Below are 729,799 nucleotides of genomic sequence, written 5' to 3' on the forward strand. Positions count from 1 at the left end.
AGGCATTAATATTAGAAGATATTAACCAAACTAGAGGAAAAGCAATGAGCAATCGTTCGATCATCATTATGGTACTGGTATTAATCGGTGCCTCAACCTACCTACTCTTCAAAAGCGATGGTGGCATTGATATGGGCGGTGAGAAGCATGGTGCTGAAGCTGCTCACATGGAAGATGCTAGAAAAGAGGCGCCTGCGGCTCCTACAGCGGCCCCTGCTACACCAGCAGCGCCTGCGGCTGATACAAAGAAATAATTCTCTTTTAGAGAAAAACCAACCGCGGTTCGCCGCGGTTTTTTTATGTCTCAGTTTCTAGCTCACGTTATGAACATCCTATTGCAATCAGATGGCTCTGTTGCTCTTATTAGAGCGATACTGTTGAGATGATTGCCCCAAAAAAACTCGAGTCACTGGAATTAATTCATCGCCTCAAGCGAGTCCCTTCAGAACACAAAGGGAGCGCCGGCAAAGTATTGATCATTGGTGGTGCGCCTGGGATGTCCGGAGCCTTACTATTGGCAGGCAATGCCGCACTCCATCTTGGTGCTGGCTGGACCATCCTGGAAATGCTCGACCCGACAACTGCGCATGCCATCCCCGAACAAGCTGAGCTGATGGTGCGCCTGGCCAGCTTTAACGCCCAAGAACAACTACAAAACACCACCCCAGATTTGATCGCGATAGGTCCAGGACTAGGATTTTCTGATCTTGCAAGAGATTGGCTGACTACTATATTGCGCCGCCCCAATATCCCGCTGGTACTGGATGCAGATGCCCTGAACTTAATAGCAGATAACCCTGAATTTCTGGATCTTCTAAAGCAACGCAATCGAGAGTACCCAGGTATGAGCGTGCTGACACCGCACCCTGGGGAAGCTGCACATCTTCTGAATACCAGCGCAGCAGTAGTGCAAGAAGATCGGCTTGCTGCTTTGTCTAACTTAGTCAAACTCACTGACTCTATTGTTGTTCTCAAGGGTCAGCACACCCTGCTAGCCTCACCGACACATTCAGCCGTTCAGTGTGAACAAGGCAATCCTGGTATGGCAGTCGGCGGAATGGGCGATGCCTTAACTGGCAGTATTGCCGCAATTGCTGCCCAAGGCATACGTCACAACATTAGCCTTTGGGAGGCTAGCTGTATTGGAGTGCAACTACATGCCAGCGCAGCAGATAGTTTGGTCGCCCAACAAGTAGGTCCAATTGGACTCACTCCTACCGAGGTCATTTTTGAGATGCGAAGTCTGCTAAATAAACTGTTATAAAGCAGCATGCAGTCAGCCAGCGGAATTCTTCTTCATCGCCGTTACGTATACGGTCTCTTGATGGCCGGTCTAGGCTCTGTCCTATTTTCTGGTAAAGCGATTCTAGTCAAGCTCGCATTTACCTATGGCGCTAATGCAGAAACACTCATTGCCCTGCGAATGCTAATGGCTCTCCCCCTCTTTTGGGGAATCTATTGGTGGCAGGCGCGTAAGCAAAGTATGAGTCCACTAACGAACTTAGATCGCGTAAAAGTCTTTGCTCTTGGCTTTATGGGCTACTTCTTATCAAGCTATCTAGATTTTTTAGGGTTGCAATACATTTCTGTTGGACTTGAACGCATTGTTCTTTATCTCACTCCAACTATCGTGCTGTTGATCTCTTTTTTTGTTTTAAATAAATCCATTAGTCGCCTGCAGTGGTATGCCCTGATAGTGGGCTATCTTGGTGTAATCGTGGTATTTTTTCAAGATGCCCATTCGACAGGATCACTAGCATTGCTCGGCATGCTGCTGGTGTTTGCCAGTGCGTGCTCATACGCAATCTATATGATTGGCGCCGGTGAAATGGTAAGAAGAGTGGGAAGTGTCCGCTTAGTGGTGTATGCCAGCTCAGCATCTGCGTTACTGAGTGTGATTCAAATTTTGATTTACGATCCTGCAGCTGTTTTCGTGCAGGTTTACCAAATCTACTGGCTCAGCTTGCTCAATGCCAGTCTATGTACCGTCATTCCGATGTTATTAATTATGATTGCGATTAATCGCATAGGTTCACCACTAGTTGCTCAAGCTGGAATTCTAGGCCCAGTCTCTACGCTATTCATGGGCTGGATAGTTTTGTCTGAACCGATTACCTGGATACAGATTAGTGGGATGGGGCTGGTCATTGGGGCGATGTGGCTGCTAGTCCGTAATGATGCGCCTAATATGCAGAAGGAATCTGAGCCTTTGAATTAATGAACTCAGCAAGACGCTGAGTTCATCACTAACAATTTACTGCTGTGTTGCTGGCTCTTTGCTTGCTGTCTCTTGGACTGCTTTGGCTTTCTTCTGGGATTTCTTCTTCGCTTTTTTCTCCGCCTTTTTATTCTTCTTGGCTTTTTTCTTTGACTTAGTGTCGGCTGATTTTTCAGCTTGGCTTACTGGCGCACTTGCCGGTAGCGGATCAGCAGCGATCACTGCAATCGGCGATAAACCAATAGCAGCAGAAATCAGGGCAGTAACACTGAGTTTTACAAAGCGAGAAGGCATTAAGAATTCCTCAAAATTTTTATAGGCAATTTAATAATACCCAACAAAGTTGTGAAGGCAATAAAAAAGCCGTCCTAAGACGGCCTTTTATTTGAGCTCAAGAATACTGCTTAAGCTAGTTGCGCCTCAGCTTCAGTAATCTTTTCTAGTGCTGCCTCAAGGTGGCCAACAGTACGATCAATATGAGCCAACTTCTCTAGACCAAACAATCCAATTCTGAAAGTACGGAAGTCTGGGCGCTCATCGCACTGCAATGGCACGCCAGCAGCAGTTTGCAAGCCCAGGGCAATAAACTTTTTACCAGACTGAATATCCGGATCCTTGGTGTAACTCACTACTACGCCTGGAGCCTGAAACCCTTTAGCTGCGACTGAATGGTAACCAAGAGACACCAACAAGGCGCGAACCTTATCACCCAACTCTTGTTGCTTGGCTTTGAGTGATGCAAAACCGAGAGCCTGAGTTTCTTTCATCACATTACGCAAGATTTTCAGGGCATCCGTTGGCATGGTGGTGTGATAAACGTGGCCACCTTTTTCATAGGTTTCCACAATTTGGAGCCACCTCTTGAGATCAATGGAGAAGCTACTACTTTGGGTAGATTCAATACGCTCTCGCGCTCTATCTCCCATGGCGATCATGGCGCAACAAGGTGAACTGCTCCACCCTTTTTGCGGGGCTGTAATCAAAACATCGACATTACATGCCTTCATGTCTACCCACATTGCACCAGAAGCAATGCAATCGAGCACAAATAAACCATTCACTGAGCGAACGGCTTCACCTACCGCTTTGAGGTAACCATCCGGCAAAATAATACCGGCAGAGGTTTCTACGTGGGGAGCAAAAACCACTGCTGGCTTTTCTTGTTTGATGAGCGCTACTACTTCTTCGATCGGTGCTGGTGCAAAAACACCTTGTACAGAATCTTCTAACTGCTTACCCTTGAGAACGGTAATGTCCTGGGTGATATTGGCTAAATCAAAAATCTGAGTCCAGCGATAACTAAAGTAGCCATTACGCAATACGAGGCACTTTTCATTATTGGCAAATTGACGGGCTACTGCCTCCATGCCATAAGTACCGCTACCAGGGACGATCACTGCAGAACTTGCGTTATAGGCATCTTTCAAAACACTAGAGATGTCGACGATGACTTTTTTAAACTCTTCAGACATGTGATTGAGTGAGCGATCGGTATAAACAACCGAAAACTCTAACAAACCATCTGGATCAACATTCGGGAGTAAGCCTGGCATAGTAATTTCCTAGAAAATCGTGTGATTAGCTCTAAATGATACTGATTTAGGGCTGCAGAGGTACTCAGACGCTAAAAAAGGGGTTTTAAGCTAATTAGAGGGGTTAATTCTTTTTTTGCGCTGTGGAGGAGACCAATATTCCGATCACAATCAAAATAAAGGCAAACCCATGAAAAAGTTGGGGCGGGTCTCCCAAAATCGCGGCTGAGAGTAAGGCAGTAAACAGCGGAATCAAATTGGCAAAAAATGCGGCAACCGTTGGACCCGCACCGCTGACCCCCAAACCCCAGCAGCGGTAAGCAATTAAGGATGGTCCGATTGCCACAAACAGAATTAATGCTCCAGTCCAGTAATTCAGATCAATAAAAGCATTTCCAGTAGCAATCTCTACACTATCAAAGAGCATGGTCCATAGGAAACCAATCATGACCTGCGCCATCAAAAACTCTGCCCATGGCCATTGCCGTTCAGTACTCTTACCAGGACGACCAATCATCCAACTGTAAAAAGCCCAAAGAATTGTGGCTAACATAATAAGTAGGTCACCCATCACTGCCTGCATACTGAGTAGGCTGGCGACATCACCACGGGTTAATACGATAGTGACGCCGAATAAAGAGACAAGCGCTCCTGTAAGCTGAAGCAGTGTCGGCTTTGCTTCGTAGAAGACAGCGCCAATCAACAGCATCCAAATCGGCATGCTGGCACCAATCAGCGTGACATTAATTGCGGTCGATGTCTGCAATGCGAGATATAGCAAAACGTTATAACTACCCACACCTAACAGCGCCAGCAGCAAGAAGCGGGTCTTGTTTTGCCATAAAGCGCTACTAGATCTGAAAACCCGCCATCCTAAAGGAAGCAAGATTAAGGCCGCCAGACCCCATCGAACGGCACTTAATGTGACTGGTGAAATACTCCCTACCAGCGCTCGTCCTGCGATCGCATTACCCGCCCACAACAAGGTGGCTAGTGATAAATAGAATATGGTCGATAGGGGTAAATGGGGCATTCAGGGCTATATGGGTGAACAAGAGGGTCTTTGGAGGCCCGAGAAGGGTAATGACTACGCATTGTAGAAACAAATGCCCGGTATTGCTAAGATAGAGCTTAAATTAGCAAATGCCATCGAGCATTAGCACCGTACAAAGGGGTTTTAGTGACAATCATCACCAATATTGAAGACTTACGAGTTTTGCATCAAAAACGTACCCCCAAGATGTTCTATGACTACGCAGATTCCGGATCGTGGACTGAATCCACCTACCGAGCGAATGAGTCTGATTTTCAGAAGATCAAATTACGCCAGCGCGTTGCAGTAGACATGACTAATCGGACCACCAAGACAACGATGGTAGGTCAAGAGGTAGCCATGCCAGTTGCGCTAGCACCTACCGGACTCACAGGCATGCAACACGCCGATGGTGAAATTTTGGCCGCCCGTGCTGCAGAAAAATTTGGTGTTCCCTTCTGCTTATCCACTATGAGCATTTGCTCCATTGAAGATGTTGCAGAGCGCACAACTAAGCCTTTTTGGTTTCAGCTCTACGTCATGAAAGACCGCGGCTTTATTGAGCGCCTCATTGAGCGCGCCAAAGCTGCTAAGTGCTCCGCCCTAGTCTTAACTTTGGATTTGCAGATCTTGGGGCAACGCCACAAGGATTTAAAAAACGGCTTGTCCGCACCACCCAAACTCACCATTGCTAACATCATTAACATGATGACCAAGCCACGTTGGTGCATGGGTATGGCGATGACCCCTCGCAGAACCTTTCGCAATATTGTGGGTCACGCTACCGGTGTCGGCAATATGTCCTCCCTCTCCTCTTGGACGGCAGAGCAATTTGACCCGGGCTTAAGTTGGGATGATGTGGAGTGGATTAAAAAACTCTGGGGTGGCAAGCTAATCATTAAAGGCATCTTGGATGAAGAAGATGCTCGATTCGCTGCAAACTCTGGAGCTGATGCCCTGATTGTCTCCAATCATGGCGGCCGCCAATTGGATGGCGCGATCTCCAGCATCAAGGCGCTACCCGGTATCGTGAACGCAGTAGGCCAAGATATTGAAGTATGGATGGACGGCGGTATTCGGTCTGGACAAGACGTTCTTAAAGCCTGGGCACTAGGTGCTCGCGGCACCTTGATTGGTCGACCTTTTCTTTACGGCTTAGGTGCAATGGGCGAAGCTGGTGTTACTAAATGCCTTGAGATTATTCATAATGAAATGGATATCACTATGGCATTTACGGGACACCGAGATATTCAAAATGTGACTAAAGACATCTTGTATCCAGGAACTTTTTAATATTACCTACTTAGCCAACTCCCCCGAACTGGTATTTGTCATTTCTACTGTAGCTCTATCGGGCTCAGTGTGGTTCGGCAATGCAGTACTTAGTAAGTACCGCACCAAGGACACTGAAACCTCGGCAGATCTGGGGATTATTCAAACGGCCACGCTAACATTGCTTGGCCTGATCATCGGCTTTACTTTTTCGATGGCGATTGCTCGCTACGATCTGAGGCAGACCTATGAAGAAGCTGAAGCAAATGCAATTGGTACTGAATTCTTAAGGGCGGATCTTCTACCGAGCAAAACGGCGGAAACGATCAAAGGGTTGTTGAACGAATATGTGGATCAACGCATCTTGTTTTATTCCAAACAAGATCATGAAACGGCCAAACAAATCACACAACGCACTGCTGTTATACAAAATGCGATGTGGGCTGAACTACTCCCCATCGCGCGGACGCAAGCCACCCCCACTATTGCACTAGCGATATCGGGTATGAATGATGTCATTAACACTCAGGGCTTTACTCAAGCCGCCTGGTGGAATCGCATACCGATTGCGGCTTGGTGGCTGATGGCAGCCATCGCCGTTGGTGCTAATGTTTTGGTGGGTTTTGGGGCAAGGAACTTCAATCAAAATATTGGTCTCTTTATGATTTTTCCAATCATGATCTCGATTTCTTTCTTTTTGATTGCCGATATTGATAGCCCTAGAGGTGGGGTTATTCGCATCGATCCACGCAACCTCATTGATCTCAAACAAAATATCGCTCCAAAAAATAGCGTCACTCAATCCAGGGGCACTCAAAGATGAAACGCGTTGTAGACGTATTTAAAGACCGGGGCCGTGAATTGGTATGGACCTATGTCATTCACCTAAATAATATTGAATTTCATCCTGCTCAAATTGACTTTGAACAGGAGGCCTTAAGGCTCTCCCAACTGGATAAGCGCGGAACCCCCAGTGAACTCAGTGCCAAAGCCCGCCTATCCATTAAATAATTTTTCTACTAGAATCTACTCCCATGAAAGCACTCAGCAAAAAAGCCAAGATGGCAATCGGTTGGACTATTTTAATGACGGTGATTGGAACAGCAATGTTACACCAGTGGCAATTTTTTGCCATGGGTTGTGCATCGATTGCATTGCTATTAATTGCGAACCACTACGATCTTTTAAAAGATCCTGAAGATAAAAAATAAGGCCCCCATCTTTCGATCGAGGCCTTAGTCTATTTTTATCAGACTCAGTTTCTACTAAACTGTTTCAGAGTGTTGGATAGTCTGTGTATCCCACCTCTGCTCCACCATAAAAGCTGGCTCGGTCATAAGCATTCAGACTCGCACCCTGCTGAAAACGTTCAGCTAAATCTGGGTTAGAAATATATAAGCGCCCATAAGCCACCGCATCAGCTAATCCAGCCTCTAAGGCAGCCTCACCCATCGCCTGGTCATATCCACCAGCACTAATGAATTTACCCTGATAGGCTGCTCGGAAAATCTCTGAAGTAATTGGCGCATCTCCATCAACTTGATCATTTCCGCCAGCGGTTGTGGATCGTGGCTCAATCATATGAACATAAGACAGCTGATAGCCATTTAATTTCTGCACAACTGCATTGAACAAGGCGATCGGATCGCTATCAGCCATGTCATTAAAGCTTCCGTAGGGCGATAAGCGCACACCAATGCGATCGCTTGGATAAACCTTAGCAACAGACTCAATCACTTCACCTAGCAAACGTATGCGATTTGCGATTGACCCACCATATTCATCCGTACGTTGATTGGCTTTATCTTGCAAAAATTGATCTAGCAAATAACCATTCGCCGAATGAATTTCTACCCCATCAAAACCAGCAGCTTGAGCGTTTTTTGCAGCCAATTCAAAATCGCTGAGGAGGCGAGCGATATCGTCCGCAGTCATCGCCTTAGGAGTTTCATAGTCATGTAACTGCCAATCAGCACCATAAGTTTGTCCGCTTGGTGCAATTGCAGATGGGGCTTCAGGTAGACCCTGCTCTGGATGCAAAGATGAATGCGAGATACGGCCGACATGCCATAACTGCGCCACCATCTTTCCACCCTTGGCATGCACCGCCTGAACAATTTCTTTCCACGCCGCTGTTTGCTCTGCAGAGTAGATTCCTGGCGTTGCTGGATAGCCTTGGCCGATCGGAGAAATTTGGGTTGCTTCACTAATAATGAGTCCTGCACCGGCTCTTTGGCTGTAATAGGTTTTAGCTAAAGGATGGGGCACCTCACCAGCAATCGCACGCATTCTGGTCAAGGGGGCCATAACTAAGCGATTCTTTAATGCAATAGCGCCAAGCAGAATGGGGGTAAACATGATTTCTTTTCCGGACATGAACTTCTTTCTATAAGTATCAATACATCAATGAATGGGGCAACTGTAGCAGGGAAGACAGGCTTCTTGCCCATCAAACTTTAGCTTCATGGAGAACTCTTACGAGCACCCCGACTCGTTCCTGGAGCAGATTGAAAACGTGCCTCAATACTCTCGGACAAGGCCTGAAACTCTTTAATGTGTGCTGTGGATGCACGGGCAACTAGCGCGATTACTCGCTTGGGTGTAGGTGGTGCCAAAGGCCTTGCAATTAATGTGCTGCCATTTAATAGACCACCCTTCACTGCCATCTCGGGAAGTAAAGCGATCCCCATGCCAGACTCGACCATCTGTAACAGGGTCAGTAAGCTAGTGGCCTCCATACTATCGGCATTACGAATATCGGGTCGCTTGCAAGCCTGTAAGGTGTGATCTCGTAAACAATGGCCCTCCTCCAATAGTAGTAGACGCTCAGCCATTTTTGCCGGCAAATGAATTTCCTTACCCTTCAGGACGGGATCCTCTTCTCTTGCTACCACCCAAAATTCATCGATGAAGAGCTCCTTCACCATCAAACCATCAGTCTCATAAGGCAAGGCAATTAAGGCAAAGTCTAGCTGATGATCTACTAGCCGACTCAAGAGGTTCGCAGTTAAATCCTCGCGCAAGGCGATTTTTAAATCAGGAAAGCGCGTCCGGATATCCGGCATCACATTTGGCAATAAGAATGGTGCGATCGTTGGAATAACGCCCAGTCGAATTGTCCCTGCCATTGGCTTGCCTGCAGCATCGGCATACTCAACTAAATCTTGAGATGATGCCAAAATGGTCTTGGCCCTCTCCAGAATCTCCAAACCAATCGGGGTAATCGCTACATTTTGGCGGTCCCGCTCCACTAAGCGGACTCCAAGACCATCCTCAAGTTCTTTTAAACCCGTACTCAAAGTAGATTGACCGACAAAACAGGCTTCTGCAGCCCGCGTGAAGTTCAGCTCCTGGGCAATTGCTACAAAATAGCGAAGCTGACGCAATGAAGGTAGAGCAGCCATGGTTTGTAAAAATCCATATAATCAATTTAATAGATCAATAGTATCATTATTATTTATTGGACTGATTACATTTTGAGGTCCAGAATCCATTCCATGGTGTTCGTACATCGCCTAACAACCAACCCAAAAGGAATGAAAATGGCACGCCCCGAAATCAAAACAATCCAAAATTTAGAATCCGCCTTTGCTGGCGAGTCCATGGCACATATTAAATATCGCTATTTTGCCAAATTGGCTCGCGCCGCCGGTGATGTTGAAACTGCTGAAATCTTTGAGGCAACCGCAGATCAAGAAGTCATGCATGCCTTTGGCCACCTCGATTTACTCTACCCCGCTAGCACCATTACCCCAAGCCGCGCTTTAGAGATTGCCATTGAGGGTGAAACCTATGAGTACACCGAAATGTATCCTGGTTTTCGCAAAACAGCGGTAGAGGAAGGCAATATGGCGGCGGCAGCAGAAATGGATGAGCAAATTGCCGAATCAAAGGAACATGCCGAGCAATTCCAGGCGATGCTAGTAAAGGCAGCAAAACGCTTTGCAGCCCTTGCTAATGTAGAGGAGCGTCATGCTAACCACTATAAGAAAGCCCTAGAAAAGGCCAACGAGTTTGCTGCGGCGTAAGTAGATTTGGAAATAAAACGAAATTAAATTTAAACTGATCGAATTATCTTAAGGAATTAAAATGAAATCTTGGCAATGCATTGTGTGCGGCTTTATCTATGATGAAGCCAATGGTTTACCGGAAGACGGCATCCCCGCGGGCACCGCTTGGGCTGACATACCAGAAGACTGGGAATGCCCAGACTGCGGCGTAGCAAAATCGGACTTTGAAATGGTTCAAATGTCTTAATTGAGTCGAGCGCACTTCAGTTCCTGCAACTGATTTAAGTAACTCACTTACCAAAAAGTATTTAACCGCATTATTAAAGGCCCAACTGTGGATCATCAAAATCAATCTACCCAATCGGGCATCGTCATCATCGGCAGCGGATTAGCCGGATATACCGTTATTCGTGAGCTTCGCAAGCTCGATAAGACAGTGCCAATTACTTTGATCAGTCGCGAATCAGGCTATTTTTATTCAAAGCCGATGCTCTCTACGGCATTGGCAAGCAATAAGACTACAGAACAACTGGTCTCCACTAATGCCGAAGGCATGGCGGCGCAACTAGAAGTAACGATTTTGGGTGACGCTGATGTATCTGCTATTGATACCGCATCCCAAACCATTGAAACTTCCAAGGGAAGTATTGCCTATGGAAAGCTGGTACTCGGTTTGGGAGCTGATCAAATTCGACTACCCTTGCAAGGTAACGCCGCCAACGAAGTGATCACCGTAAATGACCTTGAAGAGTATGCGCAGTTTCGTCAGGCCATTGCAGGTAAAAAGCGAATTGTGATTTTAGGTGCCGGCCTAATTGGTTGTGAATTTGCAAATGATTTAGTACTAGGATCTTACGAAGTAGATGTCATTGATTTAGCGCCACAATCTTTAGGCAGATTGCTCCCTGAAGCGGCAGCTTTGGCACTGCAATCAAAATTAAGCGAGGCTGGAGTCCGCTGGCACTTTGCTACTACTGTGCAATCTGTTGATCGTAACGGTGATTGTCTTTCGATCACCCTTGCAAACGGCTCAGTAATTAACAGTGATGTATTTCTGTCTGCAGTAGGCTTAAGGCCACGCCTAGATTTAGCCAAAGCTGCTGGAATTGCAACGGGTAATGGCATCACCATTAATCGCCAATTAGAAACCAGCGCGAAGAATGTCTATGCCATTGGTGACTGCGCTGAAGTAGATGGCTTAGTTTTGCCTTACGTCATGCCAATCATGCAGGCGGCACGGGCTTTAGCCCCTAATTTACTTGGGCAGGAAATTACCCTGAGCTACCCTGCTATGCCTGTTATGGTGAAAACGCCTGCACTTCCCACTATCGTCTCGCCACCAGCTAAAGGCGCAGTGGGCGAATGGAAAATCCATACGCTTGAGGATGGTCTCGAGGCCCGCTTTGAATCAAGTGATGGCAAGCTACTCGGCTTTGCCTTGCTAGGATCTGCAACTGCTCAGCGTGGTGCGCTTACTAAAGAGCTTCCACCCATCCTGCAATAAGAATGTCTAGCCAGCTAGCTAAAGCGAAGTTGCAAAAGAAAAGGCCCGCAATGCGGGCCTTTTACATGATGAACTACAGCATGATTATGAAACGATCACAAACCAGCTAGTGTTGTGTGACTGTGCACTCATCAAGAACAACATTGGCACTGAAAGTATCGTGTTGAAGCGCGAAATCAACATCGCCACACGTGCGGATTTCGCTTTGACATCTGGCTCAACAGCAACAATACCAAGAGCACGCTTCTGATTTGGCCAAATGATGAACCAAACATTGAAGGCCATTATTAAAGCAATCCACATACCTAATCCGATAGCGCGAAATGGGGCCTGGAGTGTGAATGCTTGGTGAGCATAACCATTCAATACTGCCAGGATTAAACCGCTAACTACGGTGAACAAGGCAGCCCAGCGAAACCAAAATAGAGCTGTTGGAGCAATGACTTTTACAATCGCAGGCTTTTGTTCATCAGGGATTTTTGGCATGGATGGAATCTGCACAAAGTTGAAATACCAGAGCAGACCAACCCACATAATGCCAACCATCACATGAATCCAGCGGAACAAGAAAGGCAACTCAAGTGAGTTGAAATTTCCGCCTAGGGCGAAGATGATCAAAATGAGGAGCACAAAACCCGCTAAAACTGTGCGCCCCAATGAAGTAAGAATCGATGTCATCTACGCCCTATGAACTGAAATCAACCGCTAAATCAGAATTAAGCAAAATTCTTGCTCGCAAAGTCCCAATTCACTACATTCCAGAAATTTTCTACATACTTTGGACGGGCATTGCGAGTATCGACATAGTAAGCATGCTCCCACACATCACAAGTCATGAGTGGAGTGACATCCGTCGTTAACGGAGTACCTGCGTTACTAGTGGATACCAAATCCAAAGTACCGTCAGCTTTTTTAACTAACCAAGCCCAGCCAGATCCGAAGGTGCCTACTGCACACTTCGTGAACTCTTCCTTGAACTTATCAAAAGAGCCCCACTTTGCATTGATCGCATCGGCCAAAGCGCCAGTCGGTGCACCACCGCCATTGGGCTTCATACTGTTCCAATAGAAAGTGTGATTCCATACTTGGGCTGCATTATTGAAAACACCGCCAGCGGATTTTTTAACAATATCTTCTAGGGAGGCAGCTTCAAACTCAGTGCCCTTGATTAAATTATTTAAATTCGTAACGTAAGTTTGATGATGTTTACCGTAGTGAAACTCGAGCGTTTCTTTTGAGATAAATGGTGAGAGCGCATCTAATGCGTAAGGCAGTTGAGGTAATGTATGTTCCATCATTTTTTCCTTATAAAACAGATGAATAGGGAGCTAAAGTAGCCATGCTGGCTTTACTATAGTCGATTATGGCATTTTTGTTTGACAATGAAAGTTGGGGACGTCTGAACTACCCTCAGACTACTGAGCTGTCCAGCCACCATCCATATTCCAAGCTACTCCACGCACCTCAGAGGCGTCCGGACCACAGAGGAAAACAGCCAATGCTGCTAATTGCTCTGGAGCGACAAATTCACCTGATGGTTGCTTTTCAGAGACCAGGGCCTTTTTAGCTGCTTCATTTGAAATTCCCTCACGCTCTGCACGAGCGTCTACTTGCTTTTGAACGAGTGGAGTTAAGACCCAACCCGGACAAATTGCATTACAAGTAATGCCCGTTTTTGCATTCTCTAAGGCAGTCACCTTGGTTAAGCCAACAATGCCATGTTTAGCTGCAACATAGGCAGACTTTTGGGTAGATCCAACCAATCCATGAACAGAGGCAATATTAATAATACGACCCCAGTTACGTTTTTTCATACCGGGAAGTGCATGATGCGAGGTATAAAAAGCAGAGCTTAAATTAATGGCAATAATCGATTCCCATTTATCAGCGGGAAAATCTTCCACATTTGCTGTGTACTGAATTCCAGCATTGTTTACCAAAATATCGAGTGCGCCAAAACGCTTTTCAGTTTGCTCAATCATGTCCTGAATTTCAGCAGGCTTACTCATATCAGCACCGTGATATTCCACTTCTACGCCGCAAGCTTTTATTGCAGCAATAGCGGCATCTTTTTCACCAAATCCGTTCACCATCATATTGGCACCCTGCTTTGCCAAGCCAATAGCGATTGCTAAACCGATGCCGCTAGTCGAGCCTGTGACAAGTGCTGTTTTACCTTTTAGATGGGACATGACTGACCTCGCGAGATATTGACATTAAAGGTAGAGGATACAACGGAAGAATTTAGATCAGGTGCAGCCAGTGCCCCAGTTGGTGCCATACGCTGTTGGGCACTAGGGTGAGAAGCCAAGTCATGGTGAGGTAGCGCAGCAGCTTACCAACGAACATATAGCCCAAGCACGGCAGCCAGGGTAACCGTAACCACCCCGCTGCTACACACAGAGGATCACCGAATCCAGGCAGCCACGACAACAGAAGCATCTTAGGGCCTCGCTCAGCAAGCCAGCGTTGCATTCTGCTATTGGTAGGGCCCTTAAGTGACTCAAAGCTATTGCGACTAATTAAGCCAAGCAACCAATCCAGCATACCGCCCAAGGTATTGCCGATTGTGGCAACCATAATGGCAACCCAATACAAGTGAGGATTGATAGACACATACCCAAAGAGTATGGGCTCAGAACCTACCGGCAGCAAAGTGGCAGAAATAAAGGCGCTAAAAAATACAGCCGGCAAGCCAATCGATGGCATCCCAAAGAAGTCAAAAAAATGGCTTAGCAATTGCTCCATTAGGCAAAGATTCCAGATGAGCAGTTATTGGAAGGTTGAATCATAAGTTCAGTATGCCCCATCCTTGGCCACCCACCATTCTGAAATCTTGCTTAAACTACAGGTATTGCATATTCATTCACTCTATTTACTCACTCTTTAATCTATGAATCATCCCATCCCAAAGCCAGACCAATACCAAGATATGCGTGAAGCCCTACGCGACCTTTGCGGGAGTTTTGACTCCGCTTACTGGCAAAAGGTGGATCATGAGCGCGCTTACCCTGAGGCCTTTGTTGATGCCATGGCACAAGCAGGCTGGTTAGCTGCATTAATTCCGGAAGAATATGGCGGCTCTGGCTTAGGTCTTGCGGAGGCTTCAGTAATCATGGAGGAAATTAATTTCTCCGGCGGCAATGCGGGATCTTGTCATGGGCAGATGTACAACATGGGTACTTTGCTACGTCATGGCTCGGCTGCCCAGAAGAAACTTTACCTACCCAAGATTGCTACTGGTGAGTTGCGCCTACAGTCAATGGCAGTGACCGAACCCAGTACTGGCACAGATACGACCAAACTCAAAACTACTGCCGTCAAAAAAGGTGATAAGTATGTTGTGAATGGGCAGAAAGTCTGGATCTCGCGTATTCAACATTCCGATTTAATGATTTTGCTGGCCCGCACTACCCCGCTTGCAGAAGTAAAGAAAAAATCCGAGGGCATGTCGATCTTTATCGTCAACCTAAAAGATGCGATTGGCAAAGGCATGGCTATTCAACCGATTGCCAACATGGTGAATCATGAAACTAATGAAGTGTTCTTTGACAACTTAGAGATCCCTGCCGAGAATTTGATCGGTGAAGAAGGTCAAGGATTTAAGTACATCCTTGATGGCCTCAATGCGGAGCGCGTTTTGATCGCTGCGGAATGTATTGGTGATGCCTATTGGTTTGTCGATAAGGCGCGACGTTATGCTAATGAACGCGTGGTCTTTGATCGCCCTATTGGCAAGAATCAAGGTATCCAATTTCCGATTGCAGACTCTTTTATTGAAACTGAGGCAGCTAATCTGATGCGCTTTAAGGCGTGCGAACTCTTTGATGCGAATCAGCCCTGTGGTGCCGAATCGAATATGGCAAAGTACCTTGCCGCAAAAGCTTCGTGGGAGGCGGCCAACGTTTGCCTGCAGACCCATGGTGGTTTTGGCTTTGCCAATGAATATGATGTCGAACGTAAGTTCCGTGAAACCCGCCTCTACCAAGTCGCGCCTATTTCAACCAACTTAATCTATTCCTACGTCGCCGAGCATATCCTCGGTCTTCCACGATCCTTCTAATAGACCTCAATATGAGCATTCGTCCATTGGATGGCATTACCGTGATCGCATTAGAGCATGTCATTGCTGCACCCTTCTGTACTCGTCAACTTGCTGACTTAGGGGCGCGCGTTGTCAAGATCGAGCGTCCTGGTGGTGGAGATTTTGCCAGGGGTTACGACACCCAAGTAGAGGGACTCTCCTCGCACTTTGTCTGGGTCAATCGCTCAAAAGAGAGTTTGACGCTCGACCTTAAGCATGAGGCTGCATTAGCAATACTGAAGAGCTTGTTAAAAACTGCTGATGTCTTTATCCAAAATCTAGCTCCTGGTGCAGCTGCACGCATGGGCCTGACTGCTGAGGAACTACAAAAAGAAAATCCTGGACTCATTCTGTGCTCTATCTCTGGTTATGGAAACGATGGCCCCTATCGCGATAAAAAAGCCTATGACCTATTGATTCAGAGTGAGGCGGGCTTCTTATCTATCACGGGTACACCGGAGACGCCCAGCAAGGCCGGTAACTCGATTGCGGATATTGCCGCAGGGATGTATGCCTACAGCAATATTTTGGCTGCACTATTACAAAGAGGAAAGACTGGCAAAGGAACGGTCATTGACATTTCGATGCTTGAAGCCTTAAGTGAATGGATGAGCTTTCCGATGTATTACGCATACAAAGGTGCAAACCCACCATCGAGAAATGGCGCCTCTCATGCCACTATCTACCCCTATGGCCCGTTCAAAGCTGGTGATGGAAAAACAGTGATGCTCGGACTTCAAAATGAACGTGAATGGGCGAAGTTTTGTGAGATTGTTTTAGAAAATCCCGCTCTCGCCCAAGACGAGCGCTTTGATAAAAACTTTAAACGCAATGAAAAACGAGTTGAACTACTGCAAATCATTAACGCTTGCTTTTGTCAGATTACATCTGAAGAATTGATTGCCCGATTAGAAAAAGCCCAGATTGCCAATGCGCACCTCAATGACATGGAAGGCCTTTGGAAGCATGAGCAACTGAAGGCACGCAATCGTTTCACGGAAGTTGGAACACCGAATGGCACGATTGCAGCCCTGCTCCCACCGGGTGTAAATGATAGTTATGACTATCGTATGGACCCCGTTCCTGCCGTTGGGGAACACACCGATGCGATTCTTGCAGAATTAGGAATAGCCTCTTCTGAAATTGAGGCTCTACGAGCACGAGGCGCTATTTAAAGTAACGGAGAGGCCAAGTGTGCTGCGTTCTCAAGAAGGACACGCCAGCGCGGCCGCTTAGCCCAAGCTACTCGATTCACTAGATCAGACTGAGCTAAGTAAGACTCAATTAAGTTCTCGAGCTTGGCGCAGAAATCTAGGTTGTACACAATCAAACTAATCTCAAAGTTCAAACGCAGACTACGTTGATCAAAATTCACCGAACCAAAAATAGCGACTTTTCTATCTATCAACAAACTCTTCGTATGTAAAAGTCCGCCATGAAATTCTGCGATGTTGACACCCGCGCTCATGAGATCAGCATAAAAACTGCGGCTACTCCATGCTACCAAAGTGGAGTCATTTAACTTAGGGACAATTAAAGTCACTCTGACGCCACGACCTGCCGCTGCCATCAACCCCTGAATCAAGCCATCATCTGGACCAAAGTAAGGCGTCGTGATCACAAGCTCTTCACGTGCATCCATAATCGCAGAGAGCAACACTTGATACAAAATATCATCGCGATACACTGGACCGGAAGAAAACTCCTGGGCTAACACCTGCCCCTCTACTGGAGTAGCGGCTGGTGCTACAGCCTTGAAATGATTGATCTTGGGATTATCCACACTCCAATCGAAGGCAAAAGTCAGCTCAAACTGGGATGCAACTGGTCCTTCAATTCTGACCATAGCATCGACCCACTCACCCACACCGGAGTCTTGCTTAAAGGTACGTGGATCAACCAAATTCATGCTACCGGTCCACACAATTGCGTTATCAATTACAAAGATCTTGCGATGGAGTCTTAAGTCCGCACGACGAAATTGAAAGCGACCAATTTGAATTGGTAGCGCCTCAGTTACTTGAATTCCCGCATTTCTAAAACGGTGAGGCCAATCAGATTTAAACCAGTCTTTACTGCCCAAGGAATCGAGCAATACCTTGCAAGCTACTCCGCGTTTAGCTGCCGCAATTAAGGCCTCACAAACACGATCAGCATCACCGCCCAAGGCCCAAATATAAAACTCTAGATGCAAAGTCTTTTTAGCTTGTCCAATTTCATCAATGAACAATTGCAATATCTCTAGTGAGCTCGTAAACAACTCAATCTGGTTGCCAGCTATCACTGGGGAGCCATTCTTGGACTCTGCCAATAAGCTCAGCGCCCTTCCTTCGACTGGTAGCAGCTGTTTATCCGCCGAATAGCGCTTACGCATATCCTCCGTAATGGCGGCATATTCCTTATCCATTCGAATGATTTTTCGAGTGAGCTTGCGGCCCACTGGGCGCTCGCCAATCAAGATGTATAGGCTGACCCCAATCAATGGAAATAGGACCACAATTAAAAACCAGGCGATTGCTACTGCTACAGGCCTCCTCACTGAAATCATGCGGAACCCAAATAGAATCACAATGAGGGCATGCGCTATTGGAACCCAAATAAAAGAGAATCCAAAAAGAGAGCCTAAAAGATAATTCAATATATTCATAAGACTTCCAGTTCCGCAGTAATACCTAAGTGGTCAGACAATCTCAACCATTCATGCAAAATTTCTGCAGAATGAATCTTTAAACCCCTGACATAAATTCGATCCATCGACAGCATGGGCTTCACGCTTGGAAAAGTTTTTGCGGGGGCGCCCGTAAGCTCCTCAAAGACCTCACTAAAACCAGCCGCTCGCATCGGTGCACTCGCGCGATTACGCCAATCGTTAAAGTCACCCGCAACAATCGTTGGGCCGCCCTCCGCCAATGAGTCAATGTAACGAATAATCTCATCCAATTGACGCTCACGCCCTCTTTCAAATAAAGCCAGATGGACACAAAAGCAATGAATGGGAGTGGCAACTCCCTCTAGCTTGGTGACGCTATGAAGTAATCCACGCTTCTCAAAACGGTATGCTGAAATGTCATAGTTCTGACCCTTTTGCAAGGGTCGCTTAGACAGAATTGCATTGCCATGATGTCCATCAGGATATTCAACATTTTTTCCGTAATGCCAATCGTGCCAAAAATCTTCAGATAAGAAGTGAGTGAGTTCGGTCAACGGCCATTGACCAAATCGTCTAATCCGCCCACGATGCTCTTGCTGAAGTTCCTGCAAGAACAGCAAGTCCGGATGATGGTTACGCATCTTCTGGCGAAGCTCATAAATCGTTGATTTCCTATGCAAAGGAGAAACACCCTTATGCACATTGATGGTCATGACACTAAAGCGCCCTAATACACTTTGCGTCATTCAGATTGTCCTGGCGCACTTTGTCGGCGCATACGGGCTTGATAAATCTCGCCCTCCACCAGATCCTGGCATTGCATGCATTTATTGCATATAGCGGCCTGATCGCGCAACTCATCAATTGACCCAATTGGATTGTTATCGAGATATTCACGAAGATCGATATCGAGGACCTCATTACACAGGCAAATGACTTCAGCCATGGGTCAAAAATAAGAGAATTGTTTGCATTTGTCCCATTTTGCCATCCCCTTGCTAGAATATAGGCCATGTTTACGACCTTTCAGGACGCTTTTAAACTTTTAGCGCAGTTAGACGCTGGGGTATTGGGCATTGTGCTGGTCTCGCTTCAGGTAAGTCTGACAGCATTACTCTTTGGCACCCTCATCGGCCTCCCCCTCGGAGCACTACTGGCTACCGAAGAATTTCGTGGAAAAAAGACCATTACAGTCACCCTCAACACCCTCATGGGTGTCCCCACGGTCATCGTTGGCGTGGTGGTGTACCTGATGCTCTCAAGAACAGGGCCTTTAGGGACCTGGGGATGGCTTTTTACACCCAAGGGCATGATCGTGGCCCAAACCCTGCTCACAACCCCCTTAATTGCAGCCCTAAGCCGTCAAATTCTGGAGGATTCCTGGAGGATTCATCGGGACTCATTTAGAGCGCTACGCCTACCCAGACTTTCCGCCCTCAAGTGGCTTATTTGGGATTGCCGTTTTTCCCTAACTATCGCCATCCTGGCTGGACTGGCCAGAGCGATCTCGGAAGTGGGTGCCGTCATGATCGTGGGCGGTAATATTGATCGCTCAACGCGAACCATGACTACGGCAATTGCCCTAGAAACGAGCAAGGGTGATCTACCCCTCGCTCTGGCGCTAGGGATTGTTTTGTTGGGGATTGTGTTGCTTGCTAATCTATTTACCTTTGCCGTTCGGCAAATTGCTGAGAGACGCTATGGTTAATCCACAGAATTCACTCGACTCGTCAACACAGTTTCAACGCTTTATCGAGCTGAATGATGTCATCGTAAAAAGTGATGGGCGAACTATCTTAAACATTCCACATGCCGTAATTCCCACCGATCGGATTTGCGCCTGCATTGGTCCAAATGGAGCAGGAAAAACCACCTTCTTGAAATTGATTGATGGATTAATCAAGCCAGATTCTGGCAGCATTACCTACTCAAATAGCCCTATTAAGTCTTCACTGGTGCTACACCATACGCCAATGATTAAAGCCTCCGCAAGAATCAATATCGCGATGGTGAGAGATGCAGATTCTTCAATTGGCTTGGTTGCTATTGAAGCAGTGATGAAGCAAATTGGCTTAAGCCATCTTGCCAATAGTCCAGCCCACAAACTCTCAGCAGGAGAAAGACAAAAGCTGTGTTTGGGTCGCGCCATTCTCCAGAAACCCAATTTAGTTTTACTGGATGAGCCAACAGCTAATCTGGATCCAAATACGACTGACCAAGTTGAAGAAATCATTCGCCAGTTTAAGCTTCAAGGATCAGATGTCATCTTTACATCCCATCAGCTTGCACAAGTACAAAGACTTGCAGAGTACATCGTCTTCATTGATCAGGGCGAGATCAAAGAAAAAGGACCCGTAGGTCCTTTCTTTTCCAATCCCCAAACACAGGCAGCTAAACGCTACCTACATCAAGAGCTCGTAGCAGACTAATTACTTAGCTGCTGCCGGTGCTACTGCAGGAGCAGGAGCAGGAGCTGGAGCAGGAGCTGCAGCAACAGTTCCTGGAGCAACAAATGGTGGCGGAGCTACACAAGCTGCTGGAGCCGGAGTACCAGGAACCCTGTACTGATCTGCAACCTTGTTGATTGCCTGACAAAGCTGAAAAGCACCTACCCGACCGGCATAAGCTGTTTTAGCTTTTGCAAGATCATCAGCAGCCTTGGCTTCTGGTGAGAGTGGTGGCAGAGTCGCAAACGCTGAAGCCGTTGCGAATGTACAGAGAGTAAAAGCAATGAGTTTTTTCATGGCTTGACCTTATTTATTAACCTTGTTGTACCAAATTTCATGATGTTCTTTAGCCCAAGTTCCGTCTACGTAACCTGTCTTCATACCATCAAGAGAGCCTTGCATACCGATCGAGCCGATATAAATATGACCCATCGCCATAGTTGTCATCAAGATGGAAGCTGAACTATGAATGATATTTGCTAACTGCATGGTTCCACGGATGTATTGGATTTCCATGAAAGGAACAATCATGTCGAGCACAAAACCAGAAGCTGAAATCACCAAGCCAAGGAAAGTCATACCAAACCAAAACCAGATTTTCTCACCGAAGTTAAAGAAGCCTGCAGGAGGATGCTTTCCGCCAAACATTCCGCCAAATGACTTAATCCAAGTCAGATCGCCTTCACCTGGGATATTTCTAGTTGCAAACAACAAGAAGAAAATCACTACGCTCAGAGTAAAGAGTGGGCCGGAGTAGTTATGAATATTTTTGCAAATGTTCAAGAAAGTACCGTAGGCGACACCACCCATGAGTGGCATTGCAAAATACTTGCCGTACAAAATTAATAAGCCAGTGATTGCAAGGCCAATAAAACTAAAGGCCATCACCCAGTGGGTGAAGCGCTCAAAGCCATTAAACCGTTTGATCTTTTGACCAGACATTGGTGCATGTAGCTTAATTGGGCCTTTAATAATGAACAAAGCCGCAATACCAAAGAAAGCGAGAGCTAATAACCAGCCGCCGTAAACCGTAATGACACCATTACGAATAAAGCGCCACTGCTGTCCAGCACGCTGAATCAACACGCTGGCCTCTTTGTCTGGAATACTGACAGTGTTGTAAGGGTCGCTGTTAGCAGAATTCCAAAGGAACTTCTCGCCGACCTGTGGTGAATTCGCAGGTTGTGACTGAGCTTGAGTGCCATTAGGAATGTTGCTAAGGTCCTTCGGATAGTCAATGCCACTTGGTGATGGCAATGGCGGCATTGGCGCGCGCTCTGCCATAGACACACCGCTAAGCAAACTTAGCGATACGCCAAGGGCCAATACCCAAGAGCGACTAACACTAGAGAATGATCGATTCATACAAATATCCTTAAACGTTTTCGTTTTATTTATTGTTGTTTAACTGATGACTTAAAGCGTGAATACTCAGACTGATTCTGATTACGCTTATCAACCGATTCGGTCCAACTAGCCTGATTGCCCGGAGTCCAGCCTTTAGTCATGAAGCCGTTATCAGCCCCCATGTATGGTGCAACGTCTGGACGCTTTGCAGCCTTGGCTGCAATTTCAGGAGGCTCAGAGCAAGCAGCCAACATCGCGCCTGCAGCCAGACACAAACCAATGGTCTTCAAATTAAATCTCATGATTTTGCTCCTGGGATTTTGTCAGCAGGTGTTGGTTTTGGCGCAGGTGAATCCATTGGGCCGTAAGCAGTTGACCAACCGAAAATATCTCTACTTGGATATCTACCGTTCGCTTCGCGGATGGATACGCGTTTTTCATAGATGGATGAGATCACATCGCCGTCTCCACCAATCAAAGCTTTCGTAGAACACATCTCAGCACATAAAGGCAACTTACCTTCTGCTAAACGATTGCGACCATATTTCTCGAATTCAGCAACGCTACCATTGGCTTCAGGTCCACCACTACAGAATGTGCACTTGTCCATCTTGCTGCGCACACCAAAGGCACCTGAACTCAAGAACTGAGGAGCGCCAAATGGGCAAGCAAAAGAACAGTAACCACAACCGATACAGATGTCTTTGTCATGCAAAACAACACCTTCATCAGTGCGATAGAAGCAGTCGACTGGACATACAGCCATACAAGGTGCATCTGAACAATGCATACAGGCTACAGAGATTGATTTCTCTTTACCAATAATTCCATCATTCACAGTAACCACACGGCGACGATTAACGCCCCAAGGTACCTCATTATCATTTTTACAAGCTGTCACACAGCCATTGCACTCGATGCAACGCTCTGTATCACAAATAAATTTCATTCTTGCCATTGTGTTCTCCTGACTTTATTTTTTAACTTAGGCAAATTTTTCGATTTGGCACATGGTGGTTTTGGTCTCTTGCATCATCGTCACTTGGTCATATCCATAAGTGGTTGCGGTGTTAACCGACTCACCCAGAACGATTGGTGACGCACCTTCTGGATAGTACTTACGCAAGTCAGCGCCTTGCCACCAACCAGAGAAGTGGAACGGTACAAAAGCGGTTCCTTGATCAACGCGCTCTGTAACCATCGCGCGAACTTTGATCTTGGCACCTGTTGGTGATTTAACCCAAACATAATCCCAATTTTTGATGCCACGAGCTTGAGCAGCTTTTGGATTAATTTCCACAAAGTTCTCTTGCTGTAGCTCAGCCAACCAAGGATTAGAACGGGTTTCCTCACCACCACCCTCATACTCAACCAAACGACCTGAAGTCAGAATGATTGGGAATTTCTCATAAAACTTCTCATTCAAGTTCTGATCTTGCAGAGTCTTGTAAAGAGTTGGCAAGCGCCAGAAATTCTTCTTATCCGCAGATGTTGGGTATTTGCGCATCATTGGCTCGTTAGTACTATACAAAGCCTCGCGGTGAACTGGGATCGGATCAGGGAAGTTCCAAACTACTGCACGCGCTTTTGCGTTACCAAATGGATGGCAGCCGTTTTTCATGACAACGCGCTGAATACCACCTGACAAGTCAGTCTTCCAGTTCTTACCTTCAGCAGCTTTTTGCTCATCTTCAGTCAACTGATTCCACCAACCAAGCTTCTTGACCATGACGTGGTCAAACTCAGGGTAACCCGTCTTGATTGCAGAGCCCTTGGAATAAGAACCATCTTCAGCCAATAAAGTCTTGCCATCCTTCTCAACACCAAAGTTAGCGCGGAAGTTACCACCACCCTCCATGACAGACTTACTGGTGTCATACAGATTTGGTGAGCCTGGGTGCTTAATAGCTGCCGTGCCGTAGCAAGGCCAAGGCAATCCGTAGTAATCACCTGTTGTGTCGTAGCCGGTTACCGGATCAACACCACCTCTAGATTTCAATGTCTTCGGATCAAAAGTGCCAGCCATTCTCATGTGCGCTTTGATACGCTCAGGAGTTTGTCCTGTGTAACCAATTGTCCAGCAAGAGCGGTTGATTTCCCTAAGGATGTCTTCGATTAGCGGCTCTTTCCATTGCTTACCAGCAAACTTGGAGCTCTGCATCTTGAAATTCTTGGACAGCTCTTGACCGAAACCAAGGCGATCGGCAAAAGCTTGCATGATCACGTGGTCAGGAACAGATTCAAACAATGGATCTATGACTTTCTCGCGCCACTGAATCGAACGGTTCGATGCTGTAGCAGTTCCGTTTGTTTCAAACTGAGTTGTAGCCGGGAGCAAATAAACATTGCGGTTTTTATTAACAGTATTGCTTTCTGCAGGAGGCATTGCAGCCATCGCAGCTACTGCTGTTGGATATGGATCTACTACAACGAGTAAATCTAATTTATCCATCGCGCGCTTCATATCTAAGCCGCGAGTTTGGGAGTTGGCTGCGTGACCCCAGAAGAACAAACCTTTTACATTGGTTTGCTGATCAATCATGTCATTCTTTTCCAACACCGCATCAACCCAACGAGAAACGGTAGTACCTGACTTCTCCATCATGTCTGGTGCGTAGCGACCTTTGATCCACTCGTAATCAACATCCCAAACAGTGGCAAAGTGCTTCCATGAACCCGCTGCAAGGCCGTAGTAGCCAGGCAATGAATCTGGGTTAGGACCTACGTCAGTAGCACCTTGAACGTTACAGTGGCCACGGAAAATGTTTGTTCCGCCGCCAGACTTACCAATGTTACCTAATGCCAATTGCAAAATACAGGAGGCGCGCACCATGGCATTACCAATGGTGTGCTGAGTTTGACCCATACACCAAACAACAGTGCTCGGGCGATTCTTAGCCATCGTTTCGGCCACTTTATATACTTCCGCTTCTGGGACGCCGCAAGCCTCTTCAACATTCTTTGGGGTCCACTTTTCCATCACTTCTTTGCGGATCTCGTCCATACCGTAGACACGGTCATTGATGTACTTTTTATCTTCCCAGCCGTTATTGAAAATATGGTACAGGACACCAAAGACGAAAGGAATATCTGTACCTGAACGAATACGTACGTATTGATCAGACTTAGCAGCTGTTCTTGTGTAGCGGGGATCAACTACGATAACCTTACAGCCATTTTCCTTTGCATTGAGCAAGCTCAACATCGATACCGGATGAGCCTCAGCTGCGTTGGAGCCGATGTACATGGCAGCCTTGGAGTTCATCATATCGTTGTAGCTATTGGTCATTGCACCATAGCCCCAGGTGTTAGCAACACCGGCAACTGTGGTTGAGTGACAAATACGAGCCTGGTGGTCTGTGTTATTCGTTCCGAAGAAGGAAACCCACTTACGCAACAAATAAGCCTGCTCGTTACTCTGCTTAGAGGAGCCGATAAAGAACAATGAATCAGGACTGTATTTTGTGCGGAGATCTTTCATCTGCGCAGTAATTTCAGTTAAAGCCTGATCCCAAGAAATCTTTTGATACTTGCCATCAACCAGCTTCATTGGATAGCGGAGGCGGAATTCACCATGGCCGTGCTCACGCAATGAAGCACCCTTGGCGCAATAAGCACCCATGTTGATCGGGGAATCAAAAGCGGAGTCTTGACGAACCCAAACACCATTCTCAACAGTGGCGTCGGTTGAACAACCTACTGAACAGTGGGAACAAACTGTTCTCTTGACTTCAATCTTACCTTTACCATCCAACATCGCTCTATTTGGCTCAGCAATGGCTTTTTGAACGAAATTAAGCTGACTAGCGGCAATTCCTGCTCCAACACCAACACCAGAGCGTTTCAAAAAGGTTCGACGATCCATCGTTGGCACCGCAGATTGGAGTCCGCGTGAAAGGCTGCCGATGAGGCGTGATGCAGGCGTAGAACGACTGCTTTGTGAGGTACTAGGTTTACGAGTCAGACTCATATGTTGTTCCTGAGAAATGTTTTTTTAATTATTTGGAAATGACTAGATCTACAACTTGGTTTAAAGCATGGTGGTTTCGTAATACTTGCGAATGTGTGCAGACAAGTGATAACCCTCATCTTTCGCTTTGACTGTGCTTCCAACTTCTTGAATTACCGCTTTGCCAATGCTGGTTTGGGAGGCTACCGCTACAGCGCCAACAGCAGCGCCTGCTCCAATGAAAAACTTTCTGCGAGCTGGCTTATTTTCTTCAGCAACTGCAGTAGTGGATTTAGTGTTCATTGAATATTCCTATTAAGTACGAATTTATTTGCTGATAGTTTAATTGGTAATTGCATTTTTGACATATTTGTTACAGAAAAATTTACTAGGTACAAATACCAATACCAATACTTTTTATATTGCAATGCAACATTAAATCATGTCAAAACTTTGGCCTTCGATATCCAAAAACTCCCGCGTAAGCGCCCCCACCGATTGATACAGACGCATCTCTGGAATATCGTCGATGGCATCGCATAAATCTCCATACCATGGTCGAATGTGGTCATTGAAAAAGACTCTTTCATTGGTGAGATTAGAGACCTCTACATCATCACCTGCGATGAGATAGCGCATCACTTCACAAACTGCAGAAATATGGTCCTCGGTTTCTGAAATCTCTTCTGCGGACTCCAAACCAAAGGCATCTAAGGCGCGACGAATTTCTACCAATGGCCGCTCATTCAAGTAGCCGGCCATATAGAAAGAGCCATTGAGAATAATATTGGGCCTGCCAACGCTGATGAAATTGAGATCAAACTCATCTTGCCAAGCTTTGGCAGGGTTGGATTTAGCCAACTCCACCACGGTATGCCAAACTTTGCCCAGGGGTGCGTCTTCAGCCTGAACTTCCTGACCGTCTGGGATGGAAGCGGCTATTTGATCCAATAACTCTTGATCAGGCGCCTCATGAAAGAGTCTAGCGATCAAGCCGTATAAATCAGCCCGCGCCAAATCCTCTGGCAAACCCACATCACCTACCTCTGTCGAGGGCGTTTCTTTCATTGTTTCACTCATAATTGTTTGTTCACCATATCTACAACACGACAATCACTGCACATCTTGAGTCTTTCTAGGGCCGCTCCAGCAAATGCTTCATGAACACCCAGCTTAATTAGCATCAAGTCCACCATCTTCGCGGTACCGAACACCTTGCCACAGCTAATGCAATGAAAAGGCTTGGTCTCGTTCAGCTCTACTCTCTCCTTGCGCTTCTCAACTGTCTGTAAGCGGGGGGCTAAAGCTAAGGCTTGCTCTGGGCAAGTTTGGACACAAATGCCGCATTGGACACACTGCTTTTCAATAAAGGAAAGTTTGGGTTCATCCAAGTTATCCAGCAAGGCCCCTTCAGGACAGCTGCCCACACAAGACATACACAGCGTGCAGGCGTCCTGATTGATATTGAGGCCACCCAAGAAGGAGGACTTCGGCAAAGCAGCTCCGCCCGCCGGCAAAGCCATTTTGGCCTGCTTTTGTAAATGCTCTATTACAGTCTCAATGGTTTCGCGTTTTTGATTGCTCAAACCAAAGGTAGCTGGGGAGCAGATAGCAGATAAGGCGCCACGCTGACGAAGTTTACCCATCGCTGTCGAGGCTGCCTGCAGATCACTCGAAGACTCAAGTTGTATTAGCGACAGTCTGGCATCAAATCCATAAACAGCCAAAATGGCATTACCTAAATCCACTTGAGTTTCTAGCGCGGTACGATAGCTCGGATCCTCATCTCCGGTTAATAGCAGAATCACTTCGCCAAAACCATAGCTCAATGCACCAAGCCATAAATCTAAACCGGTAGAGGCAATGTGTTCAATACCGTAAGGCAATACAGAGGATGGTAAGCCTTCAAACTGTTTTGGCCTTAAGTGAGCAGATCGCCCAAGAGAATCCAGTAGCTGAGTTCCCGCATTGAGCGTATGCAACAACAATGCTGGCGCAGAGGACTGCTTGGCTTTAGCGCTCTCCGCAATAAATACATTAGCCAAAGTTTTAATTTCTTTACCCTGGTGCGGCACGCTTGGATAGTTATAGCGCATTGCACCAGAGGGGCAGACTGTCGAACAAGCTCCACAACCCATGCAGAGATTGGGATTCACCTCAACAGTACCTTGTCCATTCTTGAACAAGGAGGATATGGCGCCGGTAGAGCACACATCGATACAAGCATTGCACCCGACTTTGCCGTTACGGCCATGGGCACAAACCTTCTCGTTATAAGCAAAGTATTTAGGCTTCTCAAACTCGCCAACTAATCCGAGTAATTGATTTGCCACTAAAGACTGTTCGAACGGATCCTGACCTGGGGCAAAGTAGCCTTGCGGAGTCTGACTCATCCGCATCTGAGGATCTGCACGTAAATCCATAATCAAGTCGAACTCAGAACTGCGCTGACGCTCTACTCGATCAAAATTGATAGCACCAATACCGGCACAGGCTGTAATGCAATCGCGATTGGATTTACATTTATCTAAATCGATTTGGAAAGAGTCATCAATGGCGCCTTCTGGACAAACCTCAACACATGCGCCACAACGAGTACACATTTCCGGATCAATTGGGTTTTGCAGATTCCAGTCAACACTAAAGTGGCCAAGATAACCATCTAGCTTAGTCACTTCACCTGTATAAACCGGGAAATTTCTAGCGATCGGTAATGCGCCTGGCTCGGTACACAGCACCGAGACGTCAAGAGAATCGCTGAGCTTTTCGGCCCAAGGCAAAGCTTGTTTTCCAGCCCCAACAATGAGCAAGCGCCCCTGACTTTCATAATTCACTATTGGGACAGGCTCGGCTTCCGGCATATCCGCTAAGGCAAGTAAAGCCGCAATCTTGGGTCCAGAAGTTTTAGCTTCCTGAGTCCAGCCAGCTACTTCACGAATATTGACAAAGCGTAACGGTGCTACCAAAGGCTTCTCTGATTGCTCTGCTAACTCATTAAATAAGGCGCCCTCTTGGGTACAGGCAATAACGATGGAGTCGTTGCCATTCATGGCCTGCATGGCGAGACCGACTTCTTGCCTACATAAAGAAGTGTGTACCTTTACGCCCAATGTCTTGGCATCTAAAGACATGGTTCCATTGCAATTACAAACTAATTTTTGACTCATCGATTTCTTCTTAACTGGTTTTTTTATCCACGGACAAAGGGTCTTGATCCCCTGCTTCCTGAATAGGTATAGGTGTGGATGTTAAATCAGTCTGAACGGGAGCTGGCAAAGTTGGCTCTTTTGATGCTGAAATATCGGTACTGGCAATGGTATTAGCCTCAGGTTCATCAACATTGTCCTTGCGGAAGATATTGAGCATATCGGACTGAACCATGCGCTTGAGCATCTCCAGGGGTATGGGATCGGGCTTTGAGTAGTCATCAATGTAAATGTCCAAGCCATCCATGATGTTGAAGTGCGGATCTGAAAACATCTTCTTCATTGCGGCTTGCTGTACAGCCGGATCAACTCCGGGCTGCATAAAGGCTGAGAAGTCTGGTGCAAAGCGATCTATCTTCTCCACATCATCCAAAGTCATCGTCGGGAGAGCATCTTGAACATCTTCAGCCGGGACTTTGACTTCAGCGTCACTTACTAAAGCTTGCTTAGTCGGCTCAACTAATTTTTTCTCAGGCTCAAGCTGCTCCCCAGCCTTGCGACGTGACCAACGGTCTAAAAAACCTCCAGCCATCAGTCCTCCGTTGGGCGATTTGCGCCCTTAAATGATTCGGGGCGATGGCGCTTTTTTGGCTCCGGACGGTAATGCTCGTTCACGTACTCCTGCAACCAGGAGGCATGCTCCGTCGTTAAGAGAACGCTATCAACCGACTCGCCACCATCCAATAAGCGCCCTGCTTCGTTATAGCTGACACTAATACGGTGTGGAACGGCCATCGTCGTTTCAGATTTTGCTAGCTCAATAGACTGTGCATCAATATAGCGCTCGACATCCTCCTCCAAGCGCCACATCACAAACCACGCGGGGAGCGTCGCGGACAAGTTGAGGTAATACCCTTCAGCTTCATCTGGAAAGAGATTGAGCTCATAACCAGTAAATAGCCAGGATTCACCCTGTTCATCGCGCCCTAGAAACTGCCCAGCGATTTTGTTGGCTGGGATAGATGTGCTGGTGAATTGGCCAAAATCAGGCAATATCTCCGTGGGAGCCCACCGAAATGAGATCCACGGATTATCGACAAACTGCTTACGCATGATCACAGCAAAACGCATAAGGCCTTAGGTATTCTGAACCACGATGTTAGGAAATTTACTGCTCATGTCTTTTGACAAGCTAGCTACCTTAATAGCAACTCTTCGAGCAATCGTTTTATAAATAGCGCTGATGGCTCCATCAGGATCCGCTACTACCGTAGGGCGACCTGCATCTGCCTGCTCACGAATCGATAAATTCAGTGGCAAGTCACCTAAGAAATCAACGCCATATTCTTTGCACATCTTCTGGCCGCCGCCCGTACCAAATACATGCTCTTCATGTCCACAGCTTGGGCAAATATACGTGCTCATATTTTCGATAATGCCCACAATCGGTACGCCGACCTTGTCAAACATTTTGAGGCCCTTACGTGCATCCAATAGCGCAATATCTTGTGGCGTAGTCACGATCACCGCGCCCGTCACAGGCACCTTTTGCGCAAGCGTCAATTGAATATCACCAGTACCTGGCGGCATATCCACAATAAGGTAATCGAGATCACGCCAACGAGTCTGACGTAGCAACTGCTCTAATGCAGATGTCACCATGGGGCCACGCCATACCATCGGCGCATCATCATCAATTAAGAAACCAATCGAGCTCGCTTGAATACCATGGCCCACCATCGGCTCCATCGTATTTTCTTCAATCGATTCTGGTCTACCGGTAATACCAAGCATCATGGGTTGGCTGGGGCCATAAATATCCGCATCCAACATGCCCACTTGTGCACCCTCAGCAGCCAAAGCTAATGCTAAGTTGACGGCAGTGGTCGATTTTCCCACGCCACCTTTACCGCTGGCTACAGCAATAATATTTTTAACACCGGGCAATAATTTGACACCACGTTGCACAGTATGCGCAACGATTTGACTGCTGACATTCACGCTCACATTTTTGGCTCCAGGCAATTCACGGAGAACCCCGATGACTGATTTGCGAATGGAATCAAATTGACTCTTAGCGGGATAACCCAGCACGATATCGAGACTGATCTCCCCACCATCTACTCGTAAATTCTTCACGCTCTTTGCTGATACAAAATCAATTTGGGTATTTGGGTCAATTAAACCCTTTAATGCTGCTTGCACAGCTTCTACAGTAAGCGACACAACTTTCTCCTATAAGGAACATCCTTTTTGCGGGATGATCCGTCTCTCTTATTTAGTGTTATTGCAACAAATGGAATAGTGGGTAATTTAACCGCACATGCAAAAAATTGCTAAAGCGAACTTTAGGGCTATTGAGAAACTGGAAAACCAGCATCTGTTATGAGCTCTGCGGCCAACTCTGGACTGAGGCTGGTTTCAAGGCTCACCACCTGCGTTGGCAGGTCTGCCTGCACTTTAGCTTGAGGGTCCTGCGCCTGAATGGCACGAGTCACTGCGTTAATACAGCCGCCACAAGTCATGCCCGAAACCTGGAGAGTAAACATAAGAACTCCTTCTAAATCGTGAAAATACTATTGTTAGTGGTATTTTTTCACCTTACGGTAGATTATCTTCTACATGAGCGCTAAAGAACTGACTAATTCCGAGTTTTTTACCCTAGATATTGGCGGAATGACCTGCGCATCTTGCGTCAGTCGCATAGAGAAGGCCTTAAACAAGATTCCCGGCGTGGAAGCCGCTAGCGTCAATCTAGCTACTGAGCAAGCAAAAATTCGCGTTAAGACCGGCTCAATCAGTCTTACTGATCTGATTAATCTCGTCAAAAAGATCGGCTATGAAGCCCAAGCTAGCGCCGTTCGCGGTAATCCTGATCACAATATCGCTAAGTCTTTTTGGGCGCCAGATGGCTTGGGCCGAGTCATTCTCAGCTTTCTGCTCTCTGCCCCACTATTTTTGCCGATGCTTTTCATGCCTTTTGGTATTCACTGGTCGTTATCTGGCTGGTGGCAACTGGCATTAGCCACTCCAGTGCAATTTGTATTGGGATGGCGTTTTTATCAGGCTGGCTACAAGTCACTCTTGGCTGGTGCTGGCAATATGGATTTATTGGTGGCGCTGGGCACTAGTGCTGCCTATGGGCTCAGTCTCTACCTACTTCTCACCTCTAGCCATGCGCATGAGCTGTACTTTGAGGGCTCAGCCGTCATCATCTGCATGGTCTTATTGGGTAAATGGCTAGAGGCTCGCGCCAAGCAACAAACCAGTGAAGCCATTCGCGCCCTGCAAAAACTCTGGCCTGAGCATGCAAAGGTGCTGGATGTGGGCCTTGAGCTCAATGGCAATACTGCGGTGAGTGCAGAGCACTATCGCGACTTACCTCTAGAACAAGTACTTCCCGGGGATAAAGTCTTAGTCCTGCCTGGTGAACGTATTCCAGTAGATGGCAATATTAATTTTGGGTCTAGCCATGTCGATGAATCCCTGCTTACCGGTGAAAGTGAGCCTGTTAAAAAAGTGATTGACTCTAAAGTCATCGGGGGTGCATTAAATGGGGAGGGTGTTCTGGTAGTAATGGCCGAAGCAGTTGGGGTTGAAAGTGTGCTGTCAAAAATCATCAGTCTAGTTGAGGATGCGCAAACCCAAAAGGCACCTATTCAGAAGCTGGTTGATCAAGTCAGCGCCATCTTTGTGCCTACAGTGATTGTCCTTGCGATCCTTACCGGTATCGGCAATTGGCTTTACTTTGATTCGACCGCTATTGCAATTCTGCGTGCCGTCTCTGTTCTAGTCATCGCCTGCCCTTGCGCATTAGGATTAGCCACTCCAGCGGCAATCATGGCAGGTACTGGCGTGGCTGCACGCTTTGGTATTTTGATTAAGGATCCACAGGTATTAGAGCTGGCACACAAAATCGATATTGTTGCCTTTGACAAGACAGGCACACTGACGATGGGCAAACCACGTATGTTGGCCCTACTTCCCTTTGATGAATCTTCCGTCAATATCGATCAAATACTTGCCGCCACTGCAGGCTTGCAATTGGGGAGCGAGCATCCTTTGGCCAAAGCGCTAATTGATGCAGCTAAAGAAAAAACTCTATCACCGATGATGACAACGGCCAGCAAGGCACTTCCCGGTATTGGGATTGAAGGTATTCCCAGTGCCGGTCCTTTTGCCGGCTTTACTTTGCGATTGCAAAGCGTCGCCTCCCTAAAAGACGCTTTGGCATATCCCCTTATCTTAGAAAAAGCACAAAGCTGCTTTGATCAAGGTCAAACCGTTTCCATACTCATGAATGCAATGACAGAGACTCCCATTGCGGCGATTGCTTTTGGGGATGAGCTCAAACCGAATTCTCAAGAAGTAATCAACGCGCTCAATACATTAGGCATTCGGACGGTGATGTTATCTGGCGATAATGTAGCGGCAGCAAACCGCGTAGGCAAAACAATTGGTATCAACGAAGTCTTTGCACAAGTTCTTCCAATCAACAAAGCAGAAATTATTCAGAAACTACAAAGTGCCCCAGATGGGAAAAAACATTATGTAGCAATGGTGGGGGATGGCGTAAACGATGCACCAGCATTGGTGATAGCCGATGTGGGTATGGCAATGTCTACCGGAACCGATGTGGCAATGCAGGCTGCTGGCATTACCCTCATGCGCGGCGATCCCACTTTAGTTGGAGATGCAATCGACATTTCCCAAAAAACCTGGAATAAGATTCGTCAAAATTTATTTTGGGCTTTTGCCTTTAATACCATCGGCATTCCGCTGGCGGCGCTAGGTTATTTATCTCCCATGCTGGCTGGCAGCGCAATGGCACTTTCTAGTTTCTGCGTATTAAGTAATGCTCTACTATTGAAACGTTGGCGCCCGCGACATCACTAGGCATTTGTTCAGCTGATATTAGACAGACTCATTTGACATACTTACGCAGTAGCTCGATATCACCATACAGTGCGCGCGCTTCCGATTTAGTGTTGTCCGTGTCAGTCAACAGCGCAATACCGATGACATTACCTGGAGCCTCTCCATAGGCTAACTTATAGTCTGCTGCAAGATCACGCTCATGCTGACGCCACTCGCCTAAGTTATCCCACCCAGAATCCACCACAATCATTTTGACTCGAGAAGTGTGTGCATTATTTAATACCGTATTGACAGTATTTTTACCGGACCAGATATACATCACCGTGGCGTATGGCATCTCTTGGCCACTGATCAAGCTAGCCATCTCAAAGGTCAGCTTTTCTTTTAAGGGCAGTTTTGATTTATTACCGTCAAAGGCAACCAAGATGCGAAGTGGGGCGTCATCATGTTGACTCTCTGCATTATCGGCTTGCGGTATCGCCCCCACTGCCTTCCACTCCCACTGTAGCCATAAGTTTTGAGCTGCACGTGGACGGAGTTTGACTGCTAGTCCCGAAGCTGAAGTTTTCGAATTGGCGGCAAGTACTGTACGGCCTTGATAATTCTCGAGGCGATAAATCGTATTTTTCTTATAAGGTGCTATTCGATAGAAATGCCATCCCTCCGGCATACCATTGCGGGCCTTTTGAGCAGAGAACTTCGGCAAATCTTCTTGGGCTGGCAACTGGTCAGCATTAAATGCTTGGCCTGCCTCATTCTCGATAGAATTCCCAGTCAAGCCAGCGCACCCCATTAATAGACTGCTTGTGGCAATCAAAACCAGCAGAGTTCGGTAGAGGCTTGTAGTCAACATATCCTCAATTGTCCCAAAGAATGGGCTTAGTAAGTCTAAAATCATGGCATGCGCCATCAATCACCCTCAAGTTGGGCCGCCATTAGCATCTGCATTGCTGCGCTAGTGCATTTTGCTCTCGGGTTTTCGATTGAATTCTCGGTCGATGAAGCGCATTACGCTTTATACGCAAAACACCTCGCTTGGAGTTATTTTGATCATCCGCCGCTAGTCGGCTGGATTCAGTGGCCCCTCATTTCACTGACATCCTCCGAAGGCGTCATTCGACTGATACCAGAATTGCTCTGGATAATCTCAGTCTACTTAGTCTATCAAGTTACCTTAGAGATCCATCGCCTCATACAGGGGCGCAATGCTGGCTACTTAACCACCGCACTTCCCTCTGCCAACTTATGTGGCCTCATGGCAGTGCTAGCCATTATTGCGGCACCATTACCTCATGTTTTAGCCATCGGTCTCTTGCCGGATACTTTACTTGCCCCCCTTAGTCTTGGATTGATGTTGATGGCGCTGCGCTGGACACGCAAGGATTCTTTTTCTCTGGCCGATTGGATAGTAACCGGCTTGCTGCTGGGCTTAGCAGGTCTTAGCAAGTACACCGCCGTGTTTACTGCCTTTGCCTTGCTCTTAGTGTTGCTAGCATCACCCAAAAAATCATGGATCACCAAATCGGGTTTCTGGATTGCTGTGGCGATCGCCTTGATTGTCATCAGTCCAGTGCTTTACTGGAATGGGATCAATGACTGGATCTCATTCAAGTACCAAATTGCTCATGGTAGCGGTGGCACTTGGGCATGGCGCAGAGTAGCGGCTTTTATGGGGATCCAGATTGCGTGCTTTGGGCCGTTATTAATCTGGGGAGCATTTGGGTTTTTGAAGCATTGCCTGCATGGACAGAAGCGGGTTCTCATTGCATTGCTCAGCTTCTTCGCAATTCCTTTCGCTATTTTTGCTGCGCTATCGGGTGGCGGCAGCTTGCCTCACTGGACTACTCCTGCCTGGTTTTGCTTGGCACCTTTTGCTGGGATTGGTTTAGCCAAAGCATGGTCAATGCAGCACCGCCTCAGCATTCGTATATTGGTCATTGGGCAGATCCTCATCTGCTTAATCGGATTCGGCTATGTGCTATCGGGAGGCGTTAATAACTCAGGCGGCTCAAGTATCAAGTCCAACCCAATTGCTGATCTCTATGGCTGGAAACTGGCCGGACAAAAAGCAGCTCAGTTAGCACAGGTAAACAAAGTTAATGGGATTGCCGTGCAAAACTGGACACTGGGCAGTCGAGCAGCTTGGTATGCCCAACCCCTGCCCGTCTTTGTTCTAGACCAGCGACAGGATCAATTTGATCTCTGGTTTGGGCAATTGCCTGTTGGCGCGAATGTCTTACTCATTAACTGGTCAGGGATGGCATTTAAGCCGCCGGTAGGGGGTAATTTGGCTTTTGAGGAGTGTGCGCCCCTAGATAGCATGGAGGTCATCCGATTTGGGCAGATGCTATCCAAATTTGACTATAGTCTTTGCCGAAATTGGCAGGATGCTGGCACAACGCGTTAATTCTTTCAATTCAGGAGCTTTTTAGGACTCTTCAACGCTCAAGGCATTATCCTTACGCCTATGAGTTCACAACCCCAAGCTACTCCCAAAGCCACTACAAAGGCAACCTCCGGGTGGAAAGCAATCCTAAAACGGGCTTGGCCTACTATTCGCATTTTGCTGTCGATTGCTCTGCTCTGGAAAGCGACTAGCGGAATTGATTGGCATGCGTTGTTAGATTCTGAGATTCAGATGCAGCCATGGTGGTTTTTAGCTGCTGGCTTGACTATGCTTAGCGCCTTTATTTGTGGTGGTCTTCGCTGGGGCTTCCTCATGCGCAAAGTGGGTTTTCAGGGAAGTCTTGCCAATTTTGTAGCCCTCTACTTTGCTGGTGGTCTCATTAACCAAGGATTGCCCAGCACATTAGGCGGCGATAGCTATCGCGCTATTACAGCCACCCATCTCAATAGCAGTGGCAAGCTCACCGAAGAAAAAGCGTTGAATGAAGAGCTCCATCACTCGGTTGATCTTGGGCATGCTACCCCCAAATTACGTCTGAGCTTTTCGATGGTGTTGGTTGATCGCTTGCTTGGCTTGGCCGGTAATAATCTATTGGGCGGCATTGGTCTCATTTTAGGAGGCGCTACTTTAGCGGCCTGGGGAAAAGATTTGGGATATGCAGTTACCGGCATCATGATCTTTGCAGGAATAGTCATTGCAGTGATTTTGGCGTGGGGCCCTGCTTGCAATCTCTTGCAAAAGTTACTTGATCGCTTCCAAATGAAACATGCTTTACCTGGTATCAAGCTAGCCTTTTCTTGGCCCATGAATGTGGGTCAAGCTGTATTTGCGATCGGCATTCACTTTCTGACGATTCTGACGCTCTTATTTTGTTTAAAGGCTTATGGTGTCGATGCCCCGATTGAGGCGCTGATGATTGGTTTACCTGCACTTAGCCTATTGTTGATGTTACCCATCAGCATCTCTGGCTGGGGCTTACGTGAAGCCACACTCTCCTCCGTGCTAGCACTATGGGGCGTTAACCCATCTATCACGGTATTAGCATCCATCAGCTACGGTGCCATTACCGTTCTATCCGTATTGCCTGGCGCTTACTTTTTATTAAAACGAAAATAATTCTTTTAAAGTCCCACTATGAGTATTAGTGTCAACACCATGCGTGCCATCGATCATTGGGTCGGTGTACCACTCTGTGCAGTAGCGAGCCCGATAGTTGCTCTTATGGATGGAGTTAAGAATCTCTTTAGTCGAGGTTCGGATGCGCCACGTAAATTACTCTTTATTGAATTATCTGAAATGGGCAGCGCTATCTTGGTTGACCCGGCCATGCGTAATGCGCAAGCCCGTGGTGCGGAGTTATTTTTCCTGATCTTTAAAAGTAATCGCGCCAGCTTAACTTTATTAAATACGGTGAAGCCGGAGAATATTTTTACGATCGACTCCTCCAGTCTGGGTGGCTTAATTAAAGACACCATCAAATTCTTAATCGTGGCACGTCAGCACCGTATTGATACCGTAATTGATTTGGAACTGTTCTCCCGCTTTACCGCCCTGTTGACCGGCTTGTGCGGTGCGCGTCGTCGCGTTGGTTATCACATTTTTCATGGTGAAGGATTGTGGCGCGGCTGTATGCTGACCCGCAAGGTTCACTACAACCCGCATATTCATATCACCAAAAATTTTCTATCTCTCATCCACGCAGCATTTGCTAAAGAGATTGAAGTGCCTTTTAGCAAGATCCATATTGCGGATTCTGAAGTACGCTTAGAGCAGGCCATCATTGACCCTTCAGTGTTGAGCAAGGTCCGTGAGCGTATTGAGAAACTGGCTGTAGATGCTGGTATTCCTTTTAAGCAAGGTCAGCAACGCTTAATCTTGGTAAACCCCAATGCAAGTGATTTACTGCCGCAAAGACGTTGGGCGCAACAGCGTTTTTCAGAGCTCATTCAAGGGCTCAACCAACACTATCCCAATGATCTCATTTTGATCACTGGCTCTCCTGCTGAATTTGAGTACGTAGAAAAAGTTCGTGTTGTAGCCGATGTCAAACATGCTCTGAACTTTGCTGGTCAAGTGAGCTTCGCAGAACTGCCACCTCTGTACACACTCTCCGATGTCATGGTGACCAATGACTCTGGCCCCGGCCATTTCTCTGCTGTCACACCATTGCGTACTGTGGTTCTTTTTGGACCTGAGACCCCAGCACTGTATGGCTCCATTGGAAAGTCGATTGCCATTACAGCCAATTTGGCGTGCTCCCCTTGTGTCAGCGCTGCCAATCACCGCAAAACACCGTGTCACGACAATGTCTGTATGCAAGCCATTACCGTTACTCAAGTACTAGAGAAAATGGTGCATCAACTAAATGAAGCTGATCAAGCTCGGGTGCACTAAGCTAGATGGCTGAGCAGCAAAAATCGGCTGTAGTCGTTGCATCACTTTGGGTTTGGTGCATCCCACTCATCCCACTGAGTCTAGCAATCGCTATTTATTTTGGTGAGTTACAGACCCCAACATTTTTGTTGATCAATCGCAATACCCAGATCCTGCCTGATGTCATTTGGGCTTGGTTCACCTTTTTAGGCAATGGCTGGGGTATCTACGCAATCTGCTTCCCCTTGCTATTACTATCGCCTCGACTGCTGATTGCTGGATTATTCGCTGCGTCATTAGGTGGAATAGTGAGCCTCATTATCAAACCCCTACTTGCAATGCCAAGGCCAGCGAGCATTCTTGCTTTAGAGGATTTGTATATTGTCGGTGAGCCGCTGCTTCACAGGGCAATGCCCTCTGGCCATACGATTACTGCTTTTGCAGTCGCTGCCGGAATCTATTTCGCCAGCGATCGAGATAAGAGGAGCTCTTTGTGGTGGATCTTCATCATCTCTAGTTTTGCAGGGCTCTCACGCAATGCCCTAGGTGCTCACTGGCTTACCGACGTCTTGGTGGGTAGTGCGATTGGAGTCTGGTCAGGCATGCTCGGTGCCGTATTAGTTCGACTTATTCCAGAGGCTCAGCTATTACCTACCCGTATTGGCCCCCGTCTACTCGCTCTAGGAGGACTCGGCGCGATCTATGTCATGCTGACTCGGACCTTAGACTCTGCATTGAATCAACCTTTGCAATATGCCTGTGCGGCATTAATTAGCATCACCCTCGCTTTGTTTATTAAAGCGCAAAAATCAAAGGCAATTTAAAGATGTTTAGTTATCGTCATGCTTTTCATGCGGGCAGTCATGCGGATATCCTGAAGCATCTCGTGTTAACTCACTTGGTGGAATATCTTCAAGAAAAACCTGGTGCACTCACAATCGTAGATACGCATGCAGGTGCTGGAGTCTATAGCCTGATTGATGGGTTTGCCACTGTCAGTAAAGAAGCGGATGAAGGCATTTATCGCCTTGAAAAGTTTGCTAAAACCAATACTCTCAGCTCTGGGATTGCGAATTATCTAGAGTGCATTCGTGCTGAGAATGGCGCGGATGACATCACGATTTATCCAGGCTCTCCATTTATTTTGGCACGTTTATTACGACCCCAAGATCGCCTGAAGCTATTTGAACTACACCCTAAAGAAATTGATATCTTGCGTCATAACGTTAGTGAGCTAAAGCAAGCAAAGCAAATTGATGTATATGCAGAGGATAGCTTTGCAAGACTCAAAGGATTGATGCCACCGCCAAGTAGGCGCGGGCTAGTATTGATTGATCCCTCATACGAGGATAAGCAAGACTATCGTTACCTCGAAACTGCGCTGGAAGAAGCCCTGCAACGCTTCGCTACAGGGTGTTATGCCATTTGGTACCCAGCCCTATCCAGAAGAGAGGCTGCCGCACTACCTGATCGCATGAAAAAGATTGCGACAGCCCATCAACGCTCTTGGCTTCATACTGAGCTGCGGGTTGAGAATGCCCCAAAAGAACGTCGCCTTCAGGCCAGTGGCATGTTCATCATCAATCCACCATGGACATTAGAAAAGCAGCTAGCTGAGAGCCTGCCCATGCTGGTCAAAGCCTTGGGACAGGATGGTGGCGCTGGGTTTGTATTGAAGCGTTTTGAAGTTTAAGGATCTTGGCTTATTCTTGGACTTGAATCATGACCTCGTTGCGTCGCATGAAGGGCAAGGTCCACGGCGGGTTGTAGCGGGCAAACTGGGGCTCACCAATCGCCCTCAAATTCTGAGATTTCATCCAATCTCGTAGCGCTTGGGTTTTCTCAAGCACTTTTTCTTCGTTATAAAAACCAGAGAAAGTAATGACTGCACGCTTTTCTGCAGGTACTTGCCGAATTTTTACTTGGGAGTCCAATGGTTTGGGTAGGCTATCCAAGGTGTACTCAGCCGGCATCACAAACGATACCGTCCATGCATTCTTCGCATTGACATCGGGTGACTTGCTACCCTCAGTCAATACTGGGGCCGTCATTGCAATCTTTGCGCTTTTACTTTGATCGCCTGACTCGATTCCGACGGGAGCAGTCATAGCAATTTTTTCGCTGACCTGATTTTTTCCAAATATAAAAGCGGCAATCAAGCGAAATCCTTGGCTTGAGGCTGCATCAAGATCACCACTCACTTGCACTTCAGCAACGATGCGAGGTGCATAAGCACGCAATTCAAAGGGCTCAGATTTTTCTAAGAGAGTGTACTTAGGCTCTTCGGTTGCCATTGCAGCGCTCGCAATCAATATGCTGGTGAGAAATACTAAAACTCGCAAGGCAGAGTCCTTCATGTGAGGTGTTTACCACTGAGATTGAATAGTAAAACCTTGCGCATCATATTGAATGTGCGCTTGAGCACCTACTGGCAAGGTGAGTTTTTCGGCTTGATGCCCAAAGGGTAGACCTGTTAATACGGGAAGGTTTTTGGGGAGGCGCTGAACAATGGTTTCGATGGCACTTTCTAGGGCGTAACCACGATCATTCTCATACAAGCGATAGGCCGAAAATCCACCCAGGAGAATCGCACTTTGATTGCTCAAGATGCCTGCATCTAGCAATTGCATCAACATGCGCTCAATACGGTAAGGATGTTCGTTCACATCCTCCAGAAATAAAATACCGCCTTGGGTCTGCTGCTGGGTTGGAAAATAAGGAGTGCCAACAAGGCCCGCTAATACCGTCAAGTTTCCACCCCAAAGCATGCCTGAAGCTTGACCTGCAGCAGAGTGACTTAAATAAGGCTGGAGTAGTTTGACGGTGCAATCGACTGTGCGCTGATCAACTGCTCTTTGAAAATGTTCCCACATGAATGCGTTGGGGGTCGCATCCTCACTCTGCTTACCCTGACAAGCAAAGTCAAAGTTCAGCATAGGTCCGGCCAAGGTAATTGCACCCGTCTTTGCCAACATGCCCAACTGAAAGACCGTGAAATCACTGTGGCCACAAATTTGTAAGCCATTACCAATTGCTTTGGCTATAGCGCTCCACTCAATATTAGGAAGCAGGCGGTGCAATCCATAGCCACCACGCATCGCTACGACAGTCTTCTCGGGGGATAAACTGGATAGTTGATTGATCTCTGCTAGACGTTCTTGATCAGAGCCCGCAAAGCGTTGCTCCACTCGATTGACACAGGCAGTATTCAGAATTTCAACACCTTGCAACTTGAGCCACTCGATACCAGCCAATGGACTATGAGGATCTAAGCTAGCCCCAGAAGGAGCAATCAAATGTATTTGCTTCAACGCCGCCCCTTAAAAAAATCGCGCAGCACCTGACCGCACTCATCGCCCATAATGCCACCCTCAACTTGAGTCTGGTGGTTAATCTGCTTCTCCGAGAATACATTAAGCACACTACCCGCAGCCCCTGTTTTGGGATCGGCGGCGCCAAATACAACCCGCTCTACTCTTGCATGCAGCATAGCTCCAGCACACATAGTGCAGGGCTCTAGGGTTACATACAGAGTGGTACCCGGTAGACGGTAATTCGATTCGGCCTGAGCTGCAGTGCGTAAGGCCATCATTTCCGCATGGGCGCTAGGATCGCTATTGGTGATGGGCTGATTGAAGCCGGTAGAGATGATCCTACCGTCTCTCACCAGAACAGCGCCCACAGGAACCTCGCCAGCAGTCGCAGCGAGCTTGGCTTGATCCAAGGCTTGCTGCATAAATTGGCGATCAAGCTCTGCTTGCATGGTCAATTTGATAAATGCTTATGAGTGGGAAACGTCAGCCCAGCAATTGGGGGTTTCATAAAGACGAATGGATGCTAGTTTCAGGCGCCCCTCAAACGCTTTTTCAAAAACAGGTTGTAGCACTTCAAATGCGGCGCTCGCTAAATTCTCTACAGTAGGAACATGCTCCATCACTACCGTCTTGTGGTTGGGAATGGAGTTTAAATACTGAACTAAACCTGTATCTTCCTTAGCCACTAAGAATGCATGATCCCAAGGCTCGACTACATATTGATTCGTAAGGCGCTTAATGTCACCAAAGTCCAAGACCATGCCATCGTCTGCCTTGCCGGGATGATCTGCAACCATACCCGTCAGTGTCACCTCAATCGCATAACGATGGCCATGCAAATGTCGGCACTGCCCATCATGGTTTGGAATGCGATGTCCTGAGTCAAACTCAAGTCTGCGCGTAATAGAGATGGTTTCTTGCTTGGTGGTCATTTTGCTTTTCTAAATACTTCAAATTACTGGATACAGCGACTATCGAATACCGATGATTTTATGAGTCTGAATACTCAAACGCCACAATGGCCGCTTTTGACATAGGCTAACTGCCAATGCAAGATTTTCTTGGAGATTTGGGCCATCCATCGCCTGCAAGAAGCGATTGCGGTAATCCATCTTCTCAAATCGGGCTAGCAAAGATTCTAAAGAGGTATGGCCTACCTGAGGAATCACTAGCTTCATCTCATCAGCTTGCAGCACAATTAAATCGGAGCCTGCTTTAGGACTTACGCATACCCAATCAACTCCTTTGGGAACCTTGATAGTGCCATTAGTCTCAATCGCAACGGTAAAGCCTTTGGTATGCAAAGCATCAATTAAGTCAGTATCGAGTTGCAACAATGGCTCGCCGCCAGTAAAAACGACATAACGTTGCTGTGGTCCTGCTGAAGTACTACTCCAAACCTCTTCGATAGTGTCAGCAAGCAGAGCAGCAGTTTCAAACTTACCGCCACCAGCACCATCACTCCCAACAAAGTCGGTGTCGCAAAACTGGCAGATTGCGGTAGCACGATCTTCTTCGCGGCCACTCCAGAGATTACATCCAGCGAAACGACAAAATACCGCCGCACGACCTGCGTGGGCACCCTCACCCTGGAGGGTTGGAAAGAGTTCTTTTACTGTATACATAGCGATGAACTGATTTTAAGCCCTTTACTCACTTCCAGGACACGAGCTCCCACTCTAGGTAGTCCTCCCACAGCGCCTCTCCCCAAAACATACCCGCCCATAAATACTGCCCTGAGCTTCGCCTGATGACCCAGCGGCCAATTTCCGGGGAAAGCCAGACATCATCATTACGAATATTAGCCACTCTTGAAAAGTCGTTACTGGTGAAATAAGGCGCCACGTTTTGATACTTCAGCGTAGGAAATTGACCGGCTGGGACATTAACACCCTCCCATTGGACGGCAGTTACATTTAAACCCCAGTAGTAGTCGTTATCCGGATAACCCACCACTTCATAGCGAGCACGATAAAAGCCGGACCACCCTGGAACCAGTTGCTCTGGCCACAAAGGTAAGGCCTGTTGAAATTTTTGAGGGGGATTCCAATGCGAATCCTGAAGGATGTATCCCCAGGGTTGCTGGATTTCGTCCGGGAGCGGTCCCGCTTTTAGTCCGCTTCGCTGAATGCGGACTTGAGGACCTACCGTGACGACCTCCTCAGTAATAATATCTACCAACTCTTGGTTAAAGACATTACGAAGGTTGTACACCCACTGCTGACCGACTTGGGGTGCCCTCATCTTGGGAGCAGTGACGGGCTGGGGTAAGGGCGTCGTAACGGGATAAGGTTGCGAAGCAATACAGGCTGCCAGTACAGCCGGCAATAACAATATGAGCAGTCTTTGCAAAATTCTTACTTGTAAGAGCTGAGTTGCCATTGATAGCTACCCTCTAAAATCACAGCACCAATTTGTCCTTGAAGTTGATATGAACCCGATGCCTCACGTGCAACCCAGCGACCGATTTGCGGAGCAAACCAAACTGTTTCTTTGCGGATGCAATCCACCTTGTTTGGATCATCACTCTCATAATTAATGAGCGTCTGAAAACGTAAAGCCACAAACTCACCGGCCGGAACAGTGATTTTTTCCCAACCTTGCACGCTCATATATTCCTGCCAACTCAAGCGTGACTCAGGGTAGCCTGCAATGCTGTACTTAGTAGTGAACTGTTTTGCCCAAGTAGTGGACAGTTGCTCAGGCCAAAGTGGCAATGAGGGATTGAAGTTCAATAAACGTGACCATTGAGTATCTGTAGCGACCATGCCCCAACTAGTTTGGATCTCACTAGGCAATCTAGCGCCATCCGTTGTCATGCGCTCAATGACAATAGTCGAGCCAACACTAGCGACACGCTCATTAATCACATCGAGCGTTTTTCCGTCGAAGACATTTTTCTTGATATAACTCCACTCTTGTCCTATCTGAGGAGGGCGTACTGTAGGAAGTGGCTTTGGTTGAGCGACCGGAATACCGCGCTCATAGGAAAGGCCTCCACAAGCCACTGGAGCTAAAGCGGCAGATACGATGAATGTGCGACGAGATAGATTCATATTGCTATCCATGGTGATGAACTAGATTAATCAGTATTCAACAGTTTATATAAGCCTCAAGATTTTGGCTATTTTAGTACGGCTAATCTTTGCCTTCGGAATCCCCGGCATCTCAAACCAGGTATGCGCCTCTTGCTCAAAGCCAACGCCATGCATAAAATTGTAAATAGCCTTCTTTAAACCAAGCCCCAGAAGATCATGGTCTACGCCGCTTGGATCTATGAACGACACATCATTCTTGGCAAAGCTAATGTCTGGTAATGGAACCAGGGAGATACCGTAGGCCTCTGGGTCTTTACCGACTGGTGAATGCACTGTGCAAGTAAAGCGGTGAAAAAATCCACTTTGGATACAGCCATTCTCGAAAAACTGGCGGACATACTCTAGGGCATCTACTGTCTCTTGGACGGTTTGCGTTGGGAAACCATACATTAGATAAGCGTGTACCAAAATTCCGGCATCAGAGAAGCCCTTAGTCACCTGAGCTACCTGCTCTACTGAAACGCCTTTTTTCATGAGGTCGAGCAATCGATCGGAAGCAACCTCTAAACCACCCGATATCGCTATGCAGCCACTTTGTGCCAGCAACTCACTTAATTCAGGGGTAAAGGTTTTCTCAAAGCGAATATTGCCCCACCAAGAAATGACTACCTTACGACGTATCAACTCCTGAGCTAGTGCCTTCAATATTTTAGGTGGCGCAGCCTCATCGACAAAATGAAATCCAGTCTGGCCCGTCTCGGCAACAATTGCTTCAATACGATCAACTAACAGACTGGCTGAAGCAGTTTCATAACGCGAGATGTAATCAAGACTCACATCACAGAAACTGCATTTTTTCCAATAGCAGCCATGAGCAACAGTCAGCTTATTCCAACGTCCATCACTCCACAGGCGATGCATGGGGTTGAGCATATCCAGCAAGGACAAATAAGAATTGAGTGGCAGACCATCCCAAGTGGCAGTCCCAACGTCTTCAAACGGCACATCTGGCTCCTGCCAGTTGATATAGCGAACTTCATGATGACTATTACGAATAAATGTCCGCACCAATCTTTCGGCTGAGCGCTTGCCATTCAAATGATCAATCAGAGCAAGCAAAGGCCGCTCTCCAGAATCGAGGGTGATGTAATCTACAAAATCAAATAAACGTGGATCAGTGAGTTCACGCAACTCCGTATTGACATAGCCGCCACCAAGACCAATTTTGATATTGGGATGATTCAGTTTGATGGTTTGGGCAATTCTCAAGGCGGCATACATTGCCCCGGGAAATGGCACCGACAACAGCACCAAAGTCGGCTGATGCTTTTCTATGGCCGACTTTGTCAGCTCCTGGAGATGCAAATCCATCAATGTAGGGGTTGCAGCCAAAGCATCGGCTAATGGCGTGAAAGTAGGCTGGCTACCGGCCAATGATTCTGCATAGCGGACAAACTCAAAGCGCTCGTCCACAGCATCACGCAGAACATCCGATAAGTCATTGAGATAGAGTGTGGCTAGATGGCGTGCCCGATCTTGAGAACCTAGTGCACCAAAGGCCCATGCCAATGAATCCCCACCCTCTTCTTCATCGTAAGAATCCAAAGATGCAAAACGTGGCCCCTCTGGCAATAGAGTACGGCTATTAATGCGATGAGCCAAAGTGCTGTCACGTCCTTGCAAAAATGCAATCGCTAATCCGATGGTGCTTTGGTAATCGGCAAAGTAATCTAGAAAGAAATTCACGCTAGCACTGCGATTTTCTTCGGGTACCAGTAACGCCGCTTCTTTAATCTCAGCCAAACCTGCTGGATTAAAGAATCCGAGTACCAAGGCCAGCGCTAAATCTTCTTGAACCGAATCAATACCTTGTGAACGCAAAAACCCTGTGAGATACGCCGTTGATGGGTAGGGCGTATTGAGCTGCGTCATTGGCGGAATGAGACTCAGAATCTTCATGCGACTTGAGTACCCTTCTCGCCGAGCGATTCTAGTAGGCTCAACTCTTCAGAAGTAAATCCTGCTTGCTCACGCGCTGGAATGTTGAATGGCCCCTTTAATGTGGGTGCATGGTATTTTTCGGCCAGTTCTCGATAAGTCGCAACTGGGGATAAGCCCTCATTGGTGCATAAAAAGTTAAACCAACGATTACCAATCAATACATGACCAATTTCATCCCGGAGAATAATCTCTAAAATTTCAACCGCTCTTTCATCTTTGATTTGCTTGAAGCGATCCCGAATTCCCGGAACCGCATCCAAGCCTCTTGCTTCCATTGTTCTGGGAACTAAAGCCATCCTAGCTATGACTGAATCCGTCGTTCTCTCAACCATCTCCCACAAACTGTTGTGAGCTGGAAAATCACCGTAGCTAAATCCAAAGGATTGCATATGGGCATTGACCAAGCTGAAATGATAAGACTCTTCTTTAGCAACCTTAAGCCAATCCTCGTAATATTCTTTAGGCATATCCGGAAAACGCCAGAGAGCATCTAAAGCCAGATTCATGGCATTAAATTCAATATGGGCCAGTGAGTGCCAAAGAATAATCTTCCCCTCAACCGTATCCATTCTTCTTTTGGGAACCCACTTTGGAGCGACTAAATCCGGCTTAGCGGGTCGCCCCGGAAGAATCAGATGGTCGCTGTCAAGTTTTCCAGCAACATCCAAAGCAATATGTTCTGCTTGATATTCATCAAACAAGTGAGTTAGTTGACCAACCTTCGATTGCACGTTGGTATTTGCCAGTATCGCTAAAGCAGCTTTTCGTAACTCAGGCATAGAAATAGCAATGGCAGGTGGGGGGTTGTGAGCATGGAAATAGCAGACTAGAGCCAGCTATTTCCACTGACCTGTGGCATTACAAAAAATACTTACAAGAACAGGTGTTAGATCGATTGATTTCATGTGTGTCACTCTTGTAGTGCTAATTTGGTGTTGTGGCTGAAAGGCAGTAGCTTTAGGCTTAGATTTAGACCTTATATATCAACATTGTACGCAGATATTGATTGGGTATTCCATAAAGGAGATATACCTAAAATCCAATAGTTTTCCTTGGGGACGCACTGAAGATTGTTAAATTGCTAACCCAGCCTTAATTGTCGAGATATCTTCTCAAGAAATACGAAAAACTATCTACCAGCAATACCAAGCCAATCATGGTGATTAAGATCGTACTGGTATCTTGCATTTGGAAGAGGCTCATATGAAAAGCGAGCATCTGCCCCAAGCCGCCGCCGCCAACAACTCCGAGAACGGTTGCAGCCCTAATATTATTTTCCCAGCGATATAAGCTGTACGAAATCAATTGCGGCAGAATGCCTGGTAATGTGGCGTAGAGGAATATTTTTAACTCACCAGCTCCCATAATGCGCAAAACATCTCCAGGCTCAGTTGGTGCATTTTCAATTGCATCAGCAAATAATCTCCCCAGCACACCCGTGGTGTGCAAAGCCAGGGCCAATGTTCCTGCAAATGGACCGAGACCAACAGATATCAATAACAATGCCGCCCAAACTAGCTCTGGAATGGATCGCAGCGCATTTAATATCCACCGAGTAATCGTTCGAGTGTAGATAGGGTCATTGGCATAGGTTTTACTGGCAGGAAGCGCTAAGACTATGCCAAACACGGCTGCAATCAGAGTACCCAAAGCCGACATTGCTAAAGTCTCTAGCGAAGCTTGGAAAACTTTATTCAAGAAGTTCCCACTGAGATTGGGTACGAACAGCTCTCCAAAAAATTTACCCATTAACTCCCAGCTGCGAAATGAAAGCAATTTCGACAACTGTATATCTAGGGACCAAAAGCTCGCGATGATGAGCAAGCCCATGCCCATCAGTACGATGTAAGGATGCAATGAAATATGGCGAGACTTTAATTGCATATCAGCTGATTAATTTTCTGAGTTGGGCACTAAACCAATCAGCCAAAGCAACTAAGATCATGAACATGAGCAAAATAGTCGCCACCTCGGAGCCATTAAACATTTTCAGGGAATTATCCATTTGCTGGCCTAAACCACCTGCACCAACAAACCCAAGTACTGCGGAAGAGCGAACGGCGCACTCCCAACGATAAACCGTGTAACTCGTTAGCTCACTCGAGTTTTGCGGTATGACAGCATAAAAGAACGTTTGCAAGCGACCCGCTCCATTGCGAAGAAGGGCTTGACTTGCCTCGTTACTCCCACTCTCAAGGATTTCACCATAAATCTTCCCAAGCATGCCTGCATAGGTTAATGCGATTGCCAATACTCCTGCGGCTGGACCAAGACCCACCACCCTGACAAAGACCAGGGCCCACACTATTTCAGGAATACTCCGCATCAAGATCAATACGATTCGAATAATTTGTCGGATCAGGAACGGAAAAGTTGCCATGCGACCCGTTAATGCAGAGATGGATAAGATCCTGGTACTCACCAAGGTCAGCGGGATAGCCAGAACGAGTGCCAAAACCATTCCAGCAGTAGCAATGGCAACAGTGCGCCAAGCCTCTACAACAACTAATTTTAGAAATTCGGGCTTGGTATTGGGCGGGATAAAGTCTGCCAAAAACTTCAGGGTGACTTTTAGATTCTCTTCCTCAAAAAAAACCCAAGGCTTAAATTCTGTTGAAATTAAAGCCGGTACCAATAAAACAAAGGCAAGGATAGCAAGACTAAGACGTGAATGCCATGCAGGATCTTTTAAATGCATAGGTATGGAAGCAGAAGTCATCGAAAATATTGAGGCAGTAGTCGATTAAACTTCACTCAGCACTGAAGACATGCGCTTCTAATTGAGTTATTTCATGCTCACTTTGTGCGTATAAATTCTGCAAAATATGCTTTGTAATATCAGCTGACGGTAGATCAAATTCGAGCTTCCCAGCGTGCAATCCAATCACTCTAGGAAATTCTTTAGTTGCCACATCAACTTGATGCAATGTCACAATTAAGGTAACTCCCCGTTTATTTGCCTCTGCAATCAACATCTGTATTGCTTGCCTCGATCTTTTGGGATCCAAAGCGGATAAGGGCTCGTCAACTAACCAAAGATTAGCACGGCTCATCAAGATTTTTGCTAAACCTACTCGCTGACGCTCTCCACCAGATAGACGATCTACCCTACTCCATAATTTTTCACTGAGATCAAATAGTGATAGCGTATTAAAAGCATCTTGGGAATATTGTGGATAAATCAAATTCAGTATGCTTTTACCAAATCCCATTTCCCCAAGCCGACTTGCAGACAAGGAAGTGACGACACGTTGTCGCGGGGGCAGCGGAGGAATCTGAGGTGCGTAAAACAAGCGTTGGCGCAGCTGACGTAGTGCCCCGCCAGAAATTGACCATGGATTGATCTTGCCTAAAGAGACTACCCCAGATGCAGGCTTCATTGCAGCCGCGATAATTTGCAGCAAGGTGGTCTTACCGGAACCGGACGGCCCAATGATCGCGATATGCTCGCCAGCTTTCACCTGGAAAGAAACATTCTTTAAGGCAAAAACTTCATCCTGCTCACGAGCAGGATGATAGGCAATGATATTTTGTAAATTTAAATCCACGACTATTTGATTAAGCCTGCGCTACGACCAGCAAGTTCTAGATTTTTGTAGTTATCTGCTTTTGTAGGGATATATTTAGTAGCACGATTTAAAGTCAAGATTTCCTTGCCTTCAGGTGTGTTCATGTCCAGTGCAAATAGAGCTTTGGCAATCTTCTCACGTTGTGCTGCGGGCATGTCTGCATGAACAGACCAGTTGTAATTAAAGTAAGGAGGGGTAGTGTAAAAAACATCCACTTTGCTCGTGTCTACCTTACCTTCACTAACAAATTTATTCCAAACGGTAATGTCTAGTGCCGCTGCATCGACTCGACCACTTACTACAGAAGCAATCGTCGCATCATGCGCACCTGAATAAGCTACGCGCTTGAAATCCGTTTCTGGATTAATGCCAGCCTCTAGGAGGTATGTGCGTGGCATGAGGTGTCCCGAGGTGCTTGATTGAGAACCGAAGCTAACCTGCTTGCCTTTTAAATCCGTTAACTTCGTAATTCCGGAATTTTTCTGTGTGATAAAAACAGAACGAAACTTAGTATCTTCTTCGCGCTGTGCAAATGGAACCACTTTTCCACCGGAGCGAATATTTGCTTGAACATAGGTAAAGCCGCCAAACCACACCAAATCAACTTGCTTATTCACCATGGCCTCTACTGCAGCTGGGTAATCATTAACCGGCGTGAACTCCACCTTCATTCCAAGATTCTTTTCAAGATAATTACTGAGCGGTCCAAACTTTCGCATTTGCTCAGTAGCAGCCTCTTCTGGAATGGTTGTCACCCGAAGAACCTGCTGTGAATAACTCAGAGGAATGTGCAGTAAACAGGCCAATACCACTATTGTTCGCGTCCATTGAAGCATATTCATATATGTACCTTTATTAGTAAGATGATTGCAATAAAAGAATAATTACTTAGCCCAAATCGGCGGCCAATTCAACATCAACTTACTACTTAGAAGCTGTATCTGGTTGCCAGCTATAGTCGCGCGCCCTCATGCAAGCTGAATAGAGCTCTTGATTCGTTTGGACACCCGAGTAACCGTTAAAACCACCCCATCCTGGACCCCAGCCAGCACCAATACCACCACCCCAACCATAACCACCTTGACCGTATCCGAAAGGTTGCTGTGACTCCTGGAGACAAGCATAGTTATCTTGATTAAATTGCAGGGGTGTTGTGCCACTCTTAACCCATATGCCCGACTGAGAGGCACATGCAGTGAGGACTAAAGGTGCTAGCACTAAAAAGAGTCTATTTAAACGTCTATTGATATTTATCATATAGCCTCGCTATTAGCCGGTAACTTGCTTAATTACAGTGGCTTGTCTTATTCCCATTCGATTGTTGCCGGCGGTTTTCCGCTGATATCGTAGACCACGCGATTGATACCGCGCACCTCATTAATAATGCGATTCGATACCTTACCAAGTAAATCATATGGCAAGTGAGCCCAATGTGCAGTCATAAAGTCTTGAGTTTGGACTGCTCTCAAGGCGACCACATACTCATAGGTTCTGCCATCGCCCATTACGCCAACAGACTTCACTGGCAAGAACACAGCAAAGGCTTGGCTAGTCAGGTCATACCAAGATTTCTGACTGGCTTCATCAATCGTATTACGTAACTCTTCAATGAAAATGGCATCAGCACGTTGTAATAGGCTTGCGAATTCTGCTTTAACCTCGCCCAGAATACGAACACCCAGACCAGGCCCCGGGAATGGATGGCGATAGACCATCTCGCGCGGCAAACCTAAGGCAACACCCAGTTCACGCACTTCATCTTTGAACAATTCACGCAAGGGCTCAAGTAGCTTGAGGTGCATATCTTCCGGTAGACCACCTACATTGTGGTGACTCTTAATCGTATGCGCGCCCTTTTTGCCTTTACCAGCAGACTCAATCACATCAGGATAGATAGTGCCTTGAGCAAGCCACTGGGCATTTGCAATTTTGCTGGATTCAGCTTGGAAAATCTCCACAAATTCTTTACCGATGATTTTGCGCTTGGCTTCCGGATCAGCAACACCAGAGAGCTCTGACATGAATTTATCTTTAGCATCGACTCGGATTACTTTGACGCCGAGATTGCGAGCGAACATCTCCATCACCATATCGCCTTCGTTTAAACGAAGTAAGCCATGATCAACAAATACACAAGTAAGCTGATCACCAATAGCGCGGTGGATCAATGCTGCGGCGACACTAGAATCTACCCCGCCTGATAAACCCAGAATGACCTCTTCATCACCCACTTGCTTACGAATATGCTCCACTGCTTCGCTAATGTAGTCACCCATGACCCAGTCTGGCTTGCAACTACAGATCTCATGCACAAAGCGACCCAGCATCGCCTCGCCTTGCAAAGTATGAGTCACTTCAGGGTGGAACTGGAATGCGTAGAAACGACGATCTTCGTCAGCCATACCGGCAATTGGGCAAGATGCTGTTGAAGCCATTAACTTAAACGCGGGCGGCATCGTCGTTACTGAATCGCCGTGACTCATCCACACTTTCAGAATGCCGTGACCTTCGCTAGTAGAAAAGTCTTGTATGCCTTTTAGCAAATTGGTATGTCCGTGCGCTCGCACTTCAGAATAGCCAAACTCACGTGCTTTACCCAAGGACTCTGCGGAAGCAACTGCACCGCCAAGTTGGGTTGCCATCGTTTGCATACCGTAGCAAATCCCGAGAACAGGAACACCTAACTCAAATACGATTTGCGGAGCGCGAGGACTGCCCTCTTCTGTAACGGAACTGGGTCCGCCAGAAAGAATGATGCCCTTACCACCCTGCTCTTGAATGAACTTACGAATGAATTCTGGGTCGCAATCGTAGGGGTGGATTTCTGAATAGACACGTGCATCACGCACGCGTCTGGCAATCAGTTGGGTGACTTGTGAACCAAAGTCGAGAATCAGTATTTTGTCGTGCACGAAAGGGTCAGTCTTTAATTCAGCCTTAATTTCAGCTTTTATTTACTTGTTAATCAATATGGTAATTCGGCGCTTCCTTGGTGATCTTCACATCATGCACATGCGACTCGCGCACACCCGCCGAAGTGATTTCCACAAAATTCGCTTTCTCATGAAGCTCATCAATTGTTTTGCAACCGAGATAACCCATTGAAGAACGAATACCGCCGGTCAGTTGATGCAAGATCGCCAATACGCTACCTTTGTATGGAACTTGACCTTCAATGCCTTCTGGCACCAGCTTCTCAGCGTTTGCCGCGCTAATATCACTTTGGAAATAACGATCGGCAGAACCATCAGCCATCGCACCCAAAGAACCCATACCGCGATAACTCTTATATGAGCGACCTTGATACAGGAACACTTCTCCAGGAGCTTCTTCAGTACCAGCAAACATGCCGCCCATCATCACGGAGCTTGCGCCAGCAGCTAAGGCTTTCGCAACGTCACCGGAGTAACGCACACCGCCATCAGCAATTAAAGGAATGCCAGTACCCTTGAGTGCAGCAGCAACATTCACAATGGCACTGATTTGTGGAACGCCAACACCAGCAACAATGCGGGTAGTACAGATAGAGCCGGGGCCGATACCCACCTTAACGCCATCAGCTCCATGATCAGCTAAGGCCTTGGCAGCCTCACCAGTCGCAATATTTCCACCAATCACTTGAATCTGGGGATAGTTTTTCTTGACCCACTTCACGCGATCTAATACGCCTTGGCTATGGCCATGGGCAGTATCAACCACAATGACATCAACGCCCGCACGAACCAAGAGTTCGATACGCTCATCATTATCAGGACCAACACCAACGGCGGCGCCAACTCGTAACTTGCCTTCGCTATCTTTACAAGCGTTTGGATGCTCCGTGGCTTTCAAAATATCTTTAACTGTAATTAAGCCGCGTAACTCAAAATTGTCATTAACCACTAGCACACGCTCTAGGCGATGATGGCTCATCAAGCGCTTCGCCTCTTCTAGCGAGCAACCTTCTTTAACTGTAATCAACCGTTCACGCGGAGTCATCTTCGTTTTCACTGGCGCATCCAAGTCTTCTTCGAAGCGCAAGTCGCGGTTAGTGATGATCCCGACTACCTCTTTGCCAGTAAGAACCGGAAAACCAGAGAAACCGTATTCACGAGATAGTTGAATGACTTGACGTAACGTGGCATCCGGGCTGATCGTGATGGGATCACGTAGAACACCAGATTCATAGCGCTTTACTTTGGCCACTTCCCTAGCCTGCTCTGCGGGCTTAAGGTTTTTATGAACAATACCAATACCACCCTCGCTGGCCATGGCAATTGCCAATCGACCTTCGGTCACGGTATCCATTGCAGCCGAAACTAATGGCGTATTGAGTGAAATATCTCGAGTTAACTTACTTGCCAGACTGGCATCTCGAGGGAGTACCGAAGAATAAGCCGGTACGAGGAGCACATCGTCAAAAGTGAGTGCTTTTTGAATGAGTCGCATGCAAAACCCCTAGTCACAAAAGACGATTATAGCCTCCTGGCCTTTCTTTTAGCTGCAGCAGCCTGGAATTTGGCATCTTGATTCTGGTTGGCCTTCTTGCGCCGTACCGCCTTGGGGTCCACTAACAGTGGTGAGTAGAGCTCTAGACGATCGCCATCATAAATAGGACTATCCCAGTCTTTACGTTTACCAAAGACCCCAAAACAGCCTTTTCTAGCAATTACTGGGTCTTCAGAGCTTGTTGCAATACCAGCTTTTTGAAGCGCTAATCCAACCGTAGCACTCTCATCTGGACTGAAGTCCAGTCTAAATGGGGTTAGTTGAGGCTCCCCTGCCCTAGCATCGCAGATCAGCAGGTTCAGGCTAGCCATGGGTCTACTGCCCATCCAGGTCTTCAGCTCGCTTCACAAAGCAATCCACAAAAGTACCGGCAATATGACCAAACACTGGCCCAATGATCTTATCCAAAATCACGCTTTTGAACTCCCAATGGAGCTTAAACTCGATTTTGCAAGCATCTTCCTTAAGCGGAGTAAAGTTCCATTGACCCGAAAAATGCTTAAAAGGGCCATCCACAAAGACCATATCAATGGTTTCTGGGCGGTGATTGATGTTTCGAGTCCGAAAGTACTGATTAATGCCCTTAAAGTGGATATTAATTTTGGCATCCAAAACAGTCTCGGTTTGCTCAAAAATTTCCACCCCGCCGCACCAGGGCAAGAATTCTGGGTAGCGCGCAACGTCAGTTACTAAGCCGAACATGCGGTCGGCTGATTTGCCAATTAAAACGGTCTTGTAGACGTCTGCCATAATCGATCTTGAGAAGCTAAATAAATATGAGTATCGTCGATAACAAAAAAGCCTTCTTCGATTATTTTATCGAGGAACGGTTCGAGGCAGGACTGGTTCTGGAAGGCTGGGAGGTAAAAGCCATCCGCGCTGGTCGAGTGCACGTCAAAGAAGCGTATGTCGTCATCCGCCAGGCGGAGCTATTCCTGATCGGCTGCCACATTACCCCCTTACTATCCGCCTCTACCCACATCGTCCCCGACAGCACTCGCACTCGCAAACTTTTACTCAATGCCATTGAGATTAAAAAACTCATTGGCAAAGTTGAGCAAAAGGGCTGCACCTTAGTACCCCTGAATTTGCATTTCTCCAAAGGGAATGTGAAATGCGAAATCGGTCTAGCCCGAGGCAAGAAACAGCACGATAAGCGCGCAGCAACCAAAGAGCGTGAGTGGGAGGTCCAAAAAGGACGTATTGCTAGAGGCGATCTCAACGCGTAAAGCAACAAAATGATCAGTGCGCCCCTTTGCCTGCAGCAAGGGAGGCCATTTATATGTCGGTCCAAAGAAACAGTTTCCTGTAGGGGTAAGGTAAAAACCCCGCCCCCCAGAATGCAAATGACCTAGATGATGTGGCTGACCCACTAGATCATGCAAGCCTCAATAAAACATCTTCAATACTGTCTTATTTGCGAGAAGTATTGGAAGCCCCTGCCATCTCGTGACCGAATTTGCGCAAGTCCTCGCGCGGATTGCGAACTACCTCCCCAATTGGCACTATTAGCACATGCATTCGCTCCAGTGCCGACGCATGGCACATTGACAGCATTTGCACTAATCTCCGTTTGGGTTAATGAAGCAGTTCTCACATAGGTGCCGTTTTGCCAATAAATTGAAGAGCTGTATGGACGAGATGTAGCAATGGGTAGCCAACTCACAGCAAATGAACCTCCAGTACCAACATAGGTTTTCATTGAGTCAATGCTTGAAGTAGTGAACATTGGATAACTAGCAGTGAGTGCGTCTTGCGTGTTTTGCGGGGTAAAGTGCACGCGATTGACGTAGGTGATAGTGCTGTTATCGCTCAGCGTGATTACAAACCTAAATGGTTGGCCAGGCTTGATGGCATTAATTTGGGCGTCCGATAAAAAGCCCGGCACGCCATTAATCGAAGCCGCTCCAACCGTTCCAGGCCAAAATGCCAAATAGGAATCGCTTGATGAGCTGACGCCATAAGATCCTGTCATGCCATAAGCAAGCCGAAGTACTGCATTACATCCGGCAGGTGATACCGATTGAGAGATCGACATAAACCCAGAACACGCACTCTGCCATTGCCCATTGGAAAGATTTCCTTTGTTATACAAAGTAATACCTGCGGAAGGCAAGACAGGATTTACAGTGCTCGCATCACTTACAACTACTTTAGTTGGATAGACATTAGCACTATAGCCACGAGTTCTTAGTGCATTGGCATTAACGTAAATATTCAGGCCTGTCTCGTAACGTACACCGCCAGTAAAGACATTCTGAATTCTCTGTACGTTAGCCTCTATGAAAGAGTTCACCTCTCTCTGATTGCCATAAAAACGCCATCCTTCATCGCCACCACTAGCTAGGGCAGGATATTTTTTAACAACCATATAAGAGCTACCATGGGCTTCACCAAAGGCAGCCAAAGAATTATCAGCAGCAAACTGTATCGGGAATTTAACCACCCAAAGTGTGCCTGTGCTATCTAAGGGGCGAATAATCTGGGGTTTTAAGAACTTTAAATTATCGTAAGTGCTTTGGGTCAACATGTATCCAAATAAACCCTGACAAAAAACGCCCACACTATTGGCAGAACAGCTAGAAGTAGCATCTCGCCAATAGTAGCCATCATGCAAATAACTATCCGAAGTTCCTTGAGGATCAAATCCCTGGCATGCGCTTGCCGGGGAAGCTACAGTACCGCGGGCAGAGGCAGAAAGTGCAAAGCAAGTTTGTAACTTGCTACGGAGTGATTCCAAATCGGAGATAGCCAACATATTCGCTGCAGAAAATGCTGGCAAATTAGAGGCGTTGCTAGCGTTTGGTAGGGCTCCCGAATTGATTGCAGAAGAGGTGTATGCAGCAGTGGCATTAGCACCCGCAACCAAATCATTACTGCCGCCCTGCATACCCGCAGAAGTAGTAATTGTGATTCCACCATTAGAGCGAGCGTCGATTGTGACGTTGTCTAGTAATTTGTCATATGCAGCATTAAAGGTGCCACTAACAAAAGAGCCTGTTACGCCCAATGCATCTGCAAGATTAGCTAAAGCTGCCGAGAAAGCGGCATCAGCAGAACTAACATCTGCAGCTGTCTTTGTGGTGCCTGATGTTAATGCAGCAGGATCTCCAGAAGAACTCAATGAAGCTGCGATCGCATTAGTCACTTGGTTAACGTTTGCAGTGCCAGCGGTTGGCGCTAGAGAATAAATAGTTGTAGAGCCTTCACCAACAGTGCCCTGGGCCTGAACGGTAAATGGCGCCTTGTATTTTGCGGTATCTACAGGCAGCGTATAAACCCCATTTGAGTCAGCAGTGGTGGTACCTACGGTAGCGCCACTCGCATCAAACACAGTAATGGTTGCTCCAGCTAAGGGGGCTCCAGTTGCCGCAGTACCTGACAAACTACTATTTGAGGAAGTTGTGGAGCTTGAAGAACCACCACCTCCGCCGCAAGAAATCAGGGCCATGCTCAATACTAGAAGAGTAGTCGCTTTAAAACAAATGCCAATGGAATAAATAGATTTCATGGTGACCCTATTAGCACATCATCAATATAGATTAGATATCTATAACGATAATATAATTTAGTACTAATAGTTTGAAATGGGTTGACCCTATTGGTGATAACCCCAATATTCAGCGCAATAGTTAGATAAGGCTGATAAAAATCCACCTAATTAGCTGACCACCCCCAGAGCTAGAAACTAATTGCTACCAGGGGTGCATCCGTCAGAATGTATTAAGCCTCTTTCTTACCCAACATTTCCCAAGTAGCCACTACGCTATCTGGATTGAGGGAGATCGAAGTAATTCCCTTGGCAACCAACCAACGCGCGAAGTCTGGATGATCTGAAGGGCCTTGACCACAAATACCAACGTATTTATTTTGCTTAAGACATGCCTCAATTGAACGGGCAATCATGAACTCCACCGCTGGGTCACGTTCATCAAAATCGATTGCCAACAATTCCATACCGGAGTCGCGATCTAGACCGAGGGTTAATTGAGTCATATCGTTTGAGCCGATTGAGAATCCATCAAAATGCTCGAGGAATTGGTCAGCCAAAATAGCATTCGATGGGATCTCGCACATCATGATCAAACGCAAGCCATTAACGCCACGCTTAAGGCCGAGATTTGCCATCATGTCGATCACGCGCTCTGCCTGCTTAATAGTGCGTACAAACGGCACCATGATCTCGACGTTATCTAGACCCATATCCTCACGAACACGCTTCATTGCCGCGCACTCTAAGGCAAAGGCTTCGCCGAAATCTGCTGATACGTAACGGGATGCGCCACGGAAACCCAGCATTGGATTTTCTTCATCAGGTTCATAGCGTGAACCACCAATGAGCTTCTTATATTCATTTGACTTGAAGTCAGATAAACGGACGATCACGGGTTTTGGATAGAAGGCAGCAGCAATAGTTGCAACACCCTCAACCAATTTATCTTCATAGAACTGACGCGGACTTGCATAGCCACGCGCAACGCTCTCTACTGCACGCTTGAGATCGGGATCAATATTGGGATATTCCAATACTGCACGTGGGTGCACGCCGATGTAGTTATTAATAATGAACTCGAGACGAGCTAAGCCAACACCAGCATTGGGGATTTGGCAGAAATCAAAAGCCAACTGGGGATTACCAATATTCATGGTGATCTTCACTGGAATCTCTGGCAATACACCGCGAGAAACTTCAGTCACTTCAGTCTCGATCAAACCATCATAAATATGGCCTTCATCGCCCTCTGCACAAGAGACAGTCACCATCATGCCGTCCTGCAAATGCTCAGTAGCATCGCCACAGCCTACTACCGCAGGCACACCCAACTCACGCGCAATGATTGCTGCATGACATGTACGGCCACCACGATTCGTCACGATCGCAGAAGCGCGCTTCATCACTGGTTCCCAGTTGGGATCTGTCATATCAGCAACTAATACGTCACCTGGCTGAACACGGTCCATCTCACTGGGATCACGAATAATGCGAACTGGACCTGCACCAATCTTTTGACCAATCGCACGACCCTTAGCCAATACTTTTGAGCTACCTTTTAACTTGTAGCGCATCTCGACTTGGCCTGCAGCCTGACTCTTTACCGTCTCTGGACGAGCTTGCAAAATATAGATATGGCCATCTTGTCCATCTTTACCCCACTCGATATCCATTGGACGACCGTAGTGCTTCTCGATAATGACAGCGTATTTTGCCAACTCTGTAATGTCCGCATCTTCCAAAGAAAAACGATTACGCTTTTCTGGGGCAACATCCACAGTCATTACCTTCTCAGCAGAACCTGCTGGGGCAAATTGCATCTGGATTAACTTAGAGCCTAAAGATCGACGAATAATCGCCTTCTTGTCTAAAGCTAAAGTAGTTTTGAAGACATAGAACTCGTCAGGGTTGACAGCGCCCTGCACTACGGTCTCGCCCAAGCCATAGCTTGAGGTGATAAATACGACATCCTCAAAACCTGACTCAGTATCTAAAGTGAACATCACACCGGCTGCGCCAAGGTCAGAACGCACCATACGCTGAATACCGGCAGACAAGGCCACCTCAGCATGAGCAAAGCCCTTGTGAACACGATAAGAAATCGCACGATCGTTATACAAAGATGCAAACACTTCACGAATCTTCTTCAGAACATCATCAATGCCTTCAACATTCAAGAAAGTTTCTTGCTGGCCGGCAAAAGAAGCGTCAGGCAAGTCTTCTGCTGTAGCAGAAGAGCGTACCGCAAATGAGCCCTTACCGGAGTCGTCTAGCTTCTTGAAGGCAATGCGAATTTCTTCGTCAAGCCGCGCCTGAAATGGTGCCGCTTCAATCCAGCCACGAATCTCTTTACCAGCTTCAGCGAGAGCGCGAACATCATCAATATTGAGATTTTCTAAACGCTTCTGAATGCGCTCAGTCAAATTGTTGTGCTCTAAGAAATCACGAAAAGCCAAAGAGGTAGTGGCAAATCCAGTGGGGACTCGCACACCCGTGGAGGACAACTGAGAAATCATTTCACCTAAGGAAGCATTTTTACCGCCGACCGACTCTACGTCAGTCATACGGAGTTGCTCAAAAGGCAAAACATAAGCATTTACTACATCATTACTTTTTTGCTGTGGGTTGGACATAAAATACTCTCTAAAGATAAGGAAACTGGTCGAGCGGCCGAATACAATACGGCATACTTTATTAACCATCTATTGTAGTGCTGACCCAGACTGTTAGGCCACCCTCATGAGTACCCAAACCCGCATTGTTTTTATCGTTTCTGATGGCACTGGCATTACTGCCGAGAACTTCAGCCAGTCGATTTTGGCTCAATTTGAGGCCACTTTTAAGCATATTCGGGTCCCTTTTGTAGATAGCCCTGAAAAAGCCCATGATGCGGTTTCTAGCATAAATCAGGCTGCTTCTAAATATGAGGTTCCACCCATCGTTTTCACCACGCTGGTAAATCCTGAAGTGAATACCATTGTCGGTAAAGCCAATGGCCTCATTTTGGACATGTTCCAGACTTTTGTGGCGCCATTGGAACAGGCTCTCGGGGTTAAATCCACCCATGCGATGAACCGTCTTCATCACAATGCAGATACCGAGGCTTATAAAAACCGTATTGAGGCTATTAACTACTCATTGGCCCATGATGATGGTCAATCCAATAAAAATCTAGCTGAGGCTGATGTCATTCTGGTAGGCATCTCTCGAGTCGGTAAAACACCAACCAGTCTCTACCTTGCTATGCAGTACGGAATGAAGGCAGCTAACTACCCTCTCATTCCGGAGGATTTTGAGCGCGGTCAATTGCCAAAAGATTTAATCCCCTACCGTAGTAAGATTTTTGGCCTGATGATTGATGCCGAGCGCCTGTCAGAAATCCGCAATGAGCGACGCCCTGGCAGCAACTATGCCAAGCTAGAAAACTGCCGTTATGAGATTAATGAAGCTACTGCCATGATGAAAAAAGAATCCATTCCTTGGGTAGTCACCACTAGTAAATCGATTGAAGAGATTGCCACCACGGTGTTGCAGTCCATTAAGTCGGATAAAACAATTCTGGGCTAGAGAGGTACTTTGTAATAACTAGTTTCGATCTTTAACAAACATGCGGTAAAGCCTAGTGAAAGCTGCTTCCCGACAAAGAGCAGTTTTTGTAGCGCGGCCCTTCACGCTAGCAATTCTTCATCCGCTAGGTCATCAATTTAAGTACTCCAGGAACCAACAGCAGTATAAAAAAGCCACTCCGAAGAGTGGCTTATCCTGAGGTCAAAAACCAAAGACTACAACTAGATCAATAAAGACTTGTTGGGATAGTCGCAACATATCCATTAAGAGTTTGAGCGCCGGGCCTATAAACACCCAATAAATTATTTTGATAGACAGTATCGGCAGTAGTCGCTGTAGAGCCAGGGAAAGCGGCCTGATTTCTTAGAAGTATCTGCTGGTCCTGGGCGACTACTAAGGAACCAAGAAGCTATTTGTAGCCAAAGAAAAGCCACCCGAATGAACTGACCCCCAGTAGTTGGACAGTTTAGTTAGGTTAGCACGAGGGATTGAGTTCGGTATTTCACCGGGCTTAATCCCTTTAGTTTTTGTTTGATTCGATCATGGTTGTAGTAATGGATATATTCTTTAAGTTCTGTTTTAAATGATTCGATACTTTCAAACCTTCTCCGATAGAAGAACTCTGTTTTCATAATCCCGAACCAGTTTTCCATCACTGCGTTATCTAAGCAGTTACCTTTTCTAGACATGCTTTGAGTAATGCCTTGCTGGTGTAGGGCCTGTTGATACAGCCCCATTTGGTATTGCCAGCCCTGGTCTGAGTGCAATACTGGCCTGTCTTCATTCTTGAGTCGTTTGAAGGCGCTCTTTAGCATCTGCATTACTGAGCTAATCTGTGGTCGATCAGCAATCTCATAGGAGATGATCTCTTGGTTATATAGATCCAGGATGGGTGAGAGATAAACTCGCTCGCCCTTGATATTGAACTCAGTCACATCAGTCACCCACTTTTGATTGGGTGCTTTAGCTATAAAGTTGCGCTCTAACAAGTTAGGGGCTGCCTTACCCACAGACCCCTTATAAGACTGATAGCGCTTGGGCCTCACAAGGGACTTCAGTCCTAGTTGGCCCATCAGCTTTTGCACGGTCTTGTGGTTTAGGTATTGCTGTTGATTACGCAGCTCTAAATGTACCCGCCGATAGCCATAGCGACCCCGATGGGCATTAAAGATCTGGGTGATATGCTCTTTAGCCCCCTGATAAGGATCAGCTTTACTACTGGCTGCCCGCCAGTAGTAGTAAACGCTTTTAGCCATCTTGGCGATGAGTAGTAAGTCTGGTAAACGGTAATGCGGCCTTAGCTCAGTAATTACTTGGGCTTGTTCTCTTTTACTGCTTTGCTCTGAGCTAAGGCTTCTAACTTTTTTAGGTAGGCAGCCTGTGCTTCGGCATACCCCAAACGTCTTCGCAACTCTGCCGGCGTGAGCTCCGAGATAGGCTTTTTGAGTAATGCTTTGATATTAAATTGGGACATCGGCGGTTGTCCTCTCTGTCGATTGGCAAGGGCTGTAATACCGCCTTCATTGTAGAGTTTTTGCCATTGCAAAATGGTGGTCATACTACCAATCCCAAAGTGGGCAGCAGCTGGCCTAGCTGATATCTGATACTGTGCCATGTACTCTAGAACCTGTACTTTGAACTGCGGGGAGTGGCGTTGGTAGCTAGGATTAAGACCACTATGGCCACGTGCTTGATAGGCTAAAGCCCATTTGCGGACATCTGAGTGACTAATCTCAAATAAGTGACTTACCCGCTTAAGACCACCTGACTTTAGAAACTCTTTAACTACCTTTAGCTTGAACTGCTTGCTGTACTTGCTCATAAAACAAAACCCCCTTGGTTGGACATAACGTCCAACTTTTGGGGGTCAGTTCACAAAGGTGGCTTTGGAGAATTCATTAACTTTAGTAAGTTTTTTAAGAAAAATATACTTCTGAGAGCGCTACTGGTGCGGGATCACCCTCATGATCAGGATCTCTTTTGGAAAGTTTGCATAAAGCTTTTAAGGAGCGCAAGTTCCTGTGTTATTGGCACTAACTGAATTGCCCGCAGAACCAAATATTGAAACACCAGTATTGCATGCTTGATTGGGCACTGGAGATGTAAGAGTGGATGGAGCTGCATAACCAAAGTAATTGCCAGTAACCGTATTATTAATGCCAGTTAATGTGATTCCGTTGCCAGTATTTGCACTGATATAAGCTGTTACTGTGCTAGAAGTGGTCACTGTAGAGGGTGTTGGTCCTACAAAGTTACCAGTACCGGCAATCAATATTCCACCTAAACCATTTCCGAAGCCAGTACCTTTTACAAGAGTAGTTGCAAGGCCGACTGAGGCATTGAAAACGTAATTTCCAGTAGCACCAGAAGCAATTTCAATACCGTAACGCGCATTTCCAGAGAAAGTATTTTGTGGAATCACCGAGCCGTTATAGCCTCCAATATTGTTATTGTTGCCACTAACTTTAATACCGCTACCGCCGTTTCCGAAACCGGTTACTGGTGGATTGGTTAGAACCCCAGTGCCTTCGGTATTTAAACCAACTACGTTAGGATCTACAGTCACACCTGTTGCATTCGCTGTAAGCTCAATACCATGGCCCACATTGCCAGACATCACATTTGTACGAATGAGGTTATTTAAGCCCGTGGAGTCAATAGTAATACCATTACCCTGATTAGGCGCCGCTCCTTGAAAGGCGTAAAGACCGCCAAAGGTATTAAAGGTGGTAAAGCCGCTAGCAGTACCTGCCACTCGAATACCATCCCTTCCATTGCCCGCCGATACGTTGCCTAAAGGTATAACGCCACCAACTTGGACACCCGCAGATGTTCCACTAACATGAATTCCATCTACTGCATTGGGAACCATGGATGCATTATTTGCACCAGCGCCGAAGAAATTAGCCTGCACCAAAATAGCATTTGAGTTGTACACATACAATCCATGCCTACCATTGCCGCTCAACACGTTGTAATAAATAAATGGATTGTCTTGAAATGTACAACCAATGAGTTGGTTGTTGTTTGCATTGGTAATATTTACACCATCAATACCATTACCTATCGCTGAAGTTCCGACATTGTTTGTACCAATAAAGTTGCCACTGAGAACGGTTAACTCGGCATAAGAGTCAATCAGAACCCCATTCTGAGTGTTACCAGAAATCAGATTGCCTAATGGAGGCGCAATTGAAACAATGGGAACTGTACCTTTATTGCCAGTAGGATTATTGGTTTGTCCAGTGGCAGCATTGTAATAAGCGGTCCCGCCGATGGTATTTTCAGTAGCGTAATAGGTAACCCAGATGCCATTCTTTTGATTGCCGATAGCCGCCGTTCCAGCTGGATTAGTCCCGATAGCATTGGCCTGAATCCTATTGCCTGCACCACCATAAATCTGAATGCCATTCTGTGTATTACCTGAGATCACATTGGAATAAAGACCGGAAATACTCTTAGGATTTGAACCAATCACATTATTAATAGAGGTAGATGAAATATAAATTCCATTTCCTGCATTACCGGCAGCAGCGCCATTCAAATTCAGTCCAATGTAGTTACTTAATAAGCTATTGCTGCCATCATTTAAGGTAACTCCGTTTGAGGTGGATCCATAAATAGATAGTGCATAGATACCAGAACCAGCCGAGCCACTATTGAAATTAAAACCTGTTCCCACATTCGCAAAATTCACCGCAACAAGTGGTGCCGTAGTCGTATTTCCAGCGGTGTAGCCAGGTGCAGTAGTGCCATCAATAAGCACTTTATTGGTGATCGCTGGCAAACTACTTGCCAATGTAATCACACCATTAACGGAGAAAGTGATTCCTGAATACTGCGACGATGGAGCGCTATTTACAGAAGAGATGGCCGCCCTAAGAGAGCCGGTGCCTGAATCGCTTAGTGTGCTAACTACATAATAGGTAGTTGGTGGGGTATTAACGGCGCTATTGCTACTACTACCTCCACCACAAGCCACTAAAACTAAGGATAGGGCAGATATTAATGCAATAGATATATGGCGAAAAGATAGAGGTGATTTGAAATTCATGGTTAGTGCCTTATGTAATTAAATCATTTTATACTTGAAAAATAGATAACACGCAAAATTTACCTAACAAAATGAATAGCCTGCAATAGGCTTCATCAAACCTCCAATACATCAGCGTCAGTTAAAGGAGGGTCCAAAAAATACCACTCTAAAGGTTAGTATTTTTCATTTCTAGCTGGCCCAGCAAGACTTGAGTCTTGACTCCAAAAACTTCAGATGGCACAACTTACCCCACCCAATTGATCGATAGGAGTTATTCGCTATCTAGGAGCGAGGGATGCAAAGCAGTCATCTGAAGATAAAGGAAGCTAGCGATCTAGCATCCAGATGCGGTTGCCGTCGGTACGCTGACGTTATTTGTTGCTGGAAGACTTGACCAAGATGGATCAGAAGAAGTGATTGGCAACATATAGGCCCAGTGAGTTAATCCAGTAGAGGCAATACCAGATGACATTTGCATTAAAAAAGCAGGTTGACCACTAGAGCTTGTCAATATCCCAGATCCAACAGTGACAAGACCGCCAAAAAAGCCTAAAGAAACTGTATTGTTCGCAGTCACTGATCCAACAATGGTGGCTGAGGTCCATGAAGCACCATTATTTGTACTTGTAAAAGAGCACCCTAAAAGATAGCCTCCATTGGCAGAAGTAAAGTGCCAGATTGTTTGATCACTTACTGCAGTAGTTTTTGGATTAGTCGAAGAGCTGTAAGAGTACGCCAAGGTATAAGCTTGAGGCACATACCAGAAAGTATTCACAAAAGCAGATAAATCTTTTGTTGCAAGCGTTGATGGATTGGATTGAGCCTGTACGCTATCCCCTGCACCACATCCCGACAATGCAAAATTTACTCCTAAGGCGCAGCAAAGCGCAAGAGTCTTTAGGGTTTTATTTTTTATAATCGTGATCATTATTTTTAGTGGTTAATAATTAAATCTAAAAATCTAGAAGCATTTAAAAGTGAGTATGCATTCCCATTCCAAAGCTACAAGAAACTTTCTGAGACTGTGAATGTGTTCCCACAACAAGACTAGCTCGATAAATCAGCGCTCACTAAGCACGTCTGACCCGCAGAGTTTCAAATAAACACACTGCTGCTGCAGTAGAAACATTGAGTGACTCTACGCGTGGATCAATTGGAATCGAAACGCTTTTTGCCTGGGCCATAAGATCTGTAGAAACGCCGTGACCCTCGCTACCCATCACCCAAGCTACCGGATGAATCAACTCCTTACGCATATTGAAGAGCTCTAATTCCCCATCAGCGATAGCGGCAAGTAAAGGCGCAGTCACTGCACTAAGGACTTGTTGGGTAGACCAACCTTCGTAAAGATCGAGTAAGCGGTGTGCGCCCATGCCGGCCCGCAACACCTTGCTAGACCATAAGTGTGCACAACCGGTAAGTGCAACAACTTGAGTAAAGCCAGCAGCAGCGGCAGTACGCAAAATAGTGCCGACATTACCTGCATCTTGTATACGATCCAAAATAACCACATCACCATCAAGAGTAGCGACAGACTGTTGAGGTGCTAAAGCAGATTGAGGTAAATTCAGAAGTCCAGCAATATGCGGAGCGTTGACTAAATCAGATAGCAAATCCCATAAGCCTTTATCTAACTGATAGACACGAGTCTCCGGGCAAATCTCTACATGGTCATATACAGCTTGGGCAATCTCTGGATTTTGTAAGCCGATCTCGGAGGTAATCAGAAACTGGAGGGCTGGATCACCAACCCAAGTTTGCACTAAATGAATGCCCTCAAGCAAAGCTTGCCCACAGGCAAATCTGGCCTTTTGGCCCTTAGGGCCTGTAGCCTGCAACTGACGAATCTCTTTAAATAAAGCATTGTCTTTTGAGGTAATAAATTCAATTTTCATAGTCTGGATTATCGACTATGCAGGGCCAGCACATTGCGAACGGGCGAAAAGCTCCGGCGGTGTTGATCACAGGCGCCAAATTTCTTTAAGGCGGCAAAATGTGCCTCCGTTGGATAACCCATATGTTGCGCAAACCCATATTGCGGATGGAGATCATGCAGGGCTATCATTTGATGATCGCGTGTAACCTTTGCCAAGATGGATGCTGCTGAAATAGCCGGCTCTTTGGCATCACCTTTGACGATAGCCTCAGCGGATATAGGAAGTTCTGGACAGCGATTACCATCAATTAATGCCTTATCAGGCCAGCCACCCAAACGCGTAGTCAGATCCTCAATAGCCCGGCGCATAGCCAGCATAGTTGCCTGCAGAATGTTGATCTGGTCGATCTCTATTGGACTAGCCTCTCCAATGCCCCACGCCTTTGCCTTTAGCTGGATCTCCCCAAATAAAAACTCGCGTCTTGCAGCGGATAACTTTTTGGAATCTTTTAAACCAGCAATAGGATTCTCAGGATCGAGGACAACTGCACCAGCAACAACTGCCCCTGCCAATGGACCACGCCCTGCTTCGTCAACACCGCAAACCCAAATGACGCTCACACGTTAGTCCGTTTTTTAGTCGCGGCAATCGTTTGTGCTACCGCTTGAGCAACTAACAGACCTGTTGGTCTACGCAAAGTCTCATGCATTTGAGCAAAGCGGGTATTGAGTTGATGCACTTTATTGGGGTTGTTCAACCAGGCCAATAAGGCATCTGCCAACTTACTCGGAGTAGCATCGTCCTGTAGAAGCTCTGGGACAACGAACTCTCCGCATAAAATATTAGGAAGCCCTACATAAGGCAGATATCCTTGGCGCTTCATAATCTGGGCGGTCAACCAAGGCACCTTATATGAAATCACCATCGGCTTTTTCCAGAGCGCTGCTTGTAAAGTAGCGGTGCCACTGGCAATTAACACTACATCAGCAGCTTCAAGCACTGCATCTGCTTCGCCATCAATGAGATAAATATGCAGGTCAGGATTTTTCTCTAGGGCGGCTTCAAGCAAACCCTCCAGCGGTATACGCAAACGTGGGGTTGCCACCGGGATGACAAAATGAATTAACTGTCCCGGCAAACGGCTCACAAGCTCGGCAATGGTTTCAAAAAAGATGGGGGCGATCAGTTCGATCTCAGAGCCGCGACTACCAGGCAATACTGCGACAACAGTTCCATCCAGCGCATTACCAGGAAGATTAAGTATTGTCTCGATTCGCTGTTTGGCAGTAGTGGGATTAGGCTCCAGTGGAATTTCACTCGCTAAGGGATGCCCAACATACGTTGCACTGATACCAGCCCGCTCATAAATCTCAGTTTCAAATGGAAAAATACAGAGCATTCTTTCTACAGCTTGCTTGATCTTAGTAATGCGCCCTGCTCTCCAGGCCCAAATAGAAGGAGACACAAAATGCAGAGTCGGAATGCCAGCTTTACGTAAAGCCAATTCAACTCCGAGATTGAAATCAGGTGCATCAATACCCAGATAGACATCGGGCCGATCATCACCCAGCAGATTAGCAATCAACCCCTTACGAAGCTTGAGGATGGCGGGCAGTTGTTTGATTGCTTCAACGTAACCGCGAACACTGAGCGTTTCCATAGGCCAATCGGAACGCAGACCCTCCGCCTGCATGCGTGGGCCACCAATGCCGTAGACCTCCAAATTAGAGGTATCTGGTATCTGCTTGAGAGCACTCAGTACTGGCGCAGCCAGTAAATCACCCGAAGGCTCTCCAGCAACACAAGCAAGTTTAGACACTAGGCCTGCTTTATCGGACAATGCCGCGTGTAGAGGCAGCAATGAAGTCGTGGAACTCGGTCAGTTTTTCTGCAGTAGCGGCATCGGCAGCACTAGCCAGCGCCATCTTCTGAATTTCTACCTTAGCTTCTTCAAAGCTCAAGCCATCTTTGTAGAGAACCTTGTAAGCCTGACGTAATGCAGAAATTGTCTCGCTCGAAAAACCACGACGCTTCAGACCCTCTACATTGATACCATGCGGAGAAGCTTTGTCGCCAGCAGCAATCACAAACGGCGGAATATCCTGCACTAATGCAGAAGCGCCACCGAGCATCGCATGCTGGCCGATACGAACAAATTGATGCACACCAGACATGCCGCCCATAATTGCCCAATCACTCACTTGCACGTGACCCGCAATTTGCGCATTACTTGAAAAAATGGTGTTATTGCCAATCTGACAATCATGCGCAATATGAACATAAGCCATGATCCAGTTGTCATTACCAATACGGGTGATACCTTCATCTTGGGAGGTCCCCGTATGAATGGTGGTGAACTCACGAATCGTATTGCGATCCCCAATAACGAGCTGGGTAGGTTCGCCACGGTATTTCATATCCTGCGGAGCGCCGCCAATAGCTGCAAAGTGGGCGAAGGTGTTCTCCTTGCCAATCGTGGTGTAACCCTCAATCACCGTGTGGGAACCTATTTTGCTGCCAGCGCCGATTTTGACATTGGGTCCAATAACAGAGTAAGGACCGATCTCCACATCACTGGCGATTTCAGCTTTGCTATCAACTACAGCAGATACATGAATCCGAGTCATTACGCACCTTTCGTACGAACGGCGCAGGTAATGTTGGCTTCCGCAGCGAGCTCGCCATCCACCGTAGCTTGTACTTGAAATTTATAGATACCAGCCCGTTCACGCTCTAGCTTAGCAGTCATGATGAGCTGATCACCAGGTAATACCGGCTTTTTAAAACGAGCACCATCGATACCTGCAAAGTAGTACACAGCATCCTCAGCACGCTCTTCAGAGAACGTCAGCAAGGCTGCAGTTTGGGCAAGTGCTTCAATAATTAAAACGCCTGGCATTACCGGAAAATCCGGAAAGTGCCCCTGAAAAAAAGGTTCATTCATGGTGACGTTCTTGAGGGCTGTAATACTTTGGCGTGGCTCAAGCTCCAACACGCGATCAACCAATAAAAATGGATAACGGTGCGGCAACAACTTCAAAATTTGGTTGATGTCGATCGCGATGGGTTTGCTCATGTGTATACCTACTGAATAAAGTGACTAGTTTTTTGTAATGACAAAGCTATTTAGACTGATCTAATAGCCGCAAGCGTTGACGTATTTTATCGAGACCTCGCAGAATAGCCGCATTTTTCTCCCAAGCACTATGGAGCATTGATGGGTATACACCGGTGTAATGTTGCCCTGGTTCGGTGATAGAGCGAATAATCGAGGTATTACCAGATACGGTTGTTCTATCAGCAATCGTCAGATGCCCAGCAAAATTGGCTGCGCCGCCAATAATGCAAAAATTTCCAATTTTGGTGCTACCTGAGATGGCAGCACAACCGGCAATAACACAGCAATTGCCAACCACTACGTTATGTGCAATTTGCACTTGGTTATCAATCTTAGTTCCATTGCCAATGATGGTATTACTCATGGCCCCACGATCAATGGTGGTGGATGCACCAATTTCTACATCATCGCCAATTACAACAGCACCCGTTTGCGGGATCTTGACCCACTCGCCACCCGTAGCAGAAAAGTCAGGAGCAAAACCAAACCCATCGGCACCGATCACTGCCCCGCTATGAATAATGCAACGCTCACCAATAGTCGTGTCTGAATAGAGAGACACATTGGGATAAATCAAAGTATCACTACCAATACTGGAATTGCTTGCAACAGATGTATTGCCTAGCAATATGACACGCTCACCCAATTTTGCGCCAGGACCAATTTGTACAAATGGTCCAATATGACAGGATGCAGGAATGATTACAGAAGAATCTATTGCAGCACTGGGATGCACACCCGGTGGATAAATAGGCTCTGATGTCTTTGCAAAGTGCTGGGCTATTCTGGCAAAAGTTGCATAGGGATTTTTGGCAACAAAGTAAACCCGTTGCCCAGAGTGAACACCAGGATTTGACTGCAGAAAATCCAGGTCTGCTTGGCTAACAATTAATCCGCCAGCAACACTATCGCTAGCCTGCTGGCGATAGAGTGGGTTGGAAAGAAAGGAGATTTGGCTCGCTTGGGCTCGCTCAAGAGGAGCCAAACCCATCAGCGAAAGAGTGCCATCCCCCACCAAGCTAACTTGAAACTGTTCGGCCAGCTCGATGGCGGTCGGCATAAAACTTACTTGAGACTATTCAAGGCCTTGATGACATCATCAGTCACATCAACCTTAGGATTTGCATAGGCTGGATCTTGAATAATGACATCAATTTTTCTTTGCTCAGCAATTTGCTTGAGAGCTTGATTGGCTTTCTCAGCAATTTTGGCGCGCTCTTCAAAATTTCTCTGATTGAGTTCTTCGGTATATTCGCGTTGTTTACGTTGCAGATCACGATCTTGGTCAGCCAATTCACGTTGACGACGAACACGGTCTGCCTCGGACATTACCGCAGAGTCACGATCTAATTTTTCAGCAGCAGACTGAATTTTTTGAGCGCTGTCACGAATTTCATTCTGGCGCTTCATGAATTCATTCTGCAATTTAGTCTGGCTTGCTTTTGCCATATTTGACTCGTTGAATACTTTTTCAACGTTAACGGCAGCCACTCGAGTACCCGCATCTTGAGCAAATACTTGCGGTAATGTAATTGCGTATATGACAGCAATTAAGCTGTATTGAATCCATTTTGAAGACTGATTGAGCTTCATAACACTTTCCTTAACAATTAAAACGCGGTACCTACTTGGAACTGCAAACGCTGGATATTATCCGTTGGTAACGATTTGATCGGAATACCGTAACTGAATTTGAGCGGCCCCAAAGGTGATATCCATGATAAACCTAAGCCATAAGAATATCGCAAGACAAGATTGATATTTTCGTTGTACACATTACCGCCATCCACGAAGCCGAAGACACGCAGGGTTTTATCTACACCCGATCCTGGAACGGGAACGGTATATTCCACATTGTTGACGATTTTTGACTGTCCACCTGTGGGCTGATTTAGGCCGGTAATAGTGTTAACGTAGGTCGGACCAAGCGATCCAGGCGCATAACCACGGACCGATCCGATACCGCCAACATAGTAGTTTTTAGTAATCGGGAAAGGATACTTTCCGTAAGCTTCGCCATAACCCACTTCGCCGTTGTAGGACAGAATGTTACCCTTCGAGAAAGAGTGATACTTCTGATATTGACCAAACAATCGGTAGAACATCATGTTACCAACCGGAGTTCCCACTTCAGCACTGAGTTGTTGCAAGGATCCTGTCGATGGAACCAAAGTGCTATCTCGACCATCACGTGACCAACCTACTGTAATGGGGACGTTATAAGTATTGAGAGTCGCCGGATAACCAGGCGCGGCAATGCCGTAGTCCTGCATGTAATTTAGGTACGGAGTAGGTGTATTCACGCTAGACTGGATCTGGAAAACCTCAAAACCAGTACCAAAGAAGACCCTATCGACCTCGGTATAAGGAACACCAAACTTGATGTTAGAACCAACCGACTTAATTTGATAATCAGGGTCACCGGTGTAGTACAGCGGCTTAGATGAGCGGTAGTACAGATCAGTGAAGCGACTGATTCCGTCCTCAGTGAAGTAGGGATCGTAATTGGATAAAGCCAAGCTTTGGTTGATCTTACCGAGAGAGAAATTCAAGCCAACCGCTGTACCAGTACCAAAAGCATTCTCCTGATTAATACCGGCAGACAAGATTAACTTTTCAGTAGATGAAAAACCAGCGCCAATAGTAATCGCGCCCGTTGGCTTCTCACTCACCTTTACGTTCACGTCAACCTGGTCAGGGGATCCTGGAACGTCCTGTGTTGACACATCGGTCTCAGTAAAGTAACCCAAACGGCCTAAGCGTTTTTTGGATAAATCGATCTTTTCGCTATCGAACCAAGAGCTTTCAAATTGACGCATCTCGCGACGAATCACCATGTCGCGGGTCTTGGCATTGCCAGTGACATTCACTTGACGCACATAGACGCGGCGACCCGGATCAATAACGAGTGTTAAATCTACCTCACTCAGATCGCGGCGAATATCTGGCTGCGGGTTAATGGTTGCAAAAGCATAACCATAAGATCCCAGAATTTCTGCAATGGCTTTGGTGCTCTCAGTTAACTTCGCGGACGAGAATGTATCACCCGCCTTGAGCTTCACCAATTGAATCAGTTCAGCCTCTTTGCCCAGTAAATCACCAGCTAAACGCACATTCTTAACGGTGAACTTATTACCCTCACTAATACTAACTGTGAGGAAAATTCCTTTTTTATCCGGGGTGATGGAAACCTGAGTAGATTCAATCACAAACTCGAGGTAACCACGGTTGAGATAGTAAGAGCGAATGTTCTCTAAGTCAGCAGTCAGCTTTTGCTTAGAATATAGATTGTCTTTGCTATACCAAGATAGCCATCCACCAGTCTTAAGCTGCATCTCACTTTTAAGAGTGCTTTCGCTAAAGACACTATTACCAATGAAGTTTATTTCCTGAATTTTCGCTACAGGACCTTCATCGATATTGAAATAAATAGCCACTTGGTTTCGCTCCACCGGAGTCACTGTTGCGACTACCTCGGCTGCGTACATGCCTTTACTGACATATTGGCGCTTGAGCTCTTGCTCGGCCTTGTCGATCAGGGCTTTGTCGTAAAAACGGGCTTCGGCAACCCCAACGGCTCTCAAGGATTTACGAACTACTTCTTGGTCAAACTCTTTCATCCCAGTAAATTCAATCCGGGAAATAGTTGGACGCTCTTCCGCAATCACAATTAAGACATTACCTTGCGCCTGGATCTGTACATCTCGGAAAAAGCCAGTGCTATACAAAGCTTTAATTGATTCAGCACTCTTATCTTGGGTAAAAGTGTCGCCTACCTGAACCGGCAAATAACTAAATACGGTTCCTGGCTCTACTCGCTGCAAACCTTCGATACGAATATCTTTAATAACAAAGGATTCGGCCGTTTGCGCATGAACACTGAAGCTGGTAGCAACAATCAGGGCGACCTGGATAAGAAATCGGGGTACAGAGCGAAATGAAGGGATCAAAAAATTCAAGGTGAAAAGTAGCGTTGCAAATCATTAAACAAGGCTAGCAAGGAAAGGGATATCAGTAGCAAAAACCCCACTTTTTGGAGCAATTCCTGCGCGGATAAAGAAATTCGCTTTCCTGTAACCAACTCCCATGCATCATACAGGAGCTGACCCCCATCTAGCATTGGCAAAGGCACTAAATTCAAGAGTCCGATACTGATACTCATAAGCGCTAAAAAGGCGACAAATGGTTGCCAACCCACCTGGGCAGACTTTCCCGCCATATCCGCAATACTTAAAGGTCCACCAAGCTGTTTTAAGCTGGCCTTTCCGGTAAATAAACCGAGCATTAGCCGTACGGAAACCTTGGTGATTAAGAACACCCGCTCACTTGCAAAACTAAGAGCGTCAATAGGGCCTAGTTTGAGCTCTTGCCAGTCGGAGGGTGCGCTGACTTGCGGAATTAGCCCTAAAGCCTGAAATGGGTCGGATTCTGGTGCAATTTGCGGTAAATCAGCCTGTTTAAAGGATTTAATGTGGCGGCTACCGGAAGTATCTTGAAGCTCGAGAGCAAAACCCTGCTCACCGGTAATGGCATCCAATAGGAGCCAACGTAAAGCATTCCAACTGGGAACGGGATCAAATGCTCCCAACATCGGAGCGCCGCTGCGATCAGTGGATAGAGATTGCCAGCCAATCACCTGGTCACCTGCTACGACTCCCAGTTTTGCTGCTACAGATTGCTCAGGGGGTGCTTGGAGCCGAGCAGGTAACTGGGGTACACCAGACACATAAATTACCGAAAACAAAATAACAGCGAATAAGAAATTAGCAAACGGTCCTGCTGCGACGATTAAGGAGCGCTGCCAGAGTGGCTTTACATCAAAGGATTCTGGGCGCTCTGCAGGGCTAATCGATTGCTGACTATCGCGCCCATCCAATAATTTGACGTAGCCCCCTAGTGGAATGGAAGCAATAACCCACTCAGTCCCATTATTAGCTCGGTAAGTAAATATCGGTTTTCCAAACCCCAAGGCAAAGCGCAGGACTTTCACACCGCACAAGCGTGCCGACAAAAAATGGCCATACTCATGAAAACTCACCAACACGCCGAGGGTGACTAAAAATGCAGCAAGGGTAATTAAAGTTTGCACAAATATAGCAATCTATCGTTTGATATCAAGAATGAAGTCGCGGGCGATCTGTCGCGCTCTAGCGTCTGCACCAAGAATCATCTCTAGCGAATCTGCAGAAGCTGAAGGCAATGCACTTAGAGTGCCCTCCACTACCTCTGCAATCTTCAGGTAAGGCAAGCCTGCATCCAAAAAAGCTGCGACAGCGATTTCATTAGCGGCATTTAAGACAGCAGGTGCAGTACCCCCTGCTTTTGCAGCTGCGAAAGCCAAGCTCAAACAAGGAAATTGAGAGAAATTGGGCTCCGAGAAACTTAAGCCGGATAACTGCGTTAGGTTTAATTGAGCTACTCCAGCATCAATTCGCTCGGGCCATGCTAATCCATAAGCAATAGGCGTACGCATATCAGGCTGACCCATTTGCGCCAGTACAGAACCATCTCGGTAGCGCACCATCGAGTGAACTACGCTCTGCGGATGAATCAAGACCTTGATTTTTTCTAGCGGCAATCCAAATAACCAAAATGCCTCGATCACTTCAAGGCCTTTGTTCATCATCGTTGCGGAATCAACCGAAATCTTTCTACCCATCACCCAGTTGGGATGTGCGCAGGCCTGCTCAGGAGTGATGTCCGCCAAATCTGAAATTGACCGATCTCTGAACGGCCCACCAGAAGCAGTTAGCCAAAGTTCCTCAACCCCCAAATGGTGTGATGGCGTCTTAGTAAATTGGGCTGGTAAACATTGAAAAATAGCATTGTGTTCACTATCGATCGGTAAGAGCTCACCACCCCCAAGCTTCATGGCCTGCATAAATAAATTGCCCGACATAACTAAGGCTTCTTTATTGGCCAGCAATACACGCTTACCCGCCTTTGCTGCCGCAAGGGTTGGAACGAGACCTGCCGCCCCTACAATGGCAGCCATTACTGTATCGCACCCAGATTCGGTCACAGCGCTTACCAAAGCTTCGGGCCCATAAAGCACTTGAGTAGAAATCGGTTTATCTTGCAGGAGACGACTTAATTGAGCTGCGCCATCGGCGTCAGATACTACGGCAATAGCAGGCTTGAACTCGATGCATTGTTCAGCTAAACGCTCAATCTGTTTTGCAGCGGTCAGCGCTACCACTTTGAAACGATCTGGATATGCACGAATCACATCGAGGGTGTTTACACCAATCGATCCCGTAGAACCTAAGATGGCAACTTGTCTTACCGACATTAAATCAATCCAGCAAGTAATGCTGCTATGGGCATGGTCGGAATGAGCGCGTCAACACGATCCAAAACCCCGCCGTGCCCTGGCAATAAATGGCTACTGTCTTTGACGCCAGCCAAGCGCTTGAACTGAGACTCAAACAAATCACCGAAGACGCTAAATGCTACTAATACCGTCACCATCAAAAACATGGGCACCCAGCCAAAGCGAATAGCCCACGCACCAAATAATGTATCGCCAAGCGGTAAATACACTACACACAAAAATGTATATAGGTAGCAAAGTGCTAGGCCCCCTACCGCGCCTTCAATCGATTTTCCTGGGCTAATTTGTACAGCAAGTTTATGTTTACCAAACGCCTTGCCAACAAAATAGGCGCCGATATCGGCAATCCAGACTAGGGCCATACTGCTTAATAAAAAGACTAAACCTAGCTCGCGCAAGAAGACTAATGCGAACCACGTTGCTGGAAGAACGATCAAGCCCAGGATGCCGTAAAAAGATTTCAATTTTTGGAAAGAAAGATTCATCCCCTTCGCCAAAATGAATGGCGCTACGAAGAACCAAAATAAAACCGCAATAATCAGCAATGAGAATTGCCAAGAGATTGCTTGCATACCCAATAAAAATAAAATAATCGTCAAGCAAAAAACGGCGTAAAGCCAAGCCGCTTTCTTGGCTTCTGGGGCGATCATGCGACTCCATTCCCAAGAGGCAGCTACTAGTGCAACGAGAAAGAAAGCGCCCAGATAAAACGGAGGCAATAAAAATAAGATGGGCAATAGAACTGCCATCAGAATGGTGGCAGTAATGATTCGGGTTTTTAGCATGGGGGGATCAGGAGAATTTAGACTGCGTCACTCATGGACTCAGATGCCAGCTGGGCGCTAGTACGTCCAAAACGGCGCTCACGCTGACTAAACCAAGCAAACGCTTTATGAAGCTCTGCCTCGTCAAAGTCAGGCCAGAGCGTATCAGTGAAATACAGCTCGGTATACGCCAGTTGCCACAGCAAGAAGTTACTGACCCGCTGCTCACCACCAGTGCGAATAAAAAGATCAGGCTCAGGTGCATAGGCCATCGACAAATGGGGCTGAAGTAATTCCTCGGAAACTTGCTCTGGCTTTAAGCCAGGATTAGCGGCCAAACATCGGCTCATCGCCTGCAAAATATCCCAGCGTCCACCATAGTTAGCGGCGATAGTAAAAGTCAGACTCTTACAGCCAGCAGTCTTTTCTTCGGAGAATTGCACCATCTCCTGAATTGTAGAGTCAAAGCGACTCAAGTCGCCGATGAGGCGAAGGGAGATGTCGTTTTCAGCAAGACGAGAGACTTCACTTTTTAATGACTTCAAAAATAATTTCATTAAAAAACCCACCTCTTCTGGTGGGCGGCGCCAGTTCTCAGAACTAAACGCAAATACGGTGAGGTACTCCACACCAAGACGACGACACTCTTGCACAATCTTTCGGACAGCACCCAACCCTTCAGAGTGGCCCGCTACTCGCGGCATGAAACGCTTGCTGGCCCAGCGTCCGTTGCCATCCATGATGATGGCGACATGGCGCGGTATCGCGCTTACCTCTGGAACGGCTAAGGTAGAGCTAGCGTGCTGAGTCATTGATGGCGATAAATAAAAAGAATCTGACGACTAAACCGTCATGATCTCTTTTTCTTTTTCTGTCACGATCTTATCGATGTCTACGACTGCACGATCGGTCATCTTCTGAATCTCATCAGTTGCACGACGCTCTTCATCCTCAGAAATTTCCTTGTCTTTGGTGAGGCGTTTTAAGTGCTCATTCGCATCGCGACGTAAATTACGCACGGCAATCTTCGTATCTTCACCTTCGTTTCTGACGACCTTCGTCAAATCGCGACGACGCTCTTCAGTTAAGGCGGGCATTGGTACGCGAATAACTGTACCTTGCGATGCGGGATTGAGGCCTAAATCAGAATCCCGAATGGCCTTCTCGATTGCGCCAACCATCGTCTTTTCAAACGGCTGAACGTTAATGGTTCTAGCATCGGCCAGACCTAAGCTAGCCACTTGGCTTAGCGGTGTTGGATTGCCGTAGTAGTCCACCTGGATATGCTCCAAAATTCCAGGATTAGCACGACCAGAGCGAATCTTCGCTAAATTGGCCTTCAAAGCCTCAAGAGACTTCTGCATCTTTTGATCGGTAGTAGTTTTAATTTCTGTTGCGGACATCAAGCCTCCTATTAAACGTGTACTAAAGTGCCTTCAGATTCGCCCTGAACCACACGCATCAGAGCGCCTGGCTTGAGAATCGAAAACACTTTAATGGGTAATTTGCGGTCACGGCACAACGCAAATGCAGTGGCATCCATGACCTGTAAGTTTTTGATGATGGCCTCATCAAATGTAATGGTTTTGTACAAAGTAGCTGTTGGGTCTTTCATAGGGTCAGCGCTATAAATGCCATCCACCTTGGTGGCCTTCAGCATAATCTCCACGCCCATCTCCGCACCACGCAAAGCGGCAGCCGTATCGGTTGTAAAGAAAGGGTTGCCTGTGCCAGCAGCAAAGATCACTACCTTACCCTCACCCAAAGCACGAATCGCTCGAGGACGAATGTAAGGCTCAACAACTTGATCCATTCTTAATGCAGACTGAACACGGGCCTCAACGCCTTTTTGACGTAATGCATCTTGCAGCGCCAGAGAATTCATCATGGTGGCGAGCATTCCCATGTAATCGGCAGTTGCGCGATCCATACCGGCCGCACCACCTGCTACACCGCGGAAAATATTGCCACCGCCAATCACAATCGCCAACTGAACACCGCTGCTCACTACCTCGGCAATTTCCGTCACCATGGAATCAATAGTGACTGGATTGATGCCAAAAGCATCATCCCCCATCAGGGCTTCACCAGAGAGTTTTAAGAGAACACGCTTGTAGGCTGGCATCGTTTTATTTTCCGTAATTAGCTGAGCAATTTGCTTGCTTAGCTTATTGATCTTTAAGTACTTTTTAATATCTTGCTCGAATTATAAAGGGCTTGGCACGGATCAAACAAAAGGGCACAGAAACCGAGATTCCCGTGCCCTTTTGAGGATTACAGCCTTACTGGGTGAACCCAGCAATATTGGACCTAATTAAGCGCCTTTGGCAGCAGCTACCTGAGCAGCAACTTCTGCCGCAAAGTCGTCTTGACGCTTCTCAATACCCTCACCCACAACAAACATGGTGAAACCCTTGATTGTGGTGTTTGCAGCCTTGAGCATTTGTTCAACAGATTGCTTATCGTTTTTAACGAAAGTTTGGTTCAACAAAGACACCTCTTTGAGGTACTTCTGAATAGAACCTTCAACCATCTTCTCAACGATTTCTGGTGGCTTACCAGATTCAGCAGCCTTTTGAACTGCAACACTTCGCTCAACAGCAATAGCTTCAGCAGGAACATCGGCCATCGACAGAGCTACTGGCTTCATTGCAGCAATATGCATTGCTACGTCTTTAGCTGCAGTCTCATCGCCTTCGAACTCCACCATCACGCCGATACGAGTACCGTGGAGGTAAGAGACCAACTTATTACTACCAGCGAAACGCTTAAAGCGACGCGGCATGATGTTCTCGCCGATCTTACCGATCAAGGCGCTACGAACTTCATCCACTGTTTGACCATTCATTGGCAATGCGAGTAATGCAGCAACGTCAGCTGGATTCTTTTCAGAAATCAGATTTGCACAAGCTTGTGTAAACGCCAAGAAATCATCATTTTTTGAAACGAAGTCAGTTTCGCAGTTCACTTCAAGCAAAGTGCCTGTGGTGCCATTGATTGCTGAAGCAACGATGCCTTCCGCAGTAACGCGGGATGCCGCCTTACCCGCTTTGCTACCGAGCTTGACGCGCAGAATTTCTTCTGCACGCGCCATGTCGCCATCAGCCTCAGTCAATGCTTTTTTGCACTCCATCATCGGAGCATCAGTTTTGGCGCGTAACTCACCAACCATTGCAGCGGTAATAGCGGCCATTATTCAGCTTTCCCTTCTTCAACAAACTCTTCTTCGCCTTCTTTAACGGCAGTCAAGATTTCTTGAACAGAGTTTGATTTACCTTCGAGGATTGCATCAGCAATGCCACGAGCGTAGAGAAGAACAGCTTTACTGGAGTCATCATTACCAGGGATGATGTAATCAACACCGTCTGGTGAGTGGTTGGTATCCACTACAGCGATAACTGGAATGCCTAATTTGTTCGCTTCAGTAATCGCAATCTTGTGGTAACCAACGTCCACTACGAAAATCGCATCAGGAACGCCGTTCAAATCTTGAATACCCCCAAGTGCTTTTTGCAACTTGTCGAGATCGCGATCGTTAGTCAATGCTTCTTTCTTCGAAAGCTTGTCCCAATCGCCGGCTTCTTTAGCAACTGCCATGTCCTTCAAACGCTTGAGGGAACCTTTGACAGTTTTAAAGTTCGTGAGCGTGCCGCCCAACCAACGACTGTCGATGTAAGGCATACCAGCACGAGCAGCTTCTTCAGCAATGATCTCGCGTGATTGACGCTTTGTACCAACGAAAAGGATGGTTCCACGATTAGCAGCAATTTGTTTTGCAAATTTCAGGGCATCCTGAAACATTGGCAATGTTTTTTCCAAATTGATAATGTGAATTTTGTTGCGATGGCCGAAAATATAAGGGGCCATTCTTGGGGACCAGAAACGGGTTTGGTGACCAAAATGGCAACCGGCTTCCAGCATTTGACGCATAGTTACTGACATAACTTCTCCTAAGGGTTATTTTCTAAGATTGAGTCCTAGCTGCGCTAAAAAGCGCCACCCTGGAAGGCTCAACCCGCGATTTCAGTTCAAAATTGATCTGAGAACGAAATTATAGCTTAAATATCAATGGTCTAGCTGGCTTCCCCCGTCTCCAAGACGAGAGAGTTGACCCCTAAAGAGCGCTGATCAGGTCAGATAATGGGGGTAGCGCCTAAAAATTAGGCAATTAGAATAAGCTAAAACTCGCCAAGTCGTTGATAATCAAGGCATGAATAGTGTATTTACCGCCGAAAAAGACATCCAAGGGATGCGCGAAGCTGGCCGCTTAGCTAGTGAAGTGATTGATCATGTGACGCCCCACGTCAAACCCGGCGTCAGTACAGCTGAGCTGGACCGCATTTGCCATGAATATATGCGCGATGTCCAAAAAACGATCCCAGCCCCGCTGAACTACCAGCCACCAGGCTACCCACCCTTTCCTGCATCGATCTGCACCTCAGTCAATGATGTGATCTGTCACGGCATTCCTGGTGAAAAGATTCTCAAAACAGGTGATGTCGTAAATCTCGATATCACCGTAATCACTCCCCACGGTTACTACGGCGATACCAGCCGCATGTTTATGGTGGGCGAAGTTTCAGTATTGGCCAAGCGTCTCACTCAAATTACTTTTGAGTGCATGTGGCTTGGCATTGCCCAAGTCAAACCGGGTGCATCACTTGGCGATATTGGCCATGTCATCCAGACTCATGCTGAAAATGCAGGCTACTCTGTCGTACGTGAATATTGTGGCCATGGCATTGGCAAAGTCTTCCATCAAGATCCACAAATTCTTCACTATGGTCGCCCTGGCACTGGTGAAAAATTACAAGAAGGTATGACCTTCACAATTGAGCCCATGATTAACGCAGGTAAACGCGATATTCGGACCATGCCTGATCAATGGACCGTCAAGACCAAAGATCGTAGCTTGTCTGCTCAATGGGAACACACGCTTTTAGTAACCGCTACCGGCGTTGAAGTACTCACTTGGTCTGAGGGTAGCAATCCAATTCCTGATTGCGTTAAAGGCCTCTCATTTAGACCAAGCTTAGCTAACGCTTAAACATCCACATCCCAATGACTCGATCTACCTCAGGGTCTAAGCCTATTGCGGATATTGCTAGCTTACGAGCTGCACGTGAATTGGTTTATGCCGATTTTCGAGAACATCAAGTTGTTGGGCGATTAACCAAGCAATTGAGCAAACTCAGTGATGAACTTCTCATTAGCTTATGGAATTCATGCGACTTAAATTCTGATGCCGCTCTAGTAGCTGTAGGTGGATTCGGTAGAGGAGCCCTGCTTCCCTACTCCGATATTGATATCTTGATTCTGCTACCAGCAGATAAGCAATACTTTGAAGAAGTACTAGCCAGCAAGATTGAAAAGTTTGTAGCGCAATGCTGGGATACTGGCCTAGAGATCGGCTCGTCAGTCAGAACAGTAGCTGAGTGTGTGTCAGAGGCAGAGCAAGACATCACTGTTCGCACTTCCCTACTCGAATCCAGACTGATCTGCGGCGCAAAATCACTCTTCAAGGAATTTGAAGCTACTTATGAGGAGACTTTAGATCCAAAGTCATTTTTCCAAGCGAAATTAGCAGAACAAATTCAGCGCCACCACAAATATCAAGACACGCCCTATTCATTAGAGCCAAACTGTAAAGAAAGTCCAGGAGGCTTACGTGACTTGCAGGTCATTTCCTGGGTTAGCAAAGCAGCTCACCTAGGCAACACCTTTAAAGATCTCAGTCTTGCAGGCCTGGTTACTTCACGTGAATTGACCGAGCTCAATCGCAATCAACGTTTTTTAGAAACACTGCGTGCCAACTTACATCTACTAGCTAAGCGCAGACAAGATGTTTTGGTATTTGACTTGCAAGCACCCCTTGCTCAAGCCATGGGCATCACAGAAGATTCCTCTAGACTGGCAAGTGAAGCGGTGATGCGTCGTTATTATTGGGCTGCCAAAGCGGTTAGCCAATTAAATGATGTTTTACTACAAAACATTGAGGCCCTACTTTTTCCTCAAGAATCTAAGACTACTCATGCCATAGCTGGCGAGGGTAATGAGTGCTTTATTGAGCGTCAGGGTGTCCTTGACATTACCGACCCTCAGTTATTTCAGAAGCATCCGGAACAAATCCTGCGAACCTTCTTAGTTTTTGCGCAAACAGCGAATGTCAAGAGCTTATCGGCAACGATCTTTAGGGCTTTGTATAACGCCCGTCAGAAGATGGACAGCAAATGGCGCAAAGATCCGGTAAACCGAGCACTCTTTATTGAGATTCTGAAAGAGCCCGAAGGCGTCAGTCGCGCCTTCCAGCTCATGAATCGCACCAGCGTTCTGGGACGTTACCTCCCCGCCTTCAGAAGAATTGTTGGTCAGATGCAGCATGACCTGTTTCACGTTTATACGGTAGATCAACACATCTTGATGGTGCTGCGTAATGTACGACGCTTTACCGTGGTTGAGCATACCCATGAATTTCCATTCTGCAGCAGTCTGATTGCCCATTTTGAGAAACCTTGGCTTTTGGTGATTGCTGCACTTTTTCATGACATTGCTAAGGGACGTGGTGGAGATCACTCCGAGTTGGGCAAGGCAGATGTCCGTCAGTTTGCAAAGGATCATGGCTTAGACAAAGCAGATACCGAGCTACTCATCTGGTTGGTAGCAGAACACTTGAACATGAGCCAAGTTGCCCAGAAGCAAGATATTACCGATCCAGAAGTAGTACAAGCATTTGCAAACAAGGTGGGGGATGAGCGTCATTTGACAGCGCTTTACCTACTCACTGTTGCTGATGTACGGGGTACTAGTCCTAAAGTTTGGAATGCCTGGAAAGGCAAGCTATTAGAGGATCTCTATCGAGTAACTTTACGAGTACTGGGCGGTGCAAAACCAGACGCCTCTTCCGAGCTTGCACAGCATCAAGAAGAATCCCGTGCCAAGCTCAGGCTTTACGGTATTGAAGATTCCGCCTACGAGAACCTCTGGAAACAATTGGATGTTGCCTTCTTCTTACGCCAAGATGCCGCTGATATTGCTTGGCTTACCAGGCATTTATTTAACAAGGTAGATAGTGCCACTCCAGTGGTACGCGCTAGGCTCTCTCCAGTTGGCGAGGGATTACAAATTGCGGTCTATGTTAAAGACCAAGAAGACCTCTTCGCCAGAATTTGTGCTTACTTTGAGCGCCACGGCTTCTCAATTTGGGATGCCCGTATTCATACGACAAAGCATGGCTATGCGTTGGATACCTTCCAGATCTCCGGTAGTAATTTAGTAGATGAAGGCGGGAGTTATCGAGATCTCATTCAGCTAGTTGAGTATGAGCTCACTGCAGCACTGCAAAACAATGATCCTCTGCCATCACCCAGCATGGGTAGGCTCTCAAGGCAGTCACGCACTTTCCCCATTCAGCCACGCGTACATATGACACCTGATGAGCGCGGACATTACTATGCACTCTCCCTTTCAGCAAGTGATCGCACTGGCTTGCTGTATGCCATCTCCAGAATATTAGCCAAGCATCAAGTATCTCTGCATACCGCCCGTATTAATACATTGGGAGAACGAGTAGAAGACGTGTTCCTGTTGGATGCTGCCAACCTCAGTAAGAACCCAAAACTGCAAATCTTGCTTGAGACAGATTTGCTTGAGGCGCTAGGGGCTTAAGCTCAAAACTAAAATTTTTGAAAATCCCTTAGATTTTCCAGGCCAACTCGTTCTGTATCAGCTTTTTGACACTTTTCTCACACAAAGAACGAACCCGTTGACGCTCAGCCTTAAGCCAGCCGAGGGCAAACAATAAAGTTTGATCACCCTCAGTCAAGCCTTCAATTCGAGTAATGGATACACAAATATCATTGAATAATCCAAAATGATCGAGTGTGTTTGAGATAGATTTTAAAAATGTGCAGTATTGATTTTTATCACAATAATCTCTAAAGAACTCGAGCGAATAACGAATGAATTTCATTTTTTTTCGTAAGGTATGAACTTCTTCATCCTCTAATACGGCAAATCTCGGTACGCGATCAGCTACAAAATAAAAATTGTTATTAAGTAACTTCACTGCAGTCTTTTTAATTGTCGCGGAATTCTCTAGAGCGTCTTCTCCATCGGCAGCCTCGATAATCTGAGAGGTAGCAAGTGACATCAACTCAATCAATAGAATCTGAAATTCCACATTGCGGGTGATATGAGATGGATTGGGTAAATCTGAAATGGCACCAAGCTTGATCTCCGGACCCCCTAAAGATAGGAGAATGGGATTTAAGACGCCAGTCAAATAATCACTGTCGCGATACTTGCCAAGCGCATCAAAAGCTTTTTTGAATACTTCTAAATTTTCTTCACTGAGAAAAATTCCGTGTCTTGCCAAATACTTCAATAGCACCTTCAGGCGTCTTAGACCAATCCGTAACTGGTGAAGGTATTCAGGAGAGTTAACGGCTTCAGAATTCAGAACACTTTGATTTGGTAGCACCTGACTCAGGCAGGATTGAACCAGTAAATGGATAGCCGCCCTATTTCCATGTATCTTTTTAAGGGAGACTGACTTCGCTCGCACTGGGGGGCTAGCCCGAAGATTACGCGCTAACAAATAACCCTGCTCAGATTTGCTGCGCGTATCAATGTAAGCCCCATAGCGCTTAATCATATTTTGCGCATGCAGGAGAACATGATTAGGAGACCCTTCCTTTAACTCAATCTCCAATTCCTGAACAACTGTCTTAGTCACGCCAGTGGGCTGATTTACCTGAATAAACCCTAAATCCAAAGCGTACTCAACCAAACCTTGAGGGGTTCTGACTAAAGCTTTTCGTCTCCACACATCAGTTTGATAAGCGATCTGCAAGTTCTGAGTTTGTAATTTAGGAAGGAATTTCTTTAAAAGGTAACCAGCCTCATGGGTTTGGTGAAGCGCTATATCCCACTGTGGAATCGCACTACCCACTATCTTTAAAACAACATTGTGCTCAAGTCGCTCTAGGGGATTTGGTGTAGAGACCTTTAGGGTTTGAATCCACTGCCTTCCTTCTTTCCGTAGACGTAAAGCAATGCCTGCTTGAGTCAGCAAAAAATCAGGGGTGTCAATATAGATAGCCTGTAAATGCTGCCTACGAGCTCCGCCCTTTGAGATAATCAACTTTTCAATAGCCGCAAGCTTACTGTCGGGAAAGAGAAGCTTCACCTCGAATTCACTGCTATTGATCTGCATGATTTAATTGAGAGGATACAGTGGAAGTGGGAGTGGGAGTAGAAGCGGGAACTGAAAAAATGTTTCTTAATTCAAGAAGGTAAATTTTGATGCTCTTTTTGTCAAGATATCATGCCACTCTTTCATATCAAATGAAAACTGAATTAAAGAACATGTCGACAGTGAGATCGGCTCCCCTGCAATGTATGATGCCAAGCCCATCAAACTAGGATTGTGACCAACGATCATGAACTGATCGATCTTTTTTGAAACCGAAGAGATGACCTTTAGCAAGCCCATTACTTCAGCTGCATAGAGAGAGTCATTAACCACTAAATGCGAATGCGAAATTTTTAGCCCCTTGGCGAGAATTTGCGCTGTAGTGATTGCGCGAACAGCCGGGCTTGTCATGATGAGCTCAAAATCAAAGCCTTTTTTAGACAACTTGCTAGTAAGCTTACGAATATCTTTAAGCCCCCTTTCAGACAGAGATCGATCTATATCTGGAATCAAAATTCCTCCAGGCGCAGCTTTTGCGTGACGCAGTAGGAATAATGATTTTGAGGCCATACCCAGATTATCCGCCCAATATTCGATAAAAACGCCATAGCTTTAAGATGTGTTGTTTATCTTATATCAGCCCCCCCCTAAAGCTAGAGTGGGTTGCTATTTACAGCATATTTAAACGCTGATCCAGCCTTAAACTTAACAGACCTACTTGCCCCAATCATCACAGTAGCGCCAGTCACTGGATTTCGGCCCATTCTCGCACTGCGCTCGGTCGAGGCAAAAGACCCTAAACCAATGATCTGAACGACATCATCACTAGAAACGGCGCCTATGACTTGGCTGATGAAAGAACTGACAACTCGCTCAGCCGCAAGCGTGGAAATATCCGCCCCTGATGCTATGTGGCTTATTAACTCTACTTTGTTCATTTGTGTATTTTTCAATTAATTCATGCCCATAAAAAATAACATAGGAAGATGACAAAAAATGATGTTTTGCATCACTCAATTGTCATAATTAAATGACAGAATTGGAGAAATCCCAAGCTCCATAAACCCAAGGAGTATCCAGATGCAGTATCAAATCATCCCACTAGAAATTGGCTCTATCGTCGATAGAGAAGTATTCCAAAACGGCAATATGGAAATTAAATGTGGACTGGTTTGGAAGCTGGGTTCAGTCATGACGGATTACAAGCCTAATTTTTTAAAAAACTATGACCCAGATATTGGCGTCTGCATTGAGGACATCAAGGGTGCTAGCATCAGCGAGACTTACAACGGCGAAAAAGTAATCTATTTTTCACAAACTGTACCTGAAGCGATGGAAGAAGAGCTCACTGATATCTTCTACGGTATCTCAAGAAAATTTTCCGGTCCATATCAAGACGTTTTTCAAGATTTAGAATGGAAATTGGTTCGATCAGAATCGTTTATCTTTGGACATTTAGAGGTAAAAGAAATCAAAGATCCTTATTTGTCTTACAAATAATTCCTCGCTTATATTTTCATACACCCATCTCTGCTTCAATAAATTCACATACCGGCGGAGTAAATGGCACTGGATGCCCAGAACCCGATACTTCAAGCGTATGAAGGCGAGGAATTACTTTTTTGGCCTCTTGAACCCGCTGCTGAGTGCATATTTTTGATTTTTCTCCATAGATAAGCCCAACTCGGCCTTTGTAATCTTCCAAAGCTTCGTGGAAGTTCATACCCCAGACATCAGCGCGGTAAGAAAGATCAAAGTGACCAGGAAGCTGGACATCGGAAATGGCCCTCTCATCCACCTTAAGATCCTTAGCCAACTGTCGAACCTCTCTAAATCCCAGCTCATTCTTCATGGATTTATACAGTGCGTATAGGGATGTCCAATTTACGGTCAAGGCAATATCGTTCAGAATAATTTCGTCAATCTTTTTTCCAAATATTTGCGTTAAGTACATCGCCAGAACCCCACCCATGCTAGTTCCAAGAATGGTTAACTTCGGCCTCACCAGATCATTGGCCAAGATAATGCTACGAATCAGTTGGCTGATATCAGCAAGATAGAGTGACATCTTATAAATGCCTGCATCATCAAGGTGGTCAGACTCCCCCCTGCCAGAAAAGTCAATGCTAATGACTTTGCAGTTTGAGAATTTCATAAAGTAATGATGAATGACTAAAAATGTGTTTTTAGTTTCTAGCAATCCAGGCAAACATAACAAGACATTTTGCGCATCCATATCACCTGAAATGGTGTAGGCAATCTTTCGAGTTTTGCCATCATCCTGAATCTCCAGATAATGCGTTTCGGGAGGGGCGCTAACTACCTCCTTAAGTGCTAATGGAGTTTTGATTATGACGGCGTCAGGAGGCGGCAGCATCAAAGGAGATCGCAAGTTAGCGACATCGCGATCACTTTCGCTAGATGTCGGGGTTTCTTGAGAAGACACACCAGGCGACTGGTGCTGCCCGAGTACAGCAGCCTTAATACGCAGCAACAGATCAATAAAATTGCTTTTCATTCGACTATATCTATCTATGAATATTGGGGCCATCGACCCATCAAAATCACTGTATAGAGTCTTGATGACAGTAATAATTCAATAGCATCAGATATAGAATGGATAGGCACAACCGTTGGCGGGGCCTCTTGCGGCTCCGAGTTTAGACCACACTCTGTAGTTTATCTATTGTGCGTCTAAGGCGTGTATTGGTAATTTTCTCGAATGGCACCCAGGCTTTCTCCATAGCCTCCATAGAATCACCCTCCTTCAACATCTCTAATAAGAATAAGAGGTCAATATGGAGATGCTTATCCTCACCTTTTTTAGGATTGGCGGGAATCTCATGTAAATCAATATCGATAGGCTCGGAGTGCTCAACAAGAGTTCTGCAAGTTACTCCCGTCTCTTCAAAAACCTCACGAATTGCGGCTTCAATGGGGGTCTCACCCTCATCGATATGCCCGCCAGGTTGGAACCACCGCTTTAAGTGGGGATGAAAAATAAGTAGAGCCTTCCCATCCTTGATCACCAAGCCACTTGCTGTGATGTGACCAGCCTTAGTGGAGCGTGAGTAAGGGTCATCTGAAGAAAGTACCTGGTCACAAGTGCATTTGAATGGCGAGTGAGTCGCCGCACCAGAGATCTGGTCAATGATGTTCATGGAGATATTCCAAAATCGCTTAAAAGATAATGTCAGCGTAAGGCCAATTATGGCGTAAGAAACAAGCTACTTCAATAACTCCATCATGGCTGCTTCATCAATTACTTGGATGCCTAGCTGTTCAGCTTTAGTGAGTTTACTTCCAGCATCTGTACCAGCAACAACATAGTCGGTTTTCTTGGAGACGGAGCCGGCTACTTTAGCGCCTGCTTTTTCAAGCAGATCTTTGGCTTCATCCCTTGTCATGGTCGGGAATGTGCCTGTTAGTACGAACGTTTTACCTGCAACTGCTGCGCTGATCACCTTTTCTTCTACGGAGAGTTGCATCCCCGAGACTAAGAGTTGCTCAATCACTTCTCGGTTATGGGCTTCTTCCATAAAGCTCGTAATAGAGTCTGCCACTACTGGGCCAACATCTTTTACTGTTAGCAAGTCTTCTAAATTTGCATCCATCAGGGCATACATAGATCGATAGTGATTTGCCAAATCCTTGGCGGTAGTCTCGCCCACATGACGAATACCCAATGCAAAGATAAATCTGGCTAAGGTGGTATTTCTGGATTGATTGATTGCTGCAATCAAATTGTCGGCTGACTTCTCGCCCATACGCTCCAGATTGGCTATTGCGGTAAAGCCAAGACGATAGAGGTCAGCTGGCGTTCTGACGAGATTGTGATCGACTAACTGATCCACGATCTTCTCGCCCAAACCTTCAATATCTAAGGCTCTTCTGTGGGCAAAATGTATTAATGCCTGTTTGCGCTGCGCTCCGCAAAATAGCCCACCACTACAACGGGCAATCGCTTCATCCGCCAAGCGCTCAATATGTGAATCGCATACCGGACAATGTGTTGGCATGACGAATTCTGTTGCATTGGCTGGTCTACGCTCTTTCAGCACCGCAACTACTTCCGGAATGACATCCCCTGCCCTTCTGACTGAAACGGTATCGCCGATGCGAACATCTTTACGCTTGACTTCATCCTCATTGTGTAGAGTAGCGTTGGTCACGGTAACGCCACCCACTTCCACAGGAGCAAGTCTTGCAACTGGAGTAATAGCGCCAGTGCGCCCTACTTGCACATCAATTCCGAGAACGGTAGTTAAGGCTTCTTGTGCTGGGAACTTATGGGCTAAAGCAAAGCGTGGGGCTCTGGATACATACCCTAGCTTGGCTTGCTCCGCAAAGGAGTTAACCTTATAGACCACACCATCAATGTCATATGGCAATGAGTCTCGCTTTGTGCCAACCTCATTATAGAAAGCCAATATCTCTTCTACGGATTTGAGAACACGGCGCTCTGTGCAAACTGGCAAGCCTAGCTTTACATAGGCGTTGAGAAGCTGTTCATGGGTTTTTGGTAACCAAGATTGAGGCTCTAGTACGCCTAAGCCATAAGAGAAGAATGAGAGCGGTCTCTTGGCGGTGATCTTTGAATCCAGTTGACGCAAACTACCTGCAGCAGCATTGCGAGGGTTAGCGAATTCTTTCTCGCCTTTGGCTGCAGCTTGCTCATTCATTTTTTGGAAGTCTTTGAGATACATAAAGACTTCCCCGCGCACTTCCAAGACCTCAGGAATATCATCCCCAGAGAGCTTGAGTGGAATAGCCCGAATGGTTTTGATATTGGCAGTGACATCTTCACCACTAGCGCCATCACCACGCGTAGCTGCTCTGACTAAAGAACCATGCTCATAACGAAGTGAGATCGCTAAGCCATCAAATTTGAGTTCGCCCGCGTAATCTACTTGGTCGACATGCAGGCCCTCACGACAACGACGATCAAATGCAATCAGCTCGACGTCTTCAAAGGCATTATTCAAAGAAAGCATCGGCACTGCATGAGTGACCGAATTAAACTCCTTGAGAGCAGCACCGCCCACTCTTTGCGATAGTGAATCAGCAGTTACCCACTCAGGATGTTCAGCCTCAATGTCGAGTAACTCGCGATAGAGGCGGTCATACTCGCTATCAGGAACGATGGGGTTATCGAGCACATAGTAGGCATGCTCTAGGCGTGCCAATTCGACTTGTAAGAATGCGTAGCGATCCGCTAAATTTGTCGGACTAGAGAACGACAAAGCGATTCCTTAACTAAAGAGTCTGCTGGCGGTAGAGGAGCCAGCAGGAACACCACTCTTCTCAAGATTGGCATACAAACCATCGAGATGCTGGCGAATGCTAATCACAGCAGCCTCAGTCAGATTAATGCCGTTGTCATCTACTAGGCGGCCATGGGCAGCTTGGGCAATCTCAATACCTTCACCCAGCATGCGTTCAAAAGCACGCTCTTCATGAGAGACCAAGGGCACCTCGAGCAATAAGGTCACTTGTTTCACGGGTGCATTCGGATCAATTTCTGCGCTAGTGAAGATCAGCGTGCCATTACTAAAAAACTCATAGGCACGGCCATTACGAGATAACCTAAAACCCCTCTTACGCATTAAGGCATCAAAGTTAGCACCAGGACACGCCTCATCAAAGAGAACATTAATACTCAACTGAATATCACTCTCAGCAGCCATCGCATCTAACTCTTTAGCGCTCTCAAGCATGGTGTTCACGCTAGGCATATCAATCTGTGAACCGAGAGTTTCGGCAAGCGCTTGTGCGCGAGAACAAAAATCGGACAGCTCTAAAACACCAATTGGGCCTCGACGGCTTGCTAACTGAATCGCTAGCTGCAGTTCTGAATAAGACGATTCTGGGCGTAGCACTTCCCAATTTTCAGCGACATCAACGTCTGCATTTAAGCCTTCACACATCCACCGCACTGTTGTAGTCGCAGGAACATCACCCCAAGTATTCATTTCTTCTAAGATTTCAGCGCCGCTGATACCCTCATCAAACCGAAGCGTAATCACGCAGTCAATTCTTGGGTCAATAGAGAAACTTTCTGGAGCAGAGGCTGACGAGAGAATTGTCTGACCAAAAGACGGTTCGGATCGATCTTCCGCTTCGGCAAAGCCTTGGGCAAAAGAGGGTTCTTTTGCAAAACGATCATCTAAAGAGTATTCACTGGCAGCTTTTGCATTGCGACGTGCACGAGCGTACTTGATATTGAGGATGAATACCGCAATCAAAATCAGTAGGCCAATGACAGCCAAAGCGAACTGCAAGTCAGACAAACCCAATGCTGTCATGATTTGCTCTAGATCCACTTAAACTGCCTCCACCATGGATACCGCGGAAGAAATATCTACTGCTACGATGCGAGATACACCCTGCTCTTGCATGGTGACACCAATCAATTGATGAGCGATTTCCATAGTGATTTTGTTATGTGAGATGAACACAAACTGCGTCTTACTAGACATTTTGGCAACCATCTGCGCATAACGCAAGGTGTTCGCATCATCCAATGGTGCATCGACCTCGTCCAGCAAGCAAAATGGCGCAGGATTGAGGAGAAATAAGGAGAAGACCAGAGCAATTGCGGTCAAGGCTTTTTCGCCACCAGAAAGCAAATAGATCGAGCTATTCTTCTTGCCTGGAGGCTGCGCCATCACCTGTACGCCAGCATCCAAGATCTCTTCGCCCGTCATCACTAATTCGGCATGACCGCCACCAAAGAGCTCGGGGAATAACTTACCAAAATGCATATTGACTTGGTCGAAGGTACCCTGCAAGAGATCACGAGTTTCCGCATCAATCTTAGCAATCGCATCCGTCAAAGTCTGCATCGCTTCGTTCAAGTCAGCAGATTGTGCATCCAAAAATTGCTTGCGTTCGCGTGAACTTGAGAGCTCATCTAAGGCGGCCATATTCACAGGGCCTAAAGACTGGATCTCCGAGTTGAGGCGATTTACTTCAGTTTGCAAAGCGCCTACTTTGAGGTCTGGACTAAAGTTTGCTTCCAGGGCAATTAAGTCAGCTTCTGCGTCTAACAGCAAAGTTGCGAATTGCTCAAAGTTCAAACGGGCAGCTTGTTCACGCAATTGCAAATCCACTACCTTGTCACGCATAGGCTGAAGACTGCGCTCGATTTGCATCCGCACTTCATCGGCTTCGCGCAATTGATGCAATAGCGCATCTTGCTCGGTACGTGCATTAGCTAGAGCTGCCTCGCGGGCACTACGAGCCAGCAACAATCCTTGTAATTTATCTTGGGCCTCTTCATCACTCAGTGTTTCAAGCTCTTGCTCTGAGGTGGCCTGCTTGTCCTGAATCTCCATGATCTGTACACGGGCAGTGCTTTGATCACGCTGCAAATCCGCAATGCGCTGCTGCAGGGAGCGGGTTGCAAAAGCCGCCTCTTGGGCAGACATTTCAGATGAGCGCACAGCTTCGCGGAGACGATCACGCTCTTGGGTCGCTAGCTCGAGTTTTTCTTGTGCAATCGCTAAATTCTCTTGAAGACCTTGCTTAGATTCCTCTGACTGAGCAAACTCTTCAGACGATTGCTCTTGAGTTTGAGTTAATTGTTCCATTTGCTGGCGCAACTCACTTAACTCACTCTGAATTTGTTCAGCGCGCTGACTGTACTTTTCTTCAGCTTGAGTTAGCTGCATTCTTTCTACTTCAAAACCGTGTACTTCTTGCACTGCTTGCTCGGCATGAACGCGGGTTTGCTCAGCAACTTGATGCGCGGCTTGGTAATTAGCGGCGCATTGATCCAATTCACCCTGCAATTCGCTCTGGATCAGTTTTTGTGCACGCAATTGCTTCTCGAGACCTTCCATCTCTTGAGCGCGCGCCAGCATACCGGCCTGCTCTGAGTCTGGTGCGTACAACTGCACACCTACACGGCTGACTAAGTGGCCTTGCTGTGTCACAAAAGCACCTCCAGCGGGTAGCTTCTCGCGGCGATGCAAGGCATCTTCCAAGCTATTGGCGATGTAAATGTTATCCAACCACTCTTGCAATACAGCAGCAACGCGCGGTGCACCTGCGCTTTGTACGCGGGTCAACAAAGGAATGAAATCTGCTGGTACAGCAGTATGCGCAGGAGAAATATCCTCAGTTAATAAAATGGCTAAGCGACTTGGGGGTGCGTCATTTGCTAAAGCTAAAGCTTCTTGAACACTCTTGGCTGTAACTGCAGCTAAGCGCTCGCGCAACACAGACTCCAAAGCAGCTTCCCAACCGCTTTCTACTTTGAGTTCCTGCCATAAACGCTTGCTTTCTTTTAAGCCCTTGCTCTCAAGCCATGGACCAATCTTGCCTTGCGCTTGAACGCTGACCTGTAACGCTGTCAACGCTGTCAACTTAGCTTCGGTTTGAGCCAAGTCTTGATTAGCAGTTTGAATTTGTTGTTGTGCAGTGTGACGCGCTTCATCAGCAGCCGGCACGCGTATTTGCGCCTCGCTTGCTTTTTGTCTCGCTTCGTCCACCTTGCGCTGCGCCATCGCATGGCGATCAATCGCTGTTTGCAATGCTTCTGCGTCTGGTCTACGCATACCTGCAAGCTCAGCCTCAAGACGGGTATCGCGCCCTTTGAGTTCTTCTACTTGGGTTGTAATTGCTTTAACGCGCTCGCCCAAACTGGCTAAGCGCTGATCAATTGTGGCTAAGTTCTCGCGGGCATCATTGAGTTCGCGTGCATGAACTTGATAAGCCTCTTCGCGGGCTGGCATTTGCTCTTGCAAACCAGATAAATCGATTATTAGCGTTTGCTCTTTTTCTGCCGCTAAGCTGAGTTCTTGCTCTGCAGTACGCTGCGCTTGTGCGGCATCAGTTTCTTGAACGGTCCAACGTTGTAGTTGAGCTTGCAAATCTTGAGACTGTTGTTGCAAACGCTGGCGTGCTTCCTGCACGTAACGAATTTGTGACTCTACTTGACTGACGTCTGCATTGGTTTGGTACAAATCACCTTGCGCTTGAGAAACCTTGTCTTGTAATGCGTACTGTTCGGTACGCATTGTTTCCAGCTCGGCTTCTGCATGACGCATTTTTGCCGTCTGCTCCTCTAGGCTGACTTGAGTGTCACGAATACCGTTGGCATGACGCTCTTGCTCTTTGCCAGCCTCAGTCTGGCGGACAAACCAGAGCAACTGTTGTTGTGACTTCATTGAGGTGGAGAGTTCAGCATGACGCTCAGCTACCGTCGCCTGCTTCTCCAAGCGAGTGACCTGCTGATCAAGCTCGCGCAGAATATCCTCAACGCGAACCAAATTCTCTTTAGTATCTTCAAGACGGGAAGCGGTTTCTTTACGACGCTCTTTATATTTAGAGACACCCGCAGCTTCTTCAAGGAAGACACGCAACTCTTCTGGCTTGGCTTCTAAGATGCGATTGATAGTGCCCTGTCCAATAATGGCGTAGCCTCTTGGACCCATACCCGTGCCCAAGAAAATGTCTTGAATGTCTTTACGACGAACCACTTGGTTATTCACGTAATAACTCGAATTACCATCACGTGTCAAAACACGTTTGATACCTAGTTCTGTAAAAGCACTCCATTGACCTTGAGCGCGTCCTTCTGAGTTATCAAAGATGAGTTCCACACTGGCGCGACCAGAAGGTTTGCGCAAACCAGAGCCATTAAAAATCACGTCTTGCATCGATTCACCACGCAACTCACTGGCGCGAGATTCACCCAAAACCCAGCGTACAGCGTCAATAATGTTCGATTTTCCGCAACCGTTAGGACCCACAACACCGATCAATTGACCTGGCATTTCAAAATGGGTGGGATCGACGAAGGACTTAAAGCCGGAAAGTTTGATGGATTTCAGTTGCACGGCGTACTTTGTAGTGAAAAAAGGGGTTCAAATAAGGGGTAAAAATTATTACTAAAGTGGGAAGATGATAGCAAGCTTGGGGCTTCCCGCACGGGTTTTTGCCCCACCGATATAATGATTAATCTACATCCAGGGTTAAAACCCCTTAACAATCTGATAGTTAACTGAAAAGCATGAGCCAATCACCACAAAGCATCATTGAACAAGCCTGGGAAAACCGCGCAAACCTGTCTCCAGAGGCTGTTTCTGGGGAAATTCGTAACGCGGTAAACGCGGTCCTCGAGGGCCTTAATACCGGCAGCATTCGCGTGGCTGAGCGCCAAAGCGTTGGTAAATGGGAAGTCAATCAATGGGTTAAAAAGGCAGTTTTGCTGTCTTTTCGCCTGGAAGACAATAAGCCGATGGGTGCTGGTGGGTATACCCAGTTTTATGACAAGGTCCCAAGCAAGTTTGAGAACTACACCGCAGAAGACTTCGCCAATGGCGGTTTCCGCGTAGTTCCCCCTGCAATTGCTCGTAGAGGCTCATTTATCGGCAAAAATGCCGTTTTAATGCCTTCCTACGTCAATATCGGTGCTTATGTTGGTGAAGGCACCATGGTCGACACTTGGGCAACAGTAGGCTCTTGTGCCCAAATTGGTAAAAATGTTCATCTCTCCGGTGGCGTTGGCATTGGTGGTGTCTTAGAGCCAATTCAAGCCGGCCCAGTGATTATTGAAGACAACTGCTTTATCGGTGCTCGCTCTGAGGTAGTTGAAGGCGTAGTGATTGAAGAAAACGCTGTTCTTTCTATGGGCGTATACATTGGTCAAAGCACCAAAATCTACGACCGTGAAACCGGTGAGATTCATTATGGGCGTGTACCAGCAGGCTCTGTTGTAGTACCAGGCTCCCTTCCCTCTGCTTGCGGTAAATACAGTCTGTACGCTGCGATCATTGTGAAGAAGGTAGATGCTCAAACCAGAGCAAAAACTGCCATTAACGAACTCCTACGTGATTAAGTTTTAAGGCTAAATACATGAGCGCTACCCTCGAGTTAACTGAAGCCCTTATCGCCTGTCGTTCGGTAACACCGGCGGATGGCGGTTGTCAGGACCTCATTGCCAAACGCCTTCAGGCGATTGGCTTTCATACCGAGAGCGTGATTAGTGGTCCTGAGAATTTTCAGGTCACTAACCTTTGGGCAATCAAAAAGGGTACAGCTGGCGATCAGGGCGAATTACTCATGTTTGCTGGTCACACCGACGTTGTGCCAACAGGCCCGCTGGAAAAGTGGACCAGCGATCCGTTTACTCCCACGATTCGGGACGGCATGCTTTACGGTCGCGGTGCTGCGGATATGAAAACCTCTCTAGCAGGATTTGTTGTAGCTACAGAAGAGTTTGTCATCACCCACCCAAATCACAAAGGTTCTATCGCTTTTTTGATTACCAGCGATGAAGAAGGTCCCGCAAATGATGGCACCGTCATCATGTGCGAGCGCTTGCAAAAACAAGGCCAACGTTTGGACTATTGCGTGATTGGTGAGCCTACTTCCGTAGATCAACTCGGTGACATGATTAAGAATGGCCGCCGCGGCTCGCTCTCAGGAAAGCTTCGGGTTAAAGGGATTCAGGCGCATATTGCCTACCCCCATCTTGGCAAAAATCCGATCCACCTTTCAGCACCAGCAATACAGTCGCTGGTGGAGACTGAGTGGGATAAAGGCAATCAGTATTTTCAACCTACAAGCTTTCAGATCTCCAACATTCATGCAGGCACTGGCGCGAATAATGTTATTCCTGGTGAGTTGGCAGTGGATTTCAACTTCCGTTTTTCTACCGAGAGCAAGCCAGAAGAATTGCGCAGCCGCCTAGAGGCCATCTTGACTTCTGCCGGACTGGACTTTGAGATTGATTGGGTCTTAGGCGGCAGTCCATTTATTACTGGCGATGGTGCTCTTGCTAATGCTTTGCGCAAATCTATCAAAGCAGAAACGAATATCGATACTGAGCTCTCCACAACCGGCGGTACTAGTGATGGCCGTTTCATCGCAAAAATTTGCAAAGAGGTGGTGGAATTTGGTCCACTCAATGCTACGAGTCACAAAATTGATGAGTGTGTGATTGTGGATGATGTGGTTCCGCTCAAGAATATCTTCCGCAAGACTCTAGAACAATTAATTGCCTAAAGCCAGCGCTGTCTAGCTCATTTATTAAACTTCATGGACCCTGCGCCCCAGCAATCTCTCACAGTTGATCAATGCATTGATCAAATCGCAGCACGATTAGAGGCAGCACATTTGCACTACGGTCATGGTGCCATTGATGCTCAGAGTGAAGCCTTATGGATTGCTAGCAAGCAACTCGAACTCAGCCCTACCGATGCCTTGGATCACTTAGAGCAGGCAATGACTGCCGAGCAGATTGTCAGGGCGTTTGAGACCACAGAAAATCGCATCTCTACACGCAAGCCATTGGCTTATATTTTGGGTGAAGCTTGGCTCATGGGTGTGCCATTTTTCTCGAGCGAGCAAAGTATTGTTCCACGCTCCTGGATTGCAGAGCTCATCGTTGATGGCTCTCTAGAATCCTGGTTACCTGCCGATGGTAAGGCGCTAGATTTGTGTACCGGCAATGGCTCTCTAGCTATTTTGCTAGCGATGGCTTGCCCCGATATTCATGTGAGTGCTTGTGACATTAGCCTGCCTGCATTAGCCGTAGCTTCCCGCAATCTCGATCGCCATGGCCTAAGTTCACAGGTCGAGCTTTTTGAGGGTGATCTCTGGGATGCATTACCAGAACCCCATGGTGACAATCGCTTTGATCTCATCATCTGCAACCCGCCTTACGTCAATGCCAATTCCATGAACGCCCTGCCTGCTGAGTATCACGCAGAGCCTGCTCTTGCATTGGCTGGTGGCGATGATGGCATGGATCTCATTCGCAAGATTATTGCGAGCGCACCAGATTATCTATCGGAGCGTGGCGCCATTCTGATTGAGATTGGCAATGAGTATGAACACTTCAAGAGAGCCTTCCCGGAGATTCCAGTCATTTGGATGGAGGTCTCTGCCGGAGATCAGCAAGTCCTACTCATTCAAGCGGAAGACTTGCACTAAGCAGCTAGCCAAAACTGAGGGCGTCAATACTCAGAGTTCAGCAGCTGCACTAATCGCTTGATCAATACGCTCTACGGGAATCACTCTTAATCCCGGAATCTTTGCCTTTGGCATATTGGCTTTGGGAATAATTGCCACAGTAAAGCCCAGCTTGGCGGCTTCTTTTAAGCGCTCCTGACCGCGCGGGCAGGGACGGATCTCTCCGGCCAAACCGACTTCGCCAAATACGATCAACTCCTTAGGCAATGCCTTATTTCGAATCGAAGATTGAATGGCTAACAACACCGCCAAGTCAGCCGCTGGTTCTGAGATCTTCACCCCACCAACTGCATTTAAGAAGACGTCCTGATCAAAACACGCTACACCGGCATGGCGATGTAATACTGCCAATAGCATCGCTAGACGCGCTTGCTCCAAGCCAACTGCCAAGCGGCGGGGGTTCGGAATATGTGCCGTATCTACCAGCGCCTGAATTTCTACCAACAAGGGACGACTGCCCTCTTGGGTAACCAATACGCAAGCACCAGGCACCATCTCTGCATGCTGAGATAAGAAAATGGCTGAAGGGTTAGCTACGCCACGCAGGCCTTTTTCAGTCATCGCAAATACGCCCAACTCATTGACAGCACCAAAACGATTTTTAATCGAGCGCACCAATCTAAATGAGGAGTGGGTATCGCCTTCAAAATACAAGACGGTGTCCACAATATGCTCTAAGACGCGAGGCCCAGCCAAATGACCATCTTTAGTGACGTGACCTACCATCAATACACAAATACCACTGGATTTAGCAGCCCTCGTTAATTGCGCAGCACACTCTCGCACTTGCGCAACCGATCCAGGAGCTGAGCTCAATACCTCTGAATACAAAGTCTGAATAGAGTCCACCACCAATACCTGTGGTTTGACGGTATCCATAATGGAAAGGAGCTTCTCTAGCTGAATCTCTGCCAAAACCTCCAATTGAGGAGCATCTAACGCAATCCGTTTAGCGCGCAATGCAATCTGAGCCGCAGACTCTTCACCACTGCTGTAAAGGACATTCATGCCCGCTGCACTCATCTCTGCAAGCGCTTGTAGTAACAGTGTGGATTTACCAATACCAGGATCGCCACCTAAGAGGACAACACCACCTGGCACCAATCCACCACCGAGCACACGATCAAACTCTTCCACACCAGTACTGAAACGCGGTAGGTCTTCTGCACTAATGGCGGAAAGTTTCTGTCGCGGCAACGATTGCGCTAAGCCCTGAAAGCGGGCGTTTGAACTGACTTCGGGCACACCCTCTTCCAGAGTATTCCAAGCCTGACAGGATGGGCACTGCCCTTGCCACTTGGCAGAGCTTCCACCGCAGGACTGACAGATATAGATAGTTTTTATTTTGGCCAAGGGATTAATCGAGCTGAGTGCCCGCTTTGTTTTCTTGAGCACGCTTAGGTGCATCTTTACGACGTTGCTCTAGGTCTGCTGCACGAGCAGCTGCAGCTTTTTGCTTTTCTTCAAATTCTTTTTGATTGGCGGCGCGCTCAGCCGCTTTTTCAGCTGAAGCACGCTCAGCGATCTTGGTAGCATCACGCTGATCTTTAATGCTAGCGCGCAACTTACGCTGCACTTCATGCAACTCTACTTCTTGCACGCGAATGGGATCAATCTCTTTACGGTACTTTGCACGAGAGTCTTTTAGACAATCGTTGACCCAATACTTTTGATAACACTCTGAGCTGGCTTTTTCCCAGCGATATTTAGCCCAGTCGCGTTGCAAATCAAGATCACGCTCAATCTGATCCAATTGCTCTAACTGAGCCTCCTCGGCAGGAGTGGCGAGAACCAAGCCACCAAAGGTGCTCACCAATAGGAAAGCCCCCGACACAAGCAAAGATTTAAAGGTGCAAGACTTGTTCAAATCTCTACCTTTGCACCGAGCTCAACCAAACGGTTAGCCGGAATCTTGAAGAAGTCAGATTGACGGCCAGCATTTTGATACATCCAGCAGAATAAGCGCTCGCGCCACAAAGCCATACCGGGAAGTTCTGTGGCAACGATCGTGTCACGCGATAAAAAGAATGAGGTATCCATCAAGTTAAATCGAAGTCCGGATGACTTCTCGATCAACTCAATAATAGAGCCCATATCTGGAGTTTCTTTAAAGCCATAGATTGCGCGCACTACATGAATATTGCCACCAAGGTCTTTCATGGTGATGCGCTCAGCGTCATTTACATAAGGCACATCCCAAATGCTGACCTTCAAAAAAAATACTCTCTCGTGCAACACATGGTTGTGCTTGAGATTGTGCAAGAAAGAAACTGGCAAATAATCAACGTGTGCCGTAAGGAATACTGCAGTACCCTCGACGCGATGTGGCGGATGCTTGAGCAGGGATTCAATAAAGCTTCCCAATTGGATGCCCTCTTCCATAGCACGCTGACGCAAAATCTGACGACCTCTATACCAAGTAATTAGGCAGGTAAAGCACAGTAAGCCTAACGCCAAAGGATACCAACCACCATCTTTAATTTTAATTAAATTTGCGGTCCAGAAAGCGATATCAACAACAAAGAATAAGACTGTAATCAGACTGACTAATATGATGTTCATCTTCCACTCTCGGAACATCACTACAGCCAATAAGATAGTCGTAATTAACATCGTTGAAGTAACTGAGATGCCGTAGGCAGCAGCTAAATTGACCGACTCTCTAAACTCAATAATGGTAACTACCACCATAAATAACAAAGCCCAATTCACCATCGGAATATAAATCTGGCCCTGCTCAGAATCGGATGTGTGTTGAATATTCATGCGCGGCATAAAACCGAGCAAGATCGCCTGACTTACCAAGGAATACGCTCCTGAGATGACTGCCTGCGAGGCAATCACAGTAGCTGCCGTTGCCAAACCTACCGTTGGCCATAAAGCCCAATCAGGCACCATCAAATAGAAAGGATTTTTAATAGCCTCTGGGTTAGACAGGAGTAAAGCGCCTTGACCCAGATAATTTATTAGTAAGCTAGGCAACACAATCAGCAACCAAGCATAACGAATTGGATTGCGGCCGAAGTGACCCATGTCTAAATACAAAGCCTCAACACCAGTGACGACCAAGACCACGGCACCCATCACGATATAGGCAGTAGTTGGGTGCTCAATGATGAAATTCATGGCATACCAAGGATTGAATGCAGCAACAATCTCTGGTGCATTGCCAATATTAATAATGCCTAAGGCAGCAAGAGTCAAAAACCACGCTAAAGTGATTGGGCCAAACAGCTTACCAACGGCAGCGGTACCGTACTTTTGGATCAAAAATAAGCCAACCAAAATCACTAATGAAATTGGAATAACAAATTTACTTAGCCCAGGCGCCGCAATCTCAATACCTTCAACGGCAGATAAAACAGAAATTGCCGGGGTAATGACAGACTCACCCAGCAGCATGCATGCCCCCAACATGCCAATAATCATGAGGAAGTAATAGCTCTTTGATTTGTTATCGAAAGAGCGTAGAGCCAGAGCCATTAATGAGAGGACGCCGCCCTCACCCTTGTTGTCCGCTCGCATCACGAATAAAACGTACTTTACGGTCACCACCAAAATGAGAGCCCAGATCATCATGGAGATCACGCCAAAGAGTGCCTCAGGTGTGTATGCAATACCGTGCTGAGGATCGAAGCATTCTTTCAATGCATAGAGTGGGCTGGTACCGATATCCCCAAAGACCACCCCAATTGCTGCAAGCATCATTACGCCGAGGCTTTTTTTATGCTCGCCGCCTGAACCATGAACCTCAACGGGGTTCAAAAGTGTGGAGCTGGAAAACTCTGGATTGCTGATGGACATCTTAAAACCTTAAAGTGATGTTGCACGGCAATATGTTACTCCTTATGCAGGCTGACTCTGCAGTCTTATTTCCATGAAAAAACCGCTTTTTCAGATGTTATTTGCAGGAATGGCTCGACAGAGAGGGCAAAAAAATGATAGAATCTAAGACTCAGACGCGGGGTGGAGCAGTCTGGCAGCTCGTCGGGCTCATAACCCGAAGGTCGTAGGTTCAAATCCTGCCCCCGCAACCAGTATTCATAAGGCTTTCAGGTCAATCGACTTGAAAGCCTTTTTTGATCTTTAGGGCCATGTAACCGCCATGTAAGAAAATATTGGCGTTAGATTTGTCCAACATATACTGAATACAGCTTTACCTGCCACATTAAAGGGCTCGATAATGAGAGTATGAGGATTTCAAATTTGAAAATGCAAGAGATTACCTTCTCCCCCTCCAAAGCGCTTGAGTCGCTTCTATATTTGGCAAGCAAGCTACAAGACCCAGATATTCATACGCTTTTGAAATTGCGCTACTTCGCAGACAAAGCGCACCTATCACGCTACGGCTTTTTAGCAAGTGGCGATAAATACTTTGCAATGCAATTTGGGCCCGTTGCCTCCAACACCTACAACATCATCAGAGCTGCTAGGGGCGAGAAGAATGACTGGATTCACCCTGCCTTCATTGAGGCTGTTAATGGCAATCTTGAAATCAGCAAAGACAATCACAAAGTAAAAGCGCTTAGAAAGCCAAATACTGAACTGCTATCTAAGGCGGACATGGAATGTCTTGATGAAGCAATTTCTGAGTTTGGCTCCATGTCCTTCCCTGAAAGAACGGCCATCAGCCATGATGCTGCTTGGATGACTGCATCTGAAGCTGCGGCCAATGATGGTGTTGATGCCGGACATATGTCGGTAACCTCAATTGCCAAAACCCTAAGCAATAGAGAAGAAATCTTAGAATTACTTCAAAACTAGCAGAAAATTTAGTCAGCTAAATGATTCTGGGTGACTCATTCCCCAAAGACTTAGTCTTAGCATCAATCCGACGGCACATACAGCCAGGAGCAATCCTAAAATTTAGATTTGTGATGGATGATGACCAAGAACAAGAAAAAAGATTTCTGGTTCTTGCGGTCGATGATGAAACTTTGACATGCGTAATTAACTCCAATATTCCGCAACTCGCACTCAAAACCCCTGCATTACTAACCTGTCAGGTCAAGCTTGATAGAAGTCGTCATGAATTTATGGATTGGGACTCTCATATCGACTGCAGTCGAGTAAGGCGATACCCAACCGTCGAGATAGAGGCGCAACTTATTCAGAATAAAAATTGGATTTTAGGGAAACTCCATTCCGAACTGAGGGATGAAGTTCTTACCGCACTAAAATTCTCAATAACTGAATCCCCAGTAATTATTAACAATTGTTGCTCAGCATTATCGAGTGCAGATTTAGAGAGGTGATGATTTCCTTCGTGATAGAACTCCAGATTTTAAAAGCTCAAGCCGACTTAATTAAATCGCTTGCCTTAACCGCTAATTTATAACCAATATCAGTTTGTAAGGCACTGAAAAATTGACTCCCCATCCGAATCTTGAATCTCTCTTCATCACGCAATTTCCCGGGATCTAAGGTGCCCTTGGTTTCAGAAACAAAGTAGAGTTTACTGTCATGCTCCAAGACTACAGCCCAGTCCGGCGTGTAGTTTCCTATTGGAGTGGGTATCTTAAAGCCCTTAGGAATTTTAAAGAAGAATTTAACTGCCTCGTTAACCTCGCAATCGCGAGCAAAATTATCCTCAATAGCGCTATCTGTTCGATAGTAATTAAATGCCGTCTTATCCGCAAAATCTGGCCTGACTTCCAATACCTGATCTTGAAGCACCTCACCTAGTTCATCGGTGAAAAGCTTTTGGGTATAGCTAGCGTCCCATGCAGGGCCCTTTTCATATTTAACGCCGCCCTCATACAAGATTTCATTTTTAGCGCGCTCAAAAACCGCAACAACATACTCTAAAAAACGTTGTGGATTAATCATGAGTTCGTCAATACGCCCACACCCTTTAAACAACCCCGCTATTGAAGAGCGAGAGAGCTTAATGCGACTTTGAATAAAACCAAAAACATCAGGAATTGCATTTGCTCTACCTTGAGTTTCTCTTAGGGCATTACTAGTGCTCTGAGCCAATAAACCCTCACCACTCATCTGGATTTTGGCAGTATTCGATTGCAGTGTTAAGCGAGTAACGGTCGGGTAATGATTCTTATCTTTAAGGAAATCAATGGCTTTACTAACCAAAGTCGCCTCCTCATACGAAACTGCATACCGAGTATGAAAACTAACCCTATCCCATAAGTCAAATAACAAGGGATAATTTTCTCGGGTCAAAGCGGCCTTTGTATACCGTACCTGAACCTTTGCTCGATTAGCGTCAGCAATCTTCCCGGTGAAAGGGATGCCCGTATCCTCCTCTATCTCCGTTTGAAGGGCGCGAGTAAAGGCCTCATAACTCTCATTTGCAATTACGGTTAATAAATTGATGTCCTTATCGACAATCCTCTGCCCGTCACTATTGACCGGCAGACGCAGACCGCGCCCCACTTCTTGGCGCTTCTTAACTTCGCTAACACTCTCGTTAAGAGTACAAATTTGAAACACATTAGGGTTGTCCCAGCCCTCACGTAGCGCACTATGAGAAAAGATGAATTGAACCGGGTTTTCCAGGTTGAGTAACGCCTCTTTATTTTTCATAATGAGGCTATAGGTATCCTCATCATCCTTGGTAACGCCTTTGGTATCCTTTAAGACTCCTTTTTTATCTTGCGAAAAGTATCCACGGTGAACTTCATCAGCGCCGTATGGAATGAGTCCCTCATATTCAGATTTTTTACTGTATTTGGTAAATGCCTCTTCAAAATACCCCTCAAACTTAGCCTTACCTTCAGGGCTGCGATAGTTTGCGACTTTATCAATAAAAAATAGTGAAAGAACTTTGATACCTAAGGGATGTAATTTTTTGGCGCGCTCGAAATGCCAGCGCACAGTACGCTCAATTTGGAATTGCTGCAATTCATCCGTAAATCCGCCCTGAGAATCACCCACCCGAAGGATAAGGCCACCTGAAAATTCAATCAGCCCCTTATCAGCCTCAATGCTTTCTAAGATAAAGCCATCTCGATAAATCTCACGGCGATTAGATTTAATAAATAGATCATCCCCCAAACTCAAAACTACATCCTTTTGATTGACGCTACCAGCCTCGCCATTTACGAAAATAGTAACTTTTGCCTTGAGCCTCGCTTTACCACACTGAATTTCTTTAAGCGCAACAAAAGCAGCATTGTAGTTTTGCTCTGCCGTAATACCATCAACCTGAATCTGCTTTACTAAACCTGCGTTATAGGCGTCAACCGGGGTTAATCTCGAAATAAGGTTGTAAGGATTCTTATGGGTAGCGCTATACCTAAGAGTGCAGAGGGGATTAAGATTATCAATCGCCCTCCTACGAATTGGTGTCTCCATGTTTTGCGGCTCATCAACTATCACAATAGGATTGGTGGCTTGCAAAAACTCGATTGGCTTAACACCTTGCTCTGTAACAGTATTGATAATGTTGCTATCGCTAGCGAAACTATCAATATTAATAATTAAGATTTGAAGTGAATTAGACGCAGAAAAATTACGCAATGCATTACGATTTGCGCTATCCCAAACGGTGTAGTTTGCAGGAACGCCATATAAGGCTCTCATCTCCTTGGCGGTAATTTCTAAATTCTTTAAAGTACCCTCACGAATGGCCACCGAAGGAACAACAATGACGAATTTACAAAAACCATAGGTTTTATAAAGCTCGTAAATGGTTCTTATGTAGCTATACGTTTTCCCAGTACCCGTCTCCATCTCAACCGAAATATTTAAATCAACCCCCTTGGCACTGAGCTCCTCGCTTATGTCAACCCTGGGAACTAAATTAACCGATTCAGCCAGTCCATTGGATTTCTGAATTTCGGAAATATTTTTTAATAGGGCTTCTGGGCTTAGTACCAAGCGATTTCCAATACCCCGCTCACCAAACTCTACAGAGCCAATATCAGATTGCGAGTTATCAAAAAACCCGCCAGCATTAGGCTGCCCCTTAAACACATCAGTGACAGCACGAATAGCACTTAATTGATGAGGAGCGAAGTGGTCAAATATGAATTCCATTTTTTGATCAACTATAAAATGTCGAGCGCTATATTAGCGCCCTGCATTTGAAAATCAAAGTTAGTGAGGGCCTGACTATCTGCAAATGATTTACTGAGACAGATGACTTTAGCGGGGGCCTCCCTTAGGATGTATTCAGTAATTTCTTCGGAAATATCATCAAAAAATATTGCAATTGACTTTGCGTTTTCAGGTGTGGCTATATAAATATGATTAGACTTGGCGCGACTCTTGATTTCATAGCATTTGACGGGTGTGGTAATTGGGAGCGCCATTTTTAACAACAATTCATAAACCATACATCTCACCTCGCTATCAGGCTTAGTGCTGTCAATATGATATTCAAGCTGAGCAAGCAAGTCTTCCTCACTATTTATATCTGTGCGCCACTCCTTGAAATTAGATGGCGTTAGCTTGAGAGCATTAAAACCGAGAGCCTGTTTAGGACCATCTTCAGCACCCGGAAGGCTTGCCTGCCTAGAGTCCGCTAAACGTTTCCCTTCAACTTTCTCAATTACCTTTTTAATGCGGGTACGGCCAATGTCAGGAATAGTTCTGTAGCCAGCCCTATAAGCCTCACTAGACTCCTCTAAAATTTCAGGCATTTGAACGCAAATAAATTGACGACTTCCGCCGTCTTCTTCGTTAAGCTCAATCACAGAATGTGCTGTTGATGAACTTCCCGCAAAAAAATCTAGAATCAAATCGTCCTTGTCAGAAGAAATTCTGAGCATTTGTTTAATTAACTTGACGGGTTTTGGGGTATCAAAAATCGGGGCATCCAATAATTCTCTAATTTCACGTTTAGCCTCTTGATTATGACCAACTTCATCGCTCACCCAAAGCGAATCAACTTTTTTGCCTTGCTGAACATCAGATAAAAAGCGTTTTAAACGCGGGAAGGCATCGCCGCTCCTGCCAAACCAAACTCTGCTTTCATTAATAAGTTGGCTCATATTTGCTTGGGAGTAAGCCCAATGTTTTCCGCTGGGAACATTGAAGGCCGCTCCTGTCGCTGGATTTATTACCTCATAATATCCTTCGCGCCTTTCTTCATTAGCCACCAAATCGCTTGAAGCCCACGGACCTCTCGGGTCGTTATCTAAATTTTGATAACGCTCATTCATGGCCGCAGTACGCGGAAGCAATTTAACTTCCAAACAAGTAATGGATTTTGAATACATAAATATGTATTCGTGATTCGTTGATACATACTTTGCATCATTTTTTGTGCTGTGAATTTTTTGCCAGCAAAACTGACTTACAAAATTCTCTTCTCCAAAAATTTCATCCATCAGCAATTTCAAATCTGCCGCTTCGTTATCATCAATACTTACAAAGATAACTCCATCTTCACGCAATAAGTTTCGAGCAAGAAAAAGCCGTGGATACATCATTGAAAGCCAGGCGCTATGAAACTGACCATTTTCCTTTGAATTTTTTTTCCAAAGATTTTGCTTGTTTAAAAATCCAGCTTCATCCGTCTCACCTGTACGGGCTTGATACTCTTTCAAGGTTTCGCTGTAATCATCAGGGTAGACGAAGCTATCATTTCCAGTGTTGTAAGGAGGATCTATGTAGATCATCTTGACTTTGCCAAAGTAAGCCTTTTGCAATGTGCGAAGCACTTCCAGATTTTCACCTTCTATGTAGAGATTTTGCGTGGCATCCCAATTGACGCTATTTTCAGTATCAGGGCGCAATGTAGCCGTTGTTCTTTTTTGAACCTCTCTTCGCGCATCACCCTTTCCAGCCCAAGATAACTCATAACACTCGTTGGTTTGAGTCAGCTCATCTCCTAGGGCGGCCTTTAATCGTTCAAAATTGACTTTCCCATCACTAAAAACATCGGGAAATATCGCCTTCAATTGATTAATGCGGTCTTGAACTACATCCAGGCTTTCAGCAAAGTCAGCCTGGTGGTCCATGACCTCGTCTTTATCGACTAATTGCTTTAATTGACTAGATAGACCCATTGAGCTTCCTTTTTGATGATTGCAGGGTTATCGCTGCGCTATATGCGTCAGATTTATTAACCCTCTAGTTCCTACAAAAACACAAAATATATGAATTAGTGTTTATGTGAATTAGAGTATATCCGTGAATATTTGGGCATGACCCAAGCGCTCGTTCACCACCTAGGAAGTACTATTCGCGATTTGCGAAAAGAGGCTGGCATGAGTCAAATTGTGTTTGGTGAAAAATGTGGGTTTTATCAAACCTACTTAAGCCGCATAGAGAATGGGGGCGCCAATCCAACCATAAACGCCATAGAAGTGATCGCAAAGGCCCTTGGCCTATCCTTCTTTGAGCTTCTGGATCTTGTCAAACTTAGAATTGAACAAGCATCTCTGCGTTGATATTTTCATGGGCTCTTAGCGAAAATCTGGCGTAAAACCCATCAATTGGGCTTTTTCATGCCCTAGGAGCCCATTCTATATATTTACAGTTATATTTACATTATTAGTGTTAATATAACTGTATGGAAACTCAAAAACTCACCTTTGATGAACTTTGCGCCTTATCGGGCTTAAGTTCACGCACTCTGCGCTACTACACCCAAATTGGCTTAATTGATAAGCCTATAGGGCAAACAAGGGCAGCTCACTACACCAGTCTTCACCTTGAAAAAGCTCTGCGCATCAAGCAATTATCTGATTCAGGTATATCGCTAGAGCGGATACGTGGGGTTTTATCCGGCGAGACTTTGTCCCTACCCGTTCGCATCAAAAGACCGGGTCACATTGAAGTAAAAACCCATCTTTGGATTGCAGATGGTGTTGAGCTCCAGGTCTTCCCAGAATCGGCAAATTTAAGCCCCGAGCAATTGCGTGAGTTTTTACAAAATGTGGTGCAGGCCTACGAAAAGATAGCAAAGGATAGCAAGTGATGACCTTTCAAAATACAACCTCACTGCTTTTTGAGCGCAATCAATTAATGGCGCTGCAATCAGTTAAAGCCACAGGAATAGTCCAAGGTCTCGTGCTGGAGATGACTATTCGCCAGGAGTATCAGAATTGCACGCAAGATAACCTTGAGGCCTCCTATACCTTTCCAATGGGCTGGGGCGCTAGTTTTATGGATCTCCATGTAGAAATTGCAGGCAAGAGACTTCGCGGCTTAGTCATCGAAAAACAGGCGGCAATTACGGGCTATGAAAAAGCGATTGCTGATGGTGACACCCCCATCATGCTCGAGAAAAACTCCGAAGGCATCTATACCGCCAGTCTGGGTAATCTAAAACCCGGTGAAGCGGCAACTATTGAGTATCGCTATGCGCAATTACTGCAAGTTGAAGAAGGGTGTGCCAGAATTTGCCTACCCACTACCATTGCGCCACGGTACGGAAAAGAGCACTTTGGCGGGATTCAAGAGCATCAAAGCACCCAAGCAGATATGTTGGTGCAGTACCCTCTCACTCTTTCATTGCTGCTTAGTGGCGGTACAGAAAAATGCACGATTGAGTCGCCCAGCCATCACATTGACGTAACGCAAAACACCTCCGGAACAATTGTAGAGCTTACTCGTGATGGATTTTTAGATCGCGACTTTATTCTGAATTTGAGCGGACTCAAAAACCAATCTTTTTACATGATTGCACCCGATAAACATATGGGCTCGGAAGCTTGCACTGTATTAGCTAACTTTAATCCCAATATCGATAACGATAAGTTTGCGCAACCAGTTGCCCTCAAGATATTGGTCGATTGCTCAGGGTCGATGAATGGCGATAGCATTGAATCAGCCAAGGAAGCATTGCATCAGGTTTTAATAAGCCTTAATCCCGATGACCAGCTTAGCTACTCCCAGTTTGGGGATACGGTGGAGCATGCCTTTGAGGGACTTCAATCAGCCACCCCATTTAATGTTGCTGCAGCATCAATTTTTGTTAGTAATACGCAGGCTAATATGGGCGGCACACAGATTGAGTATGCCCTGCTTTCCACCTTTAGACTCAAAGAGAATGATGCTCAGGCAGATATTCTGCTTATTACCGACGGTGAAGTTTGGGATACCGACAACATCATTAAAGCTGCTAAGCAATCTGGGCAACGTATCTTCGCCATTGGCGTTGGCAATGCCCCTGCCGAAACACTCCTGCAAGAACTAGCTGAAGCTACTGGAGGCGCTTGTGAACTAGTACCGCCAAATGGTGATATTCAAACGGCAATTACCCGCATGTTTCATCGACTGCGCCAACCTAGAGCGCGCGATATTCAAATCGATTGGGGTCATGAAGAAAAGCCTGAGTGGGTCAGCGGCATCAGTACAGCTATTTTTAATCTCAACACTAGTCATATATTTGCAGGTTTTAAAACTCCGCCCCAGAACCCCGCTACCCTATCCTTTCAGCTTGGAAGTAATCCTAAAAGATATTCGGTGCAAGCAAGCACTCTAGTCCAGTCAGACTCAAACATCATTTCTCGATTGGGGGCAGCACAAAGGCTTAGAGCGATGTCCGAAGAGAATCAAACGGCCTTAGCCCTCAGTTACCAACTCGTCACCCGAAATACAAATTACCTGCTTACACACATTCGCCCAGAAGATGAAAAAGTAAGCGAATTACCAGAACTACAAAGAGTCACTCAGATGCTAGCTGCAGGCTGGGGTGGCACTGGGGCTAGCAAGGGAATTGATAGACCTGCAGTGTTATTTTCTAGAGGCAGGCAATCAACAACCAATGCATTACAGAGTTCACCGAGAGTCTTTAGAAGCGCAACTAGCTCAAAGATTAGCCTCAAAGATGCTGGAGAGGCATGCGACCTATTGAATGACTTTGCGCCACCAATAAAAGTGGGCCATCAAAAGACTCAAAGACCACTCACGCTTGATGAAATCATCAGCATTGCTAATAAGTGGATTCAAAATCCCGCGGATATTGAGAAATTCATAAGGTTAATCGATGCGCAATTGAGAGACGCAAATCTAACATCCTTATTAAATCAACTTTCACCACTGTTATCTGATAAAGATGCTTGGACCGTCATTCTGTCTTGGCTGCTGATAGACTCGCGCACCAAAGGGAAATGGAAGCCAAAAACGAGGCTGGCAATTGAAGCCATGGCAAATGAATTACCTATGGGCCAGCTTAAGACTTCACTCACTATTGTTAATCTTTGCCTAGGCACTTTATTTGAGACTACTTTACCGATAAAAGCTAAAAGTGCATGGAGCCCCATCAACTGGTTACGCAAATTGGCAGAATAAAGAACCATCATGAAATTCAATGAATGGCTATTTTTCCTGATATTGGGACTTATCTCGACTCCAGCTTTTTATCAGTTATCAGAAATCCAAAGGGTTCAACAATGAAAATAATCATAAGCATTTTTTTAGCATTTACAGCACTCTTATCTATGCCAGTTACTGCTCAAAACAATCAGGCTGTATTTTTTAAAGAAGTTGAAATAATTGCAGACAAAGTAGAGGCAGGGGAAAAGAGCCAATCTGAGGGTGCGAAGGAAATTTTTTCTTTGTCGAAATCATACTTTCCAAACGATAAGCTAATCCAATCGTTTTACCAGTCGTTATTACTCCACAGTGAACGGTTAGAGAAAAAACTCATCACACAAAAAGAATTTGATTCTCTTGGTCAAGCTAGCCTTGCCGATTACAAATCCGCCATATCTGCCAGAACAATTGAGTCCGCGAAAGCGCAGTTTCAGGCGGCGCTAGAGAATGACCGCCCACAAAGAGGTCAATACACTGGCGAAATGCCTATGCAGCAGGAATACACTAACCCAGCAAATACTGCCGCCATAGCGACCATGCTCAATGGCATTGGTAGGGCTTTTACTAACTCATTTGGCCAGTCGATCACCCCACCACCCCGCATCTGCAATTACTACGGTGGCACGAGTTATTGCTTCTAGTAGATCCAACATTTTGAATCAAGAAAGGAAACATACTGTATGGCTTTCATTTTGGAGAAGCCTTAAGAGTGGCGTATGCACCTCTTACAGGTCTGATGCCACAGACATTGAAGGTGAGTGCTGGCCCGAAATCACTAGCGCACTATCAATTGAGGGGCTACTATTTAAACCCACGGTGCGCGACTATTACCTATTGAAACGCCGACCCATTATTCATGAGTTATTTACAAACCACCTCACCAATCTCCGTATTTATGGATCTTCAAATCCTCCATTGGAAATAGAGGATGAGAATGCCAGAATATTTCGCTTTGATCATGCTGGCAAGCAATTTGAGAGTAGCATCATCTGGGCAATAGATGATCCATTAACCCTAAGCAGAATTCTGAGCGATGTCCGCAACACCAGTTTTGTCAGCGTTTCTATTGAACTTCTATGCAGCGATAGTTTTTTTGATTTGTCTGATCCTAAGTTTTCAGAGACGGATGAATACGGGCAATTCGAGGTGTATCAACATGAAATCAATATCAAGCGGATTAACTTAATTTTTAAATGACTACGGCCGTATTAAAACTTACGGGAAACAGGAGAGCAAATGCCGGTAAGCTCGCGGACGGTTACAGAAACTGCTCCGCTCTTATATCTATAACCAATCGATTGGCTTGACTCCAATGCCCCAGAAATACGATTGATTCTGATCATTTGCTTCAAGTCAAGTGCGCCCTGTTCCACCCCGTCCTTATTTATATAACTATCTCTAGTCCAAACATTATCGGAAATCTCAAGCAGCTGTTCGCTTACTTGAACTGAACTAACTCTACGAAAATCTTTATCACCAGAAGTATCTGTATACCGTATTGGGGCCTCTCCGTTAATAGAGACTCCCCACCCATATGATTCGTTGGCAAACAGATAACTGTCTTGACCGGATATTTTAGTTACAACCCTTTCTTTGCCAGTTATGGTTTGCGTCGCAGTTCCAGAAACTTTGCATAACAAAATAATATCAAGAGGTTTTATATTGGCGCTAGCGCCTTTTACTGGCTCTGCAGCCATGGTTGCATGGGCCGTAAAACCTCCTAACCCAATAATCAATGCCATGGCGACTGCAATTCTTTTGGCTACATTCATATGGTGACTCATTTAATCTATTTATTCAAACAGTTAATCATGTGCCTTAGTGAGCCCTATATATATCTACTCGTCATTAGATAATATTGACTCAAGTGCAGTAATCACAGCAACCTTATGCCCAAGGTCAACCCCCACTACTAGATCTACATTTTCGGTGATGTGATTTCTCTTTAATACCGTCTTGTAGTCAATTCCATGCGCCTGGCATACCTCCTTTAGCGCCTCGAGATGGGCGGCAATCAGCCGCTTTCCACTCGCCAATGCCTCTATATGCTGATCTGGATTATTCATCTCATTCTTGATATAAGCATACGCCATCTTCAAAATATCAGCCGCATAAAAAGATTCAAGTCGCCAATAGTCACCAGCCCAGGCATGGCTTGCAAAATGAATACGTTCCAAGGCACCCACAAACCGAGCATCCAGCATGGAATAGGTCTTGCGGGGAACTGCTGCCTGAATCCGTAGGGACTCCAATTCATTGCCAACATAGGCATAAGCTGCGGCAGCCAGCTGATTGTTAGTCATGTGCTCATAAGCGGTATTTAGTGGTCTTTGATTCATTTTTTGAGTTTCCTAATTTTGTTCACCTGATCGATTACCTCTACCCGACGCTGCAGCTCGCATGTCTCATGAGCTTTGCGCACCATATCCAAGACATAAGCTAAGCGTGTTCCATCTTGCGTATCAATGCGCCCCAGCCTCATGTCTCTGTAGAGCCTTGCCATCTCCATCCGGATTGTTTCGGCATCATTGAGTCTGATTTTGGTGATTGCATTTAAGGGGGTGGGGTCTAATGCTTGACCATCTAAATCCTGACTTAGCGGGCGATCATCAAGCCTGATTTGATCACCTGAACCAGCATTAAAGGAACTCATAAAGCGATACCCCAATCAAAATGATCTGCGTCACCCTTGAAAGTTAAATTCCCATCTCCCTGGCCATAATTCCCAGAATCCCAGTGGTTCAAAGCACGGGAATTATGGGAATTATTGGGAATAATGGAGTTTTTACTATTGATAGGTAACATCCAAATACTGCGCCTTGAGCTAGCAAAGCCTTCTACTTTTGCTACTAATTTCAGCGCATCTTTTGCCCTATATAGAGATGAGTTTCCATATCCGTTCGCCCTAGCAAGATCAGCGATAACCTTTTTCTCTTGGCTACCACCCACATCCTCTAAATATGATTTGAGCCACTGGGCACAATCCCCCAACTCAGAACCGTTTTCCCCATCAAAATCAACTGCCTCGGCATTGCTAATAATTTGATGGGAACTGCCTTCAATCTGTCCTTTCCAGATCACAATTGAAGTATCGATTCCGTTGTACTGAGTCTGCTCCACCGAATATAAAAAGCCTCCATCCCTTGCGCTTAAGTTTGTTTTAAGCCTCACCAAAACTCGATCTCCAGTATCTTTATCGATGATGGTGCCCCATACCATCCGAGGCAATGCAGTGAATGCCTGGGAACCTAAGACGCGCTCAGCAGGATCCTTTCCTTGTCCACCTTTACTAAAATGGGAGATGCCAATAATGGCGCATCGCTGGTTTTGTGAAAACTCTACTAATGGGTCAAGACCCTCTCTTACATCGTTAGCTTTATCCGAGTTTCCCTTTACCAATCCGATAATGGGGTCAAGCAAGATTAAGACGACACCGCCAATAGAATCAACAGCAGTCTTGAGACCATCTAAATCTGTTGCTGCATTAAAAGTACGGTCATCACCATCTTCTCGCACGGATTTGAGAATGTATATTCTCTCTAAATCCGCACCCATAGCCGCCAATCTTGGCATCAAAATATCTTCAGGATCATCCTCACTTGACCAGATCAATACGTTGGATCTACCCAAATATTTTTGGCCACTAGGAAAGGTTCCGCCGCTCGTAATAGCAGCAGCAATACCAAGTGCTAACGTGGTCTTCCCAGTACCCCCAGCCCCAGCTAAAAGCGTTAACTTTCCCATTGGTAGCCACTGGTCTATCAACCAAGTGATAGGTCGCATTTCGACATTTGAGCCCTTCATGAGCTTTACCTCTATCTTTGGCTTAGCTTTCTGTGTGGATGCGGTGCCCGTCTTTTTGCTATTTGCTTGACCCACTCCATACTCAGCAGGATCTCGAGGGTTATACAAGCTGTCCACAATAGAGGCCGGAAATATCAAATCAGGCAATGGCTCATCTGAAGTAAATTCATCCACTTTTGTCTGCATTTGTTGAATACTTTCAAGGTGATTCATAAATAAAACCCCCCAATAAGCTGAATGCGACCACAAGCTTCAAGCAAGCGACTTTTATCATTTGAGGTCAACTGATAACCGCGCCCTATGCTGGAAGCGGTACCCGCTACTAACATAGCCTCATATCCAATCAATGTCAGCGCATCCCTTGGGGATAATGGAGCTGGTCTAGGTGGTTTAGATGATGATTTACCATCCTCAATCCAGCACCCTAAATCTTTACAGGCGGTTACAAAATCCCAGGCTTTAATTGCACGGTGGTAACTCATTACATCACCCCCTTTTGCACCACAACCCGCCATGCAGGAGAAGGCGCCACTAATTAAGTTAACCCGCATCGAATCGCTTCCACCATGAAATGCACAGGATGTGGTGACCCATTTTTTACCCTTGGAAAGCTTCAGACCCTGACTTTCGTAATAACTCTGAGGGTCAGGCAAGCGAGATCTATCAAAGCTCATAGCGCGCCCCTGAGTTTGTCAGCAATTTGGGCTACCGACCAAAGCAGACGATTACCAATTTTGGTGGGTCTAATGCCGTAGGCCTCACCAGTCAAAGAGTAATTTTTTCGAACTGTTTGGCTTGCGACATTAAATACCTGAGCCATTTCAGGTGTAGTGATCAAATCACGGTTACCAGCAATTGCTGACAATCCAGGCGGAAGATTTACAGTGTGATTTTTAAGTATGTTCATATCTATTTAACCCCTTTCATTGAGTTAAATAAATTCTCTTGGTAGGGAATTTCCTACACAAATAAAACACCGCCTCTAAGATGCTGTTTTTATTGAACTTCTATTGGGCATTAAAAAATAGGGAAATGTAAATTCCCTATTTACGTAGACTTCTCGCAACTTTACTAAACCACATGTCTTTTGATAGCGAATCTTTGATGGTGGCAACCTTTATTTCCTTGCCTCCACCATAAGAAGATCTTATTTTTTCATCAAAAAATTTTGCATGAATCAATAACGATATTTCGTCAATCGTCAATCTTGGATTTTGATTAAGCTGCTTCTCCGCAAGCGCTTTAGCCCTCTCCTTCCATGCGGCGCTCGATAACTCTATCAAGCCGTCAACCTGATTTACATCGGTCAACTGCGCAAGCGCCCTAAATTCATCTGGGACCACCCAATCCGAATTCTCCTCAATTACCCACCTAGCAAACTCTGCCAACTTAACCTGATCTGTCGCCTTAAATTGGGCTGGGTTGTTATGGAGCCATGAACAATTTGTATTTTGAGCCCAATATAAAGCGCTGGTTAATCTAGGAGAATAACCACAACTAATTTTTGAAACATTCACTATGCCAATGTCTTTTGCGTAGGCGGCCCAATCGGGTGCGATATTTGCACTTAAACATATGGCGTCACCCAAGCTGAGATGTTGACAGCTCCAGCACGACTCATTCGGTCTAAGTTGAGCTAACGGCGATGGATAGTGCCGCTTAGCCCAGTTAAATCTTGGTAACCACTTATCGTTTAGATCATTCCAGTAGATTTCTTCATAATCATTGTGAACATCTGCGGGGATATAAGCGGTATCAGTAATGCTTGGTTTGTAAGCAGGAATCTGCCCCTTTCTAACGCACTCTTTAAGATCGCTAATCAGAAAAGGATAATTAACCCCCTCGTAATCATTGCATAAAAATCTAGCCGCTTCAGCGATGGTATATCGCCCCTGAGTAAGACGACGCACCAGTTGATCCGCTTTTTCAGAGTCGCTAGCTATGAGCGCGAATGACATTTAGTTTCTCGCCTGCTAGTAACGTGAAGTCGATTACGCATGAATCTCAGCCACGCTCAGCCTCAAGCCAACGGAATGTAAAATTCTATTCATAGTGTCTAGCGTTGGATTGCCGCCCTCTGCTAAAGATTTGAATAAGGTCTTCTCACCCAATGAAGCGCAACGAGCTACCTCTGCCATACCGTGAGCTTTAGCCACTTGGCGCAATGCGACTAATAAAGCACCTTGATCTTCTAATTCCATAACCGCATCCAAATACGCTACCGCTTCTTTTGGATCCGCTAAGGAAGAGATCAGGCTGTCTTCGTAATTTTTATCTCGTTTACTCATGGCTTACCTCGTTGTTTCCAGTCTTCCAAATACTTAATGGCCTGCTCAATAACTCGGTCTTGGTCACTCTTATCGCTACCGCTCAGCAATAAGACAATCTCATCTCCTTGCCTACTCAAATACACCCGATAACCAGGACCATAATCTAACCTTAACTCTTGAATCCCTTCGCGCAAGTTTTTGCAATCACCTAGATTACCTACCTCCACTCTAGCTAAGCGAGCGCGAATCCTTGCTCTTGCCTGAATATCCTTTAAGCCATGCAACCAGCTTTCAAAAGGTGCATTGCCTTGCGCATCAGTATATATCTTAAGTCTCATTATAGTATCTTATAGAATACCGTCAATTATTTTTACCACCAACTGCTTTGAGCACATTTTCGTCTTTTTGAGGCGTAAATCCAATGCCCGCCTGCTCCAATATCCACGCCTCATACTTGATATGCCAGATAGCCAATAACTCTAAAGGGCGTGATTTATAGTGTTTTTCAGCGGTTGCACTTGGCTTATGCCCCATAATTTCCGCAACAATCCCTACGGGCATTTCTACCCACTCAGCAAGTGAAGCAAAGGTCCGCCTTAATCCGTGAATAGTTACGGGCGGCAATTGTGAACAACTCAGCACTTTATGGTGCGAGACGCTGGGGTCCGTATACCTTCCGTCTTTAGATGTGGGGCTACTAAAAACCCATTCATTGCGCCTTGGTAGGCTGTCGATAAGACTGCTTAAGTATGGAGTCAATGGAAGCTTCCTACCCTCCTCGGCCACCTTGTCTTTAATCCATATCGCACTCCATTGAAAATCTACATCAACCCATTTAAGACTCGCCATTTCCTCGCGTCTAGCACCAGTCAGAATTAAGGCCTGAAGATAAGCTTGGGCTACAGGGTTTCTTAGGGATGTAACGGCTTCAAACCATGGTTTTAATTGACTCTTCTCCAGCACATCAAAACGCTTACTTTTACGACTTGGGACTTCATCACGCAATTCTTTACCCTCTACCGCGCCCGCATCAATTAGCTTTGCAAACTCAGGCCGTAGCGCACACCAGCGCCAAAATGCTCTAAACATTTCAAAGCCCTGACGGGCATTGTTTGCCCGTGTTGCAGCTTCTACCTTTTGCCACTCCTTCAAGATCGCCGATGAAATATCAGCCATACGTAAAGCCATCAGGGGATACAGAACCCCCGTTTGAGTCTTTCGCTTGCTGCGCTTTCTTTCCTCGCCCCCCGGTTGAGCTAGATTCTCATGATCTTTTAGGTGGCGCTCACCCCACTTCTTACCTCGCTCAATATGTGAGCGAGTCATCTTATCTTTTTGATATGCGATGTATTGAGCCCATACCTCGCTTACCAAAAGCTCTTTGCTTTTTGACTCTATGGCCTTGGTTTCAGCCTCATTCCTTTGGGCTTTAGCTAGCTCCCTAGGGTCAATTCCTTGGTCGGTTAATGCTTTGAGGCGGTTAGCCTCTACTTGGGCTTGACTTATTGAATAGGTCTTTGCATCGCCAATTGTGAGCCTTAAGGTATTCCCATGTAGCTTGGTTTGGAATATGTAGGACTTTGCCCCCTTTGCGGTAGCGCGAAGACCAAGACCAGGCGTTTTCCCATCCCATAGGATTGATTGCCCCTTACCACTCTCGCACTTAAAGGACTCTACCCTGCCAGCCGTGAAGTTCTGTTTAGCTGTCATCCTTCAAACATTCCGAGAATTCTCATGTAACCCCCATGTAACCTAATAATAGAAATATACAGGAATATTTAGGAATGCTTAGGAAGAATGAAAAATGCTTTAGCTATATATATATTGGACTTTATGGGGTTTTTAGGCATACTGAGGAATACTGATGAACCCTCTTAAAATCGGGCTCATAACCCGAAGGTCGTAGGTTCAAATCCTGCCCCCGCAACCAGTAATTCAGTACTAAGCCCTTAATCTTTAAGGGCTTTTTGCTTTTCTGAGGAACCGCTATTGATTCACAGCAGCTGCGGGACGATGCCATAGTCGCGAAATATCCCTGCGCCAAAAAATGGGCTCCGAAGACTTCAGATCTGGATTGGATGAAAAAGTCCATATTTGAGCGCCCGTTGTAGGCGTTTGATAAAACGGAATATCCATACCCTGGTAGCGCGCAGTGACGGTTGGATGGGGATGGCCATAACGATTGCGATAGCCATTTTGTGCAAATGCCTCATCGGGACTTAATGCCATTAACAACTCTTGAGAAGAGGATGTTTTGCTGCCGTGGTGCGGCGCCATGAATATTAAATTCTTATCCTTTAAATGATTAAGGACTATTTGGGTTAAGCGCTCAGTAATTTCGGCCTCGCCCTGCTTTTCTACATCGCCTGTTAACCAGAATGAAGTATTGCGATTGCGCACCTCCAGTACGCAACTCATCTCATTGGGTTTTCTGTTTTGTTGTTCTTCAAATAGAGTGTCCTCATGTGGATGCCATATTCGAAAGTCCACCCCATCCCATGACCATTGCTGACCAAAACGACAGGGGATGGCAGGAATCTTTCTCTCTTCTAAGTTAGCGAGCAAGGGATTGGTGCTGGGTAAGGATCCCATCATGGATTCGAAGCTGATTTCTTTAAGCAGAGTTGCGGCTCCACCAATGTGGTCACTATCGCTATGGCTAATCACCATTCGATCAATGTGATTGATTCCCCTACCCCTTAAGTATGGCAGGATGATTCTTTGACCGGCATTATCTTTTCCTTGAATGGGTCCAGTGTCGTATAGCAGTCGTTTTGTTTTGGTTTCGATCAGGACTGCAGTGCCTTGGCCAATATCAAGCACCGTTGCCCGAAATTCTCCATTGGCTAAATTGACATGGGAGAGTGGCTGAATAAATAAACTTGTACACAATGCGAGGCCAGCGGCTCTTGAAGTAGCGCTCCCCTGAATAGAACCAGGACGAATCGCTATTACGATACCAATAGTCGATAGCACGATCGCCCACCAAGCAGGCTGGTTTGACCATGTAACCGCCCATTTCCAGTTTGCCATCCAAGCCAGCATGATGGCCAAGTAATCCATCGTGACATGTGCGGGTAGCAACAACCACCGACCAATAAAGTCTGGCAATAAGGCGCCAGCAATAGCCAAAGGAGTCACAATATAACTCACCACAGGGATAGCAACCGCATTTGCTAATGGCGACACTATCGAGACTTGATAAAACCAATACAAGGTTAAGGGAAGTAGAGCAATAGTGACAACTGCCTGGACACGACAAGCTTCTCGCAAAGCTTGAGTGAGCCTATGTCGCCAATGCAGCTCAAGCTCCTTACCAGTAGGTACACCCAAGAGACCTTCAGAATCTTGCATGGCGAACAGGATGGCGGCAACCGCCCCAAACGAGAGCCAGAACCCTGGCGTATAAGGCGCCATTGGATCCACTAGCAACACGAAAGCCAGTGCCCACCACCAGATATCAAAGGATCGCGGATTTCTGCCAGACCATAAGGCGAAGGCAACGACACCCACCATATACATTGTTCTTTGCGCTGGAATCTGAAAGCCTGCCAACCACGCATAAATAAACGCAGTCAGAAAACCTACCGCTGCAGCAACCTTGCCTACCGGAATCAACAGTGGCAGCGTATTACGACGCCATACAAACGCCGCAACCAGAGCACCAAATCCTGCCAACATGGTTACATGGAGGCCTGATATCGAGATGAGATGCCCAATACCAGTAGCATTAAATACGCGCCAGTCTTCTTGGTCAATTGCATTTTGATCCCCCATTACTAAGGCAGCAATCACACCGCCATAGCGCGCATCCCTTGGCAATAAACGCCGTATCTTTTCTCTCAACTGCCAGCGCCGATACTCCATTGCTAGCGAAAATTCTGTTGGGCCAATGTCTTTCTCAAGCAGAAGCTCGCCCGATCTCACTGATCCGCTAGCGCCAAAGTCTTGATGGAAAGACCAACGCTCAAAATCAAAAGTATGGGGATTTAAGGAGCCATAAGGTCGCTTGATCTTGACCTTCAATTCCCAGCGTTGGCCCGGAACGACTACTGGAATATCTTGAGGATTACGCCATGCAGGCTGCCAACTCAAATACACCTGCGGAGGAAATGCCTCAATTTTTTCTCTTACCGAAAATGCTTGATCCACCTCAAAAGAAAACTTCGCACCACTGGGGGTACTTTGCGGCAGGGTATTGACCCTGCCCTCAAGAATAATATCTTTACCTTCATACTCAATCGGCAAGACATTACTAAGACGCTGCTGAGCATAATAGGCATTCCAAGCAAAGCCTAGAATCAAGAAAATGAATCCGACGCAAATGGTGTTGACATCAGGGCGCCTGGTAAAGCACCAATTACTGTAGACGCCGATCATGCAAAACAACATCAAAATAATGCAGATCAATAACCAGTGATCAGGTACCGCAGACAAAAAGAGAAGGAGCGATCCCCCGGCGATAAACGCCGCAATATTGATGCGCAAGTTCTTAAGAGGCGGATTGTGGGCTGGAGATATTGGTCATCAAACTTGACCAACGAGGTAATGCTTGCAACGCATTTTGCCAAACTGCACTAGCAAATGTCTCTGCACTGACACCACGAATTTCTGCTAACTGGGTGGCGATTCTGGGAAGTAAAGCTGGCTCATTAAACTGACCGCCCTCCTGTTTTAACCAGGCAGGAGGAATGTCAGGAGAATCCGTCTCAGTAACGATGCACTCCAGCGGCATCTCCTGCAAGAGACGTCGAATTTGCAAAGCGCGATCATAGGTAGCCGCGCCACCGAACCCCAGCTTAAATCCGAGTTCAACAAATTGCTCAGCCTGCTGATGACTACCATTAAAAGCATGCGCTATGCCACTAGGCACTTTTCTTCTGCGTAAGGCTTTAAGAATCGCATCTTGTGAACGTCGGACATGCAAAATCACGGGTAACTGAAATTGCTCTGCTAAATCCAATTGCGCATGAAAGAAAAACTCTTGACGCTGGGGATCAAGCCCCTCAACAAAGTAATCAAGCCCAATCTCGCCGACACCAACAAACCGAGGATCGTCTAATGATTGCTCAATATGTGATTTGAGAAGATCGATATCACCCTCTTTGGCTTGCTTGATATACAGCGGATGAATACCCAGCGTGTAAACCAATCCTGGAATGTGTTTACTGTGCTGATTCACTAAACTTTTAGCTTGATCCCAATCTGAAGCCTGCACTGTTGGCAGCAGAATTGCTTGAACTCCCTCGCCTGCTGCCCTAGCCAGGATCTTTGGAAGCGCATCCTTGAACTCCGGAGCATCCACATGACAGTGGGTATCTACCCAAACGAGATCTGTTTTGATTTCGCTCATTGCGCGAAAGTCTTTAATACTCCACGCTCTAAATGCAAAATCCGGTCACAACGTTTAGCGCGGATAGGATCATGGGTCACGATCACAAAAGCAGTGCCTTGCTCACGAGCAATGTCCAGCATGAGGTCAAATACGCCATCGGCTGTTTCGGTATCGAGATTACCCGTCGGCTCATCTGCCAGAACACAAGTAGGATTGCCTACTAGCGCACGCGCTACAGCGACACGCTGACGCTCACCGCCAGATAGCTCACCTGGTGTGTGCTGCACTCGCTTTGCTAAGCCAACTGCATGCAACATCGTATTTGCTCGCTCCATAGCCTCATCATTACCGAGACCACGAATACGCAAAGGCAAGGCCACATTCTCCACAGCGCTGAATTCATCTAAGAGGTGGTGGAACTGATAGATGAACCCTAGGCTACGATTACGTAACTGATCTAACTTACTTACCGGTAACTTGTGGAGATTCTCACCAGCGAGAATCACAGTACCCGCGGTGGGAGTATCTAAGCCACCTAACAGATGCAATAAGGTACTTTTGCCTGAACCCGAAGAACCAACGATCGCCACTTTCTCTGAGGCACTAACCTGCAAATCAATGTCTTTAAGGACATCGACGGCAGTTGGTCCTTTGCCATAGGTTTTTGCCAAACCAGAGGCGCTCAGAATGAAGTCATTAGCCAAGGTATTTTTTAAATCACTCATAGCGTAATGCCTCCGCAGGCTGAACTTGGGCGGCCCGTCGGCTTGGGTACAGGGTAGCTAACACCGATAAACCAAAAGCCATCAAACCTACAGTGACCACATCGGATAGACGCACATCAGAGGGCAACTCACTAATAAAGTAGACATCACGAGGTAAAAAACGTACTCGGAAAATGGCTTCGATTGTCGGAACAATGACATCAATGTTTAAAGCAATCAGTAGACCTAAGCCAACACCAGCTAAGGAGCCGAGCAAGCCAATCGCCAAACCTTGCACTAAGAATATCCGCTGAATGAGTCCTGGACTCGCGCCCATCGTTCTCAAGATAGCAATATCGGCTTGCTTCTCATTCACTGTCATTACCAAAGTAGAGACCAAGTTAAATGCAGCCACTGCAATAATTAAGGTGAGGATGATGAACATCATCTTTCTTTCCGTTTGAACAGCAGCAAACCAATTGCGGTTAGAGCGAGACCAGTCGGATACCCAAAGTGCTTGAGGCACCACCTGAGCCAGTTCAGAGGCAATCTCCGGTGCACGCTGCATATCATCTACTTTCACACGCAAGCCAGATGGATCTTGTAAGCGCAATAGAGCAGCGGCGTCCTTCCAGTGCATGATGGCCAGAGAGCTGTCGTATTCATAATGGCCGCTATCGACAATACCCACCACTTGTAAAGTCCGCATTCTGGGCATAGAGCCTGCCGGAGTCATGTCGCTCTCAGGAACGATCAAGTTAATGCGATCGCCTACACGTGCACCCACCATATTGGCTAATTGCGCCCCCAGCGCCACACTAAAGGTCCCCGGCTTGAGATCTTCAATGCTGCCTGCGACAAATTGCTTCGGCAAGTCAGAAACCTTGCCCTCTTCACTCGGAAGCACTCCACGAATGGCTACGCCCCGCATCACGTTCTCGCGGCTTAACAAGCCTTGTGAGCTCACCATCGGAGCAACACCGACCACATGGGGCTGAGCGGCTACTTTCAGCGCAATCGGCTCCCAATTCGCTAATCCGTCTGGGGCGGTAATTTCGACATGAGAGAGTACAGAGAGCATGCGATCACGGACTTCCTTCTGAAAGCCATTCATCACTGAGAGTACGACAATTAAGGCGGCAACGCCTAAAGCGATACCTGCAGTGGAGATTCCTGAGATGAACGAGAGGAAGCCATCACGCTTACCCACCGTCTTACGACGCTTGGATCGGGTGTAGCGCAGGCCAATTTCTAGCTCAATGGGAAGTCTCAACATAGTTACAGTGTAGACAATTGGATGGACAAACCGATGGATTCTGTAAATGCCACCTAAAATCAGGGGAATGACTGCCAATTTAAGCTCCCAATCCAGCGCTTTACGACGCTTTACCCTGATGGTGTCAGGGGAAGATACCCTTGACTCTGGATTAAATCAGAATGCCCCACCTAGCGGACTTCCGCAAGAGCGCTTCCTACTAGGAGATCAGTTACCGATTGCTCCAGTTCTGCTATTAGGTCAAAGTGATCTCACAGTGAACCCCAATGAAGTGATTGCCTGCCTGCAACCAGTCCATCTTCACGCTACCCGGGATCATTTGATTTTGATGGCGCAAAGTCAGATTGATCTGACTGCTGAAGAATCCGCGAGTTTATTTGGGGTAGTCCTCCCCTTCATAGAAGAAGATTTTGGTCACAAAGTGATTTTTCAGGGGCAGCGTGATTGGTTTATTCCAGCCGGGCCCTTTGCTAACTTAGCAACACACTCAGTTGATCAGGCGCATGGTCGTAATATTGACTGGTGGATGCCCCGCGACAAAAGTGAAATTGGAATCGCCAAGCTTTGGCGCAAACTCCAAAATGAAATTCAGATGCTGTGGCATATCGATCCAGTCAATGAAGAACGTGCGCAGCGCGGATACCCAAGCATTAACTCCTTGTGGATCAGTGGCATTGGCAAATTAGTAGATATGCACACCCCTGATTTACTGCGGAATGTAGGCCAGATTTATGGAGAGCATCCTTTGTTGGTTGGACTAGCCAAGTATTTAGGGATTTCTCATCAAAGGGAAATGGATTTATCAAAACTAGTAAATGGTTTTGCTTGGGTGGATCAGCCAAAGAACGCCTGGGATGGCCTAAAGAATGCTATGTTGAATCAAGACTTGGATGAGCTTGAAATCATTGACTTCCCTAAAGGCAAAGTGCGTCACAGAATCTTCACAGCCAAAGACTTACATAAAAAATCTTGGGCCTTCTGGAAGAAATCAGAACCCCTCACTTGGAAAGAAATCGTTTCTTCATGAGCGTATTTGCCCAACGCCCTTTCTCTGACCGTACGGCCGGCTGGTTACAGCAGAGTGGTCTACACCCATTGCTAGCCAGATTGTATGCAGCCCGCGGGGTTGATAAGCCTGAAGAGTTATCACTCGATCTCAAGCAACTACTCTCACCTACCGAGTTAAGAAACTGCATCAGTACTGCCACCTTGCTCGCCGATATTCTTGAGCGCAAAGAGTCCATGCTGGTAGTAGCTGACTATGACTGTGATGGTGCTACTGCCTGTGCCGTTGCACTGCGTGGATTGAAGATGCTGGGTGGGCCCGATACGGCAATTCAGTTTTTAGTACCAAACCGCTTTACGATGGGCTACGGATTAACTCCAGAGGTAGTCGATTTAGCTGCCCAACAAACTCCAAAACCCAAATATCTCATCACAGTCGATAACGGCATTGCTAGTGAGGCCGGCGTAGATCGAGCCCGCGAGCTGGGCATGGAAGTGATCGTGACCGATCATCACCTCCCAGGAGATCGACTCCCCAAAGCCACTGCCATCGTCAATCCGAATCAACCGGGTTGCACCTTCCCTAGCAAAGCACTCGCCGGCGTTGGAGTGATGTTCTATTTACTAGTAGCGCTTCGTGCAGAGCTTCGTCAGCGCGGAAAATTTACTGCGCAGACTCAACCCAAAATTGAAAATCTATTAGACCTCGTCGCATTAGGTACCGTAGCGGATGTTGCGCAGCTCGATCGCAATAATCGCATCTTGGTTTCTAATGGCTTAAAGCGTATTCGCATGGGAGTCTCGCAGGCTGGTATACAGGCACTCTTTCAGGCGGCGGTCCGCGATCCTCGCAAAGCCAATACTTTTGATTTGGGTTTTGCTATTGGCCCACGACTCAATGCGGCAGGACGTCTTGCAGATATGACTTTGGGCATCCGCTTGTTACTCTGCGATCAGCCTGATGAAGCTATTGAGTTAGCGTATGAGCTCGATCGCATTAATCGCGAACGTCGCGTGATTGAGGGCGGCATGCAAGAGGCTGCTCTTGCCCATCTCGCTGAAGATCAGCTAGCGGGAACCATGGCTGAGCGCTCCAGCATCTGCCTTTGGAATCAACAATGGCATCAGGGCGTGGTTGGTATTGTGGCCTCGCGCCTCAAAGAGCGCTTTAATCGTCCTGCCATTGTGTTTGCTCCTGCAGATGGTGCCGCTGGCGAAGAATTACGCGGGTCTGGAAGATCGATTAGCGGCTTTCATTTGCGGGATGCCTTGGATGTGGTTTCCAAACGAGAGCCTGGTTTGATTCTCAAATTTGGTGGCCATGCGATGGCGGCGGGACTGTCTATTAGAAAAGCGGATTTTGAGCAATTCGATACCCTCTTTCAACTGGTTGCAGCAGAGCTATTGAGTGATGAGTTATTAGAGCGTCGCCACATACATGATGGCGTCCTCGATCCGTCCGAATTCACAACAGAAACGGGTGACCTCCTGGCCGAAGAAATTTGGGGTCAAGGCTTTCCTCAGCCGATTTTTTATGGGGAATTTGAAATTGGCCAGCAGAGCCTGATGAAAGAAAAGCATCTTCGCTTGCAGCTTCGTCCACTGGGGGATGGCCATTTGGCTAGCAAACCACTCACCGGCGTCTGGTTCAATCGAACCCAGCCCTTACCAGCCAAGGCCAGGCTAGCCTACCGCCTAGTGACCGATCGCTTCCAGGGTCAAGCTCGCGTACAACTCATGATTGAGGCTCACGACGAGGGCTAAGCTTCGGACCTGACTGAAATAACCCCCTTATAATCAGGGGATGGAAGCCGAACAACTCAATATTATTTCAAATACCCTCTCCGATCTGCTCACCCGTGAGCAAGCACTTCGGGGGTATCTTTGACTTCGAGGTAAAGTCACGTCGCCTTACTGAAGTTAACTCAATTCTGGAAGATCCCACCATCTGGGATGACCAAAAGAAAGCGCAAGCGCTGGGCAAAGAAAAGAAGTTGCTCGATGGCGTAGTTGCCACCCTCACGGATTTAAATAGCAACATCACTGGCGCACTCGAATTATTCGACATGGCTAAAGAAGAGAGTGATTTTGAAACGATTGGCGCTCTCGAGCAAGATGTCGAGAGCTATAGCAAGATCATTCACGATTTAGAGTTCCGTCGCATGTTCCACAACGAGATGGATCCCTGCAGCTGCTTTATTGATATACAAGCGGGCGCTGGCGGAACTGAGGCATGCGATTGGGCGAGCATGCTCTTTCGCCAATACCTCAAGTATTGCGAGCGCAAAGGATATAAAACAGAAATCCTTGAAGAATCTGATGGGGATGTAGCGGGTATTAAGAGCGCTACCATCAAAGTCGATGGTGAATATGCTTATGGCCATTTGCGCTCAGAAACGGGTGTTCACCGTTTGGTTCGTAAATCTCCCTTTGACTCATCCAATGGTCGCCATACCTCCTTTGCCAGTATTTATGTTTATCCAGAGATTGATGACTCGATTGAGATTGATGTCAATCCAGCAGATATTCGTACCGACACCTATCGCGCCTCTGGTGCGGGTGGTCAGCACATTAATAAGACCGACTCTGCTGTTCGCCTCACCCACCTCCCTACTGGGATTGTGGTTCAGTGCCAAAACGATCGAAGCCAGCATCGGAATCGAGCTGAAGCAATGACCATGTTGAAGTCACGCCTATATGAGCACGAAATGCAAAAGCGCCGTGTAGAGCAAGATAAATTAGAGGCTACTAAAACAGATGTGGGCTGGGGTCATCAGATCCGCTCCTATGTCCTGGACCAGAGCCGAATTAAAGATCTACGTACGAACGTTGAGATCTCCAATACGCAAAAAGTTCTGGATGGTGATCTTGATGCCTTTATTGAAGCCAGCCTAAAACAAGGCGTCTGATTCATTACCCCTATTTCAGTGACTTAAAAACTATATGAACGATCAAGCGAATCCCAATCCTAATCCAGTCTCCACCACTGAAGCTGTTGATGAAAATCACATCATTGCTGAGCGGCGTGAAAAATTAGCGAAGTTACGTGCAAGCGGAGTAGCATTTCCGAATGACTTCGTACCAACACACTTGGCTACAGATCTGCATACCCACTACGACAGTCTTACTAAAGAAGAGTTGGCTGCTAAGAAGGTGCATGTCAAAGTGGCTGGTCGTATGGTGCTCAAGCGCGTAATGGGGAAGGCCAGCTTTGCCACCATTCAAGATCGCAGTGGTCAGATTCAGTTCTATATCAATGATGAAATCAGCGGTGCCGATACCCATGGGGCTTTTAAGCACTGGGATATGGGTGACTTTATCTCTGCTGAAGGCAATTTATTTAAGACAAACAAAGGTGAACTCTCAGTCGAATGCAGCAACTTGCGCCTACTGAGCAAATCCTTGCGCCCTCTTCCGGACAAGTTTCATGGCCTCTCTGATTTGGAGACCAAATACCGTCAACGCTATGTTGATTTGATCGTCAATCCAGCGAGCCGCAATACTTTTAGAGCGCGTAGCAATACGATTGCCTCCTTACGGCGTCACATGCTCGATGCGGACTTCATGGAAGTCGAAACACCGATGCTCCATCCGATTCCTGGTGGCGCTACAGCTAAACCATTTATCACGCACCACAACGCTTTAGATATGCAAATGTTCTTGCGTATTGCGCCAGAGCTTTATCTCAAGCGTTTGGTAGTCGGTGGTTTTGAGCGCGTGTTCGAAATTAACCGCAACTTCCGCAATGAAGGTGTGAGCCCCCGCCACAATCCAGAATTCACCATGATGGAGTTCTATGCAGCCTATACAGATTACCGTTGGTTGATGGATTTCACAGAGAGCTTGATTCGTGCTGCAGCTATCGATTCTCAAGGTACCGCCGTACTGACCCACCAGGGTCGTGAACTCGATTTGAGCAAGCCATTCCAGCGCTTAACCATTACCGAAGCTATCCTCAAGTACTGCGGTCAGTCCAATAAGAGCTACGAAGCTGCGCAACTAGAGGATGCCGTATTCATTCGCGCTGAATTGAAAAAAGGTGGTGAAAATCCAGATAGCCCTACACTCAAGAACGCTGGTATTGGCGCACTTCAATTGGCCCTCTTTGAATTGGTTGCTGAAGCGCATCTCTGGGAGCCAACCTACATCATTGATTACCCAATCGAAGTCAGTCCCCTCGCCCGTGAATCTGATACACGTCCTGGTGTTACAGAGCGCTTTGAGCTATTTATTACCGGTCGCGAAATTGCCAACGGCTTCTCTGAGCTCAATGATGCTGAAGATCAAGCTAATCGTTTCCGTAAACAGGTAGAGCAAAAAGAAGCCGGCGACGAAGAAGCCATGTACTTTGACCATGACTTCATTCGTGCCCTAGAGTACGGCATGCCACCAACGGGTGGTTGTGGTATTGGCATTGACCGTCTAGTGATGCTATTGACTGATGTACCTAATATTCGTGATGTGATTTTGTTCCCACATCTGCGTCGCGAAGAAGAGTAATTCATTCAGACCTTACTTTCTAGTAAATCAAAAGCCGCAGAATTAAACTCCTGCGGCTTTTTCTTTTAATGCGGCCAATCAGCTTAGTTGGCTGGATATAGCTTGGTGTTCTCACTATCGAGGACAGTGACATTGACCGGAATACCTAGACTTACACTAGAAGATACAGTACAGAAATCCTGAAACTGCGCCAATACACGCTCGATATTTTCGACGGATTTACCTGGTACGCCAATACGGATCTCTACATAGATAGCCAAGATGCGTAAACGATTTTCTGCATTTCTACCTATCTCACAAGTCGCCTTGGTTTCAATGGGCTCTGGATTTTGCTTAAACTTTCTGAGCGCAAAGAGTAGCGAATCAGACAAGCAATTTGCCACGCCCGCCAGCAAGAACTGGGATGGCGTTGCCCCTTGAGATTTGCCCAATGGTGGGGGCTCATCACCATAAATGGGATCTCGCTCTTCGCTGTAATAAATAGCAAATTGATAATCGCTTTGCTGCACTAGTCTTACAGAAGGCTCATTACTCATAGATTCTCCAATCACTGATGACGCCAAACTAATATATGGCAGGAATTAATTTTTTAACTTTGTACTGATAGTCCCGATAAATAGGGAAGCGCTCCACCAACCAAACCTCTTCTCGTCTTGCTTTTATATCGAATAAGATAAATAACCCAATGGCGTAGGCTAAAACATAAATGCCAGGGAACATAAAGAACCAGGCAAGTGCCGCTAGCAGCACTCCAAAATAGATGGGATGTCGAACGAAACGGTATAGACCAGTCTGAACTAGCTCTGCGCCATCTTTAGGACAAGGTAAAGGTGTAAAGTTTTTTCCTAGGTTCATCACGGCAATGCCCATGATCAAAAAAGCTAGTAAGCCAATAGCAACACCACAAGATTGAATAATCGTTTTTAGCGGCTCTCCATTCACCAAAAGGGGGCCTTGTGGTCCAAATAAAATCAGTCCAATCAGAACGGCCTGGACAATCACATACCGTGCACCTCTATCAGAGATGGACTTATGAGGTACAGGATTCATGGTGTGGCCTTGTGAAGATCAGACCACAGTCTATCTTGATTTAATAAGTTAATGCTTTCTTAAAATGCTCATCAATGCTGGTGCCATCCTGGGAGAGCACATGTTGCGCAAGCAGAAACACTCCCGAGAAAAAGCTTAAGCAAACCAATAGGCCGAAGGCGTGGTATTGATTTAAACCACTTTGGTTGAGAGCCTCAAGATAGGAACTGCTTTCTAAGGCAAGGTGGGTGGAGAGGCTGAGCAGGGCCAAACCCAGAAAAATCTGGAGGATAGTTAGAAATAAGGGCTTTGCAGTTTTAGTCTTTGTGGACATCAGTCCTCCTTGGGATAGGTATAGTGAGATCTTATGGGAGCTAGCACTACTTGTAAAAGACCCCTTTTTTATAAGCTAAATACTTTTTTATCTTTAGAACTACGCCTAGAACGAGGATAATTGGGTTTTTGTGATTACTATTAAGTACTTATGGCAGCCTACAACACCGAAACCGTCCTGACCGTTCAGCACTGGAATGACACCCTCTTTAGCTTTACAACTACCAGAAACAAAGGCTTACGCTTTCGTAGTGGTCACTTTTTGATGATTGGACTTGAGGTTGAAGGCAAGCCACTAGTACGCGCTTATAGCGTTGCCAGTCCAAACTATGAAGAGCATTTAGAGTTTTTGAGCATTAAAGTTCAAGATGGTCCGCTCACTTCACGTCTCCAGAAGATTCAGGTAGGTGACCCTATCTTGGTAAGCGAGAAATCTGTTGGTACATTAGTGATTGATGATTTGAATCCAGGAAAACATCTCTACTTGTTTAGCACTGGCACTGGTCTCGCTCCATTTATGAGTATTATTCGCGACCCAGATACGTACGAGAAATTCGAGAAAGTGGTTCTGATTCATGGCGTACGTTTAGTGAGTGAATTGGCATATGCTGAATACATCAAGAATGAATTAACCCAAGATGAATATATTGGCGAAATCATTCGCGAAAAGCTGATCTACTATCCAACGGTGACGCGCGAGGCATTCAAGCACACAGGTCGTTTAACTACGGCGATTGAGTCTGGCCAACTCTTTAAAGATATTGGCTTGCCTCCATTAGATCCGGCAGTGGATCGCGCCATGATCTGCGGCAGCCCATCCATGCTGAAAGAAACCGCTGAAATGCTCGATGCCAAAGGCTTCAAAGTATCCCCAAGCCTTGGTCAGTTAGGCGACTATGTCTTTGAGCGGGCATTCGTTGAAAAGTGATTAAATCTATATATCTATAAGTAATTTAGATATCGCTATATATTTCTTGTGGATATATAGAGCCCTTGTTAAATTATCCTAACGAGATATTTACTAGGAACCGAGATGTCCCCCGTCAGAGAGTATTACAACCCAGTTATTACCAAGCTATTGCGTGAACATGATCGTTTACCACATGAGAATGTAGCTGAGCGCAAGAGTTTCCAGCGCCAAATACTCTTTCTCATGAATACTATTAAGCTCGATGAGTTTGAGAAAGCTTTCGCTTAATTATAGAAAGCGTGATTGTGATTCAATTTTTACTTGATTCATCGCATTTTATTATTTCAGGCGCACTCGTCGGAGTAATGGTTGGCATGACTGGCGTAGGCGGTGGATCACTAATGACGCCCTTGCTTACACTGATCTTTGGAGTTTCCCCAACAGCAGCGGTAGGGACTGATCTTGCATTTGCAGCAATTACTAAAGGATTTGGCACTGCTGCGCACCGCTTTCATGGAAATGTGCGCTGGGATATTGTTCGACTGCTCTGTATCGGGAGTATCAGTACGGCAATTCTCTCAATCCTAGTTTTAAAATATGCAGGACCGGTTTCTAAGGACTGGAATCACCTCATTAGCATTTCTATTGGAATCTCCGTTCTACTAACAGCCACATCCCTTCTTTTCAGAATGAAAATTCTGAGATGGGTTCTAGAAAATCCACATTACCTTCCAACAGGTAAAGCATTGAGGATCACCACAATTGTTGTGGGTGCTGTGATTGGTGTCCTCGTAACAGTCTCATCAATTGGAGCCGGGGCAATTGGTGCGACACTTATTTTATTGCTATACCCACACTTAAAAGCCTCTGAAGTTGCGGGCACTGATATTGCTTATGCAGTGCCCTTGACTGCGCTGGCTGGGCTTGGGCATTGGTGGCTAGGTAATGTACATTTTGACTTACTAATGGGATTGCTAATTGGATCTGTACCTGCTATCTGGCTAGGCGCCAAACTCTCAAGCGTACTCTCTGAGCGCGCTACACGTACGGCACTGGCGGGCACATTATTTCTGGTTGGGGTGAAGCTGGTGTCCTCATGATTAAACCAGAATTTTGGTCTATTCCAGGAAGTGCTTTATCTGCCAATCGGTTAGCAGAAAAGAAAGCCGCCCTCAAGCAGCGCTTAACAGATATTGCTACACGATTTTCCGATCTCCGTTTCGCCACTAGCCTCGCCGCTGAAGACATGGTGATTACAGATGCCATTGCTAAGTCCAAAGCAAACATTCGCTTATTCACACTGGCTACCGGTCGTCTTCATCAAGAAACTTTGGAAATGACCCAAACTACAGAAAATCACTATAGGATTTCAATCGCGAAAGCCTACCCAGAAGATAGTGATATTCAAGAATTTATTGATCAGTACGGTATGAATGGTTTTTACGATGGCGAAGAGGCTAAAAAAGCCTGCTGTGGTGCTCGAAAAATTAAGCCCTTAAATGCTGCCTTACTTGGTGCTGATGCTTGGCTGACCGGTCAAAGACGTGAGCAATCGACTACTCGAGTTGAGCTAAATTTTGAAGAACATGATGATGCTCGTGGCATTGCCAAGTTCAACCCCTTATTTGATTGGACCGAGAGTGATATCTGGGCCTATATCAAACAGGAGAATGTACCCATTCATCCGCTGCATTTAAAGGGCTACCCTAGTATTGGCTGCGAACCCTGTACACGTCCTGTTAAACAGGGCGAGGATATTCGTGCAGGTCGTTGGTGGTGGTTACAGAGCGATAGTAAAGAGTGCGGTCTTCACGTAAACAAATAATTATTTAATGGCAAAGAACAAATTACGAAATGCAAGAACAAAAACTGTTAGATGATCATTTGGATTGGCTTGAAGCTGAGTCAATCTATATCATCCGTGAAGTAGTTGCGCAATGCGCAAACCCCGCAATGCTTTTCTCAGGCGGGAAGGATTCGATTGTGATGTTTCACCTAGCACGTAAAGCCTTCCAATTTGGCGATCGCCCAGTAAAGCTACCTTTCCCTATCTTACATATCGATACTGGCCATAACTATCCAGAAGTGATTGCCTATCGCGATGCAGTAGTTGAAAATACGGGTGTGAAACTGATTGTTGGTCATGTTGAAGACTCCATCAAAAAAGGTACTGTACGTCTCCGTAAAGAAACAGATTCACGTAATGCTGCTCAAGCTGTCACCTTACTTGAGGCAATTTCCGAGTATGAGTTTGATGCTCTTATGGGTGGTGCACGGCGCGATGAAGAAAAAGCGAGGGCCAAAGAGCGCATCTTTTCTTTTCGTGATGAATTCGGTCAATGGGATCCAAAGGCACAGCGCCCTGAGCTCTGGAATCTTTATAACGCTCGTATTGCCAAAGGTGAAAACATGCGCGTATTCCCCATCTCTAATTGGACCGAGCTCGATATTTGGCAATACATCGCTCGCGAGAATTTAGAGCTACCAAGTATCTACTACACCCATGAGCGCGAAGTCGTCCGAAAAAATAGCCTTTTGGTTCCCGTTACCAATATCACCCCTAAAGCACCTGGGGATGTTAGCGAAGTATTGAGTGTGCGTTTTCGTACTGTGGGCGATATTAGCTGCACCTGCCCCGTACTGAGTACAGCTGCTACGCCCATCGATATTATTGCTGAAACTGCGATTACTGAGATTACCGAGCGCGGTGCAACGCGGATGGATGATCAGATAAATGAGGCCTCGATGGAGCGCCGTAAGAAAGAAGGTTACTTCTAATGATTCAATCTCATAATGCTGCTACCCACCAAAACGTCGTCCGCTTTATTACCGCAGGTAGCGTTGACGATGGTAAGAGCACCCTGATTGGTCGCCTACTCTACGACACTAAATCGATTTTGGTAGATCAGCTCGAGTCTTTATCAAAAACTAAGCATGCACGCGTAACTTCATTAGATGCAGGCGTCGACTTGGCACTATTAACGGATGGTCTTGAGGCAGAGCGCGAACAAGGCATCACCATTGATGTGGCCTATCGATATTTCTCAACCCCAAAACGCAAGTTCATCGTAGCCGATGCACCAGGGCATGAGCAATATACGCGCAATCTAGTTACCGGTGCTTCACAGTCTGATGTGGCCGTGATTTTGGTAGATGCTACTCGCGTAGATCTCAATACTCAACCCTCAGCCCTCTTGGCACAAACCAAAAGACATGCCGCTATCGTCCACCTTCTCGACCTTCGCCATGTCGTATTTGCCATTAATAAAATGGACTTACTCGATTTTGATGAGCAAGTGTTCCATGCGATTAAAACGTCTATTGTGGACTTAAGCGAAAAAATTGGACTACCTGAGCCAACCTTGATTCCGATGTCGGCACTCTTAGGTGCCAACGTAGTGAATGCCAGTAAAGACACGCCCTGGTATGAAGGACCTACCTTACTAGAGTGGCTGGAGGCTTTGGACACAAGCCCACAATCTGAAAAGACAGGTCTACGCTTTCCAGTCCAGTATGTTGCCCGTCAGGATGGCAGCGCTTCCGATGACTTCCGAGGCTATCTTGGCCAAATTGAATCTGGAAGTATTCATGTTGGTCAAAAGATTACAGTCCTGCCAGAGAATCGTGAGGCTACTGTTTCCAAGATTTACCTAGGTAATTGCTCAAATCAGAATCCAGCCAGCGCTAATAATGAAGTAGAGTCTGCTCAAACAGGTGAAGCAGTAGCAATTAGTTTGACTGAGGATATCGATGTTTCTAGAGGTTGTTTATTCATCAGCGCTCAGGACCCAACACCACCCATATTATGCAAGCAGATTTCCGCCGATCTTTGCTGGCTAGATAGCGAGCCACTCTCCTTAAGTCGGAAATATGCCTTGCGTCACACCACTAATACGATTAGCGCCAAGGTGAAGGCAATCAAGCAAGTATTGGATATACAGACACTGTCTCATGCGCTCGAAACACACCCCCTCACCGCAAATGAAATCGGTCGAGTAGACTTTGTGTTGCAAAAGCCAATTGCTACAGATTTATTTAGCCAGTCTCAAAAAACTGGTGCATTTATTCTGATTGATGAAGCTACTAATCATACTGTTGCAGCAGGCATGATTCGAGAAGCACTTAATTGAGTAGAGCTAAACAACTCGAATAAATGCAAAGCCAATAGAGGCAATAAAAATCGTCTCAACAAGTAACATGAGTACGGGCTTCCAGCCAAGTTTTCCTAATTCCTTAAAGCTTGTCTTCACTCCTGAAGCAGCAATCGCAATAACTAACATCCAGCGAGATAGATCGCTTATAGATTCAATGGTGGGTAAGGGCAATATTTGCATAGAGGCCACCACTGATAGCGCCATAAATCCAAGAAGAAAATTAGGGATCAATCTTAGGCTGGCCCACCCTAACTTTTTGGATGATGTTTGAGCGCCCAAAAAAACCGAAATAAATAGAACAACTGGTAATAACAAGGCCACTCGAAACAATTTCACTACAGTTGCAACATCACCAGCCTCGGGACCAAAGATCATTCCCGCAGCTACAACCTGAGCCACATCATGAATGGTGGCCCCCAAGAAAATACCCGCAAATAATGGACTAATATCCATCGCCTGCAATAAGAAGGGGTATATGACCATGGCGAGCGAGGATAAAATTGTCACGCCAACCACTACCAAGAGGGTAAAGCGCTCATTATCTTTTGTTTTTGGCAAAACTGAGGCTATGGCCAAAGCGGCAGATGCACCGCAAATCCCTACAGAGCCACCTGCAATCAAGCCAGAGTCAGTCGAGAGATTGAGCAGCTTTGCCAAAATAAATCCTAAACAAACCGTTGCAGTCACTGCAATTACTAACATTAGCCCTGTACTCAAACCAATTGCGGCAATATCGGAGAAGGTAATACGTATACCTAAGAATGCCACTCCCAAGCGCAACATATTCTTTGCACAGAAATCAACGCCAGGCTTAATGACTTCTCTGTCATATATAACATGGAGTGAAAGGCCAATTAGGAGGGCATATAAAAGTTGTGGGCCGCCATAGTTTTGCGAAAGAAAGCTAGTTGCTATAGTTATAGCAATGCAGGCCATAAGGCCAGGAAGATAAGTTTTGACTGTTTTAAGCATCAACTAAATACACTGTTCGCTTCCCATTCAGTAAATGAGACCCCATCCAATCAGATGAGTTGGTAAAACTAAAGAGATGGCTTAATTCTAACTACCCAGGCACTAAATCAAATTGCCGAGCGTCAAGATATTAAGAAAAAGCCACCCCGCGTGAACTGACCCCCAAAAGTTGGACAGTTTAGTTAGGTTAGCACGAGGGATTGGGTTCGGTAATTTACCGGGCTTAATCCCTTTAGTTTTTGTTTGATTCGATCATGGTTGTAGTAGTGGATATATTTCTTTAGTTCTGCTTTAAATGATTCGACACTTTCAAACCTCTTCCGATAGAAGAACTCGGTCTTCATAATCCCAAACCAGTTTTCCATAACTGCGTTGTCTAAGCAGTTACCTTTTCTAGACATGCTTTGAGTAATGCCTTGCTGGTGTAGGGCCTGTTGATACAGCCCCATTTGGTATTGCCAGCCCTGGTCTGAGTGCAATACTGGCCTGTCTTCATTCTTGAGTCGTTTGAAGGCGCTCTTTAGCATCTGCATTACTGAGCTAATCTGTGGTCGATCAGCAATCTCATAGGAGATGATCTCTTGGTTATATAGATCCAGGATGGGTGAGAGATAAACTCGCTCGCCCTTGATATTGAACTCAGTCACATCAGTCACCCACTTTTGATTGGGTGCTTTAGCTATAAAGTTGCGCTCTAACAAGTTAGGGGCTGCCTTACCCACAGACCCCTTATAAGACTGATAGCGCTTGGGCCTCACAAGGGACTTCAGTCCTAGTTGGCCCATCAGCTTTTGCACGGTCTTGTGGTTTAGGTATTGCTGTTGATTACGCAGCTCTAAATGTACCCGCCGATAGCCATAGCGACCCCGATGGGCATTAAAGATCTGGGTGATATGCTCTTTAGCCCCCTGATAAGGATCAGCTTTACTACTGGCTGCCCGCCAGTAGTAGTAAACGCTTTTAGCCATCTTGGCGATGAGTAGTAAGTCTGGTAAACGGTAATGCGGCCTTAGCTCAGTAATTACTTGGGCTTGTTCTCTTTTACTGCTTTGCTCTGAGCTAAGGCTTCTAACTTTTTTAGGTAGGCAGCCTGTGCTTCGGCATACCCCAAACGTCTTCGCAACTCTGCCGGCGTGAGCTCCGAGATAGGCTTTTTGAGTAATGCTTTGATATTAAATTGGGACATCGGCGGTTGTCCTCTCTGTCGATTGGCAAGGGCTGTAATACCGCCTTCATTGTAGAGTTTTTGCCATTGCAAAATGGTGGTCATACTACCAATCCCAAAGTGGGCAGCAGCTGGCCTAGCTGATATCTGATACTGTGCCATGTACTCTAGAACCTGTACTTTGAACTGCGGGGAGTGGCGTTGGTAGCTAGGATTAAGACCACTATGGCCACGTGCTTGATAGGCTAAAGCCCATTTGCGGACATCTGAGTGACTAATCTCAAATAAGTGACTTACCCGCTTAAGACCACCTGACTTTAGAAACTCTTTAACTACCTTTAGCTTGAACTGCTTGCTGTACTTGCTCATAAAACAAAACCCCCTTGGTTGGACATAACGTCCAACTTTTGGGGGTCAGTTCATTCGGGTGGCTCAAAGTAAATCTATGGAGGTACTGCCTAAAGAATGAACAACAACTTCATATTAGTCCTTGGTCTTCACAACACAAAAAAGTTTTGTTTTCTTTCGGTGCAAGTTGCATTATTTTGGTGCAGATCATGCAATACCTTAGGACCAACTACTTACAAGGGTACTTTGCTTCAAAGAATCGGATCAGCGTCTTCGCTGCACGCTCCTGATTAAATTGGGGATTGCTTTGATTCCAAGTTAGGAACTCCTGGAGAATGGCCTCTCTGGTACCTGTTTCCGATGTAAAGCAAATGCTGGGCTTTTGTTTTGAATTACGGCTTGCGAGATAGGCTTGATAAATGCCCTCTCCAAATCCAAAGCAAAAGTTCCGAGCGTCCATATCATTCGGGTTTTTGCATAAGTCGACTAAAGCGGCTGTAGACGCATCATTTTTAGGTAAGTTAGTCTGAGAATAAGCATTTGCCTGTAATAGCAAAGTTAAGCTGATGGTTAATAGAGTGATACGAAATGGTTTCATAGTGATATTTTCTACAGATTAGCGTCTAAATCCACCCATACGACCACCACCAAAACCACCACGCCCACCGAAGCGGTCATCATTCATTCGGTCGTAACGTGCCTGATCTCGCATCGCATTTTCTTGGGCTGCCTCACGATACGTATTTGGATTACTGCGATCTTGCTGGTAATCATTACGTGCTTCCTGATTTAAGCGATTTGCTTGGGTACGCTCTTGAGGCGTAGCATCTTTCTGAAAAGCGTTATCGGCCCTCTGCCCCGCTGCTCTTGCGGCTTGCCGATCTTGCGGAGTCGCATTATTTTTCCAATCATTGAGAAGGCGCTGTTGGTTCTGAATACTGCTTGGACCAATCAATCCCCTAGAAGATCGTCCTGGATTATTGGCGTCGTTATTATTCACATTAATCGTACCGTTCGACCAACTTGGCGTTGACCAAAATGCCTCACCTACTGCCATCCCCAAGCCAAATGACATAATTCCCCAGGCGGGGTTGTAAGCAGGATATGGCGGATAATCCGGGTAGGGCCACGGACCATACACAACAGTGGGGTTGTAGTTCGGCACATAGACCATTTGAGTATTGGCAGGGCCAATCAATATATTGGAGTTGGCATCCGTACTGACCGTCATTTGTTGATTCGACTTGAGGGTGCCAGCCTGAATAGCACGCTTACGTAAAACCTGTACCGCCTTCATTGTGTCTGCTGGTTGCAGCTTATAGGCATTGCCCAGATTTTGAGTCCATTGCAATTTGCCGCCCATCATATTGAACGCTGGTGGGAATGAAAGCAGCGACTTCACACTATCGTTCCAAGATTGCGCTTTAAGGGCATCTTTTAATGCAGCACCATTGAGACTGGAATTACTATTGCGCCAGTTGTAGGCCTCAGCAACCTCTAATGGATAAGTAGAGGCCAACAACATTAACGACAGTAAGGAGTCGGGGTACAAGGCAATTGGAGAGAGTAAAGACTCCAATTGCGCCGATGAAATCAACTGTGGGGAATTGTTATAACCACCACTTTGGGTGTAGTACTGCGGATAGGCTGCGCCTTGATAGAGATCGTTGTTGTTTGAGCATGCACTCAATAGCACTACGAATCCAAACAAGTACCCTGCTTTATGGTGATTATTCATACACACATTAATCCTCTTGTATTTCTAGAGTGTAATACCGAATGCCAAGCTAGAAATTAGTGATTTTCTTTGGCGTGATTAATGGTGTATTTCGGAATCTCAATCACCAAATCCTGGCGAGCCACAATCGCTTGGCAGGATAAGCGGGACTGAGGCTTTAGGCCCCATGCGCGATCTAGCAAGTCCTCTTCATTCTCATCAGGCTCATTAAGACTTTGAAAACCCTCTTTCACAATCACGTGGCAAGTAGTGCAAGCACACACCATATCGCATGCATGCTCAATGGGGATGTTGTTTTCTAATAAAGCTTCGCAAATAGAAGTTCCGGGGGCAACTTCAACTACCGCACCTTCTGGGCAATATTCACTATGAGGCAAAACAACGATCTGGGTCATGATTAATTTCTATTAAATGAATGTTTCTATTTTGACTGTTTAGATTTCAGCGACATTCTTGCCAGCCAAAGCCTTCTGAATGCTGGCATTCATCCGCTTTTGGGCAAACTCATCAGTAGCTTTAGCAGCATGGTCAACCGCTTTTCTTAAAACATCGCTATCGGTTTCTTCTTTCAAGATCCTTTGTAATGCAGTCATTTCTTGATCGACCAACACTTGCTCATCAGCGGTAAGCAAGTCACGATCAGAATTTAATGCAGTCTGGACAGCATCCAATAAACGTTGAGCATTGACCTGCTCTTCTCGTAAGGATCTAGCCAAGAGATCTACTTTTGCAGAGGCAAAACCATCTTGCAACATTCGAGCAATTTCTGCATCAGTCAAACCATAAGAAGGCTTGATATCAATCGAGGCCTGCACTCCAGAAACCTGTTCCATAGCACTGACAGAAAGCAGGCCATCGGCATCCACCTGAAAAGTCACCCGAATGCGAGCCGCACCAGCGGCCATTGGCGGGATACCACGTAATTCAAACTTACCTAAAGAGCGGCAGTCCTGCGCTAACTCACGCTCACCCTGAACCACCTGAATCGCTAAAGCAGTTTGACCATCTTTAAAGGTCGTGAAATCCTGTGCTCGAGCAACTGGAATCGGTGTGTTGCGAGGAATAATTTTTTCAACTAAACCTCCCATGGTTTCAATACCGAGGGATAGTGGAATCACGTCTAACAGCAACCACTCATCATCTTTACTTTGATTGCCAGCGAGCAAGTCCGCTTGCATAGCAGCGCCTAATGCTACAACTTGATCCGGGTTTAAATTATTTAAAGGCTTCGTACCAAATAGCTCACCAACAGCACGCTGTACATGAGGCATACGGGTTGCCCCGCCCACCATGACAACGCCCTTAACCTCATCGGCTTTAAGGCCAGCATCACGCAAGGCCTTCTTTACCGCGACCAAAGTCTTAGAAACCAAGTTCTGAGTTATTTCAAAGAGCTGGGCTTGGCTCACCCCTACATTGACAACGGTACCGTCTGTAAGGGTTACATGTACGCTCGCCAATGGATTGTGACTCAGCAGCTCTTTGGCATGCTTACAAGCTAGTAAGAGTTTGCGGTGATCTTGAATCGAGAGTGGCGGGAGTTTAGCTTGCTCTATCACCCAGCAATACAGTCGATGATCAAAGTCATCGCCGCCTAAAGCCGAATCGCCACCGGTAGAAAGCACCTCAAATACGCCTCGACTCATTCTTAAAATAGAAATGTCAAAGGTGCCGCCGCCGAGATCGTAAACGGCATAAATACCTTCGGACGCATTATCTAAACCATAAGCAATCGCTGCAGCAGTGGGTTCATTGAGCAAACGCAACACTTCAATACCGGCTAACTTCGCAGCATCTTTTGTGGCTTGACGCTGCGCATCATCAAAATAAGCTGGTACGGTAATGACTGCACCCACAATATCGTCATTCACTGAGTCTTCCGCCAACTGACGCAAGCGCGCCAGAATTTCTGCTGAGACTTCAATCGGACTCTTATCGCCTGCGACAGTTCTGAGCTTTAACATACCAGGCTCATCGACAAAGTCGTAGGGCGTATTTTCAATATTTTCTACATCAACGATGCCTCGCCCCATAAAGCGCTTTACAGAAACAATCGTGTTCTTTGGGTCAGAAACAATACTTTCAATTGCCTCAAAACCAGCTTGGGTTCTACCGTTCGGTAAGTAGCGCACAACTGATGGGAGTAACTCGCGCCCTTCTGCATCTGGGAGCACTTTAGGTAAAGCATCTCGCACAATCGCCACCAAAGAGTTGGTGGTACCTAGATCAATGCCAACCGCAATGCGGCGCTGATGTGGCGCAAGAGATTTACCGGGTTCGGAGATTTGTAATAGGGCCATGGGGACTAGAGTGTAAAGCTATACCAAGGCCGAGATAGCATCATCTAGCTCAAGTGCAAACTTATCAATAAAAAGCAGACCTCTGAGTAACTCAGCTGCACGGGGGTAATTCTTGGCACCATCCACAGCCTGTGCAATTTCCGCTAGGGTATCTCGCTTGGATTGATCCACTTCTTGCGCAAGCAATTCCAGCGCGGTCAGATCCTCTTCGCACTCTTCAAGACTTTCGCGCCAATCCATTTGCTTCATTAAAAAGGCGGCTGGCATGGCTGTGTTGGTCTCTAGCCGCGCGTCGACGCCATGAAGCTTGCAAAGGTAAAGTCCACGTTGAATGGGATTCTTGAGAGTCTGAAAGGTCGTGTTTGCGAGCGTAGCCATTTGCATGGCTAATCTTTGCTCAGTATCACTACCGCGTGCGTGGCGGTCAGGATGTACTTCTTTTTGAATAGCGAGATAAGCTTTGTCTAGAGTAGCTAAGTCAATACTGAAGCGCTGCTCTAAACCAAAGAAACGAAAATAATCGTCAGACGCGGAAGGATTCGCCACAACCACACTCATCTTTTACGTTCGGGTTCTGAAACTTAAAGCCCTCGTTCAAACCCTCGCGTACGAAATCCAATTCGGTGCCATCTAAATAGGCCAGGCTCTTTGGATCCACAAATACTTTAATACCGTTTGACTCAAACATCGTGTCTTCTGGCGCTGACTCATCCACATATTCGAGCTCATAAGCCAAGCCTGAACAACCTGTAGTGCGAACACCCAAGCGCAGGCCACAACCCTTCCCGCGCTTATCAATATTACGCTGAACGTGTTTCGCCGCTTTATCAGTTAAGGTGATTGCCATAATGAAAGCCTCTTTATCTTTACAGCGTAGGATGCTTTTCTTTGTAATCAGCCACTGCCGCCTTGATAGCGTCTTCCGCCAAGATAGAGCAATGAATTTTTACTGGTGGCAGTGCCAGCTCTTCAGCAATCAAGGAGTTCTTGATCTCTAAAGCCTGGTCCAAGGTTTTACCTTTAACCCACTCAGTTACCAAAGAGGAAGAAGCAATTGCAGAGCCGCAACCATAGGTCTTGAACTTCGCATCTTCAATCACGCCTTGATCGTTTACACGGATCTGCAACTTCATCACGTCGCCGCAGGCAGGCGCACCTACCATGCCAGTGCCAACTTGATCGTCACCCTTCTCAAATGAGCCGACGTTGCGGGGGTTTTCATAATGGTCGATTACTTTGTCGCTATATGCCATGGTATTTCCTCGTAATTTCTTTTAACTTTAAACTTACTCAAATATCTTCAATACTGCTTAGTGTGCTGCCCACTTGATGGTGCTGAGATCAATACCATCTTTAAACATTTCCCATAATGGTGAAAGTTCACGTAACTTCGCAATCTTCTCTTTCACCAACTTAATCGTGAAATCGACTTCCTCTTCAGTAGTAAAGCGACCTAGAGTAAAACGAATCGAGCTGTGAGCCAATTCATCGTTACGGCCCAGTGCGCGCAATACATAAGATGGCTCTAATGAGGCTGAAGTACATGCTGAACCAGAAGAAATCGCTAGATCTTTCAATGCCATCAACATGGACTCGCCTTCAACATAGTTGAAGCTGATGTTGAGGTTATGCGGAACACGTTGATCCATGTCGCCATTGACATAAACCTCTTCAATATCCTTCAAACCAGCTAGCAGACGATCGCGCAAAGCACGAATGCGGGCGTTGCCTGATTCCATTTCAAGGCGTGCGATGCGGAAAGCTTCGCCCAGGCCAACGATTTGGTGAACTGCTAATGTGCCTGAACGCATACCGCGCTCATGACCGCCACCATGAATCTGGGCCTCAATACGAATACGGGGCTTACGACGGACAAACAATGCGCCGATACCTTTAGGGCCATAGGACTTATGAGCAGAAAAGCTCATTAAATCGACTTTAGTTTTCTCTAAATCGATTTCAACTTTGCCAGTAGCTTGCGCTGCATCCACATGGAAAATCACGCCACGTGAGCGGCAGAGTTCCCCAATACGTGGAATATCTTGGATTACACCAATCTCATTGTTGACATACATCACCGATAACAAAATGGTGCCCGGCTTCATCGCTTCTTCCAACTGAGCGAAATCAATCAAACCATTTGGGAGGACGTCCAAGTAAGTTACTTCAAAACCTTCGCGCTCAAGCTCACGGCAGGTATCTAAAGTGGCCTTATGCTCAGTCTTGACGGTAATGATGTGATTGCCGCGATCTTTATAGAAATGCGCAACGCCTTTGATTGCTAAGTTAATACTTTCTGTAGCACCACTGGTAAATACGATCTCTCTTGGATCAGCATGCACCAACTGAGCTACTTCTGAACGCGCCCACTCAACTGCCTCCTCCGCAGCCCAACCATAGGCATGGCTTCGCGATGCGGCATTACCAAACTGCTCGCGCAAATAAGGCAACATCTTGTCCACTACTCGCGGATCAATCGGTGTTGTAGATGAGTAGTCCATGTACACCGGAAAGTGTTTAGGGCTAAACATGGGGATTGGTTGCTTAGGAATGTCGTGTGGTGCGTTCATATTTTGCTTATCGATTAGTTGGCTGAGCAGTTTTAAGCTTACTGAGCCAGGTTAAAAACGGAATTAACGAGGGGTCGCTTAGGGGCGACTTCCTTTGCTGCTACGACTGCTGATGCCGGCTTTTCTGCCTTGGTACTTTCAATCTTCATTTTTTTAGGACGCAAATCGTGTAACACGATGCCACGCCCTTCCTGTTGATGAACGAGATCTTTCAAAGAAACTGAACTGAGATACTCGACCATCTTGGAATTCAGGTTCGACCACAGGTCATGAGTCATGCAACGACCATGACTTTCTTCATCACTATGACAATTGCCCTTACCGCCACATTGGGTGGCATCCAAAGGCTCATCTACAGCCACAATGATATCAGCCACGCTAATCTCATTGGATTGGCGTGCAAGGGTATATCCACCGCCAGGGCCACGAGTGCTCTCCACGATGTTGAAGCGGCGTAATTTGCCAAACAACTGCTCTAAATAGGACAAGGAAATCTTCTGTCTTTGGCTTATTCCAGCCAAAGTTACAGGCCCGTGCGTTTCACGCAGGGCTAAATCGATCATTGCGGTTACTGCAAAACGGCCTTTAGTTGTAAGTCTCATATGTCACCTTGGTAATGGATTGTTATGGACAGCTAACAGTCGGGCGGGTAATACCCGACCATTCCACTCAACTTTAACATATTCCCGACTAATTTGCTCAGGAATTAACCCTGCGCTCTATACGGCGTCTCGGGATCTTGCGCCAAAAGCCATTTCCTTCACTTTAGTCAGGCGATCACGGCTTGCGGCAGCCTTTTCAAACTCTAGATTCTTGGCCTCAGAGTTCATTTGCTTCTCTAAACGCTTGATTTCGCCCGCTAAATCCTTTTCGCTCATATCCTCATAGCGAGCCCGCTCTTGTTCCACCTGCATCTCAGAACGCTTCTCTTTGACGTCGTAAACCCCATCAATAATGTCTTTAATGCGCTTTTTGACTCCACGAGGTTCAATCCCATTTGCCTTATTGAAAGCAACTTGCTTGGTACGGCGACGCTCCGTCTCCCCCATCGCCCGTTTCATGGAATCGGTAATGCGGTCGGCATAGAGGATGGCCTTACCTTTTACGTTACGCGCCGCCCTACCAATTGTCTGAATCAAGCTGCGCTCTGAACGCAAGAAGCCTTCTTTATCCGCATCCAAGATCGCTACTAGTGAGACCTCTGGAATATCTAAACCCTCACGCAAGAGATTAATACCTACCAAGACATCAAAGACGCCCAAGCGCAGATCACGCAGAATCTCTACTCGCTCTACCGTATCGATATCAGAGTGCACATAACGTACCTTGACACCGTGATCAGATAAATAATCTGTCAACTGCTCTGCCATACGTTTTGTGAGTACGGTTACTAAAACGCGCTCATGTACTTTGACGCGCTCATGTATCTGACCTAGCAAGTCATCGACTTGTGTGCTTGCTGGTAAGACTTCAATTTCTGGATCAACCAATCCTGTCGGTCTAGCTACCTGCTCAACCACTTGTCCAGTATGCGTATTTTCATAATCGGCTGGAGTTGCCGAAACAAAGACTGTCTGACGCATCTTTGTTTCAAACTCAGTGAACTTGAGTGGACGATTATCCATCGCAGAAGGTAAGCGGAAACCAAACTCTACTAAGGTATGTTTACGCGATTTGTCACCGTTGTACATTGCATTGAGCTGCCCTATGAGGACATGGCTCTCGTCTAAGAACATCAAGGCATCATTCGGCAAGTAGTCCACCAAGGTAGGCGGAGCCTCACCCGGCATAGCGCCCGAGAGATGGCGAGAATAGTTCTCAATCCCTTTACAGAAGCCCAACTCATTGAGCATCTCTAGATCAAAGCGGGTGCGCTGCTCTAAGCGTTGTGCCTCAACCAACTTACCATCTTTAACGAATTCATCAAGGCGAGTACGCAGCTCCGTCTTAATTGTTTCAATGGCTTTGAGGACAGTATCGCGTGGCGTTACATAGTGCGAACTGGGGTATACGGTAAAACGTGGAATCTTTTGACGAATTTTTCCTGTGAGCGGATCAAAAAATTGTAGGCTCTCAATCACGTCATCAAATAGCTCTACACGAACTGCTAATTCGTTATGCTCAGCCGGGAAAATGTCGATCGTGTCGCCACGTACTCGAAATACACCGCGCTTGAAATCAGTTTCATTGCGGTCATATTGCATCGCAATCAAGCGCATCAAAATATCGCGCTGGCTCATCTTGTCGCCGGGGCGCAAAGTCATCACCATGCTGTGATAGTCGCCTGGATTACCAATACCGTAAATGGCTGAGACCGTGGCAACGATGATGACATCACGTCGCTCTAATAAACTTTTCGTAGCAGAGAGACGCATCTGCTCAATATGCTCATTGATCGATGAATCTTTTTCAATAAATAAATCGCGTGTCGGTACGTATGCTTCTGGTTGGTAGTAGTCGTAGTAACTCACAAAGTACTCCACCGCATTTTTAGGGAAAAATTCTCTAAATTCACTGTAGAGCTGAGCGGCCAAGGTCTTATTAGGAGCAAAGATGATGGCAGGACGGCCAGTTCGGGCAATCACATTAGCCATCGTGAAGGTTTTACCCGAACCCGTGACCCCCAGCAGGGTCTGAAAGGTCAATCCGTCCTCAATTCCAGCCACCAAAGCATCGATTGCAGCCGGCTGATCCCCGGCGGGCGGGAAGGGCTGATAGAGATGGAATGGGGAATCCGGGAAGGAAACAAACTTGGCTGGATCTAGGTCATGGCCTGCCTCACCCAAAGGATCAGCTACAGGGCTTTTCTTGCTTTCGGCAACGGGGGAATTTGGGGGACTTTTAGGCGACTTAGGGGGCATCTCAGCTATCATTTCATCTGTACGTTTGAAGTGCACAGCGAATTTTGTACAAAGACTGATTTTGCCGTTTTTATTTGGAATTAGTTGAATCCAAACTCAAAAACAGTTGTTTAAAGCAAATTTAGCTGGATTTAAACTTAATAAACACTCAGATACACCCTTTATTCACCCTTTATATCTCTTTCTGATCCTCTAATGAACCTTTTTGCTTCCGTCCAACTAGCCCCTAAAGACCCTATTTTTGGCCTCACTGAAGCCTATGTCGCCGATCAACGCGCAGACAAAGTGAATTTAGGCGTTGGTGTCTATTACACCGACGAAGGTAAGGTACCTCTTCTGAAAGCAGTCATGAAGGCTGAAGAGGCCATTGTGGCCAAGCACTCACCTCGCAGCTACATTCCAATTGAAGGTCCAAACCCTTACAACAGCGCAGTACAAAACCTCTTGTTTGGCGCAGAGTCGTCACTCATGAAGGATGGTCGCGTCATTACAGCCGAGTGCCTTGGTGGCACAGGTGCGTTGCGTGTTGGTGCGGATTTTATTAAGCGCCTCAATTTGAATGCGCCCTGCGCAATCAGCAATCCCACTTGGGAAAACCACCGCGGGATTTTCGAATCCGCTGGGTTTGAAGTACTTGAATACACTTATTTTGATGGCGTTACTCGTGGCGTTAATTTTGATGGCATGGTGAAGTCTTTAGAATCTTTCCCAAAGTACACCACCGTGTTGCTGCATGCTTGCTGCCATAACCCAACCGGTGCAGACATCACTGAAGCGCAATGGCGTCAAGTGATTGAGATCTGCAAAGCAAAAGACTTGATTCCGTTTTTAGATATGGCTTACCAAGGATTTGCAGCAGACATCGAGAAAGACGGTATTGCAGTCCGTTTATTCGCTGAGTCTGGAATGTCATTCTTTGTATCCAGCTCATTCTCAAAATCCTTTTCTCTTTACGGTGAACGCGTTGGCGCACTGTCTATCGTGACCCAAAGTAAAGATGAGTCCACTCGTGTGTTGTCGCAATTAAAGCGCGTCATTCGTACAAACTATTCCAATCCACCAACACACGGTGCCGCAATTGTCGCCTCCGTTCTGAACTCGCCAGATCTAAGACAGCTTTGGGAAGATGAATTAGCTGAAATGCGTGATCGCATCAAAGCAATGCGTCATGGACTGGTTGAAAAACTCGCTGCCGCTGGCGTAAAGCAAGATTTCGCCTTTATCGAAGCGCAGCGTGGCATGTTCTCTTACTCAGGTCTCACGGTTGAGCAAGTAGAGCGCTTACAAAAGGAAGATGGTATTTACGCCCTCTCTACCGGCCGTATCTGTGTAGCCGCCCTCAATACTAAAAATATTGATAAGGTGGCTAAGGCAATCGCTCGCGTATTAGCATAAAGACATGTAACAACCCGTAATCAGCGGTTACACTGAATGATCAGGAGGCAACATGCTATATCAGTTACACGAATTTCAAAAAGCGCTACTTCAACCGGTTAGCTCTTGGGCTCGTGCAGCCTCTGAGGCATTTATTGACGCCTCAAATCCAGCCTCCAAAATTCCAGGGTCAGAACGTCTAGCTGCTAGCTATGAACTCCTCTATCGCTTGGGTAAAAACTACAACAAGCCGGAGTTCGGCATACGCTCCGTGCAGGCACATGGTCGCGAAGTAGCGATTCATGAAAGAACCATTGTTGCCAAGCCATTTTGTAACCTAATTCGCTTCAAACGCTTCTCTGATGATTTGGATGTCATTAAGAAATTAAAAGCTGATCCAGTTGTCTTAGTAGTAGCGCCGCTTTCCGGTCACCACGCTACATTGCTGCGTGATACTGTTCGCACTCTCTTGCAAGACCATAAGGTTTACATTACTGACTGGATTGATGCACGCATTGTTCCGACTGAAGATGGCAGCTTTAGTTTGGATGACTACGTTCACTATGTGCAAGATTTTATTCGCGCGATTGGTGCAGATGATTTGCATGTGATCTCCGTATGCCAACCAACAGTGCCTACATTAGGCGCAATCTCTTTGATGGCCTCTGCCGGTGAAAAAACACCTACCTCGATGATCATGATGGGTGGCCCAATTGACGCACGCAAGTCCCCAACAGCGGTTAATAACTTAGCTGATCAAAAATCTTATGATTGGTTTGAAAGTCATGTAATTTATAAAGTGCCACCAAGCTATCCAGGTGCTGGTCGCAAAGTATATCCAGGCTTCTTGCAGCACACCGGCTTTATTGCTATGAACCCGCAGAACCATATGCAGTCACATTGGGATTACTTCCAAAACTTGGTGCGTGGCGACGAGCAAGATGCTGCCTCACATATTCGTTTTTACGATGAATACAACGCAGTGATTGATATGGATGCGCAGTATTATCTGGACACTATCAAGACAGTGTTCCAAGACTATTCATTACCGAATGGCACTTGGTCTGTTGCCGGTGAATTAGTTCAACCGCAAGATATTCAGAAAACAGCTTTGCTCACCATTGAAGGTGAGCTCGACGATATTTCTGGTAGCGGGCAAACTCGTGCAGCACATGCATTGTGCGCGGGCATTCCCAAGACGAAGAAAGATCACTATGAGGTTGCGGGTGCTGGCCACTACGGCATATTCTCTGGTCGTCGCTGGCGTGAGAAGGTGTACCCTAAAATTAAAACGTTTATTCGTGAACACCAAGGTATGCAAAAAAAATCTCGCGCTAGACCACCCAAACTAGAAGGCTCAAAGTCTGCATAGAACAGTAGCGCGACTTCCGGGTCGCGCTTCTAGTTTGAGGACACATACATAGCAATGAATACCCAGCAGACGACAGAACTTGCAAATCGTCTCGAGGACATACTTCCTCAAACTCAATGCACCAAATGTAGTTATCCGGATTGCCGCGCCTATGCAGAAGCGCTCGCAACAGGCGAGGTCTTACCCAATCGCTGCCCTCCTGGCGGCGTTGAGGGAATTAAAAGACTCAGCGCTGTCCTAGCCTCTATTTTTCCTCAAGATGCGTTTGAGTTACATCCAACGATCGATGCTGAATGCGGCGTGGAACGTCCTAGACCAGTTGCGTTTATTGATCCGAAGACTTGCATTGGGTGCACGCTCTGTATTCAGGCATGTCCGGTGGATGCGATTGTGGGCGCCTCAAAGCAAATGCACGTGGTCTTAGGTGACTTGTGTACCGGTTGCGATCTCTGCATTCCACCCTGCCCAGTAGATTGCATCACTATGATTGATGTCACTCACAATCAAACTGGCTGGGATGCCTGGTCACCTGAATTAGCGGAAACAGCGCGAGCAAGATATGAGGCCCGTGATATCCGACTGGATCGCGAGCAGCGTGACAATGATGACCGCCTGGCAAAGAAAGCAGCTGCTAAGCTGCTAGTAGTGAATGCTGAAAATCCAGACTCAGAAGTAGCCAAAAAAGAACAAGAAAGAAAACGCGCCATCATCGCAGCTGCGATTGCGAGGGCACAACAACAGCAATGATGAATCTCGAAAAGCGCCAAGCCTTCTTTGAGTTACTGAGGGCAAACAATCCCCACCCAGAGACAGAGCTGGAATATAGCTCACCATTTGAGTTGCTAATTGCCGTACTGCTTTCAGCACAAGCCACTGACATCTCCGTCAATAAAGGCACGAAAAAACTCTTTCAAATTGCCAATACACCTCAAGCTCTGTTGGATCTCGGTGAGGCAGGGGTTAAGCCCTATATCCAGCATATTGGTTTATTTAACTCCAAGGGCAAGCATATTCAGGAGACCTGTCGACTGTTGATAGATAAGCATGGTGGCGAGGTACCGCAAAATCGAGAAGAGCTTGAAGCGCTTCCCGGCGTTGGTAGAAAGACGGCTAACGTGATTCTTAATACTGCTTTTGGGCACCTGACTATGGCGGTCGATACCCATATCTTTAGGGTATCCAACCGTACTGGCCTCGCCCCCGGTAAAGATGTAGTGAAAGTAGAGGAGCAACTTCTCAAACGAGTACCCAAAGAGTTTTTGCAGGATGCCCATCATTGGCTTATTCTGCATGGCAGGTACACCTGCAAGGCGCGCAATCCCGATTGTGAGCTGTGTATTGTTGAACCTCTATGCGGCTTTAAACAAAAAACTGGTAAAGGGAAAGTCCGTGGCAATCTTTAATCCAACCCGAGAAGAAGTGAGACGATTTTTTTGCGATACCTGGAAGAAGAAAATAGATAATCACATCCTGACGCCAATGGAAACGCTTGCGAGCGACTGGATGTTGCAACACCCGGAATATCACAATCTTTTAGCGGATCCTGAAGGTGCAATAGCCCAAGATTACACGCCCGAGCGAGGAGAAACCAATCCATTCTTACACCTCTCGATGCATTTATCGATCAGTGAGCAAATCTCTATCGATCAACCACCAGGGATTAAAGCGGTTTCCGAAAAGCTGGCTAAAAAACTCGGCTCTGAACATGAAGCCCAACATGCCATGATGGAATGCTTAGGGCAAGTAATGTGGGAGGCGCAGCGCGAAGGTCAAGCACTGAGTCCCGAAAAGTATCTAGAAGCATTGATGAGTCTGATCTAACATCAATCCTGAGCGTCATTCAGACCCAAAAACTATTTTTCGATAAAAGAGTTTATTCATGATTAAACCAAGCAAAATATTAGCATTTGATGTCTTTGGCACAATAGTGGATTGGCATGGATCGATAGTGGCCGAAGTTGAGAGATTGGGGCTAGCAGTTGATCCAATCGAGTTTGCTAGCGCCTGGAGATCCGGCTATAAACCCGCAATGGCTAAGGTACGCTCGGGCAAGTTGGGCTGGACAAAAATAGATGATTTGCACCGCTCTATTCTGGATGACTTACTGAAATCATTTGATATCAACTCATTATCTGAATCACAAATCCACGATTTAAATCAGATTTGGCATCGCCTTAATCCTTGGCCAGATACCGTCGAGGGCCTTGGAAGACTGAAGCGTCAATCGATGATTGTCACTCTCTCCAATGGTAATCTAGGCCTACTCGCAGATATGGCTAAGAATGCCGCACTGCCGTGGGATCTCATTTTGTCTGCAGAAGTATTTCGTCACTATAAGCCCGACCCAGAAACCTATCTCGGCGTTGCTGATATCTTTGATGTTTCCCCCGAAGAAGTCATGCTGGTGGCAGCACACAAGGATGATCTCCTAGCTGCAAAAGCTTGCGGCCTCAAAACGGCTTTTATCGAGAGGCCATTAGAATTCGGTCCCAAGGTCATTAGAGATGATTTGCACCGTGAAAGCTTCACGGATTATCACGCCAAGGATCTAAATGATCTTGCGACGCAACTAGGTTGTTAAGCCCACCTCACACGTACTCGGCAACCTCTACCAAATTGCCATCGGGATCGCGTAAATATACCGAACGGATTGGCCCTAAGGCGCCTCTTCTCGGAACTGGGCCGACATCGATTGGAACTTGAATCTGATGCAGGTGCTCAATGAATTCATCTAAGGGAATGGCAGCAACTAAACAGAAATCTCCAGACCCAATGGTCGGGACTCTGGCTTTAGTAGGCGTTTCAGTTGCGGCATCCTGAAGATTGATTTTTAACTGGCCAAATTTCAGGGCATGACGTGGCTGACCCTCTGGCCCCCTAAAAAACTCTCTCTCGAATCCCAGAGTGTTCTCGTACCATATTGTGGATATCTCAATATCGGTAACTGTCAGCACAATATGATCAATACGATCAATCATTTTCTTCAAAGCCATTCCTTTTTAAAAAAACTCACCGAGTACACGCAAAACTCAGGCGCGTAATTTCAAATTGTGAATGACATTGATCTATCTGAACTAAGTAATAACCCTTAAATAAGGGAAAACCATCATCCCATTTACTGCCAACTACTGCAGAATTGAGTTTCCAAAAAATACAATAAATGGAAGTGAGACATGAAAAGCAAAAAAGTATTAGTGAAGTCAACTTTACTACTCAGCCAAGCATTCGCTGTTGGATTACTCAGTATCGGCGCAGTACAAACAGCAACAGCCCAAGAATGGCCAGTGAAGCAGGTGACATTCTTAAATCCCTTCCCTGCTGGCGGTGGCACTGATGCATTTGCAAGGCCCTTAGCAGCTCAACTAACAGAGCAAATGGGTAAGCAATTTATTATCGATAACCGAGGTGGTGCCGGTGGCACTGTAGGTGCTTCAGCTGCTGCTAAAGCAGCCCCAGATGGTTACACCTGGTTTGTTGGTGCATCTCATCACACGATTGCACCTTCAATGTATAAAAACTTGGATTACGACATTGAAAAAAGTTTTATTCCAGTCGCCATGATCGCGAACGTGCCTCAGGTGCTAGTAGTCAATCCTCAACGCGTCAGTGCACGTAATGCCAAAGATTTCATTGAGCTAATCAGAAAAAATCCTGGAAGATATAACTATGCCAGTGCTGGTAGCGGCACCGTACATCACTTAGCTGGTGAGTTGTTCAAAATCCAAACAGGTACTTTTATTACCCACATTCCCTATCGTGGTGCTGGCCCGGCTATGAATGACTTGTTAGCAGGTCAGGTTGATTTGGAATTTGACGGTCTTGCTACTTCTGCTCCACAGATTAATGCAGGTAAGTTAGCTGCGATTGCGGTGGCTTCTAATAAGCGTTCGCCCGCCATCCCGAATGTACCTACATTCCAAGAGGCTGGCCTTCCAGACTATGTAGTTTCTACTTGGTATTCGCTACATGCTCCAGTAGGCACACCAAAGCCAATTATCGACAAGATGATTGTGGAAGTGCAAAAGGCTTTGAATACACCTAAGTTAAAAGCTATTTGGGAGAAGAACGGTTCCGACACACCGAATCTTTATGGAGAAGCTTTTGGTAAGCAGGTAAATGCTGACGTAGGCCGTTGGGCTGGCGTAGTCAAGAAGTCTGGCGCCACCTTAGATTAAATAGCCGGTAATAGTCTGAGGCTTGGTGACTCTGCTGCTCTGGTACTTTAAAAGAGCGCTGAGATCTCAGACTTAATTGCTGCGGGCAGCTCCAGAAGTAATTTATTGCGAGCTTCCAAATTGATCACTGAAGTTTGCTGAGTTTTTACCGACCACGCAGATCCAGGAAAGTAGGCATCGTCTCGATATCTCGGGATGACATGCCAATGAATATGTGGAACCATATTGCCCAGTGCGGCAATATTGATCTTGTCTGGTTGCATAACATGGCGCACCGCCCCCTCCACCGCAAAGACTAAGGCCATAAGGTGCTCGCGTTCCCCGTAAGTGAGATCCGTCATTTCAGCGACATGACGATTCCAGATGACACGACAAAAGCCCGGTAGATCCGGATCATTTACGAGAATGACGCGGCAGTCATCTCCACGCCAAATCAATTGACCCTCTTCAGGTTTGAGCTCTTCTTTACAGAGTACGCAATTCGTCATGGAAAGAATGTAAACGAAAACGGCATCTAAGTCACCCTTGTGGGGCAATTTAGATGCCGAGACAGTAAAGACGGATTGTTTACTGTACTGCTATGCACTACTTAGGGATTACCTAGGAATTACTTAGTGGAACTGCTCTTCCTCAGTAGAACCAGTCAATGCAGTGACGGAAGACTTACCACCCTGAATCACGGTAGTCACATCATCAAAGTAACCAGTGCCGACTTCTTGCTGATGCGATACGAAGGTGTAGCCACGATCACGAGCAGCAAACTCTGGCTCTTGTACTTTCTCGATGTAAGCAGTCATACCGCGCTGCATGTAGTCCTGAGCTAAGTCGAACATGTTGTACCACATCGAATGAATACCGGCGAGGGTAATAAATTGGTACTTGTAGCCCATTGCACCCAATTCACGTTGGAACTTAGCAATGGTTGCGTCATCTAAATTCTTCTTCCAGTTGAATGACGGTGAGCAGTTGTAAGCCAACATCTTGCCAGGAAACTTCGCACGAATTGCTTCAGCGAATTGACGTGCAAAATCCAAGTCTGGCGTACCTGTTTCACACCAAACCATATCAGCATAGGCAGCGTATGCCAGTCCACGGGAGATGGCTTGATCTAAGCCCTTACGTGTTTTGTAGAAACCTTCTGGTGTGCGCTCGCCTGTCAAGAATGGCTTATCGTTTTCATCGTAGTCTGAGGTCAGCAGATCGGCTGCTTCGGCATCGGTACGAGCCAAGATAATGGTGGGAACACCCATCACGTCCGCAGCCAAGCGTGCAGAAATCAACTTCTGAACCGACTCAGCGGTCGGCAGCAATACCTTACCGCCAAGGTGACCGCACTTCTTTACAGAAGACAATTGATCTTCAAAGTGAACGCCCGCAGCACCCTGCTTGATCAATGCTTTACTTAATTCAAATGCATTCAATACACCACCGAAACCGGCTTCAGCATCGGCAACGATAGGAGCGAAATACTCAATGTAACCAGCATCGCCTTTGTTGATACCTTTAGCTGTTTGGATTTCATCAGCACGTTGGAATGAGTTATTAATCCGCTCAACCATCTTCGGTACTGAATCTACTGGATACAAGGATTGGTCTGGGTACATTGCTGCGTATGAGTTGCCGTCTGCAGCCACTTGCCAGCCTGACAGATAAATTGCTTGCACACCCGCTTTAACCTGTTGCATAGCTTGACCGCCAGTCAAAGCGCCTAAACAATTTACGTAGGCTTCGTTATTGACCAATTCCCACAATCTTTCCGCACCGTGTTTTGCCAAGGTGTGTTCAATCTTTAATGAACCACGGAGACGGACAACATCCTCGGCTGTGTAGCCTCGGGTAATCCCTTTCCAGCGTGGATTGGTGTCCCAGTCTTTTTGAATTGCTGCGATTTCTGCTTTGCGATCTGTCATGCTTTTCTCCCTGAGTTAAATAAAAACATCTAGTGACCAATAATGAAATTGAATTAAGACATTTAAGTCTTATGTCTTATGTCTTATGTCTTATGTCTTATATCTTATATAAGAGTGTACGCATCGGAAAAAAGCTTGCAAGTACTATTTCATCAATCAATGAAAATAATTAATTCATTTAATTCAATAAGTTAGAATACATATTTTGCATTATGAAATGGCTATCCAATGGGCGAAAGAGAGCCATGGCTGAAATATTGCCCTACGTTTTACGTATGGGAATATCTTTTCATATTATGAAAAGATGACAGCTAAATTAAGCCGGTTTAGCTGCAGTGATCGTTGCCACTCTAAACCCAGTCAAGATAATCATGAGCTGGAGTAGAGCAACACCTACAAATAAGAGTTTAGGCAAACCTACATCTAGGAAGATGCCGAAGATTAGCGGGCTCAAAGCAGCGCCCAAATCAATACCTGAATACACGATGCCGTAAACCCTACCCGATGAGCCTGATGGTGTTGCAGAGCGGATCATCAAATCACGTGATGGTGCGGCAATTCCGAGGCCAAGACCAATCACAATAAAGGCGATCACAATCAACTCAACAGGAACCACACCGGTAGCCACTAAAAGACCCATGACGATATTGACGGAAAAGCAGATCGTAATAATGCGCTCTGGGACTTTTAACTTGCTAGCCAAATAGCCACCCAATAACATGCCTCCAGCGCCGCCCAAAGACATGAGTGTTAAGTAGTAATTACCAGAGCTCACGGCGATGTCGTAAATTTTGAATAATGCTGTGGGCGCAAAAGATTGCAGGCCAGTAGTGGCTGCCATGCTGAAGAAAAAGAAGATCCAACACAGCCAGACGACTGGCAACTTCAGGAAGCCAAAAGTGCTTAAGGGAGCGCCGCCAGGATTGCTTGCGATATGACTAGCTTCGGACTCATCTCGCCTGGCTTGCACATCATCCATCAAGCGCGCACGACTAACCCACAGGGTTACTAGAATCAGTACTTCTAATACAGCAGCAGATAAAAATGCAATACGCCAATCAGCGATGGTGGTAATGGCCACCATAAATGCGGGAGCGGCAGCCCAGCCGATATAGCCAGTTACCCCATGAATGGAATAAGCATAAGGCAAATTCGGTGGTGAAATTTTATGATTGATGAGTGTGTAATCGACAGGGTGAAAGACGCCATTGCCACAACCCGCAATGACCGCGCCTAATACCAACATGGCATATCCATTGCTTTGCGAATACACCAGCGCGGATAAGGCCAGTAAGCCCACTCCGACAAGCAGAACAGGTCGAGCACCAATACGATCAACTAGAAAGCCAGACGCCGCTTGAACAACGCAGGAGACCACAAAGAAAATGGTCATGAGCAATCCGAGCTCAGCGTAGTTAAAGCCAAACTCCGCCTTCAACCAAGGGAACATGGGAGGCAGAATTAAATGAAAGAAATGAGAGCTGCCGTGCGCCAGGCTAATTAAACTCACCACCCGGACATCACTGGCACGTCTCAATGTGAGTGCATCAGTCATGTACCGAGTTTACTGGTGCAGGAATGTTCCTGCACCATTTCTTTAGCAACTACCTAGTGAACCAGGCGTGTAAAGCTAAAGTCGCCCTGTTTATCTACATCTACCGGCACTACATCCTTAGGGCCAAATGTACCCTCCAGAATCATCTTAGAGACTGGATTCTCGATATATTGCTGGATGGCACGCTTCAGGGGTCTGGCTCCAAATACCGGATCAAAACCCACCTCTGCGATTTTCTTCAAAGCGGCATCACTGACTTCTAGCTGCATATCAATCTTTGCCAAGCGATCGGATAAGTTTTTGAGAAGGATTTTCGCAATATTAGCGATATTGTCTTTATCCAAACCATGAAACACGACGATCTCGTCAATTCGGTTTAAGAACTCAGGACGGAAATGGCCCTTTAGCTCTTCAAACACCGCCTCTTTAATCGCCAACTGCTTCTGACCGACCATCGACTGAATGAGGTGTGAGCCAATATTACTGGTCATCACAATCACGGTGTTCTTAAAGTCCACAGTGCGGCCTTGACCATCTGTCAAACGGCCGTCATCAAGAACTTGCAAGAGCACATTAAAGACATCCGGATGGGCTTTTTCAATTTCGTCGAACAGGATCACGCTATAGGGATGACGACGTACTTGCTCGGTAAGGTAACCGCCCTCCTCATAACCCACATAACCCGGAGGCGCACCAATCAGACGAGCAACACTATGCTTTTCCATGAACTCACTCATGTCGATACGAATCAAGTGCTCTTCACTATCAAACAGGAAGCCAGCCAAGGCTTTGCAAAGCTCGGTCTTACCGACACCAGTAGGCCCCAAGAATAAGAATGAACCGTAAGGGCGGTGCTCTTCTGCAAGACCGGCGCGGGAACGGCGGATCGCATCCGATACCGCACGAATCGCCTCTTCTTGACCTACTACGCGTTTATGCAATAACTCTTCCATCTTGAGCAATTTGTCACGCTCACCCTGCATCATCTTGGACACCGGAATACCCGTTGCACGTGATACGACTTCTGCAATTTCTTCGGCACCAACTTGAGTGCGCAAAAGCTTGTGTTTGACAACACCCTCTTTATCACCCTTTGCTTCGGCAGCAGCGGCAGACTTGAGCTTCGCCTCTAGCTCAGGTAGCTTGCCGTATTGCAACTCAGCGACTTGCTCCAACTTACCTTCACGCTGTAGCTTATTAATATCAGCGCGTACTTTCTCAATTTCTTCCTTAATGTGGGCGGCACCTAATACAGCGCCTTTCTCCGCCTTCCAAATCTCTTCAAGATCAGCGTACTCAGCGCCCAAGCGTTTAATTTCATCCTCAATTAAGCCAAGGCGTTTTTGTGAAGCCTCATCTTTTTCTTTCTTCACTGCTTCGCGCTCAATCTTCAACTGAATCAGACGACGTTCGAGCTTATCCATTACCTCTGGCTTGGAATCAATCTCCATTCGGATGCGGGAGCCTGCTTCATCAATCAAGTCAATTGCTTTGTCTGGCAAGAAACGATCAGTAATGTAACGATGAGATAACTCTGCCGCTGCAACGATTGCAGGGTCAGTGATTTCGATACCATGGTGGAGCTCATAACGCTCTTGCAAACCGCGCAAGATTGCAATCGTGGCCTCTACGCTAGGCTCTTCCACCATCACTTTTTGGAAACGGCGCTCAAGTGCAGCATCTTTTTCAATGTACTTACGGTACTCATCTAGCGTGGTTGCGCCGATACAATGCAGCTCGCCCCGAGCCAATGCGGGCTTGAGCATATTGCCGGCATCCATAGCACCATCACCCTTACCTGCACCCACCATCGTATGTATCTCGTCGATGAAGATGATCGTTTGACCTTCATCTTTAGCTACGTCACTTAGAACGGCCTTGAGGCGCTCTTCGAACTCGCCACGATACTTGGCACCAGCCAATAGCAGCGCCATATCCAATACCAAGACACGTTTATTTTTGAGGGTTTCAGGGACTTCGCCATTGACGATGCGTTGAGCTAAGCCCTCCACAATTGCGGTTTTACCTACGCCTGGCTCACCAATTAAGACGGGGTTATTTTTGCCCCGACGTTGCAAGATCTGAATGGTACGACGAATCTCATCATCGCGACCGATCACTGGATCGAGCTTACCCATACGAGCGCGCTCGGTTAAGTCGATGGTGTATTTTTTTAAGGCCTCACGTTGACCTTCAGCATCCGCACTATTCACTGACTCTCCTCCGCGCACTAAATCAATAGCCGCCTCTAACGATTTACGATTTAAACCATTCTCACGGGCAAGCTTACCTAGCTCCCCCTTGTCATCTGCCACCACCAGCAAGAACAACTCACCAGCGATAAATTGATCATTACGTTTGTTGGCCTCTTTTTCACATAAGTTCAGCCAATTACTGAGGTCACGACCCACTTGCACCTCACCGCTCGTGCCCTGCACCTCTGGCAGATTGCTAATGAGCTTCTCGGCGCCTTTTTCCAAGCCAGCAACATTGACGCCAGCACGCGTTAATAAACTTTTAGCACCGCCGTCAGAATCACGCAGCATGGCCAGCAGCAGATGTGCCGGCTCAATGTATTGATTGTCTTTGGCCAAAGCTAGGCTTTGCGCCTCGCTCAGTGCCTCTTGAAATTTAGTAGTTAATTTATCGATTCTCATTTTTTCACCCTATTAGCTGAATCTAGTCGATCTAGTCGATCTACTTTTCAATATATGTATCTATAGAATATAGGGGCATTGTGACTAATTTCAAGTATTTCAGACCTTTTTTAAGCGAATTTATCCCCTATTTTGACTTGGCTTGTTTACCTTCTAGAGTGCGCTGATGGCAGCTATTACGCCGGTATCACCAACCGTCTTGATCATCGCTTAGCAGCCCATAACTCGGGGGAAGGTGCGCGTTATACGAGGGGGCGAAGACCGGTCATTCTCTTGGCAACACAAGAGCACCCTGATCGATCTGAAGCCTCCAAGGCAGAGTCAAAGCTCAAGAAATTACCCAGAGCAGAAAAGCTGGGATTTTTTAAATAGGCTGGGATATTGACCAGAACCTACGCAGCACCCTGAACCCCTAAAGGGATCACCTGACTCTTGAAGTTTCCTGCCAATGCTTTTTTTAAGATCTTGTAGATATCCAAGTCAAACTCGCCCTCTCCTGAGTCAGCCAACTCATAGAGCTCTTCCTCGTTGATTGCGGTACCCAGATAACGCCATCGATCCACTACATGCATATGGCCAGCTTCTTTGATCGCAATGGGGCCTGAATATGGCCAAACCTGAACCTGAAACAATTCCAAGGTAGTTTTGAGTTGTAGATTGTGCAACTCAATGGGGGAGTCTCCAATGCACGCACCCCCACATTGCTTTACCTGGTAACCAAAGCAAGCCTTGCCCTCAATACGCTTCTCCAAGCCAAGTAGCGCCTCACAGAGTCGATATTTTTTTGCAATGGCTTTGAGATAAGAGTTAGCCTCTCTTTTGCTGTAGAACAAGCCATACAGATTTTCTTGAACTCCGGGATCTAATTCACGGTGACCGACTAGGCTCGGCGTTAGCACGCCATCCTGATCCAATTCTAATTTCCAAGCGCAGAGGTCTTTGGATCGGCGTAATTTAATGTTCATGCTGGGCATACGTTCTTTAATGAGGCGCGACTCCAGAATCAGGGCGCCCAATTCCCCGCTAGTCTCAATCCAATCGATATCCCTGATTTGTAAGGAGAGCTTCATTTCCTTTCGCAAGGTGAGCGCCCCCTGAAAATGTCCCATCACCCTGCTGCGTAAGGAAATACTCTTACCGATATACAGCGGAACTTGATTCTCGCCATAAAAAATATAGCAACCCGGCTTTTCTGGAATCAAATCCACCAGTGCTTTATCAATATTGGGCGGCAAGCTCGCATTGCCGATCAGTTGATTTACTGCCTTAAGAAGCGCTTCACGACCGAGCTTAGCCTCGCACACTCGCCAAAATTGGAGAAGCAAATCAGCATCGCCCAATGCGCGGTGACGTGCGCTAATCTGTAGGCCATGAGCACTGATAATGGTGTCGAGATTGTGTCTCGGCTGCTCTGGAAATAATAATCTGGAGAGTTTCACGGTACACAGCACTTTGGGCTTAAAGTCGATGCCTACCCGCTTAAAAGATGCCTTTAAAAACCCATAGTCAAATCGTGCGTTATGGGCTACAAAGATTTTGCCCTCGAGCTCTCGAGCAATCTCTGTAGCCAAGTCTTCAAAAGGCGGCTGGCGACCTACCATCTCCGGCCGGATGCCGGTTAAGCTTTGGATATTTTGCGGAATAAATGCTTGGGGATTGATGAGACTTTCCCAAGTATCTACCTGATCATGAATCAGAGATTTGATACCCACTTCGGTAATGCGATCACGCTCAAAATGAGAGCCTGTTGTCTCAATATCAACAAAGGCTAATGGGGGATATTCCTGATCACTCAAGGACATGCCAGATTTTGCGAATCATCTCAGCTTTAACTGGATTTGTGCAGATAGTCACCAAAGCTAAATATGGAGTTTGGTCCTAGCGGAACATCCTCCACCTTCTTAAAAGGTGCCTTAATGACTCGCTGAACCTCGCCCTTGACTGGCTTATCGATTTTAATTTCTGAATAAGCTGGTGCGTAAGAAATCGTCTGACGCTCCGGAGCTGCCTTAGCCTCACTAAATCGAGGTACGTAGTCCTTGATAGCATCGGAGAGGCTCACATTGGCCATACAGCCAAGCATGTAAGTCTCAAGGGATTGATACAACTCGCTTGCCACATCGCAGGCCTCAACCTTGCGTTTTTTTATGTAGTTCATGGCCAACACCACGTCTTTAATAGTGACCATTCGGGGGTCTTGCAAGAGCGTATAGCCGCCGTTACGCCCCTTTGTACCCTTAACGATTCCGGCGGCACGTAAGGCACTTAATAGCAACTCAATCCTGCTGATCGATAGTTTTTGACGTTGTGCCAACTCTAGGCCGGTTACTGGGTGAACGCTACCCGAATGCGAAGCGATATCGACCAAAGTATTGAGTGCGGCCCTCACAGCTGTATTTACGTTCATGTTGAATTTAGCAATTATGTTGAATTACATTCAGTATCGGGTTGAACGCCGATTTCTGCCGAGCACTGAGCTTTAACCCTTTTTTACTTATGGTTGTCATCAACCCAAGTAAGGTCTGATCTCAGCAATCAAACTTCGCAATTGCTCAGGTCTTAAAAACTGACCAAGCTCAACGCTTTGCCCCGTCTGCGCTATAGAGAAAGTTTTTTCACGCTCTTGCGGCTGAGACAGTCTGGCCCAGCGGGTATTAAATTCAATCACGGTTTCTTTATAGGCGATGAACTTCTTCACCACCAAACGGGTACCGCTGATCTCTATCTGCTCAAAATCCAAGGCATGTCTGCAGTACACCAAAAAACCGATTGTCACTGCAGTCAGCTCGATTGCAGTGAAGATCAGAATCATCTTTACCCCGACCAATAAAAAACCGGTGGCTACGGTAACTGACAGACAAACCAGACCCAAATAGAACTTGAGCAACTGAGAGGGTGTCAGCGAACAATTTCGCCGCATTTTCCAAGTTTTCATGCTGGAAAATTGTCAACGGTTAATTGGTGGCAGCTTTGGCCTGTTTGGCCTTCTCAAGCTGATCAGCGCTACGCTGCTGAAAATCGACCATGGTGTGGTAACCCATCTGATAGCAGGGGCAATGCTTGCCCAAAATCCAACGCGCAAGCTTAACTCGCAATTTTTGCATCATGTTTATTCTCCTGTGAATAGGTAGCAATTTAGCTGAAATCCCAAATTACTGCTGAACATGGCGCTATTTCAAGTACTCAGCAAACTAAACGTAAATCCTTTAAATTAAACGGATGACAAAACCCTCTTTAACCGCTAGCTGGATTCCCTTATTTCCTCTGGGAACCACCCTATTTCCGGGTGGCATCATTGCGCTCAAAATTTTTGAAGCACGCTACTTAGACATGATGAAGCGTTGCCTTCGCGAAAATACCCCCTATGGAGTAATCAGCATTCTGGCTGACAAAGCCGTTGACTCAGATACTTCCGTAGCGCACTTTTCTGATATTGGTACCTTGGCAACATTAGAGGAATTTGATCCAATTCAGCCAGCCCTCTATATGACCAAGTCTTATGGAATACAACGATTCAAAGTACTCAATCTCCGACAAGAGTCTGATGGTTTGTGGATGGGCCAGATTGAGCTGATTGCCGCTGACCCTGAAATCCCATTACCAAAAGAACATGAAAAGGTAGCCTCGCTCCTGCAGGAGATCATGTCTATTATTAAAAGTGAAGATCTATTGGGAGATGGCGCATTTAGGATGCCAGCAAATCCCGATGATTGTGGCTGGGTCTCTAATCGGTTGGCTGAATTACTACCACTCCCCCTCGCGCAGAAGAATCACTTACTTGCGCAAAGTAACCCCAGAATTCGACTCGATTTGATTTCAGAAATCATCGAGGAAGATGGCTTGCACAACATCGTCATGCATTAAAAAATGATTGATGAACTCATTCGTCGATCTATTCGACAAATGGTGGGCGGCGGAGGCCCGCCGATCGCTTTTTTATCCCCCGCCGGCGATCGAGGCTTTTTTGGCCCCGAGTCCATAGCCTGGAAGGTGCATGCAGATTTTGTTTCAATGATGATCGGCGGCATCAGCTCCTTGGTACTGCAGGCCCTGCACCCTAAAGCACTCGCTGGAGTGTGGGATCACTCGACTTTCAGAGAGGATCTGAAAGGTAGATTAGGCAGGACTGCATTCTTTATTGCCGCAACGACCTATGGCTCCAATGAAATGGCCAACAATGCCATTCATCGCGTCAATCAGATTCATCAAAAAGTCACGGGATTCGATGAATTTAACCAACCCTACAGGGCAGATGATCCGAACTTGCTAGCATGGGTTCATCTGACTGAAACCTTTAGCTTTATGAGTTCCTATGAGTCATACCGAAGTGAATCTCTTCATGCCCAGCAAAAAAATCAGTACTTTGCGGAAATGAAAATGCTTGGGGAGAGATTGGGCGCTATTGATTTACCCAATACTTATGATGGCACTCAGTTGGCAATACAACATTACCGCGATCAACTACATTATGGAGAGAGGGCCAAAAGTATCATCGGTCTCCTCGATAGCTTTCCAAGTAATCTCATCTCCAGGCCATTTGTCAAAATGATTACTGGCGCAGGTTTTCTGAATCTACCAAATTGGGTATACCCCATCATTCATCGTCCAGTACCAAGTCGATTAGAGCGACTGGCGATGCGTTCCACCATTCGACTGATGGCAATCCCCGTCAGAGAAGCATTAAAGGACGGCGTAGCCGCCCACTCCCTCCGTAGGGTTTACGGATCATCCTTATGAAAAATCAATCATGATCACAAATTATCTTATTGCAGGCATGGTGGGAATCATGCTGTTCTTTACTGTTGTCGTAGCCCCTACCGTATTTAAAGTATTGCCCGTAGAGTGGTCCAGTAAATATGTCCGAAACTTTTTCCCAAAATACTATGCTTTTTTAGGCCTAGTTACTCTAGTAACCGTATTTACTGAGCAAGATCCTGTTAACAGGCTCTACCTGATCGCCTGTGTGATTCTGTTCGCTTTCACATTATTTTTTCTCACCGGAAGAATTAATGCAGCAAAAGATGAGGGGAGAAATAAGCAGTTCCATGTCTTACATGGCTTAAGCGTCGTGATTAATGTGATTCAACTCGGTATCTTTATTTACCTGCTGGCTATTTCACTATGAGACTATCTACCCTAATCATCTCTATCGGCTTGTTTGTTACTGCACTATCCCCTGCACAGGCTCAACAGGTAAATACAACTCAAGTTAGCCCTGGCTACAAAGAGTCTTGTGTCAAAGAGCAGATGCAAGTGCACGCTAAATTAAAAGGCATTTCTGCTGGGACGTTCAATGACTTCTGTGACTGCACGGCACGCCAACTTAGCAACAGTCTCAGTGCCGCTCAACTGAAAGAGCTCAATCAAAGCAAGAGTCGTCCAGAATGGTTTAAGACGGCAGAACAAGCTGCTGGCAAGGTTTGCTTAAAAGAAGATCCTAAGACTCAGGTTTAGCGTCTTTAGAGTGCACATCTTTAAGATCGGCACTAGAGTCTAAAGAACTCGTTTTTGCTGACATCAGGGGTGGTGCACTCATTTTCTCGCCATCCCATACCTGGCCACACCAGCACTCCCCCGCATCGTTAATGATGCAGACGCCGGAACCACAACAACGTTTATCTGGTGCTTTCATGATTCACCTTTTCATCCTGAACAATTCATAATGAGGCCTATTCTAGAGTTTTTAACCAAATAGCGCACTCATCCCTTCAGCCCGATTCATCTAGCCATGCAAAACCTGTTATTTCAAACCCAGAGCCCATCTGAACCCATAGTCATCCTGGCAAAAGATGGGCGAGCTGAGTATTTCAACCATTTTTATGATGCTGATACTTCTGACCACTTATTTGAAAAGCTATTGAGCTCGCTGAGCTGGGAATCAGATCGCATTCAGATGTTTGGAAAACTGGTTACCACTAGTAGAAAGGTAGCCTGGGTAGGAGATCCTGATTGCAGTTACACCTACTCTGGAGTTCCAAAACAACCCCAGAATTGGACCGACGAGTTACTACAAATAAAGCAGAAGTTAGAACAAGTCACTGGCCATACCTACAACTCTTGCTTACTCAATCTGTATCACACCGGTCAAGAGGGTATGGGGTGGCATAGCGACGATGAGAAAGAGTTGGATAACAGTAATCCGATTGCATCAATCAGCCTAGGTGCTCGACGCAAGTTTGCCTTTCGTCATAAGCAGGATAAAACCACCAATGCCCTCTTTCTGGAAAATGGGAGTCTACTGATCATGCATCCACCTATTCAGGAATATTGGCATCACAGCTTACTGAAGACCAAAACCGTCATGAGCCCCCGAATCAACCTGACCTTTCGAAAAATACTTTCTAAAATATGAACTCCAATAGAGCAATTCAAAAGGTGGCAGTGATTGGCGCAGGAATTGCAGGCCTCTCTTGCGCAAAAGCATTACAAGCATTGGGCATGTCCGTTGATATCTTTGAAAAAAGTCGCGGCCCCAGTGGACGTATGAGTACACGTCGTACGCAAGATTGGTCCGCAGATCATGGCGCCCAATATTTCACAGCTCGAGATCCTCGTTTTATTCAGGAAGTACAAAGCTGGATTCAGGCTAGTACTGCCGATATCTGGATGCCCAAACTTAAGGTGTACGAGAACAAGGCATGGCGTGATAGCAGCTCACCAGACGTTCGCTATGTTGGCATTCCCAATATGAACTCACCCGGAAAGTATTTGGCTGAGAGTATGTCCATTCAATATGAGAAAACAATTTCAAGATTAGAGCGAAAAGGTGACCAGTGGTCTCTTCGATGCGGCGAGGAAGATGAAATTTTAGGGCTGTATGATTTTGTCGTATTGGCGATACCCGCTCCTCAGGCTAGCGCTTTAGCGAACGATCTTGACGCTCGAGTCGCCACTATCACCACTTCAGCACAGATGCAGGCCTGCTGGACGATGATGGCGCATTTTCCCAAGCAAACAATGACAGACTTTGATGCAGCCTTTATCAATCAAGAAATCATTAGCTGGATTTGTCAAAATGGATCTAAGCCGATGCGTCAAGGCCAAACCTGGACTATTCACGGCAATCCGAATTGGAGCCAAGAGCATGTCGAGCTCAGTAAGGAAGAAGCTCAAGAGCAAATGCTGGCATGTTTAACGAGGCTAGGGGTTCACTGTCAAGATTCTGAAATCAGCATGCACCGCTGGCGCTACGCGAGCGGCGGACTGGAGAATGCAATTGGCTATCTTTCGCTACCGGATATCGGTTTAGGACTTTGTGGAGACTGGCTTCATGGCGGCAGAGTCGAAGGCGCCTGGCTTAGTGGACTGGAGTTAGCGTCTGAAATAAATAGGTCTACACAAAGCAGTATTTAAAAGGATTTACGTAACCGTAAGCTGCCCTGATAAAACGAGTAAGCGCTAGAAAACTCCGTAGAGATTGCGGCCGATAAGCTTAAATCTTTCTTTAACTCATAGTTGGCTGAAGAAATCTCAATTACAGTAGCGCGAGCGTTGGTTAAAGCAATCGGCAATCCAAACTGGTAGCCAGGGCTAGATTGTGTGGACATATTCAAGCTCGATGATTTTCCAAAGTCGTACTTATAGCCAACTGAAATAGACCCGAGACTGTACTCATTGGATGCATCCATGAGGGAGTATTTCAAGCCAAGAGTGGCAGGCACAGATACATAACTCATTGATGAGGTATTAAGGCCTGCACTAGGATTTCCTCCTGCACCACTCACCGACTCGTTCATGCCCTTGTACGCATAATTGGTAACTGCTACATTTAAAAAACCATCTAGATTTGGCAATGCTCTAGCTACAGGAATCGAACCTAATACGTTAACACCGTAAGTATTGACATTGGTATTGCCAGTCGCACTTTGAATATTTGCAGATGAGCCTGAAACTGTGCTCTGTGTCAGGTTCTGTCGGGTGCTGTTGTAGTTATAGTTACCGAAAAGTAGGGTTCCAACCAATTTAACTGCTTCAATCTGTACCTTTTTAAATAAGCCTACGCTTAAGCCCAGTCCATTGCCACTTCCATCTGAGCCAGCGGAATAATTTATTGAGCTTACATTCGCCAGAACTCCCGCAGGGTCATCTTTTCCGCCAAAAATATTGCCCATGAGATTTAAACCCCAAAAAGAAATATTTTGCTTGGCCCCTGAGGACTGACCCACCTGATCAACTGAACCACCCTGATAGTAGAAAGATGACTTAATCGTTGCATCACTCTTATCCTCAATCATGAGGCTGGCATCTCGAATACTAGCCTCATTAGCTCTAATAGTAGAGTTAAGTGGCCCAGCCATTAGGCCGGCAGGAACCTGACTAGAGGCGCCAGGAGCGTATGTGTAAAAACCAGGGGCAGTCTGAGTCGCCGAAGTTTGGCTAGTGGTGGCGACATAACTCCCGACAGGAGCGTAGGTGGCAGCGGATGCGCCAGAAACAGAAACGTAGGACCCAACTGGTGATGGTGTCGCTTGAGTAGCGCCAGTAACCGCCACGAAATAACCTGCAGGTGCCTGAGTGGCAACAGATGCACCAGAAACTGAAACATAGCGCCCAACTGGTGCCAAAGTCGCCTCAGTAGCACCTGCAAACGGAACGTAGTAACCGGGAGTAGCCTGGAGAGCCGATGTTTGACCGGCATTCGGTTGATACGTTCCTGGCGATGTTAAGGTTGCTGCAGTTGCACCTGCAAAATTGACATAAGAGCCAGCAGGCGCAGGAGTGCAGGCTGTGGGGATATCAGTACCATTAGAGCTAAAAGAGCCAGGAAAACAATTGGCCGCAAAAACACCGCTCGATGCAGAAATTCCAACAAGAAATAGGTTCAGTGATGAGGATTTAGGGGGTTTCATAGTGATTAGCAGTAAATTATTAGTATGAGCGCCCAAACTTTGAATCAATTACTGTCAGAAGCCGCTGAATGCTACCGGCTCAATTTAACAGAAAAGGCTGAAAACCTCTATATTGCTGCACTCCAGATAAACCCCAATCAGGCCGGCGCTCTGTTTAACTTGGGAACCCTTCTATTGCGAAAATCTGATCTCAGAGGCGATCAGTTCATTAAGGACTCTTTTGCGCAAGATAGTAAAAATGAAATAGACCGCAATAAAGCTGTTGAGTTGGTGATACAAATTCTCCTATCTAACGCATACAAGAAACATGCAGAGGAGTGGGTGAGATTTGCCGAGCTGAATCAACTCCATTTCCCGGCATTGAGCGAACTCAAAAGACAAGTTGAGATTCCAGCATATTTAGAAAAAACGATTTTCAGTCCAGAAAAAAATCAGCTTTTAGAGCGCTATCACCCAATAGAGTCATCCTCCTATGTATACGCAATAGATGTTGTGGGTGGATGCAATTTACGTTGTCCCACGTGCCCGGTTGGTAATCAAAGTCAGATGCCAAAAGGAATCATGCAGCCGAAGTTATTTTTGGAGATTCTTGAAAAGATTTGCAGAGAAAATCCAAACCACAATCCGGATATTTGGCTTTTCAATTGGAGTGAGCCACTCCTGAATCCACACTTACCAGATTTCATCAAACAGATACGAGAAAAGAATCTAACCTCCTTTATTTCGAGCAACTTAAATATATCGGATCGAATTGAGCAGGTGATGGAGGCCAACCCCAATCGATTTAAAGTATCTATTTCTAGTTTGAAGCAGGAAGTTTATGAAGTCACCCATGAACGCGGGGATATTCAAGTAGTCATTAGCAATTTTGAAAAACTAGCTGAAGCTAGAGATAAATATCAAGCATCTACTGAAATATGGGTGGGCCATCATCTCTATAAAAATACCATTGAGGAGATGCAACAGATCAAAGCACTTGCGGATGACTATGGTTTTGGATACCGCCCTTCATATGCAATCATGGCACCAATCGAAAAAGCGTATTCTCTCATCAAAAATTTAGGTGATAACGCTTTGGGAATAGAACAGCAACTTTTCTTGCATCCAAAGACGATCACAGAGAATAACAAGCTTAGAAGATCGGGGAATATGGATTGTGAGTTACGATTTAACATGACTGCAATAAATTATGACGGCTCAGTTTCTTTATGTTGCGGCACAACAAAAGACCTCTCGGATACAGTAGATAAAAAAACCTATTTTTTAGAAAAAAACAGGGTCGAACTTGAGCAATTAAAATATGGTCACTCCTTCTGCTCCACCTGCATGAATAACAATCTACACCTTACCATTCAGGATCTTTAGACATGCAATTTGATGTCCAATCTGCTCGAGAAAATTTAAAATTACAGCGCTTTGATTTGGCTGCAACTCAATATCAAGAGCTAATAGCAAATTCTCCAACGGATTTCATCCTATACCTTGAGCTCTCATCAGCCCTGATGGGCCTTCAAAAGCTTGATGAGGCTCTCGTGGTTGTAAAGCAACTAGAGCATGTGGATTTCAAGCTACCAGAAGAGGTTCAACTTCAGAAGGCCAATATCAATCTTGCACAAGGTCGCTTTGCAGAGTCTATTCCTATTCTCCAATCACTTATTCTAAGCTCCTGTCATGAGCGCGCGAGGACCGCACTATCAAGCGCCTATCTTGGGGTTGGGTTGCCCACTAAAGCATCCGCCCTATTTAATGGAATTGAGGAGGAAAAATTAAGCCCGGGTGATGTTAACAATCTTGCCATTAGCCTTTGTGAGCAAATTCAAACTCCCAAAGCTTTAGATTTACTCTCCAAAAGAATCATCAATAAACAGTTTGACAACAGCACTATCTCCAATCTATTGATGCTTTCAAATTACCATGCATCACCTGAAAACTATATTTCTACTGCTAAAAAAGAAATAAGGAAGGTTAATCAAGAAGAAAATGTTATGGCTATCAATAAGAAGTCAACGGATAACATTCGAGTAGGATTTATTTCTGGAGATATGTACCAACATCCTGTTGGATGGTTTTTTATTGGCTTGCTAAAAGAGCTGAGTGAATCTTTTTCAACTACTATTTTCTATACCAATTCCAAAACAGATCAGTTAACCCATGACCTTATTGCCGCCGCTTCGGATTTTTACTTTGTTGAGCACTTAGCAGATGTAGACTTAATTCAAAAGATTCAAGCAGCTCAGATTGATGTTTTGATTGACTTATCTGGACATACCGCCAATAACAGACTATCGATATTTAACCAAAGAATAGCGCCAATTCAATTAAGTTATCTAGGCTACTTCGCATCAACCTATATGAGCAAAATGGATGGTGTAATTTTCGATCAATGGCATTTAACTGGCGTACCAGATGGAGTTTTTTCAGAACGCATCCATCATTTACCATGCTCACGCTTTTGCTACACACCTCCGCCTTACATCCCTCAGATTACTGCACTACCGGCAATAGCAAATGGCATTATCACTTTTTGCAGCTTTAGTAGCACGTCCAAAATTAGTAATGAATGTATTGAGATGTGGGCAAAAACTTTAGAGGCAATACCTGAATCTAGAATTCAGTTGCGATGGAGAACGTTGCGCGATAGCCAACTAAGAGACCATATTAGAAAGTTATTCTTGTCGCATGGCATTCCCAACTCACGAGTTGAACTGTATCCAGATTGCGACCATGAATCACTTTTCCATTTTTATAATGAGGTGGATATTGCATTGGATACCTATCCATTTTCAGGGGCAACCACTAGTTGCGAGGCCCTATCGATGGGTGTGCCTGTGATTACGAGGACCGGTAAAAGCCCTGCCTCAAATCAAACAGCAAGTATCCTTAATGAACTTCACCTCAATGAGTGCATAGCAAATGATATTTCCGAGTTTGTGGAGCAAGCAAAAAAACTATCAAGCGACATAGAAAGACTCTCGAATTGGCGCTCTACGATGCGGGAACGAATTGCAAGTAGCGCTCTAGGTAACCCAAAACTATTCACCTCTCACTTTTCGCAGTTAATTACTGAGATTTATCATGAAGGCCAGTAACTACTGCTGAATCGTATTGCTACCGAGTGGCGCCCCATGGCATTACTTAGTAGTGAAGTTTCAGATCAGATTGCTATAGATTCCAACGTGCCATTGCAGTATCGTCAGTCACACGGGCATCAACCCATCTTGCACCTTCCGGGGTATCTTCTTTTTTCCAGAACGGTGCGGCCGTTTTGAGATAGTCCATGATGAACTCACAGGCAGCGAATGCCTCCCCTCTGTGAGCGCTAGTAACTGCTACCAACACTATTTGGTCTTCGGGCATTAATAGCCCTACTCGATGAATCACAAGGGTTTTATAAATATCCCAACGGCCTCTGGCTTGAGTAATGATTTCCTCAAGAGATTTTTCTGTCATCCCAGGATAGTGTTCTAGCGTCATGCCTTTGACTTGGCTACCGTCATTGAGATCGCGTACTGTACCCACGAAAGTCACTACTGCACCTACGCGAGGATCATCCTTGCGAAGCGTTGTGACTTCAGTTGTTAAATCAAAGTCAGCCTCTTGAATGCGAATGAAATCATTTTGCATATTAGCCACCAGTTACCGGGGGAAAGAAGGCTACTTCAGCACCCTCCAGCAGGAGAGTGGACTCCTTCACCATCTCTTGATTAAGGGCACAACGAATTACTTTTTTGCTCGCCAATACCTCAGACCAAGGATTGCCACGCTCAATGAGATAGCCCCGCAAATCGGCAATCGTCTTAACTGGCTCTGGAGCAGTAATACTCTCTTCAGCAATACCCAAGCCTTCACGGAGTGAGGCAAAGAATCGTAATTGGATTTTCATAAATGCTGATCCGCTTAAGAAAGAAGCGCATTAAAGGGAATGTATTTCACCATATCCCCGGATTGAATCGGCTGATTTGGAGGACAGTCCACCAAACCATCGCCCCAGGAGGCGCTGGTGAGCACCCCAGAGCTTTGATTCGGAAATAGATCTAAACCACCCTGCGCATTGATCTTGACTCGCAGGAATTCATTACGACGATCGGCTTTGAGCCAATCAAAATCGGCGCGCATTGGGTAGGCCTGAGGAAGGCTCGCATCCCGTCCTTGCAACTTCAGAATGAATGGGCGTACAAATAATAAGAAGGTCACAAAACTCGAAACTGGGTTACCAGGCAAGCCAATAAACCAAGTTTCTGCCTCTGCCGCACCACTCTTTGCATCATCCGACTTACGCACGGCACCAAAAGCCAAAGGCTTGCCGGGCTTAATACCAATTTGCCAGAGATCTAATCTACCCTCAGCGGTCACTGCCGGCTTGATGTGATCTTCTTCACCCACAGATACGCCACCAGAAGTGATGATTAGGTCATGGTCTTTGCTAGCCTTGCGCAAGGTCTCTCGTGTGGCGCTGAGGCTGTCGGGAACAATGCCAAAGTCCGTTGCATCACAACCCAAGGATTTAATGCACGCCAACAAGGTATCGCGATTGGAGTTGTAAATACCACCGGGTTTGAGCGGCTCGCCAGGCAATGAGAGTTCATCGCCGGTGAAAAATGCAGCAACCTTCACTTTACGCTTCACATTTAAATGCGTTAAGCCCGCTGAGGCAGCCATACCCAATTCTTGTGGGCGAAGAAAAGTGCCTGCGGTTAATGCAGTCTTTCCTGCCGTTAAATCCTCACCCCGCCGACGAATCCATTGGCCTGATGTTGGTGCGATATTCACTTGCACCTGATTCACAGACCCCTCGGGAACTGCGCAGTCTTCTTGCATGACTACAGCGTCAGCACCGGGTGGAACTGGTGCGCCAGTAAATATCCTGGCGGCAGTACCCGGCTCAAGTTGCGTGCCCATCGAGCCCGCCGGAATCCGTTGCGCAATCGTTAGAGTACTGCCGGGGATTTGAGTATCTGCAGTCCGCACAGCATAACCATCCATCGACGTGTTATCCAGCGGCGGCACATCAACCAAACTATTCACGCTTTGGGCAAGCACACGACCCAATGCAGCTTGCGTCGCCAACGTTTCAGTTTCAGCCACGGTCTTTGCGTGTGAGAGTAAGTGATCTAAAGCCTGCTGAGCAGTCAACATCGGTGGCTTAGTCATTGTGCTTTATGTATTTAGTTGAGATGCGTTGTAATAAATGCTTTTACTTGATTGACGTCGGCATCGATATTTTCAACGCGCTGTGGCAAAGACTTGATATCTTTAAATGCTGCCGGGCAATCTGCGGGACGTCCCAAAGCGATTTCAATCGTTTCTTCAAACTTAATTGGCAAGGCAGTCTCCAACACCAACATCGGAATGCCTGGCTGTAAATGTTCTCTGGCGACTTTGATGCCATCAGCTGTATGCGTATCAATCATGACGCCATACTGCGCATCTACATTGCGAATCGTTTCCAGACGATTCTCATGCGTGCTGCGGCCTGACTGAAAGCCATACTTCGCAATTTCTGCATAGACAGCATCTTTTGAAATATCAAATCCACCAGCCTCGTCTACTTGCTTAAACATACCTGCAGTAACCTTGCCATCCTGACCCATAAGATCAAAGATAAAGCGTTCAAAGTTGCTCGCCTTAGAAATATCCATAGAGGGGCTAGAGGTATGCAAAGTCTCGGCAGACTTACGTGCACGGTAAACGCCCGTACGGAAGAACTCATCGAGGACGTCGTTCTCATTCGTAGCGGCAATGAGATGCGCAATCGGTAAGCCCATCATGCGAGCAATATGACCGGCACAAATATTGCCAAAATTACCTGATGGCACTGTAAAGGAAACTTTTTCTGTGCTGGACTTGGTGGCAAGCAAATAACCTTGGAAGTAGTACACCACCTGAGCCACAACACGACCCCAATTAATCGAGTTCACTGTGCCGATTTGGTGATTGGCTTTAAAACTGTGGTCGTTACTGACTGCCTTCACAATATCCTGACAATCATCAAATACACCAGCCACTGCTAAGTTAAAAATATTCGGATCTTGTAAAGAATACATTTGCGCAGACTGAAACGAACTCATCTTGCCGCGCGGCGAAAGCATAAAGACGGTAACACCTGCTTTGCCCCGCATTGCATACTCAGCAGCACTTCCAGTATCCCCAGAGGTAGCGCCCAAAATATTGAGCTTTTGACCTTTTTTCTTGAGGGCATATTCAAAGAGATTACCAAGCAACTGCATTGCCATGTCTTTGAATGCCAATGTTGGACCATTCGATAAGCTCAGTAAACCAATCCGTGTACCCTGCTCTTCACCTAGCCAATGAACTGGCGTAATGTCTTTGGCATTATCTTGAGCACGGCCGTTGCAATACACTTGCTCTGTATACGTTTTACGCAATAGAGTGCGCAAGTCTGCCTCAGGAATATCGTCGCAATATAGACTCAACACTTCATACGCAAGGTCAGCATAAGACAAGCCGCGCCAAGAATCCAATTGCTCTTTGCTCACCTGCGGATATTCGGCCGGTAAATACAAGCCGCCGTCTGGGGCCAAGCCACCAAGCAGAATTTCTAGAAAGGATTGTTGTGGGCTATTGCCGCGAGTCGATTGGTAACGCATGATTATCTTAGGACAGATTTTCTAAACGGATCTTCACAACTGCGCCAGCGACAGTTTTCAGATTCTGAATTTCTTGAATTGCTGCCAGCATGTGCTTTTCTTTCGTCTCATGAGTTAGAGCAACTAAATCTGTTTGACTCTCGCCCTCATCCGCCTCTTTTTGTAATAGCGCATCAATCGAGATGCCGTGGGAGGCTAAGATCTTGGTTATGTCAGCCAGCACGCCAGCTTGATCGGCTACACGCAGACGTAAGTAATAACTGGTGGTGATTTCACCCATCGGCAATACGGCGATATCACGTACTGCATCCGGCTGGAATGCGAGGTAAGGAACCCGACTTTCAGGGCTTGCACCCAATAAACGCGTGATATCTACTAAATCGGCAATCACTGCTGAAGCGGTGGGTTCTGAACCAGCGCCCTTACCGTAGTAAAGCGTGGTACCTACTGCATCACCAAATACTTGAACGGCGTTCATCGCGCCCTCAACGTTAGCAATCAAACGCTTCGTCGGAATTAATGTCGGATGAACACGCAGCTCTACACCAGTAACCGTCTTTTTGGCGATACCCAATAACTTGATGCGATAGCCCAACTGCTCAGCATATTTAATATCAATAGCATCTAATTTAGTAATACCTTCAACATGCGCTTTTTCAAACTGCATCGGGATACCAAAGGCGATTGCGCTCATGATGGTTGCTTTATGGGCCGCATCTACGCCTTCAATATCAAACGTGGGATCTGCTTCCGCATAACCCAAACGCTGCGCTTCCTTCAAGACCGTTGCAAAGTCTAGCCCTTTATCGCGCATCTCTGAAAGAATGAAGTTTGTTGTGCCATTGATGATGCCGGCAATCCACTCAATGCGGTTAGCAGTTAAGCCCTCACGCAAAGCTTTAATAATCGGAATACCGCCTGCAACGGCCGCTTCGAATGCCACCATCACACCTTTTTCGTGCGCAGCTTTAAAGATCTCATTACCATGAACAGCGATCAATGCTTTATTGGCTGTCACTACGTGCTTACCAGCAGCAATCGCTTCAAGCACTAGATCTTTAGCAACACCGTAACCACCAATCAACTCTACAACAATATCGATCTCAGGATTGTTGATAACAGCACGGGCATCACTCACGACTTGCGCGTGATCTTTGACTAACTCTTTAGCACGTTCTACATTGAGATCGGCAACGGTATTAATGCGAATACCTCGACCAGCGCGACGAGTAATTTCATCTTGATTGCGTTCGAGAACAGTGAATACTCCAGCACCTACAGTGCCAATACCTAATAGCCCAACTTGAATCGGTTTCATAATGCCTTTGTTGCTGTTGAATGAGCCGCTTTGCGACTGTGTTTTTGACGATAACGCTCCAGAAAACGTGCAAGACGAGCAATCGCCTCGGTGATCACATCTTCATGGGGTAAGAACACGACACGGAAGTGATCCGGCTTAACCCAGTTAAAGCCCGAGCCCTGAACTAGCAATATCTTCTCTTCCTTCAGAAGGTCGGCTACAAACTGCTGATCATCTTCGATTGGGTACATCTCTGGATCAAGCTTCGGAAATAAATACAAAGCAGACTTGGGTTTAACGCAAGTCACACCAGGAATTGCTGTGATGAGCTTCCAAGCAAGATCACGTTGCTTAGCCAAGCGGCCACCCTCGGCTACCAGATCATTAATACTTTGATAGCCACCCAAAGCTGTTTGGATTGCGTATTGACCTGGTACGTTAGCGCACAGGCGCATCGAGGACAACATATTGAGACCTTCAATGTAATCTCGAATCATCTCTTTATCACCAGATACCACCATCCACCCAGCACGATAGCCACAAGAGCGATAGTTCTTAGACAAACCATTAAAGGTGATAGTGACAACATCGGTAGATAAGGATGCTAAAGAGATATGCTGCTCTTGGTCGTACAACATCTTGTCGTAAATCTCATCAGCAAACAGGATTAAGTCGAACTCACGAGCGATCGCGGTTAACTCTGTCAAGACTTCCTTTGAATAGATTGCACCAGTAGGATTGTTAGGGTTAATCACCACAATCGCTTTAGTCTGGGGAGTAATCTTTTTGCGGAGATCAGCCAAATCAGGCGCCCACTCTTTAGACTCATCACATAAGTAATGCACTGGAGTACCACCAGATAAACTGACTGCAGCGGTCCACAAGGGATAGTCTGGAGCTGGCACTAGCACTTCATCACCATTATTCAGTAATGCATTCATTGCCAAAACGATGAGTTCAGAGACACCATTACCGGTATAGATGTCATCCAAAGTAACACCTTGAATGCCTTTTTCTTGGCAATAGTGCATGATTGCTTTGCGAGCCGCAAAGATACCCTTGGAATCGGAGTACGCTGATGCATTACTCAAGTTACGAATCATGTCCAACTGAATCTCTTCAGGGGGATCAAAGCCGAAAACACCCACATTGCCGATGTTTAATTTGATGATTTTGTGACCCTCTTCTTCCATCCGCTGTGCGAGTTCCAGCACGGGTCCCCGTATGTCGTAGCAGACGTGGTTGAGTTTTTCGGACTTGAGGATCGGTTTCACAATAAATTAGAGGGTAAGTTCTTGAAATTTAGGAAAAAACAGCTAGCTATAATCACCTCAATTATGACAGAGAGTCCATATGAAGCTTCAATCTGACCCCCATTCCGGAGCCAACACGATCACCGGTTACGGTGATGGTTACATCGAGATCAATAAGATCCCCTACAGTCATGCTGTTTTATTGAGCTCCGACGGCGAAATCCTGGAGTGGCCAGTCCAATCTTTTGATGAACTCAGTGCAGCTGATTTCAGTCAAATGGTGACCCTAAAGCCTGAATTAATCATTATTGGAACCGGCAAGCGCCAGCGCTTCCCTAAGCCAGAACTATTAAAAACACTGATTGAGGCCAAAATTGGCTTTGAAGTGATGGATTCTCAAGCAGCCTGTCGCACTTACAACATTTTAGTTGGCGAAGGCCGTCAAGTATTACTCGCCCTCATCGTGGAAGCCACCTAATGCAATTTGGTCAGATTCGGCAGTCTAGCGCCCTAAACCCAGTCTCTATTTTGATTCTGGTGCTGATTTACGCATTGCTATGGTTTGGCACTCTTAACTACCGACACCTGATTCCATCTGATGAAGGTCGTTACGCTGAGATTGCCCGCGAAATGCTAGTAACAGGAGATTGGATAACCCCTCGCTATAACGGCTACAAATATTTTGAAAAGCCTCCTTTGCAAATTTGGGCTACTGCTAGTGCCTTCCACTTTTTTGGCATTGGCGATTGGCAAGCGCGCTTGTGGACTGCGCTCACTGGGTTTCTAACCATTATTTTTATTGGATTTACTGCAGCGCGTATCTATAGCGCCCGGGCGGGCTGGCTAGCTGCTATCGCTTTAGCCTCCAGTCCAATGTGGGTCATTGGTGGTCACGTGAACTCATTGGACATGGGGTTATCAGCATTCTTGGTTGCCGCTCTCTGCAGTTTGTTGCTAGCGCAAAACTCGCGCTACAAGACCCATAACCGAAATTGGATGTGGGCATGCTGGGCTTTTATGGCCCTAGCAACACTATCTAAAGGTGTCATCGGAGTAGCCATTCCCGGCATGGTGTTTGTGGTTTATTCCATCACCGCGTGGGACTGGAAAATTTGGAAGCGGCTACACATTATTAGCGGCACTGTTTTGTTCCTGGCAATCACTGCCCCTTGGTTTGTGCTGGTATCGCAACGCAATCCTGAGTTCCTCGAGTTCTTTTTTATTCACGAACACTTGCAACGCTTTACTCAGAAAGCCCACAGCAGAACAGGCCCAATCTACTACTTCCTACCCTTGCTGCTCTTAGGTTTCTTGCCCTGGATCGCGCAAGTCCCCGGAGCCATTGGACAAGCTTGGCGAGAGCGTAATCGCGAGTTCTCCAGCGGCTGGCTGCTGACCTGTTGGTTTGCAGTCATCTTGGGATTCTTTAGTGTTTCTCAATCCAAATTACCTGGCTACATCATCCCTATCTTTCCAGCGCTAGCCATGATCGTCGGACATCGCTTGGATCGTAATCTAGGCTTTAGCAATGCACTCTCATTGCCTTGGCAAATACAAACGCTCTTCTTTGCCATTCTTGGTGGAGTTGGCTTTCTCTTCTTAGGTGAGGTTGGCAAACAAGCGCGACCAGATGAAATTGAAGCCTATGCGCAATATACCTATTGGGTGGTTGCAGCACTCATTGCATTGATCCTATGGAGTCTTTTGGCATTCGTGCAGAGTAAGCGCCATGGTTTATCAAGTATTACGAGTTTTGCTAGTGGCTTTTTTCTTTGCGCACTTATTGCGGGTACGGGTCATGAGACTTTGGGACGCGCAGTATCTGGTATCGATCTCGTGAAGCAAGTGAAGTCGAGTATTCCAGACAAAGTCAACTTCTATTCCGTACGAATCTTGGATCACACAGTACCTTTCTATCTAGGAAGGACTATGACGATGGTGGAGTTTTTAGATGAGCTTGGGTTTGGCGCCAAGCAAGAGCCTGAGCTATGGCTACCTACCTTAGATGCATTTATTGAGCGCTGGAAGGAAGACCAAACGGCTTATGCTTTGATGGTTCCGGAGCAATATATCGAGCTACAAAAACTCAATGTTCCCATGCAAGAGGTGGGACGCGATTCGAGGCGCGTGATTGTCAAGCACCCCGAGTCTACAAGTACTTCATCACAATAAGGTCTTAAGCTGAACTATGTCGACCACTGAAAATACGCCGCCCTTCATCCCCTTCACGCGCCCACACTTCAATCAAGAAACCATTGATGCCGTAGCTGAGGTCCTGCGTTCTGGCTGGGTCACTTCAGGACCTAAGCTTGCTGAGTTTGAAGCTTCCTTAAGCGAGTATTTTGGTGGACGCCCTGTACGTTGCTTTGCGAATGGCACTGCAACCATGAAGATTGCGTTGCAGGTTGCCGGTATAGGACCAGGTGATGAGGTCATTACCACTCCGATCTCTTGGGTTGCTACCTCCAACGTCATTTTGAGTGTGGGCGCAACACCTGTGTTTGTAGATATTGATCCTCACACTCGCAATATTGACTTGAGTAAAGTAGCCGCTGCCATCAGCCCCAAAACCCGAGCCATCATGCCTGTCTATTTAGCTGGACTGCCAGTCGATATGGATCAACTCTATAGCCTGGCAAAGCAATATCAATTGCGCGTCATTGAAGATGCAGCACAAGCCTTTGGATCACAGTGGAAAGGTCAAAAGATTGGCAGCATTGGCGATCTCGTGAGCTTCAGTTTTCAGGCAAACAAAAATTTGTCCACTGTTGAAGGTGGCTGCTTGGTATTGAACAATGTCGACGAGGCTAAGCTGGCTGAAAAGTTTCGCTTACAAGGTCTCACACGCCAAGGGATGGATGGGATGGATGTAGATATCTTGGGTGGTAAAGATAATTTGACAGATGTAAACGCAGTCATTGGCCTACATCAGCTCAAACAACTGCCAGCATTTCAGTCTCGCAGAACTGCTTTAGCAAGACAGTATTTTGATGTCATCCGCGCTGAGATGAAATCCGCTGGATTGGACGACTTACATTTAGAACTTCCGCTTGAAAACTTTACCGATAGTAACTGGCATATGTTTCAGGTCGTTTTACCGCTTGAGCAATTGAATGTGGATCGTGCGCAAGTAATGACAGAATTGAAAGATCTTGGCATTGGCACCGGCGTTCACTACCCTGCCATTACTGGGTTTACGCTATACCAAAAATTAGGCTACAGAACCGACTCTACCCCAATTGCACAACGCATCGGCCGCTCAATTCTGACTCTCCCCCTCTTTCCGGGAATGGCAGATGAAGATATTGGCCGTATAGCCAGTGCTTTAACAGGAATTCTGAAGAAACACCGCAAAAGTTAGTCTTGATAGCGGAATCAGGCAAAATTGCACTATGACTGCGAATATAGCTAAGCAAGACAGCAATCCCACACTGAGTATCGTCATCCCCGTTTTTAACGAGGAAGATGGTCTTCAAGCCCTCTTCGATCGCTTATATCCAGCACTCGATACCTTAGCTAGCAAGCGCAACATTGCCTATGAAGTGGTCTTTGTGAACGATGGCAGCAAAGATCGTTCCGCCGGCATCTTGGCTAAGCAAGTGGAATTGCGCCCTGACGTGACTCGGGCAGTTTTGTTTCATAGTAACTTTGGCCAGCATATGGCCATCATGGCCGGTTTTGAATATTCCCATGGTGAATACATCATCACGCTCGATGCCGACTTACAAAATCCCCCTGAAGAAATCGATGCCTTGACGAATGAATTACTTAAAGGTCATGACTACGTCGGCACCATTCGCGCAGATCGTCGCGATAGCATCTTCAGAAAATTCGCTTCACGCGCCATGAATCATCTGCGCCAAAAAATTACGCGCATCACAATGACAGATCAAGGCTGTATGTTGCGTGGCTATAGCCGTCGCATTGTAGATCTCGTGCGTCAGTGCGATGAAAGCAACACCTTCATTCCAGCATTGGCTTATACCTTTGCTGCGAATCCCACTGAGATTACCGTTAAACATGAAGAGCGTTTCGCTGGTGAATCCAAGTACAGCCTGTATCAACTCATTCGCCTGAACTTTGATTTAGTGACCGGCTTCTCTGTGATGCCGCTGCAGATCTTCTCTATCCTAGGTATGTTATTGGCAATGGCGGCTGGTAGTTTGTTTATATACCTACTAGTTCGCCGCTTTGTTCTAGGCGCTGAGGTTGAGGGGGTTTTCACGCTCTTTGCCCTCACCTTCTTTTTGATTGGCGTCATGCTATTTGGCCTTGGCCTGCTTGGCGAATACATCGGCCGAATCTATCAACAGGTTAGAGAGCGTCCACGCTATGTTGTGCAAACTGTTTTAGAGAAAAAATAATTGCACGCAGTCGTCTTTGCTTATCACGATGTGGGTGTCAACTGCCTCAGAGCATTACTCCATGAGGGTATTCAGATTGACTTAGTAGTGACGCACCAAGATGATCCCAATGAAAACGTGTGGTTTGGCAGTGTTGCCAAGCTCTGTGAGGACCAGAAAATTCCTTACGTCACGCCGAATGCGGCTCAACTAATCGAGCTCGTTCCACAGATTCAGAAGCTAGCGCCTGACTATCTATTCTCTTTTTATTACCGCCATATGATTCCCGCAGAGCTTTTGGCTTGCGCCAAGATTGCCGCCCTAAATATGCATGGCTCTCTATTGCCAAAGTACCGTGGTCGCGCACCAGTCAATTGGGCAATCTTGCATGGTGAAACTGAAACTGGCGCCACTCTGCATGTCATGGAAGTCAAGCCGGATGCTGGCGATATCGTAGGGCAGTCAGCCGTCTTAATTGGCCCCAATGAAACCGCTACGGATGTCTTTGTCAAAGTGAGCCAGGCAGCAGTAAATGTAATTAATCAGGTGCTACCGGAGCTGGTTCAGGGCCGCGTACCCAGAAAACCTAACTTACTGTCCGATGGTAGCTATTTTGGCGGGCGTAAGCCTTCGGATGGAGAAATTCTATGGCAACAGACGGCCCAGCAGGTTCATGACCTCGTTAGGGCTGTTGCACCGCCCTATCCTGGGGCTTTTACAGACTGGCAAGGTCAGCGGATGATTGTGGCTCGCACGAGTCTGGAGGGGCCCTTTCCAGCTCAATTAGATCTTGAGACCCCTGGCATCCAAGTGGTTGATAATCAGGTATTCGGCATTGGCGGCGACCAACAAGCGGTAGAGATACTGAACTGGTTTACAGCAAAGACACATTAGATTAAAAACGAGGCAGTAAAAAGATGAAAAAAGTACTCATTCTTGGCGTAAATGGCTTTATTGGTCATCACCTTTCCAAGCGCATCCTAGAGACAACCGATTGGGATGTCTATGGCATGGATATGCAAAATGATCGCTTAGGTGATTTGGTAAACCATCCGCGCATGCACTTCTTTGAAGGTGATATTACGATTAATAAAGAGTGGGTTGAATACCATATTCGTAAATGCGACGTCATTCTGCCCTTGGTAGCTATTGCTACTCCAGCGACTTATGTTCAGCAGCCACTCAAAGTATTTGAGCTCGACTTCGAAGCAAACTTACCCATCGTACGCTCTGCTGTTAAGTACAAAAAACATTTGGTATTTCCATCTACATCTGAAGTCTATGGGATGTGTGAAGATGCTGAGTTCGACCCCGCCGAATCTACGATGGTCTATGGTCCGATCAACAAACCACGCTGGATCTACGCTTGCTCCAAGCAATTAATGGATCGTGTGATTTGGGGTTACGGCATGGAAGGCTTACGCTTTACTCTCTTCCGTCCATTTAACTGGATTGGTCCTGGCTTAGATAGCATCTACACTCCAAAAGAAGGCTCCTCCCGTGTGGTAACTCAGTTCTTGGGTCATATCGTTCGCGGCGAGCCAATTAACTTAGTTGATGGTGGAGCACAGAAACGCGCCTTCACATATGTTGATGATGGTATCGATGCGCTAGTACGCATCATTGCCAACCAAGACGGCATTGCTAATGGCAAGATCTACAACATTGGTAACCCAAAGAACAATCACTCTATTCGCGAACTCGCCAATCAAATGCTAGAAATTGCCCGCAGCATTCCGGAGTATGCGAAGACAGCCAATGAAGTGAAAATTGTAGAGACAACTTCTGGCGCCTACTACGGCGAAGGCTACCAAGATGTGCAAAACCGTGTTCCTGCGATCGATAACACGATGAGCGAATTAGGCTGGAAGCCAACTACTAATATGAGTGATGCGCTAAAGAATATATTTGAAGCCTACCGCCAAGATGTAGAAAAAGCACGTCACCTAGTTGATACAGAGTAAGCGAAAGTTAATTTAAAAGTTCATGGCAAAAATTGCACTCAAGGTAGATGTTGATACCTTACGCGGCACCAAAGAGGGTGTACCAAATTTAGCGCGCACGCTCGAGCGATTCGGTCTCAAGGCCACATTCTTGTTTAGTTTAGGTCCCGACCATACTGGTTGGGCACTCAAGCGGGTGTTTCGCCCCGGCTTCCTCAAGAAGGTGAGCCGCACCTCTGTAGTCGAGCATTACGGCATAAAGACACTACTCTATGGTGTTCTCCTGCCTGGCCCCGATATTGGAAAACAAGCTGCTGCTGAAATGCGTGCAATTGATTTGGCTGGTCATGAGACAGGTATTCATACCTGGGACCATGTGGCATGGCAAGATGCTGTGCGCAATCGCGATGCCCTGTGGACTCAAGCGCAAATGCAAAAAAGCTGGGATCGCTTTCTTGAGATTTTTGGACATCCACCGGCAACTTATGGCGCTGCTGGCTGGCAAATGAATGAGACTGCTTTTGAGCAACTTGACCAATGGGGTATCAAGTACTCCTCTGATGGCAGGGCTCAGCCTAATCTCATGCCTTACCGTTTTACACTGCCTTCTGGCAAAGCAAAACACGTGCAGTACCCCACCACTTTGCCGACTTTTGATGAGTTGATTGGCATTGATGACGCTGATGAATTTGGCGCAGTGAAGAAACTGCTCCAGATTACCCAAAGCAACCCCAATGACCAGGTATTTACTCTGCATGCTGAGCTTGAAGGCCAGAAACTACTTCCCGCCTTTGAGCAACTGCTGGCGGGCTGGCTGAATCAAGGACACGACCTAGTCACCATGGGAGAACTTCACCAATCTTGGGAAGCCACTAAGCAACTGGATAAAATAGCCATACAGCCAGTTACCTGGGGAGAAATCCCTAACCGCAGTGGTGAGCTGATTTTGCAATTAGCGTAAGTACAACTGCTGTAGCCAGCATTTAGAATAAGTAATGCAGAGAAAAATTCAATAAGAGAGATCGTCATGACAGTAGAAATTGGTAAGCCAATGCCCCAGTGCGCAGTCCCAGCAACCTCAGGACTGACTTTTACTCCAGAATCAGCTAAAGGTAAAAAGCTGGTAATTTATTTTTATCCAAAAGATATGACTCCAGGATGTACCGCGGAGTCCGGCGAGTTTCGTGACCATATTGATGCCTTTACCAAGGCGAACACTCTGATCGTTGGCGTATCTAGAGATAGCCTAAAGTCGCATGACAATTTTAGAAGTAAGTTAGAGCTACCATTTGAACTGGTTGCCGATACTGAAGAAGTGCTATGCCAACTGTTTGGTGTGATGAAGACGAAGAATATGTATGGCAAGCAGGTACGTGGAGTTGAGCGCAGTACCTTCCTCTTTGATTCCTCGGGCAATCTCGTGAGAGAGTGGCGCGGCCTGAAGATACCGGGACATGTGACAGAGGTATTACAAACTGCCCAAGAAACGCATTAAGTTTTTAATAAATTTACTGGATGGCGCTTGCAAAGTATTTGATTTGGGGTAAAGTAAAGTCATATGCACCGTAAGCGGCGAGAAAGTCCAATAGTCGGTTTAATTTATCAGCCTGAGTATTTCAGATCAGGTCCGGCAAACAACCCCCTCGGTTTTCTAGTTCGCATATCAACCAGTTTCGCAATAGGCCGTCAACGCACCCCGTTTGACGGTTTTTTCTTTTAGGAGAGTCTGCATGCCATTGCCCCCAATCCCAACTCAAATTGCTGGCCAAGTCAAAATTAGCGGTAAGGACACTCCCAATTTAAAGAAGCGTCCTGCTCCAGCCAAGTCTGTTGCGATGGAAAGTGATGCGCCTCATTGGACCGACGATGCAGAAGAAGATCTGTTCGATGCTGAGCTTGCGCTTGAGAAAATTAAAGGAGACCGTAGACCAGCTACGCCACGTAATGAACGTAGTAATACCAAGCTAGTAAATGTCCCAGAAAAACCCAAACGCATGGTTCGTACTGGACCTCCAAGTCTATTCGTCCTGGACACCAACGTGTTAATGCATGATCCGAGCTCTTTGTTCCGTTTCTCGGAGCATGATCTGTTTTTACCAATGACTACGCTGGAAGAATTGGATAACCACAAGAAGGGTATGACTGAGGTGGCTCGCAATGCTCGTACAGTGAGTCGCACCTTAGATCAACTGGTAGCTGGCACTAGCGGCACCCTAGACGATGGCATCCCACTTAATAAATTAGGCAATCAAGACGTATCTGGTCGACTCTTTTTCCAAACCAAGCTCACTACTCTGGCCTTGCCAGAGGGTTTGCCTGAAGGTAAAGGTGACAACGTGATTTTGGCTGTTGTCAGTGAACTGCAAAAGACTCGCAAAGGACAAGAAGTAGTGTTGGTATCCAAAGATATCAATATGCGCATTAAGGCTCGTGCACTAGGATTACCTGCCGAAGACTATTTCAATGATCAAGTATTAGAAGATCGAGATTTGATGTACTCAGGCGTCATGACTTTGCCGACAGATTTTTGGCCAAAACATGGCAAAGCCATGGAAAGCTGGGCCGATGGCAAATCTGGCACGATGTTTTATCGTGTTACGGGCCCTTCGGTACCCAGCATGCTGGTAAATCAGTTTGTTTATCAGGAAAATCCGGATGGTTCAACACCGTTCTATGCTCAGGTGAAAGAGATCAACGGCAAGACTGCGCTTCTCCAAACTTTGAGAGATTTTTCTCATCAAAAAAATAATGTGTGGAGCGTGACTGCGCGTAATCGTGAGCAGAACTTTGCGCTAAATCTGCTCATGAATCCCGAAGTAGATTTCATTACCTTGCTCGGTCAAGCCGGCACCGGAAAAACTTTGCTGGCTTTGGCGGCTGGCTTAGAGCAAGTACTCGATAGCAAGAGATATAACGAGATTATCATCACTCGCGCTACCGTACCTGTTGGCGAAGATATCGGCTTCTTACCGGGCACCGAAGAAGAAAAGATGCAGCCATGGATGGGCGCCTTTGATGACAATCTGGAAGTACTCCATCGCAATGAAGATAATGCTGGTGAGTGGGGTCGTGCTGCCACCCAGGAATTGATTCGCTCGCGCATTAAAGTCAAGAGTATGAACTTTATGCGCGGTAGAACATTCGTAAGTAAGTTTGTCATCATTGATGAAGCACAAAACTTGACACCCAAACAGATGAAGACTCTGGTGACTCGTGCTGGCCCAGGAACGAAGATTATTTGTTTGGGTAACATTGCCCAGATCGACACGCCTTACTTAACCGAAGGCTCTTCAGGTCTTACTTATGTAGTAGATCGCTTCAAAGGTTGGCGTCATGGCGGACATGTGACCCTTGCCCGCGGTGAGCGTTCACGTCTTGCGGATCATGCTGCTGACGCTCTCTAAGAAAGCCCTCTCATGCCGCACTCTGATGGGGTGCGGCATTTTTATTTGCATCCTCAGCATGCTCTCAGGATGCGCTAACTTTGGCTCAAAAAATCATGTAGCTAAGGTTGCCCAATTCAAACAAGACACGAGCGTTGGCACTGAGGATATCTCGATTGCAGCGCTAGGTTTGGTCGGAGTACCCTATCGCTACGGCGGGAACAATCCTAACGGCGGATTTGATTGCAGTGGATTAATTGCCTACGTCTTTAATAAGTCTGCCAATATTAAACTTCCACGCACCATTCAAGAGATGAGCAACCGAGGTCAAGGTGTCGATAACGGCTCACCTGCCCCTGGAGACCTAGTCTTTTTCAATACTACCGGGGCAAAGTTTTCCCATGCGGGGATCTACGTGGGACAAGGCAGATTTGTACATGCCCCTAGTGCTGGCGGGACTGTCCGACTGGATTACATTACTGCGCCCTATTGGGCAGCGAGGTTTACTGAGGCTAGGAGATTAAGTCCCTAGCAGTAATTAGAGATTAAAACGGCTCGTATCCACCAGAGGAGTATCCAACCGATCCCATCGCCAAGTTATCAAACTTGGTATATGGGCCTTGCCAGCTTAAGCGCACAGTACCGATCGGTCCATTACGCTGCTTGCCAATAATGATCTCTGCCATCCCTTTATCTTGGGTTGTATCTGGGTGATAGACCTCATCACGATAGATAAACATAATCAAGTCGGCATCTTGCTCGATCGCGCCTGACTCACGCAAGTCTGACATGATTGGGCGCTTATTAGGTCTTTGCTCAAGACCACGATTCAACTGGGACAGAGCCACTACGGGGCACTGCAATTCTTTTGCGAGAGACTTAAGCGATCGTGAAATCTCAGAGATTTCCGTTGCACGATTCTCAGAACCGGAACCACTCATCAATTGCAAATAATCAATTACAACAAGGCCTAGTGTGCCCCCAAAGTTACGAGCGATACGACGCGCACGCGCACGCAACTCTAAACTAGAGAGAGCACCAGTCTCATCAATCAAAATCTGGGTATTGCTTAAACGGGCAATCGCATCTGTGACACGCGGCCACTCATCATCCTGCAGCTTACCGGTACGCATCCGACTTTGATCAACGCGCCCCACTGAGCCCAACAAACGAGATGCTAATTGTTCACCAGACATCTCCATCGAGAACACAACCACCGGCAATCCTTCGGCTAGTGCTACGTTCTCTGCAATATTTAAGGCAAATGCTGTGTTGTGCGTCACTACGTAATCATTTGTTATGTAGGTTCTGTCTGGATGGCTAACTGAGATACATTGAGCCTGTGCAACTCTAGATGGCTCAATACTCTTAAATGAAAGTCTGCGTTGGCGATCCCAACTTGCTCTGAGTCTTGCTTTCTTTTCAGGCAAAGTAAACGCCTGAAAGCCAGGACCAAAACTCATATTCAGAACATAAGCTAAGCGACCCTGCTTCTTTTCACCCCGATAGGTGTAGCTCGACTGTTTGTGTGCGATTGAACAAAACCCACCCAATGATCTAGCTAGGGATGCAACATCTTCTGATAATTGCTTGCTTGCTGTGCAAAAGCGAATGGAGCCCCATTTCTCAATCCAGCCATCGGTATCCATCAGACCCTGAAACAGTGCAAGACGAGAGGTCTTATTTGCCTCAAGATAGGTTGTAGGAATGTATTTATCAAAACTTCTGCAACCTAAAACACCCAAGTCTTGTAATGCAGACCTAAAGTTATTTATTGGAACTGACTGGCGCTGGCCATTGGCCGCAATTCTGGCCTTAGAAACCAACCTCCAATCGAATGCGTTGGCATGAACTAACTCCATCTCATAGCCAGCAAGTGCATTGATGCGCTCTACAAGCTCTAGAGATTTGGTAGAAAACATCACGCTGCTATGAGACAAAGCTAATGTGCCATCGCCCAACAGTGCACCCAACACCCAAGGGTTAATCGGCAATATATTTGAATGACCGAAATCTCCAGAAACAGGATCAATCCACAAGCGATTTTTGTAGCGGGCACAGGAGAGCATCTCGATTAAACGCACTGTGCTGATGACTTTAGGTGCATCCCAATCGCGATACATCACGCGCCACAAGTGCTCATCACAGCACTCCGCTTCACGACCATCAGAGAAAATCACTTTGTATATCTGCTTGGTGCCTTGCGGGTAAATGCCAGTAACCATGGAATGTTGACCATCCACAGAGGCTAGTCGATCACCAAAGCGAAGATCGCCCATTAACTTCCAGCCATCAACCGTTTTGACCTTTGCATCTAATGGCTGCGCCTTGCCCATGGAAGGTCTTCCGGCCACAATCACCAAATCGCCTTTTTGCAGACCGCTGGTTTGCTTATCTAAATCAATAAAACCAGTCGCAATACCCGTGATGTCACTTCCGCCTTGGCGGTTATAGAGCTCATCAATACGTGCCACAACGGTTTTGAGTAATGGCTCAATCTCTAGGTAATCGGCTTTGCGGCTACCCTCTTCACCAATTTGCAAGATACGTGACTCAGCTTCATCCAATAACGTTCTTACTGAACGGCCTTCGGGCACAAATGCTGAGTTCACAATGTTGTCAGATACTTCAATTAAGCGGCGCAGAATACTGCGATCACGAACAATATCGGCATAGCCTTTGATATTCGCTGCACTTGGCGTGCTTTGCGCTAAAGAATTGAGGTAATCAATACCTACTAAATCACCACCCTGCTCGGACTTAACAGCCTCGTGAACAGTAATGACGTCAGCAGGATGATTGTCGCCAACTAAACGCTGAATGACCTTATAGACCAGAGCATGTTCAGGACGATAGAAATCTTTGTCAGTTAAGGTGCCGCCTAGGCGGTCCCAGGCTGTGTTGTCGATCAATAGACCGCCGAGCAGAGACTGCTCGGCTTCTACAGAATGCGGCGGTACTTTTAAGGCCTGCAAGGCTGCATCCCCAGAACCCATCATGCCAGGATTTGACATCAGGGAGCGTGAGCGGGATTCAGCCATGAGGCTTATGGTTAATTAAAAAAACCGAAGGTATAAAGCTTACGCTTGCTCGCCAATTACACGGATAGTGATATCAGCCACTACATCGGTATGAACAGCTACCGCTACAGGGTGATCACCAACCATCTTCAATGGGCCAGTAGGCATACGTACAGAAGCTTTTTCAATTACAAAGCCCTTGGCTTTTAATGCATCAGCGATGTCATGGTTGGTTACAGAACCAAACAAACGACCGTCAACACCTGCTTTTTGACCGATTTCGAGAACCAGATCTTTGAGTTTGATACCAACTGCTTCAGCAGCAGCCAATTTCTCAGCAGCCAATTTTTCCAACTCAGCACGACGCACTGCAAAGTCAGCGATAGCTGTTTCGGTAGCACGACGGGCTTTACGTTGTGGGATTAGGAAATTGCGAGCGTAACCGTCTTTAACACGAACGATGTCACCGAGGTTGCCCAGGTTAATTACTTTTTCTAAAAGAATGATTTGCATTGAGGGCTCCCAATTATTTCTTGTGTTGATCGGAGAATGGCAACAAAGCCAAGTAACGGGCACGCTTAATAGCAGTATCTAACTGACGCTGATATTTTGCTTTTGTGCCTGTCAAACGTGCAGGAGTAATCTTGGCGTTTTCGCCAATGAAGTCCTTCAATGTATCTACATCTTTGTAGTCGATCTGCTCTACGCCAGCAACAGTGAAACGGCAATAACGCTTACGCTTGAACAATGGGTTCTGAGCGGGTTTCTTTTTGAAATCGGGTTTCTTTCCAAACGCCATGATGATTTCCTCTTTAATTTTTCAATTGAATATGGGTGATATGGAAAACCAGTCTTTGATTACGTAGAGTCTTGGGTGCTAAGAATCCTTCAAACACTGCCTTGGCTCCTAAATCCATTTGCTCTAAGCCCTTTTGTATTGGGCCGATTGCGATGGCTTCAACATTCATCTGAATTTTCCTGGCTGTTCCTACCTCGCTTACCTCGCCGCTATGTTCTAGCTGGCAGTGCATCACGGGTATTCCTGCTGGTGTAAATCGAATCGCGTCTTTAGATACCAAGAATGCAGTAAGGGTGAAATGATTCAACGCCGCTCCGTCACTCTGATACGTTTTCTAGTCTGTGTATTCCTCTTCAAATTTCTAACTTAAGCCGCTACTACAGGAGCTTCGGTTTGAGCAGTTTTACGAGCTTCTTCACGTTGCACTTCTTTCATCATGATGGAAGGCTCAGTTTCGGCTTTCTTAGTCTTGATGATGAGGTGACGCAAAACAGCATCGTTAAATTTGAACGCATGCTCAAGCTCTTCCAGAGTTTTCTGGTCGCACTCAATATTCATGCAAACGTAGTGGGCTTTAGCGAGTTTATCGATCATGTAAGCCATCTGACGACGGCCCCAATCTTCAATACGATGAACTTTGCCGCCAGCAGCTGCTAATGTCGCTTTGTAGCGATCAATCATTGCAGGCACTTGCTCGCTTTGGTCCGGATGGACGATAAAAACGATTTCATAATGACGCATTTAACACTCCTTAAGGATGAAGTCACCTGGGCGTCTTGCTAACTTCCGATGGTTTTAAAGTTAGCGCCAGTGTGACAAGGTAGTAACAAATTGTAGGTAAAACGAGCTACGCATATTTACTGCTTTTAAGTCCTCACCAAACTTCAGGTAAGTCCGCTATTCTAGCAAAAAAATCCTGCCAAGTCAGGGGTTTACCAACTAAATTTGCCTGCTTTGCCGCATTCAGAGCTAATTGAAGGGCGATTCTGGCTCGCGGGGCAGTGAATGACCCTGAAGCACAGCATCCGATTGAATCCACCTCGGGAATGTTTTGTAAAGTAGCGCCCGCACCCGTTCTCGTCGTTCTCACCAAGGCAATACCTTGTGCCATGGCCTGATCCAGAGGTTTTACCCAAGCATCATGAATGCCACCCTGCCCTGATCCAGCGACTATCAAGCCCTGAACATCGCTCTTAAGCCACTGAACCACCGTTTCAGGGCGAGCACCTGCATGACTAGTCAAGATTTCAATCCAAGGCCATTCCCCCGCTTGTGGAATAGGCAAATCCTCATTCCAAGCAGCCTGCACTGCTTTTACGCCAGATAGCCAGGAGGGCTTAACCAGTCGAATGGGGCTATTTGGCGAATCCTGAATGGGCGCATTAAGTGCTCTGGCATGACGTTTGGCTAGATCCATCGCCATACACACTTTACCGCCCATTACCGCAAAAATTCCTCCGGGACAGTTCTCAATCGAGGTTGAAGCCCAACGTAAGGCATCCAACAAATTGGATGGTCCATCTGCTCCAGGCGCATTACTCGGCAGCATTGCCCCGGTCAAAATAACTCTTTTGGACTGAGTCTGGGCTAATTTTCCACAAGTTACTTGGAGAAATATGCCCGTCTCCTCGATCGTATCGGTACCGTGGGTAATCACAAGCCCTTTTACCGAGTCATCCATTAGCGCTTCCCTAACCGCAATCCCAAGGTCAGTCAGATTAGCCTCAGCAAGATTGCGACTATCAATGTTGGCTAATTGACGTGAAACTAGCGCAATGCCTTGGGGAATAGCCGATTGAACCTGGCCAAGTAATGCCTCAATTCCCACTTGACCAGCCTGGTATTGCATAGGGGTCTGTTCGGGATTTAGTGCAAGACCCGCGATCGTGCCACCCATACCTAAAACCAAAATATGGGGTGTATTTGCAGGGATATTGGAGGTTGAGCTCATCTTCGCATTATCCGCCTTCAAATAGCTTGAATATTCAAATAGTGCTGTATACAATCCCAGTATGGACATAAATACAGTTGATTTTCTGGAGGAGCTGATTGCCCTCCCCAAGCTCACCGCACGTCAAAGTGAGATTTTGGAATTGATTACAAAGGCCATTGAGGAAAGTGGCTCTCCTCCTACTCGCGCAGAAATTGCAACGCAACTCGGCTTTGCCTCTGCCAATGCTGCTGAGGAGCACTTGCGTGCTTTAGCGAAAAAAGGGTACATTGAACTTACCCCAGGAACCTCTCGTGGCATTCGTATTCCGCAGCGATTTAATCAAACGCGTAACCCCAATCAATATCGCCAGATGTCTTTGCCGTCCGGTGCGCTTCAGCAACTCACTTTGCCTCTCATTGGCCGTGTTGCTGCAGGCTCCCCCATCATGGCCGTTGAGCATATTGAAAAACAAGTGCCGATTGATCCGAGCTTGTTTAGCAAGGGCGCTGATTACTTGTTGAAAGTAGTTGGCATGAGTATGCGCGATGCAGGCATTCTCGATGGCGACTATCTGGCAGTCAGAAAAACTTCCGAAGTGCGCAATGGTGACATCGTTGTCGCCCGCTTAGATGACGAGGTCACAGTGAAACGTTGGAACCAAAAGAAAACAGCCAACGGCATGGTGATTGAATTGCAAGCCGAGAACCCAGATTTCAAAAATATTATGGTTGATGCTCGTCAGCAGAACTTCGCGATTGAAGGTCAAGCAGTCGGCCTCATCAGGGCTGGCGGGCTCTGAGTCGCCCAGCCCAATAAAGCAAAAGGCCTCTCAGTGAGGCCATTCATCTTTTTTGGTGCAGCTATTTTTGGTGCTTTTATTTCTTGGTCGGCGCGACCACATTAGCATTCTTAGGTGACGCAGTAATAGTAATCAGCGTTTTCGGACCAGTGAATGCACCCTCATTTAATTCCACAGTGGATGTCCGATCCCCTTTTGTAAAAACCAAAATACTGGTTTTTGATTTGACAGCGCTCACCGTAGTCCATCCAGCTTTTGGATATTCCGCCTGAAAGAATGCATAAATATCTGTTGGGGTTTGCACACCAGAGAGCACTACTCGACCAACCCAGTTATCACCACGACCAATAATGAGTGAATCAGAGCCAATAATTCTGGATGCTGCCGGCAAAGGCATATCTCCTAAAAGTTGTGACTGAATTTCTTGGACTTCGCTTGGGGTACCTGTTGGTGCATCTCCGGAGGATGCACAAGCCGCCAATAACGCACATAGTACTACCGACAATGTGATGATTTTGAGTCGCTTCAGTTTGTTCATGTTGTTACCCTAGCAATGAATTTGGCTGCGTACTTAATCTTCAAAATATCTTAGATGAACCCTGCAAGGTTTACTCTAGATTACTGGAGGCGCGTGAGGGAATCGAACCCCCGTACGAAGCTTTGCAGGCTCCTGCCTAACCACTCGGCCAACGCGCCAAAAACCCAAATCAAAAATGGGAAGCTTTTTAAGGGCTTCCCATCGAACTTGGAGCGGGAAAGGAGGTTCGAACTCCCGACCTATACCTTGGCAAGGTATCGCTCTACCAGCTGAGCTATTCCCGCATAACAGGGCAGTAGTTTAGCAAACAATTTAAAAGAAGGCATTTTTTGCTGTAGAACCTTGAAACAGGGATAGGCCCTAGATCGCTCAAGCCCATGTATTGTCTGGCTGCACTGTCTTTATTTAGCTTGATCCACTAACTGGGGCAAGGCCTTCTTCATGTAATAAAACATCGACCACAGCGTTAAAAAGGATGCAATCCAGATCAACCATGTGCCAACTTGTGCGCAATTGAGCCAGCCAAACAAGGTGTCGTTTAATAGCAAAAATGGGATCGCAATCAGTTGAGCAGTCGTTTTTAACTTCCCGACCATGTGAACCGCAACACTTTTACCGGCGCCCAGAAGTGCCATCCACTCTCTTAATGCTGAGATGGTGATTTCACGACCAATAATGATTAGGGCAACCCAGACTTGGACGCGATCCATGTTGAGCAAGACTAGCAATGCAGCAGCAACAATGAGTTTGTCAGCAACGGGGTCTAGGAATTGACCAAATGCAGACTCCTGTTTCATGCGACGAGCGAGAAAGCCATCCAACCAATCAGTTACGGCAGCCAAAACAAAAATAACAGTTGCTGTGAGGTTCTTATCAAAAGGACTTAACCAGTCAGTGGGTAAATAAAATACTGCGACCACTAATGGGATGGCTGCTACACGCAACCAAGTCAGGGCAATAGGTAAATTAAAAGGCATAGCTTAAGGATAAACCAATGTCAGCGCCCTGGGAAATCAATGAAGCTGTCGATAAATTTGTTCAGCTAATGCGGTGGAGATCCCCTCCACACCAGAGAGCTCCTCAATAGTGGCATTGGCAACGCCACGCAAGCCACCAAATCGGGCCAGTAGTTTTTGACGGCGCTTTGCCCCAATCCCCTCAATCTCCTCCAGCTGAGAAACCGTCCTGGCTTTTGCCCGCTTAGCCCGCATACCCGTAATGGCAAACCGATGCGCTTCATCGCGGATCTGGGCCACCAATAACAAAGCGGCACTATCAATACCGAGTTCAAGAGACTGACGACCGTCTGCAAAAATTAAGGTCTCTAAACCCACCTTACGCCCCTCTCCCTTTGCAACGCCCACGATGAGACTAATATCCATGCCGAATTCACAGAGTACTTGCCTTGCCATCTCAACCTGACCTTTGCCACCATCAATCAAGATGAGTTGTGGCATCTTCTCAACAGGAAGCTCTTGAAAGTTTGCGTAACGCCGTTGCAAAACTTGGCGCATCGCTGCGTAGTCATCGCCTGGAGTAATGTCATTAATATTAAAGCGGCGATATTCACTAGGCTGCATGGCATTTTTTGAATACACCACACAAGATGCTTGCGTTGCCTCGCCAGAGGTGTGGCTAATATCAAAACACTCAATGCGCAACTGCTCAAGACTTTCTAACTCCAAAGCCAAGATATCTGCCAATGCTCGAGCTCTTGCTAACTGACCACCAGTCTCGACTAAGCGCTTAGCAATTGCAATCTTGGCATTGCCTTCAGCCATTGCCAACCAATGCCGTCTCTGCCCTTGAGGCTGATGAAGAAAGGTAATACGCTTACCTGCTTGGGCATTGAGTAAATCATGTAAACCTTCCGGAGGGGCTTCTTCAGCAGACTCCTCTAGCGCCGTCACATCATCGCCCAGCTTTTTTAAAGGATGATTGAGAATGAGAACTGGTGGAATTAAATTGGTTGTTGCTTCACCATCCCCAATTTTCTCTTCAAGATAGTGCTGCGCAATAAATGCCTCGAGAATTTCTGCAGGTGGCGGAAGTTCTCCCGAGCTAGAGCGCAAACCCTTAGGAAAATAGGCGCGATCACCCAAATGACGACCACCACGGATCATTGCCAAGTTCACGCAGATCACGCCCTCCATTTGCGCTACAGCAATCACATCGACATCGCCCTCACCATCAGCGACGGTATCCATCGATTGTTGTTGCAAAACACTCGAGAGATCAGCAATTCGATCCCTTAAGACAGCGGCCATTTCAAATTCCATAGCATCGCTGTAGGCGTGCATTTTCTTTTCCAACTCAGATAGCACGCGACTATGATCGCCCTCTAAAAAGCGTTTAGCTTGGGCTACATCTTGCCCATATTGATCCACACTGAGCCGCCCTACGCAGGGCGCGCTACAACGATGAATTTGGTGCAGCAAACAGGGTCGACTACGATTCTTAAAGACCGAGTCCTCGCAAGTTCTCAAGCGAAACACTTTCTGCAAAATTTGTACGCTGTTACGTACTGCCCATGAATTAGGGAATGGCCCAAAGTAGTTATTACGCTTATCCGTTTTTCCTCTATAAGAGGCCAAGCGCGGAAACTGGTGGCCTGTCAACATCACATAGGGATAAGACTTATCATCTCGAAAGAGAATATTGAATGGAGGGGCTAACTCCTTAATCAAGTTATTCTCTAGAATTAAGGCCTCGGTTTCTGAGCGTGTTACTGTTGTTTCATAGCGAGCAATCTTTCCCACCATCAGCTCTATCCGCGGCGAAAGTTGCGTGCGCTGAAAGTAACTAGATACCCGCTTTTTGAGATTGCGCGCTTTACCGACATATAAGATATGTCCCGCCTCATCAAAGAAGCGATATACCCCCGGTAATCCGGGTAGCCGTTTAACATCCTGCTGAAGGGTTTCATAAAGCGAATTACTCATGCGTTGGGATATTTTCTGTCAAATCGTAGATAACTATGGTGATGCTGGTGTTTGCTGGCGTCTAGCGAGAAGCTTAACAAGTCTTCACGGCCAAGAGGTGCGCATTTTCTGCGATGACCTGCCAACCCTCAATTTACTCGCTTCTGGAGTTGATCCGGAAATCAAACGCAGAATCAATATCCAGCCCTGGGAAGCTAGCCATAACAACAGCCGTCACCCAGTAGAAACGCCCGATGTTGTCATTGAAGCTTTTGGGTGTGATCTGCCTAATCGCTACCTTGCAGGCCTACTGATTGCCCCCAAAAAACCCATCATCATCAATCTAGAGTACTTGAGCGCCGAACCTTGGATTGCAGATTTTCATGGGAAGCCATCACCGCAAGCTCATGGCATACCGAAGTATTTCTTCTTCCCAGGGTTTCAGGAGAATGCAGGAGGCCTCCTCATTGACCCCGCACCCGCAGACTCCTTGGCTTGTAGCGCTACTGTTCCAGAAAGCTTAGAAACCCATTGGAAGCTATTACGCCCTAATTCGAAACGCATCAGCGTCTTTTGTTATCCAGGCGCTCCCCTTTTAAAGTGGCTAGAGGATCTCGGAAGATTAGGTGAGGACTTCGACATTGTTCTAGCACACGGTCAGCTTCAACAGCTTCAGTTCAGCTCTAGTCGCCCTAAGCAAGAAATTACGCTACCGAAATCTATTCAACTCATCTCCATTCCCTTTGTTTCTCAAGATGAATATGATTGGGTTCTCTCGCAATGCGATTTCAATATTGTTCGCGGGGAGGACTCTTTTGTCCGAGCACAATTGGCAGGTAAACCCTTTATTTGGCATATTTATCCCCAAGAAGATCGTGCTCATGAAGTCAAGCTAGCGGCATTCTTAGATCTTTATCTTGGAGAGGCACCACAAGAGCTGAAGCATGCCGTCATTGCTGCCATGACATGGGCAATGCCAGCAGAATGGTATCAATCCATTGCAGGCTGGAGAGACCATTCCAAGGCTTGGCATGCAGATTTACAGAAAAAACAGGCTGACGGCGGTCTAGCTGCCCGTCTAGTGGCCTTTGTAGCCTAATCTTCGGTCTCATTAAGCTTTGGGCGGGTACAATCTTCCTTTTGATAAAACCCGCAGAAAATCAGCTCTGCACCCAGGAATAGCAAGATGAAAACAGCACAAGAACTCCGCGTTGGTAACGTAGTCATGATCGGCACTGATGCCATGGTCGTTTTAAAAGCAGAATACAGCCGCTCTGGCCGTAACTCTTCTGTTGTCAAAATGAAATTTAAGAACTTGTTAAGTGGCGCTCCCAATGAAGGCGTATTCAAAGCCGATGACAAGTTTGATGTGGTAATCCTAGATAAGAAAGATTGCACCTATTCTTATTTTGCAGATCCAATGTATGTGTTCATGGATACGGAATACAACCAATATGAAGTAGAAGCGGAGTTCATGGGTGATGCACTACATTACCTCGAAGAAAGCATGCCATGTGAGGTTGTGTTCTACGAAGGTAAGGCACTGTCTGTTGCAATGCCAAACTCCCTGGTTCGTGAAATCATTTACACAGAGCCAGCAGTTAAAGGCGATACCAGCTCAGGCAAAGTATTAAAGACTGCGAAATTAGCCACTGGCTATGAATTGCAAGTGCCTTTGTTCTGCAACACTGGAGACAAGATCGAGATCGATACTCGCACCGGTGAATATCGCAGCCGCGCTAACTAATTAGCTCGCTTGATCAACAAAAAGCACGGCATGCCGGGCTTTTTTATTTCCTCAATCAACATCATAATGAAACTATGGATGACACTATTTCCCCTGAAATCACCACCTTAGCTCTTGAGGATATTCCGCATCTGATTGAGTGTGTCCGGCGCTGTTATGGGGATAGCTACCCCAACCCAATCATGTATGACGCTGCCAAGCTAACAGATGCAATCGTCACAAAGAAAATACATTCTATAGTTGCAAAGCTGGGAAATAATCAAATTATTGGACACTGCGCATTAACTTTTAATGGCAGTGAAAATGCTTCACCGGAAGCTGGAAAAATGATGGTGGATCCAAACTACAGGGGCCATCACATTGCTGAGTTAATAGCAAAAAAACGAATAGAGATTGCCCAGTCTTTAGGTTTGCCAGGTTTTTGGACTGAATGCGTTACCAATCACCCTTACAGCCAACATGAAATGATTGCTTTCAATGCGAAAGAAACTGGTCTTTTTATCGGGGATGTTCCAACCACAATTGCAATGCAGGGTTTACAAAACTTTAGTGATACACGCATGTCTTTACTAGCGTTTTATCTCCCTCTAAAGGATCGCCCACATAATATTTATGTCCCAAGCCAGCATACTGAGCACTTAAATGCGCTGTTAACAAGCGTAAACCTCCAGCGAACCATCAGCAATGTAAGTACTCCGGGGATCGGAAAAACAAAGCTAAGGACTGAAATTGATTCCAAAGACCAAGTTGCCAATATCTCGGTAGACTATATCGGCGCGGATTTAATAGCATCAGTTAAAACAGAGTTACAAAAACTTGAGTCTCTAAACATTGCCTCTGTTTATCTAGATCTGCCCATTACACAAAATGCGGCTGCCCATGCTTATATTGAATTGGAAGGATTGGGTTTCTTTTGGGGATCTTGGATTCCACATTTCTCTACTAAGGGAGATATTCTTCGCCTACAGAAGATTTATCAAACTGTGAACGTCAATGAAATCATATGCGCCAGAGAGCAAGGGGAAGAAGTTAAAAAGTTTGTTATCTCGGAGTGGGAGAGAGTTTCGAAGAAATAGAGTTTCTATCCAATTAACTTCAGCTGCTGAAGTAGGCCTTTAGCATGCCGGTATTGCGCCTCGGACTGTAACTCATCCCATGTAGGGGCTGCGGCAGTCGGCATCAAGCGATTTAAACGAACAGCGGATTCAGCTTGCTTTGCTTTAGAAACCTTTAATTGACTCAGTAGTTGATCTGCCAGATCTGGGCGATTACAGATTAATACTGCATCACATCCCGCTTCAAGTGCCATGCCAGCACCTTTCACGACAGAGCCAGCCACACTGGCCCCCTCCATCGAGAGGTCATCACTAAAAATCACACCTTCAAAGCCCAACTCTTGACGCAAGATAGAGTGCAACCAAATCTTAGAAAATCCCGCAGGATTCTTATCCACCTTAGGGTAGATGACATGCGCAGGCATCACCGCAGTCAAACTCAGATCAAGCCACTCATAAGGCTTTGCATCGGTATTCAGAATTTGTTCTAAGGAGCGCTCATCTACCGGAATTGCCACATGGGAGTCTGCTTCAGCCCAACCATGCCCTGGAAAGTGTTTGCCACAGTTCGCCATTCCAGCAAGGCGCAAGCCTTCATTCAAGCTCTTGGCTAATGCAAAAGTAATCTGTGGATCACGACTAAAGGCACGATCACCAATGACACCACTACGACCAAAATCTAAATCCAACACTGGCGTAAAACTCAAGTCCACGCCACAGGCACGAAGCTCTGCAGCCAAAACGTAGCCACAAGCAGTAGCTGCTGCCATCGCTAAAGCAGCGGATTCGGCGGCATGTTTTGATTGATGCGCTGATGTATTTTTAGCACCCCAAAGCTCGCCAAGCTTACGCATTGCAGGTAAATGAGTAAACCCATCAGTTCTGCAGCGCTGTACTCTTCCCCCTTCATGGTCAATCGAGATCAACACATCAGGACGTAGCTTTTTAATCTCTGCAGTCAGTTTAGTAAGCTGCTTACGATTAGAAAAATTTCTGCCAAATAAAATCACACCACCGGTCAGCGGGTGCAGAATACGACGGCGATCTGCAGCATTTAACTCAAGACCAACAACATCCAAAGTCACTGGGCCGGGTTTCATTGTCGACTTACTCATGTATTCCTCGAAATTGTTTAGTTTTAATTTGCTCTAGATGATGTTTTATTTTTGCACTACGATGACATGCGCAATAGCCATATCTTGCTCATCACTAACTGTCACCTGAGCTTCCCAATTTCTTTCTTGCATAAACTGAGCCAGTGCCCCTATGTAGGAAGTAACTGGCTTGCCGCTGGGCTCATTCAATGTTTGGAGGGATCGCCAAGTCATAGGCATTCTCATGCCTAGGCCAATTGCTTTTGAAAATGCTTCTTTAGCTGCAAAGCGCGTTGCCAAGAAGGCAATGCCCCTTTTATGGTTTCTGGCCAAACGATGTTTAAAAACTAACATCTCATCTGGCCCAAGAATTTTTTCAGCTAGCCGCCCGTGGGTTCGATCGTAGGCAGCTTGAAGCCGCTCGATCTGCAAAATATCAGTACCAATACCAATGATCATATGCGTATGAATTTTAAGAGTTGGCTCTGCCCTGATCCATCAGCACTTTCATATCGGTAATCGCGTTTTGCCAACCCTTAAAGAGGGCTTCAGCAACAATCGCATGACCGATATTGAGCTCAGAGAGCTCACTAATTGCAGCAACCGGCATCACATTACCCTCATGTAATCCATGGCCTGCATTGACTCGCAAACCAATGCTTTTCCCAAACTGTGCTGCTTTTCTAATCCGCTCGAGTTCTTGCATTTGTTTATCGCCTGCGAGATCTGCGTAGCGCCCAGTATGCAATTCAACCACTGTTGCGCCAATGTCCTTTGCGGCTTGGATTTGCTTTTCTTCTGGGTCAATAAAGAGTGATACCCGAATCCCTGCATTTTTTAACTGGGTAGTTGCCGCTTTCACAGCATCAAAGTATCTCACTACGTCTAAACCACCTTCAGTAGTCACTTCCTCACGCTTTTCAGGAACGAGACATACATCGTGGGGCTTCACCTGGCAAGCGATCTCAATCATCTCCGGTGTGACAGCGCACTCTAGATTCATACGCGTCTGAATTAAAGGGCGCAAGGCCATTAGGTCAGCGTCCTTAATGTGACGACGATCTTCCCGTAAATGCAAGGTAATCAGATCGGCACCAGCCTCTTCAGCTAAACGCGCCGCCCTCAAAGGATCGGGATAAGTCGTCCCACGTGCATTACGCAAAGTAGCTACGTGATCAATATTGATGCCAAGCTCAAGTTTTGGTGGCGTATTCATTCAAGTAGCTTACTAGATTTTTTTCAGATCAATCAAAATCTGGCGGGTTGTCAGCACTTGATCCTGAAGGTGTAGCCCCAGCAAGAAGCGCATCAATTGCTTACTTTCAGAAAGTGTCTCTGAAGCAGAAAAATCACCCGCTGCGATTGCCAGCAGGGATTGGCCACTCAAGACCGGCCAATGACCTGGATCATCGCTTTGCGCAGGCCTCACGCCGCGCTCTGGCTGATAAACGTACCGCTCTTCTAAGATCGGGGCGCTATTGGTCTCTACGCAGCGATCTAATGCTGCGGCATAGCCCGTCTCTTGTAGCAGGGTTAACTCAAATGGACGAAGAATTTCTTCTAAGCCCTTAGACTCAAATTCAAGATTAGATAAAGCAGAAATAGTATCGGTGTAGTGATCGTAGAGCCTCTCATAATCGTCTTCACGCGCCAAGAACTTGACCAGTAACTCGTTGAGGTAAAAACCGCAAAGCAGTGCATCACCCACTAAAGATGGTGTGCCACCTACCCACTCTGACTTTGTCAAAGTGCGTAACTCGGATTTACCACTCCAAGAAACCAATAAGGGCTGGAATCGCTGGAGAACCGGTCGCAATACGGAGTGCGGGCGTTTAGCACCCTTAGCAATTAAAGCCATACGACCGTATTGCCGCGTAAAGACATCCAGAATTAAACTGGTTTCCTTGTAAGGAATGCTGTGCAATACAAAAGCGGGTTCGTCGGCAACACGAATCGAGGCCATGGGAACTTACTCTAGACCTTGCGCACGAAGCTCAGCACGGTCATCTGCCCAACCGCGTTTAACCTTGACCCAGGTCTCCAAAAAGACTTTACCATCGAAAAGCTTTTCCATATCAATACGCGCATCGGTGGAGATCTTCTTCAGACGCTCACCCTTGGCACCAATAATCATGGCTTTATGGCTATCGCGGTCCACCAAAATCGTAGCCGCAATGCGACGCATCTTGCCATCCATCTTGAATTGATCAATCACTACAGTGCTGGTGTAAGGCAACTCTTCACCAGTAAAGCGGAAGACTTTCTCACGCAAGATTTCAGCAGCTAGAAAACGTTCGCTGCGATCGGTGAGAGTATCGCCATCGTATACCGCTGGCGCTTCAGGTAAATAGCCCTCTAAAACATCCAAGAGTCTTTGTACATCACCAGGGCTTTTGGCACTCATGGGCACGATCTCAGTAAATTCACATTGACTTTGATCCTCGTGACCACCCAGATCACTCCAAGGCTGACTCATTTCCTTCATGAAATTGAGCAATGCTTGATCTCGCTCAGATGGAGTCTGAAAGCGGCTATTAAACAAGTCCAATTTGTTCAAAACTAAGACAACCGGCAAATCATTGGGGAGTAGGCGGAGAACCTTCTTGTCATCCTCACCAAAGTAACCTGCCTCAACGACAAAGCAAGCAACATTCACATCTTGTAATGCAGTGGTGACCGTGCGGTTCAGTGCTTTGTTGAGGGTATTCATCAAGCGAGTCTGAAAACCCGGGGTATCAATAAAGATAAATTGCGCCTCTTCACGATTTTGGATTCCTAAAATACGGTGACGAGTTGTCTGTGCTTTGCGTGAAGTAATGCTGATCTTCTGACCAACCAAAGCATTCAAAAGGGTTGATTTGCCCATATTGGGACGGCCAACAATGGCGATAGTGCCGCATCTAAACACGATTAGCCCTTCAGCTTAAGATTTAACTGCTCTTCGGTTGCTACTTTTTTTGCTGCCTTCTTTTTGGCTGACCGAGTCTTTTTGGGCTTACCCAATTCTTGAGGCAAGGCCTTTAGTGCGGCGATCAGAGCCAATTTGGCGGCAGCTTGCTCAGCTGCACGTCGGGAGGCACCCTCACCCTTAACGGCTACTTTTATATTAGGTATTAAGCACTCAACTTCAAATTGCTGATTATGTGCAGCACCGCTAGTGCCTGTAACGTTATACGTAGGTAAAGGTAATTGATAGCTCTGCAAGCATTCTTGCAACAGAGTCTTATCGTCCTTACCCAAAGTCTTTGGATCCACGTGAGCCAAAATGATGGAATAGAGTTTGCGCAGACAAGTTTTGGCAGCATCAAATCCACCATCCAAAAAGATCGCACCAGTAACCGCCTCAAGAGTATCAGCCAATATGGATGGGCGACGAAAACCACCACTTTTGAGTTCGCCCTCTCCTAAACGAAGGTAGTCAGATAGCGATAGTGTTTGCGCAATTTCATATAGAGCTTGTTGCTTGACTAAGTTTGCGCGTACACGAGACAGATCGCCTTCATCTAAATCGGAGTAGCGCTCATAGAGCATTTCTGCCACCACGCAATTGAGAATCGAGTCACCTAAAAACTCTAAGCGCTCGTTATTCTTCTTACTATGACTGCGATGTGTCAGCGCTTGATTGAGCAACTCCAACTTCTTGAACGTATAACCAAGTTGCGCTTGCAGTGGTGCCGTCTCGATAGTGGCTCGGGCGTTCATGACTTTATTCGAAGCCGCCAATACGGCCAAGATTTCCGAGATTCAACCAAACAAAGAAGGCTTTACCCACGATATTTTTATCCGGTACGAATCCCCAATAACGAGAATCTGCGCTGTTATCTCGGTTATCGCCCATAGTGAAGTAATGTCCCGCAGGAACAGTACAAGTGAGCCCAGCATTTTGATATTGGCAGTTTTCAAACCCAGGGAAACGTTCTGCAGGGAACATGCCAGCAGGACGATCTGGGTCATTCAGAATCTCATGCCTATTGCCACCTAAATCTATAGGAAAAGATTCCACAAACCGTTTGGCATAACGCATATTTTCAGGATCGAGATAAGACTCGCCGCCACTGTATTGCAAGGGCTGACCATTCACTGTTAAACGCTTATCTTGATAAGTAATGGTATCGCCTGGCAAAGCCACAACACGTTTAATGTAGTCTATTGATTCATCGCGGGGATAGCGGAACACCACAACATCGCCACGCTTGGGAGAGCCTAACTCCACTACCTTCTGATTAATGACTGGCAAGCGAATGCCATAAGTAAATTTATTCACCAGAATGAAATCGCCAATTTGCAGGGTGGGGATCATCGATCCTGATGGGATTTTGAATGGCTCCACAATAAAAGAACGTAATACAAATACCGCACAAATCACTGGGAAGAAGCCGGCGGTATATTCCAACCACAAGGGCATGCGCTCAACACCGACCGCACGTCTTTGTGGTGCAAAGTACAGTCGATCAGCAACCCAGGCAATACCGGATACGACCACTAAGATAAACAGGATGAGAGCGAAGTTCATTAACCGTCCACCTGCAAAATAGCTAGGAAGGCTTCTTGTGGAATCTCCACATTACCCACCTGCTTCATACGTTTTTTACCTTCTTTTTGCTTCTCTAATAACTTACGCTTACGAGAAATATCACCACCGTAACACTTGGCCAATACGTTTTTACGTAAGGCCTTCACGTTTTCACGAGCAACAATATTGCTACCAATCGCCGCCTGAATAGCCACATCAAACATTTGACGGGGAATGATGCCGCGCATCTTCCCAACCACTTCACGCCCGCGATGCTGACTGTTGCTGCGATGAACGATCACCGACAGAGCATCAACGCGTTCGTTATTAATCAAAATATCTACCTTCACTACATCGGCTGGACGATATTCCTTAAACTCGTAATCCATGGAGGCGTAACCACGGGAGATGGACTTCATCTTGTCAAAGAAGTCCAACACAATCTCCGCCATCGGCAACTCGTAGGTGAGCTTAACTTGACGCCCCAGATAATTCATATCCATCTGAATGCCACGCTTACCAACGCATAAAGTAATCATTGCGCCGACATACTCTTGAGGCATATACAGATTCACCGTCACAATCGGCTCAAGAATCGTATTGATCTTGCTAGCCTCTGGCATCTTCGATGGGTTATCGACCGATAAGATAGAGCCATCAGATTGCTCTACCTGGTAGACCACCGTTGGAGCAGTGGTAATAAGATTCATGCCGTACTGACGTTCTAAACGCTCTTGCACAATCTCCATATGGAGCAGACCAAGGAAACCGCAGCGGAATCCAAAACCCAGAGCCTGAGATACCTCTGGCTCGTATAACAGTGAAGCATCATTTAATTGCAGCTTTTCCAAAGATTCACGCAACTGATCATATTCACTGGCTTCTACTGGATACAGCCCTGCAAAGACTTGGGGCTTAACCTCTTTAAAACCAGGCAAAGGTGCAGTAGCGGGTATCCGGCCTTGCTGTCCAGAGGTGTGAGTGACCGTATCACCCACCTTGGCAGCTTTTAACTCTTTAATACCGGCGATCACAAAGCCTACTTGACCAGCAGATAGCTCAGGACGATCAACAGACTTTGGACTGAATACGCCCACATGTTCAACTAAATGGCTTGAGCCGTTAGCCATTAAGGTAATTTTTTCTTTAGGCTTTAAAGTGCCATTCACAACACGCACTAACATCACCACGCCTACGTAGTTGTCAAACCAAGAATCGATGATCAATGCTTGCAATGGGTCAGCAGCACTTCCTTTTGGCGGAGGCACCCGAGCAATCATCTCCTCAATCACTTCTGCAACACCCATACCCGTCTTAGCCGAGCAGGTCACTGCATCAGATGCATCAATCCCAATAACATCTTCAATTTCTTTTTTAGCGCGCTCAGGATCTGCTTGAGGCAAATCAATTTTATTGAGCACTGGCACAACCTCAACACCCAACTCCAGCGCCATATAGCAGTTGGCAACAGTTTGCGCTTCAACGCCTTGACTGGCATCCACCACTAGCAATGCGCCTTCACATGCAGACAAGGAGCGACTCACTTCATATGAGAAGTCAACGTGTCCTGGCGTATCAATCAGATTGATGCTGTAGGTCTTGCCATCTTTAGCCTTATAGGACAGCGCTGCAGTTTGCGCTTTAATGGTGATGCCACGCTCACGCTCAATATCCATTGAGTCGAGAACCTGAGCTTCCATTTCACGATCAGAGAGACCGCCACATAATTGAATAATGCGATCAGCAAGCGTTGATTTGCCGTGATCGATGTGGGCGATGATAGAGAAATTGCGGATTAAATCCATAGCGTCTTATTTGGTCTTTAAAAAACGCCTTGTCAGAACGCACCACAATGATGCGCTGCAAAAAGTCGTCTTAAAGCGATTGTAATGGGTGGCGCCAAATTAGCGCCAAACCCGTTTTTTTACCTTGAAAAGCAGGATTTTGCTTATTTTGGTCTTATCGGAATAATTAAGGTGCTATCGGCCCGACGAACAAAAACCGGGACGGACTTATTAGCATCCAAACCCTTAACCAAGCCCTCAAACTGCTTTACCCCGGTGACATCTGCATCCGCTATCCGAATAATGACATCGCCCTGGCGCACCCCTGCACGTGCTAAAGGTCCATCACCTAAGCCGGTAACCTCAACGCCACCACGGATATTGAGCTCTTTTCTCTTGCTATCCGAGGGCTCAGACACTGCCACCCCAAGAGCGTTGGCATTGGATCCGCTGGAGTTAGGGCTATCCGCCTTCTTCACGGCAGCCTGGCCAGCCTCGGTATCCACCACAGTGACCATCAAATCCTTAGTGCTACCTTTGCGCCACACCTGAATACTTGCACTAGTACCCGGCTTGGTTTCTCCAACCGCTCTTGGTAAATCAGTAGATTTGCCAATATCACGGCCATTAAAACTCAGGATCACGTCGCCTGACTCAATGCCACCAGCTGCCGCAGGACCACCCGGTTCCACATTACGAACATAAGCACCGCGAGGTTTACCCAGACCCAAGCTTTCAGCAATTTCTTTAGTTAGCTCACCTAAAGCGACACCAATACGACCACGAGTCATTTTTCCATTGGTACGCAATTGATCTGCAACCCGCATCGCCTCATCAATCGGAATAGCAAAAGAGATACCCATGTATCCGCCGGAACGACTAAAAATCTGCGAGTTAATGCCAATGACTTGTCCAGCAGTATTGAGAAGTGGGCCACCAGAATTGCCTGGGTTCACCGCTACGTCAGTCTGTATGAATGGCAAATAATCGCCCGTGTCACGGCTCTTAGCAGATACGATACCGGCAGTCACGGTATTCTCCAATCCAAATGGCGAACCAATTGCCAGCACCCACTCCCCTACTCTCACTCTAGAGGAGTCACCCAAGGACAGCTTAGGTAAATCACGTGCATCAATTTTGACAACTGCTACATCGGTACGCTTATCCATGCCCAATAATTTGGCCTTGTACTCACGCTTATCAGTCAAGGTGACATAGATAGTATTCGCACCCTCGACCACATGGGCGTTTGTCAAAATTAATCCATTGGATTCAATAATGAAGCCTGAACCTACCCCGCGATCAGCCTCTTGCGGCTTTCCAGGATTTGGTTGCGATTGCTTTGGGCCACCAGGAAGTCCGGGGATGGGAACTCCAAAGAATCGACGGAAGAACTCAGCCTGATCCTCGGGCATACCTGGAATGCCGCCTTGAGACTGTTGCATCACTTTTTCAGTGGTGCGGATATTGACTACCGCAGGGCTGGCACGCTCGACTAAATCGGCAAAATCAGGAATAGATACACGCGGATTTTGCGCAAATACAGTCGGAGTAAACGCGAGTTGTCCCAAACTCAGGATAGCTAGGAGTGCAATAAGGTACTTTTTCATGATGCTATAGACCTGCTTGGTAAAAACCAATAAAAGATAGGAAGAGAACTAACTATGAATATTAGATCAATTTGCCAAAAATCAAGGTACCGTTAGTACCCCCAAAGCCAAAGTTGTTTTTGATGGCGTGGTCAATCTTCACATCGCGGGCAGTATTGGCGCAGTAGTCCAAATCACACTCGGGATCTTGATTAAATATGTTAATTGTTGGTGGAGATTTCTGGTGGTGCAGGGCCAAAATGGTAAAGACAGACTCCAAGCCACCGGCACCGCCTAAAAGGTGGCCAGTCATTGACTTGGTAGAGTTGATCAAGGTTTTCTTGGCATGGTCCCCAAGAGCGGCCTTAATGGCAGCAGTTTCATTCTTATCACCCAAAGGTGTAGAAGTGCCGTGCGCATTAATGTACTGAATCTGATCGGCATTTAAACCAGCGTCGCGCATGGCATTGTTCATGCAGCGGCGCGGACCATCCATATTAGGTGCAGTCATGTGATACGCATCACCACTCATGCCAAAGCCCAAGAGCTCACAGTAGATCTTTGCACCACGGGCCTTAGCATGCTCATATTCCTCAAGAACGATCACGCCGGCACCCTCACCCAGAACGAAACCATCGCGGTCTCTGTCCCATGGACGTGAAGCGGTTGCAGGGTCATCATTGCGAGTTGATAGCGCTCTGGCAGAGGCAAAACCACCAACACCCAATGCAGATATCGTGGATTCAGCGCCGCCAGCAACCATCACATCAGCATCACCATACTGAATTAATCGTGCCGCCAATCCAATACTATGCAGACCAGTTGTACAGGCAGTCACCGCAGCCACGTTTGGGCCTTTAAGACCAAACAAGATGCTGAGGTGCCCAGAAATCATATTAATGATTGAGCCGGGTACAAAAAATGGAGAAATACGACGAGGACCGCGAGCGAGTAATTCAGCGCCGGTCTCTTCAATCATTGGCAAACCACCAATGCCTGAACCAACCATGACGCCAACGCGCTCTGCGTTCTCTTCGGTTATTTGTAAACCACTATCTCGAATCGCTTGGGTACCAGCGGCGATACCATAATGAATAAAGGTATCCATATGGCGAGCCTCTTTGGCAGAAACATATTCTTCGACATTAAAGTCTTTCACCTCACCAGCAAAATGCACGCTGAGCGGAGTATGGTCAAACTTGGTGATGTTAGCAATGCCAGATTTACCCGCAAGCAAATTAGACCAAGCTACATCAACCGAATTACCAACTGGTGAAATAAGGCCCAAGCCGGTAACAACAACCCGGCGACGGCCATTTGATGCTGACACTGTATTAGCTATTAACTAAGCTAGGGAATTAACCCTGAGCTTTTGATTGAGCAAAATCGATGGCGAGCTGAACAGTAGTGATTTTTTCAGCTTCCTCATCCGGAATTTCAATCCCGAATTCGTCTTCCAAAGCCATTACCAATTCAACTGTGTCAAGAGAGTCTGCGCCCAAGTCATTCACAAAAGAAGATTCATTCTTGATCTCTGCTTCTGCGACGCCTAATTGCTCAGCGACGATCTTCTTAACGCGTTGTTCGATGTTATCCATTAATTCCCCCAAGGGTTGTAAAAAAACGATGAAAAGAATTTTATCAGCTTGGCGGGCTAAATTATTAAATCCACCAAAAAATGATTCAATTCCGAGCTTATTTTTAGGCTAAATAGAGGCCACCATTGACATGCAGGGTGTTCCCAGTGATGTACCCAGCAGCTGGGGAGGCTAAAAACGCCACCGCCTGAGCCACATCCTCGGGGCTACCCAAGCGCGCTAAGGGGATATTCGCTTTAAGCGCATTTTGCTGGTCTTCACTTAGGGCGCGGGTCATATCGGTATCAATAAACCCAGGGGCCACACAATTTACGGTGATGTTGCGACTGCCAATTTCACGGGCTAAAGCGCGGGTCATCCCCGAAACACCTGCCTTGGCTGCAGCATAGTTTGCTTGGCCTGGGTTGCCCATATGACCCACAATAGAAGTGATATTGATAATTCGACCTGCACGGGCCTTCATCATTGGGCGCATAACAGCCTGTGAAAGACGAAAAACAGCGCTTAAGTTGGTATCGATGACATCGGTCCACTCGTCTGTTTTCATGCGCATCGCTAAGTTATCACGGGTAATACCTGCGTTATTAACCAAAATGCCAATACCGCCAAAATCTTTGACGATCAATTCAATAATCTCTTCGCAAGCTTTTGGGTCAGTCACATTCAATACCATACCGCGCCCGCCGCTTGCTTCTAGACGTTCATTAATTGCCTTTGCGCCTTCCTCAGAGGTAGCGGTGCCAATCACTTTGGCGCCGCACTGGACTAATTCATCTGCAATCGCTCGACCAATGCCGCGCGACGCGCCCGTCACTAATGCAATTTGCCCACTGAGATCAAGGTTCATCTGTGTCTTTCCTAAGTTCTTTAATGTGTTGATGCGTAGTTACTTTACTGCTGCCAAAGCTTCGTTGAGACTTACCTCATCAAAAACAGGTAATCCAACAACATCCTCATTGATACGCTTAGTCAACCCAGCCAATACCTTGCCAGGGCCGCACTCGACGACTTGGGTAATGCCTTGCTGAGCCATGGCATTGATAGTCTCTTGCCAACGCACAGGCTTGGCAGCTTGGCGCACTAAGGCATCTTTAATGGCAAGCGGATCATTCAATATCTCTACGTCGACATTATTAATAACAGCGATGGTCGGGGTCTTGAATTCGATATTAGCTAGATAACCTTGTAGCTTCTCGGATGCAGGCTGCAACAAAGAAGAGTGAAATGGTGCAGATACGGGTAAAGGTAAAGCGCGTTTAGCACCAGCGACCTTTAACAACTCACATGCTTTAGTAACCGCATCGCTACCTCCAGCAATCACCACTTGACCCGGTGCATTGAAGTTCACCGCTTCCACTACTCCGCCACAGGCTGCAGCAGCGTCAGCACAAACCGTCTTCACAATCGCATCGTCTAATCCTAAAATCGCGGCCATACCACCCGTACCAACCGGTACTGCAGTCTGCATGGCTTCAGCACGAAAACGTACCAAAGGTACCGCATCTTTAAAAGAAATGACCCCAGCAGCAACCAAAGCCGAATACTCACCAAGACTATGGCCTGCCATCATCTTAGGAATAGCGCCACCGGAAGCTAGCCAAGCACGATAAAACGCGATGGCTGCGGTGAGCATGACGGGTTGCGTATTGGTTGTTAATGACAATGCTTCTGCAGGGCCTTCAGCAATGAGTTTTGCAATATCTTGACCCAATACCTCAGAAGCCTCCTCCAATGTCGCACGTACTTCAGGGCGATCTGCAATTGAATTGAGCATCCCAACAGATTGGGAGCCCTGACCAGGAAATACGAATGCAAATGTCATAGGAATAGTCGTTAAATAATAGTTATCAATATTGTTGCTTTAGTACTTAACAGCTACCGCACCCCAAGCAAAGCCGCCGCCCACACCCTCTAGTAAGAGGTGTTGACCGCGCTGAATTTGTCCGGAACGAACGCCCGCGTCTAAAGCAAGCGGAATAGACGCAGCAGAGGTATTACCGTGCTCGTGCAAAGTCACAATCACCTTATCCATCGACATACCCATCTTGCGTGCAGTGCTCTCCATAATGCGAATATTCGCTTGATGTGGCACTAACCAATCGATTTGTTCTGGCTTAAGATTAGCTTTTTCTAATGCCTCATGAGCAACTTGCTCGAGGACTTTCACGGCCAGCTTAAATACTGCGGGGCCATCCATCGTAAGGTATGCAGATCCTTCCACACCACCTTGCTTAGCGCGCCCTGGAACGCACAAAATATCGCGTTGACTACCATCCGCATGTAAGGCAGTTGCCAAAATTCCGGGTTCAGACGAGGCTTCTAGCACTACTGCACCAGCGCCGTCACCGAACAAAACTGAAGTCGTGCGATCTTGGAAATCCAAAATGCGAGAGAACGTTTCCGCACCAAGAACCAAGACTTTTTTGTAAGTCCCTGTACGTATAAATGCATCGGCAATTGCAAGCGCATAAGTAAAGCCAGCACATACTGCCTGCACATCAAATGCTGCGCAGTTAGTGTGGGCACCCAACTTATCTTGAACTACACAGGCTGTGCTTGGAAAACCACCCAAATGATCGGGCGTTGATGTTGCCAAAATAATGAGATCGAGATCCTCTGATGAGCACCCGGCTACCTCTAAAGCTGCCTGGGCAGCAATGACTGCCAAGTCGCTCGTCAGCTGATTATCAGCTGCAAAATGACGGGCAGAAATCCCGCTTCGAGTCACAATCCACTCATCGCTAGTCTCAAGGCCAACCTTAGCCAAACGCTCAACGAGATCTTGATTAGTTAAACGCAACTCAGGAAGATAACTTCCCGTTCCCGCTATCCGTGAATATGTAGTCATGATTATTTTGTCTCCACCACAAAAGCTTGAGCAATGCGATCTACCATGCGATTCTTCGCTGCTTCATATGCACGATCTAGCGCAAATCCAAAGGCAAAGCGATCTGCAGAACCATGGCTTTTAATCACGCAACCGCGTAACCCTAAAAGCACTGCCCCGTTATAACGGCGATGATCAACGCGCATGCGTACGCGAAGCAAAGGCACCATGGCGCAAATTGCCATTAATTTAGTGAGCAATGAGCGGTTAAATTCTTCTTTAATTAAGCCGCTCATCATCTTGGCCAAACCCTCGCTCGCCTTGAGGACGACGTTACCAACAAAACCATCGCACACCACGATATCCGTAGTGCCCTTAAAAATATCATTGCCTTCTACGTTGCCATAAAAGTTTAAATCGGTCTGACGTAGCAACTCACTGGTCTGCTTCACCACCTCATTCCCTTTAATAACCTCTTCACCAATGTTCAGTAGACCAATTGAAGGATTTTGAATGCCCTCTACCACCTGCACCATCACATTAGCCATTTGCGCAAACTGCACCAAGTGCATCGGCTCGCAATCAGCATTAGCGCCGAGATCGAGCATCGTGGTGCCACGGCCTTTTTCATTGGGAATCGCAGTCGCAATTGCAGGGCGATCAACACCCTCTAGGGTTTTCAGGACATAGCGAGCAATGGCCATTAAGGCGCCCGTATTGCCAGAGGAGATTACGGCATCCGCTAAACCTTCCTTCACCTGCTCGATGGCAACGCGCATAGAAGAATCTTTTTTACGGCGCAGCGCTACCTCAATGGGATCATCCATGAGGACAACCTCACTAGCGGAAATAATTTGAATGCGCTCCAATGGCGCTTTTGGAAACTGACTTAAGGCTTGCTTGAGTAGCTCCGAATTGCCAACCAAGGCAATATTGACATCATCATGTTTTTCCAGGAAATCACAACACGCGGGAACTGTGACGATTATTCCGTGATCTCCGCCCATGGCATCGATAGCAAGAGTGACACTCATAGAATCGAGAATTGCTGCAAGTGGTGTGTTTAAGAAAAAAGCGGCTTTTGTTGGAGCCGCTTCTCTCTTTTCAGACTAAAGAATTAGTCGTTTTTTGTTTTAACAACTTTACGGCCACGATAGTAGCCATTTGGTGAAATGTGGTGGCGCAAGTGAGCCTCACCAGTTGTGGCTTCGACAGCCGTAGCAGGTGCGGTCAAAAAGTCGTGCGCACGGTGCATGCCACGTTTGGATGGGGATTTTTTATTCTGTTGGACGGCCATATTGAACTCCTAAGCAAGGCAATATTCTAGCATGTAAATTGGGATAAATGCCTGACTGACTGATAAAACCAGCTTGAAACATAGTCCCTAGGGACTGGGGTTAAATCAGTTTTTCTTCATATTTTTCAGTATGTTAAAGGGATTTTGAGGTTTTTCAGGGGCATCTGCTGACTCCCCACCTTCTCCGAATGAGGAGGCATGCGGCTGGCAAGCACCCTCTGGATGCTTTGGAATTAAAGGCATCGAGAGCAGAATTTCATCCTCAATTAACCCTAAGAGGTCAAAGTGCTGACTTGCCACCAAAGGCTCTTGCTGGTCATCCTCCATCGGGAAGGCGTCCGCCTCTTCCTCGGTGGCCACCATGACAAATCGACTCTTTTGCGCCAAATCTAGGCCACAATCCTGCAAACAACTCTGACAAACCAGGTGAATACGGCCTTTTACAGCCAATTCCAGGATTTGTTGGGGCTCAGAACCTGGAGAGTCCACAAAATGGGTCTTGAGCTGCCAATGGAAGCCATCACCCGGCTCAATACTGGAGGCCTCCTCAGCTATTCTAGGCAGCACAGCAATACCTAAAAAGCCAGCACCTTGATGGGACTGGGGGGCACAAAAATCGATCCTGCGTAAAGCACTAGGATCCGTGGATAGCTCGACTTGAGGTAAAACTTGATTACGATTCATGACATCAGTCTAAATGAAGGCTTCAGCGAAAGTACAAGTAGTCATGAGTAATTCTGTAAAAAAACTAATTTTGGCGTCTACCTCGATCTATCGTCGAGAGCTCTTAGAGCGCCTGCGCATTCCCTTTGAGGTCATCCCACCCAAGGTAGATGAGACCCCTTTGCCCGGTGAAAGCACTCTAGAGCTTGCTCTGAGATTAGCCAAAGCCAAGGCAAGCGCAGTTGCCAAAGATCATCCGGAAGCCTGGGTCATTGGTTCTGATCAAGTAGCAGACCTGTGCGGAGCAGCAATCGGTAAGCCCGGAAACTTTGAACGGGCAATGGCACAGCTTCAACTCATGCGTGGTGCAACTGTGACCTTTCAAACAGCGCTATGTCTCATGCGAGGTAATGAGGAAACAACGATCAATATCCCTACGGAAGTTACTTTTCGTAAACTTGCGGACGATGCTCTGGAGGCTTACCTCCATGCCGAAGAGCCCTATGACTGCGCGGGTAGCGCCAAATCTGAAGGCTTAGGAATCTCACTCTTGGAATCCATTCAGAGTGATGATCCCACCGCATTAATTGGCTTGCCATTAATTGCGCTGAGCGGTCTCTTGCGTGAAGCTGGCTTCACCATTCCAAATAAGCCAAGTAAGCAATAAGTAAATAAAACAATGAGCTCAACACTAGGCACCCTCTTTTTAATTCCCAATACTTTGGGAGATGATGCTCGGGTTGAGCAATTGCCCTGGGTTTTACCAAGTGAAACGATTACGCAAACATCAAAACTAGTTCACTGGATTGTGGAGGATGCCAAAACTGCGCGAGCTTTTTTAAAAGCGGTTGATAGCGTTTCGCCTTTAGCCTGCACCATTCAAGAAATGCAAATGAGTGAGTGGCGTGGCCAAGCCAGAAACGCAAAGTATGGTGATGCAGTAAAGCCCATGGATTTACTCAAGCCTTTGGTGGCCGGCAACGATATGGGCCTCATGTCGGAGGCTGGTGTTCCCGGAGTGGCAGATCCTGGTGCAGAACTCGTATTGGCAGCACACAAACTGGGCGCCAAAGTAAAACCTTTAGTAGGTCCAAGCTCAATTTTATTGGGCCTCATGGCTAGCGGCTTAAACGGTCAACGCTTTGCGTTTCAGGGCTACATTCCGCATGATGCGCAAGACCGTATCGCCAGGCTCAAACAATTAGAAGTGGAATCCAGAAAATTGCAGCAGACTCAAATTTGGATTGAGACACCCTATCGCAACACCGCTATGTTGATGGCCTGTCTCAATGCACTGGCGCCACAAACCATGCTGTGTCTTGGCATGGATCTGAGTCTACAAAGTGAAATGATTACGACACTCTCGATTACAGACTGGCGCAAGCGTTATCCGAATGAAGCAGCATGTGCCTCATTACAAAATAGGCCAGCAGTATTTCTATTGCTGGCCTAAGCTGTGTTGGCTGACTGTCTTGTTACTTTAAGTCGGGTGTCTTGATCAGTGCCTTGCCTGCTGCGGCACCGACCTCAGCACCAAAGCGCTTAGCAACGCGTTCGGCAAAATTCTCTTTCATGGTGTAGTCCAGAATATCCTGAGCCTTAAAGATATCGCGCGCTACAGACTCCACAGTCCCATAGCCATCAACCAAGCCGTTTTTAATTGCCTGCTCACCATTCCAAACCCGGCCAGAAAACATATCCGGGGTTTCTTTTAAGCGATTGCCGCGCCCCGCTTTAACCACTGCAATAAATTGCTGATGAATCTCATCAATCATGGTTTTAATCATTTCTACTTGCTGGGGATTTTCCTTGGAGAAGGGATCCATCATGCCTTTGTTAGAACCGGCAGTAATCATGCGGCGTGTCACGCCTAATTTCTCCATCAGACCAGTAAAACCAAAGCCCTCCATGATCACGCCGATAGAGCCTACAAGACTGGCCTTATCGACCAAAATTTGATCTCCCGCAACAGCGACGTAGTAACCGCCTGAAGCACAAATATCCTCAATGACTACATAGAACGGTTTGGCTGGGTAGAGTTTGCGTAAGCGATGAATCTCATCATTAATCATGCCGGCTTGAACTGGGGAGCCCCCAGGGCTATTAATGCGCAACACTACCCCTGCGCTATTCTCATTCTCGAATGCTGCGGTCAAAGACGAGTTGATGTCCAAGGCATTTGCCATGGAGCTTGAAGAAATTTCTCCCTCGAGAGTAACTAAAGCCGTGTGCTTGTCAGTTCCCATGCCACGTCCTGGCAGATGAAAATCAAATATCGTTAGAATCGCGCCCACAAAAATAATTAATGTAAGAACCCGAAATACCGCCTTCCAGCGACGTGCCTTGCGAGTCTCTTTTAGATTCTCTAACAACAAATGCTCGAGCGCTTGACGCTCCCAGTTTGGATTCGTATTGTCAGATTGATTGTGATCCATCTTTTTTAATCCTTTTTACTTGCTAGTTTTTAATCGTGAGATTCTGACTTAGCCAACGCGTCAGCTGCGAGACATCATCTACATGGGTGAGTGATGGCGCTTCTTTTAAAGTACTTGGGGGATGTGCGCCATAAGTTACCGCCACAGCATCCACTCCTGCATTAGCCGCCATATCCAAATCATGGGTAGTATCGCCAATCATCAGCATTCGACGCATCGGCACTTGCATCACATCGGACAACTCTAAGAGCATTCCAGGATGCGGCTTAGAGAAGGATTCATCGGCAGTGCGGGTTTCATGAAACATCTGCTCTAGCTGATGATGCTTCAGGGAGCGATCTAGGCCCACGCGAGATTTACCAGTGGCAACTCCCAATAAGTAACCCTCCTCACGCAAGTTTGCTAGCAACTCACGAATGCCTGGAAATAAATCGAGCTCGTGATCTTTCGCTAAGTAGTGAAAGCGAAAACGCTCAGTCAACTTAGGGAAATGCGCTGGCTCGATCCAGGGCACTGCCCTCCTCAGTGAATCATGTATACCTAAACCAATGACTGAGCTTGCCAAAGAGTCATCCGGCTCCTTGAAGCCGAGATCACGGCAGGCCTGCTGTATGCATTCCACTATGGTTGGGGTGGAATCCATAATCGTCCCATCCCAGTCCCACACAATCAGGTCATAACGTCTTTCGGGCTTTTGTTCTTCAATCATTTAAATATCAATCGCTCTACTGGGTTCAGTTGTGACTTCAAAGTTTTTCATCATGGCGGTAAATTCAGCGGGCAAAGGCGACTCAATGCGCATTTTCTCGCCAGTACGTGGGTGAGTAAAGCCAGCCAAGTGGGCATGTAAGTACAGGCGCTTCGATTTCACAAGCTTATCTTGATCTTCAAAGCCATATTTGTCATCACCCAAAATAGAGTGTCCTAATTTCTGCAAATGGACTCGAATTTGGTGGGTACGCCCGGTTTTTAACTGAGCCTCAGCAAGGGTAATTGCCACTTCTCCACGATGCATTACTTTAGTGACGCGCAAAGCCGTATGGCTTGGTAAGCCATCTGGGTCAACCCGGACGCGGCGCTCACCATTGGCCAATAGGTATTTATGTAATGCAAATTTCAGCTGCATCGTGCCCGCACCTTGAGCAATTTCTCCATGGGCTAGCAAGTAGTAGCGCTTATCAGTCTGACCTTCACGAATCTGCCGATGCAGTTCCACCAAAGCGCTCCGCTTTTTAGCCAAGAGTAAGACGCCTGAGGTATCTCGGTCTAAGCGATGGACTAGCTCCAGAAATTTGAGTTCAGGACGGGTAATGCGCAGGGTCTCAATAACACCCAAAGCAATGCCTGAACCTCCATGAACAGCTAAACCTGCGGGCTTATTCACTATTAATAAGGCTTCATCCTCAAACAAAATGGGCATTTTGTCGGAATAGCCCTGTGCCCGAGATTTGGTTTGGGCTGTATTAACGGCTGCCATTTGGGCAGGCTCGGCTATCCGAACTGGCGGGACTCTAACCACATCCCCCTCAATTAAGCGGGTAGTGGGTTCAGCCCTTTTCTTATTTACTCGGACTTCGCCAGAGCGAATAATCCGATAAACGTGGCTTTTGGGAACCCCTTTAGCCCAACGGAGCAGGTAGTTATCCAAACGCTGGCCAGCCTCCTCAGGACCAATAGTCTGAAGAAGCACAGCAGCAGGAGCAGCTATTTTTACCTGTGAAGGCTTGAAAATGGGTTCGGATTTCATGATTTATCTCTCTTGCCACCTCGACGAGGGTCGACAAGGGACTTAACAATACCCCATTGTCCTTCAACTTGTGCCGTATAATCAACGTTCTAGCCAATTTATTGGCCCGAGACTAGCCTGGTTCAGGTTAGATTCGTGGAGCTTGGAGTCGCCCTTAATAGACTCCCGGGGTTGCCCCTCCCCCGTTGTAATGAGGCGCAGGGTTGGTGTGCCGTATGCCGCGACCCGCGATTAGAAGACAGTTTTCAGGCGCGCGCCTGCATTGATGACCTAAAGGAGGTCTCTGCGGCGATCGTCAAGTGTGGCACCGGTTGAATAAGACATGGTGTACCAGGCAAAAGATGCCTGGATTAGCTTGATCCACACTCCAAAGCCGCCAATGGGCTACGCTCAAGCGGTATCTAACTTGTCTCTAACGCAGCGCGCAGCGACGCACTCCCCAATAGGAGAGTGTTATGAAACGCATGTTATTCAATGCAACTCAACAAGAAGAGTTGCGAGTTGCCATCGTCGATGGTCAAAAACTCATTGATATTGATATCGAAGCTGCCGGTCGTGAACAACGCAAAGGCAACATTTACAAAGGTGTGATTACTCGTATTGAGCCATCGCTCGAGGCTTGCTTTGTAAATTATGGTGAAGAACGCCATGGCTTCTTGCCGTTTAAAGAGGTTGCCCGCACCTATTTTAAAGAAGGTGTTGATGTCCGTAATGCCTCTATTAAGGAAGCGCTACGCGAAGGCCAAGAAATCATTGTTCAGGTAGAAAAAGAAGAGCGTGGCCAAAAAGGTGCCGCCCTGACCTCCTTTGTATCTCTGGCAGGTCGCTATTTAGTATTAATGCCAAATAACCCACGCGGAGGTGGTGTTTCACGTCGAATTGAAGGCGAAGATCGTCAAGAACTCCGTGAAGCAATGTCTCAATTAGAAGTACCTGATGGCATGAGCATCATTGCTCGTACAGCTGGTATTGGCCGTGACGCTACTGAATTGCAATGGGACTTAAGTTACCTTATGCAGTTGTGGACAGCGATTGATGAGGCCGCTAAAGGCAATTCAGCGCCACTATTGATCTACCTCGAATCGAGCTTAGTAATTCGCGCAATCCGCGATTACTTCCAGCCAGATATTGGCGAAATCCTCATTGATACCGATGACATCTACGAGCAAGCTGCTGCGTTCATGTCGGTAGTCATGCCGGATAACCTGCCAAGAGTGAAGCGTTATCAGGACGATGTGCCATTGTTCTCCCGCTTCCAAATTGAACATCAAATTGAAACAGCGTACTCACGCACCGTGCCACTACCTTCTGGCGGCGCGATCGTGATTGACCACACTGAAGCTTTGGTTTCAGTAGACGTGAACTCAGCACGTGCAACGCGTGGCTCTGATATTGAAGAGACCGCCACCCGCACCAACTTAGAAGCTGCTGATGAAATCGCGCGCCAAGCACGTTTACGTGACTTAGGCGGCCTCATCGTCATCGACTTTATTGATATGGAATCGAGCAAGGCTCAGAAGGATGTTGAGAATCGCTTACGCGATGCACTCCGTCATGACCGTGCACGCGTTCAAATGGGCAAGATTTCCAAGTTTGGCTTAATGGAAATGTCGCGCCAGCGTTTGCGCCCTGCTCTGTCTGAAGGTAGCCATGTGACCTGCCCGCGTTGTAACGGCACTGGTCATATCCGCGATACCGAATCATCTGCATTGCAAGTCTTACGCATCATCCAAGAAGAGGCAATGAAGGAAAACACTGCCGCTATTCATACGCAAGTTCCAGTTGAAGTGGCTGCCTTCTTGCTCAATGAGAAGCGTGCTGAAGTGATTAAGATTGAGTCCCGCTTCAAGGTAAATGTCTTAATGGTTCCGAACAAACACCTAGAGACACCACACTACAAACTTGAGCGTTTACGTCATGATGACCCACGTCTTGATGACCAAAAAGCCAGTTATGTCATGGCTGAAGAAGCTGCTCGTGAACTCGAGACAGATACCGCTGTTAGTCGCAAGGACGCAGAAGTAAAAGCGCGTCCAGAAGCTGCAGTGAAGGGCATTACACCTAATGCACCTGCACCGGCAAGCCAACCACGTCCTGCACGGGTTGAAAAGACTGCGACTGCAACTGAAACTGCCAGCACCGGTGGATTCTTTGGATTTATTAAGAACTTATTCTCCTCATCTCCAGCGCCAGAAGAAAAACCCGCTCCAAGCGCTCCACGTGGTCGCAATCAAAACAATCGCAATGGTAATGGCGGTGGTAATAACCGCAACCGCGGTCGTCGTGGTGAGCGTAGTGATCGTGGTGAACGTCCAGCTGAAGGTACAGCAGTAAGTACAGAGAGTGGAAGCACCCCACGCGAAGCTGCTGCTGGCCGAGGTCGTCAAGATGGCCGTAATCGTAACGGCAACCGTAATCAAAATAATCAAAACCCAAAACCAGAGAATCAAGCTGCGGTAACTCCGGCTACTGAAGCTGCGCCTGGCGTAGAAGCTGCGCCAAGTGTCGATGGCGAAGAGCGTCGTGGTCGTGGTCGCAATCGTCGTGGTCGTGGTCGTGGTCAACGTGGCGAGCGAACTGAGTCCAATGATGATGTTGCGAACACTTCTGTTGTTGCAGTAGCTACTGCATTTTCTGGCCCACCAGTGGGAATGGGTGGAGCATCGGCTTCTATGCCCATCCAAAACATCACACAGAGCTTTGGTAATGCTGTGACTGCTACTCCTACAGCGTCTAAGGAAGCAAAGGAAAGAGCACCACGCGAGCCAAGAGAGCCAAGAGAGCAACGTGCACCGCGTCAAAGTAATCGCCCATCAGCCAACACAGCTTCAGTACCTGCCCCGCAGGTTACAGCTGCTCCGGCACCAGCGATTGAAGTAATTGCTAAGCCCATGCCCGAGCTTCCGAAAGTAGCCTTTCAGGCACTAGAAGAGACGCCATTACATAGCGTGGTTCAGTCTGCTGGCATGGTCTGGGTAGCAACTGACTCTAGCAAACATCAAGAAGCACAATCGCAAATTAAGGCTGAGCCGGAAATTATGCCTATGGGTAGAACACCCAAGGCGCCGGTAAGTCTGCAAAATGGTCCCATGGTTTTAGTTGAAACCGGCGGCCAAGAAAAGACGGTATAAACCAATTTCTCCAAACTGCTACTTATCCCACATGGGTAATTGGCAGTTTGGCAGAAAGACCGTTTCATAGCCATAATTAGCCATGGTTGAAAAAGTCATCCCCATTCGTTTAGATGAAGGCAAAGGCCTTAGTCCGTCCATCCCAGCGCAACTGATTGCCGCCAACCCTTTAAATAAAGATACTCGCGGACGTCCTCTGCGCGATTTGCGCATCTCCGTAACGGATCGATGCAATTTCCGCTGCACCTACTGCATGCCGAAGGAAATCTTCGACAAGAACTATCCCTATCTCTCTCATGATGAATTACTTAGCTTTGAGGAGATCACGCGGTTAACCGCGATTTTTGCTTCGCTGGGTGTTGAAAAAATTCGCCTAACCGGTGGGGAGCCTTTGCTCCGCAAAAATCTTGAAGTACTCATCGAGATGCTGGCCAAGATTAAATCCGCAACAGGCCAAGCGCTAGATTTAACACTCACGACCAACGGTAGTATTTTGCGTAAGAAGGCAGTTGCATTAAAAGCAGCGGGCCTGCATCGTTTGACTGTGAGTCTTGATGGCTTAAATGATGACATCTTCAAAAAAATGAATGATGTTGATTTTCCGGTAACAGATGTACTTGATGGTATTGCTGCAGCTCAAGAAGCGGGCTTTACCAATATCAAAGTAAATATGGTCGTGAAGAAGGGTACAAACGACCAAGAGATTGTTGCGATGGCCAAGCATTTCAAAGGTACCGGCGTTACCCTACGTTTTATTGAATTCATGGATGTGGGGAGTTCCAACGGCTGGGATATGTCACAAGTTCTTCCATCCCGAGAAGTTGCCAATCGCATTCACGCTGTCTTTCCAATAGAACCGATTGAGGCGAACTATCCTGGCGAGGTTGCGCAACGCTGGCGCTATGTCGATGGCTCTGGCGAGATTGGCTTTATTTCAAGTGTTACTCAAACCTTCTGCCATGAGTGCACGCGCGCTCGAATTTCTACTGATGGTCAGCTCTATCTTTGCTTATTTGCGAATACAGGTTTTGACTTCAAAACAATGTTGCGCGCAGGAAAAAGTGATTTGGAGATTGCAAATGCAGTCATGATGACCTGGGCTGGACGCGAGGATCATTACTCAGAAATTCGGGGATCAAATACGATTGACCTCAAGGGGATCCGCAAAGTAGAAATGTCATACATCGGCGGCTAATGATTACTGCAAATCAAATTACTGGGCTTATTTTGGCGGGTGGGCGTGCCCAACGCATGGGTGGCATCGATAAAGGATTAATTCCTTTTCATGGCAAGCCCTTGATTGAAGCTGCTATCAATCGACTCAAACCTCAGGTCAGCACCATTCTGATTAACGCCAACCGGAGCATTACAAAGTACTCTCACTACGGCTATCCAGTAGTGATGGATGAAACACCCGACTTCTCTGGTCCCCTAGCTGGTTTTTCAGTGGGACTGAAGCATTGCAAAACACCTTACCTACTCACATCCCCTTGCGATTCGCCCTTATTACCAACCGATCTTGCCGAAAAAATGGGGGCTGCACTTGAAGGAAATGATTTAGAACTCGTCTTTGCCTCCTCACAAGAAGACGGTGGAAAGATTTGGTCACAACCGGTTTTCTGCCTAATGCGCAGCAACTTACAAGAATCTTTAGATGTCTTTTTAAGTAAGGGGGATCTGAAGATTGATCGCTGGTTTACAGAATTGCGATCTGGCACCGTAGTATTTGAGAGCCCCTTGGCATTTGCCAATGTGAATACACCTGAAGAGCTGACTGCTTTAGAAAAGGTTTCTCAATGACCGATTTAAATCCTTACTCACCTAATAGCCCTATTTTATTAAGCACTTCTTTGCATGTTGATGAAGCTCGTAAGGCGATTTCAGGCCTAGTGAGCGATTTGATTGAAGAGTCTCGCAAACTGAATAGCGCAAGCGACATGGAGTGCGTCACCTTAGATAAAGCGATCGACCGTATTCTCGCGGAAGATTTACTCTCCCCCATCAATGTTCCTGCTGCAGATAATTCTGCAATGGATGGCTTTGCTTTCAACGGAGATTGTCTTGGCGATAGCATCAATACTGTCACTCTTCAGATAGTTGGCACTGCCTATGCTGGCAAACCTTATTTAGGCACGATTGGTGCTGGAGAGTGCCTTAAGATTATGACGGGTGCCCTCATGCCTGCTGGCTGCGACACCGTCATCCCACAAGAGTTAACGGACTTTGCAGATCAGTCCGTTGTCGGCTTCAAACAAAATCAAGTAAAGCGTGGAGACAATCGACGTTTATGCGGTGAAGACTTACAACATAACAAGGCGGCTATTGCTGCTGGACGCTTATTGCGCCCATCTGACCTAGGCTTAGCAGCCTCACTGGGTATTGCAACGCTCAAAGTCTACCGTAAACTCAAGGTGGCTATTCTGTCCTCAGGGGATGAATTACGTCCCCTCGGTCAAACTTTGGATGCTGGCAGTATCTATGACAGCAATCGCTACAGCCTCACTGGTTTACTCAATCGACTCAATCTAGAAGTAATAGATTGTGGAATTGTGCGTGATGATCCCGCCTCACTTAAGGCGGCATTCATAGATGCAGCTTCTAAGGCAGACGTCCTCATTTCTTCTGGCGGTGTCTCGGTAGGTGAAGCCGACTTCACCAAACAAATCATGCAAGAACTGGGAGATGTCGGTTTTTGGAAAATCGCTATGCGTCCAGGCCGCCCAATGGCTTTTGGAGTGCTAAAGTCTGTTCCAGGATCCAGCCGCAAGACGCTCTTCTTTGGCTTACCCGGTAACCCTGTAGCAGTAATGGTGACCTTCTACCAATTTGTGCGCTCCGCTTTATTGCAACTCAATGGTGCAAGTCAGACGGAGGTGCCATTGATCCAGGCGATCGCAGAAGCGCCGATTCGGAAAAAACCAGGTCGTACAGAATTTCAACGTGCTATTTTGGAGCGTGGTCCAGATGGAAGGCCTACCGTCAAACTCACTGGCAGTCAGGGCGCCGGGATTCTGAGATCAATGAGCGAGGCAAATTGCTTTGTCATTCTGCCCCATGATCAAGGCAATGTTGCTGCTGGAGACTGGGTAGATGTGGCACTTTTTGACGGACTGCTTTAAGATTGCACCTCATGAAACTCACCAAAAAAGAAATCGTCTTCGTAGATCCCATGCATACCGCCAAAACCTTGGTTTTGGTTTATCTCTGCTTCTCCTTTCCAATCGTATTGCTAGCCCTATTTGTCGCATTTATTCGTGACGGCGAAATCCCAGGCTTTACGGTGCTCTCAGCATTAGTCCTTAATGCATTGCTCGGTTTTGCTTTATTGTGGATTGCCTGCAAGGTATACAACTGGGTGGCAGGAAAATTTGGTGGAATCGAGCTTGCCCTCAGAGAGCTCACAGAAGAAATCGAAGCCGACTAATTTTTTCACTCGACTTGACTTCGCGCCTTACGTCTAATTTTCAGTCGTCAATAATTCAGTATTAATTAAACTTGGTGGCCGCTTACCATCAAGCGCTGCTCGTAGATTTTCTACTGCAAGATCTACCATCGCTCTACGCGTTTTTTCAGTAGCACTGGCAATGTGCGGAGCCAATACAATATTCTTACACTTGAGCAACTCCGGATGCACCTGAGGCTCGCCTTCAAACACATCTAATCCAGCAGCAAATATTCTTCCGCCTTGCAATGCTTGTGCCAAAGCGCCATCATCCACAATGCCGCCACGGGCAATATTAATCAGGGTTGCCGTGGTTTTCATGAGGGCAAGTTCTGGTGCGCCAATCGTATGATGATTTTGTGCGGTGTATGGCAGAACCAATACAACGTGGTCAGCAGTACGGAGTAGTTCTTCTTTAGAAACATAAGTTGCTCCACAAGATTTTTCATCAGCATCCGAGAGATGACTACGATTGTGATAGACCACCTTCATACCAAAACCGAGTGCGCGCTTAGCTATGCCTTGACCAATCCGCCCCATACCAATAATGCCAATAGTACTGTGATGCAAGTCCATCCCGAGTGGGTTATTCACAATCGACCATTGATCCCACTTTCCTGATCTGACCCAATGCTCTGATTCAGTCATCCGTCTAGCAGTAGCCATTAGTAAAGCAAAGCCAAAATCAGCCGTGGTATCCGTAAGCACATCAGGGGTATTAGTGGCCATCACTCCCGCAGCGGTAATGGCAGGAACATCAAGGTTGTTATATCCAACCGAGATATTGGCCACCACCTTCAAATTTTTAGCATCAGAAAGAGCTGCCGCATCAATTCGCTCACTACCGGCAACCAGAGCACCGTCCACCTCTGAAAGCGCCTTTTTTAGCTCCTCAGCGGTCAATATCTTGTCGGACTGATTAGATTGAACCTCGTAGGATTCCTCTAATTGAGCTAGAGCCTCGGGAAATATCGCTCTTGCGACCAAAATCTTAAACTTTCTAGAGGCTGCAGGGGTGTGGGCTTGTGAGTTCATAGCGTGACTTTACCTCAACTAAATTGACCCTTTCACCTGAAAAAAGACTGATTCGGCTAAAATTGGGTTTTCTAACTTAGAAGCTCACCAATCTGAGCTTCTCACCTGCAAACCATCATGACTTACGTTGTTACCGAAGCCTGTATCCGCTGTAAATACACTGATTGCGTCGATGTCTGCCCAGTCGATTGTTTTCGTGAAGGCCCTAACTTTTTAGTCATCGATCCAGATGAATGTATCGATTGCGCAGTATGCGTACCTGAGTGCCCAGTCAATGCAATTTATGCAGAAGATGATGTGCCAGGAGATCAACAATCTTTCATTAAATTGAATGCGGACTTATCGTCTTCATGGGCATCTATTACCAAATCTAAAGCGGCAATGCCTGAAGCTGAAGAGTGGAAAGACGTTAAAAATAAACTTGATCAACTGGTAAAGTAAATTGCACTCTCCCATTGAAACCGATGCAGTCATTATTGGCGCAGGTCCGGTGGGACTCTTCCAAGTCTTTGAACTGGGACTACTAGAGATTAAAGTGCATGTGATTGACTCCCTGCCCGAAGTTGGCGGTCAATGTATTGAGCTTTACCCAGATAAACCGATTTATGACATTCCAGCTGTTCCGATCTGTACGGGTCGCGAGCTAGTAAGTAATCTCTTAAAACAAATCGAGCCATTCGCGCCTCAGTTTCATTTAAACCAAGAGGTCTCTACCCTTGAGAAACAAGCCGACGGGCGCTTTCTGATTGGCACGTCCCTCCATCAATACTTCCTCAGTAAAACTGTTTTCATTGCTGCAGGCGTTGGCGCATTTCAACCAAGACTGCTTGCTCTAGAGGGTATTGATGCTTTTGTAGATCAGCAAGTGTTCTATCGCGTTAAAAATCCAGATCAATTTACAGGCAAGAGAGTAGTCATTTGTGGTGGCGGAGATTCCGCACTTGATTGGGCGCTCCACTTTGTTGGCAAAGCTGCGAGTGTGACACTGATTCATCGTCGAGATGAGTTCAAAGCAGCGCCGCAATCGGTAGCCAAGATGCGTGCCTTGTGTACCTCCGGTCAAATGCAATTGATCATTGGGCAGATTACTGGCCTTGAGTCTTCCGATGATCGGCTAACTGAGATTGCCGTAACCGATATTGATGGCAAAGTGCAAATGATTGGCTTAGATTCACTGTTATTGTTTTATGGCCTCTCGCCTAAATTAGGTCCGATTGCAGGCTGGGGCTTAGAAATTGATCGCAAACAAATTGCAGTAGATACAGCCCACTTCCAAACCAGCATTCCTGGGATTTATGCTGTTGGTGACATTAATATCTACCCAGGCAAGAAAAAACTCATCTTGTCAGGATTTCATGAGGCAGCTTTGGCAGCATTTTCAGCGGCCGCTTATTTGGCCCCTGAAAAGCAGATTCAACTCCAGTACACCACCACCTCCCCGAAGCTTCATAAAGCGCTTGGGGTGAGTCCACCGACATTCGAGTAAGCTCTCAACACCACCGAATTATTTGACTGAATAAACCTATGCGTCAATATCACAATCTCATGAAGGAAGTCCTCGAAAAGGGCGTCCAAAAATCCGACAGAACTGGTACGGGAACTATCTCTATCTTTGGCCATCAGATGCGTTTTAATCTGGCCGAAGGTTTTCCGATGGTGACTACCAAAAAGCTTCATCTCAAGTCCATCATTCAGGAACTACTCTGGTTTCTCAAAGGGAGCACTGATAACAACTGGCTCAAAGAGCGGGGCGTATCTATTTGGAATGAATGGGCAGCGCCTGATGGCGATCTAGGCCCGATTTACGGTTATCAGTGGCGCTCTTGGCCCGCTCCGAATGGTGAGCACATTGACCAGATCGCCGAGGTGGTGGAGACCCTTAAAAAGAATCCGGATTCTCGCCGCATTATTGTTTCCGCCTGGAACGTGGCTGATATCCCCCGCATGGCCCTAGCGCCCTGTCATGCCTTCTTTCAGTTCTATGTGGCAGACGGTAAATTGTCCTGCCAACTCTATCAACGTAGTGCGGATGTCTTCCTAGGAGTCCCTTTTAATATCGCGAGCTATGCACTGCTGACTCACATGATGGCACAGCAGTGCAATCTGGAGGTAGGCGACTTTATCTGGACTGGCGGTGACTGCCATCTTTACAGCAACCACTTGGAACAAGTCGATCTGCAACTGTCTAGAGACTTCTTTCCACTGCCTAAACTCAATATTTTGCGTAAGCCCGACTCGATCTTTGATTACGAGTTCGAAGACTTTGAAATTGCCGGCTATGAATCCCATCCTGCTATTAAAGCTCCTGTAGCCATTTAAGAAATCAGATCACCATGACCACAGCCACACACCCCGCCATCTCCATGATTGTTGCCCGCTCACGTAATCACGTGATTGGTAGAGATAATCAAATGCCCTGGAAGATTTCTGCTGACCTGCAGTTTTTTAAAAAAGTGACCATGGGTCACCCCGTCATTATGGGTCGAAAAACGTGGGAATCGATTGGTCGCCCATTGCCAGGACGTCGCAATATTGTGGTGAGTCGTAACGCTGACTTGCAGCTCACTGGCGCAGAAGTGGTCAACTCACTGGATGCAGCACTCGCTAGTTTGAGTGAATTCCCCCGTGTATTTGTGATTGGTGGAGAGCAACTCTTTACACAAGCCTTCCCCAAAGCAGATCGACTTTACATCACCGAAATCGATATCGATGTAGAAGGTGGCGATACCTTCTTTGCAGTTCCCAACGAATCCGAATGGAAAGAGGTGGAGCGTACCCCGGCCTCAGAGGATGGGGTGACTTTTAGTTTTCTTACTTTAGAACGCAAGTAATTCGGACTAACATCGTCAATGAGTCAGGCTGCAAGTTGCAGCTTGATCAAAAATTTTCTGTAGCGCAGCTAAGCTTGCCCGATTTAATGGCTCGCAAAAAGGTATCGTAGTCTGCTTCATTTTGCTTGCTATACGCGATTGAGAAATTAACAAGGGCATCATCTAATGCATCGCCTTGACCACAATAGCCAGCAAGTACAGCTGCATCCCCTGAGCGAGCATGTGCATTAGCCAATGCCCATCCAAATATTTTCGCAAAATCAGGAAATACCTGGGTGTTGATATCATCATCCCCAATAGAAATTCCACCCTTCATATCGCGCAACTGTCGGACATAAAAATCCGTTTCCACCGTGCTCCCAAAACCCAAAAAGAGGTCTGGCGCGCCCTGAATTAAGCACTGGCCATCAACTACCCGCTCACCTTGCGAGCTAAATTTCGTATCTGGGAAAAAGGGGGCTAGGACTGACTGTTGAGCCTCCTTTGTCTGCAGAAAAAGTGGGTCATGCACATCAAGACCTTCAAAATACATCACCCAACAAGAAGTGCCTACGCTACCGACGCCTACTATCTTTCGAGCCCAGTCAATCCATTTGTATTTCAGCAGCAAGTTTTTTCGATCTGGCAACAAAGATTTGATGTATGAATTTAAACCCGCATCATTAAGCTCCGATATGCTACTCCCATGGTAAGAGAACTCGAGATGCTCTATGAATGGTGGGTTGTTAACCAGTCGGATGCCGGCAGGCGTCATCTCTGTTAATTTGCCGATGACGCCTTGACTACTATTATTTCTCGCCTTATCAAGTAATCTTTTTAGGTACTTTTTACCAGCCGGGCTCCCGTAGTTGGCTGCGACGCTTAATAAAGCTTTCTCATCAATGTAGGTATGCTTCAAATCAATATAAGGGGTCGTAGCATATTGATGAAGATAATTTCGATACATAGTAGAAATATTTCGAACAATCATTTCGCCATAAGCTTGATCTTGACCGAGTTGTTGAGCGGCAATCATTGCGCTGGCTGTCAGTCGCTTTAAATCCCAGTCAAAATTACCCGGAAGGGTTTCATCAAAGTCATTAATTCCAAAGACTAGCTGATGTTCAGATGTCGAAAAGAAGCCAAAGTTACTTACGTGCATATCACCACATAACTGGACGGTGATAGGAGGACTTGCAGTGCCAGCCAAGTCCTTGGCCATAATTGCAGCACCACCTCTAAAAAAGGAGAATGGATTCACAGCCATACGAGCATGACGAATTGGGACGTATTCGGGAATACGTGATTTTGCTTGGGTCAGTAATATATTAATAGGGGATTGACGCTTGCCCTTGACAACGAAATCACCAATCGAAGCACGGCCGACTTGTTTGCGTATAGATCTCCCAAGATCATGTTGATCCTTAATGCTTGGATTCTTAGTCAGGAATGATTTGTATAGTTCGCTACTCATACTTTGATAATGCCATAAGGTACTAACCCAGCCCTCTTCAAAGACGATTGAGAGTTAGACAAAAGGATTCATTCGAGATCAGAGTTTCTTAGCAAAACTGTACTGCGCGAATGCTTGCTCAGCCACATTGAACCACTGTGCCTCCATGTTTCTGAATACACGATAGTCTTCAAAGATTTTCTTGAACTGTGGGCTCTTGGCAGACTCTTCGGCGTAGGTTTCTTGCGCTGCCTTAAAGCAGGCATCCAGCACAGAGGTATTGAACTTGCGCAATACTGCGCCATTCTGAACAAGGCGCTGCAATGCCGGTGGATTTAAAGCATCATATTTAGCGCACATATCAACATGCGCTTCAAAACAAGCCGCTTCCCATGCCGCTTGATAAGAGGGTGGCAAAGAATCCCACTGCTTCTTATTGACTAAAAATGAGAGGCCAGCGGCACCCTCCCAAAAGGCAGGGTAATAGTAATTTTTTGCTACTTTAGCTAAGCCCAGCTTTTCATCGTCATAAGGACCCACGAATTCAGCAGCATCAATCGTACCTTTTTCTAGAGCGGAGTAGATTTCACCGGCAGGCAGCTGCTGAGGAATAACGCCTAATTTAGCAAGCACTTGCCCAGCAAAACCAGCGATGCGGAATTTAAGCCCCTTCAGATCTTCTGGGGACTTAATCTCTTTGCGAAACCAGCCACCCATCTGCGTACCCGTTTGTCCACCCAAGAAATTCACAATGTTGTAGCTAGCGTAGAGCTCACGCATCAGCTTCATGCCATTGCCATGCAACATCCATGCAACCTGCTGACGTGCAGTCATGCCAAATGGCGCAGCCGTGTCAAAAATAAATGCGCTGTTCTTGCCTAAGTAGTAATAACTTGCAGTGTGTCCACACTCCACTGTACCGTTCTGGACTGCATCCAACACCTGTAATGCAGGAACCACTTCGCCAGCAGCAAATACTTTAACGTTGAACTTGCCATCAGTCGCTTTACGTAAAGCACTAGCAAAGACTTCTGGGGTACCAAATAGGGTATCTAAGGATTTAGGAAAGCTAGAGACGAGTCGCCAGTTCAGCGTTGGCAGGTTCTGTGCAATCGCTGGAGCAGTCAATGCTGCCGCGCCCGCGCCAATAGCTGCTTTCTTTAAAAAGGAACGTCTTTGCATTTTGTTCTCCTCCAAAATAATTTGTATCTGTTTTTTATTGATGTTTTTTATTTTTTGGCATTACTTGTTTACTTACCACCCACGGTCATTGATCCAATCAGAATAGATCCCGTTTCCTTAGTACCCCGAATCAGCGTATCACTACCAATCATTTGAATATCCATCAGCATATCGCGCAAGTTACTCGCAATCGTAATGCCCTCTACTGGGTACTGGATCTCACCATTCTCTACCCAGTATCCAAAGGCACCACGAGAGTAATCTCCAGTGACGTAGTTCACGCCCTGACCCATCAGTTCAGTCACAAGCAAGCCCGTACCCATTGCCTTTAAGAGCGCTGGTAACCCACCTTTAGGCGTTTTGCGACTTTGCAATGTCAGATGATGTGAGCCACCGGCATTGCCAGTAGTTTTCATGCCCAGTTTTCTAGCGGAATAAGTAGATAAGAAATAGCCTTGCAAAATACCTTTTTCGACCACGGTCCTAGCAGAAGTCTTCACACCCTCCTCATCAAAAGGTGCACTACCTGTCATGGATTTCAGGTGCGGGTTTTCAAAAAGGCTGATGTGCTTTGGCAATACTTGTTTGCCCAAGCTATCCAATAGAAAACTCGAACGGCGATACAGGGCGCCACCAGATACAGCTTGTACCAATCCACCCAATAGACCGGCGGCCAATGGCGCTTCAAAAATCACAGGGCAACGGCGAGTAGTGAGCGATCGCGCCTTCAGGCGTGAAAGCGCTCGCTCTGCAGCGTACTTACCAATCGCTGCTGGATCAGCCAACTCCCCAGGAATACGCGAACTCGAATACCAATCATCTCTTTGCATGAGCGACTTTTTACCGCCCTCATTTGCAATGGGTGCACAGGAAATATAGTGTCGTGAGAATGGGTAGCCGCCCATAAAACCATGGCTTGTTCCCATCATGAAATGTGCATGATGTGCCGATACCGAAGCACCATCACTATTTCGAATTTGCTTGCTCACCGCAAAGGCAGCGCTTTCTGCTGTTCGAGCAATATCGATTGCTGTCGCCGAATCCAAATCCCATGGATGAAATAAATCGAGATCAAGTGGATGCTTTTCAAGCAACGCTTTTTCAGCGGGGCCCGCACAAAGATCCTCTGCAGTATGTTGGGCAATATGAAATGCCGCCTCGACCGTTGCCTTTAAGGATGCTTTGGAGAAATCACTCGTACTCGCATTACCGCGACGATGACCCAAAAAGAGCGTAACACCGACCTGCTTATCAAGGCTTTGTTCAATAGTCTCAACCTCACCTTTGCGAACGGTGACTGAAAGACCTTGACCCTCTGAAATCTCCGCCACAGCATCGGAGGCACCCCGTCTTTTGGCTTCATTGAGCATGAAATCGATGATTTCTTGAAACTGATTTGATGAGTATGTAAACATGCCCTAATAATAGCTAGAATAGAAACATGATGCATACAGAAGCCTGGAAAAGATCCTCTCCCAACGAAATCAAAATTGGCCTGATTTCAATCTCCGATAGAGCGAGCAAGGGTGTTTACATCGATGAAGGTGTTCCCGCCCTGAAATTGTGGCTAGAGACGGCAATTACAGGCCCCTGCGTCTTTCATGAGCGCCTCATTGCTGACGAGCGTGAAATCATTACTGAAACCATCGTGGAACTATCTGATGAGCTAGGCTGCGATTTAATCCTCACTACGGGCGGTACAGGCCCCTCTCTGAGAGATGTGACCCCTGAGGCCACAATGGACGCTGGAACCCGGGAAATGCCCGGATTTGGCGAGCAAATGCGTCAAATCAGCCTACGATTTGTGCCTACTGCGATTTTGTCGCGGCAGACTGCCGTTTTACGAGAGATTGAGGGGCATGCTGCCCTGGTGATCAATTTGCCAGGCCAGCCGAAATCCATTAAGGAGACGCTTGAGGGCTTGAAGGATGGTGAAGGTAAATCGATTGTGCCCGGCATCTTTGCTGCTGTTCCCTACTGCATTGACCTGATTGGCGGCCCTTACATTGAGACCGATGAAGCTATCATCAAAACCTTTAGACCCAAGAGCGCCCTGAAGAAATAACAGCCGAGTCACTCTGGCAGTGGGACGATAAACTTATCACGGTAGTACTTGAGCTCCTCAATGGACTCTTCAATGTCTGCCAAAGCGGTATGGGCCTGCTTTTTAGTAAAACCCTTAACCAGCTCAGGATGCCAGCGTTTACAAAGCTCTTTTAGGGTAGAAACGTCGATATTTCGGTAATGAAAGAAGGCCTCTAGTTTCGGCATGTACTTGGCCATGAAGCGTCGATCTTGACCAATCGTATTGCCGCACATTGGGGCTATTCCTGGCTTGATATATTGCTTAAGAAAAGCAATACATTCAGCTTCAGCAGTGGCTTCATCAGTTATTGAGGTTTTAACCTTATCAATCAGGCCTGAGCGTCCGTGGGTACCTTTATTCCAGGCATCCATGGCATCCAATAAGGCATCGTCTTGATGGACCACCCAAACAGGGGCGGTTGCGATGGTATTGAGGTGCGCATCCGTCACAATCACAGCAATTTCCAAAATACGCTCTTTTTCGGGGTCTAAGCCTGACATCTCCATATCCACCCAAATCAAGTGTTCGTTGGCTGGCGCCGTCTTTGCTGCCGGGGTAACAATTTTTTCACTCATATCTATAATCATCTCATGACATTCACAATTGTTTTTCTAATCGCCTTCATCGCCAGCTTTGGTCTACGCCACTGGTTATCCCAACGCCAAATTCGTCACGTTGCTATTAACCGTGATCGTGTCCCAGCAGAGTTTGCCTCTCAGATCTCTTTGGCAGAGCATCAAAAGGCTGCCGACTACACCATCGCTAAACTCCGTTTAGGCGTTCTAGAGAATGGTGTCAGCGCCATTATTTTGATCGCCTTCACGCTGATGGGTGGGCTACAGATTCTGAATATGGGTCTCTTGCAATTACTCGGTGAAGGTATTGCGCAACAAATTGCCCTACTCTTCTCGATTGTGCTGATCTCTGGAATTATTGACCTACCTTTTTCTTGGTACAAACAGTTTCATCTTGAAGAGCGTTTTGGCTTTAATCGTATGAACACCAAGCTCTTCTTTAGTGATATGTTTAAAGGTCTGGGAGTGGGTGGTGCGATTGGCTTTCCCCTCCTCTGGGTCATCCTCAGTCTCATGGCTCAGGCTGGTGATTTTTGGTGGTTGTGGGCTTGGGGTGTTCTGACCGCATTTAGTCTATTAATGCAGTGGATATTCCCAACCTTTATCGCGCCCATCTTTAATAAGTTCGAAGCGCTAGAAGAAGGTCCCTTGAAGACGCAGATTGAAGCCTTATTAAATCGCTGCGATTTTGCGAGCCAAGGTCTTTTTGTCATGGATGGAAGCAAGCGTAGTGCGCACGGCAATGCATTTTTTGCCGGCATGGGTAAGGCCAAACGTATTGTCTTTTTTGACACCTTAATTGAGAAGCTGAATCCTGGTGAAGTAGAGGCGGTACTTGCTCATGAACTGGGTCATTACAAGTGCAACCATATCCGTAAGCGCTTAATCGTTTCTTTTGGCTTGAGCTTTGTGACACTTGCCCTCTTGGGTTGGGTCAGCACACAGCCCTGGTTCTATAGTGATCTTGGCGTCATGCCGAATCCCAATGGCTATAACGGTGGCTTAGCTCTAGCACTCTTCTTGTTGGTATCACCAGTATTTAGCTTCTTTCTCACGCCGCTGTCTAGCTTGGCATCGCGTAAACATGAATATGAGGCTGATGGTTTTGCAGCAGATAAATCTTCTGCGACTGACTTGATTACCGCTTTAGTAAAGCTTTACCAGGACAATGCATCCACTTTGACGCCGGATCCAATCTACACCGCTTTTTACAGCTCACATCCGCCAGCTCCATTACGCATCGCTAATCTCAAGCGCTTTAACCAAAGGCACTAGGAGCCAATTAAGTTAATGGAACAATTTCATGCGCTACTGACTGCTTCTTATGGACGACACTATTTAGCGCAGCGCTTAGTTCAAGATGGGCGCGGAAATGAGTCTCCTGCTGGTGAGTTAATTCAGGTGAGCACTCCAGCTAAGCAGCATATTGGTGCCGTGGGTGATCGCATGTTAGTGGAGATGACTTCAAGCGATCAAGCGCGCATTGTTCGTATCGAGCCAAGGGAGAATTTACTTTACCGATCCGATGCTTTCAAAAGCAAATTAATCGCCTCAAATGTCGATCAAATATTAGTCGTACTAGCTACGCAACCCGCTTTCTCGCCAGACCTTTTGGGAAGAGCTGTTGTTGCTGCAGAGACGAATCAAATTGGTTTGCATATCCTATTAAACAAGTGTGACCTCAAAGATAACTTAGAGCACGCTCGTAAAATCATTGCGCCTTATGCTCGTATGGGCTATCCCGTCACTGAGGTCTCCGCGAAGTTTGATGAGGCCTCTATTGCGGCATTACGCCCCGCTATCTGCGGCAAGGTATCTGTTTTTGTTGGGCAATCGGGGATGGGCAAATCGAGTCTGCTGAATGCTTGGGTTCCTAACGCAGCCGCAATTACCCAAGAATATTCAGTTCGCCTAGATACCGGAAAACATACGACGACTGCTTGTCGTTACTTTGAACTACCCGAGGCTTGGGGCAGAGATGCTCATGGTAAATTAGGCGCCTTAATTGACTCTCCGGGCTTTCAGGAGTTTGGTCTAGCGCACATGTCGGTTAGCGAACTAGAGCATGCCTTTAGAGAATTTCATGACTTGTTGGGCAAGTGTCGCTTTCACAATTGTGCACACCAGTCCGAGCCAGATTGTGCAATACGAGCAGCGGTAGATAAAAATGAAATAGCGCCAGAAAGACTGGCGCTATTTAGACAATTGCGCTCTGACTCAAAGACTGCCGATACTCAGATTCAAGGAATCAGCTAAGCCAAAGAGCGATGGTCAGCATTAGCAATAAAGCCATCCAAGCGATAACTAAGCGCCATACCAAGCCGATAGCTGAACGCATCGTGCGTTCAGTTGGCTCAAGACCTACCTCATAAATTACTGGCTCGCCAGCTTCAGCCATCCGCAGAGCTTCATCACTATCAGGCTCGCTCATGGGTTCGCCCAAGCGAACACCCAAGGCACCACTACCCGATGCCAATATGACTGCCGACAAAGAGTCAGACCATTTGCCAGTGAGATGACGCCATGCATAAACTGCGCTTTCAAAGTTGCCCACAATGGCAAAGCCCATCGCAGTGATGCGAGCAGGAATCCAATCTAAGACGTAGAAGAAATGGCGTGCTGCCTCACTTAAATTGACATCACCTTTTTCTGACCAGCGCTGAGCAGCAGTATCAGCCAAGCGATATAACACCACGCCTGCTGGACCGATGGGCATTAAAAACCAAAACAAGACACCAAAAACATGATGGTGGGAGCCGATGATAGCGCGCTCTAGAGCCAAGGAAATTACTTCAGTCTCACTGAGATTAGAGGCGTCTAGCTCTGGGCCATACCACTCCGCCAGGGCTAGTCGAGCCGCAGGCAGATCATGATTTGCGATGGCTTCATGTACGACTGTAAATGAGTGGCTAAATTGGCGAAAGCCAAAGAATAAATAGGCAATGGCAACGTTCCACAAGAAACCAAGGATCGGGTAAGTCACCATACAGGCAACATATAGCGCAAATACTAAGAATGTCGGCAGAATGAAGGCTACCAAACACGCCATACGGGCACCCACAGGACTGGCACCTTGCTCAGTCTTGCCGCCGAATTCACCGGCAACCCAATCTAACCATCGCGCACTCATGCGCGCTATCCAATGAGTAGAAGTTACCGGGCGATATTGCTCGGCAATAAGGGCGAAGAGAATAGAAAAGAAAGTCATACTTTTAATAAATGATAAAGGTTACGCAACATTCCAGCAGTGGCACCCCAGATAAAACGATTTTCATAGGGCATTGAATAAAACTGGCGACTACCTTGATCACTTTGCCAGACTCGCACTTGGTGATTTGCGGGATCCATTAAAAAATGTAAAGGCACCTCAAAAACATCCGCCACTTCAAAAGCGTCTAAGGCATATTCTGCCTGAGGTTTCACCAATCCTACAACTGGCGTCACACTATAGCCCGAAACGGTTAAATACTGGGGCAAGTGGCCAATAATCTCAACACCTTGTTGATTCAAACCAATCTCCTCCTCACTTTCCCGTAAGGCAGTGTGATTGGGATCTGAGTCGCCTGGATCCATCCGCCCTCCCGGAAAGCTAATCTGACCCGCATGATCATGCAAATGATCAGTTCTTTGGGTTAGCAAAACAGAGAGGCCATCATCCTTCAGTAGCAAAGGAATGAGGACAGCAGCGTGAGTCACTTTACCGGCAGCTTGGCGTTTCGAAATGATATCTGTAGCGATGACATGTCGATTCTCATCCGTGATCTCTGGCTGCCAAACCGGGGGGCTCTGAAAACGATCACGTAACTTCAGCGGATCCAATATATAGGCAGCGACTTTTGGCTGGTCAGCACACACCTTATGAATTGGTATTGACTGCGCATCAAAAGCCAAATGTGCGGCAACGCTCAATACCCGGTCTTGAGAATGTGGTTTCTGACTCATATCATTATTTTAGGGCAATAAAAAAGGTGACCTAGGCCACCTTTCTCTTTTGCATTAAAGCAAAGCTTATTCCGCTACTGTCTCAGCAACTACTTTAACTTTACGAGCAGGAAGCTTCTCTTTAATACGTGCAGACTTACCTGAACGATCACGCAAGTAGTACAGCTTTGCACGACGCACGTCACCGCGACGCTTCACTTCAATACTAGCGATCAATGGTGAGTAAGTTTGGAATGTACGCTCTACACCTTCGCCAGAGGAAATCTTGCGAACGATAAAGCTGGAGTTCAATCCGCGATTGCGCTTAGCAATCACAACGCCTTCAAAGGCCTGGATACGCTTACGTGTACCCTCAACTACGCTAACACCAACAACTACTGTGTCGCCAGGAGCAAAACTTGGCAGCACTTTATTGGCCATTAAGCGAGCAATTTCTTCTTGCTCAATTTTTTCGATCAAATTCATTATTCATCCTTAAACATCTTGTCAGCGTTTAATCCCGAGACTTTCATCAACGGACCAGACAGAGGATGTAGTTAAAACCATTTCACTAAATCAAAACACAAACCGTTCAATCAAAACTGTAATCGCTTACAGCGTTCGAAGAAATTGTTCATCTTCTTTACTTAGCAACCCATTAGCTCTTGCTGATTCAATTAAATCAGGTCGAAGCCTTAACGTCAGCTCTAAAGACTTCTGCCGACGCCAATCCGCTATTTTAGCGTGATGTCCGCCTAAAAGCACGTCAGGAACAGATAAATTTTCATATATTTCTGGACGGGTGTAGTGTGGGTAGTCTAAAAGGCCATTTATAAAGCTATCCTGGACAGCCGATTCACCATCTCCAAGAGCTCCCGGAATAAGGCGAATGACCGCATCCATCATGGTCATGGCAGGCAATTCACCGCCAGAAACCACAAAATCACCCATAGAAAGCTGCAAATCCACATTTCTATCGATAAACCGTTGGTCTACCGCCTCATATCGACCGCAAATGAAGGTGATGTTCCCATCATTGAGGATGTCTTTTGCCATCTTTTGGGAAAACACCTCTCCCTGAGGAGCTAAGAGGCAAATTGGGCCGGAAGTGAGGTTTTGAGCACGATGTGCGACCTTAAGCGCAGATATCGTGTCCTCCAATGGTTTTGCCATCATGACCATACCCGGACCGCCGCCATAAGCGCGATCATCTACCGTCTTACGGGGATCGGGGCAGAAATCTCGAGGATTCCAGAGGTTGACAGTAGCAAGACCTTGCTCGCAAGCGCGTCCAGTAACGCCCCATTGCGTTAGTGCAGAGAACATTTCGGGAAAAAGGCTAACTACATCAAATCGCATCATGGGAATAGCACTTCAAAGACTGTTTATTAGGCCAATCATTCGACTACCAATCAGCTTGCCAATCAAGTGTAATTAGCTTGTTAGGTAAGTCAACGCTCTTTACTGCCTCTTTTACAAAAGGCACTAACTGTTTTACTGTTTTTGTTTCAAGGTCGCCAAGAGCAATGACTCCATGAGCACCGTTATCGTTGATATCAATCACCTCTCCTAAACTTTCGCCTTGGAGATTGACTGCTTTGCAGCCAATGAGATCAACCCAGTAATAACTATCGCTCTCTACCTTGGGAAAAACATCGCGACTCACTAGAATGCGAGCACCTTTTAAGGCCTCAGCTTGATCGCGATCGATAATGCCATCTAAGGCAATGAGAACCGTACCGCTATGCATCTTGGCTTGCTTCACTTTATACAGCTTCAGTGAAGCCTGCTCATGAGATACAGCAATAGCCGCACTCCGACGAGGAATGAGAGATAACCACAGTTCTTTGCTAGATAAGAGCGCTACGGGATCGGCAGAATGAGGGCGAACCTTAATCTGACCCTGTAAGCCTTGAGCATCTTGGACGGCGCCAAGCTCAATCAAATCATCCAGGGAAGGTGTAATCATATTGAGGCCACCTCAACTCCCAGGGTGATACTGCAAGACAACTCTGCTACCAAAGACTTCATCGCAAAGAAAAAGTCTTTGGATTTGAAATCTTTAGACAGCAGGATTGTTTTTGATCAAACGAACTACTGTTGGAGAAATCTGTGCGCCAACACCAGTCCAATAAGTCAAACGATCTTGAGCAATACGCATTGCCTGCTCTGTCGCTGCTGCTTGTGGATTGAAGTAACCAATACGCTCGATAAAATTCGAGTCGCGACGGTTGCGCTTGTCAGTAGCCACGATGCTATAAAAAGGGCGCTTCTTAGAACCGCCGCGTGCCAGTCGAATGACGACCATACTTATTCCTTAAAATCTAAAAATGAAAACAGGTTGATTACAACCCAATGAAATTACTGCCAAATCCTGGGCTCCAACTCACCGAGCAAATCAATCAAACAAATGCACGGTATAGCGGAAAACCTCATATTCTAGACGAAAACCCCTACTTGTTCCACCTATTTAACTGCCCCATGTAACTGACTTCAACAGTAGAATGATATACGTTAAATTAAAAAATATTCATTAAAAACAGTCACTTAAAGAAATATGTCGCCTAAAATTCAGATTTTAAGATCGCCCAAAAGTACTTTAAATAGGCTATTTCTGCTTTTTTCTGGTCTGAGTTTGGCTTTTTTGACAGCCTGCGCCAATATTATTCCGCCCTGCACCGCCAAAACTAGCCCGCCCAGCAGTGAATTCCGAAACACCAAGTGGGAGCTAGTGCGCTGGAATCTAGCGCCCAACGCTAGGGGCGAGATACGCGCAAGGCAAGTTCCTCAGGGCGATAACAGCAACCCCATCCAAATTACTTTCGATGCCAACGGTGAACGCGTGAGTGGATCTTCAGGCTGCAATCGCTTTACTGCACGCATTACTGAGGATGCTCGAGGTTTTACCTTAGATCAACTCACTAGCACCAAGATGGCTTGTACTGCGCAGCGTATGGAGCTAGAAAATGACTTCCTGTATGAATTAGCCGATTACCGTACGATTGTGCGTAATGGCGATCAACTATTAATCATTGGCGCTGATCGTGAAGTATTAAGCTTTATGCAAAAAAGTTATTCGCCCAAATAAAATACTCCCACACTTATATACAAATTGATTACCGAAAGTCTGAATGAAAAAATACAAGCTCCTGTTTTGCTCACTCGGATTACTTTTTCCAGGTACAGGCTTCAATTGTTTTTATCTACAAGGATTGAAATCCTTTTGGGGATGGGCGCAACTATTCGCCTTTATTGGCGGCATCGCTGGTTGGGTGATCCTGAAAGACACCCATTTTAATTCTGCGCCAGGTTGGGTTTTAATTACCTTCGGCTTCATCACGCTCGAAGCGAGCTGGTTAACCACGATTGCTTATGGCCTGCGCGCTGATGAAAAATGGGATGCACAATTTAACCCAGGACTTGATCCACAAAGAGCGACTCAATCGAGATGGCCGGTCGTACTCACGGTGATTTTTTCACTCGTATTTGGTGCGGGCTTCATGATGACTTTCCTAGCCATTGCTTTTGAACAGTTCTTCATTTCACAACTGCTAGAGGCAAAAAAGCTATCTCAGTAATGTAGATAGCTTTTTTGCCCTAAATCTACTCCAACTACCCCCCTCAAAAGGGGTAATTTATGACAGCGCTTGAGTCAGCTCAGGCAGGGCCGTATTCAGATCAGCAACTAGTCCATAGTCGGCAACGCCAAAGATCGGGGCCTCAGGATCCTTATTGATCGCCACAATCACTTTTGAATCTTTCATTCCGGCTAAATGCTGAATAGCGCCAGAAATACCCACTGCAATGTAAAGCTGTGGAGCAACGATCTTGCCTGTCTGACCGACTTGATAATCATTCGGCACATACCCAGCATCCACTGCTGCGCGCGAAGCTCCTAGGGCTGCGCCCAATTGATCCGCCAGAGGAGCAATGAGTTCTTGATACTTTTCACCAGAACCTAGTCCGCGCCCTCCAGACACAATAATTTTGGCGGCCGTCAGTTCTGGACGATCCGACTTCGTGAGTTCACGGCCAATAAAAGTAGAGGCGGTTGGGCTAGCCGTCATGACAGCAGGCTGCTTCTCAATGACAGCAGAGCCACCTGTTGCGGCAACAGGATCAAAACCGGTAGTACGCACGGTAATCACTTTTACAGGATCGCTAGATTCGACTGTTGCAATGGCATTGCCCGCATAAATCGGACGCTCAAAAGTCTGTGCATTGAGCACCTTGGTAACGTCAGATAATTGAGCCACATCTAACTTCGCCGCAACACGCGGCAAGGTATTTTTACCGTTTGCTGTCGCGGGCGCAAGAATATGACTGTAGTTATTTGCAAGTGCCAAAATTTGTGCAGCTAAAGGCTCCGCGAGTTGATCAGCCAAGCTCAGATCATCAACAAGAATGACTTTTCTGACGCCCATTACTTGACTTGCTGCTGATGCAACAGCATCTACAGTACTTCCAGCAATCAGCACATCAACCTCTGGAGCGCACTGTAGAGCTGCAGCGATAGCATTCAGCGTAGCTGCTTTAAGAGAAACATTGTCATGTTCGGCAATAACGAGTGCGGCCATTTAAATCACCTTCGCTTCATTTTTTAATTTATCCACTAAGGCGGCTACATCTGCAACGATGATGCCAGCGCTTCGCTTAGGAGGCTCTTCCACTTTAATCGTCTTTAATCTTGGTGAAATATCCACACCAAGATCTTCAGGCTTAATGATCTCAAGCGTCTTTTTCTTCGCCTTCATAATGTTGGGAAGCGTCACGTAGCGAGGTTCATTTAAACGCAGGTCTGTTGTCACAACCGCTGGTAGGCTAAGAGAGATGGTTTCAAGACCACCGTCTACTTCACGAGTAACATTGAGCTTACAATCAGCAACGACAACTTTAGATGCAAAAGTAGCCTGCGGAATATCCATTAGACTCGCTAACATTTGGCCAGTTTGGTTGCTATCGTCATCAATTGCTTGCTTCCCCAAAATGACGATTTGGGCCTGCTCTTTTTGGCAAATTGCTTGCAGAATTTTTGCTACAGCTAAAGGCTGTAAATCACTATCTGCCTCTACCAAGATAGCGCGATCAGCCCCAATTGCTAAAGCAGTGCGCAACGTTTCTTGGCACTGGGTAGGACCAGCGGAAACTACCACTATCTCGCTAGCTACACCAGCCTCTTTTAGTCGCACAGCTTCTTCAACAGCGATTTCATCAAAAGGATTCATGCTCATTTTGACATTCGCTAAATCTACACCAGACTGGTCTGATTTCACTCGAATTTTGACGTTGTAATCAACAACACGTTTTACTGCCACCAAGATTTTCATTCTTAATTCTCAATTATTTGAAGTAAACACCGTATTTTATCTTCCTATTGCCATGCAATATGAAAGATCAATCACCCCTTGATTCTGAGCCTACAGATCAGCGAGCGCCTTGACGTGCGCCACCACGCTGCGGCCCAAAGCAGAAAGGTTATAGCCGCCCTCAAGACAGCTGACGATACGACCTTGGGCATATTGGTTTGCAACACCCTTAAGCTGCTTGGTAATCCAAGCATAGTCATCTTCAACTAAACCCATTTGCCCCAAATCATCTTCACGATGAGCATCAAATCCTGCAGAGATAATGATGAGCTCCGGCTCAAAATCTCGTAAGCGTGGTAACCATTGCTCCTCAACGATGGAGCGCACTACATCTCCACGTGTCGACGCAGGAAGCGGTACGTTCACCATATTATTTGCTCTATCTAAGCCGCTGTATGGATAAAACGGATGCTGAAAGAAGCTACACATGAGCACATTCGGATCGTTCAAGAATGCAGCTTCAGTCCCATTGCCATGATGAACATCAAAGTCAACGATAGCCACACGCTCAATCCCATAAGCATCCATTGCATACCGTGCTGCTATCGCGACGCTATCAAAGACACAAAATCCCATTGAGCGAGTTGGTTCCGCATGATGTCCGGGGGGGCGAACAGCACAAAATACATTCTCAACCTCGCCCTTCATGACTGCATCAACGCCAGCTATGGCAGCGCCTGCTGCGCGTAGAGCAGCGCTCCAGGTGTGGGGGTTCATGATGGTGTCACCATCCAGCATGAAGTAGCCGCTTGCTGGTGAGCACTCTTTGACAAAGGCAATATGATCAGGGCTATGCACCAACTCCAGTTGCTCCTCGGTTGCCAGGGGCGCATCTAGATGCTGCAAAAAGCGGTCAACGCCACTCCGAATTAACTGATCATTGATAGCCTGAATGCGCTCTGGGCACTCGGGATGGTGGCTACCCATCTCATGTTTTAGAAAATCCGGATGAGTTATGTATCCTGTTGTCATTACTAGAAATCCTTAATAGCAAAACGATCATTTTTATAATTCATAAAAACCTATTTACATCCTAAAAATCCATTTTTCAATCTATGAATTTTCGCGTCTCCCACCTCACCTCTACAGTACTCTTGGCCCTGCTCTTGAGTGCCTGCTCGAGCACCACCACCCAACAAGTGAGCCCTAAGGAGACTATCGTAAACCAGTCTGAGGATGTCGCCACAGAAGTCCGTTTTAGCCAAAATCTCAACCAATTGATTAGCCAAATCGCTCAAACCCAAGGCATCCCTCAGGCAAGCCTTGAATCAGGCTTTTCCGATGCTAAAACAATTCCATCTATTCGGAAATTGGTTTTACCCCCCTCGGGTAGCTTTAAGAAGAATTGGGTCGCCTATCGCAAGCGCTTTATTGAGCCGATTCGACTCAAGGCTGGCAAGGCTTTTTGGGAGCAAAACCAGGCCTTCCTTAGCAAAGTTGAGCAAGAGTCCGGGGTTCCGGCCGAAGTGATCGTTGCGATCATTGGGATTGAAACCATCTATGGGCGCCAGACTGGGACTTTTCGGGTCAAGGATGTGCTCTCAACGCTTGCCTTTAGCTACCCAGACACGCCCAATAAAGCGAGTCGCGAACAGCTCTTTAAAGATCAATTACAGGAGTTAATCCTCTTGTGCTGGACTGAGGGTGGCGGGAACTTGCCAGCCAACAATACAAGCCAAGGCTTGAACCCAGCACGCTTTAATGCCTGCCTCAATCAAACTAGCTCTTACGCTGGTGCTATTGGACTGCCGCAGTTTATGCCTGGCAGTATTCGTAACTTCGGAGTGGATGGGGATGGAGATGGTCGCATCGACCTGAGGCTAAGCCCTAAAGATGCCATCGCTAGCGTTGCAAACTTTATGAGAAAGCATGGTTGGCAACCGGGAATGCCGATTTACTTCCCTGTACAGGAATCAGGTGTAAGTGAGGCAAGGCTACTTGCTGATGGCGAACCTCAACTGAAATACACCATTGCGGAGCTGATCGGAAAAGGTATTTTGACGAAAGAACAAGGTGACCTTCAAGCGGGCGGGGTTGAGCTACAAAGTAAAGCGCTGATCATTGATCTTCCTTATCCAGATAAAGATGGTAACGATCAGGTGCGCTATGCAGTAGGTCTAAACAACTTCCTTGCGATTGTGCAATACAACCGTAGCTATTTTTATGCGCAAAGCGTTGCAGAATTTGCTGAAGCTCTGGGATATAAGAATCAAAGCGTAGTGCCGGCCACCCCAATGAAAGCAAATGTCAAAGAACCGAAATCAGTTCAACCCACTAAAGCAAAACCCAAGAAGGCTGCTAGCAAGAAAAAGGTAAAGCAGACTTAATTACGCCAGCCTGCATGTCTCACGCCGGGAAAACTCCAGTAGAGAGATAGCGGTCACCACGGTCACATACGATAAAGACAATAGTGGCATTTTCTACCTGACGAGCAATTCGCAAGGCAACCACCAAAGCACCGCCTGCTGAAATACCACAGAAGATGCCCTCTTCAGCCGCAAGGCGACGAGCCATCTCTTCGGCATCTGCTTGGCTTACATACTCAATATGGTCAACCCTATCGCCCTGATAGATCTTTGGTAAATACTGAGGGGCCCATTTACGAATACCCGGAATCTGCGAACCTTCTTCGGGTTGTGCACCGATGATCTGAATATGGGGATTCATGGACTTTAAAAAAGTAGAGACTCCCGTAATCGTCCCGGTGGTACCCATCGATGAAACGAAATGTGTCACCTGTCCATCAGTATCACGCCAGATTTCTGGTCCAGTAGTTTCAATATGAGCGCGTGGATTATCAGGATTGGCAAATTGATCAAGCAGTCTTCCACGACCCTCTTTTTGTAACTGCAGCGCATAGTCACGCGCAAACTCCATACCGCCTGAAGCTGCTGTCAGAATCAGTTCTGCGCCATAAGCAGCCATACTTTGCCTACGTTCAATACTTTGATTTTCCGGCATCACTAAAACCATCTTGTAACCCAACATGGCAGCAGCCATCGCCAATGCAATGCCCGTATTGCCACTAGTCGCCTCAATAAGTGTATCGCCAGGTTGAATCTCACCGCGCTCTTGGGCGCGCACAATCATCGACAGCGCAGGTCGGTCTTTGACCGACCCCGCTGGGTTATTACCTTCTAACTTTCCTAAGATCAGATTATTTTTAGAGTCGTTTTCAGCGCCAGGAATGCGTTGCAATCGAACCAGGGGTGTATTACCCACAGTCTGTGAAATAGTTAAGTAGGAAGGTGTGCTCATCAAACTATTTTAGCCATAAGCCACGCTAGATGTAAAAGGGCTTAATTTCGGCGATTGGGCGTCGAACGCTCCGGATTAGAGCGAGAGTTACCTTGACTACGTGAACCGCGTCTACTGCCAGCGGAACTCTCCTTATTGGTACGGCCATGCGGCTCGCGAAAGGAACTGGGTGCCTCAATCGTTAAACCGTTATCCACCATTTTTTCCACGGATTTCATGCCAATACCGCGAACGCGCTTTTGTAAGTCATTCGCATCCTGAAAATGCCCTCCATCCAAGCGCTCGGCAATAATCGTCTTTGCCTTAGATGGCCCAATGCCTTTAATACTCTCTAGCTCAGATTGAGTAGCAGTATTGACATTAATTGGGGAGGCAGCCGCTAAGCCCGAGACAGCTATAAATGCAGAAAATACTAAAGCCTTTAATAATTGATTCATTCGATCTCCATCAGTTAATAAAAAAATCCACTGACAACAAATGCCAGTGGATTAGTTACAACGAATAGAAATCCAGTCTGTTGACTGTTTTTAACTTCTTACAGCGGACTTGCCAAGAAATCTGCATTAGCTGATAGCCAAGCGATATAACGACTGACACCCTGCTCTACATTAAGGAAGGGCTCTTTATAACCAGCAGCGCGCAGTTTTGTTAAATCGGCCTGAGTAAAGCACTGGTACTTTCCTTTAAGCGCATCTGGGAATGGGATGTACTCAATTGCCTTTTCCTTAACCAATTCTTCTAAGCTTGCAGGGTTAGCCTGATCACTCTTACGCATGGCATTGGCTACTGCATGGGCTACATCATTAAATGGTTGTGCAAGACCACTGCCCAAATTGAAGATGCCGCTAATTTCTGGGTGATCCAAAAAATAGAGATTTACTTTCACTACGTCTTCAACTGAGACGAAGTCACGGCTTTGTTCGCCAGCACCATAACCACCATACTCACCAAAGAGCTTTACTTTGCCATTGGCCTTGTATTGATGGTATTGGTGAAAGGCCACTGAGGCCATACGACCTTTGTGTGATTCACGCGGACCATACACATTGAAATATCGAAAACCCACTACTTGGGCTGCATTTGCTTTTTCAGCAAATCGCTTACGCATCACTTGATCAAATAAGAACTTCGAATAGCCATAAATATTTAACGGCTTCTCGTGCTCGCGACTTTCTATAAATACCTCAGAGCCGCCATAGGTTGCTGCAGAGGATGCATACAGTAACTGCACTTTTTGCTCAGTGCAGATATCCAATAAATCCATGGTGTAGCGAAAATTATTCGCCATCATGAAAATGCCATCCGTTTCCATTGTGTCGGAACAGGCCCCCTCATGAAACACCGCCTTAACCTTGCCAAAACGACCACTTCTGAATGCCTCTAGAAACTCATCTTTATCCAGATAATCAATGATGTCTAAGTCGGCTAGGTTGCGATACTTATCTGCAGGACGCAAATCATCCACAGCAATGATATTTTTCTCACCACGCGCATTGAGCGCTTGCACAATGTTGGCGCCAATAAATCCTGCCGCGCCCGTCACGATAATTGTCATTGCAACTCCTCAGAAGTAACGGTGGCTGTTCCCAATTTACCCACCACGATGCCGCCGGCACGGTTAGCTAAAGCCATTGCTTTTTCTAGCGGCCACCCGGCTGCCAATGCGACAGCGAGAGTACCAATCACCGTATCACCTGCGCCTGATACATCAAACACTTCTCGTGCCTGGGCTTTTACATGACTCACACCCGAGTCAGTAAACAAACTCATGCCTTCTTCAGAGCGAGTAAGTAGCAGCGCCTCGAGGTTTAAGGATTTTCTAAGATCTTGCGCCCTCTTTGTGAGATCTTCTTCACTTGTCCACTGTCCCACAACCTGGCGTAGTTCACTTCGATTCGGGGTCAGTACAGTAGCACCACGATATTTGAGGTAGTCGTCGCCCTTTGGATCGACTAAGATCATTTTCTTTTGAGCTCTAGCCTGCTCAATCATTAGAGCCACTTGACCTAAGGCACCTTTGCCATAGTCAGACAAAATAACTACGTCAGCATCACTTATGAGCTTTTCATAACGCTCTAACTTATGCGCTAAAGCTGACTCACTAGGTGCCTCTTCAAAGTCTAAACGAATCAATTGCTGCTGCCTTGCAATCACTCGTAATTTCACAATAGTAGGTACTTTCGCATCTACCTCCAGCTGACTATCGACGTCACTGGACTTCAGTAGATCAGAAACTCGATGGCCTGCTTCATCATCACCAATCACACCCAAGATCGTCGTTTTTGCACCTAGGGCGGCTACGTTACGAGCCACGTTAGCAGCACCACCTAAACGCTCATCAATCTTACTTACCTGAACCACTGGAACGGGAGCCTCAGGAGAAATACGATTTGTATCACCAAACCAATAGCGATCGAGCATGACATCACCCACCACTAATAGACGGGCTTTAGAAAATTGTTCTCGGTTCGCTTTTTCCACGATATTACTAATCTCTCTAATTTCTCTAATGGTTCTTTTGTACTAATGAATTAATTATGACGGCCAATACCTTGGTACTCAATACCTAATTCTTGCATAGCTTGAGGCTCATATAGGTTGCGGCCATCAAAAATAATCGGGGTTTTGAGCTTAGCCTTCAGAAGATCAAAATCTGGACTACGGAAGGCTTTCCACTCGGTCACGATTACGAGAGCATCGCAGCCATCGACTGCCGCCATGGGATCATCCACCAAGCTCACTTTTTTTAGACCTTCGGGATTGCCTTTAAAGTCTGCATCAAAGCAATGCTGAGCCTCAGGCATTGCCACAGGATCATGGGCCACAATTTGGGCGCCACGCTTAATCAGCTCCTGAATAATCACACGACTAGGTGCTTCACGCATATCGTCTGTATTGGGCTTAAATGCTAAACCCCATAATGCGAACTTCTTCCCTGATAGGTCCTTGCCAAAGCGTTTTTCAATTTTCTCAACCAAGATATATTTTTGGGCTTCATTGACAGCCTCTACAGCATCCAAAATCTTGAGATCACGACCATGCTCAATTGCAGTCTTGGATAAAGCTGAAACATCTTTCGGAAAGCAAGATCCACCGTAACCCGTACCAGAGTACAAAAAGCCATAACCAATGCGGGAATCTGACCCAATGCCTTGCCGCACCGCTTCAATATCAGCACCCACTAAGTCGGCTAGATTGGCCAACTCGTTCATAAACGAGATACGAGTTGCTAACATAGCATTGGCTGCGTATTTGGTGAGCTCTGCACTCCTCACATCCATGTAATAGGTACGCTCATGGTGGCGATTAAACGGGGCATAGAGTTTGCGCATTTGCTCTTTAGCGCGCATACCAGCTGGTGTAGTTTGCGTGCCGATCACAATGCGATCTGGACGCATAAAGTCTTCAACTGCAGCACCCTCTTTAAGGAACTCTGGATTAGATACTACAGAGCACAACTCCGGTGAGAGTCCTCTTTTATTCAGCTCTTCAGTAATCGCTGCAGAAACCTTGTCGGCGGTACCTACTGGCACAGTAGATTTATCAACGATCACTTTAGGGGTAATCATATGAAGGCCGATATTACGAGCTGCTGCCACAACATACTGTAGATCAGCTGAGCCATCTTCATCTGGAGGGGTACCAACAGCAATAAATTGAATATCGCCATGTGCAACAGAGGCAGCAATATCCGTTGAGAATTGAAGTCTGCCAGCAGCGCGATTGCGCTCAATCATCTCTTTGAGCCCTGGCTCATAAATCGGTACGCCACCAGAGTTCAAAATCGCAATCTTTTTAGGGTCCACGTCAACGCAAAAGACATTGTTACCTTGTTCCGCTAAGCAAGCGCCAGTAACGAGACCTACGTACCCACTGCCAATGATCGTAACTTTCAAGGTATCTCCAAATATCTATTTGTTTCAATTCCATCATTAAAAAACTATTTGATGACGGTTTAGTTAATCTACATCGATGGGCCGCTAGACACAGAACCTTCACTACGCCTTGGGGAATAAGCCTCCCAATGATTACAACCAGGACACTGCCAATAAAAGCGTCTTGCACGGAAACCACAATTGCCGCAGGTATACCGAGCCAAACTCGTAGTTCGCTGCTTTAACAAACTAAGAGTCGCTTGAAGATCAGAAACTCTCTCTGGCGTCCCATTACTCTCCGCTAAAGCCAAACGGGTCTCTGCCAGTTTCGAGAGTGCGCTCAAGCTTGGCGAATGCTGCATCACTTCCACCAACATCACTTCAGCAGCTTGAGCACCCCGAATTTGGGTCATGTGCTTTTGCACGATATCTAACAACTCACCAGAAGCCTGGGTTTTTAATAACTCACAAAGTGCACTTAGACCTTCATCCGCTTTATTTAGTACAGTGTGTGCCGCCATCCAACGATCTGCAAGTAGGTGCATATAAGCGGGATGCGTCTTGGCAATCATCGCCCATACCTCAATTGCCTGGGCCGGGCGATCCATAGCAATCAAATAATCGCCCTGCAAAATGAGTGCACGTGCATGATGGGGGACCGCTTGTAATGCTAATTGAACTGATTGCTCGACCTCTGGCAAGTCCTTACGACGCAATGCTTCTTGGCCAATCTCACAATGAAACTGTGCAATCTCCGTATGATGAGACTTGCCTTGCAGGCCCTCGAGCTCGCTAGCGGCAATGATGGCTTTTTTCCAGTCTCGCTCAATCTGGTACATCTCCAGTAGACTCTCTTTCGCTGGAGCGGCGAACTTTCCTACACCCACTCGATTTAATGATGCTTCAGCCCGATCCAATAAGCCAGCGCGTAGAAAATCACGACCCAATTCATAGGCGGCATGGTCGCGATCACGTGGTTTTAGATCATCACGATTCGCTAAATGTTGGTGAACTCGAATCGCGCGCTCAGTTTCACCACGGCGACGGAATAAACTACCCAAAGCAAAGTGCAGCTCAATAGTCTCAGGATCAAGCTGAGCAATTTTGACTAAAGTTTCAATTGCCTGATCTGGCTGTTCATTTAACAAAAGGCTTAAGCCTTTAAAGGTGGAGCGCTGCTGACGCATGCGCTCGCGCTCATCCATGCGATTCTCAAGACGTAAATCCCAACGCGAGGCCAACCAGCCGATACCAAACATCACCGGCAATAACAGTAACCAGGAGGTTGCAATCTGAATCATGATCTGCAGAACTTAAATAAAAAAATGGTCCGAATGGACCACTGGATATGCGCTAGATAACTAGGCACCAGAACCCTCTTTAGGGCTCACCTGCTTTAACGGCTTGTAATCAACCCGCTCACGTAATTCTTTACCAGGCTTGAAATGGGGCACCCGTTTTTCTGGGATCAATACTTTCTCACCAGATTTTGGGTTACGACCAGCACGCGCAGGACGATGATGCAAAACAAAGCTTCCAACACCACGCAACTCAATCCGCTTGCCTTCGGCTAAAGCATGAGTCATGGTGTCTAGCAATGTCTTTACCGCTAACTCTACATCTCGAGGCAGCAGCTGCGGAAACTGTTCCGCCAAGCTCTCCACGAGTTCGGAGCGAGTAATTGCTTGTTGCTCTTGATCTGACATGATCTATCAATTAATAAGCGCCGCCCTCCTGGTGGAGAGCGGCGATATTCATTTAGCCTTGATTGTCCATCTTCGCTTTTAACAAAGCACCCAAGTTGGTTGTGCCAGACTGCGCATCACCTTGGAGCTTGCTCATAGCATCTTGTTGATCAGAGCTGTCTTTAGCTTTGATTGAGAGATTAATGACGCGTGACTTACGATCAATATTAATGATCATTGCAGTAACGCTGTCGCCTTCTTTCAATACATTGCGTGCATCTTCAACGCGATCAGTTGAGATCTCAGAAGCACGTAAATAAGCTTCAACTTCATCTGCCAAGTGAATGGTTGCACCTTTTGCATCAACCGCTTTCACAGTTCCAGTTACAAGGCTACCCTTGTCGCTAACAGATGTGTAGTTATTGAACGGATCACCAGACAATTGCTTAATACCGAGAGAGATACGCTCTTTCTCAACATCAATGGCCAATACAGTGGCTTCAACTTCGTCGCCCTTTTTGAATCTCTTAACCGCTTCTTCGCCTGGCTCATTCCATGAAAGGTCTGAGAGGTGAACTAAACCGTCGATGCCGCCAGGCAAACCAATGAACACGCCAAAGTCAGTAATAGACTTAATTGCGCCAGTCAGCTTGTCGCCTTTTTGTTGGCCACGTGAGAACTCTTCCCATGGATTTGCTTTGCACTGCTTGATGCCCAAGCTGATACGACGCTTGTCTTCATCAATATCCAGAACCATCACTTCAACTTCGGTTCCTAATGCAGTGGCTTTACTTGGAGCAACGTTCTTATTAGTCCAATCCATTTCAGAAACGTGTACCAAACCTTCGATACCGGATTCGATTTCTACGAATGCACCGTAGTCAGTCAAGTTGGTTACTTTGCCGAATAAACGGGTGTTTGGTGGGTAACGACGAGCGATACCGACCCATGGATCATCACCAAGCTGTTTCACACCGAGTGAAACACGATTCTTCTCTTGATCGAACTTCAAAATCTTCGCAGTCACTTCTTGACCAACAGTCAACATCTCGCTTGGGTGACGCACGCGACGCCATGCCAAATCGGTAATGTGCAAGAGACCATCGATACCACCGAGATCCACGAACGCGCCGTAGTCAGTGATGTTCTTAACGATACCTTGAACAACGCTACCTTCTTTGAGGTTAGACATCAACTTCGCGCGCTCTTCACCTTGGCTAGCTTCAACCACTGCACGACGTGATAACACGACGTTGTTACGCTTGCGGTCAAGCTTGATAACCTTAAACTCCATCGTCTTACCTTCGTAAGGGCTGGTGTCTTTGATTGGGCGTGTATCAACGAGTGATCCAGGCAAGAATGCGCGGATACCGTTCACCATCACTGTCAAGCCGCCTTTAACCTTACCGGTAACAGTACCAGTAACGATTTCAGCTTGCTCAAGCGCTTTTTCCAAATTCATCCATGATGCCAAGCGTTTTGCTTTGTCACGGGAAAGGATTGTGTCGCCATAGCCGTTCTCAAGAGCGTCAATAGCAACAGAAACGAAATCACCGGGAGCTACTTCAATCTCGCCAGCGTCGTTATGGAATTCTTCAACAGGAATAAACGCTTCGGATTTCAATCCAGCGTTAACAACGACGAAGTTATGGTCGATGCGAAGGACTTCAGCCGAAATAACTTGGCCGGTCTTCATATTCGATCGGGTTAATGATTCTTCAAATAGTTCTGCAAATGATTCAGACATTTATATATTCACTTTGTGCCGCCAGAAGGCCTGACGGGTTAGGTTAAAAAAGCCCAAAGAAACACGCTAAATTAGATGATCGCGTTGTAGAGTTTCTTAAGACGCCAAAACAACTTCTACTACTTAATACTTACTACTTTTTTACTACCCACCTAAAAACGAAGCCACTTTTGATTGATACCAATCTAAAACCGTCTTAACTGCTTGATCTACCGATAATTCCGATGTATCTAGCAATTTGGCGCCGTCTGCAAGTAACAAGGGCGCAGTGCCTCGACTACTATCCCTGGCATCACGCTCCTGCAAATCTTGTAGCAAGTACTCAAGTTTAGCAGGAATTCCCTTAGCTATCAATTGCTTATACCGACGTTCTGCTCTCGCCTTGGCTGTTGCCGTCAAAAAAACCTTGAGCGCCGCATCCGGAAATATCACGCTAGCCATGTCTCTTCCATCAGCAACAAGGCCTGGAAAAACCCTAAAACCATGTTGAACTCCCACCAAAGCCTGCCGAACCTCCGGATGAACCGCTATTGCAGAGGCGCGCAGGCCAATACTTTCGGCTCGGATCGCTTCAGTGACGTTTTCAGAATTGAGCAGAATTTGGCCATTTTTGAAGGAAATCACCAGGTTTTTGGCCAAAATACCCAGTTCTAAGCCATTTTTGGGATCAATGGCTGCTTTTTGACTTCCCAAGGCAACTAAGCGGTAGAGAGCCCCACTATCCAAGTAATGAAAACCCAGCTTTTCGGCCACCAAAGAAGCAACTGTTCCTTTGCCGGAGGCGGTAGGTCCATCAATGGCAATGACTGGGGGCAAATTCATCAAAACGGACTTTTAGGAAACGATCTTTGCAAATTCCGCAAAGTAGCTTGGGAAAGTTTTGGCTACACAGTCAGGATCATTGATCTGTAGGGCATGAGGACCAAAAGCGGCTAATGAGAAACACATCGCCATGCGGTGGTCATCGTAAGTGTCAATGCCATCGGCAGGAGACTGCCAGTCGGAAAGAGATGGGGGCGCTTGCACTACGATGTAATCAGTACCCTCTTCAACAATAGCGCCTACTTTTTTTAACTCTTTAGCCATTGCAGCAATACGGTCCGTCTCTTTAACGCGCCAACTGGCAATATTGTTCAAGCGGGTTGGCCCCTCAGCAAACAAGGCAGCAACAGCCAGCGTCATGGCTGCATCTGGAATCTCTGTGCAATCGATCGTAATACCATTGAGCTTGCCATTGGCGCTCTTCACGCCAGCAACTTCAATCCAATCCTCACCAGAAGCAATCTTTGCACCCATGAGCGCCAATGCGTCCGCAAAAGCTACATCACCCTGAATGCTCTCGCTGCCAACACCAAGAACACGGACCGGACCACCACCAATTGCGCCAAGTGCTAAAAAATAGGATGCAGAGGATGCGTCACCCTCAACTGATAACACGCCAGGACTTTGATACACCGCATCAGTAGTTTTAGCAGGAATAACAAATGACTGCACATCAGGGCAAGCAACTTTCACACCAAAGCGTGCCATTAACTTCAGTGTAATGTCGATATAGGGGCGAGAAATCAACTCGCCAATCACCTCAATCTTGACCGGATCTTTTGCCACTAAAGGCAAAGCCATCAACAAGGCTGTCAAGAATTGACTAGAGACATCGCCACGTACCTTCACTACATCGTTGATCTCAATATTCGCTGCAACAATCTTGATCGGAGGATAGCCTTCCTGTAATTCGTAATCAATCTCTGCGCCCACTTGACGCAACCCATCCACCAGATCACGAATGGGCCGCTCATGCATACGCGGTACACCAGATAGACGGTAGTTACCACCCTGCATTGCAAGCGCTGCTGTCAATGGACGAATCGCCGTACCGGCATTACCCATAAAGAGATCAGCATCCAGCACAGGAAATTTACCGCCACAACCCTCTACCACGCAGACATTGCCAGTTTGATCGGTTACCCGCAAGCCAAGCTGGCGCAAAGCATTACGCATGACCTGCGTATCGTCTGCATCAAGCAAATTTTTAAGAGTAGTCGTACCGGATGAAAGTGCCGCTAATAACAGTACGCGATTAGAAATACTTTTTGATCCCGGCAACACAATCGAGCCTTGCGCTTGCTTGAACGGGCCCACTTTGATATCAGGCAATCCAGCCATCAGATTACGTCCAAGTCTTGACGTGCTTTACTCGCCTTATTGAATAACTTCTCCAGACCAGTGCCATCATTTTCAGCAATGAGTTTGCGCATATGGTTCACGATCAGCAAATATTGATCGAGTTCTTTTAAAACTGCAGTGCGATTGCCCAGACAAATATCGCGCCACATCTCTGGACTGGAAGCAGCGATACGCGTGAAATCTTTAAATCCTGCGCCCACATGACTCAATTTCTGATCTGCATCTTCCGAGTTGACTACGCTAGCCATTAAGGCATAAGACAGAATATGCGGCAAATGAGAGACTGCTGCGTAGATTGCATCGTGTTGCACATTGGAGATCTTTTTTACAACGGCACCAGTAGATTGCCAAAATCCCTCGATTAAATCAGTATCTTGTGGAGAGTTTTCCTGCAAAGGGCAAAGAATCGTTTGCTTACCCTGGAAGAGATCCGCTTTAGCAGCGCTAGCGCCGTGTTGTGCGCCGCCAGCAATCGGATGGGCAGGTACAAACTGACAAGCTTTCTTACCCAAGACTTCCTTGGCTGCCAAAATAACATCGCCTTTAGTGCTACCAGCATCAGTCAAAATAGTGCGGGGCTCGAGATTGGGCTCAATTAGCTCAAAGGCAGCTCGCATCTGGGCAACCGGAATACAAAGAACTATCACATCGGACTGCTTAGTCGCCTCAACCAAATCGACTACAGCATCGATCGCACCCATTCTCAGTGCTTGATCTAGATTTTCAGGGCTACGGCCAACGCCCAATACTGTATTCACTACGCCTGCTTTTTTTAGTGCCAGACCTAAGGAAGCGCCAATCAGACCGACACCAACAATAGTGACGGTGCCGTAATTACTAGATGGATTCATGATGGCCATTGGTATATTGAATTTTTCTATCGACCAATGAATTACTGCTGCGCCAAAATATCTTTGAGGGCGCTGATGAAGGCGGCATTCTCTTCGGGCAAGCCAATCGAGATACGCAACCATTGTGGCAAACCGTAATTACCAACTGGGCGAACGATAATGCCGCGCTTGAGAAGCTCCAGGTTGATACGAGCACCAGCACCATCATCTTCACCCACTTTCACCAGCACAAAGTTGCCAGCAGAAGGAAGATAAGTCAGTCCGAGCTCATCAAAAGCCTGAGTTAGCTGAGTAAGTCCAGTACGGTTTAATTCAAAACCTTGCTGCAAAAAAGCAGAATCTTGAAAGGCGGCAATGGCTGCAGCTTGTGCAAGACTATTGACGTTAAATGGTTGGCGAATGCGATTGAGCAAATCCGTCAAGGCGGGTTGAGCCACACCATACCCGATCCGCAGACCCGCCAAACCATATGCTTTAGAAAAGCTGCGGGACAAAATCATATTGGGAAAACGCTTCACCCAAGCAATCGCGTCATAACGTTGATCTGGGGCGAGATATTCGTTATAGGCCTCGTCCAATACCACCACCACATGCGATGGCACTGCAATCAAAAATTCCTCTATCTCTTTTGCTGTCAAGTAACTACCAGTAGGATTATTCGGGTTAGCAACAAAGACAAGCTTTGCCTTATCGCCAGAAGCCCTAACAGCCTGCAGCATGGATGGCAAATCATGACCATACATTTTGGTGGCGGCCACTTCAACCGCCTTAGCACCAACAGCCTGAGTAGCTAACGGATAAACAGCAAACGCATGTTTAGAAAAGATGACTTCGTCGCCAGCTTGGGCTACTGCACGGGCAGCCAACTCTAAAATATCGTTACTGCCATTACCCAAGGTGATCCAATCTGCTGGAACCCCTAAACGTGACGCTAAAACGTGCTTCAACTCAAAACCATTGGAGTCGGGATAGCGGCCTAAATCCGAAGCTGCTTTGAGCATCGCATCTTGAGCTGACTTTGGCATACCTAATGGATTTTCATTAGAAGCTAGCTTCACAATCTTGCTTTCATCTAGGCCATATTCCCGGGCCACCTCACTAATAGGTCGACCACCGACATAGGGTGCTATGGCATGAATATGCTTTAAACCGATATTGGATTTAGATGTCATGCTGAATGAGGGTATGAACCAAGATTTTTATAAAAGGCAGCTGCAGCTTTTAACTCTGTCAATGCCTTAGCTACTTTTGCATCTTCGGCATGGCCGGCAACATCGATAAAGAAGTGGTATTCCCAAGCACCCTTACGTGCAGGGCGAGACTCAAAGCGATTCATTGAAACGCCATGCTTAGCCAAGGGCTCCAGTAGTCGATGTACTGCGCCTGGTTGGTTATCTACCGACAACACTAGGGAAGTTTGATCTGCGCCAGTGGGCTGACACTCATAAGCGCCAACCACTACAAAACGTGTACGGTTATGAGGATCGTCTTGTACCTGTGCCGCAACTGCTTGAAGGCTATAAGCCTCCTGAGCAGGGTCGCCTGCAATCGCTGCCAGCGTTGGATCCAGGGATGCCATACGAGCGGCTTCAGCATTACTGCTCACTGCTTGACGCTTCAATTGCGGAGCATGTACGCTCAACCATTGCTGGCATTGCGCCAAAGCCTGGGCATGAGCACAAACTGTAGTCACACCATCAAGCTTGCCACTCTTGGTTAAAAGATGGTGACGAATCGGTAGTACTACTTCGCCACTAATACGCATTGGAGAATCTAGAAGCAGGTCTAGGGTACGGGAGATGGCACCCTCACTTGAATTTTCTACGGGCACGACACCAAATTGCGCCGCACCTTTCTCTACTGCCTTAAATACTTCATCAAGACTATTACAAGGCAGGCCTGCTATCGAGTGACCAAAATAAATTTGCGCAGCTTGCTCTGAAAATGTTCCTACTGGTCCAAGATAAGCAATCGTCTGGCGAGCTTCAAGCGCCCTACAAGCTGACATGACTTCGCGCCAAATTGCCGCAATGCCATCTGACAACAACGGACCTTTGCTAAGTCCTTGCAGACGTGCAATCACTTGACGCTCACGCTCCGGCCTAAAGACTGGTGATGAAAAATCACCTTTAATATGACCAACCTCTTGTGCAGCTTTTGCCCGCTGAGTCAGCAAATCTAAAATTTTGGCATCTAGAGCGTCAATCTTGTCGCGTATTGGCGCTAGACGTTGCTCTTCATTACCTTGATCTTTGGAGCTCATTAGGCACGCCTTTCAAAATCACGCATAAATTCCACCAAAGCTTGAACGCCCTCAAGCGGCATGGCGTTGTACATGCTCGCACGCATACCGCCCGCAGCTTTATGGCCACGCAATGCCGCTAAGCCAGCAGCATTCGATTGCGCCAAAAACGCTGCATTCAGATTCTCGTCTTTTAGGAAAAAGGTTGCATTCATACGCGAACGATATTCTTTAGTGACGCGATTTTCATACAGACTGCTTTGATCTAGGAAATCGTAGAGCAAATCGGCTTTTTCTTGATTGCGTTTCTCTATCGCCTTAACTCCGCCCTGCTTTAACAACCATTTAAATCCAAGTCCCGCCATGTAGATCGAAAAGGTTGGTGGTGTATTAATCATTGATTGGGTGCTCCCCTGCACAGACCAATCCCAAATCGTTGGGGTAATGCCCATGCTATGCCCAATTAAATCTTTACGAACGATCACAATCGTGACACCAGAAGGTCCAATGTTTTTTTGCGCACCGCCAAACCAAACGGCACATTGATTTACATTCATCTCTTTAGAGAGAATGTTGCTGGAGATATCTGCAACCAAGGGGATATTGCCAACATCTGGCACATCTGGAAACTCAACTCCACCAATCGTCTCATTGGCACAGTAGAGAACATAGGCAGCGTCATTCGATAGCTTCCAAGTATTTCTTGCAGGAATCGTATTGAATTTTTCTGCAGCAGATGAAGCAACTAAATTTGCTGTGCCGTACTTCTGCGCCTCTTTAAATGATTTTTCTGACCAAACACCGGTGACGATGTAGTCTGCCTTTGGCCCATTTTTGGCCAAAGGCATCAGATTCATTGGAATGGCCGCATTCTGTCCAAGGCCGCCGCCTTGCAACAGCAAGATCTCGTAGGTATCTGGAACATTCATCAAGGCGCGAAGGTCTTGAATGACTTCTTCATACACCTCCATGAACTCTTTGCTGCGGTGACTAATTTCCATCACACTAGCACCAAGTCCGCGCCAATTGAGCATTTCTTCGGCAGCCTGCTTCAGCACCTCTTCAGGCAAAGTAGCGGGCCCCGCAGCGAAATTAAAAATGCGGCGGTCAAACGTCATGATGAGTTAATTAACCTTGTATGAATGCCAATTAGGCATCACCAGCTTCATCAGAATTGGAGTCAACTACTGGGTCTGCAACAACATCACCCTCTTCGCCATCATCCAAATCACTCTCGTCATCAGAATCACCTTCAGCGATACGCTGTAAGCCAGACAATCGAGTGCCTTCATCAATACTGATCAAAGTGACACCTTGGGTAGCCCGCCCCATCTCACGAATTTCTGAAACACGTGTCCGAACTAAGATACCGCCAGTAGTGATCAACATAATTTGATCTTCCGGAGACACTAGTGAAGCGGCAACAACTTTGCCGTTTCTCTCGGTTGTCTGAATCGCAATCATGCCTTTTGTACCGCGACCATGACGGGTGTATTCACTAATTGGAGTGCGCTTACCAAAACCATTTTCAGTTGCAGTCAGTACGCTACTTGGAATAGCAAGGCCATTCGCATCCACCACTACTGCCTCAGCACCTTCAGCTGCTTCAGCTGGAGCAACCAACATCGCAATGACTTGATGGCCTTCACCTAAGTTCATGCCACGTACACCGCGTGCTGTACGACCCATTGGTCGAACATCATTCTCATCAAAGCGCACTGCTTTACCAGCATCAGAGAACAACATCACATCATGTTGACCATCAGTAATCGCAGCGCCAACTAAGAAGTCATTCTCATTCAAGTCAACCGCAATAATTCCGGCCTTACGTGGATTAGAGAAGTCAGACAAACGTGTCTTCTTCACTGTACCCAGGCTTGTAGCCATAAAGACATACTGATCATCTTGATATCCCTTGATCGGGAGAATCACCGTGATCTTTTCGCCCTCAATCAATGGGAACATATTGACGATAGGCTTACCGCGTGAATTCCGACTTCCTTGCGGCACTTCCCATACTTTGAGCCAGTACATACGCCCACGATCGGAGAAGCACAAGATGATGTCATGCGTATTCGCAACGAAGAGTGTTTCAATCCAGTCTTCATTCTTGGTAGCTGCAGCTTGCTTGCCACGACCGCCACGTTTTTGCGCACGGTATTCACTCAGAGGCTGGCTCTTCATGTAACCCGTATTCGATAGTGTGACCACCATATCTTGCGGTGTAATTAAATCTTCTGTGAATAGTTCAGTTGCATTCATTTCAATAAATGAACGACGCCCACTATCACCACCAGCAATACCAAACTCTGCTTGAACTTCCTTCAACTCAGATTCAATCACTTGCGTGACGCGCTCTGGCTTAGCAAGTAAATCGAGCAGGTCAGAAATCTCTGCCATCACAACCTTGTACTCATTCACAATCTTGTCTTGCTCAAGGCCAGTCAAGCGTTGTAAACGCATCTGCAAAATTTCTTGTGCTTGGCTATCAGACAAGCGATACAGGCCGGTAGTTTGCATACCGTACTCAGGCAGTAAACCTTCAGGGCGATAAGCATTGCGACCGCCTGGAGTATCCGTCTCAGCACGCGCGAGCATCTCGCGAACCATAGAGGAGTCCCATGGCTTGCTCATTAATTCTTGCTTTGCAATGACTGGGTTTGCAGCCGCTTTAATGATGGCAATGAATTCATCAATGTTGGCCAATGCAACAGCCAGGCCTTCCAACACATGGCCACGCTCACGGGCTTTGCGCAATTCAAAAATCGTGCGACGGGTAACTACCTCACGACGATGCTGTAAGAAGTACTCCAACATCTGCTTCAAGTTCAGCAGACGTGGTTGGTTATCCACCAAAGCCACCATGTTCATGCCGAAGTTATCTTGCAGCTGAGTGCTCTTGTAGAGGTTGTTTAATACAACCTCAGGCACTTCGCCTCGCTTTAACTCAATCACAACGCGCATGCCCGATTTATCAGACTCATCGCGCAGATCGGAGATGCCTTCGACTTTTTTCTCATTCACCAACTCAGCAATACGCTCAAGCAAATTCTTTTTATTTACTTGGTATGGCAACTCATCAACGATGATGGCCTGGCGAGAACCCTTATCTAAGTCCTCAAAATGAGTTTTAGCACGCATCACAACTCGGCCACGGCCAGTGCGATAGCCTTCACGCACACCCTGAACACCATAAATAATGCCGGCGGTCGGGAAATCTGGCGCAGGAATAATCTCGATGAGCTCATCGATCGTGCATTCTGGGTTGTGCAGGACATGCAAACAAGCTGTAATCACCTCATCTAAATTATGAGGAGGAATATTGGTCGCCATACCCACAGCGATGCCTGAGCTGCCGTTAATCAGCAAATTAGGCACTTTTGCAGGAAGAATCAGGGGTTCTTTCTCACTACCGTCGTAGTTCGGCCCGAAATCCACGGTTTCCTTGTCCAAATCGGCCAATAATTCATGGGCGATTTTGCGAAGACGGATCTCGGTGTACCGCATTGCAGCAGCGTTATCGCCGTCTACGGAGCCAAAGTTACCCTGGCCGTCAACCAACATATAGCGCAAGGAGAAATCCTGGGCCATACGAACAATGGTGTCATACACCGCAGAATCGCCATGTGGATGGTATTTACCGATTACATCGCCAACTATACGGGCAGATTTTTTGTAAGCGCGGTTCCAATCGTTGTTTAATTCATACATCGCAAATAAGACCCGGCGATGAACCGGTTTGAGGCCGTCACGTACGTCTGGCAGGGCTCTGCCGACAATGACGCTCATTGCGTAGTCCAAATAGGACCGTCGCATTTCGTCTTCTAGGGATATTGGTAGTGTTTCTTTAGCGGCTTGTTCCATTTAGAAATAATATCATTTTGATGACTGATAGCCCCTATGCTAAGATTCTGACAGTTTGTACGAAATTGAGATGTGTCGCTTTGCAGTTTTTTGCTTCAAAGTAGGGCGAATTACATTTAAGTTTGACTTTAATTAAAAAAGATTTTTGAGGACTAAAAATGAACAAAACCCTGAAACTGGTACTTGCTGGCGTAATTACTGTTGCTGCTACTGCTACTTCTGCCCAAAACGTTGACAACTGGGTCAACTCAACTGGCATTACTTGGAAAAACGGCGACGGCACATTGTGCTGGCGTGACAGCAGCTGGACACCTGCAACAGCCGCTAAGGACTGCGATGGCTGGTTAGCACCAAAAGCTGCTGCTGCTAAAAAACCTGCTGTAACCCAGAGCAAGATTACTTTGCAAGCTGACACACTTTATGACTTCGACAAAGCAACATTGAAGCCAGAAGGTCAAGCTACTTTGGACAAAATTGCTAAAGATTTAAGCAAGATCAAATTAGAAGTAATTATTGCTGTTGGTAACACTGATAGCGTTGGTACTGATGCTTACAACATGGCTCTTGGCCAGCGTCGTGCTCAGTCCGTTAAAGCTTACTTGGTAAGCAAAGGTGTTGACGGTAGCCGCATTTACACAGAATCTAAAGGTAAGAGCAATCCAGTTGCATCTAATGCAACTGCAGAAGGTCGCTCCAAAAACCGCCGTACCGATATCGAAGTTGTTGGTACAGCTGCAGTTAAGTAATTCTTTTTACTTGTAAAAAAGCCCGGTTCTGCCGGGCTTTTTTATTTCCGCTATATTCGTGTCTTACCTATCTCAGAGCGCTTCTTGCGCCTAAACATCCATGAACGTCGACCAGTCTGAAATTGCTAAATTTAGCGCCCTAGCCCATCGCTGGTGGGATCCCAATAGTGAATTCAAGCCCTTACACGCGATTAACCCCCTGCGCCTAGACTGGATTAAGTCCTATGTTGATTTAAAGGGCAAGAAGGTCTTGGATGTGGGTTGTGGTGGCGGTATTTTGGCTGAATCTATTGCCCAATCAGGAGCTCATACCTGCGGCATCGATTTATCCGAAAAGGCCCTTAAAGTTGCCGAATTGCACGCGTTAGAAGTGGGGGCTAAGCTCACATACCGCCCTATTTCAGCTGAAGCACTAGCTGAGGAAGAGCCAGAGCAATATGATGTTGTGACGTGCATGGAGATGCTAGAGCATGTACCAGATCCCTCATCCGTAGTCCGTGCCTGTGCAAAGCTATGTAAACCTGGTGGCACCCTCTTTTTTAGCACCTTAAATCGCAATCCCAAGTCCTACTTATTTGCGATTATTGGCGCGGAATACATCTTGCGACTCCTTCCCAAAGGTACTCACGAATACGCAAAATTTATCAAGCCATCCGAATTGGTTGCATTTACCCGTCACGCTGGGCTAGAAATGATCGGCATGAAGGGGATGACATACAACCCAATAACGCAAGTCTACAAATTGGGTGAAGATGTGGATGTAAATTACATGATTGTTGTGCGCAAATGAATAACGGGTTAGCAAGCCCTTACAAAGGCGTCTTTTTTGACCTGGACGGCACGCTTGCAGATACCGCTCCAGACCTTGTGGCAGCAGCAAACCAGCTCTTAATTACCCGCAATCTCAAACCCAAGCAATATGAACTCTTGCGGCCTCATGCCTCTGCTGGAGCTAGAGGTCTCATTGGTGGGGCATTTGGAATTGGCACCGATCATCCAGACTTCATTGCATTGCGCGATGAGTTTTTTTTGAATTATGAAAAAGCATTACTAGTCAACAGTGTGCTTTTCGAGGGTGTTGATCACCTCTTAACCCAGTTGGAAAATGCGCAGTTACCGTGGGGCATTGTGACCAATAAGAGCGAGCGCTTTACCAATCCCCTGACAGAGCTCATGGGGTTACGCCAAAGAGCGGCCTCTACCGTCTCTGGCGATACTACGCCCCATTCAAAACCCCATCCAGAACCGATTCTGCACGCTGCCAGACTAGCCAACATCGATCCGAGCCAATCGGTATATGTTGGCGATGACATTCGGGATATCTTGGCCGGCAAAGCAGCAGGCATGCAAACCATCGCAGCTGCGTATGGCTACTGTGGCTGCGAAGAGCCTCCAGAGGCCTGGGGTGCCGATTACCTAGTGCATCACCCGCTAGAGCTCCTCGAAATCATCTTTCCCGGTAGGGCTTAATCTATCTTTCCTTAGATATTCAACAAATTAAATCTAAGAGCCTTAAAATAAGATTTCCAATGCATGAACTCCGGGGTCGACATGGTTTCGACGTGGATTACAAAGCATCAAGGGCATACCGAGGACCCGTTATCTCGTAAATCAATGGGAATGTAATAACTGCAAACGACGAACGTTTCGCACTAGCCGCTTAATTGCGGTTGCCCCTGAACTGATTCTCTCTTGGGTCAGCTAGCGCAAGCTAGATCAGGGTCATATACAAGAGATAAGATCATTTCATGTCACGGGGAATGGTTCGAAAACCTAGTGAATCGCCAGCGTGGAACATGTCAGTCTGTGACTAGCTAGCTAAATTAAATGATATGACTAAGTATGTAGAACTTGTTGTAGAGGATTTGCGGACGCGGGTTCGATTCCCGCCGACTCCACCATTTTGTAGTACGTAACAGTCCAACGCCACCCACCAGGGTGGCGTTTTTCTTTGTAGATAAAGGGCTGTACGCCCATTGTGGTCTTTCTAGATTCTGCTGTATCCAAATACGCTGGGGGTATTATTGGGGGTATCGGAGCAAAATCGAACAGGGTCAAAAACATGGTTGGGGGTATTTCTGGAAAGCTTACAGATAAAGGGATCAAGAGCTTCGTCAACCGCTCAGCCCCAGGCAGCAAGCTTGCAGATGGTCGAGGCCTTTATTTACTTATCACCCAGACCCAAACTGCTATTTGGCGCATCAAATATCGCATCGAAGGCAAAGAAAAAAGTTATTCCATAGGCGGGTATCCGCAAAACAGTTTGGCCCAAGCAAGACTAGAGCTAAACGAGGTCAAAGCCTGCCTTACCAAAGGTCAGGATCCAGTAATCTCCAGACGCCTTAATAGGGCCAATGCCGCCTCTCAGAGTGACAGCACCTTCAAGGCTGTAGCCGAAGAATGGTTCTCCATGAAAGAGAAAGAATGGAGTGCAACCCACTTCACGAAATCTAAAAGGGCTTTTGAGCGAGATGTTTATAAATCGCTTGGGGCACTGCCTATTGAAAGCATCACCCCATCCGTTATTGCCAAGGCAATTGAGACCATCAACAAACGAGATGTTCTAGAGACTGCCACAAGAATTTTGCAGCACCTCAATGGTGTCTTTCGTTATGCCCAGGCTAAAGGTTTGTGTGAGGGTAATTCTGCTGCACCAGTGAAGGAAATTCTTCCTCGAAAGAAAACCAACGGACGTATGCCAGCATTACTGGATTGGAATTCTTTAGGCGCCCTCTTACGCGCTGCAGATGCAGCACGCCTTTCTCCATCAGTAAGAGCTGCTCATCGTCTTCTTGCCTTTACTGCAACACGCATCAGCAATGTTGTACAAGCCGAGTGGAAAGAATTTGATCTTGATGCAGATATCCCGATCTGGGTAATACCTCGAGCCAAGATGAAAGATCACACACGTATTGGTGATCACCGCATTCCTTTAGGACCAGAGATAACTACAGAGTTAAAGCAATGGGGGAAACTCTTTGGAAGAAGGGGTTACGTATTTCCATCACCCACTGGCAATCAATTTATTAGTCGTGAAAGTCTAGAGAAAGCTTATCGAGTAACGCTTAATATGGCTGGAAAGCATGCGCCGCACGGTTGGCGTAGTGCCTTCTCTACTCTTGCTAGAGATAATGGCTTTGAACAAGATGTTGTTGAGTTAGCGCTAGATCATGCGCACGGGAATGAAGTGGTGCGCGCCTATGATCGTGGCGAACGATTTACAAAAAGGGTTGGTCTATATAAGTGGTGGGGAGAGAAGCTAACCCATGCGCAGAATGGTGCTGAGATTATTGAGTTGACTAAAAAAGCGGCCTGATTCACAACTAGTAACCAGATCTATGAAGTTCAGCCGTGGCGTTTCGTAGAAGGCGAGATCCTGTTTTTAACCACTCAAACTTAATAGCCCGAGTAGGCTTTTGGTTCGCCCTAACAACAGCATGTGATAAGTGACTCAAGTATCTGCGATCATGAATTTCATTTAGATATCGATAAAGTGCAGGATACTTTATTCTCATTTTTTTACTATTCATAACACTACCAACTTCCCCCATCTTATATGAGCCCAAAAATGGATCTGCCCTATACAAAGAATCGAGTAGCCAATCATTAAAACCATCCATTGAATTTACCCATGCCGTAGCACTTGTCTGAAAATAGCCCTTTGAGCTAACGATCTGAGCCTCAGCTTTTTTGTAATTAGATCCAAATATAGATCTCCAATCAATTGGGATATCAGCAGAAGTCATTTCAAAAATAGATTTTCGGATTCCGCAGACAAAAGAGCCGGCACGTTTCACAACACCCAATTCCTTCAATAAAATTACCGCCTGAGGGTTCAACCCTATAGAGGAACCCTTAACTGAAATCTCCAAAAATGCCGCAATCCAAGCCGCTGCTAATGCCACATCGGCACTCTTGGACCTGAGTGAAGTATTGATAAGGCTTGTACGACTAACCTCATCAATATCAAGCCATCTTGTTCTGTAATGCATTGATGCTGCAAGCCAGTCTGGCTGCACCTTAGTTAGACCATATTTTTGCTGGGCTAATGTAAATCCAGATTGATCCTGAAGCCAGCTCCATAATGCATTTGATAGGTCAGGCTGATGAAATTTTGGCTGCCATAACTTTTTAAAAATCGTCTTAAATCTAGCTAGATGAGAAGATGGAATCCTTCCTATAGCCGAGTTAATCAGTGCAGCTCTTACGGCGGGATAGAGCTCCTGAGCCTCAATTTCCAGTAATAGTCTATCTGCCTGTTTATTGGATAGAACTTTAAATTTACTAAGATGACTAGCAATCTGTGGATAGTAATGTGGGGCATGCTCAAACACTCTCCATAATCTATCCATTAATTGATTTGAGGCTGTAGCTGATGCAACTAGAAATTTAAAGCGCGTTGGATTTAAAACTGTATAACCCCTTTTGCCTGGCGTAATCTCGGAGATTGCCTTCCTCAGGGCAGATTGATTTATGGAGGGCATTAAAAATAATGCTTCATAGGGATTGCTAATGCTCTTTAACTCATCTTGAATATTGACAACTTGATGGATATCGATTTTGCTTGACTGTGGAAATAACCCCACATCCTTACTCAATCTATCAAGCTTAACCAAGGCATAGCGTAAATGTTTTTCTTGTTTTGCAAATAGCCTAATGTCATCAACATATCTAAGGTATGTAACCTTGTAATTAATATGATGATTCTCATCAAAGTGTTTGAGAACAACCTCCGCGATCAACCCAGAACTTAAGGGCCCCTGAGGTATTCCATGATTGTGATAGATTTGCGTAGCTGTAGCAGTCCACTTAGTGAGACATTGCGTTAAAAAATCTATCAAATCATTGGTTACGCCAATCCTCGAAAGCATTTGGCGCAATACATGATGATCAATACTGTCATAGAAGGCAGTTAAATCAAAACTTGCAGTCCAAACATAACCTGCATTGAATGTTGATTCAGATGCGCTGTTAAAAGCACGATAACCTTCCGACCATTTCTTATAAAACCAAGGACTTTTTAATCCAGCATATAAGTGACCAAAAACCTCTTTTTCGTATTTTGACTTAACGTGAGGTGCCAATTTTTCTGCAATTACATTTGCTATAGCTTGGTAAACAATTTGATCCTCTACACATAACAATGAGTATGGTCTCAGAATGCCAGATGGCTTTGGAAAATAAATCTTGCAGGCATCAGTTGGCCCATATATGCCTCGGCGTAATCTATCTTGAAGGTGGTTGAGCTGCGCATCACCAGCAATTGCATAGGCTGTATATGCATCCCTAAAATATCCCTTATAAGCCCTATCTGGATTTGATCTAATCCGCTGCCAAGCGAGATGCAAATTTTCAATTGCCCACACTTGCTTCAAGTCACTCATATAAAACCTTATTTTGGATACTAGACAACTATATATCCAGATGCTATCTACTGCTCCATTTCACTAAATTCGCTAACTCTCAAGCTAAATTTATGCAACCCTCTCAAAATGCGGCACATCCACAAACCCCTTGAAATTCCCGCCCCATCTATTCTTAGGCCCTAGGCTTTCCCAGTATTCACCTACCGTGCGGATGAGTTCTTTATCCCATACGAGCTTCCCATTCCAAAAGAAATTGAGATCGATAGCGCAGCGCCTCAAATGATTACTATTCATAGTCTTGGATCTACCGGTCTTGAAATAGATCTCCTGCTGCTCTGGTGAACGCCAGAGCTCACCCCCCGTAATGACCCATCCTTCTGCAGTCGCAAATTGAATAAGTCTGCTGACGTCAATTAGGAAGGATGCTTGCTCCGTTACTAGACTGCTCATTTTTCTTCTTTTTTATTTTGTCCATGCATACGCATTTCAAAGATCTTCTCGACTGATCTACCGCCAAAGTAAGCCAGCATGACTAGCTGACCCCATTCGCCTAGGAGCTTTACATAGGCCTCATTGATATCAATACCCATAGCTGATAGAAGTGCGAATAGTAGATAGGCCGTGAGGATGTAGACCAGTGTTCCTGGTCTGATGTTCTTCGAGAGTTTTGAATCACTACCCATATCGGATTGCCAACGATTGGTGGCATTGTCTTGTGAGGCTCGATGCATCTCCGCTAGAAGTTTGGATTCTTCAATCTCGAGTTCTTTTTGCTTGAGGGTGTATTGCAGTAGTAACTGCTCTTGCTCGATCTCTAACTGCTTGAGCTTAATGAGATCTTCCTGACTGGGGTTATCCGGAATACGCGCCCCAATCTTGCTCTCAATAAATTCCTTGCCCTTGGCTTGGACCGCGCCCGCAAGTAAGCCAAGACCATTGACGGCCAAGGTTTGCACTAGAGAGGTAATGATTGGAAGCATGTTATTGGCTCTTTTCTTGATGCTCGAAGGTATAAATAAGTATGGAAGTCCACCGCCCCACTACCGCCTTGGCTTTTCTTTGGTGTTGGCAGTGGGGCGCAGTTACGCGCGCCCACACACCATGGTTACTTCAACACCCGCAGCCGCACCCAAACACCTGCCGCTAGCGGTGGTCTTCCGTTCTGCTAGCGTTTCTTAGCCCCCTTGATTTCCGATAGCTCTTGTTCAAGAGCCACCTCTAATGCCTTCTCTTGTGCTGGGAGCTGACCTTCTCTCATCAAACCTTCGACAATCTCCATTAGGCGATCTCCATCATCTTCACCAAAGACTTTAGCTACGACCTCATGACCATACTTGGCGCATAGACGGTCATACTCCTGCTCTGGAGTAATAGTGGTCTTTGATGGGCGCTCGAACACCGTGACGTTCTCGCGCCCAAAGAGGTTTCGAAGGATATTGGTCTCATATGGCGGTACATGTACATGAATTGTTGTGAAGGCATCCCTACGCACTACCGCTTCCACCTCCTTAATTTGGAAGTCGCTATGAATAAGCTCTTTGTGATTCATGCTGTTATTCATTCACCTCTCCTTATTGAATGGCTAATACCGCATGGGCATTAGCTCGTGAGATGGATAAAGCACAGCGTAAGTTCACCATGGCGTACATAGCGAGCGTATCGTGCGGACGGATTGGGGCAACAATGTCTAGATCATCATCCCGAAGCTTCATAAAGCGGGTATTGAGGAAATAGCAGCGCTTACTCCACTCCACTGTTCTATTGGCCATGGCATCGAGCTCATCAAACTGCGGATCCCAGATAATTTCCACCCCTTTGAAGGCAAGACCAGTATTTACGCCTGCACCTACGCCAGCATCGATGTACTTGGTCTCACCCGATCCAGCGATATGAGTCACTGTGACTTGCTTGCGATAGGTATCAATGAACTTACCCCCAGCGATGATGAAATCTGGGCTACCGCCATTTTTAATACATTGACGCCATGCAGTCTCCATCTCACCCACTAAGCTACCTGGCGCTGTTGAGGCGATATCTTTAACGGCGTAGTTACGCCAGTAGCTTGCTTTAGCTCGATCGATGCCGCCAACTGTACCGGCATCTGGGGCAAGGCTTACTAAGCTATCTAAGCCTACTAAGGCATCTGCGCCGTGGGAGCCGTCGCGGTGAAGTTCCAGGTCTAACTTATTGAGAAAGCCTTCTCTAAGCACTTCTAGCTGCTCATCCAAGAGATTGATCAGTTGTATGCGCTCGTTGTATTCCAACTGGAAACCTCGCGCCCCGCCCTCACGTACTATGATGCCATTACTAAAGAGTCGGTCATAGTCAATATAGAGACCATCAACTGCTCTGCGCCATGGGAATGAAGCTTGCTCAGTCGTATTGCGTTTATTGAACTTGACTGTCTCTTCGCCAAAGGCCCAGCTAAAGTTACTGCCGTGCTCTTTACGGATGTTCTCGACTACGTTCTGTTTTGCACCTAATAGGCTTTTACGACCTTCCATGAGTTTTTTAAGGAAAGGTCTCTCTACAGCGATTTGATCGACTGGTAGATTGCGCAAGTACTCGTCTAAGGAAACCTTAGCTAACTCTTGCAAGTCTGTATTTGAAATTGGCATATGCCACCCCTATCAATGTGTTTATCTATTCGTGAATTGGTTGCACTCATTCCAATTGATAGAGCGTGAACCTATCCATTGCTACGCTGCTAGTCGCGACTCTAGCTTTAACGCCGTGGTGTGAAGCACTAAGAGCAATTATTGGGGCGGTAGATGTAGATTTGGGATATTTATGGGGTTTTTGTTGGTATTTCTCAATCTAGTTGCATAGCTAATTAATATCGGTTACACTAAACCCATGTTTGAACAATGCCTCTATTTCAATACCACCAGCCTAGCTCGCCAGCTAGAGCGGGAGTGGACGAGTGCATTTAAACCCTTTGGGCTCACCCCTTCTCAGGCTTTCATGCTCAGAGTGGTTTTAGATAAAGCCCCACTACTCCAAAGCGAGTTGGCCAAGGAGATGAATATCAGCCGGCCTACCGCTACTAGAGGCCTGGACGGCTTAGAGAGATTGGGGTTAATTAAGCGTGCTTCGTCCGCTAGAGATGGCCGCGAACAAGAGATTCATGCGACGCCTAGCTCATTAAAGATTAAGGCAGATCTAAATGCCGCTAGTGCAGCAGTAGGTAAACGCCTCAAAAAATTACTTGGTACACCCCACTTTGAAGAAGCTGTTGATCAAATCCGAGGTATTAGCTCTGCCTTAAAGTGAGCTTTTTTATTTCTAAATTAGTTGTATAGCTAACTTATTTTCATATTACGCTAAAGGAAAAAAGATGAGAATCGAACCAAGCAATACCGTCATCCAAATGAACGAGTCCAATAGGCTCAGTTTTTCAAATGCTAGAAACGTACGCCTTGAATGCCTGGATGGAGTTATTTGGCTCACCTTCTCCGACATTGAAGGCGACTTGTTGATTGCAAAGGGCGAGCAAATCATAATCCCCAGCAATGGCCTTACCGTCATTCAAGGGCTGCCCTTTGCTAGCATCAAGCTTACAAGTCCAACATCAAAAGTTGGCGCCCTATGCAAGTTTTTTAGTTCAATCCAGAACTATTTTTTAACATTAGTAGTTGTATAGCTAATTACTTTTAATTAACCAAGGAGATAGATATGCCCATCTTGAACGTAAAGGTCAGCGGCCAAAAGAATGCTGTCACCACCAAAGCAATACATGAACTACTGTTAGATCTGACTCACCGGATTCTAGGTAAGAAGAAGGAAGTGACTGCCATTGCGATTGACTATGTAGATCCTGAATGCTGGATGGTTGGCGGGAAGCTATTGAGCGATCAAAACATGAATAGCTTTTACTTTGATATCAAGATCACCGATGAAACCAATACCAAGAATGAGAAGGCTACATACATCAAAGAGGCTTTTGAGGGCTTTGCTCGCATCCTAGGCAACCTGCATGAAGAGAGTTATATCTACGTGCAAGATGTAAGAGCTGCCTCTTATGGATATGGTGGAAAGACCCAGGAATATCGATACCACCATTAGGCAATCACTAAACCGCACTGGTTTTTATGCCCAATGTGTCATTGCGCCACCTTGGGCATAAATAAGCGTTTCTTTGCCTGCGGCCGTCAAGGGTTCGCAAGCCACCCCCTTGGGGTGCCCTTGACGGAATACGGCCTCGTTTATTAACCATGCATACCTAGAGGTGTTTCCACCCATTAAAATGGCTTTTAAGTCATGTTTTATATGGATTTAAGTCAGAATCTACTTACACAAAAATAGGACATTAATGTCTTATTTTTGTATATAATTAAGGCTTAATCAGGAAAGGAGGCCAAGATGGCTAAAGCAACAACCAAAGACCGCATTTTGGCTAGCCTACGTAATTCCAAAGGCAAGGTCTTCTTGCGTGATGACTTCAATCGATTTGGCACCTACCGCCAGGTATGCCGTGTCGTGAAAGAGTTATCGGATGAAGGCAAACTAATGCGCCTTGGGTATGGCACGTATGTAAAGGCGCGCCCCTCCTCCATCTCTGGCAAACCAGTGGCAGATGAAAGCCTGATCAACATCGGCCTTGAGACCATGAAAAAACTAGGTATCAAAGCTGATGTAGGCAAAGATATGCGCGCCCTGATTCAGGGTGATAGCACTCAGGTGCCCATGCTTCCCGTTCTCAATATTGGTAACGCCAGGGTATGTCGCAAGCTCTCAGTAGGCAGTCGTAGCCTAGTCTATGAAAAGAATTAACGACACCCAAAGACTCCAAGTTTTAGATGTCATCAATGAGTTAGAGCTTGGCATTTCTGAATTCGCCCTTGAAAAAGATTTCATGGTTACTGATGCCCTGGCCGCTATTGCCAACATCGATAACCCAGACTTTGATTTAGTCTTCTGCGGGGGTACTTGCCTATCCAAGGCTTATGGCCTATTGGAGCGAGTCTCTGAAGATGTGGATATCAAAGCATCACCAAAGACTTCAGGGGCGCTTACTAAGAGCAAAATTCGCTCTAGCATGAGTAAGCTCAAGGATGATCTTGAGCTAGCGCTCAATGGCGCCGGCTTTAAGTCGGAGTTCATCTCAAGGGATGCTCAAGATAACAATAACTTTATTGAGTTTGATATCCAGTATTCCACCCACTTTGAAGTAAGCCCCGGGATGCGCGCGAACCTCAAGCTTGAAGTGAGCTATAGCCCATTGCGCGCGCCCAAACAAGATAAGGCAATTACCCTCTTGTTTGATTCATTGGCAGGCATGGATACTGGTCCTAGCTTTAGGGTGCCATGCGTAGATTTAAGCGAAGCATTAGCGGAAAAACTCATTACCTTCCCAAGACGCTTAGCTCTATCGATGGCAAAAGATAATGAGAGGCTTGATACCGCATTGGTACGTCACCTCTACGACGTTTATCAGATCATCCAAAAGAATCCATCCATCTTGAACGATCAACAAGGCAATCTGTCAAACCTAGTAAATCAAGTCATTCAGAAGGATGCAGAAGACTTTGCAAGTCAACATAGCGCCTTTCTAACCGACCCGCTTAGTGAAATTCATAAAGCGATGGAGCACGCTAAGTCTGATGCGAAGACTAAAGATACCTATGATCAATTCATTAGGGTGATGGTCTATGACAAGAACGCACCCTCTTTTGAAGATGCGTTCTCTGCGTTCTATCGAACTCTTAAGCTAGCCCTACCAAATCTCTCTCGCTAAAATGCTAAATACCCATATTGCCTAGGTGCTGGGCAATACGATCCATCGGTTGTTCAGAGCTAGCCACTGGTGCACCTAGAGTTGCTGTTCGCGCTCGTATAGGTTGAGGTCGATGTTCAGGCTTCTCTTTATATTGCGTAATCTTGACCTTAGACCAATCCGGTGGAGGCATCTCTATGGAGTTGTAAATGGAGTCAATAGTTGCCCACCACCGAGAGATCTCATTGTTCTGAACAAACATATTCATATAGAACGGATCTTGTATGTATTTCACAAACAATGCAGATTTAAAGCTGTGATCAACTTCATCCTCCCTGGTAGATAGGTAATTAAGTATTTCTTGCTTAGCTTCATTCACAACATTAAACAGGTCGGGCTTGAGATGTCGTTCTAGCAAATTCTTCGCCGGAGCCTGTCGCTTAGCGCGCTCTTGTGTGTCGAGGATGCTACCCACCAGCTCACCTTCAACCTGATAGCCGTGCACTTCATCCAATAGCTTCTCGACTTTAGCTTTAAGAATTTGGTTTTCTTTTGCAAGATCTCGGTTGGTATTGATGATCTTCTGAAATCGATTCTCACTGCGAGCTGATTGTGGCACTTGCTCCTGTTCTTCAGGTGCTTGTTCAGCGCCCGTTAGGATGCGGTCAATAAGCTCTTTGCCACTTTCTACCTGCACCTCTGGCTGTGGAGCAGGTTCTACGTTTAGAACTACAGGGGCTGGCATTAGCTCGCTCATGTCATAGGCTGCTGGCAACCCTGTCTTAGCATCTACGCTTGCATCCATAGCAGGTATTGATGCTGGTACATGAACCGCCCCCTTCACTATTTGCAATACCGGCTCCTCGGTCTCTAACTCCCCCAACCCTTCTGAATCCTCAGGCTCTTTAGCCACCGCTACCGGCTTTGGAGCTTCTGCCTTAGGTGCATCCGGGACTTTGCTTAGATCATCCAATAGCGCTGCAGCTTGGGTCTGCTTTTGGTTTTGACGATCAAGCTCTTGCTGCTTTGCCAATAGCGCAGTAACTTCAGTGGCAGCTTGTTTGGTAGCTTCCTTCTCTTTGTTTTCTGCAAGCCTTCTATCTAGGTCTTGTTGCCTCACTAAACGAGCGGCCTCCTTAGCTGCAACGACCTTTAGCCTTTCCTCTTCATCGCGGGCTGATTTTTCCGCGGCCTTGCGCTGCTTTTCTTCTTCGGCAGCTTGTCTTGCTTTTGATTGTTCAGCTAATTCAATAGCGCGATCTTCCCTGGCTTTATTGCGTCTTGCGGCTGATTCGGCAGCATGCTTTTCATATGCTTCCTTTTCTAGGCGCTCACGCTCTCGCTTGGCTTCACGGTCTTGTACTCGTTGAATCGCACCACCATTGCTCAATACTCCAGAACTAAAGTTTTTCACTTCTTGCATCTGCTGTCTCCTCTTTTGATTGTTGTTCTGTACTGCGCTTGTCTCCACCCATTTGCCACATCTGATTCATCGAAAGATCGCTATTGATATCTACGTATCCATCAGCTTGTTTTTCTACATTCGGTATAAATAGATTTGAATCGATACGATCGTCATATCGCAAGAGAGTCTCCTGTAGGAGATTACGGATATACTCGTAGTCCATTCCTCTTGCTTGCAGGTTTTGTATCTGAATTGATAGATTCGTAATCATGGGTAAAACCTTGAGCCAGCTCTCTTTATCTTCTATGCCATCTGGTGCGCCGGTAGTGCCTGCCCGAATGCACAAGTCCACCATGTCAAAGATTCGATCTTTGGTAAGTTCTGGCCAGTCGTAGGTTTTCTCGATGGTCATGACTAGTTCGCCATTGATCATGGTGGTCTTGGTGCTAGGTGGGCCCATATAGCGCTCTACTTGCTCTTTAGTAAGTTCTTGTAAGAGTACCTGGGCGCTGTATTGCGCTATCTCTTGCAGCCAATCCTCTATCTGGTCTTTGAATTCGAATACGCGCCCTGATAAGGCTCTTTGCAAGATGTTGGCTTCGGTTGCTGTCTTGGGTCGCACTACTGTGGAACGCGCTGCATCTTGCAGTCCGGTAACTTGCTCCCAGTCATAACGTACTGCACTGGTGTCATAGACGATGGGATCGATCTTTGGGTGACCTCTGGGAATAATCACTTGATTCAGAGGCTTGCCTTCAGTATCGACTATCGTGATCTCACCAAAGCGTGAGTCTGAATGTTTCTTAATGGTCTTTTCGTTGATATCGGCTGATGCTACCCACCCCGGAATGCAGAGGTCGCGGTGTTGATTAAATCGATCACGCGCTTCGTTGTGTTCATCCTGCAATCGCTCAGTCAGATCAACTAGGCTTGGGCCTATGAATTGACCATCGACTACTTGATAAGGCAATAAGAAGAATGGGTACCAGCGCTCTCCGGCTCTTGGTGGGGAGTAAGGTTCGCGTAGCCATTCAGTCGCGCCTTCCACCATCGTATAAACACGCTGGGTAGCTCTATCCCAGATCTCTAGTACCGCTATCTGCTGATCATCTATGACTGAGCTTGAACCAGCATTCATCTGCATTGAGGCTAGGCGCTTGGCTTTCTTGTGGGATGGCTCGCCTTGGCCGGGTTGGTAGATCTTCGCATTTGCTAGATTCTTTTTGTAGAGTGCTTCAGCCTGGCCGCGCTTCATTGGGATGATTTGACAGATCCAGTCCGCATCGGTGTAGTCCCAGAACTCGCAGATGGATGGATCAATAAGGAGATTTTCTGTAAGAACCCTATCGATTACTAGACCTTCAGCCGATTGCACTTCTGATTGTTCTTGAAGTGACTTGATGAGCTCTTCTAATTCCGCCCTCTTGGCATCATGATGATGCCGATCATCGCCCTGAAGATCTCGAACCAAGTCTTCTATGGCTAGAAGGTTTTCTTGTGCATCGTTGATGCGACCCTGGATATAAGAATCCTTGCTTGGGTCTCTTTGGTACATCACTTTCAGAATTCCGAGGCTGCAGGTCAGTGCTGCCCTTACTGTCGACTTAGCTCTATTCTTAAGCTGAGCGTGCTCTAGCGCTCTATTGGTGACTTTCTCCAGCGTTTTACAGAAAAGCTTAATGCCCGCGCCCGAGTGGGTGGGTGTTGTCGATATTTCTGGATTGCGTGCATACACGTTAGGTAGCACTGCGGAGATAGTCCCGTGTATGAGGTTGGCTCTTAGGCTATAGAAGTCTTTGCCAGTAGGATCAGCATTCCAATTAAAGCCAGCTACGGTATTGCGGTTATGTCTTACGCGTTTATGGAATGTTGCCCAGTGAGCACGCGCATGCGTGATGCGGGCGGTCCATTTTTGTTGAAGAGCTTTGGGGTCTTGGGGCACTCCTCATTTATAAAATGCAGTCAAGCGTCTCGAGGATATTTTTTGAATAAATTCTTAAATGGTGTGACATCGGGCGGAGACCCTTAATCCATTGGAAGCAAATTAACCCTGCCATCCTCGAAAGCAATCTCCTCAGCTAAAACGTAAATCAATGAGCGCATAGCCTCTTCGGCATCAGCTAACTCGATTTTTATTGGCTCGCGATTATGGGGCAATGACTTGCCCAATAATTCCCAAATAAGGGATTCGGCTAAAGCCAATTCCTCAACGTTTCTATACCGATGAATCTCCCACTCACCCCAAGGATAGTCTTTTGATATTTGATTTAAGTAGCCACGTTTAACGCCTATGCTGATATAAACAGGCTTATCAGGATGGGTTAATAGGCAAATAGTGCCTGCATTAGCAATCTCCATCATCCCTTCTGGAGTTCTTGCGCCCATACCGCACTCGGGGCAGCCCTCCCCCTCCATAACCAACTTAGGTCGGGTACGCCACTGATGGCCATTGCTACATTGAAAATCATTTCTACCGCTGATGATACTTTTGACATACCCCAAAAGAGTAATGCCGCGCCCCACTAAACGTTTTTTTACCGAAACGTTATAAGCAGTTTCATAAGCTGGAATAGCTGATGACATCGGTCGAATTCCGGCGTCTTTAGCTGCAGTAAGTCCAACACAAACCTCTTCCCAAGACATTATTTCTACCTCAACGCCGCCTCTGAAGGGAATGGCCGATTGAGGAATTTGACTCCAGAATGCTTTTTCAGCCCAATATGGATCTTCTACAGGGTAAAACTCTTTTAATTGCCAATCTTGTCCTGTTTCTTTAACAATACGTCCAGCAGCTTTTGTGAAATCGCTATTGTGCTGAGCCATTCGAACTAAAGGTTGACGTATCGTCACCCCTATTTTGTAGAGACTTTGATCCGATGGATGCGTTAGTACGTAGATGTAGCCGGGCTTCATGAAAAATTATTTCTACCGTAATTTAAGCACCGCTTTATATAAACCCTTCAAATGATCGGCGCCCATATCTAATATAGGCTCATACATAAATGAATTTAAATGTATGTTTTCAGGGGTCATAAGGTTTACTTTTTCCAAGAGCTCTAGAGTATTGTGACTATCTTGAAATTTACCCTTATAAGCATTGAAAAGTTCGTAAGTCTGCATTCCGGTAATTTCATCTACAAATTTGTCATCCTTTATTGCCGAAATCATAAACTCTTCAGCCTTCAATCTAATTCCCATAGATAAAATTATCTTGCCATCTAACTCAGCAGTCTCATTGGGGTCTGATAAAACAACATCGCAAGTTTCATAAATTAAATCAATCACCTTAATTTCGTGGTGTGGCAAAGAAATTGATGGATCATTTAATACCAGTTGATAAATTGACTCAAGTCTTTCTATGGTTATTCTTTTCGACTTAGGTCTTATGTGCAATAGCGCAGTTAGATCATCAGACTCTGAAGGCCTATTGCAATACTCAGCTAAATTTCTTACAAATGGTATCGCTGCAATTAAAAACTTGGCATTATCAAAGTGCTCCTTCCAGTAAGCAAAGGGATCTTTCTGATAGAGCTCCTCGCGTAAGGCAAGATTGCGATTGCTTTTAACTGCAAATAGCTTTTTGTGCCTAGGTATTCCAAGCCTACTGCTAATTGTTCTATGAAAGTCAAAGTTATGCGTAAGAAATATGCAATTGAAATCGCCTTGGCGACTTAATTCGCGAAGATATTCAATGATCGCGTATTTATTTTTGTAATCAAACGAATCTGCAATATCATCAGCTACCACTAAAGTTTTGAGGCCTATATTTTTTCTCGCATTTAATTCGAAAAGAATATTAAGGATATATAAGGCTCGCTTCTCTCCTTGACTAAGAACCTGTATAAGTAAGCTTTGATCAATTTCAGTTACATCTTCACTGTCTTTAAATTTGAAGGCAACTTGTGGGGATGTTCCTTTTAAAATTACATCCTCTTGGTTAACAACCGCCAATTCAAATGGGACGGTAAATCTACTATTGAATTGCTCCACCACAGCCTCCCACAAAGTCCGCTCAGATTTGGCAGCCTCAATAGATTTTCGAATTACTTCTTTTGCCTGCTTGTACTGGTCAATAAATTCTTTAGCAATTACTTTATGCTCGCGCAAGTACTCGAGCCAAATCTTTCTCTGAAACTCGGAATAATCAGCCAACTCCGAAACAATATCCTTATTTTCCAATAGGTAATCTCGAAATTCGCGCAATTCCTTTGTTGTGAGTTTTTTATCTATTTCATTGAATTTCTTATTTAGATCATCATTTGAGAAGATTTTCTTTTTTTCTTCATCAATCTTTTCCGCTAATTCATCGGCAGTCTTAACCTCTTGCTTAACGCCTGCATTATTAAGATTAATTGAATGGCTGGCGCTAAAAAATCCGTTTTCCAGTAGATTTTTTTGCACAGTAGTTGCATGGTAGTAATTAAAAGTTTTTGAAAGAATCGGAGACTCTGCAACTAATTCATTATATTTTTCAATGTATTCGTTTAGCTGTCTTTTAATAGCGCCTGAATCTAAAAATCCCATTGTTTTATCATTAAAGAGATTGGCATACTTGAGTGCCGCAAATCTCTCATTCGCTACATCATCCAACCGCTCCTCAAGAGATTCGAGACAATCAAAAAGTGAATGGGCACCAAAGCATCTTACTAACTCACCTTCTGATGTTATATTTCGACCCGTTAAACCGGATGCCTCCTTCAAAATCTTTAATAATTCAATCTTTTTAGACTCAATACTATCCAGCGCTTGGTCGTAACCTTTTTTTATTTCTGCATTCACCAGAAGAAGGGATGCCTTACTAGACACAAAGTTTTGCTCGTAAGGTTGAATGACAAAGACAGATTCACCACTTAAATCAGCTCCATCTTGATCCTTAATATCCCTTACTGACACCCTATCTTTGTTGATTTGATCGCCTGAAGCAGATCCATTTATAAGGTCAATAAAAGACTTAGCCAAGGATGTCTTCATGAATCCGTTGGGTGCGTAAACTGAATACACCTTCGAGTCGTCAAATCTAAAGACATGATTAAGACTACCTATTCCGTAGCAGTTCTCAATTTTTACAGTTACTTTTTTCAATGAAATACCCACTTTAATTTTCTATCTTCCATCGTAACTATAGGAGGACGCTTACGCCAGCAATTCTTAGGCCTTAGTTAATGCTCTAAGTAAATGGCCATTAATATTCATTCAATCGCACACTCATTTTTTTATCCTCTAGACCATTGATTTATATAGGCTTTTAAATTGCCGTGACTTTTTTTAATCCATTGGTCGCGCGTTCGAATCCCGCCCGATCGAACCAATATAAATATCGTCACCTTAGCCTTTCTGAGCCTTGGAAATCCTGTTAGCCCCTCGATGCATAGAGTGAATCATTTTCAGGCATTCGTCTGGCCCTCATTACCCCATACCTAGTTGCATCCCAAGCATGATCTTCTGCATCGGTATCTACATCTTCAGGGTTTAATGAATCTGGAGGTAGTTGAGGGATAGTTCTTAACCAATGTTTACATGTTGAGAAGACTTTGAGTCTGTTTTCAGCCAGAAGCCGGATGATTTCTTGAGCGCCATTCAATCTGCTTCTGGGAGCGTTATAGGCCTCCGTCCATTTCACGCCTTTATCCCTGAAGATTTGTCCGATGGATCGCTCCGCTCCAATCTTCGAAAAGATGGATGGATCAGCTAGGTTCATGCGGTATTCATAACCAAGGCGTTGGTCGTGTGTTTCGATTTTCTTGATCTTGTCTGCGACTACGGTTGCATCTTCTCTTGTGCCCGTGTTTTCTTTATCGCCATATCCATAGAGTTCTCTCCATAGGTAATAGACTCCATCATTTGATAAGGCAAACCAATACACGGCATAAGGTCTGGCATATCCCCAATCCATAGATCGCCATACCTTCCATGTTGGCGGAATGGCAAAGGGTTCTACAACGTGTTTAGAGGGCTGCCATACGCCTTCCAAGAAACTTCCCACATGGATATCCCAATCACCCTCTAGCCATGCTCTACGCCTGTTTGGATCGCTTAGCGACTCTAGGCTCATGAGGTAGTTGGGATCGTTTCTGAGGAGATGGGTATTCTCATAGATAGTCGAGTGAATTCTCACTTTGGGTAACGCCCCCTCTTGCCTAATGATCTGTCCAGCTGGAATACTGCCAATCTGAAATCTTTCCTTTACGGACGCATGCCCTACTCCAAATGGATTGCATGTTGCCCTCACCATCCTTGGCATTCCGGGATGCGATGACCTGCAGGTGGAATGCATGGCTTCATAGAAAGAGAGGTTGCGCCAGTTGGTGAGCTCTTCAAACCCTAACCAGGGATACTCGTGACCGTGATAGTTCCAGTAGTCATCCTCGTTTGCTCCATAACGGAAGTACAGCATCTCCCCGGTTGGCCACTTCCAGACATAGTCTGATTCATTAAACTTGGCGCCTGGGAAGATTTGATAGAACCAGCGCTTACTCTTGGCTACTACGTCAGCCAACTGGGGATAAGTTAGGCGAAAGAGTGTTCCGCGCCAATGATCGCCAAACCCCCTACCTACATGTTGGGCATAGCTCATGAGCAAGGTATCTGTCTTACCCCCTCCCCTGGTTCCCTCCAGCAATACCTCATAAACAGGGCATGTCAGAAACAAAGTCTGACTGCCGGGCAATGGGGCCCAGATGGTTTTCATGGACTAGTGTTTTGCTTGGGCGGCTTGCTCCCAATCATCTATGCTCATAGCGCTTGGTACGACCAGAACTCCACTTTGTAGAGGTGCGCCATCTTTGCCCGTATGCTCAATGGCTGATAAGCGTGGATGTACGTAAGGTGCAGCGTGCCTTCCTACGGTAGCAGCCATGTTCAGAAGCTTAATACGAGCTTCATTTGCTAACGTCTTGTCACCAAGCTCCTCTTTTTTAACATTGCTAGCTTCTTCGTATAGCTGGTGCATCACCTTCATCATGACCTCTAGGGGTGTGATCCCCTGAGTAGCAAGAGCCTCAGCAATCTGGCGGGTGCGCTTAGTTAGGCTCCCAGTCTTGCGACCAGCCCCCAGTCTTTTTCCACCTTTTGATTTCTTTTGATTGTTTTCAATCATGAGGTGACAGTTGTTACTTTGATGAGCTTTAAAAGATGGGGTTGCAATGCGACTGAATCACCAATGGGCTCATCAAACTCAATAATGATTCGTTGGAATAAGTCATGACGGCTTTGGGCTCCACGATGTTTGACCACGGTACCTACGCGCCCACTCGGGGTCTTCACTTTTGATCCAATAGGAAAGTCTTCCATGTCTAGACGATCAATGACGCCTGCAATGGTTGGATTAGTTTGCATTGGGTTTCTCCGTGGTTTCTGCGCGCTCTTTTCGCTTGTGTAGTTCTGCAAAGATCCTTGTTTTGAAGGTCTCGTAACTTTCTGCCCCCTCGGCTCTCATGCCTAGCTCCCTGCCTTTGGCGTCTATGCCTTCATTGGTTTTCCACCAGGTATCTTCGTCTGCGCTAGCGGCTTCTGCCTTCTTGCGCGCTCCTTTGAGTATTGCCAAGACATAGCCTGCATTGATCGGGGTTGGGTTTGAGACTTTCATGCGCGTTTCCTTTGCTGTGGCGATAGCCTCTGCCACCTCAGCATCCGTTACCCCGAGATTGACGATGTCCCGTATGCGGTAGTCATCTACGGCTGTAGCTCTGCCCTCCTTGCTGATCATGGCTGCAAAGCTTTTATATTTTTCGATGCGCTCCTGAAAAATCTTTTCATCATCGGCAAGCGTGGGTGGTCCTTGGGAAATTTTTTCCTTTTCACCCCCATTGTTTTGTTTGTCTGGTGTATGGAGATTGGTTACTGGTGACTGGTGTTTGGTGTCTGGTGAGCATTGCGTTCGCAATGCGATCGCATTGCGAACGCATCCATTATTGGGAGTGATTTGGGGTTGTGATTCGTTTGTCGGAAATGATTGCCACCTGCCTTCTGCACTCCGCCTGGCTTTGAGTTGCTTATCTTTAAAGCGGGCTATCTCATGATCACAGCGCTCTTGTCTCCAGCCATCCTCAGTCAGGGTAAAAAATTCATTGAGGATTGAGACCACTGCATTTTTTTCTTCTTTGCTTCTTGCATAGATCAATCTTTGCACGAGCTTTACATCGATCGGTAGCGGCTTTTCTGTAGCGTAGTACTTTCTGATGAGGCGACTGTAAGTTGCATCTTCTATGAATGTCAGATGCGCGGTTGCTTCTGCGTAATCTCCAATGTGGTGCTCGTAGTAATTCATCTAAATTTATCTCCGTGTAGTTCTTTTTTCTTGCGTGCAATATGTTTTGCAAGAGATGAATCTAACAATCGAAGAGCGTATCGTCAAACGCGTTTTTTCTGAATTTTTCTTTAATTTATTTATCTAACAAATGTCTGTAATCCTTCTTTGAAAAATTCGTAGGAATTTATTTTAGAGTTTAAAGTATTGATTGATCTATGCATGTCCACTACTCTCTTTACGCTATCAGAATTTACTGACAGGTCTGTAGCCATTTATTTATATTGCTTGTGTCACTTCTATGAATAAATATTTTTTTGTAGTCAAAAATGAATATGCGTCTTCAAAGTGGGTATTGACATTTGATTGACCAACAAAATTTCATTGACTACATTGCACTTTAGCAGCACACAGATTGATTCATAACAAAACACAATAGGAGATTAAGTTAAATGGTGGCATTTCGTTTGTATAGCTTGTATCGATCTTATGGATACACAAAAATGAGTTCTGCAAAGATGGCGTTGCAGGTTTATCGTAAAAACTTAAAGCGCGCCCGCTAAGGAAATGATCATGAATGACATCACATCTAGAGATATGAACGTGACCTTAATGCGAATTCCTCAAATTCTGAAAATGATGCCGATTTCTAAATCCAAGTTTTGGCTCATGGTACAGAAAGGTGAATTTCCCAAGCCAATCAAGATTGGTCGATCATCTTTCTGGACAATTGAGCAGGTTCAGGCATTTATTCGGGAAAAGAGCACTCAATCCCCCTGATTAGTGATTGCCCCCGAAATTAAACCAAAGGCTCCACAGAGCTTCGGGGGTGATTAGTGGAAATGATATATCTTGACTATGCAATGGATCTAGCCAAAAAATTATGGATACAAAGATATCATCACAATTTGGCTGCTATAGCAGCCAATAATTCAGACTTCTTTGAATTTCTAGATACTATTAGGCCATCAAGCTGGTCGCATAGAGACATCAGTTCTCGTATTTTTTTAACAATTCGCTGTTGTTCCGCCAATGGAGGAATTGGAATTGGAAGACTTTTTAATGCACCTTGATTGATTTTCGGCATAGTGCCAGAGGTACCTGAAGCGCGCTTACGCAAAAAATTTCGACTCGGGGATGCGCTCATTGCAAAATATACATAATCGCTATCCAACTCACTCGAAACATGTAGTTTCATCATTAAATCTGGATAAATATATGTATGTAGTGGCCCCCTATATATTGCTGGAACCCCAACATATTCAATGGTATTCCCACGTTGCACCAAAATATCACCATCCTGCAACCAAAGACTTGAGTCTGGTGGTATGTCCTCGGCAATGAATTTCGAATGCTCGCCTTTAAACACTCCAGAAGTTGTTGCGCTCAATGTCAACGACTTAACTTTTGTTTCGTGATTTACAGCCTTGGGCGAATAGCCATTTACTGGACCTAGAATTAAAATTGCATCCAATCTTAAAAGAGCCCACGTATCTGGAACCGAATACTGCAAGGCGCTAGAGTCAGGGTCAATACTCGTTAGTCGAGGGAGAGATAATCGAACCCTCTCTGACTCGATCTTACTTAAAAGATCTTGAATAGAACCGTCTTCTTTTCTTTGCTCGGTTATTTTTCCCGTGATTGCGAGCTGTAAAATGGCTTCTCGCAGTCCGTCTATATTTCCCTTAGCTGAATATAAATCCCCAAAATTTTTGAATATAAAATCCCAGGCCTTTTCATTTGGCTGTCCTGAAGTGGATTCAAAGACTTGCGAAAGCGCTGCAATATGCATAGAGGAGCGTTTTTTCTCTTGCAAAGATTGAAGCGCCTCCATCTCATCACAACATGCCATTAATTGATCTAATTTAGAAACAATACGATGCTGCTCAGCAAGAGGTGGTAGCGGAATCGGTAAACTTACAAACTTAGCAATCGAAACGCCTCCAATAATTCCAGTCATTTCCGATGCAAACATCTCGCGAAATTGAGGCGATAGATAAACGTAGAGAATGTATTTACTCGGGATATTCCCATGTAATTCATTGGCAAATAATTTATTACCGAAGCAAATATCGCGCGCAGTTATTCCACATTTTTTACCAGCACTACCACCTTCGGCGCAAATTAGAACTGCATTTTTATGTGCAATCTTAAATTGCGGCTCACTAGCTGGAATAGATATGCCATTATCGTAATTCAAGCCATCAAAACCATAACCAACGTCTTTAGTCGCAATATAAGGTAATCCGACCGCACCCGCATACTTTGCCTCTTTCTCTGAAGAGTTGATGCTATTACCATTAAAGATATTTCCAACAAAACCAAGTTGAACCCATTTCCATCCATGCGGCAACTGATATGGTCCATCTACAAAAGGTTTCTCAAAGGTGGCCTTTAATTTCTTAATGGCGCCATCTTTTACTAATAAATTTTTATCAGCAACAATATCCCCAAGCAATTCGGTGACCGGTAAATCATGCTTGTCTTGCGACACAAGCCTCCCTCGCATCGCAAGATTTAGTATGAGTTCTCGCAGTTTTTGTATGCCTTCAGGTTCCGAAAAGGCAACATCAAAATACTCCTCTAAAAGATCCATTACCGAGATCCAAGCGCAACTATTAATTCAGCCTTCAACTCTTCTTGAATAGAGGAAATTTGATGGGCAATCTCCTGATACTCCCCCAATAATTGAATTGGATCTTGATGGTCAATTTGTACAGTGTGGGGATTTTTGGAGTCTAAGTTATATCCACTTTTGACAATGTCATCTGCAGATATTTTCCAGGCATGATTTGTAGTAATTCGACTATTACGCTCAAGACCGCCCCACCAAGATCGTTCATGAGCAAATTCTTTAACATCAAGGGGCTTTGACCGAGAGTAGCTCTTATAACCATCTGGATATGGATGCTCATAAAACCAAATATCTTTAGTGGGTCCGCCTTTTTCAAAGAAAAGTAGGTTAGTTGCAATACTTGTGTATGGTGCAAATACACCCTTTGGTAAACGCACTATGGTGTGCAAATTACACTCTTCCAGAAGTTTTTCTTTGACGCGACTCTTAATGCCCTCTCCAAATAAGAACCCATCCGGAAGAACTACCGCAGCTCGCCCACCTGGTTTGAGTATTTGCATAATAAGCACCAGAAATAGATCGGCTGTTTCCCTTGTTCTAAATGCGGTTGGGAAATTAGTTTCGATCCCATCCTCTTCCATCCCGCCAAATGGTGGATTGGTAATCACTACATCCACTCTCTCTGATGGACCCCAGCTAATTAAGGGCCTTGCTAAGGTATTATCATGACGAATATTGCTTGGCACATCAATGCCATGAAGAATCATGTTTGTGGTGCACAGCAAGTGCGGCATTGGTTTTTTCTCAATGCCGAAGATGCTGCCCTGTAATTGGGCTTCATCTTCTAATGTTTTGACATCTTGTTTTCTAATATGCTCAATTGAGCATGATAAGAATCCACCTGTTCCGCAGGCTGGGTCCATTACCTTTTCACTCAGGCGTGGATTAACCATCTGGACCATGAATTCAGTCACCGCTCTTGGGGTGTAGAACTCACCTGCATTACCTGCTGCTTGTAGGTCTCTCAGAAGCTGCTCATACATATCGCCAAAGAGATGGCGCTCTTGGGCTTTGTTGAAATCTACGCCCTCTTGAATCTTATTAATCACCTGACGAATTAGCTGGCCAGACTTCATATAGTTATAGGCATCCTCGAATACGGAGCGAATAACATAGGCACGTTGATCGCCGCCTTTGGCCTCTAGGTTTTGAAGTGCTGGAAATAGATCGTTATCTAAGAACTGCTTTAGCTCATCGCCGGTCATGCCCTCAGCATTAGCCGCCCAATTTCTCCAGCGGTATTTTTCCGGTAGTGGAGATTTGTATTTATCTTGCAGTAATTCCCACTCGCTCTCACGATCATCAAAGATCTTGAGGAATAGCATCCACACCAATTGACTTAAACGCTGGGCATCACCATCAACACCCACGTCTTTGCGCATGATGTCTTGGATTGATTTAATAGTTGAACTAATACTCATAAGTGGTAATGCCTATCTATTGGGGTGTTGCTATGAATTTTAGGCGTAGAGCTGGTTTTCTAGCTCATGCAATGCAGCTATATAGCCTGGCTTACCGCCAAAGGCTGATACAAGTTCGCTGGCTGTGCCCATTTTACTAAATGGGTCTAGGGTCAGAATCTTGATATCGTCAATATTCTCGATGCCAGTGTCTGCGTATTTTTCTAGTAAGGCCTCAAGAACCTTGCGAGCCTGTTCGCCATACTTGGTGAAGTAGTTACGCTTTTTGACTTGATCTGCACGCTCCCTACGAGTGAGTGCGGGCTGATCAAATGCTACATGGCAAATTAAATCAAAAGCATCGCAATCTTTATTAACTTCGATCGCCAATGCCTCCAGTAAAAGACCATGCTCTTCTAGCTCCTTAATTACAGCAGCCTTACGCTCAGCGGAAGTCCATCTCTTCAGAAATTGATCCAGCGTTGAATAGTCTTTTCGCACTGCTTTACGGGTGTAGTCCTTTAAGGACTCTGTAATCAACTTACCTTCGGGTCCGTAATACTGAACCCGCTCGGCAACAACCTGAACCTCTACGTCACCCACAAAGTATTTAGCTCTCACACCCTCTGGTCCAGGAGGGAAGCCAGGGGGCTCTGGAGGAACGGGCGGCTCAACTCCGGGAGGCGTTGGCGGCTCCACCGGAGGAACCGGGGGGTCATCAACCCCAGGCTCATAGATAACAATTGGCGGGCCATCAAATGCCTCATCAGCAAAAAGCTCAGTAGCCTTTTTAAAGTCCATGATGGTGAACCAGTACTTGTCGTAATCTTCGTTAATGCGGGTACCACGCCCAATCATCTGCTTGAATTCGGTCATAGACTTGATATGTTGATCAAGCACTACTAATTTACAGGTCTGAGCATCTACGCCAGTAGTCATTAGCTTAGAGGTTGTAGCAATTACTGGGTAACGTTCTTCTGGGTTAATGAAGTTATCAAGCTCAGCTTTACCTTCTTGCTCATCACCGGTAATACGCATGACGTACTTGCGATTTTCTTTGACTCGCTCTGGATTTAGATTAACCAAGGCTTGACGCATACGCTCTGCGTGATCAATGTCATCGCAAAACACGATGGTCTTAGCAAATGGATCGGTAGCAGTTAAGAAATCAGTGATTTTCTTTGCCACCAGCTCTGTACGCTTTTCCAAGACCAGGGTTCGATCCATATCGTTCTGGTTGTAGATGCGATCCTCGATTAATTGGCCACGTTTATCTACCTGTCCAGCGCTAGGTCTCCAGCCCTGGAGATCTCTATCGATATCAATACGAATGACTTTATACGGGGCAAGGAAACCATCTTCAATTCCTTGCTTTAGTGAGTAGCTGTAAACAGGATCGCCAAAGTAAGTAATGCTTGATATTTCTTTGGTTTCTTTTGGTGTAGCTGTTAAGCCAATGTGTGTGGCAGAGGAAAAGTAATCCAAGATCTCACGCCAAGCTGAATCTTCAGAGGCGCTGCCGCGATGACACTCATCAATCACGATCAAATCAAAGAAGTCTGGAGAGAACTGCTTGTAAATATTCTTTTCTTCATCGTTACCAGTAACGGCTTGGTAAAGGGACAAGTAAATTTCGTAGCTCTTATCAATCTGACGCTTGCTGATCTTAGTCATTGCAGCGCCAAACGGCTTGAAGTCATTATTCTTGGTTTGATCGACTAGGATGTTGCGGTCAGCTAAAAATAAAATACGCTTCTTTGTGCCAGACTTCCATAAGCGCCAGATGATCTGAAAAGCTGTATACGTCTTCCCTGTACCGGTAGCCATTACCAGCAGAATACGATTGGCACCATTGGCCACAGCTTCGATTGTTCTGTTTACTGCATTGACCTGGTAATACCTTGGAGCGCGCCCAGTACCATCGTCGTAATAAGGCATTTCTACGGTATTTTTTGCCTCAGGGGTATCAACACCTTTCCATTTGCAATAACGCGCCCATAGCTCTTCTGGTGACGGGAATGAGTCCAATGAAAGCTCTTGCTCCACTTTGTCCGCCAGGCCGGTTCGGTCATGCATTAAGAATGCGTCGCCGTTTGAACTAAATACAAAAGGCACATCCAGCGTTTCCGCGTAATCAAGTGCTTGCTGCATTCCTGCGCCAACACTGAGGTTGTTTTCTTTGGCCTCGATTACGGCGATGGGAATATTAGATTTGTAATACAGAATGTAATCTGCGCGCTTTTGCTGTCCGCGGGTATGTAATTTGCCGCGAACAATAATGCGGCCTTTAGTAAAACTTAATTCCTCGCGAATTTGAGTGTGCAAATCCCAACCTGCGCCAAGAATGGCTGGCGTAATGAATTTCGTACAAATATCTCGTTCGCTAAGGGATTTCTTGCTCATTCAATAATGCCAAAAGTTATATATATCCCTTAATAATATAAGGAAATCAGTCATTTAATGGCATTTTTAGGGTTTGCATACCAGGCTCACTATCTGAGCCTTTATAGGCATACACTTAAGCTGACGCAACAGGGGAAAGTTAATGAAATATCAATTTTGTTTGGTCGCACTGCTCATTTCGGGGTTTGCACATAGTCAGGCCATTTATGGCCCTAACGGTGAATACAAAGGTTATATACAAACCTCTCCCAATGGAGTGTCTAACTCTTACAGTGCTACTGGGGCATTCCAGGGATCAGCTCAAGTACAAGGTAACCAAACAAATTTCTATGGGCCTCAGGGTCAATATCAAGGAAATATCCAAGCGCCGATTACCACCCCACCAAATACAACAATTGGAACACCCCCACAGGTGAATCAAGCACCTAGCATCAAGGGTTGGTGATTAGCTAGTGGAGTATTAAGACGCTATTTTGGTGGTGGATAGAGAACCCAAAAAAGGGTCTCGTGAATATGGGCTCTGCGGTTGTATATGGCTGTGAGTCGAATCACTACAAATATTATCTGAACACCGAACCCTACTAACTGCGAATTTTTAAATGAAGAAATTCATTACTTTCTTGTACTCTATTGGGCTTCCATCAAAAATCTCTTTGAGGCTACGACGCGATCCGCCGATCAACGATTTTTTGAATACGCTCTCCAACGAAGTTCCGCAGGTAATTTGACCCGAAGACCTGGTCTTATTTAGCCTTAAAGCAAGTTCCGCCCCCATGGGATCAATTAAAAAGATCTTTAATCCCAATTCCACGGCTTGGGTTAACGCCTCGTTAATATGCTCATCGCCAAATCCATACCCTATAACCATCAACCTAGCATTGGGCTCACTTAAGTATTCGGCAAATTTGTTTTGATACATCTGCAATATAGGGGTAGTAGAAATTTCTTGAGTTTTATTACCGCCCATAATCAAAAGAGGTGATCCATCTTCTTTCTGCCAATTAGAGGACCCATGTAATTTATATATAGGCTGCATTCTTGCTGATAAATCTACATTTAAATTAGATTGCGGAATCCATCTTCCCCGCGCCTTAGATAAATGATGAAATGGCTCCAATGATGGCCGAAAATCTAACCCAGGAAGTGATGCTCCATCCCATCTTCTAGGGGAAATTAAAGATAAATCGACCCTAGATAAGTAATGCTCTTCAAGCAAAAGATCTTGATTGAGTGTAAAAATTGCGTCGAATTTGTTTAAAAAGGAAGCAATAGTTTTCGAAGACTCCTTAGGAGAGGTTTGCAAATCCCAATCATTAAGATCAAGAAAACCAGAGTTCATATCGCCAAACATGACTAAAACCGCAGATTCAAATTCGGCCAAATCAAATTGCCACTCAGCTGGGTTGTTTTTAGCCAGCATCTGCAACTCTGCCAAGGCAGCCTCAAAACCACCTGACAACTGGTGCTTCCATAGTAATTGTCGTAATTTGTCACTTCCAATAACTGCTTTGGTACCCAGTAAATATTCAAAAACTTCTGTAGCCAACCATCCACCCCAATTGCGGCTAAAACCAGCGCCCAGTAAAAGTAATTTTGGCATCTAATTCACTCTCTTGAAAATTTTCAACCCATATGAGGACCTATCCTGCCTTGCAGAATAAATAATGGGCATAGAGAAGCCTTTTAATTCCCTGTCTTTTAAAATCTTTTCTATCAGAGGCATTTGCTCTTCTGGAAATCTACAACCCAAAATAATCCCAGTTAAGGCGCTAGGCTTAAATGGCAAAAAGCTATTGGCAAGCCCAGGCCTAATAATTCTTCGCTCTTGCTCATACCCCCAACTTTTAAATTTTCTTAACAAGCCGACTTTTAATGCATTCTCCTGCGGGTCAGTCCACTCGACAACAGGATAATCAGCCGAATATTCAACTGAAATAGCTTGTAAAAAAACTTCTGGGTTTATGCTGACATCAAATTGCAAAACCAAACCCTTATGCTGATCAGCGTAATGACTCCACATTAAAATTTCCCTGGGATCTTGGGATAAGCAACATACACCAGCCGTGCCGGCGTGTTTTACACTGGACTCCATGACCCTTGCTTCTAAACCCTCAGGATCGAGCATTAATTGGTCAATTTGACGCTGTCTTAGTTTCCATGTTTTTTGAGCTATATCAGGGTTATTTTGAAGAATACCTTTTAGTCTTTCCCGTCGCTTTGCTGGATTTCTGTCAACCGTATAAACCCACTTCATATCAAATGGGTCGTTAAATGATTGCGGGGAACTTAACCATAAATTTGAGTCGCATATTATTGAACTCAGATACTCCGGGGCGTTGCATGAGTAATATTTATAAAGAAAAACTTTGTAATTTTGCTTTACGATAAAGCGACGCCTTTCCCTAATCGGCAATAACGCGACCTCTTTAAGTAGCTGACTGGAAGAAATATTTGATTTAGGCATACATATTCATGCAATTAGAGGTAGAAATTTCTCAAAAAATGTTCTCACCCAAAATACCTTGAAGTCTAAGGTCCAGCATATCAGAGCGGATCCGAAAATAGTGGCTTACCGGCATGATTTCAGAAAGCCTTACACAACTCCTATTAAACAGTTTTTGGAGATGGGCAGCAGAGCTCCAATAACATAGGGCCCGTGGATGCTGGAACTTCTGCCGTATACGGCGTAAGGGGTCTATGCATGATTCTTTTTCTATCGCCAACCCCTCCAGAATATGAAGACAATTTAATCAAATTGTACGAATGAAATCTGGGGGTATTTTTGGGGGTACTCTTTGAAATTCGTACCTTTTTGGTATTACGTAACCTATTGTTTTTGATCTAGAAAATGGGATTTAGTTCGATCTCCGCCGACCCACCATTTTGAAGTAAATTGATCCGCTCAATAGACAAACGCCACCTCATCAGGTGGCGTTTGTCTTTTCTTTGATCAGATTTAAATTGCTTGAATCAACGCTTTGGTGTTTTCCCAACTATCTTTGCTGCCCTCAAGAAATCAAAGTCTACACCCTTATCAGCTTGGGTCACTGTGTCTAAGAAAAGCTTGAGATAGCCACGCTCTGCAGTCGGCTCAATCACTGGATTTTCTTGTGCTCGCTTAGCCAATTCTTCATCTGTAATCAGTAAGCTGATCTCACGATTTTTTACACTAAGACGAATGCGGTCACCATTTTTTACATGCGCTAGTGGCCCACCTACTGCCGCTTCTGGGGTCACATGCAACACAATGGTTCCAAACGCCGTACCACTCATACGTCCATCAGAAATCCGCACAATATCTTTTACACCTGCGCGTGCCAGCTTCATCGGAATCGGAATATATCCCGCCTCTGGCATGCCAGGCGCACCCTTAGGACCAATATTCTTGAGCACCAAAATATCATCTACCGTGACATCTAAATCGGGGCTATCAATACGATTGGCAAGATCTTCAGAGTTTTCAAAAACAACCGCGCGACCTTCATGCTCCATAAGTTTTTCATTGGCAGCGGACTGTTTGATGATGGCGCCACCAGGAGCTAAGTTGCCATGTAGCACAGCAATACTGCCGCGTGGATAGATTGGGTTATCAAACTTACGCACTACATCTTGCTTAAAGCTAGGCGGTGCAGCGTCAATCTCTTCGCCCAAAGTGCGACCAGTTACTGTCATCGCATCCAGCTTTAACAAAGGCTTCAGTTCGCGCAGTAGGGTTGTCATACCGCCGGCGTCATGGAAGTTCTCCATGTAGTGATCACCCGAGGGCTTGAGATCCACGAGTACGGGAGTCTCATCACCCATCTTATCTAGAGCATCTAAGTCAATCTCTAGGCCCATACGGCCAGCGATCGCAGCTAAATGTACGATCGCGTTTGTCGATCCGCCAATAGCCAACAAGACACGCATCGCATTTTCAAAAGCATCCGCTGTCAATATCTTGTCTATTGTTAAGCCATCTTTTGCCATCTGCACGGCACGAGCGCCCGACTCTTCCGCGACTCGAATACGATCAGCCGTTACTGCTGGTGGAGTGGCGCCACCAGTAACCGTCATACCCAATGCCTCAGAAATACAGGCCATCGTGCTAGCTGTACCCATCACTGAGCAGGTACCTACGCTCGCAACTAGTTGGTCATTGACTTCATCTTTTTCAGCTTCGTCGATTTCACCAGCACGGAATTTCCCCCAATAGCGACGACAGTCAGTACATGCGCCAACACGCTCGCTTCGATGCGATCCAGTCAACATTGATCCAGTAATCAGCTGAATAGCTGGAAGACCTGCTGAAGCCGCACCCATCATTTGCGCTGGAACTGTTTTGTCGCAACCACCAATCATAACTACCGCATCCATCGGTTGAGCGCGGAGCATCTCTTCAGTGTCCATCGACATCAGATTACGTAAATACATACTCGTTGGAGCAGCAAAACTTTCATGAATGGAGATCGTTGGAAAATCCATCGGCAAGCCACCAGCCAACATCACGCCGCGCTTAACAGCCTCAATCAGCTGCGGCATGTTTCCATGACAAGGGTTATATGCACTACCGGTATTGATAATGCCAATCACTGGGCGATCTAGAGCGCTATTGGTATAGCCAGCGCCCTTAATAAATGCTTTACGCAAGAACAAGGAAAAGCCCTTGTCGCCGTAACTTGTTAACCCCTTGCGTAAGCCGGTTTCAGTAGTTTGTTTTTTGTCTTTACTTGTCATGGAAATTCTTTAATTTAAAAATTAGCCTCTTTGATCACTTTTTCCCAGCGCTTCACTTCAGGCTTGAGCAATGGAGCTATTCAAACGATCAACGATAGGCATAGGTATATCTACCGACGCAAGAACGCCGAGCCATAGCGTAATAGTAGCTACCTAATTGAAAATTGATCATTTTTGCCTCCATTGAACAGCTTTATTTTTATACTCTTAATATACTAAACTTTACTAATTCACCAACTTGAGCGTGCTAAGCTCAAACTACATCGTTACTAAGGATCGCCATGTCAACCATTCAACCCTTTCATCTTGCTTTTCCTGTAGACAACCTAGAGGCAGCTCGCACTTTTTACGGCAGCACCTTAGGCTGCGCCGAGGGACGAAGCTCAGATGAATGGATTGACTTTGATTTCTTTGGGCACCAGCTAGTTGCCCACCTTGCCCCTCAAGAATGCGGTCACGCAGCCTCAAATGAGGTTGACGGACATCAAGTTCCTGTAAAACATTTTGGGGTTGTTCTGACAATGCCAGATTGGCACGTCTTAGCTGAGCGTCTAAGCAAAAGCGGCATGAAATTCATCATAGAGCCGCAGATTCGATTTAAGGGAAAAGTGGGTGAGCAAGCCACCATGTTCTTCTTAGATCCCGCCGGGAATGCTCTAGAGTTCAAGGCATTTGAAGATCCAAGCCAACTCTTTGCAAAATAATTGGCTTGGATCTGACATCAAGAAATTAAAAGTATTGGTAACTCATTCCCGCTTGAAAATTTAAGGGCGCTCCAGCGAAGATCCCGTCAGGGCTTCTGCTGGAGATGTATCGCTTGTTGAAGATATTATTCACCACGCCAAAGACCTTTAAGCTTTTATTAATCGAGTAATTTGTACTCCAATTGACTGTAGTGACCGAGGGTATTTCACCCAAGGTACCAATGGAGTTTGACTTAACTGTATTGGCTGAATCCGGAAATTGTTGCGAAAGGTAATTCAGGCTCACCAAAGAGTTAAATCCATTTTTTTGATAGTTCACCCCGAGATTCGATGTCAGGTCAGGGGTGTAAGGAATCCGATTACCATCAGCACCAATTGAGGAGCTTCCCACAAATTTAGCCACCGGGATGTAGGTCAGATTTCCATTAACGCTCCAACCAGCACCCAAGACATATCCTAAAGCCAATTCCATGCCTTGATGCAAGCTTTTGCCACCATTGGCCTTAGTGATTCCAGCTGCAAGACTTTGATTCACGATTTGATTGCTAAAGTTCATACTAAAAATTGCAGCATCGTAAGTAAACCCAGAATTCGCACCCCTCAAGCCGAATTCAATATTGGTAGAGCGCTCCGGATCTAATTGCTGATCAACCCCCTTTTCATTAATTGCAGTAGCCAATTGTGCGGGTGCAAATCCTTTATAGACGCTGGAATACAGCTGTAGCTCTGGTATTACCTGCCATGTCGCACCAAGCTGTGGAATCGTTTCTACATTTTTTGCGCTGCCATTTTTTTCAGTAAGGATGTTATTGCGAGTTTGGTTGTAGCTTTCAATACGTAATCCTGGAATCAAAGCAAAGTCTTTAGTGAGTAAAAATCGATTTTGGGCAAAGATTGCTGACGAATTGGCTTTATTCTCCTCATGACCAGTAACCCTGCCTGATTTTGCAAAACTAGTAGATGCCACCATTTGATTGGTTTGCGACTCAGTATGCAGACGCACTCCAAACTCAAGCGCATTCTTGATTCCCATTGCACTATATTCATGGGAAATGCGGGAATCAACACCGAGCATCTGAAATTCGCGATTACGGCCAAACATACAGTTAGCGGTCCCATTGCAAGCATTAAAAACTGTCTGATCCGCATTGCGAGCACTGATACTTTGTCGCCAATAATCTCGCCCCAACTTACTCCAATACAGCAAGGTATTCAGCTTGGTATCTGCATCTATTTCCCATGCATGATTAATATCAACGGCGTTTCTTTGTGTCACAAAGTAATCATTTGGTGCTGGATTTGACGATATTTTATTAATGTACTGATTGGGCCTTAATCCCACATATGAAGTATTTATATTATTGTCATAGTGGGTGTACTTCAAACTCAACCATTGATCTTGATTAATGCTAATACCACCCTTGAATAAGATGTCATACATTTTGTAGCCATTGTCCTGATAACCATTCGACTCTGATTTGATGATGTTGATGCCGGCGATAGCCCCGTTTAAATCTGACTTAGCACCAGCCTCAATTTGAGCCAATTGATAGCCATAGTTACCAGCTTTAGCAGAGAGCTTCAAACCCTGCTCCGGAGTTTTGGTCAAGTAATTCACTACACCGCCAATATTGGATGGACCATATTGCAGGCCTGAGGCACCCTTTAATACTTCTATCCCACTCATGCGATCAACAGGCGGACTGTAATAGGATGCATTCGAAATAAACAAACTAGGATGAATCGGCGCACCATCCTCCAGCAGCAATACTTTTTGACTGCGACTCGGATTGAGACCCCGAATTCCAATATTTGGGATAGAGCCAAGGCCACCTTCATCACCGCGAATGTTTACCCCAGGAATAGTCTTTAGGGCATCTTGGAGTGATAAAGGTTGCAGTATTTCTAACTGTTTCTGATTAATCACATCGACAGTCCCTGGAATTTTGGATCGCGCATTGACTCCGCGACCCACAATATCCATCCTTGGTAAATCAGTTTCCTGAGCATGAATATCTATAGCAAACGACCATCCACATACCAATGCAATACTTGAGGCCCAAGCTACTTTTTGCTGCTTCATATGCAATCTCCAGAGATATAAATTAAAAATCGCTGGCTATTTGCATCTCAAGATACTTTTGCTGGCTAATGAATTAGTGAAAGATTATTTGGTCAAGATTAATTTCCTTAACTTAGTGATACTCAATGTGTATCTTTGGCCATCGTGCAGAATGACAATCGATTTATCTTGACCCAACAAAGTAGTGCTGGAAATGACCTTTCCCCAGCTCTTTGTCAGACAATGGGATTCCTGGAGCGGCCCTTTGAAATCAAAATTCACTCTAGGCCTCCAATCTAAAATGAATAGGTAGGCGATAGCAATCTGATGAAGGCGCTTTAACTATCTCTAGCGCTGAGAATTTCCAGGTTTTGATGGTTTCTAAGGCGGATTGATCTAATCTTTGATGGCCCGAGCTCTTCATAACAACAACACTTTCAACATTACCCCGGTGACTTAGGCAAACTTGAAGATCAACGGCGCCCTGCTCCCCCATTCGCCTACTCGCCAAAGGGTATGGTGGTCTTGGATTGACAAACTTTTCGCGCGCTTGGATGCCTTTACTCGCTAATGATGATGAGGGTGACTTTGACTCAGAATCACTTACAACCGAAATTGAAGAGGTTGTTAGCTTTGAATCTTTAGGACTGAGATTAAAGCCTAGCGTTTTTATAGGTATAGAGGGGATGCGCCGGTCGCTTGAATCCACGAAGAGATTAAGCGTAATAATATCTTTGGACAATAAAACTGGATTGGCTCGAGGATAGAGACTCACCGCATGAAACAACACCAGATGCATCGAGATCACTAAAAGAATAACTACAGCATTCCTATTTAATTTCATTCTTGCACTTCTCAGCAAATCCATCTCCCCAACTGCTACTCACAAATATTACAAATGAAAATCATTCTCATTCATTTTATGGAAGGCAACTTGTTTAAACAACCCCTCGGCATAAGGGGGTGTTTGGGCTAGGGGTATTTGAGCTGCTTAAATAGAGTGGAAGCTCAATCTCTTAAGCTTAGACGCCACAGAGAGGTAATCTCAGCGACTCTTGCAAAGTGAAGCAAATCAGAGTCATCAAAAGCTTTGGCATGTTTCGGCTTGGTGTCTACTCTGCCTAATACTTTCAAGTCAGCTATTTCAATCCAAGCAAGTAATTCTTGACGGGTCCTGAGTTCAAGATGCTCTGCCAGATCAGAAAGAATGAGCCACCCCTCGCCTTGAGGCAGGAGGTGATCCTTTAGTCCGGATAAAAAACCTTTTAGCATTTGATTGTCTGGGTCGTATATTGCATGTTCTAAAGTTGAGCTAGGCCTTGCAGGAATCCAAGGTGGGTTGCATACGATTAATGAAGCCTTCCCGGGTGGGAATAAATTGGCTTTCACAATCTCTACTTGTGAATTCAGGTTTAACAATGCAATATTTTCTTTGGCGCAAGTCAGCGCCCTATCGTCCTGATCAGTAGCAATGATTTTTTGCACATCCCGCATCGCTAGAATAATAGACAGCACCCCAGTGCCAACACCGATATCAAAGGCGATAGAATCTTCATTCAGCCGCTTTGGTAATGGTGTATTACAAAGCAGCTCAATGTATTCACCACGAACAGGCGAGAAAACGCCGTAATGCGGACGAACAAAAATAGGCTCTCCATCGCCATCAGCAAGAATAGGCAATCCATTCTTACGCCATTCATGGGCGCTAATCACACCCAACAACTCACGTAATGAAATAACATAGGACTCACTCACTTTGCCATAGGCTTCTAGACAAGCTTGAGTGACGTCAGGTGTACGACGCAATGCAATGGTGTGATCGCAGTTACATTGGATCAGCAAGTTACCCAGTATTCGCGCTCGCTGTGACTGGATAAGTCGGTGTTGATGAAAGATATCTTTTGCTGTTTTTTTAACCGCAACATCATCTGCTTTGTCCACCCGCTTGCCTGTACGTTTGGATTTTTTTGAGGGCTTGTCTATCCTCCGTACCAACGCTTGCAACAACTGACGGGCATTCTGGAAATCGCCCTTCCATAAAATAGCAGTACCTTCACAGGCCAAATGATAAGCATCATCTGCCGTCAAGGTGTCATCCCCAGTTACTACTTTTTTATGCGGCGCAATGCCATTTTCAGAATGCCAAAGCGCTGTACACGCTTCACCATTCTCATTCCAATGAATGGAGGTATTTTGGGTCATGACTTAAGCAGGAGGATGCTCCTCAGGATTGACGTCTAGTGCAATTAAAAATCGGGAGACCATATTGTATGCAGCGATCACCGTGACCAACTCCACCGCATCAGTATTGCCAAGAGCAAGCTGTAGGCGTTTCATTAAAGCACCGTCGACTTGAATGTTGCGCGTCATTTGGAAAGTGAGCTCTACCGCATCATTTTCCAGCGCAGAGAAAAGTGCTTTGGGAAAGTCTGTTTGACCTATCAAACGCAATGCTTCAACCTGCGCTTCACTGCCGCCTGCCTTAATAAATGGAGGTGCATGATGAAAGAATTCATATTCCGCACCATTAAGAACGGCCACTCCACACATGGCGAGCTCGCGTAGCTTTGGATCTAGTGAGAGGTTATTACGTATCTCCCCAATGAAATGATTCCAGCCCTCTGCAATTGGGGTGCTATGCAAAAGCATGCGATCCAAATTAATGAATTGACCACCGCGTCTCTTGCGAATGGCTGCCACTAGCTCAGCGGGCTCAGCCAAATCCAAAGGCTGATAGGGAATTAAACGTTCAGTCATGTTTACCTTTATTGCGTTTCTTTAATATTATTCTCGATCACAAATTTGCCCCAGATACCAATTTGCTTGCCGATGAAATCACGCAAAGCCTCTGGATTACCGGCAACAATTTCAATTCCCTGTGTCTTTAATTTTTCTGAAACAGCTGGTGACTTTAGCGCTTTAGTTACTGCCGCATTCATCGCATTCACAATGGCAGGAGGAGTTTTGCCTGGCGCCAAGACTGCCCACCATGCAGGCGCATTAAATCCAGGGAATCCGCTTTCAGAGATAGTGGGAACATTCGGCAACTCAGGCGATCTTTTGGCAGTAGTGATTACCAAAGGAATAACACCGCCACTATCAATATGTGGCTTAACTAAAAACTCTGAGCCAACAGCTAACTGCACTTGACCGCCAAGAACATCCTGCATCAAGGGGCCGCCGCCACGATAGGGAATATGATTCCAATCAAAGCCAGCTTGCTTTGCCAAGCGTGCCATAGCCAAATGCCCAAGACTGCCAATCCCGATAGAACCGTAACTGAACTGCTTACCGGCCTTAGATTGATCTACCAGCTGCTTAAAGCTAGTGATCCCAGAGTTCTTACTAGCAACGAGCACCATTGGCGAAGTACCAATAAGCGTGACCGGTGCAATATCCTTAATGGTGTCGTACGGGAGCTTATCCTTTAGAACAGGATTTACTCCATGAGTATCAAATACCACCGCAAAGGTGTAACCATCAGGTTCTGACCGAGCCATAGCCGCAGTACCAATAACGCCCGATGCACCCCCGATATTCTCAACAATCACACTTTGCTTTAATTCTGCCTGCAAAGCAGGAGCCAAGGTACGCGCCACTTGATCTACAGATCCACCGGGTGGAAACACGGCAATCAGACGAATAGGTTTTTGGGTAGGCCAAGTTCCCACCCCAGCTGTTTGAGCGCTAACAATCGAACTAGCACTCGTCAGCAAGAGGCTCAATAGCAAGGCTTTTTTGGCCATTTTTAATAAAATTCGCATACAAGGGTCTCCTCCGATTAAGAATGCAAGATTACCACCCCTCGCAGCCGCTTGTTTGATAATGTGGGGCGTAGCCCAAAGAGATTAAAAATGAAGCCCATTTTGAACGTTGCCGCCTATTTATTTGTCAGTCTGGACAACTTAGTGGAACTGCGCGCCAAAATATTGAATGAGTGTGACTCTCGCAGTCTGAAGGGCACCATCTTGCTCACAGGTGAGGGCATCAATTTGTTTCTCGCTGGGCAAGAATTAGAGTTGCTTGGTTTTTTAGATTGGCTTCGATTGGATGGTCGCTTCAAATCACTACAGACTAAAGATAGCTGGTCTGAAACGCAGCCATTCAAGAAGATGTTGGTCAAAATCAAAAATGAAATTATTCGCATGAATCACCCGATGATTCGGCCTGAAGAAGGTCGTGCAAATTTCATCACACCAAAAAAATTACAAGAATGGCTTGATCGTGGAACCGATGATCTGGGGCGTCCCGTAGTCATGCTAGATACACGCAATGCATTCGAGGTTGGTTATGGGACTTTCGAGAACGCACTGCATTTCAATATCGAAAAATTTACCGAGCTTCCTGAGGCAATTACTGCCCACAAAGATGAGTTAGCGGATAAAACGCTAGTCAGTTTTTGCACTGGTGGTATCCGCTGCGAAAAATCGGGGCTTTATATGCGTGAAATTGGCATGCAGCATACCTACCAGCTGGAAGGTGGCATCCTCAAATATTTTGAGGAGGTTGGCTCAGCACACTACACCGGCGACTGCTTTGTATTTGATGAGCGGGAGGCATTAGAGCCTACCCTTAACTCCATTCCAGTGGAGCGCTCTATCCGCAAAAAATTACAGGGGCAGTAGGCTAAGGTAAATTGCCTGATCTACCTATTAAAGCTATGCGCTTTATAAAGAGTAGTTTCATATAGAACTCAAGCCATCCCTTGACCTTGGCAATCACGGTATTACCCCATGCAAAATGGCAGATGGATCAGGAGTAAACTCGTTCAAAATAACAAAACAGCAAAGAGAGATATGGCCAATTCACCAAATATTGTCATCCTAGGAGATTACGAACGCGCCCTACGTCGCTTTTCTAAATGGGATCGAATTGAGCAAAATTCAAACCTCACAATTCATCACGAGCCTTTGCGCGATGAAGCACTGTATGAGGCAGTAAAGGATGCTGATGTCATTGCCATCGTTCGTGACCGCTCTCCATTTAATGAAGCCTTGATTGCAAGACTGCCAAAGCTGAAAATGTTGATGTTCACAGGCAAGCGCAATGGCACGCTTGATAGTGCCGCCCTACTTTCCCGCAACATTCCGATTGCCTGCACACCGGGAGGCCCTTCAAAAGAAACCACTACCGAGCTCACCTGGGCATTAATTCTGGGAGCTTCAAAACAATTGGTTCGCCAAAATAATCTAATCACCTCTGGCGGCTGGCGCGACAAACTCTCTGTTCTCCCTATGCTCTCCGGCGAGCGCCTAGGCATTATCGGCCTGGGTGCTATCGGCAGCTCGGTTGCACGCGTTGGCAAGGCATTCGGCATGGAGCTAGTAACCTGGAGTCCCCGTATGACGCCAGAACGTGCTGCCGCTGAAAATGCAACTTCCGTCAGTCTGGATGAATTACTCAGTACATCCAAAATAGTGACGATGCACTTAGTGGCGGGTCCAGGAACTAAAGGCCTCATCAGTGCCGATCAGCTTGCTTTAATGCGCCCAGATTCCATTCTGGTCAATACCTCACGATCAGCATTAATTAATATGCCTGATTTATGTACCGCCCTCAAAAAAGGTTGCCCAGGTCAAGCTGCAGTGGATGTATTTGATATTGAACCATTGCCAGTCAACGATTCATTACGCAACATCCCCAATTTATTAGCAACTCCACACCTTGGATTTATCGCAGAACCGATTTTTGAAATATTCTCCAAGGGCATTACTGAAACGCTCGAGGCCTGGATAGATCAACGACCGATTCCATATCCATTTGAGCCTTAATCACCTTGAAATCACTGACGCCGACCCAGCTATTCATCAGCTTTAGCAAAATTGGCATGTCTGGTTTCGGGGGCGTACTCCCCTGGGCACGGCGCACCTTGGTGGAGCAAGACAAAGTACTTAGCTCAGAAGAATTTAGCGCGATTCTGGGTATCTGCCAAATCGTTCCAGGCCCCAATATTGTGAATCTGGCAGTGTGTATCGGCTCCCGCTTTGCTGGCATCAAAGGTGCCTTAGCAGCAGTACTTGGCTTAACGCTTGGCCCTATCTGCATTGTGATGCTGCTAGCCCTAATCTATACACATTACAGCTACTTGGAAGCTGTCCAAGGCATTCTGAGAGGTATTTCTGCTGTTGGAGTTGGTTTGATTGCCTCCACCGGAATCAAAATGCTGCGCGATGAGTTGCGGTTTCCGGCGATGTTATTGGTGGTAGCCATCACAGTTATTGCTGCCTGCTATTACCAGCTTGGCCTTGGCTGGGTTTTACTTATTGCATCGCCGTTTGCTTGGCTATTGGCGCAAAAAAAGGCGCGTAAAGTATGAGTGTCTTGCTCAGCCTATTTCTAAAGCTTTCAGCCTTTTCTCTGGTTGCCTTCGGTGGAATCAATGCACTACTTCCCAGCCTCTTAGAGCTGTCGGTGAATCAAGAGCGGTGGATCGACTTGCAAACTTTTGCAGATTACTTCGCTATTGCACAGGCGGCTCCGGGCCCCAATTTCATGACAGTCACGCTCATTGGCTGGCATGTTGATGGTGTGCTGGGAGCCCTGATTGCAACCATTGCCATTGCTTGGCCCTCCTCTATTTTGGTGTACCACCTACAGCGCTTGATCTTAGGTATGCATGATGAGCATCAGAAAAAGACTATTCAATATGCTGCTGCCGCTCTTGCTGTTGGCCTAGTGCTTTCTTCGGCATGGCAGATTGCGCTACAAATTAATCATAGCTATGCAGCCTATACACTGACGCTGTTGACTATTGGAATCGCTGTTTTTACTCGCTGGCATCCTTTGTATTTAATTGGATTGGGCGCCGCTCTGGGAGCATTGGGGCTTATATGAAATATTTGCCCGTTTTAAATAGCTCATTTAAAACTGTGCAAACTTACTTAGTTACATTACTTCAGCGCTTGATAAGTCAAAATACCTAGGAAAGTGAGGGCTAGTGACCCCACTAAATGCAAGAGCGCGGTTCCCAATGCCCATGTGACTTCTCCACGCTGCATCAAGCCTACGACTTCAGCAGAAAAGCTAGAGAACGTAGTGAGACCGCCTAAGAAACCGGTAATGACAAATAACTTCCACTCGGGAGACAGGTTTGGGTTGTTGCCAAAAAAAGCGACGGCAATACCAATCAAATAGCCACCAACCATATTGGAAATAAACGTTCCTAGTGGAAGTGCCGCTGCAACATTCACTGTCGCCAGATTAAATCCTGCCCTCAGAAGTGCGCCCAGACCGGCACCACAGAAAATAGCGAGGATGGATAGCCACATATTGACTACTTATTGAATTGAGAACGTCAACATACTGATAGAGCCCATCTCCAAGCCATTAGTCAATGTCTTGGAACTCTCACCTTGCTCCTGAAGAGCAAGCGTATATATGGCCGGCCAATAATGCTCAGGGGTCGGAATGGACAAATGAGCGGCATCACCATATTGCTCCCAATGGATCAAATTCTCATGGTGATTTGCATTCATCTCGGATACAAAAAAATCATTGAACTCCCGCGCCCAAGGATAAGGAGTGGCGCCCTCTTCCCAATGAATCGTGCGCAAGTTATGCACCACGTTCCCGCTTGCCAGAATGAGAATATTTTCATCACGCAAAGGGCGTAATTTCTTAGCCAGCTCGTAATGCTCACTCGCAGATAAGGAGCCATCCAAGCTAAGCTGTACTACTGGTACGTCCGCGTTAGGGTAGAGGTATTTCAGAACAGACCAAGCGCCATGATCAATACCCCATTCGTTCTCTTCTAATACGACAGGAACATCCAACAGTTCTTTTACTCGATCCGCAAGGGCGGGGCTTCCCGGCGCTGGGTACTGAATCTCAAACAAGGCTTGCGGAAATCCGCCAAAGTCATGAATTGTTTTAGGCTTTGGCATTGCAGTAACCCATATACCTCGGGTTACCCAATGCGCCGAGATAACCAAAATAGCATCGGGGCGCTTTAGTGATTTACCAAGATTGGCCCAAGCGGCTGTATAGCGATTGGGCTCGATAGCGTACATCGGACTACCATGGCCAGCAAATATTGCAGGTTGGCGATGGCTAGTCATTCAAGCAAATTAACCGAATACGTAACCAGTGTGAGCTGCAACCAATGCAAACAAAATAGCCAAGCTAGTAGCGGCTGCCAACATCACGATCAAGGTAATGATCTTTTTGTTGATTTCGTCTTTCGTCTCTTTATGCCATTCGTTCATGCCAAATCCTTGTTAAACACATTAATTAGTAGCGCAATTATCCACTATCGGCCGCGACCAGCCTTGCGCATCATGGCTTTTCCACCGCCAAAGCCAGCTTGAGGCCTTCCACCAGGGCCGGATGGGCCTTTGGGGGCTGGGGGACGGGCTGCAGGCTTGGCCACTACTGGCTTAGCTGGGGTCTTTGCTTCAGGTTTCTTTTCGTCAGTCACTTTTTGCTCCTATAGATATCATATTGCCATGTTTACTGACTATTCTATCCAAGCTATCGCCATTAATGCGATTCCTTTGATTTTCGCCATTACGATCCATGAAGCAGCCCATGGTTTTGCTGCTCGCAAGCTTGGCGATAACACTGCCTATATGTTGGGCAGAGTGAGTCTGAATCCATTGAAACATATAGATCCGGTCGGAACAATCCTCATTCCTGCGATGCTGATTTTGACGGGATCACCCTTTCTGGTGGGTTACGCCAAACCGGTGCCCGTTAACTTTGGACGCCTTCGACATCCCCGGATTGACTCCATTTGGGTTGCTCTAGCCGGCCCAGGATCGAATTTCATTCAAGCGCTGATTTGGGCAATACTCCTGATCGGCCTCATGGGATTTGGGATTGAGGAACGCTTTCTGATCGCCATGTCTCAAGCGGGTATTACCTGGAACCTTGGGCTCTTGGTATTTAATCTCTTCCCACTTCCTCCGCTAGATGGTGGTCGCATACTGGCGGGCTTATTACCAGCCCGTCAGTCCATCGCACTTGGAAAGCTAGAGCCCTGGGGATTCTTTATCGTTCTGGCACTCGTCTTTACTGGGATTATCGGGAATCTCTGGATGGAGCCCTTAATGACATTCTTTAAGGGGGTAGTTTATTTCGTCACGCTGCCCCTACAGATGATTTTTTAAAAGCAGTGCCATTCGCAAAAGTCATTATTCGAGAGTATGCTAATTGTGCAATGTACTCACCCCACCCTGTAATCGATTGAAACTACTGGAGCCCCTGATGAAACTCAAGCACATTGTTTTGGCTGTCCTCGCACCCACATTACTAGTTAGCGCAGGGGTTGCATTTGCTCAATTTAAAAAACCGGAAGACGCCATTAAATATCGTCAAAGTGTGTATACCGTGATGGCCAATTCCTTCGGAAAAATTAGCGCCGTTGTTAAGGGGGAAGCCCCATTTAATAAAGACGATGTTGCCAAGAATGCAGCAGTTGTTGCAACACTCTCTACATTGCCATGGCAGGCCTTTGGCCCAGGCACCGAAGGTGGCAACGCACTGCCAGCAGTGTGGTCAGATAATGCGAAATTCAAAGCAGCTTCAGAAAAAATGCAACTCGCCGTGGTGAATCTTAATACCGCCGCACAATCAGGCGATCAAGAAGCGATTAAGAAAGCTTTTGCTGCCGCAGGGGCAACTTGCAAAGGCTGTCATGACGACTTTAAGAAAAAGTAATTAGGCGCTAATGACATAGCCCAGAATCAGCGCAATCAAGCTCAGCAGAAATAATGCAAGCCCGCGTTGCAAACCGCCATCTTTAGAGGCGTGACCCAAGTCAGCAGATAGATATTTAATCTCCTCGCTTGGGTCAATTTCTTTATCGCCTAGCAGCATCGGCTTAATTAAATTTTCACCTTTGTATTTTTGGTAATACAAGATCGCGCATAAATGCAATGCAATCAATGCAATGAGTACTGTTTCATTAAGGCGATGAACCGAAGTGAAGAGCTCAACCGTACTACTCGAAACATACTTTGCCAATGGGCCCTCAAAGGCAATATCGTCATTTGCAAATAAACCAGTGATCGCCTGCACGCCAACCGAAGCAATTAAGGCTAAGACCGATAAGGCGCCTAATGGACTATGGCCAAGTCCCGCTGGGGTTTTTCCGGATACGAAAGAGATCAATGTCTTTGGACTAGGAACAAAATTGATGAAGCGTGCATGGTGAGAGCCAATAAAGCCCCAGCAGATTCTAAAAATGATTAAAGCTAGAACGCAATAACCCGCACGCGCATGAAAATCCATCGCATTACCACCAATCTTGACGGTAATAAAACTCATGGCAATACAGATGACAAGAAGCCAATGAAATAGGCGGACTGGCAAATCCCAGACGCGAATAGTTTTTTTCATCTCTGCAGAATAAATCAATACAGAGACTTACCACTGCTTTATTGAATCTCCGGCAGATCCTTTTGAATAATCTTCAAACCCTCGCGTAAGGCCTCCTGATAGCGCTCACGCTCTGCCTTCATTGTCTCTGCAGTCCAAGAATAAAAACCCTCACCAGTTTTCATACCAAGCTTGCCGCTAGCGATGCGATCACTCAAGCATTTCGCAATCTCGGGTGAGTTGTTCAGGGTCGGATAAATTGTTGCTCCACCAGCACCATGCACATCAAGTCCCGCATGATCTCTCTGCATTGCCGGTCCTGCCGCAATGTAGCGAAAGCCAAAACCGAAGCGAACTGCCTTATCAATATCTTCTAAGCTAGCAATCCCAGCATCAACCATGGCAAAAGCTTCACGCGATAAAGCATGTTGCAGGCGGTTGGCCAAGAAACCTGGCAAATCTTTTTTCACAGTGACCGGCACCATGCCGCAGGCCGTCATTAATCTGGACAGGCTTTCACCAACCATCGTGGAGGTCTTCTCTCCATAAACCACCTCTACACAAGGCACTAAATGCGCTGGCATAAAGAAATGCAATCCAATCATGCGTGCTGGCGTCCTTAAACCTTTCGCAATATCGCTAATTGGAAAGCTGGTGCTATTACTTGCTAATACCGCCTCGGGTTTTGCGTATTGCTCCAACTTCGCAAATAACTCTTGCTTGATATCCAAACGCTCAGGTACGCACTCGATTACTAAATCAACTTCCGACCAATCTACTTCTTCCAAAGAACCCGCGGTGGCGAGTAAATGTAGGCGATGCTCATACCCTAGATCGATCATGGTATTTGCAAAATAATCTGGCAAGAGTGCGCGACGTTCTGTAGTGGGCTCTACTACCTGAACTGCACAGCCGCCCCGGGCACATACGGCAGCCACATCGGCACCCATGGTGCCACCACCAACAATGACCACTTTAGTTTCAGCTGGGGTAAACAACATCTCAATTTCTCCTTCGGTGGCGATATAAGGATTACAAATCCTCTTACAATACTTTCATTATTCCAATAAAAAAGTAAGCGAGACATGATCCCAGTCAATTCGGTACTGCAGGTCGGCCAATTTCCAGAAATAATGCAGATGGAGATTGATAAGCGACTGAGCACTATCAAACTGCTAGACCCTCAGAGCAAACCTCCAGAGGGAAGTTTCACCGCCATTCTGACCCGCTCAAATACCCAACTCCCACAGGGGTTACTCGAGCAAATACCGACTATCCGCATGGTCGCGACTTGCGGAGTTGGCTACGACAACCTCCCCCTGGGTTACCTAAAAGCAAATGGGGTTAAAGCTAGTAATACCCCAGGGGTTCTGAATGATGCAGTGTGCGAATTGGCTATCGGTATGTTGTTTAGCCTCTTACGGCGCATTCCCGAGGCACAGGCCTTCGTGAAGACCGCCGCATGGGCTCAGTCGCCATTCAAAATCACTACAACACTCGCCGGTAAATGTGTTGGCATTGCAGGGATGGGACGCATCGGACAGGATTTCGCAAAACGTCTAGAGCCCTTCAAAGTCCAGATTGCCTATACCGGACCCTCCAAGAAAGAACTGCCCTACAACTACTACTCTGACATCAAGGGTTTGGCACAGGCGTCAGATGTGCTGATCCTCGCGTGCCCTGCTAGCCCAGAAACAGACAAGATGATTAATGCGGAAATATTGGCATCCCTGGGAGCCCAAGGCTACCTCATTAATATTGCGCGAGGGAGTGTCGTAGATGAAGGTGCTCTTTTAGTTGCACTGCAGCAAAAAAAGATCGCAGGTGCAGCACTCGACGTATTTGAAAATGAACCCAATCCCAACCCTCAGTTCCTAAGTCTTGATAATGTCTTACTAACACCGCATATTGGTAGCGCAACTGCCGAAACGCGACAATTAATGACTAATTTAGCAATAGACAATTTAGAAGCTTTTTATAATCAACAGCCACTTCTGACCGAAGTTAAAAATTAAATCGGAGCACGTATGACCATGTCCCTTCACCCTTCTACCCTACCTGCGGTGCTATCACCCGTATTGACTCCTTTTAATGCAGATGGCAGCCCAAATGCACAAAAGTTATTGAAACAATGCCAATGGCTCGAAGCAAATGGAGTTGGTCAAGCGATTTTTGGCACCAACTCTGAGGCAAACTCGATGTCGGCACCTCAAAAGATGGGTACCCTAACAACCCTCATTGAAGGCGGCCTAAACCCAGCGCACATGATGCCTGGAACAGGTGCCACCTCAATTGATGCCACCGTAAATATGACGCGACATGCGGTAAAACACCAGTGCGCTGGCGTATTGATGCTGCCACCGTTCTACTATAAAGACGTTACTGATGATGGCCTCTTCGCCTATTTCTCAGAAGTCATTCAAAAGGTGGGTGATGCAGGATTGCAGATGTATATCTACAACATTCCGCCAGTCACCAAAATCAATCTTAGTCTCTCGTTATTAGAGCGCCTGACTAAGGAGTACCCAAAAACGGTTGTTGGTATGAAAGATAGCTCCGGAGACTGGGCTTACACCGAGTCCGTAATCAAGCTATTGGCGCCATCCGGTTTCCGGGTTTACGCTGGTAGCGAAGTGTTCTTAATGCGCACCCTCCGAGCGGGTGGAGTTGGCTGTATTTCCGCTACAGCTAACGTAAACCCTAAGGCCATCGCAGAATTGGCGGCGCATTGGAAAGAATCTGATGCAGATCAACTCCAAGGCGCTCTAGATCAAGTACGATCTATTTTTGCTCAATATCAGATGATTGCCGGTATGAAAACTGCTGTTGCACATTACAGCAAGGATTCTGAGTGGTTACGCGTACGCCCACCACTTATGCAGCTCAGCGCAGACCAGCAAGCGAAGTTATTGGGAGAGTTACAAAAAATTAATTTTAGTATGTCAGGTCTTTAATTCAACAAACGCAAAACAGGAGACAAAATAATGAAACTAATCAAAGTTATTGCTGTATCACTCACGATGATGTTTAGTGCCGCACAAGCACAAAATATCTCTATCGCAACCGGTGGTACTGGTGGCGTTTACTACCCAATGGGTGGTGGACTTGCCTCAGTCTTATCCAAGCATGTACCAGGAATGTCAGCAACCGCTGAAGTTACAGGCGGCTCAGTTGATAATTTAAAACTCGTTGGTAGTGGCAAACCTTACGTTGGTTTCTCAATGGCAGATGCCGCCAAAGATGCAAAAGATGGTGAAGACAAATTTAAGGGCAAGCCAATAGATTTGCGGAACTTACTCATTCTGTATCCAAACCAAATGCACGTTGTTACCGTAGAATCCACCGGCATTAAAACCATGAAAGATTTAAAAGGTAAGCGCGTAAGTACCGGCTCACCTGGTAGCGCAACTGAAGTCATGGCATTTCGTTTGCTCGAGGCTGCTGGCCTTGACAAAGACAAAGATGTTAAGCGTGAGCGTTTGAGTGTTGCAGAGTCAGTCAATGCTGTTAAAGATCGCAAAATCGACGCTTTCTTCTGGGTTGGTGGTTTACCAACAGCAGCTGTAACAGATCTTGCCAATAGCCCAGGCATGAAAATTGTCATGGTAGACAGCGCTGCCGAAGTTCCTGCTATGAATAAAAAATATGGCAATCTTTACTTCCCAGCCCTGATTACAAAGCAAACTTATAGCGGCATGGAAAAAGATAACAATGTGGCAGCGGTTGCAAATCTGTTAGTTGTGAATGCTTCTATGTCTGATGCAGAAGCATACAAAATCGTTAAAGCTGTTTTTGATAATCAGCTTGAACTGGTACGCTCACATGCTGAATACAGAAACATTAAGCTAGAGAATCAAAAAGCGAATGCCTCGCCGATTGCATATCATCCAGGCGCGTTGAAGTACTTTAAAGAAAAAGGCATCAAAGTAAACTAAGCCATATCGGGGTGAGTTAATCTCACCCCTTCTGCTTTAATGCAATACATCAATATAAAAATAGACGAATTAAGACATGAATCAAAACGCAATTGATAACGAAACCCAAGATAAGCTAGACGCCTTCATCAAGCAAGAAGAGGGCGACTCTAATGACTACAAAGGTCTACTAGCTATATTCATCACGCTAGTAGCAGTAGGCATGTCTTTATTTCATTTGTATGCAGCCTACTCGATCGTTCCAACCCACCAACTCAGAGTCATTCACGTTGCTCTAGTCCTATTTTTAGTATTTTTAAGCTTTCCTATTTCGGCTCGTTTTAAAAACAAGTTGATGTTTTGGGATGTCTTACTTGCCGTAGGCTCAATTGCTATCGCTTATTACATTCTGGCCGGTGGCGATGATCTGATGGACAGAAATACCTCGCCAGACTCTACTGACGTTATGGTTGGTATTGCCCTCATCCTTATTATTCTTGAGGCCGTCAGAAGAACAAATGGCATGGTACTGGTTACTGTTACGGTGCTTTTCTTGCTATATGCTTTCTTTGGCAATTACCTTCCCGCCCCATGGACCCACAAAGGTTATGGCTTAGATAGGCTGGTGGGTTATATGTACATGAGTCTAGAAGGTATCTATGGAACTGCCGTCGACGTCTCTGCAACCTTGATTATTTTATTCACTATCTTTGGCGCCTTTTTGCAGTTCACTGGCGCAGGAAAATTCTTCATTGACTTCTCTTTTGCCGCAATGGGCGGCAAATCATCTGGGGTAGGTAGAACGATTGTTCTATCGTCATTCCTGATGGGCGGCCCATCAGGTTCGGGTGTGGCGACCACCGTTACGGTTGGCTCTGTTGCTGCGCCTATGCTTGAAAAAGTCGGTTACGAAAAAAATGCTGCAGGTGGCCTTTTAGCTGCAGGCGGACTTGGCGCCATCATCTCACCCCCGGTATTGGGTGCTGCTGCTTTCCTGATTGCTGACTTCCTCAAAATTTCCTACTTAGATGTGTTGCTTATGGCAACCATTCCCACGATTCTGTTCTACCTTGGATTGTTTGTCATGGTCGAAATCGATGTACGTAAGTACGGTATGAAAGGTATTCAATTTGCATCCGCAGAAAGCGCCTGGCAGTTAACCAAAAAATACTGGTTTCATTTTTTCTCCTTGATCTCCATCGTGGTGTTCATGATGTTTGGTTTCTCGCCCGTGATGTCAGTCTTTTGGGCGACCGTTGTTTCCGCTTTTTCAAGCATGTTGCGTGAAGATACGGCAATCATTCCATGGGCCTGGTTTAGAGGTAAAGAACCTATTCTTTCTGGCCTTTATCGATCTAACTTAGTCAAAGCGCTCTCATCTGGCTCTACGGGTGTATTAGCGATTGCAGTAACGTGTGCGGGTGCAGGCCTGATTGTTGGAACAGTGACCCTTACCGGACTTGGTCTCAAATTTAGCTCGATTGTGATTCAGTACGCCGGCGGCTCCTTACTACTAACAGCCATCTTTACAGCATTGATTGTGTGGATCGTCGGCCTTGCAGTACCGGTAACCGCCTCTTACATTATTTGTGCTGTGATCGCTGCACCAGCCCTGATTAACTTAGGTGTGCCTGCATTTGCTGCACATATGTTTATCTTCTACTACGCAGTCCTCTCCGAGGTATCTCCTCCAACTGCTCTTTCACCCTTTGCAGCTGCAGCGATTTGTAAGGGCAATCCTTACAAGACCACCTTGCAAACATGGAAGTACGTTGCCCCTGCTATTTTGGTGCCATTCATGTTTGTACTCGATGAGTCTGGTGTGAGCTTATTGCTCATGGGCTCGACATCGGCCTTAGAGCAAGCGGACTGGATGCAGATTGCCTGGATTTCATTTACTGCTGTAGTTGGCATCATTTGTTTGGCCGGCGGCTTACAGGGTTGGTTTATTGAAAAAACCAAAGTATTTGAGCGAGTGATTATGGTGATCTCTGGCGTAGCACTAGCCTACCCATCAATGGAAGCAGACTTAATCGGCTTCGCTGGTTTTGGCTTGGTACTCATTACTCAGTTCATGGCCTACTCTAAGATGAAGTCTAAGGCAGCCTAAGTTAAGCTCAACGAACTGCAGCAAAAATAATCCCGCTCAGTGCGGGATTATTTTTGCCTGTCAACTACCAAGCATTACAGCAAGTCATTTAGACAATTTTTGTCCAAGCTAACTTACCAGCATACTTTTTGACTGCGGCCTCATCAAACTCGAAACCTAAGCCTGGGGTTTTATGCAAGATCAAATCGCCATTCTTAAAGGTGAGCTGCTTATTGATCAACCGGCGGAAATTCAAGACCTGATCATCTAAGAAAAACTCTACAAAGCGGGCATTGGGTGTTGCAGCTACCAGAGGAGCATGCAAATCATGCATCCAGTGCGGACACACAATCACTCCTTTTAAATCTGCATAAGCTGAGATACGGCGCCACTCTGTAATGCCACCACACACTGCGGCATCAGACTGCAAAATGGCAGCGCCACCAAAATCGATCAACTCCCTAAAACGCCAGCGTCCAGACTCCATCTCACCGGTGGCGACATTAATTGTGGTTTGGCGTGCCAAGGCGGCATGTAAATCAATTGCGTCTGGCGAGAAGGGCTCTTCAATCCAATATGGGTTGTAGGCTTCAAAGCGACGAATGTATTCCAGCGCCGTTGGTAAATCACGCCAAGCATTGTTTGCATCTAAGGTCAGCAAAACATCCTCACCTACGGCCTTACGAGCAGCCTTCACGCGCGCCTCCTCCTCCCTTGGAGAAAGGCGACCTACTTTCATTTTGACAGCTTTAAAGCCCTGTTTCACATAGGACTCCATCTCCTTGCCCAGCTTGGCAGGGGTTTTTCCATCCAAGTAATAGCCACCACTAGCGTAGGCAGGCACGCGGTCATCTACCACCGATCCCAAGTAATGATGGAGAGGTAATTTAGCAGCGCGGGCATTTAAATCCCACAGCGCCGTATCTAGGATCGAAATGCCTCGCATGACTGCGCCAGAACGGCCCTGCAGAATAGATTCGTTATACATTTCCATCCACAGACCTTCGCTGCGGTGACTGTTTTGACCAATCAACTTTGGGGCTAGTAACTGCTCGACAGCAATCTTGGCAATATCGCCACCAGCGCTACCAACGTAGCAAAAACCAATGCCCTCATTGCCATCCTTGCCGCGTACCTTTACTAAGCAATAGTGCCGCTCTGAAACCGTACGAGTGGAAAAGGAAGTGACCTTATCCAAAGGGACCACAACCGCTGCAACTGATACTGACTCAATAATGGGCATGTGAACTCCTAATTCAAAAAATAATTGTATCGATAACTTTTGTCACTTTCCTTGACCCACTTCAATAGAAAATTGTTGCACTACAACATAAATATTAGAGAGTTCGGCCACAATATTGGATAATTGGGCAGTGAAGAACAGCGCAAGTCATCTGCCTAACTGGCTGAATAATGTAAGCCAAATGATTGGGCCCTCCCTAATCATGCTGATGGTATTGCTGACGCTAGGGATTATCTCTAGTGCACAAGCGCAACCAGCAAGCCAGCCTAATACAACGAATAAGACAGCGAATAAGACTCCACAGATCAAGCAAAAGTCTGCGGCCTCTACTAGCAAACAGTCTGGTATCAAAGTCAAAGAAAGTGCAATCGATAAGCCTTCAAAGAGTCTGAGTTTGGATCCCGAACTGTTTAAAAGAATTGATGGCGATCACACTAATGCAAGCGGAGCAAATCTAGACTATCGCGTGCAACGCGGTTGCCTACGTCGCACCTTTAACGAGGAGAGTCTTCCCGCCAACCTAGGCCTGCAAGATCGTAATTTCAGTGATTTTTTTAGAGCCCAGACCAAAGGGTTTTTTGATCGCATGCGCGGCAATTGCATTCCTTACGCGCTAGCCCTTGGAAATCGTAATCGCTTTGAGTCACTCAGCATCATGAACGGCCCAATACAGGATGCCAAGACCGAGGTTTGGACATTTACACCCTCAGCGGCGGGCAGCTTCTTGATTCAGCAAGACTACTTAAAAGAAGAATCCAAGCGCTTTACTGAAGTTCAGCTAAAACTTAGTGACGTGCTATATGACCCCAAAAGGGTCGGAGATAAATTACCGGTAGAGCTAATCTGGGAGCTGAATTCAGTCATCAAGCAAATTTATCCCGATGAAAGTAACGCTCTAGAAAATACCAATAGTATTGTTCGCCTCATCGTTGATTTTGGCGACAAAGAGCGCTGGGCGCAAATTTGGGCGGTAGAGATTATTGATCCCGCCACACAAGAGGTATTTGCTAGTGCATTTTGGGTCGAGCGTAACGATATTCCGGGCGCCTTCTATACCGGCACTGGGGAATCTATTGAGCGCACCTTCTGGACCAATCCACTGAGCTATCGACGCATCTCGAGGGGTGTTGGTAGCGTGCGAGCTTCGAGTAAAAAAGTGGCTCCCGCAAAAAATGGCGTTGCACCTGCTGCTGCGCCTAAACAACGCTACCGCGCGCATATGGGTATTGACTACGCAGCTCCTACTGGCACGCCGATCTTTAGTGTAGCCACCGGCAAAGTAGTCCATTTAGGCTATAGCGGTGCCTTTGGAAACCTGATTATTCTTGAGCACCCGGGAAATTACCGCACCTACTACGCACACTTGAGTAGCTACAACGTCGAACTTGAAGTGGGTAATGAAGTTCGACGTGGACTAGAAATAGGTTACGTTGGGTCGACTGGACGCTCTACTGGGCCCCACCTGCATTTTGAACTCAGAAAAGATGGTGTCTACGTTGATCCCTATAGTCAAAAAACACAATTAGATTTATGGAATATGCGTGATAGCGATAGCGGACTCCTCACCAGAGAGGTTCTACTGTTAGGTACGCCCATCACCAACTCCGAGCTACCGGATAAAAATTAGATGGACTACTTAACAGCCTAAGTAAAGAATAAAAAAGGGGTCCGATGGACCCCTTCATTTTTAATACTGTAGCTATTACCCAAGAACCAGCACTGGCAATTTCGAATGCACAATGACCTCGTGTGTTTCGCTACCCAATAAAAAACCTTTGATCCCACTACGCTTGTGTGAGGCCATCACAATCACATCTGCCTTGGCTTTCTTAGCACCATCCAAAATCCCTTCGGATAAATTACCATTTGGCATATGCAAGGTGTTGGTCTTCACGCCAACGCCTAAGGCGACAATGGCCTTTTTGAAGACGTCAGCAGCAAAAGCTTCGCAAACCTTTTTATGGTCCTTTTGAGAGATCCCGTAACCCATGGTGCTATCAGAATAGACCATCGGGGGCATGGGATCGGATACGTAGACTAATGTCACAACAGCCTTGTCCGCCTTAGCAAGCAAAGCCACCTTCTTTAGTGACTTTTTACTTACGTCTGAACCATCCACTGGTACTAATAAGTGCTTAAACATATCGACTCCTGTTAAATTAAACTGCAAAGATCTTCATTCCATCATAATCCTTATTAGTCACATGTAAAAGCATAAAAGGAAAACTCAATTGCTCAATTACTTAGCGGTCTATTTTTCGTTCCTACTGTCATTGGTCATCATCGACTTAATTTGGCTTCTTGGTATAGCCAAAAATCTCTACCGTGACGATATGGGCTCACTGATGGCAAGCGAGCCTAAGTTGCTGGCTGGGCTAGCCTTTTATCTTTTATACGCACTTGGTGCAGTGATTTTCGTGATTCTTCCTGCTATTTCGAAACAGTCTTGGATTTATGCGCTGCAATACGGCGCTCTATTTGGATTCTTTTGTTATATGACTTACGACCTGACCAATTTAGCCGTGATTCGCGACTTTCCAGTTCGACTGGCATTCGTTGATATCGCCTGGGGATCCTCAGTGACTGCGCTATCGGCCACCGCTGCCTATTGGGTTGGTAGTCGGATAGCTTCATAACTTTTTGGGAAAGAATTTCTTTCGTCCAAAGCTTCAGGACTCACATCAGCTTTAGGCGGAAACCATTTAATAATTCGCAGTCCGGCGCGCGCATTTATCTATGGTTATTAATTTGCCCCTTAAGAGGCTTGCTCACCCAACCACTCCGGCGTTCATAGATTACAAACAAGATACCCCACACTACTACGGCTGCGTAAGCCCAGACCCAAGAAATTTGAGATGTGCGTGAGCCCGTTAAATCCAGCACAAAACCAAAAATTGCAGGGCCCAACAAACCACCACCAAAGCCCATTAAAGAGTGTAGGCCCATCGCAGCACCCTTCACTCCCTCTTTGGCGCTCACCACCAAGCCAGCAGTTAAGGTGGCAGAGTCCGCCATGATGAACATGGCATGCCCTATTGCTAAAGAAACAATCAGCCACCAAGACTGGCCCGTCGATAAAGCCAATGCAACCCCAAAGATGGCGCTGGTGAGCATGACAAAACAAATCCATTTTTGACGGCCGATCTTTAAAGCAATTTCGTTTCCAAGAATGGATGAGGGAACACCAAAAAAGTTAATCACGCCTGCAAGGGTGGTCGCGGTCAATAAAAATGGTTCACCCGAAGCAATCGCACAAAATCCAAAAAAAGCCACAATCCAACTGCGGGATGCAAATAACTCAATCGAGTGAGCGGTATAACCAAAAATGAATCCGGAAGCAGTTTTATCTTGTAATACCAAACGCCATTTATCAACTGGAAAAATATCTCGCAATCGAATGTGAATTGGGCCGTGCCATTTCTCATGAGTCAGCGCAGGAATCAACAAGAGCACAATTAAGAAGGCGGTAAATGGGCCTAAGGCGATCAAGCCAAAAACATAGCGCCAACCTAGTGCATCCAATATCCATCCTGAGCACAAATACGAAAAGCCTGTGCCAATTCCGAAAAAAGCGGTATAGAAAGCAATATGTCTTGTGAGCTCACCGGTTTTAATACGATCTGACAAGATCTTTAAACCCGGCATGTAGGTACCCGCTAATCCCGCACCATTGAGCGCCATAAATATTAGGGCAGTCCAAAAATTATCAGCTAAGAGTCCCATGCCCAGCAAACCAACAGTAGCTAAGAGTCCACCAATCAGGTAGATCTTTTTTGCATCTACTCGATCGGTCAATGCAGTTGCCAACGGAACCATCAGCATATAACCAAAGAAAAAAGCACTGGCGATTAAACCCGATTGCAAGTTACTGAGATGCCACTCGTCTTGCAGAGTTGTTAATACAACGGCATAGCACGCGAAGCCCAGTAATGCACAGGTCTGCGCCATAAGCATCAGGGGAGTGTAATTAGTCGATTTAAAACGCATAAGAGCTTACTAAAAGATTGGCCATATCAACCCGTCCATTCATCCTAACAAGCATTACTGCTGGCTGTGAGCTGGCGAATCTTGAAAACTATTTGATCGGAAGGTGAGCACCAAGGTGTCCCTAAAGCCGTGAGACCCTGTTGGTTGTATGGGGGTCGATTCATGAATCATTCTTTCATCATTCATGAGCAACAAAGACCAGGGCTCGGTTAGGGTAAATCTCAAACCAGTAGACCCACCCGCCTCAAAAATACGAGTTTCACCACCTTTAATACCGACTCGATTCACTAAAAAGACGGCTACAAAATCAACACCATCACGATGAGCACCCTCAGGAGTGGGGCGACCAATCCCATCGGTTGTATCAATCCGAAATTGATGCGCCTCAACAAACCAAGCAGCAACTGGCTTCACGCTATTGAGCACTTGAGCCAAGCCCAATAAAAGAGATTGCCACGCAGAGTTACCCGTCAATTCAATCTGTGAGGGCTCAAACCATCTCTCAATACCACCATGTAAGGCGTTGTAATTCACTGATTGCCAATGTGCTCGATGCGGAACCATTCCAAGTCCACCCTGCTTGATCTCATAGCTCGCATGACGACGAAAGCGGTAACGCCCTCCATCCTTCAGATAAGGATCTCTTGGCAAATCATCCCAAAACTGATTAAGGCTGAGCAAGCGATCAAGATCAACTCCCGCTATTTGGGCTACGTCCTGCGCAGAAAGAATAGCAAAACCATCACCTCGCAAGGATTGAGTCAAATCCTGAATAGGGGTGAGTGGCGGCAGTAGAGTTGGAGAGGTCATTGCTTCATTTTAGGGGATCGGCGGCAAAAAGATTCAAGCAGCCAAATTTAAGCGGCCACGCACTTCCCCTACATGCCCCTTCAGGTCATAGAGCTCTTTGGCATCGAGCATCGAGACCTTGATATTACCTACCCTGCGCTCAATATCTTCTAGATCCTGGTAATTCTTTTCCCGTAATTCGGGATTGAACGCATTTTTTTCTATTACTTTGAGCTCCTCATAGACCTGAGACAGCTTCAATCGTAATAACAAGTTCTTTGCAGCTGGGATATACGTAAACAGTGGGATCAAAATCACCAGCAAGGGGATCACAACCTTAGCGAATCGCCCAATCCACACTGCCGTCCAGAAAGGGAGATGACGATGAAGAAATGATGGGCCATCTTTTAAGTAAATCTCTGCATCAGCATGAATGGGGAAATCCAAGCCAGTCCCAGACGGAAACTCTCCCGGCTTCTGTAAGTAAGAGTACGTCTTCAAAATATCATAGGTTTCCCCAAGCAATAAGGTCACCAACGCGGGACTGACATCCTCTTTGCCCACTAAAGTAGCTGTGGCTGCTAATACTTGTATATCTTGCTTAGGAAGATCATAGGCAATACTCACCACACCCCGAGGCACTGTTACCTTTGAGAGGAATGGAAAAAGACGCACATAGGCATCCGCCTGCTCAAAATTCATTAAGCGAATATCGGCTGTTTGATAAAAACTTTTTACGAGCGGCGCTTCGGCAGCACTCACTAAAAATACAGCATCCAGCTGACCTTTTTTGAACTTCTCTAATGCCTCTAGTGGCTTTAGTTTTTCTACATCAAGATCACGCATACTCAACCCGCTTGCCTCGAGCAATTGAGAAGCGAGAGTGAGGGTGCCACTACCTTCACTACCAATCGAAACGCGCTTACCCTTTAATTGACTCAGCAAGTTTAGACGTCCGCCCTCGCTTTTGAAGGCAGACTCCCTGTACCAAACCCACACCGGCTCATAAAAAACGCCGGCAATCGATACCAAATTCGAATGTTTTGATACATCAGCGACACCGCCCTGCACCATTGCAAAATCAACCCCAGAATTAGGGTCATTGATTAATGCTAAGTTATCACTAGTGCCACCCGTAGTTCTTAACTTGAGTGACACTCCCTCCTGAGACAGACTACTTTGCAGTTTTTCCCCAAACTGCTGATATAAACCAGTGGGGAAGCCGGTTGCCAGTTCGATAGACCGAGGAGGTGGAGGAATCAAAATCCATAGCGTGGCAAAGATAATGGCCGCTAGAACTGCAAAGGCAACGCCTACCGCTAAGGGGTTATAGATATTTTTGCGTATGAAGTGCATAAAAATTCTTCTCGTTTTTTGCCATTATGCCCCGAGCCCACGAAACAGCAGCAGAATGAATTCCCCCGCGAATATTTCGAGATAAGATGGGGGTTTTAGCGAGCCATTAGGATATTCATGAGTACAACTCTCAATAAAGTAGCTCTAGTCACTGGGGCAGGAACCGGCATTGGTAAGGCTGCAGCTAAAGCCCTGCTGAATGGTGGCTTTCGAGTTGTCCTTACCGGTAGAAATTTAGAGAAACTAACTCTCGCTATCCAGGCTATTGGTGGAAACAATCAAAACTGTCTAGCTTTCGCTTGTGATGTGGGTAAGCCAGAAGAAGTACAACGCTTGTTTACAGAAATACAAAAACAGTTTGGCCGCATTGATGTGCTCTTTAATAATGCCGGCATGGGGGCTCCAGCAATCCCTATGGAGGAGCTCACTTACGAGCAATGGATGAATGTCGTTAATGCCAATCTCTGCGGTGCTTTTTTATGTTCACAGGCGGCTATTCGCATGATGAAAGCGCAATCGCCTCAAGGTGGCAGAATCATCAACAATGGCTCGATCTCTGCGCATGCCCCTCGCCCGATGTCTGCGCCTTATACGGCCACTAAACATGCCATTACGGGCCTCACTAAATCCATTGCTTTAGATGGGCGTGCTTTTCATATTACTTGCGGTCAAATCGATATTGGCAATGCAGGAACTGAAATGACCGTCCCTATGGCCGCCGGAATTATGCAGGCAGACGGCTCAAAGAAGGTCGAGCCACTCATGGACGTGGATCATGTTGGACAGGCAGTACTGAACATGGCCCAGCTGCCTCCAGAGAGCAATATCCTCTCCATGACCATCATGGCTAGTAATATGCCGTTTGTTGGACGAGGCTAGTTAAGGCCTGACTTGATCAATCTTGAGGCGAGTATTCGTTGTACCGACTTTGATTGTTTGGGGTGTCGATATCAAGTCACCAGATTCTGGCATAGCCATTCCTGTTTTGGAGATACGCACCTCAACTGACACTTCAGTTAACTGAGAAATCAATGCACTGGGGCTCATTGCCAAAGCATCATTCAAGACAAAATTGATTGGGAATGCAGTCACTGCAGTTTTAAGAACGGCTACTGGCATGCGCTCACCTGGTTTGCGAGCAATTACCATCAACACATCACCCGGCTTGATTTGAGATTTCAGATCAGGGGCAATATTGATTTGACCACTGACACCAGGACTACTCACTGCTGGTGGGCTCGCTGGAGAAAGTCCACCCTTGCTGCGTGCCTCTGCAATAGAAGCAGAAATCTCACGGAACTCATCTGAATCGGGGGGTAATTGTTTAGCTAACTTTTCCCAAGACTGGACGGCTAACTTATAGTTCTGGGCATTAAAAGCTGCCGTTCCAGAAAGCCATAAGGCCAGCAGATTATTGGGATCAAGTGCTAATGCTTTATTAATCAGTTGTAGCGGTTTACCAGCAAAGCTACCATTTGCATTTGTTGCCAATACATCAGCGTAGTCTGCTAATAATTGTGGATCAGAGTCTACAAAAGATCCTGCACGGGCATACGCTTTCTCAGCATCCACATTACGTCCTAAGATCCGATAGGATCGTGCCAACATTGCCCAACCCTTCAGGTTATCGGGCTCGTTTTCCATCTTGGCAGCAAACTCCGCAACCATCTTCTCTACGGATTCCTGAGTTGCTGGCTTATCGGCCTTGTTCTCCGCAATCCGAGTAGCATCACCCAAGAAAAAGTACAGTCCTGCTGAAAGCAGTACTACGAAGATACAAATTCCAATGATGGTTTTCTTGGGAGAACCTAAGGTCGCAAGATCATCTGCCTCATCCGTATCCTGAAACAGACGCTGACGCATTTCTGCGTGAGTCTGTTCATAGTTTGCACTATCAACTGCACCTGATTGGCGATCTGCCTCAAGCTTCTCTAGCTCTTCTTGATAAATAGCCGCATTCATCTGACGACGCGAGGTCGCTAACTCTTTAGCGGGAAATAAGAATGGACGTAGTAGCAGGACCAAGACCAAAATTAACAAGAGAAGCGCCGGTATTAAAAAGCTAGTCATGAGATATTTTCTGTTGAATTGGCTTTTGCATCCTTGAGTAGCGCATCAATACGCGCATTATCCTCTTTAGATAACACCGTACTAGGCGCGCTCAGATTTCTGCGGCGCAAGTAAACCAATAAACCAATAATTCCGGCGAGCAAAATCACAAAGGGCCCAATCCAAAGGAGCCATGTAATCGGCTTGACTGGTGGGCGATATAAAACAAAATCTCCGTAACGCTCAACCATAAAACTCCGAATTTGCTCGTCAGTCTTACCTGCTTTAATCAGAATACGAATTTCCTGACGTAAGTCATTCGCTAAATCGGAGCGGGAGCCTGCAAGGGATTCATTCTGACAAACGAGGCAACGCATTTCTTCTGATATCACAATGAGACGTTGCTCAGTAACGGGATCATCAGCCAAGGGCACTGCATCTTTAGCTGCGGATAGATTGATCGAGCCTACTAGCGCAAAAATAAGCGATGTCGATAAGAGCACTTTTCGCAACATTATTGGAGCTGACCCAGCAAAGGAATAATCTTCTTATTTAGCAATTCCATGGTAATCGGACCAATGTGCTTGAGGCGAATCACACCAGCCTTATCAATCACGTAGGTTTCTGGAACGCCATACACGCCATAATCAATACCTACTCGACCATTGGCATCAACAGCTGATAAAAGATATGGATTGCCCTGGCGCTCAAGCATTGCTAGCGCATCCTCGCGCTTGTCTTTGTAATCTAACCCAATAATAGGTGCTACCTGTAACTTACCAAGCTCAACCAGAACAGGATGCTCTTCGCGGCAAGCAACACACCAAGAGGCCCATACATTCAAAATCCAGGGCTTGCCTTTCATACTCTCAGGAGAAAAAGTTTTTGTGGGGTCGTTTAATTGAGGTAATTTAAAAGCCGGAGCCTGTTTGCCGATTAAAGGGGATGGCAACTCTTGTGGATCACGACTGAGACCTACTGCCAAAAATCCAACCAAAATCACAAACAACACTAGTGGAATTAAAAACTTGGCCTTCATACTGTGGACTTCCGCAGCTTCATGCGATAGCGTTTATCTGAAATGGCTAAAACGCCACCCAAGGCCATCAGCAAACAGCCACCCCAAATCCAGTCGACAAAAGGCTTGTAATACACGCGAACTGCCCAGGATTTGTCATCCAACTCTTCACCCAAGGAAACATAAATATCCCGGGTAATGCCAACATCAATTGCGGCCTCGGTCATCGGCATCGTAGAAGAGAAGTAGCTGCGCTTTTCAGGATACATAGTGGCCTCTAAATTTCCATTACGAGTCAGCAGAAATGTGCCTTGCATCGCATTGTAGTTTGGTCCAGGTACAGCACTCACACCTTGCATCTGAATTTGATAGCCGCCAACACTCACACTCTCACCAGCAAGCATGCGCACATCTTTTTCTTCTTGATAAGCGCCGACCATGGTGACGCCAATCACAAACACGGCTATACCGAGATGCGCCACCTGCATGCCAATAAAAGAACGTGTAGGCTTGCCTGCTTTTGCTTGACGAATGATTTGCAGCACTCCTGAAGAGATCACCCAGAAGGCTAGTAAAAAACCAAGGCTACTAAGCCAAGTAAATTCACCCATTACCCATGGGATTAATCCAGCGGCTATTACTGCAACCACAGCCGCGGTCCACAAGCGCTTAATGACTGCTAAGAGATTCGAGTTTTTCCAGCTAGTCCAAGGTCCAATACCCATCAAGACCAATAGTGGAATCATGATCGGCACAAAGACCGCATTAAAGTACGGCGGGCCAACCGAGATCTTGCCGAGATGCAAAGCATCAATTAGCAAAGGATAGAGCGTGCCTAAAAGCACAGATGCCGCCGATACCACTAAGAAAACATTGCCGAGCAGAATAAAGGTTTCTCTGGAGGTGAAGCTGAACTTACCCCCTAAGGTACTTTTAGGAGCACGCCAAGCATAGAGCGTTAAGGATGAACCCACTACCAAGACCAAGAAAATCAAAATAAAAATACCGCGCTTCGGATCTGTCGCAAATGCATGGACTGAGGTTAATACTCCAGAGCGTACTAAGAATGTTCCCAATAGTGACAGCGAGAAAGCGGTAATGGCTAGCAGCACCGTCCAACTCTTAAAGCCGCCACGTTTCTCGGTAACCGCCAAAGAGTGCAGCAATGCAGTGCCAACCAGCCAAGGAATAAAAGAGGCATTCTCAACAGGATCCCAAAACCACCAGCCACCCCAACCTAATTCGTAATAAGCCCACCAAGAGCCGAGTGCAATACCTAAGGTCAGAAATACCCAGGCTGCCGTTGTCCAAGGACGTGACCAGCGTGCCCAAGCCGCATCTAATCGCCCAGACAATAAAGAAGCAATCGCAAAGGCAAATGCTACCGAGAAACCCACATAACCCATGTACAACATTGGCGGATGAAATACCAAACCCGGATCTTGTAATAAGGGATTTAAAGATCGGCCATCTTGCGCAGCTGGCAACATCCTTTCGAAAGGATTTGAAGTCAACAGTACAAACAGCAGAAGACCTGTAATTACCAGGCCCAGCACACCGATGACACGCGCCACCATGAATTCATCCAAGGCCTTGGAGAGCTGTGCAACCAAAAATGTCCAGGTGGATAACAAGAAAACCCAAAGTAATAAGGATCCCTCATGACCGCCCCATACAGCACCTAAGCGGTAAATCATGGGCATTTGAGAGTTTGAATGATCTGCCACATACAGTACTGAGAAATCATTGGTATAGAAGCTCCATGCCAAGATGAAGAATGCGATTGCTAGCAACAAGAACACTGTTTGCGCAGTTGGTCTAGCTAACAAAATCCACTCACGTCTGCCTTGATGCGCGCCGACCAATGGCAGGATACCTTGAACGATAGCCACACATAAAGCCAGAATTAATGCGTAGTGCCCTAACTCAGGAATCATTATTTACTTCCATTTTTTTGAGCCTGCTCTAAAGCATGTTTAGCCTCTGGTGGCATATAGTTTTCATCGTGTTTAGCTAGTACCTCACTAGCAACAAATTGCCCATCTGGATTCAGGCGACCTTGAATCACAGCGCCCTTACCTTCTTTAAATAAATCCGGAAGGATGCCGGTATAGGCGACTGGAATATCTTTCGCCATATCGGTAATCACAAAGTGGACTGTTAAACCATCTCGCTTCACTGAACCATCCTTAACCATGCCACCAATGCGAAAGACTTGACCAGCCGGCGACTTACCGGCAGCCACCTCGCTCGGGGTGACATACAGAGCAATATTACTGTTTAGGGCATTCAAAATTAATACCGCAGCTACACTAATCGCAATAAGAGCGCCAACAATCACAGCCGCCCGCTTATGTCTTGGTTTCACTTTCCACCCTTTTGATCAAACTGCTCCGCCATCACTTCGCGCCGAAGTCTGCGCACAATCGCCTGATGGCGTACCCGAACTGCCAAGGGCTCCAACAGAAACACTAAGGCACATACCCCAAAGCTGGACCACACATACAGCGCATAACCACCCATTGCAAAGAATTCTGCTGGACTATTCCACATCAGTGCTTCACCTCATTTAATTGCTTAACCCAATCAGTATGGGCCTCACGCTCCAAAATGATGGCTCGCACACGCATTAACCCTACTGCGATTGAGTACATCCACAAACTGAGGGCCATTAACAACATCCCCCACAGCATCGTCTGGGCCATGGCGGGAGCCTTAGTTAAAGAAACGGAGGCCCCTTGATGTAAGGTGTTCCACCATTTCACCGAAAAATAAATAATCGGGACATTGATCACTCCTACTAAGGCCAAAATCGCCCCCGCTTTATCTGCACGCCGGGCATTATCAATCGATGCCTGCAAGGCAATAAAGCCAAGGTATAAAAATAAGAGAATTAACTCAGACGTTAAACGCGCATCCCAAACCCACCAAGCACCCCACATGGGCTTACCCCAAAAGGCTCCAGTCCACAGGGAAAGGAAAGCCATCCAAGCGCCGATTGGTGCCAGCGCCTGCGCCATCATTGCGGATAAGCGGGTATTGAATATCAAACCTAATCCTGCCCAAGCAGCCATCACCAAATAGATAAACATGGACATCCAAGAGACGGGGACGTGAACAAAAATAATTCGATAACCCTGGCCCTGCACGGCATCTACTGGCGCCACGAAAAAACTCACCCACAAGCCTGCCACCCCGAAAATAATCGTGAGCGCCCAGAACCATGGAATCATTTTTCCGGCCAAAGGGTAAAAGGTACTCGGGCTCGAGAATCTGAACCAATTCATGATGCGGCTGGAGGATAAATTATGTGTATTACTCATTCGATGGCAATCTTGACAGCGGTAGCGCTAACCCAAGGCACAAATGCTAATGCCAAAATGAATATAGCGCCCAGCAGCGAAAAATGGCCCCTGATATCTAACCCAACACTGCTAGCGTAAACAGCGCCAGCGCCAAAAATTAATACAGGAATATATAGCGGCAGAATCAGCAAGCTCAACAAGACACTGCCACCCCTCACCCCCAAAGTCAGGGCTGCTCCAATCGAGCCCAGCAATGATAAAACAGGTGTTCCTAGCAGTAGCGCTGCCATCAAGACGGTGAGAGAGGAAGTGTCCAAATCAAACTGAATGCCGATCACTGGTGCCAGTAAAACCAGGGGGAGACCGCACACCAACCAATGGGCCACGATCTTGCCAAAGACCAGCGCAGTAAAAGAATTTGGAGATAGCACCAGCTGCTCTAGAGTGCCATCCGCATAATCTGCTGCGAATATCCGCTGCAAACCCAGTAAAGTGGAAAGCAATGCAGCCACCCAAATGACCCCCGGGGCAATCTTTCTGAGTAAGGCAGCATCGGCGCCAATTCCTAATGGGAATAAGCTGGTCACAATCACAAAGAAAAATAATGCCGTTAAGACCTCGCTCTTGCGACGCATCACTAGCAATAAATCGCGCTTAACAATCGTCAAGAAGGCGTTCATAAGTCGAGCACCTTCAATTGCGGCATAGCCAATGGCTGATGGCTAGTCAAAACTACCAGACCGTCGTTTTCTAGATGCTCTGCTATCAATCCTTGCAACTCACCCACTGCTTGGGTATCAAGCGCATTAAAAGGCTCATCCAAAATCCAGACTTGCGCACGGCGCGTTAGCATGCGGGCCATCAAGACCCGTTTTTTCTGGCCAGCAGATAAACAGTTGACGGGTAGATCCTCGCGCCCTTTTAGTCCAAATCTCCACAGGGAAGAGATAGCATCTACATCGGAAATGGCAATGCCATCAATGGCCGCAAACATGCGCAGATTTTCAAGGGCAGTTAAATCTTCCTTGAGCGCGTCACGATGACCTAAAAACAGCAGTTTGCGGTGATAGTCCTGCGCATCGTTTTTTATAGATCGGCCACCCCAAAGGATGTCACCGGACTCGGGAGAGGCCAAGCCCGTTAATAAGCGTAAAAGACTGGTCTTTCCAACGCCGTTTTCACCCCGAATATGCAGGCATTCTCCAGGAGACACCTGCATATTCAGCCTGGAAAACAACTCTCGCTCACCTCGTACACAAGTGATCTCTCGAGCTTCCAGTACTGGCGCAGTAGATTGAGGGGAAGAGGAGTTTATGGCTGTCATCAGGAGAAATGGCTTGAATCAAACCACCCCAGGCATTGTCTAAGAGCCCCGAAGGACTGTCAAACCACCCAAAACAGTGTTTAAAGAATAAATTTCTTTTAATTCAATCGCTTAGCTAATTATAAGCCGAGTTATGAGTAAAAGCTTTGTCTTGTCTACAGCCCGATTCAGATGCCCTCTCTGGGAGGCACCAATGGCCTGAGGCGTCATGGTGATGCACTTTGCTCTCTCAACTACCGCTATTTTGAACCGCAGAGGGCATGCTTACTCTTCCCATTCAATTTCTTGAGTATTGACCCTTAAGTATTGATTGATGCCGGCGCAGCCGATAACCCTTGCACCTGATACTTCCGTATTAATGCTGTTACCAAACCTGTGGTGATCAATTCGTTAACGCATGTACTCAGAAATTGGATTGATTCCTGATTGGAATTTTTAGTGGCGATGGCTTGCTGAATGCCCGTGAACTGTCCATCCAGAACTCTCGATCCAGGAATATTCTGAGAGGCAGCTACTAGCCCAGTTTTTAAGCCCGCCAATGCATCTAACTTCTCTCGCACAAATAAGGCATTACTCGCCACCACACTATCAGCATGAACTAGGGTGGCATGCTTGAGATTACGCTGTAACCAGAGATCGTATGCACTCTTAAAAAAAGAAGCAATACGAATCCCAGGTTGATCAACCTGAGCAACATCCACAATGGCTGAATTAGCTGGAACTAAATAAGTTGCCTCAAGCTCCACATAGGCAGGTGTAAATGTCACCCTTTTAGCGCGAGTCGGATCAGAGCCTACCAGTGCAATTCCGCTTCGCCCTGAGGCCGCTGAATCTATAACCTCTTCCTGAGTTTTATAACCCTTCAATTGAAGCTCCACTCCCAAGCGCTCAGCAATCGCGCGGCAAATATCCGGCGCAATTCCAGTGGGCTCTCCTGAAGATGATTGACCAGTAACCAACAGGAAATTACCTAAATACACTGAGGCAACTAGAACGCCATTAGGGGCAAGCTGCTCTTTTACTTTAGATGAAACAACAATCACAAAGAGTCCCTATACACACAATGAATTTTTAAAACTGAACAGTCTGACCTTCAGTCATCGGGATGATTTTGATCGAGCTACCCTTCATAGCTTCTTGAAACTCAGCCAGAGTACCTTTTGTCAGTGGATTAGAGTTGTAGTGCATTGGGACCACCATTTTTGGCTTTATCCAGGTACGCAATGCAAAAGCCGCGTCGTCCGGAGCCATCGTGAAATTACCACCAATCGGAATTAATACGAGGTCAGGTTTGTAGTGCTCGGCAATAAACTTCATATCACTGAAGAGTCCTGTGTCACCCATATGCCAGATTTTGAAACCATTCTCTAATTCAATGATGTAACCAACCGGCTCACCCGCCGGATGGGATTCCATTTTTTCAGTAGCTGGATTTTTCCAAACCAACAATGAAGAATGCTCTGCCTGCACAGCAGTCACCTTAATACCAGGCAAAGGTGTAACTCGGCCAGTCTTATTAAATCGATGCCCAAGATCAGCAGGTAATATGCCTAAGGTAATGAGTGGCGTCACCATATCGGCTGGACCATACAGCTTAGTGTTATTCATCTTGGCAAGCGCCGGCGCATCGCCAAGATGGTCCATGTGAGCATGGGTTACTAACAACACCAACGGGTCCAATAGCAGCCAAATCATTTTTATACATCGGTGGTGCTTTTGGTCCGCCAGTAATCCAAGGATCAATCAAGATGATCTTGCCATTTGGGCTCTTGATCCGAAATCCAGCCTGACCCAGCCACAAGAGTTCAGTGCCACTTTGAGTGCTCGCTTTATTCGTTGCGGGAGTTTGTGCAAAAGTCGCAGGACTTAGTAGCAATGCAGAGAGAATCCCGGCCACCAAAGAGCCCGAAAAAAGATGAGTGCGCATAGTGATCTCCAATTAATCCGTAGTCTTGTCAAACTATAGCGGAGAAAAGGTGGGCTGGTTTGTGTGGCAATGCAATACTTATAAAAAAACCCCGCCAAGGCGGGGTTCTCATCTGACAGTATTTTGCTTAAGGCGTTATCACAATTGCTCCAGACACCGTTCTTCCTTCAGCTGCTTTGTGCGCCTGGGCGGCTTGCTCAAGAGTAAATTTGGCGCCGATCTGCACCTTTACACGGCCCTGAGCAATAGCGTCAAATACCGCACGAGCATTTTCTTGAAGCAACTCCGGGGTCGCATTATGTGGGAATACAGAAGGCCTAGTTAAGAAGAGGCAACCCTTCTTATTCAGAATTTCTGGTTGAATTTCTGGAGCCGGGCCAGAAGCTGCACCAAATAGAGCTACCGTACCAAAGGGGGCGGCACATTCCAACGATCCCAGGAAGGTAGTCTTCGCAACTGAGTCGTAAACCACATTAGCCTTACGACCACCTGTAGCCTTGAGAACTTCCTCAACCCAGTTAGCCTGAGAGTAATCCACTACGGCATCACATCCAGCATCTTTTGCCGCGGCAAACTTAGATGCGGAGCCCACAGTACCGACTACAAAAGCACCCAAGGACTTTGCCCAACCAGCCAGAATTTGACCCACACCACCAGCGGCAGCATGGACTAACACGACGTCCCCAGATTTCACTTGATAAGTTTTTTGAACCAAGTATTGCGCAGTCATTGCCTTAAAGAACACCGCAGCAGCGACTTCATCAGAAACAGTATCCGGAACTGCTACCAGCTTATCAACAGCCACATTGCGCGCACTGGCATAAGCACCGATACCGGCATTCATATACATCACGCGATCGCCCACCTTAAATCGAGTAACGCCCTCGCCCAATGCCTCCACTACACCAACCGCCTCATGACCAAGACCCGTGGGCAGCTCTAAAGGGTAAACACCCGAGCGCTGGTACACGTCAATAAAGTTAAAGCCAATTGCAGTTTGACGAAGCTGTACTTCGCCTTTTCCTGGAGCCGGAAGCTCTTTATCAATTAACTGAATCACATCGGCATTGCCGAGTTCTGAAAGACTAACCATTCGAGCAGTTGTCACAAGTCACCTTATTATTTTTATGTAAAAAATTATCTTACTGCAATCGCGGAAGAGGCAATCTCTTCATCCTCAACAATTGCCCAGGTGCTGTCACCTAGCTTTTTGACTGCCATGGAATATGTCCAGGAGCCAGGGATGCCGCAGCTCCACTGATCAGGGCCATTCTGAATCAATACGTTTGCACCAATGCGGCTATCAAAATACAAATGGTATGTTTTGCCGTGCAGAGGGTTAAAACTAAATTTGGCACTGTGCACCATTTCTGTGGCATCTAGTCTTGCTTGAAGCGAGCGCGCCTGCTTCATTAATACTTCGGCTTGCTCCATGATGCGATCGTATTCGAGCTTGGCATTTTGGCGTGCGACATTAACTGCCTTATCTTTTTCTTCCAGGACTTTGATCGGTGCAAATACAGGAGCACCCACTTCCATAGGATATTCAATGCCGGCATGCCGTGCTGGATCGGTATCTTCAATTCTCATGGTTTTTTAACCTACTGATTTATATAGTGAAAGTGTGACACAAATTCATAAAACGCGTTGCCTTTAGCTATAGACGGGTTAAAACTATTAAAGGGCGTTCAAGTTCCCTAAAAGCCCTTTTGCATGAACCTGAATCGCTTGTTGATCCGTGTCGCTAATGCGGGATAAATTGGCAGTCATCAGTCGAGTACGCGGACTAGCCTCAAATTGAGTACGATGCTGAATCAGAAAATTCCAATAGAGGTTAGTTATTGGGCAGGCATTCTCTCCAAAGCGGATATCTGGCTTGTATTGGCAGGAGCCGCAATAATTGCTCATTCTCTTGATGTAGGCGCCACTGGCAATGTAAGGCTTACTAGTAAAGCGACCGCCGCTCGCAAATAAAGCCATTCCAGCGGTGTTGGGAAGTTCCACCCATTCAATGGCATCGACATAAACTGCAAGATACCAATCACAGACATCTTTTGGCAGGATTTCTGCGAGCAAGGCAAAGTTACCTGTCACCATTAAGCGCTGAATATGATGGGCATACCCATACTCGAGCGTTTGACCAATTGCCTGCTGCATACACTTCATATTGGTTTTACCAGTCCAGTACCAATCGGGTAATGGGTTCTGGTGACCATAAAAATTATCGAGCGCCATTTGAGGCATATCGAGGTAATACATTCCCCGCACAAATTCACGCCAACCGAGGATCTGACGAATGAATCCCTCTACCGTCGCCAGCTCTAAATCCTGTTTTTTCCAGGCAAGCAAGACTGCATCTATCACTTCTCTTGGATTGAGCAATTTGAGGTTAAGAGAGCTGGAGAGTAGTGAGTGCCAACCAAAAGGCGTATCAGTCCACATCGCATCTTCGTAAATACCAAATGTCGACAAGCGGTGCTCAACAAATCCCTGTAAAGCTTGAAGCGCTTGGGCGCGAGTCACTGGCCACTGAAAGTGAGCCAAGGACCCGGGGTGATCTGCATACCTTTCCTCAACCTCAGCTAATACCGTTTTGGTAATGTCATCCGGCTCAAATAATTCTGGGGACGGGATTAAACCAGGCCCCTTCTTTGGAAAAGGCTTGCGGTTATCTCGATCGAAGTTCCATTGACCGCCCTCGGGGTTTCCATCTGAATCCACCAAGATGCCATGAGTCTTACGCATCAGCCTGTAGAAGTACTCCAGTCGCAACTCTTTCTTATTAGCAACCCAGCCCTTGAATTCTTGATGAGTGCAATAGAAATGATTATCCTGCCGCATTTCTAAAACAATATTGAGTTCTGACGCTAAAGCCTCAATCGACTGTTTGAGACGCCACTCCCCAGGCTCCACACAAACAAGGTGTGTAAATTTCCCACTGCTGATGTGGTTACTGAGCTCTTCAACGATCGTTTTGGGCGAATGTTGGATATAGGTGAGAGTAAAACCCAGATCTTTTAGATGCCCAGCAAAGTGACGCATCGCCGATAAAAACAAAGTAATGCGCGCTTTATGTGACCAAACATGCTGCGCCTCATGGGCTGACTCGACCATGAGGACTTCATCCACCTTCGGGCGAATATCTTTTAAAGCGGCACTATCGAGATCAAGCTGATCGCCCAGGATGAGTAAAAGTTTTTTCAAACTGGTATTCCTATATGACAGGTAAATCCGAAAGTCTGACTCAACATAAATTAGCGCTTATAAAAACTGAGAGTCACTTCACCCAAGTCAATTCCAAACTTACTCATCTTGGCTTTATTAATCATGACCTTAGGGGTAACTAGGTACATCCAATCATTAAATTGCACGTGATAAATCGTGCCATCTACTGGTAAGGCCAGGGTATAAGCCCAGTTGAGCGCATTGCCCGCTGATTCTCCTATTGCATCCCCTACTACATCGTCTGCCCTACCAATGAACTTGCCAGGAGCAGTTTCAGTCAAAGTCCAAATACGCTTTTGCTTAGTACCATCAGAGTACTCAAAACTCTCGTCGAGAGTGCCGACTTTTTTACCGTCAACTACCTTCCACTGCGCGACCAACAGCACAGTGAATCGTTTTTTTACCTCGCCACTGCGGTCGGTAAAGATTCCATAGGCATCAATCGTGCCGTTGAAATACTCGCTGAGATCCAGAGTCGGCTTCTCCTTAGCATATTGCATTACCGTCGGTGAAGAGCAGGCAAATAAGCCTGTCATGACTAGACCTGCAACTAGTAATTTTGCTGCAACATAAGCTCTACACATTTAACATGCTCCCGAAATAAGTGGTGGAGGACAGCCCTGACCTAATAAATCTGTTCTAAGCCTTGGTGCGCTCGTTTTTGAGTCCAGCCAAATCCCAAAAAAAGCTTTTGCGAAATCAGCACCCTGAATTTGAGATATCTTTTTGCCTTCATAAAAGAAACTGGTGCCCTGCTTCGGAATATAGACAGCGGTAATAGTCTGGCCAGGCTCCACATTAGGAAATATGCCCGCCAGTTCTTTACCCCAGGATGCTGCTTGCGCATCAGCAACGCCCATGTTTTTCATTTCATCAGCTGTACGATTGGCGATCGCCTCTCCTGAGAAGGATTTCTGGTATTTGAGCTCGAGGGCGAACTCTTGAGAGTCTTTCGCAGCACCACGATATAGATTGGCATCGTAGACATGAAATCCCCAGAAATTCAGCCTGCCTAGGCCTTGTAATTGGACTTGTCCCATCATACTTTTAATGTGGGGCGGCTCTTTTGCAAATCCAGAGCTCGTTGCCACACTCATGCCTAAAGCCAGTACTAATACATAAACACGCTTCATACTTTCTAGCTCACTTTCTTATTAACTAGTCTGAGAGCAAGCGGCCCCAATAATGCAGAAATCGCATGACGATGTTTTGCAAAAAATCGATAGCCCACGTTCCAAACAGGCTGGAGTGCCGGCCTAGAAAAAACCCATGCAAGCTTAGGCAGATTGGCACGACTATAGGCAGCTGAAAACACCTCAACACCCTGGATGAGTTCGCCACCCTCATATTGAGCGCACATCGAAGCCAAAGCTTGATCGCAAGAGACGCCCACACGTTCAGGAGAATATTGATCTGAATTGATATCAACAAAGCTGAGTAGCCCTGCCTGGTTGCGCCCAGAGAGAAACTGGATCTCTGCCTGGCATAAAGGACATTGGCCGTCATAAAACATCGTCAGCTTTTTCATGGGGCCTATTTTTGCTTGTACTGAGTTGCACAGTACGCACGAGTAACCAACTTACTGCGGAGGGCCAAATGCTTGGTTGCCCTACCCGTCACTCGCTTGCGCCAAAGCTCAAAAGAATTGCGTTTAAGCTGTTTTCTCATTAAAGCAATTACCTGGGGCTCGGAATACCCAAAAGTAGCTTCAATGGCATCAAATGGAGTGCGATCTTCCCAGGCCATCTCAATCAACCTAGAGAGATCAGCTTCTGATAGCGTTTGGGGCAGGCGCGTCGTCATCAAGCAAGTTTAAGACTTATTCAATAAACTGGTTGAGAACTTACTTAATTAATTTATGCCATTAATCCCAGACCCCTTCCGCGCACTGATCATTGGCTCCTCTGGAACGATTGGCTCAGCTTTTGTTGAGCTCCTGCAGAACAACCCAATGTGTTCAGCGGTCGTCGGTATCCATCGGAATTCTGAGAATCCAATAGACTATCAAGATCTCGGCACCATCGAAATCGCTGCTAAGGCACTTATGGGAGAGGCCCCCTTTCAGCTGATTATCAATACCATTGGGGTGCTGCACTCCGCTGAATGGATGCCAGAGAAAAAATTGGATGACCTTAATCCAGTGCCGCTACAAACTCTCCTGCAGATCAACGCAATCGGTCCGAGTCTCACTATTCAGCAGTTTTCGAAGCTACTCGATCCGGCAGGCTCTGTGATGGCAACGCTGTCTGCCAAAGTAGGTAGCATTGAAGATAATCGGCTCGGGGGTTGGTACAGCTACCGCGCCTCTAAGGCAGCACTTAATATGCTTATCAAGACTGCTGCCATTGAGTTTGGGCGCACCAAACCTAATACCGCTTTAATTGCTTTGCATCCTGGCACGGTAAATTCTCGACTGTCACAACCCTTTAAAGGGCAGCAAATTGGTCGCCCCCCATTAGATGCTGCACAAGACATGCTCAATGTCTTACTCTCATTAAATAAAGAAGACTCAGGAACGTTTATTAGCTACTCTGGCGATAGGCTTCCCTGGTAACTATAGAAAGTTTGCATGCAAGATAAGATCACCTTAAATGTATTAGGCCAGCCTCTAGTACCCTGCTCTTTTGATCCCTTAACGGGTTTCTTTCGAGATGGCTGCTGCAAAACCAATGAACAAGATCTTGGGAGTCATTTGGTCTGCGCCATAGTCAGCAATGACTTTCTGCAATTTAGCCTTAAACGCGGCAATGACCTGATTACCCCAAGACCGGAGTATCAATTTCCGGGCTTAATTGCAGGAGATCAATGGTGTCTTTGCTTAAACCGTTGGATCGAGGCACTAGAGGCCAACTGTGCACCCATGATTAAGCTTGAGAGCACCCACAGCAAAGCATTAGAAAAAGTCTCCCTAGAAGTTCTACAACAGTATGCGGAAGTAGCGGAAATATAAGCCTAGTTGGTAACAAGCCAAAGTTTTCGATAGGCGCCTTGAGCATCATGATCCTGAGTTTGTTTGGCAACATTAAAGGGTCTACCCCCTCTAGGATCTGTGCCACGACCAGCAATGTACAACCAATTACCTTGATTGCTATAAACATCGTAGTCAATCAACTGAGATTCGAACCAAGCAGCGCCTAAACGCCAATCGCCCCGCAAATCATAGATCCAGTAACTCGCTACGATCTGACGCATTCGATTAGATAAATAACCCGTATTGAGAAGCTCTCGCATTCCTGCATCTATTAGTCGCTCACCGGTATTTCCAGTACGCCAACGCTCAAATTGCTGGGGATCACTGTACTCAATCGGCGCTTTGCTTAAGCCTCTGGCACGGTACAGTTGATTGCCGTATTTGAAGTGTAGGAAGCGAAAATAATCACGCCACAGCAATTCAAACCAAAGCCAATAAGTGCCATCATTTGCACCATAGCATGCCTCATATTCAGCCAACTCAGCGGCTATGGTCCTTGCGGATATGCAACCTAAAGCTAGCCCCGGAGAAAACTTGCTTGAGTAGTCTTTGCCAATTAATTGATTGCGTGTTTCTTTATAGCTATCTGGTAAGCGCCTCTCTAAATATTGCTTTAAGTGGGCCAAGGCACTCATCTCCCCACCCGCAAAAATAGCGGCTGAAGGAGCGACTTCCCCATCTATCACTCTCGGCAAAACCTCTGAGAACTCCGGCAAAGGAGGAATTTGCAATGGCGCAAGCAGTGGGGCAGCAAACTTTAAGCCCGCGCGCTCGATCTCTTTACGAAACTGGGTAAACATATCAGGCATATCTTGAACCGGAAAAGGCAGGTTCTCTAGCCCCAACATACTGGACTGCCAGAACTCTTTGAGTTCAATTCCAAGATCTTGAATTTGCTGGCACTGGTGTATTTCTTCAGGCGCCTCAATCTGCTCACAATAAATTGCATCAGCGCCTGTGATTTGAGTTAATTGCACCAATACATCAGCAGGCTCGCCGGCATACTCTAATAAATCAGATCCCAGGCCACGTAGTTGGCCTTTTAAGTCGTCCAAAGACTCTCGTAGAAAGGTTTGGCGGTGACGACTCTCTCTTGGAAAACCGGGAGCATGAGTAAGCTGTGCTTGCGGGGGATGAATATAAACGGGGACTAAATAGTCAGCTTGTAGACAGGCCTCCATTAGTGCGGGATTATCGTTTAGCCTTAAATCATTTCTGAACCAGTAAATTAGCACGGTCATCTATTTCTACCCAGTTGCTGTTGGTGAAGACTTCTTAAGACGGCAAGCATTTGAACAATACTTCACGGACTCCCAATTCTTCTCCCAAGATTTACGCCAAGTCATTTCCCTACCGCAAGCGACACATAACTTGCTAGGCAAATGGGACTTATTCCCCTTGAATCCGGATTTTTCTGACTTACGCATACTGACCTATTAAAAAACGAATAGACTCATCATCATGAATCTACTGCGAGATAGCCATTGAAAGCGTTCTACGCCGACCACTATGTTTTACCACTTCCTGACGGGCATCGCTTTCCGATGGAAAAGTACAAGAAATTGCGCGACTTAGTCTCGCAATTAGAAGGCGTTCAACTCGAGAATGCGCCTACAGTTACGGATTCGCAAATACTCTATGCGCATGATGCTAGCTATCTCATTAAAGTATTACAGGGGACACTGAGCCCGCAAGAACAAAAAGAGATTGGATTTCCTTGGAGCACCCAAATGGTGGAACGCTCTCGCAGGTCAGCTGGAGCGACTTTAGCGGCGGCCAATATCGCACTAAAAGAAGGAATAGCTGGAAATTTAGCCGGGGGTACACACCACGCCTACCGCAATAAAGGGAGTGGATTCTGCGTTTTTAATGATTCGGCCATTGCGGCACGAGCACTGCAACGAGAAGTGAATCCCAAATTAAAAGTTGCCGTGATTGATCTAGATGTACATCAAGGCAATGGCACGGCCTCAATTTTAGAGAATGATGCCTCTATTTTTACCCTCTCTATCCATGGTGAAAATAATTTCCCGTTTACAAAAGAAGTGAGTGATCTGGATATTGGCCTACCAGATGAAACCGCAGATCAATCTTATTTAACTGCACTACACCAAGGCCTAGAAATGCTGGAGAAAAGGTTCAAGCCCGATATCATGATTTACCTGGCTGGCGCCGATCCTCACGAAGGAGATCGCTTAGGAAAACTCAATATCAGCAAGGATGGGATGCGCCAACGGGACGAATGCGTATTCCAGTTCGGCTTAGATCGTCACATACCCATCGCATTTAGCATGGCAGGAGGATATGGAAAAGAAATTCAGACTACAGTAGATGTTCACTTCCAAACTATTCAAACCGCACTGCAATACCAGCAACGTTATCGATAAATTACTTTTTCTTGGTCGGCAGAGTACTTAAGGTCTTAGCATCATTCAATTGTTGATCCACTAAATACAAAGTTCCGCCATAGTTTGCTTGCAAGTCATAGCCAGATAAACCCACTGTATAGATCGTAATATAGGGATTAAAAGAACGAATGGTTCCACCTGAGCCAGCAGAAAAATTAGCATCCAAATCCATGCCACCGCGTTGTCCATCAATTGAGGTCACTAGAAACTGATCAATGGCGTCTGTATTTTTAAAGAGGATGATTTGATATTGGTCTTGATAGCCTGCACCAATGCCCTCACCTGTTTTCATCGCCTTCATAAAAACAGGTTCAGAACGACGTCGATCAAACAGCACACCTTCACCTCTTGCCAAAACTAACAAAACAACATTGACGTTCGTGGTACTGAAGACTGCGTATCCAGGAGCAGCATTGAATTCTTTTTGGATCGCAGGATTTTGTTTAATTAAATCCGCCAAGCCCACCTTGGACATTGCTAAGGTGGCCTGTCGTTTTTGGAGAATCTCCTGCTCCGTTAAGGGCTTTCCATCGCTTCCCATTGATTGACAGCCCATGAGAGTACAGGCACAGAGAAGAATGAAGCATTTTGAAAGAGAGAACATGAGAACCCAGGGAAGATAGATGGAGCCGAAAGGCTTAATTACTGCTGACTTTGACTACTTGACCTCAATAGACTTGTGCGTAGTCCAATACTTTTGCATCTCAATGAACAAAAATGAAGCAGACCAAGTAATTAATATAAAACCGGTAAGCGCCTCAACACCAGTGAGATATCTCAAATAACCTTGAGCAACAATCTCCCCGTAACCCAATGTTGTGAATGTAACAAATGACAAATAAGCGCAGTCTAGCAACACACCATGACCCGAGAGCTCGCCCACAAGACCTCCCATACCCTGAAATTGCAAGGTAAAGAAATAGCCCAAAGCAAAAAGCCAAATCTCAATGACATGTGCCATAAAAATAGCGCCAACACCTATCAAAACCCTAAATCGAGGTGGGATATGCGCTAACTTCAGTAGATTTTTATCCAACTGAGACAGGGCCTCATAATGCAACAAAATTGCTGTCAGAGCCAATGCTCCGTTAATGATGAATGCAGTGATGAGCAGCATGAATAAATTATCCCCCATTTTCAGGGGGATAGATTATCAACCGGTAATGATAGTGTCACCTTTTAATGCATCTGCTTTCACAAAATATTTCTTAGCAAAAGCTAACAGCTGTCCATCTGTAGGATGGTCAACGGTCTCAATCCCAACAACCTTATCAGCAGTTAAATGATCATGCTTAGTAGCGTGCTTCATGAGCTCTAATTTTGCGGAGCCTGGCCCAACAATCAAAATCTCTTTAGATTCTTTAACGGCCTGAATGACTTCATGTAAGTAGTGTTCATCTGGGCCAGCATGGGAACCACTTACTGAACCACTTTTGTGGTGGGTATTTTTGTGGGTAGATCTTGTCTTAATCACTTCACTCTCACTGGCAGTGGGATTGAAATAAATAACATGGGCTTCTTGATGGTCAATCCAAATAACTGAGTGATTAAATGACATATTCTTCTTTCTAATTAAAAAAACGAAATACTAAAAACAAACACGATTAAATCTGATTACTGAGAGCATACGCTCATAGGATGATTTATATGCCTACCCGCTTACCGTCAATCCAAGTTCCCTGAACTTTGATATTACGGATCTCAGATGGAGGAGTTGTACGGGGATTTTTTTCAAGAACCACAAAATCAGCCTGCTTACCAACTTCTAAGCTTCCGACAATATTATCAGCAAAGATTTGATAAGCGGCATCGATGGTAATTGCGCGAATAGCATCATCGACAGACACCGCTTGATCAGGGCCCAATACCTTTTGTGGGGGTAACTGCCACAAACGCGTCACTTCCTCGCTGACGTAGTTCAAAGGCCCTACATTAGAGACCGGCGTATCGCTATGTAAAGTAAATTTACCACCCGCGCGTTTAAAGTCTCCAGCAGGATCAATTCGCTTGGCGCGCTCTGGCCCAATAATATGATCATTAAATGCCGCGCCCCAATAATCTACGTGACCAATAGTAAAGCTCGGTACAACGCCCAACTTCACCGCTTTTTTCACTTGAGATTCATTATTCACCGTGAAATGCTCAATCCGTAGACGGCGTTCTTGAGGTTTTGGGTTGCCGGCTAACACTTTAGAGTAGTTATTTAGGGTCTGGTCGATCGCCTTATCACCATTGGCATGTGTTGAGATTTGCCAGCCTTGATCAAAATAGGATTTCATGGAAGCATGAATATCAGCATCCTTGAAATTGAGGGCCCCACTCCATTTTGAATTTTTAGGATAGCTATATGGTGCATTCAGCGCTGCAGTTAAGCCCTGCGTAGAACCATCAGAGATGTATTTAATACCAATAAAACGTAATTGGTCATCACCCTCATTTGGTTTGATAGAGGTTTTCCCGGTCGGCATGGCCTCACTAAATAAATAGCCACGGACCCGAATAGGCGATGCATTTTTTGCAAAAATGGATTTATAAATTGCCACCTCTTTGTCAACGCCAAAATTACCGCCAACACTCATTTCAGATGCAGTTGTGACACCTGTAGACGCTATCTTCTTTAAAGTACCTTGGATCGCGCCAAGTAATTGAGCCTCAGTTGGAGCAGGCATTTTTGCCAAAAATGGTAAATAGGAAGGGGGCTCTACTAGCTTCCCAGTGAGCTTGCCTTTGGCATCTTTCACATAAACTCCACCACCAGCAGGATTCGGTGTTTTATTGGTCACGCCAGCCAGCTCCAGGGCCTTGTTATTCACATAAGCAATATGACCCGACTGGTTAACAATAAAAATAGGTACATCTTTGGAGACTTTGTCTAAATCATCGGCAGTAAATTCCGCCATAAATGGGGTAGTGCGAGATGGGTCAACGCCAAAGCCAAATAACCAACCGCCAGGTGGAACATTCTTTAGGGCGGCCTTCATCTTTTGGCTCAAAGTGTCGAGCGTGTCATAAGGCAAAGTAAAGTTACTTAAATTAAGCCCAAGACCTTCAAATACGGAAGTCACCATAATATGGACATGTGGCTCGATGAATCCAGGCATTAAAGTTTGACCATTGAGATCGACGATCTTGGTATTTCCTGCCTGCCACTCCTTAGTCACAGCATCTTTAGTGCCCACTGCTACGATCTTCCCGTTCTGTACCGCAAGCGCTTGAACTTCTTCATTCTTCTGATTGACAGTAACAATAGGGCCGCCGAAAAATATTGTGTCAGCATTGCCTTTGGCAAAAGTAGTTGCGCATTGCGCCATCAATAAGAAGGTGAGTAATTTTGGTGACAATTTCATATTCAAGTCCTTAAGGTTTTAATAATTGCTTGAGAATGGCAAAAGTTCTAGAGGCTCAAGCACCCCGTCCAGCTCGACTACCTGAAGTATTGTTCACATAATAAACTGAGCCTACACCAAGGGAGATCGATATCCCATTGAATATCGTCAATTTAGAAGCTCCAGCATAAAGTAGGTTTAAAGTCCGTCACATGTCGCAGCTATAGAGCACTTTCTTGTCGATACTCAACATTAACTAATTCATCGCTTTATGTTGTATAAAGACTAAGGAACTTAAAGTCAATACCGTTATAGAAATTCATGCAAATACCCATCACTCCTAGAGATATAGCAATTACCCCCAATCACTTCGTACCTGAGATTGAAAAGGGTTTGCTGGCCCCTTTTGCCTCGATTTCACCGAAGTTTTTATATGATCCTTTGGGCTCACACCTTTTCACCGCGATTACCTTGCTACCTGAGTACTATCCTACTAGTACCGAAAAAAATATTTTTACTCAATACCGAGATGAAATAGCTAGTGCGACCGGCATCGGGGGCACCTTGATCGATTTGGGCGCTGGAAATTGCCAAAAAGCAGAATCTTTTTTTAGCTCCCTTAAACCCTCCAGCTATCTTGCAATTGATTTTTCAGTTGAATACCTGCAAGATGCATTAAAAAAGCTAGCGGGAAAGTATCCTCAAATACTGATGCAATGCATTGGCATGGATTTTTCCAAGCAACTCATCATTCCCGACTCCATTGCTGCGACTAAAAGAATCTTTTTTTATCCTGGCTCGAGCATTGGTAACTTCCTGAGTACTGAGGCACTCCAGCTACTGAGCCAAATTCAGAAACAAGCTAACAATGGCGGATTATTAATTGGCGTTGACTTGATGAAGGAAGACTCTGTGCTGATCGCGGCATACGATGATCCTCTCAAGGTTACAGCTGCTTTTAATCTTAATATTTTGAGATCGATTAATTCATATTTAGGTTCTAATTTTCGAGTTGATCAGTTCCGCCATATAGTCAAAGTAAATCATGCAGAAAAAAGGGTTGAGCTCTACCTAGAGGCACTAGAAGACCTAACAGTCACGTGGCCAGGAAATTCCAGGGTATTTAAAAAAGGTGAATTAATTCACACTGAGAATTCACACAAATACACTATTCAGTCTATCCAACAATTACTGAAAGATGCGGGCTTTGCATCAACTCAGATCTGGACGGATCCAAAAGACTATTTCGCCGTGATCTACGCTCAGTAAAACTGTGAGCGAACTTCCTTTAAGAGATGCATTACCAAAGTTATTTGATCGCTCCGGAAAACACTCGATAGATATCACTTTGTCAGACTCAACTTTTGAGGGCTACGAAGTTAACTCATCGAAGCCCTCAATGATATTAAATCTAGCCTCGCAAATATTGGTTTTACGATAGATCTAGCTCTTTGGGCATCCATTTGCTAATGGCTTTCCAGCAATACGATCCTTCACCCACTCAAGATACATGGGCGCTGAAACAGCGGGAGTTGTAAAGTGGGTTTGCTGTCCGGGGAGTTGATTTCTGGCAACGTGTGCACCCATTGCGCACATCTGCTTTTGATAAAGCTCATGCATGATTGGAGGGACCGCAGTGTCTTTCGTACCCCAGTAAATCACCACAGGCGCTACTGGTTTCACCGGTTTCACACTACCATCCACAAATGCTTTTATCCATGCCAAAGAATTACTAGTCTCAGGCTTTAACAGCGATTTATAGTTATCTCCGTAGGCATAGTTCAATGTATCAGCCATCACATGGACGCATTTATTTCGTGATAGCTTATCCACAACTGTAACGCCTTCATCCGTAAGCATATCCGTCAGCTGCAGACTAGGGAATGCAGCCTGAGTACCCCAAAGACCCATCACATAGTGCGCAAATAAAAATACATTGGGGACGTTGGCCTGTGTAAAGCCATTCATGAGTTTTTTTGCAGCCGCCTCATCTGTGGGTACATTCGGCAGCATGACTGCCAAATCCTCTGGAGCCAATGCAACAAAGCCAAGGTATTGCAGATTATCTGCGGCAGTGCCTTGAAGATCTAAATAGTCAGGCACGCTTGCAGCAGCAATAGCGGCTCCACCGCCTTGTGACCAACCATACACTATCGTTTTTTTACCGGCACCCGCCTCTTTCATAGAGCTAGCCGCTCTTGCAGAGTTAATTACATCTCTGCCATTGGTTTGTGCAACCGCATATTGATGCTTACCACCGCCGCCCAAACCCTGATAGTCGGTAGCCACAACTACATAACCTTGATCTATAAACTGTTGACCATTCGGAATTCCAAAATCGGTCCACGAGTCACCATCCGTCAAAAAGTGCTGATTGAGTGAACGAGTGGGATCAATGATTTGGGATGGGCCACAATTTTGTGCCGAACCGGTTGTGCCGTGCGCCCAAGCCAAAATAGGTCTGCCCTCTTTTGGTGTCGTACCAATAGGAACAATGATTGTTCCAGTGGAGATGGTTTTACGCCCCACAACATCGGAAGAAATGTAAGCAATCCTCCATGCTCGCGCACCTTTAAGGGTGGTTTCTATTTTTTCTTTCTTAATGACTTGCCCCAATTTACCCTCGGGAGCCATTTTCATGACGGAGGCGTAAAAAGGCGGCATTGGTGGATCGGCATAAACCACTGAATAATTGAGGCTCATCAGCGAAGCCAAGGCTAAAGTAGAAAGAAATTTTTTCATAAAAAAACCTGCTCGGGACTTAGATATTTAATATTAATAAATATATTAATCGAATCAGATTACTCATTGGCAAAAACCCGATGGCCCAAATACAAGGTTTGAGGAAATATGAGGGCGGTCACTCAAATACAGTCTTGAGGGTTTTAAAAGGGTATTTACCTATAATTAAGCCGTAATGCTCATTCTTAAAATCACCATCGTTCCCCTCTTTATTGGCTTAATTACCTTAGCGGGTCGTAAGTGGGGTTCTGGCGTTGCGGGTCTCATGGGTGCTTTTCCAGTGGTAGCGGGGCCTATCATCACCTTCATTGCACTGGAACAAGGTACTCAATTTGCAGCGCTAACCTCCATATCTGCAATCTCGGCTACAGCTGACCTACTGATATTTGGCCTGGTCTATTCTTGGGCATGCATTCGTCTAAGTTGGCCATTAGCCCTCATTGCTGCCTTAATAGCGTGGTTCATGTTTGCTCTCGCTTTAGCCATGACCTCTCCAAATCTGGGCATGTCCTTAGTCATTGCCGCAATCTCTTTAGTTATCACACCATTTTTACTGCCCCGTATTCAACCAACTGCCCCGCCCAAAACCAAATTACATGACCTTCCTTGGCGTATGTTGGTTGGTGCTTTATTAACTTTCTCGGTAACTACTTTAGCCGCTACCTTAGGTGAGGTTTGGAGCGGGATCTTGGCAGTTTTTCCAGTCATTGGATTAGTGCTCGCTGTATTTACCCATCAGACTTTAGGGCCCGCTCATGTCACACAGGTTTATCGGGGAATGGTCAAAGGCCTCTATTCATTTGCAGCATTCTTTTTAACATTTACCCTTCTACTAACAACAACATCTATTTGGTTGGCATGCCTAACATCGATAGTGGTAGCCATCATTACTCAGGTCATTGTGCAATTGATTGCTAGGAAGATTGCAAATCGGGGTGTGACTAGTTAAAGGTCTTATGGTTAGAGGCGCATCATCTTAAGACTACCAAAATCTAAAAAAGTTATTGCTGGTAGCGAACCCGATCGATCAGCAACATGTGAGGTACTGTTAATGCTGCTAAACCTACAAATACCAGTCTCAATAGGCGTTCATAGTTAGGTAGTTCGGGCAAATAAAACCAAGCCAATAAGGCAATGAAAATCACGCCCAACATCGGCCCCAGAGACACTAGACCTAGTTTCATGAAATTCAAACCAGAGTAGGCTCCAGTGCGCATCATATGTCTCGAGCTATGCATGCCGCAGAAATACAGCGTAAATGAGACTAGTGGAGAGGCTAAGGTAGATAGAAGCGCTACCGCGAGTATTTCCAATCCAACGAGCCATCCTCTATTGAACTGAAAATAGATGCCGATGAGAATTCCCACTAGCCAGGGCCAAGCTAAGACATGTAAGAATGATGCAATCTGCAATCCAGCATCTGCATCCAGAATCAAAGAGAATAAATTTTGCATCTCTTCAAAGTGAAAAATCGTTGGCAGAAAAATCATGGATCCACCATATAAAACCCGGGTCACTCTAGGTACCTGGTCATTTAAGTCCCTAGAAAAGTGCATGACTGAGAGCAGCAAAAAGCTACCCATAAAAAACAGCGGCAACTGCCACCAAATAAAAACGACAAGCATGGATAAGGCTAAGTAAACAATGACAAATTTTGTCCAGTCTTGCCAACTTTTTAACAGCAGTAGTTTTTGGGCGAAAACAGGATCTAGTGCGCCATGCGGAACACCAAAAAAGAAGATGAGAGCAGCAAGGATAACTAGGGAAATAGTGGGATTAGCTGGCACAAGCAACATCGAAGTCAGAGCTACGACAATCGCAAGCAAACTAAAAAATAAACCCTGCATTTGAATCTTATTCATTAGTGGCGGGAGATTTTCAAAATCTCTTTGAGGAAAGGGGTGGCTGGCAAAGCCTTAACCACCGAAAGATAATCCAGCAAACTTCCTTGATCAGATAAAAATCGAACTACTCTCTTGCAATCCACCCTGGAAAATAAGGCCATGAATAGCGATGGCCCTAATTCTGGATTATTCCGAATCACATTAAGAAAGATGTCATCCATTTTTCGCAATAAGAAAAAGTCTTTGGCATGGGTAGTTGGCACACCAGATTGAGATAAGGAATTTGCACACTGCACAGCCCAATGCTGAATTCTCTGGAAGGCATATCCCGTTGCAGGTCTTGCAGCGCCGGCCGTTAATCCTGCACGAATATAAGATGGATGGGCATCAGGAGTGCTTGAGGAGATATCGTCAATAGCAAGTCCCATCGGAATCATTCCCGACTCTTTCCTGAGTATTCTGTAACCTTGACTACCAATGTACTGGGCCACTGACTCTTCAAGCTTATCCACTAAATCATCCTCAAGATAAGGCTGCTCTGCAAACACCGTAAATTCAATTAAAGCCCTCTTCTCTGATTGCGGTAATACATAGTTAAAACCGACGAACTCCGAGTTTGCCTTGTAAAAATCCATCAGGACTGCCGTATTGGGATCAAATCTAGCTTGATCGCATTCAATCTCATACCCCAGGAATGATTGCCACAGCTTGGTGCGCTTTAAATCATGCAATGCTTTAGGTCGAGTATCCACTACCGATTTAGTACGCAGTTGACCAAAAGTAGTTTCAAAATACCACCAACCCTGCTGCCATTTAGGTTCTTTTAATAATGACGAACCCATCCTCAGATCAAGCAATGGGTTCAATGCAATCGATTGAAGGGCTTTCTCATAAAACCGATCCGAAGATAAGATTTGATAAGGGGCAAAGGAGCAGTCCAAAGAAATTGCTTCTTTTTTTGACTGAATGGTTAATTTGCTCCATTCATGATTGACCAAATCAGAATAGGCATTCTCTTGCTGCCCCCAAAAACACCAAGTTCGATCATTCTCATAAACCGTTCTCTGCTCCAGTAAAAGCACTTTTGGAGCCCGCTCCTTCATCTTGGCTAGCTGCACCCCTAGACTGAGGCCAGCACATCCAGCTCCAATGATCAGCAGATCTAGATCAGTTTGCATTAATTGAAATGAGCTAAATTATGAAGAACTTTGGCTTAATAAAGCCCGATGAAGATGTGCATCGTGCTGCTTGGGTCGCCGCCAGAAGTTGGGGCTCAGCAATGAGGATGCTAAAGCTTGAACAGTAATCACGATTTTTCTTGGCGTAGAGACCACAATACGGCGATGCCAGTACTCATAATTTTGGTTTTTCAGCTCTCTGCCAATTTCTCTATAAACACGAGCTGCCACTAGTATGGATAACCTTGCCTCCAGCGGCAGATAAGGGAGCCCCTTTTCACCACTTGCATAATATTTTTCTGCGCAATCGAGTAAGTTCGCCACAGCACTCTGGATCAATTTTTTTTGCTGCTCATTGGGGTCTATGAGTGCAATTGGCTCGAAATCCTGAACTAGGTTGGCAGGAATGTAACGTCGATTAGCTAAGGCATCTACTTTTACATCACGGCAAATATTGGTGATCTGCATTGCAATACCAAGATCAATCGCGAACGGGTAAGCAGCCTCATCATGCGTATCTAGTGCCTTACTCATCATCAGCCCAACCGTTCCTGCAACCTGATAGCAATACCTTAACAAGGCATCTTGATCTTCTATTCTGACCAATTGCGTATCAGAATCTACGCCCGCAATTAAATCCAATACGATCGATTTATCAATCTGACATTCATTCAACAAGCTCAAGCCATCATTTAGAACTTCGTTATCTGAATGCTCCAAATTAAATGCATTTCTTGCTTCTAGTAACTTTTGCCTAGATACGACAACGGAATTCTCTTCATCCCCTAAGTCATCAATATAACGACATAAACGATAAAGGCGAGTAGCGCGCTCTGAATGAATTTTTCCCAATAAACGGCGAGCCCAATGAAAGCTCCTTCCCTTGTTGGCAAGGACACTTTCAGCACTTGAAAAATTGGTTTGAGTGCCCACTTTATTCAATACTTGGTATTAAAGAGTCAATCACTTTGGCCGAGGAAATCACCCCAGGCAAACCAGCTCCCGGATGAGTGCCAGCGCCGACCACATAGAGATTTTTCAATCCCTCTGCCCGGTTATGAAAGCGAAACCAGGCTGACTGGCTAAATAAGGGGGCAATTGAAAATCCTGCGCCGTGCTCACTCAAATAATTTTTTTCAAAATCTTTTGGTGTCATATAAAAATCTTCGGTAATCGTTTGAGTCAGATTTGGCAAGATCGTTTTACCAAGGGCATCAACTATTCGATCACGTAATTTTGGACCCTCAATTGCCCAATCTTGCTGACCCAATAAGTTTGGCACTGGGCAAAGAACGTAAAAGCTATCGCAGCCAGCAGGTGCGAAACTGGGATCTGTTGCCGTAGGACGATGTAAGTAAAGAGAAAAGTCATCCGACAAGATCTTATGATCAAAAATATCTTTCAGTAGGCCCTGGTAACGCTTTCCGAGCCAAATAGTATGGTGAGCTACATCGGGATAGGTTTTAGTTGTCCCGAAGTACAGAACAAATAAACCCATAGAAAATTTCGGTTTATTCGCCTTAAAACGCGTCATCCAGGATTGTTTTTTAGGCTCAACCATACGACGATAAAGATGGGCGGGATCGGCATTAGACACCACGATATCGGCTTTCAATGTTTGACCGCTTTCTAGTGTTACTCCTTTAATACAGCTATCTTCAATCACTAGGGATTTCACAGTCTTACCCAACTGAATATCAATGCCTTGACGCATCATTAAATTTTCAAGGGCAACGACGATCGCATTCGTACCACCCATAGCAAAGTGAACGCCATAAGCCCGCTCTAGATAATGAATTAAGCCATAAATACTGGTTGTATCAAATGGATTTCCGCCAACCAACAGAGGCTGAATAGAAAAAGCTTGGCGTAATTTGTCATTCTTGAGGTAATGAGTGACTAGTTGCCAAACCGTTTTATAACTCTGCAGTCGAACCAGTCTTGGGATCTGCTTTAACATAATCCAGAAGCTATCAAAGGACTGGGCCGATAGTTCCGTGAAGCCCACAGCAAAGATACGCTTCGAATGCTCCAGTAGGCGCAAATAGCCATCGCAGTCAGCAGGCTCAATTCTCTTAATTTCTGCTAAGGTTTCTTCTAAAGTGCCGCCATAGTCAAAATGCTCACCATCGGCATATTCAAACCGGTACCAAGGCTTTAATGGAACTAAATTAATGTAATCAGCAAGCTTTTCATCGAAAAGCTCAAAGAGCTCGTCAAATAAGAAAGGTGCCGTAATGACGGTAGGACCAGCATCATGACGAAAGCCATTACGTTCAAAGGATTGCGCCCTACCCCCCAATTGATCGGTCCGATCAATTAAGGTCACTTTGTAACCCTTTGCTTTCAGACGCAAAGCGCTGGCTATTCCTCCAAATCCTGCGCCGATGACTATGGCGTGCATATCATTCTCTCTATCAATGAAGCGCCTTTACTAGACCGCTGATGTTTTTAGTACATTCCTCTAGCAGTTGGCCTGATTGTGATGGCAACTGAACTAAAGAGAGCTCAGATCTTTTGAGATGCTTTACTGCAATTTCCTTAGCTGCTTCAACAGGATCAAACGAAATATCTAATCCATGATTCAATTGCTCAAATACAGAAATAATGTTGAGGCGCTCACCGCCATTCACACCCTGTAGAGAGTCTGTTGAAGCATCTCTCAAGTCATCAAAGATCTGAAATCCAACCGCAAAATCCTTACAGGCCTGGTAAGCAGTCTGCATACTTTTGTCATGCCCACCAAGTAAGAGGACAAACTCTAATGGCAGGCTTAATAAAGCCCCTGACTTAGCCATAACAACCTCAAGATAGGCCTCTAAAGTCAATTGGTCGCGCGTAATCGATAAATCAGCAGATTGCCCATAACTTGCCTGAGCCACTCTCTGATGCATGATCTTGAGCATTTGGGGTAGCACGTCAGATTTGCTGACTTCAGCAAGGACAGCATAGGCAGCGGATAAATAGAAATCACCGCAGCAGATTGCGGTATTTTTGCCAAACTTACTCCACACTGACTCGTGACCACGGCGGAATTGATCCCCATCCTGAAGGTCATCATGAATTAGCGAGGCGTTATGCAACAACTCAACGGCAGCTGCAATACAAATAACGTCATGATCATCAAGGCCAATAGCCTTTCCCGCACTTAAAGCAATACGCGCTCTGAGTCTCTGCCCTCCGGAGCGTAGGTGATACTCAATTGCTTCATTCAAAACAGCAGATCCCTCTACATTCCTCTCAAAGCCACCAACTAAGGCATTGAGCATGCAGTCTTCCACTTTTTCCAATAGAGCATCTGGTTCGCTATTTAAATAGCTTGGATCTTCTTCAGCTGAAAAAGTATTACAAATTTCTAGTTGAACGTTTTGAGTCACTTTGTTTCAGCCTAGGAAAAAAAATCTCCGGGATTAACCGGAGATTTTTAGATACAGAAGAAAACGATTAGTGCTTTGCTTCAGATTCAGTTACTGCAACATTCCAAATAATCAAACCAAATGCAATCTTATTCAAGACGTCAGCAAGGTTATAGATGATATTCAGAGCAGCAGCGCTGTCTGCAGGATTGCTACCTGTAAGGTAACCGAAGAAGTAACCGATTGGATAAATTGCCCAACCAATTGTCACAATCCAACGCATTGTATTGAATGCTGATTGAACTGATTTTGGCGCGCTATTTGCATTAATTTTGCTGGCTTCGCCTGCAAAGATTTCATACAAAATGTATGCCCAACCGATCATACCGATGATGAACGCAGGCCATACAGCTAAGTAGCCGGCTTCGCCAACATAACCACCAACCAACATTACCAAGGTACCAATCATCAAGCGCCAGAAAACACCACCTGGAACTTTTGCGATTGCTGAAAGGATCAAGTAGAACTCAATCATTAGCAGTGGTACTGTGATCAACCAATCGATATAGCGATAAACCGTTGGTGTTGAACCTGTTGCCACCCACACATCACGCATGTAGAAGTAATGAACTGCAGCAATTAAAGTTACAAGGCCTGAAACAGTTAACGACGTCTTCCACTTAGGAGAGACACGGTCTCTTTCTAAAAAGAAGAATGCAGTGGAAGCAACTAATGCCATTGAAATCAACCAGAAGGAGATTCCAACAAAGTCATTTGGCTCCAAAACAGCAGATGCTAATACTGGGGTGCTAGTAAGACCTAATGCCAAACAAGTGCCTAGAGCGATTTTCGCTTTTGACGAAACGGATTTGAAATTCATGATTTCTCCTATGTGGTAATTCCAACTCGTAATGTACACAAAAAAACAAAAGTGCGCTCAAGTCTAGATAGCCCACGTCAAAGAAAGTGCCTCTAGGCGACTGTAAAGGGGGAATAAAACATAATCTTAGGGTAAGTACCCACTTAACAGACCCCTCTTGATACAAGCTAGCCCCACTAATTAAGATTGGTATACGTACTGCAGGAGAGCCCCATGGGATTTGAAACAATCCATAAGATGCAGCCCAAGTTTGTGGGGTCAGCGCAGAGAGGAGGGTTAATTTTGCAAAGCCCCCCTCGCCAGTGTTGATCAAAGAAATGGATGACATTCCTAGTTATCTAATTATTAGATTATTAAGTTCAATATAATTCATTGGACTGATAATTCAAATTCATACAGAATCACTTCACAGCACTAAAACAAAAAAGGAGTGAGAAATGAAAAATCGCCATAACTTATCCGAGGAACTGTATTTCCTCAATCACCAGTTTGAGCAAGATTTAGCCACATTCTTTGGTAAATTCTCTGGCAAACGAGATCAATCATGATGACTAACACCTTAAGAAACCTTGGGCCGATACGTTTAGTCATCGGCCTCACGGTAAACCTTGCTGGACTAGCAATTGCTACTAGTCAATACTTATCACATCATCGTATCTATTAGCCAAAGAATAGCGCATGATGCTATAGCGAATTGTTAACGAAGTTATTACAAGAAACAGGTATATAAAATGAGTATAAAAATTGATATTGGTATTAATGAAAAAGATCGTAAAGCCATTGCAAAAGGATTATCAGAACTTTTAGCTGATAGCTATTCCCTCTATTTAATGACCCACAACTTTCATTGGAATGTGAAGGGTCCGATGTTTAATACGCTTCACACGATGTTCATGGCTCAATATACCGAGCAATGGGCCGCACTGGATTTAATAGCCGAAAGAATTCGAGCGCTTGGAGAGCCAGCACCCGGAACCTATAAAGAGTTCTCAAAGCTCAGCACCATCAAAGAAGTTGATGGAGTACCAAAGGCGATTGATATGGTTAAGCATCTTGTAAAAGCCCAAGAGGCTGCATCGAGAACCGCTCGTAAGCTTTTTCCCTTAGTAGAAAAAGCAAATGACCAACCAACTGCTGATCTACTGACTCAACGACAAGATATTCATGAGAAAACGGCTTGGATGCTCAGAAGCCTTTTAGAAGATTAATCATATTAATCTTGGCCCGCAAAGAAAAATAGTCCAGTAAATAGTCTATTTTTTCTTGATTGCCGGTGGCTCTGGAATGTAGAAAAGGCGCCTAGGCGCCTTTTCTGTCACTACCTCTTGCTAGTCTAGCTAGCTTGAACAGGCCGTAATAATTTAAAAATGATTTTCAATCATCATTTCTGACTTTGGAATGAAGCCAGGTTTAGGCCATGCTGGTTTAACTCCTTTACCAATCACCAGCATCGCTGCAATAGCATAGTCTTTTGGCAAATGAATCAATTCGGCCACCTTATCAAAATCAAAGCCTACCATTGGGCATGAGTCATAGCCCATCGCCTTGGCAGACAACATCATGGTTTGAAGCAGGATGCCAGCTGAACGCATTGCCTCATCTCTTTGTAGCTGCTCATTACCAGAGTAAAAAGGATGAATCCAAGGAACCAAAATATCTTGAGCTTCTTTGGGGGCATTAACCCAATATCTAGCAGGATCCTTATTCCAGGCCTTGGTATCTACAGTCAATACAAATAGCAAGGAGCCATCAGTAACCTGGGCTTGATCATGAGCCGCTTCACGCAACTGAGCCCTCAAGGCCTTGTCGGTAACATTAACTAAACGCCAATGCTGAATATTAAAAGATGATGGTGCTTGCATGGCAAGTTCAAGCAATTGGTCGGTTTCTTGCTCAGTAAATTGATGGGCAGGGTCAAAGTGCTTAACAGCTCTGCGCTCACGAATTGCGTCAAACGTATTCATTTATTTCCTTATTGGGATTGAAGAATTGATCATAAGACAATTTTTTAAAATAGGCTTGATCTCTAAAGAGAGTTAAGAAAAATTTAGGCGGCCCCTTAAAAGACAAACCCCCACTATTTCTAGTGGGGGTTCATGTTCGGCACCTATTTTGATTACAAAGATGATCGATGAGAATCTGCCAGGAACCGTATTGTCAGTTTATTGGAGGCACAATGCGACTTAGCTCATATTGACTTTGGAATGCTGGTGAGCATCTGGTTGCGGTCTTTCTCCAGCAACGTAGGCTTTGGCAGCTGCATAAACATATTTTAAGCCCTGGATACCGGCATTGTCCCAAAACTCCCCTTCGCTTGCAGTAAATCTCAGCAAGGCAATATTGGGATCAGTCTTGCCGAGCGGAAACCATACTTTCCATGCTTCTTTCCACAATTGCTCAATTAAATAGAGATCATGCTCTACGGCTAGCTCACCACTTACCGTAGCGAACTTCCTAGTACTTTGAAAAGTCAGCATGGCATGAGGATTGGCATGAATTTCCTCCACCTTAACTGAATTGAGATCAGTCAAAAGATACACTCCCATATCCTCATCTAGGCTTGCAATCGCCATAGGTCGCGCATGAATGCCATGTGTACTAAAAGTTACCAGCATGGCTTCGTCAAAATCTTTGACTACATCATATAAATTATTTTCTTTGCTCTTGTCCATGAATACCGACTCCTTAATCTTGATAAATTAAAAAATTTAATTTAATCACCACCCTAAAGAATCGCCCAGGAAAAACTGTGCGCTAGCCAACATACTGATAACCTAGAACTAGCACGTCATATCATTTCAAATTCTTTATTTCCAATTGATATTAATTTTCTTATGCTCACCATTTTTCACATAAAAACTATTCACTAATTTTTGATTACCAAATGTGGCTTCAGAGGAATATTTACCAGGCTTTAGGTCTAGCAAGATTAGCGGCCCATCCACTTGGCGAGAGAGTAATTGGACTCCGTTGGCGTCTTTAAGCAGCAATACAATATTCGATACCCACTCAGACTTATTGGCATTGGTCTGGGAAAATTCTAGCAATACAGGCCAATGCTTCGCTTCCATTTCGATCGCATTAGACTCACTCAGCCCCACACCACCTTCAATAAAGCGAATTTCATTTGATACTTGTAGTGGGGGTAATTGGGCCATCGATAACAATGGCATTAACGCTAAATACAAACCAACAATATATCTTTTCATTTTCTTTATCCTCAATTTAACCAAGTTCATCAAACCCTAAGGTAGCAAAAGAGAAATAGGTTGTATGTCTGCTGCAAGACATGATCAGCGAGAAAGATAAAAAAAGACCTAGGAATTTCTTCCTAAGCCGCTATTTTAATTGGTGGAAGCACTCGGACTTGGGTCAGAGACCATAGTAGACCCGTATAAACCAACGATCAGCAGATGGTCGGCAGTGGGGTTTAAGACAATGTGCAGTCAATTTTATTATCAATGATCGATGATTGAATTCATCGAAATAGATAATCAAGGTAATTTATAGCCATACGCATTCATCATTGAAATCGGCCAGTCGTTTCCTTAACGTAAGTTTGTATTGCTGCGCACTTTGAAAAAAGCCAAGCAGACCACAAATAGCATCGTAAATAAGGCTACAAGCCCCAAAGTTTCATACAGCGCTTTTAGGGGCCAAACTTGAGAGCTAGCATCCGTAACGGTACCGTTCACAGCAAAAGCCGCAGCCATGATGGGCTGAAGAAAAATAGACCCATAAAGAAATATAGGAAGATACCAGCTCGACTTATAGCCATCCAAGGAGCTTTGCTCCACCTGTTTTGCGCGAATTAAATAGAGCGCCCAGAGTTGGAATATCGTATAGACGCAAAGAAACCAGCCCAGGAAATTGGAGAAGGGAACTCCAAAATAACCACCACCGTCACGCCAAATCCATTGATGGTCAACTGTAGATGACGCTGGATCAATAGTCATATCCCACATCACCATAATAAAAGCAGCAATCACAGGAATAGCCAACAGCGAAGAAGAATCAATTTGTCGGTCTAGCTTATCCAAAAGCACATGAGATAAAACCCAAGCGAGGTAACACACACCAAAATAGGCGGGCATGATTAATAGTGGAACAGTCCCTAATTTTGGACCCAGTTCTGCTGTGTACACATAATGTCCAAAAGGAAAGCCAGTTGCGATACTCATTGACTCGTAGCACCAACTGACAACGCAGGTAATAGCAAATATCACACCAAGCTTGCGCCAACCGAATCGCTGGGATCCATGTATCAATGCAAACAGTAATCGAGCAAGCGTCCCGATAATGCCTATGTCACCTGCAAAGCTAGCTGCAGATGGCATTGCACCAATTACGGAAAGGGCAATGGAAAGACCGACTAGCAGCCAGAGAATGAGTTCATTAGTTTTATTAGGCACAGCAACTCCACAGAGATATTTGATAGGCCGGGCATTAATTAAGCCCTAATTTACTGGTAAATATTCTATATCAGCGAAGCACTTTCCGACCAATACTGATAAGCAACATTCCATCAGTAGCTCACTGCCCCCCCCTAAGAGCTCCATATTTATTGTGGTTTATGCGGTAGATGCGTAGAAATTGCCTACACACAGCAAAAAATAGGGAAACCAAGGAATTTCCTTCTAAGTCTTTGTGTTCATTGATGAGCCCACCATGATTACTAGATGCTATGGCGTCTATTTGTTGGTGCGTAGTGTTTTGCATAGTTAAATAATCTATGCCGCAGCTATTTAGGTTACAAATGTAGAGACCATTGCTTAAATCTCCTAAAGCCGGCTAAGCTATGGGCTGTTGAGTAATTTAATGCCACAAACATAGCCGAACTTAAATTGATAACCATAGAACATCATTCAAAAACGTATGAATTTAAGACGCTTGATGAAGCTATGGAATGGGCTAAGCAGCTAGGTGAATTTGTTACGATTAAATGTAACGATCTAGAAATTGCAGGTAAGTTTGGAGCAGACGGTATCACTGGCGGCAAATTCCCAAATGGTGAAACTTATACATGGAAGAAACGCAGAAAACATTAGAAGACTGATTGATTTTCATCATCCGTAAGGCGGGTATATTATCCGTTACTCGCTAGAGCTTAGTCTTGAGCGTTACATAAAGTTAGTCACAAAAGACAAAACCCCCACCATTTCTGATGGGGGCTTACTTTTCTGGTGAGCCCACCAGGACTTGAACCTGGGACCAAAGGATTATGAGAACAGAAGCCCTTAATAGTGCCATATAAACAGGTGGTCTGCAGGTGGTCAGTATCGACATGCAAGCAAATGTGTAAGCAAATTCAGGGAACTAAAACAAGTGCTAGCTCACTCTTTGGTTTCGAAAACCACAGAATTTTGGAACAACCATCTAGCACTTCGTTGCTCCAAAGTAGCTTTAGGTAATTAATGATCGTTACTTAAACTAATGGTGCAAAAGATTAAATCTCATCTTTTATGCAAAAGGCTAGCTTTTTATCATCTTAGATTAAGCCTAGATTTGTAAATTATGTGATGAGGGTTACGTAACATACCCTGTCTGCTAAATTATTTTACTCGAGGTCTATTCAAATTTTTATCGGGTTGACTTAGGGTGCCATTCCTTAGTTGATTAACAGCGACCGCTACAGCTCTCGCAACATTACGAACCTCTTCTTGAATATCAAGATCTTGGTCAAGTACAGAATGACTTTGCGCATAAGATTGATAGTATCCAATCATACGGTCTAACCGCGCACCTGCTCCCGCATCTACTAAACCCATCCAGTCAAGCCAATCAGACAGTGATCGACGAACACCTTCAATGCCAGCTACATCCCCATGGACTACCAAGCCATAGACTCGACCCGCTAAATGTTTTGGATAGTCCCATCCTGCAGTTTCCATTGCTTTAGCTTTCTCGGCATTTTTTCCATGAGTGGTTGTAGGGTCGGGATTACCGCCATCAGCACAAACTAGACGATCGATCATAAGCTTTAGAACGCCAGGTGCTTGATACCAATAGACTGGGGTAAGAATAATGATGGCATGAGCAGATACCCACTTCTCATAAATTTCTGCCATCCAATCGTTAGCTTGGCCTTGACCATGGTTTGGGTAGCAACTACAGGGCCAATGGCATAGGGGCATGGCAGTAGATACACATGCTTTACATGGGTAAATATGTTTGCCATAAGAAGAGTTGAGTAAGCTTAGATCAAGTAGATCTACTTCAATTTTCTCTGCCTGTAATATTTCCTGCGCAATACTTGTGAGTCGCCAAGTTTTTGATACTTCGCCAGCACAACTTCCATCATTTCGCGCCGAGCCATTAATCAGCAGGACTCGAGAAGGGGTCTGGGATTCTTTTTGAAGTGCCTCTAACCTCGCAAGACGTTGACTACTAACCTTCCATTCAACAGAAAGATCATAGTTAGGATCTGCAAAATTTGAGCCTGCTTTTTCCGTTACTGGCGCTTTACGACCTTCATGATAGTTTGTCCAGGCGACCTGCTCTACTTGTTCCAGCGCTTCCTTGACTAGATCAAATGAAGGATCAGAAAACGATCGCCGAAATTGCATATGAAACTCATCTCGACCCAGAGGTGGTGGAGCTTGTCCAGTGCGGGGCTTGTTCATGAGGTCTCCTAGATCGATTTAACTACTTAACTTGATTGCGCGGATATATTTCACAAGAGTTTCCTTAGATGTATAGGAAGCCAATGCACCTAAGGCATAAGGTAATTTTGGAATTGCATATTTCATAATTTTTTCTATCTAAAATTGATGAGAACTCTTTTGTCCAATAGTATTGCGGGGTAGTAATGACTCTAAAAATGTTTAGTAAATTTATCTGTCTGTTAACAGACATATGGTACGTGTGTTATGTGGGCATTTGGTATGACTTCAATTCTAAAAATTCTTCAATACCAAACTTTCCTAATTCACGTCCAAAACCAGATTGCTTAAAACCCCCAAATGGAGCCAACATATTAACGATGCCTCCATTAATATCGACTTGGCCTGCGCGGACCTTCTTGGCAACATTGAGTGCTTCATCAAGATTCGCACCCCAAACTGCTCCAGCCAAGCCATATAAAGTTGAATTAGCAATCTCTATGGCATGATCCACATCTTTATATTTTATGATAGCAAGAACTGGACCAAAAATTTCTTCTTGAGCAATGGTGTGTTCAGGATTTACATCACCTAATATGGTTGGTGACACAAAAAATCCTTGGTTTATCCCTTTAGGCATCGTTGCACCACCCGCTAATAAGCTCGCCCCCTGCTCTATTCCTTGCTTGATATAGCTTCGGACTCGCTCTTGCTGGACCTTTGAAACCAAGGGGCCTAGTCTCGTAGACTCCACCATTGGATCACCTAATATAAACGACTTTGCTTGATTAACAGCCAACTCACAAATCGCTTCGTAATCATTCTCATGAACTAAAAGTCTTGTCAAAGCTGAACATGTTTGCCCTGAATTTAAAAAGCATGAATTTACAGAGGATTTTGTAGCCTTTATCAAGTCAGCGCCAGGCAGAATGATGCTCGCTGATTTCCCACCAAGTTCAAGTTTTACCCGTTTAATTTGGCCAGCCGCCTGGGCCATGATGGACTTTCCTGCTCTTGTTGATCCAGTAAAAGAAATTAAATCCACCTTGGGAGCAGTAATTAAGTATTCTCCAACTAATGGCCCTCTTCCAAATACTAGATTGAAAAGTCCTGCCGGAGCATTAACTATTTCAAATACCTTTGCTAATAAGATCGCGTTTAAAGGCGTGACTTCCGAGGGTTTTAATATTACCGTACAACCACTAGCAATCGCTGGAGCAACTTTTGCTGCAATTTGTTGTAATGGATAATTCCAGGGTGTGATGGCAACAACTACACCCGTCGGCTCTCTAGTTATTATGGAGTTCCCAATCCGCTCTTCCCATGTAAATTTTTCAAGCTCTTGTGCGGTTAATTCAAATGTAGCAATTGGCGCATCTACTTGTTCTTTTTGAGTCGCTTTTAAAGGCATTCCTAATTCACTAGCGATTGTGTTTGCCAATTCTTCTTGCTGCTCTTTTAATGCTTTGGCAATCTTCCTAAGTAATAAGACTCTTGTTTCTATAGAACTCTGTGACCAGGTTATATAGGCTTGATATGCAGCTTGTACCGCACGAGAAATATCTTCTTCTGAACATGAGGTCACCCTAGCAATGATTTGCTCAGAATACGGATTAATTACGTCAATGATTTCAGATCCAGTACTTTTTTGCCATTGTCCATCTACAAAAAATTGGGTATGTTGTTGTATGCTGTATGTATCGGTGAGTTTAGGCATACTTCAGCCTAATTAAACCTACATGCGATGTCTGTGCAGTCAAATACATAAGCAAGCAGTAAAACTCGACTGGGTTAAGTAAAGTAGAGAAAATGAAAAAGCCTACCGAATGAACCAACCCCCGAAAATTGGACAGTCTAGCTACGTTAGCACGAGGGATTGAGGCCGGCAATCAACCAGGGCCTAAGAATTTCCTATCCTACCCCTGCACTGTTACTTAAAACGACATGAAATATCAAATAACACCAACCACACCGCCTTTATCAGTCCAGTCAATGTCCTTTGTTTGGTTGGGCCATCTTTGCCTGTCAATGCCGAATCCCCCGTAAGCGATACCCCTATCCTTTTAGCTGAGTCATCCGTTAATGAAATGTCTGCCAATTTTTCCAGCGGTATCAGATTGCCATGACCAAAATATTTTCATGTGCAAATTGTAAAAAAATACCAACCCGAAGGTTGGTATTTTCATTTCTGGTGGGCCCACCAGGACTTGAACCTGGGACCAAAGGATTATGAGTCCTCTGCTCTAACCAACTGAGCTATAGGCCCGTTAGTCTTTGGATCAATCCTCTTCGAGGAAGGTCTTGAGTTTGTCGCTGCGACTTGGATGACGCATCTTTCTCAAAGCCTTGGCTTCAATCTGACGAATACGCTCACGCGTGACATCAAACTGCTTACCTACTTCTTCGAGGGTATGGTCTGTACTCATCTCAACACCAAAGCGCATACGTAATACCTTTGCCTCACGCGGTGTTAATGAATCCAATACATCCTTGACCACATCGCGCATGGAGTCATGCAACGCTGCTTCAGCCGGAGCTAAAGTATTGCTGTCCTCAATGAAGTCACCCAAATTCGAGTCTGCATCATCACCAATCGGCGTTTCCATGGAGATTGGCTCTTTAGCAATCTTCATGATCTTGCGAATCTTGTCCTCAGGAATTTCCATCTTGAGAGCCAAGGTTGCTGCATCTGGCTCATGACCAGTTTCTTGCAAGATTTGACGGCTGATACGATTCATCTTATTGATCGTCTCAATCATATGCACTGGGATACGGATCGTACGTGCTTGGTCAGCAATGGAACGGGTAATTGCCTGACGGATCCACCAAGTTGCATAAGTAGAGAACTTATAACCACGACGGTATTCAAACTTATCAACCGCCTTCATCAAACCGATATTACCTTCTTGAATTAAATCCAAGAACTGCAAACCACGGTTGGTGTATTTCTTCGCAATCGAAATAACCAAACGTAAGTTGGCTACTGTCATCTCACGCTTTGCTTCACGTGCACGCTTCTCGCCGGCAATCATTTGCTTATTTACTTCTTTTAATTCTGGCAACGGTAATACAACGCGAGTTTGAATATCAATCAACTTCTGCTGAAGTTCTTGAATCGCTGGAACATTACGTTGTAGGAGTGCGTTATAAGGCTTGTTTTCTTTCAGTAGCTTATTTACCCACTCTAGATTCATCGACATCTTTGGGAAGTCTTTTAATACTTCACCACGATTCACGCCGACCTTATCCACTAACAAGCTCACAATACCGCGCTCGAGTTTCCATACTTGGTCTACTTGTGATCGCATGGTGTCGCACAACTTCTCAACACTCTTTGCGGTCAGACGGAAACCGAGTAGCTCACCACGAATCGCTTCTTGCGCCTTGATATAGGCTGGGCAGTTATAGCCCTCTTTATCAAAAGCACGGCGCATCTTGTCAGCCTGCGTACGCACAATCGCAAACTTCTCCAGGGAGATTTGCTTTAACTCTTCTAATTGCTTAGCGTTTGCTGTAGCTGCACCGCCACCGCCGCCGCCTTCGTCTTCGCCGCCTTCTTCATCACCCACTTCTGCATCTGGGTCAACTTCTGGCTCTTCTGGCCCAAGCTTAATATCTTCGGCATTTGGATCAACTAATCCATCTACGAATTGATCAATCTCCATCTCGCCGCTGGTAATCTTATCGACGTTAGCAAGCATTTCGCCAATCGTGACGGGGCAAGCAGCCAATGCCATCACCATATCTTTAAGGCCTGCTTCGATCTTCTTCGCAATGACGATCTCGCCTTCGCGTGTCAGCAAATCCACAGTGCCCATCTCACGCATATACATACGCACTGGGTCGGTTGTACGCCCAAATTCAGAGTCGACAGTAGCTAAAGCGGCTTCAGCCTCTTCTTCCGCTTCTTCTTCAGAAGTGGTTGCTGAAGCATTCTCATTGAGCAAGAGCGTTTCAGCATCAGGAGCTTGCTCGTAAACAGTAATGTTGATGTCATTTAGAAGGCTAATCAGCGTTTCTAATGCATCAGCATCAGACAATTCATCCGACATCACGTCATTCATTTCGCCATGAGTTAAGTAACCCTTGGACTTACCCATCTTGATCAAAGTCTTCAGACGGGTACGACGCAATTCTTGTTGCTCTTCAGATCCCAATTGTTGTGCTGCGAATTCTTTTAAAAGCGCTTTTTCTTTTGCTTTGCGCTCACGGGCTTTTTGACGATCCGTTAAAACTGGTTCAGCGCCTTCAGCAGGAGCATCAGCTTTTGGCTTACGGCCCTTTTTAACTTCTTCAGTGGCCTCTATCTCAACTTCAACAGTCTTGGCTTTCTTACCCTTAGCTTCCTTAGCAACCTGCTCTACTTCAACCTTTGGTGCAGCAGCAGCTTTACCTTTCTTAGGGGCCTCAACTTTCACCACTGACTTGGCTACTGGTTTTGCAGCTGGCTTGATAGGAGTCTTCGCAACAGGTTTAGCAGGTGCCTTTGCAACTGGCTTTGCAGCAACCTTGACTGGCGCCTTTACCGCTTTTGTAGGTGCCTTCGCAACCGGCTTCACCGCTGCCTTCGCTTTTGCGACTGGCTTAGCTGGTGCTTTCACCGCTTTGGCAGCTGGCTTAACTGGTGCTTTTGCTTTTGCAGCAGGTTTGGCAGGAGCCTTCACTTTTGCGACTGGCTTAGCCGCTGCCTTCACTGCTTTGACAGGCGCCTTGGCAATTGGCTTAACTGGTGCCTTCGCTTTCACAACTAGTTTGGCAGGAGTCTTTGCTTTTGCGACTGGCTTAGCGACTGATTTAGCTGGCGCCTTCGTTGGTGCCTTGGCTGATGCTTTAGTTGGCACTTTAGCGGCTGGTTTAGCTGGTTTTTTCTTGGTATTTGGCATGTCTTAGCACTTACTCACATTACTGATGATTGATCTCGACTGCTTAAGCGCAGCCTCGTTGTCCACTTGCCCCAAATTTCTTCAAAATAAAGCGCAAGTGGCTGAATTAAATCGGTTTTTTTCTGGGAATAGAGGATTATAGTCGATTGCGACTTTTTTACCCCCGCCTATACTAAGAAGATGGGGTAAATTTCGGGTTTTTCTAGAGCGAAATCAGAAAATTCTTATGAGAACTTCAGTCTTTCGCCCAATTCACGATAGCGGGCCCGATCTTGCTCGGTTGCTGTGCTGCCAGCGATCTTTTGAGCAATCTCTGTCATCTCGGTTTTCAGGTGAGTCAACTCGAGCTTCTTGAAGGCACCATCTAAATCTGCGATTGCCCCTTCGATCTCCAAATCGGAGCCCATCACCCGTTTTCTGAGCACCTCATACAGCGGGGCTAGCTCACTGCGGGACAGTTGCTCTTGAAACAAAGCAAAAGCCCCCGCGCCAACTGTTGGTGGCTTACCGTTCTCACCTGGAATTAGTTCAACTAAATCGCACTGAGCTAATAAATCTTTCATTAGGTCTAATGCTTTTGCAGATCGCAGCTCAGAAGCTTGCAGCGCAAGCGCTCTCTGGTTAGCATCCAATGCTTTTCCTAAATGCGGAAACTGAATTAAGACGCGCAGCATCTGCTCTGCTAAATCCGTTGGGGCTTGAGGCGGTGCCAAATTTTGCGTTGCCACTCTCTTCGCTGTGCCCTTAGATGCCTGCCAAGGTGCGCCCTGCGTTCTGTTGCTGCTATTACCTTGATTGAAATTGGGTGCACGCTGATTTGTGCTGGAGTAGGAACCTTGCTGCACTGGAGTCGGGGCAATAGTCAATCCGCAGAAAGATTCCAACTCTGCTGGAGTTGAGTTTGTGCGAATCGCCAGCTCACGCAAAATTTGTGTACGCAAAGCAATCGGCGGCATCGATAGTAATAAAGGCTTAGCAGCATGATGTGTTTGCGCTCTACCCTCAGGAGTCGTGAGCTCATGGTCTTGGCTAGCGATCTTAAAGAAGAAGCTGGAGATCGACATCGCCTCTTTAATCACTTTTTCAAAAGCAGGCGCACCATAAGCACGCACATAGCTGTCGGGATCATGCTCGGTGGGCAGGAACAGGAAACGAATTTCTTTGTCATCTGACATTAGGGGTAGGCAAGCCTCTAATGCGCGTTGCGCAGCCCGCTGGCCCGCAGCATCGCCATCAAATGAAAACACAATACGATCGGTTTGGCGTAACAACATACGCACATGATTTGCAGTACAGGCAGTACCTAAGGTCGCCACTGCATTCGGGAATCCCAATTGTGCGAGTGCCACCACATCCATATAACCTTCACAGACAAGCACATACTCTTGAGAGCGAATGGCTTGTCTCGCCTCAAATAATCCGTAGAGCGTATTGCCTTTGGAAAACAATGGAGTTTCGGGAGAATTTAAATACTTGGGTTCACCTTGATCCAGGATGCGGCCACCAAAGCCGATAGTCTGACCTTTCGGATTACGAATCGGAAACATGATGCGATCACGAAAGCGATCGTAGCGTCTTGCAGTTTGGTTAGTTTCGGTCTGCTCACTTTGAATGAGTAAGCCGCCCTCCAATAAAGTTTTCGCAACTTCATCATTAGTGTAGGTGCCAAAGACTGCTTCAAGACCTTGCCAACCATCGGGCGAATATCCCAAAGCATATCGTTTAGCGATCTCACCAGTCAAGCCACGCCCCTTGAGATACTCGACTGCACGGGGGGCTACTTTAAGTTGCTGGCGATACCAGTCTGCTGCTGCACTCATGACTTCACTTAAAGCCATTGTTTGCTGTTGGCGCAGCACATCATTAGCAGTACGCTCTTCTCGCGGCACATCTAAACCTGCAGAACGCGCTAAGTCTTCAATCGCATCTACATAACCAAGGCCAGAGTACTCCATCAAAAAGCTAATTGCAGAGCCGTGAGCGCCGCAACCAAAGCAGTGATAGAACTGCTTAGTCGGAGAAACTGAAAATGAGGGGGATTTTTCTGAATGAAAGGGGCACAAACCTTGAAAGTTCGCGCCCGCTTTTTTTAACTTCACATGCTGTCCAACCACATCAACGATGTCAACCCGATTTAATAAATCGGCAATGAAGGATTGGGGGATGAGAGCCACTAGTAATGGATCAAGCTGAGCTTATTGTTTTAAGTGTTTATTTGGCAGCTTACTGAGCAAGGGCAGCTTTGACCAAACCAGAAACTTTGCCCATATCTGCCTTACCAGCCAACTGACTCTTGAGCACGCCAATCACCTTACCCATGTCTTGTGGACCGGCAGCGCCAGTGGACGCTACCGCTGCAGCAACAGCTGCTACCACCTCAGCATCCGATAATTGGGCTGGTAAGTAATCTTGCAATATGACCATTTCAGCGGCCTCAATTGCGACCAAATCATCGCGATTGGCTTTCTCAAACTGGGAAATAGAATCTTTGCGTTGCTTGATCATTTTTTCAACTGTCGCAATCACAGATGCGTCATCCATTTCAATGCGCTCATCCACCTCACGCTGCTTAATTGCAGCTAGCAAAAGACGAATCGTTCCTAAGCGCGCTACTGCTTTAGCGCGCATGGCGTTTTTCATATCTTCAGTGATTTGATCTTTAAGGCTCATGGAATTGACTCCTAATAGAGGTTTAATGCTAATTCAGTCTTTAGTGTATTGGCTTTTTGTGAACTACTTAAAAAGCAAAAACCCGCTGCGTTTCACCGTCAGCGGGTTTCAAAGCCTCTCGGTGAGGAGAGCTTTTAAATTCGATTAGTACAGCTTTTTAGGCAACATCTGGCTGCGAATACGCTTGTAATGGCGTTTAGCAGCAGCTGCCTTCTTGCGCTTACGCTCAGCCGTTGGCTTCTCGTAAAACTCGCGGGCACGCAAGTCGGTCAATAGGCCATTTTTTTCAATGGTGCGCTTGAAACGGCGCAATGCCACTTCAAAAGGTTCGTTCTCACGTAGGCGGACTGTAGTCATACTTGTTTAACTCGTATATGCTCGAAAAATATCGATAAATTAACTGAAATGCGATTCTAGCACGACCAAGCAAAAAAATGATTGTTTTAGGCATAGAAACTTCTTGTGACGAAACCGGCGTGGCTTTATATGACACAAGCCCCTGGGAAAAACACGCCCCAGCCCATCAAGGCATCTTGGGGCAGGCCCTTCACTCCCAAATCGCCATGCATCGGGATTACGGGGGTGTAGTCCCTGAGTTGGCGTCTAGAGACCATATACGACGTGTTTTACCCCTCCTCGATGATGCTTTGCATGAGGCCAGACTCCAGCTAAAGGATGTTGATGCTGTCGCCTATACCCAGGGCCCTGGACTAGCTGGCGCCTTACTCGTGGGGAGCGCCTTTGCCAAATCCCTTGCTCAAGGCCTCAATTTGCCCTCTATTGGAGTGCATCACCTAGAAGGGCATCTACTTTCTCCGCTACTGGGGACCTCGGTACCGGAGTTTCCCTTTATTGCTCTCCTGGTTTCCGGCGGCCATACTCAGTTAATGCTAGTGAGCGGGGTCGGCAAATACCAACTTTTAGGCGAAACCCTGGATGATGCCGCTGGCGAAGCTTTTGATAAAACAGCTAAATTACTCGGCTTGGACTACCCCGGTGGCGCCGCAATCTCCAAATTAGCAGAAACAGGGCAGCCTGGACGATTTGATCTACCCAAACCGATGTTGCACTCAGGGGATTTGGATTTCTCCTTCTCTGGACTCAAAACAGCTGTCTTAAACCAAGTAAAAAAGTTTGAGATGCTGGGAATTTCTGATGCGCAAGAAATTGCGACATTTCAAGCAGATCTAGCCAGAAGCTTTGTAGATTCCTTAGTGGCCGTGTTGGTCAGTAAATCCGAAAAAGCACTGAAGCAAACAGGCTGCAAACATTTGGTACTAGCTGGTGGTGTAGGCGCCAATTTGCAATTACGAGCGGCTTTAAATACCAGCGCCAAAAAGAATCGATTTGATGTGCACTATCCGCCAATAGACCTCTGTACTGATAACGGCGTCATGATTGCTTTTGCGGGAGCGCTACGGATGCTGGCAGAAAATAATGGCTCGACAACATCGGGCGCTTTTGACATCAAACCCCGTTGGGATTTAGCAAGTAATAACCTGGTTTAAGCGAGTTTTACCTCTGGGAAGCGTAGGGTAATTGCCCTAGCAATCCCTGCAGGATCAAGGCCACACTTGCTCATTAAGAACTTGTAATCGCCATGCTCCACAAACGCATCTGGGAGACCTAGTTGCAATAAGGGCTTATTGATACCCATTGCAGAGAGGGCCTCTAAGCAGGCGCTACCAGCGCCACCCTGAATGACGCCATCTTCAATTGTCACAAAATAATCATGATCTTGTGCCACGGATTTGAGGAGCTCAATATCTAAAGGCTTTACGAAACGCATGTTGGCAACTGAGGCATCGATCTGCTCCGCAACTTCAAGAGCGGGATACAACAATGTTCCAAAAGCCAAGATGGCGACGCGCTGACCAGCTGGTGCATTCGATTGCCGACGCAACTCCCCCTTACCTAGCGGAACGGAGCGTAAGTCTGTCGATGGAATAGTGCCAACACCCGCGCCACGTGGATAACGCACTGCGCTTGGGTGCGGCTGATGAAATGCCGTCGTGAGTAAATCGCGACACTCTGCTTCGTCAGCAGGCGTCAAGACCAACATATTCGGAATACAGCGCAAGAATGGAATGTCATACGCGCCCGCATGGGTAGCGCCATCAGCACCAACTAAACCAGCGCGGTCCAAAGCAAACAATACCGGCAGATCTTGAATAGCCACATCATGAATGAGTTGATCGTAAGCACGCTGCAAGAAGGTGGAATAAATTGCCACGACTGGCTTCATACCCTCGCATGCCATGCCCGCAGCAAAAGTGACTGCGTGTTGCTCAGCAATACCGACATCGTAATAACGCTTCGGAAAATTCTTTTCAAACTCAACCAGACCAGAGCCTTCTCGCATTGCGGGAGTAATGCCAATCAATAATGGATCGGCGTGCGCCATATCACATAACCACTCACCAAATACTTGTGTAAAAGTTTTCTGAGTAGGAGTGGTGGACTTCTTGACACCCTCTTGCGGATTGAACTTACTCGGACCGTGATACAACACTGGGTCAGCTTCTGCCAACTCATAGCCCTGTCCTTTGCGAGTCACTACATGCAAGAACTGCGGACCTCGACCCTCAAGCGCTAAACGACGGACGTTTTGCAACATCGGAATCAAGGCATCCAAATCATGACCGTCAATCGGGCCAAAATAATTGAAACCAAACTCTTGAAAAATCGTTGAGGGCGAGACCATACCTTTAGCATGATCTTCTAGGCGTTTCGCAAACTCACGTAAAGGTGGGGCAATCGATAAAACACTATCAATACCCTTTTTTGTAGCAGAGTAAATATTGCCGCTAAGCAATCTTGCCAAATGGCGATTGAGCGCACCGACCGCTGGCGAGATCGACATATCGTTGTCATTGAGTATGACTACCAATGGCAAATCATCATAAACACCAGCATTGTTCATCGCCTCAAATGCCATACCACCAGTCATGGCGCTATCGCCAATCACTGCAACCGCTACTTGTTTTTCACCCTTGGTCTGGAAGGCCCGTGCCATTCCCATCGCCGCAGAAATACTGGTCGAAGAATGACCAGTACCAAAGGCATCGTATTCACTTTCAGATCGCCGCGGAAAACCAGACAAGCCGTCGAACTGACGCAAGGTATTCATGCGATCACGCCGGCCAGTCAAAATTTTGTGCGGATAACTTTGATGCCCCACATCCCACACAATCCGATCATGTGGCGTATCAAAGACATAGTGCAGAGCAATCGATAGCTCGACTGTGCCCAAATTAGAGGAAAGGTGACCGCCAGTTTTGGAGACGGAGTCGAGCACAAACTGACGCAATTCATCGGCAAGCGCTGGTAACTGCTCACGAGGGAGTTTTTTTAAGTCTGCAGGAGAGTGAATCAAATTTAAAGTCATCAAATCTTCAGTAATCTTATTTGCCCCTATTAACCACTAACAGGGCTAAATCTTTTAGAGCCTGGGCTTTAGCGCCAAAACTCTCTAAGCTAGCAATTGCACTTTCTTGTAAATCTTTTGCTGCTTTGTTGGCATAGTCTAAACCCATCAAGGTCACATAGGTTGGCTTGTCGTTCGCAGCGTCTTTTCCTGCAGTTTTGCCTAGCGTCTGACTATCCGCGGTCGCATCAAGAACGTCATCCACAATTTGAAAGGCTAACCCCAAAGCTTCAGAGTAATTTTGGAGATGCTGCATTTCACTCGGATGCAGTCTGGCAACGATACCGCCTAACTGGACCGAACAAGATAGTAATGCGCCCGTCTTCATCGCATGCATCTGCTTTAAGCCTACAAGATCCAACTTCTTACCAACACTCTCTAGGTCGATTGCCTGGCCACCAGCCATACCGCGAGAGCCTGATGCACTAGCTAATGCACTAATCATGGCTAAACGAATATCCGAATCACACTGTGCATTTGCCAAAACCTCAAAGGCGCGGGTCTGTAAGGCATCCCCCACTAGCAAAGCAGTAGCCTCATCAAATGCTTTGTGAACCGTAGGTCTCCCACGGCGCAAGTCATCATCATCCATACAGGGCAAGTCATCGTGCACTAAGGAGTAAGCGTGAATGCATTCGATTGCAACAGCGGCAGCATCTAAGGCAGCGCTCACTTGCTCATCAGAATCAACACCCAACTCACCTGCGGCATAAACCAATAGCGGGCGGATTCGTTTACCGCCACCTTGAGCGGCATAGCGCATTGCCTCATGTAAACGCGCAGGATTGGTATTGGCAGCATCAAGTAAATGCTCTAAAGCCAATTCAGTTCGCTGCCCATGAGTGCGAACCCAATCTTGGAAGGAAGGCTGGCTATTCATCAAACTAGATGTTCAGTCTAGCTTACGCTTCGAATACGCGGACTTGCTGCTCAACTTGAGCCAGCATGCCTTGACAATGCTTCAAGAGCGCTGCACCACGCTGGTAGGCCAAAAGGGTCTCTTCTAAGGAGAATTTGCCAGATTCCATGTCAGAAATTAGTGCCTCCAACTCCCTTACCGCCTGCTCGTAACGCAATTCAGGGTCGATTTGAGTCTCAAGACCGGGTTTCTGACCCTCAGATTTCTTAGCTGGCATTGACTTATTTCCTTCAAATTTCAAACAGATATAGCCCTACATATTAAAGCGAGACGGGGTTCAGATGGGTATAATCCCCTCCTTCCTTTCCAATATCGATCCGTCGATGGTTGGATTGGTTATTCCGCTTAGCTTCGGCTGACGTTTTCGGGGGTGGGGAGAATGACTAATCTGGCTACCGCGCAGCAGCTTGCGCCGTCCAACTTACAACTGCCGGTTTCGGCCTATTTTGACGTTGAGCTCTATCAACGCGAAATCGAACTGCTTTTTAAGCAGGGCCCTGGCTATGTAGGCCACGAACTCATGGTGCCTGAAATAGGCTCCTACCAAACCTTAAGCTCTGAAAATGAAGGTCGACTACTGGTTCGCAATGACCAAGGCATTGAACTTATCTCCAATGTCTGTCGTCACCGCCAAGCACTAATGCTGAATGGCTCTGGAAAGGCAAATAACATTGTTTGTCCACTACACCGCTGGACGTACGATTTACACGGTGAATTATTAGGCGCACCCCATTTTGAAGATAAGCCCTGTCTTCATCTAGGCAAATCGCCATTGCAAAACTGGCAAGGCCTCTTATTTGAAGGTCCTCGCGATGTCCGTACTGACTTAGCCAAACTTGGCGTGGCTGACGACCTCAATTTTGAAGGTTACGTACTGGATCACGTTGAGGTCCATGAATGCAATTACAACTGGAAGACTTTTATCGAGGTCTATCTCGAGGACTATCACGTGGTGCCATTTCATCCGGGGCTAGGCAAGTTTGTCTCTTGTGAAGACCTGCGCTGGGAATTCGGTGACTGGCATAGCGTACAAACTGTGGGTATTCATAAAGACTTAGAGAAGCCTGGATCACCGGTTTACCAAAAGTGGCATGAGGCTGTTCTACGCCACCACAAAGGCAAAACGCCGCGCCACGGCGCCATCTGGCTGACCTACTACCCCAATGTGATGGTCGAATGGTATCCAGGCGTTTTATGCGTTTCTACTTTGCACCCGCTTGGCCCCAATAAGACGCGCAATATTGTGGAGTTCTACTACCCTGAAGAAATTGCCCTCTTTGAACGGGAATTTGTCGAGGCTGAAAGTGCGGCCTACCGGGAAACCTGCCTCGAAGATGATGAAATCGCCGAGCGCATGGATGCTGGGCGCGCAGCGCTACTTGCTCGCGGTGTAAATGAGGTAGGCCCCTATCAAAGCCCCATGGAAGATGGCATGCAGCATTTTCATGAATGGTATCGTCGCGCTATGAACTATCAAGGCGCATAATCAAGTAGCATCTAATTCGCCAATCACTGGAAGCCCTCATGACTCCTCTCATTACTGCAAATCAGCTAGAAGAAATCATCAATAGTGGCGAGAACGTACTTCTGTGCGATTGCCGTTTTGACCTAGTGGATCCTCTAGCGGGAATCACAGCTTATGAGGAGGGTCATCTTCCAGGTGCTATTTATGTGAACTTAGATACCGATTTATCCGGTGAGACAACTGGTCAAAATGGTCGCCATCCACTCCCTACTCCAGAGGCTTGGGCAAACACCAAAGCGCGCTTGGGAATGAGCCCGACAACACTCGTAGTGGCATATGACAACCAAGGCTCGGTTTACGCCAGTCGTTTATGGTGGATGCTCAAGGCAACTGGACATGTCAATGTGCAGGTTCTGGATGGTGGACTCGATGCCTGGAATGGTCCGATTGGCACCACGCCTAGTCAACCCACCCCAACAAATACACCGATAGAGCCGATGCCTTATGTGGGCCTTGTCTTAGTGGATGAAGTCTTGAAGAATTTACAAACCAAGAAAAATATCGTGATCGATGCACGCGCAAATGATCGCTTTCATGGTCAGAATGAAACTTTAGATCCCGTTGGCGGACATATTCCCGATGCCATCAATTACTGCTTTAGAGAAAATCTTTCCAAAAGAACTTTTAAAGCCCCAGAGCAACTTTATAAGGACTTTGTTGAACTCCTAGGATCAACTAAGGCTTCAGAAGTGATTCATCAATGTGGCTCTGGAGTGACCGCTTGCCATAACTTATTAGCTATGGAAATCGCGGGTTTGAAAGGCTCACGCGTATATGCAGGTAGTTGGAGCGAATGGTGTTCCGACCCTAGCAGACCAGTTGCACTTTAATGTAGTAGCGATAGCAAGATGACAAAGCCAACACCACAAGCAATCAGCAAGGTTTGACGTAAAGATTCAATCCAGTGGGGGCGACGGTGCATTTGCGGTATCAAATCGCTGACTGCAATATAAATAAAACTACTAGATGCAATCACCAAGAGGTATGGCATTGCTCCCTGAGCTTTCTCCAAAAAGAAATAGGCTAGCACGCCACCAAGTACTGCAGACAAGCCGCAAATAAAGTTGTAAAACAAAGCCCGTGCTCTAGAGAAGCCGGCATTGAGCAAGACAATGTAATCACCAATCTCTTGCGGAATCTCGTGGGCAATGATGGCAATGGCAGTGAAGATCCCCACTTGGTAATCCACCATGAAAGCGGCTGCGATCAAAATACCATCTACAAAATTATGCAAGCCATCGCCAACCAAAATCATCCAGCCGCTTCGCCCAGCCACCTCAGCATCATGGCCATGGTGATGATCATGTCCATCACCCTCATGATGATGACTGTGACGTAAGAGCGCAATTTTCTCAAGCAGGAAGAAGCCAAGAAGGCCTGCAAGCAAGGTAGCGAATAACAACTGAGGGCTTGCATCAGACATCGTAAAAGCCTCAGGCAAAGAATGTAAAAAGGCAGTTGCAAGCAAAATACCGACAGATACGCTCACCATGCCATGGACCATCTTTGACAATAAGGCCAATGAAAAACTCGCAGCAACAAGAACACTAGCCGTTCCCGCTAAGGCTGTTACCAACAAAATGCTTTGCAGTACTGACATATAAATTACGCTACCCCGTGTTGCTGAAAATAGGAAGTGCACTTCTCCCAACGATCTTGCGCAAGTGCGAAACCTATTTGCTTCGCATCCTCCATAACACCGCCTCTATCAGACGATCCCGTCTGCGAGCATTGTTTTACTGTATTTTTCATATTGATTGCCTGATTACCTTACTTAATGCGCTTCTTCCCAATTATCGCCAATCCCAATACCAACTACTAGAGGAACCTTAAGATCAGCCACTTTGCACATCAAGTCAGGTAATTTCGCTTGTAACAGCTCCAACTCATCCAAGGGTACGTCAAATACCAATTCATCATGGACTTGGAGCAACATCCGCGTCTTTAATTGCTCTTTTTCTAGCCAGTTTTCCACGGCAATCATGGCTAATTTAATCAGGTCGGCTGCTGTTCCCTGCATTGGCGCATTAATCGCTGCACGCTCGGCACCTTGGCGACGAGGACCATTTGAGCCCTTGATCTCAGGTAACCAGAGGCGCCTCCCAAAAACAGTCTCCACATAACCATTCTCGCGTGCTTCAAGGCGAGTGCGCTCCATGTATTGAGCAACCCCGGGATAGCGATCGAAATATTTAGCAATATAGTTTTGCGCGGCTGAGCGCTCAATCCCCAAATTGCCAGCTAGACCAAAAGCACTCATGCCGTAGATCAAACCAAAGTTAATCACCTTAGCATAGCGACGCTGCTCTGAAGTCACAGCCTCCAAGGGCATACTAAAAATCTCGGCGGCGGTAGCCTGGTGAACGTCCTTGCCAGCCGCAAACGCAGCTAGTAAATTCTCATCCTCAGCAATATGCGCCATGATGCGTAATTCAATTTGCGAATAGTCAGCCGACAAGAGCTTGCAACCTTCTGCCGGAATAAATGCCTCACGAATACGACGACCTTCTTCTGTTCGCACAGGAATATTTTGTAAATTCGGCTCACTAGAAGCTAAGCGTCCCGTTACCGCTGTTGCCTGAGAAAAATTGGTGTGCACTCGCCCAGTCTTGGGATCCGCCATCCGTGGGAGCTTCTCAATATAGGTTGACATTAACTTAGCGAGGCTGCGGTAATCCAAAATACGTGCTGGCAAGGGGTAATCTTCGGCCAGTTTCTGCAAGACCTCCTCATCCGTGGATGGTGCACCTGATGGCGTCTTCTTAATTACCGGGAGTGCTAGTTGCCCAAATAGAATTTCTGCAATTTGCTTTGGTGATTGAATATTGAATGGCTGACCTGCAAGCTGATGAATCTCACCCTCTAAGGCAAGAAGACGCTTACCAACCTCCTGACCTTGCTGCGATAGTAAGGCTGAGTCAATCCGAATACCATTACGCTCCATGATGCCCAAGACGCGCATGGCTGGCATCTCAATATTTTCATAAACATACAATAGTCCTGGGCTGGCTTGGATTTGCGGCCATAAGGCCAAATGTAAGCGCAGAGTAATGTCAGCATCTTCAGCAGCATAATTGGTCGCAATCTTCAAATCTACTTGATCAAAGCCAATTTGATGAACACCCTTTCCGCAAACTTCTTCATAGCGGATGGTCTTCATGCCAAGGTGTCGCTCGGCCAAGCTGTCCATATTGTGTGGCATATGCGATTCCAGCACATAGGACTCTAGCAAAGTATCAAACTGAATACCTTGCAAAGTCACGCCATGGTTTGCAAAAATGTGCGCATCATACTTTAAGTTTTGTCCTACTTTGTAATGCGCAGCGCTCTCGAGCCAAGGTTGTAGTTTCGCTAAGACCAACTCACGACTTAGTTGATCCTCTCCATTTAGATGTGCTACCGGTATGTAGCAAGCATCACCAGGAGCCACACATAAGGAGATGCCCACTAACTCTGCAGCTAGGGCATCTAAGCCAGTGGTTTCAGTATCTACGGCTGTTAGCTGAGCACTCTCGATCTTTTTTAACCAACGCTCCAACGCGATCTCATCGACCACACACTCATAACTTTTTTCGATGGCGCTCTGCAAGTCTGTAGTCTCTTGAGATAGCGCTGTTGTGGCTGCTGTTGCGGTTGGTCCAAATGGACTGCTTACCGTTTTTTCCTTGGCTTCCAGAACAACTTTGATTGGACTTCCTGCCAAATCAAAACCACTACTCACTTCTGAAGCTGACCCGCTGAGCTGCTTCTCCACATCGCGTAGCCAAGTTTTAAATGCATAACGCTCAAATAGTTCGCGTAAGAGTGGCGCATCCTCTGGCTTCGCATGAAGATCATCCAAACTGGGGAGATGAGAAGATAAATCGCAATCGGTTTTGACGGTAATTAACTGTCGAGCCTGCAGAAGCCACTGCAAGCTGTTGCGCAAGTTCTCCCCCACAACGCCTTTGACTTGATCGGCATTCGCCATCAAATTATCTAAGTCGCCAAACTCAGCCAACCATTTGTTAGCAGTTTTTGGACCAGCCTTTGGAACTCCAGGGACGTTATCTACCGTGTCACCAATGATGGAGAGGTAGTCCACAATCCGCTCTGGAGGTACGCCAAATTTTTCGATCACACCCGGAATATCAAGCTTCTCATTGGTCATCGTATTGATCAAGGTAACGGAGTCATTTACCAGTTGAGCTAAATCTTTGTCGCCGGTAGAAATAATGGTTTCCCATCCGGCTTCAGTGGCCTGGCAAGCTAAGGTTCCAATCACGTCATCAGCCTCAACTCCAGAAACCATTAATACAGGCCAGCCTAAGGCTTTGACCATGGCATGAATCGGCTCAATCTGCTTCACCAAGTCTTCGGGCATGGGAGACCGGTGCGCCTTGTACTCCGAGTACATTTCGTCCCGAAAAGTCTTACCTTTGGCATCGAAAACACAGGCAATGTGGTCGGCTTGAAGTTCCGACCGTGCCCGGCGCATCATATTCACCATCCCATAGATGGCCCCCGTTGGATCACCCGCCCCATTTCGAAGGTCTGGCATGGCATGAAAGGCGCGGTAGAGGTAGCTAGAGCCGTCTACCAACAAGAGTCTATGTTTAGTCATACCGCAATCGTACAATCTAGTTGCTAACTGTTTACAGATCAGGTTCAAATACTCCTGAAATACGGCCAAAAAAGGTGAAAAACGATGCACGCTCTTACAAACTTACTCCACTCTTCTGTGAGCCAAACCCTTGTTCTAACAAGCTTTTTGGTGGCTTTTGCCCCTTTTGGCCTGCACTCAGCGCAAGCTCAGAGCAACAGCCAGGCATTGAGCCCATCAGAACTGCAGCGCATTAATAATCAGCCCTTAGCACCTGCTGTAAGCGCATCTGAAGGTACAAAAGCCCCTCAAGGCCGTAAACCGAGCTTTCAGCATAAAGAGGTCTCTGGCACTGAAATTACCGAATATAAAGATGCCAATTCACCGACTCAGGTAGATGTGAAGACGCGCTACACCACTTATGAAATGGCGCCACCAGCTACCGTCATGCCTGGAGTGCCGAAGGAAACTGATCTCATCAGCGTGCCAAGCATCAGCATTCCTTTTTAAGCTTGATGACTCATCCCATCCGCACATCACCGTTTAATTAGCCATGGCCGTCTTCACCCCCATTGAGCTAAACGATATCTCCCATTGGATCTCAACGGATTTTGATATCGGGCACGCCATCGATATTCGTGGCATTCATGGTGGGATTGAAAATTCTAATTTCTTTCTCGACACCGAGAAAGATGGCGAGAAACGTGAATATGTTCTGACGATTTTTGAGAGACTGTCTGCAGCGCAACTTCCTTACTATTTAGAGTTAATGCGTCACTTGGCCAATAAAGGCATTCCTGTGCCTAAGCCACTTGAGAATAAACATGGTGAAATTCTATTCACGCTCAAAGATAAGCCAACAGCGATTGTCAGCAAACTGCCAGGCCTCTCCCGGCTGGCGCCCGAAGCAAGCCATTGTGCTTTAGTTGGCGAGAATCTAGCAAAGATGCACTTGGCCAGCTCAGACTTTCAACACACTCAAGAAAATCTTCGCAGTCTTTCTTGGTGGCAAAAAACGGTTCCGCAGGTTTTGTCACACCTGAGTGAAACTCAAAAAGAATTACTCATTACTGAACTCGCTACTCAAGAACAATTCTTTGCCTCCGAGGCATACGCATCCTTACCCCAAGGTGCGAGTCATTGCGATCTCTTCAGAGACAACGTGCTCTTTGATCCCCAGAGTATGAGCGATGCCTCGCAGGACCAACTTGGGGGTTTCTTTGACTTTTATTTCGCCGGTACAGATAAGTGGCTGTTTGATTTAGCAGTAACTGCAAATGATTGGTGTCTTGCTGAAAATAAACAAGATTTAGATCCTATAAGATTTAAAGCGCTGATGGATGCGTATCAATCGGTTCGCCCACTAACCAGTGAAGAGCTGACAAGCTGGCCGCTAATGGTGCGCGCTGCAGCTCTGCGCTTTTGGATTTCTCGCCTATGGGATTTTCACCTACCGCGCGACGCTCAAATGCTCACCCCACATGATCCCCGTCATTTTGAAAATATTCTCTTAAGCCGCAAAGCGATATGAAACTAAACTCCGTCAGCCCTAAAGAGGGCTATACCTGGATACGCCAAGGCATCTGGTTATTTAAACAAAATCCTCTGGGATTTTTGATGCTGGTATTCATGTATATTTTTGTTGCCCAGCTAGCAGTGCTCGTTCCAGTAATTGGTGTTTTTGCAGTGCTGCTGCTCACGCCAACTTTATCAGTTGGATTTATGACAGCCTGTCGACAAGCGATTCAGAAAGAACGTATTCGTCCGTCGGTCTATTTGGTGGCCTTGCAGTCAACACCGTTGATTCGTAAACGTATTCTGCAATTAGGTTTGGTTTATTCAGCCCTCATTCTGACTCTCAGCTTTAGCTTAAGTATGCTGGTGGATTTTGAATTACTTTTGCCGCTCATGACTGGTGATAAGCAGATGACACCAGAAGCAATTAGTCAGATCTATCTGATTCTATTTTTTGGTGGCTTGCTCTACGTACCAGTAGCCATGCTGATGTGGTTCTCACCTGTGCTCATAGCTTGGGCCGAGATGTCTGTTCCGCAAGCACTCTTTTCAAGTGCAATTGCTTGCTGGTCAAATCGTGGCGCATTCTTTATGTATATCGTCATTTGGGGTGCGATCTTAATTGCCATCCCATTAACCATTGGATCTATCTTGGATGTGCTCGGTTTAGGTCAAGCCGCCTCATTCATCATTGCTCCACTGTCAATGGCTGGTCTCACGGTCATGCACTGCTCTTTCTTTGCAACCTGGAAAGCGTGCTTCGCTGAACAAGAATCAGCAAAGCTCATTGCTTAGCAATACAGTCCTTTAGTTTATTGCTGCAAGCTTGGCAATGCTGAGTTGCAGCCACTTCACACCATGACGTTTGAAGTTCACTTGGGCGCGGGCATCAGCATCATTGCCTTCTAAGCCCGTAACCCGGCCTTCTCCAAATTTCGTATGAAACACATTTTGGCCAATCGTAAATGGGTAATTGCCTCGTGGCGGCGCAGCCATTCTGGTGACGGTAGTGGAGGCAGAACCAACGCGCCCAAGTTGTTTGGCCGGTCTCTGACGATCGCTGCCAGAGTCAAAGAAATCATTGGTCTCGGAGTCGCGCTGACGGGTATAGCCATCTTGCCAAGTAGATCCTGATCGACCGGCATTACCGTAACTATTACCTCCACCCCAACGGGCATCTTTGACTTTCGGAGTGAGCCACTTCAAAGAATCTGATGGCAACTCTTCCAAGAAGCGGGATGGCATGTTGTAACGCACTTGACCATGCAACATTCTGGACTGGGTGTGAGAAAGATATAAGCGCTCCTTGGCGCGGGTAATGGCCACATACATCAAGCGGCGTTCCTCTTCCAAACCATTCTGCTCATTAACGCTATTCTCATGAGGAAACAAACCTTCTTCCAGTCCGGTAATAAATACGGAGGTGAACTCCAAACCTTTAGCAGAGTGCACCGTCATCAACTGAACAGCATCTTGACCTGCTTGTGCCTGGTTATCGCCCGCCTCTAAAGAGGCATGCGATAGAAAAGCTGCTAATGGTGAAACCTCCACAATACCCGGTGCATTTTCACCTGGCAGAGTAGCGGCAGTTGCATCTTGGCCATAACCCTCTTCCGCAATAAATGCAGTCGCTGCATTTATTAATTCTTGTAAGTTCTCTACCCGATCTTGACCTTCGCGTTCAGAGAGATAGTGCTGAATCAATCCGCTATTCTGAATCACGAACTCGACTGTCTCAGGCAAAGTGTTGTGACGAGTCGCTTCACGCATGTGATCAACTAAGCGCACAAATCCGCCCAAGGAAGCGCCGGCTTTACCATCCAAAGTCGATGCCGCTAAATACAAAGAACTGTTTTGCGCGCGAGCCGCATCTTGTACAGCCTCAATCGATCTGGCACCGATACCACGCGTTGGGAAATTGACCACTCGCGAGAAAGAAGTATCGTCGTTTGGATTCTCTAGAAGGCGTAAGTAGGCTAAAGCATGCTTAATCTCTGCACGCTCGAAGAAGCGCAATCCACCATAAACACGATAGGGAATCGCTGCAGAAAATAGGGCATGCTCAATAATGCGTGACTGGGCATTGCTTCTGTAGAGCAAAGCAATTTCAGTACGCTTGATACCACTGTTTACTAAAGCTTTGATCTCATCAACAAGCCAAGCAGCTTCCGCATGATCGCTTGGCGCATCGAAGATGCGGACTGGCTCACCATGACCTGCATCAGTACGCAGATTTTTACCAAGCCGATCGGTGTTATTCGAAATCAGGTAATTAGCAGTATCCAAGATGTGGCCATGCGAACGATAGTTCTGCTCAAGCTTGACCATCATCGGGTGATATTGCTGCTCATAAAGGCGCATATTCTCAACGTCTGCGCCACGGAAAGCATAAATACTTTGGTCGTCATCGCCTACTGCAAAGACCGCACTGCTTCCAGCACTACTAACATTGATACGACTAGCATCGTGCCCAGAAAGCAATTTGAGCCAAGCGTACTGCAAGGCATTGGTGTCTTGAAACTCATCAATCAAGATGTGACGGAAACGCTCTTGGTAATGGGTCCGAATCGCTTCATTATGTTTAAGCAATTCATAGCTGCGTAGCAAGAGTTCAGCAAAATCAACCACCCCTTCACGCTGGCACTGCTCATCGTAGGCTTCGTATAGTTGGGCCATCTTGGCCTGGAAATCATCGCCTACGGATAGCTCACGAGCGCGTTGGCCACGCTCTTTGGCATGGGCAATGAAGTATTGCAGCTGCTTCGGAGGGTATTTCTCATCATCGACCTTTAAACCCTTTAAAAGACGCTTAATGGCGGATAACTGATCCTGCGTGTCCAAAATCTGAAAAGTAGAGGGCAAACCAGCCTCTTTGTGGTGTGCGCGCAATAAACGGTTGCAAAGTCCATGAAAAGTGCCGATCCACATACCACGGGTATTAATGGGCAACATGGCACTTAAGCGCAACATCATCTCCTTGGCAGCCTTATTGGTGAAGGTCACCGCTAAGACCCCAATAGGCGAAACCTGGCCTGTTTGGATCAACCAAGCTATACGGGTCGTGAGGACGCGGGTCTTGCCGCTACCGGCGCCAGCCAAGATCAGGGCGGACTGAGCCTGACCATGTTGATTGACGGGCGGGAGGGTCACTGCCTCGCGTTGTTCTGGATTAAGGTTTGCGAGGAGGTCTGAGTACATCGCCCCAATTATAATTTGCCTCTTATGCCAAATGCTTCGAATACCCCTAATTCTCCCAATTCCCCATTAGCCAGTTCTGTAGACGAACTAGCCAAATCCTACGAACCTGCGCCAATTGAAGCTTATTGGGGTCCGGAATGGGAACGTCGAGGCATTGCCGACGCCACCCTAGATGAGGGTAAGGGAGATTTCTCCATCCAACTGCCACCACCGAATGTGACTGGCACACTACATATGGGTCATGCCTTCAACCAAACCATCATGGATGGCCTGGTGCGTCATGCCCGCATGTCTGGAAAAAATACTTTGTGGGTACCCGGCACGGACCACGCTGGTATCGCCACGCAAATCGTTGTTGAACGCCAGCTTGATGCGCAAAAAATATCTCGTCATGATTTAGGTCGCGAGAAATTCTTAGAAAAAGTTTGGGAGTGGAAAGAAACTTCCGGCAATACCATTACTCGTCAGATTCGTCGCTTAGGCGCTTCGATTGATTGGGGTAAAGAATATTTCACGATGGACAGCAAAATGTCCAAAGCTGTCGTGGAAGTATTTGTACGATTGCATGAGCAAGGCTTGATCTATCGCGGCAAGCGTTTAGTGAACTGGGATCCCGTGCTCGGTACTGCTGTTTCAGATTTAGAGGTGGTGAGCGAAGAAGAAGATGGCTCGATGTGGCACATCCGCTATCCCTTGGCTGATGGCTCTGGACACCTCACCGTAGCAACCACCCGCCCTGAAACTTTATTGGGTGACGTTGCCGTCATGGTTAATCCAGAAGATGAGCGTTACAAACACCTCATCGGTAAGTCTGTGCACTTACCGCTATGCAATCGTGAGATCCCCATCATTGCCGATGATTATGTTGATTTAGCCTTTGGTACTGGCGTGGTGAAAGTAACACCTGCACACGACTTCAATGACTATGCTGTTGGTCAACGCCATCAGTTGCCACTCATCAATATTTTGACTCTCGATGCCAAGATTAATGAGAATGCACCTATCGCTTATCAAGGTCTTGAGCGCTTTGCAGCTCGTAAGCAAGTAGTAGCTGATTTAGAGGCTGCAGGACTGTTGGAAAAAGTACAGCCTCATAAATTGATGGTGCCCCGCGGCGATCGTACCCAAACCATCATCGAGCCGATGCTCACTGATCAGTGGTTTGTTGCCGTCTCCAAGCCGAGTCCAGATAATCAATATCAACCAGGCTCCTCGATTGCCGGCGCCGCTTTAGATGCCGTAACCAAGGGTGATATCAAGCTTGTTCCAGAAAACTGGATTAGCACCTACTCGCAGTGGTTAGAAAATATTCAGGACTGGTGTATCTCACGCCAACTCTGGTGGGGCCATCAAATCCCGGCCTGGTATGGCGATGATGGGCAAATCTTTGTGGCTCGCTCTGAAGAGGAGGCCAAAATCAAAGCGGCGGCTGCCGGCTACACCGGACAACTCCAACGCGATCCCGATGTCTTAGACACCTGGTTTAGCTCTGCACTAGTGCCGTTCAGTTCATTAGGCTGGCCAGAAGAAACACCTGCCCTCAAGCATTTCTTACCTTCATCAGTATTAGTTACCGGTTTTGACATCATTTTCTTCTGGGTCGCTCGCATGGTCATGATGACTTGCCACTTCACGGGCAAAGTGCCATTTGATACGGTGTATGTACACGGCTTAGTTCGTGATGCCGAGGGTCAGAAGATGAGTAAGTCCAAAGGCAATACCTTAGACCCTATTGATTTAATTGATGGCATTCAGATTGAAGATTTGATTGCGAAGCGCACTACCGGCTTGATGAACCCTAAACAAGCTGAGAGTATTAGCAAAAAGACCAAGAAAGAGTTTCCGGAAGGCATTCCCGCCTTTGGTACTGATGCGCTGCGTTTTACTTTCGCATCCCTCGCATCCCTTGGGCGCAATATTAATTTTGACCAAAAGCGTTGTGAAGGCTATCGTAATTTCTGTAACAAGCTATGGAATGCCACCCGCTTTGTTCTGATGAACTGCCCAGGCAGCAATGAAGAAAATGGCTTTGCGCCATGCGATAGCGAATGTGGTCCTGAGGGTCAGTTAGACTTTTCTCCTGCCGACAGATGGATTGTTTCTCTGCTACAAAGAACTGAGGCTGATGTCGCAAAAGGCTTTCAAAACTATCGCTTTGACAATATTGCCACCAGTATTTATCAGTTTGTCTGGGATGAATATTGCGATTGGTATTTAGAGCTTGCAAAAGTTCAGCTACAAACCGGAACGCCTGCGCAGCAACGTGCGACCCGTCGTACCCTCTTGCGTGTTTTAGAAACTATCTTGCGTATGGCTCATCCACTGATTCCATTCATTACTGAAACCCTTTGGCAAACAGTGGGTCCGAAGGTAGGCAAAGAGTTAGCAAAGCAAGATAAACAAACCATTGCTCTACAGCCCTACCCTGTTGCGCAGCTCGATAAGATTGATGAGCAAAGCGAAGCTTGGGTTGCTCAAATTAAATCCATCGTGGATGCTTGTCGTAATCTGCGTGGTGAGATGCAAGTTTCGCCTGCGCTCAAAGTGCCTTTATGGATCAGCGGACCACAGGATTTCTTAAAGAAAGCCAGCCCATATTTGACTGCGTTGGCAAAGCTCTCCGAAGTCAAAATCTATGATGATGAGTCCGCTTTAGAGAAAGATGCGCCTGGGGCACCAATGGCCTTAGTCGGAAACTTGAAGTTATTACTAAAAATTGAAGTGGATATTGCAGCCGAGAGAATTCGCCTGGGCAAGGAAATTGAGCGTCTGGCCAATGAAATCACTAAGGCACGTAGTAAGCTAGGTAATGAGAGCTTTGTGGCTCGAGCCCCAGAAGAGGTTGTTGCTCAAGAAAAACAACGTCTTGCTGGTTTTGAGCAAAACCATGAAAAGCTTGTTGCACAATTCGAGCGACTCAAATAACAATAGCCTATTAAAAGCAAAGCGATCGGAATTTCTATGCCATTAAGTACTAAAGCTGTTACCAAAGCTGTCTTTCCTGTCGCGGGTCTAGGAACCCGCTTTCTGCCTGCTACTAAAGCGAGTCCGAAAGAGATGCTCAATGTGGTGGATAAGCCGCTCATCCAGTACGCAGTTGAAGAAGCAATCGCTGCTGGTATTACTGAAATGATTTTTGTAACTGGTCGTAGTAAGCGAGCGATTGAGGATCACTTTGATAAAGCCTATGAATTAGAGGCTGAGCTTGAAGCTAAAAATAAAACTGCTTTACTGGAGATTGTTCGTAGCGTTAAACCAAGCCATGTGGACTGCGTCTATGTCCGTCAACCAGAAGCGCTGGGTCTTGGTCACGCTGTTTTGTGCGCAGAAAAACTCGTGCGTGACGAGCCCTTTGCCATCATTCTTGCAGATGACTTACTCGACGGACAGCCAGCGGTCCTCAAGCAAATGCTCAAAGTATTTGATGAGCAAAATGGCTCCGTGTTGGCGGTAGAGAAAATTGATCCTGCCAAGAGCAGTTCTTACGGGATTGTGGATGGTATTGAAGTTAGCAAGGGCATCTATCGTCTCAACGGAATCGTAGAAAAGCCCCAGCCTCAGGATGCCCCTTCTAACTTAGCGGTAGTGGGTCGCTATGTTCTTTCATCAGATATCTTCAAACATATACGCAATCTCAAGCCGGGTGCCGGCGGTGAAATTCAGCTCACAGATGCGATCGCCTCTTTACTTAAAGAAGAACCCGTATTTGCTTATGAGTATGATGGCGTGCGCTATGACTGCGGTAGCAAGCTAGGCTACCTGAAAGCTTCTGTTGAGTTCGCCTTGCGCCACCCAGAGGTCAGTACAGAGTTTGCTGCCTACCTCAAAAGTCGCTCTTTAACCTAGGCTGTACCTCGGATCTCTTGTGAGATGAAAGTAAAAAGGCAGAAATCGCTCTCTGCCTTTTTATTTTTTAGAAGTATCGAATTTCTACAAATGAGACGATATAGATTGATTCACTCTCATCTTCTCTTGAGAAAAAATACCAATACATCACCTTCGTTAGTGCTGGAGAGGAGCTCATTACCAGTTTGCTTCGCAAATGCGATGAAATCATGAGCTGCACCTGCATCAGTTGCCTTCACCTTCAAAACTTCACCAGACTGCATGGTGGCTAAGGCTTTCTTGGTACGCAAGATTGGGAGAGGGCAATTCATACCAATGGCATCTACCTCGAGATTAAATTCGATCGCATCGCTCATTTAGATGCCACCCAATCTTTTACACCAGCTAGTGCCTCACCCAGCTTGCTAGGGTCAGTGCCGCCAGCCATCGCCATCTCCGGCTTACCCCCGCCCTTACCGCCAACCTGTTGGGCAACAAAGTTCACAAGGTCACCTGCTTTCACCTTCGAAATCGAGTCTGCAGTCACACCAGCAATCAGACTCACCTTATCGCCTTGTACTGAGGCTAGAACAATAGCAGCGGTCTTGAACTTCGCCTTTAGAGCGTCCATAGTCTCTCGCAATACCTGCGCATCAGCGCCATCTAAACGAGCAGCCAATACTTTGAGGCCGTTGACATCAATTGCTTGGGTGGCCAACTCATCGCCTTGGCTAGCAGCCAGCTTAGAGTTCACTTTGTCTAACTCACGTTCAGCCTGACGCAGGCTTTCTTGTAGTTGAGCAACACGATTCACTAGATCACCGGGATGGGTTTTTAGGATCGTAGCCGCTTCATTAATCTTGTCCTCTAAACCCTGCAAGAAGTTCAATGCGTTTTTACCGGTTACCGCTTCAACTCGACGAATACCGGCAGCAACGCCGCCTTCAGAAACAATCTTTAGGCTACCGATATCACCAGTGCGGCCAACGTGAGTACCTCCACAGAGCTCTTTGGAGCTACCAATTTCTAGTACGCGGACTTCATCTCCATATTTCTCACCAAAGAGCATCATGGCACCAGTTTTCTGAGCATCCTCAAGGGGCATGACTTTTCCGGAGGTGGCAGTGTTGGCCAAAATCTCGGTATTCACAATATCTTCCACACGACGAATTTCAGCCGCAGTAATGGGAGCATTGTGTGTAAAGTCAAAACGGGTTTTACTAGCATCTACTAATGAGCCCTTTTGCTGCACATGTTCACCAAGCACTTCACGTAGTGCCTTATGCAAGATATGTGTAGCACTATGATTGCGCATAGTCTCTGTTCTTTGTTCCACATCTACCAAGGCATTGAGGACATCACCCACTCTAAGCTCGCCTTCATGAACTTCGCCTTGATGCCCAAATACATCTGCCTGAATCTTGAAAGTATCCTCAACAGCAAAACGCACTGATTCATTACGCAACTCGCCTTTGTCACCGACCTGTCCACCGGACTCAGCATAAAAAGGGGTGTTATCTAAAACAACTACAGCTGCATCACCAGCCTTCACAGATTGCACAGCAGAGCCATCTAGATAAAGCGCAGTGACTTTGGCACCCTCATGCTTCAGGGTGTCATAGCCATGAAATTGTGTTGGCTTGCCAGAGTACTCTAAGCCTTGGGCTACCTTGAACTTGCCAGCTGCTCTTGCTTGATCACGCTGCTTTTGCATAGCCAATTCAAAACCATCAGCATCCACGGAAACATCACGCTCACGGCAAACATCCGCCGTGAGATCTAATGGGAAACCAAAGGTGTCGTGCAAGCGGAAAGCAGTTTCGCCATCCACTGTCTTAGCACCACCAGCCAGAGCGTTATCCAGAATCTCCATACCATTGGCAATGGTCTGAAAAAAGCGCTCCTCTTCTTGCTTAATCACTTCACTGACTTTATCTTTAGCCGCCTGAAGCTCGGGATAGGCCTGTCCCATCTCTTTTACTAGCGCAGGCACGAGCTGATAGAAGAAGGGTTTGCGTGCACCCAATTTATAGCCATGACGAATTGCACGACGAGTAATACGACGCAGAACATAGCCACGACCCGCATTACCAGGAATAACACCATCGACAACAATAAAGCTGCATGCACGGATATGGTCAGCAATCACTTTGAGTGATGGACTAGTGGAATCGCAATTCTCACCACCTGCAGTATCCACAGCTTCTTTAGCCGCTTTCAATAAATTAACGAACAGGTCGATTTCGTAATTAGAGTGCACGTGCTGTAACACGGCAGCAATACGCTCGAGCCCCATACCGGTATCTACGCTGGGCTTTGGCAGCGGATGCATATTGCCAGCTTCATCGCGGTTAAATTGCATGAAGACGTTATTCCAGATTTCAATATAGCGATCGCCATCTTCTTCAGGACTACCTGGAGGACCGCCAGCAATGTGGGGGCCATGATCGTAAAAGATCTCCGTGCAAGGACCACATGGCCCTGTATCGCCCATCATCCAAAAATTGTCTGAGGCGTAACGTGCGCCCTTATTGTCACCAATCCGAATAATGCGCTCAGCCGGCACACCGATTTGCTTATTCCAAATCTCATAAGCCTCATCATCTTCTGCATAAACCGTCACAAGCAGCTTGTCTTTGGGAAGCTTTAGGACATCCGTCAGGAATCCCCAAGCAAACGCAATCGCATCTTGCTTAAAGTAATCTCCAAAAGAGAAATTACCCAGCATCTCAAAAAAGGTATGGTGACGGGCTGTATAGCCAACGTTATCCAGGTCGTTATGCTTACCTCCGGCGCGAATGCACTTCTGAGCAGTGGTGGCGCGGCTGTATGGGCGCTTATCAAAACCCAAAAAAACGTCCTTAAACTGATTCATACCCGCATTAGTGAATAGCAGGGTAGGGTCATCTCCCGGCACTACAGGGCTAGAAGAGACAATTTGGTGGCCTTTTTGGGCAAAGTAGTCCAGGTACGCCTGGCGAATTTGAGAGACTTTCATGTGAATAATTATCGCATTGGCACCAGTCGGGGGCAAACCCTTGGTAAAGCTCCCCAATCCTGCCTTACAATCCCGTAACACTAATAAATAGATCGGCGTTTAAGTCGATTAATTAAGGAGCTCAACTTGAAAATTCGCAATCAACGGGATTTCGGCGCTGGAATCATGTACATGGTGATTGGCCTCTTCTTTGCTATCGTGGCAACGCAATATAAGATGGGCACCGCAGCGAAAATGGGTCCAGGCTATTTCCCATTCTATTTAGGCATCCTGATGACCCTTTTAGGCCTTTTGGTGCTAGTAAAGTCCTTTAGTGCCAAAGCAACAATAGAGTCGATTCCCAAGTTCAACTGGAAGATCATTGTGCAAATTACTGGCGCAGTAGTCCTTTATGGGCTACTCCTCCCCAGAATGGGTTTTTTAGTTGCCGTGGTGGTCCTGGTATTTGTAGCTGCAAGTGCAAGCAAGGAATTTACTTGGAAAGGCACCGCCATGAACGCAGCCTTTTTAGTGGCGTTTACTTACTCAGTGTTTGTTGTGGGTCTCAAGCTCCAGTTCCCACTCCTACCTGCCTTCTTACAACAATAAAAACCGAGACTCTGAAAAATGGAATTATTTACTAATTTAGCCCTCGGTTTTGATACCGCATTTACCCTACAAAACCTTGTTTACTGCCTGATTGGCTGCGTTTTGGGTACCTTAATCGGTGTCTTGCCTGGTCTAGGCCCGATCGCAACTATTGCGATGTTGTTGCCAGCTACCTATGCCTTGCCTCCGATTGCCGCCCTGATCATGCTGGCAGGCATCTACTACGGCTCCCAGTACGGTGGATCTACTACTGCAATTTTGCTCAATATCCCCGGGGAAACGTCCTCGGTGGTAACGGCGATTGATGGCTACCAAATGGCCAGAAATGGTCGAGCAGGTGTTGCTCTTTTTACCGCCGGCATGGGTTCATTTTTCGCTGGTTGCGTAGCAACTTTGGTTTTGGCTGCATTTGCGACACCACTGTCTCAGCTGGCATTTAAATTTGGTCCTGCTGAATACTTCTCCCTAATGGTATTGGGGTTAATTGGTGCGGTCGTTCTAGCTTCGGGTTCGTTGATCAAAGCGATTGGCATGATTATCTTGGGCCTGTTGATGGGCCTGATTGGCACTGACGTGAACTCTGGCGTATCACGCTATGCATTTGATATTCCTGAATTAAGTGATGGTATTGGCTTCGTTGCAGTGGCCATGGGTGTTTTCGGTTTTGCTGAAATTATGGGCAATCTAGAAAAAACGGGGGATGACGAGGGCTTCTTGAACAAGATGACCACGATGATCCCTACCAAACAAGATGTAAAGCGCATGATTCCTTCTATCTTGCGCGGCACCACCATTGGTTCTATCCTCGGCATCCTGCCAGGCGGCGGAGCAGCCTTGGCGGCCTTCGGCGCCTACTCGGTTGAGAAAAAATCCTCGAAGTACAGCCATGAGTTTGGTAAAGGTGCCATTGAGGGTGTAGCAGGTCCTGAAGCAGCTAATAATGCTGCAGCTCAAACTTCCTTTATTCCACTACTGACATTAGGTATTCCGCCCAATGCCGTGATGGCGTTGATGGTTGGTGCGATGACGATTCATAACATCCAGCCTGGCCCGCAAGTCATGACCAGCAATCCAGCCTTGTTTTGGGGTCTGATTGCCTCCATGTGGATTGGTAATGTGATGTTGATTCTCTTGAACTTACCGCTGATTGGTATTTGGGTAAAGCTCCTGAAAATTCCATATCGCTTCCTCTACCCAGCAATCTTGGTCTTCTGCTGTATTGGCGTGTACACCGTAAACAACACCGTATTTGATGTTTATGTGACTGCTGGCTTCGGCTTGATTGGTTACCTCTTCTTCAAATTGGGTTGTGAACCCCCACCACTGCTTCTGGGCTTCGTGCTCGGACCCATGATGGAAGAGAATTTCCGTCGTGCCCTACTGCTGTCACGTGGAGATTTCACTACCTTCTTAACCCGCCCACTCTCTTTGGGTTTGCTCATCGCAGCGGCCCTCTTGGTTGTGATCGTAGCTCTGCCAGCGGTTAAGAAAACGCGTGAAGAGGCCTTCGTAGAAGAGTAACGCTCGACCGCTTCCCAGAAACGAGCCCGCACTAGTTTGCGGGCTTTTTTCTTTATGAGTGGGGGTTTTCTCTACAATAAGGCCATGTCCCAAGATAGCAAGCCATCCAAGGCACCTACCAGCGCGGTTACCGAACCCTCTAATTTTTTACGTCAGATCATTGATCATGACTTGGCAAGCGGTGCGTATCAGAATCGTAGCAATCGAGATGGTCAAGCCATACCTTCGATCATCACGCGCTTTCCGCCCGAACCCAATGGCTACTTGCATATTGGCCACGCCAAAAGTATCTGCCTCAACTTTGGCTTAGCTGCCGACTACAACAATCAAACGGGTGGCGCACGCTGCAATATGCGCTTGGACGACACCAATCCTGTGAAAGAAGATGTTGAGTACGCAGATAGTATTTTGGATGCGGTTCAATGGCTAGGCTTTGATTGGGGTACGCACCTGTATCACGCAAGTGATTACTTCGACCACCTCTATGAGTTTGCTGAAATTCTGATTCAAAATGGCAAAGCCTATGTTGATAGTCAGAGTGCAGAGGACATCCATGCCAATCGCGGTAACTTTGGTCAAGCTGGTAAAAATAGTCCTTATCGCGATCGCACTCCCGATGAAAATCTTGCCTTGTTTCGTGAGATGCGCGACGGTAAATATCCAGATGGTGCGCATGTTCTACGCTTGAAGATTGATATGGCGCATCCGAACATCGTGATGCGCGACCCTGTGGTGTATCGCATACGTCACATTGATCATCACCGCACTGGCAGCAAGTGGTGTATCTATCCTTTGTATGACTTCACGCACTGCATTTCAGATGCGCTGGAGAATGTCTCACACTCTATTTGCACTTTGGAGTTTGAGAATAATCGTCCGCTCTATGATTGGATAGTTAGTTCCTTAGCGGAGCTCGGGATCTTTAAAAATCCCGTTCCGCACCAATATGAATTTGCTCGCCTCAACCTCACTTACACCATCACTAGCAAGCGTAAGCTACTGCAATTGGTGGAAGAGAACCATGTCGAGGGATGGGATGACCCACGTATGCCAACCATTGTGGGCATACGTCGCAGAGGTTATACGCCTGAGAGTATTCGCTTGTTCTGTGAACGCATTGGTGTTTCTAAAGCGGATAGTTGGATTGATATGAGCACCCTAGATCAAGCTCTGCGTGATGATCTAGAAGCAAAAGCTCCACGTGCCACAGCAGTCCTGAAGCCACTCAAGTTGGTGATTGAAAACTGGGATGCCTCAGCAAGTGAGCCATGTTCAGCACCACGTCATCCACAGCACCCCGAGTGGGGTAATCGGGAATTTCATTTCACTAGAGAATTGTGGATTGAAGAAGATGACTTCATGAAAGAGCCTATAAAGGGCTTCTTTAGACTCTATCCACCAATCGGTGATCAGCCTGGTGGACGCGTTCGCCTACGCCATGGCTTTGTGATTGAATGTACTGGTTTTGAAGTCGACGCCGAGGGTAATGTGGTTCAAGTCAATGCCACTCACTTTGCTGATAGCAAGAGCGGCACAGCAGGCTCCAATAATTATAAAGTGAAGGGCAACATTCACTGGATAAGCGCAGCAGAGGCAGTGCCTGCACAAGTGCGCCTGTATGACCATCTATTTAGCGATCCCCATCCAGATAGCGGTGATAAGAATTTCCTCGATGCCATCAACCCCAATTCTAAGCAAACCATCACCGCTTATTTAGAGCCTTGTATGAAAGACGTTAAAGCAGAAGACCGCTTTCAGTTTGAACGTCATGGTTACTTTGTTGCCGACCAAAACGATTCCAAGCCAGGGCAGCCCGTGTTTAACCGCACGGTCGGCCTCAAGGATTCTTGGAAATAGTTTTCAGAAACGCTGCCACGCTGGGATAGCGAAGCGGCGTTTTTAGCTCTGATAGCCGCTGATTCGTTACGCGCCGTGACTCCCGCATAAATGACCAGAGCATAGGGGATACGATTTTCTGTAAGTCTTCACCCGGCAATCTAGGCGGTCGATCCATTCCAAAGGCATCGGCTACCTGATCAAAGTAATCACCCATCTTGGTTTCACCACCGTCACAGGCATTAATCACGCGCTGCGGCTTACCGTGATACACGGCGGCACACACAAGTCTTGCCAAATCATCGCTTTGAATGTGATTTGAGTAGGCATCTTCAACTGCAATTAAAGCCGGTGTCCGCGCCTGAATCCGCTCAACAGGCAGCCTGTCTGCCGCATAGATACCAGGCACACGCAGGATGGTGAGCACTACGCCATGGGCTGGTGCCCATAAGCGAAGGCTATCCTCAGCATCTACACGCCGCTTAGCACGTTCGCTTTGTGGGTTGACAGGGGTAATTTCGCTCACTCTAGCGCCTTTATGATCCCCATAGACGCCCGTAGTACTCACATAAATCAGGCGCCTGACGGTATCGGATCCTTGGGCTAAAATTCGGAGGAGGTTGCGAGTTCGGCAATCACGATGACCAGTATTTTGGGGTGGTGCTAAGTGAATCACGGTTTCGGCCAATCCACTTAAGCGCCACAAGCTATCGGGCTTATCCAGATCCCCCAGAATCGGAATCGCGCCAACTGCCCTCAGCTCCTGAAAGCGTGTTTTCTGGGAGGTTAAGGCGTATACACGGCAACCTTTCGCCAACTGTTTGGCCACGCGCAGACCAATGTCGCCGCAGCCAATGATCAGGATTCGAGGTTTACCAAAAGATTGCATAGGTCACATCGTAACGATTTATTGAAAGGAATGAGAGTGTCTTACCAAGTCACGCTCAAAGCGAGCGGTAAACAATTTACAGTCCAGAAGGATGAGACCCTTTTAGAGGCAGCCCTACAGCAAGGCATTACGCTTCCCTATGGCTGTAAAAACGGTGCCTGCGGATCCTGCAAGGGAAAGATTCTCGAGGGCGAGGTAGAGCATGGGCAACATAGCGCTGCGGCTTTAAGCCCAACCGATGAGGCTAGCGGCGGCACTCTATTTTGCTGTGCTCACCCCAAATCTGACCTCCTCATTGAAGCGCGTGAAGTCCAAGGTGCCGGCGATATTGCAATCCGCAAAGTACCCTGCCGTGTGAATTCGATTACAAGGCCAAGTGAGGATGTGGCAATTCTCAAATTGCAGTTACCCGCAAGCGAGCGATTCCAATTCTTAGCCGGTCAATATGTAGAATTTTTACTCAAGGATGGGCAACGGCGTGCCTACTCGATTGCAAACGCGCCTGATCAAGATGGTCCTCTCGAGCTGCATCTGCGCCATTTACCCGGTGGCTTATTTACCGATTTTGTCTTTGGGGCGACCGAACCTGCGCTCAAAGAGAAGGATATTTTGCGCTTTGAGGGTCCGCTAGGTAGCTTCTTTTTGAGAGAGGATTCCAAGAAACCAATCATTTTTGTTGCTGCGGGTACTGGCTTTGCACCGATCAAGTCCATCATAGAGCAGATGCAGCTCAAGAAGATTCAGCGTCCTATTCAGCTGTATTGGGGGGGACGTCGCCCTAGCGATCTCTACCTTAATACGCTCTGTCAGTCCTGGGCAAACGAGATTCCCCACTTTCAATACATCCCCGTGATCTCAGATGCACTCCCTGCTGACCAGTGGACTGGCCGTACAGGCTTTGTGCACCAAGCAGTGATGGATGACCATCCCAACATGGCAAACTCCCAGATCTATGCCTGTGGCGCACCAGTGATGGTCAATGCGGCTCGCCAGGACTTTTCATCCGCATGTCATCTGCCTGAGGAAGAGTTTTATGCGGACTCCTTCACCAGTGCCGCTGACCTTGCAACAAACTAAGCGCGATAATAGAAACCTCATTTGATCCATCTCATAAAACGATATGAATAAGCCAGCCCAGTCCATCGACGCCCACTCAGTAATGTTTATTACTCCGCGACCAGAAGCAATCATGGTTGAGGGTAAAGGGTCGTGGCTCACCGATAACCATGGCAAGCGCTATTTGGATTTCTTGCAAGGTTGGGCAGTCAACTGTCTTGGCCACAGCAATCCCGGCATGATTGAGGCGCTCAACATACAAGCTCAGAAGTTGATTAATCCCAGCCCCGCCTTTTACAACGAACCCATGTTGCGTTTGTCGGACTTGCTCACAGACAATAGTTGCTTTAATAAAGTCTTCTTTGCCAATAGCGGAGCAGAGGCTAATGAGGGCGCTATTAAGTTAGCGCGCAAATGGGGGCAACTCAATAAAGCAGGCGCCTTTGAAATCATCACTTTTGACCACAGCTTTCATGGTCGCACCTTAGCAACTATGAGTGCCTCAGGCAAGCCAGGTTGGGACACGATGTTTGCCCCGCAAGTAGCTGGCTTTCCTAAAGCAGATTTAAATGATTTAGAGTCAGTCAAAAAACTGGTGACCGATAAAACGGTTGCAGTAATGCTCGAGCCAGTACAAGGTGAAGGCGGCGTGATTCCAACGACCAAAGAATTTATGCAGGACCTGCGCCAATTCACGAAAGAAAATAATATCCTGTTGATCGTGGATGAAGTGCAAGCTGGCTGTGGCAGAACTGGTAAGTTGTTTGCATATCAGCACTATGGTATTGAGCCAGACATCATGACTTTAGGTAAAGGTATTGGTGGTGGCGTTCCACTAGCTGCACTGATGGCAACTGATGCGGTTGCGTGCTTTGTACCAGGTGATCAGGGCGGCACCTATAACGGTAACCCCCTCATGACCGCAGTGGGCATTAGCGTGATCGAGCAACTTTTAGCCCCAGGGTTTTTAGAATCGGTGCGCGCAAAAGGAGAATTGCTCAGCAAAGAATTGCTCTCCATCTCTGCCGAATTTAATTTGGAGGGCGAACGTGGTGAAGGCCTACTACGCGCCCTCATGCTCAGTGGCGATATTGGTGGCAAATTAGTTCAACTTGCTCGCGACCGAAGCCCGGAAGGCTTGCTGATTAATTCACCAAGGCCGAATCTATTGCGTTTTATGCCAGCCCTCAATGTGACCGATGATGAAATCCGTCAGATGTGTAATATCTTGAGAGAGTTGCTAAAGCAAGTAGTCTAAAAGCACCAAGCGGCAATGCAATAAAGGGGCCTTGAGCCCCTTTATCTTTTTGTTACGGCATCCAAACTACTGACTTGCTAAGCAACTAAATTTTTTGGCAAGGAAAAGGTGACATCTTCAACTACGCCGTCCAAAGCCCGAATACTACGTGGGCCAAATTCTTGAATCTTACTCACAATCGATTGCGCCAAACTTTCGGGAGCTGAGGCACCCGCAGTCAGGCCTACTCTTTTTTTACCCACAAACCATTCCGCCTGCAATTGCTCAGGCGCATCCACCATGTAAGCTGGTACACCTAACTTTTCAGCTAATTCACGCAAGCGATTCGAGTTCGAGCTCGCCTTGCTTCCCACCACAATGACAACATCCACCTGGGGTGCCATGAATTTCACAGCATCTTGGCGATTTTGTGTGGCATAGCAAATGTCTTGTTTACGTGGCTGCACAATATTCGGGAATTTTTTTGTTAAGACATCAACAATTTCTTTGGTCTCATCTACGGAGAGTGTGGTTTGCGTAACAAAAGCAATTTTTTCATTCGCGTCAAAAGTGAGATCTGCAACATCTGCCACAGTTTCAATCAGATGGATGCCTTTATTGACTTGACCCATCGTGCCTTCAACTTCTGGATGACCAGCATGTCCGATCATCAAGACCGTGAAGCCATCTTTGCACATCTTCACCACTTCAAGATGAACCTTAGTTACCAGGGGGCACGTGGCGTCATATACCTGTAGCCCACGCTGCTCGGCATCTTTACGAACTTCTTGAGAAACGCCATGCGCACTGAACACCACAATTCCACCCTTGGGAACCTCATGCAGCTCTTCAACAAATACTGCGCCCTTCTGACGCAATTCATCGACAACGTAAGCGTTGTGAACAATTTCATGGCGGACATAAATTGGCGCGCCAAAACGTGTCAGCGCTTCATTCACAATATTGATTGCCCGATCAACCCCTGCACAAAAACCACGGGGTTGTGCCATCAATATTTCTGGGGAGTCTTGCGTACTTTCTTCCATAGTCATCACTTAAAGAATCGCTATGATTTCAGCCTCGAAGGTTACAGACCTTCCGGCAAGGGGGTGATTGAAATCAAACCAAGCACCCTCTTCATTAATAGACTGCAATACACCAGCGTACTGCGCACCACCAGGCGCATTAAATTCAATCACATCGCCTGGATTAAATTCGACGTCATCGTCTCGACCTTCTTTGAGTGCGCCCAAAGAGACCCACTGAATTAACTCCTCTTTGCGCTCGCCAAAACTTTCTTCAGGCGGGAGTACAGCGCTTTTCTTTTCCCCAACACCTAACCCAATCAATACTTTTTCAAAACAAGGCGCAAATTGTCCAGAACCCATCATCACCGTCGCAGGACGATCGATAAACGTATTGATGTAGTCGTCCCCACTGGGCAGAGTGAGTCGATAGTTGAGAGTCAAGAAGGAGTTGGGCAAAACCGTAAGCTTAGTCATAAGGTAATTGTATCTAGGCCCGACACGAGCGTGCACTCTCCCATTACCGAATGGCCCAAAATGGATCAGCCCCGCGAGAAACTACGTGCACTCGGAGCAGCAGCCCTGACAGATGCCGAATTACTTGCCATCTTTCTCCGGGTTGGCGTTAAGGGAAAATCTGCCGTAACCCTAGCAAAAGACCTGCTTCACCATTTTGGCAATCTGCCACGTCTGCTGTCTTGCACTTCGGAGGAGTTAACCCAGATTCATGGAATGGGTATTTCTAAATGGTCACAAATTCAAGCCGCTTACGAGCTAGTTAAGCGCAGTCTTGAAGAAACACTCTCTCAAGACTCCGTTTTTTCTTCCCCCAGCTACGTCAAAGAGTTCTTGCAGGCTAAATTTGGGCGCCTTCCTCATGAAGTCTTCTTATGCCTTTACCTCGACTCCAGACTTCACTTGATGGAGTGCCAGGAGCTCTTTAGGGGCTCCCTAACCCATACTGCCGTCTACCCCAGAGAAATCCTCAAGGAAGCCCTCTCTAGGAATGCCAGCGCCCTAATCGTGGCTCACAACCATCCTAGCGGAAATCCGTTACCCAGTATTGCTGATCAAGAATTAACCCTGGCGCTCACCAAAGCCCTGCAATTAGTCGATATTCCGCTTTTAGATCACTGCATTGTCAGCAATAGTGGATTTTTCTCATTTTCTGATGCAGGCCTTATGAATAATGAGTAAAAATAGAAGTAATTACTAACTTAAAGAGCATTTTTGACCATTATTGATGCTTAGATCGCCCAATCCTAAAAACTAAAGCCAATTAGAGGTAGATCAAAGTGGGTGGAGACTGATACAATCTTCTTTTTTCGCAATTAATGGAGTTATGTCATGGCAAAAGTTTGCCAAGTCACTGGGAAGAAGCCGATGGTTGGCAACAATGTATCCCATGCAAACAATAAAACGAAGCGTCGCTTTTTGCCGAATTTGCAAAATCGTCGTTTCTGGGTTGAATCTGAAAACCGTTGGATTAGCTTGCGCTTAACCAACGCTGGTTTGCGCGTTATCGACAAAAATGGCATCGATGCTGTTTTGACTGATCTTCGTGCACGCGGCGAAATTTAAGGAGCACAAAAATGGCTAAAGGCGGCAGAGAAAAAATCAAGTTAGAGTCATCAGCTGGTACTGGTCACTTCTATACAACTTCAAAAAACAAGCGTACAAAGCCTGAGAAAATGGAGATCATGAAGTTTGATCCAACCATTCGCAAGCACGTTGCTTATAAAGAAACAAAGCTGAAATAATCTATCGATTCAAGATTAATTTTTAGCAAATAAAAAACCCGCTACATCAGCGGGTTTTTTATTGCCTTACTTTTGCTACAGCCGCGACTTAGGCGTAGCGACGCAGTCTCAAGGAGAAGTCGCGAAGGCTCGATAAGCCACTATCTTCAGCACTCTGACACCAGGCATGCAACTGAGAAAGCAATTGATCGCCGGTAGCATTAGAGCGACTCCAGATTGCTTGTAGATCACGGCGCATCTCAATCATCTTACGTAGCTGGATATTGCTAGCCATGAGCTCTTCAAGCTTGGCTTGCTCTTCAACCGTCAAGCGGGATTCATCCTTACCCAACCAGGTGCGTGCGTCTTTAAGGTGCGATGCTAACTCCTGCATATGCTGAACCTCGTTACTGAAGAAGCTACGCAAAGTTTTGCTATAGCGAGCCATGATTTCATAACGATTAGCGATGATGGCTTCAAGCGTTCCCTGATCAGCGGGACGCAAGTCGCTGAGCACCGGCTTAGGAGAAGTCTTCTTTACTTTAGCTAAACCAACAGCACTCAAAATCTGAATGTACATCCAGCCAATATCAAACTCATACCACTTGCTAGAAAGCTTGGCACTGGTAGCAAAGGTGTGGTGATTGTTATGTAGCTCCTCTCCACCAATCAAAATTCCCCAAGGAAAAACATTGGTTGCAGCATCTTCACAGTCGTAATTACGATAACCCCAAAAGTGGCCAATGCCATTAATGATTCCAGCGGCTGTAATTGGAATCCACAGCATTTGTACAGCCCATACCGTTAAACCGATTGCGCCAAACAGGAACACATCAACAATCAGCATTAAAGCCACGCCCTGCCAAGAGCATTTCGAATAGATATTGCGCTCGAGCCAATCATCGGGTGTGCCGTGACCAAACTTATCTACAGTCTCTTGATTGCGTGATTCTTTTTTATACAGCTCAGCACCGCGAGCCAGCACGGTGCCGATGCCCAACACTTGCGGGCTATGCGGATCATCAATCGTTTCGCACTTAGCGTGATGCTTGCGATGAATAGCTGCCCACTCCTTGGTAATCATCCCCGTTGTTAACCAGAGCCAGAAACGGAAAAAGTGAGACATGATGGGATGCAAGTCCAAAGCCCGGTGCGCTTGGCAGCGGTGCAAAAAAATCGTTACACCGGCAATAGTGATATGGGTGGCAACCAGCGTGAAAACGAGGATTTGCCACCAAGCCCAATTTAAATAGCCATGGGAGAGCCAGTTAAGGAATAAATCAAAACCTGAAGCTGCGTTCAAAAGGGAATCCTCAAGAGGTCAAACGCTTATTTTAGTTCTTTCCCGGCTTTCTTGGGTTTGACCTGAATCTCTTTTTCCTCAGCATTGTCAGCATCATGATCGAGCTTCGCAACAGGTGCAGCCGCTTTCTTTTGGAATACTGCGCCAAAGAATCCGTCAGTCCCATGGATATGCGGCCATAGTTGCCACCAAGGATTATCTGGACTGCAACCCATAGGCATCATTTCCTTTGGAAACAGCGGCTTAAGGACCTCGGCAGCAGGGACTGCCTCAAAATTAGGGTGCTTTTCCAAAAATGCTTCTGCAATCAGTTGGTTTTCTTGAGGCAACAGACTGCACGTGGCATAAACCAAGCGGCCGCCCGGTTTTAATAAGCGACTCGCTGAAGTCAAAATATTCATCTGCTTCTGATTGAGCTCTAGAACACCCTCTGGGGTCTGACGCCACTTCAGGTCAGGATTGCGTCGCAGTGTTCCCATACCGCTACAAGGCGCATCTACCAAAACACGATCGATCTTGCCCGCCAAGCGCTTGATCTTGGCATCATTCTCGCTATCTATCCACACAGGATGGACGTTAGAAAGGCCGCTACGGGCTTGTCTTGGCTTTAAATTGGCTAAGCGGCGCTCGGATGTATCCAGAGCGTACAAGCGCCCTGTAGAGCGCATAAGCGCACCGAGTGCCAAGGTCTTGCCGCCGGCACCTGCACAAAAATCCACAACCATCTCACCACGCTTGGGCGCTAGCAAATAAGCTAACAGCTGGCTTCCTTCGTCTTGCACCTCAAACATCCCCGCTTTAAATCCAACCGTATTTTGTAAAGCAGGCTTACCCATAATGCGCACCCCATCAGGTGCATAAGGCGTAGGGATTGCTTGATAGCGACCACCCAATGCATTCATCTCGACCAGCAATTGCTCTCGAGTGGTTTTCATGGTGTTAGCGCGCAGGTCCAACAAAGCAGGCTGCATCAGTGATTTCGCTAAGGCTTCACGCGTTTCTTCGCCAGGATATTTTCCAAATGCATCCCATAACCATTCCGGCAAATTGTTGCGGACCAATGGATTGAGCGCGGTTGGATCAACGGTTGCGAATCGTTGCAACCACTCATACTCACCAGGCTTCAGTACGTGAGCCAAATCAGCGATTGCACTTTCTGCACGGTTCGCAGAACCTAGGCCACCTTCAGTTAGGGCGGACATCAAACCCAATAGGGCTAAACGTCTAGCTTGCGAGCCCTCACCGCTAGAAGCGAATTGAGAGAACTCATTTTTACGACGCAAGATCGCAAATGCACTCTCTGCAATCAAGGCACGATCACGGTTGCCTAGCTGTGGTTCGGAGCGGAAATACCGACTCACAACCCGATCAGCAGGTTGCTCGAAATTCAATAATTCTGGAAGTAATCGCTCTAAATGAATCGCATGCTGAGGCAAAGCCTTGGCATTAGAAAAGTTTTTTTGACCTTCGGGTGCAATGATGTTGCCGCTCGCATTACGGCGCTCTGGACGACGTAAAGGATCTTTGGATTTGGCAGCGTAACTTTTTTGTGGGCCTAGTCTAGATCCTGATCTGGATCCGGATTTACTGTCCTTGCTTGCTCCGCGGGATGAACGTTCTTTACTCATAATTTTATTAATTGCGACTCCGGTGGTTGTACCTGAACTTGATTACTTACTATTCGCAATCGTCCATCAAGGAACCATTTTACGGCCCGCGGGTAAATCTGATGCTCGGCAACCAAAACTCGAGCAGCCAAGCTATCTGCATCATCACCTGGAAGTACCGGAACGGAGGCCTGGCAAATGATGGGGCCTTCATCCACGCCCTCAGTCACAAAGTGCACGCTGGCCCCGTGCTCAACAACGCCAGCCTCTAAAGCACGCTCATGGGTGTGCAAACCCGGGAAAGCAGGCAGCAAAGCTGGGTGAATATTGATGAGGCGACCCTCAAAATGGCGAATGAAGGCAGGAGTCAGAATTCTCATGAAACCTGCCAAAACCACCAAATCAGCCCCTAATTCATCGATTTTCTGTATCAAAGCAGCATCAAAAGAGTCGCGCGTGGCATGCTCCCGATGCTCAATAGCAAAGGCAGGAATACCCTGGGAGCGAGCAAAATCCAGGCCCTTGGCCGCAGAATGGTTGGCAATAACCCCCGCAAAAGTGACGGGCCAGCCCTCTTTTTGGGCAGTTTTGACGATAGCCTCGAAATTAGATCCGCGGCCTGAGATTAAGGTGACGATTGATGGCATGCCCACAATATAATTGATGGTTACCCCGAAAGCGACCCTGAAAGTGATTTAGTGAACGTATTCCGTGGCCCCACTCAGTTTTCTGCAGGACCAGCTTGTGCCTTAACCATCGGTAATTTCGATGGCGTGCACAGGGGTCACCGCGCCCTGCTCAAGCAGCTTAAGGATGGAGCTCAAGAACGCAACTTAGTGAGCTGCGTCATGACCTTCGAGCCGCACCCAAAGGAATTCTTTGCTCCAGAACAAGCGCCGCCACGTATTCTGAATTTGCGTGACAAGCTTGCTGCGTTTTCCGACATCGGAATCGACCGCGTCGTTGTCGAGCATTTCAACAATGCATTTGCCCGCCTTACGCCAGAACAATTTGTTTCTGAAATCATCGTCAACCAACTGAACGCTAAATGGATTTTAATTGGGGATGATTTTTGTTATGGCGCAAAACGCGCTGGTGATTTTGCAAGCCTAAAAGCAGCTGGTGAAAAATATGGTTTTGAGGTATCTAGCATTGATACCGTAGTGGAAGATGGCGAACGAATTTCTAGCTCAGCGTTACGCAATGCATTAGCCAATGGAAAAATGGAGCAGGCCAGAAAACTACTTGGTCGCCCTTACGGAATTTCTGGTCATGTTATTCATGGTCAAAAACTCGGGCGCACTTTAGGCTTCCCTACACTCAATCTCGCTGTGGCCAATCACCTGCATCACCGCAAGCCAGCATGCTCGGGTATCTTTACGGCCCAAGTGATTGGCCTGGGGGATAAACCTCTGCCAGCGGTAGCCAGTCTCGGCGTGAGACCAACAGTTGAAGATGAAGGTCGCGTATTGCTAGAGACCCATATTTTTGATTACAACGCTGACGTCTACGGAAAAATTATTACTGTAGAACTCTTAGAAAAAATTCGTGATGAGGCGAAGTACTCTGACCTCGATGCCCTTACTAAAGCGATTGCATCTGATGCAGCGCATGCCAGAAATTATTTCCAGAAAAAAACTTATGTCTGAAAAAGAAAACTCCTATCCCGTCAATCTTTTAGAGACCCCATTTCCAATGCGGGGGGATCTACCTAAACGTGAACCTCAATGGGTTGCACAATGGCAGAAGAATAAACTCTATGAAAAGATTCGTGCGGCCCATGCCAATCAACCGAAATTTATTTTGCATGATGGCCCTCCTTATGCCAACGGTGACATTCACATTGGTCATGCAGTAAATAAAATTCTTAAAGACATGATTGTGAAGTCCCGCTGGTTAATGGGATTTGACTCTGCATATGTCCCAGGTTGGGATTGTCACGGCATGCCAATTGAGATTCAGATTGAAAAGCAGTTTGGTAAAAATTTGCCAACGGCTGAAGTGCAGGCCAAAGCACGTGCCTATGCGCAAGTGCAAGTAGATAAGCAAAAGATCGACTTTGAGCGCCTGGGTGTTTTGGGTGACTGGAACAATCCTTACCTCACCATGAACTTTCGCAATGAAGCCGATGAAATTCGTGCGCTTGGCAAGATTTGGGAGAAAGGTTATGTCTTCCGCGGCTTAAAGCCAGTGAACTGGTGTTTTGATTGCGGCTCTGCACTTGCTGAAGCTGAAGTGGAATATCAAGATAAAACAGATCCAACAGTGGATGTCGGGTTTGCATTTGATGATGCACAACGTCCACAACTCGCAAAAGCATTTGGTTTAACTGAGATTCCAGCCAAGCCAGGAATGATTGTTATTTGGACAACAACACCTTGGACTATTCCATCCAATCAAGCCTTGAATGTTCATCCTGAGCTGAGTTATGCCCTCGTCGATACTGGCGATAAGTTGCTTATCTTGGCAGAAGACCGTGTAGAAACTTGCCTAGAAGATTTTGGACTTGAAGGAAAAGTTATTGCTACTTGTTTGGGTAGTCAGTTGGCTCATATTTCTTTTTGGCATCCGCTTGCACCATTGCATGAGGGCTACAAGCGTCTTTCACCGATCTACCCTGCTGAGTACGTCACCTTAGATACTGGTACCGGCGTAGTTCACTCCGCACCAGCTTATGGCGAAGAAGACTTTAAGTCTTGTAAAGCAAATCAATTGGCTGATAAAGACATTCTTAATCCAGTCATGGGCAATGGTGTCTATGCATCTTGGTTGCCACTCTTTGCCAATGAATATATTTGGAAAGCCAATCCCAAGATTGTGGAAGCGATGCGTGAAGCGGGCAGCCTCTTGCGAGACAAAACCTATACTCACTCTTACATGCACTGCTGGCGTCATAAGTCGCCGATTATTTATCGCGCGACCTCACAGTGGTTTGCAAGCATGGATAAGAAACCATCCGATGGTAAAGCCAGCTTACGTGAGGCAGCATTAGCAGGCATCGAGAACACTGAGTTTTTCCCTGCCTGGGGCAAGCAGCGCTTAAACAGCATGATTGCCAACCGTCCAGATTGGACTTTGTCACGTCAACGCCAATGGGGTGTACCGATGGCTTTCTTTGTGCACAAGGAAAGTGGCGAGCCGCATCCACGCACAGCAGAGTTGTTGGAAGAAATTGCGAAGCGTGTTGAAAAAGAAGGTATTGAAGCCTGGCAAAAACTCGAAGTTGCGGAACTACTGGGTGATGAAGCGGCGCACTATGAAAAGAATCGTGACACCTTAGACGTCTGGTTTGACTCTGGCACCACCCACTGGCACGTCATTCGGGGTTCACACCGTGATGAACTTTATCGTCCCGAAGCTGAAAATGCAGATGGTCGTTTGGTAGATTTGTACCTTGAGGGCTCAGACCAACATCGTGGCTGGTTTCACTCCTCATTGCTCACTGGCGCTATGCTCGATGGCAAGCCCCCTTATAAAGCACTCCTGACACATGGCTTTACCGTGGATGGTCAAGGTCGCAAGATGAGTAAGTCTGTTGGTAACGTGATTGCTCCTCAACAAGTTGCCGATAAGCTGGGTGCAGAAATCATTCGCCTTTGGGTTGCTTCTACCGATTACTCGGGTGAGATGACCATCTCTGATGAGATTCTGAAACGCGTAGTGGAAAGCTATCGTCGTATTCGCAATACATTGCGTTTCTTATTGGCTAACCTATCCGACTTTGATCCAAGTTTGCATACGATGCCCGCCAGCGAATGGTTAGAAATTGATCGCTATGCTGTTGCGCTCGCCAATCAATTACAACAAGACGTACAGGCACACTACAAGGCTTATGAATTTCAGCCTGCTGTTGCTCGCATGCTCACTTTCTGCTCAGAAGATTTAGGTGGCTTCTACTTAGATATTCTGAAGGATCGCCTCTACACCAGCGCCCCAGACTCGAAAGAGCGTCGTGCAGCTCAGAATGCCCTCTTTCATATCACCCGCAACCTGCTGAAGTGGCTTGCCCCATTCCTCTCCTTTACAGCCGAGGAAGCTTGGCTGTCAGTCCCGCATGGTGTAAATGAAAAACTTAGTGAATCGATCTTTATGGAAGAGTTTGGCGTCTTCCCAGAAATCACCCAGGCCACTGAACTCCTAGCCAAATGGAACCGTGTTCGAGAAATTCGCTCCGAAGTGACTAAAGCGATTGAGATTGAACGTGAAGCTGGCAATGTTGGATCGTCCCTGCAAGCTGAGCTGACCATTAAAGTCGGTGATGTCGATTTTGCAATTCTGCATTCATTGGAAGATGACTTGCGCTTTGTAACCATTACTTCCAGCGCGAATATCGAACTCAGCGATGTGGGTCTCGAGGTGCTAGTGCGTGGCAGCCAATACAAGAAGTGTGGTCGCTGCTGGCATCACACTCCAGATGTGGGCGCCAATACGGAACATCCAGAATTGTGCGGTCGCTGTATTGGTAATCTTTTCGGAAGCGGTGAAAGTCGCTTGTTTGCCTAAGTCAACTAGCCTCAGATAAACCCATAGGAAACGACACCCCATGAACCTCTCATTTCTGCGTTGTCTAGCCATTGCTGTTACTACGCTATTGCTAGATCAATTAAGTAAATGGTCGGCACTGAGCAATCTGCAACTGGGGGTGCCCGAACCGGTATTGCCTTTCTTAAATTGGCTTTTGCTATTTAACCCAGGAGCAGCTTTTTCATTCTTAGCCCAGGGCTCAGGCTGGCAACGTTGGTTCTTTACAGCTATCGGCTTAGCCGCTTCAGCCTATATCCTTTGGTTGCTGCGCCAGAGCCAGGGGGATAGGATGCTGTGCTGGGCGCTTAGCCTGATTCTTGGTGGCGCCTTAGGCAATGTCCTCGATCGCATCATGTACGGCGCTGTAGTGGACTTTATTGACCTGCATTACGCTAACTGGCATTGGCCAGCTTTCAATATTGCTGATAGTGCCATTTGTATTGGCGCAGCCCTCATTATTTGGGGCGAGCTACGGAAGTCGTTTGGCAAAAACCCCCAATCCCTTTAAGCTGGCGCTATGCAATCACTTTTAAATAAGAAAATCGTTCTCGGCATCTCCGGCGGAATAGCAGCCTACAAATCTGCTGAGTTGGCACGCTTGCTGATACAAGAGGGGGCGAGTGTTCAAGTAGTGATGACGGAGGCTGCTCAGCAGTTTGTGACCCCAGTGACCATGCAGGCGCTGACAGGTAATCCGGTTTATACCAGTCAATGGGACAGCAGCATTGCCAATAATATGGCGCACATTGAGCTCTCCAGAGCGGCGGATGCCATTTTGATTGCACCAGCCAGTGCGGATCTGATGGCAAAGCTTTCTTTGGGCTTAGCAGATGACCTGCTCAGCACCTTGTGCCTAGCAAGAGATTGCCCTCTCCTTCTAGCGCCCGCCATGAATAAACAGATGTGGGAACATGCGGCAACGCAAAGAAGTGCTCAGCGCCTGATTGAAGACCAGGTTGCTTTACTTGGCCCTGCCAGTGGCTTTCAAGCTTGTGGTGAAGTAGGCTTTGGACGCATGCTTGAGCCAGTAGAAATTGCCGAGCAGTGCATTGCTTTCTTTCAGAAGAAGTTACTCATTGGTAAGCGCATACTGATTACTGCAGGTCCCACTTTTGAAGCCATGGATCCTGTTCGAGGCATTACTAATCGTAGCTCGGGCAAGATGGGCTTTGCCATCGCACGTGCAGCTATTGAGGCTGGTGCAGAGGTGCACTTGGTAGCAGGCCCATGCGAACTTACCACCCCGTTAGCAGCAACCGGAAAAATTACCCGCACTAATGTCGTCAGCGCTAAAGAAATGCATGCAGCCACTATGCAGTCTAGAGATTGCGATATCTTTTTTGCGGTTGCCGCAGTAGCAGACTGGGGTATCGCTAAACCCGCAAAAGAAAAGATGAAGCGTCAAGGCAAGCAGGCGCCAAGCCTGGAGTTCGTTGCCAATCCCGATATCTTGGGGGACGTTGCCAAAACAGTAAGGATGAAAGGCGGTAGGCCACATCCCTACTGCATTGGCTTTGCGGCTGAATCGACTGAGTTAGCAAAACATGCTGAAGAGAAACGCAAGCGCAAAGGCATTCCGATGATCGTGGGTAACATTGGCCCAGATACCTTTGGTAGTGATCTCAACGAACTCCTCATTGTTGATGAAAATGGTAGCAAGAAAATTGCTAAGGCAGAAAAGCTTCAACTCGCTCGCCAACTCATCCAGCTAGTCGCTAAAAAAATCTAATCTCTTTCTCGATTTAGGAAATTCCATGCAACAACTTCAAGTCAAGATTCTCGATGAACGTATGCGTGATCAACTGCCCGCGTATGGCACACCCGGTAGCGCAGGCCTAGATCTTCGTGCTTGCATTGACCAAGCTATTGAAATTGCCCCAGGACAAACGGTTTTAGTGCCAACTGGTTTAGCGATCTACGTAGAAGATCCTCGCTATGCAGCCTTTATTCTGCCTCGCTCTGGACTGGGTCATAAGCATGGCATTGTTCTTGGAAACTTAGTGGGATTGATCGATTCTGACTACCAGGGTCAACTCATGGTCAGCACATGGAACCGCGGCTCTACGTCTTTCAAGCTTGAGCCAATGGAGCGCTTGGCTCAACTGGTGGTGATGCCCATTCAACAAGTCGAGCTCAAGGTTGTTGAAGAGTTCACCCAGAGTAGTCGCGGGGCTGGCGGGTTTGGAAGCACTGGTAGAGCTTAATTATCTATTGATTGCTGGTCGCACAAGAGAGCCCCGAGTATCTATGATTGTTTTATATCCAGTGATCGGATCAACGGTCTCTGTATAAGTTCCCAATAGGCTAGCTGCTGGTAGATTCTGCTGCGGCTTCTCATATTGAGCGGATTGAGGTTTCTGCAACTCCCTTTCCTGCTGTTGGCGCAACTTGATACAACTAGGCGCTGCCGCGGAGTACTTACTGGTGCATTTAATAGCCAATGCATCTTCAAACATCCCAGCCTGATCAAATGATCTAGCTGCCTCAAATGTCATACATTCAGTTGCCTCCCAGGATGAGCCGGCACTAAAACCAAAGAGCACGGCAGAGCCCCCAATCGATGTAGATCCCATGCACGGAGCGGTAGGGTGATTGGCCGGGGAAAATGCTGTAGCAACAGGGATCTTAGGTGCAACATAGGTTGATGTAATAGTTGTATTTCCCGACGTATTGCCTTGGGAACTTGAGGCACCAGAAGTGGTATTGCCAACAGAGCCACCAGCCGATGTTGATGCTCCCGTTGTAAGGCTGCCAACTGAGCCGCCAGCACCACCAGCTGAGGTAGAGGCTCCTGTAGATAGGCTTCCTACGCTTGAAACAGAGTTACTTAGAGGGCTACTAGTAACAGCGCCACCGGTGGTGCCACCGGTTGTGTCGACTGTAATTTGCGCATAAGGCTTACTAAACACGAGTGCGATCAAACTTGTCAGCGCAAGTTTTTTAAACATATTGAAATTTTCTATGGGGATTGAATCGACTCTAATTCGCTAGAGTGGACGACTATTGCTCGAGGTTGAAAAGCCCAGTGCCGCAACAGTTATCAACCTTGGATTGACCTCAAGATACCTTATAAGCACCACAATAGATACAACTCATTGGCAAAGGCAATCTAGATGCCTGAATGATGGGTAAATGACTAATTTAGAGTGTGCCGATAACTATGCAAGGTCATTATCCGAAGCAAAAACCACCCGAAGGTGGCCTTTGCATACTACTCAATTCATGACAGTTAGTGGAGTTTAAATTTCCTCAACTGGTGCTAAATCAGCCTTTGGCCTTTTACCCGGAATGACTGGTGCCTCAAACTGAAGTAGTACTTTGCCATCCATATCAACATCTACGTCAACGTGACCACCTTGCGCCAACTTACCGAAAAGTAGCTCATCAGCCAAGGCTTTGCGGACCGTGTCCTGAATAATCCGTTGCATTGGTCTTGCACCCATGAGTGGGTCAAAGCCGTGTTTTGCCAAATGAGCCCTTAACGCTGGACTAAATGTTGCATCCACCTTCTTCTCATGTAATTGCTCTTCCAGTTGCATTAAGAACTTATCCACCACACGCATGATGATGGTCTCATCAAGCGCTTTGAAGGAAACAATCGCGTCTAAACGGTTGCGGAACTCTGGCGTAAAGAACTTCTTGATATCCGCCATCTCATCACCAGACTCACGTGCATTCGTAAATCCAATAGTAGACTTCTGCATTGCCTCGGCACCCGCATTCGTGGTCATGATGATGATCACGTTACGGAAATCCGTTTTACGGCCATTGCTGTCCGTTAAGGTGCCATGATCCATCACCTGCAATAGGATATTGAAAATGTCTGGGTGAGCCTTTTCAACCTCATCGAGCAGGAGAACGCAATGGGGTTTCTTATTAATAGCCTCAGTCAGCAAGCCACCTTGATCAAAACCAACATATCCTGGAGGAGCGCCAATGAGGCGACTAACTGCATGCCGCTCCATATACTCCGACATATCAAAGCGCAGGAGCTCGATACCTAAAATATAAGCAAGTTGCTTTGCAACCTCAGTCTTACCAACGCCTGTTGGGCCAGAGAATAAGAAAGAACCGATTGGTCGATCAGTCTTGCCAAGCCCTGCGCGCGTCATCTTAATGGCACTGGCCAAAGCTTCAATAGCTGGATCCTGGCCAAACACCACACTCTTAATATCGCGGTCCAAGGTTTGGAGCTTGCTACGGTCATCTACAGTCACTGACTGTGGCGGTATACGGGCAATTTTGGCAACGATCTCCTCAATCTCCGGACGACCAATGGTTTTCTTCTGCTTCGATTTTGGCAAAATACGTTGAGCAGCACCAGCCTCATCAATCACGTCAATTGCCTTATCTGGCAAATGGCGGTCGTTGATATAGCGTGAAGAAAGTTCTGCGGCAGCCACTAAAGCTGCGGAAGCATATTTCACACCGTGATGTTCCTCAAAGCGAGATTTAAGGCCACGCAAGATTTGTACGGTTTGGTCAACGGTTGGCTCAACCACATCGACTTTTTGGAAGCGACGGGATAGCGCCGCATCTTTTTCGAAAATGCCGCGGTATTCAGTAAAGGTAGTTGCACCGATACATTTGAGCTGACCATTCGAGAGTGCGGGCTTCAATAAGTTGCTTGCATCCAACGTGCCACCTGACGCAGCGCCCGCACCAATCAAAGTATGAATCTCATCAATAAACAGAACACCGTGAGGGCTGTCTTTTAAAGACTTCAACACACCCTTCAGGCGTTGCTCAAAATCACCGCGATACTTAGTGCCTGCTAATAAAGCGCCCATGTCTAATGAATAGACCGTGGCATCCGCCAAAATCTCAGGGACATCTCCTTTGACAATACGCCAGGCGAGGCCTTCAGCAATAGCAGTCTTACCCACGCCTGCCTCACCCACCAAGAGGGGATTATTTTTACGGCGACGACACAGCACCTGAATCACACGCTCTACTTCGCTATCGCGCCCAATCAGGGGATCTATCTTGCCCTGTTTGGCTAAGACGTTCAGGTTCTGGGTGTATTGCTCGAGGGGACTTTCTTTTCCACCTGAAGCCGCCTCTTCATTCTCCTGCGTTGATTCAGCAGGCTTAACCTGCTCGGCCTGATCTTTGCGAACGCCATGACTAATGAAGTTCACCACATCTAAGCGAGTTACACCCTGCTGCTGCAGGAAGTAGACCGCATGAGAATCTTTTTCACCAAAGATGGCAACCAGTACATTCGCGCCAGTCACTTCTTTCTTACCACTGGAAGTGGACTGAACGTGCATGATCGCGCGCTGAATCACACGCTGAAAACCCAAGGTGGGCTGCGTGTCAACTTCATCATTACCTGGGACAACCGGCGTATTGTCATTAATAAAATTTTTCAAATGCGCACGAAGCTCAGCAATGTTGACAGCGCAGGCCTTTAAGACCTCAACTGCTGTCGCGTTATCTAGCAAAGCGGCAAGCAAATGCTCAACTGTAATGAACTCGTGTCGCGATGCTCTCGCATCAACAAACGCCATATGCAAACTCACTTCTAATTCTTGGGCAATCATGCTTCCTCCATAGTGCACTGCAGTGGGTGTCCCGCTTCGCGGGAGAGTTCGATAACTTGATGCACTTTTGTTGCCGCAACATCTCGCGTAAATACACCGCAGATGCCTTTGCCAACCAAATGAACCTGCAACATGATCCGTGTAGCTGTCTCATGGTCCTTATTAAAATACTCCTGAATCACCATCACTACAAATTCCATTGGTGTGTAATCGTCATTCAATAGTAAAACTTTATACATCGAAGGTGCTTTTAATTTCTCGGCCTGCTTTTCGAGAAGAATAGTGTCTTCAATATAGGGAGTGTTTGGATTACCAACCGTGGGATTTTTTGTAGCGCGACTCATGAGAAACATTCTAAACACAGATAGATAAATTGGGATTTGGGGGCTTTGTTGCAAAAAACCATCAAGAAAGGGCTCTTAAACCCATATTGGGGCATTTTTCCATAAAAAAAGGGGGCTTTATTAGTAACTATCTTTGCCTAACCCCTTGACACCCCACCATAAAGGGCAAACAATCAGGGGGTAGGCTTTATTTAAAGTCCTATTTAGGCGTGTTGTAGAGCGAGACTGATTAAAAAGTATTCACCCTCATCACGGTTGTTTTAAGTTTATGTAATGGAGTTCGCATGGCGACCGGAATTGTTAAGTGGTTCAATGATGCAAAAGGTTTTGGCTTTATCAAACCTGATGATGGTGAAGAAGAGTTGTTTGCGCATTTCAGCGCAATCACAATGCCTGGGTTTAAAACCCTTAAGGAAAACCAAAAGGTAACGTTTGACATTACCCAAGGCCCTAAAGGCAAGCAAGCTACTAATATCCAAGCAGCTTAATCTGCTTCAGATCATTATTAAAAACCCAGGACTTGTTCCTGGGTTTTTTTTCGCCCACATTTTCTTACCTTACCAACCCTGTCTTAGAATTACCCTCACTCATACCCACTGATCAGCACACCATGTATTTACTCAAAATCAAAAAAATTATTTTTTTAGTGGCGGCAATGACTGCCACCTTTTCTGCCACTACGTTCGCACAGCAGAATGTTGGACTGCCAACGATCGAGCTCAAAGCAGGTATCTACCGGATTCAAGCAGAGTTAGCAGACACACCCAAAGCCCGTGAGGTTGGACTCATGAATCGCACCAGCATGCCAACCAATTCAGGCATGCTGTTTATCTTCGAACAAAAAGCAGGGCATTGCTTCTGGATGAATAATACGAGGATTCCATTATCGATTGCCTTTATCGCTGATGATGGCAAGATCATCAATATCGAAGAAATGCAGGCAGAGACTACGAATAACCACTGCCCTAAAGCAGCAGTGCGCTATGCCCTAGAAATGAATAAGCAATGGTTCTCTGAGAGAGTCATTGTTCCGGGCACAGTCATTCAGGGGCTACCCAAGAGATAAAAACTGGGGACAAGAATTATGGAAATAAAAAACGCAGACCGAGGTCTGCGTTTTCTTTTTAGTACAAGAGAGATGGCTCCCTCTGACTTACTTATTCAAAGTGACACACATAGTGCACTGGTGATTCAGCACGAATGATGAAGTAGCCACCCTGCTCCACTTCCCAGCTTTGACCAGCCTTGAACTCAACTTCGGGAGCGCCATTAATACTGACAAAAGCATTACCATCGACCACTTCCATGATTTCTTTGGTGCTCAGATCAAAGCGTAGGGTGCTTGGCAATACGACGCCAACTGACTTACGAACACCATTAGGTAAAGTCACCGTGTGGGATACACACTTACCATCAAAAAATACGTTGGCTTTTTTTCCTACAGAAACTTGATCAAATTGCATCTTTATTCTTTCCAATCTAAATTATGAGTGTGTTATTTGATTAATTATTTAGCACGCTTACGTCTTGCTGTTTCTGCGATGCGCATACGCAATGCGTTGAGCTTAATAAAGCCACCAGCATCTGCCTGGTTATAAGCGCCGCCATCATCATCAAAGGTCGCGATCGTCTGATCAAATAAGGTATTTGCTGAGTCACGCGAGATCACGGATACAGAACCTTTGTAGAGCTTCAAGCGCACAACACCATTGACCATTTGCTGCGTATGATCGATTAAAGTTTGTAAGGCAAGACGCTCTGGCGCCCACCATAAACCGTTATAGATCAAGCTGGCATAACGTGGCATCAAGTCATCCTTGAGGTGAGCCACTTCGCGATCTAGCGTAATACTCTCAATACCGCGATGTGCTTTTAAGAGGATGGTGCCACCAGGAGTTTCGTAGCAACCACGACTCTTCATACCTACAAAACGGTTCTCCACCAAGTCGAGGCGACCAATCCCATGCATGCCGCCAATACGATTGAGTTCAGCCAACAACTCATGTGGCTTGTAGGCTTTGCCATTAATCGCCACAGGATCACCCGCGCGGAATTCAATTTCAATAATTTCTGCTGCATCAGGAGCTTTTTCAGGAGATACGGTCCAGCGCCACATCGACTCTTCGGCCTCGGCATTTGGGTTCTCAAGATGGCGACCTTCGTAGCTGATATGCAGTAAGTTAGCATCCATTGAGTATGGTGAGCCACCCTGCTTGTGCTTCATCTCAACAGGAATGCCATGCTTTTCTGCATAGGCCATGAGTTTTTCACGGGAGAGTAGATCCCACTCGCGCCACGGAGCAATGACTTTAATTCCTGGCTCGAGTGCGTAGTAGCCCAGCTCAAAACGCACTTGGTCGTTACCCTTACCAGTAGCGCCATGCGATACAGAGTCAGCACCAGTCGCACGAGCAATTTCGATTTGACGCTTAGCAATTAATGGACGTGCGATAGACGTTCCCAATAAGTACTCACCCTCATAAATCGTATTGGCACGGAACATCGGGAATACGAAATCACGCACGAATTCTTCACGCAAGTCATCAATAAAAATATTTTCTGGCTTGATCCCAAATTGCAAGGCTTTAGCGCGCGCTGGTTCTAACTCTTCACCTTGACCCAAGTCGGCTGTGAAAGTGACGATCTCGCATTGATAGGTATCTTGAAGCCATTTCAAGATCACACTAGTGTCAAGACCACCGGAATACGCTAGTACTACTTTTTTAATATCAGACATAAGTTCTATTCAATCAAAAAATTAACTAATTACCAAAAAGACACATTGATTTACAAATTAATCCAAACGACCACAGAGTAAGTACTCCATCAGAGCCTTTTGAACATGCAAACGATTTTCAGCCTCTTCCCACACAATGCTTTGAGGACCATCAATCACTTCCGCAGAAACTTCTTCACCACGATGGGCGGGCAAGCAATGCATAAATAAAGCATCTGGCTTTGCCACAGACATCAACTCCTCATCGACCATCCAGTCTTTGAAGGCAGTCATGCGGGAAGTATTTTCATCCTCATAGCCCATGCTGGTCCACACATCGGTAGTTACCAAGTCAGCATCTTTACAAGCATCTTTAGGGTCTGTGCAAATCGTCAGGTGTTTCAGCGCCTTAGCTGTCAGTCTTGAGCCATCGAGCTGATAACCCTCTGGCGCGGAAAAGCGGATCTGAAAGTCCAAACATTCAGCAGCCTGTATCCAGGTGTAAGCCATATTGTTGGCATCGCCTACCCAGGCAACTGTCTTTCCTTGAATGGGACCGCGCGCCTCTACAAAAGTAAAGATATCGGCTAATACCTGACAGGGATGGAATTCATTCGTTAAGCCATTGATTACCGGAACGCGAGAATTTGCTGCAAAGCGCTCAATAATCTCCTGGCCAAAGGTGCGAATCATGATGATGTCTGTCATCCGTGAAATCACCTGCGCCGCGTCCTCTACAGGCTCGCCACGGCCCAACTGGGTATCTCGGGTGTTCAGGTAAACGGCATGACCACCAAGCTGGTGTATGCCGGCTTCAAAGGAGAGGCGAGTACGAGTAGAGTGCTTCTCAAAGATCATCGCTAAAGTGCGGTCGTGAAGGGGGTGCCAAGTCTCATAACTTTTGAACTTGGTCTTGAGCCAAGCGGAACGCTTGAGCAGATAGTCATATTCTTCGCGAGTCAGGTCAGCAAACTGCAAGTAATGCTTAACCTGGCCAGGCGCTTGAGGCTTTGCCAAAGATATCATTGTTGAGCTTTCTACTAGAGTTTTAGCTTGCATTGTTTTGGGTATCGAGCTGCACGAAAATAGTTCCTAAAGTCATCTTAAGGCCTTCTCAGACTGTTAAGCTAGAGGGCTCAGCAATACTTATTCCTTACAACGATTTACACGCCAACTTGGACCACAAAAAGCTTTTCATTCAAGGCATTACAACTTCTGGCAAACCTTTTCGTCCCAGCGATTGGGCCGAACGTCTTTGCGGAGTAATGGCTACTTTTCGCCCGCCAGGTGATGCCGGCGACCCCCGCTTCACTTACTCACCTTATGTGAGGCCGGTGATCATTGCCACAGTGAAATGCGTTGTTATTGATACCAGACTACGAGATCTTGATCCGCGAGCGCTCGACTTTGTCATGAACTTCGCCAAAGACAACAGCCTGCCAATCGAAGAAGCCTGCGAATTCGAGCCGGATTCGAATTCGCATACTCTCAATCCTAAAAACAAAAACCCGCTCTGATAAGGAGCGGGCTGAGGCCCAGAAAAATCTGGAGCCTGCCTAAAACATGAACAGTTTTATGCTGCCATTGCCTTAATAGCGGCTGACAAACGTGACTTCTGACGTGATGCAGTATTTTTGTGAGCAATCTTTTTGTCAGCAATCTTGTCGATTGTGGACTGAGTTGCTGCAAATACTTTAGCTGCTGCATCCTTGTCGCCAGTTTCAATTGCTTTACGAACTGCCTTAATGGAAGTGCGGAGCTTTGAACGCAAGCTAGAGTTGTGTTCGTTCTGTTTTACTGCCTGCCGTGCGCGTTTACGCGCTTGTGCGGTATTGGCCATCTTTAAACCTTGCTATATAAAAATTACAAAATACGGTTAACTAAAATTCTGTGTGGGTTCGCCAAATTTGTAAGCTGACTCACCAAAACCCAAGATTTTACATTAAAGGACCAAAAAAGCCCAGCCGCTTGATAAATAGGGGAAAATTGGCTCATGAATCTGCTTTCTGCCGCCGCCAAGGTAAGCTCCCTCACAATGCTTTCCAGAATTACCGGACTTCTCCGGGAAACCCTGATTGCCCGTAGTTTTGGGGCTTCTGAGTGGACTGACGCCTTTAACGTAGCCTTCAGACTGCCTAATTTGCTCCGTCGGCTCTTTGCCGAAGGGGCCTTTTCACAGGCATTTGTGCCTATTTTGGGCGAAATTTCCAGCCAAGGGGATGTCAAACAGTCTCAAATCCTCGTTAATGCCGTCGCCACGCTCTTGTTTTGGGCTTTGCTGCTGACGGTACTACTGGGGGTGATCGGTGCGCCCTTGCTGATTCTGGTCATCGCTACTGGCTTTGAGGGCGGTCCAGCCTACGAAGCTAGTGTAGTTATGACCCGCATTATGTTTCCGTATATCGGCCTAATTTCCATGGTTTCTCTGTCTGCAGGGATTCTCAATACTTTCGGGCGCTTTGCCATTCCAGCATTTACCCCAGTTTTACTCAATTTAGCCCTGATCGGTAGCGCGATCTTTTTGGCGCCACATTTAGAACAGCCCATCTATGCCCTGAGTATCGGCGTTCTTTTGGGTGGGTTCTTACAACTCGCGATTCAAGTTCCAGCGCTTTCCCGGCTGGGTTTACTGCCAAAAGTAGGTCTTTTACCTGGGGCGATCAAATCAGCCCTCAAAAATCCAGATGCCCGCCGGGTCATGAAATTAATGGGGCCAGCCGTATTTGCGGTGTCCGTCGCCCAAATTTCCCTCATCATCAACACCAATATCGCGTCACGATTACAGACGGGCAGCGTTTCTTGGCTATCTTATGCCGATCGCTTAATGGAGTTTCCAACGGCACTTTTAGGCGTTGCATTAGGCACCGTGCTTTTACCCAGCCTGAGCAAAGCCAATGCAAAGAATGATTTAGTGCATGCGGGCGAATTGTTAATTTGGGGCTTGCAACTTACCTTCTTGCTAGCGGCTCCCTGTGCAATTGCACTCTTTATTTTTGGCGAACCTCTTGCTGCAGTCTTGTATCACTACGGAAAATTTACCGCTCTAGACGTATTGATGACTCAGCGCGCCTTGGCTGCTTATGGTGTTGGCTTGATTGGCCTGATTTTGATCAAGATCCTAGCCCCCGGGTTTTACTCACGACAAGATATCCGCACTCCGGTAAAAATTGGCTTGCTCGTTTTAGTAGCGACGCAATTGGCTAATTTGATTTTTGTGCCTTGGCTCGGTCATGCCGGCCTAGCCCTCTCCGTTGGCGCTGGCGCCTGCCTTAACGCAGTACTACTATGGGTTGGCCTGCATCGACGCGGCGCTCTTCCAGGCGCTGCCTGGTTTAAATATTTGGGACAACTGCTCCTTGCCTTAATTCCATTTGCATCGCTCTTGTATTACGCAGCGACTGCACATGATTGGATTGCACTGCAATCTAGCCCTTGGATCCGCGTGGGATTAGTGGCCGGATGGTTAGCCGCAGCCGCAATAATATATTTCGCAGCTTTGGGTCTGGTTGGCGTCCGCTGGCAAAAATTCCTGCGTCATGCAAAATAGCCTATATGCCAACACAACAACTCGACTATTTCACCTCACTGGTTGCTGAGGACGAACACTTTCCATTAACCGAGGCAGCGGTAGCGGTTGCACAACATGCCTATCCCGACCTCGATGTTCAAGGCGTGCTCGATAAGATCGATCAATGGGGCAATAAGCTTAAGAAACAAATTACTCCGGATACGCCACCGGTACAGCGCCTACAACTGTTGAAGCATTTTTTTTACAACGAGCTAGGCTTTGGTCCGAATCCAAATGACTTCTACGCGCCCGAGAATTCTTATCTTCACCAGATTATTGAAAATCGTCGTGGTATTCCTATCTCTTTAGCGATATTGATGATGGAGCTTGGCCAGCAAATTGGTCTGAATATTCGTGGCGTCTCATTTCCCAATCACTTCATGATGCGCATCTCCTTGCAACAAGGTGAAATCATCATGGATCCATTGACCGGTGATTCCCTGTCTAAAAATCAGTTACAGGAAATGCTCGACCCGTACCTGGATGCCAAAGGCTATCGCGGTGAACTCAGTTTGCCGCTCAATATTTTCTTGCGCGCCTCTAGCCCCCGAGAAATCCTGTCACGCTTTATGAGAAACCTCAAAATGATTTATTCCGAGGATGAGCGCTGGGAGCGTCTTCTCGGAATTCAGGAGCGCCTAGTCATTTTGTTATCAGACTCTGCCGAAGAAATTCGCGACCGTGGTTTGATCTTTGCGCAACTAGAATACGTACGGCCTGCTATTGCTGACTTACAGCGCTACTTAAGTGAGATGCCCGGCGCAGAAGATGCGGCAGATATTCGTGAGCACATCACGACACTTGAGAGCCAAACTAAATTGCATTAAGCCATCAGCTTGCTCCATTTCATTCTTATAATGGCTTATGCAATCTGAGCCTCATATTCAGCCTACGCATTCACCTGATCAGCCGCCGATACTCTGTATTGTTGGCCCAACAGGCTCAGGCAAAACCCATCTCGCGATGGCTCTAGCAGAACATGCCCAATCGATTAACCAAACCATTGAATTAATCAGCATGGACTCCGCCTTGGTATATCGCGGATTAGATATTGGTAGCGCCAAACCTACTAGAGCTGAGCAGGCTGCAGTTAAGCACCACCTCATTGATATCTTAGAACCTACCGAATCGTATTCAGCAGCTCGCTTTGCAAATGATGCCAAACGATTGTGTGAAGAAATTCAAGGGCGTGGACATATTCCAGTGATTGTGGGTGGCACGATGTTGTACTGGCGGGCATGGGCACATGGCCTTTCCTCACTTCCACCAGCCGATCCAGAAATCCGCACCCGCCTAGACGAACAAGGGGGGATGATTGGTTGGCCTGCGATGCATACTAAATTAGCCAAAATCGATCCGGTGACTGCTGAACGTTTGCAGCCCAATGACTCTCAACGCGTGCAACGTGCTCTAGAGGTATTTGAGATTACTGGAAAACCTATGTCTGAACTCTTGGCTGATTCGCCAAGTGAGGATGGCAGGGAAGGATCAGCTATTCCAGCGTGGATTAGTCTGCTATCACTTGAACCAAGCGATCGATCTCGCTTGCACCAGAATTTAGAAAAACGGTTTGATGAAATGCTAGCCGGGGGCCTAATAGAAGAGGTGGAAGCACTGAGAAAAAATCTAGACCTACATGCTGACTTACCCGCTATTCGTTCAGTGGGGTATCGACAAGTCTGGGAATATCTAGATGGTGAGGTTGATCAAGCCGAAATGCGTTACAAGGCTTTAGCAGCTACAAGGCAGCTCGGCAAAAGGCAACTTACCTGGTTGAGGGCCATTGCCGAAAGAAACACTTTCGATCCATTCAACCCTAATGAGTTGAAAGCAGCACTCAATTACTGCAAGCAAAACCTGAGTCAATAGGCTGTTGCGGCGAATTAAATTACGATGGTTTGTGGAGCACCAGTTGGACGTTCTACAACCTCACCAACAGTCCATGCATTTAAGCCTTCAGCCTTGAGAGATTGAATAGCCGCATCCGCTTGATCGCTTGACACAATTACCACCATACCAATACCGCAGTTAAATACGCGCACCATCTCCGCATCAGCCACGCCACCCTTCATCTGCAACCAGCGAAACAGCTCTGGCATTTGCCAGCTGTCGCGATGCAACACTGCTTGCGTATTTTCTGGGAGTACACGAGGCACATTATCAACGAGACCACCGCCAGTAATGTGAGCCATGCCCTTCACATTAATCTCCGTAATCAGCTTGAGAAGTGGCTTCACATAAATCTGTGTAGGAGCCATCACGACATCGCCTAAAGAGCGACCACCTAGATCATCCGTCGGCTTGGCGCCCGCACGCTCAATAATTTTACGAACCAATGAATAACCATTGGAATGCGCGCCACTAGAGCCAATTGCCAACACCACATCACCCGGGGCAATCGTTGCACCAGTAATAATTTTGGATTTTTCAACTGCACCAACAGCAAAACCAGCTAAGTCATATTCACCTGGAGGATACATACCAGGCATCTCAGCAGTTTCACCACCAATGAGTGCGCAACCAGAGAGTTCGCAACCCATTGCAATGCCGCCCACCACAGTGGCAGCAGTATCCACCGTGAGCTTGCCGCAAGCGAAATAATCTAAGAAAAACAGGGGTTCGGCACCTTGAACCAAAATATCGTTCACGCTCATGGCCACTAAATCCTGACCGATCGTATCGTGACGATTCCATTCGAAAGCCAGCCTCAGCTTTGTGCCAACACCATCAGTGCCCGATACCAAAACCGGCTCTTTGTAGCGCTTTGGGACCTCAAATAGGGCGCCAAAGCCACCAATACCGGCCAACACGCCCTCGCGCATGGTTTTCTTAGCCAAGGGCTTAATGCGATCCACCAAATCGTCCCCAGCGTCGATATCGACACCAGCATCGCGGTAGGAAAGGCCTTTTGAGGAAGAATTAGTAGATGAGGTCATGGCAGAGATAGAAGATTAGTAAAAAACACTACTTGGTCGTTAGAATCATTGAATTCTAGAGGATTCGAGCAAGATGGCTGAAATTTTTACCCCTTTTCTAACTGCATTTATTCTGGCTTATGCCCTACGCCCAGTTTGCTTGTGGCTTGAGAGGCATCGCTTGCCCCGCGCGGCAGCAGCTGGAATTGCCATGATTATTGGTTTAGCAGTCCTATTTTCGATTTTGACCCTCTTTATTACGCTACTCAAAACTGAAATTCCCCTAATTCGGGCTCAGTTTCCAGAATGGATTCAAAACACCCAATCCTGGCTTGGGCCTAAGTTAAATGAACTGAATATTCATTTTGACTGGAGCACGCTGAAAACTACTGCAACCCAGAAAATCACTGAGCATCTAAACGACAATTCTGACGCCCTCATGTCCTCCACTCTAGAGACCGTATTGACATCAGGCAGCTCTGTCATCGCCGGTTTCGTGAATGCCGTTCTCATCCTGTTCGTGATGTTTTATCTCCTCATTGACTGGGATCGCTTCTTTAAGCTTGTCAAAACAATCGTACCAGTGCGCGCACAAGAAACCGTGCACCACTTAGCAATGCATGCTGATGGTTTGTTATCCCAATACCTCAGAGGCATGCTGATTGTGATTTCCATCATGTCTATTTTTTATAGCGTTAGCTTAAGCATGATTGGCATTCAAGGTGCGGCAGCATTAGGCGTATTCACCGCACTCATGATTGTGATTCCTTACATCGGCATTGCTCTGGGATTCACCCTGGCAATCCTTGCGGCCCTTTTACAATTTGGTCCTGGTGGTGCAATCATTGGCGTCCTGGTTATATATGGGCTTGGTCAATTCATTGAAGGTTTTTTCTTAACACCCCGCTTAGTTGGCGAGCGGATCGGGTTGCATCCCGTCGCAGTGCTCTTTGCCCTGCTTTTGTTTGGGAAATTATTCGGATTTTTTGGAGTGCTCTTAGCTTTACCAACGAGCGCAGTAGGCTTGGTACTTCTTCAATATGGATGGTCGCGCTATACCCAAAGTCCGTGGTATCAAAAATAAATTTCAGTAGCAATGAATAACTCTCCGTTACCACGGCAATTTGCTCTCGATATTGGCCGTACACCTACTCCCAGCTTAAATAATTTCTTGGCTGGAGAGAACCTGGCACTGCATTCCACCTTGCAAGAACTTGTGAAATCCTGGGAAACCAATGCCCCAAGACCGGTCAATGAGAACCCCTTAAATCAACGCTGGATCTATTGGTGGGGACCAGAAGGCTCCGGCCGTTCACACCTACTGAGCGCGATTGGCAGCGCAGCGCAAGAACTCGGCCTCAAATATTTCCCTTTAACTCCTAATGAGCCAATCTCCTGGGTGCGCTTAGAGGAGCAACTCTCCACCCTGTGCGCCCACCATCAGCCTTCTGTAATTACCGTAGATGATGTAGATCGCCTAGACGAACGCCTCGTAGCCTGCTTATTTCGGATTCTGAATGCAATTCAGGGAAGTGAAGCAATCCATATTTTTATGGCTGGCAATGCTGCCCCTGGCACATTAACGCTGAGAGAGGACCTTCGGACCCGTCTGGGTTGGGGTTTGATCTTTCAAACCCACCTTTTGGGCGATGATGAGAAAATACAAGCATTACAACAAGCTGCTCAGGCGCGCGGCTTGGTTTTATCGCCAGATGTGTTGCCATGGCTCCTCAATCGCTTTTATCGGGATATGCCAAACCTGATGGCCTTGATGGATGCTTTGGATGCGTATTCACTAGAAACAAAACGTGCCGTAACCCTGCCTCTTGTACGAGAGCTCTTGCAGCCTAAATAAATATTGATGACTCAAATAGCACTGTTCGATTTAGATCACACTCTCCTCCCCTGCGATAGCGATTACGAGTGGGGTCAATTTTTGGCTCGTATTGGAGTAGTGGATAGCAAATACTACGCAGAGCAAAATGAGCGCTTCTATCAAGACTATAAAGATGGCAAGCTCGACATCCAGCAATTTCTTCGCTTTGCATTGAAGCCACTATCAGAGCATTCTCGCGAACAGCTGAAAGAGTGGCATGACGCCTTCATGAAGGAAGTCATTACCGGTCAGCTACGCCAACAAGCTGTTGATCTAGTGAAACGTCATCAAGATGCTGGCGATCTCTGTTGTGTTGTCACCGCTACCAATAGTTTTGTCACACGACCCATCGTAGAAAGCTTTGGTATCGAGCATCTCGTTGCCACTGAACCCGCTACTGTAGGGAATGATCCTTCTGCTAATTTCACTGGTGAAGTCAAGGGGATCCCTAGTTTTAGAGAAGGCAAAATCCAACGAGTGCATGATTGGCTAGCCAGCCAAAATTTAGAGTTCGATCGATTGCCGCAAAGCTATTTTTACTCAGACTCGATGAATGATTTACCCCTCCTGGAAAAAGTCAGCAATCCCATTGCTACCAATCCGGACGCTCGCCTACGTGATGAAGCTGTAAAACGTCATTGGCCCATACTTGAACTGTTTGCATGATTACCAAATTTATTAAACGTATTTTGCGTCGCGACCCTATGGTCCGACATACTGTCGCCCATACATCTGGCGCACCTAAACGGGTTCCTAAAAAGTCCCATCGAATTGATCCTGATTTGCTTTCTAAGAACGCAGTGAAGGTCACGGACACATTGCAACAAGCGGGCTATGAAGCCTTCATCGTTGGTGGTGCAGTACGAGATTTAGCATTGGGTATTGGCCCTAAAGATTTTGACGTCGCAACCAATGCAACGCCCGAGCAAGTACAAAAACTATTTCGCAAAGCGCGCCTAATTGGTCGTCGCTTTCAGATTGTGCACGTCACTTTTTTTGGCAAGGGCCAGCCTGAGATCATTGAGGTATCGACTTTTAGAGCCTTACTGGAGAACGCTGGTGAGCACGTAGCCGAAAATGGCCGTATTTTACGAGATAACGTTTGGGGCAGTCAGCATGAAGATGCTGCGCGCCGAGATTTCAGCATTAATGCAATGTACTATGACCCTGCCACCGAAACCGTGCTCGATTACCACGGTGGCATGGCAGATATGCAGAAGAAAACCTTGCGCATGATTGGTGACCCGGCCAAACGCTATCGCGAAGATCCGATTCGGATGCTGCGTGCCATTCGGTTCGCCGCCAAGACGGGCTTCACATTAGATGCCGCAACGCGCGCGCCTATTGCCAAGCTTGGCAAGCTCATCCATGATGTTCCCTCTGCTCGCCTCTTCGATGAAATTCTCAAGCTCCTAATGTCTGGATATTCATGGGCAGCAATTCAGGGTTTAAAAGATGCTGGACTGCATCACGGCCTCCTGCCTTTGCTTGACCATATTCTTGATGACAAACCAGACTCTAAAGAAGCCAATGATTTTGTTCGTATTGCTTTAGCAAATACCGACGAGCGCATTCAATCTGGCAAAAGTGTTTCAGCTGGATTCTTATTTGCGACCTTACTCTGGCCGGATCTTCTAAACAATTGGAAACAGAATATCGCCAAAGGGGTCTCCAATATCCCTGCACTGCATGATGCGATGGATGAAACTATTGCTAGCCAAAGTAATGGCATGGTCATCCAGCGTCGCTTTGAAAGTGACATGCGTGAAATCTGGTCCATGCAGCCCCGCTTTGAAAAGCGTGTGGGTCGCTACCCCTATCGCCTCATTGAATCCCCACGTTTTAGGGCGGGGTATGACTTTATGCTGCTGCGTTGCGCGACTGGCGAGAAAAGCCCCGCATTAGGTGAATGGTGGACTAGTTTCATCGCAACGGATACAGAAGGACAAGAGGCTTTGATGGCCAGCGTCAAGGGTGAGACTGGTAATAGCCCCTCCCCCGCAAAACGCCGTCGCCGTAGAAAAGCCAAGGTCACTACTCCCGTCGAAGGTGAAGCAAGCTAAGCAGACTTGAGAAAAATTCAGTAAAGTAGATTCGTTATATAAGAAATAGCTTTATTTCTCGTTTAGGATGCATATGGCTCGAGCTTTTATTGGATTTGGCGGCAATATCGGTGACACACGTCAGCTCATTACTGATGCGATCGTTTGCCTTGCGCAACGCTGTGAACTGCAGATTCTGAAAAAAAGTTGCTTCTACCAAAGTGCGCCCTTTCAAGCAACTGGCGGCGACTACATCAATGCAGTAATTGAGATCGAGACCCAATTGAGTCCTTATGGCCTACTTTATGTCTGCCAAACTGTTGAACAAGAGTTTGGACGTGAGCGCCCTTATACCAATGCTCCCCGTACCTTAGACTTGGATATTTTGGCCTTTGAAGGCGTATCTCAAACAGATTCCGATTTAACACTTCCCCACCCCAGAATCATTGAGCGCTCATTTGTATTGTTGCCTTTACTGGAAATTGCTCCCGATTTCTTTTTGCCGAACTGGGGTGAACTCAAGGCCTATTTGCCTCAAGTTGCCGATCAGCGCATTGAAAAACTCGCTTGCCGCAACTGTCATTGCGTCGAAAAAGACGTCTATAGCCAATCAGCGCATTAATTCATTAAACTCACGTCATGGGTTACTTACAGGGCGATAAGCCATTGACGATTTCTAAACTCCTCTCAATGCGTGCTGAGGGCGAGAAAATAGCTATGCTGACGGCATACGACTCAACGATGTCCGCTTTGCTCAATCGCTGTGGAGTGGAAACCATTCTGATTGGAGATTCGCTGGGCAATGTGATTCAAGGTCATAGTAGTACCACTCCCGTCACCGTTGAACAAGTGGCGTATCACACAGAATGCGTTGCCCGCGCTAATACACATGCTTTTGTGATCGCAGATCTTCCTTTCGCCAGCTATGGTGATCCAGCTCAGGCATTAGATTCCGCAGCAGAGCTGATGCGTGCTGGTGCGGATATGGTCAAACTTGAAGGTGGTGATTGGCAAGTCGACATCATTCAATATCTAGTAGAACGTAGTGTGCCTGTTTGTGCGCATTTGGGCTTGCTACCCCAGTCTGTTCACATTTTGGGTGGCTACAAGGTTCAAGGCAAATCTAAGGATGCGGCCAGTCTGATGCTAGAACAAGCAATTGCTTGTGAGCAAGCTGGTGCGCAAATGATTGTGCTCGAAGCAATTCCTTCCTCGCTCGGCAAAATCATCACTGACTCACTTTCGATCCCAACGATCGGAATTGGTGCAGGTGCAGATTGCTCTGGCCAAGTGTTAGTTCTGCAGGATATGCTGGGAATCAGCCCTGGCAAGCCGCCGAAGTTTGTGAAGAACTTTCTAGATGGTCATGCTTCTATTGAGGCGGCAGTCAAAGCCTATGTTCGAGAAGTGAAGTCCGGGAAGTTCCCCGGACTTGAACACGGCTTTGCTGGTTAAGCTTCTGAGCTAGAGATTAACTAAAGAAGCTTTTAACGCCATCAAACCAACCCTTTTGGTGGGGATTGTGTTTATCACCGCCCGATTTGAGGCTGTCATCAAACTTTTGCAGCAATTCTTTCTGCCCATCAGTCAGTTTGACTGGCGTTTCAACGGCAATATGAACAAACAGGTCACCTATCGCCGTTGAGCGTAGCCCTTTAATCCCTTTATTACGCAGGCGGAAAGTTTTACCAGTCTGCGTACCCTCAGGAATCGGGAACTCCACGCGCCCGGAAAGAGTAGGCACTTCAATATCACCGCCAATAGTGGCGGTTGCAAAAGAAATTGGCATCTGGACATGCAAGTCGCTGCCATCGCGCTCAAATACTTTATGCGGCTTGACTCGAACCTCTACATAAAGGTCGCCAGATGGGCCGCCATTAATACCTGGCTCGCCGTTACCAACTGAACGAACGCGCATACCATCATCGATTCCCGCAGGGATCTTGATTTCGAGTGTTTTTTGCTCTTTATGCTTACCGCTACCGTGGCAAGTTTTGCATGGCTTAGGAAGGTACTCCCCTGTACCGCGACATTTAGGGCAGGTTTGTTGCATTGAGAAGAAACCTTGCTGTACGCGAACTTGACCATGACCATCACAAGTAGTACATCTCTCGGCTTTACTACCAGGTTCAGCACCGGAGCCATGACATGGCTTGCAATCACTCCAGCTCGGCACCCGAATTTGCGTGGTGTAACCCTCAGCTGCTTGCTCGAGAGTAATCTCCATGTTGTAACGCAAATCCGCGCCCTTGTAGACCTGCGGCCCCGCCTGGCGTCCGCCGCTTTGCCCGAAGATATCGCCAAAGATGTCACCAAATGCATCTGAAAAGCCACCGCCACCAAAGCCACCGCCACCAAAACCGCTAGACTGATCAAGACCCGCATGACCATATTGATCGTATGCAGCGCGTTTATTGGGATCGGTTAGTGTTTCGTAAGCTTCCTTCACTTCTTTGAATTGGGCTTCTGCTGTCTTACTATCCGGATTGCGATCGGGGTGATGCTTCATCGCCATTTTTCGATAAGCCTTTTTTAACTCCTCATCGCTGGCACTTTTCGCAACCCCAAGGACCTCGTAATAATCGCGTTTACTTTTAGACACAAAATTCCTCTCAACAACCTGAATGACACAAGTCGGCACGAGGCCGACTTGTTATTAAAGTACTTCTAAACTACGTTACATGGCTTTCAAGATCTGGGATTACTTCTTGTCATCCACTTCTTTAAAATCGGCATCAACAACATCTGCATCAGGAGCCGCACCTGGTGTGCCACCAGGAGCTGCGCCGGGAGCGCCGCCACCAGACTTAGCTTGTTCAGCAGCCATCGCTTTTTCACCCAGCTTCTGACTTGCCTTACCCAAAGCTTCGGTCTTCGCTTCAATGGCAGCTTTATCGCTACCTTTGATGGCTTCATCTAATTCTTTTAAAGCCGCTTCAACCGCTTCTTTCTCAGCCGCTTCCAAAGTAGCGCCATGCTCCTCCAAAGCCTTCTTAGTAGAGTGGGCCAGTGCGTCAGCAGTATTACGCGCCGTTACCAATTCCAAGGCTTTTTTATCTTCATCAGCATTGGCTTCAGCATCTTTCACCATACGCAGAATTTCTTCTTCGGTCAGGCCCGAGTTTGCCTTGATGGTGATCTTATTTTCTTTGCCGGTCGTTTTATCTTTTGCGGTGACATGCAAAATACCATTGGCATCAATATCAAAGGTCACTTCAATTTGTGGCATACCGCGTTGTGCTGGGGCAATACCTTCCAAATTAAACTCACCGAGTAATTTATTGGCCGCTGCCATTTCACGCTCACCCTGGAAACACTTGATCGTTACTGCAGGCTGACTGTCTTCCGCTGTGGAGTACACCTGTGAATGCTTGGTAGGAATCGTCGTGTTCTTCGGGATCATCTTAGTCATGACACCACCCAAGGTTTCGATACCCAAAGATAATGGGGTCACGTCCAAGAGCAATACGTCTTTACGATCACCTGACAATACTGATCCCTGAATCGCAGCACCAACGGCAACCGCTTCGTCTGGATTGACGTCCTTACGTGGCTCTTTGCCGAAAATTTCTTTTACTTTGTCTTGAACAGCAGGCATACGAGTCTGACCGCCAACCAAGATAACGTCATCAATGTCAGCAGGATTCACGCCAGCATCTTTAATCGCAGTCAAGCAAGGGCCAGCCGTACGGTTGATCAACTCTTCTACCAAAGACTCCAACTTAGCGCGTGTAAGCTTCAAGTTCAAATGCTTAGGGCCGCCTGCATCAGCAGTTACATAAGGCAAATTGATTTCAGTTTGCTGAGCAGATGACAATTCGATCTTAGCTTTCTCGGCAGCATCTTTTAAACGCTGCAAGGCCAATACGTCTTTGCTCAAATCAACGCCTTGCTCTTTTTTGAACTCAGTAATAATCCAATCAATGATGCGCTGGTCAAAGTCTTCGCCACCCAAGAAGGTGTCACCGTTGGTAGAGAGCACTTCAAACTGCTTCTCACCATCTACGTTAGCAATTTCAATAATGGAAACGTCGAACGTTCCACCGCCCAAGTCATACACGGCGATCTTGCGATCAACCTTGTCTTGCTTATCCAAGCCAAATGCTAAAGCCGCTGCAGTTGGCTCATTGATAATGCGCTTCACGTCCAGGCCAGCGATACGACCAGCATCTTTAGTTGCTTGACGTTGACTGTCATTGAAGTAAGCGGGAACAGTAATCACTGCCTCAGTCACTTCTTCGCCGAGATAATCTTCAGCAGTCTTTTTCATTTTGCGCAAAATTTCTGCGGACACTTGTTGTGGCGCCATTTTTTTATCGCGCGCTTCAACCCATGCGTCACCGTTATCTGCCTGAACAATTTTGTAAGGCATTAAACCGATATCTTTTTGTACTTCAGCATCAGTAAATTTACGACCCATCAAACGCTTTACCGCGTAAATCGTATTTTTTGGATTGGTCACTGATTGACGCTTAGCGGGGGCGCCAACCAAAACTTCGCCATCTTCAACGTAAGCAATGATGGATGGGGTTGTGCGACCGCCTTCGGCGTTCTCGACAACTTTAGGTGCATTGTTTTCAACAACCGAAACGCACGAGTTCGTGGTTCCCAAATCAATTCCGATAATCTTTCCCATAATGGCTCCAAAAATTAAGTTATGTGTAATTTCATCAAACTGCGAATAAATCGATATTCAATAAATGGGGTCAAAAAGAGCAAATTCAAGGGCTCGAAAAGCAAAAAAGGCAGAAATCTGCCTTTTTCATTCCACTTTCCTACCCAAGCGACCAAAAACCCAAAAAAACTGCTTTATTTAGGGATTTTTCAATTATTTGGGCGCACTCACGGTGACCAATGCTGGGCGCAAAATACGGTCAGCAATGGAATAACCCCTCTGGAGCACTGAAACCACGGTATTGGCCTCCTGGTCAGAGGGCACGGAGGCAATTGCCTGATGATGGTGAGGGTCAAACTTATCACCCACGGCGGGGTTAATTTCTGTCAGCCGACCCTTTTCAAAGGCAGATAAGAGCTGCTTCAAGGTGATCTCCAGACCCTCTTTGAAGGCTTTGGCATCAACTGCTTCCGCATTCAGGGCGGCGTACAAACTGTCTGTTACGGGCACGAGATGCTCAGCAAAACTCTCAATCGCAAACTTATGCGCCTTAGAAATATCCTCGACAGCACGGCGACGAATATTCTCACCCTCAGCTTTAGCGCGCAGAAAGTTGTCTTGCATCTCTGTGAGCTTTTGATTTAACTCAGCAATTTCTTGTTCTGGGGTCTTTGCTTCAGTAGCATCGGGCATTGTCTCAGCACTACCTTCAGCCTGAGTATCGGGGGCGATATTTTCTTGCCCAGAGCTTGAGTTTGGATTTTCTTGGGTCATAGGTGCAAATTCACTTTTCTATCAAAATAGCTACTTCTCAATAATGTGGGGTCGATCTAAGCAATTTCAAGTATGGCTGAGTTTAAGAAATTCTGGCTTTAGCCAACTCGGCTAAACGATCACGCTCGACTAGAACGGCATCAGACTCCACACCTAAACTCCAACCAGACAAATGCGCTTGGGCGATCTCATACATCGCATCAATCCATTTTGGATTGCTGTTCAGGCAAGGGATGTAACGGTAGTCTTTTCCACCATGTTCCAAAAAGATCTCACGTGCCTCCATAGCAATCTCTTCTAGCGTCTCTAAGCAATCCGCCGGAAATCCTGGACAAAATATATCGACTCGCGGACAGCCTTCTTTTCCAAGTTGTTCAATGGTTGGCGCGGTATAGGGCTTGAGCCACTCAGCCTTACCAAAGCGAGATTGAAAGGTCACCAAATATTGGCCGGGCTCCAAACCTAAAGACTCACCAAGTAAGCGACCAGTTTTTAAGCACTCACAATGATAGGGGTCGCCCTTCATTAAATTACGCTTAGGTAAACCATGAAAAGACAGTACCAAGTGATCGCCACTCGCAAAATCAGGGCGTCCGTCTTTGTCCCATGCCCCGAGCACTTGATCACGCAAAGCAGTGATGTAAGCAGGATGGTCATGATAGTGTTTGATCATCCGCAGCTCTGGTTGGTTACGCCATGTGCCTAGAACACGAAACACTTCATCAAAGCTCGAGGCAGAAGTTGTCGCTGAATACTGTGGATAGAGGGGGAGTAGTAATAAACGCTCCATGCCTTGTGCCTGAAGGGCTTCAAGGGCTTTCTGGGTAGAAGGCTGACCATAACGCATTGCTAGATCAACCAACACTACCTCACCGTGATCAGCGAATTTTTCACCCAGTTCCTTAGCTTGCAAGCGGGAAAAGTGCATTAACGGTGAGCCCAACTTTGGCAGCCAAATCGAGGCGTATTTTTTTGCAGAGGCGCCACTACGTATCGGCAAAATGATGCCATTCAATATGCACCACCAAATAATTCTTGGGATTTCCACTACACGAGGATCAGATAAGAATTCTTTGAGGTATGACCTCACCGCTTTGGCGGTTGGCGCAGAAGGCGTGCCTAAGTTCAGCAATAGAACTGCTGTCTTCGAAGGGCGTAAGTGGGGATTTTGGTTCAAGGGAGATCCGTCTGAATGAATAAGAGTGAGAGGAAAATAGAGCTGTTATTAAGAGTTGATTGGCGAACTCAATGCGCCTGATAACAACTTAGAGGTAATGTCGACAATCGGGATGACACGATCATATGCCATACGAGTGGGCCCGATCACTCCGAGCGTTCCTACGATTTGCCCATCAACACTATAAGGAGCGCTTATCACTGCTAAATCTTCATACGGCAGCAAATCACTTTCACCACCAATAAAGATTTGAATCCCATCCGCATGACTCGACACATCGAGCAACTGCATGAGCACGGATTTTTGCTCAAGCATGTCAAACATTTTGCGCAACTTGTCAAGATTGGTGCTCAAGTCGCCTACATTGAGTAGGCGGCGCTCCCCAGAGAGCACCATATCCCCTTGCCCCATGTCGTAATCACTCACGCCACTATGCAATGCCAAGGCCATTAATCCAGAGATGTCACTACGCAAATTATCAAGATCTGCAGCGAGATGCGCTCGAACTTGAGCAAAACTCTTGCCTGCAAACTGCGTATTAATGTAATTGCCTGCCTCAACCAACTGACTCGGCGTGTAGTCCTGCGTGGTGGGGAGGATGCGGTTTTGAACGTCCCCCTCTGGCGTCACCATGATGAGCAGGATCTTACCTTCGCCCAATCTCAAAAACTCAATATGCTTAAACACCTGTGCACGCTTCGGGGTCATGACTACGCCAGCAAAATGAGTCAAATTAGACAAAATTTGTGCAGCCGAATTCAACACTCTTTGCGGGGAATCCGGCAAAAGTCCTTTTTCCATCTCGCGGGCAGCAATTTCTTCCAGAGGGCGCACAGTCACCATTGTGTCCACAAAGAGGCGATAGCCTCTCGGGGTAGGGATACGCCCAGCAGAAGTGTGAGGGCTAGTCACCAAGCCCATTTCCTCCAAATCTGCCATCACATTGCGAATTGTGGCGGCAGATAGATCCAGCCCGGAGAACCGAGAGAGGGTTCGTGAGCCAATAGGCTGCCCCTCTTCGATATAGCGCTCGATGAGGGTTTTAAGTAAGGCGCGGGAACGATCATCCATAGTGGAAGGGATTTTATGCGTATGGTTTAATCGTTATATGTTAAGCCCATCCCAAAATTCCATCAAAAAGGCGTTTAGCCGGGTTGCACTCGTTGGCAAATATCAAGCCGATGGTATGCAAGAGCGCCTGAAGGACCTGGCTGGACTCCTAGCTGAACAGGGCTGCGAGGTCTTTATAGAGGCTTTTACGGCATCACATTTAAATCTGACCGCCTACCCCACCAGAACGGTAGAAGAATTCGCTGGGGCAATTAATCTGGCGGTTGTCTTGGGTGGCGACGGCACCATGCTGGGAATTGGCCGTCAGCTGGCGGGAAGCGAGGTTCCATTGGTTGGCATCAATATGGGGCGTCTGGGCTATATGACTGATATACCCATCCAAAACGTCCAAGCTATTCTTCCCCAAATTATTGCCGGTGAATATGAGGCCGATGCCAGAACGCTATTGGATGCTGTCGTACTGCGCAATGGCAAAGCGATTAACCACGCCCTGGCCCTAAATGATGTCGTCGTAAATCGCTCTGGAATTTCCGGAATGGTTGAACTCGCTGTGCGCGTCAATAACTCTTTTATGTACAACCAGCGATCCGATGGCTTAATTGTGTCTACGCCCACTGGCTCAACAGCCTATGCCTTGTCTGCTGGCGGACCTATTCTTCATCCTCGGGTAGCTGGAATCTTATTAGCACCGATTGCACCCCACTCTTTATCCAATCGTCCGATTGTGTTGCCACAAGATATTGTGGTGAGCATTGAAGTGGTTGATGGTAGAGAAGTGATTGTGAACTTTGATATGCAATCCCAAACCAATCTGCAATCAGGCGACATCATTGAAGTGCGCCAATCAGAAAAGACAATCACTCTACTCCATCCTCGCGGTCATAGTGACTACAAAACCTTGCGAGAGAAGTTACATTGGAATGAGTATCCATCGACATTCTGATGTCGGATTATTCGGTAGGCTAACGTATGCTTCAGACCCTCGCACTCCGTGACTTTGTCATTGTTGACCAACTAGAGCTAGATTTTGCTTCCGGCTTTACTGTGCTCACCGGCGAAACTGGTGCTGGTAAGTCCATCCTATTAGATGCGCTCAGTCTGGTTTTAGGGGAACGTGCTGATAGTAGTCAGATTCGAGAGGGCTGTAACCGCGCCGAGATTAACGCCCTTTTTCGGATAGACCCCCAACAAATTGGACACTTCAATCAGTGGCTGGATGAGCTTGGCTTTCCACTTGAAGATGAGGGACAAAGTCTATTACTCAAAAGAACTGTGGAAGCCAATGGACGTAGTCGCGCCTTCATTAATGGCAGCGTGGCAACCTTGGCACAGTTGCGAGATGCTGGTGATCAGTTAGTAGATATTCATGGACAACATGCTCATCAACTACTACTTAAAGGCGGCGCGCAACGCGAGCTGCTTGATCGTCATGCCAATCATATGGAGTTGGTAGGCGAAGTAACGCAATTATTCAAAATGCTGAGTGATTCTCGTCGCAGACTAGAACAGGCAGAAAATGCTGGGCAAGATATTGAGCGGGAGCGGGAACGCTTGGAATGGCAATTCGAGGAACTCACCGAACTCTTCCCCCAGGTAGACGAATGGACAGCCATTCAAAGTGAGCATGCTCGTCTGGCTAATGGCGCAAAAATTATTAGCGGCTGCCAAGAAGCGATTGATGCCCTGAGTGATTCTGACAACTCGGTTGAATCCGTCCTATCCAAAGCCGGCACCAATATGAGTGCCTTGGCCGAGCATGACTCCGCGCTGAGCGAAATCAGTCAAGCGCTAGAGTCGGCACAAATACAGATTGATGAAGCGGTGCATAGTTTGAATCGCTATTTACAGAAAGTGGATCTAGATCCAGGTCGCCTCACTGAAGTTGAGGAGCGAATGCAAGCACTACATGGTGCAGCTAGAAAATATCGCACCGAGGCAAATGAGTTGCCTGCACTACTGAATGAAACCCAAGAGCGTCTAGAAGCGCTTACCGCCTCCCAAAATATCGAAGCCTTACGAAATAAAGTAAAGCAAGAAGAAGGGGCTTATCTCCAGCTAGCTAAACAGCTCTCACAAAAGCGTAGCAAGGCTGCCCTTGACTTGGGCAAGCAAGTGACAGCCGCCATGCAAGATCTCTCAATGGCGGGCGGTCAGCTTGAAATTGCCTTACTACCCTTAGCTGATGGCAGCGCTCACGGTCTTGAACAAATTGAATTTTTGGTTGCGGGTCATGCTGGTAGTACCCCACGTTCATTAGCCAAGGTAGCATCGGGTGGTGAGCTTGCGCGCATCAGCTTAGCTATTAGCGTCATCACTAGTAAGGCTTCATTTACACCAACGTTGATATTCGATGAAGTAGATGCCGGTATTGGTGGCGCCGTTGCTGAGACGGTTGGTAAGTTATTGCGTCAACTAGGGAAGTCTCATCAAATTCTTTGTGTGACCCATTTACCGCAAGTAGCAGCACAAGGCAATCACCACTTGAAGGTGAGCAAATCCCAAGCGGGCGATAAGACACTATCGCAAGTCAGTCCACTAGGAAGAGCAGAACGAGTAGAAGAGGTGGCTCGGATGCTCGGTGGAGCCACGATTACCGACACTACACGTCGTCATGCGCGAGAACTCTTAGAGCAAAACTAAGCTTCCCTAATATCGGAAGGGGCACGAAAAATTTCTTGCCACAAATCTAATACTGCCGCTCTGGAATGCACCAACGGCGGCTCAAGCTCCAAATCCACACGCGTCTTTTCTGCGCCATCTAATCGTAAGCGGTGCTGTCGTGCTCGTTGAAGACGGTAAGCATCCCCTACTTCTTGAGCCATCTGCATCTGTATTAAGCCCAAGTCCCCAGCTATTCGAAGGAGGGCAATATTACCCAGATTGCCAATCAGTTGCGGGTGGGTACTTGAAAATGCTAAGACTAAAAATTGAACAATAAATTCAATATCAACCATGCCTCCAGCATCGTGTTTTAAGTCAAAATCAGGGCTAGGATTGGGATGTCCGGCGTGCACCTTGCGGCGCATTTCTAAAATCTCGAGACGTAGCTGATCAATATCCCGCTTTTGACTCAAGACCTCAAAGCGTACATCATCAAAGAATGTGCCAACGACTCTACACCCAGCGGAGAATCTGGCTCGCGTGAGAGCTTGATGCTCCCATACCCAGGCGGCGTTATCACCTTCACGCAATTGATATTTTTTAAATGCTTCAGCATTCGTGACTAAGAATCCAGCCGAACCATTGGGGCGAAGGCGTGTATCGATTTCAAATAAGCTGCCAGTCGAGGTATAGGCAGTTAACCAATTAATCATCCGCTTTGCGAGCAGGGCATAAATTTCTTGGGCTGCAAAATCAGCTTCTTGAGCTTGGTATAAGAAAACTAAATCCAAGTCAGAGGCATAACCCAGCTCTTTGCCGCCTAACTTGCCATAAGAGATCACGGCAAATGGCGCAGTCATATCTGAGGGTAAGTCAAACTTCTGGGCGACACTAGGCCAAACGCGCTCCAGGGTGGTCTGTAGTATCAAATCTGCTAAAGCAGACAAATGATCGCTCACCTTCTCTACGGAAAGTTCGTGATCAACGCCAATACCTAGGTCTGCCAATAAAGTGATGAAAGTTTCTGTGTGATGGGTGATGCGCAAAATATCCATTGCCTGCTCAGTACCATCTCCATCAGCCATCACATCGTCAAGACGCATATTGAGGGTATTTTTTACTTCCATCCAATACTCTTTTGGATGTTCAATTAAAGCCCTCTCTGTTCCCGAGTTGAGCAAGTAGTCTAATAAATGCGGATGTCGAGTTAAATATTCCGCCCCCCATTGAGATGTTCTCAGCAAAGCCAATACGTTTGATAGCGCCTGTGGGTATTCAGACAGAATGGATAAATAGGCGCTTCTCCGCGCTATCGCCTCCAGTAAATCAAAGAAACGAAGTAAGGTAATGTCGGCGCCAGCAATCATCGACTGATCTGCTTGCAAGCTATCTGCTGCCTTACGAATCAGGTTGTTGAAAATACATCTACTTTTCTCAGGCAACTGTTTTTGTTTCGGGCTATCAGCCCAGGTTAGCCAGCGAGCCGACGACTCTGTGAAGATTGTGTCATCAGGCTTCCATTCCGCAGGTAATGAGGTGTTATCTAAGCGCGCACCATCATCTAGTACAAAAGCTTTTTCAAAATACTGAGCTACTGCCGTTTGGTGTTGATCGAGCTTACTGAGAAAGTCTTTCTGCCCCTCTAGCTCATCAGGGCCAACCATGCTGGAAGCTAAGCGGGCGCGGGCAAGCTCATCCTCGGGTAGATAATGTGTCTGCTGATCCTCCCACACTTGAATGCGATGCTCTAAGCGTCGCAAGAAAATATAGGCCCCCTTTAAGGCGTCAACCTCTTGCGCAGGCAAGATACCTTGTTGTTTTAGTAGCTCCAACACTTCTAAAGTGGGGCGAATCCGAAACCGTGGATCGGTTCCCCCGCGCATTAATTGAAACATCTGCGCCAAAAATTCAATCTCGCGAATACCGCCACGACCTAACTTAATATCTCTTGATCGACCCTGATGATGCGATGAGCGCTTGTCTGCCTCATGTTGTATTTGTGCGTGTAAATCTCGAATCGAGGCAATAACCCCGTAATCTAAATGACGGCGATACACAAAGGGGCGAATGAGTTGATCTAGCTCCCGTTCGCAATAGGTAAACGCCGGCGAACTAGGTAAAGGAGAAATTAATCGGCCCTTAATCCAAGCGTAGCGCTCCCACTCTCTGCCTTGGACCAATAGGTATTCTTCGAGCATGTCGAGACTACACACTAGAGGACCGGAATCTCCATTGGGCCGCAAGCGCATATCCACTCGGAAAACAAAGCCATTGGCATCATGCTCGGCCATAAACTTGATCAAACGTTTGCCCATACGTGTAAACCACTCGTGATGCGACAAGCTCTTGGGCGCACCCTGAGTCTCCCCCTCATGCTCATATAGAAAGATGAGGTCAATATCAGACGAAAGATTGAGCTCTAGACCCCCCAGCTTACCCATGCCAACTACCATCAAGGGCATCTCTGAGTCAGTGACTGTGCTCCAAGGGAGCCCAAAACGCCTCTGTAGATCCTCCCGGATGTAGGCAATCGACAAGGCAACTGCCTCCTCTGCAAAATGACTGAGGGCGTACGTCACTTCTTTTAAGTCAGCCATGCCATTGAGGTCTCGGAAGGCAATCCAGAGCATGAGGCGTTGCCTAGCCAAGCGCAGATCCGCCATAAATTGAGCCTCGTCCTGCTCTGAGAAAGTCAAAGCCTGCCGACAAGGGCTCAATAAACCCCGAATTCCATCCACATCTACTTTTTGAGTGCCCTGGAGGCTGAGCCAGTCAAGCCACTCGGGGCGAGAATTCAGCCAGCGTTGCGCATAACTAGAATGCTGCTGTAGAAATTCAATTTGGCCGGCAAAATCTGTCATCTCATTATCTTAATCTGACTCCAGGCTAAAACCCCAGAACCTTGGCTATCGCCCAAAGGCTGACGGATAATAGAAGCCATGCTGAGAAACATTATCCGGACCCGCCTGCAAAGCGTGCTTCAAAAACGTCCTTCAGGGTCTGGTGGTCTTTGGCGTAAGCGTGCCTTGATTTTGGCCGGCATTACTGTAGCTGTTTTTATATTCGGTCATCTTGGGGTACGTTTTATTTTATGGCCACAGATTGAGAAATCAAAACCCACCTTAGAGCGCTTAATGAGTGCTCGCCTAGGAACCAATGTCACGATGGATGAGGTCCAAGTTTCCTGGACAGGCATTCGCCCAAGCTTCGTCATCGAGGGCTTAAGATTCAGTAACTCCAATACCTCCCCTAGCCCATTGCTTATTCAAAATATTAGCGGGCAACTCAGTTGGCTTTCCTTCTATTATTTGACTCCCTATTTTCACGAGATTACTTTAGATCAGATGCAGCTATACGCGCAACGTGATGTAAAAGGCGGGATCTCGATAGCAGGAATTCCCATTCATAGCTCTGGTAATGATTTTTCTACCGAGAATTGGTTACTCGCTCAAAACGACATACACATTAACAACGCCAAAATATTTTGGGAGGATCAGAAAAGTCGAAAGTTAAAAACTTCCATTGATATTCAAGAGCTACATTTAAGCAATGGCATTCGCAACCATAAAGCAAAATTGCTTGCACAAACTCCTTGGAGCCCAGGTCCAATAAAAGTCCAAGCTAACTTTGTGCATCATCTCGCTGGACAAGCAGGCAATTGGCGCGATTGGATCGGCACCTTCTCGTGGGACATCACTGATTTCAACCTAAGTCAAATAGCGAAAGATATTTCCATTCCGCTAAATGACTTGGCCGGCAAGCTCAGCTCAAAAGGAAATTTAAAGCTGGATGGTGGCAAGGCTGATGGTGGTCAGATGTCTTTAACAGCCGATCGCCTAGTGATTCAGCTCAACAAAGATGAGGATCCCATTGAGTTTGGCAGGCTGGAAACTAATCTCGTACAGGATACCGATGGTGGACTCAACTCCATTACTACCAAAACATTGGCATGGCGCAGTATCGACAGCCCCGCTAGCGCACCACTTGAAAATTTAAGTCCAATTACCTTCCGCTGGCGCACACCAAAAGATGGTGGTGAGCTCAAGGAGTTCGGCTTCTCATCGCCAAAAATACAGGTAGAAGATATTGCGCTCTTCGCACTCAACCTCCCTCTGCCGAAAAAAATTCACCAATGGATCAAGATCGCTGATCCAGATGGAGAGCTACAGAATATGGAAATCAATTGGTCTGAAAGTTCATCTGCTTTAGCTGCCCTCCCAATAGCGGGAAATTGGTTTTCTGCCAATAAATTGGATTTCACAATCAGCGCGAATCTCAAGGGGATTAGCTTCACTAGAATCGATCAATCTATGCCCTCGGTGTCCAATTTATCTGGAAACCTTACTAGCAATCAAAAGCAAGGGAATTTCACGCTAGATTCAAGCAATCTTGAATTAGAGATGAGTGATTTTTTGTCCGCCTCTCAAATTCCATTGGATCGCGCAAAAGGTGATATCAATTGGTCTAAGCAAAAAGGCGGGTGGCTGATCAATGCCAAGAAAATGCAGCTTAGCAACCCCGAAATCACTACCAATTTTGATCTGAGCTATCTCATTAGCCCATCCAAGCAACCCGATCAGATGACACTCGATATGGAGATTGTTAGAGCTAAATTAGCCACTGCCCATCGCTACCTACCAGTCGGGATGGATAAAGATAGTCGCCTCTATTTGAGTAAAGCCTTTAATTCCGGGGATATTCAAAATGGCGTTTTGCATATTAAGGGCGATCCGAATCAAGCTCCATATCCTGCTGGAACCATTGGGGAGCTCAGCTTGCACCTGCCATTCTCTAAGGCTACTTTTAAGCCAGCGCCATTACTGCCAAGCAACCAAGGTGTTTGGCAGGCATTTAGTAATGTCAGTGGCATTATCGATATGAAGCAATCCGCTTTAACTGTTGATATTGATAAGGCAAGCTTTAAGAAAGTCATGCTGACCAATATCAAGTCGCAAGTCCCTAATCTCAGCGCTAAACAGCCGACCTTACTAATTAATGGTGCGGTAGACGGTGAGGCAGCTGAGATTCTGGAATATCTCGTTGCCTCCCCAGTGGGATTGCAACAATCGAATTTAGCCAAAAATCTTTCTCTGACTGGTCCAGTCAGCATAGACCTTGGATTAAAAATTCCGCTCTCTGGAAATGATGACGTCAATGTAGATGCCAAATTAACACTGCCAGGTAACAAGGCTCAATGGGGAGAAGTCCCTCCACTGGAAAATCTAAAAGGCAATATACGCATTACGGAAATCAACCCTGAATTTCAAAACATTACTGCAAATTTTTTGGGGGGAGCACTCAAGATATCCAGTGCGCAGTCCACATCGGGAAGCTCGAGCTTTCGTATCGACGGGAACATGAACGCTAGTTTCATTAAAGATTACATTGCAGGCAATCAGAATTCTCGGGTAAATCCTGCTTTGCTATCCGCCATGAGTGGATCAGCAAAATATGAGGGGCTCATCAGTTTTAATAAATTCGGCAGCCAAACAAATCTGAAGTTTGATTTACGTAATTGGGCAAGTTCTGCGCCCGCGCCAGCTAAGAAATTGGCCGGTAGCGCTATGCTCGGTGAACTGAATGTCAAGACTTATCCCGTCAGTAAATCCAATTCCATCCGTGCAGATTGGTCTGGTAAGTTGGGAGATCAATACTTCATCCAAGGAAATCTGGATGCTGCCAATGACATTAGAAACAGCTTAGGCGTTGGATCCTCAGGCCCACTACCTCAGCAAGGTCTTGCACTGAACCTGGTAGGCAACGAACTCAACCTAGATCAATGGATAGCCTTTTTAGGCACTGGAAAACCCACAAGCAAAGTTGGCGAACCTAAAAAAACCGGCACCCCCGAAGCTGAGATTCAAGTCTCCGCTCAACTCAAGAGGCTGATTGCCCTTGATCGTGAGTGGACTGATGTCACGCTCAATTCCCAGCAAAAAAATGCTGTCTGGCAAATTCGTTTGAATTCACCCCAAATTGCAGGTCAAGTGCAATGGCACCCGAGCAGCAACGATCAGCCAAGTGGCCTCATTGCCGGAAGACTTGCACGTCTGAAAGTACCCGATCAACTTACTTCTACAGATTCATCATCCAAGGAGCTTGCTACACCAAAACCAAGTGCCCTTAAGACCCCCGTTAGCCCGAATGACATTCCCAGTTTAGACTTAGTAATTGATGATTTAAATTGGACTAAGGCGCAACTGGGCGCAACGAAGATCAAGTCCAAAACTACTCGCGATCTTTTAAAAGTGGAGTCTGTTCAAATCAGCAATCCCCAAGGAAATTCCACAATTCAGGGGCAATGGATCGCTCGCACTCAGAGTAGTACAGATAAAAGTTCTTTCACAGCGGATATGAATATCAAGGATGCAGGACAAATCATTTCCCATTGGAGTAATGCGAAGTCTGTAGAAGGCGGGGAAGGAAAGCTGAAGGCTGCATTGTCGTGGTCTGGACCGCTCTTTTCTCCTGACTATGACTCACTTGCAGGCAATGTCAGCATCAACCTTGCCAAAGGGCGATTGCTCGAAGTCAATACAGATGGCGCAAAATTATTGGACGTTCTGAGTTTGCAGAGTTTGCTTAGATTCGCAACGCTGGATCTGAAGGGCAGCCTCGGCAATTTAGCCACCAAGGGAACACCATTCAATACTATTAATAGTAACTTCGAGATCACACAAGGTACCGCACAAACTCAGGAATTTACGATGATTCTCGATCAAGCCAGGGTAGCAATGACTGGTCAAATTAATGTTCCAAAAGAAACGCAAGATTTACGGGTCACCATCTTCCCTACTATTGATGCAACTGCAGGCTCGCTAGCTGCTTTTGCAATTAATCCCATTATTGGTCTTGGGGCACTAGTGGGGCAGTACCTCATCACCAACCAAATTAATCGCACAATGCAAACAGACTATTTGATACAGGGCTCTTGGGAGAATCCAGAAGTAATACCGCTTGATCAAAAAGGCCAACCGCTTGATGCTAAAACCTTGAATACGATCCGCACAAAAAATCTACTGAAAGAGCAAATCAAGCCGAACTTGCCAAATTCTGGGCCTATGGCTCCATCCCCCAATTCGAATACATCCCCCTAAATTCCGGCTAAAGCCATCATGAATGATTTGGTAAATTCTTCACAACTCCACATTGCGTCGATACAAATGGTATCGACTCCCGATCTTGAGGAGAATCTTGCGGCTGCCGAACGCTTGATTAAGACGGCCACTGACAGCGGGTCTCAGCTCGCAGTGCTGCCAGAATATTTTTGCCTCATGGGACTGAAAGATACTGACAAAGTGCACATGCGTGAGGCTCCTGGATCAGGCCCTATACAAGAGCGCCTTGCTGCAATCGCACAAGAAAATAACATCTATTTAGTCGCCGGCTCCATTCCTCTAGAGGCTTTAGAAGCCAACAAAGTTCTCAATACCTCCCTCGTGTTTAATCCCCAAGGCAAGCAGATTGCTCGATACGATAAGGTTCATTTATTTGGCTTCCAAACTGAAACTGAGCGTTACGAAGAATCTGAAACTATAGCGCCCGGCAATCAACCAGGCGAATTCCAGATTACTGTCAACGGATTAGATTGGCGCTTTGGTTTAAGTATTTGCTACGACCTGCGCTTTCCAGAGTTCTATCGCTCACTTGGCGAAGTAGATTGCCATATCATTCCTGCCGCATTTACTTACACGACCGGCAAGGACCATTGGGAAATCCTGCTGCGCGCCCGGGCTATTGAAAATCAATGCTACGTTTTATCTTCGGCGCAAGGTGGAGCTCACATCAATCAACGGCGGACTTGGGGTGAAAGTATGCTGATTGACCCTTGGGGACAGATATTAGCCAATCTCCCGCAGGGTGAGGGATTGATTGCGGGCACCCTAAGCAAAGATAAATTAAAAGAGGTACGCTCTAAGCTACCCGCACTAAAACACCGCAAGCTTTAATGAAGAAAGTTCAGCAGATCAAGATGAAAGTACCTGAAGCATTATTTCCAAGTGATTGGACTAAGCCCAAAAAACAGGCTGACCTTCTCAAGCTAGCAAAATCTATCCTGCTTGAACCAACCGGTTTATCTGAGCAGGATTTACATCGCACCTTTGGCAATATGTTTACGCACCAACTCGATGATGCGGACCTCTATTTTCAACATACCCGTAGCGAGAGCTGGAGCCTTGAAGAGGGTATTGTTAAGTCCGGAAGCTTCAACATCGATCAAGGTGTCGGTGTTCGTGCGATCTATGGCGATAAAACCGCCTTTGCTTACTCGGATGAAATTAATTTAGAGGCTTTGAATAAGGCCGCTAAGTCAACACGAGTGATTGGCCCTCAAGGGGGTAGACGGGCTATTGCCAGCAAAACCTTTACACCCGTGTCTAATGGTCTTTATTCCGATTTAAACCCCTTAGATTCTCTTGCGCCTCAAGAAAAAATTGCATTGCTGGAAAGTATTGAGCGTCGTGCAAAAGCACGAGATCCACGCATCATTCAGGTAATGGCCAGCCTAGCAGGTGAATTTGATGTTGTCCTCGTAGTACGCGCAGATGGTTTATTGGCTGCCGATGTACGCCCATTGGTGCGGGTATCGGTACATGTGATTGCCGAGCAAAATGGTCGTCGCGAATCTGGGTCTTCAGGTGGTGGCGCACGCCATGACTATCACTTTTTCAATACCGAATTGATCAACCAATATGTTGATGAAGCTGTCGATGGGGCACTCATTAATTTAGACTCTCGCCCTGCCCCAGCTGGCCCTATGACAGTTGTAATGGGTCCAGGATGGCCTGGCGTATTGCTTCATGAAGCGGTTGGTCATGGCCTAGAGGGAGACTTTAATCGCAAAGGCTCCTCTGCTTTTGCTGGTTGTATTGGTCAACGTGTCGCCGCAAAGGGCGTCACCGTAGTGGATGATGGCACGCTGTCTGGTCGTCGTGGCTCGCTCAATATCGATGATGAAGGGACGCCCACCCAGTGCACCACACTGATTGAGGATGGAATTTTGAAGGGCTATATTCAAGATAGTCTCAATGCCCGCCTCATGAATATGCCCCTCACCGGCAATGGTCGGCGTGAGAGTTTTGCCTCCCTGCCAATGCCCCGCATGACCAACACTTATATGCTGGCCGGCAAAGATGATCCTCAAGAAATCGTTGCCAGTATTAAACGCGGACTTTATGCCGTGAATTTTGGCGGCGGTCAGGTGGACATTACCAGTGGAAAATTTGTGTTTTCTGCCTCAGAGGCTTATTGGGTTGAAAACGGCAAAATTCAATATCCCGTTAAGGGCGCCACCATCATTGGTAGCGGTCCTGAGTCCTTAAAACAGGTCTCTATGATCGGAAATGACCTTAAATTAGATGGTGGGATCGGGGTTTGCGGTAAAGAAGGTCAAAGCGTTCCGGTAGGCGTTGGACAGCCTACTTTACGTATCGACAGCTTGACTGTCGGAGGAACCGCTTAATACGGCTTAAAATAGTCCGATGAGCCAACAAAACACCATTCCCGCCAACTGGTATGCTGCCGTCGATAAAACGTCAGAGACAGATGATCAACGCATTCATAACATTACTGTTCTGCCACCACCAGAGCATTTGATTCGCTTCTTCCCAATTTCGGGAACACCCACGGAAGCGCTTATCAGTAAAACGCGTAAAAAGATTCGCGACATCATTCATGGAAAAGATGATCGCCTCCTTGTCATCATCGGGCCTTGCTCCATTCATGATCCCCGTGCAGCCGTAGAGTACTGCCAGCGATTACTCGCCGAGCGTGATCGCTTTTCGGGCGAACTTGAAATTGTGATGCGTGTCTATTTTGAAAAGCCACGCACTACAGTGGGCTGGAAGGGTTTGATTAATGACCCCTATTTAGATGAGAGCTATCGCATTGAAGAAGGATTGCGCATCGCCCGTCAAGTACTGATGGAAATTAATCGTTTGGGCATGCCTGCAGGTAGCGAGTTCTTGGATGTGATTTCTCCGCAATATATTGCTGACCTCATTTCCTGGGGCGCCATCGGAGCTCGTACTACAGAGAGTCAGGTTCACCGTGAACTCGCGTCAGGCCTATCTGCTCCCATTGGTTTTAAGAACGGCACTGATGGCAATATCAAAATTGCAACTGATGCGATTCAAGCGGCAAGCCGTCCACATCACTTCTTGTCAGTGCATAAGAATGGTCAAGTTTCTATCGTGGAAACGAAGGGTAACAAAGATTGCCACGTGATTTTGCGCGGCGGCAAAGAGCCAAATTATGAGGCCCAGTACGTTCAAGCAGCTTGCGCTGAGCTTGATGCAGCAAAGCTTCCAGCCAGCTTGATGGTTGACCTGTCGCATGCGAACTCCAGCAAAAAACATGAACGTCAAATTGTGGTGGCAGAAAATATTGCTGAGCAAATTGAATCAGGTTCACATCAAATATTTGGCGTCATGATTGAAAGTCACCTGAATGATGGCGCGCAAAAATTCTCGCCTGGAAAAGATGATCCTAGCAAGCTAGAGTACGGCAAGAGTATTACTGATGCCTGTATTAACTGGGAAGATTCAGTCAATGTACTGCAGCGTCTGGCATTAGCCGTGAAGAATCGCAGAAAATCTAAGAAATAGAAAGTTCGCCTTAAACGTGCTTTAATTTTCTGAAAAAGAGACTAATTTATTTAGTCTCTTTTTTTTCATGCTTCCAAAGAATATCCTGACCACCTGCCTCACGATTGAGGACGCGGGCTAAAACAAATAAGAGGTCAGATAAGCGATTGACATACTGACGCGGAGCGTCATACAAGGGCTCTTCCCAACCCAAACGCACGATTGACCTCTCGGCGCGTCTGCAAACGGTGCGACAGACATGAGCTTGTGCAGCGGCGCGCGTTCCCCCAGGCAGAATAAATTCAGTCAAAGGTGGCAAGGTGGCATTGTATTTTTCTAGCCAAACATCCAGCTGGGCTACATGCTCTGGTTTAAGCAGGGTGTAATTCGGAATACAGAGTTCCCCGCCTAAATCAAATAAATCGTGCTGCACTTGCAAAAATAGGGCTTTGAACTCATCAGCAATGCCTTCCGGGATGGATTCAGTCATTAAAACCCCAATCTCGGAGTTCAATTCATCGACATCCCCCATGGCGCAGATGCGCAAATGGTCCTTTTCCACTCGGCTGCCATCGCCGAGCCCGGTCATGCCGGCATCACCAGTTCTAGTGGCTATTTTTGAAAGTCGATTTCCCATGAAACTAATTATAGGTAAATGGCTAAAATGATTCCTATGAATATGGTTATCCCACCCCCCGAGCTTGCGGCCATTACCGCCCTTCAATCCAAATTGGTTTCAGCCTTGCGCCCAATTCTTCCTGAGCATGCCTTGCTTTGGGAGCCTGAGGACACGATTCCTTATGAATGTGACGGCCTAGCAGCCTATCGGCGCATGCCATTAGCAGTCGCCCTTCCCGAGACTGAAGAGCAGGTTGCTCGAATACTTAAGATTTGCTTTAACATGCAAGTCCCCATCGTCCCACGAGGATCTGGGACCGGGCTTTCAGGCGGCGCAATGCCGATGTCCCAAGGTCTAGTACTTTCGCTAGCCAAGCTGAAGAAAATCATCAGCATTGACCCTTTTACCCGCACTGCAGTTGTCCAACCAGGGGTACGTAATCTTGCTATATCTGAGGCAGTCGCCCACCTTGGCTTGTACTATGCCCCAGACCCATCCTCTCAGATTGCCTGCTCTATTGGCGGTAATGTCAATGAAAACTCTGGTGGCGTACATTGCCTTAAATATGGCCTCACTCTTCACAATGTCTTAAAGGTTCGTGGCATTTTGATGAGTGGTGAGATTGTGGAGTTTGGTAGTCTTGCCCCAGACTCTCCAGGGCTTGATTTATTAGCCGTCGTAATGGGTAGTGAAGGCATGCTTGCGGTGGTGACTGAAGTTACCGTCAAATTAATTGCTAAACCAAAGTTGGCACGCGTCATCATGGCGAGCTTTGACGATATAGAAAAAGGTGCTGATGCAGTTGCCGCCATCATTGCCGCTGGAATTATTCCTGCTGGCCTCGAGATGATGGATAAAGCGACTACCCGAGCCGTAGAAGAATTTGTTCATGCAGGATATGACCTCGATGCTGAGACCATTCTTCTTTGTGAGTCCGACGGCACGCCTGAAGAGGTTGCTGAAGAAATTGAGCGCATGACTAAAGTGCTTGAACAAGCAGGCGCTAGCGGTATTCAGATTTCTCAAAATGAAGCGGAGCGGCTGAAATTTTGGAGTGGCCGAAAGAATGCTTTCCCTGCTGCCGGACGATTGGCGCCTGATTACTATTGTATGGACGGTACTATTCCACGCAGAAATATTGGCACTTTGCTTAGACGTATTCAGGGTATGGAAAAGAAATATGGTCTCGCTTGCTTGAATGTATTTCATGCGGGCGATGGCAATATGCATCCATTGATTTTATTTAATGGCGCCGACCAAGAAGAGTGGCATCGCGCTGAAGAATTTGGCACTGAAATTCTAGAAGCCTGTGTTGAGCTTGATGGCACGATCACTGGTGAGCATGGTGTTGGGATTGAAAAGATTAACTCCATGTGCGTTCAGTTTGGTGAAGGCGAACGTGAGTCCTTCTGGGGCGTAAAAGCTGCCTTTGATCCAGAGAAATTGCTCAACCCGGATAAGGCTATTCCCACTTTAAATCGTTGTGCCGAGTATGGACGCATGCGTATCAGTGGCGGCAGCGTACCGCACCCAGAATTAGAGCGCTTTTGATGTCGAGCCTCCAGTCTAGCTCGGCCATCGATTTATTTCGTGAGCAAATCCTTGCTGCCTCAAAAAATAAAACACCTCTTTCAATTCAGGGTGGCGGTACCAAGTCTTGGTATGGCAATGCCAATACATTTACCAAGTTAGAGACACGCTCCTACTCCGGAATCTTAGAATACCAACCTGAAGAGTTGGTGATTACGGCTTGTGCCGGTACACCTTTAAAAGAAATTGAAGCGGTGCTCGCCGAAAAGAATCAAGTTTTAGCTTTTGAGCCCCCACATTTTGGTGATGGTGCAACTTTTGGAGGCGCAATTGCTGCTGGACTCGCGGGTCCGGGTCGCATTAGCGCTGGCAACTTACGCGACTTTGTACTGGGCGCGCGCATTCTGGATGGTAAAGGCCAAGACTTATCCTTTGGTGGCAAGGTGATGAAAAACGTTGCAGGCTATGACGTCTCACGTTTACTGCCCGGCTCAATGGGAACCTTATCACTCCTACTCGAAGCTTCCGTAAAAGTACTGCCTCGACCAGCTGCAACAACTACTTTACGTTGTCCCATTACTCAGGCACGTGCCCTGCAACTCACCAATGAGTGGGCTGGACAGCCCCTGCCTTTGTCAGCCAGCTGCTGGATTGGAAGCTCAACAGGTGGTGACGGTGAACTCACTATTCGACTAGCTGGCGCAGCTGCCGCTGTTAAGGCAGCGATCCCCCTGATGGGTGCCGCCGTCAATGTAGTCGAGTTAGATCCAAGTGTTGCAGATGCATTCTGGAGTAACTTGCGCGAGCATGAGCTGCCGGCTTTTCAGAACCTCAATAACAATGACACCCTGTATCGCTTAGCATTGCCCGCAGTATGTGGTCCACTTGCGATTCCCAATATGAATGATCAGCTGGTTTTGGAATGGCACGGTCAGCAACGTTGGTTTACAGCATCGGGTGATGATGTAACGTTCGCAACCGTCAAAACGCTAGCTAATGCGAATGGTGGACATGCCACACGCTTTAAGCAAGGCGCCCATGTTGATCCCAATCAGCAACGCTTCACCCTATTGAGCGAACAAGCGCATTCAGTAGCGCTAGAGGCTGTACAAGCGCGCCTCAAAGCCTCTTTTGATCCAGCTGGTGTATTTGCAACTTCACGCCTTCCTTAAGCACCTCTTTTAGCAATCCTATGCAAACACAACTCGCCCCCCAATTTGCCAATACCGCTGACGGTATTGAAGCTGCCAGAATTCTTGGTAAATGTGTGCACTGTGGTTTTTGTACTGCTACCTGCCCCACTTACCAAATTCTGGGTGATGAATTAGATGGCCCACGTGGTCGTATCTATCTCATTAAACAAATGGCGGAGGGTCAAGCGCCGACAGAGAAAACACGATTGCATTTAGATCGTTGCCTCACCTGCCGCAATTGTGAAAGCACTTGTCCTAGCGGTGTGCAATACGGCAATTTGATTGATATTGGTCGCAAGTGGGCAGAAGAAAATACTCCCGAGCGCCCTATTGGTCAGCGCCTGACACGCTGGGCACTGAAAGAAGGCTTAACGAGTCCTAAGCTATTTAACTCAGCAATGGCAATTGGCCGCCTCGTTCGTCCACTCATGCCAACTGGTATTCAGCGCAAGATCCCCGAGGCTAAAAATAAGGCTCTCACCAGTAACACCGATCCTTATGCAAGACCACAAGCTACCCACGCTCGCAAGATGTTATTACTAGAAGGTTGCGTTCAACCTAGCATGCTACCGAACGTGAACTCAGCTACTGCACGTGTTTTAGATGCACTCAAAATTCAGTTAATTAGTGCTCCCAATGCCACTTGCTGTGGCGCGTTGCGCTACCACTTAAATGATCAAACTGGTGGCATAGAAAATGCCAAACAGAATATCGATGCCTGGTGGCCACAGCTTGAGCAAGGTATTGAAGCCATCGTGATGACTGCTTCCGGCTGTGGGGTGATGGTCAAGGACTATGGACATCTATTAGCAAATGATCCGCTATATGCCCTCAAGGCAAAAACCATTTCCGAGCTAACCAAAGATATTTCCGAAATATTGCCAATGCTTCAGAGCGAACTTGTCGCCTTGGTGGGGGTGGATCCCAAGCCTGGCGTTGTATACCATCCGCCCTGCACACTTCAACATGGCCAACAAATTCGCGGGAAGGTGGAGAGTCTTTTAGCGAGTATTGGCATTGGTGTTCGCCTCTGTGCCGATAGTCACCTCTGCTGCGGCTCTGCAGGCACCTACTCGGTAACCCAACCTGAGTTATCCGAACAATTACGTAAAAACAAATTGGGGCACCTTCAAGCTGCTTGCGAAGAATCTGGCGCCCAAGTCATTGTTTCTGGAAATATTGGCTGCATTACACACCTTCAGCAAGATGACACGCCAGTACTCCATTGGATTGAAATCGTTGATCAACTAATTCACCAACAAAGCCAAACCAAATAATGAGTCAAATTACCATCAATCTTATGCAAGTAAGACAACGGCTTGAGTTAGCAGCGCTAGCAGCAAAACGTGAGCCAGAGGATATTCAATTACTCGCTGTCAGCAAAACTTTTTTACCTAGAGCGGTTGAAGAGGCAATGCACGCGGGGCAAACCGTCTTTGGCGAAAACTATGTCCAAGAGGGTGTCGAGAAAATTCAGCAGCTCGCCAAATTACGCCCCTGGCTAGAATGGCATTTCATTGGCCCGCTGCAAAGCAACAAAACTCGAGAGGTAGCAGAACATTTTGATTGGGTTCACAGTATTGATCGACTCAAAATTGCAGAGCGATTATCTAGTCAGCGCGGTGAGTTTCCAGATTTAGGTGTGTTGCAGGTTTGTATTCAAATCAACGTTAGCGAAGAAAATAGTAAGAGTGGCATCTCGTTCGAAGAAGTCGAGTCGCTTTGCAACGCCATCACTAAGTTACCCAACCTTTCTCTACGTGGACTCATGGCCATTCCTGCACCAAGCGATGATGTCAATCAGCAGCGTCGCTCATTTGCAGCAGTACGAGAGTGCTTCGCTGGGATAAAGGCGAAACATGCAAGCGATGTCGGGTACGATTTTTTCGATACCCTCTCGATGGGAATGTCCGATGATATGGAAGCGGCAATAGCGGAAGGCAGCACCATGGTACGTATAGGCAGCGCAATCTTTGGGAAGCGCGATAAGATAAAAGCATGAGCATACAAAAAATCAATCAAGATGCCCACGTCACTTTTATTGGTGGCGGAAACATGGGTCGCGCTTTGATTAGCGGATTACTAGCAAATAGCTTTGAGGCGAATCAACTGTCTTTAGTGGAAGCCAACGCCAGTACTGGCTTACAACTACACCAAGATTTTGGTGTGCAGATCATTAGCACTTTGGAGCAAATCGCTTTTGACTTTTCCAAGAACAATATTGTGGTCATGGCTATCAAACCCCAGGATTTTAATGTCGTAGCTAAATCTCTGAGCGCCAAACTCAAACATGCGACGGCGCCAGGCCCATTAATTCTGAGTATTGCTGCTGGTATTCGCCTGAAAGATATGAGCCGCTGGCTTGATCATGAACGCTGTGTTCGTGCCATGCCGAATACCCCAGCCCTGATCGGCAAAGGCATTACGGGGCTCTTTGCTGATGTAGCAGTCAATGCATCTGACCGCGCCCTAGCCGAAACGATTTGTAACGCTGTAGGTCAAACGGTCTGGGTAAATAAAGAAGAGCTCATGGATGCAGTGACGGCCGTTTCTGGGAGCGGGCCTGCCTACGTCTTTGCTTTCTTGGAAGCGATGCAATCGAGTGGCGAGAAGCTTGGACTTGATGCAGCTACCGCACGAAAGCTAGCCTATGCAACTTTAGAAGGCGCTACACAGCTTGCCCATAATTCAGATGAGCATGTAGGTATTTTGCGCGAACGAGTCACATCAAAAGGCGGTACAACCGCTGCAGCACTAGATATGCTTCAGCAACTTGATTGGCATGGCGCTCTCGAAAGAGCCATTGATGCCGCTAGTCAACGTGGCAAAGCGATGGGTGATGAACTAGGTAAGAGCTAACACCAAGTTAAGTGCGAGCTAGGCCCAAAAGGATTCCAAGAAAGAGAAACCCTCCCAGCCAATTATTGTGGCGGAAGGCTTGAAAGCAATTCTCACGTGTACGGGTCGATACCAATTTTAGGTGGTACGTTGCACAAGCTAGTGCTAAACCCCACCCAACCCAATAAGAATTACCAAGGTTTGCCAGGTGGGCAACCCAAGCCTGACATAGAAACAAGATGCCATAGCTGATGGCAATTGCGAGCACATCAAATCGGCCGAAGGTAATAGCTGAGGTTCGCAAACCTAAACGCATATCATCGTCTCGATCTACCATTGCATACGCAGTGTCATAGGCTATAGCCCAGAAGATATTGCCGATAAACAAAATCCATGCCTCTGTTGGAATGAAATCCAGCACTGCAGCATAGGCCATTGGGATTCCGAAGCCAAATGCAATCCCTAGAACTGCTTGTGGAATAGCAAAGAAACGTTTGGTGAAAGGATAGAGAATCGCCACTGCTAGGGCGAAGAAAGAAAGTTCCTTAGTGAGCCCATTTAAAGGCTGAATAAGTAGAAAGGCTAGTAGCGCCAAGATGGCTGCCACTGCTAGCGCCTCTTTTCCAGAAATCTTGCCACTCGTAATCGGCCGATCTTTAGTACGTAATACATGGCGGTCAAAGTCTTGATCTGCGTAATCATTAATTGCACAACCAGCACTGCGCATTAAAAAGGTTCCGAGGGTGAAAATAATCAGTAGATACCACTCAGGAAAGCCGCCACTAACCAACCAAAGTGCCCATAAGGTTGGCCATAGCAATAAGAGAGTACCAATAGGCTTATCGAGACGAATCAAATAGGCATAAGCAATAAGGCGATTGCGCATTAGATGAATATTCTTTTCTTATTTACAGTTGAGGTCATTGTGGAATGATCAAGCCTTTAGAAACTCGGTACGAGATCCTAGCCAACGCTCTAAGTGTCTTTCTACCAAGTCGCTATGCTCGGCCAGTAATCGCTCTGCTGCCACTTGGGCTAATTCGATTAACCAAGCATCACGCTGCAGATCCACAAAACGCAACATCGCATCACCGGATTGCTTTGCACCTAGCAATTCTCCTGGGCCACGAAGTGATAAGTCGCGCTCTGCAATCACAAATCCATCTGAGGTCTCTCGCAAAGTTTGTAGTCGCTCTTTTGCTGCTAAAGATAATGGCTCCGCATACATTAATATACATACTGAATCGGCAGAGCCACGCCCTACGCGCCCTCGCAGCTGATGAATTTGTGCATAACCAAAGCGCTCGGCATGCTCGATCACCATGAGCGCTGCATTAGGTACATCAACGCCCACCTCAATTACAGTAGTTGCAACTAAGAGCTGAATCTCATTTGCCTTAAATGCAGCCATCACGGCTGCTTTTTCTTCACTCTTCAAGCGGCCATGTACTAAGCCTACTTTGAAATTAGGTAGGGCTTGAGTGAGCTGCTCAAAACTCTCAACGGCAGTCTGTAATTGCAATACTTCAGACTCTTCAATCAAGGGGCAAACCCAATAAGCTTGCAGACCCTTAGCCAACCAATCATGTAAACCGCTAATGACCTCATCCCTGCGGGCAGCTTTGACTACCTTGGTAGTGATGGGCTTACGACCAGGAGGCAATTCATCAATGACAGAAACATCGAGATCAGCGTAGTAAGTCATCGCTAGCGTACGCGGGATAGGAGTAGCTGACATCATGATTTGGTGGCAATAAAATAATTCCGAACCGACGCGTTGCTGAATTTCTAAACGCTGTCTCACACCAAAACGATGTTGCTCATCAATCACCGCTAGGCCCAACTTGGCAAAACTCACCTTATCCTGAATCAGTGCATGCGTACCAATGATGAGTTGTGCATCGCCGCTTTCAATCATTTCTTGTGCCAGTCTTTTTTCCTTAGCCTTCAAACTGCCAGAGAGCCAGGCAATTTTGACGCCTAAAGGTTCGAACCACTCTTTCATCTTGATATAGTGCTGCTCTGCCAGAATTTCTGTGGGGGCCATGATCGCCGCTTGATAACCATGATCCATGGCACGCGCAGCAGCTAAAGCCGCAATGACCGTTTTGCCGCTCCCCACATCACCCTGTAGCAAGCGATTCATCGGAAAGGCATTGGATAGGTCGAGGCCAATCTCCAACCAAACCCGCGCTTGGGCGCCAGTTAGCTTGAAGGGCAAGGCTTTGAGTAAACCCTCTTCAATGCTTGAACTTACTTTGCCAGCCTTGGTTTTTTGTTGATCCTTCTCAAAACTAGGTGCACGTCTTTCTCTGCGGATAGCATGTGCCCGCTTCAACGAGATTTGCTGGGCTAGCAGTTCTTCAAACTGCACGCGGCGCCATGCAGCATGCGTTCGCTCTAGCAGCGCCTGGGTGTTGGCATCAGCAGGTGGCTGATGTAAATATGTAATTGCATCTTGAAGTGGAGGCCAATCATTGCTGGGCAAAATTTCCGCCATGAGTTTGGTCGGTAAAAATTCTGCCAAGCTTTCTTTCAGGCTGGAATCATGTAAAGCCTTTAGGACTGCCTTCCGAATAATGGTCTGGGATAAACCGGCGCTGGCGGGGTATACCGGGGTCAAGCTAGCAGACAATGGCGCATCAGGGGTGATGGCTCTAACAGTGGGATGAACCATTTCCGCACCGAGATATCCATCCCTAACCTCGCCTCGTACGCGCACATGACTGCCGACTGCCATCTGCTTTTGCTGGCTAGGGTAAAAATTAAGGAAACGGAGCTGAAGTGAGGCAGTATCATCCTCAATCGTGACTAAAAGCTGTCTTCTAGGGCGAAACGTGACTTGATTACGAGTCACCGTACCTTGAGTCTGGATAGCATGGAATCGTCCAAGGCCCATAGCCTCGTCTATAGTGAACAGCTCAGTCTCATCCTCATAGCGAGATGGTAGATGCAATGCCAGTGCCATAGGGCTGTTTAGACCCATCTTTTCGAGTGCAGTTGGCGGTCGTTTAGTCTTCATCGTTAAAATCCAATACCTGATGGTAATGCTATGCAACTTTCCGACTTCAATTACGACCTCCCACCCCAACTAATTGCCCAGCACCCCCTGGCCAATAGAACGGATAGCCGCCTCTTAGAGGTTAAGGCCGAAGGGGGCAATGTTGCCCAGTTGATTGATCGACAATTTCCAGACATCCTTAACCTTATTAAACCTGGGGATTTACTCGTCTTCAATGACACTAAAGTCATTCCAGCCCGTTTACACGGCAAAAAAGAGACTGGTGGCAATGTCGAGCTCCTCATCGAACGCATCAGCGCTGAAAACCAGGCCTGGGTTCAGATTAGAGCCTCCAAAGTTCCAAAGACGGGCAGTATTGTTCATATTTACAATCAAGCGGGTGAAACCTTCCCCGTTGAAATGATTGGCCATGACGGCCGATTTTATGAAGTGCGCTTTCCGGAAAATGTCTTCTCCCTGCTGGAGCGGTTTGGTGAATTGCCCCTACCCCCCTATATTGAGCACCAACCAACGCAAGAAGATGCCAATCGCTATCAAACCGTGGTTGCCAAGAATCCTGGTGCTGTTGCGGCGCCTACGGCAGGCCTGCACTTTGATCAAGCCATTCTGAGTCAGCTTCGTGAACTTGGCGTTAAGCAGGCCAGCATCACCCTCCATGTTGGTGCGGGCACCTTCACTCCAGTTCGTGAAGAAGATCTCAGTAAACACCAGATGCATTACGAGTGGTTCTCCGTGCCCACAGAAACTATCGCAGCAATTGAAGATACTCAAAAAATTGGGGGTAGAGTCATTGCGGTTGGTACCACCAGCATGAGGGCGCTAGAGAGTCGAGCGCAAACCCAAAAAGACAGTGGCGAAACGAACTTATTTATTACGCCTGGGTACGTGTTCAAAACCGTCGACTGCTTGTTGACAAACTTTCATCTGCCAAAATCCACCTTATTAATGTTGGTGAGCGCATTTGCTGGAGTGGATAACATCCGCAATGCCTATCAACATGCCATTCAAAATGAATATCGCTTTTTCAGCTATGGCGATGCGATGTTCTTGAGTCGCCTTAACAATACACACTCATGATAAAACCTGTTCGCTTTAGTATTCTCGCTCGCGACTCTGCAAGCCCAGCCCGCCTTGGTCAAATGGATCTTCCTCATGGGAGCGTACAAACACCGATCTTTATGCCAGTGGGGACCTATGGCACCGTGAAAGCCATGACCCCAAGGGACCTGAAAGAAGCTAAAGCGCAAATCATTTTGGGTAATACCTTTCATTTATGGCTACGTCCTGGTTTAGATGTCATCAAGAAACATGGTGGCTTACATCGCTTTATGGGTTGGGATAAACCGATCCTGACTGACTCTGGCGGCTTTCAGGTTTTTAGCTTGGGTGCCCTGAGAAAAATTTCTGAAGAGGGTGTGACCTTTGCCTCACCAATCAATGGAGATAAATTATTTATGTCTCCTGAAGTGTCCATGGAAATTCAGGCAGTACTCAACAGTGATATCGCCATGCAGTTTGATGAGTGCACCCCATATGAGGTCAAGGGACAGGCAACCTCAGAAAAGACCGCGCGCGCCTCACTAGAAATGTCCCTACGTTGGGGTGATCGCTCCTTAAAACGTTTTCGGGAGCTTGAGACGGGCAACGGTCTCTTTGGCATCGTTCAAGGCGGGATGTTCGAACACCTCAGAGAATTTTCACTAGATGCAGTCAGTCAGCAAGGTTTTGATGGCATTGCTATTGGTGGCCTTTCTGTTGGAGAGCCAAAGCCAGAGTTTGAGCGTATCTTGAATTTCACTGCCCCTAAGCTGCCTGAGCATATGCCCCATTATTTGATGGGAGTTGGTACGCCCGAAGACCTCATGCTGGGCGTCAGCCTCGGTATCGACATGTTTGACTGCGTGATGCCGACACGGAATGCCCGAAATGGCTGGCTTTTTACCCGCTTTGGTGACCTCAAACTGCGTAATGCCGGCTACAAGGAGGATGACCGCCCTGTTGATCCCACCTGCGCCTGTTATACCTGCCAAAATTTCACTAGATCCTACTTAAATCACCTCCAAAAGGCGAATGAGATCCTTGGATCGCAGCTCAATACCATCCATAACCTCTCCTACTATCTTCAGCTCATGGAAGAGGTGAGAGGGTCCTTGGCCGAAGGCCGTTTTAGTGCTTATCGCGAGGAATTTCATCGAAATCGTCAGCGTGGCGTAGAGCCTGGGCAGGATTAATAGCCCAAGGGTAGCAAATAAGTCCTCCAAGCCCCATACAGTTTAGAATTGCGGGTTTACGGCTTTGCTTTAAAAGCCTAAAACTGAAGCAGTTTCCTAAAGCAGTTTTCAACTGGTAATTAATGGAGGTTTTATATGTGGATTAGTAACGCTTTTGCCCAGGCTCCAGCCGCGGGTGCAGATTCCGGTGGCTTGATGAGCTTCCTTCCCCTGTTGTTGATGTTTGCAGTGCTGTACTTCATCATGATTCGCCCACAAATGAAGCGTCAAAAAGAAACTAAAGCCATGCTAGAGTCCTTGGCAGTTGGCGATGAGGTAGTTACCAGTGGCGGAATCATCGGCAAAGTAACGGCTTTGAAAGATCAGGTAGTGACTGTTGAAATTTCAGCCGGTACTGAAGTGAAGATGCAAAAAGGCGCCATCACAACAGTGTTGCCAAAAGGCTCCTTGAAGTCTGATTAATACGCTTGCTTAAAAGTATCTCAATATGAATCGCTACCCTCTCTGGAAATACATAGTCATCCTGATTGCTTTACTAATCGGGGGACTATATTCATTACCTAATTTCTACGGAGAGGCTCCAGCAGTTCAAGTCTCGTCCGCCAAACCAACCATTAAGGTTGATTTGGCGACGCAGTCTCGAGTCGAAAAGATTCTGACTGATGACAATATTAGCAATACCGGTATTTTCTTTGAATCTACCGGCAATGTAGGTTCAATCAAGATTCGTTTTAACAATACTGATATTCAACTTCGTGCTCGCGATCTATTGCAGCAAAAGTTAAACATAGATCAAAACGATCCTAATTTCACGGTAGCATTAAATCTGCTCTCCAACACACCGAGCTGGTTAAATGCACTCAATGCATTACCAATGCCACTCGGCCTCGACTTACGCGGTGGCGTGTACTTCTTACTGCAAGTAGATATGAAGGGTGCCGTGCAAAAGAAAGTAACTTCTTTAGCAACGGATATCCGCAGTCAGTTGCGCGACAAATCGATACGCCAACAAGGTATCGAGCGCGGTCAAGATAGCATCACCCTCACTTTTGGCAGCATAGAAGATGCTGAAAAAGCCCGTTCTGTATTGATGACTAGTCAGCCTGATCTGATCTGGCAACTCAAACCTACCGGCTTATCTCCAAAGCTAGTAGGTGAATTCAAACCTACCGCCTTAAAAGAAATTCAAGACAACGCAGTAAAACAAAATATCGTCACCCTCAATAAGCGTGTGAATGAATTGGCCGTTAAAGAGCCAGTCATTCAACAACAAGGTGCTGAGCGGATTGTGGTTCAGTTGCCGGGTGTACAAGACACTGCTCGTGCCAAAGATATTATTGGTCGCACTGCAACTCTGGAATCCAGACTAGCCGACCCAATCGTTTCGACGATTGCCATTGGTGAGACTCCGCCTCCAGGCATGGATGTGTTTCGTTTTGGTGAAAATCGTCAAGGCGTCTTCAAAAAATCGGTTATCTTTAGCGGCGATCGTATTACCGATGCAAGTGCTGGCTTTGATCAGAACCAACGACCTGCAGTGAATATTTCTTTAGATGCTGCTGGCGGTCGCGTGATGCAAGAAGTTACCCGCGAAAACATTGGTAAACCCATGGGCATGATCCTATTTGAAAAAGGTAAGGGCGAAGTCCTCACCATTGCTACTATTCAAGGTGAATTCGGATCCAAGTTTCAAATTACCGGCCAACCAACAACAGCAAGTGCAAATGACTTAGCTCTCCTATTGCGCGCAGGTTCTTTGGCAGCCCCAATGGAAATCATCGAAGAGCGTACGATTGGACCAAGCCTTGGAGCAGAAAATATTGAGAAAGGCTTTACATCTCTGATTATTGGTTTTGCAGCCATTTCTGTTTTCATGATCGCTTACTACTTACTGTTCGGCACTTTCTCGGTGGTAGCACTTGCAGTGAACTTATTGCTCTTGATTTCAGTACTATCGATGTTGCAAGCGACGTTAACTTTGCCAGGTATTGCTGCGATGGCCTTGGCGCTGGGTATGGCGATTGACTCTAACGTCTTGATTAATGAACGTATTCGAGAAGAGCTACGTAATGGTGCGGCTCCGCAAACTGCTATCGCTGTTGGCTTTGATAAAGCTTGGGCAACGATCTTAGATTCGAACGTCACAACTTTAATTGCCGGTTTAGCCTTACTTGCTTTTGGTTCTGGGCCTATTAAAGGCTTTGCGGTAGTTCATTGCTTAGGTATTTTGACTTCAATGTTCTCAGCAGTCTTCTTCTCACGTGGCCTTGTCAATCTTTGGTACGGCAGGGGTAAGAAAGTTCAAAAACTCGCTATTGGCCAAGTTTGGCGCCCACAGGGGAAATAAGTCATGGAATTTTTCCGCATCAAAAAAGATATTCCCTTCATGCGCCATGCTTTGGCACTGAATGCAATCTCCTTAATTACCTTTATAGCTGCCGTTTTCTTTCTCTGGCAAAACGGTCTGCATCTCTCCATTGAGTTCACTGGCGGCACGGTGATGGAGGTAACTTATCCACAAACAGCCCCTTTAGATTCAATTAGATCGAAGGTAGAAAAGCTGGGATATGCCGACACCCAGATTCAGAATTTCGGTAGCTCACGCGATGTGATGATTCGTTTGCCACTTCAGCGAGACGCTGGCGGAAAAATGATTTCTTCAGCGGACCAAAGTGCTGCCGTAATGCAAGCGCTTGAACCAGCCACTTCTGGCGTGAAATTACAGCGTGTCGAGTTTGTTGGCCCACAGGTTGGTCGTGAGCTCGCAATTGATGGATTGCTGGCGCTGATATTTGTAATCATTGGCATTGTGGTTTACCTCTCTTTCCGCTTTGAGTGGAAATTTGCACTCGCCGGCATTATTGCGAACCTGCATGACATCGTAATTATTCTAGGCTTCTTTGCCTTCTTCCAGTGGGAGTTTTCCCTATCGGTATTGGCTGCAGTTCTGGCAGTACTAGGCTACTCAGTTAACGAATCCGTCGTGATCTTTGACCGTATACGCGAGAATTTCCGCAAATATCGCAAGATGAATACCCAAGAGATTATTGACAATGCCATTACCAGCACGATTAGTCGTACCGTGATCACTCATGGTAGTACTGAGATGATGGTCTTGGCTATGCTGATTTTTGGCGGCCCCACCCTCTTCTACTTCGCACTCGCACTGACCATTGGTATTTTGTTTGGTATCTACTCTTCAGTATTCGTTGCAGCAGCTATAGCGATGTGGCTTGGTGTCACCCGCGAAGATTTAATCAAAGGCGATAAAAAGCCGGATGATGTTGCCCGTAATGATGATCCCAATTTCGGGGCCCAGATTTAAGTCTTAATTTAGTCTGAAGTTCTAACGCTCAAGGGCGGCTAACGTTTTTTTAGTCGCACCTTGATGCTGAACCGAGTAAGCCTTTGCGGCACTCGACATTTGTGCCAACTCGGCAGCATTTAATAGCAACTCTTTCAAGGCCTCTGCTAGCGCAATAGGCTCATCCTGAGTGCGTTTAGCTGCGCCTATCTTGATCGCATCTAAAGCCGCCTGTTGAAAGTTATATGTGTGCTCACCCAATAAAACAGGACAGCCAGCAGCGCAAGCCTCAATTAGGTTCTGGCCACCAAAGGGAAGTAGGCTTCCTCCCATAACGACTAAATCAGCGGCGCTGTAATACAGGGGCATCTCACCCATGGAGTCCCCAAGAATGACATCTAAATCAGCGGTAACTTGAGGTACTCCACTCCACTCGGTGCGTCGTTGAAATTGCAAGCCTGCTTCATCAATTTGATTAGCTACCTCAGAAAAACGCTCCGGGTGGCGTGGCACGATACAAAGTAAGGGAACATTTTCAAATACATTAGCGAGTAAGAGGCACTTCCATGCCTTGAGGATGATTGCCTCTTCACCATCACGCGTACTGGCAGCGCAGACCATCAGGCGATGCTGATCATGCAGCTCTTGTTGCCAATAGCAGCCTTGCGCAACTAAATTTGGATCCAGTGGCACATCAAATTTGAGGTTACCAACAATCTCTATTTTCTTAACGCCCAAACTACGGTAGCGCTGGGCATCAAATTCTGTTTGCGCCAAAATACCCGCAAAGGCCTGAAATAAAGATCTACCCGCTCTACCAAACCGCTTGACCCGACGAGCACTACGCTCAGATAGACGGGCATTCACTAAAAATAAAGGCAGGCCAATTTCAGCGCAATAAAACACTACCGTGGGCCAAGCTTCAGTTTCCATAAACAAACCTAACTTCGGCTTGAAAGTGCGAATGAAATGCGCAACAGACCAACACAGGTCATAGGGGAGATAGACTTGACGCAATTGGCCAGAAGCAATAGCACTTGCAAATAAAGTAGCGCCAGTGCGACGGCCATTGAGCGTCATGTGAGTTAGCAAAATAGTTTCGCCGCGCGCAAGATAGGCATCAATCAGAGGTTGTGCGGCCCTGGTCTCACCAACCGACACTGCATGAATCCACACTGATCCTTGAGTAAGCGACTTTGTATTAGCAAAGCCAAGGCGCTCAGCAAAGTGATGTAAGTACTCAGGCGAATGTCGTGTACGCCAAGCTAGGCGAACGAAAGCAAACGGCAGGAGGAGATGCCATAGCAATTGATAAACAGCAAACCAGATCTTGGGGCGGGCACCGTATTGCGAATCTTGCGGTGCGCTTCCAAGGCTTGGGGTCGAACTCACTTTTTTAGACGTTCGGTCAACTCGACCGCCTTACCTAAATAAGAGGATGGCGTCATCTCGAGCAACAATGTTTTTGCATCATCCGGAATCTTCAAACCACGGATGAAGGTTTGTAAGTCGGCCTGATTAATCCCTTTGCCACGGGTCAACTCTTTGAGTTGCTCATAGGGATTCTCAATACCGTAGCGGCGCATCACGGTTTGCACTGGTTCTGCCAATACTTCCCAGCAGTTATCCAAATCAGCAGCAATCGCAGCGTGGTTTACCTCTAACTTACCAAGACCACGTAAGGCGCTGTCATAGGCCAATACGCTATGACCAAACGCTGGACCTAGATTGCGCAAGACTGTAGAGTCAGTGAGGTCACGCTGCCAGCGAGAGATTGGTAACTTCTCAGCCAAATGACGAAGCAAAGCATTGGCTACACCTAAGTTGCCTTCAGAATTTTCGAAATCAATTGGGTTCACTTTATGCGGCATCGTGGATGAGCCAATCTCACCCGCTTTAGTACGCTGCTTAAAGTATCCAATCGAGATATAGGCCCAAAAATCACGGTCCATATCCAATAGGATCGTGTTGGCACGGGCAATTGCATCAAATAATTCAGCCATACCGTCATGTGGCTCGATCTGGATCGTGTAAGGATTAAATGTGAGACCTAAACGTTTCTCAACAACGTTTTTAGAAAAATTTTCCCAATCAAAATCGGGATAGGCAGATAAGTGTGCATTGTAATTACCAACCGCACCATTCATTTTTCCTAAAAGAGGTACGGCTGCGATAGTTGCAATTGCACGCTCTAAACGTTTAGCGATATTCGCCAACTCTTTACCCAATGTGCTTGGAGAGGCGGGCTGACCATGGGTGCGTGACAACAAAGGCACCTTGGCATTTTCAAGTGCCAAATCCGTCAGTACAGAAAGGACTTTTCTAAGCTGTGGCAACAACACTTCATCACGCGCCCCACGCAACATCAAACCATGCGAGGTATTGTTGATGTCTTCAGAGGTACAAGCAAAGTGAATAAACTCGCTGGCTTTAAGGAGGTCTGGACGACCAGCTACTTTTTCTTTTAAGAAATACTCCACTGCTTTCACATCGTGGTTTGTAACGGCCTCAATATCCTTAATGCGTTGCGCATCGGCATCTGAGAAGCTGTCTGGCAAAGATAATAAAAAGGCCTCATCCGCTGCGCTAATTTTTGGTACATCTGGCAGACCTGCTGCAGCCAAAGCCAATAGCCAATGAATCTCAACGAAGACCCGTTGACGCATAAATGCAGCCTCGGATAACCAGGGCCTTAAAGCATCCAGTTTTCCGGCATAGCGACCATCTAAGGGAGAAAGAGCGTTGAGGGTAGAAATCGGCTGACTCACAAATATTGCCTTCACATTGAATATGTCAATAAAAGCTAATTTTAATCGTTCTTGGATTTGAGTCATTTAAGGCTGGCATAGCTATACTTGAGGATATGAAACTGATCGGATCCCTCACTAGCCCCTACGTACGTAAAGTGCGCATTGTTTTCTTTGAAAAAAAGGTAGATGTTGACCTGGAGCTTGAGAATGTTTGGGCCCCAGACACAAAAATTGCCCATAACAACCCTCTAGGCAAGATTCCCTGCCTTTTACTAGAGGATGGCGAGACGATCTATGACTCCCGTGTAATCGCAGAATATGCAGACACCTTAAGCCCGGTTGGAAAACTCATCCCCTCAGGCAGTCGTGAGCGCGCTACAGTCAAAACTTGGGAAGCTCTCGCTGACGGGGTGATGGATGCTGGAATTTTGGCTCGTCTTGAGCAGACTTTGCGCCCGCCAGAGCAACAAAGTCCAGTCTGGCTTGAGCGCCAAATGGGCAAAATAGATGCTGCTTTAGCCCAAATGTCTGAGAAATTAGGCGAAAACGCCTGGTGTCATAGCAATCAAATGGCTTTGGCCGATATTGCAGTGGGTTGCGCATTGGGTTATCTGCTATTCCGCTTTCCTAACATTGCTTGGCAAGCCCAATATCCCAACCTGGACACTCTCTACCAAAAGCTAATGCAAAGACCTTCCTTTGCTGAAACTGCTCCGCCAACAGCCTAAATCAGGAATTTGCTGCCCAGAAATCCTTAGGCGGAAATAATTCCACCGCCTAAGCAAATATCACCATCATATAAAACGGCAGATTGGCCTGGTGTTACTGCCCACTGGGCTTCCGTAAAGGCCAATTGAAAGCTCGAAGGACCATCATTTCCAGCAGTCAGTGAACAGGCAGAGTCCGCCTGACGATAGCGAGTTTTAGCAGAGTACTGGCCCGGTGCTGGAGCCGCTCCGTTAACCCAACTAGCATCAATTGCTGAGAGCTGATTAGCCAATAACCAAGGGTGCTCGTGGCCTTGAGCGACATACAAAGTGTTGCTGGCTACATCCTTGCGAGCTACATACCAAGCGTCACCATTGCCATCCTGACTGCCACCCAAGCCTATACCTTTGCGCTGTCCCAAGGTAAAGAAGGCAAGCCCCATATGCTCTCCCACCGTTTTACCTTCAGGCGTATTAATCGGGCCTGGGGTACGCGGCAAGTAGCGATTTAAGAACTCGCGGAAGGGGCGTTCGCCAATAAAGCAAATCCCAGTAGAGTCTTTTTTACGGGCATTGTGTAAGCCAATTTGCTCAGCAATCTGACGAACCTCGGTTTTTGGGATCTCTCCCAAAGGGAAAAGTACGTTGGCTAATTGACTCTGAGTTAAGCGGTGCAAAAAATAACTTTGATCTTTGCTCGCATCTAGTGCTTTTAGTAATTGCACGCGCCCGTCTTGATGTCGAACTCGCGCATAGTGGCCAGTGGCAATCGCATCAGCACCCAAGCTCATGGCGTGATCTAAGAAGGCTTTGAATTTAATCTCTGCGTTACACAAAACATCTGGGTTAGGGGTTCTCCCTGCGGCGTATTCCCGCAAGAATTCTGCAAAAACGCGTTCCCGGTACTCAGCTGCAAAATTAACGGCTTCGACATCAATACCAATTAAGTCAGCCACAGACACGACATCTAGCCAATCTTGGCGAGAAGAGCAGTACTCATCACTATCATCATCTTCCCAATTTTTCATGAATAAACCGATTACCTCATAGCCTTGCTGCTTGAGCATCCAAGCCGCTACAGACGAATCTACGCCTCCAGACATCCCAACGACGACTTTGGATGGTTTTGAGGCGGGGATTGTTGAAGAATTGAGGTGGATCATCAAAAAATGCGAAAATTAGAGATTAGCTGAAGCCCCATTGTAGAAGTCTTACTCCCAATTTACGAGATTTGGAGTAAAACCCAATAAATGGCACTAAGGATAAATAGATAGGCGGACCTTTGCCTAACTCACTAAAATAGATTTTTCGAAAAATTTGTATTTGGAGACATGCCATGCGCATAGGAGTACCGCTGGAAACTAGGCCCGGGGAAACTCGAGTTGCCGCCACACCGGAAACCGTTAAGAAGCTCATTGGTCAAGGCCACACGGTTGTCATTCAAAAAGATGCAGGCATGATGGCCAGCCAGCCAGATTCCGCCTATGAAGCTGTTGGCGCAACCATTGGTAATGCAGCAGATGCATTTGGTGCCGAGATTGTCCTCAAAGTTCGCGCTCCAGAAGCTGCTGAGCTCAAACAGATTCAATCTGGCAGCGTGCTGCTTGGCATGCTTGATCCATTTGATAACGACAATATTGCAGCCATGGCCGCTCAAGGTGTGACTGCATTCTCATTAGAGGCTGCCCCGCGTACGACTCGCGCTCAAAGCATGGATGTACTGTCATCACAAGCCAACATTGCAGGATATAAAGCCGTCATGGTTGCTGCCAATGAGTATCAGCGCTTTATGCCAATGCTCATGACTGCAGCCGGAACAGTTAAAGCGGCGCGTGTACTCATCTTGGGTACTGGTGTTGCGGGTCTCCAGGCAATCGCGACCGCGAAACGTTTAGGCGCTGTTATTGAAGCGTCTGATGTGCGCCCTGCCGCCAAAGAGCAAATCGAATCCCTGGGTGCAAAGTTTGTTGACGTTCCCTATGAAACTGATGAAGAACGTGAAATTGCCAAAGGTGTTGGTGGCTATGCCCGCCCAATGCCTGAAGCCTGGATGAAACGTCAAGCTGCGCTCGTAGCTGAACGTGCTCAACAGGCTGATATCGTGATCACCACCGCTTTGATTCCTGGTCGTAAGCCACCAGTTTTATTGCATAGCGACACGGTTGCCAACATGAAGCCTGGTTCAATCGTTATTGACTTGGCAGCTGGACGTGGCGATAACGGATCGGGTAATTGTCCTTTGACCGAAGCTGACAAGATCGTTGTGAAGAATGGCGTGAAAATTATTGGTTACACCAACCTTGCGAGCATGGTTGCTGCAGATGCCTCAGCTTTGTATTCACGCAACTTACTTGATTTCATGAAGCTCATTGTTGACTCAGAAGCGAAATTAGTTATCCCCACAGATGATGACATCGTTACCGCCTGCCTCATGTGTCGTGATGGTCAAGCTGTCCGCAAAAACTAATACAAAATTATTTGAAGGAAACATCATGGATCTCGCTGCTTTTCAAAACATAGTCACCGTCCAAAACATCACCGTGTTTGTATTAGCCATTTTTGTTGGCTATCAAGTAGTTTGGAACGTTACTCCTGCATTACATACTCCACTCATGGCCGTTACTAATGCTATCTCTGGAATCATTATTGTGGGCGCATTGCTACAAACCGAAGTGATTGGTGGTGATGAAATTACCCTCACCAGCATCATTGGTGCAGTGGCAGTGTTTTTAGCCTCAATCAATATTTTTGGTGGCTTTATGGTCACCCGTCGCATGCTTGAAATGTTCAAGAAAAAAGCTCCCAAGGCTGATGCGGCTGGCACTAAATAAAACTATAACAAGATCCATATAGAGACCTCAATAATGTCAAACATAACCGCGATTTCCTATCTCATTTCTTCGGTGCTATTTATTCTTGCCTTGCGGGGATTATCTTCACCAACCACTTCACGTCAAGGCAATACCTTCGGTATGGTCGGTATGCTGTTGGCCGTAATTACTACCTTCTTTATTCCTGACTTTAAGCCTGTCTTCTCATTGATTATTGGTGCGATTGTTGCGGGTGCAATCATCGGAATACTTGCTGCTAAACGTGTACAAATGACCAAGATGCCAGAGCTCGTAGCGCTGATGCACTCTTTTGTTGGTTTATCGGCTGTATTGATTGCGATTGCTGCAGTGTTCAACCCAGCCCAAGACCATACTGGCGCTCAGAAGATTGAACTCTTTATCGGTGCATTTATTGGTGCCATTACCTTTACTGCTTCCATCATCGCTTTTGGAAAATTGTCTGGCAAGGTTAGCGGTAAATCAGTGACTTTTGCTGGCCAGCACTTGCTCAACCTCATTCTCGCAATTGGCATGGTTTCTGGTGGTGCCATGTACTTCATGACAGGCAGCCACGAAGCCTTCTTGGTCATGTGTGCGATCGCCTTGGTGCTGGGTGTGACATTGATCATCCCTATCGGTGGTGCAGATATGCCAGTAGTGGTATCTATGCTCAACAGCTACTCTGGTTGGGCAGCAGCAGGTATTGGTTTCACATTGAACAATCCAGTATTAATTATTGCTGGTGCTTGCGTAGGCTCCTCCGGCGCGATTCTGTCTTACATCATGTGTAAGGCGATGAACCGCTCCATCTTGGCGGTCTTACTTGGCGGCTTCGGTGCTGAAGCTTCTGCAGGCGGCGGCGATGATGGCGGCCCTAAAAACTACAAAACTGGCTCTCCTGAAGATGCAGCCTTCCTCATGGAAAATGCTGATACTGTGGTGATCGTTCCTGGCTATGGCTTAGCAGTTGCGCGTGCTCAGCATGCCTTAAAAGAATTAACAGAGAAGCTGACTCATCATGGTGTGACTGTGAAATATGCTATCCACCCAGTAGCGGGTCGTATGCCAGGCCATATGAACGTACTCTTGGCTGAAGCTGAAGTGCCCTACGATCAAGTATTTGAAATGGAAGATATCAACAGCGACTTTGGTCAGGCCGACGTGGTGTTAGTGCTTGGTGCAAACGACGTAGTGAACCCTGCCGCTCGTACACCAGGCAGCCCAATCTTCGGCATGCCAATTTTGGAAGCGTTCAAAGCGAAGACTATTATTGTGAACAAACGTTCGATGGCAGCTGGTTATGCTGGCCTTGATAACGAGCTTTTCTACATGGATAAAACCATGATGGTTTTCGGTGATGCGAAGAAGGTTGTAGAAGATATGGTGAAGTCCGTAAGTTAATCCCATATGCCGTATAAATAAGCCGCCTTCGGGCGGTTTTTTTATTTCTAGAGGAACAATAAAAAAAACGCCTGATCTTTTGAACCAGGCGTCTTAGTTTCTACAGCCAGATGGCTGGGGAAATGTATGGCAATTACATCATGCCGCCCATACCGCCCATTCCGCCCATACCGCCCATATCAGGCATACCACCAGCGGAATCATCCTTTGGGGCTTCGCAAATTGCGCAATCGGTTGTTAACAATAAGGCCGCTACGGAAGCTGCATTAACCAATGCAGTTTTAGTTACCTTAGTTGGATCGATTACACCTTGAGCTACGAGGTCACCATATTCACCAGTTGCAGCGTTGTAACCGTTATTGCCTTTGCTAGCCAATACCGCATTGACAACTACACTGGCTTCATCACCTGCGTTTGAAACGATGATGCGAATTGGCTCTTCCATTGCGCGCAACACGATACTGATACCAGCGTCTTGATCAGGATTATCACCCTTCAAGCCCTTGATACCCTGCATCGCACGTAACAAAGCTACGCCACCGCCAGGAACAATGCCTTCTTCAACCGCTGCACGAGTTGCATGCAATGCATCATCAACGCGGTCCTTCTTTTCTTTCATTTCAACTTCAGTAGCAGCACCAACACGAATCACTGCAACACCGCCTGCCAACTTGGCAACGCGCTCTTGCAATTTTTCTTTATCGTAGTCGCTAGTTGCTTCTTCGATCTGAACACGAATGTTCTTCACGCGCGCTTCAATTGCTTTGGCATCACCAGCACCGTCAATAATGATGGTGTTTTCTTTGCCGATTTCAATACGCTTTGCTTGACCTAAATGCTCAAGCGTAGTTTTCTCGAGTGTGAGGCCAATTTCTTCAGCGATCACTGTACCGCCAGTCAAAATCGCAATGTCTTCCAACATCGCTTTACGACGATCGCCAAAACCTGGAGCCTTAACAGCACAAGTCTTGATGATGCCGCGAATATTATTGACAACCAATGTTGCCAAGGCTTCGCCTTCAACATCTTCCGCAATAATCAACAATGGACGGCCGGATTTCGCTACCTGCTCGAGCACTGGGAGCAAATCACGAATGTTGCTTACTTTCTTGTCAAACAAGAGAACGAATGGAGTTTCCAAGATCGCAACTTGCTTTTCTGGCTGATTGATGAAGTATGGAGAGAGGTAACCGCGGTCAAACTGCATACCTTCAACAACTTCAAGCTCATCTTCCAATGACTTGCCATCTTCAACAGTAATAACACCCTCTTTACCTACTTTTTCCATTGCTTCAGCGATACGCTGGCCAATGCTGTGGTCGCTGTTCGCTGAGATTGAGCCTACTTGAGCGATTTCTTTAGTAGTTGTGCAAGGCTTACTAATTTTCTTGAGCTCTTCGATTGCAGCTGAAACAGCTTTGTCGATTCCACGCTTCAAGTCCATTGGGTTATGACCTGACACAACATACTTCATGCCTTCGCGAACGATAGACTGAGCCAATACAGTAGCGGTAGTTGTGCCGTCACCAGCGATGTCATTAGTTTTGGAAGCAACTTCCTTGACCATCTGAGCACCCATGTTCTGGAGCTTGTCTTTGAGTTCGATCTCTTTTGCTACGGATACGCCATCCTTAGTGATGGTTGGGCCGCCAAATGAACGCTCGATAACTACATTACGGCCCTTTGGGCCTAAAGTTGTTTTTACTGCGTTCGCTAAAATATTTACGCCTTCTACCATCTTGGTACGGGCGTTATCTCCAAATACGACGTCTTTTGCTGCCATGATTGAGTTCCTTTCTTAGGTACCGGTTACTTCTGTACAACAGCCATGATGTCTTCTTCGCGCATTACGAGAAGCTCGTCGCTGCCGACCTTAACTGTTTGACCAGCATATTTGCCGAACAACACGCGATCGCCAACTTTGACGTCTGGTGCATTCAACTTACCGCTGTCATCACGCTTGCCTGGGCCAACTGCCAATACTTCACCTTGATCTGGCTTTTCAGCAGCAGCATCCGGAATGATGATTCCTGAAGCAGTTTTTGATTCTTGATCTAAACGTTTAATGATTACGCGATCATGTAAAGGACGCAAATTCATTCCTTCTCCTATGTTAGTAAGTGTTAACTAATTAAAAAACTAATATAAATCAATATGTTGCAATCTCTTAACACCAAGATATCGGACTTTTAGCCTAACAAGCCCAATTTAGCACTCGTGTATGTAGAGTGCTGATTATATAGGTCTAAAACCAGGGATTTCAAGAGCAAAATGTCTTAAATTTCAAATGGACTTCTTATATTTTCTATAATAGACACAGGCAAGTAGGTCGATTCCTACATATAAATAAGCCTTAAGCCCTTACCGCTCCAATCTGTCCTGCCTAGACTGGCTATTCAATGATTGGAGAATGCTGATGAGCCCGAAATCCCGGCTGTACACGCTTGTAAAGGCCTGGAAGAACAAACCCTTCCAAGAAGTGCGCGATGCCTGCGGCCAGCCTTGGCTTGGTCTAAGCGGCGAAGCGCTTGAAGAACACCAATCCTGGTCCCAACGACAAACGATTAGCAACGAACCCATCTTTAATGCACAAGGAACGAAACTGACGAGCTCTTTATTTAGACCATTACTGACCGCTACCGATACCCAACTCCTCAGATTTTTTATGGAGGGTTTAGACACAATCACGTATTGGTACCGAAGCGGTCGCTTTATTCCAGGCATCTTACCCATTCCTGCGCGGCATCTGGCATCAAGTGACTTTATAGATGCATTGAGTGACCTCATTCTGAATTTACGACTCCCAGTTGGTCTTGTTACTTTAGGGGTACACAAGCTCGATGATGAAGATTCGATAGATTCCTGCGTTGATGGTCTACTTCGCTTGCGTCGACTTGGCGCCTTAATCCATCTTCTCGATTTTGCTGGGACCAATACGCAAATCCGCTGGATTGAGAAATTAGAGCCCGAAGGAATGCATATCGAGATGGGGCAATTCCGAGTCGATGGTTTACCGGGCGAAATAGTTTCTCTTGGCCAGCAATTTCAGGCAGAAATTTATGCCGGCAACATTACTCTGGTCCAAGATTTAGAAAACGCTAGCGCATTAGGGACAAATCACATCTATGGCGGGCTCGTCATGCCGCCAGTGAGTCGCCATCAAATGCTTCACATAAGCGATAGCCGAATCGCTAAAGCCATTTTTTCGCTGCACCCTCATAAAAACCAAAACGGAGACAAGTAATGAGAAAACGCGTGATGTTGGTAGATGACCATCCAGCGATGCTGATGGCATTGAAAAGTATGCTGCAGGACCAGTTGCTTTTTGAAATAGTAGGACAAGCACAAAACGGCGAGGAGTGTCTACGCTCCATCAAAGAAGTGAATCCCAGTATGGTGATTTTAGATTTAGATATGCCCAAGACGGATGGGTTTGATGTCATCCGCCGTATTGGCTTAATGCATCCAGAGGTTCGCATTCTGGTGCTTTCTAGCTTAGATGAGGCGGTCTATGGTGGCAGAGTCCGCTCCTTAGGCGCTCATGGCTTTGTCAATAAGACTGCTGGTGCTGATGTCATCCTGGCTGCATGTGTTGCTATCACACAGGGGTACACGTTTTTCACTCATGGGAAAAATGGCAATACCTCGTTGAGTGACAACGACAAACTCGCCCTAATTTCTGATCGCGAATTACAAGTGATGAAGTATCTTGGTAAAGGCAATACCAATCAGCAGATATCGGACCTACTTCACATTAGCAATAAGACCGTAGCAACCTATAAGACCAGAGTCTTTGACAAACTGGGTATTAACAATATTGCTGATTTGATCTTGTTCTGCCGCATGAACAATATTATCGAAAGCTAACACTAGTATGCATCGATTCATATTAAAAAATGTCCTGTCCATTTACTGCATTGCTTCAGGCCTAGCTTATGCTGGCCCGTTTAATGCTACAGAACAATTATGGATCGATGCTCATCCCGTAGTGCGATTTAGTATTCATGAAAAGTATGCTCCCTATTTAGCGCAATCAACTCAATCACAGGAGGCAGGGATATTCAGACTCCTGCTATCTAAAATTGAAAAATGTACTCGGCAACAATTTGTACCGGTGTGGAGAAAAACAGATTCGGAGGGTCTAAAACAACTGCGTAAAGGTGAGGTAGATTTCATCATCGATCCACCGGAGATAAATGATCGCATCCTACAATTTAGCTCCCTCTCTGAAGCAATCTTTTGGGGGCAGGATGCTATTGTCACTAATAGATCCAGCAACCTTGACTTACCCAAGCTCAAAATTGGGTACTTCGATCGAGGCTTTGAAAAAGCGCCTGCTAACAGCTATCGCAATCACCAAGAGAGCCATGCTCCCAAGAGCCTAATTCAATCTCTGATAAAGAATGATATCGAGGCGCTGGTCATGCCTATTCGCTTAGCCCGGCAACTGATGCAAGAATCTCCAAATTCTGATCTGAAAATAGATGGCCTGTACAGCCGTAATCCGTTTGCTTATCACTGGCTTATCTCAGATCAAAATGCACCTTTGCATGAAGTGCTGACCCACTTTTTAGGCGACCTAGATCCCATTACTTCACGCAAACTGTTTGCATTTGATGAGATGCAATCCCCGACGAACGGAGCAATGCTACCCTGGCTCAGCACTATTTTCATCTTCATGATTGGCGGAGTCTTGTTTTGCCAGCTCCAAAGAAAGTATCACTATCAAAAACAAGCTGCCATCGAATTACAACGCTCAAAAGATTTAGCTGATAAGGCTAATGCCGCAAAGTCTGCTTTTCTGGCAACCATGAGTCATGAAATTCGCACCCCAATGAATGCCATCCTTGGGGTACAAGAACTTCTACTGGGTAGTGCGCAATTTCCTAAAAAAGATAAATCACTTTTAAAGAGTGCTCAAGCCTCTGCCGAATCTCTTTTAGGCATGTTGAACCAGGTATTGGATATTTCTAAAATTGAGGCGGGTAAGCTCATCCTCAATCCAGAGCCCTGTAATCCCCATCAATTAGTAATGGATATTCATGCTGCATTCTCAATCGTAGCTAAAAAACAAAATTTGTCACTCCATACTTCGATTGATCCGAGGATCGCCGAAGTTTTAATGATTGACTCATTACGTCTACGTCAAGTTTTACAAAATTTGTTAAGTAACGCCGTTAAATTCACCACCCAAGGCGAGATTTACCTCTCGATCATTGTTCTTGCTGATGATCATGCAGGGCAACTTCTTGAGTTTAGAGTAATTGATACTGGAGTGGGTATGGGAAGCGAGCAAATTGAACTAGCCCTTCAAGCATTTGAGCAGTTACCCAAATCATCAGAGTCCTCTATTTGTGACCAAACGAGAGGGACAGGCCTGGGACTTACCATCACTAACCATTTAGTAAATTCGATGAACAGCCACCTCTACTTTGAAAGTGCTCTGGGCTTTGGTAGCAACGTTCATTTTGCGGTAGCCTTTCCTAGAACCACCATAGCTGCCTCGCAGGTAACTTTTTTTGACTCTCTGACTCCATCCACAAGCAAGTTAATCTCTAAAAGAACTGGGGAGCAGAATCGCATTCTGAGTGCGCTAATAGTTGAGGATCATCCAGCAAGTCGCCAAATTTTATCGCTGCAATTAAAGGCGCTTGGAATTAATACCCGTGTCTGTGAAAATGCTACTGTGGCACTAGAATGCATAAGAGAACATCATTTTGATCTCATGCTGACAGATCAGTCTATGCCTAGTATGCAAGGCTCTGACTTAGCCAAACAAATCCGCTCCTCTGGCAATCGCGACTTAATCATTATTGGCGTGACGGCAGATATATACGCCCTAGATTCTCGTAATCAATTTTTGTCATCCGGCATGAATAGCGTACTCATTAAGCCACTCAGCATAGGTGCACTTGAGAATGAGCTAATGCGCTATTTCGAATCCAGCCAAAATCTTGCCAATACTGATGAGGCTTATTCTTTTGATATCTTCTCAAATCTCATCCAAGACGATCCCCATCAAATTATTGTGATTTTGGAAGAAATTGAAAAGGTTCATTTGGAAATTTTGAGTGAAATAAGCTCTATTACCAATATGAACCTCATTGATGAAGCTCACTTTCAGAGCTTTGTTCATAAGGTCAAAGGTGGGGCTCAATTACTAAAAGCCTCTGCGTTTATCAAAGCTTGCAACAATTTGTCGGATAGCGGACCCCTACAGGAACGAATTGAAGTATTCATCAAAATCCTAGAAGAGCAGAACCAGATTATCGAGACTTATAAAAATCAATATCGGCAGTAAAGTGCCAATTCTTGGATAAGTGAACGTCAAGGTTTATTCTATGGGAAATGCGTACCTCGACATTTCCTTTGTTTTTAAAATTACTGATAGCCGTATCTGGCGGTCTGCTTATTGCTGTACAAGCCCACTCTAGTAATGTAGTAAACCCAGAATCACTACAGTACATCCCCAAAACTGTTGCTGCCAGCCTAGAAAAAAACCAAATTCCTAGAGATGCAATTAGTATTTCTGTTGTAGAGATTGAATCAGGTCGCCCCGGAAAGATAACAGCCAAAACAGAATTAGACTGGCGTTCTCAGCAGGCTATGAACCCTGCTTCAACTATGAAGCTGATTACGACACTTGCTGGTCTGGATATCTTAGGACCTCAATATCGCTGGCGAACCAACATCTATACAGATGGCTTTATTCGTCAAGCTACCCTCAAGGGTAATCTGTATTTACAGGGTACGGGTGATCCAAAGCTCATTCCTGAGGAGTTAGCCAAAATGATGAGGGCCCTGCAAAGCCTGGGCATTCAAAAAATTGATGGGGATTTAATTTTTGATCGCAGTGCATACGCTCCTAGTGTGATGGAGCACAACACCATCGATGGTGAATCTTTGCGAGCCTACAATGTTCCGCCGGACCCGCTCCTGTATGCCTTTAGAACGCTCTCATTCCAGATAGGGAAATCTCGTACGGCAGACTTCATTGACATTAGCTATACGCCACCACTTTCACAATTCAGAGTAATCAACCAAATGCAGCTAGTTGATCAGTCCTGTGATAACTGGAAAAGTAATATTCGTTTTAATCTAGACCCTGAAGTAGATGGATCAAGTAACAACCAACTCCTAAATGCACAGTTCTCTGGTAGTTTTCCTAGTGCTTGCAAGGGGGTGAGCTATAACGTTGTTGCCTTGGATGCCAATACTTTCTTGACTCAGGGATTTTCTGCAGCCTGGGAATTAGCCGGCGGCACTTGGGTCAAAGCACCTCGCGGAAAGTCGGGAACCGTCCCTCTAGCAGCGCGGCTTTTATTGCAATTTGAAGGCATCCCCCTTGCAGATGACGTACAGGACATCAATAAATATTCTAATAATGTAATGGCGAGGCAGTTGATGCTGACTCTGGCTTTGCAGAAGATGGGGAAACCAGCAACGACTGAGAATGGTGAGCTTGTCATTCAAAGCTGGCTGAAAGATTTAGGTTTGCAATTTTCAGGGCTCGTGATTGAAAATGGTTCCGGCCTATCTCGCAACGAGGCCATCTCCGCAGCACATCTAAATCAATTGTTAGTATCGGCCCGCAACCTATCTGTAGCTGATACTTTTTACAATAGCTTACCGATTGCAGGTACAGACGGCACGATGAAAAATCGCCTGATGGCGCATTTACGAAAATTTTTACACCTCAAAAAAAAGCCGGAGGCCCGAATTAAAACTGGCTCCCTAGCGGATGTCAGAGCAATCTCAGGCTATGTGATGAGTAAATCTGGAAAGATGTATGCCGTTACCTCCTTTATTAACCACCCTAATGCTTGGAGAGGCTTAGATGCGCATGATCAACTATTGGCGTGGCTACTCGATGACGGACCAGAACCAAAACAGGCACGCTGAAGTCGGTCTCTAACGCCATCCCACTCCTCACCGGCTGGCGGCTCCGGAAATAGAATCAGATCCCAGCCCTGTTGATCTAAGTCACGCAAAGTGCGATATAGGCGACTTGCAAACACAGTGCTTTCACTAGGAACAATCACTTCCTCAAAATGGACGGAAGGATGACCATCCTCACTCAATGAAGAGTCAGAATCCCATACTGCTACTGCTACTTGCGACTTCATGTCCGGAAACTCGCTCAGCGCATCTAAAACTCGTCCTGATGCATACATTCTTAATGGAGTCGTTGGAGCATAATGCGCGCGCAAACTTCCAGATACTCTTGGCAAAACAGCATCCTGCTCATTGATATCACCTTCGCCGGGCAAATAAACTTTGATAGCCGTCTTAAGTAAAATCTCATTCGGGGTAATCAGACCGGGTCGCAATAAGACTGCACGATCACCAGATGATAAATCGATGATGGTTGACTCAATACCTACCTCACAATCACCACCATCTAGAATCATCAGATCTAATAGGTCCTCAAACTCGTCACGAACATCAGCCGCGCTCGTTGGAGATACTTTTCCAAATCGGTTGGCCGAAGGAGCAACCACTCCACCTTTAAATTTACGGAGTAATTCTTGTGCAATTGGGTGGGCTGGCGCCCGAATGGCTACAGTATCTTGACCGCCTGTCAACTCAGTTAAAACCCGTTTATCTTTTTTAAAGACCAAGGTGAGTGGGCCCGGCCAAAAAGTATTGATAAGCTTTAGTGCATCTTCTGATAAATCCCTCACCCAAGGCGCTAGCACTGGCATCCAATCTACTTTGGCTTGGTCAAACTGATCCGGGGCTGCCAAGTGAACAATCAGCGGGTGACTGGACGGTCTACCTTTGGCAGTAAAAATGTGTTTTATTGCCTCAGGGTTATTCGCATCTGCCCCTAAGCCATATACCGTCTCAGTTGGAAAGGCGACTAACCCACCATCCCGCAAGGTTTGTACTGCTTCATTCATCACTACAGAGGATTGCAGTGAGCTACTATCGCTGGACATTTCTAGGGCTCAATCCCTAATTCAAGGGCAACGGCTGCACAATTTTGACGGGCTTGATTCAGTGACTCGCCTACACAATTAATATGCCCCATCTTGCGACCCATCCGCGGATCAGATTTACCATATAAATGCAGCTTCGCATCTGGATGAGAAAGTACCTTGTTCCATGCAGGCTCTCTTGCCTGATCTTCGCTACCCTCGTACCACAGGTCTCCCAGTAGATTCAGCATGGAGACGGGTGCTAGCAGACGAGTATCGCCTAAAGGTAAGCGCGCCATGCTTCGCACCTGTTGCTCAAACTGACTACTCACACAGGCATCCATCGTGTAGTGGCCTGAGTTGTGTGGACGTGGTGCAATTTCATTCGCCACAATATCGCCACTCTTAAGTACAAAAAACTCAACGCACAAAACACCAACGTAATCAATTTTCCGAATCAATGCTTTGGCGGCATCAATAATTTTTTTCTCTTGAGCGGGCTTAAGTGAAGGTGCCGGTACAGTAGAGGTATGCAAGATACCGTCGCGATGGATATTTTGAGATACAGGATAAGCCACAACTGCATCATCATAGCCGCGTACTACCAAAGCAGATACTTCAAAATCTAAATCCATGCGCTTTTCAAGAACGCAAGGTACCTTACCGAATTCAGCCCAAGCAGCGACTAGATTGGCAGAGTCATAAACAGTGATTTGACCTTTGCCGTCATAACCCATGCGTGCAGTTTTCAAAATACCAGGAAAAAGATTTGCGGGAACATGCTCAATATCGGCATCATGCTCAACTACACAGTAGGGTGCTGGACCAATATTGGTTTCCGCTTTCCAGGTAGCTAAGAACTTTTTCTCAGCGACCCGGTTTTGAGCTAAAGATACGCAGCTGCTTCGGGGTGCTACAAAGACACCCAAAGACTCCAACTCATCTAAAGCTTGAGCAGGGACATTTTCAAATTCAGTACTGACCGCTTTGCATAATGCTGCCATCTCTTGAAGTGCAGCAGAGTCAGTGTAATCAGCCTGAATAAACTTCTCAGCGATTGAGCCGGCTGGGCTATCCGAACCAGGATCAAGAACGCAAACCTTGTACCCCATTGCTTGAGCAGCCTGCGTAAACATCCGCCCCAATTGACCGCCACCTAATATTCCTAAATACGAGCCCGGTAAGATGGGCTCCAAAAAATCTGCCATCTTATGAATATCCCGGCAATTTCATTGAGCGAGCAGTATCAGACTGCTTCGCACGAAATTCTTCTAACTGCTTTGCTAAGGTAGGATCATTGACAGCTAAATTGGCAATCACGTGGAGCGCTGCATTTGCTGCACCGGCTTCACCAATGGCAAATGTCGCCACCGGAATACCTTTAGGCATCTGCACAATGGAATAAAGAGAGTCTTCGCCACGCAGATACTTACTGGCAACGGGAACGCCGTAAATGGGAACGATCGTTTTAGAGGCAAGCATGCCGGGTAAATGGGCAGCACCACCAGCACCAGCAATAATGGCCCTTAGCCCGTTTTTAGCCGCATTCTCAGCATAGTGAAACATATCGTCAGGCATACGATGAGCGGAAACTACTTTAGCCTCATGAGCAATACCAAATTGCTCCAGCATTTGAGCAGCATGTTGCATGGTGTCCCAATCCGAATTGGAGCCCATCACTATTCCGACTATTGGCTTATTACTCATTGACCTCTCCAAATGCCCTAATCTACATCGTTAATCTGTCTAAGCCCTTATTATCCCAGCCTTTTAAGGCTTCAAGGAAATTAGGCCTTAGTTAAGCGAGTCAAGGCTTCGCGGTACTTTTCCGCGGTTTTATCAATCACATCAGCTGGTAAAGCAGGTGCTGGGGCTGTTTTTGACCAAGGCTTGCCATCTAGCATCGCTGTTTCAAGCCAATCTCGGACAAACTGCTTGTCATAGGAAGGTGGATTGGAGCCCACATAATAGGTTTCAGCAGGCCAAAAGCGGGAAGAGTCGGCGGTAAGGATTTCATCCATGAGCACCAGCTGTCCGGCGTCATCTAAGCCAAACTCAAACTTGGTGTCCGCAATAATGATTCCGCGAGTCGCAGCATAGTCAGAAGCTTCTTTGTACAAACGAATACTGACATCACGAATTTGATTGGCTAAATTCTCTCCAATCATCTCAACCACTTGGTCAAAAGAGATGTTCTCATCATGCTCACCCATTTCTGCTTTTGCAGCAGGAGTGAAGATTGGCTCAGGTAACTTTTGGGCATTTTCTAAGTCTACTGGCAATGCAATACCGCAAACCTTGCCAGTCTCTTTGTAATCCTTCCAACCACTGCCAGCTAGATATCCGCGCACCACCGCCTCAACCATGATTGGCTTGAGTCTTTTGGCCACTACCGCACGGCCTTTAACTTGATCAACCTCATCAACAGACACTACACCTTCTGGATCAATACCAGTCAAATGATTGGGAATCACATTGGCTAACTTATCAAACCAAAAGTTGGCCATTTGATTGAGCACAATACCCTTTTCAGGAATCGGCTGACCCATCACTACGTCAAAGGCAGATAAGCGATCCGTAGTGATCATTAGCAATTTATCTTCTCCAAGCGCATAAACATCGCGCACCTTTCCTTTAGAAAGCAAAGGTAGGGACTTGATAGAGGTAGCGTACAAAGCTGGCATATTTATCTCAATTCACGATCTGGGCTAATTTGCCGCTCTTGTATAGCTCGGCCATCTTCTCCAAAGGAATCGGCTTAATTTTGGATGCTTGACCTGAGCTGCCAAAGGCATTGAAGCGTGCAATGCAGACCTTCTTGGCAGCCTCACGTGCAGGCTTGAGGTAGTCACGGGGATCAAACTTGCTTGGATTCTCGAACATATAACGACGGATAGCACCGGTCATTGCAAGGCGGATATCGGTATCGATATTAATCTTGCGCACGCCGTTCTTAATGCCCTCTTGAATTTCTTCAACAGGCACACCATAGGTTTCCTTCATATCCCCACCAAACTCACGAATCTCTGCAAGCAGCTCTTGCGGGACACTAGATGAACCGTGCATTACTAAATGGGTATTCGGAATGCGAGTATGAATTTCCTTAATACGCTCTATTGCCAAGATATCGCCTGTCGGTTTCTTAGTAAATTTATAAGCGCCATGACTTGTACCAATTGCGATTGCGAGGGCATCGCACTGAGTCGCTTTTACAAAATCAGCTGCTTGCTCAACATCAGTCAATAACTGCTCACGTGTCATCTTGCCATCAGCACCATGACCATCTTCTTTATCGCCTTGCATCGTCTCTAGTGAACCGAGAACCCCCAACTCAGCCTCAACAGTAACCCCAATAGAATGGGAGAACTTCACCACTTCTCTAGATACATCGACGTTATATTCATAACTGGCAACTGATTTGCCATCAGCCTCCAAAGAGCCATCCATCATCACACTAGTAAAACCACTCTTTATCGCTGCCATACACACTGCTGGGCTTTGACCATGATCTTGATGCATCACAACTGGAATATGTGGATATGCCTCAACTGCTGCAGAAATCAAGTGGCGTAAGAAGGATTCGCCAGCATATTTACGCGCACCAGCAGAAGCTTGCATGATTACTGGAGAATCCGCTTCATGTGCAGCCTCCATAATCGCCGTAACTTGCTCTAAATTGTTAACGTTAAACGCTGGTAAGCCGTAGCCATTTTCAGCAGCGTGATCCAAGAGTTGTCGTAAAGATACTAAAGCCATAATGGTCTCTTAATAAAAATGTTAATAATAAATAATTGGAATAATCACTTTTAAAAGTGAACTACTTCACCTGAATAATCTTGAGTGAATTTGTGCCACCAGGCTCACCCATAGGCTCACCTGAAGTCAGAACAACAACATCACCCTTCTTCACTGCGCCCAAATTCTTTAAGCACTCTTCAACCTCTTGCAAGGCAGTATCACGATGCTTTGTGTAATCTAATCCAATTGGGAAAACATTGCGATAGGTGCTCAAAGCACGCTGGGTTGCAATCTTTGAAGTTAAGGCAAAAATAGGGACGTGGATGTTATGGCGACTCATCCACACTGCTGTAGAACCGGAATCAGTCAACGCTGCAATGGCATTAGCATTCAGGTGGTGCGCTGTAAATAGGGCACCCAATGCAATAGTTTGATCAATACGTGTGAATATTTGATCTAGAAAATCGGTATCGAGTTTTACGGGGTCTGATTTCTCTGCCTCAACACAAATTTCAGCCATCGCTTTAATCGTTTGCACTGGATACATACCTGCAGCGGATTCTGCAGAGAGCATAACCGCATCCGTGCCATCCAATACTGCATTAGCCACATCGCTGACTTCGGCACGAGTTGGTACTGGCGCATTAATCATCGACTCCATCATTTGCGTTGCAGTAATGGTGAATTTATCTGCCTCAAGCGCCAACTTAATCATGCGTTTTTGTAAAGCTGGGACGGCGGCATTGCCGACCTCAATAGCTAAATCTCCACGCGCGACCATGATCCCGTCGCTTTCCTCAATAATACTGTTAAGCGCATCAGGCTCAATAGCTTCAGCACGCTCCACTTTAGCAATCGTGCGGACCTTTCCAACACCATACTTTGTACTAGCAGCATCTGCCAACTTACGGGCATAAGCCATGTCTGCGCCGTCTTTGGGAAAACTAATCGCCAGAAAATCAACGCCCATCGCAATTGCTGCATCCAAGTCGGAAATATCTTTTTCAGTCAAAGCTGGAGCTGTCAGACCGCCACCTGCACGATTAATACCTTTGTTATTCGATAGCGGGCCTCCTTGCTCTACCAAGGTAAAGATCTCCCCGCCTTTAACAATTTCAACACGAAGTACTACTAAGCCATCATTTAATAAGAGGCGATCGCCTGGCTTTACATCCTGTGGCAATTCTTTGTAATCCAAACCTACGCGATCTTGATTGCCGAGCTCGCATGCTACATCCAGAATAAATTGTGAACCTTCTTTTAAAAGAATTTTGCTATCAATAAATTTACCAACACGAATTTTTGGACCTTGGAGATCGGCCATAATGCCAACCTCTTTACCTACTTCGGCAGAGATGCTGCGAACTAAGTCGTGACGTGCTTTATGGTCTGCGACAGTGCCATGAGAAAAGTTCATTCTCACAACATCCACACCGGCACGAATCATCTCGCGCAATACTTCAGGCTTTTCTGATGCCGGCCCCAAAGTGGCGATGATCTTGGTTGCTCTCAACATATTATTCTTTCGCTCTTTCAACCAGCACTGCAAAGGCTGGCAGGGTTTTGCCTTCTAAAAATTCTAAGAAAGCGCCTCCACCAGTAGAGATGTAATCCACTTGATTCTCAATGCCATACTTCGCAATCGCCGCCAAGGTATCGCCACCACCAGCGATAGAAAACGCTGGGGAATGTGCAATGGCTGCTGCTAGCATCTTGGTGCCACCACCAAACTGATCAATCTCAAATACACCTAATGGACCATTCCATACGATCGTGCCGGCGTGAGCCAACATAGTAGATAAACGCGCAGCAGTTTTGGGACCAATATCCAAGATCATGTCATCTTCAGCTACTTGATCTGCAGCAACTCGGTTCGCGCGTGCTAAGGGAGAGAGTTCGTTTGCCACAACAACATCTTCTGGAATAGGAACATGCGCACCGCGCTTCTCCATAATCTCCATAATTTCTCGAGCTTCGTCGACTAAGTCTGGCTCAGCCAATGATTTGCCAATCGGTAAGCCCTTAGCTAGCATGAAGGTATTGGCAATGCCACCGCCAACAATCAACTCATCGACCTTATCCGCCAAAGCCTTCAAAATTGTGAGCTTAGAGGATACCTTTGAGCCTGCCACAATCGCTATTAAAGGACGCTTAGGGCTCGCGAGAGCACGACTCAAAGCATCTAACTCAGCAGCCATCAGCGGCCCTGCACAAGCAATCGGAGCATATTTGGCAACGCCATGAGTAGTCGCTTCGGCACGATGAGCTGTACCAAACGCATCGTTGACATACACATCGCAAAGAGCGGCAATCTTTTTGGCTAGGTCATCGCTATTTTTTTTCTCACCTACATTGAGACGGCAGTTCTCGAGCAATACCAATTCGCCTGGATTGACCTCAAACCCGCCATCGACCCAATCACTAATTAAAGGTACTTTTCGATTTAAGATGCTGGCAATCCGATCGGCTACAGGCGCCAAACTATCTTCTGGTTTGAATTCACCCTCGGTTGGGCGACCCAAGTGGGATGTCACCATGACGGCCGCACCAGCCTCTAAACACATCTGCACTGCCGGCATCGACGCCTTAATGCGCGTATCTTCTGTAATGTTGCCCAAATCGTCCTGGGGAACATTGAGGTCGGCACGGATGAGAACCCGTTTTCCCTTAAGAAGACCTGCTGCCGCCAGTTCGCTGAGGCGTTTTACTTTGAAGAGTGATTCCGACATGAGAATAGGTAAATTGAGTGGGTTTATAGGGAATGCTCCATTCTAAATCGTCTAGGCCTCCCGCCCCGAAGGAATTGGGCTGCCCCATTCCGCTCCCTGCTCTACAATAAAGACCAAGATGCTTTCCTAGGTCTGGGAGCTGAAACTCCCGTCTAGCACCCAGTTTTACCGATTTGAATCACCCAATTGATTAAATATTTAAAAGGTAGAGAAAATGTCGATGTCCGACCGCGATGGCTTTATTTGGTCCGATGGGAAGCTCGTTCCCTGGCGTGAGGCCAATATTCATGTGCTAACCCACAGTCTCCATTATGGAATGGGCGTTTTTGAAGGTATTCGTGCCTACAAAACCCCCCAAGGTACTGCCATTTTCCGCCTGCCTGAGCACGTTAAACGCCTGTTTAACGGCACCAAGATTTTCCAGATGAACATGCCCTATAGCCCAGAGCAAATTTTCAACGGCATCATCGAGGTTGTTAATAGCAACCAGTTAGAAGCTTGCTATATCCGCCCTATCATCTTTATTGGGTCCGAAAAGCTCGGTATTTCCCCTAAAGGCAATACCATCCACACTGCCATCGCCGCTTGGGAGTGGGGTGCGTACTTGGGTGAAGATGGCATCAACAAGGGTATCCGCGTTAAAACTTCCTCATTTACCCGTCACTTTGTAAACTCCTCGCTAGTTCGAGCCAAGGCATCGGGTTACTACATTAACTCTATTCTGGCTAACCAAGAAGTCACTGCTAATGGCTACGATGAAGCGCTGCTATTAGATACAGAGGGTTATGTATCGGAAGGTTCCGGTGAAAATATTTTCATTGTTAATAACGGGATTATTTACACCCCAGACCTTGCTTCCTGTTTGGACGGCATTACCCGTAACTCCATTATTCAAATCGTTAAAGATCTTGGCTATGAATTGCGTGAGAAACGCATTACTCGTGATGAAGTGTATTCAGCAGATGAAGCCTTCTTTACTGGTACTGCGGCTGAAGTAACACCAATTCGTGAGTTGGATGATCGCACTATTGGTGATGGCAAGCGTGGCCCAATTACCGAGAAAATTCAAAAGACCTACTTTGATGCGGTCTACGGCAGAAATGATCAGTACAAGTCCTGGCTAACCTACGTCAAGTAATAGGAAATTAGAGAATGAGTGAAGCTCAAGTGGTGATGGTTGATGGCAAAGATTTACCTTTGCATTGCCCAACCAATAAAACTCCTAACTGGAATTCACATCCACGCGTATTTCTCGATGTTGCCAAAACAGGTGAAGCAAAGTGTCCTTACTGTGGCACTGAGTACAAACTCATTCCTGGTACTGAGCCACACGGACACTAACCCATCAGCACCCCATGCATGGGGTGCTGTATCGGGATAGCTCTATGAACCGTATTCTGATCATCGCTCCCAATTGGATAGGTGATGCCGTCATGTCCCAGCCGCTGCTGGCGACCCTCAAAGCCCATTACCCACATTGTCAGATTGATGTCTTAGCCAGCTTGTGGGTTGCGCCCATCTACAGAGCCTGCATAGAAGTGCACCAAGTGATTGAAGCCCAACTGGAACACAAGCAATTGCAATGGGGCTTACGCAAGCAGCTAGCAAAGCAGCTAGAAAAGAATCAGTATGATGCCTGCTATGTTTTACCCAATAGTTTGAAGTCTGCCCTCATTCCCTGGCTTGCTAATATCCCCCTACGTATTGGTTATCGCGGAGAGATGCGCTTTGGACTCATTAACATTGCCTTGGATAACCCCAGAAAAATCAATCGTCCGCCTATGGCGAATCATTACTTGGCACTTTGCAATGCTTTGGTTCATTCGCAAGAGATAAATGTCAACGAGCCAGTAAAGCCCACGCTCAATATTTCATCTACAGCCAAAGAATCTGTCAGCGCTCAGTTGCTAGTAGCCGGAATCGATAAAAGATTCATCTATGTGCTTTGTCCGGGTGCCGAGTATGGAGTGACAAAGCGCTGGCCTGCCGAGTACTTTGCAACTCTCGCAAAACAACTCATCAGTCATGAGCCAAATGCACAGATCATTCTCCTGGGAGGCAAAGGAGATCATGTTTTAGCTAGCAGCATTCAATCTCAAGCAGACCACCTTCCGCAAATTCATAATTGGTGCGGAAGCACCTCTTTAGATGAAGCCATTGCGCTGATTGGTATGAGCAAGGTCTTGGTCAGCAATGATTCAGGTTTAATGCATGTTGGCGCAGCATTAGAGGTTCCACAGGTGGCGATTTTTGGCTCAAGCGATCCACATCACACGCCACCACTATCGAATAAGGCAAAAGTCCTTTGGCTAAACTTACCTTGTAGCCCCTGCCATAAGAGAGAATGCCCACTGGGCCATCTCAAATGTTTAAAAGATATCACGCCAGCAACTGTATTGAGTACTATTCAAACACTTCATTAATCCTGTAGCAAACCACCAGAAAGTAAGCCATGTCTAAACTTGCCAGACTCTTTCATAATGCAGATGAGGTAGTGGAAGCATGGCGAGATGCCCTTAAGCATCGAGACGTCAAAGGCGCTTTAGCAATCTGGCTAGATGATGACTCTATTACCTGCGTTCTTCCAGAGGGTCAACGCCTCAGTGGTCATGCTGAAATTCGGGCGGGCCTAGAGCGTCTCTTAGAAAAGCAAGCGCTATTTCTAGAGCCCATTGCCTGCATCACGCACTCTGTTTTAGGGGCTGCAGTCTATGACACCACGGAAGCAGTTCATCTAAAACCTGATCAAATTGAAGCAGCATTCTTTCTGAACATCACCTTAGTTCTACTGCAAGATAGTCAAGGCTGGCGGATTGCACATCTCCATGCCAGTCATTCCAGCGACGATACTTTTGATGCCCCATCCACTCCACACGGCCTACATTAAATAAACTTGGTGAAAAGATTACTGCCTCATGGATGAGCAAGTACTACGGTCACTGACTAAGTGGCCCAATGTCCCCAATTGCTTTGGATGGCTAGCTTTAGACCGACGCGGCCAATGGCGTATGCGTGATGAGTATGCCCAAGAAAATCAACTTCCTGGTAATGCCATTCAACATGTAGCCTTAAATGAATTCATTTCCAGAAATTATGCTCACGATACGTTGGGAAGATATTTTTTTCAGAATGGTCCCCAAAGAGTGTTTATCGCACTGGATGCTAGCCCGTGGATTACAAGAATCATTCCTAGTGAAAGCGGTACTCAGCTACTTACTCAATGCGGCACAGAAATACAGCCGGAGGGCGCCCTAAGTGACGAGAAAGGCAACATTTATATTTATGGAATGCTTTTGCAATCAATAGCCGACCCCATAGATGAGAAAGTATTTCATCAAACAGAAATACTTTCTGTAGCATTACTTCATGATCATGATTTAGATCTATTTGCGGATCAGTCTAAAGTACAAGAAGATGCCTGTAGTTTTAGAGGGTTATGGCATTGGGATAATGAACGCCTACCTATTGAACCGATTCACTCCGCAGAATTGAGCCAACGCTTTCAATTCATCAAAGCACCTATTAGTTAATTAGCCGGGCATACTCTTACCCTGCTCTTTTAACTCCTCTTGGTATTGCTTTTGCATTTCTCGAAGGCGCGCATCAATACTCGAGGCTTGATAAAAGTCTGCACTACCTGAGGATCTGGCTATTTTGAGTTGCTCAATTGCTGAAGGCCAGGCACCTTCAAGAGCATACTTTTCACCTAGAGCGTAATGGCGCATCGGCACATTTTTTGCTTGATCATACGCATTAGAAAGCATCGCCCACCATACCACCTCATTCGGCTGAACTCTGGTACGGGCTTTTAGCCACGTGATTGCATCATTAGTTCGACCTAGCTTTAGATACGCATTCATCATCGCTGCTCCAGCAGCATAGGACTGCGGATACGCCCTCAAAGTTGTCTGAGCAATTTGGAGTGCCTCTTCATTTTTTCCTTTAGCTAAAGCCAGCTCAGAGGAAGTAATATCCAAGGAAAGACTCTGTCTCTGAATAGGCGATCCTGGGGCGCTGGCACTATTGGCTAAATTACGCGCTTGCTGCAAATAAGCTGCGGCCTGATCAAACTTACCTTGTTTTTGAGCAACGAGTGCAAGCCCATAAATACCCTCCATTTGCTTTCCAGGAGTTGATTGCTTACTTAAACCTTCAAAGGTATTTTTTAAATCGTACATCTGACTAGAGCTACCGGATTGCTCCATACGAGCCCGAGCTTTTATGAAATAAAACTCTACTGCCGTCGGGACATTTCTACTGCCAACATTGCGAGCACGGTCTTGCATATCTGCAATACGATCAGTAGTTAATGGGTGAGTGCGAACATAGGAGGGCACTCCACTATCCATAATCCCGGTGGCTTTTTGCAGGCGCTGGAAAAATCCTGGCGCTCCATTGACGTCATAACCACTAGCAGCCAGTATCTGAAAACCAATCCGGTCTGCCTCGCGCTCTGCATCCCTCGAATAAGAGAGCTGATTATTAATAGCAACTGCTTGACCACCTTGCATGAGACCCGAAGCTGCACCAGGATTACGTGAGGCAGCCAAGGCACCTAATAAGATTCCAGCCAAAGCAATCATCGTATTGGTAGTCTGCTTATCCATTTGGCGGGCGAGATGACGCTGTAATACATGCCCTATCTCATGCCCCATGACCGAAGCGACTTCTGAGTCCGATTCAGCGCTGACCAACAATCCCGTATGAAAACCAATAAATCCACCAGGCAGTGCAAACGCGTTAATACTGCCATCTTTCACAGCAAACACTTCAAAGTTATAAGCGCCACTACCTTGTTCATTAGCGCCGCCTAATTGCAACCGTTTCGCAGCCTCTAACAAACGTCGCTTCATTTGATTGAGATAATCATAGATTGGCAGATCATTAGAATAATCAGGATCAGGACGAATCTGACGCATGATCATCTCACCATATTTTTTTTCATCCAAGCGACTGAGGCTATCACCACCAGGATCACCCATGTCAGGCAATACAAAAGTTGGTTGCACCAGGGGAGCATTACGAGATGGTAAATTCGTGGAGCGGGCATCTGGTGACTGAACTGCTCTGCCCAAGTTTTGCAAAGCTGCGGATTCGCCCTGTACCGAGACATCCCCTGATACGCTTGAAGAAGCGGGACCAGCAGCATAAACAAAGCCGGTGCTAGGCAAGGCTAAAGCCAAAATAAGCTGGCACGCCAAAATTCGCTTAAATAACGATGATTTTTGTGGTGTTTTTATAGCCTGCATCTCTATATGGTAAAACTTATCTTATGAATAAACTAACTCATTTTGATGCTAGTGGCCAAGCCCACATGGTTAATGTTGGAGATAAGCCCAATACCCACCGAATTGCCATTGCTACAGGCAAAATTACCATGCTCCCCGAGACTTTCGGCATGATTGAGGCGGGTACCCACAAAAAAGGGGATGTTTTGGGCATTGCCAGAATCGCCGGCATTCAGGCTTCCAAGAAAACATCAGATCTCATCCCGCTTTGTCACCCGCTAGCCTTAACGCACGTCAGCCTAGAGTTTTCACTCAACAAAGACACCAGTAGCATTACTTGCCAAGTGAAAGCTGAGACCACCGGCCCTACAGGCGTAGAAATGGAGGCCCTCACCGCCGTTCAAGTTGCGCTACTCACCATCTATGACATGGCGAAAGCTGTTGATAGGGGCATGGTGATGGGTGATGTTCACCTTCTGGAAAAGAGTGGTGGGAAGTCTGGTGAATGGAAGTCCGATTAATTAGAAACTCCAAAATAAAAGCAGCTAAGCCACCCCGATGAATTGAGGCAGCTTAGTTGCTTATGTAATGCCGTTAACTATTCTATTTAGTAAAACGGCACTCTGAAGGTAAGAGCTGAGGTAACAAGTTTGTTTCAGCAGAACGGCAAGACCACCCACCTGCCCAGGTCGAACCCTCCGGCTTAGATAAATTAATTGCTTTCGGGGCATTAGCATCCGGATCATTCGTTGGAATGAGGTGCAATGTATTTTTATTATCTGGGGCTACGTTACTCTGAAAGTCGATGGCTATAGCGCCTGATGGTGTGATTTCAATTAACTTCACACTGCGAGTGGGTACGAAAGTAAATGAACCATGAGTTGCCTCATCCATTGCTACAGTACCCCTACTAGCAAAGGCCTCCGTTACTGCCAGCTTTGCACTGGAAGACAGGTTCATGCCCTCTACGATGCGACTACGGGCGATATAGTCTTGATATTGAGGAACTGCAACGGCAACTAAGATGCCAATGATGGCGACCACCACCATAACCTCAATCAAGGTAAATCCAGACTCTTGCTGTTGATCTTGTAAAGACATATTCACTAGCTCCTGAGGGTTGAATCTCACATGATCCAGTCTATACCCAACAAACTCAAGATCTCCAAATATAAGAAAAGCCGGCTTTCAAGGCCGGCTTTTCTGATTAATGCGAAAGAAAATATTTACGCTTTTTTGCCGCTCCGCTTCACAATCTCGCCAAGGGCCATTACACCGATGGCACCTACAGCACCTGCTACTAGGCTGTATGCCTCGACTCCAGCGCCGAAGTATTTGATTACGCCAGGATCGGATAGCATCATGCCGCCAGCAATCCAACCAAGCAAACCGGCTCCAGCCGTCACGATAATTGGGAATCGATCAATCAGATACAGAACAATTCGGCTGCCACCAATAATGAGGGGTACAGAAACCAATAAACCGAAAACAATGTATCCCAACTGATGAGCTTGGTCATCAACCTGACCTGCGGCACCAGCAATTGCGAGAACGTTGTCCAGACTCATAACGATATCCGCAATGATGATGGTCTTAATAGCTGCAAATAACTTATCAGGTGCTTGAAGATCATGACCCTCTTCGCCACCAGTGTCCACCATCAACTTGTAACCAATCCACAGCAAGGCAAGAGCGCCAACAAACTTTAAGAACGGAATTTGCAGCAAAGTTACTGCGAAGGCAACCAGCACAACACGCAAAATGATTGCGCCGGCGGTTCCCCACAAAATTCCCTTACGACGTTGATTTGGGTGCAAATTACGGCAGGCTAAGGCGATCACAACCGCGTTATCACCGCCCAACAGAATATCGATCAAGATGATCTGCGCGATCACCGACCAATCCAGCATTGTAAAAAACTCCATGTCTTCCTCTTATATTTTTATGTTTTAACTTCTTAGCACCACAAAAAAGGATGCTTTTTCGGCACCCTTTTCCTAATTCGTAATTACAACATGGCTTTCAGTAATGCTGCCATTTCTGATGGATTTTTTGTTACTTTAAAGCCACATTCTTCCATCACTGCAAGCTTAGCATCAGCAGTGTCAGCACCACCAGAAATCAATGCACCAGCATGGCCCATACGTTTTCCAGGGGGCGCTGTCACACCGGCAATAAAGCCAACTACGGGCTTTTTCATATTAGCCTTGCACCAGCGAGCTGCTTCAGCCTCGTCCGGCCCACCAATTTCACCGATCATGATGACGGCATCCGTATCAGGGTCTTCATTGAACATTCTCATGATGTCAATGTGCTTGAGTCCATTGATTGGATCACCACCAATACCTACTGCAGTAGATTGGCCCAAACCAATAGCCGTTAATTGACCAACCGCCTCATAAGTCAAGGTGCCGGAACGGCTAACCACACCAATACGACCTTTTTTATGAATATGCCCAGGCATGATGCCAATCTTGATTTCATCTGGAGTGATGATTCCAGGGCAATTAGGCCCCAGCAGTAAAGTCTTCTTACCGCCAGCAGCTTCTTTTGCCATCATTTTATTACGCACTTCCAACATATCCTTAACTGGAATGCCTTCAGTAATACAAATAACAAAATCGAGATCCGCTTCAACGGCTTCCCAAATAGCAGCTGCAGCGCCAGGAGGCGGAACATAAATAACGGAAGTAGTAGCGCCAGTTTGTTGAGCGGCTTCTTTTACTGTTCCATAAATAGGAATATTAAAAATAGACTCGCCGGCTTTTTTAGGATTTACACCAGCAACAAAACAATTCTTACCATTGGCATAGTCCTGGCACTTTTCAGTGTGAAATTGGCCAGTCTTACCAGTAATACCTTGCGTAATTACTTTAGTATTTTTATTTACCAAAATAGACATATTGATTTCCTTGATTATTTGTTTTTCGCAACAGCAGCCACTACCTTGGTAGCAGCTTCAGCCATTGAATCGGCGCTAATGATTGGCAAACCAGAGTCTGCAAGAATCTTCTTACCTAATTCCTCATTGGTACCCTTCATGCGCACAACCAAAGGTACAGTCAAGTTCACGGCTTTACATGCGGTTACCACGCCATCAGCGATCACATCGCAACGCATGATGCCGCCAAAAATATTCACCAAAATCGCTTCAACACTCTTATTTTTGAGCATGATTTTGAATGCTTCAGTCACTTTCTCTGCTGTAGCACCACCGCCAACGTCCAGGAAGTTGGCTGGCTCACCGCCGAATAGCTTGATGGTGTCCATCGTTGCCATTGCCAAGCCTGCACCGTTCACTAAGCAGCCGATATTGCCATCGAGTGAAATGTAAGCCAAGTCGAACTTAGAAGCCTCGATCTCCGCTGCATCCTCTTCATCGATATCGCGGTAAGCAACGATTTCAGGATGGCGATACAAGGCATTTGGATCAAAATTAAATTTAGCATCAAGAGCTTTGATCTTGCCATTACCCTCAAGAATCAATGGATTAATTTCAACCAATGAAGCGTCAGTTTCCCAATAGGTTTTGTATAAGTTCTTAAACACATCACTTGCCATTGGAATGGAGGCATCGGGAACTCCAATACCTTTCGCAATAATCTGGCAATCAGCATCCGTCAATCCAACTAATGGATCAACAAATACCTTAATAATTTTTTCTGGATGAGATTCTGCAACCTCTTCAATGTCCATACCGCCTTCGCTGGAGGCCATGATCACATTTTTTTGTGTGCCACGGTCAGTAACGATGCTGAAGTAGTACTCTTTTTTGATATCGGCGCCATCTTCAACCAAGAGGCGATTCACTTTTTGACCTTCTGGACCGGTTTGGTGCGTCTTCAATTGCATGCCTAAAATTTCAGAAGCGTACTTTTTTACTTCGTCCATGCTGCGCGCTAATTTCACGCCGCCGCCTTTACCACGACCACCCGCATGAATTTGCGCCTTAACAACCCACACAGGGCCGCCTAATTGTTCAGCAGCTTTGATTGCCTCATCCACACTAAATGCAGGAATGCCATTTGGAACAGGCACATTAAATTGGCGAAGTAGTTCTTTGCCTTGGTACTCGTGAATTTTCATTATTACTCCCGAAACAGTATCTTTTTTAGCAAGCGATGAGGATTAGTAAAGCCGATTACACCTTTAGCGCCAACTTATTTAAGGACTAACTGTTAAAAGTTAAATTAAATAAATGGGAAGGGCTTTACCGACTGCATAAGTCTATCATGCTGCAATGCCGCAACATGGGATATTGGCTACGTAATTGCCCTAGTCGGGACGCCCTGCCACTACCTTGGACACCACGTCTGAGCTAAACCCCTTGGAAGCTAGAAAACGATACTGGCGCGCACGCTCTTTTTGTTCCGTTGCTAAAACTCCAAACTTGCGCAGCCAGAGCTCGTTCGCCCTTTGATATTCAGTCGCCTTAAGCGCCTTCAATAAGTCTGCAGTCTTTGCGCTATCTACACCAGCCTGCGACAGTTCATCCTGAATTTTGCGAGTGCCAAATCGCTCACTACGGCGTCGAACCAAAGCTTCTGCAAAGCGCTGGTCGGAAAGCCAGCCGCGAGCCTCAAAATCATCTAAAACTGCCTCTATTTGAAGGGCCAAGGGAATCGCTGGGACTGCAGCCTCATCGCCCTCCTCAGTCGAACTGAATTTTAACTTTCTTGCTTCGGACTCTTCAAGCTTAGATGCTAGTCCCTTGCGACTGTACTCTCGCATCGACAAAAGGCGCAAAGCCCGAGCTTTAAGACTCGGGCTTTGTTTCTGACTTTTTTTAGTAGCGCTGCCTAACTCAGACATTGAACGATTACGCTTCCTCTTCTTCGCTCAACACATCACTCACTATGGCTGTTCCAGCCTTCACACCTAATTTCGCACGAATCTTTGCTTCGATATCTTGCGCAATAGCGGGATTCTCTTTCAAGAACTCACGGACGTTATCTTTTCCTTGGCCAATACGATCACCGTTGTAGGCATACCAAGAGCCTGATTTCTCAACGATATCGGCTTCAACACCCATATCGATAATTTCACCTTCTCTGGAAATACCCTGGCCGTACATGATGTCGAAGATCGCCTCGCGGAATGGAGGGGATACCTTGTTCTTCACGACTTTCACACGCGTCTCATTACCAACGACTTCATCGCCCTTCTTGATGCTGCCGATACGACGAATGTCTAAACGCATAGAAGCGTAGAACTTTAATGCATTACCACCTGTAGTCGTTTCAGGTGAACCAAACATCACACCAATCTTCATACGAATCTGATTAATAAAGATGACTGTTGTATTGGTACGCTTGATCGCGCCAGTTAGCTTACGCAAGGCTTGACTCATTAGGCGGGCTTGTAAGCCCGGCAATGAATCACCCATATCGCCCTCGATCTCTGCCCTTGGCACCAAGGCCGCTACAGAGTCGATCACGATCAAATCAATGGAGCCGGAACGCACCAAGGCATCAGCAATTTCTAAAGCCTGCTCGCCAGTATCCGGTTGTGAAATCAGTAAATTGTTTACATCAACACCAAGTCGCGAGGCGTATTGAACATCTAAAGCGTGCTCGGCATCGATAAAGGCGCAAGTTCCACCAATCTTTTGCATCTCCGCAATGGCATGCAAAGTCAGCGTTGTTTTGCCTGAAGACTCGGGACCATAAATCTCAATGACGCGCCCACGTGCCAAACCACCAACCCCAAGGGCAATATCCAGCCCTAATGAGCCGCTGGATACCACTTGAATATCTTGATGAATCTCTGCGTCGCCCAATCTCATGATTGAGCCCTTGCCAAATTGCTTCTCAATTTGCGCCAAGGCCGCAGTCAAGGCCTTTTGCTTATCTCCACTCATGCCGTCAAATTCTGATGAGGCTGATTTTTTCTTATCATCCAAGGCCATGTGCACTCCCTTTTCGCTATTTGTTAGGCTGTTTTTTGAGTTTTTTGTGTTTTTTGTCAACATCAATGTACTGTATATAAGAACAGTACTATTTGCAAGTCACTTTTTAAAAGAATTTACTGATTTTGCTCTAGGCTAAGTCTGATATGACGACCATGCCAGTAAAAGAATAGCGGGATAGCAGCACCCCACACAATCGCTAGGAATAGCAGTCCGCCTAATTGCCCATGTTCACCCCAGGAGCCTGCGCCCATACGAATCCCTGCCTCGTAGGACAGTGGACCGGATATGGCCCCTAATAAGGCCCCCAACAATGGCTTGCTACGCAACCAGGATAAAGAGCCATTAATGGTGCTAGCGACCAATGCCCAAAGCGTCCACATCCAAAAAGGAGATAAATAAGGGCTAGGCCAAGCATCTTGGAAGTGTAAAAAGCCCAGATTTGCTATTAGCGTGTCAGTGCACACTCCAAATATCAGCGCCTTCAATATGAGCTTTAACTCAAACTTGGGATGTTCTGAGCGCCAAATATGTATGGCTAGGTATAAAAGAGTGCCAATGACAGGCCAGAAGACCTGATTATTAGCCGCGCCAATGATGCATGAGAACCACCCAGCCTGAAAGAATACGAAATTCCAAAATTTAGCCATTGATCCACTCCAAACGACACTACCTAAGAAAAAGGCCACTGCCGATGGGCAATGGCCTTTTGATTTGGTGGCGATTCAGGGATTCGAACCCCGGACCTGTGGATTATGATTCCATCGCTCTAACCAACTGAGCTAAATCGCCGAAGTTGGGATTTTATCTTATTTGGAACGAAGCTGAAGTTTTTTCAATACTTCTTTAATAAAAATCCACAGGGCGGGCAAGCCCGGAATAATGATCATCGCTAGAGCAACTAGCGAAAAGTTGCTCTTTACCCAGGCATTGTCCCCAATGAGGAAGCCCAAACTGGTCAAGCTACACACCCACAGGATCCCACCGGCAATATTATAAAAAGCGAATACGGGATAGCGCATATGAGCAACCCCAGCCACAAAAGGAGCGAAGGTGCGTATGAATGGCATAAAACGTCCAAGAACAATCGTCACTGGACCATATTTTTCATAAAAAGCATGGGCTTGATCAAATGCATTGCGATTAAACCAACGGGAGTTTTCCCAGGAGAAGACCCGGTTTCCGACATACCTCCCAATGGAATAGTTCAGAGCGTCGCCGATGACGGCCGCAAAGGTCAGCAAAGCCATGAGTGCGAATAAATCCAAACCACCTACTGCAGCAATAGCACCCGCCACGAATAGCAAGGAATCTCCAGGCAGAAACGGCATCACTACAAAGCCTGTTTCTACAAAAATAATGGCAAACAACAGAGCGTAAATCCATACGCCCCACTCATTAGCCACCAGGGCTAAGTTTTTATCCAGGTGGAGAAAGAGATCTAAGAGATAGGAAAAATCCAAAAGGGCATCCTTAATAAGTGGCGTAATGAGCAGCTAGTTTACCTATTGTAGGATCGGTAGTGAGACATGCATACGTATCCAAATTTGAGGCTACTGAATCTGAAAAATACCAACCGGCTAATAGGTATGCAAAAAATTGCTTTTACTGCCCAGTTATAAACGGGCATTATTTACTGTCCTAGCTCGATCAACTCACCTTATCAGCGACCTATATTTATGCGCCTTTTATCGATTTCTTCCGGAAAAGTCACATCTCTTTTTGGATCTCATCATCCGAACTACGATAGAGTGGCCTCTGCGATCAACAAAAAATCTATTAGCAATCTTCATCACCTAGTCCCCGTTGAAATTAATCGACTAGGTATTGCAGGGGATGAACAAGCAGATTTATCCGTTCATGGCGGACTTGAAAAAGCAATCTACGTATATCCAATTGAACACTACGCATTTTGGAATGTACTCTTAACTCGAGAAACAAAAAAACCAGTCGATCTACCGCTAGGTGCTTTTGGGGAAAACTTCACGATTGAAGGTTTAGTAGAAACCGAGGTATTTGTTGGCGATCAAATGCAGATCGGTAATCTTGGATTCACCGTAGTCAAACTGCGCGAACCCTGCTTTAAGTTCAATGCCAAGATGGGCTATAAAGGCGCAGCGAAAGCCATGCTCCAATCCGGATTTAGTGGGTGGTACTTGCGAGTCAATCAAACGGGTACCCTCACGGCAGACTCCGACATCAAAGTCATTCCTGGTGAAAGAGTCACATCGATAGCCGATCAAAACAAAGTACTGTTTAATCGGGGCAATCAAACCAATCTTTGGGATTAACTCAGAGCTAACTCAGAAGTAACTAAGGATAACTTAGACAATAAAAAACCCGACCACTAGGGTCGGGTTTAGTTTTTAAAGCAGACTAGTAAAACTTAGTCTTTCGCGTAGATATCCACGTCTTTTGTTTCTTTAACAAACAGTACGCCGATTACCAATGTCACCGAAGCGATGATGATTGGGTACCAGAGACCGTAGTAAATATTACCGTTTTGCGCAACCAAGGCAAAGGCGATTGTTGGCATCAAACCACCGAACCAACCGTTACCAATGTGGTATGGCAAGGACATCGAGGTGTAACGAATACGAGTTGGGAACATCTCAACCAACATCGCAGCGATTGGGCCATAAACCATGGTTACCAAGAGCACCAAAATTACCAAGATACCAAGAATTGCAGCATGGTTGATAGCAGCAGGATCAGCCTTTACAGGATAACCAGCAGCATTCAATCCCTCACGAATCGCTTTCTTGAACTCAGCATCTTTCGCTTTCGCATCAGCTGGAGCCATACCTTTTGATGAGTAACCTTGAATCTCTGTATCGCCAATCTTCACAACCGCAGTTCCACCAGCTGGGCCAGCAATCGTTGTGTAGCTTGCAGAGTTAGAGGCCATCACCTGCTTTGCAATGTCGCAAGAACTTGTGAACTTGGCAGTACCCGTTGGGTTGAACTGGAAAGTACATTCGTTCAAATCAGCAGTGATACTTGCTGGTGCACTTGCCATTGCTTTTTCAAGCGCTGGGTTAGCAAAGTGGGTTAAGCCATTGAACAAGGAAACCGGTGTGTTCGGGATGTACAAAATGATGGCTAATAATAAGCCGCCCATGATGATGGGCTTACGGCCAATCTTATCTGACCAAGTACCAAAGATCACAAAGAACGGTGTACCGATTACCAATGAAGCAGCAATCAATAAGTTTGCAGTCTTAGGATCTACCTTCAATACTTGAGTGAGGTAGAACAAAGCATAGAACTGACCTGTGTACCAAACCACCGCTTGACCTGCAACCAGACCAAACAATGCCAAGATCACAATCTTCAAGTTCTTCCATTGAGCGAATGACTCTGTCAAAGGCGCTTTAGAGAGTTTGCCCTCTTCCTTCATCTTTTTGAAAGCTGGGGATTCGTTCATCGATAAACGGATGTAAACAGAAATACCCAACAACACAATAGAAAGAAGGAATGGAACACGCCAGCCCCAAACCTCAAAGTCTGGACCTGTGAGCTCGCGTGTGAACAAAATCACGAGCAAGGACAAGAACAAACCTAATGTTGCTGTAGTTTGAATCCAAGCTGTGTAAGCACCGCGCTTGCCATTAGGAGCATGTTCAGCAACGTAAGTTGCCGCACCACCATACTCACCACCCAAAGCCAAACCTTGAAGCATACGCAATGCGATCAAGATTACAGGGGCAGCAACACCAATAGTTGCATAGTTAGGCAATAAACCGACGATGAAAGTTGCGCCACCCATCAACAGGATCGTTACCAAGAAGGTGTACTTACGACCAATCAAATCACCTAAGCGACCGAATACCAAAGCGCCAAATGGGCGAACGATAAAGCCGGCAGCAAATGCTAACAAAGCGAAAATGAAGGCTGAACCTGCATCTAAGCCTGAGAAAAACTGCTTGGCCATAACCGCGGCCAATGAACCGTAAAGATAAAAGTCGTACCACTCAAAAACCGTACCTAAAGAGGAAGCAAAAATAACTTTGCGTTCTTCAGCGGTCATTGGGGCTGCTTTAGTTGATGTTGACATCAGTAGCTCCTAACTATTTTTATTGAAATAAAAAACAACGGGTCGATTATGCTTTGAAAAAAATCAAAGAAATCCACTAGTTAGGGTAATTCCTCATCAAATTAGATCGGGGTTTTCCCGATAAATCATCAATCTAAAGGCAATAATGCAACAACTATTCGTCTAGCGTCTAATGGATACAGGTAGAACACTATTTATTTGGGATAGAAAATAATGCAACAAAAATGGGGTATTCGAGGGATGGCAGTAGCGCCACATTCCCTGGCATCTGAGTCTGCTTTGGCAGTATTGAGAGAGGGCGGAAATGCCCTGGAAGCAATGGTGGCAGCTGCCGCTACTATTGCTGTCGTATATCCCCATATGAACTCTATTGGCGGTGACTCATTCTGGGTAGTTCACTCCCCCGGTAAAGCGATGGGCGGCATTGATGCCTGTGGCGCAGCTGCCGGTCTGGCAACCAAGCAGTGGTATGCCGAGCGCGGAATCACAAAGGCCATTCCTTTTCGGGGCGCCATTGCAGCCAACACGGTAGCTGGAACTATTTCAGGCTGGGGTGCTGCCCAGAAACTGTCACAACAAGGCCTTGGGGGTAAGCTCCCACTCTCTCGTTTGCTGGCGGATGCTATTCACTATGCGCAAGCTGGTGTACCAGTAACTTACAGTCAGTCTAGCCTCACGGCTCAGAAGCGTACTGAACTTGTTGATATTCCAGGATTTGCTGAAACCTTTTTAGTCAATGGTAAGGCGCCTGACGTTGGTAGCATTTTTAAGCAAGAACGGCTTGCTAAAACCTTGCGGCAAATTGCTCGCAAAGGAACCGAGGATTACTACCGCGGTGATCTGGCTGACTTACTAGCAAAAGAACTCACGGAGATCGGAAGTCCACTCAGACTTGGCGATCTACACCGCCACCAGGCCAAACTCATTGATCCACTCGAACTTAAGCACAGCCTCGGCAATGTATACAACATGACGCCACCTACCCAAGGCGTTGTGTCCTTAATGATTATTGGCATTCTGGATCAACTTAATCTCAAGCGTTTTAAAGTCGATAGTGCACAGTATGTTCACCACTGTGTTGAAGCTACCAAGCAAGCCTTCAAAGTACGCGATCAATTTGTCACAGATCCGGCGTATATGAAAAGAAATGCACAGTCATTTTTATCGCCCGCATTTCTTAAAAAACTAGCAAAGAATATTGATCCTGAAAAAGCGTTACCTTGGGGCCAAGGCAAAGGACCAGCCGACACGATTTGGATGGGTGTCATTGATGGCAATGGTAATTGCGTTTCTTTTATTCAAAGTATTTATCACGAGTTTGGCGCTGGAATTGTTCTTCCTCAATCGGGCGTGAACTGGCAGAACCGAGGCTGCAGCTTTTCCCTTGACCCAAAGACACTGAATCACCTTGAGCCCTATCGCAAACCATTCCATACATTGAACCCGGCAATGGCTTTGTTTAAAGATGGTCGGTCTATGGTGTATGGCACGATGGGTGGTGATGGTCAACCCCAAACCCAATGCGCAGTATTTACACGCACAGCCACTTATGGATTAGATCCGCAAGACGCGATTAGTCGTCCACGTTGGTTGCTTGGGCGAACTTGGGGCCAAAGCAGTGATAGCTTAAAACTGGAGTCACGCTTTAGTCCTTGGGTCGCTAAAGAACTGCATAGCCTAGGACATGAAATTGAAATGCTCGATGCCTTTGATGAAACCGTCGGTCATGCTGGCTGCATCATTCGAGATCCATCTGGTACCTTACATGGCGGCTGGGATCCTCGAAGCGATGGCGCAGTTAGCGCGTTTTAGTAATAAATAATTTAGGTACGCGCAGATCCCAGTAAATGGCAGCTGCGCGTAATCCAAAAATAGCCAGCATGCAAATCACTGAACCCTGTAGCGTGTACTCAGGCAAGAAATTCAGAATTAACACATAGATACAACATCCCAAAGTGACTGGGATTGCATAAAGCTCATGGGACATGAGCAAGGTTTTTCTACCCGCCAAGATGTCACGCAGTAAGCCACCGCCAATCGCAGTGACAACGCCCAAGATTACTGGCGCAACTGGCAATCCAAATCCTAAGTTCCACGCCTTATCAGCACCCTGAATACCAAACAAGGCAGCGCCTAGGCCATCGATATACAGCATCCAGCGGTAAATCTGAGGTTGAGTAAAAAAAGATTCGGCAAAAAAAGTAACCACGCACGCGCCCAGTGCAACCCAAATATAAATTTGGGCAACAGACCAAAAGGCAGGTACATCCAAAATAATGTCTCTCAATGTTCCGCCACCTATGGCCGTAATGACACCCAGGACCAAAACGCCAAATAGATCGACACCGCGATCAGCAATAGCTAGAACACCCGTCACAGCAAATGCGATTGTGGCGATGATGCCAATCCAGAAATTAATTTGATCCATAGAGTGAGTCTAAATCACTGGAAGCAGACGAGCAATCAAGCCCTGCATATACTGGGGGTTATGCAAATTAAGGAGCCCCTCCATGAAAACCCAGCTTTATAGTTTTTGGCGTAGCTCGGCAGCCTTTCGGGTTCGCATTGCCCTGAATTTAAAAGGCCTGGGTTACGAAGTGATTCCGGTCCATATTGTTAAAAGTGGGGGCGCCCAAAATGCTGACGATTACGCTAAAAAAAATCCCAATCGCTTAGTACCCCTTTATACCGATGGTAATCACAGCATTCATCAATCCCTTGCCATCGTTGAATACCTGGAGGAGATCCAAGCAAATCCGCCTTTACTCCCTGAGAGCCTGATCGATCGAGCTTGGGTACGTGCAATAGCGATGGATATCGCTATTGAGATTCATCCTTTGAATAATTTGCGAGTCTTACGCTACCTAATGAAAAACTTAGGCATTAACGCGGAGGCAAAGGATGCCTGGTATCAGCATTGGATGTTGTTAGGTCTGACAAGTCTAGAAACGCAACTTAGCACAGACTCCAGAGTAGGTCGATTTGCTTGTGGAGGTCAACCTGGCCTGATTGATATCTGTTTAGTGCCCCAAATATTTAACGCACTCAGCACAAAGATGGATATGACAGCTTACCCAACCCTCATGCGAATTTATGCCGAGTGTATGACGCTACCAGCGTTTATTGATGCCTCTTGGGAAAAACAAATTGATGCAGAGGGATCGAATCCCTTTATGCCGCCAGAGAATTAAGGTGATTCTCTTTACGTCAAGCAATCTTCTTTAGCGTGAGCTGGTATCGCTGCGCATTCGCGACATAGCGCCCAGCAATGTCTTCAATACCAGCGATCTGCTCTGGTGTTAGCATTTTTACTGCCTTAGCAGGTGAGCCTAAAATCATGGAGCCATCAGGAAACTCTTTGCCTTCAGTCACCAATGCGCCGGCACCGACTAAACAATTCTTCCCAATCTTGGCGCCATTCAAAATCACTGCCCCAATCCCAACCAAGCTACCGTCACCGATTTGACAACCATGCAGCATGACTTGATGACCCACGGTCACGCGCTTACCAATAATGAGGGGATAACCTGGATCGGTATGCAAAATGGATGCGTCTTGCACATTACTGCCCTCACCAATCTGAATGAGATCGTTATCACCGCGGATAACCACCTTAGGCCAGACACTAGCATTTGCATGCAATTCGACCCTGCCGATGACTTCTGCACTTTCGGCAACCCAAGCTCCATCGCCCAACTGGGGAGCATTTCCATCTAGTTCAAATATAGCCATGACTCATTATAAGTAATGGCTATATTTAAGAAAGCCTACCAGTTAGACTCGCGATCTGGTGAGGAGGAAATACGGTGAATACTCAAATCGGCACCCTCGTACTCTTCCTCTTGCGACATCCGAATTCCTAAAATCGCTTTAAGCGACCCGTAGACCACAAAACCGCCGACAAGGGCAATCGCTACCCCTAGGCTAGTTCCAATCAACTGCCCAAAGAAGGTCACTCCACCAAGACCGCCTAATGCTTTTGTTCCAAAGATACCCGCGGCTAAACCACCCCATAAACCGCACAAGCCGTGCAATGGCCATACGCCCAGAACATCATCAATCTTCCAGCGGTTTTGCACTAAGGTAAACATATAGACAAACAAGGCGCCGGCAATTAAGCCAACGACTAAGGCGCCCATGGGATGCATTAAATCGGATCCGGCACACACAGCAACTAAGCCAGCTAAAGGGCCGTTGTAGGTAAAACCTGGATCATTGCGCCCAATCACCCAAGCAGCCAAGGTGCCGCCAACCATAGCCATCAAGGAATTCATGGCAACTAAGCCACTGACCTTATCAATAGTCTGAGCACTCATAACGTTAAAACCAAACCAACCTACCGCCAAAATCCATGCACCTAAGGCCAAAAATGGAATGCTGGATGGGGGATGTGCAGCAACGTTGCCATCCTTGGTGTAGCGACCACGACGGGCGCCCAAGAGAATGATTGCTGGCAGGGCGATCCAACCACCTACTGCATGCACAACCACTGATCCAGCGAAATCATGAAACTCTTCACCAGTGAAACCCTTAATCCAAGCCTGGATACCGTAATGTTGATTCCAGGCGATACCCTCGAAGAAGGGGTAAATAAAGCCAACTAGGATAAAGGTAGCAATCAATTGAGGATTGAACTTGGCACGCTCTGCAATGCCACCGGAGACAATGGCGGGAATAGCGGCAGCGAAAGTTAACAAGAAAAAGAATTTGACCAATTCATAACCGTTTTTCTGGGCGAGTAATTCCGCACCAGAGAAAAAGTCCACGCCATAGGCAATGCTGTAGCCAATGAAGAAATAAGCAATGGTCGAGACAGCAAAGTCGACCAATATTTTGACCAAGGCATTGACCTGGTTCTTTTTACGCACAGTGCCTAGCTCAAGAAAAGCAAATCCAGCGTGCATAGCTAGAACCATGATTGCGCCGAGCAAAATAAATAGAACGTCACTGCCAGATTTCAAAGTTTCCATTGAAAAACTCCCTTATGTTTTGGCGACACTATGGGGAATGTATAGGCTGATTTTGAGCACAAATGCACCTATTTAGTGCAATTTATCATCGTCAATATGGTTTATTATGAAATTTACATACATCCAAGGGAGAACCCATGAAAAAAATCTTCGTTCTATTAGCCGCCTTAGGCGCTTTTTGCGGCTCAATCCAAGCCCAAGAAAAAATTCCAGTACTGAGCACACAAGAGCTCGTCAATGTCTGCAAATTACCAGCGAGCCCTGAATCCCGCAGTTTCTGCGTGGGATATACAACAGCCATTTATGACACTTATTTAGCTACGCGTCACCCACAACGTGCAAAACCGTATATTTGCGTTAAGCAACCAGCACCAGCACGCGACGACGTAATCAGTGAATTCGTCAAATTTAGCGCAAGCAATCCACAGGCTTCCGATAAACCTGCCGCAGGCGTCTTCTTAGGCTTCTTGGCAGCACGTTTTCCTTGTGCCGGCAAATAATCGAAGTGAATGAGCCAATTCAATATTTAGACTGAAGGAACTATTGATATGAAAAAAATAATCGCTATTACCGCCGCAACCCTAGCAATCGCAGGTTGCTCCAATATGAGCAATACAGAACAGCGTACCTTATCTGGCGCCGGTATCGGTGCAGCTGCTGGAGCAGTTGGCACGGCCATTTTTCACGGTAATCCAATCTGGGGTGCAGTGGGTGGCGCAGCAGTTGGTGCAGCCTCTGGTTATGTTTACGATGCCTACAAAAAAGAGCAGGCTTCCCAATACAATTCAGGATACAACGCTGGGAAAAATAATCAGCCAGCCAAAGCTCCACAGTAATATTCAGCATCAATACTCAACATCAATACTCAGTATTTTTAGTAGCAGTAAAAATAAAAAACCCGACCTGCGTAATGCAAGTCGGGTTTTTCTTTTAGCTCTCTTTAAGACTAAGACAGTAAAAGCTGATTGATACGTTTTACGTAGGCAGCAGGATCATTTAATTGAGCACCCTCAGCCAAGAGAGCTTGGTCAAACAAGACTTGCGTCCATTCATCAAAATGCTTGTCATCTGATTTCAACTTCAAGAGCAAGGGATGCTCTGGGTTAATTTCCAGAATTGGCTTTGTATCAGGCGCCTGCTGGCCCGCTGCCTTAAGCATGCGCAATAAGTTACCAGAGAGCTCATTCTCATCGGAAACTAGGCACGCTGGAGAATCCGTTAAGCGGAAGGTCACACGAACATCCTTCACCTTATCTTCTAATGTTGCTTTCATGCGATCGAGCAAGTCCTTGAAATTTTTCTCAGTCTCTTCATGCTCTTGCTTTTCTTTTTCATCACTTAAGCTGCCAAGGTCAAGTCCACCTTTTGCTACCGAAGTCATGTGCTTACCATCAAATTCAGTGAAGAAAGAAAGCATCCATTCATCAACTCGATCCGAGAGCAGGAGTACCTCGACACCCTTCTTACGGAAAATTTCTAAATGCGGACTATTCTTAGCAGCATTAAAAGTATCGCCTGTGACGTAATAAATCTTGTCCTGACCTTCCTTCATACGCGAAACATATTTAGCTAAAGAAACAGTTTGATCGACAGAATCTGTGTGCGTGCTTGCAAAACGCAAGAGCTTTAGGATGCGCTCTTGGTTTGGTTGGTCTTCACCCATACCCTCTTTAAGTACTTGTCCGAACTGAGTCCAAAAAATGCGGTACTTTTCTTGCTTGGCCTCATCATCACTGTTAGCCAAATCTTCCAGCATACTAAGAACGCGCTTGGTAGAGCTCTCGCGAATGATCTTGACGTCACGCGATTCTTGCAGGATTTCACGAGAGACATTCAATGGTAAATCTGTTGAGTCAATCACGCCGGTGACAAAACGCAGATACATCGGCATCAATTGCTCTGCATCATCCATGATGAAGACCCGCTTCACATACAACTTAATGCCACCACGCTTATTGCGGTCCCATAAATCAAAAGGTGCGCGGGCTGGCACATACAAAAGTTGAGTAAATTCGCTACGACCCTCTACTCTATTAAGGGAGTAGCACAAAGGACTTTCATAGTCATGTGATAAATGCTTGTAAAACTCATCATATTGTTCTTCGGTAATGTCAGATTTAGCACGCGCCCACAAGGCACTTGATTGATTAATACTCTCAAGCTCATCCTGAATAACATGCTCACTTTTATCGGCATCCCATTCCTCTTTATGCATCTGAATCGGTAGCGAGATGTGATCGGAGTACTTGCGAATAATAGATTTCAGCTTATGAGTTGAAAGAAAGTCATCCTCGCCTTCACGCAAATGCATGATGATTGATGTCCCGCGTTGCGGACGATCAATACTTTCCACCGTAAATTCACCTGAACCATCTGACTCCCAGCGAATACCGTCGGTAGAAGGCAAACCTGCGCGACGAGTTTCAACAGTAATACGGTCAGCCACAATGAAGGCTGAATAGAAACCCACGCCAAACTGGCCAATCAAAGCAGCATCTTTTTGTTGATCGCCAGACAGCTTGGAAAAGAACTCTTTCGTACCAGAGCGGGCAATCGTTCCGAGATTAGAAATCACTTCGTCTCGACTCATGCCGATACCGTTATCAGAAATAGTGACTGTTCTCGCAGTTTTATCAAAACTCACTTTGATCTTCAGATCAGGATCATCCCCATACCAATCCGGATGCGCAATTCCCTCGAAACGCAGTTTGTCAGATGCATCAGATGCATTGGAGATCAACTCACGGAGAAAAATTTCCTTATTTGAATATAAGGAATGAATCATTAGTTGTAAAAGTTGCTTTACCTCGGCTTGAAAGCCTAAGGTTTCTTTGCTAGCGACAGTCATAAAAATATCCTCATCATTAATAAACTGAACCCCCTGTAAATGGGGGCTAATTACCGTATTTCAAGATCTTTAGAGCCGGAAATTTAACCGAGGTGCGGCTTCGAATGCTTCTCTGCCACAGGCAGTTCTGCCTTTTTCCAAGCGGTAAAACCACCCTCTAAGTGACAAATCCCAGGAACCCCCATTCTTTGGAGGGTCTCGGTTGCTAAAGCAGAGCGCCATGCTGAGGCGCAATAGAGCACCAAGCGCTTACCTTCGCCAAAAACAGGCTTGTAATAGGGGCTGTCTGGGTCAACCCAAAATTCCAGCATGCCACGGGGTGCATGCAAGGCATTGGGGATCATCCCCTCTCGCTCTAACTCTCTGATATCGCGAATATCTACAAATAGCGTATTTTTATCATCCATTAGTTTTTGGGCTTGCTCCAAAGAAAGAGTGTCAATTTGAGACATCGCCTGAGCAATTAATGCTTGATAACCTAATTTCAATTTCATCAAAATCTCCTAAATTATTAACATTTTTGTTTCATTAATCTTAAGGGTATTTTTATGGAGCATGCTGATAAGATAGCTCTATGAACTTTACCCCTACAGAGCTTGGTGCAAGCATTATTTTTGCCATTGCAGTACTGCATACTTTTTGCACTTCGTATTTTGAAGCGCTTGCTAAAAAGTCATCTAGACATTCAGGACTATGGCACTTACTAGGTGAAGTTGAAATCGTTTTCGGATTTTGGGCTGCCATTTTCATTATCTTTATGTGGCTTGCAAATGATTTAGAGACTGCCAAAGAATATGCCAGAAAACGGAACTTTACCGAGCCTCTCTTTGTCTTTGCAATTATGGTGGTAGCTGGTAGTAAACCGATTCTCCATTTTGCGACACAGTTCTTGCATAAAATAGGGGCTGGCTTGCAGATTATTTTACGCACCAAGCAAGCGCCAACACTCTATTTTCTGACCTTGAGTATCACACCGCTATTGGGCTCATTAATTACTGAGCCAGCAGCAATGACACTTGCAGCCTTTTTATTGCGTGACCTCGTCTATCGTCATAAATGCTCCACTCCCTTGATGTTTGGAACGCTTGGCGTGTTATTCGTGAACATTTCGATCGGCGGTACCCTCACGAACTTTGCTGCCCCACCCGTACTGATGGTGGCCGCTACCTGGGGCTGGGATTCGGCATTCATGTTTAGAAATTTCGGCTTTGAAGCATGTGTAGCTATTTTTATTAACACATTGATCGTGACTTTACTTTTTCACAAGCAACTTGTTGAACCAGAAATTAAAAATAAAGTCGCTCATATTCCCCTTGACATCATCGCAATCCATCTTTTGTTCTTGGCTGGAGTTGTCGGCTTTGCCCATGATCCTGTGATTTTTATGTGGCTACTACTCTTTTTTATTGGCTTCACTACTGCCTACCCAAAACATCAAAGCCCACTCATTTTGCGTGAGGCCCTGCTGGTGGGATTCTTCTTGGCTGGATTAGTTGTCCTGGGAGCACTTCAAGGTTGGTGGCTACAACCTATCCTCGAAAAAATGAGCCCTACCGCAGTGTTCTACGGCAGCCTGGCACTGACAGCCATTACTGATAATGCAGCTCTCACTTACTTGGGCTCACTTGTGCAAGGGACCTCACCAGAGTTCAAGCTCGCCTTAGTCAGTGGCGCAGTTGCTGGTGGTGGCCTAACTGTGATTGCTAATGCTCCTAATCCAGCGGGTATTGCTATTTTGCGCAGCCACTTTCCTAATGCCGCCGTTTCTGCAGGATTGCTCCTCGTAGCGGCAATTCCACCCACGATTGTTGCCATTTTGGCATTCCGTCTGCTCTAAACGTCTTTCCCGTAAAATCTGAGCTTCGCCTCCAGCTATAAACCTGAGAACGGCATATGAAAAAGCTCTATATCAAAACCTTTGGCTGTCAGATGAACGAGTATGACTCGGGCAAGATGGCCGACCTCCTGCATGCCAACGATGGCATGGTCATGACTGATACTCCTGAAGATGCGGACGTAGTTCTGCTGAATACCTGCTCAATTCGTGAAAAAGCGGAAGATAAAGTATTTTCAGATTTAGGACGTCTGCGTGAGCTCAAGAAAACTAAACCAAACCTACTAATCGGTGTTGGTGGCTGCGTTGCCAGCCAGGAAGGCCAGCAAATTATTAGTAGGGCGCCGTATGTCGATGTCGTCTTCGGACCGCAAACATTGCATCGCCTATCTGATCTACTGACACAACGTCGCGAAACTGGAAGATCACAAGTAGATATCTCTTTTCCAGAAATTGAGAAGTTTGATCATCTTCCTGCTTCACGCCAAACTCGAGGCTCTGCTTACGTCTCGATCATGGAGGGTTGCTCAAAGTATTGCAGCTACTGTGTAGTTCCCTATACTCGCGGCGAAGAGGTATCGCGCCCCTTTGAGGATGTATTGACTGAAGTGGCTGGTCTTGCAGCTCAAGGTGTGAAAGAAATTGTTTTACTCGGCCAAAATGTCAATGCATACCTTGGCAAGATGGGCGGCACTGAAGATATTGCAGACTTTGCACTCCTCATTGAATACGTTGCAGAAATTCCGGGTGTGGAAAGAATTCGTTTTACTACTAGCCACCCTAAAGAATTTACCCAACGTCTAATTGATGTCTATGCAAAGGTACCGAAATTAGTAAGTCACCTGCACCTGCCAGTACAGCATGCATCGGATTCAGTTCTATCAGCAATGAAGCGAGGCTATACCGCTCTGGAATACAAAAGTATTATTCGCAAGATGCGTGCTGTGAGGCCTGACTTCACACTCTCTAGCGACTTCATTGTGGGCTTTCCTGGCGAAACCGATGAAGATTTTGCCAAACTACTCAAAATGGTTGAAGAGCTCAATTTTGATAATAGCTTTTGCTTTATCTTCAGCGCGCGCCCAGGTACACCCGCGGCCAATTTAAGCGATGACACCCCATACGCAGTCAAGCTCAAACGACTGCAGACACTGCTTGGACTGGTAGAGTCGCAGGCAAATCTAATCAGCAAAAATATGCTGGGAAATACTGAACGGGTACTTGTTGAAGGTCTAGCCAAAGATGGCGTTAATCTTCAAGGTCGTGCCGCGAATAATCGTGTGATTCACTTTACTGCGCCACATGAGGATATCGAATCGCTCATAGGTCAAATGGTAGATATTCATATTACCGAGGTTCTGAATTTCACCCTACGAGGCGAGTTGATCAATACACTGACCCTCACTGATGGCAACTAAGATGATTGCTAAGCACGCATCCCCCGCTAAATTAGAGATTGATCTTCAATTTGCCAGTACCGCCATTGAAGAAAAAGTGCTTGCACTTGCCTCTCAGCTAGCAATCAAGAAATGGGTGAAAGCGGCGGTTCAATTGAATGGCTTGATCACCTTACGCTTTGTTAATGCAGCTGAAGGGAAAAAACTGAATCTTGCTTTTCGCGCCAAAGATAAAGCAACCAACGTACTCACTTTTCCGTACGAGCTCACCAAAAAGACTGTTGCTGCAGACATTATTTTCTGTCTTCCCATCATTCAAAAAGAGGCACTTGAGCAAGGTAAAGCCGTGAAAGCCCATTTGGCTCACCTCATTATTCATGGCTGCCTGCATGCCCAAGGCTTAGATCATGAGAGCGATCAAGAAGCAAAAAAAATGGAAGGTCGAGAAGTGAGCCTTTTGAAATCCTTGGGCTTTGCCAATCCCTACTCACCGGTTTAAAGCGTCTTTATTGCCTTCTTCACCGAATTTACTTATTTCTGCGATATTCTTGCTATATGCCTGACCCCAATAAATCCCTTTTAGAACGCTTGGCTGATTTTTTAACGCCACAACCAACTAGTCCAGTAGAACGTCGTCAAGAACTGATTGACACCCTTAGAGAGGCCCAATCTGAAGGTTTAATTGATGCAGATGCTCTCTCCATGATTGAGGGTGTATTCCAAGTGGGTCAATTGTGCGCTCGTGACATTTTGATTCCCCGAGCACAGATTGACTGGATTGATATCAACTTGCCATTAGCTGAAATCATTAAATGCGTCATTACAGCAGCGCACTCGCGTTTCCCTGTTTTTGAAGGCGCTCGCGACAATGTCATCGGCACTCTGTTAGCGAAAGATTTATTACGTCATTCCACTGAAAAAGATTTTCAAGTACGCGACTGGTTACGCCCCGCGGTATTTATTCCTGAATCCAAGCGTTTAAGCGTCTTATTGCGTGACTTCAAAGACAACCGCAATCACCTAGCTATTGTTGTAGATGAATACAGTGGCGTCGCTGGAATCATCACGATTGAAGATGTCCTTGAGCAAATTGTTGGCGACATTGAGGATGAGCATGACATTGATGAAGAAGCGGATAACCTCATCTCATTAGACAATGGCGACATACGGGTAAAAGGCATTACTGAACTTGAACAATTCAATGAAACCCTAGGCACCAAATTCGAGGTTGAAGGTATTGAAACGGTTGCCGGTCTAGTCATTCAGCATCTGGGCCGTGTACCGAAGATGGGTGAGCTCATCAAGATCGATGGGGTTGAATTTGAAGTTCAGCGTGCCGACCCAAGACAGATTCATATTTTGCTCGCACGACAACTTCCCAAAAAGCCTGACTAAGGATTGCTTTGATTGATCGGCTACTGCCAAGGCTTAGCGGTAACATCGGCTATCTGGTGTTGTTTGCTCTTGGCGCATTACTGGCAGGTGTTGCAGAGCTGCCATTAGGTGGATGGATTCAGATTCCGATCCTCAGCGTAATTTGGTGGCAAATTACAAAATATCAATCCACTTCCTTTAAGAGCACCTTCTTCCTAGGGTTGTCATTTGGCCTTGGCTACTTTGTACTGGGGCTTTGGTGGATCTTCATTAGTCTGCATGACATTGGCGGAATGAACGTCATACTCTCCTGCACTGCAGTCTTCTTGTTGGCCGGCTTGCTAGCTATCTTCTTTGCTTGTGCCTCGCTCACACTACACTTTTCAAAAGGATTATTTTTTTCGGGTTTGTTGCTGGGATCAAGCTGGGTAGCGACAGAGTATTTGCGCGGCATACTCTTTACTGGCTTTCCGTGGATGGGTCTAGGAGAAACTCAAGTCTATGGTCCTTTTGCACCAGTAGCTCCATATTTAGGTGGATTGGGGTGTACGTTTTTTACAGTATTGCTCTCTCGGCAATTACTCTTCTTGAAGTCACACTTCAAAGTCAGTTCAATTTCTGTAGCGTCTCTAATCGTACTGAGTCAACTATTGGGCTTCTGGTCCTTTACGAAGCCCACTGGCGAGCCTCTTACTGTAGAGCTCATTCAAGGAAATATTGCTCAAAGCTTGGTCTTCAAACCGGAAGGTATGCTGCAACAAATTGCATTTTATAAATCCGCGATGCTGAATTCACAAGCAGACTTGGTAGTGTCTCCAGAAACGGCGATACCATGGCCCGAGACCAATTTACCCACAGGCACCTTAGAAGACCTACAGGACTTTGCAGTCAACAATCAGCGTTTTCTTTTATTTGGCATCTTGGGACGGCACTTTAATCCCGCGGATGGAAGAGAATTCTCTAATCGAGCGATCGGCCTTAGTCCAAGCAATCCACCTTATCGTTACGATAAATCGCATCTAGTTCCTTTCGGAGAATTTATTCCCCCAGGATTTCATTGGTTTGTAAATGCATTTAGCGTGCCACTAAGTGATTTTTCTCGAGGACCTCAAAATCAACCCTTGTTCTTGATTAATAGAGAGGGACAATCGCCACTTTACGCAGCGATCACTATTTGCTATGAAGATGTATTTGGTGATGAACTTGCTGCACGCTTACGCAATAGCAAAGAATCCGCCAACCTCTTCATCAATATGACAAATCTTGCCTGGTTCGGGGATTCTCAAGCACCAACACAACAATTGCGACTTTCACAATTACGCTCTCTAGAAACAGGTCTTCCTGCGTTGCGAGCAACCAATACTGGGATCACGGCGGTACTGGGGCCAGATGGCAAAATTCTGGCAGAACTTCCCAAGTTCACCCAAGGCATCTTAAAGACCAGTATTCAAGCCTACTCAGGCAAAACTCCTTATGTGTTTTGGGGAAATGCACCCATTTTGAGTCTTTCTTGCCTGGTTCTAATCCTAGGCTTCATTCGCCAAAAACGAATTTAATGACGATTTCATGGTTAACTAGCTTAGCCATGTAAAATCAAAGGCTTAGCTAGGTTAAACATGCTTACTTTTCAGCAAATCATTCTCAAACTCCAAGATTACTGGGACCAACAAGGTTGCGCCCTTTTGCAACCTATTGACCTTGAGGTCGGTGCCGGTACATCTCATACAGCCACTTTCTTGAGGGCCATCGGTCCTGAGCCATGGAAAGCTGCTTACGTCCAACCCTCACGTAGACCTAAAGACGGTCGCTACGGAGAAAATCCCAACCGTTTACAGCACTACTATCAATACCAGGTAGTGCTAAAGCCTGCCCCAGAAAATATCCTTGAGCTATACCTTGGCTCACTTGCTGCCTTAGGCTTAGATCTACAAAAGAATGATGTCCGTTTTGTAGAGGATGACTGGGAAAACCCAACATTAGGTGCATGGGGCTTAGGCTGGGAAGTCTGGCTAAACGGCATGGAAGTGACCCAGTTCACTTATTTCCAACAAGTGGGCGGCATTGACTGCAAACCTGTTTTAGGTGAAATCACTTACGGTATCGAGCGTTTGGCTATGTATATTCAAAATTGCTCTAACGTATATGACCTCGTATGGGCAGATGGCATCTCTTATGGTGATGTGTACCACCAAAATGAGGTTGAGCAATCTTGCTACAACTTTGAACACTCCAACACCGATCTGCTGTTTGCCAACTTCACTAACTACGAAAGTGAAGCCAAGCGTTTAATGGAAGTGCCATTAGCCCTACCCGCCTATGAAATGGTTCTCAAAGCTGGGCATACCTTTAACTTACTCGATGCCCGTGGCGCCATCTCCGTTACTGAGCGTGCGGCTTATATTGGACGCATCCGCAATCTTTCTCGCGCAGTAGCGCAGGCTTATTATGAGTCTCGAGAGAAATTGGGATTCCCGATGTGCCAGCGTCAATCTAAAGCGTCAGCAGCGTAACTTTATTATGAGCACACCGAATTCTCTCTCTCAAACAGATACTCTTTTGATTGAAGTATTTACCGAAGAGCTGCCACCAAAATCATTACGTCGCTTAGGTGACGCCTTTAGTGAAGGCATTTACTCTGCGCTGAAAGCTGCTGGGCTCTTGAGCGAAAACTCCGTTGCTACTGGCTACGCTACACCGCGACGCCTTGCCGTTCAAGTTACGAAGGTCTTAGGCCAAGCCCTCGACTATCCAGTGCGGGAAAAATTACTGCCAACTAGTATTGCTTTTGATGGTGATGGCAAACCTACTGCACCCCTACAAAAGAAATTGGCTTCTCTTGGTTATGCTGATATTGACCTTTCCACCCTAGAAAAAGCAGGCGAAGGAAAAAATGAAGCGCTTTATCTCAATGTCATCGCCAAAGGTGCAGCATTGGAACAAACTGCCCAACAAGCGCTCGCGCAGACATTAAGTAAATTACCCATTGCCAAAATGATGCACTATCAAGTGCTACAGAAAAATGGGGAGTTAGCCGATGTTGAATTTGCTCGCCCTGCACATCGCATCATTGCATTGCATGGCAAACAAACACTCAGCATCAGTGCCTTAGGTATTGATGGGTCCAATCAAACAGAAGGCCATCGCTTTCTGGCTCCAGGCGTCATTACCATTGCCTCTGCAGATCAGTATGAGACAGATCTGACCGCCAAGGCAAAAGTATTGCCAAGCTTTAGCAAGCGTCGTGCATTGATCGAATCCGCTTTATTAAAAGCCGCTGGACTGGATTTAGTGTTGATGCCAGATAGCTTGCTCGATGAAGTTACTGCCCTAGTTGAGTGGCCTGCAATTTATGAGTGTCATTTTGATCAAGAGTTCTTGGAAGTTCCACAAGAATGCTTAATTCTGACGATGCAGACCAATCAAAAATACTTTGCACTAACTGATCAACAAGGCAAGCTACGCAATCGATTCTTGATCGTTTCCAATATTGAGACCGAGCAACCTGAGGCGATTATTTCAGGTAACGAGCGTGTGGTACGTCCGCGCCTATCTGATGCGCGCTTTTTCTTTCAACAAGATCAAAAACGTCCGTTAGCCTCCCGTGTAGCTGACCTTGGAAGAGTGGTTTATCACAATCAACTTGGCAATCAACTGGATCGCACTAAGCGCGTGCAAGGGATTGCTATTGGGATCGCTAAATCCTTATCTGCGGATGAAACATCAGCCAGCCGTGCCGCTGAAATTGCTAAAACGGACTTGCTAACCGATATGGTTGGTGAGTTCCCAGAACTCCAAGGCATCATGGGTCGCTACTACGCAACCCATGATGGTGAGAACGCCGAAGTAGCTTCTGCTTGTAGCGAACATTACATGCCCCGTTTTGCAGGTGATACTTTGCCGCAGACTCAAACTGGCACCATCCTGGCGATCGCCGACAAACTAGAGACCCTCGTTGGAATTTGGGGTGTGGGTCTCGCCCCAACTGGTGACAAAGACCCATACGCATTACGTCGTCATGCTCTCGGTATCTGTCGACTCTTACTAGAGAAGAATCTCAGTTTGAGCCTACCTGAATTAATTGAACTTGCCCGTAAACAATTTCCACAGACAGATGTACAAGAAAAAGCTAAGGCTGAAGATATTTATGCCTTCATCATTGATCGTCTGCGTGCTTATTTGCGAGATCAGGCTGTTGCTGGCAAGCCATTCACTACCGAAGAGATTGATGCGGTATTGAGCCAATCTCCAGCGCAATTGAATGACTTAATTGATCGGTTAACGGCCTTACGCGAATTCAATGCCTTAGATGAAGCTGCTCAATTGGCTGCAGCCAATAAGCGTATTAGCAATATCCTGAAAAAAAATGCTACCGTCATTCCAGCCGCTTGCTCAAGCAAACTATTGCAGGTTCCCGCTGAGATCGCACTACATCAGGCGCTTGAGAGACTCATTCCTACACTGATCACTGCTTATGAGCAACGTCAGTTCGTAGATCTATTAAAGTCACTAGTCGCATTAAGCGCCCCAATTGATCAATTCTTTGCTGATGTGATGGTGATGGATCCGAATCCAGAGTTGCGCGACAACCGCCTAGCCCTCCTGCAACAACTTCACCAGAAAATGAATCTCATTGCCGACCTCGGCAAATTAGCATGAGCAACAGCTCTTCTAAACTGATCATTCTTGATCGCGATGGCGTAATCAATGAGGATCGAGATGATTATGTGAAGTCGAGTGAGGAGTGGATTCCGTTACCTGGAAGCTTAGAGGCGATTGCACTGCTCAATCAAGCGGGCTATCAAATTACTGTAGCAACTAATCAATCTGGTTTGGCACGCGGCTATTTCAATATCAATGATTTACATGCGATGCATAGCAAAATGGATAAACTGCTTAAGCCCTTAGGTGGCCACATTGACAGCATTTTCTTTTGCCCGCATACCGACGCTCATGCTTGTGATTGCCGAAAGCCCCTGCCAGGGATGATGAAGGAGATTGCATTACGGTATAAAAAAAATCAGAATGCCGCGCCTTTATTGGGAGTGCCAATTGTGGGCGACTCCTTGCGCGATCTTCAGGCAGGCGTTGCCCTAGGGGCTAGTCCGCATTTGGTATTAACTGGCAAAGGAAGTAAAACTTTAGAAAAAGGTGGGTTACCAGAGGGTACGCAAATTCATACGGATTTGATGGCATTTGCTAGTGCGCTCTTGCGAGATCAGGTTTAATAGAAACATGACTTTTATCCGCTCCGCCCTATTTACTCTATTTCTACTGATCTTTACACCGATCTGGTCAGTACTGTGCATATTGGTTTTTCCATTTCTCAATCCTGAGAATCGATATCGATTTATCGGTCTTTGGAATAAAGTGGTGATTTGGATATTGCAACCACTCTGCGGCATTCGTTATGAAATTCGCGGTATGGAAAATATGATGGCAGTATTGGATCAACCCGTTGTCGTGCTGAGTAAACACCAATCGGCTTACGAGACTATTTTTTACATCGCCCTGCTTCCCAAACAAGTCTGCTTCGTCTTTAAAAGAGAATTGCTCTGGATCCCGTTCTTCGGCTGGGCCTTAGCTTTGCTCAAGATGATTCACATCAACCGCAATAGCAAGGAAACTGCAGCGCTCTCTGTGGTTGGACAAGGACGTAAACGCTTAAGCGAAGGCAAATGGATCTTACTGTTTCCCGAGGGTACTAGAACACCGACCGGGTCCCATAGGCCCTACAGCAAGGGTGGCGCCAGACTTGCGAGCGCTACCGAGGCATTGGTGATTCCGATTGCGCATAATGCGGGTCGCTGCTGGCCAAAGAATAGCTTCCTAAAACAACCAGGCACAGTCATATTCTCAATTGGTCCCGCGATTACCTCGGCTGGAAAAACTGGAGGCCAGCTTCATCAAGAGGTAGAAAAGTGGATTGAAGCCGAGATGCGAGTAATTGATCCGACTGCATATCAGCAGTCAATAAGCTCTTAGAGATTTATGTGGCTAGGACTTTAGCCCATTCAATATAGCGCTCCACTGAAATATCTTGTGCGCGCGCCTTCAACTCGGAATCGGACAGAGCTAGCCGGTCAGAGAAAACGGACAGGTTAGTACGCAACATTTTTCTTCTTTGAGAAAATGCTGCTGCTACGACTTTTTCCAAAGCATGCCACTGGGCATCACTTAAATGAAAATCTCTTCTAGGAATCATGCGAACTACAGCAGAGTTCACCTTAGGCTGTGGATCGAATGCCTCAGGAGGAACCTCAAGCACCAGCTCCATGTCATAGCGCGCTTGCAACATCACCGATAGCCTACTGAATTCTGAACCACCAGCCTTAGATACCATGCGCTCTACTACCTCAGCCTGCAGCATGAATACTTGTTCATCAATCACATGAGCAGCTGAGACTAAATGAAAAAGTAATGGCGAAGAAATGTTGTATGGCAGGTTACCGACGACCTTACACAAACCACCATTGACTGGTCGCGTTGTTGCCCAAGCTAGAAAATCAAACTTAAGAGCATCCCCCTCAATTATATTAAGACCTTTGAGATTTTCTTGATTCCAATAAGCCACTAAATCTCGGTCAATCTCTAAAAGATCTAAATGATCAAGGCTGCTGAGCAAAGGCTTTGTCAGTGCGCCAAGACCCGGGCCGATTTCAATCACGTGCATATTCTCGCTGGGATTGATTGCGGCAACGATGGAATAAATCACTCCCGAGTCCTGCAAAAAGTTTTGACCAAATCGCTTGCGAGCACGATGCATCATGTATTGGCACTCTGAGAATTGACTGCTAATTGATAAGCCAAGCCCAAAGCTTCAAGCATGCTGCCAGAGTCCGCTAGGCCTTTACCAGCAATATCTAGTGCGGTGCCATGATCAACTGAAGTACGAATAATTGGTAGTCCCAAGGTGACATTTACCCCGCCACCAAAGCTAACAAACTTAAATGGTGCTAGACCTTGGTCGTGATACATCGCAATAAATGCATCCACGGTTTCTAAGCAGCCAGCATCAAACATCGTGTCACCAGGATAGGGTCCGCTTACCTGCATATCAAGATCTTTTGCAGCTTGAATAGCTGGACTAATTATCTCGATTTCTTCGCGCCCGAGATAACCTGATTCACCCGCATGAGGGTTTAGGCCAGCAACACGAATTACCGGCTTAGCGATACCGAATTTTGTTCGCAAGTCAGAATCAACAATACGAATAGTTTCCAGAATATGCTCGCAACTCAATGCAGAAGGCACATCGCTCAATGGCAAATGCGTAGTGGCTAAAGCAACCCGTAGCGCACGAGCACTCTGGAGACCTAAAAATCCTGCTGGCAAGCTTGCGCACAACATCATGACAACATGATCTCGATGACATAACTTTGCTAAATATTCGGTATGTCCAGTAAACAGTACATTACCTGTAGTACATCCATCATTGATCACGCTCTTTTGAATTGGTGCAGTCACCATAGCAGCGAAGCGACCATCAAGACATCCCTCTACTGCGGTGTTGAGCATTTCGAGAACATACTGGGCATTTAATGAATTTAATTGACCGGAAATAACTGGTACAGAAAGTGAAACTTCCTCTACCTTCAAGCGAGTTAGTAGGTCCTGAGGTATTTCAGCTATTGGGAGTAGGCTTCGGTCACCCAGCAAGGTAATAATTACGTTAGGCTGGACTTGCAAGAAGGCAAGCGCTGCTGCAACTGAAACCTCCGGACCAACCCCGGCGGGCTCGCCAGTACTGATGACGAGATTAACGAGGGCTGGCTGCTGGATCATCTGCATTAATGATCTTCACCGTAGCGGTATCGCGCAATTCACGTAACCAATCCTGGTAAGCCTGCTCAAACTTACGCTCACGGATAGCCGCACGGGCAAATTGACGCTGCTTCTCTAAAGTGAGTTGCGCTTCACGACGTTCGAGCACTTGAATTAAATGCCAGCCAAACTCTGTCTTTACGGGGTTACTCACCTCACCAATTTGTAAGCGATTCATTGCTTGATCAAACTCTGGAACCAAATCGCCAGGACCCATCCAACCAAGATTTCCGCCATTAGCCGCAGAACCATCCTCTGAATATTTTTTAGCCAACTCACCAAAATCAACCGTCTTTGAACGAATCTGATCTCGGAAACCTGCCAAGCGTCTTTCAGCATCTTGGTCAGTCAATCCAGTACGACTACGTAATAAGATATGGCGAGATAGGGTCTGTGTCACCATAATATTTTGAGGTGTCGACGCAGCATTCTCCTGCGGAGCAGCTTGTTGTGGCACAGAGGCACTAGCCATTAGCGCACGTCGATCCAGAACCTTGAGGACGTGATAACCAGCCGGACTCTTCACAACTGCATTAGCAACCTGACCGCTCCCAATGTTTCTAATGGCCTCATAAAATAATTGCGGCAAGCGATCTGGGGTGCGATAACCCAGATCCTGAAACTTAATCTTCGGATTGTCTTTGGCTGCCATCGCTCCCAGTTGCAAGAAATCAACATCGCCCCGGGCATCGCGTAACAGTGATTCTGCTTTTTTCTTTGCTTCAGCTTGGGCACCTACGCCTGCACTAGCATCCGCAGGAATAAAAATTTGTGCCACATCAATTTCTTCAGGCTCACCTTTTGCCGCTGGTGTTGAGCGTGCTACTTTTCCCGCGCCAGCGACCTCACGATTCCGGTCTGCAATGAAGTTATCAATTTCCGCATCAGAAATCTTAATTTTGCCTTCTACCTCGCGCTCGCGATAACGGCTAATAACAATATCGTCACGCAACAGCTCTCGATAACGCTCATAAGTACTACCAGTTGCTGCTATTTTGACCTTTAATTCGGCAATAGTTAATTTATTCTTGGCAGCAATATCACCGACGATTTTATCGAGCTCTTTGTTGCTGACAGCGAGACCCTCTAGTTCAGCATTTTGGACTTGAATCTTTTCAAGGATGAGGCGCTCAAGTACGGTCTTGCGCACAGTTGCTGCATCAGGCAGTTTGGTTCCCTGCTTTTGCAGCGCCGCGATTCGATCGTCAATCTCTTTGCGTGTGACGTAGCCTGTATTGACTACTGCAGCAACACCATCAATATTGCGAATTTTGCTATCTGATGAAGTCTTGGTGCTATCTTGCGCAAAAGCAAATTGAGACAGCAAAGCAGCACCAGCTAACATCATGGCTGCAAGAGCTTGGTTAAATCGATTCCTATGCATCATTGATAGTTCTCATATATTGAAGGTGGTATAGGCTTAGAAGTAGGCATATATCCGGGAACATTAAACTTCATGATATCAACTGGATTGCTACCGGCGCTACCAAAGCCCCTAAATTCTATTTGGAATAAAACTTGGGTAGTCGTTATTTGTGAGGTATTTAGCATCTGTGAGTAGGCGCCACGTAAGGTCCAACAGTCTCGCATCCACTCCAAAGCTACTAAGGTATTGAGTGTTTTGGTCGTTAAAGCATCATATCCCCAGCGGCCTAAGACAGAGACCTCACGAGTGAGGGGCCATTGGCCTGAAATATTGTATTGATCTGTGGTGGTTGCTGAGGGTACAAAAGCTTGGTTATTCTGAACGGATGCTTGCGTTGGCGGCGTCCAAACATTGCGATAGCCAAAGTTCAAACTTCTACCCGGTGTAGGGCGCCAACTTCCCCCAACCGTTGTTTGAACCAGGCGATTTAATTGAGTGTTGTACTGGCCGAATACATCCGTGCTGAAATTGCCAAGCAAGCGCACTGAAGCCGAGCCTAAGGTATCGGAATAGGTTGTTGGGTTGGCAATAGTGCCATTTAGACCCACTTTCTGGCCCGTAAAGGCCTGGCGCTGAGCAAGTGTGACATTAGCGCGCTCTGCACCGGTACTAGCTTCAATCATGCGGCTAGTTAAACCACCAGTCAATTTATTGTTATCGGCAATACGGTCATTACCGATAAACGTGTTTTCACTAAAAATTTGAGTGACCCCAAAACCAGCATCGGCCGTATCAAACAATGGGGTTTGGGCTTGGCTTTGAAATGGCGTGTAAACATAAAAAGCTCTTGGCTCCATGGTGAGCAACATATCGCGACCAAAGAAGCCTTTTAATTCTGCGGCATCTCTTTCAAATGACAGACCTGAATCCAAACTAACTGTGGGTATCGTAAAACCTTGGGCAATCGGAGCGCCTACTGGGTTGTATGGTGTTACGTTATAAGTATTCGACTGAAAACTCACCTTTGGCGTAATGTAATAGCCAGGGGTAATTTGAGGCAGGGCTAAGGCGCCCTTAATTACCGTTCTATCCGCTTGGCTATAAGCCCCCGGCGCGGTTGCCGCCAGGTTGCTTCCAATGTTATAGGCAAAGCGTGTGAAATCCGTTGAAAAAGTCGTTGTGGGACCAGATGGCAAAATAATGTACTTCCCACTAGCATCAGCAACTGTTGGTGTTAAGCGGTTGTTATAGGCGGCCGTAATATTAGGCAAAATATTGTAAGGGGACTGCACCGTCACAGTTGGATCTGGCTGCAAGGTTTGAAAGGTCATTGCCCTTGCTCCCACAGTCCAATTACTTAATGTCCCCGTCAGATTCTTGGTAGTACCGACATCTTGACGAAATTGGTTTGTCACAGCCCCGGCAATAGTTTGTGAGAAGTCGGTTGGATATAAGTTATCCGAAACGCGAGCCACATTGGCATAGCCCGTCCATGCCCCAGCAATGGGGATCCCGCCCATTCCCAATAAATCGCCACTAAAGTTCTGTCTCTGCTGCCAGTCGTAGCGCCAGCGATCAGTTCCAGTCTTACGGTCATAAGGCAGATAGTCTCCGCCTAAGCTACCTGAATATTGCTTATCTAGGAACTGATACTTGGCACCCAACTGAACACCACGTTGACCCATGACTCGGGGCAGTAACAGCAGATCACGATTTGGAGCGATATTGACGTAATAGGGCTGCGTGATGTCAATACCGTTGTTAGAGTTATAGCCAGCTACTGGGGCTAATATTCCAGAACGACGTTGATTCGATGTTGGGGCCGTGAAATAAGGTACATAAGCAATGGGTACGTCAAAGAACCGCATGACACCATGTGTACCCACCATTTCTTTTTGTTCGTTATCTATTTCAAGGGTACTAGCTGTGAAATACCAATCGAGGTTTTCTGGAGTGCAAGTAGTGTAAGTTGCCTTGTCAAATACGAATACGTCAGAGCTTGCGATCGTTAATTTTTTTGCTTTACCACTAGCGCGATTATCTCGGAGCTCATAATTTGGAGTCTCCATTTCACCGTCACGTGCATCTACTCGTAAACGCGCCTTTGGGCCCTTAAATAATGCGTTCCCTTTTGAAAATTCAGCATTACCTAATAAATTTGCCACATCAGAATCAGGGTCGTATTTAATTTCATCTGCTTTAATGACGGCGCCATTACGACGAATTTGTGCCCGTCCTTTTAAACGCATTTCCCGATCCACAATTCCATCAATCGAATCACTCGATGTAAAGGTTAATGCTTTGCTATCCTCAATAGGCTTTCCAACTCGCAGTTGATCATCCAGCTTGAGAACGGTGACATCGCCACGATCAGGGATCAAAACAGAGTTAGCAGAGCTTCCTAAAGACTGCGCTGAGGGGGGTAGAGGCGCTGGTGCTTGAGCAACACTTGGGAGCGCAAATTGCGACAATCCAACCCCCATCATTACGCGCAGGGTGACAGTTAAAAAAAGAGGGGCGCAAAGGCCGGCGCGACGGCGATAATGACTCATAGATCCAGACCCGCCTTATTATACGAATCGACCATGACTGACTCCCGCTTAGACTCCCTCCGCAACTGGCTAAAAGGCCTTGAACCTAGCTGGCAATTAGATCTCCCCACTTTGGCCCCGGCCTCGGCAGATGCCAGCTTTCGGCGATATTTCCGGATTGAGTCTAAAAACCCCGATTTTCGGACTTTAATTGTGATGGACGCCCCACCCCAACATGAGCCCTTAGATGCCTTCATCGCGGTCGATTTATTGCTCGACAATGGGGGTTTAAATGTTCCAAAAATCCTAGAACAAAATACTGTCGAGGGTTTTCTTTTACTCAACGATTTGGGCAATAAAACCTACCTAGCGGAACTCAATTCTGAGAGCGCTGATCATTTGTATAAAGATGCGACGCACGCTTTAGTGCAAATGCAATTAGCGAGCAAACCCGATGTATTACCAAACTACGATGAAGCACTGTTGCAACGAGAATTAGATTTATTTCCTAAGTGGTATCTAAAGGAACATCTACACCTTGAGTTAACCGAACTTCAGCATGCTCAAATGAAGCAGGCGTTTGAACTCATCCTGCAAAATAACCTTGCACAGGCGAAAGTCTATGTTCACCGTGATTACCATTCACGCAATCTCATGGTGACTGAAAAAAATAATCCAGGCGTCATTGATTTTCAAGATGCTGTGTATGGACCAATTACGTACGATGCCGCTTCTCTCTGGCGTGATGCTTACATTGTATGGCCCGAAGAACGCGTGATTGATTGGGTTATTAAGTTCTGGGAAGAAGGTCGTCAAGCAGGCTTACCCATGCCTAATGATTTTGGGCAGTTCTATCGTGACTTTGAATGGATGGGTTTACAACGCCACCTCAAAGTCTTAGGTATCTTTGCAAGGCTATTTCATCGTGATGGTAAGGATGCTTATCTCAAAGATATTCCATTAGTACTCGAATATGCGATTGCTACTGCTAATCGTTATATTGAACTAAAGCCTTTGGCGCGAATTTTAGAATCGACACGGCCAACTCAGAAATAAGCACCCATTCATGATGAATCAGACCAGTCGTATTCCTTGTTTGTTGCTTGCCGCAGGTCGAGGTGAGCGCATGCGTCCTTTAACGGATGAGCTACCAAAACCACTCCTCACGATCAAAAATAAATCTCTGTTAGCCTGGCATCTGGAAGCATTTAGTCCGGCAGGGATCAAACAAGTGGTGATTAACCATGCTTGGCTTGGTAAAAAGATTGAGGATGCCCTAGGTGATGGCAGTCAGTTTGATCTCAATATTGCCTATTCGCCAGAAGCTACAGCCCTAGAAACGGCAGGGGGCATTCGGAAGGCACTGCCTTTACTTAGGCCCAGCGACTATTTCCTAGTCATCAATGGTGATGTGTTTAGTCCGTATCTGCCAATTGAGCAGCTTTTAGACCAAGTTTCTAGCCTACGTAGCATGCCAAACAAGCCTTTAGCGCATCTATTAATGGTTCCAAACCCAGTACAGCACCCTGAGGGCGACTTTTATCTCAAAGGATCCCAGGTGGCTTTTGAGCCCTTCAATGGTGCTGAAAAGCTGACATTTTCCGGCATTGGACTCTATCACCTCGACCTCTTCAAGGATTTAGAGCTAGACGTGCCATCCAAACTGGCCCCACTACTTAGAGAGGCAATGGCTGAAAATAGAGTGTCCGGTGAAAAATACACCGGTCCGTGGCACGATGTAGGTACGCCACAACGATTACAAGAGCTCAATGCAGTTGATGAATAAAATCCACATCTACCAACAACGCCGAACAGATCTGGCCAAACAGATCTGCGCCAAAACTGGTGGTGGCATTGCCATAATCACTACAGCGCCTGAGACTGCGCGCAATCGAGATAGCGAATTTCCTTATCGTCACGACAGTGATTTCTTCTACCTCACCGGCTTTGAAGAGCCAGGCGCAACGCTCGTATTGAAGATTACTGGATCGTCATCGCAACCCCAACTCGAATCACATCTCTTTTGCAGACCCAAAGATGCAGAGCGTGAAATTTGGGATGGCATTCGCCTAGGTCCAGAGGCTGCACCTGAAGCGTTAGGCGTGGAATATGCTCACAGTAATCATGAGCTTGATCGCAAACTGAGTGCGCTTCTAGCGGATCAAGATGCAGTTTATGTTCGCCTGGCTGAAAGTGCAGAGGCAGATCGTCGCTTACGTCATTGGATGAAACAAGTGCGAGGCCAAGCCCGTGCCGGCATTAACCCTCCTTCCGAGTTTCATGATGTAGAAAGTTTGATTCATGAAATGCGTCTCTTTAAAGATGCGCATGAGATTGACATCATGCGTCGTGCTGCAGCCATTTCTGCGCGCGCTCACATCCGCGCTATGCAGACTTGCAAACCTGGACTTCGTGAATACCACCTTGAGGCAGAATTACTTTATGAGTTCCGTCATAGCGGCGCACAAAGTGTTGCCTACAACAGCATTGTTGCTGGTGGTGCCAACTCTTGCATTCTTCATTACCGCGCTGGCGATACTGAACTCCGTAGTGGTGAACTTTGCTTGATTGATGCCGGCTGCGAACTGGATGGCTATGCCTCCGATATCACCCGGACCTTTCCAGTCAACGGTCAATTTTCTGGTCCTCAACGTGCTTTGTACAACATCACACTTGCCTCACAAGAGGCTGCCGTTGCGGCTACCAAGCCCGGCAACACATTTATGCAGCCACATGAGGCCGCACTCAAGGTACTCACTCAAGGCTTGCTCGATGAGAAGCTACTCAAGCTTGCAGAGTTAGGCTCACTAGATAACGCGATTGAGACAGGGGCCTATCGTCGTTTCTATATGCACCGCACCTCACATTGGCTAGGCATGGACGTGCATGACGTTGGTTCGTATCGCGAACCGCTTAGCACAGCAACAAATGCTTCAGAAAAGCCATGGCGTCTTCTCCAATCGGGTATGGTACTAACTATTGAGCCAGGCCTGTATGTTCGCCCAGCAGATGATGTAGACGAGCGCTTTTGGAATATCGGTATTCGCATTGAGGATGATGCTGTAGTGAATGATGCTGGTTGTGAATTGATTTCTCGTGGTGTGCCAGTCAAGGCTGATGAAATCGAAGCGCTGATAAAAAATCATTAATGCATCATTGAATACAACATTACCTAATATGCAAGTAAATAACTTCGATATTGTGATTCAAGGTGGAGGGCCAGTGGCCTTAGCCTGCGCAGCCTGGTGCCTGCAAAAGTTTCCAGAAGCCAAGCTTGCTTTACTAGACCGAAATCCGATTGATGATGCTGATTTAGTGGCTGCAGATAGTAGGGGAGTCGCCCTATCACATGGCAGTAAGCTATTGTTAGACACGATTAATGCTTGGCCTACTGAATGCGCTGACATTCATCAGGTGCATGTGTCTCAAGCAGGTCGCTTTGGTCGTGCACTCATGACACGCGAAGAACTGAAGCAAGATGCGCTGGGTCACATCATTCGCTATCGCGATATTCACCTCACTTTGCGCAAAGCCCTAAGAGCTATTCAAAAAAATAGCCCCCATTTTGTTTGGGAGCACCTTGATAGCAATACCAACGTCGATACTAAAGAAGCACAAGCTCGATGCGTAGTGCATGCTGAGGGTGGATTATTTAAAACTCAGGATTGGGTCGAGTCTGGTCGGGACTATGAACAGTCCGCATTAGTAGGCTTAGTTGAGGTTGAGCAAGTAGCACCACATCAAGCTTGGGAGCGTTTCACCTCAGAAGGGCCTTTAGCAGTTTTACCAAGCCACTCCGGCCCCCATATTCTCAATTTGATTTGGTGCGGATCACCAGCATCATCAAAAGCTCGTCTCGCCTTGAGTGATGCGGATTTCTTAAAAAGCTTACAAGCGGAGTTTGGCTCACGCGTTGGACAGTTCCTCAAAATCCAAGATCGTCGTCTTTATGAACTAGGGCTGAATTACCGCAAAGAAATTACCCAAGGCAACGAAGTGTGGATTGGCAATGCCGCCCAGACCTTGCATCCGGTCGCAGGACAAGGTCTCAATCTTGGATTGAGGGATGCTTATCTTTTGGCTGAAAAACTCAGCGCCCTCTTCTCCAAGCCCGAAGATCAAAAAACTCCCAAGGCAATTGAAGCGACACTTCAGGAGTACGCTCAAAGTCGTAAGTTAGACCGATCCGCCACGATTGGCCTAACTGACTTTATGGCTAGAATCTTTACCTCCAATCTGCTGCCCATCGTGATCGGCCGTGGATTAGCTCTATCGGCCCTCCAATGGCTCCCATCAGTCAAAATAGCCTTAGCTCGCCAGATGATGTTTGGCAGGCGCTAAAGGGCTGAAATAGCCTCCAAACTACAAGCGTTCCCGGTTTGATCTAAATCAGTGAATCTGCCTATTTTTTAGGCAAATTTAGGCCGACCTGTGCTAAAGTGACACCCTTTCTCCAGCACTAAAGACCCCCATAACCCAATCTGCGACACATGAAGATCGGCCCACACCTTCTCGCCAATAGATTATTTGTTGCCCCCATGGCGGGAGTAACAGATCGTCCATTTCGGCAACTGTGTAAAACGCTGGGTGCTGGCTATGCTGTTTCCGAAATGGTTGCTTCCAATGCTTTGTTGTGGAAGAGTGAGAAAACCCAACGTCGCGCGAATCACCAAGGTGAATTTAATCCCATCGCAGTCCAAATCGCTGGTGCTGATCCCAGGATGATGGCCGCAGCAGCTAAGCTCAACGTTGATCATGGCGCCCAGATTATTGATATCAATATGGGTTGCCCCGCCAAAAAGGTATGTAATGTTGCGGCTGGTTCCGCACTATTGCGAGATGAACCCCTAGTACAACAAATTCTGGAAGCTGTCGTTCAAGCTGTGGGTGTAGGCGCTGATGCAGTTCCTGTAACCTTAAAAATTCGGACGGGCTGGGATCGCGAGCACAAGAATGCGATCGATATCGCCCGCCTTGCAGAAAAATCAGGAATCTCCATGTTGACCGTACATGGTCGTACGCGAGCTGATTTGTATCATGGCGAAGCTGAGTATGAAACTATCACCGCCGTGAAAAACAGTGTTGCCATTCCAGTCGTCGCAAATGGCGATATCACCACACCTGAAAAAGCGGAATTTGTTTTAAAGGAAACTGGTGCTGATGCCATCATGATTGGTCGTGCCGCTCAAGGACGCCCTTGGATTTTTCGTGAGATCAATCATTTTTTGGAGACGGGCGGTAAATTGCCGACACCCCAAATTAATGAGATTCAGGACATCATGAATGCCCACCTTCTGGATCACTATGCGTTTTATGGTGAATATATCGGCTTACGTACAGCACGTAAGCATATCGGCTGGTACTGCAAGGGTTTACGTGATTCCCATGCATTTCGTCAAAGAATGAATACAGCTGATGATTGCAAAACCCAATTACAAATGGTTAATGATTTTTTTAATGAAATGAAATCCCACTCGGATCGTTTGTTATTTTTAGAAGCAGCCTAAATCTTGTTTTTAGTTATTTAATTTATTTATGACCAATAAGCACCCCATCACCGAATGCATTGAAACCCAACTCCAGGGTTACTTAGACGATCTCAAGGGCACGCCTCCTTCCGACTTGTACCAAATGGTTCTCGCGGTAGTTGAAAAGCCCATGCTTGAATTAGTCATGCAACATGCGAAGCAGAATCAGTCTTTGGCTGCTCAGTATCTTGGCATTAACCGTAATACGCTGCACAAGAAATTGGTCGAGCACCAGCTCCTGAAACAAATCACACCTAATTAACCAATTCTTTATTCATTACCCCCTCTAAAAAATATGATCCGCACAGCCCTACTCTCTGTATCTGATAAAAATGGCATCGTGCCTTTTGCCAAAGCCCTGCATGAGCAAGGCATCAAGCTGATCTCTACTGGTGGTACCGCAAAACTCTTGGCTGAAAATAACCTACCCGTAGTAGAAGTATCTTCACTCACCAAGTTTCCAGAGATGCTTGACGGTCGCGTAAAGACTTTGCACCCCATAGTGCATGGCGGTTTACTGGCTCGCAGAGATTTTCCTGAACACATGGCCGCACTAAAAGAGCATGGCATCGATACGATCGACATGCTCGTGATTAATCTCTATCCGTTTAACGAGACAGTTGCTAAAGCAGATTGCTCGTTTGAAGATGCGGTTGAGAACATTGATATTGGTGGTCCAGCGATGTTGCGTGCTGCTGCTAAGAATCACCAAGACGTGACTGTGCTCATTTCTCCAGAGGATTACGCGCCCGTTCTCGAAGAAATGAAAGCCAATAAGAACGTAGTTTCTTATAAGACCAATTTGGGCCTGGCTAAAAAAGTATTTGCTCATACCGCACAATACGACGGTGCGATTGCCAATTATTTATCTGCATTAGGTGATGACCTCGATCACAAGAAACGCTCTGCTTATCCAGAAACGCTGCATCTTGCCTTTGAGAAGGTACAAGAGATGCGCTATGGCGAGAACCCACACCAATCAGCTGCTTTCTACAAAGACATTTATCTAGTGGATGGTGCGCTTGCCAACTACAAGCAATTGCAAGGTAAAGAGCTCTCCTACAACAATATCGCTGATGCAGATTCTGCCTGGGAATGCGTCAAGAGCTTTACTGGCAATGCTGGTGGTGCTGCAGCGTGCGTCATCATTAAGCACGCTAACCCTTGCGGCGTAGCTGTTGCTGCCAATGCTCTCGAGGCCTATCAAAAAGCATTTAAAACAGATCCTAGTTCAGCCTTCGGTGGCATCATTGCCTTTAACGTGCCATGTGATGGTGCAGCAGCTGAAGCTATCTCCAAGCAATTTGTAGAAGTATTAATTGCCCCCAGCTTTAGCACTGAAGCTAAAGCGATCTTTGCTACCAAGCAAAATGTCCGACTCTTAGAAATTCCCCTAGGTACCGCATTTAATACCTTTGATTTCAAACGCGTTGGTGGTGGCTTGCTCGTTCAATCTCCTGATGCGAAGAACGTCCTTGATAACGAAATGCGGGTTGTTAGCAAGCGTCTTCCAACCCCTACTGAAATGCACGACATGATGTTTGCCTGGCGGGTTGCCAAGTTCGTCAAATCCAATGCGATTGTGTATTGCGCTAACGGCATGACTCTGGGTATCGGTGCAGGCCAAATGAGCCGCGTAGACTCTGCTCGTATGGCAAGTATTAAGGCTGAGAATGCAGGTCTTAGTCTCAAAGGCTCAGCGGTAGCCAGTGATGCTTTCTTTCCATTCCGCGATGGCTTAGACGTAGTTGTGAATGGCGGCGCCAGCTGCGCTATCCAACCCGGTGGCAGTATGCGTGATGATGAAATCATTGCAGCAGCTGATGAACATGGTATTGCCATGATCTTTACTGGCACACGCCATTTCCGCCACTAATCACTTATGCGCTGGATAGGAATCGACCCAGGTCTACGAACAACCGGTTTTGGTGTCATTGATGTTGATGGCCAAAAACTGAGTTACGTAGCCTCTGGGACGATTGAAAGCGGTGATCCAGACCAAGGTCTTCCTGTGAGATTAGGAATCTTGTACTCAGGCATTAAAGAGGTTCTAGAGATCTACCACCCAGAACAAGCAGCTATCGAAGAAGTATTTCTGAACGTTAATCCTCGTTCTACCCTGATGTTAGGTCAGGCACGAGGTGCGGTGATTGCAGCTCTAGTCTCCGACAAACTCCCTGTTGCAGAGTTCAGCGCACTCAGGGTAAAGCAGTCCATCGTAGGGACCGGGAGAGCCACCAAGCCCCAAGTTCAAGAAATGGTGAAACGTTTGCTGCGCTTAAGTCGTGCTCCTGGAACCGATGCAGCAGATGCTTTAGGGGTCGCCATCTGCGCTGCGCATCATGCCCAGATTCCGAAAGCAATTACCGCTGCTCTTGCACCCAAAAAGAGTAGTAAGAAATAACAATACAAACAGGTTAAGATCTTTACATGATTGGTCGCATACAAGGCATTCTCGTTTCAGTTCATCCACCCCGCCTCTTGGTCGATTGCCAAGGCGTTGGCTATGAGATCGACGTGCCGATGAGCACCCTGTATCAACTACCAGAAACCAATCAAAAAATTACGCTTCTTACCCACTTCCAAGTTCGTGAAGATGCCCAGCAACTTTTTGGCTTTGCTACAGAAATTGAGCGTGAAGCATTTAGACAATTGATCAAGATTAGCGGTGTCGGTTCACGTACCGCCCTTGCCGTACTTTCTGGCATGAGCGTCAATGAATTAGCTCAAGCAATTGCCATGCAAGAAGCGGGACGTCTGACTCAAGTCCCCGGCATTGGCAAAAAGACTGCTGAGCGCCTTTGTCTTGAGTTAAAAGGGAAGCTAGCTCCCGATCTGGGAATCGTGGGTGGCAAACCCCAAGCAGTGGAAGCGAGTAGCGAAGTATTGCAAGCTCTCTTAGCACTGGGTTATTCAGAAAAAGAAGCGTTCTTGGCCCTCAAACAAATCCCTCCAGATAGCAGTGTTTCGGATGGTATTCGCATGGGCTTGAAATACCTCTCCAAGTCTTCATAACTAGTCACCCAAACACCACTACACTTGCAGTATGGCAATCCACACAGAAGACCTCAGTTCAATCCCCGAAGATTTACCGGAGAATAACGATCGCATCGTTAGTGGTGCAGCCGGCAATGCTGAAGCTGTCTTTGAAAGGGCCCTGCGTCCAAAACAACTGGATGAGTATGTTGGTCAAACCAAGGCTCGTGCCCAATTAGAGATTTTTATCACTGCGACAAGAGCACGTCAAGAAGCTCTAGATCACGTTCTTTTGTTTGGCCCTCCCGGATTAGGTAAAACCACCTTAGCTCACATTATTGCTAGAGAGCTTGGTGTGAACTTGCGCCAAACTAGCGGCCCCGTTCTCGATAGACCTGGTGACCTCGCTGCTTTACTGACCAATTTAGAAGCAAACGATGTGCTCTTTATTGATGAGATTCATCGCCTCTCTCCGATAGTTGAGGAGATTCTGTATCCAGCACTGGAGGATTACAGCCTAGACATCATGATTGGCGAAGGTCCCGCAGCACGCAGCGTCAAGATTGATCTCAAGCCATTTACCCTGATTGGCGCAACCACTCGTGCTGGCATGCTCACCAATCCACTGCGTGATCGCTTTGGCATTGTGGCAAGACTGGAGTTCTACACAACCGAAGAGCTGACCAAAATCGTTACTCGCTCTGCCAGCTTACTGAAGGCTGATATTGACCCCGAGGGATCAATTGAGATTGCGAAGCGCGCTAGAGGTACTCCGCGTATCGCTAATCGCCTATTACGCCGCGTACGTGACTATGCTGAAGTAAAAGGTACTGGCACGATTACTAAAGAAATGGCTGATGCAGCGTTGAAGATGCTTGATGTCGACCCAAGTGGTTTTGATGTGATGGACCGTAAATTACTAGAAGCCATTTTGCATAAGTTTGATGGTGGCCCGGTAGGCATTGATAACTTGGCTGCAGCGATTGGCGAAGAGCGTGACACCATTGAGGATGTGTTGGAGCCTTACCTGATTCAACAGGGCTACCTACAAAGAACCTCTCGTGGACGGATAGCAACGCGTCAAGCTTATGAGCACTTTGGGCTTACGCCACCAAGCAACTCCGCAATAGAGTCTTAAGAACTAGCTCAGCGTTACCTTGGAAAACTTACGCTTACCTACCTGCACTACATACGTACCAGCTTCAACTTTTAACTGTTTATCAGTAATCGTTGCGCCATCAATTTTTACACCGTTTTGTTCGATGTTGCGATTCGCTTCGGATGTTGATGGGGCTAAGCCAGCAGCCTTCAGAAGATTGGCGATTTGCATTGGCGCTCCAGACAAGCTTACTTCTGAAATGTCATCTGGGATTCCACCTTTAGCACGATGATTAAAGTCTTCCAAAGCTTTTTCTGCAGCAGCTTGCGAATGGAAGCGCGCAACGATTTCTTGTGCGAGCAGTACTTTGCAATCTTTTGGATTTCTGCCAGCAGCAACTTCTTGTTTCATTAAATCAATTTCAGCCATCGGGCGGAATGACAGCAATGTGAAGTAATCCCACATCAACTCATCGGAGATGCTCAAGAGCTTGCCAAACATCTCGCCAGCAGGCTCGCTGATACCAATGTAATTTCCTTTGGACTTACTCATCTTGTCTACGCCATCCAAACCAACGAGGAGAGGCATAGTCAAAATACATTGTGGCTCTTGGCTATACTCACGTTGGAGCTCGCGACCGACTAAGAGATTAAATTTCTGATCAGTACCACCAAGCTCTAAGTCACTCTTTAAAGCAACAGAGTCATAGCCCTGCATCAATGGATACAAGAACTCATGTACAGAGATGGGCACGCCGTTACGGTAGCGCTTGGTAAAGTCATCCCGCTCTAACATTTGCGCAACGGTATATCGCGCTGCCAACTGAATCATGCCGCGTGCGCCCAGTGGATCACACCACTCGCTGTTGTAACGGACTTCAGTTTTAGCAGGATCGAGCACCATGCTGGCTTGACGATAGTAGGTCTGCGCATTAACGGCAATTTCTTCTGCAGTCAGCGGTGGACGGGTTGCATTACGTCCAGAGGGATCACCAATCATGCTGGTGAAGTCACCAATTAAGAAAATCACGGTGTGGCCCAAATCTTGTAGCTGACGTAATTTGTTCAAAACAACCGTATGACCCAAATGAATATCAGGCGCCGTTGGATCTAAACCCAACTTAATACGCAAAGGCGTACCCGTAGCCTGACTCTTGGCTAGCTTCTGAATCCAATCCGCCTCGACCAATAACTCATCACAACCCCTTTTGGTTACCTCAAGGGCTGCAAAAACTTCAGGAGTCAGTGGATATTTTTGTTCTGGTTTAGCCGTCATGCGGAGTCTATAAACTGATTCGGTTAAATTAAGGTTTAGATTACTAAAGCATAATTGTCGCATTCCTGAGAATACAACCTAGAACCGCATGAATAAGCTCGATTCCCTCTTCATTGGCTTGATGTCTGGCACTAGCCTAGATGGAATAGATGCCGTGTTAGCAAAAATAGGCTCCGAAGGTGACGCAACCCTAATAGGGGCATTGAGCAAACCCTTCACACCTGAATTACGTAAAGCCCTACTAGACCTTCAAGCCCCAGGGCCAAATGAACTCCACCGAGAAAAACAAGCCGGAAATGCCCTGGCTATAGAGTATGCAAAGGTCGTTCAGGACCTGCTTAACCAGAAGAATCTGAATGCCACTGAAATCAGCGCAATTGGTGCCCATGGTCAAACTATTCGACATCAGGCCAATCTCGCCAATCACCTGGCCTATACCCACCAGACCCTCAATCCAGCACTATTGGCCGAGCTCACTGGAATTGATGTGATTGCGGACTTTAGAAGTCGTGACCTTGCCGCTGGTGGTCATGGCGCCCCTCTAGTGCCAGCCTTTCATGCACAACAATTTGCTACAGATCAAAATATCGCCGTACTCAACCTTGGCGGCATTGCCAACCTCACTCTATTACCCAAAGATGGTGAGGTGAAGGGTTTTGATTGCGGCCCCGGCAATATGTTGATGGATGCTTGGGTTGCGGATCAGCAGGGTCACCCTTTTGATGAGAACGGTACTTGGGCATCACAAGGCAAAGTCAATCAAGCGCTGTTATCAAGAATGCTGACAGATTCATTTTTCGCAAAAGCGCCACCAAAGAGCACGGGGCGTGATGACTTTCATCTAGAGTGGTTGCAAAAGCAAATTGGTTCGGACAACATTAATTCCGAAGATGTTCAAGCAACGCTATTGCAATTAACTGTGGACTCAGCCTTGCAAGCTTTAGAGGGCTATGCCCCGCAAACCCAAACACTGGTTATCTGTGGTGGCGGTGCGCGCAATACTGCCTTATTGGATTTATTTAAAACCAAAGCCGAAGCCTTGTTCAAAAACTCACTGGAAATTGTGACCAGTGATGTACTTGGTATCGATCCACAACTTGTAGAAGGCCTCGCGTTCGCATGGCTTGCCTGGGCCCATAAAGAAAAACGGCCAGCAAATTTGCCAGCCGTTACGGGAGCGAAGGGCCCTAGAATTCTAGGCGCTTGCTATCCTGCGTAATTAAATTGCTTTCTCTCTTTAAGCAGAGAAAGAAGATCCACAACCACAAGTAGTTTGGGCATTTGGATTTTTGATTACGAACTGTGAGCCGTTGATATCTTCTTTGTAATCAATCTCTGCGCCAACTAAATATTGGAAGCTCATTGAATCAACCAATAAAGTCACACCGTTCTTTTCAAAGAGTGTGTCATCTTCATTCACAGCATCATCAAATGTGAAGCCATACTGAAATCCTGAGCAACCACCACCTTGTACAAATACACGTAGCTTTAACTCTGGATTACCTTCTTCAGCAATCAAGTCAGCTACTTTTGCAGCAGCGCTGTCCGTAAACACCAATGGGGTTGGTGGTTCGGCTAAATCTTGTGCGGGTTGCGCAGTTTCTTGCGTAGCTAATTGGGTCATGATTTACTCCTAATTCAAAAGGCAATAGTCTATTTTAGGCTTTTAATTCTAAGCGTGCTGAAGGGTCTCTCCAGCTGACCCCATTATGGTGAAACAGCGATCTGGGTCAACCCCGTGGTCTCTGGCAGGCCAAACATCAAATTCATGCACTGCACGCCCTGGCCTGAAGCACCTTTTACCAAGTTATCCTCAACCACCAAAATGACTAAAGTGTCCCCATCGCCAGGACGATGAATGGCAATACGTAAGCCATTACTACCCCTTACAGAGCGTGTTTCTGGATGACTTCCAGCTGGCATCACATCAACAAAAGGCTCACCTTTGTAGAACTCTTCGTATAACTTTTGGAAATCCACCTGCATTCCAGCCTCAGTCAAGCGGACATATAAGGTTGAATGAATTCCTCTAATCATTGGCGTCAAATGCGGCACAAAAGTCAGACCAATCTGATCATGACCAGCAATAGCTTTTAAACCTTGGACGATTTCGGGAAGATGGCGATGGCCTTTAACACCGTAAGCCTTGAAGTTATCACTCGATTCAGACAACAAGGTTCCGATTTCTGCCTTGCGTCCAGCACCAGAAGTTCCTGACTTTGAGTCAGAAATAATATGTGTGCCATCAATTAATTGCTTGCCACCGGTAGACTTAGGTGAAAGCAATGGCGCAAGGCCCAGTTGTACTGAAGTTGGATAGCAACCAGCCAAACCTACTACGCGGGCTTTTTTAATTGCTTCACGATTAATTTCCGCCAAACCATAAACTGCTTCAGCCAAAATCTCTGGGCAGCCATGCTCCATACCGTACCACTTAGAAAATTCTTTCACGTCTTTTAAACGGAAGTCGGCAGCCAGATCCAAAATCTTCACATTATTCGCAAGCAATTCTTTAGCTTGTGCCATTGCGACACCATGTGGCGTTGCAAAGAACACGACATCGCATTCATTTAACTTAGCCTCGTTAGGCGTTGTGAATTTCAGATCAATGCGGCCACGCAAAGAGGGGAACATCTCCGCTACTGGCATACCAGCTTCTGTACGAGACGTAATCGCCTGGATCTTCACATCAGGGTGTTGCGCTAACAAACGCAATAATTCCACGCCGGTATATCCGGTTCCACCAACGATGCCAACTTTAATCATGTCATTCTCCAAAATACTGACAGGTGAATTTTATTTCTTTCATACCTAGATTGTAGAAACAAAATTGTAGAAACAAAAAGGGCCGCTTGCGCGACCCTTTCAATAATACTAAGCGACTGAAAGAAATTAGCGCTTGCTGAACTGCTTACGACGACGCGCGCCGTGCAGACCAACCTTCTTACGCTCAACTTCACGAGCATCGCGAGTTACCAAACCTGCTTTAGACAGGGCTGGCTTCAAAGTGATGTCGTAGTCCATCAACGCACGAGTTACGCCGTGACGTACTGCACCAGCTTGGCCAGTTTCACCGCCACCAGAAACGTTTACTTTGATATCAAAGGTCGTTAAGTGGGCTGTGAGAGCCAAAGGCTGACGAGCGATCATGCGGGATGTTTCACGAGCAAAATACGCGTCGATAGGCTTACCATTCACAATGATTTCGCCCTTGCCAGATTTAATGAATACACGCGCCACAGAACTCTTGCGACGACCAGTACCGTAATTCCAATTTCCGTAATTAATAGCCATTTGGTTTCCTTAAATCTCTAACGCTTTTGGCTGTTGAGCCGCATGCGGATGACTGGCGTCGCCGTAGACTTTTAATTTCTTAATCATGGCATAGCCTAGTGGGCCTTTTGGCAACATTCCCTTCACAGCCTTCTCTAAAGCGCGACCTGGAAAACGATCTTGCATTTTGTCGAAGTTGGTCGAGCTAATACCACCTGGGTATCCGCTGTGACGGTAATAAATTTTGTTCAAGCCTTTTGTGCCTGTGACACGCAGCTTAGAAGAGTTGATGACAACAATGAAGTCGCCGGTATCAACGTGTGGGGTGTATTCAGGTTTATGCTTGCCGCGTAGACGGAGTGCCACTTCACTGGCGACACGACCGAGGACTTTGTCCGTAGCGTCAATCACGAACCATTCATGCACTACCTCATGGGATTTTGCAGAAAAAGTTTTCATGATTTCTCAAATTGTTATAGTCAAAAAAAATTACTCCAACCAAACTACGTCCACCTTGGCCCTGCTTATGTTTGCAAGCTCGCAGATTCTGTAATTCACTTGGTACAACCATTACCGCTGACTGGTTCGGTAATTCAGTAAAGCCTTGAATTGTAACCCAAAAAAAACCCAGGAACGAGTCCTGGGTTGGAATCCACCTATGTTTAAGTGGAGGAGACACTGGGAGGTAAGTCGCAGTCTTGTATAAGACTGACTACCAATATGGTTATTCTACACAAAAATTATGGTGCAACGCAAGAAAATTGACCAAAATCAATTAATTGATGTTTTTTAGCCAAAACCTCTTTCCTTAAAAATTGATAAACTATTGATAATATTGATTAATTTACTAAGTTAGGGGTCACTAATATGGAATGTCAAGTATCTTGGTTGGGAGTTGGTGGCATGGCTTTTTCAGCAGAAACAGGTAGCGGCCACCTTGTAAAAATGGACGGCCCACCCGATGCAGGCGGTCAAAATAGCGCCCCGAGACCGATGGAGTTGATTTTGGCTGGTACTGGAGGATGCTCTGCATTTGATGTAGTTTTAATCCTACAGCGTGCCAAACAAGCTATTAGCGCTTGTGACGTAAAGCTCACTGCGGAACGGGCGGAAGTGGAACCCAAGGTCTTTACAAAAATTCATCTGCATTTCACAGTAACCGGCAAAGACCTAGAGCAAGCTAAGGTTGAGCGGGCCGTAAAGCTATCTCACGAAAAGTATTGCTCAGCGACCAACATGTTGGCAAAAACCGCTGAAATCACTTACAGCATTGATCTCATTTCTGAATAAGTGCAGAGTCAATCGATAAGCCGGATTCTGTCGCCTAGATTTGCATCTAGGGGCAATCATTCCTCTAGGCCGGCAGTTACCTGACGGCTCAAGCTCCCTACCCGCAGACTCAGCGGATCGCCTCATCGCCTGCTTACTTGGGATTGCTCCGGGTGGAGGTTACCGCGTTTCACCGTAACTAAATACGCTCGTCTCTGTGGCCCTATTCCTCACGTCACCGTGGATGGTCGTTAACCATCACCCTATCCTATGGAGTCCGGACTTTCCTCCCCCTCAATAAAGAGGCGGCGATTGCCCAATTGACTCTGCGCCTGCAGTCTAACGCAGTCGCAGAAACTTAACCTAAAAACGAAAAAACAGGGATTGGTGAAGTGGGGTCTAAGCCAGAGACCAGGCAATGGTCTCACCAGCACGCAATGGCACGATGGTTGCCTCGCCCAAAGGAAGTTCAGCAGGAACGCTTTGCGCCTGCTTTACCAAAGTGATGGTTTTCGTATTGCGCGGCAAACAGTAAAAATCGGGACCAAAAAAGCTAGCAAACCCTTCGAGCATATCCAACTTGCCAACACTCTCAAATGCCTCGGCGTATAAACCCAAGGCATTAAATGCGCTATAACAACCTGCGCAACCACAGGCGGCTTCTTTTGCTCCCTTCTCATGTGGCGCACTATCGGTACCTAGAAAAAATCGTGAACTGCCACTGGTAGCCGCTTCAAGCAAAGCTACGCGATGCTCCTCTCGCTTGAGTACCGGCAGACAATAGTTATGTGGCCGAATACCGCCAGCAAAAATCGCATTGCGGTTCATGAGCAAATGCTGTGGAGTAATCGTAGCTGCTAAGATATTTTTTCCACCAGTAGACGTATCACGCACATAGTGCGCTGCTTGCTTGGTTGTGATGTGCTCAAAAATAATCTTGAGCTCAGGAAAATCTTTTCGTAATGGCACAAGGATTTGATCAATAAATACCGCCTCGCGATCAAAAATATCAATGTGAGCACTAGTCACTTCACCATGAACCAGTAGCGGCATACCTACAGCCTGCATCGCTTCCAGCGCGGCGTAACAATGCTTAATATCGCTCACCCCAGCATCGCTGTTAGTAGTTGCTCCAGCGGGATACAACTTAAATCCAGCAATACCTGCAGTCTTGGCTTTCCGAACTTCATCGGCGGAAGTATTGTCTGTAAGGTACAAGGTCATCAAGGGCGTAAAACCATAGATTCCGAGAGATTGGAGATTGGCTTCAATTCGACTGCGGTAAGCATTTGCTAAATCCACAGTAGTCACTGGCGGCTTCAAGTTAGGCATGATGATGGCACGTGCAAATTGCCGAGCAGTATCTGCCAATACATCCTTCATGACCGCACCATCACGAATATGCAAATGCCAGTCGTCTGGCTGAATCAATTGAATTTGGTTTGAGCTAGTAGACATATATTTTTGATGAAGTTTTGTGTAATCAATTTTTATTGCATTAATCAAGCAAGATAATACGGAAATCGTTCACATTAGTTAGTGTAGGGCCAGTTTCCACTAAAGCGTCTAATTTAGAGAAAAAACCATAGCAATCATGTTGGGCTAAATACTGGGCCGGAAAGAGGTCTTGGGTATCAGCAGCCTGGCGAATAGCAGGAGTAAACCATGCACCGGCATTCTTCTCGCTACCATCAATGCCATCCGTATCAGCAGCCAAAGCCGCTATCTTTGGAAAGTCTGCAGAAGCAGCCAATAGTGAGAGCAAGTATTCGCTACAACGGCCCCCTCGACCTTGAAGACCCTCGGAAATGGTCACCGTGCACTCTCCACCCGAAATCAGGGCGATTGGTGCACTAGTCTTAGTCTGCAAATACTGACGTGCCAATGCAGCTTGCTCGAAACCAACATCCTGAGCCTCGCCAGTAATCGTGTCACCTAAAATCACTGGCTCATAACCCTGAGTGCGCACATAGTCTGCAGCCGCCACAAGACTTTTGTACGCTGTCGCAATGACGTGGTTATTGACTTGAGTATTTTGTAGATCAGCTATTTTTAAAGTTTCAGCAACCTGGCCAGCAATGCCGGATTGCAAATGAAGCAAAACGGAAGAAGGAATAGCATCTCCTCCTAATCGATACTTTTCCAGAATATGCACAGCATCTTGATAAGTCGAATAATCGGGTGCACAGGGCCCGCTCGCGATGTCAGCAGGATCATCTCCAGTCACATCGGATATCAACAAAGCCTCTACTCGAGCACCTCTATCAATGGCTAATCTAGCCAAGTTACCACCCAGAATCGCAGATAAATGTTTGCGCACCACATTCATCTCTTCAATTGGCGCACCAGAGCGCAATAGCGCCTCAGTAGTCTTGCGCATATCATCAATACTGATACCAGCCTGAGGCAAAGTGAGCAGACTAGAGCCGCCACCCGAGATTAGGGCAATTAAAGTATCACCCGCTTGCAGTTCACCAACTAAGCGATAGATCTCTTTGGCGCCATCCATCCCGGCTTGATCTGGGACGGGGTGCCCCGCCTCAATAATGCGAATATGCCCAGTTGGTGAGCCATGACCATAACGAGTCAACACTATGCCCTCAATATCAACCTGAGGCCAATCTGACTTAGCATATGACTCCAATGCACTGGCCATGGAAGCACTGGCTTTGCCTGCACCTACTACAACACATCGTCCCTTAGGCTCATGCCCCCGCGGAAAAATCTTCGCCAAATATTGCGGAATAACGATCTGTGGGTCAGCTACTGCTACCGCAGCCGCAAAGGCATTTCTGAGGATTAATTCTTGCTGGCTCATCAAAATAGTTTAATCAAGAGCGGTGCGCTCTTGCATTTGCCACATCTCTGCATATCGACCATTAGCAGACAAAAGTTCACTATGTGTTCCGCGTTCTACGATCTGACCATGATCCATCACCAAAATTTGGTCGGCGTGAACAATAGTTGAAAGTCGGTGAGCAACAATCAGGGTAGTGCGATTCTTGGCAAGACCAAGCAACTCTTCCTGGAACGCGCGCTCCGTTTTGGAATCTAAGGCTGAAGTGGCTTCATCAAAGATGAGCATGGCAGGCTTCTTGAGCAAAGTACGTGCAATAGCAACTCGCTGCTTCTCACCACCAGAAAGTTTTAAGCCGCGCTCACCCACTTGAGTTTCATATCCATCTGGCAAACGTTTAATAAAACCATCTATTTGCGCAGCTCTAGCCGCCTCGTGAACTTCTTCAATAGAGGCAGCAGTATCACCATAGGCAATGTTGTAGCCGATGGTGTCATTAAATAAGACCGTATCTTGGGGAACAATGCCAATCGCTTTGCGTAGGCTAGCTTGCGTGACATCTTGAATATTTTGCTGATCAATCAAGATCTTGCCTGATTGCACATCATAAAAACGAAATAGTAATCTCGCTAAGGTGCTCTTACCAGCACCACTCTGACCCACTACGGCAGTAATGGTTCCGGCCGGAATATGAAAGCTGACATTCTGAAGAATTTCTCGCTTGGCATCGTAATGAAATGAGACATTCTCAAAACGAACATCTGGACCACGCCCTTGGTCGCTAATATGCAAAGGCTGGGCGTTAGACGCATCAGCAATCTCTTTATCTGTATTTAATAAGGAGAACATTCGCTCCATATCCGTTAAGGACTGCTTGATCTCGCGATAAATCACGCCCAAGAAATTGAGGGGAATATATAACTGAATCATTAAAGTATTGACTAGAACAAGGTCTCCCAGAGTCATCGTGCCGTCTACTACACCAAGCGTAGCGCGCCACAAAATTAATACCAGTCCAATTGCAATAATTGTTTGCTGACCAAAATTGAGAACGGCTAAGGATTTTTGTGACTTAACAGCAGCAGCCTGATAGCGCTCCAAGTTTTTATCGTAACGACTGGCTTCAAAAGCCTCATTACCAAAGTACTTCACCGTCTCAAAGTTCAATAAAGAATCAATTGCTTTCTGATTTGCCTTAGAGTCCATGTCATTCATGGTCTTACGAAAATGGGTGCGCCACTCGGTTACCACGACAGTAAAAATGATATAGAAAACTAAGGCACATAAAGTAATCACTGCAAACCAAATATCGTACGAGTAAGCCAAATATCCCAGTACTAATATGAACTCAACCAAGGTTGGCAAGATGCTATACAAAGAGTAGGCAATCAGAGACTGGATGCCACGAGTGCCGCGCTCAATATCACGACTGACTCCACCAGTTTGGCGAGCTAAATGAAAGCTGAGTGCCAAAGAGTGCAAATGCTCAAAGACTTGAAGGGCTACCTTACGAACAGCATTTTGGGTCACTCGTGCAAAAAGAAATTCACGCAGCTCTGCAAACAAGGATGCAGACATTCTGAGTAGGCCATAAGCCAAGATGAGTCCTGCGGGAACGACGAGTAAAGCTTGTGGAGAATCTACCCGAATGTTTAGATCATCAATTAAACGCTTTAGTAAAATCGGGATGCCTAAGTTAGTGACCTTGGCAGCCACGAGGCATGCTAGAGCAATCGCAACCCTAAACTTATATTCCAATAGGTAGGGAAGTAAATCACGAATGACTTTCCAATCATTCCCCTGTGAAGGTTTAGAAGCGCTTGCCGCTTGATGATGCCCTGATGAATGTCTCATCGCTCTATCTTAGTGAGTTACGCTCTGGTGCGCAGAAAATAACTTGAGAATTGCTTCCCCATTGCTAGGAGAGAAACATTTTTTTGCTGCCTCATTAAAAGGCAGCCACTGGTAAGCGACATGTTCTCTTGGGGCCAATCTGACTGAGACATCATCTGGAACAAGTAATGAAAACCAATGCTCAGTATTTTTGGTGACTCCAGGAGCATAGCGGTGACGCCATTGCAGATAAATCTCGTACTCAATCTGATGGTGCATATTCTGCAAAGCATTTTCTGGCAGTGATTGAATATCAATGCCGGTTTCTTCAAGGACTTCGCGCGAAGCGGCCAACTTCAGATCTTCATCCAAGGTGTCGATGCTGCCTGTAACAGATTGCCAAAAGTTGAGCCTGTCGGCCCTCTCAATTAGTAAGACCTCCCCATTCGATCTATAGATGACCACTAAAACCGAAATAGGGATTTTCAAGATGCTTTGAATGCTTTCTTGCTTAAGCAGCCGGAGCAGCTTGGCGTAAGCGAATGTGCAGCTCTTTTAACTGACGCTCATCTACGGGGCTAGGGGCTTGGGTTAGCAAGCACTGTGCACGCTGTGTTTTAGGAAAAGCAATCACATCACGAATAGACTCAGCGCCCGTCATCATTGTGACGATACGATCTAATCCAAATGCAATACCACCATGCGGAGGGGCACCATACTGCAACGCATCTAATAAGAACCCAAACTTAGCTTGTGCTTCTTCAGCGCCAATCTTCAAGGCACGGAATACTTGGCTCTGCACTGCCTCTTGATGAATACGAACTGAGCCGCCACCAATTTCACTGCCATTCAGGACCATGTCGTAGGCTTTAGCTAAGCACTTACCGGGATTGGATTCGAGATACTGCATGTGCTCATCTTTAGGGCTAGTAAACGGATGATGGCAAGCTACCCAACGGGCTTCGCCTTCATCGTAATCAAACATTGGGAAATCAACTACCCATAATGGTTTCCAACCTTCAGTCGAGAGACCGTGCTCTTTACCCCAGGCAGAGTGGCCTATTTTCAAACGTAAGCCACCGATTGCATCGTTTACCACCTTTTCTTTATCGGCACCGAAGAAAATAATATCGCCTTCTTTAGCGCCTGTGCGCTTTAAGATTCCCTCGATTGCAGCATCATGTAGATTTTTTACGATGGGTGATTGCAAACCATTGCGACCCTCTGCTACAGAGTTCACTTTGATCCAAGCTAAACCTTTAGCACCATAGATCGCTACAAATTGAGTGTAGTCATCAATTTCACTACGACTGATCTCAGCGCCGCCCGGAACACATAGGCCCACTACACGCCCACCCTCTTGATTAGCTGCACCAGAAAATACTTTGAAATCGACATCTTTCATTAAGTCAGTCAACTCGGTGAACTCAAAGTTCACACGTAGATCAGGCTTGTCCGAACCAAAGCGTGCCATACCTTCTGAGTAAGGCATTGTTGGGAATGGATTTGGTAACTCGACATTCATCGTGGTTTTAAAAATATGACGGATCATGTTTTCAAATAACTCACGAATTTCTAATTCATCTAAGAAAGCTGTTTCACAGTCGATCTGAGTAAATTCAGGTTGACGATCAGCACGCAAATCTTCATCACGGAAACACTTAGTAATTTGATAGTAACGATCAAAACCCGCCACCATTAATAACTGCTTAAATAACTGAGGGGACTGTGGCAAAGCAAAGAATTGACCATCATGAACACGGGATGGCACTAAATAGTCGCGCGCACCTTCGGGCGTACTCTTGGTCAGCATCGGTGTTTCAATATCAATAAAGCCGGCAGCATCTAAGTACCGGCGGCATTCCATAGCAACGTTGTAACGCAAGCGTAAATTCTTTTGCATTTGCGGACGACGCAAATCCAGAACCCGATGAGTTAAGCGAGTAGTCTCAGATAAGTTCTCATCTTCTAATTGGAACGGAGGTGTAATAGAGGCATTCAAGATCACTAGGCCGTGGCAAAGTACTTCAATCTTACCGCTCGCCAAATCATTGTTCTCAGTGCCAGCAGGACGTGCACGCACCAGGCCTTTGACCTGAATACAAAACTCGTTACGAACCTGCTCTGCCAAAGCAAACATCTCTGGGCGATCTGGATCGCATACTACCTGTACAAAACCTTGATGGTCACGCAAGTCAATAAAGATCACGCCACCGTGGTCACGGCGGCGATTTACCCAACCAGAGAGAGTAATTTCTTGACCAATGAGTGATTCGGTTACCTGACCGCAGGTATGGCTTCGCATCGACATAACAATTTCCTATAAATCAAAGATGTTGGCTTGACCCAATAGCGGTCAAACCAGTTGAACTGGTGGGGGGAACAGATCCCATTGAAACAATATGTTTGAGCGCCTCTTCGACACTCATCTCTAATTCAATGGTGTGTGCACGTGGGACGATCATAAAAAATCCGGAAGTTGGATTTGGGGTGGTTGGCAAGAATACGTTGACGAAATCTTCACCCAACTTAGCAGAAACTTCTCTTGCAGGGATGCCAGTCTGAAATGCGATCGCCCAAGAATCTGCGTGCGGATAACGAATCAACAAGGCCTTACTAAAGGCTTGGCCACTACCTGAAAATAGCGTCGAAGAGACTTGTTGAACGCTGGAGTAAATAGAGCGCACGATTGGAATGCGGTTCACAAAACGATCCCATACCTTCATCCACCATTGCCCTGCAAAATTGATGGCGAACAACCCAGTAAGCATGATTACTGAAACTACGATCAAGATGCCAACCGCAGGCAGGTCACGGAAATGCTGCAAGTCGGCAGCAAATTGATTGGGGAAGACGGCAATAATGGCATGCATCACAGAGCCAAACACCCCGTCGAGCAGACCAAGGCCCCATCCAATCACCCAAATGGTGATTGACATCGGTGCCCACACCAGAATGCCTGCGATAAAGTATTTTTTCATTTGCCTGTGCTCATGCTTTGCCTAACCTAGCATTTTAGCGGTTTAAGCGATGACCGACGACAGACTAATAAAGACCAAGGCCAATAATCAAAATTCCCGCCAAAAAGCCTCCCGCAAACAATAAAGCCCCCACCAAGAGGCGATGAGTACGTCTTTCTTGTAATAAAAGGGCTTTTAGGACCTCTAATTCGCCATTCTGCCCCTTTTGCGGCGCTTTCACTTGCGCCAAACTCTCTGCAATGAGGCGGGGTAGAGTTGGCAGAATCTGTGCCCAGCTTGGTGCCTCAGCCTTAATACCGTCTACCAAGGCCCTCCAACCGAGCTGCTGACTAATCCATTTTTCCAAGATCGGCTTGGCGGTCTTCCAGAGATCCAAGTCCGGGTCCAGCTCACGTGCAAGACCCTCGACGTTCAATAGGGTCTTCTGGAGTAAGGTTAACTGTGGCTGAATTTCCACCTTGAAACGACGTGAGGTTTGGAATAAACGCATCAGCACAATTCCGAGGGAAATTTCCTTCAGAGGGCGATCAAAGTAAGGCTCACAAACAGAGCGCACTGCACCTTCCAACTCTTCGACGCGAGTGTTAGCAGGAACCCAACCAGACTCAATGTGCAATTCAGCCACACGGCGGTAGTCACGATTAAAGAAAGCTAAGAAATTGAGAGCGAGGTAACTTTTGTCGGATTGGCTCAACGCACCAACAATGCCAAAATCTAAAGAAATAAAACGGCCAAATGTCTCTGGCTCCAGGCTAATCATGATATTTCCAGGATGCATATCCGCATGAAAAAAACCATGCTCAAATACCTGAGTGAAAAATATTTCTACACCATCCGCAGCGAGCTTTTTAAAATCAATACCTGCTGCGCGCAAGTCAGCAGTCCGGCCAATGGAAATTCCATTCATCTTTTCCATCACGATGACATTGGTGTGACATAAATCCCAATACATCTCCGGAATCATCAATTTCTGTGAGTCGACAAAATAACGGCGCAACTGACTTGCATTGGCTGCCTCACGCATGAGGTCCAACTCATCATGAAGATGCGTATCAAATTCTGCAACGTTTTCACGGGGCTTTAAGCGACGACCATCTTCAGAGATTCGCTCAATAATTTTTGCCAAGTCATACAACAAAGCAAGATCGCCATCAATGATCGGTAAAATGCCTGGGCGCAGGACTTTAATTGCGACAGCGCGACCTTCCCATTCAGGATGCTTTGCGGTGCCACGTAATAAACCAAAGTGCACTTGAGCTACAGAGGCACTGGCTACAGGAGTCGCATCAAAACTAATAAATACTTCTTGAATGGATTGTCCAAGGGCCTGCTCAATCAAGCGACATGATTCATCATTCGAAAATGGGGGGACCTGATCCTGCAACTTCGCTAATTCATTAGCAATATCTTCTGGCAATAAATCTCGTCGGGTTGATAACACTTGTCCAAACTTCACGAAGATGGGGCCAAGGGCCTCTAAGGTCAAACGAATACGCTCACCCCTTGGCAAGGCTTGACCAGGAGAGGTCCAGCAAATAATGGTTAATACACCGCGACGAATCCCCGGTTTGAGAATATCGCGCAGTAATGGCAACATGCCATAGCGCCATGCAGTAAAGAAAATAAAGGAGAGGCGGGCAAGACGACGCACGGTAAATTAACCTTTTCGCTCTAGCAGTTGAATACGCTTTTCCATGCGATCAACTGCATCACGTAAGGTATTTAATTGATTTTTGTGAATGATGAAATCCCGCTTATTCAGAAGTACTTTTTTTTCTTCGCTGACATACTCCACCACATTAGCTAATAAGTCAGAAGCAGCAGATCGTCCTGCGGAAACGAATTTCTTGCCTTGGCGTACGGCGAAGTTGGCGGGCGCATCACCAATAAGCTGTGCTAAGTCCTCCTCATACTCCCAACGAATCTGTCCTGCTAGACGCCCCAGTAATTGAGCTAAGTCGGCATCGCCAGTAATCTTGACCGACTTCATTGCCTGCTCTCGTACACCACCAGAACCGCCTGTAAGTGCACTCATGACATCAGCAGAAACATCCAACTCTAAAGAGGGGATATCTAAGTCAGTTGCAGCGGTTAAAGTCCCAGCCGGCGTCAATTCAAAAAAAAGGTTGCCGACAGGCAACTTCAGCAAGATGACTTTGCCAGCGTGTCGAGCCAACTCGCCCATCGCCCAGGGTTCCGCTTTCAGAATGTGATTTATCCCTCGGCAGGCGGCTACAGCTGCAATAGGATGATTAATGGAGGATGCGGTGGTCATGGGCGTAAAAAACCCGCACAAGTGCGGGCTTTCAGTGGAAAGTACCTTAAGCTTAAACTAACTGGGAGATACCCGCCAGTACCCAGCCACCAGGGCCAGCTACAGGCTTACTGAGGTTCCACACTTCAGAGAAATTATTTGCTTGTGCACCAGCTTGCTCACGAATCATGCCGGTGAACTGCACGCTGCAGTAATACGTATTATCAGCCGTCTCAATTCCGATTAATTGCGCATTGAGTGTCACCACGTCAGTTTGATTAGCAGCATCAGCCCGACCTGAGAGATCTTGCTCGATCGTGGCGAACATCTCAGGAGTGGTGTACTCACGCAATGCAGCTAAATCACCTTGATCCCATGCTTTTTGCAGACCCGAGAAATATTGTTTAGCATTTTCTAAAAATGCGTATTCATCAAAGCCTGGCGGCAAAGTGGATTGATATGGGGCAGGCTCCGCCGCAACGCCGGCAAAAGCATTTGACGCAGGCGTAAACGCTGGCTCTTGTCTTGGTGCCTGGTCTAGATTGGCACGCTGCATTCCCTGTGAACCCACTTGAGGACCTTTGTTAGCGCCAGATAAAGCGGGCATGAGTCTTCTCATCACAAACATGATGACAAATCCAGCAAGAACCGCGATTAATAACCCAGTAATTAAGGACGATGCGGCCTCACCCATACCCAAATGGGACAAGAGGTAGCCGATGCCTAAACCTGCGGCTAAGCCGCCTAAGATACCGCCCATACCGCCAAAGCGGCTAGGTGCAGCAGCCGGTGCTGGTGCAGGTGCAGCAGCTGGCTGAGCTTGCTTCTGTACAGGTGCAGCCTGTTTTTGCATTGGCGCACTTGGTGCCTTACCAACACTTTTGCCACCACCTAAGCGCGCCGCATCCACGTGCCCGACAGATGCAAATACCAAACTCAGGCTTAAGAGCGCTGCTTTAAAAAATTGCTTATTCATATTTTGATCCCCTATAGAACAACTCGAATTCTGGACTACTAAAAGCTACTAATTCATTAGTATTTAATACCAATATGCAGCGCAACGATACCCCCAGTCATTCTATGGGTATCCACTTCATCAAAACCCACCCCCAACATGATTTCTTTAAGGGCATGGGCATCTGGATGCATCCGAATAGACTCCGCCAAATAGCGATAACTCTCAGAATCTTGAGCAATTTTCTCACCCAGCCAAGGCAGCACTTTGAATGAGTAGGTGTCATAGACTGGCTGCAAAAAAGCATCTGGCTGAGAGAATTCCAGCACCAATACTCTACCCCCCGGCTTAATCACGCGACGCATCTCTGCCAGGGCCACATCCTTGTGGGTCATATTACGCAAACCAAATGCCACTGTGACGACATCGAAGTGGTTATCGGGAAAGGGAATTTGTTCTGCATCAAACTGAACACAAGGTAAGGCCAGGCCACTGTCTAAAAGTCGGTCTCGTCCAACCCCCAGCATGGAGGCATTGATATCACTCAACCATACCTGTGCTTCGGCATTGTGTCCCCAGCCCGCTGCTCGTGCAAATGCCGCAGCCAGATCGCCTGTACCACCCGCAATATCCAACACTTTTTGACCGGGGCGCACTTGTGCACGTGCAATAGTCACCTTCTTCCACAAACGGTGAAGGCCAAATGACATCAAGTCATTCATGACATCGTATTTGCTGGCTACAGAATGAAATACTTCTGCGACCTTACCCGCTTTTTCAGCCTCATCAACGCTCTGGTATCCAAAATGGGTCTTACTCATATTTTTTACTTTACTGAAATCACGACTAATGACTACCGCAAGACTTTCCACCAGCAATACTCATTGGCGCATCTCGATCAAGACCAGCAGCAGCTAATTTATCTAAATGCTCTTTCCACAAGGCCTCGTGGTTCTCGCATAAAAATTGCAAGAAATCCCAGGAGTACAAACCGGAATCATGCCCATCAGAGAAAGAAGGCTTCAGAGCGTAATGCCCCACTGGCTCAATATTCGCAATCAGTACCTCACGCTTACCGGTTTGCAAAGTCTCTTGCCCAGGGCCGTGACCCTGCACTTCAGCAGAAGGTGACACCACTCTTAAGAATTCAAATGGGAGGCGATAGGTTTTGCCATTCTCATAAGCGAGCTCTAGCACTTTTGATTGTTGATGAACAACAATATTGCTTGGGATCATTAAACTAATACCCTTTCAATCCCGCCTTGATTGGCCTTAGCGACATACTCTTGCATCCAATCAGGACCTAATATTTTTTGCGCCATTTCAACCACAATGTAGTCGGCAGTAGTACCGCTATCCGCATCAAAACGGGTGAGGCCCTGTAGGCAAGATGGGCAGCTCGTCAAGACCTTCACATCGCCAGTGAAGTCGTCTTTACGTAATTCATTGGCGCCCTTCTCCATTTCAATCTGTTTACGGAATCGCACCTGCGTAGAGATATCTGGTCGTGTTACCGCAAGCGTTCCAGATTCACCACAGCAACGATCATTCTTCTGAATGACCGTGCCATCCTCCGACTGAATAAGCTCATTGACCGTCTTGAGTGGATCTTGCAACTTCATGGGTGAGTGACATGGATCGTGATACATGTACTTCACGCCGGTCACGTTGGCAAGCTTGACACCCTTCTCCAGCAAATACTCATGAATATCAATGATGCGACAACCAGGGAAGATCTGCTCAAATTGGTAGCCCGCTAACTGGTCGTAGCAAGTTCCGCAAGAAACCACCACCGTCTTAATATCTAAATAATTTAAGGTATTCGCAACCCGATGGAAGAGGACACGATTGTCCGTAATCATCTTGTCGGCTTTGTCAAAATCACCATTCCCACGTTGCGGATATCCACAACAGAGGTAGCCTGGCGGTAATACCGTTTGAACTCCCACATTCCACAACATCGCTTGGGTTGCTAATCCCACTTGTGAGAACAGGCGCTCTGAACCGCAACCCGGGAAATAAAATACGGCTTCCGTATCCGCAGAGGTAGTTTTTGGGTCCCGAATAATCGGTACGTAATTTGCATCCTCAATATCTAAAAGTGCACGAGCCGTTTTCTTAGGCAAGTTACCAGGCATCTTCTTATTCACAAAGAAAATCACCTGCTCTTTAATATTCGGCTTAGTGACTGTAGCTGGTGGGTGCGCAGTTTGTTTGCGCGCCAACTTCCGGAATACATCATTACCCAAGCGTTGAAGCTTGTAACCCCAACCAATCATCGTCTTGCGGACTAAGTTGATAGTATCTGGATCGGTGGCGTTCAAGAACAACATCGATGCTGCCGTTCCCGGATTAAAGCGTTGCTGCCCCATCTTGCGCAACAAGTTACGCATATTCATGGTGACTTCACCGAAGTCAATGTTGACAGGGCAAGGGGTTAAGCACTTATGACATATGGTGCAATGCGCCGCCACATCATCAAACATCTCCCAATGGCGAATCGAAACGCCACGACGAGTCTGTTCTTCATACAAGAAAGCTTCGATCAAGGAAGAAGTGGCCAAAATTTTATCGCGGGGGCTGTACAGCAAATTCGCCCGAGGCACATGGGTAGAGCAGACTGGCTTGCACTTACCGCAGCGCAAGCAATCTTTCACGCTATCCGCAATCGCACCGATATCACTTTGCTGCATGATGATGGACTCGTGCCCCATCAAGCCAAAACTCGGGGTGTAGGCAATGCTGAGATCAGCATGCGGCATTAATTTGCCTTTGTTGAAACGACCCTCAGGATCAACGCGATTTTTGTAAGCACGAAAATCTTTGAGCTCCGCCTCAGTCAAATATTCGAGTTTTGTGATGCCGATACCATGCTCACCAGAAATCACGCCATCTAAGGAGCGCGCTAATTTCATAATCCGAGCAACTGCGCGATGTGCATCTTGCAACATCTCGTAATCATCTGAGTTCACCGGAATATTGGTATGAACGTTGCCATCACCAGCATGCATATGTAGCGCTACAAAAACGCGTTTGCGTAAAGTAGTTTTATGAATCGCCTCTAGTTCATTGAGGATGGGCTCAAATGCTAAGCCACCAAAAATAATTCTGAGCTCAGCACGCACTTCTGTCTTCCAAGAAGCGCGCAGAGTGTAATTCTGCAGGTCCGGAAAGTACATATCCATCCGCGTGAGCCAGTCGGACCAGCGCATACGCACTCTTGCAATCAGTTCAAGCGCTTGCTGAACACGATCACCCAAAATTTCAGCTGTCGGGATTTCATAATCTTCAGCAGCTGCCTTACCTAATGGCAGTGCACTCTTTTTTAAGAAGGTCTCGAGACTATCCAAAACCTGTAATTTATTCTTGAGGGAAAGTTCAATATTGATACGCTCAATACCGTTGGTGTACTCGCCCATGCGCGGCAATGGAATCACCACGTCTTCATTGATCTTAAAAGCATTGGTATGGCGAGCAATCGCAGCAGTGCGAGCACGATCTAACCAAAACTTCTTGCGAGCTTCTGCGCTAACAGCGACAAAGCCCTCGCCCACACGGTTATTGGCCATGCGCACGACTTCACTTGTTGCCGCAGCCACAGCCTCTTCATCATCACCGGCAATATCACCAATCAAAACCATCTTGGGCATAGCATTACGTTTGGACTTAGTGGAATATCCAACTGCTCTTAAATAACGATCATCCAAGTGCTCCAAACCAGCCAAAATAGGGCCGCCATTTTTGGTTAGGCCATCAAGATAAGCTTTAATTTCAACAATGCTCGGAATCGCTTCTTGTGCTTGACCAAAAAACTCTAGGCAAACAGTCCGCATGTATTTGGGCATGCGATGCAAGATCCAAGTAGCACTGGTAATTAATCCATCACAGCCTTCTTTTTGAACGCCGGGTAGGCCTGATAAAAACTTATCAGTCACATCTTTACCAAGGCCTTCTTTACGAAAGCGCTTACCCTCTACCTCAAGAATTTCCGTTTTCAGAATGCGCTCGCCTGGTTCGCTCAAACCATCAGACCAAGTAAGTTGAAAGCGTACTGTTTCAGCTACGTGGATTTTTCCCAGATTGTGATCAAGACGTTCAACATCCAACCAGTTACCTTCTGGATCCACCATGCGCCAGCTAGCCAAGTTATCCAAGGCTGTACCCCAGAGAACCGCCTTCTTACCGCCGGCATTCATGGCGATGTTGCCACCAATACAGCTGGCATCAGCAGAGGTGGGGTCAACTGCAAACACCAAGCCAACACGCTCTGCAGCATCTGCGACTCTACGTGTGACTACACCGGCACCTGTAAAGATGGTTGAAACTTCATGAGCCACGCCTGGCAAACGCTTTGCCTTGACGTTATCAATCTGCTCCAGCTTCTCAGTGTTGATGACTGCTGACATGGCATATAGAGGAATAGCGCCACCGGTATAACCTGTGCCACCTCCACGCGGAATAATTGTCAGACCTAATGCAATACAGGCCTTCACCAATCCCGGAATTTCCGATTCGTAATCCGGCTTAAGAACCACGAGTGGAAACTCAACACGCCAATCAGTGGCGTCGGTTACGTGTGCTGCGCGAGAAAAGCCATCAAAACAAATATTGTCAGAGGCAGTAATACGGCCAAGCTCCTTACGCGCACGCTTACGAATCTCGGTCACTTCTTTAAAGCCCTGCTCGAAACTCTCAACCGCTTGATGCGCTGCCTTTAATAAGATCTGTACTTGCTCAGCTGACTCGCCACTTGATCTTTTCTTCACTTCGCCAAGGCGATGCCACAGCGCGTCAATTAATAACTGACGGCGATTGGCGCTATCTAATAGGTCATCTTGCAGGAAGGGGTTACGTTGAACCACCCAAATATCACCCAATACCTCGAATAACATGCGAGCTGAACGACCAGTACGACGCACTCCGCGCAAATCATTCAAAACGCGCCATGACTCCTCGCCCAGAAGGCGAATCACAATTTCACGGTCGGAAAAAGAGGTGTAGTTGTAGGGGATTTCGCGAAGGCGAGGTGAACCCGCTTCAGCATCTAACAACTGGTTCAAAGCTAATGGAGCGTTCATAACATCATATTTAATAAATACGCATTTTAATTGAGGATCTTGATATTGGCAGGAATCTAAGAAAGATGTTGGTTGAGGGGATAAACCCTTGCAAATTTAAGGGCTTAGAGCCTATTCATGGTACGCTCATCGCATGGCAACGAACTATTTAAAGAAAATTTTATCGGCCCGAGTCTACGATGTGGCCAGGGAAACAGAGCTTCAAGTAGCCCCCGAACTCACTAAACGCTTAGGTAACCAAGTTTTACTCAAAAGGGAAGATAACCAGCCGGTTTTCTCCTTCAAACTGCGTGGTGCCTATAACAAAATGGCGCATTTGCCTCCAGAAGCCCTAAAACGAGGCGTCATTGCTGCTTCTGCAGGCAATCATGCTCAAGGTGTGGCCCTAGCAGCAGCAAAAATGAAGTGCAAAGCGGTTATCGTGATGCCCCTCACTACCCCGAGTGTCAAAATTGATGCCGTTAAGGCGCGTGGTGGGCCCTGGGTGGAGGTGATCCTGCATGGCGAATCCTATAGCGATGCCTTCAAATACTCTGAACTTTTAGAGAAAAAACGGGGTTTAACCTTTGTCCACCCTTTTGACGACCCAGACGTCATTGCGGGACAAGGCACGATTGCCCTAGAAATTTTTCAGCAGCACCAAGAGCCAATCGAGGCTATTTTTGTAGCCATTGGTGGTGGTGGCTTAATTGCTGGCATTGGCGAATACGTCAAAGCAGTCAGTCCTAAAACCAAGGTGATCGGCGTTCAGTCAGTAGATTCGGATGCAATGAGAAGATCTCTCGAAGCCAATAAACGTATCGAAATGAAAGATGTCGGCCTCTTTTCAGATGGCACTGCAGTCAAGCAAGTTGGCAAAGAAACTTTCCGGATTTGCAAACGTGTTGTGGATGACATTATCACTGTCGATACTGACGAGATTTGTGCTGCGATTAACGACGTGTTTACTGATACGCGAAGCATTCTGGAGCCTGCTGGTGCCCTAGCTATTGCCGGCATGAAGAAATATGTGGAAAAACATCGACTGAAAAAGAAAACTTTGGTGGCCATTGCTTGTGGCGCCAATATGAATTTCAGTCGCTTGCGCTTTGTGGCTGAGCGAGCTGACGTTGGCGAATTCCGCGAAGCTGTGTTTGCCGTCACTATTCCTGAGGAGCGCGGCTCCTTCAAACGTTTTTGTGAACTGCTCGGCAATCGCAACGTAACGGAATTTAACTATCGCATCGCTGACCAAAGTGAAGCACATATTTTTGTCGGTATAGGTACACAAAAAGCAGCTGACAGCACAGCCATTGCAAAGAACTTCCGCAAGGCAAAATTTGCCACGATCGACCTGACCCATGATGAGTTAGCAAAATCCCACTTACGCCACATGGTGGGTGGTCGTTCATCACTTGCTAAAGATGAATTGCTCTACCGCTTTGAATTTCCGGAGCGTCCAGGCGCCCTCATGAAGTTCCTGACCAGCATGGCACCCAATTGGAATATCAGTCTTTTTCATTATCGTAATCACGGCGCCGACTATGGTCGTATCTTGATTGGCCTACAAGTGCCTAAAAATGAACAGAAGCGATTCCAGAACTTTTTGGCCTCACTTGGCTACCCCCATTGGAATGAAACTGAAAACCCCGCTTATCGTCTATTCCTTAAATAAGCGTTAATACATCAGATCGAATTCATTAATGTCATACACACTCACCGGAAAACTCGTCGTTGCGATCTCCTCGCGCGCCTTGTTTGATTTCGAAGAAGAGAATCGTATCTTCGAATCTACTGATGACAGCGCCTATATGAAGCTGCAATTGGACCGCCTGTCTGAAGCTGCACAGACTGGCGTTGCATTTCCATTGGTGAAGAAGTTACTAGCTTTTAATGAAGAAGGTGAGCAACGCGTTGAAGTAGTGATCTTGTCGCGCAATGATCCTGTTAGCGGTTTACGAGTCTTCCGCTCTGCTGAGCATCATGGCTTACATCTAGAGCGTGGCGTATTCACAAGAGGCCGACCGCCCTATCACTACCTACGATCTTTGCATGCCAACTTATTTCTCTCGGCTAATGAAGATGATGTACGCGCCACCATTGATGCGGGCTTTCCTGCGGCGCGCGTGTATCCAGAATCGAGTAAGACGGCAGAGTCTCATCCGAATGAAATCCGCATTGCCTTTGACGGAGATGCAGTGCTCTTTTCAGATGAAGCCGAGCAAGTATTCCAAAGTGAAGGCTTAGTTGCCTTTGTAGATCATGAAAGCAAGAAAGCTGCCATCCCCTTGCCGCCGGGTCCATTCAAGCCATTGCTAGAGGCGTTACATCGCTTACAACGCTCCACTAGCGAAAAAGGTATGCGCATACGTACCGCCTTGGTTACTGCGCGCTCTGCACCTGCACATGAGCGCGCCATTCGTACTCTCATGGCTTGGGGTATTGATGTGGATGAAGCCATGTTTCTTGGTGGACTCTCTAAAAGCGAATTCTTGCGCGAGTTTGAGCCGGACTTCTTCTTTGATGATCAAACGGGTCACTGCCAATCTGCTGCATCCGTAGCGCCCACAGGTCACGTCGTCTCTGGTGTATCTAATAAACCCAAAAACTAATGTCTACACTCACTCTTGGTCAAGCAACGCCATATCCAGATCAATACGATCCAAGCCTGCTATTTCCCATTCCGCGCGCTGAAAATCGCCTCAAGTTAAATATCCAAGCAAATCAAGCCTTGCCATTTGTCGGCGTGGATATTTGGAATGCCTTTGAGCTCAGCTGGCTCAATAAAAAAGGCAAGCCCCAAATTGCATTAGCGGAATTTCAGATTCCGGCAGACTCGGTCAACATGATTGAGTCTAAATCATTCAAGCTGTATCTTAATAGCTTCAATAGCGCTCGCTTTGAGGATGAGACTGAAGTTCGAGAAAGATTAATTACTGATTTATCAGCAGTAGCTGGCAGCAAAATTGCTACGCGCATTAATCCAACTGAAAGCATTGCCAAAAAAGGTATGCAAGAAATGAGCGGGGTCCTGATGGATCGCCTTGATATTGAGGTTGATCCCAACTTACCTGCAGATCCGAGCTTGCTGGGAGTGAACGAATCCTTTGGTCCTATCGAGCAATGCTTGGTCTCGCATCTACTCAAATCCAATTGTCCGGTCACCGGTCAACCAGATTGGGCAAGTGTGCAAATTCGCTATCAAGGTCGCCCGATTTTGGAAGAGGGCTTGCTTCGTTACCTCATCGGCTTCAGACAATTGGGTGAATTTCATGAGCATTGTGTTGAAACTATTTTTTGCGACATCAAGCGGCAATGCAAACCAGAAAAGCTTTCTGTTTACGCGCGCTACACTCGCCGCGGCGGCCTAGACATCAACCCCTTCCGCACCGATCACAATGCACCCTGGCCTGACAACATTCGCCACGCAAGGCAGTAACAAAATCTACTGACAAAGAAAAAGCCCTTCTAAAAGGGCTTTTTACATGCAGCAATAGGAATGAATGTATTACTTAAAACGGAATATCGTCATCCATTGCGCCCAATGAAGCAGCATTTGAAGACGCTGGGGCAGATTGCTCAGCCGGCTTTGAGCGACTGTAGCTTTCACCACCATCACCACTGCCGCCTACTGGCTTGCCACCAAGCATTTGCATTGTTTCTGCAACGATCTCAGTGGAATATTTTTCTTGGCCACTAGCATCAGTCCATTTACGGGTACGCAAACGACCTTCTACATAAACCTGTGAACCCTTTTTGAGATATTGACCAGCGATCTCTGCAAGCTTGCCAAAGAATGCAACACGGTGCCATTCTGTGGTTTCTTTCATTTCACCAGACTGCTTATCTTTATAACGATCTGATGTCGCTACTGAAATATTGGTTACTGCGTCGCCACTTGGCATATAACGCGTTTCTGGGTCGCGCCCGACGTTACCTACGACGATGACCTTATTTACCGAAGCCATGTTGTCTCCCGAAGAAAAATGCTGCTGTTATTACTACTAAAAATAAACTACTCGTTTTAATTAAATCGTTGAAACTAAGGTGCTGTCTTTGGTGCTAGATCCTTTGAATCTATGGCTCTCGTTGGCATAGTACCCATTGACCAAGCAATTATAAGCCAGCATAAAAGTAGCGCTGCGCCCATCACAAAGACTGATACATCGCCGTGGCTATCCATCAGCCAACCCCCAATTACAGCCCCTGTAAAGAGACCAATTGACTGGGTGGTGTTGTAAACGCCCAGCGCAGTACCCTTAGACTCTTGAGCAAAACGAGAAACTAGTGAAGGCTGCAATGCTTCCAGCAAATTAAAACCAACGAAGTAAATCAATAAAGCAATAGCGATAGCAGTAATTGAATAGGCGCTTGTAAACACCAATTCAGCGATCAAGAGCAGCACAATCGCCACCAATAAAACCGTACGTAACTGCTCCTTCTTTTCACCAAAAATCAGAATCGGCGCCATCAAGAAAAAAGAAAGTAGTACTACCGGAAGATAAACCTGCCAGTGGGACGCCAATGGCAGACCTGCTTCCACCAATAAACGGGGCACCACCAGAAACATGGCGACTTGAGTAGCATGTAATACGAATACCCCCACATTTAAGCGCATTAACTCCGGACGCAAAAATACCTTCCTCAGGCTCGCTTGCAGTGCCCTAGGCTCGGGCTTCGTGCTGGGTAGAACGTAATAAGCAACAAACATCGCCCCAACCCCAAGGACTGCTAACACTACAAAAATGCCGCTCAAGCTAATTATGCGATAGATTGGGGCGGCAATAACCAGGGAAAGGGCAAACGAGAGGGCAATACTGCCTCCAACTAAGGCCATCGCACGGGTGCGCACTTGCTCCCGAGTCAAATCAGCGACCCAAGCGGAAATCGCTGCTGAAACAGCTCCAGCGCCCATTACTCCACGACCGATGGCGATCCACAAGAGATCGTCTTGGGCCGCACAAATCAACGCACCAGCTACAAATAAAGATAGACCCCACAAAACGACTGGTTTTCGACCAATTCGGTCGGAAAGACGACCTAAGGGGATGTAGAAGCAAGCCTGAACAATATTAAAGATTCCGAGGGTAAGACCCACCCAGAGGGCGTGCTCGCCACCAGGCAAGCCCCTCGCATGAATACTAAAAACAGGCAAAAGCAGAAATAAGCCCAACATACGGAGGCCAAAAATGCCCGCTAAGGCCAGAGTAGAGCGAAGTTCAGAAGGATTCATGGGAAAGAGCTATATTAACAAGTTACGCTAAAAAATCATGAATAACGAAATTAAGATCCGCGGTGCGCGCACGCACAACCTCAAAAATATCAATCTAGATATCCCTAGAGAGAAATTGGTCGTTTTGACTGGACTATCCGGCTCAGGCAAAAGCTCATTGGCTTTTGACACCTTGTATGCCGAAGGTCAACGTCGCTACGTAGAGTCTCTGTCTGCGTATGCCCGCCAGTTTTTGCAGTTAATGGAAAAGCCCGATGTCGATACGATTGAAGGGCTCTCTCCCGCAATCTCGATTGAGCAAAAAGCAACCAGCCACAATCCCCGCTCAACAGTAGGTACGGTCACAGAAATTCATGACTATCTACGTTTGTTATTTGCACGTGCTGGCACCCCGCACTGCCCAGAACACGATCTTCCCTTAGAAGCCCAAAGTGTTTCTCAAATGGTGGACACCGTTTTGGCAATGCCTGAAGATACCAAGCTCATGATTCTGGCTCCCGTAGTCAGCGAGCGTAAAGGGGAGTTTGTAGATTTATTCCAAGATCTCCAAGCTCAGGGCTTCGTTCGATTTCGTGTGCGCTCCGGTGGCGGCACAACCAATACCGCAAAAGCAGAGATTTTCGAAGTTGACCAATTACCCACACTCAAGAAAAACGAAAAGCATTCTATTGAAGTAGTGGTAGATCGCATTAAAGTTCGTCCGGATATTCAGCAGCGAGTCGCAGAATCTTTTGAGACTGCCCTACGCCTTGCTGATGGTAAAGCCATGATTGTCAATATGGATACCGGCAAAGAGATGATTTTCTCGAGCAAGTTTGCTTGTCCAGTCTGCTCTTACTCATTGCAGGAACTTGAGCCGCGTCTTTTCTCGTTTAATAATCCGATGGGTGCCTGCCCATCTTGTGACGGGCTAGGCCACCAGTCTTTCTTTGATCCAAAACGCATCGTTGCGCATCCTGACTTATCCCTAGCATCTGGCGCCATTAAAGGGTGGGATCGTCGCAATCAGTTTTACTTCAAGCTATTACAAACACTCGCAAAGCATGGTGGCTTTGATGTTGAGAAACCCTTTGAGACCCTGAATAAGAAACAGCAAGATCTTGTTTTATTAGGCTCAGGTGATATCACCATTCCTTTTGAATACATTAATGAGCGTGGCAAGAACAGTATTCGTGAACATGCCTTTGAAGGCATTGTTGCGAACTTCGAACGACGCTATCGCGAGACTGACTCTGCGACAGTTCGAGAAGAATTATCCCGCTATCAAAATATGCAGACCTGCCCAGAATGTAGCGGTAGTCGTTTACGTAAAGAGGCCCGCTTTGTTAAGGTAGGCGAAGGCAAACAATCTCGTGCTATTTATCAAATTAGTGCCCTGCCTTTAAAAGAAGCAAAAGAATATTTCGAAGTACTCGAGCTCAAAGGTGCCAAAAGAGAAATTGCCGATAAGATTGTTAAGGAGATTGGCTCGCGTCTGCGCTTCTTAAATGATGTAGGCTTGGACTACCTCTCATTAGAGCGCAGTGCGGATACGCTCTCTGGTGGTGAAGCCCAGCGTATTCGCTTAGCCTCCCAGATTGGCTCTGGCCTGACTGGTGTGATGTATGTGTTGGATGAACCATCCATTGGCTTACATCAACGTGATAATGATCGCCTCATTGGAACCTTGAAACATTTACGCGATTTAGGCAATAGCGTGCTGGTGGTTGAGCATGACGAAGATATGATTCGTGCTTCTGACTATGTCATTGATATTGGCCCTGGTGCCGGGATACATGGCGGCGAAGTAGTGGCCGAAGGCACACCAGCAGAAGTAGAAGCTAATCCTAAATCTTTGACAGGTGCTTATTTATCTGGTCGAGAGTGGATTGCTGTTCCCGAAAAACGTATCCCAGTTAATGACAAGTTCTTAGAAATCATTGGGGCACGTGGTAATAATTTGCAATCGGTTCACGCCAAAATTCCAGTCAGCTTATTGACCTGTGTCACTGGAGTGTCTGGATCAGGTAAATCCACGCTGATTAATGACACCCTACACCACGCAGTTGCAAAACATATCTATGGCTCGAATGCTGAGCCGGCAGCGCACGATGCCATCAAAGGCCTAGAGAACTTTGACAAGGTGATTAGCGTAGATCAATCCCCCATTGGTAGGACACCCCGCTCTAACCCAGCAACCTACACTGGATTATTTACGCCGATTAGAGAGCTCTTCTGCGGTGTTCCTGCTGCGCGTGAACGCGGCTATGAAGCTGGTCGCTTCTCTTTTAACGTTAAAGGTGGTCGCTGCGATGCCTGTGAGGGTGATGGCGTTATTAAAGTAGAAATGCATTTCTTACCTGACGTTTACGTACCGTGCGACGTTTGTCATGGCAAACGGTACAACCGCGAAACTTTGGACATTCGTTACAAAGGAAAAAATATTCATGAAGTGCTGTCGATGACTATCGAGCAAGCCCATGAGTTCTTTGAAGCAGTGCCCATCGTCAAACGTAAACTCAAAACTTTGCTGGATGTTGGCCTGGGTTATGTCAAGCTAGGCCAAAGCGCCACTACCTTATCGGGCGGTGAAGCGCAACGCGTCAAACTCTCACTAGAGCTTTCGAAACGCGACACCGGTAGAACTTTATATATTTTGGATGAGCCCACTACTGGTCTACATTTTCATGACATACAGCTGCTTTTAACAGTTTTACAAACCTTAAAAAAACAAGGTAATACGATCGTCATCATTGAACACAACTTAGATGTGATTAAGACTGCTGACTGGATTATTGACTTAGGGCCTAAGGGTGGCGCTGGTGGTGGACAAATTATTGCCACCGGTACGCCCGAAGAAGTTGCTAAAAATGAGGCTAGCTTTACCGGCCATTATCTGGCGCCACTGCTGGTTCGCAAACAAGCTGCCCCCGCTAAAAAGAAAAAATAATTCAAACTCAATCAGTTGAATTAGGCTATCAGAGCAATTTAGATTCGGCTAAATCAGTCGCTTCTGAATTGCCTGAGAGCACAAGGATATCGTTAGCCTGCAAACGTAATTCTGGAGTGAGCTCTAACTTAATGTAGTCGGCGCCACCTACTTTACGTCTGACTGCCTGAACGCTCACACCTTCATTTTCAAGATGCAGTTCATCGAGTGTTTTACCAATACTGATGGATTCAGGTAACAAGGTTACTAAATGCAAACGCCACGATTCATTGGATCCAAAATCATCATCAGCAGCTCCGCGGAAGTAGCCGCGTAACAGGCTATAGCGAGCTTCACGCGCACTGGTAATACGACGCACAACCTTACGCATAGGTACACCCATCATGAGTAATACATGCGATGCCATCATGAGACTACCCTCAATTAACTCGGGAACAACTTCAGTTGCACCTGCTGCCTGCAACTTCGCTAAGTCTGCATCGTCTTTAGTGCGCACCAAGATAGTCATACCTGGGCGTAAATGCTCAACCTGGTGCAACACCTTCAAGGTAGCCGGTGTATCCGCATAGGTAATTACGACTGCTTTTGCCCTTGCCAGACCTGCAGCAACTAAATAGTTTTCTCTACTCGCATCGCCATACACTACGTTATCGCCAGCTGCAGCAGCCTCTTTCACGCGATCGGGATCCATATCTAAAGCAATGTACGGAATCTTTTCTTGATCAAGCATGCGGGCCAAACTTTGGCCTGAGCGACCAAATCCACAAATGACCACATGCTTTTCGGTGCGGACACTCTTTGCTGCAACACGTGTCAATGCCAATGACTGCAACAGCCACTCATTACTAGAGAAGCGCATCGCAATACGATCGCTGTATTGAATAAGGAACGGCGCGCCGAACATGGAGAGCAGCATGGCCGCTAAGACCGCCTGACTTAAAGCAGGATCAATCAAGTCAAGACCATCAATTTGATTTAGTAAGACGAAGCCAAATTCACCTGCCTGCGCCAAACACAAACCCGTCCGAATGGAGATACCAAGACTAGAACCAAAGGAACGGGAAAGTAAAGTAATTAAGCCAAATTTAAAAATTAAAGGGCCAATCAATAACAACAAGACTAGCGCCCATTGCTGATAAATCACCTCGAAATCGAGCAACATGCCAACTGTAATAAAGAAGAGGCCCAGCAAAACATCCCTAAAGGGCTTAACATCCTCCTCCACCTGATGGCGGTAGGGCGTCTCTGCAATCAACATACCGGCCAAGAAGGCGCCAAGAGCTAAAGACAAACCAAAGTGCTCTGTCAGTCCAGCCATACCCAGGACAATGAGCAACAGGTTGAGCATGAAGAGCTCTTGAGAGCGCAGTTTAGCCACCAAGCTAAACCAGCGACTCATTAAGGTTTGCCCAATGACGAAAATGAGAAAGAGCGCCACTGCAATTTTGATAGATGCCGCGCTTAGTGCCAGCAATAGATCGCCTGGGTTTTTACCTAAAGAGGGCAACAAAATCAGCAGAAAAACCACTGCCAAGTCCTGAAACAACAAAATACCGATGATGTTGCGGCCATGCTCCGTTTCAAGTTCTGAACGGTCAGAGATCAGTTTGGTGACGATCGCGGTTGAGGACATTGCTAGTGCGCCCCCCAAAGCAATGGCGGCTTGCCATGAGATGGGATAGATCCAGTTCATGAGCAGGCTAACTGGAACCGCCAGCAGAATGGTCAAAATGACCTGACTGCCACCCAAGCCAAACACGATAGTCCGCATGGCCCTGAGCTTATGGAGGTTAAATTCCAGGCCAATAGAGAACATCAGAAAAACCACGCCAAATTCCGCCAAATACTTGACGGTGGCCGAATCATTGGCCAAACCAAGGGCATGAGGCCCAATTAGGACACCAATGGCTAAATAGCCCAAAATAGGGGGTAGCCCAAAATAGCGGAAAATAACTACCCCGGCCACTCCGGAGGCAAGCAAGATGAGAGTTAATTGAAGGACTGACGGCATATACTCACCCCATGATAGCTAAGACTCGTGACCGAACCCTAAAGCTTGCGCGTGACACCCTCACGATTGAGGCTGCTGCGCTGCAAACCATGCGCGATCGCCTTGAAGGCGCCAATGCGGATGCCCTAGTGCTGGCCGTTGATCTCTTGCATTCTTGTAAGGGTCGCATCGTAGTTTCTGGCATCGGTAAATCCGGACATATTGCCCGCAAGATTGCCGCCACATTTGCTTCTACTGGTTCCCCTGCCTTTTTTGTCCATCCGGCAGAGGCTAGTCATGGTGACTTAGGTATGGTGACTCGGGACGATGTCTTTGTTGCCCTCTCTAATTCTGGTGAAACCGATGAGCTTTTGACTATCGTGCCGATCGTCAAACGTACGGGCGCAAAATTCATCGCCCTTACTGGAGCGCCAAACTCTGCTTTAGCAAAATTGGCAGATGCCCATTTAGATACCAGCGTTGAGAAAGAAGCGTGCCCGCTCAATCTAGCACCAACTACTAGTACGACAGCAGCATTAGCGATGGGCGATGCCTTGGCGGTTGCCTTGTTAGATGCCCGCGGTTTTCAAGCAGAAGATTTCCAGCGCTCTCATCCAGGAGGTCGCTTAGGCCGAAAACAGTTAATGCATGTCAGTGAAGTCATGCGTAGCTTTAATGAAACTCCGAAGATTGCAATTTCCGCTTCACTACAAGAGGCTTTATTGGAAATGACTGCCAAACGTATGGGCATGGTAGTGGCTTTAGATGGCGTAAATCAGGTTGCCGGCATCTTTACCGATGGTGACTTACGTCGTCTACTTGAGAAGAGTACCAACTTGGATGGCCTCACTTTAGCAAAAGCGATTACTTCGGCACCTCGCACAATTCCTCCTGAGCTATTAGCAGAGGAAGCCATTGAAATGATGGAGAAACACCGTATTAATCATTTAGTCGTCACTGACCCGAATGGCGCACTGCTTGGCGCACTCAATCTGCATGATTTGTTTGCAGCTAAGGTTATTTAATAGACCTTCAATCCCTCATTGATTTACACCCATGCCTAGCGCTTTTACCCCCCACAATACCAACCCCTCAAGCCAGCACCCCCAAGCTTGGGATCGCGCCAGTACAGTCAAGTTATTGGTATTGGATGTTGACGGTGTTCTCACTAATGGTCAGGTATTGATAGGTGAGAATGGCAAGGAATCATTCAAGGCTTTTGATATTCAAGATGGTTTTGGAATCAAGCTATTGGAAAAAATTGGCATTCCAACGGCGATCATTACTGGGCGCAGCTCCAAAATGGTTTTAGCGCGTTGCGAAGAATTAGGCATCAAACATGTACACATGGGTGTAGAAAACAAAGCAGTGGCTTTGGAAAATATTCTGCAATCTTTAGGATTGAAGCCTGCTGATTGTGCCGTCATTGGCGATGATTGGCCTGACTTCCAAATGATGAAATCTGCAGGATTAAAAGTGTGTCCCGCACAAGGACATGATGCCGTTAAAGCAATTGCTCACTTTGTTACTACTCGCTCCGGTGGTTGCGGTGCAGTTCGTGAAGTCTGCGACCTCATCTTGAAAGCACAAAACCGCTATGAAGAATTACTGACTCAGGCGCGTGCTTAAGGTTTTTGGTAATGGCACTCACTCCCCAAAAAATCAAATTGAGCATCGGGCGGAACTTGTTACGCCTCATGCCTTTGATCTTAATGGGCACACTGACTCTTGTGACGTTTTGGCTGGTCAAGAAAAATACACCTGCAGAAAAATCTGCTATCGAGCGCGTACGCTTACATGAGCCTGATTACACCATTACCAATGGCGCACTTTCCGCGCTAAATGAATCAGGCAATACTAAATATCGCGTGTTAGGCAAGAAAGTTATTCACTATGATGATGACGCCTCTATCGATATTGAAACACCTCGCATTCGTCTGTTCCCGCCTGATAAATCGGCCGTAACAGTCAAGGCGGATAAAGGCCATTTAGATGGCGACCTGACTGTTTTGGATTTGATGGATAACGCAGAAATTTTTAGACCACCTCAAGCTGCATCAGCAACTGAGCCTGCAAGACCACGCATGCTGGCACGCTCTTCGTACTTTAAGGTACTGATCAATGATGACATCGTAGAGACTGATAAACCCGTCACGCTCGAGCAAGGCATCTCTGTCATGCACTCAAATGATGGCGGTATTTTCAACAACATAGAACAGAGTATGGTTTTATCAGGACAGGTAAAGGGTCGTATCGAGCGCATACAGCCAGGAGCGCAGCCATGATGACATTGCGCAAAATAGCAATGTCATTAGCGCTATTGGTCGGTTGCTTGATGACAGCCGCTCATGCTGAAAAAGCTGATCAAGATAAACCAATTATCTTAGAGGCTGAAAAAGTTTCAGTGAATGATGTGCAGCAAATTTACGAACTCAATGGCGCAGTACTCTTGACCAAAGGCAGTATTTTAATTACTGGTGAGAAGGGGAACATTAAAGTCGATCCCGAAGGTTATGAATACGTGGATATTCAAGGTGCTTCCGAGTCTATTGCTAGCTTTCGGCAAAGACGTGAAGGGCCAGCTAATGAGTTCATGCAGGGTCGCGGCCAAACGGTAACTTACAACGCCAAGACTGAGCTTCTGACTCTGACTGGGGACGCCAGCTTGAAGCGTCTTCAGGATATGCAAATGCTAGATCAATTACGCGGCTGGAAAATTGACTACGACGATGTCACGCAGCGATATCAGGTCTTCCCACCTACCAATGCCAAAGCTGGAGATCTCCCTTTGGCTCGCGCCATCCTTTCACCCAGAAGAAAAGCTACACTAGTAAAATGACCATGGATTCCAGTAGCAGTCAAATACCAGCGACCTTAAGCGCTCATCATCTTCAGAAGCGCTATGGCTCTCGCACAGTGGTGCGGGATGTTTCAGTGGAAGTAAAGTGTGGTGAAGTAGTTGGCCTCTTGGGGCCAAATGGTGCTGGAAAGACAACCTCTTTCTACATGATTGTTGGTCTAGTTCCGCTCGATGGCGGCAACATCGTTCTCGATGGCGCTGATATTACCCGTCTCCCTATCCATGAGCGAGCCCGTATGGGCTTGTCATACCTCCCACAAGAAGCCTCTGTTTTCAGAAAACTCAACGTCGCTGAGAACATTCAGGCCGTATTAGAGCTTCAGGTTCAAGGTGGCAAACCTTTAAGTAAAGCTGAAATTGCACATCGCTTAGATGAGCTCTTAGGCGAACTTCAAATCAGCCATCTCCGGGATAACCCAGCACTTTCATTGTCCGGTGGAGAACGTCGAAGAGTTGAAATTGCTAGAGCCTTAGCCTCCCAGCCTAAGTTTATTTTGTTAGATGAGCCTTTTGCTGGTGTTGATCCTATTGCAGTTGGCGAGATTCAGCGGATTGTGCGCTTTTTACGTGACCGCCAAATTGGGGTCCTCATCACCGACCATAATGTTCGTGAAACTTTAGGTATCTGCGATCACGCCTACATCATCAGTGAAGGTAGTGTGCTGGCGGAAGGCAAGCCAGACCAAATCATTGAGAACGATGCTGTTAGAAGAGTTTACCTAGGCGAAAACTTCCGCATGTAGATATTCAGAGTTTTTGAGTATTTATTAAATAAAAATGATCTGACCCCTTGGTTTTCAGCAAAATCGCTGATACGCTGGAGGTTCATGAAGTGCACTTCCATATAAACAAGTACAACATTACAGGGGTCTGCTGCGCACCCCGGGTGATTATTTGCGCATGCATTTTGTTATGAATAGGAGCTGCTGATGAACTTAAAAATTAATAGCCGTCATGTCGAAGTTACCCCATCTATGCGCACCCACCTAGAAACTGGCTTAGCCAAAATTCGCAAGCACTTTGACCATGTCTTAGATGCCTCTGCTTTTTTGATTGTCGACAACGCTAAAGAAAAAGACCTTCGTCAAACAGCCGAGATCACCATTCATCTCAAGGGCAAAGAGCTTTTTGCACAAGCCCATAACGCGGATCTTTACCATGCCATGGATGCGGTAGTCGATAAACTCGAGCGCCAAGTTGTAAAGCACAAAGAAAAGATCCAAGATCATCACCACGAAAAACATTTTGAGTAATTTCTGGTGTCAAGGCACCTATAATCATCTGATATGAATGCCCTGACTGATCTTTTTACCCTCGACCGCATTGCCTTAGATAATCCTGCTCAGAATCGGGCTGAGGTTTTTGCGGCTGTAGGGCAGCTATTTTCCAAACAAGCTGGCCTAGAGCCCGAAGCAATCGTTGGCTTTTTAAATACACGTGAAGACTTGGGCTCTACCGCCCTGGGTGCTGGCGTAGCCATCCCACACGGACGAGTAAAAGGGCTTAAGCACCCTATTGCAGCATTTGTGAAGCTGAAAGAAGCAATTGAATTTGCCGCGCCCGATGGTGAGGCGGTTTCTATTTTGATTTTTCTACTGGTTCCTGAAAAGGCGACCCAACAGCATCTAGAAATTCTGTCCTCGATTGCCCAGCTCTTATCAGACCAAGATGCTCGCCAGTCACTTTCCTCTGAAGCTAGTCCAGAGAAGGTATATCAGCTTTTACAAACATGGGGATCTGTTTGACAACCCAGCCATTACTCCTGGAAGGAGTTACCGCCCAGCAGATCTTTGATGACAATGTCTCAGATTTAAAGCTTTCCTGGATTGGTGGTCTAGAAGGTGCCGATCGCACTTTTCCTCCAGAGGCCGTTAAAGCGGCTGCAGCTAGCTCTGACTTGGTCGGTCACCTAAACCTAATACATCCAAGTCGAATTCAGATTTTTGGTGAACAAGAGGTTGACTACCATGCTCAGCTCGAGCAGAAGCAAAGACAAGAGCAAATCTCTAATTTGATTTCAAAGACGCCACCTTGTGTCATTGTCGCGGATGGTAAAGCAGCCGACCCTGATCTTCAACTCTTTTGCCAAAGATCATCAACACCCTTATTTACAACAGCGATTTCTGCTGCCGAGGTGATTGATCACCTTCGTACCTACCTCACCAAAATTGGTGCCCCTCAGATCACCATGCACGGCGTGTTTATGGATATTCTCGGCTTGGGCGTCTTAATCATGGGCGAGTCAGGTCTAGGCAAGAGCGAATTGGGCTTAGAACTCATTTCTCGCGGTCACGGTTTAGTGGCCGACGATGCAGTAGATTTTGCTCGTCTTGGGCCAGACTATGTTGAAGGTCGCTGCCCTGTGATCTTGCGTAATCTCCTAGAGGTTCGTGGACTAGGCTTATTAGATATCCGCACCATCTTTGGTGAAACTGCCGTACGTCGTAAATTAAAGTTGCGCTTAATTGTCCAGTTAGTTCGCCGTAATGATGGTGAATTTGAGCGATTACCTCTTGAGGCGCAGCACATCAATGTCTTGGGCATCCCCATCAGAACCGTGAAAATTCAAGTGGCTGCTGGTCGTAACTTAGCTGTTTTAGTAGAGGCTGCTGTGCGAAACACCATTTTGCAATTGCGCGGCATTGATACCTTAAAAGAATTTATGGAGCGCCAGCGTTTACAAATGAATGCCGAGGCAGAGTCCGCCAAGTCGCAGGGTAGACTCCTCTAATATGCAAATCAATCTGATTACCGGTATCTCAGGCTCTGGTAAATCAGTTGCACTGAGGGCCTTTGAGGATGCTGGTTATGACTGTGTAGACAACCTCCCAGTGAGCTTGCTAGAAAGTCTCATCACAACCCTAGAAGGCGAAAAGAGCGAGCGTGTTGCAGTGGCTATTGATGCTCGTCGGGGTCAATCTATTGCAGAGCTACCTCAGATCTTAGAAAACTTACGACGCCATCATCAGGTGCGTATCGTTTTTCTGAATGCAGATACCAACACCCTCATTCAGCGCTTCTCCGAAACCCGTAGACGTCATCCACTGTCCGGTAAAACCCAACAAACTCAGGCAGCCACCCTCATCGAGGCAATTGATAAGGAACGTAGTCTGCTAGAACCTTTGCGTGCACAAGCACATAGCATTGATACCAGTAGCCTTCCCGCTCATGCATTGCGCTCTTGGATTCAGGATCTACTCAAAGATAAACCCCAGGGACTCACGGTCATTTTTGAGTCTTTTGGATTTAAAAAAGGCTTGCCGAGTGAAGCAGACCTGGTATTTGATGTCCGCTGCCTTCCAAACCCTCACTATGACAAAGCTTTACGCCCCTTGTCCGGTAAGGATCAAGCAGTCAGAGAGTTTTTAGAGAAAATTCCTGAAGTAGTCAGCATGGAAAGTGACATCATTCAGTTTGTTGAAAAATGGTTACCCCACTACATTGCAGATGGACGCAGTTATCTCACGGTTGCCATTGGCTGTACTGGTGGACAACATCGCTCGGTCTATCTCGTTAGCAGAATCATTGCACATTTTTTACCGCAAAAAGATTTGGCTGCACTCCAGATTAATTTTTTAAGTCGTCATCGCGAGTTAGACTCAATCCCTGTAGCAGCACCTTAATCGGCTGCGGTAAGCCGTACTTTCCTAATTGATGTAAGGATACCCACTTGAAGTCTGCACCAGAAAATGGTGTTGCACTGCTCGAAGATACGTGCCAAATCTGCATCCATAAACGTCGATGGGTAAAGACATGCTTAATTTCTGAGCCAGGCTTAATTGGCTCACTGGCCTTCAAAGTGGTGAGGGTCTTTTGATTTGGTAGTACCAGTTTAAATAATTCCTTTGCAGTTAAATTGACTTTGGCTTTTTCAGAATGACTCGCTAAATTTTTCTCTTTTGCTCTCCATACAGATTCGGGCAAAGACCAGAGGCCACCCCAAATCGCTTTTTCAGGACGCTTTTGTAACAACACTGAATTGCCATGTCGTAACAACAACATATCGCAATCGAATTCAGGAGATTTTGCTTTGATTGGTTTGCGAGGTAAAAGCAATACTTGATCACTTAAATTAGCCTGACACGCTTTTGCAAAAGGGCATTTTTTTGTGCCGCTCATACACACCGGTTTACGAGAAGTACACCAGGTAGCTCCGAAGTCCATTAATGCCTGTGTGTACACCGGCATATCGGTTGGACTTTTAGGAAGCAACTCTTGAGCCAAGAGCCACAGTTGGTCATTGACCGATTTTTCTTGAATGGCACCTTCAATGCCAAACAAGCGCGCCAAAATACGCTTCACATTAGCATCTAGAATAGGTGCCCGCTCATGAAATGCAAAGGCTGCGATTGCACCTGCCGTTGACCTACCAATACCTTTTAATTGCTCAAGCAAAATAGGATCGCGCGGAAAGTTTCCCCCAAACTCTTTGATAACTTGATTGGCACAGGCATGTAAGTTACGAGCGCGAGTGTAATAACCGAGCCCAGCCCATTCAGCTAAGACATCATCTAATGGTGCAGCAGCCAACTTGTTGACCGTGGGAAACCGTTTCATAAAACGCGGATAACGCTCTAGAACAGTAGCTACCTGAGTTTGCTGCAACATGATTTCCGAGACCCACACAGCATAGGGATCGCGCACGCTTTGCCAAGGCAAGCCCCGCCGACCATCTAGGCCGTGCCAAGCAATGAGTTTTTTTGCGAAGTGTTTAATTAGCGCTTCTGACATTGAGGACAAAAATAGCTTGAGCGCTGAGCTTGCACAATTTGTTTAATTGGGGTTTTACAGACCTTGCAGGGCTGATCTTTACGATCGTAGACTTTGGTCTGCACCATAAAATGCCCAGGATCACCTTCGCTATTGACGAAGTCTTTTAGTGAACTACCTCCAGCAGCGATCGCTTTTTTCAAAATCAATCTCACTGCAGCAGCTAATCGAGAGCATTGCGGGCGTGTTAATTTTCCAGCGGCCTTTGCCGGATGAATGCCGGCCTCAAATAAACTCTCTGAGCAATAAATATTGCCAACACCCACTACCGCCTGTCCTGCCAATAAAAATTGTTTCACAGCAACGCTACGTTTACGAGAGTCTCGGTATAAAACCTGCGCACCAAGCTCGCCAGCAAATTCTGGTGAGAAAGGCTCGACCCCCAGCTTTTGTAAGAGCGCATTATTCTGGACCGGCCCGCTAGATTTTGAATGCCATAAAACGGCGCCAAACTTTCGGGGGTCATGCAAACGCAAACTCAGCTTGTCAAACTCGAATGTGACACGATCATGTGGTTTCAGTAAATCACTACTCGGAAGTACTCGCAAGGTTCCTGTCATGCCCAAATGCAGCAATAAATAACCCGTATCGAATTCCATCAACAAATACTTGCCACGTCGTTCTATACCCAGCACTTTCTGCCCCGAAAGTAATGTACTTAAATTACTGGGTACCGGCCAGCGTAAGCGACCATCAATAATCTTGACTGCATTTAGCTTACGCCCTTCTAAGTGGGGCTGGATACCCAATCGGGTAACTTCGACTTCAGGGAGTTCTGGCATGCATGAATTGTAGATTCGGAGATTAGAATGTGCTTATGAGCAAATTTTCATTCAAGTCGTACATTTGGGCCTTGATGCTCGGAACCGGGCTTGGTATCAGCCTTTTCTCAGGTCATGCCATCGCCAGAACCAATAGCTTAGATAGTGGCGAAGCTGTATTTGAGGTTTTGGCATCAGAAATCGCCTTACAACGAGGTGAGGCTGGTCTAGCCTATCGCACCTATTTAGAGCTTGCTAGGCAGCTCGATGATCCCCGCTTGGCGCAAAGGGCCATGGAAATTGCCATTACGGCGGGTTCACCCGATTTAGCCTTGCAGGCTGCCCAAACCTGGGATGGTCTGGCGGGATCCAAGCAGACCAAGCCCAAGGAAGTGCTCATCACCCTTTTAATCCTCAATCAACGCTGGTCAGATGCAGTCAAACCTGCTGTCTCCTTATTAAATCAGCAAACACCAGCACAACGTGAAAATACCTTGCTGCAGATTCAATCGCTACTGGCTAAAGCTACCGATGAATCAGAGGCCTTAAGAGCTTTTTATCAAATTGTTTCAGTACTGAAACCCGAGCCAACAAATCCCGGTCTTCTTTACACCTACGCGATGTCTGCTGAAAAATCAGGACATATTGATGTCATGGAGAAAGTGCTTCGTGAGATTTTGCGCAAGAACCCCGACGACGCAAATAGTCTCAATGCATTAGGTTACTCCTTGGCTGATCGCAATCAAAAACTACCTGAGGCATTCGAGCTCATCAGCAAAGCACATCAAATCTCACCGAGAGACGGCTTTATCTTAGATAGTCTTGGCTGGGTCAACTTTCGAATGGGTAAAAATACATTAGCTCTCGAACAGCTCCAACAAGCCTTCAATATGAAACCTGAGGCAGATATTGCTGCACATATTGGCGAAGTCTTATGGGCAATGAATCGTTCAGTCGAGGCGGAAGATATGTGGCGTAAAGGGCAACAACTCGATGCCAATAATCCCACCCTCAAGGAAACCTTAAAACGTTTAAAGCCAGACTGGTCGGTAGCTGATACCGCCCTCAAAGGCTCATGGGACGGGCGTTTTTCAGTGAAGGTCACTGGACTTACTGAAGGTAAAAATCAAGGTGGTTCAGGTGGCTTTACCTTGATTCAAGATGCACAAACTGATGTTTTGGAAATTCGCAATCCCGTTGGTGGATCCATTGCCAAGATTACGATTAAACCTGGTGAGGCGATTTTGGAACGAGATGGGCAACTGACTACCGCAATTGATGCTGACACTCTGATACAAAATACCTTAGGACTACCACTGCCCGCTCGCGGCTTATCGGACTGGTTGCGCGGACAAACTCGTCCCGGCGGCAATGCCAGCGTTGAACGAAATGTAAAAGGTCAAGTGAGCAAAATTACACAAGATGGCTGGACTTTAAATTACAACTGGAACAATACGCAGCGCCTAGAAAAACTCACGATGAATCGTAGCTCGAATATCGGATCGATTGATATCCGTTTGGTATTTGATAATCCGAATGAGTGAAGTGTGAACAATGCGTAATGCGATAGAAATCCTCTGCCCCGCAAAGCTCAATCTATTTCTACACATTGTTGGACGCCGCGAAGATGGCTATCACCAACTGCAATCTGTTTTCCAGCTGATTGATTGGTACGACATCCTCACGCTGAGTCGCATCCCAGAAAATGAGATTCGTCGTATCAACCCTATTCCTGGGTTGCCTCCACAACAAGATTTGGTGGTTCGCGCCGCGCAATTGTTAAAAGAACACTGCAAGGTCGAGCTCGGGGTGGAAATCGGCCTCCAGAAAAACCTTCCGATGGGAGCGGGTTTGGGTGGAGGATCCTCTGATGCAGCATCTACCCTGATTGGCCTTAATACACTTTGGGACATCCATCTCAATATCGATGCGCTTTGCCAACTTGGCCTAAAACTGGGAGCAGATGTGCCATTTTTTATTTTTGGCCAAAATGCTTTTGTAGAAGGGATCGGGGAGAAATTACAGGCAATTTCCCTGGAAACTCAAGACTTTGTGGTGATCTTCCCCAATCAAGGTATTGCGACCGCACAGATTTTTCAAGACCCTCAATTGACCCGGGATCACGCTCCGATTACAATTGATGGCTTTCTTGCATCGCCAAGGTCTTTTCAGTCGAATGATTGTCAGGCAGTAGCGGTGCGGAATTGTCCTGAAGTGAAGCAAGCATTAGATTGGATTTATAAGGCAGCGCCAAACTCGGCGCCCCGTATGTCCGGCTCTGGAAGTAGCGTATTTGCCGCCTTAGACTCTAAGACGGATACCGCAAACCTAGAAAATCTTCTGCAAAATCTTCCAAAAGGATGGATAGGTCGAATTGTTCGGGGGTTAAATAAAAATCCCGCTTACAATTTGGTTTCTTCAGATTGACCTGTAGGGGAATCGCCAAGCTGGTTAAGGCACTGGATTTTGATTCCAGCATGCGAAGGTTCGAATCCTTCTTCCCCTGCCAACCACTGTAGATACGACCAAAAGATATCCATTCGACTCCTACCAAAATTCCAAAATCTCCTATGTCCGCCCCAATCAATTCAGATTTACTGACTCTTTTCACAGGCAATGCAAATCCGGTTTTGGCCCATGCAGTAGCCAAAGAGTTGAATCTCCCGATGGGAAAAGCGTTTGTAGGTCGGTTCTCTGATGGTGAAATCCAGGTAGAGATTCAAGAGAACGTTCGCGGTAAGAATGTTGTAGTCATCCAGTCTACTTGCGCTCCAACGAACGATAGCCTGATGGAGCTGATGATCATGATTGATGCTCTAAAACGTGCTTCGGCGGGCCGCATAACCGCAGTGATCCCTTACTTCGGATATGCTAGACAGGACCGTCGCCCACGCTCTGCACGGGTTGCAATCTCCGCCAGAATCGTAGCAAATATGCTTCAATCGGTAGCAGGTGTTGAGCGGGTTTTAACCATGGATCTCCATGCCGACCAAATTCAGGGATTCTTTGATATCCCAGTAGATAACATCTACTCATCCCCTGTATTGCTCGCTGACCTTCAAGCTCAGAAGACCCAAAAAGACCTCCTCATTGTTTCACCAGATATTGGCGGCGTTGTTCGCGCCCGTGCGATGGCCAAGCAATTAGGCACAGATTTAGCAATCATTGATAAACGCCGTCCAAAAGCAAACGTCTCTGAAGTAATGCACCTGATTGGCGAGGTGGAAGGTCGTCACTGCGTCATCATGGATGACATCATTGATACCGGCGGAACCCTCTGTAAAGCCGCTGAGGCCCTAAAAGAACGTGGTGCTAAGGGCGTTACTGCTTACTGTACCCATGCCGTACTTTCAGGCAGTGCGGTAGCGCGTATTGCCGCCTCTGAATTAGATGAACTCGTTGTTACCGACACAATCCCATTGACTTCAGAAGCACTAAAAGTAGCCAAGATCCGTCAATTAAGCGTTGCCCCCATCCTTGCTGAGACCCTTTCTCGCATTAGCAAGGGTGATTCAGTGATGTCGATGTTCGCCGAATAAGTCAAAAATAGCGTTTTCAGTCCTGTTTTGGCAGTTTTGAGGCTTTTCTAGGCAAAAACGCCTATTCCCAAGATATAATCAAAGGCTTTTCTGTTTGGTCGCGAACGGAAATTAACCTTAATTTTAGGAATTGAATATGAAAGTAGTAGCCTTTGAAAGAAGCGTACAGGGAACGGGTGCGAGCCGCCGTCTGCGCAACTCCGGTAAAACTCCGGGCATCATCTACGGCGGTAAAGACGCTGTAACAGTAATTGAGTTGGATCACAACGCACTGTTCCATGCTCTCCGCAAGGAAGCATTCCACTCATCCATCCTTGATCTCGAAATCGGCGGCAAAGCACAAAAAGTGTTGTTGCGCGATTACCAGATGCACCCATTCAAGCCTTTGGTTCTGCACATCGACTTCCAGCGCGTTTCTGCGACTGAAAAAGTTCACATGCGCGTTCCATTGCACTTCATTAATGCTGAAACCTCAGCTGCAGTGAAATTGCAAGGCGCTGTAGTTAGCCATATCTCCACAGAACTGGAAGTGTCTTGCTTGCCAGCAGACTTGCCAGAGTTCATTGAAGTGGACTTGGGCAAGATTGAAGTTGGCCATGGCATTCATGCTAAAGATCTCACATTACCAAAAGGTGTTTCCTTGGTATTGCACATCGAGCAAGAAAACCCAGTACTAGCTAACGCACGTATCCCAGCAGTGAAATCTGCCGATACTGAGGCGGCCCCTGCTGCAGCTCCTGCTGCTGAGTCCCCAAAGGACAAAGCATAATTATCTAAGCCTTATATTTGCGACAGAGAAGGCCCGCTTATCAGCGGGTTTTCTTTTTTGCAGAAATACTTTTATTCTTAAGCACTAATCATGACTAAATTAATTGTTGGCCTTGGCAATCCTGGAGAAGATCACCTAAAAGATCGGCATAATGCTGGCTTCTGGTTTGTGGATGCTCTCGCCAAACAATTAAATGTCCGCTTTGAAACTGAGAAGCGCTTTCATGGAAAAGTTGCGAAAGCCAAGTGGGATGGCGAAGATCTTTTTCTCCTCAAGCCCAGCACCTATATGAACCTGAGTGGTCAGGCAGTTGGCGCACTATGTCGCTTTCACAAAATTACACCCCAAGATGTATTGGTGGTGCAAGATGAGCTGGATCTGAAGCCAGGAACAGCGCGCATCAAGCTAGGTGGTGGTACTGGCGGCCATAACGGCCTAAAAGATATTCAAGCTCACCTCAGCACCCCTGAATACTGGCGCCTTCGTCTTGGTATTGGTCACCCTCGTGATCTTGTTGGGGAAGGCGCTCGTCCAATGGATGTTGCGGACTATGTATTGAGAAGGCCCTTACAGGAAGAACAAAAACGGATCGATGCCAGCATGGATGATGGCTTACAGATTCTGTCATTATTCTTTAGGGGTGATACCCAGGCAGCGATGCTGCAATTGCACTCCAAAACAAATTAGCTAGTGCTTGTTTTCTTGAGCGTTACTTAGCTAGCGCTTTTTTGGTGGCCGTTAAAGCTTGATACTTCGCCATTAACTGCGTTTGATTCTCCGTGAATGCCGGATTCATTGGTATGCAATCAACCGGGCATACCTGCTGGCACTGCGGGGCGTCATAGTGGCCTACACACTCAGTACATTTATTAGGATCAATCTCGTAGATCTCTAGACCCATATAAATTGCATCATTGGGACATTCAGGCTCACACACATCACAGTTAATGCATTCGTCCGTAATCATTAAAGCCATGTGATTTGCCTATTAGCCTTACTCTTTACTTCGATTTGCAGCGGCAATCTTTTCCACTAACCACTTTTCCACAGATGGGAAAACAAACTTGCTCACATCCCCACCCATTGAAGCGATTTCTCGAACAAAAGTTCCCGAAATAAATTGATATTGATCTGATGGAGTCAAAAATAAGGTTTCCACATCGGGTAACAAATAGCGGTTCATACCAGCCATCTGAAACTCATACTCAAAATCAGACACCGCACGTAAACCACGCACAATCACACGAGCATTGTGTTCACGAGCAAAGTCTTTTAAGAGGCCGGTAAAACCCACAATCTTGACGTTGGAATAGTGGCCAAGTATTTCTTTAGCGATGGAAATGCGTTCTTCCAGACTAAAGAAGGGGTGCTTGCTACGGCTATCAGCTACGCCGACAATCAGTTCGCTAAAAATACTTGAGGCACGGCGCACCAAGTCCTCGTGACCACGAGTAAAAGGATCAAATGTTCCAGGATATACGGCAACAGTCATAACACTCCTAAGGCTTTATCAACTACAAGTAAGAGTTTAGTCCCTTCTGCTACGAAATAGACAAGCTTTTACCTGACCAGCCTCTAAGTACTTATCACAACACCAATCTGGCACTAAGGCCTCAAGCTGCTCACGTGAACGACTTGCAGGAAACTCTACGTAAATTCCCCCGCCAACTCTATCGTCACAAAGTCGAGCGGCCTCCACAAGCGCTTGATTTAATAAACCTTCTTCCTGAAAAGGGGGATCTATAAAAATCAAATTGCTAGAGCGGTCGGCTTGTTGCTTTAAAAACTCCAAGCTGTCTCTGTGCAAAATCTGCACTACTCCAGGAGCAGGAAATGACTGTAGTAATGCAAAGTTAGCCAATAGCTTGGTATAGGCTTTCTTGTCTTTTTCTAAGAGAGTCACCGAATGCGCCTGTCGTGAAGCAGCTTCAAAACCTAGGGCGCCAGTGCCGGCAAACAAATCCAAGCAACGCAAGCCCACGAGATCCTGTCCTAGCCAATTAAACAAGGTCTCACGAACCCGATCCGTGCTGGGCCGTAGACCAGGTGCATCCAATACACTCAGTAAACGACTACGCCAGACACCGCCAATAATACGAATTTTCTGCGGTAACTCTGCTTGCTTGCCTGATTTCCCAGGCTGCATTGATTTTGCAGGCTTACTTATTTTTAGCCCCCAAGATCACAATCTTCATCCGATCCATGGCTAAGTATTGTTGAAACGCTGCCCTTACCTGCTCCAAGCTGACCGCTTCAACCTGTTTAGTCCAAGTCTCCATCGTATCGAGCGGCAAATTATTCCAAGCAATGGAAGATACGTTATCGAGTAACTTGCGGTTGTTATCAATTCTTAAAGGATAGCCATTCATCAAATTTGCCTTAGCGGCTTCGAGTTCAGTTTGGGTAGGGCCATTAGCAATAAATTGCGCAATGGTTGTACTCAAAACTTCTAGCGCCAAAGCTGCCTGGTCACTCTTTGTCTGCAAGCCTGCTTGAAAGATCCCCACATCCTTACCGGGAGCAAAGTAACTTGATACGCTATAAGCTAAGCCACGCTTTTCACGAACCTCTGACATGAGTCGAGAAACAAATCCACCCCCACCCAAAACATAGTTACCAACTAACAATGGAAAGTAATCCGGATTACTACGAGTCACTGCGGTCATACCCATAGCAATATGCGCTTGCTGAGTATCAAATGGAATACTGACTTCCCGTTGACTTAAGGGCTCTACAGGTGAGCGCTCAAACTCGGGTAACTTGGCTACAGGTGAACCAGACTGAGGCACTTTTTGCAATAAACCTTGAACAATTTCAGCGGCCTCGGCCTTGCTCACATCACCCACGATGCTCACGATCATGCGATCGCCACGGTAAAACTGTTTATGAAACTGTTGTAAGTCTGTTGCATTAATATTGGCAATAGATTGGACTGTTGGCGAATTTGCTAATGGGTAATTTCCATAAACAGATTTTCTAAAGCGCCGATCTAAGACCGCCTCTGGTTTAGTCTCAGACTCTCGTAAAGCGGTCGTCATTCTTTGCTTCTCACGTACCAAAATCTTGGCATCATAAGTAGGGGCACTCAACATGGCTGATGCTAGTTGAACTGCGCGGTCACGTAAATCTTTTCTGCTGAGGGTACGAATGCGCATAGTTGCACGCTCGCCACCGACAGACATGCCAAGGTTTGCACCTAGATCGGCTATCTCATCTGCAATCTGCGCTTCAGTCAGCAAGCCTTTATCAGACTTAGCTCCATAGTTCATGAGTTGGGCAGCTACCGAAGCCAAGCCACTTTTAGAGGCTGGATCATAGCGATCGCCTGCATCAATGCTGACCTCAATATCTACCATGGGTAGTGCTTTAGTTTGTACCAAATAGGCTTGAGCCCCCTTGAAAGAATCGAGCTTTTCAATAGGGAGAATTGCATGGGCAGAAGTCGATAACCCAACCATCAACACCATCGCAAGATAAGCTTGTTTGATCAATTTATTTTGTAGCATGATTACCTCCTTGCTTACCCTCACCAGACTTGCGCGCCTGGGGATCTAAGACTGCAATGGTCAACCCCTCATCGACTAAGTATTTTTTTGCAACCGCTTGAACTTGGGCCGGGGTAATTGCTTGCATCTTCTCCAGCATGACATCGATATCTCGCCAAGAAAATCCCGCCATCTCGGTACTGCCAATTTCCATGGCTTGGCCAAAGATCGAATCCCGCTTATAGATTTGATCGGACAGAATGCGCACTTTGATGCGCTTGAGCTCTGACTCCAGAATGCCTTTATCAACCACTTCTTTTAGGGCCTTCTGAATACTGCTCTCCGCCTGCTCAACTGTTTTCCCTTTGGCCATGCTAGCTCTAATTAAAAATAGTTCCGGACCTCTGGAGATCATGTCATAGCCAACACCTACATCATTTACCACGCGCTCTTGCTTCACCAGCGCGCGATTCAAACGGGCATTGTCATAACCATCGAGCACTGCAGTCAAAAGCTCTAATGCATAAGGCTCATCATCATCCAATTTTCCTACCTGCAGCTTGGGAACCTTCCATGCCATTGCCAACTGCGCACTATCTGCAGGCGCCTTCACTTGCACGCGCTTAATACCTTTTTGTGGCGGCTCAATCTGGGGCTTACGTTCGGGCAACGCGCTTGCGGAAGCAACTCCATAGTATTTTTTCACGGCCTGCAAGATAAGCTGTGGATCGACATCACCCGCAATAACTACTGTTGCATTATTTGGTTTGTACCAGCTGCGATACCAATCACGTGCATCTGCAGCTTTCATATTCTCAAGATCATTCATCCAACCCACTACCGGATAACGATAGGGAGAGCTCATGTAAGCAGTAGCTACCAGCGATTCATTGAGCAAGCTACTGGGATTGTCTTCAGTACGTAAGCGACGCTCTTCCATCACCACCTGAATTTCTTTCAGAAACTCCGCATCATCAAAGTTGAGGTTAGACATGCGATCAGCCTCTAACTTCATCACCTCATCTAGCTTGGACTTTTCTACTTGCTGAAAGTAGGCCGTGTAGTCGCGCGAGGTAAATGCATTCTCTCGGCCGCCTACTGCCGCAACCAAGCGAGAAAACTCTCCAGACTTTACTTTGTTAGTGCCCTTAAACATCATGTGCTCCAACACATGAGCCACCCCAGTCTTACCGTTGACCTCATCGATGGAGCCGGCACGGTACCAGACCATATGTGCAACTGTAGGCGCCCGATGATCCTCGCGCACAATGAGCTTGAGTCCATTGGCGAGTTGAAACTCGTGGGTATTTGCCTGACCTGGTTCTGTGGCTGCCCAAGCACTAGGGCAACAGAGCATCAAATAGAAAGAAAAACACAATAAAGTGGAGCGCATCTGCAAGATCCCCTATCCCAAGAATTTAATTGATAAGATGCAAGTATTAAATTGTATCGATTATGTTCGGCCTACGTAAAACCCTCGGATCCCTTTTCAAATCGAATCAGACTGATGAAGCCTGGTTTGATGCCCTAGAAGAATCGCTTATTCTGAGTGATGTGGGTCTGCCTACGACCGAACAACTGATTAGCAAGCTTCGCAAAGCCGCTAAATCAGAAAAAGCGAATAGCCCTGATGACCTTAAGCAACTGCTGATCCAAGAGGTGGCAAGCCTCTTAAAGTCATTGGAGCCAGCCCCCAATCCTCTGTATGTACATGAGCAAAAGACCATACCAGAGATATGGCTAGTCATTGGCGTCAATGGTGCAGGCAAAACCACCACCATCGGCAAACTCTGCAAACTCTTTCAGTCGCAAGGCAAATCTGTCCTACTGGCAGCTGGTGATACTTTTCGGGCAGCAGCACGCAACCAGCTCCTAGAGTGGGGTGGTCGTAATCAGGTTGACGTCATCATGCAAGAGAGTGGCGACGCAGCTGCGGTGGCGCACGATGCCATTCATGCGGCAATTTCTCGCAAGAGTGATATTTTAATTATTGATACTGCAGGCAGACTAGCCACTCAAGATCACCTCATGGAAGAATTAAAGAAGGTCAAAAGAGTCATCGGTAAGGCCCTTCCTGGGGCACCTCACCAGACTTTGCTCGTACTTGATGGCAATACAGGTCAAAACGGTTTAAGCCAGGTAAAGGCCTTTCACGCCGCATTAGACCTTACCGCCCTCATCGTGACTAAATTGGATGGCACCGCTAAAGGCGGGGTGATATGTGCCCTTGCTCACACCTTAAGCAATGGGCCAAAACCTGCTGTTTTGGCCCTAGGTAAAGGCGAGGGAATTGATGACTTAGCTCCCTTTACAGCCGCCCAATATTCTTCTGAATTATTCAATTAAATCAGTTACTTGTAGAGCTAAAAAACCATTAGCACTCTCTTGACAAGAGTGCTAAAATAGAACTCTATTCATACTTAAAATATAAAAAAAAATGATTCAGAAGAAAGCATACAAACCGCAATTGCAAGCAAGGCAAACACTGCCAGCAGAGCAGACTGCTGCGGCTTCGCTTGCCTTTCCCATGTTGCCTTCCCTCGGGGTTGGCACACTTGATTCCTATATTTCTTACGTCAATCGCGTACCGATGCTCAGCGCAGCAGAAGAGCTTCACCTCGCACAAGAATTTCGTCGCACTGAAAACGTCGACGCCGCTAAAACTTTAGTTCTCTCCCATCTGCGCCTGGTAGTCTCGGTTGCTCGCCAATATCTTGGCTATGGCATTCCCCATGCCGACTTAATTCAAGAAGGCAATATCGGCCTAATGAAGGCTGTTAAGCGCTACGACCCTAATCAAGGCGCACGCCTAGTCTCTTATGCGATTCACTGGATCAAAGCAGAGATTCATGAGTACATCCTCAAGAATTGGCGTTTAGTTAAGGTTGCGACAACGAAAGCGCAACGTAAGCTGTTCTTTAATTTACGTAGCAACAAACCCACTCTGGCGACACTCACCCCGGGTGAAGTAGAAGCCTTAGCTAAAGCCCTAGATGTCAAAGGGTCAGATGTTAAAGAAATGGAAATGCGCCTATCAGGAGGCGACGTTGCTTTAGAGGGCGATGATAATGATGAAGAGTCAGCCTATGCGCCGATTCAGTGGTTAGCTGATAGCAGCCAAGAGCCTACCCAAATGATGGCAGCGGCAGCAACAGATGCTTTGCATGGCCCCCAGCTCGATCAAGCGCTCATGGCTTTGGATGATCGGAGCCGTAATATTGTGCAGTCGCGCTGGTTAGCGATGGATGCAGATGGTAATGGCACAAAAACTTTGCATGATCTTGCCAGTGAGTACGGCATCTCAGCAGAGCGTGTTCGTCAAATTGAAACTGCCGCACTCAAAAAGATGCGCGGCCTTTTGCAAACACAAGCCGCCTAATTTACTTCATTAACTCTTTCAAGTCTTGCGCCAAGGTCTCCGGACCTTGGGCATGCTTAATATAGAGGCGTAAATTTCCCTTTGGATCAAAAGCATAGCTTCCTGCAGTGTGATCCATGGTGTATGAGCCAGGACTAGTGCCAGGCACCTGCTTGTAGTAAATCTTAAAGTCCTTAGCTACCTTCTCTAAGGACACCTCATCCGCCGGACGCAAACCTAAGAAACGTGAATCAAAAGCAGGCACATACTGTTTTAAGATGCGCGCGCTATCGCGCTCAGGATCTAGTGTCACAAACAGCACCTGAACTTGATCAGCTTTAGGGCCTAATAAAGTCATAGCCTGCTGCATCTCTGTCAGTGTAGTCGGGCAAACATCTGGACATTGGGTGTAACCAAAAAACATGACAACTACTTTGCCCTTAAAGTCAGCCAAAGTTCTTACTTTGCCATCGGGGTCCAGCAAACTAAAGTCCGTACCAAATGCCTTGCCACCGGTAATATCGACATTCTTAAAACTCTGCTGAGGACTACAAGCCATTAAGACTAAGCCGACGAGCGTCAACATCAAGAGGCGATTAATGCCGATACCTAATTTTGATAAGTTCATCTTCATCTCAAATGAAATAGTGATCAATTAATAAGGCTGCAAAAAGCAGTGATAAGTAAGTAATTGAAAAGTGGAAGGTCTTCTTAGCCAAGGCATCGCTATAGGAAAGAAACAAAGCAATTACATAAGCTAAGAATATAAGGCCCAAAATGATGGCTGAAATTAAATACACTAGACCACTCATACCGTATATATAGGGAAGTAAAGTGGCAGCAATCAAGATCAAGGTATAAAGCAGAATATTCAGAAGCGTGAAGCGCTCACCATGAGTTACTGGCAACATCGGTAAACCACTTTGCACATAATCATCACGACGATATAAAGCCAGCGCCCAAAAATGGGGTGGGGTCCAAACAAAAATAATCAGCACCAAAAGCCACGCTTCAGCAGACAAGCCATTCGTTACTGCCGCCCAACCCAAGGCAGGTGGCATTGCTCCAGATAGACCACCAATCACAATATTCTGAGGGGTTGCAGGTTTTAGCAACCAGGTATAGATGACAGCATAACCAACGAAGGTTGCTAAGGTGAGCCACATCGTTAATGGGTTGCAGAAGTACCACAAAATGACCGCGCCTAAACTACCGAGAACAAGAGAGAAAATGGTAATGTGAAATGGCGTTACTTCACCAGTTGCAGAGGGCCTCCATGAAGTACGCTTCATCTTGGCATCTACAGCTTGCTCAATTAAGCAATTCATAGCAAAGGCGGCGCCTGCTAATAACCAAATACCTACGATACCGCCGATCAGCACTGGGTAAGGAACCATCCCTGGTGTTGCTAAGAACATCCCAATCACAGCACAGAAAACTGCCAACTGAGTGACGCGCGGTTTAGTTAACACCCAAAACTGGCGCCAACGTGGCATTGCTTCGGGGGTGAGAGGTATCGGACTGCTCATAATCGTTTGGCTATCTTCATGTGAATAGGCGCGCTCCAGGATGCCCAGCGAGCTAAGCGAACTAAACAGAACACTAATGCGGCAGAACCTGCTGTGTGCATTAACGCAGCAACCAGTGGCCACTGAAAAACTACATTGGAAATGCCTGTCAGTACTTGAAGAACTAATAAGCCGAGCAACAGCTTGGCAATACGGCTCATGTCTGATGTTCCAGAGTGACTAAGTCTCAGAGCACTGATTCCCAAAAGACCCATAGTTGCCAGGACAATCATGGCAAATAGGCGATGTGCCCAATGAATCGTTTGCAAAGCTACAGGGGAAATAGATTGACCATCAGCATTTAAACCCAGCGGACGCCAGAAAGTAAAACCCTCTTGCCAAGCAGTCTCAGGCCAGAGAGTACCCATACAAGTAGGGAAATCAGGACATGCCAGCACAGCATAATTAGTGCTCACCCATGCGCCTAAAAATACTTGGCAAGCCAAAACAATTGAAGCAAGTACTAGCAACTTCGCGGAAAGCGGTTTTATTAGTAAGTGGCGTGCTGAAGAGGATTGCTCTTCCCATGATTGTTGTGCATAGGCAGTTAAACAAGCTAGCAATACCAAAGCCAACATTAAATGAATGCTCACAATAATCGGCTGCAACTTGAGCGTAACAGTCCAAGCACCAAAAGCACCTTGAATGCACACCAAGATTAACAAGCCAATACTGCCTATCAGCGGTGCTTTACCTAAACTCCTTAACTTACCCCAAGCTAATCCCACTTGAATCAAAATTAATGCGCCTACTGTCATCGCTAAATAACGATGAATCATTTCAATCCAAGCCTTAATCACGGTTACAGGGCCAGTTGGCATCGCCGCTTCAGCCAGCTTGATCTCTCCGAGCGCATCCCAAGGATTGGAGGTGCCATAGCATCCAGGCCAATCGGGGCAACCTAATCCAGAGTCGGTTAAGCGTGTAAATGCGCCAAACACAATCAAGTCGAAAGTCATAAAGACCAATACCCAATTCAACTTTTGAAACAAGTTAAAAGAGCGCCTAGTCCATAAATAGGCTAATGGTAGCCCGGCAAAAATAATGGCAATTGCAGCAAGCTCACTGAATAGTAAAAAGCCGCTCATTGTAATTTCTCGCCCTTACGATTTAGGCGTAATAGTTTCTCAAGGTCCTTTTTCATGCTACCAAATTCTTTAGGCGAATTCGTCACAGGAAAGTACATCATCTTGGCGGGGCTTGGATCAATTAACTGAATGCTTTGACCGGCACCATCATGATTGAGCCAGGCTAAAAACTCTGCGTTTGACTTAGGATTCGCTGGTAATGGCAGCACTTTTAATCCCGCTTTTTTTTCATCATAGGCAGCAAGAACCTCGGGATCCACAGTTTTACCATCGGTATTAATCCAAACCAACTGTACTCGTCCACTTTCACGACCCACAGCAATACGTAATTGGCGCATTAAAAATAATGCCTCGAGGCAGGATTCATCCTTGATAGTGCACTCGCCTGCTGGTCTCGCAATCAACAAAGTCCACTTCCCATTAAAGGGAACATCGAACCAAGCTGCATTCATCTCTTGCACTGGCTGGACTAATGTTCCAAAGTTAGTCTTAGCACCTTCTGGCTTAAAAACGTAATAAGCCAAATAAGATGCAATTACAGGAGAGGCGCAGGCAAGCAATAAAAAAAGCATTTGAATCCGCCCGCGGCGAGTCCGCGCAATCACCAAAGATGAATCCGCCTTTGATGCTGGAATTAGCAAATCTTTATCACTCACCCTGATCTCCAAAATCTATTTGTTGTTGACGCCGATATTGCATCAAACCACTGATAAGCCAAAATAAGAAGCCGCAAGCGGCCAATGCAAACCACTGGAAAGCATAAGCATAATGGCGATCGACACCATTTGTTGGTAAGGGCCAATTTCGAACTAAACCATCGCTTTTATTGGATCCAGATTCCCTAACAATCAACGGTAGCTGGTCCCATTGATGTAATTTAGCCTCTTTACTTAATTCAAAATTTTGCTCGATGCGTGGCTTACTTGCCGCCTCAATCTGCTGCCCCAACTCGTAAACCCTACCAGGATGAGCGAAACCCACCCCATCAATCACCACAATGGTATCTGGGGTACTAATAGGAGGCAACTCAACCCGATTGAGAGGATTGCGCGGAGCCCAGCCGCGATTGACCCAAAGAACTTTTTTTTGACCCTCCAATAGGAGCGGCATCATCAAATAAAAACCAGCTTGCGCACTATTAGAAACCCCCTCCGGAATCGGTCTTGGCCTGTTCTCAAGCCATACGGCCTCATCCTTTAAAAAGGATCCACGCGCAGTAATGCGACGCTCAGCAGCTAACTCCAAGGTTAACTCTTCAGTATTTGCGTTGAGTATTGGCATCACCAACCTAGAGGCCAAAGATTCACCCAAACGTACTTTTTGCTCTGCTCGGCTTAATTGCCAAATGCCTGCACTACAACCAATGCCAATTACCACCAAGGCTGATAAAGTAGCAACAATGCGATGCTTAATTAAGCTAGAAAAAATATTCACAGGGATGCTTTAAGATGAAATGGATTATTCCAATTGCACTACTCATGATTGTAGGAAGCTTAGGCTCCGCACTCTATTTCATGATGAAAGATAAAGGCGGTAGCTCAAGAATGGTTCGATCCCTCATGTTGCGGATAGGACTTTCAATAGTACTCTTTTTAGGAATTTTGATTGCCCACTACTTTGGGTATATCGAAGCCACAGGTATTCGCGTAGGTTCTAACTAAGCCGGGTACATCATCACCGCAATCTAAAACAAATCGGGGCTGAACGCCCCGATTTTTATTTCCTTACATCCAATAAACAGCAATGTAGAGACCTAGCCAAACCACGTCCACGAAGTGCCAGTACCAAGCGGCTCCCTCAAAGGCAAAGTGATTTTCAGCAGTAAAGTCACCACGAATCATACGGCGTAAGACAATCGCCAACATCAGGCCGCCCAAAAATACGTGGAAGCCATGGAAACCAGTCAACATAAAGAAAGTGGAGCCATAAATACCTGAAGTCAACTTCAGATTGAGGTCAGCATATGCATGGTAGTACTCGTATACCTGAAAGCCTAAGAAGATAAGGCCTAAAGCTACAGTCGCAGCCAAGCCGTTAATAGCCTGCTTCATGTGATTTTCACGAATCGCATGGTGAGCATAAGTCACGGTGACGCCGGAGCTGAGGAGCAATAAAGTATTAATGGTGGGAATTGGCCAAGGACCCATGGTGGTGAATTTCTCAACTAAACCTGCAGGGCCATCATTAGGCCAAACTGCTGTGAAGTCAGGCCAAAGCAATTTGCTCTCCACATCACCCATCCAAGGCATCGCAATATTACGAGCATAGAACAGGGCAGAAAAGAAGGCTGCAAAGAACATGATTTCAGAGAAGATGAACCAAGCCATCGACCAACGGTAAGAGATATCTACGTTAATACCATTCTTACCTGAATTTGATTCGGCAATCGTATCGCCGAACCATTGATACATAACAAAACACACCCAAAGGACACCAGCTGCGGTTAAAGGGCCTCCCCAGGCTGCCTGGTTTACCCAGCCAGACATACCGGCGCCAAAAGCTAACAAACCAAGGGCCGCTGAAACTGGATGACTAGATAGTCCGGGAACAAAATAGTAAGGGGTTGAATTGGATGACATCTTATTCTCTCTACTCAATCAAAAAATAATCAATGGGACACAACTGCTTTAACTATCAACAGGAGGATGCCCATAAAAATTAAGGCACCAAGCACTCCCGCAATAATAATATGGACAAAACTTAATGAAGCTACATCTTCCTGCAATCCAGATTGTTTACGCACACCCAAAAAAGCCCACAACACTGCGATCATGGATTGCATAAAGGTACTCTTCTTACTCATAGCACCGGTTTCGATTTAGGCGTTGTTGAACCCGCTGGCTGTTGGGCAACCCCTAACTCAAAGAAGGTATATGACAAAGTAATGGTTTTCACATCGGCTGGTAGGCCTGCATCAATTACAAATACCACTGGCATCTTCTTCACTTCATGAGCCGCAAGAGTTTGTTGCTGAAAGCAGAAGCAGTCTAACTTAGTAAAAAACTCCATAGCACTTTTAGGTGCGTAGCTTGGGATCGCCTGTGCATCTACAGGTCGACTAAGATTATTGGTGACTTCGTACACAATCTCTGTCATTTCGCCTGGATGTACTTCCAAATAATTCTTAACAGGACGGAACGTAAATGGGCCACGACTGTTGGAGTCAAACTCAATGGTGATGACGCGTGAATAATCCACCTGGGTATTGCCGACTTTATTTGGGCTATATGCCCGAATACCATAATCATTCTTATTGGTGATGACGTTGATACCCGTCACTTCACACAAAGCTTTATACATGGGCACCAGTGCATAGCCGAAACCAAACATCATTACTGAAGCAATCAGTAATTTCAGTAGTATTTGGCGGTTGACTGAGGCGATAGCAGGCATGAGTGGTATTTGAGGCTTAGCTCAGAAAGCTCCGCTTAAGGAGAATGCCGATAAAGAAAACAATGGCAACGCTCAAAAGGATAAAACCCAATCTGCGATTACCAGCAGATTGGGATTTACGTAAGGCTGCTTTAGATTCCTGCTGCACGTAACTCTTCATCACTAGGAGGAGTTTCAAATGTATGGTGTGGTGCTGGCGAAGGCACAGTCCACTCCAAGCCTTTGGCACCTTCCCATGGCTTCATTGAAGCTTTTTCACCTTTGCCGTTGTAGGCTGGCAAAACAACGAAGAGTAAGAAGTAAACCTGGGCCAAACCAAATCCAAGGCCGCCGATAGAGGCAATCATATTGAAATCTGCAAACTGAGTTGGGTAATCAGCATAACGGCGCGGCATACCTGCTAATCCCAAGAAGTGCATTGGGAAGAAGGTGATGTTAAAGAAAATCATGGAAGACCAAAAGTGGATCTTGCCACGCGTTTCATTAGCCATGTAGCCAGTCCACTTAGGACACCAGTAATAGAAACCAGCAAACATCGCAAACAGAGAGCCAGCCACTAATACGTAATGGAAGTGAGCAACGACGTAATACGTGTCTTGCAAACCAATATCAATAGGTGCCATGGCCAAGATCAGGCCAGTAAAGCCACCCATAGTAAATACAAAAATAAAGCCAACTGACCACAACATCGGAGTTTCAAAGGTCATTGAACCTTTCCACATAGTTGCTACCCAGTTAAAAATCTTCACGCCTGTAGGGACGGCGATTAACATCGTCGCGTACATAAAGAACAACTGACCAGTTACAGGCATACCTGTAGCAAACATGTGGTGTGCCCATACGATGAATGACAAGATCGCAATCGATGCTGTTGCATAAACCATGGAGCTATAGCCAAACAAGGTTTTTCTAGAAAACGCAGGAATAATTTCACTCACGATTCCAAATGCTGGAAGAATCATGATGTAAACCTCTGGGTGACCAAAGAACCAGAAAATATGCTGGAACATGATTGGATCGCCACCACCAACTGCGGAGAAGAAAAACGTACCAAAATGGCGGTCCGTCAGAACCATAGTGATCGCACCAGCTAATACCGGCATTACAGCAATCAACAAATAAGCAGTGATTAACCAAGTCCAGCAGAACATTGGCATCTTCATCAATGTCATGCCAGGGGCACGCATGTTCAAGATGGTAACAATGATGTTAATCGAGCCCATGATGGAAGAAGCACCCAGCAAGTGGAGTGCAAAAATCGCCATATCTAAACCAGGGCCCATCTGGGAAGTCAGCGGCGCATATAGAGTCCAACCGCCAGCAGGTGCCCCACCAGGAGCCAAGAAAGAACCGAGTAACAAGGTAGCAGCCACCGGAAGAATCCAGAAACTAAAGTTATTCATGCGAGCAAAAGCCATATCAGAAGCGCCGATTTGCACAGGAATCATCCAGTTTGCAAATCCAACGAACGCCGGCATGATCGCGCCGAACACCATGACCAAACCGTGCATCGTAGTGAGCTGATTAAAAAACTCCGGGCGCAAGAATTGCAAGCCTGGTTGGAATAATTCCAAACGAATGCCCATGGCCATGACACCACCTGCCAACAAGCTGACAAAAGAAAAAATCAGGTACATCGTACCGATATCTTTATGGTTAGTTGCGAACAACCAACGACGCCAACCATGTGGCATGTGATCGTCGTGCGCATGGTCGTGTGCGTGATCGTGGGTGGTAGAGACTGTGCTCATGTATTACTCCGCTTTAATTTAATTTGTATTAATTAAGAAATTACTTACCTGCGCGTGAAGCAACAATATCTTGGGTCTGAATAATTTCACCCGTTTTATTGCCCCAAGCATTGCGGGTATAAGTCATTACTGCAGCAATATCGCCATCAGAGATTACGCCAGCCCATTTCGGCATGGCACCTTTTCCATAATTTAGGATGTCATATTGCGCTGCTTTTGGTCCAAGAACCATCTTGCTGCCATCCAAAGCTGGGAATGCACCCGCACCCTTACCGTTAGGCTGATGACATGCTGCGCAGTTTGCCGCATACACCTTTGCACCGCGCTCTTTTTGCTCATCCATTGTGTAAACCTTAGTAGGATCATCTGAGACGGCGCCCATTTCTTTTTTCTTCTGCTCAACCCACTTGGTGTAGTCCTCTTGGGAAACTACATTCACAACAATTGGCATAAACGCATGCTGAGCACCGCACAACTCAGAGCATTGCCCACGGTACACGCCGATCTTGTCGGCACGGAACCAAGTGTCACGTACAAAACCTGGAATGGCATCTTGCTTTACGCCAAATGCTGGAACCGCCCATGCATGAATTACATCATTTGCAGTGGTAATAATGCGAATCTTTTTACCAACAGGTACAACCATCTCGTTATCTACTTCCATCAAATATGTATTGGATTTAGGCTCCAAGTTATTAATGGATTCACGGGAGGTGGACAAAGTGGACAGGAAAGCAATGCCCTCGCCCTCACCCTTGATGTAGTCGTAACCCCATTTCCACTGGTAGCCAGTGGTCTTAATGGTGATATCGGAGTTCGTAGTGTCCTTCATAGCCACAACTGTTTTGGTTGCTGGCAACGCCATACCAATAACAATGAGTAAGGGAATCACTGTCCAAATAATCTCAACAGTAGTGCTCTCATGGAATGAGGCAGATTTAGCGCCTAATGACTTGCGATGTTTGAGAATGGAATAGAACATCACCCCAAAAACGGCAACGAAAATAACCACGCAGATAACCAACATCATCCAGTGAAGCCAATGAATCTCTTGCATGATTTTTGTCGCAGGAGCAGTGAAATTCAGCTGGTTAACGGCTGGGCCGCCTGGCATATTTTCTGCAGCGCTAGCAAATGCGCTGCCAAAGGCTGCTGCTAAATAGAGCGAAGCCCTACTGACTTTTCCAAATAAATTCATCTCATTCTCTGTTTATTGTCATGAACTTCTGCGGCAATACAGCCTCAGAGGGTCCAAAAATGCGGTATCAAGCCAAAACTACTACCCTCAATTATAGGGTTAATTGAGCTCAAGAACAAACCTAAGCAATCAGGCTTGGCTCAATCTAAATCAAGGTTTAATAGATAGTGAGTACTTACACTTAAGCAGAATCACTACTTGTCTTGCGTTGGATTTGATTTGGATCAATGTAGGCAACATGATCCTGGGCTTTCGCAAGGTGCTTACCCAAGGCCCAAGCATGTCCATAAACTACCTCTAAAGTGAGTTTTTTAGGTAATTGGGCAGCTGGAGTGCCATTTTGAGCTCCAACAGCAAGCAAATTTAGGGCTGTGGCATCCGCTAATAGGACTGCATCGGACTGATAGTCGAGATGCAAAAACTCCATATCCATCACTGGATCAGAAAAGCGCTCACCCAACAGCGCATCCCCCATATCGTGCATATCCCAAGGGCTGGCTAAATTCTTCGAGGGTAATTGCTGAAACAAGGTCTCAGAGCGGAGCTCTTTAGCAGTGTCCGGACCCAAATAGCTAAAAGTAAATAACCCCCCCTCCTTTAGCACTCTCCAACACTCGCGTAAAAAATGTTTTGGATCCTCTAAATCTTGCATCAACAAAACACTCAATACCAAATCAACAGAATTGTCAGGAAGATTAATGCGTCCAGTTTTTTTGTAATCATCTAAGGAAAGAGGGGGAACAAACCGCATTCTTGAATTCCAAAAACGAGTCGTCCTTAATTTCAATGAGTCAAAACTAGATAAGCCAATTTCTGACGCACTATGAAAACGCATTCCTGGAAAACGTTTTGTCAGAAAATGTGAATGCGCCCCTGGGAAATCTGGAATCAGAAGAACATCCTTTGCGTCCAACTTCACAATATCTAATTTTTGCAACATACGATCTGCAATTTCGTCTTGAAGCCATCTGATTGGTTGGGTCATTGGCTCAGTATACTCAGCAGCCCATGCATCCATTAGAGAATTTTTTTCAAGCAATTTATTCTCACGCACTGCCAAGTGCTTGTATTGTTTGCGGGACATTTCAGCAGCATATTTTCTGCACCCGTTGCGCCACCCTATTGGCTACAGAACAACTTTCAAATTATGAGTGTTGTCGGCAATGCGGTCTCACTCTGCTAGCAAATGAAATTGCCGAACAGCGCTGCCTGTCATGCAAAAGTAACTCGCCCTACTTTGATCAAAGCTACTGCCTAGATCGATATGACGGAATGCTACAGCCAGCACTTCACCAGCTCAAATATCAAGGGCGTCTTGCTTGTGCTCATGGGCTTATATCCGCATGGAATCAGCTGATGACTGAAAGTGTCCAGAATATACAAGCAGACTACCTGCTGCCAGTTCCCCTGAGCCAAGAAAAGCTGTGCGTTCGAGGATTTAATCAAAGCTGGGAATTAGCTAGGCGTATTCACTGCATCAATCCAATACACAAAAATCCGCACATCTTGCTGCGCCAGCATCACACTCAAGCTCAAGCTAAAGAAAACCGAGCAAATCGATATCGAGCTATTCAAAACATGTTCACCGTCAACCCCAAATACAAAGCGCAACTTGAATCTGCCACTATCATTGTTTTTGACGATGTGATGACTAGCGGAGCCACCTTAAATGAGATCGCCCGCGTTCTAAAGGACAATGGCGTATCTCGGGTAATTAATTGGGTCTTACTAAGAACACTACGCCCAATCCATAGTATTTAAAGCAAGGTCAGGACATGTTTAATATTGTTTTATTCGAACCAGAAATTCCGCCAAATACAGGCAATATCATTCGCTTGTGTGCGAACACGGGTGCCAAATTACACTTAATCGAGCCACTGGGTTTTCCGATGGAGGATGCGAAACTTCGCAGAGCAGGTCTGGACTATCACGAGTTCGCTAAAGTAAAGGTGCATCAAAATTGGGCGCAATTTATTGCGAATGAACAACCCAAGCCTGAGCGTATTTATGCACTAACTACCAAAGGCTCAGGAAAGTTTCATGATGGCCGATATTTACCTGAAGATTATTTTGTTTTTGGCTCGGAAACTAAAGGCATCACCGAAGAAGTGCGGAACTCGATTCCAGTACCCAACCAAATGCGCTTAGCAATGCAAGATAGCAGCCGCAGTTTAAATCTCTCGAATACGGTAGCGATTGTGGTGTATGAAGCATGGCGCCAAAACGGATTACTTGGCGGAAGTTAAGAAGTCTAAACTTCAACCCTAGGATCGCGCCCCATCAGTTTTTTGAGAGCCTCCTGTGGCGAGAGTTTTCCAGATAGAACTTCACTCATCATGGTAGTAATGGGCATCTCAACACCTAAACGAGTCGCAAGATTGCCAACGGCAGAAGCGCATAAGACACCTTCGGCAACGTGACCTAAGTTGCCTAAAATTTCAGGCAATGGTTTTCCTGCGGCAAGAGCCAATCCAACCCGACGATTACGAGAAAGATCGCCAGTGGCAGTCAAGATCAAATCGCCCACACCAGTTAACCCCATACAAGTCTCTGGCCGTCCACCAGCAGCCTTTACTAGACGCATCATCTCCGCAAGACCGCGAGTTAATACTGCAGCGCGGGCATTGAGACCAAGATCTAAACCATCGCCAATACCAGCAGCAATTGCCAAAACATTTTTAATGGCACCGCCTAACTCAACACCGACCAAATCGTCGCTGGCGTAGATACGCATATTCCCATGATGAAATGCACCTTGAACAATGTCGCATAAGGCATTTGATTTGCTTGCAATCGTTAATGCGCATGGCATACCGTTACCTACCTCTTGCGCAAAACTGGGTCCTGATAAAGCGCCATAGGCATGCTGAAGACCGTGGCTATGAAGCTTGTCTTCACGGTCTACAACTTGATGCGGCAACAAGGTAGTGCTGGGCTCTAAACCCTTGCACAACCAAACGATATTGAGTGGATGTTGAGCAATGCGCAATACCTGCGCCACTGTTTCTGATAAGCCCGACATCGGAGTGGCAATGACTAAGAGGTCATTTTCAGAGAGGCGCTCAATGGCGCGCTCCAAACTACCCTCTAAGCGCAAGCCTTGAGGCAGTTGGACGCCCGGCAAATAAATGGCGTTTTCGCCAATGCGCTGAATAACCTCTAACTGCTCAGGACTGCGCGACCATAGACAAACATCACCCGACTGAAGATGGCGCGCAGCTTGCACGGCCATAGCAGTTCCCCAAGCTCCAGCTCCAAGCAGTGTCACTTTCATGATCTGTGGGCTTTAATAAACTGGTTTAGTGAGGAAGAATAATTTTGCCTTCATCAGTAGCGCTGCTCTCCGTTGCGGCAGCTTGTGCAGCCTGCATGATGCGATGCTCATACATACCGTGGAAATTAATTTCATTTAAATGAATTGGCTGGAATCCAGCACGGCTAATAGTGTCTGCAATATTTGAGCGCAAGTAAGGATACAAAATAGTTGGGCAAGCAATACCCAACATAGGATCAATTTGCTCGGGCGGAATATTGCTAAATTCGAAAATACCTGCTTGTTTTGCTTCAACTAAAAAAAGTACTTTGCTATCCACTTTGGCAGTTACTGTTGCAATTAAGGCAACCTCAAAAATTTCATCGCTCAAACGGGCTATCGCAACATCCACCTCAACCTCGACTTGTGGTTCAGCAGCAACCAGTAAAATTTGTGGGGCATTTGGTTGCTCTAAAGATAAATCCTTGAGATAGATCCGTTGAATACGGAAACCAGGCTCTTTTGATTGATCAGCCCCATCCGGAGCAGCAGTAGTTGATTCTGTCATAAAAGCTTTCTGAGTAAATTGTTAGGCTAGTAGCGGATCAAGTTGGCCGGCACGATCTAGAGCAACTAAGTCGTCAAAACCGCCAACATGAGTTTCCCCAATGTAAATCTGCGGCACGGTACGGCGTCCCGTCCGAGTCATCATGATCTCGCGCTGGGCAGGATCGCGATCAATCAGAATCTTCTCTAAATTAGTCACGCCCTTCTTTTGCAAAAGCTTCTCTGCCATAACGCAATAAGGGCAGACTTGGGTGCTGTACATGGTGACTGATGGCATATAGGACTCGCTGGTTATTTGACTAATGGCAATGCGGCAGCTTGCCAAGCTTGAACGCCGCCATCTAGAGTGGCTACTTCAGCAAAACCTAGTTTTTGTACCTCAGCGACGGCCTTTCGAGAGCTCGCACCAGTTTCACAAACCAAAATTAGCGGGTTTTTACGATCCAATTTGAGTTTTTCAATCCTGGTGGCAATCTCATTCGATGGAACATACTTTGCACCCGGCAAATGGCCAGCCTTAAACTCACCCTCTGGGCGGAGGTCTATCACGGCGGCTTTACGGCGATTTATCCAAATGGTAGCTTCTGTAGGAGATAAGCCTTTTCCGCTAATTAGCGTAGATAATGTCGGTAGGAAAAGCGCTGTGCCCGTAACCAGCATGAGGGCAATAAGCGCTAAATTATCAATTTGAGTGAGAAAGTTCATCACCGGATTATAGAATGGCTCTATGAAACAACTTGTCCTTATTCGTCACGGTGAATCCGCCTGGAACCTAGAAAACCGCTTTACTGGTTGGGCAGACGTTGACTTAACCCCAAAAGGCACCGAACAGGCCCTTGCCGCAGGGGAAAACTTGCGTAAAGCTGGCTATGAGTTTGATGTGGCCTACACCTCAGTCTTGAGAAGAGCCATCCGCACCCTGTGGCACGTGCAGGACACCATGGACCTCATGTGGTTACCCGTGGTTCATAGCTGGAGACTGAATGAGCGTCACTATGGCGCCCTGACTGGTCTCAACAAAGCCGAGACTGCCGCCCAATACGGTGATGCGCAGGTCCATATATGGCGCCGGTCCTACGATGTACGTCCACCACTACTAGAGCCAAATGATGAGCGCAATCCGCAACATGATCGCCGCTATGACAAACTGAGCCCCTCCGATATTCCTTTGGGCGAGTGCCTAAAAGACAATGTTGAGCGTGTTTTACCGCTATGGAATGAATCCATTGCCCCAGCCCTCAAAGCGGGTAAGCGCGTCTTGCTAGTCGCCCACGGCAACAGTATTCGGTCTTTAATAAAGTATCTCGACCAGGTTTCTGATGAAGACATTATGGAAATTAACGTTCCTAATGGTATCCCGCTTGTTTACGAGTTAGATGACAATCTCAAGCCCACTCAGCATTTTTACTTGGATTAAGGTAAAACAGAAGCATGCGCGTATTTTTCAAGAACTTTGCCCTCGTCTCTGTTGGCCTCATTGCTGGGGTTGCAGCCACCATTCAACTATCCGCCACTGCTCAACAGAGCACGACGCTGCCTCTAGATGAGCTACGGACATTGTCCAATGTATTTGCTCAAATTAAACGTGAATACGTTGAGCCGATTGAAGACAAACAATTACTGACTGATGCAGTCAAAGGCATGGTGAGCAGTTTGGATCCTCACTCCACTTATCTTGATAAAAAAGATTTCTCAGAAATGCAAGAGCAAACGAGTGGTAAGTTTGCTGGCCTAGGAATTGAAATCACCTCTGAAGATGGTGTTGTCAAAGTACTCAACCCGATTGAGGATAGTCCTGCTGCACGTGCCGGCCTCCAAGCCGGGGATTTAATCACTCGCTTGGATGACAAACCAGTTCGTGGCATGTCGCTTGATAAGGCAGTGCGCACCATGCGCGGCGCACCAGGCACCAAAATTACTTTAACTGTTTTTCGCAAAAGTGAAGAACGTAGTTTCCCAGTCACAATCACTCGTGCTGAGATTAAGGTGCAATCTGTTAAAACCAAAATATTGGATAACAATATTGCTTGGGTCCGAGTCACTAGCTTTCAGGAGCGTACTGTTCCGGATCTCGCCAAGAAGTTAACTGAACTTGCTAATCAAGATCCTAAAATGAAGGGCATCATTCTTGATCTCAGAAATAATGGCGGTGGATTACTACAGGGTGCCGTAGGTGTTGCTGCAGCCTTCTTGCCAGCCGATGCAGTCATCGTCTCAACCAAAGGACAGACAGCTGACTCTAAGCAAGTCTTTAATGCCACGCCAGCAATGTATCGACTCAGCGAACCTGGAGATCCTTTAGCAGGCGTACCTGCCGTGTTCAAAAAACTACCTATGGTCGTTTTAGTAAACGCCTACTCTGCGTCTGCTTCTGAAATTGTTGCTGGCGCCTTACAAGATTACAAACGCGCAACTATTATTGGTAAGACTACCTTTGGTAAGGGTTCAGTCCAAACGGTCCGTCCCCTGACTAATGATTCGGCACTGAAGATTACTACGGCTTATTACTACACGCCGAGTGGAAAATCGATTCAAGCTTACGGCATCAAACCCGATATCGCAGTAGATCAAAATAAAGATGGCGATCCAGATGATGTACTGATCACACGCGAGATCGATAGCGAGAAGCACTTGCGCAATAAACAATCCTCAGAAGATAAGTTGGCTGCCGATCGTGAAAAACGCCGCTTAGAAGAGCTACAACGCATTGAAGAAAAAAATGCGAAGAAGACTCCCGAAGAAAAAGAGAAAGACAAGTCCAAGAAGCCTGTAGAACTCGGTGGTGCAGATGACTTCATGCTCTCTCAAGCAGTTGCATTTATCAATGGTGAGCCTGTCAAACGCTCAGCCTCTAAGCTAGAGTAAGCTATAGCAGAGGTATGTCCATGAATGATGAGCAGCTACTTCGCTACTCGCGGCATCTGCTGTTAGAAGAAATTGATGTAGAGGGCCAAGAAAAGCTGCTGAGCTCACGCATCCTCATCATTGGTGCGGGCGGCTTAGGCAGCGCTGCTGCACCCTACTTAGCGGCTGCAGGTGTTGGCACCATCACGCTGATAGACCACGATACAGTTGAGCTCACCAATTTGCAGCGTCAAATTATGCACAGTCAACGGTCGATTGGTAAGAGCAAAGTAAGCTCGGGCAAAGAGTTCTTGCAAGGCATTAATCCAAACCTGATCATTACGACGCATGAAGTAAAAGCTTCAGAAGCTCTACTAGATAGCCTGCTACCAAACATCGATATTGTTTTGGATTGCACGGATAACTTTGCCACTCGCCACTTGATTAATGCTGCCTGTTTCAAGCATCAAGTTCCCCTAATCTCGGGATCGGCACTACAGTTTGATGGGCAAATCAGTGTTTTTGATTTTCGGAATCCAGCCTCGCCTTGCTATGCCTGCCTCTTTTCTCCAGAAGATCGACCTGAGGAAGTCAGTTGCGCCAGCATGGGCATATTTTCCCCACTAGTCGGCATTATTGGCGCGATGCAAGCAGCGCAAGCATTGCAAGTATTGATTGGATTTGGACAGCCTCTAGTGGGAAGAATGTTGCTTTGGAATGCGCTCAATACTCAGATTGATGAGATCCGTATTTCTAGAAATCCGGAGTGTGTGGTTTGCAGTCAAGCCCACTAAGCCAGTAACGCTTCGAGCGCAGCCGCCTGCTCCTTAGGCTCAATTGCTTTGAGTACTGGTCCGATACGCGACTTTAGCAAGCCAACATCTGCTTTCAAGATCTCCCGCTTAACTAATAATAGTTGGCTAAAGTGCATTGAGAAATCCGTCAGACCTAAGCCCAGCAGCAACCTCGTCATCGAGGGATCACCCGCCATCTCGCCACAGACCGCCACTGGAATATTAGCTCGCTTGGCTTGATCAATAATGCTGAACAATAAATTCAGGATAGCCGGATGGTAAGGGTCATACAGATGGGCAACTGCGTGGTCCGCCCGATCGATTGCCAAGGTGTACTGAATCAAATCATTGGTGCCAATAGATAAGAAATCAAAGCGATTAATAAATAATGGCAATACCAAAGCAGCCGCAGGAATCTCAATCATGGCGCCGACTTGAATATTGGGGTTAAATGCTTGCCCGCGTTGATGCAGCTGCTGCTTAGCTTTTTCAATCAAGCGCAATGTCTCGTCTATTTCCTTTACATGCGCTAGCATCGGAATCATGATCCGTGCCTGACCATGCGCTGAGGCTCTTAAGATCGCTCGTAATTGAGTCAAGAAAATTTCAGGCTCAGTTAAAGACCAACGAATAGCTCGCAACCCCAAAGGCGAAGTACCGGTCTCAGATAGATCCGAGCTAGAACCGAGTGCCTTATCAGCTCCAACGTCGATAGTACGAATATTTACTGGCAAGCCATGCATCAAATCGACTACTCGGCGGTATTCTTGATATTGCTGCTCTTCATCTGGAAGTGCTTGCTTACGGTCCATGAATAAAAATTCGGAACGAAATAAGCCAACCCCAATGGCCCCCAAATCCACTGCTTGCGCAGCATCTTCCGGCAATTCAATATTAGCCAAAAGCTCGATGGCAACGTGATCAACAGTTGTAGTGAGCGAATGTTTAAGCTCCTGTAACTTGCTCGTTGCCAAAATCGCCTGCTCTCGCAAGAGACGGTATTCAGCAAGCAACTGCTCATCAGGAGCAACAACGACAACACCATGCTCGCCATCAATCACTAACCAATCACCATGGCGAATCATTTCACTAGCATGGCGCACACCCACTACTGCAGGAATCTCCATACTGCGCGCAACAATTGCCGTATGCGAGGTCTTACCACCCAAGTCAGTGACAAACCCTGTAAAGGCATGCTCCTTAAATCGCAACATGTCATGCGGGGCGATATCATGCGCCACAATAATGGCATCGATCCCAATATCACTAGGTGACAATAAATCGGAATCGCTTAAGGTATCTTTTTTCTGAGCGTTGAGGGCCTTGAGTACTCGCTCTGCAACCTGGCGAATATCATTTGCGCGCTCTTTAAGATAGGTATCTTCAATCTCCGCAAATTGCTCTAAGAGATCATTTAATTCTGTTGTCAAAGCCCAGGCAGCATTCAAGCGTTGGGTACGAATCAGCTTCAGTGGCTTTTCAGTCAGGGCAGGGTCAGCCAAAATCATGCCATGTACATCTAAAAATGCCGCCATCTCTTGAGGCGCATCTTTAGGTAAACCTTGTCGTAATTGCGCTAACTCCAGACGCACTTGATCAAAGGCATCTAATAACTTTTGGGCCTCAGCCTCTTCTTTGCCGACTTCAACCAAGTAATGACTTACCTCTAATGCTGCACGAGAAATCAGCACAGCTTTGCCAATGGCAATGCCATTGGATACTGGGATACCGTGCAAAGCAAAAGTCATCCTATATACCCTCACCAAATCGATCGTTGATCAAGGCAGTTAAGGCCTGCATCGCTTCATTCTCTTGATCGCCTACTGTTTCTAGAGTCACCGTACTTCCTATACCAGCAGCTAACATCATCACACCCATAATACTTTTTGCGTTGATTTGACGGCCGTTACGAGATAGGTAGATTTCGCATGGAAACTCAGCTGCTAGTTGGGACAACTTCGCTGAAGCGCGCGCATGTAAACCTAGCTTATTAATAATTTCAATTTCAGCAACCGGCATAGCCCACCTTATTTTTCAGTAGTTTCTTGTATGGCCTTAGAACCCAAACGCAAAATTCCATTTTGACCACCTTGAAGTGCTTTGTGAGCCAAGTCCTCTAGGCCTTCACTGCGATGGGAGATGCAACGCATCAGCATCGGCAAGTTCAATCCTGCAAGGACAATGATTGGGGTATTTAGACCAGACAATGGCCCTAAGGCTTCAAGCTTGGAGGCTACGTTGGCAGGGGTTGCACCCATCACATCAGTGAGTATCAAGATGCCCTGACCCGTATTGACTCCGTAGGCTGCCTTTACAACGCGGTCAAAGCTGACTTTAGTGTCTTCATAAGGCGGAATGTCTACCGCTCTGACACCCTCAGGCAGCACGCCGAAAGTATGCTCAGCAAAACCCAGCATCGCACTTGCGACTGGAGTATGAGCAACAATAACGATTCCAACCATGTTTATGCAATTGCCTTTTCGAGCGCTGTTAACCAACATTGTGAAACATCAAATCCACTCTGCTCAGTAATTTCTACAAAACACGTTGGGCTAGTTACATTAATCTCTGTAAGGTAAGACCCAATGAGGTCTAATCCTACCAAGAACAAACCGCGCGCATTCAAAATAGGGGCCAGTCGCTCTGCGACCTTCTTTTCGGCATCCGTTAAGGGCATTGCGACACCTTTACCACCAGCAGCCAAGTTGCCGCGGATCTCCCTGCCCTGCGGAATACGAGCTAAGGCAAACGGAACCACTTCACCACCGATTAAAAGAACCCGTTTATCGCCCAGTGCAATCTCTGGCAAGAATCGCTGCACCATCAAAGTGCGAGCACCATTCTCACCCAAAGTTTCTACGATACTGGCCAAATTCAATCCATCTGGACCCACGCGGAAAACCCCCATTCCCCCCATGCCATCCAAAGGCTTAATCACGATATCCTCATGCTCTTGATGAAATACTTCAATCGCACTAAGTTCGCGCGTAATGAGGGTTGGCGGTATGAGTTCAGGAAATTCAGTAATGGATATTTTTTCGGAGTGATCCCGAATGGCCATCGGATTATTAAGGACTTTCGCACCCTGACGAGTTGCAGCTGATAGCAACCAAGTGGTGTTGAGGTATTCAATATCAAATGGTGGATCAGTACGCATCAAGACAGCATTAAATGTATTTAATGGACGACTCTCTGCAGAGCCTAAATCAAACCAAGTTGTGCTACTCGGCTTAATAACTAGAGACTGGCAGTCAGCCACTACAAAGTCGTCCCTCCAAAGAATATGACGGCTTTGACAAAACCAAAGCTGATGACCTGCCGCTTGCGCAATACGCATCATTGCCAAAGTGGAATCTTTACTGACCTTAAAAGATTCCAAGGGATCGGCAATGAAAAGAAGGTCCATCGTTACACCCAAGTAGAAGAAATTAAATTAAGCCGCTTCTGCATTCGGATCTGAACGCTCAAGCTCTAGGGAGGCGGCTAACAGAGCTAGACGAGCAACGACGCCATAAAGATAAAAACGATTCGGTGCTGCGCTACCGGGCTTAGCTCCCAAGTCTGGCATCGAATTTTGCTCAAATGCTAAGGGTACAAAATGCATGCCTGGTGCATTGAGGTTCTCATCGGGGCCACGATCGGTATGCACGCGATAGAAGCCACCGATGACATAACGATCGATCATGTACACCACTGGCTCGGCAACTGCTTCATTGACTTTCTCGAAGGTATACACACCCTCCTGAATCAATACATCGCTCACTTCAAGACCTTCTTTAACTACACTCATTTTATTGCGGTCTTTACGGTTCAAATCTTTAAGCTGTGAAGGGTCATTGACTACCATCACACCCATGCCATAAGTACCAGCATCCGCCTTGACAACGACGTAAGGCTTTTCTTTAATGCCGTATTCACGGTATTTCTTGGCAGTCTTCTTGAGTATCTTTTCGACAGCTACTTGCAACTCTTCTTCACCTTTGCGCTCATGAAAATTGACGTTAGAGCAACTAGTGAAATAGGGGTTAATCATCCACGGATCAATATCGACCACCTTGGCAAATTTCTTTGCAACTTCATCATAAGCTGCGAAGTGATTAGACTTGCGGCGAATATGCCAACCCGCATGCAAACCTGGCAAGAGATATTGTTCATGCAAGTTTTCTAAAATCGGAGGAATGCCTGCTGATAAGTCATTGTTCAGCAGAATTGAGCATGGATCAAAATCCTTTAATCCTAAGCGTTGCATCTTTAGCCCGAGGCGTGACAATGGCTCCATCAGTAGACGATTGCCATCCGGTAAATCAATCCAGGTCGGCTTTTGAATTTCGTCAGACAAGGTGCCCAAACGAACATTAAGGCCTGCTTGACGCAAGATCGAGGAGAGGCGTGCGATATTTTGTAAATAAAACGTATTGCGAGTATGCCGCTCTGGTATCAACAGCAAATTTTTTGCTTCTGGGCAAATCTTTTCAATTGCCGCCATTGCGGCCTGAACTGCCAAAGGCAGCATCTGAGTTGAGAGATTATTAAAGCCACCTGGGAAAAGGTTCGTATCGACCGGTGCTAGCTTAAATCCAGCATTACGCAAATCCACTGAGCAATAGAATGGTGGAGTGTGCTCCTGCCATTCAAGCCTAAACCAGCGCTCAATGGTGGGGGTTGCTTCTAATACCTTCGACTCGAGATCGAGAAGAGGGCCGCTAAGGGCGGTGATGAGATGTGGGACCATTCCACCATTGTAAGATTTTTTAAAAGAAAGACGCGGAATCCGAGGATCCCGCGCTTAAAAATCGGGCAGCCAACCAAAGCCGCCCGATAAGGGGTAAATCTACTGATTAAGACTCGTAGGCAGACTCGCCGTGTGAGCTGACATCCAAGCCTTCGCGCTCTTCATCTTCCTTAACACGCAAGCCAATCACCATATCCACCAGTTTGAAGGCTATATATGACACCACTCCGGACCAAATCAAGGTAACAATCACACCCTGGCTCTGAATCCATAACTGGCTAGCAATAGAGTAATCAGGAGCCGCAGCATTAGCCACGTAATCCCAAATGCCTGTTCCGCCTAATGCTGGATCTGCGAACACACCGGTTAACAAAGCGCCCAAGATACCGCCAACGCCATGCACACCAAATACATCCAAGCTGTCATCTGAGCCCAAAAGCTTCTTGAGACCAGAAACACCCCATAAGCAAATCACGCCAGCAAGAGCACCGATAACGAGTGCACCCATTGGGCCAACAAAACCAGCAGCCGGAGTAATTGCAACTAAACCGCCTACGCAACCAGATGCAGCGCCCAACATAGAAGGCTTGCCTTTAGTAACCCACTCAGCAAATGACCAGCCCAATACTGCAGCAGCTGTTGCCAATAATGTGTTTACGAATGCCAAGGCTGCGCTGCCGTTTGCCTCGAGAGCTGAACCAGCATTGAAACCAAACCAACCGAACCACAAGAGTGAAGCACCAATCATGACGAACACTAAGTTATGCGGCTTCATTGCTTCTTTGCCATAACCCAAACGCTTGCCAATCACAAATGAACCTACTAAGCCTGCAATCGCAGCATTAATATGAACAACGGTACCGCCAGCAAAGTCGAGAACACCCTTCTGCCACAACCAACCAGCACGAGCTGTAATTGCTTCCAGTGATGCTGCATCTTTAATGTCATCAGGACCAGGCCAGAACCAAACCATATGAGCGATTGGCAAGTAGCTGAAAGTAAACCAAAGAATGACAAACAACACGATTGCAGAAAACTTCGCACGCTCAGCAAATGAACCAATGATCAAGCAGCAGGTAATCGTGGCGAACGCAGCTTGGAAGGTCATAAATACATACTCAGGAATCACAATACCCTTACTAAAGGTAGCAGCAACTGAGTCTGGCGTAATGCCTTGCAAGAACAAGCGATCAAGTCCACCAATAAATGGGCTGCCTTCAGTAAATGCAAAGCTGTATCCATAGAGTGACCACAACACAGTCACCAATGCAAAGATAAACATGCACTGTACGAGTACAGAAAGAATGTTCTTGCTACGTGTTAAACCACCATAGAACAAAGCCAATCCAGGCAATGTCATCAAGATTACTAATGCAGTACACACCATCATCCAAGCCGTATCGGCCTTGTTAGGAACTAATGCAGGTGCGGCAGCTACTGCAGCGGCGGCTGCAGCGGCAATTGGCTTGGCTTCATCAGCAAAAGCCGGCGAAGCCACCATGACGCTGGTTGCACCAATGGCTAAGGCCATTGCGCTTCCAGCTAGGAGTCGTTTCATCCAAGTGAACATTGTAAACCTCTCTTTAAAGTGCTGACGCGCCGGTTTCACCGGTGCGAATGCGTATGACGTGCTCAATTGGGGAGACAAAAATCTTGCCGTCACCAATCTTGCCAGTACGAGCTGATTTTTCAATTGCTTCAATCGCTCGCTCCAAGATGCCATCTTCAACAGCAGCTTCAATTTTTACCTTAGGCAAAAAGTCGACTACGTACTCAGCACCGCGATATAACTCGGTGTGACCTTTTTGACGACCAAAGCCTTTAACTTCAGTGACGGTAATGCCCGAAATTCCCACTTCCGAGAGAGCTTCGCGCACTTCGTCAAGCTTGAAGGGCTTGATGATTGCGGTAATTAATTTCATACGTTTCTCCGTTCAGAGGAAGGAATTAGAAAGTTTTGGTAAGTGTAAGAACACCAGTTGAACCAGCTAAATTCTTGCCTGTTGGCGATGCATAGTTGTATAAACCTGAAGAATTTTTTCCTGCATTGGTGCCGATATAAGCGGCAGCTAAAGATAGGCCGCCTCCAAAGTCTTTAGTTACACCTAATTTCCAATCTGTATAGCTATACAAGCTTGAGTTAGATGTACCTGCGACTGTTCCAGAAATATACTGATAGCCAACGTGTGCATTTACTCCAAGGCCCCAAATGCCAGTATCGTAGTTAACAGTTAAATCAGGATAGTAGGATCCAGAGCTGTTTTGGTTTCCAAATGTATTGGTTACTGCATAAGAAAACTTCAAGAAACCAGTTACTGGACCGAATGTATAGTTTTGAGCCGCATAAATCTCTGTTGTATTTGGATTTACGTTGGTACCGGAGAAGTTTCCGCTTGTTGGGTAGTAGTACTGCAATACACCCAAGTCAGATGCAAAACCTTCACCAATTAACTCCTTCTTTACACCGGCATAAAAGTCCATTTCAATACTTGAAGCTACTGAGGGGTTTAAGTTATTCACCCAAGAGATTGAGCTATTCCAGTTTCCAATATAGAAACCGCTTTCATGCGCATAATCAAATCCGCCTTGAATGGCTGGTCTCAGGTTTGACTGAGAAACACCACGATAGCGATAGTCACTTACCAAAGAAATATTAGCTGTAATAGGACTCACCTCTGGAGCTGCTGGTGCAGCTGCAGGAGCTGATTGTGCAAATGCTGCAGTTGCGAATAAGCCAGATGTTGCGAGAGCGATGGCTGTCTTTTGAATCGTTTTCATGTGATGTTCCTTGCTGTGTGTAATGAAAATGGATGAATGTTTTATTGCATGAGGTGATCATGAATGTCGGGAGACTCCTGCATTTGTCACAATTCCCTCAAACCATGCAAATGCCCTTTTTTGGTGCTTATTTATGCACCAATATGGTACAAATTCTCTGTTTTGAGCTATTTCTGCAGGTTTTTAGCTCTACAACTTAAAATAAGAACTGTATCTTTTAAGCAAATTCAATAGAACGGCGGCCAGCATCATGCAAAAACCAGGCGAAATCCTAGAACAAATTCAGCGCATTGCTAGCGATATGCAAAACAAAGTTGGTGACGCTATTCGCAATTCACCGGCGCAAGAAATCGAAAAGAATGTGCGCGCCATGATGAATCAAGGTTTTCAGAGGATGGATCTGGTTACTCGCGAAGAGTTTGATCTGCAATCTAAAGTACTAGCTAAGACCAGAGAGAAGCTGGAAGCTCTTGAAGCTAAGGTTGCCGCCCTAGAAAAATCTTAATTAGAATTTTTGAATTGTAAGCTTGGGGTTTTACGTTTTAAGTCTATCGACTCAGGCTTACTCTGGACGAAACTCATCAAAGAAGTTTGAGTAGGCCTCTTCAGAAAAAAACTGTTTCGCATTCACTCTCGCGGGTGCAGTATGCAAAACTGAAAGTTGATAAATCCGAGCACCGCTATCTGGCGTGATTCTGGTGATCCAACGCACTCGCATAGACTGCTCTACTGCACCAGTAGATTTGAATTCTAGAAAATAATCTTTAGTTGATAGACGCTGACGATTAGCAGCTTGATAAGAAGCATCTAGAGCTGCTGCACTTTCAATATTCACGCCCGCCCTACCAAACAGGTTGCCCTGAAGTTGTTCCAACAATTTTGGCGCAAGCGTGATTTGATCTTTACTTAGTTGAATGGTGCTCACTGAATAAATATCATCATCGATTTTTACTGCTTCCAAGATTTGCGGAATTTCTTGGCTTTGATATGGGATTTTCCGCTCTATCTTTTCAGGCTTACCGGGAAATAATGCGCTGTAACCTTCCTGAGAAGACTGCACTGTACGCCAATCCAACTTGGGGCTGCAAGCAGAAAGCAGTAATGCAAACGCTAAAACTAACCCAAGCTTTTGGACTATTCGTTTAGACAACGCCTGCCTCATGCGCTTGCTGGTCAGCATGGTAGCTGGAGCGCACCATCGCGCCCACTGCAGCATGTGAGAAACCCATGGCATAGGCCTCCTCTTCGAAACGCTTAAACATATCGGGATGGACGTAGCGCTGAACTGGCAGATGATGTCCTGAAGGAGCCAAGTACTGGCCGATGGTCAACATGTCGATATTGTGCTCACGCATATCGCGCATGACCTCTAAAATCTCTTCATCCGTTTCACCCAAGCCAACCATCAAACCACTCTTAGTTGGAATATGCGGGAAGCGCTCTTTGAAGTCTTTTAATAACTTCAGAGAGTGGGCATAGTCCGCGCCAGGTCTAGCTTGTTTATATAAACGGGGGACTGTTTCCAGGTTATGGTTCATCACATCTGGTAAGCCTTGCGGCGCATGCTCAGAAAAAATATCCAAAGCTTTATCTAAACGACCCCGAAAATCTGGAACCAACACTTCAATGCGTGTATTAGGAGATAAGCCTCTTGATTGAGAAATACAATCTACATAATGCATGGCACCACCATCACGTAAATCATCACGATCCACACTAGTGATCACCACATAATTTAATTTCAGAGCAGCAATGGTACGAGCTAAATTACCAGGCTCTTTTGTATCCAATGGATCTGGCCTGCCATGTCCCACGTCACAAAATGGACAACGACGCGTACATTTATCACCCATGATCATGAAGGTGGCCGTACCCTTGCCAAAACATTCACCAATGTTAGGGCAGCTGGCTTCTTCGCACACAGTCACTAATTCATTTTCACGAAGGATCTTTTTAATTTCAGAAAAACGAGAGTTACCAGAAGCAGCTCGAACGCGAATCCAGTCCGGCTTCTTAAGCACTTGCTCTAAGGGCACAATTTTGATTGGAATACGCGCGGTCTTCTCGCTCGACTTTTGCTTGCGCGAAGCGTCGTAGTTGAGATCCTGACGACTATTAGTACTATTGGCTACGGAATCGAGGTCTAGCTTATTGGTGGTCATGATGAAATCAGTTGCTTTTGCAAATGCCCTAAGAGGGTTTGACTAATAATGTCTATATTGTCCTTGATCCCGAGGGATTGCATATCTACCGTCCTTAAGCCCTCATAACCACATGGGTGAATACGGGCAAAAGCCGCTAAATCCGTAGAAACATTCAAGGCAAGCCCATGATAGGAGCAGCCCTTAGAGACTTTGAGACCCAAAGCGGCAATCTTGGCACCCTGATACTCCACCAAAGTCGAGACATTTTGAGCAACATAAATACCGGGCGCTCCAGGGAGCCTCTCTGCCGAAATATCAAAATCTGCCAGGGTATCGATCAGGGCCTGCTCAATTCGCGACACTAGCTCTTTTACGAATATTCCTAAACGCCTGAGATCCAACAAGAGGTAGATCACGATTTGCCCAGGGCCGTGATAAGTGATCTCACCACCACGATCTACCTGCACCATCGGAATCTGACTACTAGGTGAATGCAAATTACCCGGATCTCCAGCAAGACCTAAAGTAAATACCGGGGGATGCTCAAGGATCCAGATCTCATCTGGAGTTTCACTATCTCGCTGCTGGGTAAAATCTCGCATTGCTTGATAGGTTGACTCGTAATCAGCAACACCCAAATGTTTTACTAAAAAGGACATGAACGATTCTAGAGAACAACACTAACCAAAGGATGTGTTGATAGGGTGCGATATAACTCATCTAACTGTTCACGGCTCGTTGCAGTAATAGGCAAAGTGATGCCTAAATAATTGCCATCCTTTGATGGACGTTGCTCAACCTTACTCTCATCGAATGTAGGATCAAATTGGCGAGCGATATGCAAAATTGCAGGTAGATATTCTGGATTCGTTTTACCCATCACCTTAATCGGAAACTCGGATGGATATTCAATAAGGGATTTCTGCTCTTCAGTCATGATGATAAATTTTTCTTTCTTTTTTCTTGATTTTTTCTTGATTTTTTCTTTACTCTTGCTTTATGGATTGCGATGATCCGGCATGCCCAACCAAGCGCCAGTGATGATGTTCCGAATGCAATGTAAACGTCGATGGAAAAAATGATCCGCCCCTGGCACGACTTGAACAGTTAACTCTTGAGGTCGCGCCCAATCCAAAACATCGAGCAAGGGAATGGTTTCATCCACTTCCCCATGGATCAAAATCGTATCTGCTGGTACGGGTGCCAATGTCCACTTACCCGCTGCACTGCCCACCATCACTAAGCGTTCAGCAGGACGGCCGAGATCCGCCAATCGTTGCACTAAATGAGTACCAACAAAACTGCCAAATGAAAAACCGGAAACCACTACAGGTAAAGTATTCGCAGCTTGCATCCACGCTTGATCTGATGTTGCCTCGAATTGATTCCAGCTTGATGGGGTACGCATCCAATCAGTGACATGTAGTAAGTCTTCCATTTCACCAACACCATGATCATGCACGCCCGCAGTAGCACCTACGCCACGAAAGTTTGGTCGCACACTGACATAACCCAGTTGGTTGAATGCGCGCGCCATTGTTTGCGCAACCTTGTTGTCCATTGTTCCACCCATGAGGGGATGGGGGTGAGCTACTAAAGCTAAGCCTCTCACCGAGAAGTCTGGATTACTTTTTAATTCATCGGGAAGATCGATAGACATTTCAATTTGTCCTACGACACCCTCAATATGAATTATTTTTGTACGGCTATTCATGAAGTGGACTTTCTCAAATCTTTCTTATGCTAACTGCAGACGCTCTACTGGACGTCCCTGTATTAAGTGCGATTGAATGATTTCCTCAATGTCTTCGGTATCAATAAAGGTATACCAAATGCCCTCTGGATAAATGACCATCACCGGGCCATCAGCGCAACGATCTAAACATCCCGCCTTATTGATGCGAATTTTTCCAGGGCCATTTAATTTCAACTCTTTGACTCGATTCTTAGCGTAATCAAATAATGCAAATGCATTGTGGCGATCACAACAATCTTCGCCATTACTACGCTGGTTTAGGCAGAAAAAAACATGGTGTTTAAAACTCATATGCAATCTCAATTAAGGTTTTAAATTAAAGGTTGACTTATTTCGAAGCACCCAAAATAAAGCTAATGGCAACCATACCACTGAAACCCACTGCATTAATTCATTAAAGTGCAATAGCCGACCTTGGTGCCAGTGTCGTAAGGTCAGGATGAAGTAGGGATTATCCGGCAATAGATTAATTGCAATGGTGGCACTGACCAAACAAACGAGTGCAAGCCAGGCCTTACTGATGCCGGGAAGAGAAAGTGCCCATCTCAGCAGCAAACTTCCCACTAACATTCCCCAAGCTGCTCCAGCTGTAAGCCAAAGCAAACTAAATTCTGCCCCAAATTGCAATGCTGTAAAGGCAATCTTCACTAAAACAGTGAAGCAAAGTAGGCTATTTAAGATTTTCCACTGGGGCGCTTTCACTCGCATCCCCAAGGACAGCAAGAGTCCTGCACCAAGCCAACACATCGCAGTAATGATGGACTCCTGGATGACATGGTTCACCACCATCGTCCCCCAGTCGACTGAGGCAAAAATAGCGTGTCCCCACACTCCCGTACCCAGCCAAGAGCTCTGAGGGTAAATCTGAGACCATGGGAACAGCAAAAACAATGCGCATGCAGCCCAGTTCAAGCCAAACCACTGATCAAATCGACGTCGGATAGCGCTCCCAGAGAGCCACTGGGGACCCAAGGGGATAGCTAACAATCCACCTAACAAGCCGCCCAGCATATTGGCCCACAAGTCCATCTGGCTTGGTATCCGGGTTGGTAGCCAAGTTTGTAAGGATTCCACACTAAAGGCCAATATGGCACTGAAGCTCAACGCGATACCGAGGGCAAGAAAGTTATGCCAACGGGGATAGCAGGCAAAGACCAATAAAAATCCTAAGGGGATATAAGCCAAAATATTGACCGAGACATCAAAAAGGGTAATAAAGCGCGGCAAAGGGGCATCTAACCAAGCCCAAGCAGCAATCCCATTCTGGAAGTTGAAATCAAAGGGATTTAGGCTGACATAAACAATTAATAGCGCATAACTCAAGCTAATAGCCCTGGCCAAAGGCATAGCCTGGAGTGGCCAAACAAACTTCCGAGGGCGCTGATCTTCGTGACGCATCCCATCATTCTAGGTCAGCTAGGTCAGATCTTTCTACAATGGGGAAATGAGCCCGAATTGCATCCTAGAGCGCGTCGCCACTACTAAATCTACTAATGACGATTTATTGGCACGTTGGCGTGCTGGGGAATTGATAGATCCTGTTGCGCGTATTGCGCGTGAGCAGACTGCGGGCAAGGGTAGAGCTGGGAGGGTTTGGCTGTCAAACCCCGAAGACACCCTATGCTTCTCGCTCGCCCACCCTTTCTACAAAAGCCCAAACGAGCTGAGCGGCCTTAGCCTAGTCATTGGCTTAGCGGTCATTGCCGGAATTGCGGCAGCACTTGGCATCAGCGAGACAGCACTACATCGACAAGGTTTGCGGCTAAAGTGGCCGAACGATTTGCTCATTAACAGTGCCAAGCTTGGTGGCATTCTGATTGAAGGAGGTCAGGCCAACCCAAGCTCGCCCACTTGGCTGGTGATGGGTCTTGGCCTTAATTTGCGCAATGTAAATATCATTAAACAGCATTTAGGAGCGAATGCATCTCTCGAAGCAGCTGCCCTCGATCAACTGATGCCCAATCAAATGACGGCTCCTGATACGGAGTTTATTTGGCTAAAACTGATCGAGTCATTTGAGAGCCATATTGCGCAATTTACTCAGCATGGTTTTGGCCACTTTCAACATCGTTGGAAACAATGGGATGCTTATGATGGGCTAGCTGTTTATATTTCTGGGGCAGGCAAAGAACCCATCAGCGGAATTGCTTCTGGAGTGAATGACACTGGCGCCCTTCTCCTCAATCAAAATAACAAAACTATTGCCATCCATGCAGGCGACATTTCTTTACGAGTGCAATCATGAGTCTCTATTTAGTATTTGATATTGGTAATACCCGTCTCAAATGGGCTGCTGTTGAATCTACACAAAACATTGCGGACCGCAATAAGAAATTGTGGGCCTACTCTGGATCTATTAGCAATCAATCCTTCCAATCTCCCGAGTTGCGCGTAGAGCTATCGGATTACATTTCTAAAACGATGCCAAAGCCCGATGCGATTGGATTTTGCTGTGTAGCTGGTGATACTGCTATTCAAAATCTGCGGAGTCTTTTTCCACAGTGGCAAGACCTGAATTGGAAGCAACTCACCGGTGACAGTCCCTATGAAGGCCTTCGCACGCTCTATGAAGATCCAAGTCAGCTCGGTGCAGATCGTTGGGCTGGCGTGATTGGCGCAAGAGCGCTCTCAAGCACCAACACACTGATTATTAATGCCGGGACAGCCACCACCATTGATCTATTGGGTGGCAATGGCGTTCATTATGGTGGCTGGATTCTGCCAGGACTGAACTTGATGCAAGAAAGTCTCTCAAGCAATACGGCCCAACTTCCATTAGCAGTTCGTTCCAGTACCACAGCAGCGCAAGCAAGCTTTGGAATGAATACCAACGGGGCAATGACTGGTGGTTGTGATGCGGCGCAAATGGGGGCAATATTGCGCGCAGCTTATTTAGCCAAAGCAATGAACCATCCTGTTGAACGAATTTGGCTTGATGGTGGCAACGCTAAAATTTTAGCGAATGAGATCAAGCAATTTCCAGAATTAGCTGCGCTTCCGGTCGAGCCTATTGAGGGCTTAGTGTTACGAGGCCTCTGGGCTTGGCTTCTACAAAATCTCTAAGGAAATATCCCCATCTTTATTCGTGCCACTTGAGTATTTAGCTGGTTCGGATCTTACCTAAAAGCGTCGTTGTAGAGCGCTCATATAAAAATGGGATGGCGATTGCTTTGCCACCCCAAGTCTTGACTAGACGCGTCTCTTCCAAGGTATCGATTTCATAATCACCGCCCTTAACGTAAATATCTGGACGAATTTTGGTAATCAGGTTCACCGGGGTCTGTTCAGTAAACAGCACCACCAAATCAACACTTGCCAGTGCAGCCAATAAAGCCTGGCGGTCCGCCTCTGTATTAATAGGGCGATCATCCCCTTTTCCCAACATCTTGACTGAGGTATCAGCGTTCACCCCAACTACCAGGCTAGCCCCCAGCTCTCGGGCTTGAGCCAAATAGCTAGCATGCCCACGATGCAGAATATCAAAGACGCCATTAGTGAACACAAGCGGTCTTGGAAGTGCCGCAATACGAGCATCTAATGCTGATGGGGGGCACACTTTGGACTCAAATGAGGGTAACGGTAAAGAGGTCATAACGTCATATTAATGGCATTGAGATAGACCCGACGATATTTGCGAGAATGTCTTAGACTTGGGTATTCCGGCATAAGCAAAAGGCTCTAAATGATTCGAAGTTTGACGCGGCACTTATTGGCACTGTTTTTGCTAGTACTGGCTATGCAATTGGCGGAGGCAGCCCCCGCAGCATCCTCGAGCTGTAGCCCCCTTTTGTCACACAGCTTTCCAAGGTTACAGGATGAGGTGCCACAGAACCTATGCCAATATCAAGGTAAGGTAATCTTGGTAGTAAACACGGCGAGCTTTTGTGGATTCACTAGCCAATATGACGGCTTAGAGAAGCTATATGCCAAATATAAAGATCGTGGCCTCGTTGTGCTCGGCTTCCCATCAAATGATTTTGGGCAACAAGAGCCTGGGAGCAATAAAGAAATTGCTGACTTTTGTAAAAATACTTATGACGTGAAGTTCCCTATGTTCGCCAAGAGCGCAGTTAGCGGAAAAAATCCGAATCCCTTATTTAAGATGCTGATTGCCAAAACTGGTACGACACCTAAATGGAATTTTTATAAATACCTGATTGATCGCAACGGTAATGTCATAGATGCGTTTGGCAGCATGACTAAACCTACCAGTACCAGCATTACTGGCGAGATAGAAAAACTTCTTGGAGAAAAAATTTAGTGAGTAAGAAAAAAGTTGCCATTATTGGCGCTGGAATATCTGGCCTCGGTTGTGCCTACGCCTTAAGACAGCATCCCGATTTAGATATCACCATATTTGAGGGCGGCAATCATATTGGCGGTCATAGCAATACAGTAGATCTCTCCCTAGAAACACCTCAGGGCAAGATTACTCATGGTGTGGATACGGGGTTTTTAGTTTTTAATCGCAAAACCTATCCTCGCTTGGTTCGGCTATTTGAAGAGATCCAAGTTCCGATTGCGCCTTCAGAGATGTCATTTTCAGTATCCATTGATACCAGTGAAAAAACGGGGGGCGCCAAGAAAATTGAATGGGCAGGCAATGATCTCAATTCTTTCTTTGGACAAAGATCAAACTTGTTTTCACCCTCCTTTTGGAGAATGGCCTATGACATCTTGCGCTTTAACCGTCTCGCTACTCAACTAGCTGAGGAGCAGATTACCGCTAAACTGGAATACTCTGAGCCAGATGAGCGCATTAAAGACTTTCTGGAGCGTAACCGCTTTAGCAACAGCTTTAAAGAAAACTATTTCTTGCCGATGATTGGCGCAATCTGGTCATGCTCAGTAGAGCAGATGCTAGAGTTTCCAATTCAGACTATGGTGCGCTTCTGTCATAACCATGGTCTTTTGCAAATTCAGAATCGCCCTCAATGGCTCACCGTCAAAGGCGGATCCCGAGAGTATGTAAAGTTACTAGTGGCAGCCCTGGAAAAACATCAAGTTAAAGTCTTGCGTGAATCCGTGATTCGGGTCAATGCGAGCCAAACCAAACAAGCTCTAGCCGAAGTCATCACAGCCTCTGGCTCTCATTGGTTTGATGAAGTAGTTATGGCATGCCATAGTGATCAGACTTTAAATTTAGTTCACGGCATCACGCAAGATGCCCGTAATATTTTGGCATCAGTACCCTATCAACAGAACCGTGCAATTTTACATACCGATACCGATTTCTTACCGGCTAACGAGCGCTGCTGGGCTGCATGGAACTACACAGCGAAGTCTGGTGCCACCCCTACCGCACAGCAACATGTGAGCGTCAATTATTTAATTAATCGTTTACAACCCTTACCTAAAGAGCTGCAGCAGACACAAATTATTGTCAGCCTCAACCCACTCACGAATCCCAAGCAACACCTAGTGCATCAAGAAATTCATTACGCTCACCCCGTTTTTGATATGCGCGCTGTACAGGCACAGAAAGAGCTACCCCTCATTCAGGGCAACTCTTCTATTTGGTATTGCGGAGCATGGACAGGCTTTGGCTTTCATGAGGATGGTCTGCGCTCTGGTGAGCTAGTGGCAAAGGATCTGATGGAAAGCATCTCTCATCGAATTCAACTGAACTCCACCCAGCATATTTAATAAATGAATTTGCCAACAATCAATTTTGGAGCGGTACAGCATCAGCGTTTTCGCCCTGCCCAAAATCGGTTTGGTTATGGTGTGTTTACAGTATCCATTCCAATGCGCACACGCAAAGCAGACAATACTTTGCTGAGTAAGCATGGTTTAAGAGACAATCAATTTGGATTGTTTTCCTTCTTTGATCAAGATCACGGAACAGGAAATACCGATAGTCTTGCTTGGATCGAAAAGATACTTCAAGAGAACTGTATTGAGGGTGTTGATGGTGAAATTTGGCTTCAAACCTTCCCGCGAGTGCTTGGCTATGTCTTTAATCCGGTGAGTTTTTGGATCTGCCATAGAGCTGATGGACAAGTGCAAGCGGTACTTGCTGAAGTCAATAACACCTTTGGTGAGCGTCACTGCTACTTACTACATCATGATTCAGGTGCAGCACTCAAATCTGGAGAGACTCTCATTAGCAAAAAAGTATTTCATGTCTCACCCTTCTGCGATGTGCGTGGAGAGTATCACTTCCGCTTCTTATTTCCCCAGGACAGCAACTCCAAACGAAATATCGTTTGTCGGATCGAACTCCACGAAGATGGCGCCCCTTTGATCAATACCAGTGTCAGCGGCTTAGCTGAGCCACTGAGAAAAAGCGTCCTTTACCTTGCATTTCTTCGCTACCCGCTGATGAGTCTCGGAGTCATTGGTAGAATCCATTGGCAAGCATTGAAATTGTGGCTGAAAGGTGTACCCTTTCACTCAAAACCTAAACCACCAGAACTTGAAGTTACTCGATGAATCGCCCCGGTCAATCACTGCTATCTCGCCTCACTTTCTCGCGCCCTGAAAAGCGTGAATCGAAGTTACAACAACATCGCGGCAGTACAAAAACCTTATTAGGTCTTTTGGCGCAATTACGTAGTGGCTACCTTGTCATCACCTTACCCAATAAAGAGGTGAGGGAGTTTGGCAACAGCTCAGACACCCTTCATGCAGAAATTCAAATCTTAGACTGGTCTGTGTTTAAACAAGTTTTATCTCATGGCGATATTGGCTTTGCTGAAAGCTATATTCGGGGCGAATGGAACACGCCTGATCTCAAGGCTGTTCTAGAGTTAGCCATCCGGAATCGCAATATCCTAGAAAAAGCAATCTATGGAAGCTGGCTCGGCTCTTTGGCTTATCGCTTAAAGCATTGGTTTAGGGATAACTCAAAAGCTGGTAGTCGCAAAAATATTCATGCGCACTACGATCTAGGTAACGCCTTCTACACCCTTTGGCTAGACCCCACTATGAGCTATTCGAGTGCGTGGTTCTCTGAGGGCGACCAGCAATTATTGATTGATGCTCAGCGCGCCAAAATCAAGCGCATCCTCGACTCCATTCACGCTAAGGCGGGCGATCAACTCCTGGAAATCGGCTGTGGTTGGGGTGGCTTCATGGAGGAAGCCTTGCGTAATGGCAATCACATCACTGGCCTCACTCTATCGACTGAACAAAAAGCTTTTGCAGACTCCAGACTGAAAAAGGTTATCGCGGAAGTAGGTAGCACAGAGAAATTTGAGGTACGCCTTCAAGATTATCGAGATTGCGCCGAGCAATTTGATGGTATCGCCTCTGTTGAAATGTTTGAGGCAGTGGGCGAGAACCATTGGGGTGAGTATTTCCAAACCCTTGCTAAACGCCTCAAAAAAGGTGGTAGGGCTTGTATTCAAACTATTGTCATTGCAGAAGATCTATTTGATCGCTATCGCCATAGCACTGACTTTATTCAGCAATATGTTTTCCCGGGAGGCATGCTTCCCTCGCCAGCTAGATTTAAGGCTGCAGCCGCTAGTGCTGGTTTAGAAGTCGAAGCAGAATTTACCTTTGGCGCTGACTATGCCAAAACCCTGTGTATTTGGCGCGATAGCTTTAATCACAAGATTGAGGAAATCTATCGCCTCGGTTTTGATGAGGCGTTTATTCGTCTCTGGAATTTTTATCTGATGTATTGCGCTGCTGGATTCTCTGAAAAAAATATTGATGTCGTGCAGTACACCCTTAAACACCAAGGCATGATTAACACGAGTGATACCCTACGCCCATGAAACAAAAAGGAATAGATTCTTTTGCAAACCAGCGGATTTGGGTCATTGGTGCCTCAAGTGGAATTGGTGAGGCTTGTACAAAAGCCTTCATCCAAGCAGGCGCAAAAGTTGCGCTCTCCAGTCGTCGTGCCGAGCGACTAAGTGCCCTCGCACAATCTGGAAAACCAGGGCAAACCTTGGTTCTCCCACTAGATGTAACCCAGAAAGAGCAGCTTGCCTCTGCGTATCACGACATCCTAGAGGCCTGGGGTGGATTGGATCTACTGCTCTTTGTTTCAGGGGTATACACCCCACTACGCGCAGATAATTTTGACTTTGAGGTTGCACAAAAAACAATTGATGCTAACCTGTTAGGCCCTATGAGAGCAGTTGAGATAGTGCTGCCGAACATGCTTCAAAACCACAGCGGTCATATTGCAATTGTAGGTAGTGTAGCGGGATATAGCGGACTTCCAAAGGCGCTAGCCTATGGGCCGAGTAAAGCAGGGATTATCAATTTCTGTGAAAACCTGTATTACGATCTACTCCCACAGGGTGTGAGTGTGCACATGATCTCACCGGGGTTTGTCGCAACAGAAGCTACTGCACAGAATGATTTTGAGATGCCGGCACTCATCACTGCCGACGAGGCCGCAAAAGAAATCCTCACAGGAATTCAAGCTGGAGAATTTGATATCCACTTCCCTAAGCGATTTTCAGGATTCTTAAAATTTCTTAGAATCCTGCCCTATCCACTTTATTTCTGGATCATTCGGCGCTTCGTCAAAATCTAAAGAACTGTTTTTGAACTGCTTTTGAACTACTCGTGAATTATTTGTACTTATCCTTACGGATTTTCTGCTCCAAGTAATCCATCACTAGAATCGCCTTCGCTTTAGTTCCGGCAATCGATGGAGAAGTTACATAACGACCCTGCATCACGATCGTTGGTACGCCATCAATACGGTATGCTTCAGCCATCTGTCTTGCAGCACGCGCTTTCGATATAACGGCAAATGAACGGTATGTTGCCAAGAAAGCGTTACGGTCAATGCCTTGGGAGACTGCCCAATCTGCAATCTCATTTTCAGTCATGAGACGCTTATTTTCTTTATGCATTGCGTACATGACTTTTTCATTCATGGCATCGCCTTTGCCCATTGCCTCTAAGGCATAAAACAACTGACTATGTGGCATGAAGTCATCACGAAACGCAACCGGCACCCTACGGAATGTCACATCTTTAGGTTGACGCTTAACCCATGCGCTTAATTCAGGCTCAAAGTCATAGCAATGGGGGCAGCCATACCAAAAGAACTCAATGACCTCAACCTTGCCCTTCACCTCAACAGGCTGGGGAACAGGCAGAATTCGGTAATCAAATCCTTCTTCGATCTTCGGAGTTTGCGCGCTTGAAAAACCAGAAAAGGAAATTGCCAAACCAATAGTGGCAATAGATAAAAGAATTCGCTTGGATTTAGATAATGTCATCATGATTTACTAGCCTTAATAACGCTTGGTTTAATGCCCATGCCATTGAGCCTGTCTCGCACGGGGTTACTTTCTTCAACACTATTGTATGGACCAACGCGAACGCGCCATAGAGTATTACCTTCACTACTGATCTCACTCAATTGCGACTGAATACCTTGAATAGCTAAGCTTGCCTTTTGTGCATCTGCATCGGCACGTTTATTAAATGCGCCTACTTGCAAGAAATAAATCGCGTCTGATTTTGCTATAGAAGCTGGGGCCACTTCTGCTGGTTTCTTACCTGTAGCTAAATCTCCAATCGGATCTGCTGAATTAGCAGCAGGTGCGATAGATTTTCCTTGTAAAGGCTTGTTCAGATCTAAAGGCTCTACCGGGGCGGCGGCCTCACCCTCTGCGGGGGCCGGACCAGGCTTAATCGTCAACGGGAGATTGGGGGCTCTTACCCCCGGCCGTTCCTGTGGGGTGTTCTTTGAAAGGTAAAACGCAATCACAAACGCCACACCCAATCCAACCCCTAAGCCCAAAATAAAGCCTAGGATGGTACCGCCATACTCCGAGTTTGAAGTATTTGCCTTGGAAATATAGCCAGCCTGTTGATTCGTTTTTTTCATCGCGTCTCCAACCCTCTTTTTTACTTCCGTAGCGCTACTCAACACCCATAGATTACATCTTAGCGGGTGCTGAAACACCCAATACTTTTAAACCATTTTCAAGAACTTGGCGAGTCGCTGAGAGCAAAGCCAAGCGAGCTAACTTCAATGCAGCATCATCCACTAAGACGCGATCTGCGTTGTAGAAGGTATGGAAGTCTCCCGCTAGATCTCGCAGGTAAAAAGCTAAAGCATGGGGCGCCAAGTCTGCAGCGGCATCAGTGAGCATTTCTGGATACTCAGCAAGGCGACGGAGTAGATGGTCAGAAGCCTTACTTTGCAATAAAGAGAGATCTGCGCCCTTTAGATCGGATGCCTGCCCGCCCCATTGAGTCAAGATCGAGCAAATACGTGCATGGGCATATTGCACATAGAACACGGGATTCTCATCGTTTTGCTGCAATGCTAAATCAATGTCAAAGACAAATTCGGTATCGGCCTTGCGAGAGATAAGGAAAAAACGCACAGCATCTCGTCCACGCTGTAATGCAAGCTCACGCTCATCAGCAGTCATCTCTGGCGTAATACCACCAGACCACTCAACTAAGTCACGTACAGTCACGTATGAGCCTGCACGTTTAGAAATTTTTACTTCCTCGCCATGACGCATCACTGTGACCATCTTATGTAGAACATAGTCTGGATAGGTTTTAGGAATATCCCAACCCCGCTTCTGTGCAACTCCCTGCAAGCCAGAGCGTACCCGGGCGATCGTACCGTGGTGATCGCTGCCTTGCACATTAATCACTTTCTGAAAGCCACGATTCCACTTACTGGTGTGATATGCCACATCAGGGACAAAGTAAGTAAAAGTGCCATCGGACTTACGCATGACGCGATCTTTGTCATCGCCATCATCAGTGGTCTTGAGCCAAAGTGCGCCTTCAGACTCATAGGTCTTGCCAATGCTCTCTAATTCTTCAACGATTTTTGCAACACTGCCATCGGTATACAAGGAAGACTCCAAGTAATAGCAATCGAACTTCACACCAAAGATTTTCAAATCGATGTCTTGTTCATTACGCAAGTAAGTAACTGCAAATTGACGAATCGCCTCCGTCTTTTCTACATCGGATAAGTCATCTCGAAAGCCAGGGGCTACTTTATAAGCACTCGCAATCTCAGCAATGTATTCACCGTTATAGGCATTCTCTGGCCATGCGGTATCACCTGGCTTCAAGCCATTTAAACGCGCTTGTACAGATAGAGCTAAATTAGCAATCTGCACGCCGGCATCGTTGTAATAAAACTCACGATGCACTTTGATACCCTGAGTTGCCAATAAATTAGCTAGCGCATCACCCAGGGCGGCCTGGCGGCCGTGACCCACATGCAAAGGGCCAGTAGGGTTGGCTGACACAAACTCAATCATCGCGCTAGGTGCAGGCGCATTCTCAGGAGCCAATTGGCCAAACTGGGAACCGGCTGTCAGCACCTCTTGAACTACTGCCGTTTTAGCGGTATTGCTCAGGCGAAAGTTAATAAACCCAGGGCCAGCGATGTCGCAAGAGGCAATCAGGTCGCTATATCCCGTTTGTTGCTCTAAACGCTCAACCAAAGCTTGAGCCAGTTCTCGAGGATTCAGTTTCCAGGCCTTAGAGAGCTGAAGGGCGATATTGCATGCGACATCCCCATGATCCACTGCCTTAGGGCGTTCCAAGCGCGGCTGGGGCGCCTCACCTAAGCCACGCTCCTGAGCCAAGCCTTGCAGCGCAGCACCGAGCATTTCAATTAAACGATTTTTATTAGTTAACAACATAGATAAGTGAGTTTATCAGGTGGTAAGCTATTGAAATGATCTATCAATTTCGCTCCAAAGCGGGTCCAGACGTGATTATGTTGGCTGACCTGACCCAACGGATATTTGATATTTTGGCTCGCCCCTTAGAGCCCAGAGGGATTTTGACAGTAGAGCAATTACCCCTCCTCATTAGCTCCCTAGAAACTGCCATCCTCAAAGACCTTGAGGAACGAGCTAAAGGTAATACCACCGAACAAGATAATGCTGAAAAGCCAAGGCTAGCCGACAGGCTTGGACAACGCGCCTACCCTTTTTTAGAGCTGATGAAACAAGCTAAGGCTAAAGAAGAGCCGGTGGTGTGGGGCGTTTAATTGGTGCTTAATCGGTATTTAATCGATTGAACTAGCCAACTGGCGACGCACATCCTCAATAGACTCATCACGGCGCTTAGCCAGATCCGCAATCTGGTCGGCAGAAACCTTACCCACATTAAAGTAGCGTGCCTCTGGGTGAGCTAGGTAGAAACCGCTAACGCTAGAAGCTGGATTCATGGCCATAGACTCTGTCAAGGTCATCCCAATATCTTCAGAACCAATCACGCGCAGTAGATCTTTTTTCACTTCATGCGCTGGACAGGCTGGGTAGCCGGGAGCCGGACGAATGCCGCGATATTCCTCGTTAATCATCTGTTCGTTCGTCAAAATCTCATCGGTCGCATATGCCCAAAGATCGGTACGAACACGGTGGTGCATCAGCTCTGCAAATGCTTCCGCTAAACGATCAGCCAAAGATTGCAACATGATTGCGCTGTAGTCATCGTGTTTCGCCTGAAACTCTGCAACCTTTTTTTCAACGCCATGGCCAGTCGTCACTGCAAAGCAGCCCAGGTAATCCGCAACATTCGAATCTTTCGGGGCTACATAGTCTGCCAGGCAACGATTAGGTCGACGGACGCCGTCAACTATTGGACGCTCAGCCTGTTGACGTAAGTTATGCCAAACAAATAGTGGGTGCTCGCGGGATTCATCACTATATAAAACAATATCATCGCCAATTGTGTTGGCTGGATAGAAAGCTACTACCGCATCGGCTTGTAACCACTGACCCTTGATTAACTTATCCAATAGTGCCTGGCCGTCTTCAAAGACTTTACGCGCCTCTACGCCAACGATTTCATCATCGAGGATTGCCGGGAACTTACCGGCTAAATCCCAAGTTTGAAAGAACGGTGTCCAGTCAATGTATTTAGCGATATCACTTAAAGCGAAACTCTTGAAAATGCGACGCCCAATAAATTTTGGCTTCTCAGGTACGTAATGAGTCCAATCAATTAGCTCGCGATTCTTACGCGCAGCTTCTAATGAAATCGTGGGGGACGCTTTTTTGTTTGCATGTTGCTCACGAATTCGAACATAGTCATCACGCAAATCTTGAATAAATTTCTTAGCGCTCTCATCGGAAAGTAAGCTCGATGCTACTGATACGGAACGGGAGGCATCTGGAACATAGACTACTGGACCATCGTAGTGTGGAGCGATCTTGACGGCTGTGTGAACACGGGAGGTCGTTGCACCACCAATCATCAACGGAATCTGGCGCTCACGGAAATAATCATCACGCTGCATTTCTTGCGCGACATAAGTCATCTCTTCCAGTGAAGGTGTGATCAAACCAGACAAACCGACAATATCTGCCTTTTCTTCTTTGGCACGCTTCAGAATCTCTGCACAAGGAACCATCACACCCATATTGGCAACTTCGAAGTTATTACACTGCAACACAACAGTCACAATGTTTTTACCAATGTCGTGTACATCACCCTTCACGGTAGCCATGACAATCTTGCCCTTAGCTTTTGCTTCACCACCAGAGGCAACGTGCAGACGCTTCTCTTCTTCAATATAGGGAATCAAAATAGCGACGGCCTGCTTCATCACACGTGCGCTTTTGACTACTTGTGGCAAGAACATCTTCCCATCACCAAACAAGTCGCCAACGACATTCATGCCATCCATGAGCGGACCTTCAATGACTTCTATCGGCCTGCCGCCTGCACCCATGATTTGCGCGCGCAACTCTTCAGTATCATCTTCAATGAAATTCGTGATGCCGTGCACTAGGGCATGCGTTAAACGCTCGCGCACTGGAGATTCACGCCATACAAGATTCTCAACCTGCTTTGCACCGCCACCTTTAAATTGGTCGGCGATATCAAGCAAACGCTCGGTTGGGGTCTTACCTTCTTTTTCTTTAAAACGGTTGAGTACTACATCCTCAACACGCTCACGTAATTCAGGGTCTAAATCTGCATAGACGCCAAGCTGCCCTGCATTAACAATACCCATGTCCATGCCCGCTTGAATAGCGTGATACAAGAACACAGTATGAATAGCCTCACGTACGCGATCATTACCGCGGAATGAAAAGCTGACGTTGGATACACCACCGCTAATCTTTGCTCCCGGTAGATTTTCCTTAATCCAGCGAGTGGCATTAATAAAATCAACCGCGTAGTTGTCATGCTCCTCAATACCAGTAGCAATAGCAAAGATATTGGGATCAAAAATAATGTCTTCAGCCGGAAAACCAATCTCATTCACCAGAAGCTCATAGGAACGCTGGCAAATTTCCGTCTTACGCTGAAAGGTATCGGCCTGACCAGCCTCATCAAATGCCATGACGACAGTAGCAGCGCCATAACGACGAATTAAACGCGCCTGTTTTCTAAAGGGTTCTTCACCCTCTTTCAAGGAAATTGAATTGACAATTGGCTTACCCTGAATACATTTCAAGCCAGCCTCGATGACGCTCCACTTGGATGAGTCAACCATGATGGGCACACGAGCAATATCAGGCTCAGATGCAATCAGATTTAAGAAGCGTGTCATCGCCGCCTCAGAATCCAACATCGCTTCATCCATATTGATATCAATGACTTGAGCGCCATTCTCAACTTGCTGTCTTGCTACGGCCAGCGCCTCGTCAAATTGATTATTGAGAATCATGCGAGAAAACGCTTTGGAGCCGGTAACGTTGGTACGCTCACCAATATTTACAAAACGGATATCAGCGGTGACGTTAAAAGGCTCTAGTCCTGAAAGCTTCATAGCTGACATAACTGATTTATTTTCTTGAGTGCTCATGCTGATTCCCCAGCACTCTCACGATAGAAGACACGTGGCTTACGCTTTGCTACTGCGTTAGCAATTGCGCGAATATGATCCGGCGTGGTTCCACAGCAGCCACCCACGAGATTAACTAAACCATCTTTTGCAAAACCATCTACCAAGCTTGAAGTAATATCAGGCGTTTCATCAAAGCCAGTGTCACTCATTGGATTAGGTAAACCCGCATTCGGATAGCAAGATACTGCGGCATCACAGATACGAGCGAGCTCAGCAATATATGGGCGCATCAGTGCGGCGCCTAGGGCGCAATTCAAACCAAAAGTGAGTGGCTTGATATGACGCAAGCTATTCCAAAATGCTTCGACTGTTTGACCAGACAAAATCCGGCCAGAGGCATCAGTGACTGTTCCTGAAATCATTACTGGTAAGCGTTCACCAGTTTCTTCAAAGAATTCATCTAGTGCAAACAGTGCAGCTTTAGCATTGAGCGTATCGAAAATAGTTTCCACTAAAAATAAATCCACGCCGCCTTCAAAAAGACCTTCGATCTGCTCACGATAAGAAGCGCGTAAGACATCAAAGCTCACATTACGTGCACCGGGGTCATTTACATCTGGGGAAATACTTGCCGTCTTTGGCGTAGGTCCAATTGCACCCGCCGCAAAACGAGGCTTCTCTGGCGTGCTGTATTTTTCACAAGCCGCGCGGGCCAATTGAGCCGAAACAATATTCATTTCACGCGCCAAACTAGCCATCTTGTAATCTTCTTGAGCTACCGAGGTGGCACCAAAAGTATTAGTTTCAATAATGTCTGCGCCAGCATCTAAGTACTGCTCGTGAATCTTGCTAATAATTTGGGGCTGCGTCAGCACCAACAGTTCGTTATTGCCCTTGATGTCATCTGGATGATCTGAAAATCGAACACTACCAGGTAGGCCACGGTAATCCGCTTCAGTCAATTTATATTGCTGAATCATGGTGCCCATGGCGCCATCCAATATCAGAATGCGCTGCTTAAGTAGCTCGGGTAGCGCCTGACCACGGGTGTAAGGCTGGGATAAACCATTAGATTGCATTGCGTAGCCGGGAATAATCTCTAGAATCTAACATTGTATTGGTAATAAGCTATTTTTATCTGACCCGGAGCCCCCTATGTTTGGAACTATCCCAGAATTCAATCAAAGCCTTGAAATGATGAAAACCATGTGGGGTCAAGCTGCAGCAGGGCAGCCAGGTCAATTCCCCTTCACTACAGATGCCTCTAAGGCCGCAGGATGCTTTGGCTCTGCATTTCCGGGGCTTGATACTGATGAACTAGAGAAGCGCATCAAAGACCTCAAAAGCGTCGAAAACTGGCTTAATCTTAATCTCAATATCCTGAAATCCACCATTCAAGGCTTAGAAGTACAACATGCCACCATGATGGCACTCAAATCGTTTGGCGACGCGGTTTCCGCCTCAGCTGCTGCTACTGGATCTGGATCTACCGAAAAATCTGGGACAAAGGCGACTAAATCACGCAAAACCGCAACACCCCGTCGTCGCAAAGCTGGCGACTCAACCTTCCTCGACGAAGTAGGTAATTCAGGTGGGCAATAGCCTCACCCATGGCGAATGTCATTTGGTGAATATCTAACTCGCGCTTAAATAGCACTGGCACGATCTCACGAGCAGTAGCCGGTTTTTGGCATGCTTCGATAGTCTCAGCTAAGCGCTCGTCATGATGGGCTTTGAGTTGATCGATCCGCAGCTTCATTCCTGTGAACGGCTTACCATGCGATGGCAATACAAGAGTGTCATCTGGCAAAGGTAGATAGCGATCTAATGAGCTGAGGTACAGTCCCAATGGATCTGCATCTGGGTCTGCATCGTAGACGCTAACATTGGTTGAAATGCGTGGCAACAACATGTCACCAGAAATCATTACCCCAAGATCTTTGCAGAATAGTGAGGCATGTTCAGGCGCATGGCCAAAGCCCATGATGACCTGCCATTCATGCCCACCTATCAAAATCATTTCACCATCAATGATGCGACGATATTGGCGTGGTACGCCAGGAACCATATTGCTATAGTAATTAGAGCGTGCCCGAATTTTTTCTAAATCCTCAGGTGCATTGAGGCCGTGTTTCTGAAAGTGATCAGCAGAACCGCCGCCGCCAGCCCGTGCACCGACAGCCGCTCCACCTTCTTTTTGGCTAAGCCACTGAGCCGTCAAGTAATCCGTCATCGAAATCCAGAGCGGCACCTTCCATTTCTCGCACAACCACTGAGAGAGCCCAATATGATCTGGATGCATGTGAGTAGCGATGACTCTCAATACAGGCAAGCCGTCTAACTGCGTAGCAAAAATCTGCTCCCATGCAGCCTTAGTCTCATCATTAGCAATGCCACAATCCACAATAGTCCAGCCCTGGACGCCCTCAAACTCATCACGTAAAAGCCATAGATTGATGTGATCTAAAGCAAAAGGAAGGCGCATGCGTAACCAACGCACGCCAGGCACAAGCTCCATTGAACTACCCACCTCGGGTAATACATCCACGAAGGGATAATGAATAGCAGTGTCAGTATTTCTCATTCGTTATTCGTTATTTGTTATTTATTTACATTCACAATTAAGCGACCACGAACATTTCCAGCCATGAGTTCAGCAGCGTACTTCACAGAATCTTCTAGACTGATTTCGTGAGAGATTTCCTCCAAAGTATTGAGATCAACTAGCTTACTGAGTTGCTCGTAAGCAGCGATACGTTTTGCTTTTGGCACGGTCACACTATTAATGCCGTAGAGGGTAACGCCACGCAAAATGAATGGTGCTACGCTCGATGGAAAATCCATTCCCTGTGCAAGGCCGCATGCAGCAACTGCACCATCACTCTTGGTTTGGGCGCACGCATTCGCTAGTGTATGACTGCCGACGCTATCGACCACAGCAGCCCAACGCTCTTTAGCCAAAGGCTTTCCAGGTGACGATAACGCAGCGCGATCAATAACCTCGCTAGCACCCAACTTCTTCAGGTACTCCGCCTCAGCCATACGACCCGTGCTTGCTACAACAGTAAAGCCCAACTTACTCAACAGAGTAATTGCAAAACTTCCGACGCCACCAGCCGCACCAGTAACCAAAACCTCACCATCGCTTGGCTTCAGGCCATGTTTTTGCAGGGCCATGACACACAACATCGCCGTATAACCTGCAGTACCGATAGCCAGCGCCTGCTTAGCAGTAAAGCCTTTAGGCAATGGAATTAACCACTCCGACTTCACACGTGCCTGCTGTGCTAATCCACCCCAATGTCCTTCGCCGACGCCCCAGCCGTTCAGTAGCACCATATCGCCCACCTTGAATTCAGGACTAGCACTCTCTAAGACCTCGCCTGCAAAATCAATTCCAGGAACCATTGGGAAACTCCGCACTACTGGACCTTTACCAGTAATCGCCAAGCCATCTTTGTAATTCAGTGTGGAGTAAAGCACTTTTACCTTGACATCACCCTCAGGGAGGCTTGCTTCGTCCACCTGAGAAAGCTCAGCACGATAGCCTTGATCGTCTTTATTTACCAAAATAGCGTTAAACATATTTCTTCCTTTTAAAAGTGCCCTATTCTCCACAACAGATACGTAATAGGTTTATCCTAACGAGCATTGCTGATTATGGAGGCTTCCATGAAAAAAATTCTACTATTAACTGCTATTTCTGGTTTAGCGTTGCTTGGATGCTCATCCAGCCAAATTAACATGTCTATGGGTAATATGCGCTTAATCACTTCGAGCGCTGCGCCACAAGATGTGATGAATTTTGCTAATACTGCCTGTAAGAATGATTTCTACCAAGGTGCTAGCTTTCTATCTAAAGCCGGCAAAGAATATCGCTTTAAATGTGTAAAAGCCGAAGAAAACGAAATCCTTAATCCGATTCCTGGCACTACGATTCCTACCGAAGCACCTGCGACGACAGCCGCAGGGAAGTAAGCAGAAAAGTAAAATAATATGACCCCATTTACCTCTCAAGAGCTACGCAAAGGATTTTCTTCTTTCGCAACCGGGGTCACAGTAATTACCTGCTTAGATGCTGAGCAAAATGCCCATGGGATTACGATCAGCTCCTTTAATACCGTTTCCTTAGAGCCACCACTGATTTTATGGAGTCTAAAAAAGCACTCCCGCCTAATGCCTAACTTTGAAGTGGGTCACAAGCAACTCATCCATGTGCTGGAGCGGTCACAAGAAGCGATGGCGATGCATTTCGCTACTGTGAAAGAAGATCAGTTCGTGAGTATTCCGCACAAAATTGCGGCAAGTGGTCTCACTCAAATTGAAGGATGTGCCGCCTACTTTGAATGTGAGACCGTATCTGTTCATACTGGCGGTGACCACAACATCATCGTCGCCAAAGTGCTACACCTGAAACATAGTCCTGACAGCCAACCACTCGTGTTTGCGCATAGCCAATTCGTTGGCGTAGATTCATCAACTTAACATACACAGAATAGGAATTCTCATGATGCGTTTATGGGGGAGAAAGAGCTCTATCAATGTGCAAAAGATTCTCTGGTGCCTGGCAGAACTTGGACTAGAAAAAGGTAAGGATTTTAAACGTATTGATGCCGGCCTGCATTTTGGCAAAAATCGCACCCCTGAATTTCTAGCGCTCAATCCCAATGGTCTAGTGCCAACTCTAGAAGATGGTGATCTCGTCCTTTGGGAGTCGAACACCATTTTGCGTTACCTCATTCGTCAGTACAACACCTCAAAACGTTTTCCTAGCGACATCGCCAGTCAGTATCAGTCTGAGAAGTGGATGGACTGGCAAGTAGGAACCATGTGGCCCGTATTGCGCGTTGCATTTATGGGGCTTACTCGCACACCTGAAAGTGAACGTAATTACGACAGTATTTGTAAGGCTTACCAAGATACCAGTGATCTATTGGCGTTACTAGATCAGCAACTTTCAAAGCAGCAGTATTGCTCTGGCAATGCTTTTCATATTGGCGATATTCCACTAGCACTGTGCGTCAGTCGCTGGATTTTGCTAAATGAAACCTTTCCAGATCAAACGGGACCGCGAACACAACTTCATCATATTGATGCCTGGATGCAGCGTATAGAAACTCAGACGAACTATCAGGTAGTGACTGAAAAAGAACTCAATATCGTGAAGTAAGTTAGGCTCTCAAATAAAAAGGGTGAACTGAGTTCACCCTTTTCTTTTCTACCGCACAATCCAATTACTGTTGCTTGAATTTCTTCTGATGATGATCGGTACCAATAAATAAATACATTGCCGGCACAACAAACAATGTAAAGAGCGTGCCAATCGATAAACCTGTAAAGATCACGATGCCCATGGATTGACGGCCAGCAGCGCCCGCACCAGAGGCAATGACTAGAGGCACTACGCCCAATACCATTGCCGCAGTTGTCATTAGGATGGGGCGCAGACGCACACTACTCGCCTCAACAATCGCATCCAACTTCGTGCGGCCAGCTTCTTGCAACTCATTAGAAAATTCCACAATCAAAATACCGTGCTTACTAATCAGCCCCATCAGAGTAACAAGGCCAACCTGGGTGTATACGTTCAGGGTAGTAAAGCCAAGGTTAATAAAGATGAGTGCGCCAAATAAAGCCAGCGGGACTGACACTAGGATCACGATTGGATCGCGGAAGCTCTCAAACTGGGCAGCCAATACTAAGAATACGATCAAGATCGCAAAGAACATGGTGACCAGAAAGCCCCCAGACTCGGCCATGAACTGACGAGATGGACCAGCGTAGTCCATTGCGTAGCCATTTGGGGCTACTTCTTTTAAGGTTTGACGCATGAACTCCAGCAAATCTGCTTGAGAGATAAATGGTGTACTCACACCAGAGATCGTGGCCGAATTAAGTTGCTGAAAATGATTAATGGATTGAGGAACCACTTTTTTCTGAATACTAGCAATCGTACGTGCCTGAATCATTTGTCCGCTTGGAGTACGGATGTAGTAATCCAAGATCTGGTCGGGGTTGAGGCGATCTACTTGCTTTACCTGAGGGATCACACGATATGAGCGACCAGCTACTGAGAAGTAATTGACATAACCACCACCCAAAGCAGCTGATAAAGCGCTGCCCACCTGCTGCTGAGTCATTCCCAGTGCCGCAACTTTTTCACGATCAATGACTAGAACATCTTGAGGCTTATCAATCTTTAAATCCGAGTCAACGAAAAAGAAATTGCCGCTACGACGAGCCTTATCTAGGACTGCCTGAGACACTTCATTGAGTTGCTCATAAGATTCGGTAGTGTTGATCACCACTTGAACAGGAAGACCCTGCGCTCCCGGTAAAGCCGGGAACTGAAAAGCCGCCACACGAGCACCAGCAATCGTATTCCACTTACTCTGCATATCTTCTTGGAACTTGGTAGCATTGCGGCTACGTTGATCCCAATCCTTTAGCAGTACGCCACCAAAGCTACTGGTTGGACTAGTGATCTGGAACATCTGTTCGTACTCAGGCTCTGCTGCCGATATCTGATAGATCTGATCAGCATAGGTCTGCATCTGATTGACCGTGCTATTTGGCGGCCCCGAAGCTTGCATTAGGACAATACCCTGATCTTCCGTTGGCGCAAGTTCAGCACGAGCCGTGGCGTAGAGATACGCAACACCACCCAGCAAAATAGCACCCATCACAATAATGACCTGCCACGTGCTTAAGAGTTCACGTAAGGTAGTTTGATAACTGTGATGCACCTTATCAAAAATACGATCAATCTTTTGTACAAAAGGTGAGACCTCTTGTGCTTCCGTAAAGATCCGTGAGCACATCATGGGAGAGAGCGTCAACGCAATCAATCCCGATACCGCCACCGCGCTGGCCAAGGTAAAGGCAAACTCTGTAAAGAGTGCACCCGTTAGACCGCCCTGGAAGCCGATCGGAATATAAACGGCAATCAACACAATCGTCATTGCCAAAATAGGACCGCCCAATTCACGTGCAGCAATGAGAGAGGCCTCTAATGGCGACTTGCCCTCCTTCATATGGCGGTCAACGTTCTCGACCACAATAATCGCATCGTCGACCACCAAACCAATCGCTAAAACCAAGGCAAGCAGTGTCAGCAAATTAATGGAGTAACCCAAGATCTGCATGAGGAAGAATGTACCAATTAAAGAAAGGGGCATCGCAATCACCGGGACTGCTACTGCTCGCGCACTGCCTAAGAACAAATAGATCACTACCGTCACAATCAACAACGCCTCTAGCAGGGTCGCTACCACTTCGTCAATTGATGTCGTGATGAACTTAGTAGAGTCGTAAACCACTTTGCCAGACATGCCGGTGGGTAACTGCTTTTGAATATCAGGCACTGCGGCACGCACACGCTCAGCAACATCTAGTAGGTTGGCTTGTGGCGCAACCTTAATTGCGATGAATACCGACCTCTTGCCGCTGAACGCTACATTGGTGTTGTAATCCTCAGAGCCCATGCTCACAGTAGCTACTTGCTCTAAATAAACAATGTTGATGCCATCTTTTTTGATGACTAGCTTGCGGAACTCATCGAGCGTATGTAAATCCGTGCCCGCCACTAAGTCGACAGCCACCATATCGCCCTTGGTGCTACCTACTGCCGAAAGGTAGTTGTTAGCGGCCATTGCGCTATAAACATCATCGGCACCTACTCCCAGACCGGCCATCTTCTCGCGATCGAGCCAAGCGCGCAGAGCAAACTTTCTACCGCCAGTAATCTCCGCATTTTGTACGCCGTCAATTGAATCTAACTTGGGCTTAACTACGCGTAACAAATAATCCGTAATCGCATTATTGGGGATCTCATCACTGTAAAAGCCCATATACATTGCCGCAGTCGACTGACCAATCTGTACCGTCAGCACCGGTTGCTGAGCCTGTGGTGGCAGTTGATTCTTAACGGAACTAATTTGTGTCTGAATCTGCGTCAACGCCGCATTGGAGTCGTAGTTGAGTTTTAAGGTAGCTGTGATTGTGGATAAGCCACTCACACTCATCGATGATAAGTAATCGATACCCTGGGACTGGGCAATCGCCGTCTCTAATGGTTGCGTGATAAATCCAGCAATCGTTTCAGGGTCTGCACCATAGTACGCAGTCGTAATGGTAACAATGGCATTTTGTGTTTGTGGATACTGGTTGACGGGCAAAGATCCTACCGCCTTCAAGCCAAACACCAAGACAAGCGCACTCACCACCAGCGAGAGTACTGGTCTACGAATAAATATGTCAGTCCAATTCATCTAGGACTTATTCCTGTGGTTGTGGGTTTGGTGAATTCGCAGGCTGAACTTTGTTATTCACAATCAGTGGCGTGCCATTCTTCAACTTGAGCTGGCCGCTAGTTACCACTGTAGCGCCCTCCTCAAGACCTTTTAAGATGGCAACTTGGTCGCCGCGCGTTAGGCCCGTAGTCACAAATACTTGCTGCGCTTCGAGTGTAGGCTTGCCTTGCTTATCTTTCTTACCTGTTGGCTTAGCGATAAACACTGTCGAGCCGTAAGGGTTGTAGGTAATGGCGGTCTGCGGCAAAGTTAGCAACTTCACTTCATCACCCAGCTTGATATTCACATTAGCAAACATGCCTGGCAAAATCTTTTTATCCGGATTGGCTAATTGCGCTTCAATCTGAATATTGCGGGTATTGGTGTCTACCTTGGGACTCACTGCGGTGACTTTTCCTGTAAAGCTCGCATCTTTAAATGCATCTGTCGTTACAGTAATTTCTTGGCCCACCTGAATCTGTGCCGCATTACTTTGTGGCAAAGTAAAGTCAACAAAAATAGGATCTAAGGTTTGTAGCGTGAGTAATTTATCGCCAGGATTCACGTACTGACCTGGGTTAATCATCACAATACCTACGCGCCCACTAAATGGGGCTTTTAGATTCTTTTTAGCCACTAAAGCCATTTGCTGCTCTACCTGAGCTTGCTTAGATTTCGCATCCGCTTTACTGGTATCAAATACATTCTTACTAATCGCCTGAATCTCTAGCTGCTGTCTATCACGCTCATTAATGACCTTAGCTAAATCCGCTAATGCTTTTAGTGAATTTAATTGGGCCATATCCGATACATCATTTAACTTGATGAGTAAATCACCTTCTTTTACATCCATGCCAGATTTAATCGGTACGGTTTGTACAAGGCCGCCAATTTCAGTACTGAGCTCAACGCCTCGGTAAGCACGTACATTGCCGACGCTGGTGAGCTTAGGTTGCCACTCTGAAGAGTTAACCAATAAGGTGGACACAGTTGCAGGAGGCAATCCCATGCCTGCAATGAAATACTTAATTAAGGATGTCTTCAGTTGATTAAAGCCAAAGATCAAGCCCAGCAACAAAAATACACCGCACAACATAATGGTCATGCGACGACCCAAAGGAGTCATCGACTGGAGTTTAGCGTTGACCTTGCTACGTACAAATCGTTCACGTAACCGCGCCCACCAACCCGTTACTTTTCCCCATAGTGCAATGAGCCTCTCGCGCAGTTTCCACTCTACTGCCTTCGCAAGTATCCAAGTCCATAAAGCAACTGCAGTAGCAGTGACTTTGGTTTTAATTGTTTCCAGAAGTTTCATGTTGATCTTTGTTCGCTATGGCTTTTGGTTGAAAGGCTGGGCCAGTGCGATTCCACCAGCCTCCACCTAATGCTGCAAATAATGCTGCTGAGTCTGAGAAGCGAGTAGCTTGCGCAGAAACGGATTTGACTTTAGCAATTTGATATTGATTCTGATAATAGAGAACAGCCAAGTAGCTTGCTGTACCTAATTTATATTGCTGTTGCACTAATTCGAGCGTCTCGTAAGCGTAGCGCTCTGCATCTGATGCCGACTTCAGGGCCTGAGCACCCGTCTCTAAAGCACGCAATGCATCGGCTACCTCCTGGAATGCTTTGAGAGTAGTAGCTTGATACTGGAATACTGCTTGCTCATAATTCGCGATAGCGCCTCTGCGCTGTGCCAATAGTTGCCCGCCCTGAAAAAGTGGTTGAAAGATGCCGCCGGCAACAGACCATAAAGCCGCATTCGGCCCAAAGAGGGCATTACTCGTTAAAGCTGCAGAGCCAATAGCCCCAGTAATATTAAATTGTGGCAACAAGTTTGCAGTAGCGACACCGACCAAGGCATTGGTTGCCTTTAACTGGGCTTCAGCTGCACGCACATCAGGACGTTGACGTACTAAGCTAGATGGCACTGACAATGGCAACTTCTCTGGTAGGCGCAAGGACTTCAGATCAAACTGAGTGATATTGGCGTTACTGGGTAAATCACCAACCAAAACTGCCAACTGATTGCGCGCAAAAGAGAGATTGCGCTCGTAGTTAAATAAATCTACCTGAGAGTTGGACACTAAAGTTCTTTGCGAGGTAACGTCAACTTTAGAAACTGTTCCGATTGCCAATTGCTTTTCTGTGACTTCGGCTAAATTGGTTTGCGCTTTCAGAATTTCTTCAGTGGCTTGCATCTGGGCGCGCAGAGCTGCTTCACGAACAGCACCAGTAACGATATTGGCCGTTAAAGAAAGATAGGCGCCCTCTAATTGGAACTGTGCGATCTCCGCTCGCGCTCTCGCATTTTCAACCGTACGACGAGCGCTGCCAAAAATATCTAGCTTATAGGTGACATTCACTGATGCGTTATAGAGGTTGTAAGTATCGGACCCATAAGGCAAGCCATAGATAGCCGAGGGCTGAAGCTGACGTGCGGCACCACCATTTAAGCCAATCGCCGGAAAATACTGTCCGCCAATTTGTGCGTTGACATTCTCTTGGCTAGCGCGCAGTGCTGCATCTGCAGCACCTAAGTTGGGGTTTTGTTGAAGAGCCTTTTTAATTAATGCATCTAACTCGGGAGATTTAAATAATTCCCACCACTGAGCTTCAATATCCGCACCCTCAATAAACTCTTGATTGGTACCACCAGGCACTCCAGGGGCAGTCGCTAGTTTTTGAGACAGCGGAGTCTCGGTGTAAGTAGATGTATTGGGAGCGGCTGGCTGCTTAAAGTCTGGTCCCGCCGCACATGCAGAGAGAAGGCTCACAGAAAGTAGCAAGAGCAAACGCACAATAGAGATATCTTTTAAATCAAACATGAAGGGGAATACATATCCTTTTCTACAACAGATATTGGAACACACTTTACTAATCTAGTCTGTGTAACACCTTGATTTGAATAGTGAAATTTATTCATCACGAAACGTTAAAGTCAAACAGTTTTTTTACGCTCTTTGCACATCATTAGTGAGTAATTTCCCCAAAGCTTCCGCTATTGAAGTCGTGCATCGCTTGAGCAATCTCTTCCTTAGTATTCATGACAAATGGCCCATAACCAATAATGGGCTCATCGATAGGCTCGCCACTCAGTAACAAGGCAATCGTGTCTTCCAACACATTAACTTCAATATCCTGGCCTGGATTACTAAACATTAACATCTGAGCATCTTTGGCTACTGTGCCCTCACCGGCTTCTACAGCGCCTTTCAGCACTATTAGCGCAGTATTCCACCCCTCGGGGACGGGAATGGTTAATGCACCCGGCTTTAATTTCAGATCAGTGACATTCATAGGCGTGAAGGTATTAGCCGGACCAGTATTGCCTTCAAACTCTCCAGCAATGATGCGTGCGACTCCTGCACCATGCTTAAGCTCAATTTCGGGAATTTGCTGATTCAGAATAGCTTGGTAGCCTGGCTTAGTCATTTTGTGCTTTGCTGGCAAATTCACCCAGAGTTGCACCATATGCAAGGTTCCACCATGCTTAGCAAAACCCTCTGAGTGGAACTCTTCATGCAAGATGCCCGAGCCGGCAGTCATCCACTGCACATCGCCAGGACCAATTACACCGCCCTGTCCTGTTGAATCCTTATGCGCTACTTCACCCTCGTACACAATCGTCACCGTTTCAAAGCCACGATGGGGATGTGAGCCCACACCCTTACGATCAGTCGTTGGAGGAAACTCTGCTGGACCTGCGTAATCGAGCATCAAGAACGGACTCATTTGCTTTCCTAAGTGTTGATAGAAAAACAAAGTGCGCACCGGAAAGCCATCACCGACCCAATGACCTTGATCATTACCTTGAATACCGATTACTTTTTTTTAAAGCTTCCCCCTAATATATTGACAGTCAATATGGATAACTCGATTACTTAGCTTTAAATTGGTCTGCAATCTTGGTAATACGCTCACCATATAGACGAGCAGTCTCCAAATCACCCACGTTCACTTCATCAGCACTTGCATCTGATGGTGTCTGCATCATGGCACCAGCAAATGAGCCAACATAATTCACATCATCGCGTTTTGCAGCCTTGGAGTTAGAAGGCATCAGACCGGTGCCCACCCAAATTCCTGAGTGCTGCATCGCAAGGGTAAAGAAATAATGCAAAGTGGAATGCTTATCGCCATTCATGGTGGCAGAGTTTGTAAAGCCGCCAAAGATCTTATCTTTCCATTGCTGTGAAAACCACTGTTTAGAGCTAGCATCAGCGAATTTCTTAAATTGCCAGCTCACTGTACCCATATAAGTTGGCGAACCAAATATGATGGCATCAGCTGCATTTAAAGCATCCCACTGCTCTGAAGTAATATTACCTTCAGCATCAATCGCTATTAGAGCGCCATTGGAGCCCTTAGCAACTGCCTCAGCCTGTTTAACAGTATGGCCATATCCACTATGAAATACAACGACTACTTTAGTCATGATTTTTTCCTTAAATAAATGAAATTACTTCACTACCTTACGAGCATCGATACTGAAACTGCCAGCACCAGCAGAGGCTAGAACTAATAAGCCACCCATTACAGCAATATTTTTAAAGAACAATAATTGTGCGACATACACCGCATCAGCAGGAGCAGCCCAGAATGCATGGCCAGTAACAGCTGCGATTAAGGTAAAGACTGCCATGATCACAGCAACGATTCTTGTTTGAAAGCCTACGAGCAAAGCAATGCTTCCGGCAATCTCAATCACGATTGTTGCTACCAACGCAAATACTGGTGCTGGGATCCCTATTGATGCGAAGTACGCTAGCGTGCCTTCAAAGCCAGATAGCTTAGCCAGGCCTGCCGGCAGAAAGAGGGTCGCAATTAATAGCCGGCCGACTAAATTCAATACACTTTGATATCCATTCATATGAAATTTTCCTTTTGATGCTTTTTTGATTAATTAAAAATTACTTTTACGTTTCGCAAAACTGTCACTGCTTCTTCTAATTCTTTCTTACTGAGTTTTCCAAAAGCCTTGCCGAGGTACTCCACATGCTCTGGGAAAACTTTTTTGAATAACTTATCTCCAGCCTTAGAGAGGCCGATTTTGTAGCTGCGGCCATCCTCGATATTCAAGAACTTTTCAATCAGTCCTTTGGCCTCGAGTCTTTCGAGTACCCCTGTCATGGTGCCCTTTGAGACCAGAGTTTTTTCACCCAACTCCTTGCAGGTCATGGGCGGCTGATTACCAAGGGTTGCCACGATATCAAACTGGGTCATTGTTAAGCCCATAGCCTTGATATGGGCTGCCGAATGCGCTTCAAAAGCCTGATACGCCTGAACCAATTCCCTGACCAGCGATAGATGATTCATATCTGCACTCCAATTTAGTCTGTATGCGTACTATTTTAGTACTAGTTAGTACCAATTGCAAGAAGCTTATAAAAAATAGGGTAATTCAGAGTAGCGCTTTGAATTACGCCTGAATTAAATGGAAATACTGAGTTTGTTTAGGCCCACCCCAGCAGAATTACTCGACCGTAACGCTCTTTGCGAGATTGCGTGGCTTGTCGACATCCGTACCTAGGGCACAGGCTGTGTGATACGCCAAGAGTTGCAAAGGGACCACATGCAAGATTGGTGAGAGATTGCCGTAGTGCTCGGGCAAACGAATCACGTTGATGCCCTCACTGCTAGTAATGTCGGTATCTTGATCTGCGAAAACATATAGCTTGCCACCGCGCGCCTTAACTTCCTGCATATTGGATTTCAGTTTCTCCAATAAATCATCTTTAGGAGCTACGGTTACCACTGGCATCTTCTCAGTCACCAAGGCAAGCGGTCCATGCTTAAGCTCACCAGCCGGATAAGCTTCAGCATGAATATATGAAATCTCTTTGAGCTTTAACGCACCTTCAAGTGCAATCGGATAGTGCATACCGCGACCCAAGAACAAAGCGTTCTCGCATTTAGCAAAAGTTGTACTCCACGCCATAATCTGCGGCTCAAGCGCTAAGACAGCATGCAAAGCTTTTGGTAAATGACGCAAGTCTCTGAGCAGCTCTTTTTCTCTTTCAGGGCTCACTTTGCCAGCACGCTTGGCCAATGACACTGCCAAGAGGTAAAGGGCAACCAGTTGAGTAGTAAAGGCCTTGGTAGAGGCTACGCCAATCTCGGTACCAGCCTTAGTTAAGAAGTTCCAATGGGTTTCTCGGACCATGGCGCTACTGGCCACATTACAAATAGCCAAGGTGTACTGATGACCTAGGGCTTGCGCATGACGCAAAGCAGCTAAGGTATCGGCAGTCTCGCCAGACTGGGATACGACCACAATTAATGTATTGGGATTGGGTACAGTAGTGCGATAGCGATACTCACTCGCAATCTCTACCTGCGTCGGAATGCCCGCTAAATCTTCCAACCAATATTTAGCTACACACGCCGAGTAATAACTCGTGCCGCAAGCCAAGATCAAAATTTGATCGAATTCTTTCCATTGCTCCGGATCGGCATGAAAAAGCTCTGGGCCAAAGTGCGCGATATTCGCAAGTGTGTCGCCAATTGCTCTTGGTTGCTCAAAGATTTCTTTTTGCATGTAGTGCTGATATGGACCCAAATCAACAGAGTCAGCTTGGGTAGGCATCGCCTTATGCTCTCTTTGCACTACCTTACCAGCCTGATCAATGATCTCCACGCTATCCGCTTTCAGAATGGCAACATCGCCTTCTTCTAAATACATCATCGAATGGGCGCGACCAGCGAGTGCTAAAGCATCGGAAGCGAGGAAATTTTCATGCTCGCCAAGCGCTACCACTAGTGGAGAGCCAACACGTGCACCTACCAACATATCTGGATGGTCTTGCGCGATCACGCCAATCGCATAAGCTCCATGTAGTCGCGGCAATACTGAGCGCACTGATGCCACTAAGTCCACCTGCTTATCGGCTACATAAGCTTGATGAATTAAGTGCGCAATTACCTCAGTATCTGTTTCAGAGGTAAATACATAACCCGTAGCCTTAAGCTCCGTGCGTAGGGATTCATAGTTTTCAATAATGCCGTTGTGCACTACGGCGATTAGTCCGCCAGAGATATGGGGATGGGCATTTTGTGTATCAGGCTTGCCGTGCGTTGCCCAACGGGTATGTGCAATACCCAAGGTACCGTGAAAGTCTTTGCCTTGCTCTGCCAACTCAGAAACACGGGCAGTGGTACGAGCACGCTCAATCGGATGCTTCGCATCATCACCGTTAATTACAGCAAAGCCACAAGAATCATAGCCACGGTACTCAAGGCGACGTAGGCCTTCAATCAAGACCTCAACAATATTTTTATGCGATGCTGCACCAACAATTCCGCACATTATTTTTTTACCTTCACCGATTTTTTAGCGCTAACTCTCTTTGTAGCTACTTTCTTTGCCACTACTTTCTTTACCGCTGCTTTCTTATCCTTTTTTACCGGACGCTGCCACTGCAAAGAGATTTGCTTGGCGCGAGAGACTGTTAACTGGTTGGGCGGTGCATCCTTAGTTAAGGTAGTTCCCGCACCTAAGGTGGCACCACGGCCGACGCGCACTGGAGCAACTAACTGAGTATCAGAGCCAATAAATACATCATCTTCGATAATGGTTTGGTGCTTATTGACGCCATCGTAGTTGCACGTAATCGTACCTGCACCAATATTGACTCTAGATCCTACAATCGAATCGCCCACATAGGCCAAGTGATTGGCTTTGCTATTGGCAGCAATCTTACTGTTCTTCACTTCGACAAAGTTGCCGATATGAACGTCATTTGCCAAATCTGCACCTGGGCGCAAGCGGGCATAAGGGCCAATCAAGGAACCTGCGCCAACCTTAGCACCATCAAGGTGGCTATAAGGATGAATGGTGACATTCTTACCAATTGCGCTATTACGAATAATGCAGTACGGACCTACTTTCGTACCTGCAGCTAAAGTGACGGATCCTTCAAATACACAACCCACATCAATAAATACATCAGTGCCACACTCCAGCGCTCCACGAATATCGATACGTGCTGGGTCGGCCAAAGAAACGCCGGCATCCATTAATTGATGGGCTTGATTGAGTTGATGAACGCGCTCTAACGCAGCCAACTGATCACGGCTATTGACACCAACAGTCTCATACTCGGCATCAGCTTGTGTCGTACGAATGGGCACCCCATCATTCACCGCCATCGCAATCACATCGGTTAAATAATATTCACCCTGGGCATTGCTGGACCGTAAAGCCTTCAACCATTTTTTTAATGCATTGGTTGGCAACACCATGATCCCGGTATTAATTTCTGAAATACGCTTTTGCTCAGGCGATGCATCTTTTTCCTCGACAATCGCTTTTACTGATCCATCAATATCGCGCACGATACGGCCGTAGCCTGTTGGATTGCTGAGATGCTGGGTGAGCAGCGCTAAAGCAGAATCTTGACCACGCACTCCGTCAGCCAGCTTGGCCAATTTAGCCAGCGTCTTTTTGCTTGTCAGGGGTACATCGCCGTAAAGAACCAAGGTAGGCTCATTCATATCCAATTTAGGCAAGGCTTGCAATAAAGCGTGGCCCGTTCCCTTTTGCTCGGCCTGCAGTGCAGTAATTACTTTGCTAAAGCTAGGATCCTGCTCACTGACCACTTGGAGAAATTGCCTGATATCAGCAGCACCATGGCCAACTACGACGATGGGGCCAGTTTTAGCGCTCTTACCCTGAAGGCCTAAGGCAGTGTTGAGAACATATTGGAGAAGCGGTTTCCCGGCCAAGGTTTGAAGAACCTTGGGTAAGGCGGATTTCATCCGCTTTCCCTGCCCAGCAGCCAAGATAACGATGTTCATAGAGAGGGATTATAAGACCCTTGAATGAGTGTTCCACAGGCTAATTCATCGATTTCTGTCTCATCGATTGCTTTATCACCGGATGATCTGGCAGCAATACCCGACAGTTCTGTTGAAATCTCTAGGCTCTTGAAATCAAATGCTTCGCCATCCATTAAATGGGAGGGGACAATATGGTGCATAGAGCGGAATAGATTCTCAACGCGACCAGGGTGCTTTTTCTCCCACTCGCGCAATAATTCTTTCATAGCGCCACGTTGTAGATTGGGCTGACTGCCACAAAGATTGCAAGGAATAATTGGGAAATTCATATCTACCGCATAACGCTCAAGTAACTTTTCAGGAACATAGGCAAGGGGACGAATCACAATATGCTTACCATCATCGGACCGTAGTTTTGGCGGCATGCCTTTGAGCTTGCCTGCAAAGAACATGTTCAATAACAGCGTTTCTAATATGTCGTCACGATGGTGACCCAATGCAATCTTTGTTGCACCCAACTCATCTGCTACGCGATACAAGATGCCACGACGCAAACGTGAACATAAACCACAAGTAGTTTTTCCTTCAGGAATAACCCGCTTCACAATACTGTAAGTATCTTGGTTTTCAATATGGTACTGAACACCTAAAGCTTTTAAATAGTTTGGCAAAATCTCCGCTGGAAATCCTGGCTGCTTTTGATCGAGATTCACAGCAATAATTTCAAAATCAATTGGGGCGCGTTCACGCAACTTTAAAAGAATATCGAGCATGGCATAACTATCTTTACCGCCTGACAAGCACACCATCACCTTGTCACCATCTTCGATCATGCCGAAGTCACCAATTGCTTGGCCCACTAAACGGCATAGTTTTTTCTCAAGCTTGTTTTCTTCGAAGACAACTTTACGGGTATCACTCATGGCTACTGAATTCTTTTCTGAATATTTTCTTTAAGCCTGTTTTATCCGGAAGACCTCAACGCCTACCGAATGGCAATCTGGATATACGTCTGGCTTGGCCGTGCTAACGCATGCTGCAACAACTTTGGGGTGCAGCAACATCGCATTGACGATGTCATCGCAAAAGGTCTCTTGTAATTGGATATGCCCATGGGAAGACAAGGCCTTAATAGTTTCGCGCATAAAGTCGTAATCAACGACCTCTTCTAATGCATCCTTAGAAGGTGTATTCATACTCAGAGGAATGTACAGATCTACATTGAGAATGACGCGCTGCTCTGCTTTCTTCTCAAAATCATGAACGCCAATATTGATGTAGATTTCATAATCACGTAAAAATAAGCGGCGGCAATCAGCTAATGCGGGATGAGAAAGAATGGCATGCATAAATGGTGTATTAACTCTTTCTTAATGAACTATTTTTTATTCTGATTTGGAATACTTAATTTGTTTTAAACATCACATCGCGTGATGATGGCAGTAGATGTTGTCCGCCATCGACGTATAAGGTGGTGCCCGTGACTGCATTAGAGCTTGCCAAAAATATTGCTGCCTTTGCAATATCACTGGGGGTTGATGACTTACCTAATGGCGTCATCTGATGTGCTTTAGTAAAACCATCATCCGTTTGGTCGCCAGAGGTCAGCGTAATACCTGGGGCCAAACCAATGACCCTTAAGTGAGGGGCAAAATCCATCGCCAATATTTCTACTGATGTGAGTAGTGCCGCTTTGGATAATGTGTAAGACAAATAATCCGGATTGAGATTCACTAATTTTTGATCGAGCAGTTGTATGACCGAGGGAATGGAAACCTCTTCCTCGTTTGCCTTTTTAGCTTTGCTCTTATGATGTTCAAACATCAATTGAGACAGTAAGATGGGCGCCGCTAAGTTGACCTGCATGTGGTCATGTAAGCTTTTACTACTCAGTTGTGTATCAGAATTAGCGCGATCATATTCAAAGATCGAAGCGCTATTCACCAAACACTCTAAGTTGCCGAACTCAGCAACAACTGCAGTGAACAAGGAGTGAATTGCTGATTCGTTAGCGAGGTCAGCCTTAAACGCAACCGCCTTAGCTCCCAGCCTCTGGATTTCAGCTACGGTGGCCTGGGCGTCTGCTTCCGACTGGCCATAATGGATGGCCACATCCCAGCCCTGGCGTGCAAACTCCAAGGCAATATACCGGCCAAGACGCTTGGCAGCGCCGGTCACTAAAACCGCTTTATTTTGCCGAGGTTGTGGGTTTGAACTCAAGTTCACTGAAATTCTCTTAGACTAGCGAGCTATGGATATTACCTTGACCAGCCTTGAAACGGCGCATACCGAGCTACTGAGCCAGAAAATAATCGCAGAAATCGCCTCTCAAAGTGGCTGGATGCCTTTTTCAAGGTATATGGAAATGGTCCTTTATGAGCCAGGAATGGGGTATTACAGTGCTGGGGCACATAAACTGGGTGCTGGCGGCGATTTCACGACTGCACCCGAGCTCTCCCCCTTATTTGGGGCAGCAATTGTTGAGACGCTGTTACCCGTCCTAGAAAGCCTCAAAGCTCAGGGGCTTCCTACCCAGATTCTGGAGTTTGGTGCCGGCACCGGCAAGCTGGCCGAATCCATCCTCACCCGTCTCAATAATCTAGGTTTCGAATTAGATCGCTATGACATGATTGAAATCTCTCCCGATCTAGCCCAAAGACAAGAGGAGCGCATTCAGCAGCTTTCAAAAGAACTGAATCTATCTACACAATGCCACTGGCTAAGCTCTTTGCCTAATAACTTCAAGGGCATTATTTTGGCTAACGAGGTAATTGATGCGATTCCTTGTGATGCCATCATTTATCAAAATGACTTTTGGTACTGGCAAGGCGTTACCGTTGTGGATAACAAACTTACTTGGTCGGTAGGAAAGCCTGTCGAGCAGTCCCTACTTCCAGAAGCATTGCGTAATGGAAATTTCTCTGAAGGCTATGTCACAGAGCTACACACACCAGCGAATGCCTGGATTCGCGAGGTAGCTAATCATCTCGATACCGGCCTCTTCCTCACTTTTGACTATGGCTTTCCAGAAAGCGAGTACTACCATCCTCAAAGAGCGCAAGGGACCATCATGGTGCATCATCGACATCATGCGATTCAAGATCCCTTTCATCTTCCTGGACTATGTGATTTAACAACGCATGTCGATTGGTCACAGATTGCGCGTAGTGCACTCGTAGAACAAGTCGATGATGTCTACCTTAGCAATCAAGCCAGCTACTTGCTTGATGCAGGTATTGGCGATATCGCCTTAGAAATTGGTGATCCCAGTAATCCAGTAACTTTCTTGCCGATTTCTAATGCATTACAAAAGTTATTGTCTGAAGCAGAGATGGGTGAGCTATTCAAAGTCTTTGCTTTTTCAAAGAACTTGAATAATTTACTGCCAGACCATACCTTAGAGGACTTGCCTGGCCTCAGGGCCAGAAACCGACTCTAATTACTTAGCTGTTGAGTGCAACAGTAATGGCGGATAGCCTTGCAAGATCAACAGCACTCCGAATGCGCTCGCCATTCGATCGATCTTCAGCAGGAACACTCGCAATGATTTCTGCAGTGTTGAGTGATTGAGCTTGCTGCACTGCGTTTATTAAAGCCGACACAGGCAAATGAATCTGTTGAGCAAGTTTGAGCAAAGCGAGTCCGCGATCCGGCTTGCGCCAAACATCGGCTCGATTAAACCAAGCTAATACATCGAGTGCTTGGTATATGCCACCAAATTTGCCGGCGGTATTTTTAATCAGGAGATTGAGATCGCTAAATATTTCACTGAAATCACGTACCTCGTTTGGCGTCTTGACTGACTCTGCCCATGAACGAATTTCACTAGCAGGTAAATGCATCAGGATTATCGCGCAACGATCCTCCAGGCGACTATCTGATACTTGCAAGTGAGCGATCAATTCCTCGCGATATTCTTCTTTAGCCAAATGCGATGTCAGCGTCGACGGCAGCAAAACTCTGGCCGCGTCTGTATCTAGTAAAACTTGAAACATGCGCATTGGCTTGTTGGCAGCAAAACCTCTGGCCAGCTCCTGCCAGATCCTCTCGGCCGAAAGTGCTGATAACTCATTCGACTGCACAATGGCTTTTAAGGCATCCAGTGTTTCTGGTGCGACCATGAACTCCGGAAAGCGCGCAGCAAATCTGGCGATACGCAACAGGCGTAAGGGATCCTCTGCAAAAGCATCTGAGACATGACGAAATATTTTGGCAGCTAAATCTTGCTGACCGTTGTAGGGATCCAAAATGGGTCCGACCCAACTGCCATCAGCAGCTACTTCGCGTGCCATCGCGTTAATAGTCAAGTCTCGGCGCTCTAAGTCTTGCTCCAAGGTAACGGTCGGGTCAGCATAAAACATAAAGCCCTTATAGCCTTTGCCCGTTTTACGCTCAGTTCGCGCCAGCGCATATTCAGCTTGAGTCTCTGGATGTAGGAATACCGGGAAATCTTTACCAACGGGACGATAACCCTGAGAAAGCATTTCTTCTACGCTAGAACCCACCACTACGTAATCAATGTCGTGCACAGGTAGCCCCATGAGGGTATCCCGAATAGCGCCACCGACTGCGTAGATCTTCATTGTTTTACTTCATACCCTCTAATGTGCGACGACTAATACCAAATACGCTACTTAATGCATCAATCCCATTGAGCGGCAGGATGTTCGGGACTTGCATAGAGGCAATATTGTCACGCGACATTAAAGTTGGTACTGGCAAGAACTCAAAAGCTAAGGCTTGCAAATATCCTACAAAAGCAGGCATAGGAATGATGGCGCAGCGGGTATTCACTTTGCGAGCAGCAAATTCCACAATCTCCTTCATGGAGTACACCTTAGGTCCGACTAAATCATAAGATTGATGAATAGTTGATGGCATTTTCAAAGACTTAGTAAATGCAGTTGCCACATCATCCACGCTCACCGGCTGAAACTGTGCATCTGAATTTGCTAAAGGCATCGCTGGGAATAATTTCGTTAACTTGGAAAACAAATTAATAAATTGATCTTGCGCGCCAAAAACAACGGATGGTCTAAAAATCGTCCAATCTACATTGCCGGCCTTTACTACTGCCTCGCCATCACCCTTACTACGCTGATACATCGATGGACCCTTTGAGTCTGCACCTAAGGCGCTCATATGCAAGTAACGCTTAAGGCCATTCATCTGCATAGCGGTAATGATACTTTTGGGGAGATCAACATGTGCCGCTTGAAATATCTTCCCATAAGGCTCCGCTGGCTTGTCATGCAATACGCCCACTAAATTAATGACAGCACCATTTGGTTTGATACGCGAGCAGAGCTCTTGCAGAGAATCAAACTCATGTACATCGGCATCTTCTAAATGGATTTTGGGAAGCATACGTAATTCACGTGCGGCCGCTAAGTGCCGTGTCGGCAATAAAACAGAATAGCCCTCTGCCTGCAATTGAGCGGCTAGAACCCTGCCAACGAAACCGTTACCACCGATCAACAGAATGTCATATTTCATAAAACTCCAATGTTGTAGAAATACTAAGGTAGCTCTGACGCATTTGCTGCTTTAGGTGCAATCACACCTAAACGCTGCTTTAGAGACTGGGTTTGTCCATGCATCACCGATGAGTAATAGGTCGCATTCGCCAAAACATTTTTTACATAGGTCCGCGTCTCGTGGAACGGAATCGTTTCCGCGAAAATCGCGCCCTCAGTTGGACTGGTTAACTTTTCACGCCAAGACTTGGAACGTGAAGGACCGGCGTTATAAGCCGCTGATGCCAGCACCCATGAACCATCCAAGTCCCCCAAGACCATATTTAGATAATTACTACCCAATGTGAGATTGGTATTGGTATCGGTGAGCTTGTCATTGGTATACGAAGTCATGCCAATTTTCTTAGCCACATACTTTGCTGTATTGGGCATCACCTGCATCAAGCCAGAAGCGCCTACAGAGGAAGAGGCATTCATGATGAAGCGGGACTCTTGACGAATCAATCCATAGGCCCACGCTAGGTTCAAATCAATTTGCTTGGCGATCGGAGCCAGTTCATCTCGATAAGGGGTTGGATAGCGCAAACTAAAATCATGCTCTTGCTTGGTTCGGTCTGCAGTATTCACCACGCGGTCATACAGGCCAATACGTTTAGCGTACTCAGCCGAGGCCAATAACTGCTTGTCGCTCATATTGCGCAATTCCCAGTTCCATTCGCGGTTGCCTTCAAACCGTAAATTCATCGCATAGAAGCGCTCGCCCCGAATAAAGCCTTTACGACTGGCTACCGTATCAATATCTTGGTCGCTTACTTTAGTGCGTGCAGGTGCCTGATTAGATTTTCCCAGATCTTCGCGAGCTAATTGTCCATAGAAGTTGTACTGCTCTGCAACAAGCTCAAGGTTCTCACGCGCTTTTTCGTTTTGACCATCCACCTTTAATGCACGTGCATACCAATAAGTCCAAGCGGGATCCTTACTACGCACTGCGGGGTTCATACCCTCAATCGCATTCTTGACCAGCATCCAATCCTTGGCGCGTAAGCCTGCGCGCACTTTCCACTCTTGTCCTTCAGTAGAAAGCAGTTCGTTATAGCCCAACTCTTGTTGCAGACGATAGGCATCATCCGCATTGGGATCTAATTTCTTAGCGAGGAACTGACCAATCACACCCCAAGCCACAGCTTGATTTTCTTTGCTGTAACGCGATGCATTTTGTGAAAAATCTTTAAATGCTTTTGCAGGGTCTGCTTTGGCCGCTTTCACAATCTCAGCAACAGGGTCTTCGCCACCCAAGCGGCGTGACATCGTATCAAAGCCCATTTCACTGGCAGCACGACCAATTGCCTTTGCCTCGCTTGGCGTCATGCCGCCTGCGCTGACTAAGGCAGGAACTAGCTCTTGGCAGGCTTGCCCGAAGTAACGTGGGTCTAACAATATTGCACGCGCATCAATCGCAACTTTAGTTGCATTCTCGCCTTGAGCCAATTTAGATTGCAATGCATAACACTTCACTTGAGTGTCATCATCCAAAACAAATTTGGGATATTCAATATCAAAACGTGACCAGTCTTTACGCTTGCCCAAAACTAGCAGCCAATCATTACGCATCCGGTCAGCTAAAGCAGTGCCTTGATATTGATTCAGAAATGCAACAACCTGAGAGTCTGCATTACTATCCGCACGAGCACCACCAGCGCTATCAAATAATTGGGGCTTAATACGGAAATAGGCTACATAGTCATCATAGGGATAGTTAAAAAGACTAGCGGCTAATGTTTGTGCACGGGCCACATCGTTTCTTTTGGCTGCTTCACGCAGCTCAATAAAGGCACGATCACCCTCGGTGATTTCTAAAGCAGAGGCTCTGCTTTCCTTGGCGGAAATGGTTTTCTTAGACTTCTCTGCCCAAACGCTGGGGACGCTCGCTAGCAAAGCGAGGAATACCATCCCGCCTACCTTTATTTGCCAGCCATTTAAAAGATCAAACCTCTTTTTCACCGTCTTGCCCTATTGATTTACTGTATCTCTCAATTTTCGCCTGATAATGGCTGATATGCACGGCAATTCTCTAAAATCGCTACGGCAGGACTTACTGGCTCAAAGGAAACAGTTTGCGGCCAGCGAAAGCTATCTGGCTAAACGAGACGCGGTTTTGACTGGCCTCACCCAATTTCTTGCAAATTACGGCGCACAAATCCAATCCCTTGCTTTATATTGCCCCATTCAAGATGAGCTTGATCTACGAGCGGCTCTATTGGCATGGGCTGCTAGCAATACAGACAAGACCCTTGCGCTCCCTTTTGCGCGCCCTGACAAACATCTGGATTTTTACACTTGGCAGGAGGGTGACCTTCTCATACCGAGTCGTCATGGCGTACCAGAACCAGATCCCAATAATCCCCGTCGGCCTCAAGTTGCGCCAGATTGCATCCTGATTCCCTGCGTGGGATGGTCAGAGTCAATATCGGGGGATAAAAAACATTATTGGCGCCTTGGCTATGGCGGCGGCTATTTTGATCGCACTTTGGCGCAGTTGCGGGCTGAAAAACCCAAGCTATTGTGTGTAGGCATTGGATTTGAATGGCAAAAACTCGATGATGCACAGTGGCGGGCTCAAACCCATGATGAGCCCTTGGATCTACTGCTTACTGAGTCAGGGCTTTTGCCCTCATTACCTTATTAAGTCTGCATATTCAGACCTACTTATTCAGACTCAAATTATCAGCAATAGCCAAGACAGCATCCGCCTGATTGAGTGAGTAGAAGTGCAATCCGGGAGCACCGGCGACTAAAAGCTGGTCACAAAGATCAGTCACGACTTGTTCTCCAAAAGCCCGAATTGAAGCGCTGTCATCACCATAAGACTGCAAACGCAAACGAATCCAGCGTGGAATCTCTGCGCCACAAGCATCTGAAAAACGCAGTAACTGCGTGCTGTTGGTAATCGGCATAATGCCGGCAATCACGGGTTGAGTCACACCTAAGTTATATGCCTCATCTACAAAGCGAAAATAGGCATCGCTGTTATAGAAATACTGAGTCACTGCTGAATTAGCCCCAGCCTTCATCTTCTCGACAAAGAAATGGATATCACTTGCAGGTGATTTAGCCTGAGGATGGCATTCCGGATAAGCGGCCACATCAATATGAAACCAATCGCCCGTTTCTGCACGAATAAATTCAACTAATTCATTAGCGTGATGGAACTCGCCATACTGACCCATGCCAGATGGCAAGTCGCCACGCAAAGCCACAATACGTTTAACGCCTAAAGCTTGATATTGCTTCAGCATTTCGCGCACGCTTTCACGTGAGCTGCCGACACAAGATAGGTGTGGAGCTACCGCTGCACCAGCAGCATGAATATCACTCACTACCTTTAATGTGCCAGATTGAGTAGAGCCACCGGCACCAAAAGTCACAGAATAAAAAGCGGGCTTCAGCGTTTCACTAAAACGCTCGCGTACGAGATGTAACTTATTCTCACCTTCAGGTGTTTTTGGAGGGAAGAATTCAACGCTTAATTCCATGGTCTTGGGCCTGTATCTCTATTTCTCTATTGAACAATATCTAACAAAAAGCAAATTAATAACGATAGTGCTCAGTCTTGTATGGGCCTTCCTTCGTGACACCAATATAAGAGGCTTGCTGATCAGACAGTACAGTTAATTGCGCATTCAATGTCTTCAACTGCAAACGCGCTACCTTCTCATCCAAATGCTTAGGCAGGGTGTAAACACCGACTGGGTACTTGTCTGTACCAACTGCATTCCATAACTCGATCTGTGCAATCACTTGGTTCGCAAATGAAGAGCTCATCACATAAGATGGGTGACCTGTACCGCAACCGAGGTTGACCAAGCGACCTTTTGCCAAGATGATGATGCGCTTCTCGGGATTGCCATTGGCTGCTGGGAAAATTACGTGATCTACTTGTGGCTTAATTTCTTCCCACTTGTATTTTTCAATGCCAGCAACATCAATCTCATTATCAAAGTGGCCGATATTACAAACGATGGCTTGATTTTTCATCTTGATCATATGATCATGCGTAATCACATGGTAGTTACCTGTTGCAGAAACAAAGATGTCCGCTTTATCAGCAGCGTAATCCATGGTTACTACACGGTAGCCTTCCATTGCCGCTTGTAGTGCGCAAATTGGATCCACCTCAGTAACCCAAACCTGAGCAGACAAAGCGCGCAATGCTTGCGCTGAACCCTTACCCACATCGCCGTAACCGCAAACCACTGCAACCTTACCGGCAACCATAACATCGGTGGCGCGCTTGATCGCATCAACCAAAGACTCTCGGCAACCATAGAGATTATCAAATTTGCTCTTCGTAACAGAATCGTTAACGTTAATTGCTGGGAACTTCAATTCACCCTTGGCAAACATTTGATACAAACGATGAACACCAGTAGTGGTTTCTTCGGTAACGCCTTTAACTTTTTCTAAGCGTGTGGAATACCAAGTTGGATCTTGCGCCAATTTATTCTTAATGGCTGCAAACAAAATGGTTTCTTCTTCACTGCTAGGGTTATTTAAGCAGGCTTGATCTTTCTCAGCACGGGCGCCGAGGTGTAATAACAAAGTGGCATCGCCACCGTCATCCAAAATCATATTAGTAAAGCCACCGTCAGCCCATTCAAAAATACGGTGGGTGTAATCCCAATACTGCTCAAGAGTTTCACCTTTGATTGCGAACACAGGCGTGCCATTAGCAGCGATCGCTGCAGCAGCGTGATCTTGGGTAGAGAAAATGTTGCAAGAAGCCCACTGCACTTGAGCGCCGAGCGCTTCCAGCGTCTCGATCAATACTGCAGTTTGAATGGTCATGTGCAATGAACCAGTAATACGTGCACCGCGCAATGGCTGCTGCGCTGAGAACTCGTCACGAATTGCGATGAGGCCTGGCATTTCAGTTTCTGCAATGGCGATTTCTTTACGACCAAAGTCAGCCAAAGAAATATCGGCAATAGCGCAACGGGTTGCTACAAAGTTATTTAAATCGGAAACGGTATTCATGAATGCTCCAGCTAAATACAATCCAACGCTGGAGTAGAAACTCGCTAGCCATTGAATCATGGGTTAGCGAGCGCGGTTGCAATTAGCAAACTCTGGGGTTACCTGGGAGTCCACTCCCTTCAAGCCTGGGGAAACACTGGTTCTCAGCATTCCTTGCAACGCTCCTTGAAGGTATGGCGAAATTGTAATCAATTTCGCCATATTTCGCCTCAATACACAAACATACTACTTATTTACTACTCAGAAAGCCTCTTACAGGCCAGCAGCAGCACGTAATGCAGGTGCCTTGTCGCACTGCTCCCAAGTAAATTCTGGCTCTTCACGACCAAAGTGGCCATAAGCAGCAGTCTTACGATAAATCGGGCGCAACAGGTTCAACATCTTCACAATGCCTTTTGGACGTAAGTCAAAGTGCTCAGATACCAATTGCGCAATCTTTTCGTCAGAGATTTTGCCGGTGCCAAAGGTGCTCACCATCACTGAGGTGGGCTTGGCTACACCAATAGCGTAAGAGATCTGGATCAAGCACTTGCTTGCTAAACCAGCAGCAACGACGTTCTTCGCTACATAACGACCAGCGTAGGCAGCAGAGCGGTCAACCTTAGAGGGATCTTTACCGGAGAACGCACCACCGCCGTGAGGGGCTGCACCGCCGTAGGTATCCACAATGATCTTGCGACCAGTCAAACCACAATCACCCTGTGGGCCGCCGATGACAAAGCGACCAGTTGGGTTCACCAAAAAGTTAATTGCGCCTTTAATCAGATGCTTTGGCAATACAGGCTTGATGATTTCTTCGATTACGGCTTCGCGTAATTTCTCGAGAGAAATATCTTCATCGTGTTGTGTAGAGAGTACAACCGTGTCAATCGAATCTGGCTTGCCATCAACGTAACGTAAAGTCACCTGAGATTTTGCATCTGGGCGCAACCAATTCAAACGGCCATCACGGCGAAGTTGAGATTGACGCTCTACTAAACGGTGTGACAAATGGATCGGCAAAGGCATGAGTTCTGTAGTCTCATCACAAGCGTAACCAAACATCAAACCTTGGTCACCAGCACCTTGGTCTAGGCCGTCATCATGCGCTTTATCTACGCCCTGAGCGATATCAGGGCTTTGCTTGTCATAGGCCACCAATACCGCACAGCCTTTATAGTCAATGCCGTAGTCAGTATTGTCGTAACCAATTTCACGCAAAGTATTGCGAGCGACTTGGATGTAATCGACGTTGGCATTGGTAGTGATTTCACCAGCCAAAACAACTAAGCCGGTATTGCACAAAGTTTCTGCAGCAACACGTGCTGTTGGATCTTGAGCCAAGATGGCATCCAAGATGGAATCAGAAATTTGGTCTGCTACTTTATCGGGATGACCTTCAGAGACGGATTCTGAGGTAAAGAAGTAATCATTTGCCATTGCATATTCCTTAAAAAAATTAACACGATCTTTGGGACAACTCGACGTGCCAGGAACTACAACGGCGACGCTTTAGCAGAATTTATGAATCGCCCTGCAAGTTGCCTTAACTCAGCGATATAGATATTCTATCTGAAAAACGCCCTATTTATCAATCTGTAGGAGAAATTTGGCCCTACCGCCCGCATTGAATATCATTAGAAGGTGCGCAAACTACTTCTCAAGCTAACCCTCAATGTCATTGCCGTGTTGCCCCTATTTCTGGTTCAGACAATTGGCGCTGCTCTGGGAGTGTTGGCCTATGTGGGCTCCAAGCAATATCGATCGCTTTTTCGTCCTCAATACGAAGCCGTTGTTAAAGAGCATCATTTACCCAGGCAAATCTGGAGTGCGGCTGCAGCTTCGGGCCAACTCTTCTCAGATAGCCTGTGGATTTGGCGTAACCCACAAAAAGCTCTAGAACTAGTGGAAGTGCAAGACTGGGACTTAGTTGAGGCAGCCATTAATGAAGGTCATGGCTTGGTGATGCTCACACCCCACCTAGGTGGCTTTGAAATCATTCCTCGTGTTTTGGCGCAGCACTTTCCGGCAACGATTCTCTATCGCCCATCACGCCAAAAATGGCTTAATGAAGTAGTTGAGGAAGGGCGCGCCTATCCCAATATGCATTTTGTACCAACCAACCTCAATGGCGTTCGTCAAATGACGCGGGCGCTCACACGCGGCGAAGCAATTGGCATTCTTCCAGATCAAGTCCCAAGTGGTGGCGAAGGCGTTTGGGTGCCATTCTTTGGGCGCCCTGCTTATACAACCCCGCTACCAGCTCGCCTCGCAAATCGCAACAACACACCGGTTGTGATGTTTACGGCCAAACGTAAAGGGCTTGGCAAAGGCTGGCTCATGCAAGCCAAGAGGCTAGGGCCACTTTCTGAAGATTCCACACTGGCAGCTGCCGAACTCAACGTTGCTATTGAGAACGCAATCCTAGTTGCACCTAATCAGTTCATCTGGGCATACAACCGCTATAAACATCCTAGCGGAGCAGAATTACCTCCGGGTAATTAGTTTACAAAGCCGATACTGTGCGCCCGAAGAAATGCACAGCAGACCTTGTCCGAGAAAGGCCAGCAGAGTACTATTGGGTTCATAAACGCTTCAAACATCGACCCCCTGGCGAGCCTAGTCTTTACAACTAATTGGAATTCTTTTGAGCACGAATGTAAGCAACTCTCAACGCAAATTGCGCTTCACCAAAATGCATGGTGCTGGCAATGATTTCATTGTGCTAAATGGTATCGACCAAGATCTCAGCAATGTGACTCGCGAGCAATGGCAACAGTTAGCCCATCGCCAATTGGGTATTGGAGCAGATCAAATTCTCTTGGTTGAAAAAGCCACGCGCCCTGATGCAGACTTTCGTTATCGAATTTTTAATGCTGATGGTGGTGAAGTTGAACAATGCGGCAATGGCTCACGCTGCTTTGTACGCTTTGTACTAGACCAAGGCTTATCTACAAAAAATCCTTTACGCGTTGAAGTAGCGCATACCGTACTCACACTCAAGTCCAATGAGGATGGGCAAGTGGAAGTGGATATGGGGGCGCCTATTTTTGAACACAGCCATATTCCCTTTAATGCAAATGGTTTAGCGAGTAAGCAAGAGTTTCATGAAATGCTCTACGCACTTCCCATTGCAACTCCTGCGACTCACGATAGCTGGATAGGCGTAGTCTCCATGGGTAATCCGCACGCCGTTCAAGTAGTCGGCGATGTAGATAGTGCGCCCGTATTGGAAGAAGGTCCGTCAATCGAGAAACATGCCGTGTTTCCAAAGAGAGTGAATGCTGGCTATATGCAGATTCTGAATCGCCATCAAATCAAGTTGCGCGTCTTTGAGCGTGGCGCTGGCGAGACTCTGGCTTGTGGAACTGGCGCATGCGCCGCAGTAGTTTCAGGCATTCGCCGTGGATTGCTAGCTTCACCAGTGAAGGTCAATACCCGTGGTGGCGATTTGCTAATCGCTTGGGGCGGCATGATCAATGAAGTGGCTCAGCCCGTCATCATGACTGGTCCGGCAATCACCGTATTTGAAGGCGAAACAGTTATTTAACAGCGGGGCTTCTATAGCCCCTTCTCTGCCTTTTTAATTAAATGCCGTATTTCTCGCGGTAAGCTTTTACGGCAGGCAGGTAAGTTGTTAACTCAGCATTGCTTGAGGCTGTCAAGAAAGACATCACATCAACCAAGCTGGCAATCGCCACCACCGGCAATCCAAATTCTTGCTCCACTGCCTGCACCGCTGACTTGTCGCCAACTTCGGTTGCAGTGCCAGACTTTTCCATGCGATCAAGCGCAATTAATACCGCCGCAGGCTCTGCTCCCGCATCACGAATCAATTTCACAGACTCTCTGACAGATGTTCCAGCAGAAATGACATCATCAATAATGACGACCCTACCTTTCACTGGGGCGCCCACTAAGGAGCCCCCTTCGCCGTGATCTTTAGCCTCTTTGCGGTTGTAGGCGTAAGGCACATTGCGGCCGACATCAGCTAGGGCAATGGCTGTAGCAGCAGCCAAGGTAATACCTTTATATGCAGGGCCATAAAGCATGTCGTACTCGATACCAGATTCTTGTAAGGCTTTAGCGTAATAACGACCCAAGGCACTTAAAAGGGCGCCATTATTGAACCCCCCCGCATTAAAGAAATAAGGAGAAAGTCGCCCCGCTTTAGTTTTAAACTCCCCAAACGACAAAACATTTGCCTCCAGGGCAAATTGAATAAAGTTATCTTGATTAGAATTTTTTGAGCTCATAGGCCTATATGTTACGCATCATTTCTGCCAACCTCAACGGTATCCGTTCTGCAGTCAAAAAAGGCTTTCTGCCATGGGTTGCCAAACAAAATCCAGACTTTGTTTGTATGCAGGAGCTCAAAGCTCAGCAAGATGACCTCGAGGATGCCATTCTCAATCCCGATGGCCTGCACGGCTTCTTTCATCATGCCGAGAAAAAAGGCTATAGCGGATGCGGTATTTATACGCCACACAAGCCTGACGAGGTGCTCTATGGCTATGGCAATGCAGAATTTGATGCTGAGGGTCGCTATGTTGAAGCTCGATTTAAAAAGCTTTCAGTAATCTCCGTATACATGCCCTCTGGATCAAGCTCGCCTGAAAGGCAGGAAGCCAAATATCGCTATTTAGATTCATTCTTACCTCACCTAGTAGAACTGAAAAAATCTGGGCGAGAGATTGTGTTGTGTGGCGATGTCAATATTGCCCACCATGAGATTGATCTTAAGAACTGGAAAGGCAATCTCAAAAACTCGGGATTTTTACCAGAGGAGCGCGCCTGGCTTACCAATCTATTTGATAAGGTAGGTTACGCAGACGTCTATCGAAAATTAGAACCAGAAGCTTCTGACACCTGCTATACCTGGTGGAGTAATCGCGGCCAAGCCTATGCAAAGAATGTAGGCTGGCGTATCGACTATCACATCACTACCCCAGGGATTGCAGCTAGCGCTAAGAATACTGCCATCTACAAAGATGAGCGCTTCTCAGATCATGCGCCACTCACTGTAGATTACGACTGGTCTCTTAAATAATCTGCGAGTCGTGTTTTTTAAATTCGACTACCTTCAGTCGAATGGTCAGCCAGATCAGAATTAACACTGGCGCACCAATAATGGCAGTGGCAATAAAGAAGGGTTGGTATCCAAAAGTATCGACAAAAACGCCTGAAAATCCAGCCAACCACTTCGGTAAGAGCAACATCATTGAGCTAAACAGTGCGTACTGCGTAGCGGAGTACTGAATATTCGTCAGCGAAGACAAAAATGCGATGAAAGCAGCTGTGGCAATTCCGGAGCTCAAGTTATCTGCGGAAATGACCCATACCAAGCCATGTAAGTCATGGCCCTGAGTGGCTAACCAAGCAAACAATAAGTTACTTACGGCTGATAAGATCGCGCCAAGAAACAAAATTCGCATGACACCAAAGCGTAAAGTGAATACCCCACCCAAAAAGGCACCTACAAGAGTCATCACTACGCCAAATACTTTACTGACAGCAGCCACCTCATCCTTGGTGTAACCCATATCAACATAAAAGGGATTGGCCATGATGCCCATGACAACATCGCTGATGCGATAAATTGCAATCAGGGACAAAATCAGAATAGCGTGCCAGCCATAGCGTTTAATAAAATCAGCAAATGGCTCAATCAAAGTTTGATGCAACCAAGCTTTAGCATTGCGTGCCTTCGATAGCTCGATACGCACCGGCTCTTTACTAAACAAAGTAGTGATCACACCGACGCCAATCGACAGCGCCATACATAGGTAGGCAAACTGCCAAGCACTTGCATCGTAGCCAGCGCTACCAGCCTCAGCACGGGCTGCCAACCAAAGAACGCCCGCTCCCGACCAAATCAAAGCCAAGCGATAACCTGTTTGATAAGTAGCCGCCAAAGCGGCTTGATGATCGCTATCAGCAGACTCAATACGGAAAGCATCTAAAGCAATGTCTTGCGTTGCAGAGCCAAAGGCAACCAAAAGGGCACACCAGACAATCGGCGTGAGCTGAGCCTGAGGATCAATGCTGGCCATACCCAGCAACCCACAAACGATGAGTAATTGCGCAAAGAGTAACCAGCTACGTCTTCTACCAAATAGCTTCGTGAGTAAGGGAATCGGAAGTCGATCAACTAAAGGTGCCCACATCCATTTAAAGGCATAGATTAAGCCAACCCAGGTGAGGTAACCAATGGTGCTGCGATCAATGCCCGCCTCCCTTAGCCAAAAACTGAGCGTTCCTAGAATGAGCAGTAGAGGCAGGCCTGCGGAGAAGCCTAAAAAGAGCATACGCAAACAAGGCCACTCGAGATAAACCCGAAAATCTCTTAGCCAGGACTGGGCGGTGCTAAGCACGACGAACGCGGAATAGCGCCAGACTTCCAAAAAGATTAGGCATTAAGGTGACCTGACGGCCTTCATGCAAGATGCATTGATCCAAAATCTGGAGGCCTAGGCTTGATGCTAATTTTTCAAAATCAGCCACTGTCAGAACGCGCACATTGGGCGTGTTGTACCACTGATAAGGCAGGCTTTTAGAGACCGGCATCCGTCCAAAACCTACTGACAAGCGATGAGACCAGTGAGCAAAATTAGGAAAGGACACTATCGACTCTTTGCCGACTCGTGCAACTTCTCGCAAGATCTTTTCAGTCTCATGAATCGTTTGTAAAGTTTGTGACAGCACAACAGTGTCAAAACTATTGTTCTCAAACAACGCCAAACCACCCTCTAAGTTTTGCTGAATGACATTCAAACCTTTTTGCACGCAGGACAATACGCGTGCATCATCAATCTCTACACCATAGGCATGTACGGGTTTTTGTTTTTGCAAATACTCAAGAAAGCTACCGTCACCACAACCAAGGTCTAGCACTTCGCTATTGGGTGCGATCCAATTGGCTATTGCGGCGAAATCTGCGCGCATCATGATTGGACCTCTAGCATTTGCTCAAAGTAAGCACGAATCAGATTGTGATAACGAGGGTCATCCAACAAAAAAGCATCATGACCATGTGGTGCATCAATCTCGGCATAACTCACTTCACTCTTATTACTGAGTAAAGACTCCACAATCTCACGACTGCGATTTGGCGGAAAACGCCAGTCGGTAGAAAAACTCACCACCAAGAATTTAGCTTGCACTTCGGCAAGGGCGCGATTCAGACTACCCCCGTATCGACGGGAAGGATCAAAATAATCAAGCGCTCTGGTAATGAGCAAATACGTATTGGCGTCAAAGTAAGTAGAAAACTTATCACCTTGATGGTGTAAATAACTTTCAACCTCAAATTCCACGTCAAAACTGAAGCGGTAATCCTGAGGCTCTCCATTAGGTCTTTGTAGCTCGCGTCCAAATTTTTCGGCCATGTCATCATCAGATAGATAGGTGATGTGACCTACCATGCGTGCCAACCTCAGACCACGCTTAGGGACTACACCATGCTCATAGTAGTTACCACCATGAAAATCCGGATCAGACAAAATGGCATTACGTGCCACTTCATTAAACGCAATGTTCTGAGCGCTCAGTTTTGGGGTGGATGCAATTACCAAGCAATGTGCCAAGCGTTTTGGAAACTGAATGGACCAAGCCAATGCCTGCATGCCACCCAAGCTTCCCCCCATCACTGCAGCAAAACGGCGAATACCCAACTTGTCAGCTAGGCGTGCCTGGGTATTTACCCAATCTTCCACTGTAATGACAGGAAAATCTGCACCGTACTGCTTACCGCTAGCGGGATTAATACTCTTTGGCCCAGTGGATCCAAAACAAGAGCCCAAATTATTGACGCCAATGACAAAGAAATGATCTGTATCGACTGGCTTGCCTGGCCCAATCATGTTGTCCCACCAACCAATATCTTTGGCATCGTCCGGATTAGAGCCTGCTACATGATGTGATGCGTTCAGTGCATGACACACCAATACGGCATTACTTTTATCGGCATTGAGTTTGCCGTAAGTTTCAATGACTAAGTCGTATCCAGATAAGATGGCGCCACTTTGCAAAGGCAAGGGCTCGGCAAAATGGATGGTATTTCTAGAGAGATGTAGCTCGCTCATTCTGATAGAAGAATGCGAAGGCTAATATCGGATGCCTCGGTTGGAAGCTTTTTGAAGCCGCTTCGAGCAAAACGATGCCAGCGTCCTAAAACATAGCTCATCAACATGGCCGCCCGAATACTCACTTCATCTTGAGACACATTGGCCCATGCCCCACCTTGGGTTTGGGCAATGCGCAAGGCCTGCTTTAAAGATGCCTCTACTCGATCAAGCACTTGTGTGATGCGCTCTTGTAAGCGGTCATCCTCTTGGAGCAAAGCATCGCCCAACAGTACGCGGGTCATGCCTGGATTCTTTTCGGCGAAAAATAATAGCATCTGCAAAATACCGCGTGCCTGTGCGAGCCCAGACTCTTCTTTTTGATTGATCTGATTAATCAGGCCAAAAACAGTCTGCTCAATAAACGCAATCAGACCTTCAAACATCTGCGCCTTACTGGCGAAGTGTCGGTAGAGTGCCGCTTCTGAAACTTGAATTTTTGCTGCTAATGCCGCTGTAGTTACACGCTCACCCTTTGGGTTTTGTAACATCTCTGCGAGCACTTGCAAAATCTGCAAGCGACGCTCGCCTGGACGGGGACGTTTACGCGTCTTACCCTCAACTGCAACAGTTGCTTCGATCTCTGATGGATTGGGGTCTAAAGAATCGCGCATGGTTATATCCCTTGTTCGACTCTTAACGCGAGCGAATCATTGTTCCAAATGCTTGCTCAGTCAGAATCTCTAACAATAAAGAGTGCTCAATTCGCCCATCAATAATATGCACTGAATTCACGCCACTCTTTGCCGCATCTAAGGCAGAAGAAATCTTTGGCAACATCCCGCCAGAAATCGTACCGTCAGCAAATAATCCATCAATCTCGCGTGCAGTGAGGTCAGTCAAGAGTGTGCCGTTCTTATCCATCACGCCCGGGATATTCGTCATCATGACTAATTTCTCTGCATGCAGGATTTCAGCCATCTTCCCTGCCACTAAATCGGCGTTGATGTTGTAAGCCTGACCCTCTTCACTAAATCCGATAGGGGAAATCACGGGAATAAAAGCATCATCCTGCAGGGCTTTTACTACCGCAGGATTAATGGCCTCAATCTCGCCAACAAAGCCTAGATCAATCATGGCACCAGCCTGCTTTTGATCAGGAATCAACATTTTCTTCGCGCGAATCAAGCCCCCATCTTTGCCTGTCAAGCCTACTGCTTGACCACCAAAGTGGTTGATCAACATCACAATATCTTGCTGCACTTCGCCACCGAGAACCCACTCCACTACTTCCATGGTTTCTTCATCGGTCACGCGCATACCTTGAATAAAGGTACCGGCCTTACCAATCTTTTTCAAAGCCTCATCAATTTGCGGGCCGCCGCCATGAACCACTACGGGATTCATACCTACGAGCTTGAGCAGGATGACATCGCGCGCAAAACTTTCCTTCAGCCGCTCTTCCACCATAGCGTTTCCGCCATATTTGATCACGATGGTTTTACCGTGATACGCGCGAATGTAAGGTAATGCTTCGGCTAAAATCTCCGCCTTCAATAAAGGAGAGATTTCGCTAATAGATGGAGATTGCTTAGTCATTGCTACTGATGTATTAGGTTTAGTAAATTAATCACCAAACAATTTTTGACGGAGTTCACGACGCTCTTGAGCCTCGAGAGAGAGGTTGGCAGTAGGGCGAGCAATTAAACGGTTGAGGCCAATCGGTTCGCCAGTTTCTTCACACCAGCCGTAATCACCGGACTCAATCCGGGCTAGAGCCTGCTCTACTTTTTTCAATAGCTTACGTTCACGGTCTCGGGTGCGCAACTCAAGAGCGTGCTCCTCTTCAATCGTGGCACGGTCAGCTGGATCGGGAACCAAAATATTTTCGCGAAGATGCTCTGTGGTCTGTGAAGCATTCTTCAAAATGTCATTTTTTAAGGTCAAGAGTTTTTGACGGAAAAAATCTAACTGGGCTGCATTCATATAGTCCTTTTCGGACATCTTGAGTAATTCAGCCTCTGTTAAAGGTGCACCCTTTACAGCTTTGCTACTAGTTTTTGCTGTAGCCGTAGTTTTCGTTGGTGTTTTTACCGTCATTTCATTCTTTCCATGGATTAGAACCATTATTGCTTCATTCTGCCAAAGTTTTACTACCCTTTTGTCAATATTTATCAATATTGACCGTGGCGCCGGATTGTACTGTAGATTTCCTAGGCTAAACAGCCCTCAAGCCCAGCTAGTAGGGTGTCTTTGGGCAAATCTATCCCGATAAAGACCATGCGGGTTTGCTTGGGTTCCGCACCCCACAAACCAGCCATATCGCTCCCCATCATCTGATGAACGCCCTGGAACACGACTTTTCGGTTGCTGCCCTTCACATAGAGGACGCCTTTGTAACGCAACATCTTCTCCCCAAAGACCTCCAAAATGCCCCCCAGGAAGTCCTCTAATTTTTTATGATCAAAGGGTTTATCACTACGAAAAACGAAGGATTGAATGCGGTCCGTATGGCCAGCATGGTCGTGGTGATCATGGCTGTGATCATGCCCACAGTTATTGTGATCATGATGGTCGTGACTGTGGTCGTGACCACAATTGGCATGGTCGTGGTCCTCTTGCCCTAAAAAGTGGGGGTCAATGTCCAGCTTGGCATTCAAATTGAAGCCCTTGAGATCTAAAACAGCATCCAGAGGTACCACCCCTTTAGAAATCCCCTGAATCGGCGCACGGGGATTCATATGCATCAAGCGATTGCGCAAGGCATCCACCTCGGCAGGTGTTACTAAATCGGTCTTAGTGATGAAGATTTGATCCGCAAAGCCAACCTGGCGCTGGGCCTCTTCGTGCTCATTTAACTGTTGTGGACCATGCTTGGCATCTACGAGAGTAACCACTGCATCCAAGACATAATGGTCGGCAACATCATCGTCCATAAAGAAGGTTTGGGCCACAGGGCCTGGATTAGCTACGCCGGTTGTCTCAATTACTACGCGCTCAAAGCTAATCTTTTTATCTTTGCGCTGCTCCCAAAGCGCATTCAATGCCTCGACTAAGTCGCCGCGAATCGTGCAACAGATGCAGCCATTGCTCATTTGCACAATATTTTCTTGGTTATCTTGAACCAGGATGTCGTTGTCGATATTCTCTTCGCCGAACTCATTCTCAATAACGGCAATTTTTTTACCATGCTGCTCTGTCAGGATATGTTTGAGCAGGGTGGTTTTGCCGCTACCCAAAAAGCCCGTGAGAATTGTTACCGGAATTAACGCCATCATTGATCCTATCAAAATCTATCAGTACATTTCCCAAACGGGAAACATCACATCTTACCGAGTTCCTCAGCCTTTGCCAGCCTTTGCACGAGGATGGGCTTTATCGTAGGCCTGCGCTAGGTGCTGAAAATCTAAGGAAGTGTAAATTTGCGTGCTAGCTATGCTGGCATGCCCCAGCATCTCCTGAACGGCACGAAGGTCTTGGGAGGACTGCAAAACATGGCTAGCAAAGCTGTGGCGCATCATATGCGGGTGCACATGGGTTGGCAGGCCGGCGCGCATCGCTAAGGTACGTAAGCGCGCCTGCACGGTGCGGGGAGATAAGCGCGCGCCCGTAGCCGAGATAAATAAGGCGATGGAGTCCTGGGCTAACTCAGCCTGGTCTCGTAATTCGCGCCAGGCTTTCAGGGATTTCATGGCGGGGCCACCAATGGGAACTGAGCGACGTTTGCCGCCCTTACCCAAAACCGTAACTTCGGCAGCATCCCAATCCAGCCAGCCAGCAGATTCATGCTGACGATCTTTGCTTGGCATCACATCAATACCCAGGAGCTCCGATAAACGCAGTCCAGAGGAATACAGCAAGTCAATAATGGCGGCATCGCGAACGGTTTCTAAATCTTTTTTTTCTTCCGCTTCTTTGACGGCTTGATTTACTAAAGATAGGGCTTGTTCAACCGAAAGTGCTTTAGGCAAAGACTTTAAGCGTTTTGGCGCCTTCACATCATCGACTGGGTTAGCAAGCAGATTTGCAGTAGCTCGTCCAGCCTGCGCATCACGACGGGCATCTTTCTCAGTCAACCAGTCATACCAACCTCGCCAAGCAGAAAGCGCCCTTCCAATGGTACGAGACGATTTTCCTTGGGAGTGCAGACGCCCAGCCCAACGACGGACGTGGGCATTGCTCACCCTCAGTAATTCAATAGCATCATCTGCAGCAAATGTTTGGAGCCCAGTCAGATCCATGCGATACGCTTTGAGCGTATGGGGCGAGAGCTGCCTTAATACATGCAGCTCATGCAAATACTCTTTTACGAGGGGATGAAGCTCAGGTAGGGCTTGGCTCATAAGCCTGGATACGATCCAAAGCGGCTGCGGTGAGTTCGGCAATCTGACGTAAATAAAAGGCACCCATGTCAGCAGTAAAGCGGGTCTCATCTTTGCTGGCCAACAACAATACTGCTGGTGACTGAACGGCAGCAATACTTTTACCTAGGGGCAGTCCAATGGCCACCATGCTTTGCCACTCGGGATCGATAGTCACTTGGGTGGCTAATAAATCTACGCTGGCAGCAGCCAACTCCTTTGCGGAGCCACACAAAGGCGTATCGATCCAGGGGCCAAATGCAGCATTCGGAGAAAGAATCTGTGCCGACTCAACCTCAAATACCTCTGCCAAACCTGCTGTCACTGCGGACTCCACATCCGCCTTGCTATTGGCACCCATCAAGCACAACAACCAGGCCACCAAGCTTTGCTGAGTTTTGTCGTTACGGCTACCAAAGTGCAGCATCTCACTCAAACGGCGATTGAGTTCCTGATTCTGAGTGCGCAATAAAGTCATCTGGCGCTCTTGTAATGAAATTGCACGATCTTCATGCGGATGCTTTAAACGAATTTCATTTAAGAGATTGGCGTAACGCTCAAAAAATCCTGGGGTTGCACGCAACCACTCTGCCACCAACTCTTCTTGTTCGGCCTGCTTAGGATCGATTGCGCTCATCTCTGTTTTCTCACTTATTTTCTTGTTTACTTGCTTAGCTCAGCTTTTTACGGAGCAACTCATTGACTTGACCTGGATTAGCCTTGCCTTGTGAGGCTTTCATAATCTGGCCCACCAAGGCGTTAAATGCTTTTTCTTTGCCAGATCGGAACTCTTCAACAGATTTCTCATTAGCGGCTAGAACCTGATCAATCATGGCCCCTAGCTCACCACTATCGCTGATTTGTTTCAAGCCTTTGGCATCAATTACCTGATCTACAGTACTAATAGCTTTGCCTGCGATAGCCTCATCCCAGAGAATCGCAAAGATATCTTTGGCAATCTTGTTAGAGATCGTGCCGTCTGCCACGCGAGTAAGTAGTGGTGCCAAGTGTTCTGCCTTGAGCGGGGCATCGGCTGTAGCCATACCAGCACGATTGAGTGATGATGCAAACTCTCCCGCAATCAGGTTGGCCGCCGCTTTTGCTAAAGACTTGCCAACAATAGCTAATAGCGCTTCAAAGAATGTTGCTGTATCTCGATCCTGTGTCAGCAATTGCGTATCGTAGGCGCTTAAACCAAATTCACTTTGCCACTGTTCGCGAAGCTGTGATGGAAGTGCCGGCATGTTGCTGCGCACTGCGGCAATCCAAGCATCATCAATCACCACCGGCAATAAATCTGGATCAGGAAAATAACGATAGTCATTGGCATCTTCTTTACTGCGCATGCTACGCGTTTCTTGACGGTCAGGATCATACAAACGGGTTTCCTGAACGACTGAGCCACCATCTTCAATTAATTCAATTTGTCGACGCACTTCATATTGAATCGCTTCTTCCAAGAAGCGGAAGGAGTTTAAGTTCTTAATTTCACAACGGGTGCCGAATTCTTTTTGCCCCAGGGGCCGAACAGAAACGTTGGCATCACAACGAAAAGATCCCTCTTGCATATTGCCATCGCACACCCCAAGCCAGACGACGAGAGTATGTAAAGCCTTTGCGTAAGCCACTGCCTCAGCAGCGCTACGCATTACTGGTTCAGTAACAATCTCTAGCAATGGTGTGCCAGCACGATTTAAATCGATGCCACTAGATGCTTCGCCATGCGGACCCAAGAAGCCCTCCTCATGAACAGACTTACCCGCATCCTCTTCCATATGGGCACGTGTCAGCTCAACGATCTTCACTTGATCGCCGACCAAGATTTCCAAGTGGCCTCCAACGACTACAGGGAGCTCCATCTGACTAATCTGATATCCCTTTGGCAGGTCAGGATAGAAGTAGTTCTTGCGCGCGAAAATACTCGCTGGCGCTATCTTGGCATTTACTGCTAGGCCAAAACGAATCGCATGCTCTACTGCCTCACGATTGAGCACGGGCAACACACCAGGCAAAGCCAAGTCTACCGCGCAAGCCTGTGTATTCGGAGCAGCTCCAAAGCGTGTGCTGGCACCGCTAAAAATTTTGGATTGTGTTTGTAGCTGCGCGTGGGTCTCTAGACCAATAACGACTTCCCATTGCATCATGCCACCTCGCTTGCTTGACGCAAATGCCAGTCACTATTTTGCTGATACTGGTGCGCTACTTGCAACAAGCGCGCCTCAGAAAAATAATTACCAATCAACTGCATACCAATAGGCAACTTACTAGAATTAAATCCGCAAGGCACACTCATCGCTGGCAATCCTGCTAAGTTGGTGGAGAGTGTATAAATATCCTCTAAATACATCTGTACAGGATCTTTGGATTTTTCTCCCAAGCGCCATGCAACATCAGGTGCAACTGGCCCTAAGATCACATCGCATTTTTCAAAGGCCGCTTGAAAGTCGGCCGCAATAATGCGACGAATTTTTTGCGCCTGCAAATAATAGGCATCGTAGTAACCATGACAGAGGACGTATGTGCCAATCAAAATACGGCGCTTGACTTCTGCACCAAAACCTTCAGTACGTGACTTCTTGTACATATCTGATAGGTCACGATATTCACTGGCGCGATGTCCGTAACGCACACCATCAAAGCGACTCAAATTACTTGAAGCTTCGGCAGGCGCCAACACGTAATACACCGGTATCGACAGTTTTGTTTTTGGAAGGCTCACCTCAACAAGCTCTGCACCAAGATCTTGTAGCGCTTTGGCAGCAGCATTCACTGCATTAGCTACTTCTTGCGCAAGACCTTCCGCAAAGAATTCTGCTGGTAGTCCAACGCGTAATCCTGCTAGCGGTTTCGCTAAGTTAGCATTGCCTTCTGCCCAGGGCTGGGTCAGATAACGACCATAGTCTTCCCCTGAATCGGCCAAAGAGGTTGAATCTTTAGGATCATGGGAAGACATCGCTGTGAGGAGTAAAGCGCAATCTTCGGCGGTTTTACCCATGGGGCCAGCCTGGTCCAAAGAAGAGGCATAAGCAATCATCCCATAACGGGATACACGCCCATAAGTGGGCTTAATTCCAGTTAATCCACAAAAGGCGGCTGGTTGGCGTATGGAGCCGCCAGTATCAGAACCTGTTGCAATTGGTGCCAATCCTGCAGCAACGGCTGCTGCAGACCCCCCTGATGATCCGCCGGCTACGTATTCTGAATTCCAGGGATTGAGAACCGGTCCATAGGCAGAATTTTCATTTGAGGAACCCATGGCAAACTCATCCATATTGGTTTTTCCCAGACAAACCATGCCGGCCCCATTGGGGTTCTTTTCGCTAGGAATTCCCAAATTAGCGACCACAGTGGCATCAAACGGACTGAGGTAGCCCTCAAGCATTTTGGAGGCTGCCGTGGACTTCCAGCCACGCGTTACAAAGACATCTTTGTGCGCTACCGGGATACCCGTTAACTTCCCACCTTTACCAGATGCTATTAGCTTGTCTGCATCAGAAGCTTGATCTAAACTTAAGTGAGCACTTACATCAAGATATGCATTGAAGCGCTTTCCAGCCTCAATACGATCTAAAAAGTAGCGAGTCAACTCGGTACTGGAGACCTCTTTGGCAGCCAAAGCTTTTGCCATTAAGGCGATAGAAGTTTGATGCCAGCTCATTCAATCACCCTCGGAACCAAGAAATAACCCTCCTGCTCAGCAGGGGCAGATTGCATGTTTTGAGCGCGCTCATCAGACTCGGTAACAGTATCTGTGCGCAGAGGTTGGGCTAAATCACGCAAGAAGAGAATAGGGTGGGCCAAAGGGGCGAGGCCGCTGGTATCGACAGCCTGCATCTCCTCAACTAAGGCAAAAACAGCCTGCAGTTGGGGCAAAACTGCCTCGGCTTCTGCCTGACTTAAGTCAAGGCTGGAAAGGTGCGCAATGCGCTGGACATCATCAAGTTTCATGGGGCGCTAGAGTATCATTCCTATATATATTTTTTAACACTTACTTATTTTCCCACTACATCATGTTTGGTTTTTTCCGCAGCTACTTTTCTAATGACCTGGCCATCGACCTAGGCACCGCTAACACCCTAATTTACATGCGTGAACGGGGTATTGTGCTTGATGAACCGTCCGTTGTGGCAATTCGCACCGAGGGTGGCCCAAATGGCAAAAAAACCATTTTGGCGGTTGGAAAAGAAGCAAAAGCGATGTTAGGACGCGTTCCAGGCAATATTGAGGCGATTCGCCCTATGAAAGACGGTGTTATTGCCGATTTCACTATTACCGAACAAATGCTCAAGCAGTTTATTAAGCTTGTGCACGAAAGTAAGTTACTAAAGCCTAGCCCTCGAATCATTATTTGCGTTCCATGCGGCTCTACTCAGGTTGAGCGTCGTGCGATTCGCGAATCTGCATTGGGCGCAGGCGCATCACAAGTGTTTTTGATTGAAGAGCCTATGGCTGCAGCGATCGGCGCTGGTTTGCCAGTCTCCGAAGCGGCTGGTTCGATGGTCGTTGACATTGGTGGTGGCACAACTGAAGTTGGCGTGATGTCATTGGGTGGCATGGTTTACAAAGGCTCCGTTCGTGTTGGTGGTGATAAGTTTGATGAAGCCATCACCAATTACATCCGTCGTAACTACGGTATGTTGATCGGCGAACAAACTGCTGAGTTGATTAAGAAAACTATTGGCTCTGCCTTCCCAGGTACAGAAGTTCGCGAGATGGAAGTAAAAGGCCGAAATCTTTCAGAAGGTATCCCGCGCAGCTTTACTGTAACCAGCAATGAAGTGTTGGAAGCTTTGACAGATCCTTTGAATCAAATTGTGACTGCAGTGAAAGCAGCTCTAGAGCAAATTCCTCCAGAACTCGCATCCGATATCGCTGAGCGCGGCATGATGCTGACCGGTGGTGGCGCGTTGTTGCGTGACCTCGATCGCTTGCTGCTGGAAGAAACTGGCCTCCCGATTCATGTTGCAGAAGATCCCCTCACTTGCGTTGCTCGTGGTTGCGGTATTGCCTTAGAGCGCATGGACAAGCTGGGTGGCGTATTCTCACAAGAGTAATTGACTTAAGCGTCGATTAGGGAATTGCAACATAGCGCCCCTCCTCTTTTTAGACAAGGCGTTCCAGCTTTAGTCAAATTGATTGTCTGTCTATCGATCAGCATCGCATTGATGTTGATCGATTTTCGCTTTAAAGCGCTCGATCCCATTCGCAACAACGTCAACTGGCTGTTGCGACCACTAGAGTATGTGATGATGATGCCGCGCAATGCGTATGAAGCTTCATCGGAATATTTCACAACACGTGGAACGCTCGATAAAGAAAATCAAGAAATGAAAGTGCGGCAAGCAGAGCTCTCTTTGCTGGCCAATCAATCCGAATTTCTCCAGGTAGAAAATCAAAATTTGCGCCAATTAATGGACTTGCAAAAACAAACTCCCTTCAAAACCCTACCAGTAGAGATTTTGTTTAATCCACCTAATCCGATTTCTCAGCGCATCGTAGTCAACCGCGGAAGTCATGATGGCCTCAGTCTTGGCACCCCGATCGCCAATGACTCTGGCATCTTAGGTCAAGTGGTACGCATCTATGAGCGCTCCGCAGAAGTTTCTTTGTTAGAAGATCGTGACTTTGCTGTGCCTGTACAGGTAGCCCGCAACGGATTAAGAGCAGCAGTATTTGGTGCGGGGCGCGGCAACCCTCTCGAGCTTCGCTATCTTCCGGTTGCCAGCGATCTAGAAGTCGGCGATGTACTGATCACCTCAGGCATTGATGGCGTTTACCCACCCGGCTTTGCTGTTGCGGTGATTAGTAGCATTGAACGCAGTGCCGACAAAAACTCATCGAATGTATTTTGCGTGCCGGTAGCACCAGTGAACCGTTATCGCCAGGCCTTAGCATTACTATATGACCCGCAGTGGGATGCAAAGGCATCCTCTGCAACTAGTAAACCTGGTGAGCCACTGACAAATACACCTGGCCGTCGCCAAACTCGCGCACGGGGCATGCAATGATTGATTTTCAAAGCGGCTATATCCTGCGTCCCGCCAATCCGATCTTTGTTTACTTCAGCTTGTTTTGTGCGCTTCTATTAAATCTTTTGCCTATTGGTAACTACGGCTGGGTGCCAGACTGGTTGATTATCTGTATCGTATTTTGGAATATCCACCAGCATCGTTATGTGGGCGTGATCATCGCCTTTATTCTTGGCTTGCTGATGGATGTTCACAACTCGGACCTATTGGGTCTTCATGCTTTTAGCTACTCATTGATTGCTTATCTTGCAATCTCTTGGCATCGACGCATTATTGCCTTGTCGGTTCTCACTCAAGCTTTGCACCTATTACCTATCTTCTTATTAGTGTCGCTATTTCCAGTGATTGCACACTGGTTATTGAGTGGTGAGATTTATTGGTGGGCATTGACTGGTGCCATTCAAGCGCTGATCGAGGCATTATTGTGGCCTTTAGCAACGCGCATCCTGCTGTCACCTCAACGTCGTCCAATTGACGTTGATCATAATCGCCCCATTTAGAGAGCGTCATGGTTTCCTTTAAAAAACCAGATCTCGATTCGTTTCAAGAGCGCATTCATATTGCGACTTGGTTTGTCACCCTCTGTTTCTTATTACTAGTGACTCGCTTAGTGTGGTTGCAGCTAGTAAGCCATAGCAAATACGCACTGCTCGCTGAAAATAATCGTATTGCTGTAGTGCCTGCACCAGCGAACCGCGGCCTTCTAATAGACCGTAATGGCATTGTGATTGGTAGAAACTATTCTGCCCTGACCTTGGATGTGAATGCCGCAGAGATTAAAGGTAATGTGGATGAGCTCATTGATGATCTTTCGAAAATCGTGCTGATTTCTCCAAGAGATCGCCGAAATTTCAAGCGATCGCTCGAAGATTCTCGAAAAATGGGGACATTTCCCCTGAGATCCATGCTCACTGAGGCTGAAACAGCCCGATTTATGGCCAATCGCTATCGCTTCCCTGGGGTTGAGATTCGCGCCCGGAGCTTTCGTGAGTACCCCTATAACGAGCTAGCCTCTCATTTAATCGGCTATATCGGACGTGTTTCTCAGCGTGATAAAGAGCGTATGCAGGCTGAAATTGAGACCTCTAAAACAGATGACCCCGATGCATTGCAGGCCTCTTTTTTGCCAGGCATCCAGTACGTTGGCAAGATTGGTTTAGAGCAAAGTTATGAAAATGTTCTTCGCGGTGTACCCGGGTATGACCAAGTAGAGATTACTGCTGGTGGCAAACCAGTACGAACACTCTCAAGCTCACCTTCTATACCCGGAAAAAATGTAGTGCTGTCAGTAGACATCAAGCTGCAGTATTTAGTCGAGCAACTCTACGGAAACTATCGTGGCGCATTTGTAGCGATTGAGCCTGCGACTGGCGATATCCTCGCCTTTGTCTCTAAGCCGAACTTCAACCCGAATGACTTTGTTGAAGGCATTGATTCAGTAACCTGGAAAGAGTTAAACGACTCCCCACAAAAGCCACTATATAACCGCCCGCTTAAAGGCATCTATCCACCAGGATCAACTTACAAACCCTTTATGGCGTTGGCTGCTTTAGAAAAAAAAATGCGCACGCCATCGCAATCGATTTCAGATCCTGGGTATTTTGAATTTGGAAATCATACTTTTCGGGATGACAAAAAAGGCGGGCATGGCATTGTCGACATGCAAAAATCAATTGTTGAGTCTTGCGACACTTACTACTACTTGCTCGCGCGAGACATGGGTGTGAATATGATGCATGACTTTATGAAACCCTTTGGGTTCGGCCAAGTTACTGGGATTGATTTAAAAGGTGAATCAAAGGGTATATTGCCATCGACTGAATGGAAGAAAAATACCTTCAAGAAACCTGAACAGCAAAAATGGTATGAAGGCGAAACCATTTCTCTGGGAATTGGTCAGGGGTATAACGCATTTACTATTTTGCAACTAGCCCACGGTATGGCAAATTTAGCAAACAATGGGATTGTGATGAAGCCGCACTTAGTGAAAGCGATTGAAGATCCATTTACTAGAAACCGCACCCTCACGACTCCAAAAGAAAGTTATCGCATCGATCTTGCTCCAGAAAATATTGAGATTATTAAAAAAGCATTACTTGAGGTGAATATCTCTGGAACATCTGCATCCGTATTTAAGGGTGCTGGATATCAAGCAGGTGGCAAAACAGGAACAGCCCAAGTCTTTAGCTTAAATTCAAAAGAGTACAACCATGGAGCCACTGCAGAATTTTTAAGAGACCATGCTTTGTATGTTGCAATTGCTCCGATAGATAAGCCAACTATTGTGCTTGCTTTAGTTGTAGAGAATGCGGGATTTGGAGCGCAGCATGCCGCACCGATTGCACGTAAAGCGCTAGATTTTTATCTTGAAGGTAAGTGGCCAAAGGAGATTCCTGAATGGAAAAGAGCGCCATAAATAAAGCCAAGAAAATATTTCTCAGTATTTTTAGTGGACTGGATCGCCAGCTAGGCCTTATTCTGCTTGGCTTAGCGGCCGTTGGATTTATTACCTTTTTGTCTGCCAGTCAAAATACACCCGTTCGCTTTGAAGATGAACTGCGCAACCTAGCGCTGTCTTTTATTGTGATGTGGATAGTCTCTCGTATTCCACCAAAGTGGTTAGAGACAGCGGCTGTCTGGATTTATGGATTTGGCATTGCACTCCTCATTGCCGTAGCCATATTTGGGTTAATTAAAAAAGGTGCGAGACGATGGCTCAATATTGGATTTGTCATTCAACCTTCGGAACTCATGAAGATTGCCATGCCACTGATGTTGGCTTGGTATTTTCAAAAACGTGAGGGGATACTCAAGTCTTGGGACTATGGAGTAGCTGCGATCATTCTTGGCATACCGGTATTACTAATCGCACGCCAACCCGATTTAGGTACTGCACTGCTAGTTTTTGCTGCGGGCATGTATGTGATTATTCTTGCGGGCCTACCTTGGAAGTGGATTTTGCCGTTTATTGGTCTTGGCGCTTTTGGCATCATTCTCATTATTATTTTTGGCAATACTATTTGTGCACAGGATGTTGTCTGGCCACTGGTTCACAACTATCAAAAGCATCGGGTTTGCACTTTGCTCGATCCCAGTAGTGACCCCCTTGGAAAAGGATTTCATACTATTCAGTCGATGATTGCCATCGGCTCTGGTGGTTTTTTTGGCAAAGGTTGGTTTCAAGGCACACAATCACATCTAGAATTTATTCCAGAAAAACATACTGACTTTATATTTGCCGTGTTTTCAGAAGAATTTGGATTGCTAGGCAATTTGGTGCTGCTGGCACTGTTCTTTGCACTCATTAAAAGAGGTTTGGCTATCTCGGCAAGCGCACCCAATCTCTTTACTCGTTTACTCGGGGCATCAGTGACGCTGATTTTCTTTACTTACGCCTTTGTCAATATTGGCATGGTGAGTGGCTTATTGCCTGTTGTAGGCGTTCCACTTCCTTTTATTAGCTATGGTGGTACTGCGCTAGTTACCTTGGGTTTTGGGGCGGGTATTTTGATGAGCATCCATCGCCATCGACGGCTCGTACAGAGCTAGAAAATCGCAATTAAAAAGCTGAATACATCTTTTCGCTTTCTCCAGAAACAAAAAAGCCCGGCATGCCGGGCTTTTTCATCAACAAAACAAGAATTACTTCTTACGCTTGTTTACTGAATCTTTGAATGCCTTACCAGCAGAAAACTTGACAGTTTTAGCAGCGGCAATTTTGAGTGGCTCGCCAGTTTTTGGGTTACGGCCCATACGTGCAGCGCGCTTACCAGAAGCGAAAGTACCAAAACCGATCAGCTGAACTGAGTCGCCTTTAGTAACAGCTTTAATAATTTGCTCAATAGCAGAATTCAATGCAAATTCAGCTTTGGCTTTTGAGATCTCAGCATCGCCAGCAATAGCTGCGATTAGTTCTGCTTTGTTCAAGTGAAGCTCCTTATATTTATTGATGTCAGCGCACATTACGCTTACATGATTTTAACCACAAAAAATTACAAAAATAAAGCTGCGTCACAGCAATTTATTTAATTATTAATTTTTATTCTTCTAAAACCACCACGTCAGATACAAAATAGTCGGTATCTCCGAAACAGCTAGTAGGCAATCCAATGTGCTGATCATATTTAAGGGCAACTTTTTTGCCTAAATTGGCGTTGATTTTTTGGGCCACAGCATCATCCCGCACCGTAAAAAAGAACTTTTCAGACATGGTTCCAGGCATCGAAACCATTGCCAACTCTCCCTCCCAGGTCTTGCAAATGTATCCACGATTGGAAAACTTCTGGACATAACCCGCCCGCTCACCACTGCCGTAGCTCCAAGTGAACATAATCCAGGTGTAAGCTGCTAAGCCGACTGAGCCAATCAACAAAAGGCTTAAGAGCCATTTTACGAATCCATTCATGTGTTTTTCCTTAATAAATCATCCCTGCAGGCCTAATTAGGTACATTCCCTGAGGTCGCTTTTGACCTCAGCTTACATTTGAGCATAATCATTACAGAAATAGGGCTGAAATAGCGCCCCATGCAAACTAAAATACTAGCGTTAATGCTCATCGGTAAATTCCATGGAACTACGTCACGTCATCTTTCTGATCTTTGTTGTCTCGGCTATTTATGCCTACTTTAGAGGGAAGGTGCGATTTGGCTTAGTGCGCTCGCTAACTGACTATCAAGTACTTTTAGCGCCGATTAATGCTTTGCTTTACTTATTTTCCAAAACTAAGGCCGGGGCATTTATTCCAGTTGCAGACTTTCCTGCATTGAAACCACTTCAAGATCATTGGCAAATCATCCGGGATGAGGCGCTTGCCTTAAATGCAGATGGCGCTATCGCGGCCGCTACGGGATACAACGATATTGGATTTAACTCGTTTTTTCGTACAGGCTGGAAGCGCTTCCACCTCTGCTGGTATGGTAAAGAGATGCCATCCGCACAACTCCATTGCCCAAAAACTGTTGCACTTCTCAAATCAATACCCTCGATCAAAGCGGCCATGTTTGCCTCACTGCCACCAGGAGCAACGCTGGTAAGGCACAGAGACCCTTATGCCGGCTCTCTGCGATATCACATTGGCCTGGTTACCCCAAATGATCCCAAATGCTTTATTGACGTAGATGGCGAGCGCTATTACTGGAAGGATGGCGAGCCTGTGATGTTTGATGAAACCTACATTCACTATGCTGCGAATGAAACAGATCACCAACGTATCGTCCTATTTTGCGATGTAGAGCGCCCAGTTCATACTAAATTGGTGCAATTATTGAATCGCTGGTTTGGGCGCTATGTCATGAGCGCCACCTCCTCTCAGAACGTTGAGGGAGAGAAGGTGGGATTTGTAAACATTCTCTTTAAGTATTTCTACTACTTAAGAGCCCAGGCTAAAAAACTCAAAGCAAAACAGCGCAGCGTCTATTACATCGGCAAATGGGTTTTGATCTTAGGAATTTTGTGGGCCCTATTTTGGTAGGCCCTAAGGGCTAAGCGCTTCAATAATTTGCTCTGGGGTGATTGAGCCCCAGATTTCAACTAACTTAATGTGGCTATTTTGCCCTTGTAGCAACTGAATTTGTTTTTGCGGCACCCTTAATTGCTTGGAAAGCCAAGCCAAAAGCATCTCATTCGCCTTATTTTCTAAGGCGGGGGCCTGCAGAGATATCTTGAGGCAGCCATCATGCAGGCCAACCACCTTAGTCAGCTTTGCACCAGGCTGGCAATGTAAATGAAGGGCAATGCCTGTGGGGGTTTGTTTTAACCAAATGGGCATCATCAAAGTAATTTAAACTCAAATCATGATTATGAAGAACTCCAATGCCTTAGACCAGTTATTTGCCAATAATCGTGAATGGGCTGAAGCTAAAATCGCCCAAGACGCCGACTTTTTCAAGCGGCTGGTCTCTCAACAAGCACCAGAATATCTCTGGATTGGCTGTTCAGATAGTCGGGTTCCAGCCAATGATATTGTGAACTTACTTCCGGGCGAACTTTTCGTACATCGCAATGTTGCTAACGTAGTAGTGCATACCGACCTGAATTGCTTATCAGTAATTCAATTTGCAATTGATCTACTCAAGGTAAAGCATATTTTAGTAGTGGGTCACTACGGCTGCTCTGGTGTGCATGCAGCCCTCACTGATAAACGTGTGGGGCTTGCGGATAATTGGCTACGACATGTGAAAGACGTTCATCAAAAACATGAGCGCTATCTTGGCGAGCTGATTCCCACTCCAAAACGCCAAGACCGATTGTGTGAACTCAATGTCATTGAACAAGTTGTCAACGTTTGCGAGACTACCATCGTGCAAGATGCTTGGGCTAGGGGCCAGGATCTGACTGTTCATGGTTGGGCCTACCGCCTGGATACTGGACTGGTTAATGATTTGGGTATGTCGATTAGCTCCTTAGAGGAAATGAATCTACGTTACGTCAAATCGCTATCCCGCTACAACGATGAATAAATTGAGCTTTGTTTAAAAACTTTTCGAACTATTCTGGGGTTGCTCTTCTCAGGCTTTTAGTATCACTCCCCTATAAAACCTTAGTCTCATTAGGGTATGGCCTAGGCTACATAGCAGCACTTATCCCTAGTGATCGCAATCGTGTGGTCCAGAAAAATCTAGAGCTCTGCTTCCCAGAATTCAATGCGCAAGAAATAAATCGGCTCCGAAAACAACATTGGCGCTTATTAGGTCGCAGCCTTGTGGAGAAAAGCATTATTTGGCTTGGTAACAAAAAGCAGCTCAGCAACATGATCGAGGTTCATTCTGAGGTTGACCTCAGCGATAGAAAACCTCGGATCTTAGTAAACATGCACTTCGTTGGCATTGAAGGCAGCATTATTTTGAGTGCCCTAGCAGAAGATAAAGGTTGGCCTCGCACCTCTGGTTTTTTTCAAAGAATGAAAAGCCCTTTCTTCAATAAAAAAATTGTTGAATGGCGCAACCGCTTTGGTGGAAACTCGATTGATCGGCAAGGAAACTCCATAGCGCTCATTCGAGAAATTCGCAAGGGTAGCTTCATCATCATTGCACCTGATATTGACTTGGGTCTTAAAGACTCGACATTCGTTCCATTCTTTAACATCCCAACCAATACGATCACAACCGTATCGCGACTGGCGAAAATAACTGGTGCACAGGTCTGCATGATGATTACAACGCTCAAAGAAAATGAGGCTGGCTATATCTGCTCTATTAGTAAGCCACTAGACCACTTTCCCACCGAGAATGTAGATGCCGACACTGCAAGACTGAATCAAATTTTTGAACAAGAAATCAGACTGAGGCCCGCTGAATACTATTGGGTGCATAAGCGCTTTAAAAATAGGCCGCTTAACGAAGCAAGCCCCTATTAGCTCTTCTTCTGTAAGCACTTTTGTCCTATCATTAAAAAATGACTGAACGCATTGGACTGTTTGCCGACCTACACAGCAATTTAGAAGCTTTTGAAGCTTGCATGGCGCAAGCTCATGAGCTAGGGGTGACCCGTATGGTTTTTTTGGGGGACATTGTTGGCTATAACGCCGACCCTGGTGCCGTAATTGATCGTATCGGCGAGCTGGTTGCCGACAAGAAAGCGATTGCTGTGCTTGGCAATCATGATCAAGCCGTTTTTGAAGATCACCGCAAGCAAATGAATGCGAGTGCAAACGCAGCAATCGAGTGGACTAAAAGTCAGCTGAGCTCTACGCAAGTTCAGTTTCTAAAAGATCTGCCGCTGATGATTCAGGAAGAAAAAATATGCTTTGTTCATGCATCAGCCCATAACCCTGCAGACTGGAATTACATCACTGATAGCATGAGTGCATGGCGTTGCGTACAGAGCGCAGGCAAGACTTATACTTTTGTTGGCCACGCTCATGAACAAGCCCTTTTTTATCAAAGCGCCGTTGGCAAGCTGATTCGCTTTGCCCCGCATCCTGGTGAGGCAGTCCCTGTAATGCAACATCGCCAATGGGTTGGAGTGGTAGGCTCACTAGGTCAGCCGAGAGATGGAAATCCAGAAGCTTGCTTCGCCGTATTTGAGCCAGAACTAGAAGCACTTACCTTTCATCGAACTCCTTACGATCAATTCGCCGCAGCAGATAAGGTCCGTCGCGCGGGTTTGCCGGAGGATCTAGCAAACCGCCTCATCACGGGCAAATAATGTACTTATGCTGATAAATTCTGATATCGAAGCAGTTGATGAGATTTTTCAAGAAGGCAAAGTAGTTGATGGATTTATTTTGGGGGCAGAGGTTCATCGTGGCGGCATGGCCAGCCTATTCTCCGCAAGCAAAGAAGGTATTGATGTACCTATTCTCTTAAAGATTCCTAGAGTGGGTCGCGATCAGCCTGTTGAAAGTTTGATTGGCTTTGAAACTGAACTCACCATTCTGCGCTCGCTGAAGAGTCCTTATGTTCCAAAGTATCTTGGCTCAGGCAACATGGCCACGCGCCCCTACATCGCAATGGAACGTGTTGCGGGGCGACCGCTTGAGGACTTCATTAAAGAAGGTAAAGTTTTCACCATTGATGAGGTAGTGCAAATTGGCGCTGAATTAGCGCAGGCAGTGCAATCGCTGCATGCACAAGATGCAATCCATCTGGATATCAAACCAGAAAATATCCTGATTGACGATAAAGACAAGCTCACCTTAATCGATTTTGGTCTATCCCATCATGCGCGCTTTCCTGACTTACTCGCAGAAGAAATGCGCAAGGGTGTTGGTTCTGCACCTTATATCTCGCCAGAACAAGTAGCTGGTATTCGCTCAGACTACCGAAGTGATATTTTTTCCATTGGTGTCATCATGTATGAACTGCTGACGGGAGAGCTTCCTTTTGGCAATCCTCAGACGATGCAAGGTTTACGTAAAAGGATGTGGGCTCAAGCATTTCCCCCGCGCGCTATTCGTAAAGAAATTCCACGGTGGCTGCAAGAAATTGTTTTACGTTGTTTGGAGCCGCGTGCAGCGGACCGCTATCAGAGTGCCACGCGTTTACGTCAAGCCTTAAGAGATCATGAGAGTGTCACTCTCACGGAGCGTGCGGATCGGATAGGCCCACTGAGTTTTTGGGAAAACCTCAAACGCATGTTTCGTGCGGCGGGTTATGAGCCTTCTCCAAGCCCGCGCCCCAGCATGGGGAACTACGATGCGCCGCTGATGATTGCCGCAATTGATACGCGCCAATCTGATCTAGATTTGCGTGATCGCATGCAAACTACTGCCAAGAATTTATTGCAGGCCTACCCAGAGAGTCGTCTAGTTTGTATTAGCACCATTGCAAGCACCCCAACGTTCGAAGGCAATCAAGAAAGTGAAACTGCTAGTGGCATTGTCCGGGGTCACCTTGTGCAACTCATGGAATGGGCGAAGCCATTGAAATTACCACCAGAACGCATCTCTTATCACGTACTAGAGGCCCTTGATCCTGCTAGTCGTATCGTCGAGTTCGCTAGAGACAATGATGCCTCGCTCATCTTAATTGGCGCCTCTCACAAACTACCAAATAAAGTAACGCCTTGGCGGACTTCGATGACCAAGATCGTTGAAGAGGCCCCGTGTAGCGTTCATATCGTCAGAACCTAGTCTTCCCGGGGATAATTGCCCGATAATGTAGCCATGGAAGAAAAAATACGTGTATCCAAGCTGCTGTCTGAGCTAGGCCTTTGCTCTCGTCGTGAAGCAGACTCTTATATCGAACAAGGTTTGGTCACCGTGGACGGTGAAGTGGTCAATGAGCTCGGCTCGCGCGCTTTTCGTCATCAAAAGATTGAATTACAGTCGGGCGCAAAAGCACAGCAGGCATCGCGGATTACCGTCATCCTCAATAAGCCCGTTGGCTTTATTTCTCATTTTGATGATGAGCAAGAATACCAACCTGCCGCCTCACTGATCACCACAGATAATTACTTTGCTAGCCCCTTAGATAAGGGTCGCAATCCGCGATTTAATACCCGGGGCCTGGCGCCTGCTGGTCGTCTTGATATTGACTCAACTGGCATGCTAGTTTTAACCCAAGATGGTCGAGTAGCCAAGCTCCTAATTGGGGAAAATAGCCCCATCGAGAAAGAATATTTAGTCCGTGTTGAGGGCGCCCTCTCCTTTGAAGACTTGGATAGGCTAAAACATGGCCTCGAATTGGATGGCGTTGTTTTAAAGCCGGCACAAGTGAGCTGGCAGAATGAGGATCAACTCCGCTTTGTATTGCGCGAAGGTCGAAAACGTCAGATTCGTCGTATGTGCGAGTTGGTTGGCCTGAAAGTTCTGGGATTGAAGCGGGTGCGCATGGGAAGAATTTCTCTCGGCGCCCTGCCTCCTGGAAAATGGCGCTTTGTAAGGCCTGAAGAGCAATTCTAAGGGGCTGGGCCCGCTTATAATTCTGTCTACTAGATTAAGCGCAGAATTACCATCGATACCACCACCCCCAGCACACCCGGCGCAGAAGTTTTAAGACGCCGTAGCTTTGCCATCATCTCTCACCCAGATGCAGGCAAAACCACACTCACTGAAAAGCTCTTGCTTTATGCGGGCGCTATTCAGATTGCTGGTAGCGTGAAAGCACGCAAGGCTAGCAGACATGCAACTTCAGACTGGATGGAGATTGAGAAACAACGGGGTATTTCCGTAGCGAGCTCGGTAATGCAAATGGAGTACCGCGACTGCATTATTAACTTGCTGGATACACCGGGCCACCAAGACTTCTCTGAAGATACCTATCGTGTATTGACTGCAGTAGATTCCGCACTCATGGTGATTGATGCTGCCAATGGCGTTGAATCACAAACCTTGCGCTTGCTTGAAGTCTGCCGCGCACGTAACACGCCTATCGTTACCTTCATTAACAAAATGGATCGCGAAGTCAAGCCGCCCATGGAACTCATGGATGAAATTGAAACTGCACTAGGTATTGAAGTTGTTCCTTTTACTTGGCCAGTGGGTATGGGCAAATCATTTGCCGGTGTCATTGATATTGCTAACTCCCAGATGCGTATGTTCAAGGCAGGTGAAGATCGGGTTACGGAAGATTCTCATGCGATCGTGGATATTCATGATCCTGTATTGAAGGCTCGCCTAGGAACTGATCTTGAAAATGCACTTGCTGAAGTAGACTTGATCAAGAATGCGATGCCCGCATTTGATAGAGAAGCCTTTTTAGCCGGCCGTCAGTCACCGGTATTCTTTGGCTCAGCAATTAATAATTTTGGTGTGCGGGAAATTCTCAACACCCTAGTAGAGCTTGCGCCATCACCTGGTTCACGCAAAGCCTTGCAACGGGAAGTCAGTCCGGCTGAAAATAAATTCTCCGCCGTAGTCTTTAAGATTCAAGCAAATATGGATCCAGCGCACCGTGACCGCGTCGCTTTCTTGCGTATCTGCTCAGGACACTTTCAGCGCGGCATGAAGCTCAAGATTTGTCGTAACGGCAAAGAGGTGCGAACAAACAATGCCCTCTCCTTCCTGTCCCAACGGCGCGATATTTTGGATGAAGCTTTTCCTGGCGACATCATTGGTTTGCCAAACCATGGCCTACTGAGGCTAGGCGACACACTCACTGAAGGTGAACAGCTTCAATTTACGGGCTTGCCTTTTTTTGCACCAGAAATTTTCCGCATGGTGGAGTCGGCAGATCCACTACGTTCCAAACAACTGCGCACTGGCTTAATGCAGCTCGGTGAAGAGGGAGCCATTCAGGTATTTCGCCCGATGATGGGCGGCACGATGTTGCTCGGCGCATTTGGACAACTCCAGTTTGAGGTGGTGAGCCATCGCCTGCAAACAGAGTATGGCGCAGAAGTTCGCCTGCTTCCTGCGCGCTATAACCTCGCACGCTGGGTCAGTTCGGATGACCCTGTAGCAATGAAAAAATTTATTCAAGAGAATATTCATCGCATGGCCGAAGATGTTGTGGGCGCCTCGGTATTTTTAGCTAGCCATAAATCTGAGTTAGATGTAGCTCAACAACGCTGGGAATCCATTCAATTCCATGCCCTTAGAGAGCATGCCGGCCTGATCTACCAATCGGACTTAGCTGGCTAATCTACCGCGGGCTGGCTTGTGGCCAGTTGCAGTCAAATACTGCAACTAGCTGCGTGTCACTCTTCCTAAAAGATGCGGTCTTGCCGTATTGTGCGCAATATGCCTTGGCTTTTTTCGTCAGCGATGAAATTGATTCACCATCACTATTTAAAAAAGTCACGTGGCTCGAATCTGATGCATCGGTATATACCGCAGCGCAAGCACTCAAACTGAGAATACTGGGCAATAAAATGTATCTCAGCTGCTTCATCAAATTTCTCTTGTCAGACATATAAAGTAATTGTGCTTATTGTTTAAATTTATTGACTACAACTATGGTGAGCTTACTCACAAAAGGTCGATAAATGAGAATACAGATAATCGCAACCGGATACGCAACAGACCAAACTTCAAGCCATGTCCAGAAGAAATTTTGCGTAATTCCCACTCGGACCAAGGTCGTGGCTAATGTAATACTCAAAGACATGAGGGCGCCCATAATGAGGGCAAATATGAGATTGGGGAAATTGATCATCTTCTGTCAATCATAGCGCCTAGACCACTTAACTGTTATTCTGATTTATGATCACTATTCCGCGCCCTATTTAGGGGAGTCTGCTGAGCAAGCTCAGAGGTTCATCATTCCAAGACTCTAGGAAAATATATGGCTGTTGGCCAAAATCAAAGAAATAGAAAAAATGACCCCATGGTTAGCAAGACTGGCAAAGCTAAATTGGGTCCACTCAACGTAACTCAGCTAAGCAAATTGCTTGACTCAAGCACTAAGCCCAAAGAGAAAGCAAAGATTCAGAGGGCTCTGAACAAGCGCCCTCCAGTAGCAGTCGCTGCTACAGAAGCAGCCTAAGTACTAAGCCCCGAAATTACCGGGGCTTTTTCTTATGTAATATGCTCTTATGATGGAAGTGCTACCTCAAATTCACTCGCTCTATATGGCTAATCTCGCAGGCCAGCCCATGATGCAGATTGAACGGGCAGAAATTGTTGCTGGTGAGGGCATTATTGGGGATCGCTATGCAGCAGGCCTAGGGGCATTCTCCGCTAATAAACCAAAGATACGTCACGTCTCACTGATTGCTCTATCGGGTATTGCAGATGCTAATCAGCAATTACTGGCCAACCAACATGCCCCCTTTGGTGCAGGCGATACTCGCAGAAATATAGTAATTGACCATTTCTCTGCCGATGAGCTTAATAACTTAGTTGGTAGAACTTTCTATTTAGGTGGTCTCGCATTTAAGGGAACCGAATTGTGCGTGCCTTGCCAGAGACCTGCAAAATTATTAGCCAGACCTGATTTTATTAACGCCTTTGAAGCTCGGGGCGGAATCAGAGCGGAAGCATTGACATCCGGAGTTCTGAATGCCGGGGACTTACTGACACTCACCATCGCTAAAGAAAAATGATTACCTACACAGAGCATGCAAGCATTAGCCCGGAGCAAGCAATCGACCTTTATACCCGCTCTACTCTTGGAGAGCGCCGCCCAATCGACAACATTAAAACCTTTGAAGCCATGTTGGCTAATGCTAACCTCACTATTTCAGCATGGGATGGTGAAAAATTGGTTGGTATTAGCCGCAACCTGACTGATTTTGCTTACGTTGCTTACTTAGCCGATCTGGCTGTCGACGAACAATATCAGCGACAGGGAATAGGCAAGCGCCTCATTGAAGAAACTCAGGCGCGTTTAGGACCCAGTTGCATGATTGTGCTACTCGCAGCCCCGAAGGCAAATGCCTACTATGAGCATCTTGGCTTCGAGCATAACCCGCGCGCTTGGATGATGAAAAATAATCTCATTTAGTATTGCAGCATGACTACAACAAGACTTTGCCTGATTCGTCACGGAGAAACCGCTTGGAATACCGAGAGACGCCTCCAAGGACATACTGATATTCCCTTGAATGCCAGAGGCGAAGTGCAGGCACTTCAAATGGCGCGGGCACTACAAAATGCAAACATCACCTTCGATGTGTTGTATAGCAGTGATCTCAAAAGAGCGGCCGATACAGCGCAAGCAATCGTGCAACTATTTGGAGTAGAGGTCAAGGTTGAGAGCGCCTTACGAGAGCGTCATTTTGGAGCACTTCAGGGGCTTTCCATCAGCGAGGCGCCAATGCTACGACCTGATATTTGGCAGGCGCATATTTCTCGTGACTTAGATCATGGGCTTGAGGGTGGCGAAAGCATTCAACAGTTTGCCTTGCGTGTTCAAAATGCCTTAGATCAGATTCGGGCGCAGCATGCTGGTAAAACGATTTTGATTGTTAGTCATGGCGGCACACTCGATATGATGTATCGCATTGCCAGCAAACAAGCCTTAAGTACTGAACGTAAAGTTGCAGTGCCCAATGCTTCACTTAATTGGATTAGCCATCAGGAGGGCGATGGTTGGACAGTCGAACAATGGGGCGATACACGCCACCTACAGGATCCCGCCTTAGAGAATGTCGACCTTTAAGAAAAAAGTCACCCTAAGGTGACTTTTGAGCTTCAGAAAGAGCTTACTTTCTGATGTGTGCGTGGCGTGCAGCATCTTGAGACATGCCTTCACCTTTCGGCTTACCCTCTAACGCTTCTTTTTCAGCGGTAATTTCTTTGCGGCGCTCTTTGCAAGAACCAGCAATTTCTTGGAGAGCCTTTCGAGCTCTGGCTGCAGATGCTTTTACTCCCTTGCCCTGGAACTTCTCATTTTCTGATTGGTATGCCTCGAAAGCGGCAATTAACTTGTCATGATGGGACATATTTTTCCTTATAAATTATTGAAATACTCAACCTCAAATGCACTTTACCCCATTAATAAGTCATCACCTAACTTTTAGCCTGTCTGAAAGCGAAATCCCGGGACATCAAACCCTCAGTATCACTATATAAATCGGGCTAATGGGTCAATCTCAGGATTTCCGGCGATGAATAAACATGGTGGGGTCTGCTATAAAAAATGATTAAGCAGGGGTATTTTTTAAGTAATGGATCACCCAAGCTGGGTCGCTATCGCTTGGAAAAATTGGGTAGTGAACTGCTTCGATCACACCATGATTTGCAATTAAGGTGATGCGCTTTAACAAGGTCATACCAGCAGCTGCAAACGTGGGTAATTTCAACGCCCCTTGGAATTGATAATCCAGATCGCTCAATACCGGAAATGGTAAATACAAGCGATCCGCCATTTCTTGTTGATACTCGGTAGATTGCACGCTCAGCCCGACTACCTCTGCTCCAAGTGCGCGAAGCTCTTGGTAATGATCTCTAAACGAACAGCTTTGTGGAGTACAGCCTCTAGCCCCTGGAATCTGATCCCATCCATCAGGTAGGGCAACATTTGGCTGACCTGTCATTGGATAGCAATAAATCACCAAACGACCCTGAATCTCACCTAGATTGAATGGGCTACCCGCGGTTGATGGCAACCGGATAGTAGGTATTGGCATACCCACTAAATGATTGGCGGCCCCATCATCTTGGGGAATGGGTAGATCTGTGGGGAGCTGATTTAGATTTGTCATAGCCCTTACTTTATCTCATTTAATCTTGACGTTTTCTGAACTATTTACATGCCCTTGCGTACGATGGCCCCTTAATCGTTACGATTTCGGCCATTACCTCAAACTGTCGACGGACCATGTTTTTGATGAAGTACTCAACCACCGTTGATGGCATCAAAGAATTTGGCTCAATTTGGGCTTCATATTTAAGGGTCGTAAAGCCCTTATCTGGCAACAGGCGCCAACTTCCTTTGTAGTACTTATTATCCCCACTAAGCTGCTCAAACAGCAAAGCCCTGTTAGACAATTCAGTGTATTCCAGCTCTGATCGCATCTCGAATGGAATGAACAAAATTCGCTCTTCGAGCAAGCGAGAAACCCTCACCCTGTTACCCGATCTTGAGAGTACCTGAGACTCCACTACCCCAGGAAAGATTTTGGCACCCTCATAGTCAGTAATAAATGCAAAAGCTTCACATGCTGTAATAGGCACCACATAACTCGCACTCAACTGAAAGCGGTCGCCATTTCGAGTAATAGCCAGCTTTAAATCATACGGATTAGATGCATCTTCTGCAAAAGCAATGCTGATAAATGAGAGCACAAAGATGCAGAGCAGCTTTTTCATGCCGGCAGTTTAAGATATTTTTATGACAGTCGGTTTTTTGATGCCATCGAGCTTCTCGCTTAAGGCTTCAACTGCCTTTGTTAATGCGAATAACTCCTGTTCTTTCATCAAATCAATTTTTTGATGAAGAAGCTCTATTTCCAACTCTGCCTTTACATTGACTTCAAAATCATTATTAGCCTGTTGCCGATCAATTTCTGAAAGTCGATTTTGGCTCATCATAATTGCTGGGGCTGTGTATGCCGCCTGAAAAGAAAGCATTAAGTTCAGCAAAATAAATGGGTATGGATCCCATGAATTGACGCTATTGATCGAGTTATAAACAATCCAAGCAAATATACAAATACTTTGGATAACGATGAACTTCCAAGATCCTACTGTTTTAGCAACGCCATCTGATATTTTCTGACCTGCCGTTAAGGCTCCTATTGGTTGCTGAACGTGCGCAGAAATTGAAATAGGAATCGCTTGGCGGTGTCTTCTCCTATGAGCGCGCAGTGCCTCTAATATCTGTAACTCTTGATTCGTGGGTGCGGTGAATGGCATGAGCGTTCTCCTAATATAGCTCTCTATACTCTACGCCTATAAATGAAAAAACCACCCGAAGGTAGTTTTGATACTACTTATTAGCGCGGTGTATGTTCAGCCCAATGTGTTTTGTAAAAGATGTCTATGGTCTAGGGCTTGGATACATTGTGTGTGAAAGATATTCGCCATTTTTATTTACCTTCACTAAAACCATATCACCCACCCCTACAGCCTTGCCAGTGAACGCCTGAATGTTGACATGATGCGTCACAAGAATGACGGGCACCTGTGATGGCTTACTGAATATATTTTTGATGAGAACTTCTAGCTCTTTAGTTTGCTTCTTTTCTAAGCCCATGTCGTCAAAAAACGATCCTAGTACCGGCTCAGTTTTTACTGGGCCTTTATTTAGCAGAATCGCTGTATCTAAGCACCTACACCAAGGGCTACTAAAAACCTGAGCATTCTCCACCCCTTGGTTGCTTAGCCACTCTCCAATTGCCTTGGATTGTTTTTTACCGTAATCACCTAAATTACGCTGGGTAGAGCATTGGCCAATCACATACCCTGCAGGATCGCCGAATCCTGGGGCATCAGCGTGGCGCATCATCAAGACGTGCTGGCCATCCCGTAAGTCACTTACCAAGGATGCGCTGGCTGGATGTATCAGCAACAGATTGCTAATAATAAAAATGGCTAGGGCAATTAATCGACTGGACTGACTCATTTGGTTACGCTCAATATTGGGGAAGACCACTCATCCTAATTCATGAGCAAAAATCTTGCCGACTTTAAAGAAAAATGCCCCGCACTAAACGGGGCATTTTTAACCTCTACCTACCCGAGATGAAATCAACGGGAAGCTAGAACGCTCAACTCTATTTGATCAGGCCGCACGCAATTCTGGGACCTGAGTTACCGGCTGGCTGGGATTTGTAATCATCTGGGTCACGATGAATAACAACTGATCTTCCCAATATTCCAGTGGGTCCATTATTGATAGCAAAGCCACTAAGCTTTGCTGAATACACAGCATTCCCATTGGCGTCGGATTTAATGTTGGGCATATCGCCAGCATGATTGTGACCACTTCCCGGCATTCCATGGGCTTTTGCATCTGGGTTGAAGTGTCCAGCCGCACTCATAGCATCGGGAGCAGAGCAGTCACCCTTTTCATGAACATGAAAACCTTGTTCGGCGTTAGGCTTCAAACCAGAAAAGTTTCCGGTTACCAAAACATCGCTGCCTTGCCACACAAAATTGACAGTGCCTTTGGTATTAGATCCAGAGCGAGATTCTAAATTAGCAGATGCTTTTTGCCCTGTTCCCTGCTCCATTGACTGACAAGCGGCTAGTGACAAAACCGCGAGGGCGCCCACTGATAACGAAATCTTTTTAAACATGACTTTCTCCTGTTATTAATATTGCCTTTAAGTAGGCTTAATTCATTCTGGCATAAATAGTCTCGGATTAGTGAAAAATTCTATTTTTAACAGGGCTGATCACTACATCACTATAGGGGTTGGGCCAAAATCGATTACTGGCATCTGGAGCGGGATGAAGTCAGGCACTCTAGTATTTGGGTTTTGGTATTCTAGGTTTTTTTATTACAGCTTATTTTCCCTTGAATATTTACTGGATATCACTCTTATTAGCAGGCTTTTTTGAGGTTGGCTGGCCGCTTGGCTTAAAGCTTGCCGATCTTCCCAATATGAAAATATGGGGGATCGCTTTAGCCGCTATTAGCATGACGCTCAGCGGCCTGCTACTTTGGTTCTCCCTCAAGGAGATTCCGATTGGAACGGCCTATGCCGTATGGACTTCAATTGGTGCTGTTGGCACTTTCACTATTGGCGTTCTAGTTTTTGGAGACCCCAATATTCCACTTCGCTGGCTTGGCGTTGCCCTCATCCTACTTGGAGTCATTTTCCTAAAGATGGGCTAGCCTAACAAAGGGCTAATCAGATTCTTGGTTGTTGGGGCAGAGTCAACCCACAAGTAAAAAGATTGACATACTTCTGGTTTATCTACTAATCCTAAAAATAAGCACGCTATGTGTGCTGCGGAACATTTCTATTGAAGCAAAGCAGATAAAGTGAATTAAGGAATGGTCAAGCAGACATCAGAGGAAACGATAAGTAAGAAGTTTTTCTGCTTTCCAACTTACAGTTAGTAATCGCCAAATCTCCATTCCTTACTTTTTCGCAATCGCGTTTGCAGGGTCAGCTAAGAGACCTCATCCCTTCGAGAGCTATTCCCCGATAGTGGATTGAACTTGACCAGTTTTTATCCACTGAATAACTGCTTTTGAGGTCACCTCTTCCCTGCCCCCCATTGAATGTAAATGAGTGCCGCCACACACATCCCCTACACCCTCGCCACCCCTAACGGTGATTAAATTATTCTTTGAATATGATCTCACTGTTGAGTAGGGTGTATGGACGCACTGATCATCTCCATGGTGAACATTGAGTACGGGCGCCTTTAGTGCAGTCATATCAAATGACTCTACAGAATAGCCATAAGATCGATTGCGAGGACTTGCGTGAGTCATAGCTGCCGAATGAATGCTTCCCTGAATATCGTTTCCTAAATTTTTAGCAAGCCATTTTGATGAGATGGTGCCGTAACTATGGCCCATTACATAGAACTTGGTAATTCCATATTTTTCTTTTAATAATGCCATTATTTTTTTGACATCATCAGCATGTTTTATAGAGGATCGAAAGTCATCGTTACAACTCAGCGGAGTATTGCCAGGTGCCATACTATTTTCATCAGTAGGGCAATCCATCACAACAAGGGCTATGCCTGCTTGAGCGAATAGTTCCGTATTGTTTTGCAAGTAATTTAAGTTTCTCTTCCAATCGTTTTCTGTCTTAATGTTGGCAATACCAGACCAACCACGATAAAAGAGCAAGGCTGTATCTGATGGCGCAGAGGGCTTCAGAAGAATTGCCTTTTGCAGAACCGGAGATTTAGAGAAAACTCCCGATTCTCTACCAGTATCCGCCTCTATCAGAATAGGAGTCATTGTTTGAGCTACCGCAGCATTTAAGAAAACAATCGCAAATACACTGAATAGCCATTTCATATCCCGGCTCCTAGATTAATGATTTAAATAAATTGAGCTGCCGTGAAAGTCTAACTGATTCTTTAAGTACTCATCTACAGGGTGAAAGAAAAAGTGCTCCGCATAAACCAGAGCAGCGGTTAAATTCGATAGCTCAACCTGGAATCAACCCGACGTGGGGTAACTGACTCTATTTGCAGTAAGCTGGTAGCTTTCCATGTGAATACGTCAATGAATATTAATTCCGATTTTTCCCAAAAGGTAGTGCTCAATACCTCAGACTTAGACTGGGACTCTTCTCCTGTACCAGGCGTCGAAAGAAAATATCTCGATCGAATTGGCGATGAGCTTGCGCGAGCCAGCTCAATTGTTAAATACTCCCCTGAATCCTCTTTTACTGAACATATACATGTGGGTGGAGAAGAAATATTTGTTCTTGAGGGTACATTCTCTGACGAGGGTGGCGACTATCCATCGGGCACTTATATTCGCAACCCGCCTAGTAGTAAACACACTCCATACTCACAAGAGGGCTGCGTCTTATTTGTGAAGCTAAGACAATTTAATGTCCAAGATACTTCCACAGTCAAGATAAATACGGCGACAACCGCCTGGCATCCCGGTTTAGTTCCAGGCCTATCGGTAATGCCGCTTCATGAATTCGATGGTGTTGGAACTGCTTTAGTTCACTGGGCCCCAAATACAATGTTTAACCCCCATGTTCACCCAGGCGGCGAAGAAATATTGGTTCTCAAAGGAGTATTTCATGATGAGCATGGATCTTATCCAACCGGAACATGGATACGCAGCCCTCGCTATAGCAAACATGCGCCCTTCACCAAATCAGAGGGTGCACTCATTTATGTAAAAACCGGCCATCTTCATAATCCGCTTTGATGCAATAAAAAAGCTTGCAGATGGTTTTACTGTTTCTTGATGCCTCAATCTACGCAAGTAAATGATATAGGGACCATCCCAAATTTATGACTATCAGCGCTATCAGTGTATTGAATGTCAATTTCATGCCAAGCACACGCTTACTAAAGTCTGGCGGAGGTGTATTGATCCCAACAACATGAATCAATCGTCCAATAACCAGAGTCATGCCGGGCGTAGCAACCAGCCACCAAGGGGCCCCATTTAACTCTAAGCAAGCAATTAAAATGATTCCGAACGGAACATACTCAGCAAAATTACCTTGAGCACGAATTGCCCTCTCCAGCTCATCATAACCACCACTTCCTAGGCCAACTTTATTCTTTCTTCTCAGTCCAATTACGAAAAAGGAGAGCTTGATAAAGATAATAGTTAATGCCGAAGCAATGATTGAGGTAATTAATAGCATTGAAGATTTCCAGGAGATTTTCTTGATACAAGTAGGAAGGGGGGAGAGTCGCCCAAAAGTAGCTTGAGTATATCCTGGTAGCCAGGGACAGAACGTTTGGCTATCACCATGAATGTCATTTTGATGACAGATCATCCTCTCGGTTTTCCGTTAGTATGGACACAACCAATCTTCATTTAAGTCAGTAACCATGAAAATTTCAAAAGCGTACAAAGTCTTGCTGGGCATCATGCTCCTAAGCGCCTCCACTGCGCATGCCCAAAATTTTGCCTCGCAAAATGTTACTGTTGGCTCAGTATCAACATCTTTGAATGTCAATGCGATCAACCAATTTAATACCAAGATTGGTTCTGGCGGAAGTTTTAACTGGCAAGATGCCAACATTAATTTCAATAATCGCTATCAGTTAGATGCCAACTCAAGCATTGGACTTAACCTTCGTGATGGTTATCAAGATTGGTCTTGGAGCACTGTTAGCGGCTACGGTAATCAAACACCCTGGAAGGCCATTCAAAGTCCCGGGGTTGGTCTTAGTTATTTTCAAAAACTCGATGCGGGTTGGAGTGCGGGCTTTTCTCCCATCATTGATTGGGTTGCAGAAAATGGTGTTGGTACAGCTGGCTCGGCCACCTACGGAGCGATAGGTAGCGCCACGAAAAGATACTCTAAAGATCTCACCATTGGCCTTGGTACCGGTGTGTTTCGTCAGATTGATAAAACCAAAGTCTTTCCTTACCTCTTAATCAACTGGAAGATTGCTGATAAGTGGACTCTAAACAATCCGCTCCCAGCCGGGCCATCTGGTGGCGCTGGACTTGAACTCTCCTACGCATTAGCAGACAAATGGAGTGTTGCTGGTGGAGCGGCTTATAGATCCTATCGCTTCAGATTAAGCAACTCTAATTACACTCCCAATGGCATTGGTCAAAATAGCTTTATCCCCATCTTCACTCGCCTAAGCTACTCCATTGATAAAAGTAGTAGCGCTGACTTGTACCTAGCGGCCAATACTGGTGGAAAACTATCGATAACCAGTGCCAGTGGGGCAACGCCATACAGCACTAGCTATCAAACCGGTATAGCGATGGCTCTATCACTCACTACGAGGTTTTAATGGCGTCTATAAACTTATTTAGGAACATTGATATATTCAAAAGGACAGTGGCGACACGCGTTACCACAGCAAACTCCACGCTTTAAGTGGGCCTGGCTTGTGAGCACTTGATATCCTGAAACAGGGTCAATATAAGTTGCTTGTCCATTCTCGCAGGCAATGCGATGGAGATCTTCAATACTTTGCATAATTTCATTTTATTCATTTTTTACCCAATGAACATCACTATCGAGTGAAGTTAAGAGCAACGCAGCCCCGAATAAATCAAAAACCACCCGAAGGTGGTTTTAGTGTTTCTTAGCAGCATGGGCGCGATTGAATTGGGGCTGAAGATATTTGATCCCGCCCAATTAAGACCAAAAAGCTTTCATCATTGGAGCATCCGCAATGCCTCTATCCCATCCTAATTTCAAATAGGCGCCAATCCATTTAGGGTCGATGAGATTTTCAACTTTCGTAATTCCAGGGGGAATGCCCGCTACGATGTGCTTAGTTTTAGTTCCGGCCGCCTCTAAATCCTTTACCTCCTGATTTACCGTATTTGGTAAGTCAGATAAACGCAGGCCTTGCTTTTGTTCGTTCTTAGTGCCATCGCCCAAAGAGAAAACTAGGGCTCGTTTCACTCCGGCTATCACATCACTATGTGTACTAGTTTGAAAAATACCCCCATCCATACAGATACGATTTTTTACAAATGTTGGTCCTACCTGTCCAGGCGCTGACGAACTGGCAGATGCTGCAACATTGATGGGTACATTATCTTTATGCGAAACCACCAAACGCTCACCAGTAAAGCAATCAATTGCGGTTGTGTACATTGCTGGAGATGGCCACTTGGTCATTGCGATAATTTTCTCGACGACCTTGTATTGCTTATCCACTCCATTGGGGTTAAGTGAAGCCATTGCAGCTTTGCCGATTCGCTGGATAGTTGCTGGAGTCCCGTCTGAAGCCGCTAATGCTGTAGCCATAGCCCTCTTTTGAGAGTCATTAGATTGCAAGGCTGGAACCAGCTCAGCAAATATTTTTGGGAAGTCATTAAAAAAATCCATCTCATCGACAATTAACCAAAGACGGCCACCGGTTAACATTGATCCAAATATTGACCCAGCCGATGTTCCAACAATCACATCGGCATTTCCTAAGTCAACGCCATTTTTTCTAAGCGCGTTAAAGTAGCCCGCATAAAAACCCAGTAGTGGTGTGCCGCCACCACCCAAAGCAATGCCCCTTTCCTTTCCTTTACCAGGAGGATTCTTATAGGGAATGGGGTGAGCCAAACCATCATTCCATTTAGCAGTCGTCTCTATATCTTGCTTTGCCTCAATTGATTGGACCTCAGCAATTGTTTTCTTAGATACAGTTGATGGCTGAGCAAATGCCTGAGAGCTAGCTACGGCAGCCGCTCCAATAGCAGAAGTCTTTAAGAAATTGCGACGGGAAGATTGGGTCATATCAGCTCCGGTAGTGATTAATCAATTTATAGCAGATTCATCAATGAAAAAACCACCCGAAGGTGGTTTTGGTATTTATTGTTGTCCAAAATGAAGTCAAGCTTTTCGTTAGCTGATTATCTACCCTGACAAGCAAGGGGCATCTCCCATAAAGGCTTGTCTTGGCTATAGTCACAATTCACACCCACTGGCGATGTTGTACTCGCAAGACAGTCACTCAATGCTAGGGCGAGCAGGGCTGAACTGCATGTTGTAAGCAAATTTTTCATCTTTATCACCAGTAATTAATTCATATGAGTTTAAATGGTAAAGCCTGCCTGAGGATTTCTGGCTCTATCTGTAGGCCTGATAGACCGAAGATACCCCATTTAATCCGATCAATAAAACATCATATGAATCTTTTCTACCCTTGTATTCAGAGCCATCCATACCTGGAGAGCCGATTGGCATCGCAGGAACAGCAAGCCCAATTGCTTTAGGCTTCTCAGCCAGAAGCCGCTTGATTTCTTTAGCGGGTACATGCCCTTCAATGGCATAACCACCTATTAGAGCTGTATGGCAAGAACCAAATTGAATGGGTATGCCCAACTTCTTTCTTATTTCATCGTTACCTTCTGAATAAGCTTTGACAGTAAATCCATTTTTCTCAACATGCTCAGCCCAATCTTTACAGCATCCACAGGTTGGACTTTTCCACATCGTAATTAAAGGCTTCTCAACCACAGCAAAACTCAATGTAGGCAATAAAACTAAACCTAGTGAAATAAGCCTTCTTTGCTGATTTATTAATTTCATATTAACTGTCCCTTTCTTTTAATAAAGGCTGCCCTTGCGGGCAAACCTTTATTAATGATTGTGTCCTTGCTTATTCATCGGCATGTTTTTTTTCATTTGCTGATCATCTTTCAGCATATCGCCATGCCCATCAGGATGGCAAAACTCATGGTCATTGGCTCCAGGGCTCATCTGATGAGCACCCGGGCCTTTGTAGCCAAGAATACTCGGATCAAGCATGCCCGCAATCATGGCGATGTGCCCAAACACCAAGAACAAGGCAACGCAGATTGCATGAATTTTTAACCTACCCATTTGGTCTAGTGCTCTGTTAACTAAACCGAACTCTTGTAAGGCAATCCAAATCAGTGGCAATCCAGCGATGACATAAGTACTAACAGCAATTACATCAATCACGGTTCTCCACTCACCTGCCTTTGTTATAGGAATGATGGCGTTAGTAACAATGTAGTAAATAATGCCGACAAAGTAGAGGCCAACAGCAATCCCAGAAAAGCGATTGAGGTAGTAAACAGCGCCATCAAACTTACGTGTAAAAAGAATATACAGCTCAGTAATCGCTAAGGTTTCAGCCAAAACAATTGGTATAGCCATAAAGATAATTAAATTCCAAGGCTGATTAGCAGCCAATAACTCCATGTAGTGAGTCATGTTCATTGTGCTTCTCCAAAGTATAAGCGTGACTAAATGTCACAGATCAAACTAACTTGTATGACTAAATTAGCTGAGGATTTTTGGAGGCTTATAGATGAAGTTAATCATTGGCAGAAGAACTAATGAGGCGCCAATTGAAGGTGGGGCTTGGGCTGAAATTACCGATAGCTCAATGCTCAATTTTGGAATAACTACCAAGCCTAAACAGCATTGGTAACTATCGCCATGGCAAGGCTGATTGGTATTTGAATCTTGAGAGTTGTTCACCGCGTCATCGCAATGATGGGATGAATTATCAGTAACAATAACTTGATGCTGAGGCTGCTGTGCCGATAGATCGATAGGCATCACTGCCGCATGAATCAAGCTGGCGAATAGACTAAGGCAAAGAGCGACACATATCCTTTTCATGTTCATATTCTATGCCCATTTGCTAGATTTGTCGTTTTAGACGACATTCCTATAATGGGGTGAGCACACAAAATAAAGGCTTCTATGGCTTGGATCATTACCAAATACTTGCTGACAGCTGGAATGGTTATATTCATATCCGAAGTGGCTAAGCGAAGCGATCGATTGGGTGGCTTTATTGCGGCGTTGCCACTGGTAACTCTTTTAACTCTAGTTTGGCTCTATGTAGAAAACCAACCTGAAGAGAAAATAGCCAATCACGCCTATTACACATTTTGGTATGTGATTCCCACGCTACCAATGTTTCTATTGTTTCCTTACCTGCTTCCAAAGCTAGGCTTTTGGATGACCATAGGGGCGTGCGTTATGGCGACGGTTGTCTGTATTGGCTTATTTACTTTGCTGATGAAGAGCTTTGGAATTCATCTTATATAAGTAAAAACCACCCGAGGGTGGTTTTGATATTTCTTGGTGGCCGGGGGGGGAATTGAACTAGGATCTAGGATGCCTGACTCAAGCCAAAATTAAACTTTAGTATGAATCTCTTTTAAGCTCATTGAATCCAGCTTATCTAGTGGCATAGATGCCAAGAGCTCAATGCGCTTTTTCAAGCCAATCATCACATCTTTAAATGCCTTACGCTTTTCTTCATCACTACCTTGAACTTGTGATGGATCAGGAAAGCCCCAGTGAGCTGTCGCAGGATTACCAGGCCATACTGGACATACTTCACCAGCGGCATCGTCACAAACAGTAACAATGAAATCCATCTTGGGGGCATCAGGCAAGCCATACTCATCCCAGCTCTTGCTCCTCAGCTTGCTTTGATCGTATCCCATTTCTCTAGTCAGATCAGCCGCAATAGGGTTGACTGAAGTGCCAGGAGTTGATCCTGCAGAATATCCAACAAATAATCCACTTTGATGCGTGGATGCCAAAGCCTCCCCCAATACTGAGCGAGCGGAGTTGTGGGTGCATAGAAAGAGAATGTTGTATTGCTTCATTTAGCTTGGACTCTTTTGATTATTAGGTAGTTTTCATTGTACGGAATCTATCTTCCTAATAGATGACAGTTTTATTACAGCGAGTTACTCATTACACTCTGGATATGACCGACCTACCTAATATCGATGAAGAACTCTTTCACAAGCCTGATCCTGAAAAACTACGGACTGATGCCCCGTTAAGCGATCCGCCAAAGATATTACTTTTGTATGGCTCGCTGAGAGACAGATCATTTAGTCGCCTACTAGCAGAAGAAGCCGAAAGAATATTAAAAGCGATGGGCTGTGAAACGCGATTCTTTAATCCTCATGGATTGCCGCAAGTAGATGATGCCCCTGAAGCGCATCCTAAAGTAGTTGAGCTAAGAGAATTAGTTCAATGGGCAGAAGGCATGGTTTGGAGTAGCCCCGAGCGTCATGGCGCAATGACGGGGCTGATGAAGTCTCAAATTGATTGGATCCCGCTTAGTGTTGGCGCAGTAAGGCCTAGCCAAGGAAAGACTCTTGCTTTATTGCAAGTCAGCGGCGGATCGCAATCATTCAATGCTCTTAATCAAATGAGAATTTTGGGAAGATGGATGAGGATGATCACGATTCCCAATCAATCGTCTGTACCAAAAGCATTTTTAGAGTTTGACGACAACAATCGCATGAAGCCATCAGCTAATTACGATCGTGTAGTTGATGTGATGGAAGAATTAGTTAAGTTCACTTTATTGACTCGCTCAGTTTCAGGCTATTTGACCGATCGCTACAGCGAGAGAAAAGAAAGCGCTGAAGAATTATCTAAGCGCGTGAATCAAAGATCCATTTAATTAGTTTGTCGCTTTAAACGATACCGCCACCAACAAAAAACCCGCCCGAAATTGGTTTTACTGTTTCTTGGTGGCCAGGATGCATGACCTTAGTTGGTGATACAGTAAATCCAGATCAAAAAAATTGAGAGTAAAAAATGCCGACCTATACGGTGACCTATTCAAACGTCAAGCTAAGCGCCGCACAAATGGAGAATATTGCTCAGTCCATTACCAAAACTCACAGTGAGTGTACGGGAGCCAATACCTACTTCGCACAAGTGATATTTCAAGAAACTCCGAGCGGCAAACATTTTATGGGTGGCAAGCTGGTTGAAGATAGTCAAATCTTTTTACATGGACAAATACGGTCTGGACGACCGCCAGAATTAAAAGAAAAGCTGATATTGGAAATGAGGGCGGCTTTAGTTAAAAGCTCGGGTCTAAGTAAAGATCAGATTTGGATTTACATTGTTGATCTGATTCCCGCCCAAATGATTGAATATGGAGAAATTCTCCCGCTATCGGGCAAAGAGGATGAATGGTTTGCGAGCCTATCCAGCGATCTACAAATCAAACTAAAAGCTCTAGAAAAATAGCCTAACAAGTGGGCTATTTAAGTTCTTAGTGGCCTAGGGCAGAATCGAACCAGGGTCGAGAATGTCTAATCCAGTAAAAATCTATAAGGCGTCATCTTGGACTTCACAAATCCTTTCTTTTGATAGAAAGACTGGGCTTTAGTATTTTCAATATCAGTTAGTAGGGTAATCCGTTTACAACCCTCTTTTTTAGCTTCGTTAATCGCATAGTCAATTAACTGCGACCCGACACCTTCACCCCTAGATTTAGACAGAACAACCATATCTTCAAGAATGGCAACCTTAGAACCAAGGGCGGTAGATTCTGTAAACAACAGATTAATCATCCCCAATATTTGTTCGTCATTTCTGGCAACTAAAACAATGCCAATCTTCGGATCAAGAATGATCTTGCTTAGGGCCTTTCTTTGAGCTTCTGAGTTGGGCTCAAACTCTGCCTCTTGCTCAAAGAGGGTCCTCAATAACGCAACAAGTTCGGGAATATCAGAATGAATAGCCTTGGTTAATCTCATTGGTCAATTTTAGTAGCCTTGTGATTCCAGCTAACGGAATCTTATCCGCCAGTCCAATTGAAAAAACCACCCGAAGGTGGTTTTAGTGTCTCCACCAGCCAATAACAATCTAGGCATAGAATTTAAGGACTCAATCTAACATTTATTAATGGTCACTGTATTGGCATTTACCCTTGATCACCAATACTTAAATGGCCTCTCAGAATCTACATCGCCGCCCAAAGCCCTCATAGTCATATTGCAGTGGGGACAAGCAAGACCATCCCACCCCAAAAGATGACTACTAGAGCTGCAACCGGTACAAGCCGGTGTCATACTAATTTCAGTATTAATACTCCCTGGATGAGCCACCGTGTAAGCGTCAATTGTTGAGCAAGATTTGCAGACCATTACCACCCTAGAAGAGTGAAGCCCAACCTCTTTTCCGATGCCGCTAATGCATTCAAACTTACAGGAACGACATACAAATTTATATCTAGCCATAAATCAATCTCACTAATTCTTTTTAGATTGAAGTGCCAGTTTCTTCATATGGGCATCTTGAGTGAGTAGTTGTCTTTCTTGATTGGCAACGCCAATAGTGATCTTTTTAGCAATGAGATCTGTATAAACGCCATCAATTTTTTTAAAGAAATCCTCATAGACCGCTTTCTTTTCGGGGCTTAAACCCTCCAAAGCAATTGGCCGACACGAATTAGCTTCAGCCAAATAACTCGTCAATGCCTTGGCTTGCTGATCCGTCAATTTATCTGGCGAACTAAAGAGGGCTTTAGCATGAGAATTATTTCTTGTAACAGCGATAATTTGACTATCTACCAACATTGCATCAGCACTTTGATTGCTTCGGATAATGCAATCATTAAGTCGTTTAGCTACAGAACCCGAGTGATCAGGAGCCGGAGCTGTCATTGGTGATGGAACTTTAGCAACTTGCACTGGGTTATTGGGTGCAATGTTTGTCGCGCATCCACTTAGGAAAGCAATCCCCATCAAACTGAGTTTGAATATGTTTTTCATTGAGTAGCCTTGGATGTTTAGCGATATACAAAATCAGCGCGGCGGTTTTCTTTAAATGCCGCCTCTGTCTGAGCTGGGTCAGCTGGCTTTTCTTTTCCAAAGCTCACCGCCTCCAACTGAGATTCGCTAACACCTTGTGCAACTAGAGCTTTTTTAACAGCTTCGGATCGCTTTTGACCTAAGGCTAAGTTGTACTCTGCAGTTCCGCGATCATCGGTATTGCCTTGAATGATCACAGAGGCTTTTTGCTTTTGAAACGATTTTAAGTAAGAGGCATGCGCGGAAATGGTTGAAACATACTTTGGATCTACGGTATAGCTATCAAACTCAAAATAGATTGAACGTTTGCCATATACGCTAGACTTGGGATCGCTAATTGGATCGTAAGTCATTGAGCCACCAGCATTAACCTCAGCTACACCATTAGCGTCATCTAACTTAACGCTACTACAAGCGGAAACGAATAAAACCAATAATGCCAAAGGCAATACTTTTACAAATTTAAACATGATGAAATTTCCCAAACATGGCTACACATTTGTAGCCAAATAGCAAAGAGGCATGCCGCTAAAGCATGTCCCACCTAAGAAAATTAGGCTTGTGCTTTGGGTGGCTTAAATGCTGAATCGGGAAAGTTTTGCGTAAACAAAACTTCATTTGCAATAGAAAACGTAGCCACTGAAATCGGTGGGAAAAAAACAGTAATCCCAATTTCGGTAATATTTGCAGTTACATGACTCATGAGGTACATAGTATGAACTGGCTCTTTGTCATCTGCTGATTCTGCAATGCTCTGTGCTTGCATTACTATTGAACCGTTGGCGTAACTATTAGCAATCTCTGCCCGCTCAACTGCGGCTTGAATAAAAATACTTCCAGCGGCCGCCTTGAACGCAATCATGAAGAAGCATATGAATAAAACCAGCGTTTTTTTGCGAAGCAACATGGTTCAGATTCTATACCCGATTGGTACATTTGTCGTTTTAAACGACATCGACTGACGCAAGGATGTCTAATTGATTCGTCCTTTTAAAGGACGGTTCATGCAGAGATATACGGCTCTAATGGCATCTACACCTGCCAAACCACAAATAAAAAAACCACCCGAAGGTGATTTTGGTATTTCTTGGTGGCCCGGGGCGGAATCGAACCACCGACACAAGGATTTTCAATCCTCTGCTCTACCGACTGAGCTACCAGGCCAAGAGTTGGAATTATAAATGAAACTGTCTTTTGGCCCAGAAAACAGTGTTAACTCATGGGGAAACACTATAAATCCTATATGGATGCGGCCATTTTGGCTCGAGCAGCATGTAACTTTCTATAGCTATCTATTAAGCGGTGGTGCCTATCGAGACCCTCTAGCTTGATACTGGTTGGAGTTAAGCCATAAAAGCGGGTACTTCCGTCAACCGAGCCTATAGCTGCATCTATCCTCTCGTCACCAAACATCCTGCGAAGATTGCCTACATAGTCGTCAAGCTCTAAGTCATCGTCCAACTCAATTTCTAAAACTGCATTTAAGGCCTGATAAAACAATTTTCTCTCAACTGTATTGTCGTTGTATTGAAGAAAGGCGCCAACGAGTTCATGGGCCTCATCAAATTGCTTTAAGGCCAAATGAATCAATAGCTTTAACTCCAGCACTGTGAGCTGACCCCATGGCGTATTCTCATCAAATTCAATGCCGATCAAAGTGGCGACATCACCATACTCATCGAGTTCATTATTTTCAAGGCGCTCTAGTAGCGCGCTGAGACTTTCATCACCTAGGGTTGTCAAATTTAAAATATCTGTACGGAATAACAAAGCTTTATTGGTGTTGTCCCAAATGAGATCCTCTATCGGATAAACCTCAGAATAGCCCGGCACCAAGATTCGGCAGGCAGTTGCCCCAAGCTGGTCGTATACCGCGACATAAGATTCTTTACCCATATCACTGAGGATGCCAAACAGTGTTGCCGCCTCTTCTGCATTGGAGTTTTCTCCATGAGCAGAGAAGTCCCATTCAACAAAATCGTAATCTGATTTTGCGCTGAAGAAGCGCCAAGACACAATGCCGCTCGAATCAATGAAGTGTTCAACAAAGTTATTTGGCTCTGTCACTGCCTCACTTGCAAAAGTGGGTGGGGGTAAATCATTTAGGCCTTCGAAACTGCGGCCCTGTAACAACTCCGTCAAACTCCGCTCTAGCGCCACCTCTAGACTTGGGTGCGCACCGAAAGAGGCAAATACGCCACCTGTTTGCGGGTTCATCAAGGTAACGCACATGACTGGATAGATACCGCCCAGCGATGCGTCCTTTACTAGTACCGGAAAGCCCTGCTCTTCAAGCCCTTGGATGCCAGCCAAAATACTGGGGTACTTTGCAAGCACTTCTTGTGGCACATCCGGTAGGGCGATTTCACCTTCGAGAATTTCACGCTTAACTGCCCGCTCGAAAATCTCTGACAGACATTGCACCTGGGCTTCAGCCAAAGTGTTTCCTGCACTCATGCCATTGCTGACGTACAGATTTTCGATCAGGTTGGATGGAAAATAAACAATCTCACCATCGGACTGGCGCACATAAGGCAATGAACAAACACCGCGCTCCGTATTGCCAGAATTGGTGTCAATTAAATGTGCACTACGCAATTCACCATCAGGGTTATAAATTGCTCGACAGTGCTCATCTAAAATTTCTGTTGGTAGCGCATCCTGATTTCCCGGCTTGAACCAGCGCTCGTTTGGATAATGAACAAATGCACTATTGGCGATATCTTCACCCCAAAACGCACCGGCATAAAAATGGTTATTACTCAGGCGCTCGATATACTCGCCTAAGGCTGATGCCAGCGCACTTTCTTTTGTAGCCCCTTTTCCATTGGTAAAACACATCGGTGAATGGGCATCACGAATATGTAAGGACCACACATTGGGAATGAGATTGCGCCATGAAGCAATTTCAATCTTGATGCCTAGCTTGGCCAATACGCCAGACATGTTGGCAATCGTTTGCTCTAAGGGCAAATCCTTTCCCGCAATGTAAGTACTCGCATCTGCAGCTGGCTTCAAAGCCAATAAGGTCTGCGCATCTGCATCTAAATTCTTGACTTCTTCAATGACAAACTCCGGCCCAGCCTGTACAACCTTTTTAACAGTGCAGCGCTCGATAGAGCGCAAAATGCCTTGACGGTCATTTGCAGAGATGTCTTCTGGTAATTCAACCTGAATCTTGAAAATCTGCTGATACCGATTTTCCGGATCAACGATATTGTTTTGTGAAAGGCGAATATTTTCGGTAGAGATATTGCGAGTGTCACAATACAGTTTCACGAAATACGCTGCGCATAAAGCGGATGAGGCTAGAAAGTAATCAAAAGGTCCTGGTGCTGAGCCATCGCCTTTATAGCGAATAGGCTGGTCCGAAATTACCGTGAAATCATCGAACTTCGCCTCAAGACGAAGCTTATCGAGAAAGTTGACCTTAATTTCCATAGAAGTAATTCCGAGATGATGTGGACGCTATTATCCGTCGCAACGCGTATACCGTGTAATACCTAGGCGCCGCCAACCAACGCCAATATCAGGAATGACTGCTTACCTCAAGCCTTGTTTTTCAGCTTGATTGCTCGGCCTTGTTCCGTGAAGTATCAATTCCCAAGGCTTTTAGCTTGCGATAGAGATGGGTTCTTTCGAGGCCAGTGTACTCAGAGATTTTGGTCATGCTGCCACCCATAATGATCATTTGATGCTCAAAGTAGGCTTTCTCGAACAAATCTCTGGCCTCTCTAAGCGGTAAATCAAAATAGGTTTTTGCAATACCGCTAATATATTCGCCGTTTTGGGCTTGTGCAGATTGCTCGCTCACTATTGCCTTGGGGCTTGTGCCAGATGATGAGAGCGCCGAGGATGCCCTCTCTTCAAGCGGCTCAACATACTTGGGTGAACTCTCTAAAGCCTTGGTAACCGTCTTCAACAGTTTTTGGAGTGCTATGGGCTTTTCTAAAAAATTGAGCGCGCCAATACGGGTGGCCTCAACTGCCGTATCAATCGTGGCATGGCCAGACATCATGACTACAGGCATAGTCAGTTGACCCGTCTTAGACCACTCTTTTAACAAAGTAATGCCGTCAACGTCTGGCATCCAGATGTCGAGCAAAACTAAGTCTGGGCGCATTTGTTCGCGAATGGTACGGGCCTGCGCAGCGCTCTCAGCCGCATAAACAGTATGGCCCTCATCCGTCAGAATCTCATTGAGAAGCTCACGAATGCCCATCTCATCGTCGACCACCAAAATACTTGCCATTCTTATGCTGCCTCTTTTGCCAGATTCATAAACAAAATTGATACTTTTGCACCGATCACTTCATCGCCACGCAGGCGATTGCGGACCTCAATTTTTGCCCCGTGATCATCTACGATTTTCTTCACCACTGCCAAACCTAATCCAGTGCCTTTAGTCTTTGTTGTGACATAAGGTTCAAATGCTCTTGCCAGTATCTTAGCTGGAAACCCCGAACCACTATCACTTATTATTAAACGCACTGCATTTTGTACGGTGCCGCCAAATTCACCATAGGATACTAATTCTGTTTTTACCTCAACCGGTTCAGCTTGGTGCGGCCCCTCAAGTGTGGCATCTTGAGCATTCTGTAAAAGATTATGAATAATCTGTCTGAGTTGAGTAGGGTCGCCCATAATGTTTGGGCACTGTGGATCTAACTGGGTTTTTAAAGGGCTGCCCTCGTATAAACCCAAGATCTCTTGTGTCAAAGCATTGATAGAAACAGATTTCAGTTGCGGACTGGGTGTTTTTGCAAAATCCCTAAAATCATTGACCATTTCCTTCATGGCCTGGACTTGTCCAATGATCGTTTCCGTGCTGCGATTGATCATCTCTTCTTGCTCGGGGCTCAATTTACCGGCTAACTTATGTTGCAACCTCTCAGCAGAGAGCTGTATGGGTGTTAGTGGGTTCTTAATCTCATGCGCCAGACGTCTAGCGACCTCACTCCAGGCAATAGAGCGCTGCGCACTCACCACATCGGTAATGTCGTCAAACACCACCATGCGCAAATCAGAGGTCAGCTCAGTACCCCGGACAAATAAGGTAACTCCGGGCTCATTCTCGTACTCGTTGCTGCTGTGGAGCTGAATCTGCTTTTGCCACACTGGTGCGGGCTGATTAATACCCGCATCAGGTTGACCACCCTCCGCCCCAACTGCAAGCTTCATCGTTGCAAAGCCCTCTTTAATGGCTTGTTCAAACTCAACCAGACTAGGGCTATCGCTTAAAGGGCGGCCATCTATTTGCGTTAGGTCCTGCCCAAAGATGCGGTCAGCACCCGCATTACTAGAAACCATATTAAATCTCTTGTCGAAGATGCAAACGCCAGCAGTCAAGTTACCCAATACGGTTTCTAAAAATGATTTAGATTCTTGCAGGGAGGTTCTCGTATCCGCAAGTTGACGTGTCATTACATTAAATTGGCGAGTCAGCATTCCGAGCTCATCACCAGTATCTAACTCTGGCTTGGGTGACAGGTCTCCCTGAGCGACTGCCTGTGTTCCCCTTAAAAGCATCAGCAAAGGCCTGGCCAGCTGACGCCCAAGTATTAAAGCTAAAGTCACAGCAACAAATAGTGCAAAGAACAAAGTTAATGTCAGCGTACCCACAAACATCTTACGTAAACCCGTGCGTCCTAAGGATTTCTCTTGATAGTCACTATAAGCCGACTCCACCGCAAAAATATTCTTTGTCAGAGGGCTTGGGATAAACCGAACTAGCTGCAAAAAAAACTTATCATCCACATCTCTGCCCGAATCTAATTTGCTTTGAATAGATTTCTTTCGCACAATCGGCACAATTGCCCTGACTCGATAGGTGCGCTGCCCTCCTTCTAGCTCAATTTGATCGACAAAGGTGGATCCTTTATTTTTAAATGCTTCTGCAATAACGTCTGCACTTGGGGCGGGCAGGTATTTTTTAGCTCTTGGCTCGCTAGTAAAGATCATATTGCGCTGCATATTAAACAAGCTGAGCTCTTGAATGCCAAATTGACTGCGGATTTTCATGGCCATTACGCCAACCTGATCTGAGCTGGTACCTGGCGGAACCTGCACAATCTGCTCAGCAATATAGTTTCCCTCAGCCAGAATTTCTTCTTGGGCCACACGCAAGGTAACGCGACCCAACTCGAGACCAGACTCTAACGCCGACTCTACTTTGACATCGAACCAGGTTTCAATACTTCGAGAGACGAACTGCAAGGAGACGCCATACAGAATCAATCCTGGTACAACGCCGACTAAAGCAAAGATCATTGCCAGCTTTGCAATCAAGCGCGTACCAAAACGGCCCTTATGCCAACGAATTGCAATCACGATCACCAAGGTCAAAATGACTAAAGTTAAACAAACTCCAATGACTACATTGGCTGCGTAGAGCCAAATGAAATAGTTGTCAAAAAATTCAGTATTAGAAGATGCGATGGAGAGCAGTACAAGCAACACCAGTGCAAAAGTACCAATGATCCCCATTGCTATTGGAAGGGCGCGCCTTTTCCAAATGTTTTTTTCAAACGCATTGGACCCAATGAAATCCCAAGATATCTTCATCGTTTAATCAGGTTGGTCCCACTTGGTGAAAAGGGAAACCGCAACCAATCGCTAGCGACATTCCAGTCACGATTATTTAAAGCGTTTACTTGAAATGGCTTGGGTAGCTTGCTTAAATCCAGAGTCATTCTTAAGGCTGCAGTGTAGGATTTGCTGGGGTCAATTTGATTGTTATCAATCACCTTCCAGCCACCGATACTGCCAACTGCCTGCAAAGCCTCAAACATCGTTTTAGCGGAGAAAGTGAAACCTTCTGAGGCGATACGATATTGCTGAGTCATTGGTTGATAAGAAAGGCGGGTTTGTCTTTGGGCAAGAGCAGGCCTTTCATCAAACCAATACCATCGCGAGCGAGTCAAATCAAACTCAGTCTGAAAATATAAAACAACCCCTTTTTGAACTGCATCCTCAAGGCCCGGGGTCAGGGCAATCTCAAACGTAGCATTTAATAGCCAGTCGTTATCCACCCGCTCTAACTCAGCAGTTTTAATCTTGATTCCCTCTGCATTTGCTGTCATTGAGATTAGGCCCAACGCCAACAAACCACAGAGCATGAATTGTTTAATGCTTTGGCTCATGGCCCATTTTTCTTAAACAAAGCGTAGTAAAAACCATCGTTCAGCTCGTCAGGCAAAATTTGCCCGGGGGCGCTCAATCGTAACGCATCCGCATGCTTTGTAGCAAACCAAACCGCCTGATCTTCGCCCTCTTCAGGAAACACGGAACAAGTCACATATAACAAGGTTCCTCCTGACTTAAGCATCTTCCAAGACTGCTCCAAAATTGCACGCTGTCTCGTCTGTAAAGATTGAATATCTGCTTCGCGCCGCAAAAATGGAATATCAGGATGCCTTGAAACAATTCCGGAAGCTGAGCAAGGCGCATCTAATAAAATTTTGTCAAACAACTTGCCATCCCACCAAGCGCCCTTAGAGGCGTCCCCGCGCACTACCCGAACAGCATCAGACTGGAGGCGCAAACGATCCAAGTTGCCGCCAATTTTTCCAAGTCGTTCGCCATCAAGCTCTAAAGCAATCATGTCGCACTGGGCAAGCTCTAATACGTGGGCTGTTTTTCCGCCGGGAGCTGCACAAGCATCCAATACGCGCTCACCTGGCTTGGGATCAAGCAAGACCGCAGCAAGCTGCGCGCCAGCATCTTGAACAGAAACTGCGCCACTATAAAATCCTGGCAAATCCGCTACCGGCACTGGCTCGCGTAATAGCAAAGCGGAATCTAGTGCAGTGCCAGCAACCGAATGAATCGGTTCCGCTGTAATTCCTGCCTGTTGCAGCAAGTCTTGATATTCCTGGCGTGTGTGCTGTTGAGCATTCACTCGCAAAATAAGGGGTGCGCGTTGGGCCTGCTGAATCAACATCGCCTGCCAAGCCTTTGAATAATTGCGCTTTAAGTTAGCTCGCCACCAAGGCGGGAAAAACATGGGAACAGGGTCCGGAGGATAGGGCTTTTCGTTTTCGGCCTGAATCGCGAGACTGACCTTGCGAAGCACAGCATTCATCAAGCCTTTGGCATACATCGTTGGCTCATATTCGCTACAGGCTTTCACGGCCTGATCAACAATCGTATGTACTGCATAGCCCTTACCCTCTGCACCATTGTGCAGAAACAAGGCAATGGCGACACTCAACAAGTGCTCCACTTCTGGTGGTGGTGTCTTCGGAATCAATTCCTTAATGAGCTCATGAGATCGGACCCACTTTCGCAGGGCATCAAAAGTCAAGCTCTGCACAATGGGGCGCTCATGCGCATCTAACTGATCCAACACCTCTGTGAGAGATCTACCGGCCATCACCTCACCAATTGCTTGCGCTGAAATCGTCATAGCCTCAGATAAAGGAAGGCTGCGCGGTATTTTTTGGTCAGTCAAATTAATCTTTCTTAAACTGCATTATTTTTTCTTGCGTACGATGGGTCTGTAGACAAGCGCTTGCGCTGGTTTTCTTGCCACCCGGTTTTTGCATTTCTAGAATTTCGATTACGCCATCGCCACATTGAACATAAGCGCCATCTGCGCTAAATCCGATAACTTGACCTGGGAAAGCATCATCATGTGTTTGTACCTGGCTGGGCAAGCAAGAGTTCCAAAACTTGAATTGCTCGCCAGCAAGGCTGCTGGTGGATCCAGGGAAAGGATTCAGTGCACGAATGCGTCGATCGACTTCATCGGCACTTAACTGCCAATCAATCTCCGCTTCATTCTTCAGTATTTTTTCCGCATAGGTAATGCCGTCACTTGGCTGCGGAGTTCTTGCGAGGACAACTCCTTGATCCAGGTCACTGAGTGTCTTTACCATCAGCTCGGCCCCTAATGCGGCCAAACGGTCATGCAGAGATGCAGTGGTTTCGTGAGGTGTAATTTTTAGATCGCCCACTAAAACGGTATCGCCAGTATCTAGGCCCGCATCCATTTGCATGATGCTCACGCCCGTAGTGGCATCACCGTTTTCAATTGCGCGCTGTATTGGCGCGGCGCCACGCCACCTTGGTAGCAAAGAAGCATGAATATTAAAGCAGCCATGTCTGCCATTCCGAGAAGCAAGATCCAAAATATCTTGAGGGAGAATTAATCCGTAAGCCACAACCACCATGGCATCAAAATCAATACTGGCTAAAAATTGATAAGCCGCTTGTGCTGCAGATCTTTTTTCTAAATCGGCATGCGTTTGCTTCAAAGTTTCTGGTTGCAACACAGGAATATTGTTCTCCTGTGCAAACATTTTTACAGGGCTAGCTTGTAGGTGCATTCCGCGACCCGCACGACGATCGGGTTGCGTTAATGTTAAAACGATTTCGTGACCGGCCTGATGTAATGCACGCATGGCTTGTGCGGCAAACTCCGGGGTGCCTGCAAAAACAATTTTCATTGGGCGCTTAGCGCTCGCCTACTAATTCTTTAGCGCGCTTCTTCATTTTGAGAGAGATGCGATTGCGCTTCAACATGGAAAGATACTCCACAAATACTTTGCCCTGCAAATGATCCATCTCGTGCTGCAAGCAAACTGCAAGCAGGCCATCAGCTTCTACTTCAAATGCTTTGCCATTAATATCTAGCGCCTTCACTCTTACAACAGCGGGGCGATCAACCTCATCGTAATACTCTGGCACTGAGAGACACCCCTCACGCCACGATTTTTTTTCTGGGCTTGACCAAACCAACTCTGGATTAATGAATACCATCAACTCATTTTGATTGTCCGACACATCAATCACCACAATACGCTCATGAATATCTACCTGAGTTGCAGCTAAGCCCACCCCTGGAGCCTCATACATTGTCTCGGCCATGTCAGCCACAATTTTTTTGATACGTGCATCCACTTGCGCTACAGGTTTAGCAACCTTGTGTAGGCGTGGATCTGGATAGCAAAGGACGGTTAATAAAGCCATAGAGGAATTATCCAACAGAGTAATCAGGCTGTCCCGATAGTTCATTTCAGCCCCATGCTGAAAATGGCTCTATGCCCATCTCTAAAGACACAAATATCACCCAAATTACACGGAATGATCCTGGCTACCCCGCCCGTCTACTGGATTTATACGACCCGCCCCATTCGCTCTATATATATGGCGACATTCGGCTGCTTAACTTGCCCATGATCGCCATTGTTGGTTCTCGCGCTGCCAGCCCCGAAGGAATCAAAAATGCCTACCTTTTTGCGCAAGCCCTATCTCAAGCGGGATACCTAGTGGTCTCTGGGCTAGCCAGAGGTATTGATGGCGCCGCACATTGGGGTGCGCTGGGGCGCATGCAGGACCAGCCGACCTTAGCAGTATGTGGGACCGGGCTTGATATCGTCTATCCACGAGAGCACCTTGGCTTAGCTAAGACTATCGGTCGGCATGGGCTCCTGGTCTCGGAGTTAGCGCCAGGCTTGGGACCAAAGGCCTGGCATTTCCCACGCCGAAACCGCATCATTGCAGCCCTTTCGCTAGGCATTGTGGTAATTGAGGCCGCAGAGCGATCTGGCTCGCTCATCACGGCAAGGCTAGGCTGTGAGCTCGGACGTGAAATTTTCGCCATTCCTGGGTCCATACATCACCCCCTATCCAGAGGATGCCATCAGCTACTTCAGCAAGGGGCTAAACTCATTCAATCCCCGCAAGATATTCTTGATGAGCTGCCAAAGTGGCCAAAAACCGCATTTAAAGCCATTTAAATGGCTATTTTGATAAAAATAGGGGCTTAATCTAGCTCAAATCAGCCCAAAAAAATTAGGTTTTTGGACTTTTAACAATTTATCGGTTAATAATAAAAAAGGGATATCGGGAGAGTTTTGGCGAGATCAGGTTTAAATTAGCCCTCTGTTTTCCCCGTTTAAACATCATTTCAAGCTCAAATTTAGGCAAAACACGTGGCAACTAAAGCATCTACCAAAAAAAGCAGTCCGAAGACTTCGGCGGGGGATCACCCCAAGGCGCTGATCATTGCGGAAAAGCCCTCCGTTGCCAATGACATTGCCAAAGCTTTAGGTGGCTTTACTAAATACGAGGACTATTTCGAAAGCGATGATTTTGTTATCTCCTCTGCAGTTGGTCACCTATTAGAAATTGCCGCCCCTGAAGAGTTTGATGTCAAGCGGGGTAAATGGTCTTTTGCCAACCTACCGGTTGTTCCGCCTTATTTTGATTTGCGCCCCATCGCGAAAACTGAATCGCGTCTGAAGGTGTTGCAAAAACTCATTAAGCGAAAAGATATTCATGAACTGATTAATGCATGTGACGCGGGCCGAGAAGGCGAGCTGATCTTCCGTTTAATTGCGCAACATGCAAAAGCGCCTCAGGCCATTAAGCGCCTCTGGTTGCAATCAATGACGCCTGCGGCGATTCGTGATGGCTTTGCTTCTCTTCGCAGCGATAGCGATATGCAACCTTTGGCCGACGCTGCTCGTTGTCGTTCCGAGGCTGATTGGATGGTAGGCATCAATGGCACGCGCGCCATGACAGCATTTAATAGTAAAAGTGGCGGGTTCTTTCTCACAACAGTGGGTCGAGTACAGACACCAACACTATCGATCGTGGTTGAGCGCGAAGAACTCATTCGCAAATTCATCTCTAAGGATTATTGGGAAGTGAAGGCCGAGTTTATTGCGGCAGCTGGAGTTTATGAAGGTCGCTGGTTTGATCCTAAGTTTAAAAAAGATGTTGCCGCACCAGACGCTCGGGAGAATCGCCTGTGGAGCGAGGCCGCTGCGCAAAGCATCGTCACTGCGTGTCGTGATAAAAAAGCGAGCGTGAAAGAAGAGGCAAAGCCGGCTACCCAACTAGCGCCTCAGCTATTTGATTTAACTAGTCTGCAACGGGAAGCAAATGCACGCTTTGGCTTCTCAGCTAAAAATACCTTAGGCCTCGCCCAAGCCTTGTACGAGCGCCATAAGGTGCTCACCTATCCACGTACGGATGCCAAGGCTTTACCTGAAGATTATTTGGAGACCGTAAAGCAGACCATGGAAAATCTGGCTGAGAACTCACAAGAGTATCGGTCATTTGCCAAGCAAATTTTGCAAGGCGATCCTAAAGATCCAAAAGCTAAAGCAGGTTACGGCTGGATTAAACCAAACAAGCGTATTTTTGATAACTCAAAAATATCGGATCACTTTGCAATCATTCCTACCTTAGAGTCTCCCAAGACACTTAGCGAGCCCGAGCAAAAACTCTATGATTTAGTTGTGCGTCGATTCTTGGCAGTGTTTTATCCTGCAGCCGAGTTTCGCGTTACCACCCGCATCACTGAAGCATCAGGACATCACTTTAAAACCGAGGGTCGTGTATTGGTCACTCCGGGCTGGTTAACGGTATACGGCAGATCCAATCAAGCAGATGATGAGTTGGTAGCGGTACAAGAAGGTGAAACCGTACAAAACGAATCTATTGCCGCTGTTCCATTAAAAACAAAACCACCGGCTCGCTATACCGAAGCAACCTTGCTATCAGCCATGGAGAGTGCGGGTAAATGGGTAGATGACGATGATATGCGTGAAGCCATGGCCGAAAAAGGTTTGGGTACGCCAGCGACTCGGGCAGCCATCATTGAAGGTTTACTAGCAGAGCGGTATATGGTTCGCGAAGCGCGTGAACTTATTCCAACGGCTAAAGCATTCCAATTGATGACGCTTTTGCGTGGCCTCGATGTTGAGGAATTAACCAGGCCTGACCTCACGGGTAGCTGGGAAAACAAGCTCTCACTGATTGAGCGTGGCGAGATGAATCGTGACACCTTCATGCAAGAGATTGCACAGATGACGCAGCGCATCGTCAAGCGTGCAAAAGAATATGACAGCGATACGATTCCAGGCGACTACGCTACGATGTCCACACCTTGTCCACACTGCAAAGGGGCTGTTAAAGAAAACTACCGTCGCTTTGCTTGTGAGAAATGCGGCTTCACGATTAGCAAAACACCGGGTGGACGGGCGTTTGAATACCCAGAGGTAGAGGAGTTACTGCGTGAAAAAACGATTGGGCCATTGCAGGGATTTCGCAGCAAAATAGGCAGGCCATTTGCTGCGATCATTAAGTTAAGTGAAATTCCTGAAGATGATGCAGATTATCCAAACGCAGGCTTTAAGCTCGAGTTTGATTTTGGTAATTCTCAAGAAGACGAGTCGGAAGCAATCGACTTTACTGGCCGCCAAGCTTTGGGGGTCTGTCCAAAATGCTCGGGCGCTGTATACGAAGATGGCATGCGCTACTTGTGTGAGCGAAATACCGGCCCAGAGAAGTCCTGTGATTTCAAAACAGGCAAGGTTGTTTTGCAGCAGGAAATTTCTACTGAGCAAGTCCAAAAACTACTCGGAGAAGGTAAAACGGATTTGTTAACCAACTTCAAATCCAATCGAACTGGTCGCGGATTTAAGGCTTACTTAGCCCTAGGTGCTGACGGTAAGATTGGTTTCGAATTTGAGGCTAAGGCGCCTAAAGAAGGGGCGGCGGCCAAAGCTCCAGCAAAGAAGCGTGCTGGGGCAAGCGCGGCAACTAAGTCTGCTGCAAAACCTAAGCGTGCCAGCAAAGCGAAGTCGTCTTCTAGTACTTGAGCGCTAATCAGCTTGGCCGCTAAAGCCGACCAAAGAGCGCCCCTCGAGCCTAGGGCCGTTGCCAAAAATATTCCTGGGCGTTGAGTCAGCGCACCAATAATTGGCAGACGATCGCCTGCTACGCAGCGTATGCCTACAAAGCTTCCCGCCTTTTGAAGGTGGCTAAGGTCACCCTCTTCATAATTCAACAAGCCCTTTGCTTGCTCGCGATTAAAGTCATCGCTTGCATCCCAATCTTGAAGGTCGGATTCGCCCTCATCAAAACTAGAGCCGACGATCCACTCATAGGCTCCATCTGACAACTTTCTTGCTGGTAAGCAATAGCCATCTTTAGAGATTGCGGTCCTCGGTAATTTTTTTGCCCACCCATTGTGCTCAGAAATGGAAAAAATAGTAAGTTGTCCACGTACCGGCCTTAAGGGGAGTCGCACATCCATACTTGCGGCTAAGCTTTTAGCTTGTAGTGCTGTTGCAATAATGACCTTGTCAGCGGTCATGATGACTTCATTGTGATGATTAAATAGTTTCCAACACGCACCGACTTTTTCTAATCGATTTACTGTGGTGTTCCAGTAGCAAGTTAATCTTGGATGGGGCTTAAGCGCGCTGACTGTTGCTTCAGATAAGTTTAGTGATGCGCCACGCGGGAGCCAAATACCACTTTGTTGAATGCCGCAAATTTGCATTGCCTCATTAGCATCCAGTGCTTGCGCCATATCTTTATCTAGGTCGAGCGACTGCAGATATTTTTCTACTTCACTAGGATTAAATGACGCATCTTTTTTGCTGGGCTGAAAGATGCCATGCTGATTCCAGGACTTACCCCAGCGAGCTTCAGCCATCAAGAATGCAATACGCGTTAAACGCAATAATCGTGGGGCGCCGCGGCCAACATGAGGATGAGCAATTGCATATGCGTGACTAGAACAAGCGGAGGCGGGGATGGGTGCAGAGTCAAGAATGCAAACGGCTTGGCCGCGCTCCAGCAACTCATGCGCAATAGTTGCACCTGCAATGCCTGCCCCAATCACCACGATGTCATGGTGTTGGGGTATGGTCATTAAATAAAGATGTTTTTAGAAAGACTTCTTAAATTTCTAGGGAACGCCTAGGCGTTTAAGCGCTTCTCAATTGTGCTGCGGGCTTCGAGCAGCTCTTTGGGCACACGTTCACCCAAATGCTCAAACAGCTCGGAGTGTAATTTGAGTTCATTCTTCCAATCATCAACAGCGACATTGATGGCTTTCTCGAATTTTTCTACAGAGTAATCAAGGCCATCCCAACTCATATCAGTATGTTCTGGGCAAATACCAAATACGGTCTCCGTACCTTTGGCCGTGCCTTCAGCGCGACCCAAGATCCAAGAAAGAACACGCATGTTTTCACCAAAACCAGGCCATACAAACTTGCCGTTCTCGTCTTTACGGAACCAGTTCACACAGTAGATTTTTGGTAACACTGCGCCTTCAGCGGAAAGCTTGCTACCGATATTCAACCAATGCTGGAAGTAGTCGCTCATGTTGTAACCCGCAAACGCAATCATCGCAAATGGATCGCGACGAACAACGCCGACCTGGCCAGTAATTGCAGCAGTAGTTTCAGAGCCCATTGTGGCTGCCATGTAAACACCCTCAACCCAATCACGCGCCTCACTTACCAATGGCACCGTGTTCGAACGGCGTCCACCAAATAAGAATGCGTCAATCGCCACGCCCTCTGGATTGTCCCAATTAGGATCAACTGCAGGATTATTTGTAGCGGCTACGGTGAAACGTGAATTTGGATGTGCAGCTTTACGGCCAGCGGCGCCATCAGCGGGCGTCCAGTCCTTACCTTGCCAATCAATTAAATGTGCTGGAGGCGTATCAGTCAAACCCTCCCACCAAACATCACCATCATCGGTTAAGCCGACGTTTGTAAAAATAGCATCTTGGTTTAATGAGTCGAGACAATTCGGATTGGTTTGACGATTTGTGCCTGGTGCGACACCGAAGTAACCAGACTCGGGGTTAATGGCAAACAAACGGGTTTTGCCAGTAACTGCGTCTTTACGTGGCTTAATCCATGCAATGTCATCACCAACGGTGGTGACCTTCCAGCCTTCAAATCCTTTTGGAGGAATCATCATGGAGAAGTTTGTTTTTCCGCAGGCTGACGGGAACGCTGCAGCGATATGGTATTTCTTACCCTCAGGTGAAGTTACGCCCAAGATCAACATGTGCTCAGCTAACCAGCCTTGATCGCGCCCCATATTGGAGGCAATGCGCAGGGCAAAACATTTTTTACCCAATAAGGCGTTACCACCGTAACCCGATCCGAAAGACCAAATCTCGCGAGTTTCTGGATAGTGAACGATGTATTTAGTTTTATTGTTCGGCCAGGCCACATCCTTTTCGCCAGCAGCCAATGGCTTGCCAACAGTATGAATACAAGGCACAAATTCGCCAGCAGCACCAAGCTGATCAATCACGGCTTTACCCATTCGCGTCATCAAGCGCATATTGATTGCAACATAAGGGCTATCCGATAACTCAACGCCAATGTGAGCGATTGGGGAGCCGATTGGCCCCATAGAGAAGGGAACAACATACATTGTTCTGCCGCGCATACAACCATCAAACAATGGCTGTAAGGTGGCACGCATTTCGCCTGGCTCTACCCAATTATTAGTTGGGCCAGCATCATCTTTTTTTGCAGAGCATATAAAAGTACGATCTTCGACACGAGCAACATCGTCCGGATCGGACAACGCTAAGAAAGAGTTTTTACGCTTAGCCGGGTTCAGACGCTTGAACACACCTGCGCTTACCAGCAACTCACAAAACTCGTCGTATTCCGCTTCTGAACCATCGCACCAACGAATCTGGTCTGGCTTGGTGAGGGCGGCTACATCTGCAACCCACTGAATGAGTTTTTGGTTTTTTACGTACTCAGGTACGTTATTGTTGATAGTCATGGGATTCCCGTGGAAAGTAATAATTTTTTAATCCAACGATTTTAACATTTCTGACACATTTCTTGGTCTTGCCCATCCAAGAGCAAATTCCTTATTTACCAATACAAAATTGGCTAAATATCTTGCCTAAAAGGTCGTCTGGGAGCAGTTTTCCAGTAATTTGTCCGAGCTGGTCTTGGGCTAAACGGAGCTCTTCTGCAAATAACTCCAGCGATACATTCCCATCTGCCGCGAATTGCTGGGATTTGTCTAGGTGGACAGACGCCCTATCAAGGCAATCCAAATGGCGTCGACGCGCCACAATAGCGCCCTCTTGAGTGCCGCCCCAACCAACGGTTTCCAATATTTTCTGCTTTAGCGCCTCAATACCATCGCCAGTCTTGGCCGAAATAAATAATGCCCGCCCTTTGGTGCTCCTTAGATCAGATGAGCTTAACAAATCGGATTTGTTGTGAACTTCTAAAACCGGGCACTTGGATGGAAGCGACTTCAATATCTGGGCTTTAAGCTCAAGCTCGGGGCCATCTACGCTGTCTATAGTGCTTGAATCTTGCAAAAAAATGACTAGATCAGCGGCCCCAATGGCCTCCCAAGATCTTTCGATGCCCTTTGCCTCAACTAGATCATTGGTATCACGCAATCCGGCAGTATCAATAATGTGCATTGGAACGCCGCCGATAGTGATGCTCTCCTTTACCCGATCTCTGGTAGTTCCGGCTATCGGCGTAACAATAGCCACCTCTTCACCAGCCAAACAGTTCAGGAGAGAGCTTTTTCCAACATTGGGGGCGCCAGCTAAAACAAGTTGAATACCATCCCGCAGAATCTTGCCTTGTTTAGCCCCCTCTCTTAGAGCATGCAATTGATGCATCACCGTTTTAAGGCGTTCGCGGGCCTGTGCATTCTCCAGAAATTCAATCTCCTCCTCGGGAAAATCTAAAGTAGATTCCACCAAAATTCGAAGTTGGGTAATTTCTTCAATTAAGCTATTAATGTCATTTGAAAAGGCGCCCTGCAATGATCGTGCCGCGCCGCGCACTGCAGCTTCACTTTGGGCATCTATTAAGTCTGCGATTGCCTCTGCCTGGGCTAGATCAATTTTATTATTGAGATAGGCGCGCAAAGAAAATTCGCCGGGCTCTGCAATAACCAAGCCTTGGTCTTGCCCCAGCTCTAGGCATCTCCGCATAACCAACTCGAGGAGCTGTGGCCCACCATGGCATTGCAACTCCAACACATCATCACCAGTAAAAGAGGCGGGGGCAGCAAAATAAATCGCTATGAGTTGGTCAATTACTTCGCCATCACCGTCGCGCAAGGTGAGTAGATTTGCTTGCCGTGGAGTTAATGTTTTTTGAAATAAGGCGCTGGTAATCTGCAATAGATTGGGGCCGCTAATGCGAATTACCCCAACACCTGCCTTGCCTGGGGCTGTAGCAACCGCAATGATGGGCAGCTTTCTAGTCAGCATCGCGGATGCCCCCTGTGTTATCTAAGCAGCCAAAGTTTTATTTGGCTGGCCTTTTTTCAAACATTTGATTGATTTGCCATTGTTGAGCTATGGATAACAAGTTATTCACAACCCAATACAAAACTAAGCCTGCGGGGAAAAAGAAGAACATGACAGAAAATACTAGTGGCATGTACATCATGATCTTTGCCTGAACTGGATCAGGTGGCGTAGGGTTGAGTTTAGTTTGCACAAACATAGAGGCGGCCATGATGATCGGCAGAATGTAGTACGGATCTGGTACCGACAAATCTTGGATCCAACCAATCCACGGGGCATTGCGCATCTCTACAGAGGAGAGTAATACCCAGTACAGCGAGATAAACACAGGGATCTGAATGACGACCGGCAAGCAACCACCTAAGGGATTAATTTTCTCCTTACGATACATCTCCATCATTGCTTGATTTAATTTTTGTGGTTCGCCTTTATATTGTTCCCTCATTACCATCAGTCGTGGCTGGACTTCTTTCATACGCGCCATTGATTTATAACTTGCGGCTGAAAGTGGGAAGAACACCAATTTAATCAAAATGGTCAGAAGAATAATTGACCAACCCCAATTGCCCACATAAGCATGAATATTTTCTAATAACCAAAAAATGGGTTTAGCGAGGATAGTGAGATAGCCATAATCTTTCAATAAAGCAAAACCAGGGGCAATTGTTTCAAGAACACTTTCTTCTTGTGGGCCCACAAACAATTTTGCTTTTTCAACCACGGTCGCGCCAGGAGCAACGATGCCCAAAGGTGTTTGTATACCAATGCGATACAGATTGTTATCAATCTTTCCCGCATAAATGTCACGCGCTACTTTGTCGGCAGGAATCCAGGCGCTAGCAAAGTAATGTTGCACCATTGCAATCCATGCGGGATCGCCAGCCGCTACTTGAGTTGGAATAGTAATTTTATTTTTGTCAATCGCCGTAAATTCCAGCTTATTGAATTTTTCTTTTTCTGTATAAGCTGCTGGCCCAGTAAATGTACTCGCAGAGAACGCACCATCAAAGGGTCCAATTTTTTGTTCTTGAGAGCCATCCCGAACAATCTCCGTATACAAAACCAGTGGCGTTGCATTTGCACTGCTTTGTGTCACGCGATGACCCACATCCACAACATAACTGCCTGGGCTGAGAATATAAGTCTTCTCTAGTTTGACGCCGTTACGCTCACTAAGCAAAACAATAAATGGGTTTCCGGAACCATCTTTGCCAGACTGAACCATCTTAAAGCTGCTAGTGTGATTTGGTAAATCTGCATTACCCAAAGCAATTAAACCTGAGCGGGCAAAGTATTTATGGGTTGGCGTGTATTGAAATAGCTCAACTGGTTTTTTTTCTGGGGTGAGTTGTTTTGGTAGCTTCGCATTAATAACATTGCCACCGTTAGCGCTAATTTCTAAGGCCAGAACATCATTTTGCAAAATAAACTTTTCTGATGTTTCGATTGCCCCTGCAATTGGGGTTGAGGCTTGACTTGGCGCTAAAACACCTTGGCTTTGTACGGGGGCTGGAACATCTAACTTGTCCGCTGGCTTGTCGGCTGCAACGACGTTGTTTGTAGGGTTTCCGCCAAACATGGAGGGCTTACCCTCTTGAACCTGCCAGTTGTTGTACAACAAGAGGCCCGACATGGAGAAGACCGTCCAAAGAATTGTTTTTTTAAAGTCCATTTGCATTCACTTAATAATGATGAGATCTTGGTTTTACAGCGGGGTCATGACCGCCCTGTGACCACGGATTACAGCGCAGAATGCGCCATATCATCAGTCCAAAGCTTTTGAAAAATCCATAATGAGCAAAACAATCGCAGGCATATTGAGAGCAGCTTGGCGCAAATTTGCAATGCATCCCGACAAAAGGACTTAGTGTAATTTGATACAACCTTACAACCTTGATCGCAATTTTGTTTAATAAGCGCACGTTAAATTAACCCTGCAATTTGGCTTCGTAGAACTTCTTTTTCTTTTCTTCTGAGCCTGCCTCGGGTTTCTCGACCAATTGGTTTTTTTAGCTTTACCACCACATCGCTGTTCAGGCTTGTAGCTTGAGCAATTCGAACCGTTTCACGGATCATGCGCTTTAATTGGTTGCGATCTACCGCACGCTTAGCTAATTTTTTAGCTACCGCAATTCCTAAATCTGGCGCAGCACCTTGATTTAGAGATGCCAAATACAAACCCCAATACAAACTTGTCTTGGGGCGTGTTTTTAGTAAGTCAGAAATCCTGGCGCTGTTCAACTGCTAAATTAAACAGCTAGACGTTTACGGCCTTTAGCGCGACGTGCATTTAATACTGCGCGCCCACTCTTAGTTTTCATACGAATACGAAATCCGTGTGTACGTTTACGGCGTGTTACTGAGGGTTGGTATGTTCTTTTCATGATTCATCCTGCAAAACCCAGTATTTTCCTTGTTGCAAAGCAAAAGGTCAACCGCTAGAGAAGAATATATAGGTATTTTTCTCTATTTTATGGGTGTAGATTTAATAAACCCTTAATTTAAAAGGATTTATTAAGTTTATTCACAAGTTATCCACAGGTTTTCCACGAATTTCTCGCTTGTGGATAACTTTATGGGATCGCTACAATGGGTCCTCCAAAAATATGAGTAATTTACAGAGCCCCCCCACATTGAATTCA

731 protein-coding genes, 8 tRNA genes, 2 other RNA genes, 4 pseudogenes and 1 riboswitch are annotated in these 729,799 nt (G+C 46.5%); of the genes and pseudogenes, 286 read left to right on the top strand and 459 right to left on the bottom strand.

The window, feature by feature from the left end; genetic code table 11:
- Positions 1 to 44: 44 nt before the first annotated feature.
- From DN92_RS06890 to DN92_RS06900, 3 genes are all read left to right on the top strand, one after another.
- Complete coding sequence (locus DN92_RS06890) at positions 45 to 254, top strand: hypothetical protein (protein ID WP_173960539.1); 210 nt, start codon at positions 45 to 47, stop codon at positions 252 to 254.
- Positions 255 to 382: 128 nt separating this feature from the next.
- Positions 383 to 1,264: an NAD(P)H-hydrate dehydratase gene (locus DN92_RS06895; RefSeq protein ID WP_173960540.1), complete on the top strand. Its 882-nt coding sequence runs from the start codon at positions 383 to 385 to the stop codon at positions 1,262 to 1,264.
- Positions 1,265 to 1,270: 6 nt separating this feature from the next.
- On the top strand, positions 1,271 to 2,218 hold the full coding sequence (locus DN92_RS06900) for a DMT family transporter (protein WP_173960541.1): 948 nt from the start codon (positions 1,271 to 1,273) through the stop codon (positions 2,216 to 2,218).
- A gap of 36 nt (positions 2,219 to 2,254) precedes the next feature.
- On the opposite strand, the gene DN92_RS06905 is transcribed toward DN92_RS06900, so the two are convergent.
- From DN92_RS06905 to DN92_RS06915, 3 genes are all read right to left on the bottom strand, one after another.
- Complete coding sequence (locus DN92_RS06905; RefSeq protein WP_173960542.1) at positions 2,255 to 2,512, bottom strand: protein tyrosine phosphatase; 258 nt, start codon at positions 2,510 to 2,512, stop codon at positions 2,255 to 2,257.
- Between the two features lie 110 nt (positions 2,513 to 2,622).
- Positions 2,623 to 3,771, bottom strand: a complete 1,149-nt coding sequence (locus DN92_RS06910; protein WP_173960543.1) for an aminotransferase class V-fold PLP-dependent enzyme — start codon at positions 3,769 to 3,771, stop codon at positions 2,623 to 2,625.
- 103 nt (positions 3,772 to 3,874) lie between these two features.
- Positions 3,875 to 4,783: a DMT family transporter gene (locus DN92_RS06915; RefSeq protein ID WP_173960544.1), complete on the bottom strand. Its 909-nt coding sequence runs from the start codon at positions 4,781 to 4,783 to the stop codon at positions 3,875 to 3,877.
- Between the two features lie 147 nt (positions 4,784 to 4,930).
- Between DN92_RS06915 and DN92_RS06920 the strand changes: the two genes are divergently transcribed.
- The 4 genes from DN92_RS06920 to DN92_RS06935 all read left to right on the top strand — a co-directional run bounded on the left by DN92_RS06920 (position 4,931) and on the right by DN92_RS06935 (position 7,266).
- On the top strand, positions 4,931 to 6,076 hold the full coding sequence (locus DN92_RS06920) for an alpha-hydroxy acid oxidase (protein ID WP_173960545.1): 1,146 nt from the start codon (positions 4,931 to 4,933) through the stop codon (positions 6,074 to 6,076).
- 67 nt (positions 6,077 to 6,143) lie between these two features.
- The gene (locus tag DN92_RS06925) at positions 6,144 to 6,878 is read left to right on the top strand and encodes a bestrophin-like domain (protein WP_254598271.1); all 735 of its coding nucleotides are present in this window, start codon (positions 6,144 to 6,146) and stop codon (positions 6,876 to 6,878) included.
- Positions 6,875 to 7,066: a hypothetical protein gene (locus tag DN92_RS06930; protein ID WP_173960546.1), complete on the top strand. Its 192-nt coding sequence runs from the start codon at positions 6,875 to 6,877 to the stop codon at positions 7,064 to 7,066. The genes DN92_RS06925 and DN92_RS06930 overlap by 4 nt, the downstream gene beginning before the upstream one ends.
- 23 nt (positions 7,067 to 7,089) lie before the next feature.
- Positions 7,090 to 7,266 carry a hypothetical protein gene (locus DN92_RS06935; protein WP_173960547.1) on the top strand — a complete coding sequence of 59 codons (177 nt, stop codon included), beginning with the start codon at positions 7,090 to 7,092 and terminating at the stop codon, positions 7,264 to 7,266.
- Between the two features lie 64 nt (positions 7,267 to 7,330).
- Here the strand turns inward: DN92_RS06935 and DN92_RS06940 are convergent, their stop codons facing one another.
- Both DN92_RS06940 and DN92_RS06945 read right to left on the bottom strand, forming a co-directional pair.
- Positions 7,331 to 8,431 (bottom strand): alkene reductase, encoded by a 1,101-nt coding sequence (locus tag DN92_RS06940; protein ID WP_173960548.1) that lies wholly within the window; start codon positions 8,429 to 8,431, stop codon positions 7,331 to 7,333.
- Positions 8,432 to 8,517: 86 nt separating this feature from the next.
- On the bottom strand, positions 8,518 to 9,459 hold the full coding sequence (locus DN92_RS06945) for a hydrogen peroxide-inducible genes activator (protein WP_173960549.1): 942 nt from the start codon (positions 9,457 to 9,459) through the stop codon (positions 8,518 to 8,520).
- 138 nt (positions 9,460 to 9,597) lie between these two features.
- Here DN92_RS06945 and DN92_RS06950 point away from each other — a divergent pair, with 138 nt between their 5' ends.
- The 3 genes from DN92_RS06950 to DN92_RS06960 all read left to right on the top strand — a co-directional run bounded on the left by DN92_RS06950 (position 9,598) and on the right by DN92_RS06960 (position 11,569).
- On the top strand, positions 9,598 to 10,083 hold the full coding sequence (locus DN92_RS06950; protein ID WP_173960550.1) for a rubrerythrin family protein: 486 nt from the start codon (positions 9,598 to 9,600) through the stop codon (positions 10,081 to 10,083).
- A 61-nt stretch (positions 10,084 to 10,144) separates the two neighbouring features.
- The gene (locus tag DN92_RS06955; protein ID WP_173960551.1) at positions 10,145 to 10,312 is read left to right on the top strand and encodes a rubredoxin; all 168 of its coding nucleotides are present in this window, start codon (positions 10,145 to 10,147) and stop codon (positions 10,310 to 10,312) included.
- Between the two features lie 87 nt (positions 10,313 to 10,399).
- Entirely contained in the window at positions 10,400 to 11,569 is a 1,170-nt protein-coding gene (locus DN92_RS06960) for an NAD(P)/FAD-dependent oxidoreductase (protein ID WP_173960552.1), read from the top strand.
- Between the two features lie 84 nt (positions 11,570 to 11,653).
- On the opposite strand, the gene DN92_RS06965 is transcribed toward DN92_RS06960, so the two are convergent.
- The 4 genes from DN92_RS06965 to DN92_RS06980 form a co-directional block, all read right to left on the bottom strand.
- Positions 11,654 to 12,247, bottom strand: a complete 594-nt coding sequence (locus DN92_RS06965; protein WP_173960553.1) for a urate hydroxylase PuuD — start codon at positions 12,245 to 12,247, stop codon at positions 11,654 to 11,656.
- Between the two features lie 38 nt (positions 12,248 to 12,285).
- A complete protein-coding gene (sodB, locus tag DN92_RS06970) occupies positions 12,286 to 12,864 on the bottom strand; it encodes a superoxide dismutase [Fe] (RefSeq protein ID WP_173960554.1) in 579 nt (192 codons plus the stop codon).
- A gap of 120 nt (positions 12,865 to 12,984) precedes the next feature.
- Complete coding sequence (locus DN92_RS06975) at positions 12,985 to 13,761, bottom strand: 3-hydroxybutyrate dehydrogenase (protein ID WP_173960555.1); 777 nt, start codon at positions 13,759 to 13,761, stop codon at positions 12,985 to 12,987.
- Positions 13,762 to 13,813: 52 nt separating this feature from the next.
- Positions 13,814 to 14,317, bottom strand: coding sequence for a YqaA family protein (locus DN92_RS06980; RefSeq protein ID WP_173960556.1), 504 nt, complete (start codon positions 14,315 to 14,317; stop codon positions 13,814 to 13,816).
- A gap of 145 nt (positions 14,318 to 14,462) precedes the next feature.
- On the opposite strand from DN92_RS06980, the gene DN92_RS06985 reads away from it, so the two are divergent.
- Entirely contained in the window at positions 14,463 to 15,632 is a 1,170-nt protein-coding gene (locus tag DN92_RS06985; protein ID WP_173960557.1) for an acyl-CoA dehydrogenase family protein, read from the top strand.
- Positions 15,633 to 15,643: 11 nt separating this feature from the next.
- A complete protein-coding gene (locus tag DN92_RS06990; protein WP_173960558.1) occupies positions 15,644 to 16,828 on the top strand; it encodes a CaiB/BaiF CoA transferase family protein in 1,185 nt (394 codons plus the stop codon).
- Here DN92_RS06990 and cls read toward each other — a convergent pair.
- Genes cls through DN92_RS07005 form a run of 3 tightly spaced genes read right to left on the bottom strand, consistent with a single transcriptional unit; the run spans position 16,825 to position 19,249 of the window.
- Positions 16,825 to 18,300 (bottom strand): cardiolipin synthase, encoded by a 1,476-nt coding sequence (cls, locus tag DN92_RS06995; RefSeq protein ID WP_173960559.1) that lies wholly within the window; start codon positions 18,298 to 18,300, stop codon positions 16,825 to 16,827. The genes DN92_RS06990 and cls overlap by 4 nt on opposite strands.
- Positions 18,297 to 19,049, bottom strand: coding sequence for an endonuclease/exonuclease/phosphatase family protein (locus tag DN92_RS07000; protein WP_173960560.1), 753 nt, complete (start codon positions 19,047 to 19,049; stop codon positions 18,297 to 18,299). The genes cls and DN92_RS07000 overlap by 4 nt, the downstream gene beginning before the upstream one ends.
- Positions 19,046 to 19,249 (bottom strand): hypothetical protein, encoded by a 204-nt coding sequence (locus DN92_RS07005; RefSeq protein WP_173960561.1) that lies wholly within the window; start codon positions 19,247 to 19,249, stop codon positions 19,046 to 19,048. Before DN92_RS07005 ends, DN92_RS07000 begins: the two co-directional genes overlap by 4 nt.
- A gap of 66 nt (positions 19,250 to 19,315) precedes the next feature.
- Here DN92_RS07005 and DN92_RS07010 point away from each other — a divergent pair, with 66 nt between their 5' ends.
- Positions 19,316 to 20,011, top strand: a complete 696-nt coding sequence (locus tag DN92_RS07010) for an ABC transporter permease (protein WP_173960562.1) — start codon at positions 19,316 to 19,318, stop codon at positions 20,009 to 20,011.
- Positions 20,004 to 20,732 carry an ATP-binding cassette domain-containing protein gene (locus DN92_RS07015; RefSeq protein WP_173960563.1) on the top strand — a complete coding sequence of 243 codons (729 nt, stop codon included), beginning with the start codon at positions 20,004 to 20,006 and terminating at the stop codon, positions 20,730 to 20,732. The genes DN92_RS07010 and DN92_RS07015 overlap by 8 nt, the downstream gene beginning before the upstream one ends.
- On the opposite strand, the gene DN92_RS07020 is transcribed toward DN92_RS07015, so the two are convergent.
- The 12 genes from DN92_RS07020 to DN92_RS07075 all read right to left on the bottom strand — a co-directional run bounded on the left by DN92_RS07020 (position 20,733) and on the right by DN92_RS07075 (position 31,741).
- The gene (locus DN92_RS07020) at positions 20,733 to 21,047 is read right to left on the bottom strand and encodes a hypothetical protein (RefSeq protein ID WP_173960564.1); all 315 of its coding nucleotides are present in this window, start codon (positions 21,045 to 21,047) and stop codon (positions 20,733 to 20,735) included.
- Positions 21,048 to 21,056: 9 nt separating this feature from the next.
- Positions 21,057 to 22,115, bottom strand: a complete 1,059-nt coding sequence (locus DN92_RS07025) for a formate dehydrogenase subunit gamma (protein WP_173960565.1) — start codon at positions 22,113 to 22,115, stop codon at positions 21,057 to 21,059.
- Positions 22,116 to 22,144: 29 nt separating this feature from the next.
- The gene (locus DN92_RS07030; RefSeq protein ID WP_173960566.1) at positions 22,145 to 22,399 is read right to left on the bottom strand and encodes a hypothetical protein; all 255 of its coding nucleotides are present in this window, start codon (positions 22,397 to 22,399) and stop codon (positions 22,145 to 22,147) included.
- Complete coding sequence (gene fdh3B, locus DN92_RS07035; protein ID WP_173960567.1) at positions 22,396 to 23,055, bottom strand: formate dehydrogenase FDH3 subunit beta; 660 nt, start codon at positions 23,053 to 23,055, stop codon at positions 22,396 to 22,398. The genes DN92_RS07030 and fdh3B overlap by 4 nt, the downstream gene beginning before the upstream one ends.
- A 27-nt stretch (positions 23,056 to 23,082) precedes the next feature.
- Positions 23,083 to 26,067, bottom strand: a complete 2,985-nt coding sequence (locus tag DN92_RS07040) for a formate dehydrogenase subunit alpha (RefSeq protein WP_173960568.1) — start codon at positions 26,065 to 26,067, stop codon at positions 23,083 to 23,085.
- A 60-nt stretch (positions 26,068 to 26,127) separates the two neighbouring features.
- Positions 26,128 to 26,349 (bottom strand): formate dehydrogenase, encoded by a 222-nt coding sequence (locus DN92_RS07045; RefSeq protein ID WP_173960569.1) that lies wholly within the window; start codon positions 26,347 to 26,349, stop codon positions 26,128 to 26,130.
- A gap of 132 nt (positions 26,350 to 26,481) precedes the next feature.
- A complete protein-coding gene (locus DN92_RS07050; RefSeq protein WP_173960570.1) occupies positions 26,482 to 27,126 on the bottom strand; it encodes a TorD/DmsD family molecular chaperone in 645 nt (214 codons plus the stop codon).
- On the bottom strand, positions 27,123 to 29,213 hold the full coding sequence (locus DN92_RS07055) for a 4Fe-4S binding protein (RefSeq protein ID WP_173960571.1): 2,091 nt from the start codon (positions 29,211 to 29,213) through the stop codon (positions 27,123 to 27,125). Before DN92_RS07055 ends, DN92_RS07050 begins: the two co-directional genes overlap by 4 nt.
- Positions 29,214 to 29,223: 10 nt before the next feature.
- Complete coding sequence (locus tag DN92_RS07060; RefSeq protein ID WP_173960572.1) at positions 29,224 to 29,784, bottom strand: DUF3306 domain-containing protein; 561 nt, start codon at positions 29,782 to 29,784, stop codon at positions 29,224 to 29,226.
- The gene (locus DN92_RS07065) at positions 29,784 to 30,323 is read right to left on the bottom strand and encodes a DUF3305 domain-containing protein (RefSeq protein WP_173960573.1); all 540 of its coding nucleotides are present in this window, start codon (positions 30,321 to 30,323) and stop codon (positions 29,784 to 29,786) included. The genes DN92_RS07060 and DN92_RS07065 overlap by 1 nt, the downstream gene beginning before the upstream one ends.
- A gap of 6 nt (positions 30,324 to 30,329) precedes the next feature.
- The gene (apbC, locus tag DN92_RS07070) at positions 30,330 to 31,418 is read right to left on the bottom strand and encodes an iron-sulfur cluster carrier protein ApbC (RefSeq protein ID WP_173960574.1); all 1,089 of its coding nucleotides are present in this window, start codon (positions 31,416 to 31,418) and stop codon (positions 30,330 to 30,332) included.
- A 128-nt stretch (positions 31,419 to 31,546) separates the two neighbouring features.
- Positions 31,547 to 31,741, bottom strand: coding sequence for a heavy-metal-associated domain-containing protein (locus DN92_RS07075; RefSeq protein WP_173960575.1), 195 nt, complete (start codon positions 31,739 to 31,741; stop codon positions 31,547 to 31,549).
- Positions 31,742 to 31,814: 73 nt separating this feature from the next.
- Here DN92_RS07075 and DN92_RS07080 point away from each other — a divergent pair, with 73 nt between their 5' ends.
- Positions 31,815 to 34,088 carry a heavy metal translocating P-type ATPase gene (locus tag DN92_RS07080; RefSeq protein ID WP_173960576.1) on the top strand — a complete coding sequence of 758 codons (2,274 nt, stop codon included), beginning with the start codon at positions 31,815 to 31,817 and terminating at the stop codon, positions 34,086 to 34,088.
- A gap of 28 nt (positions 34,089 to 34,116) precedes the next feature.
- On the opposite strand, the gene DN92_RS07085 is transcribed toward DN92_RS07080, so the two are convergent.
- Positions 34,117 to 34,968: a DUF3047 domain-containing protein gene (locus DN92_RS07085; RefSeq protein WP_254598272.1), complete on the bottom strand. Its 852-nt coding sequence runs from the start codon at positions 34,966 to 34,968 to the stop codon at positions 34,117 to 34,119.
- A 3-nt stretch (positions 34,969 to 34,971) separates the two neighbouring features.
- Between DN92_RS07085 and DN92_RS07090 the strand changes: the two genes are divergently transcribed.
- From DN92_RS07090 to DN92_RS07110, 5 genes are read left to right on the top strand one after another with little or no spacing between them, the layout of a single operon-like run.
- Entirely contained in the window at positions 34,972 to 36,477 is a 1,506-nt protein-coding gene (locus tag DN92_RS07090) for a glycosyltransferase family 39 protein (protein ID WP_173960577.1), read from the top strand.
- Between the two features lie 60 nt (positions 36,478 to 36,537).
- A complete protein-coding gene (locus DN92_RS07095) occupies positions 36,538 to 37,593 on the top strand; it encodes a lysylphosphatidylglycerol synthase transmembrane domain-containing protein (RefSeq protein WP_173960578.1) in 1,056 nt (351 codons plus the stop codon).
- A gap of 18 nt (positions 37,594 to 37,611) precedes the next feature.
- Positions 37,612 to 38,871, top strand: a complete 1,260-nt coding sequence (locus tag DN92_RS07100; protein ID WP_173960579.1) for a glycosyltransferase family 9 protein — start codon at positions 37,612 to 37,614, stop codon at positions 38,869 to 38,871.
- Positions 38,872 to 38,876: 5 nt separating this feature from the next.
- The gene (locus tag DN92_RS07105; protein ID WP_173960580.1) at positions 38,877 to 39,674 is read left to right on the top strand and encodes a phosphatase PAP2 family protein; all 798 of its coding nucleotides are present in this window, start codon (positions 38,877 to 38,879) and stop codon (positions 39,672 to 39,674) included.
- A 2-nt stretch (positions 39,675 to 39,676) separates the two neighbouring features.
- Positions 39,677 to 40,543, top strand: coding sequence for a 23S rRNA (adenine(2030)-N(6))-methyltransferase RlmJ (locus DN92_RS07110; protein ID WP_173960581.1), 867 nt, complete (start codon positions 39,677 to 39,679; stop codon positions 40,541 to 40,543).
- 10 nt (positions 40,544 to 40,553) lie between these two features.
- Here DN92_RS07110 and DN92_RS07115 read toward each other — a convergent pair whose 3' ends face one another.
- The 18 genes from DN92_RS07115 to DN92_RS07200 form a co-directional block, all read right to left on the bottom strand.
- On the bottom strand, positions 40,554 to 41,207 hold the full coding sequence (locus tag DN92_RS07115) for an SOUL family heme-binding protein (protein WP_254598273.1): 654 nt from the start codon (positions 41,205 to 41,207) through the stop codon (positions 40,554 to 40,556).
- 9 nt (positions 41,208 to 41,216) lie between these two features.
- Positions 41,217 to 42,161 carry an LD-carboxypeptidase gene (locus tag DN92_RS07120; RefSeq protein WP_173960582.1) on the bottom strand — a complete coding sequence of 315 codons (945 nt, stop codon included), beginning with the start codon at positions 42,159 to 42,161 and terminating at the stop codon, positions 41,217 to 41,219.
- Positions 42,158 to 42,613, bottom strand: a complete 456-nt coding sequence (gene tadA / locus DN92_RS07125; RefSeq protein ID WP_173960583.1) for a tRNA adenosine(34) deaminase TadA — start codon at positions 42,611 to 42,613, stop codon at positions 42,158 to 42,160. The genes DN92_RS07120 and tadA overlap by 4 nt, the downstream gene beginning before the upstream one ends.
- A gap of 18 nt (positions 42,614 to 42,631) precedes the next feature.
- On the bottom strand, positions 42,632 to 43,096 hold the full coding sequence (gene queD, locus DN92_RS07130; protein ID WP_173960584.1) for a 6-carboxytetrahydropterin synthase QueD: 465 nt from the start codon (positions 43,094 to 43,096) through the stop codon (positions 42,632 to 42,634).
- Between the two features lie 39 nt (positions 43,097 to 43,135).
- On the bottom strand, positions 43,136 to 43,789 hold the full coding sequence (queE, locus tag DN92_RS07135) for a 7-carboxy-7-deazaguanine synthase (protein ID WP_173960585.1): 654 nt from the start codon (positions 43,787 to 43,789) through the stop codon (positions 43,136 to 43,138).
- Between the two features lie 28 nt (positions 43,790 to 43,817).
- A complete protein-coding gene (locus DN92_RS07140; RefSeq protein WP_217426016.1) occupies positions 43,818 to 44,546 on the bottom strand; it encodes a hypothetical protein in 729 nt (242 codons plus the stop codon).
- Complete coding sequence (locus tag DN92_RS07145) at positions 44,522 to 45,220, bottom strand: hypothetical protein (RefSeq protein WP_173960586.1); 699 nt, start codon at positions 45,218 to 45,220, stop codon at positions 44,522 to 44,524. The genes DN92_RS07140 and DN92_RS07145 overlap by 25 nt, the downstream gene beginning before the upstream one ends.
- A 45-nt stretch (positions 45,221 to 45,265) precedes the next feature.
- Complete coding sequence (locus DN92_RS07150) at positions 45,266 to 47,161, bottom strand: B12-binding domain-containing radical SAM protein (protein ID WP_173960587.1); 1,896 nt, start codon at positions 47,159 to 47,161, stop codon at positions 45,266 to 45,268.
- Positions 47,158 to 47,982: a ferritin-like domain-containing protein gene (locus tag DN92_RS07155; protein ID WP_173960588.1), complete on the bottom strand. Its 825-nt coding sequence runs from the start codon at positions 47,980 to 47,982 to the stop codon at positions 47,158 to 47,160. Before DN92_RS07155 ends, DN92_RS07150 begins: the two co-directional genes overlap by 4 nt.
- A gap of 313 nt (positions 47,983 to 48,295) precedes the next feature.
- Positions 48,296 to 49,087, bottom strand: coding sequence for a phosphonate ABC transporter, permease protein PhnE (gene phnE / locus DN92_RS07160; RefSeq protein WP_173960589.1), 792 nt, complete (start codon positions 49,085 to 49,087; stop codon positions 48,296 to 48,298).
- Between the two features lies 1 nt (position 49,088).
- Positions 49,089 to 49,922, bottom strand: a complete 834-nt coding sequence (locus tag DN92_RS07165; protein ID WP_173960590.1) for a PhnE/PtxC family ABC transporter permease — start codon at positions 49,920 to 49,922, stop codon at positions 49,089 to 49,091.
- A gap of 31 nt (positions 49,923 to 49,953) precedes the next feature.
- Complete coding sequence (locus DN92_RS07170) at positions 49,954 to 50,751, bottom strand: phosphonate ABC transporter ATP-binding protein (protein ID WP_173960591.1); 798 nt, start codon at positions 50,749 to 50,751, stop codon at positions 49,954 to 49,956.
- 2 nt (positions 50,752 to 50,753) lie between these two features.
- The gene (locus DN92_RS07175) at positions 50,754 to 51,608 is read right to left on the bottom strand and encodes a putative selenate ABC transporter substrate-binding protein (RefSeq protein ID WP_173961296.1); all 855 of its coding nucleotides are present in this window, start codon (positions 51,606 to 51,608) and stop codon (positions 50,754 to 50,756) included.
- 88 nt (positions 51,609 to 51,696) lie between these two features.
- Positions 51,697 to 52,029, bottom strand: coding sequence for a hypothetical protein (locus DN92_RS07180; RefSeq protein ID WP_173960592.1), 333 nt, complete (start codon positions 52,027 to 52,029; stop codon positions 51,697 to 51,699).
- A 47-nt stretch (positions 52,030 to 52,076) separates the two neighbouring features.
- Complete coding sequence (gene guaA / locus DN92_RS07185) at positions 52,077 to 53,684, bottom strand: glutamine-hydrolyzing GMP synthase (RefSeq protein WP_173960593.1); 1,608 nt, start codon at positions 53,682 to 53,684, stop codon at positions 52,077 to 52,079.
- A 49-nt stretch (positions 53,685 to 53,733) separates the two neighbouring features.
- On the bottom strand, positions 53,734 to 55,200 hold the full coding sequence (gene guaB / locus DN92_RS07190; protein WP_173960594.1) for an IMP dehydrogenase: 1,467 nt from the start codon (positions 55,198 to 55,200) through the stop codon (positions 53,734 to 53,736).
- Between the two features lie 26 nt (positions 55,201 to 55,226).
- Complete coding sequence (locus DN92_RS07195; protein WP_173960595.1) at positions 55,227 to 55,571, bottom strand: RnfH family protein; 345 nt, start codon at positions 55,569 to 55,571, stop codon at positions 55,227 to 55,229.
- A 4-nt stretch (positions 55,572 to 55,575) separates the two neighbouring features.
- Positions 55,576 to 56,010, bottom strand: coding sequence for a type II toxin-antitoxin system RatA family toxin (locus tag DN92_RS07200; RefSeq protein ID WP_173960596.1), 435 nt, complete (start codon positions 56,008 to 56,010; stop codon positions 55,576 to 55,578).
- 26 nt (positions 56,011 to 56,036) lie between these two features.
- Here DN92_RS07200 and smpB point away from each other — a divergent pair, with 26 nt between their 5' ends.
- Positions 56,037 to 56,489, top strand: coding sequence for an SsrA-binding protein SmpB (gene smpB, locus DN92_RS07205; protein WP_173960597.1), 453 nt, complete (start codon positions 56,037 to 56,039; stop codon positions 56,487 to 56,489).
- A 173-nt stretch (positions 56,490 to 56,662) separates the two neighbouring features.
- Here the strand turns inward: smpB and DN92_RS07210 are convergent, their stop codons facing one another.
- Positions 56,663 to 58,771: a carboxypeptidase-like regulatory domain-containing protein gene (locus DN92_RS07210; protein ID WP_173960598.1), complete on the bottom strand. Its 2,109-nt coding sequence runs from the start codon at positions 58,769 to 58,771 to the stop codon at positions 56,663 to 56,665.
- Positions 58,772 to 58,983: 212 nt separating this feature from the next.
- Entirely contained in the window at positions 58,984 to 61,386 is a 2,403-nt protein-coding gene (ppsA, locus tag DN92_RS07215) for a phosphoenolpyruvate synthase (RefSeq protein ID WP_173960599.1), read from the bottom strand.
- 106 nt (positions 61,387 to 61,492) lie between these two features.
- Between ppsA and ppsR the strand changes: the two genes are divergently transcribed.
- Complete coding sequence (ppsR, locus tag DN92_RS07220; protein ID WP_173960600.1) at positions 61,493 to 62,320, top strand: posphoenolpyruvate synthetase regulatory kinase/phosphorylase PpsR; 828 nt, start codon at positions 61,493 to 61,495, stop codon at positions 62,318 to 62,320.
- 470 nt (positions 62,321 to 62,790) lie between these two features.
- Here the strand turns inward: ppsR and DN92_RS07225 are convergent.
- From DN92_RS07225 to rpsB, 19 genes are all read right to left on the bottom strand, one after another.
- Positions 62,791 to 64,142, bottom strand: a protein-coding gene (locus tag DN92_RS07225) for an IS3 family transposase (RefSeq protein ID WP_437342745.1) whose coding sequence is annotated in 2 segments (ribosomal slippage) — positions 62,791 to 63,680 and positions 63,680 to 64,142 — 1,353 coding nt in all. Because the reading frame shifts where the segments join, the coding sequence is not laid out codon by codon here.
- A gap of 180 nt (positions 64,143 to 64,322) precedes the next feature.
- On the bottom strand, positions 64,323 to 66,374 hold the full coding sequence (locus tag DN92_RS07230) for a beta strand repeat-containing protein (RefSeq protein ID WP_173960601.1): 2,052 nt from the start codon (positions 66,372 to 66,374) through the stop codon (positions 64,323 to 64,325).
- 316 nt (positions 66,375 to 66,690) lie between these two features.
- Positions 66,691 to 67,284 (bottom strand): hypothetical protein, encoded by a 594-nt coding sequence (locus tag DN92_RS07235; protein ID WP_173960602.1) that lies wholly within the window; start codon positions 67,282 to 67,284, stop codon positions 66,691 to 66,693.
- A gap of 142 nt (positions 67,285 to 67,426) precedes the next feature.
- The gene (locus DN92_RS07240) at positions 67,427 to 68,251 is read right to left on the bottom strand and encodes a TrmH family RNA methyltransferase (protein ID WP_173960603.1); all 825 of its coding nucleotides are present in this window, start codon (positions 68,249 to 68,251) and stop codon (positions 67,427 to 67,429) included.
- Positions 68,252 to 68,259: 8 nt separating this feature from the next.
- Positions 68,260 to 68,853, bottom strand: a complete 594-nt coding sequence (rnhB, locus tag DN92_RS07245; protein ID WP_173960604.1) for a ribonuclease HII — start codon at positions 68,851 to 68,853, stop codon at positions 68,260 to 68,262.
- Complete coding sequence (gene lpxB / locus DN92_RS07250) at positions 68,850 to 70,052, bottom strand: lipid-A-disaccharide synthase (RefSeq protein WP_173960605.1); 1,203 nt, start codon at positions 70,050 to 70,052, stop codon at positions 68,850 to 68,852. Before lpxB ends, rnhB begins: the two co-directional genes overlap by 4 nt.
- A gap of 10 nt (positions 70,053 to 70,062) precedes the next feature.
- The gene (gene lpxA, locus DN92_RS07255) at positions 70,063 to 70,860 is read right to left on the bottom strand and encodes an acyl-ACP--UDP-N-acetylglucosamine O-acyltransferase (protein ID WP_173960606.1); all 798 of its coding nucleotides are present in this window, start codon (positions 70,858 to 70,860) and stop codon (positions 70,063 to 70,065) included.
- Positions 70,860 to 71,309 carry a 3-hydroxyacyl-ACP dehydratase FabZ gene (gene fabZ, locus DN92_RS07260; RefSeq protein ID WP_173960607.1) on the bottom strand — a complete coding sequence of 150 codons (450 nt, stop codon included), beginning with the start codon at positions 71,307 to 71,309 and terminating at the stop codon, positions 70,860 to 70,862. The genes lpxA and fabZ overlap by 1 nt, the downstream gene beginning before the upstream one ends.
- Positions 71,310 to 71,355: 46 nt before the next feature.
- Positions 71,356 to 72,411, bottom strand: a complete 1,056-nt coding sequence (gene lpxD / locus DN92_RS07265; RefSeq protein ID WP_173960608.1) for a UDP-3-O-(3-hydroxymyristoyl)glucosamine N-acyltransferase — start codon at positions 72,409 to 72,411, stop codon at positions 71,356 to 71,358.
- A 5-nt stretch (positions 72,412 to 72,416) separates the two neighbouring features.
- Positions 72,417 to 72,944, bottom strand: coding sequence for an OmpH/Skp family outer membrane protein (locus DN92_RS07270; protein ID WP_173960609.1), 528 nt, complete (start codon positions 72,942 to 72,944; stop codon positions 72,417 to 72,419).
- A 17-nt stretch (positions 72,945 to 72,961) separates the two neighbouring features.
- The gene (gene bamA / locus DN92_RS07275; protein WP_173960610.1) at positions 72,962 to 75,310 is read right to left on the bottom strand and encodes an outer membrane protein assembly factor BamA; all 2,349 of its coding nucleotides are present in this window, start codon (positions 75,308 to 75,310) and stop codon (positions 72,962 to 72,964) included.
- Complete coding sequence (locus tag DN92_RS07280) at positions 75,307 to 76,440, bottom strand: M50 family metallopeptidase (protein WP_173960611.1); 1,134 nt, start codon at positions 76,438 to 76,440, stop codon at positions 75,307 to 75,309. The genes bamA and DN92_RS07280 overlap by 4 nt, the downstream gene beginning before the upstream one ends.
- A gap of 12 nt (positions 76,441 to 76,452) precedes the next feature.
- Positions 76,453 to 77,643, bottom strand: a complete 1,191-nt coding sequence (gene ispC, locus DN92_RS07285; protein WP_173960612.1) for a 1-deoxy-D-xylulose-5-phosphate reductoisomerase — start codon at positions 77,641 to 77,643, stop codon at positions 76,453 to 76,455.
- Positions 77,643 to 78,470, bottom strand: a complete 828-nt coding sequence (locus tag DN92_RS07290; RefSeq protein WP_173960613.1) for a phosphatidate cytidylyltransferase — start codon at positions 78,468 to 78,470, stop codon at positions 77,643 to 77,645. Before DN92_RS07290 ends, ispC begins: the two co-directional genes overlap by 1 nt.
- 17 nt (positions 78,471 to 78,487) lie before the next feature.
- Positions 78,488 to 79,261 (bottom strand): polyprenyl diphosphate synthase, encoded by a 774-nt coding sequence (gene uppS, locus DN92_RS07295; RefSeq protein WP_173960614.1) that lies wholly within the window; start codon positions 79,259 to 79,261, stop codon positions 78,488 to 78,490.
- Between the two features lie 30 nt (positions 79,262 to 79,291).
- On the bottom strand, positions 79,292 to 79,852 hold the full coding sequence (gene frr / locus DN92_RS07300) for a ribosome recycling factor (protein WP_173960615.1): 561 nt from the start codon (positions 79,850 to 79,852) through the stop codon (positions 79,292 to 79,294).
- An 11-nt stretch (positions 79,853 to 79,863) separates the two neighbouring features.
- Positions 79,864 to 80,574: a UMP kinase gene (pyrH, locus tag DN92_RS07305; protein ID WP_173960616.1), complete on the bottom strand. Its 711-nt coding sequence runs from the start codon at positions 80,572 to 80,574 to the stop codon at positions 79,864 to 79,866.
- A 189-nt stretch (positions 80,575 to 80,763) separates the two neighbouring features.
- A complete protein-coding gene (tsf, locus tag DN92_RS07310; protein WP_046330462.1) occupies positions 80,764 to 81,642 on the bottom strand; it encodes a translation elongation factor Ts in 879 nt (292 codons plus the stop codon).
- Positions 81,642 to 82,391 carry a 30S ribosomal protein S2 gene (gene rpsB, locus DN92_RS07315; RefSeq protein ID WP_173960617.1) on the bottom strand — a complete coding sequence of 250 codons (750 nt, stop codon included), beginning with the start codon at positions 82,389 to 82,391 and terminating at the stop codon, positions 81,642 to 81,644. Before rpsB ends, tsf begins: the two co-directional genes overlap by 1 nt.
- Before the next feature lie 268 nt (positions 82,392 to 82,659).
- On the opposite strand from rpsB, the gene map reads away from it, so the two are divergent.
- Entirely contained in the window at positions 82,660 to 83,496 is an 837-nt protein-coding gene (map, locus tag DN92_RS07320) for a type I methionyl aminopeptidase (protein WP_173960618.1), read from the top strand.
- Between the two features lie 14 nt (positions 83,497 to 83,510).
- Positions 83,511 to 86,114, top strand: coding sequence for a [protein-PII] uridylyltransferase (locus tag DN92_RS07325; RefSeq protein WP_173960619.1), 2,604 nt, complete (start codon positions 83,511 to 83,513; stop codon positions 86,112 to 86,114).
- A 28-nt stretch (positions 86,115 to 86,142) separates the two neighbouring features.
- Here the strand turns inward: DN92_RS07325 and DN92_RS07330 are convergent, their stop codons facing one another.
- The 3 genes from DN92_RS07330 to DN92_RS07340 form a co-directional block, all read right to left on the bottom strand.
- Positions 86,143 to 87,663, bottom strand: coding sequence for a CYTH and CHAD domain-containing protein (locus DN92_RS07330; RefSeq protein ID WP_173960620.1), 1,521 nt, complete (start codon positions 87,661 to 87,663; stop codon positions 86,143 to 86,145).
- A 66-nt stretch (positions 87,664 to 87,729) separates the two neighbouring features.
- Positions 87,730 to 88,212, bottom strand: coding sequence for a SixA phosphatase family protein (locus tag DN92_RS07335; protein ID WP_173960621.1), 483 nt, complete (start codon positions 88,210 to 88,212; stop codon positions 87,730 to 87,732).
- 83 nt (positions 88,213 to 88,295) lie between these two features.
- On the bottom strand, positions 88,296 to 88,580 hold the full coding sequence (locus DN92_RS07340; RefSeq protein WP_173960622.1) for an HU family DNA-binding protein: 285 nt from the start codon (positions 88,578 to 88,580) through the stop codon (positions 88,296 to 88,298).
- 142 nt (positions 88,581 to 88,722) lie between these two features.
- Between DN92_RS07340 and DN92_RS07345 the strand changes: the two genes are divergently transcribed.
- Positions 88,723 to 89,142, top strand: a complete 420-nt coding sequence (locus tag DN92_RS07345) for a hypothetical protein (RefSeq protein WP_173960623.1) — start codon at positions 88,723 to 88,725, stop codon at positions 89,140 to 89,142.
- A gap of 16 nt (positions 89,143 to 89,158) precedes the next feature.
- Here DN92_RS07345 and DN92_RS07350 read toward each other — a convergent pair whose 3' ends face one another.
- From DN92_RS07350 to smc, 5 genes are all read right to left on the bottom strand, one after another.
- Positions 89,159 to 90,160, bottom strand: coding sequence for an alpha/beta fold hydrolase (locus tag DN92_RS07350; protein ID WP_173960624.1), 1,002 nt, complete (start codon positions 90,158 to 90,160; stop codon positions 89,159 to 89,161).
- Positions 90,161 to 90,302: 142 nt separating this feature from the next.
- The gene (locus DN92_RS07355; RefSeq protein WP_173960625.1) at positions 90,303 to 90,803 is read right to left on the bottom strand and encodes an NUDIX hydrolase; all 501 of its coding nucleotides are present in this window, start codon (positions 90,801 to 90,803) and stop codon (positions 90,303 to 90,305) included.
- 66 nt (positions 90,804 to 90,869) lie between these two features.
- A complete protein-coding gene (ligA, locus tag DN92_RS07360) occupies positions 90,870 to 92,885 on the bottom strand; it encodes an NAD-dependent DNA ligase LigA (RefSeq protein WP_173960626.1) in 2,016 nt (671 codons plus the stop codon).
- A 9-nt stretch (positions 92,886 to 92,894) separates the two neighbouring features.
- Positions 92,895 to 93,947 (bottom strand): cell division protein ZipA C-terminal FtsZ-binding domain-containing protein, encoded by a 1,053-nt coding sequence (locus tag DN92_RS07365; RefSeq protein ID WP_173960627.1) that lies wholly within the window; start codon positions 93,945 to 93,947, stop codon positions 92,895 to 92,897.
- 18 nt (positions 93,948 to 93,965) lie between these two features.
- The gene (gene smc / locus DN92_RS07370; RefSeq protein ID WP_173960628.1) at positions 93,966 to 97,487 is read right to left on the bottom strand and encodes a chromosome segregation protein SMC; all 3,522 of its coding nucleotides are present in this window, start codon (positions 97,485 to 97,487) and stop codon (positions 93,966 to 93,968) included.
- Positions 97,488 to 97,660: 173 nt separating this feature from the next.
- On the opposite strand from smc, the gene dapD reads away from it, so the two are divergent.
- The 3 genes from dapD to prmB are packed head-to-tail and all read left to right on the top strand — an operon-like array spanning position 97,661 to position 100,587.
- Positions 97,661 to 98,488, top strand: a complete 828-nt coding sequence (gene dapD, locus DN92_RS07375) for a 2,3,4,5-tetrahydropyridine-2,6-dicarboxylate N-succinyltransferase (RefSeq protein ID WP_173960629.1) — start codon at positions 97,661 to 97,663, stop codon at positions 98,486 to 98,488.
- 17 nt (positions 98,489 to 98,505) lie between these two features.
- Complete coding sequence (gene dapE / locus DN92_RS07380; protein ID WP_173960630.1) at positions 98,506 to 99,657, top strand: succinyl-diaminopimelate desuccinylase; 1,152 nt, start codon at positions 98,506 to 98,508, stop codon at positions 99,655 to 99,657.
- Positions 99,658 to 99,690: 33 nt separating this feature from the next.
- Positions 99,691 to 100,587: a 50S ribosomal protein L3 N(5)-glutamine methyltransferase gene (gene prmB / locus DN92_RS07385; protein ID WP_173960631.1), complete on the top strand. Its 897-nt coding sequence runs from the start codon at positions 99,691 to 99,693 to the stop codon at positions 100,585 to 100,587.
- A gap of 30 nt (positions 100,588 to 100,617) precedes the next feature.
- Here prmB and radA read toward each other — a convergent pair whose 3' ends face one another.
- Genes radA through DN92_RS07400 form a run of 3 tightly spaced genes read right to left on the bottom strand, consistent with a single transcriptional unit; the run spans position 100,618 to position 104,334 of the window.
- Positions 100,618 to 101,979, bottom strand: coding sequence for a DNA repair protein RadA (gene radA, locus DN92_RS07390; RefSeq protein ID WP_173961297.1), 1,362 nt, complete (start codon positions 101,977 to 101,979; stop codon positions 100,618 to 100,620).
- Between the two features lie 4 nt (positions 101,980 to 101,983).
- Positions 101,984 to 102,493, bottom strand: coding sequence for a hypothetical protein (locus tag DN92_RS07395; RefSeq protein WP_173960632.1), 510 nt, complete (start codon positions 102,491 to 102,493; stop codon positions 101,984 to 101,986).
- Positions 102,490 to 104,334, bottom strand: a complete 1,845-nt coding sequence (locus DN92_RS07400) for a potassium transporter Kup (protein WP_415836394.1) — start codon at positions 104,332 to 104,334, stop codon at positions 102,490 to 102,492. The genes DN92_RS07395 and DN92_RS07400 overlap by 4 nt, the downstream gene beginning before the upstream one ends.
- Positions 104,335 to 104,586: 252 nt before the next feature.
- Between DN92_RS07400 and DN92_RS07405 the strand changes: the two genes are divergently transcribed.
- The 3 genes from DN92_RS07405 to DN92_RS07415 all read left to right on the top strand — a co-directional run bounded on the left by DN92_RS07405 (position 104,587) and on the right by DN92_RS07415 (position 105,881).
- A tRNA-Met gene (locus DN92_RS07405) sits at positions 104,587 to 104,663 on the top strand.
- A 154-nt stretch (positions 104,664 to 104,817) separates the two neighbouring features.
- A complete protein-coding gene (locus tag DN92_RS07410; RefSeq protein ID WP_173960634.1) occupies positions 104,818 to 105,390 on the top strand; it encodes a Panacea domain-containing protein in 573 nt (190 codons plus the stop codon).
- Positions 105,391 to 105,503: 113 nt separating this feature from the next.
- Positions 105,504 to 105,881 (top strand): hypothetical protein, encoded by a 378-nt coding sequence (locus DN92_RS07415; RefSeq protein ID WP_173960635.1) that lies wholly within the window; start codon positions 105,504 to 105,506, stop codon positions 105,879 to 105,881.
- A gap of 37 nt (positions 105,882 to 105,918) precedes the next feature.
- Here DN92_RS07415 and DN92_RS07420 read toward each other — a convergent pair whose 3' ends face one another.
- Positions 105,919 to 108,624 (bottom strand): restriction endonuclease, encoded by a 2,706-nt coding sequence (locus DN92_RS07420; protein ID WP_173960636.1) that lies wholly within the window; start codon positions 108,622 to 108,624, stop codon positions 105,919 to 105,921.
- 11 nt (positions 108,625 to 108,635) lie between these two features.
- Entirely contained in the window at positions 108,636 to 110,600 is a 1,965-nt protein-coding gene (locus tag DN92_RS07425; RefSeq protein WP_173960637.1) for a site-specific DNA-methyltransferase, read from the bottom strand.
- 201 nt (positions 110,601 to 110,801) lie between these two features.
- Here DN92_RS07425 and DN92_RS07430 point away from each other — a divergent pair, with 201 nt between their 5' ends.
- The 5 genes from DN92_RS07430 (at position 110,802) to DN92_RS07450 (ending at position 115,053) form a co-directional block, all read left to right on the top strand.
- Positions 110,802 to 110,984: a helix-turn-helix domain-containing protein gene (locus tag DN92_RS07430; protein ID WP_254598274.1), complete on the top strand. Its 183-nt coding sequence runs from the start codon at positions 110,802 to 110,804 to the stop codon at positions 110,982 to 110,984.
- Positions 110,985 to 111,106: 122 nt separating this feature from the next.
- Entirely contained in the window at positions 111,107 to 111,514 is a 408-nt protein-coding gene (locus DN92_RS07435; protein ID WP_173960639.1) for a helix-turn-helix domain-containing protein, read from the top strand.
- Complete coding sequence (locus tag DN92_RS07440; RefSeq protein ID WP_173960640.1) at positions 111,514 to 113,832, top strand: VIT and vWA domain-containing protein; 2,319 nt, start codon at positions 111,514 to 111,516, stop codon at positions 113,830 to 113,832. Before DN92_RS07435 ends, DN92_RS07440 begins: the two co-directional genes overlap by 1 nt.
- 23 nt (positions 113,833 to 113,855) lie before the next feature.
- On the top strand, positions 113,856 to 114,497 hold the full coding sequence (locus DN92_RS07445) for a hypothetical protein (RefSeq protein WP_173960641.1): 642 nt from the start codon (positions 113,856 to 113,858) through the stop codon (positions 114,495 to 114,497).
- Between the two features lie 193 nt (positions 114,498 to 114,690).
- Positions 114,691 to 115,053: a hypothetical protein gene (locus DN92_RS07450; protein ID WP_173960642.1), complete on the top strand. Its 363-nt coding sequence runs from the start codon at positions 114,691 to 114,693 to the stop codon at positions 115,051 to 115,053.
- A gap of 11 nt (positions 115,054 to 115,064) precedes the next feature.
- Here the strand turns inward: DN92_RS07450 and DN92_RS07455 are convergent, their stop codons facing one another.
- The 10 genes from DN92_RS07455 to DN92_RS07500 all read right to left on the bottom strand — a co-directional run bounded on the left by DN92_RS07455 (position 115,065) and on the right by DN92_RS07500 (position 121,640).
- A complete protein-coding gene (locus tag DN92_RS07455; protein WP_173960643.1) occupies positions 115,065 to 115,628 on the bottom strand; it encodes a hypothetical protein in 564 nt (187 codons plus the stop codon).
- A 66-nt stretch (positions 115,629 to 115,694) separates the two neighbouring features.
- A complete protein-coding gene (locus tag DN92_RS07460; protein WP_173960644.1) occupies positions 115,695 to 116,195 on the bottom strand; it encodes a hypothetical protein in 501 nt (166 codons plus the stop codon).
- Complete coding sequence (locus DN92_RS07465; RefSeq protein WP_173960645.1) at positions 116,192 to 116,509, bottom strand: hypothetical protein; 318 nt, start codon at positions 116,507 to 116,509, stop codon at positions 116,192 to 116,194. Before DN92_RS07465 ends, DN92_RS07460 begins: the two co-directional genes overlap by 4 nt.
- Positions 116,506 to 117,873, bottom strand: a complete 1,368-nt coding sequence (locus DN92_RS07470) for an AAA family ATPase (protein ID WP_173960646.1) — start codon at positions 117,871 to 117,873, stop codon at positions 116,506 to 116,508. Before DN92_RS07470 ends, DN92_RS07465 begins: the two co-directional genes overlap by 4 nt.
- Positions 117,870 to 118,334: a CHC2 zinc finger domain-containing protein gene (locus DN92_RS07475; protein ID WP_173960647.1), complete on the bottom strand. Its 465-nt coding sequence runs from the start codon at positions 118,332 to 118,334 to the stop codon at positions 117,870 to 117,872. The genes DN92_RS07470 and DN92_RS07475 overlap by 4 nt, the downstream gene beginning before the upstream one ends.
- A complete protein-coding gene (locus DN92_RS07480; protein ID WP_254598275.1) occupies positions 118,331 to 118,567 on the bottom strand; it encodes a hypothetical protein in 237 nt (78 codons plus the stop codon). The genes DN92_RS07475 and DN92_RS07480 overlap by 4 nt, the downstream gene beginning before the upstream one ends.
- A 136-nt stretch (positions 118,568 to 118,703) precedes the next feature.
- Positions 118,704 to 119,618, bottom strand: coding sequence for a hypothetical protein (locus DN92_RS07485; RefSeq protein WP_173960648.1), 915 nt, complete (start codon positions 119,616 to 119,618; stop codon positions 118,704 to 118,706).
- 33 nt (positions 119,619 to 119,651) lie between these two features.
- Positions 119,652 to 119,948 (bottom strand): addiction module antidote protein, encoded by a 297-nt coding sequence (locus DN92_RS07490; protein WP_217426017.1) that lies wholly within the window; start codon positions 119,946 to 119,948, stop codon positions 119,652 to 119,654.
- The gene (locus DN92_RS07495; protein ID WP_173960649.1) at positions 119,945 to 120,268 is read right to left on the bottom strand and encodes a type II toxin-antitoxin system RelE/ParE family toxin; all 324 of its coding nucleotides are present in this window, start codon (positions 120,266 to 120,268) and stop codon (positions 119,945 to 119,947) included. Before DN92_RS07495 ends, DN92_RS07490 begins: the two co-directional genes overlap by 4 nt.
- 22 nt (positions 120,269 to 120,290) lie before the next feature.
- A complete protein-coding gene (locus DN92_RS07500; RefSeq protein ID WP_173960650.1) occupies positions 120,291 to 121,640 on the bottom strand; it encodes a tyrosine-type recombinase/integrase in 1,350 nt (449 codons plus the stop codon).
- A 122-nt stretch (positions 121,641 to 121,762) separates the two neighbouring features.
- Here DN92_RS07500 and DN92_RS07505 point away from each other — a divergent pair.
- Positions 121,763 to 121,860, top strand: a tRNA-Met gene (locus tag DN92_RS07505).
- 56 nt (positions 121,861 to 121,916) lie between these two features.
- Here the strand turns inward: DN92_RS07505 and DN92_RS07510 are convergent.
- The 4 genes from DN92_RS07510 to DN92_RS07525 are packed head-to-tail and all read right to left on the bottom strand — an operon-like array spanning position 121,917 to position 127,245.
- Positions 121,917 to 124,418 carry a DNA internalization-related competence protein ComEC/Rec2 gene (locus tag DN92_RS07510; protein WP_254598276.1) on the bottom strand — a complete coding sequence of 834 codons (2,502 nt, stop codon included), beginning with the start codon at positions 124,416 to 124,418 and terminating at the stop codon, positions 121,917 to 121,919.
- Positions 124,419 to 124,422: 4 nt separating this feature from the next.
- Complete coding sequence (locus DN92_RS07515; RefSeq protein WP_173960651.1) at positions 124,423 to 125,283, bottom strand: TatD family hydrolase; 861 nt, start codon at positions 125,281 to 125,283, stop codon at positions 124,423 to 124,425.
- Positions 125,280 to 125,990: an ABC transporter ATP-binding protein gene (locus DN92_RS07520; RefSeq protein ID WP_173960652.1), complete on the bottom strand. Its 711-nt coding sequence runs from the start codon at positions 125,988 to 125,990 to the stop codon at positions 125,280 to 125,282. The genes DN92_RS07515 and DN92_RS07520 overlap by 4 nt, the downstream gene beginning before the upstream one ends.
- Positions 125,983 to 127,245 (bottom strand): lipoprotein-releasing ABC transporter permease subunit, encoded by a 1,263-nt coding sequence (locus tag DN92_RS07525; RefSeq protein WP_254598277.1) that lies wholly within the window; start codon positions 127,243 to 127,245, stop codon positions 125,983 to 125,985. The genes DN92_RS07520 and DN92_RS07525 overlap by 8 nt, the downstream gene beginning before the upstream one ends.
- A gap of 67 nt (positions 127,246 to 127,312) precedes the next feature.
- Here DN92_RS07525 and DN92_RS07530 point away from each other — a divergent pair, with 67 nt between their 5' ends.
- The 4 genes from DN92_RS07530 (at position 127,313) to lysS (ending at position 132,750) form a co-directional block, all read left to right on the top strand.
- The gene (locus DN92_RS07530; RefSeq protein ID WP_254598278.1) at positions 127,313 to 128,272 is read left to right on the top strand and encodes a hypothetical protein; all 960 of its coding nucleotides are present in this window, start codon (positions 127,313 to 127,315) and stop codon (positions 128,270 to 128,272) included.
- Positions 128,269 to 130,014: a single-stranded-DNA-specific exonuclease RecJ gene (gene recJ, locus DN92_RS07535; protein ID WP_173960654.1), complete on the top strand. Its 1,746-nt coding sequence runs from the start codon at positions 128,269 to 128,271 to the stop codon at positions 130,012 to 130,014. Before DN92_RS07530 ends, recJ begins: the two co-directional genes overlap by 4 nt.
- A gap of 40 nt (positions 130,015 to 130,054) precedes the next feature.
- Positions 130,055 to 131,159, top strand: a protein-coding gene (gene prfB, locus DN92_RS07540; RefSeq protein ID WP_173960655.1) for a peptide chain release factor 2 whose coding sequence is annotated in 2 segments (ribosomal slippage) — positions 130,055 to 130,135 and positions 130,137 to 131,159 — 1,104 coding nt in all. Because the reading frame shifts where the segments join, the coding sequence is not laid out codon by codon here.
- Positions 131,160 to 131,193: 34 nt separating this feature from the next.
- Positions 131,194 to 132,750 carry a lysine--tRNA ligase gene (gene lysS / locus DN92_RS07545; RefSeq protein WP_173960656.1) on the top strand — a complete coding sequence of 519 codons (1,557 nt, stop codon included), beginning with the start codon at positions 131,194 to 131,196 and terminating at the stop codon, positions 132,748 to 132,750.
- A gap of 83 nt (positions 132,751 to 132,833) precedes the next feature.
- Here the strand turns inward: lysS and DN92_RS07550 are convergent, their stop codons facing one another.
- The 3 genes from DN92_RS07550 to DN92_RS07560 are packed head-to-tail and all read right to left on the bottom strand — an operon-like array spanning position 132,834 to position 134,113.
- Positions 132,834 to 133,286, bottom strand: a complete 453-nt coding sequence (locus DN92_RS07550) for an OsmC family protein (RefSeq protein ID WP_173960657.1) — start codon at positions 133,284 to 133,286, stop codon at positions 132,834 to 132,836.
- Positions 133,287 to 133,314: 28 nt separating this feature from the next.
- A complete protein-coding gene (locus tag DN92_RS07555) occupies positions 133,315 to 133,800 on the bottom strand; it encodes a methyltransferase family protein (RefSeq protein ID WP_173960658.1) in 486 nt (161 codons plus the stop codon).
- 40 nt (positions 133,801 to 133,840) lie between these two features.
- Positions 133,841 to 134,113 carry a hypothetical protein gene (locus DN92_RS07560; RefSeq protein ID WP_173960659.1) on the bottom strand — a complete coding sequence of 91 codons (273 nt, stop codon included), beginning with the start codon at positions 134,111 to 134,113 and terminating at the stop codon, positions 133,841 to 133,843.
- Between the two features lie 150 nt (positions 134,114 to 134,263).
- Between DN92_RS07560 and DN92_RS07565 the strand changes: the two genes are divergently transcribed.
- The 6 genes from DN92_RS07565 (at position 134,264) to DN92_RS07590 (ending at position 139,152) form a co-directional block, all read left to right on the top strand.
- Positions 134,264 to 135,040, top strand: coding sequence for a ferredoxin--NADP reductase (locus DN92_RS07565; RefSeq protein ID WP_173960660.1), 777 nt, complete (start codon positions 134,264 to 134,266; stop codon positions 135,038 to 135,040).
- A 105-nt stretch (positions 135,041 to 135,145) separates the two neighbouring features.
- Complete coding sequence (locus DN92_RS07570; protein ID WP_173960661.1) at positions 135,146 to 135,310, top strand: hypothetical protein; 165 nt, start codon at positions 135,146 to 135,148, stop codon at positions 135,308 to 135,310.
- Between the two features lie 77 nt (positions 135,311 to 135,387).
- Entirely contained in the window at positions 135,388 to 136,122 is a 735-nt protein-coding gene (locus DN92_RS07575; RefSeq protein ID WP_254598379.1) for a sulfite exporter TauE/SafE family protein, read from the top strand.
- On the top strand, positions 136,119 to 136,847 hold the full coding sequence (locus tag DN92_RS07580; protein WP_173960663.1) for a phosphoadenylyl-sulfate reductase: 729 nt from the start codon (positions 136,119 to 136,121) through the stop codon (positions 136,845 to 136,847). Before DN92_RS07575 ends, DN92_RS07580 begins: the two co-directional genes overlap by 4 nt.
- Positions 136,848 to 136,876: 29 nt before the next feature.
- Positions 136,877 to 137,800, top strand: coding sequence for a sulfate adenylyltransferase subunit CysD (gene cysD / locus DN92_RS07585; protein ID WP_173960664.1), 924 nt, complete (start codon positions 136,877 to 136,879; stop codon positions 137,798 to 137,800).
- A complete protein-coding gene (locus DN92_RS07590) occupies positions 137,800 to 139,152 on the top strand; it encodes a sulfate adenylyltransferase subunit 1 (protein WP_173960665.1) in 1,353 nt (450 codons plus the stop codon). The genes cysD and DN92_RS07590 overlap by 1 nt, the downstream gene beginning before the upstream one ends.
- A gap of 6 nt (positions 139,153 to 139,158) precedes the next feature.
- Here DN92_RS07590 and DN92_RS07595 read toward each other — a convergent pair whose 3' ends face one another.
- From DN92_RS07595 to uvrB, 12 genes are all read right to left on the bottom strand, one after another.
- Positions 139,159 to 140,148, bottom strand: a complete 990-nt coding sequence (locus DN92_RS07595) for a YeiH family protein (protein ID WP_254598279.1) — start codon at positions 140,146 to 140,148, stop codon at positions 139,159 to 139,161.
- A gap of 182 nt (positions 140,149 to 140,330) precedes the next feature.
- A protein-coding gene (locus tag DN92_RS07600; protein WP_437342746.1) for an IS3 family transposase occupies positions 140,331 to 141,682 on the bottom strand; the annotation gives its coding sequence in 2 pieces (ribosomal slippage) (positions 140,331 to 141,220 and positions 141,220 to 141,682; 1,353 coding nt in all).
- 208 nt (positions 141,683 to 141,890) lie between these two features.
- The gene (locus tag DN92_RS07605) at positions 141,891 to 142,259 is read right to left on the bottom strand and encodes a Rap1a/Tai family immunity protein (RefSeq protein ID WP_173960666.1); all 369 of its coding nucleotides are present in this window, start codon (positions 142,257 to 142,259) and stop codon (positions 141,891 to 141,893) included.
- An 18-nt stretch (positions 142,260 to 142,277) separates the two neighbouring features.
- A complete protein-coding gene (locus DN92_RS07610) occupies positions 142,278 to 143,399 on the bottom strand; it encodes a DUF3300 domain-containing protein (protein WP_173960667.1) in 1,122 nt (373 codons plus the stop codon).
- Between the two features lie 56 nt (positions 143,400 to 143,455).
- Complete coding sequence (gene fdx / locus DN92_RS07615) at positions 143,456 to 143,794, bottom strand: ISC system 2Fe-2S type ferredoxin (protein WP_173960668.1); 339 nt, start codon at positions 143,792 to 143,794, stop codon at positions 143,456 to 143,458.
- 39 nt (positions 143,795 to 143,833) lie between these two features.
- On the bottom strand, positions 143,834 to 145,699 hold the full coding sequence (gene hscA / locus DN92_RS07620; RefSeq protein WP_173960669.1) for a Fe-S protein assembly chaperone HscA: 1,866 nt from the start codon (positions 145,697 to 145,699) through the stop codon (positions 143,834 to 143,836).
- Between the two features lie 18 nt (positions 145,700 to 145,717).
- On the bottom strand, positions 145,718 to 146,257 hold the full coding sequence (gene hscB, locus DN92_RS07625) for a Fe-S protein assembly co-chaperone HscB (protein WP_173960670.1): 540 nt from the start codon (positions 146,255 to 146,257) through the stop codon (positions 145,718 to 145,720).
- Positions 146,223 to 146,546: an iron-sulfur cluster assembly protein IscA gene (gene iscA / locus DN92_RS07630; RefSeq protein WP_173960671.1), complete on the bottom strand. Its 324-nt coding sequence runs from the start codon at positions 146,544 to 146,546 to the stop codon at positions 146,223 to 146,225. Before iscA ends, hscB begins: the two co-directional genes overlap by 35 nt.
- Before the next feature lie 19 nt (positions 146,547 to 146,565).
- Entirely contained in the window at positions 146,566 to 146,952 is a 387-nt protein-coding gene (gene iscU / locus DN92_RS07635; protein ID WP_173960672.1) for a Fe-S cluster assembly scaffold IscU, read from the bottom strand.
- 57 nt (positions 146,953 to 147,009) lie between these two features.
- Positions 147,010 to 148,269, bottom strand: a complete 1,260-nt coding sequence (locus DN92_RS07640) for an IscS subfamily cysteine desulfurase (RefSeq protein WP_415836378.1) — start codon at positions 148,267 to 148,269, stop codon at positions 147,010 to 147,012.
- Between the two features lie 38 nt (positions 148,270 to 148,307).
- Positions 148,308 to 148,871, bottom strand: coding sequence for a Fe-S cluster assembly transcription factor (locus DN92_RS07645; protein WP_173960673.1), 564 nt, complete (start codon positions 148,869 to 148,871; stop codon positions 148,308 to 148,310).
- 117 nt (positions 148,872 to 148,988) lie between these two features.
- Entirely contained in the window at positions 148,989 to 151,130 is a 2,142-nt protein-coding gene (gene uvrB, locus DN92_RS07650; protein WP_254598280.1) for an excinuclease ABC subunit UvrB, read from the bottom strand.
- Positions 151,131 to 151,325: 195 nt separating this feature from the next.
- Between uvrB and DN92_RS07655 the strand changes: the two genes are divergently transcribed.
- The 6 genes from DN92_RS07655 to DN92_RS07680 are packed head-to-tail and all read left to right on the top strand — an operon-like array spanning position 151,326 to position 156,457.
- Positions 151,326 to 152,525, top strand: a complete 1,200-nt coding sequence (locus tag DN92_RS07655; protein WP_173960674.1) for an amino acid aminotransferase — start codon at positions 151,326 to 151,328, stop codon at positions 152,523 to 152,525.
- A gap of 52 nt (positions 152,526 to 152,577) precedes the next feature.
- Positions 152,578 to 153,876 carry a polyhydroxyalkanoate depolymerase gene (locus DN92_RS07660; protein WP_173960675.1) on the top strand — a complete coding sequence of 433 codons (1,299 nt, stop codon included), beginning with the start codon at positions 152,578 to 152,580 and terminating at the stop codon, positions 153,874 to 153,876.
- Positions 153,877 to 153,930: 54 nt separating this feature from the next.
- Entirely contained in the window at positions 153,931 to 154,623 is a 693-nt protein-coding gene (gene rsxB, locus DN92_RS07665; protein ID WP_173960676.1) for an electron transport complex subunit RsxB, read from the top strand.
- Positions 154,623 to 155,279, top strand: a complete 657-nt coding sequence (gene nth / locus DN92_RS07670; protein WP_173961305.1) for an endonuclease III — start codon at positions 154,623 to 154,625, stop codon at positions 155,277 to 155,279. Before rsxB ends, nth begins: the two co-directional genes overlap by 1 nt.
- Complete coding sequence (locus DN92_RS07675) at positions 155,266 to 155,697, top strand: DUF1841 family protein (RefSeq protein ID WP_415836379.1); 432 nt, start codon at positions 155,266 to 155,268, stop codon at positions 155,695 to 155,697. Before nth ends, DN92_RS07675 begins: the two co-directional genes overlap by 14 nt.
- 58 nt (positions 155,698 to 155,755) lie before the next feature.
- Positions 155,756 to 156,457 carry a haloacid dehalogenase type II gene (locus DN92_RS07680; RefSeq protein ID WP_173960678.1) on the top strand — a complete coding sequence of 234 codons (702 nt, stop codon included), beginning with the start codon at positions 155,756 to 155,758 and terminating at the stop codon, positions 156,455 to 156,457.
- A 7-nt stretch (positions 156,458 to 156,464) separates the two neighbouring features.
- Here DN92_RS07680 and DN92_RS07685 read toward each other — a convergent pair whose 3' ends face one another.
- Positions 156,465 to 156,869, bottom strand: coding sequence for a VOC family protein (locus tag DN92_RS07685; protein ID WP_173960679.1), 405 nt, complete (start codon positions 156,867 to 156,869; stop codon positions 156,465 to 156,467).
- 180 nt (positions 156,870 to 157,049) lie between these two features.
- On the opposite strand from DN92_RS07685, the gene DN92_RS07690 reads away from it, so the two are divergent.
- Positions 157,050 to 158,051 (top strand): Bug family tripartite tricarboxylate transporter substrate binding protein, encoded by a 1,002-nt coding sequence (locus DN92_RS07690; RefSeq protein WP_217426018.1) that lies wholly within the window; start codon positions 157,050 to 157,052, stop codon positions 158,049 to 158,051.
- Between the two features lie 47 nt (positions 158,052 to 158,098).
- Here the strand turns inward: DN92_RS07690 and DN92_RS07695 are convergent, their stop codons facing one another.
- From DN92_RS07695 to clpB, 4 genes are all read right to left on the bottom strand, one after another.
- A complete protein-coding gene (locus tag DN92_RS07695; protein ID WP_173960680.1) occupies positions 158,099 to 158,539 on the bottom strand; it encodes an HIT family protein in 441 nt (146 codons plus the stop codon).
- A gap of 123 nt (positions 158,540 to 158,662) precedes the next feature.
- The gene (aceA, locus tag DN92_RS07700; RefSeq protein WP_173960681.1) at positions 158,663 to 159,961 is read right to left on the bottom strand and encodes an isocitrate lyase; all 1,299 of its coding nucleotides are present in this window, start codon (positions 159,959 to 159,961) and stop codon (positions 158,663 to 158,665) included.
- A gap of 316 nt (positions 159,962 to 160,277) precedes the next feature.
- Positions 160,278 to 161,516, bottom strand: coding sequence for an MFS transporter (locus DN92_RS07705; protein WP_173960682.1), 1,239 nt, complete (start codon positions 161,514 to 161,516; stop codon positions 160,278 to 160,280).
- 53 nt (positions 161,517 to 161,569) lie between these two features.
- On the bottom strand, positions 161,570 to 164,173 hold the full coding sequence (gene clpB / locus DN92_RS07710; protein WP_173960683.1) for an ATP-dependent chaperone ClpB: 2,604 nt from the start codon (positions 164,171 to 164,173) through the stop codon (positions 161,570 to 161,572).
- 132 nt (positions 164,174 to 164,305) lie between these two features.
- Between clpB and DN92_RS07715 the strand changes: the two genes are divergently transcribed.
- Positions 164,306 to 164,545 (top strand): GIY-YIG nuclease family protein, encoded by a 240-nt coding sequence (locus tag DN92_RS07715; protein ID WP_173960684.1) that lies wholly within the window; start codon positions 164,306 to 164,308, stop codon positions 164,543 to 164,545.
- A gap of 20 nt (positions 164,546 to 164,565) precedes the next feature.
- Here the strand turns inward: DN92_RS07715 and DN92_RS07720 are convergent, their stop codons facing one another.
- From DN92_RS07720 to DN92_RS07735, 4 genes are all read right to left on the bottom strand, one after another.
- Complete coding sequence (locus DN92_RS07720) at positions 164,566 to 165,975, bottom strand: 3'-5' exonuclease family protein (protein WP_173960685.1); 1,410 nt, start codon at positions 165,973 to 165,975, stop codon at positions 164,566 to 164,568.
- Between the two features lie 26 nt (positions 165,976 to 166,001).
- Complete coding sequence (locus tag DN92_RS07725) at positions 166,002 to 166,580, bottom strand: RrF2 family transcriptional regulator (protein WP_173960686.1); 579 nt, start codon at positions 166,578 to 166,580, stop codon at positions 166,002 to 166,004.
- A 99-nt stretch (positions 166,581 to 166,679) separates the two neighbouring features.
- The gene (locus tag DN92_RS07730; protein WP_173960687.1) at positions 166,680 to 167,108 is read right to left on the bottom strand and encodes a DUF2244 domain-containing protein; all 429 of its coding nucleotides are present in this window, start codon (positions 167,106 to 167,108) and stop codon (positions 166,680 to 166,682) included.
- 19 nt (positions 167,109 to 167,127) lie between these two features.
- A complete protein-coding gene (locus DN92_RS07735; protein ID WP_173960688.1) occupies positions 167,128 to 167,280 on the bottom strand; it encodes a hypothetical protein in 153 nt (50 codons plus the stop codon).
- A 112-nt stretch (positions 167,281 to 167,392) separates the two neighbouring features.
- Between DN92_RS07735 and DN92_RS07740 the strand changes: the two genes are divergently transcribed.
- The 4 genes from DN92_RS07740 to DN92_RS07755 are packed head-to-tail and all read left to right on the top strand — an operon-like array spanning position 167,393 to position 169,627.
- Positions 167,393 to 168,037 carry an LON peptidase substrate-binding domain-containing protein gene (locus DN92_RS07740; RefSeq protein WP_217426019.1) on the top strand — a complete coding sequence of 215 codons (645 nt, stop codon included), beginning with the start codon at positions 167,393 to 167,395 and terminating at the stop codon, positions 168,035 to 168,037.
- Positions 168,038 to 168,040: 3 nt separating this feature from the next.
- Complete coding sequence (locus DN92_RS07745; protein WP_173960689.1) at positions 168,041 to 168,910, top strand: oxygenase MpaB family protein; 870 nt, start codon at positions 168,041 to 168,043, stop codon at positions 168,908 to 168,910.
- 10 nt (positions 168,911 to 168,920) lie between these two features.
- A complete protein-coding gene (locus tag DN92_RS07750; RefSeq protein ID WP_173960690.1) occupies positions 168,921 to 169,298 on the top strand; it encodes a DUF4149 domain-containing protein in 378 nt (125 codons plus the stop codon).
- Positions 169,295 to 169,627, top strand: coding sequence for a hypothetical protein (locus tag DN92_RS07755; RefSeq protein WP_173960691.1), 333 nt, complete (start codon positions 169,295 to 169,297; stop codon positions 169,625 to 169,627). The genes DN92_RS07750 and DN92_RS07755 overlap by 4 nt, the downstream gene beginning before the upstream one ends.
- On the opposite strand, the gene DN92_RS07760 is transcribed toward DN92_RS07755, so the two are convergent.
- Positions 169,611 to 169,805, bottom strand: coding sequence for a hypothetical protein (locus DN92_RS07760; protein ID WP_173960692.1), 195 nt, complete (start codon positions 169,803 to 169,805; stop codon positions 169,611 to 169,613). The two genes, DN92_RS07755 and DN92_RS07760, sit on opposite strands and share 17 nt — an antisense overlap.
- A gap of 96 nt (positions 169,806 to 169,901) precedes the next feature.
- On the opposite strand from DN92_RS07760, the gene DN92_RS07765 reads away from it, so the two are divergent.
- Positions 169,902 to 170,525 carry an alpha-ketoglutarate-dependent dioxygenase AlkB family protein gene (locus DN92_RS07765; RefSeq protein ID WP_173960693.1) on the top strand — a complete coding sequence of 208 codons (624 nt, stop codon included), beginning with the start codon at positions 169,902 to 169,904 and terminating at the stop codon, positions 170,523 to 170,525.
- Complete coding sequence (locus DN92_RS07770) at positions 170,522 to 171,526, top strand: NAD(P)/FAD-dependent oxidoreductase (RefSeq protein WP_173960694.1); 1,005 nt, start codon at positions 170,522 to 170,524, stop codon at positions 171,524 to 171,526. The genes DN92_RS07765 and DN92_RS07770 overlap by 4 nt, the downstream gene beginning before the upstream one ends.
- Here the strand turns inward: DN92_RS07770 and DN92_RS07775 are convergent.
- Positions 171,523 to 173,022 (bottom strand): autotransporter outer membrane beta-barrel domain-containing protein, encoded by a 1,500-nt coding sequence (locus DN92_RS07775; protein ID WP_173960695.1) that lies wholly within the window; start codon positions 173,020 to 173,022, stop codon positions 171,523 to 171,525. The two genes, DN92_RS07770 and DN92_RS07775, sit on opposite strands and share 4 nt — an antisense overlap.
- A gap of 39 nt (positions 173,023 to 173,061) precedes the next feature.
- Here DN92_RS07775 and DN92_RS07780 point away from each other — a divergent pair, with 39 nt between their 5' ends.
- Together DN92_RS07780 and DN92_RS07785 are read left to right on the top strand one after the other, a co-directional pair.
- Positions 173,062 to 174,387, top strand: a complete 1,326-nt coding sequence (locus DN92_RS07780) for a radical SAM family protein (RefSeq protein ID WP_173960696.1) — start codon at positions 173,062 to 173,064, stop codon at positions 174,385 to 174,387.
- A gap of 2 nt (positions 174,388 to 174,389) precedes the next feature.
- On the top strand, positions 174,390 to 176,111 hold the full coding sequence (locus DN92_RS07785; protein WP_173960697.1) for an O-linked N-acetylglucosamine transferase, SPINDLY family protein: 1,722 nt from the start codon (positions 174,390 to 174,392) through the stop codon (positions 176,109 to 176,111).
- Positions 176,112 to 176,184: 73 nt separating this feature from the next.
- Here the strand turns inward: DN92_RS07785 and moaE are convergent, their stop codons facing one another.
- Genes moaE through DN92_RS07815 form a run of 6 tightly spaced genes read right to left on the bottom strand, consistent with a single transcriptional unit; the run spans position 176,185 to position 182,204 of the window.
- A complete protein-coding gene (gene moaE / locus DN92_RS07790) occupies positions 176,185 to 176,646 on the bottom strand; it encodes a molybdopterin synthase catalytic subunit MoaE (RefSeq protein WP_173960698.1) in 462 nt (153 codons plus the stop codon).
- 1 nt (position 176,647) lies between these two features.
- Positions 176,648 to 176,905, bottom strand: a complete 258-nt coding sequence (gene moaD / locus DN92_RS07795; RefSeq protein WP_173960699.1) for a molybdopterin converting factor subunit 1 — start codon at positions 176,903 to 176,905, stop codon at positions 176,648 to 176,650.
- Between the two features lie 14 nt (positions 176,906 to 176,919).
- Positions 176,920 to 178,173, bottom strand: coding sequence for a molybdopterin molybdotransferase MoeA (locus DN92_RS07800; RefSeq protein ID WP_173960700.1), 1,254 nt, complete (start codon positions 178,171 to 178,173; stop codon positions 176,920 to 176,922).
- Positions 178,174 to 178,187: 14 nt separating this feature from the next.
- Positions 178,188 to 179,630, bottom strand: coding sequence for a threonine synthase (gene thrC / locus DN92_RS07805; protein ID WP_173960701.1), 1,443 nt, complete (start codon positions 179,628 to 179,630; stop codon positions 178,188 to 178,190).
- A gap of 7 nt (positions 179,631 to 179,637) precedes the next feature.
- Positions 179,638 to 180,948, bottom strand: a complete 1,311-nt coding sequence (locus DN92_RS07810) for a homoserine dehydrogenase (RefSeq protein ID WP_173960702.1) — start codon at positions 180,946 to 180,948, stop codon at positions 179,638 to 179,640.
- The gene (locus DN92_RS07815) at positions 180,945 to 182,204 is read right to left on the bottom strand and encodes a pyridoxal phosphate-dependent aminotransferase (RefSeq protein WP_173960703.1); all 1,260 of its coding nucleotides are present in this window, start codon (positions 182,202 to 182,204) and stop codon (positions 180,945 to 180,947) included. Before DN92_RS07815 ends, DN92_RS07810 begins: the two co-directional genes overlap by 4 nt.
- A gap of 79 nt (positions 182,205 to 182,283) precedes the next feature.
- On the opposite strand from DN92_RS07815, the gene DN92_RS07820 reads away from it, so the two are divergent.
- From DN92_RS07820 to DN92_RS07865, 10 genes are all read left to right on the top strand, one after another.
- Complete coding sequence (locus DN92_RS07820) at positions 182,284 to 182,661, top strand: Mth938-like domain-containing protein (protein ID WP_173960704.1); 378 nt, start codon at positions 182,284 to 182,286, stop codon at positions 182,659 to 182,661.
- The gene (locus DN92_RS07825) at positions 182,661 to 184,355 is read left to right on the top strand and encodes a glycosyltransferase family 39 protein (protein WP_173960705.1); all 1,695 of its coding nucleotides are present in this window, start codon (positions 182,661 to 182,663) and stop codon (positions 184,353 to 184,355) included. The genes DN92_RS07820 and DN92_RS07825 overlap by 1 nt, the downstream gene beginning before the upstream one ends.
- Positions 184,356 to 184,371: 16 nt before the next feature.
- Positions 184,372 to 185,544, top strand: coding sequence for a DegT/DnrJ/EryC1/StrS family aminotransferase (locus tag DN92_RS07830; protein WP_173960706.1), 1,173 nt, complete (start codon positions 184,372 to 184,374; stop codon positions 185,542 to 185,544).
- A gap of 31 nt (positions 185,545 to 185,575) precedes the next feature.
- Positions 185,576 to 186,547: a glycosyltransferase gene (locus tag DN92_RS07835; RefSeq protein ID WP_173960707.1), complete on the top strand. Its 972-nt coding sequence runs from the start codon at positions 185,576 to 185,578 to the stop codon at positions 186,545 to 186,547.
- Positions 186,548 to 187,420 carry a formyltransferase gene (locus DN92_RS07840; RefSeq protein ID WP_173960708.1) on the top strand — a complete coding sequence of 291 codons (873 nt, stop codon included), beginning with the start codon at positions 186,548 to 186,550 and terminating at the stop codon, positions 187,418 to 187,420.
- A 23-nt stretch (positions 187,421 to 187,443) separates the two neighbouring features.
- Positions 187,444 to 188,490: a bifunctional UDP-4-keto-pentose/UDP-xylose synthase gene (locus tag DN92_RS07845; RefSeq protein WP_173960709.1), complete on the top strand. Its 1,047-nt coding sequence runs from the start codon at positions 187,444 to 187,446 to the stop codon at positions 188,488 to 188,490.
- Positions 188,491 to 188,512: 22 nt separating this feature from the next.
- The gene (locus DN92_RS07850) at positions 188,513 to 189,430 is read left to right on the top strand and encodes a polysaccharide deacetylase family protein (protein ID WP_173960710.1); all 918 of its coding nucleotides are present in this window, start codon (positions 188,513 to 188,515) and stop codon (positions 189,428 to 189,430) included.
- 66 nt (positions 189,431 to 189,496) lie between these two features.
- Complete coding sequence (locus tag DN92_RS07855) at positions 189,497 to 189,964, top strand: peroxiredoxin (protein WP_173960711.1); 468 nt, start codon at positions 189,497 to 189,499, stop codon at positions 189,962 to 189,964.
- Between the two features lie 235 nt (positions 189,965 to 190,199).
- Positions 190,200 to 191,873: a PhoH family protein gene (locus DN92_RS07860; RefSeq protein WP_173960712.1), complete on the top strand. Its 1,674-nt coding sequence runs from the start codon at positions 190,200 to 190,202 to the stop codon at positions 191,871 to 191,873.
- Positions 191,830 to 192,384: a C40 family peptidase gene (locus DN92_RS07865; protein ID WP_367651927.1), complete on the top strand. Its 555-nt coding sequence runs from the start codon at positions 191,830 to 191,832 to the stop codon at positions 192,382 to 192,384. Before DN92_RS07860 ends, DN92_RS07865 begins: the two co-directional genes overlap by 44 nt.
- A 13-nt stretch (positions 192,385 to 192,397) precedes the next feature.
- Here DN92_RS07865 and dnaB read toward each other — a convergent pair whose 3' ends face one another.
- From dnaB to DN92_RS07895, 6 genes are all read right to left on the bottom strand, one after another.
- Positions 192,398 to 194,893, bottom strand: a complete 2,496-nt coding sequence (dnaB, locus tag DN92_RS07870; protein ID WP_173960713.1) for a replicative DNA helicase — start codon at positions 194,891 to 194,893, stop codon at positions 192,398 to 192,400.
- A gap of 39 nt (positions 194,894 to 194,932) precedes the next feature.
- Positions 194,933 to 195,385, bottom strand: a complete 453-nt coding sequence (rplI, locus tag DN92_RS07875; protein ID WP_173960714.1) for a 50S ribosomal protein L9 — start codon at positions 195,383 to 195,385, stop codon at positions 194,933 to 194,935.
- 13 nt (positions 195,386 to 195,398) lie between these two features.
- Complete coding sequence (rpsR, locus tag DN92_RS07880; RefSeq protein ID WP_011902267.1) at positions 195,399 to 195,671, bottom strand: 30S ribosomal protein S18; 273 nt, start codon at positions 195,669 to 195,671, stop codon at positions 195,399 to 195,401.
- A gap of 13 nt (positions 195,672 to 195,684) precedes the next feature.
- Positions 195,685 to 195,978 (bottom strand): primosomal replication protein N, encoded by a 294-nt coding sequence (gene priB / locus DN92_RS07885; RefSeq protein ID WP_173960715.1) that lies wholly within the window; start codon positions 195,976 to 195,978, stop codon positions 195,685 to 195,687.
- 59 nt (positions 195,979 to 196,037) lie between these two features.
- Entirely contained in the window at positions 196,038 to 196,412 is a 375-nt protein-coding gene (gene rpsF / locus DN92_RS07890; protein ID WP_173960716.1) for a 30S ribosomal protein S6, read from the bottom strand.
- Positions 196,413 to 196,545: 133 nt separating this feature from the next.
- A complete protein-coding gene (locus tag DN92_RS07895; RefSeq protein ID WP_173960717.1) occupies positions 196,546 to 197,622 on the bottom strand; it encodes an asparaginase domain-containing protein in 1,077 nt (358 codons plus the stop codon).
- A gap of 61 nt (positions 197,623 to 197,683) precedes the next feature.
- On the opposite strand from DN92_RS07895, the gene lexA reads away from it, so the two are divergent.
- On the top strand, positions 197,684 to 198,403 hold the full coding sequence (lexA, locus tag DN92_RS07900; protein WP_173960718.1) for a transcriptional repressor LexA: 720 nt from the start codon (positions 197,684 to 197,686) through the stop codon (positions 198,401 to 198,403).
- A gap of 76 nt (positions 198,404 to 198,479) precedes the next feature.
- Here lexA and DN92_RS07905 read toward each other — a convergent pair whose 3' ends face one another.
- From DN92_RS07905 to uvrC, 5 genes are all read right to left on the bottom strand, one after another.
- Entirely contained in the window at positions 198,480 to 198,941 is a 462-nt protein-coding gene (locus tag DN92_RS07905; protein WP_173960719.1) for a hypothetical protein, read from the bottom strand.
- Between the two features lie 84 nt (positions 198,942 to 199,025).
- Positions 199,026 to 199,099 (bottom strand) — tRNA-Cys (locus tag DN92_RS07910).
- Positions 199,100 to 199,149: 50 nt separating this feature from the next.
- A tRNA-Gly gene (locus DN92_RS07915) sits at positions 199,150 to 199,225 on the bottom strand.
- Positions 199,226 to 199,342: 117 nt separating this feature from the next.
- Positions 199,343 to 199,918 (bottom strand): CDP-diacylglycerol--glycerol-3-phosphate 3-phosphatidyltransferase, encoded by a 576-nt coding sequence (gene pgsA / locus DN92_RS07920; protein ID WP_173960720.1) that lies wholly within the window; start codon positions 199,916 to 199,918, stop codon positions 199,343 to 199,345.
- Positions 199,919 to 199,954: 36 nt separating this feature from the next.
- Complete coding sequence (uvrC, locus tag DN92_RS07925) at positions 199,955 to 201,883, bottom strand: excinuclease ABC subunit UvrC (RefSeq protein ID WP_173960721.1); 1,929 nt, start codon at positions 201,881 to 201,883, stop codon at positions 199,955 to 199,957.
- On the opposite strand from uvrC, the gene earP reads away from it, so the two are divergent.
- From earP to DN92_RS07940, 3 genes are all read left to right on the top strand, one after another.
- The gene (gene earP / locus DN92_RS07930) at positions 201,882 to 202,961 is read left to right on the top strand and encodes an elongation factor P maturation arginine rhamnosyltransferase EarP (protein ID WP_173960722.1); all 1,080 of its coding nucleotides are present in this window, start codon (positions 201,882 to 201,884) and stop codon (positions 202,959 to 202,961) included. The genes uvrC and earP overlap by 2 nt on opposite strands.
- Before the next feature lie 87 nt (positions 202,962 to 203,048).
- On the top strand, positions 203,049 to 203,609 hold the full coding sequence (gene efp / locus DN92_RS07935) for an elongation factor P (RefSeq protein ID WP_173960723.1): 561 nt from the start codon (positions 203,049 to 203,051) through the stop codon (positions 203,607 to 203,609).
- Between the two features lie 74 nt (positions 203,610 to 203,683).
- Positions 203,684 to 204,685, top strand: a complete 1,002-nt coding sequence (locus DN92_RS07940) for a GNAT family N-acetyltransferase (protein WP_173960724.1) — start codon at positions 203,684 to 203,686, stop codon at positions 204,683 to 204,685.
- 5 nt (positions 204,686 to 204,690) lie between these two features.
- On the opposite strand, the gene nagZ is transcribed toward DN92_RS07940, so the two are convergent.
- From nagZ to DN92_RS08025, 17 genes are all read right to left on the bottom strand, one after another.
- Positions 204,691 to 205,779, bottom strand: a complete 1,089-nt coding sequence (nagZ, locus tag DN92_RS07945) for a beta-N-acetylhexosaminidase (RefSeq protein ID WP_173960725.1) — start codon at positions 205,777 to 205,779, stop codon at positions 204,691 to 204,693.
- A gap of 45 nt (positions 205,780 to 205,824) precedes the next feature.
- Positions 205,825 to 206,217, bottom strand: coding sequence for a holo-ACP synthase (gene acpS / locus DN92_RS07950; RefSeq protein WP_173960726.1), 393 nt, complete (start codon positions 206,215 to 206,217; stop codon positions 205,825 to 205,827).
- A 13-nt stretch (positions 206,218 to 206,230) separates the two neighbouring features.
- Positions 206,231 to 206,974, bottom strand: coding sequence for a pyridoxine 5'-phosphate synthase (gene pdxJ / locus DN92_RS07955; RefSeq protein WP_173960727.1), 744 nt, complete (start codon positions 206,972 to 206,974; stop codon positions 206,231 to 206,233).
- Between the two features lie 12 nt (positions 206,975 to 206,986).
- Positions 206,987 to 207,721 carry a DNA repair protein RecO gene (gene recO, locus DN92_RS07960; protein WP_173960728.1) on the bottom strand — a complete coding sequence of 245 codons (735 nt, stop codon included), beginning with the start codon at positions 207,719 to 207,721 and terminating at the stop codon, positions 206,987 to 206,989.
- Between the two features lie 6 nt (positions 207,722 to 207,727).
- Complete coding sequence (era, locus tag DN92_RS07965; protein ID WP_254598382.1) at positions 207,728 to 208,624, bottom strand: GTPase Era; 897 nt, start codon at positions 208,622 to 208,624, stop codon at positions 207,728 to 207,730.
- A gap of 44 nt (positions 208,625 to 208,668) precedes the next feature.
- Positions 208,669 to 209,460 carry a ribonuclease III gene (gene rnc / locus DN92_RS07970; RefSeq protein ID WP_173960730.1) on the bottom strand — a complete coding sequence of 264 codons (792 nt, stop codon included), beginning with the start codon at positions 209,458 to 209,460 and terminating at the stop codon, positions 208,669 to 208,671.
- A 4-nt stretch (positions 209,461 to 209,464) separates the two neighbouring features.
- Positions 209,465 to 210,271: a signal peptidase I gene (lepB, locus tag DN92_RS07975; protein ID WP_173960731.1), complete on the bottom strand. Its 807-nt coding sequence runs from the start codon at positions 210,269 to 210,271 to the stop codon at positions 209,465 to 209,467.
- On the bottom strand, positions 210,271 to 212,076 hold the full coding sequence (gene lepA / locus DN92_RS07980) for a translation elongation factor 4 (protein ID WP_173960732.1): 1,806 nt from the start codon (positions 212,074 to 212,076) through the stop codon (positions 210,271 to 210,273). The genes lepB and lepA overlap by 1 nt, the downstream gene beginning before the upstream one ends.
- Before the next feature lie 143 nt (positions 212,077 to 212,219).
- On the bottom strand, positions 212,220 to 213,665 hold the full coding sequence (locus DN92_RS07985; RefSeq protein WP_173960733.1) for a DegQ family serine endoprotease: 1,446 nt from the start codon (positions 213,663 to 213,665) through the stop codon (positions 212,220 to 212,222).
- 61 nt (positions 213,666 to 213,726) lie between these two features.
- Complete coding sequence (fabF, locus tag DN92_RS07990) at positions 213,727 to 214,974, bottom strand: beta-ketoacyl-ACP synthase II (RefSeq protein WP_173960734.1); 1,248 nt, start codon at positions 214,972 to 214,974, stop codon at positions 213,727 to 213,729.
- A gap of 28 nt (positions 214,975 to 215,002) precedes the next feature.
- Positions 215,003 to 215,242, bottom strand: a complete 240-nt coding sequence (gene acpP / locus DN92_RS07995) for an acyl carrier protein (protein WP_046330561.1) — start codon at positions 215,240 to 215,242, stop codon at positions 215,003 to 215,005.
- A 103-nt stretch (positions 215,243 to 215,345) separates the two neighbouring features.
- Complete coding sequence (gene fabG / locus DN92_RS08000) at positions 215,346 to 216,089, bottom strand: 3-oxoacyl-ACP reductase FabG (protein ID WP_173960735.1); 744 nt, start codon at positions 216,087 to 216,089, stop codon at positions 215,346 to 215,348.
- A gap of 39 nt (positions 216,090 to 216,128) precedes the next feature.
- Positions 216,129 to 217,064 carry an ACP S-malonyltransferase gene (gene fabD, locus DN92_RS08005; protein WP_173960736.1) on the bottom strand — a complete coding sequence of 312 codons (936 nt, stop codon included), beginning with the start codon at positions 217,062 to 217,064 and terminating at the stop codon, positions 216,129 to 216,131.
- A gap of 39 nt (positions 217,065 to 217,103) precedes the next feature.
- Positions 217,104 to 218,090 carry a beta-ketoacyl-ACP synthase III gene (locus tag DN92_RS08010; protein WP_173960737.1) on the bottom strand — a complete coding sequence of 329 codons (987 nt, stop codon included), beginning with the start codon at positions 218,088 to 218,090 and terminating at the stop codon, positions 217,104 to 217,106.
- Between the two features lie 2 nt (positions 218,091 to 218,092).
- Positions 218,093 to 219,103: a phosphate acyltransferase PlsX gene (gene plsX / locus DN92_RS08015; RefSeq protein WP_173960738.1), complete on the bottom strand. Its 1,011-nt coding sequence runs from the start codon at positions 219,101 to 219,103 to the stop codon at positions 218,093 to 218,095.
- Between the two features lie 83 nt (positions 219,104 to 219,186).
- Entirely contained in the window at positions 219,187 to 219,366 is a 180-nt protein-coding gene (rpmF, locus tag DN92_RS08020) for a 50S ribosomal protein L32 (protein WP_011902241.1), read from the bottom strand.
- 105 nt (positions 219,367 to 219,471) lie between these two features.
- Positions 219,472 to 220,050 (bottom strand): YceD family protein, encoded by a 579-nt coding sequence (locus DN92_RS08025; RefSeq protein ID WP_173960739.1) that lies wholly within the window; start codon positions 220,048 to 220,050, stop codon positions 219,472 to 219,474.
- Between the two features lie 43 nt (positions 220,051 to 220,093).
- Between DN92_RS08025 and DN92_RS08030 the strand changes: the two genes are divergently transcribed.
- Together DN92_RS08030 and DN92_RS08035 are read left to right on the top strand one after the other, a co-directional pair.
- Positions 220,094 to 220,696, top strand: coding sequence for a Maf family nucleotide pyrophosphatase (locus tag DN92_RS08030; protein ID WP_173960740.1), 603 nt, complete (start codon positions 220,094 to 220,096; stop codon positions 220,694 to 220,696).
- Between the two features lie 12 nt (positions 220,697 to 220,708).
- Entirely contained in the window at positions 220,709 to 221,482 is a 774-nt protein-coding gene (locus tag DN92_RS08035) for an SAM-dependent methyltransferase (protein WP_173960741.1), read from the top strand.
- Positions 221,483 to 221,504: 22 nt separating this feature from the next.
- Here the strand turns inward: DN92_RS08035 and sppA are convergent, their stop codons facing one another.
- From sppA to DN92_RS08050, 3 genes are read right to left on the bottom strand one after another with little or no spacing between them, the layout of a single operon-like run.
- Positions 221,505 to 222,464, bottom strand: a complete 960-nt coding sequence (sppA, locus tag DN92_RS08040; protein WP_173960742.1) for a signal peptide peptidase SppA — start codon at positions 222,462 to 222,464, stop codon at positions 221,505 to 221,507.
- A 22-nt stretch (positions 222,465 to 222,486) separates the two neighbouring features.
- Complete coding sequence (locus DN92_RS08045) at positions 222,487 to 223,173, bottom strand: HAD-IIIA family hydrolase (RefSeq protein ID WP_173960743.1); 687 nt, start codon at positions 223,171 to 223,173, stop codon at positions 222,487 to 222,489.
- Positions 223,174 to 224,211 (bottom strand): RluA family pseudouridine synthase, encoded by a 1,038-nt coding sequence (locus tag DN92_RS08050; RefSeq protein ID WP_173960744.1) that lies wholly within the window; start codon positions 224,209 to 224,211, stop codon positions 223,174 to 223,176. It abuts the gene before it with no gap.
- A 455-nt stretch (positions 224,212 to 224,666) separates the two neighbouring features.
- On the opposite strand from DN92_RS08050, the gene DN92_RS08055 reads away from it, so the two are divergent.
- The 5 genes from DN92_RS08055 (at position 224,667) to DN92_RS08075 (ending at position 230,766) form a co-directional block, all read left to right on the top strand.
- The gene (locus DN92_RS08055) at positions 224,667 to 227,342 is read left to right on the top strand and encodes a ribonuclease E/G (protein WP_173960745.1); all 2,676 of its coding nucleotides are present in this window, start codon (positions 224,667 to 224,669) and stop codon (positions 227,340 to 227,342) included.
- Positions 227,343 to 227,424: 82 nt separating this feature from the next.
- On the top strand, positions 227,425 to 228,537 hold the full coding sequence (gene moaA, locus DN92_RS08060; protein WP_173960746.1) for a GTP 3',8-cyclase MoaA: 1,113 nt from the start codon (positions 227,425 to 227,427) through the stop codon (positions 228,535 to 228,537).
- Positions 228,537 to 229,142, top strand: coding sequence for a molybdenum cofactor guanylyltransferase MobA (mobA, locus tag DN92_RS08065; protein ID WP_173960747.1), 606 nt, complete (start codon positions 228,537 to 228,539; stop codon positions 229,140 to 229,142). The genes moaA and mobA overlap by 1 nt, the downstream gene beginning before the upstream one ends.
- The gene (moeA, locus tag DN92_RS08070; RefSeq protein ID WP_173960748.1) at positions 229,139 to 230,461 is read left to right on the top strand and encodes a molybdopterin molybdotransferase MoeA; all 1,323 of its coding nucleotides are present in this window, start codon (positions 229,139 to 229,141) and stop codon (positions 230,459 to 230,461) included. The genes mobA and moeA overlap by 4 nt, the downstream gene beginning before the upstream one ends.
- 11 nt (positions 230,462 to 230,472) lie before the next feature.
- A complete protein-coding gene (locus tag DN92_RS08075) occupies positions 230,473 to 230,766 on the top strand; it encodes a hypothetical protein (protein WP_173960749.1) in 294 nt (97 codons plus the stop codon).
- Between the two features lie 33 nt (positions 230,767 to 230,799).
- On the opposite strand, the gene DN92_RS08080 is transcribed toward DN92_RS08075, so the two are convergent.
- On the bottom strand, positions 230,800 to 231,819 hold the full coding sequence (locus DN92_RS08080) for a 2-hydroxyacid dehydrogenase (RefSeq protein WP_173960750.1): 1,020 nt from the start codon (positions 231,817 to 231,819) through the stop codon (positions 230,800 to 230,802).
- A gap of 117 nt (positions 231,820 to 231,936) precedes the next feature.
- Between DN92_RS08080 and fdxA the strand changes: the two genes are divergently transcribed.
- The 4 genes from fdxA to DN92_RS08100 are packed head-to-tail and all read left to right on the top strand — an operon-like array spanning position 231,937 to position 234,650.
- Entirely contained in the window at positions 231,937 to 232,260 is a 324-nt protein-coding gene (gene fdxA / locus DN92_RS08085; RefSeq protein WP_173960751.1) for a ferredoxin FdxA, read from the top strand.
- A 1-nt stretch (position 232,261) separates the two neighbouring features.
- Positions 232,262 to 233,305 carry an NAD(P)/FAD-dependent oxidoreductase gene (locus DN92_RS08090; RefSeq protein ID WP_173960752.1) on the top strand — a complete coding sequence of 348 codons (1,044 nt, stop codon included), beginning with the start codon at positions 232,262 to 232,264 and terminating at the stop codon, positions 233,303 to 233,305.
- Between the two features lie 38 nt (positions 233,306 to 233,343).
- Positions 233,344 to 234,138 (top strand): thymidylate synthase, encoded by a 795-nt coding sequence (locus DN92_RS08095; protein ID WP_173960753.1) that lies wholly within the window; start codon positions 233,344 to 233,346, stop codon positions 234,136 to 234,138.
- Positions 234,139 to 234,152: 14 nt separating this feature from the next.
- Complete coding sequence (locus DN92_RS08100; protein WP_173960754.1) at positions 234,153 to 234,650, top strand: dihydrofolate reductase; 498 nt, start codon at positions 234,153 to 234,155, stop codon at positions 234,648 to 234,650.
- Positions 234,651 to 234,696: 46 nt separating this feature from the next.
- Here DN92_RS08100 and DN92_RS08105 read toward each other — a convergent pair whose 3' ends face one another.
- The 3 genes from DN92_RS08105 to pmbA form a co-directional block, all read right to left on the bottom strand.
- Positions 234,697 to 236,103 (bottom strand): DUF2252 domain-containing protein, encoded by a 1,407-nt coding sequence (locus DN92_RS08105; protein WP_173960755.1) that lies wholly within the window; start codon positions 236,101 to 236,103, stop codon positions 234,697 to 234,699.
- A 78-nt stretch (positions 236,104 to 236,181) separates the two neighbouring features.
- Positions 236,182 to 237,264, bottom strand: coding sequence for a TRAP transporter substrate-binding protein (locus DN92_RS08110; protein WP_173960756.1), 1,083 nt, complete (start codon positions 237,262 to 237,264; stop codon positions 236,182 to 236,184).
- A 68-nt stretch (positions 237,265 to 237,332) separates the two neighbouring features.
- On the bottom strand, positions 237,333 to 238,679 hold the full coding sequence (gene pmbA / locus DN92_RS08115) for a metalloprotease PmbA (RefSeq protein ID WP_173960757.1): 1,347 nt from the start codon (positions 238,677 to 238,679) through the stop codon (positions 237,333 to 237,335).
- A 26-nt stretch (positions 238,680 to 238,705) separates the two neighbouring features.
- On the opposite strand from pmbA, the gene mog reads away from it, so the two are divergent.
- A complete protein-coding gene (gene mog / locus DN92_RS08120) occupies positions 238,706 to 239,329 on the top strand; it encodes a molybdopterin adenylyltransferase (RefSeq protein ID WP_173960758.1) in 624 nt (207 codons plus the stop codon).
- A gap of 8 nt (positions 239,330 to 239,337) precedes the next feature.
- Here mog and orn read toward each other — a convergent pair whose 3' ends face one another.
- The gene (orn, locus tag DN92_RS08125) at positions 239,338 to 239,925 is read right to left on the bottom strand and encodes an oligoribonuclease (protein ID WP_173960759.1); all 588 of its coding nucleotides are present in this window, start codon (positions 239,923 to 239,925) and stop codon (positions 239,338 to 239,340) included.
- 15 nt (positions 239,926 to 239,940) lie between these two features.
- Here orn and DN92_RS08130 point away from each other — a divergent pair, with 15 nt between their 5' ends.
- Together DN92_RS08130 and rsgA are read left to right on the top strand one after the other, a co-directional pair.
- The gene (locus DN92_RS08130; protein ID WP_173960760.1) at positions 239,941 to 241,200 is read left to right on the top strand and encodes a M48 family metallopeptidase; all 1,260 of its coding nucleotides are present in this window, start codon (positions 239,941 to 239,943) and stop codon (positions 241,198 to 241,200) included.
- A 15-nt stretch (positions 241,201 to 241,215) separates the two neighbouring features.
- Positions 241,216 to 242,181: a ribosome small subunit-dependent GTPase A gene (gene rsgA / locus DN92_RS08135; RefSeq protein WP_173960761.1), complete on the top strand. Its 966-nt coding sequence runs from the start codon at positions 241,216 to 241,218 to the stop codon at positions 242,179 to 242,181.
- Here the strand turns inward: rsgA and DN92_RS08140 are convergent.
- The 6 genes from DN92_RS08140 to rpsP all read right to left on the bottom strand — a co-directional run bounded on the left by DN92_RS08140 (position 242,174) and on the right by rpsP (position 246,154).
- Positions 242,174 to 243,133 (bottom strand): CobD/CbiB family protein, encoded by a 960-nt coding sequence (locus DN92_RS08140; RefSeq protein WP_173960762.1) that lies wholly within the window; start codon positions 243,131 to 243,133, stop codon positions 242,174 to 242,176. The genes rsgA and DN92_RS08140 overlap by 8 nt on opposite strands.
- Positions 243,130 to 243,867: a CoA pyrophosphatase gene (locus DN92_RS08145; protein ID WP_173960763.1), complete on the bottom strand. Its 738-nt coding sequence runs from the start codon at positions 243,865 to 243,867 to the stop codon at positions 243,130 to 243,132. The genes DN92_RS08140 and DN92_RS08145 overlap by 4 nt, the downstream gene beginning before the upstream one ends.
- A gap of 66 nt (positions 243,868 to 243,933) precedes the next feature.
- The gene (gene rplS, locus DN92_RS08150) at positions 243,934 to 244,332 is read right to left on the bottom strand and encodes a 50S ribosomal protein L19 (protein WP_173960764.1); all 399 of its coding nucleotides are present in this window, start codon (positions 244,330 to 244,332) and stop codon (positions 243,934 to 243,936) included.
- 126 nt (positions 244,333 to 244,458) lie between these two features.
- The gene (gene trmD / locus DN92_RS08155; RefSeq protein ID WP_173961308.1) at positions 244,459 to 245,205 is read right to left on the bottom strand and encodes a tRNA (guanosine(37)-N1)-methyltransferase TrmD; all 747 of its coding nucleotides are present in this window, start codon (positions 245,203 to 245,205) and stop codon (positions 244,459 to 244,461) included.
- 46 nt (positions 245,206 to 245,251) lie between these two features.
- Positions 245,252 to 245,815, bottom strand: coding sequence for a ribosome maturation factor RimM (gene rimM / locus DN92_RS08160; RefSeq protein WP_173960765.1), 564 nt, complete (start codon positions 245,813 to 245,815; stop codon positions 245,252 to 245,254).
- Between the two features lie 93 nt (positions 245,816 to 245,908).
- Positions 245,909 to 246,154, bottom strand: a complete 246-nt coding sequence (gene rpsP, locus DN92_RS08165) for a 30S ribosomal protein S16 (RefSeq protein WP_011902362.1) — start codon at positions 246,152 to 246,154, stop codon at positions 245,909 to 245,911.
- A gap of 423 nt (positions 246,155 to 246,577) precedes the next feature.
- Between rpsP and DN92_RS08170 the strand changes: the two genes are divergently transcribed.
- Positions 246,578 to 246,934 (top strand): META domain-containing protein, encoded by a 357-nt coding sequence (locus DN92_RS08170; protein WP_254598281.1) that lies wholly within the window; start codon positions 246,578 to 246,580, stop codon positions 246,932 to 246,934.
- Between the two features lie 43 nt (positions 246,935 to 246,977).
- Positions 246,978 to 247,424: a hypothetical protein gene (locus DN92_RS08175; protein ID WP_173960767.1), complete on the top strand. Its 447-nt coding sequence runs from the start codon at positions 246,978 to 246,980 to the stop codon at positions 247,422 to 247,424.
- Positions 247,425 to 247,481: 57 nt separating this feature from the next.
- Here the strand turns inward: DN92_RS08175 and DN92_RS08180 are convergent, their stop codons facing one another.
- The 3 genes from DN92_RS08180 to DN92_RS08190 form a co-directional block, all read right to left on the bottom strand.
- Positions 247,482 to 248,423 carry an electron transfer flavoprotein subunit alpha/FixB family protein gene (locus DN92_RS08180; RefSeq protein WP_173960768.1) on the bottom strand — a complete coding sequence of 314 codons (942 nt, stop codon included), beginning with the start codon at positions 248,421 to 248,423 and terminating at the stop codon, positions 247,482 to 247,484.
- A complete protein-coding gene (locus tag DN92_RS08185) occupies positions 248,424 to 249,173 on the bottom strand; it encodes an electron transfer flavoprotein subunit beta/FixA family protein (protein ID WP_173960769.1) in 750 nt (249 codons plus the stop codon).
- 90 nt (positions 249,174 to 249,263) lie between these two features.
- Positions 249,264 to 250,184, bottom strand: a complete 921-nt coding sequence (locus tag DN92_RS08190; protein ID WP_173960770.1) for a histone deacetylase family protein — start codon at positions 250,182 to 250,184, stop codon at positions 249,264 to 249,266.
- A gap of 83 nt (positions 250,185 to 250,267) precedes the next feature.
- Here DN92_RS08190 and DN92_RS08195 point away from each other — a divergent pair, with 83 nt between their 5' ends.
- Complete coding sequence (locus DN92_RS08195) at positions 250,268 to 251,539, top strand: lytic murein transglycosylase (protein WP_173960771.1); 1,272 nt, start codon at positions 250,268 to 250,270, stop codon at positions 251,537 to 251,539.
- A 19-nt stretch (positions 251,540 to 251,558) separates the two neighbouring features.
- Here DN92_RS08195 and cysM read toward each other — a convergent pair whose 3' ends face one another.
- The 15 genes and pseudogenes from cysM to gyrA all read right to left on the bottom strand — a co-directional run bounded on the left by cysM (position 251,559) and on the right by gyrA (position 268,918).
- A complete protein-coding gene (gene cysM, locus DN92_RS08200) occupies positions 251,559 to 252,470 on the bottom strand; it encodes a cysteine synthase CysM (protein ID WP_173960772.1) in 912 nt (303 codons plus the stop codon).
- Between the two features lie 41 nt (positions 252,471 to 252,511).
- A complete protein-coding gene (locus tag DN92_RS08205; protein WP_173960773.1) occupies positions 252,512 to 252,907 on the bottom strand; it encodes a ComEA family DNA-binding protein in 396 nt (131 codons plus the stop codon).
- A 98-nt stretch (positions 252,908 to 253,005) separates the two neighbouring features.
- Positions 253,006 to 254,025, bottom strand: a complete 1,020-nt coding sequence (rfaD, locus tag DN92_RS08210) for an ADP-glyceromanno-heptose 6-epimerase (RefSeq protein WP_173960774.1) — start codon at positions 254,023 to 254,025, stop codon at positions 253,006 to 253,008.
- Positions 254,022 to 254,951, bottom strand: coding sequence for a D-glycero-beta-D-manno-heptose-7-phosphate kinase (rfaE1, locus tag DN92_RS08215; RefSeq protein ID WP_173960775.1), 930 nt, complete (start codon positions 254,949 to 254,951; stop codon positions 254,022 to 254,024). Before rfaE1 ends, rfaD begins: the two co-directional genes overlap by 4 nt.
- A gap of 50 nt (positions 254,952 to 255,001) precedes the next feature.
- Positions 255,002 to 256,366, bottom strand: coding sequence for a UDP-glucose dehydrogenase family protein (locus DN92_RS08220; protein WP_173960776.1), 1,365 nt, complete (start codon positions 256,364 to 256,366; stop codon positions 255,002 to 255,004).
- 68 nt (positions 256,367 to 256,434) lie between these two features.
- Positions 256,435 to 257,646, bottom strand: coding sequence for a lipopolysaccharide assembly protein LapB (gene lapB, locus DN92_RS08225; protein WP_173960777.1), 1,212 nt, complete (start codon positions 257,644 to 257,646; stop codon positions 256,435 to 256,437).
- Positions 257,647 to 257,754: 108 nt separating this feature from the next.
- Positions 257,755 to 258,051, bottom strand: a pseudogene (locus DN92_RS08230) (integration host factor subunit beta); the annotation flags it as partial.
- Between the two features lie 52 nt (positions 258,052 to 258,103).
- Entirely contained in the window at positions 258,104 to 259,777 is a 1,674-nt protein-coding gene (rpsA, locus tag DN92_RS08235) for a 30S ribosomal protein S1 (protein WP_173960779.1), read from the bottom strand.
- 144 nt (positions 259,778 to 259,921) lie between these two features.
- Positions 259,922 to 260,599, bottom strand: a complete 678-nt coding sequence (gene cmk, locus DN92_RS08240; RefSeq protein ID WP_173960780.1) for a (d)CMP kinase — start codon at positions 260,597 to 260,599, stop codon at positions 259,922 to 259,924.
- 12 nt (positions 260,600 to 260,611) lie between these two features.
- Complete coding sequence (gene aroA / locus DN92_RS08245; RefSeq protein WP_173961309.1) at positions 260,612 to 261,931, bottom strand: 3-phosphoshikimate 1-carboxyvinyltransferase; 1,320 nt, start codon at positions 261,929 to 261,931, stop codon at positions 260,612 to 260,614.
- Between the two features lie 8 nt (positions 261,932 to 261,939).
- Positions 261,940 to 262,821: a prephenate dehydrogenase gene (locus DN92_RS08250; protein ID WP_173961310.1), complete on the bottom strand. Its 882-nt coding sequence runs from the start codon at positions 262,819 to 262,821 to the stop codon at positions 261,940 to 261,942.
- Positions 262,822 to 262,853: 32 nt separating this feature from the next.
- Entirely contained in the window at positions 262,854 to 263,984 is a 1,131-nt protein-coding gene (hisC, locus tag DN92_RS08255; protein WP_173960781.1) for a histidinol-phosphate transaminase, read from the bottom strand.
- The gene (gene pheA / locus DN92_RS08260; RefSeq protein WP_173960782.1) at positions 263,981 to 265,075 is read right to left on the bottom strand and encodes a prephenate dehydratase; all 1,095 of its coding nucleotides are present in this window, start codon (positions 265,073 to 265,075) and stop codon (positions 263,981 to 263,983) included. Before pheA ends, hisC begins: the two co-directional genes overlap by 4 nt.
- Positions 265,075 to 266,172 (bottom strand): 3-phosphoserine/phosphohydroxythreonine transaminase, encoded by a 1,098-nt coding sequence (serC, locus tag DN92_RS08265; RefSeq protein ID WP_173960783.1) that lies wholly within the window; start codon positions 266,170 to 266,172, stop codon positions 265,075 to 265,077. Before serC ends, pheA begins: the two co-directional genes overlap by 1 nt.
- Before the next feature lie 31 nt (positions 266,173 to 266,203).
- Entirely contained in the window at positions 266,204 to 268,918 is a 2,715-nt protein-coding gene (gene gyrA, locus DN92_RS08270; RefSeq protein WP_173960784.1) for a DNA gyrase subunit A, read from the bottom strand.
- A 158-nt stretch (positions 268,919 to 269,076) separates the two neighbouring features.
- Between gyrA and ompA the strand changes: the two genes are divergently transcribed.
- From ompA to DN92_RS08295, 5 genes are all read left to right on the top strand, one after another.
- Positions 269,077 to 269,664 carry an outer membrane protein OmpA gene (gene ompA / locus DN92_RS08275; RefSeq protein WP_173960785.1) on the top strand — a complete coding sequence of 196 codons (588 nt, stop codon included), beginning with the start codon at positions 269,077 to 269,079 and terminating at the stop codon, positions 269,662 to 269,664.
- A 100-nt stretch (positions 269,665 to 269,764) separates the two neighbouring features.
- Positions 269,765 to 270,454 carry a bifunctional 2-polyprenyl-6-hydroxyphenol methylase/3-demethylubiquinol 3-O-methyltransferase UbiG gene (ubiG, locus tag DN92_RS08280; RefSeq protein WP_173960786.1) on the top strand — a complete coding sequence of 230 codons (690 nt, stop codon included), beginning with the start codon at positions 269,765 to 269,767 and terminating at the stop codon, positions 270,452 to 270,454.
- Positions 270,451 to 271,134 (top strand): HAD family hydrolase, encoded by a 684-nt coding sequence (locus tag DN92_RS08285; protein WP_173960787.1) that lies wholly within the window; start codon positions 270,451 to 270,453, stop codon positions 271,132 to 271,134. The genes ubiG and DN92_RS08285 overlap by 4 nt, the downstream gene beginning before the upstream one ends.
- A gap of 72 nt (positions 271,135 to 271,206) precedes the next feature.
- Positions 271,207 to 271,565, top strand: a transfer-messenger RNA (tmRNA) gene (gene ssrA / locus DN92_RS08290).
- Positions 271,566 to 271,726: 161 nt separating this feature from the next.
- A complete protein-coding gene (locus DN92_RS08295; protein WP_173960788.1) occupies positions 271,727 to 272,980 on the top strand; it encodes a tyrosine-type recombinase/integrase in 1,254 nt (417 codons plus the stop codon).
- A 7-nt stretch (positions 272,981 to 272,987) separates the two neighbouring features.
- Here the strand turns inward: DN92_RS08295 and DN92_RS08300 are convergent, their stop codons facing one another.
- From DN92_RS08300 to DN92_RS08310, 3 genes are all read right to left on the bottom strand, one after another.
- Positions 272,988 to 275,048 carry an RNA-directed DNA polymerase gene (locus DN92_RS08300; protein WP_173960789.1) on the bottom strand — a complete coding sequence of 687 codons (2,061 nt, stop codon included), beginning with the start codon at positions 275,046 to 275,048 and terminating at the stop codon, positions 272,988 to 272,990.
- Positions 275,049 to 275,138: 90 nt separating this feature from the next.
- Entirely contained in the window at positions 275,139 to 275,480 is a 342-nt protein-coding gene (locus DN92_RS08305; protein WP_173960790.1) for a M15 family metallopeptidase, read from the bottom strand.
- On the bottom strand, positions 275,477 to 276,010 hold the full coding sequence (locus DN92_RS08310) for a hypothetical protein (RefSeq protein ID WP_173960791.1): 534 nt from the start codon (positions 276,008 to 276,010) through the stop codon (positions 275,477 to 275,479). The genes DN92_RS08305 and DN92_RS08310 overlap by 4 nt, the downstream gene beginning before the upstream one ends.
- Here DN92_RS08310 and DN92_RS08315 point away from each other — a divergent pair.
- Positions 275,997 to 276,209 carry a hypothetical protein gene (locus tag DN92_RS08315; protein ID WP_173960792.1) on the top strand — a complete coding sequence of 71 codons (213 nt, stop codon included), beginning with the start codon at positions 275,997 to 275,999 and terminating at the stop codon, positions 276,207 to 276,209. The two genes, DN92_RS08310 and DN92_RS08315, sit on opposite strands and share 14 nt — an antisense overlap.
- On the opposite strand, the gene DN92_RS08320 is transcribed toward DN92_RS08315, so the two are convergent.
- Positions 276,196 to 276,591: a hypothetical protein gene (locus DN92_RS08320; RefSeq protein WP_173960793.1), complete on the bottom strand. Its 396-nt coding sequence runs from the start codon at positions 276,589 to 276,591 to the stop codon at positions 276,196 to 276,198. The two genes, DN92_RS08315 and DN92_RS08320, sit on opposite strands and share 14 nt — an antisense overlap.
- Before the next feature lie 10 nt (positions 276,592 to 276,601).
- Positions 276,602 to 277,648, bottom strand: a complete 1,047-nt coding sequence (locus DN92_RS08325) for a phage major capsid protein (RefSeq protein ID WP_173960794.1) — start codon at positions 277,646 to 277,648, stop codon at positions 276,602 to 276,604.
- 238 nt (positions 277,649 to 277,886) lie between these two features.
- Between DN92_RS08325 and DN92_RS08330 the strand changes: the two genes are divergently transcribed.
- From DN92_RS08330 to DN92_RS08350, 5 genes are all read left to right on the top strand, one after another.
- Positions 277,887 to 278,303 carry a MarR family winged helix-turn-helix transcriptional regulator gene (locus DN92_RS08330; protein ID WP_173960795.1) on the top strand — a complete coding sequence of 139 codons (417 nt, stop codon included), beginning with the start codon at positions 277,887 to 277,889 and terminating at the stop codon, positions 278,301 to 278,303.
- A 64-nt stretch (positions 278,304 to 278,367) separates the two neighbouring features.
- The gene (locus tag DN92_RS08335; protein WP_173960796.1) at positions 278,368 to 278,673 is read left to right on the top strand and encodes a DUF2917 domain-containing protein; all 306 of its coding nucleotides are present in this window, start codon (positions 278,368 to 278,370) and stop codon (positions 278,671 to 278,673) included.
- Positions 278,674 to 278,705: 32 nt separating this feature from the next.
- A complete protein-coding gene (locus DN92_RS08340; protein ID WP_173960797.1) occupies positions 278,706 to 279,095 on the top strand; it encodes a tautomerase family protein in 390 nt (129 codons plus the stop codon).
- A 297-nt stretch (positions 279,096 to 279,392) separates the two neighbouring features.
- A complete protein-coding gene (locus DN92_RS08345) occupies positions 279,393 to 279,803 on the top strand; it encodes a DUF6088 family protein (protein ID WP_173960798.1) in 411 nt (136 codons plus the stop codon).
- Entirely contained in the window at positions 279,790 to 280,767 is a 978-nt protein-coding gene (locus DN92_RS08350) for a nucleotidyl transferase AbiEii/AbiGii toxin family protein (RefSeq protein WP_173960799.1), read from the top strand. The genes DN92_RS08345 and DN92_RS08350 overlap by 14 nt, the downstream gene beginning before the upstream one ends.
- Positions 280,768 to 280,771: 4 nt before the next feature.
- Here the strand turns inward: DN92_RS08350 and DN92_RS08355 are convergent, their stop codons facing one another.
- The 8 genes from DN92_RS08355 to DN92_RS08390 form a co-directional block, all read right to left on the bottom strand.
- Positions 280,772 to 282,169 carry a hypothetical protein gene (locus DN92_RS08355; RefSeq protein ID WP_173960800.1) on the bottom strand — a complete coding sequence of 466 codons (1,398 nt, stop codon included), beginning with the start codon at positions 282,167 to 282,169 and terminating at the stop codon, positions 280,772 to 280,774.
- Positions 282,147 to 284,093, bottom strand: coding sequence for a hypothetical protein (locus DN92_RS08360; protein WP_173960801.1), 1,947 nt, complete (start codon positions 284,091 to 284,093; stop codon positions 282,147 to 282,149). The genes DN92_RS08355 and DN92_RS08360 overlap by 23 nt, the downstream gene beginning before the upstream one ends.
- An 83-nt stretch (positions 284,094 to 284,176) precedes the next feature.
- The gene (locus DN92_RS08365) at positions 284,177 to 285,064 is read right to left on the bottom strand and encodes a GIY-YIG nuclease family protein (RefSeq protein WP_173960802.1); all 888 of its coding nucleotides are present in this window, start codon (positions 285,062 to 285,064) and stop codon (positions 284,177 to 284,179) included.
- A 12-nt stretch (positions 285,065 to 285,076) separates the two neighbouring features.
- The gene (locus tag DN92_RS08370) at positions 285,077 to 287,110 is read right to left on the bottom strand and encodes a hypothetical protein (RefSeq protein ID WP_254598282.1); all 2,034 of its coding nucleotides are present in this window, start codon (positions 287,108 to 287,110) and stop codon (positions 285,077 to 285,079) included.
- A gap of 394 nt (positions 287,111 to 287,504) precedes the next feature.
- Positions 287,505 to 288,839, bottom strand: coding sequence for a terminase large subunit domain-containing protein (locus DN92_RS08375; RefSeq protein ID WP_173960803.1), 1,335 nt, complete (start codon positions 288,837 to 288,839; stop codon positions 287,505 to 287,507).
- A gap of 3 nt (positions 288,840 to 288,842) precedes the next feature.
- Positions 288,843 to 289,247 (bottom strand): hypothetical protein, encoded by a 405-nt coding sequence (locus tag DN92_RS08380; RefSeq protein ID WP_173960804.1) that lies wholly within the window; start codon positions 289,245 to 289,247, stop codon positions 288,843 to 288,845.
- Positions 289,244 to 289,486 carry a hypothetical protein gene (locus DN92_RS08385; RefSeq protein WP_173960805.1) on the bottom strand — a complete coding sequence of 81 codons (243 nt, stop codon included), beginning with the start codon at positions 289,484 to 289,486 and terminating at the stop codon, positions 289,244 to 289,246. Before DN92_RS08385 ends, DN92_RS08380 begins: the two co-directional genes overlap by 4 nt.
- Positions 289,476 to 290,417: a YdaU family protein gene (locus tag DN92_RS08390; RefSeq protein ID WP_173960806.1), complete on the bottom strand. Its 942-nt coding sequence runs from the start codon at positions 290,415 to 290,417 to the stop codon at positions 289,476 to 289,478. Before DN92_RS08390 ends, DN92_RS08385 begins: the two co-directional genes overlap by 11 nt.
- 552 nt (positions 290,418 to 290,969) lie before the next feature.
- Here DN92_RS08390 and DN92_RS08395 point away from each other — a divergent pair.
- The gene (locus tag DN92_RS08395) at positions 290,970 to 291,176 is read left to right on the top strand and encodes a helix-turn-helix transcriptional regulator (RefSeq protein WP_173960807.1); all 207 of its coding nucleotides are present in this window, start codon (positions 290,970 to 290,972) and stop codon (positions 291,174 to 291,176) included.
- A gap of 121 nt (positions 291,177 to 291,297) precedes the next feature.
- On the opposite strand, the gene DN92_RS08400 is transcribed toward DN92_RS08395, so the two are convergent.
- From DN92_RS08400 to hsdR, 3 genes are read right to left on the bottom strand one after another with little or no spacing between them, the layout of a single operon-like run.
- On the bottom strand, positions 291,298 to 292,992 hold the full coding sequence (locus DN92_RS08400) for a restriction endonuclease subunit S (RefSeq protein ID WP_173960808.1): 1,695 nt from the start codon (positions 292,990 to 292,992) through the stop codon (positions 291,298 to 291,300).
- Positions 292,992 to 294,452 (bottom strand): type I restriction-modification system subunit M, encoded by a 1,461-nt coding sequence (locus tag DN92_RS08405; protein ID WP_173960809.1) that lies wholly within the window; start codon positions 294,450 to 294,452, stop codon positions 292,992 to 292,994. Before DN92_RS08405 ends, DN92_RS08400 begins: the two co-directional genes overlap by 1 nt.
- A gap of 39 nt (positions 294,453 to 294,491) precedes the next feature.
- Entirely contained in the window at positions 294,492 to 296,834 is a 2,343-nt protein-coding gene (hsdR, locus tag DN92_RS08410; RefSeq protein ID WP_173960810.1) for an EcoAI/FtnUII family type I restriction enzme subunit R, read from the bottom strand.
- 142 nt (positions 296,835 to 296,976) lie between these two features.
- Between hsdR and DN92_RS08415 the strand changes: the two genes are divergently transcribed.
- Positions 296,977 to 297,279: a hypothetical protein gene (locus tag DN92_RS08415; protein WP_011902976.1), complete on the top strand. Its 303-nt coding sequence runs from the start codon at positions 296,977 to 296,979 to the stop codon at positions 297,277 to 297,279.
- Positions 297,280 to 297,429: 150 nt separating this feature from the next.
- Here the strand turns inward: DN92_RS08415 and DN92_RS08420 are convergent, their stop codons facing one another.
- The 3 genes from DN92_RS08420 to DN92_RS08430 form a co-directional block, all read right to left on the bottom strand.
- The gene (locus tag DN92_RS08420) at positions 297,430 to 298,434 is read right to left on the bottom strand and encodes an SIR2 family protein (protein ID WP_173960811.1); all 1,005 of its coding nucleotides are present in this window, start codon (positions 298,432 to 298,434) and stop codon (positions 297,430 to 297,432) included.
- Positions 298,435 to 299,298, bottom strand: a complete 864-nt coding sequence (locus tag DN92_RS08425) for a DUF2971 domain-containing protein (protein ID WP_173960812.1) — start codon at positions 299,296 to 299,298, stop codon at positions 298,435 to 298,437.
- Between the two features lie 506 nt (positions 299,299 to 299,804).
- Positions 299,805 to 301,547, bottom strand: a complete 1,743-nt coding sequence (locus tag DN92_RS08430) for an IlvD/Edd family dehydratase (RefSeq protein WP_173960813.1) — start codon at positions 301,545 to 301,547, stop codon at positions 299,805 to 299,807.
- Positions 301,548 to 301,828: 281 nt separating this feature from the next.
- On the opposite strand from DN92_RS08430, the gene DN92_RS08435 reads away from it, so the two are divergent.
- A complete protein-coding gene (locus DN92_RS08435) occupies positions 301,829 to 302,251 on the top strand; it encodes a VOC family protein (RefSeq protein ID WP_173960814.1) in 423 nt (140 codons plus the stop codon).
- A 25-nt stretch (positions 302,252 to 302,276) separates the two neighbouring features.
- On the opposite strand, the gene DN92_RS08440 is transcribed toward DN92_RS08435, so the two are convergent.
- The 6 genes from DN92_RS08440 to DN92_RS08465 all read right to left on the bottom strand — a co-directional run bounded on the left by DN92_RS08440 (position 302,277) and on the right by DN92_RS08465 (position 308,077).
- The gene (locus tag DN92_RS08440; RefSeq protein ID WP_173960815.1) at positions 302,277 to 304,334 is read right to left on the bottom strand and encodes a TonB-dependent receptor family protein; all 2,058 of its coding nucleotides are present in this window, start codon (positions 304,332 to 304,334) and stop codon (positions 302,277 to 302,279) included.
- Between the two features lie 84 nt (positions 304,335 to 304,418).
- Entirely contained in the window at positions 304,419 to 304,595 is a 177-nt protein-coding gene (hemP, locus tag DN92_RS10755; protein WP_173960816.1) for a hemin uptake protein HemP, read from the bottom strand.
- 1 nt (position 304,596) lies between these two features.
- On the bottom strand, positions 304,597 to 305,157 hold the full coding sequence (locus DN92_RS08450; protein WP_173960817.1) for an energy transducer TonB: 561 nt from the start codon (positions 305,155 to 305,157) through the stop codon (positions 304,597 to 304,599).
- A gap of 164 nt (positions 305,158 to 305,321) precedes the next feature.
- Positions 305,322 to 306,515 (bottom strand): 50S ribosomal protein L11 methyltransferase, encoded by a 1,194-nt coding sequence (locus tag DN92_RS08455; protein WP_173960818.1) that lies wholly within the window; start codon positions 306,513 to 306,515, stop codon positions 305,322 to 305,324.
- Positions 306,516 to 306,518: 3 nt separating this feature from the next.
- On the bottom strand, positions 306,519 to 307,070 hold the full coding sequence (locus DN92_RS08460) for a carboxymuconolactone decarboxylase family protein (protein ID WP_173960819.1): 552 nt from the start codon (positions 307,068 to 307,070) through the stop codon (positions 306,519 to 306,521).
- An 8-nt stretch (positions 307,071 to 307,078) separates the two neighbouring features.
- Entirely contained in the window at positions 307,079 to 308,077 is a 999-nt protein-coding gene (locus DN92_RS08465) for a tripartite tricarboxylate transporter substrate binding protein (protein WP_173960820.1), read from the bottom strand.
- A gap of 90 nt (positions 308,078 to 308,167) precedes the next feature.
- Here DN92_RS08465 and DN92_RS08470 point away from each other — a divergent pair, with 90 nt between their 5' ends.
- From DN92_RS08470 to DN92_RS08485, 4 genes are all read left to right on the top strand, one after another.
- A complete protein-coding gene (locus tag DN92_RS08470) occupies positions 308,168 to 308,938 on the top strand; it encodes a sulfurtransferase (RefSeq protein ID WP_173960821.1) in 771 nt (256 codons plus the stop codon).
- Between the two features lie 171 nt (positions 308,939 to 309,109).
- A complete protein-coding gene (locus DN92_RS08475; protein ID WP_173960822.1) occupies positions 309,110 to 310,084 on the top strand; it encodes a D-2-hydroxyacid dehydrogenase family protein in 975 nt (324 codons plus the stop codon).
- Positions 310,085 to 310,089: 5 nt separating this feature from the next.
- Positions 310,090 to 310,629 carry a chromate transporter gene (locus DN92_RS08480; RefSeq protein ID WP_173960823.1) on the top strand — a complete coding sequence of 180 codons (540 nt, stop codon included), beginning with the start codon at positions 310,090 to 310,092 and terminating at the stop codon, positions 310,627 to 310,629.
- Complete coding sequence (locus DN92_RS08485; RefSeq protein WP_173960824.1) at positions 310,626 to 311,147, top strand: chromate transporter; 522 nt, start codon at positions 310,626 to 310,628, stop codon at positions 311,145 to 311,147. Before DN92_RS08480 ends, DN92_RS08485 begins: the two co-directional genes overlap by 4 nt.
- A 56-nt stretch (positions 311,148 to 311,203) precedes the next feature.
- Here DN92_RS08485 and crcB read toward each other — a convergent pair whose 3' ends face one another.
- Genes crcB through DN92_RS08505 form a run of 4 tightly spaced genes read right to left on the bottom strand, consistent with a single transcriptional unit; the run spans position 311,204 to position 312,729 of the window.
- Positions 311,204 to 311,581, bottom strand: coding sequence for a fluoride efflux transporter CrcB (crcB, locus tag DN92_RS08490; protein WP_173960825.1), 378 nt, complete (start codon positions 311,579 to 311,581; stop codon positions 311,204 to 311,206).
- A gap of 9 nt (positions 311,582 to 311,590) precedes the next feature.
- Entirely contained in the window at positions 311,591 to 312,370 is a 780-nt protein-coding gene (ygiD, locus tag DN92_RS08495) for a 4,5-DOPA-extradiol-dioxygenase (RefSeq protein WP_173960826.1), read from the bottom strand.
- A 9-nt stretch (positions 312,371 to 312,379) separates the two neighbouring features.
- Positions 312,380 to 312,517, bottom strand: a complete 138-nt coding sequence (locus tag DN92_RS08500; protein WP_173960827.1) for a hypothetical protein — start codon at positions 312,515 to 312,517, stop codon at positions 312,380 to 312,382.
- 44 nt (positions 312,518 to 312,561) lie between these two features.
- Positions 312,562 to 312,729: a hypothetical protein gene (locus tag DN92_RS08505; protein WP_173960828.1), complete on the bottom strand. Its 168-nt coding sequence runs from the start codon at positions 312,727 to 312,729 to the stop codon at positions 312,562 to 312,564.
- 28 nt (positions 312,730 to 312,757) lie between these two features.
- Between DN92_RS08505 and DN92_RS08510 the strand changes: the two genes are divergently transcribed.
- Entirely contained in the window at positions 312,758 to 313,420 is a 663-nt protein-coding gene (locus DN92_RS08510) for a site-2 protease family protein (RefSeq protein ID WP_173960829.1), read from the top strand.
- 97 nt (positions 313,421 to 313,517) lie between these two features.
- Entirely contained in the window at positions 313,518 to 313,970 is a 453-nt protein-coding gene (locus tag DN92_RS08515; protein WP_173960830.1) for a c-type cytochrome, read from the top strand.
- Here DN92_RS08515 and DN92_RS08520 read toward each other — a convergent pair whose 3' ends face one another.
- Positions 313,971 to 314,651, bottom strand: a complete 681-nt coding sequence (locus DN92_RS08520; protein WP_173960831.1) for a cytochrome b/b6 domain-containing protein — start codon at positions 314,649 to 314,651, stop codon at positions 313,971 to 313,973. It lies immediately after the preceding gene.
- 38 nt (positions 314,652 to 314,689) lie between these two features.
- A complete protein-coding gene (locus tag DN92_RS08525) occupies positions 314,690 to 315,631 on the bottom strand; it encodes a 3-hydroxyacyl-CoA dehydrogenase family protein (protein WP_173960832.1) in 942 nt (313 codons plus the stop codon).
- An 84-nt stretch (positions 315,632 to 315,715) separates the two neighbouring features.
- On the opposite strand from DN92_RS08525, the gene DN92_RS08530 reads away from it, so the two are divergent.
- The 4 genes from DN92_RS08530 (at position 315,716) to DN92_RS08545 (ending at position 320,654) form a co-directional block, all read left to right on the top strand.
- On the top strand, positions 315,716 to 316,645 hold the full coding sequence (locus tag DN92_RS08530) for a 2-hydroxyacid dehydrogenase (RefSeq protein WP_173960833.1): 930 nt from the start codon (positions 315,716 to 315,718) through the stop codon (positions 316,643 to 316,645).
- A 12-nt stretch (positions 316,646 to 316,657) separates the two neighbouring features.
- On the top strand, positions 316,658 to 317,584 hold the full coding sequence (locus tag DN92_RS08535) for a dihydrodipicolinate synthase family protein (RefSeq protein ID WP_173960834.1): 927 nt from the start codon (positions 316,658 to 316,660) through the stop codon (positions 317,582 to 317,584).
- A gap of 30 nt (positions 317,585 to 317,614) precedes the next feature.
- Positions 317,615 to 318,565: a TAXI family TRAP transporter solute-binding subunit gene (locus tag DN92_RS08540; protein ID WP_173960835.1), complete on the top strand. Its 951-nt coding sequence runs from the start codon at positions 317,615 to 317,617 to the stop codon at positions 318,563 to 318,565.
- A gap of 76 nt (positions 318,566 to 318,641) precedes the next feature.
- Positions 318,642 to 320,654, top strand: coding sequence for a TRAP transporter permease (locus DN92_RS08545; RefSeq protein ID WP_173960836.1), 2,013 nt, complete (start codon positions 318,642 to 318,644; stop codon positions 320,652 to 320,654).
- Positions 320,655 to 320,742: 88 nt separating this feature from the next.
- Here the strand turns inward: DN92_RS08545 and DN92_RS08550 are convergent, their stop codons facing one another.
- Positions 320,743 to 321,876, bottom strand: coding sequence for a mandelate racemase/muconate lactonizing enzyme family protein (locus DN92_RS08550; RefSeq protein ID WP_173960837.1), 1,134 nt, complete (start codon positions 321,874 to 321,876; stop codon positions 320,743 to 320,745).
- Between the two features lie 181 nt (positions 321,877 to 322,057).
- Here DN92_RS08550 and DN92_RS08555 point away from each other — a divergent pair, with 181 nt between their 5' ends.
- Positions 322,058 to 323,503, top strand: coding sequence for a M23 family metallopeptidase (locus tag DN92_RS08555; protein WP_173960838.1), 1,446 nt, complete (start codon positions 322,058 to 322,060; stop codon positions 323,501 to 323,503).
- A gap of 75 nt (positions 323,504 to 323,578) precedes the next feature.
- On the opposite strand, the gene DN92_RS08560 is transcribed toward DN92_RS08555, so the two are convergent.
- Positions 323,579 to 324,019, bottom strand: coding sequence for a universal stress protein (locus DN92_RS08560; RefSeq protein ID WP_173960839.1), 441 nt, complete (start codon positions 324,017 to 324,019; stop codon positions 323,579 to 323,581).
- Between the two features lie 88 nt (positions 324,020 to 324,107).
- Here DN92_RS08560 and DN92_RS08565 point away from each other — a divergent pair, with 88 nt between their 5' ends.
- A complete protein-coding gene (locus DN92_RS08565; protein WP_173960840.1) occupies positions 324,108 to 324,512 on the top strand; it encodes a DUF2177 family protein in 405 nt (134 codons plus the stop codon).
- A 94-nt stretch (positions 324,513 to 324,606) separates the two neighbouring features.
- Here DN92_RS08565 and DN92_RS08570 read toward each other — a convergent pair whose 3' ends face one another.
- Genes DN92_RS08570 through DN92_RS08580 form a run of 3 tightly spaced genes read right to left on the bottom strand, consistent with a single transcriptional unit; the run spans position 324,607 to position 328,008 of the window.
- A complete protein-coding gene (locus DN92_RS08570) occupies positions 324,607 to 325,863 on the bottom strand; it encodes an MFS transporter (protein WP_173960841.1) in 1,257 nt (418 codons plus the stop codon).
- 54 nt (positions 325,864 to 325,917) lie between these two features.
- Positions 325,918 to 326,673 carry a 2OG-Fe dioxygenase family protein gene (locus DN92_RS08575; protein ID WP_173960842.1) on the bottom strand — a complete coding sequence of 252 codons (756 nt, stop codon included), beginning with the start codon at positions 326,671 to 326,673 and terminating at the stop codon, positions 325,918 to 325,920.
- Positions 326,674 to 326,706: 33 nt separating this feature from the next.
- On the bottom strand, positions 326,707 to 328,008 hold the full coding sequence (locus DN92_RS08580; RefSeq protein WP_173960843.1) for a TAXI family TRAP transporter solute-binding subunit: 1,302 nt from the start codon (positions 328,006 to 328,008) through the stop codon (positions 326,707 to 326,709).
- A gap of 117 nt (positions 328,009 to 328,125) precedes the next feature.
- Between DN92_RS08580 and DN92_RS08585 the strand changes: the two genes are divergently transcribed.
- Entirely contained in the window at positions 328,126 to 328,887 is a 762-nt protein-coding gene (locus tag DN92_RS08585) for an SDR family oxidoreductase (RefSeq protein WP_173960844.1), read from the top strand.
- On the opposite strand, the gene ccmI is transcribed toward DN92_RS08585, so the two are convergent.
- The 18 genes and pseudogenes from ccmI to DN92_RS08675 form a co-directional block, all read right to left on the bottom strand.
- Positions 328,888 to 330,078 (bottom strand): c-type cytochrome biogenesis protein CcmI, encoded by a 1,191-nt coding sequence (gene ccmI / locus DN92_RS08590; protein ID WP_173960845.1) that lies wholly within the window; start codon positions 330,076 to 330,078, stop codon positions 328,888 to 328,890.
- A complete protein-coding gene (locus DN92_RS08595; protein WP_173960846.1) occupies positions 330,075 to 330,572 on the bottom strand; it encodes a cytochrome c-type biogenesis protein in 498 nt (165 codons plus the stop codon). The genes ccmI and DN92_RS08595 overlap by 4 nt, the downstream gene beginning before the upstream one ends.
- Complete coding sequence (locus DN92_RS08600) at positions 330,572 to 331,096, bottom strand: DsbE family thiol:disulfide interchange protein (protein ID WP_173960847.1); 525 nt, start codon at positions 331,094 to 331,096, stop codon at positions 330,572 to 330,574. Before DN92_RS08600 ends, DN92_RS08595 begins: the two co-directional genes overlap by 1 nt.
- Positions 331,093 to 333,012: a heme lyase CcmF/NrfE family subunit gene (locus DN92_RS08605; protein WP_173960848.1), complete on the bottom strand. Its 1,920-nt coding sequence runs from the start codon at positions 333,010 to 333,012 to the stop codon at positions 331,093 to 331,095. The genes DN92_RS08600 and DN92_RS08605 overlap by 4 nt, the downstream gene beginning before the upstream one ends.
- The gene (gene ccmE / locus DN92_RS08610) at positions 333,012 to 333,443 is read right to left on the bottom strand and encodes a cytochrome c maturation protein CcmE (RefSeq protein WP_173960849.1); all 432 of its coding nucleotides are present in this window, start codon (positions 333,441 to 333,443) and stop codon (positions 333,012 to 333,014) included. The genes DN92_RS08605 and ccmE overlap by 1 nt, the downstream gene beginning before the upstream one ends.
- The gene (gene ccmD, locus DN92_RS08615) at positions 333,440 to 333,628 is read right to left on the bottom strand and encodes a heme exporter protein CcmD (protein WP_173960850.1); all 189 of its coding nucleotides are present in this window, start codon (positions 333,626 to 333,628) and stop codon (positions 333,440 to 333,442) included. Before ccmD ends, ccmE begins: the two co-directional genes overlap by 4 nt.
- Positions 333,628 to 334,398, bottom strand: a complete 771-nt coding sequence (gene ccmC, locus DN92_RS08620) for a heme ABC transporter permease CcmC (protein ID WP_173960851.1) — start codon at positions 334,396 to 334,398, stop codon at positions 333,628 to 333,630. The genes ccmD and ccmC overlap by 1 nt, the downstream gene beginning before the upstream one ends.
- Positions 334,395 to 335,060: a heme exporter protein CcmB gene (gene ccmB / locus DN92_RS08625; RefSeq protein ID WP_173960852.1), complete on the bottom strand. Its 666-nt coding sequence runs from the start codon at positions 335,058 to 335,060 to the stop codon at positions 334,395 to 334,397. The genes ccmC and ccmB overlap by 4 nt, the downstream gene beginning before the upstream one ends.
- Entirely contained in the window at positions 335,057 to 335,704 is a 648-nt protein-coding gene (gene ccmA, locus DN92_RS08630) for a cytochrome c biogenesis heme-transporting ATPase CcmA (RefSeq protein WP_173960853.1), read from the bottom strand. The genes ccmB and ccmA overlap by 4 nt, the downstream gene beginning before the upstream one ends.
- Before the next feature lie 299 nt (positions 335,705 to 336,003).
- Positions 336,004 to 336,747, bottom strand: coding sequence for a transporter substrate-binding domain-containing protein (locus DN92_RS08635; protein WP_173960854.1), 744 nt, complete (start codon positions 336,745 to 336,747; stop codon positions 336,004 to 336,006).
- Between the two features lie 28 nt (positions 336,748 to 336,775).
- A pseudogene (locus tag DN92_RS08640) lies at positions 336,776 to 337,631 on the bottom strand (metal-dependent hydrolase).
- Positions 337,632 to 337,758: 127 nt separating this feature from the next.
- Positions 337,759 to 338,739 (bottom strand): quinone oxidoreductase family protein, encoded by a 981-nt coding sequence (locus tag DN92_RS08645; protein ID WP_173960855.1) that lies wholly within the window; start codon positions 338,737 to 338,739, stop codon positions 337,759 to 337,761.
- Positions 338,740 to 338,768: 29 nt separating this feature from the next.
- Positions 338,769 to 339,221, bottom strand: coding sequence for a DUF2452 domain-containing protein (locus tag DN92_RS08650; RefSeq protein ID WP_173960856.1), 453 nt, complete (start codon positions 339,219 to 339,221; stop codon positions 338,769 to 338,771).
- Positions 339,222 to 339,308: 87 nt separating this feature from the next.
- On the bottom strand, positions 339,309 to 340,835 hold the full coding sequence (locus tag DN92_RS08655; RefSeq protein ID WP_173960857.1) for a cryptochrome/photolyase family protein: 1,527 nt from the start codon (positions 340,833 to 340,835) through the stop codon (positions 339,309 to 339,311).
- Positions 340,836 to 340,885: 50 nt separating this feature from the next.
- On the bottom strand, positions 340,886 to 341,440 hold the full coding sequence (locus DN92_RS08660) for a DUF3833 domain-containing protein (protein WP_173960858.1): 555 nt from the start codon (positions 341,438 to 341,440) through the stop codon (positions 340,886 to 340,888).
- Positions 341,441 to 341,989 (bottom strand): chalcone isomerase family protein, encoded by a 549-nt coding sequence (locus DN92_RS08665; RefSeq protein WP_217426020.1) that lies wholly within the window; start codon positions 341,987 to 341,989, stop codon positions 341,441 to 341,443.
- A 5-nt stretch (positions 341,990 to 341,994) separates the two neighbouring features.
- Positions 341,995 to 342,384 carry a thiol-disulfide oxidoreductase DCC family protein gene (locus tag DN92_RS08670; protein ID WP_217426021.1) on the bottom strand — a complete coding sequence of 130 codons (390 nt, stop codon included), beginning with the start codon at positions 342,382 to 342,384 and terminating at the stop codon, positions 341,995 to 341,997.
- Positions 342,385 to 342,389: 5 nt separating this feature from the next.
- Entirely contained in the window at positions 342,390 to 342,659 is a 270-nt protein-coding gene (locus DN92_RS08675; protein WP_173960859.1) for a TIGR03643 family protein, read from the bottom strand.
- A 55-nt stretch (positions 342,660 to 342,714) separates the two neighbouring features.
- Between DN92_RS08675 and DN92_RS08680 the strand changes: the two genes are divergently transcribed.
- Positions 342,715 to 343,410, top strand: a complete 696-nt coding sequence (locus tag DN92_RS08680; RefSeq protein ID WP_173960860.1) for an SDR family NAD(P)-dependent oxidoreductase — start codon at positions 342,715 to 342,717, stop codon at positions 343,408 to 343,410.
- Between the two features lie 15 nt (positions 343,411 to 343,425).
- Complete coding sequence (locus tag DN92_RS08685; RefSeq protein ID WP_173960861.1) at positions 343,426 to 343,806, top strand: DUF2237 family protein; 381 nt, start codon at positions 343,426 to 343,428, stop codon at positions 343,804 to 343,806.
- Positions 343,807 to 343,808: 2 nt separating this feature from the next.
- Here the strand turns inward: DN92_RS08685 and DN92_RS08690 are convergent, their stop codons facing one another.
- The gene (locus tag DN92_RS08690) at positions 343,809 to 345,068 is read right to left on the bottom strand and encodes a DASH family cryptochrome (protein ID WP_173960862.1); all 1,260 of its coding nucleotides are present in this window, start codon (positions 345,066 to 345,068) and stop codon (positions 343,809 to 343,811) included.
- A 6-nt stretch (positions 345,069 to 345,074) separates the two neighbouring features.
- Positions 345,075 to 345,254 carry a DUF2256 domain-containing protein gene (locus DN92_RS08695; RefSeq protein WP_173960863.1) on the bottom strand — a complete coding sequence of 60 codons (180 nt, stop codon included), beginning with the start codon at positions 345,252 to 345,254 and terminating at the stop codon, positions 345,075 to 345,077.
- Positions 345,255 to 345,311: 57 nt separating this feature from the next.
- Here DN92_RS08695 and DN92_RS08700 point away from each other — a divergent pair, with 57 nt between their 5' ends.
- Positions 345,312 to 346,214, top strand: a complete 903-nt coding sequence (locus DN92_RS08700; protein WP_173960864.1) for a histone deacetylase family protein — start codon at positions 345,312 to 345,314, stop codon at positions 346,212 to 346,214.
- Between the two features lies 1 nt (position 346,215).
- On the opposite strand, the gene DN92_RS08705 is transcribed toward DN92_RS08700, so the two are convergent.
- From DN92_RS08705 to DN92_RS08720, 4 genes are all read right to left on the bottom strand, one after another.
- Entirely contained in the window at positions 346,216 to 346,776 is a 561-nt protein-coding gene (locus DN92_RS08705) for a lipid-binding SYLF domain-containing protein (protein ID WP_254598285.1), read from the bottom strand.
- Between the two features lie 117 nt (positions 346,777 to 346,893).
- A complete protein-coding gene (locus tag DN92_RS08710) occupies positions 346,894 to 347,352 on the bottom strand; it encodes a potassium channel family protein (protein WP_173960866.1) in 459 nt (152 codons plus the stop codon).
- A 36-nt stretch (positions 347,353 to 347,388) separates the two neighbouring features.
- Positions 347,389 to 347,793 carry a translational machinery protein gene (locus tag DN92_RS08715; RefSeq protein ID WP_173960867.1) on the bottom strand — a complete coding sequence of 135 codons (405 nt, stop codon included), beginning with the start codon at positions 347,791 to 347,793 and terminating at the stop codon, positions 347,389 to 347,391.
- An 85-nt stretch (positions 347,794 to 347,878) separates the two neighbouring features.
- On the bottom strand, positions 347,879 to 349,582 hold the full coding sequence (locus DN92_RS08720; RefSeq protein ID WP_173960868.1) for an amidohydrolase: 1,704 nt from the start codon (positions 349,580 to 349,582) through the stop codon (positions 347,879 to 347,881).
- Positions 349,583 to 349,882: 300 nt separating this feature from the next.
- On the opposite strand from DN92_RS08720, the gene egtD reads away from it, so the two are divergent.
- The gene (gene egtD, locus DN92_RS08725; RefSeq protein ID WP_173960869.1) at positions 349,883 to 350,830 is read left to right on the top strand and encodes an L-histidine N(alpha)-methyltransferase; all 948 of its coding nucleotides are present in this window, start codon (positions 349,883 to 349,885) and stop codon (positions 350,828 to 350,830) included.
- 174 nt (positions 350,831 to 351,004) lie between these two features.
- Here egtD and DN92_RS08730 read toward each other — a convergent pair whose 3' ends face one another.
- Positions 351,005 to 352,303 carry an alpha/beta hydrolase gene (locus DN92_RS08730; protein ID WP_173960870.1) on the bottom strand — a complete coding sequence of 433 codons (1,299 nt, stop codon included), beginning with the start codon at positions 352,301 to 352,303 and terminating at the stop codon, positions 351,005 to 351,007.
- A 175-nt stretch (positions 352,304 to 352,478) separates the two neighbouring features.
- Here DN92_RS08730 and DN92_RS08735 point away from each other — a divergent pair, with 175 nt between their 5' ends.
- The gene (locus tag DN92_RS08735) at positions 352,479 to 353,252 is read left to right on the top strand and encodes a hypothetical protein (protein WP_173960871.1); all 774 of its coding nucleotides are present in this window, start codon (positions 352,479 to 352,481) and stop codon (positions 353,250 to 353,252) included.
- A 52-nt stretch (positions 353,253 to 353,304) separates the two neighbouring features.
- Here the strand turns inward: DN92_RS08735 and DN92_RS08740 are convergent, their stop codons facing one another.
- The 6 genes from DN92_RS08740 to DN92_RS08765 form a co-directional block, all read right to left on the bottom strand.
- The gene (locus DN92_RS08740) at positions 353,305 to 354,165 is read right to left on the bottom strand and encodes a Brp/Blh family beta-carotene 15,15'-dioxygenase (RefSeq protein ID WP_173960872.1); all 861 of its coding nucleotides are present in this window, start codon (positions 354,163 to 354,165) and stop codon (positions 353,305 to 353,307) included.
- A complete protein-coding gene (locus DN92_RS08745) occupies positions 354,165 to 355,325 on the bottom strand; it encodes a lycopene cyclase family protein (RefSeq protein WP_173960873.1) in 1,161 nt (386 codons plus the stop codon). The genes DN92_RS08740 and DN92_RS08745 overlap by 1 nt, the downstream gene beginning before the upstream one ends.
- Before the next feature lie 18 nt (positions 355,326 to 355,343).
- Positions 355,344 to 356,258 (bottom strand): phytoene/squalene synthase family protein, encoded by a 915-nt coding sequence (locus DN92_RS08750; RefSeq protein WP_254598384.1) that lies wholly within the window; start codon positions 356,256 to 356,258, stop codon positions 355,344 to 355,346.
- Between the two features lies 1 nt (position 356,259).
- Positions 356,260 to 357,729, bottom strand: a complete 1,470-nt coding sequence (crtI, locus tag DN92_RS08755; protein WP_173960875.1) for a phytoene desaturase family protein — start codon at positions 357,727 to 357,729, stop codon at positions 356,260 to 356,262.
- A 13-nt stretch (positions 357,730 to 357,742) separates the two neighbouring features.
- Positions 357,743 to 358,702 (bottom strand): polyprenyl synthetase family protein, encoded by a 960-nt coding sequence (locus DN92_RS08760; protein ID WP_173960876.1) that lies wholly within the window; start codon positions 358,700 to 358,702, stop codon positions 357,743 to 357,745.
- A 67-nt stretch (positions 358,703 to 358,769) separates the two neighbouring features.
- Positions 358,770 to 359,561, bottom strand: coding sequence for a bacteriorhodopsin-like (locus DN92_RS08765; protein WP_173960877.1), 792 nt, complete (start codon positions 359,559 to 359,561; stop codon positions 358,770 to 358,772).
- 731 nt (positions 359,562 to 360,292) lie between these two features.
- Here DN92_RS08765 and DN92_RS08770 point away from each other — a divergent pair.
- The gene (locus DN92_RS08770) at positions 360,293 to 360,769 is read left to right on the top strand and encodes a Dps family protein (RefSeq protein WP_173960878.1); all 477 of its coding nucleotides are present in this window, start codon (positions 360,293 to 360,295) and stop codon (positions 360,767 to 360,769) included.
- Between the two features lie 153 nt (positions 360,770 to 360,922).
- Here the strand turns inward: DN92_RS08770 and DN92_RS08775 are convergent, their stop codons facing one another.
- The 11 genes from DN92_RS08775 to rpsU all read right to left on the bottom strand — a co-directional run bounded on the left by DN92_RS08775 (position 360,923) and on the right by rpsU (position 374,073).
- Positions 360,923 to 361,525, bottom strand: coding sequence for a nitroreductase family protein (locus DN92_RS08775; protein WP_173960879.1), 603 nt, complete (start codon positions 361,523 to 361,525; stop codon positions 360,923 to 360,925).
- A gap of 219 nt (positions 361,526 to 361,744) precedes the next feature.
- Positions 361,745 to 362,233 (bottom strand): pyridoxamine 5'-phosphate oxidase family protein, encoded by a 489-nt coding sequence (locus tag DN92_RS08780; protein WP_173960880.1) that lies wholly within the window; start codon positions 362,231 to 362,233, stop codon positions 361,745 to 361,747.
- Positions 362,234 to 362,368: 135 nt separating this feature from the next.
- Positions 362,369 to 362,770, bottom strand: coding sequence for a hypothetical protein (locus DN92_RS08785; protein ID WP_173960881.1), 402 nt, complete (start codon positions 362,768 to 362,770; stop codon positions 362,369 to 362,371).
- A gap of 339 nt (positions 362,771 to 363,109) precedes the next feature.
- A complete protein-coding gene (locus DN92_RS08790; RefSeq protein ID WP_173960882.1) occupies positions 363,110 to 363,973 on the bottom strand; it encodes a carotenoid biosynthesis protein in 864 nt (287 codons plus the stop codon).
- Positions 363,974 to 365,113: 1,140 nt separating this feature from the next.
- A complete protein-coding gene (locus DN92_RS08795; protein ID WP_173960883.1) occupies positions 365,114 to 366,184 on the bottom strand; it encodes a flavodoxin family protein in 1,071 nt (356 codons plus the stop codon).
- A gap of 244 nt (positions 366,185 to 366,428) precedes the next feature.
- Positions 366,429 to 367,853: an aldehyde dehydrogenase family protein gene (locus DN92_RS08800; RefSeq protein WP_173961313.1), complete on the bottom strand. Its 1,425-nt coding sequence runs from the start codon at positions 367,851 to 367,853 to the stop codon at positions 366,429 to 366,431.
- 499 nt (positions 367,854 to 368,352) lie between these two features.
- Positions 368,353 to 368,429, bottom strand: a tRNA-Ile gene (locus DN92_RS08805).
- A gap of 13 nt (positions 368,430 to 368,442) precedes the next feature.
- Positions 368,443 to 371,046 (bottom strand): RNA polymerase sigma factor RpoD, encoded by a 2,604-nt coding sequence (gene rpoD / locus DN92_RS08810; protein ID WP_173960884.1) that lies wholly within the window; start codon positions 371,044 to 371,046, stop codon positions 368,443 to 368,445.
- Between the two features lie 224 nt (positions 371,047 to 371,270).
- Positions 371,271 to 373,220: a DNA primase gene (gene dnaG, locus DN92_RS08815; protein WP_173960885.1), complete on the bottom strand. Its 1,950-nt coding sequence runs from the start codon at positions 373,218 to 373,220 to the stop codon at positions 371,271 to 371,273.
- Between the two features lie 49 nt (positions 373,221 to 373,269).
- The gene (locus DN92_RS08820) at positions 373,270 to 373,716 is read right to left on the bottom strand and encodes a GatB/YqeY domain-containing protein (protein WP_173960886.1); all 447 of its coding nucleotides are present in this window, start codon (positions 373,714 to 373,716) and stop codon (positions 373,270 to 373,272) included.
- Between the two features lie 144 nt (positions 373,717 to 373,860).
- On the bottom strand, positions 373,861 to 374,073 hold the full coding sequence (gene rpsU, locus DN92_RS08825) for a 30S ribosomal protein S21 (RefSeq protein ID WP_011903537.1): 213 nt from the start codon (positions 374,071 to 374,073) through the stop codon (positions 373,861 to 373,863).
- Positions 374,074 to 374,150: 77 nt separating this feature from the next.
- Here rpsU and tsaD point away from each other — a divergent pair, with 77 nt between their 5' ends.
- Entirely contained in the window at positions 374,151 to 375,224 is a 1,074-nt protein-coding gene (tsaD, locus tag DN92_RS08830; RefSeq protein WP_173960887.1) for a tRNA (adenosine(37)-N6)-threonylcarbamoyltransferase complex transferase subunit TsaD, read from the top strand.
- Here tsaD and dxs read toward each other — a convergent pair.
- From dxs to xseB, 3 genes are read right to left on the bottom strand one after another with little or no spacing between them, the layout of a single operon-like run.
- Positions 375,221 to 377,104, bottom strand: coding sequence for a 1-deoxy-D-xylulose-5-phosphate synthase (dxs, locus tag DN92_RS08835; RefSeq protein WP_173960888.1), 1,884 nt, complete (start codon positions 377,102 to 377,104; stop codon positions 375,221 to 375,223). The genes tsaD and dxs overlap by 4 nt on opposite strands.
- Positions 377,105 to 377,120: 16 nt before the next feature.
- Positions 377,121 to 378,023: a polyprenyl synthetase family protein gene (locus tag DN92_RS08840; protein ID WP_173960889.1), complete on the bottom strand. Its 903-nt coding sequence runs from the start codon at positions 378,021 to 378,023 to the stop codon at positions 377,121 to 377,123.
- A 22-nt stretch (positions 378,024 to 378,045) separates the two neighbouring features.
- Positions 378,046 to 378,279 carry an exodeoxyribonuclease VII small subunit gene (gene xseB / locus DN92_RS08845; protein ID WP_173960890.1) on the bottom strand — a complete coding sequence of 78 codons (234 nt, stop codon included), beginning with the start codon at positions 378,277 to 378,279 and terminating at the stop codon, positions 378,046 to 378,048.
- A gap of 162 nt (positions 378,280 to 378,441) precedes the next feature.
- Between xseB and DN92_RS08850 the strand changes: the two genes are divergently transcribed.
- Positions 378,442 to 379,548: an aromatic ring-hydroxylating oxygenase subunit alpha gene (locus tag DN92_RS08850; RefSeq protein ID WP_173960891.1), complete on the top strand. Its 1,107-nt coding sequence runs from the start codon at positions 378,442 to 378,444 to the stop codon at positions 379,546 to 379,548.
- Between the two features lie 38 nt (positions 379,549 to 379,586).
- Positions 379,587 to 380,417 (top strand): sulfurtransferase, encoded by an 831-nt coding sequence (locus tag DN92_RS08855; RefSeq protein WP_173960892.1) that lies wholly within the window; start codon positions 379,587 to 379,589, stop codon positions 380,415 to 380,417.
- Here DN92_RS08855 and DN92_RS08860 read toward each other — a convergent pair.
- Together DN92_RS08860 and polA are read right to left on the bottom strand one after the other, a co-directional pair.
- Positions 380,414 to 381,187: a ZIP family metal transporter gene (locus DN92_RS08860; protein ID WP_173960893.1), complete on the bottom strand. Its 774-nt coding sequence runs from the start codon at positions 381,185 to 381,187 to the stop codon at positions 380,414 to 380,416. The two genes, DN92_RS08855 and DN92_RS08860, sit on opposite strands and share 4 nt — an antisense overlap.
- 174 nt (positions 381,188 to 381,361) lie before the next feature.
- A complete protein-coding gene (polA, locus tag DN92_RS08865) occupies positions 381,362 to 384,190 on the bottom strand; it encodes a DNA polymerase I (protein WP_173960894.1) in 2,829 nt (942 codons plus the stop codon).
- A gap of 117 nt (positions 384,191 to 384,307) precedes the next feature.
- Here polA and DN92_RS08870 point away from each other — a divergent pair, with 117 nt between their 5' ends.
- From DN92_RS08870 to DN92_RS08880, 3 genes are read left to right on the top strand one after another with little or no spacing between them, the layout of a single operon-like run.
- A complete protein-coding gene (locus tag DN92_RS08870) occupies positions 384,308 to 384,679 on the top strand; it encodes a hypothetical protein (protein WP_254598286.1) in 372 nt (123 codons plus the stop codon).
- Between the two features lie 43 nt (positions 384,680 to 384,722).
- Positions 384,723 to 385,700, top strand: a complete 978-nt coding sequence (locus DN92_RS08875; protein ID WP_173960896.1) for a homoserine kinase — start codon at positions 384,723 to 384,725, stop codon at positions 385,698 to 385,700.
- Positions 385,697 to 386,479, top strand: coding sequence for a BPSS1780 family membrane protein (locus DN92_RS08880; protein ID WP_173960897.1), 783 nt, complete (start codon positions 385,697 to 385,699; stop codon positions 386,477 to 386,479). Before DN92_RS08875 ends, DN92_RS08880 begins: the two co-directional genes overlap by 4 nt.
- A 12-nt stretch (positions 386,480 to 386,491) precedes the next feature.
- Here the strand turns inward: DN92_RS08880 and DN92_RS08885 are convergent, their stop codons facing one another.
- Positions 386,492 to 388,882, bottom strand: coding sequence for a UvrD-helicase domain-containing protein (locus tag DN92_RS08885; RefSeq protein ID WP_173960898.1), 2,391 nt, complete (start codon positions 388,880 to 388,882; stop codon positions 386,492 to 386,494).
- A gap of 24 nt (positions 388,883 to 388,906) precedes the next feature.
- On the opposite strand from DN92_RS08885, the gene DN92_RS08890 reads away from it, so the two are divergent.
- A complete protein-coding gene (locus tag DN92_RS08890) occupies positions 388,907 to 391,807 on the top strand; it encodes a valine--tRNA ligase (protein ID WP_173960899.1) in 2,901 nt (966 codons plus the stop codon).
- 36 nt (positions 391,808 to 391,843) lie between these two features.
- On the top strand, positions 391,844 to 392,728 hold the full coding sequence (gene galU / locus DN92_RS08895) for a UTP--glucose-1-phosphate uridylyltransferase GalU (RefSeq protein ID WP_173960900.1): 885 nt from the start codon (positions 391,844 to 391,846) through the stop codon (positions 392,726 to 392,728).
- 116 nt (positions 392,729 to 392,844) lie between these two features.
- Here galU and DN92_RS08900 read toward each other — a convergent pair whose 3' ends face one another.
- Complete coding sequence (locus DN92_RS08900) at positions 392,845 to 393,072, bottom strand: sulfurtransferase TusA family protein (protein ID WP_173961314.1); 228 nt, start codon at positions 393,070 to 393,072, stop codon at positions 392,845 to 392,847.
- Between the two features lie 8 nt (positions 393,073 to 393,080).
- Positions 393,081 to 395,705 carry an alanine--tRNA ligase gene (gene alaS / locus DN92_RS08905; protein ID WP_173960901.1) on the bottom strand — a complete coding sequence of 875 codons (2,625 nt, stop codon included), beginning with the start codon at positions 395,703 to 395,705 and terminating at the stop codon, positions 393,081 to 393,083.
- A gap of 126 nt (positions 395,706 to 395,831) precedes the next feature.
- Between alaS and DN92_RS08910 the strand changes: the two genes are divergently transcribed.
- The 3 genes from DN92_RS08910 to DN92_RS08920 all read left to right on the top strand — a co-directional run bounded on the left by DN92_RS08910 (position 395,832) and on the right by DN92_RS08920 (position 399,671).
- The gene (locus tag DN92_RS08910) at positions 395,832 to 396,293 is read left to right on the top strand and encodes a tripartite tricarboxylate transporter TctB family protein (protein ID WP_173960902.1); all 462 of its coding nucleotides are present in this window, start codon (positions 395,832 to 395,834) and stop codon (positions 396,291 to 396,293) included.
- An 18-nt stretch (positions 396,294 to 396,311) separates the two neighbouring features.
- Complete coding sequence (locus DN92_RS08915) at positions 396,312 to 397,814, top strand: tripartite tricarboxylate transporter permease (RefSeq protein ID WP_173960903.1); 1,503 nt, start codon at positions 396,312 to 396,314, stop codon at positions 397,812 to 397,814.
- Positions 397,815 to 397,898: 84 nt separating this feature from the next.
- Entirely contained in the window at positions 397,899 to 399,671 is a 1,773-nt protein-coding gene (locus tag DN92_RS08920; protein WP_173960904.1) for a glutamine--tRNA ligase/YqeY domain fusion protein, read from the top strand.
- On the opposite strand, the gene DN92_RS08925 is transcribed toward DN92_RS08920, so the two are convergent.
- Entirely contained in the window at positions 399,652 to 400,539 is an 888-nt protein-coding gene (locus DN92_RS08925; RefSeq protein ID WP_173960905.1) for an SDR family oxidoreductase, read from the bottom strand. The genes DN92_RS08920 and DN92_RS08925 overlap by 20 nt on opposite strands.
- Positions 400,540 to 400,575: 36 nt before the next feature.
- Here DN92_RS08925 and DN92_RS08930 point away from each other — a divergent pair, with 36 nt between their 5' ends.
- Both DN92_RS08930 and DN92_RS08935 read left to right on the top strand, forming a co-directional pair.
- A complete protein-coding gene (locus DN92_RS08930) occupies positions 400,576 to 401,616 on the top strand; it encodes a CDP-6-deoxy-delta-3,4-glucoseen reductase (protein ID WP_173961315.1) in 1,041 nt (346 codons plus the stop codon).
- Positions 401,617 to 401,659: 43 nt separating this feature from the next.
- The gene (locus tag DN92_RS08935; protein ID WP_173960906.1) at positions 401,660 to 402,853 is read left to right on the top strand and encodes an acetylornithine transaminase; all 1,194 of its coding nucleotides are present in this window, start codon (positions 401,660 to 401,662) and stop codon (positions 402,851 to 402,853) included.
- 77 nt (positions 402,854 to 402,930) lie between these two features.
- On the opposite strand, the gene ispH is transcribed toward DN92_RS08935, so the two are convergent.
- On the bottom strand, positions 402,931 to 403,884 hold the full coding sequence (gene ispH, locus DN92_RS08940; protein WP_173960907.1) for a 4-hydroxy-3-methylbut-2-enyl diphosphate reductase: 954 nt from the start codon (positions 403,882 to 403,884) through the stop codon (positions 402,931 to 402,933).
- Positions 403,885 to 403,887: 3 nt separating this feature from the next.
- The gene (locus DN92_RS08945) at positions 403,888 to 404,334 is read right to left on the bottom strand and encodes an FKBP-type peptidyl-prolyl cis-trans isomerase (protein ID WP_173960908.1); all 447 of its coding nucleotides are present in this window, start codon (positions 404,332 to 404,334) and stop codon (positions 403,888 to 403,890) included.
- Positions 404,335 to 404,394: 60 nt separating this feature from the next.
- Between DN92_RS08945 and radC the strand changes: the two genes are divergently transcribed.
- From radC to rpmG, 3 genes are all read left to right on the top strand, one after another.
- A complete protein-coding gene (gene radC, locus DN92_RS08950; protein WP_173960909.1) occupies positions 404,395 to 405,054 on the top strand; it encodes a RadC family protein in 660 nt (219 codons plus the stop codon).
- 150 nt (positions 405,055 to 405,204) lie between these two features.
- Positions 405,205 to 405,438, top strand: coding sequence for a 50S ribosomal protein L28 (gene rpmB, locus DN92_RS08955; protein WP_088526345.1), 234 nt, complete (start codon positions 405,205 to 405,207; stop codon positions 405,436 to 405,438).
- A gap of 11 nt (positions 405,439 to 405,449) precedes the next feature.
- On the top strand, positions 405,450 to 405,617 hold the full coding sequence (rpmG, locus tag DN92_RS08960; protein WP_015421876.1) for a 50S ribosomal protein L33: 168 nt from the start codon (positions 405,450 to 405,452) through the stop codon (positions 405,615 to 405,617).
- 88 nt (positions 405,618 to 405,705) lie between these two features.
- Here the strand turns inward: rpmG and DN92_RS08965 are convergent, their stop codons facing one another.
- From DN92_RS08965 to purN, 3 genes are read right to left on the bottom strand one after another with little or no spacing between them, the layout of a single operon-like run.
- Positions 405,706 to 406,899, bottom strand: coding sequence for a DesA family fatty acid desaturase (locus tag DN92_RS08965; RefSeq protein WP_173960910.1), 1,194 nt, complete (start codon positions 406,897 to 406,899; stop codon positions 405,706 to 405,708).
- Positions 406,900 to 406,925: 26 nt separating this feature from the next.
- On the bottom strand, positions 406,926 to 408,527 hold the full coding sequence (locus tag DN92_RS08970) for an RsmB/NOP family class I SAM-dependent RNA methyltransferase (RefSeq protein ID WP_173960911.1): 1,602 nt from the start codon (positions 408,525 to 408,527) through the stop codon (positions 406,926 to 406,928).
- Complete coding sequence (gene purN, locus DN92_RS08975; RefSeq protein ID WP_173960912.1) at positions 408,524 to 409,153, bottom strand: phosphoribosylglycinamide formyltransferase; 630 nt, start codon at positions 409,151 to 409,153, stop codon at positions 408,524 to 408,526. Before purN ends, DN92_RS08970 begins: the two co-directional genes overlap by 4 nt.
- Before the next feature lie 51 nt (positions 409,154 to 409,204).
- Here purN and DN92_RS08980 point away from each other — a divergent pair, with 51 nt between their 5' ends.
- The 5 genes from DN92_RS08980 to dut are packed head-to-tail and all read left to right on the top strand — an operon-like array spanning position 409,205 to position 415,234.
- Positions 409,205 to 410,155: a bifunctional riboflavin kinase/FAD synthetase gene (locus DN92_RS08980; protein WP_173960913.1), complete on the top strand. Its 951-nt coding sequence runs from the start codon at positions 409,205 to 409,207 to the stop codon at positions 410,153 to 410,155.
- On the top strand, positions 410,130 to 413,009 hold the full coding sequence (gene ileS / locus DN92_RS08985; protein ID WP_415836355.1) for an isoleucine--tRNA ligase: 2,880 nt from the start codon (positions 410,130 to 410,132) through the stop codon (positions 413,007 to 413,009). Before DN92_RS08980 ends, ileS begins: the two co-directional genes overlap by 26 nt.
- Before the next feature lie 40 nt (positions 413,010 to 413,049).
- On the top strand, positions 413,050 to 413,538 hold the full coding sequence (gene lspA, locus DN92_RS08990; RefSeq protein WP_173960915.1) for a signal peptidase II: 489 nt from the start codon (positions 413,050 to 413,052) through the stop codon (positions 413,536 to 413,538).
- 9 nt (positions 413,539 to 413,547) lie between these two features.
- The gene (coaBC, locus tag DN92_RS08995) at positions 413,548 to 414,759 is read left to right on the top strand and encodes a bifunctional phosphopantothenoylcysteine decarboxylase/phosphopantothenate--cysteine ligase CoaBC (RefSeq protein WP_173960916.1); all 1,212 of its coding nucleotides are present in this window, start codon (positions 413,548 to 413,550) and stop codon (positions 414,757 to 414,759) included.
- 25 nt (positions 414,760 to 414,784) lie between these two features.
- Positions 414,785 to 415,234, top strand: a complete 450-nt coding sequence (dut, locus tag DN92_RS09000; protein WP_173960917.1) for a dUTP diphosphatase — start codon at positions 414,785 to 414,787, stop codon at positions 415,232 to 415,234.
- Here the strand turns inward: dut and DN92_RS09005 are convergent, their stop codons facing one another.
- From DN92_RS09005 to clpS, 3 genes are all read right to left on the bottom strand, one after another.
- Positions 415,235 to 415,978, bottom strand: a complete 744-nt coding sequence (locus tag DN92_RS09005; protein ID WP_173960918.1) for a hypothetical protein — start codon at positions 415,976 to 415,978, stop codon at positions 415,235 to 415,237.
- A 291-nt stretch (positions 415,979 to 416,269) separates the two neighbouring features.
- On the bottom strand, positions 416,270 to 418,576 hold the full coding sequence (clpA, locus tag DN92_RS09010) for an ATP-dependent Clp protease ATP-binding subunit ClpA (RefSeq protein ID WP_173960919.1): 2,307 nt from the start codon (positions 418,574 to 418,576) through the stop codon (positions 416,270 to 416,272).
- A complete protein-coding gene (clpS, locus tag DN92_RS09015) occupies positions 418,573 to 418,929 on the bottom strand; it encodes an ATP-dependent Clp protease adapter ClpS (protein WP_254598385.1) in 357 nt (118 codons plus the stop codon). Before clpS ends, clpA begins: the two co-directional genes overlap by 4 nt.
- Positions 418,930 to 419,204: 275 nt before the next feature.
- Between clpS and DN92_RS09020 the strand changes: the two genes are divergently transcribed.
- On the top strand, positions 419,205 to 419,408 hold the full coding sequence (locus DN92_RS09020; protein WP_011903586.1) for a cold-shock protein: 204 nt from the start codon (positions 419,205 to 419,207) through the stop codon (positions 419,406 to 419,408).
- Positions 419,409 to 419,575: 167 nt separating this feature from the next.
- On the top strand, positions 419,576 to 419,986 hold the full coding sequence (locus DN92_RS09025) for a DUF192 domain-containing protein (RefSeq protein ID WP_254598287.1): 411 nt from the start codon (positions 419,576 to 419,578) through the stop codon (positions 419,984 to 419,986).
- A gap of 91 nt (positions 419,987 to 420,077) precedes the next feature.
- On the opposite strand, the gene ppnP is transcribed toward DN92_RS09025, so the two are convergent.
- From ppnP to argF, 3 genes are read right to left on the bottom strand one after another with little or no spacing between them, the layout of a single operon-like run.
- Positions 420,078 to 420,383 (bottom strand): pyrimidine/purine nucleoside phosphorylase, encoded by a 306-nt coding sequence (gene ppnP / locus DN92_RS09030; RefSeq protein ID WP_173960921.1) that lies wholly within the window; start codon positions 420,381 to 420,383, stop codon positions 420,078 to 420,080.
- Between the two features lie 44 nt (positions 420,384 to 420,427).
- A complete protein-coding gene (locus tag DN92_RS09035) occupies positions 420,428 to 421,657 on the bottom strand; it encodes an argininosuccinate synthase (RefSeq protein WP_173960922.1) in 1,230 nt (409 codons plus the stop codon).
- Between the two features lie 57 nt (positions 421,658 to 421,714).
- Positions 421,715 to 422,662 carry an ornithine carbamoyltransferase gene (gene argF / locus DN92_RS09040; protein WP_173961316.1) on the bottom strand — a complete coding sequence of 316 codons (948 nt, stop codon included), beginning with the start codon at positions 422,660 to 422,662 and terminating at the stop codon, positions 421,715 to 421,717.
- A 149-nt stretch (positions 422,663 to 422,811) separates the two neighbouring features.
- Between argF and DN92_RS09045 the strand changes: the two genes are divergently transcribed.
- Complete coding sequence (locus DN92_RS09045) at positions 422,812 to 423,153, top strand: DUF3579 domain-containing protein (RefSeq protein ID WP_173960923.1); 342 nt, start codon at positions 422,812 to 422,814, stop codon at positions 423,151 to 423,153.
- Between the two features lie 56 nt (positions 423,154 to 423,209).
- On the opposite strand, the gene rpsT is transcribed toward DN92_RS09045, so the two are convergent.
- Positions 423,210 to 423,476, bottom strand: coding sequence for a 30S ribosomal protein S20 (gene rpsT / locus DN92_RS09050; protein WP_046330744.1), 267 nt, complete (start codon positions 423,474 to 423,476; stop codon positions 423,210 to 423,212).
- Positions 423,477 to 423,629: 153 nt separating this feature from the next.
- Between rpsT and murJ the strand changes: the two genes are divergently transcribed.
- Genes murJ through miaA form a run of 3 tightly spaced genes read left to right on the top strand, consistent with a single transcriptional unit; the run spans position 423,630 to position 427,073 of the window.
- Positions 423,630 to 425,183, top strand: a complete 1,554-nt coding sequence (murJ, locus tag DN92_RS09055) for a murein biosynthesis integral membrane protein MurJ (protein WP_173960924.1) — start codon at positions 423,630 to 423,632, stop codon at positions 425,181 to 425,183.
- Positions 425,184 to 425,188: 5 nt separating this feature from the next.
- Positions 425,189 to 426,031, top strand: a complete 843-nt coding sequence (locus tag DN92_RS09060) for a SirB1 family protein (protein ID WP_173960925.1) — start codon at positions 425,189 to 425,191, stop codon at positions 426,029 to 426,031.
- A 37-nt stretch (positions 426,032 to 426,068) separates the two neighbouring features.
- Complete coding sequence (miaA, locus tag DN92_RS09065; RefSeq protein WP_173960926.1) at positions 426,069 to 427,073, top strand: tRNA (adenosine(37)-N6)-dimethylallyltransferase MiaA; 1,005 nt, start codon at positions 426,069 to 426,071, stop codon at positions 427,071 to 427,073.
- Between the two features lie 14 nt (positions 427,074 to 427,087).
- On the opposite strand, the gene purM is transcribed toward miaA, so the two are convergent.
- A complete protein-coding gene (purM, locus tag DN92_RS09070; protein WP_173960927.1) occupies positions 427,088 to 428,140 on the bottom strand; it encodes a phosphoribosylformylglycinamidine cyclo-ligase in 1,053 nt (350 codons plus the stop codon).
- Between the two features lie 73 nt (positions 428,141 to 428,213).
- Here purM and DN92_RS09075 point away from each other — a divergent pair, with 73 nt between their 5' ends.
- From DN92_RS09075 to panB, 6 genes are all read left to right on the top strand, one after another.
- The gene (locus DN92_RS09075; RefSeq protein WP_173960928.1) at positions 428,214 to 429,203 is read left to right on the top strand and encodes an AI-2E family transporter; all 990 of its coding nucleotides are present in this window, start codon (positions 428,214 to 428,216) and stop codon (positions 429,201 to 429,203) included.
- A gap of 12 nt (positions 429,204 to 429,215) precedes the next feature.
- On the top strand, positions 429,216 to 429,974 hold the full coding sequence (hda, locus tag DN92_RS09080) for a DnaA regulatory inactivator Hda (RefSeq protein WP_173960929.1): 759 nt from the start codon (positions 429,216 to 429,218) through the stop codon (positions 429,972 to 429,974).
- A gap of 6 nt (positions 429,975 to 429,980) precedes the next feature.
- Positions 429,981 to 430,661: a histidinol-phosphatase gene (locus tag DN92_RS09085; protein ID WP_173960930.1), complete on the top strand. Its 681-nt coding sequence runs from the start codon at positions 429,981 to 429,983 to the stop codon at positions 430,659 to 430,661.
- Positions 430,658 to 432,058, top strand: a complete 1,401-nt coding sequence (gene pcnB, locus DN92_RS09090) for a polynucleotide adenylyltransferase PcnB (protein ID WP_173960931.1) — start codon at positions 430,658 to 430,660, stop codon at positions 432,056 to 432,058. Before DN92_RS09085 ends, pcnB begins: the two co-directional genes overlap by 4 nt.
- Before the next feature lie 73 nt (positions 432,059 to 432,131).
- Positions 432,132 to 432,659, top strand: coding sequence for a 2-amino-4-hydroxy-6-hydroxymethyldihydropteridine diphosphokinase (folK, locus tag DN92_RS09095; protein WP_173960932.1), 528 nt, complete (start codon positions 432,132 to 432,134; stop codon positions 432,657 to 432,659).
- A gap of 17 nt (positions 432,660 to 432,676) precedes the next feature.
- Positions 432,677 to 433,492 carry a 3-methyl-2-oxobutanoate hydroxymethyltransferase gene (panB, locus tag DN92_RS09100; protein WP_173960933.1) on the top strand — a complete coding sequence of 272 codons (816 nt, stop codon included), beginning with the start codon at positions 432,677 to 432,679 and terminating at the stop codon, positions 433,490 to 433,492.
- Positions 433,493 to 433,508: 16 nt separating this feature from the next.
- On the opposite strand, the gene dnaJ is transcribed toward panB, so the two are convergent.
- The 5 genes from dnaJ to hrcA form a co-directional block, all read right to left on the bottom strand.
- Positions 433,509 to 434,639 carry a molecular chaperone DnaJ gene (dnaJ, locus tag DN92_RS09105; RefSeq protein ID WP_173960934.1) on the bottom strand — a complete coding sequence of 377 codons (1,131 nt, stop codon included), beginning with the start codon at positions 434,637 to 434,639 and terminating at the stop codon, positions 433,509 to 433,511.
- Between the two features lie 99 nt (positions 434,640 to 434,738).
- The gene (gene dnaK / locus DN92_RS09110) at positions 434,739 to 436,673 is read right to left on the bottom strand and encodes a molecular chaperone DnaK (protein ID WP_173960935.1); all 1,935 of its coding nucleotides are present in this window, start codon (positions 436,671 to 436,673) and stop codon (positions 434,739 to 434,741) included.
- A gap of 192 nt (positions 436,674 to 436,865) precedes the next feature.
- The gene (gene grpE / locus DN92_RS09115) at positions 436,866 to 437,426 is read right to left on the bottom strand and encodes a nucleotide exchange factor GrpE (RefSeq protein ID WP_173960936.1); all 561 of its coding nucleotides are present in this window, start codon (positions 437,424 to 437,426) and stop codon (positions 436,866 to 436,868) included.
- Between the two features lie 82 nt (positions 437,427 to 437,508).
- On the bottom strand, positions 437,509 to 438,603 hold the full coding sequence (gene hemH / locus DN92_RS09120) for a ferrochelatase (protein WP_173960937.1): 1,095 nt from the start codon (positions 438,601 to 438,603) through the stop codon (positions 437,509 to 437,511).
- Between the two features lie 48 nt (positions 438,604 to 438,651).
- The gene (gene hrcA / locus DN92_RS09125; RefSeq protein WP_173960938.1) at positions 438,652 to 439,674 is read right to left on the bottom strand and encodes a heat-inducible transcriptional repressor HrcA; all 1,023 of its coding nucleotides are present in this window, start codon (positions 439,672 to 439,674) and stop codon (positions 438,652 to 438,654) included.
- A gap of 37 nt (positions 439,675 to 439,711) precedes the next feature.
- Between hrcA and DN92_RS09130 the strand changes: the two genes are divergently transcribed.
- Positions 439,712 to 440,617, top strand: a complete 906-nt coding sequence (locus tag DN92_RS09130; protein ID WP_173960939.1) for an NAD kinase — start codon at positions 439,712 to 439,714, stop codon at positions 440,615 to 440,617.
- Between the two features lie 26 nt (positions 440,618 to 440,643).
- Positions 440,644 to 442,314 carry a DNA repair protein RecN gene (recN, locus tag DN92_RS09135; protein ID WP_173960940.1) on the top strand — a complete coding sequence of 557 codons (1,671 nt, stop codon included), beginning with the start codon at positions 440,644 to 440,646 and terminating at the stop codon, positions 442,312 to 442,314.
- Here the strand turns inward: recN and glnE are convergent.
- Positions 442,311 to 445,136, bottom strand: coding sequence for a bifunctional [glutamate--ammonia ligase]-adenylyl-L-tyrosine phosphorylase/[glutamate--ammonia-ligase] adenylyltransferase (gene glnE / locus DN92_RS09140; RefSeq protein WP_173960941.1), 2,826 nt, complete (start codon positions 445,134 to 445,136; stop codon positions 442,311 to 442,313). The two genes, recN and glnE, sit on opposite strands and share 4 nt — an antisense overlap.
- A gap of 78 nt (positions 445,137 to 445,214) precedes the next feature.
- Between glnE and DN92_RS09145 the strand changes: the two genes are divergently transcribed.
- Genes DN92_RS09145 through DN92_RS09160 form a run of 4 tightly spaced genes read left to right on the top strand, consistent with a single transcriptional unit; the run spans position 445,215 to position 452,882 of the window.
- The gene (locus DN92_RS09145; RefSeq protein WP_217426022.1) at positions 445,215 to 449,372 is read left to right on the top strand and encodes a YhdP family protein; all 4,158 of its coding nucleotides are present in this window, start codon (positions 445,215 to 445,217) and stop codon (positions 449,370 to 449,372) included.
- An 18-nt stretch (positions 449,373 to 449,390) separates the two neighbouring features.
- Entirely contained in the window at positions 449,391 to 450,224 is an 834-nt protein-coding gene (locus tag DN92_RS09150) for a carbon-nitrogen hydrolase family protein (protein ID WP_173960942.1), read from the top strand.
- Positions 450,225 to 450,247: 23 nt separating this feature from the next.
- Entirely contained in the window at positions 450,248 to 451,738 is a 1,491-nt protein-coding gene (tldD, locus tag DN92_RS09155) for a metalloprotease TldD (protein ID WP_254598386.1), read from the top strand.
- Positions 451,739 to 451,757: 19 nt separating this feature from the next.
- The gene (locus DN92_RS09160; RefSeq protein ID WP_173960943.1) at positions 451,758 to 452,882 is read left to right on the top strand and encodes a 3-deoxy-7-phosphoheptulonate synthase; all 1,125 of its coding nucleotides are present in this window, start codon (positions 451,758 to 451,760) and stop codon (positions 452,880 to 452,882) included.
- A gap of 46 nt (positions 452,883 to 452,928) precedes the next feature.
- On the opposite strand, the gene DN92_RS09165 is transcribed toward DN92_RS09160, so the two are convergent.
- Positions 452,929 to 453,498 (bottom strand): cob(I)yrinic acid a,c-diamide adenosyltransferase, encoded by a 570-nt coding sequence (locus DN92_RS09165; RefSeq protein WP_173960944.1) that lies wholly within the window; start codon positions 453,496 to 453,498, stop codon positions 452,929 to 452,931.
- Positions 453,499 to 453,525: 27 nt separating this feature from the next.
- On the opposite strand from DN92_RS09165, the gene DN92_RS09170 reads away from it, so the two are divergent.
- The 5 genes from DN92_RS09170 to proC are packed head-to-tail and all read left to right on the top strand — an operon-like array spanning position 453,526 to position 459,062.
- A complete protein-coding gene (locus DN92_RS09170; RefSeq protein WP_173960945.1) occupies positions 453,526 to 455,031 on the top strand; it encodes an FAD-linked oxidase C-terminal domain-containing protein in 1,506 nt (501 codons plus the stop codon).
- On the top strand, positions 455,031 to 456,182 hold the full coding sequence (glcE, locus tag DN92_RS09175) for a glycolate oxidase subunit GlcE (RefSeq protein WP_173960946.1): 1,152 nt from the start codon (positions 455,031 to 455,033) through the stop codon (positions 456,180 to 456,182). The genes DN92_RS09170 and glcE overlap by 1 nt, the downstream gene beginning before the upstream one ends.
- A 20-nt stretch (positions 456,183 to 456,202) precedes the next feature.
- A complete protein-coding gene (gene glcF / locus DN92_RS09180; RefSeq protein WP_173960947.1) occupies positions 456,203 to 457,480 on the top strand; it encodes a glycolate oxidase subunit GlcF in 1,278 nt (425 codons plus the stop codon).
- Positions 457,480 to 458,205: a YggS family pyridoxal phosphate-dependent enzyme gene (locus DN92_RS09185; protein ID WP_173960948.1), complete on the top strand. Its 726-nt coding sequence runs from the start codon at positions 457,480 to 457,482 to the stop codon at positions 458,203 to 458,205. The genes glcF and DN92_RS09185 overlap by 1 nt, the downstream gene beginning before the upstream one ends.
- Entirely contained in the window at positions 458,202 to 459,062 is an 861-nt protein-coding gene (gene proC / locus DN92_RS09190; RefSeq protein ID WP_173960949.1) for a pyrroline-5-carboxylate reductase, read from the top strand. The genes DN92_RS09185 and proC overlap by 4 nt, the downstream gene beginning before the upstream one ends.
- 7 nt (positions 459,063 to 459,069) lie before the next feature.
- Here proC and ubiA read toward each other — a convergent pair whose 3' ends face one another.
- Both ubiA and recG read right to left on the bottom strand, forming a co-directional pair.
- Positions 459,070 to 459,927, bottom strand: a complete 858-nt coding sequence (ubiA, locus tag DN92_RS09195) for a 4-hydroxybenzoate octaprenyltransferase (RefSeq protein WP_173960950.1) — start codon at positions 459,925 to 459,927, stop codon at positions 459,070 to 459,072.
- Positions 459,928 to 459,975: 48 nt separating this feature from the next.
- Entirely contained in the window at positions 459,976 to 462,063 is a 2,088-nt protein-coding gene (gene recG / locus DN92_RS09200; protein ID WP_173960951.1) for an ATP-dependent DNA helicase RecG, read from the bottom strand.
- A 30-nt stretch (positions 462,064 to 462,093) separates the two neighbouring features.
- Between recG and queA the strand changes: the two genes are divergently transcribed.
- The 5 genes from queA (at position 462,094) to secF (ending at position 467,619) form a co-directional block, all read left to right on the top strand.
- Complete coding sequence (gene queA, locus DN92_RS09205; protein ID WP_173960952.1) at positions 462,094 to 463,140, top strand: tRNA preQ1(34) S-adenosylmethionine ribosyltransferase-isomerase QueA; 1,047 nt, start codon at positions 462,094 to 462,096, stop codon at positions 463,138 to 463,140.
- Complete coding sequence (gene tgt / locus DN92_RS09210) at positions 463,137 to 464,294, top strand: tRNA guanosine(34) transglycosylase Tgt (protein ID WP_173960953.1); 1,158 nt, start codon at positions 463,137 to 463,139, stop codon at positions 464,292 to 464,294. Before queA ends, tgt begins: the two co-directional genes overlap by 4 nt.
- A 135-nt stretch (positions 464,295 to 464,429) precedes the next feature.
- The gene (yajC, locus tag DN92_RS09215; protein WP_173960954.1) at positions 464,430 to 464,756 is read left to right on the top strand and encodes a preprotein translocase subunit YajC; all 327 of its coding nucleotides are present in this window, start codon (positions 464,430 to 464,432) and stop codon (positions 464,754 to 464,756) included.
- Between the two features lie 25 nt (positions 464,757 to 464,781).
- Positions 464,782 to 466,641 (top strand): protein translocase subunit SecD, encoded by a 1,860-nt coding sequence (gene secD / locus DN92_RS09220; protein ID WP_173960955.1) that lies wholly within the window; start codon positions 464,782 to 464,784, stop codon positions 466,639 to 466,641.
- 3 nt (positions 466,642 to 466,644) lie between these two features.
- A complete protein-coding gene (gene secF / locus DN92_RS09225) occupies positions 466,645 to 467,619 on the top strand; it encodes a protein translocase subunit SecF (protein WP_173960956.1) in 975 nt (324 codons plus the stop codon).
- Positions 467,620 to 467,640: 21 nt separating this feature from the next.
- Here secF and DN92_RS09230 read toward each other — a convergent pair whose 3' ends face one another.
- On the bottom strand, positions 467,641 to 468,990 hold the full coding sequence (locus DN92_RS09230; RefSeq protein ID WP_173960957.1) for a 3-deoxy-D-manno-octulosonic acid transferase: 1,350 nt from the start codon (positions 468,988 to 468,990) through the stop codon (positions 467,641 to 467,643).
- A complete protein-coding gene (purB, locus tag DN92_RS09235) occupies positions 468,987 to 470,366 on the bottom strand; it encodes an adenylosuccinate lyase (protein WP_173960958.1) in 1,380 nt (459 codons plus the stop codon). Before purB ends, DN92_RS09230 begins: the two co-directional genes overlap by 4 nt.
- Before the next feature lie 95 nt (positions 470,367 to 470,461).
- Here purB and DN92_RS09240 point away from each other — a divergent pair, with 95 nt between their 5' ends.
- Positions 470,462 to 471,076: a glutathione S-transferase N-terminal domain-containing protein gene (locus DN92_RS09240; protein ID WP_173960959.1), complete on the top strand. Its 615-nt coding sequence runs from the start codon at positions 470,462 to 470,464 to the stop codon at positions 471,074 to 471,076.
- Between the two features lie 26 nt (positions 471,077 to 471,102).
- On the opposite strand, the gene mnmA is transcribed toward DN92_RS09240, so the two are convergent.
- The gene (gene mnmA / locus DN92_RS09245) at positions 471,103 to 472,218 is read right to left on the bottom strand and encodes a tRNA 2-thiouridine(34) synthase MnmA (RefSeq protein ID WP_173960960.1); all 1,116 of its coding nucleotides are present in this window, start codon (positions 472,216 to 472,218) and stop codon (positions 471,103 to 471,105) included.
- A 173-nt stretch (positions 472,219 to 472,391) separates the two neighbouring features.
- Here mnmA and DN92_RS09250 point away from each other — a divergent pair, with 173 nt between their 5' ends.
- The 3 genes from DN92_RS09250 to DN92_RS09260 are packed head-to-tail and all read left to right on the top strand — an operon-like array spanning position 472,392 to position 475,287.
- Positions 472,392 to 473,522, top strand: coding sequence for a Re/Si-specific NAD(P)(+) transhydrogenase subunit alpha (locus tag DN92_RS09250; protein ID WP_173960961.1), 1,131 nt, complete (start codon positions 472,392 to 472,394; stop codon positions 473,520 to 473,522).
- A gap of 25 nt (positions 473,523 to 473,547) precedes the next feature.
- Entirely contained in the window at positions 473,548 to 473,886 is a 339-nt protein-coding gene (locus tag DN92_RS09255) for a proton-translocating transhydrogenase family protein (RefSeq protein WP_173960962.1), read from the top strand.
- 33 nt (positions 473,887 to 473,919) lie between these two features.
- Positions 473,920 to 475,287: an NAD(P)(+) transhydrogenase (Re/Si-specific) subunit beta gene (locus DN92_RS09260; RefSeq protein WP_173960963.1), complete on the top strand. Its 1,368-nt coding sequence runs from the start codon at positions 473,920 to 473,922 to the stop codon at positions 475,285 to 475,287.
- A 133-nt stretch (positions 475,288 to 475,420) separates the two neighbouring features.
- On the opposite strand, the gene groL is transcribed toward DN92_RS09260, so the two are convergent.
- Both groL and DN92_RS09270 read right to left on the bottom strand, forming a co-directional pair.
- Positions 475,421 to 477,070, bottom strand: a complete 1,650-nt coding sequence (gene groL / locus DN92_RS09265; RefSeq protein ID WP_173960964.1) for a chaperonin GroEL — start codon at positions 477,068 to 477,070, stop codon at positions 475,421 to 475,423.
- Between the two features lie 26 nt (positions 477,071 to 477,096).
- The gene (locus tag DN92_RS09270) at positions 477,097 to 477,387 is read right to left on the bottom strand and encodes a co-chaperone GroES (protein ID WP_015421939.1); all 291 of its coding nucleotides are present in this window, start codon (positions 477,385 to 477,387) and stop codon (positions 477,097 to 477,099) included.
- A 316-nt stretch (positions 477,388 to 477,703) separates the two neighbouring features.
- Between DN92_RS09270 and DN92_RS09275 the strand changes: the two genes are divergently transcribed.
- From DN92_RS09275 to dacB, 4 genes are read left to right on the top strand one after another with little or no spacing between them, the layout of a single operon-like run.
- The gene (locus tag DN92_RS09275) at positions 477,704 to 478,531 is read left to right on the top strand and encodes a diguanylate phosphodiesterase (RefSeq protein WP_173960965.1); all 828 of its coding nucleotides are present in this window, start codon (positions 477,704 to 477,706) and stop codon (positions 478,529 to 478,531) included.
- Positions 478,531 to 479,154: a response regulator transcription factor gene (locus DN92_RS09280; RefSeq protein ID WP_173960966.1), complete on the top strand. Its 624-nt coding sequence runs from the start codon at positions 478,531 to 478,533 to the stop codon at positions 479,152 to 479,154. The genes DN92_RS09275 and DN92_RS09280 overlap by 1 nt, the downstream gene beginning before the upstream one ends.
- 7 nt (positions 479,155 to 479,161) lie before the next feature.
- Positions 479,162 to 481,588, top strand: coding sequence for a response regulator (locus DN92_RS09285; protein ID WP_173960967.1), 2,427 nt, complete (start codon positions 479,162 to 479,164; stop codon positions 481,586 to 481,588).
- Positions 481,589 to 481,635: 47 nt separating this feature from the next.
- A complete protein-coding gene (gene dacB / locus DN92_RS09290) occupies positions 481,636 to 483,189 on the top strand; it encodes a D-alanyl-D-alanine carboxypeptidase/D-alanyl-D-alanine endopeptidase (RefSeq protein WP_173960968.1) in 1,554 nt (517 codons plus the stop codon).
- Here dacB and DN92_RS09295 read toward each other — a convergent pair.
- From DN92_RS09295 to DN92_RS09325, 7 genes are all read right to left on the bottom strand, one after another.
- Positions 483,135 to 484,229 (bottom strand): L-threonylcarbamoyladenylate synthase, encoded by a 1,095-nt coding sequence (locus tag DN92_RS09295; protein WP_173960969.1) that lies wholly within the window; start codon positions 484,227 to 484,229, stop codon positions 483,135 to 483,137. The genes dacB and DN92_RS09295 overlap by 55 nt on opposite strands.
- A 2-nt stretch (positions 484,230 to 484,231) precedes the next feature.
- Positions 484,232 to 485,416, bottom strand: coding sequence for a 5-(carboxyamino)imidazole ribonucleotide synthase (locus tag DN92_RS09300; RefSeq protein WP_173960970.1), 1,185 nt, complete (start codon positions 485,414 to 485,416; stop codon positions 484,232 to 484,234).
- 1 nt (position 485,417) lies between these two features.
- Complete coding sequence (purE, locus tag DN92_RS09305) at positions 485,418 to 485,915, bottom strand: 5-(carboxyamino)imidazole ribonucleotide mutase (protein WP_173960971.1); 498 nt, start codon at positions 485,913 to 485,915, stop codon at positions 485,418 to 485,420.
- An 80-nt stretch (positions 485,916 to 485,995) separates the two neighbouring features.
- Positions 485,996 to 486,892 (bottom strand): phosphoribosylaminoimidazolesuccinocarboxamide synthase, encoded by an 897-nt coding sequence (locus tag DN92_RS09310; RefSeq protein WP_173960972.1) that lies wholly within the window; start codon positions 486,890 to 486,892, stop codon positions 485,996 to 485,998.
- Between the two features lie 7 nt (positions 486,893 to 486,899).
- Positions 486,900 to 487,964, bottom strand: coding sequence for a class II fructose-bisphosphate aldolase (gene fba / locus DN92_RS09315; protein WP_173960973.1), 1,065 nt, complete (start codon positions 487,962 to 487,964; stop codon positions 486,900 to 486,902).
- A 61-nt stretch (positions 487,965 to 488,025) separates the two neighbouring features.
- Positions 488,026 to 489,462, bottom strand: coding sequence for a pyruvate kinase (gene pyk / locus DN92_RS09320; RefSeq protein ID WP_173960974.1), 1,437 nt, complete (start codon positions 489,460 to 489,462; stop codon positions 488,026 to 488,028).
- A gap of 1 nt (position 489,463) precedes the next feature.
- The gene (locus DN92_RS09325) at positions 489,464 to 490,675 is read right to left on the bottom strand and encodes a phosphoglycerate kinase (protein ID WP_173960975.1); all 1,212 of its coding nucleotides are present in this window, start codon (positions 490,673 to 490,675) and stop codon (positions 489,464 to 489,466) included.
- 214 nt (positions 490,676 to 490,889) lie between these two features.
- Between DN92_RS09325 and DN92_RS09330 the strand changes: the two genes are divergently transcribed.
- Genes DN92_RS09330 through DN92_RS09350 form a run of 5 tightly spaced genes read left to right on the top strand, consistent with a single transcriptional unit; the run spans position 490,890 to position 494,205 of the window.
- The gene (locus DN92_RS09330; RefSeq protein ID WP_173960976.1) at positions 490,890 to 491,813 is read left to right on the top strand and encodes a branched-chain amino acid transaminase; all 924 of its coding nucleotides are present in this window, start codon (positions 490,890 to 490,892) and stop codon (positions 491,811 to 491,813) included.
- A 14-nt stretch (positions 491,814 to 491,827) separates the two neighbouring features.
- On the top strand, positions 491,828 to 492,016 hold the full coding sequence (locus DN92_RS09335) for a zinc-finger domain-containing protein (RefSeq protein WP_173960977.1): 189 nt from the start codon (positions 491,828 to 491,830) through the stop codon (positions 492,014 to 492,016).
- A 44-nt stretch (positions 492,017 to 492,060) separates the two neighbouring features.
- Positions 492,061 to 493,098: a lipopolysaccharide heptosyltransferase II gene (gene waaF / locus DN92_RS09340; RefSeq protein ID WP_173960978.1), complete on the top strand. Its 1,038-nt coding sequence runs from the start codon at positions 492,061 to 492,063 to the stop codon at positions 493,096 to 493,098.
- Between the two features lie 29 nt (positions 493,099 to 493,127).
- Positions 493,128 to 493,562: a YybH family protein gene (locus tag DN92_RS09345; protein ID WP_173960979.1), complete on the top strand. Its 435-nt coding sequence runs from the start codon at positions 493,128 to 493,130 to the stop codon at positions 493,560 to 493,562.
- A gap of 28 nt (positions 493,563 to 493,590) precedes the next feature.
- Complete coding sequence (locus DN92_RS09350) at positions 493,591 to 494,205, top strand: DUF2946 family protein (RefSeq protein WP_173960980.1); 615 nt, start codon at positions 493,591 to 493,593, stop codon at positions 494,203 to 494,205.
- Here the strand turns inward: DN92_RS09350 and DN92_RS09355 are convergent, their stop codons facing one another.
- Positions 494,206 to 495,924 carry a M48 family metalloprotease gene (locus DN92_RS09355; protein ID WP_173960981.1) on the bottom strand — a complete coding sequence of 573 codons (1,719 nt, stop codon included), beginning with the start codon at positions 495,922 to 495,924 and terminating at the stop codon, positions 494,206 to 494,208.
- A gap of 23 nt (positions 495,925 to 495,947) precedes the next feature.
- Between DN92_RS09355 and moaC the strand changes: the two genes are divergently transcribed.
- Positions 495,948 to 496,424 (top strand): cyclic pyranopterin monophosphate synthase MoaC, encoded by a 477-nt coding sequence (gene moaC / locus DN92_RS09360; protein WP_173960982.1) that lies wholly within the window; start codon positions 495,948 to 495,950, stop codon positions 496,422 to 496,424.
- An 82-nt stretch (positions 496,425 to 496,506) separates the two neighbouring features.
- On the opposite strand, the gene DN92_RS09365 is transcribed toward moaC, so the two are convergent.
- From DN92_RS09365 to DN92_RS09405, 9 genes are all read right to left on the bottom strand, one after another.
- Positions 496,507 to 497,004 carry a pilin gene (locus tag DN92_RS09365; RefSeq protein WP_173960983.1) on the bottom strand — a complete coding sequence of 166 codons (498 nt, stop codon included), beginning with the start codon at positions 497,002 to 497,004 and terminating at the stop codon, positions 496,507 to 496,509.
- Positions 497,005 to 497,129: 125 nt separating this feature from the next.
- Positions 497,130 to 497,828 (bottom strand): TerC family protein, encoded by a 699-nt coding sequence (locus DN92_RS09370; protein WP_173960984.1) that lies wholly within the window; start codon positions 497,826 to 497,828, stop codon positions 497,130 to 497,132.
- A gap of 83 nt (positions 497,829 to 497,911) precedes the next feature.
- Positions 497,912 to 498,805, bottom strand: coding sequence for a succinate--CoA ligase subunit alpha (gene sucD, locus DN92_RS09375; RefSeq protein WP_173960985.1), 894 nt, complete (start codon positions 498,803 to 498,805; stop codon positions 497,912 to 497,914).
- Between the two features lie 14 nt (positions 498,806 to 498,819).
- Entirely contained in the window at positions 498,820 to 499,989 is a 1,170-nt protein-coding gene (gene sucC / locus DN92_RS09380) for an ADP-forming succinate--CoA ligase subunit beta (RefSeq protein ID WP_173960986.1), read from the bottom strand.
- Between the two features lie 189 nt (positions 499,990 to 500,178).
- Positions 500,179 to 500,715: a recombination regulator RecX gene (recX, locus tag DN92_RS09385; RefSeq protein ID WP_173960987.1), complete on the bottom strand. Its 537-nt coding sequence runs from the start codon at positions 500,713 to 500,715 to the stop codon at positions 500,179 to 500,181.
- A gap of 7 nt (positions 500,716 to 500,722) precedes the next feature.
- A complete protein-coding gene (gene recA, locus DN92_RS09390) occupies positions 500,723 to 501,805 on the bottom strand; it encodes a recombinase RecA (protein WP_415836356.1) in 1,083 nt (360 codons plus the stop codon).
- Positions 501,806 to 501,927: 122 nt separating this feature from the next.
- Positions 501,928 to 502,461: a DUF2878 domain-containing protein gene (locus DN92_RS09395; protein WP_173960989.1), complete on the bottom strand. Its 534-nt coding sequence runs from the start codon at positions 502,459 to 502,461 to the stop codon at positions 501,928 to 501,930.
- A 65-nt stretch (positions 502,462 to 502,526) separates the two neighbouring features.
- Positions 502,527 to 502,603 (bottom strand) — tRNA-Met (locus DN92_RS09400).
- Between the two features lie 17 nt (positions 502,604 to 502,620).
- Positions 502,621 to 503,274: a VTT domain-containing protein gene (locus DN92_RS09405; RefSeq protein ID WP_173960990.1), complete on the bottom strand. Its 654-nt coding sequence runs from the start codon at positions 503,272 to 503,274 to the stop codon at positions 502,621 to 502,623.
- A gap of 216 nt (positions 503,275 to 503,490) precedes the next feature.
- On the opposite strand from DN92_RS09405, the gene DN92_RS09410 reads away from it, so the two are divergent.
- Positions 503,491 to 504,102: an MOSC domain-containing protein gene (locus tag DN92_RS09410; protein ID WP_173960991.1), complete on the top strand. Its 612-nt coding sequence runs from the start codon at positions 503,491 to 503,493 to the stop codon at positions 504,100 to 504,102.
- Between the two features lie 95 nt (positions 504,103 to 504,197).
- Here DN92_RS09410 and DN92_RS09415 read toward each other — a convergent pair whose 3' ends face one another.
- Complete coding sequence (locus tag DN92_RS09415; RefSeq protein WP_173960992.1) at positions 504,198 to 505,868, bottom strand: MFS transporter; 1,671 nt, start codon at positions 505,866 to 505,868, stop codon at positions 504,198 to 504,200.
- 213 nt (positions 505,869 to 506,081) lie between these two features.
- Between DN92_RS09415 and DN92_RS09420 the strand changes: the two genes are divergently transcribed.
- Positions 506,082 to 507,680, top strand: coding sequence for a gamma-glutamyltransferase family protein (locus DN92_RS09420; RefSeq protein ID WP_173960993.1), 1,599 nt, complete (start codon positions 506,082 to 506,084; stop codon positions 507,678 to 507,680).
- Here DN92_RS09420 and DN92_RS09425 read toward each other — a convergent pair.
- Positions 507,667 to 508,296, bottom strand: a complete 630-nt coding sequence (locus tag DN92_RS09425) for a trimeric intracellular cation channel family protein (protein ID WP_173960994.1) — start codon at positions 508,294 to 508,296, stop codon at positions 507,667 to 507,669. The two genes, DN92_RS09420 and DN92_RS09425, sit on opposite strands and share 14 nt — an antisense overlap.
- 82 nt (positions 508,297 to 508,378) lie before the next feature.
- Here DN92_RS09425 and maiA point away from each other — a divergent pair, with 82 nt between their 5' ends.
- The gene (gene maiA / locus DN92_RS09430) at positions 508,379 to 509,059 is read left to right on the top strand and encodes a maleylacetoacetate isomerase (RefSeq protein ID WP_173960995.1); all 681 of its coding nucleotides are present in this window, start codon (positions 508,379 to 508,381) and stop codon (positions 509,057 to 509,059) included.
- A gap of 16 nt (positions 509,060 to 509,075) precedes the next feature.
- Here maiA and DN92_RS09435 read toward each other — a convergent pair whose 3' ends face one another.
- Positions 509,076 to 509,600, bottom strand: a complete 525-nt coding sequence (locus DN92_RS09435) for a gamma carbonic anhydrase family protein (protein ID WP_173960996.1) — start codon at positions 509,598 to 509,600, stop codon at positions 509,076 to 509,078.
- Positions 509,601 to 509,635: 35 nt separating this feature from the next.
- A complete protein-coding gene (locus DN92_RS09440; RefSeq protein WP_173960997.1) occupies positions 509,636 to 510,838 on the bottom strand; it encodes an ammonium transporter in 1,203 nt (400 codons plus the stop codon).
- 137 nt (positions 510,839 to 510,975) lie between these two features.
- Here DN92_RS09440 and DN92_RS09445 point away from each other — a divergent pair, with 137 nt between their 5' ends.
- Both DN92_RS09445 and DN92_RS09450 read left to right on the top strand, forming a co-directional pair.
- Complete coding sequence (locus DN92_RS09445; protein WP_173960998.1) at positions 510,976 to 511,338, top strand: Rap1a/Tai family immunity protein; 363 nt, start codon at positions 510,976 to 510,978, stop codon at positions 511,336 to 511,338.
- 48 nt (positions 511,339 to 511,386) lie between these two features.
- A complete protein-coding gene (locus tag DN92_RS09450) occupies positions 511,387 to 511,674 on the top strand; it encodes a YMGG-like glycine zipper-containing protein (protein WP_173960999.1) in 288 nt (95 codons plus the stop codon).
- Between the two features lie 110 nt (positions 511,675 to 511,784).
- Here the strand turns inward: DN92_RS09450 and htpG are convergent, their stop codons facing one another.
- Both htpG and DN92_RS09460 read right to left on the bottom strand, forming a co-directional pair.
- Positions 511,785 to 513,686 carry a molecular chaperone HtpG gene (gene htpG, locus DN92_RS09455; protein WP_173961000.1) on the bottom strand — a complete coding sequence of 634 codons (1,902 nt, stop codon included), beginning with the start codon at positions 513,684 to 513,686 and terminating at the stop codon, positions 511,785 to 511,787.
- Between the two features lie 83 nt (positions 513,687 to 513,769).
- Positions 513,770 to 514,180, bottom strand: coding sequence for a rhodanese-like domain-containing protein (locus DN92_RS09460; RefSeq protein WP_173961001.1), 411 nt, complete (start codon positions 514,178 to 514,180; stop codon positions 513,770 to 513,772).
- Positions 514,181 to 514,260: 80 nt separating this feature from the next.
- Between DN92_RS09460 and DN92_RS09465 the strand changes: the two genes are divergently transcribed.
- Genes DN92_RS09465 through DN92_RS09505 form a run of 9 tightly spaced genes read left to right on the top strand, consistent with a single transcriptional unit; the run spans position 514,261 to position 524,273 of the window.
- On the top strand, positions 514,261 to 515,523 hold the full coding sequence (locus tag DN92_RS09465) for a putative Na+/H+ antiporter (protein WP_173961002.1): 1,263 nt from the start codon (positions 514,261 to 514,263) through the stop codon (positions 515,521 to 515,523).
- 56 nt (positions 515,524 to 515,579) lie between these two features.
- Complete coding sequence (miaB, locus tag DN92_RS09470) at positions 515,580 to 516,938, top strand: tRNA (N6-isopentenyl adenosine(37)-C2)-methylthiotransferase MiaB (RefSeq protein ID WP_173961003.1); 1,359 nt, start codon at positions 515,580 to 515,582, stop codon at positions 516,936 to 516,938.
- Between the two features lies 1 nt (position 516,939).
- A complete protein-coding gene (gene ybeY, locus DN92_RS09475; protein ID WP_254598288.1) occupies positions 516,940 to 517,416 on the top strand; it encodes an rRNA maturation RNase YbeY in 477 nt (158 codons plus the stop codon).
- A 56-nt stretch (positions 517,417 to 517,472) separates the two neighbouring features.
- A complete protein-coding gene (locus DN92_RS09480) occupies positions 517,473 to 518,312 on the top strand; it encodes a CorC family transporter (protein WP_173961005.1) in 840 nt (279 codons plus the stop codon).
- 8 nt (positions 518,313 to 518,320) lie between these two features.
- Positions 518,321 to 519,847 (top strand): apolipoprotein N-acyltransferase, encoded by a 1,527-nt coding sequence (gene lnt, locus DN92_RS09485; RefSeq protein ID WP_254598289.1) that lies wholly within the window; start codon positions 518,321 to 518,323, stop codon positions 519,845 to 519,847.
- Between the two features lie 60 nt (positions 519,848 to 519,907).
- Positions 519,908 to 520,801, top strand: coding sequence for a glycine--tRNA ligase subunit alpha (gene glyQ, locus DN92_RS09490; RefSeq protein ID WP_173961006.1), 894 nt, complete (start codon positions 519,908 to 519,910; stop codon positions 520,799 to 520,801).
- Positions 520,802 to 520,808: 7 nt separating this feature from the next.
- Entirely contained in the window at positions 520,809 to 522,947 is a 2,139-nt protein-coding gene (gene glyS / locus DN92_RS09495) for a glycine--tRNA ligase subunit beta (RefSeq protein ID WP_173961007.1), read from the top strand.
- On the top strand, positions 522,944 to 523,516 hold the full coding sequence (gene gmhB, locus DN92_RS09500; protein WP_173961008.1) for a D-glycero-beta-D-manno-heptose 1,7-bisphosphate 7-phosphatase: 573 nt from the start codon (positions 522,944 to 522,946) through the stop codon (positions 523,514 to 523,516). Before glyS ends, gmhB begins: the two co-directional genes overlap by 4 nt.
- A 7-nt stretch (positions 523,517 to 523,523) precedes the next feature.
- Entirely contained in the window at positions 523,524 to 524,273 is a 750-nt protein-coding gene (locus tag DN92_RS09505; RefSeq protein ID WP_173961009.1) for a lysophospholipid acyltransferase family protein, read from the top strand.
- Between the two features lie 4 nt (positions 524,274 to 524,277).
- On the opposite strand, the gene rsmA is transcribed toward DN92_RS09505, so the two are convergent.
- Genes rsmA through DN92_RS09525 form a run of 4 tightly spaced genes read right to left on the bottom strand, consistent with a single transcriptional unit; the run spans position 524,278 to position 530,030 of the window.
- Positions 524,278 to 525,054: a 16S rRNA (adenine(1518)-N(6)/adenine(1519)-N(6))-dimethyltransferase RsmA gene (gene rsmA / locus DN92_RS09510; protein WP_173961320.1), complete on the bottom strand. Its 777-nt coding sequence runs from the start codon at positions 525,052 to 525,054 to the stop codon at positions 524,278 to 524,280.
- Entirely contained in the window at positions 525,054 to 526,073 is a 1,020-nt protein-coding gene (gene pdxA, locus DN92_RS09515) for a 4-hydroxythreonine-4-phosphate dehydrogenase PdxA (RefSeq protein ID WP_173961321.1), read from the bottom strand. The genes rsmA and pdxA overlap by 1 nt, the downstream gene beginning before the upstream one ends.
- Positions 526,048 to 527,499 (bottom strand): peptidylprolyl isomerase, encoded by a 1,452-nt coding sequence (locus DN92_RS09520; protein ID WP_173961010.1) that lies wholly within the window; start codon positions 527,497 to 527,499, stop codon positions 526,048 to 526,050. Before DN92_RS09520 ends, pdxA begins: the two co-directional genes overlap by 26 nt.
- Entirely contained in the window at positions 527,496 to 530,030 is a 2,535-nt protein-coding gene (locus tag DN92_RS09525; protein ID WP_173961011.1) for an LPS-assembly protein LptD, read from the bottom strand. Before DN92_RS09525 ends, DN92_RS09520 begins: the two co-directional genes overlap by 4 nt.
- Positions 530,031 to 530,063: 33 nt before the next feature.
- On the opposite strand from DN92_RS09525, the gene DN92_RS09530 reads away from it, so the two are divergent.
- From DN92_RS09530 to ruvB, 10 genes are all read left to right on the top strand, one after another.
- Positions 530,064 to 531,065 carry an aminoglycoside phosphotransferase family protein gene (locus DN92_RS09530; RefSeq protein ID WP_173961012.1) on the top strand — a complete coding sequence of 334 codons (1,002 nt, stop codon included), beginning with the start codon at positions 530,064 to 530,066 and terminating at the stop codon, positions 531,063 to 531,065.
- A 10-nt stretch (positions 531,066 to 531,075) separates the two neighbouring features.
- Positions 531,076 to 531,795: an N-acetylmuramate alpha-1-phosphate uridylyltransferase MurU gene (gene murU / locus DN92_RS09535; RefSeq protein ID WP_367651928.1), complete on the top strand. Its 720-nt coding sequence runs from the start codon at positions 531,076 to 531,078 to the stop codon at positions 531,793 to 531,795.
- Complete coding sequence (locus tag DN92_RS09540) at positions 531,788 to 533,158, top strand: aminopeptidase P N-terminal domain-containing protein (protein ID WP_173961013.1); 1,371 nt, start codon at positions 531,788 to 531,790, stop codon at positions 533,156 to 533,158. Before murU ends, DN92_RS09540 begins: the two co-directional genes overlap by 8 nt.
- A 7-nt stretch (positions 533,159 to 533,165) precedes the next feature.
- A complete protein-coding gene (locus DN92_RS09545) occupies positions 533,166 to 534,350 on the top strand; it encodes an FAD-dependent monooxygenase (protein WP_254598290.1) in 1,185 nt (394 codons plus the stop codon).
- Positions 534,351 to 534,499: 149 nt separating this feature from the next.
- Positions 534,500 to 535,516: a tRNA dihydrouridine synthase DusB gene (gene dusB / locus DN92_RS09550; protein ID WP_173961014.1), complete on the top strand. Its 1,017-nt coding sequence runs from the start codon at positions 534,500 to 534,502 to the stop codon at positions 535,514 to 535,516.
- Positions 535,517 to 535,544: 28 nt separating this feature from the next.
- Positions 535,545 to 535,799, top strand: coding sequence for a helix-turn-helix domain-containing protein (locus DN92_RS09555; protein ID WP_173961015.1), 255 nt, complete (start codon positions 535,545 to 535,547; stop codon positions 535,797 to 535,799).
- A 33-nt stretch (positions 535,800 to 535,832) separates the two neighbouring features.
- Positions 535,833 to 537,413 carry a bifunctional phosphoribosylaminoimidazolecarboxamide formyltransferase/IMP cyclohydrolase gene (purH, locus tag DN92_RS09560; RefSeq protein ID WP_173961016.1) on the top strand — a complete coding sequence of 527 codons (1,581 nt, stop codon included), beginning with the start codon at positions 535,833 to 535,835 and terminating at the stop codon, positions 537,411 to 537,413.
- Between the two features lie 6 nt (positions 537,414 to 537,419).
- Positions 537,420 to 537,941, top strand: coding sequence for a crossover junction endodeoxyribonuclease RuvC (gene ruvC / locus DN92_RS09565; protein ID WP_173961017.1), 522 nt, complete (start codon positions 537,420 to 537,422; stop codon positions 537,939 to 537,941).
- A gap of 26 nt (positions 537,942 to 537,967) precedes the next feature.
- Complete coding sequence (ruvA, locus tag DN92_RS09570) at positions 537,968 to 538,552, top strand: Holliday junction branch migration protein RuvA (RefSeq protein ID WP_173961018.1); 585 nt, start codon at positions 537,968 to 537,970, stop codon at positions 538,550 to 538,552.
- Between the two features lie 31 nt (positions 538,553 to 538,583).
- Entirely contained in the window at positions 538,584 to 539,651 is a 1,068-nt protein-coding gene (gene ruvB, locus DN92_RS09575) for a Holliday junction branch migration DNA helicase RuvB (protein ID WP_173961019.1), read from the top strand.
- A gap of 3 nt (positions 539,652 to 539,654) precedes the next feature.
- On the opposite strand, the gene tyrS is transcribed toward ruvB, so the two are convergent.
- Positions 539,655 to 540,887 (bottom strand): tyrosine--tRNA ligase, encoded by a 1,233-nt coding sequence (gene tyrS / locus DN92_RS09580; RefSeq protein ID WP_173961020.1) that lies wholly within the window; start codon positions 540,885 to 540,887, stop codon positions 539,655 to 539,657.
- A gap of 88 nt (positions 540,888 to 540,975) precedes the next feature.
- On the opposite strand from tyrS, the gene DN92_RS09585 reads away from it, so the two are divergent.
- On the top strand, positions 540,976 to 542,106 hold the full coding sequence (locus tag DN92_RS09585) for an anhydro-N-acetylmuramic acid kinase (RefSeq protein WP_173961021.1): 1,131 nt from the start codon (positions 540,976 to 540,978) through the stop codon (positions 542,104 to 542,106).
- An 18-nt stretch (positions 542,107 to 542,124) separates the two neighbouring features.
- On the opposite strand, the gene erpA is transcribed toward DN92_RS09585, so the two are convergent.
- The 4 genes from erpA to rplM all read right to left on the bottom strand — a co-directional run bounded on the left by erpA (position 542,125) and on the right by rplM (position 544,619).
- Positions 542,125 to 542,511 carry an iron-sulfur cluster insertion protein ErpA gene (gene erpA, locus DN92_RS09590; RefSeq protein ID WP_012358423.1) on the bottom strand — a complete coding sequence of 129 codons (387 nt, stop codon included), beginning with the start codon at positions 542,509 to 542,511 and terminating at the stop codon, positions 542,125 to 542,127.
- A gap of 83 nt (positions 542,512 to 542,594) precedes the next feature.
- On the bottom strand, positions 542,595 to 543,653 hold the full coding sequence (argC, locus tag DN92_RS09595; protein ID WP_173961022.1) for an N-acetyl-gamma-glutamyl-phosphate reductase: 1,059 nt from the start codon (positions 543,651 to 543,653) through the stop codon (positions 542,595 to 542,597).
- A gap of 126 nt (positions 543,654 to 543,779) precedes the next feature.
- Positions 543,780 to 544,181, bottom strand: coding sequence for a 30S ribosomal protein S9 (gene rpsI, locus DN92_RS09600; RefSeq protein ID WP_173961023.1), 402 nt, complete (start codon positions 544,179 to 544,181; stop codon positions 543,780 to 543,782).
- Positions 544,182 to 544,190: 9 nt separating this feature from the next.
- The gene (rplM, locus tag DN92_RS09605; RefSeq protein ID WP_015422034.1) at positions 544,191 to 544,619 is read right to left on the bottom strand and encodes a 50S ribosomal protein L13; all 429 of its coding nucleotides are present in this window, start codon (positions 544,617 to 544,619) and stop codon (positions 544,191 to 544,193) included.
- 408 nt (positions 544,620 to 545,027) lie between these two features.
- Between rplM and DN92_RS09610 the strand changes: the two genes are divergently transcribed.
- Positions 545,028 to 545,450: an OsmC family protein gene (locus DN92_RS09610; protein WP_173961024.1), complete on the top strand. Its 423-nt coding sequence runs from the start codon at positions 545,028 to 545,030 to the stop codon at positions 545,448 to 545,450.
- Here DN92_RS09610 and rnpB read toward each other — a convergent pair.
- From rnpB to DN92_RS09675, 13 genes are all read right to left on the bottom strand, one after another.
- An RNA gene (gene rnpB, locus DN92_RS09615) (RNase P RNA component class A) lies at positions 545,451 to 545,757 on the bottom strand.
- A 71-nt stretch (positions 545,758 to 545,828) separates the two neighbouring features.
- Positions 545,829 to 546,887 (bottom strand): dihydroorotase, encoded by a 1,059-nt coding sequence (gene pyrC / locus DN92_RS09620; RefSeq protein ID WP_173961025.1) that lies wholly within the window; start codon positions 546,885 to 546,887, stop codon positions 545,829 to 545,831.
- A 40-nt stretch (positions 546,888 to 546,927) separates the two neighbouring features.
- Positions 546,928 to 548,247 carry a glycerate kinase type-2 family protein gene (locus tag DN92_RS09625; RefSeq protein WP_173961026.1) on the bottom strand — a complete coding sequence of 440 codons (1,320 nt, stop codon included), beginning with the start codon at positions 548,245 to 548,247 and terminating at the stop codon, positions 546,928 to 546,930.
- Between the two features lie 9 nt (positions 548,248 to 548,256).
- Positions 548,257 to 550,080: an ABCB family ABC transporter ATP-binding protein/permease gene (locus DN92_RS09630; protein WP_173961027.1), complete on the bottom strand. Its 1,824-nt coding sequence runs from the start codon at positions 550,078 to 550,080 to the stop codon at positions 548,257 to 548,259.
- Positions 550,081 to 550,089: 9 nt separating this feature from the next.
- A complete protein-coding gene (nudB, locus tag DN92_RS09635) occupies positions 550,090 to 550,548 on the bottom strand; it encodes a dihydroneopterin triphosphate diphosphatase (protein WP_173961028.1) in 459 nt (152 codons plus the stop codon).
- A gap of 22 nt (positions 550,549 to 550,570) precedes the next feature.
- The gene (gene aspS, locus DN92_RS09640; RefSeq protein ID WP_173961029.1) at positions 550,571 to 552,370 is read right to left on the bottom strand and encodes an aspartate--tRNA ligase; all 1,800 of its coding nucleotides are present in this window, start codon (positions 552,368 to 552,370) and stop codon (positions 550,571 to 550,573) included.
- A gap of 16 nt (positions 552,371 to 552,386) precedes the next feature.
- Complete coding sequence (locus DN92_RS09645) at positions 552,387 to 553,040, bottom strand: DUF502 domain-containing protein (RefSeq protein WP_173961030.1); 654 nt, start codon at positions 553,038 to 553,040, stop codon at positions 552,387 to 552,389.
- Between the two features lie 64 nt (positions 553,041 to 553,104).
- On the bottom strand, positions 553,105 to 554,691 hold the full coding sequence (ubiB, locus tag DN92_RS09650) for a ubiquinone biosynthesis regulatory protein kinase UbiB (RefSeq protein WP_173961031.1): 1,587 nt from the start codon (positions 554,689 to 554,691) through the stop codon (positions 553,105 to 553,107).
- Positions 554,692 to 554,697: 6 nt separating this feature from the next.
- Complete coding sequence (locus DN92_RS09655; protein ID WP_173961032.1) at positions 554,698 to 555,315, bottom strand: ubiquinone biosynthesis accessory factor UbiJ; 618 nt, start codon at positions 555,313 to 555,315, stop codon at positions 554,698 to 554,700.
- Positions 555,316 to 555,367: 52 nt separating this feature from the next.
- A complete protein-coding gene (locus DN92_RS09660) occupies positions 555,368 to 556,270 on the bottom strand; it encodes a Tim44 domain-containing protein (protein ID WP_173961033.1) in 903 nt (300 codons plus the stop codon).
- 56 nt (positions 556,271 to 556,326) lie between these two features.
- Positions 556,327 to 557,070: a bifunctional demethylmenaquinone methyltransferase/2-methoxy-6-polyprenyl-1,4-benzoquinol methylase UbiE gene (gene ubiE, locus DN92_RS09665; RefSeq protein WP_173961034.1), complete on the bottom strand. Its 744-nt coding sequence runs from the start codon at positions 557,068 to 557,070 to the stop codon at positions 556,327 to 556,329.
- A gap of 25 nt (positions 557,071 to 557,095) precedes the next feature.
- Entirely contained in the window at positions 557,096 to 557,485 is a 390-nt protein-coding gene (locus DN92_RS09670; RefSeq protein WP_173961035.1) for a gamma-butyrobetaine hydroxylase family protein, read from the bottom strand.
- Positions 557,485 to 561,327, bottom strand: a complete 3,843-nt coding sequence (locus DN92_RS09675) for a DUF3683 domain-containing protein (protein ID WP_173961036.1) — start codon at positions 561,325 to 561,327, stop codon at positions 557,485 to 557,487. Before DN92_RS09675 ends, DN92_RS09670 begins: the two co-directional genes overlap by 1 nt.
- Before the next feature lie 133 nt (positions 561,328 to 561,460).
- Between DN92_RS09675 and ilvA the strand changes: the two genes are divergently transcribed.
- From ilvA to queF, 3 genes are read left to right on the top strand one after another with little or no spacing between them, the layout of a single operon-like run.
- Entirely contained in the window at positions 561,461 to 562,981 is a 1,521-nt protein-coding gene (gene ilvA, locus DN92_RS09680; RefSeq protein WP_173961037.1) for a threonine ammonia-lyase, biosynthetic, read from the top strand.
- Between the two features lie 28 nt (positions 562,982 to 563,009).
- Positions 563,010 to 563,918, top strand: a complete 909-nt coding sequence (locus DN92_RS09685; RefSeq protein WP_173961038.1) for a 5'-nucleotidase — start codon at positions 563,010 to 563,012, stop codon at positions 563,916 to 563,918.
- Positions 563,918 to 564,745, top strand: a complete 828-nt coding sequence (queF, locus tag DN92_RS09690) for an NADPH-dependent 7-cyano-7-deazaguanine reductase QueF (protein WP_173961039.1) — start codon at positions 563,918 to 563,920, stop codon at positions 564,743 to 564,745. The genes DN92_RS09685 and queF overlap by 1 nt, the downstream gene beginning before the upstream one ends.
- A 73-nt stretch (positions 564,746 to 564,818) precedes the next feature.
- On the opposite strand, the gene ssb is transcribed toward queF, so the two are convergent.
- Complete coding sequence (ssb, locus tag DN92_RS09695; protein WP_173961040.1) at positions 564,819 to 565,274, bottom strand: single-stranded DNA-binding protein; 456 nt, start codon at positions 565,272 to 565,274, stop codon at positions 564,819 to 564,821.
- A 74-nt stretch (positions 565,275 to 565,348) separates the two neighbouring features.
- Positions 565,349 to 566,539, bottom strand: a complete 1,191-nt coding sequence (locus tag DN92_RS09700) for an MFS transporter (protein ID WP_173961041.1) — start codon at positions 566,537 to 566,539, stop codon at positions 565,349 to 565,351.
- 37 nt (positions 566,540 to 566,576) lie between these two features.
- On the opposite strand from DN92_RS09700, the gene uvrA reads away from it, so the two are divergent.
- Entirely contained in the window at positions 566,577 to 569,468 is a 2,892-nt protein-coding gene (gene uvrA, locus DN92_RS09705; RefSeq protein WP_173961042.1) for an excinuclease ABC subunit UvrA, read from the top strand.
- Positions 569,469 to 569,496: 28 nt separating this feature from the next.
- Here uvrA and DN92_RS09710 read toward each other — a convergent pair whose 3' ends face one another.
- The gene (locus DN92_RS09710) at positions 569,497 to 571,479 is read right to left on the bottom strand and encodes a monovalent cation:proton antiporter family protein (protein WP_173961043.1); all 1,983 of its coding nucleotides are present in this window, start codon (positions 571,477 to 571,479) and stop codon (positions 569,497 to 569,499) included.
- A gap of 11 nt (positions 571,480 to 571,490) precedes the next feature.
- Between DN92_RS09710 and DN92_RS09715 the strand changes: the two genes are divergently transcribed.
- The 9 genes from DN92_RS09715 to rapZ all read left to right on the top strand — a co-directional run bounded on the left by DN92_RS09715 (position 571,491) and on the right by rapZ (position 577,941).
- On the top strand, positions 571,491 to 572,483 hold the full coding sequence (locus DN92_RS09715) for a KpsF/GutQ family sugar-phosphate isomerase (RefSeq protein ID WP_173961044.1): 993 nt from the start codon (positions 571,491 to 571,493) through the stop codon (positions 572,481 to 572,483).
- Positions 572,484 to 572,514: 31 nt separating this feature from the next.
- Positions 572,515 to 573,087 carry a KdsC family phosphatase gene (locus DN92_RS09720; protein ID WP_173961045.1) on the top strand — a complete coding sequence of 191 codons (573 nt, stop codon included), beginning with the start codon at positions 572,515 to 572,517 and terminating at the stop codon, positions 573,085 to 573,087.
- Between the two features lie 11 nt (positions 573,088 to 573,098).
- Positions 573,099 to 573,743: an LPS export ABC transporter periplasmic protein LptC gene (gene lptC, locus DN92_RS09725; RefSeq protein ID WP_173961046.1), complete on the top strand. Its 645-nt coding sequence runs from the start codon at positions 573,099 to 573,101 to the stop codon at positions 573,741 to 573,743.
- On the top strand, positions 573,740 to 574,297 hold the full coding sequence (lptA, locus tag DN92_RS09730; protein WP_173961047.1) for a lipopolysaccharide transport periplasmic protein LptA: 558 nt from the start codon (positions 573,740 to 573,742) through the stop codon (positions 574,295 to 574,297). The genes lptC and lptA overlap by 4 nt, the downstream gene beginning before the upstream one ends.
- Positions 574,294 to 575,061, top strand: a complete 768-nt coding sequence (gene lptB / locus DN92_RS09735; protein WP_173961048.1) for an LPS export ABC transporter ATP-binding protein — start codon at positions 574,294 to 574,296, stop codon at positions 575,059 to 575,061. The genes lptA and lptB overlap by 4 nt, the downstream gene beginning before the upstream one ends.
- 186 nt (positions 575,062 to 575,247) lie before the next feature.
- Entirely contained in the window at positions 575,248 to 575,571 is a 324-nt protein-coding gene (gene hpf / locus DN92_RS09740; protein WP_173961049.1) for a ribosome hibernation-promoting factor, HPF/YfiA family, read from the top strand.
- A 33-nt stretch (positions 575,572 to 575,604) separates the two neighbouring features.
- Positions 575,605 to 576,063 (top strand): PTS sugar transporter subunit IIA, encoded by a 459-nt coding sequence (locus tag DN92_RS09745; RefSeq protein WP_173961050.1) that lies wholly within the window; start codon positions 575,605 to 575,607, stop codon positions 576,061 to 576,063.
- 17 nt (positions 576,064 to 576,080) lie between these two features.
- Positions 576,081 to 577,049, top strand: coding sequence for an HPr(Ser) kinase/phosphatase (hprK, locus tag DN92_RS09750; protein ID WP_415836357.1), 969 nt, complete (start codon positions 576,081 to 576,083; stop codon positions 577,047 to 577,049).
- Position 577,050: 1 nt separating this feature from the next.
- A complete protein-coding gene (rapZ, locus tag DN92_RS09755; protein ID WP_173961052.1) occupies positions 577,051 to 577,941 on the top strand; it encodes an RNase adapter RapZ in 891 nt (296 codons plus the stop codon).
- On the opposite strand, the gene mutY is transcribed toward rapZ, so the two are convergent.
- Positions 577,886 to 579,049: an A/G-specific adenine glycosylase gene (mutY, locus tag DN92_RS09760; RefSeq protein WP_173961053.1), complete on the bottom strand. Its 1,164-nt coding sequence runs from the start codon at positions 579,047 to 579,049 to the stop codon at positions 577,886 to 577,888. The two genes, rapZ and mutY, sit on opposite strands and share 56 nt — an antisense overlap.
- Complete coding sequence (mutM, locus tag DN92_RS09765; RefSeq protein WP_173961054.1) at positions 579,034 to 579,870, bottom strand: bifunctional DNA-formamidopyrimidine glycosylase/DNA-(apurinic or apyrimidinic site) lyase; 837 nt, start codon at positions 579,868 to 579,870, stop codon at positions 579,034 to 579,036. Before mutM ends, mutY begins: the two co-directional genes overlap by 16 nt.
- A gap of 35 nt (positions 579,871 to 579,905) precedes the next feature.
- Here mutM and DN92_RS09770 point away from each other — a divergent pair, with 35 nt between their 5' ends.
- The 6 genes from DN92_RS09770 to pth all read left to right on the top strand — a co-directional run bounded on the left by DN92_RS09770 (position 579,906) and on the right by pth (position 584,844).
- The gene (locus tag DN92_RS09770) at positions 579,906 to 581,393 is read left to right on the top strand and encodes a lipoprotein insertase outer membrane protein LolB (protein ID WP_173961055.1); all 1,488 of its coding nucleotides are present in this window, start codon (positions 579,906 to 579,908) and stop codon (positions 581,391 to 581,393) included.
- 10 nt (positions 581,394 to 581,403) lie between these two features.
- A complete protein-coding gene (gene ispE / locus DN92_RS09775) occupies positions 581,404 to 582,276 on the top strand; it encodes a 4-(cytidine 5'-diphospho)-2-C-methyl-D-erythritol kinase (RefSeq protein ID WP_173961056.1) in 873 nt (290 codons plus the stop codon).
- Positions 582,277 to 582,281: 5 nt separating this feature from the next.
- A tRNA-Gln gene (locus DN92_RS09780) sits at positions 582,282 to 582,358 on the top strand.
- 61 nt (positions 582,359 to 582,419) lie between these two features.
- Positions 582,420 to 583,388, top strand: coding sequence for a ribose-phosphate pyrophosphokinase (locus tag DN92_RS09785; RefSeq protein WP_415836337.1), 969 nt, complete (start codon positions 582,420 to 582,422; stop codon positions 583,386 to 583,388).
- Positions 583,389 to 583,524: 136 nt separating this feature from the next.
- Positions 583,525 to 584,157: a 50S ribosomal protein L25/general stress protein Ctc gene (locus DN92_RS09790; protein WP_173961057.1), complete on the top strand. Its 633-nt coding sequence runs from the start codon at positions 583,525 to 583,527 to the stop codon at positions 584,155 to 584,157.
- A gap of 90 nt (positions 584,158 to 584,247) precedes the next feature.
- Positions 584,248 to 584,844: an aminoacyl-tRNA hydrolase gene (gene pth / locus DN92_RS09795; protein WP_173961058.1), complete on the top strand. Its 597-nt coding sequence runs from the start codon at positions 584,248 to 584,250 to the stop codon at positions 584,842 to 584,844.
- A 22-nt stretch (positions 584,845 to 584,866) separates the two neighbouring features.
- On the opposite strand, the gene DN92_RS09800 is transcribed toward pth, so the two are convergent.
- Genes DN92_RS09800 through DN92_RS09820 form a run of 5 tightly spaced genes read right to left on the bottom strand, consistent with a single transcriptional unit; the run spans position 584,867 to position 589,035 of the window.
- Complete coding sequence (locus DN92_RS09800) at positions 584,867 to 585,133, bottom strand: YfhL family 4Fe-4S dicluster ferredoxin (RefSeq protein ID WP_173961059.1); 267 nt, start codon at positions 585,131 to 585,133, stop codon at positions 584,867 to 584,869.
- A gap of 18 nt (positions 585,134 to 585,151) precedes the next feature.
- Positions 585,152 to 585,649 (bottom strand): pantetheine-phosphate adenylyltransferase, encoded by a 498-nt coding sequence (gene coaD, locus DN92_RS09805; protein WP_173961060.1) that lies wholly within the window; start codon positions 585,647 to 585,649, stop codon positions 585,152 to 585,154.
- 36 nt (positions 585,650 to 585,685) lie between these two features.
- Complete coding sequence (gene rsmD / locus DN92_RS09810; protein WP_173961061.1) at positions 585,686 to 586,303, bottom strand: 16S rRNA (guanine(966)-N(2))-methyltransferase RsmD; 618 nt, start codon at positions 586,301 to 586,303, stop codon at positions 585,686 to 585,688.
- A 13-nt stretch (positions 586,304 to 586,316) separates the two neighbouring features.
- Positions 586,317 to 587,663, bottom strand: a complete 1,347-nt coding sequence (locus DN92_RS09815; protein WP_173961062.1) for a M16 family metallopeptidase — start codon at positions 587,661 to 587,663, stop codon at positions 586,317 to 586,319.
- Positions 587,650 to 589,035 carry a M16 family metallopeptidase gene (locus DN92_RS09820; RefSeq protein WP_173961063.1) on the bottom strand — a complete coding sequence of 462 codons (1,386 nt, stop codon included), beginning with the start codon at positions 589,033 to 589,035 and terminating at the stop codon, positions 587,650 to 587,652. The genes DN92_RS09815 and DN92_RS09820 overlap by 14 nt, the downstream gene beginning before the upstream one ends.
- 62 nt (positions 589,036 to 589,097) lie before the next feature.
- On the opposite strand from DN92_RS09820, the gene ftsY reads away from it, so the two are divergent.
- Complete coding sequence (gene ftsY, locus DN92_RS09825) at positions 589,098 to 589,988, top strand: signal recognition particle-docking protein FtsY (protein WP_173961064.1); 891 nt, start codon at positions 589,098 to 589,100, stop codon at positions 589,986 to 589,988.
- A gap of 91 nt (positions 589,989 to 590,079) precedes the next feature.
- Positions 590,080 to 591,021: an RNA polymerase sigma factor RpoH gene (rpoH, locus tag DN92_RS09830; RefSeq protein ID WP_173961065.1), complete on the top strand. Its 942-nt coding sequence runs from the start codon at positions 590,080 to 590,082 to the stop codon at positions 591,019 to 591,021.
- A gap of 1 nt (position 591,022) precedes the next feature.
- Here the strand turns inward: rpoH and DN92_RS09835 are convergent, their stop codons facing one another.
- Genes DN92_RS09835 through DN92_RS09855 form a run of 5 tightly spaced genes read right to left on the bottom strand, consistent with a single transcriptional unit; the run spans position 591,023 to position 595,090 of the window.
- Complete coding sequence (locus DN92_RS09835) at positions 591,023 to 591,586, bottom strand: SCO family protein (RefSeq protein WP_415836358.1); 564 nt, start codon at positions 591,584 to 591,586, stop codon at positions 591,023 to 591,025.
- Between the two features lie 49 nt (positions 591,587 to 591,635).
- On the bottom strand, positions 591,636 to 592,496 hold the full coding sequence (gene cyoE / locus DN92_RS09840) for a heme o synthase (RefSeq protein WP_254598292.1): 861 nt from the start codon (positions 592,494 to 592,496) through the stop codon (positions 591,636 to 591,638).
- A 29-nt stretch (positions 592,497 to 592,525) separates the two neighbouring features.
- Positions 592,526 to 593,656 (bottom strand): COX15/CtaA family protein, encoded by a 1,131-nt coding sequence (locus DN92_RS09845; protein ID WP_173961068.1) that lies wholly within the window; start codon positions 593,654 to 593,656, stop codon positions 592,526 to 592,528.
- Positions 593,653 to 594,312, bottom strand: coding sequence for a redox-active disulfide-containing membrane protein (locus tag DN92_RS09850; RefSeq protein WP_173961069.1), 660 nt, complete (start codon positions 594,310 to 594,312; stop codon positions 593,653 to 593,655). Before DN92_RS09850 ends, DN92_RS09845 begins: the two co-directional genes overlap by 4 nt.
- Positions 594,305 to 595,090, bottom strand: a complete 786-nt coding sequence (locus tag DN92_RS09855; protein WP_173961070.1) for an SURF1 family protein — start codon at positions 595,088 to 595,090, stop codon at positions 594,305 to 594,307. Before DN92_RS09855 ends, DN92_RS09850 begins: the two co-directional genes overlap by 8 nt.
- A gap of 14 nt (positions 595,091 to 595,104) precedes the next feature.
- Between DN92_RS09855 and DN92_RS09860 the strand changes: the two genes are divergently transcribed.
- Complete coding sequence (locus tag DN92_RS09860) at positions 595,105 to 595,317, top strand: twin transmembrane helix small protein (RefSeq protein ID WP_173961071.1); 213 nt, start codon at positions 595,105 to 595,107, stop codon at positions 595,315 to 595,317.
- A gap of 63 nt (positions 595,318 to 595,380) precedes the next feature.
- Here the strand turns inward: DN92_RS09860 and DN92_RS09865 are convergent, their stop codons facing one another.
- The 7 genes from DN92_RS09865 to DN92_RS09895 all read right to left on the bottom strand — a co-directional run bounded on the left by DN92_RS09865 (position 595,381) and on the right by DN92_RS09895 (position 601,082).
- Positions 595,381 to 596,235, bottom strand: a complete 855-nt coding sequence (locus DN92_RS09865) for a cytochrome c oxidase subunit 3 (protein WP_173961072.1) — start codon at positions 596,233 to 596,235, stop codon at positions 595,381 to 595,383.
- A 29-nt stretch (positions 596,236 to 596,264) separates the two neighbouring features.
- Entirely contained in the window at positions 596,265 to 596,459 is a 195-nt protein-coding gene (locus DN92_RS09870) for a DUF2970 domain-containing protein (RefSeq protein ID WP_217426025.1), read from the bottom strand.
- Entirely contained in the window at positions 596,456 to 597,049 is a 594-nt protein-coding gene (locus DN92_RS09875) for a cytochrome c oxidase assembly protein (RefSeq protein ID WP_173961073.1), read from the bottom strand. Before DN92_RS09875 ends, DN92_RS09870 begins: the two co-directional genes overlap by 4 nt.
- Positions 597,050 to 597,065: 16 nt before the next feature.
- Positions 597,066 to 597,209, bottom strand: a complete 144-nt coding sequence (locus DN92_RS09880; RefSeq protein WP_173961074.1) for a cytochrome oxidase small assembly protein — start codon at positions 597,207 to 597,209, stop codon at positions 597,066 to 597,068.
- Positions 597,181 to 598,800 carry a cytochrome c oxidase subunit I gene (ctaD, locus tag DN92_RS09885; protein ID WP_173961075.1) on the bottom strand — a complete coding sequence of 540 codons (1,620 nt, stop codon included), beginning with the start codon at positions 598,798 to 598,800 and terminating at the stop codon, positions 597,181 to 597,183. Before ctaD ends, DN92_RS09880 begins: the two co-directional genes overlap by 29 nt.
- Before the next feature lie 40 nt (positions 598,801 to 598,840).
- Positions 598,841 to 599,998 carry a cytochrome c oxidase subunit II gene (gene coxB / locus DN92_RS09890; RefSeq protein WP_173961076.1) on the bottom strand — a complete coding sequence of 386 codons (1,158 nt, stop codon included), beginning with the start codon at positions 599,996 to 599,998 and terminating at the stop codon, positions 598,841 to 598,843.
- A 181-nt stretch (positions 599,999 to 600,179) separates the two neighbouring features.
- The gene (locus DN92_RS09895) at positions 600,180 to 601,082 is read right to left on the bottom strand and encodes a methyltransferase domain-containing protein (RefSeq protein ID WP_217426026.1); all 903 of its coding nucleotides are present in this window, start codon (positions 601,080 to 601,082) and stop codon (positions 600,180 to 600,182) included.
- Positions 601,083 to 601,354: 272 nt separating this feature from the next.
- Between DN92_RS09895 and DN92_RS10665 the strand changes: the two genes are divergently transcribed.
- Together DN92_RS10665 and trmL are read left to right on the top strand one after the other, a co-directional pair.
- Positions 601,355 to 601,759, top strand: a complete 405-nt coding sequence (locus tag DN92_RS10665; RefSeq protein ID WP_254598293.1) for a ComF family protein — start codon at positions 601,355 to 601,357, stop codon at positions 601,757 to 601,759.
- Between the two features lie 14 nt (positions 601,760 to 601,773).
- Positions 601,774 to 602,244: a tRNA (uridine(34)/cytosine(34)/5-carboxymethylaminomethyluridine(34)-2'-O)-methyltransferase TrmL gene (gene trmL / locus DN92_RS09905; RefSeq protein WP_173961078.1), complete on the top strand. Its 471-nt coding sequence runs from the start codon at positions 601,774 to 601,776 to the stop codon at positions 602,242 to 602,244.
- 5 nt (positions 602,245 to 602,249) lie between these two features.
- On the opposite strand, the gene DN92_RS09910 is transcribed toward trmL, so the two are convergent.
- The 4 genes from DN92_RS09910 to DN92_RS09925 are packed head-to-tail and all read right to left on the bottom strand — an operon-like array spanning position 602,250 to position 604,523.
- Complete coding sequence (locus DN92_RS09910) at positions 602,250 to 603,272, bottom strand: NAD(P)H-dependent glycerol-3-phosphate dehydrogenase (RefSeq protein ID WP_173961079.1); 1,023 nt, start codon at positions 603,270 to 603,272, stop codon at positions 602,250 to 602,252.
- Between the two features lie 25 nt (positions 603,273 to 603,297).
- Positions 603,298 to 603,819 carry a protein-export chaperone SecB gene (gene secB, locus DN92_RS09915; protein WP_173961080.1) on the bottom strand — a complete coding sequence of 174 codons (522 nt, stop codon included), beginning with the start codon at positions 603,817 to 603,819 and terminating at the stop codon, positions 603,298 to 603,300.
- A gap of 21 nt (positions 603,820 to 603,840) precedes the next feature.
- The gene (grxC, locus tag DN92_RS09920; protein ID WP_173961081.1) at positions 603,841 to 604,095 is read right to left on the bottom strand and encodes a glutaredoxin 3; all 255 of its coding nucleotides are present in this window, start codon (positions 604,093 to 604,095) and stop codon (positions 603,841 to 603,843) included.
- Positions 604,096 to 604,109: 14 nt separating this feature from the next.
- Positions 604,110 to 604,523 (bottom strand): rhodanese-like domain-containing protein, encoded by a 414-nt coding sequence (locus tag DN92_RS09925; protein ID WP_173961082.1) that lies wholly within the window; start codon positions 604,521 to 604,523, stop codon positions 604,110 to 604,112.
- Between the two features lie 22 nt (positions 604,524 to 604,545).
- Between DN92_RS09925 and gpmA the strand changes: the two genes are divergently transcribed.
- Genes gpmA through DN92_RS09940 form a run of 3 tightly spaced genes read left to right on the top strand, consistent with a single transcriptional unit; the run spans position 604,546 to position 607,456 of the window.
- Positions 604,546 to 605,235, top strand: coding sequence for a 2,3-diphosphoglycerate-dependent phosphoglycerate mutase (gene gpmA / locus DN92_RS09930; RefSeq protein ID WP_173961083.1), 690 nt, complete (start codon positions 604,546 to 604,548; stop codon positions 605,233 to 605,235).
- Positions 605,236 to 605,249: 14 nt separating this feature from the next.
- A complete protein-coding gene (locus DN92_RS09935) occupies positions 605,250 to 606,683 on the top strand; it encodes a S41 family peptidase (protein ID WP_173961084.1) in 1,434 nt (477 codons plus the stop codon).
- Between the two features lie 20 nt (positions 606,684 to 606,703).
- Positions 606,704 to 607,456: a HesA/MoeB/ThiF family protein gene (locus DN92_RS09940; protein ID WP_173961327.1), complete on the top strand. Its 753-nt coding sequence runs from the start codon at positions 606,704 to 606,706 to the stop codon at positions 607,454 to 607,456.
- On the opposite strand, the gene ptsP is transcribed toward DN92_RS09940, so the two are convergent.
- The 8 genes from ptsP to DN92_RS09980 form a co-directional block, all read right to left on the bottom strand.
- On the bottom strand, positions 607,453 to 609,204 hold the full coding sequence (ptsP, locus tag DN92_RS09945) for a phosphoenolpyruvate--protein phosphotransferase (protein WP_173961085.1): 1,752 nt from the start codon (positions 609,202 to 609,204) through the stop codon (positions 607,453 to 607,455). The genes DN92_RS09940 and ptsP overlap by 4 nt on opposite strands.
- 1 nt (position 609,205) lies before the next feature.
- Positions 609,206 to 609,475 (bottom strand): HPr family phosphocarrier protein, encoded by a 270-nt coding sequence (locus tag DN92_RS09950; RefSeq protein ID WP_173961086.1) that lies wholly within the window; start codon positions 609,473 to 609,475, stop codon positions 609,206 to 609,208.
- An 8-nt stretch (positions 609,476 to 609,483) separates the two neighbouring features.
- A complete protein-coding gene (locus DN92_RS09955; RefSeq protein ID WP_173961087.1) occupies positions 609,484 to 609,918 on the bottom strand; it encodes a PTS sugar transporter subunit IIA in 435 nt (144 codons plus the stop codon).
- A gap of 2 nt (positions 609,919 to 609,920) precedes the next feature.
- Positions 609,921 to 610,862 carry a glutathione synthase gene (gshB, locus tag DN92_RS09960; protein ID WP_173961088.1) on the bottom strand — a complete coding sequence of 314 codons (942 nt, stop codon included), beginning with the start codon at positions 610,860 to 610,862 and terminating at the stop codon, positions 609,921 to 609,923.
- A 27-nt stretch (positions 610,863 to 610,889) separates the two neighbouring features.
- A complete protein-coding gene (gene gshA / locus DN92_RS09965) occupies positions 610,890 to 612,188 on the bottom strand; it encodes a glutamate--cysteine ligase (RefSeq protein ID WP_173961089.1) in 1,299 nt (432 codons plus the stop codon).
- Positions 612,189 to 612,294: 106 nt separating this feature from the next.
- Positions 612,295 to 613,758 (bottom strand): ammonium transporter, encoded by a 1,464-nt coding sequence (locus tag DN92_RS09970; RefSeq protein ID WP_173961090.1) that lies wholly within the window; start codon positions 613,756 to 613,758, stop codon positions 612,295 to 612,297.
- 13 nt (positions 613,759 to 613,771) lie between these two features.
- The gene (locus DN92_RS09975) at positions 613,772 to 614,110 is read right to left on the bottom strand and encodes a P-II family nitrogen regulator (protein ID WP_173961091.1); all 339 of its coding nucleotides are present in this window, start codon (positions 614,108 to 614,110) and stop codon (positions 613,772 to 613,774) included.
- Between the two features lie 25 nt (positions 614,111 to 614,135).
- Positions 614,136 to 614,966, bottom strand: a complete 831-nt coding sequence (locus tag DN92_RS09980; RefSeq protein ID WP_173961092.1) for a TorF family putative porin — start codon at positions 614,964 to 614,966, stop codon at positions 614,136 to 614,138.
- A gap of 250 nt (positions 614,967 to 615,216) precedes the next feature.
- Between DN92_RS09980 and DN92_RS09985 the strand changes: the two genes are divergently transcribed.
- The gene (locus tag DN92_RS09985) at positions 615,217 to 615,471 is read left to right on the top strand and encodes an accessory factor UbiK family protein (RefSeq protein WP_173961093.1); all 255 of its coding nucleotides are present in this window, start codon (positions 615,217 to 615,219) and stop codon (positions 615,469 to 615,471) included.
- Between the two features lie 57 nt (positions 615,472 to 615,528).
- Here the strand turns inward: DN92_RS09985 and DN92_RS09990 are convergent, their stop codons facing one another.
- From DN92_RS09990 to DN92_RS10020, 7 genes are read right to left on the bottom strand one after another with little or no spacing between them, the layout of a single operon-like run.
- Entirely contained in the window at positions 615,529 to 616,116 is a 588-nt protein-coding gene (locus DN92_RS09990) for a hypothetical protein (RefSeq protein ID WP_254598294.1), read from the bottom strand.
- On the bottom strand, positions 616,109 to 617,128 hold the full coding sequence (gene lipA / locus DN92_RS09995; protein ID WP_173961094.1) for a lipoyl synthase: 1,020 nt from the start codon (positions 617,126 to 617,128) through the stop codon (positions 616,109 to 616,111). The genes DN92_RS09990 and lipA overlap by 8 nt, the downstream gene beginning before the upstream one ends.
- Positions 617,125 to 617,769: a lipoyl(octanoyl) transferase LipB gene (gene lipB, locus DN92_RS10000; protein WP_173961095.1), complete on the bottom strand. Its 645-nt coding sequence runs from the start codon at positions 617,767 to 617,769 to the stop codon at positions 617,125 to 617,127. The genes lipA and lipB overlap by 4 nt, the downstream gene beginning before the upstream one ends.
- An 8-nt stretch (positions 617,770 to 617,777) precedes the next feature.
- Positions 617,778 to 618,047 (bottom strand): YbeD family protein, encoded by a 270-nt coding sequence (locus DN92_RS10005; protein WP_173961096.1) that lies wholly within the window; start codon positions 618,045 to 618,047, stop codon positions 617,778 to 617,780.
- Between the two features lie 60 nt (positions 618,048 to 618,107).
- Positions 618,108 to 618,824, bottom strand: a complete 717-nt coding sequence (locus tag DN92_RS10010) for an alpha/beta hydrolase (RefSeq protein ID WP_173961097.1) — start codon at positions 618,822 to 618,824, stop codon at positions 618,108 to 618,110.
- A gap of 24 nt (positions 618,825 to 618,848) precedes the next feature.
- Positions 618,849 to 619,157, bottom strand: coding sequence for a (2Fe-2S) ferredoxin domain-containing protein (locus tag DN92_RS10015; protein ID WP_173961098.1), 309 nt, complete (start codon positions 619,155 to 619,157; stop codon positions 618,849 to 618,851).
- 12 nt (positions 619,158 to 619,169) lie between these two features.
- The gene (locus DN92_RS10020; RefSeq protein ID WP_173961099.1) at positions 619,170 to 620,264 is read right to left on the bottom strand and encodes a VanZ family protein; all 1,095 of its coding nucleotides are present in this window, start codon (positions 620,262 to 620,264) and stop codon (positions 619,170 to 619,172) included.
- A gap of 46 nt (positions 620,265 to 620,310) precedes the next feature.
- Between DN92_RS10020 and DN92_RS10025 the strand changes: the two genes are divergently transcribed.
- On the top strand, positions 620,311 to 621,111 hold the full coding sequence (locus tag DN92_RS10025) for a biotin--[acetyl-CoA-carboxylase] ligase (RefSeq protein WP_173961100.1): 801 nt from the start codon (positions 620,311 to 620,313) through the stop codon (positions 621,109 to 621,111).
- Positions 621,108 to 621,929: a type III pantothenate kinase gene (locus tag DN92_RS10030; RefSeq protein ID WP_173961101.1), complete on the top strand. Its 822-nt coding sequence runs from the start codon at positions 621,108 to 621,110 to the stop codon at positions 621,927 to 621,929. Before DN92_RS10025 ends, DN92_RS10030 begins: the two co-directional genes overlap by 4 nt.
- Before the next feature lie 37 nt (positions 621,930 to 621,966).
- Here DN92_RS10030 and rfaE2 read toward each other — a convergent pair whose 3' ends face one another.
- Complete coding sequence (gene rfaE2 / locus DN92_RS10035) at positions 621,967 to 622,458, bottom strand: D-glycero-beta-D-manno-heptose 1-phosphate adenylyltransferase (protein WP_173961102.1); 492 nt, start codon at positions 622,456 to 622,458, stop codon at positions 621,967 to 621,969.
- Between the two features lie 90 nt (positions 622,459 to 622,548).
- Between rfaE2 and DN92_RS10040 the strand changes: the two genes are divergently transcribed.
- Genes DN92_RS10040 through DN92_RS10060 form a run of 5 tightly spaced genes read left to right on the top strand, consistent with a single transcriptional unit; the run spans position 622,549 to position 627,366 of the window.
- Positions 622,549 to 623,127 carry a glutathione peroxidase gene (locus DN92_RS10040; protein WP_173961103.1) on the top strand — a complete coding sequence of 193 codons (579 nt, stop codon included), beginning with the start codon at positions 622,549 to 622,551 and terminating at the stop codon, positions 623,125 to 623,127.
- Positions 623,127 to 624,512 (top strand): NAD(P)/FAD-dependent oxidoreductase, encoded by a 1,386-nt coding sequence (locus tag DN92_RS10045; RefSeq protein ID WP_173961104.1) that lies wholly within the window; start codon positions 623,127 to 623,129, stop codon positions 624,510 to 624,512. Before DN92_RS10040 ends, DN92_RS10045 begins: the two co-directional genes overlap by 1 nt.
- A gap of 3 nt (positions 624,513 to 624,515) precedes the next feature.
- The gene (locus tag DN92_RS10050) at positions 624,516 to 625,301 is read left to right on the top strand and encodes a DUF1365 domain-containing protein (RefSeq protein WP_173961105.1); all 786 of its coding nucleotides are present in this window, start codon (positions 624,516 to 624,518) and stop codon (positions 625,299 to 625,301) included.
- Positions 625,298 to 626,593 carry an SAM-dependent methyltransferase gene (locus DN92_RS10055; RefSeq protein ID WP_173961106.1) on the top strand — a complete coding sequence of 432 codons (1,296 nt, stop codon included), beginning with the start codon at positions 625,298 to 625,300 and terminating at the stop codon, positions 626,591 to 626,593. Before DN92_RS10050 ends, DN92_RS10055 begins: the two co-directional genes overlap by 4 nt.
- The gene (locus tag DN92_RS10060) at positions 626,590 to 627,366 is read left to right on the top strand and encodes an SDR family NAD(P)-dependent oxidoreductase (RefSeq protein ID WP_173961107.1); all 777 of its coding nucleotides are present in this window, start codon (positions 626,590 to 626,592) and stop codon (positions 627,364 to 627,366) included. The genes DN92_RS10055 and DN92_RS10060 overlap by 4 nt, the downstream gene beginning before the upstream one ends.
- 37 nt (positions 627,367 to 627,403) lie before the next feature.
- Here DN92_RS10060 and DN92_RS10065 read toward each other — a convergent pair whose 3' ends face one another.
- The 3 genes from DN92_RS10065 to argS are packed head-to-tail and all read right to left on the bottom strand — an operon-like array spanning position 627,404 to position 630,475.
- Positions 627,404 to 628,066, bottom strand: coding sequence for a thiol:disulfide interchange protein DsbA/DsbL (locus DN92_RS10065; protein ID WP_173961108.1), 663 nt, complete (start codon positions 628,064 to 628,066; stop codon positions 627,404 to 627,406).
- Positions 628,063 to 628,677 (bottom strand): SPOR domain-containing protein, encoded by a 615-nt coding sequence (locus DN92_RS10070; protein ID WP_173961109.1) that lies wholly within the window; start codon positions 628,675 to 628,677, stop codon positions 628,063 to 628,065. The genes DN92_RS10065 and DN92_RS10070 overlap by 4 nt, the downstream gene beginning before the upstream one ends.
- 52 nt (positions 628,678 to 628,729) lie before the next feature.
- On the bottom strand, positions 628,730 to 630,475 hold the full coding sequence (gene argS, locus DN92_RS10075) for an arginine--tRNA ligase (RefSeq protein ID WP_173961110.1): 1,746 nt from the start codon (positions 630,473 to 630,475) through the stop codon (positions 628,730 to 628,732).
- 35 nt (positions 630,476 to 630,510) lie between these two features.
- On the opposite strand from argS, the gene DN92_RS10080 reads away from it, so the two are divergent.
- Complete coding sequence (locus DN92_RS10080) at positions 630,511 to 630,828, top strand: DUF1840 domain-containing protein (protein WP_173961111.1); 318 nt, start codon at positions 630,511 to 630,513, stop codon at positions 630,826 to 630,828.
- Between the two features lie 18 nt (positions 630,829 to 630,846).
- Here DN92_RS10080 and metH read toward each other — a convergent pair whose 3' ends face one another.
- Together metH and DN92_RS10090 are read right to left on the bottom strand one after the other, a co-directional pair.
- Entirely contained in the window at positions 630,847 to 633,600 is a 2,754-nt protein-coding gene (gene metH, locus DN92_RS10085) for a methionine synthase (protein WP_173961112.1), read from the bottom strand.
- The gene (locus DN92_RS10090; protein WP_173961113.1) at positions 633,597 to 634,661 is read right to left on the bottom strand and encodes a homocysteine S-methyltransferase family protein; all 1,065 of its coding nucleotides are present in this window, start codon (positions 634,659 to 634,661) and stop codon (positions 633,597 to 633,599) included. Before DN92_RS10090 ends, metH begins: the two co-directional genes overlap by 4 nt.
- 76 nt (positions 634,662 to 634,737) lie before the next feature.
- On the opposite strand from DN92_RS10090, the gene DN92_RS10095 reads away from it, so the two are divergent.
- The gene (locus DN92_RS10095; protein WP_173961114.1) at positions 634,738 to 635,184 is read left to right on the top strand and encodes a PhaM family polyhydroxyalkanoate granule multifunctional regulatory protein; all 447 of its coding nucleotides are present in this window, start codon (positions 634,738 to 634,740) and stop codon (positions 635,182 to 635,184) included.
- Here DN92_RS10095 and DN92_RS10100 read toward each other — a convergent pair.
- Together DN92_RS10100 and acuI are read right to left on the bottom strand one after the other, a co-directional pair.
- Positions 635,096 to 636,166, bottom strand: a complete 1,071-nt coding sequence (locus DN92_RS10100) for an MBL fold metallo-hydrolase (RefSeq protein ID WP_173961115.1) — start codon at positions 636,164 to 636,166, stop codon at positions 635,096 to 635,098. The two genes, DN92_RS10095 and DN92_RS10100, sit on opposite strands and share 89 nt — an antisense overlap.
- 17 nt (positions 636,167 to 636,183) lie before the next feature.
- Complete coding sequence (gene acuI / locus DN92_RS10105) at positions 636,184 to 637,167, bottom strand: acrylyl-CoA reductase (NADPH) (protein WP_173961116.1); 984 nt, start codon at positions 637,165 to 637,167, stop codon at positions 636,184 to 636,186.
- An 87-nt stretch (positions 637,168 to 637,254) separates the two neighbouring features.
- On the opposite strand from acuI, the gene DN92_RS10110 reads away from it, so the two are divergent.
- The 3 genes from DN92_RS10110 to DN92_RS10120 are packed head-to-tail and all read left to right on the top strand — an operon-like array spanning position 637,255 to position 638,752.
- Positions 637,255 to 637,560, top strand: a complete 306-nt coding sequence (locus DN92_RS10110) for a hypothetical protein (protein WP_173961117.1) — start codon at positions 637,255 to 637,257, stop codon at positions 637,558 to 637,560.
- Between the two features lie 18 nt (positions 637,561 to 637,578).
- Positions 637,579 to 638,067, top strand: a complete 489-nt coding sequence (locus tag DN92_RS10115; RefSeq protein ID WP_173961118.1) for a flavin reductase family protein — start codon at positions 637,579 to 637,581, stop codon at positions 638,065 to 638,067.
- A gap of 22 nt (positions 638,068 to 638,089) precedes the next feature.
- Positions 638,090 to 638,752 (top strand): glutathione S-transferase family protein, encoded by a 663-nt coding sequence (locus DN92_RS10120; RefSeq protein WP_173961119.1) that lies wholly within the window; start codon positions 638,090 to 638,092, stop codon positions 638,750 to 638,752.
- Between the two features lie 64 nt (positions 638,753 to 638,816).
- On the opposite strand, the gene DN92_RS10125 is transcribed toward DN92_RS10120, so the two are convergent.
- The 12 genes from DN92_RS10125 to DN92_RS10180 all read right to left on the bottom strand — a co-directional run bounded on the left by DN92_RS10125 (position 638,817) and on the right by DN92_RS10180 (position 652,883).
- The gene (locus DN92_RS10125) at positions 638,817 to 641,852 is read right to left on the bottom strand and encodes an efflux RND transporter permease subunit (protein ID WP_173961120.1); all 3,036 of its coding nucleotides are present in this window, start codon (positions 641,850 to 641,852) and stop codon (positions 638,817 to 638,819) included.
- A gap of 7 nt (positions 641,853 to 641,859) precedes the next feature.
- Complete coding sequence (locus DN92_RS10130) at positions 641,860 to 642,999, bottom strand: efflux RND transporter periplasmic adaptor subunit (RefSeq protein WP_254598392.1); 1,140 nt, start codon at positions 642,997 to 642,999, stop codon at positions 641,860 to 641,862.
- Between the two features lie 169 nt (positions 643,000 to 643,168).
- A complete protein-coding gene (locus DN92_RS10135) occupies positions 643,169 to 644,704 on the bottom strand; it encodes an efflux transporter outer membrane subunit (RefSeq protein ID WP_173961122.1) in 1,536 nt (511 codons plus the stop codon).
- 145 nt (positions 644,705 to 644,849) lie between these two features.
- Positions 644,850 to 645,611, bottom strand: coding sequence for a pirin family protein (locus DN92_RS10140; RefSeq protein ID WP_254598295.1), 762 nt, complete (start codon positions 645,609 to 645,611; stop codon positions 644,850 to 644,852).
- Positions 645,612 to 645,756: 145 nt separating this feature from the next.
- Positions 645,757 to 646,314, bottom strand: coding sequence for a flavodoxin family protein (locus DN92_RS10145; protein WP_173961123.1), 558 nt, complete (start codon positions 646,312 to 646,314; stop codon positions 645,757 to 645,759).
- A gap of 24 nt (positions 646,315 to 646,338) precedes the next feature.
- Positions 646,339 to 646,749 (bottom strand): DoxX family protein, encoded by a 411-nt coding sequence (locus DN92_RS10150; protein WP_173961124.1) that lies wholly within the window; start codon positions 646,747 to 646,749, stop codon positions 646,339 to 646,341.
- Between the two features lie 29 nt (positions 646,750 to 646,778).
- Positions 646,779 to 647,195 (bottom strand): MarR family winged helix-turn-helix transcriptional regulator, encoded by a 417-nt coding sequence (locus DN92_RS10155; RefSeq protein WP_173961125.1) that lies wholly within the window; start codon positions 647,193 to 647,195, stop codon positions 646,779 to 646,781.
- A 157-nt stretch (positions 647,196 to 647,352) separates the two neighbouring features.
- Positions 647,353 to 649,185, bottom strand: a complete 1,833-nt coding sequence (gene glmS, locus DN92_RS10160) for a glutamine--fructose-6-phosphate transaminase (isomerizing) (protein WP_173961126.1) — start codon at positions 649,183 to 649,185, stop codon at positions 647,353 to 647,355.
- A complete protein-coding gene (gene glmU / locus DN92_RS10165) occupies positions 649,185 to 650,675 on the bottom strand; it encodes a bifunctional UDP-N-acetylglucosamine diphosphorylase/glucosamine-1-phosphate N-acetyltransferase GlmU (protein WP_173961127.1) in 1,491 nt (496 codons plus the stop codon). The genes glmS and glmU overlap by 1 nt, the downstream gene beginning before the upstream one ends.
- Positions 650,672 to 651,580, bottom strand: coding sequence for a tRNA 2-thiocytidine(32) synthetase TtcA (ttcA, locus tag DN92_RS10170; protein WP_173961128.1), 909 nt, complete (start codon positions 651,578 to 651,580; stop codon positions 650,672 to 650,674). The genes glmU and ttcA overlap by 4 nt, the downstream gene beginning before the upstream one ends.
- A gap of 30 nt (positions 651,581 to 651,610) precedes the next feature.
- Complete coding sequence (locus tag DN92_RS10175) at positions 651,611 to 652,006, bottom strand: dihydroneopterin aldolase (RefSeq protein ID WP_173961129.1); 396 nt, start codon at positions 652,004 to 652,006, stop codon at positions 651,611 to 651,613.
- 55 nt (positions 652,007 to 652,061) lie between these two features.
- Positions 652,062 to 652,883 (bottom strand): SDR family oxidoreductase, encoded by an 822-nt coding sequence (locus DN92_RS10180; RefSeq protein WP_173961130.1) that lies wholly within the window; start codon positions 652,881 to 652,883, stop codon positions 652,062 to 652,064.
- Between the two features lie 25 nt (positions 652,884 to 652,908).
- Between DN92_RS10180 and DN92_RS10185 the strand changes: the two genes are divergently transcribed.
- Positions 652,909 to 654,096, top strand: a complete 1,188-nt coding sequence (locus tag DN92_RS10185; RefSeq protein WP_173961131.1) for a class I SAM-dependent methyltransferase — start codon at positions 652,909 to 652,911, stop codon at positions 654,094 to 654,096.
- 4 nt (positions 654,097 to 654,100) lie between these two features.
- On the opposite strand, the gene DN92_RS10190 is transcribed toward DN92_RS10185, so the two are convergent.
- Genes DN92_RS10190 through DN92_RS10200 form a run of 3 tightly spaced genes read right to left on the bottom strand, consistent with a single transcriptional unit; the run spans position 654,101 to position 658,084 of the window.
- A complete protein-coding gene (locus DN92_RS10190) occupies positions 654,101 to 655,240 on the bottom strand; it encodes a tRNA nucleotidyltransferase/poly(A) polymerase-related protein (protein ID WP_173961132.1) in 1,140 nt (379 codons plus the stop codon).
- Between the two features lie 4 nt (positions 655,241 to 655,244).
- Positions 655,245 to 656,153, bottom strand: coding sequence for a complex I NDUFA9 subunit family protein (locus DN92_RS10195; protein WP_173961133.1), 909 nt, complete (start codon positions 656,151 to 656,153; stop codon positions 655,245 to 655,247).
- A 23-nt stretch (positions 656,154 to 656,176) separates the two neighbouring features.
- Positions 656,177 to 658,084, bottom strand: coding sequence for a lytic transglycosylase domain-containing protein (locus DN92_RS10200; protein ID WP_173961134.1), 1,908 nt, complete (start codon positions 658,082 to 658,084; stop codon positions 656,177 to 656,179).
- Positions 658,085 to 658,181: 97 nt separating this feature from the next.
- On the opposite strand from DN92_RS10200, the gene DN92_RS10205 reads away from it, so the two are divergent.
- Positions 658,182 to 658,820 carry a 5-formyltetrahydrofolate cyclo-ligase gene (locus DN92_RS10205; RefSeq protein WP_173961135.1) on the top strand — a complete coding sequence of 213 codons (639 nt, stop codon included), beginning with the start codon at positions 658,182 to 658,184 and terminating at the stop codon, positions 658,818 to 658,820.
- 16 nt (positions 658,821 to 658,836) lie between these two features.
- Here DN92_RS10205 and metF read toward each other — a convergent pair whose 3' ends face one another.
- From metF to metK, 3 genes are all read right to left on the bottom strand, one after another.
- Positions 658,837 to 659,667: a methylenetetrahydrofolate reductase [NAD(P)H] gene (metF, locus tag DN92_RS10210; RefSeq protein WP_173961136.1), complete on the bottom strand. Its 831-nt coding sequence runs from the start codon at positions 659,665 to 659,667 to the stop codon at positions 658,837 to 658,839.
- A gap of 55 nt (positions 659,668 to 659,722) precedes the next feature.
- Positions 659,723 to 661,168 carry an adenosylhomocysteinase gene (ahcY, locus tag DN92_RS10215; RefSeq protein WP_173961137.1) on the bottom strand — a complete coding sequence of 482 codons (1,446 nt, stop codon included), beginning with the start codon at positions 661,166 to 661,168 and terminating at the stop codon, positions 659,723 to 659,725.
- Between the two features lie 61 nt (positions 661,169 to 661,229).
- A riboswitch (S-adenosyl-L-homocysteine riboswitch) is annotated at positions 661,230 to 661,341 on the bottom strand.
- A gap of 79 nt (positions 661,342 to 661,420) precedes the next feature.
- A complete protein-coding gene (metK, locus tag DN92_RS10220) occupies positions 661,421 to 662,587 on the bottom strand; it encodes a methionine adenosyltransferase (RefSeq protein WP_173961138.1) in 1,167 nt (388 codons plus the stop codon).
- Between the two features lie 204 nt (positions 662,588 to 662,791).
- Between metK and DN92_RS10225 the strand changes: the two genes are divergently transcribed.
- From DN92_RS10225 to dapF, 3 genes and pseudogenes are all read left to right on the top strand, one after another.
- Entirely contained in the window at positions 662,792 to 663,652 is an 861-nt protein-coding gene (locus tag DN92_RS10225; RefSeq protein ID WP_173961139.1) for a lysophospholipid acyltransferase family protein, read from the top strand.
- A gap of 11 nt (positions 663,653 to 663,663) precedes the next feature.
- Positions 663,664 to 663,783: pseudogene (locus tag DN92_RS10760) on the top strand (LpxL/LpxP family acyltransferase); the annotation flags it as partial.
- 59 nt (positions 663,784 to 663,842) lie between these two features.
- Positions 663,843 to 664,697, top strand: a complete 855-nt coding sequence (gene dapF, locus DN92_RS10230) for a diaminopimelate epimerase (RefSeq protein ID WP_217426116.1) — start codon at positions 663,843 to 663,845, stop codon at positions 664,695 to 664,697.
- 37 nt (positions 664,698 to 664,734) lie between these two features.
- Here dapF and pyrE read toward each other — a convergent pair whose 3' ends face one another.
- The gene (gene pyrE / locus DN92_RS10235) at positions 664,735 to 665,403 is read right to left on the bottom strand and encodes an orotate phosphoribosyltransferase (RefSeq protein ID WP_173961141.1); all 669 of its coding nucleotides are present in this window, start codon (positions 665,401 to 665,403) and stop codon (positions 664,735 to 664,737) included.
- 8 nt (positions 665,404 to 665,411) lie between these two features.
- Here pyrE and DN92_RS10240 point away from each other — a divergent pair, with 8 nt between their 5' ends.
- A complete protein-coding gene (locus DN92_RS10240) occupies positions 665,412 to 666,197 on the top strand; it encodes an exodeoxyribonuclease III (RefSeq protein ID WP_173961142.1) in 786 nt (261 codons plus the stop codon).
- Here DN92_RS10240 and DN92_RS10245 read toward each other — a convergent pair.
- The 12 genes from DN92_RS10245 to gatC all read right to left on the bottom strand — a co-directional run bounded on the left by DN92_RS10245 (position 666,190) and on the right by gatC (position 677,519).
- Entirely contained in the window at positions 666,190 to 667,521 is a 1,332-nt protein-coding gene (locus DN92_RS10245; RefSeq protein ID WP_302479686.1) for an AmpG family muropeptide MFS transporter, read from the bottom strand. The two genes, DN92_RS10240 and DN92_RS10245, sit on opposite strands and share 8 nt — an antisense overlap.
- On the bottom strand, positions 667,514 to 668,095 hold the full coding sequence (gene metW / locus DN92_RS10250) for a methionine biosynthesis protein MetW (RefSeq protein ID WP_173961143.1): 582 nt from the start codon (positions 668,093 to 668,095) through the stop codon (positions 667,514 to 667,516). Before metW ends, DN92_RS10245 begins: the two co-directional genes overlap by 8 nt.
- Positions 668,092 to 669,231, bottom strand: coding sequence for a homoserine O-succinyltransferase MetX (metX, locus tag DN92_RS10255; protein WP_173961144.1), 1,140 nt, complete (start codon positions 669,229 to 669,231; stop codon positions 668,092 to 668,094). Before metX ends, metW begins: the two co-directional genes overlap by 4 nt.
- Positions 669,228 to 669,884, bottom strand: coding sequence for a nucleoid occlusion factor SlmA (gene slmA / locus DN92_RS10260; protein ID WP_173961145.1), 657 nt, complete (start codon positions 669,882 to 669,884; stop codon positions 669,228 to 669,230). Before slmA ends, metX begins: the two co-directional genes overlap by 4 nt.
- A gap of 22 nt (positions 669,885 to 669,906) precedes the next feature.
- Positions 669,907 to 670,809: an acetylglutamate kinase gene (gene argB, locus DN92_RS10265; RefSeq protein WP_173961146.1), complete on the bottom strand. Its 903-nt coding sequence runs from the start codon at positions 670,807 to 670,809 to the stop codon at positions 669,907 to 669,909.
- A 27-nt stretch (positions 670,810 to 670,836) separates the two neighbouring features.
- Positions 670,837 to 671,214 carry an RNA polymerase-binding protein DksA gene (gene dksA, locus DN92_RS10270; protein ID WP_173961331.1) on the bottom strand — a complete coding sequence of 126 codons (378 nt, stop codon included), beginning with the start codon at positions 671,212 to 671,214 and terminating at the stop codon, positions 670,837 to 670,839.
- Positions 671,215 to 671,423: 209 nt separating this feature from the next.
- Positions 671,424 to 672,488 carry a CobW family GTP-binding protein gene (locus tag DN92_RS10275; RefSeq protein ID WP_173961147.1) on the bottom strand — a complete coding sequence of 355 codons (1,065 nt, stop codon included), beginning with the start codon at positions 672,486 to 672,488 and terminating at the stop codon, positions 671,424 to 671,426.
- 63 nt (positions 672,489 to 672,551) lie between these two features.
- Positions 672,552 to 673,553: a tyrosine recombinase XerC gene (locus DN92_RS10280; RefSeq protein ID WP_173961148.1), complete on the bottom strand. Its 1,002-nt coding sequence runs from the start codon at positions 673,551 to 673,553 to the stop codon at positions 672,552 to 672,554.
- On the bottom strand, positions 673,534 to 674,208 hold the full coding sequence (locus DN92_RS10285) for a DUF484 family protein (RefSeq protein ID WP_173961149.1): 675 nt from the start codon (positions 674,206 to 674,208) through the stop codon (positions 673,534 to 673,536). Before DN92_RS10285 ends, DN92_RS10280 begins: the two co-directional genes overlap by 20 nt.
- Before the next feature lie 34 nt (positions 674,209 to 674,242).
- Complete coding sequence (gene gatB, locus DN92_RS10290; RefSeq protein ID WP_173961332.1) at positions 674,243 to 675,712, bottom strand: Asp-tRNA(Asn)/Glu-tRNA(Gln) amidotransferase subunit GatB; 1,470 nt, start codon at positions 675,710 to 675,712, stop codon at positions 674,243 to 674,245.
- Entirely contained in the window at positions 675,712 to 677,229 is a 1,518-nt protein-coding gene (gatA, locus tag DN92_RS10295; RefSeq protein ID WP_173961150.1) for an Asp-tRNA(Asn)/Glu-tRNA(Gln) amidotransferase subunit GatA, read from the bottom strand. The genes gatB and gatA overlap by 1 nt, the downstream gene beginning before the upstream one ends.
- Positions 677,226 to 677,519 carry an Asp-tRNA(Asn)/Glu-tRNA(Gln) amidotransferase subunit GatC gene (gene gatC / locus DN92_RS10300; protein ID WP_173961151.1) on the bottom strand — a complete coding sequence of 98 codons (294 nt, stop codon included), beginning with the start codon at positions 677,517 to 677,519 and terminating at the stop codon, positions 677,226 to 677,228. The genes gatA and gatC overlap by 4 nt, the downstream gene beginning before the upstream one ends.
- A gap of 62 nt (positions 677,520 to 677,581) precedes the next feature.
- Between gatC and DN92_RS10305 the strand changes: the two genes are divergently transcribed.
- From DN92_RS10305 to rodA, 5 genes are all read left to right on the top strand, one after another.
- Entirely contained in the window at positions 677,582 to 678,625 is a 1,044-nt protein-coding gene (locus DN92_RS10305) for a rod shape-determining protein (RefSeq protein ID WP_173961152.1), read from the top strand.
- Between the two features lie 78 nt (positions 678,626 to 678,703).
- Positions 678,704 to 679,579 (top strand): rod shape-determining protein MreC, encoded by an 876-nt coding sequence (gene mreC, locus DN92_RS10310; RefSeq protein ID WP_254598393.1) that lies wholly within the window; start codon positions 678,704 to 678,706, stop codon positions 679,577 to 679,579.
- Positions 679,576 to 680,100 (top strand): rod shape-determining protein MreD, encoded by a 525-nt coding sequence (gene mreD / locus DN92_RS10315; RefSeq protein WP_173961154.1) that lies wholly within the window; start codon positions 679,576 to 679,578, stop codon positions 680,098 to 680,100. The genes mreC and mreD overlap by 4 nt, the downstream gene beginning before the upstream one ends.
- An 8-nt stretch (positions 680,101 to 680,108) precedes the next feature.
- Complete coding sequence (mrdA, locus tag DN92_RS10320) at positions 680,109 to 682,016, top strand: penicillin-binding protein 2 (protein WP_173961155.1); 1,908 nt, start codon at positions 680,109 to 680,111, stop codon at positions 682,014 to 682,016.
- Positions 681,998 to 683,149 carry a rod shape-determining protein RodA gene (gene rodA / locus DN92_RS10325; RefSeq protein WP_173961156.1) on the top strand — a complete coding sequence of 384 codons (1,152 nt, stop codon included), beginning with the start codon at positions 681,998 to 682,000 and terminating at the stop codon, positions 683,147 to 683,149. Before mrdA ends, rodA begins: the two co-directional genes overlap by 19 nt.
- Positions 683,150 to 683,242: 93 nt before the next feature.
- On the opposite strand, the gene DN92_RS10330 is transcribed toward rodA, so the two are convergent.
- Complete coding sequence (locus DN92_RS10330) at positions 683,243 to 683,527, bottom strand: HU family DNA-binding protein (protein WP_088526584.1); 285 nt, start codon at positions 683,525 to 683,527, stop codon at positions 683,243 to 683,245.
- A gap of 112 nt (positions 683,528 to 683,639) precedes the next feature.
- Complete coding sequence (locus DN92_RS10335; protein ID WP_173961157.1) at positions 683,640 to 684,005, bottom strand: DUF8785 domain-containing protein; 366 nt, start codon at positions 684,003 to 684,005, stop codon at positions 683,640 to 683,642.
- A 163-nt stretch (positions 684,006 to 684,168) separates the two neighbouring features.
- Here DN92_RS10335 and DN92_RS10340 point away from each other — a divergent pair, with 163 nt between their 5' ends.
- Positions 684,169 to 685,071 (top strand): aspartyl/asparaginyl beta-hydroxylase domain-containing protein, encoded by a 903-nt coding sequence (locus DN92_RS10340; protein ID WP_173961158.1) that lies wholly within the window; start codon positions 684,169 to 684,171, stop codon positions 685,069 to 685,071.
- Between the two features lie 3 nt (positions 685,072 to 685,074).
- Here the strand turns inward: DN92_RS10340 and DN92_RS10345 are convergent, their stop codons facing one another.
- On the bottom strand, positions 685,075 to 685,368 hold the full coding sequence (locus DN92_RS10345) for a DUF167 domain-containing protein (RefSeq protein ID WP_173961333.1): 294 nt from the start codon (positions 685,366 to 685,368) through the stop codon (positions 685,075 to 685,077).
- A 25-nt stretch (positions 685,369 to 685,393) separates the two neighbouring features.
- Between DN92_RS10345 and can the strand changes: the two genes are divergently transcribed.
- Genes can through DN92_RS10375 form a run of 6 tightly spaced genes read left to right on the top strand, consistent with a single transcriptional unit; the run spans position 685,394 to position 691,623 of the window.
- Positions 685,394 to 686,059: a carbonate dehydratase gene (gene can, locus DN92_RS10350; protein ID WP_173961159.1), complete on the top strand. Its 666-nt coding sequence runs from the start codon at positions 685,394 to 685,396 to the stop codon at positions 686,057 to 686,059.
- A gap of 8 nt (positions 686,060 to 686,067) precedes the next feature.
- A complete protein-coding gene (locus DN92_RS10355) occupies positions 686,068 to 686,955 on the top strand; it encodes an LpxL/LpxP family acyltransferase (RefSeq protein WP_173961160.1) in 888 nt (295 codons plus the stop codon).
- Between the two features lie 38 nt (positions 686,956 to 686,993).
- Positions 686,994 to 687,746 (top strand): metallophosphoesterase family protein, encoded by a 753-nt coding sequence (locus DN92_RS10360; protein WP_173961161.1) that lies wholly within the window; start codon positions 686,994 to 686,996, stop codon positions 687,744 to 687,746.
- 7 nt (positions 687,747 to 687,753) lie between these two features.
- Positions 687,754 to 689,172 (top strand): serine/threonine protein kinase, encoded by a 1,419-nt coding sequence (locus DN92_RS10365; protein ID WP_173961162.1) that lies wholly within the window; start codon positions 687,754 to 687,756, stop codon positions 689,170 to 689,172.
- A 33-nt stretch (positions 689,173 to 689,205) separates the two neighbouring features.
- Positions 689,206 to 689,943, top strand: coding sequence for a pseudouridine synthase (locus DN92_RS10370; protein ID WP_173961163.1), 738 nt, complete (start codon positions 689,206 to 689,208; stop codon positions 689,941 to 689,943).
- Between the two features lie 51 nt (positions 689,944 to 689,994).
- Positions 689,995 to 691,623, top strand: coding sequence for a peptide chain release factor 3 (locus DN92_RS10375; protein WP_173961334.1), 1,629 nt, complete (start codon positions 689,995 to 689,997; stop codon positions 691,621 to 691,623).
- 286 nt (positions 691,624 to 691,909) lie between these two features.
- On the opposite strand, the gene DN92_RS10380 is transcribed toward DN92_RS10375, so the two are convergent.
- Entirely contained in the window at positions 691,910 to 692,089 is a 180-nt protein-coding gene (locus DN92_RS10380) for a DUF2798 domain-containing protein (protein ID WP_254598297.1), read from the bottom strand.
- Between the two features lie 177 nt (positions 692,090 to 692,266).
- Between DN92_RS10380 and DN92_RS10385 the strand changes: the two genes are divergently transcribed.
- The 4 genes from DN92_RS10385 (at position 692,267) to DN92_RS10400 (ending at position 694,084) form a co-directional block, all read left to right on the top strand.
- Complete coding sequence (locus DN92_RS10385) at positions 692,267 to 692,467, top strand: hypothetical protein (protein WP_173961165.1); 201 nt, start codon at positions 692,267 to 692,269, stop codon at positions 692,465 to 692,467.
- Positions 692,468 to 692,552: 85 nt separating this feature from the next.
- Positions 692,553 to 693,026 carry an MOSC domain-containing protein gene (locus DN92_RS10390; protein WP_254598298.1) on the top strand — a complete coding sequence of 158 codons (474 nt, stop codon included), beginning with the start codon at positions 692,553 to 692,555 and terminating at the stop codon, positions 693,024 to 693,026.
- Positions 693,023 to 693,427 (top strand): GNAT family N-acetyltransferase, encoded by a 405-nt coding sequence (locus tag DN92_RS10395; RefSeq protein WP_173961166.1) that lies wholly within the window; start codon positions 693,023 to 693,025, stop codon positions 693,425 to 693,427. The genes DN92_RS10390 and DN92_RS10395 overlap by 4 nt, the downstream gene beginning before the upstream one ends.
- A gap of 9 nt (positions 693,428 to 693,436) precedes the next feature.
- Positions 693,437 to 694,084 carry a histidine phosphatase family protein gene (locus DN92_RS10400; protein ID WP_173961167.1) on the top strand — a complete coding sequence of 216 codons (648 nt, stop codon included), beginning with the start codon at positions 693,437 to 693,439 and terminating at the stop codon, positions 694,082 to 694,084.
- A gap of 43 nt (positions 694,085 to 694,127) precedes the next feature.
- On the opposite strand, the gene DN92_RS10405 is transcribed toward DN92_RS10400, so the two are convergent.
- The 6 genes from DN92_RS10405 to DN92_RS10430 form a co-directional block, all read right to left on the bottom strand.
- Positions 694,128 to 694,367 carry an Hc1-related histone H1-like protein gene (locus DN92_RS10405; protein ID WP_173961168.1) on the bottom strand — a complete coding sequence of 80 codons (240 nt, stop codon included), beginning with the start codon at positions 694,365 to 694,367 and terminating at the stop codon, positions 694,128 to 694,130.
- Between the two features lie 201 nt (positions 694,368 to 694,568).
- Positions 694,569 to 695,129, bottom strand: a complete 561-nt coding sequence (locus DN92_RS10410; RefSeq protein WP_173961169.1) for a peroxiredoxin — start codon at positions 695,127 to 695,129, stop codon at positions 694,569 to 694,571.
- Between the two features lie 40 nt (positions 695,130 to 695,169).
- Complete coding sequence (locus tag DN92_RS10415; RefSeq protein WP_173961170.1) at positions 695,170 to 695,736, bottom strand: SRPBCC family protein; 567 nt, start codon at positions 695,734 to 695,736, stop codon at positions 695,170 to 695,172.
- Between the two features lie 9 nt (positions 695,737 to 695,745).
- Positions 695,746 to 696,282, bottom strand: coding sequence for a DUF1003 domain-containing protein (locus tag DN92_RS10420; protein WP_173961171.1), 537 nt, complete (start codon positions 696,280 to 696,282; stop codon positions 695,746 to 695,748).
- 124 nt (positions 696,283 to 696,406) lie between these two features.
- Positions 696,407 to 696,991, bottom strand: coding sequence for a histidine phosphatase family protein (locus DN92_RS10425; RefSeq protein ID WP_173961172.1), 585 nt, complete (start codon positions 696,989 to 696,991; stop codon positions 696,407 to 696,409).
- A 151-nt stretch (positions 696,992 to 697,142) separates the two neighbouring features.
- Positions 697,143 to 697,667 (bottom strand): superoxide dismutase family protein, encoded by a 525-nt coding sequence (locus DN92_RS10430; RefSeq protein WP_173961173.1) that lies wholly within the window; start codon positions 697,665 to 697,667, stop codon positions 697,143 to 697,145.
- A 221-nt stretch (positions 697,668 to 697,888) separates the two neighbouring features.
- On the opposite strand from DN92_RS10430, the gene DN92_RS10435 reads away from it, so the two are divergent.
- Positions 697,889 to 698,209 (top strand): DMT family transporter, encoded by a 321-nt coding sequence (locus tag DN92_RS10435; RefSeq protein ID WP_254598299.1) that lies wholly within the window; start codon positions 697,889 to 697,891, stop codon positions 698,207 to 698,209.
- A 306-nt stretch (positions 698,210 to 698,515) separates the two neighbouring features.
- Here the strand turns inward: DN92_RS10435 and DN92_RS10440 are convergent, their stop codons facing one another.
- Positions 698,516 to 699,358, bottom strand: a complete 843-nt coding sequence (locus tag DN92_RS10440; RefSeq protein ID WP_173961174.1) for an alpha/beta hydrolase — start codon at positions 699,356 to 699,358, stop codon at positions 698,516 to 698,518.
- 210 nt (positions 699,359 to 699,568) lie between these two features.
- On the opposite strand from DN92_RS10440, the gene DN92_RS10445 reads away from it, so the two are divergent.
- A complete protein-coding gene (locus DN92_RS10445; RefSeq protein ID WP_173961175.1) occupies positions 699,569 to 700,234 on the top strand; it encodes a cupin domain-containing protein in 666 nt (221 codons plus the stop codon).
- 49 nt (positions 700,235 to 700,283) lie between these two features.
- On the opposite strand, the gene DN92_RS10450 is transcribed toward DN92_RS10445, so the two are convergent.
- Positions 700,284 to 700,682, bottom strand: coding sequence for an MAPEG family protein (locus tag DN92_RS10450; RefSeq protein WP_173961176.1), 399 nt, complete (start codon positions 700,680 to 700,682; stop codon positions 700,284 to 700,286).
- 190 nt (positions 700,683 to 700,872) lie between these two features.
- Here DN92_RS10450 and DN92_RS10455 point away from each other — a divergent pair, with 190 nt between their 5' ends.
- Positions 700,873 to 701,796: a DUF6268 family outer membrane beta-barrel protein gene (locus tag DN92_RS10455; RefSeq protein WP_173961177.1), complete on the top strand. Its 924-nt coding sequence runs from the start codon at positions 700,873 to 700,875 to the stop codon at positions 701,794 to 701,796.
- A 14-nt stretch (positions 701,797 to 701,810) separates the two neighbouring features.
- Here the strand turns inward: DN92_RS10455 and DN92_RS10460 are convergent, their stop codons facing one another.
- The 5 genes from DN92_RS10460 to DN92_RS10480 all read right to left on the bottom strand — a co-directional run bounded on the left by DN92_RS10460 (position 701,811) and on the right by DN92_RS10480 (position 705,110).
- Positions 701,811 to 701,984 (bottom strand): C1orf53 family protein, encoded by a 174-nt coding sequence (locus DN92_RS10460; RefSeq protein WP_173961178.1) that lies wholly within the window; start codon positions 701,982 to 701,984, stop codon positions 701,811 to 701,813.
- A gap of 162 nt (positions 701,985 to 702,146) precedes the next feature.
- On the bottom strand, positions 702,147 to 703,250 hold the full coding sequence (locus DN92_RS10465) for a patatin-like phospholipase family protein (RefSeq protein WP_173961337.1): 1,104 nt from the start codon (positions 703,248 to 703,250) through the stop codon (positions 702,147 to 702,149).
- Positions 703,251 to 703,583: 333 nt separating this feature from the next.
- Positions 703,584 to 704,045 carry a DUF411 domain-containing protein gene (locus DN92_RS10470; RefSeq protein ID WP_173961179.1) on the bottom strand — a complete coding sequence of 154 codons (462 nt, stop codon included), beginning with the start codon at positions 704,043 to 704,045 and terminating at the stop codon, positions 703,584 to 703,586.
- A 51-nt stretch (positions 704,046 to 704,096) separates the two neighbouring features.
- Positions 704,097 to 704,702: a DUF6803 family protein gene (locus DN92_RS10475; RefSeq protein WP_217426028.1), complete on the bottom strand. Its 606-nt coding sequence runs from the start codon at positions 704,700 to 704,702 to the stop codon at positions 704,097 to 704,099.
- A gap of 63 nt (positions 704,703 to 704,765) precedes the next feature.
- A complete protein-coding gene (locus DN92_RS10480) occupies positions 704,766 to 705,110 on the bottom strand; it encodes a hypothetical protein (protein WP_173961180.1) in 345 nt (114 codons plus the stop codon).
- Between the two features lie 84 nt (positions 705,111 to 705,194).
- Here DN92_RS10480 and DN92_RS10485 point away from each other — a divergent pair, with 84 nt between their 5' ends.
- Positions 705,195 to 705,545, top strand: a complete 351-nt coding sequence (locus DN92_RS10485; protein WP_173961181.1) for a DUF3147 family protein — start codon at positions 705,195 to 705,197, stop codon at positions 705,543 to 705,545.
- Between the two features lie 89 nt (positions 705,546 to 705,634).
- Here DN92_RS10485 and DN92_RS10490 read toward each other — a convergent pair whose 3' ends face one another.
- Positions 705,635 to 706,114 (bottom strand): arsenate reductase ArsC, encoded by a 480-nt coding sequence (locus DN92_RS10490; protein WP_173961182.1) that lies wholly within the window; start codon positions 706,112 to 706,114, stop codon positions 705,635 to 705,637.
- Positions 706,115 to 706,218: 104 nt separating this feature from the next.
- Between DN92_RS10490 and arsH the strand changes: the two genes are divergently transcribed.
- Both arsH and DN92_RS10500 read left to right on the top strand, forming a co-directional pair.
- Complete coding sequence (arsH, locus tag DN92_RS10495) at positions 706,219 to 706,929, top strand: arsenical resistance protein ArsH (RefSeq protein ID WP_173961183.1); 711 nt, start codon at positions 706,219 to 706,221, stop codon at positions 706,927 to 706,929.
- A 137-nt stretch (positions 706,930 to 707,066) separates the two neighbouring features.
- Positions 707,067 to 707,507 (top strand): tautomerase family protein, encoded by a 441-nt coding sequence (locus DN92_RS10500; RefSeq protein ID WP_173961184.1) that lies wholly within the window; start codon positions 707,067 to 707,069, stop codon positions 707,505 to 707,507.
- Between the two features lie 65 nt (positions 707,508 to 707,572).
- Here the strand turns inward: DN92_RS10500 and DN92_RS10505 are convergent, their stop codons facing one another.
- From DN92_RS10505 to def, 12 genes are all read right to left on the bottom strand, one after another.
- A complete protein-coding gene (locus DN92_RS10505; RefSeq protein ID WP_173961185.1) occupies positions 707,573 to 708,019 on the bottom strand; it encodes a GNAT family N-acetyltransferase in 447 nt (148 codons plus the stop codon).
- A gap of 495 nt (positions 708,020 to 708,514) precedes the next feature.
- Positions 708,515 to 709,036, bottom strand: coding sequence for a hypothetical protein (locus DN92_RS10510; RefSeq protein WP_173961186.1), 522 nt, complete (start codon positions 709,034 to 709,036; stop codon positions 708,515 to 708,517).
- Between the two features lie 17 nt (positions 709,037 to 709,053).
- Entirely contained in the window at positions 709,054 to 709,545 is a 492-nt protein-coding gene (gene pal / locus DN92_RS10515) for a peptidoglycan-associated lipoprotein Pal (RefSeq protein ID WP_173961187.1), read from the bottom strand.
- An 83-nt stretch (positions 709,546 to 709,628) separates the two neighbouring features.
- Complete coding sequence (locus tag DN92_RS10520; protein ID WP_173961188.1) at positions 709,629 to 709,982, bottom strand: hypothetical protein; 354 nt, start codon at positions 709,980 to 709,982, stop codon at positions 709,629 to 709,631.
- 181 nt (positions 709,983 to 710,163) lie between these two features.
- Positions 710,164 to 710,239: transfer RNA gene (locus tag DN92_RS10525), tRNA-Phe, on the bottom strand.
- 75 nt (positions 710,240 to 710,314) lie between these two features.
- The gene (locus DN92_RS10530) at positions 710,315 to 712,516 is read right to left on the bottom strand and encodes an OsmC domain/YcaO domain-containing protein (RefSeq protein WP_173961189.1); all 2,202 of its coding nucleotides are present in this window, start codon (positions 712,514 to 712,516) and stop codon (positions 710,315 to 710,317) included.
- 121 nt (positions 712,517 to 712,637) lie between these two features.
- Positions 712,638 to 713,327, bottom strand: coding sequence for a response regulator (locus tag DN92_RS10535; RefSeq protein ID WP_173961190.1), 690 nt, complete (start codon positions 713,325 to 713,327; stop codon positions 712,638 to 712,640).
- A gap of 2 nt (positions 713,328 to 713,329) precedes the next feature.
- On the bottom strand, positions 713,330 to 715,639 hold the full coding sequence (locus DN92_RS10540; protein ID WP_173961191.1) for an ATP-binding protein: 2,310 nt from the start codon (positions 715,637 to 715,639) through the stop codon (positions 713,330 to 713,332).
- Entirely contained in the window at positions 715,636 to 716,217 is a 582-nt protein-coding gene (locus DN92_RS10545; protein WP_173961192.1) for a DUF4390 domain-containing protein, read from the bottom strand. The genes DN92_RS10540 and DN92_RS10545 overlap by 4 nt, the downstream gene beginning before the upstream one ends.
- On the bottom strand, positions 716,214 to 717,527 hold the full coding sequence (gene rsmB / locus DN92_RS10550) for a 16S rRNA (cytosine(967)-C(5))-methyltransferase RsmB (protein WP_173961193.1): 1,314 nt from the start codon (positions 717,525 to 717,527) through the stop codon (positions 716,214 to 716,216). The genes DN92_RS10545 and rsmB overlap by 4 nt, the downstream gene beginning before the upstream one ends.
- A gap of 1 nt (position 717,528) precedes the next feature.
- On the bottom strand, positions 717,529 to 718,524 hold the full coding sequence (fmt, locus tag DN92_RS10555; protein WP_173961194.1) for a methionyl-tRNA formyltransferase: 996 nt from the start codon (positions 718,522 to 718,524) through the stop codon (positions 717,529 to 717,531).
- A 7-nt stretch (positions 718,525 to 718,531) separates the two neighbouring features.
- Entirely contained in the window at positions 718,532 to 719,047 is a 516-nt protein-coding gene (gene def / locus DN92_RS10560) for a peptide deformylase (protein WP_217426118.1), read from the bottom strand.
- Between the two features lie 71 nt (positions 719,048 to 719,118).
- On the opposite strand from def, the gene dprA reads away from it, so the two are divergent.
- Positions 719,119 to 719,817, top strand: coding sequence for a DNA-processing protein DprA (gene dprA, locus DN92_RS10565; RefSeq protein WP_173961196.1), 699 nt, complete (start codon positions 719,119 to 719,121; stop codon positions 719,815 to 719,817).
- Positions 719,818 to 720,012: 195 nt separating this feature from the next.
- Entirely contained in the window at positions 720,013 to 722,691 is a 2,679-nt protein-coding gene (locus tag DN92_RS10570; protein ID WP_173961197.1) for a DNA topoisomerase III, read from the top strand.
- Positions 722,692 to 722,750: 59 nt separating this feature from the next.
- Here the strand turns inward: DN92_RS10570 and mnmC1 are convergent.
- The 7 genes and pseudogenes from mnmC1 to rpmH form a co-directional block, all read right to left on the bottom strand.
- A pseudogene (mnmC1, locus tag DN92_RS10670) lies at positions 722,751 to 723,752 on the bottom strand (FAD-dependent 5-carboxymethylaminomethyl-2-thiouridine(34) oxidoreductase MnmC1); the annotation flags it as partial.
- 47 nt (positions 723,753 to 723,799) lie between these two features.
- Complete coding sequence (locus DN92_RS10575; protein WP_173961198.1) at positions 723,800 to 725,647, bottom strand: phosphoenolpyruvate carboxykinase (GTP); 1,848 nt, start codon at positions 725,645 to 725,647, stop codon at positions 723,800 to 723,802.
- A 91-nt stretch (positions 725,648 to 725,738) separates the two neighbouring features.
- Positions 725,739 to 727,118 (bottom strand): tRNA uridine-5-carboxymethylaminomethyl(34) synthesis GTPase MnmE, encoded by a 1,380-nt coding sequence (gene mnmE, locus DN92_RS10580; RefSeq protein ID WP_173961199.1) that lies wholly within the window; start codon positions 727,116 to 727,118, stop codon positions 725,739 to 725,741.
- A gap of 37 nt (positions 727,119 to 727,155) precedes the next feature.
- Positions 727,156 to 728,829, bottom strand: a complete 1,674-nt coding sequence (gene yidC, locus DN92_RS10585; RefSeq protein WP_173961200.1) for a membrane protein insertase YidC — start codon at positions 728,827 to 728,829, stop codon at positions 727,156 to 727,158.
- Positions 728,830 to 728,839: 10 nt separating this feature from the next.
- Positions 728,840 to 729,007, bottom strand: coding sequence for a membrane protein insertion efficiency factor YidD (gene yidD, locus DN92_RS10590; protein ID WP_254598394.1), 168 nt, complete (start codon positions 729,005 to 729,007; stop codon positions 728,840 to 728,842).
- A 73-nt stretch (positions 729,008 to 729,080) separates the two neighbouring features.
- Entirely contained in the window at positions 729,081 to 729,329 is a 249-nt protein-coding gene (locus DN92_RS10595; protein ID WP_254598300.1) for a ribonuclease P protein component, read from the bottom strand.
- Between the two features lie 77 nt (positions 729,330 to 729,406).
- Positions 729,407 to 729,541 (bottom strand): 50S ribosomal protein L34, encoded by a 135-nt coding sequence (gene rpmH, locus DN92_RS10600; RefSeq protein WP_011903922.1) that lies wholly within the window; start codon positions 729,539 to 729,541, stop codon positions 729,407 to 729,409.
- Positions 729,542 to 729,799 lie beyond the last annotated feature (258 nt).

The sequence above is a fragment of the Polynucleobacter arcticus genome, from assembly GCF_013307205.1.
Lineage (GTDB): Bacteria > Pseudomonadota > Gammaproteobacteria > Burkholderiales > Burkholderiaceae > Polynucleobacter > Polynucleobacter arcticus.

Excerpts from the sequence above, each read along its gene's own strand:
- DN92_RS07685 (WP_173960679.1), bottom strand. The coding sequence starts at position 156,869 with ATGGCTTTGAAGAAAATGATTGATCGTATTGATCATATTGTGCTGACA.
- ptsP (WP_173961085.1), bottom strand. The coding sequence starts at position 609,204 with ATGACTTTTGCTTTGCACGGTATCCCAGTATCCAATGGCATTGCCATT.
- DN92_RS08680 (WP_173960860.1), top strand. The coding sequence starts at position 342,715 with ATGCCATTAATCCCAGACCCCTTCCGCGCACTGATCATTGGCTCCTCT.
- DN92_RS07435 (WP_173960639.1), top strand. The coding sequence starts at position 111,107 with ATGGAAACTCAAAAACTCACCTTTGATGAACTTTGCGCCTTATCGGGC.
- DN92_RS07270 (WP_173960609.1), bottom strand. The coding sequence starts at position 72,944 with ATGAAGCTCAATCAGTCTTCAAAATGGATTCAATACAGCTTAATTGCT.
- DN92_RS07845 (WP_173960709.1), top strand. The coding sequence starts at position 187,444 with ATGAAAAAAGTACTCATTCTTGGCGTAAATGGCTTTATTGGTCATCAC.
- crtI (WP_173960875.1), bottom strand. The coding sequence starts at position 357,729 with ATGCACGCCATAGTCATCGGCGCAGGATTTGGAGGAATAGCCAGCGCT.
- DN92_RS07075 (WP_173960575.1), bottom strand. The coding sequence starts at position 31,741 with ATGTTTACTCTCCAGGTTTCGGGCATGACTTGTGGCGGCTGTATTAAC.
- DN92_RS08780 (WP_173960880.1), bottom strand. The coding sequence starts at position 362,233 with ATGGACAAGAGCAAAGAAAATAATTTATATGATGTAGTCAAAGATTTT.
- DN92_RS08685 (WP_173960861.1), top strand. The coding sequence starts at position 343,426 with ATGCAAGATAAGATCACCTTAAATGTATTAGGCCAGCCTCTAGTACCC.
- DN92_RS08720 (WP_173960868.1), bottom strand. The coding sequence starts at position 349,582 with ATGAAATTGTCACCAAAATTACTCACCTTCTTATTGATGGCGCAATGC.
- DN92_RS08880 (WP_173960897.1), top strand. The coding sequence starts at position 385,697 with ATGAAACTAAACTCCGTCAGCCCTAAAGAGGGCTATACCTGGATACGC.
- DN92_RS09610 (WP_173961024.1), top strand. The coding sequence starts at position 545,028 with ATGGAATGTCAAGTATCTTGGTTGGGAGTTGGTGGCATGGCTTTTTCA.
- metH (WP_173961112.1), bottom strand. The coding sequence starts at position 633,600 with ATGAGCACTCAAGAAAATAAATCAGTTATGTCAGCTATGAAGCTTTCA.
- rsxB (WP_173960676.1), top strand. The coding sequence starts at position 153,931 with ATGAATACCCAGCAGACGACAGAACTTGCAAATCGTCTCGAGGACATA.
- DN92_RS08430 (WP_173960813.1), bottom strand. The coding sequence starts at position 301,547 with ATGACAAGTAAAGACAAAAAACAAACTACTGAAACCGGCTTACGCAAG.
- mutY (WP_173961053.1), bottom strand. The coding sequence starts at position 579,049 with ATGTCAGAAGCGCTAATTAAACACTTCGCAAAAAAACTCATTGCTTGG.
- DN92_RS09645 (WP_173961030.1), bottom strand. The coding sequence starts at position 553,040 with ATGAAAAAATACTTTATCGCAGGCATTCTGGTGTGGGCACCGATGTCA.
- DN92_RS09790 (WP_173961057.1), top strand. The coding sequence starts at position 583,525 with ATGAAAGTAGTAGCCTTTGAAAGAAGCGTACAGGGAACGGGTGCGAGC.
- DN92_RS09710 (WP_173961043.1), bottom strand. The coding sequence starts at position 571,479 with ATGCCGTCAGTCCTTCAATTAACTCTCATCTTGCTTGCCTCCGGAGTG.
- DN92_RS10385 (WP_173961165.1), top strand. The coding sequence starts at position 692,267 with ATGGCTGTTGGCCAAAATCAAAGAAATAGAAAAAATGACCCCATGGTT.
- DN92_RS08970 (WP_173960911.1), bottom strand. The coding sequence starts at position 408,527 with ATGAGTAAAGAACGTTCATCCCGCGGAGCAAGCAAGGACAGTAAATCC.
- rfaE2 (WP_173961102.1), bottom strand. The coding sequence starts at position 622,458 with ATGACCTCTTTACCGTTACCCTCATTTGAGTCCAAAGTGTGCCCCCCA.
- DN92_RS06935 (WP_173960547.1), top strand. The coding sequence starts at position 7,090 with ATGAAAGCACTCAGCAAAAAAGCCAAGATGGCAATCGGTTGGACTATT.
- DN92_RS07330 (WP_173960620.1), bottom strand. The coding sequence starts at position 87,663 with ATGCAGATCAATAGCAGTGAATTCGAGGTGAAGCTTCTCTTTCCCGAC.
- DN92_RS09670 (WP_173961035.1), bottom strand. The coding sequence starts at position 557,485 with ATGATCCCAAGCAATATTGTTGTTCATCAACAATCAAAAGTGCTAGAG.
- DN92_RS08710 (WP_173960866.1), bottom strand. The coding sequence starts at position 347,352 with ATGCTGCTCATCACTGCATTCATCATTAACGGAGCATTGGCTCTGACA.
- DN92_RS09625 (WP_173961026.1), bottom strand. The coding sequence starts at position 548,247 with ATGAGCCAGCAAGAATTAATCCTCAGAAATGCCTTTGCGGCTGCGGTA.
- folK (WP_173960932.1), top strand. The coding sequence starts at position 432,132 with ATGGCTCGAGCTTTTATTGGATTTGGCGGCAATATCGGTGACACACGT.
- orn (WP_173960759.1), bottom strand. The coding sequence starts at position 239,925 with ATGAGTGAAAAAATTGTTACCCCGGCAGCAAAGACGGCGCCAGCCAAC.
- DN92_RS07800 (WP_173960700.1), bottom strand. The coding sequence starts at position 178,173 with ATGACTAAGCCACCGATGTTGACTGCTCAGCAGGCTTTAGATCACTTA.
- DN92_RS10145 (WP_173961123.1), bottom strand. The coding sequence starts at position 646,314 with ATGACTAAAGTAGTCGTTGTATTTCATAGTGGATATGGCCATACTGTT.
- DN92_RS09940 (WP_173961327.1), top strand. The coding sequence starts at position 606,704 with ATGAATGATGAGCAGCTACTTCGCTACTCGCGGCATCTGCTGTTAGAA.
- DN92_RS08130 (WP_173960760.1), top strand. The coding sequence starts at position 239,941 with ATGACATTCACAATTGTTTTTCTAATCGCCTTCATCGCCAGCTTTGGT.
- metX (WP_173961144.1), bottom strand. The coding sequence starts at position 669,231 with ATGAGCGAGCTACATCTCTCTAGAAATACCATCCATTTTGCCGAGCCC.
- DN92_RS09835 (WP_415836358.1), bottom strand. The coding sequence starts at position 591,586 with ATGTTGACGCTCGTCGGCTTAGTCTTAATGGCTTGTAGTCCTCAGCAG.
- rsgA (WP_173960761.1), top strand. The coding sequence starts at position 241,216 with ATGGAACAATTTCATGCGCTACTGACTGCTTCTTATGGACGACACTAT.
- hscA (WP_173960669.1), bottom strand. The coding sequence starts at position 145,699 with ATGGCCCTATTACAAATCTCCGAACCCGGTAAATCTCTTGCGCCACAT.
- DN92_RS07610 (WP_173960667.1), bottom strand. The coding sequence starts at position 143,399 with ATGAATAATCACCATAAAGCAGGGTACTTGTTTGGATTCGTAGTGCTA.
- pal (WP_173961187.1), bottom strand. The coding sequence starts at position 709,545 with ATGTTTAAATTTGTAAAAGTATTGCCTTTGGCATTATTGGTTTTATTC.
- rimM (WP_173960765.1), bottom strand. The coding sequence starts at position 245,815 with ATGATTACACCTTCCCTGGATGATTTGATTGAGCTTGGCGCCGTCCAA.
- DN92_RS07085 (WP_254598272.1), bottom strand. The coding sequence starts at position 34,968 with ATGATTTTAGACTTACTAAGCCCATTCTTTGGGACAATTGAGGATATG.
- DN92_RS10090 (WP_173961113.1), bottom strand. The coding sequence starts at position 634,661 with ATGCAATCTAATGGTTTATCCCAGCCTTACACCCGTGGTCAGGCGCTA.
- DN92_RS08585 (WP_173960844.1), top strand. The coding sequence starts at position 328,126 with ATGAGTACAACTCTCAATAAAGTAGCTCTAGTCACTGGGGCAGGAACC.
- dnaK (WP_173960935.1), bottom strand. The coding sequence starts at position 436,673 with ATGGGAAAGATTATCGGAATTGATTTGGGAACCACGAACTCGTGCGTT.
- DN92_RS08740 (WP_173960872.1), bottom strand. The coding sequence starts at position 354,165 with ATGAATAAGATTCAAATGCAGGGTTTATTTTTTAGTTTGCTTGCGATT.
- DN92_RS08435 (WP_173960814.1), top strand. The coding sequence starts at position 301,829 with ATGTCAACCATTCAACCCTTTCATCTTGCTTTTCCTGTAGACAACCTA.
- DN92_RS10155 (WP_173961125.1), bottom strand. The coding sequence starts at position 647,195 with ATGAATCATCTATCGCTGGTCAGGGAATTGGTTCAGGCGTATCAGGCT.
- thrC (WP_173960701.1), bottom strand. The coding sequence starts at position 179,630 with ATGCGTTACCAATCGACTCGCGGCAATAGCCCACAACAATCCTTTCTA.
- DN92_RS09440 (WP_173960997.1), bottom strand. The coding sequence starts at position 510,838 with ATGGAAACTTTGAAATCTGGCAGTGACGTTCTATTTATTTTGCTCGGC.
- moaE (WP_173960698.1), bottom strand. The coding sequence starts at position 176,646 with ATGCAAAATGATTTCATTCGCATTCAAGAGGCTGACTTTGATTTAACA.
- DN92_RS07475 (WP_173960647.1), bottom strand. The coding sequence starts at position 118,334 with ATGAGCTTTGATAGATCTCGCTTGCCTGACCCTCAGAGTTATTACGAA.
- DN92_RS10470 (WP_173961179.1), bottom strand. The coding sequence starts at position 704,045 with ATGAAATTAATAAATCAGCAAAGAAGGCTTATTTCACTAGGTTTAGTT.
- DN92_RS07750 (WP_173960690.1), top strand. The coding sequence starts at position 168,921 with ATGATCACAAATTATCTTATTGCAGGCATGGTGGGAATCATGCTGTTC.
- DN92_RS08310 (WP_173960791.1), bottom strand. The coding sequence starts at position 276,010 with ATGCTTCCAATCATTACCTCTCTAGTGCAAACCTTGGCCGTCAATGGT.
- DN92_RS08745 (WP_173960873.1), bottom strand. The coding sequence starts at position 355,325 with ATGCAAACTGATCTAGATCTGCTGATCATTGGAGCTGGATGTGCTGGC.
- DN92_RS07080 (WP_173960576.1), top strand. The coding sequence starts at position 31,815 with ATGAGCGCTAAAGAACTGACTAATTCCGAGTTTTTTACCCTAGATATT.
- DN92_RS09910 (WP_173961079.1), bottom strand. The coding sequence starts at position 603,272 with ATGAAAGTGACACTGCTTGGAGCTGGAGCTTGGGGAACTGCTATGGCC.
- lipA (WP_173961094.1), bottom strand. The coding sequence starts at position 617,128 with ATGACCACCAATAAGCTAGACCTCGATTCCGTAGCCAATAGTACTAAT.
- DN92_RS09525 (WP_173961011.1), bottom strand. The coding sequence starts at position 530,030 with ATGAGTCATTATCGCCGTCGCGCCGGCCTTTGCGCCCCTCTTTTTTTA.
- DN92_RS06895 (WP_173960540.1), top strand. The coding sequence starts at position 383 with ATGATTGCCCCAAAAAAACTCGAGTCACTGGAATTAATTCATCGCCTC.
- DN92_RS10185 (WP_173961131.1), top strand. The coding sequence starts at position 652,909 with ATGGATATTACCTTGACCAGCCTTGAAACGGCGCATACCGAGCTACTG.
- efp (WP_173960723.1), top strand. The coding sequence starts at position 203,049 with ATGAAAACAGCACAAGAACTCCGCGTTGGTAACGTAGTCATGATCGGC.
- rplM (WP_015422034.1), bottom strand. The coding sequence starts at position 544,619 with ATGAAAACTTTTTCTGCAAAATCCCATGAGGTAGTGCATGAATGGTTC.
- DN92_RS07755 (WP_173960691.1), top strand. The coding sequence starts at position 169,295 with ATGAGACTATCTACCCTAATCATCTCTATCGGCTTGTTTGTTACTGCA.
- DN92_RS06915 (WP_173960544.1), bottom strand. The coding sequence starts at position 4,783 with ATGCCCCATTTACCCCTATCGACCATATTCTATTTATCACTAGCCACC.
- DN92_RS08730 (WP_173960870.1), bottom strand. The coding sequence starts at position 352,303 with ATGAAAAAATTTCTTTCTACTTTAGCCTTGGCTTCGCTGATGAGCCTC.
- DN92_RS10065 (WP_173961108.1), bottom strand. The coding sequence starts at position 628,066 with ATGATGACATTATCTAAATCCAAGCGAATTCTTTTATCTATTGCCACT.
- DN92_RS09355 (WP_173960981.1), bottom strand. The coding sequence starts at position 495,924 with ATGCAGGCTATAAAAACACCACAAAAATCATCGTTATTTAAGCGAATT.
- DN92_RS08295 (WP_173960788.1), top strand. The coding sequence starts at position 271,727 with ATGGTTGGGGGTATTTCTGGAAAGCTTACAGATAAAGGGATCAAGAGC.
- DN92_RS09950 (WP_173961086.1), bottom strand. The coding sequence starts at position 609,475 with ATGCCGGTTGCTGAAATTGAAATTATTAATAAGCTAGGTTTACATGCG.
- DN92_RS07325 (WP_173960619.1), top strand. The coding sequence starts at position 83,511 with ATGACTCGATCTACCTCAGGGTCTAAGCCTATTGCGGATATTGCTAGC.
- DN92_RS08035 (WP_173960741.1), top strand. The coding sequence starts at position 220,709 with ATGAGCTCAACACTAGGCACCCTCTTTTTAATTCCCAATACTTTGGGA.
- DN92_RS10120 (WP_173961119.1), top strand. The coding sequence starts at position 638,090 with ATGATGCGTTTATGGGGGAGAAAGAGCTCTATCAATGTGCAAAAGATT.
- DN92_RS06975 (WP_173960555.1), bottom strand. The coding sequence starts at position 13,761 with ATGTCCCATCTAAAAGGTAAAACAGCACTTGTCACAGGCTCGACTAGC.
- dusB (WP_173961014.1), top strand. The coding sequence starts at position 534,500 with ATGAAGATCGGCCCACACCTTCTCGCCAATAGATTATTTGTTGCCCCC.
- DN92_RS09520 (WP_173961010.1), bottom strand. The coding sequence starts at position 527,499 with ATGATGCATAGGAATCGATTTAACCAAGCTCTTGCAGCCATGATGTTA.
- DN92_RS08550 (WP_173960837.1), bottom strand. The coding sequence starts at position 321,876 with ATGCCCATTATTGAGTCAGTATCAGTTGCAGCGGTTGTGGTCCCTTTG.
- DN92_RS10055 (WP_173961106.1), top strand. The coding sequence starts at position 625,298 with ATGAATCGCCCCGGTCAATCACTGCTATCTCGCCTCACTTTCTCGCGC.
- DN92_RS07355 (WP_173960625.1), bottom strand. The coding sequence starts at position 90,803 with ATGAACATCATTGACCAGATCTCTGGTGCGGCGACTCACTCGCCATTC.
- DN92_RS10305 (WP_173961152.1), top strand. The coding sequence starts at position 677,582 with ATGTTTGGTTTTTTCCGCAGCTACTTTTCTAATGACCTGGCCATCGAC.
- DN92_RS09415 (WP_173960992.1), bottom strand. The coding sequence starts at position 505,868 with ATGTCAACATCAACTAAAGCAGCCCCAATGACCGCTGAAGAACGCAAA.
- ssb (WP_173961040.1), bottom strand. The coding sequence starts at position 565,274 with ATGGCTTCGGTAAATAAGGTCATCGTCGTAGGTAACGTCGGGCGCGAC.
- cmk (WP_173960780.1), bottom strand. The coding sequence starts at position 260,599 with ATGAATTTGCCCCCAGTCATTGCCATTGATGGACCTACCGCCTCCGGC.
- purH (WP_173961016.1), top strand. The coding sequence starts at position 535,833 with ATGATCCGCACAGCCCTACTCTCTGTATCTGATAAAAATGGCATCGTG.
- DN92_RS06905 (WP_173960542.1), bottom strand. The coding sequence starts at position 2,512 with ATGCCTTCTCGCTTTGTAAAACTCAGTGTTACTGCCCTGATTTCTGCT.
- ispH (WP_173960907.1), bottom strand. The coding sequence starts at position 403,884 with ATGACTATGGAAGAAAGTACGCAAGACTCCCCAGAAATATTGATGGCA.
- queA (WP_173960952.1), top strand. The coding sequence starts at position 462,094 with ATGCAACTTTCCGACTTCAATTACGACCTCCCACCCCAACTAATTGCC.
- mrdA (WP_173961155.1), top strand. The coding sequence starts at position 680,109 with ATGGTTTCCTTTAAAAAACCAGATCTCGATTCGTTTCAAGAGCGCATT.
- mnmA (WP_173960960.1), bottom strand. The coding sequence starts at position 472,218 with ATGATCCACCTCAATTCTTCAACAATCCCCGCCTCAAAACCATCCAAA.
- DN92_RS09165 (WP_173960944.1), bottom strand. The coding sequence starts at position 453,498 with ATGGGAAATCGACTTTCAAAAATAGCCACTAGAACTGGTGATGCCGGC.
- DN92_RS09145 (WP_217426022.1), top strand. The coding sequence starts at position 445,215 with ATGCTGAGAAACATTATCCGGACCCGCCTGCAAAGCGTGCTTCAAAAA.
- DN92_RS09935 (WP_173961084.1), top strand. The coding sequence starts at position 605,250 with ATGCGCGTATTTTTCAAGAACTTTGCCCTCGTCTCTGTTGGCCTCATT.
- DN92_RS10370 (WP_173961163.1), top strand. The coding sequence starts at position 689,206 with ATGGAAGAAAAAATACGTGTATCCAAGCTGCTGTCTGAGCTAGGCCTT.
- rpmF (WP_011902241.1), bottom strand. The coding sequence starts at position 219,366 with ATGGCCGTCCAACAGAATAAAAAATCCCCATCCAAACGTGGCATGCAC.
- DN92_RS07365 (WP_173960627.1), bottom strand. The coding sequence starts at position 93,947 with ATGACAGCATTGGGTTTGTCTGACTTGCAGTTCGCTTTGGCTGTCATT.
- sppA (WP_173960742.1), bottom strand. The coding sequence starts at position 222,464 with ATGGATCACAATCAATCTGACAATACGAATCCAAACTGGGAGCGTCAA.
- DN92_RS07495 (WP_173960649.1), bottom strand. The coding sequence starts at position 120,268 with ATGAGACTTAAGATATATACTGATGCGCAAGGCAATGCACCTTTTGAA.
- DN92_RS07430 (WP_254598274.1), top strand. The coding sequence starts at position 110,802 with ATGAGTCAAATTGTGTTTGGTGAAAAATGTGGGTTTTATCAAACCTAC.
- DN92_RS09585 (WP_173961021.1), top strand. The coding sequence starts at position 540,976 with ATGAATAAGCTCGATTCCCTCTTCATTGGCTTGATGTCTGGCACTAGC.
- DN92_RS08915 (WP_173960903.1), top strand. The coding sequence starts at position 396,312 with ATGGAATTATTTACTAATTTAGCCCTCGGTTTTGATACCGCATTTACC.
- DN92_RS08100 (WP_173960754.1), top strand. The coding sequence starts at position 234,153 with ATGACCACAGCCACACACCCCGCCATCTCCATGATTGTTGCCCGCTCA.
- gyrA (WP_173960784.1), bottom strand. The coding sequence starts at position 268,918 with ATGGAACAAGCCGCTAAAGAAACACTACCAATATCCCTAGAAGACGAA.
- gatA (WP_173961150.1), bottom strand. The coding sequence starts at position 677,229 with ATGAGCTGGCATCAAACTTCTATCGCCTTAATGGCAAAAGCTTTGGCT.
- trmL (WP_173961078.1), top strand. The coding sequence starts at position 601,774 with ATGTTTAATATTGTTTTATTCGAACCAGAAATTCCGCCAAATACAGGC.
- DN92_RS08140 (WP_173960762.1), bottom strand. The coding sequence starts at position 243,133 with ATGACTTTCTTTTCTATTCTCTTCGCCCTTATTGCCGAGCAATATCGC.
- DN92_RS07550 (WP_173960657.1), bottom strand. The coding sequence starts at position 133,286 with ATGAGTAATGAGCCTTCTGTAAGACTAGTGCAGCAAAGCGATTATCAA.
- egtD (WP_173960869.1), top strand. The coding sequence starts at position 349,883 with ATGCAAATACCCATCACTCCTAGAGATATAGCAATTACCCCCAATCAC.
- cyoE (WP_254598292.1), bottom strand. The coding sequence starts at position 592,496 with ATGCCACGTTGGCGCCAGTTTTGGGTGTTAACTAAACCGCGCGTCACT.
- DN92_RS08330 (WP_173960795.1), top strand. The coding sequence starts at position 277,887 with ATGTTTGAACAATGCCTCTATTTCAATACCACCAGCCTAGCTCGCCAG.
- rpoH (WP_173961065.1), top strand. The coding sequence starts at position 590,080 with ATGATTCAGAAGAAAGCATACAAACCGCAATTGCAAGCAAGGCAAACA.
- DN92_RS10665 (WP_254598293.1), top strand. The coding sequence starts at position 601,355 with ATGACTGAAAGTGTCCAGAATATACAAGCAGACTACCTGCTGCCAGTT.
- DN92_RS10175 (WP_173961129.1), bottom strand. The coding sequence starts at position 652,006 with ATGCATGCCATTCTTTCTCATCCCGCATTAGCTGATTGCCGCCGCTTA.
- DN92_RS08695 (WP_173960863.1), bottom strand. The coding sequence starts at position 345,254 with ATGCGTAAGTCAGAAAAATCCGGATTCAAGGGGAATAAGTCCCATTTG.
- DN92_RS08335 (WP_173960796.1), top strand. The coding sequence starts at position 278,368 with ATGAGAATCGAACCAAGCAATACCGTCATCCAAATGAACGAGTCCAAT.
- clpB (WP_173960683.1), bottom strand. The coding sequence starts at position 164,173 with ATGAGAATCGATAAATTAACTACTAAATTTCAAGAGGCACTGAGCGAG.
- DN92_RS10380 (WP_254598297.1), bottom strand. The coding sequence starts at position 692,089 with ATGTCTTTGAGTATTACATTAGCCACGACCTTGGTCCGAGTGGGAATT.
- DN92_RS07775 (WP_173960695.1), bottom strand. The coding sequence starts at position 173,022 with ATGAAACCCCCTAAATCCTCATCACTGAACCTATTTCTTGTTGGAATT.
- ompA (WP_173960785.1), top strand. The coding sequence starts at position 269,077 with ATGAACAAAACCCTGAAACTGGTACTTGCTGGCGTAATTACTGTTGCT.
- DN92_RS09005 (WP_173960918.1), bottom strand. The coding sequence starts at position 415,978 with ATGTTTAAAAAACTTGCGCTGACAAGTTTGATCGCACTCGTGTTTAGT.
- DN92_RS10280 (WP_173961148.1), bottom strand. The coding sequence starts at position 673,553 with ATGAGCCAAGCCCTACCTGAGCTTCATCCCCTCGTAAAAGAGTATTTG.
- DN92_RS07720 (WP_173960685.1), bottom strand. The coding sequence starts at position 165,975 with ATGTCCTTGAGTGATCAGGAATATCCCCCATTAGCCTTTGTTGATATT.
- DN92_RS09450 (WP_173960999.1), top strand. The coding sequence starts at position 511,387 with ATGAAAAAAATAATCGCTATTACCGCCGCAACCCTAGCAATCGCAGGT.
- DN92_RS09060 (WP_173960925.1), top strand. The coding sequence starts at position 425,189 with ATGCCAACACAACAACTCGACTATTTCACCTCACTGGTTGCTGAGGAC.
- pheA (WP_173960782.1), bottom strand. The coding sequence starts at position 265,075 with ATGAGCTCCAAAGATCAAGGTAATGAAGAGCAACGTCTAGCGCCAATA.
- ctaD (WP_173961075.1), bottom strand. The coding sequence starts at position 598,800 with ATGAGCACAGTCTCTACCACCCACGATCACGCACACGACCATGCGCAC.
- DN92_RS07350 (WP_173960624.1), bottom strand. The coding sequence starts at position 90,160 with ATGAAAAGCAATTTTATTGATCTGTTGCTGCGTATTAAGGCTGCTGTA.
- htpG (WP_173961000.1), bottom strand. The coding sequence starts at position 513,686 with ATGACTGTCGCTAGCAAAGAAACCTTAGGCTTTCAAGCCGAGGTAAAG.
- tgt (WP_173960953.1), top strand. The coding sequence starts at position 463,137 with ATGATAAAACCTGTTCGCTTTAGTATTCTCGCTCGCGACTCTGCAAGC.
- DN92_RS08765 (WP_173960877.1), bottom strand. The coding sequence starts at position 359,561 with ATGAATTTCAAATCCGTTTCGTCAAAAGCGAAAATCGCTCTAGGCACT.
- queE (WP_173960585.1), bottom strand. The coding sequence starts at position 43,789 with ATGTATACAGTAAAAGAACTCTTTCCAACCCTCCAGGGTGAGGGTGCC.
- DN92_RS08190 (WP_173960770.1), bottom strand. The coding sequence starts at position 250,184 with ATGACAACAGGATACATAACTCATCCGGATTTTCTAAAACATGAGATG.
- queD (WP_173960584.1), bottom strand. The coding sequence starts at position 43,096 with ATGACCACCAAGCAAGAAACCATCTCTATTACGCGCAGACTTGAGTTT.
- DN92_RS07235 (WP_173960602.1), bottom strand. The coding sequence starts at position 67,284 with ATGATCACGATTATAAAAAATAAAACCCTAAAGACTCTTGCGCTTTGC.
- DN92_RS08460 (WP_173960819.1), bottom strand. The coding sequence starts at position 307,070 with ATGACTGAACGTTTAATTCCCTATCAGCCTTTGGATTTGGCTGAGCCC.
- DN92_RS09785 (WP_415836337.1), top strand. The coding sequence starts at position 582,420 with ATGTCCGCCCCAATCAATTCAGATTTACTGACTCTTTTCACAGGCAAT.
- DN92_RS07210 (WP_173960598.1), bottom strand. The coding sequence starts at position 58,771 with ATGAAATCTATTTATTCCATTGGCATTTGTTTTAAAGCGACTACTCTT.
- DN92_RS08820 (WP_173960886.1), bottom strand. The coding sequence starts at position 373,716 with ATGAGCCTTAAAGATCAAATCACTGAAGATATGAAAAACGCCATGCGC.
- purE (WP_173960971.1), bottom strand. The coding sequence starts at position 485,915 with ATGAGTAATAAGCCAATAGTCGGAATAGTGATGGGCTCCAATTCGGAT.
- DN92_RS09345 (WP_173960979.1), top strand. The coding sequence starts at position 493,128 with ATGTCTAAACTTGCCAGACTCTTTCATAATGCAGATGAGGTAGTGGAA.
- DN92_RS09845 (WP_173961068.1), bottom strand. The coding sequence starts at position 593,656 with ATGAGCGGCTTTTTACTATTCAGTGAGCTTGCTGCAATTGCCATTATT.
- clpS (WP_254598385.1), bottom strand. The coding sequence starts at position 418,929 with ATGTTTCTCATGAGTCGCGCTACAAAAAATCCCACGGTTGGTAATCCA.
- DN92_RS08320 (WP_173960793.1), bottom strand. The coding sequence starts at position 276,591 with ATGAATAACAGCATGAATCACAAAGAGCTTATTCATAGCGACTTCCAA.
- DN92_RS07770 (WP_173960694.1), top strand. The coding sequence starts at position 170,522 with ATGAACTCCAATAGAGCAATTCAAAAGGTGGCAGTGATTGGCGCAGGA.
- DN92_RS09295 (WP_173960969.1), bottom strand. The coding sequence starts at position 484,229 with ATGTCCAGCGATAGTAGCTCACTGCAATCCTCTGTAGTGATGAATGAA.
- DN92_RS10005 (WP_173961096.1), bottom strand. The coding sequence starts at position 618,047 with ATGACTGAAGAGCAGAAATCCCTTATTGAATATCCATCCGAGTTTCCG.
- rplS (WP_173960764.1), bottom strand. The coding sequence starts at position 244,332 with ATGAATTTGATCGAAAAAATTGAGCAAGAAGAAATTGCTCGCTTAATG.
- DN92_RS10415 (WP_173961170.1), bottom strand. The coding sequence starts at position 695,736 with ATGAAAAAGCTGCTCTGCATCTTTGTGCTCTCATTTATCAGCATTGCT.
- DN92_RS09800 (WP_173961059.1), bottom strand. The coding sequence starts at position 585,133 with ATGGCTTTAATGATTACGGACGAATGCATTAACTGTGATGTGTGTGAG.
- DN92_RS09675 (WP_173961036.1), bottom strand. The coding sequence starts at position 561,327 with ATGAACGCTCCATTAGCTTTGAACCAGTTGTTAGATGCTGAAGCGGGT.
- earP (WP_173960722.1), top strand. The coding sequence starts at position 201,882 with ATGCGTTGGGATATTTTCTGTCAAATCGTAGATAACTATGGTGATGCT.
- map (WP_173960618.1), top strand. The coding sequence starts at position 82,660 with ATGAATAGTGTATTTACCGCCGAAAAAGACATCCAAGGGATGCGCGAA.
- DN92_RS08555 (WP_173960838.1), top strand. The coding sequence starts at position 322,058 with ATGATTGGGCCCTCCCTAATCATGCTGATGGTATTGCTGACGCTAGGG.
- DN92_RS10275 (WP_173961147.1), bottom strand. The coding sequence starts at position 672,488 with ATGATGGCGTTAATTCCGGTAACAATTCTCACGGGCTTTTTGGGTAGC.
- DN92_RS10405 (WP_173961168.1), bottom strand. The coding sequence starts at position 694,367 with ATGTCCCATCATGACAAGTTAATTGCCGCTTTCGAGGCATACCAATCA.
- DN92_RS08715 (WP_173960867.1), bottom strand. The coding sequence starts at position 347,793 with ATGTCATTTAATCACTCAGTTATTTGGATTGACCATCAAGAAGCCCAT.
- DN92_RS07810 (WP_173960702.1), bottom strand. The coding sequence starts at position 180,948 with ATGAAACCGATTCAAGTTGGGCTATTAGGTATTGGCACTGTAGGTGCT.
- fdxA (WP_173960751.1), top strand. The coding sequence starts at position 231,937 with ATGACTTACGTTGTTACCGAAGCCTGTATCCGCTGTAAATACACTGAT.
- DN92_RS08025 (WP_173960739.1), bottom strand. The coding sequence starts at position 220,050 with ATGAATCGTAATCAAGTTTTACCTCAAGTCGAGCTATCCACGGATCCT.
- DN92_RS10400 (WP_173961167.1), top strand. The coding sequence starts at position 693,437 with ATGACTACAACAAGACTTTGCCTGATTCGTCACGGAGAAACCGCTTGG.
- moaA (WP_173960746.1), top strand. The coding sequence starts at position 227,425 with ATGGTTGAAAAAGTCATCCCCATTCGTTTAGATGAAGGCAAAGGCCTT.
- DN92_RS07725 (WP_173960686.1), bottom strand. The coding sequence starts at position 166,580 with ATGAACGTAAATACAGCTGTGAGGGCCGCACTCAATACTTTGGTCGAT.
- DN92_RS10485 (WP_173961181.1), top strand. The coding sequence starts at position 705,195 with ATGGCTTGGATCATTACCAAATACTTGCTGACAGCTGGAATGGTTATA.
- crcB (WP_173960825.1), bottom strand. The coding sequence starts at position 311,581 with ATGTGGCTATCCATCCTCGCTATTTTCTGTGGTGCCGGTCTGGGCGCA.
- DN92_RS10080 (WP_173961111.1), top strand. The coding sequence starts at position 630,511 with ATGATCTATCAATTTCGCTCCAAAGCGGGTCCAGACGTGATTATGTTG.
- fmt (WP_173961194.1), bottom strand. The coding sequence starts at position 718,524 with ATGAAAATTGTTTTTGCAGGCACCCCGGAGTTTGCCGCACAAGCCATG.
- DN92_RS09410 (WP_173960991.1), top strand. The coding sequence starts at position 503,491 with ATGCGCCTTTTATCGATTTCTTCCGGAAAAGTCACATCTCTTTTTGGA.
- mnmE (WP_173961199.1), bottom strand. The coding sequence starts at position 727,118 with ATGCTGACTAGAAAGCTGCCCATCATTGCGGTTGCTACAGCCCCAGGC.
- fdh3B (WP_173960567.1), bottom strand. The coding sequence starts at position 23,055 with ATGGCAAGAATGAAATTTATTTGTGATACAGAGCGTTGCATCGAGTGC.
- DN92_RS06910 (WP_173960543.1), bottom strand. The coding sequence starts at position 3,771 with ATGCCAGGCTTACTCCCGAATGTTGATCCAGATGGTTTGTTAGAGTTT.
- DN92_RS07480 (WP_254598275.1), bottom strand. The coding sequence starts at position 118,567 with ATGAACATACTTAAAAATCACACTGTAAATCTTCCGCCTGGATTGTCA.
- hda (WP_173960929.1), top strand. The coding sequence starts at position 429,216 with ATGAATAACTCTCCGTTACCACGGCAATTTGCTCTCGATATTGGCCGT.
- sodB (WP_173960554.1), bottom strand. The coding sequence starts at position 12,864 with ATGGAACATACATTACCTCAACTGCCTTACGCATTAGATGCGCTCTCA.
- lpxD (WP_173960608.1), bottom strand. The coding sequence starts at position 72,411 with ATGCCGACCGCCATCGAGCTGGCCGAACAGTTTCAAGTTAGCTTGGTG.
- DN92_RS07140 (WP_217426016.1), bottom strand. The coding sequence starts at position 44,546 with ATGGCAACTCAGCTCTTACAAGTAAGAATTTTGCAAAGACTGCTCATA.
- DN92_RS07850 (WP_173960710.1), top strand. The coding sequence starts at position 188,513 with ATGGCAAAAATTGCACTCAAGGTAGATGTTGATACCTTACGCGGCACC.
- yidC (WP_173961200.1), bottom strand. The coding sequence starts at position 728,829 with ATGGACTTTAAAAAAACAATTCTTTGGACGGTCTTCTCCATGTCGGGC.
- DN92_RS07590 (WP_173960665.1), top strand. The coding sequence starts at position 137,800 with ATGATTCAATCTCATAATGCTGCTACCCACCAAAACGTCGTCCGCTTT.
- pdxA (WP_173961321.1), bottom strand. The coding sequence starts at position 526,073 with ATGATCCAGCAGCCAGCCCTCGTTAATCTCGTCATCAGTACTGGCGAG.
- DN92_RS08455 (WP_173960818.1), bottom strand. The coding sequence starts at position 306,515 with ATGACCCAAAATACCTCCATTCATTGGAATGAGAATGGTGAAGCGTGT.
- DN92_RS07855 (WP_173960711.1), top strand. The coding sequence starts at position 189,497 with ATGACAGTAGAAATTGGTAAGCCAATGCCCCAGTGCGCAGTCCCAGCA.
- rpsA (WP_173960779.1), bottom strand. The coding sequence starts at position 259,777 with ATGTCTGAATCATTTGCAGAACTATTTGAAGAATCATTAACCCGATCG.
- coaBC (WP_173960916.1), top strand. The coding sequence starts at position 413,548 with ATGCAATCACTTTTAAATAAGAAAATCGTTCTCGGCATCTCCGGCGGA.
- rsmA (WP_173961320.1), bottom strand. The coding sequence starts at position 525,054 with ATGCATCGTGCTCGCAAGCGATTTGGTCAAAACTTTTTGCAGGACTCG.
- DN92_RS07940 (WP_173960724.1), top strand. The coding sequence starts at position 203,684 with ATGGATGACACTATTTCCCCTGAAATCACCACCTTAGCTCTTGAGGAT.
- DN92_RS07485 (WP_173960648.1), bottom strand. The coding sequence starts at position 119,618 with ATGTCATTCGCGCTCATAGCTAGCGACTCTGAAAAAGCGGATCAACTG.
- miaB (WP_173961003.1), top strand. The coding sequence starts at position 515,580 with ATGAAAAAGCTCTATATCAAAACCTTTGGCTGTCAGATGAACGAGTAT.
- DN92_RS07695 (WP_173960680.1), bottom strand. The coding sequence starts at position 158,539 with ATGACGAATTGCGTACTCTGTAAAGAAGAGCTCAAACCTGAAGAGGGT.
- uvrC (WP_173960721.1), bottom strand. The coding sequence starts at position 201,883 with ATGAGTAATTCGCTTTATGAAACCCTTCAGCAGGATGTTAAACGGCTA.
- rpsT (WP_046330744.1), bottom strand. The coding sequence starts at position 423,476 with ATGGCCAATACCGCACAAGCGCGTAAACGCGCACGGCAGGCAGTAAAA.
- DN92_RS08400 (WP_173960808.1), bottom strand. The coding sequence starts at position 292,992 with ATGGATCTTTTAGAGGAGTATTTTGATGTTGCCTTTTCGGAACCTGAA.
- DN92_RS08795 (WP_173960883.1), bottom strand. The coding sequence starts at position 366,184 with ATGAACAAGCCCCGCACTGGACAAGCTCCACCACCTCTGGGTCGAGAT.
- DN92_RS10010 (WP_173961097.1), bottom strand. The coding sequence starts at position 618,824 with ATGAATAGCCGTACAAAAATAATTCATATTGAGGGTGTCGTAGGACAA.
- DN92_RS07230 (WP_173960601.1), bottom strand. The coding sequence starts at position 66,374 with ATGAATTTCAAATCACCTCTATCTTTTCGCCATATATCTATTGCATTA.
- DN92_RS09395 (WP_173960989.1), bottom strand. The coding sequence starts at position 502,461 with ATGGCTAAATTTTGGAATTTCGTATTCTTTCAGGCTGGGTGGTTCTCA.
- dut (WP_173960917.1), top strand. The coding sequence starts at position 414,785 with ATGCAACAACTTCAAGTCAAGATTCTCGATGAACGTATGCGTGATCAA.
- pyrE (WP_173961141.1), bottom strand. The coding sequence starts at position 665,403 with ATGAGCTCAAAAAATTCTAATCAAGATAACTTTATTCAATTTGCCCTG.
- DN92_RS08705 (WP_254598285.1), bottom strand. The coding sequence starts at position 346,776 with ATGGGAAGCGATGGAAAGCCCTTAACGGAGCAGGAGATTCTCCAAAAA.
- moaC (WP_173960982.1), top strand. The coding sequence starts at position 495,948 with ATGAATAAACTAACTCATTTTGATGCTAGTGGCCAAGCCCACATGGTT.
- DN92_RS08405 (WP_173960809.1), bottom strand. The coding sequence starts at position 294,452 with ATGAGTATTAGTTCAACTATTAAATCAATCCAAGACATCATGCGCAAA.
- gatC (WP_173961151.1), bottom strand. The coding sequence starts at position 677,519 with ATGAAACTTGATGATGTCCAGCGCATTGCGCACCTTTCCAGCCTTGAC.
- polA (WP_173960894.1), bottom strand. The coding sequence starts at position 384,190 with ATGACTAAACATAGACTCTTGTTGGTAGACGGCTCTAGCTACCTCTAC.
- DN92_RS08570 (WP_173960841.1), bottom strand. The coding sequence starts at position 325,863 with ATGCGTTTTAAATCGACTAATTACACTCCCCTGATGCTTATGGCGCAG.
- DN92_RS10130 (WP_254598392.1), bottom strand. The coding sequence starts at position 642,999 with ATGACTCCTTTGGGTCGTCGCATGACCATTATGTTGTGCGGTGTATTT.
- cysD (WP_173960664.1), top strand. The coding sequence starts at position 136,877 with ATGCAAGAACAAAAACTGTTAGATGATCATTTGGATTGGCTTGAAGCT.
- dacB (WP_173960968.1), top strand. The coding sequence starts at position 481,636 with ATGCGTACCTCGACATTTCCTTTGTTTTTAAAATTACTGATAGCCGTA.
- iscU (WP_173960672.1), bottom strand. The coding sequence starts at position 146,952 with ATGGCATATAGCGACAAAGTAATCGACCATTATGAAAACCCCCGCAAC.
- DN92_RS09435 (WP_173960996.1), bottom strand. The coding sequence starts at position 509,600 with ATGGCTATATTTGAACTAGATGGAAATGCTCCCCAGTTGGGCGATGGA.
- era (WP_254598382.1), bottom strand. The coding sequence starts at position 208,624 with ATGGGCAAATCAACCCTTTTGAATGCTTTGGTTGGTCAGAAGATCAGC.
- DN92_RS10540 (WP_173961191.1), bottom strand. The coding sequence starts at position 715,639 with ATGAAGATATCTTGGGATTTCATTGGGTCCAATGCGTTTGAAAAAAAC.
- DN92_RS07195 (WP_173960595.1), bottom strand. The coding sequence starts at position 55,571 with ATGGCTAGCCTGAACCTGCTGATCTGCGATGCTAGGGCAGGGGAGCCT.
- DN92_RS07905 (WP_173960719.1), bottom strand. The coding sequence starts at position 198,941 with ATGAACAAACTGAAGCGACTCAAAATCATCACATTGTCGGTAGTACTA.
- DN92_RS08650 (WP_173960856.1), bottom strand. The coding sequence starts at position 339,221 with ATGAGAATTGAAGATACCGATCCAGCACGGCATGCCGGCATTGAATAT.
- DN92_RS08885 (WP_173960898.1), bottom strand. The coding sequence starts at position 388,882 with ATGTACTCAGACCTCCTCGCAAACCTTAATCCAGAACAACGCGAGGCA.
- argC (WP_173961022.1), bottom strand. The coding sequence starts at position 543,653 with ATGATTAAAGTTGGCATCGTTGGTGGAACCGGATATACCGGCGTGGAA.
- DN92_RS08175 (WP_173960767.1), top strand. The coding sequence starts at position 246,978 with ATGAAAAAATACAAGCTCCTGTTTTGCTCACTCGGATTACTTTTTCCA.
- rpsI (WP_173961023.1), bottom strand. The coding sequence starts at position 544,181 with ATGGCTATTAATTACGGAAATTGGAATTACGGTACTGGTCGTCGCAAG.
- pgsA (WP_173960720.1), bottom strand. The coding sequence starts at position 199,918 with ATGCCTTTTAATTTACCTATTGCCCTGACTTGGTTGCGTGTAGCAGCC.
- DN92_RS07060 (WP_173960572.1), bottom strand. The coding sequence starts at position 29,784 with ATGGCTGGAGGTTTTTTAGACCGTTGGTCACGTCGCAAGGCTGGGGAG.
- DN92_RS09860 (WP_173961071.1), top strand. The coding sequence starts at position 595,105 with ATGAAATGGATTATTCCAATTGCACTACTCATGATTGTAGGAAGCTTA.
- DN92_RS09865 (WP_173961072.1), bottom strand. The coding sequence starts at position 596,235 with ATGTCATCCAATTCAACCCCTTACTATTTTGTTCCCGGACTATCTAGT.
- DN92_RS10465 (WP_173961337.1), bottom strand. The coding sequence starts at position 703,250 with ATGACCCAATCTTCCCGTCGCAATTTCTTAAAGACTTCTGCTATTGGA.
- smpB (WP_173960597.1), top strand. The coding sequence starts at position 56,037 with ATGAGTATCGTCGATAACAAAAAAGCCTTCTTCGATTATTTTATCGAG.
- DN92_RS07175 (WP_173961296.1), bottom strand. The coding sequence starts at position 51,608 with ATGCTTCAATGGACGCGAACAATAGTGGTATTGGCCTGTTTACTGCAC.
- lpxA (WP_173960606.1), bottom strand. The coding sequence starts at position 70,860 with ATGACTCGGATTCATGTATCTGCTGTAGTTGATAGCAAAGCTGAAATC.
- DN92_RS08380 (WP_173960804.1), bottom strand. The coding sequence starts at position 289,247 with ATGATTGAAAACAATCAAAAGAAATCAAAAGGTGGAAAAAGACTGGGG.
- DN92_RS08205 (WP_173960773.1), bottom strand. The coding sequence starts at position 252,907 with ATGAATCAATTATTAAAGGCTTTAGTATTTTCTGCATTTATAGCTGTC.
- uvrA (WP_173961042.1), top strand. The coding sequence starts at position 566,577 with ATGAATAACGAAATTAAGATCCGCGGTGCGCGCACGCACAACCTCAAA.
- DN92_RS10190 (WP_173961132.1), bottom strand. The coding sequence starts at position 655,240 with ATGAAGATCTACGCAGTCGGTGGCGCTATTCGGGATACCCTCATGGGG.
- DN92_RS08535 (WP_173960834.1), top strand. The coding sequence starts at position 316,658 with ATGACCATGTCCCTTCACCCTTCTACCCTACCTGCGGTGCTATCACCC.
- DN92_RS07065 (WP_173960573.1), bottom strand. The coding sequence starts at position 30,323 with ATGCGTTTTGCTGTGATCATGCGTAAGCAGTTTGTCGATAATCCGTGG.
- DN92_RS10345 (WP_173961333.1), bottom strand. The coding sequence starts at position 685,368 with ATGCCCATTTGGTTAAAACAAACCCCCACAGGCATTGCCCTTCATTTA.
- DN92_RS07730 (WP_173960687.1), bottom strand. The coding sequence starts at position 167,108 with ATGAAAACTTGGAAAATGCGGCGAAATTGTTCGCTGACACCCTCTCAG.
- DN92_RS06990 (WP_173960558.1), top strand. The coding sequence starts at position 15,644 with ATGAGCATTCGTCCATTGGATGGCATTACCGTGATCGCATTAGAGCAT.
- DN92_RS08770 (WP_173960878.1), top strand. The coding sequence starts at position 360,293 with ATGAGTATAAAAATTGATATTGGTATTAATGAAAAAGATCGTAAAGCC.
- DN92_RS07145 (WP_173960586.1), bottom strand. The coding sequence starts at position 45,220 with ATGAATCTATCTCGTCGCACATTCATCGTATCTGCCGCTTTAGCTCCA.
- acpP (WP_046330561.1), bottom strand. The coding sequence starts at position 215,242 with ATGGATAACATCGAACAACGCGTTAAGAAGATCGTCGCTGAGCAATTA.
- nagZ (WP_173960725.1), bottom strand. The coding sequence starts at position 205,779 with ATGAGTAAGTCGACAATGAAACCCGGCCCAGTGACTTTGGATGTTGTT.
- DN92_RS07745 (WP_173960689.1), top strand. The coding sequence starts at position 168,041 with ATGATTGATGAACTCATTCGTCGATCTATTCGACAAATGGTGGGCGGC.
- ybeY (WP_254598288.1), top strand. The coding sequence starts at position 516,940 with ATGATTGCTAAGCACGCATCCCCCGCTAAATTAGAGATTGATCTTCAA.
- DN92_RS07045 (WP_173960569.1), bottom strand. The coding sequence starts at position 26,349 with ATGAACACTAAATCCACTACTGCAGTTGCTGAAGAAAATAAGCCAGCT.
- phnE (WP_173960589.1), bottom strand. The coding sequence starts at position 49,087 with ATGCAATTAAAGTCTCGCCATATTTCATTGCATCCTTACATCGTACTG.
- dxs (WP_173960888.1), bottom strand. The coding sequence starts at position 377,104 with ATGACTTTAAATTTGATTCACTCTCCTGCAGACTTAAAAAAACTCCCT.
- DN92_RS07100 (WP_173960579.1), top strand. The coding sequence starts at position 37,612 with ATGAGTATTAGTGTCAACACCATGCGTGCCATCGATCATTGGGTCGGT.
- DN92_RS07000 (WP_173960560.1), bottom strand. The coding sequence starts at position 19,049 with ATGACGCAAAGTGTATTAGGGCGCTTTAGTGTCATGACCATCAATGTG.
- recJ (WP_173960654.1), top strand. The coding sequence starts at position 128,269 with ATGAGCGTATTTGCCCAACGCCCTTTCTCTGACCGTACGGCCGGCTGG.
- DN92_RS08195 (WP_173960771.1), top strand. The coding sequence starts at position 250,268 with ATGAATTTTCGCGTCTCCCACCTCACCTCTACAGTACTCTTGGCCCTG.
- coxB (WP_173961076.1), bottom strand. The coding sequence starts at position 599,998 with ATGAATTTATTTGGAAAAGTCAGTAGGGCTTCGCTCTATTTAGCAGCA.
- DN92_RS08515 (WP_173960830.1), top strand. The coding sequence starts at position 313,518 with ATGAAACTCAAGCACATTGTTTTGGCTGTCCTCGCACCCACATTACTA.
- DN92_RS07660 (WP_173960675.1), top strand. The coding sequence starts at position 152,578 with ATGCTATATCAGTTACACGAATTTCAAAAAGCGCTACTTCAACCGGTT.
- hrcA (WP_173960938.1), bottom strand. The coding sequence starts at position 439,674 with ATGGATGATCGTTCCCGCGCCTTACTTAAAACCCTCATCGAGCGCTAT.
- DN92_RS09035 (WP_173960922.1), bottom strand. The coding sequence starts at position 421,657 with ATGTCTGATATTAAAAAAGTAGTACTAGCGTATTCCGGTGGTCTTGAC.
- DN92_RS09955 (WP_173961087.1), bottom strand. The coding sequence starts at position 609,918 with ATGGTTGGAATCGTTATTGTTGCTCATACTCCAGTCGCAAGTGCGATG.
- DN92_RS08315 (WP_173960792.1), top strand. The coding sequence starts at position 275,997 with ATGATTGGAAGCATGTTATTGGCTCTTTTCTTGATGCTCGAAGGTATA.
- purM (WP_173960927.1), bottom strand. The coding sequence starts at position 428,140 with ATGACCTCATCTACTAATTCTTCCTCAAAAGGCCTTTCCTACCGCGAT.
- DN92_RS09335 (WP_173960977.1), top strand. The coding sequence starts at position 491,828 with ATGAGTGAAGCTCAAGTGGTGATGGTTGATGGCAAAGATTTACCTTTG.
- DN92_RS10520 (WP_173961188.1), bottom strand. The coding sequence starts at position 709,982 with ATGTTGCTTCGCAAAAAAACGCTGGTTTTATTCATATGCTTCTTCATG.
- DN92_RS07830 (WP_173960706.1), top strand. The coding sequence starts at position 184,372 with ATGTCGACCACTGAAAATACGCCGCCCTTCATCCCCTTCACGCGCCCA.
- DN92_RS10115 (WP_173961118.1), top strand. The coding sequence starts at position 637,579 with ATGACCCCATTTACCTCTCAAGAGCTACGCAAAGGATTTTCTTCTTTC.
- lexA (WP_173960718.1), top strand. The coding sequence starts at position 197,684 with ATGGACATAAATACAGTTGATTTTCTGGAGGAGCTGATTGCCCTCCCC.
- DN92_RS10365 (WP_173961162.1), top strand. The coding sequence starts at position 687,754 with ATGCTGATAAATTCTGATATCGAAGCAGTTGATGAGATTTTTCAAGAA.
- rpsF (WP_173960716.1), bottom strand. The coding sequence starts at position 196,412 with ATGCGTCATTATGAAATCGTTTTTATCGTCCATCCGGACCAAAGCGAG.
- DN92_RS10420 (WP_173961171.1), bottom strand. The coding sequence starts at position 696,282 with ATGCCATTCACCGCACCCACGAATCAAGAGTTACAGATATTAGAGGCA.
- DN92_RS08785 (WP_173960881.1), bottom strand. The coding sequence starts at position 362,770 with ATGAAAAGATATATTGTTGGTTTGTATTTAGCGTTAATGCCATTGTTA.
- alaS (WP_173960901.1), bottom strand. The coding sequence starts at position 395,705 with ATGAAAGTCTCTCAAATTCGCCAGGCGTACCTGGACTACTTTGCCCAA.
- DN92_RS08045 (WP_173960743.1), bottom strand. The coding sequence starts at position 223,173 with ATGATTGAAGAACAAAAGCCCGAAAGACGTTATGACCTGATTGTGTGG.
- DN92_RS10025 (WP_173961100.1), top strand. The coding sequence starts at position 620,311 with ATGAGCCCGAATTGCATCCTAGAGCGCGTCGCCACTACTAAATCTACT.
- DN92_RS09445 (WP_173960998.1), top strand. The coding sequence starts at position 510,976 with ATGAAAAAAATCTTCGTTCTATTAGCCGCCTTAGGCGCTTTTTGCGGC.
- ftsY (WP_173961064.1), top strand. The coding sequence starts at position 589,098 with ATGTTCGGCCTACGTAAAACCCTCGGATCCCTTTTCAAATCGAATCAG.
- ilvA (WP_173961037.1), top strand. The coding sequence starts at position 561,461 with ATGGCAACGAACTATTTAAAGAAAATTTTATCGGCCCGAGTCTACGAT.
- DN92_RS09365 (WP_173960983.1), bottom strand. The coding sequence starts at position 497,004 with ATGTCTTTACAAGATCAACAGCAAGAGTCTGGATTTACCTTGATTGAG.
- DN92_RS07525 (WP_254598277.1), bottom strand. The coding sequence starts at position 127,245 with ATGTTGAGACTTCCCATTGAGCTAGAAATTGGCCTGCGCTACACCCGA.
- aspS (WP_173961029.1), bottom strand. The coding sequence starts at position 552,370 with ATGTCGATGCGAAGCCATACCTGCGGTCAGGTAACCGAATCACTCATT.
- DN92_RS07895 (WP_173960717.1), bottom strand. The coding sequence starts at position 197,622 with ATGAGCTCAACCTCCAATATCCCTGCAAATACACCCCATATTTTGGTT.
- DN92_RS07835 (WP_173960707.1), top strand. The coding sequence starts at position 185,576 with ATGACTGCGAATATAGCTAAGCAAGACAGCAATCCCACACTGAGTATC.
- DN92_RS06900 (WP_173960541.1), top strand. The coding sequence starts at position 1,271 with ATGCAGTCAGCCAGCGGAATTCTTCTTCATCGCCGTTACGTATACGGT.
- DN92_RS10390 (WP_254598298.1), top strand. The coding sequence starts at position 692,553 with ATGGCTAATCTCGCAGGCCAGCCCATGATGCAGATTGAACGGGCAGAA.
- DN92_RS10040 (WP_173961103.1), top strand. The coding sequence starts at position 622,549 with ATGATTCGAAGTTTGACGCGGCACTTATTGGCACTGTTTTTGCTAGTA.
- DN92_RS08875 (WP_173960896.1), top strand. The coding sequence starts at position 384,723 with ATGGCCGTCTTCACCCCCATTGAGCTAAACGATATCTCCCATTGGATC.
- DN92_RS06945 (WP_173960549.1), bottom strand. The coding sequence starts at position 9,459 with ATGGCTGCTCTACCTTCATTGCGTCAGCTTCGCTATTTTGTAGCAATT.
- DN92_RS09555 (WP_173961015.1), top strand. The coding sequence starts at position 535,545 with ATGACCAATAAGCACCCCATCACCGAATGCATTGAAACCCAACTCCAG.
- cls (WP_173960559.1), bottom strand. The coding sequence starts at position 18,300 with ATGAATATATTGAATTATCTTTTAGGCTCTCTTTTTGGATTCTCTTTT.
- DN92_RS10125 (WP_173961120.1), bottom strand. The coding sequence starts at position 641,852 with ATGAATTGGACTGACATATTTATTCGTAGACCAGTACTCTCGCTGGTG.
- glmS (WP_173961126.1), bottom strand. The coding sequence starts at position 649,185 with ATGTGCGGAATTGTTGGTGCAGCATCGCATAAAAATATTGTTGAGGTC.
- DN92_RS10100 (WP_173961115.1), bottom strand. The coding sequence starts at position 636,166 with ATGAGAAATACTGACACTGCTATTCATTATCCCTTCGTGGATGTATTA.
- DN92_RS10450 (WP_173961176.1), bottom strand. The coding sequence starts at position 700,682 with ATGCTATTAATTACCTCAATCATTGCTTCGGCATTAACTATTATCTTT.
- DN92_RS07090 (WP_173960577.1), top strand. The coding sequence starts at position 34,972 with ATGCGCCATCAATCACCCTCAAGTTGGGCCGCCATTAGCATCTGCATT.
- murJ (WP_173960924.1), top strand. The coding sequence starts at position 423,630 with ATGAATCTGCTTTCTGCCGCCGCCAAGGTAAGCTCCCTCACAATGCTT.
- DN92_RS07740 (WP_217426019.1), top strand. The coding sequence starts at position 167,393 with ATGACAAAACCCTCTTTAACCGCTAGCTGGATTCCCTTATTTCCTCTG.
- DN92_RS10285 (WP_173961149.1), bottom strand. The coding sequence starts at position 674,208 with ATGAGCGCAATCGATCCTAAGCAGGCCGAACAAGAAGAGTTGGTGGCA.
- ppsA (WP_173960599.1), bottom strand. The coding sequence starts at position 61,386 with ATGTCCAACCCACAGCAAAAAAGTAATGATGTAGTAAATGCTTATGTT.
- DN92_RS07415 (WP_173960635.1), top strand. The coding sequence starts at position 105,504 with ATGGATGATGACCAAGAACAAGAAAAAAGATTTCTGGTTCTTGCGGTC.
- DN92_RS10070 (WP_173961109.1), bottom strand. The coding sequence starts at position 628,677 with ATGAAAAAAACGAATCAACAGGCTGGCTATATTTCCAAGGCAAATACT.
- DN92_RS08300 (WP_173960789.1), bottom strand. The coding sequence starts at position 275,048 with ATGAGTGACTTGAAGCAAGTGTGGGCAATTGAAAATTTGCATCTCGCT.
- rpoD (WP_173960884.1), bottom strand. The coding sequence starts at position 371,046 with ATGCCAAATACCAAGAAAAAACCAGCTAAACCAGCCGCTAAAGTGCCA.
- DN92_RS08340 (WP_173960797.1), top strand. The coding sequence starts at position 278,706 with ATGCCCATCTTGAACGTAAAGGTCAGCGGCCAAAAGAATGCTGTCACC.
- tyrS (WP_173961020.1), bottom strand. The coding sequence starts at position 540,887 with ATGACGGCTAAACCAGAACAAAAATATCCACTGACTCCTGAAGTTTTT.
- DN92_RS07095 (WP_173960578.1), top strand. The coding sequence starts at position 36,538 with ATGAGTTCACAACCCCAAGCTACTCCCAAAGCCACTACAAAGGCAACC.
- DN92_RS09280 (WP_173960966.1), top strand. The coding sequence starts at position 478,531 with ATGAGAAAACGCGTGATGTTGGTAGATGACCATCCAGCGATGCTGATG.
- DN92_RS07490 (WP_217426017.1), bottom strand. The coding sequence starts at position 119,948 with ATGAGTAAACGAGATAAAAATTACGAAGACAGCCTGATCTCTTCCTTA.
- DN92_RS08840 (WP_173960889.1), bottom strand. The coding sequence starts at position 378,023 with ATGAATAGCCAGCCTTCCTTCCAAGATTGGGTTCGCACTCATGGGCAG.
- DN92_RS07110 (WP_173960581.1), top strand. The coding sequence starts at position 39,677 with ATGTTTAGTTATCGTCATGCTTTTCATGCGGGCAGTCATGCGGATATC.
- dapD (WP_173960629.1), top strand. The coding sequence starts at position 97,661 with ATGAGCCAATCACCACAAAGCATCATTGAACAAGCCTGGGAAAACCGC.
- DN92_RS08690 (WP_173960862.1), bottom strand. The coding sequence starts at position 345,068 with ATGACCGTGCTAATTTACTGGTTCAGAAATGATTTAAGGCTAAACGAT.
- DN92_RS08850 (WP_173960891.1), top strand. The coding sequence starts at position 378,442 with ATGACTAATCTGGCTACCGCGCAGCAGCTTGCGCCGTCCAACTTACAA.
- DN92_RS08605 (WP_173960848.1), bottom strand. The coding sequence starts at position 333,012 with ATGATTCCTGAGTTAGGGCACTACGCATTAATTCTGGCTTTATGTGTG.
- DN92_RS09460 (WP_173961001.1), bottom strand. The coding sequence starts at position 514,180 with ATGAAATTGAAATTAGGTTATCAAGCATTAATTGCTCAGGCGATGTCT.
- ttcA (WP_173961128.1), bottom strand. The coding sequence starts at position 651,580 with ATGAGTGATACCCGTAAAGTTGTCTTCGAAGAAAACAAGCTTGAGAAA.
- ispC (WP_173960612.1), bottom strand. The coding sequence starts at position 77,643 with ATGTCGGTAAGACAAGTTGCCATCTTAGGTTCTACGGGATCGATTGGT.
- DN92_RS08030 (WP_173960740.1), top strand. The coding sequence starts at position 220,094 with ATGAGTAATTCTGTAAAAAAACTAATTTTGGCGTCTACCTCGATCTAT.
- xseB (WP_173960890.1), bottom strand. The coding sequence starts at position 378,279 with ATGCCAGCTAAGAAATCTGAGGGTCAGAAACCCGGTCTTGAGACTCAA.
- DN92_RS09150 (WP_173960942.1), top strand. The coding sequence starts at position 449,391 with ATGAATGATTTGGTAAATTCTTCACAACTCCACATTGCGTCGATACAA.
- DN92_RS09655 (WP_173961032.1), bottom strand. The coding sequence starts at position 555,315 with ATGACCACCGCATCCTCCATTAATCATCCTATTGCAGCTGTAGCCGCC.
- coaD (WP_173961060.1), bottom strand. The coding sequence starts at position 585,649 with ATGACTGTTGCCGTATATCCTGGAACATTTGATCCTTTTACTCGTGGT.
- radC (WP_173960909.1), top strand. The coding sequence starts at position 404,395 with ATGGATCAGCCCCGCGAGAAACTACGTGCACTCGGAGCAGCAGCCCTG.
- sucD (WP_173960985.1), bottom strand. The coding sequence starts at position 498,805 with ATGTCTATTTTGGTAAATAAAAATACTAAAGTAATTACGCAAGGTATT.
- DN92_RS08355 (WP_173960800.1), bottom strand. The coding sequence starts at position 282,169 with ATGCAAGAAGTGAAAAACTTTAGTTCTGGAGTATTGAGCAATGGTGGT.
- moaD (WP_173960699.1), bottom strand. The coding sequence starts at position 176,905 with ATGAAAATCCAATTACGATTCTTTGCCTCACTCCGTGAAGGCTTGGGT.
- DN92_RS10240 (WP_173961142.1), top strand. The coding sequence starts at position 665,412 with ATGTTACGCATCATTTCTGCCAACCTCAACGGTATCCGTTCTGCAGTC.
- guaB (WP_173960594.1), bottom strand. The coding sequence starts at position 55,200 with ATGCGACTCATTCAAAAAGCACTCACTTTTGACGATGTGCTCCTCGTA.
- DN92_RS07640 (WP_415836378.1), bottom strand. The coding sequence starts at position 148,269 with ATGAACGCACCACACGACATTCCTAAGCAACCAATCCCCATGTTTAGC.
- def (WP_217426118.1), bottom strand. The coding sequence starts at position 719,047 with ATGGCTTTATTAACCGTCCTTTGCTATCCAGATCCACGCCTACACAAG.
- DN92_RS07455 (WP_173960643.1), bottom strand. The coding sequence starts at position 115,628 with ATGAATGTAGCCAAAAGAATTGCAGTCGCCATGGCATTGATTATTGGG.
- DN92_RS06890 (WP_173960539.1), top strand. The coding sequence starts at position 45 with ATGAGCAATCGTTCGATCATCATTATGGTACTGGTATTAATCGGTGCC.
- gatB (WP_173961332.1), bottom strand. The coding sequence starts at position 675,712 with ATGCAATGGGAAGTCGTTATTGGTCTAGAGACCCACGCGCAGCTACAA.
- DN92_RS07050 (WP_173960570.1), bottom strand. The coding sequence starts at position 27,126 with ATGAGTGAAACAATGAAAGAAACGCCCTCGACAGAGGTAGGTGATGTG.
- DN92_RS07520 (WP_173960652.1), bottom strand. The coding sequence starts at position 125,990 with ATGAGTGATTTAAAAAATACCTTGGCTAATGACTTCATTCTGAGCGCC.
- DN92_RS07530 (WP_254598278.1), top strand. The coding sequence starts at position 127,313 with ATGACTGCCAATTTAAGCTCCCAATCCAGCGCTTTACGACGCTTTACC.
- DN92_RS07785 (WP_173960697.1), top strand. The coding sequence starts at position 174,390 with ATGCAATTTGATGTCCAATCTGCTCGAGAAAATTTAAAATTACAGCGC.
- DN92_RS10340 (WP_173961158.1), top strand. The coding sequence starts at position 684,169 with ATGGAACTACGTCACGTCATCTTTCTGATCTTTGTTGTCTCGGCTATT.
- DN92_RS07055 (WP_173960571.1), bottom strand. The coding sequence starts at position 29,213 with ATGAGTCAAAAATTAGTTTGTAATTGCAATGGAACCATGTCTTTAGAT.
- rpsB (WP_173960617.1), bottom strand. The coding sequence starts at position 82,391 with ATGTCAGTAACTATGCGTCAAATGCTGGAAGCCGGTTGCCATTTTGGT.
- DN92_RS06950 (WP_173960550.1), top strand. The coding sequence starts at position 9,598 with ATGGCACGCCCCGAAATCAAAACAATCCAAAATTTAGAATCCGCCTTT.
- metK (WP_173961138.1), bottom strand. The coding sequence starts at position 662,587 with ATGGCAAATGATTACTTCTTTACCTCAGAATCCGTCTCTGAAGGTCAT.
- DN92_RS08560 (WP_173960839.1), bottom strand. The coding sequence starts at position 324,019 with ATGTTTAAGCACTTATTAGTACCAGTGGATGGTTCAGACGTAAGTAAA.
- groL (WP_173960964.1), bottom strand. The coding sequence starts at position 477,070 with ATGGCAGCAAAAGACGTCGTATTTGGAGATAACGCCCGTACCAAGATG.
- galU (WP_173960900.1), top strand. The coding sequence starts at position 391,844 with ATGCCATTAAGTACTAAAGCTGTTACCAAAGCTGTCTTTCCTGTCGCG.
- ccmC (WP_173960851.1), bottom strand. The coding sequence starts at position 334,398 with ATGAGTAATACACATAATTTATCCTCCAGCCGCATCATGAATTGGTTC.
- DN92_RS09925 (WP_173961082.1), bottom strand. The coding sequence starts at position 604,523 with ATGAACTTTCTCACTCAAATTGATAATTTAGCGCTTATTGCCCTCATG.
- ruvC (WP_173961017.1), top strand. The coding sequence starts at position 537,420 with ATGCGCTGGATAGGAATCGACCCAGGTCTACGAACAACCGGTTTTGGT.
- DN92_RS08540 (WP_173960835.1), top strand. The coding sequence starts at position 317,615 with ATGAAACTAATCAAAGTTATTGCTGTATCACTCACGATGATGTTTAGT.
- tadA (WP_173960583.1), bottom strand. The coding sequence starts at position 42,613 with ATGCAAGCAGAGCTTGATCGCCAATTTATGCAGCAAGCCTTGGATCAA.
- DN92_RS07565 (WP_173960660.1), top strand. The coding sequence starts at position 134,264 with ATGGCAGCCTACAACACCGAAACCGTCCTGACCGTTCAGCACTGGAAT.
- metF (WP_173961136.1), bottom strand. The coding sequence starts at position 659,667 with ATGGAATTAAGCGTTGAATTCTTCCCTCCAAAAACACCTGAAGGTGAG.
- DN92_RS07555 (WP_173960658.1), bottom strand. The coding sequence starts at position 133,800 with ATGAATCCTGTACCTCATAAGTCCATCTCTGATAGAGGTGCACGGTAT.
- DN92_RS07425 (WP_173960637.1), bottom strand. The coding sequence starts at position 110,600 with ATGGGTCTATCTAGTCAATTAAAGCAATTAGTCGATAAAGACGAGGTC.
- DN92_RS07580 (WP_173960663.1), top strand. The coding sequence starts at position 136,119 with ATGATTAAACCAGAATTTTGGTCTATTCCAGGAAGTGCTTTATCTGCC.
- prmB (WP_173960631.1), top strand. The coding sequence starts at position 99,691 with ATGGACCCTGCGCCCCAGCAATCTCTCACAGTTGATCAATGCATTGAT.
- murU (WP_367651928.1), top strand. The coding sequence starts at position 531,076 with ATGATGAATCAGACCAGTCGTATTCCTTGTTTGTTGCTTGCCGCAGGT.
- DN92_RS09170 (WP_173960945.1), top strand. The coding sequence starts at position 453,526 with ATGATTCCTATGAATATGGTTATCCCACCCCCCGAGCTTGCGGCCATT.
- DN92_RS07825 (WP_173960705.1), top strand. The coding sequence starts at position 182,661 with ATGCAATTTGGTCAGATTCGGCAGTCTAGCGCCCTAAACCCAGTCTCT.
- DN92_RS10535 (WP_173961190.1), bottom strand. The coding sequence starts at position 713,327 with ATGGCAAGTATTTTGGTGGTCGACGATGAGATGGGCATTCGTGAGCTT.
- ppsR (WP_173960600.1), top strand. The coding sequence starts at position 61,493 with ATGAGTACCCAAACCCGCATTGTTTTTATCGTTTCTGATGGCACTGGC.
- DN92_RS10135 (WP_173961122.1), bottom strand. The coding sequence starts at position 644,704 with ATGTTTGATTTAAAAGATATCTCTATTGTGCGTTTGCTCTTGCTACTT.
- argF (WP_173961316.1), bottom strand. The coding sequence starts at position 422,662 with ATGATATCTTTGGCAAAGCCTCAAGCGCCTGGCCAGGTTAAGCATTAC.
- DN92_RS08470 (WP_173960821.1), top strand. The coding sequence starts at position 308,168 with ATGAAGCCCATTTTGAACGTTGCCGCCTATTTATTTGTCAGTCTGGAC.
- DN92_RS10440 (WP_173961174.1), bottom strand. The coding sequence starts at position 699,358 with ATGAAATGGCTATTCAGTGTATTTGCGATTGTTTTCTTAAATGCTGCG.
- DN92_RS10575 (WP_173961198.1), bottom strand. The coding sequence starts at position 725,647 with ATGACTATCAACAATAACGTACCTGAGTACGTAAAAAACCAAAAACTC.
- DN92_RS09270 (WP_015421939.1), bottom strand. The coding sequence starts at position 477,387 with ATGAATTTGCGTCCTTTACATGATCGCGTAATCATTAAACGTTTAGAT.
- DN92_RS07985 (WP_173960733.1), bottom strand. The coding sequence starts at position 213,665 with ATGAAAAAGTACCTTATTGCACTCCTAGCTATCCTGAGTTTGGGACAA.
- DN92_RS08075 (WP_173960749.1), top strand. The coding sequence starts at position 230,473 with ATGAAACTCACCAAAAAAGAAATCGTCTTCGTAGATCCCATGCATACC.
- DN92_RS08050 (WP_173960744.1), bottom strand. The coding sequence starts at position 224,211 with ATGAAATCCGAACCCATTTTCAAGCCTTCACAGGTAAAAATAGCTGCT.
- trmD (WP_173961308.1), bottom strand. The coding sequence starts at position 245,205 with ATGCGATTTGATGTAGTTAGCCTTTTTCCCGAAATGTTCTCTGCACTA.
- DN92_RS07335 (WP_173960621.1), bottom strand. The coding sequence starts at position 88,212 with ATGGCCTCAAAATCATTATTCCTACTGCGTCACGCAAAAGCTGCGCCT.
- DN92_RS10445 (WP_173961175.1), top strand. The coding sequence starts at position 699,569 with ATGAATATTAATTCCGATTTTTCCCAAAAGGTAGTGCTCAATACCTCA.
- ruvA (WP_173961018.1), top strand. The coding sequence starts at position 537,968 with ATGATTGGTCGCATACAAGGCATTCTCGTTTCAGTTCATCCACCCCGC.
- DN92_RS09880 (WP_173961074.1), bottom strand. The coding sequence starts at position 597,209 with ATGAAGAGTTACGTGCAGCAGGAATCTAAAGCAGCCTTACGTAAATCC.
- lspA (WP_173960915.1), top strand. The coding sequence starts at position 413,050 with ATGAACCTCTCATTTCTGCGTTGTCTAGCCATTGCTGTTACTACGCTA.
- DN92_RS09160 (WP_173960943.1), top strand. The coding sequence starts at position 451,758 with ATGAGCCAACAAAACACCATTCCCGCCAACTGGTATGCTGCCGTCGAT.
- DN92_RS08180 (WP_173960768.1), bottom strand. The coding sequence starts at position 248,423 with ATGGCCGCACTCGTTATTGCCGAACATGACAATGTTTCTCTTAAAGCA.
- mog (WP_173960758.1), top strand. The coding sequence starts at position 238,706 with ATGATGCATACAGAAGCCTGGAAAAGATCCTCTCCCAACGAAATCAAA.
- DN92_RS10425 (WP_173961172.1), bottom strand. The coding sequence starts at position 696,991 with ATGAGTCAGTCCAGTCGATTAATTGCCCTAGCCATTTTTATTATTAGC.
- DN92_RS08855 (WP_173960892.1), top strand. The coding sequence starts at position 379,587 with ATGACTCCTCTCATTACTGCAAATCAGCTAGAAGAAATCATCAATAGT.
- DN92_RS07165 (WP_173960590.1), bottom strand. The coding sequence starts at position 49,922 with ATGACTTCTGCTTCCATACCTATGCATTTAAAAGATCCTGCATGGCAT.
- glmU (WP_173961127.1), bottom strand. The coding sequence starts at position 650,675 with ATGAACATCGTTATCTTGGCTGCTGGGCAGGGAAAGCGGATGAAATCC.
- DN92_RS07105 (WP_173960580.1), top strand. The coding sequence starts at position 38,877 with ATGGCTGAGCAGCAAAAATCGGCTGTAGTCGTTGCATCACTTTGGGTT.
- DN92_RS10030 (WP_173961101.1), top strand. The coding sequence starts at position 621,108 with ATGAGTCTCTATTTAGTATTTGATATTGGTAATACCCGTCTCAAATGG.
- DN92_RS08500 (WP_173960827.1), bottom strand. The coding sequence starts at position 312,517 with ATGAACGAATGGCATAAAGAGACGAAAGACGAAATCAACAAAAAGATC.
- DN92_RS07655 (WP_173960674.1), top strand. The coding sequence starts at position 151,326 with ATGAACCTTTTTGCTTCCGTCCAACTAGCCCCTAAAGACCCTATTTTT.
- DN92_RS09330 (WP_173960976.1), top strand. The coding sequence starts at position 490,890 with ATGTCGATGTCCGACCGCGATGGCTTTATTTGGTCCGATGGGAAGCTC.
- pmbA (WP_173960757.1), bottom strand. The coding sequence starts at position 238,679 with ATGTTTACATACTCATCAAATCAGTTTCAAGAAATCATCGATTTCATG.
- ubiG (WP_173960786.1), top strand. The coding sequence starts at position 269,765 with ATGAACGTCGACCAGTCTGAAATTGCTAAATTTAGCGCCCTAGCCCAT.
- DN92_RS09895 (WP_217426026.1), bottom strand. The coding sequence starts at position 601,082 with ATGTCCCGCAAACAATACAAGCACTTGGCAGTGCGTGAGAATAAATTG.
- DN92_RS07015 (WP_173960563.1), top strand. The coding sequence starts at position 20,004 with ATGGTTAATCCACAGAATTCACTCGACTCGTCAACACAGTTTCAACGC.
- dprA (WP_173961196.1), top strand. The coding sequence starts at position 719,119 with ATGCCCATCTCTAAAGACACAAATATCACCCAAATTACACGGAATGAT.
- hscB (WP_173960670.1), bottom strand. The coding sequence starts at position 146,257 with ATGAGTGTGGTTGTGGCGAATCCTTCCGCGTCTGACGATTATTTTCGT.
- sucC (WP_173960986.1), bottom strand. The coding sequence starts at position 499,989 with ATGAAAATTCACGAGTACCAAGGCAAAGAACTACTTCGCCAATTTAAT.
- argB (WP_173961146.1), bottom strand. The coding sequence starts at position 670,809 with ATGACTAAGCAATCTCCATCTATTAGCGAAATCTCTCCTTTATTGAAG.
- ubiA (WP_173960950.1), bottom strand. The coding sequence starts at position 459,927 with ATGCGCAATCGCCTTATTGCTTATGCCTATTTGATTCGTCTCGATAAG.
- acuI (WP_173961116.1), bottom strand. The coding sequence starts at position 637,167 with ATGTTTAACGCTATTTTGGTAAATAAAGACGATCAAGGCTATCGTGCT.
- DN92_RS10395 (WP_173961166.1), top strand. The coding sequence starts at position 693,023 with ATGATTACCTACACAGAGCATGCAAGCATTAGCCCGGAGCAAGCAATC.
- DN92_RS10150 (WP_173961124.1), bottom strand. The coding sequence starts at position 646,749 with ATGAATGGATATCAAAGTGTATTGAATTTAGTCGGCCGGCTATTAATT.
- lepA (WP_173960732.1), bottom strand. The coding sequence starts at position 212,076 with ATGGATTTAATCCGCAATTTCTCTATCATCGCCCACATCGATCACGGC.
- rpsR (WP_011902267.1), bottom strand. The coding sequence starts at position 195,671 with ATGGCGTTTGGAAAGAAACCCGATTTCAAAAAGAAACCCGCTCAGAAC.
- DN92_RS07180 (WP_173960592.1), bottom strand. The coding sequence starts at position 52,029 with ATGATAAATATCAATAGACGTTTAAATAGACTCTTTTTAGTGCTAGCA.
- DN92_RS09815 (WP_173961062.1), bottom strand. The coding sequence starts at position 587,663 with ATGCTACAAAATAAATTGATCAAACAAGCTTATCTTGCGATGGTGTTG.
- rplI (WP_173960714.1), bottom strand. The coding sequence starts at position 195,385 with ATGCAAATCATTCTTTTAGAAAAAGTAATTAACCTGGGCAACCTCGGT.
- DN92_RS08250 (WP_173961310.1), bottom strand. The coding sequence starts at position 262,821 with ATGGCCATCATGAATCCATCTAGTAATTACGGCACCGTCACTATTGTT.
- mreD (WP_173961154.1), top strand. The coding sequence starts at position 679,576 with ATGATTGATTTTCAAAGCGGCTATATCCTGCGTCCCGCCAATCCGATC.
- DN92_RS07290 (WP_173960613.1), bottom strand. The coding sequence starts at position 78,470 with ATGCTAAAAACCCGAATCATTACTGCCACCATTCTGATGGCAGTTCTA.
- rpsU (WP_011903537.1), bottom strand. The coding sequence starts at position 374,073 with ATGACTACAGTCCGCCTACGTGAGAACGAACCTTTTGAAGTGGCATTG.
- rpsP (WP_011902362.1), bottom strand. The coding sequence starts at position 246,154 with ATGGTCGTCATTCGACTGGCACGCGGCGGTTCTAAGAAGCGCCCTTTT.
- DN92_RS09025 (WP_254598287.1), top strand. The coding sequence starts at position 419,576 with ATGACTGCCACCTTTTCTGCCACTACGTTCGCACAGCAGAATGTTGGA.
- DN92_RS08475 (WP_173960822.1), top strand. The coding sequence starts at position 309,110 with ATGGCCAATTCACCAAATATTGTCATCCTAGGAGATTACGAACGCGCC.
- cysM (WP_173960772.1), bottom strand. The coding sequence starts at position 252,470 with ATGAGCACACCTTCCTACTTAACTATTTCACAGACTGTGGGTAATACA.
- DN92_RS08595 (WP_173960846.1), bottom strand. The coding sequence starts at position 330,572 with ATGTTGCGAAAAGTGCTCTTATCGACATCGCTTATTTTTGCGCTAGTA.
- DN92_RS07470 (WP_173960646.1), bottom strand. The coding sequence starts at position 117,873 with ATGAATCACCTTGAAAGTATTCAACAAATGCAGACAAAAGTGGATGAA.
- DN92_RS08440 (WP_173960815.1), bottom strand. The coding sequence starts at position 304,334 with ATGAAGCAGCAAAAAGTAGCTTGGGCCTCAAGTATTGCATTGGTATGT.
- aceA (WP_173960681.1), bottom strand. The coding sequence starts at position 159,961 with ATGACAGATCGCAAAGCAGAAATCGCAGCAATTCAAAAAGACTGGGAC.
- DN92_RS08670 (WP_217426021.1), bottom strand. The coding sequence starts at position 342,384 with ATGAAAAAGCTGACGATGTTTTATGACGGCCAATGTCCTTTATGCCAG.
- DN92_RS08080 (WP_173960750.1), bottom strand. The coding sequence starts at position 231,819 with ATGAACTCACAAGCCCACACCCCTGCAGCCTCTAGAAAGTTTAAGATT.
- DN92_RS10050 (WP_173961105.1), top strand. The coding sequence starts at position 624,516 with ATGAATTTGCCAACAATCAATTTTGGAGCGGTACAGCATCAGCGTTTT.
- clpA (WP_173960919.1), bottom strand. The coding sequence starts at position 418,576 with ATGATTGCCCAAGAATTAGAAGTGAGTTTGCATATGGCGTTTGTTGAT.
- glcF (WP_173960947.1), top strand. The coding sequence starts at position 456,203 with ATGCAAACACAACTCGCCCCCCAATTTGCCAATACCGCTGACGGTATT.
- fabG (WP_173960735.1), bottom strand. The coding sequence starts at position 216,089 with ATGAACCTTGATCTCAGTGGGCAAATTGCATTAGTGACGGGCGCGTCG.
- DN92_RS09085 (WP_173960930.1), top strand. The coding sequence starts at position 429,981 with ATGACTCAAATAGCACTGTTCGATTTAGATCACACTCTCCTCCCCTGC.
- dapF (WP_217426116.1), top strand. The coding sequence starts at position 663,843 with ATGCATGGTGCTGGCAATGATTTCATTGTGCTAAATGGTATCGACCAA.
- recN (WP_173960940.1), top strand. The coding sequence starts at position 440,644 with ATGCTTCAGACCCTCGCACTCCGTGACTTTGTCATTGTTGACCAACTA.
- DN92_RS09630 (WP_173961027.1), bottom strand. The coding sequence starts at position 550,080 with ATGAGACATTCATCAGGGCATCATCAAGCGGCAAGCGCTTCTAAACCT.
- purN (WP_173960912.1), bottom strand. The coding sequence starts at position 409,153 with ATGCCATCAATCGTCACCTTAATCTCAGGCCGCGGATCTAATTTCGAG.
- DN92_RS06965 (WP_173960553.1), bottom strand. The coding sequence starts at position 12,247 with ATGACATCGATTCTTACTTCATTGGGGCGCACAGTTTTAGCGGGTTTT.
- DN92_RS07040 (WP_173960568.1), bottom strand. The coding sequence starts at position 26,067 with ATGAGTCTGACTCGTAAACCTAGTACCTCACAAAGCAGTCGTTCTACG.
- moeA (WP_173960748.1), top strand. The coding sequence starts at position 229,139 with ATGACCGATTTAAATCCTTACTCACCTAATAGCCCTATTTTATTAAGC.
- DN92_RS07410 (WP_173960634.1), top strand. The coding sequence starts at position 104,818 with ATGAGGATTTCAAATTTGAAAATGCAAGAGATTACCTTCTCCCCCTCC.
- DN92_RS08010 (WP_173960737.1), bottom strand. The coding sequence starts at position 218,090 with ATGACTACATATTCACGGATAGCGGGAACGGGAAGTTATCTTCCTGAG.
- DN92_RS08375 (WP_173960803.1), bottom strand. The coding sequence starts at position 288,839 with ATGAAAACCATCTGGGCCCCATTGCCCGGCAGTCAGACTTTGTTTCTG.
- maiA (WP_173960995.1), top strand. The coding sequence starts at position 508,379 with ATGAAAACCCAGCTTTATAGTTTTTGGCGTAGCTCGGCAGCCTTTCGG.
- DN92_RS08925 (WP_173960905.1), bottom strand. The coding sequence starts at position 400,539 with ATGCAATCTTTTGGTAAACCTCGAATCCTGATCATTGGCTGCGGCGAC.
- waaF (WP_173960978.1), top strand. The coding sequence starts at position 492,061 with ATGAACCGTATTCTGATCATCGCTCCCAATTGGATAGGTGATGCCGTC.
- ahcY (WP_173961137.1), bottom strand. The coding sequence starts at position 661,168 with ATGAATACCGTTTCCGATTTAAATAACTTTGTAGCAACCCGTTGCGCT.
- tldD (WP_254598386.1), top strand. The coding sequence starts at position 450,248 with ATGAAAGTACCTGAAGCATTATTTCCAAGTGATTGGACTAAGCCCAAA.
- DN92_RS09870 (WP_217426025.1), bottom strand. The coding sequence starts at position 596,459 with ATGAGTAAGAAGAGTACCTTTATGCAATCCATGATCGCAGTGTTGTGG.
- pyk (WP_173960974.1), bottom strand. The coding sequence starts at position 489,462 with ATGTTGAGAGCAACCAAGATCATCGCCACTTTGGGGCCGGCATCAGAA.
- grxC (WP_173961081.1), bottom strand. The coding sequence starts at position 604,095 with ATGCCATCAGTCACCATGTACAGCACCCAAGTCTGCCCTTATTGCGTT.
- DN92_RS08465 (WP_173960820.1), bottom strand. The coding sequence starts at position 308,077 with ATGCGAATTTTATTAAAAATGGCCAAAAAAGCCTTGCTATTGAGCCTC.
- DN92_RS09250 (WP_173960961.1), top strand. The coding sequence starts at position 472,392 with ATGCGCATAGGAGTACCGCTGGAAACTAGGCCCGGGGAAACTCGAGTT.
- DN92_RS07860 (WP_173960712.1), top strand. The coding sequence starts at position 190,200 with ATGCCATTGCCCCCAATCCCAACTCAAATTGCTGGCCAAGTCAAAATT.
- DN92_RS07575 (WP_254598379.1), top strand. The coding sequence starts at position 135,388 with ATGGTTGGCATGACTGGCGTAGGCGGTGGATCACTAATGACGCCCTTG.
- DN92_RS07820 (WP_173960704.1), top strand. The coding sequence starts at position 182,284 with ATGAAGCTTCAATCTGACCCCCATTCCGGAGCCAACACGATCACCGGT.
- erpA (WP_012358423.1), bottom strand. The coding sequence starts at position 542,511 with ATGACCCAATTAGCTACGCAAGAAACTGCGCAACCCGCACAAGATTTA.
- yajC (WP_173960954.1), top strand. The coding sequence starts at position 464,430 with ATGTGGATTAGTAACGCTTTTGCCCAGGCTCCAGCCGCGGGTGCAGAT.
- glcE (WP_173960946.1), top strand. The coding sequence starts at position 455,031 with ATGTCGAGCCTCCAGTCTAGCTCGGCCATCGATTTATTTCGTGAGCAA.
- DN92_RS07025 (WP_173960565.1), bottom strand. The coding sequence starts at position 22,115 with ATGAATCGATCATTCTCTAGTGTTAGTCGCTCTTGGGTATTGGCCCTT.
- DN92_RS08600 (WP_173960847.1), bottom strand. The coding sequence starts at position 331,096 with ATGAAGGCCAAGTTTTTAATTCCACTAGTGTTGTTTGTGATTTTGGTT.
- DN92_RS07690 (WP_217426018.1), top strand. The coding sequence starts at position 157,050 with ATGAAAAGCAAAAAAGTATTAGTGAAGTCAACTTTACTACTCAGCCAA.
- rnc (WP_173960730.1), bottom strand. The coding sequence starts at position 209,460 with ATGAACGCCCGAGCCACTATCGAGACGGCACCACTGCAAGCGCAACTT.
- DN92_RS09420 (WP_173960993.1), top strand. The coding sequence starts at position 506,082 with ATGCAACAAAAATGGGGTATTCGAGGGATGGCAGTAGCGCCACATTCC.
- glyS (WP_173961007.1), top strand. The coding sequence starts at position 520,809 with ATGAGCACACCGAATTCTCTCTCTCAAACAGATACTCTTTTGATTGAA.
- DN92_RS09020 (WP_011903586.1), top strand. The coding sequence starts at position 419,205 with ATGGCGACCGGAATTGTTAAGTGGTTCAATGATGCAAAAGGTTTTGGC.
- DN92_RS09980 (WP_173961092.1), bottom strand. The coding sequence starts at position 614,966 with ATGAAAACGATTCAAAAGACAGCCATCGCTCTCGCAACATCTGGCTTA.
- iscA (WP_173960671.1), bottom strand. The coding sequence starts at position 146,546 with ATGGCAATCACCTTAACTGATAAAGCGGCGAAACACGTTCAGCGTAAT.
- DN92_RS08350 (WP_173960799.1), top strand. The coding sequence starts at position 279,790 with ATGAAAAGAATTAACGACACCCAAAGACTCCAAGTTTTAGATGTCATC.
- DN92_RS09685 (WP_173961038.1), top strand. The coding sequence starts at position 563,010 with ATGTCATACACACTCACCGGAAAACTCGTCGTTGCGATCTCCTCGCGC.
- DN92_RS08735 (WP_173960871.1), top strand. The coding sequence starts at position 352,479 with ATGCTCATTCTTAAAATCACCATCGTTCCCCTCTTTATTGGCTTAATT.
- DN92_RS09350 (WP_173960980.1), top strand. The coding sequence starts at position 493,591 with ATGGATGAGCAAGTACTACGGTCACTGACTAAGTGGCCCAATGTCCCC.
- DN92_RS10020 (WP_173961099.1), bottom strand. The coding sequence starts at position 620,264 with ATGCGTCACGAAGATCAGCGCCCTCGGAAGTTTGTTTGGCCACTCCAG.
- DN92_RS08325 (WP_173960794.1), bottom strand. The coding sequence starts at position 277,648 with ATGCCAATTTCAAATACAGACTTGCAAGAGTTAGCTAAGGTTTCCTTA.
- lapB (WP_173960777.1), bottom strand. The coding sequence starts at position 257,646 with ATGATTCAGATTGCAACCTCCTGGTTACTGTTATTGCCGGTGATGTTT.
- DN92_RS08520 (WP_173960831.1), bottom strand. The coding sequence starts at position 314,651 with ATGAAAAAAACTATTCGCGTCTGGGATTTGCCAGTCCGCCTATTTCAT.
- glyQ (WP_173961006.1), top strand. The coding sequence starts at position 519,908 with ATGCTTACTTTTCAGCAAATCATTCTCAAACTCCAAGATTACTGGGAC.
- plsX (WP_173960738.1), bottom strand. The coding sequence starts at position 219,103 with ATGAGTGTCACTCTTGCTATCGATGCCATGGGCGGAGATCACGGAATA.
- DN92_RS06955 (WP_173960551.1), top strand. The coding sequence starts at position 10,145 with ATGAAATCTTGGCAATGCATTGTGTGCGGCTTTATCTATGATGAAGCC.
- fabZ (WP_173960607.1), bottom strand. The coding sequence starts at position 71,309 with ATGAGCAAACCCATCGCGATCGACATCAACCAAATTTTGAAGTTGTTG.
- can (WP_173961159.1), top strand. The coding sequence starts at position 685,394 with ATGATTATGAAGAACTCCAATGCCTTAGACCAGTTATTTGCCAATAAT.
- hpf (WP_173961049.1), top strand. The coding sequence starts at position 575,248 with ATGAACTTAAAAATTAATAGCCGTCATGTCGAAGTTACCCCATCTATG.
- DN92_RS10475 (WP_217426028.1), bottom strand. The coding sequence starts at position 704,702 with ATGAACATGACTCACTACATGGAGTTATTGGCTGCTAATCAGCCTTGG.
- hsdR (WP_173960810.1), bottom strand. The coding sequence starts at position 296,834 with ATGAGCAAGAAATCCCTTAGCGAACGAGATATTTGTACGAAATTCATT.
- DN92_RS08580 (WP_173960843.1), bottom strand. The coding sequence starts at position 328,008 with ATGCACTTCATACGCAAAAATATCTATAACCCCTTAGCGGTAGGCGTT.
- DN92_RS07645 (WP_173960673.1), bottom strand. The coding sequence starts at position 148,871 with ATGAGACTTACAACTAAAGGCCGTTTTGCAGTAACCGCAATGATCGAT.
- lptC (WP_173961046.1), top strand. The coding sequence starts at position 573,099 with ATGGCACTCACTCCCCAAAAAATCAAATTGAGCATCGGGCGGAACTTG.
- DN92_RS08055 (WP_173960745.1), top strand. The coding sequence starts at position 224,667 with ATGAAACGCATGTTATTCAATGCAACTCAACAAGAAGAGTTGCGAGTT.
- DN92_RS08920 (WP_173960904.1), top strand. The coding sequence starts at position 397,899 with ATGTCCCAAGATAGCAAGCCATCCAAGGCACCTACCAGCGCGGTTACC.
- DN92_RS09425 (WP_173960994.1), bottom strand. The coding sequence starts at position 508,296 with ATGGATCAAATTAATTTCTGGATTGGCATCATCGCCACAATCGCATTT.
- DN92_RS09720 (WP_173961045.1), top strand. The coding sequence starts at position 572,515 with ATGCCTAGCGCTTTTACCCCCCACAATACCAACCCCTCAAGCCAGCAC.
- DN92_RS08105 (WP_173960755.1), bottom strand. The coding sequence starts at position 236,103 with ATGAGTAGCGAACTATACAAATCATTCCTGACTAAGAATCCAAGCATT.
- DN92_RS07420 (WP_173960636.1), bottom strand. The coding sequence starts at position 108,624 with ATGGAATTCATATTTGACCACTTCGCTCCTCATCAATTAAGTGCTATT.
- DN92_RS09075 (WP_173960928.1), top strand. The coding sequence starts at position 428,214 with ATGGCTGAAATTTTTACCCCTTTTCTAACTGCATTTATTCTGGCTTAT.
- DN92_RS10060 (WP_173961107.1), top strand. The coding sequence starts at position 626,590 with ATGAAACAAAAAGGAATAGATTCTTTTGCAAACCAGCGGATTTGGGTC.
- fdx (WP_173960668.1), bottom strand. The coding sequence starts at position 143,794 with ATGACCCAGATCGTTGTTTTGCCTCATAGTGAATATTGCCCAGAAGGT.
- ccmI (WP_173960845.1), bottom strand. The coding sequence starts at position 330,078 with ATGACTAGCTTTTTAATACCGGCGCTTCTCTTGTTAATTTTGGTCTTG.
- DN92_RS07400 (WP_415836394.1), bottom strand. The coding sequence starts at position 104,334 with ATGATGCTTGCAGCAATTGGGGTGGTCTTTGGGGATATCGGTACCAGC.
- lipB (WP_173961095.1), bottom strand. The coding sequence starts at position 617,769 with ATGTCCTTTTTAGTAAAACATTTGGGTGTTGCTGATTACGAGTCAACC.
- recX (WP_173960987.1), bottom strand. The coding sequence starts at position 500,715 with ATGTCTGAGTTAGGCAGCGCTACTAAAAAAAGTCAGAAACAAAGCCCG.
- DN92_RS08450 (WP_173960817.1), bottom strand. The coding sequence starts at position 305,157 with ATGAAATTAAATAGGAATGCTGTAGTTATTCTTTTAGTGATCTCGATG.
- secD (WP_173960955.1), top strand. The coding sequence starts at position 464,782 with ATGAATCGCTACCCTCTCTGGAAATACATAGTCATCCTGATTGCTTTA.
- DN92_RS08525 (WP_173960832.1), bottom strand. The coding sequence starts at position 315,631 with ATGTTGTTTACCCCAGCTGAAACTAAAGTGGTCATTGTTGGTGGTGGC.
- DN92_RS07030 (WP_173960566.1), bottom strand. The coding sequence starts at position 22,399 with ATGAGATTTAATTTGAAGACCATTGGTTTGTGTCTGGCTGCAGGCGCG.
- DN92_RS07560 (WP_173960659.1), bottom strand. The coding sequence starts at position 134,113 with ATGTCCACAAAGACTAAAACTGCAAAGCCCTTATTTCTAACTATCCTC.
- DN92_RS09185 (WP_173960948.1), top strand. The coding sequence starts at position 457,480 with ATGAGTCAAATTACCATCAATCTTATGCAAGTAAGACAACGGCTTGAG.
- DN92_RS08110 (WP_173960756.1), bottom strand. The coding sequence starts at position 237,264 with ATGCAAAGACGTTCCTTTTTAAAGAAAGCAGCTATTGGCGCGGGCGCG.
- DN92_RS08145 (WP_173960763.1), bottom strand. The coding sequence starts at position 243,867 with ATGAGTCAGAAACCACATTCTCAAGACCGGGTATTGAGCGTTGCCGCA.
- DN92_RS09975 (WP_173961091.1), bottom strand. The coding sequence starts at position 614,110 with ATGAAATTAATTACCGCAATCATCAAGCCCTTCAAGCTTGACGAAGTG.
- queF (WP_173961039.1), top strand. The coding sequence starts at position 563,918 with ATGTCTACACTCACTCTTGGTCAAGCAACGCCATATCCAGATCAATAC.
- DN92_RS08665 (WP_217426020.1), bottom strand. The coding sequence starts at position 341,989 with ATGAAGCGTGTTTATGTATTAGTACTGGCTTTAGGCATGAGTGTGGCA.
- DN92_RS10410 (WP_173961169.1), bottom strand. The coding sequence starts at position 695,129 with ATGACAAATCTAAATCAGCTCCCCACAGATCTACCCATTCCCCAAGAT.
- DN92_RS07200 (WP_173960596.1), bottom strand. The coding sequence starts at position 56,010 with ATGGCAGACGTCTACAAGACCGTTTTAATTGGCAAATCAGCCGACCGC.
- mobA (WP_173960747.1), top strand. The coding sequence starts at position 228,537 with ATGATTACTGCAAATCAAATTACTGGGCTTATTTTGGCGGGTGGGCGT.
- DN92_RS09130 (WP_173960939.1), top strand. The coding sequence starts at position 439,712 with ATGTTAAGCCCATCCCAAAATTCCATCAAAAAGGCGTTTAGCCGGGTT.
- DN92_RS06940 (WP_173960548.1), bottom strand. The coding sequence starts at position 8,431 with ATGTCCGGAAAAGAAATCATGTTTACCCCCATTCTGCTTGGCGCTATT.
- panB (WP_173960933.1), top strand. The coding sequence starts at position 432,677 with ATGGGTTACTTACAGGGCGATAAGCCATTGACGATTTCTAAACTCCTC.
- DN92_RS09240 (WP_173960959.1), top strand. The coding sequence starts at position 470,462 with ATGAAACTGATCGGATCCCTCACTAGCCCCTACGTACGTAAAGTGCGC.
- DN92_RS07010 (WP_173960562.1), top strand. The coding sequence starts at position 19,316 with ATGTTTACGACCTTTCAGGACGCTTTTAAACTTTTAGCGCAGTTAGAC.
- yidD (WP_254598394.1), bottom strand. The coding sequence starts at position 729,007 with ATGCATTGCAAATTTGCGCCAAGCTGCTCTCAATATGCCTGCGATTGT.
- DN92_RS09370 (WP_173960984.1), bottom strand. The coding sequence starts at position 497,828 with ATGGAGTTTTTTACAATGCTGGATTGGTCGGTGATCGCGCAGATCATC.
- DN92_RS07605 (WP_173960666.1), bottom strand. The coding sequence starts at position 142,259 with ATGAAACCATTTCGTATCACTCTATTAACCATCAGCTTAACTTTGCTA.
- glnE (WP_173960941.1), bottom strand. The coding sequence starts at position 445,136 with ATGACAGATTTTGCCGGCCAAATTGAATTTCTACAGCAGCATTCTAGT.
- slmA (WP_173961145.1), bottom strand. The coding sequence starts at position 669,884 with ATGCGCGATTCTTTAGACCCCAATCCATCAGAGATCGAAGCAACTGTT.
- DN92_RS10195 (WP_173961133.1), bottom strand. The coding sequence starts at position 656,153 with ATGAAATATGACATTCTGTTGATCGGTGGTAACGGTTTCGTTGGCAGG.
- rapZ (WP_173961052.1), top strand. The coding sequence starts at position 577,051 with ATGCAAATCAATCTGATTACCGGTATCTCAGGCTCTGGTAAATCAGTT.
- ruvB (WP_173961019.1), top strand. The coding sequence starts at position 538,584 with ATGGCAATCCACACAGAAGACCTCAGTTCAATCCCCGAAGATTTACCG.
- lptA (WP_173961047.1), top strand. The coding sequence starts at position 573,740 with ATGATGACATTGCGCAAAATAGCAATGTCATTAGCGCTATTGGTCGGT.
- DN92_RS07595 (WP_254598279.1), bottom strand. The coding sequence starts at position 140,148 with ATGCTTAAAACAGTCAAAACTTATCTTCCTGGCCTTATGGCCTGCATT.
- acpS (WP_173960726.1), bottom strand. The coding sequence starts at position 206,217 with ATGATCATTGGTATTGGTACTGATATTTTGCAGATCGAGCGGCTTCAA.
- rpmB (WP_088526345.1), top strand. The coding sequence starts at position 405,205 with ATGGCAAAAGTTTGCCAAGTCACTGGGAAGAAGCCGATGGTTGGCAAC.
- rpmG (WP_015421876.1), top strand. The coding sequence starts at position 405,450 with ATGGCTAAAGGCGGCAGAGAAAAAATCAAGTTAGAGTCATCAGCTGGT.
- DN92_RS08345 (WP_173960798.1), top strand. The coding sequence starts at position 279,393 with ATGGCTAAAGCAACAACCAAAGACCGCATTTTGGCTAGCCTACGTAAT.
- secF (WP_173960956.1), top strand. The coding sequence starts at position 466,645 with ATGGAATTTTTCCGCATCAAAAAAGATATTCCCTTCATGCGCCATGCT.
- pyrH (WP_173960616.1), bottom strand. The coding sequence starts at position 80,574 with ATGCCAGCCTACAAGCGTGTTCTCTTAAAACTCTCTGGTGAAGCCCTG.
- DN92_RS08530 (WP_173960833.1), top strand. The coding sequence starts at position 315,716 with ATGATCCCAGTCAATTCGGTACTGCAGGTCGGCCAATTTCCAGAAATA.
- DN92_RS06980 (WP_173960556.1), bottom strand. The coding sequence starts at position 14,317 with ATGGAGCAATTGCTAAGCCATTTTTTTGACTTCTTTGGGATGCCATCG.
- DN92_RS09770 (WP_173961055.1), top strand. The coding sequence starts at position 579,906 with ATGAGCAAATTTTCATTCAAGTCGTACATTTGGGCCTTGATGCTCGGA.
- DN92_RS07020 (WP_173960564.1), bottom strand. The coding sequence starts at position 21,047 with ATGAAAAAACTCATTGCTTTTACTCTCTGTACATTCGCAACGGCTTCA.
- DN92_RS09300 (WP_173960970.1), bottom strand. The coding sequence starts at position 485,416 with ATGGCAGATTTTTTGGAGCCCATCTTACCGGGCTCGTATTTAGGAATA.
- DN92_RS07465 (WP_173960645.1), bottom strand. The coding sequence starts at position 116,509 with ATGAGTTCCTTTAATGCTGGTTCAGGTGATCAAATCAGGCTTGATGAT.
- ispE (WP_173961056.1), top strand. The coding sequence starts at position 581,404 with ATGCGTAATGCGATAGAAATCCTCTGCCCCGCAAAGCTCAATCTATTT.
- miaA (WP_173960926.1), top strand. The coding sequence starts at position 426,069 with ATGCAATCTGAGCCTCATATTCAGCCTACGCATTCACCTGATCAGCCG.
- DN92_RS08675 (WP_173960859.1), bottom strand. The coding sequence starts at position 342,659 with ATGACGACGCGCCTGCCCCAAACGCTATCAGAAGCTGATCTCTCTAGG.
- DN92_RS09505 (WP_173961009.1), top strand. The coding sequence starts at position 523,524 with ATGACTTTTATCCGCTCCGCCCTATTTACTCTATTTCTACTGATCTTT.
- recO (WP_173960728.1), bottom strand. The coding sequence starts at position 207,721 with ATGGCCTCGATTCGTGTTGCCGACGAACCCGCTTTTGTATTGCACAGC.
- DN92_RS09255 (WP_173960962.1), top strand. The coding sequence starts at position 473,548 with ATGGATCTCGCTGCTTTTCAAAACATAGTCACCGTCCAAAACATCACC.
- DN92_RS10490 (WP_173961182.1), bottom strand. The coding sequence starts at position 706,114 with ATGAAGCAATACAACATTCTCTTTCTATGCACCCACAACTCCGCTCGC.
- proC (WP_173960949.1), top strand. The coding sequence starts at position 458,202 with ATGAGCATACAAAAAATCAATCAAGATGCCCACGTCACTTTTATTGGT.
- DN92_RS08660 (WP_173960858.1), bottom strand. The coding sequence starts at position 341,440 with ATGTGTAGAGCTTATGTTGCAGCAAAATTACTAGTTGCAGGTCTAGTC.
- DN92_RS06985 (WP_173960557.1), top strand. The coding sequence starts at position 14,463 with ATGAATCATCCCATCCCAAAGCCAGACCAATACCAAGATATGCGTGAA.
- DN92_RS08385 (WP_173960805.1), bottom strand. The coding sequence starts at position 289,486 with ATGCAAACTAATCCAACCATTGCAGGCGTCATTGATCGTCTAGACATG.
- lepB (WP_173960731.1), bottom strand. The coding sequence starts at position 210,271 with ATGAACTTCGCTCTCATCCTGTTTATCTTAGTGGTCGTATCCGGTATT.
- DN92_RS08365 (WP_173960802.1), bottom strand. The coding sequence starts at position 285,064 with ATGAAGCCCGGCTACATCTACGTACTAACGCATCCATCGGATCAAAGT.
- DN92_RS09285 (WP_173960967.1), top strand. The coding sequence starts at position 479,162 with ATGCATCGATTCATATTAAAAAATGTCCTGTCCATTTACTGCATTGCT.
- secB (WP_173961080.1), bottom strand. The coding sequence starts at position 603,819 with ATGACAGAATCAACTACTGCTGCTCCGGATGGGGCTGATCAATCAAAA.
- DN92_RS09660 (WP_173961033.1), bottom strand. The coding sequence starts at position 556,270 with ATGAATAAGCAATTTTTTAAAGCAGCGCTCTTAAGCCTGAGTTTGGTA.
- DN92_RS07445 (WP_173960641.1), top strand. The coding sequence starts at position 113,856 with ATGGCTATTTTTCCTGATATTGGGACTTATCTCGACTCCAGCTTTTTA.
- DN92_RS09970 (WP_173961090.1), bottom strand. The coding sequence starts at position 613,758 with ATGTTCACTTGGATGAAACGACTCCTAGCTGGAAGCGCAATGGCCTTA.
- DN92_RS10455 (WP_173961177.1), top strand. The coding sequence starts at position 700,873 with ATGAAAATTTCAAAAGCGTACAAAGTCTTGCTGGGCATCATGCTCCTA.
- ccmA (WP_173960853.1), bottom strand. The coding sequence starts at position 335,704 with ATGACAGCCATAAACTCCTCTTCCCCTCAATCTACTGCGCCAGTACTG.
- nth (WP_173961305.1), top strand. The coding sequence starts at position 154,623 with ATGAATCTCGAAAAGCGCCAAGCCTTCTTTGAGTTACTGAGGGCAAAC.
- DN92_RS09325 (WP_173960975.1), bottom strand. The coding sequence starts at position 490,675 with ATGTCGGAATCACTCTTCAAAGTAAAACGCCTCAGCGAACTGGCGGCA.
- DN92_RS10500 (WP_173961184.1), top strand. The coding sequence starts at position 707,067 with ATGCCGACCTATACGGTGACCTATTCAAACGTCAAGCTAAGCGCCGCA.
- DN92_RS10530 (WP_173961189.1), bottom strand. The coding sequence starts at position 712,516 with ATGGAAATTAAGGTCAACTTTCTCGATAAGCTTCGTCTTGAGGCGAAG.
- uppS (WP_173960614.1), bottom strand. The coding sequence starts at position 79,261 with ATGACTCAGCACGCTAGCTCTACCTTAGCCGTTCCAGAGGTAAGCGCG.
- DN92_RS08095 (WP_173960753.1), top strand. The coding sequence starts at position 233,344 with ATGCGTCAATATCACAATCTCATGAAGGAAGTCCTCGAAAAGGGCGTC.
- hisC (WP_173960781.1), bottom strand. The coding sequence starts at position 263,984 with ATGACATCTAAATCCAATATCGGTTTAAAGCATATTCATGCCATAGCA.
- frr (WP_173960615.1), bottom strand. The coding sequence starts at position 79,852 with ATGTCCGCAACAGAAATTAAAACTACTACCGATCAAAAGATGCAGAAG.
- DN92_RS09700 (WP_173961041.1), bottom strand. The coding sequence starts at position 566,539 with ATGAATCCTTCTGAACTTCGCTCTACTCTGGCCTTAGCGGGCATTTTT.
- DN92_RS07115 (WP_254598273.1), bottom strand. The coding sequence starts at position 41,207 with ATGAAGGACTCTGCCTTGCGAGTTTTAGTATTTCTCACCAGCATATTG.
- rsmD (WP_173961061.1), bottom strand. The coding sequence starts at position 586,303 with ATGCAGCCTGGGAAATCAGGCAAGCAAGCAGAGTTACCGCAGAAAATT.
- mutM (WP_173961054.1), bottom strand. The coding sequence starts at position 579,870 with ATGCCAGAACTCCCTGAAGTCGAAGTTACCCGATTGGGTATCCAGCCC.
- DN92_RS09875 (WP_173961073.1), bottom strand. The coding sequence starts at position 597,049 with ATGCCTGCTATCGCCTCAGTCAACCGCCAAATACTACTGAAATTACTG.
- rodA (WP_173961156.1), top strand. The coding sequence starts at position 681,998 with ATGGAAAAGAGCGCCATAAATAAAGCCAAGAAAATATTTCTCAGTATT.
- DN92_RS09540 (WP_173961013.1), top strand. The coding sequence starts at position 531,788 with ATGAATAAAATCCACATCTACCAACAACGCCGAACAGATCTGGCCAAA.
- DN92_RS08545 (WP_173960836.1), top strand. The coding sequence starts at position 318,642 with ATGAATCAAAACGCAATTGATAACGAAACCCAAGATAAGCTAGACGCC.
- DN92_RS10545 (WP_173961192.1), bottom strand. The coding sequence starts at position 716,217 with ATGAGCCAAAGCATTAAACAATTCATGCTCTGTGGTTTGTTGGCGTTG.
- DN92_RS08395 (WP_173960807.1), top strand. The coding sequence starts at position 290,970 with ATGAATGACATCACATCTAGAGATATGAACGTGACCTTAATGCGAATT.
- DN92_RS10110 (WP_173961117.1), top strand. The coding sequence starts at position 637,255 with ATGAAAAAAATTCTACTATTAACTGCTATTTCTGGTTTAGCGTTGCTT.
- DN92_RS07570 (WP_173960661.1), top strand. The coding sequence starts at position 135,146 with ATGTCCCCCGTCAGAGAGTATTACAACCCAGTTATTACCAAGCTATTG.
- gshB (WP_173961088.1), bottom strand. The coding sequence starts at position 610,862 with ATGGACCTTCTTTTCATTGCCGATCCCTTGGAATCTTTTAAGGTCAGT.
- pdxJ (WP_173960727.1), bottom strand. The coding sequence starts at position 206,974 with ATGAATACGCCACCAAAACTTGAGCTTGGCATCAATATTGATCACGTA.
- recG (WP_173960951.1), bottom strand. The coding sequence starts at position 462,063 with ATGAAGACTAAACGACCGCCAACTGCACTCGAAAAGATGGGTCTAAAC.
- DN92_RS10140 (WP_254598295.1), bottom strand. The coding sequence starts at position 645,611 with ATGAGTCCGTTCTTGATGCTCGATTACGCAGGTCCAGCAGAGTTTCCT.
- DN92_RS07515 (WP_173960651.1), bottom strand. The coding sequence starts at position 125,283 with ATGAGCGAAATCAAAACAGATCTCGTTTGGGTAGATACCCACTGTCAT.
- rfaD (WP_173960774.1), bottom strand. The coding sequence starts at position 254,025 with ATGACAATTATCGTGACGGGCGCGGCAGGATTTATTGGCGCCAACATT.
- uvrB (WP_254598280.1), bottom strand. The coding sequence starts at position 151,130 with ATGCCCCCTAAGTCGCCTAAAAGTCCCCCAAATTCCCCCGTTGCCGAA.
- DN92_RS10505 (WP_173961185.1), bottom strand. The coding sequence starts at position 708,019 with ATGAGATTAACCAAGGCTATTCATTCTGATATTCCCGAACTTGTTGCG.
- DN92_RS08285 (WP_173960787.1), top strand. The coding sequence starts at position 270,451 with ATGAATAACGGGTTAGCAAGCCCTTACAAAGGCGTCTTTTTTGACCTG.
- DN92_RS09310 (WP_173960972.1), bottom strand. The coding sequence starts at position 486,892 with ATGCCAGCTTTGTACGCTACCTCTATCAAGTCCCTACCTTTGCTTTCT.
- DN92_RS07500 (WP_173960650.1), bottom strand. The coding sequence starts at position 121,640 with ATGACAGCTAAACAGAACTTCACGGCTGGCAGGGTAGAGTCCTTTAAG.
- DN92_RS09275 (WP_173960965.1), top strand. The coding sequence starts at position 477,704 with ATGAGCCCGAAATCCCGGCTGTACACGCTTGTAAAGGCCTGGAAGAAC.
- pcnB (WP_173960931.1), top strand. The coding sequence starts at position 430,658 with ATGATTACCAAATTTATTAAACGTATTTTGCGTCGCGACCCTATGGTC.
- DN92_RS08305 (WP_173960790.1), bottom strand. The coding sequence starts at position 275,480 with ATGAGCAGTCTAGTAACGGAGCAAGCATCCTTCCTAATTGACGTCAGC.
- DN92_RS08935 (WP_173960906.1), top strand. The coding sequence starts at position 401,660 with ATGAATAAGCCAGCCCAGTCCATCGACGCCCACTCAGTAATGTTTATT.
- DN92_RS07440 (WP_173960640.1), top strand. The coding sequence starts at position 111,514 with ATGACCTTTCAAAATACAACCTCACTGCTTTTTGAGCGCAATCAATTA.
- DN92_RS08890 (WP_173960899.1), top strand. The coding sequence starts at position 388,907 with ATGCCAAATGCTTCGAATACCCCTAATTCTCCCAATTCCCCATTAGCC.
- DN92_RS07705 (WP_173960682.1), bottom strand. The coding sequence starts at position 161,516 with ATGACTGATGCACTCACATTGAGACGTGCCAGTGATGTCCGGGTGGTG.
- gshA (WP_173961089.1), bottom strand. The coding sequence starts at position 612,188 with ATGGTCCCACATCTCATCACCGCCCTTAGCGGCCCTCTTCTCGATCTC.
- fba (WP_173960973.1), bottom strand. The coding sequence starts at position 487,964 with ATGGCTTTAGTATCTTTACGACAACTCTTGGATCACGCTGCTGAAAAT.
- DN92_RS07005 (WP_173960561.1), bottom strand. The coding sequence starts at position 19,249 with ATGGCTGAAGTCATTTGCCTGTGTAATGAGGTCCTCGATATCGATCTT.
- DN92_RS09260 (WP_173960963.1), top strand. The coding sequence starts at position 473,920 with ATGTCAAACATAACCGCGATTTCCTATCTCATTTCTTCGGTGCTATTT.
- DN92_RS07680 (WP_173960678.1), top strand. The coding sequence starts at position 155,756 with ATGATTAAACCAAGCAAAATATTAGCATTTGATGTCTTTGGCACAATA.
- DN92_RS08415 (WP_011902976.1), top strand. The coding sequence starts at position 296,977 with ATGAAATATCAATTTTGTTTGGTCGCACTGCTCATTTCGGGGTTTGCA.
- DN92_RS09715 (WP_173961044.1), top strand. The coding sequence starts at position 571,491 with ATGATAGCTAAGACTCGTGACCGAACCCTAAAGCTTGCGCGTGACACC.
- metW (WP_173961143.1), bottom strand. The coding sequence starts at position 668,095 with ATGATGCGCGCAGATTTCGCCGCAATAGCCAATTGGATCGCACCCAAT.
- DN92_RS07345 (WP_173960623.1), top strand. The coding sequence starts at position 88,723 with ATGCAGTATCAAATCATCCCACTAGAAATTGGCTCTATCGTCGATAGA.
- DN92_RS08420 (WP_173960811.1), bottom strand. The coding sequence starts at position 298,434 with ATGCCAAAATTACTTTTACTGGGCGCTGGTTTTAGCCGCAATTGGGGT.
- DN92_RS10015 (WP_173961098.1), bottom strand. The coding sequence starts at position 619,157 with ATGAGTTTTAAACACCATGTTTTTTTCTGCCTAAACCAGCGTAGTAAT.
- DN92_RS07240 (WP_173960603.1), bottom strand. The coding sequence starts at position 68,251 with ATGAAAATTGAATTTATTACCTCAAAAGACAATGCTTTATTTAAAGAG.
- DN92_RS10360 (WP_173961161.1), top strand. The coding sequence starts at position 686,994 with ATGACTGAACGCATTGGACTGTTTGCCGACCTACACAGCAATTTAGAA.
- DN92_RS08485 (WP_173960824.1), top strand. The coding sequence starts at position 310,626 with ATGAGTGTCTTGCTCAGCCTATTTCTAAAGCTTTCAGCCTTTTCTCTG.
- DN92_RS10480 (WP_173961180.1), bottom strand. The coding sequence starts at position 705,110 with ATGAAAAGGATATGTGTCGCTCTTTGCCTTAGTCTATTCGCCAGCTTG.
- lptB (WP_173961048.1), top strand. The coding sequence starts at position 574,294 with ATGACCATGGATTCCAGTAGCAGTCAAATACCAGCGACCTTAAGCGCT.
- DN92_RS08390 (WP_173960806.1), bottom strand. The coding sequence starts at position 290,417 with ATGAATTACTACGAGCACCACATTGGAGATTACGCAGAAGCAACCGCG.
- DN92_RS09480 (WP_173961005.1), top strand. The coding sequence starts at position 517,473 with ATGCCTGACCCCAATAAATCCCTTTTAGAACGCTTGGCTGATTTTTTA.
- arsH (WP_173961183.1), top strand. The coding sequence starts at position 706,219 with ATGACCGACCTACCTAATATCGATGAAGAACTCTTTCACAAGCCTGAT.
- DN92_RS08775 (WP_173960879.1), bottom strand. The coding sequence starts at position 361,525 with ATGAATACGTTTGACGCAATTCGTGAGCGCAGAGCTGTTAAGCACTTT.
- ubiE (WP_173961034.1), bottom strand. The coding sequence starts at position 557,070 with ATGAGTAAGACCCATTTTGGATACCAGAGCGTTGATGAGGCTGAAAAA.
- rpmH (WP_011903922.1), bottom strand. The coding sequence starts at position 729,541 with ATGAAAAGAACATACCAACCCTCAGTAACACGCCGTAAACGTACACAC.
- ygiD (WP_173960826.1), bottom strand. The coding sequence starts at position 312,370 with ATGACTAGCCATCGCCAACCTGCAATATTTGCTGGCCATGGTAGTCCG.
- DN92_RS08575 (WP_173960842.1), bottom strand. The coding sequence starts at position 326,673 with ATGACCTCTCCAACTCTACTGCCGCCACTCACCCCTATTCAGGATTTG.
- DN92_RS10205 (WP_173961135.1), top strand. The coding sequence starts at position 658,182 with ATGGCTGATATGCACGGCAATTCTCTAAAATCGCTACGGCAGGACTTA.
- ccmD (WP_173960850.1), bottom strand. The coding sequence starts at position 333,628 with ATGTGGAATAGTCCAGCAGAATTCTTTGCAATGGGTGGTTATGCGCTG.
- gmhB (WP_173961008.1), top strand. The coding sequence starts at position 522,944 with ATGAGCAACAGCTCTTCTAAACTGATCATTCTTGATCGCGATGGCGTA.
- pth (WP_173961058.1), top strand. The coding sequence starts at position 584,248 with ATGACTAAATTAATTGTTGGCCTTGGCAATCCTGGAGAAGATCACCTA.
- fabD (WP_173960736.1), bottom strand. The coding sequence starts at position 217,064 with ATGACATTTGCATTCGTATTTCCTGGTCAGGGCTCCCAATCTGTTGGG.
- serC (WP_173960783.1), bottom strand. The coding sequence starts at position 266,172 with ATGACGTTTGACCGCCGCATTTTTAATTTCGCTGCGGGGCCCGCTACT.
- gpmA (WP_173961083.1), top strand. The coding sequence starts at position 604,546 with ATGAAACAACTTGTCCTTATTCGTCACGGTGAATCCGCCTGGAACCTA.
- DN92_RS09985 (WP_173961093.1), top strand. The coding sequence starts at position 615,217 with ATGCAAAAACCAGGCGAAATCCTAGAACAAATTCAGCGCATTGCTAGC.
- DN92_RS07765 (WP_173960693.1), top strand. The coding sequence starts at position 169,902 with ATGCAAAACCTGTTATTTCAAACCCAGAGCCCATCTGAACCCATAGTC.
- DN92_RS09820 (WP_173961063.1), bottom strand. The coding sequence starts at position 589,035 with ATGCGCTCCACTTTATTGTGTTTTTCTTTCTATTTGATGCTCTGTTGC.
- tsaD (WP_173960887.1), top strand. The coding sequence starts at position 374,151 with ATGATTGTTTTAGGCATAGAAACTTCTTGTGACGAAACCGGCGTGGCT.
- DN92_RS10095 (WP_173961114.1), top strand. The coding sequence starts at position 634,738 with ATGTTTGGAACTATCCCAGAATTCAATCAAAGCCTTGAAATGATGAAA.
- DN92_RS10510 (WP_173961186.1), bottom strand. The coding sequence starts at position 709,036 with ATGAAAAACATATTCAAACTCAGTTTGATGGGGATTGCTTTCCTAAGT.
- DN92_RS10335 (WP_173961157.1), bottom strand. The coding sequence starts at position 684,005 with ATGAATGGATTCGTAAAATGGCTCTTAAGCCTTTTGTTGATTGGCTCA.
- DN92_RS08510 (WP_173960829.1), top strand. The coding sequence starts at position 312,758 with ATGTTTACTGACTATTCTATCCAAGCTATCGCCATTAATGCGATTCCT.
- DN92_RS07460 (WP_173960644.1), bottom strand. The coding sequence starts at position 116,195 with ATGAATCAAAGACCACTAAATACCGCTTATGAGCACATGACTAACAAT.
- DN92_RS08425 (WP_173960812.1), bottom strand. The coding sequence starts at position 299,298 with ATGCCTAAATCAAATATTTCTTCCAGTCAGCTACTTAAAGAGGTCGCG.
- DN92_RS07760 (WP_173960692.1), bottom strand. The coding sequence starts at position 169,805 with ATGAAAGCACCAGATAAACGTTGTTGTGGTTCCGGCGTCTGCATCATT.
- DN92_RS07150 (WP_173960587.1), bottom strand. The coding sequence starts at position 47,161 with ATGAAGATTCTGAGTCTCATTCCGCCAATGACGCAGCTCAATACGCCC.
- ccmB (WP_173960852.1), bottom strand. The coding sequence starts at position 335,060 with ATGAACGCCTTCTTGACGATTGTTAAGCGCGATTTATTGCTAGTGATG.
- DN92_RS09530 (WP_173961012.1), top strand. The coding sequence starts at position 530,064 with ATGACTGACTCCCGCTTAGACTCCCTCCGCAACTGGCTAAAAGGCCTT.
- tsf (WP_046330462.1), bottom strand. The coding sequence starts at position 81,642 with ATGGCCGCTATTACCGCTGCAATGGTTGGTGAGTTACGCGCCAAAACT.
- dnaB (WP_173960713.1), bottom strand. The coding sequence starts at position 194,893 with ATGGCTGAATCCCGCTCACGCTCCCTGATGTCAAATCCTGGCATGATG.
- DN92_RS10460 (WP_173961178.1), bottom strand. The coding sequence starts at position 701,984 with ATGCAAAGTATTGAAGATCTCCATCGCATTGCCTGCGAGAATGGACAA.
- dapE (WP_173960630.1), top strand. The coding sequence starts at position 98,506 with ATGAGCGCTACCCTCGAGTTAACTGAAGCCCTTATCGCCTGTCGTTCG.
- grpE (WP_173960936.1), bottom strand. The coding sequence starts at position 437,426 with ATGACCCAAGAAAATCCAAACTCAAGCTCTGGGCAAGAAAATATCGCC.
- dksA (WP_173961331.1), bottom strand. The coding sequence starts at position 671,214 with ATGTCCGAAAAGGACTATATGAATGCAGCCCAGTTAGATTTTTTCCGT.
- DN92_RS06930 (WP_173960546.1), top strand. The coding sequence starts at position 6,875 with ATGAAACGCGTTGTAGACGTATTTAAAGACCGGGGCCGTGAATTGGTA.
- DN92_RS07735 (WP_173960688.1), bottom strand. The coding sequence starts at position 167,280 with ATGATGCAAAAATTGCGAGTTAAGCTTGCGCGTTGGATTTTGGGCAAG.
- DN92_RS07340 (WP_173960622.1), bottom strand. The coding sequence starts at position 88,580 with ATGAACAAAGTAGAGTTAATAAGCCACATAGCATCAGGGGCGGATATT.
- pyrC (WP_173961025.1), bottom strand. The coding sequence starts at position 546,887 with ATGTCTACTAGCTCAAACCAAATTCAATTGATTCAGCCAGACGACTGG.
- ppnP (WP_173960921.1), bottom strand. The coding sequence starts at position 420,383 with ATGCAATTTGATCAAGTTTCTGTAGGAAAAAAAGCCAACGTATTTTTT.
- lysS (WP_173960656.1), top strand. The coding sequence starts at position 131,194 with ATGAACGATCAAGCGAATCCCAATCCTAATCCAGTCTCCACCACTGAA.
- argS (WP_173961110.1), bottom strand. The coding sequence starts at position 630,475 with ATGTTGTTAACTAATAAAAATCGTTTAATTGAAATGCTCGGTGCTGCG.
- DN92_RS08945 (WP_173960908.1), bottom strand. The coding sequence starts at position 404,334 with ATGACTAAGCTTACGGTTTTGCCCAACTCCTTCTTGACTCTCAACTAT.
- DN92_RS09745 (WP_173961050.1), top strand. The coding sequence starts at position 575,605 with ATGAATGCCCTGACTGATCTTTTTACCCTCGACCGCATTGCCTTAGAT.
- DN92_RS08860 (WP_173960893.1), bottom strand. The coding sequence starts at position 381,187 with ATGTCAGTACTGCAAAGCATTTTGTTGGTAACAGCCTTAGCGGGAACG.
- DN92_RS10200 (WP_173961134.1), bottom strand. The coding sequence starts at position 658,084 with ATGGTATTCCTCGCTTTGCTAGCGAGCGTCCCCAGCGTTTGGGCAGAG.
- DN92_RS08185 (WP_173960769.1), bottom strand. The coding sequence starts at position 249,173 with ATGAAAATCTTGGTGGCAGTAAAACGTGTTGTTGATTACAACGTCAAA.
- DN92_RS07155 (WP_173960588.1), bottom strand. The coding sequence starts at position 47,982 with ATGCCTGAGTTACGAAAAGCTGCTTTAGCGATACTGGCAAATACCAAC.
- DN92_RS10430 (WP_173961173.1), bottom strand. The coding sequence starts at position 697,667 with ATGTTTAAAAAGATTTCGTTATCAGTGGGCGCCCTCGCGGTTTTGTCA.
- DN92_RS09465 (WP_173961002.1), top strand. The coding sequence starts at position 514,261 with ATGAACTTTACCCCTACAGAGCTTGGTGCAAGCATTATTTTTGCCATT.